The sequence below is a fragment of the Corynebacterium tuberculostearicum genome (assembly GCF_016894265.1).
Lineage (GTDB): Bacteria > Actinomycetota > Actinomycetes > Mycobacteriales > Mycobacteriaceae > Corynebacterium > Corynebacterium tuberculostearicum_D.
This window is the reverse complement of record NZ_CP069791.1, coordinates 1,077,207-1,999,952: the sequence shown is the minus strand read 5'-3', so window position 1 is coordinate 1,999,952 and position 922,746 is coordinate 1,077,207. Positions and strand designations below refer to the sequence as shown.

General features: G+C 58.9%; 830 protein-coding genes, 18 tRNA genes, 3 rRNA genes, 1 other RNA gene, 14 pseudogenes and 1 riboswitch (1 of these 867 cut by a window edge). Of the genes and pseudogenes, 375 read left to right on the top strand and 491 right to left on the bottom strand.

The features are described 5' to 3' along the window. Window positions 1–64 precede the first annotated feature (64 nt). Window positions 65–1,411, top strand: coding sequence for a YjiH family protein (locus I6J28_RS09540; RefSeq protein ID WP_204609505.1), 1,347 nt, complete (start codon window positions 65–67; stop codon window positions 1,409–1,411). A gap of 8 nt (window positions 1,412–1,419) precedes the next feature. Here I6J28_RS09540 and hutG read toward each other — a convergent pair whose 3' ends face one another. Then, a complete protein-coding gene (gene hutG, locus I6J28_RS09535) occupies window positions 1,420–2,352 on the bottom strand; it encodes a formimidoylglutamase (protein ID WP_204609503.1) in 933 nt (310 codons plus the stop codon). A gap of 63 nt (window positions 2,353–2,415) precedes the next feature. Between hutG and I6J28_RS09530 the strand changes: the two genes are divergently transcribed. Next, the gene (locus I6J28_RS09530; RefSeq protein WP_204609501.1) at window positions 2,416–3,159 is read left to right on the top strand and encodes an IclR family transcriptional regulator; all 744 of its coding nucleotides are present in this window, start codon (window positions 2,416–2,418) and stop codon (window positions 3,157–3,159) included. A gap of 77 nt (window positions 3,160–3,236) precedes the next feature. Beyond that, on the top strand, window positions 3,237–4,790 hold the full coding sequence (gene hutH, locus I6J28_RS09525; protein WP_204609499.1) for a histidine ammonia-lyase: 1,554 nt from the start codon (window positions 3,237–3,239) through the stop codon (window positions 4,788–4,790). On the opposite strand, the gene I6J28_RS09520 is transcribed toward hutH, so the two are convergent. Then, window positions 4,768–5,559 carry an SGNH/GDSL hydrolase family protein gene (locus I6J28_RS09520; protein ID WP_239235731.1) on the bottom strand — a complete coding sequence of 264 codons (792 nt, stop codon included), beginning with the start codon at window positions 5,557–5,559 and terminating at the stop codon, window positions 4,768–4,770. The two genes, hutH and I6J28_RS09520, sit on opposite strands and share 23 nt — an antisense overlap. Before the next feature lie 187 nt (window positions 5,560–5,746). Between I6J28_RS09520 and hutU the strand changes: the two genes are divergently transcribed. The 4 genes from hutU to I6J28_RS09500 all read left to right on the top strand — a co-directional run bounded on the left by hutU (window position 5,747) and on the right by I6J28_RS09500 (window position 11,870). Further along, window positions 5,747–7,423 carry a urocanate hydratase gene (gene hutU, locus I6J28_RS09515; protein WP_179386344.1) on the top strand — a complete coding sequence of 559 codons (1,677 nt, stop codon included), beginning with the start codon at window positions 5,747–5,749 and terminating at the stop codon, window positions 7,421–7,423. Next, window positions 7,424–8,593: an imidazolonepropionase gene (gene hutI, locus I6J28_RS09510; protein WP_204609495.1), complete on the top strand. Its 1,170-nt coding sequence runs from the start codon at window positions 7,424–7,426 to the stop codon at window positions 8,591–8,593. 43 nt (window positions 8,594–8,636) lie between these two features. Continuing rightward, a complete protein-coding gene (locus tag I6J28_RS09505) occupies window positions 8,637–10,496 on the top strand; it encodes a DEAD/DEAH box helicase (RefSeq protein ID WP_204609493.1) in 1,860 nt (619 codons plus the stop codon). Window positions 10,497–10,643: 147 nt separating this feature from the next. Then, window positions 10,644–11,870 carry an HNH endonuclease signature motif containing protein gene (locus I6J28_RS09500; protein WP_204609491.1) on the top strand — a complete coding sequence of 409 codons (1,227 nt, stop codon included), beginning with the start codon at window positions 10,644–10,646 and terminating at the stop codon, window positions 11,868–11,870. Window positions 11,871–11,890: 20 nt separating this feature from the next. Here the strand turns inward: I6J28_RS09500 and I6J28_RS09495 are convergent, their stop codons facing one another. Genes I6J28_RS09495 through putP form a run of 3 tightly spaced genes read right to left on the bottom strand, consistent with a single transcriptional unit; the run spans window position 11,891 to window position 14,566 of the window. Continuing rightward, the gene (locus I6J28_RS09495) at window positions 11,891–12,340 is read right to left on the bottom strand and encodes a DUF2269 domain-containing protein (RefSeq protein WP_204609489.1); all 450 of its coding nucleotides are present in this window, start codon (window positions 12,338–12,340) and stop codon (window positions 11,891–11,893) included. Window positions 12,341–12,384: 44 nt separating this feature from the next. Beyond that, complete coding sequence (locus I6J28_RS09490) at window positions 12,385–12,963, bottom strand: HNH endonuclease family protein (protein ID WP_204609487.1); 579 nt, start codon at window positions 12,961–12,963, stop codon at window positions 12,385–12,387. A 37-nt stretch (window positions 12,964–13,000) separates the two neighbouring features. Next, window positions 13,001–14,566, bottom strand: coding sequence for a sodium/proline symporter PutP (gene putP, locus I6J28_RS09485; RefSeq protein WP_204609485.1), 1,566 nt, complete (start codon window positions 14,564–14,566; stop codon window positions 13,001–13,003). Between the two features lie 166 nt (window positions 14,567–14,732). On the opposite strand from putP, the gene I6J28_RS09480 reads away from it, so the two are divergent. The 7 genes from I6J28_RS09480 (at window position 14,733) to I6J28_RS09450 (ending at window position 23,425) form a co-directional block, all read left to right on the top strand. After that, window positions 14,733–17,768 carry a DEAD/DEAH box helicase gene (locus tag I6J28_RS09480; protein ID WP_204609483.1) on the top strand — a complete coding sequence of 1,012 codons (3,036 nt, stop codon included), beginning with the start codon at window positions 14,733–14,735 and terminating at the stop codon, window positions 17,766–17,768. Between the two features lie 3 nt (window positions 17,769–17,771). Beyond that, window positions 17,772–18,593 carry an SWIM zinc finger family protein gene (locus tag I6J28_RS09475; protein WP_204609481.1) on the top strand — a complete coding sequence of 274 codons (822 nt, stop codon included), beginning with the start codon at window positions 17,772–17,774 and terminating at the stop codon, window positions 18,591–18,593. Continuing rightward, the gene (locus I6J28_RS09470) at window positions 18,593–19,711 is read left to right on the top strand and encodes a metallophosphoesterase family protein (protein ID WP_204609479.1); all 1,119 of its coding nucleotides are present in this window, start codon (window positions 18,593–18,595) and stop codon (window positions 19,709–19,711) included. The genes I6J28_RS09475 and I6J28_RS09470 overlap by 1 nt, the downstream gene beginning before the upstream one ends. Then, window positions 19,711–22,296, top strand: a complete 2,586-nt coding sequence (locus I6J28_RS09465; protein WP_204609477.1) for an AAA family ATPase — start codon at window positions 19,711–19,713, stop codon at window positions 22,294–22,296. The genes I6J28_RS09470 and I6J28_RS09465 overlap by 1 nt, the downstream gene beginning before the upstream one ends. A gap of 5 nt (window positions 22,297–22,301) precedes the next feature. Then, window positions 22,302–22,817, top strand: a complete 516-nt coding sequence (locus I6J28_RS09460) for a MarR family winged helix-turn-helix transcriptional regulator (RefSeq protein ID WP_204609474.1) — start codon at window positions 22,302–22,304, stop codon at window positions 22,815–22,817. Continuing rightward, window positions 22,814–23,113 carry a molecular chaperone GrpE gene (locus I6J28_RS09455; protein WP_204609472.1) on the top strand — a complete coding sequence of 100 codons (300 nt, stop codon included), beginning with the start codon at window positions 22,814–22,816 and terminating at the stop codon, window positions 23,111–23,113. Before I6J28_RS09460 ends, I6J28_RS09455 begins: the two co-directional genes overlap by 4 nt. A gap of 108 nt (window positions 23,114–23,221) precedes the next feature. Next, a complete protein-coding gene (locus I6J28_RS09450) occupies window positions 23,222–23,425 on the top strand; it encodes a hypothetical protein (protein ID WP_204609470.1) in 204 nt (67 codons plus the stop codon). Window positions 23,426–23,481: 56 nt separating this feature from the next. Here the strand turns inward: I6J28_RS09450 and I6J28_RS09445 are convergent, their stop codons facing one another. From I6J28_RS09445 to I6J28_RS09435, 3 genes are read right to left on the bottom strand one after another with little or no spacing between them, the layout of a single operon-like run. Further along, window positions 23,482–24,648: an ABC transporter permease gene (locus I6J28_RS09445; RefSeq protein ID WP_204609468.1), complete on the bottom strand. Its 1,167-nt coding sequence runs from the start codon at window positions 24,646–24,648 to the stop codon at window positions 23,482–23,484. A 3-nt stretch (window positions 24,649–24,651) separates the two neighbouring features. Continuing rightward, window positions 24,652–25,551 (bottom strand): ABC transporter ATP-binding protein, encoded by a 900-nt coding sequence (locus tag I6J28_RS09440; RefSeq protein ID WP_179386357.1) that lies wholly within the window; start codon window positions 25,549–25,551, stop codon window positions 24,652–24,654. A gap of 2 nt (window positions 25,552–25,553) precedes the next feature. Continuing rightward, complete coding sequence (locus tag I6J28_RS09435) at window positions 25,554–26,060, bottom strand: hypothetical protein (RefSeq protein WP_239235749.1); 507 nt, start codon at window positions 26,058–26,060, stop codon at window positions 25,554–25,556. A gap of 99 nt (window positions 26,061–26,159) precedes the next feature. On the opposite strand from I6J28_RS09435, the gene I6J28_RS09430 reads away from it, so the two are divergent. From I6J28_RS09430 to I6J28_RS09420, 3 genes are all read left to right on the top strand, one after another. After that, window positions 26,160–26,957 carry a MerR family transcriptional regulator gene (locus tag I6J28_RS09430; RefSeq protein WP_204609466.1) on the top strand — a complete coding sequence of 266 codons (798 nt, stop codon included), beginning with the start codon at window positions 26,160–26,162 and terminating at the stop codon, window positions 26,955–26,957. A gap of 660 nt (window positions 26,958–27,617) precedes the next feature. Continuing rightward, on the top strand, window positions 27,618–28,175 hold the full coding sequence (locus I6J28_RS09425; RefSeq protein WP_204609464.1) for a hypothetical protein: 558 nt from the start codon (window positions 27,618–27,620) through the stop codon (window positions 28,173–28,175). Between the two features lie 405 nt (window positions 28,176–28,580). Next, window positions 28,581–28,937, top strand: coding sequence for a GNAT family N-acetyltransferase (locus tag I6J28_RS09420; RefSeq protein WP_204609462.1), 357 nt, complete (start codon window positions 28,581–28,583; stop codon window positions 28,935–28,937). Between the two features lie 149 nt (window positions 28,938–29,086). Here the strand turns inward: I6J28_RS09420 and I6J28_RS12020 are convergent, their stop codons facing one another. The 3 genes and pseudogenes from I6J28_RS12020 to I6J28_RS09405 all read right to left on the bottom strand — a co-directional run bounded on the left by I6J28_RS12020 (window position 29,087) and on the right by I6J28_RS09405 (window position 30,162). Then, window positions 29,087–29,470, bottom strand: a complete 384-nt coding sequence (locus I6J28_RS12020) for a Shedu anti-phage system protein SduA domain-containing protein (protein ID WP_204609459.1) — start codon at window positions 29,468–29,470, stop codon at window positions 29,087–29,089. Further along, a pseudogene (locus I6J28_RS12015) lies at window positions 29,389–29,664 on the bottom strand (Shedu anti-phage system protein SduA domain-containing protein); the annotation flags it as partial. The pseudogene I6J28_RS12015 and the gene I6J28_RS12020, both read right to left, overlap by 82 nt. A 15-nt stretch (window positions 29,665–29,679) precedes the next feature. Continuing rightward, window positions 29,680–30,162: a hypothetical protein gene (locus I6J28_RS09405; protein ID WP_204609457.1), complete on the bottom strand. Its 483-nt coding sequence runs from the start codon at window positions 30,160–30,162 to the stop codon at window positions 29,680–29,682. 52 nt (window positions 30,163–30,214) lie between these two features. On the opposite strand from I6J28_RS09405, the gene cmtR reads away from it, so the two are divergent. Next, window positions 30,215–30,574, top strand: a complete 360-nt coding sequence (gene cmtR, locus I6J28_RS09400; protein ID WP_204609455.1) for a Cd(II)/Pb(II)-sensing metalloregulatory transcriptional regulator CmtR — start codon at window positions 30,215–30,217, stop codon at window positions 30,572–30,574. Then, window positions 30,571–31,173 carry a cadmium resistance transporter gene (locus tag I6J28_RS09395; RefSeq protein WP_204609453.1) on the top strand — a complete coding sequence of 201 codons (603 nt, stop codon included), beginning with the start codon at window positions 30,571–30,573 and terminating at the stop codon, window positions 31,171–31,173. Before cmtR ends, I6J28_RS09395 begins: the two co-directional genes overlap by 4 nt. A gap of 342 nt (window positions 31,174–31,515) precedes the next feature. Here the strand turns inward: I6J28_RS09395 and I6J28_RS09390 are convergent. From I6J28_RS09390 to I6J28_RS09370, 5 genes are all read right to left on the bottom strand, one after another. After that, window positions 31,516–31,589 (bottom strand) — tRNA-Arg (locus tag I6J28_RS09390). A 53-nt stretch (window positions 31,590–31,642) separates the two neighbouring features. After that, window positions 31,643–33,226, bottom strand: a complete 1,584-nt coding sequence (locus tag I6J28_RS09385; protein WP_204609451.1) for an alpha/beta fold hydrolase — start codon at window positions 33,224–33,226, stop codon at window positions 31,643–31,645. 124 nt (window positions 33,227–33,350) lie between these two features. Further along, window positions 33,351–33,971 carry a LutC/YkgG family protein gene (locus I6J28_RS09380; protein ID WP_005323413.1) on the bottom strand — a complete coding sequence of 207 codons (621 nt, stop codon included), beginning with the start codon at window positions 33,969–33,971 and terminating at the stop codon, window positions 33,351–33,353. Next, a complete protein-coding gene (locus tag I6J28_RS09375; protein ID WP_005327611.1) occupies window positions 33,968–35,473 on the bottom strand; it encodes a lactate utilization protein B in 1,506 nt (501 codons plus the stop codon). The genes I6J28_RS09380 and I6J28_RS09375 overlap by 4 nt, the downstream gene beginning before the upstream one ends. Then, a complete protein-coding gene (locus tag I6J28_RS09370; protein ID WP_204611449.1) occupies window positions 35,473–36,258 on the bottom strand; it encodes a (Fe-S)-binding protein in 786 nt (261 codons plus the stop codon). The genes I6J28_RS09375 and I6J28_RS09370 overlap by 1 nt, the downstream gene beginning before the upstream one ends. A 212-nt stretch (window positions 36,259–36,470) precedes the next feature. On the opposite strand from I6J28_RS09370, the gene argS reads away from it, so the two are divergent. From argS to thrB, 4 genes are all read left to right on the top strand, one after another. Next, window positions 36,471–38,123: an arginine--tRNA ligase gene (gene argS / locus I6J28_RS09365; RefSeq protein WP_204609449.1), complete on the top strand. Its 1,653-nt coding sequence runs from the start codon at window positions 36,471–36,473 to the stop codon at window positions 38,121–38,123. Next, the gene (lysA, locus tag I6J28_RS09360) at window positions 38,124–39,461 is read left to right on the top strand and encodes a diaminopimelate decarboxylase (RefSeq protein WP_204609447.1); all 1,338 of its coding nucleotides are present in this window, start codon (window positions 38,124–38,126) and stop codon (window positions 39,459–39,461) included. It abuts the gene before it with no gap. 174 nt (window positions 39,462–39,635) lie between these two features. After that, entirely contained in the window at window positions 39,636–40,979 is a 1,344-nt protein-coding gene (locus I6J28_RS09355; protein ID WP_204609445.1) for a homoserine dehydrogenase, read from the top strand. 24 nt (window positions 40,980–41,003) lie between these two features. Further along, the gene (gene thrB / locus I6J28_RS09350; protein ID WP_204609443.1) at window positions 41,004–41,933 is read left to right on the top strand and encodes a homoserine kinase; all 930 of its coding nucleotides are present in this window, start codon (window positions 41,004–41,006) and stop codon (window positions 41,931–41,933) included. Here thrB and I6J28_RS09345 read toward each other — a convergent pair. The 4 genes from I6J28_RS09345 to I6J28_RS09330 all read right to left on the bottom strand — a co-directional run bounded on the left by I6J28_RS09345 (window position 41,920) and on the right by I6J28_RS09330 (window position 45,545). After that, a complete protein-coding gene (locus I6J28_RS09345; protein WP_204609441.1) occupies window positions 41,920–42,579 on the bottom strand; it encodes a helix-turn-helix transcriptional regulator in 660 nt (219 codons plus the stop codon). The genes thrB and I6J28_RS09345 overlap by 14 nt on opposite strands. Before the next feature lie 38 nt (window positions 42,580–42,617). After that, window positions 42,618–44,450 carry an ATP-binding cassette domain-containing protein gene (locus I6J28_RS09340; RefSeq protein WP_204609439.1) on the bottom strand — a complete coding sequence of 611 codons (1,833 nt, stop codon included), beginning with the start codon at window positions 44,448–44,450 and terminating at the stop codon, window positions 42,618–42,620. A gap of 3 nt (window positions 44,451–44,453) precedes the next feature. Next, window positions 44,454–45,218: a molybdate ABC transporter substrate-binding protein gene (modA, locus tag I6J28_RS09335; RefSeq protein ID WP_204609437.1), complete on the bottom strand. Its 765-nt coding sequence runs from the start codon at window positions 45,216–45,218 to the stop codon at window positions 44,454–44,456. Window positions 45,219–45,284: 66 nt separating this feature from the next. Further along, a complete protein-coding gene (locus I6J28_RS09330; protein WP_040425040.1) occupies window positions 45,285–45,545 on the bottom strand; it encodes a DUF2249 domain-containing protein in 261 nt (86 codons plus the stop codon). 66 nt (window positions 45,546–45,611) lie between these two features. Between I6J28_RS09330 and I6J28_RS09325 the strand changes: the two genes are divergently transcribed. The 3 genes from I6J28_RS09325 to I6J28_RS09315 are packed head-to-tail and all read left to right on the top strand — an operon-like array spanning window position 45,612 to window position 49,224. After that, window positions 45,612–46,691, top strand: coding sequence for a hypothetical protein (locus I6J28_RS09325; RefSeq protein ID WP_204609435.1), 1,080 nt, complete (start codon window positions 45,612–45,614; stop codon window positions 46,689–46,691). Continuing rightward, a complete protein-coding gene (locus I6J28_RS09320; protein ID WP_204609433.1) occupies window positions 46,678–47,856 on the top strand; it encodes a beta-carotene 15,15'-monooxygenase in 1,179 nt (392 codons plus the stop codon). The genes I6J28_RS09325 and I6J28_RS09320 overlap by 14 nt, the downstream gene beginning before the upstream one ends. Then, window positions 47,857–49,224, top strand: a complete 1,368-nt coding sequence (locus I6J28_RS09315; RefSeq protein ID WP_204609431.1) for a multicopper oxidase domain-containing protein — start codon at window positions 47,857–47,859, stop codon at window positions 49,222–49,224. It abuts the gene before it with no gap. A gap of 227 nt (window positions 49,225–49,451) precedes the next feature. On the opposite strand, the gene mobA is transcribed toward I6J28_RS09315, so the two are convergent. From mobA to I6J28_RS09290, 5 genes are all read right to left on the bottom strand, one after another. Next, entirely contained in the window at window positions 49,452–50,039 is a 588-nt protein-coding gene (mobA, locus tag I6J28_RS09310) for a molybdenum cofactor guanylyltransferase (RefSeq protein ID WP_204609429.1), read from the bottom strand. Further along, window positions 50,039–50,518 (bottom strand): cyclic pyranopterin monophosphate synthase MoaC, encoded by a 480-nt coding sequence (gene moaC, locus I6J28_RS09305; RefSeq protein ID WP_198492889.1) that lies wholly within the window; start codon window positions 50,516–50,518, stop codon window positions 50,039–50,041. The genes mobA and moaC overlap by 1 nt, the downstream gene beginning before the upstream one ends. 9 nt (window positions 50,519–50,527) lie before the next feature. Next, a complete protein-coding gene (locus I6J28_RS09300; RefSeq protein ID WP_204609427.1) occupies window positions 50,528–51,727 on the bottom strand; it encodes a molybdopterin molybdotransferase MoeA in 1,200 nt (399 codons plus the stop codon). 10 nt (window positions 51,728–51,737) lie between these two features. Continuing rightward, the gene (moaA, locus tag I6J28_RS09295) at window positions 51,738–52,850 is read right to left on the bottom strand and encodes a GTP 3',8-cyclase MoaA (protein WP_204609425.1); all 1,113 of its coding nucleotides are present in this window, start codon (window positions 52,848–52,850) and stop codon (window positions 51,738–51,740) included. Window positions 52,851–52,916: 66 nt separating this feature from the next. After that, window positions 52,917–54,698: a long-chain fatty-acid--CoA ligase gene (locus I6J28_RS09290; RefSeq protein ID WP_204609423.1), complete on the bottom strand. Its 1,782-nt coding sequence runs from the start codon at window positions 54,696–54,698 to the stop codon at window positions 52,917–52,919. 355 nt (window positions 54,699–55,053) lie between these two features. On the opposite strand from I6J28_RS09290, the gene rho reads away from it, so the two are divergent. The 20 genes from rho to I6J28_RS09195 all read left to right on the top strand — a co-directional run bounded on the left by rho (window position 55,054) and on the right by I6J28_RS09195 (window position 72,100). Further along, window positions 55,054–56,901 (top strand): transcription termination factor Rho, encoded by a 1,848-nt coding sequence (rho, locus tag I6J28_RS09285; RefSeq protein WP_204609421.1) that lies wholly within the window; start codon window positions 55,054–55,056, stop codon window positions 56,899–56,901. Beyond that, complete coding sequence (prfA, locus tag I6J28_RS09280) at window positions 56,894–57,970, top strand: peptide chain release factor 1 (protein ID WP_198492893.1); 1,077 nt, start codon at window positions 56,894–56,896, stop codon at window positions 57,968–57,970. Before rho ends, prfA begins: the two co-directional genes overlap by 8 nt. 6 nt (window positions 57,971–57,976) lie before the next feature. Beyond that, a complete protein-coding gene (gene prmC, locus I6J28_RS09275) occupies window positions 57,977–58,813 on the top strand; it encodes a peptide chain release factor N(5)-glutamine methyltransferase (protein ID WP_204609419.1) in 837 nt (278 codons plus the stop codon). 32 nt (window positions 58,814–58,845) lie between these two features. After that, window positions 58,846–59,514, top strand: a complete 669-nt coding sequence (locus I6J28_RS09270) for an L-threonylcarbamoyladenylate synthase (RefSeq protein WP_204609415.1) — start codon at window positions 58,846–58,848, stop codon at window positions 59,512–59,514. A gap of 12 nt (window positions 59,515–59,526) precedes the next feature. Further along, window positions 59,527–60,702, top strand: coding sequence for a glycosyltransferase family 4 protein (locus I6J28_RS09265; RefSeq protein WP_179386378.1), 1,176 nt, complete (start codon window positions 59,527–59,529; stop codon window positions 60,700–60,702). A gap of 73 nt (window positions 60,703–60,775) precedes the next feature. Further along, window positions 60,776–61,153 carry a hypothetical protein gene (locus tag I6J28_RS09260; RefSeq protein ID WP_239191637.1) on the top strand — a complete coding sequence of 126 codons (378 nt, stop codon included), beginning with the start codon at window positions 60,776–60,778 and terminating at the stop codon, window positions 61,151–61,153. Window positions 61,154–61,611: 458 nt separating this feature from the next. After that, window positions 61,612–62,424 carry a F0F1 ATP synthase subunit A gene (gene atpB / locus I6J28_RS09255; RefSeq protein WP_049361382.1) on the top strand — a complete coding sequence of 271 codons (813 nt, stop codon included), beginning with the start codon at window positions 61,612–61,614 and terminating at the stop codon, window positions 62,422–62,424. A 103-nt stretch (window positions 62,425–62,527) separates the two neighbouring features. Beyond that, a complete protein-coding gene (locus tag I6J28_RS09250; protein WP_049361381.1) occupies window positions 62,528–62,770 on the top strand; it encodes an ATP synthase F0 subunit C in 243 nt (80 codons plus the stop codon). A gap of 44 nt (window positions 62,771–62,814) precedes the next feature. Continuing rightward, the gene (locus I6J28_RS09245) at window positions 62,815–63,387 is read left to right on the top strand and encodes a F0F1 ATP synthase subunit B (protein ID WP_049361380.1); all 573 of its coding nucleotides are present in this window, start codon (window positions 62,815–62,817) and stop codon (window positions 63,385–63,387) included. A gap of 6 nt (window positions 63,388–63,393) precedes the next feature. Continuing rightward, the gene (locus tag I6J28_RS09240) at window positions 63,394–64,209 is read left to right on the top strand and encodes a F0F1 ATP synthase subunit delta (RefSeq protein WP_204609411.1); all 816 of its coding nucleotides are present in this window, start codon (window positions 63,394–63,396) and stop codon (window positions 64,207–64,209) included. Between the two features lie 60 nt (window positions 64,210–64,269). After that, window positions 64,270–65,910 (top strand): F0F1 ATP synthase subunit alpha, encoded by a 1,641-nt coding sequence (gene atpA, locus I6J28_RS09235; RefSeq protein WP_023021750.1) that lies wholly within the window; start codon window positions 64,270–64,272, stop codon window positions 65,908–65,910. Between the two features lie 50 nt (window positions 65,911–65,960). Further along, a complete protein-coding gene (locus I6J28_RS09230; RefSeq protein ID WP_204609408.1) occupies window positions 65,961–66,950 on the top strand; it encodes a F0F1 ATP synthase subunit gamma in 990 nt (329 codons plus the stop codon). Between the two features lie 3 nt (window positions 66,951–66,953). Further along, window positions 66,954–68,399, top strand: a complete 1,446-nt coding sequence (gene atpD / locus I6J28_RS09225; protein WP_049361377.1) for a F0F1 ATP synthase subunit beta — start codon at window positions 66,954–66,956, stop codon at window positions 68,397–68,399. Between the two features lie 10 nt (window positions 68,400–68,409). Next, window positions 68,410–68,778, top strand: coding sequence for a F0F1 ATP synthase subunit epsilon (locus tag I6J28_RS09220; protein WP_204609406.1), 369 nt, complete (start codon window positions 68,410–68,412; stop codon window positions 68,776–68,778). Between the two features lie 186 nt (window positions 68,779–68,964). Beyond that, window positions 68,965–69,441 (top strand): DUF2550 domain-containing protein, encoded by a 477-nt coding sequence (locus I6J28_RS09215; protein WP_204609403.1) that lies wholly within the window; start codon window positions 68,965–68,967, stop codon window positions 69,439–69,441. A gap of 23 nt (window positions 69,442–69,464) precedes the next feature. Further along, on the top strand, window positions 69,465–70,157 hold the full coding sequence (nucS, locus tag I6J28_RS09210; protein ID WP_204609400.1) for an endonuclease NucS: 693 nt from the start codon (window positions 69,465–69,467) through the stop codon (window positions 70,155–70,157). Then, the gene (locus I6J28_RS11775; protein ID WP_239454590.1) at window positions 70,157–70,441 is read left to right on the top strand and encodes a hypothetical protein; all 285 of its coding nucleotides are present in this window, start codon (window positions 70,157–70,159) and stop codon (window positions 70,439–70,441) included. Before nucS ends, I6J28_RS11775 begins: the two co-directional genes overlap by 1 nt. A 10-nt stretch (window positions 70,442–70,451) precedes the next feature. Then, on the top strand, window positions 70,452–70,760 hold the full coding sequence (locus I6J28_RS09205) for a thiamine-binding protein (RefSeq protein ID WP_005323373.1): 309 nt from the start codon (window positions 70,452–70,454) through the stop codon (window positions 70,758–70,760). Further along, window positions 70,761–71,687 (top strand): tetratricopeptide repeat protein, encoded by a 927-nt coding sequence (locus I6J28_RS09200; RefSeq protein WP_204609398.1) that lies wholly within the window; start codon window positions 70,761–70,763, stop codon window positions 71,685–71,687. Window positions 71,688–71,707: 20 nt separating this feature from the next. Then, window positions 71,708–72,100: a low molecular weight phosphatase family protein gene (locus I6J28_RS09195; protein ID WP_204609395.1), complete on the top strand. Its 393-nt coding sequence runs from the start codon at window positions 71,708–71,710 to the stop codon at window positions 72,098–72,100. A gap of 4 nt (window positions 72,101–72,104) precedes the next feature. Here the strand turns inward: I6J28_RS09195 and glgB are convergent, their stop codons facing one another. Beyond that, a complete protein-coding gene (glgB, locus tag I6J28_RS09190; RefSeq protein WP_204609393.1) occupies window positions 72,105–74,222 on the bottom strand; it encodes a 1,4-alpha-glucan branching protein GlgB in 2,118 nt (705 codons plus the stop codon). 44 nt (window positions 74,223–74,266) lie between these two features. Then, on the bottom strand, window positions 74,267–76,276 hold the full coding sequence (locus I6J28_RS09185; protein ID WP_204609391.1) for a maltotransferase domain-containing protein: 2,010 nt from the start codon (window positions 76,274–76,276) through the stop codon (window positions 74,267–74,269). A gap of 58 nt (window positions 76,277–76,334) precedes the next feature. On the opposite strand from I6J28_RS09185, the gene I6J28_RS09180 reads away from it, so the two are divergent. From I6J28_RS09180 to I6J28_RS09155, 6 genes are read left to right on the top strand one after another with little or no spacing between them, the layout of a single operon-like run. After that, window positions 76,335–77,156 (top strand): ABC transporter ATP-binding protein, encoded by an 822-nt coding sequence (locus tag I6J28_RS09180; RefSeq protein WP_005327654.1) that lies wholly within the window; start codon window positions 76,335–76,337, stop codon window positions 77,154–77,156. Next, complete coding sequence (locus tag I6J28_RS09175; RefSeq protein ID WP_204609389.1) at window positions 77,153–77,980, top strand: NUDIX hydrolase; 828 nt, start codon at window positions 77,153–77,155, stop codon at window positions 77,978–77,980. The genes I6J28_RS09180 and I6J28_RS09175 overlap by 4 nt, the downstream gene beginning before the upstream one ends. Next, the gene (locus I6J28_RS09170) at window positions 77,977–79,110 is read left to right on the top strand and encodes a THUMP-like domain-containing protein (protein WP_204609387.1); all 1,134 of its coding nucleotides are present in this window, start codon (window positions 77,977–77,979) and stop codon (window positions 79,108–79,110) included. The genes I6J28_RS09175 and I6J28_RS09170 overlap by 4 nt, the downstream gene beginning before the upstream one ends. 24 nt (window positions 79,111–79,134) lie before the next feature. Beyond that, on the top strand, window positions 79,135–79,917 hold the full coding sequence (locus I6J28_RS09165; protein ID WP_204609385.1) for an electron transfer flavoprotein subunit beta/FixA family protein: 783 nt from the start codon (window positions 79,135–79,137) through the stop codon (window positions 79,915–79,917). Between the two features lie 8 nt (window positions 79,918–79,925). Next, the gene (locus tag I6J28_RS09160) at window positions 79,926–80,867 is read left to right on the top strand and encodes an electron transfer flavoprotein subunit alpha/FixB family protein (RefSeq protein ID WP_204609383.1); all 942 of its coding nucleotides are present in this window, start codon (window positions 79,926–79,928) and stop codon (window positions 80,865–80,867) included. Further along, window positions 80,867–81,982 carry a cysteine desulfurase family protein gene (locus I6J28_RS09155; RefSeq protein ID WP_204609381.1) on the top strand — a complete coding sequence of 372 codons (1,116 nt, stop codon included), beginning with the start codon at window positions 80,867–80,869 and terminating at the stop codon, window positions 81,980–81,982. Before I6J28_RS09160 ends, I6J28_RS09155 begins: the two co-directional genes overlap by 1 nt. Here the strand turns inward: I6J28_RS09155 and I6J28_RS09150 are convergent. Further along, entirely contained in the window at window positions 81,979–83,148 is a 1,170-nt protein-coding gene (locus I6J28_RS09150; RefSeq protein ID WP_204609379.1) for an HNH endonuclease signature motif containing protein, read from the bottom strand. The genes I6J28_RS09155 and I6J28_RS09150 overlap by 4 nt on opposite strands. Before the next feature lie 208 nt (window positions 83,149–83,356). Between I6J28_RS09150 and I6J28_RS09145 the strand changes: the two genes are divergently transcribed. Next, window positions 83,357–84,517, top strand: coding sequence for a glycoside hydrolase family 25 protein (locus I6J28_RS09145; protein WP_204609377.1), 1,161 nt, complete (start codon window positions 83,357–83,359; stop codon window positions 84,515–84,517). Here the strand turns inward: I6J28_RS09145 and I6J28_RS09140 are convergent. Beyond that, window positions 84,498–85,334 carry a spermidine synthase gene (locus I6J28_RS09140; protein WP_204609375.1) on the bottom strand — a complete coding sequence of 279 codons (837 nt, stop codon included), beginning with the start codon at window positions 85,332–85,334 and terminating at the stop codon, window positions 84,498–84,500. The genes I6J28_RS09145 and I6J28_RS09140 overlap by 20 nt on opposite strands. A 94-nt stretch (window positions 85,335–85,428) precedes the next feature. Here I6J28_RS09140 and mnmA point away from each other — a divergent pair, with 94 nt between their 5' ends. After that, complete coding sequence (gene mnmA, locus I6J28_RS09135; protein WP_204609373.1) at window positions 85,429–86,514, top strand: tRNA 2-thiouridine(34) synthase MnmA; 1,086 nt, start codon at window positions 85,429–85,431, stop codon at window positions 86,512–86,514. Here mnmA and I6J28_RS09130 read toward each other — a convergent pair. Continuing rightward, window positions 86,507–86,874: pseudogene (locus I6J28_RS09130) on the bottom strand (PH domain-containing protein). The gene mnmA and the pseudogene I6J28_RS09130 sit on opposite strands and share 8 nt — an antisense overlap. A 77-nt stretch (window positions 86,875–86,951) precedes the next feature. Here I6J28_RS09130 and I6J28_RS09125 point away from each other — a divergent pair. Continuing rightward, window positions 86,952–87,866, top strand: a complete 915-nt coding sequence (locus tag I6J28_RS09125; protein WP_204609371.1) for a methionine synthase — start codon at window positions 86,952–86,954, stop codon at window positions 87,864–87,866. Here I6J28_RS09125 and I6J28_RS09120 read toward each other — a convergent pair. The 4 genes from I6J28_RS09120 to I6J28_RS09105 all read right to left on the bottom strand — a co-directional run bounded on the left by I6J28_RS09120 (window position 87,863) and on the right by I6J28_RS09105 (window position 91,525). After that, on the bottom strand, window positions 87,863–88,984 hold the full coding sequence (locus tag I6J28_RS09120) for an ATP-binding protein (RefSeq protein WP_204609368.1): 1,122 nt from the start codon (window positions 88,982–88,984) through the stop codon (window positions 87,863–87,865). The two genes, I6J28_RS09125 and I6J28_RS09120, sit on opposite strands and share 4 nt — an antisense overlap. Before the next feature lie 339 nt (window positions 88,985–89,323). Continuing rightward, window positions 89,324–90,316 (bottom strand): serine hydrolase domain-containing protein, encoded by a 993-nt coding sequence (locus tag I6J28_RS09115; protein ID WP_204609366.1) that lies wholly within the window; start codon window positions 90,314–90,316, stop codon window positions 89,324–89,326. Then, the gene (locus I6J28_RS09110) at window positions 90,316–90,813 is read right to left on the bottom strand and encodes an ArsR/SmtB family transcription factor (RefSeq protein WP_204609364.1); all 498 of its coding nucleotides are present in this window, start codon (window positions 90,811–90,813) and stop codon (window positions 90,316–90,318) included. Before I6J28_RS09110 ends, I6J28_RS09115 begins: the two co-directional genes overlap by 1 nt. Window positions 90,814–90,853: 40 nt before the next feature. Further along, window positions 90,854–91,525: a 3'-5' exonuclease gene (locus tag I6J28_RS09105; RefSeq protein WP_204609362.1), complete on the bottom strand. Its 672-nt coding sequence runs from the start codon at window positions 91,523–91,525 to the stop codon at window positions 90,854–90,856. A 45-nt stretch (window positions 91,526–91,570) separates the two neighbouring features. Here I6J28_RS09105 and ligA point away from each other — a divergent pair, with 45 nt between their 5' ends. Further along, window positions 91,571–93,640: an NAD-dependent DNA ligase LigA gene (gene ligA / locus I6J28_RS09100; RefSeq protein ID WP_410493196.1), complete on the top strand. Its 2,070-nt coding sequence runs from the start codon at window positions 91,571–91,573 to the stop codon at window positions 93,638–93,640. A gap of 10 nt (window positions 93,641–93,650) precedes the next feature. Here ligA and I6J28_RS09095 read toward each other — a convergent pair whose 3' ends face one another. Continuing rightward, on the bottom strand, window positions 93,651–94,310 hold the full coding sequence (locus tag I6J28_RS09095) for an amino acid-binding ACT domain protein (RefSeq protein ID WP_204609358.1): 660 nt from the start codon (window positions 94,308–94,310) through the stop codon (window positions 93,651–93,653). Window positions 94,311–94,514: 204 nt separating this feature from the next. On the opposite strand from I6J28_RS09095, the gene gatC reads away from it, so the two are divergent. From gatC to I6J28_RS09080, 3 genes are all read left to right on the top strand, one after another. Then, window positions 94,515–94,811 (top strand): Asp-tRNA(Asn)/Glu-tRNA(Gln) amidotransferase subunit GatC, encoded by a 297-nt coding sequence (gene gatC, locus I6J28_RS09090; RefSeq protein WP_005327681.1) that lies wholly within the window; start codon window positions 94,515–94,517, stop codon window positions 94,809–94,811. Continuing rightward, window positions 94,812–96,299 (top strand): Asp-tRNA(Asn)/Glu-tRNA(Gln) amidotransferase subunit GatA, encoded by a 1,488-nt coding sequence (gene gatA, locus I6J28_RS09085; RefSeq protein ID WP_204609355.1) that lies wholly within the window; start codon window positions 94,812–94,814, stop codon window positions 96,297–96,299. It begins immediately after the preceding gene. 86 nt (window positions 96,300–96,385) lie between these two features. Beyond that, a complete protein-coding gene (locus tag I6J28_RS09080; protein ID WP_204609352.1) occupies window positions 96,386–96,880 on the top strand; it encodes an META domain-containing protein in 495 nt (164 codons plus the stop codon). 73 nt (window positions 96,881–96,953) lie between these two features. Here I6J28_RS09080 and I6J28_RS09075 read toward each other — a convergent pair whose 3' ends face one another. Beyond that, complete coding sequence (locus I6J28_RS09075) at window positions 96,954–97,277, bottom strand: hypothetical protein (RefSeq protein ID WP_005323344.1); 324 nt, start codon at window positions 97,275–97,277, stop codon at window positions 96,954–96,956. Between the two features lie 47 nt (window positions 97,278–97,324). Here I6J28_RS09075 and I6J28_RS09070 point away from each other — a divergent pair, with 47 nt between their 5' ends. The 3 genes from I6J28_RS09070 to I6J28_RS09060 all read left to right on the top strand — a co-directional run bounded on the left by I6J28_RS09070 (window position 97,325) and on the right by I6J28_RS09060 (window position 100,805). Then, a complete protein-coding gene (locus tag I6J28_RS09070) occupies window positions 97,325–98,701 on the top strand; it encodes an MFS transporter (RefSeq protein WP_204609350.1) in 1,377 nt (458 codons plus the stop codon). Window positions 98,702–98,725: 24 nt separating this feature from the next. Next, window positions 98,726–99,757: an ATP-dependent 6-phosphofructokinase gene (locus I6J28_RS09065; RefSeq protein ID WP_005327686.1), complete on the top strand. Its 1,032-nt coding sequence runs from the start codon at window positions 98,726–98,728 to the stop codon at window positions 99,755–99,757. A gap of 79 nt (window positions 99,758–99,836) precedes the next feature. Beyond that, complete coding sequence (locus I6J28_RS09060; RefSeq protein WP_204611448.1) at window positions 99,837–100,805, top strand: bile acid:sodium symporter family protein; 969 nt, start codon at window positions 99,837–99,839, stop codon at window positions 100,803–100,805. Window positions 100,806–100,815: 10 nt separating this feature from the next. On the opposite strand, the gene I6J28_RS09055 is transcribed toward I6J28_RS09060, so the two are convergent. Beyond that, on the bottom strand, window positions 100,816–101,601 hold the full coding sequence (locus I6J28_RS09055) for a DUF4261 domain-containing protein (RefSeq protein WP_204609348.1): 786 nt from the start codon (window positions 101,599–101,601) through the stop codon (window positions 100,816–100,818). Window positions 101,602–101,658: 57 nt separating this feature from the next. Here I6J28_RS09055 and gatB point away from each other — a divergent pair, with 57 nt between their 5' ends. The 4 genes from gatB to I6J28_RS09035 all read left to right on the top strand — a co-directional run bounded on the left by gatB (window position 101,659) and on the right by I6J28_RS09035 (window position 107,069). Then, entirely contained in the window at window positions 101,659–103,164 is a 1,506-nt protein-coding gene (gene gatB / locus I6J28_RS09050) for an Asp-tRNA(Asn)/Glu-tRNA(Gln) amidotransferase subunit GatB (RefSeq protein WP_239228480.1), read from the top strand. 135 nt (window positions 103,165–103,299) lie between these two features. Beyond that, the gene (locus I6J28_RS09045; protein ID WP_204609344.1) at window positions 103,300–104,352 is read left to right on the top strand and encodes an NAD(P)-dependent alcohol dehydrogenase; all 1,053 of its coding nucleotides are present in this window, start codon (window positions 103,300–103,302) and stop codon (window positions 104,350–104,352) included. Between the two features lie 202 nt (window positions 104,353–104,554). Next, complete coding sequence (locus I6J28_RS09040) at window positions 104,555–105,982, top strand: YkvI family membrane protein (RefSeq protein ID WP_204609342.1); 1,428 nt, start codon at window positions 104,555–104,557, stop codon at window positions 105,980–105,982. 7 nt (window positions 105,983–105,989) lie between these two features. Then, window positions 105,990–107,069 carry an aldo/keto reductase gene (locus tag I6J28_RS09035; RefSeq protein ID WP_204609340.1) on the top strand — a complete coding sequence of 360 codons (1,080 nt, stop codon included), beginning with the start codon at window positions 105,990–105,992 and terminating at the stop codon, window positions 107,067–107,069. Between the two features lie 18 nt (window positions 107,070–107,087). On the opposite strand, the gene I6J28_RS09030 is transcribed toward I6J28_RS09035, so the two are convergent. Next, window positions 107,088–107,780, bottom strand: a complete 693-nt coding sequence (locus I6J28_RS09030) for a LysE/ArgO family amino acid transporter (RefSeq protein WP_204609338.1) — start codon at window positions 107,778–107,780, stop codon at window positions 107,088–107,090. 70 nt (window positions 107,781–107,850) lie between these two features. Between I6J28_RS09030 and I6J28_RS09025 the strand changes: the two genes are divergently transcribed. The 4 genes from I6J28_RS09025 (at window position 107,851) to I6J28_RS09010 (ending at window position 110,639) form a co-directional block, all read left to right on the top strand. Beyond that, window positions 107,851–108,723 carry a LysR family transcriptional regulator ArgP gene (locus I6J28_RS09025; RefSeq protein ID WP_204609335.1) on the top strand — a complete coding sequence of 291 codons (873 nt, stop codon included), beginning with the start codon at window positions 107,851–107,853 and terminating at the stop codon, window positions 108,721–108,723. A gap of 69 nt (window positions 108,724–108,792) precedes the next feature. Then, a complete protein-coding gene (locus I6J28_RS09020; protein WP_204609333.1) occupies window positions 108,793–109,743 on the top strand; it encodes a DoxX family protein in 951 nt (316 codons plus the stop codon). Between the two features lie 82 nt (window positions 109,744–109,825). Then, the gene (locus tag I6J28_RS09015; protein ID WP_239279924.1) at window positions 109,826–110,332 is read left to right on the top strand and encodes a hypothetical protein; all 507 of its coding nucleotides are present in this window, start codon (window positions 109,826–109,828) and stop codon (window positions 110,330–110,332) included. Further along, entirely contained in the window at window positions 110,325–110,639 is a 315-nt protein-coding gene (locus I6J28_RS09010; RefSeq protein ID WP_204609328.1) for a transcriptional regulator, read from the top strand. The genes I6J28_RS09015 and I6J28_RS09010 overlap by 8 nt, the downstream gene beginning before the upstream one ends. On the opposite strand, the gene I6J28_RS09005 is transcribed toward I6J28_RS09010, so the two are convergent. From I6J28_RS09005 to I6J28_RS08995, 3 genes are all read right to left on the bottom strand, one after another. Further along, entirely contained in the window at window positions 110,614–111,885 is a 1,272-nt protein-coding gene (locus I6J28_RS09005; RefSeq protein ID WP_204609326.1) for a glycosyltransferase family 87 protein, read from the bottom strand. The genes I6J28_RS09010 and I6J28_RS09005 overlap by 26 nt on opposite strands. An 80-nt stretch (window positions 111,886–111,965) precedes the next feature. After that, window positions 111,966–113,819 (bottom strand): dihydroxy-acid dehydratase, encoded by a 1,854-nt coding sequence (gene ilvD / locus I6J28_RS09000; protein ID WP_204609324.1) that lies wholly within the window; start codon window positions 113,817–113,819, stop codon window positions 111,966–111,968. A gap of 62 nt (window positions 113,820–113,881) precedes the next feature. Next, window positions 113,882–114,424 (bottom strand): PH domain-containing protein, encoded by a 543-nt coding sequence (locus I6J28_RS08995; protein ID WP_204609322.1) that lies wholly within the window; start codon window positions 114,422–114,424, stop codon window positions 113,882–113,884. Between the two features lie 308 nt (window positions 114,425–114,732). Here I6J28_RS08995 and I6J28_RS08990 point away from each other — a divergent pair, with 308 nt between their 5' ends. From I6J28_RS08990 to I6J28_RS08955, 8 genes are all read left to right on the top strand, one after another. Then, window positions 114,733–116,583, top strand: a complete 1,851-nt coding sequence (locus I6J28_RS08990; protein WP_204609320.1) for an acetolactate synthase large subunit — start codon at window positions 114,733–114,735, stop codon at window positions 116,581–116,583. Between the two features lie 2 nt (window positions 116,584–116,585). Continuing rightward, window positions 116,586–117,104, top strand: a complete 519-nt coding sequence (gene ilvN, locus I6J28_RS08985; protein ID WP_005327728.1) for an acetolactate synthase small subunit — start codon at window positions 116,586–116,588, stop codon at window positions 117,102–117,104. Window positions 117,105–117,203: 99 nt separating this feature from the next. Next, a complete protein-coding gene (ilvC, locus tag I6J28_RS08980) occupies window positions 117,204–118,217 on the top strand; it encodes a ketol-acid reductoisomerase (protein WP_204609317.1) in 1,014 nt (337 codons plus the stop codon). Window positions 118,218–118,329: 112 nt separating this feature from the next. Further along, window positions 118,330–120,120, top strand: a complete 1,791-nt coding sequence (locus tag I6J28_RS08975; protein WP_204609314.1) for a GmrSD restriction endonuclease domain-containing protein — start codon at window positions 118,330–118,332, stop codon at window positions 120,118–120,120. Then, complete coding sequence (locus tag I6J28_RS08970) at window positions 120,110–121,015, top strand: hypothetical protein (RefSeq protein ID WP_239454589.1); 906 nt, start codon at window positions 120,110–120,112, stop codon at window positions 121,013–121,015. Before I6J28_RS08975 ends, I6J28_RS08970 begins: the two co-directional genes overlap by 11 nt. Before the next feature lie 63 nt (window positions 121,016–121,078). Then, window positions 121,079–122,665: a phosphoglycerate dehydrogenase gene (gene serA, locus I6J28_RS08965; RefSeq protein WP_204609312.1), complete on the top strand. Its 1,587-nt coding sequence runs from the start codon at window positions 121,079–121,081 to the stop codon at window positions 122,663–122,665. Between the two features lie 117 nt (window positions 122,666–122,782). Next, entirely contained in the window at window positions 122,783–123,802 is a 1,020-nt protein-coding gene (locus I6J28_RS08960) for a 3-isopropylmalate dehydrogenase (protein WP_204609310.1), read from the top strand. Between the two features lie 177 nt (window positions 123,803–123,979). Continuing rightward, window positions 123,980–124,789, top strand: coding sequence for a fumarylacetoacetate hydrolase family protein (locus I6J28_RS08955; protein WP_204609308.1), 810 nt, complete (start codon window positions 123,980–123,982; stop codon window positions 124,787–124,789). A 216-nt stretch (window positions 124,790–125,005) separates the two neighbouring features. Here I6J28_RS08955 and I6J28_RS08950 read toward each other — a convergent pair whose 3' ends face one another. Then, window positions 125,006–126,109, bottom strand: coding sequence for an isochorismate synthase (locus I6J28_RS08950; RefSeq protein ID WP_204609306.1), 1,104 nt, complete (start codon window positions 126,107–126,109; stop codon window positions 125,006–125,008). A 100-nt stretch (window positions 126,110–126,209) separates the two neighbouring features. On the opposite strand from I6J28_RS08950, the gene I6J28_RS08945 reads away from it, so the two are divergent. Next, window positions 126,210–127,349 carry an alpha/beta hydrolase family esterase gene (locus tag I6J28_RS08945; RefSeq protein WP_239454588.1) on the top strand — a complete coding sequence of 380 codons (1,140 nt, stop codon included), beginning with the start codon at window positions 126,210–126,212 and terminating at the stop codon, window positions 127,347–127,349. Between the two features lie 78 nt (window positions 127,350–127,427). Here the strand turns inward: I6J28_RS08945 and I6J28_RS08940 are convergent, their stop codons facing one another. Genes I6J28_RS08940 through I6J28_RS08910 form a run of 7 tightly spaced genes read right to left on the bottom strand, consistent with a single transcriptional unit; the run spans window position 127,428 to window position 136,963 of the window. Beyond that, complete coding sequence (locus I6J28_RS08940) at window positions 127,428–128,876, bottom strand: choice-of-anchor M domain-containing protein (protein WP_204609304.1); 1,449 nt, start codon at window positions 128,874–128,876, stop codon at window positions 127,428–127,430. Continuing rightward, window positions 128,873–129,784, bottom strand: coding sequence for an anchored repeat-type ABC transporter permease subunit (locus tag I6J28_RS08935; protein ID WP_204609302.1), 912 nt, complete (start codon window positions 129,782–129,784; stop codon window positions 128,873–128,875). The genes I6J28_RS08940 and I6J28_RS08935 overlap by 4 nt, the downstream gene beginning before the upstream one ends. Next, entirely contained in the window at window positions 129,781–130,515 is a 735-nt protein-coding gene (locus I6J28_RS08930) for an anchored repeat-type ABC transporter ATP-binding subunit (protein ID WP_430516393.1), read from the bottom strand. Before I6J28_RS08930 ends, I6J28_RS08935 begins: the two co-directional genes overlap by 4 nt. Then, on the bottom strand, window positions 130,502–131,380 hold the full coding sequence (locus I6J28_RS08925) for a choice-of-anchor M domain-containing protein (protein WP_204609296.1): 879 nt from the start codon (window positions 131,378–131,380) through the stop codon (window positions 130,502–130,504). The genes I6J28_RS08930 and I6J28_RS08925 overlap by 14 nt, the downstream gene beginning before the upstream one ends. After that, entirely contained in the window at window positions 131,373–132,881 is a 1,509-nt protein-coding gene (locus I6J28_RS08920) for an anchored repeat ABC transporter, substrate-binding protein (RefSeq protein ID WP_204609293.1), read from the bottom strand. Before I6J28_RS08920 ends, I6J28_RS08925 begins: the two co-directional genes overlap by 8 nt. Continuing rightward, window positions 132,881–134,482 carry a choice-of-anchor M domain-containing protein gene (locus tag I6J28_RS08915; protein ID WP_204609291.1) on the bottom strand — a complete coding sequence of 534 codons (1,602 nt, stop codon included), beginning with the start codon at window positions 134,480–134,482 and terminating at the stop codon, window positions 132,881–132,883. The genes I6J28_RS08920 and I6J28_RS08915 overlap by 1 nt, the downstream gene beginning before the upstream one ends. Window positions 134,483–134,518: 36 nt before the next feature. Further along, window positions 134,519–136,963, bottom strand: a complete 2,445-nt coding sequence (locus I6J28_RS08910; RefSeq protein WP_204609289.1) for a choice-of-anchor M domain-containing protein — start codon at window positions 136,961–136,963, stop codon at window positions 134,519–134,521. Window positions 136,964–137,195: 232 nt separating this feature from the next. Between I6J28_RS08910 and gltX the strand changes: the two genes are divergently transcribed. The 5 genes from gltX (at window position 137,196) to I6J28_RS08885 (ending at window position 139,855) form a co-directional block, all read left to right on the top strand. Then, the gene (gene gltX / locus I6J28_RS08905) at window positions 137,196–138,689 is read left to right on the top strand and encodes a glutamate--tRNA ligase (RefSeq protein WP_204611446.1); all 1,494 of its coding nucleotides are present in this window, start codon (window positions 137,196–137,198) and stop codon (window positions 138,687–138,689) included. Window positions 138,690–138,927: 238 nt separating this feature from the next. Continuing rightward, window positions 138,928–138,999, top strand: a tRNA-Gln gene (locus I6J28_RS08900). A gap of 39 nt (window positions 139,000–139,038) precedes the next feature. Next, window positions 139,039–139,111, top strand: a tRNA-Glu gene (locus I6J28_RS08895). A 47-nt stretch (window positions 139,112–139,158) separates the two neighbouring features. Next, window positions 139,159–139,350, top strand: coding sequence for a hypothetical protein (locus I6J28_RS08890; RefSeq protein ID WP_204609287.1), 192 nt, complete (start codon window positions 139,159–139,161; stop codon window positions 139,348–139,350). Between the two features lie 429 nt (window positions 139,351–139,779). Further along, window positions 139,780–139,855: transfer RNA gene (locus I6J28_RS08885), tRNA-Glu, on the top strand. A 427-nt stretch (window positions 139,856–140,282) separates the two neighbouring features. Here the strand turns inward: I6J28_RS08885 and I6J28_RS08880 are convergent. From I6J28_RS08880 to I6J28_RS08865, 4 genes are all read right to left on the bottom strand, one after another. After that, the gene (locus I6J28_RS08880) at window positions 140,283–142,490 is read right to left on the bottom strand and encodes a YhgE/Pip domain-containing protein (protein ID WP_204609285.1); all 2,208 of its coding nucleotides are present in this window, start codon (window positions 142,488–142,490) and stop codon (window positions 140,283–140,285) included. 3 nt (window positions 142,491–142,493) lie between these two features. After that, window positions 142,494–145,145 carry a YhgE/Pip domain-containing protein gene (locus tag I6J28_RS08875; RefSeq protein WP_204609283.1) on the bottom strand — a complete coding sequence of 884 codons (2,652 nt, stop codon included), beginning with the start codon at window positions 145,143–145,145 and terminating at the stop codon, window positions 142,494–142,496. Between the two features lie 214 nt (window positions 145,146–145,359). Beyond that, on the bottom strand, window positions 145,360–145,653 hold the full coding sequence (locus I6J28_RS11770; RefSeq protein WP_239236359.1) for a hypothetical protein: 294 nt from the start codon (window positions 145,651–145,653) through the stop codon (window positions 145,360–145,362). Between the two features lie 183 nt (window positions 145,654–145,836). Then, window positions 145,837–146,520, bottom strand: coding sequence for an IclR family transcriptional regulator (locus I6J28_RS08865; protein WP_049358503.1), 684 nt, complete (start codon window positions 146,518–146,520; stop codon window positions 145,837–145,839). A gap of 52 nt (window positions 146,521–146,572) precedes the next feature. On the opposite strand from I6J28_RS08865, the gene leuC reads away from it, so the two are divergent. From leuC to I6J28_RS08850, 3 genes are all read left to right on the top strand, one after another. Further along, complete coding sequence (gene leuC / locus I6J28_RS08860; protein ID WP_204609279.1) at window positions 146,573–147,994, top strand: 3-isopropylmalate dehydratase large subunit; 1,422 nt, start codon at window positions 146,573–146,575, stop codon at window positions 147,992–147,994. Between the two features lie 21 nt (window positions 147,995–148,015). Further along, the gene (gene leuD, locus I6J28_RS08855) at window positions 148,016–148,606 is read left to right on the top strand and encodes a 3-isopropylmalate dehydratase small subunit (RefSeq protein WP_204609277.1); all 591 of its coding nucleotides are present in this window, start codon (window positions 148,016–148,018) and stop codon (window positions 148,604–148,606) included. Window positions 148,607–148,807: 201 nt separating this feature from the next. After that, a complete protein-coding gene (locus tag I6J28_RS08850; RefSeq protein WP_204609274.1) occupies window positions 148,808–149,719 on the top strand; it encodes a hypothetical protein in 912 nt (303 codons plus the stop codon). A 102-nt stretch (window positions 149,720–149,821) separates the two neighbouring features. Here the strand turns inward: I6J28_RS08850 and I6J28_RS08845 are convergent, their stop codons facing one another. Next, window positions 149,822–150,820 (bottom strand): NUDIX hydrolase, encoded by a 999-nt coding sequence (locus I6J28_RS08845; protein ID WP_005323301.1) that lies wholly within the window; start codon window positions 150,818–150,820, stop codon window positions 149,822–149,824. A 161-nt stretch (window positions 150,821–150,981) separates the two neighbouring features. Between I6J28_RS08845 and I6J28_RS08840 the strand changes: the two genes are divergently transcribed. Both I6J28_RS08840 and I6J28_RS08835 read left to right on the top strand, forming a co-directional pair. Next, window positions 150,982–151,980, top strand: coding sequence for an NAD(P)H-dependent glycerol-3-phosphate dehydrogenase (locus I6J28_RS08840; RefSeq protein ID WP_204609271.1), 999 nt, complete (start codon window positions 150,982–150,984; stop codon window positions 151,978–151,980). A gap of 22 nt (window positions 151,981–152,002) precedes the next feature. Continuing rightward, window positions 152,003–153,064, top strand: a complete 1,062-nt coding sequence (locus I6J28_RS08835) for a D-alanine--D-alanine ligase family protein (RefSeq protein WP_204609269.1) — start codon at window positions 152,003–152,005, stop codon at window positions 153,062–153,064. Window positions 153,065–153,077: 13 nt separating this feature from the next. On the opposite strand, the gene I6J28_RS08830 is transcribed toward I6J28_RS08835, so the two are convergent. Then, window positions 153,078–153,977, bottom strand: a complete 900-nt coding sequence (locus I6J28_RS08830; protein ID WP_204609267.1) for a DUF3515 domain-containing protein — start codon at window positions 153,975–153,977, stop codon at window positions 153,078–153,080. On the opposite strand from I6J28_RS08830, the gene I6J28_RS08825 reads away from it, so the two are divergent. The 8 genes from I6J28_RS08825 to I6J28_RS08790 are packed head-to-tail and all read left to right on the top strand — an operon-like array spanning window position 153,925 to window position 161,146. Beyond that, the gene (locus I6J28_RS08825; protein WP_204609265.1) at window positions 153,925–154,962 is read left to right on the top strand and encodes a thiamine-phosphate kinase; all 1,038 of its coding nucleotides are present in this window, start codon (window positions 153,925–153,927) and stop codon (window positions 154,960–154,962) included. The two genes, I6J28_RS08830 and I6J28_RS08825, sit on opposite strands and share 53 nt — an antisense overlap. A 2-nt stretch (window positions 154,963–154,964) precedes the next feature. Then, window positions 154,965–155,603 (top strand): uracil-DNA glycosylase, encoded by a 639-nt coding sequence (locus I6J28_RS08820; RefSeq protein WP_204609263.1) that lies wholly within the window; start codon window positions 154,965–154,967, stop codon window positions 155,601–155,603. 10 nt (window positions 155,604–155,613) lie between these two features. Beyond that, window positions 155,614–156,957: a DAK2 domain-containing protein gene (locus I6J28_RS08815; protein WP_204609261.1), complete on the top strand. Its 1,344-nt coding sequence runs from the start codon at window positions 155,614–155,616 to the stop codon at window positions 156,955–156,957. 2 nt (window positions 156,958–156,959) lie between these two features. Next, window positions 156,960–159,092 (top strand): ATP-dependent DNA helicase RecG, encoded by a 2,133-nt coding sequence (locus I6J28_RS08810; RefSeq protein ID WP_204609259.1) that lies wholly within the window; start codon window positions 156,960–156,962, stop codon window positions 159,090–159,092. 19 nt (window positions 159,093–159,111) lie between these two features. Continuing rightward, entirely contained in the window at window positions 159,112–159,324 is a 213-nt protein-coding gene (locus tag I6J28_RS08805; RefSeq protein WP_005327804.1) for a biotin/lipoyl-containing protein, read from the top strand. Beyond that, window positions 159,325–159,906: a 16S rRNA (guanine(966)-N(2))-methyltransferase RsmD gene (gene rsmD, locus I6J28_RS08800; RefSeq protein ID WP_204609257.1), complete on the top strand. Its 582-nt coding sequence runs from the start codon at window positions 159,325–159,327 to the stop codon at window positions 159,904–159,906. A gap of 26 nt (window positions 159,907–159,932) precedes the next feature. After that, window positions 159,933–160,406 carry a pantetheine-phosphate adenylyltransferase gene (gene coaD, locus I6J28_RS08795; RefSeq protein ID WP_204609255.1) on the top strand — a complete coding sequence of 158 codons (474 nt, stop codon included), beginning with the start codon at window positions 159,933–159,935 and terminating at the stop codon, window positions 160,404–160,406. Continuing rightward, window positions 160,403–161,146, top strand: a complete 744-nt coding sequence (locus I6J28_RS08790) for a sulfite exporter TauE/SafE family protein (protein WP_005327809.1) — start codon at window positions 160,403–160,405, stop codon at window positions 161,144–161,146. The genes coaD and I6J28_RS08790 overlap by 4 nt, the downstream gene beginning before the upstream one ends. 84 nt (window positions 161,147–161,230) lie before the next feature. Here I6J28_RS08790 and I6J28_RS08785 read toward each other — a convergent pair whose 3' ends face one another. The 4 genes from I6J28_RS08785 to I6J28_RS08770 are packed head-to-tail and all read right to left on the bottom strand — an operon-like array spanning window position 161,231 to window position 164,664. Beyond that, entirely contained in the window at window positions 161,231–161,995 is a 765-nt protein-coding gene (locus I6J28_RS08785) for an amino acid ABC transporter ATP-binding protein (protein ID WP_005323289.1), read from the bottom strand. Then, entirely contained in the window at window positions 161,995–162,948 is a 954-nt protein-coding gene (locus tag I6J28_RS08780) for an amino acid ABC transporter permease (protein WP_204609253.1), read from the bottom strand. Before I6J28_RS08780 ends, I6J28_RS08785 begins: the two co-directional genes overlap by 1 nt. Beyond that, window positions 162,941–163,828 (bottom strand): ABC transporter substrate-binding protein, encoded by an 888-nt coding sequence (locus I6J28_RS08775; protein WP_204609251.1) that lies wholly within the window; start codon window positions 163,826–163,828, stop codon window positions 162,941–162,943. Before I6J28_RS08775 ends, I6J28_RS08780 begins: the two co-directional genes overlap by 8 nt. After that, window positions 163,828–164,664 (bottom strand): DUF368 domain-containing protein, encoded by an 837-nt coding sequence (locus I6J28_RS08770; RefSeq protein ID WP_204609249.1) that lies wholly within the window; start codon window positions 164,662–164,664, stop codon window positions 163,828–163,830. The genes I6J28_RS08775 and I6J28_RS08770 overlap by 1 nt, the downstream gene beginning before the upstream one ends. A gap of 425 nt (window positions 164,665–165,089) precedes the next feature. Here I6J28_RS08770 and I6J28_RS08765 point away from each other — a divergent pair, with 425 nt between their 5' ends. After that, a complete protein-coding gene (locus I6J28_RS08765) occupies window positions 165,090–167,273 on the top strand; it encodes a LamG-like jellyroll fold domain-containing protein (RefSeq protein WP_204609247.1) in 2,184 nt (727 codons plus the stop codon). A gap of 53 nt (window positions 167,274–167,326) precedes the next feature. Here I6J28_RS08765 and I6J28_RS08760 read toward each other — a convergent pair. Continuing rightward, a tRNA-Leu gene (locus tag I6J28_RS08760) sits at window positions 167,327–167,400 on the bottom strand. A 149-nt stretch (window positions 167,401–167,549) separates the two neighbouring features. On the opposite strand from I6J28_RS08760, the gene polA reads away from it, so the two are divergent. The 3 genes from polA to I6J28_RS08745 all read left to right on the top strand — a co-directional run bounded on the left by polA (window position 167,550) and on the right by I6J28_RS08745 (window position 171,575). Further along, window positions 167,550–170,198: a DNA polymerase I gene (gene polA, locus I6J28_RS08755; protein WP_204609245.1), complete on the top strand. Its 2,649-nt coding sequence runs from the start codon at window positions 167,550–167,552 to the stop codon at window positions 170,196–170,198. Window positions 170,199–170,259: 61 nt separating this feature from the next. Further along, window positions 170,260–171,141 carry a DNA glycosylase AlkZ-like family protein gene (locus I6J28_RS08750; protein WP_239191372.1) on the top strand — a complete coding sequence of 294 codons (882 nt, stop codon included), beginning with the start codon at window positions 170,260–170,262 and terminating at the stop codon, window positions 171,139–171,141. A gap of 77 nt (window positions 171,142–171,218) precedes the next feature. Then, window positions 171,219–171,575, top strand: a complete 357-nt coding sequence (locus tag I6J28_RS08745; protein WP_204609239.1) for a hypothetical protein — start codon at window positions 171,219–171,221, stop codon at window positions 171,573–171,575. Here I6J28_RS08745 and I6J28_RS08740 read toward each other — a convergent pair. Both I6J28_RS08740 and I6J28_RS08735 read right to left on the bottom strand, forming a co-directional pair. Beyond that, window positions 171,539–172,009 carry an RDD family protein gene (locus tag I6J28_RS08740; RefSeq protein ID WP_239454586.1) on the bottom strand — a complete coding sequence of 157 codons (471 nt, stop codon included), beginning with the start codon at window positions 172,007–172,009 and terminating at the stop codon, window positions 171,539–171,541. The two genes, I6J28_RS08745 and I6J28_RS08740, sit on opposite strands and share 37 nt — an antisense overlap. 9 nt (window positions 172,010–172,018) lie before the next feature. Beyond that, window positions 172,019–172,750, bottom strand: a complete 732-nt coding sequence (locus I6J28_RS08735; RefSeq protein ID WP_204609235.1) for a class I SAM-dependent methyltransferase — start codon at window positions 172,748–172,750, stop codon at window positions 172,019–172,021. Between the two features lie 251 nt (window positions 172,751–173,001). On the opposite strand from I6J28_RS08735, the gene rpsA reads away from it, so the two are divergent. The 7 genes from rpsA (at window position 173,002) to I6J28_RS08700 (ending at window position 181,185) form a co-directional block, all read left to right on the top strand. Then, window positions 173,002–174,462 (top strand): 30S ribosomal protein S1, encoded by a 1,461-nt coding sequence (gene rpsA, locus I6J28_RS08730; RefSeq protein ID WP_204609233.1) that lies wholly within the window; start codon window positions 173,002–173,004, stop codon window positions 174,460–174,462. A 297-nt stretch (window positions 174,463–174,759) separates the two neighbouring features. Beyond that, the gene (locus I6J28_RS08725) at window positions 174,760–176,811 is read left to right on the top strand and encodes a glucose PTS transporter subunit IIA (protein WP_204609231.1); all 2,052 of its coding nucleotides are present in this window, start codon (window positions 174,760–174,762) and stop codon (window positions 176,809–176,811) included. An 81-nt stretch (window positions 176,812–176,892) separates the two neighbouring features. Next, window positions 176,893–177,492: a dephospho-CoA kinase gene (gene coaE, locus I6J28_RS08720; RefSeq protein WP_204609229.1), complete on the top strand. Its 600-nt coding sequence runs from the start codon at window positions 176,893–176,895 to the stop codon at window positions 177,490–177,492. A 90-nt stretch (window positions 177,493–177,582) separates the two neighbouring features. Continuing rightward, a complete protein-coding gene (locus I6J28_RS08715; protein ID WP_204609227.1) occupies window positions 177,583–177,945 on the top strand; it encodes a DUF4259 domain-containing protein in 363 nt (120 codons plus the stop codon). 40 nt (window positions 177,946–177,985) lie between these two features. Next, entirely contained in the window at window positions 177,986–180,079 is a 2,094-nt protein-coding gene (uvrB, locus tag I6J28_RS08710; RefSeq protein WP_204609225.1) for an excinuclease ABC subunit UvrB, read from the top strand. A gap of 129 nt (window positions 180,080–180,208) precedes the next feature. Beyond that, a complete protein-coding gene (locus tag I6J28_RS08705; RefSeq protein WP_005323274.1) occupies window positions 180,209–180,661 on the top strand; it encodes a universal stress protein in 453 nt (150 codons plus the stop codon). Between the two features lie 83 nt (window positions 180,662–180,744). Further along, entirely contained in the window at window positions 180,745–181,185 is a 441-nt protein-coding gene (locus I6J28_RS08700) for a universal stress protein (RefSeq protein ID WP_204609222.1), read from the top strand. Window positions 181,186–181,252: 67 nt separating this feature from the next. Here the strand turns inward: I6J28_RS08700 and I6J28_RS08695 are convergent, their stop codons facing one another. The 4 genes from I6J28_RS08695 to I6J28_RS08680 form a co-directional block, all read right to left on the bottom strand. Then, on the bottom strand, window positions 181,253–182,269 hold the full coding sequence (locus I6J28_RS08695; protein WP_204609220.1) for an App1 family protein: 1,017 nt from the start codon (window positions 182,267–182,269) through the stop codon (window positions 181,253–181,255). A 20-nt stretch (window positions 182,270–182,289) separates the two neighbouring features. Beyond that, window positions 182,290–184,515 carry a HelD family protein gene (locus I6J28_RS08690; RefSeq protein ID WP_204609218.1) on the bottom strand — a complete coding sequence of 742 codons (2,226 nt, stop codon included), beginning with the start codon at window positions 184,513–184,515 and terminating at the stop codon, window positions 182,290–182,292. 163 nt (window positions 184,516–184,678) lie between these two features. Further along, window positions 184,679–185,695, bottom strand: coding sequence for a DoxX family protein (locus I6J28_RS08685; RefSeq protein ID WP_204609216.1), 1,017 nt, complete (start codon window positions 185,693–185,695; stop codon window positions 184,679–184,681). A 77-nt stretch (window positions 185,696–185,772) separates the two neighbouring features. After that, window positions 185,773–186,375 carry an MBL fold metallo-hydrolase gene (locus tag I6J28_RS08680; protein ID WP_204609214.1) on the bottom strand — a complete coding sequence of 201 codons (603 nt, stop codon included), beginning with the start codon at window positions 186,373–186,375 and terminating at the stop codon, window positions 185,773–185,775. 65 nt (window positions 186,376–186,440) lie between these two features. Here I6J28_RS08680 and uvrA point away from each other — a divergent pair, with 65 nt between their 5' ends. The 36 genes from uvrA to I6J28_RS08500 all read left to right on the top strand — a co-directional run bounded on the left by uvrA (window position 186,441) and on the right by I6J28_RS08500 (window position 224,467). Then, window positions 186,441–189,281, top strand: a complete 2,841-nt coding sequence (gene uvrA / locus I6J28_RS08675) for an excinuclease ABC subunit UvrA (RefSeq protein ID WP_204609212.1) — start codon at window positions 186,441–186,443, stop codon at window positions 189,279–189,281. 7 nt (window positions 189,282–189,288) lie between these two features. Further along, a complete protein-coding gene (locus tag I6J28_RS08670) occupies window positions 189,289–190,137 on the top strand; it encodes a hypothetical protein (RefSeq protein ID WP_204609209.1) in 849 nt (282 codons plus the stop codon). A gap of 270 nt (window positions 190,138–190,407) precedes the next feature. Continuing rightward, window positions 190,408–190,929 carry a translation initiation factor IF-3 gene (infC, locus tag I6J28_RS08665; protein ID WP_080970442.1) on the top strand — a complete coding sequence of 174 codons (522 nt, stop codon included), beginning with the start codon at window positions 190,408–190,410 and terminating at the stop codon, window positions 190,927–190,929. A 36-nt stretch (window positions 190,930–190,965) separates the two neighbouring features. After that, on the top strand, window positions 190,966–191,160 hold the full coding sequence (gene rpmI / locus I6J28_RS08660) for a 50S ribosomal protein L35 (RefSeq protein ID WP_005323265.1): 195 nt from the start codon (window positions 190,966–190,968) through the stop codon (window positions 191,158–191,160). Window positions 191,161–191,215: 55 nt separating this feature from the next. Next, the gene (gene rplT, locus I6J28_RS08655) at window positions 191,216–191,599 is read left to right on the top strand and encodes a 50S ribosomal protein L20 (RefSeq protein WP_005323264.1); all 384 of its coding nucleotides are present in this window, start codon (window positions 191,216–191,218) and stop codon (window positions 191,597–191,599) included. A 152-nt stretch (window positions 191,600–191,751) separates the two neighbouring features. Then, window positions 191,752–192,204 (top strand): TM2 domain-containing protein, encoded by a 453-nt coding sequence (locus I6J28_RS08650; RefSeq protein WP_204609207.1) that lies wholly within the window; start codon window positions 191,752–191,754, stop codon window positions 192,202–192,204. Between the two features lie 107 nt (window positions 192,205–192,311). Then, entirely contained in the window at window positions 192,312–193,115 is an 804-nt protein-coding gene (locus I6J28_RS08645; protein WP_204609205.1) for a TrmH family RNA methyltransferase, read from the top strand. A 103-nt stretch (window positions 193,116–193,218) separates the two neighbouring features. Next, complete coding sequence (gene pheS / locus I6J28_RS08640) at window positions 193,219–194,265, top strand: phenylalanine--tRNA ligase subunit alpha (protein WP_204609203.1); 1,047 nt, start codon at window positions 193,219–193,221, stop codon at window positions 194,263–194,265. Window positions 194,266–194,289: 24 nt separating this feature from the next. Beyond that, window positions 194,290–196,803: a phenylalanine--tRNA ligase subunit beta gene (pheT, locus tag I6J28_RS08635; protein WP_204609201.1), complete on the top strand. Its 2,514-nt coding sequence runs from the start codon at window positions 194,290–194,292 to the stop codon at window positions 196,801–196,803. 147 nt (window positions 196,804–196,950) lie between these two features. After that, complete coding sequence (locus tag I6J28_RS08630; RefSeq protein WP_239454585.1) at window positions 196,951–197,277, top strand: aminotransferase class III-fold pyridoxal phosphate-dependent enzyme; 327 nt, start codon at window positions 196,951–196,953, stop codon at window positions 197,275–197,277. Beyond that, a complete protein-coding gene (gene argF, locus I6J28_RS08625) occupies window positions 197,274–198,194 on the top strand; it encodes an ornithine carbamoyltransferase (RefSeq protein ID WP_204609197.1) in 921 nt (306 codons plus the stop codon). Before I6J28_RS08630 ends, argF begins: the two co-directional genes overlap by 4 nt. 3 nt (window positions 198,195–198,197) lie before the next feature. Continuing rightward, on the top strand, window positions 198,198–198,680 hold the full coding sequence (locus tag I6J28_RS08620; RefSeq protein WP_204609194.1) for an arginine repressor: 483 nt from the start codon (window positions 198,198–198,200) through the stop codon (window positions 198,678–198,680). Between the two features lie 81 nt (window positions 198,681–198,761). Continuing rightward, the gene (locus I6J28_RS08615) at window positions 198,762–199,982 is read left to right on the top strand and encodes an argininosuccinate synthase (protein WP_150850449.1); all 1,221 of its coding nucleotides are present in this window, start codon (window positions 198,762–198,764) and stop codon (window positions 199,980–199,982) included. A gap of 6 nt (window positions 199,983–199,988) precedes the next feature. Continuing rightward, window positions 199,989–201,419, top strand: coding sequence for an argininosuccinate lyase (gene argH, locus I6J28_RS08610; RefSeq protein WP_204609191.1), 1,431 nt, complete (start codon window positions 199,989–199,991; stop codon window positions 201,417–201,419). Between the two features lie 218 nt (window positions 201,420–201,637). Next, a complete protein-coding gene (locus I6J28_RS08605) occupies window positions 201,638–203,155 on the top strand; it encodes an amino acid permease (RefSeq protein WP_204609189.1) in 1,518 nt (505 codons plus the stop codon). A 19-nt stretch (window positions 203,156–203,174) separates the two neighbouring features. Next, on the top strand, window positions 203,175–204,212 hold the full coding sequence (locus I6J28_RS08600) for an ornithine cyclodeaminase (protein ID WP_204609187.1): 1,038 nt from the start codon (window positions 203,175–203,177) through the stop codon (window positions 204,210–204,212). Between the two features lie 56 nt (window positions 204,213–204,268). Further along, window positions 204,269–204,442 (top strand): Trm112 family protein, encoded by a 174-nt coding sequence (locus I6J28_RS08595; RefSeq protein ID WP_005323252.1) that lies wholly within the window; start codon window positions 204,269–204,271, stop codon window positions 204,440–204,442. A gap of 23 nt (window positions 204,443–204,465) precedes the next feature. Further along, the gene (tyrS, locus tag I6J28_RS08590) at window positions 204,466–205,725 is read left to right on the top strand and encodes a tyrosine--tRNA ligase (RefSeq protein ID WP_204609185.1); all 1,260 of its coding nucleotides are present in this window, start codon (window positions 204,466–204,468) and stop codon (window positions 205,723–205,725) included. A gap of 626 nt (window positions 205,726–206,351) precedes the next feature. After that, window positions 206,352–207,869, top strand: a 16S ribosomal RNA gene (locus tag I6J28_RS08585). A 453-nt stretch (window positions 207,870–208,322) separates the two neighbouring features. Then, window positions 208,323–211,390, top strand: a 23S ribosomal RNA gene (locus tag I6J28_RS08580). Between the two features lie 125 nt (window positions 211,391–211,515). Continuing rightward, a 5S ribosomal RNA gene (gene rrf, locus I6J28_RS08575) occupies window positions 211,516–211,633 on the top strand. Together the 16S, 23S and 5S rRNA genes form the textbook arrangement of a ribosomal RNA operon. A gap of 214 nt (window positions 211,634–211,847) precedes the next feature. Next, window positions 211,848–212,297: a hypothetical protein gene (locus I6J28_RS08570; RefSeq protein ID WP_204609183.1), complete on the top strand. Its 450-nt coding sequence runs from the start codon at window positions 211,848–211,850 to the stop codon at window positions 212,295–212,297. Between the two features lie 2 nt (window positions 212,298–212,299). After that, window positions 212,300–212,659 carry a hypothetical protein gene (locus tag I6J28_RS08565; protein ID WP_204609181.1) on the top strand — a complete coding sequence of 120 codons (360 nt, stop codon included), beginning with the start codon at window positions 212,300–212,302 and terminating at the stop codon, window positions 212,657–212,659. A 79-nt stretch (window positions 212,660–212,738) separates the two neighbouring features. Further along, on the top strand, window positions 212,739–213,551 hold the full coding sequence (locus I6J28_RS08560) for a tetratricopeptide repeat protein (RefSeq protein ID WP_239454584.1): 813 nt from the start codon (window positions 212,739–212,741) through the stop codon (window positions 213,549–213,551). After that, entirely contained in the window at window positions 213,548–214,531 is a 984-nt protein-coding gene (locus tag I6J28_RS08555; protein ID WP_204609179.1) for an HAD-IIA family hydrolase, read from the top strand. The genes I6J28_RS08560 and I6J28_RS08555 overlap by 4 nt, the downstream gene beginning before the upstream one ends. Next, window positions 214,522–214,683 (top strand): hypothetical protein, encoded by a 162-nt coding sequence (locus tag I6J28_RS08550; protein WP_005324658.1) that lies wholly within the window; start codon window positions 214,522–214,524, stop codon window positions 214,681–214,683. The genes I6J28_RS08555 and I6J28_RS08550 overlap by 10 nt, the downstream gene beginning before the upstream one ends. Continuing rightward, entirely contained in the window at window positions 214,683–215,489 is an 807-nt protein-coding gene (locus tag I6J28_RS08545) for a TlyA family RNA methyltransferase (protein WP_204609176.1), read from the top strand. Before I6J28_RS08550 ends, I6J28_RS08545 begins: the two co-directional genes overlap by 1 nt. Further along, the gene (locus I6J28_RS08540; protein WP_204609174.1) at window positions 215,486–216,370 is read left to right on the top strand and encodes an NAD kinase; all 885 of its coding nucleotides are present in this window, start codon (window positions 215,486–215,488) and stop codon (window positions 216,368–216,370) included. Before I6J28_RS08545 ends, I6J28_RS08540 begins: the two co-directional genes overlap by 4 nt. Continuing rightward, window positions 216,370–218,040, top strand: a complete 1,671-nt coding sequence (gene recN, locus I6J28_RS08535; RefSeq protein WP_204609172.1) for a DNA repair protein RecN — start codon at window positions 216,370–216,372, stop codon at window positions 218,038–218,040. The genes I6J28_RS08540 and recN overlap by 1 nt, the downstream gene beginning before the upstream one ends. A 10-nt stretch (window positions 218,041–218,050) precedes the next feature. Then, complete coding sequence (gene steA, locus I6J28_RS08530; RefSeq protein WP_204611444.1) at window positions 218,051–219,211, top strand: putative cytokinetic ring protein SteA; 1,161 nt, start codon at window positions 218,051–218,053, stop codon at window positions 219,209–219,211. Between the two features lie 3 nt (window positions 219,212–219,214). Further along, window positions 219,215–220,117: a copper transporter gene (locus tag I6J28_RS08525; protein WP_179386468.1), complete on the top strand. Its 903-nt coding sequence runs from the start codon at window positions 219,215–219,217 to the stop codon at window positions 220,115–220,117. A gap of 3 nt (window positions 220,118–220,120) precedes the next feature. Continuing rightward, entirely contained in the window at window positions 220,121–220,759 is a 639-nt protein-coding gene (locus I6J28_RS08520; protein WP_005324666.1) for an NUDIX domain-containing protein, read from the top strand. Further along, on the top strand, window positions 220,756–221,646 hold the full coding sequence (gene xerD / locus I6J28_RS08515) for a site-specific tyrosine recombinase XerD (protein WP_204609170.1): 891 nt from the start codon (window positions 220,756–220,758) through the stop codon (window positions 221,644–221,646). The genes I6J28_RS08520 and xerD overlap by 4 nt, the downstream gene beginning before the upstream one ends. A 12-nt stretch (window positions 221,647–221,658) precedes the next feature. Beyond that, window positions 221,659–222,663, top strand: a complete 1,005-nt coding sequence (locus I6J28_RS08510) for a hypothetical protein (RefSeq protein WP_204609168.1) — start codon at window positions 221,659–221,661, stop codon at window positions 222,661–222,663. A gap of 127 nt (window positions 222,664–222,790) precedes the next feature. Then, window positions 222,791–223,663 carry a ParA family protein gene (locus I6J28_RS08505; protein WP_204611443.1) on the top strand — a complete coding sequence of 291 codons (873 nt, stop codon included), beginning with the start codon at window positions 222,791–222,793 and terminating at the stop codon, window positions 223,661–223,663. Between the two features lie 6 nt (window positions 223,664–223,669). Continuing rightward, entirely contained in the window at window positions 223,670–224,467 is a 798-nt protein-coding gene (locus I6J28_RS08500) for a segregation and condensation protein A (protein WP_204609166.1), read from the top strand. Here the strand turns inward: I6J28_RS08500 and I6J28_RS08495 are convergent. Beyond that, on the bottom strand, window positions 224,464–225,030 hold the full coding sequence (locus I6J28_RS08495) for a GNAT family N-acetyltransferase (RefSeq protein WP_204609163.1): 567 nt from the start codon (window positions 225,028–225,030) through the stop codon (window positions 224,464–224,466). The genes I6J28_RS08500 and I6J28_RS08495 overlap by 4 nt on opposite strands. An 88-nt stretch (window positions 225,031–225,118) precedes the next feature. Here I6J28_RS08495 and scpB point away from each other — a divergent pair, with 88 nt between their 5' ends. The 5 genes from scpB to I6J28_RS08470 all read left to right on the top strand — a co-directional run bounded on the left by scpB (window position 225,119) and on the right by I6J28_RS08470 (window position 230,451). Then, window positions 225,119–225,673 carry an SMC-Scp complex subunit ScpB gene (gene scpB / locus I6J28_RS08490; RefSeq protein WP_204609160.1) on the top strand — a complete coding sequence of 185 codons (555 nt, stop codon included), beginning with the start codon at window positions 225,119–225,121 and terminating at the stop codon, window positions 225,671–225,673. A gap of 55 nt (window positions 225,674–225,728) precedes the next feature. Further along, entirely contained in the window at window positions 225,729–226,640 is a 912-nt protein-coding gene (locus I6J28_RS08485; RefSeq protein WP_204609158.1) for a pseudouridine synthase, read from the top strand. Beyond that, complete coding sequence (gene cmk / locus I6J28_RS08480; RefSeq protein ID WP_150850985.1) at window positions 226,640–227,335, top strand: (d)CMP kinase; 696 nt, start codon at window positions 226,640–226,642, stop codon at window positions 227,333–227,335. Before I6J28_RS08485 ends, cmk begins: the two co-directional genes overlap by 1 nt. Further along, window positions 227,328–228,908: a ribosome biogenesis GTPase Der gene (gene der, locus I6J28_RS08475; RefSeq protein WP_204609156.1), complete on the top strand. Its 1,581-nt coding sequence runs from the start codon at window positions 227,328–227,330 to the stop codon at window positions 228,906–228,908. Before cmk ends, der begins: the two co-directional genes overlap by 8 nt. Before the next feature lie 157 nt (window positions 228,909–229,065). Then, window positions 229,066–230,451 carry an anaerobic C4-dicarboxylate transporter gene (locus I6J28_RS08470; RefSeq protein ID WP_204609154.1) on the top strand — a complete coding sequence of 462 codons (1,386 nt, stop codon included), beginning with the start codon at window positions 229,066–229,068 and terminating at the stop codon, window positions 230,449–230,451. On the opposite strand, the gene I6J28_RS08465 is transcribed toward I6J28_RS08470, so the two are convergent. Next, window positions 230,448–231,254 (bottom strand): class I SAM-dependent methyltransferase, encoded by an 807-nt coding sequence (locus tag I6J28_RS08465; protein WP_204609152.1) that lies wholly within the window; start codon window positions 231,252–231,254, stop codon window positions 230,448–230,450. The genes I6J28_RS08470 and I6J28_RS08465 overlap by 4 nt on opposite strands. A 37-nt stretch (window positions 231,255–231,291) precedes the next feature. Between I6J28_RS08465 and I6J28_RS08460 the strand changes: the two genes are divergently transcribed. From I6J28_RS08460 to I6J28_RS08450, 3 genes are read left to right on the top strand one after another with little or no spacing between them, the layout of a single operon-like run. Next, window positions 231,292–232,722 (top strand): ABC transporter transmembrane domain-containing protein, encoded by a 1,431-nt coding sequence (locus I6J28_RS08460; RefSeq protein WP_204609150.1) that lies wholly within the window; start codon window positions 231,292–231,294, stop codon window positions 232,720–232,722. After that, a complete protein-coding gene (locus I6J28_RS08455; protein ID WP_204611442.1) occupies window positions 232,722–234,464 on the top strand; it encodes an ABC transporter ATP-binding protein in 1,743 nt (580 codons plus the stop codon). The genes I6J28_RS08460 and I6J28_RS08455 overlap by 1 nt, the downstream gene beginning before the upstream one ends. A gap of 38 nt (window positions 234,465–234,502) precedes the next feature. Then, window positions 234,503–235,420: an alpha/beta hydrolase family esterase gene (locus I6J28_RS08450; RefSeq protein WP_239193876.1), complete on the top strand. Its 918-nt coding sequence runs from the start codon at window positions 234,503–234,505 to the stop codon at window positions 235,418–235,420. Here the strand turns inward: I6J28_RS08450 and I6J28_RS08445 are convergent. Further along, a complete protein-coding gene (locus I6J28_RS08445; protein ID WP_204609148.1) occupies window positions 235,417–236,676 on the bottom strand; it encodes a site-specific DNA-methyltransferase in 1,260 nt (419 codons plus the stop codon). The two genes, I6J28_RS08450 and I6J28_RS08445, sit on opposite strands and share 4 nt — an antisense overlap. Before the next feature lie 337 nt (window positions 236,677–237,013). Between I6J28_RS08445 and I6J28_RS08440 the strand changes: the two genes are divergently transcribed. After that, entirely contained in the window at window positions 237,014–237,187 is a 174-nt protein-coding gene (locus I6J28_RS08440) for an antitoxin (protein ID WP_204609146.1), read from the top strand. Window positions 237,188–237,391: 204 nt separating this feature from the next. After that, window positions 237,392–238,774 (top strand): TetR/AcrR family transcriptional regulator, encoded by a 1,383-nt coding sequence (locus I6J28_RS08435; protein WP_239454583.1) that lies wholly within the window; start codon window positions 237,392–237,394, stop codon window positions 238,772–238,774. Window positions 238,775–238,813: 39 nt separating this feature from the next. Here the strand turns inward: I6J28_RS08435 and I6J28_RS08430 are convergent, their stop codons facing one another. From I6J28_RS08430 to I6J28_RS08415, 4 genes are read right to left on the bottom strand one after another with little or no spacing between them, the layout of a single operon-like run. Next, window positions 238,814–239,422, bottom strand: coding sequence for a response regulator transcription factor (locus tag I6J28_RS08430; protein ID WP_204609142.1), 609 nt, complete (start codon window positions 239,420–239,422; stop codon window positions 238,814–238,816). Then, a complete protein-coding gene (locus I6J28_RS08425; protein WP_343287595.1) occupies window positions 239,415–240,623 on the bottom strand; it encodes a sensor histidine kinase in 1,209 nt (402 codons plus the stop codon). Before I6J28_RS08425 ends, I6J28_RS08430 begins: the two co-directional genes overlap by 8 nt. Then, window positions 240,560–241,351, bottom strand: coding sequence for an ABC transporter permease (locus I6J28_RS08420; protein WP_204609140.1), 792 nt, complete (start codon window positions 241,349–241,351; stop codon window positions 240,560–240,562). The genes I6J28_RS08425 and I6J28_RS08420 overlap by 64 nt, the downstream gene beginning before the upstream one ends. 39 nt (window positions 241,352–241,390) lie before the next feature. Further along, window positions 241,391–242,314 (bottom strand): ABC transporter ATP-binding protein, encoded by a 924-nt coding sequence (locus I6J28_RS08415; protein WP_204609138.1) that lies wholly within the window; start codon window positions 242,312–242,314, stop codon window positions 241,391–241,393. A gap of 91 nt (window positions 242,315–242,405) precedes the next feature. Between I6J28_RS08415 and I6J28_RS08410 the strand changes: the two genes are divergently transcribed. Beyond that, window positions 242,406–242,978 carry a cadmium resistance transporter gene (locus tag I6J28_RS08410; RefSeq protein ID WP_204609135.1) on the top strand — a complete coding sequence of 191 codons (573 nt, stop codon included), beginning with the start codon at window positions 242,406–242,408 and terminating at the stop codon, window positions 242,976–242,978. Window positions 242,979–243,028: 50 nt separating this feature from the next. Here the strand turns inward: I6J28_RS08410 and I6J28_RS08405 are convergent. The 3 genes from I6J28_RS08405 to I6J28_RS08395 form a co-directional block, all read right to left on the bottom strand. Continuing rightward, window positions 243,029–243,102, bottom strand: a tRNA-Pro gene (locus tag I6J28_RS08405). Window positions 243,103–243,173: 71 nt separating this feature from the next. Beyond that, the gene (locus I6J28_RS08400; RefSeq protein ID WP_204609132.1) at window positions 243,174–243,563 is read right to left on the bottom strand and encodes a YchJ family protein; all 390 of its coding nucleotides are present in this window, start codon (window positions 243,561–243,563) and stop codon (window positions 243,174–243,176) included. Next, window positions 243,563–244,720 carry a bifunctional alpha/beta hydrolase/OsmC family protein gene (locus I6J28_RS08395; RefSeq protein ID WP_204609130.1) on the bottom strand — a complete coding sequence of 386 codons (1,158 nt, stop codon included), beginning with the start codon at window positions 244,718–244,720 and terminating at the stop codon, window positions 243,563–243,565. The genes I6J28_RS08400 and I6J28_RS08395 overlap by 1 nt, the downstream gene beginning before the upstream one ends. 87 nt (window positions 244,721–244,807) lie before the next feature. Here I6J28_RS08395 and secA2 point away from each other — a divergent pair, with 87 nt between their 5' ends. The 5 genes from secA2 to I6J28_RS08370 all read left to right on the top strand — a co-directional run bounded on the left by secA2 (window position 244,808) and on the right by I6J28_RS08370 (window position 249,806). Then, the gene (gene secA2 / locus I6J28_RS08390; protein WP_204609128.1) at window positions 244,808–247,099 is read left to right on the top strand and encodes an accessory Sec system translocase SecA2; all 2,292 of its coding nucleotides are present in this window, start codon (window positions 244,808–244,810) and stop codon (window positions 247,097–247,099) included. Between the two features lie 85 nt (window positions 247,100–247,184). After that, window positions 247,185–247,619, top strand: coding sequence for an oxoglutarate dehydrogenase inhibitor Odhl (gene odhI / locus I6J28_RS08385; RefSeq protein ID WP_005324732.1), 435 nt, complete (start codon window positions 247,185–247,187; stop codon window positions 247,617–247,619). A gap of 98 nt (window positions 247,620–247,717) precedes the next feature. Further along, window positions 247,718–248,464 (top strand): MerR family transcriptional regulator, encoded by a 747-nt coding sequence (locus I6J28_RS08380; protein WP_204609126.1) that lies wholly within the window; start codon window positions 247,718–247,720, stop codon window positions 248,462–248,464. Between the two features lie 38 nt (window positions 248,465–248,502). Beyond that, window positions 248,503–249,096 carry a bifunctional nuclease family protein gene (locus I6J28_RS08375; RefSeq protein ID WP_204609124.1) on the top strand — a complete coding sequence of 198 codons (594 nt, stop codon included), beginning with the start codon at window positions 248,503–248,505 and terminating at the stop codon, window positions 249,094–249,096. Between the two features lie 146 nt (window positions 249,097–249,242). After that, on the top strand, window positions 249,243–249,806 hold the full coding sequence (locus tag I6J28_RS08370; protein ID WP_204609122.1) for a MerR family transcriptional regulator: 564 nt from the start codon (window positions 249,243–249,245) through the stop codon (window positions 249,804–249,806). A gap of 285 nt (window positions 249,807–250,091) precedes the next feature. Here I6J28_RS08370 and I6J28_RS08365 read toward each other — a convergent pair whose 3' ends face one another. From I6J28_RS08365 to gndA, 4 genes are all read right to left on the bottom strand, one after another. After that, entirely contained in the window at window positions 250,092–250,937 is an 846-nt protein-coding gene (locus tag I6J28_RS08365) for a hypothetical protein (protein WP_204609120.1), read from the bottom strand. Window positions 250,938–250,977: 40 nt separating this feature from the next. Next, the gene (locus tag I6J28_RS08360) at window positions 250,978–251,826 is read right to left on the bottom strand and encodes a 3-methyladenine DNA glycosylase (protein WP_204609118.1); all 849 of its coding nucleotides are present in this window, start codon (window positions 251,824–251,826) and stop codon (window positions 250,978–250,980) included. Between the two features lie 19 nt (window positions 251,827–251,845). Next, window positions 251,846–253,144 carry a DEAD/DEAH box helicase gene (locus I6J28_RS08355; RefSeq protein WP_204609115.1) on the bottom strand — a complete coding sequence of 433 codons (1,299 nt, stop codon included), beginning with the start codon at window positions 253,142–253,144 and terminating at the stop codon, window positions 251,846–251,848. A gap of 110 nt (window positions 253,145–253,254) precedes the next feature. Then, window positions 253,255–254,706, bottom strand: a complete 1,452-nt coding sequence (gene gndA / locus I6J28_RS08350; RefSeq protein WP_204609112.1) for an NADP-dependent phosphogluconate dehydrogenase — start codon at window positions 254,704–254,706, stop codon at window positions 253,255–253,257. A gap of 59 nt (window positions 254,707–254,765) precedes the next feature. On the opposite strand from gndA, the gene I6J28_RS08345 reads away from it, so the two are divergent. Beyond that, window positions 254,766–255,212, top strand: coding sequence for a PaaI family thioesterase (locus I6J28_RS08345; RefSeq protein ID WP_204609109.1), 447 nt, complete (start codon window positions 254,766–254,768; stop codon window positions 255,210–255,212). Here I6J28_RS08345 and I6J28_RS08340 read toward each other — a convergent pair. After that, complete coding sequence (locus I6J28_RS08340) at window positions 255,209–256,375, bottom strand: saccharopine dehydrogenase family protein (protein WP_204609107.1); 1,167 nt, start codon at window positions 256,373–256,375, stop codon at window positions 255,209–255,211. The genes I6J28_RS08345 and I6J28_RS08340 overlap by 4 nt on opposite strands. 23 nt (window positions 256,376–256,398) lie before the next feature. Continuing rightward, window positions 256,399–257,472 carry a magnesium and cobalt transport protein CorA gene (locus I6J28_RS08335; RefSeq protein ID WP_204609105.1) on the bottom strand — a complete coding sequence of 358 codons (1,074 nt, stop codon included), beginning with the start codon at window positions 257,470–257,472 and terminating at the stop codon, window positions 256,399–256,401. A 108-nt stretch (window positions 257,473–257,580) separates the two neighbouring features. Here I6J28_RS08335 and I6J28_RS08330 point away from each other — a divergent pair, with 108 nt between their 5' ends. Next, the gene (locus I6J28_RS08330) at window positions 257,581–258,183 is read left to right on the top strand and encodes a class I SAM-dependent methyltransferase (protein ID WP_049360936.1); all 603 of its coding nucleotides are present in this window, start codon (window positions 257,581–257,583) and stop codon (window positions 258,181–258,183) included. On the opposite strand, the gene I6J28_RS08325 is transcribed toward I6J28_RS08330, so the two are convergent. The 4 genes from I6J28_RS08325 to I6J28_RS08310 all read right to left on the bottom strand — a co-directional run bounded on the left by I6J28_RS08325 (window position 258,180) and on the right by I6J28_RS08310 (window position 262,740). Beyond that, window positions 258,180–259,715, bottom strand: coding sequence for a bifunctional hydroxymethylpyrimidine kinase/phosphomethylpyrimidine kinase (locus tag I6J28_RS08325; protein ID WP_204609103.1), 1,536 nt, complete (start codon window positions 259,713–259,715; stop codon window positions 258,180–258,182). The two genes, I6J28_RS08330 and I6J28_RS08325, sit on opposite strands and share 4 nt — an antisense overlap. After that, a complete protein-coding gene (gene thiE, locus I6J28_RS08320) occupies window positions 259,708–260,337 on the bottom strand; it encodes a thiamine phosphate synthase (protein WP_204609101.1) in 630 nt (209 codons plus the stop codon). Before thiE ends, I6J28_RS08325 begins: the two co-directional genes overlap by 8 nt. Next, window positions 260,338–261,150 (bottom strand): hydroxyethylthiazole kinase, encoded by an 813-nt coding sequence (gene thiM / locus I6J28_RS08315; RefSeq protein WP_204609099.1) that lies wholly within the window; start codon window positions 261,148–261,150, stop codon window positions 260,338–260,340. Window positions 261,151–261,396: 246 nt separating this feature from the next. Further along, entirely contained in the window at window positions 261,397–262,740 is a 1,344-nt protein-coding gene (locus I6J28_RS08310; protein WP_005324756.1) for an NAD(P)/FAD-dependent oxidoreductase, read from the bottom strand. 233 nt (window positions 262,741–262,973) lie between these two features. Here I6J28_RS08310 and I6J28_RS08305 point away from each other — a divergent pair, with 233 nt between their 5' ends. Beyond that, window positions 262,974–264,287, top strand: coding sequence for a class I SAM-dependent methyltransferase (locus tag I6J28_RS08305; RefSeq protein WP_204609097.1), 1,314 nt, complete (start codon window positions 262,974–262,976; stop codon window positions 264,285–264,287). A 27-nt stretch (window positions 264,288–264,314) separates the two neighbouring features. On the opposite strand, the gene I6J28_RS08300 is transcribed toward I6J28_RS08305, so the two are convergent. The 4 genes from I6J28_RS08300 to I6J28_RS11765 form a co-directional block, all read right to left on the bottom strand. Beyond that, window positions 264,315–265,223 carry a Dyp-type peroxidase gene (locus tag I6J28_RS08300; protein ID WP_204609095.1) on the bottom strand — a complete coding sequence of 303 codons (909 nt, stop codon included), beginning with the start codon at window positions 265,221–265,223 and terminating at the stop codon, window positions 264,315–264,317. A gap of 1,097 nt (window positions 265,224–266,320) precedes the next feature. Continuing rightward, window positions 266,321–266,485, bottom strand: a complete 165-nt coding sequence (locus I6J28_RS08295) for a hypothetical protein (RefSeq protein WP_204611469.1) — start codon at window positions 266,483–266,485, stop codon at window positions 266,321–266,323. Between the two features lie 14 nt (window positions 266,486–266,499). Then, entirely contained in the window at window positions 266,500–267,201 is a 702-nt protein-coding gene (locus I6J28_RS08290; protein ID WP_204609092.1) for a YceI family protein, read from the bottom strand. A 3-nt stretch (window positions 267,202–267,204) separates the two neighbouring features. After that, window positions 267,205–267,546 (bottom strand): hypothetical protein, encoded by a 342-nt coding sequence (locus tag I6J28_RS11765; protein ID WP_034655353.1) that lies wholly within the window; start codon window positions 267,544–267,546, stop codon window positions 267,205–267,207. 130 nt (window positions 267,547–267,676) lie between these two features. Between I6J28_RS11765 and I6J28_RS08285 the strand changes: the two genes are divergently transcribed. Further along, complete coding sequence (locus I6J28_RS08285) at window positions 267,677–268,060, top strand: RNA polymerase-binding protein RbpA (protein WP_023021567.1); 384 nt, start codon at window positions 267,677–267,679, stop codon at window positions 268,058–268,060. Window positions 268,061–268,139: 79 nt separating this feature from the next. Here I6J28_RS08285 and I6J28_RS08280 read toward each other — a convergent pair whose 3' ends face one another. The 3 genes from I6J28_RS08280 to I6J28_RS08270 are packed head-to-tail and all read right to left on the bottom strand — an operon-like array spanning window position 268,140 to window position 271,170. Further along, window positions 268,140–269,033: a polyprenol monophosphomannose synthase gene (locus I6J28_RS08280; protein ID WP_150850620.1), complete on the bottom strand. Its 894-nt coding sequence runs from the start codon at window positions 269,031–269,033 to the stop codon at window positions 268,140–268,142. Between the two features lie 5 nt (window positions 269,034–269,038). Next, window positions 269,039–270,565: an apolipoprotein N-acyltransferase gene (gene lnt, locus I6J28_RS08275; RefSeq protein WP_255712307.1), complete on the bottom strand. Its 1,527-nt coding sequence runs from the start codon at window positions 270,563–270,565 to the stop codon at window positions 269,039–269,041. 2 nt (window positions 270,566–270,567) lie between these two features. Continuing rightward, a complete protein-coding gene (locus I6J28_RS08270; protein WP_204609088.1) occupies window positions 270,568–271,170 on the bottom strand; it encodes an FxsA family protein in 603 nt (200 codons plus the stop codon). An 85-nt stretch (window positions 271,171–271,255) separates the two neighbouring features. Here I6J28_RS08270 and I6J28_RS08265 point away from each other — a divergent pair, with 85 nt between their 5' ends. Continuing rightward, window positions 271,256–272,041, top strand: coding sequence for a precorrin-3B synthase (locus I6J28_RS08265; RefSeq protein ID WP_204609086.1), 786 nt, complete (start codon window positions 271,256–271,258; stop codon window positions 272,039–272,041). A gap of 14 nt (window positions 272,042–272,055) precedes the next feature. Here I6J28_RS08265 and I6J28_RS08260 read toward each other — a convergent pair whose 3' ends face one another. The 13 genes from I6J28_RS08260 to I6J28_RS08200 all read right to left on the bottom strand — a co-directional run bounded on the left by I6J28_RS08260 (window position 272,056) and on the right by I6J28_RS08200 (window position 287,298). Further along, complete coding sequence (locus tag I6J28_RS08260; protein ID WP_204609083.1) at window positions 272,056–272,802, bottom strand: SDR family oxidoreductase; 747 nt, start codon at window positions 272,800–272,802, stop codon at window positions 272,056–272,058. Beyond that, on the bottom strand, window positions 272,802–273,929 hold the full coding sequence (locus tag I6J28_RS08255) for a M24 family metallopeptidase (protein WP_204609080.1): 1,128 nt from the start codon (window positions 273,927–273,929) through the stop codon (window positions 272,802–272,804). The genes I6J28_RS08260 and I6J28_RS08255 overlap by 1 nt, the downstream gene beginning before the upstream one ends. A 32-nt stretch (window positions 273,930–273,961) precedes the next feature. Beyond that, on the bottom strand, window positions 273,962–276,778 hold the full coding sequence (locus tag I6J28_RS08250; RefSeq protein WP_204609078.1) for a DEAD/DEAH box helicase: 2,817 nt from the start codon (window positions 276,776–276,778) through the stop codon (window positions 273,962–273,964). A gap of 21 nt (window positions 276,779–276,799) precedes the next feature. Beyond that, window positions 276,800–277,894, bottom strand: coding sequence for a twin-arginine translocase subunit TatC (tatC, locus tag I6J28_RS08245; protein WP_430516380.1), 1,095 nt, complete (start codon window positions 277,892–277,894; stop codon window positions 276,800–276,802). A gap of 108 nt (window positions 277,895–278,002) precedes the next feature. Further along, window positions 278,003–278,266, bottom strand: a complete 264-nt coding sequence (gene tatA / locus I6J28_RS08240; protein ID WP_005324774.1) for a Sec-independent protein translocase subunit TatA — start codon at window positions 278,264–278,266, stop codon at window positions 278,003–278,005. 97 nt (window positions 278,267–278,363) lie between these two features. Next, window positions 278,364–279,320 (bottom strand): helix-turn-helix transcriptional regulator, encoded by a 957-nt coding sequence (locus tag I6J28_RS08235; protein WP_204609076.1) that lies wholly within the window; start codon window positions 279,318–279,320, stop codon window positions 278,364–278,366. 2 nt (window positions 279,321–279,322) lie between these two features. Continuing rightward, window positions 279,323–280,309 (bottom strand): helix-turn-helix transcriptional regulator, encoded by a 987-nt coding sequence (locus I6J28_RS08230; RefSeq protein WP_204609073.1) that lies wholly within the window; start codon window positions 280,307–280,309, stop codon window positions 279,323–279,325. A 36-nt stretch (window positions 280,310–280,345) separates the two neighbouring features. Further along, on the bottom strand, window positions 280,346–281,725 hold the full coding sequence (gene pafA / locus I6J28_RS08225; RefSeq protein WP_204611438.1) for a Pup--protein ligase: 1,380 nt from the start codon (window positions 281,723–281,725) through the stop codon (window positions 280,346–280,348). A gap of 38 nt (window positions 281,726–281,763) precedes the next feature. After that, window positions 281,764–281,955 (bottom strand): ubiquitin-like protein Pup, encoded by a 192-nt coding sequence (locus I6J28_RS08220; protein WP_204609071.1) that lies wholly within the window; start codon window positions 281,953–281,955, stop codon window positions 281,764–281,766. A gap of 44 nt (window positions 281,956–281,999) precedes the next feature. Then, entirely contained in the window at window positions 282,000–283,532 is a 1,533-nt protein-coding gene (dop, locus tag I6J28_RS08215; RefSeq protein WP_204609069.1) for a depupylase/deamidase Dop, read from the bottom strand. Beyond that, the gene (gene arc, locus I6J28_RS08210) at window positions 283,529–285,094 is read right to left on the bottom strand and encodes a proteasome ATPase (protein WP_204609067.1); all 1,566 of its coding nucleotides are present in this window, start codon (window positions 285,092–285,094) and stop codon (window positions 283,529–283,531) included. Before arc ends, dop begins: the two co-directional genes overlap by 4 nt. A gap of 85 nt (window positions 285,095–285,179) precedes the next feature. After that, window positions 285,180–286,016 (bottom strand): tRNA (adenine-N1)-methyltransferase, encoded by an 837-nt coding sequence (locus tag I6J28_RS08205; protein WP_204609065.1) that lies wholly within the window; start codon window positions 286,014–286,016, stop codon window positions 285,180–285,182. Window positions 286,017–286,044: 28 nt separating this feature from the next. Then, a complete protein-coding gene (locus I6J28_RS08200; protein ID WP_204609062.1) occupies window positions 286,045–287,298 on the bottom strand; it encodes a M18 family aminopeptidase in 1,254 nt (417 codons plus the stop codon). Between the two features lie 46 nt (window positions 287,299–287,344). Here I6J28_RS08200 and I6J28_RS08195 point away from each other — a divergent pair, with 46 nt between their 5' ends. Further along, a complete protein-coding gene (locus I6J28_RS08195; RefSeq protein WP_204609060.1) occupies window positions 287,345–288,175 on the top strand; it encodes a RecB family exonuclease in 831 nt (276 codons plus the stop codon). Window positions 288,176–288,187: 12 nt separating this feature from the next. Here I6J28_RS08195 and I6J28_RS08190 read toward each other — a convergent pair whose 3' ends face one another. The 9 genes from I6J28_RS08190 to I6J28_RS08150 form a co-directional block, all read right to left on the bottom strand. Continuing rightward, entirely contained in the window at window positions 288,188–289,855 is a 1,668-nt protein-coding gene (locus I6J28_RS08190) for a formate--tetrahydrofolate ligase (RefSeq protein WP_204609058.1), read from the bottom strand. Window positions 289,856–289,993: 138 nt separating this feature from the next. Continuing rightward, window positions 289,994–291,301: an anaerobic C4-dicarboxylate transporter gene (locus tag I6J28_RS08185; protein ID WP_204609056.1), complete on the bottom strand. Its 1,308-nt coding sequence runs from the start codon at window positions 291,299–291,301 to the stop codon at window positions 289,994–289,996. A gap of 353 nt (window positions 291,302–291,654) precedes the next feature. Next, a complete protein-coding gene (gene aspA, locus I6J28_RS08180; protein ID WP_005324790.1) occupies window positions 291,655–293,214 on the bottom strand; it encodes an aspartate ammonia-lyase in 1,560 nt (519 codons plus the stop codon). A gap of 110 nt (window positions 293,215–293,324) precedes the next feature. Continuing rightward, on the bottom strand, window positions 293,325–294,170 hold the full coding sequence (gene hisG, locus I6J28_RS08175; RefSeq protein WP_204609054.1) for an ATP phosphoribosyltransferase: 846 nt from the start codon (window positions 294,168–294,170) through the stop codon (window positions 293,325–293,327). A 29-nt stretch (window positions 294,171–294,199) separates the two neighbouring features. Beyond that, window positions 294,200–294,463 carry a phosphoribosyl-ATP diphosphatase gene (locus tag I6J28_RS08170; RefSeq protein ID WP_204609052.1) on the bottom strand — a complete coding sequence of 88 codons (264 nt, stop codon included), beginning with the start codon at window positions 294,461–294,463 and terminating at the stop codon, window positions 294,200–294,202. 52 nt (window positions 294,464–294,515) lie between these two features. Next, window positions 294,516–295,238, bottom strand: a complete 723-nt coding sequence (locus I6J28_RS08165) for an HAD family hydrolase (RefSeq protein WP_275431210.1) — start codon at window positions 295,236–295,238, stop codon at window positions 294,516–294,518. Window positions 295,239–295,366: 128 nt separating this feature from the next. Further along, window positions 295,367–295,750, bottom strand: coding sequence for a hypothetical protein (locus tag I6J28_RS08160; protein ID WP_204609050.1), 384 nt, complete (start codon window positions 295,748–295,750; stop codon window positions 295,367–295,369). Window positions 295,751–295,774: 24 nt separating this feature from the next. Next, window positions 295,775–297,013 carry a cysteine--1-D-myo-inosityl 2-amino-2-deoxy-alpha-D-glucopyranoside ligase gene (gene mshC / locus I6J28_RS08155; protein WP_204609047.1) on the bottom strand — a complete coding sequence of 413 codons (1,239 nt, stop codon included), beginning with the start codon at window positions 297,011–297,013 and terminating at the stop codon, window positions 295,775–295,777. Window positions 297,014–297,038: 25 nt separating this feature from the next. Continuing rightward, a complete protein-coding gene (locus I6J28_RS08150) occupies window positions 297,039–297,893 on the bottom strand; it encodes an undecaprenyl-diphosphate phosphatase (RefSeq protein ID WP_204609044.1) in 855 nt (284 codons plus the stop codon). A gap of 66 nt (window positions 297,894–297,959) precedes the next feature. Between I6J28_RS08150 and I6J28_RS08145 the strand changes: the two genes are divergently transcribed. Both I6J28_RS08145 and I6J28_RS08140 read left to right on the top strand, forming a co-directional pair. Beyond that, entirely contained in the window at window positions 297,960–299,006 is a 1,047-nt protein-coding gene (locus I6J28_RS08145) for a hypothetical protein (protein WP_204609041.1), read from the top strand. 4 nt (window positions 299,007–299,010) lie between these two features. Then, window positions 299,011–300,126, top strand: a complete 1,116-nt coding sequence (locus tag I6J28_RS08140; RefSeq protein WP_204609038.1) for a quinone-dependent dihydroorotate dehydrogenase — start codon at window positions 299,011–299,013, stop codon at window positions 300,124–300,126. A 90-nt stretch (window positions 300,127–300,216) separates the two neighbouring features. On the opposite strand, the gene I6J28_RS08135 is transcribed toward I6J28_RS08140, so the two are convergent. Further along, complete coding sequence (locus I6J28_RS08135) at window positions 300,217–300,609, bottom strand: hypothetical protein (protein ID WP_204609035.1); 393 nt, start codon at window positions 300,607–300,609, stop codon at window positions 300,217–300,219. Beyond that, a complete protein-coding gene (locus I6J28_RS08130) occupies window positions 300,609–301,148 on the bottom strand; it encodes a YbhB/YbcL family Raf kinase inhibitor-like protein (RefSeq protein WP_005324806.1) in 540 nt (179 codons plus the stop codon). The genes I6J28_RS08135 and I6J28_RS08130 overlap by 1 nt, the downstream gene beginning before the upstream one ends. 227 nt (window positions 301,149–301,375) lie before the next feature. On the opposite strand from I6J28_RS08130, the gene I6J28_RS08125 reads away from it, so the two are divergent. From I6J28_RS08125 to I6J28_RS08115, 3 genes are all read left to right on the top strand, one after another. Next, a tRNA-Leu gene (locus I6J28_RS08125) sits at window positions 301,376–301,461 on the top strand. Between the two features lie 78 nt (window positions 301,462–301,539). Continuing rightward, window positions 301,540–302,256: a TVP38/TMEM64 family protein gene (locus I6J28_RS08120; RefSeq protein ID WP_204609032.1), complete on the top strand. Its 717-nt coding sequence runs from the start codon at window positions 301,540–301,542 to the stop codon at window positions 302,254–302,256. 53 nt (window positions 302,257–302,309) lie between these two features. Then, window positions 302,310–302,888, top strand: coding sequence for a MarR family transcriptional regulator (locus tag I6J28_RS08115; RefSeq protein WP_198493063.1), 579 nt, complete (start codon window positions 302,310–302,312; stop codon window positions 302,886–302,888). On the opposite strand, the gene I6J28_RS08110 is transcribed toward I6J28_RS08115, so the two are convergent. Then, window positions 302,885–303,724, bottom strand: a complete 840-nt coding sequence (locus I6J28_RS08110) for a DUF3097 domain-containing protein (RefSeq protein WP_204609030.1) — start codon at window positions 303,722–303,724, stop codon at window positions 302,885–302,887. The two genes, I6J28_RS08115 and I6J28_RS08110, sit on opposite strands and share 4 nt — an antisense overlap. A gap of 33 nt (window positions 303,725–303,757) precedes the next feature. Here I6J28_RS08110 and I6J28_RS08105 point away from each other — a divergent pair, with 33 nt between their 5' ends. Further along, complete coding sequence (locus I6J28_RS08105) at window positions 303,758–304,531, top strand: hypothetical protein (protein WP_204609028.1); 774 nt, start codon at window positions 303,758–303,760, stop codon at window positions 304,529–304,531. Here the strand turns inward: I6J28_RS08105 and I6J28_RS08100 are convergent. From I6J28_RS08100 to I6J28_RS08090, 3 genes are all read right to left on the bottom strand, one after another. Next, window positions 304,528–305,601, bottom strand: a complete 1,074-nt coding sequence (locus I6J28_RS08100) for a ferrochelatase (RefSeq protein WP_204609026.1) — start codon at window positions 305,599–305,601, stop codon at window positions 304,528–304,530. The two genes, I6J28_RS08105 and I6J28_RS08100, sit on opposite strands and share 4 nt — an antisense overlap. 31 nt (window positions 305,602–305,632) lie before the next feature. Then, window positions 305,633–307,087, bottom strand: coding sequence for an NlpC/P60 family protein (locus I6J28_RS08095; protein ID WP_204609024.1), 1,455 nt, complete (start codon window positions 307,085–307,087; stop codon window positions 305,633–305,635). 1,715 nt (window positions 307,088–308,802) lie between these two features. Next, window positions 308,803–309,267 (bottom strand): DUF6676 family protein, encoded by a 465-nt coding sequence (locus I6J28_RS08090; RefSeq protein ID WP_204609022.1) that lies wholly within the window; start codon window positions 309,265–309,267, stop codon window positions 308,803–308,805. A gap of 328 nt (window positions 309,268–309,595) precedes the next feature. Between I6J28_RS08090 and can the strand changes: the two genes are divergently transcribed. Then, a complete protein-coding gene (gene can, locus I6J28_RS08085; protein ID WP_204609020.1) occupies window positions 309,596–312,409 on the top strand; it encodes an aconitate hydratase in 2,814 nt (937 codons plus the stop codon). Window positions 312,410–312,600: 191 nt separating this feature from the next. Beyond that, on the top strand, window positions 312,601–313,176 hold the full coding sequence (locus I6J28_RS08080) for a TetR/AcrR family transcriptional regulator (RefSeq protein WP_204609017.1): 576 nt from the start codon (window positions 312,601–312,603) through the stop codon (window positions 313,174–313,176). A 75-nt stretch (window positions 313,177–313,251) separates the two neighbouring features. On the opposite strand, the gene I6J28_RS08075 is transcribed toward I6J28_RS08080, so the two are convergent. The 5 genes from I6J28_RS08075 to I6J28_RS08055 all read right to left on the bottom strand — a co-directional run bounded on the left by I6J28_RS08075 (window position 313,252) and on the right by I6J28_RS08055 (window position 317,631). Continuing rightward, a complete protein-coding gene (locus I6J28_RS08075; protein ID WP_204609015.1) occupies window positions 313,252–314,388 on the bottom strand; it encodes an ATP-binding cassette domain-containing protein in 1,137 nt (378 codons plus the stop codon). Continuing rightward, on the bottom strand, window positions 314,379–315,071 hold the full coding sequence (locus I6J28_RS08070; protein ID WP_204609013.1) for an energy-coupling factor transporter transmembrane component T family protein: 693 nt from the start codon (window positions 315,069–315,071) through the stop codon (window positions 314,379–314,381). The genes I6J28_RS08075 and I6J28_RS08070 overlap by 10 nt, the downstream gene beginning before the upstream one ends. Beyond that, window positions 315,071–315,781, bottom strand: a complete 711-nt coding sequence (locus I6J28_RS08065) for an ECF transporter S component (protein ID WP_204611436.1) — start codon at window positions 315,779–315,781, stop codon at window positions 315,071–315,073. The genes I6J28_RS08070 and I6J28_RS08065 overlap by 1 nt, the downstream gene beginning before the upstream one ends. Before the next feature lie 182 nt (window positions 315,782–315,963). Further along, on the bottom strand, window positions 315,964–316,935 hold the full coding sequence (locus I6J28_RS08060; protein WP_204609011.1) for a nucleoside hydrolase: 972 nt from the start codon (window positions 316,933–316,935) through the stop codon (window positions 315,964–315,966). A 21-nt stretch (window positions 316,936–316,956) separates the two neighbouring features. Then, window positions 316,957–317,631 carry an NAD(P)H-binding protein gene (locus tag I6J28_RS08055; RefSeq protein ID WP_204609009.1) on the bottom strand — a complete coding sequence of 225 codons (675 nt, stop codon included), beginning with the start codon at window positions 317,629–317,631 and terminating at the stop codon, window positions 316,957–316,959. 104 nt (window positions 317,632–317,735) lie between these two features. On the opposite strand from I6J28_RS08055, the gene I6J28_RS08050 reads away from it, so the two are divergent. After that, window positions 317,736–318,005, top strand: a complete 270-nt coding sequence (locus I6J28_RS08050; RefSeq protein ID WP_179386521.1) for an ACT domain-containing protein — start codon at window positions 317,736–317,738, stop codon at window positions 318,003–318,005. Between the two features lies 1 nt (window position 318,006). Beyond that, the gene (locus tag I6J28_RS08045; RefSeq protein WP_204609007.1) at window positions 318,007–319,371 is read left to right on the top strand and encodes a PFL family protein; all 1,365 of its coding nucleotides are present in this window, start codon (window positions 318,007–318,009) and stop codon (window positions 319,369–319,371) included. 24 nt (window positions 319,372–319,395) lie between these two features. Here the strand turns inward: I6J28_RS08045 and I6J28_RS08040 are convergent, their stop codons facing one another. From I6J28_RS08040 to I6J28_RS08000, 9 genes are all read right to left on the bottom strand, one after another. Beyond that, window positions 319,396–320,718: a DUF2254 domain-containing protein gene (locus tag I6J28_RS08040; RefSeq protein WP_204609004.1), complete on the bottom strand. Its 1,323-nt coding sequence runs from the start codon at window positions 320,716–320,718 to the stop codon at window positions 319,396–319,398. Window positions 320,719–320,724: 6 nt separating this feature from the next. Then, a complete protein-coding gene (locus tag I6J28_RS08035; RefSeq protein ID WP_005328391.1) occupies window positions 320,725–322,356 on the bottom strand; it encodes an ABC-F family ATP-binding cassette domain-containing protein in 1,632 nt (543 codons plus the stop codon). Between the two features lie 114 nt (window positions 322,357–322,470). Then, window positions 322,471–322,878, bottom strand: a complete 408-nt coding sequence (locus I6J28_RS08030; protein ID WP_005324830.1) for a metal-sulfur cluster assembly factor — start codon at window positions 322,876–322,878, stop codon at window positions 322,471–322,473. After that, window positions 322,879–323,331: a Fe-S cluster assembly sulfur transfer protein SufU gene (gene sufU / locus I6J28_RS08025; protein ID WP_204609002.1), complete on the bottom strand. Its 453-nt coding sequence runs from the start codon at window positions 323,329–323,331 to the stop codon at window positions 322,879–322,881. Continuing rightward, complete coding sequence (locus I6J28_RS08020; protein ID WP_204609000.1) at window positions 323,328–324,575, bottom strand: cysteine desulfurase; 1,248 nt, start codon at window positions 324,573–324,575, stop codon at window positions 323,328–323,330. Before I6J28_RS08020 ends, sufU begins: the two co-directional genes overlap by 4 nt. 45 nt (window positions 324,576–324,620) lie before the next feature. Continuing rightward, entirely contained in the window at window positions 324,621–325,379 is a 759-nt protein-coding gene (sufC, locus tag I6J28_RS08015) for a Fe-S cluster assembly ATPase SufC (RefSeq protein ID WP_198493085.1), read from the bottom strand. A 30-nt stretch (window positions 325,380–325,409) separates the two neighbouring features. Next, window positions 325,410–326,564, bottom strand: a complete 1,155-nt coding sequence (gene sufD / locus I6J28_RS08010; protein WP_005328395.1) for a Fe-S cluster assembly protein SufD — start codon at window positions 326,562–326,564, stop codon at window positions 325,410–325,412. Window positions 326,565–326,569: 5 nt separating this feature from the next. Further along, a complete protein-coding gene (sufB, locus tag I6J28_RS08005) occupies window positions 326,570–328,009 on the bottom strand; it encodes a Fe-S cluster assembly protein SufB (RefSeq protein WP_275431205.1) in 1,440 nt (479 codons plus the stop codon). After that, entirely contained in the window at window positions 328,006–328,743 is a 738-nt protein-coding gene (locus I6J28_RS08000) for a helix-turn-helix transcriptional regulator (protein WP_204608998.1), read from the bottom strand. The genes sufB and I6J28_RS08000 overlap by 4 nt, the downstream gene beginning before the upstream one ends. Before the next feature lie 269 nt (window positions 328,744–329,012). Between I6J28_RS08000 and mptB the strand changes: the two genes are divergently transcribed. The 5 genes from mptB to I6J28_RS07975 all read left to right on the top strand — a co-directional run bounded on the left by mptB (window position 329,013) and on the right by I6J28_RS07975 (window position 334,635). Then, a complete protein-coding gene (gene mptB / locus I6J28_RS07995) occupies window positions 329,013–330,737 on the top strand; it encodes a polyprenol phosphomannose-dependent alpha 1,6 mannosyltransferase MptB (protein WP_204608996.1) in 1,725 nt (574 codons plus the stop codon). Between the two features lie 6 nt (window positions 330,738–330,743). Beyond that, window positions 330,744–331,673 (top strand): ABC transporter ATP-binding protein, encoded by a 930-nt coding sequence (locus I6J28_RS07990; protein WP_204608994.1) that lies wholly within the window; start codon window positions 330,744–330,746, stop codon window positions 331,671–331,673. Window positions 331,674–331,730: 57 nt separating this feature from the next. Beyond that, window positions 331,731–332,495 carry an ABC transporter permease gene (locus I6J28_RS07985; protein ID WP_200435645.1) on the top strand — a complete coding sequence of 255 codons (765 nt, stop codon included), beginning with the start codon at window positions 331,731–331,733 and terminating at the stop codon, window positions 332,493–332,495. 69 nt (window positions 332,496–332,564) lie between these two features. Further along, the gene (locus I6J28_RS07980) at window positions 332,565–333,593 is read left to right on the top strand and encodes a COX15/CtaA family protein (protein WP_204608992.1); all 1,029 of its coding nucleotides are present in this window, start codon (window positions 332,565–332,567) and stop codon (window positions 333,591–333,593) included. Between the two features lie 64 nt (window positions 333,594–333,657). Continuing rightward, entirely contained in the window at window positions 333,658–334,635 is a 978-nt protein-coding gene (locus I6J28_RS07975; RefSeq protein ID WP_204608989.1) for a quinone oxidoreductase family protein, read from the top strand. An 84-nt stretch (window positions 334,636–334,719) separates the two neighbouring features. On the opposite strand, the gene I6J28_RS07970 is transcribed toward I6J28_RS07975, so the two are convergent. Next, window positions 334,720–335,664: a heme o synthase gene (locus I6J28_RS07970; protein ID WP_204608987.1), complete on the bottom strand. Its 945-nt coding sequence runs from the start codon at window positions 335,662–335,664 to the stop codon at window positions 334,720–334,722. 349 nt (window positions 335,665–336,013) lie between these two features. Between I6J28_RS07970 and tkt the strand changes: the two genes are divergently transcribed. From tkt to pgl, 5 genes are all read left to right on the top strand, one after another. After that, complete coding sequence (gene tkt, locus I6J28_RS07965) at window positions 336,014–338,086, top strand: transketolase (protein WP_204611435.1); 2,073 nt, start codon at window positions 336,014–336,016, stop codon at window positions 338,084–338,086. A 27-nt stretch (window positions 338,087–338,113) separates the two neighbouring features. After that, a complete protein-coding gene (gene tal / locus I6J28_RS07960) occupies window positions 338,114–339,199 on the top strand; it encodes a transaldolase (protein WP_204608984.1) in 1,086 nt (361 codons plus the stop codon). A 99-nt stretch (window positions 339,200–339,298) separates the two neighbouring features. Further along, a complete protein-coding gene (gene zwf / locus I6J28_RS07955) occupies window positions 339,299–340,831 on the top strand; it encodes a glucose-6-phosphate dehydrogenase (RefSeq protein ID WP_005328410.1) in 1,533 nt (510 codons plus the stop codon). Between the two features lie 14 nt (window positions 340,832–340,845). Continuing rightward, window positions 340,846–341,781: a glucose-6-phosphate dehydrogenase assembly protein OpcA gene (locus tag I6J28_RS07950; RefSeq protein WP_204608982.1), complete on the top strand. Its 936-nt coding sequence runs from the start codon at window positions 340,846–340,848 to the stop codon at window positions 341,779–341,781. 42 nt (window positions 341,782–341,823) lie between these two features. Beyond that, a complete protein-coding gene (gene pgl / locus I6J28_RS07945; protein WP_204608980.1) occupies window positions 341,824–342,585 on the top strand; it encodes a 6-phosphogluconolactonase in 762 nt (253 codons plus the stop codon). A gap of 146 nt (window positions 342,586–342,731) precedes the next feature. Here the strand turns inward: pgl and secG are convergent, their stop codons facing one another. The 4 genes from secG to gap all read right to left on the bottom strand — a co-directional run bounded on the left by secG (window position 342,732) and on the right by gap (window position 346,314). After that, window positions 342,732–342,965: a preprotein translocase subunit SecG gene (secG, locus tag I6J28_RS07940; protein WP_005324856.1), complete on the bottom strand. Its 234-nt coding sequence runs from the start codon at window positions 342,963–342,965 to the stop codon at window positions 342,732–342,734. A 184-nt stretch (window positions 342,966–343,149) separates the two neighbouring features. Beyond that, window positions 343,150–343,932, bottom strand: a complete 783-nt coding sequence (tpiA, locus tag I6J28_RS07935) for a triose-phosphate isomerase (protein WP_204608978.1) — start codon at window positions 343,930–343,932, stop codon at window positions 343,150–343,152. Window positions 343,933–343,971: 39 nt separating this feature from the next. Beyond that, the gene (locus I6J28_RS07930; RefSeq protein ID WP_204608976.1) at window positions 343,972–345,189 is read right to left on the bottom strand and encodes a phosphoglycerate kinase; all 1,218 of its coding nucleotides are present in this window, start codon (window positions 345,187–345,189) and stop codon (window positions 343,972–343,974) included. A gap of 117 nt (window positions 345,190–345,306) precedes the next feature. Then, on the bottom strand, window positions 345,307–346,314 hold the full coding sequence (gene gap / locus I6J28_RS07925; RefSeq protein ID WP_204608974.1) for a type I glyceraldehyde-3-phosphate dehydrogenase: 1,008 nt from the start codon (window positions 346,312–346,314) through the stop codon (window positions 345,307–345,309). Between the two features lie 541 nt (window positions 346,315–346,855). Between gap and I6J28_RS07920 the strand changes: the two genes are divergently transcribed. Beyond that, window positions 346,856–348,502, top strand: a complete 1,647-nt coding sequence (locus I6J28_RS07920) for an L-lactate permease (RefSeq protein WP_204608972.1) — start codon at window positions 346,856–346,858, stop codon at window positions 348,500–348,502. A gap of 132 nt (window positions 348,503–348,634) precedes the next feature. Here the strand turns inward: I6J28_RS07920 and whiA are convergent, their stop codons facing one another. From whiA to pyrR, 25 genes are all read right to left on the bottom strand, one after another. Continuing rightward, on the bottom strand, window positions 348,635–349,624 hold the full coding sequence (whiA, locus tag I6J28_RS07915; RefSeq protein ID WP_204608969.1) for a DNA-binding protein WhiA: 990 nt from the start codon (window positions 349,622–349,624) through the stop codon (window positions 348,635–348,637). Between the two features lie 162 nt (window positions 349,625–349,786). Continuing rightward, on the bottom strand, window positions 349,787–350,782 hold the full coding sequence (locus I6J28_RS07910) for a gluconeogenesis factor YvcK family protein (protein ID WP_204608966.1): 996 nt from the start codon (window positions 350,780–350,782) through the stop codon (window positions 349,787–349,789). A 23-nt stretch (window positions 350,783–350,805) separates the two neighbouring features. Further along, window positions 350,806–351,687: an RNase adapter RapZ gene (rapZ, locus tag I6J28_RS07905; protein WP_204611434.1), complete on the bottom strand. Its 882-nt coding sequence runs from the start codon at window positions 351,685–351,687 to the stop codon at window positions 350,806–350,808. A 40-nt stretch (window positions 351,688–351,727) separates the two neighbouring features. Further along, window positions 351,728–353,803 (bottom strand): excinuclease ABC subunit UvrC, encoded by a 2,076-nt coding sequence (gene uvrC / locus I6J28_RS07900; protein ID WP_204608964.1) that lies wholly within the window; start codon window positions 353,801–353,803, stop codon window positions 351,728–351,730. 3 nt (window positions 353,804–353,806) lie between these two features. Continuing rightward, the gene (locus I6J28_RS07895) at window positions 353,807–354,355 is read right to left on the bottom strand and encodes a PH domain-containing protein (RefSeq protein WP_179386537.1); all 549 of its coding nucleotides are present in this window, start codon (window positions 354,353–354,355) and stop codon (window positions 353,807–353,809) included. 75 nt (window positions 354,356–354,430) lie between these two features. Then, window positions 354,431–354,910, bottom strand: a complete 480-nt coding sequence (gene ribH / locus I6J28_RS07890; RefSeq protein ID WP_049378203.1) for a 6,7-dimethyl-8-ribityllumazine synthase — start codon at window positions 354,908–354,910, stop codon at window positions 354,431–354,433. Between the two features lie 28 nt (window positions 354,911–354,938). Further along, entirely contained in the window at window positions 354,939–356,201 is a 1,263-nt protein-coding gene (locus tag I6J28_RS07885) for a bifunctional 3,4-dihydroxy-2-butanone-4-phosphate synthase/GTP cyclohydrolase II (protein WP_204608962.1), read from the bottom strand. Between the two features lie 11 nt (window positions 356,202–356,212). Beyond that, window positions 356,213–356,827: a riboflavin synthase gene (locus I6J28_RS07880; protein ID WP_204608960.1), complete on the bottom strand. Its 615-nt coding sequence runs from the start codon at window positions 356,825–356,827 to the stop codon at window positions 356,213–356,215. 35 nt (window positions 356,828–356,862) lie between these two features. Further along, a complete protein-coding gene (ribD, locus tag I6J28_RS07875) occupies window positions 356,863–357,885 on the bottom strand; it encodes a bifunctional diaminohydroxyphosphoribosylaminopyrimidine deaminase/5-amino-6-(5-phosphoribosylamino)uracil reductase RibD (RefSeq protein WP_204608959.1) in 1,023 nt (340 codons plus the stop codon). Continuing rightward, the gene (gene rpe, locus I6J28_RS07870) at window positions 357,885–358,553 is read right to left on the bottom strand and encodes a ribulose-phosphate 3-epimerase (RefSeq protein ID WP_204608957.1); all 669 of its coding nucleotides are present in this window, start codon (window positions 358,551–358,553) and stop codon (window positions 357,885–357,887) included. The genes ribD and rpe overlap by 1 nt, the downstream gene beginning before the upstream one ends. A gap of 19 nt (window positions 358,554–358,572) precedes the next feature. Next, window positions 358,573–360,123 carry an RsmB/NOP family class I SAM-dependent RNA methyltransferase gene (locus I6J28_RS07865; protein ID WP_204608955.1) on the bottom strand — a complete coding sequence of 517 codons (1,551 nt, stop codon included), beginning with the start codon at window positions 360,121–360,123 and terminating at the stop codon, window positions 358,573–358,575. After that, window positions 360,120–361,067, bottom strand: a complete 948-nt coding sequence (fmt, locus tag I6J28_RS07860; protein ID WP_204608952.1) for a methionyl-tRNA formyltransferase — start codon at window positions 361,065–361,067, stop codon at window positions 360,120–360,122. The genes I6J28_RS07865 and fmt overlap by 4 nt, the downstream gene beginning before the upstream one ends. A gap of 76 nt (window positions 361,068–361,143) precedes the next feature. After that, window positions 361,144–361,656, bottom strand: coding sequence for a peptide deformylase (gene def / locus I6J28_RS07855; RefSeq protein WP_204608950.1), 513 nt, complete (start codon window positions 361,654–361,656; stop codon window positions 361,144–361,146). Between the two features lie 99 nt (window positions 361,657–361,755). Continuing rightward, window positions 361,756–363,795, bottom strand: a complete 2,040-nt coding sequence (locus tag I6J28_RS07850; protein ID WP_204608948.1) for a primosomal protein N' — start codon at window positions 363,793–363,795, stop codon at window positions 361,756–361,758. 11 nt (window positions 363,796–363,806) lie between these two features. Then, window positions 363,807–365,039: a methionine adenosyltransferase gene (gene metK, locus I6J28_RS07845; protein ID WP_040425247.1), complete on the bottom strand. Its 1,233-nt coding sequence runs from the start codon at window positions 365,037–365,039 to the stop codon at window positions 363,807–363,809. Between the two features lie 108 nt (window positions 365,040–365,147). Next, window positions 365,148–366,395, bottom strand: coding sequence for a bifunctional phosphopantothenoylcysteine decarboxylase/phosphopantothenate--cysteine ligase CoaBC (coaBC, locus tag I6J28_RS07840; protein WP_204608946.1), 1,248 nt, complete (start codon window positions 366,393–366,395; stop codon window positions 365,148–365,150). Window positions 366,396–366,524: 129 nt separating this feature from the next. Beyond that, entirely contained in the window at window positions 366,525–366,827 is a 303-nt protein-coding gene (gene rpoZ / locus I6J28_RS07835; protein WP_005324891.1) for a DNA-directed RNA polymerase subunit omega, read from the bottom strand. Between the two features lie 40 nt (window positions 366,828–366,867). Continuing rightward, a complete protein-coding gene (gmk, locus tag I6J28_RS07830) occupies window positions 366,868–367,437 on the bottom strand; it encodes a guanylate kinase (protein ID WP_005324892.1) in 570 nt (189 codons plus the stop codon). A gap of 8 nt (window positions 367,438–367,445) precedes the next feature. Beyond that, on the bottom strand, window positions 367,446–367,766 hold the full coding sequence (gene mihF / locus I6J28_RS07825) for an integration host factor, actinobacterial type (protein ID WP_005328460.1): 321 nt from the start codon (window positions 367,764–367,766) through the stop codon (window positions 367,446–367,448). 259 nt (window positions 367,767–368,025) lie between these two features. After that, complete coding sequence (gene pyrF, locus I6J28_RS07820) at window positions 368,026–368,865, bottom strand: orotidine-5'-phosphate decarboxylase (RefSeq protein ID WP_204608944.1); 840 nt, start codon at window positions 368,863–368,865, stop codon at window positions 368,026–368,028. Beyond that, complete coding sequence (gene carB / locus I6J28_RS07815; protein ID WP_204608942.1) at window positions 368,849–372,190, bottom strand: carbamoyl-phosphate synthase large subunit; 3,342 nt, start codon at window positions 372,188–372,190, stop codon at window positions 368,849–368,851. Before carB ends, pyrF begins: the two co-directional genes overlap by 17 nt. Window positions 372,191–372,215: 25 nt before the next feature. Then, window positions 372,216–373,397, bottom strand: coding sequence for a glutamine-hydrolyzing carbamoyl-phosphate synthase small subunit (gene carA, locus I6J28_RS07810; protein ID WP_204608940.1), 1,182 nt, complete (start codon window positions 373,395–373,397; stop codon window positions 372,216–372,218). Between the two features lie 23 nt (window positions 373,398–373,420). Beyond that, complete coding sequence (locus I6J28_RS07805) at window positions 373,421–374,758, bottom strand: dihydroorotase (protein ID WP_204608933.1); 1,338 nt, start codon at window positions 374,756–374,758, stop codon at window positions 373,421–373,423. A 34-nt stretch (window positions 374,759–374,792) separates the two neighbouring features. After that, entirely contained in the window at window positions 374,793–375,749 is a 957-nt protein-coding gene (locus I6J28_RS07800; protein WP_204608930.1) for an aspartate carbamoyltransferase catalytic subunit, read from the bottom strand. 2 nt (window positions 375,750–375,751) lie between these two features. Next, entirely contained in the window at window positions 375,752–376,357 is a 606-nt protein-coding gene (pyrR, locus tag I6J28_RS07795; protein ID WP_204608928.1) for a bifunctional pyr operon transcriptional regulator/uracil phosphoribosyltransferase PyrR, read from the bottom strand. 145 nt (window positions 376,358–376,502) lie between these two features. Between pyrR and I6J28_RS07790 the strand changes: the two genes are divergently transcribed. The 3 genes from I6J28_RS07790 to I6J28_RS07780 all read left to right on the top strand — a co-directional run bounded on the left by I6J28_RS07790 (window position 376,503) and on the right by I6J28_RS07780 (window position 378,922). Further along, on the top strand, window positions 376,503–377,858 hold the full coding sequence (locus tag I6J28_RS07790; protein WP_204608926.1) for a TIGR01777 family oxidoreductase: 1,356 nt from the start codon (window positions 376,503–376,505) through the stop codon (window positions 377,856–377,858). A gap of 70 nt (window positions 377,859–377,928) precedes the next feature. Further along, window positions 377,929–378,420 (top strand): YbjN domain-containing protein, encoded by a 492-nt coding sequence (locus tag I6J28_RS07785; RefSeq protein WP_204608924.1) that lies wholly within the window; start codon window positions 377,929–377,931, stop codon window positions 378,418–378,420. Next, the gene (locus I6J28_RS07780; RefSeq protein WP_204608922.1) at window positions 378,413–378,922 is read left to right on the top strand and encodes a YbjN domain-containing protein; all 510 of its coding nucleotides are present in this window, start codon (window positions 378,413–378,415) and stop codon (window positions 378,920–378,922) included. Before I6J28_RS07785 ends, I6J28_RS07780 begins: the two co-directional genes overlap by 8 nt. A 219-nt stretch (window positions 378,923–379,141) precedes the next feature. Here I6J28_RS07780 and nusB read toward each other — a convergent pair whose 3' ends face one another. Beyond that, entirely contained in the window at window positions 379,142–379,780 is a 639-nt protein-coding gene (gene nusB / locus I6J28_RS07775; protein WP_370658782.1) for a transcription antitermination factor NusB, read from the bottom strand. Window positions 379,781–379,818: 38 nt separating this feature from the next. Then, on the bottom strand, window positions 379,819–380,382 hold the full coding sequence (gene efp / locus I6J28_RS07770; protein ID WP_005324919.1) for an elongation factor P: 564 nt from the start codon (window positions 380,380–380,382) through the stop codon (window positions 379,819–379,821). A 253-nt stretch (window positions 380,383–380,635) separates the two neighbouring features. Between efp and I6J28_RS07765 the strand changes: the two genes are divergently transcribed. From I6J28_RS07765 to I6J28_RS07745, 6 genes and pseudogenes are all read left to right on the top strand, one after another. Continuing rightward, on the top strand, window positions 380,636–381,532 hold the full coding sequence (locus I6J28_RS07765; RefSeq protein WP_204608918.1) for a GDSL-type esterase/lipase family protein: 897 nt from the start codon (window positions 380,636–380,638) through the stop codon (window positions 381,530–381,532). Window positions 381,533–381,713: 181 nt separating this feature from the next. Next, a pseudogene (locus I6J28_RS12010) lies at window positions 381,714–381,806 on the top strand (IS1/IS1595 family N-terminal zinc-binding domain-containing protein); the annotation flags it as partial. 57 nt (window positions 381,807–381,863) lie between these two features. After that, complete coding sequence (locus tag I6J28_RS07760; RefSeq protein ID WP_204608915.1) at window positions 381,864–383,207, top strand: IS256 family transposase; 1,344 nt, start codon at window positions 381,864–381,866, stop codon at window positions 383,205–383,207. A 33-nt stretch (window positions 383,208–383,240) separates the two neighbouring features. After that, window positions 383,241–384,191 (top strand): annotated as a pseudogene (locus tag I6J28_RS07755) (IS1249 family transposase); the annotation flags it as partial. Window positions 384,192–384,242: 51 nt separating this feature from the next. Next, window positions 384,243–385,477 (top strand): IS3 family transposase gene (locus tag I6J28_RS07750; RefSeq protein WP_172953431.1). Its coding sequence is split into 2 segments (ribosomal slippage): window positions 384,243–384,531 and window positions 384,531–385,477, totalling 1,236 coding nucleotides; the frame shifts between segments, so codons are not numbered across the junction. Window positions 385,478–385,498: 21 nt separating this feature from the next. Next, window positions 385,499–385,666, top strand: a pseudogene (locus tag I6J28_RS07745) (IS1249 family transposase); the annotation flags it as partial. Between the two features lie 60 nt (window positions 385,667–385,726). Here I6J28_RS07745 and I6J28_RS07740 read toward each other — a convergent pair. The 13 genes from I6J28_RS07740 to aspS form a co-directional block, all read right to left on the bottom strand. Next, entirely contained in the window at window positions 385,727–386,824 is a 1,098-nt protein-coding gene (locus tag I6J28_RS07740) for an aminopeptidase P family protein (RefSeq protein ID WP_204608912.1), read from the bottom strand. 121 nt (window positions 386,825–386,945) lie between these two features. Beyond that, window positions 386,946–387,374 carry a type II 3-dehydroquinate dehydratase gene (gene aroQ / locus I6J28_RS07735; protein ID WP_204608909.1) on the bottom strand — a complete coding sequence of 143 codons (429 nt, stop codon included), beginning with the start codon at window positions 387,372–387,374 and terminating at the stop codon, window positions 386,946–386,948. A 3-nt stretch (window positions 387,375–387,377) separates the two neighbouring features. Then, window positions 387,378–388,448, bottom strand: coding sequence for a 3-dehydroquinate synthase (gene aroB, locus I6J28_RS07730; RefSeq protein ID WP_204608905.1), 1,071 nt, complete (start codon window positions 388,446–388,448; stop codon window positions 387,378–387,380). Window positions 388,449–388,513: 65 nt separating this feature from the next. Continuing rightward, a complete protein-coding gene (locus I6J28_RS07725) occupies window positions 388,514–389,050 on the bottom strand; it encodes a shikimate kinase (RefSeq protein ID WP_204608902.1) in 537 nt (178 codons plus the stop codon). Between the two features lie 3 nt (window positions 389,051–389,053). After that, the gene (gene aroC, locus I6J28_RS07720; RefSeq protein ID WP_204608899.1) at window positions 389,054–390,265 is read right to left on the bottom strand and encodes a chorismate synthase; all 1,212 of its coding nucleotides are present in this window, start codon (window positions 390,263–390,265) and stop codon (window positions 389,054–389,056) included. Between the two features lie 68 nt (window positions 390,266–390,333). Beyond that, window positions 390,334–390,726, bottom strand: a complete 393-nt coding sequence (locus I6J28_RS07715; protein ID WP_204608888.1) for a prepilin peptidase — start codon at window positions 390,724–390,726, stop codon at window positions 390,334–390,336. 112 nt (window positions 390,727–390,838) lie between these two features. Next, the gene (locus I6J28_RS07710; protein ID WP_204608886.1) at window positions 390,839–391,666 is read right to left on the bottom strand and encodes a shikimate dehydrogenase; all 828 of its coding nucleotides are present in this window, start codon (window positions 391,664–391,666) and stop codon (window positions 390,839–390,841) included. 31 nt (window positions 391,667–391,697) lie between these two features. Continuing rightward, window positions 391,698–392,891 (bottom strand): endolytic transglycosylase MltG, encoded by a 1,194-nt coding sequence (gene mltG / locus I6J28_RS07705; RefSeq protein ID WP_204611433.1) that lies wholly within the window; start codon window positions 392,889–392,891, stop codon window positions 391,698–391,700. Between the two features lie 38 nt (window positions 392,892–392,929). Next, window positions 392,930–393,481 carry a Holliday junction resolvase RuvX gene (gene ruvX / locus I6J28_RS07700; RefSeq protein WP_204608884.1) on the bottom strand — a complete coding sequence of 184 codons (552 nt, stop codon included), beginning with the start codon at window positions 393,479–393,481 and terminating at the stop codon, window positions 392,930–392,932. Between the two features lie 10 nt (window positions 393,482–393,491). After that, entirely contained in the window at window positions 393,492–396,176 is a 2,685-nt protein-coding gene (gene alaS, locus I6J28_RS07695) for an alanine--tRNA ligase (protein ID WP_204608882.1), read from the bottom strand. Between the two features lie 101 nt (window positions 396,177–396,277). Further along, window positions 396,278–397,669, bottom strand: a complete 1,392-nt coding sequence (locus I6J28_RS07690; RefSeq protein ID WP_204608879.1) for a replication-associated recombination protein A — start codon at window positions 397,667–397,669, stop codon at window positions 396,278–396,280. A gap of 43 nt (window positions 397,670–397,712) precedes the next feature. Next, window positions 397,713–398,927 carry a phosphotransferase gene (locus I6J28_RS07685; protein ID WP_204608877.1) on the bottom strand — a complete coding sequence of 405 codons (1,215 nt, stop codon included), beginning with the start codon at window positions 398,925–398,927 and terminating at the stop codon, window positions 397,713–397,715. A 123-nt stretch (window positions 398,928–399,050) separates the two neighbouring features. Beyond that, window positions 399,051–400,883 carry an aspartate--tRNA ligase gene (aspS, locus tag I6J28_RS07680; RefSeq protein ID WP_204608875.1) on the bottom strand — a complete coding sequence of 611 codons (1,833 nt, stop codon included), beginning with the start codon at window positions 400,881–400,883 and terminating at the stop codon, window positions 399,051–399,053. A 244-nt stretch (window positions 400,884–401,127) separates the two neighbouring features. On the opposite strand from aspS, the gene ypfJ reads away from it, so the two are divergent. The 8 genes from ypfJ to I6J28_RS07640 all read left to right on the top strand — a co-directional run bounded on the left by ypfJ (window position 401,128) and on the right by I6J28_RS07640 (window position 410,397). Continuing rightward, entirely contained in the window at window positions 401,128–402,006 is an 879-nt protein-coding gene (gene ypfJ / locus I6J28_RS07675; RefSeq protein WP_204608873.1) for a KPN_02809 family neutral zinc metallopeptidase, read from the top strand. A 240-nt stretch (window positions 402,007–402,246) separates the two neighbouring features. Further along, a complete protein-coding gene (locus tag I6J28_RS07670) occupies window positions 402,247–403,833 on the top strand; it encodes an inorganic phosphate transporter (protein WP_204611432.1) in 1,587 nt (528 codons plus the stop codon). Between the two features lie 452 nt (window positions 403,834–404,285). Further along, window positions 404,286–405,494, top strand: a complete 1,209-nt coding sequence (locus tag I6J28_RS07665) for an IS110 family transposase (RefSeq protein ID WP_204608518.1) — start codon at window positions 404,286–404,288, stop codon at window positions 405,492–405,494. 163 nt (window positions 405,495–405,657) lie between these two features. Then, entirely contained in the window at window positions 405,658–406,380 is a 723-nt protein-coding gene (locus tag I6J28_RS07660; protein WP_204608871.1) for a CBS domain-containing protein, read from the top strand. A gap of 75 nt (window positions 406,381–406,455) precedes the next feature. Continuing rightward, a complete protein-coding gene (locus tag I6J28_RS07655; RefSeq protein ID WP_204608869.1) occupies window positions 406,456–407,568 on the top strand; it encodes an LLM class flavin-dependent oxidoreductase in 1,113 nt (370 codons plus the stop codon). Between the two features lie 2 nt (window positions 407,569–407,570). Beyond that, window positions 407,571–408,230, top strand: coding sequence for an FMN reductase (locus I6J28_RS07650; RefSeq protein WP_204608867.1), 660 nt, complete (start codon window positions 407,571–407,573; stop codon window positions 408,228–408,230). 171 nt (window positions 408,231–408,401) lie between these two features. After that, window positions 408,402–409,811, top strand: a complete 1,410-nt coding sequence (locus I6J28_RS07645; protein ID WP_204608865.1) for an L-serine ammonia-lyase — start codon at window positions 408,402–408,404, stop codon at window positions 409,809–409,811. A gap of 10 nt (window positions 409,812–409,821) precedes the next feature. Then, the gene (locus I6J28_RS07640) at window positions 409,822–410,397 is read left to right on the top strand and encodes a TetR/AcrR family transcriptional regulator (RefSeq protein WP_204608862.1); all 576 of its coding nucleotides are present in this window, start codon (window positions 409,822–409,824) and stop codon (window positions 410,395–410,397) included. A 26-nt stretch (window positions 410,398–410,423) separates the two neighbouring features. Here the strand turns inward: I6J28_RS07640 and hisS are convergent, their stop codons facing one another. The 3 genes from hisS to tpx form a co-directional block, all read right to left on the bottom strand. After that, window positions 410,424–411,713, bottom strand: coding sequence for a histidine--tRNA ligase (gene hisS, locus I6J28_RS07635; RefSeq protein WP_204608860.1), 1,290 nt, complete (start codon window positions 411,711–411,713; stop codon window positions 410,424–410,426). Window positions 411,714–411,718: 5 nt separating this feature from the next. Continuing rightward, the gene (locus tag I6J28_RS07630; protein ID WP_204608858.1) at window positions 411,719–412,354 is read right to left on the bottom strand and encodes an MBL fold metallo-hydrolase; all 636 of its coding nucleotides are present in this window, start codon (window positions 412,352–412,354) and stop codon (window positions 411,719–411,721) included. Between the two features lie 84 nt (window positions 412,355–412,438). Then, window positions 412,439–412,936: a thiol peroxidase gene (tpx, locus tag I6J28_RS07625; RefSeq protein ID WP_204608856.1), complete on the bottom strand. Its 498-nt coding sequence runs from the start codon at window positions 412,934–412,936 to the stop codon at window positions 412,439–412,441. Window positions 412,937–413,079: 143 nt separating this feature from the next. On the opposite strand from tpx, the gene I6J28_RS07620 reads away from it, so the two are divergent. Continuing rightward, window positions 413,080–413,940: a peptidylprolyl isomerase gene (locus tag I6J28_RS07620; RefSeq protein ID WP_204608854.1), complete on the top strand. Its 861-nt coding sequence runs from the start codon at window positions 413,080–413,082 to the stop codon at window positions 413,938–413,940. Window positions 413,941–414,294: 354 nt separating this feature from the next. Beyond that, window positions 414,295–414,627: a hypothetical protein gene (locus I6J28_RS07615; RefSeq protein WP_204608852.1), complete on the top strand. Its 333-nt coding sequence runs from the start codon at window positions 414,295–414,297 to the stop codon at window positions 414,625–414,627. Between the two features lie 129 nt (window positions 414,628–414,756). On the opposite strand, the gene I6J28_RS07610 is transcribed toward I6J28_RS07615, so the two are convergent. The 13 genes from I6J28_RS07610 to I6J28_RS07550 all read right to left on the bottom strand — a co-directional run bounded on the left by I6J28_RS07610 (window position 414,757) and on the right by I6J28_RS07550 (window position 430,328). Continuing rightward, window positions 414,757–415,329 (bottom strand): DUF421 domain-containing protein, encoded by a 573-nt coding sequence (locus I6J28_RS07610; protein WP_204608850.1) that lies wholly within the window; start codon window positions 415,327–415,329, stop codon window positions 414,757–414,759. 97 nt (window positions 415,330–415,426) lie between these two features. Continuing rightward, a complete protein-coding gene (locus I6J28_RS07605; protein ID WP_204608848.1) occupies window positions 415,427–417,499 on the bottom strand; it encodes a bifunctional metallophosphatase/5'-nucleotidase in 2,073 nt (690 codons plus the stop codon). A 187-nt stretch (window positions 417,500–417,686) separates the two neighbouring features. After that, a complete protein-coding gene (locus I6J28_RS07600) occupies window positions 417,687–419,975 on the bottom strand; it encodes a RelA/SpoT family protein (RefSeq protein ID WP_204608845.1) in 2,289 nt (762 codons plus the stop codon). An 86-nt stretch (window positions 419,976–420,061) separates the two neighbouring features. After that, entirely contained in the window at window positions 420,062–420,607 is a 546-nt protein-coding gene (locus I6J28_RS07595) for an adenine phosphoribosyltransferase (protein ID WP_204608842.1), read from the bottom strand. A gap of 53 nt (window positions 420,608–420,660) precedes the next feature. Continuing rightward, window positions 420,661–422,145 carry an ABC transporter substrate-binding protein gene (locus tag I6J28_RS07590; protein WP_239454581.1) on the bottom strand — a complete coding sequence of 495 codons (1,485 nt, stop codon included), beginning with the start codon at window positions 422,143–422,145 and terminating at the stop codon, window positions 420,661–420,663. A 236-nt stretch (window positions 422,146–422,381) separates the two neighbouring features. After that, complete coding sequence (gene secF / locus I6J28_RS07585) at window positions 422,382–423,542, bottom strand: protein translocase subunit SecF (protein ID WP_204608839.1); 1,161 nt, start codon at window positions 423,540–423,542, stop codon at window positions 422,382–422,384. 2 nt (window positions 423,543–423,544) lie between these two features. Next, window positions 423,545–425,437 (bottom strand): protein translocase subunit SecD, encoded by a 1,893-nt coding sequence (gene secD, locus I6J28_RS07580; protein WP_204608836.1) that lies wholly within the window; start codon window positions 425,435–425,437, stop codon window positions 423,545–423,547. Between the two features lie 238 nt (window positions 425,438–425,675). Continuing rightward, window positions 425,676–426,032, bottom strand: coding sequence for a preprotein translocase subunit YajC (yajC, locus tag I6J28_RS07575; RefSeq protein WP_204608833.1), 357 nt, complete (start codon window positions 426,030–426,032; stop codon window positions 425,676–425,678). A 74-nt stretch (window positions 426,033–426,106) separates the two neighbouring features. Further along, the gene (ruvB, locus tag I6J28_RS07570) at window positions 426,107–427,186 is read right to left on the bottom strand and encodes a Holliday junction branch migration DNA helicase RuvB (protein ID WP_204608830.1); all 1,080 of its coding nucleotides are present in this window, start codon (window positions 427,184–427,186) and stop codon (window positions 426,107–426,109) included. A gap of 21 nt (window positions 427,187–427,207) precedes the next feature. Continuing rightward, window positions 427,208–427,825: a Holliday junction branch migration protein RuvA gene (ruvA, locus tag I6J28_RS07565; protein ID WP_204608827.1), complete on the bottom strand. Its 618-nt coding sequence runs from the start codon at window positions 427,823–427,825 to the stop codon at window positions 427,208–427,210. Between the two features lie 34 nt (window positions 427,826–427,859). After that, a complete protein-coding gene (ruvC, locus tag I6J28_RS07560) occupies window positions 427,860–428,426 on the bottom strand; it encodes a crossover junction endodeoxyribonuclease RuvC (RefSeq protein ID WP_040425252.1) in 567 nt (188 codons plus the stop codon). A 180-nt stretch (window positions 428,427–428,606) separates the two neighbouring features. Next, the gene (locus tag I6J28_RS07555; protein ID WP_150851185.1) at window positions 428,607–429,362 is read right to left on the bottom strand and encodes a YebC/PmpR family DNA-binding transcriptional regulator; all 756 of its coding nucleotides are present in this window, start codon (window positions 429,360–429,362) and stop codon (window positions 428,607–428,609) included. A gap of 93 nt (window positions 429,363–429,455) precedes the next feature. After that, entirely contained in the window at window positions 429,456–430,328 is an 873-nt protein-coding gene (locus tag I6J28_RS07550) for an acyl-CoA thioesterase (RefSeq protein WP_204608825.1), read from the bottom strand. A gap of 329 nt (window positions 430,329–430,657) precedes the next feature. Between I6J28_RS07550 and I6J28_RS07545 the strand changes: the two genes are divergently transcribed. Then, window positions 430,658–431,851, top strand: coding sequence for a DUF2029 domain-containing protein (locus I6J28_RS07545; protein WP_239454580.1), 1,194 nt, complete (start codon window positions 430,658–430,660; stop codon window positions 431,849–431,851). A gap of 21 nt (window positions 431,852–431,872) precedes the next feature. Here I6J28_RS07545 and I6J28_RS07540 read toward each other — a convergent pair whose 3' ends face one another. The 16 genes from I6J28_RS07540 to I6J28_RS07465 form a co-directional block, all read right to left on the bottom strand. Next, window positions 431,873–432,334, bottom strand: a complete 462-nt coding sequence (locus I6J28_RS07540; RefSeq protein WP_179386583.1) for a hypothetical protein — start codon at window positions 432,332–432,334, stop codon at window positions 431,873–431,875. Then, window positions 432,334–433,437, bottom strand: a complete 1,104-nt coding sequence (locus tag I6J28_RS07535; RefSeq protein ID WP_204608821.1) for a glycosyltransferase family 4 protein — start codon at window positions 433,435–433,437, stop codon at window positions 432,334–432,336. Before I6J28_RS07535 ends, I6J28_RS07540 begins: the two co-directional genes overlap by 1 nt. Then, window positions 433,437–434,381: a phosphatidylinositol mannoside acyltransferase gene (locus tag I6J28_RS07530; protein ID WP_204608819.1), complete on the bottom strand. Its 945-nt coding sequence runs from the start codon at window positions 434,379–434,381 to the stop codon at window positions 433,437–433,439. The genes I6J28_RS07535 and I6J28_RS07530 overlap by 1 nt, the downstream gene beginning before the upstream one ends. A gap of 39 nt (window positions 434,382–434,420) precedes the next feature. Beyond that, complete coding sequence (gene pgsA / locus I6J28_RS07525) at window positions 434,421–435,026, bottom strand: phosphatidylinositol phosphate synthase (protein ID WP_204608817.1); 606 nt, start codon at window positions 435,024–435,026, stop codon at window positions 434,421–434,423. Continuing rightward, entirely contained in the window at window positions 435,019–435,558 is a 540-nt protein-coding gene (locus tag I6J28_RS07520; protein ID WP_204611430.1) for an HIT family protein, read from the bottom strand. The genes pgsA (I6J28_RS07525) and I6J28_RS07520 overlap by 8 nt, the downstream gene beginning before the upstream one ends. Before the next feature lie 46 nt (window positions 435,559–435,604). Continuing rightward, window positions 435,605–437,668, bottom strand: a complete 2,064-nt coding sequence (gene thrS / locus I6J28_RS07515) for a threonine--tRNA ligase (RefSeq protein ID WP_005325005.1) — start codon at window positions 437,666–437,668, stop codon at window positions 435,605–435,607. Between the two features lie 77 nt (window positions 437,669–437,745). Then, window positions 437,746–438,972, bottom strand: coding sequence for a Dyp-type peroxidase (locus tag I6J28_RS07510; protein WP_204608815.1), 1,227 nt, complete (start codon window positions 438,970–438,972; stop codon window positions 437,746–437,748). Between the two features lie 2 nt (window positions 438,973–438,974). After that, entirely contained in the window at window positions 438,975–439,577 is a 603-nt protein-coding gene (locus tag I6J28_RS07505; protein ID WP_204608812.1) for a copper chaperone PCu(A)C, read from the bottom strand. Then, window positions 439,577–440,143: a copper resistance CopC family protein gene (locus tag I6J28_RS07500; RefSeq protein WP_204608809.1), complete on the bottom strand. Its 567-nt coding sequence runs from the start codon at window positions 440,141–440,143 to the stop codon at window positions 439,577–439,579. Before I6J28_RS07500 ends, I6J28_RS07505 begins: the two co-directional genes overlap by 1 nt. Window positions 440,144–440,342: 199 nt before the next feature. Further along, window positions 440,343–440,570: a hypothetical protein gene (locus I6J28_RS07495; RefSeq protein WP_204608806.1), complete on the bottom strand. Its 228-nt coding sequence runs from the start codon at window positions 440,568–440,570 to the stop codon at window positions 440,343–440,345. A 103-nt stretch (window positions 440,571–440,673) separates the two neighbouring features. Continuing rightward, window positions 440,674–440,749, bottom strand: a tRNA-Gly gene (locus I6J28_RS07490). Window positions 440,750–440,793: 44 nt separating this feature from the next. Continuing rightward, window positions 440,794–440,865: transfer RNA gene (locus tag I6J28_RS07485), tRNA-Val, on the bottom strand. Window positions 440,866–440,892: 27 nt separating this feature from the next. Next, window positions 440,893–440,963 (bottom strand) — tRNA-Cys (locus I6J28_RS07480). A gap of 30 nt (window positions 440,964–440,993) precedes the next feature. Continuing rightward, window positions 440,994–441,069 (bottom strand) — tRNA-Gly (locus I6J28_RS07475). A gap of 38 nt (window positions 441,070–441,107) precedes the next feature. After that, window positions 441,108–441,179, bottom strand: a tRNA-Val gene (locus I6J28_RS07470). A 47-nt stretch (window positions 441,180–441,226) separates the two neighbouring features. Then, window positions 441,227–441,302, bottom strand: a tRNA-Gly gene (locus I6J28_RS07465). Window positions 441,303–441,547: 245 nt separating this feature from the next. Between I6J28_RS07465 and I6J28_RS07460 the strand changes: the two genes are divergently transcribed. The 5 genes from I6J28_RS07460 (at window position 441,548) to msrB (ending at window position 444,955) form a co-directional block, all read left to right on the top strand. Then, window positions 441,548–441,619, top strand: a tRNA-Val gene (locus tag I6J28_RS07460). A 73-nt stretch (window positions 441,620–441,692) separates the two neighbouring features. Next, window positions 441,693–442,595: a DMT family transporter gene (locus tag I6J28_RS07455; protein WP_204608803.1), complete on the top strand. Its 903-nt coding sequence runs from the start codon at window positions 441,693–441,695 to the stop codon at window positions 442,593–442,595. 71 nt (window positions 442,596–442,666) lie between these two features. Next, window positions 442,667–443,353, top strand: a complete 687-nt coding sequence (locus tag I6J28_RS07450) for a pyrimidine reductase family protein (RefSeq protein ID WP_204608800.1) — start codon at window positions 442,667–442,669, stop codon at window positions 443,351–443,353. 18 nt (window positions 443,354–443,371) lie between these two features. Beyond that, window positions 443,372–444,523 (top strand): glycosyltransferase family 87 protein, encoded by a 1,152-nt coding sequence (locus I6J28_RS07445; protein ID WP_204608797.1) that lies wholly within the window; start codon window positions 443,372–443,374, stop codon window positions 444,521–444,523. 9 nt (window positions 444,524–444,532) lie between these two features. After that, window positions 444,533–444,955: a peptide-methionine (R)-S-oxide reductase MsrB gene (gene msrB / locus I6J28_RS07440; protein WP_005325013.1), complete on the top strand. Its 423-nt coding sequence runs from the start codon at window positions 444,533–444,535 to the stop codon at window positions 444,953–444,955. Between the two features lie 113 nt (window positions 444,956–445,068). Here the strand turns inward: msrB and hemQ are convergent, their stop codons facing one another. After that, window positions 445,069–445,770, bottom strand: a complete 702-nt coding sequence (hemQ, locus tag I6J28_RS07435) for a hydrogen peroxide-dependent heme synthase (protein ID WP_204608795.1) — start codon at window positions 445,768–445,770, stop codon at window positions 445,069–445,071. Window positions 445,771–445,916: 146 nt separating this feature from the next. On the opposite strand from hemQ, the gene I6J28_RS07430 reads away from it, so the two are divergent. After that, the gene (locus tag I6J28_RS07430; RefSeq protein WP_005325015.1) at window positions 445,917–446,576 is read left to right on the top strand and encodes a DUF3000 domain-containing protein; all 660 of its coding nucleotides are present in this window, start codon (window positions 445,917–445,919) and stop codon (window positions 446,574–446,576) included. A 1-nt stretch (window position 446,577) separates the two neighbouring features. Further along, the gene (locus tag I6J28_RS07425; protein WP_204608793.1) at window positions 446,578–447,822 is read left to right on the top strand and encodes an HRDC domain-containing protein; all 1,245 of its coding nucleotides are present in this window, start codon (window positions 446,578–446,580) and stop codon (window positions 447,820–447,822) included. A 20-nt stretch (window positions 447,823–447,842) separates the two neighbouring features. On the opposite strand, the gene dxs is transcribed toward I6J28_RS07425, so the two are convergent. The 5 genes from dxs to dut all read right to left on the bottom strand — a co-directional run bounded on the left by dxs (window position 447,843) and on the right by dut (window position 453,332). Beyond that, window positions 447,843–449,768, bottom strand: a complete 1,926-nt coding sequence (gene dxs, locus I6J28_RS07420; protein ID WP_204608783.1) for a 1-deoxy-D-xylulose-5-phosphate synthase — start codon at window positions 449,766–449,768, stop codon at window positions 447,843–447,845. Between the two features lie 138 nt (window positions 449,769–449,906). Further along, window positions 449,907–451,130: a class I SAM-dependent RNA methyltransferase gene (locus tag I6J28_RS07415; protein WP_204608781.1), complete on the bottom strand. Its 1,224-nt coding sequence runs from the start codon at window positions 451,128–451,130 to the stop codon at window positions 449,907–449,909. Continuing rightward, a complete protein-coding gene (locus tag I6J28_RS07410; protein WP_204608779.1) occupies window positions 451,123–451,845 on the bottom strand; it encodes a DUF3159 domain-containing protein in 723 nt (240 codons plus the stop codon). Before I6J28_RS07410 ends, I6J28_RS07415 begins: the two co-directional genes overlap by 8 nt. 17 nt (window positions 451,846–451,862) lie before the next feature. Then, window positions 451,863–452,810 carry a DUF3710 domain-containing protein gene (locus I6J28_RS07405; RefSeq protein ID WP_204608777.1) on the bottom strand — a complete coding sequence of 316 codons (948 nt, stop codon included), beginning with the start codon at window positions 452,808–452,810 and terminating at the stop codon, window positions 451,863–451,865. A gap of 48 nt (window positions 452,811–452,858) precedes the next feature. Beyond that, window positions 452,859–453,332, bottom strand: a complete 474-nt coding sequence (gene dut / locus I6J28_RS07400; RefSeq protein ID WP_204608775.1) for a dUTP diphosphatase — start codon at window positions 453,330–453,332, stop codon at window positions 452,859–452,861. Between the two features lie 64 nt (window positions 453,333–453,396). On the opposite strand from dut, the gene I6J28_RS07395 reads away from it, so the two are divergent. After that, on the top strand, window positions 453,397–453,933 hold the full coding sequence (locus I6J28_RS07395) for a DUF3093 domain-containing protein (RefSeq protein ID WP_370658399.1): 537 nt from the start codon (window positions 453,397–453,399) through the stop codon (window positions 453,931–453,933). 110 nt (window positions 453,934–454,043) lie between these two features. On the opposite strand, the gene I6J28_RS07390 is transcribed toward I6J28_RS07395, so the two are convergent. Both I6J28_RS07390 and I6J28_RS07385 read right to left on the bottom strand, forming a co-directional pair. After that, window positions 454,044–454,334, bottom strand: coding sequence for a DUF4193 domain-containing protein (locus I6J28_RS07390; protein ID WP_204608773.1), 291 nt, complete (start codon window positions 454,332–454,334; stop codon window positions 454,044–454,046). A gap of 112 nt (window positions 454,335–454,446) precedes the next feature. Further along, window positions 454,447–455,334 carry an inositol monophosphatase family protein gene (locus I6J28_RS07385; protein ID WP_204608770.1) on the bottom strand — a complete coding sequence of 296 codons (888 nt, stop codon included), beginning with the start codon at window positions 455,332–455,334 and terminating at the stop codon, window positions 454,447–454,449. Here I6J28_RS07385 and ppgK point away from each other — a divergent pair. Further along, window positions 455,333–456,091 (top strand): polyphosphate--glucose phosphotransferase, encoded by a 759-nt coding sequence (gene ppgK, locus I6J28_RS07380; RefSeq protein ID WP_204608767.1) that lies wholly within the window; start codon window positions 455,333–455,335, stop codon window positions 456,089–456,091. The two genes, I6J28_RS07385 and ppgK, sit on opposite strands and share 2 nt — an antisense overlap. Before the next feature lie 134 nt (window positions 456,092–456,225). Continuing rightward, entirely contained in the window at window positions 456,226–457,764 is a 1,539-nt protein-coding gene (locus I6J28_RS07375; RefSeq protein ID WP_204608765.1) for an RNA polymerase sigma factor, read from the top strand. Between the two features lie 140 nt (window positions 457,765–457,904). Here the strand turns inward: I6J28_RS07375 and I6J28_RS07370 are convergent, their stop codons facing one another. The 5 genes from I6J28_RS07370 to I6J28_RS07350 form a co-directional block, all read right to left on the bottom strand. Beyond that, the gene (locus I6J28_RS07370; RefSeq protein ID WP_204608763.1) at window positions 457,905–458,648 is read right to left on the bottom strand and encodes an ABC transporter permease; all 744 of its coding nucleotides are present in this window, start codon (window positions 458,646–458,648) and stop codon (window positions 457,905–457,907) included. Between the two features lie 4 nt (window positions 458,649–458,652). Further along, complete coding sequence (locus I6J28_RS07365) at window positions 458,653–459,399, bottom strand: ABC transporter permease (RefSeq protein WP_204608761.1); 747 nt, start codon at window positions 459,397–459,399, stop codon at window positions 458,653–458,655. Continuing rightward, entirely contained in the window at window positions 459,396–460,310 is a 915-nt protein-coding gene (locus I6J28_RS07360) for an ABC transporter ATP-binding protein (protein ID WP_204608759.1), read from the bottom strand. The genes I6J28_RS07365 and I6J28_RS07360 overlap by 4 nt, the downstream gene beginning before the upstream one ends. Window positions 460,311–460,383: 73 nt before the next feature. Beyond that, window positions 460,384–461,061, bottom strand: coding sequence for a response regulator (locus I6J28_RS07355; RefSeq protein ID WP_204608757.1), 678 nt, complete (start codon window positions 461,059–461,061; stop codon window positions 460,384–460,386). Beyond that, the gene (locus I6J28_RS07350) at window positions 461,058–462,191 is read right to left on the bottom strand and encodes a sensor histidine kinase (protein ID WP_234288185.1); all 1,134 of its coding nucleotides are present in this window, start codon (window positions 462,189–462,191) and stop codon (window positions 461,058–461,060) included. Before I6J28_RS07350 ends, I6J28_RS07355 begins: the two co-directional genes overlap by 4 nt. Window positions 462,192–462,490: 299 nt before the next feature. Here I6J28_RS07350 and I6J28_RS07345 point away from each other — a divergent pair, with 299 nt between their 5' ends. From I6J28_RS07345 to I6J28_RS07330, 4 genes are all read left to right on the top strand, one after another. Beyond that, window positions 462,491–463,561: a DUF2891 family protein gene (locus I6J28_RS07345; RefSeq protein WP_200288988.1), complete on the top strand. Its 1,071-nt coding sequence runs from the start codon at window positions 462,491–462,493 to the stop codon at window positions 463,559–463,561. A 94-nt stretch (window positions 463,562–463,655) separates the two neighbouring features. After that, window positions 463,656–464,372 (top strand): DUF969 domain-containing protein, encoded by a 717-nt coding sequence (locus I6J28_RS07340; RefSeq protein ID WP_200288987.1) that lies wholly within the window; start codon window positions 463,656–463,658, stop codon window positions 464,370–464,372. A 6-nt stretch (window positions 464,373–464,378) separates the two neighbouring features. Next, a complete protein-coding gene (locus I6J28_RS07335; protein WP_200288986.1) occupies window positions 464,379–465,347 on the top strand; it encodes a DUF979 domain-containing protein in 969 nt (322 codons plus the stop codon). Between the two features lie 82 nt (window positions 465,348–465,429). Next, on the top strand, window positions 465,430–466,191 hold the full coding sequence (locus I6J28_RS07330) for an SDR family NAD(P)-dependent oxidoreductase (RefSeq protein WP_200288985.1): 762 nt from the start codon (window positions 465,430–465,432) through the stop codon (window positions 466,189–466,191). Here I6J28_RS07330 and dhaM read toward each other — a convergent pair. From dhaM to I6J28_RS07305, 5 genes are all read right to left on the bottom strand, one after another. Then, window positions 466,188–466,880 (bottom strand): dihydroxyacetone kinase phosphoryl donor subunit DhaM, encoded by a 693-nt coding sequence (dhaM, locus tag I6J28_RS07325; protein WP_204608755.1) that lies wholly within the window; start codon window positions 466,878–466,880, stop codon window positions 466,188–466,190. The genes I6J28_RS07330 and dhaM overlap by 4 nt on opposite strands. After that, window positions 466,850–467,491, bottom strand: a complete 642-nt coding sequence (gene dhaL / locus I6J28_RS07320) for a dihydroxyacetone kinase subunit DhaL (protein ID WP_204611428.1) — start codon at window positions 467,489–467,491, stop codon at window positions 466,850–466,852. Before dhaL ends, dhaM begins: the two co-directional genes overlap by 31 nt. 46 nt (window positions 467,492–467,537) lie before the next feature. Further along, a complete protein-coding gene (gene dhaK / locus I6J28_RS07315; protein WP_200288983.1) occupies window positions 467,538–468,563 on the bottom strand; it encodes a dihydroxyacetone kinase subunit DhaK in 1,026 nt (341 codons plus the stop codon). Window positions 468,564–469,425: 862 nt separating this feature from the next. Then, window positions 469,426–471,732, bottom strand: coding sequence for an AAA family ATPase (locus tag I6J28_RS07310; protein WP_204608752.1), 2,307 nt, complete (start codon window positions 471,730–471,732; stop codon window positions 469,426–469,428). A gap of 31 nt (window positions 471,733–471,763) precedes the next feature. Next, window positions 471,764–472,980 (bottom strand): IS3 family transposase gene (locus I6J28_RS07305; RefSeq protein ID WP_204608740.1). Its coding sequence is split into 2 segments (ribosomal slippage): window positions 471,764–472,719 and window positions 472,719–472,980, totalling 1,218 coding nucleotides; the frame shifts between segments, so codons are not numbered across the junction. An 874-nt stretch (window positions 472,981–473,854) separates the two neighbouring features. On the opposite strand from I6J28_RS07305, the gene I6J28_RS07300 reads away from it, so the two are divergent. Together I6J28_RS07300 and I6J28_RS07295 are read left to right on the top strand one after the other, a co-directional pair. Next, window positions 473,855–478,879, top strand: coding sequence for a DEAD/DEAH box helicase (locus I6J28_RS07300; protein WP_204608750.1), 5,025 nt, complete (start codon window positions 473,855–473,857; stop codon window positions 478,877–478,879). A 240-nt stretch (window positions 478,880–479,119) separates the two neighbouring features. Next, window positions 479,120–479,359 (top strand): hypothetical protein, encoded by a 240-nt coding sequence (locus I6J28_RS07295; RefSeq protein ID WP_200288979.1) that lies wholly within the window; start codon window positions 479,120–479,122, stop codon window positions 479,357–479,359. 281 nt (window positions 479,360–479,640) lie between these two features. Here the strand turns inward: I6J28_RS07295 and I6J28_RS07290 are convergent, their stop codons facing one another. From I6J28_RS07290 to I6J28_RS07280, 3 genes are all read right to left on the bottom strand, one after another. Then, the gene (locus tag I6J28_RS07290; RefSeq protein WP_200288978.1) at window positions 479,641–481,386 is read right to left on the bottom strand and encodes a DUF262 domain-containing protein; all 1,746 of its coding nucleotides are present in this window, start codon (window positions 481,384–481,386) and stop codon (window positions 479,641–479,643) included. A gap of 551 nt (window positions 481,387–481,937) precedes the next feature. Next, on the bottom strand, window positions 481,938–483,116 hold the full coding sequence (locus tag I6J28_RS07285) for an aminotransferase class I/II-fold pyridoxal phosphate-dependent enzyme (RefSeq protein ID WP_204608747.1): 1,179 nt from the start codon (window positions 483,114–483,116) through the stop codon (window positions 481,938–481,940). After that, the gene (locus I6J28_RS07280; RefSeq protein WP_275431225.1) at window positions 483,113–483,313 is read right to left on the bottom strand and encodes a 6-carboxyhexanoate--CoA ligase; all 201 of its coding nucleotides are present in this window, start codon (window positions 483,311–483,313) and stop codon (window positions 483,113–483,115) included. Before I6J28_RS07280 ends, I6J28_RS07285 begins: the two co-directional genes overlap by 4 nt. A 44-nt stretch (window positions 483,314–483,357) precedes the next feature. Between I6J28_RS07280 and I6J28_RS07275 the strand changes: the two genes are divergently transcribed. Then, window positions 483,358–484,701, top strand: a complete 1,344-nt coding sequence (locus I6J28_RS07275) for an IS256 family transposase (protein WP_204608743.1) — start codon at window positions 483,358–483,360, stop codon at window positions 484,699–484,701. Here the strand turns inward: I6J28_RS07275 and I6J28_RS07270 are convergent. Both I6J28_RS07270 and I6J28_RS07265 read right to left on the bottom strand, forming a co-directional pair. Further along, the gene (locus I6J28_RS07270) at window positions 484,652–485,257 is read right to left on the bottom strand and encodes a 6-carboxyhexanoate--CoA ligase (RefSeq protein ID WP_239454672.1); all 606 of its coding nucleotides are present in this window, start codon (window positions 485,255–485,257) and stop codon (window positions 484,652–484,654) included. The genes I6J28_RS07275 and I6J28_RS07270 overlap by 50 nt on opposite strands. A 244-nt stretch (window positions 485,258–485,501) precedes the next feature. Further along, window positions 485,502–486,092 carry a hypothetical protein gene (locus I6J28_RS07265; RefSeq protein WP_200288976.1) on the bottom strand — a complete coding sequence of 197 codons (591 nt, stop codon included), beginning with the start codon at window positions 486,090–486,092 and terminating at the stop codon, window positions 485,502–485,504. Window positions 486,093–486,205: 113 nt separating this feature from the next. Here I6J28_RS07265 and I6J28_RS07260 point away from each other — a divergent pair. Beyond that, window positions 486,206–487,422 (top strand): IS3 family transposase gene (locus I6J28_RS07260; protein WP_204608740.1). Its coding sequence is split into 2 segments (ribosomal slippage): window positions 486,206–486,467 and window positions 486,467–487,422, totalling 1,218 coding nucleotides; the frame shifts between segments, so codons are not numbered across the junction. 121 nt (window positions 487,423–487,543) lie between these two features. Here the strand turns inward: I6J28_RS07260 and I6J28_RS07255 are convergent. From I6J28_RS07255 to I6J28_RS07245, 3 genes are all read right to left on the bottom strand, one after another. Beyond that, window positions 487,544–488,122, bottom strand: coding sequence for a hypothetical protein (locus I6J28_RS07255; protein ID WP_200288975.1), 579 nt, complete (start codon window positions 488,120–488,122; stop codon window positions 487,544–487,546). A gap of 266 nt (window positions 488,123–488,388) precedes the next feature. Further along, a complete protein-coding gene (locus I6J28_RS07250; RefSeq protein WP_204608737.1) occupies window positions 488,389–490,155 on the bottom strand; it encodes a DEAD/DEAH box helicase in 1,767 nt (588 codons plus the stop codon). Beyond that, window positions 490,152–490,403: a DUF3039 domain-containing protein gene (locus I6J28_RS07245; RefSeq protein ID WP_005325062.1), complete on the bottom strand. Its 252-nt coding sequence runs from the start codon at window positions 490,401–490,403 to the stop codon at window positions 490,152–490,154. The genes I6J28_RS07250 and I6J28_RS07245 overlap by 4 nt, the downstream gene beginning before the upstream one ends. Window positions 490,404–490,540: 137 nt before the next feature. Here I6J28_RS07245 and I6J28_RS07240 point away from each other — a divergent pair, with 137 nt between their 5' ends. The 9 genes from I6J28_RS07240 to galE all read left to right on the top strand — a co-directional run bounded on the left by I6J28_RS07240 (window position 490,541) and on the right by galE (window position 500,207). Next, window positions 490,541–490,915, top strand: coding sequence for a DUF3099 domain-containing protein (locus I6J28_RS07240; RefSeq protein ID WP_086587548.1), 375 nt, complete (start codon window positions 490,541–490,543; stop codon window positions 490,913–490,915). 15 nt (window positions 490,916–490,930) lie between these two features. Next, on the top strand, window positions 490,931–492,502 hold the full coding sequence (locus I6J28_RS07235) for a DUF7059 domain-containing protein (RefSeq protein ID WP_204608736.1): 1,572 nt from the start codon (window positions 490,931–490,933) through the stop codon (window positions 492,500–492,502). Between the two features lie 42 nt (window positions 492,503–492,544). Then, the gene (gene dtd, locus I6J28_RS07230) at window positions 492,545–492,988 is read left to right on the top strand and encodes a D-aminoacyl-tRNA deacylase (RefSeq protein ID WP_204608733.1); all 444 of its coding nucleotides are present in this window, start codon (window positions 492,545–492,547) and stop codon (window positions 492,986–492,988) included. Between the two features lie 358 nt (window positions 492,989–493,346). After that, the gene (locus I6J28_RS07225; RefSeq protein ID WP_204608729.1) at window positions 493,347–494,762 is read left to right on the top strand and encodes an HAAAP family serine/threonine permease; all 1,416 of its coding nucleotides are present in this window, start codon (window positions 493,347–493,349) and stop codon (window positions 494,760–494,762) included. A gap of 46 nt (window positions 494,763–494,808) precedes the next feature. After that, window positions 494,809–496,182: an L-serine ammonia-lyase gene (locus I6J28_RS07220; RefSeq protein ID WP_204608726.1), complete on the top strand. Its 1,374-nt coding sequence runs from the start codon at window positions 494,809–494,811 to the stop codon at window positions 496,180–496,182. A 160-nt stretch (window positions 496,183–496,342) separates the two neighbouring features. After that, window positions 496,343–497,122: a helix-turn-helix transcriptional regulator gene (locus I6J28_RS07215; protein ID WP_239194030.1), complete on the top strand. Its 780-nt coding sequence runs from the start codon at window positions 496,343–496,345 to the stop codon at window positions 497,120–497,122. Window positions 497,123–497,304: 182 nt separating this feature from the next. After that, a complete protein-coding gene (locus I6J28_RS07210; RefSeq protein ID WP_005325073.1) occupies window positions 497,305–498,318 on the top strand; it encodes a sigma-70 family RNA polymerase sigma factor in 1,014 nt (337 codons plus the stop codon). A gap of 222 nt (window positions 498,319–498,540) precedes the next feature. After that, a complete protein-coding gene (locus I6J28_RS07205; protein WP_005328577.1) occupies window positions 498,541–499,218 on the top strand; it encodes a metal-dependent transcriptional regulator in 678 nt (225 codons plus the stop codon). 2 nt (window positions 499,219–499,220) lie between these two features. Continuing rightward, window positions 499,221–500,207, top strand: coding sequence for a UDP-glucose 4-epimerase GalE (galE, locus tag I6J28_RS07200; RefSeq protein ID WP_204608719.1), 987 nt, complete (start codon window positions 499,221–499,223; stop codon window positions 500,205–500,207). Between the two features lie 12 nt (window positions 500,208–500,219). Here the strand turns inward: galE and I6J28_RS07195 are convergent, their stop codons facing one another. After that, window positions 500,220–501,305, bottom strand: a complete 1,086-nt coding sequence (locus I6J28_RS07195; protein ID WP_239454577.1) for a DUF4192 domain-containing protein — start codon at window positions 501,303–501,305, stop codon at window positions 500,220–500,222. Window positions 501,306–501,548: 243 nt separating this feature from the next. Here I6J28_RS07195 and I6J28_RS07190 point away from each other — a divergent pair, with 243 nt between their 5' ends. Then, the gene (locus I6J28_RS07190; protein WP_204608713.1) at window positions 501,549–502,613 is read left to right on the top strand and encodes a PAC2 family protein; all 1,065 of its coding nucleotides are present in this window, start codon (window positions 501,549–501,551) and stop codon (window positions 502,611–502,613) included. A gap of 34 nt (window positions 502,614–502,647) precedes the next feature. Beyond that, on the top strand, window positions 502,648–505,191 hold the full coding sequence (locus tag I6J28_RS07185) for a DEAD/DEAH box helicase (RefSeq protein ID WP_204608710.1): 2,544 nt from the start codon (window positions 502,648–502,650) through the stop codon (window positions 505,189–505,191). 89 nt (window positions 505,192–505,280) lie between these two features. Here I6J28_RS07185 and I6J28_RS07180 read toward each other — a convergent pair whose 3' ends face one another. Both I6J28_RS07180 and I6J28_RS07175 read right to left on the bottom strand, forming a co-directional pair. Then, window positions 505,281–505,805 carry a carboxymuconolactone decarboxylase family protein gene (locus I6J28_RS07180; RefSeq protein ID WP_204608707.1) on the bottom strand — a complete coding sequence of 175 codons (525 nt, stop codon included), beginning with the start codon at window positions 505,803–505,805 and terminating at the stop codon, window positions 505,281–505,283. 97 nt (window positions 505,806–505,902) lie between these two features. Then, entirely contained in the window at window positions 505,903–506,496 is a 594-nt protein-coding gene (locus tag I6J28_RS07175) for a peroxiredoxin (RefSeq protein WP_005328586.1), read from the bottom strand. A 160-nt stretch (window positions 506,497–506,656) separates the two neighbouring features. Here I6J28_RS07175 and I6J28_RS07170 point away from each other — a divergent pair, with 160 nt between their 5' ends. Continuing rightward, a complete protein-coding gene (locus I6J28_RS07170; protein WP_005328587.1) occupies window positions 506,657–507,601 on the top strand; it encodes a hydrogen peroxide-inducible genes activator in 945 nt (314 codons plus the stop codon). Between the two features lie 89 nt (window positions 507,602–507,690). Here I6J28_RS07170 and I6J28_RS07165 read toward each other — a convergent pair whose 3' ends face one another. Further along, a complete protein-coding gene (locus I6J28_RS07165; protein ID WP_204608705.1) occupies window positions 507,691–508,599 on the bottom strand; it encodes a hypothetical protein in 909 nt (302 codons plus the stop codon). 106 nt (window positions 508,600–508,705) lie between these two features. On the opposite strand from I6J28_RS07165, the gene hrpA reads away from it, so the two are divergent. Beyond that, window positions 508,706–512,593: an ATP-dependent RNA helicase HrpA gene (hrpA, locus tag I6J28_RS07160; RefSeq protein WP_204608704.1), complete on the top strand. Its 3,888-nt coding sequence runs from the start codon at window positions 508,706–508,708 to the stop codon at window positions 512,591–512,593. Here hrpA and nrdR read toward each other — a convergent pair. After that, the gene (gene nrdR, locus I6J28_RS07155; protein ID WP_005328590.1) at window positions 512,590–513,048 is read right to left on the bottom strand and encodes a transcriptional regulator NrdR; all 459 of its coding nucleotides are present in this window, start codon (window positions 513,046–513,048) and stop codon (window positions 512,590–512,592) included. The two genes, hrpA and nrdR, sit on opposite strands and share 4 nt — an antisense overlap. 731 nt (window positions 513,049–513,779) lie before the next feature. Here nrdR and lexA point away from each other — a divergent pair. Next, window positions 513,780–514,484: a transcriptional repressor LexA gene (gene lexA / locus I6J28_RS07150; RefSeq protein WP_204608703.1), complete on the top strand. Its 705-nt coding sequence runs from the start codon at window positions 513,780–513,782 to the stop codon at window positions 514,482–514,484. Window positions 514,485–514,843: 359 nt separating this feature from the next. Beyond that, a complete protein-coding gene (locus tag I6J28_RS07145) occupies window positions 514,844–515,626 on the top strand; it encodes a DeoR/GlpR family DNA-binding transcription regulator (RefSeq protein ID WP_204608702.1) in 783 nt (260 codons plus the stop codon). Between the two features lie 21 nt (window positions 515,627–515,647). Here the strand turns inward: I6J28_RS07145 and ptsP are convergent, their stop codons facing one another. After that, window positions 515,648–517,336 (bottom strand): phosphoenolpyruvate--protein phosphotransferase, encoded by a 1,689-nt coding sequence (gene ptsP / locus I6J28_RS07140; RefSeq protein ID WP_204608701.1) that lies wholly within the window; start codon window positions 517,334–517,336, stop codon window positions 515,648–515,650. Window positions 517,337–517,533: 197 nt separating this feature from the next. On the opposite strand from ptsP, the gene I6J28_RS07135 reads away from it, so the two are divergent. From I6J28_RS07135 to I6J28_RS07125, 3 genes are read left to right on the top strand one after another with little or no spacing between them, the layout of a single operon-like run. Then, the gene (locus tag I6J28_RS07135; RefSeq protein ID WP_204608700.1) at window positions 517,534–518,499 is read left to right on the top strand and encodes a 1-phosphofructokinase family hexose kinase; all 966 of its coding nucleotides are present in this window, start codon (window positions 517,534–517,536) and stop codon (window positions 518,497–518,499) included. A gap of 13 nt (window positions 518,500–518,512) precedes the next feature. Then, complete coding sequence (locus tag I6J28_RS07130; protein ID WP_204608699.1) at window positions 518,513–520,639, top strand: PTS fructose transporter subunit IIABC; 2,127 nt, start codon at window positions 518,513–518,515, stop codon at window positions 520,637–520,639. Between the two features lie 54 nt (window positions 520,640–520,693). Then, window positions 520,694–520,963 (top strand): HPr family phosphocarrier protein, encoded by a 270-nt coding sequence (locus tag I6J28_RS07125; RefSeq protein ID WP_005325102.1) that lies wholly within the window; start codon window positions 520,694–520,696, stop codon window positions 520,961–520,963. 68 nt (window positions 520,964–521,031) lie between these two features. Here the strand turns inward: I6J28_RS07125 and I6J28_RS07120 are convergent, their stop codons facing one another. The 3 genes from I6J28_RS07120 to hflX all read right to left on the bottom strand — a co-directional run bounded on the left by I6J28_RS07120 (window position 521,032) and on the right by hflX (window position 524,958). Continuing rightward, window positions 521,032–522,021, bottom strand: coding sequence for an HNH endonuclease signature motif containing protein (locus I6J28_RS07120; protein WP_204608696.1), 990 nt, complete (start codon window positions 522,019–522,021; stop codon window positions 521,032–521,034). Between the two features lie 131 nt (window positions 522,022–522,152). Continuing rightward, entirely contained in the window at window positions 522,153–523,433 is a 1,281-nt protein-coding gene (locus I6J28_RS07115) for a uracil-xanthine permease family protein (RefSeq protein ID WP_204608693.1), read from the bottom strand. Window positions 523,434–523,476: 43 nt separating this feature from the next. After that, window positions 523,477–524,958 carry a GTPase HflX gene (hflX, locus tag I6J28_RS07110; protein ID WP_204608690.1) on the bottom strand — a complete coding sequence of 494 codons (1,482 nt, stop codon included), beginning with the start codon at window positions 524,956–524,958 and terminating at the stop codon, window positions 523,477–523,479. 75 nt (window positions 524,959–525,033) lie between these two features. Between hflX and I6J28_RS07105 the strand changes: the two genes are divergently transcribed. Next, entirely contained in the window at window positions 525,034–525,831 is a 798-nt protein-coding gene (locus I6J28_RS07105) for a hypothetical protein (RefSeq protein ID WP_204608687.1), read from the top strand. Between the two features lie 36 nt (window positions 525,832–525,867). After that, the gene (locus I6J28_RS07100; protein ID WP_204611426.1) at window positions 525,868–526,479 is read left to right on the top strand and encodes a hypothetical protein; all 612 of its coding nucleotides are present in this window, start codon (window positions 525,868–525,870) and stop codon (window positions 526,477–526,479) included. A 32-nt stretch (window positions 526,480–526,511) separates the two neighbouring features. Here I6J28_RS07100 and dapF read toward each other — a convergent pair whose 3' ends face one another. The 3 genes from dapF to I6J28_RS07085 are packed head-to-tail and all read right to left on the bottom strand — an operon-like array spanning window position 526,512 to window position 528,873. Next, window positions 526,512–527,372, bottom strand: coding sequence for a diaminopimelate epimerase (gene dapF, locus I6J28_RS07095; RefSeq protein ID WP_204608684.1), 861 nt, complete (start codon window positions 527,370–527,372; stop codon window positions 526,512–526,514). A gap of 5 nt (window positions 527,373–527,377) precedes the next feature. Beyond that, complete coding sequence (gene miaA, locus I6J28_RS07090; protein WP_204608681.1) at window positions 527,378–528,286, bottom strand: tRNA (adenosine(37)-N6)-dimethylallyltransferase MiaA; 909 nt, start codon at window positions 528,284–528,286, stop codon at window positions 527,378–527,380. Further along, window positions 528,274–528,873: a hypothetical protein gene (locus tag I6J28_RS07085; protein ID WP_204608679.1), complete on the bottom strand. Its 600-nt coding sequence runs from the start codon at window positions 528,871–528,873 to the stop codon at window positions 528,274–528,276. The genes miaA and I6J28_RS07085 overlap by 13 nt, the downstream gene beginning before the upstream one ends. 136 nt (window positions 528,874–529,009) lie before the next feature. On the opposite strand from I6J28_RS07085, the gene I6J28_RS07080 reads away from it, so the two are divergent. Both I6J28_RS07080 and I6J28_RS07075 read left to right on the top strand, forming a co-directional pair. Further along, entirely contained in the window at window positions 529,010–530,314 is a 1,305-nt protein-coding gene (locus tag I6J28_RS07080) for a DUF349 domain-containing protein (protein ID WP_204608676.1), read from the top strand. Continuing rightward, window positions 530,314–531,444, top strand: coding sequence for a GNAT family N-acetyltransferase (locus I6J28_RS07075; protein WP_239454575.1), 1,131 nt, complete (start codon window positions 530,314–530,316; stop codon window positions 531,442–531,444). Before I6J28_RS07080 ends, I6J28_RS07075 begins: the two co-directional genes overlap by 1 nt. A 14-nt stretch (window positions 531,445–531,458) precedes the next feature. Here I6J28_RS07075 and I6J28_RS07070 read toward each other — a convergent pair whose 3' ends face one another. The 5 genes from I6J28_RS07070 to I6J28_RS07050 all read right to left on the bottom strand — a co-directional run bounded on the left by I6J28_RS07070 (window position 531,459) and on the right by I6J28_RS07050 (window position 535,903). Further along, the gene (locus I6J28_RS07070; protein WP_239228334.1) at window positions 531,459–532,085 is read right to left on the bottom strand and encodes an Rv2732c family membrane protein; all 627 of its coding nucleotides are present in this window, start codon (window positions 532,083–532,085) and stop codon (window positions 531,459–531,461) included. Window positions 532,086–532,107: 22 nt separating this feature from the next. Then, complete coding sequence (gene miaB / locus I6J28_RS07065) at window positions 532,108–533,670, bottom strand: tRNA (N6-isopentenyl adenosine(37)-C2)-methylthiotransferase MiaB (protein WP_204608674.1); 1,563 nt, start codon at window positions 533,668–533,670, stop codon at window positions 532,108–532,110. Between the two features lie 45 nt (window positions 533,671–533,715). After that, window positions 533,716–534,318, bottom strand: coding sequence for a recombination regulator RecX (gene recX / locus I6J28_RS07060; RefSeq protein WP_204608672.1), 603 nt, complete (start codon window positions 534,316–534,318; stop codon window positions 533,716–533,718). A 50-nt stretch (window positions 534,319–534,368) separates the two neighbouring features. After that, window positions 534,369–535,505 carry a recombinase RecA gene (gene recA / locus I6J28_RS07055; RefSeq protein ID WP_005328639.1) on the bottom strand — a complete coding sequence of 379 codons (1,137 nt, stop codon included), beginning with the start codon at window positions 535,503–535,505 and terminating at the stop codon, window positions 534,369–534,371. A gap of 182 nt (window positions 535,506–535,687) precedes the next feature. Further along, window positions 535,688–535,903 (bottom strand): DUF3046 domain-containing protein, encoded by a 216-nt coding sequence (locus tag I6J28_RS07050; protein WP_204608670.1) that lies wholly within the window; start codon window positions 535,901–535,903, stop codon window positions 535,688–535,690. Window positions 535,904–536,066: 163 nt separating this feature from the next. Here I6J28_RS07050 and I6J28_RS07045 point away from each other — a divergent pair, with 163 nt between their 5' ends. From I6J28_RS07045 to I6J28_RS07035, 3 genes are read left to right on the top strand one after another with little or no spacing between them, the layout of a single operon-like run. Continuing rightward, window positions 536,067–536,630 carry a biotin transporter BioY gene (locus I6J28_RS07045; protein WP_204608668.1) on the top strand — a complete coding sequence of 188 codons (564 nt, stop codon included), beginning with the start codon at window positions 536,067–536,069 and terminating at the stop codon, window positions 536,628–536,630. Further along, window positions 536,630–537,322, top strand: a complete 693-nt coding sequence (locus I6J28_RS07040) for an energy-coupling factor ABC transporter ATP-binding protein (protein WP_204608666.1) — start codon at window positions 536,630–536,632, stop codon at window positions 537,320–537,322. Before I6J28_RS07045 ends, I6J28_RS07040 begins: the two co-directional genes overlap by 1 nt. An 11-nt stretch (window positions 537,323–537,333) precedes the next feature. Then, entirely contained in the window at window positions 537,334–537,954 is a 621-nt protein-coding gene (locus tag I6J28_RS07035; protein WP_204608664.1) for an energy-coupling factor transporter transmembrane component T family protein, read from the top strand. Window positions 537,955–538,032: 78 nt separating this feature from the next. Here the strand turns inward: I6J28_RS07035 and I6J28_RS07030 are convergent, their stop codons facing one another. The 4 genes from I6J28_RS07030 to pgsA (I6J28_RS07015) all read right to left on the bottom strand — a co-directional run bounded on the left by I6J28_RS07030 (window position 538,033) and on the right by pgsA (I6J28_RS07015) (window position 540,556). Continuing rightward, entirely contained in the window at window positions 538,033–538,893 is an 861-nt protein-coding gene (locus I6J28_RS07030; RefSeq protein ID WP_005325125.1) for a PspA/IM30 family protein, read from the bottom strand. A gap of 184 nt (window positions 538,894–539,077) precedes the next feature. After that, window positions 539,078–539,440 carry a helix-turn-helix domain-containing protein gene (locus I6J28_RS07025; RefSeq protein WP_204611423.1) on the bottom strand — a complete coding sequence of 121 codons (363 nt, stop codon included), beginning with the start codon at window positions 539,438–539,440 and terminating at the stop codon, window positions 539,078–539,080. 26 nt (window positions 539,441–539,466) lie between these two features. Next, the gene (locus I6J28_RS07020) at window positions 539,467–539,964 is read right to left on the bottom strand and encodes a CinA family protein (protein ID WP_204608661.1); all 498 of its coding nucleotides are present in this window, start codon (window positions 539,962–539,964) and stop codon (window positions 539,467–539,469) included. Window positions 539,965–539,971: 7 nt separating this feature from the next. Continuing rightward, window positions 539,972–540,556: a CDP-diacylglycerol--glycerol-3-phosphate 3-phosphatidyltransferase gene (pgsA, locus tag I6J28_RS07015; protein ID WP_204608654.1), complete on the bottom strand. Its 585-nt coding sequence runs from the start codon at window positions 540,554–540,556 to the stop codon at window positions 539,972–539,974. Window positions 540,557–540,615: 59 nt separating this feature from the next. On the opposite strand from pgsA (I6J28_RS07015), the gene I6J28_RS07010 reads away from it, so the two are divergent. Beyond that, complete coding sequence (locus I6J28_RS07010; RefSeq protein ID WP_204608652.1) at window positions 540,616–540,903, top strand: YciI family protein; 288 nt, start codon at window positions 540,616–540,618, stop codon at window positions 540,901–540,903. Here the strand turns inward: I6J28_RS07010 and I6J28_RS07005 are convergent. The 7 genes from I6J28_RS07005 to dapB all read right to left on the bottom strand — a co-directional run bounded on the left by I6J28_RS07005 (window position 540,900) and on the right by dapB (window position 551,028). Then, window positions 540,900–542,021, bottom strand: a complete 1,122-nt coding sequence (locus tag I6J28_RS07005) for a TerC family protein (RefSeq protein ID WP_204608649.1) — start codon at window positions 542,019–542,021, stop codon at window positions 540,900–540,902. The genes I6J28_RS07010 and I6J28_RS07005 overlap by 4 nt on opposite strands. Window positions 542,022–542,190: 169 nt before the next feature. Then, window positions 542,191–545,517, bottom strand: a complete 3,327-nt coding sequence (locus I6J28_RS07000; RefSeq protein WP_204611422.1) for an FtsK/SpoIIIE family DNA translocase — start codon at window positions 545,515–545,517, stop codon at window positions 542,191–542,193. A 217-nt stretch (window positions 545,518–545,734) separates the two neighbouring features. Next, the gene (locus tag I6J28_RS06995; RefSeq protein WP_204608646.1) at window positions 545,735–546,370 is read right to left on the bottom strand and encodes a TIGR03085 family metal-binding protein; all 636 of its coding nucleotides are present in this window, start codon (window positions 546,368–546,370) and stop codon (window positions 545,735–545,737) included. 58 nt (window positions 546,371–546,428) lie between these two features. Further along, window positions 546,429–548,564: a ribonuclease J gene (locus I6J28_RS06990; protein WP_204608643.1), complete on the bottom strand. Its 2,136-nt coding sequence runs from the start codon at window positions 548,562–548,564 to the stop codon at window positions 546,429–546,431. A 2-nt stretch (window positions 548,565–548,566) separates the two neighbouring features. Beyond that, complete coding sequence (gene dapA, locus I6J28_RS06985; RefSeq protein ID WP_204608640.1) at window positions 548,567–549,475, bottom strand: 4-hydroxy-tetrahydrodipicolinate synthase; 909 nt, start codon at window positions 549,473–549,475, stop codon at window positions 548,567–548,569. Between the two features lie 56 nt (window positions 549,476–549,531). Continuing rightward, window positions 549,532–550,278, bottom strand: coding sequence for an FAD-dependent thymidylate synthase (gene thyX / locus I6J28_RS06980; protein ID WP_204608637.1), 747 nt, complete (start codon window positions 550,276–550,278; stop codon window positions 549,532–549,534). A 3-nt stretch (window positions 550,279–550,281) separates the two neighbouring features. Further along, window positions 550,282–551,028 carry a 4-hydroxy-tetrahydrodipicolinate reductase gene (dapB, locus tag I6J28_RS06975; RefSeq protein WP_204608634.1) on the bottom strand — a complete coding sequence of 249 codons (747 nt, stop codon included), beginning with the start codon at window positions 551,026–551,028 and terminating at the stop codon, window positions 550,282–550,284. Between the two features lie 146 nt (window positions 551,029–551,174). Between dapB and I6J28_RS06970 the strand changes: the two genes are divergently transcribed. Both I6J28_RS06970 and I6J28_RS06965 read left to right on the top strand, forming a co-directional pair. Next, a complete protein-coding gene (locus I6J28_RS06970) occupies window positions 551,175–551,564 on the top strand; it encodes a VOC family protein (RefSeq protein WP_204608631.1) in 390 nt (129 codons plus the stop codon). 115 nt (window positions 551,565–551,679) lie between these two features. Then, entirely contained in the window at window positions 551,680–552,378 is a 699-nt protein-coding gene (locus I6J28_RS06965) for an AMIN-like domain-containing (lipo)protein (protein WP_204608627.1), read from the top strand. Window positions 552,379–552,477: 99 nt separating this feature from the next. Here the strand turns inward: I6J28_RS06965 and I6J28_RS06960 are convergent, their stop codons facing one another. The 4 genes from I6J28_RS06960 to I6J28_RS06945 form a co-directional block, all read right to left on the bottom strand. Beyond that, entirely contained in the window at window positions 552,478–554,724 is a 2,247-nt protein-coding gene (locus tag I6J28_RS06960; protein WP_204608624.1) for a polyribonucleotide nucleotidyltransferase, read from the bottom strand. Between the two features lie 143 nt (window positions 554,725–554,867). After that, window positions 554,868–555,137 carry a 30S ribosomal protein S15 gene (gene rpsO / locus I6J28_RS06955; protein ID WP_005278802.1) on the bottom strand — a complete coding sequence of 90 codons (270 nt, stop codon included), beginning with the start codon at window positions 555,135–555,137 and terminating at the stop codon, window positions 554,868–554,870. A gap of 169 nt (window positions 555,138–555,306) precedes the next feature. After that, window positions 555,307–556,239 (bottom strand): nucleoside hydrolase, encoded by a 933-nt coding sequence (locus I6J28_RS06950; protein ID WP_204608621.1) that lies wholly within the window; start codon window positions 556,237–556,239, stop codon window positions 555,307–555,309. Then, window positions 556,240–557,262 carry a bifunctional riboflavin kinase/FAD synthetase gene (locus tag I6J28_RS06945; RefSeq protein WP_204608618.1) on the bottom strand — a complete coding sequence of 341 codons (1,023 nt, stop codon included), beginning with the start codon at window positions 557,260–557,262 and terminating at the stop codon, window positions 556,240–556,242. A 23-nt stretch (window positions 557,263–557,285) separates the two neighbouring features. Between I6J28_RS06945 and truB the strand changes: the two genes are divergently transcribed. Next, window positions 557,286–558,179, top strand: coding sequence for a tRNA pseudouridine(55) synthase TruB (gene truB, locus I6J28_RS06940; protein ID WP_204608615.1), 894 nt, complete (start codon window positions 557,286–557,288; stop codon window positions 558,177–558,179). Here truB and I6J28_RS06935 read toward each other — a convergent pair. From I6J28_RS06935 to rbfA, 5 genes are all read right to left on the bottom strand, one after another. Next, the gene (locus I6J28_RS06935) at window positions 558,176–558,850 is read right to left on the bottom strand and encodes a 4'-phosphopantetheinyl transferase family protein (protein WP_204608612.1); all 675 of its coding nucleotides are present in this window, start codon (window positions 558,848–558,850) and stop codon (window positions 558,176–558,178) included. The genes truB and I6J28_RS06935 overlap by 4 nt on opposite strands. Then, window positions 558,847–559,659 (bottom strand): metallophosphoesterase family protein, encoded by an 813-nt coding sequence (locus I6J28_RS06930; RefSeq protein ID WP_204608609.1) that lies wholly within the window; start codon window positions 559,657–559,659, stop codon window positions 558,847–558,849. The genes I6J28_RS06935 and I6J28_RS06930 overlap by 4 nt, the downstream gene beginning before the upstream one ends. A gap of 86 nt (window positions 559,660–559,745) precedes the next feature. After that, a complete protein-coding gene (locus I6J28_RS06925) occupies window positions 559,746–561,062 on the bottom strand; it encodes an MATE family efflux transporter (protein WP_204608606.1) in 1,317 nt (438 codons plus the stop codon). A 20-nt stretch (window positions 561,063–561,082) separates the two neighbouring features. Further along, entirely contained in the window at window positions 561,083–562,045 is a 963-nt protein-coding gene (locus tag I6J28_RS06920) for a DHH family phosphoesterase (RefSeq protein WP_204608604.1), read from the bottom strand. Further along, entirely contained in the window at window positions 562,046–562,489 is a 444-nt protein-coding gene (gene rbfA / locus I6J28_RS06915; protein WP_150851478.1) for a 30S ribosome-binding factor RbfA, read from the bottom strand. An 865-nt stretch (window positions 562,490–563,354) separates the two neighbouring features. Here rbfA and I6J28_RS06910 point away from each other — a divergent pair. Then, the gene (locus I6J28_RS06910) at window positions 563,355–563,795 is read left to right on the top strand and encodes a hypothetical protein (RefSeq protein WP_005325175.1); all 441 of its coding nucleotides are present in this window, start codon (window positions 563,355–563,357) and stop codon (window positions 563,793–563,795) included. A gap of 129 nt (window positions 563,796–563,924) precedes the next feature. On the opposite strand, the gene infB is transcribed toward I6J28_RS06910, so the two are convergent. From infB to rimP, 4 genes are all read right to left on the bottom strand, one after another. Beyond that, window positions 563,925–566,759, bottom strand: a complete 2,835-nt coding sequence (gene infB / locus I6J28_RS06905; protein ID WP_204608602.1) for a translation initiation factor IF-2 — start codon at window positions 566,757–566,759, stop codon at window positions 563,925–563,927. Window positions 566,760–566,865: 106 nt separating this feature from the next. Next, window positions 566,866–567,213, bottom strand: a complete 348-nt coding sequence (locus I6J28_RS06900) for a YlxR family protein (protein ID WP_204608600.1) — start codon at window positions 567,211–567,213, stop codon at window positions 566,866–566,868. An 84-nt stretch (window positions 567,214–567,297) separates the two neighbouring features. Further along, window positions 567,298–568,314: a transcription termination factor NusA gene (gene nusA, locus I6J28_RS06895; RefSeq protein ID WP_204608598.1), complete on the bottom strand. Its 1,017-nt coding sequence runs from the start codon at window positions 568,312–568,314 to the stop codon at window positions 567,298–567,300. A gap of 23 nt (window positions 568,315–568,337) precedes the next feature. Continuing rightward, window positions 568,338–568,877: a ribosome maturation factor RimP gene (rimP, locus tag I6J28_RS06890; protein ID WP_005325182.1), complete on the bottom strand. Its 540-nt coding sequence runs from the start codon at window positions 568,875–568,877 to the stop codon at window positions 568,338–568,340. A gap of 38 nt (window positions 568,878–568,915) precedes the next feature. On the opposite strand from rimP, the gene I6J28_RS06885 reads away from it, so the two are divergent. Further along, window positions 568,916–569,767 carry a DUF4439 domain-containing protein gene (locus I6J28_RS06885; protein WP_204608596.1) on the top strand — a complete coding sequence of 284 codons (852 nt, stop codon included), beginning with the start codon at window positions 568,916–568,918 and terminating at the stop codon, window positions 569,765–569,767. 182 nt (window positions 569,768–569,949) lie between these two features. Further along, window positions 569,950–570,279: a transglycosylase family protein gene (locus I6J28_RS06880; RefSeq protein WP_049377454.1), complete on the top strand. Its 330-nt coding sequence runs from the start codon at window positions 569,950–569,952 to the stop codon at window positions 570,277–570,279. Window positions 570,280–570,400: 121 nt separating this feature from the next. On the opposite strand, the gene I6J28_RS06875 is transcribed toward I6J28_RS06880, so the two are convergent. Then, window positions 570,401–570,763: a DoxX family protein gene (locus I6J28_RS06875; RefSeq protein WP_204608594.1), complete on the bottom strand. Its 363-nt coding sequence runs from the start codon at window positions 570,761–570,763 to the stop codon at window positions 570,401–570,403. A gap of 40 nt (window positions 570,764–570,803) precedes the next feature. Next, window positions 570,804–572,573: a proline--tRNA ligase gene (locus tag I6J28_RS06870; RefSeq protein ID WP_204608592.1), complete on the bottom strand. Its 1,770-nt coding sequence runs from the start codon at window positions 572,571–572,573 to the stop codon at window positions 570,804–570,806. 31 nt (window positions 572,574–572,604) lie between these two features. On the opposite strand from I6J28_RS06870, the gene yaaA reads away from it, so the two are divergent. Further along, complete coding sequence (gene yaaA / locus I6J28_RS06865; protein ID WP_204608589.1) at window positions 572,605–573,327, top strand: peroxide stress protein YaaA; 723 nt, start codon at window positions 572,605–572,607, stop codon at window positions 573,325–573,327. Between the two features lie 30 nt (window positions 573,328–573,357). Here the strand turns inward: yaaA and I6J28_RS06860 are convergent, their stop codons facing one another. From I6J28_RS06860 to I6J28_RS06840, 5 genes are all read right to left on the bottom strand, one after another. Next, window positions 573,358–574,671 (bottom strand): DUF4921 family protein, encoded by a 1,314-nt coding sequence (locus tag I6J28_RS06860; RefSeq protein WP_204608586.1) that lies wholly within the window; start codon window positions 574,669–574,671, stop codon window positions 573,358–573,360. Between the two features lie 27 nt (window positions 574,672–574,698). Continuing rightward, the gene (locus I6J28_RS06855) at window positions 574,699–575,451 is read right to left on the bottom strand and encodes an ABC transporter permease (RefSeq protein WP_204608583.1); all 753 of its coding nucleotides are present in this window, start codon (window positions 575,449–575,451) and stop codon (window positions 574,699–574,701) included. 31 nt (window positions 575,452–575,482) lie between these two features. Then, window positions 575,483–576,382 (bottom strand): ABC transporter ATP-binding protein, encoded by a 900-nt coding sequence (locus I6J28_RS06850; protein ID WP_204608580.1) that lies wholly within the window; start codon window positions 576,380–576,382, stop codon window positions 575,483–575,485. 65 nt (window positions 576,383–576,447) lie between these two features. Continuing rightward, window positions 576,448–577,191, bottom strand: a complete 744-nt coding sequence (locus tag I6J28_RS06845; protein ID WP_204608577.1) for a response regulator — start codon at window positions 577,189–577,191, stop codon at window positions 576,448–576,450. Next, on the bottom strand, window positions 577,184–577,999 hold the full coding sequence (locus I6J28_RS06840; protein ID WP_239454573.1) for a sensor histidine kinase: 816 nt from the start codon (window positions 577,997–577,999) through the stop codon (window positions 577,184–577,186). Before I6J28_RS06840 ends, I6J28_RS06845 begins: the two co-directional genes overlap by 8 nt. 436 nt (window positions 578,000–578,435) lie before the next feature. Between I6J28_RS06840 and I6J28_RS06835 the strand changes: the two genes are divergently transcribed. Next, window positions 578,436–579,257 (top strand): PhzF family phenazine biosynthesis protein, encoded by an 822-nt coding sequence (locus tag I6J28_RS06835; RefSeq protein ID WP_204608571.1) that lies wholly within the window; start codon window positions 578,436–578,438, stop codon window positions 579,255–579,257. Further along, window positions 579,258–580,613, top strand: a complete 1,356-nt coding sequence (locus tag I6J28_RS06830) for a protein adenylyltransferase SelO (RefSeq protein WP_204608568.1) — start codon at window positions 579,258–579,260, stop codon at window positions 580,611–580,613. A gap of 85 nt (window positions 580,614–580,698) precedes the next feature. On the opposite strand, the gene mqo is transcribed toward I6J28_RS06830, so the two are convergent. Continuing rightward, window positions 580,699–582,195: a malate dehydrogenase (quinone) gene (gene mqo, locus I6J28_RS06825; RefSeq protein WP_005325195.1), complete on the bottom strand. Its 1,497-nt coding sequence runs from the start codon at window positions 582,193–582,195 to the stop codon at window positions 580,699–580,701. A gap of 264 nt (window positions 582,196–582,459) precedes the next feature. On the opposite strand from mqo, the gene I6J28_RS06820 reads away from it, so the two are divergent. The 4 genes from I6J28_RS06820 (at window position 582,460) to I6J28_RS06805 (ending at window position 586,069) form a co-directional block, all read left to right on the top strand. Further along, on the top strand, window positions 582,460–583,488 hold the full coding sequence (locus I6J28_RS06820; protein WP_204608565.1) for an alpha/beta hydrolase: 1,029 nt from the start codon (window positions 582,460–582,462) through the stop codon (window positions 583,486–583,488). A 27-nt stretch (window positions 583,489–583,515) separates the two neighbouring features. Beyond that, a complete protein-coding gene (mtr, locus tag I6J28_RS06815) occupies window positions 583,516–584,913 on the top strand; it encodes a mycothione reductase (protein WP_204608562.1) in 1,398 nt (465 codons plus the stop codon). Between the two features lie 322 nt (window positions 584,914–585,235). Beyond that, window positions 585,236–585,622, top strand: coding sequence for a hypothetical protein (locus I6J28_RS06810; RefSeq protein ID WP_204608559.1), 387 nt, complete (start codon window positions 585,236–585,238; stop codon window positions 585,620–585,622). A gap of 48 nt (window positions 585,623–585,670) precedes the next feature. Further along, window positions 585,671–586,069: a hypothetical protein gene (locus I6J28_RS06805; protein ID WP_204608556.1), complete on the top strand. Its 399-nt coding sequence runs from the start codon at window positions 585,671–585,673 to the stop codon at window positions 586,067–586,069. 206 nt (window positions 586,070–586,275) lie between these two features. Here the strand turns inward: I6J28_RS06805 and map are convergent, their stop codons facing one another. From map to dxr, 5 genes are all read right to left on the bottom strand, one after another. Further along, the gene (gene map, locus I6J28_RS06800) at window positions 586,276–587,145 is read right to left on the bottom strand and encodes a type I methionyl aminopeptidase (protein ID WP_204608553.1); all 870 of its coding nucleotides are present in this window, start codon (window positions 587,143–587,145) and stop codon (window positions 586,276–586,278) included. 66 nt (window positions 587,146–587,211) lie between these two features. Next, window positions 587,212–589,065 (bottom strand): penicillin-binding transpeptidase domain-containing protein, encoded by a 1,854-nt coding sequence (locus I6J28_RS06795; RefSeq protein WP_204611421.1) that lies wholly within the window; start codon window positions 589,063–589,065, stop codon window positions 587,212–587,214. Between the two features lie 90 nt (window positions 589,066–589,155). After that, window positions 589,156–590,319, bottom strand: coding sequence for a flavodoxin-dependent (E)-4-hydroxy-3-methylbut-2-enyl-diphosphate synthase (gene ispG / locus I6J28_RS06790; RefSeq protein ID WP_179386645.1), 1,164 nt, complete (start codon window positions 590,317–590,319; stop codon window positions 589,156–589,158). Window positions 590,320–590,427: 108 nt separating this feature from the next. After that, window positions 590,428–591,636, bottom strand: coding sequence for a M50 family metallopeptidase (locus tag I6J28_RS06785; RefSeq protein WP_204608551.1), 1,209 nt, complete (start codon window positions 591,634–591,636; stop codon window positions 590,428–590,430). Window positions 591,637–591,650: 14 nt separating this feature from the next. Then, window positions 591,651–592,811, bottom strand: coding sequence for a 1-deoxy-D-xylulose-5-phosphate reductoisomerase (gene dxr / locus I6J28_RS06780; RefSeq protein WP_204608548.1), 1,161 nt, complete (start codon window positions 592,809–592,811; stop codon window positions 591,651–591,653). A gap of 132 nt (window positions 592,812–592,943) precedes the next feature. On the opposite strand from dxr, the gene I6J28_RS06775 reads away from it, so the two are divergent. After that, entirely contained in the window at window positions 592,944–593,450 is a 507-nt protein-coding gene (locus I6J28_RS06775; protein WP_204608545.1) for a DUF2631 domain-containing protein, read from the top strand. Window positions 593,451–593,639: 189 nt separating this feature from the next. On the opposite strand, the gene I6J28_RS06770 is transcribed toward I6J28_RS06775, so the two are convergent. Genes I6J28_RS06770 through rlmN form a run of 3 tightly spaced genes read right to left on the bottom strand, consistent with a single transcriptional unit; the run spans window position 593,640 to window position 597,211 of the window. Continuing rightward, a complete protein-coding gene (locus I6J28_RS06770; RefSeq protein ID WP_204608543.1) occupies window positions 593,640–595,232 on the bottom strand; it encodes a hypothetical protein in 1,593 nt (530 codons plus the stop codon). Window positions 595,233–595,237: 5 nt separating this feature from the next. Beyond that, a complete protein-coding gene (locus tag I6J28_RS06765; protein WP_204608540.1) occupies window positions 595,238–596,068 on the bottom strand; it encodes an ABC transporter ATP-binding protein in 831 nt (276 codons plus the stop codon). An 18-nt stretch (window positions 596,069–596,086) separates the two neighbouring features. Beyond that, window positions 596,087–597,211 (bottom strand): 23S rRNA (adenine(2503)-C(2))-methyltransferase RlmN, encoded by a 1,125-nt coding sequence (gene rlmN / locus I6J28_RS06760; RefSeq protein WP_204608537.1) that lies wholly within the window; start codon window positions 597,209–597,211, stop codon window positions 596,087–596,089. A gap of 82 nt (window positions 597,212–597,293) precedes the next feature. Here rlmN and I6J28_RS06755 point away from each other — a divergent pair, with 82 nt between their 5' ends. Then, complete coding sequence (locus I6J28_RS06755; protein WP_204608534.1) at window positions 597,294–597,701, top strand: LapA family protein; 408 nt, start codon at window positions 597,294–597,296, stop codon at window positions 597,699–597,701. Between the two features lie 83 nt (window positions 597,702–597,784). Here the strand turns inward: I6J28_RS06755 and I6J28_RS06750 are convergent, their stop codons facing one another. The 5 genes from I6J28_RS06750 to rpsB form a co-directional block, all read right to left on the bottom strand. Next, window positions 597,785–598,663, bottom strand: coding sequence for a phosphatidate cytidylyltransferase (locus I6J28_RS06750; RefSeq protein WP_005328723.1), 879 nt, complete (start codon window positions 598,661–598,663; stop codon window positions 597,785–597,787). 149 nt (window positions 598,664–598,812) lie between these two features. Beyond that, window positions 598,813–599,370: a ribosome recycling factor gene (frr, locus tag I6J28_RS06745; protein ID WP_005325221.1), complete on the bottom strand. Its 558-nt coding sequence runs from the start codon at window positions 599,368–599,370 to the stop codon at window positions 598,813–598,815. A gap of 71 nt (window positions 599,371–599,441) precedes the next feature. Further along, window positions 599,442–600,128 (bottom strand): UMP kinase, encoded by a 687-nt coding sequence (gene pyrH / locus I6J28_RS06740; RefSeq protein WP_023027755.1) that lies wholly within the window; start codon window positions 600,126–600,128, stop codon window positions 599,442–599,444. 265 nt (window positions 600,129–600,393) lie between these two features. Next, window positions 600,394–601,206 (bottom strand): translation elongation factor Ts, encoded by an 813-nt coding sequence (gene tsf, locus I6J28_RS06735; RefSeq protein ID WP_005325225.1) that lies wholly within the window; start codon window positions 601,204–601,206, stop codon window positions 600,394–600,396. Window positions 601,207–601,505: 299 nt separating this feature from the next. Beyond that, window positions 601,506–602,339: a 30S ribosomal protein S2 gene (gene rpsB, locus I6J28_RS06730; protein ID WP_005325233.1), complete on the bottom strand. Its 834-nt coding sequence runs from the start codon at window positions 602,337–602,339 to the stop codon at window positions 601,506–601,508. A 378-nt stretch (window positions 602,340–602,717) separates the two neighbouring features. Between rpsB and I6J28_RS06725 the strand changes: the two genes are divergently transcribed. After that, on the top strand, window positions 602,718–603,239 hold the full coding sequence (locus I6J28_RS06725) for a M23 family metallopeptidase (RefSeq protein WP_239454572.1): 522 nt from the start codon (window positions 602,718–602,720) through the stop codon (window positions 603,237–603,239). Here the strand turns inward: I6J28_RS06725 and I6J28_RS06720 are convergent. From I6J28_RS06720 to rplS, 9 genes are all read right to left on the bottom strand, one after another. After that, entirely contained in the window at window positions 603,236–604,153 is a 918-nt protein-coding gene (locus I6J28_RS06720) for a tyrosine recombinase XerC (protein WP_204608531.1), read from the bottom strand. The genes I6J28_RS06725 and I6J28_RS06720 overlap by 4 nt on opposite strands. 35 nt (window positions 604,154–604,188) lie before the next feature. Next, window positions 604,189–605,370: a DNA-processing protein DprA gene (gene dprA / locus I6J28_RS06715; RefSeq protein WP_204608529.1), complete on the bottom strand. Its 1,182-nt coding sequence runs from the start codon at window positions 605,368–605,370 to the stop codon at window positions 604,189–604,191. After that, complete coding sequence (locus I6J28_RS06710) at window positions 605,367–606,929, bottom strand: YifB family Mg chelatase-like AAA ATPase (protein WP_204608527.1); 1,563 nt, start codon at window positions 606,927–606,929, stop codon at window positions 605,367–605,369. Before I6J28_RS06710 ends, dprA begins: the two co-directional genes overlap by 4 nt. After that, window positions 606,916–607,314 carry a YraN family protein gene (locus I6J28_RS06705; protein ID WP_204608525.1) on the bottom strand — a complete coding sequence of 133 codons (399 nt, stop codon included), beginning with the start codon at window positions 607,312–607,314 and terminating at the stop codon, window positions 606,916–606,918. The genes I6J28_RS06710 and I6J28_RS06705 overlap by 14 nt, the downstream gene beginning before the upstream one ends. Window positions 607,315–607,484: 170 nt before the next feature. Continuing rightward, window positions 607,485–607,790 carry a DUF2469 domain-containing protein gene (locus tag I6J28_RS06700; RefSeq protein WP_005325239.1) on the bottom strand — a complete coding sequence of 102 codons (306 nt, stop codon included), beginning with the start codon at window positions 607,788–607,790 and terminating at the stop codon, window positions 607,485–607,487. Between the two features lie 62 nt (window positions 607,791–607,852). Beyond that, window positions 607,853–608,494 (bottom strand): ribonuclease HII, encoded by a 642-nt coding sequence (locus I6J28_RS06695; protein ID WP_204608523.1) that lies wholly within the window; start codon window positions 608,492–608,494, stop codon window positions 607,853–607,855. Then, window positions 608,481–609,218 carry a signal peptidase I gene (lepB, locus tag I6J28_RS06690; protein WP_204608521.1) on the bottom strand — a complete coding sequence of 246 codons (738 nt, stop codon included), beginning with the start codon at window positions 609,216–609,218 and terminating at the stop codon, window positions 608,481–608,483. The genes I6J28_RS06695 and lepB (I6J28_RS06690) overlap by 14 nt, the downstream gene beginning before the upstream one ends. Continuing rightward, the gene (gene lepB / locus I6J28_RS06685) at window positions 609,196–609,999 is read right to left on the bottom strand and encodes a signal peptidase I (protein WP_204608520.1); all 804 of its coding nucleotides are present in this window, start codon (window positions 609,997–609,999) and stop codon (window positions 609,196–609,198) included. Before lepB (I6J28_RS06685) ends, lepB (I6J28_RS06690) begins: the two co-directional genes overlap by 23 nt. Before the next feature lie 185 nt (window positions 610,000–610,184). After that, window positions 610,185–610,529 carry a 50S ribosomal protein L19 gene (gene rplS, locus I6J28_RS06680; protein WP_005325245.1) on the bottom strand — a complete coding sequence of 115 codons (345 nt, stop codon included), beginning with the start codon at window positions 610,527–610,529 and terminating at the stop codon, window positions 610,185–610,187. 470 nt (window positions 610,530–610,999) lie between these two features. On the opposite strand from rplS, the gene I6J28_RS06675 reads away from it, so the two are divergent. Beyond that, the gene (locus I6J28_RS06675) at window positions 611,000–612,208 is read left to right on the top strand and encodes an IS110 family transposase (protein ID WP_204608518.1); all 1,209 of its coding nucleotides are present in this window, start codon (window positions 611,000–611,002) and stop codon (window positions 612,206–612,208) included. Window positions 612,209–612,360: 152 nt separating this feature from the next. On the opposite strand, the gene I6J28_RS06670 is transcribed toward I6J28_RS06675, so the two are convergent. The 6 genes from I6J28_RS06670 to rimM all read right to left on the bottom strand — a co-directional run bounded on the left by I6J28_RS06670 (window position 612,361) and on the right by rimM (window position 619,653). Beyond that, a complete protein-coding gene (locus I6J28_RS06670; RefSeq protein ID WP_204608516.1) occupies window positions 612,361–614,475 on the bottom strand; it encodes a YhgE/Pip domain-containing protein in 2,115 nt (704 codons plus the stop codon). A 193-nt stretch (window positions 614,476–614,668) separates the two neighbouring features. Continuing rightward, the gene (locus I6J28_RS06665; RefSeq protein ID WP_204608514.1) at window positions 614,669–617,005 is read right to left on the bottom strand and encodes a Tex family protein; all 2,337 of its coding nucleotides are present in this window, start codon (window positions 617,003–617,005) and stop codon (window positions 614,669–614,671) included. 147 nt (window positions 617,006–617,152) lie between these two features. Next, window positions 617,153–617,791 (bottom strand): hypothetical protein, encoded by a 639-nt coding sequence (locus I6J28_RS06660; protein WP_204608512.1) that lies wholly within the window; start codon window positions 617,789–617,791, stop codon window positions 617,153–617,155. Between the two features lie 121 nt (window positions 617,792–617,912). Beyond that, on the bottom strand, window positions 617,913–618,287 hold the full coding sequence (locus I6J28_RS06655) for a hypothetical protein (RefSeq protein ID WP_204608509.1): 375 nt from the start codon (window positions 618,285–618,287) through the stop codon (window positions 617,913–617,915). Further along, entirely contained in the window at window positions 618,287–619,159 is an 873-nt protein-coding gene (trmD, locus tag I6J28_RS06650) for a tRNA (guanosine(37)-N1)-methyltransferase TrmD (RefSeq protein WP_204608505.1), read from the bottom strand. Before trmD ends, I6J28_RS06655 begins: the two co-directional genes overlap by 1 nt. After that, on the bottom strand, window positions 619,156–619,653 hold the full coding sequence (rimM, locus tag I6J28_RS06645) for a ribosome maturation factor RimM (RefSeq protein WP_204608502.1): 498 nt from the start codon (window positions 619,651–619,653) through the stop codon (window positions 619,156–619,158). Before rimM ends, trmD begins: the two co-directional genes overlap by 4 nt. A gap of 106 nt (window positions 619,654–619,759) precedes the next feature. On the opposite strand from rimM, the gene I6J28_RS06640 reads away from it, so the two are divergent. Beyond that, window positions 619,760–620,164, top strand: coding sequence for a cupin domain-containing protein (locus I6J28_RS06640; RefSeq protein ID WP_204608499.1), 405 nt, complete (start codon window positions 619,760–619,762; stop codon window positions 620,162–620,164). A gap of 38 nt (window positions 620,165–620,202) precedes the next feature. After that, window positions 620,203–620,889, top strand: a complete 687-nt coding sequence (locus tag I6J28_RS06635) for a TetR/AcrR family transcriptional regulator (protein ID WP_239454571.1) — start codon at window positions 620,203–620,205, stop codon at window positions 620,887–620,889. A gap of 201 nt (window positions 620,890–621,090) precedes the next feature. Here the strand turns inward: I6J28_RS06635 and I6J28_RS06630 are convergent, their stop codons facing one another. After that, window positions 621,091–622,281: an IS1249 family transposase gene (locus I6J28_RS06630; RefSeq protein WP_204608493.1), complete on the bottom strand. Its 1,191-nt coding sequence runs from the start codon at window positions 622,279–622,281 to the stop codon at window positions 621,091–621,093. Between the two features lie 245 nt (window positions 622,282–622,526). Beyond that, window positions 622,527–623,042 (bottom strand): 30S ribosomal protein S16, encoded by a 516-nt coding sequence (gene rpsP, locus I6J28_RS06625; protein ID WP_005325261.1) that lies wholly within the window; start codon window positions 623,040–623,042, stop codon window positions 622,527–622,529. Window positions 623,043–623,395: 353 nt separating this feature from the next. On the opposite strand from rpsP, the gene I6J28_RS06620 reads away from it, so the two are divergent. Further along, window positions 623,396–625,663 (top strand): acyltransferase family protein, encoded by a 2,268-nt coding sequence (locus I6J28_RS06620; protein WP_204608491.1) that lies wholly within the window; start codon window positions 623,396–623,398, stop codon window positions 625,661–625,663. 151 nt (window positions 625,664–625,814) lie between these two features. Here I6J28_RS06620 and ffh read toward each other — a convergent pair whose 3' ends face one another. From ffh to I6J28_RS06540, 16 genes are all read right to left on the bottom strand, one after another. Next, entirely contained in the window at window positions 625,815–627,455 is a 1,641-nt protein-coding gene (gene ffh, locus I6J28_RS06615) for a signal recognition particle protein (RefSeq protein WP_204608489.1), read from the bottom strand. A 51-nt stretch (window positions 627,456–627,506) separates the two neighbouring features. After that, on the bottom strand, window positions 627,507–629,630 hold the full coding sequence (locus I6J28_RS06610; RefSeq protein WP_204608487.1) for a [protein-PII] uridylyltransferase: 2,124 nt from the start codon (window positions 629,628–629,630) through the stop codon (window positions 627,507–627,509). A 6-nt stretch (window positions 629,631–629,636) separates the two neighbouring features. Beyond that, window positions 629,637–629,975 (bottom strand): P-II family nitrogen regulator, encoded by a 339-nt coding sequence (locus tag I6J28_RS06605; RefSeq protein WP_005325265.1) that lies wholly within the window; start codon window positions 629,973–629,975, stop codon window positions 629,637–629,639. A 230-nt stretch (window positions 629,976–630,205) separates the two neighbouring features. After that, window positions 630,206–630,574, bottom strand: a complete 369-nt coding sequence (locus tag I6J28_RS06600; protein ID WP_204608484.1) for a Na+/H+ antiporter subunit G — start codon at window positions 630,572–630,574, stop codon at window positions 630,206–630,208. A gap of 3 nt (window positions 630,575–630,577) precedes the next feature. After that, on the bottom strand, window positions 630,578–630,868 hold the full coding sequence (locus I6J28_RS06595; RefSeq protein ID WP_005328765.1) for a cation:proton antiporter: 291 nt from the start codon (window positions 630,866–630,868) through the stop codon (window positions 630,578–630,580). Next, window positions 630,865–631,398: a monovalent cation/H+ antiporter subunit E gene (locus I6J28_RS06590; protein ID WP_005325271.1), complete on the bottom strand. Its 534-nt coding sequence runs from the start codon at window positions 631,396–631,398 to the stop codon at window positions 630,865–630,867. Before I6J28_RS06590 ends, I6J28_RS06595 begins: the two co-directional genes overlap by 4 nt. Then, entirely contained in the window at window positions 631,399–632,940 is a 1,542-nt protein-coding gene (locus I6J28_RS06585; protein WP_204608481.1) for a monovalent cation/H+ antiporter subunit D family protein, read from the bottom strand. After that, entirely contained in the window at window positions 632,940–633,416 is a 477-nt protein-coding gene (locus I6J28_RS06580) for a sodium:proton antiporter (RefSeq protein WP_005325274.1), read from the bottom strand. Before I6J28_RS06580 ends, I6J28_RS06585 begins: the two co-directional genes overlap by 1 nt. Further along, window positions 633,416–636,394, bottom strand: a complete 2,979-nt coding sequence (locus I6J28_RS06575) for a DUF4040 family protein (RefSeq protein ID WP_204608478.1) — start codon at window positions 636,392–636,394, stop codon at window positions 633,416–633,418. The genes I6J28_RS06580 and I6J28_RS06575 overlap by 1 nt, the downstream gene beginning before the upstream one ends. 371 nt (window positions 636,395–636,765) lie before the next feature. Continuing rightward, the gene (gene ftsY, locus I6J28_RS06570) at window positions 636,766–638,730 is read right to left on the bottom strand and encodes a signal recognition particle-docking protein FtsY (RefSeq protein WP_204608475.1); all 1,965 of its coding nucleotides are present in this window, start codon (window positions 638,728–638,730) and stop codon (window positions 636,766–636,768) included. Between the two features lie 89 nt (window positions 638,731–638,819). Continuing rightward, window positions 638,820–642,341, bottom strand: a complete 3,522-nt coding sequence (gene smc / locus I6J28_RS06565; protein WP_204608472.1) for a chromosome segregation protein SMC — start codon at window positions 642,339–642,341, stop codon at window positions 638,820–638,822. A gap of 78 nt (window positions 642,342–642,419) precedes the next feature. After that, window positions 642,420–642,704, bottom strand: a complete 285-nt coding sequence (locus I6J28_RS06560; RefSeq protein WP_204608469.1) for an acylphosphatase — start codon at window positions 642,702–642,704, stop codon at window positions 642,420–642,422. Window positions 642,705–642,720: 16 nt separating this feature from the next. Then, entirely contained in the window at window positions 642,721–644,220 is a 1,500-nt protein-coding gene (locus I6J28_RS06555) for an alanine/glycine:cation symporter family protein (protein WP_204608466.1), read from the bottom strand. A 53-nt stretch (window positions 644,221–644,273) separates the two neighbouring features. Beyond that, entirely contained in the window at window positions 644,274–645,089 is an 816-nt protein-coding gene (mutM, locus tag I6J28_RS06550; protein WP_204608463.1) for a bifunctional DNA-formamidopyrimidine glycosylase/DNA-(apurinic or apyrimidinic site) lyase, read from the bottom strand. A gap of 2 nt (window positions 645,090–645,091) precedes the next feature. Then, window positions 645,092–645,862: a ribonuclease III gene (gene rnc, locus I6J28_RS06545; RefSeq protein WP_204608460.1), complete on the bottom strand. Its 771-nt coding sequence runs from the start codon at window positions 645,860–645,862 to the stop codon at window positions 645,092–645,094. Beyond that, the gene (locus tag I6J28_RS06540) at window positions 645,859–646,404 is read right to left on the bottom strand and encodes a YceD family protein (RefSeq protein WP_204608457.1); all 546 of its coding nucleotides are present in this window, start codon (window positions 646,402–646,404) and stop codon (window positions 645,859–645,861) included. Before I6J28_RS06540 ends, rnc begins: the two co-directional genes overlap by 4 nt. A gap of 150 nt (window positions 646,405–646,554) precedes the next feature. On the opposite strand from I6J28_RS06540, the gene I6J28_RS06535 reads away from it, so the two are divergent. After that, window positions 646,555–647,202: a hypothetical protein gene (locus I6J28_RS06535; RefSeq protein WP_204608454.1), complete on the top strand. Its 648-nt coding sequence runs from the start codon at window positions 646,555–646,557 to the stop codon at window positions 647,200–647,202. A gap of 191 nt (window positions 647,203–647,393) precedes the next feature. Here the strand turns inward: I6J28_RS06535 and I6J28_RS06530 are convergent, their stop codons facing one another. Further along, a complete protein-coding gene (locus I6J28_RS06530; protein ID WP_200435476.1) occupies window positions 647,394–648,152 on the bottom strand; it encodes a DivIVA domain-containing protein in 759 nt (252 codons plus the stop codon). Window positions 648,153–648,353: 201 nt separating this feature from the next. Next, complete coding sequence (gene gdhA / locus I6J28_RS06525) at window positions 648,354–649,700, bottom strand: NADP-specific glutamate dehydrogenase (RefSeq protein WP_204608452.1); 1,347 nt, start codon at window positions 649,698–649,700, stop codon at window positions 648,354–648,356. 199 nt (window positions 649,701–649,899) lie between these two features. Between gdhA and I6J28_RS06520 the strand changes: the two genes are divergently transcribed. After that, window positions 649,900–650,982 carry a glycerate kinase gene (locus I6J28_RS06520; protein ID WP_204608449.1) on the top strand — a complete coding sequence of 361 codons (1,083 nt, stop codon included), beginning with the start codon at window positions 649,900–649,902 and terminating at the stop codon, window positions 650,980–650,982. Here I6J28_RS06520 and I6J28_RS06515 read toward each other — a convergent pair. After that, window positions 650,979–651,377 (bottom strand): hypothetical protein, encoded by a 399-nt coding sequence (locus I6J28_RS06515; protein WP_200435473.1) that lies wholly within the window; start codon window positions 651,375–651,377, stop codon window positions 650,979–650,981. The two genes, I6J28_RS06520 and I6J28_RS06515, sit on opposite strands and share 4 nt — an antisense overlap. A gap of 36 nt (window positions 651,378–651,413) precedes the next feature. On the opposite strand from I6J28_RS06515, the gene I6J28_RS06510 reads away from it, so the two are divergent. Beyond that, window positions 651,414–652,619, top strand: coding sequence for an amidohydrolase (locus I6J28_RS06510; protein WP_204608448.1), 1,206 nt, complete (start codon window positions 651,414–651,416; stop codon window positions 652,617–652,619). 100 nt (window positions 652,620–652,719) lie between these two features. Next, window positions 652,720–655,110: a glycogen/starch/alpha-glucan phosphorylase gene (locus I6J28_RS06505; protein ID WP_204608446.1), complete on the top strand. Its 2,391-nt coding sequence runs from the start codon at window positions 652,720–652,722 to the stop codon at window positions 655,108–655,110. Between the two features lie 71 nt (window positions 655,111–655,181). Here the strand turns inward: I6J28_RS06505 and I6J28_RS06500 are convergent, their stop codons facing one another. Together I6J28_RS06500 and I6J28_RS11760 are read right to left on the bottom strand one after the other, a co-directional pair. Beyond that, a complete protein-coding gene (locus I6J28_RS06500; RefSeq protein WP_239454569.1) occupies window positions 655,182–655,973 on the bottom strand; it encodes an alkaline phosphatase in 792 nt (263 codons plus the stop codon). Between the two features lie 36 nt (window positions 655,974–656,009). Beyond that, entirely contained in the window at window positions 656,010–656,210 is a 201-nt protein-coding gene (locus tag I6J28_RS11760) for a hypothetical protein (protein WP_239454568.1), read from the bottom strand. A gap of 132 nt (window positions 656,211–656,342) precedes the next feature. On the opposite strand from I6J28_RS11760, the pseudogene I6J28_RS06495 reads away from it, so the two are divergent. The 3 pseudogenes from I6J28_RS06495 to I6J28_RS06485 form a co-directional block, all read left to right on the top strand. Further along, window positions 656,343–657,685 (top strand): annotated as a pseudogene (locus I6J28_RS06495) (IS256 family transposase). Window positions 657,686–657,726: 41 nt separating this feature from the next. Beyond that, window positions 657,727–658,161 (top strand): annotated as a pseudogene (locus I6J28_RS06490) (transposase); the annotation flags it as partial. A 36-nt stretch (window positions 658,162–658,197) separates the two neighbouring features. Then, window positions 658,198–658,925 (top strand): annotated as a pseudogene (locus I6J28_RS06485) (IS1634 family transposase); the annotation flags it as partial. Between the two features lie 30 nt (window positions 658,926–658,955). On the opposite strand, the gene I6J28_RS06480 reads toward I6J28_RS06485, so the two are convergent. The 14 genes from I6J28_RS06480 to hisD form a co-directional block, all read right to left on the bottom strand. Further along, window positions 658,956–659,846, bottom strand: a complete 891-nt coding sequence (locus I6J28_RS06480) for a cation diffusion facilitator family transporter (RefSeq protein ID WP_005328806.1) — start codon at window positions 659,844–659,846, stop codon at window positions 658,956–658,958. A 293-nt stretch (window positions 659,847–660,139) separates the two neighbouring features. Then, window positions 660,140–661,555: a pyruvate kinase gene (pyk, locus tag I6J28_RS06475; protein ID WP_065419714.1), complete on the bottom strand. Its 1,416-nt coding sequence runs from the start codon at window positions 661,553–661,555 to the stop codon at window positions 660,140–660,142. Between the two features lie 159 nt (window positions 661,556–661,714). Next, window positions 661,715–662,668: a prolipoprotein diacylglyceryl transferase gene (lgt, locus tag I6J28_RS06470; protein ID WP_204608444.1), complete on the bottom strand. Its 954-nt coding sequence runs from the start codon at window positions 662,666–662,668 to the stop codon at window positions 661,715–661,717. Between the two features lie 45 nt (window positions 662,669–662,713). Then, window positions 662,714–663,544, bottom strand: coding sequence for an indole-3-glycerol phosphate synthase TrpC (locus I6J28_RS06465; protein WP_204608443.1), 831 nt, complete (start codon window positions 663,542–663,544; stop codon window positions 662,714–662,716). A gap of 84 nt (window positions 663,545–663,628) precedes the next feature. Next, the gene (locus tag I6J28_RS06460; protein ID WP_204608441.1) at window positions 663,629–664,267 is read right to left on the bottom strand and encodes a TIGR02234 family membrane protein; all 639 of its coding nucleotides are present in this window, start codon (window positions 664,265–664,267) and stop codon (window positions 663,629–663,631) included. Then, a complete protein-coding gene (gene hisI / locus I6J28_RS06455; protein WP_204608440.1) occupies window positions 664,264–664,626 on the bottom strand; it encodes a phosphoribosyl-AMP cyclohydrolase in 363 nt (120 codons plus the stop codon). Before hisI ends, I6J28_RS06460 begins: the two co-directional genes overlap by 4 nt. Continuing rightward, window positions 664,623–665,393 (bottom strand): imidazole glycerol phosphate synthase subunit HisF, encoded by a 771-nt coding sequence (hisF, locus tag I6J28_RS06450; protein WP_204608439.1) that lies wholly within the window; start codon window positions 665,391–665,393, stop codon window positions 664,623–664,625. Before hisF ends, hisI begins: the two co-directional genes overlap by 4 nt. Window positions 665,394–665,423: 30 nt before the next feature. Next, a complete protein-coding gene (locus I6J28_RS06445) occupies window positions 665,424–666,206 on the bottom strand; it encodes an inositol monophosphatase family protein (protein WP_204608438.1) in 783 nt (260 codons plus the stop codon). 3 nt (window positions 666,207–666,209) lie between these two features. Continuing rightward, a complete protein-coding gene (priA, locus tag I6J28_RS06440; RefSeq protein ID WP_204608436.1) occupies window positions 666,210–666,998 on the bottom strand; it encodes a bifunctional 1-(5-phosphoribosyl)-5-((5-phosphoribosylamino)methylideneamino)imidazole-4-carboxamide isomerase/phosphoribosylanthranilate isomerase PriA in 789 nt (262 codons plus the stop codon). 14 nt (window positions 666,999–667,012) lie between these two features. Next, window positions 667,013–667,645, bottom strand: coding sequence for an imidazole glycerol phosphate synthase subunit HisH (gene hisH, locus I6J28_RS06435; RefSeq protein WP_179386691.1), 633 nt, complete (start codon window positions 667,643–667,645; stop codon window positions 667,013–667,015). Window positions 667,646–667,648: 3 nt separating this feature from the next. Continuing rightward, the gene (locus I6J28_RS06430; protein ID WP_204608434.1) at window positions 667,649–668,899 is read right to left on the bottom strand and encodes an MFS transporter; all 1,251 of its coding nucleotides are present in this window, start codon (window positions 668,897–668,899) and stop codon (window positions 667,649–667,651) included. Window positions 668,900–669,068: 169 nt separating this feature from the next. Continuing rightward, window positions 669,069–669,671 (bottom strand): imidazoleglycerol-phosphate dehydratase HisB, encoded by a 603-nt coding sequence (gene hisB, locus I6J28_RS06425; protein WP_204608432.1) that lies wholly within the window; start codon window positions 669,669–669,671, stop codon window positions 669,069–669,071. Continuing rightward, window positions 669,668–670,798, bottom strand: a complete 1,131-nt coding sequence (locus I6J28_RS06420) for a histidinol-phosphate transaminase (RefSeq protein WP_204608430.1) — start codon at window positions 670,796–670,798, stop codon at window positions 669,668–669,670. Before I6J28_RS06420 ends, hisB begins: the two co-directional genes overlap by 4 nt. Then, a complete protein-coding gene (gene hisD, locus I6J28_RS06415) occupies window positions 670,799–672,109 on the bottom strand; it encodes a histidinol dehydrogenase (protein WP_204608428.1) in 1,311 nt (436 codons plus the stop codon). It lies immediately after the preceding gene. A 126-nt stretch (window positions 672,110–672,235) separates the two neighbouring features. On the opposite strand from hisD, the gene I6J28_RS06410 reads away from it, so the two are divergent. Then, window positions 672,236–673,132: a YbjN domain-containing protein gene (locus I6J28_RS06410; protein ID WP_204608426.1), complete on the top strand. Its 897-nt coding sequence runs from the start codon at window positions 672,236–672,238 to the stop codon at window positions 673,130–673,132. 9 nt (window positions 673,133–673,141) lie between these two features. Here the strand turns inward: I6J28_RS06410 and I6J28_RS06405 are convergent, their stop codons facing one another. Both I6J28_RS06405 and I6J28_RS06400 read right to left on the bottom strand, forming a co-directional pair. Beyond that, a complete protein-coding gene (locus I6J28_RS06405; protein ID WP_225746752.1) occupies window positions 673,142–673,546 on the bottom strand; it encodes a hypothetical protein in 405 nt (134 codons plus the stop codon). 82 nt (window positions 673,547–673,628) lie between these two features. Next, complete coding sequence (locus I6J28_RS06400; RefSeq protein WP_204608423.1) at window positions 673,629–674,441, bottom strand: hypothetical protein; 813 nt, start codon at window positions 674,439–674,441, stop codon at window positions 673,629–673,631. Between the two features lie 164 nt (window positions 674,442–674,605). Between I6J28_RS06400 and I6J28_RS06395 the strand changes: the two genes are divergently transcribed. The 5 genes from I6J28_RS06395 (at window position 674,606) to I6J28_RS06375 (ending at window position 680,417) form a co-directional block, all read left to right on the top strand. Next, a complete protein-coding gene (locus I6J28_RS06395; RefSeq protein WP_204608421.1) occupies window positions 674,606–675,145 on the top strand; it encodes a TetR family transcriptional regulator in 540 nt (179 codons plus the stop codon). Window positions 675,146–675,166: 21 nt separating this feature from the next. Then, window positions 675,167–677,365, top strand: a complete 2,199-nt coding sequence (glgX, locus tag I6J28_RS06390; RefSeq protein WP_204608419.1) for a glycogen debranching protein GlgX — start codon at window positions 675,167–675,169, stop codon at window positions 677,363–677,365. Window positions 677,366–677,378: 13 nt separating this feature from the next. Next, the gene (locus I6J28_RS06385; protein ID WP_204608417.1) at window positions 677,379–678,710 is read left to right on the top strand and encodes an exonuclease domain-containing protein; all 1,332 of its coding nucleotides are present in this window, start codon (window positions 677,379–677,381) and stop codon (window positions 678,708–678,710) included. A gap of 80 nt (window positions 678,711–678,790) precedes the next feature. Next, window positions 678,791–679,408 carry a hypothetical protein gene (locus I6J28_RS06380; protein ID WP_204608415.1) on the top strand — a complete coding sequence of 206 codons (618 nt, stop codon included), beginning with the start codon at window positions 678,791–678,793 and terminating at the stop codon, window positions 679,406–679,408. A gap of 10 nt (window positions 679,409–679,418) precedes the next feature. Next, entirely contained in the window at window positions 679,419–680,417 is a 999-nt protein-coding gene (locus I6J28_RS06375) for a GTP pyrophosphokinase (protein WP_204608413.1), read from the top strand. Window positions 680,418–680,438: 21 nt separating this feature from the next. Here the strand turns inward: I6J28_RS06375 and I6J28_RS06370 are convergent, their stop codons facing one another. The 4 genes from I6J28_RS06370 to ilvA are packed head-to-tail and all read right to left on the bottom strand — an operon-like array spanning window position 680,439 to window position 682,977. Beyond that, complete coding sequence (locus tag I6J28_RS06370; RefSeq protein ID WP_005324575.1) at window positions 680,439–680,828, bottom strand: RNA-binding S4 domain-containing protein; 390 nt, start codon at window positions 680,826–680,828, stop codon at window positions 680,439–680,441. Then, entirely contained in the window at window positions 680,829–681,068 is a 240-nt protein-coding gene (locus I6J28_RS06365; protein WP_204608410.1) for a hypothetical protein, read from the bottom strand. Window positions 681,069–681,070: 2 nt separating this feature from the next. After that, window positions 681,071–681,709, bottom strand: coding sequence for a YigZ family protein (locus tag I6J28_RS06360; protein WP_204608408.1), 639 nt, complete (start codon window positions 681,707–681,709; stop codon window positions 681,071–681,073). After that, a complete protein-coding gene (gene ilvA / locus I6J28_RS06355) occupies window positions 681,709–682,977 on the bottom strand; it encodes a threonine ammonia-lyase IlvA (RefSeq protein WP_204608406.1) in 1,269 nt (422 codons plus the stop codon). Before ilvA ends, I6J28_RS06360 begins: the two co-directional genes overlap by 1 nt. Window positions 682,978–683,076: 99 nt before the next feature. Here ilvA and I6J28_RS06350 point away from each other — a divergent pair, with 99 nt between their 5' ends. Both I6J28_RS06350 and I6J28_RS06345 read left to right on the top strand, forming a co-directional pair. Further along, window positions 683,077–684,942 (top strand): choice-of-anchor I family protein, encoded by a 1,866-nt coding sequence (locus I6J28_RS06350; protein ID WP_204608404.1) that lies wholly within the window; start codon window positions 683,077–683,079, stop codon window positions 684,940–684,942. Between the two features lie 62 nt (window positions 684,943–685,004). Continuing rightward, a complete protein-coding gene (locus I6J28_RS06345; protein ID WP_204608402.1) occupies window positions 685,005–685,490 on the top strand; it encodes a hypothetical protein in 486 nt (161 codons plus the stop codon). A 49-nt stretch (window positions 685,491–685,539) separates the two neighbouring features. Here I6J28_RS06345 and I6J28_RS06340 read toward each other — a convergent pair whose 3' ends face one another. Next, window positions 685,540–686,730: a cobalamin-independent methionine synthase II family protein gene (locus I6J28_RS06340; protein ID WP_204608400.1), complete on the bottom strand. Its 1,191-nt coding sequence runs from the start codon at window positions 686,728–686,730 to the stop codon at window positions 685,540–685,542. Between the two features lie 72 nt (window positions 686,731–686,802). Further along, window positions 686,803–690,375, bottom strand: coding sequence for a DNA polymerase III subunit alpha (gene dnaE / locus I6J28_RS06335; RefSeq protein WP_204608398.1), 3,573 nt, complete (start codon window positions 690,373–690,375; stop codon window positions 686,803–686,805). A gap of 27 nt (window positions 690,376–690,402) precedes the next feature. Here dnaE and rarD point away from each other — a divergent pair, with 27 nt between their 5' ends. Then, window positions 690,403–691,272, top strand: a complete 870-nt coding sequence (gene rarD / locus I6J28_RS06330) for an EamA family transporter RarD (protein ID WP_239454567.1) — start codon at window positions 690,403–690,405, stop codon at window positions 691,270–691,272. On the opposite strand, the gene I6J28_RS06325 is transcribed toward rarD, so the two are convergent. The 5 genes from I6J28_RS06325 to lspA are packed head-to-tail and all read right to left on the bottom strand — an operon-like array spanning window position 691,259 to window position 694,582. Then, entirely contained in the window at window positions 691,259–691,528 is a 270-nt protein-coding gene (locus I6J28_RS06325; RefSeq protein WP_204608396.1) for a permease, read from the bottom strand. The two genes, rarD and I6J28_RS06325, sit on opposite strands and share 14 nt — an antisense overlap. Window positions 691,529–691,537: 9 nt before the next feature. Continuing rightward, entirely contained in the window at window positions 691,538–692,578 is a 1,041-nt protein-coding gene (locus I6J28_RS06320; RefSeq protein WP_204608395.1) for an HNH endonuclease signature motif containing protein, read from the bottom strand. 60 nt (window positions 692,579–692,638) lie between these two features. Beyond that, complete coding sequence (locus I6J28_RS06315) at window positions 692,639–693,175, bottom strand: hypothetical protein (RefSeq protein WP_204608393.1); 537 nt, start codon at window positions 693,173–693,175, stop codon at window positions 692,639–692,641. Continuing rightward, window positions 693,172–694,098: an RluA family pseudouridine synthase gene (locus tag I6J28_RS06310; RefSeq protein WP_204608391.1), complete on the bottom strand. Its 927-nt coding sequence runs from the start codon at window positions 694,096–694,098 to the stop codon at window positions 693,172–693,174. Before I6J28_RS06310 ends, I6J28_RS06315 begins: the two co-directional genes overlap by 4 nt. Further along, window positions 694,091–694,582: a signal peptidase II gene (gene lspA / locus I6J28_RS06305; RefSeq protein ID WP_430516379.1), complete on the bottom strand. Its 492-nt coding sequence runs from the start codon at window positions 694,580–694,582 to the stop codon at window positions 694,091–694,093. Before lspA ends, I6J28_RS06310 begins: the two co-directional genes overlap by 8 nt. A 41-nt stretch (window positions 694,583–694,623) precedes the next feature. Here lspA and I6J28_RS06300 point away from each other — a divergent pair, with 41 nt between their 5' ends. Next, window positions 694,624–695,565 (top strand): hypothetical protein, encoded by a 942-nt coding sequence (locus tag I6J28_RS06300; protein WP_005324555.1) that lies wholly within the window; start codon window positions 694,624–694,626, stop codon window positions 695,563–695,565. Here the strand turns inward: I6J28_RS06300 and I6J28_RS06295 are convergent, their stop codons facing one another. After that, window positions 695,566–696,216, bottom strand: a complete 651-nt coding sequence (locus I6J28_RS06295) for a hypothetical protein (protein ID WP_049377625.1) — start codon at window positions 696,214–696,216, stop codon at window positions 695,566–695,568. Window positions 696,217–696,324: 108 nt separating this feature from the next. On the opposite strand from I6J28_RS06295, the gene I6J28_RS06290 reads away from it, so the two are divergent. Next, window positions 696,325–697,218, top strand: coding sequence for an asparaginase (locus tag I6J28_RS06290; RefSeq protein WP_204608389.1), 894 nt, complete (start codon window positions 696,325–696,327; stop codon window positions 697,216–697,218). On the opposite strand, the gene I6J28_RS06285 is transcribed toward I6J28_RS06290, so the two are convergent. Beyond that, window positions 697,215–698,603, bottom strand: coding sequence for a DNA polymerase IV (locus I6J28_RS06285; RefSeq protein ID WP_204608387.1), 1,389 nt, complete (start codon window positions 698,601–698,603; stop codon window positions 697,215–697,217). The two genes, I6J28_RS06290 and I6J28_RS06285, sit on opposite strands and share 4 nt — an antisense overlap. 158 nt (window positions 698,604–698,761) lie before the next feature. On the opposite strand from I6J28_RS06285, the gene I6J28_RS06280 reads away from it, so the two are divergent. From I6J28_RS06280 to I6J28_RS06255, 6 genes are all read left to right on the top strand, one after another. Beyond that, the gene (locus tag I6J28_RS06280; RefSeq protein WP_204608385.1) at window positions 698,762–699,742 is read left to right on the top strand and encodes an ABC transporter ATP-binding protein; all 981 of its coding nucleotides are present in this window, start codon (window positions 698,762–698,764) and stop codon (window positions 699,740–699,742) included. A gap of 9 nt (window positions 699,743–699,751) precedes the next feature. Beyond that, complete coding sequence (locus I6J28_RS06275) at window positions 699,752–700,813, top strand: ABC transporter substrate-binding protein (RefSeq protein ID WP_204608383.1); 1,062 nt, start codon at window positions 699,752–699,754, stop codon at window positions 700,811–700,813. 3 nt (window positions 700,814–700,816) lie between these two features. After that, window positions 700,817–702,481 (top strand): ABC transporter permease, encoded by a 1,665-nt coding sequence (locus I6J28_RS06270; RefSeq protein WP_204608381.1) that lies wholly within the window; start codon window positions 700,817–700,819, stop codon window positions 702,479–702,481. Further along, window positions 702,471–703,094, top strand: coding sequence for a metallophosphoesterase family protein (locus I6J28_RS06265; RefSeq protein ID WP_204608379.1), 624 nt, complete (start codon window positions 702,471–702,473; stop codon window positions 703,092–703,094). The genes I6J28_RS06270 and I6J28_RS06265 overlap by 11 nt, the downstream gene beginning before the upstream one ends. Window positions 703,095–703,159: 65 nt before the next feature. Continuing rightward, on the top strand, window positions 703,160–703,804 hold the full coding sequence (locus I6J28_RS06260) for a GntR family transcriptional regulator (RefSeq protein ID WP_204608377.1): 645 nt from the start codon (window positions 703,160–703,162) through the stop codon (window positions 703,802–703,804). Further along, window positions 703,801–705,033, top strand: coding sequence for an MFS transporter (locus I6J28_RS06255; RefSeq protein WP_204608375.1), 1,233 nt, complete (start codon window positions 703,801–703,803; stop codon window positions 705,031–705,033). The genes I6J28_RS06260 and I6J28_RS06255 overlap by 4 nt, the downstream gene beginning before the upstream one ends. 71 nt (window positions 705,034–705,104) lie before the next feature. On the opposite strand, the gene ileS is transcribed toward I6J28_RS06255, so the two are convergent. Then, entirely contained in the window at window positions 705,105–708,275 is a 3,171-nt protein-coding gene (ileS, locus tag I6J28_RS06250) for an isoleucine--tRNA ligase (protein WP_204608373.1), read from the bottom strand. A 288-nt stretch (window positions 708,276–708,563) separates the two neighbouring features. Between ileS and I6J28_RS06245 the strand changes: the two genes are divergently transcribed. Next, a complete protein-coding gene (locus tag I6J28_RS06245; protein ID WP_204608371.1) occupies window positions 708,564–709,565 on the top strand; it encodes an HNH endonuclease signature motif containing protein in 1,002 nt (333 codons plus the stop codon). 75 nt (window positions 709,566–709,640) lie between these two features. On the opposite strand, the gene I6J28_RS06240 is transcribed toward I6J28_RS06245, so the two are convergent. The 21 genes from I6J28_RS06240 to I6J28_RS06140 all read right to left on the bottom strand — a co-directional run bounded on the left by I6J28_RS06240 (window position 709,641) and on the right by I6J28_RS06140 (window position 731,573). Beyond that, entirely contained in the window at window positions 709,641–709,862 is a 222-nt protein-coding gene (locus I6J28_RS06240) for a zinc-binding dehydrogenase (RefSeq protein ID WP_200435444.1), read from the bottom strand. Window positions 709,863–709,961: 99 nt separating this feature from the next. Further along, on the bottom strand, window positions 709,962–711,137 hold the full coding sequence (locus I6J28_RS06235) for a DivIVA domain-containing protein (protein WP_204608369.1): 1,176 nt from the start codon (window positions 711,135–711,137) through the stop codon (window positions 709,962–709,964). A 203-nt stretch (window positions 711,138–711,340) separates the two neighbouring features. Next, window positions 711,341–711,634: a YggT family protein gene (locus I6J28_RS06230; protein ID WP_150850916.1), complete on the bottom strand. Its 294-nt coding sequence runs from the start codon at window positions 711,632–711,634 to the stop codon at window positions 711,341–711,343. Window positions 711,635–711,709: 75 nt separating this feature from the next. Continuing rightward, complete coding sequence (locus tag I6J28_RS06225; protein ID WP_005328906.1) at window positions 711,710–712,162, bottom strand: cell division protein SepF; 453 nt, start codon at window positions 712,160–712,162, stop codon at window positions 711,710–711,712. Between the two features lie 104 nt (window positions 712,163–712,266). Beyond that, window positions 712,267–712,965 (bottom strand): YggS family pyridoxal phosphate-dependent enzyme, encoded by a 699-nt coding sequence (locus tag I6J28_RS06220; RefSeq protein ID WP_204608367.1) that lies wholly within the window; start codon window positions 712,963–712,965, stop codon window positions 712,267–712,269. Continuing rightward, window positions 712,965–713,696 (bottom strand): peptidoglycan editing factor PgeF, encoded by a 732-nt coding sequence (gene pgeF / locus I6J28_RS06215; RefSeq protein WP_204608365.1) that lies wholly within the window; start codon window positions 713,694–713,696, stop codon window positions 712,965–712,967. The genes I6J28_RS06220 and pgeF overlap by 1 nt, the downstream gene beginning before the upstream one ends. Window positions 713,697–713,720: 24 nt before the next feature. Then, window positions 713,721–715,040: a cell division protein FtsZ gene (gene ftsZ, locus I6J28_RS06210; RefSeq protein ID WP_204608363.1), complete on the bottom strand. Its 1,320-nt coding sequence runs from the start codon at window positions 715,038–715,040 to the stop codon at window positions 713,721–713,723. A 312-nt stretch (window positions 715,041–715,352) separates the two neighbouring features. Next, the gene (locus I6J28_RS06205; protein ID WP_204608361.1) at window positions 715,353–716,024 is read right to left on the bottom strand and encodes a cell division protein FtsQ/DivIB; all 672 of its coding nucleotides are present in this window, start codon (window positions 716,022–716,024) and stop codon (window positions 715,353–715,355) included. Next, window positions 716,024–717,487, bottom strand: coding sequence for a UDP-N-acetylmuramate--L-alanine ligase (murC, locus tag I6J28_RS06200; RefSeq protein ID WP_204608359.1), 1,464 nt, complete (start codon window positions 717,485–717,487; stop codon window positions 716,024–716,026). The genes I6J28_RS06205 and murC overlap by 1 nt, the downstream gene beginning before the upstream one ends. After that, window positions 717,488–718,588: an undecaprenyldiphospho-muramoylpentapeptide beta-N-acetylglucosaminyltransferase gene (murG, locus tag I6J28_RS06195; RefSeq protein WP_204608357.1), complete on the bottom strand. Its 1,101-nt coding sequence runs from the start codon at window positions 718,586–718,588 to the stop codon at window positions 717,488–717,490. Between the two features lie 23 nt (window positions 718,589–718,611). After that, window positions 718,612–720,012 (bottom strand): FtsW/RodA/SpoVE family cell cycle protein, encoded by a 1,401-nt coding sequence (locus I6J28_RS06190; RefSeq protein ID WP_204608355.1) that lies wholly within the window; start codon window positions 720,010–720,012, stop codon window positions 718,612–718,614. A gap of 29 nt (window positions 720,013–720,041) precedes the next feature. Then, complete coding sequence (gene murD / locus I6J28_RS06185; RefSeq protein WP_204608352.1) at window positions 720,042–721,433, bottom strand: UDP-N-acetylmuramoyl-L-alanine--D-glutamate ligase; 1,392 nt, start codon at window positions 721,431–721,433, stop codon at window positions 720,042–720,044. A 42-nt stretch (window positions 721,434–721,475) separates the two neighbouring features. After that, a complete protein-coding gene (gene mraY, locus I6J28_RS06180; protein WP_204608350.1) occupies window positions 721,476–722,582 on the bottom strand; it encodes a phospho-N-acetylmuramoyl-pentapeptide-transferase in 1,107 nt (368 codons plus the stop codon). A 30-nt stretch (window positions 722,583–722,612) separates the two neighbouring features. After that, window positions 722,613–724,142 carry a UDP-N-acetylmuramoyl-tripeptide--D-alanyl-D-alanine ligase gene (locus I6J28_RS06175; protein ID WP_204608348.1) on the bottom strand — a complete coding sequence of 510 codons (1,530 nt, stop codon included), beginning with the start codon at window positions 724,140–724,142 and terminating at the stop codon, window positions 722,613–722,615. Between the two features lie 2 nt (window positions 724,143–724,144). Further along, entirely contained in the window at window positions 724,145–725,680 is a 1,536-nt protein-coding gene (locus I6J28_RS06170; protein ID WP_204608346.1) for a UDP-N-acetylmuramoyl-L-alanyl-D-glutamate--2,6-diaminopimelate ligase, read from the bottom strand. A 9-nt stretch (window positions 725,681–725,689) separates the two neighbouring features. Then, window positions 725,690–727,561 carry a peptidoglycan D,D-transpeptidase FtsI family protein gene (locus I6J28_RS06165; RefSeq protein WP_430516392.1) on the bottom strand — a complete coding sequence of 624 codons (1,872 nt, stop codon included), beginning with the start codon at window positions 727,559–727,561 and terminating at the stop codon, window positions 725,690–725,692. A gap of 195 nt (window positions 727,562–727,756) precedes the next feature. Beyond that, window positions 727,757–728,554, bottom strand: a complete 798-nt coding sequence (locus I6J28_RS06160) for a hypothetical protein (RefSeq protein WP_204608344.1) — start codon at window positions 728,552–728,554, stop codon at window positions 727,757–727,759. Beyond that, on the bottom strand, window positions 728,551–729,591 hold the full coding sequence (rsmH, locus tag I6J28_RS06155; protein WP_204608342.1) for a 16S rRNA (cytosine(1402)-N(4))-methyltransferase RsmH: 1,041 nt from the start codon (window positions 729,589–729,591) through the stop codon (window positions 728,551–728,553). Before rsmH ends, I6J28_RS06160 begins: the two co-directional genes overlap by 4 nt. Window positions 729,592–729,749: 158 nt before the next feature. Beyond that, window positions 729,750–730,184, bottom strand: a complete 435-nt coding sequence (mraZ, locus tag I6J28_RS06150) for a division/cell wall cluster transcriptional repressor MraZ (RefSeq protein ID WP_005324499.1) — start codon at window positions 730,182–730,184, stop codon at window positions 729,750–729,752. Between the two features lie 449 nt (window positions 730,185–730,633). After that, entirely contained in the window at window positions 730,634–731,032 is a 399-nt protein-coding gene (locus I6J28_RS06145; RefSeq protein WP_204608340.1) for a DUF3040 domain-containing protein, read from the bottom strand. Between the two features lie 109 nt (window positions 731,033–731,141). Then, window positions 731,142–731,573, bottom strand: coding sequence for an SAV_6107 family HEPN domain-containing protein (locus I6J28_RS06140; RefSeq protein ID WP_204608338.1), 432 nt, complete (start codon window positions 731,571–731,573; stop codon window positions 731,142–731,144). 227 nt (window positions 731,574–731,800) lie between these two features. Between I6J28_RS06140 and I6J28_RS06135 the strand changes: the two genes are divergently transcribed. Genes I6J28_RS06135 through I6J28_RS06125 form a run of 3 tightly spaced genes read left to right on the top strand, consistent with a single transcriptional unit; the run spans window position 731,801 to window position 734,984 of the window. Then, on the top strand, window positions 731,801–732,355 hold the full coding sequence (locus I6J28_RS06135) for a GNAT family N-acetyltransferase (protein WP_204608336.1): 555 nt from the start codon (window positions 731,801–731,803) through the stop codon (window positions 732,353–732,355). A gap of 50 nt (window positions 732,356–732,405) precedes the next feature. Then, window positions 732,406–733,485 carry a polyprenyl synthetase family protein gene (locus I6J28_RS06130; protein WP_204611417.1) on the top strand — a complete coding sequence of 360 codons (1,080 nt, stop codon included), beginning with the start codon at window positions 732,406–732,408 and terminating at the stop codon, window positions 733,483–733,485. Window positions 733,486–733,493: 8 nt separating this feature from the next. Continuing rightward, window positions 733,494–734,984: an alpha-(1->6)-mannopyranosyltransferase A gene (locus tag I6J28_RS06125; RefSeq protein WP_204608334.1), complete on the top strand. Its 1,491-nt coding sequence runs from the start codon at window positions 733,494–733,496 to the stop codon at window positions 734,982–734,984. Here I6J28_RS06125 and I6J28_RS06120 read toward each other — a convergent pair. Next, window positions 734,953–735,357 (bottom strand): Rv2175c family DNA-binding protein, encoded by a 405-nt coding sequence (locus I6J28_RS06120; protein WP_204608331.1) that lies wholly within the window; start codon window positions 735,355–735,357, stop codon window positions 734,953–734,955. The two genes, I6J28_RS06125 and I6J28_RS06120, sit on opposite strands and share 32 nt — an antisense overlap. Before the next feature lie 10 nt (window positions 735,358–735,367). Between I6J28_RS06120 and I6J28_RS06115 the strand changes: the two genes are divergently transcribed. Further along, window positions 735,368–736,720 carry a protein kinase domain-containing protein gene (locus I6J28_RS06115; RefSeq protein ID WP_204608329.1) on the top strand — a complete coding sequence of 451 codons (1,353 nt, stop codon included), beginning with the start codon at window positions 735,368–735,370 and terminating at the stop codon, window positions 736,718–736,720. Here I6J28_RS06115 and I6J28_RS06110 read toward each other — a convergent pair. Together I6J28_RS06110 and I6J28_RS06105 are read right to left on the bottom strand one after the other, a co-directional pair. Then, complete coding sequence (locus I6J28_RS06110; protein ID WP_204608327.1) at window positions 736,717–738,105, bottom strand: class II 3-deoxy-7-phosphoheptulonate synthase; 1,389 nt, start codon at window positions 738,103–738,105, stop codon at window positions 736,717–736,719. The genes I6J28_RS06115 and I6J28_RS06110 overlap by 4 nt on opposite strands. Window positions 738,106–738,149: 44 nt before the next feature. After that, window positions 738,150–738,659, bottom strand: a complete 510-nt coding sequence (locus I6J28_RS06105) for a polyadenylate-specific 3'-exoribonuclease AS (protein WP_204611416.1) — start codon at window positions 738,657–738,659, stop codon at window positions 738,150–738,152. 74 nt (window positions 738,660–738,733) lie between these two features. Here I6J28_RS06105 and I6J28_RS06100 point away from each other — a divergent pair, with 74 nt between their 5' ends. Further along, window positions 738,734–739,915 carry a glycosyltransferase family 87 protein gene (locus I6J28_RS06100; RefSeq protein ID WP_204608325.1) on the top strand — a complete coding sequence of 394 codons (1,182 nt, stop codon included), beginning with the start codon at window positions 738,734–738,736 and terminating at the stop codon, window positions 739,913–739,915. On the opposite strand, the gene I6J28_RS06095 is transcribed toward I6J28_RS06100, so the two are convergent. From I6J28_RS06095 to ctaC, 12 genes are all read right to left on the bottom strand, one after another. After that, window positions 739,821–740,915: a hypothetical protein gene (locus I6J28_RS06095; RefSeq protein WP_204608323.1), complete on the bottom strand. Its 1,095-nt coding sequence runs from the start codon at window positions 740,913–740,915 to the stop codon at window positions 739,821–739,823. The genes I6J28_RS06100 and I6J28_RS06095 overlap by 95 nt on opposite strands. A 62-nt stretch (window positions 740,916–740,977) precedes the next feature. Then, on the bottom strand, window positions 740,978–741,718 hold the full coding sequence (locus I6J28_RS06090; RefSeq protein WP_204608321.1) for a lysophospholipid acyltransferase family protein: 741 nt from the start codon (window positions 741,716–741,718) through the stop codon (window positions 740,978–740,980). A gap of 23 nt (window positions 741,719–741,741) precedes the next feature. Beyond that, the gene (locus I6J28_RS06085) at window positions 741,742–742,674 is read right to left on the bottom strand and encodes an ROK family protein (RefSeq protein ID WP_204608319.1); all 933 of its coding nucleotides are present in this window, start codon (window positions 742,672–742,674) and stop codon (window positions 741,742–741,744) included. A 38-nt stretch (window positions 742,675–742,712) separates the two neighbouring features. Then, window positions 742,713–743,816 (bottom strand): glycosyltransferase family 4 protein, encoded by a 1,104-nt coding sequence (locus tag I6J28_RS06080; protein WP_204608317.1) that lies wholly within the window; start codon window positions 743,814–743,816, stop codon window positions 742,713–742,715. After that, complete coding sequence (locus I6J28_RS06075) at window positions 743,817–744,860, bottom strand: C40 family peptidase (protein ID WP_204608315.1); 1,044 nt, start codon at window positions 744,858–744,860, stop codon at window positions 743,817–743,819. A 114-nt stretch (window positions 744,861–744,974) separates the two neighbouring features. After that, a complete protein-coding gene (locus I6J28_RS06070) occupies window positions 744,975–745,604 on the bottom strand; it encodes a C40 family peptidase (protein WP_204608313.1) in 630 nt (209 codons plus the stop codon). A gap of 956 nt (window positions 745,605–746,560) precedes the next feature. Next, window positions 746,561–748,183, bottom strand: a complete 1,623-nt coding sequence (gene qcrB / locus I6J28_RS06065; protein ID WP_204608311.1) for a cytochrome bc1 complex cytochrome b subunit — start codon at window positions 748,181–748,183, stop codon at window positions 746,561–746,563. Beyond that, window positions 748,183–749,403 (bottom strand): cytochrome bc1 complex Rieske iron-sulfur subunit, encoded by a 1,221-nt coding sequence (gene qcrA / locus I6J28_RS06060; RefSeq protein WP_204608309.1) that lies wholly within the window; start codon window positions 749,401–749,403, stop codon window positions 748,183–748,185. Before qcrA ends, qcrB begins: the two co-directional genes overlap by 1 nt. Continuing rightward, window positions 749,400–750,287 (bottom strand): cytochrome bc1 complex diheme cytochrome c subunit, encoded by an 888-nt coding sequence (gene qcrC, locus I6J28_RS06055; RefSeq protein ID WP_005324465.1) that lies wholly within the window; start codon window positions 750,285–750,287, stop codon window positions 749,400–749,402. Before qcrC ends, qcrA begins: the two co-directional genes overlap by 4 nt. A gap of 53 nt (window positions 750,288–750,340) precedes the next feature. Then, window positions 750,341–750,952: an aa3-type cytochrome oxidase subunit III gene (ctaE, locus tag I6J28_RS06050; RefSeq protein WP_430516378.1), complete on the bottom strand. Its 612-nt coding sequence runs from the start codon at window positions 750,950–750,952 to the stop codon at window positions 750,341–750,343. 545 nt (window positions 750,953–751,497) lie between these two features. After that, window positions 751,498–751,929 carry an aa3-type cytochrome oxidase subunit IV gene (gene ctaF, locus I6J28_RS06045; RefSeq protein WP_005328946.1) on the bottom strand — a complete coding sequence of 144 codons (432 nt, stop codon included), beginning with the start codon at window positions 751,927–751,929 and terminating at the stop codon, window positions 751,498–751,500. A 19-nt stretch (window positions 751,930–751,948) separates the two neighbouring features. Next, the gene (gene ctaC, locus I6J28_RS06040; RefSeq protein WP_204608307.1) at window positions 751,949–753,022 is read right to left on the bottom strand and encodes an aa3-type cytochrome oxidase subunit II; all 1,074 of its coding nucleotides are present in this window, start codon (window positions 753,020–753,022) and stop codon (window positions 751,949–751,951) included. Window positions 753,023–753,412: 390 nt separating this feature from the next. Between ctaC and asnB the strand changes: the two genes are divergently transcribed. Then, window positions 753,413–755,335: an asparagine synthase (glutamine-hydrolyzing) gene (gene asnB, locus I6J28_RS06035; RefSeq protein WP_204608305.1), complete on the top strand. Its 1,923-nt coding sequence runs from the start codon at window positions 753,413–753,415 to the stop codon at window positions 755,333–755,335. Between the two features lie 65 nt (window positions 755,336–755,400). On the opposite strand, the gene I6J28_RS06030 is transcribed toward asnB, so the two are convergent. Beyond that, complete coding sequence (locus tag I6J28_RS06030) at window positions 755,401–755,745, bottom strand: HesB/IscA family protein (RefSeq protein WP_005324455.1); 345 nt, start codon at window positions 755,743–755,745, stop codon at window positions 755,401–755,403. Window positions 755,746–755,886: 141 nt separating this feature from the next. On the opposite strand from I6J28_RS06030, the gene I6J28_RS06025 reads away from it, so the two are divergent. Both I6J28_RS06025 and I6J28_RS06020 read left to right on the top strand, forming a co-directional pair. After that, on the top strand, window positions 755,887–756,579 hold the full coding sequence (locus tag I6J28_RS06025; protein ID WP_204608303.1) for a DUF3043 domain-containing protein: 693 nt from the start codon (window positions 755,887–755,889) through the stop codon (window positions 756,577–756,579). A gap of 12 nt (window positions 756,580–756,591) precedes the next feature. Then, complete coding sequence (locus I6J28_RS06020; protein ID WP_204608301.1) at window positions 756,592–757,386, top strand: nicotinate-nucleotide--dimethylbenzimidazole phosphoribosyltransferase; 795 nt, start codon at window positions 756,592–756,594, stop codon at window positions 757,384–757,386. An 8-nt stretch (window positions 757,387–757,394) separates the two neighbouring features. Here I6J28_RS06020 and I6J28_RS06015 read toward each other — a convergent pair whose 3' ends face one another. Further along, entirely contained in the window at window positions 757,395–758,492 is a 1,098-nt protein-coding gene (locus I6J28_RS06015; RefSeq protein ID WP_430516377.1) for a branched-chain amino acid aminotransferase, read from the bottom strand. A gap of 103 nt (window positions 758,493–758,595) precedes the next feature. Here I6J28_RS06015 and I6J28_RS06010 point away from each other — a divergent pair, with 103 nt between their 5' ends. The 3 genes from I6J28_RS06010 to thiC all read left to right on the top strand — a co-directional run bounded on the left by I6J28_RS06010 (window position 758,596) and on the right by thiC (window position 762,865). Next, complete coding sequence (locus I6J28_RS06010) at window positions 758,596–760,083, top strand: leucyl aminopeptidase (protein WP_204608297.1); 1,488 nt, start codon at window positions 758,596–758,598, stop codon at window positions 760,081–760,083. Window positions 760,084–760,121: 38 nt separating this feature from the next. Continuing rightward, window positions 760,122–760,658, top strand: coding sequence for an isochorismatase family protein (locus I6J28_RS06005; protein WP_204608295.1), 537 nt, complete (start codon window positions 760,122–760,124; stop codon window positions 760,656–760,658). A 316-nt stretch (window positions 760,659–760,974) separates the two neighbouring features. Then, a riboswitch (TPP riboswitch) is annotated at window positions 760,975–761,085 on the top strand. Further along, window positions 761,084–762,865: a phosphomethylpyrimidine synthase ThiC gene (gene thiC, locus I6J28_RS06000; protein ID WP_204608293.1), complete on the top strand. Its 1,782-nt coding sequence runs from the start codon at window positions 761,084–761,086 to the stop codon at window positions 762,863–762,865. Its footprint overlaps the riboswitch before it by 2 nt. On the opposite strand, the gene I6J28_RS05995 is transcribed toward thiC, so the two are convergent. After that, window positions 762,857–763,267, bottom strand: a complete 411-nt coding sequence (locus I6J28_RS05995; protein ID WP_204608291.1) for an oxidoreductase — start codon at window positions 763,265–763,267, stop codon at window positions 762,857–762,859. The two genes, thiC and I6J28_RS05995, sit on opposite strands and share 9 nt — an antisense overlap. Before the next feature lie 125 nt (window positions 763,268–763,392). On the opposite strand from I6J28_RS05995, the gene sucB reads away from it, so the two are divergent. From sucB to I6J28_RS05960, 7 genes are all read left to right on the top strand, one after another. Continuing rightward, a complete protein-coding gene (gene sucB / locus I6J28_RS05990) occupies window positions 763,393–765,438 on the top strand; it encodes a 2-oxoglutarate dehydrogenase, E2 component, dihydrolipoamide succinyltransferase (protein ID WP_204608289.1) in 2,046 nt (681 codons plus the stop codon). Between the two features lie 293 nt (window positions 765,439–765,731). After that, window positions 765,732–768,575 carry an aminomethyl-transferring glycine dehydrogenase gene (gene gcvP / locus I6J28_RS05985; protein ID WP_204608287.1) on the top strand — a complete coding sequence of 948 codons (2,844 nt, stop codon included), beginning with the start codon at window positions 765,732–765,734 and terminating at the stop codon, window positions 768,573–768,575. A 2-nt stretch (window positions 768,576–768,577) separates the two neighbouring features. Beyond that, the gene (gene gcvT, locus I6J28_RS05980; RefSeq protein WP_204608285.1) at window positions 768,578–769,690 is read left to right on the top strand and encodes a glycine cleavage system aminomethyltransferase GcvT; all 1,113 of its coding nucleotides are present in this window, start codon (window positions 768,578–768,580) and stop codon (window positions 769,688–769,690) included. A 36-nt stretch (window positions 769,691–769,726) separates the two neighbouring features. Then, on the top strand, window positions 769,727–770,119 hold the full coding sequence (gene gcvH, locus I6J28_RS05975) for a glycine cleavage system protein GcvH (RefSeq protein WP_005324433.1): 393 nt from the start codon (window positions 769,727–769,729) through the stop codon (window positions 770,117–770,119). An 80-nt stretch (window positions 770,120–770,199) separates the two neighbouring features. Beyond that, a complete protein-coding gene (gene lipB, locus I6J28_RS05970; protein WP_204608283.1) occupies window positions 770,200–771,003 on the top strand; it encodes a lipoyl(octanoyl) transferase LipB in 804 nt (267 codons plus the stop codon). 127 nt (window positions 771,004–771,130) lie between these two features. After that, window positions 771,131–772,195, top strand: coding sequence for a lipoyl synthase (gene lipA / locus I6J28_RS05965; protein ID WP_005327094.1), 1,065 nt, complete (start codon window positions 771,131–771,133; stop codon window positions 772,193–772,195). 81 nt (window positions 772,196–772,276) lie between these two features. After that, window positions 772,277–773,062, top strand: a complete 786-nt coding sequence (locus tag I6J28_RS05960) for a DUF4191 domain-containing protein (protein ID WP_204608280.1) — start codon at window positions 772,277–772,279, stop codon at window positions 773,060–773,062. Between the two features lie 74 nt (window positions 773,063–773,136). On the opposite strand, the gene I6J28_RS05955 is transcribed toward I6J28_RS05960, so the two are convergent. Then, a complete protein-coding gene (locus I6J28_RS05955) occupies window positions 773,137–773,610 on the bottom strand; it encodes an RDD family protein (RefSeq protein WP_204608278.1) in 474 nt (157 codons plus the stop codon). A gap of 118 nt (window positions 773,611–773,728) precedes the next feature. Between I6J28_RS05955 and glnA the strand changes: the two genes are divergently transcribed. The 5 genes from glnA to I6J28_RS05930 all read left to right on the top strand — a co-directional run bounded on the left by glnA (window position 773,729) and on the right by I6J28_RS05930 (window position 778,152). Further along, window positions 773,729–775,162: a type I glutamate--ammonia ligase gene (gene glnA / locus I6J28_RS05950; protein WP_204608276.1), complete on the top strand. Its 1,434-nt coding sequence runs from the start codon at window positions 773,729–773,731 to the stop codon at window positions 775,160–775,162. A 337-nt stretch (window positions 775,163–775,499) separates the two neighbouring features. Next, window positions 775,500–776,405 carry an Abi family protein gene (locus I6J28_RS05945; protein WP_204608274.1) on the top strand — a complete coding sequence of 302 codons (906 nt, stop codon included), beginning with the start codon at window positions 775,500–775,502 and terminating at the stop codon, window positions 776,403–776,405. A 173-nt stretch (window positions 776,406–776,578) separates the two neighbouring features. Further along, complete coding sequence (locus I6J28_RS05940; RefSeq protein ID WP_204608272.1) at window positions 776,579–777,550, top strand: TDT family transporter; 972 nt, start codon at window positions 776,579–776,581, stop codon at window positions 777,548–777,550. A gap of 18 nt (window positions 777,551–777,568) precedes the next feature. Continuing rightward, entirely contained in the window at window positions 777,569–777,778 is a 210-nt protein-coding gene (locus tag I6J28_RS05935) for a hypothetical protein (RefSeq protein WP_204608270.1), read from the top strand. Continuing rightward, window positions 777,778–778,152, top strand: a complete 375-nt coding sequence (locus tag I6J28_RS05930) for a hypothetical protein (RefSeq protein ID WP_204608268.1) — start codon at window positions 777,778–777,780, stop codon at window positions 778,150–778,152. The genes I6J28_RS05935 and I6J28_RS05930 overlap by 1 nt, the downstream gene beginning before the upstream one ends. A 2-nt stretch (window positions 778,153–778,154) precedes the next feature. Here I6J28_RS05930 and I6J28_RS05925 read toward each other — a convergent pair whose 3' ends face one another. From I6J28_RS05925 to thrC, 4 genes are read right to left on the bottom strand one after another with little or no spacing between them, the layout of a single operon-like run. Beyond that, window positions 778,155–778,700 (bottom strand): NUDIX hydrolase, encoded by a 546-nt coding sequence (locus tag I6J28_RS05925; RefSeq protein WP_204608266.1) that lies wholly within the window; start codon window positions 778,698–778,700, stop codon window positions 778,155–778,157. Window positions 778,701–778,729: 29 nt separating this feature from the next. After that, the gene (locus I6J28_RS05920; protein ID WP_204608263.1) at window positions 778,730–779,563 is read right to left on the bottom strand and encodes a trypsin-like serine protease; all 834 of its coding nucleotides are present in this window, start codon (window positions 779,561–779,563) and stop codon (window positions 778,730–778,732) included. After that, the gene (locus I6J28_RS05915) at window positions 779,541–779,687 is read right to left on the bottom strand and encodes a hypothetical protein (protein ID WP_204608261.1); all 147 of its coding nucleotides are present in this window, start codon (window positions 779,685–779,687) and stop codon (window positions 779,541–779,543) included. The genes I6J28_RS05920 and I6J28_RS05915 overlap by 23 nt, the downstream gene beginning before the upstream one ends. Window positions 779,688–779,690: 3 nt before the next feature. Then, window positions 779,691–781,133, bottom strand: coding sequence for a threonine synthase (gene thrC / locus I6J28_RS05910; RefSeq protein ID WP_204608259.1), 1,443 nt, complete (start codon window positions 781,131–781,133; stop codon window positions 779,691–779,693). A 39-nt stretch (window positions 781,134–781,172) separates the two neighbouring features. On the opposite strand from thrC, the gene I6J28_RS05905 reads away from it, so the two are divergent. After that, on the top strand, window positions 781,173–782,480 hold the full coding sequence (locus I6J28_RS05905; RefSeq protein WP_204608257.1) for an MFS transporter: 1,308 nt from the start codon (window positions 781,173–781,175) through the stop codon (window positions 782,478–782,480). 14 nt (window positions 782,481–782,494) lie between these two features. Here I6J28_RS05905 and I6J28_RS05900 read toward each other — a convergent pair whose 3' ends face one another. The 6 genes from I6J28_RS05900 to I6J28_RS05875 form a co-directional block, all read right to left on the bottom strand. After that, window positions 782,495–783,202, bottom strand: a complete 708-nt coding sequence (locus I6J28_RS05900) for an AAA family ATPase (RefSeq protein ID WP_204611365.1) — start codon at window positions 783,200–783,202, stop codon at window positions 782,495–782,497. A 10-nt stretch (window positions 783,203–783,212) separates the two neighbouring features. After that, entirely contained in the window at window positions 783,213–783,431 is a 219-nt protein-coding gene (locus I6J28_RS05895) for a hypothetical protein (RefSeq protein WP_204611364.1), read from the bottom strand. Window positions 783,432–783,576: 145 nt separating this feature from the next. Beyond that, window positions 783,577–784,026: a hypothetical protein gene (locus I6J28_RS05890; protein ID WP_239228274.1), complete on the bottom strand. Its 450-nt coding sequence runs from the start codon at window positions 784,024–784,026 to the stop codon at window positions 783,577–783,579. A gap of 10 nt (window positions 784,027–784,036) precedes the next feature. Beyond that, window positions 784,037–784,381, bottom strand: a complete 345-nt coding sequence (locus tag I6J28_RS05885) for a hypothetical protein (protein WP_204611362.1) — start codon at window positions 784,379–784,381, stop codon at window positions 784,037–784,039. Between the two features lie 97 nt (window positions 784,382–784,478). Further along, window positions 784,479–787,550 carry a bifunctional [glutamine synthetase] adenylyltransferase/[glutamine synthetase]-adenylyl-L-tyrosine phosphorylase gene (locus I6J28_RS05880; RefSeq protein ID WP_204611361.1) on the bottom strand — a complete coding sequence of 1,024 codons (3,072 nt, stop codon included), beginning with the start codon at window positions 787,548–787,550 and terminating at the stop codon, window positions 784,479–784,481. 7 nt (window positions 787,551–787,557) lie between these two features. Next, window positions 787,558–788,895, bottom strand: a complete 1,338-nt coding sequence (locus I6J28_RS05875) for a glutamine synthetase family protein (protein WP_204611359.1) — start codon at window positions 788,893–788,895, stop codon at window positions 787,558–787,560. A gap of 192 nt (window positions 788,896–789,087) precedes the next feature. Here I6J28_RS05875 and I6J28_RS05870 point away from each other — a divergent pair, with 192 nt between their 5' ends. After that, window positions 789,088–790,146, top strand: a complete 1,059-nt coding sequence (locus I6J28_RS05870) for a DUF2786 domain-containing protein (RefSeq protein ID WP_204611358.1) — start codon at window positions 789,088–789,090, stop codon at window positions 790,144–790,146. 137 nt (window positions 790,147–790,283) lie between these two features. After that, window positions 790,284–792,020, top strand: coding sequence for a CYTH and CHAD domain-containing protein (locus I6J28_RS05865; RefSeq protein WP_204611357.1), 1,737 nt, complete (start codon window positions 790,284–790,286; stop codon window positions 792,018–792,020). A 59-nt stretch (window positions 792,021–792,079) separates the two neighbouring features. Here I6J28_RS05865 and I6J28_RS05860 read toward each other — a convergent pair whose 3' ends face one another. Then, window positions 792,080–792,268: a hypothetical protein gene (locus I6J28_RS05860; protein WP_204611356.1), complete on the bottom strand. Its 189-nt coding sequence runs from the start codon at window positions 792,266–792,268 to the stop codon at window positions 792,080–792,082. A 260-nt stretch (window positions 792,269–792,528) separates the two neighbouring features. On the opposite strand from I6J28_RS05860, the gene I6J28_RS05855 reads away from it, so the two are divergent. Then, window positions 792,529–793,803: a galactokinase family protein gene (locus I6J28_RS05855; RefSeq protein WP_204611355.1), complete on the top strand. Its 1,275-nt coding sequence runs from the start codon at window positions 792,529–792,531 to the stop codon at window positions 793,801–793,803. A 12-nt stretch (window positions 793,804–793,815) separates the two neighbouring features. On the opposite strand, the gene I6J28_RS05850 is transcribed toward I6J28_RS05855, so the two are convergent. The 5 genes from I6J28_RS05850 to I6J28_RS05830 form a co-directional block, all read right to left on the bottom strand. Further along, complete coding sequence (locus tag I6J28_RS05850) at window positions 793,816–795,210, bottom strand: RNB domain-containing ribonuclease (protein ID WP_204611354.1); 1,395 nt, start codon at window positions 795,208–795,210, stop codon at window positions 793,816–793,818. Between the two features lie 25 nt (window positions 795,211–795,235). After that, window positions 795,236–795,683, bottom strand: an RNA gene (rnpB, locus tag I6J28_RS05845) — RNase P RNA component class A. A gap of 15 nt (window positions 795,684–795,698) precedes the next feature. Then, window positions 795,699–796,829: a bifunctional RNase H/acid phosphatase gene (locus I6J28_RS05840; RefSeq protein WP_204611353.1), complete on the bottom strand. Its 1,131-nt coding sequence runs from the start codon at window positions 796,827–796,829 to the stop codon at window positions 795,699–795,701. Next, entirely contained in the window at window positions 796,829–797,545 is a 717-nt protein-coding gene (locus I6J28_RS05835) for a zinc ribbon domain-containing protein (protein WP_005324390.1), read from the bottom strand. The genes I6J28_RS05840 and I6J28_RS05835 overlap by 1 nt, the downstream gene beginning before the upstream one ends. Next, window positions 797,546–798,685, bottom strand: a complete 1,140-nt coding sequence (locus I6J28_RS05830) for a Nif3-like dinuclear metal center hexameric protein (RefSeq protein ID WP_204611351.1) — start codon at window positions 798,683–798,685, stop codon at window positions 797,546–797,548. Window positions 798,686–798,780: 95 nt separating this feature from the next. Between I6J28_RS05830 and I6J28_RS05825 the strand changes: the two genes are divergently transcribed. Both I6J28_RS05825 and I6J28_RS05820 read left to right on the top strand, forming a co-directional pair. After that, window positions 798,781–799,272 (top strand): low molecular weight protein-tyrosine-phosphatase, encoded by a 492-nt coding sequence (locus tag I6J28_RS05825; RefSeq protein ID WP_204611349.1) that lies wholly within the window; start codon window positions 798,781–798,783, stop codon window positions 799,270–799,272. 10 nt (window positions 799,273–799,282) lie between these two features. After that, entirely contained in the window at window positions 799,283–800,287 is a 1,005-nt protein-coding gene (locus I6J28_RS05820) for an SURF1 family cytochrome oxidase biogenesis protein (protein ID WP_204611348.1), read from the top strand. Between the two features lie 1,133 nt (window positions 800,288–801,420). Here I6J28_RS05820 and I6J28_RS11930 read toward each other — a convergent pair. Together I6J28_RS11930 and I6J28_RS05815 are read right to left on the bottom strand one after the other, a co-directional pair. Continuing rightward, on the bottom strand, window positions 801,421–801,495 hold the full coding sequence (locus I6J28_RS11930; RefSeq protein WP_343287603.1) for a hypothetical protein: 75 nt from the start codon (window positions 801,493–801,495) through the stop codon (window positions 801,421–801,423). A 118-nt stretch (window positions 801,496–801,613) separates the two neighbouring features. After that, window positions 801,614–801,970: a recombinase family protein gene (locus I6J28_RS05815; protein WP_204611346.1), complete on the bottom strand. Its 357-nt coding sequence runs from the start codon at window positions 801,968–801,970 to the stop codon at window positions 801,614–801,616. Window positions 801,971–802,259: 289 nt separating this feature from the next. On the opposite strand from I6J28_RS05815, the gene I6J28_RS05810 reads away from it, so the two are divergent. The 3 genes from I6J28_RS05810 to I6J28_RS05800 all read left to right on the top strand — a co-directional run bounded on the left by I6J28_RS05810 (window position 802,260) and on the right by I6J28_RS05800 (window position 805,202). Continuing rightward, entirely contained in the window at window positions 802,260–802,652 is a 393-nt protein-coding gene (locus tag I6J28_RS05810; RefSeq protein ID WP_204611344.1) for a hypothetical protein, read from the top strand. A gap of 183 nt (window positions 802,653–802,835) precedes the next feature. Beyond that, on the top strand, window positions 802,836–803,726 hold the full coding sequence (locus I6J28_RS05805) for a hypothetical protein (RefSeq protein WP_204611342.1): 891 nt from the start codon (window positions 802,836–802,838) through the stop codon (window positions 803,724–803,726). Window positions 803,727–804,011: 285 nt separating this feature from the next. Next, window positions 804,012–805,202 carry an IS1249 family transposase gene (locus tag I6J28_RS05800; RefSeq protein WP_204608493.1) on the top strand — a complete coding sequence of 397 codons (1,191 nt, stop codon included), beginning with the start codon at window positions 804,012–804,014 and terminating at the stop codon, window positions 805,200–805,202. A 119-nt stretch (window positions 805,203–805,321) separates the two neighbouring features. Here the strand turns inward: I6J28_RS05800 and I6J28_RS05795 are convergent. Together I6J28_RS05795 and I6J28_RS05790 are read right to left on the bottom strand one after the other, a co-directional pair. After that, a tRNA-Val gene (locus I6J28_RS05795) sits at window positions 805,322–805,394 on the bottom strand. A 68-nt stretch (window positions 805,395–805,462) separates the two neighbouring features. After that, the gene (locus I6J28_RS05790) at window positions 805,463–805,861 is read right to left on the bottom strand and encodes a DUF3052 domain-containing protein (protein ID WP_005324380.1); all 399 of its coding nucleotides are present in this window, start codon (window positions 805,859–805,861) and stop codon (window positions 805,463–805,465) included. Between the two features lie 337 nt (window positions 805,862–806,198). On the opposite strand from I6J28_RS05790, the gene aceE reads away from it, so the two are divergent. Beyond that, window positions 806,199–808,946 (top strand): pyruvate dehydrogenase (acetyl-transferring), homodimeric type, encoded by a 2,748-nt coding sequence (gene aceE / locus I6J28_RS05785; protein WP_204611340.1) that lies wholly within the window; start codon window positions 806,199–806,201, stop codon window positions 808,944–808,946. Between the two features lie 110 nt (window positions 808,947–809,056). Here aceE and I6J28_RS05780 read toward each other — a convergent pair whose 3' ends face one another. Then, entirely contained in the window at window positions 809,057–810,055 is a 999-nt protein-coding gene (locus I6J28_RS05780) for an alpha/beta fold hydrolase (protein WP_204611338.1), read from the bottom strand. A gap of 27 nt (window positions 810,056–810,082) precedes the next feature. Here I6J28_RS05780 and I6J28_RS05775 point away from each other — a divergent pair, with 27 nt between their 5' ends. Together I6J28_RS05775 and I6J28_RS05770 are read left to right on the top strand one after the other, a co-directional pair. Next, complete coding sequence (locus I6J28_RS05775; RefSeq protein WP_204611336.1) at window positions 810,083–810,376, top strand: acyl carrier protein; 294 nt, start codon at window positions 810,083–810,085, stop codon at window positions 810,374–810,376. Continuing rightward, window positions 810,373–811,158 (top strand): HAD-IIA family hydrolase, encoded by a 786-nt coding sequence (locus tag I6J28_RS05770; RefSeq protein ID WP_204611334.1) that lies wholly within the window; start codon window positions 810,373–810,375, stop codon window positions 811,156–811,158. The genes I6J28_RS05775 and I6J28_RS05770 overlap by 4 nt, the downstream gene beginning before the upstream one ends. A gap of 79 nt (window positions 811,159–811,237) precedes the next feature. On the opposite strand, the gene I6J28_RS05765 is transcribed toward I6J28_RS05770, so the two are convergent. Further along, complete coding sequence (locus tag I6J28_RS05765; RefSeq protein ID WP_040425190.1) at window positions 811,238–811,648, bottom strand: hypothetical protein; 411 nt, start codon at window positions 811,646–811,648, stop codon at window positions 811,238–811,240. A 476-nt stretch (window positions 811,649–812,124) separates the two neighbouring features. Continuing rightward, entirely contained in the window at window positions 812,125–812,919 is a 795-nt protein-coding gene (locus tag I6J28_RS05760) for a serine hydrolase domain-containing protein (protein WP_204611332.1), read from the bottom strand. A gap of 360 nt (window positions 812,920–813,279) precedes the next feature. Between I6J28_RS05760 and I6J28_RS05755 the strand changes: the two genes are divergently transcribed. After that, window positions 813,280–814,950 (top strand): alkaline phosphatase D family protein, encoded by a 1,671-nt coding sequence (locus I6J28_RS05755; RefSeq protein WP_204611330.1) that lies wholly within the window; start codon window positions 813,280–813,282, stop codon window positions 814,948–814,950. A 147-nt stretch (window positions 814,951–815,097) separates the two neighbouring features. On the opposite strand, the gene I6J28_RS05750 is transcribed toward I6J28_RS05755, so the two are convergent. After that, window positions 815,098–816,186, bottom strand: a complete 1,089-nt coding sequence (locus I6J28_RS05750) for an alkene reductase (protein ID WP_204611328.1) — start codon at window positions 816,184–816,186, stop codon at window positions 815,098–815,100. Window positions 816,187–816,317: 131 nt separating this feature from the next. Here I6J28_RS05750 and I6J28_RS05745 point away from each other — a divergent pair, with 131 nt between their 5' ends. After that, on the top strand, window positions 816,318–816,923 hold the full coding sequence (locus I6J28_RS05745; RefSeq protein WP_204611327.1) for a hypothetical protein: 606 nt from the start codon (window positions 816,318–816,320) through the stop codon (window positions 816,921–816,923). Here the strand turns inward: I6J28_RS05745 and I6J28_RS05740 are convergent. Further along, window positions 816,920–818,524 (bottom strand): mechanosensitive ion channel family protein, encoded by a 1,605-nt coding sequence (locus tag I6J28_RS05740; RefSeq protein ID WP_204611326.1) that lies wholly within the window; start codon window positions 818,522–818,524, stop codon window positions 816,920–816,922. The genes I6J28_RS05745 and I6J28_RS05740 overlap by 4 nt on opposite strands. Window positions 818,525–818,620: 96 nt before the next feature. Continuing rightward, window positions 818,621–819,676, bottom strand: coding sequence for a trimeric intracellular cation channel family protein (locus I6J28_RS05735; RefSeq protein WP_204611325.1), 1,056 nt, complete (start codon window positions 819,674–819,676; stop codon window positions 818,621–818,623). Between the two features lie 99 nt (window positions 819,677–819,775). On the opposite strand from I6J28_RS05735, the gene I6J28_RS05730 reads away from it, so the two are divergent. Next, on the top strand, window positions 819,776–820,096 hold the full coding sequence (locus I6J28_RS05730) for a hypothetical protein (protein WP_204611324.1): 321 nt from the start codon (window positions 819,776–819,778) through the stop codon (window positions 820,094–820,096). 209 nt (window positions 820,097–820,305) lie between these two features. Here I6J28_RS05730 and I6J28_RS05725 read toward each other — a convergent pair. Next, window positions 820,306–820,379 (bottom strand) — tRNA-Ile (locus I6J28_RS05725). 132 nt (window positions 820,380–820,511) lie between these two features. Here I6J28_RS05725 and I6J28_RS05720 point away from each other — a divergent pair. The 4 genes from I6J28_RS05720 (at window position 820,512) to I6J28_RS05705 (ending at window position 824,856) form a co-directional block, all read left to right on the top strand. After that, entirely contained in the window at window positions 820,512–821,417 is a 906-nt protein-coding gene (locus I6J28_RS05720) for a DUF5067 domain-containing protein (protein WP_204611323.1), read from the top strand. 385 nt (window positions 821,418–821,802) lie between these two features. After that, window positions 821,803–822,618 carry a PTS sugar transporter subunit IIA gene (locus I6J28_RS05715; RefSeq protein ID WP_204611322.1) on the top strand — a complete coding sequence of 272 codons (816 nt, stop codon included), beginning with the start codon at window positions 821,803–821,805 and terminating at the stop codon, window positions 822,616–822,618. Window positions 822,619–822,629: 11 nt separating this feature from the next. Then, window positions 822,630–824,207, top strand: coding sequence for a PTS ascorbate transporter subunit IIC (locus I6J28_RS05710; RefSeq protein WP_204611321.1), 1,578 nt, complete (start codon window positions 822,630–822,632; stop codon window positions 824,205–824,207). Between the two features lie 37 nt (window positions 824,208–824,244). Then, window positions 824,245–824,856 carry a hypothetical protein gene (locus I6J28_RS05705; RefSeq protein WP_204611319.1) on the top strand — a complete coding sequence of 204 codons (612 nt, stop codon included), beginning with the start codon at window positions 824,245–824,247 and terminating at the stop codon, window positions 824,854–824,856. Between the two features lie 29 nt (window positions 824,857–824,885). Here I6J28_RS05705 and I6J28_RS12005 read toward each other — a convergent pair. The 3 genes and pseudogenes from I6J28_RS12005 to I6J28_RS11900 all read right to left on the bottom strand — a co-directional run. Continuing rightward, window positions 824,886–825,074: pseudogene (locus I6J28_RS12005) on the bottom strand (hypothetical protein); the annotation flags it as partial. A gap of 187 nt (window positions 825,075–825,261) precedes the next feature. Continuing rightward, window positions 825,262–825,831, bottom strand: coding sequence for a Panacea domain-containing protein (locus tag I6J28_RS05695; RefSeq protein ID WP_204611317.1), 570 nt, complete (start codon window positions 825,829–825,831; stop codon window positions 825,262–825,264). A gap of 165 nt (window positions 825,832–825,996) precedes the next feature. After that, entirely contained in the window at window positions 825,997–826,227 is a 231-nt protein-coding gene (locus I6J28_RS11900) for a hypothetical protein (protein ID WP_275431224.1), read from the bottom strand. 220 nt (window positions 826,228–826,447) lie between these two features. Here I6J28_RS11900 and I6J28_RS05685 point away from each other — a divergent pair, with 220 nt between their 5' ends. Further along, window positions 826,448–826,867, top strand: a complete 420-nt coding sequence (locus tag I6J28_RS05685; RefSeq protein WP_204611315.1) for an organic hydroperoxide resistance protein — start codon at window positions 826,448–826,450, stop codon at window positions 826,865–826,867. 554 nt (window positions 826,868–827,421) lie between these two features. Here the strand turns inward: I6J28_RS05685 and I6J28_RS12000 are convergent. Continuing rightward, window positions 827,422–827,938 (bottom strand): annotated as a pseudogene (locus tag I6J28_RS12000) (sugar phosphate nucleotidyltransferase); the annotation flags it as partial. Window positions 827,939–828,117: 179 nt separating this feature from the next. On the opposite strand from I6J28_RS12000, the gene I6J28_RS05675 reads away from it, so the two are divergent. The 7 genes from I6J28_RS05675 to I6J28_RS05645 all read left to right on the top strand — a co-directional run bounded on the left by I6J28_RS05675 (window position 828,118) and on the right by I6J28_RS05645 (window position 836,560). Beyond that, the gene (locus I6J28_RS05675) at window positions 828,118–829,590 is read left to right on the top strand and encodes a DUF3375 domain-containing protein (protein WP_204611313.1); all 1,473 of its coding nucleotides are present in this window, start codon (window positions 828,118–828,120) and stop codon (window positions 829,588–829,590) included. Further along, on the top strand, window positions 829,587–830,237 hold the full coding sequence (locus I6J28_RS05670; protein ID WP_204611311.1) for a DUF4194 domain-containing protein: 651 nt from the start codon (window positions 829,587–829,589) through the stop codon (window positions 830,235–830,237). The genes I6J28_RS05675 and I6J28_RS05670 overlap by 4 nt, the downstream gene beginning before the upstream one ends. Further along, complete coding sequence (locus I6J28_RS05665; RefSeq protein ID WP_204611310.1) at window positions 830,230–833,598, top strand: ATP-binding protein; 3,369 nt, start codon at window positions 830,230–830,232, stop codon at window positions 833,596–833,598. Before I6J28_RS05670 ends, I6J28_RS05665 begins: the two co-directional genes overlap by 8 nt. After that, window positions 833,585–834,727 (top strand): DUF3322 domain-containing protein, encoded by a 1,143-nt coding sequence (locus I6J28_RS05660; protein ID WP_204611308.1) that lies wholly within the window; start codon window positions 833,585–833,587, stop codon window positions 834,725–834,727. The genes I6J28_RS05665 and I6J28_RS05660 overlap by 14 nt, the downstream gene beginning before the upstream one ends. A gap of 106 nt (window positions 834,728–834,833) precedes the next feature. Beyond that, window positions 834,834–835,166, top strand: coding sequence for a helix-turn-helix domain-containing protein (locus I6J28_RS05655; protein WP_204611306.1), 333 nt, complete (start codon window positions 834,834–834,836; stop codon window positions 835,164–835,166). Further along, window positions 835,159–835,962, top strand: a complete 804-nt coding sequence (locus I6J28_RS05650) for an ImmA/IrrE family metallo-endopeptidase (RefSeq protein ID WP_204611305.1) — start codon at window positions 835,159–835,161, stop codon at window positions 835,960–835,962. Before I6J28_RS05655 ends, I6J28_RS05650 begins: the two co-directional genes overlap by 8 nt. A 7-nt stretch (window positions 835,963–835,969) precedes the next feature. Next, window positions 835,970–836,560, top strand: coding sequence for a hypothetical protein (locus I6J28_RS05645; RefSeq protein WP_204611304.1), 591 nt, complete (start codon window positions 835,970–835,972; stop codon window positions 836,558–836,560). A gap of 1,278 nt (window positions 836,561–837,838) precedes the next feature. Here I6J28_RS05645 and I6J28_RS11745 read toward each other — a convergent pair. The 6 genes and pseudogenes from I6J28_RS11745 to I6J28_RS05620 all read right to left on the bottom strand — a co-directional run. Beyond that, window positions 837,839–838,014 (bottom strand): annotated as a pseudogene (locus tag I6J28_RS11745) (UTP--glucose-1-phosphate uridylyltransferase); the annotation flags it as partial. 36 nt (window positions 838,015–838,050) lie between these two features. Next, window positions 838,051–839,394 (bottom strand): IS256 family transposase, encoded by a 1,344-nt coding sequence (locus I6J28_RS05640; protein WP_204608743.1) that lies wholly within the window; start codon window positions 839,392–839,394, stop codon window positions 838,051–838,053. A gap of 45 nt (window positions 839,395–839,439) precedes the next feature. Beyond that, the gene (locus I6J28_RS05635; RefSeq protein WP_204611303.1) at window positions 839,440–839,628 is read right to left on the bottom strand and encodes a hypothetical protein; all 189 of its coding nucleotides are present in this window, start codon (window positions 839,626–839,628) and stop codon (window positions 839,440–839,442) included. 357 nt (window positions 839,629–839,985) lie between these two features. Beyond that, window positions 839,986–840,411, bottom strand: a complete 426-nt coding sequence (locus I6J28_RS05630; protein ID WP_204611302.1) for a hypothetical protein — start codon at window positions 840,409–840,411, stop codon at window positions 839,986–839,988. 988 nt (window positions 840,412–841,399) lie between these two features. Further along, a complete protein-coding gene (locus I6J28_RS05625; protein ID WP_239236147.1) occupies window positions 841,400–842,353 on the bottom strand; it encodes a UTP--glucose-1-phosphate uridylyltransferase in 954 nt (317 codons plus the stop codon). Between the two features lie 61 nt (window positions 842,354–842,414). Next, a tRNA-Ile gene (locus tag I6J28_RS05620) sits at window positions 842,415–842,488 on the bottom strand. A gap of 252 nt (window positions 842,489–842,740) precedes the next feature. Between I6J28_RS05620 and wecC the strand changes: the two genes are divergently transcribed. Beyond that, window positions 842,741–843,994 (top strand): UDP-N-acetyl-D-mannosamine dehydrogenase, encoded by a 1,254-nt coding sequence (gene wecC / locus I6J28_RS05615; protein ID WP_204611301.1) that lies wholly within the window; start codon window positions 842,741–842,743, stop codon window positions 843,992–843,994. Window positions 843,995–844,486: 492 nt separating this feature from the next. On the opposite strand, the gene I6J28_RS05610 is transcribed toward wecC, so the two are convergent. From I6J28_RS05610 to I6J28_RS05600, 3 genes and pseudogenes are all read right to left on the bottom strand, one after another. Next, a complete protein-coding gene (locus I6J28_RS05610; RefSeq protein WP_204611300.1) occupies window positions 844,487–846,646 on the bottom strand; it encodes a glycosyltransferase in 2,160 nt (719 codons plus the stop codon). Window positions 846,647–846,654: 8 nt separating this feature from the next. Next, the gene (locus I6J28_RS05605; protein WP_204611297.1) at window positions 846,655–847,572 is read right to left on the bottom strand and encodes a hypothetical protein; all 918 of its coding nucleotides are present in this window, start codon (window positions 847,570–847,572) and stop codon (window positions 846,655–846,657) included. Between the two features lie 428 nt (window positions 847,573–848,000). Then, a pseudogene (locus I6J28_RS05600) lies at window positions 848,001–849,147 on the bottom strand (IS3 family transposase). A gap of 308 nt (window positions 849,148–849,455) precedes the next feature. On the opposite strand from I6J28_RS05600, the gene I6J28_RS05595 reads away from it, so the two are divergent. Next, window positions 849,456–850,358: a hypothetical protein gene (locus I6J28_RS05595; protein WP_204611295.1), complete on the top strand. Its 903-nt coding sequence runs from the start codon at window positions 849,456–849,458 to the stop codon at window positions 850,356–850,358. Window positions 850,359–851,140: 782 nt separating this feature from the next. Here I6J28_RS05595 and I6J28_RS11995 read toward each other — a convergent pair. After that, complete coding sequence (locus I6J28_RS11995; RefSeq protein ID WP_204611294.1) at window positions 851,141–851,527, bottom strand: DDE-type integrase/transposase/recombinase; 387 nt, start codon at window positions 851,525–851,527, stop codon at window positions 851,141–851,143. Beyond that, window positions 851,510–851,635: pseudogene (locus I6J28_RS11990) on the bottom strand (IS3 family transposase); the annotation flags it as partial. The gene I6J28_RS11995 and the pseudogene I6J28_RS11990, both read right to left, overlap by 18 nt. A gap of 409 nt (window positions 851,636–852,044) precedes the next feature. Between I6J28_RS11990 and I6J28_RS05585 the strand changes: the two are divergent. Continuing rightward, window positions 852,045–853,287: pseudogene (locus I6J28_RS05585) on the top strand (IS256 family transposase). Window positions 853,288–853,337: 50 nt separating this feature from the next. Here I6J28_RS05585 and I6J28_RS05580 read toward each other — a convergent pair. The 8 genes from I6J28_RS05580 to I6J28_RS05545 all read right to left on the bottom strand — a co-directional run bounded on the left by I6J28_RS05580 (window position 853,338) and on the right by I6J28_RS05545 (window position 861,806). Continuing rightward, a complete protein-coding gene (locus I6J28_RS05580; RefSeq protein ID WP_204611292.1) occupies window positions 853,338–853,610 on the bottom strand; it encodes a transposase in 273 nt (90 codons plus the stop codon). Window positions 853,611–853,822: 212 nt separating this feature from the next. Then, complete coding sequence (locus I6J28_RS05575; protein ID WP_204611290.1) at window positions 853,823–855,388, bottom strand: hypothetical protein; 1,566 nt, start codon at window positions 855,386–855,388, stop codon at window positions 853,823–853,825. A 58-nt stretch (window positions 855,389–855,446) separates the two neighbouring features. Beyond that, on the bottom strand, window positions 855,447–855,806 hold the full coding sequence (locus tag I6J28_RS05570; RefSeq protein ID WP_204611288.1) for a hypothetical protein: 360 nt from the start codon (window positions 855,804–855,806) through the stop codon (window positions 855,447–855,449). Then, window positions 855,793–856,956: a glycosyltransferase family 4 protein gene (locus I6J28_RS05565; protein WP_204611286.1), complete on the bottom strand. Its 1,164-nt coding sequence runs from the start codon at window positions 856,954–856,956 to the stop codon at window positions 855,793–855,795. Before I6J28_RS05565 ends, I6J28_RS05570 begins: the two co-directional genes overlap by 14 nt. Then, complete coding sequence (locus I6J28_RS05560) at window positions 856,956–857,852, bottom strand: ABC transporter ATP-binding protein (RefSeq protein WP_204611284.1); 897 nt, start codon at window positions 857,850–857,852, stop codon at window positions 856,956–856,958. The genes I6J28_RS05565 and I6J28_RS05560 overlap by 1 nt, the downstream gene beginning before the upstream one ends. Continuing rightward, window positions 857,842–858,681 (bottom strand): ABC transporter permease, encoded by an 840-nt coding sequence (locus I6J28_RS05555; protein ID WP_204611282.1) that lies wholly within the window; start codon window positions 858,679–858,681, stop codon window positions 857,842–857,844. The genes I6J28_RS05560 and I6J28_RS05555 overlap by 11 nt, the downstream gene beginning before the upstream one ends. A 268-nt stretch (window positions 858,682–858,949) precedes the next feature. Continuing rightward, window positions 858,950–860,500 (bottom strand): glycosyltransferase family 4 protein, encoded by a 1,551-nt coding sequence (locus tag I6J28_RS05550; RefSeq protein ID WP_204611280.1) that lies wholly within the window; start codon window positions 860,498–860,500, stop codon window positions 858,950–858,952. Next, a complete protein-coding gene (locus tag I6J28_RS05545; RefSeq protein ID WP_204611279.1) occupies window positions 860,493–861,806 on the bottom strand; it encodes a glycosyltransferase family 4 protein in 1,314 nt (437 codons plus the stop codon). Before I6J28_RS05545 ends, I6J28_RS05550 begins: the two co-directional genes overlap by 8 nt. A gap of 216 nt (window positions 861,807–862,022) precedes the next feature. Between I6J28_RS05545 and I6J28_RS05540 the strand changes: the two genes are divergently transcribed. Then, a tRNA-Asn gene (locus tag I6J28_RS05540) sits at window positions 862,023–862,095 on the top strand. A 619-nt stretch (window positions 862,096–862,714) separates the two neighbouring features. Here I6J28_RS05540 and I6J28_RS05535 read toward each other — a convergent pair. The 3 genes from I6J28_RS05535 to I6J28_RS05525 form a co-directional block, all read right to left on the bottom strand. After that, the gene (locus I6J28_RS05535; RefSeq protein ID WP_204611278.1) at window positions 862,715–863,380 is read right to left on the bottom strand and encodes a DUF1707 SHOCT-like domain-containing protein; all 666 of its coding nucleotides are present in this window, start codon (window positions 863,378–863,380) and stop codon (window positions 862,715–862,717) included. Window positions 863,381–863,418: 38 nt separating this feature from the next. Next, a complete protein-coding gene (gene wecB / locus I6J28_RS05530; protein WP_204611277.1) occupies window positions 863,419–864,600 on the bottom strand; it encodes a non-hydrolyzing UDP-N-acetylglucosamine 2-epimerase in 1,182 nt (393 codons plus the stop codon). Window positions 864,601–864,686: 86 nt separating this feature from the next. Further along, window positions 864,687–865,967: a phosphatase PAP2 family protein gene (locus tag I6J28_RS05525; RefSeq protein WP_239236153.1), complete on the bottom strand. Its 1,281-nt coding sequence runs from the start codon at window positions 865,965–865,967 to the stop codon at window positions 864,687–864,689. A 432-nt stretch (window positions 865,968–866,399) separates the two neighbouring features. Between I6J28_RS05525 and I6J28_RS05520 the strand changes: the two genes are divergently transcribed. After that, window positions 866,400–866,681 (top strand): hypothetical protein, encoded by a 282-nt coding sequence (locus I6J28_RS05520; RefSeq protein WP_005324241.1) that lies wholly within the window; start codon window positions 866,400–866,402, stop codon window positions 866,679–866,681. Between the two features lie 66 nt (window positions 866,682–866,747). Here I6J28_RS05520 and dnaG read toward each other — a convergent pair whose 3' ends face one another. Continuing rightward, complete coding sequence (dnaG, locus tag I6J28_RS05515; RefSeq protein ID WP_204611276.1) at window positions 866,748–868,670, bottom strand: DNA primase; 1,923 nt, start codon at window positions 868,668–868,670, stop codon at window positions 866,748–866,750. A gap of 211 nt (window positions 868,671–868,881) precedes the next feature. On the opposite strand from dnaG, the gene I6J28_RS05510 reads away from it, so the two are divergent. Both I6J28_RS05510 and I6J28_RS05505 read left to right on the top strand, forming a co-directional pair. After that, window positions 868,882–869,343 carry a ribonuclease domain-containing protein gene (locus I6J28_RS05510; protein ID WP_204611413.1) on the top strand — a complete coding sequence of 154 codons (462 nt, stop codon included), beginning with the start codon at window positions 868,882–868,884 and terminating at the stop codon, window positions 869,341–869,343. Between the two features lie 2 nt (window positions 869,344–869,345). Next, on the top strand, window positions 869,346–869,579 hold the full coding sequence (locus tag I6J28_RS05505) for a barstar family protein (RefSeq protein WP_204611275.1): 234 nt from the start codon (window positions 869,346–869,348) through the stop codon (window positions 869,577–869,579). Between the two features lie 138 nt (window positions 869,580–869,717). On the opposite strand, the gene I6J28_RS05500 is transcribed toward I6J28_RS05505, so the two are convergent. Then, window positions 869,718–872,984 (bottom strand): immunoglobulin-like domain-containing protein, encoded by a 3,267-nt coding sequence (locus I6J28_RS05500; protein WP_204611274.1) that lies wholly within the window; start codon window positions 872,982–872,984, stop codon window positions 869,718–869,720. A gap of 314 nt (window positions 872,985–873,298) precedes the next feature. Here I6J28_RS05500 and I6J28_RS05495 point away from each other — a divergent pair, with 314 nt between their 5' ends. Beyond that, window positions 873,299–874,567 carry a DUF4041 domain-containing protein gene (locus I6J28_RS05495; RefSeq protein ID WP_204611272.1) on the top strand — a complete coding sequence of 423 codons (1,269 nt, stop codon included), beginning with the start codon at window positions 873,299–873,301 and terminating at the stop codon, window positions 874,565–874,567. Here the strand turns inward: I6J28_RS05495 and I6J28_RS05490 are convergent. Both I6J28_RS05490 and I6J28_RS05485 read right to left on the bottom strand, forming a co-directional pair. Continuing rightward, complete coding sequence (locus I6J28_RS05490; protein ID WP_204611270.1) at window positions 874,564–875,856, bottom strand: deoxyguanosinetriphosphate triphosphohydrolase; 1,293 nt, start codon at window positions 875,854–875,856, stop codon at window positions 874,564–874,566. The genes I6J28_RS05495 and I6J28_RS05490 overlap by 4 nt on opposite strands. Window positions 875,857–875,904: 48 nt before the next feature. Further along, on the bottom strand, window positions 875,905–876,480 hold the full coding sequence (locus I6J28_RS05485; RefSeq protein WP_204611268.1) for a YdcF family protein: 576 nt from the start codon (window positions 876,478–876,480) through the stop codon (window positions 875,905–875,907). A 54-nt stretch (window positions 876,481–876,534) separates the two neighbouring features. Here I6J28_RS05485 and I6J28_RS05480 point away from each other — a divergent pair, with 54 nt between their 5' ends. Continuing rightward, window positions 876,535–878,547 carry a TPM domain-containing protein gene (locus I6J28_RS05480; protein WP_204611266.1) on the top strand — a complete coding sequence of 671 codons (2,013 nt, stop codon included), beginning with the start codon at window positions 876,535–876,537 and terminating at the stop codon, window positions 878,545–878,547. A 103-nt stretch (window positions 878,548–878,650) separates the two neighbouring features. On the opposite strand, the gene I6J28_RS05475 is transcribed toward I6J28_RS05480, so the two are convergent. The 3 genes from I6J28_RS05475 to I6J28_RS05465 are packed head-to-tail and all read right to left on the bottom strand — an operon-like array spanning window position 878,651 to window position 880,982. Beyond that, entirely contained in the window at window positions 878,651–879,091 is a 441-nt protein-coding gene (locus I6J28_RS05475; protein WP_204611264.1) for a hypothetical protein, read from the bottom strand. Further along, window positions 879,091–879,600, bottom strand: coding sequence for a hypothetical protein (locus I6J28_RS05470; RefSeq protein ID WP_204611262.1), 510 nt, complete (start codon window positions 879,598–879,600; stop codon window positions 879,091–879,093). Before I6J28_RS05470 ends, I6J28_RS05475 begins: the two co-directional genes overlap by 1 nt. A gap of 2 nt (window positions 879,601–879,602) precedes the next feature. Beyond that, window positions 879,603–880,982, bottom strand: coding sequence for a glycine--tRNA ligase (locus tag I6J28_RS05465; RefSeq protein WP_005324222.1), 1,380 nt, complete (start codon window positions 880,980–880,982; stop codon window positions 879,603–879,605). Between the two features lie 184 nt (window positions 880,983–881,166). On the opposite strand from I6J28_RS05465, the gene I6J28_RS05460 reads away from it, so the two are divergent. From I6J28_RS05460 to I6J28_RS05445, 4 genes are all read left to right on the top strand, one after another. Then, window positions 881,167–881,457, top strand: coding sequence for an ArsR/SmtB family transcription factor (locus I6J28_RS05460; protein WP_204611260.1), 291 nt, complete (start codon window positions 881,167–881,169; stop codon window positions 881,455–881,457). A gap of 70 nt (window positions 881,458–881,527) precedes the next feature. Further along, window positions 881,528–881,947, top strand: a complete 420-nt coding sequence (locus I6J28_RS05455; protein ID WP_005326453.1) for a Fur family transcriptional regulator — start codon at window positions 881,528–881,530, stop codon at window positions 881,945–881,947. Between the two features lie 177 nt (window positions 881,948–882,124). Further along, on the top strand, window positions 882,125–882,574 hold the full coding sequence (locus I6J28_RS05450; RefSeq protein WP_204611258.1) for a hypothetical protein: 450 nt from the start codon (window positions 882,125–882,127) through the stop codon (window positions 882,572–882,574). Between the two features lie 3 nt (window positions 882,575–882,577). Next, window positions 882,578–882,772, top strand: a complete 195-nt coding sequence (locus I6J28_RS05445; protein ID WP_204611256.1) for a helix-turn-helix transcriptional regulator — start codon at window positions 882,578–882,580, stop codon at window positions 882,770–882,772. Window positions 882,773–882,797: 25 nt separating this feature from the next. Here the strand turns inward: I6J28_RS05445 and I6J28_RS05440 are convergent, their stop codons facing one another. From I6J28_RS05440 to era, 3 genes are read right to left on the bottom strand one after another with little or no spacing between them, the layout of a single operon-like run. Further along, a complete protein-coding gene (locus tag I6J28_RS05440; RefSeq protein ID WP_005326452.1) occupies window positions 882,798–883,553 on the bottom strand; it encodes an isoprenyl transferase in 756 nt (251 codons plus the stop codon). Window positions 883,554–883,563: 10 nt separating this feature from the next. Next, on the bottom strand, window positions 883,564–884,280 hold the full coding sequence (recO, locus tag I6J28_RS05435) for a DNA repair protein RecO (protein WP_179386829.1): 717 nt from the start codon (window positions 884,278–884,280) through the stop codon (window positions 883,564–883,566). 6 nt (window positions 884,281–884,286) lie between these two features. Further along, window positions 884,287–885,324 carry a GTPase Era gene (era, locus tag I6J28_RS05430; protein WP_150851007.1) on the bottom strand — a complete coding sequence of 346 codons (1,038 nt, stop codon included), beginning with the start codon at window positions 885,322–885,324 and terminating at the stop codon, window positions 884,287–884,289. Between the two features lie 140 nt (window positions 885,325–885,464). Between era and I6J28_RS11735 the strand changes: the two genes are divergently transcribed. Next, on the top strand, window positions 885,465–886,037 hold the full coding sequence (locus tag I6J28_RS11735; protein WP_239454664.1) for a hypothetical protein: 573 nt from the start codon (window positions 885,465–885,467) through the stop codon (window positions 886,035–886,037). A gap of 85 nt (window positions 886,038–886,122) precedes the next feature. Here the strand turns inward: I6J28_RS11735 and I6J28_RS05420 are convergent, their stop codons facing one another. From I6J28_RS05420 to hemW, 8 genes are all read right to left on the bottom strand, one after another. Further along, window positions 886,123–887,139, bottom strand: coding sequence for a formamidase (locus I6J28_RS05420; protein WP_204611254.1), 1,017 nt, complete (start codon window positions 887,137–887,139; stop codon window positions 886,123–886,125). Window positions 887,140–887,349: 210 nt separating this feature from the next. Next, a complete protein-coding gene (pdxY, locus tag I6J28_RS05415) occupies window positions 887,350–888,198 on the bottom strand; it encodes a pyridoxal kinase PdxY (RefSeq protein ID WP_204611253.1) in 849 nt (282 codons plus the stop codon). A gap of 52 nt (window positions 888,199–888,250) precedes the next feature. Continuing rightward, window positions 888,251–888,868, bottom strand: a complete 618-nt coding sequence (gene ybeY, locus I6J28_RS05410) for an rRNA maturation RNase YbeY (protein WP_005326445.1) — start codon at window positions 888,866–888,868, stop codon at window positions 888,251–888,253. Further along, window positions 888,865–889,845 carry a PhoH family protein gene (locus I6J28_RS05405; protein WP_204611251.1) on the bottom strand — a complete coding sequence of 327 codons (981 nt, stop codon included), beginning with the start codon at window positions 889,843–889,845 and terminating at the stop codon, window positions 888,865–888,867. Before I6J28_RS05405 ends, ybeY begins: the two co-directional genes overlap by 4 nt. A 23-nt stretch (window positions 889,846–889,868) precedes the next feature. After that, window positions 889,869–890,627 (bottom strand): 16S rRNA (uracil(1498)-N(3))-methyltransferase, encoded by a 759-nt coding sequence (locus tag I6J28_RS05400; RefSeq protein ID WP_204611249.1) that lies wholly within the window; start codon window positions 890,625–890,627, stop codon window positions 889,869–889,871. Then, on the bottom strand, window positions 890,627–891,778 hold the full coding sequence (gene dnaJ / locus I6J28_RS05395; protein WP_204611247.1) for a molecular chaperone DnaJ: 1,152 nt from the start codon (window positions 891,776–891,778) through the stop codon (window positions 890,627–890,629). Before dnaJ ends, I6J28_RS05400 begins: the two co-directional genes overlap by 1 nt. Window positions 891,779–891,846: 68 nt before the next feature. Next, window positions 891,847–892,896, bottom strand: coding sequence for a heat-inducible transcriptional repressor HrcA (hrcA, locus tag I6J28_RS05390; RefSeq protein WP_005324198.1), 1,050 nt, complete (start codon window positions 892,894–892,896; stop codon window positions 891,847–891,849). A 59-nt stretch (window positions 892,897–892,955) separates the two neighbouring features. Beyond that, window positions 892,956–894,095: a radical SAM family heme chaperone HemW gene (hemW, locus tag I6J28_RS05385; protein WP_204611244.1), complete on the bottom strand. Its 1,140-nt coding sequence runs from the start codon at window positions 894,093–894,095 to the stop codon at window positions 892,956–892,958. Between the two features lie 147 nt (window positions 894,096–894,242). Here hemW and I6J28_RS05380 point away from each other — a divergent pair, with 147 nt between their 5' ends. The 3 genes from I6J28_RS05380 to I6J28_RS05370 all read left to right on the top strand — a co-directional run bounded on the left by I6J28_RS05380 (window position 894,243) and on the right by I6J28_RS05370 (window position 897,801). Next, window positions 894,243–895,637, top strand: coding sequence for a hemolysin family protein (locus I6J28_RS05380; RefSeq protein ID WP_204611243.1), 1,395 nt, complete (start codon window positions 894,243–894,245; stop codon window positions 895,635–895,637). Further along, complete coding sequence (locus I6J28_RS05375) at window positions 895,637–896,695, top strand: CNNM domain-containing protein (protein WP_204611240.1); 1,059 nt, start codon at window positions 895,637–895,639, stop codon at window positions 896,693–896,695. Before I6J28_RS05380 ends, I6J28_RS05375 begins: the two co-directional genes overlap by 1 nt. Window positions 896,696–896,928: 233 nt before the next feature. Then, complete coding sequence (locus tag I6J28_RS05370) at window positions 896,929–897,801, top strand: hypothetical protein (protein ID WP_204611239.1); 873 nt, start codon at window positions 896,929–896,931, stop codon at window positions 897,799–897,801. A gap of 160 nt (window positions 897,802–897,961) precedes the next feature. Here the strand turns inward: I6J28_RS05370 and I6J28_RS11730 are convergent, their stop codons facing one another. From I6J28_RS11730 to I6J28_RS05355, 4 genes are all read right to left on the bottom strand, one after another. Further along, the gene (locus tag I6J28_RS11730; RefSeq protein WP_239454663.1) at window positions 897,962–898,102 is read right to left on the bottom strand and encodes a hypothetical protein; all 141 of its coding nucleotides are present in this window, start codon (window positions 898,100–898,102) and stop codon (window positions 897,962–897,964) included. Window positions 898,103–898,192: 90 nt separating this feature from the next. Then, complete coding sequence (locus I6J28_RS05365) at window positions 898,193–898,654, bottom strand: hypothetical protein (protein ID WP_239454662.1); 462 nt, start codon at window positions 898,652–898,654, stop codon at window positions 898,193–898,195. Window positions 898,655–898,999: 345 nt separating this feature from the next. Beyond that, the gene (locus I6J28_RS05360) at window positions 899,000–899,680 is read right to left on the bottom strand and encodes a hypothetical protein (protein ID WP_204611238.1); all 681 of its coding nucleotides are present in this window, start codon (window positions 899,678–899,680) and stop codon (window positions 899,000–899,002) included. A 252-nt stretch (window positions 899,681–899,932) separates the two neighbouring features. Next, window positions 899,933–901,765 carry an AMP-dependent synthetase/ligase gene (locus I6J28_RS05355; RefSeq protein WP_204611237.1) on the bottom strand — a complete coding sequence of 611 codons (1,833 nt, stop codon included), beginning with the start codon at window positions 901,763–901,765 and terminating at the stop codon, window positions 899,933–899,935. 94 nt (window positions 901,766–901,859) lie between these two features. Between I6J28_RS05355 and malQ the strand changes: the two genes are divergently transcribed. Then, window positions 901,860–903,983 carry a 4-alpha-glucanotransferase gene (malQ, locus tag I6J28_RS05350; RefSeq protein WP_204611236.1) on the top strand — a complete coding sequence of 708 codons (2,124 nt, stop codon included), beginning with the start codon at window positions 901,860–901,862 and terminating at the stop codon, window positions 903,981–903,983. A 37-nt stretch (window positions 903,984–904,020) separates the two neighbouring features. Here malQ and I6J28_RS05345 read toward each other — a convergent pair whose 3' ends face one another. Then, window positions 904,021–904,260 (bottom strand): hypothetical protein, encoded by a 240-nt coding sequence (locus tag I6J28_RS05345; RefSeq protein ID WP_204611235.1) that lies wholly within the window; start codon window positions 904,258–904,260, stop codon window positions 904,021–904,023. Continuing rightward, on the bottom strand, window positions 904,253–904,468 hold the full coding sequence (locus I6J28_RS05340) for a hypothetical protein (RefSeq protein WP_204611234.1): 216 nt from the start codon (window positions 904,466–904,468) through the stop codon (window positions 904,253–904,255). The genes I6J28_RS05345 and I6J28_RS05340 overlap by 8 nt, the downstream gene beginning before the upstream one ends. A gap of 38 nt (window positions 904,469–904,506) precedes the next feature. On the opposite strand from I6J28_RS05340, the gene I6J28_RS05335 reads away from it, so the two are divergent. Next, window positions 904,507–905,805 carry a carboxylesterase family protein gene (locus I6J28_RS05335; protein ID WP_204611233.1) on the top strand — a complete coding sequence of 433 codons (1,299 nt, stop codon included), beginning with the start codon at window positions 904,507–904,509 and terminating at the stop codon, window positions 905,803–905,805. A 16-nt stretch (window positions 905,806–905,821) separates the two neighbouring features. On the opposite strand, the gene idi is transcribed toward I6J28_RS05335, so the two are convergent. Together idi and I6J28_RS05325 are read right to left on the bottom strand one after the other, a co-directional pair. Further along, window positions 905,822–906,358: an isopentenyl-diphosphate Delta-isomerase gene (idi, locus tag I6J28_RS05330; protein WP_204611232.1), complete on the bottom strand. Its 537-nt coding sequence runs from the start codon at window positions 906,356–906,358 to the stop codon at window positions 905,822–905,824. Then, window positions 906,355–906,903 carry a hypothetical protein gene (locus tag I6J28_RS05325; RefSeq protein WP_204611230.1) on the bottom strand — a complete coding sequence of 183 codons (549 nt, stop codon included), beginning with the start codon at window positions 906,901–906,903 and terminating at the stop codon, window positions 906,355–906,357. The genes idi and I6J28_RS05325 overlap by 4 nt, the downstream gene beginning before the upstream one ends. A gap of 185 nt (window positions 906,904–907,088) precedes the next feature. Here I6J28_RS05325 and I6J28_RS05320 point away from each other — a divergent pair, with 185 nt between their 5' ends. The 4 genes from I6J28_RS05320 (at window position 907,089) to I6J28_RS05305 (ending at window position 912,992) form a co-directional block, all read left to right on the top strand. Next, window positions 907,089–908,999, top strand: a complete 1,911-nt coding sequence (locus I6J28_RS05320; RefSeq protein WP_204611228.1) for an ABC transporter ATP-binding protein — start codon at window positions 907,089–907,091, stop codon at window positions 908,997–908,999. Between the two features lie 52 nt (window positions 909,000–909,051). Continuing rightward, complete coding sequence (locus tag I6J28_RS05315) at window positions 909,052–910,182, top strand: MalY/PatB family protein (protein WP_204611226.1); 1,131 nt, start codon at window positions 909,052–909,054, stop codon at window positions 910,180–910,182. A gap of 202 nt (window positions 910,183–910,384) precedes the next feature. Further along, window positions 910,385–911,785, top strand: coding sequence for a branched-chain amino acid transport system II carrier protein (gene brnQ, locus I6J28_RS05310; protein WP_204611224.1), 1,401 nt, complete (start codon window positions 910,385–910,387; stop codon window positions 911,783–911,785). A 187-nt stretch (window positions 911,786–911,972) separates the two neighbouring features. Then, a complete protein-coding gene (locus I6J28_RS05305; RefSeq protein WP_049378519.1) occupies window positions 911,973–912,992 on the top strand; it encodes an LLM class flavin-dependent oxidoreductase in 1,020 nt (339 codons plus the stop codon). On the opposite strand, the gene I6J28_RS05300 is transcribed toward I6J28_RS05305, so the two are convergent. Beyond that, the gene (locus tag I6J28_RS05300; RefSeq protein WP_204611222.1) at window positions 912,989–913,525 is read right to left on the bottom strand and encodes a hypothetical protein; all 537 of its coding nucleotides are present in this window, start codon (window positions 913,523–913,525) and stop codon (window positions 912,989–912,991) included. The genes I6J28_RS05305 and I6J28_RS05300 overlap by 4 nt on opposite strands. 202 nt (window positions 913,526–913,727) lie before the next feature. Between I6J28_RS05300 and I6J28_RS05295 the strand changes: the two genes are divergently transcribed. The 6 genes from I6J28_RS05295 (at window position 913,728) to I6J28_RS05270 (ending at window position 921,102) form a co-directional block, all read left to right on the top strand. Continuing rightward, window positions 913,728–914,492: a GntR family transcriptional regulator gene (locus I6J28_RS05295; RefSeq protein ID WP_049378517.1), complete on the top strand. Its 765-nt coding sequence runs from the start codon at window positions 913,728–913,730 to the stop codon at window positions 914,490–914,492. Between the two features lie 39 nt (window positions 914,493–914,531). Further along, the gene (locus I6J28_RS05290; RefSeq protein ID WP_204611220.1) at window positions 914,532–916,106 is read left to right on the top strand and encodes an ABC transporter substrate-binding protein; all 1,575 of its coding nucleotides are present in this window, start codon (window positions 914,532–914,534) and stop codon (window positions 916,104–916,106) included. Continuing rightward, window positions 916,103–917,071, top strand: coding sequence for an ABC transporter permease (locus I6J28_RS05285; protein WP_204611218.1), 969 nt, complete (start codon window positions 916,103–916,105; stop codon window positions 917,069–917,071). Before I6J28_RS05290 ends, I6J28_RS05285 begins: the two co-directional genes overlap by 4 nt. Further along, a complete protein-coding gene (locus tag I6J28_RS05280) occupies window positions 917,071–917,892 on the top strand; it encodes an ABC transporter permease (protein ID WP_204611216.1) in 822 nt (273 codons plus the stop codon). The genes I6J28_RS05285 and I6J28_RS05280 overlap by 1 nt, the downstream gene beginning before the upstream one ends. Then, window positions 917,889–919,343, top strand: a complete 1,455-nt coding sequence (locus I6J28_RS05275; protein ID WP_204611214.1) for an ATP-binding cassette domain-containing protein — start codon at window positions 917,889–917,891, stop codon at window positions 919,341–919,343. Before I6J28_RS05280 ends, I6J28_RS05275 begins: the two co-directional genes overlap by 4 nt. A gap of 67 nt (window positions 919,344–919,410) precedes the next feature. Then, entirely contained in the window at window positions 919,411–921,102 is a 1,692-nt protein-coding gene (locus I6J28_RS05270) for an FUSC family protein (protein WP_204611212.1), read from the top strand. Here I6J28_RS05270 and thpR read toward each other — a convergent pair. The 3 genes from thpR to I6J28_RS05260 all read right to left on the bottom strand — a co-directional run. Then, on the bottom strand, window positions 921,099–921,641 hold the full coding sequence (gene thpR, locus I6J28_RS05265) for an RNA 2',3'-cyclic phosphodiesterase (RefSeq protein WP_204611210.1): 543 nt from the start codon (window positions 921,639–921,641) through the stop codon (window positions 921,099–921,101). The genes I6J28_RS05270 and thpR overlap by 4 nt on opposite strands. Window positions 921,642–921,644: 3 nt before the next feature. After that, window positions 921,645–921,767 carry a hypothetical protein gene (locus I6J28_RS11895; RefSeq protein WP_255342548.1) on the bottom strand — a complete coding sequence of 41 codons (123 nt, stop codon included), beginning with the start codon at window positions 921,765–921,767 and terminating at the stop codon, window positions 921,645–921,647. 85 nt (window positions 921,768–921,852) lie between these two features. After that, window positions 921,853–922,746, bottom strand: the 3' portion of a protein-coding gene (locus I6J28_RS05260) for a YeeE/YedE thiosulfate transporter family protein (RefSeq protein ID WP_204611208.1). 501 nt of this gene lie beyond the right edge of the window; the window shows 894 of its 1,395 coding nt (coding positions 502–1,395); its start codon lies beyond the right edge, outside the window; the stop codon is at window positions 921,853–921,855.

The window sequence follows — 922,746 nt, the reverse complement described above, 5'->3', positions numbered from 1 at the left end:
TGTTCGCGTAAGGCTGTCACGCGGGCTTGATTTTTGTATGCAAGCTTGAGGGGACGGTTTTACTGTGACTTCTACCGAATCTGTCTATACCTCTCACCAGAGCCATGACGGGGAGATCCCGCAGCCTGGGGGACGGTGGAAACTCTTTTTATATAGCGCCATTGGCGCGTTCGTATTCTTCCTGCCGGTGACGTACCAGGATAAGCGCTCCATTCCTTTGGACCACATGGTCACCATGGTGCGCGAAGGGATTCCGGCGCTGGTGCCGTGGATTATCTTTGCCCTTGCCGTCTATGGCACGGTGCGCAGCTTTACCACCGGGGCGTTTAAGGAAAGCGCGCTGCAGGCGGTCTTTGCGGTGCTCAACATTGTGGGCGCGGTGGTCTCCTTCCTCATGGTCATCGATGCGCTGCCGTGGGTGCTGGGCGATGAAGACCTAGTGCCGTTCCTGTGGAACTCCATCGCGATTCCGGTAGGCCTCATCGTGCCTATCGGTGGTGCGTTCCTGGCGTTTCTCATTGGCTTTGGCCTGCTGGAATTTGTTGGTGTGCTCATGCAGCCCATCATGCGGCCGCTGTGGAGGACGCCGGGGCGCTCCGCCATTGACGCGGTGGCCTCGTTCGTGGGCTCGTACTCGCTGGGCATTTTGGTGACGGACCGCGTCTACCAAAAGGGCGGCTATACCGGGCGCGAGGCGGCCATTATCGCCACCGGCTTTTCGACGGTCTCTGCGGCCTTCATGGTCATTGTGGCCAAGCAGCTGGACCTGATGAAAATCTGGGGCACCTACTTTATTGTCACGCTCATCGTGACCTTTGTGGTGACGGCCATTACCGTGCGCATTCCGCCGCTGCGCACCATTCCGGACGAATACTTTGCCGAAGCACACCCAGACCCGGAAAAGCCGGTGGAAGGCTCGCGCATCAAGAACGCGTGGCGCGAAGCGATGCTGGCACTAGAGCGCGCGCCATCCTTGTGGGAGTCCATCTGGGAGAACCTGCGCGATGGTGTGCGCATGGCGGCGGCCATCGTGCCTTCCATCATGTCGGTGGGCCTTATTGGCCTACTGCTCGCGCGCTTTACGTCCATCTTCGAGTGGATTGGCTACCTGTTTTATCCGTTCGCGTGGGTAGTGCAGCTGCCGGAACCGGTCCAGGCCGGCAAGGGCGCGGCCATGGGTATCGCGGAGATGTTCCTGCCCGCCACCGCAGTGGCAGGCAGCGACAGCATGGTGCTCAAGTTCGTCATCGGCGTGGTGGCAGTCTCCGCCATCATCTTCTTCTCCGCGCTGGTGCCGTGCATCTTGGCTACCAAGATTCCGGTGAAGCTCACCCACCTGGTCATCATCTGGTTTGAGCGCGTGGCGCTGACCATCCTCATCGCCACGCCGATTGCCCACCTGCTGTTTTGAGGTAGGAGCTAGGCCCCTAGGTGGGCCGTGACGATGTCATCGATAAGCCGCGCCGCTGCCTTGGCGGTGCGGTTATCTATGTCAAAGGTGGGGTTGAGCTCGACGACGTCCACCAGGGCCAGCTTGCCCGTTTGCGCAATAGCTACGGCCATGGCGCGGATGCGCTCGTAGCTGACGCCTAGCGATGCCGGTGCGGATACGCCTGGCGCGGTGGAGGCTGGCAGGACGTCGAGGTCGATGGATAGGTGGACCTTGTCCTTGCCCTCCGTGGCGCGGGCAGCGAGCTCGCCGCACTCGGCCGGGGAGAGGTTGACCAGCTCTTCGTCCAGGGTGATGGCCACGCCGAGGGACTCGGCCTCGTCGAAAAGCACCGCGGTGTTATTGGGGCGGGAGATACCCAGCACGGTGTAGTCGAAGTTATCGGTGAGCTCCGAAATCTGCTTGAACGGGGTGCCGGAGGTGGCTTGATCGGCGCGGCGCAGATCGAAGTGGGCGTCCAGATTAATGATCTTGGTGGCGCCTACCGCGCGGTAGAGGCCGCGGTGCGAGCCGAAGGCAGTCTCGTGACCACCGCCCAGAATGATGGGGAGGGTGCCGGCTTCGACGAGCTCCTGCACTTTATCGGAGAGCGCATCGTGGGCGCCGTCGAGGTCGTCGGCTTGGGTGGTGATTGTGCCGGCGTCGGCAAGCGCATGCGCATGGTGCACCGCCAAGGAACCCAGCGCGGAACGCAGCGCGGCCGGGCCTGCGGCTGCACCCTGGCGGCCGCCATTGCGCAGCACGCCCTCATCGGAGGCAAAGCCCACCAGGGTTACCGGGGCGGGGGAGTCGGTGGACTGATTGATAACGCTATGCCAGCGGGCGTGCTCTGGGCCAGGGCCATCGGAGCGGCCGGACCATTCGGGGGCGGGGGTGAAAAGTTCAGCTTTTTCGGTGTTCATGGTTACCGAGGGTAGGCAAGAACGCGGGATATGGCAGGAAAATTCTGCCTACAATCACTAAGTGTGAGTACAAATCGAGTTCCAGCGGCCCGTCACGCGTTAGAGATTCTTAAGTTGTTATCGACGATTGACGTACCAATTTCTGCTGCCAGGATACAAGGTGAACTGGGACTGCCACGGTCATCTACCTATCACTTGCTAGCGGAGATGGTGGATGCCGGCTTTGTGGCGCACTTGCCGGAACATAAGACATATGGCCTGGGCCTTGCGGCCTATTCCATGGCTTCGGCCTATGTAACTCAACAGCCTTTGGTGCGAATGGCTACTCGGGACTTGGAAAGGTGTGCGGATCTGGTGGGTGGATCGGGGCACTTGTCTCGTATGGCTGGATCGGAAATCTTGTACTTGCAGGAGGTCCGTGCCGCAGGGGCAATCTCTTTGGTGACCGAGGTTGGAGTGCGATTGCAAGCGCATAAGACGGCGTCGGGGCGCGTAATGCTGGCGCATCTTCCTGACGCAGAGGTGCGAGCCGCTTTTGATACCGCGGGTGGCAGTGGCTTTTCTGCATTGAAGGAGCGCTTGCGGTTGGTGGCCGCGCGGGGTTGGGACCAAGAGGTGGAGGAAATTACTCGCGGCCAGGCTTCTGTAGCGGTCCCTATTCTGGACCATCTGGACCGTCCAGCGGCGGCGGTGGCGGTGACGTATCCGGTAGGGACGCCAGATACAAAGGTGGATGGCGCCATTCGGACATTGCAGCAGGTGTCAGACAAGGTCGCAGGGAAAATGTACCGCAATCGAAAAAAGTGAGGTAGCATACATATATCGCGTTGGGCTGTCGCGCGACACATTTTTGATTATCGATCCCTACTCCAAGGAGTTTTGCCATGCCTAACGCCTACCCATCCACCGTGACCGTCAACGTCGGTGCGCTGAGCATCGAGGACGTCGTTGCCGTTGCCCGCTATGGGGCGAAGGTGGAGATTGCGCCCGAGGCTCTCGAAGAGGTAGCCGCGACCCGCGAGCGCGTGGAAGAACTGGCACAGGATCCCACCCCGGTCTATGGCATTTCCACCGGCTTTGGTGCACTTGCCCGCCGCCACATTCCGGAGGAGATGCGCGCCCAGTTGCAGCTTTCCCTGGTGCGCTCGCATGCCGCAGGCACCGGCCCAGAGGTAGAAGAAGAAGTCATTCGCGCACTTATGCTGCTGCGCCTGTCCACCCTGTGCACCGGCCGCACTGGTGTGCGCCCAGTGGTCGTAGAAACCTATGCCAAGGCACTGAACGCTGGCATCGTGCCGGTGGTGCGCGAGTACGGATCGCTGGGCTGCTCTGGCGACTTGGCGCCGCTGGCCCACTGTGCGCTGGCCCTGCTGGGTGAGGGTGAGGTGCGTGTCAACGGCGAGCTTAAGGACGCAGGCGACGCCCTGGCCGCGGCCGGCATCGAGCCGCTGCAGCTGCGCGAGAAGGAAGGGCTCGCGCTTATTAACGGCACCGATGGCATGCTCGGCCAGCTCTGCCTGGCCATTACTGACCTGCGCGCGGCCGCAAAGACCGCCGATATTGCCACCGCCATGACTGTGGAAGGACTGCTCGGCACCCTTGTGGTCTTTGCCGATGACCTGCAGCAGCTGCGCCCGCACCCAGGCCAGGCCGATGCCGCGGCCAATATCCTCCAGGTGGCCGAAGGCTCTGAGATTCTGGAGGCCGCGCTCGAGGAGTTCAAGAAGAACCAGGTGCAGGATGCGTACTCCGTGCGCTGCGCCCCGCAGGTAGCGGGCGGGTTCCGCGATACCCTGGCCCACACCGCCCAGGTGGCCGAGCGCGAGCTCGCAGCCGCGGTGGATAACCCGGTGGTAACCAAGGATGGCCGCGTGGTCTCCAATGGCAATTTCCACGGCGCGCCGGTAGCCTATGCGCTCGACTTCCTGGCTATTGTCACTGCGGACTTGGCGTCCATTTCCGAGCGCCGCACCGACCGCTTCCTGGACCCGGCGCGCAACCGCGGGTTGAATGCTTTCCTTGCTGATGACCCCGGTGTCGACTCCGGCCACATGATCGCGCAGTACGCCCAGGCTGGCATCGTCAGTGAGATGAAGCGCCTGGCTAACCCATCCTCGGCCGATTCCATTCCGTCTTCGGCCATGCAGGAAGACCATGTCTCCATGGGGTGGTCCGCCGCCCGCAAGCTGCGCAAGGCTGTCGATGGCCTGCAGCGGGTGCTCGCCGTAGAGATCCTCACCGCCGCCCGCGCCATCGACATGCGCGAGGGTACCCCGGCCAAGGGAACCGGCGCGGTGATTGAGAAGCTGCGCGAGACTGTCGAGGGCCCCGGCGTGGACCGATACCTGTCCCCGGAAATCGAGGAAATTGTACGCCTAGTTAAAGAAGGCGCTCTTATCGACGCCGTCGAGGACGCTACCGGCCAGCTGCGCGGCTAAGGGCTTGGGCCATCGCCACCTGTCCCGCGTGGGTGGGGTGCATGGGGAAGGAATCGGTCTCCTTGCCCGTAAAATCCACCCACGGCGAGGGGGAGCAGGCGGTGTGGTCTAGGGCGGCGTCGGCAAGCACGTAAGTAGCCCCATTGCGCTCGGCGGCCTCGCGCACCGCCTGGTTGATGCGCTCGATGGAGCGAGCCACCCATTCCCGGTCAGTGGCCGGGATTTTTTCTATGTAGGGGCAGGTCTCCCCGCGCTTTATGAGGGGAAGGTAGCCGGTAGCGAGGATTTTCGCGTTAGGGGAGCGACGGTGAATCTCCTCGTAGACCTTGTCGAGCCGGCGCGGCAGATCGCGGATTTCCAGGTCAATCTGCGCGCCGGATTCCGCCTGGCAGATATCGTCCGTGGCGCACTGGGTAAGGCGCACGAAGCTGGCGTCATTGCCGCCGATGGATAGGCTCACCAGGTCGGTGTCCTCGCGTAGGGCGTCCACCTGGGCGGGGTGCTCGCCGGCGGAGGAAAGCACGTCGAGGGTACTGGCGCCCTGGCAGGCCACATTGGTGAGCTTTGCGCCCATCTCCTTGGCCGCGAGCTCGGGGTAGGAATCCTGTGCGCGCACGCAGGTATTGGGAGGGTCCAGCGGCAGCGTGGTCGAGCCCATGGCCGCATAGGAATCTCCCAGCGCCACATAGTGGAGTGGCTGCGGTTCCTCGGCGGGGGTGGAACAAGCGGCGAGGAGGGCCACGGAAAGGAGGGGGATGAACCGACGCATGCAGGCCATCGTAGATCATCCCGTGGGTGTCTCATATACGAGACAGTTCGGGTTTGTGTGGCATGGTACACAGAGCTAGGTCACAGTACCTTGTGACATGTGACGCCCAACAAGTCCCCGGGGACAGCCCCGGGAAACCGGCCTAGGGGGCTTGGGAGGGCGTCGAAAAGCACGACGAAAGGAAGCCATGTCTCAACCACGCGAAGTACGCGCGCCGCGCGGAACCGAACTGTCCGCCAAGTCCTGGCAGACCGAAGCGCCCCTGCGCATGCTCATGAATAACCTCGATCCCGAGGTTGCCGAGCGCCCCGAGGACCTCGTGGTCTATGGCGGCACCGGCCGCGCAGCACGCAGCTGGGAAGCCTTCGACGCCATCGTTGAATCCCTCAAGGATCTCGAGTCCGATGAGACCTTGCTGGTGCAGTCCGGCAAGCCGGTGGGCATCTGGAAGACCAACGAGTGGGCACCGCGCGTGCTTATCGCTAACTCCAACCTCGTAGGCGATTGGGCTAACTGGGAGCACTTCCGCAAGCTCGAGGACGAGGGCCTCATGATGTACGGCCAGATGACGGCCGGCTCCTGGATCTACATCGCCACCCAGGGCATCCTGCAGGGCACCTTCGAGACCTTCGCGGCCGTGGCCAAGAAGCGCTTCGGCGGCAGCCTGGCCGGCACCTTCACCCTGACTGGCGGTTGCGGCGGCATGGGCGGCGCACAGCCGCTATCTGTCACCCTCAACGGCGGCGCCTGCCTCATCGTGGACGTGGACGAGACCCGCCTCAAGCGCCGCCAGCACAAGCGCTACCTGGATGAGGTTGTCACCGACCTCGACGAGGCCCTCAAGCTAGTCCTGGACGCCAAGGAAAACAAGAAGCCGCTGTCTGTCGGCCTGGTAGGCAACGCCGCCGAGGTCTTCCCAGAGATCCTGCGCCGCCAGCGCGCCGGGGAATTTACCGTAGACATCGTCACGGACCAGACCTCCGCACACGACCCGCTGTCCTACCTGCCTTCTGAAATCACCATGGAAGACTGGCACAACGAGGCCAAGGCGGATCCGACCACCTTTACCAAGAAGGCTCGCGAGTCCATGGCCGCCCAGGTTCAAGCCATGGTTGAGTTCCAGGATGAGGGTGCCGAGGTCTTCGACTACGGCAACTCCATCCGCGATGAGGCCCGCAAGGCCGGCTATCAGCGCGCTTTCGAGTTCCCGGGCTTCGTTCCGGCCTATATCCGCCCGCTCTTCTGCGAGGGCCTAGGCCCCTTCCGCTGGGCCGCGCTCTCCGGAGACCCAGAGGACATCAAGGTCACCGACCAAGCACTCAAGGAGCTCTTCCCGGACAACGAGCACCTGCACAACTGGCTCGACGCCGCCGAGGAGTACGTCGAGTTCGAGGGCCTGCCGGCACGCATTTGCTGGCTGGGCTACAACGAGCGCCACAAGGCTGGTCTGCTCTTTAATGACCTGGTCCGCGAGGGCAAGATCAAGGCGCCGATCGTCATCGGCCGTGACCACCTGGATTCTGGCTCCGTGGCATCCCCATACCGCGAAACCGAGGCCATGCTCGATGGCACCGATGCCGTGGCCGACTGGCCGCTGCTCAATGCCATGACTGCCGTATCTTCCGGCGCTACCTGGGTTTCCCTCCACCACGGCGGAGGCGTGGGCATGGGCCGCTCCATCCACGCAGGCCAGGTCACCGTTGCAGACGGCACCGAACTCGCCGCGGCCAAGTTGCGCGCGGTGCTCACCAATGATCCGGGCATGGGCGTTATCCGCCACGTTGATTCCGGCTACACTCGCGCAAAGGAGGTCGCCGACGAGCGCGGCGTCCGCATTCCAATGGAATTCAAGGCAAGGGACTAGATGAGCACACTTTTTACCGGCATTTCAGAACTCCGTACGGTCAGCGAGCGTGGCACGCTTAACGACGCCGCCATTATCGCCCAATCCGGCACCATCGCCTGGGTCGGCCCAGCCTCCGAGGCTCCGGCCGCCGATGAGAAGGTGGACCTGGGCGGCCGCGCCGTCCTGCCCGGCTGGGTAGATTCGCACACCCACATGGTCTTCGACGGTGACCGCTCCGCCGAATTCGAGGCCCGCATCTCCGGCGGTTCCTATGAGGCAGGCGGCATCGCCGTGACCATGGACGCCACCCGCCAGGCCGGCACCGACCGCCTGGACAAGCTGGTGGCGGACCGCGTGGCCGCCGGCCGCCGCGGTGGCACCACCACCTTCGAAACCAAGACGGGCTACGGCCTCAATACCGAGTCCGAGGTGGAGGCCGCCAAGGTAGCCTCCCGCCACGTCGATGACGTGACCTTCTTAGGTGCGCACCTGGTCCCGCCGGGAGCGGACGCGGAGGAGTACCTCGACGAGGTCGTTGGCCCCATGCTCGAAGGCGTTGCTCCCTACGTGCAGTGGATCGACGTCTTCTGTGAGCGCGGCGCCTTCAACGAGGAACAATCCCGCCGCGTGCTGGAGGCCGGTAAGAAGTTGGGCCTTGGCCTGCGCGTGCACGGCAACCAGCTGGGCGTGGGTCCAGGCGTTGCCCTCGCCGTCGAACTGGGCGCCGCCTCGGTAGACCACGTCAATCACCTAACCGACGAGGACGTCGAGCTGCTAGCCAATTCCGATACCGTGGCCACCATGCTGCCGGCGTGCGACCTGTCCACCCGCGAGCCGCTTGCTCCGGGCCGCACGCTTCTCGACGCCGGCGCCACCCTCGCCATTGCCTCCAACCTCAACCCCGGCACGTCTTATACCTCCTCGATGAACTACTGCGTGACCACCGCGGTCCTGCAGCAACGCCTCTCCGTCGATGAGGCCATTCACGCCGCCACCACCGGCGGGGCGACCGCCCTGCGCCGCCACAACGTTGGCAATGGCCTCGACCCGCAGGGCCGCCCTGCGAAGGGCACCATTGTGGAGGGTGCCGCCGCGGACCTGCACGTGCTCGACGCCCCCAGCGCCGTGCACTTGGCCTACCGTCCGGGCATGCCGCTGAGCTACCGCACTTTCGTCGCGGGCGCTTAGGATATGGAGTTTGGGGCGGCAATCGCGTAGGGTTGGTGAAGCAATGAGCATTACCGATAACGCCACCGGCGGCGTCAACGAGCCGGAAGATTTTAATAAGTCGGAATCTCAGGACAACTCGCAAGGTGTCACCAAGGACACCAGGGCTGCGAATACTTCTGAGGACACCGGCGCTGAGTCCCAAGATTCAGCCAACGACAACTCCCAGGGGTTCGCGCATCTTGGCCTGCCAGAGAAAATTCTGGAGGCCGTTGCGAAAGTAGGCTTCACCAAGCCGTCCCCCATTCAGGAAGAAACCATCCCGATCTTGATGGAAGGCCGCGACGTTGTCGGCCTTGCCCAGACCGGTACCGGCAAGACCGCAGCCTTTGCGCTGCCGGTTTTGTCACAGATTGACACCAAGGCCCGCCATCCGCAGGCCCTCGTGCTCGCGCCAACCCGCGAGCTGGCGCTGCAGGTGGCGGACTCCTTCCAGTCCTTCGCCGAGTCCCTCAAGGGTGTCGAGGTGTTGCCTATCTACGGTGGCCAAGCCTATGGCATTCAGCTATCCGGTCTGCGCCGCGGTGCGCAGGTCATCGTGGGTACCCCGGGTCGCGTCATCGACCACCTGGAGAAGGGCTCGCTGGATTTGTCCCAGCTGCAGTTCCTCGTCCTCGATGAGGCCGATGAGATGCTGAACATGGGCTTCCAGGAAGACGTCGAGCGCATCCTGGAGGACACCCCGGATCGCAAGCAGGTGGCGCTTTTCTCGGCCACCATGCCGAACGCTATCCGACGCCTGTCTAAGCAGTACCTCGACAACCCCGCCGAGGTCACGGTGAAGTCCGAGCGTCGCACCAATGACAACATCACGCAGCGCTTCCTCCTTATCCCGCATCGCGCAAAGATGGATGCCTTCACCCGCATCCTTGAGGTCATCAATTACGACGCCATCATCGTCTTCTGCCGCACCAAGCACGAGACCGAAGAGGTGGCCGAGACCCTGCGTGACCGCGGTTTCAGCGCCGCCGCCATCAATGGCGATATTGCGCAGGCGCAGCGTGAGCGCACCGTCGATCAGCTCAAGGATGGCCGCCTAGACATCCTCGTGGCTACCGACGTCGCCGCCCGTGGCCTCGACGTTGAGCGCATCACGCACGTGGTGAACTTCGATATCCCGAACGATACCGAGTCTTACGTGCACCGCATCGGCCGCACCGGCCGCGCTGGACGCTCCGGCGAAGCCATCCTGTTCGTCACCCCGCGCGAGCGCCGCATGCTGCGCTCCATCGAGCGCGTGACCAACGCCCGTCTGGAAGAGATGGACCTGCCGTCCGTTGATGAGGTCAATGAAAAGCGCAAGGAAAAGTTCGCGCAGTCCATTACCAACTCCATGGACAATAAGCAGGCGGACTTCTTCCGCACCTTGGTGCGCAAGTACTCCGAGGACAATAACGCGGCCATGGATGACATCGCCGCAGCCCTCGCCGTCATGCTGCAGGGCGGCAAGAACTTCCTGATGGAAGACAAGCCGCTGCCCAAGCCGAAGCGCGACCGCGACCGCCGCGACGATCGCAAGCGCGATTTCAAGGGTGGCGGTAAGGGCCGCAGCCCAAAGCGGCCGGACGGAGACTTTGAGACGTACCGATTGGACGTCGGCAAGCGGCAAAATGTGCGCCCAGGAGCCATCGTCGGCGCTATTGCCAACGAGGGTGGCCTGTCTGCCAAGGACTTTGGCCGCATCACCATCGCGGTGGGCCATACCCTGGTTGACCTGCCAAAGAACCTCGATCCGGCAGTGCTGGACCGCCTGAAGGATACCCGCATTTCCGGCCAGCTGATTAAGATTCAGAAGGACACCGGCCGCCCACCTCGCCGTGACCACGGCGGTGGACGCAAGCGCGGTGGACGCTGGCGCGACTAGCATTTTCGACTCGATGGGCCTCTTTGGAGGCCCATTTTTTCGTGCCATTTGACCTGCGGTTTTACTATAAACGGGGGTAGTGTGTCGGAGGGGTTTTGTATACTGAAAGCGCAAACATGTTCTAGAGAAACTTCTGCGGGGAAGTCCATGAATGCGCCCTACTTTGCCAATACCAATCCAGCAAATTCCACCTCACAAGCAGCAACAGACATTCGCAAGGCCGAATACCTCCTATGGAAACGCCTGCATCCAGACCCGGATGACGATATCGAAATAATTAGCCAATCACTGTCGGATCTCACCGGAACGCGGCAGTCCCGAATTAGAAATATCATTTTCGCCTTTGAGCGATTGCAGGAGCTGCCGCGCCTTAAAGCCCGGCAGGAAGAGCAGTACCACTTAGATTTAGACCGCTTAATTACTATTGACCAGACGCTGTCCAAGTTGGGCGAGATTGACACCGAAAAACGCCTGCTTATCGACGCCGAATTAACCACCTACCTCACCCCCAAACGCCCCAACCAAAAATTACCGTCCCATCGCAACCTGCGGCGAAAGCTGCGGGAGCTTATTGTCCGCCTTGATCCGACCATCGCCGCACGCGACCCGCGGCGCAAGGAGTCCTATCACCTCGAGCCTACGGGCGGGGAGTGGGCCGCAGTGTGCCTCGACGTGGGCCTAGAGACTGCCGAAATCATCGACCGAAATATTCGCGGTGTGGCCACGGAGAAGGACATTTCCTTGGCTCAGGCTGCGGTCGAGTTGCTCACCGGTGAGGCCGAAGCCAAGGCGAAGGTGGTGCTCAATATGTACCGCTGCGATCTGCCGGATGCTCCTGCTTTCGTCCAAAACCTGGGTTGGGTTTCGCCTGAGGTGGCCGATGACATGCAATCGCGGGCCACGACCGTGCGCGACATGGAGAAGGCGGCAGAAGATGAAAGCGGAAACTACGTCACCCCGCCGCATATTCGCGCCTTTGTGGAAGGGCTCGATGGAACCTGCCGGTGGCCCGGATGTACGCGGCCGGCGATGGCTTCCCAGATGGACCACCGGCATGATTTCGCTGACGGAGGACCTACTTCGGCGGCAAACTTGACCTGCCTGTGTCAACATCACCACAACATCAAGACTGATGGACGGGCGTTTTATATCAAGGATCCGATTAGCGGGGACGTCGTCTGGCTCTTTGAAGATTCGACTTGGGTCTATGACGAAGCCAGCGGGCCGCTCGCGCCGAAGAATCGGAGGTGGGCGCAGACTGTGGCGCAGGCGACGCGGCGGCGTCGAGAGAATGCGCACGAAGATGCGCAAAAGCTGAAGGAAGAGCTAGAAAACGAGAAAAGGGACAGTGAAGACACTGTCCCAGAGGAGTAAATGGCTTTTTAGAAGGCCACTTAGAAGTGGACGTACATCAGGATGAGGCAGATGATCCACAGAAGGTTGAATACGCCGCCGAATGCGGACAGTGGCTTCTTAGCTGCCGCGTAGTCGAAGGATTCAGTCGATTCGAGGGCGGCCATCGCCTTCTTCTGCTTTGGCAGAATGACGAAGAAGAGCAGGCACCATGCGATGATGGCAACCAAGATGGCGATGTGGAAGTTCACTTCGGACTTGTAAGCGCTGATATCGGAAAGGAATACGCCGAGGCCGAGGATAGGCACGATGGCAGAGATGTAGCCGTAGGTATTGGTGATGTTGTGCAGGACGCGAGCGGAGCCGAGCGCCGCGTGGTCACCCTGTGCTGCCTTGACCATTTGGGTCTGGAAGCTGGAGGTGGATACGCATACCGGGCCGATCAAGAGAATGGCTGCGGCCACGTGGAAAAATACAAGGAAAGAAGTCATTGAATGAACCCTTCAATCGCGGAAAGTTGCCACGTCAACCCTAATCAATTTCCGGTGAGTACGGCTAACCGACATTGCCTTTGCATCGCCCGCACGTCCTTAGAAGGCAGGGGAAGGGCGTACTTTCGGGCTATGTCAGCAAGGCGGCGGGAATAGTCGCAGCGGTTGGCGGGAGGTAGCCATTCCGCGGGGAGGGCGTCTGACTTTTCTTGGTTGAGCTCACGGCTGGTGGCTACGAGATTGAGCGGGTCGTTGCCAAAGCGGACCTTGGTTTCGCGGTCCCACTCGGAAGCGCCAAGGTCATAGGCCGCGGAGAGGGGGAAAATGTGGTCGATCTCAATGGGCGAGGTAGCGGGAATGGTGGTGCCACTATAGGGGTCATAAAGGGCCCCGCTGCGGGCGTGGCAGGCGTGGAGGGGTTCGCTGGATTGGCTTTCTAGAATGACCTCGCGGGTGGTGCAGGCGCCGTGGGGCTGCCAGATGCCGAAGTCTTCACGGTTGTAGCCGGCGGCTTCGGGGCGGGAGGGGAGCGTGGTGACGTCAAAACGCGGAAAAGGCCACGCATACCATGCACCGATGAGGACGGTGATGCATGATAGCGCGGCCAGGTAATAGGACTTCATGTCCTATTGGACTGCGAGGAGTCCGCGTTGGTTCCGATTACTTATCGGTGACCTTTTCTGCGGCTTCCTCAAAGTCGAGGTTGGAGTCATTTTCCACGAGCTTGGCCAGCTTGGTGGACTCTTCGAATTCGGCAACAACCTCTGGCTTAGGCTCCTTCGTGAGCTTGGAGACAATAACCGCCACGATGAGGGCCAGGAAGAAGCCTGGGACGATTTCGTAGAGGACGTCGGAAAGCGGAGACATGCCCCAGCCAATAGCAACGATTGCACCGGTAAGCATGCCGGCAATGGCACCGGCGGAGTTGAGGCGCTTCCAGTACAGGGAGAGCAAGATGATCGGGCCGAAGGCAGAACCAAAGCCTGCCCAAGCGAAGCCAACCAGACCCAAAATGGAGTCAGATGGGTTGATTGCCAGCAGGGCGGCGATGACCGCGATGGCGACGATGGCGGTGCGGGAGAGATTGATGAGGACCTGCTCGCTGGGCTTCTTCTTAGCAAAGATGAGGAAGAGGTCCTCGATGAGGGAAGTAGAGACGACGAGCATTTGGGACGACATGGTGGACATGATGGCGGCCAGAACCGCGGTCAGGACGAAGCCTGCGGGCAGTGGGTGCATCATGGCCTGCGCCATATCCAGGAAGATGGTTTCGAAGTTCTCCTGGTCGGTGATGCTGTGGCCGGTCTGGGTGAAGTAGACGGTGCCAGAGAGAGCGACGAAGATAGCGCCGATAACGGACAGACCCATCCAGGTAACGCCGTAGAAGCGGCCCTGGCGGGCGTCGGAAGGCTTACGCAGCGCCATGAAGCGGACCACGATGTGTGGCTGGCCAAAGTAGCCCAGGCCCCAGGCCAGGTTGCCGATGATGACGCCAGCGGAAACGCCCGCGAACATGGAGAAGTAGTTGTCATTTTCCACTACGCCATCGGTGCCGTAGGCATTATTGCTTGCGAAAGAGAAGATGGAAGCAGGATCGCTGAGAGAGACGATTGCCATAATTGGCACGATCATCAAGGCGACGAACATAAGCACGCCCTGGACGACGTCCGTGTAGGACACAGCCAAGAATCCGCCGACGAAGGTGTAGAAGATGGTCACCGCGGCGATAACAAGCATGCCGGTGAGGTAGTCGCCACCGAAGGTGGACTCGAAGTAGCGGCCGCCGGAGACCATGCCGGAGGAGACGTAGAAGGTAAAGAAGAAGATGATGATGGCTGCGGAGATGATGCGCAGCAGGCGGGACTTATCGTGCAGGCGGTTTTCAAAGAAGGACGGCACGGTAATGGAGTTGGCCGCGATCTCCGAGTAGGAGCGCAGGCGCGGTGCGACCCACTTCCAGTTTGCCCAGCAGCCGACGAGCAGGCCGATGGCCATCCATAGCTCGGACATGCCGGAGAGGAAGAGCGCGCCAGGCAGGCCCATGAGCAGCCAGCCGGACATGTCGGAAGCGCCTGCGGAGAGGGCCGCTACGAATGGGTGCAGACCACGGCCGCCCAAAACATAATCGTCATATTGATCGGTTTGCTTGTAGCTCCAATAGCCAATGGCTGCCATTGCGAGGAGATACACGATCATCGCAATGACGTACCAAGTTGAATCTTGCACGTTTTACTCCTTGTAGGTGTGTGATGACATTCTCACGTTAACGGGGTCACAAGGTTAACCCAAGCGAAAATACAGGTGTGGCGCAGATCTCCGTTTCGATTTTCTGTCGTTCAACTGGGAAAAGGACGGAACATAACGAGCGTGTAACAAAATCAAATGGGCTGCTATGCTGGCGGCTATGGCTTCTTACCTAGTGCATGGACTGTGGCTCCCCGTTACGGGACTAGGTCTATGGATTGAACAGGTAGAAGGGCACAAGATTGTCATGCCCAACGCCGTTCCTGAGGGCACCTTCCCGCCGGCGGTGGAGTCCATCCTGGGGAAGAAATCTTTCCGCAACCGAGCGCGGGTATCGCTGCGTACGCCAAAGGGCAAGGATGTCTCCCTGATGGTGCCCATGGCGATGTTCGGCCCCGAAGAGGCCGTGGCGGCGCTCGCCCAAATGGAGCACCTGAACCACAAGCCGCCCGCCACCATCGCCCCCGACCTTCAGTGGCTGATTCATGCCTACAGCGGCCTGTGCAAGTTCGTGCGCGCCGGGCGCGTGACCTTCCGGCTGGCTTACCAAGCCAATGAGTGGTTCCCCATGTGGCAGCTGGCCTCCGGCCTGGGCGAGCGCGGCTGGCTCGCGGAGATGATGGCGGCCGCGCCGGGCATTTTGCACGTGAATAATCGGGCGCTCTCGGATGACATGGCCGATGAGCTCACCCACTGGATTGCCTTTCGCGAGCTGCGGCCCGTGGCGGAGGCGCCGCGGCCGATGCCATGGCACGAGTTCGCCCGCGCCCTGCTCGATACGCGGCCAATCCGGCGGGGACGCTCGCAGCTGCTGCGCGGGCTCAATGAGTGGAAGAATTCCATCTACGAGGTTGAGCTCCAGCTGGTCTACATCGTGGAGGAGCCGCTTGACGTTGACCCGGATACGGCCAAGTGGCCAGTGCGCGTGCGGGTGCGCTCGGGCACGGATTCTCCGCGGCCGGTGTCGGCGCAGAGTTTGGATAGAGCGAGTGTGGAAAAGCTGCGCGAAGCTCACCGCAAAGCCGTGCGCATCGCACCCACGCTGGGGGAGACCGCGCAGCTGCCGCAGCCTGGCGACGGCGACTGGGACGTCTACCTTGAAACCCACCAGCTCACCCACTTTATTACCCACGAGGTGGATAAGCTCAAGGCCAGCGGCGTGACCGTCATGCTGCCTAAAGCCTGGGCACAGATGGAGACTAAGGCCAAGCTGGAAACCCACGAGGCCCGCGATCCGGCCGAGGCCGCCACGAAGAAACACATCGGCATGAATAAGCTCGTGGACTATAACTGGCGCATGTCCGTGGGCGATGTGGAGCTGACCGAGGAAGAGATGGAGGACCTGGTCAATTCCAAGTCCGGCCTCATCCAGCTGCGCGGCAAGTGGGTCATGGCCGATAAGCAGGTCGTCTCCCAAGTCTCCGGCTACATGGACGCGCTGCGGGAGAAGGCCATCGCGCGCAAGAAAAAGGAGCTCGAGCAGCTAGCAGCCTCCGCAGAGATGGCTAAGCAGCTCGACCAGCCAGGGTGGGAAGCTCTGATGGCGGACGTGGAGCGCCGCCGCCAAGAATTCAACGAGGGCGGCGAGGAGCACGAGCAGGTCACCGTGGCCGAACTGCGCGAGCTGGCGCTAGAGTCCATGACCCAAGAGCCCATCGAGTTCACCGGCAGCACCTGGCACACGGCGCTGCTCGGCGGGGTGGATAAGGTCGCGCCAGAGCGCGTGGAGATCCCTACGACTGTGAAGGCGGAGCTCCGCGAGTACCAGCGCCGCGGCGTCGACTGGCTGTATTGGATGTCGCGCAGTGGCATTGGGGCAGTGCTTGCCGACGACATGGGTCTCGGCAAAACCCTTCAACTACTGTCCCTCCTCGCGGTAGAGAAAGACCGCGGTGAGCAGACCGGTCCCACGCTCGTGGTGGCACCAACGTCCGTGGTAGGCAACTGGGCCCGCGAGGCCCAGCGCTTCGTCCCAGACTTCAAGGTCATGGTGCAGCACGGCTCGAGTCGCCCGCGCGGCGAGGACTTTTTTAAGGAGGCCGGCGTGAGCGATCTCGTTATCACTACCTACGGCACCGTGGGCCGCGACTTTAATGACATGGGCGAGGTGGGCTGGCAGCGCGTTGTCCTCGATGAAGCCCAGGCCATCAAGAACTCCGCGACCCGCTCGTCCAAAGCCGTGCGCTCGCTGCCCTCAGAGCACCGCGTGGCGCTGACCGGCACCCCGGTGGAAAATCGACTCTCCGAGATGCGCTCCATCCTGGATTTCTGCAATCCCGGCGTGTTGGGCACCGCCTCGTTCTTCCGCAATCACTTTGCCAAGGCCATCGAGCGCAATAATGACGAGGAGATGTCCGAGCGCCTCCGCCAGCTCACCGCACCGTTTATCCTCCGCCGCGTCAAGACGGACCCGAATATCATCGATGACTTGCCAGAAAAGTCCGAGCAGATCCTCACCGTATCCATGACCACCGAGCAGGCCGCCCTGTATAAGGCACTGGTCAACCAGGTAAAGAAGGACCTGCAGGAGGCGACAGGCATCAATAAGCGCGGTTTGGTGCTGGCCTCGCTAACCCGCATTAAGCAGATTTGTAATCACCCCGCGCACTACCTGGGCGATAACTCGCCGGTGACGCTCAAGGGCAAGCACCGCTCCGGCAAGGTCAAAGAGCTCATGCGCATCGTGGATGAGGCCACCGAATCCGGCGAGCGACTCCTCGTCTTTACCCAGTACAAGGCCTTTGGAGATATCTTGCAGCCCTATCTGAGTGACCAGCTGGGCCGCGATATTCCCTTCCTCCACGGCGGAGTAACCAAGAATAAGCGCGACCAGATGGTGGAAGATTTCCAGTCCGAGGACGGACCGCCGGCGATGATCCTTTCGCTCAAAGCCGGCGGCACCGGTCTGAACCTCACGGCCGCCTCTATCGTCGTGCACATGGACCGCTGGTGGAATCCGGCGGTGGAAAACCAGGCGACGGACCGTGCCTTCCGCATTGGCCAGCGCCGCAATGTGCAGGTGTATAAGATGATCACCGCAGGTACGCTGGAGGAATCCATCCAGGATATCTTGGACGGTAAGACGCAGCTGGCCGGCGCCGTGGTGGGCGAAGGCGAGGGCTGGCTCACCGAGCTGGACCCAGATCAGTTGGCCGCACTCATGAGCTACCGGGGGAGGGAGTAATCCATGGCCGTCAAAGGCGACGACAACGTCATCTATGCCAATTTTGGCACCCGCAAACGAGTAAGCACCCCGGCTGAGGTCAATCACGTAGACCGCAGCGGGCGCATCCTGTCCACTACGGCCTCGCGCATCGCGGCCTTTACCTCGCATGGCGCGGATCGCGGCCGGATTACCCGCGGCCGCCAGTACGCGGAGGGCGGCCACGTCGTGGGCCTCGAGGTGCGCAACGGTGCCATCCATGGCCGCGTGGCAGGCTCCCAGAACGAGCCCTTTGCGGTGCTCATCCAGTTGCCGTACCGCAATAACGACGATATTGCCCAGCTGGCCACCGAATTCGCCCGCACCCCCAATTCCGTGGCCAATGCGCGCAAGGGCATGCTTTCCGACGCCGCCCTGGACACCCTCTTTGCCTCCGAGGCCGAAGACCTCCGCCTGACCTGCGACTGCCCAGATGGCGAGTACGTGTGCAAGCACATCGTGGCGGTGGGCGATAAGCTCGCCACCCGCGCCGATGCGGACCCGGCCGTCATCTTTAATATGCGCGGGCTGGACTTTGCCCGGCTCGAGCGCATGGTCTTAGAACAGGCCAAGGCGGTTAGCCGCGAAAGCTTTACCCCGAGTGACCTGTCCGAGGAAGAAAAGAATGACATCTTCTGGAACGGCCGCGAGCTGCCGAAGCTGCCGCAGCCCAAGGTAGCCCCGGCCATCGATGACTCCGATCCGGACCTATTGCGCAAGGCCATGCGTTCGGTTTCGCATACCAACCTGGATCTCTTGCGCGCGGTATCTGATATTGAAGACCTCTACTACCATCTCTCGCACTAATGACTGCTACCACGTTTATTCATACTTCCGATTTTCAGCTGGGCATGACCCGTTGGTTCTTGAAGGGCGAGGCCCAAGGCCGCTTTAATGATGACCGCGAGGCCGCCATCGTCCGGCTGGGAGAGCTGGCTCAAGACACGGGTGCGGACTTCATAGTCGTGGCCGGCGACGTCTTTGAGCACAATGCCCTCTCGCGCGACATCCTCGCCCGCGCCACGGAGATGTTCAAGCGCCTGCCGGTGCCGGTCTATGTCCTGCCGGGAAACCACGACCCGCTGGTGGCGGATTCGGTCTTTTATAAGGCCAGCGCGGACAATGTTTACGTCATAGCAGACTCGGAGCCCATCGAGGTCGCACCCGGCGTGGAACTGGTTGGCGCGCCGTACCTTTCCAAGCGCGCGAATCACGACTTGGTCCGCCAAGCGCTCGAACCGTTGGAGCCGGCCGCGGGCATCCGCATCGCAGTCGGCCACGGCCAGGTGGATTCCCGCTCCGGCGAGGATGACGCCGATACCATTGACCTTGCCTTCGTCGAGGACTGCCTAGACCGCGGGGTGATCGACTACCTCGCGCTCGGCGATACCCACTCCACCGCGAGCCTTGGCACGACCGGCCGGGTGTGGTTTTCCGGTAGCCCGGAGACCACGGACTATAAGGAAACGAGCACTGGCGGCGGCGAATCCGATTCCGGCAATGCGTTGGTGGTGCGCGTGGGGGATGAGGTGGACGTCGATAAGCGCCGCATCGGCCGCTGGACCTTTGAAGCCCTCGACGCTGCCGTGGATTCTGCCGAAGACGTGGAGCGCTTCCTCGCGCGCCTGGGCGAGTACCCCGATAAGGTGCGCACGGCCGTGAAATATAGCCTGCGCGGCACGCTTGGCGTCGAGGCCCACGCCCGTCTGCAGCGCGGCCTGGACGAGTACGAAGCCGTATTTGCCTCCCTGCGCCCGCGCGAGCGCACCATGGACCTTTACCTGAAACCCAGCGAGGAGGAATTGGCCAGCCTCGATATCTCCGGCTACGCGGCCGAAGCGCTGCATGAACTATTGGACAACCGCGAGGATCCCGTCGCCCGCGACGCCGCCAACCTGCTATTCCGCTTGGAGGGGCAGTCCTAATGCGCATCCACCGCCTAGAACTCACCAACGTTCGCGGCATTGAGCACCTGGTCCTTGATGAGCTGCCCGAGACCGGCGTCGTGGTCATCCATGGCGAGAACGAAGCCGGCAAGTCCACCATCGTGGAGGCGCTCGATGTTGTGCTCACCGAAAAGCACAGCGGCCGCTCCAAGCGCATTCGCTCCCTGCAGCCGGTGGGCAAGGACGTTGCCCCGGAAGTTACGGCCGAGCTGAGCGTAGGGGAGTACCGCTTCCGCATTGCCAAGCGTTGGTTATCCAAGAAGTCCTGCGAGCTGAATGTCACCGCACCCCGGCCGGCGCAGTTTACCGGCAGCCAGGCCGACGATGAGCTAGAGCGCATCCTTTCGGAGCATTTGGATCGCTCGCTTGTCGACGCCCTCTTTATGCGCCAAGACGACACCGGCGCGGCCATCTCTGCTGTCGGCATTCCTAGCCTGACCCGCGCGCTCGAGCGCGAATCCGGTCTGGCCGAGGACGAGGTCTCCGGCGACGATTCCGCGTTGCTCGCTCGCGTGGACAAGGAATACCAGCGCTACTTCACCGCGGCGAAGGGTAACCCGGCCGGCGAGTACAAGGACGCCGTCGCAGCCCTAGCCCGCGCCGAAGAGGAATACACAGAAGCCACCCGCGTCCTGCGCGAGCTCGATTCCGTGGTCGAGCGCTACGAGCAACTCGAGCGCGACCAAGCCGCCGCTGAAGCAGAGCTCCCCGCCGCCCGCGCCGATCTCACCGACAAACAGGCGCAGGCCGAGGAAGCCGCCACCGCGCAGGCCACCCTGGACTCCCATAAGGCCACCCTCGCTCGTGCTTTAGAAGACCTTGCCCGTGCGCAAGCCGCGGTCACCGAGCGTGCCGAGCTCGTCACCGCGGCCGAAGAAGCTGCCGTGGCCACCGAGGCCGCCCAGCATAAGCTCTCCGCCGCGCAAGACAAGGCGAAGGAAGAAGCCGCGGCCAAAGAATTGCTGGAGAAGCAACTGGCAGAGGCCAAAGCGGACTATGCCGCGGCCCGCACCACTCTCAAACAGGCACGTCGCCTGCAGGATAAGCAGAAGTTTGAGCAGCTCAGCGCCCGGCTGGAATCGCTTGACTCCCTTGCCGCCGAGGCGGATCAAGCCCGCGCCGTCGTTGCGCAGCGCGGCCGGGAGGTCACCGCGGCCGATATCACCGGCCTGCATAAGGCAGACTCAGCGCTGTCGGTGGCCGAGCGCCTGCACGAGGCCGCTGCCGCCAAGGTGCATTTCTCCGGGCCGGCCGGCTCCACCATCCGCGTCGATGGCGAGGACATCGAGGTGGGGGAGGACACCGCCGTCGAGCTTGTCGATTCCCGCGTAATCACCATCGGCGATATCACCGCCCGCTTCTCGGCCGGTTCCTATTCCGCGGAGGACACCCAGCGCGATGTGGAACAGGCGCGCATGCGGCTGCGGGATCTGCTCGATACCCTCGGCGTAGAATCTGTAGCTGCGGCCGAAGAAGCTCATGAGACGCACCGTGCGCAGAACGACGACCTCGATGCCGCCACCCGCGCCCTAGCTGCGGAACTGGGTGCGGATGATTTAGGCGAGCTGCGCGCCCAGCATACTGCGCTGGCTGAGAAGATCGCGGACCTTGCGGACGTGGAAGAGGTAGACCTCGCCGCCGCCGAAGCCGCGGAGGAAGAAGCTAGCGAAAAGGTCGATGCGCTCGACCGCGAACTCGTGCCGTACCGCGAAAGCCGCCTAGCCCATGAGGCTGTGCGCCTCGATGCCGAACTTGCCGCGGCCCGCGAAAACGCGCAGCGCGTGACTCGAGACCTTTCCTCCGCACGCGAACGCGCCGCCGACGAGGACCTGCGTGCTGAGGTCATCCGCTTGGAATCCGTAGTGGCGGACCTGCGCGGGCAGCTAGATCAGATGGAAGCCGTAGACCTTGATACCGCCAACTCCTTGGTGGAAGGCGCGCAGTCCCACCTGGATTACCTCACCGAACGTATCCAACGCTGCGAGGTAGACCTCGGCCGGCTTTCCAGCGAGGTGAACTTCCACTCCGGTGCCGCCGAGCGCGCCCAACGGGCCACCGCGGCGGTGGAGATGGCCCGGGCAGTATACGAAAGCGTCGACAAGCGCGCGCAAGCCGCACGCTACCTGCGCGAACTATTGCTTAAGCACCGCGATGCCGCCCGCCAGCGCTACGCCGCGCCCTTCGTGGCTGCTCTCTCACAGCTGGCCCGCACCGTGTACGGTGGCGACATCACTTTCGAGCTCGATGAGGACCTTCGCGTGACTACCCGCACCCAGGACAATGAGACGGTGAGCCTAGCGAGCTTGTCCGGAGGTGCCCGCGAGCAGCTGGCCATCCTCACCCGCTTTGCCATCGCGCAATTAGTAGGGCCGGAGTCGGTTCCCGTCATCGTAGATGATGCGCTGGGCTCTACCGATGCACACCGCCTGCAGCTTATGGCCACGCTGTTTTCCCACGTGGGACGAGACAACCAGGTATTGGTCTTTACCTGCATGCCAGAGCGCTACTCCCGCGTGCCGGGACGCGATGAGCGCGACATAGCTTCCCTCAAAGGGGTAATCTAGGTCCCATGCCTTATCAAACTCGCTGGTTAAACGACGAAGAACAGGAGCTATGGCGCCTGTTGCTTGCCGCTGTGCGAAAAATAGATAGGGGAATGGAGGAAACGCTGAAAGCCGGCGGCGAGGTATCTGCCTCCGAGTTCGCCGTCCTCGTTGCCCTGTCCGAGGCACCGGAACAACGCCTGCGCCTGCACGAGCTGTGCACTCAGCTGGAGTGGGACCGCTCCCGCGCCTCCCACCAAGTAACCAGGATGGAAAAGCGCGGCCTGCTCACCAAAGAACCGGACGAGGACGATGCTCGCGGCATCAACGTGTGCGTGACTCATGTTGGCCTAGAACACTTGCGGCGTGCCGCTCCTGAACACGTGGAATCCGTGCGCCGCATGGTCTTTGACCACCTGCAACCCGAGGACGTGCCCGCCCTTCGGCGCTTTTTTGCCGGAGTACTACAGGTCAAAAACATCCCGGGCTATGAGGGGTACGTGCCAGATTCGCTACTACACGGAAAGGATCAAGCTCCATGATGGGACAAGAGCTCTTTGAGCACCCGAAGAAGCAATATAAGACCTACGGGATCACCGCGTTGGAGGAGCTTAGCCCGCGAATCGGCGATCCAGAGGTGCACTTGGACGACGCCGCCAGCGAGGAACAAGTTGCCGCCATGGAGGAGGCACTAGAGGCCTACCCAGATTCCGCTCTCACCTATGACCAAGACACCGAGCTGTGGATCGTCGGCGCGGAAGAGGACATTGAGCGCATGCTTGGAGACCGCGAGTCCTTTGTAGAGGCGCTGCTCAATGATGAGGACCCAGGAATTTAATTGCCGAATTTCGGTGTCAATCAAAAGTGCGAGGAATGCGGCCTTGCGGGCACTTAACTGTTAAGATATCCGTAGTTAATCCTCGGTGGATCGAAAGGTTTTATCATTATGAACGAGCGTGAGGCTCAGGAGCAGCGCGAAGCAGCAGCCCGCGATAAGAGCAAGGGCTGGGTTTCCGTCTTTGTGCAGTGGATCCCGAACATGCTGCTAGCCGTAGTGATGCTGGCAGCCATGTTCTTCGGTATGTACTACATCGAGCACGGCACCTTGGACATTACCCAGCCGATTACCAACGAGTTCATCACTCAGTAGCTTCGGTACATAGAAGAATCCGGCTCCCGCACCATCGGCGGGGAGCCGGATTATTTTTATTTGCCCAGCGCCTGGCGCCAGGTCATCTTGCGGCCATTGTTCAAAATGGCGCGGCGGTAGATGCGACCGACGAGGATGATAATCAGTGCGGTCACCACAGCCATGAGCACATAGCTAGCTAGCAAACCTAACCAGCTGAGGTTGCCCCCGGCCACCTGCATCGGAGCGACCAGCATGGAGACCGGCGGCAACCAGGTCATGACCTGCATCCACGTGGCATCCAGGTGCGCCCAGCCGAACATGGGAACATAGCCTGTCGCCATGATGAGGAAGAGGATGGGCGCCTGCGTGGACTGGAGATCCTCGGTGCGCTGCACCATGGAGCCGGCTGCAGCGTAAAGGCTGCCAAAGAAAAGCAGGCCTAGAATCTCGCCCACAAGGAGGACGGCTACCAAGCCATAATCTAGCTCGATGTCACTAGCCAGGCCGGTCGCAGCAAGCGAGATCGCGCCCCCGCCCAAGATGAGGAGGATAGCTAAGAACCCGATGATGGAATTGCCCAAAATTTTGCCGGCCAAAAAGTCTACCGGACGCACGGAGGATAAGATGATTTCCACTACGCGGGAGGATTTTTCCTCGGTGACGCGGCCGCCAATTAGACCGGAGAAGGTCGCGACGGAAAAGACCACAACCATGACTCCGATTAGTACCGTGGCAACGCTGGCTAGCTTCTGTTCAGTGCCGTCCTCTTCTTCTAAGTTCACCTGATTGACCGTGGTCGAGGGGGTAGCCTTTTCTAACTCTTGTGGGTCAATATTGAGCTTATCCAGCGCCGTTGCTTGTGCTTGAGAAGCAACGATTTGGTTGACCGTGGTAGTTACCGCGGCAGGTGTATCGCCCTTGCTGAGGAGATCCCAGCCGTCGTTCTCTGCCGGTACTAGGGCGGCATCGGCCTCTTCGTCTTCTACCAATTGCTGGGCTTCCGCGCGGTCTTTTGCCTCTGTGGCATCGATACCGGAATCATCAAAGGCAGACGCTTCCATGCCCACGACGGCTACAGAATCTGGTTCATCATCTCCGCCGAAAATATTGATGGCGATAGGCGCGATAATGGCACCGAGGATGAGTAGCAGCATGGTGCCCACTACCATCTTCGACTTCAGCGCGACTGCCATCTCACGCTTGGCTACAACTCCGATGGTCTTCATTGCGGAATACTGCATGGCCTAGGCCTCCTCGTTCTGGTTGCTGGTGACGACGTCTTGGAATAGCTCGGTGAGATCCGGGATCTTGCGGCCGAAGGAATGTACCGGGCCTGCGGCTAGGGCTGCCTGCAGGATTGCCTGGTCATCGATGGTTTCATCGGCCTCGAGCACGACGGCGTCGGCAGTTTCTGCCACCAGCTCCGTGCCTTCCGGATACCAGCCGCGCGCTGGGGTAGCGACTTCAAAGCGGGGAGGGCCTTGGCTGCGCAGCTTATCGACGCCCCCTTCAGCCACCATATGCCCCTTCGTCACAATGCCCACGCGGTCACACAAGCGCTGCACCAAGTCCAACTGGTGCGAGGAGAAAATGACGGGCACGCCGCGATTGGCGCGCTCGCGCAGCATGTCTGACATGACGTTGACCGCCACCGGGTCCAGCCCGGAGAAGGGCTCGTCCAGAATCAGCATGTCTGGGTCGTGGATAAGGGAGGCTGCGAGCTGTACCCTCTGCTGGTTGCCCAAAGACAGGTCATCGAGCTTATCGTCCATACGCTCACCCAGGCCCAGCTGTTCTAGAAGCTCAGTACCGGCGCGCTTGGCGGCGGGTTTATCCATGCCGTGCAGGGTGCCGAGGAAGACCAGCTGGCTCAGGAGTGGCTCCTTGCCGTAGAGCCCGCGCTCTTCTGGCATATAACCAATGCGGCGGCGGTTATCGTCATTAATCGGGGCGTCATCGAAGTAGACCTCGCCAGAGTCTTTGGCCAGCACACCAAGTGCAATGCGCATGGTGGTGGACTTTCCGGCGCCGTTGGATCCGACGAAACCGAAGATTTCGCCGTCACCAACGCTAAAGGTCATATCCCGCAGGGCTTGAGTCTCCCCGAAGGACTTATTGAGGTGATCGATGGTCAAAGTGGGCATGTTTAGTCCTCCGAGTTCTGATTGAAGGTCAGTGCGTATCCGACAGCGGGCAGGGTGGCAGAGATGAAATAACTAAAGAGCAGGTAGTAGCCGACTCCTAAGAGAAATTTGGTGCTATTTAATTCGAAGATATCTGCGCCCAGGAACCCAAAGTTGGATATGAAAGCAGCCGCGCTCCCGCCGATAAGCAATGACGTAGACAGCTTGAACGCCTTTTGCCGCCAGTGGTCCAGCACCTGGGCCTCATATTCATCGAGAGAGGCCAGAGGCTTCGTGTCCTTGGAGTCGATGGAAATTCGCAGAATGGTCCACGGTACGCACGAGAGCGCGATTGTTATCGACATGGCAAAGAGGGCCCAATAGGCGGAAAATGCTAAGGCAATGATGAGGAAAATCGCGGATACGGCCACGCAGCCATACATTGACGCGATTAATCCACGTGTGGGGCCGGGTCTGCGGAACCGTTCGGCGCGGATCGTTGTTGAAACTGGGGCGTCATTTGCTGTCATGCACCCAAGTGTTGCATAAACCCAACACTCTGGCAACAGTTTCTGCAGATTTTTCTTTGAGGTTGACCCTGACGCAGCGTAAGGCGCGACAATGAAGCCATGGACGACATCGATGAAGTTCTCTATACCGTTGGCGAGGTAGCAGCGCTCTTCCGCATCACGGTGCGCACTTTGCATCACTGGGAGGCACAAGGCTTGCTGTCTCCAACGTGGCGCAGTTGGTCCAACTACCGGCTGTACACCGAAGAAGACTGCGCCCGCGTGCAGAAGATTCTGATCTATCGCGCCACCGGTATGAAATTGACCGATATTAAACAGCTGCTAGATGGCGGTGCCTCCGACTTAGAACATTTGCGGAGGCAAAAGGAGAGCCTGCTCGCGCAGCGCGACAGCCTTACTGACATGCTGGCAGCAATTGACACCTTGATGGAGGATGCAATGAATAACCGAAAGCTCACCACCGAAGAAATCGGACAGATTGTCGGCGATGCCAACTTCGCCGCGCATCAACAAGAAGCCGAAGAGGCCTACGGATCGAGCGAGGATTGGGCTGTGTATCAGCAGCGCACTGCCGGTTGGTCGGAGAAGAACTGGAGCGATGCTCAAGCCGGCGTGGCTGAGGTGGATAAAGAACTTGCCGAAGCTGTAGCGAGCGGTAAGGCACCGGATTCGGAGGAGGCGCAGGGGATCGTCGAAAAGCACCGCGAAGCATTAAGCGCCTTCTTTCCCGTCACGCCGGCAAAGCACTTCTTGATTTCACGCGGCTACGTAGCTGACGAGCGCTTCCGTGCCCACTATGAAACGCAGCAAGAGGGGTTGGCGCAATGGTTGGCGGACGCCATTGAGCATGCTGCTAAGGCGCAAGGGGTGGATACCGACAATCCAGAGTGGCGATAGAAGGCTCGTGTCCAGCTAAGGAAGACCTAGCTGACCGGAGGAAAAATAAACCGCTGCCCACCAGAAAATCCTGCTGGGCAGCGGGGTCGGAAAACTCCTTCACCAGCTCCAACCCCACACCCTTGCTACCGGTGTTCTACGGCCTCATCCGAAATGTTTCACGCCACCACGCTGAACTGGAAAGTCACTGCCACGATCAGGCACCCGTTTCGTAGCTCGACCCGGTCCGCGAGACGGAAAACCGCGCTGTCCAGGAAGGTAGACATACGCCGACAGTATCAGACACACCGCCCGGCAAGCTGTGCAAGCCGGCCACGAGTCCGACATTGAATCCGCCGTGTGCGCGGGGTATTCCCGATTTTTCCTGGCCATATTCCCCAGAAAACCAGTGATAGGTTGCCCCCGAAAGGTGGTCACTTTCGTTCCGATTTTGTGTACATGGCTAGAGCGATTGTTGGAACTCGGGTGGTTTCGGTATTGGAAGGAGATAAGGCATCTAGGTGATATTTCTTTCCGATTGTCTCATGAAAACAAGACAGTTGACGTCAAAGTTATTTCAACTATGACAGGCGTCTCAATACCGAAAGACTTATTGTGCCCCGCAGTTACGTCTTGAATTCGCAAAGTGAGCAGAAAACTACTCGTTCTGCCAGAAGAAAAATGGTTGCTTTCCTGATGTCAACCGTTCTTCCAACGTCTACTTTGTCCATAGTTCCCGCTGCAAGTGCTGACAGTATTTCAGAATCTGCCCCAATCTATAGTGAAAGGGTGGAAGGGTTTCCACCGGAGTTTTATGAAGCTCTCGACAATGCCTCGAAAGAATCTACTCCGGAAGGCGTAGCTGCGGCACTTTTTCCAAGCGATCCGGAAGCTCAAGCTGAGATAATGCCTTCGCTTCGTGAAGTTGAAGCAATCCAGAAGCAACATTCTGATTCGGAAGAGGTTTCTGTCCGTGCGGTTCCAGCCGCTATTCTGCCGTTCATTGCTGCAATTGGTGGCTGCGTCGTAGGGGCTCTTGGAGGAGCGGCTGCAAGCGAGCTGGTTAGTAAAATAAGGCATGGTCACAGATTAGAAGCCGAAGCCCGTGTTGATGCGCTAATTGGTGGCTGCATCACAGGGGCAGTCCCTCCGTTGCTTCGTCCTGTCGCAAACGCTGCAAAGGTCCCCATTCGTAATGCCGTATTAGCGCTTATGATTAGGTGGTATCAGATTACTTAAGAGCTGAGTAGGACACTTATGAAAAATGGGGCTTGGCCTCTTTGGCAAGTAGTCACCGCGTCTCTCTTAGGAGCTATCGCGGTCACAATTATATCGCTCCAGAGTGAGCAGGGAACCCTGGTGGAAGCGATTTTAATCTTCTGCTTGTCTTCGGTTTTTCTTTTTATCGTGTTCTTTTCTGCAGCGAGACTATTCAACGCGCTCTACCGACGTTGGAAATCTTTCAATCAGGAATAGGCGTAAAATTATAACGTCTATTCCTTTCTTTACTGGAGCAGCAATTGTTTCCATCATTGCCGCAGCCGTACTTTAAGCGCTGTGCATCTGGTGCACATCTTGAGTTCTGAGAGTCGTTGCAACGCTTTCCCTGGTTGCGCCCTTTAGCGTGGTGTATCTGTTACCCGGGTGAAGCCTCGTTTCGGTGAGCATAAAGGCGACCACCGCGTAGATCATATTGCAGCGTCCCCAGTTACGTTTGATTCTACGGAAGGGTGGTTCGGCCTTGGCCCCGTATCAGTTTCGCCGGATCAGCAGGGAAATGGAATCGGCAGTGCGCTCATCAAAGCCGCTCTGAACCAGTTAAAGCAGGCGGGTGCTGCTGGCACCGTTGTTTTAGGGGAGCCGGATTATTACTGCCGCTTCGGCTCTAAGCAGATACCAGGAGCGTATTTTACTGGCACGCCGGCTGAGTATTTTACTGTCCTGCCTATTGGACACGAGGCCCCCGCGGGGGCCGTTCGCTATCTTCGCGCGTTTGGCTAGCGCGAAAAAATTTGCGTTCAGAATATCTCTATGCGTCAAGAAGGTGATGAATCAAGGCTTCGGGGCTTTCACGAAACCCCTGACCAGTTATATCAGATCCGCGGCTACACGACAGTAGTCAAACAAATGCCGCGAGCAGGAACTTCGTCTTAGAACTCAAAGTTAGGAACCTCCGCATCCGTGCCTTCTCGCTTCTCAGCAAGCTCCACATTCCACCGCGTCCGCTCGACAAGTTCGTCAAAGGTAAGCACCTCCGGTGACCTAAGGTTCGAGAGGAAACTTTCAAAGCTACGGAACTTCGCGTCAATCCGGTTTCCTTGCGAGCTACACAAGTCGCTCATGGAGCCGATCACCAAAAACGAGCGTGGCTCGACCAAATTCGCACCGTCGCCAGTGCTGCCTCCCTCGGTGTTCCTCTCGGCAATCCATCTAGCGTGGCTCTCTTTGGCGACTAGAACCGTTTCTTGGCCTGGGCTACTGCGCCGAAGAAATCGCGGCTGATCCCGTAAACAGCACTGCGGTATTGGTCCCATGTCAGCAAAGGCGTGTCCGGGTGTTTAATCTCTGCCAGTGCCACTGAACGCAGCAGGCCGTTGGACACTAAGAAGGCGTCGGCGCGTTTCCCGGAAGCGTGCAGGTTTGCTCCGCGAACTGTTTGCTCAAGATTTCTCTCGTCCCAAGTGGTGTAGAGTCTACTTCCGAGACCAACGCCGAGGGCCCATGGGTTGGCTTCGAGAAGGTTCTACCACGCCTTCTCAGCGCCACCCGCCGCGTTTTTCGCTTCGGCAAACGCTTCGTGGTCGTCGAGCCACGATTGCATAGTGTTAACGACGTCGCGACGGTTCTTCAGTTCCTTGATCTCGGCGGCCGAGGTCTCGGTTTCTACGAGTACCTGGAGCGCCTTAGGGTCTCGCTTGTACAGCCGCTGAAGTTCGCTTTGGTCGGCGATGATGCGGTTGAGGGCGTCATCGTCAACCCTGGAGGTTTTCTCGCCGGTAACGGGAATCGAGGCGAGGCTGCGGGTGAGGTCGATAAGTTTGTTTGAGCCTTCCCGGTTCGAGACGACGACATCATCGAGTTTCGGTCGTTCGAGTCTCTTCTTCGCGCCTGAAAACAGACCTCGCCAACTACGCCAGGCTCGCGCACAACTTGGATCTCGAGCTGGCGACGCTGTTTCGCAACTTTGCCGGAATCTCTGCCACTTCCACTGTTTTCTGAGCAGCACACGCCGCTACATCGGACTTGACATGTTCAGTGCTCGCTGTATAGTTCAGTCCATGCTGACTATTGCTTCACGTCTCGACGTGATGAACCGCCTGGGTCGTGCACTGGCCGATCCCACTCGATCGCGGATCATCTTGACCCTGCTCGACCATCCCGCTTACCCGGCGGAACTGGCTCGAGCTTTGGACCTGACACGCCCGAATGTGTCCAACCACCTGGCATGCCTGCGCGATTGCGGGATCGTCATCTCCGAGCCCGAGGGTCGTCGGACACGATACGAGATTGCCGATCCCCACCTGGCGCAGGCGCTGACGACACTGGTCGATGCCACCCTGGCAGTAGACGAAGACGCCCCGTGCATGGATTCCGCCTGCTCGCTTCCCGGATGCGACGTAGCTGGGGAGGGCGCATGATCCTCACCACGGTCTTGCAGGCGATAGGCCTGTTCGCAACTACCAACATCGACGACATCATCGTGCTCTCCCTCTTCTTCGCGCGAGGGGCAGGCCAGAGCGGAACCACCGCCCGTATTTTGGCCGGCCAGTACCTCGGTTTTGCCGGCATCCTCGTCGCCGCGATCCTTGTGACCATCGGCGCCGGAGCATTTCTGCCCCCGGCAGCTATTCCATACTTTGGTCTCATCCCTCTGGGCATCGGCCTCTGGGCCGCATGGCAGGCCTGGCGCGGAGACGATAACGACGATGACGACGAGGCCAAGGTTGCCGGCAAGAAGGTCGGCGTTTGGACAGTCGCAGGCGTCACGTTTGCCAATGGCGGCGACAACATCGGTGTCTACACCCCTGTATTCCTCAGCGTGGAACCTCTCGCGGTAGTCGCCTACTGCGTTATCTTCCTCGCGCTCGTTGCGCTCTTGGTGGCCCTGGCAAAGTTCGTCGCCACCCGCCCCCCGATCGCGGAAGTGCTCGAACGCTGGGAGGGCATCCTCTTTCCCATCGTTCTCATCGGCCTCGGCATCGTGATCCTCGTCAGCGGCGGAGCCTTCGGGCTCTGACGGAGCAGCAGTGTTCCAAACGGCCCCGACTGGGCGCACCCCTCTCTGTTCAGACCCCAACAACTACCCGCAGCCAGTCCTGCGTGATCACAGCAACAAGACCGCTATGAAGCGCTGCAAAAACCGCGCCACCAGATGAGTACGGAAACTCTTCCGCGGCTCGGTCCGCGCTCATAAACAATCCGCGCTATAACCCGAGCAGGAACGGCGTTCAGACAAAGAAAAATGACCCCTCCGAACGAACAGAGCGGGTCATTTTTGTGTTCGCGGCCGTTTTCCTTCGGCCGGCAGGAGGTTTCGTGAAAAGATTGGAACAGTTTCGTGAAACCCCACTTCTAACCGTGTCCCCGACAGGGATCGAACCTGCGACCTTCGGTACCGGAAACCGATGCTCTAATCCGCTGAGCTACGGAGACATCGCTGGGAAAATTCCCAACGATGTGATTTTAGCGCATGGGTTAGCGGGGGACTAAATCAACCCGGGGGCGTCGGCAGTAGTGACTTCGCCGGTGCGCAGGTAGTGCACGCCAATGTCATCAACGACCTTATTCTGGGACGCAAAGTGGGCATGGCCGGGGCCGTGGACGGTGACCACACGCGACTGCATCGGCTTGGAGAGGCTGGTGTGGTATTGGTACGGCGTTTGTGGGTCGCCCGTAGCCTGAATCTGGAGGGGCTTGGTGGCCAGCTTAGAGCCATCGAGAGGCGCCTGGCCTGTCACTGGCGTGCGGCCGCCACAACCCGCGCCGGAGCCGTAGAGGGAATTGATGAGCGTGAAGGGATCAAGGCTGACGAAGTTGGTCCACAGGTAGCTTGGGTACAGCAGCGGATTGCCGGGTACGGTGTTTTCATTGCAGACAATGAGGTTTTGCATATTCATCGCCTGAGCCACGGATTCTTGGTGTTTGCGCACTGTCTCCGGGTCGGGTTGCTCAGCATCCATGGGCTCGCTGCCATTCAAGTGCTTGGCAAAGGTATCCCACTGCGCAGGAACCGGAACAGCGACGCGCGTCATCCCCAAGAGTGGGGATGAAACCTGCACGGCATTGGGGTGCTGAATCTTCTGGCCGAGGAACTCCGCCTGCACGCGCAGCGGGCCGGTGGCGGTCATGATGTCCGCGCCAGGCTGGCCGGCAAACTCGAGCCCTGGAGGAAGGTCACCAATCTTGGCATTCGGCGGCAAAACAGTAGGGCGCACGCCGGCCTCGCGGGCTACCTTCTGTGACCATTTTTCATAAACCTGGAGCGGGGTGCTGCCGAGGTGGTACTTGGCGTCATTTTTGGCAATGAACCCAAAGAGATCATGCAGTCCCTTTTCATAGCCACGCTGTTGCGAAGCAAAGATGCCATTCCAGGCCAGCTTGGGGCTCATGCCCGAATCCAACAGGACCTTGCCGGTATGCTCCGGATACTTGGTGGCGTAGGCGGAGCCGAGGTAGGTGCCATAGGAGGTGCCGGCGATGTCAATCTTTTCTTCGCCCAAGGCGCGGCGCACCATTTCCCAGTCCTGCAGGGTATTCGCGGTGGTCAGCGAGTTGGTATAGCCCGGGGTGTGCTTTTCGCAGGCATCGCGGGTGAGCTTACCTACCTGGAGGCTTTCTTGGAGCGGATCGGTGGTTGCAGTGGCATCGCACTTTACTGGCGTGGAGCCGGGCAAGCCACGCGGTTGTACACCGATGGTGTCCCACTCATCGCGCACGGCCTGTGGCCATGGATTAGCGCTATTGCCGGCCCAACCATAGGCATCGCCACTTGGGCCACCAGGGTTGGTAAACAATGCGCCACGGCGGGCGCTTGGCTTTGCGGCGGGAACGCGCACGAAGCCGACGCTAATGGTGCCGGCCTGTGGGTTGTCGTAATACGTAGGCACGTCGATGCGACCGCACTCGGCATTGGCGACGTCTACTTGCTCGGGGCAGTCTTCCCAGGAAATGGCGGGCTTGGTTTCTTGCGGAGCGGGGGCTGGCGCGGCCGTAGCAATCGGTGCAGCGACACCAATGGTGACCGCAGCAGCACCGAGCGTGGCCGCAAGCTTAGAAGAAAAAGAAAGCATAGGTTAGGTCTCCAGAATAAAAATGATTGGTAGACCTAGCCTATGCTTTTTTGATGCTTTTAGCATCATATTCACAGTAGGTGGGTGCCCTCACCGGCCGAGGCAGGAGAGGGGCTACACAGAACTACTTGACGATGACAACGATGAGGTCACGCGGGCCGTGCACGCCCTCGACACGAGTGAGCTCGATATCGGAGGTAGCGGATGGGCCAGAAATCCAGGTCGCTGGCTTCTCCGGGTTCATGCGGGAGATGACCTCAGGGATGCCGTAGACGATCTCATTCTGGTGGACGATGCACAGGTGGCGGTCCGGAACCAGGGTCAGTGCGCGACGGCCGCAACGCTCGTCAGACTCGAGCACGATAGTGCCGGTCTGCGCGGAGGTGACGTGGGAATAAGTAACCACAGCGTCGGTCTCGTTCAGGGTGCGCGGATCGACGGATTTATCGTCCGGCTTGGCGTCGAAGCCCTCGAAAAGGCTGGCGTCCATGCCTTCGGCGTAACGAATGTCGTTGCACTTGCGGTCCTTGAGGATCGTGGCGATGGTCTGCTTGAGCTCGCCTTCCTCGGTGACGTGCACCTCGGCCTTGTAATCCTCGAGTCGGTCAATGAGCATATCGCGCAGCTCGTCCGCGTTCAGGGTGCCCTCGTGGTGGTAATCGCGCGGGGCATCAACGTGGTCGGGGAGACCAGCCTGCTTCTGGGCGGAGCGGATGCGGCTTAGGATTTCCTGCTTTGCGTTCACTTTTTGGACTCCTCACGGGCCTCGGCAAGAAGTTCCTTGCCTTCTTCGGACTCGAACCACTGGCGGAAGGACTTCTTTGGCGGAACCGCGGTGTCGCGGCCCTCGGACCAACCGGACATAAACAGTGGCAGGGATTCGATGGTCTTGTTGGTGCCACCCAAGATGCGGCCCAAGGCGACCATGTGAGTTGCCTTGTTCCACAGCTTCGGGTTGCTCCACAGTAGCTGAATGGTCTTGAAGAGCTTCGGCTCGATTGGTGGGGTGGCGTGGGTGACCTTCTGGTGGCGGTTTTCCAAAATGACGTCGGAAAGCGGAATCTTCACCGGGCACACCTCGTCGCAGCGGCCGCACAGCGAGCACGCATAAGGCAGGCTGGCGGAAGGATCGTTGTGATCCTTCATGCCGGTCAGCTGCGGCGTCAGGGAGATGCCGATCGGGCCAGGGTAGACAGAGCCGTAGGCGTGGCCGCCGGCGCGCTCGTAGACTGGGCAAACATTCAGGCAAGCCGAGCAACGGATGCACTTGAGAGCCTGGTGGCCGATCGGGGAGGACAGGGCCGCGGTACGGCCGTTATCCAGCAGCACCAAGTGGAAGTTCTGCGGGCCATCGCCCTCAGTAACGCCGGACCACATGGAGGTGTACGGGTTCATACGCTCCGCGGTGGAAGAACGCGGCAGCAGCTGGAGGAAGACCTCCAGATCCTGGAAGGTAGGAACCAGCTTTTCGATGCCCATCACGGTAATGAGGGTCTCCGGCAGGGTCAGGCACATACGGCCATTGCCCTCGGACTCCACGATGTTGATGGTGCCGGTTTCTGCCACGCCGAAGTTGGCGCCGGAGATGGCAACCTTGGCCTGCATGAACTGCTCGCGCAGGAACTGGCGGGATGCCTCGGCCAACTCTGCTGGATTAGCCTGCAGGGTGTCATCGGTATTTGGCATCTTGTTGACGAAGATATCGCGAATCTCCGCGCGGTTGCGGTGGATAGCCGGAACCAGAATGTGGGACGGCTTATCCTCGCCCAGCTGCACGATGAGCTCGGCCAGGTCGGTCTCGCGTGCGTTGATGCCCGCTGCCTCCAGGTGCTCGTTCATGCCGATTTCCTGGGTGGCCATGGACTTAACCTTGACCACGTCGGTCTCGCCGGTGGCGCGAATCAGACCCTCAATGATCTGGTTAGCTTCCTTGGCGTCGCGTGCCCAGTGGACGACGCCGCCGCGAGCCTTGACTGCCTCTTCGAACTGCTCGAGCAGCTCTGGCATGCGGGCGGCAACGTCTTCCTTGATGGCGGAACCTGCAGCGCGCAGCTCCTGCCAATCATCCAGCTCCTCCACAGCGTTGGAGCGCTTCTCACGAATGGAGGTGGTGGCGTGCTGCAGGTTGTGGCGCTGGGTGGCGTTATTCAGGCCAACGTGTGCCAGGGGAACAAAGGCCTTGCTGCCGCGCAGGTTGCCGTAGCCTTCCGGCGCGCGCGGTGGGGTGGTATCGAGGAAAGAGGTCATTAGAGCATCGTCTCCTTGGAGTAAGCGGCGGAGGTCGGAGTCCATGGGTGCTCCTTGGTGGAAGCCAGGATCTCAGCCATGTGAACGGCGCGGACGCCGGAACGCTGGCGGCTCAAGGCGCCGCCGATGTTCATCAGGCAAGAGGAGTCACCGCCGGTGACGAACTCCGCCTCGGTTTCCTTGATGTGGCGAGTCTTATCGGTGACCATCGCGCGGGATACCTCTGCGTTCTTGATGGCGAAGGTGCCGCCGAAGCCACAGCATTCTTCCTTATTCGGAAGGGTGACCAGTTCGATGCCTTCGACTTCCTGCAGTAGCTGCAGTGGGCGGTCGCCCAGCTTCAAAAAGCGCAGGCCGTGGCAGGAGGGGTGGTACGTCACGCGGTGAGGGAAGAATGCGCCCACGTTGGTAACGCCTGCCACGTCTACCAGGAATTCCGGTAGGTCCAGGGTCTTCTGGGTGGTCTTGCGGGCGCCGTCGACGTCGGCGGAGTTGCCGTAACGGTCGGCGATGCGCTCGTGCTGCTCACGAACGGCACCCACGCAGGAGCCAGAGGCAGCAACGACGTAGTCGATGGAGGGATCTGCGAAGGCATCCGCATAGGAGCGGATCATGCCCAGGGTTTCCTTCTGGTAGCCGGTATTGATGTGCATCTGGCCGCAGCAGGTCTGTTCCTCCGGGAAGACCACCTCGTGGCCCAAGCGGGAGAGAACCAGTGCCGTTGCCTTTTGTACGTCCGGGAAAAGGGCGTCACCAATGCAAGTGGAAAATAGCGCAATGCGCATACGGTGCTCCTCGTTGATTCTTGACATGGGGGGTAGGCACAACCCTACTCCTTTTAAGCAGTACGTGCGTAATGCGTCCCTTTGTTGACCAGCGATTATTTCGCAATATCAATGTTGCAAAAAGTTGTTATCAAACGTTTGTCCTGCAAAGAGGAGTTTTCTGGCCCGGCCCTTTTCACACTTGACTTTTCAGTCCACTAGAATCGTGCGACATGACACCAGCTGATTTGGCCACATTGATTAAAGAAACTGCCGTTAAGGTCATGGAAAGCCATGAGCTTGATTCCTCCGTTTTGCCGGAAACGGTAACCGTAGAGCGCCCACGCAATCCTGAGCACGGCGATTACGCCACCAACGTGGCATTGCAGGTGGCTAAGAAGGCAGGTGCAAACCCGCGCGAGCTGGGCGGCTGGTTGGCAGAGGCCTTGGCGGACAATGATGCTGTTGCAGAGGCCGACATCGCGGGCCCTGGTTTCATTAATATTCGCCTAGCTGCCGACGCCCAGGGAGAGATCGTCACGCAGATCCTTCGCGCCGGCAAGGAGTACGGTTCTAACGATTCCTTTGCGGGTAAGAAGGTTAACCTCGAGTTTGTCTCCGCTAACCCGACCGGGCCGATCCACCTCGGCGGTACCCGTTGGGCGGCCGTGGGCGATTCCCTGGGCCGCGTGCTGGAGGCCTCTGGCGCGGAGGTCACCCGCGAGTATTACTTCAATGACCATGGCGGCCAGATTGACCGTTTCTCCCGTTCCCTGGTGGCTGCTGCGAAGGGCGATCCTACTCCGGAGGATGGCTACGGCGGAGCCTATATCCAGGACATTGCCCAGGCCGTCGTGGAGAAGAACCCATCCGCGCTAGAGGGCAGCGACGAAGAGGTCCAGGAAGCTTTCCGCGCAGACGGCGTGGAGATGATGTTTGCGCAGATCAAGCAGTCCCTGCACGAGTTTGGCGTGGACTTTGATGTCTATTTCCACGAGAACTCCCTCTTCGAATCCGGTGCGGTCGATGCCGCGCTGGAAAAGCTCAAGGCCGAAGGCCATATGTACGAGGCCGAGAATGCGTGGTGGCTCAAGTCCACCGTTTACGGCGATTCCAAGGACCGCGTGGTGGTCAAGTCCGATGGCAATGCAGCTTATATTGCAGGTGACATTGCCTACGTGGCCGATAAGTTCGACCGCGGACACGATTTGAATATCTACATGCTCGGCGCTGACCACCACGGCTATGTGCCACGCTTGAAGGCTGCCGCAGCCGCCCTGGGCTACAACGCCGACGCCGTCGAGGTGCTTATTGGCCAGCTGGTTAACCTCCTGCGCGATGGCAAGCCAGTGCGCATGTCCAAGCGTGCGGGCACGGTTATCACCATGGAGGATCTCGTGGCCGCCATCGGTGTGGACGCCTCCCGTTACTCCTTGGTGCGTTCCTCTGTGGACCAGAGCATCGATATTGACTTAGGCCTGTGGGAATCCCAGTCTTCTGATAACCCCGTCTACTACGTGCAGTACGGCCACGCCCGCCTGTGCTCTATCGGCCGCAAGGCCGCCGAGCTGGGCGTCGATTCGGAAGGCGCGGATCTCTCCTTGCTCACCCACGACCGCGAGGGCGACCTCATCCGCACCCTGGGTGAGTTTCCAGCCGTGGTGGAGGAGGCCGCGCAGCTGCGCGAGCCGCACCGCATCGCCCGCTATGCCGAGGACCTCGCTGCGGTCTTCCACCGCTTCTATGACTCCTGCCAGGTTCTGCCCAAGGCGGGCGAGGAAGAAGCTCCTATCCATGGCGCCCGCCTCGCGCTGGCACAAGCCTCCCGCGTGGTCTTGGCCAATGCCTTGACCATGGTGGGCGTGAGCACTCCGGAGAAGATGTAAGTGGCGGATTTCAATGAGCTGCCGGCCCACGTCTGGCCGCGCAATGCAAAGCGCGAGGAAGACGGCGTAGTAACCATTGCTGGTGTTCCGCTGCCGGATTTGGCGGAGGAATTCCAGACCCCGCTCTATGTCTTCGATGAAGATGACTTCCGGTCTCGCTGCCAGGACATGGCCCGCGCTTTCGGTGGACCCGAGCACGTGCACTATGCCTCCAAGGCATTCATTTCGAAGAAGATCGTGAACTGGGTCAATGAGGAAGGCCTGTGCTTGGATGCGGCCTCGCTCAATGAGCTCAAGATTGCCTTGGCCGCGGAGTTTCCGGCCGAGCGCATCACCACGCACGGTAATAATAAGGACGATGAATACCTGCGTTTGTGCGTAGACGCCGGCGTGGGCCACGTGGTCATTGACAACGAGCTCGAGCTGGAAGAACTCAATCGCATTGCGGGCGAGGCCGGCAAGGTCCAGCCGGTGATGATCCGCGTCAAGCCGGGTGTTGATGCGCATACGCACGAATTCATCGCCACGGCGCATGAGGATCAAAAGTTCGGTATTTCGCTCGCCACGGGTGCGGCCTTTGCTGCGGTCAAGCGTTGCTTGGAGGCGGACAACCTGCGCCTGAGCGGCCTGCATTGCCACGTGGGATCCCAGGTCTTTAATGCGGAGGGATTCAAACTTGCCGCGGAGCGCGTCATGGGGCTGTACCGCCAGATTTATACCGAGCTGGGCGTGACGCTGGAAGAGCTCGATCTGGGCGGCGGCTTTGGCATTCCCTATATGCCCTATGAGGAAGCGCTGGATATCGAGCGCGTGGCCGGCGATATGCTCGGCGCGGTCAAGCACACCGCAGAGGAGCTGGGCATTGAGGCGCCCTTCCTCTTGGTTGAGCCCGGTCGCTCCTTGGTTGCTGGCTCGGCGGTGACCGTCTACCGCGTGGGTACCGTCAAGGATGTAGAAACTGGCAAGTCGGATCTGCCGCTGCGTCGCTATATCTCCGTCGATGGTGGAATGTCAGACAATATCCGGCCAGCGCTTTACGGTTCTGCCTATGACGTGCGCGTGGTCAACCGCTTTAGCGATGGGGAAGAGGTGCCCTCCCGCGTGGTGGGCTTCCATTGCGAGTCCGGCGATATTCTCCTTGAGGACGGCGAGCTACCCAATGATATCCAGCCGGGAGACTTGATTGCCTTTGCTGCTACCGGTGGCTACCAGTACATGATGTCCTCGCGCTACAACGGTGCGGTGCGCCCGGCGGTCGTCGCCACGCGCGTGGGCCAGACCAAGCCCATGCTGCGCCGCGAGACCATCGAGGATCTTCTTTCCCTCGAAGTGGACTAGCCCACGCACTCGGTCCCCGTCACGAGGCCTAATTTAATTCAGGGCCTGTGACGGGGGCTTTTCTATCTATAGACCCATTTACAGCGAAAGTAGACAGCTTGTTCTGTATAGTGTCCTGTATCCGCAATTAGCGGGCACTAAACCTTTACCCCAACCGCACAATGGAGACGGATTATGGCTGCATCGACTAGCGAGCTTCAGGCACACGAGCATTCCGGCAAGGGCGAGGGCGAGACCGTTGGTATCGCGCTGCTGGGCTTCGGCACCGTTGGTGCTGAGGTCTTTCGCTTGCTGGGGGAGAATGCTCATGCCTTTGCTCACCGCATCGGTGGCCCAGCCGAGATTCGCGGCATTGCCATCCACAACAAAAATAAGCTGCGCCCGGGCGTGCCCCAGGAGTTGTTGACCGATGACGCCAAGGCGCTCGTCGCCCGCGATGATATCGACCTCGTGGTTGAGGTTATCGGCGGTATCGACTTCCCGCGCGAGTTGGTGCTCGCCGCACTCAACTCCGGAAAGTCCGTGGTGACCGCCAATAAGGCCCTGGTTGCAGCGCACGCAGACGAGCTGGCGGAGGCCGCCGACCGCGCCGGTGTAGATCTCTACTTCGAGGCTGCCGTAGCCGCCGCGATTCCGGTGGTGGGCATGCTGCGTCGCTCTCTGGCTGGCGATCAGGTAGAGCGCATCTCCGGCATCGTCAACGGCACCACTAACTTCATCTTGGACGCGATGGAGTCCACGGGCGCTTCCTATGATGAAGCGCTGGCGGAGGCTACCCGCCTGGGCTATGCCGAGGCCGATCCCACCGCGGATGTAGAGGGCCATGATGCTGCCTCTAAGGCCGCCATCATGGCGTCTTTGGGCTTTCACACCCGAGTGAAGTTCGAGGACGTCCACTGCGAGGGCATCACCAAGGTCACCGCAGCGGATATCGCCGCGGCCAATGAAGCCGACTATTCCATCAAGCTACTGGCCATTTGCGAGCGCCTCCAGCGTGCCGATGGCTCCGAGGCGGTCAATGCCCGAGTGCACCCCACGTTGGTGCCCAAGGAGCACCCGTTGGCTTCCGTGAGCGAGTCTTATAATGCCATCTTCGTTGAGGCAGAGGCCGCAGGTTCCCTGATGTTCTACGGCAATGGTGCAGGCGGCAATCCTACGGCGTCTGCCGTGCTTGGCGACGTCGTCGGGGCAGCCCGCAATATCGTCCACGGCGGCCGCGCACCGGGTGAAAATACCTACGCCAACCTGCCTATCGCAGATTTCGGTGAGGTAGAAACCCGCTACCACATTGATATGGAAGTCCAGGACCGCACCGGCGTGCTGGCCGCCATCTCCGCCGTCTTTGCCGACAATGACGTTTCCCTGCGCACCGTGCGCCAAGAAGATGGCGCGGACACCGCCCGCCTCATCGTGGTCACCCATGCCGCAAAGGAGGCCACCTTGGATACCATTGTGGCTGCTTTGGGCGAGCTCGAAGAGGTCAAGGCCGTTCATTCCGTAATCCGCCTCGGCAGCTAGCCCCGGCCCATAGACTAGACAGCTATGAGTATCGAAGTTGAAGTCGGCACGAAAGCCATCGTGACTGTTCCTGCCTCTACGGCGAACCTGGGCCCAGGATATGACACCTTGGGCATGGCGTTGAGCCTGTATGACACCGTCGAGGTAGAGGTCACCGCATCGGGCCTTACGGTGGAAATCTTCGGCGAGGGCGCAGAAGACCTGCCGCGCGATGGCTCCCACTTGGTGGTCAAGGCGATTCGCTCCGCACTCTCGGCGGCCGACGCCACCGTGCCCGGCCTGCGGGTGGTCTCGCATAATAATATCCCGCAGTCGCGCGGCCTGGGTTCTTCCGCTTCCGCCGCGGTGGCGGGCGTGGCCGCCGGCAATGCGCTGGCGGGAAGCCCCCTGACCCGAGAGCAAGTGGTGCAGCTTTCTTCCGCCTTTGAGGGCCACCCCGATAATGCGGCCGCCTCCGTGTTGGGCGACGCCGTGGTGTCGTGGACAAATGTCCCTGTCGACGGCCATTCTTTGCCGGACTACCGCGCCGCGTCCATCAAGGTGCACGAAGATATCCGCGCCACCGCGCTCGTGCCTGATTTCCACGCCTCCACCCAGGCGGTGCGCCGCGTCCTGCCTTCACACGTGACGCATTCGGATGCGGCGTTCAACGTCTCGCGCACCGCGGTGCAAGTGGCGGCATTGCAGAACTACCCGGATCTCCTGTGGGAGGGAACCCGCGATCGCTTGCACCAGCCGTACCGCGCGGATGTGCTTCCCGTGACCGCGGAGTGGGTCAACCGCCTGCGCAACCGCGGCTATGCGGCCTACCTATCCGGCGCCGGCCCCACCGTCATGGTGCTGCACACCGAGGATATTGAGCAGAGCATTCTTGCCGACGCCCGCGAGCAGAACCTCCGCGTCATCGACCTCACCGTGGCCGGCCCCGTCCGCGTGGAGCTTACACAGGCTTAATTTTTAGCCGGCACACGTTGGGGTGCTGGCGCGGTACCAAGGTGATCGAGGTGTCATCATCGCTGGTTTCTTGCAGGAAGCCAGCGTGTACCGCGCACAGGAACGGCGAAGGCTCAAGACCCGAAGAGACAAAGGGGCAAGCATGAAGCTCGATGTCGGTCGAGTCCGGCTTGGTGGCAGGATCAAAGCCCATATCGCGCAGGGTGGCAAAGAGCGTATCGAGCGCACCATTGGAGGCATCCGCGCCCGCGGCGCGCGCCCAGCGTCGCCCGATCTCGAGGGCCTTGGCTGAGGCGGCGTCATCAAGCTCTTCCTTATCCGCCAGCATCGTGGTCAGCACTTCCACCAAGGTGATGTATTCCTCTGCCACCGCTTTATTATCCGGAATGCGGGCTTGGAAGATGAGGGAGGGGCGCCCGCGGCCCTTACTCGGCGCGGAGACTACGTTGACGGCCCCAGCGTTGACCAGCTCATCGATGTGTCCGCGGGCGGTGTTGACGTGCATGCCTAGTTCCTCGGCAACGGTGCCGGCCTTGGCGCCTTCGGGGTGGCGCTGCACAGCGGTGAGCACCTCGCGCTGCTTGGGCGAGAGGTTGAGGGCCTCCGGAAAGAGTTCGGTGGTGGACCGGGGAAGTGAATCAGGCATGGTGGAAATCCGCCTTGGGGTCTGCGAAAACAGAAATACTAGTTGGGGTGGACAAAAACGTTTGCTTTAGACACTGTTAAGGATACGATGTTACCCGCCGCGACGCTTAAAGCGAACTCGCGGTCTACCGGTACTGTAGCCTCTTGGCCGCCCAGATCAACGCGCAGCTGCGCTGCCGCGAGGCTGGTGGGCTCGACAGCCAAGACGCGAGCTGCCCATTGGTTGCAGGCCTCTGGCGCTGCGCCAATTGTGGCCGCATGCGGGTCAAAGGTCACCGCCACCTTCTGCCCAGGCTCAATAGACGCAGCCTCCTTAGTCGCCAGAACGGTAATATCGCCGCACGCGACCTCGACGGCGGACGCGCTGATCCCGGTCACGGTTCCTTCGAGGCGATTGAGCCCCGCTAGCACCGCAACGAAGCCCGTTGGCGGTGCCTCAAGCAGACGCGCGGTTGCGCCGTGGGCCCGCACCTGGCCGGATTCCATGACCAGCATGTCCTGCGCCAGGTGCGCGATATCGAGCGCATCATGGGTAACAAGCAGCGTGGTACGGTCTGCGCGGGCCGCGTGCAAGAAGCGGCGCCACCTTTCGGCCGATTTCACATCGACGGCGGCAAGGGGCTCGTCCACAATCAAGACCGCCGGCCGTGCGGCTAGCGCACGCACCAACGCCACGTGGGCGGCCTGGCCGCCGGAAAGGGCGGGAACGGGGACGTCGGCAAGCTCGTGCAATCCCGCTGCCGCCAGGAGCTCCTGCGCACGTACCTTATCGCGGGTGACCATGGCCACCGCCTCCACGGCCGTCGACCGCGGCGGCAACCCCGGCCGCTGGGTGAGCAAGACGACGTCGGCGCCCTCCGGGGAGACCTCCCCGCCGCTCAGGCGCCCGGCAATGCGCCCCATCAAGGTTGTTTTGCCGGAACCATTCGGGCCCACCACGGCCGTTATGGCGCGCGGGGAAAAATCCGTGCGCACACCGTCGACGGTCACAGACAGCGCCGGCAGATCAGTGGGCCGGGTAAGGGCGCGGAGCTTATCGACGTCCATCCCATGCAACCTCCTGGCCTGCGGCTGGTAGCTTCGCCGCCGCAGCACAGGCAAGCCCGCAAGCGCCAGGCAGGCCAAGGCCAACCCGATAAGCAGCGCGGAGAGCACGTACGCGCCATCCGCATCGACTTCGCGCTCTAAATAAATGCCCAGCGGCATGGTGCGGGTGACCCCCGGCTGCGAGCCGGCAAAGGTCAGGGTCGTGCCGAACTCGCCCAGCGAGCGCGCGAAGGCCAACCCCGCACCCGTAGCCAAGGCCGGGGCGATGGACGGCAGGGTAATTTTGCCCAGGACCTCCCACCGACCCAAGCCCACGCCGCGCGCAGAGGCGAGGATTTCCTGGTCCAGCTGGCGCAGCGCCGAATCGACCGCCACCACCACGAAGGGCAGCGCCACAAAGGTCTGCGCCATAACGACCCCGGGGAAGGCGAAGGCGAAGTGGATGCCGAGGGCGTCGAGAAGCGGGGCCAGGTATCCCTTGCGGCCAAAAGCTGCGGTAAGGGCCAATCCGCCCACCACCGGTGGCATGGCCAAGGGCAGGTAGACCAAGAGGCGCACTACGGCGCTGCCGCGGCCGAGTTGCTGCACCCACAGGGCCAGCCCCACCCCCAGCACGAGCGCGAGGACCATGGATTGGAAGGCGGCTGCCACTGAGATGAGCAGCATGTCTCGGATCTCGTCGCGCGCGAGGTAGTCGGCGATGCGCTCCCACGGCACGCGCAGGCCAAGGGCGGCAACAGGGACGATGATGGTCGCTACCGCAATGAGACCAATGAGGCCGATAAGAAGCGGGGCTTTGGGGCGAATAGGCTGTGGGGCGGACATAGTCTACTCCGCCGGGGTGAAGCCGCGCTCGCGCCAGGTGGACGCAAAGTCGCCGCTCAAGATATCGAGCACCGCGCGAGCCTGGTCGGGGTGGGATGCTTCTGCGGTAACGGCGCCCACAATCTGGTTAGTGAATTTCTCTGCCCCAGGAATGTCAATCACCTCGACATCATCGCCGGCCGCGGCGGCATCGGTGGAATAGACCCACCCAGCATCCGCCTCGCCCGAGGCGACCTTTCCTAAAACGTCGGCTACCTGGCGTTCTTGGGAGGATGGATGGACGTCCAGGCGCTTATCAGAGATGATCTGGGAGGAGATATCGCCGCAGGGAACTTGGGGATCGCAGAGCACGAAGTGGTCGGAGTGGGGCAGATCCTCCACGGAATGGATTCCCGCCGGGTTGCCCTTGGGCACGACCATGACCATGACATTGGTGGCAAGCACCTCGGGCGTGGCAACCGTGCCATCCTGCACCGCCTTATCCATGGTCTTTTTCGAAGCCGTGAGGAGAAGATCGGCCGGGGCGCCCTCGCGCAGCTTGCTTACCAAATCGGAGGAGCCGCCATTGTCAAAGCTCAGATTCACTGGCGGCTCCAGCTGGCCTGCGCGCTGAGTGAGTTTCTCATTGATGACGCGGGTGGAGGATGCAACCAAGACATTGAGCGTGGCAGCATCCGCGTCCTGGGTGGAGGTCGTTGACGTTGGGGGAGCGCAGGATGTAAGCGCGAATGCGAGGGCGGCGAGGAGTGCGGCGGCGCGCTTCTTCATCTGCGGAGGGCTCCTTCTACGGCGGTAGTGTGACCTATCCAGGATAGCCCTCCGCCCCGTGAGGGTTTAGCTCACGCGGGTGAACTTGATGTGGAAGTCGTTTTCTTCTTCCTTGAGGTAGTCCAGCTCGAAGCTCTCCTCGCGGGCCTCGACCTCCTTGAGCAGGGGAACCGGATTATGTGGGGCGATGAGGATCATGGATTCGCCCACGTTGAGGGTGCCCAGTGCGCCGTGGATGGCGCCGTGGCGAACGGCGTGCGGAATCTCGGAGGCATTCAGAGTTGGGATGGAGTGTGGCTTATTGGCATCGGAGATGGGCAGTTGCATAGCGAGTGGTCCTTTCTTAAGGGGTGCGAGTTTCGCTCTGTTAGCAATATTAGTACGATAAAACCCGTGCAAAATAATAGCGTGGCGCATCGCCTCATCTTCCTCGCCTTCGCAGGCCTATCGCTGCTGGTAGGCCTGGCTGCGGGCGCCACCCTATTGGGGTTAACCGCCACCCCTGGCGCGTCCTTCGCTGCCGATCACGGACCACTCATGGTCTTCGGTTTCGTGGGCGGAGCCATCGGCCTTGAGCGCACCGTTGCAGTGCGCACCTCCTGGGCGTGGGCCGGGCCCGTCTGCCACGTTGCCGGCGTGCTGGGCATTCTCGCCGGCCTGCCACGGGCGGTCCCGGCCGTGTGTTTTGCCGCCAGCTTCCTTGTCCTTGGTTTCATTTACGCCACCATCTATCGCCGTCAGGCGAGCCTCGCGATCCTGGTGCAGGCAGCCGGAGTTATCGGGGGAATAGCAGCAGCTGCCCTGTGGGCCATGGGCCCGGGGTTCGCCGCGGCGATGCCGTTGTGCGTCCTCTATGCGGTGGCCACCATCATCGGCGAGCGCATGGAACTAGCGCGCGTCACCATGGCCGGAACCCGCGCCGAAAACCACCTCACCCTTCTGGTTCTGGGGCTGGCGGCAGCCAGCGTCATCTACGTGCTTGCCCCAGCGGTGGGCTATCGCGCCATGGGCTTGGTGCTCATCGCCATCGCTGCGGCCACCGCGCGGGTAGACGTGGCCAAGAATCTGGTGCGCTCTCACGGCCTGCCGCGCTACTCGGCGGCGTGCATGTTGGCCGGCTACGGCTGGCTCGCCCTCGGCGGTTACCTCTGGCTGCTGCACGGACAGTCCACCGGCTTTGCCTATGATGCCTCAGTGCACGCCATATTCTTGGGCTTTGTCATGTCCATGATTTTCGCGCACGCGCCCATCATCTTCACCTCCGTCATCCGCCGCCGGTTGCCGTACCACCCGGTGCTCTATGTGCCGGTGGCGCTCTTGCATGGCGGCCTCGCGTTGCGCATCCTTGCCGATTGCGCCGAGCACACCACTGCCCTCCGCACCGGCGGGGTGGTTACGATAATCGCAGTGTTAGTTTTTCTCGCCTGCGGGATTGTCCTGACCGGAAAGGAGTCGCGCCGTGCGCATTCATGACGTGTCCCTAGCCGCGCGGGGCCGCTGGCATACCCTGAGCGCCGCCATTATCGGCTTGTGGATCCTTATTGGTCTCGGCCTACTCATCGCTGGCTCTTTGGGCGCTCCTGTGGTGTGGTGGGATATCATCCATCCCTTCACCATTGGCGCGCTGACCACGGCAATCATCGTCTTTTCCACTCATTTCACCGAGGCCTTGACCCGGACTGCGGGCGGGGACTACCGGGGCGTCGGCAGTCGCGTGGGCCTAGTGCAGCTCGGGCTTATCTTGCTGCTCATTGATAGGGCAGGGTATGACTGGGGCCCGCTTGCCGACGCCGCCTCTGCCCTCATCATCGCCGCCCTCACCTGGCACCTGTGGTTCATCGCGCGGCGCCTGCGCGGCTCATTGTCTGGTTCTTTTGCCGTGACCGTGCCCTTTTATATCGCGGCGGCCGTGTTCATGATTGCCTCCGTGGTGCTCGTCATCCTGAGCGGTAATGGGGTAGGCGAGTATTCCCTCCTCGTCGGTGCCCACTCGCGCGGCATGATTTGGGGTTTCGCGTGGCTGACCGTCATCGGCACGGTGGTCACGTTGCTCCCCACGCTATCGGCCACCGCGATTTCGCCCACCGCTCGCGCGCGGTGTACTCGCGCGCTCATCGTGCACTGCGTTGGCCTGGCCTTGGCGATGGCGCTGTACGCGGTGGGCCTTACCCGCGCCGCAGGCGTGGCCCAACTGCTCGTGGTCCTCGCGGCGGTGCTCATCATCCAGCCGGTGCTTGCCACCGTCATGGGGCGCTCGCCGCGGCTGACCACCGCCACCGTTGCCGTTATCGCCGGACTGCTGTGGATGCTGGCGCTGTGTGCCGGTGACGCCATTTCCGCAGCGGTGGGCGCCTACCCGCGCACCATCACGCTGGTTTTGCTGCCCGCCTTCCTCGGTGCCGGCCTCTTGCAGTTGGTCACCGGCGTCCTGCACCACCTGCTTCCCATCTTGACCGGCGCGCACCCTAATAGCGCGGAGCGCACCGGCTACGCCCGCCTGCTGCTTATCAACGTGGGCGGACTGCTGACATTGCTGGGCGCTACCGTGGCCGGGCTTATCATGATGGGGATAGGCCTTGCCGCCAACGTTTTCGCCGTCGGCCGAGCCATCTACCTTAAGAAAAGACTGGAGAGTTAAATGCTGAGCGTTTCTTCCTCACAACCTGCGGAAAAGCCCGCGCCGAAGGATTCATCATGGGCCTCGTGGCTGCTCATCGGCATCGCGCTGGCGGCGGTCATCGCGCTCGCGGTGGTCAATTCCACTGGTAAGGGCTCGGAGTCCGCGGCACCGGTATCCTCTGGCGAAACGCAGACCATTGACGTGGGCGTAGATGGCATGGCCTTTACGCCCTCGTCCATCGACATCGAGCCCGGCACCCACCTGGTGGTCAACTTCACCAACTCCGGCGACCAAGTCCATGACCTCAAGATTGGCGACGCCGAAACCGGCCGCGTCGACCCCGGCGAGACCGTCCAACTCGACGCCGGAGTCATCGACTCCTCCGAGGAAGGCTATTGCACCATCGCCGGCCACAAGATGCAGGGCATGACCTTCCAAGTCAACGTGGGAGACGGCGCCGCTGCAGGACATGACCATGCGGTGTCCTCAGCTAGCAACCCGCACGTAGACGTGCCAACCGCCGCCGAACTCGGCGCACAGCGCGATGATTTTTCCGCTTTCGATGCGTCCTTGCAGCCGGCCGCTGAGACGAAGACGCACAAAGAGACCTGGACGATGACCGAGGAAGTCGTGGAGGTTGCCCCCGGCATCAAGCAGATGCGCTGGCTCTTCAACGGCCAAGCCCCTGGGCCCACCCTGCGCGGCAAGGTGGGCGATAAGTTCGAAATAACCATCAAGAACGAGGGCTCCATGGCCCACTCCATTGACTTCCACGCCGGCGAGGTCAACCCAGATAAGACCATGAAATCCATCCAGCCGGGCGAGGAATTGACCTACAAGTTCACCGCGAACCGCTCCGGCATCTGGATGTATCACTGCTCCACGATGCCCATGTCCCTCCACATCGCCAACGGCATGGCCGGCAATGTCATCATCGATCCGCCGGACCTCAAGCCCGTTGACGCGGAGTATAACCTCATGGCTACTGACGTCTTCCTGGGCGAGGAATCCACCGGCGCCGACGCCCAGCGCGTTGCCGACGGCCGCTTCGACCTCATGGCCTTCAATTACTACCCTGGCCAATACGATGCAGAGCCCATCAAGGCCAAGGTAGGCGATACCGTCCGCCTGTGGTTGACCAACCTAGGCCCCGACCAGCCGTTGAGCTTCCACGTTGTGGGCGAGCAATTCGATACCGCCTACAAGGAAGGCGCTTACCTCATCAAGAATGAGGACTCGACCGGCTCGCAAGCCCTAGACCTCCTCCCGGCGCAAGGCGGATTCGTCGAGATGACCTTCAACGAGCCCGGTACCTATTCCTTTGTCAATCACATCATGACTAACGCGGAGAAGGGCCAGCACGGCAAGTTCATCGTTACCGAGTAGCCCTCCAGCGGTACGGCCCCTCCCGCTCCTCCCGCCCTTCGCGCTTACCAGCGACCGTTCGTGGTCACATTTGATGCCCACCGTGAGCGCGAAGGGCGGGTTTGTGTATTCGTCCACCCCTCGCGCTCACGGAGGCGGCGATTTCGCGCTTGCTGCGGCTCTCAGTGAGCGCGAAGGGAGGGGAGGCGGAGACTTCTCCCTTGGCGGTCACCGGCGGAAGTGGAGGACTAGCCGAGCGGCTGCCGGTGAGCGCGAAGGGCGGTGTGGGGAGGGAACGCAGGAACCTCGCGCAGCTCCGCACGGGTGTCGTAGTCGCGTTCGGCGCCGGTGCCGGGAATCTCGATGAAGTTGGCGCCACGGATGAGGCGGCGGACGGAGACGTTCCGAGTCGTAGGAAGGGATTCGAGCTGAGAGTGGAGCGCGGGAGCGCGCCAGAGGGAACACAGCGGCTGGAGGTATCCGTCGGCGGCACGGGTGAGGACGGCATCGGCCGAGGAGGAGACGAGGGCCGAGTGCAGGCGGGGAAGCAGTAGCGGCGAATCGGGGGCATCCACGGCGAAGAGGGCGAGCTCGGAGCAATGGGATAACGCCTGTGCGCCGGCCGCGATGCCGGCGACGGGACCACCGTAGAGCGGTGACTCGCACACCTGGGGCAGGCCGAGGCGATGCGGGGAGACGGCCACGGTCGGGGTGCCGTAGGGAAGCTGGGCGAGCAGGCGGTTGATAAAGCGCGTGCCGTGGGCGGAAAGGGAGGCTTTATCGGCGCCGCCCATGCGCCTGCCGTGGCCGCCGGCGAGGATGACCGCGCCGAGCATTAGGACTCCGGGAGGGTGCGGGACCAGTCCCCAGAGCGGCCGCCGGATTTCGCCACGATTCCGCAGCGGCGGATATACGCGGAGCGGTCCACGCCCTTGACCATGTCGATGATCGCGAGCGCGGATACGTTTACGGCCGTCAGCGCCTCCATTTCCACGCCGGTGCGGTCGGCGGTGCGGACGGTTGCGGAGATGGAAACGTGGTCGTCGGCAAGCGTGAGCTCCACTGCGCAGCCGTGTACGCCGATGGTATGTGCCAGTGGAAGCAGCTCGGGGACCTTCTTGGCGGCCGAGATTCCGGCAATGCGGGCTACCGCGAGGACATCGCCCTTGGGTACAGTGCCATCGCGCAAAGCGGTCATGACCTCCGGAGAACAGGCAACCTCGCCCTCAGCGGTGGCGGTGCGCACCGTGGGCTGCTTCTCGGTGACGTCGACCATGTAGGCGGCGCCGTCAGAGTTCAGGTGGGTAAATTCCATGGTTGCTCCTTAATACAGATAAACGGTGATGTCCTCGCCCATGGCCGGCGGCTCGGAGTCGATGAGGCAGAAGCCATTGGTGCCGGCCAGCGACACCACGCGGTGGCTGCCGTGGGGTAGGTGCGAGGTGATGGCGGGCGCTGCCTGAAAGTCTACGGTGACGGGAACAATGGTCGGCCGGCCGCGGGAGGCGGGAAGGGGAGACTCCACTCGAGCGTGCAGGTTGACCCGCTGGCGTGGCGCGGGGTGACCGGACAGTGCGGCGATAAGTGGCCGGGCATAAAGCTGGAAATCGACGAAGGCTGCCACGGGATTGCCGGGCAAGCACAGCACCGGGGTGTCATTCCACAGGGAGTAGCCCTGCGGGGCACCCGGGCGCTGGTCGACGTGCCCAAACCACGCGGAATCCGTGCGCCCGAGTACGGTGTGCACGACGTCGAAGGCGCCGGCTGACACGCCACCTGAGGTGAGGATGAGGTCGTGGGACGGGGACAACTGATCGAGCGCAGCGGACAGCTCGGCGGGGTTGTCGCCCACGTGCACGTGCGTATCTGCGCCGGAGAGGGCAGCGAGCATCGGGCCATTGGAATCCGGTAGTTGGCCGGGGGCGAGCTCTACTGGGGAAGAGACGAGTTCTTCGCCGGAGGAGATGACCGCGATGCGTGGGCGCCGGTAGGCCGTAACGGTATATACGCCGGAGGAGGTGAGGGCGGCGATGACGGCGGCGTCGATAAGCGTGCCGGCGGTGGCGACTGGCGCGCCGGGCTGGATGTCCTCGCCGGCTGGGCGGATATGCGATTTGGTGGGGGCCTCCGTGATGGTGACCTCGTGAGGAAGTGCTACCGGGCCGGACGGGGTGGTGGTGTTTTCCACGGGAACGACGAGCATTCCTGAGGTATCGGCCACGGGGGCACCGGTCATGATGCGAACGGCGTGGCCCGCGGGCACGGCGATGGGAGCCGCGCCGGCCGGTACATCGCCGGCGACGGGGAGGGTCCATGGCGCGGTGGAGGAAAGATCCGCGGCATGGACGAGGAAGCCATCCATCGCCGAATTGGCATGGGGCGGCACGGGGAAGCGCGCGGTGGCGTCGGTGGCGAGGACGCGGCCGCTGAGGGAGGCGTCGACAGGCGCGGACTCGGCCGGTGGAGTGGAAGCCAGCGCGAGTACGGCATCGAGGTGCGCGGAGATGCTGCGGGGCGTGGACATAAGACTCAGGTTAGCCGCCAATGGCGGACATCGGACGGTCTGGTTGGAGAAAGCCCTCGTCATCAATGCCATGACCGGGCTTTTTGGTCCACATTTCCCCGGCCCAAGCCTCCATGATGTCCTCATCGCTCGCGCCGGAGCGCAGCAGGTCTCGCAGTGGGGTTTCGGAATTGCCAAAGAGGCAATTGCGAATGGCGCCATCGGTAGTAAGGCGGGTGCGGTCGCAATCGCCGCAGAAGGGGTGGGTGACCGAGGCAATGATGCCCAGCGTGCCGCGCGTGCCATTCGGAGCGCTGACCTCCCATAGGGCGGCGGGGGCGGAACCGCGCGGTTCGCGTGCCGGCTCCATGGAAAAATGGGTGCGCAGGCGGGCGAGGATGTCTTCGGCCGTGACCATGTCTTCGCGGCGCCATTGCTCGCGGGGCCCGAGCGGCATCTGCTCGATGAAGCGGAGCTGGGCGCCATGGTGGACGGCATAATCCGCCAGCGGAACGATGTCTTCTTCGTTGACCCCGGGCATGACCACGGCGTTGATCTTGATGGGGTGCAGGCCCGCGGCATCCGCGGCGGCGATGGCCTGCAACACGTGGTCAAGGCGGTCGCGGCGGGTGAGTGCGGCGTAGCGCTCGCGGTCGATGGTGTCGAGCGAGATATTGATGCGGTCGAGCCCGGCCGCGGCGAGGGCGCCGGCGCGCTTTTCCAAGCCAAGCCCGTTGGTGGTCAGCGCGGTGGATGGGGAGCGGCCTTGGTCGGTGCGCAGCTGCTTGGTCGCGGCAATAATCTTCTCCAGCGACTTGCGCAGCAGGGGCTCGCCACCGGTAAAACGCACTTGGCGGATGCCCAGCTTGCCGACGCCTATCCGGATCAGCCGGATGGTTTCCTCATCGCTCAAGGTTTGCTCTGTGGGCATCCACTCCAAGCCTTCGGCCGGCATGCAATAGGTGCAGCGCAGGTTGCAGCGATCCGTCAGCGAGACGCGCAGGTCGCGAGCTTGGCGTCCATAGCGATCCAGCAATGCGCGTGTGCCATCAGCGGCCGGTGCAGGCAGATCCGCCGGCGGTCTCGCTCGGCCCACGGTAGGCAGGGGCAGGGAAACCACGGGCTGCTGGGAGGAAGAGGTCATTGGTGCCAGTCTAAGAGAGGGGACGAGGTACACCAAGCTGCAACGGCTACGGAAAGGAAATTATTCCTAGTTTTCCCGGCTTAAATCGGCGTCCTCGATGGCGGTGAGGCGTTGCGATTCGCCTGGCCCCTTCAGCCGGATGATGTTGTACTCGCCCTCTGCCAGGTGGGCGCGCAAATCTTTCTTATCGAACTTGCCCACGGATGTCTTATCGATGGACTTCACAAAGGTCCAATACTCCGGCAGCATCCAGCTCGGCAGTTCCTTGCGCATGCTGGCGCGCAGGCGCTCCGCGGTCTCGATGGTGGGTGAGGCGCCCTCGGCCAATACTGTGACGGCGAGTGGGCGCTCGACCCATTGCTTATCGGGGTAGCCAATCACGGCGGCCTCGACGACAAGCTCGTCAGACATGATGAGGTTTTCTAGCTGCACGGAATAGATCCATTCGCCGCCGGAGCGAATGACATCGCGGGCGCGGTCCTCCACGGTAAGGAAGCCGTCTTTGGTAACTGAGCCGACGTCGCCAGTGCGCAGCCAGCCATCGGCGGTGAACTTATCCTCCGCGGCCTCGACTTGTCTGCCGCGGAATTCGGAGGCGATTTCGCCCGGCTCAGCGGTGGGCGAGTGGTAGTAGGAACCGGTGACCAGGTTGCCGCGCACCTGCAGCTCGCCGGCATTGCGGTCGGTGCGAGCGACGACTTGCCCATCATTGACCACGCGGTATTCCAGCGAGGCGGGGATGCGGCCCTGGGACACGCGGTAGGCCCAGCGGGTATCGCCGGAGGCGCCCTGGGGCGGGCGGGCAACGCTGCCTACGGTGGAGGTTTCCACCATGCCCCACACGTGGACCACATCGACGCCGTAGCGCTCCTCCCACATCTTGATCAGCGTCGGCGGGACGGGGGAGCCGCCGGCATAGATCTCGGTGAGCGTCATGCGCTCTGGTGGATGGTGCATGTAGTGGACAAAGAGCTGGATCCAGATGGTGGGCACACCGTGTGCCACGCGCGGAGAGGTAGCGGCGATGGCCTTGGCTAGGGTGGGGGCGGACACGTCGGCGTCGGGAAGCACCAGCGGGGTGCCCGTCATGAAGCAGGTGAAGGGAACGCCCCAGCTGAGCACGTGGCAGATAGGAATGCAGCACAGGAAGGTCTCGCCGTGGGTAATGCACAGCGAGTCCGAGGAACGCAGCTGCATGGCCTCCAGGTAGAGGGACCGGTGCGAATACAGCACTCCCTTGGGAGCGCCCGTGGTGCCCGTGGAATAGCACAGCGCCGCGGCCGTGCGCTCATCTAGTTCGGGCCAGTCATAGACGGTTGAGCGGCCGTCGATAAGAGCCTCATAGGAATACACCTCAACCCCGCGGGGGAAAAGGTGGGCAAATTGCTGCGCTGGTTGGGCGCCGGTGATGATGACGCTTCCCACGGAGTTGGTGCCCACGAGCACCTTGCCCAGCTGCTGCGCCAGGCGGGGATCGCAGACGATGGCGGAGATTTCCGCATGGTTAATAATGTGGCGAATCTGGTCATTCATCAGCTGTTTATTCAGCGGGGCAAAAATCGCGCCCTTGCAGGCGGTGCCGAACATTACCTCCAAGTGTTCGGCGCAATTCCACATAAAGCTGCCCACGCGCTCATCGCTGGTGATACCCAATTCATCGTGAATGGCGTGGGCGAACGCGGCGGCGCGGGCAGCGATATCGCGGAAGGTAACTTCCTCGGCCGGATCGAATTCCGAGCCGGTGCCCTCACCGTGCCAGGTGGTAACCGTAGTGTCCCCGTGTACTGAGGCACCGTATTCCAAAATGCGGGTCAGGGAGAGGGGGATATCCATCATCGTGGAAAGCATGCCTCTACTGTAGCGGTGTCATGGTGCGGGCGTTGCGCCCTATGCGTTATACTTGTTCGCGACTGGTAGGAAACCGGAAAGTTTTAGCTCCCCTTTCCTATGCATTCGGGCCCAGAGAAGTATTTTTGCCCGCAGTCGTTTCTTGATTTCTTCCGGTTCGCGCACTAGCTGTGCGAAGTCTCCTCGAGGACACGGAAGAGGCCTCATACTTATTGCCCGGCAGGACGCGCATGCGCCTTGGCACGAGGGCGAGAAGTCCTAGAAAAATACACATTGGCTTCCAGTGCAACGCCGCGAGCATAGGCTGCGGCGGCTCCCGCATAATCGGACCTGGTCAAGCAACGAAAGGATATCCGTGAGCGAAACGGACAACACCGCAGCACAGGATCTTGCATCCCTGAAGCTGCCGGAATTGCGCAAAATGGCCGCAGAGCGCGGCCTACGTGGTGTCTCTGCCCTGCGCAAGGGGGATCTCATCACCGCCATCAAGACCGGACAGGTTCCGCCTAAGGCCAAGGCCAAGGTGGAAAAGGCCGCTCAGGTAGAAAAGGCGGACAAGGCAGAGAAGCCTGAGAAGGCAGATAAGCCGCGCAATAAGGCGCAGGATGAAGCGCCGCACAAGGCGGAAAAGCAGGAAGAATCCAGCGAGAAGAAGGATAATCGCCAGCAGGGCTCTGGTGAGGAGCAGCGCTATGAGTCGCGCTCCCAGGCCCGCCGCGCTCGCCGCAACCGCGCCCGCCGCCAAGAGCGTCAGGAGCGCCAGGAACGCCAAGAGCGCGAGGAGCGCAACCGCAACGAGGAGCAGGGCGGCACTAAGGACAGCCGCGACAAAAACTCCCAGGACGGCTCCGATAGTCAGGGCGAGAAGAATGACCGCGGCGATAATAAGCAGCGCGGCAACCGCCATGAGGACAACAATAACCACGAGCGCGGCAACCGCCGTGGGCGCCGCAACCGCCGCAACCGCCGCGGGCGCGGAAATAACAATGACAATAACGGCGGCAACGATTTGCAGGTCCGCGAGGGCGATGAGCTGCAGGCCGTCGGCGGCATCTTGGACGTCGTAGACAATAATGTCGCTTTCCTGCGCACCACGGGCTACCGTGCCGCGGCTTCCGACGTCTTTGTGAACAACGGCATCGTCCGCCGCCTGGGCCTGCGCTCTGGTGACGCCATCACCGGCCAGGTCAAGGTCTCCGGCCCGACGCATACGCACGGCAATGGCCGCAACCGCCGCAAGTACAACCAGCTGGTACAGGTCGATACCGTCAACGGCATCGATCCGGAAGGCGCAAAGCAGCGCCCGCACTTTAATAAGCTCACCCCGCTGTACCCGAATAAGCGCTTGCGTTTGGAAACGGATCCGAAGATCCTCACCACCCGCGTCATTGACCTCATCATGCCGATTGGTAAGGGCCAGCGCGCGCTTATCGTCTCCCCGCCAAAGGCCGGTAAGACGACGATTCTGCAGAATATCGCCAACGCGATTTCTACCAATAACCCGGAGTGCTACCTCATGGTCGTCCTCGTAGACGAGCGTCCTGAGGAAGTTACGGACATGCAGCGCTCCGTCAACGGTGAGGTAATTGCCTCCACCTTTGACCGCCCGCCATCAGAGCACACCTCCGTGGCGGAGCTGGCTATCGAGCGCGCCAAGCGCCTGGTGGAGCAGGGCAAGGACGTCGTGGTCCTGCTGGATTCCATTACCCGCCTGGGCCGCGCTTATAACAATTCTTCCCCGGCTTCTGGCCGCATTCTCTCCGGCGGTGTGGACTCCAATGCGCTCTACCCACCAAAGCGCTTCCTGGGTGCCGCCCGCAATATCGAAGAGGGCGGTTCGCTGACGATTATCGCCACCGCCATGGTGGAGACCGGCTCTACCGGCGATACCGTCATCTTCGAGGAATTCAAGGGCACGGGCAACGCCGAGCTGAAGCTGGATCGTGGCATCTCCGAGCGCCGCGTCTTCCCGGCCGTGGATGTCAACCCGTCCGGCACCCGTAAGGACGAGCTGCTGCTCGTTCCAGAGGAGGCACGCATCATGACCAAGCTGCGTCGCATCCTCTCCGCCCTGGATTCCCACCAGGCCATTGACCTGCTCATTAAGCAGCTGAAGAAGACCCGCTCCAATGGCGAGTTCTTGATGCAGGTGGCCTCCTCGGCCCCGATGGCTGCGGATAAGGATGAAGAAGATTATGTCTAATCAGGTTTCACTCGTTGATGACATCGTGTCCGAGTACCAGGGCATTGAGATGCAGATGGCCGATCCGGAGGTAGCCGGCGACCAGAAGCAATTCCGCAAGCTTTCCAAGCGCTACGCGGAACTGCGCCCCATCATCATGGTCAATGATGAGCTGACCCAGGCGCGCGAGGATCTCGCTGACGCCAAGGAGATGGCTTATGAGGACCATGACTTCCAGGAGGAAGCGGACCGCCTAGAAAAGTCCGTGGAGAGCTTGGAAGAAAAGCTCGCTGATCTGCTCGCGCCGCGTGATGAGCAGGATTCCGAGGACATCATTATGGAAATCAAGGCCGGCGCGGGCGGCGAAGAAGCAGCCCTCTTTGCCGGCGACTTGGCCCGCATGTATGAGCGCTATGCGGATAAGACGGGCTTTAATTGGGAGGTCTTGGGCCTCAATGAGTCCGATTTGGGCGGCGTGAAGGATATGACGATTTCCTTCCGCTCCAAGTCCCCGTCGCGCGATGGTGCATGGTCCGTATTCAAGTTTGAGGGCGGCGTGCACCGCGTACAGCGCGTTCCGGTCACTGAGTCCCAGGGCCGCATCCAGACCTCTGCCGCCGGCGTGCTGGTCTACCCGGAGCCGGAAGAGGTCGAGTCCGTCAATATCGATGACAAGGATATTCGCGTCGACGTCTACCGCTCTTCCGGTAAGGGCGGTCAGGGCGTGAACACCACCGACTCCGCGGTGCGTATTACCCACCTGCCCACCGGGCTTATCGTGACCTGTCAGAAGGAGCGTTCCCAGATTCAGAATAAGGCGCGTGCGCTGCAGGTTCTGCAGGCCCGTCTGGATCAAATGGAGCGCGAGGCCCGCGAGGCTGAGGCCGGCGAGCAGCGCGCCTCCCAGGTGCGCACCATGGACCGTTCCGAGCGCATCCGCACCTATAACTGGCCGGAAAACCGCATCACGGATCACCGCATTGGTTACAAGGCCAATAACTTGGACTCCGTGCTGAACGGTGACATGCATGACCTTATTAAGGCCCTGCAGGACCAAGAGCGCGCCGAGCGCCTCGAAGCCGAGGGTTAAACCAGCGTGGAAAACACGTATGGACAGGCGCTGCGCCGCGGGGTGCAGCGCCTTCGTGCTGCCGGGGTAGCCAGCCCTGAGTGGGATGCACGCATCATGGCCGCGCACCTCATCCACTGCGGCCACATGGATATCCCGCTCGATCAGGCTCCTATGCCCGGCTTCGACGTGGCCTATGATGCGCTGCTGCGCCGCCGGGAGGCCCGCGAGCCTTTGCAGTACGTCCTTGGCAGCGCCTGGTTCGGCCCGCTGGAGCTCAAGGTGGGCTCGGGCGTGTTCATCCCGCGGCCGGAGACCGAGGTGATGGCGGATTGGGCGGTGCGCAACGCGGACGGCCCGCGGCTGGTAGATCTGTGCACCGGCACGGGCGCGCTAGCGCTCTACCTACACCACTATCTGCCTGACGCGCAGGTGAAGGCAGTGGAGCTTGCCGACGCCGCCCTGGCCTACACCCAAGCCAACACCCGTAACACCGGGGTAGAGGTCATTCAGGCTGATGCCACGGCCGACGATACTTTGGCGGAATGGAATGGAACCGTGGACCTCCTCGTGACCAACCCGCCCTACGTGCCAGAAACCCCGGATCTTGATCCAGAGGTCTATCATGACCCGCATAACGCGGTTTTTGCCGGAGCGGATGGGATGGGGGTCATTACCGGCCTTATTCCGACCATTGCGCGCCTTGTGCGCCCAGGCGGCAAGGTGGCCATCGAACACGATGACTCCACGAGCGGGGCGGTACAAGCCGCGTTGGCCCGACACGGCGGCTTTGAACAGATCGCCGCGCTGCAGGACCTGACGGGAACGCCCCGCTTTGTTACTGCGGTGCGCGGGGTAGACTAAGACACCATTGAGGGCAAGAAGGGGAAAAGATTATGCAAGGAAAGATTTTTAACTGCGCCGATGATGCCGAGCGCGAAGAGGGCATGAATATTGCGGTCAAGGCTGCGCAATCCGGTCGCCTTGTGGTTATGCCCACCGATACGCTCTATGGCCTCGGCTGTGATGCCTTTGATAATGATGCCGTAGCCAACCTCCTGGCCACCAAGCAGCGTGGCCCGGATATGCCGGTGCCGGTTTTGGTGGGTTCCTGGGATACCGTTCGCGGTCTGGTCGCTTCCTATACGGATACCGCGCGTGACTTGGTGGAGGCCTTCTGGCCCGGTGGCCTGTCCATCGTCGTTCCGCAAGCACCATCGCTGCCGTGGAACCTTGGCGATACCCGCGGCACCGTGATGCTGCGCATGCCATTGCATCCCATCGCCATCGAGTTGCTGCGCGAGGTTGGCCCCATGGCAGTCTCCTCCGCCAATATTTCTGGCCACCAGCCACCAACCACGGCGCTTATGGCCAAGCAGCAGCTAGGTAAAGCCGTGACGGTTTACTTGGATGGGGGAGAGACGGCCGTCGGCAAGCCCTCGACCATCATTGATCTCTCCGGTGAGCGCCCATACCTCCTGCGCGAAGGCGCGCTTTCGGCCGAGGAAATCGGCGAGGTCATTGGCGTCGAGGCGCAGACCCTGCGCACCCGCCCACAAGCTTAAGGAGGCATTCGCGTGAGCGGCAGTGGTGTCCCGCTGCGCGAGCTGGCCCTCGTCATCCTCGTTGCAGCAGCATTTACGTATCTCACCACCGGTGTGGTGCGCTCCTTTTTGGTACGCACCGGCCGCGTGGCGGAGATTCGCCTGCGCGACGCCCACACGCAGCCCACCCCGCGCATGGGTGGGGTGGCCATGTTTACCGGCTTCGCCGCGGCGATATTCCTCGCAGCCCAGCTTCCAGCCTTGACTCGGGGCTTTATGCCCGTCACTCCGGAGATGAATGCAGTGCTCTGGGCCGCCCTGGCGCTAGTCCTTGTCGGAGTGGTCGATGACCTGGTGGAACTCAGTGCCATAGTGAAGCTTTTTGGCCAGCTCTTCGCGGCCACCTTGATGAGCGGGCTGGGGCTTACCTGGACGCTGCTTTTCATCCCCTTTGGCGGCGGCACCACGGTCGTCCTGGACCAATTGCAAAGCACCCTGCTTACCGCATTCTTTACCGTTCTGCTGATCAATGCCATCAACTTTGTCGACGGACTCGATGGCCTAGCGGCAGGCCTTGGCATGATTGCGGGCGGGGCAATTCTGGTCTTTTCCTTGACCGTTCTCCATGACCAGGGCGGTGCAGTCTCGGCCTACCCACCGGCCATCATCAGCGCTGCCTTGGTGGGAATGTGCGCTGGATTCTTGCCGCATAACTTCGAACCGTCGCGCATCTTCATGGGCGATTCTGGCTCGATGCTTATTGGTCTCTTGCTCGCTGCGGCCTCGACTTCCGCGTCTGGCAAGATCAACATGTCGCTTTACGGCACGGTGGACATTGTCGCTTTGATGTCTCCCATCATCGTGGTGGCCGCAGCGGTGTTTATTCCAGTCCTGGACCTTGTCTGGGCCGTCATTCGCCGTCTGTCCCAGGGACGGTCACCGTTTTCTGCGGATAAGGCGCACATCCATCACCGCCTACTCTCGCTCGGCCATACCCACCGCCGGACCGTGCTGGTTCTTTACCTGTGGGTCTCCGCCGTAGCCTTCGGCGCGGTGTCCTTTTCCATCGTGCCCGCGCCGGTGGCCATTGGCGTCACCATCGTTGCCTTGCTCCTCGCGTTCGCGGCGACCCTCGTGCCTTTGCGCCAAGGAAAGATTGGGCCTGCCGCGCGAGAGACCGTCGTGGTGAAGGAATCTGAGCCCTCGTGAGGTAGGGTGTGTAGCCGTGAGTGAAGCACAAGCGACTACGCAACCCTCGGAATTTGATGACCACCGCCGTCCCATGCAAAGGGCGGTCAAGCTGGGTGGTCTTGCCCTGCTGGTTATCACGGTGGTCTCCTTGGCCGTCTGGGGCGGTATCAGGGGTCTCCCCGGCATTTGGGGAGTCCTGGTCGGTGCCGCTATCGGTGGCGGCTTCGTCTTGTTCACCGCTTTGTCGGTTTTGCTGACCGCCAATACCACTCCTGCCAACACCATGGCCGTGGTGCTGGGCGGTTGGCTGCTCAAGGTCATCGTCTTGGTCATGGTGCTTCTCGTAATCCGAGATATGGATTTCTATGACACCATGGCGCTGTTCGTAACCGTCATGCTGGCACTTTTTGCCACCTTGGGCACGGAGGTGTGGGCAGTAGTTACCTCGCGCGTCACCTACGTCTCGTAGTAGGGAAGAGGCCTCCTAAAGGGCCCACCGCTTTTCTGGAAGGAAAGGTGGTGGGCCCTTTTGCTTTGCGTGCATGCAATCGTTTCTGTCGTGGTTACCCCCGTCAAGGTGGGGAAATAGGCAAGTGTGATGAACTCCACGTAGCAGGATTTAGGCAGAATGTGGCCTTTTTGTTGTGAATTTGTGGCGGAATTGAGCCCGCAGCGGTGAAACTAGGGGCGTTAGTGGCCCCCCACGTGCGAAAACTCTTGATCTAACTGATACGCTTTTCTTCGGGTTACCGCGGGCTAGCACAAAAGCTGGCTTTCGCAGCGGTGAATCCCTGTCTTGCGCACGCTGATGTGCGACGGAGTCCGTGTGTGAGGCAGAGAGTTTGAGACGTCCATCGCACCACACGGCCTTCGACAAGCTGTGTGGCCCGAACACGGGAGAGAACGCTGAGCGTTACAACATTGGCCATGAAGGGTAGCTTCCACGCACCCGAACTGGACCCAGAATTTTTCCCGGGGCACGTAACCGATGATGGCGGAGTCGTTGACCTCTGGTTGAGCGATTTTGCCAACGGTTGGTTCGCTTTGGATCGCATCATGCTCGTTCGCCTTCTGATGGCGGCCGTGCTGGTGCTCCTATTTGTTGTCGCCTTCAGGAACCCCAAGCTGGTTCCTAAAGGAATTCAAAACGTAGGCGAGCATGCGATTGACTTCGTGCGAGTTCAGATCGCAGAAGACATCTTGGGCAAGAAGGAAGGACGTCGCTTCCTTCCACTTTTGGCCTCTATCTTCTTTGCAGTTTTGTTCTGGAACCTCACAACTATTGTGCCGGGTCTGAACATTTCTCCGAACGCCCGTATCGGTATGCCAATCGTCTTGGCAGCTGTTGCGTATATCGCCATGATTTACGCCGGCGCTAAGCGCTATGGCTTTGGCAAGTTCATCAAGTCCTCGGTGGTTATTCCTAACCTGCCGCCGGCCTTGCACATTCTTGTCGTGCCGATTGAGGCTTTCTCTACGTTTGTTATGCGCCCAGTCACCCTGGCTCTTCGTCTTATGGCGAACTTCCTGGCTGGCCACCTCATTTTGGTCCTGTTGTACTCGGCTACGAACTTCTTCTTCTTCCAGTTCAACGCCTGGACCGCAGTGGGTGGCTTGACCCTGGTCGCAGCGGTTCTGTTCACGCTTTACGAGCTTATCGTCATCTTCTTGCAGGCATACATCTTTGCCCTGCTGACGGCGGTATACATCGAATTGTCGTTGCATGCAGATTCGCACTAACAACAACGCGAACCTCGCGGTTAACTAAATACCCCAAAATCAAACCAACACCGCCCCGCAGGACACTCCCGCGGGATATACATTGAAAGGGAACGACTTTCACATGAACGAGATCATCCTGGCTCAGGACGCAGCAACCACCTCCTTCGACGGCCTTCAGTCCCTCGGCTACGGCCTGGCCACCATCGGCCCGGGCCTGGGCATCGGCATCCTCGTTGGCAAGACCGTTGAGGGCATGGCACGCCAGCCTGAGATGGCCGGCCAGCTGCGTACCACCATGTTCCTGGGTATCGCCTTCGTTGAGGCACTTGCCCTCATCGGCCTCGTTGCAGGCTTCCTGTTCTAAAGAACGCTTTACACAAGTAAATCGAACTTTAAGAACGGAGACCCATGAACAACGTCATTTACTACCTTGCAGCAGAAGGAAGTGAGCACCTGCCGCTGGAGAGCGGCAACTCCATCCTCCTGCCCAAGATGTACGACTTAGTCTGGTCAATCATTCCGTTCGCCATCATCTTGCTGATTTTCGCGAAGTTCGTTCTTCCGAAGTACAGCCAGATGCTGCAGGAGCGTGAAGACCGGATCGAGGGCGGCTTGAAGCGTGCCAAGGCCCAGCAGGCCGAGGCTAAGGCTGCTCTGGAAAAGTACAATGCTCAGCTGGCCGACGCCCGTGCAGAGGCAGCCGAGATCCGCGAGCAGGCGCGCGAGCGCGGTAAGCAGATTGAGGCCGAGGCTAAGACCAACGCGGAAGAAGAGTCCCGCCGCATCGTCGCCAATGGCGAGAAGCAGCTGGAAGCCTCCCGCTCGCAGGTTGTTACTGAGCTGCGTTCCGAAATGGGCCAGAACTCCATCAACCTGGCGGAGAAGATTCTGGGCGGCGAGCTTTCCGACGCCTCTAAGAAGTCCTCCACCATTGATGGCTTCTTGTCCGAGCTCGACTCTGTGGCACCGGCCGGAAAGTAGGCAACTATGAAGGCAGCTAGCCGCGAAGCACTCGCAACCTCGCAAACCCGCTTGGATGAGATCCTGGCAGGCGATAACAATGTCGCCACCGCCGCGCAGGCGGGCCTGGATATCTTCGAGGTTGTCGATGTCTTGGATGCAGACCGCGAATTGCGCGTCGCATTCACCGATATCGCCGCCCCGAGCGAGGCACGTAAGTCCCTGGCAGAGACCCTGTTCGGCTCCAAGATTTCCGGTGGCGCATTGCGCATCATCCAGGAAGCTGCGGCCGCACAGTGGTCCACCCCGAAGGACTTTGTCAAGGGCTTGGTGTCCCTGGGCCGCCGCGCACTGCTGCGCGGTGCTGAGGCGCAGGGTCAGCTGGGCCAGGTAGAAGACGAGCTCTTCCGCCTGTCCCAGATCCTTGACCGTGAGGGCGAGCTCACCCAGCTGCTTTCCGACCGAACTGCTGATTCCGCCCGCAAGCGCGGATTGCTGGCAAACGTGCTCTACGGCAAGGTCACGATGTTTACTGAGGCACTCGTGCTTCAGGCCATCTCCCGCCCAGAGCAGAACCCGATCGATGACGTAGCCGCACTGGCCGATACTGCAGCTGACCTGCAGGACCGCACCATTGCGCGCGTTACCGCAGCGGGTGAACTAAACGAAGGCCAGCAAGCAGTACTCGCTGAGAAGCTGGGCAAAATTTATGGTCGTGCGATGTCCATTCACTCTGAGGTTGACACCAGCCTCCTCGGTGGCATGCGCATCCGCGTCGGCGATGAAGTCATTGATGGCTCCACGGCAGGCAAGATTGCCCGCCTGCGTGCCCAGATGGCGTAGCCGAAACGACAGAAACGATTTAAGTAAGTGCTGGAAGATACTACCGAGAGCAGGAAGAACATGGCGGAGCTGACGATCTCCTCCGACGAGATCCGTAGTGCGATTGCGAACTACACCTCGAGCTACTCCGCGGAGGCCTCCCGTGAGGAGGTCGGCGTGGTCATTTCGGCAGCTGACGGTATTGCGCAGGTTTCTGGCCTGCCATCCGTTATGGCGAATGAGCTGCTCGAGTTCCCAGGCGGCGTTATTGGCGTCGCACAGAACCTCGACACCAACTCCATCGGTGTCGTGGTCCTGGGTAACTTCGAGTCCCTCAAGGAGGGCGACGAGGTTAAGAGGACCGGCGAGGTTCTCTCCATCCCAGTGGGCGAGGAATTCCTCGGCCGCGTAATTAACCCATTGGGTCAGCCGATTGACGGCATGGGCCCAATCAACGCTGAAGAGGAGCGCGTCCTCGAGCTGCAGGCACCGTCCGTGCTGCAGCGCCAGCCGGTTGAAGAGCCAATGCAGACCGGCATCAAGGCTATCGACGCAATGACCCCGATCGGCCGCGGCCAGCGTCAGCTGGTCATCGGTGACCGTAAGACCGGTAAGACCGCGGTCTGCATCGATACCATTTTGAACCAGAAGGCTAACTGGGAGTCCGGCGACAAGGATAAGCAGGTACGCTGCATCTACGTCGCTATCGGCCAGAAGGGCTCGACCATCGCCGGCGTGCGCCGCACCCTTGAGGAGCACGGCGCACTGGATTACACCACCATCGTGGCTGCACCGGCTTCCGATTCCGCCGGCTTCAAGTGGCTGGCACCGTTCTCCGGTGCAGCGCTGGGTCAGCACTGGATGTACCAGGGCAACCACGTCCTGGTTATCTACGATGACCTGACCAAGCAGGCTGAGGCCTACCGTGCCATTTCCTTGCTGCTGCGCCGTCCGCCGGGACGCGAGGCATACCCAGGCGATGTGTTCTACCTGCACTCCCGCCTGCTGGAGCGTGCTGCAAAGCTTTCCGACGACATGGGTGCTGGCTCCATGACCGCCCTGCCGATCATCGAGACCAAGGCAAACGACGTCGGCGCCTTCATTCCGACCAACGTCATTTCCATTACTGACGGCCAGGTCTTCTTGGAGTCCGACCTGTTCAACCAGGGCGTTCGCCCGGCTATTAACGTCGGTGTTTCCGTCTCCCGTGTCGGTGGCGCTGCACAGACCAAGGGCATGAAGAAGGTCGCCGGTAACCTGCGTCTGGACCTGGCTTCCTACCGTGACCTGCAGGCCTTCGCGGCATTCGCATCTGACCTGGATGCTGCTTCCAAGGCTCAGCTGGAGCGCGGTTCCCGTCTGGTCGAGCTGTTGAAGCAGTCCGAGTCCTCCCCGCAGCCGGTGGAGTACCAGATGGTGTCCATCTACCTCGCCGAGGCTGGCATCTTCGACGTCGTTCCCGTTGAAGACGTCCGCCGCTTCGAGGACGAGGTGCACGAGTACCTCAATGCCAATACCCCAGAGGTCTTTGAGCAGATTTCCGGCGGCAAGCCGTTGACCGATGAGTCCAAGGACGCATTGGTTGCGGCAGCTAAGGACTTCCAGCCGACCTTCCGCACCTCCGAGGGCCACAACCTGGGCTCCGAGGCGCCGGTAGAGCCTTTGGATGAAAGCGACGTAAAGAACACCGAGCTCAACGTCTCCCGTAAGACGGCTAAGTAGAGTTCAGAACTCACAACTAACCGTCTAGATTAAAGAAGGGAGGAGAAACGATGGCTAATCTTCGCGAACTACGTGACCGCATCCGGTCCGTTAATTCGACTAAGAAGATCACCAAGGCCCAGGAGCTCATTGCTACCTCGCGCATTACCAAGGCGCAGGCTAGGGTAGAGGCCTCTCAGCCGTACGCGGCTGAGATGACCAGCATGATGAACAAGCTGGCTACGGCTTCTACGTTGGAGCATGACATGCTGCGTGAGCGTGAAGACGGAAACGTCGCCGCCATTCTCGTGGTCACTTCTGACCGCGGTATGTGCGGTGGCTATAACAACAACGTCTTCAAGAAGGCTGCACAGCTGCAAGCTCTCCTGGAAAGCAAGGGCTACGAGGTAGTTCGCTACGTTACTGGTAATAAGGGCATCGGCCACTACAAGTTCCGCGAGGACGAGGTAGTTGGCAGCTGGGGCGGTTTCTCTCAGGATCCAACCTGGGAGACCACCCACGATGTGCGCCGTCACTTGATTGATGGCTTTATTGCTGGTTCCCATGGCACTACCAAGGGCCGCGACGGCCTGCATGCGCAGGGTGAGGGCGCCGGTGTACGTGGCTTTGACCAGGTACACGTTGTCTACACCGAGTTTGAGTCCATGCTGACCCAGACCGCGCGTGCTCAGCAGCTGTTGCCAGTTCAGCCGGTTATTCAGGATGAGGAGTACCACCTCGGTGACTCCGCTCTGTCTGACTCCGAGTCTGCGGACGACGTTGCCGCAGGATTCGAGTTCGAGCCAGACGCAGATACGCTCATGGAAGCCCTGCTTCCGCAGTACGTCTCGCGTATCCTGTTTGCTATGTTCTTGGAGGCTTCCGCTTCCGAGTCCGCTGCACGCCGTACAGCTATGAAGTCTGCTACTGACAACGCAACCGAGATGGTCGAGGACCTCTCTCGCGTGGCTAACCAGGCCCGTCAGGCACAGATTACCCAGGAAATTTCAGAGATCGTCGGTGGCGCTGGCGCGCTATCTGACAGCGCAGAAAGTGACTAGATTATGACTACAGCTCTGCAAGAGCAGAATGCACAGTCTTCGGCAGTCGCCGGTCGTGTCGTGCGCGTCATCGGTCCGGTTGTGGACGTGGAATTCCCACGTGAGGCACTGCCGGCCCTGTACAACGCACTGCACGTCGACATTAAGCTCGAAGCTGTTGCAAAGACCGTCACCCTCGAGGTCGCTCAGCACCTCGGTGACAACCTTGTCCGTACCGTGTCCATGGCACCGACCGACGGCCTCGTCCGCGGTGCCGAGGTCATCGACTCCGGAAAGCCAATTTCCGTGCCGGTCGGCGACGTCGTCAAGGGCCACGTCTTCAACGCCCTCGGTGACTGCCTCGACGAGCCGGGTCTCGGCCGCGATGGTGAGCAGTGGGGCATCCACCGCGAACCGCCAGCGTTCGACCAGCTCGAGGGTAAGACCGAGATTCTGGAGACCGGCATTAAGGTCATTGACCTGCTGACCCCGTACGTTAAGGGCGGCAAGATTGGCCTCTTCGGCGGCGCAGGTGTGGGTAAGACCGTTCTCATTCAGGAGATGATTACCCGTATCGCCCGTGAGTTCTCCGGTACCTCCGTCTTCGCCGGCGTCGGCGAGCGTACCCGTGAGGGCACCGACCTCTTCCTGGAGATGGAAGAGATGGGCGTGCTGCAAGATACCGCACTTGTCTTCGGCCAGATGGATGAGCCGCCAGGAGTCCGTATGCGCGTGGCTCTGTCCGGCCTGACCATGGCGGAGTACTTCCGCGATGTGCAGAACCAGGACGTGCTGCTGTTCATCGACAACATCTTCCGCTTCACCCAGGCCGGCTCTGAGGTTTCGACCCTGCTGGGTCGTATGCCTTCCGCCGTGGGCTACCAGCCAACCCTGGCTGATGAGATGGGTGTTCTGCAGGAGCGCATTACCTCGACCAAGGGCCGTTCCATTACGTCCCTGCAGGCCGTTTACGTTCCTGCCGATGACTACACCGACCCGGCTCCGGCAACGACGTTCGCTCACCTGGACGCCACCACCGAGCTGGACCGTGCTATTGCTTCCAAGGGTATTTACCCAGCAGTGAACCCGCTGACCTCTACCTCTCGTATCCTCGAGCCGGGTATCGTTGGCGAGAAGCACTACGAGGTTGCACAGCGCGTCATCGGTATTCTGCAGAAGAACAAGGAACTCCAGGACATCATCGCCATCCTTGGTATGGACGAGCTGTCCGAGGAGGACAAGGTCACCGTTCAGCGTGCCCGCCGTATCGAGCGCTTCTTGGGCCAGAACTTCTTCGTCGCACAGAAGTTCACCGGCCTGCCGGGCTCCTACGTGCCGCTGTCTGAGACCATCGATGCCTTCGAGCGCATCTGCGATGGCGAGTTTGACCACTACCCAGAGCAGGCCTTCAACGGCTTGGGTGGCTTGGACGACGTCGAGGCTGCATACAAGAAGTTGAACGAGAAGTAGGGAGAGGCACATGGCTGACATCACCGCCGAATTGGTTTCCGTCGAGCGCCTGCTGTGGTCTGGACAGGCCTCCATGGTCACGGCTGAGACCACCGAGGGTGAGATCGGCGTGCTTCCCGGTCACGAGCCAATGATCGGTCAGCTGATCGATAATGGCGTGGTGACCATCCACCCAGTGGACGGCGAGCGCCGCGTCGCCGCCGTGCAGGGTGGTTTCCTCTCCGTTACCCAGGACAAGATCACCGTCCTCGCTGATTGGGCCATCTGGTCCAATGAGGTGGATGAGGAGAAGGCTCAGAAGCATTTCGCTTCTGAGCACGAGCTCACCAAGTCCCGTGGCGAGGCCGCACAGCGTGCAGTTCGCCGCGCCAAGGCTTAATACCTTGGATTGGTAGGAGAGGGCAGCAATAGCCGCCCTTCCTGCTCTCTTAAGGCGCATCGGTTTATAGCCGGTGCGCCTTCTTCGTTTTTTCTTTGCCTTTTCTTATTGGCGTGTAGGCCCTTCAAGGCGCTACAATCCAAAGAATCAGTTTCTCCACAGAGCGAGGATGGCGTGAAAAGGCCCATGAATTCAACGGTGGTTGCAGTGCTTCTGTGGGCCCTTGGAGTGGCCCTGCTGCTAGTTATTTTTCTGGCTGCGCTTCGCTTTTTCACCGTGCGATCGCGCGGTACTTCAGTCCTCCTGCGCCGAGTTCCGGCTAAGAATTCCCTTTCCTGGCGCCATGGTTCGTTGCGTTATGAAGGAGAGTTTGTGGAGTATTTCAAGCTCCGTTCTGTTTCTCCGCGCTGCGATCTGCGCATCAACCGCCTCGACATCGAAGTAGTGAGCACCCGCCCGCTTGATGATGACGAGGCTTCTTTTATGTCCGCTGCCACCGAGGTCGTTCGCTTTCGGGTTAAGGGAAAAGAATATGAGCTGGCTTCCGACGCCCACGGCATCATGGCCTTCGGGGCGTGGGTCGAGGCCGCTCCATCCAAGCGCCAGCAGCGCTTTGACTTCCGGCAATTGCGCGAGCGCGCTACCCGTCAATCCAAGCGATAGGCCCACCCGCTAGGGTAGAGAGCATGCGTTTAGTAATCGCCCGATGCTCAGTAGATTACGTGGGCCGCTTGGATGCCCACCTGCCGATGGCAGACCGCCTGCTCATCGTCAAAGCGGACGGTTCCGTGTCCGTGCATGCCGACGACCGCGCTTATAAGCCGCTCAACTGGATGACACCCCCGTGCACCCTGAAGGAGTCCGCGATTGAGGACCTCGACGGTGAAGATACGGGCGAGGTCTTGTGGCTGGTGGAAAACCCTAAGGGCGAACAGTTGCGCATCACCATTGCTGAGATTCATGAAGAAATCTCCTATGACATGGGCGAGGATCCAGGCTTAGTCAAGGATGGCGTCGAGGCTCACCTACAAGAGCTCTTGGCAGATCAGATCGATACCTTGGGCGAGCGCTACACCCTGGTGCGCCGCGAATATCCCACCGCCATCGGCCCCGTAGACATTATGGCGAAGGATGAGAACAACGATAATGTGGCGATTGAGGTAAAGCGCCGGGGTGGCATCGATGGCGTAGAGCAGCTGACGCGGTATCTGGAGCTGCTTAACCGCGATGAGCTTCTCGCCCCTGTGTCCGGTGTATTCGCGGCCCAGGAAATCAAGCCGCAGGCACGTACCTTGGCTGAGGACCGCGGGATTCGGTGCGTCGTACTGGATTACCAAGAGCTGCGTGGGCTCGAGTCGAATGAATTGCGGCTGTTCTAATGCCACGGCGAAATAGGCGCAAACCCGTAGAGATCCGATCCCTGCCTAAGGACGGCTCAACTTTCCTCGGCTCGCAAACGGTCGAGGGGCCAAGCTGGACGCACGGCGAACCCTATGTCATGCGGCATATCGGTTCTGCTCGGGCCCAGAAGTATTACGTGTGCCCGGGGTGTAACCAGAACATCCCACCCGGGGTGGCACACATCGTTGCCTGGCCGCGGGAGGTGGGCCGCCAGGGCGACGATCGCCGGCACTGGCACCGCCACTGCTGGGAGCGTAGGTAGACTAGCGGGCATGATTGTTGCATTTTCTGTAGCCCCTGCGGTGGTCAATAATGACTCCCAAGAAATGGCCGATGCTGTGTCCGAGGCCGTGCGCGTGGTCCGCGAATCCGGCCTGCCCAACGAGACCAATGCCATGTTCACCTTGCTCGAAGGCGAATGGGACGAGGTCTTTGACACGATTAAGAAGGCCACCGATGCAGTGCGTGCGGTTTCCCCGCGCACTTCTTTGGTGGTTAAGGCCGATATTCGCGAGGGCGTAACTAACCAGCTAACGGATAAGGTAGATGCGGTTAATCGCCGCCTTGCAAAGGAGGACTAGATGACTTCACCAAATAATGCTTATGTAGGAGGAGCGCTCGACCTCAGCCAAGTCAAGGCGCGAGCCGAGGCCCGGCAAAAGGCACAGGAGTCGCCGCAGGCAAATGCGGGCGGCATCCAACCCTTCTTCGCGGTAACCGAGGCCAACTTCGACCAAGATGTGGTTCGCCGGTCTACGGAAGTTCCGGTCGTGGTCCTCATCGGTACTGCTCGCTCTACCCAGTCGGAGCAGTTGAAGACTGACCTTGCGGATTTGGCCGCGCAAGGAAACTTGAGCTTCTTGGTTGCTTACGTGGATGCGGATGCTACTCCGCAGGTTGCGCAGGCCTTTGGCGTTAAGAATCTGCCGACAGTCGTGGCCTTGGGTGCTGGACAGCCGCTGACCAATTTTGAGGGCGCGCAACCCAAAGAAGCCCTAAAGCAATGGGTCGATACCTTGGTGCAGAATGTTGGTCCACAGCTGAAGGGCTTGCAAGGCAATGAGGCATCGGAACAGCCACAGGAGGAAGAAGAGGATCCGCGGCTCCAGGAAGCAGAAAGCTTCTTGAACGCCGGCGACTTTGATGGCGCTCTCAACGTCTACAACTCCATCTTGGAATCTGAGCCCGATAATGTGCAGATCAAGCAGGCGCGTGACACCACGGTCTTGCTCAAGCGCCTCGACCCCGCCAACCAAACCGAGGATCCGATTGCGGCCGCGGAGGGGGATAAGGGGGACGTCGATAAGCAAATGCGGGCTGCCGACGCCGAGGTGGTAGCCGGAGCCCCAGAAAAGGCCTTTGATCGCCTCATCGAGACGATGAAGACAACGGCCGGCGATGAGAAGTCCCGCGTACGCGAGCGCCTGCTGGAGCTCTTTGGGCTCTTTGAGGGCAATGACCCACGCGTCCTGGAGGCGCGCACCAAGCTGGCGAGCGCCCTGTACTAGCTTGGGTAGCATGGGAAAGCATGACTTCAGTGCTTTTTCTTTGCAATACCAACCGAGGCAAGTCGCAAATGGCAGCGGCGCTCGCCCTCAAGCATGCACCAGATTGGGATATTTACTCTGCTGGCGTGCAAACTACCGATGAGCACGTCAAGCAGGGAATCAACAAAGAGGCGAAAGCTTCCCTGGCGAAGGTGGGAGTAGAGATGTCGGGTACGCCCACTCTCGTGGATCCCCAGATTGCCGCAACTGTTGACCACGTGGTGGTGGTAGGCGATGCGGATTATGATGGTCCAGCGCAGAGATGGGACATTGAGGATCCATCGCTACGCGGATTGGAAGGGGAAGAGCGCATGGACGCGCTGCGCGATGACATCGATGCCCGTGTGGCGGAGTTCGTGCGCGCGCTCCGGTAGCGAATTAGCCTTCCAACACATACCACTGCACGGAATTGGCCGGCAGATGCAGGGTCGTGGAGTTGTTCTCCACGCGGATGCGCTGGGGAAGTGGGTTCCCGGCGCCTTCATAGACGGCGTCGTCGGTGTTGAGCACCATCCGCCACTCGCCGTCGTGTGGAACCCAAAGGCCATAGTTGGGAATGGACGAACCAGAAAGGTTGCACACGGCGAGTAGAGCAGAGCCGTCTGCGCCGTAGCGGACGTAGCCCAGAACGTTATTGGTCGAGTCATCCGCCTTGACCCATTGGAAGCCGTCTTGGCTGAAATCCCGGCTCCACAGTGCTGGGGTATCGCGGTAGACGAGGTTGATATCTCGTACGAGGCGCTTGATGCCCTGGTGCCATTCGCTACCCCAACCGTCGAGGTTGCTCCAGTCCACGGAATGCCCCTCGGCCCACTCGGTAGTCTGGCCAAATTCCTGGCCCATGAAGAGCAGGTTCTTGCCGGGGTGGGAGAACATGTAGCCATAGAGGGCGCGCAGTCCGGCGGCCTTATTCCAGTCGTCGCCAGGCATGCGCTCCCACAGCGAGCCCTTGCCGTGCACAACTTCGTCGTGGCTAAACGGCAGTACGTAGCGCTCGGAGTAGGCATAGACCATGGAGAAGGTGAGCTCGCCGTGGTGATAGGAACGGTGAATGGGGTCGTGCTTGAAGTACTCCAAGGTGTCATTCATCCAGCCCATATTCCACTTCAGGGAAAAGCCTAGGCCGTTTTCAGAGGTAGGGGCGGTAACGCCCGGCCAGGAAGTGGATTCCTCAGCGATGGTGAGCACGCCTGGATGCGTGCGGTTGAGGGTGGCGTTGGTTTCCTGCAGGAATTGCACGGCCTCTAGGTTCTCGCGGCCGCCATATTGGTTGGGCAGCCACTCATCGCGGGAATAGTCCAGGTAGAGCATGGAAGCCACGGCGTCTACGCGCAGGCCGTCGATGTGGAATTCTTCGGCCCAGTATAGGGCGTTGGCCACGAGGAAATTGCGTACCTCATTGCGGCCGAAGTCAAAGACATGGGTGCCCCAATCGGCCTGCTCGCCGCGGCGGGGATCGGGATGCTCATAGAGAGCCTGGCCGTCAAAGCGGCCGAGGGCCCAATCGTCCTTGGGGAAGTGTGCCGGCACCCAGTCCACGATGACGCCGATGCCGTTTTCGTGCAGGGCATTGACTAGCTCTCGGAATTCATCCGGCGAGCCCCAACGCGCGGAAGGCGAGTAGTAGCCGGAGACCTGGTAGCCCCAAGAGCCGCCGAAGGGATGCTCGGCCACGGGCAAGAGCTCGACGTGGGTGAAACCGTGTTCCTTAAGGTACGGGATGAGCTCCTCGCGCAAGCGGTTGTAGTTGGCCCCAACCTTCCACGAGCCGACGTGCACCTCATAGATGCTCATGGGCACATCGAGGTTGCCGGTGCGCTTGTCCATCCAGGCGGAATCGGACCAGGCGAAGCTGGTGGAATCCACGATGGAGTCCGTCTCCGGCGGGCAGGCGGTGCGCTTGGCTAGGGGATCGGCCTTGTCCTTGCGGCCCTCGTGGCTAAAGATGGCGAACTTATAGTGCTCGCCAGCACCGATACCGGGAACAAAGACCTCCCATACGCCGGTAGAGCCGAGTGAACGCATCGGATACTGGGTGGGGTTCCAGCCACAGAAATCGCCTACTACGGCAACGCCCTGGGCATTAGGAGCCCACACGGCAAAGGAGACGCCGGACACGGTACCCATCTCGGTGTCATAAGAACGCAGGTTGGCGCCGAGGACATCCCAGAGGCGCTCGTGGCGGCCTTCCCCAATCAGGTGCAGATCTAGCGAGCCGACGGTGGGAAGGAAGTGGTATCCATCGGCCACGGTGCGGGTAGGGGCCTCGGGGTAGGTGATCTCTAGGCGGTAATCGCAGTTATCGCCGATTTCCGCCTCCCAGATGTCATCGCCGACCAATTCCATGGACACGGTTTGCGTGGGAGTGTGAAGCTGCACCTCGCAAGCGCCTGGTTGGCGGGTGCGGACGGTACCTTCGTGCCAGCCGTAGAAACCGTGCGGGTCATGGTGGCGGCAGTCATTGAGGCGAGCGAGATCAGCGGCCGGGATAGTCATACAATCAGAGTACCTAGTTCGAGTGCGGTCCGGTGGGCGAAAATTTACGGGCGATAGTCGCTAACTACCCGCCAGGTGAGCTGTTCCTGGAGGGCGTGGTCGGCAGGGGGAAGGACGAAGACATGGGCGACGTCGCGAAGCGGCTCTAGGCGCACAAAGTTGCGCTCGGACCAGTGATAGGCAGAGCCGGTAATCGTGTCTTGGACGGTATAGGACTCGCCGGGATGGCGGCCGATAGCCTGCATATCTACCGTGACGGTTGCTTCCTGTGCATTGCGCGGATCCAGGTTGACCACAACGAGGACTACATTGCCGGAGGCTGGATCCGCCTTCGAATAGGCAATGATGGCTTCATTGTCGGTGTCATGGAACCGCAGGGTGCGCAGTTGCTGCAGCGCGGGATTATCGCGGCGGATCTGGTTGAGCAGCCGGATATAGGACTCAAGGGAATCTCCCGAGGCAGCCGCCGCTGCAAAATCGCGCGGGCGCAGTTCGTACTTCTCAGAGTCGAGATATTCCTCAGAACCTGGGGCTACCGGGGTGTGCTCGTAGAGTTCAAAGCCGGAGTACACGCCCCACAGCGGTGACATGGTCGCGGCTAGGACAGCGCGAATTGCGAACATGGCACGACCACCGGTCTGCAGGGACTCGTGCAGGATATCCGGGGTATTAACAAAAAGGTTGGGGCGGCAGATATCTGCTTGGTCGACGTGCATCTGGCCAAACTGGGTGAGCTCTTGTTTAGAGGTCTGCCAGGTGAAGTAGGTATAGGACTGGGAAAACCCCGCCTTCGCTAGACCGAAGAGGCGAGGGGCGCGGGTAAAGGCCTCGGCCAAGAAGATGACGTCCGGATGGGTGGCATGCACGCGGGTAATTAGCCAGTCCCAAAAGTTTGCCGGCTTGGTGTGCGGGTTATCCACGCGGAACGTACTCACTCCGGCTTCGACCCAAATCATCAAGGTTTCATAGATTTCGTGGTAGATGGCATCAGGAGCGTTATCGAAATTAAGCGGATAAATATCCTGATACTTCTTTGGCGGGTTCTCGGCGTAGGCGATGGTGCCATCTGGAAGAACGGTGAAAAATTCTGGGTGGCTCTTCGCCCACGGATGGTCGGGCGATGCTTGAAGAGCAAAATCGAGTGCTACTTCCAGCCCGAGTTCCTGGGCGCGGGAGACCAGTTTCTTAAAATCCTCCATGGTGCCCAGGTCCGGATGGGTGGTGGAGTGGTCCTGGATGGCCCAGGGGCTTCCCACATCGCCGGGCTCGGCAACGACGGAGTTATTCTTTCCCTTTCGGTGCACCTTGCCGATGGGATGGATGGGCGGAAAGTACACCGTATCGAAGCCCATATCGGCCACCCGCTCCAGTGCCTTGGCAGTGGTAGCAAAAGTGCCGTGGACTGGATTTCCCTCTTCATCCCAGCCTCCCGTGGAGCGAGGAAAGAGCTCGTACCACGAGTTATATAGTGCGGCCGGGCGCTCCACATATACCTCGTGGATTGCGCCCTCCACCAGCAGGTCGCGCAGGGGATGCGAGTGCAGGATGCCTGCTACCTCCTCCGAGAGCGCTACCTGCACGCGCTTATCGACGTCCAAGGACTCATCCTCCAAGTCCCGAGCGGCCGCAAAGAGCGGTTCCACCACATCCGACGGGGTTTGCAGAGCCGCGCGAGAAAATAACTCCGCGCCATGCTGCAGGTCATTGGCCAGCTCGGCCGCGGATTGCCCGGCCGCCATCTTCTTGGTTACGGCGTTCTTCCACGTGGCGATGGGATCGGACCAGGCGTCGACGCGGAAGTACCAGGTGCCTTGGGTGCCCGGGGTAAATACGCCGTGCACGCGATCCTGGTCATCGGGATCAACCTGCATGGTGACCGAGGAGGTAGCCGTGGTCCGTGCCGCCCACGCAGACAGGGTTGCCGAGACCGCATCGTGGCCCTCGCGCCAGACGAGGGCGGTGACAGGAATTACCTCGCCTACAACGGCTTTGGAGGCTACAGAACCGGCGGAGATAAGCGGGCGGACATCGTCAATACCAAGGCGAGAAGTCATGCCCATAAGACTAATGCAGCTGTGTCAATTTCACCGGGCAAAGAACAAATCAGTCACAATGGAAGGCGTGAACGACGTAACTCCCACTGATCAAGATTGGCTCGTAGATTTTCGCGGCGTCGAGCTGCGCCGCGGGGGCAAGACCCTCGTCGGACCCGTGGACTGGCAAGTAGAGCTCGATGAGCGCTGGGTCATTATCGGCCCCAATGGCGCGGGCAAGACCTCGCTGGTGCGCATGGCCGCGGCCGAAGAGTTCCCCTCGAAAGGCACCGCCTTTTTGATGGGGGAGCAAATCGGCAAAACCGACATGCGCGATCTGCGCGCGCTTATCGGCATCTCCTCCGCGGCGGTGCAATCGCGTATCCCGGACACTGAGCGAGTGGACGATCTAGTTGTCTCCGCAGGTTACGCAGTGCTAGGCCGCTGGCGGGAAGAATACCAGGACATGGATTTCTCCCGCGCGGATGACATCTTGGCCCAAGTTGGCGCCACCCACCTCAAAGAGCGCACCTGGGGAACCCTGTCTGAGGGAGAAAAGAAGCGCGTCGTCCTCGCTCGCGCACTCATGTCTAACCCGGAGTTGCTCATCCTCGATGAGCCGTCCGCCGGAATGGACCTGGGAGGCCGCGAAGACCTCGTGGGATATCTTGGCAATCTAGCCATGGACCCCGATGCCCCAGCGATTGTCATGATCACCCACCACGTGGAGGAGATTCCCTATGGCTTCACCCACGCCATGCTGTTGGATGAGGGTAAAGTTGTGGCAAAAGGACTGATTAATTCCGTCCTCACCTCCGAAAATCTGACTCGCGCTTTCCACCAGCCTATTCAGGTGGACCGCATTGGACAGCGATACTTCGCCCGCCGAGCTTCTCTATGACCAATCCTTTTCATGACCGTCTCGATGCCATTGACGTCAGCGATACCACCGGCTTCCACGGTGGGCGCCTGGCGGCAACCGTCCTGCTCCTGCGGGATGGCGCTGACGGTCTTGAAGTGTGGGTACAAGAGCGCGTCCACACCATGCACAACTACCCGGGGCATTCAGTCTTTCCCGGCGGCGGCGTAGATCCGCGCGACTTTCCACCACGTTCCTGGGACTCGGGCGAGCTGTGGGCCGGAAAGTCTGTCATCTCCATGGCCCGCCGGATGGGCGTGACCAAGTACAAAGCCCACGCCCTAGTGTTCGCCGCTGCCCGCGAGCTCTTCGAAGAGGCCGGCACCCTTTTCGCCATCCGCGAGGACGGCATTGTCTCCAATGCGCGGCGCTATCACAAAGAGCGAAAACTACTAGAAAACCACACCATTTCCTTTACCGAATTCCTCAGCAATAACGGCATGCGTGTCGACGCCGATATGCTCCTTCCCTGGGCGCGCTGGGTAGGAAAGGGAAAGAGCCAGTGGTTCGACACCTTCTTCTTCGTTGGGGTGTTGCCCTCCGGCCAAGAACCCGATGGGGATACCGATGAAGCAGACGATGCCGGATGGTTCTCCCCGCAGCTCATCCTGGACGGCTGGCGCGCCGGGCTGGTGCGCCTTGCCATCCCCACGTGGGCACAGATGCAGAGGCTGAGCAAGTATTCCTCCGTACAAGAGGTCCTAGAGGATGCGTCCTTTTCGGACCTGCGCCCCGTCATTGGGGATCCCCGCGAAGATCCCCGTTACCGCGAATTCTTCTCCACCACCCCTTTAGACCGAATATGAGTTATACCCCCGCAGAAGTTGACTTCCTTGCCGAGCATCAAGAGGAAATAGCACACCTCGACCTCACCTTAACCAAGGCTTCTCGGCTCAAAGACACCGAAATCCTCAAAGCTAAGTTCGGTGAGTATGGCCGCGCGGTCATGGAGCTGGTAACCGCCCGCAGTTCCGGCAAGCTCCCGCACGATTGGCTGATGGATGCAGACTCCGCCCAGCAAGCAACCCCCCTCGAAGTGGCGGCGTATCGGACGAAATTCCTCGCCGAGCAGGGCGTGCGCAGCGTCCACGACGTCACCTGTTCCATCGGCACCGAAGGCTATAATTCTCCGCTCGACTATTTTGGCTCAGACCTGGATGAATCACGGGTAAGAATGGCGAGGCACAACCTCTCTTCCGCCAAGATTTTCCGCGCGGATGCGCTGACGACTACTACCACGGCCGATGTTCTCCTTGCAGACCCGGCCCGCCGCGCCGGCGGCAGGCGGATCACGCGGCCGGAGGATTTGGTGCCACCGCTCCCGGAGGTCGTCGATAAGCACCGCGACAAGGAACTGGCCATCAAGTGCGCGCCTGGCCTTGATTTTAGCGAGTGGGACGGCCTCGTTACTGTCGCGAGCGTCGATGGCGGGGTAAAAGAAGCCTGCCTTTATACCCCAGGCCTTGGCAGCGGCCGAAGAGCGGTAATGATTCGCGGAGGCAAGCTAGATGTCCTCGATGACCACGCAGACAACCTACCCGATGCCGGAGACATTGGCAGTTACCTCATCGATCCGGATGGGGCCATCGTGCGAGCGGGATTGGTTCAGCACTACGCGGCCAGGGAAGGGCTGCATCAAATCGATCCGCGCATCGCATACCTGACAGGAGAGAGGATTCCGGAGGGGACTTCGGGATTTCCATTCATAGAAAAAGTACCCCTAAAGAGATTAAAATCCGTACTTAAATCCTATGATGCGGGAAGCCTAGAAATCCTTGTACGCGGGGTAGAAGTGGACCCTGACCAGCTGCGGAAGAAGATGAAGCTGAAGGGAAAGAAACCTTTTGCGGTCATCATTACGCGAATTGGCTCACAGGGAATCGCCTTGCTGTGTCAACCCCGAGTATTATCGTCCGAGGATAATTACGCAACATAAATATATCGGAAAGGTGAGTGCCCAATGCCAACTATCGTGGCTCTGGTCAAACACGTGCCGGATACGTGGTCTACCAAGTCTTTGAACGATGACCACACCCTGGATCGCACCTCCGTGGATAACGTCATTGATGAGGTTAATGAGTACTCCGTGGAACAAGCCCTGCGACTGCGCGACAATAACCCCGATGCTGGCTACAAGGTCGTAGCGCTGACGATGGGGCCGGCCCAAGCCGACGAGGCACTGCGTAAGGCTTTGGCCATGGGCGCCGACGATGCCGTGCTCGTCTCTGACGACTCCCTGGCTGGAGCGGACGCGCTATCGACCGCGTGGACCCTCAATGCCGCGCTCAATAAGCTTGACGACGTCCAGCTGATCACCGCCGGTGCCGAGGCTTCCGACGCCTCCACCGGCCTGCTTGCCGGCCTGCTCGCCGAATACCGCCAGCTGCCGGCCCTTACCGGCCTGCACAAGGTAGAGCTAGCTGACGGCACCCTGCAGGGCACCCGCGATGATGCGCGCGGTACCTGGGAACTCGAGGCGCCACTGCCGGCGATCGTTACGGTGAACGATAAGAGCGACAAGCCGCGATTCCCCAACTTCAAGGGCCTTATGGCAGCTAAGAAGGCGGAAATCACCACCTTCACCCTGGCTGATTTGGGCATCGAGGCTATTGCGCCGACGACCTCTGTGTCGGCCGCTGAGAAGCGCCCACCGCGCACCGCCGGCGAAGTTATTTCGGAGCCCAACCCGCAGGACGCAGCGAAGAAGATCGTTGACTTCCTGTCCGCAAAGAACTTGATTTAGGAGTAGATATGTCGCACGTTTACGTACTAGTTGAGCACGACGCGGACAACCTCCTTCCCGTTACCGGCGAGCTGATTACGGCCGCGCGGGAATTGGGTACGGTGTCCGCAGTGGTCGTCGGCAAGCAGGCCGATAAGTTCGATGCCGACCTTGCCGCCCTCGGCGCCGCACAGGTAGTTCAGGCAACGGCCGAGGATTATGACCAGCGGTTCCTTACCCCGGAGGTCGATGCCCTGCATGCGCTTGGCGCTGCAAACCCAGCGCCCATCGTGCTGGCCGCAACTCCGGCCAATAATGAGATTGCCGGCCGCCTCGCGGCTCGCCTCGCCTCTGGCGCGCTGGTCAATGTCAATGGCATCGCCGCTGATGGCTCCGCCAAGATGAGTATTTTCGGTGGTTCTTATGAGACCACCTCCACCGCCGCTGGCCAGTGCCCGATCTACACCCTCCGCCCAGGCGCGGTTGAGGCTGCGCCACAGCAAGTGGAGGCGCAGCCGGCGCCGATGCCGTTGCCGGCCGCCACGGGCAAAGACGTCAAGGTAACTTCCTTTACTCCGGCACAGAAGTCCGCACGACCGGAAATTACCGAGGCCAAGGCAGTCGTCGCCGGCGGCCGTGGCGTGGGCAACGAGTTCGGCGCCGTCGTCGAGCCGCTTGCCGACGCCCTCGGAGCCGCAGTCGGCGCCACCCGCGACGCCGTCGATGAAGGCTTTTATGACGCCGCCTATCAGATCGGCCAGACCGGTGTTACCGTCTCGCCCGACCTCTACATCGGCTTGGGCATCTCTGGCGCTATCCAGCACACCTCTGGCATGCAGACTTCCGGCACCATTGTGGTGGTCAACCAAGACCAGGATGAGCCGTTCTTCCAGATCGCTGATCTCGGCGTCGTGGGTGACCTGCATGAAATCGCACCGGCCCTGACCGAGGAACTGAAGGCGCGCCAGTAATGCCGCACTACTTCGACTATGCCGCTACCCAGCCGATGCGCCAGAGCGCGATTGACGCGTGGGTGGCGGCGGCCGGCTCCCTCAACTCCGGCGCGCAGTATGGTTCCGGCCGCAAGGCTCGGTCCGTGCTGGATGATGCCCGCGAAAAGGTGGCTTCCCTCCTCGGCTGCGAGCCCATCGAAGTCATCTTCACCTCTTCAGGCACCGAGGCGGACAATATCGCCATTCAGGGGCTCTACGCGGCTGGGCAAACAAACCGCATTATTTCTACCGATATCGAGCACCCCGCCGTGCGCGATACTGTCTCTAAGCTGGAGAAAACCGGAGCGGCCGTCGATATCCTTCCCGTCGACCGTTCTGGGCACATCGCAGATCTGTCGGTCCTAGACACGCTTGCCGACGTCGCTACCTGCATGTGGGCCAACAACGAAACCGGCGCCATTCAGCCAATCGAAGAGATCGCAGCCCGAGCGAATGCGACAGGCACGCCCGTGCACGTCGACGCGGTCCAAGCCGTGGGCAAAGTCCCCATCAACTTTTCCTCGCTAGGGGTCACCAGCCTCGCCGCCAGTGCCCACAAGTTCGGCGGTCCCCGCGGCATCGGCCTGCTTTTGGCCAAGCGCAGCCCTGCGCCACAGCCGATCGCCTACGGTGGCGGCCAAGAGCGAGGTATTCGCCCAGGCACCGTAGACGTCGCGAGCGCTTCCGGTCTGGCTGCAGCGCTGGAGGAATCAGTCTCCGAAATCACCATCCAAGGCGAGCGAATTGCGGCTCTCCGCAATAAGCTGCGCGACGGAATTCTCGCCACCATTGATGACGCGGTGGTCAATTCCGCTGAGCCGTGCTTGCCTTCCCACCTGCACGTCTCTTTCCCCGGTGCTGACGGCGATAGCCTCATCATGCTGCTGGATTCCTTGCAGATCGAGGCCTCTACCGGCAGCGCTTGCAGCGCAGGCGTAAACCGCATGTCTCATGTCCTCGAAGCAATGGGCGTAAGTGAGGCGGAAGGTATTGGTTCTCTTCGCTTTACTCTTGGCCGACTCACTTCGGACGAGGACGTTGACTACGTCTTGGCTCATCTGCCGGAGGTCATTTCCCGAGCCCGCTCCGTCTAGCTATCATTCCTTTCCTTTGCCGCCGCCCGCCGGGCGGCGATAGCTTGGCCCACCGTTAGTGCCCAGTTCTTGTTCTTGGGCGCTAGCGGTCCTTGGGGCTCATCGTATTCCCAGCGACCGTCATCAAAGAGCCATACTATGTCCCCAGTATGTGGATCCATGATGTAGAAGGCGCCACCATCAGTTTTGATGTTGTGATGGTGCTGGCACAGTGAGGCCAAGTTGCTTCCCGAAGTTTTCCCTCCCTTTGCATGGTCAATTCGGTGGTCCTTTTGACAGTTTTCTGCGGGGCGATTGCAGCCCGGGAATCGGCACACGCCATCGCGGCCTTCTACGTAGGCGCCAATGAGCGGGGGAGTGACGTAGCTTTCGCTCTCCATTCCTTTGGCACGATCCATGTCTCGCGTCTGGGTGGGGCACAGACTGTCAGCGGTCTCTGGGCTTACCCACCCGAATCCCCGGATAAATGCGGGAGCCGCCTCCTGGTCGTGGGCTCGGTACATGTGAACAACCACTTTCGTCCGCGACTCTATTTCGCCCAGAATCAACTTGGCTAGCGCTTCAGCTTTGGTGAGATTATGCTCTTCGGCAGCCTTACTGACGTGTTCATCGATAGCTATCATGGTTGCTTCATCGAATTCGACTGCTAGTCCGGCCTTTCCGCCGAAGCTGGGGTAGGTGTAATAGGAGTCGTTCCCTGTGTCAGACCCCGTATCCTCTTTGGGGTTTGGGTCCTCTACAGCGATGAGGCCATTAAGTTTTCTCCGCAAATTCGTATTCGAAGGCAGTACCTGGCCGGGCTTTGTGGGAGTCAGGTAACGCGCAAGCTCTTGGTCTATCCGCTCGAGAACTTCGGCCAGGATGTCGCCAAGCTTGCTCAGCACGGCGTCGATAGTAATAAGACGAGAGAAATCCAGGAAGTAATAGGTTTCTTGGAGCGCCTTCGTGAGTGGTAGCTCTGTGAGTCGATAAAGGGCCATGGTTATGTCCCGCGTGCGCCGCTCACTTAAGCCCGTGCGGGTGGAAAGTGTGTGGCAAGATATATCGAAATCTTCTTCTAGGTCTGGCTTCACCTCATTCCAGAATAGGTATTCTTGCTTCCGGATTTCTGTGGCTTTAACTGCTAGCGGATCGTTGGGGTCATTGACTATGTAGTAGGCGTCCAAGATTAAATCCCCCGATTAGTAGAACTAGTGTGCGTAGCTTCATGGTGTTCATTTTAAGCCGTGTCCTGCCGCTTTTCAAGGGTTATGGGCAAATATGTGTTCTAAAAGGTTGTATTCCCAGGAGGAAGAAACGGAAGTAAAGAAAATTATCTCCAGTGGTGCGTGTTAAAGATGTGACAGGAGTGAAGGCGTTGCTAGACTCACGCGCATGACTTCAAAGAAGGCACTCCGAAAGAGCATTACTGCGGTAGTCACCGTGGCTGCACTAGCTGTAAGTGGTACCGCTGTTGCCCAGGCGGTGAACTTTGGTGCGCCAAAGGGCGTTGACGTGGCGGCGCACCAGCATCCGGGCGGTACGCCCATCGATTGGTCTAAAGTGCGGTCCGACGGACAGTCCTTTGCGTTCGTGAAGGCTACCGAAGGCGGGGATTGGGTAAACCCCCACTACGTACAGGATATTCAGGCGGCTAATGCTGCTGGACTCAAGACCGGTGCATACCACTACGCACGTCCGGCTGGCGACGCCAAGACTCAGGCGGCCAACTTTGCCGCGCAGATCGCCCTTGCCCCAGATCAGACATTGCCTCCTGCACTTGATATCGAGGTGGCGGAAGGAAAGTCTGCGGCACAGCTGGAGCAGTGGATTGAAGAATTTACTAGCGAGCTCAAGCGTCTTACCGGCCGCACGCCCATGATTTACACCTACAAGTACTTCTGGATGGGGCAGATGAATAACTCCCAGAAGTTCTCGGATATGCCACTGTGGCTTGCAGCCTATCAGGACCAGGCGCCTGAAGCGGTGGGCGGATGGAAGGAACTTTCCTTCTGGCAGCGTTCTGGTTCTGGCAAGGTAGCAGGCATTTCTACCGACGTCGATATGAACCTGTTTAATGGTTCCAAGCAGCAGCTGCAGTCTTTCAGTGACGGCAATTACGTCGACGTCGGCGGCGCGCTAGAGCAGCTGGTTGTCAGCGATGGGCTTGACTTGAGCTCGGATAGTACGCCGCTCATCGGTGCTATTTTGGCCCTGGCGGCGGGGCTGATTGCGATTCCGCAGCTTGCCGACGCCGCCGAAAAGTCCGGCCTCGATCCCCAAGCGGCGGAGGGCCTGGCTGGCTTCGTAAAGACCCTTAAGGACAAGGATGCTCTTCCGGTGGAGGACCTAGGCGATATGGCCAAGGGCAACTTCTCCGTCAGCGACCTAGCTATCCTGCTGGACAATGCTGGTCACGTAAACAACGTGAAATCTGGCAACGTCTCCGAGTCGGAGGTATCGGAAGCTAAGAATGCCGCCAAGAACGCCGGCGCTGACGTGCCTGATTTCGACGCGGCGCAGGTAGCTACGCTGCTTAATCGCGTGCTGCAGTAGCGCCGGTGAAAAACGCGCGGGTCCAGGCCTCGTCTTTGTAATGGGCGGGCACTGCCCCGCCAAGGAGTGCCTTTGCCAGCTGGGCGGCTTCGACGGAGCCCTCGGCTGGCATTTCTGTATCTGAGGCCACCAGGATGATGTTCCCGTAGCGCCGGCCTTTGAGCATCGGTGGGTCCGCGATGACGGCGAGGTGGTCAAATACCTTATCCAGGCCCGCGAGCTCGCTCTTTGCCAGCTGGAGATCGGAATGGTCTCCGCAGTTGGCTACGTAGAGGCCGCCCGCCGCCAGCGACTGCTTTGCAGCCTGAAAGAATTCCACGGTGGTGAGGTTGGCGGGTGTCTTATCGCCTGCGAAGACATCGCGGATGATGATGTCGCGGCTGGACGGAAGGAACCCCTCGGTTTCTTTGCGTGCTTCGCCGGCGCGGATTTTGACGGTGGGGGAACGGGGGACGTCGAAAAGCGTACGCACCAATTCGCCCAGCTTGGCATCCAGCTCCACCACTGTGTGGCGGCTGCCCGGGAGTCTGCTAGCGAAGTAGCGCGGAAGGGAACAACCCGCGCCGCCTAGGTGGGTGACGCGGAGCTTATTCGCGGGCCGAGTATTGAGGTGCTCAACCGCCGCCGCAATCCAGCGCATGTACTCAAACTCCAGTTCCTCCGGTTCACCGAGCACAATGTGGCTGCTTGGCACGCCATTAACGTTGAGAATATAGGCACCGTCGCGAAACTCATCCGGCACTACCTCGGCCGTGCCGGTAGAAATGTCGTAGGTGCCGGTGATTCCCGGATCGGTGGAAGCTCGCTTTCTGCCCATGTCACACAAGCTTAGGGAATGGATTCGATTTAAACCGCGTTGGGGCTAGGGAGTAGACTTTCGGGCCTGTAGTCAAGGTGAAATGGGGAGCACAATGCGAGTATTGGTTGCCATGTCCGGCGGCGTGGACTCATCGGTTGCCGCCGCCCGTGCAGTAGAAGCCGGCCACGAGGTGATTGGCGTTCACCTCGCGCTGCACAAAGACGCGCAGCAGACCAGGGAAAAGGCCCGCGGTTGCTGTTCGTTGGAGGATTCGGCCGACGCCCGTCGTATCTGCGATAAGCTGGGCATTCCCTTTTATGTGTGGGACTTTTCAGAAGAATTCAAAGAAGAGGTCATTACGGACTTCGTGGATTCCTACGCCCGCGGTGAGACACCCAATCCCTGCCTGCGCTGCAACGAGAAGATTAAGTTCCGAGCGCTGCTGCAAAAGGGCATGGCGCTTGGCTTCGATGCGGTTGCGACGGGCCACTATGCAACCATCGATGAAGACGGCTACATGCGCCGGTCTTTGGACGAAAATAAGGATCAATCTTATGTGCTCGGCGTGATTTCGGCTGAGGAGTTGGAGCACTGCTTTTTCCCCATCGGCGACACCCCCAAACCACAGATCCGCGAGGAAGCCGCAGCACACGGATTTTCCACCGCGAAGAAGCCGGATTCCTATGACATTTGCTTCATTCCCGACGGTAATACGCAGGCGTTTCTGGGTGCACGCATTGGGCTTCGCCCCGGCATGATCGTGGATCAACAGGGCACGGAGCTCAAGGAGCACGATGGTGCGTGGAACTACACCATCGGCCAGCGCAAGGGCCTAGACATCAAGGCGCCGGCTGCCGACGGCCGCCCCCGCTACGTCACCGATATTGATGCTGCTACCGGCACGGTTACCGTCGGCGCCCGCGAGGACTTGGCCGTAACCTCGATTCAGGCCGATCGCCTGAAGTACCTCCACCCAGGCATGGATGGGGATTTCGAGTGCGAGGTTCAGGTGCGCGCACACGGCTCCGTGGTGCCATGTACCGCCCACGTTGACCGCGAGGCGGACGAAATGCACCTCGAACTCAAGGAGCCGCTATCTGGTGTCGCCCGCGGCCAAGCGGCGGTGCTGTACTTGCCTTCGCCGGATAAGCTGGGAGACATCGTTATCGGCTCCGGCACCATCTGTGGAACTAATTAAGCACGCAGTTGGCAATGAGCCGATCTAGCGCTCGGACATCGATATCGGGGCCAATGTTGATTTTGAATTCGCCAGCCCTCGTCCACAGCTGCAGCTCAGCATTGAAGTCAAGGAGCTTTCCCGCGTTTTCCGTGGACCACATGTTAATGGAGGAATAGGGCAGGGAGTACATCTCTACCTTTTGCCTGTAAGGCCTTGAGCGTCGCGGATGATGAGGCGCCTATTGGTAAATACGGCGGCGTCGCGGACTGTCTTGAAAGCGCAGACGGGATATTCCTGTTCGGCCAAAACAGTGGAAATGTCCTGGGGAATTTCGCACTCGTTGTAGAAGGTCCAGCCGGAGTATTTTTCCACGCCCATAGTAAGGTTCCTTTCCAAGTGATACGTCGCGTATCGGGTAGATAATTCTGAAAAATAATACTAGCGCCGAGGTGAATATGGACGCTTTTGGCTTAGGCCCTATGCCGGGATACTCCATGAGTGAGGCGGCAGACATCGTGATGGGCGAGACGGGTGGTCTCCCGCACCTTCCGCAATTGCCGGACCGCGGGATTCACGCTGGGGCAATTGGGCGAACAGCGGGCTTGTTGGAAGCAGTCTCCATTGACCGCGGACCGCGCTCATGGGTGCTCAGCGATCGGCCGCAGCTCATCTCGCATCGGATAGGCGACCAGATGAGCCGGGATCTGGACGAGATTCAGGAGGTGTGGGGCGAGTCAGTTCCGCGCATCAAGGTCCAAGCGGTAGGCCCGTGGAGTTTGGCGGCCGCTGTGGAGCTAGGAAACGGGCACCGCGCGATTACTGATTCGGGTGCGTTCCGGGACTTGTGTGGTGCTCTATTGGCCGGAATTCAGGAACACAAGGCACAGGTAGCACAGCGCTTTGGGGCAGAAGTGCGGGTCCAGCTGGACGAGCCCCTGCTTGCCCACGTCCTGTCGGGCACCCTTCCAGGCACCACCGACTTCGATACGATTAGGGCTGTTCCCGCGGACCAAGTCAACGCGACACTGGCGGAGTTTTGCGCGGACTACCTCCGGCTTCGCGAGCCACTATGGGAAGTGGGAGCGAAGACGGTACTGCTCGATTTCGCTGGTCTAGCCTCGCCCGAGCATCTCGATGGCTTGGGGCAGTGGATTGATGGTGGCGCTCGCGTTGGTCTCGGCGTGGCAGGGCACGATGCTCGCACGGAAGCTATTTCTATTGCTCAGCACTTCGACCGCATGGGGCTATCACGGGAGCGAATTCCAGGGCAGGTTGATATCTTCCCGTGGCCGGTGGACAAGGCAGCGCACAGCTACTCTTTTGCCGCTGAGGTGGCGGGCATCCTCGTCCGCGACGCCGGCGATCTTTAATCGACGCGCCCGCGGCTATCCGTGGTGGTGAAGTATTCGCCCATATAGGGAATGACGTAGCGTAGCTTGCCATGGGCGGTGGGTTCGATGAGGTCGGCGTCGATAAGCCGCTGGCGGGTGGCCGACAAGGAGCGCACCGTGCGGTCCATGTGGCCCGCGATGTCTGCGATGGTGGCGATGCCATCGACTTCGACTGCGGCCATCGCCTCCAGGAACTCCCGCTGCGCCGGCGGCAGGGCCAGCGTCGCAGGCTGGTGCACCTGCGCGCCCATGATTGATATTGCGTCCGGGGCGATGGAGGCAATTGTCTGCTGGGAAATGCCGCTTTCTTGATTCCGGCGACTGCGCTCCCAAGCCAGCGAGCCCACCAATTGCACGAGGTAGGGGTAGCCGCGGGTGAGCGCGGCGGCGTTCGTAATCGCGTCCTGGCTAAACTCCAGTCCCGACCCCGAGGCTGTATGTTCGAGCGCCTGCTCCGCATTGGCCGGCGATAAGGGACCGAGCACGAATTTCTGGGCCCGGCGCAGGAAGGTGACCCCGGGCAGGTCCAGCAAGTGGTTGACCCCCTGCGGCAGGCCAGCGGCCACCAAGGCGATGTCGATTTCATCGCGCACCAAGTCTTGGTAGGCCACGGCGATGGTGGTGAGCTCTTCGACGTCGGCGTCTTGGACCTCATCGATGGTAAGGAGGATGCCGGTGCCGTTTAGCTCGGCGGATAGCTCGCGTAGGCGGGTATTCAACGTGGGGGTGAAGCGGTCTTCCTTCTGGTGGTCGAAGCCAATCGATCCTACGCCGCCGATGCCGATGCGGCTGACCTTCTTCTTATCGCTGGGCGAGAGCCGCTCGAGAAGCCTCGGAATCGTGGTGTTGACCAGTTCCTCCACCATGGTGGAGCGCCCGGAGGCACGCAGCGTTACCCAACCGCGCGCTTCAGCAATGTCTTCCAACTCGTTGATGAGGACCGTTTTGCCGATGCCCCTAGCGCCGCTTAGCACCATGGAACGGGAGGCATTGCCTGCCGAACCATCGAGGGCGGTGCGGAAACTATCGAGCACGACGCCGCGGCCGACCCAGAACAGGGGAGGGGCGCCGAATGTCGGGCGGAATGGGTTGTCCATGCGGCTAGTGTAACCCGTTTGCCGGAGATTTGGGAGACTTTCGGCTCAATGTGGAGATTTGGGAGACTTTGTAGATTTCTTACTGTGGAGAGAGTCTAGGCGCCAAGCGATGGCACCGATGTGCAGGAAGCCAGCGGTAACAATCGCGTACCACCATCCAAAATCTACTGCTCGGTACCACGGCATTGCGATGCCGACAAGAGCAATGATGGCGACCGTGAAGATTGCGTCTATAACCAGCATAGGGGAAGAAACTGGCTTCTTTAGGGTCTTCCATGCAGACCAGAGCTCGAACGCAGTGATAGCGGCAGGGATTAATGTGAGGAGCATTGTGGTTTCCTAAATCCTCTCGAAAAGTGCTTCTGCGAGGTCTTCAGTTCCCGCCGGCGAGTCATTATTTGCGAAGGCTGCGCGATTTTCCTTCGGATCAATGATGAGCATTGTGGAGTAGCCGTAGGTGCCGCCGTTGTGCCAAAAGCTCTTGCCGTCATCATTCTCCTGCCATCCATAGCTAGTGTCGCCATGTTCCATAAACCATGTAGCGAAAGCTGCCATGTCATGAGCGGTGGACCGAATGGCTCCAGCTGCGGCGGAACAGCCTTCAATTTCCCAAGGCTCAGCAGTTCGGCCTGCGGCTGTGAGTCCGCGAGGGGCTTCGTCGGGGACGGAACCTGGTGTCATGAGGTAGGTTTCCTTCATTCCGGCGGGCTTTAGGATTCTCTCGTGGAGTAATTGTTCGTATGGCGTATCGGCAGCCGTTTCTAAGGCGTGGCCGAGCAGCGCGTAGCCCAAGTTGGAATAGGATTCTGTGCCACGATCTGCAAGCTCCGATTCGGTTGCTGAATCGACGATATCTTGTGTGGATACACCTGCGTACGGGTTTGAACCGGTGATGCTAGAGACAGCAGATGAGAAAGTCATGGCTTTTGCCTGTCTGGGTAAGCCCGAGGTGTGATCGAGTAGCTCCCGAACTGTTACGTCGGAGACTGGTGAGTCACCAACCTCGAGGACTTCACCCATCGTGGTGTCGAGGCGAATTTTTCCCTCTTCTACCAGTTGGTGGGCAATTTCTCCGGTGAACATCTTGGTGACAGAACCGATCTCTACCTCGGTGTGTTCATTGGCGCCGAGTCCGGCGAAGGTGGCCTTTCCCTGATCAAGTGTGAAGGCGGTGAGGTTGTTGAAACCAGCTTCTGAGTGTTCCCGTAGGTGCGTGGAGAGTCCTGGATCTCCGGTTGCGGTATCGGCCATCGAGATTCGCTGGGGTCCAACAATGAGTAAGAAGGTGGCCGATACCACGGTTACGACGGCGGCGAGGGCTAATTTGCGCATTAGTGGGCCTCGCTTGCGGTAATGATGGTCAGGAGGGGCACCACTCGGGCGGGGCGAAGTGCGTATTTTCCGCCTGTTTTGGTGGTCCAGCCCGCGCTAGTGAGGGCGCTGAGGTGGTGATAGGCCGTGCCGGTAGACGTGACGATTTCTTCTTCGGCAAGTTCTGTGGCGCTGGCCGGTGCGGTAAGGAGTCGGCGCAGGATCTCGCCACGAATGGGGTGGGCCAGAGCAGCAAGGCGGTCGAGGTTTTCGGACCAGTCTCCATTGGTTACTGCCCTTGTTGGTCGCTGCCATTGGTAGGTATAAGAGCCCTCGCCGATAGTGAGGTTGCCGCCAAAGATTACGGACCCCTCGGGAAGCTCTTCAGAAGGCTCGAGGGTGTCCGCAAGCCACATGGTGGACTCGCCTGTGGGAGCTTCCGCCTGAGTTGGTGTGGGGTTTTCGAGCTTGGCGACGCGCTCCTCGAGAGCTGAAACTCGGGATTCTAAAGATTCCATAGTTCTAGAATTCCAAAACTCTAGAACTATGGCAATGGGTTTAAGAAATCAGCGGCCACGCCGTCGAGACATCCGAGGCATCGCGGCCCTTGCCTTCTAGGTACTTCTTGAAGGCGACGCGGTCCTCGTACCACTTGACGGCCTGGAACTCCATGAGTTCGTTTTCCTCCATCTGTGCCAGGTTGGGGTAGTGCTGGCGAACCTGCTTCCAGGCCACGCGGGCGGCCGCGAGGGCGTCGGCAGTAGCTTCGTGGGCATTACCCAACTCGACGCCGTAGTGCTCGCACACGGCGCCAAGGGTGCGCTTTCCCTTGCGCCACTTATCGCTGACGCGGTCAATCACGTAGGGGTCGTAGACTGGGCCGGTCACCGTAAAATCACCGGTGAGGCTGCGCAATACGGTGAGATCAAATGCTGCGTTGTAGACGATCAGCGTCAGGCCATCCTCCCATGCGGCCTTGATGGCTTCGACCGTGTCTTTTAGCACCTCCTCGTGCGGGCGGCCCTCGGCGCGGGCCTTTTCCGTAGTAATTCCATGGACATTGGTTGCTTCCTGCGGAATTTCGATTCCGGGATCGGCTAGGTGCTCAATTTTTTGCACATCGCGGCCGTCAATGCGGACTAGGGCGGAGGTAACAATGCGGGCTTCTTTAGGGTTAGCCGAGGTGGTCTCAAGGTCGAAGGCGAGCATGCGGGAGGCGTCGAAATTCATGATCCATACCTTAGTAGCTAGCCCCGACACGAGGGATAGCTACACTTGGGCAGCGTGACTAATCCAGTTGATCTGCACCGTGAATGGAATGACCTCGCGCAGGAAGTGCGCCGCCACCGCAACCTGTACTACAACGGTGAGCCGGCTATTCCCGACGCCGACTTTGATGCACTTTTCCAGCGCCTACTTGCGCTAGAAGAAGAGCACCCAGAGCTTGCCGTGCCTGATTCGCCCACCCAGCAGGTGGGTGCTGCCCCGAGCGCCGGCGAGGATATTGAGCACCTTGAGCGCATGATGAGCTTGGACAATGTTTTTAGCGCTGGCGAGATGCAGGATTGGCTGGATAGAACACCGGCTAAGACCTATCTCACCGAGCTGAAGATTGATGGCTTGTCTATCGACTTGGTTTATCGCAATGGGCGCTTGACCACCGCTGCTACTCGTGGCGACGGCACGGTGGGCGAGGAGATCACTGCCAATGCCCGCGTAATCGAGGATATTCCGCATGGGTTGACGGGAACTGCTGAATACCCTGTCCCGGAGCTTATCGAGATCCGTGGCGAGGTATATATGCGACCCGAGGATTTCGAGGAGATCAATGAGGAACGCGCGGCTGATGGCAAGGATAAATTTGCCAACCCGCGCAACGCCGCGGCCGGTGGACTTCGCATGAAGGACCCCGCCGAGGTGAAAAAGCGCCGCCTGAAGATGGTGTGCCACGGCTTGGGCGCGCGCGAGGGATTCTCGCCCACCTCACAGCACGATGCCTATAAGGCGATTGCGGCCTGGGGGCTGCCCGTTTCCCCGTATACCAAGCAGGTGCACTCAGCCAAAGAGGTTCAGGACGAGGTGGCGCATTGGGCAGAACACCGCCACGACGCCATCTTTGAAATGGATGGTCTCGTGGTCAAGGTGGATGATTTGGCGTCGCAGCGAGCGCTGGGTGCGACTTCCCGCGCACCGCGCTGGGCCATTGCCTACAAGTATCCGCCGGAGGAAGTGACCACGAAGCTCAAAAACATTGAGGTGGGTGTTGGTCGCACCGGGCGAGTAACCCCGTACGCAGTGATGGAGCCAGTCTTCGTTTCTGGATCTACGGTGGAGATGGCTACCCTGCACAACCAATCCGAGGTCAAGCGCAAGGGCGTGCTCATTGGGGATACCGTCATTATCCGCAAGGCGGGCGAAATTATTCCGGAGGTCCTTGGGCCGGTGCGCGAGCAGCGCGATGGTAGCGAGCATGAGTGGACCTTCCCGGAGAACTGTCCTGCGTGCGGCACGAAATTGGCCCCACAGAAGGACGGCGACGCCGATTGGCGTTGCCCCAATACACAGTCCTGTCCGGCGCAGCTCTCGGCACGCCTGGAGTATCTGGCTTCCCGCAAGGCGTTGGATATTGAGGCTTTGGGCGAGAAGGGTGCGATGGACCTGATCGACAACGGCATCCTCGTCGATGAGTCGGAGCTTTTTGAGCTCACGGCGGAAAAGCTCTTGGCCTCAGATGTCTATACCGCAAAGAAGGACACCAAAGACAAGCGCTCCAAGAAGGAGGGCAACGTCAAGGTCAATACGGCAGGTCAGAACTTGCTAAACAACCTGGAGGAGGTCAAGGGTCGCGACTTTTGGCGAGTCTTGGTCTCGCTGTCCATACGACACGTGGGCCCGATTGCGGCTCGGGCGCTTGCCTCCCGCTATGGATCCATGGATAAGCTGCGCGCTGCGAAGACGGAGGAGCTTGCAGAGGTCGATGGCGTCGGCATGACCATCGCGCAATCCTTCCACGATTGGTTCGAGGTGGATTGGCATCGCACGATTGTGGACAAATGGGCTGCTGCGGGAGTGGCCATGGAGGTAGCGGCCGAGGACCACAAAGAGCAGACCCTCGAGGGCTTGACCATTGTGGTTACCGGCAGCTTGGAGAACTTCACTAGGGATTCCGCGAAAGAGGCTATTGTCTCTCGCGGCGGCAAGGCCACCGGTTCGGTGTCGAAGAAAACCTCGTATCTAGTAGCAGGTGCAAACGCCGGATCGAAGGAGGATAAAGCTCGCGAGCTAGACATCCCGATCCTCAACGAGGCGCAATTCCAGCAACTACTAGAAACCGGCGAAGTCTAAATCGCTCCAGTTACTTGAGGAAGCTGCCCAAGATAGTGCCGATGTGGCCCAGGTGCTCGACCTCGGAGGCGAGGTAGTCAGGGCCGCCGGTTCGACCCATGGCGATGACTAATCCGGTATCGCCGAGTGGGGCGGCGGCGAGTGCGGAGTCAAGCAGGGACCAGCTTTCCGGCACCCACTCGTCGCGTTCGGGGCTGAGGACGCGGGCGCTTTCCACCTCAATGTCGTGAGGAACGGTGCCGTCATCTTCTGGCGCTGCGTTGGAAGAGGCCAAGCGGCGGATGGGCTCGTTATTGTCAATGACGATGCACCAGGTGGATGTGAGTGCCTTCGGGATAGCCGCGACAACCTCTTCCATGGCCGCAGTGACATTGGTGGCATTAGCTACACGCGCGAGCAGCTCGATCTGGCCGCGGCGGTCTACTCGGCCGCTAAACGGGCGGATGGAGTCAATTTCCACGCCGTCGACGGAGGAGGCGGCGGTGATGAGGACATCGGCCATTGTGCCTTGGGGCAGCTCAATGACGATGTCGTCCATAACGGTGCCATCGGGGAAGTTTTCTACGATGTCGACCGATTGGATATTGCCGTCGACGAGTCCAAAGGCGTCGGCAAGCTGGCCCAGGCTGCCAGGGGCATCGGGGAGCAGTACACGGATCAAAAAGGACATGGTCTCGCACGCTTTCGGTAGTTTGTAGTCCCAAACATGATACGTGCGTCACAATGCGGGCTTCAAGCAACGCAAATTTGGGGTGACGCGGCAGCCGTCGCGGTAGGTGCAGTACCATGGGTCGTTAGCAATTCACATAGTACATGCATTGTGTGAATATTTTTCACCCGCATGTCGATTATGCAGATAAAGGATGGAGTTCGCGTGTCTGAGATTTCGCGTGATGAGGTAGCCCACCTCGCCAAGCTTTCCCGCCTGGCCCTCAGTGAGGAAGAGCTAGCCCAGTTTGCAACGCAGATTGATGAAATTGTTGATTCCGTTTCCGCGGTAGGAAACGTGGATACCGAGGGTGTGGAGCCGATGAGCCACCCGCACTCCGTGGACGCCCCGATGCGCGAGGACGTTATTGTGCGCACCCTTACTGCAGAACAGGCCTTGGACCAGGCGCCGGCCGTAGAGGATGAGCGCTTCGTCGTGCCACAGATTTTGGGAGGAGAATAAATGTCTAACCTGACCGTTCCTGCGGAGGGCTTGACCTCCCTGACTGCCGCCGAGCTGGCGGAAAAGATTCATTCCCGCGAAATTACCTCCCGCGAGGTCACCCAGGCCTTCCTGGATCGCATTGCAGAGACCAATGGGGAGCTTAATTCCTTCCTGCACGTGGGGGCGGAAGAAGCCCTCGCGGCTGCCGACGCCGTGGATAAGGCCCTCGATGCCGGCGAAGAGCCGGCTTCTGGTCTGGCAGGCGTGCCCTTGGCGCTGAAAGATTTGCTCGTTACCATCGACGCGCCGACCACCGCAGCGTCCAAGATGCTGGAGGGCTACGTTTCTCCCTACGACGCCACCGTGACCAAGCGTCTGCGCGAGGCCGGAATTCCCATCCTGGGCAAGACCAACCTGGACGAGTTTGCCATGGGTTCTTCTAATGAGAACTCTGCCTTTGGTCCGGCTCATAACCCTTATGACACCGAGCGCACCCCGGGCGGCTCGGGCGGCGGTACCGCAGCTGCACTCGCTTCCGGCCAAGCGCCACTCGGCATTGGTACCGATACCGGCGGCTCCATCCGCCAGCCAGCCGCGCTGACCAATACCGTGGGTGTTAAGCCAACCTACGGCACCGTCTCCCGCTATGGCCTTATTGCTGCCGCATCTTCCCTGGATCAGGCCGGCCCGTGTGGCCGTACCGTCCTCGACACCGCGCTCCTGCACGAGGTCATTGCTGGCCACGATGCCTTCGATGCGACCTCCGTGGATAAGCCGGTAGCACCGGTTGTCGCCGCCGCACGCGAAGGTGCCAAGGGTGACCTTTCTGGTGTCAGGGTCGGTCTTATTAAGCAGTTTGAGCGCGATGGCTGGCAGGAGGGCGTGATGGAGAATTACCACGCCGCCGTCGATCAGCTGCGCGAGCAGGGTGCCGAAATTGTTGAGGTTGATTGCCCACACTTCGACGACGCCCTGGCAGCGTACTACCTGATTATGCCGTGCGAGGTCTCGTCCAACCTGGCGCGATTCGATGGCATGCGTTACGGCCTGCGTGCCGGCGATGACGGCTCCCACTCCGCGGAGCAGGTCATGTCCCAGTCTCGTGCGGAGGGCTTTGGCCCCGAGGTAAAGCGCCGCATCATGCTGGGCACCTATGCGCTGTCCGTGGGCTACTACGACGCCTACTACCTGCAGGCGCAGCGCGTGCGTACCCTCATTGCGCAGGACTTTGCCCGTGCCTTCGAGCAGGTTGACGTACTCGTTTCCCCGACCACCCCGACTACCGCCTTCAAGCTGGGGGAGAAGGCCGAGGATCCGATGGCAATGTACAACTTTGACCTGTGCACCCTGCCGCTGAACCTGGCTGGCCTGTGCGGCATGTCCGTGCCGTCCGGTATGGCGAGCGATACTAACCTGCCGACTGGCCTGCAGATCATGGCGCCGGCTTTCGAGGATGACCGCCTCTATAAGGTGGGCGCTGCCTATGAGGCTGGCCGCGATAAGTAAATCGCCGCCTGTGGAGTCCCTGACGATTCCATAAAGGTTTCTTTACCCCCGTTGAATTTAAATTCGGCGGGGGTAAATTATTGGGTATGCATTTCAAAAAGACCGCACTATTTTCGCTGTCCGCCGCTGCGCTGATGGGCGCTGGAGTTGCTAACGCTGCGCAGGTCCCCGACATCGATCCGGGGTTTAGCATGACTGCGCCGACCCAGTCTGACCTGATTTCTCCGCTGCCGGAGGGCGCCGAGAAGCTGGAGCCTCAGATTGAAGGACAGACCATCACCGGCGAGCTCCACTCCGTTAAGGAAGACGGCAAGCTGAGCGTCACCTTTGCCAAGGACCGCACCTTGGCGGTCAATGATGGCTGCAATACCTACACCACTACCTACGAGGTGGCCAAGGATGGCACCATCAGCGTGGGCGAGTTCAATTCCACCCGCGCGGCCTGCGACGAGCATACGCAGCAGCTTTCCGACGCCCTCCGGGGCCTCCTCGAATCCAACCCCTCCTTCTATAACCTCCCCGGCGGCACCGTCGCCTTGGGTAGCGAGAATGCTGCGGTTGAGTTCATGGTGGCCAAGTAGAAACTAGCGGCACGCAGGATAAAAGAATGCGCACCATGTCTAGGGACGTGGTGCGCATTTGTGTGGGTGGGGACTATTTGGCGTCGGAAAGCGCATATGCCGCGCCCGCCGAGGCTGCGGTGACGCTGAGTACCGCCGGCCACGCACCGATCTTCTTGGCCAGTGGGTGGGAGGCGCCGAATGCGCCCACGTAGAGTGCGCACAGGCCGGCGGTGGTAGCCGGGGTGGTTTTCTTGGCCCAAGAGCGACCCGCCCATACACCGGCAGCGGCGAGGATTACGCCGCCTAGCGGGCGAATGCCGGTCTCGCGGGCGGTGACCCAGCCACCGATGAGGCCGAGGGTGACAGTAGTCGCGGTAGAAACGTCTTGGGGCTTTTTAATATCGATCATGGACATGCAGCCAGTCTAGGTCGACATTTCTCGGACCGCTAGACTCTAAGGCCATGACTGTGGAGACGCATCTGCCGCCCGAGCGCCAAGCATGGCGCGCCATGTTTGCATTGTCCCTCGGATTCTTTGTATCCCTGCTGGACCAATCCATGGTGGCGGTGGCGCTGCCTGACCTGCAACGCGAGCTCAACGCAGGCGTAAACCACACCATGTGGGTATCCGCGGCCTATTTGTTGGCTGTGGTGGTGCCGCTGCTCTTTGCCGGCCGCTTGGGCGATGTTTTAGGCCAGCGCCGGATGTTCTGTTTGGGTGTGGGCATTTTCGGACTCGGTGCGGTGGCGTGTGCCGTGGCGCCCACAGTGGAAGTGCTCATTGCGGCGCGTGCCGTGCAAGGCGTGGGTGCGTCCCTCCAGATGCCACAGACCATGTCCGTTATCAATCGCATCTTTGCGCGCGAGCGCCGTGGGCGCGCACTGGGTGTGTGGGGCGTCATTGGCTCGGTAGCTGCACTTGCCGGTCCACTCGCCGGTGGCTTTCTGGTCGGGCACTTTGGGTGGCAGGCCGCCTTTTGGGTACACGTTCCCTTCGTGGTGCTAGCCATTGTCTTCGCGCTGCTGTGGGTGCCTGAGCTGCCCACGACCGCGCAGTCTATCGATGCGCCCTCGGCCATCGTGTCGCTCATCGCCTTGGCGGCAATCGTCTTTGGTATTCAGCAGGGCCCGGTGCTTGGCTGGGGATGGACCATTTGGCTGATCCTGCTCGCCGGAGTTGTCGCTAGCGTCTGGTTTATTCGATTGCAGGCAACTGCCCAGGCCCGCGGGTCGAGTCCGCTGGTGCCGCTGGCGCTATTTAGTGACCGCAATTACCTGGCGGGCTCGGTAGGAATCATTGCAATGGGGTTCATGGCGGCCGCAGTGATGCTGCCCATCATGTTGTGGCTGCAGACCATGCAGGGAGTGCCTGCGGGCGAAGCCGGCATCATCGTGGCTCCTATGGCGCTGGTGTCTCTCCTGATATCTCCGCTCGCTGGCATCATGGCGGATTATGTTAACCCGCGGATCCTGGGGGTGCTGGGATTTTCCATCCTGATACTTTCGCTCCTTGCGGCATGGTGGGTCATGCAGGTCGACGCCCTTCCGTGGGTCCTCGGTCTGCCCATTGCCGGGCTCGGCGTGGGACAGTCCTTCATTTGGGGTTCCAACGCAGCTACCACCTTGCGCGATATCTCGCCGGAGCTTATGGGCGCTGCCTCCGGTGTGTATAACACCTCCCGCCAGGTGGGTTCCGTGGTGGGAGTTGCCCTGGTATCCGCAGTTATGCAAACGGGTAACCCAGAGGCGGCAATTATTAATTCGCTGCTCGTCATCGTGGCTGCGCTGGTGGTGGGCCTGGTTTCTGCCCTAGGTTTTAGGGACACTCTGCAGGCCTAAAAATCGCGCGCTAGATTGGTAGATATGCGTCTAGGTGTTTTAACGTCCGGCGGCGATTGCCCCGGCCTCAATGCTGTAATCCGTGCGGTAGTGCGTACCGCGTCCAATGAATTTGGAGATACCGTTGTAGGTTATGAAGACGGCTGGGTCGGTCTGATGGAAGACCGCCGCCGCGATCTTTATGACGATGCGGAAATCGACCGTATTTTGTTGCGCGGCGGCACCATCCTGGGTACCGGCCGCCTGCATCCGGATAAGTTCAAGGCCGGCCTTGACCAGATTAAGTCCAACATGGCGGATGCCGGGGTGGATGCCCTTGTCGCCATCGGTGGTGAAGGTACCCTCAAGGGCGCAAAGTGGCTTTCTGATAACGGCGTGCCAGTAGTGGGCGTGCCGAAGACTATTGATAATGACGTTAACGCCACCGACTACACCTTTGGTTTCGATACCGCCGTTTCTGTGGCCACCGATGCTATCGACCGTCTGCACACCACCGCAGAGTCCCATAACCGCATCCTGATCGTGGAGGTTATGGGCCGCCACGTGGGATGGATTGCCCTGCACGCGGGCATGGCCGGCGGCGCGCACTACACCGTGGTACCGGAAGAGCCCTTTGATATCGCGGAGATTACGAAGGCGATGGAACGCCGCTTCCAGATGGGCGAGAAGTACGGCATTATCTGCGTGGCAGAAGGCGCCCTCCCGAAGGAGGGGACTATGGACTTCGAGGCCGGCGGCGTCGATCAGTTTGGGCACCAGACTTTCAACGGCATCGGCCAGGTAATCGGCGATGAAATCAAGGCACGCACCGGGTATGACGTGCGTACGACCGTGCTGGGGCATATCCAGCGCGGCGGCACGCCGACGGCCTATGACCGCGTGCTTGCTACTCGCTACGGCGTGCACGCAGCGCGCGCCATCCACGAAGGCAAGTCTGGCATGTGTGTTGCCCTCCATGGTGAGGATATTGACCTCGTCCCGTTGGAAGATGCCGTGGGTACGCTGAAGACGGTACCGGAATCGCGTTATCGCAACGCCCAGGCGCTCTTTGGCTAGAGGCATACTGCGTTCCGAATATTAAGATAGCGCTCCCACTGGGTGGGAGCGTATTCTTTTGCCCATGAGTATCGATAGCATGACAGATAATCGGGTGGAGGCGCCCGCTGCGCCCTCCTCAGCGCAAGACCGTCAAGCGCTCATTGCAGCGCTAGGCTTTCCCGTGCTCGTGATTATCGGTGGCGTGGTGGGATACCTCGCGCCAGAGACCGCAGCTTCCTTCGCCCCGCAAGTCACCCCACTGCTGGGTATTGTCATGTTCGGCATGGGCCTAACCCTCAAGCCGGTAGATTTTGCCTTGGTGGTTCGCCGTCCGCTGCCCGTTCTCATCGGAGTAGTAGCGCAGTTTGTCATAATGCCGCTGGTGGCGCTGTTGGTGGTCGCTGTGATGGATCTTCCTGATGCTGTAGCGGCCGGCGTTATCTTGGTGGGCTGCGCGCCCGGCGGCACGAGTTCCAACGTGGTGTCTTACCTTGCGCGCGGTGATGTGGCTTTGTCGGTGACCATGACGTCCATTTCCACCCTGTTGGCGCCGGTCCTCACGCCGTTGCTGACACTGTGGCTGGCAGGGGAGTACATGCCGGTCTCCGCCTCGGCCATGGCGTGGTCCATTGTGAAGGTCGTGCTCATTCCGGTTATCGCCGGCATTCTCATCGGCATGCTGGTTCCCCGAGTGGTGACAAAGATTAACGCGGCATTGCCGTGGATCTCGGTTGCGGCCATTTCAGCCATTGTGTGCATTGTGGTTGGCGGAGCGCACGACACCATCGCTACCGCAGGCGTACTCGTCTTTGCCGCAGTGGTAATCCATAACGCCTGCGGATACGGCTTGGGCTACCTGGCCGGAATGCTGACCAAGCAGCCGATCGCCGCCCGGCGCACCATGGCCGTCGAGGTGGGCATGCAAAACTCCGGCTTGGCCACCTCCCTGGCATCGACCTATATGAACCCATTGGCCGCCCTGCCAGGAGCCGTCTTTTCGGTGTGGCACAACCTTTCTGGTGCGGTGCTGGCAGCCATCTGCCGCTATTCGGATTCCCGAAAGTAGGGGAATTCCGCTAGAAATTAATCGTGACCGCAGGATAGGATTCGTCTACAAACCAGGGTTCTTTCTGCACGGTCAGTGGTGGCTGGCCTTGCTCGAAAGATAGGGTGTCGCCGTCTTTGACGGTGGCGCCTTGGAGCACGTGGTCTGCGATATTGGCCAGCTTGTAATAGAGATCGGTGGGATCCATGGATTCGGTGGCTGCCTGGATTTCAGGGTGTCCGGCCTGGACCAGCCCAACGGTATAGCCCAAGATTTTGTTTTCTTTTTGGGTAAGCCACACCGGAGCGATGTGCATTGGGGCAAGGTTGTCCCGAACGGCCTCGAGGAAAGTATTCGGCGCGATAGAAACGTTGCCGCGCGGGTTATGGACTATCAGGCAGTCGGGGTGCTCGGCTACTACCGCGGTGGCCTTGGAGAGCAGTTCAAGGTGATCGCGGCGGGCTTCGCGGAATTGCTTCGCGCGATCATCTTCGGTCTCGCCGGGAAGCACGGACACGAGGATTTGTGCGGTGGCGGAATCGAGGCCGCGAGCATCCGCGCTCAAAATGGGGTGGAGGCCATAGCTATCGCGGGTGGGAGGGGTATCGATGGCTTGGTAGTGCAATAGGAAGGAATCATCAAGCTCGACCATGATGCTTCCCGGATTCTTGCCCGGCATGATATCTCTCAGGCGATCGCCAAAAGTGGTGGTCAGGCGCTCGCTTACCTCCTCAGGGGTAGGGGCAGTGCGGAAGACTGCGATGTTGATCAATGGGGCATCGATAAGCGCGGCATCAACGCTATGTGGTGTAGTCATAATATTCAGCTTAGGGGCGTGAGCGCGCGGGCGCATCGACGTATTAAGATGGCACGCATGACTGCTGCGATGTATGACCTGATGGACTTCGATGAGGTCCTAGAAAAGTTCGAACCGGTAATGGGCATGGAAGTCCACGTAGAGCTGGATACGGAAACCAAGATGTTTTCTACCTCTCCTACGAACTTCAACGCAGCGCCTAATTCCAACGTTGACCCGGTCTCCCTGGGCCTGCCCGGTGCGCTGCCGGTAGTTAACTCCAAGGGCGTGGAGGGCGCCATCAAGATTGGCCTGGCGCTTAATTGCTCCATTGCGGAGTCCTCTCGCTTTGCCCGCAAGAATTACTTTTACCCGGACCAGCCGAAGAACTACCAGATTTCCCAGTACGACGAGCCGATTGCCTACGACGGCTACCTGGACGTTGTGCTGGAAGACAGCACCGAGTGGCGCGTGGAAATCGAGCGTGCCCACATGGAGGAAGACACCGGCAAGTTGACCCACCTCGGTGGTGCAGACGGCCGTATTCACGGCGCCACGGCATCCCTGGTGGATTGCAACCGTGCGGGCATTCCTCTCATTGAGATTGTGACCAAGCCGATCATTGGCGCCGGTGAGCGCGCGCCGGAGGTGGCTAAGGCCTACGTTTCCGCGCTGCGTGAGCTCGTTGCAGCCTTGGGCGTTTCCGACGCCCGCATGGATCAAGGCTCCATGCGTGTGGACTCCAACCTGTCCCTGCGCCCGGTGGGCCAGGAAGAGTTTGGTACCCGTACCGAGACCAAGAACATTAACTCCCTGCGTTCCGTGGAGCAGGCGGTTCGCTTCGAAATGCAGCGCCAGGCGCAGGTGCTCGAAGATGGCGGCACCATTGATCAGGAAACCCGTCACTATCAAGAGACCGATGGCACCACTTCGAAGGGTCGTCCGAAGGAAACCGCGGAGGATTACCGTTACTTCAATGATCCGGACCTGCCGCCGGTCATCGCCCCGCGCGAGTGGGTAGAAGAGCTGCGTCAGACCCTTCCGGAACTGCCATGGGTTCGCCGTGCGCGCATCCAGGAAGAGTGGGGCATCAAGGATGAGGAGATGCGCGACTTGGTTAATGCCGGCGCCCTCGACCTCATCGTGGATACCGTCGAGGCCGGCGCGAAGCCGGACGAGGCACGCTCCTGGTGGGTTTCCTACCTAGCCGGCAAGGCCAACGAGCAGGACACCGATCTTGCTGGTCTGGCCATCACTCCGCAGCACGTGGCGCGCGTTATCGCACTCGTCAATGAGGGCAAGTTGACCACCAAGCTCGCACGCAAGGCCGTTGATGGTGTGTTGGCGGGCGAGGGTGACGTCGACGAGGTCGTCGAAAAGCGCGGCTTGGAGGTCGTGCGCGATGATGGCGCCATCGAGAAGGCCGTGGATGACGCGTTGGCCGCCAACCCGGACATTGTGGAAAAGTACCGTGCCGGCAATAAGAAGGTCACCGGTGCCATCGTGGGTGCGGTCATGAAGGCCACCCAGGGCAAGGCCGATCCGGGCCAGGTCAATAAGCTCATCGCAGAGAAGCTGAACTAAGACCCCCACATAGCCAGCCGCGTTTTCCTCCTCAATGAGAGGGGCGTGGCTGGCTTTTTGGTTTTCCTTCCCCGTTAGAGTTGGTGATTATTTTCGTTAGGCGAGGTCAGTGGGGTTACGCGTAGGGTCGTGGGCATGACAATTAAGAGCAAAGTATTGCAAAAGGAAAGCCCTGAAGCACCATTCAAGGTCGTGGAAATTGAGCGCCGCGATCCGCGCGAAGACGACGTGGTCATTGATATCAAGGCTGCAGGCATCTGCCACTCCGATATTCACACGATCCGCAACGAATGGGGCCAGGCCCACTTCCCGCTGACGGTGGGCCACGAGATTGCCGGCGTCGTGGAAGCCGTGGGCGATAAGGTCACGAAATTTAAAGTCGGCGACCGCGTTGGCGTTGGCTGCCTGGTCAACTCCTGTGGTGAGTGCGAACAGTGTCGCAACGGCCAGGAGCAGAACTGCCTGAATGGCAATGTGGGCACCTATAACTCCGAAGATGTAGACGGCACCATTACCCAAGGCGGCTACGCCCAGAAGGTAGTCGTCAACGAAAACTTTGTGTGCACCATCCCGGAGGGCATTGACTTTGATGTCGCAGCCCCGCTGCTGTGCGCCGGAATCACTACCTATTCACCGCTGGCTCGCTGGCAGGTCAAGGAAGGCGACAAGGTTGCCGTAGTAGGCCTGGGCGGCTTGGGCCACATGGGTGTGCAGATCGCGGCGGCCAAGGGTGCGGATGTAACCGTGATTTCCCGCTCCCTGCGCAAGGAAAAGGAAGCCTACGAGCTGGGTGCTAAGCATATTCTGGCCACAGGTGAGGACGAAGACTTCTTTGATAACCACCGTGGTGAATTCGACCTCATCTTGTCCACCATTTCTGCCCAGTACTCCCTCAATGACTACCTGCAGCTGCTGAAGCCGCGCGGCATCATGTCCGTTGTCGGACTTCCACCGGAAGAGCTGGGAGTACACATGAGCAGCCTTGTCGGCGGCGGCAAGGTGCTAACCGGTAATAACATCGGCGGCATTGCAGAGACCCAGGAAATGCTGGATTTCTGCGCCGAGCACGGCATCGGCGCCGTTATTGAAAAGATCGGCGTCAACGATGTTGATGACGCCTATGAGCGCGTGGTGGAAGGCGATGTAAAGTTCCGCTTCGTGATTGATACCGCGACCTTTGACGACTAAAGCGTTAGGTTGATTTCGCGGAACGCCCGAATGTGATTTACCACAACATCGGTATGTGCCAGTAGGTGTTTAACGGGTCACTTACGTACCATTCCTTAAGGAACGCATACCGGTGTTGTGTAGCCCATGTGCTGGGGAGTGGGGGACAAGGGGCCGCGCGCACCAGTATGCGAGAGATATTCGCTACAAAAGTTAGGCAACCGTGTCTTCTAAAAACATTATCGCCATTGCCATGTCCTTCGTGGGCTTGTTGGTGGGCGCCGGCTTTGCCACGGGCCAAGAGGTGGTGCAGTACTTCACTGCCTTTGGTTCCTGGGGTATTCCCGGCATCATTATCGCCGCACTGATCATGACCCTTGCCGGTACCGTGTTCTTGCAGCTGGGCAGCTACTTCCACGCTTCTGAGCACAATACCGTTTTCCGCAATGTCACCCACCCGATCGTCTCCAAATTGCTGGACATCGCGGTCATCATCACCCTCTTTGCCATTGGCTTTGTGATGTTGGCTGGCGCGGGTTCCAATATGGAGCAGCAGTTTGGCTGGAAGACTTGGATCGGCTCCACGCTCATGTTGGTATTGGTGCTTATCGTGGGCATGCTCGACGTGGATAAGGTATCCAAGGTTATCGGTGCTGTAACACCGACCATCATCATTGCGGTCATTGGTGTTGCCATCTACACCGGCCTCAATATGCCGGATGACATCGGCGCCGCTATGGACGCCTCCAGCCAGATCGACACCCCGATTGGTAACTGGCTCATTTCCGCACTCAATTACAACGGCCTGGCGCTGATGCTCGCCGTGTCCATGTCCCTGGTTATCGGTGGCGACAATATCAGCCCACGCGAGGCCGGTTGGGGCGGCGTTGTAGGCGGCGTCATCTACTCCATCATGATGGGCCTTGCCGGATTCTCCTTGCTGATGAACTCGGACAAGGCACAAGGCTCCGATATTCCGATGCTGTCTTTGGTAGATAGCGTTAACCCGACGCTCGGCTCCATCATGGCGGTCATCATTTACTTGATGATCTTCAATACCGCTATCGGCATGTTCTACGCACTGGGCAAGCGCCTATCTGCCGGTCATGAGAAGCGCTTCCCGGTTATCTTCGTTATCGGCTGCTTGGCTGGTTTCGCCGTGTCCTTCGCCGGCTTCAAGACCCTGATGAACTACATCTACCCCGTCATCGGCTACATGGGCATTCTGATGGTAGCCATCCTGGTCTTCGCTTGGTTCCGCAGCCAGTCTCAAATCCAGGATGAGGCCGTGCGCCGTGAGCGCGTACGTTCACTTATGCACCTGAAGCTGAACCCCAACAAGGATTATGACGCTGAGCGTTATGATGACGAGATTGGCCAGCATATCGAGGACTCCAATATGGATAACGCGGCCCTCTACGATGAGCTGGTGGAGGAAGTCACCGAAGAGCTCGATGGTGACGACGACGTGGACTTTGACAAAAAGAAGTACGCAGAAAAGCGCCACGACCACTCCTACTACACCGAGCGTGATGCGGTAGAAACTGACCGCACCCCGGAAGAAATTGAAAAGTGGGTCGAAGAAACCGGCGCATCCGGCGCCCCTGAAGAAGATGAGGAGCTGCCAAAGGCTGACAATTCCAAGAATTAAGCGGACAATGGGTGTCATGAGTATCTATGCACCCGCATCTGAACGTTATGATTCGATGGAGTACCGCCGAGTCGGCAACTCTGGACTGAAGCTGCCGGCCATTTCCCTTGGCCTTTGGCAGAACTTCGGCGACGATCGTCCCCTGGCCACGCAGCGCGAAATCCTGCGCGCGGCGTATGACCGGGGGATTACTCATTTCGATTTGGCCAATAACTACGGCCCTGAACCAGGTGCCGCGGAGGACAACTTCGGCCGCATCTTCGCCCGCGATTTCCGCCCCTTCCGCGATGAAATGATCATTTCTTCCAAGGCCGGGTGGGTAATGAATGATTCGCCCTACGGTTTCGGCGGCTCTCGCAAGTACCTGGTGAGCTCCTTGGACGCTTCCTTGAAGCGCATGGGCTTGGACTACGTGGACATCTTCTACCATCACCGTCCGGACCCGGACACTCCGCTGGAAGAGACCCTGTATGCACTGCGGGATATCGTGGCCTCCGGCAAGGCTCTCTATGTGGGCATTTCTTCCTATGGTCCGGAGCTCACCGCAGAGGCCGTGGAGTTTATGGAAGATGAAGGCTGCCCGCTGCTGATTCATCAGCCCAGCTATTCCATTCTGAATCGCTGGATTGAGCGCCCGGGCGAAGACGGCGAGTCGCTGCTTGATGTCACAGCGCGCAGCGGCTTGGGCGTCATCGGCTTTGGTCCACTAGCGCAGGGCATGCTGACAGATCGCTATATCGACGGCATCCCCGCAGATTCGCGTGCGGCGAAGAATAAGACCCTGGAAAAGGACTGGCTCAATGAGGAAAACCTTTCCATGATCCGTTCGCTCAACGATATTGCAGGCAAGCGCGGCCAGTCGCTGGCCCAGATGGCCATCTCGTGGGTGCTGCGTGATCAGGGTGATCGCACGCTTACCTCGGCGCTGTTAGGCGCTTCTTCGGTAGAGCAGCTCGAACACAACCTGGGCGCGCTGGACAAGCTTGACTTCAGCGCAGACGAGCTGGCTGCGATTGACGACGCCGCCCATGACGCTGGAATCAACCGCTGGGCCGGCGCCACCGCCTCCCGCGTGCGAGGAAACTAGGCGGGTTGAATCCCGGCCCTAGAGCAGGAGCAACTTGAGCGTTAGGCCAATCATGATGACGCCGATGCCGAAGTTGATCCAGCGCCACACTGTGGGCCGGGACAGCACGTGGGAAAAGCGCGCGGCGCCAAAGCCGATGAAGGGGAACCAAGTGAAGCTGGCGCAGATTGCACCCACGGCGAAAAGCCAGCGCCCCGATTCGCCATATTGATTAGCAATGCCGCCGAGCATCACCACGACATCTACATAAGCGCCTGGGTTAAGCCATGTTAAGGCCAGGGCGGTAAGCAGCGGCTTAACCCAGGAGGGGGAGCGCTTAATCTCGACGCGAGTTGCGGTCTTGGTCGTGCTGTGTGCCTGAGAGCCATCGAAGGAGGCGACTTCCTGCGGGACCTTTGGCTGCGTGGATTCAACCTCGATGGCCTCGCCTTTGGTCTTGAGCGCATCGCGGAAGCAGGTGAAGGTGAAATACGCCAGGTAGGCGGCGCCAACATATTTCAAAACCTGCAGGGCGTTGGGGAACTTTTCTACCAAGTAGCCCACGCCGGCCGTGCCGGAGGTGATCAGGATGACGTCAGAAAGCGCGCAGACGACAATGATGAGGCCAATGTGGTCGCGGCGAATGCCGTATTTGAGCAGCATGGCATTTTGTGGGCCGACGGCCACGATGAGCGATAATCCCAAGAAGAAACCAGCAAGCACGATGGACATGCCTTCTAGTGTGAATTCCCGGCCTGAATTAGTCCAGTTAATGAATCTACAGTTGGTTTAGAATAGCTTCATGAACCCGGTGCACCTAGAAACTTTGCTCGCCATCGTGGACGAAGGCAGCTTTGATGTTGCCGCAGCCGTGCTCGGCATATCGCCGTCTGCGGTAAGCCAACGCATCAAGGCGCTAGAATCGAGCACCGGTCGAGTGCTCCTTCGCCGTGCCACTCCGGTAACCGCGACAGAAGCGGGGGAGATCCTGGTGCAATCCGCACGCCGCATGGCGTTAGTACAGGCCGAGACGGACGCCCGCCTAGGCCACCGCCTGGCCCGCGTCCCGCTCTCAGTCGCAGTGAACTCGGATTCCCTAGCGACATGGTTTCGTAGGGTCCTTAGCGATACCGCGCGGCGGGGCGATGTCGCCCTGCGCATCCGGATTGAGGATGAGGCGCGCACCTTAGCCATGCTGCGGCGGGGCGATGTGCTTGGCGCAGTGACGAGGGAAGCCACGCCGGTCTCGGGCTGTGAGTCGAGCTTTTTGGGTACGATGCGCTACTTCCCAGTCGCGGCACCACATATTGCAGAAAGCTTCCATAGCGGCCGGCTGACCTGGGAAACTATGCCCCTTGTTGGCTATGGTCCCAACGATCAGGTACTGGATGATGCGATGCGGGAGCGCTTCATTGATTCGGCCGTGGTCCGTGCGCGGGTGTCACAGATTCCTTCTTCCGAGGGCTACCTCGAGGCCGTTCGTGTTGGCCTGGGGTGGGGATTGCTACCCCAGGCCCAGGCACTGCCGCTTTTGGAGGCGAAAGAGCTGGTGCTTCTCGACGACTCCCCGCTCGATATCGACCTCTACTGGCAGCGTTGGCGCTTGGAGTCAGAGGTTTTGAGCGAACTTACGCGTTCGGTTATCGAGGCTGCGACCGATCTAGTGGCGACGTAGCACGCGTGCTCGCGCGGCGCGCCGTGGTGGGTACCACAAAAGTGCAGGCACGTGCCCTAAATTGGAGCTATGAGCGATAAGCAGCAACCGGATAAAGCCACCCCGTTTGATGAGGATATGGACGTGCCTACCTATAACGCGAAGCCCGCTAGCAAGGATTCTGTCTCCGGCCAGGGGAAGTCGAAGCCTGGCCTCTTCGAGCGCGCCGGCCGCGCTGAGCCGCAGGAGATCAAGCCGTCCCAGGCGCAGCAGGACCACCCGGAAACCGAGGTACTGTCCTACTCCAGTGCGAATGAGGCCGCGCGTCAGCAAAGTGGCGGCGGCGAGGAGACCGTAGCCTTCGCGCAACCGGAGTCCACCACGTCGGCCAGCGTGGAGCAGGAGACGGCACTTGCTACTGCCGACGCCCCCGCGGACAGCGCCCTCAGCACTGAAACCGCAGAGGAGCGCGAGGCTCGACTGCAGGCGGAACAAGAAGAAAAGGAAGGCTATCAACGCTACGGTCGCCGCGGCACCATCGACTTCGGTCTGCTATTCATTCGCATCGCACTGAGCGCCTACCTGATCATTGCCGGTGCAAAAACCTTTTTCGAGCTCGGTGATAGCCAGGGCTTGTCCGGTCTAGAGGGCGACTTTGCTAACTATGCCTGGGATACCGCACTGTCCATTGCGGTGCCGACCATGCAGCTTATCGCTGGTGTGTTCTTGCTGCTCGGCCTCATCACGCCGCTGGCGGCCATGATTGGCCTGGTAGTGACCGGCTTTACTGCCGTCCACGAGCTAGCTCAGACCGATGCCGGCCTGGACGTCTTTAGCTGGCCGGAATCCGTATGGCTTTCCTTGGTCCTCTTTGTCATCGCAGTGGGCCTGCAGTTTACTGGCCCAGGCTTTATCTCCCTAGACTTCAAGCGCTCGTGGGCACGCCGCCCGCTGGGTACTTCCTGGGCCTTTGTGCTCATTGGCGTAGCTATCCTCGTCGCGCTTTGGTTCTTCGGCGCAGGCGTTAATCCGTTGAACTAATCGCCAATAGCTGTCCGTCGCAATTGCGGCGGATTTTCTTTTTCTCTTGCTTTCCATGGCGGAAAGTATGATACTTTCTAAAGTGGAAAGCAACGAAAAGTCGAAGGCGAAAGGAACTGCGATCATGGACGAAAGCGTGCACGAGGCACTGTCCTTCAACGAGGAAGTGGAGAAGGAACAAAGCGACGGACGGAAGACTGCGCTTAATGCCTTGTTTGCTGCAGCGTTGGCAGTACTTTGGTTTATCTTGAGCCAATGGGGGAATGACATACCGTGGTGGTTGTCCCTTGGTTTAGTGGTGGTCTGCGGGGGAGTAGCTCTTTGGGTTGGCGCTCAGAAGCGCAACGTGCGCGCAGGTTATAGGCAGGATCCCTTCGCCCAGCCGCAGCCGGATAAGAAATACTATTTCGGAATCATTCTGATTTTTTGCCCTACGTTCTTCCAGATCTTCCTCGAAGGACACCTGGTCACTGCGGCCGTGGTATTCACGCTGTGGGGCATCGCTGTATTTTGGGCCCTGAACACCGGTGCGATGGATCTGTCCACGCGGGACAGCGCAAGTGGCAAGCGGGCGAGCGGCGATGAGTGAGCTTGATCCGGTAATCCACCCGCTTAATCGCTTTAAAATTTGTGCGGTGCTCAACGCGGCCGGGGCAGTGGAAGGCGCCATCAACAAAGAGATGCGTTTTGCCGCAATTCGAGACAAGGTGAATCAATCCGATGCCACGCTGTCTAAGCAGCTAAGCGCACTGGAAAAAGAGGGGTATATCAGCCGCTTTCGTGAGTATGGATCCTCGCGTGGCAAGGACACGGTATGGGTGATGCTCACGGCTAAGGGTAAGGCCGCATTCGATTCGCACCTTGCAGCGCTTAAGAAGCTATCGGGGCAGGAGTAGCGGTACTCGGAGGGCGGTTGCGCTGGGCGGCGTAGAACGCGGCCGCGTACAGCGCGACGGTAAGCACGGTGAGCCAGACAAAGTCATCCACCCAGAACTTTTGGTAGCGCTCCATGGCGTGGACATCGACTTGATCGCCCCACCACCACTTAGGTGGAACGGTCAGCAGCATGGCTGCCCAGGCGATAAGGACGGTCAGGAGGCTGCCCGCGGCCCATCCAGACGGCAGCCAGGTCCACGCGCGGTAGATAAAGACCGGGATGATGAGCGTGAGCCAGACCCAGTGGTGCGACCAGGAAACAGGGGAGATGAGGAGGAGGGTGAGGGCGGTGACCAATTGGGCGTCGACAAGCAGATGCTCCTCGCACAGTCGCTTGATAAGCCACGCAGCAAAGGCAATCACCACTAGGGAAACTGCGAGCCATGCAAGATTGATGGTCAGTCCATTGGCGTCCATGGCCTCCGTAGAGGAATACATGCGCTGAATGGCTCCCTTGATGGAACTATTGGACTGGTAATCGGTTGCCACGCCGAAGTCGCCGCCAGAGCCCATATCGAGCAATTTAGAGCTGAAGAACTCCACGAACGCGTCCCAGCGGAAGGCTGCGGCGAGGAGAGTGGCAGCGACTGCGGAGAGGAAAGCCGTGGCAATCTGCTTCCATTCCTTGCGCACGAGGAAGTAAAGCAGCATTGCTAGCGGAGTAATTTTGATGGCCGCGGCCAGGCCAATCAAGATGCCTTGTGGTAGGAAGCGCTTGCGTGGGACGAGGTCGAGGGTAACCAGCGTCATGACCACGATATTTATCTGTGCAAAGCCGTTATTGAGGTCAACCGGCTCGAAGCGCAAGGCAATGGCCCAGGCAATGGCGGTAACGGGCAAGAGGAAATCCGGCTTCTTTAGCACCGCCTTGAAGACAAAGTAGAGGCAGACGAGCAGGAGAAGATCGGACAGGACAACCATGATGTCGCCCGCCATATCGTGGTCAATGCCGTCAAAGGCCGTGAGCGGAACCATGACGAGCGCGCCAAAGGGCGGATAAATAAAGGGAAGTTCAATATCGCCGGCCAGCATGGGCTCGCTATAGACGGAGCGGTGCTCAAGGAAGGCCTTGACGCCCTCGCGGTAGACCACCATATCGATAGGAAAGTCCGTGATGCGGGTGTCTTGAACAACCTTCCAGGCGCCAAAAATGAGACCCAGCAGAGCTAAGGCATAACGAAAAAGTGGGGTGCGCGCGAGTTTCATCGCAGTACACTTTATGCGATCTGCAGGTAAACGGGTGCGCACCCCACCGAGGCTCACAGGGATTTAGCAGTCACTACTGTCTAATTCACATGGCCATCGACAACGCGCACCGCGCCGCGATCGGCGGAGGTGGCCATGGCTGCATACGCGCGCAGTGCCTTGGTGATGGGGCGGTTGCGGTTCACTGGAGTCCACGGTTTCTCGCGCTGTTCCTGGGCGGCTCGGCGGCGCTCCAGCACGTCCTCGTCCACATCGAGGGTGAGTTGGCGCTCGTGGATGTCGATGGTGATGGTGTCGCCATTTTCGATGAGCCCGATAAGGCCCTGGTGGGCCGCCTCGGGGGAGATGTGGCCGATGGACAGGCCGGAGGTGCCGCCGGAAAAGCGGCCGTCGGTAATCAAGGCGCATGCCTTGCCCAAACCTGCGCCCTTGAGGAAGGAGGTGGGGTGGAGCATCTCCTGCATGCCAGGGCCACCGGACGGGCCTTCATAGCGAATGACTACCACGTCGCCCGGCTGAACTTCCTTGTTCAGGATTATCGATACGGCCTCTTCCTGGGATTCGACCACACGGGCAGGTCCAGAGAAGGTCCACAGCTCTTCTTCAACGCCCGCTGCCTTGACGATGGCCCCGTCTGGAGCTAAGTTTCCGCGCAGGACAACTAGGCCGCCGTCGGAAGAAAAGGCGTGATCGGCGTCGTGAATGCAGCCATGAGCGGCGTCAGTGTCGAGCTCGTCCCAGCGGTTGGATTGGGAAAATGGTTCGGTAGTGCGCACGCCGCCCGGCGCGGCGTAGTACAGTTCGCGGGCCTCATCGGTGGCGTGCGGGTTGCGGATATCCCAGTCATCGAGCCATTGCTCGGCGTTGTCGTATAGCGCCGTATGCACCTTCAAGTTCAGGTGCCCGGCGCGGCGAAGCTCTCCCAAGATGGCGGGGATGCCACCGGCACGGTGCACATCCTCAATGTGGTAGGTGCCATTGGGCGCGACCTTGGACAGGCAGGGCACGCGGTAGGAGATGTCATTAATGTCATCGAGGGTGAAATCCACCTCGCCCTCTTGTGCGGCCGCGAGCGTGTGCAGGATGGTGTTGGTGGATCCGCCCATGGCCATGTCAAGCGCCATGGCGTTGGTGAAGGCTTCCTTGGTGGCGATATTGCGGGGGAGAACGGATTCGTCCTCCTCGCCGTAATAGCGGCGGCACATATCGACGATGGTGGAGCCGGCCTTTTCAAATAGGCTGCGGCGGGCCGTGTGGGTGGCCAGGGTGGTGCCGTTGCCGGGCAGCGCCAAGCCGAGCGCCTCGGCCAGGCAGTTCATGGAATTGGCGGTAAACATGCCGGAACAGGAGCCGCAGGTGGGGCAGGCGGATTCCTCTACCTGGGTCAAGCCTTCATCAGATACCGCGTCATTGGCAGAGGCGGTAATGGCGGTGATGAGGTCGGTGGGGGCGTGGGCTACGCCATCAACCACGACGGCTTTGCCGGCCTCCATCGGTCCGCCGGAGACGAAGATGGTGGGAATGTTCAGGCGCAGCGCTGCATTGAGCATGCCCGGGGTGATTTTATCGCAGTTGGAGATGCATACCAGGGCGTCGGCAGTGTGGGCATTGGCCATGTACTCGATGGAATCGGAGATGATTTCGCGTGAAGGCAGCGAGTAGAGCATGCCGCTGTGGCCCATGGCGATGCCATCATCGACCGCAATGGTATTGAATTCCTTGGGTACGCCTCCGGCCTCGCGCACGGCGTCGGCGACGATATCGCCAACGTTCTTAAGGTGTACGTGGCCGGGGACGAATTGGGTGTAGGAGTTGGCGATGGCGACGATCGGTTTGCCAAAGTCATTTTCCTTGGTGCCGGTGGCCCGCCAAAGGGCGCGGGCGCCAGAGGCTTGGCGGCCGACGGTAGTTACTTTTGAACGCAGCGGGAACATGGTTTTCAGTCACCATTCCTTCAAGGGATGTGGGGGGGGGGGGGAGAGCGTAGGCGGCGTATTTAGTTTTCGGCCGAAGGCTTGAGCTCGGGGTGGCGCTCGAGGTAGTCCTCATACTCTTCTTTGCTGAGGAGGACTTGTTGGCCGTCACGGTGGACAATTACCACCTTGTCATCTGCCGCTTCACGGCCCTGGGTAAGGGCGTCAGGGATGCGGCCGCGGGAGGCCTCCGAAAGTCGCGGGAGCGAGTTAAAGGTAACGCCGGGCAGGCTGTGCTCCGCGCCGGCCTTGGTGCGGGCGAAGGTGCGGGCGCGTTGGAAGCCGATTCCGGCAAAATCGTCCCATGCGATCTGGATATTTTTCCGGAATGCGTAAGAGATAGCGATTCCAGATTCGGAGACTTTGGTGCGGGATTTTATGACCCACCACAATCCGAGGATGGGGATTATGAACAGCCAGGCGAGGTATTTGGGGGCCCATCCGATGCTCAGCAGAGCAATGGCGGACAGGATGAGGATGCCCAAGATGTGGTTGCGGGATGGCTTGAAAACCTCTGCCTGGGTGGTGGACTGACGAGGTTGGTTGTCCTTAGGTGGTGGAGTCATAGTGTGCAAGCCTAATTCACTAAGGCCGGCAAGGGCGAACCTATTTTTCAGACGTGTCCCATCACGTGGGAATGTGATCCCAAAAGGGGGTAGTCTCCACGAGGGTAATACCTATCAAGGTATAGTCATGTTCATGATCATTATTCGACTTCAGGTAGTACCAACGCGGTGGTGACCGCGACGCCTCATGACGTCGACGCATTTCGCCCCCGCAGACAGATAAGCCCGCGGGGGCTTTGTTTATATCTGGGGTCGGTACCGATGATGATCAGGACCTGTAATAGACCATTCCAAGGAGCACATTAACCGTGGTTACGACAACTTCGCCCACGCCCGCTTCGGTGGCTGCGGCCTCACGCGCCCACGCTCCGGAGCGGATGAGTGGTGCCCACGCCATTGTCCGCACTCTCGAAGACCTGGGAACCGATCTAGTCTTCGGCATTCCAGGCGGTGCCGTGCTTCCTCTCTACGATGCCTTGCACACCTCGACCAAGCTGCGCCATGTGCTCACCCGCCATGAACAGGGCGCCGGCCACGCCGCCGAAGGCTACGCCCAAGCCTCCGGCAAGGTAGGCGTATGCATTGCCACCTCCGGGCCGGGTGCGACCAACTTAGTGACAGCGCTTGCCGACGCCAACCTGGACTCCGTTCCCATCGTCGCCATCACCGGCCAGGTGGGCAGCAACCTCTTGGGAACCGATGCCTTCCAAGAGGCCGATATTCGCGGCGTGACGATGCCGATTACCAAGCACAACTACATCGTGACGGAACCGAGCCAGATTCCAGCTGCCATTGCAGCCGCATTCCATCTGGCTGCTACGGGTCGTCCGGGGTCGGTCTTGGTGGATATCCCCAAGGATGTGCAAAACGGTGAATTGGAATATTCCTTCCCAGCTACGTTTGATCTGCCTGGATATAAACCGACGACCAAGCCGCACCATCGCCAGATCGTGCAAGCGGTTGAGCTCATTGCACAGGCAGAAAAGCCGGTTATCTATGCCGGCGGCGGTGTTATCAAGGCCGAGGCGGCCAAGGAGCTGCGCGAGTTTGCGGAATTTTCCGGAATCCCTGTCGTGACTACGCTCATGGCTTTAGGCGCCTTTCCGGAATCTCATCCGCTGCACATGGGCATGCCGGGCATGCATGGCACCGTCCCTGCGGTTGCGGCCATGCAGCGAGCTGACCTGTTGATTACTATCGGCGCGCGATTCGATGATCGAGTAACCGGTGATGCCTCCACCTTTGCCCCTGAGGCCCAGGTAATTCATGCGGATATTGACCCGGCTGAAATTGGGAAAATCTGCGACGTTGCAGTGCCAATCGTGGGTGATGCGCGCAACGTGTTGGCAGGTCTCTTAAAGGAGTACCGCAAGAACTCCGGAGTGAATTCACCGGAAGTAGGCCCATGGCGGGACTACCTCGATGGGCTCAAGGAACGGTTCCCCCGTGGCTATGATCCCACTCCGGATGGGCAGCTCAATCCCCAATTTGTGTTGGAAAAGCTGAGTGAAACCGTAGGTCCTGGGGCTATCTACTGCGCCGGTGTGGGTCAGCACCAGATGTGGTCGGCACAGTTCATTGACTTTGAACACCCACGCTCCTGGATCAACTCCGGTGGTGCCGGAACTATGGGCTATGCCGTGCCGGCGGCCCTAGGCGCCAAAGCAGCATGCCCGGATAAGGAAGTGTGGGCGATTGACGGTGACGGTTGCTTCCAAATGACCAACCAGGAGCTCACCACCGCCGCATTGGAAGGCTTTCCGTTTAAGGTTGCCGTCATCAATAACGGCAACCTCGGCATGGTCCGTCAGTGGCAGACACTGTTCTTCAATGAGAACTATTCCAATACCAAGCTGCGAGAACGAGATGTTTATACCCCCGACTTCGTCCGCCTGGCAGAGGCGCTGGGGAGTGAGGCTATCCGCGTCACCTGTGAGGAAGAGGTGGTGCCGGCCATTGAACGGGCCCGCGCAATCAATGACCGCCCCGTGGTCATTGACTTCATCGTTGGTGAGGACGCTCAAGTCTGGCCAATGATTGGCGGTGGGGCGTCTAACGAAGAAATTCAATATGCCCGCGGTTTGCGCCCGCTGTTTGATGAAAATGAATCGGCAGCAGAGACTCCTGCCGATATCGACGAGACTATCCAGGAGGTATAGGCATGGCACCCAGTGACGTTTCCCGGCATACCCTGTCGGTCCTGGTAGAAGACGTAGAGGGAATCCTGTCGCGCGTGACCGGCATGTTTTCCCGGCGTGGCTACAGCATCATTTCGCTGGTTTCTGCGCAAACGGAAAATCCAGGGATTAACCGACTAACCATCGTGGTCGACGCTTCCGAAAGGATTATGGAACAGGTGACCAAGCAGCTCAACAAGATTGTGCCGGTCATCAAGGTGGTGGAGCTCGAAGCAGACTCGACTGTGGCGCGAGCCCTGATGCTGGTCAAGGTGGCTGCGAATAATGCCAACCGGCCGCAGGTGGTCGATGCCGTTAATATCTTCCGTGCCCGCGTGGTAGACGTGGCACAAGAATCAGTGGTGGTGGAGGCTACCGGTACCCCTGGAAAGCTGGCGGCGCTTCTCGATGTCCTGGAGCCATTCGGTGTGCTCGAGCTGGTGCAGTCTGGTGACGTGGCCTTGGGGCGTGGTCCCAAGGCGATGGCGCCCCCGCGAAATTAAATCCCACTATATGGTCACTCCGTCTCGCACAGTGGTATAGTGCTAGGTGGGACGTTAATTCATTGAACTTACAATTACTACAGAATTGAGGACTACCACATGGCTATTGAAACCTTTTACGACGATGATGCGGATCTGTCTATCATTCAGGGTCGCAAGGTAGCCGTTATTGGCTACGGCTCCCAGGGGCACGCGCACTCGCAGAACCTGCGCGATTCCGGCGTCGAGGTTGTTATTGGTCTGCGTGAAGGCTCCAAGTCGGCGGCGAAGGCCGAGGAAGCCGGTTTTGAGGTCAAGACCGTTGCAGAAGCTGCCAAGTGGGCAGACGTAATCATGCTGCTGGCACCAGATACCTCTCAGAAGCAGATCTTTGAAGATGAAATTGCCCCCAACTTGGAAGACGGCAATGCGCTGCTGTTTGGGCACGGCTTGAATATCCACTTTAAGCTGATTGAACCACAGGCCAATGTCACCGTCGGCATGGTTGCCCCTAAGGGGCCTGGCCATCTGGTTCGCCGCCAGTTCGTTGATGGCAAGGGTGTTCCGTGCCTGATTGCGACCGAACAGGATCCTAAGGGCGAAGGCCACGATCTGACCCTGTCTTATGCTGCAGCCATCGGCGGTGCGCGTGCCGGCGTTATCCCGACGACCTTTGAAGCAGAGACGGTTACTGACCTCTTTGGCGAGCAGGCTGTCCTGTGCGGTGGCGTAGAGTTTCTGATTCGCACCGGCTTCGAGGTTCTGACTGAGGCTGGCTACGAGCCAGAAATGGCCTACTTTGAGGTGCTGCACGAGATGAAGCTCATCGTGGACCTGATGTTTGAGGGCGGCATTGCCAACATGAACTACTCGGTATCTGATACCGCCGAGTTTGGCGGCTACATTTCTGGCCCTCGCGTTATTGATGCCGATGCCAAGCAGCGCATGAAGGGTATCTTGTCCGATATCCAGGATGGCACCTTCACCAAGCGCCTGCTGGCCAATATTGAGGGCGGCAACAAGGAGCTGGAGAGTCTGCGTGAGGAATTTGCGCAGCACGAAATTGAAAAGACTGGCACCAAGCTGCGCGATTTGATGAGTTGGGTCAAGAACCCGCTGGATGCTACTGCCTAGGAATAAAAGGCGGCGTCTGCAGCGCACACCCACGGTGAACAGGCATGTTTACCGTGGGTTTTGCCTTATTTGTGTCAGGTAAAACTCCGGTGCGGGGAGTAGGATGAGGGCCATGGGTTTTACGACGCCAAGCTATGATCTCAAAGACCTTTTTGCACGAATTGATCGCGGGGATATCCAGTTACCTGACTTCCAGCGCAGCTATGCCTGGGATGAAGATCGTATTCGATCTCTTATTGTTTCCGTGCTGCGCGGTTATCCCATCGGCGCGCTCATGGCTCTTGACACCCGAAACGAAAAGATGCGCTTTCGTCCCCGTGCCCTTGCGGGCGCACCTGACACTGGCGTCGACCCCGGCTTGCTCCTTTTAGACGGGCAGCAGCGCCTGACCACCCTGTATCACTGCTTTAACGGCGAGGGCTTTGTAGATACCACTGACTTCCGCAAGAAGAAGATTCACCGCCGCTTCTTTATCGATATCCGCGCAGCCGTACGCGGCAATCTTATGCCGGATGATGCCATCTTCGCAGTCAATCAAGACGGCAAGATTTGCTCGCACTTCGCACCGGCAATTGAGAGCGAAATCCTAACGCGCGAAGATGCGCTAGAGAATATGTGCATTCCCGTGGCCTCTCTGCTGAGTGAAGACGGCGTCGGCATGCTTTTTGAACTTGCGGCGACTAAGCAGGAATATAGCGCGGAACTGGCCGCCTTTAACAATCGCATCATTCGACCTTTGTCCGGCTATGACCTGCCAATGATTCGACTTTCCCGCGAGACGGAGCGAGCCGGCATCGGCTCGATTTTTGCCCAAGCGAACTCGGCCGGCCTGCAGATGGACGTATTCGATCTCCTAACTGCCGTCTTTGCCTCTGAGGATCCCAGCTTCCACTTGGCCGCTGATTGGCAAGAAGTGGAAAAGGATTTGCGTAAATCCCCAGCCTTGGACGGAATTGGGCGCACCGAGTTTCTCTCCGCTGTATCGCTTCTGGTCTCCGGTGAAAAGGGCTGTGCAGGTGGCCAGCGCGAGGATATTTTGAAATTGTCATTGGCGGAGTACAAGTCGGCAGCCAACGATCTGCGCATTACCTTCCGTGAGGTATCAGAGTTCTTGGCGGAGCGGTGCATCCTCAGCATGGATCAGGTTCCGTTTAATGAGCAGATTGTTCCCCTGGCAGTCATTATCGCCCGCTTGGCCAAGCGCGGGGGAGCGCTTTCTACCGAGCAGTCCTGGAACCGCATCAACCAATGGTTCTGGTGTGGCGTCTTTGGCGAGCTCTACGGCTCTTCTGCAGTGCAGCTGCGTGCAGCTCGCGACGTAGATGAGGTCACCGAATGGGTAGCCGGTGCAACGGACGAGACGCCGAAGACCGTCGCTGATGCCACCTTCCGTGAATCCCGGCTGCTTTCCGTAGATGGCAAAGATGGCGTATGGCACGGACTCTATGCCCTCCTCATGGCGCGCGGCGCGAAGGACTGGCGCACCGGAAAGGCTTTCACCCGGCATACCTTTGAAGAGCTCAAGCCAGGCTTTTTCCCTGTATTCCCGCTAAATTGGTGCAAGCGTCACGGAGTTGATCCCGTCTTGGCTGAGTCGGTGATGAACTACACCCCGATGGGCAAGCGAACCGAGGTAGTGCTCGACGGTTTCGCCCCCAACCGCTACCTACCTCGCGTTCAGTCCAAGTCCATCATGGAAGATGCGCAATTTGATGAGGTGCTAGCATCCCACGAAATGAACCTGGATTTCCTGCGGGCGTCACAGCCGCGTGAATTCCTTGCGGACCGCCGTCACCGTTTCTTGGGCATCGTGGAATATGCTTTAGGTAAACCCGTTATCCGCGATGTGGATGAAGCAAACCTTTTTGGTGGAGAGGAAGGTCCGCAAGCTTTTGATCGCTAAATCTGTGCGCTTGGCCGCTACAGTGCTTGTTGCTTCTCTTGCACTAGCAGCCTGTGGCACTCCGGTCACAGAATCCAAGCTGGTCAGGCGTGGTCTGTCCGATCTGGATGAGTCCGAAATCGATCTCAGCAAGGCCAAGGCGGAAAACCAAAACCGTCTTATTGATCCGAAATTTGATGGCAAGTTGGTCATTGTTAATGACCCCATTGGAATTGAAGCCAGCCGACTATTTTTTGAAGATTCGGATTCGCTTGTCCTTTTTGCCCCGGACGATAAGTCTATTCTTCGTGCAGCAACCTTGGCGGTAAACCAGCATTTGCCAGCGGTGCAGTATGACGATGCTAGGCGTTTGGAGATCCATAAGTTGCTCACGGACTTGGGAGTAAGTCGCTTGGTGGTAGTAGGTGACGTGCCGTGGACGAAAACCTCTGGTGAATTCAGCGTGATCAAGGATCCAGGAACGCATAAAGCACTGGGGGAGTTCACGGCATTCCAATATGGTTCCAAGGTGGTAGCCTCGCCGGAGCAGATGGTAAAGGATATTGCACGGCTGGATAAGACTCCCCATATGGAGCTGCGTCCTGCCTGGGTGCCGTATGAAGGCGAACTTGATGCCGGAGAGGAAAAGAACCAACCCATCCCAGCACAGTCCCGCAGGGACGGTCAGATGGCGCCAAATATCGTTGCCACTAAGGATAGTCCCATCGCGAACGTTATTACTGCGGCAGCCTACGGTGGAAGAGTTTTGGTCGTGCCGACTGCCGATCCGCTAGCGGATAAGCACAGCATGGCTGCTGTTGCGGGCCTTGAGGACGGCGCCTTAGTAGCTTTGGGGCCGGAATTCGGTCGAGTAAAAGAATTTAAGGCAAAAATCAAGCAGGGCACTCCTGACTGAACTACACTTCCTTGACACGCGGGCAACCCGCGTGCACCGCATTTCACTTAAGCGAAGGAAGATATGTCGAAGCCGGTAGTCCTTATTGCCGATAAATTAGCCCAGTCCACGGTTACGGCCTTGGGGGATTCTGTTGAGGTCCGTTGGGTGGATGGGCCGAATCGTGCCGAGCTCCTCGCCGCGGTTCCGGAGGCAGAGGCTTTGCTGGTGCGCTCTGCCACAACCGTTGACGCAGAGGTATTGGAGGCGGCCACAAAGCTCAAGATTGTGGGCCGTGCCGGGGTGGGACTGGATAATGTCGATATTCCGGCGGCCACAGACAAGGGTGTCATGGTGGTCAATGCGCCAACATCCAATATCCACTCTGCGTGTGAACAGGCAATTGCACTGCTCTTAGCGACGGCGCGTCAGATACCAGCGGCCGACCAGTCCCTGCGCGAAGGGGAGTGGAAGCGCTCTTCTTTCAAGGGCGTAGAGGTCTACGGAAAGACCATCGGCATTGTTGGCTTTGGTCACATCGGCCAGCTTTTTGCCCAGCGTCTGAAGTCTTTTGAAACGACTATTATCGCGCACGATCCGTACGCCAACCCGGCTCGCGCGGCAGCGTTGGGCGTGGAATTAGTTGAGCTAGAAGAGCTGATGTCGCGTTCGGATTTCGTGACCATTCACCTGCCAAAGACTCCGGAGACAACCGGAATGTTTGATAAGGAACTTTTGGCCAAGGCGAAGCCAGGACAGATTCTCATTAACGCAGCGCGAGGCGGTTTGGTAGATGAAGCGGCTCTGGCTGAGTCTATCGAGTCGGGACATCATCGAGGTGCGGGCTTTGACGTTTATGCCACGGAACCGTGCACTGATTCTCCGCTCTTTAAGCTGCCGCAAGTCACCGTGTCCCCGCACCTAGGCGCCTCCACTGTAGAGGCCCAGGACCGTGCGGGAACCGATGTCGCGGAGTCTGTCTTGAAGGCGATCGACGGAGAGTTCGTCCCGGATGCGGTCAACGTCTCCGGCGGGCCAGTGAGAGAAGAGGTTGCTGGTTGGTTGGACCTCGCCCGCAAGCTAGGACTTACTGCTGGCCGCCTTTTGGGACAAGCCCCCGTTGCCGTCGAGGTGGAGGCCTGTGGCGAGTTGTCTACCGAAGACGTGGAAGTGCTAGGACTTTCTGCCGTCCGGGGACTGTTTAGCGCTGTGACTTCGGAACCGGTGACCTTTGTCAATGCAATGCAGATCGCGAATAGTCGTGGGGTAGAGGTGGAGGTATCTACTAATGCGGAGTCCAAGGGGCACCGCTCGTCCCTGCAGGTGAAGGTTATTGGTGCTGATGGCGAGACTTCCTCGCTCACTGGCGCACTCATCGGCATCGATGGAACCGAAAAGTTCATTCGCATCAACGGTCGTGGCGTAGATATGCGTGCTACCGGCCGCAATCTTTTCTTCCGTTACGCGGACGCCCCAGGCGCATTGGGAACGGTGGGTACCAAGCTGGGAGCTGCGGGAATCAACATCGTGGCGGCCGCTCTTACGCACGGTAAACAGGAATCTGATGCGGTGCTGATTCTGCGCGTGGAGGCCGAGGTGCCAGAGGAGCTCATCGCCGAAATTAATGCGGCCTTGGGTGCTGAATGCGAACAGCTGAACATGGATGCATAAGGCTGCGGACTGCAACAGAATCTCACCCCGCGTGGTGCTAGGTAATTTCCTGCGCCGTGCGGGTTTCTTTTGCTAAGGTAACTTGATATCCACTCTGTGAGAAAGGAATCCTACATAATGAAACTTGCGGTGATTGGCGGCGACGGAATTGGACCAGAAGTGACGGCCGAGGCGCTCAAGGTGCTGCGCGCCGTTCGCTCCGATATTGAAACCACTGAGTATGACCTGGGCGTGCGACGTTATCTGCGTAACGGAGAACTTCTCACGGATGCAGACTTGAAGAGCCTGCGCGAACACGATGCGATCCTGTTGGGGGCGATCGGCGCCCCAGGTGAGGTGCCGCCGGGCGTGCTGGAGCGGGGGCTGTTGCTTAAGATGCGGTTTGCGCTGGATCATCACGTGAACCTGCGTCCCTCTAAGCTCTATCCCACCGCTTCCTCTCCGCTCGCTGAACCGGGCGATATTGATTTCGTTGTGGTGCGCGAAGGTACCGAGGGTTTGTACTGTGGAAACGGCGGTACCTTGCGTGAGGGTACTGAGCACGAGGTGGCCAGCGAGGTATCGCAAAATACTCGTTTCGGCGTGGAGCGTGTAGTGCGCGATGCGTTTGCGCGGGCAGCGCAGCGCAGTAAGCATCTGACCTTGGTGCACAAGACAAATGTCTTGGTCAATGCTGGTGGGTTGTGGCAGCGCACCGTTGATGAAGTCGCCGCCGAGTTTCCAGAGGTTCGGGTGGATTACCAGCATATTGATGCTGCAACCATTTATATGGTGACCGATCCGGCGCGCTATGACGTCATTGTCACCGATAATCTTTTTGGAGACATTCTCACCGATTTGGCGGGCGCGGTAACTGGCGGTATTGGCCTTGCTGCATCCGGAAACATCGATGCCTCAGGCGCGAATCCTTCCATGTTCGAGCCGGTGCATGGTTCTGCGCCAGATATTGCGGGTAAGGGGATTGCAGACCCAACGGCGGCAATCTTGTCCGCCGCCATGCTTCTTCGTCACCTGGGCGATGAGTCTAATGCGCAGCGGATTGAGGATGCTGTGGCACAAGATGTTGCGCACCGCGGCGATGGGCCGGTAAAGACCGTCGAAGTCGGTGACCGAATCGTCCAGCTTCTCGTCGAATAGAACGGGCTTCTTGCGCTGGGCGCTTGCCGACGCCCCAAGTGTCCAGCGTTTCCTGCCGTATTCCGCACCGGGGTTAGTAACGGTGAGTAATGGGCAAAGGAAATTTACTCAAATTAACTAATTAACACCGTACCCTTTGCACACATGTGAAGGAAGCGATTGAGTAGGATTGCCGCTATGCGTTTAGGACGAATTGCACACCCCGAAGGAATCTGTTTCGCCATTATCGATGGGCCAAAAGACGCCCCAATGGAAGAGCTAGTAGCAAAGGAAATTGCCGGCACGCCCTTTACTCCGCCGGAGCCAACCGGCCGCGAGTGGAAACTTAACGAGGTTCGCCTCTTGGCGCCGACCCTTCCCACCAAGGTGGTAGCACTTGGCCGCAACTATGCGGACCACGTTGCCGAGGTTTTCAAAAAGTCTGCCGATAGTCTTCCTCCCACCATCTTCATTAAGCCATCTACCGCGGTCATTGGCCCGGATGCTGCAATCAAGATTCCGGACTACGCCACCAACGTCGAGTTTGAGGGCGAGCTAGCCGTGGTCATTTCCAAGCCGTCGAAGAATATCAAGGCCGAGAACTGGAAAGACCATGTGCTCGGCTACACCATCTGCAACGACGTTTCTTCCCGCGACCTGCAGTTTAAGGATGGTCAATGGGCTCGGGCCAAGGGTATTGATACTTTCTGCCCGCTCGGCCCGTGGATCGAAACCGATCTGGATAGCTTGAATCTGGACGATCAGAAGATTAATGCGTATCTGACGCACGAGGGTTCTCGCGAGCAAAAGCAGGATTCCAATACGAACCAGATGATCGTGAAGATGGGCGGCATTTTGGAGGAGATCTCCGCTGCCTATACCTTGCTGCCTGGTGATGTCATTACCACAGGCTCCCCGGCTGGCACCGCTCCTATGGTCCCGGGCGACACCATCGAAATCGAGATCCCAGGCCTCGGCACCCTGCGCAACTCCGTCCACCGTGCATAACCCAAGCCACTAGGAGCACCGCGCCTGCGTACCCACCTCCGAAGAAATGGGGGAACACTACCAGAGTTCTGGGCGGGTGTGATCGGGCAACCCCAATGAGACCCTTGTCGATTACGCCGCGGGACTTAACCCCGGCACCGCCCTCGGCATTGGATGTGGGGAAGGCGCGTGTGCGCACCACCGCAGCGACGTCGTGCTCGTCGCCAAGCGTGCAGCCTAGAGGCTGAGCGCCTTCAATATGGTGCGCAGCTTGGCCGTGGTTTCTTCCAGTTCGGCCTGGGCGTCGGAATCGCCTACGATGCCACCGCCGGCCCAAGCACGCGCCGATAGCCCATCGCCGGCTACTTCTGCGCAGCGGATAGCTACCATGTACTCGCCGTCGCCGGAGCTATCGCACCAGCCGACCGCTCCGGCATAGAATCCACGGTCCGTTTCTGCCGTCTCAATGAGAGCTTGGGCGGCCTCTGCAGGGGTGCCACAGATAGCCGGGGTGGGGTGTGCTGCCAAGGCAAGTTCAAGAGCGGTCAAGTCTTTATCCTTGAGCGTTCCGGAAATTGGCGTGCCAAGGTGCCACATCTCATTGGTGCTAATAAGTTGCGGGGTATCCGGAATGTCTAGCCTTTCGCACAGCGGGCTCAGGACCCGGCGCAGGTGTTCCACTACAAAGGAATGCTCGTGGAGATCCTTGGCAGAATGCAAGAGATCTTGGCCTGCGATGTGATCCTCAGCCGCTGTGGCGCGGCGCGGTGACGATCCGGCCAAGGGGAAAGTAGACACCGTCGAGCCCTGACGCTTGACCAAAACCTCTGGAGAAGAACCAACTAGCATCGCGCCCGGCCGCCCAGCAGGGGAGAGATCGGCAATGAAGCCATCGCGGTTGGCGGAAAGTTCGATAAGGCGTGCCGCGACCAGGCGCGGATCAATAGCCTCAGGGAATTCGATATCTACGGCGCGGGCCAAAACCACCTTGTCCAGTTTGGAGGTCTCGATCGTGCCGATGGCTGCCTCTACGCGGCGTAGGTGCTCTTCGGGTTCTGGATCGAATCCGACCACTCGCGAGTTTAGGCTTTTATTGCGGTAGTAGGCGTGCGGCTCCAAGGGGCCCTCTTCGCGGATGATGGCCTCCGGCACCGTTAGCGCGGCGGGTGTGTCAGAGTCGAACGGAATCGCACCGACGACCATGTCAACATCTTTGCTGCGCAGGGCAGAAATCGCTGCGTCGGTGTCATTAAAAGTGTGGCGCGCACCTTGGGTACGGACAGACCCCGTTGCTCGCGAAAGCAAAAAATCGGGGGCGGTGCTTGGTCTGTCTTCGTGCATGGGGATCTAGCTTAGTGCCTTGGGCTTTTCTTACAGAATTGAGTGTGCACTGGGCGTGTAAACAGTGAATCAAGTGAAGGATGTGGTTAATTCTAACCTTGTGGCTAATGTTACTAAGTTTCTTTATCGTTCTCTATACCTGATCCTCGCTGCTGCGCTGGCTAGCGCTGCGCTTGTGTGCGCCGCTCCTGCCCATGCTCAAGAAGGGCCACCTCCCGCACCCGCCCCTGGCCCTGAAAATGCACCACAGCCAGCGCCAGCTCCAGCACCTGCTCCCGAAAATGCAAAGCCGGTTACCCCGCAGCCTGATGGGTCCCACCTAGTTCCAGAAGGTGTTAAGGAATCCACCCCGGCACCAGTAGAAGGCGGCAGCAGCGATGACAATGCAGCGCCTGGTCCTGAGGGATCGTCTCTTCCCGAGCCAGCGCCGCGGCCGGCAATGGTAGATACCAGCATCAATCCGAACCCGCCGTTTGCGCCGGGTTCCATGCAGTCCCTAGAAATGGAGCACGAGGGTAAGACCCGTAGGTACTTGTTGCGTATTCCTAACCACTATTCGCCGGAAAAGGCGGCGCCCGTTCTCTTCGGCTTCGGTGGGTGGGGAGATTCCCCGGAGAACTACTCCAGCTATGCACGCATGCAGACCACTGAGGCCAATAACGAGGCCATCATCGTCTATCCAGAGGGATTCGAGCGCGCCTGGGAGGCTGCGCCTTATGCTAAGACGCGCGATGGGGAGGATATCCGCTTTATCAAGCGCATTCTTGATTCGGTAGACAAGGACTACCACGTTGATCGAAACCGCGTATACGCCATGGGTATGTCTAATGGAGGCGGCTTTACCTCGGTGCTTGGCTGCCACGCACAGGACACCTTTGCTGCTGTAGCTATGGTTTCGGGTGCCTTCTACAACCCGGTTGAGGTCAACTGTGCCGATGCGCCGATGAATACCCTCATCATGCACGGCGTTAACGACGAGATGATGACCTATGAGGGCGGTGACCGGCACGAGGCTGGATACCTCCCTGTTCGTACGGTGCTCGGCGGCTATCTGAAGCGAAATCGCTGCGATATGACCTTCCAGTCCACTCCGGAAGCAGGCGGCTCGGAACGCTTGAGCTTTAACGGCTGCCAAAAGGATGTGCAATTGGTTAAGGTTCCGCAAGACCACACCTGGTTCTGGCAGCCAGATACGCCGAACGTGGTCTGGGACTTCCTGTCGTCCAAGACTCGGGTATAGAAGCATGAGCTCTTAGCCACCGCTAAAGCCCAGAGGAGAGATCCTCTGGGTTTTGTGCTTTCTTAAGCCGGGCCTGCGCTAATCGACGCCCGGTATGTTCGCCGTGGCATCACTGGCCTGGTGCTGGTGTGGTGTCTTCTTTTTGCGGAAGAACTGGACATAGACCAACAACCCGATGCCGAGCGCTAAGGCGAATGCGCCCAGTCCGGCCAGGGTCCCCGCCCAGAAGCTGCTTTTTGCGAGGGTAGAGGTATAGGCAGCGGCATCGGTCAGCACATTCTTGCTGTCCTTGTTCTCTTTGTCGGTTGCATTTGGAACATGCTGTGCACTGCGGGCGTCGGCGGACTTTGCTTTCGTACGGGAGGAGGATTTTGTGTCCTTCTTACTGGCGGACTTCTTGGCAGTCGAGCGGGAAGAACCGCTGGTGGAAGCGGAGGAGTGCGAGCCAGATGACGTGCTCTTGCCTGATTTTGCGGTGGAGGCAGATTCGTTGACACGGCTAGCCGAGTGGTGGGTCGTAGTTTGTGAACCAGAACTGGATTTTTGCGCAGGGGCAGTGGATCGGGTTGATGTCGGAGCGTGGGATTTTTGTGGCGCTCCAGACTTTTCAGTATTCGCCGGCTTTTTGTGCGTTGAGTGCTTGTCCTTTTCGGTATCGTCAGGTGCGCCGCCGTCAAGGAATTTTTGGCCTTCCTGCAGGGTCTTCTCCAGTTCCTTGTCCAACCCGGCGATGGATTTGTCTACATCTTTGATGTCCTTTTCCAGTTGCTTGGGGCGGCTATCCGCGCCGTTGCCAGAACCAGTGGCCGCATCCGCTTCGGAATAGTCCACGTCGCACAGGTCCTTCGCCTCAGCCTGCTTTCCTACGAGGAAGCCGGCATGGAGGTGGTGGCGGGAGCCGTCGGGAAGCTCAAAGGTAAAGCTCACCGCGTAGGTTCCGGGCTTGGTAAACGCAAATGCCGGGTGGGAATGCGAATTGCCTGGGTAATCCCAGGCGGATCCATCTTCAGTGTCCATGAGCACCGTGGGTTCGCCTAGCTCCGCCTGGTAGGCCACAATGCGCCCATCTTCCGGGCCCTGTGCGATCGCCATGCTTAAGGTTGCGGTGTCATCAGCAGCGAGTAGGTCTTGGGATAGCTCCTGGGTGTTAAAGCCCAGCCAGGGAGCGGTGGGGTCTTGGGTTTGAGGCAGCACCCAGCCTTCTTCAGGAAGGGAACTATCTCCGAGCCCAGATAGTGGCTGTTTCAACCCATCGGATACCTCGATAGCAAAGGTCTCAGAGTCATGCTTGATTCCCTTGTCATCGTCTTTGACGGTGAAGCTGAGGTCGCCGGAATCGCCGCTAAGCGCCATGTCTTGGTGGCCCTTGGTAATGAGATCGAAGTCGCTGGCGGAGCAGGCCGCGGCGGACTCTTCTGCGTGGGCGGAGGCGGGGGCTATGGCAGCTACGCCCGTCCCTGAAAGTGAGCCGAGGCCGATGAGACTGGCAGCGCCTAGGGCCACCGTGGTGCGGCAGACTGGTTTCATGAGGTAACGGATTCCTTTCGTGGGGTGTCGGGACGTGGGGCGTCGGAAAGCGAGGCACCGACGTGCTTGCGGGCGCCGAGGAGTGGATGGATGGCCCAAACGCTTAAGAAAATGACGGTGAGCGTGAGCACGATGGTGGCGCCGGCTGGAAGATCAATGGCCCATGCCAGGTAGATGCCGAGGAAGCTGGACAGCGCGCCGATGAGGGCGGAAAGCCACATCATGGTCGCAAGATGCGTGGTAAGCAGGCGTGCCGTCGCGGCCGGGGTGATGAGGAGTGCGAGGACCAAGATATTGCCAATGGTGCTCACAGAGATGACCACGGCGGCTGTGACGCACAGGTACAACATGATGTCGAGCACAACAACGGGAAGCCCCATGGCGCGGGCGGTTTCCCGGTCCAGGCAGGTGGCGTTGAGCTGGGGGCCAAAAGCTACGACGACGGCGATAACCAGTGTGCACACGCTGGCCGCGACGATGATATCGCTGCGGGATACGCCGGTGAGCGAGCCGAAGAGAAAGCTGGTCAGCGAAGCACTATAGCCATCGGTGCGCGAGATGATCACCATGCCTAAGGCAAAGGCCGCGGCGAAGAAGATGCCGATGATGGAATCTGCCCGTACGTGGCGGCGCTGCGAAAAGGCGGCGATGAGCAACGCCACAACCGCACCGGCCACCGCGCCACCGACGAGCACGGAGGCTTGCAAAGCGAAAGCAATGGCTAGGCCAGGAAAGACCGCGTGGGAGACGGCGTCGCCGATAAAGGCCATGCCGCGCAGCACCACGTAGCAGCCGACGACGCCGCAGACGATGGCCGCAAGCACAGAAATACCTACCGCGCGGGCGAGAAAGTCGAGGTGGGGGTTAGCAAGGTCGCGGAGGAAATCGAGGAAGGAAATTTCTATCATGCGGAGACTCCAATGGCAGAAAGCAGGGGAGAACCGGCGCGTACACCAAAGGTTTGCGTCCACGGAGCGGTCTGGTGAAGAAGGCGCGGAGCGGAGTCATCGGCCATCACGGTGCCGTTGAAGAGGACCAAGCGGTGGCAGGAGTGCGCCGCTTCAGACAGGTTGTGGGTGGACATGAGGATGGCCTTGCCGCGCTGGGAAAGCTCTTCGAATAGCTCGAGTAGTGATTCGGTATTGGGGGCGTCGAGGCCGGTGAAGGGCTCGTCGAGCAGCAGCACGTCTGGTTGCGTGGCGAGCGCTCGGGCGATGAGGACGCGTTGGCGCTGACCACCGGAGAGCTCTTCGATGGGGCGGGTGGAAAAATCTTCCATGTTTACCAGGCGAAGAGCTTCTGCCGCCGCGGCGTGGTCCGCGGCACGTGGCCGTTTGAGCCAGCCAATGATGCCGGTGCGCCCGCTGAGTACGGTGCGGTAGACATTGATGGGAAAGCCCCATTCCACCTCGTGCCGCTGGGGCACGTAGCCTACGATTCCCCCGATCTCTCGGGTACCGGAGGAGGGGATGAGCCCTAAGATGGCACGCATAAGTGTGGTCTTGCCCGCCCCATTGGGGCCTAAGAGCCCAATGAATTCGCCCGATCGGACCTCTAGGTTCGCACCTGTGATTACGCGCCGGTGGGATAGCGATACTTCCAGGTCGGCTACGGAAATGAGCGGTTTAGCCACGGCTATCGCCCCGCTTGGAAGAGCGCAGTACTAGGCCAAGGGCCAGCAGGAGTACGACTGCACCCACGCTGGCGAGGATAAAGACCCAAGTGGGGATGGAAGAGCCTGCGGTCTGGGCATCGTCTGGATTCCAAGTAGTGTCTTGGGCCGCTTGGACGTCGGCATCATCGCCCACGGCAAAGGTGAGCACGCCATCGGTACTGAAATCAGCGCCATCTTTGGTCTTACCTTTGACTCTGATGCCTACCTGATGGGTGCCTGGCTCTGTAAACGTCCAATTGGCATGGGTGTGGGTATTGAGGTCTACCCAGAAGTCTTCGTCGCTCTTTTGCGCGGTAGACCACAACAGCTGTGGTGCTTCAAAGCCGCCGTTTTGCAGGAAAAGGGAGAAATCGCCAGGACCGGAGTGGCCGAGGAATTCCATGGTGACTCCGCGATCGGCGGCATCGACAAGCGAGGGCGCTTGGGTATTCCAACCCAGCCAGGGAACCCCGACCTGCTCGGTTTGGGGAACCACCCAGACCTTATCGCCGGACTCAGCGCCAACGAAGCCAAAGTCATCCGTATCGGGAAGGGTTTGCTGTGCCTTATCGCCCACGGAAAACACGAGGTCGTCCAAGTGACGCCAGACTGGCTTATCGCCGGCATCATCGCGGGCCATAAGCTCAGACTCCGTGCCATCAAGCAGGGCGCCAACGTCTACGTGACCGGTATCGATGACCTTTTCTTCGCCCTGCGGGGCAACGTGTTCATCGGCACCGACCACCTGGGCCAGGTCGCCCGCCCAAGCAGGGCTGGTAGAAAGTGCCAAACCTGCAGTGAGGACGCAGGCGGCGGTGCGGGTGGCGGTACGAGTAGCGAATTTAAGCATCTTTATCTCCATGGGTGGGGTTGGGGTTCAGGCAACGCTGCAGGGAATCAGCGTTAAATTTCATAAGGTCGATGTAGGAGCTGACGGTGTCATCGAACGTGTCGCCGTAGATGGGGCACAGCTCCACGCCTTGCTCCGCGGCAGCCTGCTTCAGGGGCTCGGCGCTTGCCTGCTGCACGGGTTCTACAAATACGGCTGGCAGATGGAGGTTCTCCAGCGTGCGGCGCAAGGAAATGACTTCGCGTGGGGAAGGCTCGATGGCCGGATTGGGAGTGACGAAGCCGGCCACCGACATGTCATAACCTTGCTCCAGATAGGCGTAGCCGTGGTGCGTGGTCACAAGGTGCCGGTTTTCTTGAGGAATGGAAGAAATGGCGTGCTCTACGTAGGAATCCGTATCCCGCAGGCGCTGGGTGTAGGCCTCCGCTCGTTGGCGGTAGGACGCCCCGTGGGAAGGATCTGCCTGCGCCATTTCCTCGGCAATGACATCGACGTAGGCGATGGCGTTGTCCACGTTGTGCCATAGGTGCGGATCCACCTCGCCGTGGATGTGTTTTCCCAACACCGCCTGCGGCAATAGGTAGGTATCCGATCCCGGCCTGCCCAGGAAGCGGTAGGACGGATCCGGCGGTATGGGCTGCAGTACCGAAGAGGGGATTGACACCACGGTGGTGGCAGGGTCGAAGCGCTTGTCCTGGTCGCGCAGGTCAATGCGTCGCTCGGCTAGGTCTCCTGCAATATCCAGGTGTCCGGAATCTATCACTTGCATGCCTTTAGGCGAGTTTACTCCCACGGCCACAGTGAGGTGTTGGACGTCGGTGCCCTCTGCTTGAAACCCGAGGTGGTAGATTCCCGGCTGGGAAAATCCCCAGGACACGTGCGTGTGGGCGTTGGCCGGCAAGGTCACTGAGTCTTTTCCATCGATGCCATCGGCCGAGTTAAAAAGAACCTCCGGGGTGCCGAAGGTAGAGACCACATAGGCCGCGACGTTACCTGGCCCATCGGCAGAGACCATGCGGAAGTCCACTCCGGAAGAACGCTGCTGTGCACCGCTGATGCGCAGCCCCAGCCAAATTGCCTCGAGCGAGACATCTTCTACCAGCGGCACCAGAGTGGCACCGCGGGTGGAGGCAGCATCGGCGACTTCCACCACGGGGGCATCGGTGGATTCGTGCAGCGTATCGATGAGAGACTGTGGATCCAGCAAGTAGCCATTGCTCAGTGCCAAATCGGCATTGGCAACATCGCGCACCGTGCGCAGCGTTGGCTCAAAGGTATGCGGATCTTTTCCGCTGGGGATAAGGCTTTGTACCCGGGCATCTTCTCCCGCGACGTTGCGCGCAAGATCCGCGAGGATCGGGGTGGTGGCCACCACGGCGAATTTTTCTCCGCTTCCGGTATCCAACGCAGCTGAAGGGGCACAACCAGTGGCCAGCAGGCAGGAGCCCAGCAGCGCCCCTATGGTCCGAAGCCTGCGTCTATGGGATAGCGCACGCGCCATTAGTCCGCTGCCTTAGCTACAGCTAGACGGGCAATGCCTAGCCCGAGGAAGAGCATGCCCAAGCCCAACGCTCCGATGCCAAAGGGAACAATAGGAGTCCCCGTATTGGCTAAAGAACCGCCCTTGCTGTGTGCCTGCCCAGACTGGCCAGTGTTGGATCCGGTGCTTGCGGTAGAGCCACCAGCGCTTGCCGACGCCCCACCTGCCGCAGCGCCATGCCCGCAGTCGCCGCCCTCCGGATTTACCGCAGCGCCCAAGTCGAAGTGACCGTTGTCAAAGGCTTCAGCCGGCTTGTCGCCGCCGACCACGAAGTGAAGTGTCGCTTCACCGGCAACTTGCTTGCCCTCATCGGTCTTGGCCACCTGGCGAATGGTGACGTCATAGGTGCCCTGCGCACCAAAGACCCAGTTGGGATGCACGTGCGTATTGGGGGCAATCGAATAGGTGCCCTCCGCCGCATCGGCATTGCCTCGGAACCACTCATCGCCCACAATCTTTCCCAGTCCGCCCTGGGAGTAGACCATCATCGGGCCAGGGCCCTTGAAGCCTGCTAACTCCCAGGTGACATCGCCAGGGATATTCTCGCGCATTGAAGGGCTTTGGGTATTAGCGCCGAGCCATGGCACACCATCGACCTGGGTAGAACCAATCATCCACGCCTGACCGGCTGGCACTGGGCCTACCTCTTGGGGCAGATCGACGCTGGATTTATCGGAGAGATAAAAGGTAGCGCCATCAGCATCGCGCCACTGGGAAGGGGAAACCGTATCGTCCTTGATTTGCGGAGTCATGCCCGGGGTGCACTCTTCGTTCCCGGAGGCGCCGGACTTATCGGCAGCTGCAGCGCCGCCCTTGTCTGCTGATCGTTGGGTGCTAGAAGCTTCTTGGTCATTGCTAACCTCGCCCGTGTCAGCCGATCGATCCGCTGTGGACGCATCACCGCCGTCGCCCACCTCCCAGGTGTAGGTCACAGCATTGCTGGACTCGCCGTTGGAGTGGGCCCGCACCGTCATGGTGTAGGTGCCAGCCTCGCTAAAGGCCCAGTTGACGTGCCTGTGGGCCGGAGTGGGTTGATTGATGACCTCACCGCTGGTGAGCTCCATTGAGCCGGAATCGGTCACCGTCTTGACATCGCCAAAGCCGCTGGTTTCAAAAACATACACTGAACCAGGTCCAGAGACTTCGGCGAATTCTAGGTCAACGTTGTCAAAGCCGCCATCGCGTGCAGGCTGGGTATCCCAGCCCGGCCAAATGATGCGCTGATCTTGTGTCTGCGGCAGGAAATAGGTGGGTTGGCCCATCTCTGGCACGGCCTCGGTGGCATCCGACCAGGCATCCTCGACAACCTTGAGCACCACATCATCGCCGGAGCGTGGAACGCCCGATCCAGTGATGTCTTCCTTCATCGATAGGTGTAGCTGGCCATCTGGGGCCGTGACATAGAAGGCGTCTACGTGGCCAGAGTCGAAGACCTCATCAAAGGCAAGTGCCGCGGCGGGGGAGAAGAAGGCCAGTGCTGTCGCAAAGACGGCAGCGAATACGTGAATGAATCGGCGCCGCAGCGGGATGCGCCGAGGGGCAAAAGAAGGTGAATGATGCATTGAGGTTTCCCGTCTAGTTAGTGGGGTAGAAGAGGCTTAGAAGTTGAGGCCGAAGCGCTTGCGAATGAGGTCCTCGTTATCGCGGAAGAAGTTATAAAAGGCCTTGAAAATCACCACGAGGACCGCTGGTAGGACCAAACTCCACGGGCTAAACGAGGAGCCTGTAGGCTCTTCTGGCCGGCCGGGGTGGGCTGGTGTGTCCGGGGTATCTGGGGTGGACGGTTGCGTGGAAGGCTCCTGAGAAGGCTCCGCAGAAGGCTTGTCTGTTGGACTCTCGCTGGGCTTTCCGCTCCCGGTCGTGCCCGGTGCGCGGAAGGAACAGGAATCCAATGTCTTATCGCCTACGGCAAAGGTGAGGGTTTGGGGCGCGGACTTTAGTTCCTTGCCGTCCGTGCCCGTGGCCGTATAGGTAGCCTCAAAGGTGTACAAGCCAGGCTTGGAAAAGGCCCAGTGCGTATGGGTATGGGCCGGAAAGTTGGTTTCGATGGTGTAGTCCTTAGCCGCAGAATTGGCGAGGACCGAAAAACCTTTGCCATGGGAGCCATCGATAAATGCGCCCCATTCGGCACCGTCCGGCGTGGAGGTGGGCTTCAAGTTGAGGTTGACGGCATTGTCCTTGGTTGAGGAATAATCCAGGTCCTGGGTGTTATAGCCGGGCCAAATGATGTTTTGGTCCTGGGTCTGCGGCAGGTGATAGAAGCGCTCACCAGGCTTTCCTAGGAAGTCGAACTCCTTGCCTGCGAGCTTCTTATTGCGCGGGGTGAGCGCATTATCGTGTACGCCGAGCACCACGTCATCGAGTTTGCGGTCAACAGATTTCTTGTCTATCTGTGCCGTGTCATCGCGCAGAACCGTTGCAAAGCCTCCCTCGGCAGGCTGGGCCTTGATGTCTACATGACCACGGTCTAGTAGGTACTTGTCGCTGCATTGTGCATTGCTGTCTTGCGGTTCTTCGGTGCCTGGCTGCGGCACGGAAGACGGAGTGTCTTCCTTGCCTGGGGTAGCCTCCGGTTCTTCATTGGAAGTGGAGAACTTCCCACTGATTTCATAGTTTTCACCAAAAGCAAAAGACTCAGTAATAACGCTGCTAGCATGTCCAGCCTTAAAGGTGGAATGGGGGAAGAGGTTAACCTTGGCAAAATAGCCTTTGAAGTACTCGCCCTCATCAAAGGCAACCTCGCCGTGACCGTTAGTAATAGGGGTTTCCAGATCCACAGTGGGGTATTTAGCCCCCTTCGTGTCATAGAGCCCGCCGGTGAGAAGGCCGTTGAAGTTTTTATCGTCGGTATCCACCACGATCTTGGTGCCACCATTGCCCTGCTTGCGCATGCGGATGGTGTAGCCCAGCTCTTTTAGCTCGGTTTCCTCGGTGGGGGCAAGCTGGCGCTGCTGGGAGGTTTGCTGCCACGTATCAGCGGCGGCAGAAGAATCGGTGTGGCTGGATTTGCCGGGTTGGAAGTCAAGGGGCTGGGATATCCAGCGTGGGGAATCGCCCTCAGGGGTAAAGACGGCCTGTACCTGGGACGGGTCGGGGCCCATATATTCGTCCCACTGGGCATGCCCATTTTTGACGGGAAGGTCGGTGAGGAAGTAGCCGTCGATAAGCAGAGTGAGGGTGCCTTGTGCCTTGTTCTTGGCGTCGAAGGAAATGGTGGTGAGCTTGTCGTCACCGTCTTTTTCGGGATTGGACTTGGGGGCCATGCGCAGGCTGTAGCCTGCAGCAGCGGCGTTGCCGGCCGCAGACTGGGCGAAGCGCTCCTTGAGGCTCGGCGTTTTCTCCTCTTTGGGCTTTTGCCCGCCAACTTGGATGGTGGTGGTCTGTGGCTCATTGGCTATGAGCTGGCCGTCCTTTCCGCGCGCACTGGTGCGGTAGGTCAGGCGGTATCGTCCGGGCTTGGTAAACAGAGTGGAGTTGTGCGTATGCGTGCCGGCAACAAGGTAGGCAGAGTGCGGCGAATCCGGGAAGGAACCGAGCATACGGTGCAGCTGGGTTCCGTCCTCATCTTCATCTTTATTGGTAAAAAGCTCCACCTCGCCGGGGCCATCGACGCTGAGCAAGTCAAGGAAGGCTACGCCGTCACGGAATTTGTCCGTGGGTAAGGAAGCATCTGCGCCAAAGCCCAGCCAAATGGGCGAAGTATTACCGGATACCTGGTGCGGCGCTGTGTAGTAAGTCGTGCCAGGGGCCCCAATGTAGTCTTGGGTCCCGTTTGCCGGAAGCGTATAGAGATACTGGTTGCTGTTATCCGTGGCGCTGTAGCCCTTGCCTACCCAGGCAACAGTGTCTGCAATTGGGGGCTCTTGACCGCCAAACTCGGACTTTAGGACGAAATCGTTGTTCTCCCAGAAAGACTTGGGGGAGTCAACGTGGGTATTGGTAGCGATGTGCTTGCCATCATCGGGGCCTGCGACAGCCGTGGCGGGAGTGATAAGCGCCAAAGTGCTCAGCGTGGCAAGGAAACGGGTGCGTGGGGAAGCCAAAGTTGGGAAGGCCTTTCTACAGTTCTCACAAGTTCACCAGAAACTATAGAAAATGATTCCCATAACCTGTTAGACGTAATGAAAGTCAGTTTCATTGACCTGTGGTTTTGTAGTGAAACCCGTTTCCAGTTACCCCAATTTGCGTGTAGGAATAGACTGCAAATTGCTGCGCGCCGGGCAGGTTTTAGGGGCGCTTGGGCTGGTGCGGACTGGAATCGGCGGCTCCACTACGATGGTGGGCATGACTGAAGTACGCGTTAGATTCTGTCCATCCCCAACCGGCACACCGCACGTAGGCATGGTGCGCACCGCGTTGTTCAACTGGGCCTACGCCCGCCATACCGGCGGCAAGCTGGTATTCCGCATCGAAGACACCGATGCTGCCCGTGACTCTGAGGAGTCCTACCAGGCCATCATCGATTCCCTGACCTGGCTTGGCCTGGGCTGGGATGAAGGCATCAATGTTGGTGGCCCGCACGAGCCTTACCGTCAGTCCCAGCGCATGGACATCTACAAGGAGGTCCTGGACAAGCTTATCGACGGCGGATTTGTCTACCCGGCATACTCCACCGCTGAAGAAGTGGAGGAGCGCCACAAGGCGGCTGGCCGTGACCCGAAGCTGGGCTATGACAACTTTGACCGCGATCTCACCCAGGAGCAGATCGACGCCTTTGAGGCTGAGGGCCGCAAGCCGGTCTGGCGCCTGCGCATGCCGGAGCAGGATTGGACCTGGACCGACCTGGTGCGCGGGGAGATGACCTTCAAGTCTGAGACCCAGCCGGACTATGTGGTGGCTCGCTCCAATGGTGCGCCTCTCTACACCTTGGTTAACCCGGTCGATGACGCCCTGATGCGCATCACCCACGTGTTGCGTGGTGAGGACCTGCTTTCTTCTACTCCGCGTCAGCTTGCGCTTTACGACGCCCTTAAGAAGATTGGCGTTGCCGAGTTCACCCCAGAGTTTGGCCACCTGCCCTTTGTGATGGGCGAGGGCAATAAGAAACTATCTAAGCGCGACCCGCAGTCCAACCTGTTTAATCACCGCGATAACGGCATCATCCCTGAGGGCATGCTCAATTACCTGTCCCTGCTGGGCTGGTCGTTGTCCGCGGACCAGGACATCTTCAGCATGGATGACTTGGTTGAAAACTTCGACGTCCACGACGTGCTGGGTAATCCCGCACGCTTTGATCAGAAGAAGCTCGAGGCTATCAACGCGGACCACATTCGCCAGCTGGACCCGGAAGAGTTTGCCTTCCGTCTGCGCAATTACTTGACCGAGTACACGGACTTCCCGGCTGACTATGACGGCGAGAAGTTTGCCTTCGCCGCTGACCTTGTCCAAACCCGTATCAAGACTCTGTCTGATGCCTATGGCCTCATGAGCTTTTTGGTGACCCCGGATGCCGATCTAAAGCTCGATGAAAAGGCGGCGAAGAAGAACCTCAAGGAAGAGGCCATTCAGCCGCTCGAGGTAGGCATCGAGACTCTCGAGGGTATTGCGGAGTGGAAGACCGAGAATATTGAGGCGGCACTATCCAAGGCCCTTATTGAAGACCTCGAGCTGAAGCCCCGTAAGGCCTACGGAGCACTGCGCGTAGCTATTTCCGGCGCTCAGGTTTCCCCGCCGCTCTTTGAGTCTATGGAGCTGCTGGGCAAGGAGTCCACCCTGGCGCGCCTTCGTGCGGCTCGTGAAGTGACTCCCTACGCGCCGGCGGCACAGTAGGAGGAGTGCCTCCCGTAAGGCGGCGATAGATATCTATCCCGCCCCTCGATGCGGTGAATGACAGCTGAACTACAGCGCTGTCATTCGCCGCATTTTTATTAACCATCCTAATGGCCTGAAAATGGGCTGTGTGCTGGCGATTTGGCAGTTTACGCGATGATCATTATAGTTATTACACGTTGCAGCGAGCAAGGGAGAACAGCCGAAAAGCAGTAAGCTTCCAATGCAAGTTAGCAAATGGCCTATGGTGTAATTGGCAACACAGCGGTTTCTGGTACCGCCATTCTAGGTTCGAGTCCTGGTAGGCCAGCAGTGAAAATGCTTTAAACGGCAGGCTCACTAGTTCTATGCCCCGTTCGTCTAGCGGCCTAGGACGCCGGCCTCTCACGCCGGTAACACGGGTTCAAATCCCGTACGGGGTACAAATCCCTCCAGCCCAAAAGCTGGAGGATTTTTCATACTCGGGGCAATGTCTTTTTCTAGCGTCATCTTTTCTGGCGTCAGTATGGGGTGGGGCCACGACGCAAGCGTAACTGGTTATAACCTAACCCCAGACCATTCGCCTTATATGCGCAGGCCGCAGCCCGCTGCCAATGAGACCAGGGCTAAGACCGCCGCGAAGTTGTGCAAAACCCTTCCTGTCCTGCACGTGCAGGCATAGACTGCAAGTACAGCAGAAAACAGACAGAAAGGAGAGCGGGTGACAGAAAGCGAAACGCACCACAGCCAAGGCGCACAGCCCGAAAGCACAGCCAGGTAGTAACGCTATAATCCACAACTTCCTTCCCACCAACGTTTGTATGAAGTATAGGAGCCTGCAGCATATGCACTTCGACGCACAGCGCCATCCCGAGTCCTACTAGCACAGCGTTCTCGGCCACGGACTATCCACAGATTGCTTGCGGAATAACCACTGATTCGATCCGCACCTCGGCCACGAAGAACCTCACTGCAGTACCGGACTCGGGAATTTTTGAGTTTTCCTTCGACTTCCCTCAAAACCGTCCTTGACCGCGCGATTTGTGCTGAATTAACCCATCGTTTACTCTTAACAAGTCCGCAACGCACAGCGTGCGATTGCTGCGAACGCGCCCCGTTCGTCTAGCGGCCTAGGACGCCGGCCTCTCACGCCGGTAACACGGGTTCAAATCCCGTACGGGGTACCAACGGAAAGCTGCGAGCCAGATGGCTCGCAGCTTTTTCTCTATCCAAGACCTGTGCGGTTTAGCGGCATGTAGGACAGGTCTCGATGTCCAAGGGCTAACCGTCCTGCCCACGGGACGGTATGGGAGCTGGGGTAAAGCGGGGCGCAGACTCCCGTAGCGGTCCTTCAGTAGGGATTCAGGTGGGCCGTAAGTGGGTTACGTGCCCGATAGCTGCGTTCGAGGGAATCCCCTAAGAAGGAAGCTAGACCTAGCAGATAGGAAGGGTATCCGAGTCCCTTTAGTGGATGCATATGCGGCTTTCTCTGCCCCTTCTAGGTCTTTGGGGCACTAGCGTGGGACCCGACCATGAAAGAAGCCCACCAAGCCGTGACAAAGGGCTTAGTGGGCGGTGTAGGAAGTGCGGAAGGGGAGGCGTCGTCCAGCGCTGCTACGCCATTACCTTCGTCTTCTTAATCGCCTTCTTGAGGCGCTTGTGGTAGGCATCCATGGCGCGGCGGAGAATGAGGCCGACGATGAGTGCCGGGATGGTAAAGAGAAGTAGCATGCCCAACTCGCGCCAAATATCGCCGTGATAGGTGCCCGCAATGGCGCTGCGGAAAGCATCAATGGCGTACGTTGCTGGCAGCCACGGGCTCACGTTCTGGAACCATTCAGGCAGCAAAGGCAGCGGGTACGCGCCGCCGGAGCCAGAGACTTGTATCACGAGCAACAACACCGCTAAGGCCTTGCCGGCACTATCGAGTGTGATGACAAGCGCATAGATGATCAACATAAACACCAGTGAGACTATCCATGCGGCAAACATGAGCATGAATGGGTGAGCAGGCTCGATTTGGACGAAGAAGATGAGGCTGAGAACCACCAAGGTGGCCTGCGCAAGGCCGACCAGGCCGAGTGTGGCAAAGCGACCGAAGAACGCTTGGCCACGGGTGAATTCGCTCTCGTCGTATTTGCCGTTCTCGTCCTTGCGCAAGTATTTACGCTCGGCGTTGGTATGCACCAACACGCATGCCAGAAGGGCACCTACCCATAGCGACAAGGTGAGGTAGAACGGCGTCATACCCACGCCAAAGGCAGCGACAGGGTAGACCGGCTGGCGGTCTACGGCCACGGGAGCGGCGATGCGAGAGGCAAGCAGTTCTGGATCGTTGCCGACGATATCCGCCAGCTTGGCCAAATCGCCGCCACGGCGCACCTCGTCGATCTTGCGGCCCATGTCCGCGAAACGGCCGCTTTGCTCCCGCAGGGTGCCGGCAAGGCCGGCAGTGGTATCGCGGGCGCGCGCCAGGCTTTGCTTTGGCGACTCGTCATTCTCGGAAACCGAGGAGCGAATGCCTGCGATGTCCTGCTTGACAGCATCAATATCGTCCGCGACAACCGAGACGCTCTGGTTGAGCTGATCTAGCTGCGGTTTGAGGTTCTCGTTATAGGAATTGCGTGCCTTTTCAGCAGCCTGCTTGGCATTAGCGATGGCATCCTTGGTGCGCTGCCGGGAGTCTTGGGACGTGCCACGGCCTTGCTCAAGGTCATCGGCGGTAGATACAAGCGAATCATGCAGCGCGTTGCTCTGCGCAATGGAGGCATCAATCTGGCCCATCATCGCCTTATATCCACCCGCGACTGGAGCTGGTAGAGCTACCTTATCGGCTTGGTCCTTGATGGAAGCGCGAACTCCCTCAAAGGCCTTTGTCTGCTCGTCTACACGCTCAGCTGCGGTGCGGTAAGTCTGTGCCGTTTGTGCGCTGGTGGTGCTTGCATTATTGAGCAACTCATCGACCTGGGCAGAGAGTGCATCGTAGCTTTGCGTCGTAGCCGCCAAGGAAGCGTCGAGCGAACCAGCCGAGTCATTGAGGGTAGAGCGCAGAACGTCGATGGGGTTTTCGCCTTGGTCATTGTTGGTCTTCGTAGCCTGGCGTCCAGCCTCGGCGAGAATATTGTCCGCAGCCTGCGTAAGAGGCAGGGTGGAGTCGACCAGATTGCTTAGCGCACCTACGGTGCCAGCCGCAGCATCAAGGCGAGTGCTGACGTTATTGACGCGATTGTGCAGGTTATTGAGTGCAGTCTGGGTATCGTCCTCATTGAGGTATTTATCAAAATTCGAGACGACGCCAAGGCCGACATTGGCTACCACACGGGTGAAGGACTCGTCGATTTTCTGGATGACGCCGTCCGCACTCTTTTGCGTGATGGTGGTAGACAGCGCATTCTTCTTCTCATTTGTATAGAGGTTGAGCTTGCTTGGTTCGGTTCCTTCTACATAGAACGTGAGAAGGTCCGTGCTGAAGTCTTTGGGAAGGACAATGCCGGCATAGTATTCGCCGGACTTTGTTCCTTCGACTGCATCGGCGCTATCAGTAATGACCCAATCGATATCGTCATTGCGGCTGAGCTGCGAGAGCACCTTATCGCCCAGATTAAGCTTCATGGAGGCTAGGTCGCTTTCGTGGCCTTCATCCTCGCTAGCCACAGCAATCTTGAGCTGGTTGGTATTAGCAAAAGGATCCCAGCTAGCCAGCACGTTGAAGGAAGTGAAAAGCAACGGGATGATGGCAAGGCCAAAAATGGTGAGCGCGGTCATTACATTGGTGCGAATGGCGTGGAGGTCATCGCGGAGGATGGTCAGAATGTTTTTCATGACTTACTCGCCTCCCTTTCCGGAGGCATCACCATCAACGGCGGGCATTTCCTTGGTCTCGCTGGTATTAGAAGGTGTGGATTCTTCGTCTAAGTCCTCTAGGAGGTAGCGGTTTGGGTGTTCCTGTCGGTGCTCGAGGTGCTCCTGGATTTCCTCATCGCTGAGATCCACCAGGCGGTTATCGTGCGCGATGCTCTGCTTGACGTACTCAAGGGAGCAGATAACCCCCACCGCAATGAGCGTGACCAGGCAGGCCAGGCCGAAGATGATGGCCTTTTCTTCAGGGTTAATGCGTGAGTAGATGCCCAAAGCTACGACTAACGCTAGGCCTACCGCGACGGTAATCTTCATCAGCTGGGAGTAATTCCTGCGCGCCATGCTCCATTTATCCTCCAAGCTTTGTTGATACGCCTCGCGGTCATTCAAGGCATGGAGGAGGTCGGTAAAGCGGTACCGGCTGCCGACCAGATGGACCTGCTCATTGATAACCAAACCGCCCTTATACAGTTCGTCGTTGACCAGCATGTTGACGTTGGACAGGCCGCGGCGCAGCACAGTACCGATGAGGTAAGCGATCGCGGCCATGCCGATGAGCGCGGCAAGGTTGCGTGCATAGTGGTTGCCGTAGAAACCACCAACGGTCTCGCGCATGGCACCGATGCCATAGGTAAAGGGCAGGAATGGGTGTACGGCGCGGAAGAAGTCCGGCGTCATTTCAATGGGGTAGGTGCCGGATGCGCCCGGAATCTGGATGAAGGCGCAGACCACCGCGATGCCACGGCCTACGTGCCCTAACGTAGAAACCAAGCTATAGATAATGCTCAGGTAGCACAGGCCTACGATGACTGCGGTAGCGACGTAGGCCAATGCATTGACATGTTCAACTCCAATGGCCAGGTTGCCGATGGACACGATGAGTGCCTGTGCGATGGCAAAGAAGGAAAGCAAAAGGAAGCGGGCAAGGTAAGCCTTGGTAATGGTGAGGTTCTTGCAGCCCAGCGGGTCTACCTCAGCGCGAAAGATGATGAGCAGCATGAATGCGCCGATCCACAGCGTGAGGTTAATAAAGAGCGAGGACATGCCGGAACCGTAGTGCTTTACAGGGAATACGGCGTGGCTTTCCATCTCTGCAGGGGAGGCAAGGAAGGAAGACACCTCATCGGTGTTCAGGCCCTTCACAGACTGCAGGATGGAATTGTTATTGGCGGTATTGCTCAGCGCAATCACATCGCTGCGGGAGGCGCGAAGCCCCTCCTCAATACCGTCGAGGTCCACAGAAAAGCGCTCAACTACTTGCTGGGCCTGGCTTAGCTGCTCGTCGACGCCGCCCAAGAGCCCATCGGTTTGCCCTACCAGTGCCTGCTGGCTTTCGAGTGAGGCGGAAAGTTTGCCGGTGGTAGCGGTGACGGCGGAAAGCGCAGCATTGAGCTTGGGTAGGCCTTCGGCCACATTATCGCGCAGCGCGTGGGAATCATCGCGCGTTTGGGCGGCCATCTTTTCCAACATGCCCGTGGTCTTATTGAGCGAATCGATGGTGTCGTTCGTATCGCCGTTGAGAGTATCTAAGTCACCGAGAACGGCCTTATTCTGGTCATTGCGTTCGCGGAGGTCTCCTACCTGATCCTTAATCTGTTGGGAAACCTGCGGGGGCAGGGCCGGTGAAGACGCAAGCTTTTCAAGCTGATCGATAGCCCGGTCAGCTTCACCGACGATTCCTGACGCGCCCGCAGAGGCGGCACCGACGCGATTGAGTGCGCCGCGTAGTTTGCCAGAGACCGAGCCTACGGTGGCATTGGCGGAGGCGGTTCCATCTGCCATCGCGGTCGTGCCTTCTACATAGGCGGCGGTGGCATCATCGGAGAAAGAAGTAACTTCCCGCTGGACCTCCGCAGTAATGGAGTTAAGTTGATCCAGGGCGGTCTGGGCATCATCGATGGTCTTTTGCACCGTGCCCAAAGACTCACGGGCTTGCGCGATAGTTGGGCGCGCTTTCTCGATGGTGGAATGCACGTCAGCAAGCTGGCTGCGGGAGTTAGCTACCGTATCTGCAGTATCTGAAAAAGAATCCGCGGTCTTGTTTGCAGTACTGTTAATCTTCTGGCTCAAATCGCCACCGGAGTTCTTTAGCTCAGTGGCCACCGAATCCGCTACCTGGTCTTTAAAGGTAGAGCTAATGGTGGTGTCTAGGGTCGAAGCGCCAGTATCAGTAATCTTCGGTGCAATGGCGTTCAGCTTTTCATTGACGTGATATTCCAGCGTGGGCTGAGAATAGGTACCTTTAAAAAGGCTAACGAAATCGGCTGAGAAGTCCTCGGGGACGATCACCGAGGCGAAGACGTCACCCTTCTTAACGGCGTCTTCGGCTTCCTGGCGGTCCATGAACTGCCAGCCCAGCTTGTCATTGTCATGCAGCTTGTCAATCATCTGCCCGCCGACATCTAAGTGGCCAGTCATCTCCGAGGATGCGCCTTTGTCCTCATTAACTACGGCGACCTTGAGGTGTTCTGTGTTTCCGTACGGGTCCCAGAAACCGGAGACGTTTACCCAGGAATACAGGGCTGGGGTGATCATCAAACCTATAAGGATCACCCAGACCTGCGGGGTCCGCCACAAGCGGACGAAATCTTGGAGAAATATCTTCCAACTAGTAATCACTCGAAGAACCGTAGCACCCAACCGGAAAGAACTAATAGTCTGACTGTCAGTTTTAACAGAAATGAGAGAGTGCGTCCTGTCGAGCTCGCAGATATGTTTCTGGTGTGAATTTCAGGGCGTTCTAAAGCGAAAGAACAGACATAGAAAAGGCCGCCGTGACCCATAACGTCAGGGGCCAGGGCGGCGCGATAAGGGGCTAAGCCCCGACAGGCGATTAGTGCTCGTCGTAGTGATCGCCGTGTGCGGCGTGGCGGTGGCCATCGTGCAGATAGTCCACATGGTCGCCGTGCGGGATAGCTACGTGGCCGCAGCCTTCACCATGGGTGTGGTCACCGTGCGCCTCGGCTTCAACGTGCTCGGTGGTCTCGCACTCATCCCAGTGGCCATCATGCTCACGGTGAATGTGGCCCTCGTGGAGGTAGTCAGTGTGGTCACCGTGCGGGAAGGAAACGTGGCCGCAGTCAGCGCCGTGGGTGTGGGTATGGTCTTCGTGGGTGGTGTGGGTCATGATGCCTGATCCTCTCTGGTGGGGGAAGCCCCGTTGTTTTCAGTGTGTTTTCATTAAACCGTATTTTCATTTCGGTTTCAATAGGTGTGGGCGCGTTTCTCTAATTTTTCCGGTTTGGGAAATAAAAAGGGCCCGCCTCCTTGGGGCTAGGTGGAGGCGGGCGTCGTAAAGCTGGGGAGGACCTTAAAGGAGATTGCTCAATTCGCGTGCGGCGGAAGTGAGAATGTTGGCGTATTTCTGGGCTGGGGAAGGTTGGAAGCGCTCGACAGATCCGGAAATCGACAACACTGCGAGGAATGTCCCGGAACTATCGAAAACGGGCGCTGAGATGGAGGCTAAGCCGGCTTCGCGTTCCTCAATAGACTCGGAATAGCCTTGGTTTCGGGCCGCCTCAATGTCTTCTTGGGTAAACGAGGCGTTATCGGTATTGATGTCTACGTATGCGGCAATGATGCGCGCGGCAGAGCCGGAGCTAAGCGGTAGCTGGCGCCCGACTGGTACGACGTTGTGGAGGCCGGATTCCGGCTCCCTGGTGGCAATGCAGGTACGGGTATTTCCGGTGACCTCGTAGAGCTGGATGGATTCTCCGGTATCTTCGCGCAGTTTCTCCATGATTGGCCCGGCTGCCTCGAGGAGATGATCGCGGTTGCCGGGAAGGGCAGGGCCGGCCTTCCACTTCCCATCGGGGGTGCGAACGAGAATGCGGTGCGCTTCGAGTGCGGTGGCCAATCGGTGTGCTGTCGCTCGAGGTAGGCCCGTGGTTTCGCATAATTCATTGAGGGTGGAGGGGTGGTTGGCGGCGGCCATCATAATGGCCATTGCTCGATCCAACACCTTGATTCCGGAAACTGCGCTATACTCTCCCATACAATGAAATCTACGTCCCAACTTATGAGATTTCAAGTGTGGAGAGATGTTTATGAACCAGAAGCTGACATTGGCAGAAAAAGTGTGGCGCGATCACGTCGTCCAACACGGCGATGCTGGGGCGCCAGACCTTATCTTTATTGACTTTCAGCTACTACATGAAGTTACCAGTCCGCAGGCATTTGATAGCTTGCGGCTGGCCGGGCGCACGTTGCGCCACCCTGAGCTGCACTTGGCCACCGAGGACCATAACGTTCCCACGCAAGGCATCAAGTCCGGCAACCTCTTGGAAATCAAGGATGAGGTTTCACGCACCCAGGTATCGACCCTGCGCACGAATTGCGAGGAATTTGGAGTGCGCTTGCACTCTATGGGTGATGCCCAGCAGGGCATTGTGCACACAGTTGGCCCGCAGCTGGGGATCACCCAGCCGGGCATGACAATCGTGTGTGGCGACTCGCATACCTCCACGCACGGCGCCTTTGGTTCTATCGCCATGGGTATTGGCACCTCTGAGGTAGAACACGTCATGGCTACGCAGACGCTTTCTTTAAAGCCATTCAAAACTATGGCTATCGAGGTGACTGGCGAGCTGCAAGAGGGGGTATCTGCCAAGGACCTCATTTTGGCCATTATCGCCAAAATCGGTACCGGTGGCGGGCAAGGCCACATCATTGAATATCGCGGTGAGGCCATTCGCAAGATGTCCATGGAAGCGCGCATGACCATCTGCAATATGTCTATTGAGGCAGGAGCCCGCGCCGGCATGGTTGCTCCCGACGAGACGACCTTCGAGTATGTCAAGGGCCGCGAGTTCGCTCCCACAGGAGCAGACTGGGATGCTGCGGTTGAGTATTGGAAGACGCTTCCCACCGATGAGGGTGCGGAATTCGATACGGTCGTGGAAATTGATGGCTCCTCGCTTACCCCATTCGTTACCTGGGGAACCAATCCTGGGCAGGGCCTCCCGCTAGGGGAGAAGGTCCCAGATCCGGAAGATTGTGGCGACGATAATGAAAAGGCCACTGTGGAAAAGGCCTTGCAGTATATGGACCTGCAGCCAGGTACTCCACTGCGCGATATCAAGATCGATACCGTATTCGTCGGTTCCTGTACCAATGCCCGCATTGAAGACCTGCGCGCTGCGGCCGACGTGGTCAAGGGGCGCACTATCGCAGCGGATACGCGGATGCTGGTGGTGCCGTCCTCCGCCGTGGTCAAAGCCCAAGCGGAGGAGGAGGGCCTCGACGAAGTCTTCCGACAGTTCGGCGCGGAGTGGCGTACCGCCGGCTGCTCGATGTGCTTGGGTATGAACCCAGATCAATTAGCTCCGGGCGAGCGATCCGCCTCCACCTCCAACCGCAACTTCGAGGGGCGACAAGGCCCTGGTGGGCGCACGCACCTTGTCTCCCCGCAGGTGGCTGCCGCGACTGCCGTGACCGGTTACCTGTCTAGCCCTGCAGACCTGGATTAAGCGCATAGAAAGGCATTGACAATGGAGAAGTTTATTACCCATACGGGAACGGGCGTGCCGCTGCGCGCTTCCAATGTGGATACTGATCAGATTATCCCCGCGCGCTACTTGAAGTCGGTCAAGCGTACCGGTTTTTCAGAAGGCCTATTTTCCAATTGGCGCTCCGATGACAACTTTGTGCTCAACCAGGCGCAATTCAAGGATGGCTCGGTGCTTTTCGCGGGCAGTGATTTTGGCACCGGTTCCTCCCGTGAGCACGCTGTGTGGGCACTGAGTGAATACGGCTTCCGCGCGGTATTTTCTTCCCGCTTTGCAGATATTTTCCGCGGCAACGCTGGAAAGTCTGGACTGCTTACTGGATTGATGGAGCAAGAAGACATCGAGCTCATCTGGAAGCAGTTGGAAGCCGGGGAAACCCAGGTCACCGTGGACCTAGATGCTCGAACGGTCACGGTGGGAGAAAATACTTACCGCTTCGATATTGATGACTACACCCGTTGGCGGTTGATGGAGGGGTTGGATGATATCGGCATTACCCTCCGCAATGAAGATGCAATCGCTGCGTACGAATCGCGCCGCCCCAGCTTCAAGCCCGCTGTTCACGCTCAATAGCAGAAGAATCGATGGCGATCGGCGGGCCAGCAGCGTACCTACAGTCCTAAGAGGCGAAAGGTCTGTAGGGGTGCCGTGCGTTCATACGTGAACCTCAAGCTTTCGCCTTGGGGTAGAGGTGGGGGTACAACTCGGTAACGTATAGGTAACAATTGCTTGCTCCAGTTTCCCGCAACAAAGTATCCCCCTAGCTTTAGATTTATGAGCAATCCCTATTCGAATAATGATTCCTTCAATTCAGGAAACAATGGTGCCGAGCACCCTGGAGCCGGCAATGAGTCTGCATCTTATGGACACGATGCGAATGGTCAGCCTGGCTACGGCCAACAGCACTATGGCCAACAGCAGTTTGGCCAGCAACAGTATGGACAGCAGCAAAACGGCCAGCCCGGATACGCCGGAAGCCCGTATCCGGGAGACGATTCCCTGTTTGGCCAAGATGTAGATGCTATTCAGGTCATCGGCGATAGCTTCCGGTATTTTGGTCGCAATTGGGCACAATGGATTTTTGGCCCACTGATCCAGGGCGTAGTGATGTTTATCCTCTACTTGCTATTGATTGCGGTCCTAGCGGGCAGCGGATCATCCATTGATGCCCTAGCCAACAGTAGCTCGGGGTCTGATGCTGCGCTTACTGGCGGGTTGGTCGCAGTGATGGTTCTTGTCTTTATTGCGATGTTCCTCGTGATGATTTGGGCATATAGCACCTGGTACCAGGCCGCCAATAAGCAGGTGGATACCGGCACGCTGCAGATAACGGACTTCCTCAGCTTAAAGAATATCGCCGGACTCATGGCGGTCTATTTTCTGTCGTTCGTGGTTGTCCTTCTGGGCTTTTTCCTCCTGATTATCCCGGGCCTCTTTGCTGCCTTCTTCTTCACGTGGATGCCGGCCGTCAAGGCTGCACGCCCTGAGCTATCCGTGGGCGAAACCTTTGGTGCATCCATCGAGGTGGCAAAGAAGAATGTTGGAGTTACCATCTTGGTGCTCGTGCTCATTGCCGTCCTGTACGCCGTGCTGAGCTTTACTATCGTCGGCATCATTTTGTTCCCGGCGCTGAATACGCTCATTACGGTCCTCTTTGTCCGCCGCACCCTTGGACTGCGCGGCTAGAAAGCTGCGTAGTCGCACAATAGGAGTGCACAGAAGGCCCTGCCGGTCCACCGAATCAGGTGGCAGACAGGACCTTAGCCGTAAAACGGGAAAGGTGAAAAGCTAGCGCACGGGCAGTGGGCTGGCCAGGTAATCGGCACCGGTGAGCTCGCCGTTGTTAAAGGACAAGACCCATACAGAGGCTTTCTTAAACTTCAGCTTGTCCACGGGCTTCTTGAGGAACTTTGGTGCGAGGTCCTCAATGATGCCAGGAATGGTGGCGCCTTGGCTTACGATGACGGGAACGCCGCCTTCGTTAACCACGCGGCGGAAAGCTTTCTTGGCTGCTTCTGGGTCGTTCTCCCAGGCCTCGTCGCCAAAGTTTTTGTTGATGGAAATGTCCTTGCCCAGTTCGTCGGCAAGCGGGGCAGCCGTCTGCTGGCAGCGCTGGGGCAGGGCAGAGTAAATGGCGGTGGGCTGGAAGGCACTCAGCATCGGCACCAGCATCTCTGCTTGGCGGCGGCCCTTTTTATCCAGTGGTCGCAGGTTGTCATCGCCTTGCCAGCTACCGCTTTCATGCGCGCGTGCGTGGCGCACATAGAGCACGCGGGTAGCGGGCGCGATGCGCAGGCGCTTGGCCGCCTTGGCCACTACCGCGGTATCAACGTCGTAGGACAGGAGGTCCTGTGCCTCGTCGATGGGCAGCCACCGCAGCTCATCGGTTTCACTATTGGCGGAATAGGTTCCGCCCAGGTACTTGGCCACCCAGTAGTAGACCACCTTTGTGCGGCCCTGGACTGGGTACGTTACCTTGCCGATGAGCTTGCCTAGACGCACGCTAAAGCCGGTTTCCTCCAGGATTTCCCGGGCCGCGGTCGTGGGCAGGGACTCGCCGGGATCGACCTTGCCCTTGGGCAGGGACCAATCATCGTAATGGGGGCGGTGGATGAGCGCGATTTCCGGGTCCTGCGGGGACCCACGCCAGATTACGGCGCCGGCGGCAAGGGTGGTGCGGTGGAATTCCTTGGCGGGGTCCACCGGGATTTCCTGATGGCGGCCGGAAATAAACTCCTCGTGCTGCTGATCCTTGTCGGTTTCGTGCATCTTTTTAATATTGGGCATCGTCTGCCTCCACGGGGCCTTTCCACAGAAATTGGGTGTTTGAAAACAACGTCTAAGCGCCCATTGTCCCACGGGTAAGGCGCGTTGTGCATCCTCGCCCCACGGGGGACGGGCATGCTTTAAGGTTGGGGTTATAGATTTGCACGTTTGGAGGAGACACCATGGTTAATGTTGCCGTGATGGGTGCTGGTTCTTGGGGCACTACTTTGGCCAAGGTCTTTGCGGACGCAGGAAATGACGTTCGCCTATGGGCGCGCCGCGCGGAATTGGCGCAGGCCATCAACGAGACCCACACCAATCCGGACTATTTGCCGGATACCCGGCTGCCGGCCGCGGTGCGGGCCACCCATGATGATGCGGAAGCATTGGCGCTTGCCGACGTCGTCGTGTTCGGCGTTCCCTCCCAAACCTTGCGCGCCAACGTGGAAAAGTGGGCGCCGCACCTGTCAGAGGACGCGACCCTGGTGTCTATTTCTAAAGGCGTAGAGACTGCCACGCTCAAGCGCATGAGCGAGGTCATTATGGATGCAGCGGGCGTGCCAGCAGACCGCGTGGCGGTACTTTCTGGCCCGAACTTGGCCAAGGAGATTGCTGCCGGCCAAGTGGCCGCCACTGTAATTGCCTGCCCTGACGAAGAACGCGCTCAGCGCGTGCAAGCCGCGGTCGCCGCGCCGTACCTGCGGCCCTACACCAATACCGATGTTATAGGCGCGGAAATCGGCGGCGCCTGCAAAAACGTCATCGCCTTGGCCTGTGGTATCGCCTCCGGCAAGGGGCTGGGCAATAACACCATGGCCACCATCATCACCCGCGGTCTGGCGGAAATTACTCGCCTAGGCGTGGAGCTGGGGGCGGATCCATTTACCTTTTCTGGCCTCGCAGGCATGGGCGACTTGGTGGCAACGTGCACCTCGACACTGTCGCGCAACCGCACCTTTGGCTACCGCCTGGGACAAGGCGGCACGATTGAAGAGGCCAAGGCCGCAACCAATGGCCAGGTCGCGGAGGGCGTCTACTCCTGTGACTCCATCTATCGCCTCGCCCAGCAGGCCGGGGTAGAGATGCCTATCACGCACGCGGTTTATGGCGTCTGCTACGAGGGCATGGCGGTGGAAGATATGATCATCGCTTTGATGGGTCGGTCTAAGAAGTCGGAGTAGGTCGAGGGTAAAATCTGCGGGCATGACTGAAAAGACCCGCGTGGCCGTTATCTATGGCGGCCGTAGCACCGAGCACTCCGTCTCCTGCGTATCCGCAGGCGCGATCATGAACCACCTCGATCCAGAGAAATTCGAGGTGGTGCCCATCGGCATTACCCGTGAGGGCACGTGGACGCCCGGCACCACTGAGGGCTTAGAAATTGTCGATGGTGTCATGCCGGAGGTTAGCGCAGGGGCGGAGCTGACCCTTTCTCTTGATCCCAATGCCAGGGGACAATTCCATAACGTCACCGACGGCACGCTCTTCGCAGAGGTCGACGTGGTATTTCCCATTCTGCACGGACCCTTTGGTGAGGACGGCACTGTACAAGGCCTCTTTGAGCTTTCCGGCCTGCCCTATGTAGGCCCAGGGGTCTTGGCGTCCTCGGTGGGCATGGATAAGGAATTTACCAAGAAGGTGCTGGCAGCAGCAGACCTCCCAGTAGCGCCTGAGGTCATCCTCAAAGGCCGCACCGAGCTAAGCGAAGACGAAAAGCAGCGACTAGGCCTGCCCGTCTTTGTTAAACCCGCACGCGGTGGATCCTCCATTGGCGTATCCAAGGTCTCTACCTGGGAGGAATTCCCCGCAGCCGTCGCCCTGGCGCTAGAGGATGACGAGAAAATCCTGGTGGAGCCGGAAATCGTTGGCCAAGAGGTAGAAATCGGCGTACTTCACTATGCCGATGGCACCTTGCTGGCCTCCGTCCCGGCGCTGCTCGCCGGTATCGATGATTCCGACGAGGGCTTTTATGGCTTCGACACCAAGTACCTCGACAATGTGGTCACCGCCGAAATCCCCGCACCTTTCGCGCCCGAGTTGACCGAGAAGCTACGCGACATGGCAATCCGCGCCTTCGAGGCCCTCAATTGCGAGGGTCTGTCCCGAGTCGACTTCTTCGTCACCGAGGACTCCGTGTACATCAACGAGATCAATACCCTGCCGGGCTTTACCCCGATCTCCATGTACCCGCAGGTGCTCGCGGCCTCGGGCGTCGAGTACCCAGCGCTGCTCGAGGCGCTTATCGAGCAGGCCCTAGCCAAGTAGGCCCAAGCGTGGCCTACTTTTCGGTCGTGTGCTCTGCGAGCACGTCGCCGATTTCCACCAGTGCCGCCTGCGCGGCATCTTGTGGGGCGTGTAGCGCAAGGTAGTCCTCGCGGCCGAGGGCAAACCACGTGCCTGCGGTCGTGCCATGGGCCAAGGTGGTGTCCTCGAACCACGGAATATCGTTAACCTGCTGGAGCTTGACTCCGGCGCGATAGTTCTCCGGCTTGGCTACGCCGCATCGCGCCACGATGTCTTCGCGGCCATCGGCGCTCCATACATAGGTATTCTTTTCCTCAACCTCGCGGCGGCGGTAGCCCTCAGCTACTTCATCCGGAAGTGCCTTTTCTACTTCTGCGCACATCTGGTCATCACCCGCCTTGAGAGCCTTGAGTGGCGCCTTGTGCGCGGTGGCTGGCTTTTCTTCGAGGGACGAGAGGGCGTCGTTAAGCTCGCCCGGCTCTGCGTCAGTGGAGGCAGTGACCGCGACAATGGGGAAGCGCTGCGGTGCATACCAGGTGGTGAGGTTGGAGCCAGGGGTGGCATCGCGCACCTGGAACCACTGTTCGCCCTCTACGTCCTGGGTCTGGGAGTACTCGGTGTACTGGAAAGGCATATCCACGCCACAGCGCACGGTGACCTTATCGTCTGAGGTAGTGGCCCAGGCCGCGACGCCCGAAGGCACGGGCTCGGCAATATCGGCACGTGGCTTATCCATGACCTCATCCGGAAGGGCGTCGATAAAGCTGCGGCAGGCTTGCGAGTCTGCCTCCTTAGACTCCACGGGGGAGACCGCCACGGGTGCTTTGGCGACGTTATTGAATACGTATTTTGCGCCGAAGAGGACCGCCAGAACCATCACTATGGACAACCCAAGTGAAATGAAGATCGCGGTGCGGTTAAATTGGGATGTCATAAGGGCTCATAGTATCGAAAGGAAGCTGGTGAACTTAACTCAGACTCTCGCAGATGTGGGAGAACGCGCCGCCATCCGGGAAATTACCTCCGTGGCCTCCAGTGGGCTCAATGGAGACGATGCCGCGGTACTGCCCAGTGCGCCGCCGAATTCCCGCACCGTGGCAGCCACGGACTTGATGGTGGAGGGACGCCATTTCCTGCGCGAGTGGTCGACCCCGCGCGAGATTGGCAAGAAGGCCATCTTGCGCAATTTTGCCGATGTGGAAGCTATGGGTGCCCGCCCGGTTGCCGCCCTCCTTGCAATCGCCGCGCCAGGCGATACCCCGGTGCCCTTCGTGCGCGGCATTGCCGAGGGAATTGCGGAACATAGCTCCTTCTATAACGCCGAGTTGGTAGGCGGCGACCTCACTAAGTCTGATCTCTTGGTCATCAACATCACGGCCGTAGGCTTCCTCGGCGGCAGCCTTCCCGCCTTGACCTTGGACGGGGCGCGGGCCGGCCAGCAGGTGGTAGCGCACGGCAAGATCGGCCACTCGGCCGCCGGCTTGGCCTTGTTGGAGCGCTTTGGACGGAACCTTCCTGCAGGGTATGAGTACCTGCAGCCGCTTATCGACGCCCACTGTGCCCCCTGGCTCAACCCCGGCCGCGGCGTCATTGCCCGCGCCGCAGGGGTCACCGCCATGACCGATAACTCAGACGGTTTGATTCAAGACTGCACGACAATGGCCGAGCATTCCTGCGTGCACATGGACTTGGATCCGCAGGCCTTGCAACCGGAAGAATTGCTGTGCCAAGCCGCGGATCTACTCGACTGCGACCCGTGGGAATGGGTACTCAGCGGCGGCGAAGACCACACCCTCATCGGCACGACCGCAAAGGAAGCGCCCTCGGGATTCCGAAAGATTGGCACCGTAACCCGCGGCTGCGGGGTTACGCTGGGTGGCACGACACCGAGCTATCAGAAAGGCTGGCTGAGCTTTTAACCATGCACCCCACCTACCATCCCTCTTGGGAGCCGGTGCTGGCGCCGGTTGTTGAAAAGCAATGGCCACAGATTTCTCACGCTCTTGAGGGACAGGACTACTTGCCCCCGGCCGAGGACGTCTGCCGCGCGTTGCAGATGCCGCTGGACGAGGTCCGAGTGCTCATCGTGGGCCAAGACCCTTATCCCACCCCAGGACACGCCATGGGCATGGCCTTCTCCACTCGCCCAGGTGTGAAACCGCCGCGTTCCTTGGTCAATATTTACCGCGAACTACACGATGATCTGGGTATCAACGGCCGGGAGGATGGTGACCTGAGCGCCTGGGCGGACCAGGGAGTGCTGCTGCTTAACAGAGTACTTACCGTAGCCCCAGGCCAAGCCGGTTCGCACCGCCGCATCGGCTGGGAAGAGATCACCGAGGCTGCCATTCGCGCGCTCAACCGCAGCCCCATGGTCGCGATTCTCTGGGGCCGGGATGCACAAGCGTGTGAGCGCTTTCTTCCCGACGTCCCCTGTATCAAGTCACCACACCCCTCACCGCTTTCGGCCAGCCGCGGTTTCTTTGGCTCGAAGCCCTTTTCCCGGGCAAACGCCCTTTTGCGGGACCAAGGCGCACAGGAAATAGACTGGCGCTTGTAAACTATTGCGCATGTCCTACCCCAGCACGCTGGATTCCCACGGAATGCGCAATTGGGCCACCCGCGCCGTGGGGGAATTAGCCCATCGTCGCGATGAGATCAACGCGCTCAATGTCTTTCCCGTACCAGATTCCGATACGGGCTCGAATATGGCGCACACTATGGAGGCAGCGGTTGCGGAGCTGGACAATGGCGGCGATGTCGCTGACTCCCTCGCGCTCGGGGCGGTGCGTGGTGCCCGTGGAAACTCGGGAATGGTGCTGTCGCAGGTCCTGCGCGGCGTGGCCGAGTCAACTGTGGACTCAGTTATCGACGGCGACGTCTTTGTCCGTTCCCTCAAGCAGGCCGTGGAGCTGGTGGACCGAGCTATCGCCGAGCCGGTGGAAGGCACAGTTATTACGGTTTTGAAGGCAGCATCCGAGTCCGCCGAAGACGCTGCAGCGCAATCAGGCGCAACCTTGCACAGTATTGTCAGCGCCGCAATCGCTGCCGCGGAAACGGCCCTCGAGCGCACTCCTTCGCAATTGCCAGCCCTGCGCGAGGCAGGAGTGGTGGATGCCGGCGGCGCTGGTCTCGTTATCCTCTTAGAGTCTCTCCTTGCTGAGATCGAAGGCTCGACTGGGCACACAGGCCTGCCCGAGGCGGAGCCCACCACTGAACTCGAAGTAGTCTTCTTTTTTGAGGGAGATATAGACGCGCTGCAGACAGCAATTGCCCCAATGGGTGACAGCCTTGTCATCGCTCGGGCCACCGAGGACAACGCTAATGTACATATCCACTCCCGGCAGGCCGGCAAAGTCGTTGAAACCGCCTTTGGTACAGGAAAGGTAACCAACCTGCACCTGGAGGTGTTGCCTCCTCACGCCGAAGCTGCCTCCGGAGAGCCGATTGCTCGTAGAGTGTTTGCCGCCGCACCAGCCGGGCCCATCAGCGATCTTCTGGCGTCTGCGGGGGTTAGCGTTGTGTCTCCGGATGATCCCATTGCGGCGGAACACGAGGACATCGTTCTTGCTACCGGCGTGAGTTCGCAGACCGCTGCTGGGCGTGTAGTGCCCGCGGAATCCCTGGCTGCAGCCTTAGCCGCGATCTCCGTCTATGAACCGGATAATCCGGATACTGGTGCCGTCGTCGCCGCCATGCGTGATGCTGCCAAGTCCATGCGGGTGGCTTACCCGAGCCAGGAAACCCCACAGTCAATCATTGCCACTTGCCGCGATCTTTTGGCAGAAGGCGGCGAGCAGGTCACAGTCTTAAGCGCCCTAGACCTGGACCAGGAGGACCTAGCTCAACAGCTCCGCGTGGACGTTATGGCACTGAAAGTACCGGATATCGCAACCGAAATCGGAGTGGAATAGCAATGCTCGGCTGGCAGGACAACCGCCCTTTGACAGAGGTGCTTGCGGCGAAAGACGCCGCGAAGATTACCAAAGCACTGGGGTATGAGACCTGCGGCGAGCTCTTAGCTCACTATCCGCGAGACTATATCCGCCACAACAAGGACGTCGGCCTAGGAGACGCTGCGGAGGGCGATATTGTCACGGTTACCGGAACCATTACCGGATTCACCCGCCATGACTCGGGCAAGACCACCATCATCAATGTGCAGCTCGATGGCAGCATCATTGCGACGTTCTTTAATGCCAATTACGTGATGCGGATGTTGCACCGCGGACAGCGCGTCATGATGAGCGGCAAGCTTAAGTTCTTTCGCAACCAGCCGCAGTTGCAGCAGCCGGACTTTGTAGAGATTGATGCTTTCGGCCGCCCCGATGGCGAACTGGATGATTACCGCCAGCCTGCAGCCGAATCTGGCAAGAAGCACCGCCCAAAGGCCACCGGCTCGCTGCGGAACCTGTCGCAGTTTGGCAGGCTCGACCAACTCCTCTTGGAACGCGAATGGATACCGGTGTACCCGGCGACGTCCAAGGTGACCTCGTGGTACATCATGGGCGCCATCCACTACGTCCTGTCCAAGACTCCGCCGATTGAGGAACCGCTGGATTATCAGATGATCATCAGCCTCGATAAGGCAGTGCGGGAAATCCATGAGCCTGGGGAAGCAGGCCCGTACCGTGCGATTCAGAGGCTGAAGTACGACGAGGCTTTGTCTATTGGCCTGGTGATGGCCTTGCGCCAGCGAGATGCCGAAGCCCGCACCGCTTCTACCATGCCGGCATCCTTAGGCGGCTATCGCGAAGAACTGCTGAGCCATCTGCCCTTTGATCTGACTGAAGGGCAGCGTCGGGTCATTAGCGAGATTGAAGACGATCTGGCTCGTCCTCTGCCCATGATGAGATTGCTGCAAGGCGAGGTCGGCTCGGGCAAAACCATGGTGGCTACCTGCGCAATGCTGCAGGCTGTAGACGCAGGAACGCAGGCCGCACTGTTGGCGCCTACGGAAGTGCTCGCCTCCCAACACGCTGCCTCCATTGGGACCTCGGTACCCGAAGGGGTCAAGGTGGTACTCCTGACCGGCTCCATGCGTACGGCGGACAAGCGGCAGGCTTTATTGGATATTGTTTCCGGCGAAGCAGACATCATCATTGGAACCCATGCGATTATCCAAGACACCGTGGAGTTCTTTAACTTGGGATTGGTCGTCGTAGATGAGCAACACCGGTTCGGTGTAGAGCAGCGCGATAGCCTGCGGTTAAAGGCACGTAAAGGCCTTAGCCCCCACGTGCTGGTGATGACAGCAACACCGATTCCGCGCACCATTGCGATGACCGTCTTTGGCGACCTCGCCGTATCAACGCTGACCGAGCTGCCCGGTGGTCGCAAACCTATTCAGTCAGCAGTGGTGGCCGAGTGGCGGCTGACCTGGGTGCTACGCGCACTCGAGCGCATACGCGAGGAGGTTGCCCACGGACATCAGGCCTATATCGTCTGCCCGCGCATTGAAGGCAAAGGCGGAGTGCTAGAGCTTGCACAGCAGTTAGAAAACGGTCCCTTCAAGGGACTGCGGGTCGCCATCTTGCATGGGAAGATGCCCAATAAAGACGAGGTAATGACGTCATTTGCCAGGGGAGAGATCGATATCCTGGTCTCTACCACGGTCATTGAGGTGGGCGTGGATGTTCCCAATGCCACGGTAATGCTCATTCGCGAGTCCGAGCATTTCGGCGTTTCCCAGCTACACCAGTTGCGTGGGCGTGTGGGACGAGGCGGTAATGCCTCCGTCTGCCTTTTGCATACGACGGCAGCCGATAACACTCCGTCCTTCCGTCGTATCACTCAGATCGCCCAAACGTCCTCGGGTTTTGAACTGGCCGAGCTTGATTTGCGCCAGCGGCAAGAGGGCGACATCTTGGGCACCATGCAGTCCGGAACGCACCGCACACTGCGGCTACTGAACTTGGCGGATGACCAAGACATTGTGGAGCGCACCCACACGGATGCGCGCGCCATGGTGTTGCGCAATCCCGAATTGGCTGAGAAACTCACGCGCAATTTGAGCGAAAGCGAACAGGAATACTTGGAGAAGAACTAAGACGGGTTAACCTAGAAGCATGAAAATTTACGCCCCCTTCGCGGGCATCGTCCGCTGCCATGTGAATGTGGGAGACACTGTTGATACCGGAGTACCGCTTGCGACCGTTGAAGCCACGAAGCTTGAGGCTCCCGTAGAAAGTCCGGGACCAGGAAAGGTCCACCGTATCGTGGTCTCTGACTTTAGTGATGTGGTGGGCGGAGACCTTTTGATGGAGATTGGAGAAGCATAAATGACGCGCATTATTGCCGGCGAAGCCCGCGGCCGCACCATCAAAGTGCCCGCAGAAGGAACTCGGCCTACCGCAGATCGCGCCCGCGAAGGGCTGTTTTCATCCCTCACTGCACGGTGGGGCTTTGCTGGATCTTCAGTGCTCGATCTTTTTGCTGGCTCTGGTGCCCTGGGCCTAGAGGCGGCGAGCCGTGGAGCAGATGAAGCAGTACTGGTGGAATCTTCGGCCGATGCGGTGAAAATCATCCGGCACAACATGGGCGTCGTCAAGCATCCCGGCGTGCGCGTGCAAGAGATGAAGGTAGGCACCTACCTGGCTAGTGCCCCGCGCAAACACTTTGACCTGGTGCTGGCGGACCCGCCGTACGCATTCGACGAGGTGGATGAACTCATTGCTGCCATCGAACCGGTGCTTACCGACCGCGCAATGGTAGTAATTGAGCGCCACGTCGATTCCGCGGATACTGTGTGGCCTGCTGGTTTTGAGCCCACCGGCCAGAAGCTGAAGAAGCGCACCTTTGGCATCGCCCGCATGGATATGGCGGTTTATACCCGCCCCGGCAGCGAGGACGCCGAAGGCTAAACCCCTGAACAGAAAGCGAAAGTAGCATGACTAAGGCCGTCTGCCCTGGATCCTTCGACCCCGTTACCTTAGGTCACGTCGATATCATCAACCGCGCTAACCAAATGTTTGATGAGGTTACCGTGTTGGTAACCGGTAACCCTGACAAGCCTTCTGGGCTTTTTAGCGTGGAGGAGCGCATGGAACTTATCCGCCAGAGCGTGGATTCTTCCATCAAGGTGGATTATTGCTCCGGGCTTTTGGTGGATTACACCACGGAGCACGGGGCAGACGTCCTGGTGAAGGGGTTGCGTAGCTCTCTGGATTATGAATATGAGCTGCCCATGGCGCAGATGAACCGGCGCCTTTCCGGAATCGATACCGTCTTCCTGCTCACGGACGAGAAGTACGGATATATTAGTTCCTCGCTGTGCAAGCAGGTAGCAAAGTTTGGCGGCGACGTAACGGGAATGTTCCCAGAGCCTGTCGGTCGTGCGGTAAAGGAGAAATACCGGCAGTGAGCCTCGCACTGGTTATTTTCCTCGTCGTTGTCGTTGGTTCGACGCTGCAACGGGTATCCGGAATGGGACTCGGTCTCATCGGCGGTCCCATCCTCATGCTCATTATGGGGCCGGTCGAAGGAATCCTCGTAATTAACGTCTTGGCCTGCATAAATGCGATTCTGACCACCTATTCCGTGCGTGAGAATGTGAGCTGGAAGAAGTTCGGTCTGATAGCACCAGTCATGGTGATTGGTTCCTTGGCCGCGGCGCTGCTCATTAGGCGCATGGACACGGCAGGGCTCATGATCGTGGTGGGCGCTGCGCTTCTGGCTGCATTAGCCGTAGTGACATTTGGAAAGAAGTTTGTCCCGCCGATGGAGGGCAAAGGCCCTGCCATCTCCGCCGGTATTCTCGGCGGCTTTACCAATACCTTGGCGGGCGTGGCCGGCCCGGTTATTACCGTCTACGCCCAGGCGGCAAAGTGGCCCCAAAATGTCTACGCAGCTACGCTGCAGCCGATTTTTGTCGTAGGCGGATTCTTTTCCGTGATGACCAAGACGCTTACTGGTGCGGCCCACTTTGATGGCCTGCCTTGGGTGATGTGGCCCGCCGGAGTCTTAGGTATGTTCGTCGGAATTTGGGCCGGCACCCGCATTGCTCGGCGTGTTCCACGAGAAAAGGCCCGCGTGCTCTCACTGAGCGTTGCCGGGTTGGGCGCGGCCAGCGCACTGATTCGGGGCATTTTGACGCTTTCGTAGGCGAGTGAGCCACGGCAAAGCCCGCCGGTCCTCTTTGCTGAAGAGGTGGCGGGCTGAAGGCACTTTGCGGAGTGTAGTGGGGGCTTACAGCAACGAAGCCAAAAAGTCCTTGGTGCGTGGTTGTTGCGGGTTATCCAAAACCTCAGCTGGGCTGCCGGACTCAATGACCACGCCGCCGTCCATGAAGAAGACCTTATCGGCTACCTCGCGCGCAAAACCCATCTCGTGGGTGACTACGAGCATGGTCATGCCTTCGGCTGCGAGGTCCTTCATAACGCGCAGCACTTCGCCGACGAGCTCGGGGTCGAGGGCGGACGTAGGTTCGTCGAAAAGCATAAGCTTAGGATCCATAGCCACCGCACGAGCGATGGCAACGCGCTGTTGCTGTCCGCCAGAGAGCTGCACCGGGTAGTTATTGGCCTTGGAAGCAAGTCCAACGTCCTCCAACAGCTCCATAGCGCGGGCGCGGGCGGTCTCTTCGGGAATCTTTTTCACCTGCACCGGTGCCTCGATGATGTTCTCAATCACCGTGCGGTGGGGGAAAAGGTTAAAAGACTGAAAGACCATTCCGATATCGGAGCGCTGTTCTGCGGCTTCCTTTTCGCTGATCTCATACAGGGTGCCGTTCTTTTCGCGGTAGCCAATCAGCTCGCCGTCGACGTAGAGGCGGCCCGCCGTCGCCTTATCAAGGTGGTTGACGCAGCGCAGGAAGGTGGACTTGCCGGAGCCCGAGGGGCCTAGTAGGCAGGCCACTTCGCCGGGCTGGACCTCAAGGTCAATGCCTTTGAGGACTTCGAGCTGTCCGAAGGACTTATGGACGTTCTGGGCGGAAATCATGGGAGTAGCCATTAGTTTTTAGCCTCCGAAATCACGGATACGTTGCGGGGGATGGTTCCTTCAGCGTCTGCCAGTGCCGCGAGTTGGCGGCCGGTGAGTTCGCGGGTTGCACCGCGCTCAAAGCGGCGCTCCAGGAAGTACTGTCCCACCATCAGCAGGGAAGTAACCACGAGGTACCAGGACGCTGCGACAAGGAGCAGCGGGATGGGCTGGAAGAGGGCAGCGGAAATATCCGTGGTGCGGCCGAAGATTTCCTCGGTATAAGGAATGGCCACCACGAGGGAAGAGGTCTTGAGCAAGGAAATGAATTCATTGCCCGTGGGCGGAATGATAATGCGCATGGCCTGCGGAAGGACGGTGCGGCGCATGGTCATCCACCAGGACATGCCCAGTGCCTTGGAAGCTTCCTTCTGCCCCTCGGGAACGGAGGTGATGCCCGAGCGCACAATCTCGGCCATATAGGCGGCCTCATTGAGGCCTAGGCCCATCACCGCAAGGAAGAAGGCGTTGGTGAGGATCGTCTGCAAAGACACCTCGGTAAAGCCCAAGTTGATGGATTGGTAGATGGCGGAGAGCAGGCCCCAGAACACCAGCTGCACATAGATCGGCGTGCCGCGGAAGACCCAGAGGAATATCCAGGAGACGCTGCGCAGCACCGGGTTCGGGGACATGCGCATAACCGCAAGTATGGCACCACCGACAACGCCGATGATCATGGACAAAATGGTGATGGCGATGGTGTGGAGGGAGGCAAGTGCAATGCGCTTATCAAAGAGGTACTGGAAGTAGGTGTCCCAGCTAAAGGCCTCGTTGCGGGCGGAGGCGATGATGAACCACACGCCGAGCACGATGAGCAGGCCGGCGAATACCCAGCGCCACGGGTGGCGTAGAGGTCGCGCCTCGATCTTGGCGGGCTTTTCCTTAGGCTCTGCCGTAGCTGGCGTCGCCGTATTTTCATTAACCATTGATCGGCCTTTCATTAATCATTGCCTGGTCTATTAAGCCATCCTCGATGCCCCAGCGGGACAAAATTTCTGCATACTCACCGGTTTCGATGAGGTGTTGCAGTGCCGCGGCAGAGGCCTTGCCCAAATCGGAATCCTTGGGTACGGCAAAGCCATAGGGCGATGCTTGGAACATATCGCCTACCTGCCGCATCTTTCCTTCGGAGCGATTCACAGCCCACGCCGTTACTGGGGAGTCTGCGGACAGGGCATCTGCGCGTCCCATAAGTACCGCCAGCGCGGCATTGTCACCGGTGTCATAAGACAAGACCGTGAGATCGCCGTTGCACGCATCCTTCTTGGGCCGCACATCGTCGGTTTCAGATACCGTGGTGCGCTGCACCGCAACGGTCAAGCCGCAAGGATTATCCGGGTCAACCTTCTTAGGTCCATCTACTCGCTCGGCCCACTGGATGCCAGCGTAGAGATGATCTACAAAGTCGAATTCATTGCGGCGCTCGGGGTTATCCGTGAATCCGGATGCGCCCATATCAATCTGGCCCGATTGCACGGCGGGCAGGATCATGGAGAAGTCCTGTTCCACGGGCTGGAAATCGAGTCCCAAGACGCCGGCAACGGCGTGCGCAAGATCGAGTTCAACGCCCTGGAGCGCCCCGTGGGAATCCTTAAGCTGAAATGGGGCATAGGGTGGGTTAGTTCCGGCAGTGAGGACGCCATCGTTGTCGTCATACATGGCGGCAATTTCCGGCACCATTGCGGAATGGGGTTCTTCCCAGCCGTCTGGAGTGGAATCTTCCTCGTTGGTGACGCAGGCGCCTAGGCTCAGCGTGGGGACGAGGACCGCGGCGATAGTTGCGTGGCGAGAAAACGAGCGCGGCATTATTTTTGCGCCGTCCTTTCATCTATAGCGCGGGCCTTCTTCATATCTACGAAGATGAAGGCGGAGACGATGAGTGCACCGAGGATGAACATGCCGATGATGATGCCGCTAGAGGCATCTTGGTCAGCTCCCCAGGGCCACAGTGCGCGCAGAGAACCGAGCATGAAGCCTGCCATAGCCATCAGCGTAGGGGCGCGGTGATGATCCAGCAGGAAGTTCAATATCTTGATAAACGCCGCAAGACCACACAGGGCACCTAACGCGAAGACGGCGATAGTGCCCAGGTCACGATCCGAAACGGCGCCAATGATTGGCTGGTAGAGGCCCATGGTCAGCAGGATGAGCGAGCCGGAGATGCCAGGCAGGATGAGTGCGCATACCGCGATGGCGGCGGCGAAGAAGACCACGATGAGGCTGGGGTTCTCGTGCGGTTCGGAGGTGAAGCCGGTGATAAAGAAGATGGCAATCGCAGCGATCACAAAGGCAATGATGGAAGAGGGGCGCAGCCTCTCCTGCTTAGAAAGCATGGATAGCGGTACAAAAATGGACACGGCAACCATGCCCAAAAAGAGCGCTCCGGAAGCCGATACGTGATTATCTACGAAGTTAGAAAGCACGGTGGACATTCCGAAGACGGCGATGAACATGCCGATCGCTACGGAGATGAGGAAGCTCCATTCCACCTTCTTGAAGCGGCCGGAGATGAGATCGTTGGCGTTGTGGACTGCGCGTTCATAAATGCCCACGATGAGCGCCACGGTGCCACCGGAGATGCCCGGTACGAGCTCGGCCATGCCGATGAGGGCGCCGCGGATAGCGTTCAAAATGTACTGCATAAAATAAAAATCTACCTGGGAGGGGACTGGTGCGGAGGGCGACTGGCCTAGCTAGGCAGCAGAAAAGTGCCGAAGCGGGAGGCTAGGCGAACCGCTGTGAATCGTAATGCATATCTTTCATTAGAGGGCGGTGATCTACCTACCGCGGTAGGGGAGGGTCTTCTTCCTAACCGTAGAGGTAAAACCGCATTCATGAATATTCTGTCAGTTTAATGCACCCCAATGCAACTATGCAGTTTGGGGCAGGTTATACGGAATCTCACACGAGAAGATGTCTCTTCCAGAGGCAACCATAAGTTTCCCAATATTCAGTCTCCTGTTTACGCGGGCTTCAACTAGCTGAAAGCTTCACGTCCTAGAATCCCTTGCGTATTCCCGCCATCTTCCCTGAGCAAGCATTCCTTTCCAGTCTTAAAGGACTCTCTATGAAAAATCGTTTCGTCCTGCCCGCGCTAACTGCAACCGCGGTGGTGGGAAACCTCGTTGTTGTACCGGCCGCAAGTGCTGCGGAGTTTGGGGCCGAGGGGGCGTCGCCAAGCGAGGGCTCTCGTTTCAGCATCGGCGTCTTACCGGATACCCAGTTCTATTCGCGCTATTCCACCCCGGAGACGGGCAACTTGGCCCAAGCTCGCTACGGAAGCGAACCCTACTTGGCCCAAACTCAATGGTTGGTAGACCACCAAGACGAGCTGAACATGGACTTCGTCACCCACCTGGGTGACGTTGTAGACCAGTGGAACGTGGAGGGTGAATGGCAGGTAGCCGATAAGGCCATGCAGGTCCTCGACGACTCGGATCTGAACTACTCCATCCTGCCCGGCAATCACGACATGGACGTCGAGGGTGCGGCGGCCCACCCGTATGACAAGTGGTTTAGCGCCGATCGCGCCAAGGCCGCAAACCCGGAGACCTTCCAAGAGCGCTACACTGCGGTCAATAATGACTCCGAGGCTCACATCTTTGAGGCTGAGGGTCAGAAGTACCTCAACCTTGCGCTGGGCTGGCGCGCCGATGAAAAAGCCATTGAGTGGGCGCAAGGCATCATCGATAAGCACCCCAACCTCCCCGTCATCGTCACGACGCACGAAGCCCTCAATATCGATGGCGAGGGCAACGTTTTCTATTCCGATGACTATGGCAAGGGCCTGTGGGATACGTTCATCAAGCGCAACGACCAGATTTTTCTGGTGATGGGCGGCCACCACCACGGTGCGGGCTACCGCGTGGATAAGAACGATGCCGGTCACGATGTCGTTTCCATCTTGCAGGACTATCAAATGGCTTACCAGGGCGGAAATGGTCTGCTGGGAGTGCTCGAGTTCGACCTTTCCGGCAAGCAGCTGGAGATGACCGCGCTCTCTCCGTGGGTGGCGCAGAAGCCGCACGAGGAGCTGACGCAATTCGATAAGCTCACCCTGGATGATCAGGGCGATAGCTACGCCATTCCGTTCGACTTTGAGCAGCGCTTTTCCTCCTTTTCCCCGGATTTCACCGTGGGCGAGGGCCACCAGCCGGACCTAGCGCAGCGTGCGCGCGACATCGCCGCGGAAGGCTATAGGCCCTACACCATCGCGGAGGATGAGCTGCCCAAGGGCGCGGATGACTTTGCCAAGAATGATCGCACGGTATTCCACTGGCGCCCGGGCCAGGCCCAAGACAAGGACGGCCATGCGCTTGCCGACGGCGCCCCTGCCGGCCGTGGCACCACCATCCCCGATATTGCCAGCGATTCCGGCAGTGACCTGCATCGCTCTGGCGCCATGCTAGGTGATCGGGTGACCTATAGCTCCGATCACCACCCGTTGTCTTCTGATGCCGGCTCGCTCTTCTGGTCCGACCCTGCCGGCAAGGTAGGCAATGCCGAGTTCCGCACCGACAAGGGCGCCGCGGCTAATAACGTGGATACCACCAAGGGGTACACCTTCGAATCCTTCGTCAAGATTCCAAAGAACTTCAATGGTGCCCAACATGGCTGGGGAAGCGCGCTTAGCCGCGACTCTGCCATCAATAAGTTGGTCGACGGCTCTGAGGACACGGATCCCACCGTCATGTTTGGTATCTCCAATCTCCGCGAGCTGCGCTGGTGGGCGGAGCCGAAGCAGGGAAGCGGTTCTACCGTATGGTCCCACGAGGTGCCCAAGGACGAGTGGATGCACATCGCCGTGGTCAATGATCCGGAGCGCGATAGCGTGGAGATGTTCATCAACGGCGCGCCTATCTTGCGCAATGCCGTAGGCGCCGAAGGCCTCCTCCCGCGGGACCTGCAGTGGGTCATGGGTGGCGGCTTTGATAACCAGCGCCCGCAGGATCCGTGGTACGGCTGGATCGGCGAGACCCGCCTGACCCAGGGTGTTCTGGGCAAGGACGAATGGCTAACCGCCCGTGCACACGATGACGGCGAACCGGTCGATACTACGCAGCCTGCCACGGGAAGCTCCGAGTTGAGCTCCAGGACGAGCTCGAAGCCCGCCATCTTGGGAGCAATCCTCGGCATCGCAGGCGTGGCCGGACTTATCGGTCTAGCACTACCGCAGCTGAAGGCCTCAATCCCGCAAATCAACGCGCTCCTGCGCAAGTACCACCTGCCAACCCTGCCTGAACTGGGTTAAAGCAAAGGCCTCGGTTTCCCTGACTTAGTGGAAACCGAGGCCTTATCTCGTTGTGCCCCTGGTGAGACTCGAACTCACACTGGACGGGTTTTGAATCCGTTGCCTCTGCCAATTGGGCTACAGGGGCGCACAGTGTAAAGGCGGACTGCCTTTGACTGTGAAAATAGTAGCGCAGGCACTAGGCGAATTCCTAATTGGGTTGGGGCAGTGGGGGAATGCGCACGTCATCCACAAAATCTGCACCGGGGTGTTCGGATGTCGGTGTGCTTCTCTAGGATGGGGCAGGTGACTACTAATCAGCCTCGACTTCTGCTCATTGACGGCCACTCTATGGCCTTTCGTGCCTTCTATGCCCTGCCGGTGGATAATTTCTCCACCTCAGGAGGCCAGCACACCAATGCCGTGTATGGCTTCTTATCGATGCTCTCTAATATCGTGGCGGAAGAGGCCCCCGACGCCATTGCGGTGGCATTCGACGTGGGGCGCAAGACCTTCCGCACTGAGATGTTCCCGGACTATAAGGCCCAGCGCGAGGCTGCGCCGGAGGAATTCAAGGGTCAGGTAGACCTCATTCGCGAGGTGCTCGAGGTACTGGGAATTACCACCCTGTCCCGGGAGAATTTCGAGGCTGATGACATTCTGGCCACTCTCGCAACCGAGGCACAGGACTATGAGACCCTCATCGTCACTGGCGACCGTGACTACCTGCAGTTAGTTAATGAGTCCACGACGGTGCTCTATCCCATGAAGGGCGTATCCACGCTCCACCGCTTTACCCCCGCCGCAGTAGAGGAGAAGTACGGTCTCACCCCCGCGCAGTACCCGGACTTTGCCGCGTTGCGCGGCGATCCTTCCGATAATTTGCCGGGCATCCCCAAGGTGGGCGAGAAGACGGCCACCAAGTGGATAGTCAAGTATGGAGACTTGGCATCCTTGGTCGAGCACGCAGAGGAAATTAAGGGCGTGGTGGGCAATAACTTCCGCGAGCGCATCGAGCAGGTGCAGATGAACCGCAAGCTCACCCAGATGATTACGGACATGGACCTAGAGGTCGGTCCAAATGACTTGGCCTTTAAGGAAGCCAAGGTCGCCGACGTCGCCGCCAAGTTCGATGACCTAGAGTTCGGTACCAACCTGCGCGATCGCGTACTCGCCGCCATTCCCAATGATGGCGCTGAGGCAGCCGAGCAGACCGAGGAGGTCCAAGAGCTAGAGACGGTCATCGATGACGAACCCTTGTCCCAGTGGCTGCCCGGCCGAGAGCATGTCGCGGTGTATGTCCAAGGCGAGGGAAACCCGGGACAAGGTGATGCTTCTGCGATAGCCTTCGTGGACCAGGAACGCCACGGCCTGCAAGTGGAGCTGGGCGACCTTTCTGCCGAGGACGATAAGGCCCTGGCTCAGTGGTTAGCATCTGATACGCCGAAGTATTTCCACGAGGCAAAGGCGGCCTTCCATATGCTCGCCGGCCGCGGTATTGAGCTTGCCGGCATCGCCCATGACACGGCCCTTGCTGCCTACCTGCTTCGCCCTGGTCAGCGCACTTACGCGCTTGCCGACGTCTACCAGCGCCACCTCCAAAAGACCCTCGGCGCCGCCACGGAGCAGCTTTCATTGCTGGATGATTCCTCCCTGGTTGACCAAGCTGCGGCAATTATGGAGCTGGCAGAGCGGCTCACTGCGGAGCTGCAGGAGATTGATTCCTTCGAGCTCTATACCGACCTTGAGTTGCCGCTGGTAACCATCCTGGCGCGCATGGAGGCTACCGGTATTGCCGTTGACGTTGACATTCTCGAAACACAAAAGGATGCCTTTGTAGAGCAGGTTGCCGAACAAGAGCGCGCCGCCCGCGAGCTTGCCGGCGATGACAAACTCAACCTCAACTCGCCGAAGCAGCTGCAAACCGTGCTCTTTGAGACCTTCGAGCTGCCCAAGACTAAGAAGACGAAGACGGGCTATTCCACCGCGGCCAAGGAGATTGAACAGCTCGCGGCTAAGAACCCTCACCCTTTCCTCGATCACCTCTTGGCACACCGCGAGTACCAGAAGATGAAGACCACCTTGGAAGGTCTCATCAAAACCGTGCAGCCTGACGGCCGCATTCACACCACGTTTAACCAAACCGTGGCCTCTACCGGCCGCTTGTCGTCCACCGAACCCAACCTGCAAAACATCCCCGTGCGCACCGAAGCAGGCCGCCAGATCCGTTCTGCCTTCATCGTGGGCGATGGCTTCGATGAACTCATGACTGCGGACTACTCGCAGATTGAGATGCGTGTCATGGCGCACCTCTCCGCCGATCCAGGCCTCATCGAGGCCTACAAGGAAGGCGAAGACCTGCACAACTATGTTGGCTCTCGAGTCTTTGACGTTCCCGTTGACCAGGTGACACCCGAGCTGCGCCGCCGAGTCAAGGCCATGTCTTACGGGTTGGTCTACGGGCTGTCTGCCTTTGGTCTATCCCAGCAATTGGGCATTCCGGCAGGGGAAGCAAAGTCCATTATGGAAAGCTACTTCGAGCGCTTTGGCGGCGTGAAGAAGTACCTCGATGAAGTCGTGGTCCAAGCCCGCAAGGATGGTTACACGGCAACGCTCTTCGGCCGTCGCCGCTACTTGCCAGAGCTAAACTCCGATAACCGCCTAGCACGCGAGAACGCGGAGCGCGCTGCGCTTAATGCACCGATTCAGGGCACTGCCGCTGACATTATTAAGGTGGCGATGATTCGCGTAGACCGCGCACTGCAAGGGATGAAGTCTCGCGTGCTGCTTCAGGTACACGATGAATTGGTGGTCGAAGTCGCCCCCGGTGAGGCGGACGAAGTTCGAGAGATTCTCGAGCGCGAGATGGACTCAGCGATCGAGCTGAACGTGCCGCTAGAGGTCTCCGCCGGAGCCGGCAAGGATTGGGATGCCGCAGCCCACTAGCTCGGTTACATTCTCCCGCCGGGAAAAGGCGCGCTTGAGGCTCGCCTCGCAAGGCCTAACCATGAGGCGGTGGGAGAGTGCTGAGGAGACAGCCCGCGCCTTCGGCGTCATGCAAGGCCAAGACTTGCATTCGGTGCGCCGGTCACTGGCCTTGCGGGCGAAAGACCATTCAGATGCTGGAAACATTGTGCGTGGGTATCCCATGCGCAATACGCTTTTCGCGGCTTCTATCAAGGACATAGGCTGGATAACCGAACTCTGCGCGAAGGGGCGCAAGGGTGATACCGAGCTGCGAGCAGGGGTAACCAAGCTCATTGACAATCCGCTTTCGCGCGCCGAGCTCAAGGAGCGGGCTGCAACAGCGTTGCCCGACGTACCCTTTTGGCATGTTGTGCGTGTAGCAATGGAAAGCGGTCACGCCGTCTATTCAGGAGCCGATCAGCTCATCACACCGGTGGATCTGCCGGGGCTAGAGGAGACCTTCAACGGCGATAAAGTCGCGGCGACCGCGGAGCTGATGACTCGGTACTTCCGAACGCACGGTCCCGCAACATTGCACGACTTTGCCTGGTGGGCAAAGCTCCCACAAAGACTGATACGGCCCGCAGCCGAAAACCTCGCGCCGGACATCATGCGCTGCGGCGAAGTTTCCCAGGACCTTGTGTCGGCTGAGATAGTGGAAATGGCCGAAGCGCGAAAGAAGCAATCGGTATTGCTGCTGGGAGCATTTGACGAGTACATCTTGGGTTATCAAGACCGTCTTTTTGCGATGACGAAGGAAGTCCACGAGGTACTTGTTCCTGGAAACCGCGGGGTATTTCGCCGCGCCATCGTGGTGGAAGGACAGGTCCGTGGAACGTGGAATAAGCAAACCATCGAGGACTTGGGCATGCCCGGCTATGCAATGCGGAAAGTTCAAAAGTTGTGGCGGGATGCGCACTAAGTTTTTTTAGGTAGCCTTTTCTGTGCGGAAAAAGTTATGAGTGTAAGTCGAAAAACTAAGAAGGGAATTGCCGAGCCGTGGCGATAGAAGAGAAGACGAATAGGTGGACCCTCCGCGTCTTTGAAAGCCTTTGGGCCATTCAAGTAACCTTTCCTGCCACCGATATTGCTGACTTCGGGCTCGAACGGTATCTTGCAGAATATAGGGTGAGTGTAATCGGGTACGGAATTTTGGCGGTGTCGTATGTTGTGGCCGCCATGACCATCGCCCGCGTCGCACCCAACCCGAAGGTCAGGAGGCTAACGGCCGCCGCGGTGATGGTGGTAGCTACGGCACTAGCATTCCTCTTCCCATCTTCCTGGATGTTCGCTGTCCTGGTAGTCCTTGCGCTCCTGTATTACTTGGTGCCGCGAAAAGAAGGCGTATCCATCTGAGATCGGCGCTCGACTAGGCAATTGGCCAGCATGTCAAAAGGGGTTTGGCCGAAGGCGAGGACACTCACGCTTAGGACGCCGAGTAACAACGGCACAATAAACGGCACTCCCGTCAGTGTGAGCATGGAAAGTAATAGCCAGGAATTGCGCAAGCAGGCCGCGCGCACACCGGGGTGGGTGGCAACGATCTCCAGCTTGAGCGACCATTTTCCTAGCGAAGTGGCCTTAGTGGCCTCGGCCCATACGCGGTAGGCATAAAAAACTAGGGCGAGGGCCACAGCGTTGTAAATCTCGAGGGCTTGGCCGGTTAAGGGGGCGTCGGCAAGTGCATTGATTGCCCATCGCGCCACAACGATCACGGCTGCTGCCAGGAAGGCGTCGATCCACCATGCGAGGCCGCGACGCAAGAGAAGGCCAATTCGATCCAGAATCATGCCCATAGGTTAGCGGCAATTCCGGCAGACGAAAATAATCGTGCCGGGGAAGATTTCGCCGCGCTCCGGCGACCATTGGCCCCACGTAGTGGTGAGATCCCTAGGCCATTCGGGCTCGATGATGTCCTCGATTAGGAACGGGCCTTCGCCCTGTAAAGCCTGAAACCAATCCGCGATAGTGCGATGAAATTCCGCATAGGTCAGGTTGCCATCGCGGTCTTGCTCCAGATAAGCGCGATCGAAATAGCTGATATCGGCCGTCAGATCGGTGGGATCATCAGGGAATATCCAGCGCATGGGGTGGTTGGCCGAGAGGACGAACCTACCGCCAGGTTTGAGGACACGGGAGACTTCACTTAGGGCTAAATCAAGGTTGGCAAGAAAAGGGAAGGCGCCGAACGCCGAGAAGGCTGCGTCGAAAGAGCCCGTCGCGTAGGGCAGTGAGAGTGCATCGGCCTGGGTTAAGGCGAGCCCGGGTCCAGCGTGGTTGAGCATGCCGCGGGAGATATCGAAGCCGGTGGCGAAGTGCGCGCGTGTCTGGAGCCATTCGGTACACGGGGCGGAGCCGCAGCCAATTTCGAGTACGGAGGAAGCCGAGACGTCGCCTAGCAAGTGTGCTTGGTCTTCGTGGAGCATTTCTGGGCACCAGTAAAAGGAAGAAAGGTAGTCGGGGTGCTCGGCGTGGTAATTGGCGGCGTCGCTATCCCAGTAGGCCTGGTTTGCGTGCGAGGGGGAAGTCACGGTGGGAGAAATTCCTTTGCGAAATAGTTGGTCCGTGTATTTGCCCTTTTAGCTGGACAGATGTAGTGTTGGACGGGCGTGTCTATGCCACGGGTTGTTCTAAGTCCCTGTAGGAAGGCTTTAAGCAATCACGAGGCGGGATCGAATATTCCTCTTTTTAGCTGCATTTGCGCAGCTTAGCAAGCTTTTTTCGAGAGACGCGCAGTTGTCCAATTTCGATTTCCTACATTTATTCGGAGCATTTTTTCAATATGCCATCTTCTAACACCCCGCAGGTTGCGATTAACGATATCGGAACCGCAGAGGACTTCCTCGCAGCTGTAGACGCCACCATCAAGTACTTCAACGATGGTGACATTGTCGAGGGTACCGTCGTCAAGGTTGACCACGACGAGGTACTGCTGGACATCGGATACAAGACCGAAGGCGTTATCCCTTCCCGCGAGCTGTCCATCAAGCACGACGTCAACCCGGACGAGGTTGTTGAGGTCGGCGATGAGGTTGACGCACTTGTTCTCACCAAGGAGGACAAGGAAGGTCGCCTGATCCTGTCCAAGAAGCGTGCACAGTACGAGCGCGCATGGGGCGCCATCGAGGAGCTGCAGGCCAAGGAAGAGCCTGTTACCGGTACCGTTATCGAGGTTGTCAAGGGCGGCCTCATCCTGGATATCGGCCTGCGTGGCTTCCTGCCTGCATCCCTCGTTGAGATGCGTCGCGTCCGTGACTTGGAGCCGTACATCGGCCAGGAGCTGGAAGCAAAGATCATCGAGCTGGACAAGCAGCGCAACAACGTTGTTCTGTCCCGCCGTGCGTACCTGGAGCAGACCCAGTCCGAGGTTCGCTCCGAGTTCCTGCACCAGCTGCAGAAGGGCCAGGTCCGCAAGGGCGTTGTTTCCTCCATCGTCAACTTCGGCGCCTTCGTCGATCTCGGCGGTGTCGACGGCCTGGTTCACGTTTCCGAGCTGTCCTGGAAGCACATCGACCACCCATCTGAGGTTGTCACCGTTGGTGACGAGGTAACCGTTGAGGTTCTGGATGTCGATCTGGACCGCGAGCGCGTTTCCCTGTCCCTGAAGGCTACCCAGGAAGATCCGTGGCGCGTATTCGCCCGCACCCACGCTGTGGGCCAGATCGTTCCGGGCAAGGTCACCAAGCTCGTTCCGTTCGGTGCCTTCGTTCGCGTCGAGGAGGGCATCGAGGGCCTGGTTCACATCTCCGAGCTGGCTCAGCGCCACGTCGAGGTTCCGGACCAGGTTGTCACCGTTGGCCAGGAGGTTATGGTCAAGGTCATCGACATCGATCTCGAGCGTCGTCGTATCTCCCTGTCCGTTAAGCAGGCAGACGAGGACTACACCGAAGAGTTCGATCCGTCCAAGTACGGCATGGCTGACTCCTACGACGAGCAGGGCAACTACGTCTTCCCTGAGGGCTTTGACCCTGAGACCAACGAGTGGAAGGAAGGCTTCGACGAGCAGCGTCAGGCTTGGGAGGCACGCTACGCAGAGTCCGAGCGTCGCTTCAACCTGCACACCGCTCAGATTGAGCGCAACCGCGCCGCAGCCGCTGAGGCTGCTGAGTCTGCAGAGTCCTCCAACTACTCCTCTGATTCCTCCGATGCAGCTCCGGCATCCGAGGCTCAGGCAGAGGTTGGCGGCTCCCTGGCTTCCGACGAGCAGCTCGCCGCACTGCGCGACAAGCTCGCTGGCAACTAAAGCCTCCGGTTAGTTTCCGCTAAGCCTGAGGGCTTGGCTCACGGCCGCGCCCACTTCATCACCTAGATGGGGTGGGCGCGGCTTTTGTGATCTTTTAGACAGTTTGTGCAATCGTTTGCCGGGATGATCGTTGCCTCTAGGTGGTTGACCAGCGGTGAAGCACTCCCAGGTAGAAAAAGTCCCTGGAAGGCCAACAAAACGGGCTTTTGTTCATGTGGGAATTCTCTTATAATCGAACCTGACGTTATAGCCAGTGCAGTACTGGTTATAAGTGGTATTTGAACTGAGGAGTAAGAAGTGGCATCTATCAAGGACACTTCCACCCGCATCGTTGAAAGTATCGGCGGCGCCGACAACATCACGTCGCTGACGCACTGCGCAACGCGCCTGCGCTTCCAACTTGCCGATGCGGGGAAAGTTGACCAAGAAAAGCTCGATAGCGACCCAGCGGTGCTTGGTACCGTGCCCCACGGTGCTCACGGCTACCAGGTAGTCATGGGCGGCGGCGTTGCAGACTACTACAACGAGATCATTAAGCAGCCCGGTGTGCATGCTTCCAGCGACAAAGAGGCGTCCTCCAAGAAGGAGTATGACGGTGTTCGCGGTAAGTATGACTGGGTAGATTACTGCTTCGAGTTCCTCTCTGATACTTTCCGCCCCGTCCTATGGGCATTGCTGGGCGCCTCGCTCATCATCATGCTGCTCATCCTGGCGGACACAGCACACATCCAGGATTTCCGGGCACCGCTGGAGGAGCAACCAGAGGGCTTCCGGCTGGCTCATGCCATGTTCCAGTCGGTCTTCTATTTCTTGCCCGTAATGGTCGGTGCGACCGCGGCGCAGAAGCTGGGCGCGAATATGTGGGTCTCCGCAGCTATTCCCGCGGCACTTTTGACCCCCGAATTTATGTCGCTGGGTGGGCAAGGCGATACCGTCAACGTATTTGGCCTGCCGCTGGTCATCAATTCCTACGGCTCCCAGGTATTCCCGCCCATTTTGGCTGCAATCGGCCTGTACTGGGTGGAAAAGGGACTAAAGAAGATCATCCCGAGTGCAGTTCATATGGTCTTCGTGCCGTTCTTCTCCCTGCTCATTATGATTCCGGCAACAGCCTTCCTGCTCGGCCCGTTCGGCATTGGCGTGGGCAATGGCATTTCCTGGGTCCTGTACCAAATCAATGATTTCTCGCCGTTCATCCTGGCTATCGTCATTCCGCTGCTGTACCCATTCCTCGTTCCGATGGGCCTGCACTGGCCGCTGAATGTCATCATGATTCAGAACATCGCAACCTACGGCTACGACTTCATCCAAGGCCCGATGGGCGCATGGAACTTCGCCTGCTTCGGCGTCGTTGGCGCAGTCATGGTTATCTCCTTCAGGGAAAAGAACAATGCCATGCGCCAGGTTTCTATTGGTGCCTTCGCAGCGGGCATCCTCGGCGGCGTGTCTGAGCCTTCCCTCTATGGCATCTTGTTGCGCTTCCGCCGCAGCTACTACCGGTTGCTGCCAGGTTGTGCGGTAGGCGGCGCAATCATCGGTATCTTCGATGTCCGCGCTGAGGCCTTTGTCTTTACCTCTGCACTGACCACTGGCGCTATGACGCCGCAGCTGGGCTACGTTCTTGGTATCACGGCTGCATTCCTTACCTCTTTCTTCCTGACCCTGTTCTTTGGCTACCGCACGGCGGAAGAAAAGCAGGCAGACTTGGAGCGCATCGCCCGCGAACAGGGCGAATCCGTGGATGACGTAGCTGCTCGTTCGGATTTCAAGTCCACTAAGACCGAAAAGGGCGTGTCCTCGAATGCGGGTGGCGCCGTTGCTGCCAGCGCTGCGGGCACTGCTGCTACTGGTGTTGCCGCCAAGCAGGCTGGCAAGGAGGACATCGTGTTGGATTCCCCTCTGGAGGGCGAGGCAGTTGACCTTTCGGAAGTCCCAGATCCTATCTTTGCTGGGGCAAAGCTGGGGCCTGGTATGGCAGTCCAGCCAACTGGCACTACCGTCTATGCGCCTGCCGACGGCAAGGTGCTCACCGTTCAAAAGTCCGGCCATGCGGTAGGCCTTAGCCTCGACAATGGCGTGCAACTGCTCATTCACGTAGGCCTCGATACCGTGGAACTGGGCGGCGAAGGCTTCGACGTGCACGTGGAAAAGAAGCAACGCATTTCCGCGGGCGATAAATTGATTAGCTTTGACCCAGAATTCATCCGTTCCAAGGGCTATAACCTGATTACTCCGGTTGTGGTCACTAACGCCACCAAGTTCGGCGCGGTCTCCGGTGAAGCCGGCCCGGTTACCCCGAGTGATGACTTGCTCCGCATTCCCCCGAAGCCGGAGGAAGCAGCGGAATAAAGAAACGCTGACACCTATAGCGACAGAGGAACCCCGCACCATCGCGTATGGCGGGGTTCCTTTTCGCGTAGGGTGGCTGCCATGAAACTCATTGGCCTTACAGGCGGGATTGGCAGTGGCAAGTCAACAGTTGCAACGCTCTGCCGCGAACGAGGGTGGCGTGTGGTTGACGCCGATGGCATTGCCCGCGACGTCGTCAAGCCCGGGCGGTCTGCGTTGGCGGAGCTGGCGGCAGCATTCGGAGAAGATATCCTCTTGTCGGACGGCAGCCTCAACCGCAAAGAATTAGCTCAGCGAGCCTTTGTGGATAAGGAACATACCGAGTTGTTGAACTCCATTACCCATCCACGCATCCAAGCGGAAACGCAGCGCCAATTCGAGGAGGCACGTGAAGAAGGCTATGACTTTGCCGTTTACGATATGCCGCTATTGGTGGATAACGGCTTAGACAAAGACATGGACTACGTCATCGTGGTCGACGTGGCCGTTGAAGAGCGCGTCCGTCGCCTCGTTGCTTCACGCGGGTTGGAAGAGGACGATGCGCGCCGTCGCATAGCAGCGCAGGTACCTGATGAGGTGAGACTAGCCGCAGCCACGCACGTCATTGACAACAACGGAACGCTGGAGCAGCTGCGTGCGCGAGCGGCCGAGGTCATGAACCGTATAGAAGCGGAGTCATAGACGCGGGGTCACCCAAACTTTAACCGTTGGGTGGTTAGAGTTTACGCAGTTTCGAAGTTGCGTTAACTTTCGCGTCTTAAGCTACTCGCCGTGGGAACGTGGGATACTGGGCCTTTTGATAATCACGCAGCGCGAGAACTGCTCGCTAGCTTGCGTGATGGCTCTTTCGATCTCAAAGCCTTTCAGAAGTCATGTGCCGAAGAGCCCATGGACTCCGATGACGCAGAAACCATGATCGCACTGGGCGCCTTGTTGAAGCTGAAAGCTGATGCGCTGCCGGAAGGAATCCACCGCGAGGCTCTTGCGCCCCTGTATACGCCGCAGTCTAAAGCGTGGCTGCGCCGCCGCATTAATAGTGCGATGCGACCAGAGACGTCTTCTGTTTATGCGCTGTGGGAGACCACCGGCGAGCTGGAAGAGTGGCTGCGCACCGCGCAGGACTCCTTGCCGTGAACATAGCTAGCCGCGCCATATAAGCAGTAGAGTAGTGGGCATGGCTTTTGCTGCTGAACATCCTCTTATTCCAAATTCCGAGCACCGCGTCGTCAGCGAGGTCGAGCGCACCCCAGGTGAGTTTCAGGTTGTCTCTGAATACGAGCCGGCCGGCGACCAGCCCGCTGCTATTGCAGAGCTCAATGAACGCCTCAACCGCGACGAGCGCGATGTCGTACTCATGGGTGCTACCGGTACAGGTAAGTCCGCCACCGCTGCGTGGTTGATCGAAAAACAGCAACGGCCCACGCTGGTAATGGCACCAAATAAGACTCTGGCAGCGCAGCTAGCGAACGAGCTACGTCAACTCTTGCCGCATAACGCGGTGGAGTACTTCGTTTCTTATTATGACTACTACCAGCCAGAGGCTTATATTGCGCAGACGGATACCTATATTGAAAAGGACTCGTCCATCAACGAGGACGTAGAGCGCCTGCGCCACTCGGCTACTTCGGCCCTGCTGTCCCGCCGAGACGTGGTGGTTGTGTCCTCCGTGTCGTGCATTTATGGCTTGGGTACCCCGCAGTCCTATTTGGATCGCTCAGTCATTATTTCCGTGGACGAGGAGTTGGACCGAGACCGATTCCTGCGTTTGTTGGTGGATATCCAATACGAACGCAACGACGTGGGATTTACCCGCGGTACATTCCGTGCCAAGGGCGACACGGTCGATATCATTCCGGCTTATGAGGAACGCGCAGTGCGCATTGAATTCTTCGGTGATGATATTGATTCTCTCTACTACATTCACCCCGTCACTGGCGATGTCATCGAGGAAGTAGACGAGGTGCGTATCTTCCCCGCGACCCACTACGTGGCAGGACCCGAACGCATGGAAAAGGCCGTAGCCGCCATCAAAGAGGAATTGGCCGAGCGCCTCGAAGACCTAGAAAACCGCGGCAAACTGCTTGAGGCACAACGACTTCGCATGCGCACCGAATACGATCTAGAAATGATCGAGCAGGTAGGTTTTTGCTCCGGCATCGAGAACTACTCCCGCCACGTCGATGGCCGTCCGGCCGGCTCCGCGCCGGCAACGCTGCTGGATTACTTCCCCGAGGATTTTCTCACCATTATTGACGAGTCTCACGTCACGGTTCCACAGATCGGCGGCATGTTCGAGGGAGATATGTCCCGCAAGCGCAACCTGGTGGAGTTCGGTTTCCGGCTGCCCTCCGCAGTGGATAACCGCCCGCTGACCTTTGATGAGTTTGAACAGCGTGTGGGACAAACCGTCTATATGTCTGCCACCCCAGGTGACTTTGAACTTACGTCCTCGGACGGTGAGTACGTGGAGCAGGTGATTCGCCCGACTGGTCTGGTGGATCCGAAGGTTAACGTCAAACCCACTAAGGGCCAGATTGATGACCTTATTGATGAGGTACGCACCCGCATTTCGCAGCAAGAGCGTGTACTGGTGACCACGCTGACCAAGCGTATGGCAGAAGACCTCACCGATTACCTGCTGGAGCAGGGGATTAAGGTGCGCTACTTGCACTCGGATATCGACACTTTGCAGCGCGTCGAGCTCTTGCGGCAATTGCGTCTAGGCGAGTTTGATGTGCTGGTGGGCATTAACCTTCTGCGTGAGGGCCTTGACCTCCCCGAGGTATCGCTCGTTGCCATCTTGGATGCAGACAAGGAAGGTTTCTTGCGCTCTACCACCTCGCTCATCCAGACCATTGGCCGTGCTGCCCGTAACGTCTCTGGCGAGGTGATTATGTATGCCGATAAAATCACCGATTCGATGCAGGAGGCAATCGAGGAGACGGAGCGACGCCGCGAAAAGCAGATAGCCTATAACAAGGAACATGGCATTGACCCGCAGCCTTTGCGGAAGAAGATTGCCGATATCCTTGACCAGGTCTATGAAGACGGTGGGGAAGAAGAGTCCAACTCTGACCCCTCTGCAGTGGTGGAGAAGCGGGATATTTCCAGCATGGCTACCGATGAGGTGCAGGCGCTTATCGACGACCTCTCGGCCCAAATGGGTGCCGCCGCGCGCGAGCTCAAGTTCGAATTGGCTGGACGCCTGCGCGATGAGATTGCTGATCTAAAGAAGGAATTGCGTGGATTGAAGGAAGCGGGAATCTAGTTTTCTCCCCCTGAAAGTGATGATTGGCTCCGCGGGTACTTTTCTAAAGGGCTGCGCTAGTTATACTGGATAAGTGCCAGAAGCGCCGTTTAGTTGTCACTGTGAAGTAGTTCAACTGCGAGGAGAATAATGCTTACCTATAAAAACATTGCCGTCGGCACCGATGGCTCTGAAACCTCCCTGCGCGCGGTCCGCGCTGCGGCGTCCATGGCACGGGCGTACGACGCTAAGCTGATCATCATCTCAGCTTTTTATAACCACGCTGGATCCATGCTTGGTGCTCCGAGGGGCGACGAAGCCGGTCTGCCCGTTGTAAGTGAGGACATGGCCGGTACCTACCTGACCAATGCCACCCGTATCGCCGAGTCAGAGGGTGCGGAACACATTGAAATTGTAGGGAAATCTGGAGACCCAGTAAAAGCCTTGTTGGAAGTAGGCCAGGACTATGACGTGGACCTGTTCGTGGTGGGAAACCGCGGCGTGAATTCCGTTCGTGGTCGAGTCTTCGGTTCTGTCCCAACGGAACTGACCCACAAGTCAAAGGTAGACGTCGTCGTAGTTAATACCAGCGAGAAACGTTAATCATTTTTCGTTGTTACACTGGCAGTAATGCCTCTGTAGGCTAAATAAACACTCCGGGTACACACCCACAAAGAAAGGTCATCATGAGCGACTACAACACGATCGTTGTCGGTACTGACGGTTCTAAGTCTTCTCTCCTCGCTGTAGAGCGAGCTGCTAAGATTGCTGCCGCATTCGATTCCAATCTGATTATCGGTTGTGCTTACTACGAAAACCAGGAGCAGGCTTCCAAGACCCTGCGCCAGGATTCCGTAACCATTTTGGGCGATGAGAAGGCGGAGGCAAACCTCAAGGATGCTAAGGCACACGCTGAGAAGTTCGGCGCTTCCAAGGTAGAAACCGCTGTTCGCCCGGGCACCCCAGTGCAGGCCCTGATGTCCATCGTCAACGATAACGATGCTGACCTGCTTATCGTGGGCAACCGCGGCATCAACTCCCTGACCGGTCGCCTGCTGGGCTCCGTGCCGGCAGACGTTGCTCGCCAGTCTGACTGCGATGTAATGATCGTTCACACCGTCAGCTAACTGCGGTGATTAAAACCCGCCTTGGTCTTATTGGAAGGCCAAGGCGGGTTTCGTCGTTAAGCGCAGCTTACTCCGCAGGGTGTGCAGCGTCGAATGCGGCGGCAATGGCGTCGCCGTTCGCGCCCTGAATCAAAGGGATAGAGAAGTGGCCCTCCTCATTGGCATCAGCCAAAGGGCTCAGGGAGCCGTGGGAGAGCAACTGCTCTTGCGGGCTCAGATTGCGGATGAGCACAGAGTGGATCCGGTCCGGATGCTCATTGGCCACATCGCCGTAGGTGAGCGGATCATGCTGTCCGTCATCGCCAATGAGAATCCATTGCATATCCGGGTAAGCAATGAGCAGATTGCGCAGCTGAACACGCTTGTGCTCCTGACCGCTGCGGAAAAGTCCCGTTTCCGTTGGGCCCCAGTCCGTCAGCAGCATGGGACCCGTGGGGAAACCATGGTGAGACAGGAATTTTTTGAGCGAGCCAAAGGTATTCCAAGCGCCCGTAGAAAGATAAAACACTGGGGCTTGGGGGAAGCGCTGCTGTAGCTGAGCATAGAATTCGGCCATTCCGGGAACCGGCTGTCGCTTGCTAGGGCGCTTAGCCCAGGAATTCCACGCCGCGGTGAGTGCGCGCGGCAGCCACGTGACAAGCACCGTGTCATCGATATCGCTAACGATGCCGATCTTGGCCGCCGGATCAACGATAAGTAGTTGGACCTCCACGGCATTCGCGTTTGCGGCCTCGATTGTTGCCGTATGCCATCCGGGCTCTAATCCGTGGTCATGGATTAGTAAGTCAATGTATCCGTTGCGGTCAGTGGTGCCGGTGACAGTCTTTTCCCCAATAGTCACCGAAACGTCATGGTGTCCTACTTGAATGGTAAGAAACTGCTGGTAGCCGCGCTCACCCCACGTATCCCTCTTGCCTTCATCAGGATCATGCATCAGTACGCGGCCGAAGATTCTCACCTGATCGGTGGTGCCATAACCTGTATATCCCACAATCAGGGGCTGCCATCCACGCCGTTTGGAGCGCTTCAAAGTAATGGAGTTAAGTGAGCTTTCAGCTTTGCGCATGATGTCAGATAAGGCCATGGCATAAAGCTTACGGGAGCCTAAAGAACTTCGCCGCAGTCACCAACGAGCGTGAGGGATTGAGTAGCACGAGTGATGCAGACATAGAGGTTTTGCAATCCCTGTGGGGAGGCATCCACGATGCGCTGCGGATCGAGCACGACCACGTGGTCAAACTCGAGGCCCTTGTAGCGCTCCGCCGTGGCGGCGTCAATAACCGCTGTGAGCCTGCCGTCCTCTTCGCTGTGTACTCCAGGGGTGTAGGTGCCCTGCTCAAGCCGGCGCACCTGTACCCCATCACGGATGGCTGTCGCCGGAATGGCGTCAGGGTTAATCATTTCCAAAAGTCCATTGGCCAATTCCGTAATGGGCTGCGGGGTGCGATAGTTGACGGTTAAGAAGTGGTGACGGAAGCGTTGAGCCACGAAGGGCTCGAGGGCCTCGCCCCAGTCATCAACACCTGCCGGGGAACCAGTCTGGGAGGTATCACCCACCAAAGTCATCCACCGCGAAGGGCAGCGGCGGAAGAGCATTCGCCACTCCATAGGTGTTAATTCCTGGGCTTCGTCCACGATGATGTGACCATAAGCCCACGTATGATCTTCGCGGGCGCGTTGGGCAGTGGTGCGCTTATCGCGTACCTCCTGGCGGTGCGCCAAGGTTTCGGCGTCGATGACATCGTGGGCAGAGAGGATTTCTGCTTCAAACATGTCATCGTCGTTATCTGTGGACTCGGAGGAAGACAAGATATCCAATGCGTCTTCCGCATCCGCCACTTGCTCGCGCCACGCGGCGTCATCGGCTGCCTTCTTTTCTTCAGGGTTGGGTAGGCCGATGAGGACGGCAAGCTCGTCTAGCAAGGCCGCATCCGAATCCGTCCATGCTCGCCCCTCTGCACGGTAGAGCGCTTCTTGGGTTTCCTCGTCATATCCGTGCGCGGCAGAAGCGATGCGCTCGCGCGAGGAGACTAGAGCAGCAAGTACATCGGTGGGGTGTAGTTCGGGCCAAAACTCATCGATCAAGGCAGTAACGGCCGCGTCCTCAGCAAGGTCATCGTGGAATTGATCGATATCGGCGCGCGACAGGAGATTCTTTCCGCCAAGCGGATCGGCACCGACCTTTTCTGCCATTTGCTGGGCAAGGTCCTCTACGAGGTGCTCGATGAAGGCACCACGCGCCTCATTGTGCGGCTTGCGCGAGCGCCGTGCACGTGTGCGGGCGCTTTTCACCATGTGTGGTGTGACGCTTAAGGTAAGGCCGTCGACGGTCAGCTCGCGAGGGGCGTCGGGAAGCAACTGGTAGTCCTTGACCGCAGTGGAGAGGATTTCCACCATGGCGTCGCTGCCCTTGATTTCCCGAGCCACGAGGTCTTCTTCGTGGTCCGGCTCAATTCCAGGAAAGAGCCCGCCGATGGTGGAGAGCACCACGCCGGTCTCGCCCAGTTCTGGGAGCACGCGCGAAATATAGTCCAAGAAGCTGCTATTGGGGCCGACGATAAGTACGCCGGTGGCAGAAAGTAGCTCGCGGTGGGTATAGAGCAGATAGGCAACGCGGTGCAGCGCAACTGCGGTCTTACCGGTGCCGGGGCCGCCTTCTACTACCATCACCCCGCGGGTGTTATCGCGGATAATCTCGTCCTGCTCCCGCTGAATGGTCTCCACAATGGAAGCCATGTGGCCCGTGCGGGCTCGCTGCATGGCGTGATAGAGAGCGGATTCGCTCGCTACGCCGGCCTCTTCTTCACGCACGCCGGGGCCAGCAAGGACTTCATCATGAATGCCAGTGACGGTGCGCCCCTTGGTGCGGATTTGGCGGCGGGTGTGCACGCCTTCTGGCTGGGCGGTAGTAGCGAGATAGAAGGGCCGTGCCATGGGGGCACGCCAGTCAAGCAGTAGCGTGCGATAGTCCTCTTCACGCGCATCGAGCCCCATGCGGCCGATGTAGCGGCGGTCTAGGCCTTCCGGGGTGGGATTGTCACCTGGGGCATCGATGTCGATGCGGCCAAAGACCAAACCCATCTGTGCCACATTGAGACGATCCAGCTTGGCTTGGAGCCCGTGGTATTCCGTTTCGCGGCGTACCAAGGCATCCGCGTCCGGGGTGGAGGGATCTACGTCCGCCTGCACCTCATTGAGCCGTTCATTTGCAGCAGCCACCTCATCGTCGAGGCGGGAGAAAAGGCCGTCCACATAATCTTGCTCCGTAGCGATGGCTTCGCGCTCCGAGGAACCTGCGGCCGCCGCGTGCTTTTGGGATGCTGAGTTCACGTGACTCCTTGGTGATTGGACGTTGATGGGGTGGAAGGTGCCGGGCACGCTGTCCGGCGAGGGGGAGAGATGAGTTTAGACCCTGCTGTGACAAAGAACAACGGCCCAGCATAAGGCTGGGCCGTTGAGTCATCGCCGAGATACTCGGCCGAGGAAGATGTGGCTACTTAGAGCGCTTTTCCAGCTTCTTGATAGCTGCCTCAATCTTCTTATTTGCCTCCTGCTGCAGCTTGTCAGCGTGCTTGGAGGCCTTCTTGTTTGCGCGCTTCGACTTGGCGCCATCCAGCTTGGCGACGGCCTTATCGGCACGTGCCTGAGCCTTGGTAGCTGCCTTCACAGCACGGGTACGGGCGATGTCGCGATTAGCCTGTGCGGTCTCGAGCCAGTCACCCTTATTGTCTTCAACGTACGTCTTGGCGTTGTCGACCGAGTCCTCGATGAAGGACTTGGCGTTGCCCAGCAAGCCGCGGCCAGACTCCTGCCAATCGTCCTTGTTGTCCTCTACGTAGGTCTTGGCATCGTCAACATAGGACTTTGCAGTATCCAGCAGACCTCGGCCGGTGGACTGCCAGTCATCCTTGTTGTCGTCTACATAAGCCTGTGCCTTGGCAGAGGTCTCGTTGATCCAGTCACCGGCCTTGGAAGACAGCTCGTTAGCACGGGCAGAGAGTTCTTCGCGCTTCTGCTCGGACTCAGACTTAGTAGGCAGCGCCTGCTGAATCTTCTTATTCGTACGCTTGCCGGCCTTCTGCGCGCGCCAACGCAGGGCAGGCTTACCCTCGGTGTCCTGGGTAGCGATAAACAAGGCGCCGAGCAAAGCGGTGTTGGTAACGAATCCGTTGCGGCGAGATTCCTTGTCTTCCTTGTTGTCTGCTGCCCAGAAGCTATTCTTGCCAATCAGGTTAGGCAGGGTAGCGGCGGCCAGAACCGCAGCGGAAGTGCGCGGTGCCTTGCCCAGAGCCAAGGTGGAGCCGGCGCCTACCTTAGCGCCGCCAATGGCGCGGGTAACTAGTTCTGGGTCATTGGGGATGTAGCCCTGGTACTCAGAAGGAACGGCCTTGCGCACGGTCTTGAGGAAACCCTCGGTTTCCTTGACATGCTCGGACGCGTTGCGCAGGTTGTCTACGCCTTCCCATACAAATACGGATGCCAGCATGGGGCGGGCAAGCTTGCGAATCATAGCCCTTAAAGCTCCTTAGCTCGTTGTTCTAGACCTATCGTGTGCTAGACCATTGTACGCGGAAATTCGCCGTTGGATCACCAGCGGCGTTCCCACCAGTCACCAAGCTTGGGGCGCTCCTCGCCCAAGGTCGTGGACTTGCCGTGTCCCGGGCGCACGATCGTATTGTCGGGGAACTCATCAAAGATGCGCGCGGTGACGTCCTTATATAGGCGTACGAAGTCGCCCTCAGAGGTGGTCTTGCCCAAACCGCCGGGGAAGAGGGAATCGCCTACGAAGAGGTTGGTGACGCCATCGATGCTTGCAACAAGTGCCGCCCCGCCTGGGGTGTGGCCGCGCAAGATAATGATGGGCAGCTGAAGGCCCGCGAACTCGATGGAATCGCCCTCGCGCAGCTCTACGTCTACCTCAGCTGGGATGGCGGGGGAATCGAGGAAAGAGGCGTAGTGAGTAGCGCCCGTTTCGGACAAAATCTCCTCGAGTGCGCGCACGTGGTCCCAGTGGCGGTGGGTAGTAAGCACCGCGGTGATTTTCACTCCGGCCTTGCGGGCCATGTCGAGGATTGCGGGGGCGTCATCGGCGGCGTCGACAAGCAAGCCCTCTTCGCCCGCCTGTAGGAGGTAGCAGTTATTGTCCATCTCGGAGACGGAAATTTGATGTAGCTGAAGCTCGTTAGTCATGTGTCCTAGCCTACGGGTACATTCGAGGGAAGATTGCAATCCCTAGTACTGGAGGTCTGAGCACAGTGGCTGATCGTTTGGTGGTGCGCGGTGCCCGCGAGCACAACCTCAAGGGCGTGGATATCGATATCCCCCGCGATAAAATGGTTGTTTTTACCGGCCTATCCGGCTCCGGTAAATCTTCGCTGGCCTTTGACACCATCTTCGCTGAAGGCCAGCGCCGCTACGTGGAATCCTTGAGTTCTTATGCCCGCATGTTCTTAGGGCAGATGGACAAGCCCAACGTGGAATTTATTGATGGCCTGTCACCCGCAGTGTCCATTGATCAAAAATCCACCAACCATAATCCACGCTCTACGGTGGGCACGATCACGGAGATCTACGACTACCTGCGCTTGCTCTTTTCCCGTGCTGGTACGCCGCACTGCCCTAAGTGCGATGCGGTAATTGAGCGCCAAACACCACAGCAGATCGTGGATGCGGTGCTTGAACTAGAAGAAAAGCTAAAGTTCCAGGTACTTGCACCGGTAGTGCGCAAGCGCAAGGGCGAGTTTGTGGATCTTTTTCAGGATCTTTCGGCGCAGGGTTATTCCCGCGTGCGAGTGGATGGAGAAACCCATCAGCTCAGCGATCCTCCCAAGCTCAAGAAGCAGATCAAGCACAATATTGAGGTAGTGGTTGACCGCTTGCAGGTAAAGGCCTCGCAGAAGCAACGCTTAACGGATTCGGTGGAAACGGCCCTGCGCTTGGCCGATGGACTGGTCACCATCGAGTTCGTGGATAGGGAAGAGCTCACCCACACGTATTCGGAAAAGGCTGCCTGCCCGAATGGCCACACGTTGACCATTGAGGAGTATGAGCCCCGGGCCTTTTCCTTCAATGCCCCGTTTGGGTCTTGCCCAGTGTGTGATGGTTTGGGTACCAAGCTGGAAGTCGATGTTGACCTGCTTATTCCGGATCCGGATGCCCCGGCGGTTGATGCCATTCAGCCGTGGCACTCCTCTCCCAACTCCCGCTACTTTGTCAAGCTAGTGGAGGGGCTGGGCAAGGCAATGGGCTTTGACCCTAGGACGCCAGTGAGCGAATTGACCAAGGAGCAGCGCCACGCGCTCATCTATGGCACGGACGAGGAGGTGCAGGTTCGCTACAAGAACCGCTATGGGCGCCAACGCAATTGGACCGCGCCGTTTGAGGGTGCGACTGGCTTCATTCACCGCAAGCTGGAAACGACCGATTCGCAGTCCCAAAAGGATCGCCTGCTGCAGTACACCCGCCGCGTGCCGTGCAGCACCTGTAAAGGCACGCGCTTGAAGCCGGAGATCTTGGCTGTCCGCTTGGCTTCTACTACTCACGGTGAGCAGTCCATTGCGGGGCTGTGTGCGCTTTCGATTGAAGATGCCTCTGAATTCCTGGACTCTTTGGTTCTGGGCCACCGCGAGGAAATCATTGCCGGTGCGGTACTCAAGGAAACCCAGGCTCGGTTGCGCTTCCTTCTGGACGTCGGTCTGAATTACCTGACCTTGGACCGCGGTGCGTCCACGCTTTCGGGCGGCGAGGCGCAGCGCATTCGCCTAGCCACGCAGATTGGTTCTGGTTTGGCCGGCGTACTTTATGTGCTCGATGAGCCTTCCATTGGTTTGCACCAACGCGATAACCAGCGCCTTATTAAGACCCTGCAGCGTTTGCGCGATATTGGCAATACCCTCATTGTGGTCGAGCATGATGAAGACACCATTCGGGAGTCCGATTGGCTTGTCGACGTGGGCCCGCGCGCCGGTGAGTACGGTGGAGAGGTGGTCTACCAAGGCGAACCGGCGGGAATTGAAAAGGTAGAGGAGTCCCTGACTGGCCAGTATCTATCTGGCAAAAAGGTGCTCGCCGTCCCGGATCACCGCCGCGAGATCGACAAGGACCGCACCCTGAAAGTCGTGGGGGCACGCGAGAATAACCTCAAGGGCATAAACGTCGAAATCCCGCTGGGAGTGCTGGCGTGCATTACCGGCGTTTCCGGCTCGGGTAAATCCACCGTGGTCAATGAGATTTTGGCCAAGACTTTGGCCAATAAGCTCAATCGTGCCCGGCAGGTCCCCGGCCGGGCCAAGCGCGTCGAGGGCGTGGAGCACCTGGATAAGCTAGTCCAGGTAGACCAGAGCCCGATTGGCCGTACCCCGCGCTCCAACCCGGCTACCTATACGGGCGTCTTTGACAAGATCCGTAACCTTTTTGCCGAAACCCAGGAGGCCAAGGTTCGCGGCTACAAGGCCGGCCGCTTCTCCTTCAACGTCAAGGGTGGGCGCTGCGAGGCATGCCAAGGCGATGGCACCATCAAGATCGAGATGAACTTCCTGCCGGACGTGTATGTTCCGTGTGAGGTGTGTGAGGGCGCTCGCTATAACCGCGAGACCCTGGAGGTGCACTACAAGGGAAAGAACATCGCTGAGGTTCTCGACATGCCGATTTCTGAGGCAGCGGACTTCTTCGAACCCATCAACTCGATTCACCGCTACCTTGCCACGCTTGTCGACGTTGGCTTGGGCTACGTTCGCCTCGGCCAAGCCGCAACCACGCTGTCGGGCGGTGAGGCGCAACGCGTTAAGCTCGCTTCGGAACTGCAAAAGCGCACCAACGGTAGGACCATCTACATCTTGGACGAGCCGACCACTGGTCTGCACTTTGAGGACATCCGCAAGCTGATGTTGGTTATCCAAGGCCTCGTTGACAAGGGTAATTCGGTGCTCATCATTGAGCACAACCTCGATGTCATCAAGGCTGCGGACTGGATAGTGGATATGGGGCCGGAAGGCGGCGCCGGCGGCGGCACCGTAGTCGCGCAGGGCACCCCGGAAGATGTTGCGCAGGTGGAAGGCTCCTATACCGGAAGGTACCTAAAGGACATGTTGAAGTAGGGACACTGTGAATAGTTACCGCCTCGGCGTTAGCCTGCTGGCAGCGCTCACTCTGCTTACTGTGAGCGCCTGCTCCGGCGATCCTGAAACTGAAAACGTCCCAGCGCCGTCAACTAGCTCTCCGGCACCTGACCCGGACTCAGTGCGCACTCAGCTTGACCGTGCAGTAGACAAGACCGCAAGGAAGTACCACGCCAAGGTTGGGGTCGCTATTTCGGCCGGCGATGACACCATTGCTGTGGGCGATAAGGGCAAGGGTCCCGTCTGGTCCACGGTAAAGGTCCCTATCGCCATCGCGGCGCTGAAAGACGGCGCGGATAAGAGTTTGGTCGACCTGGCAATCAAGGAATCCGATAACGATGCCGCCTACTCCTTGTGGTCCCAGGTGCAATGGCGCGAAGGCTCCGCCGATAAGGCAGTCGAGGAATTGCTCGAAGACTATGGATCGCACGCGGATATCCATGACACCGCCTTCGGCTACTCCACGTGGTCATTGAAAGACCAAGCAGTCTTCGGTGCTGAATTGCCCTGCATTGAGGAGGCGGACTACGTCCACAAGGTGCTCAAAGACATTGTGGCTTGGCAGAAGATTGGTCTGTCGAAAGAGAAGCGAACCCGCGCCAAGAGCGGCTGGGGCTTGGACGAGGACGACAATGAGTACACCTACCGCCAATTTGGCGTTCATGAGGTTGCTGGCAAGCGCGTCGGCGTCGCGTTATCTGTGGTTACCGATGGCGAGGACTATGCCAAAGCCGAGCCAGCGGTAAAGTATCTCGCCCATGAGTTAGTGGACATCGTTGATAAAGGGGTAGAGAAGGGCAACATTGAACCAGCTGTTCAATGCAAGGACAGCTAAGCGAGTTGCGATTTGGTGGAAAGGGTAGAAGCTGCTATCCTCAAAGCCACTACCGCCCATGACGCCTTTTCGAGGTTCGTGGGTCACAAGCGGAGCTTCTCCCACCCGATGCCGCGAACATCGTTCGTAGGATAAAGGTAAAGGTAACCAAGCACTCGTGCTTGGCACTGTGAGAACTCCCGGCTGTCTTTGGCAGACCGGGTTTGATTCGTTTGTGGTCCCGGTAGGTGAACTACTTACTCATACACCCCCTAATCGAGGAGAACCACAATCAGCGCTGAAGCTCGCATCAATGAGCGTATCCGAGTACCCGAGGTCCGTTTGGTAGGCCCCGGTGGTGAACAGGTGGGCATCGTCCGTACCGATGATGCTCGCAAGCTTGCATACGAGGCTGACCTTGACTTGGTTGAGGTAGCCCCGAAGGCAAAGCCCCCAGTGGCCAAGATCATGGACTACGGCAAGTTCAAGTACGAGCAGGCTCAGAAGGCTCGCGAAGCCCGTAAGAACCAGCAGCAGACCGTGGTTAAGGAACAGAAGTTCCGCCCGAAGATCGATGATCACGATTATGAGACCAAGAAGGGTAACGTAGTTCGCTTCCTCGAGAAGGGATCCAAGGTCAAGGTGACCATCATGTTCCGTGGTCGTGAGCAATCGCGTCCGGAGCTGGGTTTCCGCCTCTTGGAGCGTTTGGCCGATGACGTCGCTGAAGTTGGCGTTGTTGAGTCCCGCCCCAAGCAGGATGGTCGCAATATGACCATGGTCTTGGGTCCGGTTCGCAAGGGCAAGAAGTAGACCAGATTCCACGTAGGATTTAAGGACTTAATACTCATGAAGCAGAAGACCCACAAGGGCACCGCAAAGCGTATCAAGGTGACCGGTTCCGGCAAGCTGCGCCGTGAGCAGGCTGGCCGCCGCCACCTGCTGGAGGGCAAGCCGTCCAAGCGTACCCGTCGTCTGAAGGGCACCGAGGCAGTCGCACAGCCTGACACCAAGCGCGTCAAGCGCCTGCTCGGCCGCGCATAATAGCGCCGAATCAACCCACATCCGCCATCACAATTCGAATTAAGGAAGTATCACTGTGGCACGAGTAAAGCGCTCAGTTAACGCAAAGAAGAAGCGTCGCGCGATTTTGAAGTCCGCTAAGGGCTACCGCGGCCAGCGTTCCCGCCTGTACCGTAAGGCGAAGGAGCAGTGGCTGCACTCCATGACTTATGCTTACCGCGATCGTCGCGCCCGTAAGTCTGAGTTCCGTAAGCTGTGGATCCAGCGCATCAACGCTGCTGCCCGCATGAACGACATCACCTACAACCGCCTCATCCACGGCCTGCGCCTGGCTGAGATCGAGGTTGACCGCAAGATCCTGGCTGAGCTTGCTGTCAATGACTTCGAGGCATTCTCCGCACTGTGCGAGGCTGCTAAGGCCGCTCTGCCTGAGGACGTCAACGCTCCTAAGGCTGCCTAGTCACTAGGAATATAACGCCCGTTTCTCCGGCTTATGTGCCGGGCGAAGCGGGCTTTGTTCGTTTTACACTCTATCTGTCTAGTGAGCTCGGTCTCGCATGCTACATTGAGTCCAGACCACGAGTGACCCCGAGACCAAGGAGCAGATTCCCTGTGACAAACCCAAATGGTAGCTACCAACCAGAAAATGGCGAGTATTCTGGCCAGTCCTATGACAACAACCAGGGGCAGCAGTACAACCCCTATAACCAGCAGGCCGGTTACCAGCCGCAGTACAACCAGGGCTATGCACCACAACCGAATATGGGTTCCTATCCGGTGCAGCAGCAGTATGTGGCGCAGGGACAGCAAAAGTCTTGGATTGCGACTTTGCTTCTGTGCTTCTTCTTGGGCTCCTTCGGCGCGCATAACTTCTATACCGGCCGCACGACCTTCGGCGTAGCGCAGCTGGTGCTTAATATCCTGGGCTGGGCTACTTTCTGGTTCTTGCTCGGATTCGCGTTTTGGGCCATCCTCGGAATCTGGGTCTTCATTGAGTTCATCATGATCATTGCCGGCGCCGGAGATTACGATAAGGACGCCCGCGGCGTGCCACTAGCTAAGTAGCACTCAACATTGTGATCCTGTTGCCACACGGGCAACAGGATTTTTGTTTTGCATACGCAGCTGGGTCTGAGTCTGGGGCTAGGCAACTAGTAGGTAGGGTAGGAGCCATGAATTTGGATTTTGACTCTGCCTTTACTGAACGCACCCCGCGCATTGTTAACGCAGCCAAGCTGCACCGTGCGGCTAACCGGAAAAAGGCGAAGCAATTCCTGATTGAGGGAGAAAACGCCGTAGATGCCGCGGTGTCTACTGGCGCTGCTGTCGATGTTTTCGTCACTGAAAAGGCCGCAGAACGCTTCGGTGACATTATTACCGCCTGTGGATACATGGGAGTGTACGTACATCCCATCACCGATAAAGCGGCTAAGCATTTATCTGATACCGCCACTACCACGGGGCTTTTCGCGCTGTGCAAGCCGGTCCTGTGGTCCGCGGGCAAAATCCTTAACGGCAAGCCAAGTTTGGTTTCTGTTCCCGTGCTTACTTCGGAGCCGGGCAATGCAGGCACGTTGATTAGAACTTCCGACGCCATGGGCGCAGACGGAGTAATTTTTGCGGGCGAGACTGTCGACCCGCTCAGCTGCAAGGTTGCGCGCGCTTCGGCTGGCTCGCTGTTTCATGTCCCGGTAGCGCGAGACCCCAATATTAAGGATGTCTTGGGGCAGCTGCGTAAGTCGGGAATGCAGATCGTGGCGACGGCTGCCGATGGCGAGGTAGACCTAGCCGAGGCAGATTTGTCTCAGCCAACGGCGTGGCTCTTTGGCAACGAGGCGCATGGGCTCGGCGAATTGCTGGAAGAGGCTGACATGCGGGTGCGTATTCCGCTGCGCGGCCGCGCGGAGTCACTCAACCTGGCAACAGCCGCCAGCATTTGTCTTTATGAGTCCGCAAAGGCCCAAGAGCGAAGCTAAGTAGAACCCCGAATGAAAAGGGGGTCCCTGGGGCGGTCGGGCTAGCCGGGACAGAGTAAGATTGCACGCGTTAGTTTTCGCGCGAGAAGAAGGTACGAAGTACGTGTCCGATACACCGCAGATCGAATTGACCGAAGAGGCTCTTGGGGCCGCGGCCGATAAGGCTATCGCAGCCTTCGACGCAGCCGAAACGCTCGATGAGCTGGCTGCAGCCCGCCGCGAGCACCTAGGAGATGGCGGCTATATTCCGCAGGCTCGCCAGTCATTGGGGCAGCTGCCCAAGGAACAGCGCAAGAGTGCTGGCAAGGCTGTCAACATGGCCCGCGGCAAGATGGAAAAGCGCTTTGCCCAGGTTAAGGATGTCTTGGAGCAAAAGGCTCGCGAGGAGCAGTTGCGAGCAGAGACCGTTGACGTCACCATTCCCACCACTCGCACCCAGACTGGTGCTCTTCACCCAATTACCGCATTGTCTGAGCGCATTGCGGATATTTTCGTCGGCATGGGCTGGGAAATCGCGGATGGCCCCGAGGTCGAGGCAGAGTACTTTAACTTCGACGCTTTGAACTTTAAGCCGGACCACCCAGCACGTACCCTGCAGGATACGTTCCACGTCTCCGGCGAGGGCTCTAAGCAGGTGCTACGCACGCACACCTCCCCAGTACAGGTGCGCACGATGCTGGAGCGCGATGTGCCGCTGTATATCGCTTGCCCCGGCCGCGTATTCCGCACCGATGAGCTGGATGCCACCCACACCCCGGTTTTCCACCAGGTAGAAGGTTTGGCCGTGGATAAGGGCCTGACCATGGCTCACCTGCGCGGCACCCTGGAGCACTTGGCCAAGGTCCTGTTCGGTCCGGAGACCACGACGCGCATGCGCGTGAATTACTTCCCGTTCACCGAGCCCTCTGCCGAGGTTGATGTGTGGTTCCCCAATAAGAAGGGCGGCGCCGGTTGGATCGAGTGGGGCGGCTGCGGCATGGTGAACCCCAATGTGCTGCGCGCCGTAGGCGTTGACCCAGAGGAATACACGGGCTTTGCCTTCGGCATGGGCCTCGAGCGCACGCTGCAGTTCCGCAATGGCTTGACCGATATGCGCGACATGGTCGAAGGCGATGTCCGCTTCACCGTGCCGTTTGGCGTACAGGCCTAAAACCCAGAAAGGATAGACACACTAATGCTTATTTCCCAAGACTGGGTCATCCGCATCCTGGGCGCTAAGAACCCTGGTTGGAACGTTTCCGCTGCCGATATGGACTCCGGATTCGTGCGCGTCGGTTTTGAAACCGAGGGCTACGCTGCCGTTCCGGAGAGCACCGGTCCGCTGGTCATCGGCCAGGTGGTAGAGATCGAGGAACTTACGCAGTTCAAAAAGCCCATCCGCTACTGCCAGGTAAATGTAGGCCAGGCTAATGGCACGGGCGAGCTGCAGGGCATCATTTGCGGTGCTCGTAATTTCCGTTTGAATGACTATGTCGTTGTGGCGCTTCCGGGCTCGGAGCTTCCTGGCGACTTCAAGATTGCGGCGCGCGAGACTTACGACCACATCTCTAATGGCATGCTGTGCTCCGGCGCTGAGCTCGGTTTGGGCGCACAGGCTAACGGAATCATCGTCTTGGGCGATGACGTCGCCGATAAGGTAGGCGAGGATGCTCGCCCGGTTATTGGGCTGCATGATACCGACTTTGACGTCAACATCACCCCGGATCGCGGCTACGCCCTGTCCGCGCGTGGTTTGAGCCGTGAGATTGCCTCCGCTTTCGATCTAGAATTTGCCGATATTGCCGAAGACCCGTCCGTTGCTGGCATTGATACCTCTTCTGTTCCAGCGGCGCAGGGCTCGCTTATCGACGTCACTCTCAACCCCGAGACCAAGGCGCAGCGTTTCGGCCTCCGCAAGGTCAGCGGCATCGACCCGCAGGCACGCACCCCGTTCTGGCTAGAGCGCGAGCTCATGCTCTGCGGCCAGCGCAGCGTAAACCTGCCCACGGACATTACTAACTACGTGATGCTGCTTTTGGGTGCCCCGATGCATGCCTTTGACGCCAACGTTATCCAAGGAAATCTCGTTGTCCGCAATGCCGACGAAGGCGAGAAGTTTGAGACCTTGGATCACGTAAAGCGGGAGCTTTCTGCAGAAGATGTGGTTATCTGCGATGACAACGGCATCCAGTCGCTGGCCGGTGTCATGGGCGGTACTACCTCCGAAATCTCGGCGGAGACCACTGATGTGGTCTTCGAATCCGCTATCTGGGATCCGATTACCGTGGCGCGCACCTCCCGCCGCCATAAGCTGTCTTCTGAATCCTCGCGTCGCTTCGAGCGCGGCGTGGACCCTGCGATTGTCGAGGTCGCTCTGGACACCGCCTGTGCGCTCTTGCAGCAGCTGGCGGGTGGCACCATTGAGGAAGGCCGGACGCTTATCGGGGACGTCGCCAAGCGCGAGCCCATTGCCCTGCGCACCGCAAAGGCTAGCGAGTATGCCGGCGTTGACTACTCCCGTGAGACTGTTATTTCCCGCCTCGAGGAAGTCGGCTGCACTGTTGCCGATGAGGGTGAAATGCTGCAGGTAACGCCCGCTACGTGGCGCACCGATATCTCCATGGATGTTGACCTCATTGAGGAGGTCCTACGTCTTGAGGGCTTGGAAGACATTCCTACCGTCCTGCCTACTCCCGCAGGCGGTCGCGGCTTAACGCCAGCGCAGAAGCGTCGCCGCGCAATTGGTCACGGACTGGCCTATGCCGGTTATGCAGAGGTATTGCCGGCCCCGTTCGTGGCGAACGACACCTTTGATGTGTGGGGCTTGGACAAGGATGATGCTCGCCGCCGCACCGTAGAGGTCCAGAACCCGCTTGAGGCCGACAAGCCCATATTGTCCACGACGCTGCTTCCGAACATGCTGGAGGCCATCGGCCGCAATGTTGCGCGTGGCCGCAGCGACCTCGCCCTATATGGGCTGCAGCAGGTGGCATTCAAGCGCGCCGAGGCCTCGCCTATGCCTTCCGTGGAGCAGCGACCTTCTGAGCAGGTTGTTTCCGAACTTCTGGATACCCTTCCTGAGCAGCCGCTGCACGTTGCAACGGTGGCCACCGGCAATATTGAGCATGAGGGCCCGTGGGGCGAGGGTCGCGCATATAGCTACGCCGACGCCATCGAATCCGCCCGCCAGGTCGCTCGCGCCGCCGGTGTGGATATCGAGCTGGAGGCCGCGCACGTTCTTCCCTGGCACCCAGGCCGGTGTGCTGCCGTGAAGGTGGCTGGCACCGATGTGGTCTTGGGCCATGCCGGTGAGCTTCACCCGCAGGTTCTGGAAGCGCTGAACTTGCCGGCGCGTACTTGCGCTATGGAGCTGGACGTTACCGCTATGCCATTGGAAGAGAAGTTCCCTGCGCCGGTACTGTCCTCCTTCCCAGCGTTGCACCAGGACATTGCGCTCGTGGTGGATGAAGACGTCCCAGCAGAGCGCGTGCGCGCCACCGTGGAAGAGGGGGCGGGCGAACTCATCGAGTCCGTCGAGCTCTTCGACATTTTCCGTGGCGAGCAATTGGGGGAGGGCAAGAAGTCCTTGGCCTTCCAGCTGCTGTTCCGCGCAGCGGATCGCACGTTGACCGATGAGGAGGTCAACGAGCACCGCACGGCCGCAGCGGAGCTGGCTAAGCAGCGCTTGGGCGCAGAGATGCGCGCATAGCTAGGCCCTAGGAAGGGGCGGTGAGATTTACCTCACCGCCCCTTTTTTCATGCAATTTTTCATTTCTGGTGCTGCATTAACCAGGGAATATCCCCAATTTACATGAATAGCATACGGTCGAGTGTATTTATTGCTATAGTCGCCCCTATGACGATTTCAGTAGCAATAGCAGGCGCCACCGGATACGTGGATGCGGAATTTCTTGCGGAAGTTACTCATAAGGGTGACTATCTGCGGCAAGAGGTTGAAAAATTGCCGCTTGTAGAACGCGTACGCGGCCGCGGCCTGATGCTCGACATTGTTTTAGCGGAACCAGTGGCTAAGCAGGCCGTGCGCGACGGACTTGCACAAGGGCTCATCCTCAACGCGCCCAGTGAGAATGTACTCCGCCTCACCCCACCCTTGGTTATTTCCCACAACGAACTAGACACAGCACTGACAACACTTCGGACGATAATGGAGGAGCTGGCATGAGCCTGCGACACTTTCTGGCTGACGACGATCTCAGCCCACAAGAACAAGCAACCATTTTGGACCTAGCTGAAAAGCTCAAGAAGGATCCCTTTGCGGAGCGCCCACTAGAGGGGCCAAAGACCGTGGCGGTGCTCTTTGATAAAACGTCTACGCGTACCCGCTTTTCCTTTGAAACCGCAGTAGCGAATATGGGCGGCAAGGGCATTACCGTCGATACTTCTACGACTCAGATGGGCAAAGGGGAGTCCTACCAAGACACGGCCGCGGTGCTTTCGCGGTACGTGGAGGCAATCGTGTGGCGCACCTTTGACCATGACAACCTTCTCCAGATGGTGGAGACTACTACCGTTCCTCTGGTCAATGCGCTTTCCGACGACCTGCATCCCTGCCAGATTCTGGCTGACCTGTTGACCTGTCGTGAGAATTTGGGTGACCTCAAAGGCAGAAAGGCCGTCTACTTGGGCGATGGCGATAATAATATGGCTAACTCCTACATGATTGGTTTTGCCACGGCCGGCATGGACGTCTCCATTATCGCGCCCGAGGGATTCCAGCCGCGCCAGGAATTCGTCGACCGCGCGCGCAAGCGGGGCAACATCACCATTACTGATGACGTGGATGAAGTTGCAGGCGCAGACGTAGTCATTACAGATACGTGGATCTCTATGGGGCAGGACAATGATGGCCGCGATAGGCGTACGCCATTCCTGCCATATCAGGTTGATTCGACCATAATGAGCAAAGCGCATAAGGATGCAATATTCTTACATTGTTTGCCGGCGTACCGTGGAAATGAGGTCACGGCTGAGGTAATTGATGGGCCACAGTCGCTCGTCTTTGATGAAGCGGAGAACCGCCTGCATGCGCAGAAAGCGCTTCTTGTCTGGTTGCTCGAAATAAATAAGGAGATCAACTAAGTAATGAACACCCCGACCACCCGCAATGCTCGGCAGGCCAAGATCCTAGAGATTTTGGATCGCAATCGCGTCACCAGCCAGGTGCAACTATCCGAGCTTCTTCTCGCAGACGGCATCGACATCACGCAGGCCACCTTGTCCCGTGACTTGGATGAGTTGGGAGCGAAGAAGGTAAAACGTGATGGTGGTCGTTCCTACTACGTGGTCGGCGGTGAACTGGAGCAATTTGAAGACCAAGTGGGCGGCCCCCGTGAAAAGCTGCGCCGCATGCTCGATGAGCTGGTGGTATCCCATGATTCTTCCGGCAATATAGCCATGCTGCGCACTCCAGCCGGTGCGGCCCAGTACCTTGCCAGCTTTATTGACAGGGTGGGGCTGCACGATGTCATCGGTTGCATCGCCGGAGATGACACCATCTTCGTCTTGGCGCGCGAGGGTGTCACGGGGGAAGATCTGGCAGTGACACTTACCACGCGGAATATTTAGACGGCGGTGGTGGCAATCCTGACCACCATCGTATATTATGTACTTAGATGAATTGTTTCCAATAGAACAAGGAGATTAACCATGTCCGCACGCGTAGTCTTGGCCTACTCTGGTGGCCTTGATACTTCCGTTGCCATCCCATACCTGGCAAAAATGACCGGTGGTGACGTTGTCGCCGTTTCCCTGGATCTGGGTCAGGGTGGCGAAGATATGGAATCGGTTCGCCAGCGTGCACTTGACTGCGGTGCCGTAGAGTCCATCGTTATCGATGCCAAGGATGAGTTTGCAGAGGAGTACTGCGTTCCCACCATCAAGGCAAACGGCATGTACATGAAGCAGTACCCGCTGGTATCGGCTATTTCCCGCCCCCTCATTACCAAGCACTTGGTAAAGGCCGCGCAGGAATTCGGCGGCACCCACGTCTCCCACGGCTGCACCGGCAAGGGCAATGACCAAGTACGCTTCGAGGTTTCCTTCCGCGCCCAGGATCCTTCCCTCGAAATTATCGCCCCTGCACGCGATTATGCCTGGACCCGCGATAAGGCCATTGCCTTCGCGGAAGAGATCAACCTGCCGATTGAGCAGTCCGCTTCCTCGCCATTTTCCATCGATCAGAACCTGTGGGGCCGCGCGGTAGAGACCGGATTCCTCGAGGATCTGTGGAACCCGCCAACGAAGGACCTCTACGCCTATACCGAGGACCCGGGCCTGGGTAATGCCCCGGATGAAATCATCATCTCCTTTGAGAAGGGTATCCCGGTGGCAGTCGATGGCCAGAAGATGTCCCCGCTGCAGATTATTGAAGAGGTCAACCGCCGCGCTGGTGCGCAGGGCATTGGCCGTCTGGATATGGTGGAGGACCGCTTGGTGGGCATTAAGTCCCGTGAGGTCTATGAGGCTCCGGGCGCCATGGTCCTCATCCAGGCCCACGAGGCGCTGGAGGATGTCACCGTGGAGCGTGAGTTGGCCCGCTACAAGCGCTTGACCGATGCCCGCTGGTCCGAGGAGGTCTATGACGGCCTCTGGCACTCGCCGCTGAAGCGTTCCCTGGATGCCTTCGTTGAGGAGTCCCAAGAGAACGTCACCGGCGATATCCGCCTGAGCATGCATGCCGGTACCGCCACGGTCACCGGACGCCGTTCCGGCCAGTCGCTGTATTCCTTCGACCTGGCTACTTATGACACTGGCGATACCTTCGACCAGACCGCGGCTAAGGGCTTCGTGCAGCTGCACGGCCTGTCCACCCAGATCTCCAACCAGCGTGATCGCGACGGTGGCTTCCCCACCAGCGCGCAGAAGTAGGAGCACATGGAACCGCATAAGACTAATGAGGGTGCCCTATGGGGCGGCCGCTTTTCCGGCGGACCGTCTGAGGCGATGTTTGCCCTCTCTGTATCCACTCACTTTGACTGGGTGCTGGCACCATATGACGTCCTAGCCTCCAAGGCGCATGCCAAGGTGCTGCACAAAGCGGGCTTGCTTTCCGACGTCGACTTGGACACCATGCTCTCCGGCCTCACCGAGCTAGGGGAGAAGGTGGCCTCCGGTGAGTTCCGCCCAGCACCAACGGACGAGGACGTCCACGGTGCGATGGAGCGCGGGCTCATCGAGATTGTCGGCCCAGAGGTAGGCGGTCGCCTGCGCGCCGGCCGTTCCCGTAATGACCAGGTCGCAACCCTGTTTCGCATGTGGGTACGTGATGCCATTCGCGATACCGCGGCTCAGGTGAGTGACTTGGTGGATGCCTTGGCCGATCAGGCCGCTGCCCATCCGGACGCCATCATGCCGGGCAAAACCCATTCGCAGGCGGCACAGCCAGTTCTGTTGGCGCATGAACTTTTGGGGCATGCGCAGCCACTTCTGCGCGATATCGAGCGACTGCAGGACCTGGATAAGCGCTTGGCGGTATCGCCCTACGGCTCTGGCGCTCTAGCCGGCTCCTCCTTGCAACTGGATCCGGAAGCCATTGCGGAAGAGCTCGGCTTCGATGCCGCCGCAGAGAACTCCTTGGATGGCACTGCGGCTCGTGACTTCGCCTCCGAAACCGCATTCGTGCTGGCCCAGATTGCCGTCGACATGTCCCGACTTTCGGAAGAAATTATCTATTGGTGCACGCCGGAATACGGATACGTCACCCTTGATGATGCATGGTCGACCGGCTCGTCCATCATGCCGCAGAAGAAGAATCCGGACGTGCCGGAGCTTACCCGCGGCAAGTCCGGCCGCCTTATCGGTAACCTCACTGGCCTCCTGTCTACGCTGAAGGCACAGCCGCTGGCCTATAACCGCGACCTGCAGGAAGATAAGGAGCCCATCGTGGATTCCGTGGCGCAACTTAACCTGCTGCTGCCGGCAATGACCGGGCTGGTGTCCACGCTGACTTTCCACGAGGACCGCATGCGTGAACTTGCCCCGCGCGGGTTCACGCTGGCTACCGACTTGGCCGAATGGATGGTTCGCCAAGGCGTTCCTTTCCGCGAGGCACACGAAGCGTCCGGCGCCTGCGTGCGCATCGCTGAGGAGCGAGGCGTCGACCTGGTGGAGCTCACCGAAGAGGAATTGGCGGGCGTCGACAAGCGGCTTAAGCCTAGCGTGCGTGAAGTGCTCACTATCGACGGGGCAGTGGCCTCTCGTGCCACCAAGGGCGGAACCGCTGGTGTCCGCGTGGCTGAGCAGCGCGAGACTGTCCGCGAGCGTGCCGCAGCTGCCCGCACATGGGCGCAGAAGCCGCTGCGCTAGTTCTCGGCGCTCTTTAAAACCGCATGGTCGCTGGCCATGCGGTTCTTTTATATCTCGCTGCGGGGGTGGGAGATTGACCCCCATTCCCAACCTGTCAACTGCGTTGTTGAACACAATGGGGGTAGTGGTGACATGGGTAACAGTGTGGTGCGTTAGTATTCTTGCAGGGAATGTGACCTAACAGACTCGTTCACCGTAATGAAAGGACGATCTCTCCTATGACAGTAAATTCTCCGCCCACTCCAGCTGGGCCACACGAGAATGAAAAGGCAGTCTACGCTTCGGAAGACCATGGCCTGCAAAAGGGAATGGGCAATCGCCAGCTGCAGATGATTGCCATCGGTTCCGCAATCGGTACCGGCCTTCTCCTGGGCACCGGCGGCCGCCTGCAGGACGCAGGCCCCTTCCTCGCCGTGCTGTACCTCGTATGTGGCTTCTTCGGCTACATCATCTTGCGCTCACTTGGCGAGCTCATCGTCTATCGCCCCAGCTCCGGCTCCTTCGTGTCCTATGCCCGCGAGTTTTATGGCGAGAAGACAGCTTTCGTCACCGGCTGGTTGTACTGGGGAAACTGGGCCATGACTCTAGTGGCGGATGGCACGGCCGTCGCCATTTACATCAAATGGTTTAGCCAATACACCTCGTGGCTCGATTCCGTCCCGCAGTGGTTACTTGCGCTCGTGGTCATCTGCGGCATTCTCGTGTTCAATATGCTCTCGGTGAAGATCTTCGGCGAGCTGGAGTACTGGTTCTCCTTGATTAAGATCGTCGCGCTGATCATCTTCATGTTGGTAGCCATCGGCGTCCTCATCTTTGGCCACCCGAGTGGCGACCCGACCGGCTTTAGTCTCATTTCTGACACCGGCGGCTGGTTACCTAATGGCTTGATGCCAGCCGTGATCGTCGTCCAGGGCGTCGTCTTCGCCTATGCCGGCATTGAGCTCGTTGGTACCACTTCCGGCGAGACCAAGAATGTAGAAAAGCACATTCCGCGTGCAGTCAACAACGTGCTGCTGCGCATCCTTATTTTCTACTTCGGCTCCGTGCTGCTGCTCACGCTCGTGCTGCCGTACACCACTTACGTTGCTGATGTGTCGCCATTTGTGACCTTCTTTGAGTCCCTTGGCGTAGGAGCGGCAGCTCCGATTTTCCAGCTTGTCGTTATCACCGCTGCGATTTCCTCGCTCAACGCCGGCCTGTATTCCACCGGCCGCATTATGTACAACATGTCCACTTCCGGCTCCGGCCCGAAGTTCGGCGCTCGCATGTCCAAGTCTGGCGTGCCCTACGGCGGCATCGTCATGGCGGCCATGGTGGGCTTGGTAGGCGTCTTCCTCAACTATGTGGTGCCGGAGATGGCGTTTGAAATCGTGCTCAACCTGGCAGCCTTGGGTACATTGGCGTCCTGGGCGGCAGTTGCGATCTCGCACCTCAAGTTTGTGCGCCTGGCCAAGAGCGGAAGCTACACCCGACCGGGATACCGCTCGCCGTTTGGCGAAGGCGGAGACTGGGCCGTACTCATCTTCATCGGCCTGGTCATTATCCTGATGGCCTTTGATTATCCAATCGGTACCTATGCGCTGGCATCCACTCTGCTCCTCGTTCCGGTCTTTATGGCAATGTGGTACGCATGGCGCGACCGCATCCGTACTATCGCGGAAGAGAGGAAGGCGAAGCACTTACCGACTTCCAGCTTCCCGGCCGCACCGCAAACAGACCTTCACCCGAAGAACTAAATCTAAGAAAGGACTTTTTATGAACCACGCAGTTAAGTTCGTAGACGTAGAAAATATGGCGCGCTGGATTCAGCGCGAAGGCGTAGAAAACATCATTACCGGAATGGTGGACTACCTCGAGGTCGACTACCGCGAGTGGGAGCGCTTTGACAAGATTCCGCGCGTTGCTTCCCACACCCCGTTCGGAGTCATTGAGCTTATGCCTACGTCCAACGGTAAGGAGTACTCCTTCAAGTACGTCAACGGTCACCCGTCCAATCCGGCCCGCGGTTTCCAGACCGTTACTGCCTTTGGCGTGCTTGCCGACGTCGACAATGGTTACCCCACCTTCGAAGCCGAGATGACGCTGCTTACCGCACTGCGTACCGCCGCGACCTCCGCCATGGTGGCAAAGCACTTGGCACGCAAGGATTCCAAGCGCATGGCCATGGTCGGTGCCGGTTCCCAGTCCGAGTTCCAGGCGCTTGGCTTCCGCGGAGTGATGGATATCGAGGACATCACCATTTATGACATCGATCCTGAGGCGGTAGAGAAGTTCAAACGCAACCTGGAGCCGCTGGGCTTTAACATCACCGCCTGCTCCAGCGTCGACGAGGCGGTTCTGGGTGCAGACATCATCACCACCTGTACCGCAGACAAGGCGCAGAACCAGATTCTGGCTGAGCGCCACGTCGCCCCAGGCGTACACCTCAATGCCGTTGGTGGCGACTGCCCGGGCAAGACCGAGCTGGAGAGCTCCATCCTGGACAAGTCCAAGGTCTTCGTAGAGTTCCCAGAGCAGACCCGCATCGAAGGTGAAATCCAGCAGAAGCCGGAAGACTTCCCGGTTGTCGAGTTCTACCAGGTGCTCACCGGTCAGGCCACCGGCCGCGATGACGACGAGCAGATCACGCTCTTCGACGATGTCGGATTCGCTATCAACGACTTCTCCGCCCTGCGTTACCTGCGCGATTCCGTCAAGGGCACGGACTTGGAGTCTGAGATCGACATCATCGCCAACCCGGATGACCCGAAGGATCTCTTCTCCCTGGTTGCAAACGTTCCATCCCTGCTCTAAGTCGAAGGTGGGGTAGAGGGATCCAACTTCTTCCTCTACCCGCTAAGATAAGACGCATGAGTCTTGACCCGAAGTTGCTAGAGGTCCTTGTCTGCCCGCAAGACAAGGGCCCTTTGACATATCTGGAAGATAAACAGGTCCTCGTCAACGAGCGGCTGGGCATTGCCTATCCCATTGAGGATGACATCCCCGTGATGCTTGTAGACCACGCCCAGAAATGGCCAGCTTAACTTCGACTTTTAGAAAGACCCCCATGAATATCATCGATGAACTGCAATGGCGCGGACTGATCAATCAGTCCACCGATCTTGAGGCCCTGCGCGAGGCATGTGAGAACTCCATCGCGCTGTACTGTGGGTTCGACCCCACGGGCGACTCCCTCCATGCAGGCCACTTGGTCCCACTTATCATGCTGCGCCGCTTCCAAAACGCCGGCCACCACCCAATCGCATTGGCGGGTGGCGCAACTGGCTTTATTGGTGATCCGCGCGACGTCGGCGAGCGCTCCATGCTGAGCGAGGAAGACTTGGCCCACAACCTTGAAGCCATCAAGGGGCAACTGCGTCGCTTCATCGATTTCGACGGCGAGCAGGCTGCCACCATGGTCAATAACGCCGATTGGACCATGAACATGTCCGTCATCGACTTTTTGCGTGACGTAGGAAAGAACTTCTCCCTTAATACGATGCTGGATCGCGATACCGTCAAGCGGCGCCTCGAGGGCGACGGCATTTCCTACACCGAGTTTTCCTACATGCTCCTGCAGTCCAATGACTTCGTGCAGCTCCGGCGCGAGCGCGATTGCGTATTGCAGATCGGCGGCGGTGACCAGTGGGGCAATATCGTCTCTGGCGTAGACCTAAACCGTCGTATCGATGGCGCCAAGGTCCATGGCCTTACGGTGCCTCTGGTTACCGACGCCTCCGGACAGAAGTTCGGCAAGTCCACTGGCGGCGGAAAGCTTTGGCTCGATCCGGAAAAGACTTCCGCATACTCCTGGTACCAGTACTTCCTCAATGCCGGTGACTCTGTAGTCATCGACTACCTGCGCTGGTTCACCTTCCTGACGCAGGAGGAAATCGCCGAATACGAGCGTGCGGTAGAAGAAGAGCCTTATAAGCGCGCCGCTCAGCGCCGCCTGGCGCAAGAGATGACCGATCTGGTTCACGGTGAAGAGGCAACCAAGGCTGTCGAGCTTGCCGCTCAGGCGCTATTCGGTAAGGCGGAACTCTCCGAGCTTGATGAGAAGACCCTTGCCGGCGCGCTCGCTGAAACCACCGTCGCGGAAATTGCCGCCGGCGAACCGCGCACCATTGTTGACCTACTGGTGGCCAGCGGGTTGGCTGATTCCAAGGGTGCTGCTCGCCGCACCATCAAGGAAGGCGGCGCATACGTGAATAACCAGCGCATCGAATCGGCCGAATGGGAGCCGTCTGCAGAAGACCTCCTGCATGACAGCTGGCTCGTTCTGCGTCGAGGCAAGAAGAACTTCGCTGGCGCTAAGTTGAGTTAAATAGCTGGAGATGACGTCCCTTCCACTCGTTGGAAGGGCGTCATTTTTCATTTTTATATTCTGTCCTGCAGGTTTGTGTTGTGTGGTTGTGGTGGACTACATTAATCGAAGTCGCCGCGAGGTAGCCGGGAGGTTACTTTTGAGCGAATTTCGTGCGGACTTGGTTCAAGGATTTGACAGTGTTCATTAAGTTGAGTAGGTTTGTACGAGCCGCCAACGAGAGGTTAACGGTAGGTTAATTTTTGTGGTGTGCGGATGATGTTTGAGAACTCAATAGTGTGCCAATGTACTTTTTATTTTTTGTGTGCATGGTTGTGTGTTGATTGGTTTGTCTGCCAGCAGGCTTAGTGGTTTGTTGGTTGGTGTGTGCCGGTTGGGTATGTGGAACACGTACTTATTTGAATGCTGTTTGGTGTTTCGGCTGCATTGAGATGGATTGGTTGGCATGTGATTGTGTTCAACTTTTTTGGTTTCCTTATTTTTGACCCCGTCGGGTTGAGGGAACTTATTTTTTCTTTGTAGTAATTTTTGGACGCCAGCACAGGCTTTTGTGGTTTGTGGTGGTTTGTTCTTTTGTTGGGTTTCGGGCTTTTCACGGCCTGTTTCGGATGTTGTTCTGAAATTTTTTTGTGGAGAGTTTGATCCTGGCTCAGGACGAACGCTGGCGGCGTGCTTAACACATGCAAGTCGAACGGAAAGGCCCTGCTTGCAGGGTACTCGAGTGGCGAACGGGTGAGTAACACGTGGGTGATCTGCCCTGCACTTCGGGATAAGCCTGGGAAACTGGGTCTAATACCGGATAGGAGCCATTTTTAGTGTGATGGTTGGAAAGTTTTTTCGGTGTAGGATGAGCTCGCGGCCTATCAGCTTGTTGGTGGGGTAATGGCCTACCAAGGCGGCGACGGGTAGCCGGCCTGAGAGGGTGGACGGCCACATTGGGACTGAGATACGGCCCAGACTCCTACGGGAGGCAGCAGTGGGGAATATTGCACAATGGGCGCAAGCCTGATGCAGCGACGCCGCGTGGGGGATGACGGCCTTCGGGTTGTAAACTCCTTTCGCTAGGGACGAAGCTTTTTGTGACGGTACCTAGATAAGAAGCACCGGCTAACTACGTGCCAGCAGCCGCGGTAATACGTAGGGTGCGAGCGTTGTCCGGAATTACTGGGCGTAAAGGGCTCGTAGGTGGTTTGTCGCGTCGTCTGTGAAATTCCGGGGCTTAACTCCGGGCGTGCAGGCGATACGGGCATAACTTGAGTACTGTAGGGGTAACTGGAATTCCTGGTGTAGCGGTGAAATGCGCAGATATCAGGAGGAACACCGATGGCGAAGGCAGGTTACTGGGCAGTTACTGACGCTGAGGAGCGAAAGCATGGGTAGCGAACAGGATTAGATACCCTGGTAGTCCATGCCGTAAACGGTGGGCGCTAGGTGTGAGGGTCTTTTCACGACTTTCGTGCCGTAGCTAACGCATTAAGCGCCCCGCCTGGGGAGTACGGCCGCAAGGCTAAAACTCAAAGGAATTGACGGGGGCCCGCACAAGCGGCGGAGCATGTGGATTAATTCGATGCAACGCGAAGAACCTTACCTGGGCTTGACATACACCGGATTGGGCTAGAGATAGTCTTTCCCTTTGTGGCTGGTGTACAGGTGGTGCATGGTTGTCGTCAGCTCGTGTCGTGAGATGTTGGGTTAAGTCCCGCAACGAGCGCAACCCTTGTCTTATGTTGCCAGCATTTGGTTGGGGACTCATGAGAGACTGCCGGGGTCAACTCGGAGGAAGGTGGGGATGACGTCAAATCATCATGCCCCTTATGTCCAGGGCTTCACACATGCTACAATGGTCGGTACAACGCGCAGCGACACTGTGAGGTGGAGCGAATCGCTGAAAGCCGGCCTTAGTTCGGATTGGGGTCTGCAACTCGACCCCATGAAGTCGGAGTCGCTAGTAATCGCAGATCAGCAATGCTGCGGTGAATACGTTCCCGGGCCTTGTACACACCGCCCGTCACGTCATGAAAGTTGGTAACACCCGAAGCCGGTGGCCCAAACTTGTTAGGGAGCCGTCGAAGGTGGGATCGGCGATTGGGACGAAGTCGTAACAAGGTACCCGTACCGGAAGGTGCGGGTGGATCACCTCCTTTCTAAGGAGCTTTTATTATTCGGGTGCAGTTGCACCCTGTGGTTGGTTGAGTATGCGAGTGTCATGCTGCCAGCGTTTATTATTGAAAAATTGTCCGGGTGAAACACACACCTGATGAGGCAAGACCAAGTGTTTGAATGGCGCTTTGTGACACACGTTGTCCGTGCACAGTGAAAAATAATGTTGTTTGTATGTTGGTGCATTGTTGGGTGTCTGGGGCATTATCCCCCTTTTTTGTGCCTGACCATAAGGCTTGCTGACACTGTGTGTGTTGGTGAGGTGTGGTTGGGGTGTTGTGTGAGAACTGTATAGTGGACGCGAGCATTAAACACGCACGGATGGATTGCTTTTGTGGTTTGTTTGTGTGTGTTTGTGTGATTTCTTTTTTCTTTAATCAATTTTTTGTCAAGTTCACTTGTGTGGCCATCTGCGCTTTTTGGTGTGGGTGGTTTGTGTGTTCGTTATTAAGGGCGCATGGTGGATGCCTTGGCATGCTGAGCCGATGAAGGACGTGAAAGGCTGCGTTAAGCCTCGGGGAGTTGTCAATTAAGCGTTGATCCGAGGATGTCCGAATGGGGAAACCTGGCCCTGGTTATGTGGGGTTACCCTTCAGTGAATTCATAGCTGTTGTGGGGGTTTACGCGGGGAAGTGAAACATCTCAGTACCCGTAGGAGGAGAAAATAATAATGATTCTGCTAGTAGTGGCGAACGAACGTGGATGAGGCTAAACCGTGTGCATGTGATACCTGGTAGGGGTTGTGTGTGCGGTGTTGTGGGCCCCAATGGGCGGTGACTACCATCATCGTGCTCGTGTGTTGTTGTTAGGTGAAGTGGTTTGGAATGGCCTGCCGGAGAAGGTGAGAGTCCTGTAGTTGAAGACAATGGCATGTGGGTTGTTGGGTTGCCCGAGTAGCAGCGGGCTCGTGGAATCTGTTGTGAATCTGCCGGGACCACCCGGTAAGCCTAAATACTCAGTGTGACCGATAGTGTATGAGTACCATGAGGGAATGGTGAAAAGTACCCCGGGAGGGGAGTGAAATAGTTCCTGAAACCATGTGCTTACAATCCGTCAGAGCACCGTTTGTGTGTGATGGCGTGCCTTTTGAAGAATGAGCCTGCGAGTCAGCGGCATGTCGCGAGGTTAACCCGTGTGGGGTAGCCGTAGGGAAACCGAATCCTAATGGGGTGTATAGTGGCATGTCCTGGACCCGAAGCGGGGTGATCTACCCATGGCCAGTGTGAAGCAGCTGTAAGAGGTTGTGGAGGCGCGAACCCACGTAGGTTGAAAACTGCGGGGATGAGCTGTGGGTAGGGGTGAAAGGCCAATCAAACTCCGTGATAGCTGGTTCTCCCCGAAATGCATTTAGGTGCAGCGTCGTATTATAGCTTGGTGGAGGTAGAGCGACTGGTTGGTTGAGCGGGACTACAATCTTAGCAATGTCAGCCAAACTCCGAATGCCACTAATTGTGTTGTACGGCAGTGAGACTGTGGGGGATAAGCTTCATAGTCGAGAGGGAAACAGCCCAGATCGCCGGTTAAGGCCCCTAAGGGTGTACTAAGTGGAAAAGGATGTGGGATCGCGAAGACAGCCAGGAGGTTGGCTTAGAAGCAGCCATCCTTGAAAGAGTGCGTAATAGCTCACTGGTCGAGTGGTTCTGCGCCGACAATTCAGTGGGGCTCAAGTACACCGCCGAAGCCGCGGCAAACATTTTTTGTTTGGGTAGGGGAGCGTCGTGCATGGGTTGAAGCGTTACCGTAAGGAGGCGTGGACTGTGTGCGAGTGAGAATGCAGGCATGAGTAACGAATTGATAGGTGAGAATCCTATCCGCCGGATGACTAAGGGTTCCTGGGTCAAGTTCGTCTTCCCAGGGTGAGTCGGGACCTAAGGCGAGGCCGACAGGCGTAGTCGATGGATAACCAGTTGATATTCTGGTACCCGTACATGCGCGCCCATGATAAAGCACTGATACTAACCACCGCGGATGCACTGCTAGTCTTCTTTGAAGATTGGTGGTGTTGATGTCGTGGGGCCTGATGTGTGGTTCAAGTGATGGGGTGACGCAGTGAGGTAGCCACGCCACTTATTGGATTGGTGGTGTAAGCGTGCAGATCGTGTGGTAGGCAAATCCGCCACACATTTGGTTGAGACGTGATGCGTAGACCCAATGGGGTTGATGGTGGTGATCCTGTACTGTCGAGAAAAGCCTCTAGCGATGTGTGTGTATGGCCCGTACCCTAAACCGACACAGGTAGTCAGGTTGAAAATACTAAGGCGTTCGGGTGAACTGTGGTTAAGGAATTCGGCAAAATGCCCCCGTAACTTCGGGAGAAGGGGGGCCCCACGGTGTGAGCATCCTTGCGGTGTTAAGCGTTGTGGGGTCGCAGAGAATAGAGGGAAGCGACTGTTTATCAAAAACACAGGTCCATGCGAAGACGTTAAGTTGATGTATATGGACTGACGCCTGCCCGGTGCTGGAAGGTTAAGAGGACCGGTTAGTAGTCTTTGACTGCGAAGCTGAGAATTTAAGCCCCAGTAAACGGCGGTGGTAACTATAACCATCCTAAGGTAGCGAAATTCCTTGTCGGGTAAGTTCCGACCTGCACGAATGGCGTAACGACTTCTCTGCTGTCTCAACCACAGGCCCGGTGAAATTGCACTACGAGTAAAGATGCTCGTTACGCGCGGCAGGACGAAAAGACCCCGGGACCTTCACTATAGCTTGGTATTGGTGTTTGGTTCGGTTTGTGTAGGATAGGTGGGAGACAAAGAAGCTATCACGCTAGTGGTGGTGGAGTCGTTGTTGAAATACCACTCTGATCGGATTGAGCATCTAACCTTGGCCCATGATCTGGGTTGGGGACAGTGCCTGGTGGGTAGTTTAACTGGGGCGGTTGCCTCCCAAAATGTAACGGAGGCGCCCAAAGGTTCCCTCAGCCTGGTTGGCAATCAGGTGGTGAGTGTAAGTGCACAAGGGAGCTTGACTGTGAGACAGACATGTCGAGCAGGGACGAAAGTCGGGACTAGTGATCCGGCACCTACTTGTGGATGTGGTGTCGCTCAACGGATAAAAGGTACCCCGGGGATAACAGGCTGATCTTCCCCAAGAGTCCATATCGACGGGATGGTTTGGCACCTCGATGTCGGCTCGTCGCATCCTGGGGCTGGAGTAGGTCCCAAGGGTTGGGCTGTTCGCCCATTAAAGCGGCACGCGAGCTGGGTTCAGAACGTCGTGAGACAGTTCGGTCTCTATCCGCCGCGCGCGTTGAAACTTGAAGAAAGCTGTCCCTAGTACGAGAGGACCGGGACGGACGTACCTCTAGTGTGCCAGTTATCCCGCCAGGGGTATCGCTGGTTGGCTACGTACGGAAGGGATAACCGCTGAAAGCATCTAAGCGGGAAGCCTGTTTTAAGATGAGGTTTCGTTAAGGTCCCCTAAAGACGATAGGGTAGATAGGCCAGACCTGGAAGCACTGTAAGGTGTGAAGGCTACTGGTACTAATTGACCACAACAAACACCAACACACTCCGTGTATTGGCAAAACAACAAGATGAAGAAACAGTCACTGTCGTGACCGCGTCCACTATGCAGTATCTGACACAACACCCGAAAGCACACCTAAGGGCCTGAATGCTTCGTATGTTTGTCGGTGGTCAATAGCTGCAGGGAAACGCCCGGTCCCATTCCGAACCCGGAAGCTAAGCCTGCACACGCTGATGGTACTGCAACCGGGAGGTTGTGGGAGAGTAAGTCACCGCCGACACCAAACAACAAAAACAACAAAATACCGTAATGATGAAGCCGTAGAAGACAACGCACACTATAAAGTGCCAAAGTCTTCTACGGCTTCATTTGTGGTTTTACCGCGGTTGTACGGGAAGCCGGCTTGAGGAATATTCCGAATGATGCCCCGAAGGGCGCACTTTTTCTTTGCATCATTGCTATGCTTGCTCACTCGACAGTTTGGGAGGAAACTCATGTGGTTCGATGGCTATCATCGGCAATTTGGAAAGCGCCTGGAAGAGTTTCGCGCGGTTGCTATTCCCGCGATGCTCGCGGAGCTATCGCCGGAGCAGGAAGAACAAGTCACCCAGGGCTCTAAAGAATTTCCGTTCGACGCGGTGCTAGACGTCTTAAACTCCAAGCACAGCTACGAGGACAAGGTTTCCCGAATACTGGCTATCAGCGGTACATGGATGAATGCTGCTTCCGGTAGCCAGTGGGCTCTAGGCCCATTGAGCAGCACAGCATACTCCGAACGGGTAGGGATAGGGGTTAGATGGGGCGAGATTGCATTCTCACCGTTGTTGAATGTCGCAGAAAACCTTATTGATGCGTATCCGACTTGGCCAGGCGTGCTCAGGGAATTCGCTGAGAATCAAGAATTTAACCGTGACTATTTTTCGCAGCGGCTTAAGGAGATTTAACGGTGTCTTCCTTCTCTTCTGAAAGACCGCTAGATAATTCTGGAATTAGGGTCTTATTCGGTATCGGTACTGCGCTGCCGGGCTCTTTGCTCTTGTCTGTTTCGTGTGAAGGTGGCAGTGAGGGCTGGTGGGATGCTGCGACTGGTGCAGTTTTGATTGTGTGTGCAGTGATTCTTCTCGGTTGGGCTGCATTGAGGAAGGCGGTGCGTCGTCAAGCGCTGTGGGGCCTGCTATTTGTTGTCTACGGCGCGCTAGGCGCGCTACTTGTTCCTGGTGGTAGCATCCGTTTCGTCACGGTGTGCCTTTGGGTTGGTTTGATGAGTAATGCTTGGGTTACACTGCGGCAACCCGTCAGGATCTAAATTCCGGCTTTTTGTTTGCGGGTTGTAGAATAGGGCCGGTATTTCTGTGCTAGTTCCAACCAAGGAAGGGTAGGGCTGAATGTCGGAGCGCAATCACAACGGGCGCGGTGGACGTGACCGCAAGCCACGCAATAACAAAGGCCGTGATTTTAAGGGCGATTCCCGCAAGAAGAAGTCTTTTTCGCCGCAGCGCTCCGGTTACCGTGAGGAACGCATTAACCGTCGCATGAGCGACCCAGACATCCCGGCTGAGGTCGATGTTAACGACCTAGACCCGATGGTTCTGCAGGACCTGAAGTCGCTATCGAAGGAGAACTCCGAGGCCGTCGCTAAGCATATGATCATGGCTGCGACCTGGATGGAGGATGATCCTAAGCTCGCATTGCGGCATGCGCGTGCCGCTAAAGACCGCGCTGGCCGCGTCGCAATTGCCCGCGAAGTCAACGGAATCGCTGCGTATCGCGCCGGCGAGTGGAAAGAAGCTTTGGCTGAGCTGCGTGCCGCGCGCCGCATTTCCGGTGGCCCCGGAATGCTCGCAGTCATGGCTGATTGCGAGCGCGGCTTGGGCCGCCCGGAGAAGGCGCTGGAGCTAGGCCGTGCGGAGGAAGCATCGGAACTTGATGAAGAGTCGAAGATTGAGCTGGCAATTGTTTTGGCCGGCGCCCGCCTAGACATGGGTCAAGCTGAGTCGGCGGTTGTCACCATTCAGCGCGCACATCCTGACCGCGATGCCCGCGGGGTAAGCGCGTGCCGTCTCGCTTATGCCTACGGTAATGCTCTGCTTGAAGCAGGCCGAAAGGACGAGGCTCGGGACTGGTTTGAGCACGCAGTTTCTATTGATGAAGGCGACTGGACTGATGCTGCCGAGCGCCTTGAGGAGTGCAAGCAGTGACGGTTCTAAGCAAGCACGACGCTCTTCTTCTCGATCTCGATGGCACCGTGTGGGAAGGCGGTCGCCCGCTTTCTAACGTGGTGGACGTCATCAACACCTGCGGAGTGCCGGCAGTGTATGTGACCAACAATGCTTCGCGCAGCCCACAGGCAGTGGCGAAGATGCTGGAGGACATCGGGCTTACCGCGGGTACGGAACAGATCGTTACCTCTGCGCAAGCGGTCCTTCAACTAGCGGCGGAGGAGGTCCCAGCTGGGGCGAAGCTCCTTATTATCGGCGCCGATTCCCTCCGTGACTTGGCCCGGGAGATGGGCTTCAAGGTAGTTTGCAGCGCCGATGACAAGCCTGCTGCCGTAGTGCAAGGCTTTGACCGCTCGGTTGGCTGGGAACACTTGACTGAAGGTGCCTTGGCCATTCGCCAGGGGGCCAAGTTCTTTGCTTCGAATCTCGATACCTCTCTGCCAATTGAGAGAGGTCTTGCTGTGGGAAATGGTTCTCTGGTTGCCGCTATCCAGTCAGCCACTGGTGTAGAGCCGGTATCTGCTGGCAAGCCCGAGCCGGCCATGTTTACTTTTGCGGCGAAGCAAATCGGCGCGAAGAAGCCACTTGCTGTGGGTGACCGTCTGGATACTGATATTGCAGGTGGTAACTCTGCTGCAATGGATACCTTCCATGTGCTTACCGGCGTTTCTGGTGAGTTGGAGCTGATTGAAGCACCTGTGGAGGCACGCCCTAACTTTATTGGTGCAGGAATGCACGAGTTGGCCCTTCCTGTCTCTGTCGCTCGTCCCGGAGCACAGGGTGGATTTACGGCGCGGTGCGATGGCCATGACCTTCTGCTCGAGGGCGGCGACGAAAAGTCTACCTCCGTGCAGGCATTGCGCACCGTGTTGGAAGTTGCATGGGCCATGCCGTCGCCGCCGCGCTATATTCAGCCGCGTAGCGAGCGGGCGGAAAAGGTTGTTGCGCAATGGCGGTAAAGCCGCACGACTTCCGAGCCGTCAAGGAGCCGGCAGAGATCGATGCGGAAGTAGCAGAGATCCTTGGAGAAGACGCAGCGGATTTGGCCGCTGAAGTAGATCAGCTTGATCGTGCTCACAATGTGCTGCGCGATGCATTGCAGGAGAATTAATGCCCCCACAACGTCGTAGGTTAGATGCGGAGCTGGTGCGCCGAAAGATTGCGCGGTCACGTGAGCAGGCACGGGAGATGATTAAGTCCGGCCGTGTCACGGTTGGTGGCTTCAAGGCGCACAAGCCGGCGTCGATTGTAGAGCCCGAGGTTTCCATCAAGGTAGAGGAAGCTGAAGAGGACAAGTGGGCTTCCCGTGGCGCTCACAAGCTTTTGGGCGCCTTGGCGGCGTTCGACGTCGACATGAATGGTCGCATCCTCGATGCCGGCGCTTCTACCGGTGGCTTTACGGACGTGTGCCTAGAACACGGTGCGCAGGAAGTGCTGTCTGTCGACGTGGGCTATGGGCAGCTGCTCTGGCGCCTGCAAAACGATGATCGCGTCACCGTTTTAGACCGTACGAATATCCGGAATTTAACGCTGGAGCTTACCGACGGCCCCTGCGATGGCATGGTAGGCGATTTGTCCTTCATTTCCCTCCGCTTGGTATTGCCGGCCATTGTGGATTGCCTGAAGGACGGCGCTTGGCTGTTGCCTATGGTGAAGCCTCAGTTTGAAGTGGGCAAAGAGCGCCTTGGAAGCGGTGGCGTGGTTCGTTCACCGGAGCTGCGCAAAGAAGTAACCAAGGAAGTCGCTGAATTTGCGTTGTCCCTGGGGCTTAGCATGCATGGGGCTGTGGCATCCCCGCTGCCTGGGCCAAGCGGCAATGTGGAGTATTTCCTGTGGCTGAAAAAGGACGGCCAGCCCACGGATCTGGCTAGAGTGGAAGAAATGATTGACCGCGCAGTCGAGGAAGGCCCGCAATGACCCGTGAAATCCTGTTGGTGCCTCATGCCAACCGCCAGCAAAACCTGGAAGCGACGTCGCGTGCAGCTGAGCTTTTGCAAGATGCGGGAATTACCGTTCGAGTATGCGCGGACGAAAAGGTACTGCCGGGATTAAAGCATGTACCTCACACTGAAGATGCGGCCGCAGGGTGCGAATTGGTGTTGGTTTTGGGCGGCGATGGAACCTTCCTCCGTGCCGCCGACATGGCGCGTGCCGTAGATATTCCGGTGCTGGGTATCAACCTAGGCCACGTGGGATTTCTGGCCGAGTGGGAAGTCGAATCTCTCGATCAGGCCTTGGTGCGGGTCATTGAAAAGAGGTACCGCATTGAGGACCGCCTCACCATTGATGTGTCCATCTTTGATGAGGAGGGAACCCTTCTTAACCGCAGCTGGGCTTTGAACGAGGCTTCGGTAGAAAACCAAAACCGCTCCGGCGTGCTAGACGCAATCTTGGAAGTTGACCGCCGGCCGGTGTCGTCCTTTGGCTGCGATGGCGTGCTGATTTCCACTCCCACTGGATCGACTGCCTATGCGTTTTCCGCAGGTGGTCCGGTGTTGTGGCCCTCTCTGGATGCAATTTTGGTAGTGCCGAATAATGCGCATGCGCTGTTTACCAAGCCATTGGTTGTATCGCCCAATTCTTTAGTAGCCGTCGAATCGACGATGCGCACGACTCCCGCCACAGTGATTTTGGATGGCTTCCGCGAATTTGCGATGCCACCAGGGGCACGTGTGGAAGTAGTGCGAGGCGAGTGTCCGGTGCGGTGGGTACGCTTGGATGACCAACCTTTTACTGACCGTTTAGTCTCGAAGCTGCGCCTGCCCGTAGAAGGGTGGCGCGGGCCGAAGGAGAAGTAGTGCTCGTCGATATTTCCATCAATGATCTGGGCGTCATTAGCCAGAGCTCTGCGGAACTATCCGCGGGCCTTACCGTGCTTACCGGTGAAACCGGTGCGGGTAAGACTATGGTGGTTACTGGTTTGAGGCTCTTAGCCGGTGGTCGCGCGGATGCCTCTCGAGTGCGCGATGGCGCGAAAAAGGCCGCAGTGGAAGGACATTTTTCCTCCGCGAAGGATTCTATCCGCGAACTGGTGGAGTCGGTTGGCGGTGAGCCCGACGAAAATGGCGAGTATATCGTTTCACGCACGGTCTCTGCAGCGGGAAGATCGCGGGCCTATTTAGGCGGCCGTGCGGTGCCGGCTGCAACCCTGGGCGAGTTCGCGCGCGAGCTTATTACGGTCCACGGGCAGAATGACCAGCTGCGTTTGCTCGCGCCCGAGGAACAACTGGGTGCGGTTGATCGTGCGGATCCGAAATTGGCGCGTGTGCGAGAGCGCTATACCGAGGCCTTCAAACAGTGGCGCAGCCTCGCGAAGGACTATAAGAGGCGCACGGAGCAGCGCCGCGAGTTGGCGCAGGAAGTTGACCGTCTGCAATTCGCCGTCGATGAGATCGATGGCATCGCCCCAGAACCCGGCGAGGATGAGGAACTGGTGCAGCTGGTTCGCAAGCTGCAGGACGTCGATGGGCTGCGCGAGTCCGCGGAAGTTGCGTTGGCTGCGATCGACGGCACCGAGGAACTGGAAGAGGCCGCCTCGGCACTGCTAGGCCGGGCGGTTTCTGCCTTGGCGGGGTCCACCGATAAGGAACTGGCGGCCTTGGGCGAACGGCTCAGCGAGATCTCGACGCAGTTGGGCGATATCTCCGGCGAGCTCGGTGGGTATCTAGCCGGACTTCCGGCGGACCCACACCTGTTGGAAAAGTCCCTCCAGCGGCAGCAGGAATTGCGCACGTTGACTAGGAAGTACGCCGGGGATATTGATGGCGTGCTCGCTTGGCGCAATGAGGCAGCGGCAAAACTGGAGTCCATGGATACCTCCACAGAAGCCCTGGAGGAGCTAAAAAAGCAGGTTAAAGAAGCTGAATCGGTGATGATTGAGCGGGCAGGGGAGCTGACAAAGAGGCGTCGGAAAGCGGCGAAGGCTCTGGGCGAGCAGGTAACGCAGGAGCTCCACGGCTTGGCCATGCCGAATTCGACTCTGACGGTCGAGCTCACGCAGGCGAAATATTCTAAGTCCGGCGCAGACGCGGCCGAGCTGCAATTGAATGGCAAGCCGATTGCCTCTGCTGCCTCGGGCGGCGAGCTTTCCCGTGTCATGCTGGCCTTGGAGGTCGTGCTGGCGGAGGAAGACGGTGCCACCTTGGTCTTCGATGAGGTTGATGCAGGCGTGGGTGGCCGCGCAGCGGTAGAGATCGGCCGGCGCTTGGCGCGCTTGGCGGTACACAACCAAGTGATTGTGGTGACCCACTTGCCGCAGGTGGCCGCGTATGCTGATGCTCACCTGCATGTATCGAAGGAGAGATTTACCTCTGGCGTGGCCGAGCTGTCACAGGAGGAGCGCGTGGAGGAACTGGCTCGCATGCTGGCGGGGTTGGACGATACCGAGACCGGCCGCGCGCACGCGCAGGAGCTTTTTGACCGCGCACAGGAAGAAGCTTCCGCGCGCCTCACCCACTCGAAACTATAAACACGCCACAATAGGGCCCATGGCTCTGTTTTCCCGTGACCCCGAGCAGCCTGGTGCACTGCGCGATTGCACTCCAGGCGCTAAGGGGATGAAAAAGTTTAGTGAAGGCGATGTCGCCGTAATTGATGCGGCTAATATCTCTCGCCACGAGGCTCAGACCCTCGTAGACCTAAAGCCCTCCGCCGTCATTAACGTGGCGGAATTTTCTACCGGCACGGTCCCCAATTATGGCCCGCACATGTTGCTTGACGCCGACATTACTCTCCTTGAAGGCGTTGGGCAGTCCTTTGTTTCTGAGTTCAAAGAGGGCAAAAAGGCTCGCATCGGGGAGGACGGTACCGTCTTTAGCGGCGATAGGGCGCTCGGTACCGGCCGCGTGGTAACTCGTGAGCGAGCAGAAGAGAACTTCACCGCGGCGCAGGGCGGGCTGATTGACCATATGGAATCCTTCTTTGGCAATTCCATTGACTTTATTAACTCGGAAGGCCCGCTGCTTATCGACGGCCTCGGTGTCCCCGCCTCCGGCTCCGAAATCGCCGGCCGCAAGGTTGTCCTCTTTTCGCCTACCGATAGGCACCGCGAACAGCTCAAGCAGCTACGCAACTTTATTCGCGAGTATGAGCCGCTGCTGATTGCTGTGGGAGCAGCGGCAGATTCGTTGCTGGCCCAAGGGTATAAGCCAGATTTCATTATTGGGGATCCCAATAGCGTGAGCGATGAAGCTCTGCGTTGCGGCGCCCGCGTAATCGTTCCTGCGGACCCAGAAGGGGAGGTAGAAGGCCTCGACCGCATCCAGGACCTTGGCATTGGTGCGATGACCTTCCCCGCGGCAACGCATTCAGGTACCGACCTGGGCCTGCTCTTTGCGGACTACCACGGCGCCGATCTTATTGTGCAGGCCGGCGGCGGGGTAGACCTCGATGATATCTTTGCGGACCGCACCAACCCCTCGGCCGTGCTGTCCCGCCTTAAGGCCGGTACCAAGGTGGTTGACGCCGATGCGGTAATCAATCTCTACAGTGCGCCTTCCTCCAACCTCGGCTGGCTGTGGGCAGTGCTGGGCATCTTGGTTGCCATTGCGGCGGTCATCCTCATCGTCGGCTTCGGCGGCAGCCAGGACTTTGCTAGCAACCTTAGCGAAACCTGGTCCAGCCTCTTTGGGGGCGCATAGGGCATGGCAAAGACTGAGCTTGTAGCAGGCTTGGGCTTCGGCGCCGCGGTTGGCGTAGCCTTAGGCGCTCTAGTGATTGCGCCGAACTTGACCACCAGCATGGCAGACGACGATCCGATCCGCGAGGAGCACCGCAAGGTGGTCCAAGACAATAAGATTCTGCAGACCCAAAATGACGCCAGCGACAAGATCGTGGCCGATTCTGGAGCGGAAATGGTTGATGGAGCCTTGTCTCAGCGCCCAGTACTCATCGTGACCACCGATGACGCCAATGGCGGCGACGTGGACGCTATCCGGAAGCTCTTGAAGTCTTCCGATGCCACCGAGGCCGGCGAGATTAAGCTGACCAAAGACTTCTTGCGTCCCGAAACTAAGGACAAGCTGCTTCCCATCTTGAAAGATACTGCGCCCAAGAAGGCAGATATCAAGGACTTGGATTCGGCCGGAGCCCTTGGTGGTGAGGTGCTAGGCACTGCGCTGTCTATGGATCCTGAGAGCACGAAGCCTTTGGCTTCAGTGGACGAGCGTGCAGACGTGCTCCATAAGCTGCGCGACGAGGGCTTTATTGATTACGAAGATGGCACCATCGTTCCTGCCCAGGCCATTATCGTGGTCTCTGGTAATGGCCTGCGTGGTTACCCGTCCAGCGCGCTGGCAGAATTTGCCACCGGGTTGGATGATGTCAATGGGTCCGTGGTGTTGAGTGGGCGCACCAAGCAGACTCAAGATGATAAGGCGCTAGCCCAGGTGCGGGATCAGGACGCGGAGCTGTCTACGGTCGATAGCACCGAACGGGCAGTGGAGCGCATTGCGGTCATTCTGGCCACCCAGGAACAACTTGATGGTGGCCAGGGCGACTATGGCGCCACCGAAACTGCTGACTCCGCCTTGCCGGGAAAGGAATAGCCCATGGCGCATGATTTCAAGGTGCTTGATTCGCAGCTGCTTGTCGAAGCTCCCATTCTTGCCCTCCGCCGCGACGAGGTAGTCATGCCCGGCGGCGTTTCTGCCTCCCGGGAAGTAGTCGAGCACTTAGGTGCTGTGGCCGTTGTGGCAGTGGACTCAGACGAGCGTATTGCGATGGTGTATCAGTACCGCCACAGCGTGGGAAAGCGCCTGTGGGAACTGCCGGCGGGATTGCTCGACGTACGCGGTGAGGATGAGCTGACCGGCGCCCAGCGTGAACTGCAGGAGGAGGCCGGCCTGAGCGCGCAGACGTGGTCCGTGCTGACGGACCTTGTGACCTCGCCGGGTTTCTGCGAAGAAGCGGTTCGCGTATTCCTTGCCTCGGAGCTTTCCGACGTCCCCCGGATGGAGGCTACCGGTGACGAAGAAGCCGATATGGAAGTCGCCTGGGTGGGCCTCGACGAGGCCGTCGACAAGGTGCTGCGCGGTGACATCGTCAATTCCATTGCCTGCAGCGGTATCTTGGCCGCCTACGCTGTGCTGCGCGGCGGCAAGCAGACCCGCAGCGTGGAGGAGCCGTTCGACCTTCGACCGACCTCGATGAGCTCCCGCCGCACGGGCGCGGACCTAAAGCAGCTGTGAGTGCGCTAGAAAACATAGCGCAGACGTGGCTTAATCATCTAGCAGTCGAGCGCGGCGTTTCCGCCAACACCTTGAGCAACTATCGCCGCGATGTCCGCCGCTACCTTGCATGGCTGGGGGATAACGGGGTAGAGGATCTGCGGTCGGTGACGCGACCGATGGTGGAGGCTTATCTTAAAGACCTGCGCTCACACATGGCTGTGTCCTCAGCCAACCGAGCGCTCATCGTTGCTCGCGGACTGCATAAATTTGCCGTGTCAGAAGGCGTAGTGGACGTTGATGTTGCGGTTGAGGTAACCCCTCCGTCAACCGGGCAGCATTTGCCGGAGACATTATCGGTAGATGAGGTCACCGCCCTCATTGAAGCGACTCCTACTGAGACCCCGGTAGATGTGCGCGACCGCGCCCTGCTGGAGATGCTCTATGGCACCGGCGCGCGAATCTCGGAAATTGTCTCCCTCAACGTTGATGACGTGTCCTCCGCGCAGGAAGTAATACGCTTGCGGGGCAAGGGAGACAAAGAACGGATTGTGCCAGTGGGCTCGCATGCCCGCCAGGCTCTCGATGCCTACCTGGTGCGGGCGCGACCGGCGCTGAGCAAAGGTAAGACGCCGGCGTTGTTTCTCAATAACCGTGGCGGCGCTTTATCCCGTCAAAGTGCGTGGACTGTGTTGAAGACTGCAGCGCAGCGGACGCAACTGGGAAAGTCCATATCGCCGCACACCCTGCGGCATTCTTTTGCGACGCACCTGCTTGAAGGCGGCGCAGATGTGCGCACCGTGCAAGAATTACTGGGACATTCCTCGGTGACGACAACGCAAATATATACTCACGTCACTGCCGATTCCTTGCGCGAGGTCTGGCGCACTGCGCACCCCCGTGCCTAAGAAAGGACCTATATGTTTTCAACTCGTGTAGCTGGTGCGGTGCTATCTACCGCATTGATTTTCCCAGCGGTGGCACACGCCCAGCTGCCGCCGGAAGTAGAGGCTGCTATTGCCGCTCCCATTTCGGTTCCTGCCGGCCAGACCACGACTGTAAGCCTGCCCGTGCCGGCCGAAGCCAACTACTCCGGCGATGGGTGGAACGTGTCTGCCTCAGGTACCTCCGCTACCATCACCGCCCCGGCAGATGGCGGCCAAATCTCGGTTCCTGTCTCCGCCCAAGGCATGAATGCAACCCTGACTCTGGTAGCCGATGGGTCGGTCGCACAGGAGGACATTCAGGAAGAAATTGACGGCGCGGAAGGCGGCCCGAACCCAGCGCCAGCGCCGGATCCGGGCTCTGATAAGCCGGCTCAAGGCGACAAGGCGCCAGCCGGAAACGATGCCGAGGGCGGAGATGACAGGCCCGTGCCGGCGAAAGAAGATAGCAACTTGCCTGTTGTTCCAGGCAAAAAGCCGGAGCGCAAGCCTGCTGGGGAAGCCAACCTTGACGGTGCGGAATACGTAAACCTCGAATCCAAAATCGAAGGCAATACTATTACCGCAAAGATGGGCCTCAAGCAGGCCTATGACCTCTACCAGCAGTTCAAGGACACGCAAGAAAATGACGTCACGCTGCGCTACCTCGATGGCGAGGGCAATATTATCCAAGGCGTAGAGCGTGACGTGGACGCCTCTTCTCGAACCCTCACGCTGACCTATCCGGAGGGCGAGGCGCCTGATAATCCCTTTATTATGCAGTTGCTACGCAATGACGGTTCTGGGGCCGCACTCATCGTCACGCTGCAGGACCCTAACTATCAATCCGCCGCGGAAAACCTCGATGAGCGCCAGCAAAAGGACCCCGAAGAAGACGGCGGCTTACATTTGGGCTGGATTATTGGAGGGGCAGCCGCGGCGGTACTCATCGCACTCATAGCTTTGGTGGCAATTCTCAAACGCCGTTCTAGTCAACGCTAAACGCTTGATATAGGCTAAGTCTCGGTACTTTTAACCTGTAACGGGTACGCTTTAATGACAACGTTGTAATCAACCCTAAGCCAAGTGTCATGGTCCGGAACTTGGCGTCAAGGAAGCAGGTGTGACTGTGAGCGAAGAGGGTCTATTTTCTGCCTCTGACGTAGAGGTGGGGCTGACCGGTCGTCCTATCCGTGAGCTACCGGAACCCGCACCCTTGGAAAAGCATGGGCCGGCCACCATCATTTCGATGTGTAACCAAAAGGGTGGCGTAGGCAAAACCACCTCAACCATCAATATGGGCGCCTGCTTGGCCGAGTATGGCCGTAAAGTCCTCTTGGTTGACCTTGACCCCCAGGGCGCGCTTTCGGCGGGGCTTGGGCTCACGCATGACGATATCGAGGACACCATCTATGACGTGATGCTCGATAGCCACACCTCTATTCATTCGGCTATCCAGCACACCGGGGTATCGGGCTTGGATCTGGTGCCGGCGAATATCGACCTTTCCGCCGCGGAAATTCAGATGGTCAATGAGGTCGGTCGCGAGCACACCCTTGCCCGCGCCCTGCGTCCGGTGCGCCGCGATTATGATTTCATCATTATTGACTGCCAGCCCTCCTTGGGCCTGCTTACCGTCAATGCCCTTGCTTGCTCACAGGGTGTGATCATCCCTATGGAGTGCGAGTTCTTCTCCCTGCGCGGTTTGGCGCTGTTGACCGATACCGTGGAAAAGGTTTCTGATCGCATTAACTTTGACCTTGAGGTCATGGGAATCCTAGTGACCATGTTTGATCGCCGGACCAAGCACGCCCGGGAAGTTATGTCCCGGGTGGTGGATTACTTTGGCGATAAGGTCTTTGACACAGTCATTACCCGGACCGTTCGGTTCCCAGAGACTTCGGTGGCCGGCGAGCCGATTACTACCTGGGCGCCAAGCTCCCCGGCCACACAGCAGTATCGGGACCTGGCCAAAGAGGTCATTGAGCGCTCGACCGTTTAAGGTATCGTGACCCAGCCGGAGATTACGGGCTTTCGCATTGCACTGCGGAATTTTGAGGGCCCTTTTGACCTGCTTTTGCAGCTTATTCAGTCCAAGAAGATGGACGTGACTGACGTTGCGCTGTCAGAAGTAACGGACGAATTCGTGGCGTATACGCGCCAGCTGGGAGAGTCCGCTGATCTGGATGAGACCACTGATTTTTTATTGGTGGCAGCTACGCTCTTGGATTTGAAGGCGGCGCGGCTTCTGCCGCGCGGTGATGTCGACGATATTGAAGACTTGGAACTGCTGGAGTCGCGCGACCTCCTTTTTGCCCGCCTGTTGCAGTACAAGGCTTATAAGCAAGCAGCGGACCAATTCGCCGTGTGGCAGCGCGAGGCACAGCGCAGCTATCCGCGTGCGGTTTCCATCGAGGAGAAGTTCGCCGAGCTTTTGCCTCCAGTTTCGCTCGGCCATACGCCGGCCAGCTTTGCCGAGCTAGCGGCCGGCGTGTTCCGCCCCAAGCCACCGGAGGAGGTAGCAACCGGTCACGTGCACTCCGTAGCAGTATCTGTACCGGAGCAGGCCGGCAAGATTTTGGAAACACTCAAGCTACTCGGTGCGGGCCAATGGACCAGCTTTGGTGCGCTAACCCGCGACTGTACGGTTTCTATGCAGGTGGTAGGCCGTTTCTTGGCCCTGTTGGAGTTGTACAAAGCCAAGGCGGTTGATGCACAACAAGAAGAAGCGCTGGGTCAGCTGGACCTATCGTGGACAGGCTTGGATGTTGACCCAGCGGTAGTTGCCGCAGCGAACTGGGACTAAGGCCGCTGCTGGATGAAATCCAGTGTATCGGGGGAGAGCTCGCGGTCGGAGTAGACGCGTACGTCTGGTTCCTCGGGGTTGTCCTCGGTGCCTATGCGGCGCCCTTCCCATACTTGTTGGAGCCCTTGCTTTTCGATGACCCGGATGGCCGCCGGGTGATTTGTGGTCACGCGGGCGGTAATGGGGGAGTTGGGGTCCACCTGGCGGATGCTCTTCACTGCCTCAGAGGTGATCTCGGTGGCAAAACCTGCACCCCAGTGGGCGGGGCGCAGGCGGTATTTGATGTCCCAGAAGTTTCCTTCTTCGACGAAGATTGCACCGCCGACGCCGACGAATTCCGAAGGATTGTGGCGCATATACGCGGCCCAAGGACCGAAGTGGTGGGCATCCCACGACTGGGAGGATGCTTGTGCGAGTGCGCGCGTGGTGCGGATGTCAGCAAAGCGCCCGTTCGGGCGGTGGCTCCAGATACGTCCGTCGCTGTAGACCTTGTGGGTCTCTTCGGTATTAGCGGCGGATAGCGGGATGAGGATGAGTCTGTCGGTGCGAGTGATAGTTTCCATGACAATATGTTAGCCGAGTCACAGTCGCGAGCGAAAGTGATTTGAAGAATTTTCAGCGATTTTTTCTTCTCCAGTAAACTCGGAGGCTATGGATCTTCCCCTCATCTCGCAGCTGCGTTCCCGTCTTGAGTCCATATTGCTCGTGCTCGACTCCCCAGCCTCTGTGGAGCTATTGGCGCGTGCGCTGGGGGCGGAAAGGGACGTTGTTAGTGATTGCTTACGCAGCATTCAGCGGGAGCTAGATAATCGCGGTTCTGGTATCGACCTGCGCGAGACCCAAAAGGGGTGGCGCTTTTATACGCGCACCGAAAATGCCGGTGCGGTAGAAGAATTTCTCTTGGATGGCGCCCAAACCAAACTCTCCCGTGCTGCCCTGGAGACTTTGGCGGTGGTGGCCTACCGTCAGCCCGTCACTCGCCAGCAGGTGGCGGCGGTTCGCGGCGTCAATGTCGATGGCGTAATGCGGACCCTTAACCTGCGCGGATTGGTCCGGGAGCTGCCGCAGGATGATTTTGAGGGCGCCGCACACCGGTACGAGACAACGGAATTGTTTCTCGAGTTATTGGGGATCGATTCTTTGGAGCGCCTGCCTGACTTGGCACCGCTGTTGCCTGACGTCGAGGCGATCGACGAAGAGTACTAGCGTGGGGTAGGATTGCCCAGGTAATTTCATATCTTCGAGAGAAAAGGACACGTACGTGACTCCTCCCGCTCGCCGTGACGGCACACCGGATAAGAAGCAGCGAGACAGTGACATCATTGTCTCCAATGCCAAGCCGGCCCGTCACCAGCATGTGTCAAAGAAAAAGCAGAAGGCTACCGCAGAATCCGTAGCCCGCGAATTGGGCGCCGATTGGCTGGTCGATGAAGACAAGCCCAAGGGAGAGCGCCTCCAAAAGGTGCTCGCCAAGGCGGGCGTCGCTTCCCGTCGCCACGCAGAGATCCTCATCGATGCCGGCCGAGTTGAGGTCAACGGCAAGATCATTGCCAAGCAAGGCGTCAAGGTAAACCCCTCCGTTGACGTCATCCGAGTAGACGGCGTGCGCGTCAACGTCAATGAGGAGCACGAATATTTCGTGCTCAATAAGCCGCGCGGCATGCAGTCAACCATGTCTGATGATCTGGGGCGCCCGTGCGTGGGTGACGTGGTGTCAGAAAAGGTCGCAGCTGGCCAACGACTCTTCCACGTCGGCCGCCTCGATGCCGACACTGAAGGCCTGCTCATCCTCACCAATGATGGCGAGTTGGCCAACCGCTTGATGCACCCCAAGTACGAGGTGACCAAGACCTACCTCGCCACCGTATTGGGTGAGGCCGATAGGAAGCTCGTGCGCCAGCTCAAGGATGGCATCGAGCTGGAAGACGGACTGGCAAAGGCCGACTTTGCACAGGTAGTTGATACCAACCAGGGTTATTCCTTGGTGCGTCTTGAGCTGCATGAAGGCCGCAAGCATATCGTGCGCCGCATGTTGAAGGAAGCGGGCTTCCCCGTGCAGCGCTTGGTGCGCACCAAGCTGCATACAGTCCAGCTGGGCGATATGAAGCCTGGCGGCCTGCGTGCCCTCAATTCCAGCGAGCTGACTAGCCTGTACAAGGCGGTGGAGATGTAATGATTTCTAATATGCCGAATGAGGGTCTCATCCTAGCCGTGGATGGCCCATCTGGAACTGGAAAGTCGACCACGTGCCGTGCGCTGGCCAAGCAGCTGGATGCAAAGTACGTCGACACTGGTGCTATGTACCGAGTGGCAACGCTTGCTGTGCTGCGTGAAGGCGTCGACCCTGCTGACACCGCCGCGGTTATTGCGGCTACGGCCAATCTGCCCTTGGGAGTATCCGATGACCCAGACTCCACCGAGGTTCTCCTCGGCGGCGAGGACGTCTCGCGCGTTATTCGCGAAGACGAAGTCACCCGTAATGTTTCCGCCGTATCTGCCATTCCGGAGGTGCGCGAGAATCTGGTTGCGCTGCAGCGCAAGCTTGCCCGCGAGGCTCACCGCGCGATTGTAGAAGGGCGTGATATTGGCACTGTGGTGCTTGCCGACGCCCCCGCTAAAGCATTCATGACCGCCTCAGCCGAGGTCCGCGCTCAGCGCCGCCAAGCCCAAAATGAAAAGGCGGGCATTGCTTCGGATTACGAGACGGTACTCGCAGATGTCCAGCGCCGTGATGCGGCGGATTCTTCCCGCAAGGCCTCACCTCTGCGCCCAGCGGAAGACGCAACCCTAGTCGATACCTCCAATATGAGCCCAGAGGATGTGCTGGAAGCTCTGATTAACGTGGTAAAGGAGTCTGTCAATGACTAATCACGATCCCCAGGAAGAGTCGGAGACTCAGTTCCATTACCCGGCCGGTAAGTTCGATGATGAGGTGGTAGAAGCCTCTCCTGGTTGGGCCGCCGATGATTTCAATACCGAGGAATTCGACTATGACTTCGATGACTCGGAGTTTGGTGAGGCTGATTATGGCGACGATTCGAACGCGGAAGAGCCTCTGAGCGAAGAGGAGTGGGAAGAACTCTCCCGTGCCTTTGGCGTGGAGTCCGATGACCACACGGAAGAAGCCCTGTGCACGGTGGCCGTAGTCGGTCGCCCCAATGTGGGTAAGTCCTCCTTGGTTAACCGTTTCCTTGGCCGCCGTGAAGCGGTGGTAGAGGACCACCCAGGCGTTACCCGTGATCGTATTTCCTACGTTGCGGACTGGAACGGTCAGCGCTTTTTGGTACAGGACACCGGCGGCTGGGATCCCAACGTGAAGGGTATCCATGCGGCGATTGCCCGCCAGGCAGAAGTAGCCATGGAAACCGCCGATGTCATCGTTATGGTGGTGGACACCAAGGTGGGCATCACGGAGACGGATGAGGTCATGGCTCGCCGTCTGCAGAAATCGCCTGTGCCAGTGATTTTGGTATCGAATAAGTTCGATTCCGATAATCAGTACGCGGATATGGCGGAGTTTTATGCCTTGGGCTTGGGCGATCCGTGGCCCGTATCCGCCCAGCATGGCCGCGGCGGTGCGGACGTGCTCGATGAGATTTTGCGGGTCTTCCCTGAAGAGCCCCGACAGACCGCGATTACCTCTGGACCTCGCCGCGTCGCATTGGTGGGCAAGCCTAATGTGGGCAAGTCCTCGCTGCTGAATAAGCTCACCAGCGAGGAGCGCTCCGTGGTCGACAACGTCGCGGGAACCACTGTGGATCCGGTTGACTCTCTAGTGCAGCTGGATGAGCAGCTGTGGAAGTTCATTGATACCGCGGGCCTGCGCAAGAAGGTAAAGAACGCGCAGGGGCATGAGTACTATGCGTCCTTGCGTACCCGCGGCGTTATTGATGCTGCCGAGGTCTGCATCATGCTTATCGACGCCTCTGAGGAAATCTCCGAGCAAGACCAGCGCGTGCTCAATATGGTGCTCGAGGCGGGCAAGGCTCTAGTGATTGCGTTCAATAAGTGGGACCTCATGGAGGAGGATCGCCGTTACTACCTGGACCGCGAGATTGATCAGCAGCTGAGCCACTTGCCGTGGGTCACGCGCGTGAATATCTCTGCGGAAACGGGCCGCGCGCTGCAGAAGCTGGAGCCGGCCATGATTGAGGCACTGGAGAGCTGGGATCAGCGTGTGTCCACGGGCCAGCTGAATAACTGGTTGCGGGAGGCTATCGCGGCTAATCCGCCGCCGATGAAGAATAACCGCCTGCCGCGCGTATTGTTCGCCACGCAGGCCTCGACGCAGCCGCCGACCATCGTCTTGTTTACGACGGGCTTCTTGGACGCGGCGTATCGCCGCTACCTCGAGCGCAAGTTCCGCGAGCGGTTCGGTTTCCACGGAACGCCTATCCGCATCGCAGTGCGAGTGAGGGAAAAGCGCGGCAAGAAGCGCTAGCAGTATGCCCGTTACGCTGGGATTATAGCACTCAGGCGAGCGATTATTGCACCGAGACACGGTGTGAGAATTCGCTCGCCTTTCCGTTTATGTCCGTTCATGTGGGTCTGGATAGGATATAACCAGTCAAAAACTCTCTCGTGATGGAAGGCTCAGCATGTTAGCCAGCGTAATTGCGCCAGATTCAATTCTGGCCATCGTGCTCCAGGTCATCATCATCCTCAGCGCCCTGCTATTGGGCACTCGTTATGGTGGCATCGGACTTGGTCTTATTTCCGGCATCGGTTTGATGCTCATGGTCTTTGTCTTCGGCCTCGCCCCGGGTGAGCCGCCGGTATCCGTGATGCTGACCATCATTGCGGTCATCGGCTGCGCCGCCACCTTGCAGCAGGCGCGCGGCCTCGAAGTGATGATGCAATTTGCCGAGAAGTTTCTCCGCGCCCACCCAGAGCGCATTACCATCCTCGCGCCGCTGACTACTTGGTTCCTGACGGTTCTTTGCGGTACGGGTCACGTCGTGTACACGATGTTTCCGATCATCGAGGATATTGCCCTGAAGAAGGGCATCCGCCCAGAGCGCCCCATGGCCGTGGCATCGACGTCGGCTCAGATGGGTATTACGGCCTCGCCAGTATCTGTGGCCACCGTATCCCTAGCGTCCATCATCGCGGAAAATGCCGGTGCTATCGACCACGCCTATTCCATTCCGCAGATCCTCATGGTGGCTATGCCCGCCTCGCTTGCCGGTGTCATTCTTGCCTCGCTGTGGTCGCTGCGCCGCGGCAAGGACTTGGACGAGGACCCGGCATTCCAGGAGCGAATGAAGGATCCGGAGTTTGCAGAAAGCATTCACCAATCCACCGGATCGCTGATGGATGAAGAATTTTCGCCAGAAGCAAAGCGTGCGGTGGTTATCTTCCTCGTGGCTATCGCCAGCGTGGTGGCGCTAGGTGCGTTCGAATTCCTGCGCCCCCTCGTCCCGGGTGAGGATGGCGAGTTGAGCCCGCTGTCGATGAACCTGGTTATCCAAATGGTCATGCTTGTTGCCGGCGCAATCATCCTGCTCACCTGCAAGCCAGACCCGAAGAAGATCGCGGCCACGCCAGTCTTTAAGGCCGGTATGACCGCAGTATTCTCCGTCTTTGGTGTGGCATGGATGGCAGATACCTTCTTCGAAGCCCATATCGATGCCCTGGAGTCCAACCTCGGGTCCGTGGTGGAGGCCGCCCCGTGGGCCTACGCCGTGGTGCTGGTATTCGTGTCCAAGCTGGTTAACTCCCAGGCCGCCGCCCTGGTTGCCATCGCTCCGATTGGCCTGCAGCTCGGCATCGATCCCGCCATTATCGTTGGTTTCTACGGCGCAGCGTACGGCTACTTCATTTTGCCAACCTACCCTTCGGACCTAGCCTGCATCGGCTTCGACCGCACGGGAACTACCCACATTGGCAAGTTCGTCATTAACCACTCCTTCCTTGTCCCTGGCGCCATCTCGGTGTTCACCTCCTGCGTGGTGGGCTCGCTACTGGCGCAGGTCCTGCTCTAATCCGAATCCCGTACCAGCACGAAGGCATCCGTGCGGTACGGGATGCGTAGTTTTTGCCCCGGCTTAAATCCCATGTGCTCGTAGAGGTACCAATCCAGGTTGTGGGTCATACGTTCATGGATGTCTTCGCCATTGCGCAGCCAATAGGATCGGGTGTGCATCAGCTGGTGAAGCTGTTCGGGAGTTAATTCGTTCTCCCAGGTCAAGCGCAGCTCGCGGTCCAAAGACCACGGCGCCGTATAGTCCGGGTAAAAGCCTGGCTTATGTACATCGCCGGAGTGCATGATGCGAGACAGCCGCAGGATCCAGGGGTCCGCGTTGACGTCGAGCGTATTCCACACCAAGAGAATCTTCCCGCCCGGCGCGAGGACGCGGTCAAGCTCTGCACAGGCGGCTGGCACGTCGACCCAGTGCCAGGTTTGGGCGAGGCAGGCGGCGTCTAAGGAGGCGTCGGCAAGCGCGGTGTTTTCGGCCGTAGCACGAAGGACTGGCAGGCGGAGGTGGGCTGCGAGAATTGCGGCCATATCGGCGGAGGGTTCGAGCGCAATAACCCGAGCATTGGGTAGGGACTCGGTGAGTTTTCCAGTACCGGCGCCGATATCGGCAACGGTATGGGCGTCAGCAATAAGGGCAGAAACCTCGTCCGGATAGCCGGGGCGCACATCGTGATAGGTGCTCGCGCCGCGGCGGAAGGCCTGGGCGGAAGCGGTGCGTTGCGCGGCATTGCGGAAGCCGGGGCCTTGTCTGGTGGAGGCCCTGCGGTAGCTAGGGAAGTGGCTGGGATCGGGGCGGCGAGTCGACATAGCTCATCTAACCTACCGCGAATTAGAATGGCTTCCTATGAGGACACTTCCTGCACCATCAGATCCCAGGTGGCTGCTAAAGACTGTCTTTTCTCGTCCATCCCTCACTGTGCCGGCCGCACTCTGCATGGCTGTCTCTTTTCTGCTTAACGGATCGACTCCAGTGATAGTGGGACATGCCATTGATGAAGCTGTCTCGAAAGGATCCGTTGACCGACTAGGCTTGTGGCTGGCCGTTTTAGTGGTCGCATTTTGCCTTAATGCTTTGGCCGCATGGTTTGGACGCGGCCTCAACGCGCGAGCCATGCTAGTAATTGGGCACGATGTTCGCATGGCCATCACGGATAGGATTCAGGACCCGCGGGGCCTTGCAGGCAGGCCTCGCACCGCCGGCGAGCTACTAGCCATCGCCTCCACAGACGCACGGCGCGTGCAGAATGCCGTCATGATGACGGTCTTTCCCGTCGCTGAGATCACCGCCATTGTGTATGTGGCGATCATGGCTAGCCGTATTAACCTGCCTTTAGGCATCGCCATTTTGTGCGGCGGTCCGCTCATGGTGTGGGGCTCAGTGCGCGCGGCAAAGCCTCTGCGTACGCGTTCCGGAATCCGCCAAGCGGCGTTGGCGAAGGCCAGCTCCATGGCCACCGATGTGGTCCAAGGCCTGCGGATCCTTAAGGGCCTGGGCGCTGTAGCCACAGTGAGTAGGCGTTATTCCGCGGTGTCTGGTGCCGCCTATGCGCGAACGGTAGAAGCCAATGGTGCCCAAGCCCGACTTAATGCGACTACGGAGATTTTGGGCTCGGTATATGTCATTGCAGTCGGTATTGGAGCAGGAATGATGGCCATGCGTTCCATGATTAGCGTAGGTGAACTCATTACGGTCATCGGCCTTACGCAGTTCATTATCACCCCGATGACGATGCTGGGCCGAAATATCGCCTCGCGGTGGGCGGCCGCACAGGCAAGCGCTGAGCGCATTACCGCCCTCCTTGCCGCCCCCGGGGTGGAAAAGAGCGAACCGCAGGTTCCAGCCCTCGCTCCTGGGGTCAACGTGGTACCCGAACCTGTTCCAGAGGATCTCGTCTTCTTGCCGCGCGAGCGATTCTTGGTTGTTCCACACGAAACTATGCTTTTCGAGGGAACCGTGCGGGACAATATTCATCCGGATAGCGCGAGTGCACAACGAGCCCTCTACGTGGCTGCAGGGGAAGATATCCCGGGCGGGTTGGATCGCGAGGTGGGAGAGGGCGGCCGAAACCTTTCTGGTGGACAGCAACAGCGCGTGGCGCTGGCACGAGCCCTTGCTGCCGACGCAGAGATCTTAATTTTGGCCGATCCAACTACCGCGGTGGATTCGGTGACCGAGCAGGAAATTGCCCAGCGGGTGGCGTATCACCGCGGGCCTAAGCCCACGCTTGTCTTCACCACCTCGCCGGCGTGGGCAGCAGTGGGGGCGGAGCTATGATGCGGTTTCCTACGGCCTCCTGGCCCCAAGTGCGTAAGGAAGTGGGCCGCCAGCTTTCCGACGTCCCCGGTGCCCGCCCCCAAGCCGCAGCGGCCTTAGCCTTGCTTACCGCAGGCGCCGGTAGCAATGTAGCGATCCCCATCTTATTGGGAAAGATCGTTGATGCTGTCATTACTCAGGGCGCCATTGTGCCCATCGGCATCTCGCTGGTGCTGGTGGCCGCGGTCTCCGCACTGTTTTCTGCAGCGGGGTTCTATGTCCTTTCACGCCTGAGCGAAAGAGTGATCTCCGCTTTGCGGGAAGATATGGTCTCTACCGCTCTTCGCCTGCCTACCCACCGGGTGGAGGAAGCCGGCACTGGGGATTTGGTCTCTCGCTCTACCGATGATGTAGCAGAACTATCGGCTGCCGTAACCGAGACCGTCCCCGTGCTGGCGAAATCTGCCTTCGCCATCGCAACCACCGGGGTGGCACTAGTCAGCCTCAACTGGCAATACCTACTGGTAGTAGGCGCAGTTACGCCGTTATATTTCATTGCTGCGCGCCAGTACCTGCAGCGCGCTCCACAGCGCTATACCGACGAACGCGCTGCCATGGCGGAACGGGCACGCAGGCTCCTGGAGGCAATTCGAGGGCGAGAGACCGTGCGCGCCTTTGGCATGGAAGACCAGATGCATGCCGGTATTGAACGTGCCTCCGCACAGGTGGTGGACAAGGGCTACGCTGCGCGAAGGACAATGATGGTCCTGCAGCTATGGATGACGGTCATTGAGCTAGTCATGCTGGTCTGCGGTCTGGTCGTTAGCTTTTGGGTGGTGCAGGCTGGGGCGCTCACCGTTGGCGCCGTTACCGCGGCCATGCTCCTTCTTATTCGCTTGCGCGGGCCGCTCATGGGATTGATGCGAGTCATCGATACCGTTCAATCCGGCTATGCCTCCCTGTCGCGGATAGTTGGGGTGGTTATGGACCCGCCACGGGCGGTGCCAGACTTCGGCGCCCCGACCCCAGGTGGAGTTGCCGAATTAAAAGAAGTGAGCTTTCGCTACGATGACGGAGGCTGGGCTGTGCAAGACGTAAACCTTAAGCTTCCCGCTGGACATACCGTAGCTTTAGTGGGAGCCTCTGGTGCGGGAAAGACCACGGTCGCTGCTCTTCTAGCCGGACTGCGAGTCCCGGCTACCGGAACAGTCGTGGTGGATGGAGTCGAGGTATCGGCCCTTTCTGATTCCGAACGGGTGGCGCGTTTAGCGATGATTTCCCAAGAGGTCCACGTATTTTCAGGAACCCTGCGCGAAGATTTGTCCTTGGCCGCCCCGCAAGCCTCGGATGCGCAAATGGAAGATGCACTGCAGCGCGTCGGCGCACAGTGGTATGCGCAGTTAGAGGAGGGCCTAGATACGGTCATTGGCGCTCAGGGAATCCACCTTGACCCAGTAGCAGCGCAGCAGCTTGCGCTGGCGCGAATATTGCTTTTAGATCCCAAGATCGTCATCATGGATGAGGCCACCGCAGAGGCCGGATCGGTGGGGGCGGAAGCTCTGGAAGAAGCCGCATCAGAGGTCACCCGTGGGCGAACATCACTGGTAGTGGCGCACCGATTAGACCAGGCCGCACGAGCCGATAGCATCGCCGTGATGGATAACGGGCGGGTGGTGGAGCAAGGCAGTCACCACGAACTGTTAGATTATGGTGGCCGCTATAAGCAACTATGGACCGCATGGCAGAAGGGACGACAAAGATGAACGCGAGGTCGCTACGGGCCCTGGTTGGTGCGGTAGCAGTGAGTTTCCTTGCGGTTGCCGGCGCATCATGTTCGGCCGATTCGCCCGACTCCGCGCCCCAAGCAGTCCCAACTGAGACGAAAAACCTAGGGATTCCAACCTCTGCACCGCTGAGCGGACCCGAGCCAGGAAGCTATACCACCGTTAATCTGCCATCGGGTCGTTCCTTCATCCTCAGCGTGCCCAAGGACTACACGGGGGATAAAAAGTGGCCCATCGTCCTGGCCTTTCCAGGCTGGGGACAATCTGCCGAAAATCTCCGCGGCTATTCCCGCCTCGATGCCGCTGATGCCATCACCGTTTTCGCGGAAGGCAAAAAGAAGGCATGGAGCCCTGCTCCCTATGCCAAGACGTCAACAGCAGAAGACAAAAAATTTGTTCGCGACATCATTGATGCCGTTCGAGCAACGTACCGGGTAGATGACTCCCGAATCTTTGCCACCGGCATGTCAAACGGCGGCGGGTTTGCCGCCTACCTGGCCTGTCAGATGCCCGATGTTTTTAAGTCTGTGGCTACAGTTTCCGCCGCCTACTACAAAGATATTCTTAAAGACTGTGCTCATTCGCCCGTGGGGCGATTGGATATTCACGGCACCGTGGACCCCGTGGTGGGTTACTACGGTGGAACGCGCCATAAGACCAAGTACTACTCCGTGGAATCCGTGCTGGAACAAGACCGTAAACGAAATGGTTGCTCTACCAAGGTCGATACGACCCGTTTAGTCAACAATGCACTCGATATGAAGTGGAGCGGCTGTACCGCACCGCTTGAACATATCCGTATCGCCGGAGGCTCACACGTATGGCCTGGTGGTACAGCAGATGCGCACAATGAAGTAGGTAAATTCTTCGCTACCGATCGCGTCCTAGACTTCTTCGGCATTCCCGGTCGCCCGTCTGGTACCGCACAGACTTAGTCTTGTCTATAGACCTGAAAGGATGCGCCTGGAACCTTGCGCACCCTTTCAATGCAAATATCTGCAATGGTAGAAAAGCCCGCGCGATGAGCGGCGCTACGCGGGGAGGTTGGCTCTGGAATTTGCACAAGGTGAAAAGACCGAGCGCCCCCATCGTCGTTATTGAGTTCCACTACCGCCTGTGCAGTGGTGCCGGAGCCCGCAAAAAAGTCAAGGACGCGCGCATCCTTTCCACCCGCAATGGAAATGAGGTGCTTAATTAAGCGCACCGGTTTGGGAAACTCGAAAACGCCCTCTAGCCCCATGACGTCTTCAGCATCGCGCCGGCCAGTGCGGGTCACCCCAAAGCGCTCCCCGTCCAAGATAGAGCGTGGGCGCGCTCCCACCTTTTGATAGTTCTTGGTATAGACAAAACCTCGTCGGAAGACGAGCTCGTCGAAGCGCTGTTCAACCTTATCTCGGCCCCAGCGCCAACGGGCGACTTTTTCTTTTCCCACCGGCTGGTCCGGCCAATATTCCTTGCCATCGGGCCCGGTGATAGGGAAGTCGAGGGAGGGAAGGTACCCAAGGGTCTTAGAGTCCAAACGCACCAAGGAGTACTTCCCTTTGTCGTCCTCATGGTTGTATTTGGTGGAAGTATGGCCTTGGAGATCGACATTGAATCCAGGATTATCGGGAGTACGGGAGTAGCACAGAATATATTCGTGCTCTACCACTGCGTACTTAGAATCATTCTTGCCGGTTCCTGCCTTCTTCCAAATCAATTGGCCGCCAAAGCACTCCTCTCCAAAAACTTCATCGAGTACCTTGCGCGTATTGGCCACTTCGTCTTCTCCAATGGAGACAAAAATGAAACCTTGTGCGGAAAGTACGTCTCGGGCCAAGATGAGTCGGGGAAGCATCATCGACAGCCATTGCGAGTGCCATTCTGCATAGCTTCCGGAACGCATCTGGCGGCGCAAACGATAGTTATCGCGGTAGACGAAGTCTTTGCCGGTATTATAAGGCGGGTCGATATAGATGACGTCAAAGAGTTCCCCGCGGTTGGCGAGCCCTTGCAGAACCGGAAGATTATCTGCCGCAATAATCGCGTTGTCCGTGTCGCAGGCTGTGCTGAGCGCAGTATCACGCGTGAAACGTTGCGTCAGCGGCGCGCTGGCGGCTGCTCGGGCAGCCTCTTTGCCCGGCCATACTAAGCCAAAGAATTCCGTGGCCGTTTCCGAAGTGGACGGTGGCGCTGGGATAGTTGAAGCCATGGTGCGAAGCCTTTGTTGGTAAATCGTCGATACCGTCTAACGCTATCATTTGCAAGACTGAGGAAAATTGGCCTGCAGCAAAAATGTGCACCCTGATTTTGCTTATACTTCGCTAGGGTAGGGCTAAAGCAGCAGCCCTTATTGGGCGCTCGATAGGTTGTGGGGGTGTCTGGATGTCCCCTGAGAACAATCGCGCTGCGGGGCGGCAAAACTAATTTGGTCTAGTGGCCAAAGAGACTTTTCGGTGGCATGTTGGCTCAAGTGTCGGTACGTTGGGGTGTGTTGCCGGACACGGCAGCTTTTAGATAAAGCTAGAACTAGAAGAAAGGATAACCACATGGGTATCTTCGATAAGGCAAAGGACGCACTGAACTCCGACAAGGGCGAAGAGCTCAGCGACAAGGGCCTGGACAAGGCAGCTGACGCAGCTAAGGGCAAGCTGGGCGAGGACAAGGCAGATCAGATCGACAAGGCTCGTGACGCAGCTGACGACAAGCTCGGTAACGAGTAAATAGCGTCGCCCGTTTAAAGGGCGAATGCCTACTTTCTATTTTGGCCCCCGGCCCGCAAGGGCAGGGGGCCAAAGCTATATAAAGACCAGCGGCATAAAGCTGGCAAAGGTCTATATTGGCGCTCCCACCTTTTCGTGGGTGACTCAACTTATAAAGTGAACGTATCCCAAGCAATTCTGCATGAAGTCGCTAGGATTATATTTGTGAACAATCTTGAAGGCACCGTTTCCCATGCGGGCTCCACTAAGCAGCGGTTGCTGGAGCAGGGTGCCCGGATCCTAGCTAAGGGTGGGCGCGACGCCTTAAAGGTTTGTGCTGTGGCGGAGAAGATCGCTGTTCCAGTCCATGAAGCTAAGTCTTTCTTTGAAGATGACCACGATCTTTACATTCAGACTAGCCGGTTCTTGGATGAACGTCTCCGAGTAGCGGCCTACGATGCACTCGATAAATTGCCGGATGACGCGACCGCGATTCAAAAACTTCGCGAGTCTGCAAAGGTCTACTTCAACTGGGCTGTTGAAAACCCCACTTACTTCGCCGCCTATAACAACTGCGAGACGGCAACGAGCTTTCCCAACTTTGAGGAAGGCATCGAGGAGGGGAAAAGCTTTGATGCCTTCCCGCCCACCTTCCGCTGGATGCTTGAGCACATGCGGGAAGCCGCCATTGCAGCACGCGGCGATTTTGATCACCGCTTGGTAGTGATCCAAGCCCTTACTTTCCTGTCTGAGCTGCAGGGTATTACCCACTTGGCCACGTTCGGCATTATGCGTCACCTCTCGCCCACGGCGAAGAAGCAGACCTTCAATGCTTGCATTGAGACTTTATTCTCTGGGCTGGAAGATAGCCTGCGTGACGGGAAGATTGCGCCCTTTGAACCGCTAGCACTGGTTGGAGAGCCAGCAGAACCGGTTACTACAGCAGCCAAGGACATGCCAAAGACTACGGCTGAGGAAAAGCGTGCAGCCATCTTCCGTGGTGCGGCCGAAGAGATTGCCTATAACGGTCTTCCTAGCTTGCATCTCGGCTCTGCTGCTGCACGAGCAGGCGTAGATTTGGCAGATGCGGAGCATCTCTTCGATGGTAATTCTCACTTGCTGCGGTCTTTGGAAGAGTTTTTGGATGAAGCCAATACGCTAGCGATCATGCGTCAGAACCAGGCCGTGCCGGAAGGATCCCACGGGTTGGCTTATATTAAGGCAACCGGCTTCGGATATTTGGAGTTTGCGCTGGAAGACCCCGTCGGCTTCGTTGCCCTCATTGAGGTATCAAGCCGCTCGATTGTCCCCGTCTCTTTCGATGAGCCCGGCGATACTGAGCAACCATTTGATATGGGTAAGGCCTTTACCTTCATCATGAATCTGGTGCGCGATGCTATTTCTGAGTCGAATGGGCCACGATCGCCATGGATTCTCTTTACCCAAATTGCGGCGCTGTGGGCTTCCATCCACGGTCTCTCGCAGTTGAGTACCGTAGGAGCCCTGCGCTATCACTCGGCTGATTTCTACTTCAACCTAGCTTCCAAGGTGATGGACGTGGTTCTTCAGGGCATGGTCAATGTCCTTGAGCTAAAAAAGCCAGAATAGGAAACCAAGCAATAGAGGGGCCGCAGCGGGATCCCCTTTCTATATCCATCCCCGGGCATGTGCCGTAGTTGCTGCCTCAAAGCGGTTCCCAGTTCCTGTCTTGGCGATAAGGGAAGAGACAATATTGCGCACTGTGCCAGTGCTCAGGTGAAGTTGCCCGGCAATCTGGCGGGTGTCGCTGCCCTCCAAGACATGACGTGTGACCTCCTTTTCGCGTGCGGTTAGTGGATTGTCGGGCGTGAAAATTGTCTCTTGGGCCAGTGCAGGGTCAATGACCTTTAGACCGGCGTGCACTCGCCTAATGGCTTCGGCAAGTTGTTCGGGTGGGGTGTCCTTGACTACGAAGCCAGCTACGCCCGTTTCCAAAGCACGTTTGACGTAGCCACTGCGCCCAAAGGTCGTGACAATCAGGCTGCGGCAACCCGTGTCCTCAAGCTCAGCGGCCGCATCAAGACCGCTTTTACCGGGCATTTCGATATCAAGTAGCGCAACGTCGACGCCATGCTTGGCGACGAGCCCCGCAACCTCCACGCCCGTTGCGCACTCAGCCACAACGCTGATATCTGGCTCTGCGTCCAAGAGGGCAACTAGCGCCCCACGCACCAATGATTGGTCCTCAGCAATGAGAACTCGGATGGGATTAGTCATTGCCCGAGCCTCCGGCGGTAGTAAGAGGAAGAAAATCCGTGTCGCCATTCATAGTAACCAAGGCCAAAGTGCAGCCATTGCGGCGCGCAAAGAGCAGCTGTCCGCCAGCATCTGTTATGCGCTTGCGCAAACCGGCAATTCCACCGTGGGCACGAGAAAGACTTTCGTCAGCGTCAAACCCGCAGCCATCGTCCACCACTTGGAGTTGGTGGCCTGTCACCTGGACCCAACAGTGCGCTGCACCCGAGTGGCGGACCACGTTTGTGATCAGCTCTCGCAGAGCCCAGGAAAATTCGGCGTCGTAAAGCCCAGCGCTATTGGCAGCAGAGGGCAAGTACGACAAAATGCCGGCAGTGTCGAGAGCCCTGTGAGCCGCGTGGATTTCCCCTTCAAAAGTAGGCATGCGCATCCGGGTTACTGTGGAGCGGACTTCCGCCAAGCCTCTCCGAGAAAGCGTGCTCACCTCCTGGAGCTCCTGCTGCGACCGTTGCGGATCCGAATCTATTAGCCGGCGGGCAAGCTCTGATTTGAGGTTGATAACGGTTAAAGAGTGGCCCAAGAGATCGTGAACATCGGTAGCGATGTCCTCGCGTTGGCGTGCCAAGTCCAATTCATGTTCCAATTCAGCGCGGCTATCTTCGCGCTGGGAAAATGTACCTAACAGCACTAGTAGTATCGGCCAGGCGAAGAGGATTATCAGGGCCCAGCCGGTGCTTTCAGGAGCGAAGAACCACGTGGTGGTGGCGAGCACGGTCCCCATTAGCAGGGTAAGCGCAAATGCTCGTCGTAGCGGAAGGTTAAAGCCGAGCAGCGCCGCAAGGTAAGGCACATACGTGACGGCTATTATCCCGAAGAAACCAATTGATGCCGCTGCGATGACCGCGAGTGACACCCAGTAAAGCCCGATCCGCTGTCCTAACCGCCATCCGCGTGGGTAGTAGCCCACTGCGCCAAAAGAAAAGAAGTAGACAGCACTAAACGCTAAAACGCACGCAGAAGCCCCAATTCGTTCAGTGAGCGTCGTGCCCGGCGCGGCAAAGGTCATCACCAACCCGGGAATGAGGAAGACCAACCATACGCTGGCAAAAAGAGCGCTGTTGAGTCTAAAACCACGCCACGGCTTGCGAAAGGGGCCCATTAGCGGCGCGCCTTGTCGCGAGAGCGCAGGACCTGGCAAGCTGTGAGAAAGATGGTCGTCCATACCGCGAAGTTTAACCATGCGGCCCACATGGGGTGCGACACGGTGCCTTCCTCCCCGTTGAGAATCTGCATGCCTTCTGCAAGGGGCCACTGGGCGAGCACGACCGGGCCAAAGAGGGGAGTGAAGCGGCCCAATTCCATCAGCGGCTCGGTAAGTGGAGTGAATACATTGGCGGCAAAGAGGAAGAGGACAACGGAGGTCGAGGCGATTGCGACAGAATTGTCGGTGGGCAAAGCCATGGCCCACACCAAGCCATAAAAGCCAAAGGGAATGGAAACTAGGACGCAGGCGATAAAGGCTAAAACCCATTGGTGTGGTTGCATTGCAGCTTGTGTCATGGCACCGGTGATAAACACCGCGGTTATGGGGAGCAGTGCCTGAAAGCCGATTGATATGAGGTTTGCCCACAGAATCTGCCGTGCGTGTAGGGGAGTAAGTGCTAATTGGCGCTCCCACCCAGTCTTCGCAGCGGTCACGGCGGAGCCAGCGGCAGACACGGAACCTGCGACGCCGCCGTAAAGAGCCATGCTGATCATCTCTAAGGCGGCGAAGTTTCCTCCCTTAAAGGAGGTATCGCCAAAATCCATCATGGTGCCAAAGAGAAGGTAGAAAAATACCGGCAAGATGGTGCTGAAAAACAGCGGAGTAAGGTTGCGACGAAGGCGCAGCAGGTTGTGAGTGGCAAACCGGAGAGTGCGCGCACTGGTCGTTGCAGCTTGTGTGGTCATGGCATGTTCCTTTCACGAAGTGGCCAACGGAGTGACGGGTTAGGACTGGGATGCTGTCAAAGCAAGAAATGCGTCCTCTAAGGAGTGTTTGCGAATAGTCAGGTCATGGGCCGAGGTGTGGTTGAGAAGGAATTTCGCAAGTACATCGGAGTCACTGGTGGTCATCCGGGCGTAGCCGCCAGACAAGGAAATCTCGGCGACGGTGGGTAGCTCTTTCGCATTTAAAGGTGTGCCGTCGAACTTCGCCTCGACTATGCGCTTGCCTGAATGTTCGCGCAGTTCTGTGGCCTTTGCATCGGCTCGCAGCTTTCCTTCGTGTAGGAGAATTATCCTTTCTGCAAAATTGTCTGCCTCTTCGAGGTAGTGCGTAGCGAAGACAATGGTGCGTCCGTGGTCTGCTTGTTTGTGCATGGTGGACCAGAACTCGTGGCGCGTTTTCGCATCCATGCCAGCTGTTGGCTCATCGAGCAATAGGATTTGGGGATTGCCCAAAATAGCGAGGGCGAATCGCACACGTTGTTGCTCGCCACCAGAGCATTTTCCTACTGGGCGGTGCAGGATCCGGTCTAGGTTTGCTTGTTTGGCAACTTCTCCGATGGGAAGGGGATGGGGAAAGGTAGAGGAAATCATCTTTAGGGTGTCCTGGACTGTGAGCTCGGGTAGCAGGCCGCCGGTTTGCAGCACAGCGCCAATCTGTGCCGCGCGGATCGCAGCGTGCGGTGTGTGTCCGAGCACGGATATGTTGCCGGAGGTGGGTGTGGTGAGCCCGAGGATGAGATCAAACAGGGTGGTTTTACCTGCTCCATTGGTGCCTAGTAGGCCTACGATCTCGCCTTGGGCGATGCTGAAGGAAATATCGCTGAGCGCACGGATAGGTCTGGAGGATTTACTAGCAAAGGATTTGCTTACTCCGGATACGTCGATGGCTGGCGGCTGTGCAGTAGATGGGCTTAAAGTGCTCATACCTGGAAAGTATCCGTAGCCAGCAAGAATGATGTATAGGCCCTGTCATTACATTTTCATGACAAGTGTCATGGCGCGATAAGGTAGGAGAGTGCTTACTACTCTCGCAGCAGCTGCTGGACTATTCGTGGCCACCAACATCGATGACATTGTGGTGTTGTCCCTCTTCTTCGCCCGTGGTGCTGGTCGCAAGGGCACGACGCCCGCGATTCTGCTAGGTCAGTATGTGGGTTTTCTCGGCATACTAGCGGCCTCGGCCATTGTCGGATTGGGCTTCAATGCCGTATTACCTGAGGAATTGATTCGCTACTTTGGCCTCATTCCATTGCTTCTAGGCCTATGGGCAGCGTGGCAAGCATTCCGGGGTGAGGATGACGATGAGGATGTTTCGGGTAAGAGGCTGAGCGCACTTGCGGTAGCCGGGGTGACCTTTGCCAACGGTGGCGACAATATCGGCGTCTATGTACCAGTGTTTACCACCTCTACGCCGGCTGAGGTTGCGACTTATTGCGTGGTCTTCGTAATCCTCGTGGCGCCCTTAGTGTGGGCAGCGCGGTTTGTAGCCACGCGGCCGGGCATTGCAGAAGCACTGGAAAAGTGGGAAAGCGTACTGTTTCCAGCGGTTTTAATTCTGTTAGGAATTGCGATCTTGCTTGCGGTGTAAAAGCAGAATAGAAAAAGCCGGCACCTTCACGGTGCCGGCTGAACTTTTTGTCGGGCTAACAGGATTTGAACCTGCGACCCCTACACCCCCAGTGTAGTGCGCTACCAAACTGCGCCATAGCCCGCCGTCGAACTGTGCGACTTGTCTAGATTACATCAGTAGGATTCTACTGTGAAATTTGGGGTGTAACCTGCGCTAAAACTCGCCGCTGGAGTAGACCCAAGCGCCGCCGACGCGGCGAAACGACGACCGCTCGCGTTGTGAGCCAACGGCTGCTCCCTTATAAAAGGCCTCAAACTCCACTTCGCCGGAATTATCGAGCAATCCGCCTGCTTGGGTATCCAGGATATCGAGGCGATAAAACCGGACGGGGGAATCAGCCAAGTCAAGGGTTGCAGGGCGAGTATCGGGATCCCACGTACGGAGCAGATAGGCTTCGTCGCCGGTAACAAACGCGCTAAAGCGCGAACGCATGAGGGCCTCTGCGGTAGGCGCATTGGTGCCGGCATGGTACTTGCCGCAGCACTCGCCGTAGGTCAGGCCGGTGCCGCACGGGCAGCGGCGTGAGGAATCAAAGGCTGCCATTAGTGCGCGTCCACGTCCACGATGGTGACGTTGCCGAGCATGCGTTCAACGTCGGTGTCCTTCGCTGCAGAGCGCAGCGTGGATTCTTCTGATGCAGACAGGTTCCCTTTAAGCTCGATGCGGCGCTCGAAGCTGGTGGGGCCGGTTTGGGTGATGCTCACGTGGACGTCGTCAAGCGCAAGCTTCTTGCCGGCAGCCTTGATTGCTTGGGTCGCGGCCGTAGCCAGGGCGGACATAATAAGACCCTCGGCGGTAAAGCCCTTACCCTTGCCGCCATTCTTCTTCGTGCGGTCGGCGCTGAGGCTATGGTCATTGTGGCGGACGACTACGCCGAATTTGGTGCCGGTGGCCGGCTGCGCAACGGCGGCGTCGGTTCCTACTTCCTCCGGGCGGTAATCAGGAACGATAAATTGCTCGGCCCATGCACCGATGAGATCCGCAGCGCGGGCGGCCGTGCCCTGCTTGGTGAGAAGGTGATCGGTCTTGTCCAAAGAAACCAAGGACTTGGGGTAGCGCGTGAGCAGGAAGATATTTTGCGCATTGTCAATACCCACCGTCTGGTCAGTGGGCGAGTGCAATACCATCAGCGGCTTGCGGAGCTTGGGCAGGTATTCCTCGGGGTTAGTATCCGCCAAGTCCTCGAGGAACTTGCGGGAAATGATAAGGCCGCGGCCGCCGAGGATGACTTCCACCTCGCCGTTGGCGTCGACCTCGCCGATCTTGTCCGCATAGTGCAGCACGGAGTGGGCAGGATCAAAGGGAGCGCCAATGGTGGCTACCGCCTTAAGTGACTTCATGGTGGTGGCCGCCTTCAACGCGGCGGCGCCACCTAACGAGTGGCCCATGAGCAATTGTGGGGCAGAGTAGTTCTCCGTTAGCCAGGCGGCAGCGGCATGGATATCGTCAACATTCTGGCTAAAAGTAGTATCGCCAAATTCACCGGCGGACTGGCCAAGGCCGGGAAAATCGAAACGCAAAGTGGCGATGCCGAACTCGGTGAGCTGCTTCGCGGTGCGGGCAGCACCGGGAGTGTGGCGGGAGCCGGCGAAGCAATGGGCAAAGATGGCGTAGGCGATCGGGGGAGAGTCCGGGAAGTCGATGGTTCCGGCCATCTCGGTACCCCGGCTCGAAGGCAGCTTAACGTTGACGGATTGCATGAGAACTAGAATAACGGGCCTCTTACCCGCAAGCCATACCAGGTTGACTACAGTCGATAGGAGCAATCCAAATAAGGAGGATGAGGTATGGGCGCGTTCGATTGGTTCTGGAAGGCAATGGGCTCGCAAAGCGAGCGTAACGATAAGAAATCCAAGGCCATCGTGGGTTCAGCCGATGAAGCGGCACGGGCATTGGGCCAGCAAGACGACGCAGCTGTAGCCCAAGCCGCACGCGATGCTGTGAAAGGCGGCGAGATTGCGGATAAGGCGCAGTTCCTCGCGGCCCTGGCCGTAGCGTGCGAGCGCACCTTGGGCATGAATCCCTTCAACGTGCAATCCCAGGCAGTCCTGCGCCTGCTCACCGGAGACGTCATCCAGATGGCAACCGGCGAAGGCAAGACTTTAGTGGGAGCCATGGCGGCTACAGGTTTCGCGTTGACTGGCAAACGCGTCCACGTTGTCACCGTCAATAACTATCTCGCCGCCCGAGACGCCGAATGGATGCGGCCTGTTGTGGAGTTCTTTGGCTTAAGCGTTGCCTCGGTGACGGAGGGCATGACACCGGACGAGCGCCGCGCTGCCTATGCGCAGGATATTATCTACGCACCGGTCAACGAGCTGGGCTTTGATCTGCTCCGCGATAACCAAATTACCGACCGCTCCCACACGGTGCAGGCCGCCGGCGACGTTGCCCTCGTGGATGAAGCCGATTCCGTCCTAGTGGATGAGGCCCTTGTGCCCCTAGTGCTGGCCGGTAATCGGCCAGGTGAAGCACCCACCGGGCACATCACCAATGTGGTATCCCGCCTGCGCGAGAAGCTGGACTACTCCATCTCTGAGGACGGACGCACCGTTCAGCTGACCGAGACTGGTGCCCGCCGCGTAGAGCAGGAATTGGGCATTGATTCGCTCTATTCGGAGGAGAATATCGGCACCATTTTGGTGAAGGTCAACCTCGCCCTGCACGCCAAGGCCCTGCTTATCCGAGACATCCACTACATCGTGGCGGATGGCAAGCTGCAGCTTATCGACGCCTCCCGGGGCCGCGTTGCCGACCTCCAACGCTGGCCCGACGGACTCCAAGCGGCAGTAGAAGCCAAGGAAGGCCTAGAGGTTTCCGAAGGCGGACGCATCCTCGACACCATCACGCTGCAAGAACTTATGCGGCGTTATCCACTTGTGTGCGGCATGACTGGTACCGCGGTGGAGGCGACCGATCAGTTGCGGCAGTTCTATGATCTTCATGTATCCGTGATCGACCGCAATAAGCCGCTGCAGCGCTTTGATGAGCAAGACCGCATTTTTGCGACCGTCGATGATAAATCCGCCGCCATCGTGCAGGAAATTGCCACCATTCACGCCACGGGCCAGCCCATCTTGGTGGGCACGCAGGATGTTGCCGAGTCGGAAGATCTGGCGGATGCTCTCCGCGAGCGGGGCATCGATGTCAATGTGCTCAACGCTAAAAATGATGAGCAGGAGGCAGAGATCGTCGCCGAGGCCGGCGATATTGGACGCGTTACCGTCTCTACCCAGATGGCCGGACGCGGCACCGATATTAAGCTGGGCGGTGCTCACGAAGTTGACCACGATGCAGTAGCGGAACTGGGCGGCTTGGCGGTTATCGGTACCTCCCGTCACCGCACAGCCCGCTTGGACAACCAGTTGCGCGGCCGTGCAGGCCGGCAAGGTGATCCGGGCCTGTCCTTATTCTTCGTCTCCCTCGAAGACGATGTAGTCCAGCAAGGCGGCGACGGCGAGACTGTGCGTGCCCAACCGGCAGAAGACGGGCGCATTGAATCCAAGCGAGTGAGCGACTTTGTAGCGCACTGCCAGCGCGTTACCGAGGGCCAACTGCTCGAAATTCATGCCCAGACCTGGAAGTATAACCAGCTCCTAGCTGATCAGCGCATCATTATTGATGAGCGCCGAGCCAAGCTGTTGGATACTGATCAAGCCTGGCAGGAACTATCCGAGCGCGCTCCGGAGCGCGCAGCAGAGCTAACAGAGGTTCCGGAGGAAGCTCGCATCAAGGCCGCGCGTGAGATCATGCTCTATCATTTGGACTTAGCCTGGGCCGACCACCTGGAGCTCATGGACGATGTGCGCGAGTCGATCCACCTGCGGGCCATCGCACGTGAGACGCCAATCGACGAGTACCACCGCATTGCGGTGAGGGAGTTTAAGGACTTGGCTCAGAGGGCCGTCGACAAGTCTGTGGAGACTTTCCGCACAGTGCTTATCGACGCCGCTGGGGCACACCTCGATGACGCCGGCCTCGCTCGTCCGAGTGCTACATGGACCTACATGGTGTCCGATAACCCCCTTGCGGGTAAGGGAAATTCCGTGCTGAGCGGCATCGGAAATATTTTCCGGTGAAATAATTCCCCGCGAAGGGGTCACGGACTCACATGAGTCGCTAGTATTGTTATAAGTAACTCGTAACTAATCCCCGGAGGTAACAATGAGCGAGAACACCGGAACCCCGGAACCACAGGTAGAGACCACATCTGTATTCCGCGCAGACCTGCTCAAGGAGATGGAAAACGGCGCGAATGGCAATGATGCTACCGCTGCCGGCACCGACAACCTGGCGGAAGGTCAGGCTCTCCTCGTGGTCAAGCGTGGCCCGAACGCGGGTGCCCGCTTCTTGCTGGATCAGGCGACTACTACCGCCGGCCGCCACCCCGAGGCAGATATCTTCCTCGATGACGTTACGGTGTCCCGCCGCCACGCGGAGTTTCGCAAGAATGATGACGGCAAGTTTGAGGTAGTTGATGTGGGATCCCTGAACGGAACCTACGTGAACCGCGAGCCCCGCAACTCCCAGGTGCTCGAGGTGGGAGACGAAATCCAGATTGGCAAGTTCCGCTTGGTTTTCATCGCTAACCAGAGCTAATTTTTTACGTAGACTAGCCGCGCTTCCTTATCAGGAGGGGCGGTGTAGTCTACTTATGGCACGATAAGAACTTTCAGTACCCCTAAGAGATAGACACAGTGAGCGCAGCAGATTCTTCGGCAGCAGCAGTACGCCGCACCAGCCCTAAAGCTAAGAAGCCAAAGACCATGTCCATTGGCGTGGTTTTGGAAACGCTGAATCAGCAATTCCCAGACGTCACAGTGTCCAAGATCCGCTTCCTCGAATCTGAAGGGCTCATAAGTCCACAGCGCACGGCCTCGGGCTACCGCCGCTTCACCCAAGAAGACGTAGATCGACTGCGGTATATTCTCACCACTCAGCGCGATAACTATACGCCGCTGAAGGTTATCCGTGAGCAGCTAGAAGCCATGGATTCCGGCCAGGTGACCGCCATCGTGTCCGCAGGAAATGCGGAAACCCTGCTCTCGCCGCAGCAGTTTAAGGCTCCTGTGGTCACCCGCCTGACCGATGTAGAGGTAGCTACCCAAGCTAGTGCCACCGAAGATGATGTAGCATCCCTGGTTAAATATGGCCTCATCCGCCCGGATGCCGCAGGCTTTTTCAATACCGACGACGTAGCCATTGTCTCGGCCGCAGTGGCGCTGAAGGCATTTGGTTTCGGCTCCCGTGAACTCAAGTCCCTACGCAACAACGCCCGCCGACAGGCAGACCTGATCTCCCAGGCAGCGGCTCCAGTGGCGCACTCAAACTCCGATACCGCGCATCAGAAGGCGGAGGAAATCTCCCAGCAAATGACTGCTCTAGTGGTCTCCTTGCACGCAACTCTGGTGAAGTCGGATCTGCGCGACGAATACCACTCCTAATACACACGTGCTCCCGTCTTTGTGGGAGAGTGGTTGTTATGAGCGATGTATCCCTAGAGTTTCACGGTATCCACCAGGTAGGCCCCGAAGACGATGTGTGCGCTGTGCTGCGCTGGCCCGAAGAAAACCGCTTGATACCCGTGTGGATTTCTCCCATCGAGGGTATGCAACTGGCCGCAGTCTTGGACGGACACCAGCCAAACCGTCCCACCTCGCACGATCTTATCTGCGAGGTACTAGAGGGCACTGGCGGGGTAGAGGCCATTGAAATTGCCAACTACCACCAGGGAACCTTCATGGTAGATATTAAGGCTCCGAACGGCGAGGTTTATGACTCTCGGTTAAGTGACGCACTTGCCGTATCCGCATATTTCAACGTCCCTATTTCAGCCGAGGCGGAACTTCTTGCCCAGGTATCCGTATATGCCAGCGATGCGGACGTGAAAGAGTACTTCGACCTGGAAATTTCCACCCCCGGCGCCGGCGATGATGTGCAGACCAGAGAAAACAAAGATTCCTCGACCTCTGCATCGGGAAATGCGCAGGCAGATGCTGATTTTGAAGCCATGATGAGGTCTTTGGGCATGGAGGAAAAGGATTTCCTTTCGGGGGATGACGACGAAAAAAGTTAATGACACGCGTGTGACTAATGGTGACAATGGGGTTTGAGAAGTCTAAAGTTGTACTTGACAGTTGAGCAAGCAGCGCTTGACGGGCGTATGTGCTTGGCTTTTAATTGATCTTTAGAACTTCCAACAAACCCCATTGGAGTAATTACGTGAGCATTAACGAGGACTCCCAGTCCGAATCCACCTACGTACAGGAATCGCTTTTTGACGTCGGACCCGACGAAGAGGTGGGCTACCGCGTTCCCATCGCTTGCCAAGTTGCAGGCATCACCTACCGCCAGCTGGACTATTGGGCACGCACCAACCTGGTCAACCCTTCCATCCGCACGGCACGCGGCTCCGGCTCCCAGCGCCTGTACTCCTTCAAGGATGTATTGGTGCTCAAGATCGTGAAGCGCCTGCTGGATACCGGCATCTCTCTGCAAAATATCCGTTTGGCAGTTGAGTCCCTACGGGATCGTGGTGTGAATGACCTAGCAGAACTGACCCTCGTATCCGACGGCACTACCGTTTATGAGTGCCGTTCCAACGATGAGGTCATTGACTTGCTCGCCGGCGGTCAAGGCGTCTTCGGCATTGCAGTTCCGGGTATCTTGAAGGAACTGTCCGGCACCATTTCTTCCTTCCCTTCGGAGCGCATCGAAGACTTCGCCGAGGACAACGTCGTCGGCCTCGACGAGTTGGCTGCTCGCCGCAAGCGCAAGAGCTCCTAAGCTCGTCCACACAGAATCCACCCTGCTTCCCAGCTCACGGGGAAGCAGGGTGGATTTTTAATCTCTATCGCCACGAGTACACCATGCAAGACAGTTCCTCTCTGCGCTATGTAGCTGGTGGTATCGAGGTCGAGCCCAGGCGCCTAGTGCCCGAGCCGACTCTCAGCTTATATTTGGGAAAGTGCCCGTAGCTCCGCGGCGTAGGTGAGCAGTAGTCACTACGGTCGACAATAAAGGCATCGAACGAGTCGTCGTTCGGTGCCTTGGAAAAGAAAGAGTCGCGTATTAAACCCCTGCGGCCTTAGTCATCGCCCCAGAAACCGTGGCCTCATCGGCTGAGTCAACGGAGGTGAAGCTATCAGCTGCGGACTTCAGTGCGGCATCGACATTGCCTTCACCGACATGGACGACGCTGAGGGAAACGTCCTTAGAGGCGGCGTCGTCAAGAGCGGACGTGAATTGCGCGTCATCCATGTCCTGCTCGGTACCAGTAGTTACCACGACCACGCGCGCCTTGTCGCCAGTCCCTGTGGCTTGATCGGCGGCATTGGCGACAGCTGCTATAACGGCGCTGCGCGTTTGCGGAACGCCGCCGGTTCCAAAGCCACCGAGCGTTCCGGATACAGCGTTGCCATCACCAAAGCCCAGATTTTGGCGGAAGCCAACCGTGGCGGTCTCAGAAATAGGAGAGGAGTAGTTCCACAACGAGACTGCCCCGCCGTCCGCGGCTAGGTCAGAAGCAGTGTTGCCCAAGGCTTTGGATACAGGTCCGTACATTGGCGCCATGGCCGAAGAGGTATCCAAGAGCAGGAGCGTATTTGCCGCCATTGTCACATCGGGCTTGGGAGCTGCTGCGGAACTCGTCGCAGGAGCGGAGCTCTTCGGGGAAGAAGAGCTCGTGGGCGCAGCGGACGTGGAAGCACTGGAAGTAGCTGCCGTGCTGGTCTCCGGTGCAGCCTCGGTGGTGGTTTCCACTGCGGCGGGGGCGGCGGAGTCTTCGCCGTCGTCGTTGCCCGCGCCGCGCAAGAGGAAGGCCACCAAGGCAATTATGGCCAGCAGCGCGATAATAGCCACCGCAATAACCCATCCCGCTACTGCGAAGCTATTTTTCCCGTTTGAATGCCGTGCCATGTGGTGTCTTCCTCCCAAGCAAACTGCCGTTGTTAGTGGCTCATTCTAGCGGGGCAAGTGCCTGATCTATCACAGCGACAAGCCGGTCTCGCAGTGGTTTAGCTTTGTGTGCCAGCGTTCTTTGCCTCGAAACGTACTCGGCCTTGCCCTCAGGGGTTTCGATGGGCACGACGCCAAGTCCCCAATCACGGCAGTCATAAGGGGATGCCTCCATGTCAAGGATGCGCGCTTCAATCGCCAGATCCAGGCACTCAAGGAAAAGTTCGCCTGGAACTAGTGGTCCCAGCTTCCATGCCCACTTATATAAATCCATCGTGACGTGTACGCAGCCTGCCTGGTCATTGTCGGGCTGGTCTTCACGGTGCAAAACGGTGAGGTTGAGGGGCCGAGCGGGAGGAGTAAAGAACCGGAAGGCATCATAGTGAGAACACTTAATTGAGTGCTCATCTACAACCCGGTTGGTGCCGTCCGCACCGAGCCGCAAGGGCAGCGAATGGCGCGGGGAATCCGTGTGGTAGACCATCGCCCATTCATGTAGACCAAAGCAGTCAAAGTGGGCCGGATTGGTAGCGGAGCGCCGAAGTAGATTGGAGATATAGCGAACCGAGTCACCTCGACGCTTTAGAAAACTGGCGAGGTCGACGGTGATGCCGTCTGAGGTGGCGTGGTAATCCCGCCATTCGGCGTGCGGAGGAGTGCCTGCTAGCGCAGTTCCTACACCCGGGTGCCAGCGCTTTAGGTGAGAAGGGCGTACGGGGTAGTACTCAAAGAGGAAATCGAAAACAGGGTGGTAGCTGCCAGGATGCCGGAAGCGCTCCAAGCGGTCGGTGGCTTGCTTTTCGTGTTCATGCTGTTGAGCACTCCATTCCTCAGGGCTCAAGATGCGCATGAGCGTTTACCTCCTTGACTTAGCGGCGTCGGCGGCGGGCGACTTTGCCGCCCGAGCGGCGGCGTTGGGAATTGGACTTCTTGACAGATTTCGCCGGTTTCTGGGGCGAGTCCTGCCCGGGTGGGGGAAGGGCAGGGCCATTGGGTTTGCGAGCGCCCGTAATCTCCTTAAGGATCGGTGCGCCAGCAGGATTGTCACGGTGGGAAATATCGTGCTCAGTAGCCGTGACGCCAGCCTTTTCTATGAGAGCAGCTACTTCTTTGCGCTGTTCATCCATAACCAAAGTGATCACGGTACCCGCAGCACCGCCGCGTGCCGTGCGGCCGGCGCGATGGAGATAGGCTTTGTGCTCCGCGGGCGGATCGACGTGAACGACGAGTGAAACGTCCGCAATATCGATACCGCGGGCGGCAATATCGGTGGCGACCAAGACTGGAATGCTGCCATCGGCGAATCCTTCGATTGCACGGGTACGCGCGCCTTGGCCTTTATCGCCATGCAATGGATAAGCGTTGATGCCGGAGCGACGCAATTTCTTGACCTGCCTGTCCACGCCGTGCTTGGTGCGCATGAACATGATGGTCTTGCCTTGGCGGGCAGCGATGCGCAGCACCACCTCGTTGCGGGCGGGCCGCTCGCCGACGAAAAAGAGGTGATGGGACATGGAATCCACTGCAGCTTGCACCGGGGCAGTGGAGTGAACCACCGGATCATGGAGGAATTGCTCCACCAGCTTGTTGACGTCACCGTCAAGCGTTGCCGAAAACAGCAAGCGCTGGCCTTGCGCCGGAGTTAGGCGCAGAAGCTTGCGTACCTGGGGCAAAAAGCCCATATCGGCCATCTGGTCGGCTTCATCCAGCGCAGTGATCTGGACCGCATCCAAATGCAGCTTGCCCTGGTCGATTAGATCCTGGGCACGGCCAGGGGTCGCGACAAGAACATCAACGGGGCGGGCGAGGGAGCGAATATGGTGATTGATATTTACCCCGCCCACGACAGCGAGCACTCTTAAGCCCAGCGTTGCCGCAGGTTCATCAAGGCGCTGGTGAATCTGAGTAGCTAACTCGCGGGTGGGGGCGAGGATGAGCGCACGGGGATGAGCAGGCTTGGACGCACCGGTTCCGGCAAGGCGGGCGAGCATGGGCAGGCCAAAGGTATAGGTCTTGCCTGACCCGGTAGGGCCGCGGCCGAGGACGTCTTTGCCTGCGAGGGCGTCGGGAATCGCGGCTTTTTGAATAGGAAACGGTTCGGTAATGCCTTCGTTGTGCAGGACGTGCACCAGGCGCTGGGGAAGGCCGAGATCGGCAAAGGTAGTCATCGCTTTCCCATCCTATCGGCAGCGTGGCGGATCGCCGCATTCAACAAGAAAGACCTGCTTGGGAAAGTAAAAAGGGGCCCCGAAGGGCCCCTGATCACGTGACTGCGAATCTAGTCGGTCTGGGTCAGGCTGCGGTCACCGGACCACTCAATGTGGAAGGTACCCGGCTTGTCGGTGCGCTTGAAGGTGTGGGCGCCGAAGAAATCGCGCTGGCCCTGAATGAGAGCAGCCGGCAGGCGCTCGGCACGCAGGCTGTCGTAGTAGGAGAGGGACGAGGCAAAGACCGGTGCCGGAAGTCCCAGCTGGGTAGCGGCGACGACCACGCGGCGCCAAGGGTCGATGAGGTCTTCCAGCTCGCCCTTGAAGTAGGGGTCGAGAATGAGGGCGGGCAGATCCGCATTATTGTCGTAGGCTGCGCGGATGCGATCCAAGAACTTGGCGCGGATGATGCAGCCGCCGCGCCAGATGGTTGCTAGATCGCGCGGGTCAACGTCCCAACCGAATTCTTCGGACCCGGCCTTAATCTCGTCAAAGCCTTGGGAGTAGGCAATGAGCTTGGCGGCATAGAGCGCGCGGCGCACATCCTCGATGAACTCGGCCTTGTCCACGTCGAGCGCCTTGATGGTGCCGGCGGGAAGCTGACCTTCTTGGGCGGCACTGCGCTGCGCGGTGGATGAGGACAGCGCGCGGGCGAAGACGGATTCGGCAATACCGGTAATCGGAACGCCGAGTTCCAATCCATTGATGGCAGTCCAGCGGCCGGTGCCCTTCTGGCCGGCGGCGTCCACGATGATGTCGACCAGCGGGGCGCCAGTCTCCGGATCCTTTTGGGCCAGAACCTCGGCGGTGATTTCAATGAGGTAGGAATCAAGGTCGCCGGAGTTCCATTCGCGGAATACCTCTGCGATCTCGGCCGGCTCCATGCCCGCGCCATAGCGCAGCAGCTGATAGGCCTCGCCGATGACCTGCATATCGGCATACTCGATGCCATTGTGGACCATCTTGACAAAGTGGCCGGCGCCGTCTGCACCAATGTGGGTGACACACGGAGTGCCGTCCACGTTGGCAGCGATGGACTCAAGAATCGGGCCGAGGGTCTCCCACGACTCCTTGGGGCCGCCGGGCATGATGGCCGGACCATTGAGTGCGCCCTCCTCGCCACCGGAGATTCCGGCACCGACGAAGTGCTTGCCGCGGGCGGCTACGTCCTTCTCGCGGCGAATGGTGTCAGTGAACAAGGCATTGCCGCCGTCGATGATGATATCGCCATCATCCATGACCTCGGCCAGCTGATCGATGACGGCATCGGTGGCCTTGCCAGCCTTGACCATAATGATTGCCTTGCGCGGGCGCTCCAAGGAAGCCACAAAGTCTTCGATGGTTTCCGAGGGCACAAAGTTGCCTTCCTCACCGTGGCCCTCAATGAGTGCATGAGTCTTTTCAGGGCTGCGGTTATACACCGCTACGGTATTGCCGTTGCGGGCAAAGTTACGGGCCAAATTAGAGCCCATGACCGCCAATCCCACGACGCCAATCTGAGCAAGTTCTTTCTTATCAGTCATGCTACCTATCCTACGTCAATAGGCTGCGAGGCTGGCATCAATGGCTAGGCTGGTGGACTATGTCGGATACGCAGAAACTCAATGACTTGCTCCACCTCGCGCACACGCGAGTGCTCAACGCAGAAGAACTGGAGTCTCTCAATGCCTTAAACGGCGGCCTTGCGGAATTGCTAGGACTGCTGTTCACCCACGTGGGCCCGCGCGAGGCCCGTGCGAAGCTGCAGGTGCTGCCTGAGCATCACCAACCTTGGGGAGTAGCCAACGGCGGGTTGTATTGCTCCATCGCAGAAACCGTGGCCTCCATTGCCAGCGTGGCGGCTGCCGACGCCCCCGCAGTCGGCGTCAATAACTCCAGCGACTTCATTCGCTCCACAGGCGAGGGCGAGTTAGAAGCCGTGGCCACGCCGGTCCAGCTAGGCGGCCGCACCCATGTGTGGAGCGTCGAGATGCGGCAAGGCCGCGAGCTTATCGCCCGCACCACCTTGCGCACTATGATTCTGCGCTAGTTCATCCGAGCGGCGGTAAAAGACATGCCGTGGGCGGAAAGCCGCTGCAGATAGGGCTTTCCAAGTCCGGTGGCCGGGGTGAATACGCCGCCTGCGCGGCTAGTGCCGGAGCGCGAATCGAGCAAGCAGAGCGCAGCCTGGCTCAGCATCATTGCGGTGACTTCATAGCCCGGGTCGCCTTGTGCCGACACAGTTGCTCGCCAGCGTTGGCCATCTTCGGTAATGCCGTGGTGGCTGACCTGGAAATGTGCGCCGCTAGGTCCGGGGGTGGGCAGGACCTTTTCCACCAGTGGGCGCAGGCGCGACTGAGTGCCATCAAAAAGTAGCTTGGTGGCGAGCGCCAGCCCATAGGCGCGGGCGCGACCGGGAAGACCGGTGCCCGCCCACCATGCTTCCTTGTAAAACAGGCGTGTGCCCCACGCGCGCCCTAGCAGAGCGTTAGAGCGGCGCACCACGCGGGTATTGAACATGGACATGAAAAATGGTCCTACCCAGCCCACGCCGTCGACTTCTTTGATTTCGAAGTCATTCTGAAGGCCGTCTAAGCGTGGCCCGGCCTTGGGATCCGGGTCCAGTGAGTAAGGATTGTGCAGGTTGCGGGCTACATCTTTATCCGCGTGCGCGGCATGCGAGACCTGCAGGGAAGACTCGATGGTGCCCGGTGAGATTCCGCCTTTGAGCTTGTCGACGACCATCTGCACCCGTGCAAACGGCTTTCCTGCCGCCTGGTAGAGATTGAGCATGCCAATATCCGAGGGGACGGAATCAAAGCCGCAGGAGTGAACGATGCGCGCACCCGTAGATTGGGCGGTGGCGTGGTGGGAATCGATGCTTCGGCGAATAAAGGGAACCTCACCGCAGAGGTCAACATAATCTACGCCATGGCGCGCACAGGCGGCAACGACGTGGCCGCCATACAGGCTGTAGGGACCCACCACGGTGATTAGTACCTTGGTATTTTCCACCATGTGCTCTACAGCGTCGGCATCATCGGCGGCGGCGATGGCGATGTCCCAGTGCTGATTGAGTTCATCGCGCAGCGCGGCTAGCACCGGTCGGTTCCGGCCGGCCAGAGTCACAGAGGGCGCGTTAATCGAGGCAAGGTAGCGCGCCACCAATTGGCCGACCAGCCCGGTAGCGCCGTAAACAGTGATATCGCTCATAGTGTACGAGCGTACCGGAGGGATTAGAGCCAGTGGTTCTTTCGGAACCAAGCCCACAGGCCTACCACTACCAAGATCATAATGATAATTGCCATGGGGTACCCCAGCGCCCAGTGCAGCTCCGGCATGATGTCGAAGTTCATCCCGTAGATACCCGCCACCAGGGTGGGTGCGGCCCACATGCCAACGACCGCGGAAATGGTGCGCATGTCGGAGTTCTGTTGCATCGTTACCTTGGCCACGGAGGCGTCGATAAGCGAGGTAAGACGCTCATCGAAGCTGGAGACCTGGTCCTTGACCACTAGCTCATGGTCGTTGACGTCGCGCAGGTAGGAGCGCAATTGTTTGGAAATTAAATCCTTGTGGTCAGAAACCATGGACTTCAGCGCCACTGAGAGCGGGTCAATGGCATGCTTCATCTCTAGCACCTCGCGCTTGAACATGTAGATGCGGTCCACATCAAACTTGAGGCTCGGGGTGAAGATTTCTTCTTCCAGCTCATCGACTTCGATGCTGATAAGGCGGGAAATCTCCGAGTAGCGGTCCACCATCATATCCAGGATCTTCCAGGCCATGGCCACCGGTCCAAGCTCCACCAAGTCCTGTTCATCTTCTACCGTATAAGCCAGGTTGGGCAGCTTTGCGCCGTGGCGCACGGTGATGATGAAGTTGGAGCCCATGATCATCTGGATCTCACCGGTGGAAATGATCTGGCGCTTATCCGTGACCTCATCGTGATCGCGGTAGTTCACGGAACGCGCGACCACGAAGAGCTGATCATCGTAACGCTCGAGCTTGGGGCGCTGGTGGGCCATAACGACGTCTTCCACGATAAGTTCATGGATGCCAAACTGGGAAGCCACTTTGGTCATTTGGGACTCGTAGGGCTCATGGAGGCCCACCCAAATAAATCCGCGGCCGTATTCCTCTATGGCTTCCAGCGCGGAGCTGGTGGAATACTCCCCGGGAAGCGCCTCGCCATCCACAAAGACGCGGCAATGTTCGATGGCGCGCTCCGGTGGTACCGGCAGGGAAGTAGGCTTACTAGGAGGCTCGGATTTCTTGCGGCCCCTAAAGGGTGAAGGTACGGATGGCATCTTTTCAGCCTCCTTTGCGCGGTAGTGCGGGTATTTTCCCAATGGGCAGGCGGCGATTTTACGCAGCGGGTAAATCTTACACCGAAGGCGGGTAATATAATCGAATCTATGCCTACGTGGAAAGAAGTAACCGAAGCTAATCCCGAGCACTCCCATAACTTTGCTCGCAAATGGAAGGTGCTAGCCGCACAGGGTAAAGACATCAATGGCGAGGCCCGGCTTATCGACGCCATGGTGGAGCGCAACTCCACCATCCTCGATGCCGGCTGTGGCACCGGGCGTGTGGGCGGTGAGCTGCTTCGCCGTGGCCACAGCGTTGTAGGCGTCGACGTAGACCCCATTCTCATCGAGCACGCAGAGCACGATTTCCCAGAGGGGCAATGGTTTGTGGGAGATCTGTGCGAGGAAGAGGTGCCCGAAGGCCCCTTTGATATCGCCGTATCCGCAGGCAATGTCATGGGCTTTCTAGCAAAGGACGGCCGCGAGCCCGCGCTGCGCAATATCTATAATTCCCTCAAACCCGGTGGTCGCCTCGTCACCGGCTTCGGCGAGGGCCGTGGCTGGGAATTTTCTGATTTCCTCGACATGGCCCAGAAGGTGGGCTACCGAGTCGACTTCACTTTCTCCTCGTGGGACATGAAGCTCTTCTCGGAGCATTCCACCTTCCTCGTCGCCGTTCTTTCGCGCCCTGGCTCCGACCTGCTGGCCTAAAAACGCCTATCGGCTTGGTCGAAGAAGTCGACCTCATGGTGGCTAGCGGTGATATAGGCGCGCTCGGCCCGCAGGCGGGTGCGCTCATCCGCCCCGGCGAGGGCTTGTTCGACGATGTCGAGGCTAGCGCGAACCCCGTTGAGGAAGTCCTCGCCGCCGTACATGGAAAGCCATGAGTGATAGGGGTGTTTGGGGGAATCAAATTCTGCAAGGTGGAGGCCTACCTCTGCATACAGCCAGTAGCAGGGCAGTACCGCCGCAGCACCTACCACGTAGTCATCCGTATGCGTCGAGCGGATAAGGAAATCCGTATAGGCGCTAGTTACCCGGGAGGCTGCGGTCGTGATATTGCTTTCGAGCCAGCCGCGGTGCAGCTCGGCCTCCACCGCCAAGCAATCATGCGCTCCCTCAGCCCAGTGCAGCTGCTGTGCCGCTTCTGGGGCTTGGCTGGCGAGGCGAGCTAACGCCTTGGAATAAGCGTTCAGGTACTGGGCATCTTGGTCGAGGTAGAAGCCAAAGGCATCCTTTTCCAACGCTCCCGTGCCCAAGGCCCGAATAAAGGGCAGATCCTTGATGGCCTCCCAGTATTCCCCGGCTAGGTTCCACAGGCGTTGCGTGTGCGGGCCGGCCGCGGGAACGCGGGGCTGGTCGACGTTTTCCGGTTCTACCAGGTTGCCGGATAAATACGGCTGGGGCAGGGTAGACGCCGCCTGCATAAGGCGCTGCGAGCGATGCAGGTGGTCCACGGGGCCGTGTCCCTTGCCCACGTGAAGCGCATCCGCATGGGCAATGGCCTCATGCAGCCACTGGGTGGACCACGTAAGAGCTGCCGCGGGGCTATCGCCGGCTCCCAGGCGGGTGGCTAGGGCAGAGGAAAGGGAACAGCCAGTACCATGCGTATTCTTCGTGTCCACACGGCTGGAAGCAACGCGGTGCACAGCCTCATCCGCATTGACCACCGCATTATCGGCGATGTCGGAATCGAGGTGCCCGCCCTTGACGACGACCGCGGTACCAGCACCCTTCGCCCATTCCTTCGCCGTGGCAATAGCCTCTTCTAGGTCGCTCGCCTCGTCCGTCTGGGTAAGGACTGCCAATTCCTTCAAGTTGGGGGTGATGAGGTCCACCTGGGAGCAGAGTTCGCGCACGGCCTGTTCTGCTTCCTCTTCCAGCAGGCGGTCTCCGCTGGTAGCCACCATGACCGGATCAAGCACCACGGGAACATCGTCCGGCAGGCGGCGCAGGAAGTCTGCGACCTTGGCGGTAATGGCGGCGTCGGCAAGCATGCCAATCTTTACCGCATCAATCTCCACATCATCGATGACGGAGTCTAGCTGCTCCTGCAGAAAGTCGACCGGTGGTACGTGGACGCTGCGAACGCCCTGGGTGTTTTGAGCCACCAACGCCGTCACCACGCTCATACCGTAGCCGCCTGCGGCAGAGATGGATTTCAGATCGACTTGAATGCCTGCTCCGCCGGTGGGATCGGTTCCGGCAATGGACAGTACTCGGGGATAGATGCCTTTAGCCATGGAAAGCCTCCTTAAGGTGAGCGGCGGCTGCTGCGGGGTCCTTGGCCGCCATGATGTCGCTGACTACGCAAATTCCAGCAAAGTCGCTGCCCGCCAGCTCGTGCGCATTATGGGTCTTGATTCCGCCGATGGCGACGGATTCGATACCTCGCTCATGTGCGGCGTGGGCGAGTGCTGCGGCCGCAGCCGTACCCATGCCGGCTGGGGCGTTTTTCTTCGTTGCAGTCGAATGCACGGGCCCGATGCCGATGACATCTGGGCGCGCATCGTCCGCAATAGCAGCAAGCTCCTCGTTACTGCCGATGGATAAGCCAATAAGCTGGTCCTCACCTAGCTTCTCCCCGGCCTCGCGAAAAGCCATATCATCCTGCCCAATGTGCAGGTGGCAGCCGAGTTTTGCGGCCACCTCCACGCGGTCATTGATGAATAGCGGGACATCGCCTAATACGCCGAGCAATTCGCGTGCGGTGCGCTCGATTTGTTCATCGCTTGCTTCCTTGTCGCGGAGCTGGACAACGGTTACACCGCCGCGTACAGCCTCCTGCACGATGGAAACCACGTTGTCTCGCCCGCCAGCCAGGTCTGGATCGGTGACTAGGTAGAGCGTCCAGTCAATAGACACTTAAACCTCCTCCACGTCAGTGAGCTTGACCAGGCCCTCGATATCCGCCGTTGGGACATCGTAGAGCGCATCCAGCCAAGCAACGGCAAAGGAGCCGGGGGCATGGTGTTTTTCGGCGGCCACGCTACCTGCCGCGCCAACGTGCGCGTGGGCGGCGATGATCGCTTCGAAAGGATCCTCCCACGCTGCCAGATATGCGGCGCAGATAGCACCAAGCGAACAGCCGGTACCGATGACGTTCTGGAGCATCGGGTGCCCCGATTCGAGGTAGACGGCACGCGTTGTATCGCCGACGTGGACGATAAGGTCCCGTGGGCCGGAAATGGCCACGACGGCGCCGGTATCCCGGGAAAGTGCTACTGCCGAATCTAGGGCGGCTTCCACGCCATCGGTGGATTCGACGCCTCGGCCGCCCTGCCCGGTTCCTGCGAGGGCAATTATTTCTGATGCATTACCGCGAATCGCGGCCGGTCCAAGTGGCAGCACCTCGCGCATGAATTCGGTGCGGTGGCTCAGGCCGCCGGCGCCTACCGGATCGAGTACCCAGGAGGTGTGGGCGGAGTTCGCCCCGGCGATGGCCTCGCGCATGCCGCCGTATTGCTCGGAGCTGGGCGTACCGCAATTGATGAGTACGCCGCTGGCTACCTGCGCGAATTCGCGCGATTCCTCCGGCGTATCGACCATCGCCGGGCTAGCTCCGATTGCCAGCAGGGTATTGGCGGTGACGTTGCTGACGACCTTATTGGTCAAACATTGAATAAGCGGCGTGGACTCGCGCACAGCGTCGTGTGCGCGCAGAAAAGCATACTCCACAACTATCCCTTCGCTAGTTCTAACTGAGTGCAGGTTCGATGGGTATTTCTCAGCCGCACCGCGTGCGGCACCCCATGTTGCGTGTCTCAGCCTAACAAAGGTCACGGAAACTATGTGCGAAAATCGGCGTCCGGGCTCCCCAGTAGTGGAATCGCCGGCGCTAGCAACAGGTAGCCAGGGAAAATAAAAATCGCCGCCCAGAGCCTGCTTTCCAGCAGGTGGGGCGGCGATGCGAGCGAGGAGGTATTACTTCTCGTTCTTGTTAATGATATTGCGTGCGATGCGCTGCTGGGTGGTGATCTCCAGGTTGCCGCGATCGCGGGAGAGGATATTGGTTGCCCAGTTAACCAGCACGGCCAAGCGGCTGCGCAGACCAATAACGTAGGTCAGGTGCAGGCCGAGCCATGCTACCCAACCGGCAAAGCCACCGAACTCGGTCTTGCCCAGCTTAACGACGGCGTTGAAGCGCTTGACGATGGCCATGGAGCCCTTGTCAAAGTAGTCGAAGGCTTCCTTCTCATTTGCGGTAGATTCCTCGTCCACCTTGGCCTGGATGAGCTTAGCGACGTGCGCGCCGCCCTGGATAGCAACCTGTGCCAGACCCGGCAGGCGGTTGAGAGAGATCATGTCACCGACCATGTAGACGTTGTTGTGCTCGCCCACGGTCAGGTCCTCGTTGACGGAGACGCGACCTGCGCGGTCGGCCTCGACGCCAGCCTGCTCTGCAACCATCTTGCCCAGTGGGGAAGCGGCCACACCAGCGGACCAGATCTTTGTAGCACCCGTCAGGGTGGTCTCTTCCTCGGTCTTCATGTCCTTGTAGGTGACGGTGTCCGCGGTTACATCAGTCACCATCGCGTTCAGGTGAACCTGTACGCCTTCCTTCTCCAAGGTGCGCTGAGCCTTGCGGCCCAGGCGCTTGCCAAATGGCGGTAGTACCTGTGGGGCGCCATCGAGCAGGTAAATCTTGGCCGAGGTGGTGCCGTAGTTGGAATAGACATCGTTGAGGGTACGGTTTGCCAATTCGGCAATCTGGCCGGTGAGCTCTACGCCGGTTGGGCCAGCGCCAACGATGATGAAGGTGAGCAGGCGCTCGCGCTCCGCAGGGTCGTCGGTAAGCTCTGCCTTCTCAAACGCCGAGATGATGCGAGAGCGCAGCTCCAGGGCATCGTCCAAGGTCTTCATGCCTGGGGCGAATTCAGCGAAGTGGTCGTTGCCAAAGTAGGACTGACCGGAACCCGCGGCGACAACCAGGGAGTCATAAGCATAGGTGCGAGAGAACTCGTCTTGCTCGGCGGTCACCGTCTGATCCGCCAGGTTGATATCAGTAACCTCAGCGTTGACGAAGTGGACGTTGTCCTGATCGCGCAGCAGCTGGCGGGTGGAAGGGGCAACCTCACCGGCGGAAATCATGCCGGTTGCTACCTGGTACAGCATCGGCTGGAACAGGTGGTGGTTCTTCTTATCGATGAGGGTGATTTCCACATCGGCGTTCTTCAGCTTCTGAACGGTGTTGAGACCACCGAAGCCGGCGCCAACCACGACGACGTGGTGGCGGCCACCGTTGGGGCGATAAGGGGTATCAGTCATGGATTTAATGCGACCTTCCTTAAGAAAGCTAATGTTTAGTACCCGTACAGTCTAAACACTTCAAACAGAACGCGCATACTTAATGACTGATAAACTTCCGCCGCTGCGTTGCGGTTTCCGTGGGAAGAACCGGCGCGGCTGTCCGGAGCGCCTCAACCGGGGTGCGCACAAAGCTGACTAAGGTTGTTCCGGATAGTGACTTCCTCCGCCCACCAAGGAGCGCACCTGGCATTATGACTTTTAGCCGCCCTGAGCATTTGAGCTCTATCGATGCAGAATCCTGGCCCAATGTGGCTACGGTTCCCGCACCTCGTTGGCCTGGAATGAAAACCCGCCGGGCAGAGGCAGAATTTGCCAAGGCCTGCGATGATGCCGGACTAGAACTAGACCTAGAAGCCGAAGGCGGACCAGATCTCAAGGTGGGGCATGATGCCTTGTTTGAGCGCATTGCCGCTAGCGGTTGGCTGGGATTTGCGGAAAGTTATATGGCAGGAGAGTGGACCGTTACTTCTTCCTCGCAGCTGGTAAAGGTCCTCGGCCGCTTATTGGGAGTGGGTTACCTCCCCAAAGCCAAGATGCTGGGTGCCGGTAAGTCGGAGCCAGGGGAGCTGCCGCTGGAATTGGTTCGACTCTATGCCGGCGATGGTTTAAGCCATGTCGGTGGAATTTTCTCCAGTGGTGTACCGACCACCATAAGGGAAACGGTGGAAAGCTATAGCCCCAAGGCTGGCCGCAAGGAGCCGAAGAGCCACTTCGTCGATGTCACGACGCTGAGTGAGCCCACGAGAGTGGACAGGGATGATCTGGGAGATGCGCAGCGCCGCGCGGCGGATTGGCTGCTTGACGTCACCCGTACCGGCGCCGGAACCCACCTGTTGGTGTACCCGGCTGCCGGAATGCAGCCAGCGATGCGGGCGACTAAGCGACGCGCTACGGTTGACGTTTTGACCAGTGATGTGGACCAAATGAGCCACATGCGCGAGGCCCTCGTACTAGAGGGGGCAGACGATTCCATCCATGTCGAGCGCATTCCCGGCGTCGTCCCGAACCCCAAGCAGTGGCACGGGCACTATGACGCCATCGTCACCGTAGAAAAGGTAGAGCAACTCAGCGCTAGCGAGCGCAAAGAATATATCCGCGCAGTCGACCGGTTCTTGACGCCTAATGGGCGGGCAGGAATCCAGTCCATCGTGGCGACCGAGTCAATGACGGAGGCCGGTAAGGCATCGCTTCAGGCCTTACGAGCCTATGTGTGGCCGGGGTTGGACTATCCGCGCACCACGGAAATGCACCAGCTAGTAGATAAGAACTCTAACCTGCGCATCGTGTCCGAAACACACGTGGGCACCCATTACTTGGAGTCCCTGCGTCAGCAGCGTTCCTTTTTCGATGGGCACCTGCGGGAAGCAGCGGCCGCTGGCTTCGACCCAGTCTTCCGCCGCTTGTGGACCTTCCAATTTGCCCTCCGCGAGGCCCTTATGACGCTCGGGATGATTGACTCGGTGCAATTTGGGTTGGCCCACCGCAACCGCGGGGGCCGACGTTAGGCGGGCGGCCGCTCGACAGGTGGCCTTTTAGGCCGGAGGCAGCTCGTCGAAGTTCTTCATCAGATCCGCGCTGGGCACAAAGAAGTTGGTGCCTGTAAGCGCGGTGGAGAAGTCCAATATGCGGTCGTAGTTTCCCTCCGGCTTGCCAATGAACATATTGCGCAGGCGTTCCATGACGTTTTCTGGGTCCTTGGCATAGCCGATGAAGTAAGTGCCCATCTCACCCGCGGCGAAAGAGCCGAAGACCATGTTCTCGCGGTAAATATCTTCCTCTAGGTCATTGAGGGCTACGTGAGAGTTAGTGGGCTTGGTGTCGTCATCCAACTCGATATCGTCGGCCTTGGTGCGTCCGATGACCTTTTCTTGCTCCTCGGTGCTCAGCTCGTTCCACTTGTCTAGGTCGTGGATATATTTCTGGACGGTGACATAAGAGCCACGAGGGTAATCGGCGTCATCGCCAAGCAGCACGGTATCCAAAGCCTCCTCGGCGAGGGGATTGGCGGTGCCATCCACAAAGCCTAGTAAATCGCGCTGGTCCAGGTACTTAAAGCCGTGGGTCTCATCGATAACCCTGGCGGCATCGCCCAGCTGATCCAGTACCTGGCGGGCCATCTCATGGCACAGGTCATAGGTATTCGCACGGAAGTGGAGAAGAATATCGCCTGGCGTGGCCGGGGCCTTATGTGCGGCATCGATTGCCTCAAATTCCTTCAGGCGTTCCGGCATAGGCGCGCTGGTCAAACGTGGCCACATGGAGGCACCAATGCCGACTACGGTATAAAGTTCGCCTTCGTTATAGCGGAAGTTCACGGATTTAAACAGTCCGGCAAACCCCGTGAGCATATCGCGAGTGGCTTGCTCGCCGCCATCCTTGATTTCAAGGACGAGGAAGAGAGCTGCGCGGGAAGGCTTATCTACTACGTGCTGAATCGTCATGTTGTCGATTCTACGCACCCTGTGGAGATGAGGTACGTTCGCCGGCTTGGAATCGCCCCTGATAGAGACCTGCTTGGCCGTTATATGCGCTAGTGTGCATTTTGGTTGAAAACTAACCGATAGCCGGGTGAGAAGATGTGGACATGGATACGAAGAAGTAGAAGAAAAGGAACCGCGCGGCTCTTCGTATTGTTTGCGCGGAAAGACGATTCATATGATGAGTCTTTTGCAGGAGTTGCGCTGACGCGCGCTCAAGAAAAAGCGATGGGACAATGTGTAGACCGCTCAGGGGTAGCCTGTTGGACTGAAGAAGCACACCTGCGTGGGTGGAAAGGTCCACTGGATGTAGAACACCATCCGGAAGTGGTCTACCTGGTTTTTAGCGGTGGACACGCGCAGGGATCGGATCCGTCGAGAGCAGAATTCGATCCAGAGCTTAAGGCCGCATGTGCTACGAGAGGTCTAGCCGAAAAAGAGGTCATCCGGCGTATGAGAAATGACGAGAGCCCAATTGTCGTGAAGGAATGGCACATCTGGGAAGCTACATTCGGGCGAGTGTTGTCAGGAGCGAACGACAGAAGCGAGGTGCAGGTATCAATGTATGGAGTCAGGAACTAAAAGGGGGAATGCCACCCGTAGTTAAAATGACATAATGTACATTATCGGACAATTACAGATATCCGGAGGTTATCGTGTGCCGCCCCCATAGGCGCCCCGGGCGCTAACACATCCTCCCGGTCCATCTAGTGGGCCCCGTTTCAGCATCCTTAAATCTCCATGCAATGTTACAGCGCTTTGCTTGGCGACGCCTCGTGGCCTCTGCGTGGTCTCTGTCGCGCCATCCACCGGCCGCCAGACCCGGTCCCAAGTATCGATCCTGGCTGTAGCTCATTGGAGCTCGGATTTGCGGCGGCCGGGCCCATCTATCTTTCGGACTTCTTCATTCCGGGGCCAACCTTTGGCGGCGGTGTTTCGCTCGGGGGCAGAAAACCTAATATTGGGCGAAAATACGCCCTACTGGCGGGACTAGCCACACCACTATATAACGTCACACTGACGTTATTCGAGGAAGTTCCCCCAACACCGTGAAGGACTAATTATCGGTTCCGGTAAGCGCTCCACAGCTGCCAGATAGTCAACAGTGCCAACAGAACCGAGATGGCCACAATGACCCACATCTGTTGAACGGCCACGAAAATGGTAAAGCCGATGACGACGATGAGTCGCAGCCACATGAACGGGATAATCTGACGGGAATTCACAGGCTTGGCCTTCGCTAGTTCTTCTCGAAGGAAATGCGGAGATTTACCTCGCCGTTTTCCTCGACCTTCGCGGCGAGCATCTCTGGGGTCTCCACGCCATAATCAAGTCGATCGACTGGCACGGTGCCGCCAATGACGATCTGATCGCCATCGCGAAGAACGTCGAAGTCTTGGGAAATCTCGTGCGTTTCATCCTTGATAGTCAGATCTCCGGTGAGCTTGACTGTGCCAATGGTGCCGTCATCCGGGACGTCGGCAAGCGAGGCTGGCTCGGTGAGCTCAAAGGATGCCTCTGGGAACAGCTGGGTCTCAAAGAGCTTGGACTTCATGTTCTGATCGCGGACCTTCTTATCCGTGGTCAGCTCGTCCATATCAACAGTGACCGTGGTGGTTTTCAGGGTGGAATCAGAAATATCCGCCTGGCCGGTTACCTCCGTGGTTGAACCCGATGTGGTGGTCTTTTCCGCAGGTAGAACCTCATTAAAGGTAAAACCAACCGAGGTATGGTTATTAGCACGGCCCTTGGCTACCTCCCAGGTGCCATCGAGCTCCGTTGATGCGGCCTTTGCGCCGTCGGCGGAAACTGGTTCGGTCTTTACTCCGGCGCCCTTGAGGAGCGAATACACCATCGGGCCAATGGCCACGGCGGTGAGCAACACAATCAGCACCACAAAGATGGTGATGACGAGCTTGCGGTTATAAAAAAGCTTTTTCATCTTCTATCGAAGTCCTTCTAGGCGTCGTGCCAGGGCAACAAGCTCTTCGCACAAACCTGCAAGCTCCTGCGCACTAGCGCCTTCCTCCGCGGCGGTATTGATATCTTCTGCGGAACAACGTAGTTCAAAAAGTCCGTCGCGCAAACTCTCTGCCTTTTCTGGAGTGAGGATCACGGCATTGGCGGGAATCCCCGTGCCACTGACGTTATTTCTTTGCTCATAAGCACGCTGCTTACAGGAGGCGCTGCAAAACTTCCGTGGCCGTCCCCTACCGCCTTGGTCAATGTCCTTCCCACACCATTGGCAGGAACCGACGTTGCGTTCACGACTAGCTGTACGGATCACCCGATACACTTTAGTTCATTTTGGGCGGGCTGGGAACAAAGACGCGTGGGTGTTCGTTATAATTGGTAGCTCTTAGGCGAAGTTTTGCTTCGCACTCAATCAGGGATCTCTTTGAAAAGGATGATGTTGCATGGCAGATCGCGTACTCCGTGGCAGCCGTATGGGCGCAGTCAGCTACGAAACCGACCGCGACCACGACCTCGCACCGCGCCAGATGGTGAAGTACCGCACCGAAGACGGCGAGATTTATGAGGTGCCTTTCGCGGATGATGCTGAAATCCCTGAAGAATGGATGTGTAAGAACGGCAAGCTGGGCCACCTGGTAGAAGGTGAAGGCGTTGAGTCTAAGCCCGCTAAGCCACCACGCACCCACTGGGATATGCTGCGTGAGCGCCGCTCCATCGAGGAGCTCGATGAGCTGCTTGAAGAGCGCATTAACCACCTGCGCTCCCGCCGCCGTTCCGCAGCTCGCCTCTTGAAGGAACAGCAGGAGCAGCAGCAAAAGAACTCTTAAAGTTCTGCGGCAGCAAAAAGGCCCGTACCTCCCTAGTCTGACTAAGGGACGGTACGGGCCTTATGCGTTGCGGTGGCGCCTACTTCTTGAGCTGCGCAATCTGGTGCTTTGCCAGATGGCCAATCTCGCTGGCGAAGTCAGAAACCCAGCCGGCACCCTTGCGGGCCTGAACGTTGAGGTCATGAATGGAGCCGTCCTTGACTTCACGGTTGACCAACTTGGATACGGCGCCGCCGAAATCCTGCAGCTGCTCAGCGCGATGAGCAACGCCCCACTTGGTGACCTCGAGCAAGGAATCCTTCACGAAGGAACCATCAAGCTTGGACTCGCCATATTCGCGCTCGGTGAAGGTAATGGGAACTTCGCGGACGTCAAAGCCAGCCTTGACGGCACGGAAGGCCAAATCCACCTGGAAGATGTAGCCGGCCTTGGACAGCTCATCAAAGTCGATGGACTCGAGCAGCTCGCGGCGGAAAGCGCGGTAACCGGCGGTCATATCGGACAGGCCAGCGCCCAGCGCTACGGAGATGTAGATATTGCCAAGGCGGGAGAGGTACTCACGAGAGGCCGGCCAGTTCACGGTCTCGCCACCCGGGATATAGCGGGAGCCGATAACTAGGTCCGCGCCCTTGTCCACCTCTTCCAGCAGCAGGTGAAGCTGTTCCGGGGCGTGGGAGCCGTCTGCATCCATCTCGCACAGCACTTGGTAGTCGCGCTCCAATCCCCACTCAAAGCCGGCGATATAAGCGCCTAGCAGGCCGCCTTTGCCCTCGCGGTGAAGAACATGGATGTGGTCATCTTGCGCTGCGAACTCATCGGCCTTGTCACCAGTTCCATCGGGAGAGTTATCGTCCACGATGAGGATATGTACCTCCGGGACCGCCTCGCGGACGCGTCCAGTAATGAGAGGAAGATTTTCGATCTCGTTATAGGTCGGGATGATGACCAAGGTCGAGGATTCAAGCGTGCTCACAGTGTTTATGCTCCTACGTATGTATCTGTGCCGGAGCGGCGCGGGGTGCGTCGCAGGCGGTTTGTGCGCAAAGCTACCAGTGCGCAGACTGTTCCAATAATAACCATGAGCCATTGCAGGGGCGAACCAAACCTGACGGAAAAGGTCTCGCCGCTACGCAAGGGCAACTGTTCTACCAATGCCTCCGGCGTGAAAATCTCCGTGGACTGGCTAACGTGGCCATCTGGGTGAACAATGGCGGATACTCCAGAGGTCGCCGCCACCACCACGGCTCGGTCCGTCTCCATGGCGCGCAATCGGCTCATGGCCAATTGTTGGTAGGTCATATCGGAATAGCCAAAGGTGGCGTTATTTGTGGGAGTAGTCAGTAGTTGTGCACCATTTTTCACCGACTCCCTAAAAGCGCTATCGAAGGAAACCTCATAGCACGTGGCCACGCCTACCGGCACTCCCGCCATGGAGACCACACCTGGGCCGTCGCCGGGTTTGAAGTCACCGGCCAGATTCACATAGTCAGAAAATTTGGCAAAGAAATCCCGCATGGGCATGGTTTCACCGAAGGGCTGCAGGTACTTCTTATAGTGATGGTCTCCTACCGTATGCCCGGGAGCAAAGACCTGCATGGTGTTGCGGGCTCCCACCTCATCCCGCGTAGCGGTGCCAACCAAAACAGGTGCGTCTATCGCATCGACGGCGCCGCTGATCGCCGAGGCTGCCTTGCCGTCACGGAATGGGTTGATATCAGAGGAGTTTTCGGGCCAGATGACTAGGTCAATGTCCTTGTCGCGCGATGCCAGCTTCTTTGTCTCCGCCACGTGGTTGTTAAGGACCGCTTGGCGCTGCCCGGCAAAGTCTAGGCCCATGCGAGGTACATTTCCTTGGATTGCGGCAACCTTTGCTTCCCCGACAGTGGAATCGTCTCGGTTGATTCCCAGACCTGCCACCGTTGCGCTTGCAAGGGGAAGGATAGCTGCTAAGAGTGCGGCGCTTTTGGCTTTCCATCCGCGTTGAATCAGCAGTGCAGCGAGACCGCAACCGCACAGAACCGTGGCTGCGGTAATGAGCGAGGTTCCACCCCACGGAGCCAGGTTGGCTAGCGGTCCGTCGATTTGTCCCCAAGCCAATTTCACCCAAGAAAAACCGCCGAAAGGTACCGAAGAACGCAACACCTCCACCGCGAGGTAGAAGAACGGGAAGACAATAAAACCGTATTTCCACCGCGCTACTGCCGCGCTGCCAATGCCCAGTAGAATTGCGTATACCGAAAGCCATATAGCCAAAGCGATGTATGGGCCGCTGCCTACCAGCTCGCCGATCCAGGGCAGTGTGAGCAGATACAGCACGAGCGAATGTGTTACTGCAAGAAGCGCGCCCACACGGGCGGAAACGTGCCTAGTTCCCCACGGCAGCAAGCTCACGTACAGCAAGCCCACGCCCACAACGGCAGCCCACCACCAGCCACGGGGCTCGATGGCGGCATACGTGAGCAGGCCAGAAAGGCCCGCCACAACGAGGCGGGCAAGAGTCACCATCACTAGCTCTTTCCACCTTTGGACTCGCCACCGGAGGGTCCGAAGTCATCTGGATCCAGGTTTTCGCTCCAACGGCGGATCTCTTCCTCATCCAACACCTCATGCGGGCCAGCATCCTGCGCGCTGGGGTGCCCACTTTGTGTTGCTTGGCCACGACCAAAGGAGCCAAAGTCGCCATAAGAATCGTGCTGCTGTGCCATTGGGGTGGCCTCGTAGATCTTAACGCCCATGTTTTCGATCTTGCGGTACAAGGAGGCCGCCATCATCGTGCGGAAAATGGCGCGGGTCGGCGAGAAGATCAAGAGGGCTCCGAGGATCGTCGTCAAGAAGCCCGGCAAAGAAAGCAACATGCCGCCTACCAAGGTAAGGCCCACATTGCTGGCGGTCTTGCCCACATTGTCGCCGCGCACGACGTACGTACCGTCCCCTGTGCGTTCGACCTGCTTTCCCATCAAGCGGCGCACTTCAATGCCAGCGATGGACATTCCGAAGAACATGGTGACAAAGAGTGCGATAAGCGCCCAGCCAACACCGATCCATTGAGAGACGGCCCAGAAGGTCAGGGTCTCTGCGACCATGTAGAGAGCAAAATACATAAACGGCATGGCCTAAGTCTAACGAGGCAGACTGATAAAGTGCTGGCAACACTCATGCGCGAAGCTGCAGCCGCGGCAGGTTAAACTAGTGCGCATGTTTACTCCTGCGCTTTTTGAAGACCCCCAGTACGGCACGTGCATCCGCATCCACGTTGCCGGCGGCAGCACCCACGCCCAGGATTGGGTCACTTTGGCGCAGTGCGCCAGTGCTGTTGCGGATGGGTATGTCTACATCGGCCGGTTCTCCGCAATCGAGTTGCGCGGCATTAAGGATGCGGAGGCACTCAATCAGCAGCTCCAGGAGTTGCGATTGCGCGCCACGGCGATGCCGGTACTGGCTTCGCCTTTGTCGGCGGAGGCCAAGCACTCGGCCCAGGATATCGCGGCTGAGCTAGGAGCGGCGGAAGGCGGTCCCGGACTGGCTGTTATCGCCCACGACGACGTACCGACCGGCGCGGCTGCAGTCAGCCTTAGCATCGACGGGGACGGAGCCCTGCGCCTTGAGCGTTCCCCGCTTGGCGACGCCCCCTCTGCCCCACTGACTCCACAGGCTGCTGCCCAGCACTATGAGAAGGTGCTCCAGCACGCGGATTCCGCTGAGCACAAGTCTTCCGCCTTGGCAGAACCCGGACCCATTGGCTGGTTAGATGATCATTTGCCTGCGGGCGTAGTTGACCTCGGCGCGGGCGTGCACCGCGGCGCCATCCCTGCTGAGTTTGCGCAGCTCATCGGCCAGTTAGAGGTTGACATCACCGTCACCCCGTGGGGCGGATTAGTCTTTCACAATATTGCCGAGGGTGACGCCGAAGTGGTACTGCGCGTACTCGCCCCGCGCGGTTTTATCTTCGATATCAACTCTCCCCTGCTGCGCGCAGACTGAAAAGAACGCAGGGTTTAGCGCGGCATGTGCCGCCATATTGGGCGCGGTACAAGCCGCATGACCCACGCGAGGCCCTGCAGAGCCCGAGGAATCCACACGGTGCGCGAACGCGGCTTACCGCGCCGTGCATCGCGGTCAATGCAGCCGACAACTGCCTCGGCCACATCTGCTGGTCGTACAGAAAGCGGCGCTGGCTTCATTCCTTCCGTCATGCTGCCGATGACAAAGCCAGGACGCGCGGTAATAAGGCCTACCTGGCTGCCGTGCAGCTTGTCCGCCAGCCCCTGACAAAAGGCATCAAGACCGGCCTTGGTAGATCCGTACACGTAGTTTGCCCGGCGGGCCCTCCAGCCTGCTATCGAGGAAAAGGCGACGATATGACCGCGGTGCATGCGCTGGGAAACCAGCGTAAGCAGTGAAATCTGCGCGGCATAATCGATTGTGGCGATGTCGACCGCGTGGGCAGCATCGCGTTCTGCCCGCTGCTGATCGCCCAAGATGCCGAAGGCTACAACGGCAAGCTCGAGGGGGCCTGCCAGCTCTATGGCGCGATCGACCACACCGGCATGGGACGGAAAATTTGCGGCATCAAAATCAAGAAGATGAACGCTGCGCGCACCCGCCGCCCGGAGCTGGTCTTCCACGCCTTCCATACCGTGGGTGCCTCGAGCGGCGAGCACAATATCTTGGCCTGGGGCTACTCTCCTAGCGATTTCTCCGCCGATATCGCTACGGCCGCCCAGAATCAGTACGCCAGCCATTAACGGACGTCACGCGGAGCTTGGTTCAGGGACTCGTAGCCATCGTTGGTAAGCACCACGATGTCTTCCAAACGCATACCCCACTTGCCTTCCAAGTAAATACCCGGCTCAATGGAAAAGGCCATGCCCTCTTCCAAGGCGAGATCGTTGCCTTCCATGATGAAGGGCTCCTCGTGCGTGGACAGGCCGATGCCATGTCCGGTGCGGTGGACAAAGTAGTCGCCCCAGCCTGCTGCAGAGATCGCCTGGCGGGTGATGGCATCGATGTCTGCGGCGGTGCTGCCGGGGTGGGCTGCGGCGCGGGCGGCACCTTGGGCGTCGGCAAGCACGGCATAGGCATCCTGGAAATCCCGCGGAGCCTTGGAAATATCTCCGCCCACTACGTAGGTGCGGGTGCAATCGGAGTGGTAGCCGGAAGGCAAAGTGCCTCCGATATCGACGACGACTGGCTCGCCCTCAGCCAACACGCGATCCGAAAAGCTATGGTGCGGGTTGGCGCCATTGGGGCCCGATCCGACGATGACGAAATCGATAACGGAATGCTCCTGCAGGATGAGCTTTTCCAGTTCGTGGGCCACCTCGGCCTCGGAGCGGCCGGCCTGCAAAAGCTGTGGTACCTGCGCGTGGACCGCGTCAATGGCATGGCCAGCCTTGCGCAGCTCAACAATCTCAGCCTCGTCTTTGCGGGTAAAGAGCTCGGCTAACGCATAAGTGGCCAGTTCATAGCTGGCGTGTGGAAGCAGATCTTGGAAACGCAACACGTGGTCTGCAGTCAGCGACTGTCCCAGCGCTACCTTGCTTAGTCCGTCGCCTGCGCCACGCAGTGCAAGCTCATAAGGATTTTCTCCGTCATTCCAGCCACGCAACTCCACATCCAGCTCACCTACTGGTGCAGCCTTGATATCGGTGATATCGGTATTGGGCGCGGCGATCCATGCATTGCCCTGCTGCGGCACAACCAAGACCGTCAAGCGTTCGTGGGAAGAAACCCAAGAGCCGGTGAGGTAGGCAAAGTCTGGCCCCGTGCCAATGAGGAGCAGATCGATGCCCTTGTCTGCAGCCGCCTTTTGGGCGGCGTGCAGACGCTGGGCGTAGACATCAGCGGAAAAAGTCTGAGTATCAGTCATGCCTCAGAGTCTACTCGTCCGCGCCGCGGATATTAGGCGCCAATGGCTACGACACCGCGCTGAATTGCGTCGATGGCCCGGCGGGCGTTGCGCTGAATTTCGCCGTCGTACCCCGTTTTAGCCACTTGTTGCAGCAGGTCGATGACTTGGCGGCACCAACGGACAAAATCACCCGGGGTGAGCTCGGCGCCGGCTTCGTTTGCCGCAGCCATGCAGTAGCCCAAGGGTGCGCCGGCCGCCCATTGGTGTACCGCCAAGGCGAATCCGGCCTCTGGTTCACGGGTGGGCGGCAGCCGGTGGCGCTGCTCATCCGCGGTGAGTTCGGTGTACACGCGCCACGTGGCATTCATAGCGTCAGCCATGCGCTCGGTGGCTGCTTCCGGTTGCCCACTGGTGGCCTTGCGGTTTTCGAAACAGCACAGGGAGGCAACACCGGCAAGCTCAGCGGGATCGAGTTCATCCCAAATTCCGCGCTTGAGGCATTGGGCCACGAGCAAATCGGATTCGCTGTGAATTTTGGCAAGGCGTTCGCCTTCTTCGGTGATGACCGGCGTGCGGTCCGCGCCAGCCCCGGTGAACTCGACGTAGTCCATCTCTGCGAGGAGATCCACAATGCGCTCGAAGGTGCGGCCCAAGGTATCCGTAGCCTTATTGACCTTGGATTGCAGCTTGTCCCGATCACGCTCGCGCCGTGCAAGCTTTTGCGCCAGGCCCGCCAGCTGTTCGCGGTCAGTAGCCGGCCAATCGTGAGCTGGATGAGCACGCAGTGCGTCGCGCAACTGACCTACCCGCTTATTGGGCCGGGCGCGGGTGTGCGACTTCATGCGCTTAGGACGGTCAAAGTGTTCGCGGTGCAAAACATCCTGCACATATCGGGTATTGCGGCGCGGGTTCTTGCGCACCGGCTTGGGGATCTTGATGCTACCGACTTGGATCGGTGGGTTATTGATTCCGGCTGCATCGATACGTCCCGACCAACCGGACTCAGTGGTAATCCACGGGCGGGGATCCGCGGTTTGGTTAGCGGGAGTAACAACCGCGGCGAGAATTGGACGCTTCTTGCCGGGCATGGCAATAACATCGCCCAGCTGCAGGCGTCCCAGTACCGCGATAACCTCTTGATTTCGTTGATTGGCACTATCGATTTTTGATTGCTTTTCCTCGGCCGTGAGCTCGCGGCGCAGGCGGACATAGTCCATGAGAACCTCGGCAGGATCCTCCCCGTCCTTAGCAGGTGGTGCAAGCGATGCCACGGCATCATCGAGCTGGTTGCGCAGTTCTCGCACGCGATGTTCCGCGCGTTCAATCTCGCGAGTTTCCTCCACGACGGAGCCATCGGCCTGGAACTGTGCGAAGGACTTTTCCAACAAACGCAGAGATTCCTCGAAGCCGAGCATTCCCAGCAAATTGATCGCCATATTGTAGCCCGGTGCAAAAGTGGAAATGAGAGGATACGTACGGGTAGAAGCAAGGCCAGCTACTTGACGCGGATCCATGGCGGGTGCCCATTGCACAACTGCATTGCCCAATGTATCGATGCCACGGCGTCCTGCCCGGCCAGTCAGCTGCGTGTACTGGCCTGGGGTGAGATCGACGTGCGCCTCACCATTGAACTTGATGAGCTTTTCTAGCACCACGGTGCGCGCCGGCATATTAATGCCAAGAGCAAGCGTTTCAGTAGCGAACACGGCACGGACGAGGCCGCGTACGAATAGGTCTTCCACGATGTGCCGGAACGCGGGCAGCATGCCCGCATGGTGTGCGGCAAAGCCACGGGACAGGGCTTCGCGCCAGCGCTTGAAGTCTAGAACCTGCAGATCCTCTTCAGGGATACCTTCCACACCCGCATCGACGATGTCTTTGATCTGCTGTGCTTCCTCCTGGGAGGTCAGCACCATGCGGCTGCGCAGGCACTGATAAAGAGCGCCGTCGCAGCCGGCGCGGGAGAAAATGAAGGTGATTGCTGGAAGCATGTCCTGCGATTGCAATACCTTCAGTACCTCTGGGCGGCCCAAGGGGCGATAGCGATCCTGCTGTCGGGCGGCGCCGGAGCGCCCCCTTCCCTTACCGTGGAACTCGCTGCGCCCGCCACCCTTGTGACGCGCACGCGCACGAAAGCCCTTGCCAGACTTATAGTCCGCGCGACCATCGTCGGTATCGCCGGCCTCAAGGCGCTGGATCCTACGCTCGAGCTCAGCGTTGACCTGGCCGCCAGATTCTGGCTCGAAGAGCGGATAAATCTTGCGCCCCAGCATCATCCATTGGTCGAGGGGAACTGGGCGGTGTTCGGAGACGATGACGGTGGTATCGCCGCGCACGGTAGAAAGCCAATCGCCGAATTCTTCCGAATTGGACACGGTAGCAGATAGGCCAATGATGGAGACATGATCCGCGAGGTTGAGGATGACCTCTTCCCACACTGCGCCGCGGGAGGCATCAGCCAAAAAGTGGATCTCATCCATGACTACGTGGGTCAGGCGATCGAGGGCCGCGGATTCTGCGTAAATCATATTGCGTAGCACCTCTGTGGTCATGACGACGATTTCAGCGTCAGAGTTGATCGATACGTCACCGGTGAGCAGGCCTACGGCTTCTTCGCCATGCTCTTCCACCAAGTCGTGGTACTTCTGGTTGCTCAAGGCTTTAATCGGCGTCGTATAAAAGCACTTGGTTCCCCGGCTCAGCGCCAAAGAGACAGCGAATTCGCCCACGATGGTTTTGCCGGCGCCGGTCGGCGCGCAGACCAGTACGCCGTGACCGTCCTCCACGGCCTGGCAGCCCTTTACCTGGAACTCATCCAACGGGTATGGCAGGGCTGCGGTAAAAGAATCCAGATGAGTTTCAGTCATGACTCCCCAGGCTACCCGTGCCTAGAGGACATCGTCGAAAAAGCCGCCGCTGGTCGACGAAGTCCCACTGGCGCCGGTGCTCCATGTCTGCTGCGGCTGCTGCTGTGCCTGTTGTACTGGATGTGAAACGGGCTGAGAGGGTCCCGGTGAAGGGTTTACTCTGCTCGGCGCCTCGACAGGGGCTGGCCCGCCAATGGCTCCTGGTCCAGCGCCAAGTGGCGAAGCAGTCTCATCATCGAGATCCATCCACTCGGGGCGTTCGCGCTGCATGCGCTTATCGTGGAGGCGGCAGAACTGGAATGCGATCTCGATGAGCAAGATCAGTGAACCAGCCAGTACCACCATCGAGAAAGGATCCTGGCCTGGGGTGACGAAGGCGGCGAAGATCATCACGATGACGATGACGAGACGTCGCTTATCCTTGACATGCTCATATTCGAGTACGCCAATAAGGTTCAGGGACACGATAAGCAGTGGAATCTCAAAGCTAATGCCGAAGATGAGAAGAAGGGCCAAAAGGAAGTAGAAATAGCGCTCACCGGTCAGGGCCGCTGTTTGATACTCGGCGCCGATACCCATGAGGAATTCCAAACCCACGGACAAGATGAAATAAGCCAGCACGGCACCGGCAACGAAAAGGCCCACCGCGGCGCTGACAAAGCTCAACGTGTAGCGGCGCTCGTTCTTATGGAGACCAGGCACAACGAAGGCCCAGACCTGATACAGCCACACCGGCGAGGACAATACAGTGCCGGCCAAAGCGCCTACTTTCAGGCGCAACAGGAGCATTTCAAACGGGCTGGTGGCCAATAGACGGCACTCGCCGTCCGCGCTAAAGGAGGCGCGCTTATCGGGGGGCAGCGCACAATACGGCTCTCGTAGAATTTCACCCAACGGAGACAGCCCGAATGGTGCTCGTTGGTACCAAATGAACCCAATGATGGCCCCGACAACAACCGCTAACACGGAAATAATGATGCGGCGGCGCAGCTCCTGCAGGTGCTCCACCAAAGTCATCTCCCCGGTAGGGTTCTTCTGCTTGCGCGAAAAGCGCAGCTTTCCCTTCACGCTCTTGCTTGCCTTCTGGGCAGGTACAGGCTGTGACTGTGACGACATCAGTGTGGCTCTTTCAACGCAAAGAAGCGAACACTTCCCTACTGCACGGATTGCGGATGCATATCCGCGCGCTGCAGGGGTGTTCGCGCGACGACAGGTTAGGGGCGTTTACTGCTGAGTATTGGTGTTGTTCTGCTGGCCCGGCTGCATGTCTGGTCGGTTCCAGAATTCCTCATCGGACTGCTGCTTCTGGTTCAGCTGCGCCTGAGACTGAGAACGCTGGGCATCCTCGGAATGCATCTCATTGACCTCAGACTTGAAGATGCGCGCGGAACGGCCAATAGAGCGTGCCAATTCCGGCAACTTCTTTGCACCGAAAAGCAAGACGATGGCAAGAACGATCAGGCCGATTTCCATAGGTCCTAGGCTCATGGAGAAACCTCTTTCAACTAGTGCACCAGCATGCCGGGAAGCATCACCGCCAACTTATCTGCCGGCGGGCGGGCGCAGTAAACGGGCAAGTAACTGGCTACTGAGTATAGCCGCTCAAGGCGGTGTTTCCTCGCTCCGCAATGAGGTTTACCACGGATTGAGGAGCCACTACCCGCAACCTATCAGCTTGACCAAGGGCAAAGCGAATAAGCCAATCCACTGATCCCATTGGCATCGTTGCAGCTACTTCCCCATTTCCTAACTCTTCACCTAGGCGCATGTCGTAATACTCAGCCAGCCACGTGAATTCTTGGTTAATTGCTAGTTGCACGGTGTCCTCATCGCCCAAATTAAAGGGTGAAGAGGCATCAAAGTCGAGGTCTTTCAGGTGCGGTTGGGATTCTTCCTCCACGATGCGAGCCTTACTAATGCGGTCGATGCGGAAAGTGCGATGCGCTTGCTTTGCTTCCTCCCAAGCGGCGACGTAGGGCTCGGAATCGACGATGAAAATGCGGGCTGGATCCACCACCCTCTCGGATTCAGCATTTGAGGAAGCGCTCCAGTAACGCAGCCGTACCCGCTTTCTTTCATTGACGGCTTGGGTCAAAAGCGCCTGGATATCAGTCTCTTCAGGGGCGGGAGTAGACAGCGACTCATAGATGGCGACTGTCTTTTCATCCATGATGTCGCGCAGCTTAGTGGCGGCGGATTCGACCGCGCGGGCGTCGATTAGCCCTGGCATCGCCTGCAAGGACTCCAAGGTAAGGAGCAAAGCACCGGCTTCCGTCGGGGTAAGGCGCAGCGCTTGACTCAAGCCCTGATCGTTGTGAATGGTTACCCCATCGCGATAACTGAAGGTGAGATCAATGAGATCCTCGGTATTGCGCCCCGTGCCTGAACAAAAGAGCCGGTCAAGAGCATCCTTCAGTTCGCCAGGATCCATACCCAAATCTTTGGCCGCTTCCATAGGCGTCTTGTCGGGATGGTTTTTAAAGTAAGGAATCAGGTTCAAAGAGCGCACCAGCGCTTGGAGCTTTAGCGATCCGTCAGCCATGTCTAGCCTTCCTCCTGCGATTGCGACACCCTGCGTAAAAGGGAGATGACCTCTTGGCGTACCCCGACTGGTTCGAGCACCTGTACTTCTGGGGCGTAGCCGGCCGCGGTGCGCACGACCCAATCCTTATCTACCTTCTGCAGTAGCACCGTGCCATCGGGTTGTTTCTCGCCAGCATCCATGAGCTCCCTCGCCTGCCCCTCTGGGATGACAAGGCGCGCATCGACTTTTTCCCCTCGGTGCAGTGCACGCTCTACCAATACCTGCAAATCTTCAGTTGGATTGGGGTGCTCCGCGGGATCGTGCGAGCGTTTGATGTCAGAGACGCGGAGGGCGCGAAAGACGCGCGGTTCGTTTCGGTCCACATCGAATCCCACGAGGTAGATGCGACTGTCCCGGTTGACCACTCCCCACGGGTCCATGACACGGCGTACCGGCTCAGTAGCCGGATTAGCACGGTAGGAAAACGTAATGCGCAGCTGATTGCGCACCGCAGCGAGCACCGCGGTGATGATTTCTGGGGCGACTCGCGTGATGTCATTGACCGCCGTGTAAACCGGTGCGCCTGCGAGGTTGCGCGAGGCGCCGCTGGCAGCAATCTTCGTCCATCCCGACAGGGAAAAATCGCTTAAGCCGCCGGTGGTACCCACGCCTCCTGCAATACCTAGAACCATGGCCTCCTCAGGGGAAAACTCCACCGGAGGAAGCTGGTAGCTGCTCGAGTCAAGGCGATAACGCGCACCGTCTTCGCTACCGGAATGAACAATGGGCACCCCGGCGCGCTGGAGGGTTGCGATGTCTCGTGCCAGAGATTTGGCGAAGGCTTCATCTGACTTATCGCCGTATCCTGCTACATGACGGCGAATCCAGGAGGCAGTGCGGTCCGGGCTACCGCCGGAGTTGGCGGCGCCCTGTAGCGCGAAAGAGAGGTTGGTAAGTCTTTCTACCGCCTCATCATGCCGTTTCGGCGCGGGGTTGTGTGCTGCCACGTGTTGTGTTGTCTCCCTGGTGCTGCTCGTGTGCTTCTAGCTGTGGTGTAGACGCATATAGTCTAGCAACGCCTCGACCCGATCATCGTCGGCCACGAAGGGGTCTAGGAGCTCTTCGGTGCGCGGCTCTGGGCGGTTGACCTTGAGGCGCGTCCAGTCAACGGTGACGTTGGCCCCGAGGCTACGGGCAGCGGCAAGGAACTGGCCGCGCAGCGCAGCACGGGTGGTGGCAGGCGCTGTGTCCATGGCTCGTTCGATTTCGGAGTCTGTGATCCAGCGTTCGATAAGGCCCTTGCGCAGCAAGACATGGTAGAGCCCGCGGCTCGGCCGGATATCGTGGTAGGTCATATCAATCTGGGCGAGCTTGGGGTGGTCCCAGTGACCACCCAGCCGTGCACGGTAGCGCTCGAGCAGTCCCAATTTGATGACCCAGTCGATTTCTCGGTCCACGCCGGAGAAGTCTTGAGTCTCAATGGCGTGCAGCATGCGCTGCCAGAGATCCACCACGCGCCGCATTTCTGCCGTGGGAGTACCGGCGTCTTCCCGTTCTTCCAACCATTGGGTTGCGCGCTGGCACAGTTGCTGTTGGACCTCGAGCGCGGTGACGGATCCTCCTCCGGTAAGCGGCAGTTCGGTCAAACCCGTCATATCGCGCGCGATGGCGCGGATATGGTGAATGGGTTTTTCGATGTCGAACTCCGGCAGCTCAAATCCTGCCTCCAGCATTTCCAAGATGAGCAGCGTGGAGCCAACCTTTAGCGCCATGGTTGGTTCGGCCATATTGGAATCGCCCACGATGACGTGCATGCGGCGGAAGCGTTTGGAATCGCCGTGCGGTTCATCGCGTGTATTGATGATGGGGCGCGAGCGGGTGGTGGCAGAAGACACACCTTCCCACACCTGGTCTGCCCGCTGCGAGAGCAGGAATTGGGCCGGCTTATCGCCCTTTACGGGCTGCACCATGCCGGCGCCGCAGATGAGCTGGCGGGTAATAAGGAACGGAAGGAGCGCCAGCCCCAAATCCTTGAGCACCATGTGGCGGCTGATGAGGTAGTTTTCGTGGCAACCAAAGGAGTTTCCGGCTGAATCCACGTTGTTTTTAAACAGGTACACCGCGCGCGGGTGCCCCTCGGCGGCAAAGGCCTGCTCTGCTTGTTCGCCCAGCCGGTTGACTATCGCATCGCCGGCGCATTCATAGGCCAGAAGCTGGCTCAAGCTATCGCACTCGGCGGTGGCTACCTCGGGGTGGGATCCGACGTCGAGGTACAGGCGGCTCGCGTTGGTGGAAAAGATATTAGAGGAAGAATGTTCCTGGACAATGGGCCGGAAAAGCACGCGCGCCACTTCATCGGGGCTCAGGGCCCGTTCTCCTGGGCCCGCGCTGGTGGTTAAGCCATATTCCGTCTCGATGCCCATGATGCGACGGGCGAAGACAGGGTGCTGGTCACTCACCCTTACTGCCCGCCCTTTTGGACATAAGAGCGCACGAATTCCTCGGCGTTGTTTTCTAGCAGCCCATCGATCTCATCGAGCAATTCATCGGTGCCGGTGGTGTTGATGCTCAGCTGCGTGGAGGTAAACTCTTCCTCCCCGGTGGAGTCATCGCCGCCGTTACCGCCGGTGACCTGCGACTGGTGGGTTGACATGGTATGGACGTCCTTTCCTTCGCTTCTGCCTCGATGTCTGACTATTAGTTACGGTACTCGGGCTGAATCCCACTGTCAGTGAGTCCCTGAAGAAGATCCTCCACCGTACGTGCGGCTTCGATGATCTCCTCACACTGGGCGCGGGTGAGGCCGGTGGTCTCATCCATCGGAACCGTGGCCCAGGGTGCCGCGGTTGTCTCGCCTACCCGAACGGTGAGGCTTTGCCAGCTCGCGGCGATGATGTCCTCGCCGAATTTTTGCGTCACTCGGCCGCGGAAATACGCTCGAGTGTCCTCCGGCGGGTTGGCGGAGGCGCGTTCAATTTCTACGGCGCTAAAGAGCTGCCGCATCTGACCTTTACGCACCAGCGCGTGATGGAGCGATTTGGCAGGGTCGATCTCAGCATACTGCAGGTCAATGAGCCGCAGCTTTGGGTCTGCCGGATCGATACCGCGGTCAAGGTAGCCCTTAATCAGGCGATACTTCGCCACCCAATCCAACAGGTGCGCGGCCTGCATCGGATCTTCCGCCAAGAGCGCAACTACCTCGTCCCAAGCCGCTAGCACCTTGTGGTCTGCGTCGGTGCGTGGGGTGACGCGAGCGCGGTACTCGGCGAGGATTTCTAGGGCGGCGAGCTGGCGGGCGTCGGCAAGCTCGAGGCGATGTTGAAGGCTGAGATCGCGGCTGACGCGCGGGACCTCCGCCACGGCATCCTGCAAGCGGAGATCGCTAAAGTCCACACCCTGCTCAATCGCATCGAGCACCAGCGAGGTCATGCCCAGTTTGAGCAGCGTGGAGGTCTGCGACATATTCGCATCCCCAATGATGACGTGGAGCCGCCCATAGTCCGCGTGCACCGCATGCGGCTCGTCGCGGGTATTGATGATGCCGCGATTGAGGGTGGTCTCCAGCGAGATTTCCTGCTCAATATAGTCAGCGCGCTGGGAGATCTGGAATCCCGGCTCCTCGCCAGACTCGCCGATCCCCATGCGCCCGGCACCGATGACTACCTGGCGGGCCACGAAGAACGGGATAAGGGCCTGCGCCATAGTGTCAAAGTCCGTGGCGCGGGAGTACTGATAGTTCTCGTGCGAGCCATAAGACGCGCCCTTGCCGTCCACGTTGTTTTTGTAGAAACGCAAGGCCGGGCACGGGTCGTGGTTGGCAAGGACGGACTTTCCTTGCCCGCTCAGGCCCGCTACGGACGCGGCGGCTTGCAGCAGCGTGGCATCACCTGCGGCGTCGTAAAGCGTGGCGTCCCAAGCATTAGTGCATTCCGGCGCGGAATATTCTGGGTGGGCGTGGTCCACATAAAAGCGCGCGCCGTTGGCCGTGACCACATTGGCCACCCCGATGGCGTTAGGATCCACCACGGGCACGGTGTGGTAGCGCTTGAGATCGAATCCGCGGGAATCGCGCAGCGGATGTTCCTCGGCAAAATCCCACCGCGAGCGCGCCCCAGTGTGCAGCGCGGCATACGCTACCACCGCGTGCGTGGACGAAATGATGGGCGAATACTCCGGCAGCTCCGGGGTGGCAATTCCGTACTCGGTCTCTGTTCCTACAACGCGGCTCATGCGCTCCTCCTAGCGGTCAGTAGCTCCACCCGCTCAACGCGGGCACCTGCATGGTCTTGGGAGATGATCTTGGTCCACTCCTCGGGGTTGGTGGAGGTGGGCACGTACTCGGATTCGGCGCGCTCGGCCGCGATGGCCTGAAGCAAATGCTGCTTGGCGATGCCCCCGTGGCCCCCGCCTATCCCCTGCTCACTGCCCGTACGCTGCTGCAGTTCGTCCTTGATAGCCAGCTTCTTGGCGCGGGAGAGGATATTGGCAATCATCGCGCCGGAGACAAAGTCCCGGTAGTGCAATACCTCGCGCTCGCCGCTGGAAAAATGCAGCTGCACAAAGGGGCGATCGGCATACAGCTCGTCCACCGCGGCGGCGATGAGCTCCTCTAGCGTGCCCTGGTGCGGCACGGATTCTGCAAAGTGGCGTGCAAAAATCTCGCGGGCGCCCTCTTTATTCGGCCGGTTGACCCGGATCTTAATATCCAGCCGGCCGGGGCGCATGATGGCGGGATCGATGAGCTCCTCGCGGTTGGTCGCGCCAATGACGATCACATTGGAAAGGCTCTCCACACCGTCGAGTTCCGTAAGCAGCTGCGGCACCACCGTGGTTTCCATATCCGAAGACACGCCTGAGCCACGGGTGCGGAAGATGGATTCCATCTCATCAAAGAATATGACCACCGGCCGGTCAGAACTCAGCTGGGCTAGTTCGCGGGCGCGCTCAAAAATGAGGCGGATGCGGCGTTCCGTCTCGCCTACATACTTATTGAGCAACTCTGGGCCCTTGATATTGAGGAAGTAGCTTGGGGCGTCGCTGCCCAATTGCTGCGCCAAGGAATGGGCCACGGCCTTGGCGATGAGCGTCTTACCGCACCCTGGCGGGCCATAGAGGAGGACGCCCTTAGGTGGCTGTAGCTCGTAGTGGTGATAGAGGTCCGGATGGATAAACGGCAGTTCCACGGAATCGCGGATCTGGGAAATCTGTTCGTCCAGGCCACCGATGTCCTCGTAGCGCACATCGGGGACCTCCTCAAGGGAGAGCTGGGAGACTTCCGTCTTTTCCACCTTTTCCAGCGCGATGGCAGCCTTGGGATCGACCAACACTATCTCGCCTGCTGCCACGCGGGCTTCCTCGCGCAATGCCTGCGATAGCAGCACCACTTTTTCCTCGCCAGAGGAGTTGGCCACGATGAGGCGTTGCTCTCCTAGGCGCTCGACCACGGTGGCAAGCTCGCCCGTGCGCTCGGGTGCGCACCCTTCCACCACCACGAAGCCATCGCCCAAGCGAACCTGCTGGCCGGCCACTAGGCTGCCTGGTTCCACATTGGGCGAGACCTTAAGCTGCATGGTGCGGCCATTGGTGTAGACCTCCGCGGTGGTTCCCACCTCGCTGTGGGTAGGCGAATAGCCTAAGAAAACGCCGTAGGTCGATGCCGGCTCAGCCAGCGCGTTAAGCTCCGCAAAAAGCTGTTCGAGCTTCCCACGCGATTCCTTTAATAAGCCCGCCAACTTCTGATTGCGGGCAGCAAGCTGGCTGATCTGCCGCTTATAGTCCGTGGCTTCATCCATGCCCACTACTCTAACGCGGCCCAGTCGGCGAAAGAGGGCAGTTGCGCTTTAAATTCTGGGCGCTGAGGTGAGCCTATTTCCAGCTCTACTTGCGGGCGCGGCGCTGCGGGCGCGGAGGGGTCACGCCATCGGCCAAGCGGCGGGTCCAGATCAGGAAGGCGGTATGCGCATTCATGCGGTGCTCCGGGCGCGTAGCCAGGCCTTCAACCTTCCACTCGCGCACCAGTGATTCCCAGGCCTTGGGCTCGGTGAAGCACTTGAGCTCGCGAATTCCTTCCATGACCTTCATCAACTGCGGCACCGTTGCCACGTAGGTCATGAAGACACCACCTGGGATGAGAAGATCGCGCACGGTCTCCAGGTGTTCCCAGGGCTCGAGCATATCGAGGATCACGCGGTCGACCGGACCGCCCAAGTCCGCGGCGGTGACATCTCCTAAATCGCCGAGGCGCGGCGACCACCACTCGGGCTGCTTGCCAAAGTATTCCTTGACGTTATCTACCGCATACTCGAGGTGGTCATCGCGCACCTCATAGGAATACACATGGCCTTCTGGGCCCACAGCTCGCAGCAGAGACATGGACAATGCACCCGAACCGGCGCCGGCCTCGAGCACGCGCGCGCCCATGAAGATATCGCCCTCTACCAAAATCTGCGCCGCATCCTTGGGATAGATCACCGCCGCTCCACGTGGCATCGACAGCACGTGGTCCACCATCAGGTGGCGGAAAAGGAGGAAGGAGGAGCCAAGGGTGGACTCGATAACCGAGCCTTCGTCCATGCCCACGATGTCATCATGGTTAATGATGCCCTTGTGGGAGTGGAACTGGCCTCCTTCTTCCAGAATGACCGTGTAATGGCGCCGCTTGGCATCGGTAAGCTGCACGCGGTCGCCGTAGGCAAAGGGGCCGGAATATGCCATGTCTCAAGACTCCTCGAGGTTGCGGTTACTATCCCACCAAGTATGCCTCAAGTGCCTGCGTGAGCCATACTTGGTCCCGCTTGCCCACCATTTCTCGCGCGGAGTGCATGGACAGCATGGGCACGCCCACATCGACAGTGTCGATGCCCAAACGCGTCGCCGTAATGGGACCGATGGTCGAGCCGCAGGGCACGTCATTATTGCCCACAAAACGCTGCACCGGTACACCGGCCCTGCCGCACGCTGTTTCCCACAGCGCCACCGTGGTGGCATCGGAGGCATAACGCTGATTGCCGTTGATCTTGGTCACCGGGCCTTTGCCGATGATCGGATGGTGCGTGGGATCGTGCTTGCTCAAGTAGTTGGGGTGCACGGAGTGCGCTGCATCGGCCGAAACACAGCTCGAGCGGGAGAACATCTGGAAACGCTCCTCCTCGTCGGCCCCCAGCGCTCGCGCCGTACGGGTAAGTACATCCGCGAGGATGGGTCCGCCCGCACCGTAGCGCGAGCTGGAGCCTACCTCTTCGTGGTCAAAGGCCATCATGACCAAGATTTCGTTGCCGTGATAACTCTCGGCGGCCCTCTTCATCGCCTCCAACGAAGCATGTACGGAAGAAAGGTTATCCATGCGTCCGGCCGCGATAAACTGCTCCCCAGCGCCAAAGACTTCACCGCGGGCGGCGTCAGCCGTAATCAGGTTGAAAGAGGCAATGTCCCGCTTGGCGACGCCCACCTTCTCCCCCACTACCTGCAAGATGGACGCCTCTGGGTCACCGACGCTCAAAACCGGCTGCATATTGTATTGACGGTCCGGCTTGAATTCATCCTTGCGGTAAAGGTGGATCGCAAGGGAAGGGAGGCGCAGCACTGGACCAGTATTGACCAGGTGTCGCGTGCCATCCTTCGTCACAATCTGCCCGGCTACGGTCAGCTCCCGATCGAACCAGGTATGCAGTAGCGCCCCGCCATAGACCTCTACTGCCACTTGCTGCCAGCCCGCCGCCAAAAAATCCGGCGTCGGTTTAAGAACCAGACCCGGCGAATCCGTATGCGACCCGACGATGCGGAACCCAGAATTCTTATCCGCGCCCTCTGGCACGTACCACGCCGCTACCGCGCCGCCGCGCACCATCACGTGGCCGCCTGGCGCAGACGACCATTCCGTGCCTTCATCCTGTACCTCAAATCCCTCCTCGCGCAGCTGGCGGGATACCTCTTGTGCGGCATGGTACGAGGAAGGAGAAGCAGCGATGAAATCTAGGAAATCTGCGGTATAACTCATACCTCCTAGCTTGCCACGAAACGCGCGGCGATAGGCTAGATACACCATGGCTACTTCATCTACACCCCGCCCGCTCGCCCTTTCGCCCTCGCGCGCCTCCGACTATAAGCAGTGCCCGCTGCTCTATCGCTTCCGCGCGATTGACAAGTTACCCGAGCCCAAGACCATTGCGCAGGTCAAAGGAACCCTAGTGCACGCCGTGCTGGAAGAAATGCACAAGCTACCGCGAGACGAGCGCACCTATCCTGCCGCAGTGAAGATGATTAAGCCCTCTTGGGCAGAGATGACCGCTAAAGACGAAGAACTTCTAGAGCTCGTGCCAGAAGAAGACACCTACGACTTCTTCGTCGCTGCCAGAGATCTGCTCAAAGGCTATTTCCAGATGGAAAATCCGCAAGGCTTTGATTGCCAAGAAACCGAGATGTACGTCAACACGGTTCTGCCCAACGGCGTCCCCGTCCGTGGCTTCATCGACCGCGTGGACCGCGCACCAACCGGCGAGGTACGGGTCGTAGACTATAAAACAGGCAAGAAGCCCCTGCCCCGCTATTCTCACGACGCGCAATTTCAAATGCGCTTTTATGCGCTTGTCTACTGGCGCATCCTAGGCACTATTCCCCATCAACTCCGCTTGATGTACCTCAAGGTCTTGGACTCGATGTTTCTTAGCCCAAACCGTGAGGAACTCGAATACTTCGAGCGTGATCTCGGCGAATTGTGGGCCAAGATTGAGGCCGATGGGCGCGCCGGGGACTTCCGCCCGAAGCCGTCTAAGCTGTGCGGTTGGTGCGCCCACCAGGATCTCTGCCCCGAGTTTGGTGGCACTCCGCCGCAGTACCCGGGCTGGCCGGGCTCAGCGGCGGATACAAAGGCCTAGCGCCCCACCCGCCTAAAAGAGGCCCGAAATGGTGCCCTGCTTATCGACGTCGATCTTATTCGCCGCCGGCTTCTTAGGCAGGCCGGGCATCGTCATAACGTTGCCCGTTAGCACGACGATAAATCCCGAACCGGTGCGCGGCAGCAATTCGCGCACATGCAGCGTATGTCCTTCCGGCGCTCCCAATGCGGAGGCATCATCGCTAAAGGAGTACTGCGTCTTCGAAATAACCACGGGCAGCTTATCCCAGCCATTGTCCTGGATGTACCTCAGATCCTTGAGCGCCTTTGCCCCGTACTCCACACGGTCTGCGCGATAGATCTCGCGAGCGATGGTCTCGATGGAAGCCTCGATTCCCGCCTGCGGATCGTAGAGCTGCTTGGCGCCGCCCTGCAGGTTCTCCAGCAAGGTCTCTGCCAGCGTGGTAGCGCCCGCGCCGCCCTCGGCCCACACGTTGGCTTCCTCCAAGGCCACGCCGAAATCTTCAGCCCACTGCTGCATGAACTCGCGTTCTGCTTCGGTATCGGACCAGAAGAGGTTGAGCGCTACTACCGGTTTGATCCCGAACTTGCGCAGGTTTTCTACGTGGCGCTCTAGGTTGACTATGCCCGCCTTGAGGGCGTCCAGGTTTTCCTCGGTGAGCTTATCCTTGGCCACACCGCCGTTGTACTTCTGCGAGCGGATGGTGGCAACGACTACGGCGCCAGCAACATCTAGGTCGCCAAAGCGCGCCTTGATGTCGACGAATTTTTCTCCGCCTAGGTCGGAACCGAAGCCGGCCTCGCTTAAGACGATATCGCCGAATTGGAGCGCGGTTTGGGTTGCCAGCAGGGAGTTACAACCGTGCGCAATATTGGCGAATGGACCACCGTGTACCAAGGCCGGCACGCCGCCAAGGGTCTGAACCAGGTTGGGGTTGAGGGCATCACGCATGAGCGCCGTGAGCGCACCTTCCGCATTCAAGTCACGCGCAGTAACAGGGCGCTGATCATAGGTGAAGCCGATGGTGATATCGCCGAGGCGCTTCTTTAGGTCCTCGAGGTTCGTGGCCAAGCACAAGATGGCCATGATTTCGGAGGCCGCGGTAATGGTGAAACCGGTTTCTGCAGGCACACCGTGAGCAGGCCCGCCCAGACCGGTCACCACGTTGCGCAGGGCACGGTCGTTGACGTCCATGCACCGCTGCCATGTCACGCGCCGCGGGTCGATGCCCAAGGCGTTGCCTTGGTGGATGTGGTTATCAATGATGGCGGCCAGGGTGTTGGTTGCAGAGGTAATGGCGTGAAAATCGCCGGTGAAGTGAAGATTGATGTCCTCCATGGGGACAATCTGTGCATAGCCGCCGCCAGCCGCGCCGCCCTTAATGCCCATCACTGGTCCTTGGGAGGGCTCGCGCAGGGCAACGATGGCCTTCTTGCCCAACTGATCTAGGGCGTCGGTAAGGCCGATGAGCACGGTGGACTTGCCCTCGCCGGCAGGTGTGGGCGATACACCGGTGACAAGCACCAGCTTGCCCTGGTTTTCCTTGGAATAGTCAACCTTGGTGATATCGACTTTGGCTTTGGTGGTGCCGTAGGGAATCACGGCGTCGGCAGGAATGCCTGCCTTGGCCGCGATCTCCACGATTGGCTGCAGGTGGTGAGCTTGGGCAATTTCAACATCGGATGGCTGAGTAGTCATGTTCTTAGCCTACCGAGCTCGGGAGTTAAATAACCCGCATTTTTCCAAGAAAGTGAAGTGAATCAATCTCCCTATTTACGCTGCGATCCAAAAAGGCGCCCTACAGGGCGCCTTTCAGGTGAACTTGTCGTCTATCTCTTAAAGGATGACCAGGCCGAATGCGTAGCCCAAGAGGACAGAAACCACAATGCTGACCGTGCCAGGGATAAGGAATGGGTGGTTGAATACAGCCTTGCCGATTCGAGTCGAACCTGTATCGTCCATCTCCACCGCTGCCAGCAGCGTTGGGTAGGTCGGCAGGATGAATAGAGCCGAGACGGCCGGGAAAGCAGCGACTGCGGTAAGGGGGCTTACGCCCAGAGCCAGGGCTGCTGGCATGAGGGCCTTGGTCGTAGCGGCCTGCGAGTACAGCAACGCTGCGGCGAAGAACAAGACCACCGCGAGCAACCACGGCGAAGACTCAATAACGCTGCCAGCCATAGACTGAATATCGTCCATGTAGTGGTTGATAAGGCTGGTGCCCAACCATGCAACGCCAAGCACACAAATACATGCGGACATACCGGACTTAAATACCGGGGTATTGAGAACATCTCCGGCCGGGACCTTCGTCATCATGACGATGATGGTGGCCGCGGTGAGCATAACCGTCATAATGGCTTCATTACGTGGCAGGGTTGGTTCTGCAATGAGGCCGACCTGCTCCGAGGTCAGCGTGGCCCAGGCCATCACGATGACGATGGCTACCAGGAAAACCAGAACAGAGGCCTTGGCACCCTTCTGCGGCGCGAAGTTTTCAGCGCCAAGTGGCTCCTTAACCAAGCCTTGCGCCTTGCGCTCCTGGTACACCGGGTCATCTTCTAGTTCCTTGCCAAACTTATTAGCAATCCACGCAGCTGGGAAGATAGACAGGAATGTTGCCGGAATGACGACTGCTAGCACCTGCAAATAGCCCGCGCCGGCTGGCTCCAACAGGCTGGCTAGGAGAACCACTGCGGCAGAAATAGGCGAGGCACAAATAGCCATCTGGGAGGCAACTACCGCAATGGAAAGCGGGCGTGAAGGGCGAACCTTTCCTTCTTTAGCTACCTCGACAATGACCGGTAGCGTGGAGAATGCAGTGTGGCCGGTACCGGCCAGCACTGTCATCAACCACGTAACGATAGGCGCGTAGAACGTAATCCGCTTTGGGTTCTTGCGCAGAAACTTTTCTGCAATGTGCACCAGGTAGTCCATGCCACCAGCCCTCTGCATCGCGGCGATGGCGGCAATAACGGTCATGATGATACCGATGACATCGAACGGGATGTCTTCCCTAGTAACCGGGACACCGGTAAGACCAAGGGCCAGCACACCGAGGCCGCCGGCCATACCGATACCAATTGACCCAATCCTCGCGCCCAGGAAGATGGCGGCGAGAACGATGACTATATGAACAATAACCATGGACATACTCCATACGCTCTGTATGCAAACTAAGGGCACGCATCTCCATACAGAGTGCATGCCGTCCTCAACACCTTCTATTTTGCACCTGTCACGTCGATTTATTCACTCGAATTGTCCGTTTGTGTTGATTCCCACATGTATTTAGCGTCTCGTTATAAGACGGTCGGTATCCTTCTCCACATTCTCCCTGCACAGGGACGTAAAAGGAAACTAGCAACCGCCGATTCCAAACACGCAAAAGACCCCCGCGGCCTTCGCCAGATTTCCTTCTCATGAAGTGAAAGTGGCAAAGACCGTGGGGGCCTAAGATGCGGGGCGCTATGCCCTACTGCTTCTCAAAAGCCGCGACTTTAGTCCTCGTCGATGAAGAGCTGACCGCGGAACTCTGGGTGCATGAGGTTTTCAACGGACAGGACCTTGTTCAAGGTTGCTTCATCCAGCAGGCCCTTCTCCAGGACGAGTTCCTTGACGCCCTTGCCGGTCTCCAGGGACTCCTTGGCAATCAGGTCACCGTTGTGGTGGCCGATGAACGGGTTGAGGTAGGTGACGATACCGATGGAGTTTTCCACGTAGGCACGGCAGACATCCGGGTTGGCGGTGATTCCGGTGACGCACTTTTCGCGCAGGGCATCGACGGCGTTACCCATGATGCGAATGGACTGGAACAGTGCCTCGCCGATGACCGGCTCCATGACGTTGAGCTGCAGCTGACCAGCCTCAGCGGCCATGGTGACGACGTGGTCATTGCCGAAGATCTTGAAGCAGGTCTGGTTCACAACCTCCGGGATAACCGGGTTAACCTTACCCGGCATGATGGAGGAGCCGGCCTGACGGGCAGGCAGGTTGATTTCAGCCAGGCCAGCGCGTGGGCCGGAAGACAGCAGGCGCAGGTCATTACAGATCTTGGCGAGCTTCATCGCGGCGCGCTTGATGGTGGCGTGCAGCAGCACGTATGCACCACAGTCAGAGGTTGCCTCAATGAGATCGCGGGCTGTCTTCATTTCCAGGCCGGTGACCTCAGACAGAGCTGCGGTGACCTGGTGGCGGTAGCCGGCCGGGGTGTTCACGCCGGTGCCGATTGCGGTTGCGCCCAAGTTGATCTCGAGTAGGCGGCGCTGGGCATCGCGCAGCAATGCCTGCTCCTCGTTCAGGTTATTGGCAAAGCCCTTGAACTCATCACCCAAGGTCATCGGAACCGCATCCTGAAGCTGAGTACGACCCATCTTCAGGATGTCCTGGAACTCATTGCCCTTGACCTGGAATGCGGCACGCAGACCATCCATGCGCTCAATGAGGTGATCGACTGCTGCGTGCAGACCCAAGCGGAAGCCGGTCGGGTAAGCATCGTTGGTGGACTGGGACATGTTCACATCATCATTCGGGTTGATGATGTCATAGGAGCCCTTCTCCTCGCCGAGGTACTCCAGCGCAAGGTTGGCCACAACCTCGTTGGTGTTCATGTTCAGCGAGGTACCAGCACCACCCTGGAAAACGTCCAGCGGGAACTGATCCATGCAGCGACCCTCTTCCAGGATCTGGTCACAGGCCCAGATGATGGCTTCAGCCTTCTTCTTGGGCAGTACGTGCAGGCGGCGGTTTGCCATGGCGGCCGCCTTCTTGACCTGGACCATTCCGCGAATGAAGTGCGGGATGGTGTTGATGGTCACGTAAGAAATCTGGAAATTCTCCATGGCGCGTACGGTGTGCACACCGTAGTAAGCGTCAGCGGGTACCTCCAAAGAGCCAAGAAGGTCGGTCTCGGTGCGAGTCTTCTTGCTGGAGTTCTTAGGTGCCTTTTGTTCGGCCACCTTCTGCTGTGCGGCGTGAGTGGAAGTGTCAGCTTCCTTCTTCTTCACGTCCTTTGCTGCAGACTTGGTGTCCTTTTCTTCTTTCTTAGAGGACTTTGCCATGATGGCTCGGCTCCTTTGCCTGTCGAGACTTATATTCGAATGAGTAACCTCAAGCGCTAATGTTAGCCACGACTGAATCTATTTGGGCCGACCCAGAGAAATTGCTCCCCCTAAAAGCGGGCGATGCGCAAATCGGAAGCCAAAATTGCTTCCGCTCCAAGTTGGGAAAGTCGGTCCATGACTTGGTTAGCTTGCTTCTTCGGAACCATCGCTCGCACTGCCACCCAGTCCTCACGGGCCAAAGGCGACACCGTAGGACCGGTCAATCCTGGAGTAATACCAGCGGCTGCGTCGAGGTTGGATTGAGCGATGTTGTAGTCGATCATCAGATAGGTGCGGGCGTGCAGAATTCCCTGAATGCGGTCGAGCACTACCTGCTCTTCCTCAGTGACCTCTACCCCCGTGCGCTTAATGACTACCGCCTCGGATTCAATGATCGGCTCCCCGAATGGTGCTAACCCTTGCTGGCGCAAAGTAGTACCAGTTGACACGACATCAGCAATAACATCGGCAACCCCTAGCCGGATGGAGATCTCTACGGCGCCGTCCAATCGAATAACATCGGCCTCAATCGCATGTGTGGCGAGGTTTGCGCGGACAAGATTGGGGTACGACGTCGCGATCCGCCGCCCAACCAGTTGAGAGATATCCCACTCCTCCCCTTGCGGGGCTGCGTACCGGAACGTGGACCCACCAAAGCCTAAAGGCAGCACTTCATCAAAGTTCGCTTTAGAGTCAAGCGCCAAGTCCCGGCCCGTAATGCCTAGGTTTAAGACGCCGCGGGCAACATAGATGGCGATGTCTTTTGGTCGCAGGAAAAAGAACTCAACTCCGTTATCGGAATCCACTACGTTGAGCGCCTTGGAATGCCCGCGGCCCTTATAACCGGCCTCTGTAAGGATCTCCACGGCAGCTTCTGACAACGAGCCCTTATTCGGTACAGCAATCTTGATCATGCGGATCCTTCCATCCTGTGGGGTGTTGCCTAGAGGTACTTATAAAGGTCTTCAGGGGTAAGTCCGCGCTTAAGCATCATGACCTGAGTCCAATAAAGCAGCTGGGACATCTCTTCCGCCAGCTCATCGTCGGACTGATATTCTGCGGCGATCCATACTTCCCCGGCTTCTTCGATGATCTTTTTACCAATGAAATGCTCGCCTTTATCCAGCGCGGCAACGGTGCCAGAACCAGCTGGACGCTGGTCGGCCTTCTCGGCTAACTCGGCAAAAAGAGTCTCAAAGTTCTTCACGTCTACCTATTGTTCCACAGGTAGTTAGAGAATGTAGGGGAACTCTGAATTTCTACTGCCCCGCCGAAATCTTAGCGAACCACTCATATACGTCAGCGGCCTTAGCCCCAGCGAGATGCCGCGAATCGCGGAGGCGAGAAATTTCGGTGACCTCTGGCGGTATCTCAACCTGGTTATCTTCTGGCAGCCCGATCACCGCACAGCCGGCATCGACTGCGGCGCGCATGCCGGTTGCGGAATCTTCGAAAACTAAGCAATCCGCGGGATCTGCTCCGATGCGTCGGGCGGCCTCGCGGTACATATCCGGCGCTGGTTTGCCGGCGGGAACCTCATCCCCGCAGATAGTATCGACGAAATAGTCCCGCCCCAACGCAGTGATGGCAGCGTCAGCGACATTGCGCTCGGTATTCGTCGTGACCATCATGGGCACCCCATCGGCTTTCAGTTCCTCAAGCAGTGTAGGGATTCCCGGGAAGATCTCCAGCTGACGAGCAAAAAGGCCTTTGACGTAGTCGAACATTCGGGCGCGGTAACGCTCGCTGTCACCGGGTTGCAGCGTCACCTCCGCATTATCCGCACAGATTGCCAGGGTGGTATCAAAGGTCGCGCCCACAGTAGCTAGGCGTTGGGTGGGAGTGAGCCGTTTGCCCAGCAGTTCTGAAAGATAAAATGTTGCCTCCGCCCAGAGGGGCTCCGAATTGGTGAGGGTGCCATCCATATCCCAGAAGATGGCGGCGGGCTTAGTCAGGCTGGAAGCGGCGGTGGAGTGCGGCACGAGAATAAAGCTAGCTTTCTCTGTCGGGAAGGAAATAGTGTCACCGTCTACAGTGCAAGCACACGGCGGGGAAGTGCCAGCCGCGCAGTTAGCGCGAGCTGGTACTTACTAAGGCGGAAGGGGCAGAACTAAAAGTCCAGTTCCGGAATCTGCGACAGGGCTTCGTCGTCTGCTCCGGTGGCCGCGCTGGCGTTATAGATAAGCTCAGAGAGCTCTTCCTTTTCCTCTGGCTCGAGAACGGCATCGTGCTGAGCGCGGTTAAAATCTGCCAACTTACGAACGGTCTTGGACAAGACGGTGACCAAATGTGGTCCGTCTGGATCGTCCGGAAGTGCATCCAGCCCATCGAGCATCTGCTCAAGGTGGCCGCGCAGCTCTGGGAGGACGTTGGCGTCAAACGGTGCCTCCCAAAACTCCTTTTCCTCTTCCTTGAGGTAATCGCCGGTGGCGAAGGACTTCAGGTCACTAATGAACTCATCTACGGTGGGCTGGAAATCGGCGCGAATGCTCATGCTGTAGATACTGCCCTATCTTGCCTAAGCCCGCACGCCGAGGAGCGAATTTAGTGCGGTGCGAACCAAATCGGCCGCGCCGTCCTCGTCCGTGCCACGGTCGGCCTCTGCCCACTCATCCACGGCAGCGAGCGCTGCCGGGGTATCCAGGTCGTTCGCAATTGCGGCACGCAGCTTGGCGACGACCTCTTCGGCCCCTGCCATGCTTCCCGGTTGCTCAAGGGCCTCCCGCCATGCGGCGAGGCGGCGCTTAGCGCCGTCGAGCACCTCGTCGGACCAGTCGCGCTCGTTGCGGTAATGGCCTGCGAAGACGCCCAAGCGGATAGCGGAGGGATCCTCACCCGCTCCGACGAGCTTATGAACGAAGACGAGGTTGCCCAAGGACTTAGACATCTTGACCCCGTCGAGGCCAATCATGCCGGTATGCACGTAGAACTGTGCCATGCGATCAACGTTGAGGGCGGCCTCGGCGTGGGCAGCGGAAAATTCATGGTGTGGGAACTTCAGGTCGCTGCCGCCACCCTGGATATCAAAGGTTGATCCCAAGCGGTTGGTGGCGATGGCGGAACATTCAATATGCCAGCCTGGGCGGCCAGGCCCAAAGGGCGAATCCCATGCCGGCTCGCCCTCGCGGTGGGCACGCCAGATGAGTGCGTCGAGCGGATTCTTCTTCCCTGGGCGGTCGGGGTCGCCGCCGCGCTCGGCAAAGAAGGTGCGCATCTCTTCGGCAGAGTAATTGGACCCATAACCAAAGTGCTCGGTGGCTTCGATGGAGGCGTAGATATCTGGGTGCTCGGGGTCGTCTACGACGTAGGCCGCTCCGGCGTCGAGAAGCTTCTGCACCATCTCCACGATTTCATCGACGGCTTCCATGGCGCCGATATAGTCCTGCGGAGGGAAAACGGAGAGCAGCTCCATATCGGAACGGAAGAGATCAATTTGAGAAGTGCCGAGCTCACGCCAATCTACACCGTCGCGGTCGGCACGTTCGAATAGCGGATCATCGACGTCGGTGATGTTTTGGACGTAGTGAACCTTCTTCCCGGCATCCAGGAACGCACGGTAGATAAGGTCAAAGGTCAGGTAGGTGGCGGCATGGCCCAAGTGGGTGGAGTCATAGGGCGTGATGCCACACACGTACATGGTGGCGGTATCCCCTGCGACCTCTACGGGAGCGATGGTTTGGTTCGCAGAATCGTACAAGCGCAGCTGTGCCGCATCACCCGGCACAGGACGGAAGGAAGGTGTTGGCCAAGAATGCATAGCCACCATACTAACGCGGCGTGCCTTAGAGCGGCTGCAGGACTCCCAATGCCAAGAGGATCATGACGAGCACGCCGACCGGGATGCGGTAAGCGGCAAACCAAGAGAAGGAGTGGTTGCCCACAAACTTCAGCAGCCACGCAATGGAGGCGTAGCCCAGTAGAAAGGCGATGCCGGTGCCGACGAGAAGCTGCAAGCCGGAGGCGGACTGGCCGGATTCGGGAGAAAAGGCGTCGGGAAGCGAGAAAAGGCCCGAAGCCAGCACGGCTGGAATGGCGAGCAAGAAGCTAAAGCGAGTAGCCACCTCGCGGTCCAACCCCAGAAACAGACCACCGGAAATCGTGCCACCGGAGCGGGAAACACCTGGAATGAGCGCCAAGCATTGGCACAGGCCCATAATAATGGCGTCTTTCATGGTCAATTGGTCAAATCCGCGTTCCTTCTTACCGATTTTTTCCGCGGCGATGAAGACGAAGGAAAAGAGGATGAGCATTGCGGCGGTAATCCACAGGTTGCGCAGGGCGCCGCGAATAGCATCCTCGAATGCGAGGCCGATGATGCCGATGGGAATGGAACCCACGATGACCATCCAGCCCATGCGCCAGTCCTGGCCGCGAGAGGACTTATCGGCCCAGCCGCGGAACCAGCCGGAGAGAATCTGCCAAATCATTGGGGCGAAATAGACCAGTACAGCCAGCTCCGTTCCCAGCTGGATAACTGCGGTGAAGGACGCGCCGGCGTCGTTGCCCCAAAAAAGCTCGGAAACAATGCGCAGGTGACCGGAGGAACTTACCGGAAGAAACTCGGTAAGCCCCTGCACGATGGACAAAACAATGACCTGCGCCCAAGAAACAGCGTCAGTTGCGGTATTAGAAATCACCCGCTTCACACTACAGCCGCGCTGGGCTTCGAGTTTTTACAACGCGCGCTGTTAGGATTAGTAGCCGTGAAATCTCAATCTGGCTCCGCACTTATCCTTTCCAGTTTGCTGGCGCTTAGCGCCACCGCGTTGGCCGCCTGCCAGCCCGAAGTGGGCGTGGGCGCCGATCCAGAGACCGCGGTCAAGGGCAACGCCACCCCAGCGGTCTCCCCGGCTAAGGCGGATCCGGAAGGCACTGTGGTCAACCTTAAGGCAGACATCACTGACCTTGCCGCCTTTGATGACTCACTGGCAGTGCGCACCAAGGACGAGCTTCTCATCGGTAGCCAGAAGGATTTTGAAGGGGAGAAGGCTACCTCGCTAGACATTTCTGCGGAGTGTGGTGACCTCAGTTCTTCGGAGTCGGGCTTCGTGCTCGCTTGCCCAGATAAGGTTCTCCTCATCGATCCCGCTTCCCCGGATTCTCCCCAAGAGGTCGATATGGAAGAGGACTCCCCCGTCACCGCCGCCACCCAGCTATCCAGCGGCGAGATCTTTGCCACCTCGGCCGATTCCACCACGGTAGGCATCTATAAGGACGGCAAGCGTGACGGAGACATCGAGGTGGAAGCCGGCTCGGACCAGCTATTGGCCGTGCCCAATTCCTCAGGCGATGACGGAGTGGTACGCATCCACCGAGAGGATTCCACCATCCAAAACGTGGACTGGACGAATGATCGCGCGGGCGGCCGATTGCGCGTGGGCCAGGGCGTCGGCAGCATCGCGGTGGGCGATAACGGCGTGGTCCTCGCCTCCGATACCGAGGGCGGCCGCTTGGCCGTCTACACCTCCGATGACGTCGTCCGCCTGCACCAATACGGCAACGTAGAGGGCACCCCATGGGGCGTAGCCTGGGACAATAAGCGCAATCTGGCGTGGGTGAGCGCCACCGATACCAATAAGGCTCACGCCTATGAAATTGGCAAAGGCGTCCCAGAGCTGCGCGGAAGTCTCTCCACCGTGCCGGATGCGCAGAATATTGCTGTGCTTGGCGACGGCACCTTTGTCGCCGCCTCCGCCACCGGCCACGGGCTGCAGTTCGTGGACACCCCGCACCTGAAGAAGGAGTCTTAACACCATGACCAGCACTATTGACCAATTGCGCGCGCAGGCTTACCAGCTTGCCTTGCGGGGCATGTTCACACTGAGCCCGGAGCGCATCCACGAGATTATCAACACTGCACTCAGCGGGCTCCAAGCCGCCGGGCCAGCCAACCGGGCGCTGGCAAAGATCCTGCCGGTCAACGATCCGGTCCTGCGCCAAGAGGTCTTCGGAGTAGAATTCCCCCGCCCGTTGGGACTTGCCGCCGGGTTTGATAAAAACGCCGCGGCTGCTGATACGTGGGCTCCCATTGGCTTTGGCTTTGCAGAGTTGGGCACCGTCACCGCCCAAGCACAGCCCGGCAATCCTGCTCCGCGGCTCTTCCGCCTGAAGGCCGATAAGGCCATCTTGAACCGGATGGGCTTTAACAATAAAGGTGCGGCAGCCGCCGCGGAAAACCTGCGCAAGCGTCGCTACAGCGATGTCATTGGCATCAATATTGGCAAAACCAAAGTCACCCCTGCCGAGCATGCAGTGGAAGACTACCGCCGCTCCGCGTCGGTTTTGGGCGATTTGGCAGATTTCTTGGTGGTCAACGTTTCCTCGCCGAACACCCCGGGCCTGCGCGACCTGCAAGCAGTGGAATCACTGCGCCCTATTCTCTCCGCCGTGCAAGAATGCACCGCGGTTCCGGTGCTGGTGAAAATTGCCCCAGATCTTTCCGATGCCGACGTTGACGCCGTGGCAGACCTAGCCCTCGAACTAGGCCTCGACGGAATCGTAGCGACAAATACCACCATTTCCCGCGAGGGACTCAAGACCCCAGCCGCCGAGGTAAAGGAGATGGGCGCCGGTGGCGTATCTGGACCTCCGGTAGCTGAGCGCTCCCTAGAGGTACTGCGCCGCCTCAATGAGCGAGTCGGCGCCCAGCTCACCCTCATCTCCGTGGGCGGCATCTCCACGCCAGAACAGGCATGGGAGCGCATCACTTCCGGTGCTTCCCTACTGCAGGGCTACACCGGTCTCATCTACGGCGGACCGGACTGGATCCGCGATATCCACCGCGGCATTGCCGCTCAAATCCGTGCCCACGGTTTGAGCAATATTTCCCAGGCCGTAGGCTCCGGCCTCCCCTGGAAGCCCTTGGATTAGTCCAGCCCAAGGCTTTTCAACACAAGGTCCGCCTACTTCTCCTGCTGCACGCAGAGGAAGTAGGCGGACCCTTTGTCTTTGCTGTGCTGACTAGGTCTGCGCCATAACGCTGCGCCTGAGAACCAGTGCGCACAACACCGCGAAGCCGGCGTAGAACACGACCCAATACTGTGGTTGAGCAAATAAGACATCGCCGGGCACAAAACGGCTGGCTGCAATGATCACAATGGCGATGACCAATGCGGCAACCTGCGCGCGACTTCCCGCCTGACTTTTGCTCATGGTGCTAAAGGCCCCGACGATGACCGCGGCGACAATAATCGCCACTTTGGAATACGTCCATTCGAAATCGGCGCCCCAGCCATCCGTGAAGACGGAGATCAACGCAAAGAGCACCAGCACGAATGCGACCACCATGAAGGCGCCGCCGACCCGCAGCGCCGTCGGCGGGCTAGGCTGCGATGAAGTAGAGCTACTCGCCATTACTTCGCCTCGTACCAGCCCCACAAAATGGCGCGGCCAAGAGCGTGGAAATGCAGGTTGAACCCAAGCACGGTCGGCGAAGCATCTGGGTCGATGTCGAGTTTTTCTACGTCGACCGCGTGGACGGCATAGAGGTAGCGGTGCGGGGCGTGTCCGGCAGGCGGGTTCGCACCGAAGTATGTGCGCTCGCCCGAATCGTTGCGCAAGCTGATGACGCCGTCAATGCCCAAGTCCTCGGCAGCGCCGGCATTGGTAGGCAGCTCGCTTACCTCGACGGGGATATTGAACGCCGCCCAATGCCAGAAACCAGAAGCCGTTGGCGCATCTGGGTCGAAACAGGTCACGGCCAGGGACTTAGTGCCTTCCGGCAGTCCGGACCACGCAAGCTGCGGCGATACACTCTCCGGGGCGCGGAGCTTTTCCTGCAGCTCGTCTCCTTCCACCACATCGGTAGACGAGAGAACGAAGGAAGGAACATCGCGTAGCGGTGCGTAAGGATCTGGTCCAGGAAAGCGGGAATCATCTGCATAAGAAGTCATAGGCCCCTTTGTACCCCACCTCACAAGCCGCTGTCGATGTGGTGTAACCGCCGCACCCTGCATATATTTTGCCGCACACGTGGAAAGCCCCCACCCAGACTTACAACCATGTATTTTCACACGCCGTAAACGGTAGCTTTTTCACGCCTTACGCTGGCGATTTGTAAAGCAAGCCTCGAGCAGGATACAGTATCGGAGTGCCCAGCCGAGAGGCTGATAAACACCCTGCCCGGGTGGCGGAATGGCAGACGCGCTAGCTTGAGGTGCTAGTGTCCTATTAACGGACGTGGGGGTTCAAGTCCCCCCTCGGGCACAGCGTTCCGGCGGTTACCACCAAGGTAGCCGCCGGATTTTTCTATTCAGTACTCCCACAAGGACTACGATCTCCCCCATGACCACACTTTTGAGTTGGGCGCGCAGCTTCGGCCATTTCCTCATGTCGCTCGCCCGGTCCGCTCGGCGGTCAATTCTCCAGTGGTCGATGCAGCGTTGGATCACCGTCCTCGCCGCCATCGTCGCCGGCGCCACCCTCCTTTATCTCTTCGATCTGCCGGACGTGGCTCAACTTCGCGGCGCCTCCACCCGCTATGGCGCGTGGTTTCCCCTCCTTTTCACCCTAGGTTATGTCATATTTACGCAGCTTCCCTTTCCCCGCACGTTGTGGACGGTAGCCGCAGGAATACTTTTTGGCCCATGGAAGGGCCTCGCCCTCTCCCTGTGCGCCCTGACGGTGTCAGCGGTCCTGTCGCTCCTCATCGTCCGCACGCTCCTTGGAGACTGGATCCGCCCGCACCTAACCCACCCCGCAGTGTTTAAAATCAATGCCCACTTAGAGCGGCGCGGCTGGCTGGCCATCGCTTCGCTGCGAATGGTGGCCGGCGTGCCCTTTAGCCTCCTAAACTACGTTGCCGCCCTAACTCCGGTGAAGCTTAGCCATTTCACCGTGGCCACTCTCCTCGGTTCCATCCCGACTACTGCCCTCGGCGTCTTCTTCGGCGATGCCCTCACTGGCCACACCTCGCCCGGCATCATTGTCGCCATGGTGGCTTTTGCCGCCGTCGGTATGGGCGGGCTGTATATGGATTCGCGTCTACCCACTCGCCCATAAGTCAAGTACGAGCGGTAGACTATGTCGCAATTGGTTCCTTAAGGAGGATTTCCGTGCTTGCTGTCCACGCCCGCTACCGGGGCCGCTCCGTGCGTCGCGCAGAGTTGGTCCAACGCTCTGCAACGGCGCTATCCACCCTCAACGGTGTGGGCGAGTTCCACGTGCTCGGCGTGGAAGATATTTGCGCCGTAGTAGATTCAGCAACTGCCGTGTGCGACGTGGTCATGGCCCTGCTTGCCGACGGCGACTGGGCCATCGGCATCGGCATTAGTCCCGGAAACCAAGAAGATGAGGAAGGCGCGCGCCAGGTAGCAACCGCCGCATTGCGGAAGTCCGCCCGCATGGGGCAGGTCTACGCCAAACTCAATAAACGCGGCCGCGCTTCGGAGGCGAGCGATATCGCGGCCACCTTTGCCCTACTTGGGTACGTTCTCCACAAGCGCACCATCGAAGGCCGCGAAGCAACCTCGCTTGTCCGCGCAGGGCTCAACCAGAATGAGGCCGCCGAAGAGCTGGGGATTTCCAAGCAAGCCATGTCACAACGCCTCCAGGCGGCCGGCTGGAGCGCGGAGATGGCGGGGTGGCAGTTGGCCGTCAACCTCATTGAACGCGCCAACCTTGCCCACCCCTAGAGCAAGTCGGACTTGCTCAACTCAGGTGTAGTAACGAAGTCCACGAGGCGCTCCACGGCACCGATCAGGCTGGAGTCTAGGTCGCGAAAAGAATGCACGGCGTTATAGACATGACGCCACCCATCCTTCGGGTCGCTCCACCCTACGCGGCGGCAAATACCGGTTTTCCAATCCTCGCCGTAGGGCACATCTGGCCATTCGCGCAGTCCTACGCGCTGCGGTTTTACCGCCGCCCACATATCGATGAAGGGGTGTCCAGTTACCAGGACATGCTCTCCCACGGTTTCCGTTAAGCGGGTTTCCTTGGAGCCTTGAACCAAGTGATCCGCCAATACTCCGACCCTGCGGCCCGGCCCCGGCTGAAACTCTGCGAGGCGCGCCTCCAAGTTGTCCAAACCCTCGAGGTATTCGACTACCACGCCTTCCACACGCAGGTCGTGACCCCACACTTTTTCCACAATGGCGGCATCATGCACGCCTTCTACCCAAATTCGCGACGGCGCGGCGACCTTAGCCTCCAGGTTTTCTACGCGGCGGGAGCCGGAGTTAGACTTACGGGGAGCCTGCTTTTCGACGTACCGGGTAAGCGTCACTGGCTTGCCTTCCACTAGGAACCCGCCTTTGACCAGGTTAAAGACCCGTTCTACGCCGTGGCTATCCTCAAGGCGTACCACCTCCCCGAAAACGGTTTTATCCACGCCCATAACAGCCCCCACAAAGTCATCGCCGCGCACTTCCACTACCATTCCGGGCTCGGCTGGTACTTCCGGGTACTGGCGCGGCTTCGACCGCGAGTGGCCAGCAAAAATATCTCCGCCATAAGGATCAAAACTCATGGCCCGTTAGTCTATCTACTAGACTGGCTCGCCATGGATATGCGCGCCGAAGTATGGTCACCTTTACAAAACACCGCCGTCTGGCTTGGCTCGTGGCTATGGGGGCATGAAACCACCGATGACTTGCTGGACGCGCTTACTGAGCTTGGCGGACGCCCAGAATGCTGGGACGAATCCCCCTTCGTCGATCTGCTAGCCATGCTGCGCGCGGAGACCTCCGAGCTTACGGCTCATCGCGGTGTACGTGCAGAGCCTATTGTGCGCCTCGCACTGTCCGGGCCAGGCGAGCCGCCTGCATTGCCGGCAGGATCGGAGTCTTATCGCGCGGCCGCACAAAGTTCTGCCGGGGCAATCATAGTTCGTACCAATGATCCCTTGCGTAACTTAGTCCTCATCCCCCACATTCACCACAGCCATACAGCGTGGCAAGTGGTCGTCGAAAAGCAGCAGCTCCCCGCGCCCGCCTGGCTAAGCCCCGGTGAAGCCGACGCACTCCTTTCCCAAGCAACCAATGAGTCCGCCGATCTCATCGCCGCAACCGGGTATAGCACCGAGGCCTTGCCCAACCCCCGCCTCACCGTGGGAACCCTGAGCGACTTCTATGACACACCTGGCCTTCCCCACTCAACGCCAGCTCGAGCAGCCAAGCTCTTTGCCCGAGCCGATCGGGTAGCCGCAATCATCGAAACCGTCACTGACCACATCAATGACCACAGCCTTGACCCACAATTGCTTCGCTTGTGGCGCCACATACGCCAGGCTCGCATGACGGGCGTGTCTTATGCGCTTGGAGAATTTGCCCGTTAGCGGGACCAGATATCGCAGCACCCCGCCGCACACGGCGCACCATTGACTGTGCACCCTTGCACCGTGACACTCCCGCTGGTCTCCCACTCGCGGCCCTGCTCTAGCTCATCGATGAGATCAACGACCATCTCCGCAAACCGTGGAGTCGGACCCGCTGTCCGGGTGCGCAGGACTTTGACACCCATCTCGTCTGCCGCCTTCTGCAGCTCGGAATCGAGATCCCAGATAACCTCCATATGATCAGAGATGAAGCCAATCGGACACACCACTACCGTGTCGATACCTTCGTTGTGGTGGATATCAGTGGTGTGAACGACAATGTCAGGCTCGAGCCACGGAGTGCGTGGGTTGCCCGAACGTGACTGCCATACGAGGTCGTAGTCAGAAATACCTGCCTGCGACGCCACCAACCGCGACGCCTCTGCTACCTGGCGGGAGTAAAGGTTTTTATCGCCTTCCGCACCGCCCACGTTATCGTGCGCGACGGGAACCGAATGGGCGGTAAACAGCATGCGAGTGGATTCCTTCTTTTCTTCCGGAACCTGTCCCCAGACCTCTGTGACGGCGGCTGCCATTTCGGCCACGAACTTCGGATGATCGAAGAATTGGCGAATCTTAGTAAATTCAATGTCCGGCAACCCCTGCTCCGCCAGATGCTCACGCATCTGCTGAATGTCCTCATCATATTGCCGGCATGCGGAGTACCCACCCCATGCAGAGGTAGCGAAGACAGCTACCTTGCGCACCCCGTGCTGAGACATCTTCTCCGCAGTCTCACTGGCAAAGGGATGCCAATTTCGATTGCCAAAGTAGACAGGTAGATTATGTCCGCGTTTTTTCAGCTCCACTTCGAGGTGATCGATGATTTCGCGGTTAAGTGCATTGAGCGGACTTACCCCTCCAAAGTGGTAATAATGCTCGCCCACCACTTCTAGCCGCTCGCGAGGGATACCTCGGCCTCGGGTAACGTTCTCCAAAAAAGGAACGACCTCCTCGTTTCCTTCCGGGCCACCGAAAGAAAGAACGAGGAGGGCGTCGAAGTTTTGGGCATTCTGTTGTGCGTCAGTCATGCCCTAAACCATACCAACCAAAAGTTGGAGATTAGAGAAGGCGCACGACATCCGGAGTAGCGCCACCCCAGCGTACTGGGACTACTGAAACAGTCTGACCAGACTGTGGCGCTTCAATCATTTGGCCGTCGCCTAGGTAGATAGCTACGTGCTGGCTTCCACCAGCTCCGTAGAAGATAAGGTCACCGCGCTGTGCATTCGCACGAGGAACCTTCTTGCCCTGCTGGTACTGCGCACCAGTGTAGTGAGGAAGGTCCAGGCCGGCTGCCGCGTAGGCGTACTTGACTAGCCCCGAGCAATCGAAGCCAGACTGACCGAAGTCACCGAAGGAATCAGCCACGCCACCATCGCGAAGCCCACCAGTAGGACCATTATTATCGCCGCCACCCCACACATAAGGGACGCCGACCTGAGACTCAGCGCGAGAAATCACGGCCTCGATCTGAGCGTCTCGGCCCGCGTCTGCACCAGTGGTGGTTTCCTCGGACTCAGTTACCTCATCCAATTCGGGAGCATCAACATTGGCGGCAGGTGCAGTGTTCGGACTGCCCAAACCAAGCAAGTCAGAAGAGCCCTGCATGAGGGTGCGCACATCGTCCTCATCAACGGCTGCAGCGATATCATTCGCAAGTCCGAGCGCATCGTTAACAGAGGACCCAGTGCCGAAATCGACGTTCTGGAACGTCGGAGTAGCACCCTTGTTGAGGGCGTTTCCAAAGTCCGCTTCTGGAGTAGTCTTATCCTGCTCAGCAACGGATGGAGCCTCCGGATTATCGGCAACGTCCGCACTGCCAGGAGCCTCAAGCGATCCCCGATCTACTACCTCATCCGTAAAGCCCTGAGACTTGTCCTCGGAAGTCAAGTCTTCAGAATTGACCGTAAAGGCGTTAGCCGGAGCTGCAGAATCAAGATTATCAACTTGATTTGGCGAGGTTGGAAGAGAATCCTGCTGCGAGAGCTGCATCCCGCTTGCTGCCTCCTCTTGGGGCGCAGCCTGCTGCTGGCGGGCAAAAGTGGCCTCCGCAAACCTTTGGGTAGCGTTTAGTCGCGCTTCATTCTGGGCCAACTCTCGGCGCTCCTGCGCAACACGATTCTCGGCTTCTCGCTTTTCCTCACCGGCCTGGCGCAGCTCATCTTCCAAGCTGGCAACGTACTCTTCATTAGTGCCCGGGTCGCCGTTCACTTGTTCCAATTGGGTTCCGATCTGAGCAATACGGTCTTCCGCTCCGGAAACATCTGCTTCCGCGCGACCTAGCTCTGCCCGGGACTCCTCCACAGCGGCCTGCAGCGAATCTGCATTGGCAACCGCACGGTCAATTGCTACGTGGTCTGACTCTTGGTCCTGGACCGAACCCGGGTTTGGCGTCGATACTTCATCGGCACCTGCTGGGGCTACGGTGGAAAGTGTTGAAATGGCTGCGGTACCTGCTACTGCAGCAATGAAAGCGCGAACATGTCGAATGCGCGGAAGGCGAATGGTGGCCACTGAAATACTCCTAGTTTGGGCCCACCCTGCTCCTTTTGTGAGAGTCCACGAAGACCTCCGGACATAGGTATGCCCGGGCTCCCCGCCTGCATATTTCGCACAAACACAGGCGTTATCGCATGCCTTATTGGGTGGCCTAGGAAATCGCTTCGACTAGATATCTATAGCTACGCGAAACTATCCCCTGGCGCCCGCAGACACTAGAGCGGTAACTGGTATTGGACTGCCTACATTGGCTGAGACTTCACTCCGGGTGTGCACATTCTGTGGACGCTCAGCAGACTTAGGGCTTTCATGTTGGAACTAGAGAGAGTTGAGGACGATTGCTGCGCCGATACTGGATGACTCTAACCGCTACTGTTTCCCCACAACAGCGATATCCAGCCAACTAGTGCTCCGACAAGAGAGCCTAAAAGTCTACTTGCGTGAGTCCGACAAGTCGGCCACAAATGGTCTACAACTATTCTCTGTTCAAACAAATTCCCACGACTGCGAAATCCACTTCTATTCTTCGCTGTGCGCGACATACGCTCCAGGATGCGTCTAACAACCCGCGATTCCGTATGCCCCGATCACGTCTTCGTTGCACTGAGCACCGTGAGAACTGCTCTACGGGTTCTGGCAGACCTCGCCGCGGCGCCGACCGGAACCCAAAAGGTCTAGCCTTTTTAGTACTACCGAGCCGTCGAGGGCAAGCAGCCACAAACCATGAACAGGCCGCACGAAGCTGACCCTTGTGGAGTGATTCGGCGTTCCCAGACCCTATCCCTATGGACCTCTCCGTACGCACCTTCTGCAACAACAGGCTTTCAGCCTTAGCCATATAAAGGTTCGCACCAAAATTTCCACACGGTGGAGTTCTAATGAACCCGTCTCACCTCATAAACGGAAGGTGGGTTGATGTGTAATTTTTCGAACATTGTAATCGCTCAAGTTCTTTGCCTGCGTTCCCAATCGCTATCGAAAGGTCCCGGTTCATTGACTTCCAAGAACGGCCACTCGACGTTCTAACTTTCGCTCGAGGCGTGCTTCCCCACATACCCGTGCGAGTTCTCTCGTGACAGTCAAGGCTAAGCCCATGAACCCAGGAAGCAAGAAATGTCTCCTGAGTCGACACCCGAACCTTACGTCACGACACGCCCGTTTCGCACAATTTTCCCGCAATTCACGTGAGTCAAGTTAATTCACATGACTCAACATGTGCACCTAACCTGCAATGATTTTGTTACCGTCCCGTTATTGTGACTTTAATCACTATCAAACCGGAGTCCCATACGCTCTACCAACCCCGAGTCTGACCACGACCAGGACAACTGAACCACTCCCCCTCCGGATGTCAACCCCTAAGGGTTTACTTTGACCACTCCCCCGCCCCATCCACGATCCCCAATTAGGCATCCGGCTCACGCTAAGTCCAGGCCGAACTTCTGCCTCCCCAATCCGCAACCGACTCTCCCGGCACCCCGTGAGTGAACGAAACTGCGTCATCCACATTCGCCCGGAGTTCTTCAGTACACGCCTTCGGGACAGTTGCCCGAATTTTCCGCGCATCAAAGGCTCGCAAAAGTTTCACCCTCTAACGCGATACTTTCTCGAACAAACTTAATTTTCAGGTACTATTTGTCGAATTCTGGAAGGCCATGTTCCACGCTTCTCGCCCGGCTTTCATTACTGGCCGGCTCGCACCCTCAGCTTCCGTAGATCCTCTTCAACTATTAGGGCTTGCGACGGCCGGCCGCTAGGAAAGAGCCAACCAATACAATCACGGCGATTACGGCAACTGCCCCCACCACTGCGCCGACCGGGAAGCTGATTTGGTCTAGCCCCCTGTAGTACTCAGACAGAAGGTCTACTTGGTTAGCCCCAGGCGCGATCTGCGCCTGTACCGACTCAATGTCAGCGCGGCTATAAGTGTCACTAACGGAAGAAACATGGCGAGGGGTTTGTACGATGACGGTGTTTAAACCTGTCGCATCCTGGAGCTCTTGGGCAATGTCACGGACATCAGGTGTACGATCAGCCACCACATCAACCACGGCCACTCCGTCACCGTCTCGCAAGCCTTGAGCTACCTCCGCGTTGAGCTGTGCATCTTGGCTGAGCGTTGGGGACGTGTAGGCCACGCCGTCCTCTTCCAGCTGGCCTGCCAAATCAGCTACATCTACGCCCGCGGGAACCATGTGTATCTCTTCCTTATATATAGGGCTCCTAAACTTCTTCTCCCCCAAGATACGGGCGGGCCACAGACGTCCATCCCCTCAACTCGCCGAATTTCTCAAAAAGGTGAAAACAGAACGCTTGTACTGTTACAATGGCAGCGACCGAAGGTTTTAGCCTCTACAATATCTAGGTGAACCATCGCGTTCTTTGTCGCCTTCAACACAGCAGGCCCCATGGTCGCGTCGAGTCACACTCGTGACCGTTGACGCTGAGCACTGCCCCGCTGTGACGAAAGGCGGCGAGTACCAAACAGAACACACTGTTTATTAACAAGGAATGGAGCTCCCTGTGACTGAAAGCTTGAACTCCTTCGAGGCCAAGAAGACCCTTGACGTCAACGGCAAGTCTTATGACTACTTTGACATCAACACCGTCTCCGGCTTGGAGAAGTTGCCTTACTCCCTCAAGGTGCTGGCAGAAAACCTGCTGCGTAACGAGGACGGCAAGAACGTAACCAAGGATCACATTAACGCCTTGGCAAACTGGGATCCGGAGGCAGAGCCGGACACCGAAATCCAGTTCACCCCAGCGCGCGTCCTCATGCAGGACTTTACCGGTGTTCCTTGCGTTGTTGACCTCGCCACCATGCGTGAGGCCGTCTCCGCACTGGGTGGTACCCCAGATCAGGTTAACCCTCTCAACCCGGCCGAAATGGTCATTGACCACTCCGTCATCGTTGAGGCTTTCGGCTCTACCGATGCGCTGGAAAAGAACGTTGAAATCGAGTACCAGCGCAACGAAGAGCGCTACCAGTTCCTGCGCTGGGGTGCTGAGAACTTCTCCAATTTCCGCGTAGTTCCTCCGGGAACCGGCATTGTCCACCAGGTAAATATCGAGTACCTGTCCCGCGTTGTATTCGACAACGAGGGCCTCGCTTACCCGGATACCTGTATCGGCACCGACTCCCACACCACCATGGAAAACGGCCTGGGCATTCTGGGCTGGGGCGTCGGCGGCATCGAAGCAGAGGCTGCCATGCTCGGCCAGCCGGTATCCATGCTCATCCCGAAGGTCGTAGGCTTCAAGCTGACCGGTGAGATTCCCACCGGCGTTACTGCAACCGACGTCGTTCTTACCATCACCGAGATGCTGCGCGAGCACGGCGTTGTTCAGAAGTTCGTTGAGTTCTATGGCAACGGTGTTAAGTCTGTCCCGCTGGCAAACCGCGCCACCATCGGCAACATGTCCCCTGAGTTCGGTTCCACCGCTGCGATCTTCCCGATTGACGAGGAGACCACCAAGTACCTCGAGCTCACCGGCCGCCCGCAGGAGCAGATCGACCGCGTCGAGGCCTACGCCAAGGCACAGGGAATGTGGCTGGAGGAGGACGCTCCAGAGGCAAAGTACTCCGAGTACCTCGAGCTGGACCTGTCCACCGTTGTTCCTTCCATTGCCGGCCCGAAGCGCCCGCAGGACCGCATCCTGCTGACCGAGGCCAAGGAGCAGTTCCGCAAGGATCTGGCTAACTACACCACCGACGAGGTTTGCGTTGACGAATCCTCTGTCGAGGCAAAGCGCATGTCCGCAGAAGGCGGCGCCCCAGCTATGGAGGACGTCACCGGCGGCTTAAACAAGGCTCGTGAGGGTCACGGCGAGTCCTCGGCTATTGGCGCGAAGGGCCGTCACTCCAACCCAATTACCGTTGAGTCCCAAAACGGTGGCGAGTTCACCTTGGACCACGGCATGGTTGCCATTGCCTCCATAACTTCCTGTACCAACACCTCTAACCCATCCGTCATGGTGGGCGCAGGCCTTATCGCCCGTAAGGCAGCAGAAAAGGGTCTGCAGTCCAAGCCATGGGTTAAGACCATCTGTGCTCCTGGCTCCCAGGTTGTTGATGGCTACTTCCAGCGTGCAGACCTGTGGAAGGACCTCGAAGCCATGGGCTTCTACCTCTCCGGCTTCGGCTGCACCACCTGTATTGGTAACTCCGGCCCACTGCCGGACGAGGTTTCTGCAGCCATCAACGAGAATGACCTCGCTGCGACCGCGGTCCTTTCCGGTAACCGCAACTTTGAGGGTCGTATCTCCCCGGATGTCAAGATGAACTACTTGACTTCTCCAATCATGGTCATCGCCTACGCCATCGCCGGCACCATGGACTTTGACTTTGATGCACAGCCGCTGGGTCAGGATAAGGAAGGCAACGATGTCTTCCTGAAGGACATTTGGCCATCCCCGCAGGAGATTGAGGACACCATCCAGTCCGCTATCTCTCGCGAGATGTACGAGGCTGACTACGCCGACGTATTCAAGGGCGACGATGCTTGGCGCAACCTGGACGTGCCGGAGGGCGAGACCTTCAAGTGGGATGAGGATTCCACCTACATCCGCAAGGCTCCTTACTTCGACGGCATGCCTACCGAGCCGAACCCGGTTGAAGACATCAAGGGCGCACGCGTGCTGGCAAAGCTGGGCGATTCCGTCACCACTGACCACATCTCCCCTGCTTCCGCTATTAAGCCGGGCACTCCGGCTGCGCAGTACCTCGATGAAAACGGCGTTGCCCGCCAGGACTACAATTCCCTGGGCTCCCGTCGCGGTAACCACGAGGTTATGATGCGCGGTACCTTCGCAAATATTCGCCTGGCCAACCAGCTGGTCGACGTCACCGGTGGCTACACCCGTGACTTCACCCAGGAAGGCGGCCCGCAGGCCTTCATCTTCGATGCTTGCCAGAACTATAAGGAAGCCGGCATTCCGCTCGTTGTCATTGCTGGTAAGGAGTACGGTACTGGCTCTTCCCGCGACTGGGCAGCTAAGGGCACCAACCTGCTTGGTGTGAAGGCTGTTATCACTGAGTCCTTCGAGCGTATCCACCGTTCCAACCTGATTGGCATGGGCGTTATCCCACTGCAGTTCCCGCAGGGCGAGTCCCACGAGTCCTTGGGCCTGGATGGTACGGAGACCTTCGACATCGAGGGCATCTCCGCCTTCAACGATGGCTCCATCCCGAAGACCGTCCACGTAACCGCTACCAAGGAATCCGGCGAGGCCGTGGAGTTCGATGCTGACGTCCGCATCGACACCCCGGGTGAGGCTGACTACTTCCGCCACGGCGGCATCTTGCAGTACGTTCTGCGTCAGATGGTCAAGAACTAAGCGTCTTCGCGCAGTCCTTTAGCCCAACCGATGGGTTAAAGGACTAAGTTCAGTCGACAACGCGGGGTTGCACCGCCCTCTCTCAGGAAGGGCAATGCGGCCCCGCGTTTCGTCACGTCGACTTTATTTCTTATTTAAAATTACTGATTAAACAATCTTTAGATATCCCCCATTAAGGAGAGTTCCCTACTATGCCCATCGTGAGCGAATCTGAACTTAGCCGCCGCCGGCACGACATTCTCGTAGGTGCCCGCCGCTGCTTTGCAGAGCACGGGTACGAGGGAGCAACTGTTCGGCTACTCGAGCAAGCGACGGGTAAGTCACGTGGCGCAATTTTTCACCACTTCGGTGACAAAGAGTCACTATTTCTTGCCTTGGCGCAAGAAGATGCCGCTCGTCAAGCCGAAGTCGTGGCTCAAAATGGCTTGGTAGAAGTCATGCGGGAAATGCTCCAACATCCTGAGCGCCACGATTGGCTGGCCACTCGCTTGGAAATCACCTCCCTGCTACGCACGGACCCCTCGTTCGCCGCTCGGTGGAAAGAAAATCAATCGGTTCGTGATGAAGCCGTTCGCGCACGATTGGCATCTAATGCGGATAAGGGTCGCCTACGAGATGATGTAGGAATCGATACCTTAGCCATCTATCTTGAGGTATTTATGGACGGATTCATTAATCGACTTGCCTTGGGCGATACAGCGGAGCTGGAGAATGTTCTTGACTTAGTAGAGCAATCCATCCGCGGTGCTCAGGCGAGCCCACAGTAACCCCATACAACTACTTTTGCTCCCGGCAGCGTCTTAACTGATGTTGGAAACAGCCGGGAGCAATTTTGTATGTGCTTATAGATGCTGCGCCGGCAGTGTCTTTTCCGTTACTTCAGCATAGGTTTCTATTTCAGCCACAAACTTAGGATCGTGGCAGGTAACTGCGAGGGCGCTGCCGGACTGCAGTGCGTGGTGGATAAGTTGGTGCATGAGCCAGCGGTCAGCAGCTGAAAGCAAGGTGTCTGGTTCGTCGAGCAGAACCACCGGTCGCTGCTGCCCGATCACGTGGGCAATCTGCGCAAGCCGCAGGCGAGACGATGATAGGTCGAGAGGATGATCTGCCGGATTTAGTCCCAGCAGGTTGCGCAAGGTGTCGTTGGGGACGAATTCCTCCACCGTTGGAAATACCGCCTGATCAAACGGCGATTGCAAGGCAAGAGCGGGTGGATTCGGGACAGCTCCGGCGCCATCGAGCCCAGCAGCAGCGCGCAGGAGCGTGGTCTTGCCACTGCCATTATCGCCTCGCAGCCACGTAACCGCAGATTTCGCGATAGGGATTTCTACCGGTCCGACGCTGAAGGAAGTGCCACGGGGCTGAGAAAAGTGCCACCATTTCTTCTTTGCTGCACCCCTGCGTGCTGTTAGCGGACCGATACTCCCTGTCCGGGGGCTTGCAGAAACCCGCGGTAAGTCTACGGCCGCTACGAGTGGGTCTGTTCCAATGATGTGCCCACCCAATTCTTGCCAGGAAGCACTGGATATAGAAATGACGCAGGTTTCCGGCAATTCCTGCAAGAGGCGAACCACTTGCGTGCGCGAGTCAGCATCAAGCCCGGCTGCAGGCTCGCACACAATCATGACTTCCGGATCGCGAATGGCGACACAGGCAGCCGCAAGCCTGCGTGTTTGGCCACCGGATAGCTGTGTTGGATCGTGTTCGCGGTAGTCAGACAGGCCCACGGCGCGAAGCATTCGCTCCCCGCGCCGCTGCATTTCAGGGGCAGGAACGCCGGCATTTTCGAGGCCTAAAACTACTTCTTCGATACAGGTTTCCCGCAGGAAGCTAATCTGTGCTGAGGCATCCGTACCGATGATGGCTTCGGTAGATAGGTGCTCGGCTAGTTCCACGGCAACGTCTTCGACGGCTGTGTCAGGCTCGACGAGTACTTGATAAATGGCCCCAGGGGTGGGCTTAATGCGGGCTAGATCCATGTAGCAATCACCACCGCAAGGGTTACTAGCGGAATGAGGAAGCGTACGACGCGGGAGGCCATGGAATCGGAAACGGGGCGCAATAGGCTGCGTTGCCCTTCCTGGTCGAATCCGACGGCGGCGAGGGCCTGGCCACGTTGGGTTCCTTGGGTAAGGAGGCGAGCGATAACGGGAATAATGACGCGCGAGATGGTATTGCGCCAAGTCACGGTGATGCCTGCGAGCTGGTTGGCTTCGCGGACGCAACGCCATGCGTGCGCACCTTGGGGCAGGGTTTGTAGGGAGGCTCCAACGATATACGCGACCTTGTGGCCAGCGCGCGAAACTTGCAGCCACTTGGCGATATCAGCAATGCGCAGCACTGCCATGGCCGCGATGAAGCAGGCCATGAGGGCGCAGAACCGCAGGGTGAGGGTGGCGGCGAGCACCAGGCCGTCGCTTGTTACCAGCGGCAGCACTGGGTCATCACCGTAGGGGGCGTGAATGACCAGCATGGAAAGGGCCGCTGGGGCGCTTAACGCCACAGTTGTCAAAATCACGGAAGCGTTGCGGGTAGCGGCAGTACCGCAGGCTAGGGCGATAAGCACTACGCTTGCCGACGCCACCGGGGTATTCAGCGCCAAAGTAAGGACCCAGCCGCAGGCCGCGATGGTGACGACGGTGGCGGGATGAAGGACGTGCATTAACGTGGCTGGAGGGATTCTCGGGTGCGCTGCGGCAGTGCTTTGACCGCTGCCCAGACAATGAGGAAGACCAGTGCCTTATCCAGGGGATCCGAAATAAAGGACTGCAGCGTAACCGAGGCGATGAGGGAATTGCCCAGTTCTCGAAAGAGCGAAACAACTGCGCCCGTACCAAGACCTGCGGTACCGCCATAAACAAAGGCAGCTACTGGTGCGGCGAGCATGCCGGAAATGATGCCGATGATGGCGCCGCTGAGAATGACCCACCACACCTTAGTGAAAGCGCCCTTCTTGATTACCAGTCCAGAGAGGAAACCCGTGGCGGCGGACACAGCGGCGAAGGGCAAAGCGGCGGGGTTCAACAGTCCCCATACGACGGAGGACAAGGTACCAGTAGCCAATCCGGCGATGGGTCCCGCGAGCGCGGCTACCAGGATCGTTCCCACGGAGTCGATATACAGCGGAACGCCGATAGAACCGATGATTTCGCCGACAACAATATTGAGCACTAGCGCTACCGGGATGATGGCGATGGTTCGCGCCGGTAGCGCCGGAACGGTGCCGGCTAGAAGGAGCGCGGCGCCAACGAGGTAGCCGGCGAGGGTAATAAGCGCCTCTGTCGAGCCGGCAACGGATTCCCAATCAGTAGGACGCAGAAGAACCAGATAAATCCAGGTTGCGGCGACAATGAGAGCACCCGCGATGACCATAGCCTTGCGGGCGGGGGTGAGAGAAAGCTGTGACACAGTAAAAGTCCAAATCCATATACCGAAAAATGGGCAAAATAAACGACGACCGCGGATGGTGCTGCGTTCCTATGTCACCTCGGAAAGCGAGCTTGCACGGCCCGTGCGCCGCGGATAATAGTAGAGGCTCTGCGTGTTAAAAGCTACTAATGCGAAGCCAATAGCGTCAATCCCCGCGCGCATTCGTGGTGTGCGGCCTCCATGTCTGCTCTTGTTACCAGCCGCGCGTTGTGGGCGCGGCCCCAATGGTTGCGCAAATCTGCAACGCAGGTGCCCCGCAACAGTGACGATTCCGCCTCGACGTCCACGGTGGTTTCTGTCGCTTCATAAGGGATGCGCCCCAGGGCAATCATGCAGGTCAAGAGGTCGTGGATCTGAGCTTGATATCCCTCCCCTTGTGCCTGGTGGAATTCAAAATAAAAACGCAGCACGTCCGGCAGGATTTGTGCCGTGGGGTGCTCCCCCAACATTTCTAGGGCCTCGTCTAGGCGCTGCGGGGTGATGAGAAACTGTTCCGTTACTTCGAGGGAACATAGCGTGGTGAGAACGCGTGGGGCGGTTGAATGAAAATGTTGGGCGGCGGCGTGTGGATCCACCCAAAAGTTCCACTCGGCAGTTGGCGTGGTGTTTCCGCGGTAATTGACCGCGCCGCCCATGATTGTGATGGCACCGAAGCGCGCGGCAGCCTCGCTATGGGTTGCTTCGAAAGCGGCAAGGTTGGTGACTGGTCCGGAAACGATCAGCTGCAGATCGTCGTGGGTGGCTAATGCTTCTTCCCATACCTGCTGCCAATCGCGCTGTTGCAGCTTGGCGGCGGCAGCGGGGGCATGTGCATAGCCCAGCCCTGTCGGGCCATGGGTCTCAGGGGTGGTGGTGAGATCCACCTTGAGGGGTTGGGGTACGCCGGGGGCTACGGGGACGTCGGCAAGCGAGCAAAGGTCCAAAATCCAGCGGGCATTAGCCGCGGTCTGGTGGACCTCGACGTTGCCGGCCGTGGTGGTAACGCCCACCAGCTCGATCTCACCGGCATGATGCAGACCCGCCAAGTACATGAGGGCGAGGCAATCATCGATACCGGGATCGCAATCAATAAGTACGGCTGGTGGCTTAGCAGTCATAATGCCAGCCAGTTTAGCGCCTTACTTGATAGAGCTCACTGGATTGTCGCCATCAACGAAGGCAAGCGGGGATTCCGGCAGGTTTTCGCGGCCAAGGGCCTCGACGATGACGTCCGCAACCAGCTCGCGGGAAGAAGTCATAGACTCCTTCAGCATCTTATCCTCAATCATTTCCAGGCCCTTGGCTGGTTCCTCGGTCAGCATCGCTGGCTTGAGGATGAGGTGCGGGTAGCTGGCCTGTACAAGGCGGTTGTCTACTTCCTTCTTGGACTCCACGTAGGCATACCACTTCTCATCGGCAGGATCCGTGGTTGCTACCTGGGAGCCGACGTAGGAGATCATCACATAGGCAGGTACATTCTTGCCCTCCTGTTGTAACTGGTCCATCGCGTCGAGGGTAGCGAGGGCGCCGTCGCGGTCGACGGCCCAAGTGAGGTCTGCCCCACCGCGGCCGCCATTGCCGGCGCCCCAGACTACAGCGTCATAAGCGGCGAAAAGCTCTGCCCACTGATCCACGGTTTGTTCAGTAATATCCGCCATAACCGGGGTCGCGCCGAGCTTTTCAATCTCGGCCTTTTGCTCCGGATTGCGGATGAGGGAGTGGACCTCATGACCGGCCTCAACCAGCTTAGGTGCGGTCAGCAGCCCGACCTTGCCGTGTCCACCGATGTACAGAAACTTCTTCTTATCAGTCATACCTCCCCACCGTAACAACGGCGCGGTCGGCGTGCAGACGGCCTCCTTACTCCGGCACGCACAAACCACCGCGGCGCGCCCGGCAAGCAGATAGAATTGCATGCATGTATGCCATTATGACCGTCACCGGTGCCGATAGCACCGGCATCATCGCCGCGGTGACCACTACCCTTGCAGAACTCGATATCAACGTCATCGACGTCTCCCAGACGCTCATGGGCGGATACTTCACCATGATCCTGCGCGTCGAATTCGATGCGGACAAGGTCTCCATCCAAACCATTAAGGAGCGCATGCGCCCCGTTGCGGAAGAAAAGCACCAGTCCATCCGCATTCAGTCCGAAGACCTCTTCACCGCCATGAACGAGATTTAGAATGAGTACGCGTTTTAATACCACCAATATCTTGGACACCATCGAGATGATTGAGAACTATCGTCTCGATATCCGCACCGTGACCATGGGCATCTCGCTCCTCGGATGCACCCGCTCCACCATGGAGGCTACCTGCCAGGCCATCTATGACCGCGTCACCCAGCAGGCAGGGCGCCTCGTCGAGGTATGCGAAGGCATCGAGGGCGAGCTCGGTATCCCCATTGTGAATAAGCGCATCTCCGTAACCCCCATCTCGTTAGTGGTGGCCGGCGTAGAGGGAAACCCCGTTGACGCAGCAAAGGCGCTGGACAAGGCGGCAAAAGAGGTTGGCGTCAACTTCGTGGGCGGCTATTCCGCCTTGGTAGAAAAAGGCGCTACCACCGCGGAGCAAAAGCTCATCAGCTCCATTCCGGAGGCGCTGGCTACTACGGACGTTGTGTGTTCCTCCGTAAACATCGCCAGCTCCCGCGCGGGCATCAACATGGATGCGGCGAAGAAAATGGGCGAGGTCATCAAGGAAGCGGCCGAGCTGACCAAGGACAATTCCGCCATTGCGTGCGCCAAGCTGGTGGTCTTTGCTAACTCCGTGGGAGATAACCCCTTTATGGCCGGTGCCTTCCACGGCATTGAGGAACCCGATTGTGTGGTCTCCGTGGGCGTTTCTGGCCCGGGTGTGGTCGACCGTGCCTTGGGCTCGCTGGAGGGAGCCAGCTTAGACCAGGTTGCAGAAGAGGTGAAGAAGGCAGCGTTCAAGATCACTCGCGCCGGGCAGCTGGTGGGCAACATGGCCTCGGAGCGCCTGGGCGTTCCTTTCGGCATCATCGACCTTTCGCTTGCCCCCACCGCCGAATTGGGCGATTCGGTTGCGCACATCTTGGAGCACATGGGCCTAGACCAGGTAGGCACCCACGGCACCACTGCAGCCTTGACTCTGCTTAACGACGCCGTTAAGAAGGGCGGCATGATGGCTTGTTCCCGCGTGGGCGGGTTGTCAGGTTCCTTCATCCCCGTTTCCGAGGACAAAGGCATGATCGATGCGGTCAAGTCCGGCTCCATTTCCATGGACAAGCTGGAGGCCATGACCGCTATTTGCTCGGTTGGCTTCGACATGATTGCGCTGCCGGGCGATACCTCTGCCGCGACGATCTCGGGCATGATCGCTGATGAGGCCGCCATTGGCGTGATGAACCATAAAACCACCGCAGTACGCGTCATTCCGGTACCTGGCGCTCAGGTAGGCGACGAGGTCAGCTTCGGCGGGCTTCTTGGCTACGCCCCTGTCATCCCGGTCAATCAAGTGGGCAATGCGCAGTTCATTAACCGCGGTGGCTTCATCCCCGCCCCGGTGCATGGATTCCGCAACTAGCGCCAGCGACAACCGCGCCGCGGACTAGTCCGCGGCGTGCTCCTCGCCCGGCTTATCGGATTCCGCCCACGCAGCTAGGTTTGCCTGAAAGTGCTGGTAGGAATCCTCCAACTGTTGCAGCTCCACCTCGCCGCCTACCTGGCGACGAGCATCGGAGTAGATGGCCCGGGCGGCGTCGTCAAGCACGCGTCGGCGTTCCGCTGTGCGAAGAAGAGCAACCACCTTAGCGAGGTTATCCAGCATGCTGAGGTAAATCTCCGCATTATCGGCCGCGTCGCGCCGAATCTGTGTAAACATCGCCTCGACGATTTCGGCATAGCTAAAGGTTTGATAATCCAGCCGAAACTCGCCGTTGACATGCACAATGCCCTGCGGAAGCCGCTTATCCCCAATCACGGTGAGGATCTGGGTGAAGCGGTCAATGATATCGATTACCGTAAAAGGGTCATTAACTCCGGTGCTCAAAGCGCGGGCAGCAATTTCTGCAAGGTGCCGGGCAGTAAACCGAGGGTCGTGGGCAGAGGCGTTTTCGCGGTACTGCGTGAGCACGATATGTCGCTCAATGTTTTCCGGCAAACGTGGCACGCCGTGGGCAATGACCTCGCCTTCCAGCACTAGGTCTCCCGGTGCGACGCCCAGGTGCACCGCACAATTTTCCTCCGCCGCAGCCTGAGCAATGGCGTCATAGTCCACAAATTTGAGATAGCCAGTCTCACTACTGCGGCGCTTTTGCGCGTTCGTGTAGAACTCTGGCCCCGGCGCTTCTACTTTCTCTTCCTCCTCACCGCGGCGGATGAGCCGGCGCATGTGGCTCTCTACGTCTTGGGCAACGACGTGCACCACGTGGGACATGCTGATCGATTGCGCAATGTGCACGATGAAGTAGATAAGGAAGACAACGCAGGCGATGGCCAGCAGCACCGTGACGGCTACATTCAGGGAAGGAACATATTCTTCTTCCCCACCGCCGCCGGTTCGGACCGCGCGCAAGGATAGGAGCGCAAAAATAAAGGTTGCCAGGTAGATCGCCAACGTGGATTGAATGGAGCGATCTTTTAAAAACTCGTGCAGTAGACGCGGGCCCATCACCGTGACGACACCGGATAGCGCGGTCAGCGTGATGAAAAAGAGGGTGCCGGCCAAGGAGAGTGACGAGGTTGCTACCGCGCTTAAAATCCCTTGCGCACTATCGGCGCTGCCGTCATAAAAGAGCGTGGCCGACACATCAAAATTGCTACCAACCGCAATGAGCAATTCCGCGCCGATCGCGGCTATGGCCACCGCCACGGCGGGGATGAGCCAAAACTTCTCCCGCCAGGCGGGCATCCTCTCCAGCAGTGTCTTCATAAATCCCTAAGCTAGCTCCACGATCTCCATATAGTCATCGGACCACAGGTCCTCATCACCGTCGGGCATGATGATCACGCGTTCCGGATCCAGTGCCTTAACCGCACCTGGATCGTGCGTCACCAGCACCACAGCGCCCGTATACGTTTTTAGTGCATCAAGCACTTGCTCGCGCGAAATTGGGTCCAAGTTATTGGTCGGCTCGTCTAGTAACAGGACATTCGCGCGACTGGAGACCAAGGCAGCCAGTGCAAGGCGCGTCTTCTCGCCGCCGGAGAGGGTGCCCGCAGGTTGCTCCAACTTCTCGCCGGAAAACATAAAGGCACCAAGCAGGCTGCGCAACTCCTGCTGATCCGCGTCAGGACAGGCATCGATGGTGTTTTGCCACACGGACTTATCCGGGTCGATGGTGTCATGCTCCTGCGCGAAGTAGCCGATACGCAGGCCGTGGCCGCTGACGATACCACCTTCACCATCGGTGCGTTCCACACCGGCCAGCAATTTCAACAGGGTGGTCTTACCTGCACCGTTGTAGCCGAGAACAACCACCCTAGAACCTTTGTCGATGGCGAGGTCTACACCCACGAAAACCTCCAGCGAGCCGTACATCTTGGTCAGGCCCTTGGCATTCATGGGGGTCTTGCCGCATGGCGCTGGCTCGGGGAACTTGATATTGGCCACCTTATCGGCCACGCGGACCTCATCGAGCTCGCTCATCATGCGTTCAGCACGGTGGAGCATCTGCTTTGCCGCGGCGGCCTTGGTTGCCTTGGCACCGAGCTTGGCCGCCTGCTTTTGCAGTGCAGACGCCTTCTTTTCCGCATTGGCGCGCTCTCGGCGGCGCCGCGCTTCATCGGTAGCACGCGCATCGAGGTACTTCTTATAGCCCATGTTGTACACATCGGCCTCACCGCGGACCGCGTCAAGGAACCACACCTTGTTGCACACGGCTTCTAGCAGTTCGACGTCGTGGGAAATCATAATGAGCCCGCCCTCGTGCTTGGACAGGAATTGGCGCAGCCACGTAATAGAGTCCGCATCCAAGTGGTTAGTCGGCTCATCCAGGAGCAGCGTGGTCTGGGATTTACCGGAGCCTTCAGTAGCCGCAAAGAGGATCTGTGCCAGCTCCACACGGCGGCGCTGGCCGCCCGAGAGAGTCTTGAGCTTCTGATCTAAGACGCGCTGTGGCAGGCCCAAATTATCGCAGATCTGCGCGCATTCGGAATCGGCTTCATAGCCGCCGAGCGACTCGAACTGCTCCTCCAAGCGGGAATACTTACGGATAGCCTTATCCCGGAACTTATCGTCCGTGGCCGATTCCATGAGCTCTTGTTGCTTCGCCATACGGCGCTTAAGATCATCTAGACCGCGTGCGGAAAGAACGCGCTCGCGCGCCGTTTGCTCAATATTTCCCTCACGGGAATCCTGGGGCAGATAACCAATGGGGCCCGAGCGAGTCACAGAACCACCATAAGGCTCCGTCTCCCCTGCCAAAATGCGCATGGTCGTCGTCTTGCCCGCGCCGTTGCGGCCGATGAGGCCGATGCGGTCGCCGGGCTGCACGCGGAGGTGCTGCCCGGGGGCGTCGAGAAGCGTGCGCGCTCCTACCCTGACTTCGAAATCATTGGTTACAATCACGAAGAAATAGTCTAGCAATTGACGCCGCCAACGCTAAGACGCACTAACGCCCCCAACAGCCGCTTCCCTAGTCCGAGAAATGCGCTGCTGGGGGCGTGTGATTAATACGCGATTTTAGACCGCGAAGCCGAGGGCCTGAAGCTGCTCGCGGCCCTCCTCAGTAATCATCTGCGGGCCCCATGGTGGCATCCATACCCAGTTGATGCGGACGGCATCGGCCAGCTTATTTGCCTTGACGATGTCTTCCACCTGTTCCGCAATGACATCGGTCAGCGGGCAGGCCGGCGAGGTCAACGTCATATTGATCATGACGATTTCCTTGCCATTGTCCTCTTCAAACCAGAGGTCATAGACAAGACCCAGGTCGACGACGTTAATGCCGAGCTCGGGGTCAATGACATCACGCATGAATTCGGTGACATCAAAGGCCTTAGAGATCTGCTCTTCAGTCTGCTCCGGGCGCTCGCCGCTGCCGGAGAATGAAGAGTTCTCGTTCTGATAGGGATCTACGGGTTCGGTCATCTAGTTCTCCACTTCAGTTAGTGCATCGGCGGATGCAGCCTGGAAGGCCTTCCATCCGAGGAGCGCACACTTGACGCGCGCTGGGTACTGGGACACGCCGGCGAAGGCGACGCCGTCACCGATAAGGTCTTCATCGCCCTCTTCTTGGCCGCGAGAGGTAATCATCTTTTCGAACTCGGCCAGCTTCTCATTGGCTTCCGTAAGCGGCAGCCCCACAATTTCCTCAGCCATAACCGAGGTAGAAGCCTGCGAAATGGAGCAGCCTTCCGCGTCATAGGAGACGTCCTCTACGGTCTTGCCGTCGTCCGAAAGGCGCACGCGCAGGGTGAGCTCATCGCCGCAGGACGGGTTCACGTGGTGGACCTCGGCCTGATATGGCTCCCTCAGGCCGGCGTGTTGGGGGTTCTTATAGTGATCCAGGATGACGTCCTGGTACATGGAATCTAGGTTCATGAGGCAACTCCAAAGAATTCGCGGGCAGCCTTGATTGCGTCCACCAGCTTATCTACTTCTTCCTCGGTGTTATATAGGTAGAAGCTAGCGCGGGCGGTGGACTGTGCGCCGCAGGCACGGTGCAGTGGCCACGCACAGTGGTGGCCAACGCGAATGGACACACCGTGGTCATCGAGGACCTGGCCCAAGTCGTGCGGGTGAACGCCTTCCACAGTGAAGGAAATGGCGCCACCGCGATTTTCGGTGGTCTCTGGACCGATGATGCGCAGACCCGGGATTTCCTTGAGCTGGCGCAATGCGCGCTCGGTGAGCTTCTTTTCGTGCGCGTGGATATTGTCCATGCCCACTTCTTCCAAGAACTTCACCGCTGCGCCGAGGCCAACCACCTGGCTGGTCATCTGCGTGCCCGCCTCAAAGCGCGTCGGCGGCTCGGCAAAGGTGGTCTCTTCCATCTTGACGATCTCAATCATGGAGCCACCGGTCAGGAAGGGCGGCAGCTTCTTGAGCAGCTCATCCTTGCCGTAGAGCACACCCACACCGCTGGGGCCGCACATCTTATGGCCGGAAAAGGCCGCGAAATCCACGTCTAAAGCGTGGAAATCCACCGCCATATGTGGCACCGACTGGCAGGCGTCAAGGACAACCATGGCGTCCACCGCGCGAGCACGGCGCACCAGTTCATCCACGTCCGCCACGGCACCCGTGACATTGGATTGGTGAGTAAACGCAACTACCTTGACGGAATCATCGAGCTCGAGCGAATCGAGATCAATACGGCCGTCTTCGGTCATGGAATACCACTTCAACGTAGCGCCGGTGCGAGCACACAGCTCCTGCCACGGCACCAAGTTGGCGTGGTGCTCCAATTCGGTGATGACAACGGTATCGCCCTCGCCCACGTAGAGGTCTCCCGCGCGCTCGTCGCTCAGCACATAGGCAACTTCGTTCAGGGCCTCGGTGGCGTTCTTGGTAAAGGCGATTTCGTCGCGGTCCGCACCCACGAATGCGGCGATAGCTTGTCGCGCGGACTCGTAGGCGTCATCGGCCTCTTCCGCCAGCTGGTAGGAACCGCGGTGGACAGGAGCGTTCGTGTGCAGCACAAACTCCTCCTCCGCCTTCCATACCGGCAGCGGGCGCTGGGAAGTAGCGCCCGAATCCAGATACACCAGTGGCTTATCGCCGCGCACAGTGCGCTGGAGGATCGGGAACTGCTCCCTAATTGCGTTTACATCAAATCCAGTCATGAATCTTCTTTAGATAGTCGCGGTTGACCGGCCCGTGGTCGGTCCTTACTTCAGGAACTGGTCGTAGCCGTCAGACTCGAGCTGATCCGCTAATTCGGCGCCACCGGTCTTGATGACTTGACCGTCTGCAAAGACGTGCACAAAGTCCGGCTTCACATAGTTCAGGATGCGCTTGTAGTGGGTAATCATCAAGATGCCACCATTGGTTTCCTTCTGGTAGCTATTGATGCCCTCAGACACGATGCGCAGAGCGTCAACGTCCAGGCCGGAGTCGGTCTCGTCCATAACTGCGAACTTCGGCTTCAGGATATCCAGCTGCATGACTTCGTGGCGCTTCTTCTCACCGCCGGAGAAGCCTTCGTTGACGGAGCGGGAGATGAAGGACTTATCAATCTTCAAATTCTCGCGGGCCTGGGTAAGCTCCTTGTTCCATTCACGCAGCTTCGGTGCTTCACCGCGAATGGAGGTAACTGCAGAGCGCATGAACTGAGAGACCTTTACGCCTGGTACCTCAGTTGGGTACTGCATAGCCAAGAAGAGGCCGGCGCGAGCGCGCTCGTCGACGGGCATCTCCAGCAGATTTTCGCCGTCGAGAAGCACCTCGCCCTCGGTGACCTCATACTTTGGGTGGCCGGCGATGGTGTAAGACAAGGTGGACTTGCCGGAACCGTTCGGACCCATGATGGCGTGGATCTCACCGGAGTTGATGGTCAGGTTAACGCCCTTGAGGATTTCCTTCGGCTCGCCGCCTTCTTCCGTCGGCAGCACCTGGGCGTGGAGGTTCTTAATTTCCAGAGTAGACATAATGTGTGTGGTTTTCCTTCTATGAAAGATTTAGGCGGAGATCTTTTCCAGTTCTTCGGAAATGCGGTTTTCCAATTCCTCGGACAGGGACTGCACCGGAATACGGTGGATGACCTCATTGAAGAAGCCACGGATGATGAGGCGGCGGGCTTCAGCCTCTGGAATACCGCGAGACATCAGGTAGAACAACTCGATGTCATCGAAGCGACCAACGGTGGCCGCGTGGCCTGCACCGGTAATTTCACCGGTCTCAATTTCCAAATTAGGGATTGCGTCCGCGCGAGCGCCCTCGGTCAGAATCAGGTTGTTGTTGGTCTCGTAGGTATCGGTGCCCTGTGCATTGGAGCGGATAAGGACATCGCCCACCCAGCAGGTGCGGGCCTCATTGTCCTTGGTGCCCTGCAGTGCGCCCTTGTACAGGACGTGGGAGCGGCAATTAGGGACGGAGTGATCCACCAACATGCGGTTTTCAAAGTACTGGCCTTCATCAGCGAAGTAGACGCCCAGCAACTCTGCGTCGCCGCCCTGCTCGGTGAAGTTCACGCGAGGCACGATGCGTACCACCTCGCCGCCAAAGATAGCGGAGTTGTGGCGCAGCACGGAATCGCGGCCGAGCTGTGCTACGTGGTTAGACAGGTGTACGGCATCGTCTTCCCAATCAACGTCAACAACGACGGTCAGGTGAGCGCCATCGCCCACGATGAACTCGACGTTATCTGCGTGGGTGCCAGAGCCGACGTACTTCAGGATGACGGTGGCTTCCGCGTGGTGGCCTACCTCGATGGAGGTGGCGCCAAAGGAAGTTACGCCCTCGCCCTTGCCGGTGTAGGTAATGACAACGGGCTCTTCCACCTGAGCCTCAGCGTCAATGGTGACAACCTGGCCTTCAGGCATAGAAGTCCACGCCTGTGCCGCAACGCGGTCAGACGGGGTACCAACGCGGCCCAAGCGCTCGTCATCGCGAGCGACGGTCTCGGAGCTTACGCCTGGATGTTCGCTCACGGTGACATCCTGTGCCACTGCCTCAGCGAACTCGCCATTGTGCAGTCCACGGAGCTTGCGCAGGGAGACAAAGCGCCACACCTCATCGCGGCCGTGCGGCACCGGGAAGTCCTCCACGTTGGTGGAGGTAAAGACGTCACCCTTGGTGATCTTATCCGGATTGAATTCGTTCGAAGCGACCATTTTCTTTAGCCGACCGATCCTTCCATTTGCAGTTCGATGAGGCGGTTGAGCTCGAGGGCGTACTCCATCGGCAGCTCCTTAGCAATCGGCTCAACGAAGCCACGCACGATCATCGCCATTGCTTCTTCTTCCGCAATACCGCGGGACATCAGGTAGAACAGCTGTTCCTCAGAAACCTGGGAAACGGTTGCCTCATGGCCCAGCGTGACGTGGTCATTGCGGATGTCGTTATACGGGTATGTATCCGAACGCGAGATATTGTCCACCAGCAACGCATCGCACTCGACGTTAGAGGTGGAATGGTGCGCGTTTTGATTAACCTGCACCAAGCCGCGGTATGCGGCGCGGCCGCCGGCACGGGCAACCGACTTGGACACGATATTGGAAGAGGTGTGCGGAGCCATGTGAGTCATCTTGGCGCCCGTGTCCTGGAACTGGTTCTCACCAGCAAAGGCAACGGAGAGAACCTCACCCTTGGCGTAAGGACCGGTCATCCATACGGCCGGGTACTTCATGGTGACCTTGGAGCCAATGTTGCCGTCGACCCATTCCATGGTGCCGCCTTCTTCTACCTTGGTGCGCTTGGTCACCAAGTTGTAGACGTTGCTGGACCAGTTCTGAATGGTGGTGTAGCGGCAGCGGCCGCCCTTCTTCACGATGATCTCCACTACCGCGGAGTGCAGGGAATCAGACTTGTAGATAGGAGCGGTACAGCCCTCGACGTAGTGAACATAAGCGTCCTCGTCGACGATGATGAGGGTGCGCTCGAACTGGCCCATGTTCTCCGTGTTGATGCGGAAGTAGGCCTGGAGTGGAATGTCTACGTGGACGCCCTTGGGCACGTAGATAAAGGAGCCACCGGACCACACTGCGGAGTTCAGCGCGGAGAACTTGTTGTCACCGGCCGGGATAACGGTGCCGAAGTACTCCTTGAAAAGCTCAGGGTAATCGCGAAGTGCGGTATCAGTATCGACGAAGATGACGCCCTGGCTTTCCAGGTCCTCACGGATCTGGTGGTAGACAACCTCGGACTCGTACTGGGCTGCCACACCGGCAACGAGGCGCTGCTTCTCGGCCTCTGGAATGCCCAACTTATCGTAGGTGGCCTTGATATCGTCAGGAAGTTCGTCCCAGGTCTGGGCCTGCTCCTCAGTGGACTTCACGTAGTACTTAATCTGGTCGAAGTCGATGCCAGACAGATCCGCACCCCAGGTGGGAACGGGCTTCTTATCAAAGATGTTGAGTGCCTTCAGGCGCTGGTTAAGCATCCATTCCGGCTCGCCCTTCTTGGCGGAAATATCGCGTACTACATCTTCGTTCAAGCCGCGGCGAGCAGAAGCACCAGCCGCGTCCGAGTCGTGCCAGCCGTACTCATATGCACCAATGGAATCAATGATTTCATCATCGGTCATCTTGTTCTCGGGTGCCGATTGTGCCTGGGTCATGACTCGCTCCTTTCAGTATTTGTATTAACGGGTGTCAAGGGGATGTTCGTGGTACAGATCCCATGACCGCCGGCGATGGAGGCCAAAGGCTGTACGTGTTTGCCTAATAGAGCAGAAAAGACTTCTTGTTCCGCCTCACACAGCTCCGGATGCTCGGCCGCCACATGGGAGACCGGACAATGGTGCTGACAGATTTGCACTCCCTGACCAGCGCGGTCCACCGTGGCGGCGTAACCGTGCTCGTCCAAGACCTCGGCCAGCTTGCGGGCAACATCCTCTACAGATTCGCCCTCTTCTACGAGGGGACGCACATCTGCAACGAGTCGCTCGAAGCGAACCTTGGCAAAGCGCTTAACAGCCTCAGACCCGCCGACGTCGCGAAGCGCCGTCAAGGCATCAGAGGCCAAATCATCGTAGGCGTGGCCGAATTGCGCTCGGCCACGATCGGTGAGGCGAAAGTGTTTGGCTGGTCGCCCGCGCCCTGAGCCGCTACCCGCTGCACCGCGGGTAACTGGGCGGCGGCGCACAACCTCCGTCAGTTCCTCTTCCACCAAATTGTCTAAGTGCCGGCGGATTCCGGCAGCAGAAAGGCCAAGGCGTTCACCCAAGTGGGAAGCGGTAACGGGCCCGTCCTTCAGCAGCAACAGCATCACTTGCCGGCGGGTATCGCCATCCGTAGTGCGGGATTCCTTAGCCGCCTTATGAGTAGTTTCTACGCGCTGAGGTGTGCTCATGCCGGGACCTCCCTTCGTGCTTCGCTCACTTACAGCCGCCCTGCAGCCGGCTCCCGTAATACCGAGAGTCGCGCCGCAGTCCAACTGCGCCTCCTTTATTAGACAACACTAGTGTTCCTTAATTCATTCCGGAATGCCACCATTGGCCATTCTTCGGCGTGGCACGGGGGTGGCTAACTCCCCTCATCGCCACAACTGGCGGTGCTGAGCGCGTCAAAAAGGCGGGCCTGCTGGGGTTGGTGCGGAGGATTCGCGTAAGGTCTTATCCCATGACAGGCAAACTCCGCGGCTTTCTTTCCGGCGTCAAGGCCGAGCTGCCGCAGCTGGGCACCGCCGGTTCCCGGTCTGCGCGGCTACACGCCGAGGACACCGGAGCCGCAGAACCTGATTCTCGTTTTGATTTTGTCCCCGCCAAAGAAGATGGCCTAAAACGCACCACCACCGCACAATGGCGGACATTTTTTATCCTGCGCTGGGTAGGCACAGTGGGATCCCTGCTTATCGCCTTCGGCGCGTTGGGCGCCGGCGCCCTCCCAGTAGTGGGAAATCCTTATGACAACGTGCCCTTCGGCTCCCTCATGTCCCGCATGCTGCAGACCTCTTCTGCCATAGTCATGGTGGGAGTAGGTCTGTTGGTGGCCGCCTGGGTGTTCCTTGCCCCTTTTGTGGGCACTCCGCTGCGCCAACCCCAGGAAGGTGCCCTCACCCCTGCGCGCGCCCGCCGCCTCGTGACCACACACCAGCTGTGGCGCACGTGGGCCGGTTGGGTCATCCCGCTGATTTTTACCGCCCCGCTCTTCACCCAAGACATCTACTCCTACTTGGCCAACGGTTCCATCGTGATGCAGGGCATGGATCCGTATTCTGCAGGACCGGTGCAATTGCTTGGCGCGGGCGATGAGCTCGCCCGATCCGTACCGTTTATCTGGGCCAACTCCCCTTCTCCCTATGGCCCCGTAGCACTCGGACTTGCTGGAGTGGTGAGCGCAGTTACCTCAAATTCCATCCTCTTGGGAGTTATCGCCCACCGGCTCTTATCCATCGCAGGCATCATCGTTGCTGGGTGGGCAATTAGCTGCCTGGCGCGGCGCTGCCGGGTGTCTCCGGAATCTGCGCTGTGGCTCGGCATTCTCAACCCACTCACTATCTTGCACCTGGTGGGCGGAATCCATAATGAGTCCATCATGCTGGGCCTGCTCTTGGTGGGTATGGAGCTGGGACTAAGGGGCGTCGACAAGCTAGAAAAGTCCACACGCAGTGCCTTCCTAGCGCTCATTGCTTCCGGCTTTTGCCTGTCCTGCGCCGGAATGGTCAAGGTTACCGGCTTTATCGGGCTGGGCTTTGTGGGAATGGCGTACGCCCGCCACCTGATAGACAAGGACGGTGCATCGCGCTGGAAGGCCTTGGCCTACGCCATTGCCCTGCAGCTAGTCATTTTAATTGCAACCATTGCCCAAATTAGCGCCTTAACCGGCATTGGCCTGGGGTGGATCACGGGACAAGGCGGGGCGGCCTCCATTCGCTCGTGGCTTTCTACCTCCACCGCCGTAGGCGTGGGTACCGGCTTTATCGGAATGCTGCTGGGCTTAGGTGACCACACCGAAGCCATTCTCACCGTAACCCGTACCTTTGGCGTGCTGGTGGCAGTAGCTTTCATGGCCCGCATGCTCTTTGCAACGTTGCGCGGCCGCATCCACCCTGTGGGAGGACTCGGCACCGCCTCCTTAGTGCTGGTTATCTTCTTTCCCGTCGTCCATCCGTGGTACATCCTGTGGGCGGTACTGCCTTTGGCCGCATGGGCCAACCGGCTTATATTCCGTTTCTGCGTCGTGGCTTATTCGGCAGCTATGAGCTTCTTTGTACTGCCGCGCGGCCTCGGGTTGCCGCCCAGCACTATCATCGTCATCTACGTGTCGGCAGCCTGCACTTTCGCCGTCATCGCCACCCTGTGGTGGGTTGCAGTGCGGCGCAGCGGAATCCGTGTCCTAAACTAATCCCACGTGAATCCCATTTCAGCCGATCGCCCAGCCCTCACCTTGGACAACGTGGTGAAAAAATATGGCTCCACCACCGCCGTTAATGGTCTGAGCCTTAGCGTTGCCGCAGGTGAGATCTTTTGCCTCCTTGGTCCCAATGGCGCTGGAAAGTCCACGACGATTGAGATGTCAGAGGGTTTTATCCACCCCACCAGCGGCACTATCGACGTTCTGGGGCTAGACCCGAGTTCCGCACCGGACAAGGTGCGCGAAAAGGTCGGCATCATGCTGCAGGGCGGTGGTTCCTACTCCGGCATCCGCGTTCTGGAAATGCTTGAACTCTCCGCGAGCTACAGTGCCCATCCCCTCTCCCCGCATTGGCTACTGGAAACGCTCGGGCTGGAAGGAGTAGCCCGCACCCCCTATCGCAGACTCTCCGGCGGGCAGCAGCAACGCCTTTCCCTAGCCCTAGCAATCATCGGTCGGCCCGAGCTAGTTTTCCTGGATGAGCCCACCGCTGGAATGGATGCACAGTCCCGTCTGGCGGTCTGGGACCTGGTTCGAGCCCTGCGGCGCGATGGCGTCACCATTGTTCTTACCACCCACCTCATGGATGAAGCGGAGTCACTAGCGGACCGAGTGGCCATCATGGATCATGGCCAGCTGGTAGCCCACGGCACCCCCGCAGAACTTACCGCGCAGTCAGACTCGGCAGGCCTTAGCTTCAGCACCGATATCGACGTTGATGTGGAGGCTTTAGCCAAGGTTGGCATTCAAGCGACCAAATCCCGGCCGCTGCATTACCGCTTGACCCAGGCCGGCACACCCGAGACCATCGCTACGCTTACCGCCGAGCTTGCCCGCCAGGGAGTCCTGCTGCGGCGCCTAGACGCGGCTCACCGCAACTTGGAGGAGGTCTTCCTTGACCTTACCGGCCGCCATTTGCGCAGCTAGCTGGGCCCTGCGCCAGGATCGAATTCAATCAACTGCGTTGCGGAAAGAAGCCACCACATGAGCACGACCTTTAACACTGGAACCTTTACCCCGGCCCCCAAACGGGCCAGCGCCGGCGCCATGTTGCTCGCGCAAGGAAAGATGGAAGCAAAACTCATGCTGCGCCACGGCGAGCAGCAATTGCTGAGCGTCATCATTCCGCTGGCCCTGCTCATTGGCGCGGCCCACCTGGAGTCGCTCACCGGACATGGCTTGCACGAGGTATTTCCCATGGTGCTTGCAGTAGCTGCCACCTCCGCAGGCTTTACCGGTCAGGCCATTTCGCTTGCCTTTGACCGGCGCTACGGGGCGCTTAAACGCACCGGCGCGTCCGGTGTGCCGGCTTGGGCCATTATTGGCGGCAAGATCCTCGGCGTACTCACCATGGTGGTATTCCAAATCCTTGTCTTGGGTATAGCGGCCTATATTCTGGGCCTCCGCATCAGCCTGGGCGGGGTGCTGCTCATGATTCTTTCGCTATTTTTTGGCGTTGCGGCTTTTACCGCCATGGGGCTGTTGCTCGGCGGCACTCTCAGTTCTGAGGTAGTGCTCGCGCTGGCCAACCTCATCTGGTTCCTGCTCCTCGGCGTAGTCGGCTGGACCCTCTACTCCCAGGGCCTTGGCGATAATGGCATCCTCAACGCGGTGCCGACCGTCGCCCTAGCAGGCGCGCTTACCGACGCCTCTAATTCCACCTTTCCCGGCCTCGAGCTCCTATCCTTGTTGGCGTGGCTAGCGGTGGCGTCGTTCGCTGCGGTCCGTTGGTTCCGCTTCGATGGCTAAATGTGACTTTTGTCCGGTTCCTTTCGAAACGAGAGGAATTTTTATGCCCAAAAACTCCCGACTAGTAGGATGCAATGCGTGAATTACTGGACGAAGATCAAGCGCTTCTTTAAGGAAGCCGCCCCTACACTGCAACAGCAGCGCCTCATCGCGCTCATCCTCCTCTTGTGCCAGGGTGGCATCACCGTGTCTGGTTCCATTGTCCGCGTGACCGGCTCGGGATTGGGCTGTCCCACCTGGCCGGAATGCCAACCAGGCTCCCTTGTCCCTATGGAAGGCGCTGCGCCTGCTCTCCACCAGGCCATCGAGTTTGGTAACCGCCTGCTTACTTTCGTCGTATCCGCAGCGGCAGTCGCCGCTGTCATTGCTATGCGTATGGCGCGTCGCCGCGCAGAGCTCAAGGTGTACGCATGGCTCAACGTCGCCGGCATCGTCCTGCAGGCGGTCATTGGCGGCATTTCTGTCCATCTGGACCTTCGCTGGTGGTCCGTGGCTCTGCACTTCCTGCCTTCCATGCTCTTGGTATGGCTGGCGGCAATGCTTTATTCCCGTATTCTGGAACCCGATGACGGGACGCCGCGCGCTCGCTTCCCTCAAGCGATTCGCCTCCTTGCAGCGGTCGCTACCGTTGCCCTGAGCATTGTGCTCATCACTGGCACGATGGTTACCGGTTCGGGCGTTCACTCTGGCGATTCCGGGGTGGGAATGGAAGGCCGCCTGCAGGTAGATACCGAAGCCATGGCCGTCACCCACGCCATGTGCATGTACGTCTACCTGACGCTTACGGTTATTACCGTCTTCCTGCTTTACAAGAACCGCGCACCTCAAGACGCTAAGAAGGCTGGCTGGGTCCTCGTTGTATGCATCCTCATTCAGTGGGCAGTAGGCGTTTACCAGTTCTACATGAGCATTCCGCGCTGGACTGTCCCCTTCCATATTGGCCTCTCCTCCTTCGTCACCGCGTATACCGCCCTGCTATGGGCACACGGTGTACGCCGCACCGACGGCACCGCGGATCTCATCACCGGCTCTCCCAGCGGCGATGAGAAGTACGCGGCGCGCCAAACCTCTCTTGAACAAGAGCAAGCGACTGCTTAACCCATAACGCTCACGGCCGGCCGAGGTACTGCACTCGGTCGGCTTTTTGCGCTAGCCTGGCTATATGCACGCAATTCAGGTCACAGAAACCGGCGGACCAGAAGTACTTCGCTATACCGAAGTTCCCGCCCCCACCCCTAATGACAACGAAGTTTTGGTGGATGTCATCATGGCTGGCGTCAACTACATCGATACCTATTATCGTGAGGGCATCTATAACGCGGCCACCCCGTTCATTCCCGGATTCGAAGGCACCGGGCGCGTTGTCCACGACCCCAAGGGGGAAATTGCCGAGGGCACAATGGTGGCCTGGAACCAGGCTTTTGGCTCCTACGCCGAACAGGTCTGCGTCCCACGCGAGGGACTAGTGGCGGTCCCAGATGATTTCCAACCAGAAGTCGCTGCTTCCATGTTGCTGCAAGGCATTACCGCACACTACTTGGCGCATGGCGTATATCAACTGGGTGAAGGCGCTTCCTGCCTGATTACCGCCGGCGCCGGCGGTGTCGGCCAGATCCTCACCCAAATGGCATCGTCGCTCGGCGCTACCGTCTATACGGTGGTCTCCACGGACGAAAAGGAAGAACTCTCCTACGCAGCCGGTGCGGATAAGGTATTTCGCTATGGCGATGGACTCGCCGAGCAGGTCCGTCGCTACAACGGTGATAGGGGTGTTGACGTGGTTTACGACGGCGTCGGCAAGGCTACCTTCCACGAGTCACTCGAAGCAGTACGCCCCCGTGGCACCGTCGCGCTCTTCGGCGCCGCCTCTGGCCCAGTTGAGCCTATCGACCCGCAGCTGCTAAACAAGCATGGGTCTATCTTCCTCACTCGGCCTTCCATCGGCGCATGGACAGCCCAAGAAGGCGAGTTCCAAATGCGTGCCCAGGCGGTCGTCCAAGCTGTTATCGACGGCGATCTGAGCTTCAACGTCACGGCATCTTATCCACTGGAAGATGCCGCTGCGGCGCACCGCGACCTCCAGGAGCGCAAGACTACCGGTTCCATCGTGCTGCGCGTCCAAGCTGGCGATAAAGCCTAAACCCACCCACAAACGCCGAAAGCGCGGGAAAAGCAGCTGTGCTTTTCCCGCGCTTTCGCTCTATCCTTGGGTATCTGGGCGCAGTTAGAATAACGTGGCCGACCAGCCGAGCATCCTACCTAATGGCTCCCAACCCAATACTGCATCGATGGACAACCCGATAAAGAGCACCGACAGATAGTTATTGGAGTAAATGAACAGGCGCATCGGCTTAACCTTGGCGCCGTTCTTGACTCCCTTGTGCAGGCGTATAGCCATCCACAGGAATACCGCGCCGGAGGCAAGAGCTGCGACCAAGTAAATCCACGATGCAGCGGGGACGATAAGTAGGGTCACGATAACCGTGCCCACGGTATACCACACGATCTGTCGAGTGACTTCCTTCTCATCAGCCACTACGGGCAGCATCGGCACGCCGGCCTTGCGGTAGTCTTCCTTGTACTTCATGGCCAGCGCCCACGTGTGTGGCGGAGTCCAGAAGAAGATGATGAGGAAGAGCACGATTGCCTGCCACCAGCGGTCAGGCTCTCCAGCAGGAGCGTTATCCCGGATAACCGCCCAGCCGACCATCGCCGGCATGCAGCCGGCCAAGCCGCCCCAGACTATATTTTGGGCATTGCGCATCTTCAAAAACTTGGTGTAGACGAAGACGTAGAAGAAATTCGTCAAAACCACGAAGAAGGCCGCCAACCAGGAATGAGCAAGTACGCCCAACCATAGGACGGAGATGATGAGCATTACCCAGGCGAAAATTGCCGCGTTTCGCTTAGTAATCTTGGCCCTTACCAGCGGGCGGGCCCTCGTGCGCTGCATTTTTTGATCCAGCTCGTAGTCCACGACGTTATTAAACGTGTGGGCAGCGGCAGCGCCCATCCAACCGCCGAAAATGGTCGACACGATAAGCCAGATATTGTCTGAAACGGCCTCCACACCGCGTTGCGCTTGGAGCATCGCCGGGATTGCGGCCACGAGGAGGAGCTCAATGATCCTCGGTTTCGTTAGCGCAAAATAGGCCTTGATGGTCTCCAAGGGATTCCTCCACTATCTGAACGTTGGTGAACTGTGCCCCGCGCACTAACTGCGCGCGGTCACCCCTAGCGGTCGCACATGCCCGTGAAAAAGTTCCAGTTCTCTCACTCACAGTTTTCGGCGCAGGGGGTGAAAGACAACAGGCCTATGGCCGCTAGATTCAGTGCGCGCTCTAGCGCCGACGCGCACTCCACTTAGCCATGCCAGCATACCGTTTATGCCTAGCTTTCTATAATTGCGCACCGCCGGTTAAAAAATTACTAGACTGAATAAAGTTAAGTACTTTTTGCCTAGACGTAAGCGAGGCTTTCCAGTGTCGAAAGATAAGTTGTCCCCAGAACTCCAAACTATGGTCGAGCGCCGTAACCCGGAGGATTGGTCGGAGTTTGACACCCGCGCCGTCGACACCGTGCGAGTACTAGCCGCAGATGCTGTACAAAAATGCGGTTCCGGCCACCCAGGCACGGCAATGTCCCTAGCTCCCCTCGCCTACACCTTGTATCAGCGCGTCATTAACCATGATCCCGCCGATGTGCACTGGGCCGGCCGCGACCGCTTCGTTCTTTCCGTTGGTCACTCTTCCCTCACCCAGTACATCCAGCTCTACCTGGGCGGCTTTGGCTTGGAAATGGACGACCTCAAGCAGCTGCGCACTTGGGGATCGCGCACGCCCGGCCACCCTGAGGTACACCACACCGATGGCGTGGAAATCACCACCGGACCCCTTGGCCAAGGCTTGGCTTCCTCCGTGGGCATGGCCATGGCGGCACGGAAGGAGCGCGGCCTTTTCGATCCTAAGGCGCCGGCCGGCGAGTCTCCCTTCGACCACTACGTCTACACCATCGCTTCCGATGGTGACCTCCAGGAGGGCGTTACCGCTGAGGCTTCTTCCCTGGCGGGTACGCAAAAGCTGGGCAACTTGATTGTCTTCTGGGATGATAATCGCATTTCTATTGAGGACGATACGAATATTGCCTTCAACGAAGACGTAGTAGCCCGCTACGAGGCCTACGGCTGGCACGTCCAAACGGTCGAATCCGGCGAAGACGTCGTAGCCATTGAGGAGGCGGTCAAGGCAGCTCAGGCAGAGACCGAGCGCCCGTCCTTCATCCGCGTGAAGACCGTTATCGGCTACCCGGCCCCGAATAAGATGAACACCGGCGGAGTTCATGGCGCTGCGCTGGGCGATGACGAGGTGGCTGCCACCAAGGAGGTCTTGGGCTTCGATCCCGAGCGCAGCTTCCACATCGACGACGAGGTCATCGCACACACCCGCAAGCTGCGCGAACGCGGCGCAGAGAAGCACTCCGCATGGCAGAAGAAGTTCGACAAGTGGGCTGCGGCTAATCCGGAGAACAAGGCACTCTTTGACCGCATGCACGCGCGCGAACTGCCGCAAGATTTCGACGCTGAATTGCCGGTTTGGGAACCGGGCGAGTCCTTGGCCACCCGCAAGGCTTCTGAGGCCACCATCCAAGCATTGGCCGCTTCCCTTCCTGAGATGTGGGGTGGCTCTGCTGACCTTGCCGGCTCCAATAACACCGTGATTAAGGGCGCGGACTCCTTCGGCCCCGCAGCCATTACCACCGACATGTGGTCGGCTCAGCCGTATGGCCGCAACCTGCACTTCGGCATTCGCGAGCACGCGATGTCTGCGATCATGAACGGTATTGCTCTGCACGGCAATACCCGCGTTTACGGCGGCACCTTCCTTATTTTCTCCGAGTACCAGTACCCCGCTGTCCGCCTGGGCTCGTTGATGTCTACCGATACCTACTATGTCTGGACCCACGACTCCATCGGCCTGGGCGAGGACGGCCCAACCCACCAGCCGGTAGAGACCCTTTCCGCCCTTCGCGCTATCCCGAACCTGTCCGTTATTCGCCCGGCCGATGCCAACGAAACCGCTCAGGCTTGGGCCGCAGCGCTCGAGTACAAGGCCGCACCAAAGGGCCTGGCACTGAGCCGCCAGGGACTGCCGGTACTGGAAGGCACCAAGGAAAAGGCACATGATGGCGTGCGCCGCGGCGCTTATGTTCTGGTGGAAGCATCCAAGGAAACGCCAGACGTAATCCTCCTCGCTACCGGCTCTGAGGTGCAGCTTGCCGTCGCCGCCGCTAAGGAACTGGAGGCCGCCGGAACAGCCACCCGCGTTGTCTCCGCACCGTGCCTCGAGTGGTTTGATGAGCAGGATGACGCATACCGCGAGTCCGTGCTGCCTAGCGAAGTGCAGGCCCGCGTGTCCATCGAAGCCGGCATCGCTATGCCGTGGCACAAATACACCGGTTCCTTCGGCCGGACCATCTCCATCGAGCACTACGGCGCCTCCGCTCCTGCGGGCGAGCTCTTTGAGAACTTTGGCTTCACCACCGCAGCGGTTGTTGAAGCGGCGCAGGAATCGCTCGCCGCCGCGAAGAAGTAAACCTCCAGGACTGGATAAGGAGTAATCATGAACCACATTTCCGAACTTGCCCAGCTGGGAACCTCAACCTGGCTCGATGACCTTTCTCGCGAGCGCCTAGTATCGGGCAATCTCGAGGAGATAATTTCCACGAAGTCCATCGTGGGAGTTACCACCAACCCGGCTATTTTCGCCGCAGCGATGACCAACGGCACCGCCTACGACGCCGAGCTTTCCACGTTGAAGGAAGCCAAGGCTTCCGCGGATGAGGCGGTGTACGCATTGGCTATTGAGGACGTCAAGAATGCCTGCGACCTCTTTGCAGATATCTACTCCTCTACCAACGGCGCAGATGGCCGCGTGTCCATCGAGGTCGACCCGCGCATTTCTGATGACGCTAACGCCACCCTTGAACAGGCGCGTGAGCTCTGGTCCAAGGTTGATCGTCCCAATGTCATGATCAAGATTCCGGCCACCACCGCATCCCTCCCAGCCATCGAAGATGCCCTAGCAGAGGGAATCAGCGTCAACGTCACTCTTATTTTCTCCGTGGATCGCTACCGCGATGTCACTGAGGCTTTCCGTACTGGCCTCAAGCGTGCCGCCGAAGCAGGCAAGGACGTCTCTACCATTCACTCCGTGGCTTCCTTCTTTGTTTCCCGTTTGGATACCGAAGTAGATAAGCGCTTGGAAGCCATTGGCAGCGAGATTGCTCTGGCACTGCGGGGCAAGGCGGGCGTCGCCAATGCGCAGCGCGCCTATGCCCTCTTCCAGGACGCCTTGCTTGACGACGCCGACTTGCCCGAAGGCGCCCACCTCCAGCGTCCACTGTGGGCTTCTACCGGCGTAAAGAATCCGGAGTACCCAGCCACCTTGTACGTATCGGAGCTGGCTGGCCCGCACACGGTAAACACCATGCCGGAAAAGACCATCGATGCGGTTCTCTCTGAGGGCAACCTTCACGGCGATGCCCTGTCTGATAGCCGCGAGGCTGCAGAAGGCGTCTTTGCCCAGCTAGAAGAGGTCGGCATTGATTTCGATGATGTCTTTGCAGTGCTGGAGCGCGAGGGCGTAGATAAGTTTGTCGCCGCGTGGGAGGAACTGCTTGCTTCCATTGAGGAGCGACTCGCGTAAACTAGCCGTGTGACTTGTGCCCCGCCGAGAATTCGGCGGGGCATTCTGCCGCTAGAATATTAGCGAGCTTAAAGCCCATAGACTCAGGAAGGATTCTTCGTGACCGACTCAGCCGCTTGGGTCAACCCCTTGCGCAATGCCAGCGACAAGCGATTGCCGCGAATCGCAGGACCCGCGGGCATGGTCATCTTCGGCGTTACCGGTGACCTAGCATATAAAAAGCTACTGCCCGCAATCTACGACCTAGCAAGCCGTGGTCTCCTCCCCGCTGGCTTTACCCTTGTGGGTTATGGTCGCCGTGACTGGGACAAGGTCGCATTCTGTGACTACGTTCGCTCAGCCGTCATCGCTGGCTCACGTACCGAGTTCAATGAAGATGTCTGGCAGCATCTATCTCAGGGCATCGAATTTGTACAAGGCTCTTTCGACGATGCTGGATTCGATCGCCTCTCGGCGCGTTTGGGCGAGCTAGATCGCGAGCGCGGTACCGGCAGCAACTGGGCATACTACCTTTCGGTTCCACCGGAATTCTTCTCCAATATCTGCCACCAGCTGGAGCGGGTGGGTATGGCCAACTCCGTCGAGGACTCGTGGCGCCGAGTAATCATTGAGAAGCCTTTCGGCCACGATCAAGAGTCTGCCCGCAAGCTCAATGAGATTGTCAACGCCGTCTTCCCTGAGTCCGCGGTGTTCCGCATTGACCATTATTTGGGCAAGGAGACGGTGCAAAACATCATGGCTTTGCGCTTTGCCAATCAAATTTTTGAGCCCATGTGGAACGCTCACTACATCGATCACGTCCAAATCACCATGGCCGAAGATATTGGCTTGGGCGGCCGTGCCGGATACTATGACGGCATCGGTGCGGCTCGAGACGTCATCCAGAACCACCTGCTGCAGCTTTTGGCTCTAGTTGCAATGGAAGAACCCTCCTCCTTCGAGCCCGAGGCCCTGCAGGCAGAAAAGGTCAAGGTGCTGCGCGCTACCCACGCTGTGCACCCACTCAATAAGACGACTGCTCGCGGCCAGTACTCCGCCGGCTGGCAAGGCTCCGAGTTTGTCAAGGGCCTGCGCGAAGAAGAAGGCTTCGATCCGGAGTCCACGACGGAGACCTATGCAGCCTGCACCTTGGAAGTGAACTCCCGCCGCTGGGGAGGAGTGCCTTTCTACCTGCGCACGGGCAAGCGCTTGGGCCGCCGCGTGACCGAGATTGCGCTGGTATTCAAGGCAGCGCCAAATCAACCATTCGTCGACGGCCAGACCGATGCGCTGGGCCGAAACGCCGTCGTCATCCGCGTACAGCCGGATGAAGGTGTCACCATGCGCTTTGGTTCCAAGGTGCCCGGCTCCACCATGGAGGTCCGCGACGTCAATATGGACTTTGCTTATGCTGAGGCCTTTACCGAGGAATCTCCGGAAGCATACGAGCGACTGATTTTGGATGCCCTCCTCGATGAGTCCTCGCTCTTCCCCACTAACGAAGAGGTGGAACTTTCCTGGTCGATTTTGGATCCCATCATCGATTACTGGGCCGAAGCAGGCCAGCCGGAGGAATACCGTGCTGGCACGTGGGGCCCGGAATCCGCCGATAGAATGTTGCGCCGCCGGGGCCACTCCTGGCGCCGCCCATAGGAGGGACGCAGACAATGATTATTCCATTGCCCAACACCACTACGCGTGAAATCTCCAAAAAGCTAGTAGAGGCCCAGGAGCATTACACCCTTACTACCGGCCGAGTACTCACCCTAATCGTGGCTGCCCGCGAGGACGATGATCTGGAAAACATTCTGGCCTCCGTGCGCGATGCCTCCCACGAGCACCCGTCGCGCGTTCTGGTCGTCGTGACGGGCGACCCGCAGGCAGATACCCACCTTGACGCGCAGCTGCGCGTGGGTGGTGAAGCGGGTGCTTCTGAGATGGTTATCATGAAGTTGCACGGCGCTTTGGCAAACCAGGACGAGGCAGTCGTTACTCCACTGCTGCTTCCCGATACCCCCTTGGTCGCCTGGTGGCCTACTCTGTGCCCGCCCGATCCAGCTGCCAGCTCTGTGGGCAAACTGGCTCAACGCCGCATCACCAACGTTGCCCATGACGGACGCGTCACTGGCGAAGATCTGCGCACCTTATCCGCCGGTTACACGCCGGGCGATTCCGATATGTCCTGGGCCGCCATCACTTTGTGGCGCGGCGTCGTGGCCTCCGCATTGGACCGCCATCCTCACGAGCCGGTGCAGTCCGTCGAGGTAGCGGGCCCTGCGGGCCACCCAGCTCCAGACTTCGCGGCCGGATGGCTCCTCGATCGTCTGGCAGTCCCCGTCCACCGCACAGTGACCGACTCTCAGGAGCCGCACTTCCCAGTGACCCACTTGCGGTTTAACCGGGAAACGAGCCACGTCGACGTAGATGTCGTCGACGAGCGCACGGTGCGTGTGTGCGTTCCAGGTTCCCCGGATTCCCTGGTGAGCCTTAGCAAGCGCTCCCAAGCTGAGGTTCTCTCTGAAGAATTGCGCCATCTGGATGCCGATAAGACTTATGCGCAAGCGCTCCGTGCGCTAGCCCAAGTAGACTACAGTAAGCAGTAAAACGGCTTAACTCTGATTCTTTGCAAAGGATAGCGATACCTCATGGTAACTCTTCACCGCGTAAGCGATGTGGATGACCTTATCTCCCAGGCCGCGCTGAAATTCGTGGATACCGTAGCGCGTATCCAAGCCGCCGGTGGCGGGCTCCACCACGATGGGGTCGCGCGAGTTGTCCTAACCGGCGGCGGCGCTGGAATTGGCGTTCTTCACGAGCTGGCCCGTTTGGATTTCGCGGCACAGCAGCAAGGCGAGGACTTTCCAGCCCAGCGCATCGATTGGTCGCGCGTTCACGTCTTTTTCGGCGACGAGCGTAATGTGCCCGTCTCTGACGCAGATTCTAATGAGGGTCAAGCACGCAGTGCCCTGCTCAACCACGTAGATATTCCGGACCAGAATATCCACGGTTTTGATCTGGGTGCGGTGTCCATGGAAGCCGCAGCGAGTGCGTATGAGCCAGAGCTAAAGGAATTCGCCCCGAACGGATTCGACCTGCATCTGCTGGGAATGGGCGAAGAGGGCCATATCAATTCCTTGTTCCCCCATTCTGAGGCGGTTCGAGAACAAGAAGAGCTAGCTGTTCCCGTTCACGACTCCCCCAAGCCGCCGAGCGAGCGCATCACCCTTACTCTTCCCGCGGTAAACAAGTCTGCTCGTATTTGGCTCCTCGTTGCCGGCGAGGCCAAGGCGGAAGCTGCCAAGCACGTCGTTGAAGGCGCTGAGCCCGAAGAATGGCCGGCTGCAGGCGCGCACGGCAAGGAAGAAACCATCCTCTTCCTTGCCGATGACGCCGCATCCGAGCTCTAGGTACGGCCGCCTAGCGCGCAGCCGAGCTGAACTTGTGGCTCGGTGCCACGCAAAAAGCGCCGGTACCGCTTCCCCACCGCCAGTTCCCACAGGGAACCAAGAGGTTGGAAGCCGATACCGGCGCTTTCGCTATTCCAGCTGGTAGCTTAAGCGAATGCCTGGATGAGGTTGAGGCCTACGATGCACGCAAGCCAGATAATTACCATTACCACGGTGTAACGGTCCAGGTTCTTTTCCACGACGGTCGAGCCGGACAGGTTCGACTGCACGCCACCGCCGAAGAGGCTGGACAGGCCACCACCTTTGCCCTTGTGCAGCAGCACGAAGATGGACATCAAAATAGCTGCGATGACCAAGATGATTTCCAGTGCCAAGACCATGAGGATAATCCTTATTTCTAACGTGCGCCCTGCGGGTAACTCTCGCCACCCGCTAGCGCGGAGTCGTACTTTTAGGCTTCGCGTACAGCAAAGCAATCACACCAGCCCACTGTACACGATGGCGCGGGCAGGAACCATTCCAACCCGCGCCTTAGCGCGAACCTGTGATAGGTGATAACTCCTGTTAGCTCAGGGCATTAGCTGCGTTGGCAGCCAACTTGGCAAACTCCTCGCCGACCAAGGAAGCGCCACCAATGAGGCCGCCGTCGACGTCAGGCTTGCTGACAATCTCTGCAACGGAATCAACCTTGACGGAACCACCGTAGAGAATGCGGATACCTGCAGCAACCTCCTCGCCTGCGAGCTCCTTTACGAGCTCACGGATAGCGGCGCAGACTTCCTGGGCATCGTCTGCGGAGGCAACCTTGCCGGTGCCAATCGCCCAAACTGGCTCGTAGGCGATAACAGTCTTGGCAAGCTGGTCTGCGCTCAGGCCAGCCAAAGAATTGCGGGTCTGGTTAACCACGTAGTCCACGTGGGTACCGGCCTCGCGTACAGCCAGCGGCTCGCCCACGCACACGATGGGGCTGATGCCATTGTCCAATGCTGCGGCTGCCTTTTCTGCAACAAGCTTATCGGTCTCGCCGTGGTACTGACGGCGCTCCGAGTGGCCCACGACCACCCAGCTGCAGCCGAGTTTGGCCAGCATCTTGCCAGATACTTCACCAGTGAATGCGCCGGACTCGTGCTTAGAGATGTCCTGCGCACCGTAGGTGACCTGTAGCTTGTCGCCTTCTACCAACGTTTGGACAGTGCGGATATCAGTAAACGGGACCATGTAGGCCACGTCGACCTTTTCGTAGTAGTCCTTTGGCAGGGAGAAGGCGAACTTCTGAACGGAGCCGATGGCCTCGACGTGGTCGAGGTTCATTTTCCAGTTACCTGCAATAAGTGGGGTGCGTGCCATGAATTTTTCCTCTCTTTCTGGCAAGTTGATCAGGCAGTTTTAGGCTTCCAGGACAGATACGCCCGGAAGCTCCTTGCCCTCAAGGTACTCGAGGGAGGCGCCGCCACCGGTGGAGATGTGGCTGAAGCCGTCCTCGTCCAAGCCCAGCATGCGCACGGAGGCAGCGGAGTCGCCGCCACCGACGACGGAGAAGGAACCGTTGTTTGCGGTGGCGTCGATAATAGCCTGCGCTACACCAGCGGTGCCCTTGGAGAAGGCCTCCATTTCGAATACGCCCATCGGGCCATTCCAGAAGACGGTCTTAGAGGAAGCAAGAAACTCCGCGAACTTTTCCACGGACTTTGGCCCAATATCCAGGGACATCCAGCTCTCAGGGATGCTATCGAGCTCGACCACCTGGGTCTCTGCATCCGCCGCGAACTTGCTTGCAGCAATCAGATCAACCGGAAGCACCAGCTTGTCACCAAAGCGCTCGAGCAGATCCTTGCAGTTTTCGATCTGATCTTCCTGCAGGAGGGACTCTTGCACGTTGTAGCCCTTGGCAGCCAGCAGGGTGTAGCACATGCCGCCACCAATGATGACCTTGTCTGCCTTGCCGGCCAGTGCTTCAATCACGCCGAGCTTGTCCGAAACCTTGGCGCCGCCGAGGACAACCACGTACGGGTGCTCCGGCTCCTTAGCTACGGTGGACAGAACCGACAGTTCCTTTTCTACGAGCTTGCCTGCGTAAGCCGGCAGGCGCTTAGCGACGTCATACACCGATGCCTGCGCACGGTGGACAACGCCAAAGCCATCGGAGACGAAAGCGCCATTATCGGCCGCCAGAGCAACGAGCTCGTCAGCGAACTGGCCGCGCTCAGCCTCGTCCTTGGAGGTCTCACGGGGGTCGAAGCGGACGTTTTCTACCAACATCACGTCGCCATCGTTGAGGCCGTTGGCACGCTCATGAGCGTCTTCTCCGGTGACGTCGCCGGCTAGGGCAACGTACTGGTCAAGCGCTTCAGACAGCGCTTCAGCTACTGGAGCCAAAGAGAACTTAGGGTTTACCTCACCCTTTGGACGACCCAGGTGTGCGGAAAGGATAACCTTTGCGCCGCCCTCAACCAGTGCCTTGATGGTCGGAAGAGAAGCGTTGATACGTCCGGGATCGGTAATGTTTCCCTCTTCATCGAGTGGAACATTGAAGTCAGAGCGGACGAGAACGTGGCGGGATTCGACGCCCTCCTTGAGAAGATCGTCAAGTGTCTGGAAAGCCATTATTTACTCCTTAATTAATTCGGACGGGTTAAAAGGCTATAGACATAAGAATACCGGCCGCGACGCAGCGCCGTTAAGGCTTGCATCGGGCCGGTTCCTCATTGCTAGAGCTCTAGTTTAGAGCTTGTCTGCCACCAGGTTGGTCAGGCGAACGAGCTGGGAGGTGTAGCCCCACTCGTTGTCGTACCAGCCCAGAACCTTGACCAGGTTGCCGTTGGAGACCTTGGTCATGCCGGAGTCGAAGATGCAGCCGTGCGGGGAGGTTACAATGTCGGTGGAAACCAGCGGATCCTCGGTGTATGCGAGGGTGTCCTTGAGGTCGCCCTCAGCGGCTTCCTTCAGGGCAGCGTTGATTTCCTCGGCGGTTACGTCGCGGGAAGCGGTGAAGGTCAGGTCGGTAGCGGAGCCGGTGATAACCGGAACGCGCATTGCGTAACCATCCAGCTTGCCGTCCAGCTCAGGCAGAACCAGGGATACGGCCTTAGCAGCACCAGTGGAGGTAGGCACCATGTTTACTGCAGCGGCGCGGGCGCGGCGCGGATCCTTGTGCGGAGCGTCCTGAATGCGCTGGTCACCGGTGTAAGCGTGAACGGTGGTCATCAGGCCCTTTTCAATGCCGAACTTGTCATTGAGAACCTTTGCCATCGGTGCCAAGCAGTTGGTGGTGCAGGATGCTGCGGAGATGACGTTGTGGTTTGCGGGATCGTAGGTGTCAGAGTTGACGCCATAGACGAAGGTTGCGTCTACTTCCTTGCCCGGAGCGGAGATGATGACCTTCTTGGCGCCAGCTTCGAGGTGAGCCTTGGCGTCGTTGCCGTTGGTGAAGCGGCCGGTGGACTCGATGACGAGGTCTACATTGTACTCGCCCCACTTCAGCTGCTTCGGGTCCTTCTCAGCGGTTACCACGATGCGGTGACCGTTAACCGTAATGGACTCATCGTCGTGAGTGATTTCGCCATCAAAGCGGCCCAGTACGGAGTCGTACTTCAGCAGGTTAGCCAGCGTACCGTTGTCGGTCAGGTCGTTTACTGCAACAACTTCGAGGTCGTTGTCACCCTGAGCGACTGCACGGAAAAAGTTACGGCCGATGCGGCCAAAGCCATTGATACCTACGCGGATAGTCACTGTATTTCTCCTCAAAGAGTCGAGTAATTGTGTGTACGGGTATGTGCGCGGGTCTTTCGATGAAGTCTGTGTTTGAGAAGCGCCCGAGCGTTTTCCCTTACATCGCCGATACTACCGAGCGTTTTTGGTCAGCGCAGACTCCCAGCGGCCTTAAGAACTAGTAGATGACAGACTTTCCAAAAGCGCGTACACTCTTTCCGATCCTTTTTATTTCCCACATACAAACCCGCTGGATAAGCCCGAACACGTGGGTTTGTGTTGGGTTTACCCTGTCAACGTGAGATATATCACTTACACGCTTTGGGGGTTGTGCCCGCCTCTGTCCGATCGGACATTTCGCAGCACTGCTACTGACGCCTAATAAGACGACCGTATTGTTTCCGCGACACCCACAGCACGATATGCTTTCTTTACTCACTGGCTCACAAAGCGTTTAAGGCAACCCTGCCTGCTCTAGCGCCACCGTTGGTCACCGTGAGAATGCTTTCAGGTGCCCGTAGTTTCCTACGGGCAAGACCACCGTAGAAATCAAGGACGTCTCTTGTTCGAAATAAATACCTCTGCTGTGGGTGACAGCCTCGGGCTTACCGCCCTGGTGGCGATTCTCCCGCTCATTGCATTCTTTATCATGCTGCTAGGCGTAAAGGCACGCGCGCATACTTCTGGCGCCGTTGCCCTGGCAGTATCCCTCATTATTGCCATCGCCGGCTTCTCCATGCCGGTAGATATGGCTTTGTCCTCCGCCGTACGCGGCGGGCTATTCGGTCTCCTGCCCATTGTCTGGGTCATCATTACCGCAATCTGGTTCTATGAAATCACCGTAGCCTCCGGGCGCTTCGAGGATCTGCGCAAGACCTTCGACCTCCTGGGTGATGGCGATATTCGCATTCAGGCTATCCTCATCGCCTTCTGTTTTGGCGGTTTGTTGGAGGCCCTCGCTGGCTTCGGCGCCCCCGTGGCCATTACCGCAACCATGATCATGGCCCTTGGCGTGAAGCCACTGCGCGCGGCAACAGTAGTTCTGATTGCTAATACCGCTCCGGTTGCTTTTGGCGCGGTTGGCATCCCGGTAACCACTGCGGGCGAGGTAGCCGGTCGCAGCGCCGAGCAAACCCACGACATTGCAGCACTTATCTCCTTGCAGGTGCTGCTCATCGCCGCCATCGTGCCATTCCTCATCGCCTTCATCTTGGACGGCTTCCGCGGTGTCAAGGAAACTGCCCCGGCCGCTGCCGTGATTGGCATTTCCTTCGCGTTGGCTCAGTGGTTGGCCGCGACTTTCTTTGCCTACCAGCTCACCAACGTCATCGCCTGCATCGTCTCGTTGGGCTGTGCTTTCGCCTTCCTCCGGGTATGGAAGCCAAAGGGCGTCAAGGAGTTGCGCGAGCGTCTCGAGCTGCCTGCCGCCGAGTCCACCACTGACCTCAACGGACGCCGTATCTGGATGGCGCTGCTTCCTTACGCCGTAGTGACCGTTGTCTTTGCCGTGGCAACCGCCGTCCCCGCTATCTTCGGATTCCTCAAGCTCCACTTTGCCTGGCCTTTGCTTGATGACGCGATTGTCGACGCCGACGGCAACCTCATGGATACCAGCTTCAGCTTCAATGTCTTTGGCAACCCAGGTACGCTCCTGCTGCTCTCGGGCATTATCGTTGCGGTTGTCTACCACTTCTTCAACGAAAATGGCCGCTACAGCCTAAGCTTTGGGCAACCGGTAAGCGCCTTTGGGGACGTCGTCAGCCGCATGAAGTTCTCGGCCCTTACCATCATCTTGGTGCTGGCTTTGGCCTATACGATGAACTACTCCGGCCAGACTATTGCTATTGGTGAGTTCGTCTCTTCTGCCGGCGGCATCTTTGCGCTCTTCGCCCCAGTCCTGGGCTGGATTGGTACCGCGGTTACTGGCTCCGATACGTCTGCTAATGCCCTCTTTGCCAACCTGCAGGTAGCAGCGGCAGAGCGAATCAGCGTAAACCCTGACCTCATGCTCGCGGCCAATACCGCAGGTGGCGTTGTGGGCAAGATGATCTCCCCGCAGTCCCTGGCTATTGCGGCTACCGCCGTCAATATGGAGGGCAAGGAATCTGTCATCCTGAAGAACGTAGTGGGCTACTCCGTGGCTTTCCTAGCCTTTGTATGCGTCATCGTGTTCTTGATGACAAACGTCCTAGGATTCCTCGTGCCCTAGTTCTTTAACGCTTCTGGCTAGCCGGTTGCGCACCTGCTAGCCGGGAAGGCACTAAAAATCTCCCCGCAGCTGCGCCTACCGCTTCGGTATCCGCACTGCGGGGAGTTCTTTTAATGTAGGTGATTCCGAGGGTCAGGATTCGTTGAAAAGGTCATCTGTAATCGCTTGATTGGTATCGGGGATATCAAGCTCTTCGGCCCGTTTATCGGCCATCGACAGCAAGCGGCGAATACGCCCTGCTACCGCGTCCTTGGTCATAGGAGGCTCGGCCAAGCGGCCCAGCTCTTCGAGCGAAGCCTCGCGGTGCTGAACACGCAGGCGGCCTGCATCTGCCAAGTGCTCAGGAACATCATCGCCTAGGATCTCCATGGCGCGGTCAACGCGCGCTGCCGCGGTAACCGCAGCGCGAGCAGAGCGCCGAAGGTTGGCGTCATCAAAATTGTCCAGGCGCCGCGAGGTATCGTGCGCCTCCCGCTTAACGCGCTTCTTTTCCCAGCTAAGGCGAGTCTCCTGAGCACCCATCCGGGTAAGAAGCGCCCCAATCGCATCGCCATCGCGTACAACGACGCGATCTTCGCCGCGGGTCTCCTTGGTCTTCGCTGAGATACCAAGGCGGCGGGCGCAGCCTACCAATGCCAATGCTGCTTCTTGGCACGGGCAGGTGACTTCCAGCGCGGAAGAGCGGCCTGGCTCCGTGAGGCTGCCATGGGCAAGGAAGGCTCCGCGCCATGCTGCTTCGCTATCGGCCACGGTGCCGGAGATGACCTGCGGCGGCAGACCCACGACTGCATGGCCGGAGCGGGTGATAAGGCCCAGCCGACGGGTCAACTCCTTCGCACCGGTGGAAATGCGGACCGTTACGCGAGTCTTCTTGGTGGTTCCTGCTGGGCCCGCAACGTGGCTCTCGGCGGATATCCCATAGAGGTCATCGAGTGCGGTCATGACGCGCCGCGCAATGGCGTGGCTTTCTAGCTCTAACTCATAGGACATGCTGTCACCGGAAAAATCTAGCTCGCCGGCGAATCGCAACATCGCCGCCAGTTCGGCAGCGCGAGCGGACTGGCGTGGCACGACGACAGCCGTCAATTCTTCTTTGACCTGGTCGGTCAATGGTGTGGTCACCTAGTTCGCCCCATTTCTATTCTCACAGTCACGAAGTATGCATACAGGCTAGAGCCTTGGCTCACGGCCTAGTGCGGTGAAAGGATTTCTGACATCATACCGCGCGGACTCGGTCGCCGCGCAGTCGGTCGAGTGCGGCCGCTCGCACGATGCCGCGGTGAATTAGCGCCGGTTCTGATCGCGAGTGCTGCGATAGTCTGAATATAGGTCCAAGAGCGCCGCAGACAGCTTTTCCGGATCGTGTTTATTGATGCTACGGCCATCGGCATCAACTTGGCTCACATCCGCAAAGGTAGCGCGGGCACCTAGGGATTGCGCGGCGCGCTGAATATAGACGCGCTCACTATCGGTGGGCAAAGCCGCCTCATCCACCAAAATGCGGTCAATCCGCAGATCAGGGGCGTGTTGAGCGAGCACATGCAAGTGACGCTCGGCGGAAAAGCCATTAGTCTCACCGGGCTCGGCCGAAAGGTTCAAAACAACGACGCGCAGCGCATCGGAAGCAGAAATCGCGTCCACCACCTGTGGCACGAGAGTATGCGGCAATACCGAGCTAAACCACGAGCCTGGTCCGATAGTAATAAGGTCCGCGCGCTGTATGGCATCGAGGGCATCCGGATTCGCGCTGGGCCGTTCGGGCACGATGCGCACGCGCCGCACCTGGCCCGGCGTGGAAGCGACTGCAACCTGGCCGCGGACCTGGCGCATGACACGGGGGTCGTCGTCAAGCCCGGCTACGTCCGCCTCAATCTCTAGCGCCTGGTTGACCACTGGGAAGACTCGCCCCTGGGAATTAGTAAGTTCTGCGATGGTATCCAGGGCAGCTTGATAATCGCCGAGCACATCCGTCAATCCAGCAATCATCAGATTGCCCACCGCATGCCCTGCCATAGCGCCATTGCCACCAAAACGGTGCTGCAAGGTACGCGCCCACAAGTCCCCCACTGGGTCACTATTGGCCAAGGCAGCCAGCGCCATGCGCAAGTCACCCGGTGGAATGATTTCCAGCTCGCGGCGCAAACGGCCAGAGGAGCCGCCATCATCCGCGACGGTAACAATGGCAGAAATATCGACCGCCTCGCTAAAGCGTGCGGACAGAAGGGTTTGATAAAGTCCATGGCCGCCGCCAAGGCAGACCATGTGTGAAGGATTGGTCATAAAAGCGTTAAAACTCCTGTGCTCTAGCCTCGAGCGATATCCCTATGCAAGGTGCTTACGTCTAATGTGTCATTGTCCCGCAGGCGCGCCGCAATAGCCTCTGCGACGGCAACGGACCGGTGGTGACCTCCCGTGCAGCCGACTCCAAGCGTGATGAAGTTCTTGCCCTCATGGCGGTAGCCATCCAGCATGGTGGAAAACATCTGCAAGAAATTGTCCACGAACTCCTGCGCCGCTGGCTGCGAGAGCACATAGTGGGCAACCGGTTCATCCGTACCGCGGTATCCGCGCAGTTCCGGAACCCAATAGGGGTTGGGCAGGAACCGCACGTCTACTACTAAGTCAGCATCGCGGGGCGAGCCATTCTTAAATCCAAAGGATTCGACGGTGACATGCTGCTTTTCATTTTGCATCTCACCAAAGGCGGCCTCTATGGCACGGCGAAGATCATGAATGGATAGGCTCGTCGTATCGATAATGATATCCGCATGGGAACGCACATCTGCCACTGCCCGGCGCTCGCGTTGGATTCCTACTTTAAGCGTGTCCCCCTCCTGCAAGGGGTGGGTGCGCCGCACCGAATCGAATCGGCGGATGAGTACATCATCGCGGGCATCCAAGAAGAGCACGGTGGGCTTCATATTTAGTTCCGTAAGCTCATCCATAATCTCCAACAGAGACCCTGGGAACATGCGCGAGCGCACATCCGTTACGGCTGCTACCTTGCCCACCGGAGTTTCCTCTTGGTTGCACAGCTTGAGCAGGTCCACAATGGCGCGAGGCGGAATATTGTGGGCCACGTAGTAGCCCTTGTCCTCAAACACTTTGGCAGCGGAACTCAACCCGCCGCCGGACATGCCGGTTATCAAAATGGGTGGAGTTTCGAAATGCGTCATGCTCTTCAGTCTAGCGCTTCAAGATTCGCTGCCTCTAGGAGAATGCCACTTAATTGCCCGCAGAATCATGCAAACTCTCGTACACGGTCTGGGCCAGTTTTGGACCAAAACCGTTGACCTCACAGATCTCATCCACAGTGGCGGCTTTGAGCTTTTTCACCGAACCGAAATGCTTGACCAGATCGGTGCGCCGTTGCGGTCCTAATCCCGGCACGGAATCGAGTACCGAGGAACGCATCCGCTTTGAGCGCTGCTGCCGATGGTAAGTAATAGCGAAGCGGTGGGCTTCATCACGAATTTGCTGCAGGAAGAAGAGCGCTTGCGAGTTACGCGGCAAAATCACCGGCTCATCATCGCCGGGAACCCAAATTTCCTCGAGGCGCTTGGCCAGGCCCACCAGGGTTACATCCACAATTCCTAACTCATCAAATACCTCTTGAGCCGCGGCCACCTGGGGCGCACCGCCATCTACGATAAAAAGCTGCGGTGGATACGCAAAGCGGCGACCCGCTTCGGCGGATTCTTCCGCCACCTTCTCCTCTGCAAAGGAAGACTCTTCTACTTCCTCATCCGGATGGGCCAGCTTATCTTGCTTGTGGCGCTTAAACCTACGGCGCGTGATCTCTGCGATGGAACCGACGTCATCCGAGCGGCCATCGCCTGCCGCCTCCTTGATGCGGTAGCGCCTATAGTCCGACTTCTTGGGCAAACCATCTTCAAAGACCACTAGAGAAGCAACCACATCTGTGCCTTGAATGTGCGAGATATCAGTACATTCGATGCGCAATGGGGCTTGCTCCATGCCTAGGGCTTCTTGAATATCCTGCAAGGCCGCCGAGCGTGCGGTGAGGTCTCCTACCCGCTTGAGTTTATGCTGGCGCAATTGCTCCTTGGCGTTTTTCTCCACCGTCGCCATAAGCTGCTTCTTATCGCCGCGCTGGGGAACACGCAGGTCCACCTGGGCACCGCGCAGCTCCTCCAACAACGCAACGACCTGCTCCGGTTCATCCGGCAGGGCCTGAACCAAAATCTGGCGTGGAATAACCTGTACGCGGCGGGATTTCATGTGCGATTCTTGGTCCACCCCGCGCCGCTTCACGTCCACGGCGAGCGCAGCATCTTCGCGCGCCTCTTGTTTCTCGCGCTCTACTGCATCGGAATAGAACTGGATGAGGAAGTTTTGTACCAACGCGGGCAGCGCGGGATCAGGTTTTCCTTCTTCCAAGGGCTCTGAACTCGCCTGATCGCCGGCGCGTTCGACTACCCAGCCGCGCTGACCGCGAATGCGCCCATCGCGAACGTGGAAAATCTGTACCGCTGCCTCAAGTTCATCGGAGTTAAAAGCAATGAGATCAGCATCCGTGCCGTCTGTGAAGACCACGGCCTGCTGTTCCATAATTTTGTCAATAGCGCCCAAATCATCACGCAGGCGCGCCGCGCGCTCGAATTCTAGGTTCTCGGCGGCCTGCTCCATATCCTGGGTGAGTTTGCGGCGTACTGAACCGGTGTTGCCATTCATGAAGGACACGAGATCGTTGACCGTCTCGCGGTGGTCTTCCTTGCTTACTCGGCCAATGCAGGGTGCATCGCACTTGCCGATGTATCCCAAAAGGCACGGACGCCCTAGCCGCTCATGCCGGTTATACACTCCCTTGGAGCAGGTACGCATGGGAAAGACGCGGGTAAGCAAATCCAAGCTTTCGCGCACGGCCCAAGCATGGGAATAGGGGCCGAAATAGCGTACGCCCTTGCGCCGCGGGCCACGGTAGAAGAAGGCGCGCGGGACCGTCTCTCCGACCGAAACCGCGAGCATAGGATAGGTCTTATCGTCGCGGTACATGACGTTGAAGTGTGGATCAAAGCGCTTGATCCACGTGTACTCCAACTGCAAGGCTTCCACCTCGCTGGCAACTACCGTCCACTCCACCGAGTTGGCGGTGAGGACCATTTGGCGCGTGCGTGGGTGCAGTTGCGTGATGTCCTGAAAATAGTTGGACAGCCGAGCGCGCAGGTTCTTGGCTTTACCCACGTAGATAACGCGGCGGTTTTCATCGCGGAACTTATAGACGCCCGGGTCGGTGGGGATGGTTCCTGGAGCCGGGCGGTAGGTAGTGGGGTCAGCCAATTGTTAATCCTGGGGCATGTACTTAGCTTCCACGTCACGGAAGCGGCGGACGTTGTCGATGACGGTGTCCTTATCGCCGGACTGCAACGCCCAGACGGGGACGAACTCGAACTCGGGCAGCTCAAGGCGTGCCATACGTTGGCCTACGGGGAAGGAAAGCCCGTAGACCACCTGCCACGGATAAAAGCGCGTGCCCACGATATTGCGGACCTCTACCCCATCCTCATTGGCGCGCAGGCGTGGACGGTTAAGAGCGATCCAGGACAAGACGGAAATGAGAACACCTACGCCAGGGAAGGCGAATTTGTCGATGGTAGTCACGTGCGCACCGGTAAAAGACACATCCAAGGTGATTCCCATGAAGATATGGATGGCCATAACGAGGATCACCCAGGCGATAGCGACCTTGCGCAAGAAAGGCGAGGTGGCCGTAAACTCCCATGGCTTAGACGTGGTCTGGGCGAAGGGATCGGCACTGGTATAGGCCAATACTTCGGCGTCGCTAAGCTGGTGGCTGTGCTGCGGGTTCTTTGGGGCCTGCGCCTCGTTCATGTGCATACTCCTTTGGGGCGCGACCCGCCGGCCACCTTAGTGGTCAAGCATCGCGCGCTGACGCATTGCTAGAGGTTACTTCTGTGCTGCGTTTAGTGTACGCAACTGCAGCGCGGTATCTAAAGCCGCAATCATAGCTTCGGCACCCTTGTTTTCTACCGAATCTGCAAAACCGGCGCGGTCGATGGCTTGCTGCTGGTCGTTGACGGTCAGCACGCCGTTAGCTACCGGGGTAGATTCATCGAGGGAGATACGGGTCAGCGCCTGGGTGACGGAATCGCATACGTAGTCAAAGTGCGGGGTGCCGCCACGGATAACGCAACCTAGGGCCACCACGGCATCGTAGGAGCGGGCTGCGGCTTGGACCACAACGCCAAGTTCCAGGGCACCTACCACTCGGTATTCGGCAACCTCGGCACCATTATCGGTAGCGGTCTGCACCGCCTGGGCATGGAGCTGGTCGCAGATTTCTGCGTTCCACGTAGCAGTAACCACAGCAACTCGCAGTCCACTGCCATCTACCTGGGCAATATCAGGCAGGCCTTCTTTACTCATCGCTATCCTTTCGATTGGACGTCAGGCTTTACTTATGTTCAGCGTCCCACTGGGCAACCTGCGGAAGATCGTGGCCCATGCGGTCGCGCTTAGTACGCAAGTATTCAATATTATCCGCGTGGGCTGGGGTGGCCAGCGGCGTGTGGTGGCTGGCATCCACGCCAAATCCGCTCAGCCCTTCGCCCTTATGCGGATTATTGGTTAAAAGGTTCGCGGATTCTATGCCGAGATCGCGAAGGATCTGCCCGGCCACGGAGTACTCGCGGGCGTCCTCGGGCAGGCCCTGCTCCAGGTTGGCATCGACGGTATCCATGCCCGAATCCTGCAGGCGGTACGCCTCCAACTTATGCAAAAGCCCGATGCCGCGTCCTTCCTGACCGCGCAGGTAGATGACCACGCCGCGGCCTTCCTGGCTGATAAGGCGCATGGATTCATGCAGTTGGGGCCCGCAATCGCAGCGCCGTGAGCCAAAGGCATCACCGGTTAGGCATTCTGAATGGACACGCACCATGACGTCGCGCGCGCCGCGCAGTTGGGCGGGATCCCCTGCGACCAATGCAACGTGTTCCTGTCCGTCTACCTCATGGCGGTAACCGATGGCGGTGAAGTGACCGAATTCGGTGGGCAGCTCAGTGGTTACCTGGCGGGCGACCTGCGTTTCATGATGGCGGCGCCACTCGATGAGCTGCGCGATAGAGATCATGGAGAGCCCATGCGTATCGGCAAAGCGACGCAACTCTGGCGAGCGCGCCATATCCGTGGGGTCATCCTCGGAGACGATCTCGCACAGCACACCGGCTGGGCGCAGGCCCGCCAATCGGGCCAGATCAATGGAGGCCTCAGTATGGCCGTCCCGCTCCAGAACGCCGCCCGGCCGAGCGCACAGCGGCACCACGTGACCTGGCCGGGTGAATTCGCCGGGCGTGGTGTTTGGATCTGCCAGGCGGCGGATGGTTTCTGCGCGCGAAGTCGCAGAAATACCGGTACTGCCCGTTGCTGCATCCACGGTCACCGTGTAGGCGGTGCCGCGCACATCCTGGTTGACCGCCAGCATCGGCGGTAGGTTCAGGCGGTTGCAATCGTCTGGCAGCAAGGGTGCGCAGATATATCCAGAGGAATAGCGCACCATGAAGGCCACGAGTTCGGGGGTGGCTAGCTCCGCGGCGAAAATCAGATCGCCTTCATTTTCGCGATCCTCATCATCGATGACAACAACCGGCTTACCAGCGGCGATATCCGCGATGGCCTGGTCGATGGAATCTAGACGGATGGAATTATCACTCGCGCTCATAAGGTAGCAGTCTAGTCCTTAGCCTCAGAGGGTTTAGCTTCGGGGTGAAGCATCTTTTCAACGTACTTGGCCAGCACATCCACCTCGAGGTTTACCTCTCCTCCCACCGGCAAGGCGCCATGAATGGTATCGCGCAAAGTGGTGGGGATAAGCGATACCTCGAACCAGTCTGGGCCCACGGCGCTCACGGTCAGCGAGGTGCCGCTCACGGCAATGGAGCCCTTTTCCACGACGTATCGGGAAAGCTCCGACGGCAAGCTAAACCGCAGCACATCCCAGTTCTCGGAGTTAGTTCGGCTCTGCAGCGTAGCGGTGCCGTCTACATGGCCTTGCATGATGTGCCCACCCAGCCGGGTGGTGGGAAGCAGCGCCGGCTCTACATTGACCGGATCGCCCTCGGCAAGGCGCCCCAGGGCGGTGCGGTCGAGGGACTCCTGCATTACATCCGCACAAAAAGTATCCGCCGACAGATCCGCCACGGTAAGGCATACGCCGTTAATGGCAATGGAATCACCCAGTGCGGCCTCCGCAACGGTACGCGGGGCACGAATGCTCAGGCGAAGCGCGTCTGCGTGCGGTTCCATTGCCTCCACGGTGCCCAACTCTTGTACTAGCCCAGTAAACACATCCAACCTTTCTCGCTATTAGCTGTTAAGAGCGCCTAGCGCACGTATTCAATAAGAACGTCATCACCCAGAGCCTTCATTCCCACCCGGTGGAAACGGGTGGTCTCTGCCAGCGTCTGGGTCACGGGGTGCGCGAGTACGCCGCGGCCCTCGCCCAGCAAAAGCGGCGCGATATAGGCGGAGATGGCATCCACCAAGTCGGCCTTGAGGAAGCCGCTAGCCAGGCCTGCTCCTCCTTCCACGAGGACGTCGCGGGCACCGGTGGCGTAGAGCTCGTAGAGAGCTTCTTCGATGCTGTCGTACTGCTCGTACCCTAGCTCGCGCAGGTGGCTTGCTGCATCGCCCGCCGATTCCAAATCACGCTTGCCAATGACCACCCGGCGTGGTTGGTGCGCGCGCAAGCTGCCGTCGCTAAAGCGCGCGGTGAGCGAGGGATTATCAGCCAGCGCCGTGCCGGTGCCTACCACGATGGCATCGCGGTGCGCCCTATCGGCATGCACCCAGTCGCGCGCCTCCTCGCCCGTAATCCATTGGCTGGTTCCATCGGCCGCGGCCGTGAAACCGTCCAGCGTTTGCGCGAACTTCAAGGTGACGTGGGGCCGTTGGGTGCGCACGGCAAATAGCCATGGCACCAAAGCATCCTCGGGGTGCGGAGGCTTTTCTAGCTTGGCGACGTCCACTCCAGCCTCCGCCAACACTTCTGCGCCACCCGCAGCCTGCGGGGTGGGATCGGCGTGGAGGTAGTACACGTGAGCCACGCCGGCGTCGATAAGCGCCTGCGCGCAGGGACCCGTGCGGCCGGTATGCGCACAGGGTTCCAAGGTGACCACGGCCGTGGCCCCGCGCGCCTTATCTCCGGCCTCACGCAACGCCATGACCTCGGCATGCGCGCCTCCTACGGGCTGGGTGGCGCCGACGCCCACAATTTCCCCAGCTGGCGACACGATGACCGCGCCTACCGGTGGATTAGCGCTCGTGGTCCCACGAACTTCAGCACCCGCGGCCATCGCGCGCAATAGCGCTGCGGAGATGTTACTGTCCTGTAGCCCCGTCCCCATTAGGCACCAGCCGCCAGATCACGCAGCTGCTTCACGACGCCGGCGGGATCGTCCGACTTGAATACGGCTGAGCCTGCCACGAAAGCATCGCAACCCGCCTCGGCGGCTGCCCCGATGGTCTCGGGTGAAATACCGCCATCGATCTCGATGACGGTATCAAGGCCCTGATCATCAATGCTGCGGCGCAGCATACGGACCTTCTCCAGCATTTCCGGCATGAACTTTTGCCCGCCGAAGCCAGGCTCCACAGACATCACGAGCACCTCATCGAAATGGTGCAACTTATCCAACCACGGCGCGATGGCGGTGCCTGGCTTGATGGAAAAGGCCGCACGCACGCCCAAATCGCGGATGCGCTGGGCCAAGTCCACTGCCGCCTGGTCATCGGCGACGGCCTCCACGTGGAAGATAATCGTATGTGCGCCCGCCTTGGCGTAGGTCTCCACCCACTTTTCGGGTTCCTCGATCATGAGGTGGACATCTAGTGGCTTATCGGTGCTGCGATGGACCGTGGCCGTGATATCTGGGCCGAAGGACAGGTTGGGCACAAAGTGCCCATCCATAATGTCCACATGGACCCAGTCTGCGGTATCAATCGCCGCTAGTTCCTCGCCCAAGCGAGAAAAATCGGCGGCAAGAATGGAAGGGGAAATAATCGGTGCGGACATGCCCACCAGTCTATCGCGATTAGTCGGCTGCGCGGCGAAGGGCCGCAAAGAACATGGCGTCGGTACCATGCCGATGCGGCCACATCTGCACGGATTTCTCATGGCCTACATCGCCCATATCCGGAATAAGGGCGTGCGCATCGAGTTCTTCGGCGCCGAGTTCGCGCACGGCGCGGTCAACGATGCCCCGGGTTTCGCGCAGGTCTGGCGAACACGTGGAGTAGATGACCACGCCACCTGGACGCACCAGGTTTAATGCGGAGGACAAGAGCTCGAATTGCAGCTGGTTCAACTCGGCAATATCGGCCTCCGACTTGCGCCACCGCGCCTCGGGGCGGCGACGGAGCGCGCCGAGGCCGGAACAGGGGGCATCGACAAGCACGCGGTCAAAGCCCTCTCCCACGCCGGGATTGCGGCCATCTGCCACATGAACGTCCACGGGCAAATCGCTCACCGTCTTTTCAATCAGCGCCGCTCGGTGCGGGGATACCTCCACTGCATCAACGTGCGCGGAGTCGATGCGGGCAAGCGCACCCATGAGGGCCGCCTTACCGCCGGGACCGGCGCAGAGATCGAGCCACCGGCCGGTGTCCTCGCCCTCGAGGGGCGCCTCGCATACCGCGCGGGCAATCAGCTGCGAACCCTCGTCCTGCACGGCCGCCAATCCTTGGCGCACGGGTTCCAATTGGCCGGGGTCACCGGAGTCCATGTACACCGCATACGGGGAATAACGCCCCTCCTCATTGCCGGTCATCAGGGCCAATTCCTCGGCCGAGATTTCCCCGGGGCGCGCCACCAGATGCACCGAAGGTCGATCCGAATCCGCCGCCAGGGCAGCCTCCAACTCCCCTAGGCCCAACACGCGGCTAAACGATTCCGCAATCCAGGTGGGGTGGGCATGCTTAAAGGCGATGCCGGCGATTTCCCCCTGTGGAGCGAGCTTGTCCAGCCAGGTCTTAGCCGGCGTCCGCGTAATGGTACGCATGATGCCATTGGCAAAGCCCTTGGCCTTGACTTCACCGGCGGCTTCTACCAAACGGACGGTGGTATCAACCGCCGCGTGTGGCTCCACGCGGGTATAAAGAACTTGATAGGCGCCCAGGCGCAAGGCATCAACCACGGCTGGGGAAATGGCCTCGAGGCCGCGCGAAGAACACTCTGCGATGACGGCATCAACTACGCCAAGGGTGCGCAGCGTGCCGTAGGTGATTTCGGTGGCGAAGGCGGCATCGCGCCCCTTGAGCTTTTGTTTGCGCAGCGCCTTGGGCAAAATGAGGTTGGCGAAGGCATCATCATCGCTTACCCTGCGCACCACGTCGAAGGCGACCGAACGCGGCGCATCCACGCCCGCGGCCAGCGCGGCCTGAATCAGACCGCCTTCCTGGCGCTTGCCGGGACGCTGGCCCTTAGCAGCCTGCCGGCCCCTATGCTGCCCACCGCGGCTGCCACGCTGCTGCCGTTGCGGGCGGCCATCTCGGCCCTTCGCACCAGCGGATTTGTGGGAGTCCTTCGGCTTGCCCGCCGGGGACTTATCCCCGGACTTGCTGCGGGAACGGAAACCACCACTCATTGAAACTTCACCTCGGCATCCTTGCCTAGTCCGCGGGCCCAATCGGCCGCATTCATCATCTTCTTTCCCGGAGGCTGGATTCTACCCAGCTGGACTGGCTGCGTACCGGTACCGATGAATACGGCATTCTTAGCAATGTACAGCTGCCCTGGTTCTAGTTCCTGTGGAACCGCCGCCTCTTCTATGAGGCTGACCGGTCCAATCTTCACGCGGGCCTCGTCCCACATCGTCCATGCACCCGGCCCAGGCGTGTATGCGCGAATGTGCCGATCGATGGCAAAGTCCGGTTGGGTCCACTCCACGCGGGCCTGCGCGGTAGAGATTTTCGGCGCATAGGTAGCCTCCCCCTGCTGCGGTTGCGCCTCCAGCTGCCCCGCCGCTAAGCCATCCATGGTGGCCACGAGCAAATCGCCGCCGGAATAGGCAAGACGCGTCAACAGGTCATCGGCAGTATCGGTGCCTTTAATCTCCTCCGTCACGGTGCCGAGCACTGGGCCGGTATCAAGGCCCTCCTCAATGCGGAAGGTGGATGCGCCGGTCACGTCATCGCCTGCAGCAATGGCAGCCTGCACTGGTGCAGCACCGCGCCATGCCGGAAGCAAGGAAAAGTGCAGGTTTACCCAGCCATGCTTCGGTAGTTCCAGCAAGTCCTTGGTCACCAGATTGCCGTAGGCCACCACCGGAATCGCCTCTGGTTGCAAATCCTTTAAGCGGGCACGCAGCGCCTGCCCATCCTCCGAGTCAGGGCGCAGGGTGGTCGGGGTCAATACTTCGATGCCATGTTCTTGGGCGAGCGCCTTCACTGGGCTCGGGTGAAGAGTGCGACCGCGGCCCTTCCTCGCGTCTGGGCGAGTGATTACCGCCACCACCTCGTGCGACGAGGCAAGCAGCTTTTCCAAGGCTACAACGGCTGGCTCAGGGGTACCGGCAAAAATGATCCGCATGCGGGGAAACTCTCCTCTTAATGTCGTTCAAAATACTAGGCTACAACGCCGCACCTCTGCCGCCACAGCGAGTGGGCTACGAGGCGTTAAACCACTCGGATTCACGGATGGCGCGCATGGCCTCCTTGCGCACTGGCGCCTCTAGGCGTTGTAGGAAGAGCACCCCATCGAGGTGGTCGGTCTCATGCTGGATGCACCGAGCCATCAGTCCTGAGGCCACCATGGACACAGGGCGCCCCTCAATATCCTGTCCGGACACAAAGACCTGGTTAAACCGCGTGGTTTCCGCGCTAATTCCCGGAATGGATAGACAGCCTTCCGGGCCTGTTTGCTGCTGCTCTCCCACCGGAGTCCAGATCGGGTTAACAATCGCCCCGCGCAGCCCAGATTGGGTGTGCGAGCAGTCATAGACGAAGATGCGCTGCAAAATCCCCACCTGATTAGCCGCGAGCCCTACTCCCCCGGCGTTATCCATGGTCTCGAGCATATCGCTCGCCAGAGCACGCAGACCGGCATCAAATTTACTAATTTCCTCCGCGCGGCTGCCCAAGACTGGGTCGCCGTAGATACGCAGCTCTCGAAGGGACATGGCAATCACACCTTTCTCATGGCACCGAGACCAAGCCGGCCGGCGGTGGCGGCTTCCTCCGTCGAGATTAGCGCATGAGCGCCTATGACCCCGATATGGCTAACCCACGTGGATGGGGTCAACCACAATGCGCAAAGGCAGCTCATCCTTGCGGGCGCTGCGCGACGCGTTGGCGCTGCGCAAAGCCCGCCCCAATTGGGACCGCGGCCCCAGCGGGGTGCGCACGACCAACCGCTGCGGTGGGCCAAAGCGCTGGCTATCGTAGTCACCAGGCAGGCTCTGCCCTGGCGGAAGGGGAACTGGTCCTAATACCTCCGCGTGGTCTGGAAGATCCACAAGCTCGGCAAAGCCATCTAGGGATGCATCCGCACCGTCGATGGCAGCAAAATGCACCGCGGGTGGGAAGCGCACTTCGCGCCGGGCAGCAAGCTCTGCCGCGGCCGCGCCCACCATATCCCAACGCAGGAAATGCTGGACTACGGTAAGCGTCTCGTCGGCCGCCAAGATTACCCGTCCGCCCTTGAAATGCGGCTGCACCAAGGTAGCGGCCTGCGCCCACTTCGCTAGGGTGTCCTCCGTGGCGCGCAGGTCTTGCCGGTTGAGCAATGCCCCGGCATCCAAGAGCAACGCCGCGCCATAGGCGCCATCTTTTACTTTCGGTTCCGCACCAGGGGTGGCAATGACCAGCGCCGGTGCATTGTCCACCGCATCGAGCACCTTGTTTCCGCCCGAGACCACTACCCGCGTATTGGGAAAGGCCCGGCCCATTTCTTCCGCAGTGCGCTCCGAGCCCAACACGATGGCTCGCAGGCGCGGGGACCCGCATTCGGTACACCGATGCCGTGCCTCAATGCGACCACACCAGCGGCAGGTAGGCATTCCCGCTTCGTCCGAGCCCGCGCTTGCCGACGCCCCCTTGGGCGGCAACCCCAATGGCCCATTGCAATGCCGGCAGCGAGCCGGCGCTCGGCACTGGCCGCAGGCCAAAATGGGCGCATAGCCCTTGCGCGGTACCTGCACCAGCACCGGCTCTCCCCTATCCAGCGCCTGGTGGGCGGCTTGGAAGGCCTGCGCTTGTACTTTTGTGGTACCGCCCTGGAGGTCGCGCGCGATAGAAAGACCGAACGACCCGACCGCCTCGATAGCCGGGCAACGCGCCGTTATGGTTTGCTCTTTGGCCACCACGTCGTGCGCCCATCCTGATTCCACGAGGAGCTGTGTCTCCGCTGTCCGTGAATGGTTGGCCAGGATCATGCTGCAGCCTTCGAAGGCTGAGCGGGTGGTAAGTACTTCCCTCGCGTGGACATAGGGTTTGAGGTTGTCGACCAAATTATCATTGCCATCATCGAGGATCACCGCCAGTTGCAGGTCTTTGACCGGGGCAAAGGCGGCGGACCTGGTGCCAATGACCACGCGCGCTTGGCCCACTAGCGCGGAGAGATAACGGCGATAGCGCGCCTGCGGGCCCATGCTATTAGTCAGCACCGTTATCTGCTTTGCCCCAAGTACCTGACGAAGCGCGGCGTCTAAAGCATCGACGCTCTTCTGGTCCGGGGCGACGAGGAGAACTCCGCCACCGCCAAGCGCCACTTTGGCAGCGAGTGCAGCCAGCGCGTGTGCCCAATCATCGCCCGGGGCGATTTGCCAGGCAGCACGGGCGAGCTTGCCGGTCAGAATCGAATCTACGAAAGCCTCGCCATGCTGGTACGCCGACCATCCTGATAGGTCGGGCTCGCTCGTGGTGCCGAGCTCCTCCCACGGGGTCTCTAAATCGGATTCTTCCGCCTTGGCGTGCCGCGGCGGGATAGCGGAGCGAATAATGTCGGAGCGCACGCCGCCGTAGCGGTCTGCCAGGGCGTCGACAAGCCGGGCCAGCTGCGGCGGATAAACCTGGAAGGGTGAGATAATGCGCTCGATAAAGCGCAGGTTGCCGCCAAATTCAGAATCATGCCGGCGTTCTAAGACAATCGCGTCCACCAAGCGCCCGTTGAAGCGGATGCGCACCTTAATCCCCGGTTGGACTTCCTCCGAGTCTGCCTCTTCGACGAGGTAATCAAATCCTCGGTCTAGGTGCGCAACCCCCAAAAGAGGCAACACCCGCGCAACCGGCTTCCGGGTGGCGGGTGTTTTCTTAGGCATAGGCCTCGATTCTACAGACCAGCGGCAGCACGCAATGCTTCCACTCGGTTCAACTGCTCCCACGGCAGCTCAACGTCGGTGCGGCCAAAGTGGCCGTAGGCCGCAGTTTGCGCATAGATGGGGCGCAATAGGTCGAGTTCGCGGATGATAGCGGCCGGGCGCAGGTCAAATACCTGATTTACCGCAGCCTGGATATTCGCATCGCTCAGGCCTTCCTTGGCGGTACCGAAGGTCTCTACGTACAGACCCACCGGCTTGGCGCGGCCGATTGCATAAGCCACCTGAACTTCAGCGCGATCTGCCAAGCCCGCAGCCACGATATTCTTAGCCACCCAGCGCATGGCATAAGCCGCGGAACGGTCCACCTTGCTCGGGTCCTTGCCAGAGAACGCGCCGCCGCCGTGGCGAGCCATGCCGCCGTAGGTATCGACGATGATCTTGCGGCCGGTAAGTCCGGCATCGCCCATCGGTCCACCAAGAATGAAGGAACCGGAAGGGTTGACCAACAAGGTCGTGTCTTCGGTGTAGTACTTCTCCAAGCCCGCGTCCTTGATAACCCATTCAAGGACCTCACTGCGCAAGGGTCCTTCCAACCAAGCACTATCGACCTCGGCATCGTGCTGCGTGGAAATCACCACGGTATCCAGGTGGGACGGCTCATTGTCGTCGGTGTAGGCAAAGGTCACCTGGGTCTTGCCATCCGGGCGGAGGTGATCGACGATTCCTTCCTTACGTACCTGCGTCAGGCGGCGGGACAGGCGATGCGCCAAAGCGATGGGCAGTGGCATGTACTCAGCGGTCTCATTAGAGGCATAGCCGAACATCAGACCCTGGTCGCCGGCACCTGCGGTATCGTTCTCGGCGTCATAATCCTCGTCATGAGCGCGAGCTTCAGTGGAGTTGTCCACTCCGGCGCCAATTTCCTGGGACTGCTCGCCAATGGCGATATTCACGCCACAGGTGTTGCCATCAAAGCCGACTTCCGAAGAAGTAAAGCCGATGGACTTAAGGGTGTCGCGCACCAGCGCCGGGATTTCTACGTATGCCTCGGTGCGAACCTCGCCCACCACGTGGACTTGGCCGGTGGTCACCAACGTCTCAACGGCCACGCGGGATGCTGGATCCTTTTCCAGCAGGGCATCAAGGATGGCGTCAGAAATGGCGTCACAAATCTTATCGGGATGGCCTTCTGTCACGGACTCGCTGGTAAAAAGACGAGTTGCCACTGCAGCGTTATCAGTCACAAAAACTTCCTTCGTTCTCACTGTTGATTCGATGCTGTGGGTTTCTACGCCCAAGCCTAATACCTCGCAAGCCTAGACCAAGCGGTCTATAAACGCAATTTTAGTTGTCTACCCGTGAAACATTTCATTCACGGCCGAAAGAATCTGAGCGGCGACAACCTGCTTCGAGCCATGCTCCACGCGTTGCGGCGCGGAACCCGGACGCAAAATCCATCCCTCATTGGACTTTTGACCAAAGGTTTTTCCGCGCCCGACCTCATTGGCCATGAGCACGTCGCAGCCTTTACGCGCAAACTTTTCCTGAGCATAGTCCAAGGCGGACTTCTGGGCATCGCCAGTTTCGGCGGCGAACCCTACAATCACGCATTCGGCAGGGATTTCCGAGCGCTCGCGCGCGGCAACGAGCCCCTTGAGTACATCCGGGTTTTCCACCAAGTGGAGCGTCGAGAGTGCATCGTCTGCCTGCCCCTTCTTCATCTTTGATTCGGCAACCTCCGCGGGACGGAAGTCAGAAACCGCGGCGGCCATGATTACTACGTCCGCATCGCGGGACTCCTCGCGCATGGCATCCTCCAACTCGCGGGTGGAGACAATGTGCCGTAGCTTCGCGCCGCTCGGCACAGGAAGTTGGGCGGTATTACCCGCAACGACGGTGACCTTGGCCCCCATCTGGGCAGCCCATTCCGCGAGTGCAAATCCCTGCCTGCCGGAAGAACGATTACCCAAGTAGCGGACCGGATCCAACTCTTCCTGGGTGCCGCCGGCTGATATGACGACCTTCTTGCCCTGCCAGGTGTGTTGCACTCGGTAGCCCGCCAGTTCAGTGCGGACAATCTCCGCAATCTGTTCCGGCTCCGGCAAACGACCTGGGCCAGAGTCCTTGCCGGTAAGGCGGCCGTGGGCGGGCTCGATGACGGTTATACCGCGGCGTCGCAAAGTAGCCACGTTGTCCTGCGTAGCAGGGTTATGCCACATCTCAGTGTGCATGGCCGGGGTCACAATAACCGGGCACGTCGCGACCAATACGGTGGCCGTGAGCAAATCGTCTGCACGGCCTGCAGCCAACCGCGCTATAAGGTCTGCGGTGGCAGGCGCAATGACCACTGCATCCGCATGCTGTCCTACGTTGACGTGCTGCACCTCATCCACGGCCTCAAACACGCTCGTGGAGACTGGATGGCCGGATAGAGCCTCAAACGTAGCCGCGCCCACGAAGTTCAGTGCACTTTCCGTAGGGACAACGCGGACATCATCGCCCGCTTCCTTGAGATTGCGCACAAGGTGGCACGCCTTGTAGGCAGCGATGCCGCCAGCGACGCCCAGAACAATATTGCGAGAGGTATCTTTATCAGTCACACCGCACGATGGTACCTGCCGACATAGAGAAAGGCCCCACCCGCCGCGACCAAGAGGTACACCCCGAATCGGGGATGCACATCCGTGGCGGCGCGTGGAGCCTTAAAGCTATTACACGCTTAGTGCTAGCTACTTGCCTTCCTCGTGGTCAAGCAGGCCAGCATCAATCTCGCGCAATGCGATGGACAAAGGCTTTTCGCCTGGCTCTGGGGTAACCAGCGGGCCTACGAACTCGAAGACACCTTCATCCTGCTCTTGGTAGTAGCTATTGATCTGACGTGCGCGCTTAGCGGCAAAGATGACCAAAGCGTACTTAGAGGAAACCTTGTCCAAAAGCTCATCGATCGGGGGATCAGTAATGCCGATCGGATCATCAAATACTGGTTCCGCCTTTGCGGCTTCAGTGTTAGAAGGGGTGGTCACGTTAGTCACATGCACCTTTACATTGATTGAAGATGGTCAAAAGGGAGGTCTATGCCCGCAGGATATCACTAATGGCAGATACTGCCTCGTCCAGATCCTCGTTCACAACGACGTGATCGAACTCGTCCTGTGCGGCTAGTTCCTCATGCGCAGTTTGCAACCTACGGTCAATGACGTCTTGCGGCTCGGTACCGCGGCCGGTGAGCCGCTCCACAAGTACCTCCCATGACGGGGGCGCCAAAAAGACCAGGTCTGCCTCCGGCAGCGCTTTCTTAACACTCCGGGCACCCGCGAGATCCACCTCAACGAGTACCGGGCGGCCAGCGGCCAAAGCTTCCTCTACCGGCTGGGCGGGCGTTCCAGAGCGCTGCAATCCGCCGTGGATATCAGCCCATTCGAGCATCTCCCCGGCATCAATTCGCTCCTGGAAGGTTTCTGGGGTGACGAAGAAATAATCGACACCGTCCTGCTCCCCGGGGCGGGGCTGGCGCGTGGTCATAGACACGCTGAAGTACAGCCCCTCGACGTCACTGCGCAGACGCGAAACTACGGTGGATTTTCCCACTGCGGAAGGCCCCGCCAGAACAACGAGGCGCCCGCGTGCAGTTGCGTCAGCCATGGTTGTGACTATTCGCCGTAACCGAAACGCTCGAGGAGAGCACGACGCTGACGCTCACCCAGGCCGCGCAGACGACGGGTCTGAGCAATCTCCAGGTCCTCCATGATTTCCTTAGCCTTGACCTTGCCAACCTTCGGCAGAGCCTCGAGGAGCGCAGAAACCTTGGTCTTGCCGATGATCTCATCGGTCTCAGCCTTTTCGAGCACGTCCTTCAGGTCGGTCTCGCCGCGCTTGAGCGCAGCCTTGAGCTCGGCGCGAGCCTTGCGGGCCTCAGCGGCCTTTGCGAGAGCTTCCTTGCGCTGCTCATCAGTCAACTTTGGAAGGGCCACGGGTTTCCTCCGATTCATTAGATTGATTCTGTTACGTCTAGTACTTGGTACCAGATTTCGGTTGCCTAACGCAGTTAATACACCGCGGAAAGTTATTAATAACCTTCGAGCAAACCGACTTCTGGTAATCCTAGCACTGCTCATTGAACGGTGACGATTAGCGGGTCCAAAAGCACGCCTATTTTAGCACGTCACCGCACATACCTTAAACAAAGTACCAGGTAAACGGCGCGGCTGTTAATCAGCCACGCCGCCCCTATTAGTCCCGAAACTCTGCCGCCACCTGATCAACCACTTTGCGCAGGTCAGCGACGTCAGGCCCCTGCTCCAGCACTGCTCGGGACACATTGGCGAATCCCAACGACGGATGAGCAGAAACAATGCCGTGTACCTGCTCTGGGCCAGCGCCTTGGGCGCCAACGCCGGGCAGAAGAACCGGACCATTGAGCGCATCGAGGCGCGGCGGATTGTCCAACGTAGCGCCGACGACTACGCCGACATCGCCAGGCTTGCCAGACTTGTGCGCCTCGACATTGAACGCGGCGCATTCATCGACGACGCCTTGAGCGATGGTGCTCTCCTCGCCCACCGGGACTGACTGGATGGCACGTGCCTCCGGGTTGGAAGTAGCCGCCAGGACGAATACACCGCGGCCGGTTTCTTCGGCCTTGGTGAAAACCCGCCCCAGTGCGCCAACGCCTAGATAGGGCGACACGGTCACGGAATCTGCGCGCAGCGGCGAACTATCGCCGAGCCACGCATCTGCATAGCCGGCCATGGTGGAGCCAATATCGCCGCGCTTGGCATCGGCAACAGTAAGGCACCCCGCTTCCCGCAGCGAAGCCAGGACTTCTTCGAGGACCACAAAGCCCTGGGAGCCAAAGCGCTCAAAGAAGGCAACCTGTGGCTTTACCAAGGCGGCGGTATCGCTAAAGGCTTCAACGCAGCGCATGCTAAAGGTCCGCAGACCATCAGCGGTGGGCCCCAACCCCCACTTTTCTAAGAGATATGGGTGTGGGTCGATGCCAACGCACAGGCGCCCGCGTTCCTGACCGGCTTCTTCTAGCCGCTCGCCAAATCCCTTAGTGCTGTGGGCCATGCTCAAGCTCCTGGAGTGCGCGTACCTGCAGGTTTCCAATACGCATCGCTTCGATGCCCTGGACAGCTGCGGTTACGCCTTGCACGGTGGTCACCAGTGGGATTTCCATGTGCACGGCGGCGGCGCGGATATCGTAGCCATCGTGGCGGGCACCGGCAGAGCCAGCAGGCGTGTTGAGAATCCAGTCGATCTCGCCATTGAAGATCTTATCCACGATGGACTCTTCGCCGTCCTTGGCCTCAGAGACCTTGGCAGCAACCTCGCACTCGATACCATTGCGGCGCAGCATCTGCGCCGTACCGGCGGTAGCGACGATGTTGTAGCCCATGTGGGCCAAGCGCTGGATCGGGAAGATCAGCGTACGCTTGTCGCGGTTGGCCACAGATACGAAGATAGTGCCCTCCGTGGGCGGAACGGCGAAGGCAGCAATTTCGCCCTTGGCGTAGGCCGCACCGAAGTTGGTAGCCAAGCCCATAACCTCACCGGTGGACTTCATCTCTGGCGAGAGCAGCGTATCGAGCAGGCTGCCATCGGTTCGGCGGAAGCGGTTGAATGGCAAGACTGCTTCCTTGACGGCAATCGGGTGCTCGAGTGGCAAAGAACCACCGTCGTATTCGGAAGGAATCATGCCCTCGGCGCGCAAGTCCGCAATGCTAGAGCCCATCATAACGCGAGAAGCCGCCTTAGCCAGTGGTACTCCGGTGGCCTTGGAGACGAACGGCACGGTACGGGAAGCACGTGGGTTGGCCTCAATGACGTAGAGGATGTCATCCTTCAAGGCGAACTGGACGTTCATCAGGCCCTTGACGCCAATGCCCTCGGCGAGCAAGCGGGTGGACGTGCGGACCTTTTCAATGTCCTCTGGTCCGAGCGTCATCGGTGGCAGCGCACAGGAGGAGTCACCGGAGTGAATGCCGGCCTCCTCAATGTGCTCCATGACGCCACCCAGGTAGACCTCGTTGCCGTCGCACAGGGCATCCACGTCAATCTCGATGGCGGAATCCAGGAAGCGGTCCACCAGAACCGGGTGGTCCGGAGACAGCTCGGTGGCACGCTCGATGTAGTCTTCCAGCGCCTTTTCGTCGTAGACGATTTCCATACCGCGGCCGCCCAGCACGTAGGACGGACGAACCAGCACTGGGTAACCGATGGAGGAAGCAACCTCGCGGGCCTCCGCGAAGGAGGTGGCGGTGCCGTACTCCGGAGCTGCCAATTCTGCCTCATCGAGGACCTTGCCGAATTCGCCGCGGTCCTCGGCGGAATCGATTGCTGCAGGGCTGGTGCCCACAACAGGAACGCCTGCCTCCTCCAGGCGGGCAGCGAGGCCCAGCGGAGTCTGGCCACCTAGCTGGACAATCACACCGGCAACGTCACCGGAAGCGGCCTCCGCGTGGTAGACCTCCATAACGTCCTCGAAGGTCAGCGGCTCGAAGTAGAGGCGGTCTGCGGTGTCATAGTCGGTGGAGACGGTCTCCGGGTTGCAGTTGACCATGACGGTCTCATAGCCCTGCTCCGAAAGCTCAAGGGCCGCGTGAACACAGGAGTAGTCAAACTCGATACCTTGACCAATGCGGTTCGGTCCGGAGCCCAAAATGATGACCTTGCCCTTAGAGCCTTCCGGTGCCGGGCGAACCTCGGTCTCGGCATCCGGGTCGAGCTCATAGGAGCTGTAGTGGTACGGGGTTTGTGCCTCGAATTCGCCGGCACAGGTATCTACCGTCTTGTACACGGGGCGGATGCCCATGCGCCAGCGCAGGCTGCGTACGCCATCCTCGCCGTTGAATTCTGGGCGAAGGGCGGCAATCTGGGCGTCGGAAAGCCCAAAGACCTTGGCCTCGCGCAGCAGCTCCTCGGTGAGCACTGGGGCGTCGATAAGCTCCTGGCGGAAGGCCACCAACGTGGCCAGCTCAGCGATGAACCATGGGTCAACGCCGGAAGCCTCGTGGACCTCGTCCACAGAGGCGCCAAGGCGAAGGGCCAGCTCGATGTCGTACATGCGACCCTCGGTCGGGCGCTCCAGATCCTTGAGCACGGCCTGCAGGTCAGTAGCGCGCTCGCCCGCGAAGTACTCATCCGGCTTGGTCCAGAAGCCATTGGGCTTGTTTTCCAATGAACGCATGACCTTGTTCAGGCCCGCGATGTAGTTGCGACCGATGCCCATGGCTTCGCCCACGGACTTCATGGTGGTGGTCAAGGTGTCGTCAGCACCTGGGAACTTCTCAAAAGCAAAGCGTGGGGCCTTGACAATGACGTAGTCCAGGGTCGGCTCGAAGGCTGCCTTGGTCTCGCCGGTGATGTCGTTTTGTACCTCGTCCAAGGTGTAGCCAATGGCGAGCTTGGCCGCCAGCTTGGCAATCGGGAAACCGGTGGCCTTGGAGGCCAGTGCGGAGGAACGGGACACGCGCGGGTTCATCTCGATGACGATGATGCGGCCGTCTTCCGGGTTAACCGCGAACTGGATATTACAGCCGCCAGTATCGACGCCGACCTCGCGGATGATGGCAATGCCCAAGTCACGCATCTTCTGGAACTCACGGTCAGTAAGCGTCAGCGCCGGGGCGACGGTGACGGAATCGCCGGTGTGCACGCCTAGGGCATCGACGTTTTCGATGGAGGCAACGACCACGACGTTGTCATCGCCATCGCGCATGAGCTCGAGCTCGTATTCCTTCCAGCCCAGGATGGATTCCTCAATGAGCACGTTGGCCTCAGGGGACGCGGCCAAGCCGCCGCCGGCAATGCGGTCCAGGTCCTCATTATTGAAGGCCAGACCGGAGCCCAAGCCACCCATGGTGAAGGAGGGGCGGACTACGACGGGCAGGCCGAGCTTATCGACGGTCTCGTGGACCTCATCCATGTTGTGGCACACAGCGGAGCGGGCGGACTCACCGCCGATGGAGGCTACGATGTCCTTGAACTTCTGGCGGTCCTCGCCGCGCTCGATGGCGTCAATATCGGCGCCGATGAGCTCGATGCCGTACTTGTCCAAAATTCCTTGGCGGTCGAGCTGAACAGCGGCGTTCAGCGCGGTCTGGCCGCCCAGGGTAGCCAGCACGGCGTCGATGGGGTGTCCCTCTTCGCGCTCCTTGACCAGAATCTTTTCGATGTATTCCGGCTCAATGGGCTCCACGTAGGTGTGGTCCGCAAACTCAGGGTCGGTCATGATGGTGGCCGGGTTGGAGTTGACCAGCGTTACGCGCAGGCCCTCCTCCTTGAGCACGCGGCAGGCCTGGGTACCGGAGTAGTCGAACTCACAAGCCTGGCCGATGACGATCGGGCCGGAGCCGATGACCAGGACGTGGTTGATGTCGTTGCGCTTTGGCATAGTTATTCTTCCTTTTCCTGGTTGTCTACTTATTTGGGGTGTGGTTAGCCATCAGTTCTTCAAACTGATCAAATAGCGGGTTGGCATCGTGCGGGCCGGCCGCGGATTCTGGGTGATACTGCACGGAGTAGGCCATGCCGTTGCGCAATGCCACGCCCTCGACAGTGTCGTCGTTGAGGCAGATGTGGGTGACCTGCGCGGGACCGAAATCGGTAGCGAACTCGGCGTCCTTGCTGTTGAGGTCATAGCCTTCCGGAGCCTTCAGCGCGAAGCCGTGGTTCTGGGAGGTGATGTCGATCTTGCCGGTCACGTTATTGCGCACCGGCACGTTGATGCCGCGGTGGCCGAACTTCATCTTGTAGGTGTCCAGGCCAAGCGCGCGGCCCAGGAGCTGGTTACCAAAGCAGATGCCGAAGAACGGGATCTTGGCTTCGAGCACCTGCTTGATGATGCCCACCATTTCGTCTGCGGTAGCCGGGTCGCCCGGGCCGTTGGAGACGAAGACGCCATCCGGGTTATAGGATTTCACCTTGTCAAAGGAGGTATTTGCGGGCACGACGATAGTTTCGATGCCGCGCTGAGAAAAGTGGCGCGGGGTTGCGGTCTTAACACCCATGTCGAAGGCAACGACGGTGTATTTCTTCTCCCCTACAGCCTCAATCGTGTAGGGCTCGTCGGTCGATACTTCGGCGGCGAGGTCGGCGCCTTCCATAGAGTCCTGGGACTTAACTTCCTTGAGCAGCTCCTCTACTGGGCGTTGAGCATCTTCGCCGGAGAACAGGCCGGCGGCGATGGAGCCGTAGTTGCGCAGGTGGCGTACCAAGGTGCGGGTATCGATACCGCGAATACCAATGACTCCCTGCTTTTCCATCTCTTCACTCAAGCTGCGCTCTGCGCGCCAGTTGGATACGCGCTGTGCAAGGTCGCGGATAACGAGGCCAGCAACCCAGATGCGGTTTCCGTGGGACTCGTTGTCCTCATCATTCCAACCGGTATTGCCAATGTGCGGCGCGGCGGATACCACGATCTGGCGGTGGTAGGACGGGTCCGTCATGGTTTCCTGGTAGCCGGTCATCGCCGTGGTGAATACGGCCTCGCCCAAGGTGGTGCCGGTGGCACCAAAGCCATAACCGCGGAAGGTGCGCCCGTCCGCGAGAACGAGGATTGCTGGGGTTCTATCAGTCACGTCGTGGCCTTTCTCTGCCATATAGGTGGTTTCAGTGTGCAAGGTTAGTCTTCTTCGGAGGCTGCCAAGTCAAAAGTGACGGTGCCTCGCAAAATGGTGTGGGTAACGCGGGCACCAAATTCTTCGCCAGCGTACGGGTTGTTTTCGGACTTGGAGGCCAGCGTGGAGGAATCAGAAACCCAGTGGTGGTCTGGGTCCACAATAGTCAAGCTAGCTGGCTCGCCTTCTGCGATGGGACGGCCGTGGCCCGGCAGGCGGGTGATTTCTGCAGGGCGCTCGGACATGACGCGGGCAACAAAGCGCCAATCGGCCAGGCCAGTCTCGACGAAGATTTTGGCGATGACGGCCAAAGAAGATTCCAGGCCCAACATGCCAGGGCGGGCATTTTCAAACTCCACGCACTTGTCTTCGGAGCCGTGCGGGGCGTGGTCGGTGGCGACGCAGTCGATGGTGCCATTGAGCAGCGCCTCGCGCAGGGCCTCGGTATCGCGCTGTTCGCGCAGCGGCGGGTTGACACGGAAGAGGCCATCGTAGGTGCGCAGCTTGTCATCGGTCATTAACAGGTGGTGCGGGGTTACCTCGGCGGTGAGAGGAATATCCTGCTCCTTTGCCCACTTCAGTAGCTCCACGGTGCCCTGGGTCGAGGCGTGGCAAATGTGCACGCGGTTGCCGTAGTCGCGCGCCAATAGGGCGTCGCGGGCCACGATGGATTCCTCCGCCACGCGCGGCCACCCGCGCAGGCCGAGCCTGGCTGCAGTCTCGCCTTCATGGGCGGAAGCACCACCGGTCATGCGGTCATCCTCGGCGTGCTGAGCCAGCAGCACGTCCATGCCCTTGGCGTATTCCAAAGCACGACGCATTAGCTGCGGATCCTGGACGCACTTGCCGTCATCGGAGAACATGCGCACCTTGGCGTCCGAACGAGCCATCATGCCGAACTCTGTAAGGGTCTTGCCTTCCAAGCCCTTGGTAATGGAGCCCACCGGGTGGACGTCGCACAGCGCCAGTGCTTGGGACTTGGCCCATACGGACTCAGCGATGATCGGCTGGTCGGTCACTGGGTTGGTATTAGCCATGGTGAACACTGCAGTGAAACCGCCCTTGGCGGCAGCCTTGGAGCCGGTCTCGATGGTCTCGGTATCTTCGCGGCCGGGCTCGCGCAGGTGCACGTGCATATCCACTAGGCCTGGCAAGAGCACGTTGCCCTGGCCGTCGATAACCTGTGCATCCTCGGCTTCTGCCGTGGCGCCGATGGCAGCGATGATGCCGTCCTTGACCACGACATCGGTGGGCTCGCCTTCGCCGTACAGGCGCACATTCTTAATCACAAGTGGGGTTTCCGCCGGCGCGGAAAGGCGACCGGTTTCCGGGTAAGTAGTCATTGTCTCTCCCTAAATTTGAGTGTGGGTCGCGGTTTTAAATGCCGGCGTTTTCGCCATTGGTCAGCAGGGTAAACAGCACCGCCATGCGGGCGTGTACACCGTTGTGCACCTGCTGTAGGACCGCAGTTTTGTCCAAATCTGCGACGCCGTAGTTAATCTCCATGCCGCGCAGCATCGGGCCTGGGTGCATGACGATGGCGTCCTTCTGCATGGCCGCCGCGCGCTCCTTGGACAAGCCAAAGAGGTTGGCGTATTCGCGGTGGGAGGGGAAGAAGCCGCCGTTCATGCGTTCTTGCTGTACGCGCAGCATCATGATGACGTCGGCGTCTGCGACTTCCGCATCAAGGTCATACGACACACGCACCGGCCAATTCTCTACCCCAAAGGGCATGAGGGTGGCTGGGCCCACGAGAGTTACCTCAGCGCCGAGAGTGTTAAGCAAATCTACGTTGGAGCGCACGACGCGCGAGTGCAGGCAATCGCCCACAATCTTTACCTTCAGGCCGGCAAAGCCTTCCTCACTGTGCAGTCCTAGGCGCTGGCGCATCGTGACGGCGTCGAGAAGCGCCTGCGTTGGGTGCTGGTGCGCACCGTCGCCCGCGTTGATCACCGAAGGCCCCTTGCCGTTAGGGGCTACCCACTGGGCCAGCTGTTGCGGCGCACCAGAGGAAGGGTGGCGCATGATGATCGCATCGGCGCCGATGGCGGCCAGGGTAAGGCCCGTATCCTTCAGGGACTCGCCCTTCTTTACCGAGGAGCTGGAGGCGGATAGGTTGATGACGTCCGCGGACATCCACTTGCCGGCCGTTTCAAAGGAAGAGCGGGTGCGGGTGGAGTTTTCATAAAAAAGGGTATAGATGGTCCGGCCCCGCAGGGTCGGCAGCTTCTTTACCTCGCGGCCTTCGAGGGCCTCGCGGAAGCGATCCGCTTCATCCATCAGACCGATAATTTCGCTTCGGTCCAGCTCTGCCATATCGATGAGGTGCTTCATGGCTATGCCTCCCCCGCTTCAGAGCCAGCTCCACTAGTAGCGGCGGCTCGGGTCAATACGACCGCATCCCGGCCGTCAATCTCGCTGTTGTATACGGTGACATCTTCTTCTCGCGCGGTGGGCAGATTCTTACCCACATAATCGGCGCGGATAGGAACCTCGCGGTGGCCGCGATCTACGAGGACGGCCAGCTGAATAATGTCCGGACGGCCCACGTCACTCAACGCATCCAAGGCGGCGCGGATAGTGCGGCCGGAATACAGCACATCATCGACCAAAATAACAGTGGCGCTATCGATGCCACCGGTGGGAATGGTCGTCGGTTGGAGTGCGCGATGCGGCTTTCCTAGCAGGTCATCGCGGTAGAGGGTGATATCGAGGGAGCCCCATGGGACTGCAACCCCGGAAAATTCTTCAATCTTGTGCGCTAGGCGCTGTGCAAGCGGCACGCCACCAGAGGGAATGCCAAGCAAAATGACCCGCGGTGCGTCCGCGGAATCGAGCGCCGTTTTTTCAATGATCTGGTGCGCGATGCGTGCAACGGTACGCGAAACGTCATCGGAGCTTAAAAGCTCTAGCTTGTTCGCGGTAGCGTCAGTTCCACTCATCGTGACCTCCTTCCCCGCCTCACAGTGCGGTCTTTAAAGGATGCCGGTTGATGGTCTCAAAAATGTCTATGCTGTTAGACACAGATTACTCTAGCACCTTCCCCACCATTTGGGTGAGGGCGAAAAGAAGGAGGCACTCCACACAGTGAGTTTTTCCGCCGAACACATAGTCCCCGCCCCGCGCGAGCAGGTCTGGCAATGGCATACCCGCCAAGGCGCTTTAACCCGCCTGAACGCCCCCTTTGCCTTCATGAAACCCATCCAGCAAGCGGAGAACCTCGGCGATGGCACCTCCATCCTGGGCCTTCCGGGCGGCCTGCGCTGGACCGCTCAGCATAAACTTTCCCAGTACCGCAAGGGCTATGAGTTCACCGATGTGTGCGTAAACTCCCCCATTCGCAAATTTGCCAAATGGCAACACCATCACACCTTTGCGGATCACCCGGACGGCACACTCATTCGCGATGAAGTTACTACCCGCATCCCTTCGGCGGCGCTGGAATCGGTCTTTGCTTATCGACAGCACCAGCTCATTGAGGATCTTTCCTTTCTCCAGCGGCTTGCCGACGCCTCCTTAAACACCCAACCACTAACCATCGCCATGACCGGCTCCCGCGGCAGCGTGGGCGCAGCGCTCACCGCACAACTGCGCACCGCCGGGCACACGGTGATCCAGCTCGTGCGCGGCACGGCCAGCAAAGGTCAGCGCACCTGGCGCCCGGAGCAGCCCGATCCCGACCTCCTGCGCGGCGTCGACGTCCTCGTCCACCTGGCGGGCGAGCCCATCTTCGGCCGCTTCAATGACGAGCACAAGGCCGCCATCCGCGATTCCCGCGTTGGCCCCACCGAGCGCCTAGCCCGTCTAGCGGGCACCACGGATTCCGTCCGCACCATGGTTTGCGCCTCTGCCGTGGGCTACTACGGCTCCGACCGCGGCGATGAGATTCTCACCGAAGACTCCGCACCTGGCGAGGGCTTCCTCGCAGACGTCGTAGTCGACTGGGAGCGCGCCTGCGAGCCCGCCCGCGCCGCGGGCACCCGCGTGGTCAATATTCGTACCGGCATCGCCATGTCGGGCGGTTCCGGCCTCCTGCCACTGCTGCGCGCCCTCTTCTCTACCGGACTGGGCGGCCCCTTCGGCGACGGTGAGTTCTGGTTCAGCTGGGTCGCCCTCGATGACCTGACGGATGCCTACTTCCGCGCCATCGTGGACGATTCGCTGGAAGGCCCGGTCAATGCGGCCTCGCCTAACCCGGTGCTCAATAAGGACTTCGTCAAAGCCCTTGGTGCCGAACTACACCGTCCGGCATTGCTCCCCGTTCCGCCCTTCGGTCCCGCAATCTTGCTGGGCAAGGAAGGCGCCCAAGAGTTGGCCTTGGCGCAACAACGCGTAAGCCCCACGGTTCTACACAAAATCGGGCATACGTTCCGCTATCCCACGATCGATACTGCTCTCGCCCACGAACTTGGCGGCGAGCACCTATGGAGTCCCAGTAACTAGATAAGAACTTAGGTAAACTAGTAAAGGTTGACCTTTATCCCCGATTAGTACATGGATTGAGACTACTTAAGTGTCTGAAGAACCAACCCTGTATCCCGATACGCCGGTAGAGCCCGTAACTCTCGAGCGCATCGGCGAAATCTTTGCATCTGAGAACCTAGAATACCGCCTCGAAGAGCAGCCAGTGAGCGAGGAGGAAACCGTACAGATCCTGCGCACAGGTTTCTCCAACGTCGCCATCGCCATGCAGGTGCGCGATGATGTGCTCGTGGCGGATTCCGTCTGGCGCGGCAACGTGCCTTCTTCTGAGGGCCCAACCCTGTTGACGGTGCTCAACCAGTGGAACCAGCAGCACTTCGCGCCGACCCTGCGCTTCTTTGAGTCAGCCGAGAATAACCTCGCCGTCTCTGGCGTGCGCGAGATCAACATTGCCCACGGTTTGTCCCGCAATCAGATCGGCGCCTTCGTGATGTCCACGCTGGATTCTATGCTGCAGTCCTTCGCCTTCGTGGAAGAACACTACCCACAGCTCGTGACTTGGGAGGAGCACAAGCATGACTAATGCCTCTACCGAAAACAACCTGCCGGAGATCACCCTGGAACGTGTTGTCGAGGCCATGCGTACCTTCGACATCGAATTGACCAAGATGGACAGCGATATTGAGGCAGCTACCGCCAACCTCAACGGCCTTCCCACCATGTTCGCGGTTCTCGATTCCGTGGTTATTGTCCGCTGCGATGTGCCTACCGACGCCGCCTATTCCAAGGCCGACGCCGGCCTCTTCCTCGCGGCTAACCAGATCAACTCCGTAGCCTTCGGCGCGCGCGCTGTTATCTCGGAGCACGATGACATGCTCGTGGTGCGCACCGAGCGCGATATCCCTGCCGCCGCCGGCATGACCGACGAGCAGCTGCAGGCTGCCCTGAAGACCGCCGTAGATGGCGTCATCCGCGGCCAGGATGCCATGGTTTCTGCCGCCGAAGAGATGGCCAAGCTTGGCTCCGAGACCGCAGCCAATGCCGGATCTGGCGACGCCGCCGCAAGCGACACCCCGCAGAGCTAAGCCGCACTAACATCCGCCGCTCTCCCCCTCTCCTTCCGCCTTAACAACGGCGCAAGGGTGACGGGGAGAGTTCTTTTTACTCTCGGCCGTTCTGGGCACATGGAGACGCGAGGATGGGCGTCGAAAGACACTGTCTTGGGCATGAAAATACCGCCCGCCACAGCTCTTCGCCATCGAGCTGGGCGGGCGGTTTAAGTATGCGGGCCGGTTTAAACCTGACTATTCCGCAGTGGGGTCCTGCTGCGCAGAACCGTCTGCTACAGCCGAGTCGTCGTCCGCGGCAGCGGAGTCCGAAGCGGTGGATGCGGAGGTATCCACGGCCGCATCATCCGCACGCTCGGACTCTACCGAGTCCTCGTCAGTCGAATCTTCGCCGTCCGCATTCGCATCGCTGCCCTGGTGTTCTGCGGACATCGGGTTTTCCGCAGAACGGGACTGCGCCACGTCATCCAACACAGCGTGGATATATGGCGCCGCTTGATCGTTGGAATACTGGGAAGCAATCTCCACGCCTTCCACGACCGCAGTAGCGGTAGGAATATCCGGGTTGAACAGCAGCTCCCACACCGATAGGCGCAGGATAGCGCGGTCAACGGCCGGGATGCGGTGCAGTTCCCAGTCCTCGGCAAGGAACCGAGAAATGGTGTCATCGATGGCATCCAGCTCTTCAGCGACGCCTTTGACAATCACCTGGGTGTATTCGGCCACAGGTGCTACCGCGTTGCGATCCTCACGTGCCAAGGCGATGCGATCCTCCACGATGGCAACGGGGTCAACGTCCCTGTTTTCTGCTTCGTAGAGGATATCGGCGGCACGACGACGTGCACGGTACCGCGCGGTGTGCCGCTTGTAGTTGATATCGCGCTTAGGGGTGTTATCAGACACAGTCAGATGCCCTAGTTGTTAACGCGGGAGAGGTACTCGCCGGTACGGGTATCGATCTTGAGAACGTTGCCGATCTCGATGAACAGCGGAACCTGGATTTCAGCACCGGTTTCCAGGGTGGCGGGCTTGGTGCCGCCGGAAGAACGGTCACCCTGCAGGCCCGGCTCGGTGTGCTCGACCTTAAGGTCTACGGAAATAGGCAGTTCTGCAAAGAGTGCCTCATCCTCGTAGAAGGAAACCTGGACGCGCATGTTTTCCAGCAGGAAGCGAGCGGCATCGCCGAACTTCTCCGGCGGGAGCTCGTACTGCTCGAAGGTCTTTTCATCCATAACAACGTAGCTGGTGCCATCGTTGTACAGGTAGGTCATATCGCGGCGGTCCACGGTAGCGGTCTCTACCTTAACGCCAGCATTCCAGGTCTTGTCCACGGTCTTACCGGAGACAACATCCTTGAGCTTGGTACGCACGAAGGCTGGGCCCTTGCCCGGCTTCACGTGCTGGAACTCAACGATCTGCATCAGTTTGTTGTCGATCTTCAGAACGAGCCCGTTCTTGAAATCAGTAGTATCAGCCATTGCGGTTAAACTCCCGAAAATTGTGGACTAAAGGTTGAAAACAATGTTTAAGCCTACCGGACAACTGCCCCTTGGGGTATTACCGGTCCCCCATTTCTTCCCCACAGTTGACAGCGGGGTGCCTTTCGGGGCCCATCGCCTGCCCTAAACCGTCAGACACGCAAGCAATCAAAGGTTTTTAACCAGCAATAACTCGCTGTACGATAAGGCTTTGCTTAATTGATTTTTCACATACCTACCAAGGATTTTTGCGATGCCTCTCAAGCAGCTCTACGCCGCGGCTACCGCTACTGGCGCAGCCCTAGCAGCACTCTCCGCCCCGCAGGCCATGGCAGCAGACGCCCAGACCGTGATGTTCGGCGATTCTGTCTTTGCCAACCCAACCTATGGCCAAGTTGGCACGACCTCGAGCCTGTCCCCTTCGGCGGGCACTACGCTATCGTCTGCCACCCACGGCATCGAAGACGCCCCGGGCGTGCCGTCCCCACAGGGTTGCCCGCAGGGTCAGAGTAATGTTGGCCGCGAATTGGGGCGGGTTTCTGGTCAGCACATAGCCAACTACGCCTGCTCTGCGGCAAAGGCCGCCGGCCAATCGCACCGTAAGGACTTCGATGAGCAGATCAACGGAGCCATTGCTAATAATGATCTCAATGGCGAAACGAAGAACGTTTTGATTCAGTTTGGCGCCAATGATCTCCAGGAAATCCTGCGCCCATCTCTTTCTTCTTCCAATCCCTACTACGACGGCATGAAGCAATCGATCCAGCGGATTCGCCACGCCGCCCCGAATGCCCGCATCACCGTTGTAGGCTATCCCGCCATCTCCGCCCGCAATGGCGCGGTATGCCCGCTGCGCACCTCCGCACCGGGATCCTCTGAAGCCGGGTTCAACATGGACTACGCGGGCCTGGTTCGCACCGGCGAGGACCAGGTCAATAGCGCCATGTACAAGGCAGCCCGCGCAAACGGCGTGCAGTACTATGACCTACGCGCCGACTCCATTGATCACGGCATGTGCGCGCCGGACAGCACCCGCTGGATTTCCGGCAAGTGGGAGTACTCCGTACCGCACAACCTCTTCAATCACCTCACGCACCTGGGCAACCGTAATGTCGCCCAGCTGCTCAACTCCAAGGTGCTGGCCCACTAGGCGGGCAGTTCAGTAAATTCGGCCTAAACGACAGGATGTGTTGGTGAGGTTGTACGGCTAGCTGGTCTGGCGTGCTGTTATTAGTACTATTTCACTTATCCAAAGGGATATTCCAGCTTCGACCGTGAAATACCGCCAAAGGCATGCCGGTGTGCTAGGCGCCTAGGTTCACGATGAGGGGATGAGTAAAAATCATCCTCGATGCCCCGTCTGCGGCAGGGCATGCACGAAACACGGAAAAACGAGTGCTGGGCGCCAACGATGGCGATGCCGCGAGAGTGTCTGATGGTTTGTGTGTGGGAACCGATCCCGCATAAGGAGATAAGCCAGAATGACTACTGTGGCGAGACGAGATCCGGCCGATAAGGCCAAGATTGATGCGATTGAAAAGAAGCTTCTTGCTAACCCTGAAATCGCGAAACTGATTGACGACCTAGGCACGTCCACAACGGATGCCAATGACCTGGTTCGCGGCATGCTGCAAGCCTCGATTACTAGGGGTTTGAATGCCGAGATGGATGCCCACCTCGGCTACGAGTCTGGTGATAGGAGCGGCAAAGCTGCAGCTGGGACAGACAATCACCGCAACGGGTCGTATCCAAAGACCGTGGATTCTAACTACGGGCCGGTCACCGTGGATATCCCCAGAGACAGGACTGGGACGTTTATCCCAACTATGGTCCCTAAAGGCTCGAGACGTTTAACTGATGTCGATGACATGATTGTCAGCTTGTACGCCGGTGGGATGACAATCAGGGATATCCAGCACCACATGGCAACGGCGATGCGGGTTGATATCTCCCATGAGACGATTTCAGCGGTTACTGACGCCGTCTTGGATGAGGTCATGGTCTGGCAAAACCGCCAGCTAGATGAGTTCTACCCGGTCATTTTCCTGGACGCGCTGCGCATTAAAGTCCGCGATGGCGGCCGGGTAGTCAACAAGAGTGCGTACATGGCAATCGGTGTGGACCTTGACGGCATCAAACACATTTTAGGATTGTGGATTGCCAAAGAAGAAGGCGCTTCATTTTGGGCGCAGGTATGCGCCAATCTTTCTAACCGTGGTGTCAAAGACGTCTTTATCGTCTGCTGTGACGGGCTGAAAGGCCTACCAGAAGCAGTCGAGGCAACCTGGCCGAACTCTATGGTGCAAACCTGTATCGTGCACCTGATACGTGCCGCGAACCGGTGGGTAGCCTACGGGGATCGCCGGGCTGTATCAGCCGCGTTGAAGAAGGTCTACACCGCCACAGACGAGTCCACAGCTAGGGCTGCTTTAGCCGAATTCGAGGCTTCCGAGCTGGGTGAGAAGTATCCCCGCTCAGTCAAGGTCTGGCAGGACGCGTGGGCGCGGTTTGTCCCGTTTCTGCAGTTCCCACCAGCAGCTAGGAAGGTGATCTATACGACGAACTCCATTGAATCTTTTAACAATGAGCTGCGTAAAGCTACTCGCAACAGGGTGCAGTTCACCAACGATGAATCAGCCCTAAAGACGCTGTGGTTGATGATCTGCAATATTGAAGACAAGCGAGCCGCCAAGAGAGCAAAGCAAGGTAAACGAGTCTCAAGAACAGTCGGCAGACTCATGGAAGGAGCCCGAGTATCCGGCTGGAAACAAGCCATCAACCAAATGGCCGTGGCCTACCCCGACCGCTTCGACAAATACCTATAAACCCAGCCCCACACACAAACAACTTGACACGCTCGATGCCGCACCTGCAAGGCCACCTTCACCCGCGTGAATAACGATGCCGTGCAAGCCAAATGGTTCCGCCTGTTCATTTCCTGGCTCACCTCCAGCAACAGCCTGGAAGAAACGGCTAAAACCTGCGGTGTTTCACCACGAACTTTGCAACGACGCTTCACACCGTTCTGGCTTATCCAACCACCCCGAAGCGTTGATAGGCAGCGAATCTACGACCAAATCTTCATCGACGGCACCTACTTCAACACCAAATGCCTTGTTGTAGCTGCCGACTCCAGCCATGTCATCAATTGCTTCTGGTGCACGAAAGAATCCTCCTGGTCCTACATGCGCCTGCTCGACCCGCTAGCCCCACCACAATTGGTTACCTGCGATGGCGATGCCGGAGGGCTTAAAGCACTACACCAGCTGTGGCCTCATACCCCGGTTCAACGCTGCATTGTCCACGTCAAACGCAATATTCAACGCGCCACCGGCCTTTATCCCACTTCCGCTATGGGCAAAGCATTACAACGACTTTCCTTTGAACTACTCGCCGTTGACAACCTGGATAAAGCAGCCGAATGGACCGTAAAACTACAACAGTTCAGCACCGTATTTAGCACCCAGCTCAAAGCCAGAACCTACGTCAAAGACGTCCCCTTCGACCAGATTCCAAAAGCCAAACGCCGCAACAAAAAATGGTGGTACACCCACTACACCCACCGCGGAATCTACTTGCAGCTAAAGAAAATGAGCCAACAAGGCCACCTCTTTGCCTACCTCACCAAAGCTAAACAAGACCAACGATTGGAACGCACGACCAACAAGCTAGAAGGCGGGGTGAACTCACAAATAAAGAACCTCATGCACGCCCACCGAGGACTGCACGACGAACAACAACGCATCGCCTGCGACTGGTGGCTATACCTCCACACGCAACTGCCTGACGACCCTGTAGAGATCACCAGGCTGAAGTGTCCCAGGTTTTGTTCCGTTTGAGTAGATGGGAAAATCTGGAATATGCCAAGAAAATTTGACCAGGATGCGAAGGATCGTGTGGTCCGTCTTGTAGAGGACCGCATCTTGGCGGAAAATATGTCGATGCAAGCCGCGTGCCAGGCAGTAGCCCCAAAGCTGGGGGTGTCATGGCACACAGCCCGTCAATGGACCCAACAGGCCCGCCGTGCGGGAAACATCCCAGAACCCGTGCCTGAAGATCTGGCCGCCGAAAACGCGAGGCTTCGCCGTGAAAATCAAGAGCTACGCGACACCAATGAACTTTTAAAGGCTGCCTCAGCTTTTTTCGCGTCGGAACTCGACCCAAAACGTCGGAAATGATCCGGTTCATCGATGAATACCGGAATCGTTTCTCTGTCGAGTTCATCTGTAAGACGTTGAAGAAAAACCGCGCTGGTGGGTTCATCACCTCGCGTGGGTATCGTCAGTCCAAGGCCCGTGGGGTAAGTGCTCGCCGCCTTCGTGATGCTGTGCTGGTTGAACGCATTAGTGCTATCCATCGGGATAATTACGGCATCTACGGTGTGCGGAAAATGTGGCATGCTCTTCATCGTGACGGAATCGATATCGGTCGTGAACAAACCGCGCGGCTGATGCGTCTAGCCGGTGTATCAGGCAAAGGCAAAGGCCGCTCGCCTATGACCACTCGCACACCTCAAAGGCCGGATTTACGCCCGGACTTGGTGGAGCGAGAATTCAAAGCCGAAGGCCCGAACAAGCTGTGGGTGGCTGATATTACCTACGTGCGCACGAAGAAAGGCTTTGTGTATGCCGCGTTTGTCACCGATGTTTACTCCCGACGGATCGTTGGGTGGGCGTTATCAGATTCCATGCGCACCGAAGCGTTGCCGCTGCAAGCTCTCAACCAGGCGATCGCGTCTGCTGAGGAAACAACAGGTCTCATTCATCATTCGGATCACGGCTCGCAGTATGTCAGCGTTGTCTACAACGAGCGTCTTGCCCAGCACGGGATTGCCGCTTCCACCGGAACTGTCGGGGATTCCTATGACAATGCTCTGGCGGAAAACGTTAATGGTTCCTACAAAAACGAGCTGATCCATACTCGCAGGTGGGATGAGGTTGTCGAGGTGGAAATCGCGACGTTTGAGTGGGTGTCATGGTGGAACGAGACGAGGCTTCACCAAAGCTTGGGATACCGAACCCCGGTCGAAGTGGAAACCGAATTTTGGGACCAGCACCCGCCGCAAGCAATAATAGAAATCAAGGCAAATGCCTAGGAACAAAACCCGGGGCACTTCAGGCAGCAAAACTGGGGCCAGGACGCACTCGCCAAAGCACAAACCCTAACCAACCAAGAAAAACAAGCCACCAGCGGCCACGAAGACGGCCGACCAGCAACCTACGACAGTGCCATCGACACTGCCTACAACCACTCTATGGGAATACGCAAAGGCCACATACGCTAAACCCCACCAACACAAAATGTCGTTTAGCCCGACACGCCGCAAAACAACACATTCTGTCGTTTAGGCCGTAAATTCCTTCGTCGCGGCGGTAATGATCTTCGGCGCACCATCGGTGATGATGAGGGTATCTTCGATGCGCACGCCGCCCTTGCCCGGAACATAGATGCCCGGCTCAATGGTCAGGGTCATGCCGGCGGCGAGCTCACCCTTACCGGTCCGTGCCGCGAACGGGGCTTCGTGGACGTCTAGGCCCACGCCGTGGCCCGTCGAATGCACAAAGTAGTCGCCATAGCCGGCGGCGGAGATGACATCGCGGCAGGCGGCGTCGACGTCGGCAAGCTTAGCGCCCGGCACCGACGCTGCCACGCCTGCCTTTTGGGCGCGGAGCACCACATCATAGATTTCCTTGGCAAAGTCATTCGCCGTGCCCACGACGTAGGTGCGGGTGCAGTCGGAATTAAACCCGCGCAGGTACGCACCGAAATCGATGGTCACAAGGTCGCCATCCTCGATGACCCGGTCATCAGCGCCATGGTGCGGCATCGCCGAGTTCGGGCCGGAAGCCACGATGGTATCGAAGCTCACTCGCTCCGAGCCAAGCATGCGCATCCGATATTCCAAATCGGCAGCCACCTGGCGCTCGGTGCGGCCGGCACGCAACTCACCAGCGGCGAGCAACTCCTCCAGTGCCTGATTAGCCAGCGCGGCAATCTCTTCCAGCTTTTCTAACTCGAGCGAATCTTTGACCAAGCGAATTTTCTCAATGACCCCGGCGATAGGAACCAAGGTAACCGACTCCGGGGCGGACTCTTCGAGGTCCTTCAGTTCAGAGACCGAGAGGTAGTCGGCTTCAAAACCGACTCGAACCGGCCCCTCGACATCGGCAAATTGCTGCAGCAGCACCTTTCCTACCGCGCGGCCTTGGATAGCCTCCAGATCGGGAACTTCGCGGGCGATTTGCGTGGTGTACCGGCCGTCGGTAGCAACCTGCGCGGTAAGGTCCTTACGCAAGAGTAGCCCGCCATTCGAGCCGGAGAATCCCGAAAGGTAGCGCACGTGCGTGAGGTGGGTGACCAGAACGGCATCGATGCGCTGGCCGGCCAGTTCCGCGGCAAGCTTGCGGCGCCGGTCACTAAAACGGGTATCTGCCAAAGCCATGATTTCATCCTTCTGGGTCGACTGCGGTGTAGAAAGTATCCACCCAGTATATCGACCCTGCCACCGCAGTTGGGCGGATTTCTTTCTTTGCCGGCTGCCGCCCAGCCCGTTCGTGGGGTGCCTATTGGCAGAGGTAGTCCACTGCCGCCACGTAGCCAAAGACCCCCAACCCGGCGATTACGCCGCGGGCGATAGGGCTGAGATAGGAGTGATGGCGGAAGGGCTCGCGCGCATGCACATTAGAAATATGCACCTCTACGAATCCGGCGCCATCGGCTACCTCTGCCAGGGCATCCCGCAGGGCCACTGAGGTATGGGTAAAACCGCCGGGGTTGATAATCACTGGGAGGCCCGCATCCGCGGCGGCATGCACCTTCTCAATGAGCTCGCCCTCATGGTTGGACTGAAAGCACTCTACTTCTGCACCGTGCGAGGCAGCGCGCGAGGCAATCATTTGCTCTACGTCAGCCAAGGTGGTGGAGCCGTAGACATCCGGCTGGCGTTTTCCCAAGCGGTTCAAGTTCGGGCCGTTGAGGACAATAATCTTCATTTTCTACTCCGAAATCGCGGCGTAGGCCGCCTCTAGCTCTTCCGTGCTGGGCCCCTCGAGACGGGTGGTCTCGCCCACCCCAGTCAAGGCTACAAAGCGAATCATTCCGTCGCGGTTCTTCTTATCGTGGGTCATTGCCTCATACAGGTCCCTGAACTGGCCCGGCCTATACGTGGTCGGCAGCCCAATGCTGTCAAGAATCCGGCGGTGCTTTTCCACCAGCTCTGCGTCAATGAGGCCGCGCTCATGCGCCAGGTGGGCGATGAACATCATGCCCACGGCCACCGCGTTGCCATGGCGCCACTGATACTGTTCATGGCGCTCCACCGCATGGCCAAAGGTGTGGCCGTAGTTGAGCGTTTCCCGCAGGCCCGATTCTTTGAGGTCCTCGCCCACCACCGCGGCCTTGACCGCGATGGAGCGCGCAATAAGTTCTGGAAGGAAGCCCTGCGGGTCCACGCATGCGCCGGGGTCACTGTCATAGCGTTCAAGGATCACCGGGTCATGGATGAATCCGGTTTTGATGATTTCTGCCGAGCCAGCAATGATCTCTGCCGCGGGCAGGGTATCCAGACGCTCGAGATCCACAAACACAGAATCTGGCTCATGAAAGGCGCCAACGAGGTTCTTGCCGGCTGCGGTATTGATACCGGTTTTGCCGCCGACGGCCGCATCAACCATGGCCAATAGCGTGGTAGGCGCCTGAATGACCTTGATGCCGCGCATCCACCCAGCCGCAGCGAACCCAGCCAAATCGGTGGTGGCGCCGCCGCCGAGGCCGATAATGACGTCACGGCGGTTAAAGCCCTTTTCCCCCAGCTGATCCCATACGCCACCGATGACGCTGAGTTGCTTGGCGGCCTCGGCATCGGGGACGTCGATAAGCGTAGGCTCCACCCCCTCAGCGGCAATGAGTTCCGCTAGGCGCTCGGCCGCGGCACGCAGCGGCGGCTGGTAGATAATGCCAGCCTGGCCTGCACCAATCTGCGCACAGCGCCGCGCGATGTCCCGGTTGAGATCAGCGCCAATGCGAACTTCATAGGGCTGTGGTCCATTAACGGCAATACTGGGCATGGTGGTCCTTTCCGTTCGACGCCGAGCCAGTGGGGCGAGAGACTAGTGCTAGCGCGGCGGGGAATCTACAGGGTATCGAGAAAGCCGAGGATATCGCCCACCACCTGCTGTGGGGTCCGGGCATCGGTGCGCACCCGATAATCGGCTACCTCCTGGTAATACGGGCGACGCGCCTCCACGAGGTTGCGGTAGTGCTCGAGGGGATCTGCGGCCGCGAGAACCGGCCGATTGCTATCCCCAGACGTCCGCCGTGCACCTTCTTCAGGGGAAGTATCCAAAAAGATGACGGTATGGCGCTCCAGCAGCCCGCGGGTGGAGTCCGTCAGCACTGCCCCGCCGCCGAGGCTAACGACTCCACCAGTGCGCAGTGCCGCAGCAACGTGCTCGGCTTCAAGCACGCGAAAGTCTGGTTCACCCAGCTCGCTAAAGATTTCCCCGCACGGCTTATTCTTAGCCTGCTCAATAAGGTGATCCGAATCCACCAGTTCGCAGCTCAAGGCGTGGGAAAGGCGGCGGCCAATGGTGGATTTACCCGCACCTGGCGGGCCAACCAAAACAACACGTGGACGGGGCAGGCCCGTAACGGCGGTTGGGGTGGTCATAACTTACTCCTGGTCAAAAGCAAGGCGGTCCGAAACGTATTTATCATACGCGGCGATGGCCGCGGAGGTTTCTTCGAGGCTATCGCCACCGAATTTTTCTAGCACGGCGCGCGCAAGAACGAGGGCAACCATTGCTTCTGCAACGACGCCCGCCGCCGGAACCGCGCACACATCGGAGCGCTGGTGAATGGCAGTAGCTTCAGCGCCGGATTCCATATCAATAGTGCGCAAGGCACGCGGAACGGTAGAAATCGGCTTCATCGCCGCCCGCACGCGCAGCTGCTGACCGTTCGTCATGCCGCCTTCGAGTCCGCCTGCACGGTTGCTAAGGCGGGATACGCCTTCTTCGGTTCGCACCATCTCATCGTGGGCAGCGGAACCGCGACGACGGGCCTCGGCAAAACCATCGCCAATTTCCACGCCCTTGATAGCCTGGATACCCATCAACGCGCTGGCCAATTGGGCATCCAAGCGGTCATCGCCGGAAATATGCGAGCCCAGGCCGATAGGCAGGCCATCGACCACAACCTCAACGATGCCGCCCAAGGTATCGCCCTGCTTCTTTGCGGCCTCAATTTCCGCGATCATGGAGGCTTCAGCCGCCTTATCGCAGGCGCGGACCGGCGAGGCATCGATAGCCTCAATGTCCGCGAACGCTGGCGCAGGCCCCTCATAAGGCTCGGAAGCGCCAATGGAAATCACGTGGGAAAGAACCTCGACGTCCAAGGTCTCGCGCAGGAAGTTACGCGCAACGGTAGCTGCGGCCACTCGCGCCGCCGTCTCACGCGCAGAGGACCGCTCGAGGATGGGGCGTGCTTCACTGTGGCGGTACTTCACCATTCCGGCAAAGTCCGCGTGCCCAGGGCGCGGCCTCGTCAAGGCGGCACCGCGGCCGGAGTTCATCGCCTTGATGGTTTCTTCATCGTCCATATCCAGCGGATCGGCCGACATGATGGTGGTCCACTTGGGCCACTCCGTATTGCCAATCATGATGGCGATGGGACTACCCAAGGTAAGCCCGTGGCGGACTCCACCCAGCACGGTGACCTCATCAGCCTCAAACTTCATACGGGCACCGCGGCCATAGCCTAGGCGGCGCCGGGAAAGCTGATGAGAGATATCGGCGCGGGTAATGGGGACCCCAGCGGGCATGTGCTCCAGCATTGAAATTAGAGCTTGGCCGTGCGATTCACCTGCAGTAGTCCAACGAAGCATGCGGGTATTATCGCACGGCCTGGCCAATCCAGTACCAACTTGGCCCCGCAAAATATTCTTCCACCCCCTCAAAGAGGGTGTGCACATGCGATTACGACCGTTGCCGCTAGCAACATTGCAGGGCCGTGCGGGCTCTTCTTCTGTCCGACACACGCAGACCAGACCAAAGTCAGAAGGGACGCACAGCCGCTTGCCGCTACCACGCCCATAAACCCGGCCACATGTCCCACCAGCATTCCTAGGGGCCAGGCGAGTTTTATGTCGCCTCCACCGACTCCTGCACGGGCTAGCCCTAGCACCAGGTACATCCCCGGCCACCACAGCCCACTCCAATTGGCAACGGCAAGCGAGAGCACCGCAGCTGGAAGCGTCAGCCAGTCTGGCAATCGGCGCTGCCGAATATCCCACCAAGACAAGGCTGCTGCCCATAAACAATAGATAAGTCCCCCGAGTATCAACACGGGGATCACTCTAAGGCCCACCGTGAGGAAGCGCTGCGCGCCAATGTCTACATGGCGAAGTCTGCAGCTCCTGCTGCGCGGGGTTACAGCCCGCGCTTGCCGACGTCCCCTTCTACTTAGTCGTCTGCGACCGCCGCTGCAGCTCTTGGTGCAATGCTTTGAGCATCTCTTCCCGCGGCGCAGCCACCCCGGTAAACTGCTCGAACTGGCTAAATGCTTGGTGCGCGAGCATGACATGCCCGCCGACGGTCTTGTACCCATTGGCCGCCGCGCACGTGGTCAGCGGTGTAGGCCAGGGATCATAAATGACGTCCAGCACCGGTGCGTGGGCGAGGTCAAAGACATAGTCTTTCACCGCCGCGGCTGGAACCGTGGACACAATGACATCGACGGCGCGAGCCAGCGCGGATAAGTCCCCGTCGAAACTGACAAAGGAAAGTTCCAGCCCTAGGTTCTGCGCGAGCGGCAACAGTTCGGCGCTACGGTCGGAACGGTTGAGGACCGTAACCTTTTTCACCCCGCGCTCGGAAAGCGCCCACAACGCGGGACGAGCGGTGCCCCCAGCACCAATAAGCAGCGCATGAGCTACTGGGCTATCCCCCAGGAGTTCGGCGAGCGCGCCGCGTACGCCCTCGGTATCGGTACTGTCCGCATACCAACCATCAGCCCTGCGCACCAAGGTATTTGCTGAGCCAATCAGTTGGGCCCGGTCACTTACGGTGTCCGCAAAGCGGAGGGCGGCAAACTTGCCGGGCATGGTCACGGAGAAACCAACAAACTCTGAGTCGCTTGCCGCCACCAATTCCGGCAGCCCCTCCGCCGATGTTTCACAGCGGGTGTAGTCCCAACCGGCCAGTCCGGCGGCCTCGTAGCCAGCATTGTGAAGCACCGGAGACAAGGAGTGCTTGATGGGGCTACCAAGGACCGCCGCACGTGGCATGGTGTTCTACCTCTTTGTGGTTGTCGCGACTCTACTGGGCGGGCTGCTCGGCAGCGGCGTCGCCGTTGCCGGAACCAGCGCCCTCACCTTCGCGCTTGGAGTCAAGCACGCCGGAGCGGATGGCGTCATCGACGCGGCCCAAGTGCTCATCGTAGCTATCGGAGAAGACGGTAGTGCCCTCCTGGTCCACGGTGACGAAGAACTTCCAGTTGCCCTCGGCCGGCTCTTCCATGGCCTTGATTGCATCGTCCGAAGGAGAAGCAATCGGGGTATCCGGTAGGCCCTCCTTCGCATAGGTATTCCACGGGGTCTTCTCCTCACGGGCCTCATCGGTGGTGGCCAGCTCTACGTCTTCCAAGCCGTAGTTCACGGTGGAGTCAAACTCCAGGCGCATTGGCTCGTCCAAGCGGTTGAGGATAACGCGGGCAACCTTGTCGAACTCGCCTGCCGGCGCCTCGCGCTCCACCAAGGAAGCGGAGGTGAGTAGCTCATAAGGGCTCAAGCCGATAGCCTGGGCGCGTTCCTCAATATTGGTCTCGTTGTAGCGCTCGGTGGAACGGGTGATGAGGTCCTTGAGGATATCCTTGGCCTCCATATTGGGGTCCAAGACGTACTGGCCTGGGGCGATAAGGCCCTCAATGCGCTTGGGGTCATTACCGCGCTTGTTGATAGCGTCCAAGGCCCACTCCGGTGCGCCCAGCTCGGATGGGTCGGTTTCCGCCGCAACCTTTTCCAGGTCCTCCTTCTTCAGGCAGTTGCCATCGTTACAGCTGACCTCAGAAATCAGGGAGTAAATGCCGTAGCGAACGTCTCCGCCCACAACCTTGACGTCCTCCAAGGTGGCGCCACCTTGGACCTCGAGCATGTCCACGCGGTTATTCTCATCCAGCAGTGCCTCGACTGCTGCATCCGCGCTCATTTCTTCCTGCAGTCGATAGAAGCCCGGCTGGATTTGGCTTGCGCTGTGGTTCATCGACGCAGCAGAATCGAAAGCGTCTTGCGTCTTCACCACATTCTTCTCTACCAATGCAGGTCCGAGCTCGGACATGGACGAGCCTTCCGGCACTTCCACCAGCTGGGTGGTACCGTTGCCGGTTCCTTCATAATCGGCGGAGGTATTGCCGAGGCGGAATCCGATGTAGATAAGGGCGCCAAGGATAACGATGATCGACGCAATGACAACGGCAATGCCGCGCTGGCGGCGCTTGACGTATTTCGGCTCCATCGATCGGCCGAGGCGTTCTTGGTTACGGCTCACGTGTTTTAGTCTCCTGAGTCTGAAGGCTGGTCTATTGCATCATGGGAACGTAGCGCGCTCACACGCCCATCCAACCAAGTCTGCAATATCTCCACCGCTGCTGCTTGGTCGATGACTTTACGGCCCTTCTTCTCGGACACGCCGGACGCGCGCAGCGCGCTGGTTGCTGCCACGGTAGTCAGACGCTCATCAGCCAAACGTACTGGTGGTGGAACCTTATCTATACTTGCATCTCGATTCAACCGACGGCGGATCCGAAACGCAATTTCCTTAGCATGTTTTACGCTTTTTGAGCCATTTCCCTGCAGGTCCCGTGGCAGACCTACGATGACCTCAACTGCGTCGTAGGAATCAATGAGTTCCAGGATGCGGTCAATATCGCCCTTATCGCGGTCCTTGAACCCAGTTTCCCGGTGCACGGTCTCCACTGGGGTGGCAAGCGTGGCTTCCCTATTGGACACTGCCACGCCAATGCGCACGGTGCCGACATCGAGTGCGAGCCGGCGGCCCTGCCCCGGGTCATCAACTCCGGGGGTATCTGGTTCCACTTTTGCCACGGTCGAACTCCTACAGGGACTCGAGCATGTCCTTGACGGCTGCAAAGCCGCGCTCAGCACCGGCCGCAGTAGAACCAGAGCCCTGAGCCATATCCGGCTTACCGCCGCCACGACCGTCGACGTACTGGCCAAACTGCTTGACGATGTCCCCGGACTTCACGCCGCGCCCAACGGCCTTGTCCGTGGCCGCCGCGATGAACGGGAACTTGCCCTTATCCTCGGCACCCAGGACGATAACAGCTTCTTCCTCGCGCAGGCGATTGCGCAGATCCGTAGCAACGGTGCGCAGGTCCCCACCTGTGGTGCCTTCCGGCAAGGTCAGCGCAATGACCTTGAATCCATTGATGTCCTTGGCCGCGCTGACGAACTCGGAGGCACGTGCAGCCAGCTGTTGCTTGCGCAGGGTTTCAATTTCCTTCTCCGCTGCCTTGAGCTTTTCAGACAGCTGCGCGATGCGCTCCGGCAAATCCTCGGTCTGCACCTTGAGCTCGCGGGAAACGCCTTCTACCAAGGCGGTCTCCTTGGAGTAGTAACGGAAAGCATCCAAACCGGAGTAGGCCTCGATGCGGCGAGCACCAGAGCCAACGGAGGACTCACCCAGCACAGAGACCGGTCCGATTTCAGCGGAGGACCCAACGTGGGTACCGCCGCAGAGCTCGATGGAGAACGGTCCGCCGATTTCTACTACGCGGACCTCCTTGCCGTAGTTCTCACCGAATAGTGCCATAGCGCCCATGGCCTTGGCCTCCTCCAGGGAGGTCTCGATGGTGTTGACGGCAAAGTTGGAGTCGATCGCCTGGTTGGTAATCAAAGCGATCTCCTCCAGCTGCGCCTGGCTGAGCTGCTCGGTGTAGTTGAAGTCAAAGCGCAGGTAGCCCGGGCGGTTCATGGAGCCGGCCTGCACGGCGGTGGGGCCAAGCACCTGGCGCAGTGCGGCGTGAATGAGGTGGGTGGCGGAGTGCGCCTGGGTGGCACCATGGCGCCACTGCTCGTCGACGGCCGCCTCAACGGACATGCCCAAGTCAAGACCGCCGGCGGTAACCGTAGCCTTGTGTACCCACAGCTTCTTACCGATCTTTTGAACGTCGTTGACCTCCAGCAGTGATTCGCCGGCCATGATGCGGCCGCGGTCTGCCATCTGGCCGCCAGCTTCGGCGTATAGCGGGGTGTGGTCCAAGATGACCTCAACCTGCTCGCCCTCGTGCACCTGGTCGACCTTCTCGCCGCCGCGGACGAGGCCGATCACTCGGGCGTCGGAAGTAAGCTCCTCAAAGCCAGTGAAGACGGTGGGGTTATTGTCCACCCAGTCGCGGTAGAGGGAAAGGTCAGTGTGGCCGTGCTTCTTGGCCTGATTATCGGCCTTGGCGCGGCGGCGCTGCTCGCCCATGGCATCGTTAAAGCCATCCATGTCGACCTCAAGGCCGGCCTCCTGGGCCATCTCCAAGGTCAAGTCGATGGGGAAACCGTAGGTATCGTGCAGCTCAAAGGCCTTCTCGCCCGGCAGGACCTTTGCGGTTTTCGCGCGGGAAGTGGACTTGAGCTCCTGTACGGCATCATCGAAGAGGCGGGTGCCGGACTCGAGGGTCTTCAGGAAGGCCTTTTCCTCATTCACGGCAACGCGCAGGATGCGCTCACGGTTGTCTGCAATCTCCGGGTAAGACGGGGTCATGGTGTCCATGACCGTATTCATGAAGCGCTCCATGGTGGCGCCCTTAGCACCCAGCAGCTTGGCGGAACGGATAATGCGACGCAGCAGGCGGCGCAGGATGTATCCGCGGCCCTCGTTGCCCGGGGTCACGCCATCCAGGATGAGCATCATGCCGGTACGGGAGTGGTCAGCTACCACGCGGAAGCGGATATTGTCCTCGTGGGAGGCCTTGTCACCATAGGTGGCGCCGGTAAGCTCCTCGGCTACGTCAATAACTGGGCGCAGCAGGTCCGTTTCATAGACGTTGTCTACGTCCTGCAAAATGCAGGCCACGCGCTCGATGCCCAGGCCGGTATCGATATTCTTCTTGGGCAGCTCGCCGACGATCTCAAAGTTGCCCTTGCCAATGCCCTCGCCGCGCTCATTTTGCATGAAGACCAGGTTCCAAATCTCCATGTAGCGGTTGTCATCGGCAATCGGGCCGCCGTCCTTGCCGTACTCAGGACCGCGGTCATAATAAATCTCAGAGCACGGGCCACAGGGTCCAGGGATACCCATGGACCAGTAGTTGTCCTCCATGCCGAGTCGCTGAATGCGCTCTTCTGGAACACCGATCTTGTCGCGCCAAATTTCGGCGGCCTCATCATCATCCAGGTAAACGGTGACCCACAAGCGCTCTGGGTCTAGGCCAAAGCCGCCCTCCTCAACGGAGCCGGTAAGCAAGGTCCACGCATTGGTGATGGCGCCTTCCTTGAAGTACTGGCCAAAGGAGAAGTTGCCGGCCATCTGGAAGAAGGTGTTGTGGCGGGTGGTAATGCCCACCTCATCAATGTCCAAGGTACGTACGCACTTTTGGATGGAAGTGGCAAGGCCCTTGGCAAAGGGCGGGTTCTGCTGGCCTAGGAAGTAGGGCTTAAACGGAACCATGCCGGCATTAACGAAAAGCAGGTTAGGGTCATCCAGGATCAGCGAGGCGCTTGGTACTGCCTCGTGACCAGAATTGACGAAGTGCTGGGTAAACCGTTCCCGGATCTCATGAGTCTTCACGAGCAACAATCCTAACTGTCTGAGCTTTCATCTTCTATCAAGAAGTTTCTAACCCGCCCAACTCTACCCTTCGCTGCACAGCGATTTCCCATCGGTGGGGATCAGCGCGGCCGGCGAGCGTTTTTGCCTGGGCCGTGATTGCCCCGAATAATGCTGCGCAAGCGGCCTATATAGTCATAAACACGCTTCTCAGCCCCATGATCGGTCGGCTCATAGTACACAGAGCCCTCCAGCTCATCGGGCAGATACTGCTGCTCTACAACGCCGCGGGGATCATCGTGGGGGTAGACATAGCCCACGGCATTTCCCATCCGCTTGGCGCCCTCATAGTGCCCATCGCGCAGGTGCGGTGGCACGTGGCCCACCTTGCCGGCGGCTACATCGGCTTGCGCCTGCGTGATGGCAGAAATAACCGAGGGCGACTTAGGCGCGGTGGCCAGGTGGATGGTGGCCTGCGCGAGCGGGATTCGCGCTTCTGGCATGCCAATGAGCTGAGCGGCCTCGGCCGCCGCCACGGCCACCTGGAGCGCGGTCGGATCGGCCATGCCGATGTCCTCGGATGCGTGCACAATGAGCCGCCGGGCAATAAAGCGCGGGTCCTCCCCGGCTTCTACCATGCGGGCGAGATAATGCAGCGCAGCGTCGACATCGGAGCCGCGAATGGACTTAATAAACGCGGAAACCACGTCGTAGTGTTGGTCGCCGTCGCGGTCATAGCGAACCACTGCCTTATTGACGTTGTCCGTGACCGTCTGTGGGGTAATCTCCCCGCCATCGTCGACCGCCTCTGCCGCGGCCTCGAGATAGGTCAGCGTGCGCCGCGCATCGCCACCGGCGAGGAGCACCAACTGATCCAAGGCTTCATCGGTAATCCGAATCTTGCGCTCGCCCAGGCCACGGTCGCTTTCGAGCGCGCGCTTGGCGACGCCCCTTAAGTCATCATCGCTTAGCGAATGCAACTGCAACAGCAGCGAGCGAGACAAAAGCGGCGCGACGACGGAGAAGGAAGGGTTTTCCGTGGTTGCCGCAACGAGCAGTACCGTGCGGTTTTCCACGGCTGCGAGGAGCGCGTCCTGCTGGGTTTTGGAAAATCGGTGCACCTCATCAATAAAGAGCACGGTCCGCCGGCCGTGAATGAGCTCTTGCCGGGCATGGGTGATGACCTCGCGAACCTGCTTCACACCCGAATCGAGGGCCGAGAGGCCCACGAAGTTCTGCCCCATTTGGCTGGCGATGAGCGAGGCAATGGTGGTCTTACCGGTGCCCGGCGGCCCGTACAAGATGACGGAGGCCTCCCCTGAGCCTTCCACGAGGCGTCGCAATGGCTTGCCGGGGGCCAGAAGGTGGTCTTGTCCGACCACTTCATCGAGGTTTTGGGGACGCATGCGCGCCGCCAGTGGGGACCCAGCGTGGGTGGCGAAGAGGTTCTTGCCGGGCAGCGGCGAGGCGCTGCGGTCCGGAGTGGGCCCGCCAAATAATGAGTCTTGAGACACTGGAAAGCTACCTCCTATAAGGGTGCGGGCACATCGTGATTGTCTATTCGTCATCCAAGCGGCGCGCAATAGCGCTGCCAAATTCCGCGATGGGCGCGCAGGCGGGGCCATCGCAACGCGCGGCATATCGGGATAGCGCCTCAAAGGTTTCATAGAGGTCGCGGCGCACGAGCAATTCATCTTCCGTGAACGGACCGTGGTTAGCAGGGCGCAAGATGGAGCGCTGCGGATCGTGGACCACTTCGGCTTCACCCCTGGCTAGGGCAACCAGCCCTTCGATACCGCCGGCGTGCATCGTGGTCACGCTCGATAGCGCCCAACCAATGAGCGAGGCCACGATAAGGCCGTGGATTTCTTCCGCATTGGAAAATAGCGGCCACACCTCAGATACGGCACGAGACCAAGCAGAGATGAAAATATCTGCCTCTTCGTCCGTAATCGGCTTGGAGAAGAGGAACTGCGGGAAGCCGGCGATAACGCAGGCTACGTCGAAGCCAACATTGCGGAATCCTGCCCATTCATAGTCCAAGAAGTGCAGGCGCTGGGACACAATGATGTTATCCGGTGAAAGGTCGAAGGGAGTAAAGGCCCGGTCCTTGCCGGATGCCAGGGAGCGTGCGGCTTGACCCGCTAGCTCTCGGAAGCTCGCCGGTGCTTCAAGCCCGGCTTTATCCAGCAAGTCGAGGCCGATGCCAATGGAGCGCTCCAGCGCCTCATCGCGCACGGACTGGTGCGGGGCCAAATCGGGATTCTTGCGCAGCATCCTATTGAGCAAGGTTTCATAATCTTGCTCATGGCCTGCGGTTCCAGCGTGCATGTGCCCCAACGCACTGCCCAGCGAGCGCAGCACCCGCACGCGGTCATCATCGGTGGACTGTACGAGGACGTCGGCAAGCGTTTCGCCCTCGCCCAAGTCCGTCAACACAATAATGCGCTGCTCCAGATCGTGGGCCAGAAGTACGGGTCCCGGGCGCACGTCCTCAGATAACGCGGTGGTGAACTGATAAGCCACCACCTCGCGCAGCATCGCGGCATCATCGACACCATAGCCGGTGACTGGGTTGTACTTAATAACTACCGAGCGGTGCGGCAAAAAGGCTCCAGGGGCAATCCTGGCGCGTAGGACCATTGCATTTCCGGAACCGTCCAAGCGCTCCACGCTCGACATCTCCGGGCTACCACCAAAACGGCGCGACAGCATCTCCGAGGCGGCCTTGATGACATCCTCGGGTGATAGCACAGCTTCGTTATCAACCATAGTTCTATCCAGTATGCCCCCTCACACCAAAGCGGGGTCACAAGTTCGCCCGCAGCGAAATTGCAGCGGACTACGATGTGCCCCGCACGGTGCGCCTTAAAGGCTGAGGTTTAAGCCTTCTGCTTACTTCTCCTCAGCGGTTTCACCCGCAGTGGAACCAGACTTTTCCTGTTCCTTCTTCTTTTCCGGCTTGTAGTCTACGCCGGTCTCCTTACGCTGTGCAGCAGGGATAGCCGCAGGGGCGTCGGTAAGCGGATCCACGCCGCCACCGGACTTCGGGAACGCAATGACGTCGCGGATGGAGTCAAAGCCGCCCAACAGGGAGACGATGCGGTCCCAGCCGAAGGCGATGCCGCCGTGTGGTGGGGCGCCGTACTGGAATGCATCGAGCAGGAAGCCGAACTTCTCCTGGGCTTCCTCGTCACCGATTCCCATGACGTCGAAGACGCGCTTCTGCACGTCCTGCTGGTGGATACGGATGGAGCCGCCGCCAATCTCGTTGCCGTTGCAGACAATGTCATAGGCGTACGCCAGCGCCTCGCCCGGGTTCTGGTCAAAGTTGTCCAGGTACTCCGGCTTCGGGGAGGTAAAGGCGTGGTGAACCGCGGTCCACTTGGAGTGACCCAGTGCGACGTCGCCAGAAGCGGTCGCGTCAGCGGAAGGCTCAAAGAGCGGAGCATCTACAACCCAGGTAAAGGCCCAGTCGCCTTCCTTGATAAGGTCCAGCTTCTTGGCAATCTCGCCACGTGCAGCGCCCAGGAGGGCGCGGGAAGACTTGGTGTCACCAGCGGCAAAGAAGATGGCGTCGCCCGGCTTGGCGCCGACGTGATCTGCAATGCCCTCGCGCTCGGCGTCGGTAATGTTCTTAGCTACCGGACCGCCCAGGGTGCCGTCCTCGCCCACGGTGATGTAGGCCAGGCCCTTGGCTCCACGCTGCTTTGCCCACTCCTGCCAAGCATCGAACTGGCGGCGCGGCTGGGAGGCGCCGCCTTCCATGACCACGGCGCCGACGTATTCGTTCTGAAAGACGCGGAAAGTGGTGTCCTTGAAGAACTCGGTGCACTCTACAATCTTGATGTCAAAGCGCAGGTCCGGCTTATCGGAACCGTAGTACTTCATCGCATCCGCATAGGTCATGCGCGGGATCGGAGTCTTGATCTCGTAGCCGATGAGCTTCCACAGCTCGGTGACGATCTCTTCCGCCAAGGCGATGACATCGTCCTGGTCTACAAAGGACATCTCCACGTCCAGCTGGGTAAACTCCGGCTGGCGGTCAGCGCGGAAGTCTTCATCGCGGTAGCAACGCGCGATCTGGTAGTAGCGCTCCATGCCGGAGACCATGAGCAGCTGCTTGAAAAGCTGCGGGGACTGCGGCAGTGCATACCAGGTGCCTGGTTTCAAGCGTGCTGGAACCAGGAAGTCGCGCGCACCCTCCGGGGTGGACCGGGTCAGGGTTGGAGTCTCGATCTCAGCAAAGTCATGCGAATCCAGCACCTTGCGGGCCGCGCGGTTGGCTGCAGAACGCAGGCGCAGCGCCTGTGCCTGGCGCTCGCGGCGCAGGTCCAGGTAGCGGTATTTCAGGCGAGTCTCCTCGCCTACCTCACCCGAGGTGGAAGGATCATCAATTTGGAACGGCAGCGCTGCGGACTTATTCAAAACCTCAAGATCCGCGACGTTAACCTCAATCTCACCGGACGGCAGGTTGGGGTTTTCCGAGCCTTCTGGGCGAGGCTCCACGGTACCGGTGACCTTAACGCAGTATTCGGAACGCAGGTCATGGGCGCGCTCCGCCACGTCAGATTCGCGGAAGACGACCTGGGCGATGCCGGAGCGATCGCGCAGGTCAATGAAGATCACACCACCGTGATCGCGGCGGCGGGAAACCCAACCGGTTAGGGTGACGGTCTCTCCTGCGAGTTCTTTGCGGAGCTCACCTGCTAAGTGGGTACGCAGCACTGTTGTTCAATCCCTTCTGAAAATTGTGTCACTTGCGGGTCCCGCCACGCGTAAACAGCGCGCGCCAAACCAAGCACAAGACTAGGAACGCGCACAATTCTACATCCCTACCGGTACGCGGAGCGCAGTTAGGTGGACGCAAGCTAACCCCGAAGGCCGCAGAAGAGCCACCGTTTCCCTCCTTCGGCCTCTTTGCAACAATCTCCATCCAGTGTATGAGGGGACCATGTGGCACTATTTAGGCATGACTTTTAGATCAGGTGCCGATTTCGGCGGCAAAGAAGCGCGTTCGGGTGGTGGCGGCGGTGGTATCGCCATTGGTGGTGGCGTCGGCTCGATTGTTCTAGTAGGCCTCTTCCTCCTTCTGGGCGGCAATCCCTCAGACTTGGGTTCAATCCTGGGCAGCGAGCAGACCCAATCCGACGGCGCTGCACAAGGCGAAAGCCCCGAATGCGAAACTGCAGAAGATGGCAACACCAAGGATGAATGCCTCGTAGAGTTCACCGGGCGCAGCGTGGATAACGTCTGGTCCAAGGTCTTGCAGGAACAGGCCGATATCCAATACACCGAGCCGGAGCGCGTGGTCTTCCACGGCGGCGTTAATACCGGTTGCGGCGCGGCCTCTTCTTCTACCGGCCCCTTCTACTGCCCACGCGATGAGTCCGCTTATTTCGACACCGCGTTCTTTGATTCCCTGCGCAACTTCGGCGCGGAAAATGCTCCTTTGGCCCGCATGTACATCGTGGCGCACGAGTTCGGCCACCACATTCAAAACCTTGAGGGCACCCTCGGCCTGTCGGACTATGACGACCCAGGCGCCGATTCCAACGCGGTGAAGATCGAGCTCCAGGCTGACTGCTACGCAGGCCTGTGGGCTTCCTACGCCGACAAGGGCGATAACCCCTTGCTCGAGCCGATTACTAAGGAACAGGTCTCAGACGCTGTCGCGGCAGCCCAGGCGGTGGGCGATGACAATATCCAGCGCCGCTCCGGCGGCCAGGTCCAGCCCGACTCCTGGACGCACGGTTCCTCCGAGCAGCGTGAGAAGGCATTCCTTGCCGGATATAACTCTGGCAAAATGTCCCAGTGCGACACCCTGGAGCGCAGCGCCTACCGCGGCTAATACTCACAACGTGGCCGTCGCGTAAAGCGGCGGCCATTATGTTCGCAAATAGCCACATTGCTTTCACGAACTCCACATCTTGAGTTCACTTTCCCGACACCTAGGACCTTTAGTCTGAGCGTGCATTCTCTACATAAGAATTTCCTTTGAGAATCCCCTTAACCACGCTGACAAGCGCGGCCATACCCCTCGTGCACGCTTTCCTGAAAGGTTCTTCCTGTGTCTACCCCTACCACCCAGATGACGGACATTGAGGCCGTCAATGGCAAGGGCAACGACTGGATTTGGCACGCCATCTTTGGCGGCCTTACCGCCGTTACCCTCATCGGTTTTATGATCTGGGGCCACGACTACGTCGATGGCTCTAAGCCCATTCTCCTTGGCACTGCCATTCTCTTCGCCCTTTTCATGGCCTTCAATATTGGCGGCAATGACGTTGCCAACTCCTTCGGCACCTCCGTGGGTGCCGGAACGCTATCCATGAAGCAGGCCCTCGTTGTCGCCGCCATCTTCGAGGTCTCTGGCGCCATCCTCGCCGGCGGCGAGGTTACCGATACCGTGCGTTCTGGCATCGTCGACCTTGACGCCATTGATGGTCTCGACCCCATGGAGTTCGTCTACATCATGATGTCGTCCCTTTTGGGTGCGGCCATCTGGCTCCTCGTTGCCACCCGTATGGGTTGGCCGGTGTCTACCACCCACTCCATCGTTGGCGGCATCGTCGGCGCCGCGCTCACCGTCGGCTTCGTCACCGGCAAGGGCGGCCTGGACATGGTGCAGTGGGGCGGGATTGGCACTATTGCCATCTCGTGGGTGCTCTCCCCTGTCCTCGGCGGTCTCGCCGCTTTCATCCTGTTTAAGTGGATTAAGACCTCCATCTTGGTCTACAACGAGGAAGCAGACCAGAAGCTGCGCGAAATCAAGACCCGTCGTGCGGAGCTACGCCAAGAGCACAAATCTCGCTTTGCTCGCCTCAATGAAATCCAGCAGATCAGCTACACCAACGCCATGGCCCGGGACGCCGCTTTGGTGGCAGAAGAGGACTTCGATCCGGATCAGCTGGAATCTGAGTATTACCGCGATCTGTATAGCCTCAACAAGGACATGGATGATGTCAAGGCTCACCACGCCCTGGAGAGCTGGGTACCGGTACTAGCCGCCATTGGTGCCATCATCATTTCCGCCATGGTGATGTTCAAGGGTCTGAAGCACACCGGACTAGATTTCAGCGTCCTCCAGAACCTCTTGGTCATGGGCATGGTCGGCGCAGTGGTGTGGATGGCCGTCTTCATTTTCGCTCGCTCCCTGAAGAAGAAGTCGCTGGCTAAGTCCACCTTCCTTCTCTTTTCTTGGATGCAGGTATTTACCGCTTCCGCCTTCGCCTTCTCCCACGGTTCCAACGACATCGCCAATGCCATTGGCCCCTTCGCTGCGGTTATTGACGTCCTCAAGACCGACCAAGTCAACGATGAGGCTGCCGTGCCGGTTGCCGTCATGATTGCCATGGGCGTTGCCCTGATTTCTGGCTTGTGGTTCATCGGCCGCTTCGTGATTCAGACTGTGGGCTCGGGCCTAACCCAAATGCACCCCTCCTCCGGCTTCGCTGCTGAGCTTGCCGCCGCCGCTGTGGTGATGGGTTCATCGATCTTGGGCCTTCCGGTTTCTTCCACCCACATCCTCATCGGCGCCGTGTTGGGCGTGGGCATTGTCAACAAGGCAGCTAATTGGAACCTGATGAAGCCTATCGCTTTGGCGTGGGTCATCACCCTGCCCGCCGCGGCAGTCATCGCTGCTATTACTGTGTCTGTGCTGCGCGTAGTCTTCTAGGGATAGCTCAGCGCCGCTTATCCTCGGCACCCCATTTCATCCGCTAGCCGCACCGGCCATTGTGCCGGGGCTAGCGGATTTTCCATTGGGTAGCGTGGACTAATGCCCTGCTTGGCGACGCCCCATTACGTTGTTGGCAGTTCCGCTTGAAGGGGCCCAGGATTCGTACTCCTAGCCCCATGCTGGGGCAGGTTATGTTTATCTGCGTTCCTTCTGCCTTGTGGCAGTGGAACTAGTCGCTGGCTTCGGTATGGCTTGTTTTCGTCCCTGTCTGAAAATGATCCGGGGGGTGATGCCACCGAAGGCAGTGACATACTCCAGACTGCTAATAGGAACCTGACCCGCACAGAATGTGCGAAGTCTCAAAGTAATGTGGATGCCAGCGTGAAGTATGTCCGACCACCAGCGATGAAATAAGTCCCATACTCATTCAATTCGCTAGGAGGTCTAGCATGACCTACGACTATGTCATCGGCATGGACGTCGGTAAATATTTTCACCACGCTTGCGTCTTAGATATCGACGGCACCCAGGTGCTATCTAAGCGCATCAACCAAAACGAAAAATCCCTGCGCACACTGTTTTCAACGTTCAGCGCACACGACCACAAAGTCCTTGTCGTCGTGGACCAGCCAAATAACATTGGTCGACTAACTGTCGCAGTTGCTCAAGATATCGGAATCGACGTGCGCTACCTTCCCGGTTTGGCTATGCGTCAACTCTCACGCATCCACGCTGGCAATGCCAAAACTGATATCCGGGACGCCTATATCATTGCCCACGCTGCAAAGAACCTTCCGGAGTCCCTCCGCAGCGTCGACCGTGTCGAAGAAGCTTTCCTCCAGTTGAAGGTCCTCAACGGTATCGACGAAGACTTAGCGCGGTCCTACACCAGGCTCATCAATCAGATTCGAAGTGCACTAGTAGGCTGCTACCCGCAATTCGAACAGGCCCTTCGCGGTCAGATAATCCACCGCAAGTGGGTTCTGCACCTACTTGCGCGCTACGGTGGACCGACCAAGGTAAAGCGCCTAGGTAAGGCCAAGGCAGCTGCCTTTGCTCGACGATATAAGGCACGCAATCCCGAACCTGTCCTCGATGCCATATTCGCTGCTATCTCTGAGCAAACAGTCACCATTGCAGGTGCGCACTATGCCGAAATGGGCATAGCAATGTCGGCGAAAGACGCACTCTTAAAACTCGAACATCGCAAACAAATCGAGCAGGAAGTCATCGAGCTCATCAACGACATCCCCCACACTCAAATCCTGCTATCCATGCCAGGAATCGGACCAAAGACGGCAGCACAAATTCTCATGACCGCGGGCGACATGTCCGACTTTCCGTCAGCTGGGCACTTGGCCTCTTACGCTGGTTTGTCGCCCCGAACGAATCAGTCCGGAACCTCGATCATGTCGAACTCACTGAACCGTGCCGGCAATAAAAAATTAAAGAACGCCCTATGGCAATCATCTTTTGCATCCATCAGATTCCACGAGCGTTCCCGGCAATTCTATGAACGAAAGCGCCGTGATGGCAAGAGACACAACGCCGCAGTAGTGGCACTAGCCCGCAGACGGCTCAACGTCCTCTACGCCATGATGCGCAACCACGAGCGCTACCGCGATCCCGCCTTACAACAGGAAGGAATCGCAGCCTAAACACCAAGAACGAAACAGCCGACTGGGAAAACCCAGTCGGCTAGCAGGCATGCCCGAAAACCACACGACCAAACAACCCCGTAGAGAGAATCCGCCCCCGATTTCTCCACCCGCGAGGTTGACAACCTATATAGGAACACCCCCCTTCTCTACACTGGCCCATATGACCGCGCATCGAGCTACTGCATTCCTGGCCGCATTCAACGACATAGAACAACACTTGCGCTCGGCTCTCAACGCTGAGAACTCAGATTCCTTCTGGTGGATAGTAGACAGGGCACGAGACAAGCACGTGCTTTCCAGTAAACAAGCCGAAGCGCTTAAAGATTTTTCTAACCTTCGCAATGCCATTGCCCACGGGCGCTACTACAAATCAGAGCCCCTAGCTGAACCGCACGAAGCAGTGGTCAAGCAGATCTCCGCTCTCCGAGACATTGTGGTATCCCCGCCCGCCACCCTCCAGGTTTTGCAGCCGCAAAAGGTATTTACCTTGACGTCTGCCACATCAATCATGGAAGCATTTGACGTCATAAAGGATAAGGACTTCTCTCAAATCCCCATCTACGATGAGGGCCGCTTCACCGCTTTGCTAACCACCAACACCATTGCGCGATGGGTAGCCGGGGACCTCAGCGATAATCACGTGCTCGATGCTGCGGACATCGCGGACATTGTGGAATATCAAGAACCCAGTGATCGCGCTATCTTTCTTGCCCGCACAGTAAGCGTGCAGGAAACGGTGGACGCCCTTTCAGAAACCGACAACCAAGGACATCGCCCGTGCGCAGCGGTCATCACGGAGCACGGCAAGGTCACTGAGAGGCCCCTGCGCCTCGTTGCACCGGCCGATCTACCGGCACTTTTTGATGCTCTAGAATGGGAATAATTCTCCCGCAGTCGGCTTTCCCGCAGTCGACACTGCGTCTATCTTTACTCCTGTGCACCGCATTGAAAGGCAAGCATGCAATTCGGCATCTTCACTATCGGGGATCTAACTACTGACCCCATCTCAGGGAAGACACCCACTGAGGCTGAGCGCATCCGCAACTTGACGGAGATTGCGTTGAAAACCGAAGAGGTTGGCCTTGATGTCTTTGCTACCGGCGAGCACCACAACCCACCCTTCGTTCCGTCCTCTCCTACAACGCACTTGGCGTATATCGCCGCGCAGACGGAGCGCTTGCTGCTATCTACTGCGACCACGCTCATTACTACCAATGACCCGGTGAAGATCGCAGAGGACTATGCCTTTCTGCAGCACCTTGCTGACGGCCGCGTAGACCTCATGCTCGGCCGCGGAAATACCGGCCCAGTCTATCCCTGGTTTGGCAAAGACATCCAGCAGGGCATTCCTTTGGCTATTGAGAATTATCACCTGCTGCGCAGGCTGTGGCGTGAGCCCGTTGTTAACTGGCAAGGAAAGTTCCGCGCGGGTTTGGAAGGATTTACCGCTACTCCGGCACCACTAGATGGAATTCCGCCCTTTGTCTGGCACGGCTCCATTCGTTCGCCGCAAATCGCTGAGCAAGCGGCATACTACGGCGATGGCTTCTTCCACAACAATATCTTCTGGAATAAGGAGCACACCGCCCAGTTGGTGGACCTCTACCGCCGTCACTTTGAAAGCTATGGCCATGGTCAAGCGGACCAAGCAATCGTCGGACTTGGCGGCCAAGTCTTCATTGGTGAAACCGAACAGGAAGCTAAAGACTTCTTCCGCCCCTACTTCGACAACGCCCCAGTCTATGGCCACGGGCCAAGCCTCGAGGACTTCACGGCACAGACTCCACTGACCGTCGGCACCGTGGAACAGGTAATTGAAAAGACCCTCAGCTTCGCTGACTGGGCCGGTGACTACCAACGCCAGCTATTCCTCATCGACCACGCCGGACTACCCCAAGAGGTAGTTCTCCAACAGATAGAAATCCTGGGCACACAAGTAGTCCCCGAGCTGCGACGCCGCTTTGAGCAGCGCCGCCCGAGCCACGTGCCTTCTGACCCGCCGACGCACGCAAGCTTGCTCTCTGCGCCTCATCCTTCGCACCTTCAGGTCAGCCCAGGAAAGGAAAACTAGTTATGCGCTCCCTCCTCGTTATCTCAGCTGGCCTGTCGCAGCCGTCTTCCTCTCGCAGGTTGGCGGACATGCTCGCTGAAGCCACCCGCGCCAAAATCTCCGCGCGCGGTGAAGGGGCCGAAATCGACGTCATTGAGGTCCGCGACCTCGCTTTCGAACTTGCTACCGCCATGACCGATCAGACTGCGCAAACACCCCTTTTGGCCCGAGCCAAGCAGCAAATTGCCGATGCCGACGGACTCATTGCCGTCACCCCTGTATTCCAAGGCAGCTATTCGGGCTTATTCAAGATGTTCTTTGACACCTTGGAGCCTCATGCCCTAGACAACCTTCCCACCATCATCGCTGCTACGGCCGGTTCTTCGCGCCACGCCCTCATTTTGGACTACGCACTTCGCCCGCTATTTAACCAACTGCACGCAAACATCGTGCCGACGGGTGTTTTTCAGGCCGCAGAAGACTTAGGCACTCCGGAGGGAGAGCACATTGCCTCCCGTATTGAGCGCTCTGCCATCCAGCTGGCTGACCAAATAGTTGCCCCGCGGGACAGGGTGGCCGGAATTGCCGGTGACCTGACCGGGCTGGGAGGCCGCTCCACCGTCCGGCTAGCAAAGGAGAACTTCATCCCCCTGGACAAGCTCCTGAATGGGTACGGCAAATAAGCCACAACGCTAGCCGTGCTACGCATAGACGGCGATTGATAGAAGGTGTGACTTTCGCTACCCTGGTCACATAAAATCTGCCTCTACCCTTTGGGTCCAGCTCTGGCCGAAATAGCGGCACAGCAAGCACCCGATAGCTATCCCTTCAGAAAGGTTCGGCACAGCTTAACTATGACAATTAGCGTCACGGACATCTTCTCCATCGGCATTGGCCCTTCCTCTTCGCACACCGTCGGGCCCATGCGCGCGGCTAAGCAATTCCTCGATTCCCTAGAGAAGCACCCAGCTAAGGTATATACGGAGTTGCGCGGCTCGCTTTCCGCCACCGGCCGTGGCCACGCTTCCGATCGCGCCGTCATCCTTGGACTCGCCGGCTGGGATCCGCTGAGCGTGCCTATCGACGCCGAACCTCACGCGGGCGGCTTTATCCCTAGCGAGGGAACTATTTCTGGTCCCCGAGGCACGGTGGACTATGAGATCGTCTTTGATAATGAACCGCTGCCCCAGCACCCGAATGGCATGATTTTTAGCGCCTGGGATGACAGCGGCAACCTCCTCGCAGAAAAGGAAGAGTACTTCTCTGTGGGCGGCGGCTTTATCCTCTCCCGCGCCGAGCTCGATGCGGAAGTAGCCGAAAGCAATGAGGTTCCCGCCGGCGTAGCCGCCGCCCAGGTAGATGATTCCGTTCCCTATAAGTTCACCACGGGCGAAGAATTGCTCAACCTGTGCGAGGCGCATGACAAAGCAATTTGGGAGCTCGTCCTTGCCAACGAGGAGGCCTTGCACCGCGATGAAGGCGGAGCGGAATACGTTTTGCGCCACCTTGATTTGGTCTGGGACATCATGCGTGAGTGCGTAACCGAAGGTATTTCCACCAAGGGCCTTCTTCCAGGTGGCCTGCGTGTGGCACGCCGTGCCCCGAAGATGTACGCCCAGTTGCTAGAAAATCAGGACGACACCAGCTGCGGTTTCTCCGCCATGGAGTGGGTTAACCTGTACGCCCTAGCGGTTAATGAGCAAAACGCTGCCGGTGGCCGCGTCATTACTGCTCCTACCAACGGTGCATGCGGCATCATTCCAGCAGTACTGCATTATGCGCGCGATTTCCGTGCAGACTTCACCCGTTCCACTGCCCGTCGGTACCTATTGACCGCCGGTGCCATCGGCATGATTATCAAGGAAAACGCGTCCATCTCCGGAGCCGAGGTTGGCTGCCAAGGCGAAGTGGGTTCTGCCTCCGCTATGGCCGCCGCAGGAATGGCAGAGCTGCTGGGTGCAGCCCCAGCGCAGGTGGAAAACGCCGCGGAAATCGCTTTGGAGCATAATTTGGGCCTTACCTGCGACCCAGTGGGCGGATTGGTGCAAATTCCGTGCATCGAGCGCAATGCCATTGGCGCGGTAAAGTCCATCAACGCCGCACGTATGGCCAAAATGGGCGAAGGCACTCACCACGTGACCTTGGACAATGCTGTGCAAACCATGGCTGAAACCGGCCGCGATATGCTCTCCAAATACAAGGAGACCTCCCTGGGCGGATTGGCCAAGACCATGGGCTTTAGCGTTTCGCAGGTGGAGTGCTAAAAAGGATTCCATGCGCGCAGATGCCCTTCACCGCCGCACCGCCATTATTGCCGCGGCGTGCCAGCTTTTTCGTACCCACGGCGATGATGTCGCTTTGGAAAAGGTGGCTACGCAGGCAGGGGTGAGCGTGGCCACGGTCTATCGCAATTTCCCCAACCGCGCGAGCCTCATCCGCGCGTGCGCGGAATATATGGGTGATGCCTTTGCCAAGTTTCAACAGCGCCTCATCGCAGACTTTGAGAACTCCACCCACTCTGGGAAAGACTACGCCCGGACCTACGCCACTCATATCCTGACCATGGGACTGAACACCCTCATTCCTGCGTTCGTCCCTCAGGATTTGGACTCTCTGAGCCCCGAGTTAACCGCCCAGCGCGACCTCCTCGAGCGCAACGGGCGCCGATTTATCGAGCTTGGCCAAGAGCAAGGCGAGATTGGCCCCGGCGTCACCCACCTCGAATTCATTGTGGGACTGTTGAGCCTGGCACGACCCCGCGAGGTTGATATCGAGGCCTACCAGCCGGATATTCAGGAAAAGATCATTGATCTCTTTCTAGCGGGCATAAAAAGTGGGCACCGCGCCTAAACGCAATGCCCACCGCCCAAAGAAATCTAGGCCTCGCCGTTGATTTCCCGAGCAAGTACGGACACTAGGTCAGAAACCTTTACGTCGTGCTGCTCATGGGCGGCAAGGTCCTTGAGCGCAACCGTGCCATTTTCTAGCTCCTGCTCGCCCAAGACCAGCGCGAAGCGTGCACCGGCGCGGTCGGCACCCTTCATCGCGCCCTTCAGGCCACGGTCTCCAAAGGACATATCAGCAGAGATTCCAGCCTTGCGGAGATCATTGATCAGGGTGGTCATCGTGCGCTTGGCGGTGCTACCCAGTGCAACGCCAAAGACGTCCACGCGGGACTCCACGCCTTCGAGGGTGATGCCCTCAGCCTCCAGCGCCAGCAGGGCGCGGTCGACACCCAGACCGTAGCCGATACCGGATAGGTCTTGACCGCCTAGCTGGGCCATCAGCCCGTCGTAGCGGCCACCGCCACCGATGCCGGACTGCGCGCCGAGTCCGTCATGGACGAACTCGAAGCAGGTCTTGGTGTAGTAGTCCAAGCCGCGGACCATGCGCGGATTAATCTCGTAGGCTACGCCCATATCATCCAGCATGCCGGTGACAGTTTCGAAGTGCTCGCGGCATTCGTCATTGAGGTGGTCGAGCATCAAGGGGGCGTCGGCAAGCTGCTCCTGGATCTCCGGGCGCTTGTCATCCAGCACGCGCAAAGGGTTGATCTCTGCACGGTGACGGGTCTCTTCATCCAAGTCGAGCTTAAAGAGGAATTCCTGCAGCTTCTCGCGGTAAGCCGGGCGGCAATTGCGATCGCCCAAGCTGGTGAGCTCAAGGCGGAAGCCACTAAGCCCCAGCGCGCGGAAGGAACGATCCGCCAAGGCGATGACCTCGGCGTCTAGCGCAGGGTCGTCCACGCCAATAGCCTCTACACCGACCTGCTGTAGCTGGCGGTAGCGGCCAGCCTGGGGGCGTTCATAGCGGAAGAACGGACCAAAATAGTTGAGCTTCACGGGCAGCTGGCCGCGGTCCAGGTTGTGCTCAATGACCGAGCGCATCACGCCAGCGGTACCCTCTGGGCGCAAAGTAACGGAACGGTCGCCGCGATCAGCAAAGGTGTACATCTCCTTAGACACCACGTCGGTGGACTCGCCCACGCCACGGGCGAAAAGCGCGGTGTCTTCGAAAATGGGCAGCTCAATGTGCTGGAAGCCGGAGAGATGTGCCTGCTCCACCATGGTCTGGCGCACCTTATAGAATGCGGCCGACTGCGGTGGGAAATAGTCTGGGACACCTTTGGGGGCGGACAGGGCTTGGAACTGCTTCTTTTTACTCACGGGTATTACAGTACCTCCCTCAATGTTGCGAAGAAGGGATTGGTCGCCCTCTCCTTACGCATCGTGGTGGTAGGCCCGTGGCCGGGCAGAATGTCGAGGTTATCGGGCAGACTCCACACTGGGCCAGCAAGCGACTTCTGCATGGCATTGGGGTCCGAGTGAGGTAAGTCGGTGCGTCCAATGGCCCCGGCGAAGAGCACGTCACCGGTGAGAGCAAACTCTTCGGAAACAATCATCACGCATCCCGGCGAATGCCCGGGCGCGTGTTTGAGAGCAAAGGTATGACCGATAAGCTCCAGGGTTTCGCCATCTTGGAGCTCGCGGAGGTCGGAGATGGGGGTCATATGGGCGGCGTCGAAAAGCTCTTGGGCCTGGGGCGAGACTCCTTCGCCGCTGTCGAGCATAAACCTGTCAGCAGGGTGGATATAAACAGGGATGTCGAGCTTTTCTGCCAAAGACCCGGCATCCCGAGTGTGGTCAATATGGCCGTGTGTGAGCACGATAGCCTCATAGTCCAAGTCATGCTCGAGGACCTTTTCCATCGCATCCATGCCCGGGTCCACTATGAAGGCGCGGCGGCCTTCCGCAATCACGTAGGTATTGGTCTGAAACGGACCGGCAGTAAAACCGTAGATTTCCATGCCCACTACCCTAGCTGCCCGAAACAAAAAAGAGCCGGCCTCCCCCATTTTCAGGATGAGTAGAGGCCGACAGCGCCGAACGGCTTAACGCAAAATATCCCAGACCTTGTCATAATCAAGCTGGGTGACCACGCCAGGAACCATTTGAGTGTGGATGACCTTGTGGTTTTCATCAGCCACCACCACGGAGCGGGCAAGCAAGCCTTCCAAGACGGAATCGCGCACAGTCACGCCGAACTTCTCACCAAAGTCAGAGCGAAATGCGGAGGCGGCGATGACATCATCAATGCCGTCAGCCGCGCAAAAGCGCTTGAGGGTAAAGGGCAAATCGAGAGAAACGGAGAGAAGCTTAGTGTTATCTAGCTGAGAAACCTGCTCATGAAAACGGCGCAGCTGCTCCTGACAGGCAGGGGTTTCAATAGAGGGCAAGATGGAAATAATAAGGCGCGTGCCCGCAAAGGTCTCATTGGTAATCTGACGCAGGTCGGTACCGATGAGTTCAAACTCGGGCAGCGGGTCTCCCACTGGGGGAAGTTCACCAACGGTGGGCGTTGGCGGATCGGTAAAATCTGGTTCAACCATAGAAACCAGCGTACTTATTTTTGGGCTTTAGAGCTATTAACTTGCTCAGTTTTCCATGCCAACGCTTTCTCAGCTGTCGGGAACCGCTAGACTCAGTCAGGTTGAATCATGCCACCGATAATCGCTAGAAAGGTTGACTCCCGGTGCCAAATAATCAAAAGCGCGGCGAAGAGGCGCTGAGCAAGCTCGAGCGCGAGCTGAAATCCCGCGAACGCAAGCAGAAGGCACGCCCGCTAGGCGTTGTTGCCGCCTCCCTCGTAGTAATTCTCGCCCTCGTCGGCGGCATCTACTTCTTGTCCACCCGCGAAGGCGACGATGAAAACGTACAGGCTGAGGAGTCTTCCGCAGCTGAGACCTCGCAAGAAACGCCACAGGCGCAGCCCATCGCTGACAAGCGCGCCAAGGCCCTGCCGGATACTGTGACCTGTAAGTATGAGGACAACGGGCAAGAGTCCAACGGCGCAAAGAAGCCCAACGGCAAGGATATTTCCACCAAGGGCACCGTCACCGTTTCCTTTGAGACCAACCAGGGCACTATTGAGATGGAAATGGACCGCGCCAAGGCGCCGTGTACCACCAACGCTATTTCTGAGCTAGCCAAGTCGGGCTACTACGACGACACCGTTTGCCACCGCATGACCTCAAGCGGGATCAACGTACTGCAGTGCGGCGACCCAACCGGTTCCGGTTCCGGCGGCCCCGGCTTCAGCTTCGCTGATGAGTACCCCACCGACGAGGTGGATGAGAAGGACGCACAGAACCCCGTTGTCTACCCGCGCGGCTCCGTCGCCATGGCCAACAGCGGCCCAGACACCAATGGTTCCCAGTTCTTCCTCAACTACGACGATTCTGAGCTGGCCCCGAGCTACACCTACTTCGCCACCATCACCGACAAGGGCATGAAGACGATGGATAAGATTGCCAAGAACGGCGTCGAAGGCGGCCAGCCAAATGGTAAGCCCGCTAAGGAAGTCAAGATTAAGAAGGCAACCGTCAAGGCTTAGGCCGCAGAAAAGCCCTGCTTGGCGACGCCCCCTCTTAGCTCCACCGCACCACCCCCTAACGGGGGCGGGTACAAAGCCCCGGCCATTGACCACACATACCGTGGATGAATGCGCCGGGGCTTATCCTTTCCTTAATTTAAGCTGAGCTCTATTTTGAGGGTTAAGCTGCAGAAACAGGAGAACACTAAAATTCCCCCAGATCACAAGAGCCACAGTAGTAAACACGCAGCACACAGCGGACTTTCAGCTAGTTCAGCCAGTGAACAAAAACCTGCCGATACTGTTGCGGAAGCCTGTCAGCCTGTCTAGTATTTGAAACGTCTTTGACCACACCAAGCTTGTTAGGAATCAAAAATGAAGCTTTTCTCCCGCAAGGCACTCGTTGCTGGCGCAACCGCTCTGTCCGTCGCTTTCGCAGGCACCACCGTTGCTAACGCTGAGGACACCACCTCCGACCTGTCCTCCAAGATCACCAACTCCGTCGAGGGCCTTTCCTCTTCCTCTGACAACGACTACGCAGCTGACAAGTCTGATGACTCCAAGAACAAGGAAGATGACCGCACCTCCAAGGAGAAGGCTGACGACATCAAGGCTTGGATCGGCGTCTTCACCGCTGTTATCGGCGCTCTGGGCACCCTGTTCGCATTCGCAAACAAGTACTTCGACCTGCCTTTCGGCAACAAGTAAAGTCACCGCTTCATAGCGATTCTTAAGCCGCTGCTTCCCTGAGTGGGACGCAGCGGCTTTTCGCGTGCTCTTGGGTAAAGGGAGCCTACAGGTTGTCTTTGCGCTTCTGGCCAAGCTGTAAGGTGCGCCCTAAGAGTCTTTAGCGTCTTCGATGTATTCGGACCCCACCAGGTCTTTAAAAAGCTCCGGATCGATGGTTTGACCGACCTTGATGACGGAGATGTGGCCTGTAGGCTCCAGGATCATTATCTGCACGTCTTCCATGCGGCTAATGCCGGCTCTACGAGCCGCCGAGTAGATATCCGATTTTGTAATGTGGGCCAGAGTCAGGTTATCTTCAACCATCTCACCGCTAAAGACTAAAAGGATGGGACGACGGTCCAGAAAGCGCGTCCACTTCACTACCTTGCGAATGGTACCGAAGGCAGCTTCGAGCGCCATCAGCGTGGTCAGACCGATGACGCCGGCGGCAAGGGTCGGTGGATTGCCCACGATGACACGGCCCGCGACCGCGCCAAACATAATAATGATGATGGCATCTGAGGCCGTCATGGACGTAAGCACGCGAGAGCCAAATAGCTTCACCAGCACCATGAAGGATAGGTAGATACCCAAAGTCGCCAGCACGACAACGGGGATACGGTGCCATTCAATACCCAGTTGATAGGTAATCTCGCGCAGAAAGAGTTCTAGAGTATCCACGACTGCTTAGGTTACCTGGCAGCCACGAGACATACAGAAAAGGCGGAGCGTCACTCCCCCGTTCAGGAAGAGCCGCTCCGCCTAGTGCTGTGCTGTCTTAGATGTGGAACTGCTTGCGCAGGTCCTCAATCATCTTGCGAGCTGGGGCAGGAAGAATCTGCGGGTTCATGCCCACAACCGCAACGCCAGCTACCAGTGCTGCAACGATGGCGAATACTGCGCCGCCCACGGAAGAGCCGTTGGAGGACAAGGAAGAGCCCTTTGGCGCAGGCTTAGCTCCCGGCTCTCCGGAGCCCTCGCCGCTTACCTCGAGAGGCAGAGTTGCCTTAGTGCCGGCGTCGGTGGTGATTTCCAGGTTCTGGGTACCGCTCAGGTTCTCCGGAACGGTGAGCTTTACCGTTGCGCGACCTCGCTCACCGAATTGCGCATCGCCTTCTTGCGCAGCGTTGTCGATATCGACGGTCTGCTCAGCGTCGCCCAACTTGACGGTTGCCTTCTTGGCCATCGGCTCACCGTCGGTGGAGTAATTGAGGCTGGACAGGTTCACCGTGATTTCCTCGCCCGGCTTCACGTCCCCCTCGATGTTGGCGCCAATCTGGCCCTGGCCCGTGCGGACCTCCGATTCACCCGACTTGATGTAGTCGATCATGGCCTGAGTGTCCATGTAGCCCACATCGTTCTTGTCCTTGATGGAACCAGCGTTGAAGTAGCCGTCGCCGCCTGCCTCTTCATCACTGGAAGCAAGGAAGGAAGACAGCGCAATGGAGTAATCCTTCTTCGGATCGATTTTCTCGCCGTTGATGGTCACAGACTGTACGCGCTCGCCCTTGTCGGCCTTCTGGTCGTAGACTACTTGGACGTTATTGGAAAGCCCCATGGCCAGGCGTGGTCGGCTGCCTTCCTGCCACTGGTTTTCCAAGGCATTAATGAACTCCTCGCCGGAAATCTTGGCGGTAATTACAGAGTTGCCAAAGGGCTGTACCTCAAAAATGTCCTTGTAGGTAACGTCGCCGCCCTTCAAGTCAGCACGAACACCGCCAGCGTTCATCACACCGATCTCGATGTCCTCGCCTACCTGCTTGCTCATGGCGTAACGCTGGCCGTCAGCAATGAAGTTATTGAGGGTAGATTCGACACCACGGTTAGAACCCGAATCAGCATTCTCATCAGATCCGCGGAACAGGGCCCGTTCCACAGTACCGGCGGTCTTGGCACCCTCGATGTCAGCCTCTTGCTGGGCCTTTTTTACAATAGCTGCGATTTCAGCATCTGGTTCAACCTTTGCTGCAGCGGTCGCGTCGTACTGCTTCAAACTGATGTCGGTAATCTTTTTAGCAGTCTTATCAAAGGTAATATCAACGTCGTTGAGCAGTTTGCCGTACTCGTGTCCCTGTGCCCACTGCAGTGGCAAGGCGCCCTCGCGCTCAATTTCGCCCTTAGTGGCAACGTGGGTGTCGCCGCCAAAAGCTACGTCGACGTCTTTGTTAAAGTCCTCTGCAAAGCCTTGGGCATCTTCGTGCATGAGCGCAACAACAACATCGGCCTCACCAGATTCTTTCAAACGAGTAGCTTCCTTATTGGTAGCCTCGGCTGGATTAGTAAAAGTGATCCCTGGGATCTTGGCAGCAGACACCTTATACTTGGTATTTTCCGTTACCGTGCCAACATAGCCGACTTTTACGCCATCAATTTCTTCGACGTGGGAAGCCTCCAGAAGAGGCTTCCCATCCTTGAACACGTTGGCACCCAAGATTGGGTAATCAGAGCTATCAGCGATACGCCCTGTAAGGTCTTCGGTACCCTTATCAAACTCATGGTTACCTACAGCAGTCACCTTCATACCCATCTCGTTGAGGGCTTCAAGGGTGTACTTGTCATCAGAAATTGCAGAGACAAAGGCAGAGCCGCCCACGTTATCGCCCGAGGAGGTCAGGTTGAATTCCTGTCCTTCATTTACCTGCTTGATAAGGGACTGCAAGCGAGCCACGCCGATTTCATCGCCGGCCTTGGCTGGGTCACCAATCTTGTCTTCCAAGTGACCGTGAATATCGGTGATATTGGTGACGGAGATGGTGGTCTTGTTTTCCTGTGCCACCGCCTGCGCGCCGGAGAGAGCAACAGCGGAAACGGTAGTGGCGGCCACAAGCTGGCCGATGCGACGGAACTGCATTGAAGTACTCCTAGATAGTAGAAAGCGACAGGATAATTTATATCGCTTCGCTAACTACTTGGCAGGAGACATTAAGCTTGCTTGCTGGAGTTTTACCTTGCAGCAGTCAAAAATTCACATACAGGTAACCTCCCCGATGCCTTTGCGTTGCTTGCCCCGCCCCTCCTTGAGGGTGGGGCACAGCGCCTTAGGCGGTTACGCGGTAAACGTCAAAGACGCCTTCGATATTGCGCAGTGTGGTCATCAAGGTTCCCAATTGCTTGGTATCCGAAACGGAGAATGTGAACCTTACCGTCGCAATATGGTCATCGCCACGATTAGAGTTCATGGTCAAAACGTTGATGTTCTCATCGCTCATTACCCGAGTGAGCTCTGAAAGGAGGCCCTGACGGTCGAGGGCTTCCAATTGCAGCGTCGCCGAGAAAGCGCCCGTTGCGGAGGTACCAGAAGACCAGGCCACCTCCAACATGCGCTCTGGTTCTGCCTTGAGCTTTTCCGCGTTTGTGCAATCGGCTCGGTGCACGGAGACTCCCCCGCCGCGGGTAACGAAACCGAAAATGGCATCGCCCGGCACGGGCTGGCAGCACTTGGCGAGCTTTGCCATCACATCGGGGCTGCCTTCCACCAAGATGCCGGTGCCCGATGCCGAGTCTTCAGTGTGTTGGGCACGGGAGTGCTCAATCTCAGACAGTGGCGTGCGTGAGGCCAGGGTGTCGATGGCATCGTCTTGGTCGCCGAACATGGCAACCAATTGGTTGGCCACGTGTTGAGCAGATACGTGGCCCGCGCCGATGGCGGTATACAGCGAATCGACGTCGGTATAGTGCAGCTGCTCCGCTACCTGCTTCATGGAGCTGGCAGTAAAGAGGCGGTGCATGGGCAAGCCACCACGTTGGACCTCGGTAGCCAGGGCATCGCGGCCGGCTTCCAAGTGTTCTTCGCGGCGTTCCTTAGCAAACCACTGCCGCACCTTTGTCTTGGCTCGAGCAGACACGAGGAAGTCTTGCCAATCGCGGGACGGACCGGCGTTGGGATCCTTTGAGGTAAAGATTTCCACCTTGTCGCCGGACTTTAGCTTCGATTCGAGCGCGACGAGCTTGCCATTGACCTTGGCACCGATACACCTGTGCCCCACCTCAGTATGTACTGCGTAGGCAAAGTCCACCGGTGTAGAACCGGCAGGCAGGTTTACCACATCGCCCTTCGGGGTAAAGGCGAAGATTTGCTTGGCGGTCAGGTCGTAGCGCAGCGAGTCGAGGAACTCATTGGGATCGGCGGCTTCCTTCTGCCAGTCCAGAAGTTGGCGCATCCACGCCATCTGGTCTACTTCTTCCTGGTGGCCCGAGTTCTTGCCCTTGGTTTCTTTGTAGCGCCAGTGAGCAGCCACACCGAACTCGGCGTTGTAGTGCATCTCGTGGGTACGTACCTGGACTTCCAAGGTAGCGCCGCCATTTGCCAGCACCGTGGTGTGCAGCGACTGATACACGCCGAATCGCGGCGAGGAAATATAGTCCTTAAAGCGCCCCGGCAATGCCTGGTAGATCGAGTGGACCACGCCGATCGCGGCATAACAGTTATTGACGTCCTCGACCAAGATGCGGATTCCTACGAGGTCGAAGATCTCCGCGAAGTCGCGGCCGCGCACAATCATCTTTTGGTAAATGGACCAGTAATGCTTTGGTCGGCCCATAACCTCGGCTTCAATGCCGTTTTCCTTCAGCGCCCCGCTGACCTGGCTAATGATCTCTTTCAGCGCGCGATCGCGCGAGGGGGCACGATCTGCCACCATCCGTACGATCTCGTCGTACTTCTTCGGATACAAGATGGCAAAGGACAGGTCTTCCAACTCCCACTTCACGCTGGCCATGCCTAGGCGGTGAGCTAGCGGCGCGATAACCTCTAGGGTCTGCCGCGCCTTCTTAGCCTGCTTTTCGGGCGGGAGGAAGCGCATGGTACGCATATTGTGCAGGCGGTCGCTGACCTTGATGACCAGGACTCGGGGGTCGGTGGCCATGGCGACAATCATTTTACGAATGGTCTCGGCCTCTGCGGCCGAGCCCAGTGCCACCTTGTCCAGCTTGGTCACGCCATCGACCAAGCGAGCCACCTCCGGACCGAAGTCTCGGGTGAGGTCCTCTAGGGAGTAGTCAGTATCCTCCACGGTGTCGTGCAACAGTGCTGCGACGATAGTGGTGGTGTCCATACCGATCTCCGCCGCGATCGTCGCCACGGCGAGCGGGTGGGTGATATACGGTTCTCCGGATTTGCGAAAGACACCCTCATGGAGCCTCTCCGCGGTGTCATAGGCGCGATTGAGTAGATCAGCATCGGCCTTGGGGTGAAACTTGCGGTGGATGGACATCAACGGGTCCAGCACCGGATTTACCTTCACTCGGCCGCCGGTAAGCGAACGAGCTAGGCGAGCCGACATGCTGCGCATTCCGCCGCCGGACTGGCGCTTTACGGGTTTGTCCATGGCCAAATCTACCGCCCTTCACAGTGCCACGGGCCTTGTGGCCTCATGTCCAACTAGATCGTTCGATCTAGCTTAGGCATCCCATCTTAGTCTGTGGCATTCAACACAATGAGCGGTGGGCCGGATAAACGCTCACGACCGTTGAGCCCCTTGACTTCCAGCACCACCACATTGCCAGCGACTTCGGCACCTGCTGACTCAAGCAAAAGCTTGGCACCGTGGAGGGTGCCACCGGTGGCCAGGACGTCGTCGACAAGCACCACGCGCTTGCCCTTGATGTCAACGCCGCTGGCTGGAATCTCCAGCGCCGCGGAGCCATACTCCAGCTCATATTCTTCGGTATATACCGGTGGGGGAAGCTTGCCCTTCTTGCGGATGGCCAAGATGCCTAGGCCCAACTTGTAGGCGACGGCCGAGCCGAGGAGGAATCCACGGGCGTCGAGGCCGCCAATCATATCTGCGCCCAATTCCTCGCAGGCGGCCGCCAAGCCGTCCACTACGGTGCGAAATGCCTCTGGATCCGCCAAGACCGGGGTGAGGTCCTCAAAGAGGATGCCCTCCTCGGGGAAGTCTTGAACGAGGCGAACCTTGTCCTTGAGTGCTTGTGCTGCTGATTCGTAGTGCGAACTCATAATCTTCCTTGAGAAATATTTGCGAGAGGTCGTAATCGCCCGCTATGAGGGGCCTATTCCTTGTCCGTTGGGGCGGTACTGTGCCAGCGATCCATATTCCAACCGATGCCCGAGACGCCAGTGTACGGCAGGACACCTTCCACGTCGCGGCGGACGAGGAAGACCCGCGGCTGCGCTGAGAGAGGAATGGATGGAACATCCTTCCACAGAGCCTCTTCTGTCTTCTTCAGCTCCGCAGAGTTCTTCATGCTCGACTCCACAGTGGAATACTCCGTCTGGGGATCGACTGGGCCGAGAAAGGCATCGACGGTAGGCGCCCAGGTTTCCGGATCCATTTCCAAGTAGTGCTGGGACATGAACTCCGCAGACGCGTCCTCGATGGTGATACCGGCCGGCTCACAGGATGCACGAAGTTGTTCCACCATGGCGGCATAACGTTTATCCGGTCCCAAGTAGCCCACCTTGATAGTGGTCCCGTTGAGATCGCCGGCCTTGGCTAAATCGGTGCCCTGGTGATCCTTCCCCACCTTTTCTAGGCTGCCGGCAACTGGGTTGGTCGCGGAAACGGTACGCAGGTAAGCCGGTGGCACCTCCACACCGGAGGCCGCAGAGCTTGCTTGCGCAACCGCCTGCTGATCGACGCAGGCCGCGAAGCTCTCGCGCGCCCACGGCTCCGCGAATACTCCGGCTTCAGATAGCGTGAGCGTATCGGTTAGCTCGCCAACCATTGGAGTGGCCTCGTAGGGGGACTCCCCTGCCTCATCCTTCGTGCTGTCCAGCCAGTCAGGATTCTCGCTTGCGGCATCGACTACGCGCAACGCGCCTTTATCTGCGAGCTTCTGTGCATCAGCCTCCGAAGGCCAGACCACAACATGATCTTCCGCTGGGGCGTCTCCGAAGTACTTTTCGTTTGCTTTGAGAATGATCTCCCCTTCGTCGCCTACCTTGTCAATGACATAGGGCCCAAAGGAGACCTGCAGCTCGGGATCTATCTGATCCTCGGCCACGGAAAAGCCATAGCGCCATTCCTTAGCAACCGGCGCAAGCGCCTGCATGTCTTCTACTGTCAGGGCGGCGTTGAGTTCCTCAATGCTCAACTCGGACTTCTTGGCCAGCGCATGGGCCGGCATGACCGTGCCGGCGCCAAACATGTGGCGCCAGCGCTGCCCCTGATCCTTGTTAAAGGTCAGGGTGAACGTTTTGCTTTGGGGCTCACAGCTAAAATCTGCGATGTCATTCATCAACGGCATATGGGAGGCGAATTCAGCTGGATGAGTACCGGCCACATACGCCAAAAAGTAGTCGTCACAGGTAACGGGGGTACCATCGGAAAAGACGGCATCCTCTTCCAAAGTGAGCTGAACACTCCGCTGGTCGCTGCCGGCAACGGGCGGAAGCTCCTCGGTCTCAACTAGATCCGCGTTGGGAATCAGTTCGCCAGAAGGGCCGGGCACAAAAAGGCCTGGATAAAGCCGCGTAGACAACAAACCGGCGGAGGTAGCGTCACCAAAGGAGGTGCCAGAATTAGTGGTGGCCAAGCGGGAATTTACCTGGTAGCCAAAGTATCCATAGGATTCTGGCTCCTGGGGAACACTAGGCGAGTCCTCTTCGCCGCCCTGCCCGCTACAGGCAGAAGCAGCTAGAGCTAGAGCTGAAACGCACGAGGCAATGGCCTTCCTTCCCCAGTGACGTTCGCTAGAACTGCTCTTTGATTTAAGCACCGTTATTTGCCCTCACTTCAGCTACAATTCCGCCATAATCTTACTACCGGAGGTTACCGGCCCGGGCGCCAGGTTGCGCCAGGGTGCCCAGTGGACTCGGACGGATCATCGTCGATCTCAGCCGGGGTGGACTTTACGCTCACTGGTGAGACCACGGTGCGGCCGGAGGATGCTGCGCCAGATTCAGCCTCGGCGTTCTCGTCCTCGCCAGCGCGGTAGTCCGCGACCCGCTTGTTGTGACGCTTGATCTTCTTGGACATGTTGGCGAGGGTCACGACCAGCGGCGTAGCGAAGAAGATGGAGGAGAAAATGCCCTCGACCACGCCGATGAGCTGAATGAGCGCCAGATCGCGGAGGGTACCGATACCCATGAGCCACACGGCCACCACGAAGAGCGCGATGATAGGCAGTGCAGAAATCACCGAGGTAGAAATCGAGCGCATGACCGTCTGGTTAATAGCCAAGTTTGTCAGCTCAGCAAATGTCTTCTTGCGCTGGCCCTCGAGGCCTTCCGTGTTCTCGTTGATCTTGTCAAAGACGATGACCGAGTCATACATGGAGAAGGTCAGGACGGTAAGCAGACCAATGATGACGGCCGGGGAAACTTCGAAGCCAAACAGGGCGTAAATACCGGCGATGATCACGCCGTCTGCAATCAGCGCGATAATTGCGGCAAAAGCCATGGTCTTCTGCAAGCGAATGGCCACGTAGACGGTCGCGGCTACCAGGAAGACCAGCATGGCAATGAGCATGCGCTGGGTAATAGAAGAACCCCAAGATTCGGAAACCGTGGACGAGCCAATGGCATCCGGGGTGGCCTTGCCGTTTTCATCCTTCGGCTGGAAGTTGTCATAGATAGCCGCGCGGGCCGCATTCACGTCCTCTTGGCTCAAGCGCTCAGAAACGATTTCCAAGGTCTCGGAATCGCCAGCGCCCACAATGTGAACCTGCTCGGGTTCTACACCGGTGGAGTCTTCGAAGACCTGGCTTACCTCATCTTCCTTGAGGTCGCCTGCCGGCATCGACAACGTGGTGCCACCTTCGAAGTCAATCGAGAGCGAGAAGCCACGAATGAGGATCGCGGCCACTGCTGCCACGATTAGTGCTGCAGTGATGCCGTACCACAGCTTGGTGCGACCGATGAAGTCATAACCGCGCTCGTCCTCGTAGAGGCGGTCCATCCGGGAAATCTTGTGCTTAGTCGAAACAGCCATGCTTATTTCTCCTCATCTTCCGCAGCATCTACGGGACGTGCGGTTCCTGCGGCAGAATCTCCTGCCGTTTCCTTGGTGGCTGGCTCCTTTGCACTCGCGGATTCAGCAGCGTTCGCTTGACGACGTCCCGAGCCAAAGTAGCCGCGTTCACGGCGCTCTTCCACCAGTGCGTAGATACCGCCGAGGCCATTCATCGAAGGTTTAGCGGCAGCCGGACGTCGGCCGACCATCTGCATCAGCGGCGCCATGACCAAGAAGGATACGATCAGGTCGAAGACGGTGGTCAGGCCCATGGTAAAGGCGAAGCCCTTCACCTCACCGATGGCGAGGAAGTAGACCACAACAGAGCCAATCAGGGTCACCGCGTTACCGGTCACAATGGTGGCACGAGCGCGCTCCCACGCCTTTTGCGTAGCGGAGCGGAAGGTGCGTCCCTCGAGGAGCTCGTCCTTGATGCGCTCGTAGTAGACCACGAAGGAGTCAGCGGTTGCGCCCACACCGATGACCAGACCGGCGATGCCGGAAAGGTCCAGCGAGTAACCGATCCAGCGGCCCAGCAGAACCAGGGAGCCATAGGTCAGGAGGCCAGAGGCAATGAGGAAGATAAGGGATACGCCGGCCAGCGCGCGGAAGTAGTACAGCGAGTACGCCATCACGAGTACCAGGCCAACAAGGCCTGCAATGAGGCCGGCCTGCAGAGCAGCCTTACCCAGTGTTGGCGGAATGGACTCTACGGTGCCACCCGGCTCGCCATTTTCACCGGCGAAGGACAACGGCAGTGCGCCATACTTTAGGTTATTTGCCAGGCTCTGTGCCTCTTCCTGGCTAAAGTCACCAGTAATGGAGGTAGCAGAACCAACTGGGGTTGCGCCCTGAATGAACGGTGCGGAAATAACCCCAGAGTCAAGGGTGATGGCTACCTGGTCCTTTAAGTGTTCCTGGGTCAGGTCCGCCCAGGTCTGAGAACCGTTCGGGCCATCACCAGTCTTGAAGGAGAAGTTGATCTCCATCTGACCGGATTGACCGTTCAGGCCGCCTTCGATCGGAGAATTGGTATCGATCTCGTTACCGGTGAGACGGGTGCCGTTTTCGTCCTTGATGCCATTGAGAAGCGGTGCTGGCTCCAGAACGTACGGATTGCCGTTGGAGTAGTCACAAGTAACAAATGGCTTGGCAGGATCATCGGCGCCGGCCAGTGGGTCGCTGCTGCCCTGGCAGGTCATCAGCGCGGAGGCTGCTGCCTGGGTGGTCGGGTCCTCGGACTGACGGTCCTTCAGGAGCATCTCCGTGACTTCATCACGGCGCTTAGTCTGCTCAATGGAGTTGCTTGGCTGCTCAAGCGGCTTGGCGCTGACCTTAGGAGCCTTCTGTTTCTTTGGCTCCTTGCCAGTCATCTGTGCTTCTTGCTGAGCGATGGACTGGGTCATCTGTTCCATCTGCTTATTGGCCTCGTCTGCGCTGAGTACGTCGTACTTCACCCAGCGATTGGCCATATCTTCCAGCACCTTATTGAGCTTTTCCATATCCGGCATGGAGGGCTTAGCCACCGGACGGAAGAACAGCTGCGAGGTCTGGCCCACGGCCTGTGCCTGGGAGGCGTCTTCACCTGGCACGGTAATGACCAGGGTATTGCCGTTGATGACAACCTCAGAACCAGAAACACCCATGCCGTTAACACGCTGTTCCAAAATGTTGCGTGCTTGCTTGAGCTGGTCTTGGGTGGGTTCCTCGCCTTGCGGTGCCAGCGTTACGCGGGTACCGCCCTGCAAGTCGATGCCAAGCTTTGGGGTGCTTTGACGGCTACCAGTTAAAAAGATAAGCGCATAGATAACAACCACAATGAGCACGAAGAGCGCGAGCGCGCGCTTCGGCCATTGGCGTTTGCTATTTTTCATAGCGCCACGGGTTTTTGCGGACAACGATAATCTCCTGTGCTGCTTATAACAGGGTGTTTAAACATTAAATACGGCCCCGCCACATGGCGCAGGCACGTCAACAACGCACAATCGTACGTCATCAGGCGGAGTTTTCCTTAACGAGGGCCAGATAAGGCCCAAAGTGTGATGGGGTCTACGCTCCGCGAAGTCCCCACCTACCAAGCAAACATTAAGGTAAATCTTAGGAAATGGCGGGCTACTTCTCCTCGCCGTCAAACGGAGGGTACTTCTCATCAGGCAGGTTATCTGCCGCATCGTTCTTCTCTTCCCCAGCAGCGGGACGCGCCAGGTCATTGGCCTCTTGTTCGGTGCGAATCACGGCCATCTTGTCAAAAGTAACCACCACACCAGGGGCGATTTCTAGATCCACATCCTTGTCGCCAGTGCTGCGCACCACGCCGTGCACGCCGCCCGCCGTAACGATGGCGTCGCCCGGCTGCAGGGAATTCTGGAGGGCCTGCATCTCATTTTGGCGCTGGCGCTGCTTTCGCATGGCCATAAACGAGGGAACGACGAAGAGGATGCCAATAATGATGAGAATGATGATTTCCATAGCACCCTAGTGTGCCAGACGGCGGTGTGCACAGAAACCCCAAGGGGGCATCGCCAAGCAGGCTAGCCCCTGAATTAAAACAGCCCGGCCGCGCCCTCCGGCGGGGTAAGCCCCAGGTGCCGCCATGCTGCAGCGGTAGCTACGCGGCCGCGTCCAGTGCGCGCAACCATCCCGGCACGCACCAGGTAAGGCTCACACACCTCCTCCACCGTCGAGGGCTCCTCGCCCACTGCGATGGCCAGTGTGCTCACGCCAACCGGTCCGCCGCCGTGCCCCTTAATCAAGGCATTGAGCACCGCCCGGTCGAGGCGGTCAAGTCCCATGTCATCTACGTCAAAGACTTCGAGCGCTCCTTGGGCCGCACTGAGATCAATCAGGCCGGTGCCATTGACCTCGGCATAGTCTCGAACGCGGCGCAGCAAACGGTTAGCAATACGCGGGGTTCCGCGCGACCGAGAGCCAATTTCTACCGCCGCATCGTGGTCAATTTCCACGTCCAAGATGTGGGCGGCGCGCTTGATCACTTGGGTGAGATCAGCCGTGTCGTAGTACTCCATCTGCGCGGTGAAACCGAAGCGGTCGCGCAATGGGCCGGTGAGCATGCCGGCGCGCGTAGTCGCGCCGACCAGGGTAAAAGGCGGGATCTCTAGCGGAATAGAAGTAGCACCAGGTCCCTTGCCCACAATGACGTCAATGCGGAAGTCCTCCATTGCCATGTACAGCATTTCTTCTGCTGGCCGGGCAATGCGGTGGATCTCATCGATGAACAGGACATCGCCTTCCATCAGGTTGGAAAGCATTGCGGCCAAATCACCGGCGCGCTCCAAAGCGGGCCCAGAAGTCATACGCAGCGAGGTGCCCAGCTCCTGGGAAATAATCATCGCCATAGTGGTCTTGCCCAGGCCCGGCGGCCCTGAAAGCAAAACGTGGTCCGGCGTGACCCCACGGTTCTTTGCCCCCTTAAGCACAAGGGAGAGCTGCTCGCGCACCTTGGGTTGGCCGATAAACTCCTCGAGCGACTTTGGACGCAAGGAGCGTTCAATATCATGCTCCTCGGAGTGTGCGGTGGCATCCACATCGCTATTGCGCTGGGAGGCGTGCGCCGCGTCGACGCCCTCAGGGAGATTGAACTCGGTGCGCTCAATATCGGACATATTTTTCAGCCTTCCTGCCGGTTATTTCTTCTTGCCCAGCTGCGCCAACGCTGCACGCAAGAGAGTGGACGTATCGGCATCGGGATTTTCCGCGTAGGCAGATTCCACCACGGGACGCGCTCCCTTATCGGTAAACCCGAGGCCAATGAGTGCCTCAGTCACGCTTTCTACCACGGCACCACCGTTCGGCGCGACGGCGGTATCAACGGAGCCTGCGGCGGCGGGCTCGCTTGGTGCAAAGGCCGCTACCTTATCTTTCAGCTCCAGCGCCAAGCGTTGGGCCATACGCTTGCCGACGCCCGGGATAGACTGCAGCGCCTTCACATCTTCCCCACCAATTGCCGCAGCAAGCTCCCCTGCCCCCATTACGGACAGCGCCGCTAGGGCCAGCTTGGGACCTAGGCCGGACACAGACTGCAGCACATGGAACATCTCGCGATCCTCATCAGCGCTAAAGCCATAGAGAGTCAGAGAATCTTCCTTGACCACCAAGTTAGTAAGAACCGTGGCTTGTTCCCCGCGGCGCAAGGTGCCCAGCGTTTTTGGGGTAGCTAAAAACTTGTACCCCACGCCTGCACAGTCGATAACCCCATGGTCGAGTCCAATATGGATTACCTCTCCACGCAGTGCAGCAATCATTGGCTTCTTATCCTTCCACTCTCAGTAAAATTCCCTAGCGCTTCTTTCCTTGCCCGCGTACGCCGCTGGTCTTAGCACCAAGCCCGAGACCGGTATGGTCCATCCGCACAATGGCCGGGGCACGCCAACAGTGGCACACTGCCAACGCAAGAGCGTCGGCGGCGTCGGCAGGCTTGGGTGGTTCAGTCAACCCCAGAATACGGGTAATCATGGTGGTCATCTGCTTCTTATCTGCACGTCCGTTACCAGAGATGGCCTTTTTCACCTCGGACGGGGTGTACATGTACACCGGAATATCGCGTTCGGCGGCAGCTAGCACCAGCACGCCTACGACGTGGGCCGTTTGCATGACTGTGGACACCTGACCGCGTTCGAAGACGCGCTCGATCGCAACCACATCTGGCGAATAGTCATCCATCCACTCTTTCGCCGCCACCGAAAGGCGCAGGAGGCGCTCCGTCAAGTCCTTATCGCTAGGGGTGCGCACCACGCCGACAGAAACGGGAAGGATTGCTCGGCCACGACCAGCTTGAACCACGGAAAGTCCGCAGCGCGTCAAGCCTGGGTCAATCCCCATCACGCGCATTCCTTCTAGGTTCATCTCTCCCCCATTGTCATGTTGGCACCACTGTGCACCGCCTACTGCCCCATTATGGACTACACACAGGTGTTCTACAAGCGTAGCATCCAGCTTTCGCATAACGAAGCGCCGGCAACGTCTCCTGCGGGCAATACCCACGGAGCGCTACCGGCGCTAAGAGCCGTCCTTGCGGCGAGGTGGTTAGTCCTCGTTCAGCTCGGCTAGAACCTCATCGGAGAGATCCATATTGGTGTAGACGTTTTGCACATCGTCGGAGTCTTCCAAGGCGTCGATGAGGCGGAAAATCTTCTTGGCGTCATTGGCCTCCAGCGGTACCTCGACAGACGCACGGAAGTCATTGTCGGAGTCATCGACCTGAATATCGGCGTCCTTGAGCGCGTCCTTGACTGCCTGCACGTCCGTCGGCGCGCAAACAATCTCAAACTTCTCGCCCTGGTCCTTGACCTCTTCCGCGCCTGCTTCCAGCACGGCCATCAAGACGTCATCCTCCGTCAGCTCGCCCTTTTCTACCAAGACGTAGCCGGTACGGGTGAACATGTAGGCCACAGAGCCGGACTCACCCAGGTTGCCGCCGTTCTTGGACATCGCGGTACGCACGTCGGTTGCCGCACGGTTGCGGTTATCCGTAAGGCACTCAATGAGCATGGCTACGCCGTTGGGGCCGTAGCCCTCGTACATGATGGTTTCCCAATCGGCGCCGCCGGCTTCTTCACCGGAACCGCGCTTGCGAGCACGCTCAATATTGTCATTGGGGACGGAGGCCTTCTTGGCCTTCTTGATCATGTCATCAAGGGTTGGGTTAGCCGCTGGGTCACCACCGCCGGTACGAGCCGCCACTTCGATGTTCTTGATCAGCTTGGCAAATTCCTTGCCACGCTTGGCATCGTTGGCAGCCTTCTTATGCTTGGTAGTTGCCCATTTCGAGTGGCCTGACATGTAGTCCCTTTCTAATCGGGTGCTGAAACTGGTGGCAATTATACGTGTGCTGCACGAATGCGTGAAAGCGACCCCCTTATAAGCGGGACATTCTTATACGTTGTGCCAATTGCCATGGGCAGAGCCGCTGCCCAAATTTTCATCTAAGTAACGTGTAAGCCCCTCTTGATTCACCAACGCCACCAATTCACCCTGCTCGGTAAAAATCTTGCCACGCGCAACCGCCGTCGCATTCGACGCTGTGGGTGATACCTGCTCATATAGCAACCACTCATCCACGCGGAATGGGCGCAGGAACCATATCGCATGATCAAGGCTGGCCAATTGCACTTTCTCTCCCTGATGCGGAATCAGGGCCGAGCGAATCAGCGTCATATCAGACATAAAGGTCAGCGCCGCACAATGGAAGGAAGAATCCGCAGGCAGTCTGCCAGTATTGCGGAACCAAATATGCCGATAGCCTGCACCGGTGCGCTCTGCAGCCACCGGATCGCGTCCTTCTTCTGGCACGAGGCGAATATCCCATTCCTCCCACTCCTTGAGGATAATCCTGGTGGAGTACGGGGCTCCGCCGCCAATCCGAGCTACTTCCTCGGGCCCTGGCACCTCTGGCGCAGGATCCTGATGCTGCGGGCCGCGATCCCCGTCGCGATGGAAACTAGCCATAAGAGTAAAAAGGAGCACATGCCCCTGGTAGACGCGTACCTGCCGGTTGGCGAATGATTTCCCCTCCCGAATGCGTTCGACCCGGATTTCAATTGGCCGGCTCACATCGCCAGGGCCTACAAAGTAACCATGCAGAGAGTGAATGTCTTTGCCAGACACAGTGCGCTGGGCTGCGGCCACTGCTTGAGCAGCAATCTGTCCGCCGAAGGTACGCTCAATCCGCGACTCCACAGCAGGGCCTTTAAAGACATCGGCCATTTTCGTTTCCTCGACGGCCAAGACCTCGCGAATGGATGCCATCTGCACACTCCCTATGTCTGACGTCACTTCTCCCAGCGTTTGCTGTCCACACTACTCACTGGACGAGCCGTCAGTTTCCTTTTCAAATCCTTCCCCCACTTCTGGGCGCAAAAGTGGAGGAATTTTCTAGAAGAAACTATGTCCGCTACCGAAGTAGGCGCGCATTGAATAAAGTCTTTCGAGTGAAACGCATCGCTTCTGTTCCAGCAGTATGGATTGGGTGGGTCATCGCCCGCCTTGTCCTTATTTACCTACTCAAGATTAACCACAATCCCAGGGGCGATGTCGCATATTATTTTGCTGGACGCTTTGGCGATGACCCGACAAAAATGACCGAATACCCTCACGCGGGCACGTGGCCCACGGTGCTTTTGGGGTGGCTCACCGGTGAGAATATCACCGCATTCTATATCGGCTTCACCATCATGACCCTGCTAGTGGACGCCGCCTTTTTAGCCCTCCTTCTGCGCCACCACCCGACTCAACCGCGCAGTTTCCAGGCCGCCTGGTTCTGGGTCCTCTTTGGCACCGCAGCTGGCCACACCTTTGTGTGGCGTCTCGATATATTCCCCGCCCTAGCCGTGGCCGGGGCAGCTGCCCTTCTAGCTACCCGCCCGCTCATCGCCTCGGCGGTACTGGGCTTTGCCACCACGATGAAGCTTTGGCCGGGAGTCCTCGCTGCCGGCTTAGTGGGCCGCTTCAACAGATCCGCAACCTGGCAGCGCCTCCTTGCCTTCTTCTGCACCATCGTCGCGGTCTGCACCGTCACGATTGCCGCCTCCGGTACCGACCGCCTGCTTTCACCGCTGAGTTATCAGGGCGTGCGCGGTCTCCAGTTGGAGTCCATCCCGGCGACGTTCCTGTTGTTGCAGGCACATCGCACTCCAGGGCGGTGGCACCTGGGCTACGCGCCGTCCAAGAGCTTTGAAATTTCCGGGCCTGGCGTAGATACCGCAATGACCTGGAGCACTATCGGCACCATTGCCATGCTCGTCTTCGCAGTGGGCTGGGCGCTGTACCGGCTGTGCGCCGGCGGATGGACCACCCGCACGACCATGGCGTTTTTTACCGTTATGGTCCTGCTTCTTATCGCGACGAATAAGGTTTTCTCCCCGCAATACATCGTCTGGCTGGGCCCCTTGCTTGCCGTGGTGATCCGCCAGCGCCTGCCGCAAGGATTCGCCCCCTTGCAGATATTCCAAGCCTTGTTAGCAGGCTGTACCATCATCGCCGCTGTGCTGGGAACCTTGGTCTACCCATTCAACTATGACTACATCTGGAACCACGTGGGCGAGAACATGTTCGCCGTCTACCTATTGGTAGCCCGCAATATCCTCATCGTTGTCATGGCCATTATCGGACTTGTCTGGTTTGCAGTCGAGGTGGCCCTGGCTTCAAAGATCGAGCAGGCAGAATTGCAGCAGCGACAGGCGCCTTCCTCCCCGGTGGATGGCGCGGCTGCTAACACCGAGGCGAAGCCGGTATTCCGACGCCGACGCGGCCGGCACGCACTTGCGTCCTAAATCTTGAGGTAGAACTGCTGCCTACTCGGCCAGCATATAATCAAAATATTCCGGCAGTTTTGCGGTGCCACCCAGATGAAAGAGGCGTACCGCAGGGCGCAGGCGCAGCGCGCGAGTGTCGCTGACCGCCTCGTTGTAGAAGCGGTGGGCAAGTTGGATGCGGCCCTCGGCGTCGGCAAGCGCGGCAGGGCGACGGTCCGCGGGAAACTCCCTCACTATGGCGGCAGATAGTTCCCGCTCGGCCATCGTGCGCGGTTCGAAGTGTCCTTGATAGAGCTCAGTAGACTCTGCTCGCTGAGCTAGCGCCGCAAGCGATGGTGCGACCGCCGCTGTCACCGCTGCCCTGCGGTCAAGTGCCGCCTGCAGCTGGGCCAGCGAGGCATCAGTGCGGATGTGCAGCGAGTTAAGCCGCTGGGCGGTAAAAAGCGCCCACAAACCTACGATGATAAGTAGGAAGAGGACTAGGGCGATTTCAATGGTCATCAACGCTTTACCCTCACCTTGGTGCCGTCTTGGACAGTCTCGTAGACCTGCATCACGGCCGCCGCTACATGGTCCCAGTCATAGGTGCTGGCGCGTTGGACGCCATTGCGCACCAACTGGGCCCGATACTCGGCGTCATCAAGCACCTCGTTGAGGACACGAGCCAGATCCTCGCTGTCTTCGTTGCGGAACAGCGCGCCGGCAACCTCGTCGGAATCGGCATTGCACACCGCACGGAAAGCCTCGAGGTCAGAGGCAACAACAGCCGCGCCGGCCGCCATAGCCTCTACCAGCACGATGCCGAAGCTTTCGCCGCCGGTATTTGGGGCCACGTAGACATCGGCGCGGCCCAGGATTTCCGCCTTTTCGGCGTCGCTTACCCGGCCTACAAAATCCACGCCCTCGACCTCGCGGGCGCGACCACCGCCCATGATGGTCACGCGGATATCGTGGTGTACTTGGCGGAGCGCGCTCAGTAGGATATCGAGGCCCTTGCGCGGTTCATCCAACCGCCCCAAGAAGACAACTTCCAGGGGATCGCCGGGGGCCTTAGCCGGGCTGCGGCGCCGAGCCTGCGCGTAAACCGACGTATCCACGCCGTTGGGAATAAGGACCGGGTCTCCGCCCAATTGCTCCACCTGCCACCGCCGCGCCATATCGGATACCGCGATGCCGCCGCGGATCTTTTCCAAAAAGGGAACGAGGAAAGGTTTGGCCAAAGTCAACACCAAGGAGCTCGACGCGGAAGCGTGATACGTCGCCACCAGCGGGCCTTGGGCCACGGCCAACGCGGTCATGGAAAAGCTCGGGGAGTTAGGCTCATGGATGTGCAAGACATCGAAGTCGCCCTCCTTGATGAATTGCTTTACCTTGCGTGTGACGTGGGGTCCCACGGACAGGCGCGCCACCGAACCGTTATACGCAATGGGGAAAGCCGGCCCTCCCTTGATTACGAAATCCGGCAACTGGGTGGATTCCGCAGCGGGGCCAATGACCTGTACATGGTGCCCTTGCTCAATGAAAACTGTGGCTAGATCAAGGATATGGGCTTGAACTCCGCCTGGTTCATCGAAGGAGTAGGGGCATACGATTCCTATGCGCACTAGCTCTCCCCTTCCTGCGATGGCCCAGTGTGGCGAGCATTGCGGGCTTCTTTGCCCGCCCGCGCTTGCCGACGCCGCTCAATGTCCACATTCCACTGCGGCTGCAGCATATGCCAATCCTCTGGGTGGCGGCGGATATTAGCAGCGAAGCCATCGGCCATGCGCTGAGCTGTCTCCTGCAGATCCGTTACCTCGAGCTCAGGAGACACAGAGAGCCCCCAGCCCTCGCTTTCAAACCACGAGTGCACCACGTGCAGGGCGGCGCCGGTCTCTATAGCAAGCTGCGCGGGGCCTGCGGCCATATTAGCCTCTTCCCCCATGAAATCCACGGTAACGCCGCTTCGGGTCAGGTCGCGCTCAGCCAACAGGCATACCACGCCACCGGCTTCCAGCACCTCTTTGAGGCGAGCAAAAGGCGAGGCTTCGCCGCCGGTGAGGGGAAGAACCTCAAAGCCAAGGGTTTCGCGGTAGTCCACAAAGGCGTCGAAAAGCACTGCGGGCTTAAGGCGCTCCGCAACGGTGGTGAACTGCCCATAATGGCCAACGAGGAAGACACCCGCCATGTCCCAATTGCCGGAATGCGGCAACGCCAAAATGGTGCCGCGCCCGGATTGAGCCGAAGCATCAAAATGCTCGAGGCCTTCCAAGCCGCTGAGCAAGCGCTCATGCAACCCGGCATCGCCGTGGATGGCTGGCAGGCGGAACGCCTCCATCCAATAGCGCATATAGGAGCGCACGGAATCGCGCACCAACGCGCGGGTAACGTTTTCCGGGCCCACCACTCGCGCTAGGTTGCGGCGCAAGCCTTCCATTCCGCGACCGTTGCTGCTTGCGTAGTCCGCACCCCAGCGAAAAAGCGTGCGCGCTATGGGCTCGGGCAGACGGCGCACCACCTTCCACCCCGCGAGGTACCCTGCCGCGGAGAGGTCTTCTTTGTCCCACATGGTGTCACAACCTCCTGGTTTTAGGTGGTGCAGTATGAGCTACTGCTGCTCCTGGCGGGCAGCGATAACCATCCGCTGGCACACGGTAAAGATGGAGCCAACGGCCAAGATCCACAGCGCTACCTCAATGGCATGCGGTACACCGAGGCCCTCGAGGCCAATGCCGCCCAGGCCCAAAATAAGCCGCTCGGGACGCTCGATCAGGCCGCCGACCATCTTAAACCCAGATGCCTCTCCCCTCGCCTTGATATAGGAAATGACCTGGGAACATACCAAGGTGACAAAGCAGGCAATAACCGTGATGCGGGAAGAATCCGCAGAATAAATCAGCCACCATGCAATAGCACTGAACAATGCACCGTCGGTGATGCGATCACAGGACGCATCCAAGGTCGCGCCAAAGGCAGTAGCCTTGCCGGTCAAGCGCGCCATGGTGCCATCGAGCATGTCGAAGGCGGCGAAGAGGCCGGACAAAACGGCAGCGGAAAAGAGGTGGCCGGTAGGAATGAGGATCACCGAAATCGCAATGGTGACCATGGTGCCCACAACCGTGACCACATTCGGGGTCAGGCCGAGCTTCAAAAAGGCCTTGGCTATAGGTTCCACCACCACGGCGGCGGGCTTTCGCCCATGCACGCTAAGCACGCGAATCCTCCTCTTCCATCTCGCGCCATCCTTCTGCCAGCACGCGGCGCGTATCCTGCAGAAGCTGCGGTAATACCTTAGTCCCATCGAGGACAGTCATAAAGTTACTATCCCCGGGCCACCTTGGCACCACATGCAGGTGCAGGTGATCCCCTACCGAGCCGCCCGAAGCGCGACCCAGGTTGAGCCCTACGTTGATGGCTTCTGGGCGTGAAACCCGCTTGAGCACCCGGACGGCCTTTTGCGCGAAGGCCATCAACTCCTGAGATTCCTCTTGCGTGAGGTTCTCCAGCTGCGATTCCTTGCGATATGGCACCACCATGAGGTGACCGGCGTTATACGGAAACAGGTTCAACAATGCATAGACGGTCTTGCCGCGAGCAATGATGAGCCCGTCCTCATCGCTGCCCTTCGGGGCCTCCACGAAGGGGTCTTTAGAACGCTTGGCAATATAGGCCATGCGATAAGGCGCCCATAACCGCTCAAGACGGTCCGGCTCGCCAGCACCTGAGTCAACGAAGGTCTCCGCCACCGCTTGGTTTTCAGCGACGGCGGAGCTGTCGGTTTCGTGTGTCTCTTTAGCGTCGGGCACTGATGAGCTCTTCGGTCGGCTGCTCGTTGTTGCGCTCTGCCACCCATGCGGCGATGAGCTCCACGGCTTCCTTTACCGGCACACCATTGACCTGGGTGCCATCGAGGAAGCGGAAGGACACGGCATCAGCTTCTACGTCGCGCGCGCCAGCCACCAGCATGAACGGAACCTTACCGGTGGTGTGGTTGCGAATCTTCTTCTGCATGCGGTCATCAGAGGTATCCACATCGGCGCGGATACCCTTCTGACGCAGCTGGGCGGCAACCTCTTCGAGGTGCGGGGAGAATTCATCAGCCACCGGAATGCCCACCACTTGGTGCGGTGCCAGCCATGCTGGGAAGGCACCGGCGTAGTGCTCCAGCAGGACGCCGAAGAATCGCTCGATGGAGCCGAAGAGCGCACGGTGAATCATGATTGGGCGCTTCTTAGTGCCGTCCGACGCGGTGTATTCCAGCTCGAAGCGCTCCGGCAGGTTGAAGTCCAACTGAACGGTAGACATCTGCCAGGTACGGCCGATGGCGTCGCGCGCCTGCACAGAAATCTTCGGGCCGTAGAAGGCTGCACCTGCGGGATCCGGAACCAGCTCCAAGCCGGACTTTTCTGCGACCGACTGCAAGATAGAAGTGGAGCGCTCCCAGATCTCATCAGAACCAACGAACTTATTCGGGTCCTTGGTAGAAAGCTCCAGGTAGAAGTCAGACAGGCCGTAGTCCTTCAGCAAGGAAATGATGAAGTCGAGGACCTTGGTCAGCTCTTCTTCCAGCTGCTCTTCGGTGCAGTAAATGTGGGCATCGTCTTGGGTAAAGCCGCGGGCACGGGTCAGGCCGTGGACCACGCCAGACTTTTCGTAACGGTAGACGGTACCGAACTCAAATAGACGCAGCGGGAGCTCGCGGTAGGAACGGCCACGGGATGCAAAAATCAGGTTGTGCATCGGGCAGTTCATGGGCTTGGCGTAGTAGTCCTGCGGCTCCTTGACGGTATTACCCTCTTCGTCATATTCGCCATCGAGCTGCATCGGCGGGAACATGCCGTCGGCGTAGAAGTCCAGGTGGCCAGACTTCTTGAATAGGTCGCCCTTGGTGATATGCGGGGTGTTAACAAAGGAGTACCCAGCCTGGACGTGGCGGTTGCGAGAGTGGTTTTCCATCTCCATGCGCACGGTCGCGCCATTCGGGTGGAATACCGGGAAGCCGGAGCCAATCTCATCCGGGAAGGAGAAGAGATCTAGTTCCTGACCCAGGCGGCGGTGGTCGCGCTTTTCCGCCTCTTCCACCATGGTCTGGTAGGCCTCCAGCGCTTCCTTGGACTCAAAAGCGGTGCCGTAAATGCGCTGCAGGCCAGCCTTGGACTGGTCGCCGCGCCAGTAGGCGGCAGAAGAACGGGTCAGGGTGAAAGCCGGGATGTACTTGGTGGTCGGTACGTGCGGGCCGCGGCAGAGATCGAACCACTCTACTTCCCCGGTGCGCGGGTTGATGTTGTCATAGTGGGTGAGATCGCCGGAACCGACTTCTGCGGCCTCGTCGGAGTCAGGGTCAACGTTGCCCTTGTCCTGGACCAGCTCGAGCTTGAAGGGCTCCTCGGCGAGGGCCTTTTCCGCTTCCTCAGCAGATTCGTAGACGTGGCGCTCGAAGCGCTGGCCGCCCTTGATGATCTTCTTCATGCGCTTTTCAATCGCCTTGAGATCTTCCGGCGTGAAAGGCTCGGCGGTTTGGAAATCGAAGTAGAAACCATTCTCAATGGCCGGGCCGATGCCCAGCTTGGTGCCGGGGAATTCGGCCTGCACGGCCTGGGCCATAACGTGGCCGCAGGAGTGGCGGATGACGGCGCGGCCGTCTTCCTCGCTGGCGGCAACCGGGGTAAAGGTGGACTCCGTGTCTGGGGTGTGCGACAAATCAAAGAGAGTGCCGTCCTCACCGCGAACGACTACGACAGCCTCAGGGCCCTTATTAGGAAGGTTGAGCTCTCGCATTGCTGCGCCCACGGCCTGGCCGGCGGGCACGGTGAAGGAATCGTAATTGACCGGTACTGCGGGGATGAGTTCCGCCATAATCGCGCTCCTTTATGCGCTCGTGCGTCGGCGGCATACCTGGCCGCGTCCGCTATTTAAATTTACGGATAGCTATTCTACAACCCTGCATGCTCGCAGAGCGATTTTGCCCACCATGACTCGCGCCCATCGGCAGTGAGGGTGCCCGGCGGGCAGAAATACATAGCCGAACCAATATGAGTCAACCACTCGTTCAGCAGGTCCGATTTATCCAAACGGGCCTGGATAGGCTCGAATTGCTTGGTGGGATCTTGCTGATAGCAGATGAAAACCTGGCCAATATTGGAAAGCTGCCCATCCTTGCCATCGGGAGCCAGCTCATAGTTATACGGCCGGCGCAGGATGCGCTGCTCTGGATGATCGGCCGGCGGGGCGGCTACCGCCATGTGCGAGTTCTTATCGATAACCGGCAGTCCATAGTCATCTACCGCGTCAAAATCCACGGCGTCGAATTCGTCCTCGCCGGTGAGCGGGGCACCAGTATCGAGCTTGCGGCCGATAGCATTCTCGCGGGAAGAGCGATCCAGCTTTTCCCAAGTATCCACGTTCATGCGGATGCGGCGCACCACCATCGCCGTTCCCCCATTGGCCCAATGCGGGCCCTTATCAATCCACACCTGGGCTGCGAAGTCCTCCTCGCTGCGTGGGTTTACAGTGCCGTCCTTTTGCCCAAACATATTGCGCGCGGTGGCGCCCTTTTCCTGGCTGCCATAGGCGTTAATAAAGCCCTGCTGCAACCACTTCACGCTGGCATAGTGCTCGCCTGCGCGCACCATGTGCCGCAGGGCGTAGGTATTCATCAGTGGGTCATCGCAGCAGATTTGCAGGACGAGATCGCTTTGACCCCACTTATCTTCCAGCTCCTCGCGCTCATAGGGGCGTACATCTCCCAGCCACCGTGGCTTGTCCACTCCGAGCAGGTTAAAAACCTCTTCGCCTAGACCGCAGGTGATAGTCAGGTTGGCAGGCTGTTGCACCATTTCTGGCTCCAGCGTGCCCAGCGGCGCCTCCCCCGTGCACAGCGCGCGGGCATCCTCGGTCCACAGCTTCATGAGGCTGGCAAACCCCCGCTTGTCGACGCCCCTTTTAAGGTCAAACCCCACCAAATTCAGGTGGGCCTGCGCTGCGGTAGCGATACCCGCTTGATGGTCGCCGTCGAATGCCACGAGGGCGTCGGCAAGCGCCGGCCGATCCGTTGCCTGAGCATCCGGGGAAGAACCCTGGTCATTACAGCTAGCCAACGCGAAGGCGCTGGTCGATACCGCAGCGCCGGTAAGAAATCCCCTTCTGCTGAATCCAGACATAACTAGTGGTCGTGGCCTTCCTTATTGTGGGACATATCTCCGTGCTCCATGTGGGACATTTCGTGGCCCTTCATATCGCCGTAATCCTCATCCCCAGCAGGCATGCTACGCGTTTGGATCTCGCCCAGATCGAACTCTTCGCCGCCCTCTAGTTCCACTTTGAGGTCAAGGGATTCGCCGGGAGCGATGTGGTTTTCCATGTCCATGAGCATGAAGTGGTCACCACCAGGTGCCAGCTCGTGGGACTCGCCGGCTTTGACTACTAGTGGGCTCGACATTTCCTGCATCTTGCCATCGACAGTCTCATGCATCTGGTTCACCTTGGCATTGAGGCTGGTGGAAAAACCGGTGATAGCGATGTCCTTATCGGTATGGTTCACCAAGGTGCCAAAAATAGCAGTCATGTCCTTGTCCTCATTGGCGCGCACGACAGCATCCTCAAAGGTCAGTTCTTTAGATTCCGCAGCGGAGGATGTTTCCCCGACACTAGTGGAAGCATCCACCTTCGACTCGGTGGAATCATTTTGGTTTTGCGGTGAGCAACCTGCCAGGGCGAGGCCGGCCACAGTGAAGCCCACAAGGGCGATGCTAGAAATCTTGGACATTATTTTTCACCTTCCGAATCAATGCGACGAGACTTGGCAATAAATAGGGCAGCTACTGCGGCAATTGCCAAAACGCCGCCCACACCCAGGATGATTTTCAGCGCGGTCGGCAGGCCCTCATCCTCATCCTGGGACGATGATTCAGCAGCAGCTGCCTCGGTGCTCTCGGTGGGGACACCTTTGACAGAAAATTCCACACCGCCGCGGGTAGCGTGCCCATCCGATGACGTGATCTGAAAGCCCACCTGGTATTTACCCGGCCCAGGATGGACATCCGCAGGGGTCTCAATGGTGAGATCCCGCTCATGGAGCTTTGGTTCTTGGCTAAAAAGTTTCTCACCGGTATCGACGTTGGTTACGGCGAAGGTGTTGAAGTCCTCTTTGGGGATACCAGAAAACTCGAGGGTGATTTCCTTAGGGAACTCATCGAGTTGGTCGCCGTCTTTGACCGAACCGCCAATAACGGAGTCGTGCGCGAATGCGGCAGGTATTGACCCGCCCAAAACCAGTGCGGCCATGCCCACTGCTGCAGCTGTGCGGCGCAGCCAAGGTACGCGGTAGCCCATAGATAGCTCCTTTTGTGTTGAAAATGCACAAGTTGAATTGTCAGACATACTAGCCCCGCGACTTGCCAGAGCGGCAATCACAAAAGCAGAGCGTCGAGACATATGTCGGCTTGAACTGGGATCGAGTTCCACCTTCGCAATAAAAAGAGGTATTTATCACTATGTAAGGCAAGTTGACTCAATTCGAACGGGCCCTACCTTAGGAGCTCTCCATTTGTCGGGCATTAAAAAACGGACCAGAAGCCATCAGGGCAAAAATAACCAAGGTGGTGCCTACGCCGATAAGCGCCAAAGGCCACGCCGCGTTGCCGCTGCCGTCACCCGCATCTGCCGCATTAAGGCCCGCAAAGAAAAGAACAGTCCCAGAAACAAAAGACGCGAAGCCGCAAGCTCCAAGCAATAGCGGTACCACTAATGCGCGTAACATCTTTCCTCCTCCGCTGAGGGTTTTGACCGTGCAAAGGCAAGCGTATCGCACAAAGCGCAGAAGAAAACATAGAAAAAGCCACCCCGTTACAGGGGTGGCTATATGGAGCGGATGACGAGACTCGAACTCGCGACCCTCACCTTGGCAAGGTGATGCGCTACCAACTGCGCTACATCCGCACAACAAACCGGAGTTTGCTACAGAGTCCCAAAAGGGACCCTCGTGCGCGATACTGGGATTGAACCAGTGACCTCTTCCGTGTCAGGGAAGCGCTCTCCCACTGAGCTAATCGCGCTTAATGCCCGAAGGCATTAAGAAGTTGAGGTGGAAACGGGAATCGAACCCGTGTGCACGGTTTTGCAGACCGTTGCCTCACCACTCGGCCATTCCACCGTGGCGATACCGCCTCACACAATACAGTGCTGGAGCGGATGACGAGACTCGAACTCGCGACCCTCACCTTGGCAAGGTGATGCGCTACCAACTGCGCTACATCCGCATGCGAAACCAGGCCCGGTTTCTAGGACAAAGTCCTTGTGCGCGATACTGGGATTGAACCAGTGACCTCTTCCGTGTCAGGGAAGCGCTCTCCCACTGAGCTAATCGCGCGTTATTCATTTAGAACCACTCTTCACGGGAGAACCCTTAGAAAAGCGTGGAGCGGATGACGAGACTCGAACTCGCGACCCTCACCTTGGCAAGGTGATGCGCTACCAACTGCGCTACATCCGCATTGCCCCGCAAACTTTGTACCGTTGCGGTGCGAGAAGAAACATTATCGTGCTCCGCGCCAGTTTCCAAATCCCCAGCCCAGCGGCATTCTTTCCGGCACCGATTTTTCACATTCGAGCCATCCCAAAACACACTGGTGTGATTCTCCCAAGACAGTGGACCGCAGGCCGCCTCCCCTTGATGCGCACTCCTGCCCAGCCAATTAGGTGTTTGAATTTAGTGCGGTGTAGATTTAGCCACCGCAAGGTCCTATAGCTCAGTGGGAGAGCGTTCCGTTCACACCGGAAAGGTCACTGGTTCAATCCCAGTTAGGACCACAATTTCCCGCCCACCGCTCCACTCCAAAGGGGCTTGGGCGGGTTTCTTTATATCCCTGTAAAGTGTCCCGACGTGTTGTGGATTCTCTTAGGCATTATCGCCGGACTCGTTCTACCCGTTCAGACCCTGGTTAATACGCGCCTGCGCGCGTCTACTGGCACGCCGTTTTCCTCTTCGCTCATCTCGTTTGCCGTGGGCACGATAACTTTGCTTGTCATCGCGACAGCCGTCACCGGCGGCGAATTCGGCATTTCCCGTGCCTTTGGGGAACCGCTGTGGATTTGGTTCGGTGGCCTGCTCGGCGTGGTTGCGCTTACTGGAAATATCCTTTTGTTTCCTCATCTGGGCGCGGTCCAAACCGTGGTCCTTCCCATCGCGGGCCAGATCATGATGGGCCTTGTCGTCGACCACTTTGGACTATTTGACTCCCCCACTTCCCCACTATCCCTAGTTCGCACCCTAGGGGCACTAATTGTCCTCGGTGGAGTGATTTCTATCGTCGCCAGCCCCGGCGCGCCAACGAAGCAAGAAGACAGCGCTATGGCGTTATGGCTTTGGCGCCTCGCCGGCTTTGTCTTTGGTTGCTTTACCGCAAGCCAATCCGCCATTAACGGCCACCTTGGTCAGATCACCGGGTCGCCCGTTAGTGCGGCTTTGGTGTCTTTTAGCATTGGCGTTTCCGCGCTGGTAGTGCTCAATATTGCTTTGCGCTGGCGCCCTCGCATTGAGCGTCCCGAGGGTAAGGCTAACCCATGGTGGATGTGGGCAGGCGGCGCCTTGGGAGCCTTGTTTGTCTTTGGCAACGCGGCCTTAGTACCGCAGATTGGTACTGGGCTTACTGTGGTGGCAACCCTTCTTGGTTCCATGGTGGGCTCCGTACTGATCGATCGCCTGCGGGGCGCCCCCGTAGCAATGCGCCAGGTAGCCGGCATTGCAGTAATTTTGGTTGGCGTAATACTCATCCGCTTGGTGTAGGCCCATCGTCTGGGGTGCGCCCTGCGCTTTACCGTTCTGGGCATCTGGTGCCTTGACTAGACTGGGAAGGCATGGATATCTCTTCGCTATTGGGCCCTGATTCCGGTGATGTATTCACCGTCCGCACGAATATGGTTAGCACGTTAACCGGCTCGGCAACCATGAACCACGTTTCCAAGGACATGGGAAACGACACTGACGGGCAGCTTTTTACTGCTCTACGTAACTGGGCAGACGTCGTGTTGGTGGGTGCGCAAACGGTGCGCGCAGAGGACTACTCCGGAGTAAAACCTAACGGGGTTGGTTCGCGGCCGGCTCCTATTGCCGTACCTTCCCGCAGCCTTGATTTCGATATCACCTCGGACTTCTTCACGGATTTTACTACCCCGCCCATCCTCCTAGTCCCCCATAGCAGCCGGGACGATCAAGAGCTCGCAAAGCGCATCGCGACCATCGAATCCACAGGCGCGGAAGTCTGCGATGCTGGCGAAGGAACCGTGCAGGACTACATATCTGTCTTAAAGGACCGCGGGTTTAAGCGCGTGCTGTGTGAGGGCGGGCCAGGAATGATTGGGCAGTTGGTAGATGTCGATGCCATCGACCAAATGTATTTGACCCTGGACCCACATCTATCTACCGGCGTGGAAACTCCCATGGCGACGTTTAAGGGCGAGCATTCCCATCGCCGCATGCAGTTAGAAAATGTCGCGGCCGATCACGATGGCACGGTGTTTCTGCGGTATTCCCGCGCCCGCTAGGCCGTAGACTAAGGGGCCGTGAATTCCCGAATCAATGCCGCCGCCTGGCCCGTGGCCATCCTGCTTGTTGTGCATCGCGTCTTCATCATCGCGCGCAATGGCACGCCGACGGATGATTTCACCACCGTGTATAACGCTGTGGCACGCATGTCCACTGGCCAGCCGGTCTATGAGCAGGCTTATAACCACGTTGACCCGCTGTACCTGTATACGCCGGGGGCGACGCTGCTGCTCGCGCCGCTAGCGCACATCGATTTTTCGGCGGCACGGGGACTATTCATCGTCGCCAACGCGGCTGCAATCGTGGCAGCGCTAGCGGTACTCACCCTTGCGGTAGACCGCACACTTACTTCGGCGGTGTGGCCAGTATCTATCGCTTTGGCCTTTGTCACGGAATCGGTGACCAATACGCTCGCATTTACCAATATCAACGGCATTCTCTTGCTATGCATGGCCGTGTTCTTGTGGGCTTTCGTGCGCGCCGAGCGCACCCCATGGCTGGGCTGGGTGGCAGGCGTGGTCATTGGCTTGGCCATCGTCATTAAGCCGCAATTTGCGCCGTTGCTCTTCCTGCCCTTGGTCAAGCTGCAATGGCGCAGCCTCGTGACTGGCATTGGCGTACCGGTAGTTCTCAACCTTCTAGCGTGGCCGCTCGTGCCGGGCGCTAGCGGCTTTGTGGATAACCTCCTGCCCTACCTCTCAGAAACCCGTGACTATGCCAATTCTTCCTGGGCAGGCTTCCACGCCTACGTTGACTTTGGTGCGGGACTGTATTGGACCGTGTGGTTGATATTTGCCGCGCTTTCGACCGCAGCGATTCTCGGGCTTTTACGCTGGCGCAACTCCGACCCGACCTTGTGGGCACTGACGACAAGCGGGGCGATCATGGTGGGTATCTTCTTCTTGTCTTCCCTTGGCCAGCAGTATTACTCCATGTGGCTATTCCCATTGATGTTTACCGTTGTGCTCAATCGTTCGGTTTTCCATTCTGCGGGTGCGTGGTTTGCGGCCTTTCTCTATTTGGCTCCCGTTTCCTGGGCATCTACAGCGCACCCGGATGCTGGTCGGTGGATGAATTTTTTCACGGCCACGGCGGGATGGGCGCTGCTTATCGTCGCAATCTTCGCTACGGTCGCCGGCTGGTGGCGTGCCGCGCGCAGCACGGTTTAGACTCGGCCCATGACCGATTTCAAGCTCATTGCCGATACCGAATGGCGCCAGCGCTTAAGCCCTGAGGAATACTACGTCCTGCGCGAAGCCGGCACCGAGCCGCCCCACGTAGGCGAGTACACCAATACCACCACCGAGGGGGTCTATTCTTGCCGCGCGTGTGGAACCGAGCTTTTCCGCTCTACGGAAAAGTTTGAGTCCCACTGCGGCTGGCCTTCCTTCTTCTCCCCACTCGCAGGGGACAAAATCATTGAGCGCGAAGACAATTCGCTAGGCATGCGTCGCGTAGAGGTACTGTGCGCCAACTGCGAATCTCACCTGGGGCACGTCTTTGAGGGCGAGGGCTACGATACCCCCACCGACTTGCGCTATTGCATCAACTCCATCTGCCTGGACTTGGAGGAAAAGCCGGTAGAAGATGGCACCGCCTAAGGGGGCATGCACAAGAAAGCGCGCCCCGTCAGCAGCCTAACGTGCAGGCTAGTGACGGGGCGCGGCTAAGGGGGGACGTCGCCAAGCAGGGCTACTGCTGGGCGGCGTTACTTTTAGGGCAGAACTGCGATGAGCTCTGCTACGTCCTTGACGCGGCGGCCGGTGTGGAAAGGAATCTCCTCGCGCACGTGGTGGCGGGCCTCGGTGTAGCGCATCAAGTACATCAGGTCGACGATGCGGTGGAGCTCATCCGCCTCGAAGGCCAAAATCCACTCGTAGTCACCCAGGGCAAAGGCTGGGACGGTATTTGCGCGCACATCGGGGTAGTCGCGCGCCTGCATGCCGTGCTCCATAAGGATGCGGCGGCGCTTTTCATCATCCATGGTGTACCAGTCATAAGAGCGCACGAAGGGGTACACCGAGATCCACTCCTTGGGCTCCTCACCCATGATGAAGGAGGGCAGGTGGGACTTATTGAACTCTGCTGGACGGTGCAAGGCATTGCCCACCCAGGTCACTTCGCTTACCTGGCCCAGGGTGGTCTCGCGGCGGAAGTCCCCGAAGACCTTTTGCAGGTCAGAGAATTCCTCGGCGTGCCACCAGATCATGAAGTCGGCGGAATCGCGCATAGCCGTGAGGTCGTAAATGCCGCGCACGGTTACCTTTCCGGCTTTTTCCACGCCGGCAAAGAACTCCTGCGCTTGGGCGATGATCTCCGCTCGCTCGGTGCCGAGCGCGCCCGGAATCACCTTAAAAACTGCGTGCTGGGAATATTGCTGAACCGCGTTGAGTTCCTTGTAATCAAGCTTCGCCATTGCGTTCTCCTTTGCAGAAGCCTTTGGGTTAACGAACACATCCATCATAAGTTGGATATGAAACCTTGTCACTTCTCGACCATAAGGAGGACGACACGCCTCCGCATCGGCGCGCCTCCCCCAGCTAGAGGACGCGAAACTATAGCTTGAACGTCGTGAGCAATTCCGAATCGACCACCCCACGCAGCGCCGAGGCCTCCGCCCCCACCCCTTTGCACGGGCAGGCGGAAAGCCACGAGCCAGCTACCCCCGCCGCTTTCACCCAAGCAGTGGAGTCCATGCACGCGGCCGACCTGCGCCCTGAGATAACCCTAGGCTCCATTCGCCCACCGCAACGCCTTGCGCCGTTTAGCCACGCAATCGGCCTCGAAGTGGGAAACGAAGACAACCCAGATATCGTGCCCACCGATGCAGAGGGCGACGCCTTTGGTCGCCTCATCCTGCTCCACGATCCGGGCGCTGAGGAAGCTTGGGAGGGCGCCATGCGCCTTGTGGCCTATATCCAGGCGGATATGGACGACGCCGTAGCCGGCGATCCACTCTTGCCCGATGTGGCGTGGCAATGGCTCAACGAAGGCTTAGAAAAGGAGGGTGCCGGCCACACCAATTTGGGCGGCACCGTCACTTCCACCGCGTCCGTGCGGTTTGGCGAGATTGGCGGCCCACCGCGCGCCTACCAGATCGAAATGCGCGCTTCGTGGACTGCCGAAGGCCTCGACCTCGCACCCCACGTGCAGGCTTTTGCCCAGGTATTGGCCAACGTTGCCGGACTACCCCCTGAGGGCGTCACCGAGCTCGGCCGCTGATATGCCAGAATTGCGCAGCCGGCCGCTCGAGGGCATCCCGCCGGTTCTTGCCACCCCGGAGGAATTCACCGCTGCCGCAGCCCGCCTAGCCGCGGGTACGGGCCCCTTTGCCATCGATACCGAGCGCGCCTCCGGCTATCGCTACGATGATCGCGCCTTCGTAGTGCAAATTCGCCGCCGCGGCGCGGGCACGATGCTTTTTGCCCCTGAAGGCCACCGCGAGGAGCTCACGGCCGCCCTTGCCCCAGTGCTCAACGGCACGGAGTGGATTATTCACGCCGCCCATTCGGATTTGCCTTGTCTCGGGTGGCTCGGTCTTTTTCCTGGCTCCATCTTTGACACGGAACTGGCGGCGCGGCTCGCGGGATTTGAACGGCCCAATCTGGGCACTATGGTCGCAGAGCTTTTTGACGTCGAATTGGAAAAGGGCTACGGCGACGCCGACTGGTCCGCCCCGCAGCTCAGCGAGGAACTCAAGGCATACGCCGCGCTCGATGTGGAACTGCTCCTCGAGCTAGCCGAAGCCCTGCGCGACATTCTGGCAGAACAAGACAAGATGGACTGGGCTTTAGAGGAATTTTCCGCCATAGTCCAAGAACATTCCGGAGACTTCGCTCCCCAGCCGCACACGTGGCGCGATCTGAAGGGCATCTCCAGTTTGCGCAGCGGCAGTCAGCTCGCTGCTGCTCGAGCGCTGTGGTTTAAGCGCGACGCTATCGCTCGGCGCACGGACACTGCGCCCGGCCGGGTATTAGCGAATAAAACGCTGGTAGAAATTGCGCGCGCCCTTCCCACCACCGCCGGCGATCTTGCCCGAGTCAAGGGATTTCCTCGCCGTCGCAAGGGCGCGACCGCCCAGTGGATGGCTGTGCTTAACCAGGCGCGCGCCGTTCTCCCGCAGCAGCGGCCTCGCGTCCATCGCGCCCCACAACCGATTCCTTCCAAAACCATCTGGGCCAAGGACTACCCGGACCTATGGGAGATATACCAAACTATCCGCGCGGACATCGCCGATCTCGCTGCTGAACTCGGTATGCCTTCCGAGCTTCTTATCCGCCCTGCCGCTGTGCGTGCAGCGGTATGGGCGAAGGTAGGTGTGCGCGCCAATAAGCGCCACCGCGGACCTGATTCTGTCGCCGGCGCCATCCGGCAGCCTGGCGACGTCGCTGCCTTCCTGCGCGCGGAGGGCGCGCGCGAATGGCAAATAGAAATGACCGCCCCGATTATCGTGGACGGTCTTTTCTAGGAATATTTAGTGGGCTAGGTTTAGTTCTCTTCTCCTCGCGCGTTGGCATCAGCGGTGAGGTTTTCTAGCCACTCGCTTATCGACGCCGCCATAAGCTCCGGCGTTAGCCCGAACTCTTCCAAAACCTCGCCGCGGGAGCCGTGCTTAGGGAAGTAACCCGGAACGCCGAGTCGGCGCACAGGAGTATCGACCTCGGCTGCGCTGAGGGCCTCCGAAATCATGGAGCCAATACCGCCGCGTACAAGGCCGTCTTCTGCCGTAACCACCAAGTCGTGGTCAGCGGCGAGAGCCACCACAGAGCTTGCCACCGGCGCTACCCAACGCGGGTCAACAACGGTAACGTTCACGCCCTGCTCGCCCAGCAGCTTCGCAGCCTCGATGCTGCGCGCGGACATGGCACCGATGGACACGATGAGTACCTCAGGGGTGTCCTCGCCGGCATCGGCTTCGCCATAGTGCAGGATGTCTACGCCATCTCCCAACGTATCCACCGCTTCCATATCTGGCAGCAGGTTGCCCTTAGGGAAGCGGACCACGGACGGGCCAGATTCGATCTCTAAAGACTCGCGGAAGAGCTCCCGCAGGCGCGCGCCATCGCGCGGGGCGGCGATATGCATTCCCGGCACAATGCTCATGAGCGCCATATCCCACACACCATTGTGCGAAGCGCCATCGGAACCGGTAACTCCGGAGCGGTCAAGCACAATGGTTACCGGCAGCTTTAGCAGCGCAATATCCATAATGACCTGATCCACGGCGCGATTTAAGAAGGTGGAATATACCGCCACTACGGGGTGCATTCCGCCAAGCGCCAAACCAGAGGCAGAGGTCATTGCATGCTGCTCAGCAATTCCCACATCAAAGAACCGCTCTGGGAAGCGCTCTTGGAAGGGAGCGAGCCCAGTAGGACCGGCCATGGCAGCAGTAATGGCCACGATGTCATCGCGCTTTTCGGCAGCGGCTAACAGCTCCTCTGAAAAGGCAGCCGTCCAACCAGGCTGCTTGGTGCCTTTAGCCACGCCGGTGACCGGATCGATAGCACCGGTGGAGTGCATCTGGTCCTTCGGCTCATTGACGGCCGGGGCAAATCCGTGGCCCTTTTCGGTAACCACGTGCACAATGATGGGCCCGTCATAATCGCGGGCATAAGTCAGGGCATGCACCAAGCTATCGATATTGTGGCCATTGATGGGGCCGATGTACTTCATTCCCAGTTCCGGGAACATCTCGGTAGGCAAGACGGTGGACTTGACGCCTTCTTTCATGGCATGCAAGGCATCAAAGGCACGCTCGCCTACCCACCCCATTTGCTTCAGGCGGCGCTTGCCCTGTTCCATGAGCTCGTCATAACCGTGCTGGGAGCGGATGCGGCCAAGATTTTCAGAGATGCCACCGATGGTGGGCGAATAGCTACGGCCGTTGTCATTGACCACGATGACCGCATTGCGGCCCTTGTCTTCAGAGATATTGTTTAACGCCTCCCAGCACATGCCGCCGGTGAGGGCGCCATCGCCGACAACACCGATGACATTGTGGTGGCCGTCGCCGCGAATCTTGAAGGCCTTAGACAAGCCATCAACCGTAGACAGCGACGCCGAAGCGTGGGAGGACTCGGTCCAGTCGTGCTCGGACTCGCCGCGGTCCGTATACCCCGAAAGGCCATCCTTTTGCCGCAAGGTATCGAATTGATCCGTGCGCCCAGTCAACATCTTATGCACATAGGACTGGTGCGAAGTGTCAAAAATAATGGGCTCACGCGGAGAATCAAATACACGGTGCAACGCAATGGTCAATTCCACCACGCCCAAGTTAGGCCCCAGATGTCCGCCCGTGACGGAGACCTTGTCAATGAGGCGCTGCCGAATCTCTGCCGCCAGCTCCTCAAGCTTGTCTGCAGACAATGCCTTGAGGTCCTGCGGTGAGTTAATGGTATCCAAGATAGTCATGGAGCGGCCTTCAACTCCTTCTGTGCTTAGTTCTTCTTTTCTACCGTACCCGCGGCGGGCGGTGAATATTATATCGGTCAATGTTCCGAGAACAGCGCGGCAACGTTCAACACCCCGCCTCGGAGGCATAAAGGCTCATTAGGCAGGGGTAATGAGCGCAATCGTTTCAAAGTGGTGCGTTCCGGGGAACGCGTTAATGAGTGCCATCTTTTCTATTCCGTATCCGTGCTGGTTCCAATATCCCAAGTCGCGCGCGAAGGTGGCGGGGTCACATCCCACGTGAACGACCGCCTGGGGTGCAGCGGCCGCCACGGAACGAATCACGTCCTCCCCTGCTCCGGTGCGCGGCGGATCAAGGACTACAGCGCCTGGCTTGGGAAGCTGGGCGGCGACTTGCTCGACCTTCGCGGACTTTACTTCCACATCGCAGTCCGCAAGGGCGGCCTGTTCCCCGGCCGTAGCCGCCGGTGAATAGTCCACGGAGATAACCTTGCCCTGCACGGCATGGGCCAATGCTGGAACGAATAGGCCAACGCCACCGTAGAGATCCCAGGCGGTGTGCTCTTGGTACTCGCGGCCCCCGAGCCACTCCGCTATCAGATCGGTATACGCAGCCGGTGCGTGGCTGTGGGCTTGCCAGAAGGCGGTAGCAGGAAAGCTAAAGGTCCGCCCGTCGACATGCTCGTGCACCTTGCCGCTGCCTTCTACCACCTCACGGATGGTCTCCACGCGGCGCCCGCGCGGGGCCTTGCGGGTTTCTACCACGTGGCGGTTGCCCTCGCCATCGAGAACGGCGATGACCTCGGCGCCTGGGGTAAACCTGCGCGCGCCCTCTCCAACGAGCCCCTCTGCCAATCCCGGAGCCAGCTGCGTACAGGCAGCGCCCGTAATAAGCTCATTGGACCGACGTTGACGAGTTCCGGCGCGCCCTTGCTTGTCGACGCCCCACCTCACCCGCGTGCGCCATCCCCGAACCGGCTCTAGGGTGTGCTGCTCAATGTTCAGTTCCTCGCCGGTGACAATGCCGGTGCGGCGCAGCTGCTCCGACAAGATCTCTGCCTTGATTCCGGTTTCGGCCGCGGAATCCAGCTCGGCGAAATCACAGCAGCCTGCTCCTTGCGCGGCCGCAGGACAAGACGATGGAACGCGCAACGCCCCAGGGCTTAGTACGCTTTCCAGCTCTGCCTTAATGAACGACTTCTTTACACGGTCGGCCGTAGTTTTGACGACGTCGCCGGGAAAAGCGCGAGGAACGAATACCACTCGCCCATCCGGCGCCTGGCCAATTCCTTCCCCGCCGTGCGCCATGCGGTCAATGGTGACCTCAAGACTATCGCCACGGCTCATCGTTAATTCAGTCATTTTCTGCCTCAGACTTTTGTTCTCGTTCTGCGTTAGTGTGCTCACCTGTGCCCGCCGCTGCGTCAACGGCTGCATCCGCGCGGCGCACCATCCACACGGTCAGCGCCGTAACTAGAAGCGTCAATGGCCACCCCATCAAGATTCGGGTCACCCCTAAGGCAGTGGTTGCATCCGCATCATAAATGGCGCGCTGAATAACAAAGCGGGCCAGGAAGATGACCGCCCACCCGCCGGTAGCGATGGCATAAGCCCGGCGCGCCTGAGCAACCTTTTGCCACTGCATTTCCTCGCCGTTAATTCCTTTCCAGATGACGCCCACAGCGGGCCACCGGAAGAGGATTGATAGTACCGCGGCAATGCACAGTGCCAACGACATCCAGATGCCGTACAAGAAATACCCTTTGGCATCACCCGTAAACCAGGCGATGGCAGCGCAAAGAGCCACTCCCAGCAAACCCGATATGGCCGGCTGCAGGGTCTCTTTCCGGATTACCCTCCAGAGTGCAATAACAACGGCCACGCCGAGCGCCGCTGCCAAGGCTGGGCCCAGCCCAAAGAAGTTATTGACTGGAATCAGCACAATGACTGGCAAGGTGGCCGACACGAGCCCTGACAAGCCTCCCATCTGCTCCAGCAGCGTGGGTTCGGCAGCAGACTCCTCAGAGTCCAGGTTCTTAGCGTCCGGGGAAGGGTGCGGCGAGGAAGAATGTGTCACGTGGTTTACTGCTTTGCCTAGTTCTTGGAATTAGGTGCAGAGCCCTCATCGGGATTCTGCGGGGACGATCCATTCTCACCCTGTTGTGGGGTACCGCCCAAATCGCGCAGGTGTTGCTCCGCCTCTGCTTCTGCCGCAGGGTCGGGGCCGCCCACGCCGTTTTCTGGGTGGTCTTGAGCATTAGCGGCTGCCTGCTGTTCTTGCTGGCGCTGGTCCATGGCCTGCTTGACCTGCTCTACCAGCTGCTCAGGCATGATGACCGGCAAGGCATTTCCCGCCAGTATGGGGTCTTCCCCGCGGTAGACGAAGGTACGGGCAGCAACCTCGCGGGCCATGTCTGCGAGGTCTGCTTCCATACCGGCCGGCGCGGCCAAGGTCATGCGCAGCATCCAGCGCGGACCGTCTGCACCGATGACGCGAATCTGACCGTTGTCGTTCTTGCCCACGACCTCAGCACCCCAAGGGCCTGGCTCGGTAGTAACGGTAAGACCGTCGCGGCTCATGCCCTCCTTGATTTCCTCCACAGATTCTGCCCACTGGCCTGGCTTACGTGGGGCGGCAAAGGCTACGGGAGTAATTCGGCCTACCTTGGTCACTATGTGCAGCATTCGTGGGCCTTGTTCGCCCATTTCCACCTGTACCTGGGATTCCTTTGGCAGTGGGATGCGCAGGGACCCCAGATCTAATACGCCAATGGAAAAGTCGCTGAAATCAAAGGTCTCGATATCGACAGAGTCTCCATCAAAGGGGCCGGTCTGGCCATTGATGGCATCATGTGCAAATTCGCGGGGTTCATTGCCAGAAGCCGCCGCGGCATCTGCTGCGGTGTCGCCTACTGGAGCATAGGTCTCCTGCGCCTCTGCATCCGCGGACGTGGGGTCCGCCGGCTTTTCGCTTTGTGCTGCAGGCTTTTCCTGAGCCTTCTCTTCTTCGTCTTTCTTCTTGCCAAAGGGCCAGATTCCCATGGGTGCTACGTCCTTTCTAAAAGTCTCGTTGAGTCTCTACTGCTTTAACTACACACCGGTAGAGCCATAGCCGCCGGCTCCGCGGACGGTGTCATCCAACTCTTCAACCTCAGCAAACCCCACCAGCTCTACGCGCTGGACCACGAGCTGAGCGATGCGCATTCCGCGTTCGATCTCAATGGGAGCGTGCCGGTCGTGGTTGATGAGGCAGACCTTGATCTCCCCGCGGTAATCGGCATCCACCGTGCCCGGGGTATTGACAACGGAAAGCCCTTGCTTGGCGGCTAGTCCGGAGCGCGGGTGAATTAAACCAACCGTTCCTAGTGGCAGCGCAATGGCAATCCCGGTGCCGACGAGGGCGCGCTCGCCGGGTTGCAGGGTAAGAGATTCTGCTGCATAGAGGTCCGCACCGGCGTCACCACGGTGGGCGCGGTGCGGCAGTGGAAGCTCCTTATCCAGGCGCTTGACTTTAATGTCCCCAAAGGGGCTTTCTGATTGAGAATGCGGAATCGAGTCAGTCACCTGGCCAATCCTACCTGCCTTGGGAGGTTCATTCTGCGGCGCGTGTGGACTAGACTGACTAAACGTGTCTGATACATCTGCTACTTCCGCAACTCCGGCACCGTCAAGCGCCGCTTCGGCACAGGGCACGGTGGACTCTCAAGTGCTCTACCGCGAACGCCAGTGGGTCCCTTGGTACTTTTGGCTATTCGCCGCCGCCATCGTGGCACTTACTTCCGCTACTGCCGGCCTTAACCGCTCCATGTGGTGGACCATTATTCCCGCGATCCTCCTTGGCGCTATCGCAGTGTGGGTACTTATTACCTGGTCCAATACAGTCATCAAGGTAGAGCGTGACCCGGATGGAACGCGTTGGCTCACGGTCAAAGATGCCCAGTTGCCCAACGACGTCGTGTCGCGGTCTATCACCGTTCCCAAATCTGCGCGGCGCAATGCGCTGGGTCCACAATTCGATCCCGCAGCGTTTTTGGTCTCCCACGCTTGGGTGGATGAGCACGCCATGATGGTGCTCAATGATCCAGAGGACGATACTCCTTATTGGCTCATCGCCTCGAAGGATCCGGAGGCTTTGCTCCACGCTTTCGTTCCGGAACAGCACTAATCTTTATTGACTTAGCACACCACAGAAAATGTGGTGGCTTCTACAACAACCCCCGCACTCGGCAGGTGAAAAGTTGCCGAGTGCGGGGTTCGTTTCTGCTGTGTATTCCTCTAGGCGCAATCCTTGCAGATTGGCTGGCCGTCCTCTTCGTGGGAGTAACGCTTATTGGACTGCACTAGGAAACACGAACCGCAAGTAAACTCATTTTCCTGACGTGGAACTACCTCAACATTAAGCTCCTCGCCCGTGAGGTCTACTGATGGCGGCTGGAATGCTTCGACGATTTCTCCGTCATCGTCCATGCCGTTGCTATCGCTCTCAGCGGCTTTGAGTCCTTCTAGGGAGTCAGTTTCGAGTTCATCTTCCGCGCGCCGGCGCGGTGCGTCATAATCGGTGGCCATAATGCACGCCCCTAATGGTCAAGTTGCTTTAAGGAATGGGTATTTATCGATCGCGCATAGTAAAGCACAAATGGCTAGATGTCATCTCACCGCTCGCCGGCGTGGAAAACTATTACCCCCGCAGCGCGTCCGTGGCCCCGTGCGCTGCTAAAAGCTTTTCGAATGCGGGGGCCAAATCTGCCCCCGCGGCCCAGGTAAGTTCACCGTCAGCGGAGCCTTTATCAAAGCCTGGATGGCGCACCACTGCACCTGCCTCGCGGGCAATGATTGCCCCAGCAGCGAAGTCCCACGCGTTGATGCCGTGCTCAAAGTAGGCATCAACGGTTCCCTCTGCCACCCTGCATAGGTCGAGCGCGGCAGCGCCGATGCGGCGAATATCACGCACATTAGGCAGAAGCTTGGTAAGAAGCTCCGCTTGGGCCGCACGCCGGTCAGCTCCGTAACCAAAGCCGGTGGCAACCAAGGCCAACGCAGGATCTTGTGTCTGGCCACACCGCAGTGCGTGCTCAATTCCGTCTGGGCCGGTTACCGTGGCACCCTGGCCGGCTGCGGCAGCATAGGTGCGCCCGCGCGCCACGTTGACCACTGCGCCAGCTACGAGGTGCCCTTGGTACTCTGCACCGATGGATACGGCGTAGTCCGGCACCCCGTAGAGGAAATTCACGGTGCCGTCAATCGGATCGACAATCCAGGTAACCCCACTGGTCGATTCCACATTGGCGCCTTCTTCACCAAAAATGCCATCCCCGGGGCGCTGGGTGCGGATGGTGGTGGCAATGAACTCCTCTGTCGCGGTATCGACCTCCGTTACGGGATCCACGTCGCTGGACTTGGTGTGGGTATGCGCCGCGATGCCGTCACCGGCTACGAGTTCTGCACGCCGCGTAGTAACTAATTCCGCAGCGCGCGTGGCGGTACAAACGGCAAAATCCCGCAATTGAAGAGAATCGATCTGCTCAGTCATGCCAACTATTGTGCCTTCTTCTAGACTGTCGGGCATGACTACTCTTTCTGGCCATTCCTTTGGCATCGATATCGGAGGCTCCGGCATTAAAGGCGCTGAGGTGGACCTTGCCACCGGCGAATTCGTGGGTGAACGCATGAAGATCGCCACCCCACAGCCGTCTACGCCGCATGAAGTTGCCAAGGTAGTAGCCCAAATCGTGCAGGAAAAGCAGTGGGACGGCCCCGTTGGCATCACCCTGCCTTCCGTGGTTCGCAACCAGGAAGTCGAGACTGCGGCAAATATTTCCAAGGATTGGATTGGGGTCAACGCCACAGAGCTCTTCGCGGACTACCTGGATGCGGATTTTGCCGTGCTTAACGACGCCGACGCGGCGGGACTAGCCGAGGTTGCCTACGGAGAGGACATCGCCAAGCAGGGCTCCGTAATCTTCCTAACCTTGGGCACCGGTATCGGTTCGGCCTTCTTCCTAGACGGCCAGCTATTCCCTAATACCGAACTGGGACACCTCACGGTGGGCGATGACGAGGCTGAGAAAATTGCCTCCTCGGCCGTGAAGGAACGCGAGGGACTCAAGTACAAGCAGTGGACTAAACGGCTCAACAAGGTCCTCGCGGAATATGAAAAGCTCTTTAACCCGCAGGCCTTCCTCATCGGGGGTGGGATCTCCCGCAAGTTTGAAAAGTGGGGACCACACCTTGCTATTGAAACCCCCGTCATGCCTGCACAACTGCGCAATCGTGCAGGAATTGTCGGAGCTGCGATGGCGGCGGTAGAAGGTTTGAAACCATAATATTTACGCACTGCTGGTGACCCTATCCACCGGCAGCTTGGAAAGATCCTCTATACTGGGCGGTCGATCCTAAGTTAAATAGCTCTAGGGCGTGTCCGGCCTGCATAAGGCCACAACGCGCTAACATCACACTGATGCACGAGCGCCCGACCAAGGCGCACAGAGCTGTTTCAATCAAGAAGTTAGTCGAAAGGGCGTACGTGGCAGCCACTGAATCTTCAGACCAGGCACTCGGCGAGGGCGAAAACGCCGCTGAGGCATCTACTCCTGCAAAGAAGACCGCCAAGAAGACGGCAAAGAAAACCGCGAAAAAGACGGCTAAGAAGACGGCCAAAAAGACCGCTAAGAAAACAGCCAAGAAGACTGCGAAGAAGACCGCCAAAAAGTCGGCCAAGAAGACCACTAAGAAGTCTGCCAAAAAGGCCACTAAGAAGACGGTCCGCAAATCCGCGGCAAAGAAGCAGGAATCCCCAGCCGAGTCCGAAAAGCAGGCACAGCCGGAAGCAGAAGAGGAGCTCGAGGAGGACGAGCACGACGAAGACGTCGACTTCGATCCCACCAATGCGGACATCGAAGACGATGATGACTTCGACGCTGGCGAAGACCTCGAGGACGATGACCTCGAAGAGGATTTGGACGACGACGATGAGGAAGAAGAGGAAGACACCTCTTCCGTCTGGGACGAGGAAGAGTCCGCTGCGCTGCGTCAGGCACGCAAGGATGCGCAGTTAACCGCCTCTGCTGACTCCGTCCGCGCCTACCTCAAGCAGATCGGTAAGGTTGCCCTGCTCAACGCCGAGCAAGAGGTTTCCCTAGCTAAGCGCATCGAGGCCGGCCTGTACGCACAGCACCGCATGGATGAGATGGAAAAGGCCCGCGCCGAAGGCGATAAGGCCGCCAAGCTCTCCCCCATGGAAAAGCGCGACCTGCGCAGCATCGCCCGCGATGGCCGCAAGGCCAAGAACCACCTGCTGGAGGCCAACCTGCGTCTGGTGGTTTCCTTGGCCAAGCGCTACACCGGCCGTGGCATGGCTTTCTTGGACCTCATTCAGGAAGGCAACTTAGGTCTTATCCGCGCGGTGGAGAAGTTCGATTACACCAAGGGCTATAAGTTCTCCACCTACGCCACGTGGTGGATCCGCCAGGCCATTACCCGCGCCATGGCTGACCAGGCTCGTACCATCCGCATCCCGGTTCACATGGTGGAGGTCATCAACAAACTGGGCCGCATCCAGCGCGAGCTGCTGCAGGACTTGGGCCGCGAGCCTACCCCGCAGGAGCTGGCGAAGGAGATGGATATCACCGAGGAAAAGGTGCTCGAAATCCAGCAATATGCCCGTGAGCCTATTTCCTTGGACCAGACCATCGGTGACGAAGGCGATTCCCAGTTGGGTGACTTCATCGAGGACTCCGAAGCCGTCATTGCGGTCGACGCCGTATCTTTCACCTTGCTGCAGGATCAGCTCCAAGACGTGCTGACTACCCTGTCCGAGCGCGAAGCCGGCGTGGTTCGCCTCCGCTTTGGCTTGACCGACGGCATGCCGCGCACTTTAGACGAGATTGGCCAGGTCTACGGAGTTACCCGCGAGCGTATTCGCCAGATCGAGTCCAAGACGATGTCGAAGCTGCGCCACCCATCTCGTTCGCAGGTACTGCGCGACTACCTCGACTAAGAGGCCAAGCTTGCCAAGGCAAGCGACAAGACGCACACGCTTGCCGACGCCGCCCTCGCCTCCCCCGTTAGCTCTAAGGTGCGGAGGGACGCGAGGGCATTTTGCATCTGTGGCACAAGCAAGAGTCCCAAGGATGAGTCCTAAGCCTTAACGTCATGGGTTCGCAGCCAGGCAACAGATGCAATCCAAGCTCCGATGACGAAACAGATAGAAACAGCCATCCTGAACGCGATACCGCGCACATCAGGAGTATCATCTGCGCCGAAGGCGGTACTGCCGAGCGAAATCGTCGACGTAACCATAGCCGGTGGCAGCAGCATCGGGATGAGCCGAATACCGCTGTAGAGAATTCCAACTGAGACAATCGCGCCCACAAGTGAAATCGCCACGGGCGTGGCAAAGCTGCGAAAGATCATCGAGAAAAAGGATTGCCAGGCCCCGACTGCGAACGCCGGGATGATTGCTAAGAACAGCGCGCTCAAGTTGAGAGGCGAAATCTCTCCCTGTATTCCTAAGCCGCGTCCAATGCCTAAGGCCAGCGCGATGAACACCGCCTGCATTAGCGCGATGAGGACCATGATGGAGAAAAGCTTGGCCGCGACTACTTCTCCCGCCGAGCGCGGTGAGGTCAAAATAGTGTTCCAATTGTGGTTGCGGTGTTCCAGGCGCCAGGCAGCTGCAGCGATGATGGCCACTCCCACAGTCATAAAGATTAAGCCGTAGAACAGCGTTGCTTGGGAAAGATAGCTTGCCCATCCGGCATTAAGTGACGCCAAGTTAGCGTGATAATTCGCGGCACCAATGCCGACTGCTATAGACGGCACGAGGAAGATGACAGCCCATACGTAGGAGCGTCGAAATTTCAGCAGGTCGATAGCAAACATGAACTTATTCCTCCTGGGAGTCAAGCGTGCGACAAAGCACGGTGAAGATGACGGTTACAACGGCGATGAACAGTGCCCATGGAATCCACAGTGGTTCGATGCTCACCAGGCCTTCGGGGCGGAAGGTAAATGGGGATAAGACTGCGTAGTAACCGAAGGGATTAATGAGCGTGACCGCGGTTGGAGAAAGCATTCCTGCCACACCGAGGAAGCCGCCTACTACCCCAGTGCTGAGCACCACGAGCTGGGATTCCACGCGTGCTGCCTGCCACAAGAAAAACGCCATCAGTGCGCACGAGGTTCCATATAGACCAGCTGCTGTGAGAACCCATGTGCCGGGTGAATCAATCGACTGTGCGCCAAAGAGGAATGGAGTGGTCAAGACCGCGAGCAATTCAACTACCTTTACTGCGGCTAGGACAAGGGCTAAAGCTGCGAACTTCGCGCGGAGCAGACCACCGCGGCGGTATCCGGCGATGGAATTAAGCCGCCAGCCGCCGTGGAGATGCTCTACATCGGCTGCGCGGCTGGCTAGCAATGCCACCTGCACCGGAGTGAGGAAGGCCGTCACCATGATGTAACCAAGGAGATGTCCGCCCCATTGACTATGCGGATCTTGCTGAAATTGTTCGGCGGTGTGCTCACCCACCAGATTCATACTGGAAAAGGCAACGATGGCGAGCGTGACAGCAAGGGCTAGCGGCAGCATCCGGGTATGCCGCATCTTGGCATATTCATTCTGCAACATCATTGCAAGCCACCTCGTCCCGTAATCGAAATGAAGATCTCTTCGAGACTGCGGTGCGTTCTTAGCACCTGGTAGATGGGCACGCCATGGTTGACGAGCTGCGTACAAGCCCCCGCGACGTCGCGCTCGCTTAAGTTCGGGACCCGAATGCCACCTTCTACAAAGCGCACTGAGATACCCGCGAGTGCTTGCGCCGCTTCCTCGGGGTTCGGGGTTTCGATAAAGACTTCAGGCGGCTGGGAATGGAAAAGCTCCTGCTTTGTACCTTGGAAGAGCAACTGCCCGCGATTGATAATGGTCAGCTCACTAGCCATCTTTTCGATTTCCGAGAGAAGGTGGCTCGAAACCAATACGGTTCGCCCCTCATCGGCAGCGAGGCTGACGATGAGATTGCGAATCTCTTCGATGCCGGCAGGGTCAAGACCGTTCGTTGGTTCATCAAGGATCAGAAGCTGCGGGTTACGAATCATAGCCATTGCGATGCCGAGGCGCTGCTTCATGCCCAAGGAATAGTTCGCTACTTGCTTGTCCAGCTGCTTTTCCAGCCGCACGAGGTGCACTGCGCGATCGATGTCTTCTGCCTCAGCGCGTAGAAGCCGCGCAGCGATGCGCAAGTTCTCTCGCCCGGTGAGGTGCAAATAGGCCGAAGGCTGCTCGATGAGCGAGCCGGTGCGGGCCAAGGCCCGGCTGCGCGTCTTAGGCCCGAAAGGCTCGCCGAACAAACTGATGCTTCCCTCAGTCGGCTTTGCCAGACCCAAAAGCATTTTCATGGTCGTGGACTTGCCCGAACCATTCGGCCCCAACAAACCGTGAACGACACCGTGGCCGATTGCCATATCAAGGCCGTCGACGGCCTTGAATCCTTTATATTCCTTGGTCAAACCCTGAGTTTCGACAACATATTCTGTGCTCATAACTCAATCGTTGCCCGGCGCGCCTACGCCGCACATCGCCGCGAGGCACGATTTTGCGAGTCATACCGGGGTATTAGGAGCTAAGCAGGTCAGCACGGGAGACAACTCCTGTGCGATAGGCGAAAAGAGCTGCGTGTACACGGTCCCTAGAACTCGTCTTGGCGAGCACTCGTCCAACGTGCGTCTTGACGGTCGGCATAGAGATGAACACCCGCTCACATATCTCTGTGTTTGACCATCCCATCCCGATTGCTTCAAGGATTTCTTGTTCACGGGCAGTCAGCGATTCAAGTACCCGACGGTCTGCGCCGCTAATACTCAGCGTGTCCGTGGAATCATCCCTCATACTGTGGACAAGGCGCTTAGTGGCGCGGGGTGAGATTACCGCGTCTCCGCGATAGACAGTGCGCAACGCGCTTAGTAGCTCCTCTGGCTCTGCGTCCTTGAGCACGAAGCCACTCGCTCCTGCTCGCAGCCCGGCTACTACATAGTCTTCGTCATCGAAGGTTGTCAGAATGATGACCTTCGTCTCTGGAAGAGTGGATGCGATCTCAGCAGTGGCGCTAATTCCATCGCGGACAGGCATCTGTACATCCATGAGCACCACATCAGCAGGCGTGGCCGCGCATTGGGTCAGCGCATCTTCGCCATCGTTTGCTTGCCAGATAACATCCATGTCTGGCTGCGAACTAATGATCTGGGCAATCCCGTGCAGGAAGAGAACCTGGTCGTCTACCAATCCGACTTTCATTGCTTACTTCCTCCTACGGTGGGTAACTCTGCTTCTACTATCCATGTGCCAGCATCACTGCGCTGTTGGAAGGTTCCTCCAACCAATTCCGCTCGTTCCTTCATGCCAGCAATGCCATGTCCCTCGCCTCGAGCATCACCCATATATCCATTGCGCACCTCAAGGCGGACGATACCTTCAAGCCATTCGACTAGTACGTCCGCTTGCCCGCCACCATGTTTGTTCGCATTGGTCAAAGCCTCTTGGACAATTCGGTACAGACTTAGTGACGTCGCGGCGGAAAGTTCTTCAGGTGGCGTTCCTGTGCAGCGATATCCCGCAGCAATGCCAGCGCTTCTAACGCTGTTAATGAGTTCTGGAAGATCACCGAATCCCGCCATCGGTTGAGTGCCGCGCTTTTCCCCTGTGCGCAGCAAGCCCACGACTCCCCGCATCTCCCTCAAAGAGGTCCTTCCCACGCGGGAAATAGACTTCAAAGCTTCTTCTTGCGCTTCCGTGTCTTTGGTGTAGAGCGCCCCATCGGCCTGGGCAACTATGACCGATAGCGAGTGCGTGACGACGTCATGGATCTCACGTGCGATAAACGCCCGTTGTTCCGTCGAGCTTTTCTCGAATTCCAGGCGTTGTTTCTCTAGAGCACGCGAAATCTCCCGTGTGCGTTCTTCCTTTGCTCTCCTACGCAGTTCACCCACAAGCATGCATACCGCAAGGACCAGTAGGCTCCAGCCCACGACGAAAAGGCGCCGCGCAATATCCTGTGCTGCTTCCTGTACCGTTTGGCTCACCCAAAATACGCCGATAAAGTCCGCAGCAAGCATCCCTATAGTCATTATTCGACGCAGGGGATCTTCCAGCCTGCGGCGAATAATGTAGGCGACCTGCCCCGCAAGGATTATGATGCCTACAGTGAGTTCCACCTGGAAAAGGCTGGCGAAGAGCACCATTGATGCAACGAAGACCACCAGGCGCGGCCACCGCCTGCTTATAATTGGCATTAGCACGACCAAGGCGATAATCAGGTAGTCAAAGAGCGGCCGGGACATCAGGTCCCTACCGATGAGAGACGCCGCTCCGCACAAAAGCGACACCGCAAGGTCACGAATCATTCGCCTATCAGAAAAGACTTCCACGCCTCTACGCTATCCGGTTCGACGAGTTAAGTAGTCATGCCTGAGTACGATTCCGTCGGCCATTTTTATCCAAGGCCGGGTCTAGATAGACCTCCTTCCCCACAAATTCGGGAAGCCAAAGGTAGGAAAACTGCGCCCCGCTCTGGGGCACGAATACGCATCTACCTTTTAAAAAAGCACCCCCACTTCTACTAACCAAAAGTTAATTGAATTTCATCGCATGTAATCTGAGACACAAGCTGGCAGCTTGGGATACTGTGACACGAGCAACATTGTAGAACAACCTGAAAGGAACGCTCGTGAACGCAGTTACTCATGACGCTGAGCACCACTCTGATTCTCCGGTAGCGCAGCTTGCCCAAGTTGCCATCGATAACGTCACGCGTATCTACCCATACGCTTCCCATCATGTGCAGACCTCGAGCAGCGATAATAAGGCTCCGAATGAGCTCCACCCGAGCTTCGGTAACTCCTTCGACTGGCACTCGAGCGTCCACATGCACTGGCTGCTTTCCAGCCTCCTTTCCTCCGACGAGGATGCTTCCGGCGCTTGGCGCGCTGAGGCATTGCGCATCCTCGAGGACCACCTGAGCGCGGAGAACATCAAGACCGAGGCTGACTACCTGCCCGCTAACCCGACTTGGGAGCGCCCATACGGCTGGGCATGGGCAGTACAGCTGGCATCCGAGCTTAAGTTCTCCCCAGTAGTCGAGCTCCAGGCCCTGGCCGAGGGCGTAGCCCCACTGGCCGATGCCGTATTCGACAACACCTTGTCTTGGCTGGGCAAAGCCTCCGAGCCAGTCCGCCACGGCCTGCACACCAACACCGCGTTCGGCCTGAAGCGGATCATGAAGGCGGCGAAGGAGCTGGGCCGCGAGGATGTTGTGGAGGAAATCCTTGCGACTGCAAAGAAATTCTTCGCCGAAGACAAGGCCTGGGAGTTCGAGCAGGAGCGCAGCGGACAGGACTTCCTCTCCCCTGGCCTGTGCGAGGCAGACCTGATGCTCGACGTGCTTGACGACGCCGAGTTCGCGATCTGGGCAGAGGGCTTCCTGGCACGCTTGGATGCCGATTCGTGCATCCTGAAGCCTGCACGGGTTTTTGATCCAACCGACGGATACCAGGTCCACCTCTACGGCCTTGGCATGACTGTCCTGGCTAGCGCGCTGCGCATTTTCGAAGCTACGAAGGATACGCACCCAGAACTCGCGCACACCATCCGCGAGCGCAGCGCCGAGCTTCTCGCGCCAGGCCTCGAAGCCGCAATCACCGGTGACTACATGTCTTCGCACTGGCTTGCCACCTTCGCTTGGGAAGCACACCTGGAAGCCGAGCGCCTGAACGTCGCTCACCCGTGGGCACGCCAGTAGCCTGCAGCCACCATCTGCCTTCCATACCAACGGCTACCTCACCATCGAGGTTCTTGTTTACTTTTCTCCCCTCAGAAATCAATAGAGGAAACCCATGTACGTACTCATCGGCGTAGCGCTGGTCGTTATCGGCTTCGCGTTGCGCATCAACCCACTGCTTGTGGTCACCGTTTCCGGCATCGTAACCGCAGTCATCGGCGGCATTAGCCCGATGGATATTCTGAATATCTTCGGCGAAGGCTTTGCCGGCTCGCGCTCCGTGACTACCTTCGCGCTCGTGCTGCCTATCATCGGCACAATCGAACGCTTCGGCCTGCAGGAGCAAGCAAAGACGCTTATTGCCAAGCTCAAGAAGCTCACCGCAGGACGCATTTTGGCGCTCTACATGCTCATTCGCCAGATCACCGCCGCTCTCGGCATCCAGTCCATCGCCGGACCAGCACAGACCGTTCGTCCACTCATCTACCCAATGGCACAGGGCGCGGAGGAACAGCGCGTCGGCAATCCTCTGTCCGAGAAAGCAAAGGAGAAGCTCAAGGCTTATTCGTCCTCTGCTGACACGGTGGGCTTGTTCTTCGGCGAGGACGCATTCGTCGCCGTCGGTTCGATTCTGTTGATCACCTCCTTCGTGGATACCAACTACAACGTTGCGCTGGAGCCAATCGAACTCGCTCTGTGGGCTCTGCCTGTTGCCGTTGTTGCATTCCTTGTTCACGGCACCCGCCTGTTGCGCATCGATTCCAAGCTGAAAGCGATGGAAAAATCGGCACCTTCGATTCCAAACGAATCCGCTACCCCGAAAGAGGCTTAACTCAAGATGATTACTAATGAATGGCTGTACTGGCTCATTGGCGCCTTTTTCATTGCGGTTTCCATTCTGATTGCCACCAACCCCAAGCACGACAAGAAAGCACTCAGCAGCATCTTCTGGGGCCTGCTTGGTGTCTCGTTTATGTACGGCACTTTCGTCCAGGCCAAGACCGCCCCAGCGTGGATTCTCGGCCTCGCGGTTCTTGTCATGGCATTGATTGCCGGCTTCAACGGACTCGGAATGGGTGAAGAAAAGACCACCTCTGGGAAAGAACGCGCGGCGCTGGCACAGCGCTTTGGCAACAAGCTCTTCATCCCGGCTCTGACCGTTCCACTGGTCACAGTCATCGTGGCAGTGCTCGGACCAAAGCTGAAGGTAGGCGGCGAGCCGCTCCTCGCGGAAGGTTCCGCGACTTTGACGGGCTTGGGCATCGGCGCCATCGTCGGTCTCATCGTCGTCTTCATTGTTCTGCGCCCGAAGTCGCCGTCGGTTCCTCTCTCGGAGGGCACCCGCCTGCTTGAGGCCATCGGCTGGGCAGCACTCCTGCCTCAGATGCTCTCCACTCTCGGCACGCTGTTTACCAAGGCCGGTGTCGGCACTGCAGTCGCTGACGTCATCGGCGCCGTCATTCCGCAGGACGCCCTGCTCTGGAGCGTCATCGCGTACTGCTTGGGCAACGCACTGTTCACCGTGGTCATGGGCAACGCCTTCGCCGCGTTCCCCATCATGACGGCTGCCATCGGCTGGCCAGTCCTCGTTGAGAACTTCGATGGCAACCCTGCGGCGATCTTCGCAATGGGCATGTTGGCTGGTTTCTGCGGCACGCTGTGTACCCCAATGGCGGCGAACTTCAACATCGTCCCGGCTGCACTCCTGCAGATGAAGAACAAGTACGGCCCGATCATCGCGCAGATCCCCACCGCAATCATCATGCTGGTGGTCATCACAATCATGATGCGAGTATTCGCCTTCTAGCCAGCCAAAGCCACAAAAGAGAACACAGACATCGGCCTACAAAACTCTTTCCTATGACTTAGGAAACAGTTAGCATTGCGGAATAAAGTCGATTTTTATCTCCGGCGGTTGCGGCGGCTTCGGTCTCGCCGTAGCCCGCGTATTCCGCAATGAAGGCTACATCGTCGGACTGGGCGATCTCCGCCCACCAGCCGACGATTCGATCCTCGGTGACGGCATCACCTTCTACGGGCTTGACGTAACCAAACCAGAGTCCTGGGACGCTGCCCTATCCGAGTTCACCAAACTCACCGGCGGCAGGCTCGACATCCTCGACAACAACGCCGGCATCATCGACTCCGCCACCATCGCGGAAAGCGAACCCGCGCGCATCCGCGCCGTCATCGACGTCAACGCATTAGGCGTTACCCTCGGCGCACGCGCTGCTTACCCCTATCTGAAGAAGACTCCCGGCTCGCAGCTGATCAACATCGCCTCCATCGCCGGCTGCTACGGCATCCCCGACGTCGGCGTCTACGCTGCCACCAAGGCCTACGTCCAGTCCATGACCGAAACCCTCGACCTCGAGTGGCGCCGCGACAAGATCCGCGTGCTCGACATCAACCCCCTATGGGCAAAGACACCCATCTCCGACGTCAAGTCCAAAACCGTCACACGCCTCGGCGTAAACCTCACGCCAGACGACGTCGCGCAAGCCATCTGGCGCGCCGCCAACGCCAAGAACTGCTGGGACAAAGGCCGCCTCCACTGGGGCGTCGGCGCCCAAGACAAGGCAGCCCGCGTAGCCCGCAACATGGTGCCCGACCGCGAGGCCAAGCTCATCTACCAGGTGCTGTCGGCCTAGTTGTCAAGACCATCCGCAATGGCATCAGCGATTTTGTCGACAATCGGCTTATCCACTGAATTGCCAATGATCGTCACAGTGTCGCCTTGGGCAGCGCCCAAGGACATCAGCATCATGGCGGAATCTGCATCGGCCTTCTCACCGTCAAAAGCGATGAAAAGGTCTTCTTCTGCTTCGGCAGCCATCTCAGCAATCTTGGCAGCCGGTCGCGCGTGCAAACCAGAAGCATCTGCTACTGTCACACTGCGCTCATAAGAATCGGCTGCAGCGTCACCAGAGTTTTCTTTCGCTTGCTTTTGCACGAACACCTCGATGGCGCGCTCGGCAGCAACGGCAACTGCGTCAAGGTCGTCACCTTGCTGTGCCGCAGTAGCCGCAGCAATAGCAGCCTCCACGAGCGGCGCGTCCACGAACTTCACCGGCTCATCGTCAAGGAACTCCAGCACCGACTCAACGGTCATCGTTGCCGAACCTAAGTCGGTGAGAACAACAACTGCGAGGCCTTCACCGAGCAGGTCATTAATAGCCGTCTCGATGAGGTCATACGAGGTTCCGATTTCACCGGACTCCAGACCACCCGCGGCTGCAATACGCACGTCAGTGGCCATCTGCCCAGCCAGCTCAGCAAGGCCTTCGGCCAGCTTTGCGGAATGCGAAACTAGGACCAGGCCCACTTTCGGTTCTGCCATGCCCTAGCCCTCCTTTTAGCAGAAGCAGCGTCAGCAGCTGCAGCGATAAACAGCGCGGTCGAAGCAGCACCCGGATCCTTATGGCCAGCAGAGCGCTCACCCAAGTAGGAAGCACGGCCCTTGGTTGCAACGAGTGGGATGGTTGCTTCGGCGCCTTCGGCTGCGGCTTCGGCTGCCGCGTGCAGAACGTCGGCAACTCCCGCCCCGGCATCAGCCTGTTCGCGGGCAGCACGCGCCGCCGGCGCCCACGCATCAACCATGGTCTTCTCCCCTTCTTGAGCCTTGCCGCGGGTGGTGATGCCCTCGAGTGCCGCCTCAATGAGTGCGGCCGCGCCAGCGCCATCAAGCGCTTCACCGCCGACTGACTTAACAGCGCGCAGGAATGCAGTTCCCAAAAGCGGACCAGATGCACCGCCGACGGTGGACATCAGGGTCTTGGCCGTCAGCTTCAGCACATCCACGATGCTTGCGGGAGCATCTGTTTCAAGCTTCTCAACGACAGCACGGAAACCACGGTCCACGTTTTCGCCATGGTCGTTATCGCCGATGACGCGGTCAAGCTCAATAAGCTCCTCGCGGTGCTCGTGGGCCTGCTCGGTGCAGCCCTTCATCCATGCCAGGGCCCATTCGGTGTTCAAAGTTTCAACAGAAGTCACGTTATTCTCCTTGGCGTAGTGCGGCGGTATGGCATGGTGCATCGAACAACTCGATGTCTTTATCGTCGGCGCGCATGACCGTGACAGAGCAGCCCGCCATGTCGAGGCTCGTTACGAAGTTACCTACGAGGGAGCGTTCAATAGTCACGCCCGCTTCTTCTAGGCGCTGAGCTACTCGGCGGTAGACCACGTAGAGCTCCGATGCCGGGGTGGCACCCATGCCATTGACGACGACGATGGTTCGCTCGCCTTCTGCCAACTTCAGGTCGGCAAGAATCGGCTCCATGAGGTGGTCAGTTACGTCGTCCGCGGAGACCAACGGGATCTCCTTACGGCCCGGCTCACCGTGGATGCCCACGCCGAGCTCGACTTCATCGTCTGCCAGGTCGAAGGAAGGCTTGCCCACGTGCGGCACGGTGCAAGCATTCAGTGCTGCGCCCATGGTCGCGGTGTTCTCCACGACCTTCTTCGCCACTGCCGTGACAGCAGCTAGATCATCGCCGCGCTCAGCGGCTGCACCTGCCAGCTTCTCCACGAGTAACGTGCCTGCTACGCCACGACGGCCTGCGGTGTAGTTGGAATCCTCCACCGCGACGTCATCATCTACGATGACCTGACCAACCTCAATGTCATCGAACTCCGCCAACTCAGCCGCGGTATCGAAATTGAGGACATCGCCGGTGTAGTTCTTCACGATGTAGAGCACACCCGCACCCGCATGGACCTCGTCGGTCCCCGCCTGGATCGCATCCGACGTCGGCGACGTAAACATCGCGCCTGGCACCGCCGCATCCAACATGCCATGGCCCACGAAGCCGGCGTGGAGCGGCTCATGGCCTGAGCCACCACCAGAGACAATCGCAACCTTGCCCTGTTCCTTCTTCTGCGCACGCGCCACAAACAGCGGCTCAGTAAAGCGCTTGACGATGTCGCCGTGTGCCAGCGCGAAGCCCTCCACAGACTCCGCCACTACGTTTTCCGGTGAGTTGATGAGCTTTTCATCACGTCTCTCCTTGGAGTTTTCCAAACCCCAGTGCAGCGACCCATTAAGCCCAAACCACACTGGCCATAACAAACCCAAGCCTACACACACCACGTACGCGAAATGCCATCTACATCACGCCACAGCAAGTAAAGCAATCTAAGTCACCCATCGTGGACGCCCGCGCGAAAATGGACACGCTGCAGATTCCCTTGAAGGTCATTCCTTCGATTTTCGACACGCGGCAAAGTTATTTGATTCCCAGTACCCAAGCGGGATTTTGACGAAGTTCACAGTAGCACGATCAGGAAGCCAGCCATCACGCCAGACCATTCTATGACGTTGACTATAAAATGCCCCCGAAATTAAAGCGGCGATCACGCCCAGATTCCACACCGGAGACAAAGCCAGCGTTAAGAATCTGAGCAATCATTCAAAAAGACTATGTGCGAGTTTGCCACTGGGACTTTGATAGCGAGGGATCAGCCGACATCACCAACCTCCCCAGCCCCAGACAAAGGACCCAACTAAACTTCACCGATCCACGGATTCACCACCCCCTACTTCTCGAATGCGAAACCAGTACTCATTCCTCTAGAGAAGCCCTAGAAACGCCTAATTTCGAGCATGGAAATTCTGTTCAATGACTAGCCCAAATAGATATTTCGAACTGTTCAGAATGGTTGCGTCCGTTAGCGTGGTGTACGAGTTAGGTCCCTGTTTTTCGGCAAGCTCGCGCGCAACCTTCGCCTCGCCCTCCACCACGAAAACCTCGCCGCAACATGCATACATTTTAGCTAAACACTCGCACAAATAAGACCAATCGCCACCCAGCTGGAGTTCTATGTCTCATTAGTGGATCACGACGGTCCCCGATAGTTGCTCGACGTCATCACAGCCGCATTATTCAACATTCGCCCGGAGCTGATGTTAAGGGCGCTCCAATTTCTGCGATGACCTCGTCATCAAGCAACTTCTTAATCTTGACAAAACCGGCTTCGCCGTTGCTCAGACGCCCAGGAATATGCGCAGGAGAAATGATATGAATCAGACACAGCATTTCCCTTACATATCGTCGAAAATCTGGCTCTGAAAGAGTCGGAAGCAGCATAAAATCAAAGTTGCGAAGCTGAAATTCCGAATGAGAATCCGGGTTTAGAAAATTTCTTCCAGCATAATGATCTAAGAACTGAACATATTGTTCGCCACGTGAAGCGAAATAACTACGCACTGCCGGTGATGCTGCCGCCGTGGTCAACCGCTCGCCCAAATGAAAAGTAGTAAAAGCTTCCCAGACTCGGCGGACTTCGTTGGAAGTGGGCAGCACAATGGAGTTTTCGCCACCGATTGTTGCATCAAACATTCCTCGCAACGACTTCTTATACTGATCGATTCTGTCAAAATGAACGCTTTTTAATGTTCCTTCTTCTAGAGTCCAGCTCAATACTCGATCGTCCACAATATCTTTGAAGCATTGTGACAGATCATTAGCAACCGCGATGTCATGCGTAAGAACCAATAGTTTGGCTTCACTCATCTTCTCGAACATCTTAGAACCAATCTGACGAATCAATGACAACGCGCCATACTTGTTCTTGGAATCGAAGCTCGAAATAGGATCATCGAGCACATATAAGGAGTTTTGTTTCAGATTATCGCCAAATCGGTTATGTCGAGCAGTGCTGACAAAGAAGTAACATAACGCGAGCAGATTTTGCTCACCAGTAGAGAGATTTCCGGGTTGGAGTTCTCGTGAGCGATTTGACACTACATACCCTCCACCAATAACAGACTCCAGTTTAATGGTGTCCTTTCCAAAAGCCAGCTGCAGAAGCGCATTGATCTCTGTTGCTGCGTCTTCCGTATTGCTCAGCTTATGACGAAGCGCACCTAGACTTTCAGCCAGCTCTCTCGTCTTACATTTTGCCGAGGTGTAAGTCTTAGATGCAGCTTCTCGGTCTTCATCGGCTTTCTCATAGGCAATAATTTCAGCAGCAGCCTCAGCTCGCGCAATCTGCATATTAAGCTCGGCCGCTTCTGCTTGAAGCTTAGCAATGTTGTTGAACTGCTTATTATGTCGTTCCACAAGCAGCCCTACAGTTTCCAGAGCTTCATTTCTCTTTTTCCATGCATCGGTGTATTCCAACTCACTGATTGAAAACACGGAGGCAGGGTTGTCGATTTTCGCATCAATCGCTTCATTTATGAGCCGTAACTGGTCCTGATACTGTTCGTGAGCAGCAGCCGCGGACTCCAGTTGTTCGTCACCCGCAGAGGCGATTTCGGGAAGCACTAGACTTTCAAGCTGTTCCTCAACTTTGAGACTCTTCAGCTTCTCAATCGACTTTTGTTGATCGATTCGCTCAACTTGGGCCATCAATGAGGTCGCTAATTGTTGGCGAAAGTCGGAGGAAATATCTTGGAAGCAGTGTGGGCAATGTTCTGCACTAGCCTCAACCAATTCTTCAAAGCGCGCAATTAGGGTTTGCTTTCCCAAACTTGCTTCAAAAACCTTGGCGTCAAGTGCTCTTGCATCGCAATCAAGCTCAGGAGCCGAGATTTCTGATGCTACATTTTCGATCTGTTTTATGTTGATCTGCGGAGGTGCCTGAGGTACTACCCATGAAATTCGGTCAGAGGAATACAGTTTGTTTAGCTGCTCTACGAGGTCGGAAAATTCAACCTCCAACTCCCCTTGAGTCTTACCTTCAGCTTTATCTTTCCCAATTATCTTTTTAATAACTTTTGAACGCAGCTGCGTCGATTTATTGTCCAGTGCGATTAGTGATGTTCGCCCTTGCCAGGACTTCTTTGGTTCCTCGCCTTTGCTTGCTTGAAGTACTTTCTTCAGTGCTTTATACGCCGCATCGCCTTCCTTTTCCTTCGAATTCCAGCTCTCTTCGGCAATCACTTCCGCTTGCCGCGCACGAGCCAAAGCTGCTTCCGTTTCATCGATTTCATCTTGCAGGTTTGCCTGCGGACCTAGGAGGATGATCGGCTCAAGCTGTTCAGTGTCTCTAAACCGGAAATTTCTCTGAATGAAAGCGTCATCGAATACGTAAACGTTCTCTGGTGATTCAACGTCCAATCGACTTCCGCTTTGATCGCAAAACGTAACGTCTGCTCCTGGGGTTGTTAATTTTCTAGCGATTGTTGACTTTCCGCTCCCGTTTTCTGCATAAACAATCGCAGCCCCAGATGGGGTTGCCCGCAAATTGTGGACACGTAGTGGAGCTACCTAGTGGTTAGGCGGCTATTTCTTTTCTGCTGGTGGTTAGACCGATGCGGTTCTCGAAGTCGGCGGGGCTTATCATCCCGAGTGCGGAGTGCCGACGTCGGCGGTTGTAGACGACTTCAATCCAGTAGGCAACGGCCTTGCGTGCAGCATCACGGGTCGCCCAGCGCTTACGGTCGTAGAATTCGGTTTTAAGCGTCGACCAGAATGACTCGGCCATCACGTTATCGAAGCACACGCCGGTACGCCCTACGGACTGAGCAATGCCCAGGTTGCGGCAAACTTCCCAAAGCTTCTCGCTGGTAAATTGGGTTCCGCGGTCAGCGTGAAACACTAGCCCGTCAGGCACGTCACCGCGTAGTGTATGCGCCATCCGCAGGGCCCGTTCGACCAGGTATGTATCTTGAACGCTATCCATAGCCCAGCCCAGTACCCTGCGGGAATGACCATCGCGGACTGCGCACAAGTACAACCAGCCTTCACCGGTGCGCAGGTAGGTAATATCCGACATCCATACTCGGTTGAGCTCACCAGTATCAAACATGCGCTTGACCAAGTCAGGAAGCGTGGACTTACGCTTGGCTTGAATCGTTGTCACTGGGACAAAGGCCCGCGGGGAAATCCCTTCAATGCCCATCATGCGCATCCGTTTAGCCACAGTCTTACGATTAAGCGAAATGTGGTACCGCTCGATAAGTTCTGCGGTGATCCGCGGAGCACCATAAACCTCGTCGGAGTCCGACCAAATCTGATGAATCTTACGGTCAACGTCATCGTAAAAAGCTGCACGATTATCTTCGCCGGATAGCCGCTTCTGCTGCGTATGAGACCATTTGTAGTATCCAGACCGAGACACTTTTAATAGCCGTGCCATACGTTTGATGCTGTAGTTCGCCTTCTCTCGCTGCATTAATTCGAACTTTTCTGTTCGCGTTGCTTGGCGGCGAAGAAGGCTGTCGCTTTTGACAAAAACTCGTTATCCATCTTGGCTTCCGCCAGCTCACGGCGCAGACGAGCATTCTCAGCACGAAGATCCGCCTCGCTTAGCCCGTCGGATGCTCCTCGGCGCTCACGCTCGAGTTTGACCCACCTGCCTAAAATTGTGGCTGATACGCCAATTTCCTTAGCCACATGAGCGATTGGGCGCTGCGACTCGATTACCAGGTTTGCGGCTTCACGCCGGTACTCCGGCGTGTACTTCTTGCGCTGTTGATTCACAATGAACATCCTCTCCTACGGACACAAGATCCGTACAAATAGGGTGTCCACTACTTGAGGGTAACCTCACAGATTTGAAGGTTGTTTTCTTCTTGTTCTTATCTTCTCGTGTGAATAGTGGAAGAAGGACTCGTTTTTCTGGAGCATAATCAAACGACAACGTCAAAGACGACAATTTTGTACAGTCGACTACTGTTTGGTTTACCTCGGCCACGGCAGTACTCCGTCCTACGCTACAAACACTTCTCATTGAATATAGTTAATTGACGAGTCGATGTCTCACTCAACATCACAGCCAATTACACCATGGCTGACCTCTACCACTGGTCCCTACTGCGTGTGGAAATGGCTCTGCTCCTCGTAGCCCGCAAAGTCATGGCCAGTGGCTCCTTCCTCCGGTGCTTCCCACGCGTCCTCACCAGGTTCGTCACCTGGACTGACGAAGTCGCAGGACGCCCCGCCCACATCCGAAGGCAGCTTAACGGATTCCCTTCTCCCCACTGAGGACACCAAACTCAGCGCCCTAGCCCACGCCAAGCCAAAGCAATTTAGCTCGACCAACGCCACAGCGGAGCGCGGCGTCGCCGCACTTCTAATCGCGGTCTCCGAGATCATCGCCGTGCCATTCGTAATCGCCCAGATCCAACGTGACTTCGATTTACGCACCAGCCCCCGCTCTCGCGTACCGATACCCTCCACAACTATCTTTACGATGCCGCCATCCTCTCCGGCCGCCCTTTGAGCACCTACCTCATCTCTCAAACACGGCAGAGCATGATGAGGAATGCAGGGCTCTACTAATGACTCAAGTCATCCACCCCGGCTGTACAACATCGCCACCATTTGGAAGTGGAGAACTCATGTGTAGTCCATAATGGACACCATGCCTGCTTTTGGTGAAGTCCTAACCCAGCTCCGTGAAAATCAGCCTCAAGGCTCGTACGGCATTAAGTTCGAGAAATTAATGGTCAACTACTTCCGAACCGATCCCGTCCTCCAGGAGCACTTCTCGGAAGTCAGCCGTTGGAGCGATTGGGAGTTCAACGGCGGTATGCAAGACACCGGCATCGACCTCGTTGCCCGGCGCGCCGATGACGACGCGTGGGTTGCCATCCAGTGCAAGTTCTACAAGCCGGATACCTATATTCAGAAGCGTCACCTCGATTCCTTCTTTGAGGCATCCGGACACTCGTTTACTACAGACAAGGGCACAGAATCCTTCGCACAGCGGATCATCATCTCCACGTCGGAGCGATGGTCAAAGAATGCTGAAGCGATGCTGGAGCACCAGCTCATCCCGACCAACCGTATCGGCACGGCAGCGATTGCAGAATCCCCTATCAACTGGGATGTGACCTTCCCGGGTTCTGAGATCGAAATTAACCTCACCCGTCGCGAGGTTTTCTCCCCGCGTCCGCACCAGCAAGAAGCGATCTCGAAGGCTATCGCAGGCTTTGAAACACACGATCGTGGAAAGCTCATCATGGCGTGCGGTACGGGAAAGACGTTTACCGCCCTGCGTCTGGCGGAGCAGTATGCAGAAAACAACGGCGGGCGTGCCCGAGTCCTCTTCCTCGTTCCCTCCATCTCCTTGCTCTCGCAGACGTTAAAAGAATGGACCGCACAGAACCAGGAGCACCTGCCTCTGAAGTCCTACGCAGTCTGTTCGGATACGAAGGTCTCCAAGAAGGCTGAAGACATTGCCTCCTATGACTTGGAGGTTCCGGTCTCTACCAACGGCAAGGACATTGCCGAGCGCACCGCGCAGGGCAAGCGCCGAAAAGGCCTCAATGTCGTCTTCTCCACGTACCAGTCCATTGAAGCCATCCACGAGGCTCAAACGCTCGGCATGGACGACTTCGATCTCGTCATCTGCGATGAAGCTCACCGCACCACCGGCGTCACCCTCGCAGGCGAAGACGCCTCAAACTTCGTGAGAATTCACGACGCAGACTACATAAAGGCAAACAAGCGCCTTTACATGACGGCCACTCCCCGACTCTTTGACGACACCGTAAAGGGCAAAGCCGAAGAGCACTCCGCCGAGCTCGCCTCCATGGATGACGAGGCAGTCTACGGTCCAGAGTTCTACCGTCTCGGTTTCGGCGAAGCCGTGGACAAGGGTCTACTCACCGACTACAAGGTCCTCGTCATGACGGTCGAGGAAGACATCGCCGCCGACGTCCTAGCCGCCAACCCCACCAACGAAATCAACCTCACCACCGCCTCCGCCATGATTGGCGCCTGGAACGGCTTGGCCAAGCGCTCCGGCGCCGAGCAAGACACCAAGTCCGGCTTTGAAGCGAACGCCCAACCCATGCGCCGTACCGTCGCCTTCGCCAAGGACATCAAGGCTTCGAAGACCATCCAGGAGACCTTCCCCACGCTCATCCGCCAGTACCAAGAGCAGCTCAAGGACCACGCGGCGACCAATGACGTAAGCATGCTTAACATCGATCTTCAGGTCGCCGTTGAGCACGTCGATGGCACTATGAACGCCCTCGAGCGCGGCAACAAGATCTCGTGGCTTGAGTCCTCCATCCCCGAGGACGAGACCCGCATCCTCACAAACGCACGCTGCCTGTCCGAGGGCGTGGACGTCCCCGCCCTCGATAGCGTCATCTTCTTCCACCCGCGCAATTCCATGGTCGACGTCGTCCAGTCCGTCGGCCGCGTCATGCGCAAAGCCGAAAGCAAGGACTACGGCTACATCATCCTGCCTGTCGCCATTCCGCCGGGAGTCTCCCCGTCCCAGGCCCTCAACGACAACACGCGCTTCCGCGTGGTCTGGCAGATCCTCAACGCCTTGCGCGCCCACGATGACCGCTTCAATGCGAAGGTCAACTCGATTGCGCTCAACGAGAAGGTCGAGCTTCCCATCGATGTTCAGCCCGTGCCGAACCCGAAGCCAGATGACAAGCCTGCCGACGACGATCCGGCCACAACCAAGAAGAAGCTCAATGCTTCCGATGACTCCCCAACCGGCCAGTCCGAAAATTCCAGCGAGCAGGAACTCACCGCGGAGCAAATGACGCTGTTCTCCCTCGAGGCCTGGCAAGAGGCCATGTACGTCAAGCTGGTCGACAAGGTCGGCACGCGTACCTACTGGGAAGACTGGGCTGACGATGTCGCCACTATCGCCGAAGCACAAATCGCTCGCATCAAGGCACTCATCAATGCTGCGGACGACACCATCCGCAAGGAATTCGAGGTCTTCATCGAGGGACTACGCGGTAACCTCAACGACTCCATCACCGAGGACGAAGCCATCAGCATGCTCTCACAGCACCTCATCACCGCCCCGGTCTTCAACGCTCTCTTCACCGAGCACGACTTCGCCGCGCACAACCCGGTCGCCCGCGTCATGCAGCGCATGGTCGACGCACTCTCGGACGCCAAGCTCGAATCCGAGACCGAATCCCTCACCAAGTTCTACGAGTCCGTGCGCGTGCGCGCCTCCGAGGTATCCTCCGCATCCGGCAAGCAACAAGTCATCAAGGACCTCTACGAACGATTCTTCCGCAAAGCCTTCAAGAAACAGTCCGAGGCCCTCGGCATCGTTTACACTCCAGTCGAAATCGTCGACTTCATCCTCCGCTCCGCCGATCAAATCTCCCGCTGGCACTTCGGCAAGGGCCTTACCGACAAAGGCGTCCACATCCTCGACCCCTTCACCGGCACCGGCACGTTCATGGTCCGTCTCCTCCAGTCGGGTCTCATCGAACCCGACGACCTCGCCCGCAAGTACGCGACCGAGCTCCACGCCACTGAGATCATGCTACTCGCCTACTACGTCGCCGCAGTCAACATCGAAACGACGTATAACGCACTCCAAGCAGAGCGTGCCCAGCGCAACGAAGAACGAGATCCCGACTACATCCCGTTCGACGGCATCGCACTCGCGGACACTTTCCAGATCCACGAAGAAGGCGACATTCTCGACCTCAAGGTCTTCAAGGAAAATAACGCAGCCATCCAGCGGCAGATTGATGCGCCAATTAACATCATCATCGGCAACCCGCCCTACTCCGTAGGCCAGACGAGCGCGAACGATAACAACGCGAACCTGAAGTACCCGACGCTCGACAAGCGCATCGAGGAAACATTTGCCCGGAACTCCTCAGCCACGAACAAGAACTCTCTCTACGACTCCTATCTTCGTGCATTCCGCTGGTCCATCGACCGACTCGGTACACACGGCGTCATGGCATTCGTGTCCAACGGCGGATGGATCGATGGCAACACCGCCGACGGCGTGCGTCTTTCGCTAGACGACGAACTCAGCGACATTTACGTGTACAACCTTCGCGGTAATGCTCGTACTGCAGGCGACGTTCGCCGACAAGAAGCAGGCAACGTCTTCCGTGACGGCGGACGCACAACTATCGCGATCATCATTGCAGTCAAGCGGGAAATCCCCGACGATGTCTGTATCCACTACCGCGATATTGGCGACTACCTCAGTGCAGACGAAAAACTTGCGATTGTTGATCGCTCCACATTCGACAACATCGATTGGCAAATTATTGACCCCAATATTTACGGAGACTGGCTCAATCAGCGCGATGAAGACTTCGAGACGTGGCCTGTCCTAGGCGACAAGAACTCAGATGACATTCCAGCAATCTTCAAAAATTTCTCTGCAGGTTTAAAGACTGCCCGTGATTCGTGGTGCTATGGGTCAACGCCTTCAGCTGTCACCAGCCAAATGCAGACTTTAATAACGACCTACGATGCTGCGCGCGGCGAGTTTAGGGACTGGATTCAAAGCGCAAGAATTACCAAACCCCGCGAGACTGACGTCAATGCATTCCTTGCCAAACGTCCAGAATATGCTGACCTATCCAAGATCTCCTGGAATCGCAGTCTTAAACAACAGCTGGCGGGCAATAAGATCATCAGCTTTGATGCGAGCCGCATCATGAAATCGCTGTATCGACCTTTCCATGTTCAATTCGCCTATTTCCACCAACCCGTAAATGACATGGTCTATCAACTGCCGCATCTGTTTCCGACTCCTACAAATAGCAATTTTGGCTTCTACATTGTTAATCCCGGCAGCGCAAAACCTTTTTCGGTACTCGCAACCGATAAACTCTTCGACCTATCCATGTGGGGCTCCAATGCAGGCCAATTCTTCCCTCGCTGGACCTGGGAACCCATCGAGGCGCCGGAGGGTGAGCTGGACTTTGGGATGGCGGCATCGGAAGGCTCGGAGCCCGGTACGGAAGGAGAAGTCCTCGATGGATACCGACGCGTGGACAACATCACGGACGAGATTCTTGGGATTTACCGCGAGGCGCTGGGCTCGGAGGTGACGAAAGACGACATCTTCTACTTCGTCTACGGACAGCTGCACGACCCCGGGTACCGAGAGAAGTACGCCGCGGACCTGAAGAAGATGCTGCCGCATATCGAAACGCCGACGTCGCGGGCGCGGTTCGACCAGCTGGCTGCCGCCGGCCGGGAGCTCATGGATCTGCACGTGAACTACGAGGACGTGGAGCCGTGGCCGGTCACGGTGGAGGTGAAGGCATCGGCGGACGAGAACGACCGCGAGACCTGGCGCGTGCAGAAGATGAAGTGGGCGAAGAAGAAAGCCCCAGAGACGGGTAAAAACGTCAACGACGTTACGACTCTCGTCTACAACAAGTCCGTGACCGTACGCGATATCCCGGCGGAGACGGACGAGTACATGCTCGGCTCGCGGTCCGCGCTGGCGTGGATTATCGACCGGTACAAGGTAAAGAAGGACAAGGCATCGGGAATCATCAACGACCCCAACGACTGGGCTGACGAGGTGGGAAATCCGCGGTACATCGTGGACCTCATTGCGAAGGTCACGCGTGTGGCGGTGGAGACTGTACGAATCGTGCAAGGAATCAGGGAGGTTGGCGAAGATAAGTAGCCCTGGGGGACGTGCCATCGATTTAACCGGGGTTGAGCCTGCGCCTCAGTACAGCGCGGGCGCTTCCTCTTTTAGTCTCTGAAAGAATCATTTCAAGGCCACCAAATCTGCTCGGCGAGACAGCGTATGTCTCGCACACGCAGGTGGCTGGCCGAGGCTAGCTGTATGTCGTAATGCCAGATAAAATAGGTTCTAACTTTTGACTCAGACCTTCGCCGATTAGGAAAGGTGGACAGAGCCATGAATCGTAAAGATGCAGCACGTAAGCGTCTTCTTGAAAACGCTCAAAAGTCTGCCGCCTCTGTCGAAGGACTTAGCGACAACGAACTTGCTACAGCAGCCTACCGTCGGCTTCTCCGCACAATCGATGCTCAATCTGAGCCCCTTGATCCCGATGCTGCGGAAGCGTTTGCTCATGAAGAATTCGCCACTATGCGAATGGAAAAGAGGATCCGTACCGCCTTGGGAGCAGGTAAGTGACCGAAGAGCTTCAGCAGATAGCAGCACACAGAAAGCTGCATCTGGTTGTTGATACTAACCTCTTCATATCGTCTTTGCTGTCACCTCGCGGCTCCGAGCGCGCACACCTTTCGTCACTTTTGTGACTCCTCCGGAAGAGCCCCTAAACAACGACCACCCCGCCTGACCACATCGGTGGTAAAGACCGAGGGCTCTTACTGGCGGGGCGGAACCTTTGAATTAAGGATACCCAATGGGGTTCTTCACGGATGACCTTGACGAGGTCGTCGAGCGCGATTGTCCTAGTTCTCGATCAAATTCCACTGGTCGAGGTAATCGATGAGCCCATTTATAATGGCGCTCTTTCGCTCGACGATGTTTTCCTCGGTGAAATCTTCCTGCTGGCTTGCGATCGATTGAAGCTCCTGATTCTTCGTTCCGGCCTTCTCGACGCCATTCGCTGTGGTGTAGCCGGTGTAGTAGCGAGTCTTGTCCTCAAAACGGTAGTCAGAAGCCCGAATATTGATATTCTTTTCGAGGAAGGCTTTATTGCCCAGCGACTCAAGCAACCCCTTCGACGAAAGGGAATTCTCCTTATTTGCTCGGGCCCGAGAGTAGATGTGTTCAATCTCGAGCTTCGTATCATTGTCCAGCACGGTCTGACTGGGCTGTTCAAACGCCCACCACAGGACCATGGACTTAGTGATCGGGCGATTGTTGCTGAACGTGAAGGAATTCAACTGCTCAATCAACTGCTGGCGATCAAAGCGATAATTTTCGAAAGTTACCTTTTCGTCGTTAACGATTGAAATCATCGCGGGGAACAGAGGCGTTCGAAGTGCGTTGACACCGGGGCGGTGAACGGCATAAGCAAATATGAAGCCAGTTATAAGAGCAAGGAAGTCGAAGAATTTTTCTTCTTCGAGATTCCCATTCTCGTCACGGTTCTTGAGGAAGTACACGGAGACGATATAGGTCCACATGCTGTTCGGGGCGTAGCTCAAGACATACAGGCGTTTATTGACGCGTTCCGAAAACTCTTCTTGCTGGTCGACTCTGTCCCAGAAGGCAACGAGGGATTCAAGGTCTTCAAGCGATTCTTCTTTCTTCAACAACGCATAGGAATCACGTTCATAGAAGTCACGCAGGCCTTCCGTTGTAGTTGTCCTGATTCCCTTCAATGCTCGCTGGTAATACATGTACCGCGTAAAAAGCTCATCCATGGGATTGTTATTTCCACGGGTATGCGAGAACACACGTGTAGCGGTCTCTTCAAGCGCTTTCCACCGCTCGATAAATCCCTCTTTCTCGTTCTTTGCGGTGAAGTACTTATAGAATTGCGACTTAAAAATATCAGCGTCTGCCAGTGGCAGGCCGCGATCATTCAGTGTCGAGAAAATCCGAAGAGCCGTGTCTTGTGACTCGGCCTCGATGGGCAGAAGAATAACTTTCTTGAGAATTCGGTTAGCCAACCGCGCTGTGTATGACGGATATTCGTTGATGAACCGATCAACACGCCACTCGAAATAGGAGTAGTTTTTCGCATACGCGCTGTGCGCACCGTCGGGAATTTTCCCCTCGTTGAGGATAAAACGGAATTCATCCTTATCGTCATCAGAAGCTACTTCTGAATCAATGCGCAGCTGATCAGGAATGCGATCACCAAACTCAGTAGTACGCCAAATGCATTGAGCAATCTCGCGGAAGGTGGTTTTCGAGTTCGGATCTTGCATGTACTGGAACTTCTCGTAGAACGCACGCAGCAAAAGCATAAGCGTCGTTAGACGCTGCTGACCATCAATGACTTCCAATTGCCCTGCATCATTGCGGAAAGTAACAATCGGCCCCAGAAAATATTCATCGCTGGGGTCAAACGCGTCTGCGTTACCCTCCGGAATGCAAAACGCTTCAATGTCGTCCCACAACGTTGCGCATTCGTCTTCAGTCCATGCATACGGGCGTTGGTAATCCGGAATGAGAAAGCTCGTCGTAGTGGTTTGATTAATAAGTGCCGAAACGGACTTCTGATCGACGCTGAGTTTAGACATCTAGGTTCCTCTGTGAATTAGATAGCGAAAAGGGAACTTACAGGGCAGAGAAAGTGGTCGCCTGTACTGGACTAAATATAACTTGTCACGGCTACGCCAGGGCGTGACCCCTGCAAAGTAGACAAGGTGAGGGCAGTTATGCCGCCTTGGTCAGTGTAATAGATTGGGCTTCAAAGACATCGGGCGATATCTGTCCGCACCATGAGTGCCGGAGCTGTGTGTTGTATCTGATGCACCACCGAAATACCTCCTGCCGGCATTGCAGCGGATAGGAGAAGACTTTGCGTCGTGCTTTTCGGGCACCGTCCCTCTCGTGAAATCCATGGTGCGTGAGCGCAAGACGCCAGGCTTCACGCAGTTTTCCATCCTCTTCCACGCCGTCTGCGCCATCGCTTTGCCGTAATAGTCGTAGCGCTGCTAACCAAAGAGTTTCTCAACATCTTTACCGCCCCAGGGTTTAGTGCCTCCGGCCATCACATCATCTGGCAGGCAGCACTGATGGAACTAACTCTCATCGTCATGGTTACTTTGTGGTGAGCGCCGCGGTCACACTATTGAGGCGCGGGGCCTACGGCATCGACAATGAGCGCAATATCACCCTCGGAGTAGTCGGCATGAGCTGTAAGTCTTAGCAAAGCCTGTCCGAGCGGTACCGACGGATAGCGGATCGGAGAAACAATTACTCCCCTTTCAGCCGCCTGTGCCGCACGTTCCATAGCTGCGTTCTCAGCGCCTACCGGCAAGACGATAATAGGCGCGGGCGAGTCCACCACTTTCCATCCGTTCGCCCGCAGACGCTGCCGAAGGTTGTGTACGACGCGGGCAAGCCGTTGCACTCGCGAAGGAACGAGAGCTAACGCCGCGCTAATAGCAGCCGCTTGCGATGGCGGCATGGACGTTGAGAAGATATAGCTACGGCAGCGTTGGCGGCATAGCTCGATAAGTGGCTCACTGCCCGCGACGAAAGCGCCCGCCACCCCTAAGGCTTTGCTCGCGGTACCGATATAGATATCCGGCAAGGGCAAATCGAAATGCTCACAAACGCCGCGTCCATTTCTGCCAAGTGTGCCGATCCCGTGCGCATCATCGATCATCAACCAGGCGTTGTAATCCTGAGCAAGTTCCTGAAGCGCATGGAGATTCGCAAGCTCGCCGGACATGGAAAATACGCCGTCACTCACAATCAATCGGCGCTCCGATGCATCGGCAGCAAGCTGCTCTTCTAAGGTTTTCACGTCGAGGTGCGGATAAACAGATGACCGGACCCCTTGGTAGCTCGACTTGGCCAGCCGGATGCCGTCGATGATGCTCGCATGATTATCAGCGTCAGAGAAAATAGAAAGTCTCTCGCCACAATCTCGCGCAGCTGCAGCAAGCGCAGGGATTACTCCCATGTTGGCGTGGTAACCCGAACCGAACACGAGCGCTGCTGGCGCACCGACAAACCCAGCCAGATCACGCTCGAGCGCGACGTGATAGTCACTCGTACCCGTAGTAAGACGCGATCCTCCTGACCCCACCCCGGCACGCAGCGTTGCTTCGTGGGCCGCGTCGGCAAGCGCGCGATTCGTCCCGAGCCCCAGGTAATCAGACGATCCCGCAAGCAGCGTTTCACGTCCATCGACCACGGTGCGCGGACTTTGACTACCGCTAATGACCCTTTCGGTTCTTTCCAGACTACGCTCACACCACGAAGCATTGGAACTGAATGCCCAGTCTTCCAGGCTCATTGCCAAGAACCTTCCACAAGGACAGGCTTTTCACGCAGCCACTGCTCTGTCTCCGGAAGTGCACTAAGTGCGCCTGAATAGAACAAGACACGTCCACCTTGTTTCCCGCCTTCAGCCTTGACGTTGCGCAAAGCCGTATAGGAACCTTCGACCGCGACATAACCGGTGGTGTAGCTCGGGTCATGAGAGTGTCTGATGGTTTGTGTGTGGGAACCGATCCCGCATAAGGAGATAAGCCAGAATGACTACTGTGGCGAGACGAGATCCGGCCGATAAGGCCAAGATTGATGCGATTGAAAAGAAGCTTCTTGCTAACCCTGAAATCGCGAAACTGATTGACGACCTAGGCACGTCCACAACGGATGCCAATGACCTGGTTCGCGGCATGCTGCAAGCCTCGATTACTAGGGGTTTGAATGCCGAGATGGATGCCCACCTCGGCTACGAGTCTGGTGATAGGAGCGGCAAAGCTGCAGCTGGGACAGACAATCACCGCAACGGGTCGTACACAAAGACCGTGGATTCTAACTACGGGCCGGTCACCGTGGATATCCCCAGAGACAGGACTGGGACGTTTATCCCAACTATGGTCCCTAAAGGCTCGAGACGTTTAACTGATGTCGATGACATGATTGTCAGCTTGTACGCCGGTGGGATGACAATCAGGGATATCCAGCACCACATGGCAACGGCGATGCGGGTTGATATCTCCCATGAGACGATTTCAGCGGTTACTGACGCCGTCTTGGATGAGGTTATGGTCTGGCAAAACCGCCAGCTAGATGAGTTCTACCCGGTCATTTTCCTGGACGCGCTGCGCATTAAAGTCCGCGATGGCGGCCGGGTAGTCAACAAGAGTGCGTACATGGCAATCGGTGTGGACCTTGACGGCATCAAACACATTTTAGGATTGTGGATTGCCAAAGAAGAAGGCGCTTCATTTTGGGCGCAGGTATGCGCCAATCTTTCTAACCGTGGTGTCAAAGACGTCTTTATCGTCTGCTGTGACGGGCTGAAAGGCCTACCAGAAGCAGTCGAGGCAACCTGGCCGAACTCTATGGTGCAAACCTGTATCGTGCACCTGATACGTGCCGCGAACCGGTGGGTAGCCTACGGGGATCGCCGGGCTGTATCAGCCGCGTTGAAGAAGGTCTACACCGCCACAGACGAGTCCACAGCTAGGGCTGCTTTAGCCGAATTCGAGGCTTCCGAGCTGGGTGAGAAGTATCCCCGCTCAGTCAAGGTCTGGCAGGACGCGTGGGCGCGGTTTGTCCCGTTTCTGCAGTTCCCACCAGCAGCTAGGAAGGTGATCTATACGACGAACTCCATTGAATCTTTTAACAATGAGCTGCGTAAAGCTACTCGCAACAGGGTGCAGTTCACCAACGATGAATCAGCCCTAAAGACGCTGTGGTTGATGATCTGCAATATTGAAGACAAGCGAGCCGCCAAGAGAGCAAAGCAAGGTAAACGAGTCTCAAGAACAGCCGGCAGACTCATGGAAGGAGCCCGAGTATCCGGCTGGAAACAAGCCATCAACCAAATGGCCGTGGCCTACCCCGACCGCTTCGACAAATACCTATAAACCCAGCCCCACACACAAACAACTTGACACGCTCCGGGTCATCGGAAATACAGACTTCCGCGACAATGCCCGGCGCAGCAAGAGCCTTGGATGCTAAAGCAACGGCATCAGCCCGATGGTTCTTCGACTCTGCATGAGGGGAATCAGCCCAATCAAATGTTCCCACCCGAACACCACGTTGCCCATGAGTGTCTAGACGCTCACCGGTTTCAGCGCAGACGATGCTCGCACCGCGCATATCGCGGGTGCGGTACAGAAGCTCGATACCTCGGCGGGCTGCGCTCTCGGAAACTCGGTTGTCCTTAGCGAGCACGTCCATCATCACCGTTTGTGCAGACTCCGGGTTCTCACAGTCCCGTGTACTAACCTTCAAGGCACTTACATGAGCAATGTCACTTACTGCAACCACCCTCGTAGCAATGTTGATGGAATCCGGCACGCCCTTCTCGTGCCGCAACGCACGAGTGGCAAGCTCTGAGCTCACGCGAGGAACAAGGTGTGGTTCCACGATGCGTTCAGCACCCGAGATATGCCTGCCCTCAAGGCTTGCACGCATCTTAATGCTCATCAGCACAGTCAAGGTTTCTGCCATACAGGTATCGTAGCCCAGCATCTTGAACACCGTTCAATAATTATCAAAACAGGGTTAATCCCCTCTCCTAGTTCCGCTTGGAAACGCCATTACCGATTCCAAGTGACAGTGCGACTTCCACGTGACACTAAGAACCCCACGTACCTTCCAACCACATATGTGGTCGGGGCTCGTGGGGGTTGCTTAGTGCAGTGTGTTGGGATTTCCCCTACTGCTGTGGTGCGGTGCCCAGGGTGTCCTCCATGCAGGCCTGCTGCTGGGCAGGGTCCTGCATGTTCAGGCACTTGTCGGCGCCAGTGTCACCGAGGATCTTCACGCCGAAGGCCATGATGGCGATGGTGCCGGCCAAGGCGAAGATAGAGGTAACCAGGCCGACGACGGACATCCAGGTGCGGCGCAGCTCCTTCGGGCGCTTGCGGCCGACAACCAGCGCGATGATGGAGACGATGATGCCGATTGGGCCAAGCAGCAGCGGCGGAACAATCAGCAGCAGGGACAGCAGCGCGATGATGCCGATGACCATCGCCCAGATAGCAACTGCGTTCTTCTTTGCCGGCTGGCTGTCGACACCAGCGTAGGCCGGGTAGTCGGCGCCAGCGGCGGTTGCGTTCGTGCCGTAAGCATCGTAGGAGGCGTGGTCGTGAGCGGTGTTGTCTACGCCGTAGTTGTTTGCGTCGTGGGTGTGCTCCTCGTTGGCCTTGGAGGTTGCCTCACCGTAGAAGGGCAGCTTGCCGGTGCTGTCGCTGCTAAATGGGTTATTCGCGTTGTCCGGGTTCTCTGGGTTGTTCGGGGTGGTCATGTGGTTGGCCTCCTTGAGGCAGCCCAAATTGCGTGCTCTTTATCGAATATGTGTGAGGTTACCCTCAAGTAGTGGACACCCTATTTGTACGGATCTTGTGTCCGTAGGAGAGGATGTTCATTGTGAATCAACAGCGCAAGAAGTACACGCCGGAGTACCGGCGTGAAGCCGCAAACCTGGTAATCGAGTCGCAGCGCCCAATCGCTCATGTGGCTAAGGAAATTGGCGTATCAGCCACAATTTTAGGCAGGTGGGTCAAACTCGAGCGTGAGCGCCGAGGAGCATCCGACGGGCTAAGCGAGGCGGATCTTCGTGCTGAGAATGCTCGTCTGCGCCGTGAGCTGGCGGAAGCCAAGATGGATAACGAGTTTTTGTCAAAAGCGACAGCCTTCTTCGCCGCCAAGCAACGCGAACAGAAAAGTTCGAATTAATGCAGCGAGAGAAGGCGAACTACAGCATCAAACGTATGGCACGGCTATTAAAAGTGTCTCGGTCTGGATACTACAAATGGTCTCATACGCAGCAGAAGCGGCTATCCGGCGAAGATAATCGTGCAGCTTTTTACGATGACGTTGACCGTAAGATTCATCAGATTTGGTCGGACTCCGACGAGGTTTATGGTGCTCCGCGGATCACCGCAGAACTTATCGAGCGGTACCACATTTCGCTTAATCGTAAGACTGTGGCTAAACGGATGCGCATGATGGGCATTGAAGGGATTTCCCCGCGGGCCTTTGTCCCAGTGACAACGATTCAAGCCAAGCGTAAGTCCACGCTTCCTGACTTGGTCAAGCGCATGTTTGATACTGGTGAGCTCAACCGAGTATGGATGTCGGATATTACCTACCTGCGCACCGGTGAAGGCTGGTTGTACTTGTGCGCAGTCCGCGATGGTCATTCCCGCAGGGTACTGGGCTGGGCTATGGATAGCGTTCAAGATACATACCTGGTCGAACGGGCCCTGCGGATGGCGCATACACTACGCGGTGACGTGCCTGACGGGCTAGTGTTTCACGCTGACCGCGGAACCCAATTTACCAGCGAGAAGCTTTGGGAAGTTTGCCGCAACCTGGGCATTGCTCAGTCCGTAGGGCGTACCGGCGTGTGCTTCGATAACGTGATGGCCGAGTCATTCTGGTCGACGCTTAAAACCGAATTCTACGACCGTAAGCGCTGGGCGACCCGTGATGCTGCACGCAAGGCCGTTGCCTACTGGATTGAAGTCGTCTACAACCGCCGACGTCGGCACTCCGCACTCGGGATGATAAGCCCCGCCGACTTCGAGAACCGCATCGGTCTAACCACCAGCAGAAAAGAAATAGCCGCCTAACCACTAGGTAGCTCCACTACGTGTCCACAATTTGCGGGCAACCCCATGTGCGTCTAATAACTTATGCGTTTGTAATCGCTTTCGGCCAGGTTACTTACGGAACCTGTGAAATCACTGGCAACTACCGAGTGGCCGAGTTTGTGGGCGGTCGGGCCGCGGCAAGTCTTGCGCACCTCCACATGGATGGTGCCATGGGTGGACAGATGCGATATTCGGCGTTTGGGAAACGCCTAGTTTGAGTAGAACCGTTCAAGGAATCTTCCATGCAGGCTTGCTTTTGCGCTGGGTCCTCGATGGTCGCGCACATTTCAGGGTCAGGCGTCATCGTCCAACCAATGTGCGTATACAAGTAAATTAAGAAAGCAACGGACAAGATTAAAGCGATAATTGAGGTAATCAAGCCGGCGATGGACATCCAGGCGCGGCGCAGCTCTTTTGGTCGCTTCTTGCCTTTTAGCAATGCGATGATGGAGACGATGATGCCAATCGGCCCCAGCAGCAGCGGTGGAACAACTAGGAGCAAAGACACCAGCGCAATGATGCCGATAACGAGAGCCCACACCGCAATCACGCTTTTCTTTTCGGCCGGGGAATAGCCGTATCCGTCACCGCCACCGGCAAAGGCCGGGTATACCGCGCCTTCGGTACTGTCGGGATTCCTTCCGTTGCTCGGGGTGTGAGGATCGTTCGGGGTGGTCATACGATTGGCCTCCTTGAGTGCAGCCCAAAAGCCTTAATCGTGTTATTGCTAATCGTTCTATTGCTTTTAACTACGTTACCCACGCTGGCTGCGCATTGTACGGCGATCGCTTTCTGGTAGAGCGCAGAAAAGGCCGGGCTGGGTGCACTCCGCGCTAGGAGCGCACCGGGCTAGGAATGCACCGCACGAAAGGTACTGGAGTACTGTCCCAATCCGGCCTTGCTTGACCTTGACTTTGACCATGACCGTCTACCACGTCACGACACCTACCACTTGCGCAGGTATTCTATGCGCTCGCGTAGCTGGTCGGCGTTGCACAGCGCGGTGGGCGGTCCACCGCAGGCCTTGCGCACCTCGGTATGGATAGCACCGTGCGGGCGGCCCGAGCGCTGGGCAGCGATGGAGACAACCGTATTGAGTTCCTTGCGCAACTGGCCTAGCTCATCGACGACTCCAGTATCGCTGGACTCAGACTCCATAGACTTCTTCCGTGAGGCCGGCGCATAGTCCATACCGTAGAGCTTGCGGCGGTGAGCTTCCTCCGCCTCAGCAGCACGCCGCGCCTTTTCTTCCGCTTCGCGGCGGTCCATTTCCTCGGATTGCTTCTTGCGCAGCAAGTCTTTTACTTGGTCCGCATCCAGTAGCCCGGGAATGCCAAGGAAATCCGCTTCCTCATCGGTGGTCATATCCCCGGTATTGAACTGAGAACCGTTGTAGAGCAGTCCCGAAAACTCTGCTTCGGCACCAAGCGACTCATAAGACTTCTCCAGCATGTCTGGTTCGGTCTTTTTCTGATTCGCCTGCTCTAGCAGTTCGTCGTCCCAGCCTTCCTTGTCGGGCTTTTCTTCACCCAAGACGTGGTCGCGGGACTTTTCCATATTTTCCGCCAAGCCCAGCAGCACAGGAACCGATGGAAGGAAAACCGATGCCGTCTCGCCCGGCATGCGCGAGCGCACGAAGCGGCCGATGGCCTGGGCGAAAAAGAGAGGAGTCGACGCCGAGGTAGCATAAACGCCCACTGCAAGGCGCGGGACGTCGACGCCCTCGGACACCATGCGGACCGCCACCATCCACTCATCGGTGGACTCAGAAAACTCCTGAATACGGTCCGAGGAACCGGGATCATCAGACAAAATCACCGACACTGGCGTATTAGAAAGCTGTTTGAGGATCTTGGCATACGCGCGTGCGGTCGTCGTGTCCGAAGCCAGTACGAGGCCGCCGGCATCCGGCATATTGCGCCGCATTTGCATCAGGCGGGTATGCGCCGCCTGCAGCACAGCAGGGATCCACTCACCCTTGGGGTCCAAGGCGGTGCGCCACGCTCGGGCGGTTTGCTCCGCATTCATAATGTCGCCCAAACGGGCTGCATGTTCCTCGCCGGCCGAGTCGCGCCAGCGGGCTTCACCAGAGTAAGAAAGAAAGACAACGGGGCGCACGACGCCGTCGGCAAGCGCATCGCCATAACCATAGGTATGGTCCGAGCGGGATACCTTGTGCCCCTCCCCATCGTCCACGTACTGGACGAATGGAATGGGTGAGTCATCGGAGCGGAAAGGCGTACCGGTCAAGGCCAGGCGGTGATTGACATCGTCGTAGGCTTCCTTGACGCCATCGCCCCAGCTCTTGGCGTCGCCTGCATGGTGAATCTCATCAAGGATCACCAAAGTGCGCCGTGCAGAGGCCACCGCGCGGTGCTTGAAGGGGTGCATACCCACTTGCGCATAAGTCACCACAATGCCGTCCATCGAGGGATTAACGGCGGAGGAATTGCTAAACGCCGGATCGAGAGCCAGACCTACGCGCGCGGCAGCGCTAGACCACTGGGTCTTGAGGTGTTCGGTAGGCACCACCACGATTACGCGCTCGACCGTACGGTCTTCCATGAGCTCGGTAGCAATGCGCAGCGCGAAGGTAGTCTTTCCGGCGCCCGGGGTCGCCACCGCCATGAAGTCCTGCGGCTTAGTGGCGAGGAATTTATCGAGGGCGGATTGCTGCCAGGCGCGAAGGTTAGTCTTTTTAAAAGTCCTCACTTGCGGCGCAGACCCTTATACACACGCTCACAATCGGGGCACACCGGAGAACCCGGCTTTGCCTGCTTGGTCACCGGGAAAGTTTCGCCGCACAGCGCAACGACGTACTTGCCGTTCACCGCGGAATCGAGGATGTGATCCTTTTTGACGTAGTGGAAGAACTTCGGCGTGTCATTATCCGTCGTCGAAGTGTCTTCACGAATATCTGGCCGTTCAATTGTCTTCGTAGTCGTAGTCACGCACTCCATTTTGCCGCATCGGCATCGAACTTTGCGAGTCAGGCGGCTACCCTTGGAGAACATGTACACGTCATGCACGCCAGCCACTGCGCCCCTCTCCCCTTATCGAGGGAACGCCGATGCGCACGAGGGGAGCCGAGTCTAGGTTGTTTGGCAAAAAAGAGCGCTACCTCATCACAGATGCCAAGCTCTCGCCTGGCCAGGACCGCAAGCGCCGCGAAATTCGGTATGGAATCTTCCAGTTTTTACGCGTTCCTTCCCTGCTCATCGCCGGCTTCTTCCTTTATATGCATTGGTGGCTTTTAGCCGCCATCATTGTGGGCGTGACTTTTCCCCTCCCCTGGATAGCCGTGGTGATTGGCAACGGCCGGGGAGAAAAGAAGGATAAGCGCGAGAAAAACGTGTACAAGCCAGCCATGAACCGGCAGCTTTATAGCCAGACCCACGCCCCACAGGTATCCGGCGGCACTGCCCGGCCTATTGAGGCACACCACGACATCATTGATCACGAAGAAGAGTAAAGGATTCCTGCCTACATGACGACCGCTTTTGGCCCCGACTTTGATGCCACCGCGCTAGCCACGCTGGCCGCAGAGCTTTCCGACGTCTTTACCGCCGCCGGTTTTACTACCGATGGCGTAGCCGGGCACCTAGGTCCGGAAGTTACCGAGGCCCTCTTCCGCGGCGAACCCGCACCAGTTGCGCTCGCCGCGCACAGCGAATCTCAATTGGATCTTTTGATCCGCTTCTTCCTCCTGCATGAACACCTACCGGCCACGCTTTTGGGCGAGGCGGTAGGCGCGCGCTTGGCTACCCAGTTGCTTGATGCCAATGTTGCGCTTGCCGACGCCCATGGCAAGGCCTACATTGCCCTCGATATCCGCCCCCACACCATCGTTGGCGCCAACCGTCTCATCTTCTCCGACGTCGACGCCTCCTTGGTCGACCACGTACCTGGCCCAGACCATGTGCTTGGCGTTGGTGCGGCAAGCCTTTCGCTGCTGCAATCCACGCCAGTAAGCCCAGTGGGCAGCGTCTTAGATCTAGGCACTGGCTCGGGCGTCCAATTGCTGGGGCAGCTCGATTGCGCTGAAAAGATTACCGCCACCGACGTGCATGAGCGTGCATTGGAGTTGGCCGAGGCTACCATTGCCGCTACTGGCGATAGCGAGAAAGTGGAATTGCTGCAAGGTTCGTGGTTCGCCCCCGTAGCCGGCCGCCGCTTTGACCGCCTCGTAGCTAACCCACCTTTTGTTGTTGGCCTTCCCGAAGTTGGCCACGTCTACCGCGATTCCGGGTTAAATCTGGACGGTGCCAGCGAGCTGGTTGTCTCTCGGGCCACCGATCACCTAACCCCTGGCGGCACGGCTCACCTTCTGGCAGCTTGGGTACACACCAGCGGCGAGACCTGGCAGCAACGCGTTGCCTCCTGGCTGCCAGACAAGGGAATTGCTGCCTGGATCATCCAGCGCGACGTAGCCGATCCCGCACTCTATGTGTCCACCTGGCTCGAGGATGAATCCCTGGATGTACGCTCCCCTGAAGGACAACAGCGCTCTCGCGCCTGGCTGGAACATTTCCAGCAACATGAGGTCAATGGCATTGGCTTTGGATTTGTCGCTATCCAACGCATCGGCGACGATGAACCTGCCGATATCTTGGCCGAAGAAATGCCGCAGGCCTTTAGCGACCCACTTGGACCTGAAGTAGAAGAATACTTTGCCCGTGTGGCGTGGTTGCGCGACCTAGTACCCGGCGAGCTACAGGGAAAGCACTTCCAGGTACGCCCGGGGCTGGCACGCGAAGATATCAGCACCCCAGATGGGGATTTGGGCCAGGGATTTACACGGGCCGCTCTACGCCTTACTCGCACCGACGGTCCGCGCTGGAGCCACGAAGTAGATGAACACATCGCTGCCATTGTCGCCGGACTCAACCCACAGGGCTTGAACCTGGAAGAAACCATTGGCCTGTATGCGGCGGCGCACGGATTCGACGAAGCAGAACTTACTACTGCTGCCCTACCCGCCGTGATCGATATGGTCCGACATGGCCTGCTTATCCCAGCTGATCTCCTCTTGGATACCGATTCGCCGGACCTCAGCTAGATCCACACTGTCCCCCACTCGTTATATAAGGAGAAGTAAACCATGCGCGCAGTTTTGACTCGGGTATCAGAGGCCACAGTGACCGTCGATGGAGAGACCGTAGGGGCCATTACTAGTCCCGAAACCGGTGGCCTTCTCGCTCTAATTGGGGTCTCACGCGAGGATATGGATGGTTGGCAGCCCCGCGCTGAGAAGATGGCACGCAAGATTGCAGAACTGCGCATTCTTGATGGCGAAGTGTCAGTCATTGATGCCGGAGCGCCCGTGCTTGTGGTGAGCCAATTTACTTTGTACGGCCGCACTGCCAAAGGGCGACGCCCTTCGTGGGCGGATGCCGCTCCAGGACCCGAGGCCGAACCGGTCATCGCGGCGATTATTGCGAACCTCAGGGAACACGGCGTGTCAGTAGAAACAGGCCAATTCGGGGCTAAAATGCGCGTTTCCTCTGTGAGTGAAGGACCTTTCACCGTCTTGGTAGAGACCTAGCCCGCACCCTCAATTTCCGCCCCACGAGATCTGAAAATCGTGTTAAGCAGGACCTTTTACAAACGATTCCGTGACGTAAACCACTTTTCCGGATTTTGTGTAAAGCAAGCCATAAAGCGCAAGGGAATGCAAATTCTCAGAGAGTGATAAATGCCCTACTCGCAGTGCAATAATTTATTATCATTCTGCAAGATTTTGTTCTATACTGAAGGCACAGCGAAGCAAAAGGGCTGGACATGCAGGATGCGAGATAGTTTCTCAAAATCCTACAAACGCAAAATTGAGTGAGAAAATTTTTCTCACTCATGGTTGCAGAAGCCCAAACGCTTCGGCCGACCAACTAGATGTAGGAAAGAAAATGTCCCACTCAATCACGCGGCGCAACAAGGCCCAGCACCCAGAAAACCAGGCTGAGATGCCTGAGGATCTCAAGGCCTCCAAGGCAGCTCCCTCATCCAAGGAATCCGCACCCGCCCCTGGCATTGACACCCCGTTCGATGGCCAGAAGGGTGCACCGAAGTGGAATAAGGAAGACACCGTATGGATGCTCTCCCTGTTCGGCACCGCAATCGGCGCTGGTGTCCTCTTCCTTCCCATTAACGCCGGCATCGGTGGCATCATCCCGCTTATCATCATGACGGTCTTAGCACTGCCTATGACCTACTGGGCTCACCGCGGAATGACCCGCTTGGTACTGTCCAGTTCCAAGCCAGACGGTGACCTCACGGACGTCGTGGAAGAGCACTTTGGCAAGAAGGCTGGTGTGCTCATGAACATCCTGTACTTCCTGTCGGTCTACCCCATCCTGCTGGTCTACTCGGTCACCATCACCAACACGGTCAACTCCTTCCTGGAGCACCAGCTCGGAATTACTCCTCCGGACCGCTGGCTTACCTCCCTCCTGCTGGTAGGCGGCCTCATCCTAATCGTCCGCATGGGCAAGGACGTCGTAGTTCACGTCATGTCCTATTTGGTATACCCATTCATCGGCATCTTGGTTCTGCTTTCCCTCTACCTCATCCCGAAGTGGAATACCGCGCTCTTCGATTCCTTCGACCTCAACGTCGCTCGCGAGGCTTCTGGCCACAGCATGGGCGTTACCCTGATGCTGCTGGTTCCGGTTATGGTCTTCTCCTTCAACCACTCCCCGATGATTTCCTCCTTCGCCGTTGACCGCCGCCAGACCTACGGCAAGTTCGCTGAGGCCAAGTCCCGCAAGACCTTGCTCCGCGCAGAAATCCTCATGGTCGTCGTGGTTATGTTCTTCGTCTTCTCCACCGCTCTAAGCCTCTCCCCGGCTGACATGGCGGACGCTAAGGCACAAAACATCACCATCCTGTCCTACTTGGCCAACCACTTCGATAACCCACTTATCCAGTGGATTGCCCCAGTCATCGCCATGATTGCAGTTGCTAAGTCCTTCCTCGGCCACTACCTCGGCGCAGCCGAAGGCTTCGAAGGCCTCGTCATCAAGGGCAGCAAGAACGCAAGCAAGGACGACGCAGAGTCCGCTCACAAGCTCGATACCATCACCCTCATCTTCATGCTGGTCACCGCTTGGCTCGTCGCCTGGGCTGACCCATCCATCCTGGGCATGATTGAAACCCTGTGTGGCCCGACGATTGCCATCATGCTCTTCATCATCCCAATGGTCGCCATCCACAAGGTCCCAGCGCTGAAGCGCTACAAGGGCATGGCTTCCAACTACTTCGTCTTCTTCATGGGCCTCGTCGCCCTAGCAACCATCATCTACTCCATCGTCCAGGCCTTCTAAGTACCGCCGCAGACGAGAAAATCGCAGAGGATTCAAGGAAAGAACAATGTTCATCAGCATCTTCGATATGTTCAAGATTGGCATCGGCCCCTCAAGCTCACACACCCTAGGCCCAATGAAAGCCGGCAAGGCTTTCGTGGACGAACTCAAGGAAAAGGACCTCCTTGACAAGGTCACTCGAGTTCAGGCAAATGTCTACGGCTCCCTCTCCCTCACGGGCATCGGCCACTCCACAGACAAGGCCATCCTCCTCGGCCTCGCCGGTGAAGAGCCAGAGACAGTTGATATCGACGGCATCTCCGAATTCATGAAGAACGTCCGCAGCAGCGAGAAGCTCATGCTGGGCGGCTCCCACGAGGTGGAATTCCCCAAGGACGGCGGCTTCTACTTCCACGATGAGTACCTCCCAATGCACGAGAACGGCATGTGTCTTATCGCCTTCGCCGGCGAGGAAGACATCCTGCACAAGACCTACTACTCGGTCGGCGGCGGTTTCATCGTCAAACAGGAAGACTTTGCCAAGCGCACGGACGCCAAGGTTGATATCCCCTTCCCGTACGCTAGCGCCGCAGAGATGCTCGAGCTGTGCGAGAAGAACAACATGACCCTCCCGGAGCTTGGCTTGGCCAACGAGTTGGCCCTGCGCTCGGAAGACGAAGTCAACGAGCACCTGCGCAAGGTCCGCGATGTCATGTACACCGGCATCGAGCGCGGCTCCGCTACCGACGGTCCGCTTCCAGGTTCCCTGCTTGTCCCCCGCCGCGCCGCTGCCCTGAGGCGCCGCTTAGAGCAGTCCGAACCGCACGATGGTCTGAACATCCTCAGCTGGGTCAACATGTTCGCACTGGCTATCTCTGAAGAGAATGCATCCTGTGGCCGCGTTGTTACCGCTCCCACGAACGGTGCCTGCGGCGTTGTCCCGGCGGTACTGGCCTACTACGACAAGTTCGTTGAGCCCGTCACCACCGAGATGTTTGCTGATTACATCTTCGCCTGCAACCAGATTGCTTCCCTGTACAAGATGAACGCTTCCATCTCTGGCGCTGAGGTCGGCTGCCAGGGTGAGGTTGGTGTAGCGTGCTCCATGGCTGCTGGCGGTCTCGCCCAGCTCATGGGCGCTACCCCAGAGCAGGTTTGCATTGCAGCCGAGATTGGCATGGAGCACAAGCTAGGCCTGACCTGTGACCCAGTCCTTGGACAGGTTCAGGTCCCCTGCATTGAGCGCAACGCTGTCGCTGCCGTTGACTCCATCACCAGCGCCCGCATGGCGCTGGAGCGCGAGAGCAAGCCATGCGTTTCTTTGGACGAAGTCATCTGGACCATGTATAAGACTGGTAAGGATATGAACGCCAAGTACAGGGAGACCTCACAAGGTGGCCTGGCCCTAGCAGTTCACCCACCAGTTCCGGTGTGTGGATAGAGACCACCCTGTAGAGAAGCGATGAGCCGGGTGAGCACAGCGCTAAGCCGCTTGTGTTCACCCGGCCTTCTTGGCGCTAGTTCCCCCCCCTTCCGCCTACTCGCTTCCGTGTGATATCTTCTCTATAACCTGACAGGAATTAAAGGACATGCTTCAGCTAATGAATTTCCCTAGCGGCAGTGCCTCCGAAGAAAACTTCCTCGAGCAGTACATTCCCCTCGTCGAATTCCTCGGTAAGGCAATGGGCCCCAACACCGAAATCGTGCTCCACGATCTCGACGTTCCCGATAAATCCATCATGGCCATCGCCAACGGCCACATCTCTGGCCGGCAGCTAGGCGGCCCCGTGACCGACTTCGCTCTGTGGTTTATGAAACAAGGCGATGCCGCAGCAATCCCCATGATGACCGGCTACCGCGCCGTCAATGCGGAAGGCAAAATTTGCCGCTCTTCTAGTTATTTCATCCGAGACGACTCTGGCCATATGCGCGGCATGCTGTGCATCAATGTTGACGTCTCCGAGTTGGTACACATTCGCGATACTGCCGCCGCACTTATCGGCAACGCCGATGATCCCGCATTTGATAAGTCGAAGGCCTTCGGCGGCTATCCCGGCACGGAAGAGCAGCCGCAGCGACCCGTCGCGGTACCAGACCCGGCTCCAGAAGACGAGGCTGCGGAAGAGGAGCCAGAGAAGGAAGAAGTCAGCGAGTCTTTGCGTTCCAACGTAGAGAACCTTCTAGATTCCATGTTGAATTCCGCAATTTCTAACCAGAGCACGCCAGTACCTCGCATGCAGCGCGAGGAGCGACTCGAAGTGGTCTCTGACCTTGAGGATGCAGGATTCTTCCTTCTTAAAGGCGGAATTGCCGCGGCAGCGACGCGCCTAGGCGTATCTGAACCGACTATCTACCGCTACCTCGTCCAGGTGCGCGGATAGTAGTTCCACATACCAAGCTATTCGCAGCTCGTAACCGTTCCCCGTGGTACCTCTCCCCCGAAAAGGTGGAGTTGTACCACGGGGACCAACTGTTTTTACTAATTCTCTCTGCACTGGGAACTAAATCGCTAAAGACTCCGTTGTACTGTGTGAAACCGGCGACAAATTCAGGAGGCTTCACTATGACGAAGACATCTGCCACCACCGCCAAGGGCACTTCAAGTGCCACTACTGATGAAGAACAGGAAGTAGACCGCGGATCTCGCCGCAACCAAACCAACGATAATCCTTCTGCCGACCTCGTCCGCGTCTATCTCAACGGCATCGGCAAGACCGCACTGCTCAGCGCGGAAGATGAGGTAGAACTCGCTCAGGCCATCGAGGTTGGACTGTACGCGGAGTACAAGCTCAATAACGCAGAAAAGCTCACCCGTGCCGAAAAGCGCGACCTAAAGATCCTCGCCCGCGAAGGCAAGAAGGCACGCTCCCACCTGCTCGAAGCCAACCTGCGCCTCGTTGTCTCGCTGGCCAAGCGCTACACCGGCCGCGGTATGCCACTGCTGGATCTCATCCAGGAGGGCAACCTAGGCCTTATCCGCGCAATGGAGAAGTTCGATTACGCCAAGGGATTCAAGTTCTCCACTTATGCCACGTGGTGGATTCGTCAGGCGATTACCCGCGGCATGGCTGACCAGTCCCGCACCATTCGCCTCCCAGTCCACTTGGTTGAGCAGGTTAACAAGCTTTCTCGTATTAAGCGCGAGATGTATCAATCATTGGGCCGCGAAGCTACCAACGAGGAGCTTTCGGAAGAATCCGGTATTGATGAGAACAAGATTGAAATGCTGCTGCGCCAGTCGCGCGATCCGGTCTCTCTCGATATGCCGGTAGGTACCGATGAAGAAGCTCCTTTGGGCGACTTCATTGAAGATGCAGAAGCTACCGATGCTGAAACTGCGGTCGTCGCATCTATGCGCCACTCCGATATCCGCGGTGTGATTGACACCTTAGAGAAGCGCGAGCAGGACGTCATCCGCCTGCGTTATGGCCTCGATGATGGTGTTCCGCGCACCTTGGATCAGATAGGCCGCCGCTTCGGCCTTTCACGCGAGCGTGTACGCCAGATTGAGCGCGAAGTCATGGCTAAGCTGCGCGATGGAAACCGCGCCGATCGCCTGCGCGAGTACGCTTTGTAATCCACGCCTACTGCATTCGGCAGCACATCCTATCCCCGGGCCCATTTGGCAACGTACCGCCATGGGCTCGGGGTTTGGCGTGGATAAGGCATCGGCTTGGTTCCTAGCGGCGAGCCAAGCCTTGGGTAGGCTAATCTGGACTGCAGAGTCTAGAAAGCGCTTTCCCGTTCTTGGACGGGACTATAGCCGCGTAACTGTATTCACACAGAAAGGTATGCCCACGTGAGGGACCTAGTTGATACAACGGAGATGTATCTGCGGACCATCTACGAGCTAGAGGAAGAAGGCATTACTCCCCTGCGCGCCCGCATTGCGGAGCGTTTGGAGCAGTCCGGACCTACGGTTTCTCAGACTGTGGCCCGCATGGAGCGCGATGGCCTTTTGCACGTGCGCACCGACCGCAGTTTGGATCTCACGGACAAGGGCCGCGACCTAGCAACCGCAGTCATGCGCAAGCACCGTTTGGCAGAGCGTTTGCTTACCGACGTCCTGGGGCTCGACATTGCCAAGGTCCACGACGAGGCCTGCCGGTGGGAGCACGTCATGAGTGAAGAGGTGGAAAAGCGCATGGTCGCCGTTCTCGATGACCCGACGCGGTCCCCCTTTGGCAATCCTATTCCGGCACTGTCTGCACTTGGCTTCGATGTTCCGCAGCCGGACCAGGGCACCCGGGCGGTCGATCTCCCCAATGGCGAGCAGGTCTCCGCGACCGTCATCCAGGTCAATGAAATCCTGCAGGTTGATGATGGCACCTTCCAGGAGCTCACCGATGCCGGCATTCGTGTGGGCGCCAAGGTATCTGTGGTCAATAACAGCGGCACGATCACACTGTCGACACCGGAAGGTGGCAGCGTCGTGCTTTCCGACGATTTGGCGCACGCAGTGCGCGTGGAGGTATAGCTATGAAGCTTCTCGTTACCGGTGGCGCCGGCTACGTGGGCAGCGTCTGCGCCGCAGTATTGGTCGAACAAGGCCATGACGTAACCATCATCGATAATTTCTCCACCGGCAACCGTGAGGCCGTTCCGGAAGCCGCCCGCGTCATCGAGGGCGACGTCGCGGACAAGGCTGCCGATGTCCTGGGCGAAGGTGGCTTCGAAGGCGTCATTCACTTCGCTGCGCGCTCCTTGGTGGGCGAATCCGTGGAAAAGCCAGATGAGTACTGGCAGCACAACGTCGTTACTACCCTGACACTGCTTAATGCCATGCGGGATAACGACGTCAAAAACCTCGTCTTTTCCTCCACCGCTGCAACCTACGGTGAGCCCGACCAAGTCCCGATTACGGAAGACATGCCAACCCAGCCCACCAATCCGTATGGTGCGACCAAGCTGGCCATCGACTACATGATCACGTCCTTTGCCCACGCCTACGGCCTGGGCGCTACCTCGCTGCGCTATTTCAATGTGGCTGGTGCCTACGGAAATATTGGCGAGAACCGCGAGGTAGAAACCCACCTCATCCCCATCGTGTTGCAGGTTGCTTTGGGCCACCGGGATAAGATCTTCATGTTCGGCGATGACTGGGATACCGCAGACGGCACCCCAGTGCGTGACTACATCCATATCCGCGATCTAGCCGACGCCCACGTGCTTGCCCTCGAGTCCAACGAATCTGGCAAGCACCGCATTTACAACTTGGGTTCTGGCGATGGGTACTCCGTCAAGCAAGTCATCGAGATGTGTCGCAAGGTCACCGGCCACGATATTCCGGCTGAGGTGGCCCCGCGCCGCGCGGGCGACCCAGCTACGCTCATCGCTTCCTCAGAGAAGATTCAGCGGGAACTCGGGTGGAATCCCACCCGTACGGACCTGGAAACCATCGTCACCGACGCGTGGAACTTCACCCGACAGCTTGGCGATAAGGCACATTCCGCAAAGCGGTCCTAGACGCCGCGCGTGTTAGGCGGGGCTGTCAACGCGGAGCCCCGCCGCTTCGCGGGCTAGCTCGCAACCATGGCATAGGCTGGAGACCAACCGCTTTCCCATACCGCTGCGATACCCCTGCGCTATGAGGCGCCCCAAATTGTGATGGGGCGCCTCTTCTACTACTACTGCCAGCGCCGGACCGGCATAAATTCCGAATTCGTGAGACACCTGGCTAGCAGCATACAAAGCTAGGGCGTTGTAGCGAATAGACCCCTGGAATGTACGGGCTACCGCCAATAACAGGTCACCTGCTTCCTGCGGCGCGGAGACAAGCTCCGTAATGACTAGGTCGCGGGTCCAGGTGGTAGACATCCACATGGCTGCCACACACAACAATTCTTCATTTTCTAGGGTTTCCTCCAGCGATTCGACCTCGCTGAGCACATAGAGCACATCGGCAATGAGGTGCTTGACCACCTGCACTGGATCTGTAGTGCCGTATCCGTGCCCGGCGCGCAGTTGGCGGGCAATCTCTTCGGCGCATCGCTCCATGGCCCTAATCTCTTCTTCCCCAAAGTATGGGTTCGGGTCCTTGAAACGCTGGACCAAGTCATAACGGCTAAGTTCCGGAAGCATCCCGTTATTCACGCAGGCGCGCATCGTGTGGCTCGTCGAGATGGCGGGTATGGTTCCTTCCATCCAATTCTGCAGCGGGCCCTCGCCGCTTTCTGTGGCGTGGCCAAAGATGAGGTCATAGGCGGTATCGGTGGATAGTTCTTCGGACAGCCAGCAGGCATCGATGCCCATACCTGTCCGGTCTTGGAAATGGTAAAGAGACTGCAGAATGTCCCAGAGCTCTCCTTCCTCGCGCTGGGAGAGCACGAAGCAAAAAATGATTTCGGGGTTTCCGCAGTGAAACGCATCCATCACCTCGTGCAGGGCACCAGGCACATCGTGCAAATCGAGGCGGGCTACTGGTCCGATGCTGTATCCGCGTTGGCTGGGTTGGATGGAGATGAGGATGACTGATTCGGTGGGAAAGAATCCGAGGATTCCTGGGATATTGGCGAGGATATCGCCGGGCGTACGGATGGGCTGAGTTGGTGTTGTGATGTCCATGGCCCCAGCCTCAACCATGAGCGCAACTATGCATAGGCCGCTAAGGATTAGGTGGTGGGGATCTGTGGATAGGTGGGGTGAAGGGGGGCGTCGGCTAGCGGCTTTCCACAACCCGCCCGGGATTGCGCTGGCAATGCGCAGCGGTTTGGGGCACAATTGTTTATTTAACCTCGCAGTGCGCGCGGGAATAGTAGGCACGCGCGCGGCGTTGGGGTAGGTAAGAATGCAAGGAGGTAACACAACATGCACGAAGAAGATCGCCGCATGTATGAGCTGGAATATCCGGCTCCGGTGATTAGGGATGATTCCGGTGACGGACAAGGCCCCACCATGATTGTTGCCATGCACGGCTATGCTGACGCTGGCCAGGCCATTGAGGCAAGTGCTGACCACCTGAAGGCCGCTTTGGAAGGCCGTCAGCTGGCGTCGTTTAACTCTGATGAGCTGATTGATTACCGCTCGCGCCGCCCAGCCATCACGATTGATAAGGATCGGGCGCTGGAAATCGAGTCCATGGATCTTGGTATTAAGGTCCTGCGCGATAATTCCGGAAAGACCTTCCTACTGCTGTCTGGCCCTGAACCAGACATGCGCTGGGAGGCGTTTACTACCGCCGTGGTGAAGTTGGTGGAAAAGTTCAACATCGAAGACACCATTATGCTCTATGCCGCGCCGATGCCGGTGCCGCATACCCGCCCCACGGTGGTTACGGCCCATGGCACCTCCTCCCGCTTGACTGAGCACATGCTCTCGATGGATTCCACCATGATGGTGCCAGGCTCCGCCGCGCTGTATCTGGAAAAGGCTCTGGCGGATAAGCACCGCACGGTGGCTGGATATACCGTCCACGTGCCGCATTATCTGGCAGCTTCGCCTTATCCGCAGGCCACGTACCAGTTGCTGGATTCGGTGGCTCGGGCGGCGCGCCTCAACATTCCTTTGGGCAGCATTGAGGCCGATATTTCTCGCGTGGAAAACCAGCTGGAGGAGCAAGTTGGTGGCTCGGATGAGATCGAAGGCGTAGTCCAACAACTCGAGCAGCAATATGACGCTTATATGGAGCGCTACCGCAAGGAGCATCCGCAGGCGATCATGCCTGGCGAGGAGCCCATGCCTACCGGTGAGGAAATCAGCGAGGAGTTCCAGGCATTTTTGGCTTCCTTGGATGAAGAAGAAAGCCAGCAGATCATCAATACCGAGATCGATGACCGCGAAGATTCCGCCGAAGAGGAAGGCCCGCAGTCCGATGATGGCAAGGATGGCACTGATTCTGCTTCGGGCGAGGGCGACTTAGGTGACGATATCTAACTAACCCGCCCCCATCGCCGCTAAGGTGGTGGGGGTGAACTTATCTCAGCTGCTGCCAGATTTAACGGAAGTACCCGAGTCCCTCGTAGACGAGGCAATTTGGGATACCTTTACCTCGTGGACCACCGGCCGGGGTATCAATTTGTACCCAGCGCAAGAAGAAGCCTCGCTCGGTATTTTGGCCGGCGATAATGTTATCCTCGCTACCCCTACAGGCTCGGGAAAGTCCATGGTGGCTAATGCTGCACACTTCATCGCCCTAGCTCGTGGCCAGCGCAGCTTCTATACTGCGCCGATTAAGGCCCTTGTGAGCGAGAAGTTCTTTGCCCTGTGCGATATCTTCGGCGCCGAAAATGTGGGCATGATGACTGGCGACGCCACCGTTAATGGCAATGCCCCCATCATCGCCGCCACCGCCGAGATTGTGGCCAATATTGCGCTGCGCGATAGCGCCGAGGCCAATATCGACCAAGTAGTGATGGACGAGTTCCACTACTACTCCGAGCCGGATCGCGGTTGGGCCTGGCAGGTGCCGCTGCTGGAGTTGTCCAAGGCGCAGTTCCTGCTCATGTCCGCCACTTTGGGCGATACTCAGTGGCTAGAAGATGATCTCACCCGCCGCACTGGCCGCGCCACCAACCTCGTCGCCGGCACCACGCGGCCTGTCCCGCTGGATTTCTCCTATGTCTTTAGCGCGGTGCACGAGACCATCGAGGAGCTCTTGGCCGATAAGAAGGCACCCATCTACGTGGTGCACTTCTCGCAGCGTGAAGCGGCCGAGCGCGCCCAGGCGCTCACCTCACTTTCGGGGATCATTACCAAGGAAGAAAAGGAAGCGATTGCTCAAGAAATAGGTGGGTTCCGCTTCACCACTGCCTTTGGCAAAGATCTGTCCAAGCTCTTGCGCAAGGGCATCGGCATCCACCACGCGGGAATGCTGCCCAAATACCGCCGTTTAGTAGAGCGCCTGGCGCAAAAGGGCCTGCTTAAGGTCATTTGCGGCACCGATACCCTGGGTGTGGGCATTAACGTGCCCATCCGCACCGTGCTGATGACTGGCCTTGCCAAGTTCGACGGCCAGCGCCAACGCATCCTCAAATCGCGCGAATTCCACCAGATTGCCGGCCGCGCCGGCCGAGCCGGCTATGACACCGAGGGCACTGTGGTGGTCGAGGCCCCCGAGCACGAAATCGAAAATGCCAAGGAACGCCGCCGCATCGGCGACGACCCCAAGCGCTTGAAGAAGCTGAAGAAGAAATCCGCCCGCGAAGGCGAAGTGTCCTGGTCCGAGAAGACCTTCGCGCGCCTTACAGAGGCTGAACCGGAACAGCTTACCTCTCAGTTCCGCGTTTCTAATTCCATGCTGCTCAACGTCTTGGCACGCCACGGCAATGGCTATGACCACATGCGCCACCTGCTGCGAGACAACCACGATAATCGCAGCAAGCAGAATAAAGACATCCTCACGGCACTTGATCTCTTCCGCGGGCTAGTGGATTCTGGCGTGGTACAAAAATCCACCAAGGGATTGGATATCTACGGTCGCCCCTACCATTTGGTGCGAGAGCTGCCGCGTGACTTTGCGCTCAATCAACCGCTGGGCCCATTCGCGCTGGCGGCGCTCTCGCTGCTGGATCCGGAGGCAGAGACCTATAACCTGGACGTCATTTCCGTGTTCGAGGCCATCCTAGATGACCCGCGCCAGGTGCTCATTGCCCAGCAGAAGCAGCGCCGCGGCGAAGAGATCGCCGCGCTAAAGGCGGACGGGGTGGACTACACCGACCGCATGAATATCGTAGAAGACATCACCTGGCCGAAGCCGCTCGAGGAGCTACTGGAGCAGGCCTACGATACTTTTGCTGAGACCAATGCGTGGGTTAGGGAGTTTGAGCTGCGGCCTAAGTCCGTGGTGCGCGACATGCTCGAGAACGCGATGACCTTCTCGGATTTGGTCGCAACGTACGGCTTGGCCCGCTCCGAGGGCGTGATTTTGCGCTACCTGACCGACGCCTGGCGCACCCTCAAGCAGTCCATTCCGGACGAGTACAACACGCCAGAACTCGAAGACATCGTTATCTGGCTAGGTGAGCTAATCCGCCAGGTAGATTCCTCGCTTGTCGACGAATGGGCGCAAATGGCCGGCGAAGACTCCCCCATCGACCAAGACACGGTGGATCGCGAGCTGGCCTTTGGCGTGGAGGACCCCACCGCGCTCACGGCCAATCGCCGCGCCTTTACCATTATGGTGCGCAATTACATGTTCCGTCTGGTGCAGCTTTTCGCGCTAGAAAAAGAAGACCGCCTGGCGGAGCTACTTGATTATCTAGACGAGGTACCGGACTTCGGCGCTATCTTGGATGACTATTTCGATGAATATGACGATATCGATTCCGGCCCCGAGGCCCGCGGTCCCGAGTACTTCCGCCTGGGCGATACTGACTCGCGTTTGTGGTCCGTGCGTCAGATCATTAAGGACCCAGTCGGCGACCACGCCTACCAGTTCGTCGCTACGGTGGATCTCGATGCCTCCGATGAAGCCGGCGAAGTCCGACTGTCGGACCTGCGCGTGGAGTACTAGCCAGCGAAAACGACAAAGCCGCCCTGGTTGCCGCGCCCCGGAATAAGGAGGGCGTCGGCAAGCGCGAGGGCGGCTAAAGGCCGGCTATTTTAGCGTGCGGCCTCGATCTGGACAGCCTGTGCCACAGCCTGGACAACGGCCGCAACCTTGACGGCCTCCCAGACCTGCTCCTTGCTCAGGCCAGCCTCGTTGAGCTCGTGAGCGTGGGCACCCAGGCAGTGCTCGCAGCCATTGATGGCGGAGACTGCGGTATTCCACAGCTCGAAGTTGGCCTTGTCTACGCCTGGCTTGGAGATGATGTTCATGCGCAGGCCGAACTTCACCTGTGCGTAGTCATCGCCCAACCAGCCCTTGGCGCGGTAGGCAACATTGTTCATAGCCATCACGGTGGCTGCGCCGTAGGCTGCCTCGATAGCTTCCTCAGACAGGTGCTCCTTTGCTTCCTCCGCAATCTCAGACAGCACGGTGTCATTGCGGGTTGCGGCGGCCGATGCCAGCAGGCAGCCCCAGAGCTGCTCCTCGTCCAGGTCCTTGGAACGGGTCAGGGTGCCCAGGTTGAGCTTCTGGTCCTTGGCGTACTCCGGCAGGGAAGACTTCAGATTATCAATAGACATAGCTTTTCTCCTTTGAGGTTTTGATAGGAATTTGCTGTGCTGGATTTAAAAGGAAACCCCGCCACGAAAGCGGGGTAAACCTGCATCTCAGTGAGATTTAGAGTGCGGACTGAACGACGTCCATCTTGTTGATGTTCTTGGTTGGGTCGTTCTTCTCCCAGTTGCAAGCGCAGACCTCTTCGGACTGCAGGGCGTCGAGCACGCGCAGAACCTCGTCTACGTTACGGCCGACAGCATCCGGGGTGACGGATACGAACTGGATAACGCCATCCGGGTCGATGATGAAGGTGGCGCGGTCAGCAACGCCATCGGCGTTTTCTACGCCCAGCGCACGAATGAGGTCGTGGCGCACGTCGGAGAACATCGGGAAAGGAACTTCCTTCAGATCCGGGTGGGTTGCGCGCCAGTTGAAGTGAGCGAACTCGTTATCGGTGGAGCCACCGAGGATCTGGGTATCGCGGTCCTGGAATTCCTCGTCCAGCTTGCCAAAGGCAGCGATCTCAGTCGGGCAAACGAAGGTGAAGTCCTTCGGGTAGAAGAAGACGACCTTCCACTTGCCCTCGTACTTGTCCAGGGATACCTGCTCGAAGTAGTCCTCCGGCTGGTTAGCGTTGACATCGTGCAGGTCGCCACCGGTCAGGGCGGTGAGGTTGAACTCTGGGAACTTTTCGCCGACGGTCAAAATAGGCATAGTCTTCAACTCCTTTAGCAAAGGCTTTTCCTCTAAGTTTCCTGCCGCTTTGTGTACAAGCAGCGGGGCCGGACCGTGTCCGGCCCAACACGATCAGTTATACCATCTTTTCCGCTCGCGTCAATAGCAAATCCTATAGGTAAGTGTTAGAGTGATAGGCATGCATAATAAAGAGTATCGCCCTACACTTGCTCAGCTGCGTACCTTTGTCACCGTGGCGGAAAACAAGCACTTTGGTACCGCAGCCGCCAAACTCGAAATTTCCCAGCCCTCCCTCTCCCAGGGCCTCGTTGCTCTCGAACAGGGCTTGGGTTTGCAGCTCATCGAGCGCTCTACCCGCAAGGTCATCGTCACCTCGGCCGGTGAGACCCTCCTCCCCTATGCCAAGGCCACTCTTGAGGCCGCCGATACCTTCCTCGCCCATGCCCGCGGCGCCAACGGCACCCTTGCCGGCCCACTGACCATCGGCGTTATCCCCACCATTGCCCCCTACATCCTTCCCGATCTGCTCTCCATGCTTGCAGAGGCCTACCCGGACCTCGAGCCACGCTTCGTCGAGGAGCAAACCCAGCACCTCATCACTCGCCTGCGCAATGGCAACTTGGATCTTGCCATCATGGCCCTTCCATCCGAGGCCACCGGCATGGTCGATAGCCCTCTGTACACGGAGAAATTCTCCATTGTCTGCCCGCCGGATCACCCCATCGCCGGCCGCGAGGATGTCGAGCTTGCGGAACTCAAGGACCTGGATTTGCTGCTGCTTGACGACGGCCACTGCTTGCGCGACCAAGTAGTCGACCTCTGTCGCCATGCCAATATCAACCCAGCCGAGGCCACCAATTCCGTCACCCGCGCCTCCTCCCTGACCACCATCATGCAGCTGGTCATGGGCGGACTGGGCTGCACCCTCGTCCCCGAGTCCGCCCTAGCCACCGAATGCCACGGCAAGGACGTCGCCATCGCCCACTTTGCCTCCGATGTCACCGCCGAACGCGAGGTGGGCCTCGTGTTCCGTTCCTCCGCCGCCCGCGCCGAGGAATTCCGCGAATTCGGCACACTCATCACCTCCGCCTATAACAAGGCGATTGAGCGCTCCCGGCAGTAGTCTCACCCGGCGGCCCCACACGGGGGCGTCGCCAAGCACGCCAAAGGCCACCGCCCCTAATTGGAGCGGTGGCCTTTAACTATGGTGCGCTAGACCTGTGGGAAGGTGTTGCGGCCCGCGCACTGGCGGAACATATGCGCCTGTGCCAAGAGAGTAACCGGATACGCCACGATGAGGCCGATGCCCAAAAGCAAGAAACCAGCCACGATGATGAAAAAGTTCAAAATTGCCAGTAGCAACATTTGGCCGTAGTTGTTCTTACCTGCCTGAAAGCCCTTCTTCACGGCATCCCCAACGCTATCGCCATCGGCCGCGAACCATTGCATCAGCGAGAAGAATGGTTGGATAAAGAAGCTAATCAGCGAAATCACGCCGATGATGCCCATGACGCTTAATACTGCCGCAACTGCTTCGTCCTCCGTCATATTCTCGGCGTCGTTAAGCAACCCATAGACAGTTCCACCTACTGCAGCGAATGCAATGAGGCTCGCCACCGCCCCGATGACAAGCATGATGACCAGCGGCTGCCACCAACGCACGTTCTTAAAAAGGTAACCCCAACCGGTGCGGGCGTCATCGATCTGGAAAAGCGCTAGGCGCATAATTACCAGCGACAATACAAGGCTTAGGACAGTCGAAATGAGCTGAGAAACCCAAGAACCCGCGGTTGGCTCACCCGAGCCGGAGTAGCTCGCGGCATTAATGCCGCCAGCAATGGCTACAAAAACGATACTTAGAACAAAAAGCGCTAGTGCTCCTAGAATCCACAGCTTCCAATTGCCAAAGACAGTCCGAAAAGCCCAAGAAACGGCATCTATGGCCGAAACCTTTCCGGTGTGCTGAGGCTCGCCCGCCTGGTAGCCGGCGTAGCCTTGGGCATTGCCCTCGTGGCTGCCACCATACGATGGAAGCTGACCGTAGTCCGGCCGATCCTCGGGATGGTTGGTCGGCTCATAGCGAGGAAAATCGTCATTTCCACCCGAATACGGGTTCGTCATAGGCGGTGCTCCTCCTTCAGGAATGCACATAGAAAAATGGATAAGTATTTTCACTTTAACAACTTTTTCCTCATTTCAGGTGGACGGGTAAACTCGTTGCCTAGTCATGACTAAGAACGAATCCCCTTCTCGCGACGAGCTCTTCGCCGCACTCGAAAATGTCACTTTGGCCGAGGCCCGCTCCTTCCGCCGCCGTCTCAAGAAGGCTCGCGCCCCTAAAGCGCTGCAAGAAATCGGCGCTGAAATCCATGCCGCGGCCGAGCGCGTCGCGCTTACCGACGCCGCCGTTCCCACCATCTCCTACCCCGACGCCCTCCCCGTCACCGCCCGCAAGGACGATATCGCCGAGGCAATTCGGGACAATCAGGTCGTTATCATCGCTGGTGAGACCGGTTCTGGTAAGACCACCCAGATCCCGAAAATCTGCCTCGAGCTGGGCCGCGGCCGGCGCGGGTTCATCGGCCATACCCAGCCGCGCCGTATTGCAGCGCGCACCGTTGCAGAGCGCATCGCCGCGGAATTGGACCAGAAAATCGGCGAGTCCGTCGGCTACGCCATTCGCTTCGATGACCGCGTCTCTGAGACCACGGCCGTCAAGCTGATGACCGACGGCATCCTTCTCGCCGAGATGCAGCGCGACCGCTTCCTCAATAAGTACGACACCATCATTATCGACGAGGCCCACGAGCGCTCGCTCAATATCGACTTCCTCTTGGGCTACTTGAAGCGCCTATTGCCCAAGCGCCCAGACCTCAAGGTGATCATCACCTCCGCAACCATCGACCCAGAAAGCTTTGCGGCCCACTTTGCCGACGCCGACGGCAACCCCGCCCCCATCATCGAGGTCTCCGGGCGCACCTACCCCGTAGAAATCCGCTACCGGCCGCTCGAGTTCGAGGCCGGCGGAAAAGTCGTGGACCAAGACCCGCTCGACGGCTTGACCGAGGCCATCGAAGAGCTCATGCGCGAAGGCGACGGCGATATTCTCTGCTTCTTCCCTGGCGAGCGCGATATCCGCGATGCCATGGAGGCTATCGAAGGCAAGAAGTGGAAAAACGTCGAGGTCACTCCCCTCTTTGGCCGCCTGTCCAACCAGGAACAGCACCGCGTGTTTAGCGAGCACCGCGGCCGCCGCATCGTCTTGGCCACCAATATCGCCGAAACCTCGCTTACCGTGCCCGGCATCCGCTATGTCGTCGATACCGGCACCGCCCGCATCTCGCGGTATTCCACGCGCACCAAGGTCCAGCGGTTGCCTATCGAGCCCATCTCGCAGGCCTCCGCCAACCAGCGCTCCGGCCGTTGCGGCCGCGTTGCAGACGGCATCGCCATCCGCCTCTACAGCGAACAGGATTTTGAAAGCCGTCCCGAGTTCACCGACCCGGAAATCCTGCGCACCAACCTCGCGAGTGTCATCCTGCAAATGGTTTCGCTCAAGCTCGGTGATATCGAACAATTCCCCTTCATCCAACCGCCCGAGCACAAGGCCATTCGCGATGGTCTCACCCTCCTGCACGAGCTCGGTGCCCTCCACGACAAGCAGGACAAGCCCTCGCTCACCACCATCGGCCGCGATCTTGCCCGCATCCCACTGGATCCGCGCATGGCTCGCATGCTCATTGAAGCCAATGCCAACGGATGCCTCGATGATGTCATGGTCATCGTTGCCGCCATGACCATCCAAGATGTGCGCGAGCGTCCCCTCGACTTCCAAGCCCAGGCCGACCAAGCCCACGCCCGCTTCAAGGACAAGACCTCGGATTTCTTGTCCATGCTCAAGCTGTGGGATTACATCAAGCAAACCCGCAACGAGCAATCCGGCAATAAGTTCCGCAAGCGCATGAAGCAGGAATTCCTCCACTACATACGCATCCGCGAGTGGTTTGACTTGGTGCGCCAGCTCAAGGACGTCGCCAAGCAGCTGGGCTGGACCTACCAGGAAGGGACAGAGCGCCGCTCCGATGACATCCACATGTCCCTCCTTTCGGGCCTGCTATCCAATATCGGCGCCCGCGACGGCAATTCCAAGGAGTTCCAGGGCGCACGCAACACCCGCTTCCTGGTATTCCCCGGCTCTGCCCTGGCTAAAAAGCCTCCCGAGTTCCTCATGGCTGCCGAGCTGGTGGAAACTTCCCGCCTCTGGGCGCGCGATGTCGCCGCCATCGATCCTGCCTGGGTAGAAAAGCTCGGCGCGGACCTGCTCAAGCACAACTACTCCGAGCCCACCTGGTCTCGCAAGCGCGCCGCCGCCATCGCGCACCAAAAATCCACGCTCTACGGCGTGCCCATCGTGGCCGACCGCACCGTGCCCTACCACCGCGTTGATCCCACCGCTGCCCGCGATATGTTCATCCGCAATGCCCTTATCGCCGGCGACTGGAACACCCACCACGCCTTCTTCAAGGCAAACGCCCAAGCGCTTGACGACGCCGCTGAATACGAAGAAAAGGCCCGCCGCCGCGGCCTTATCGTGGACGAAGACACGCTCTTCGATTTCTATGACCAGCGCATTCCGGCAAAGGTAACCACCGGCCGCCACTTTGACTCGTGGTGGAAAAAGGAGCGCCGCCGCACCCCGGATCTGCTGGATTTCGATCCCGCTAAGCTCATCGATGACTCCCACGAGGTCACCGAGGAATCCTTCCCCGACCACTGGCGCAAGGGCTCTATCGATTACGAACTGACCTACAAGTTCGAGCCCGGCGATCCTCTCGACGGCGTCACCGTAATGGTCCCCATTCCTATGCTCGCCGGTTTGGATACCGAAGGCTTTGATTGGCTCGTTCCGGGTCTACGTCTCGAGCTCGTCACCGAGCTCATCCGCAGCCTGCCCAAGGCCCTGCGCCGCACTGTCGTCCCCGCGCCCGAATTTGCCGAGCGCGCCATCGACCGCCTCATCCCTTATGAAGGCACCATCACCCAGCAGCTTGCCGACGTCCTCCGCGAACTCGGCGGCCAAGGAATCAACGCCACCGACTTCCAGGCCAGCAAGCTACCCGCCCACCTGCGGATGAACTACGGGGCCATCGATAAGCGCGGCAAAATCGTCGACTCCGACCGCGACCTCGCGGCGCTCGTGCAGCGTCAGGCCGGACACATCAAGTCCTCCGTATCTCGCGTCTCGCGCACTTCAGAATCCACCGCCGTCAGCGAGTGGACCGACGATACCCTTGGCAAGATCGATGACACGGTCAAGACCACCGTCGACGGCCACGAAGTCACCGCCTACCCTGCCCTAGTCGCTACCAAGAACGGCGTCGAACTCAAGGTCCATCCCACCAAGGCCGCCGCAGATGCCGCCATGGTAACGACCACGCTTACGCTCCTCATGCGTGAGATATCCGTCAACGCCTCCCAAATGGTCAAGGGCCTGCCATTGCAACAGCGCGTCGCCGTCGATTCCTATCCGCACGGCGGCGCCGACGGCCTTGTCAATGACGCCCGCATCGCCGCGATCCGCGACCTGATGCTCGAAGCCGGCGGGCCCGTCCGCACCCCCGCGGCGTTTCAGAAGCTTAAAAACACCGTCAAGCCCCAGGTCCCAGGCCGCGTACGCCAGGCAGTGGTAGCTATTGCCCCCGGACTCGCCGAGTACTCCAACCTGCGAGCGGAACTCGCTCATTGGGACGGTCCAGCAATCGATGACATGCGCGCACAACTGGATTTCCTCCTTCCCCGAAACGCCATCACTGTCCATGGAATGTCCCATCTGCGCCATCTACCGCGATATATCCAAGCCATGCGCATTCGCCTAGAGGATATGAACCTTGACCCCGACCGCGATGCAGACCGTCAAGCCGAGGTAGATAACGCCAAGGCCTACCTATCCAACCGCCTGCGCAATCTACCGGCCGGCCGCGAAAAGACCCGCGAGGTCAAGGACGTGCGTTGGATGATAGAGGAACTTCGAGTTTCCCTTTTTGCTCAGCGCCTTGGCACAGCCCATGCCGTTTCACTCCGGCGCATCCAAAAGGCGGTGGACAAACTGCGCTAAAAGTCCTCGCGATCGCGCCTTCGCATCAGGCGAATCTCGGATTCAAAGTCATCTGCGCTTTCAAAGGATTTATACACGGAGGCGAAGCGCAGATAGGCCACTTCATCAAGGTCCCGCAGTGGTTCCAGGATGGCCAAACCAATCTCGTTCGCGTTGACCTGCGAGGAGCCATGACTGCGCACCGTCTCCTCAACTTCTTGCGCCAGCTTCTTCAGGGCATCGTCGCTTACATCTCGACCCTGGCAGGCACGGCGCACACCGCGAATCAATTTATCTCTGCTGAAAGGCTCGGCCAGACCGTTTCTCTTCACCACAAGCAACACGGCCTTCTCGACCGTGGTAAAGCGCCCCTTGCACGAAGCACACTCGCGCCGGCGACGAATCGACGCTCCAGCATCGACCACACGCGAGTCGATGACGCGGGATTGCTCATTGTGACAAAAGGGGCAATACACAGTGGTCCTTTCACTGACGTTGGTACGCCAGTAGTTTACTCACCTTCAATTCCGTGCGACCACCGGGCTTCGCCCCCACCGGTCCCCCTAGCGTGTTACTGCAGCCTCTACTTGTTGCACATTAGAAGCCGGCGGTTGCGGTGCACTGTTTCCTTCAGCACCAGCTAGTCCTCCTAGCAAAGTGCCCACAAAGACCGCTACACCAAACACTGCGCCCAATGCGTAGTTACCTGTGTTCGACTCACCCACGCTGTTTCGGACCATATTCGATCTGTTCCCAGAGCCTCCGGCCGCCGTGCGGTTCGAACGATAGGTCGTGCGATCTTCCACACGTAGAGTTCGAACATACCGAGAGTTTGCAGTACCGCGGACCGCAGAACCGTAGCCACGCTCCACATCCCATACGGATGCAGAAGGCACCACTACAGGTTCCGTAGCGTTGCGAGTTACCAGGTTATTGCGAGAATTGATCAGCAGAGACATGACTTTCCTTTCGACGACTGAACCCACCGTAGGCGCCCCATACGACACACACCGGAAACCAGTCGCCATAATGTTCGATTTAGTTGGTACGTTCGATTTATAGCATCGGTTCGAATGCTTGTCCACCCCAACGAGCAAATCTCGAACATCTGTACTTTTCGTGCTACAAATGACGTGTGGCAACTTTTCAGCGCCGCCAGCTAATAGACCACCGATAAATCCACCCGATCCCCTCCGAGGAGCCAGCAATGGGCCGCAAGCCAAAGAAGACCACCGAGAAGACCGACTACGCCTCCCTATCTGACCGCCAGCGACGCATCCTCAATGTCATTAGTGACGCCGTTATGTTGCGTGGTTACCCACCAAGCATTCGCGAAATTGGTGACGCAGCAGGCCTGCAGTCCACCTCCTCTGTTGCCTACCAGCTAAAGCAATTGGAAGAAAAGGGCTTCTTGCGTCGTGACCCAAATAAGCCACGAGCCGTAGATGTTCGACACCTAAATACCGACGATGGCGCCAAGAAGCCGGGCCGCAAACCGGCTAAGCCCGAACAGCAGGTTCCCGCAGAGGCAGGTGCGGTTTCCTACATTCCTGTGGTCGGCCGTATCGCTGCGGGAGCACCCATTACCGCAGAGGAAAACGTCGACACATACTTCCCAATGCCTGACGAGGTGGTCGGTGGCGGCGACCTTTATATGCTGCAAGTAGTCGGCGACTCGATGCAGGATGCCGGCATCCTTGACGGCGACTGGGTAATCATTCGCTCCCAGTCAGTTGCAGAAGAGGGCGAGTTCGTGGCCGCCCTGCTCGAAGGATCTGAAGCTACCGTCAAGGAGTTCCACCGCGATTCCTCCGGTGTGTGGCTACTTCCTCACAATGAGGCCTACGCTCCCATCAACGGCGATGATGCGGAAATCATGGGCAAGGTTGTATCGGTATTCCGCAAGCTTTAACCACACATCTGACGCAGATTCTATACCCCCGCAAGGGCCAAGCGTGGCCCTCGCGGGGTCTATCTATGTACACCCTTCGTTGACGCGGCCTGTTGCCTGCCACCCCCATTTTGGCTCCATTTCGGACCCGGACGCCAAAAGAGACGAAAATCCCACTTTCCCACTTTTACCTCTGACCAGGTACTTCAGCGCACCGGGTATAGAATGCAGCCGTGCAAATTTTTGCTTTAGTCCGTTTATTCCCGATTTTTGAGACAATGGACTAAGCAAAACAACATCGCCGGATTTTCATTTCCGCATAAAGTGGCAACTTTTACCCCCACTACATGACGCGATGTCTCTAGATTCAAGGAGGAATCATGTACGCAGAAGAGCGGCGTCGCCAAATTGCTTCCCTCACCGCCGTTGAAGGCCGCGTCAACGTCACTGAGCTCTCAGAACGCTTCGAAGTTACGGCCGAGACCATTCGGCGCGACCTTGCCGTGCTTGATCGTGAGGGCGTCGTCCATCGCGTGCACGGCGGCGCGGTAGCCTCCCAAACCTTTCAAACCGCGGAGCTTACCTTGGATACCCGCCAGCGGTCCGCCTCCGGTGCAAAAGCAGCCATCGCCCGCGCGGCCCTCGACTTTCTCCCCCACGGCGGCGGCAGCATTTTCTTGGACGCAGGCACCACCATTAACGCGTTCGCGGAGCTCATTGGACAGCAATACCCGCAAGCGCAGTTCAATATTGTCTCCAATAGCTTGCCTATTGCTCTGTCGCTAGCAAGCAACGGTGTGCCAGACGTCCAGCTACTTGGCGGTACGGTTCGCGCGATTACCCAGGCCGTCGTTGGCGATACCGCACTGCGCACCCTAGCGCTGATGCGTGCCGACGTCGCATTTATCGGTACCAATGCCCTAACCCTGGATCATGGCTTGTCGACGGCCGACTCCCAAGAGGCAGCCATCAAATCCGCTTTCGTCACCAATGCCCACAAGGTTGTGGTCATGTGTGACTCCAGCAAGCTGGGCAATGATTACTTGGTAAGTTTCGCCTCTGCCGCCGATATCGACGTCGTCATCACTGACGCCGCTGCCCCCGATTCCTTCGTGGAGGCGCTGCGCGAACGCGAGATTGAGGTCGTGCTCGCCAGCGAATAGTCCCCCGATCCTTCGCCAACTTTAGGCGAAGGACTCCATGCGCTCGACCACTGCGGTACGGGCAGCGTCAGGGCTTTCCGCATCCAGCGCCACCTCGGAAAGCTGCTGGCACTGTTCCAGGGTAACCTCTGCCAGCTGCGCGCCGACGCCCGCAACTGCGGTCGACGCTGCGGATAGCGAATTTACGCCCAAGCCGGTAAGCACGCAGGCCAACATCGGGTCGGCTGCCGCCTCACCGCACACGCCTACCGCAACGTTATTGGCCTGGCCCACGATGCAGGTGTGCTGAATGAGCCGCAGCACAGCCGGCTGCCACGGGTCGGTCAGGTAGGCCAGCTGTGGCGACAGGCGGTCCGCAGCCATCGTGTACTGAGTCAGGTCATTGGTGCCGATGGACACGAAATCAAGGTGCGGCATGATTTTATCCGCCATAAGCGCTGCGGCCGGAACCTCAATCATGGCGCCGGCAGTCAGGCCGCGCTCGCGGCACAGGCTAGCAAACCACTGGGCCTCGGTAGAGGTGGCAACCATAGGAGCCATCACCCAGGTAGATGCTTTGTCATCGCGAGCCGCAGCCGCCTGCGCAATCGCATCCAGCTGGCGGGTCAGCAGAGCCTCATTATCGCGTGCAATACGCAGCCCACGAACACCCAATGCTGGGTTTTCCTCGGAGCTTAGCGTGGCATAAGAGATAGGTTTATCGGATCCGGCATCCAGCGTACGCACGACAACCTTTGATTCAGGAAAGGCATTAAAAACCTTGCCGTAAATCTTTGCCTGCTCGTCAACGCTGGGCTCTTCACTGGCCGAGAGGAACGATAGTTCCGTGCGGTACAGGCCGATACCCTCTGCTTGCGAATCCGAAGCAATGCGGGCGGCGTTGCCATCAGCGACGTTGGCAAGCAGCTGCACACGGTGGCCGTCCTTGGTCTCAGCCGGGCCGCGCCACTGGGCAACGCGTGCCGCACGCTCGCGATACTCAGCCACGGCCTTTGTGGAAGCCTCTTCGTCGGCCCCAAGGGTGACGGCGCCCACTGCACCATCGACGAATACCAGCGTGCCGCTTTCAATATCGCTCAGCGCGGCGCCCACAGCAACGATGCATGGAATATCCAACTGACGGGCGATGATGGCCGTATGGCTGGTAGGTCCACCAAGTTCGGTAACAAGGGCTTTGATGTGCTTGGTATCCAGCGTCGCGGTATCGGCCGGGGCCAAGTCATCCGCGAACAAAACGGCCTCGCCGTCGACGAGTGGCAGGCCCGGCTCGTCCTCGCCGCGCAGCTCTGCAATAACGCGGTCTCGCACGTCCTTCAAGTCAGTAGTGCGCTCGGCCATCACTCCGCCGGCGGCTTCGAACATGGTGACAAACTTATCGGTGGCGCCGACAGTAGCGAATTCCGCATCCCGGCCGGTGCGGATATTCTTGCGCACCGCCTTATGCCAACCACGGTCCTTGACCATGCCGGCCGTTGCGGTCAGAACTTCCGCAGCCTGGCCCTCCGCGGCAGCAGCCCGCTGCTCCAAGCGGCCAGCGACAGTATCTACGGCCGCAAGGAAGCGGTCGTACTCAGAATCGCTCGCTTGCTCTGGGTCAATGCTTCCCTCGGTAGGCAAGGCCGGGCGAGGGCGGACCCACACGGCTTCGGCGTAGGCGACTCCGGCAACGACACCGGTTCCTTTGATTGTGGACTCAGACGCGTTTTCCATGAGCGTACTTCCTTCGAAGATAGCGGTTTATTAACTTCCAGAACACCACAAATCGGATAGAAAAGCAATGTATACCACAGAAATTCTGTTGACTTTCGGACACAATCGGACAAGAATCAACATTGAGGGCGGGCCATGCCCGCGAGGTTCTCTCCAACGGCGTTCGGCCCCAATATACAACCTGCGAAAGGGACAACTTGATTCTCACGCTGACCCCTAATCCCAGTATCGACGCCACCCTTGTGCTCAGCGAGCCATTGACCTCCGGTGATGTCCACCGTGCCAGCGAGGTCACACAGGTTGCTGGCGGCAAGGGTGTAAACGTCACCCATGCCGTGCACTTGGCTGGCGAGCACTCCTTGGCTCTTTTCCCGGCCCACGACTCCGATTCTTTCCTAAATCTCATCCACTCGGCCGGGCTGCCTTCCTCTGCAATCCCCATGAACGGCGCAGTTCGCGTCAATACCACCATCACAGAGCCTGATGGCACCACCACCAAGGTCAACGGTCCAGGCCCTGCGCTTTCCGACGCCGACTCCCGCGCCATTACCTCCGAACTCACCGCCCGCGCCCTTGCCTCCGACTGGGTGGTTCTAGCCGGCTCCCTGCCGCGTGGCGTCAACACCGATTGGTATTGCGACCTCATCTCCGCAGTCCGCGCGGCCGCACCACAGGCTCGCATTGCCGTCGATACGTCCGATGCCCCAATGCAGGCCATTGGCGAAAACCTCAATTCTGCTGCGCCTGATCTCATTAAGCCGAACGGACTAGAGCTCGGCCAGCTCACCGGAACCGACGGCCGTGAATTGGAAGACCAGGCCGCACGCGGCGAGTACGCGGGGGTTGTGCGGGCGGCCCGGGACGTCGTCAAGCAGGGCATCGCAGAAGTACTCGTCACCCTTGGCGGTGCCGGCGCGGTGCTGGTTACCGCGGACGGCGCTTGGGCTGCAACTCCCCCGCCAGCAACGGTGAAATCCACTGTAGGCGCCGGTGACGCCGCGCTCGCTGGATATCTCCTCGGCCGTACCGCCGGTAAGTCGCCGGCCGATAGCCTGGCGCAGTCGGTGGCCTACGGAACTGCGGCTGCATCCAAACAAGGCACCCAATTCCCTCGCCCAGAAGAACTCGATATCGCCCATACCACCCTAAACTCGCTAGCCTAAGGAGTGCCTAATCATGGCTTCCGACCTCATCACTACCGACCTAGTCGCGCTCGACGCCGACTTCGGCGACAGCGTTGACTCCGTAATTACCAACCTGGCCACGCTGGTCCATGACACCGGCCGAGCCACCGACATCGCCGGCTTGGCACAGCCCGCCATCGACCGCGAGGCCAAGGCCGGTACCGGCGTCCCTGGCGGAGTCGCCATCCCGCACTGCCGCTCCGAGGCAGTGACCGAACCCACCCTCGCATTCGCCCGCCTGAGCCGCGGCGTGGATTTCTCCGGCCCCGACGGCGACGCCCAGCTAGTCTTCCTCATCGCTGCTCCGGCCGGCGGTGGCAAAGCCCACTTGAAGATTTTGTCCAAGTTGGCCCGCGCTCTAGTACGCAAGGACTTCCTCGAGTCCCTGCGCAACGCCCCCACCAAGGAAGAAATCGTCCGGCTTGTGCTGGACGTAGTCAACGCCGAAAAGCCGAAGAAGAAGCCAGCCGAGGAATCGGCCGCCCAGGGCGCTGCTGCCAGCACTGCCGCAACCGGTGCCGCTGCCGCCGGCACCGCCGGCTCCTCCGCCACCGCGTCCTCGGCCGCAACCCCTACCAACGCAGAACCTTCGGCCGATGTCACCCGCATCGTGGCCATCACCGCCTGCCCCACCGGCATCGCCCACACCTACATGGCGGCCGACGCCCTCACCCAAACCGCGGCCGAGCGCGATGACGTATCTCTGACCGTTGAGACGCAGGGCTCGTCTAATAATGAGTCTGTCTCCCAATCCACGATCGACGCGGCCGATGCGGTCATCTTCGCCACGGACGTCGGCGTGCGCGACCGCGAACGCTTCGCCGGCAAGCCGGTAATCGAATCCGGCGTCAAACGCGCCATCAATGAGCCCGGCACCATGCTCGACAAGGCCGTCGCTGCCGCTCACAACCCGCACGCCCACAAGGTCTCTGGCACTGCTACCCGCGCCGATGCGGAAGAAGAAGGTCAGTCGCTCGGTTGGGGCAAGCGCATCCAACAGGCAATTATGACCGGCGTGTCCTATATGGTCCCGTTCGTCGCGGCCGGCGGCCTGCTGCTTGCCCTCGGCTTCCTTTTCGGCGGTGCCGATATGGCCAACGGCTGGCAGGCACTATCGTCGGACTTTTCGCTCGGCAACCTCCCCGGCCACGACGTGACCATTGACGGCGAACTCATGCACTTCGAGCGCTCCGGCCTGCTGCTCTACCTTGGCGCAGTTCTCTTCGCTATAGGCCAAGCAGCAGTGGGCTTTATCGTCGCCGCGCTGTCGGGCTACATCGCCTACGCGCTCGCCGGCCGTCCGGGCATCGCCCCAGGCTTCGCGGGCGGCGCGATCGCGGTCACCTTGGGCGCTGGCTTCATCGGTGGTCTGGTTACCGGTCTGCTGGCAGGCTTCATCGCGATGTGGATTGGCAACTGGAAGGTACCGCGCTGGCTAGGCTCCCTCATGCCGGTTGTTATTATCCCGCTGCTGACCTCGTTGGTTGTCGGTCTTGCCATGTACCTGGCACTCGGCGTACCGCTGGCAAACCTCATGGAGGGCCTGCAAAATTGGCTGTCGTCCATGTCCGGCTCTTCGGCCGTATTGCTGGGCATCATTCTTGGCCTGATGATGTGCTTCGACTTGGGCGGCCCAGTCAATAAGGCGGCCTACCTTTTCGCGACGGCCGGGCTGTCTACCGGCGACGAATCCTCCATGCAGATCATGGCCGCCGTCATGGCGTCCGGCATGGTCGCACCAATTGCGCTGTCGCTGGCTACGTTTATCCGCAAGTCGCTGTTTACCCCGGCCGAGCAGGAGAACGGCAAGTCTGCCTGGCTGCTGGGTCTGTCCTTCGTTTCGGAGGGCGCCATCCCGTTTGCGGCGGCCGACCCGTTCCGCGTCATCCCTTCGATGATGGCCGGTGGCGCGGTGACGGGCGCGATTTCGATGGCCTTGTCGGTCGGTTCCCGTGCCCCGCACGGCGGCGTGTTCGTCTTCTTCGCCATCGACCCGTTCTGGGGCTACCTCGTGGCCATTGCGGCCGGCGTGGTTGTTTCGACGGCGGCGGTGCTGGCGATGAAGCAGTTCTGGCCTAACAGGGCCGCCGAAGAAGCCACCCAGAACGTGGCAGCATAAACCAAACACTCGTACACTGGATTCTAAAAATCCCCGTAAGAAAGGATATTTTCGATGGCTTCCAAGACTGTAAAGGTTGGCTCCTCTGTAGGCCTGCACGCACGTCCTGCATCTATTATCGCGGACGCTGCCGGCGAGTTCGATGAGGATATCTTCCTCAACCTGGTCGGCGATGATGATGAGGATGAGACCGATGCGGCCTCTTCCCTGATGATCATGGCTCTTGGCGCAGAACAGGGCGATGAGGTTACCGTCACCTCCGAAAACGAAGAAGCAGTGGAAAAGATTGCTGCTCTCATCGAGAAGGACCTGGACGCTTCCTAAGTCCTAAAACGGTTCCACTTTAGGCTCCCCGCCCTTGCGGTGGGGAGCTTTTCGCTTGCCGACGCCACCTATCCCCACGGTGGCACCCACGTCACCTGCCCGCGCACGCGGGCTAGCCGGCCACGGCGCGGCGGGGCGTTGGGGTCATCGTCATTGACGCCATTGTGATAGGAACAGCAGGTCGCAAGGTTCGCAGCGTTGGTCTCGCCGCCATGCTTCCACGCTTTGAGGTGGTGAATCTGGCACTTGTCGGCGGGGTAGTTACAGCTCTCCCACGGGCATACCGGGTTGACCGCAGCCGCCATGAGCCGCTGCTTGTCGTTGGCTACGCGCGAGGTGCGGTAGAGGTTGACCGGCCCCTCGTGGGGATGGACGAGCGTAACATAGCCGTGGTCGCTCAGTGTCCGCGCGACAAGCTCCGCTCCGGTGATTCGAGCGCCATTGGTGAGTTGGAGGGTGATTTCCTCGCCGTCTCCGTCTACTACGCGGTCGAGCTCGTCGAGTGTGAGAACCACCTGCGTCGTCACCGTCGCCCGCGTCGCATCCGCCTTGCCAAAGAAGAGGTCTTTGGCAGATTCCAGGGGCTTATTGGCATCCAATGCAGCGTGCATATCCGCCACATCGGCCGAATCCCCGGTAATGGTCAGTGACCATGGGCCGCCGGAGCGGCGGGTGATGCGCACTCCCTTTTCGGGCGCGCGGCGCGGTCGCAGCTCGCGTACCAAAGCGCGGGCACGCTTTTCCAAGGCGGTGGCGCTGCCGCGAAAGGCACACAGTTCGGTGCGTAGGGTCCAGGCATCGCGCTGCGTCGACAAGCGCAAGGCGTATTTTTCAATCAGCAGTAGCACGTCGAGGGAATGCCTAGTCTGCCGCGCCGCTCGCTGTTTGGCAGCAAAGCCGCACCGGCCGAAATAGGTATCGCATAGACGCAACAGGTCGCGCGCGGCGATGTCGGAGGCGCCCCGCGCGATGAGCTCGCGATCGCTCAGCCCTTGAACGGCGGCGACAATGTCCATGCCGGCGTTCACTGCGTTTAAGTATGCGTTCAATGCGGTCATGCCGCTAAGTAAAATAGCCCCCGCACGCCTTCGCGAGCCGCATATCGGCTCGCTGTGGATAACCCGCGTTGGCCCGTCAACAACACTGCCCGCCGCGGTCGCGCGACGGGCAGTTATCCACAGGTGGAAAATTAATACTTGGCGCCGTGCCCCTCGCCGACGGAATCGTAGAGCTTCTTCATTATCGGATAGGCCACAATGATGCCTACCGAGCCCCACGCGATGCCCTCGAGAGAGACCCCGCCCACGGTGAGGGTCAGGTTGCCGATGCCCGCGATAAGCGCCACTGCGGCCGCAGTCAGGTTGACCGGGTTATTGAAATTAACCTTATTATCCATCCAGATGCGCACACCCAGCATGCCGATGAGTCCATACAGCACGATGCAGGCGCCGCCCAGAACGCCGGTCGGGATGGTGAAAATCAGCGCACCAAACTTCGGCACGAAGGCCAAAAGGATGGCGGTAAAGGCTGCTACCCAATAGGCGGCGGTGGAATATACACGGGTTGCGGCCATCACGCCGATATTTTCGGCGTAGGTCGTGGTACCGGAGCCGCCAAAGCCACCGGCAAGGGTGGACGCGAGGCCATCGGCGATCAGCGCGTCACCGGCCAGGTCATCGAGATCGCGCTTTGTCATCTCGGAGACGGCTTTGACGTGGCCGACGTTTTCCGCGATAAGCACCACCAGCACGGGAAGCGCCACGGCAATGGCGGAGACGTTGAAAGAAGGCGCGTGGAATTCCGGCAGGCCCACCCACGGGGCGGCATCGATGGCCGCCACGGCGTCATCGCCGAGGTTGCCGGTCAGCGCGGCGAAAATCCAGCCGACGACCACACCGAGCAGGATGGACAGGCGCGAGACCATACCGCGGCCGGCGACGGTGGCCAGCAGGATGACGAGTAGCGTCACCGCGGCGACGAGCGGCTGGGAGGCGAAGTTCTCGGCCGCATTCGGCGCCAGGTTCAGGCCAATGAGGGCCACGATCGCACCGGTGACGGCCGGCGGCATGACGGCATCGAGCACGCGGCGGCCGGCGATTTTGACTGCCACACCCACCGCGGCCAAGACGAGGCCGGTGACCAAAATGGAGCCCGCTTGCGCGGCGATACCGTACTGCTGCGAAGCCGACAGCGGCGCGATAAACGCAAAGGAAGAGCCGAGGTAAGACGGCAACCGGTTGCGGGTGATAAGCAGGAACAAAATGGTTCCGAGGCCGGAAAAGAGCAGCGTCGTATTGACGGGGAATCCGGTCAGGGTAGGAACCAACAGCGTGGCACCGAACATGGCTACCACGTGCTGCATGCCGATGCCGATGGTACGGCCCCAACTAAGTCGTTCTTCCGGCGCTACGACCGCGCCCGGTGCAATCTTTTTACCGTCTCCGTGGACAGTCCAACCTTTTAAGCTCACGAGCCTTAATTATGGATCACCGGAGCCGGTTTTAAGAAACTTCCTACACGATGAATTCGGCGAGTTCGCGGGCGGTGGGGGCGGGAAGGCGGACGTCGACAAGCGTGCCATCGGCCGTATATTCCTCGTGGCGCACCGTGCCCTCGGCGTGTACGCGCGCCACAATATCGCCGCGGGTGAAGGGAACCTGCAGTTTAACGTGGCTATCGCGGGAGTTGAGGAAAAGCTCTACGCGCGCAGTAAGCTCGTCAATTCCCTCGCCCGTGCGCGCGGATACGTAGACGACGTCCTCGTGGTCGAGTACGTGACGCAACTCGGCGAGCACTAGCGGGTCGGCCTGGTCGATCTTATTGATCACAATAATTTCGGGCGGTGCTTGCTCGCCGGTTTCCGCGACAATGTCATAGATGACCTGGTTGACGGCCTCAATCTGCTTGAGCGGGAAGGGGTCAGAGCCATCGACCACGTGCAACATAATATCGGCGGCCAGCACCTCCTCCAGGGTGGATTTGAACGCCTCGACCAGCTGCGTGGGCAAGTGGCGGACAAAGCCGACGGTGTCGGTGAAGACGACCTGGCGGCCGTCGGCAAGCGTGGCACGGCGAGTCGTGGGGTCCAACGTGGCAAAGAGTGCGTCCTCCACCAGCACGCCGGCGCCGGTCATGGCGTTAATGAGCGAAGACTTTCCGGCGTTGGTGTAGCCGGCTATGGCTATCTGCGCGATGGTTGAGCGCTGGCGCTTGGAACGCTTAACCTCACGGGCGGTCTTCATAGCGCGCAGCTCCTTGCGCAGCCGGGCCATCTCCGTGCGGATGCGGCGGCGGTCCGTCTCAATCTTGGTCTCACCGGGACCACGCAGGCCGACGCCGCCGTTGGAGCCGGCGCGGCCGCCCGCCTGGCGCGAAAGGTTGCCGCCCCAACCACGGGTATGGGTATAGAGATATTCCAGCTGCGCCAAGGAGACCTGCGCCTTGCCCTCTTTGGACTTGGCGTGCTGGGCAAAGATGTCAAGGATGAGCATCGTGCGGTCAATGACCTTGGTGTTAAGCGCGCGCTCGAGAGCGGTGAGCTGGCCGGGGTTGAGCTCGCCATCGCACACCACGGTATCGGCGCCGGTCGCCTCGACGATGTCGCGCAATTCCTTGACCTTGCCGGAGCCGATGAAGGTGCCGGAATCCGGCTTATCGCGCTTTTGGTAGATCATCTCCACGACTTCGGCGCCGGCGGTCTCGGTCAGCGCCGCGAGCTCATCCATGGTGGCTTCGACTTCGGCCACGGTGCCTTCGGTCCACACGCCGACCAAAATGACGCGCTCGAGGCGCAGCTTACGGTACTCCACCTCGTAGCCATCGGTGGTGTCTTCGGCGCGGATGGTGGTCTCACGGGTAACGCGACGGAAGGCGTTACGCTCTGCCAGGTCAAGGTCACCTGTGGTGGGTGTTGCGTCTGGCACGGCCGGGGCGTCGTTATCGCGGAACGCGCGGGCGAGGAGATCGTCGTTATTGTGCTGGGAAAATTCGGTCATACTACCTTTCATTTTGGCATGTTGCGGCCGAAAGCGGGAATTGCGGATTCTTAGCTGGCTGCACAAGGCGATACAATGGCGGGCATGAACGATAAGGACACTGGGGTGAAGCAGAATACCGAGATGCAGGCCATCGGCCTCAATTTCGAGCGCTGGCAGGATGCCGTCGAGGCCGCCATCGCTAGCGATCGCTTGGCCGTTACCGGTGAGGTACGCGGTGGCCAGCTGATCCAGTTCACCGATCCATCGGGCGCGCAACTCAATATTCTCGCGGTGGAGCCTTTTGCTACCTACATTGGCTTCGATGCCGTGACACAGGGGTTCGCCCACGTAGAGATGGTCAACGATGTTCTTGCCCTGCTGGAAATTATCGATCCTTTCGGCACCACCATCGCCCAGGCCACCGCGAACCTGGCGCAGGGGCCTTTGCTTGCCGACGAACCCTTGCAGCAATGGCAGCAAATCTCCCTCACCGCCATGGGCCTCGATGTCCGCACCTACGAGTCTGCCGATGCCTATGAGGCGGCCGAGGGCGAGTTCCCGGCGCTCTTTGAGTCCGCGGGGGCGAAGGTTATCTCCTCCGGCTCTGGCGCGGAGGTTCCTACCCCGGCCGCGACTTTTGCGGCCCGCGTCATGGAATCCGAGTGGCGTACCAATGAGCTAACCGGCGAGAAATTCGCCCACCTCGTCATGGATGGCCTCTTCCCCTTCGATCTCTGCCTGCCTGCGGGTAGCGACGAGCTGCCTGCTAAGGACTCTATCGTGGCCGGCACCGCCCTGCTGACGGCTTCTATTGAAATGCCCAGCGGTGGCTGCGGCGACGGCGCTGGCTGCGGTTGCGGCTCTGGTGGCTGCGGCTGCGGAGGCCACTAAGAACTGACGCAAAGGTCTGGTGAAATAGCTGTGTGGATGCCCTTCCCGGAAAATGCGAGAAACCGGCGTGTGCTGGTTCTCGCGCTGATCCTGGTGGGATCAGTGGCGGTTGTGGCAACCCTAAAACTTCCCGGGGTTTTCATCGCGGCACTACTTATCGCGGCGGCGCTGCTTATGCTCCACACCCGGCCGGACGCCTCGGAGCAGGCGGCGCTGCGCAGCTCTATTCGGCTCTCGGCCGAAGATATTGAGGACGTCTTGGCGGAGTACGAAGACTTCCGGTCCTCCGAGACGGCCGAGAAGATCGCTGACCGCACGCTCTACCGGCCGGCGCTTTTAGATCTGGATTGCTCCGACCCCACCATCGAAGCCTTCCACTATGAGATTTCGGGTGCCCGGCGATTCCTGCGCCGGTTGAATCTGCGCGTGAATGCGGAAGAGGTCAGCACCAACGAGCTGGAGTCCTTGCTCAAGGTGACCGATGGACGGGCTCGCGAGCTCAAGGAAACATGGCTATTGGCCCGCCGCGCCGCTTTTGCGCTCGGGCCGAAGTATGAAAAGAACGAAGTAAAAAATCGCGCCCTGCGCCGCCAAGCCCTCGAAGAGCAAGCATTCGAGAAAGAGGAAGGCGAAGGGCGCAGCGCCTAAGTACTCACCGCGCGCGTCGGGCCCGACGCGGTCTAAAGGGAGGTCTCGCCGGTGGCGACGATGGCGGACGGGCCGGTCAGGCGCGAACCACCCTCGTAGATGTCCACTGTCACTTCCCCGCCGGGGACGTGTACGTGCACGGTGCCGTGAGGGTTGGTGGTGTGGTCAACGGCGGCGTCGGCAAGCGCGGCGGTCGCGGCCGCCACGGTGCCGGTGCCGCAGGAGCGGGTCTCTCCTACCCCGCGCTCAAAGACGCGCATATGCACGTGGCCATCGCGCAGCGGGGTCACGACCTCAACATTCACGCCGGCGGGGAAGAAAGAATCATCAATGACGGGCTGCTCGAAAGTCTTGGCTGCAAGGCCTTCGGCGTCCAGCCCCGGCACCACGGCCGCGAGGTGGGGATTGCCCATGTCAATGCCTAGACCGGCGTAGCTCTCCCCGGCCATAGACGCGGTGGATACACCCGTTACTTCGGCCGGTCCCATCTCCACGGTGACCTCAGCCGCGTGCTCATCGCACGAGTGCACCGTCACGCGCTTGGCGCCGGCGCGGGTACCGATGGTGAACTCGTCTTTTTCCACGAGGCCGCGCGAGCGCAGCCAGTGGGCGAAAACGCGGGTGCCATTGCCGCACATTTCGGCCACGGAACCATCGGCGTTGCGATAATCCATGAACCAGTCATTGGACGCGATGCCCTCGGGCAGCGACTCGATTTCCCCGGCCGCGAGCAACGCCTCGGCGCGCACGACGCGCAGCACACCATCGCCGCCGATACCGGCGCGGCGATCACACAGCGCCGCTACGCGCTCGGGGGCAAGCGGCGTGGCGGCCGCGTGGTCTTCGACGATGACAAAGTCGTTCTCAGTTCCATGACCCTTGGCAAATTTCATGCTCCCTACCCTAGCGCGCGCAGCGCCTGGGCGGTCGTATCGCCCGCGGCATCCAGCCACACGATCCGCTTATCGCGGTTGAACCAGGAACGTTGGCGGCGCACGTAGCGCCGTGTCCCGGTAATTGTGCGCTCGACGGCCTCATTCCACGTAAGTTCGCCGCGCTGGGCTTGGAATACCTGCGCATAGCCTATGGCACGCCCGGCCGTGGAATCGGCCACCAAGCCCTGGGCTTGGAGGCGCTCGACTTCCTCGATGAGCCCGCGCTCAAACATCTGGCGGGTACGTAGCTCGATGCGCGGGTTAAGCCAATCTGCGGTGGTGCGCAGGCCGAGCAAACGGGTACCCCACCGCGGCGGGGCGTCCTTCGGCGGTTGGCTGGCTTTATAGGGCTTGCCGGTCAACTCAATGACCTCCAGGGCGCGCACGGTGCGCCGTGGGTCCTTATCTTCAATGATGGCGGCCGCGGCCGGATCCACCTGCGCCAGCTCCTCGTGCAGGGCATCGGTCCCGATTTCTACACGCCGGGCCTCATACTTGGCGCGGACGGCGGGGTCGGTGGGTGGGAACTGCCAGTCGTCGACAAGCGCCTGGGCATATAGCATGGAGCCGCCGACCAAGATTGGCGTCTTGCCGCGGGCCATGATGCCTTCCACGTCCGCGATGGCATCGCGCTGGTAGCGCGCCACAGAGGCGGTTTCGGCCACGTCCCACACATCGAGCTGGTGGTGCGGGATTCCTTCGCGCTCGGCAGGGGTGAGCTTGGCGGTGCCAATGTCCATGCCGCGGTAGAGCTGCATGGAATCGACGTTGACCACCTCGCCGTCTAGCTCCTGCGCCAGCGCCAACCCCAGCGCAGATTTGCCGGAGGCGGTGGGTCCAAACACTGCAATGGGGCGCATTAGACCTCCCATCCTGCAACGTAGCGGCCGACGCCCAAGGTGGCGTCGGTGGCCAGCAATTGCGCCTTCTTTGGCTGTAGTCCTGCTAACTCCTCCCACAGTGCGGGCTCAACCACACCGCGCTGGGAAAGCCACTCGCCTGCCTTGCTTGCCGACGCCCCCATGAGCACCTCCTCGCACCACTCGTGCGCTTCCTGGGCACCGGGAACGAGCGCCAAGGGGGCGCGCTCGGTCAAGCCCGCGCTGCCATCTGCCACGACGATGGTCAGCGCCGCCGGATCCGGCTGGCCGATGTGCTCCCGGCTAGCGCGGGCGTTAAGCTGCGGCACACTGTGCAGCACGTACCGGGCCATAATCTCGGGTAGATAATTGCCGCCGCCTAGGTTCGTGGCTGCACCCCACGCCTTTAAGCTGCCGGTGTGGGCGGTGTACCAGCGATTGTCCTGGCTGCCGACGATATCTACCTGCGTTATGCCGGCGGCCGCAGCTTCCACCGCAAGGGTGCGGGCAGCGGCAAGCAGTGCGCGGGAGGCGGCGTCATTGGAGGAAAGCTCCACGGCCAGCGCGGGTGAGGCTGGCATTACCATGAGATTGAACATTATTCCTCCATACTATCTACCCAAGTGGAGGTAATTAAATAGAATCTGGGCACGCGCGGAATATTCGCGGTAATGTATCCAGTGATTTTATTCGGCAGCCGTGACGCGCGGCGATCTATGCATAGGAGGGCTTGTCATGTCTCCCATCCCTACCCCAGGTTCCATGCCCAAGAAGGGCCCTCGTCCCACCGCAAAGCCTGTTCCCGTACAGGCTCCAAGCAAGAATGACCCGGCTAAATGGGGCCGCGTCGACGCGGATGGTTCCGTCTTCGTTTCCGCTCCGGAGGGCGAACGCAAGATTGGCGAATGGCAGGCCGGCACCCCCGAGGAGGGCCTACAGCACTACGGCGCGCGCTACGACGATCTCTCCACCGAAATTGAACTGCTCGAGGCGCGCCTGCGCGCCAACCCCAGCGAGGCCGCTGGCATCAAGAAGACCGCAGCGCAATTACGCGAAACCCTGCCTACCGCTGCGGTTATCGGTGATATCGCAGCACTTGACCGCCGCCTTGTTGCCGTCATTGAGCACTCGGTAGAAGCCGGCGAGCAGGCGCAGGCCGATAAGGAGCGTCGCCGCGAGGAAGCTATTGCTGCCAAGGAGAAGCTGGCGGCGGAAGCAGAAGAGATTGCTGAAAACTCCACCGAATGGAAGGCCGCCGGTGACCGCATCCGGGCCATCTTAGAAGAGTGGAAGCAGATTAAGGGCATTGATCGCAAGACCGACGATGCCCTATGGAAGCGCTACTCTCGCGCCCGCGACTCCTTCAACCGCCGTCGGGGCTCCCACTTTGCCGAGCTGGACCGCGCCCGTGCGGTTGCCCGCAAGAAGAAGGAAGAACTCGTCGAGCGTGCCGAGGCCATCCAGGATTCCACCGAGTGGGGACCCACCGCCCGCGCCTACCGAGATTTGATGACCGAGTGGAAGGCCGCCGGCCGCGCCCCGCGCGACGTGGACGATAAGCTTTGGGCCCGCTTCCGCGCCGCCCAGGACAAGTTCTTCAATGCCCGCAATGCCGTCAATGACGAGCGCGACCGCGAGTTTGCAGAAAATGCCAAGGCCAAGGACGCCTTGATTGCGGAATACGACGGCCAGATCGACCCGTCCAAGGGAATCGAGGGTGCGAAGGCTAAGCTGCGCGAGCTGCAGGAAAAGTGGGAAGAGATTGGCTTCGTTCCCCGCAAGCAGGTGCGCGAGTACGAGTCCAAGATTGAGGCGCTGGAGCAGCGCGTCGCTGACGCGGAAAAGTCCGAGTGGCGCCGTACCGACCCAGAAGCGCAAGCACGCGTGGCGCAGTTCCAGGCTAAGGTCGATGAGTTTAACTCCCAGGCCGAGGCAGCTGAGGCCAAGGGCAATGAGAAAAAGGCCGCTGATCTGCGCGCCCAGGCCGAGCAGTGGCAGGCTTTTGCCGACGCCGCCGCTAACGCCGTTAACGATAAGTAGTGCACCTCGTCCACATTGCGCGGCCACCGCGGCCGCCGCACTCGCCTAGCACTGACGCCCGGCCCGCCGAACCTGCGGACTGCATTCGCAGCTTCGTCTTTTGGGCCAACTTGGCGGCCCAAGAGGCCAGCGGCGACGCCGCGGCATCGACGTCGCCGGGCCGCGTGGTCCAGCGTCTGCAGGGTTCTAGCGAATCACAGACCCATCTCTTTGCCGTAGTGGACGGCGACTCCACCCTTGGTGAGGTTTCTGAGCTGGGACTGCCGCTCATCCCCTCGGTGGAGCCGAGCCCGGAGCTGGATTACCTCGGGTTCATCCACATCAGCCTGCCGCTGTTGGAAGAGCGCGAGGCAGCAGAGATTGAATGCGTGCTATGCGATTTGCCCCTTCCTGGCGAACAGCTCGATGAGGAAGGGCGCAAGGTTGCCGAGTGGATGGGTACGAAGGCGCTGGAGCTGGCCCGGCAGCTCGGCCGCACCGTAGCGCACGTGGGATTATTGCACCCGCCGGGCGCGGATCCAGACTACGACGCTATGGGCAGCATCTACCGCGAGTTGGGATTTACGCAAAGGCATGCGGAGCACCAGCTGGTGATGGACATCCCCGAAAGCCCGGTCGCAGCACTGCTCCCAGCGGGAATCACGGCCCGAGTCTGGCCGGATTACGACATCCCTGAGGACTACCTCGACGAGGTCATGCGGCTGCTTAGCCTAGCGTCCAAGGACGCGGAGACCGGGGATCTGACGGTGGAGCCCATCGTGTGGACGCGTGCTCGATTGCGCGAAGCGCACAGCCGGCTGCGCTCTCGTCGCGGGCACATGCTTCTTGTCGCACTCACCGGTGAGGAGGGAAAAATCCTCGCGCTGGCGGAAATGGCTCGGCACGAGGACGCGAATCCTGAAGTATGCGAGTGGACTCTGACTGTGACCGATCGCCCGCACCGCCGCCGTGGACTTGCGCAGCTAGCGAAGCTCACAGCGCTGCATGAGGTGGCGCACTATTGGCCGCGGGTACGGCGCTGCTATTGTTCCGTTGCCGCCAAGGACGCTGCAATGAATGCCATTTACCGCAGCCTGGGTGCCCGGGAACTTTCCCGCTCTTCCGCGTGGGAGTTGCGGCTGCAGGATTAGCGGCGGTAGGCCTACTACTCGCCGCGTTGGGCGCGGTGGCGTTCGGCGGCTTGCTTGCGGCGATTGTCCGCCAGTGGCTCCCGCTGCGGTGCCGCGTCAATCCTGGATTGAAATTCGCCCACCTCATCGAGCTGTCCGGCGGTGGCGCGCACGCGGGCTTCGGCGGCCTTCTGCTCTGGGCTGCGGCGCAGCGCCACCGTGCTATAGGCCAGAAATGCTAGGAAGGTAGCTAGCATTCCTACCCACATTCCCAGCGACGCCCCGTCGGCGGTAGAGCCACGAAACCAGAAGCCCCATAGGTTGGCAAAGAAGGACACCGTCACCAGCATCCATGCAATCAGCCCAGGAGTGGCGCGGCGGGTGAACAGCGTCACCGGAGTAAGAATGCCCAACCCAATGAGCGCGAGCCACGCGGAGACGGTTTCCATGATGGAAATCCTCACGCCACTTGACGTGGTGCCAAAGGTCAATGCCTCCCAACCATGGGCCGGACCGGCGTAGGGCAAAATCAGGTAGAGGATATACGCCACCACTGCAATGCACAGCGTGACCTTGTGACCGCCGAGGTCCATTGTTTGAGCTGCTCTCCGCTCAGCGTTAGCTGCATTGTGGGCTGCGGTGGTCGAATGTTCCTCAGTCATGGCTCCCTAGCCTACTCCCCTGCTAGCAACCGCAGGAATCGCCGGAATCGGCGGCCGCGGGCTTGCCAATCGACGGCAATCCCAGACCGACGCCGATGGGTGCGGTGGTAGGCGTTTCCCCGGCAGCGGACATGTCGCCGGCCTTGGTGCGGGTGTGGGAGGTCACGGCGGCGTCGGCAAGCAAGAAGAAGGAGCCCGCACCGGTGACCTGGGTATGCACCACATCGCCCGGGCGAATCTCCGCCGAAATATCCGTGCCGTCAGAGTCAACCGGGGTGAAATGCACTAGGCGGCCATCGCGGGCGCGGCCGGTCATGCGGTGGGTTTCATCGTTCTTGCGGCCGCCTTCGGCCTGCACCAAAAGCTCCACATCCGTGCCGATGAGCTTCTTGTTTTCCTCGGCCTGGATGCTATCTTGCAGGGCAACGAGACGCTCGAAACGATCCTGGACGATCTCCTTGGGAATCTGGTCCTCCATTTCCGCAGCCGGGGTTCCCGGACGCGGCGAATACTGGAAGGTAAAGGCCGAGGCAAAGCGAGCGCGGCGCACAAGCTCCATGGTGTCTTGGAAGTCTTCCTCGGTCTCGCCTGGGAAGCCCACGATGATATCGGTCGTGATTGCGGCGTGCGGAATCTTGTCCCGTACCTCGTCCAAAATCCGCAGGAACTTCTTAGTACGGTAGGAACGGCGCATATCCTTAAGGACCTTGTCGGAGCCAGACTGCAGCGGCATATGCAACTGCGGGCATACGGCAGGGGTCTCGGCCATGGCGTCGATGACGTCCGAAGTAAACTCCGCTGGGTGCGGGGAGGTAAAGCGCAGGCGTTCAAGGCTTTCGATCTTGCCTACCTCACGCAAAAGCTTAGAAAAGGCGAAACGGTCGCGTGGCATGTTGGGATCGGCGAAATTGACGCCATAGGCATTGACGTTTTGCCCCAGCAGGGTGACCTCGGATACGCCCTGGTCCACCAAGGCTTTGACCTCGGCCAAGATATCGCCGGGCCGGCGATCCTCTTCCTTGCCGCGCAAGGAAGGAACAATGCAGAAGGTGCAGGTGTTATTGCAGCCTACAGAAACAGAAACCCAGCCGGCATAGGCAGACTCACGCTTGGCTGGCAAGACAGACGGAAAAGCCTCGAGGGAATCAACGATTTCTACCTGGGCTTCATCGTTGTGTCGGGCGCGCTCCAGCAGCGTCGGCAGGGCCGCCATATTGTGAGTGCCAAAGACAGCGTCAACCCACGGGGCATTATCTAGGACGGTGTCCTTGTCTTTCTGCGCCAAGCAACCACCCACGGCAATTTGCATGCCGGGATGATTTTCCTTTGTCTTCTTCAAGGCACCCAAGGTGCCGTAGAGCCGCTTATCGGCATTTTCGCGCACGGCGCAGGTATTGAAGACGATGAGATCTGGCTCCACGCCTTCGCCAGCGGCCGCGTAGCCGGCTTCCTCCAAGAGGCCAGAGATGCGCTCGGAATCGTGCACATTCATCTGGCAGCCGAAAGTTCGGACTTCATAGGTACGGTTATCTGCGATTGTCTGCTCCACGTCGGCATAGTTTAGCCATGAAGCTAGGCATCTCATAACTGCCGGACTTAGTAATTCCGGTGCTGCCCTGCCTTGGCCGTATCAGTCCTCTGCGCGCAGCTCCACGCACCGCGCGTCAAGCGCTGCGATTGCGATCTGTAGCGACATTCCTTCATGGAAGCCGCGGCGTGCCAGCACACCTACGATGCGGCGTAGGGCCTTGTCGCGCTCCTTGCGATCCTCTGGTACGGATTTAATGGAGCGAGCCTTCTTTTCCGCAAGGGCCTGCGCCATGGCTTGTTCATCGGCAGGGTCAATTTGCTCGAGGGCCTCAGCACGGTCGGCCTCGCTCACGCCCTTTTCCCGCAATTCCCTGTTGAGAACCGAGCTGGACTTGCCGCGCCGCTTATGTCGTTGGCGCACCCATTCATGCGCAAAAGCGGCGTCGTTCACCAGCCCCGCGTGGGCCAAATCATCCAGCACGTCCTCAACGACATCTGGCTCAAACTCGGCCTTTACTAGACGGTCATAGAGCTCTTTCCGGGACCTAGAACGCTGATCCAAAAGACCCAGCGCCCGAGAGCGGACCTTGGCCTTGGCTTCTTCTGCCTCTCGATCAAAAAGCCCACCCCCAGCTGCTCCATTCTCATAGGCCTCGAGGGCCTGACGGAGTTGGGCGAGCTTTTCGGGGGCGGGCTGATTCATGATGCAGATTCAAATGGTACGTGGAGCGTGTGGGGACGGGCTAGACGATTTTAGTCGTCATCAAAATCGACGTTTGGAACGAGATCAACGGACTCATCGGTCAATGGGTCATCGGCACCAGGAACGTCCATCGCGGCACCCTCCTCGCCTTCGGCCGCGGCCTCGCCGATACCGAGCTTCTGGAAAATCTTCTGCTCGATTTCATTGGCCAGATCCGGATTATCCTTCAGGAAATTACGCGCCTTCTCCTTACCCTGGCCCAACTGGTCGCCTTCGTAGGTAAACCAGGAGCCGGACTTGCGGATGAAGCCGTTTTCGACGCCAAGGTCAATGATGGAGGACTCGCGAGAGATGCCTTCGCCATACATGATGTCGAACTCGGCAATCTTAAATGGTGGCGAGACCTTGTTCTTTACTACCTTGAGCTTGGTGCGGTTACCGATGGCATCTTGGCCGTCTTTCAAGGTCTGAATGCGGCGGATATCGCAGCGCACGGAAGAGTAGAACTTGAGCGCCTTACCACCGGTGGTGGTCTCTGGCGAGCCGAACATCACGCCAATCTTTTCGCGCAGCTGGTTAATGAAGATAGCGGTGGTACCGGAGTTGTACAGGGCACCGGTCATCTTGCGCAGCGCCTGGGACATCAGGCGGGCCTGGAGGCCGACGTGGCTATCGCCCATCTCACCTTCAATTTCCGCCTTCGGGGTAAGGGCGGCTACGGAGTCAACGACGATGATGTCAATTGCGCCGGAGCGTACCAGCATATCGGCAATCTCCAAGGCCTGTTCGCCGGTATCTGGCTGGGAAACCAAGAGGTTATCGGTATCCACGCCAAGCAGGCGAGCATACTGCGGGTCGAGCGCGTGCTCGGCGTCAATAAACGCGGCAATGCCGCCATCCTTTTGCGCGGATGCAATAGCGTGCAGCGCAACAGTGGTCTTACCAGAAGACTCCGGGCCATAAATCTCTACGATGCGCCCGCGCGGGAAACCGCCAATACCCAGAGCGACATCGATTGCGGTATTACCGGAAGAAATGGCCTTAATCGGTGGGCGGTTGTCATCGCCCAGGCGCATCACAGCGCCTTTGCCGTAATCCTTCTCAATCATGGCCATTGCGGCATCGAGGGCCTTTTGGCGGTCATCTCCCTTAGAGGCGGCAGAAGAAGACTTCTTTTTGGTTGCCATTAACTTTCATCCTTATCTTTAACGACGATGTACTAACGCATTATTAGACTGCCGTGGAACTCAAACGGTTCCCTCCGTCAACGCCATCCCACTGTAGACGACTGCATCGACACTTCCGCCATCTTACATACATCTGTTCGAATTTTGAAAGTGAACACGCCAGTCCGCCGAATTCGACCGCGCTATAAAGTTGGGTAATCGACTCCCAACCTGCGCTCCTTCGGTACATCAAAGTCATCGCACAGGCTCAGCCAGACGCGACGCGGATCGACGCCGCGTTCGATAAGCTCATCGGGCGTTGCCCCGAGGTCGGGCAAGACATGAGAGTAACTAATCCACTTTCCCTTAGACTCGCCAAATTCGTCCACAATGAGCTGGTGATACTCGGTCAATCGCATGCGCGCTATCCTACTCAGCACTTAAGCACGGGCGCCAGCGGCCCAGAAAGCGTCGATTGGGAGCCCGCCGCAATGGCCCCGCCTCACAATCATCAGCCGCGGATGAACACCGTTCAAAACCCTCAATTGTCTGCATTTTTCATGCAGTGCTAACCTCTTGAACATGAAAAAGAACTCTCTGGCAACCACCATTGCCTATGTTGCCGTGTTTACCGCTCTCGTCATCGTCCTTGCCTTCGTGTCCATCCCCATCGGTTCGGCCGGCGTGCCCATCGTGTTGCAAAACGCAGCGCTCATCCTCGCCGGCCTAATTTTGGGCAGCAAGCGCGGCGGATACGTGGGACTTCTCTTCTTGTTCCTGGGCCTCGCCCTCCCAGTTCTGGCAGGTGGCGGTACCACGCTCCGCGCACTGGCAGGCCCAACCGCGGGCTACATCATCGGCTATGTTCTCTCGCCAGCAGTGGCAGGTGCAATTGCCTACCGCTCCCCTAAGAACAAGGGCGGCATGGCCGTCGTACTTGCCGTTGCCGCAATTGTCGGCCTTGCCGTCCAATACATCTGCGGCGCCTTTGGTCTCATGATCCGCTCCGGCTTGGACATTGGTCCAGCCTTCGCCGCCCAATTGCCCTTCATCCCTGTCGATGCCGGAAAGCTTGTAGTTGCCGTCATCATCGCTCTCGGCGTTCACGCGGCCTTCCCTGATCTGATGGGACGAAAGGCTGCCTAGTGCCCACGATCGACTTTTCCTCGGTCACGGTGGCCTTTGATGACACCGTGGTGCTCGAGGACATCAACCTCACCCTCACCGAACAACGCATTGGCATCATCGGCCAGAATGGTGGCGGGAAATCCACCTTGACCCGGCTCATTAATGGGTTGGGCGAGCCTAGTGAAGGTACGGTGACGGTGGACCAGATGGACGTCGCCAAGCAGGGCAAAAAGGTGCGCGAAAAGGTGGGGTTTGTCTTTTCGGATGCCGAAAACCAGATTGTCATGCCCAATGTGCGCGATGACGTCGCCTTTTCGCTCCGCCGCTTTAAGCTGCCCAAACACGAGCGCCTCGCCCGCGTGGATGCTGCCCTCGAGCGCTTCGGACTCGCCGAATTTGCTGAGCGCTCACCGCACACGCTGTCTGGCGGACAAAAGCAACTACTCGCGCTAGCAGCGGTCATGGTCATCGACCCGATTCTCATCATCGCTGATGAGCCCACTACCCTGCTGGATCTGCGCAACCGCGATCGGATCAAAAGAGAATTCGCGCGACTGGAACAGCAACTGATTGTGGTCACGCACGATCTGGAATTTCTGCGCGATTTTGATCGGGTCATTTGCATCGATAACCACCGCATCGCCGCGGATGGCCGGCCGGCCGAGGTCATAGATTTTTACCAAGACCTCATGGCCCAGCGGCCGCTGTAGGGAGAATTGTCATGCAACGACGCACGAATCTCCCACTTTCCGTCTATGTTGATGGCACCAGCTTTGTTCATCGCATCAAACCTAGCTGGAAGATCGCATTCCTCTTAGTCTTTATCCTGGTCACCAGCATCTTTTTCAAGTCCATTCCGTGGGCAGCAGGCGGTGTCATTTTCGTCGTCTTTCTCTATGCTTGCGCCCAGATTCCACTGCGCATTGCCTGGAGTCAGATCTGGCCGCCACTCTTTTTCCTGGTTCCCTTGGCAGGCTTTCAATGGTGGGCCAAGGACTTCGACTATGCGGCAGTGATGTTCCTCAATGTCTTCGCCGCAATGATGGGTGCCTTCTTGCTCACGCTGACCTCCACGGTAGATGAAATCATGGAGTCGCTGGAAGAATCGCTGCAGCCGCTAAAGCGACTGGGAATACCGGTAGAAAACATCAGCTTGGCTATGTCACTGACTATTCGTCTCATCCCGTTGATGTTTAAAACCGTCTATGAAGTCCTAGATGCCCGCAAAGCGCGCGGTGCCGGGATGTCCCCGCTCGCATTTGGCACCCCGGTTATCATTCGCTCCATCCGGCGAGCGCGCGCCATGGGTGAGGCTTTGCAGGCCCGCGGCGTCGGCGACTAGCAGCAATAGTTATCGCCTCCCACGCACCACCAAATGATGGCCGAGGGAGGCGATAACTATTTAAAAGACAGTCGGGGTTTACTCCCCACGCAGCTCACGCAGCCGGGCCTGCACAGCATCGTTATTGGCACTGCCTGGCTGAGCAGCGTTGTCGGCAGCAGAGCCAGACGCTTTATTGCCCTCAATAGCCTGAGCCTTATTGCCTTCCACGGACTTAGAAGAGTTCATTTCGCTGCGAATCTGCTCCAAGCGGGAATGACCGGCCATCTGAATACCAGCTTGTTGTACCTCGGCCATGCGGTTTTCCACGGAGTTCTCAGCAAGCTCAGCCTGGCCGAGTGCCTTGGAATAACGGCGCTCAATCTTATCGCGCACAGCATCCAGAGACGGCGTATTGCCATTGGCGGTCAGCTCGTTCATGGAGTTCAAAGACTCAGAGACCTTTTCCTGCATCTTTGCCTGCTCCAGCTGGGAAAGCAGCTTGGAGCGCTCATTGACCTTTTCGCGCAGCGCGGCGTTATTACGCTGAACCGCATTCTTGGCCTTTTCTGCCTGCTGCAGTGCCTGGTCGTGCAGCTTCTTGGTATCCTCCACGGACTCCTCAGCCGTAACCAGCTGGGCGGCGAAGGCCTCAGCCGCGTTCTCGTACTCCACGGCCTTATTTTCATCGCCCTTAGCACGGGCCTGATCAGCCAATTCCAGAGCCTGGCGAGCATTGCCCTGCAGCTTTTCTACCTCTGCCAAACGGCGGTTAAGCTGCATTTCCAGCTGACGCTGGTTACCAATCACGGCGGCCGCCTGCTGAGACAGCTCCTGGTGCTGGCGCTGAGCATCTTCAATAGCCTGCTCGATCTGCACCTTCGGATCGGCGTTTTCCTCGATCTTATTATCGAAGAGTGCCATCAGGTACTTCCAGCCCTTAACAAATGGGTTCGCCATGGTGTGCTTCAACCTTTCTAGGTTAAAAAATGTGCGTAATGTTCTGCTGTTTATACTAGCGAAGCGCTGTTTCCGCCGCTTGTACTCCCCGCGGTCGCGGGCGCTTGCCGACGCCCCCCTTAACCACCACAGCCGACCTTCCTCGCAAGAGAGTAGGCCGGCTGTTGACATAGACCGCTGTGGGCTAAAGCTCTGATGCGGCAGGTGCCGTATGAGCAAGCTCCTCATCCATGGAGGGCAGAGTCATGTAACCGGCGGCTTCAATCAGTACATCAGAGACCGAGCAATCCAACGCGTGGCACACCGACGCAAGAAGCTCAGAGGAGACCTCCTTGCGGCCGCGTTCAAGCTCCGAAAGGTAACCCGGCGACACGCGGGCCACCCCGGCCAATTCGCGCAGGGTCACTCCCTTGTCCGCGCGGAAGGCGCGCAGCGTCAACCCAAGAGCCTCACGCAATAGCGGCTCAGGGGTACGAGCAGTGGCGGGCGCCGCTGGTGCAACAGCGCCGTTTACCGGGTGTTCGAGGACTGCAGTAGAAGTGTTCATCACTATAGTCAACGCTCCTTGTCTCGTTATTGTTCCCGCAGTGCCGGATTTTCTTCCAAAGTTGCGCGCAGTAGACGCAAGGCGGCTTCGACCGTGGCCTCTCTGACTTCGTTTCGCTCTTTCCCCAACCCGGAAAGCTGCTGCGAAAAACTGACTCCGCTAGGAGAATAAATTCCGATATAGACCGTGCCGGCCGCCTTGCCTTCTTGTAGGTCTGGTCCTGCCACTCCGGTAAGGCCTATCCCCCAGTCCGCACCGGTTTCTGCCACCGCCGCGCGGGCCATTGCAAGGGCGGTCTGCCCAGAAACCACACCGACCGCTTCGATATCGGCTACCGGCTGGTGCAAAAAGTGGGACTTCACCTCGGTGGCATATGTTACAAGCCCTCCGCGCAACACAGCCGAAGCTCCAGGGACAGAAGCCACCGTGGCACTGGCCAACCCAGCAGTAAGTGACTCACAAAAGGACAAAGTTTCGCCGCGCTCGGTGAGTTCAGATACGAGGCGGGCCGCCATGGAGCTCATGAACTACCTAGCTATTCTGCTTCTTGCCGTCGATGAGGTACTGAACGCCGGTAACCACGGTCACCACTGCGGCCAAAAGCATCACTAGGAAGGTAGGTACGTCCATCCACTCCGGCAAGGGCCACAGGTACAGCCCCACTGCTAGGGATTGCAATACAGTCTTCAGCTTGCCGCCCTTCGAAGCAGGAACGACCTTGCCGCGGCGCAACAAAACCATACGCCAGATGGTGATTCCAAACTCTCGAATGAGAATGACCACGGTAATCCACACTGGCAGTACCCCAATGATGTTGAGGCATACCAGTGCGGTAGTCATAAGCGCTTTATCCGCGATGGGATCAGCAATCTTGCCAAAATTGGTGATAAGGCCACGGGCACGTGCGATGTCCCCGTCGAGCTTATCTGTGAGCATTAGGGCCGCAAATAGGCCAAAAGCCCACCATTCATGGCCGGCAATAACTAGCCATGCGAAAACCGGAATGAAAAGAATGCGCAGGCTGGTGAGAATATTTGGCAGGTTCCAATTGGATACCTGTGGATTCACATCCGAGGATTGCGCTGACTGTGTTCCGGGTTGATTCACGTTATACATACTACCTGTTAGCACCAAGCACCTGCGCTTGGATGCCCCTGCATTTTAAAATGCGAAGCATGAAGTATTTTGCTGTTAGCTACGACTACAACCCCAATAATCCTGAGATTGCTAAGGCCCGCCCCGCGCACCGCGAGTTTACCGCGCAGCTTTTTGAGGAGGGCACCATCATTGCCACCGGCCCGTTGACGGATTCCAAGGGCGGCGCGCTCATCATCGTGGGGCTTGCCGACGACGCCGTGGTCGCCGACGCCATTGCCCTCATGGACAAAGACCCCTTCTACCAGGCCGGCTGCATTACCGGCCGCAGCTTCCGCGAATGGAATCCCGTCAACGCCCGCTTCTAGTGCGGTAGCTCTTCCTTGGGCAGGTCTTCGGCCTTGCCCAAGAATTCACCCTTCTTGTTGCGGACGATCTTATTGCCTTCCTCGTCCCAGTCGAAGTGATTGTGCGATACCGGTACTCCGCCTTGGTTCTCATCGCGCTTGTTTTTAATAATCGAGGCGATAACCGTAATAACCAGGACGCCCACGATCACGATAAGTGAGGTAATGGTGGAAAATTCTGGGATGGACTCCACGTTCTCGCCGCCGTTTACAAACGGCAAGTTATTCTCATGCAGCGCATGGAACATGAGCTTCACACCGATGAAGCCCAAGATGATGCCCAAACCATAGGGCAGGTACACCAAGCGATCCAACAGGCCATCCAGCAGGAAGTACATCTGGCGCAAGCCCATGAGGGAGAAGGCATTGGTGGTAAAGACCAAGAACGCTTCTGAGGTAATGCCGTAGATGGCTGGGATGGAGTCAAAGGCAAACATCACGTCGATAAGACCAATGGACACCAACGCGATAAATAGCGGGGTGAACGCGAATTTACGCTTGCCCGAAGAATCTTCCACGCGGTGCGTGAGCTTATCGCCGTGGTAGCGCGGGGTCACATGGACTACCTTGCGGATCAGCTTGATGATGCCCATGTCATTGGGATCGGTTTCGGGGGCGTCCCGAATCTCATCGACGATGAGCTTGATCGCTGTGTAGAGGAGGAATATCGCGAACAGGTAGAAGATATCGGACCATGCCGCGATGACCGCAGCACCCAAAAGGATAAATACCAAGCGGCATGCCAAGGCGATGACGATACCGATGAGCAATACCTTTTGCTGGTACTTCCGCGGGATCTTGAAGGCGCCCATGATAAGCGCAAAAACAAAGAGGTTATCTACGGATAGCGCCTTCTCTGTCACGTAACCCGTGAGGTATTGGATGCCGTGCTCGTGATCCCATATGGCCCACACGCCGGCACCAAAAAGTAAAGCGATACCGACATAGAACAGGGTCCAGAACCCGGATTCCTTCAGCGTCGGCTCGTGCGGGGTGCGCACGTGGGAGTAGAAATCAAAAACAAAGAATCCAAGAATGACGATGATGGAAATCGCCCAGATCCACAATGGCACATGCATTGGTACATCCCTCCGGTCGAAGATACAACAAAATGACCGGAGGTCTCCCCCGCCCGGCGAACCAATTTCCGCCGGGCCGGCACGACCGGGAGCGTAACGCTACCGTGCTGACGATCGATGCCGAAAGATGGGGTACTCCCCTCCAAGACTCGTTCAACTTTACACGATCTTAGAAGGCGCCTGCCGAAGGGTTATACGTTGTCTGGACGGTACGGGTGTCGCCGGCATCGCCCTGCGGGGAGGAATCGGCGCCTGCGGAAGAATCGGCGTCGGAAGTAGCGGCAGCTTCCTCCTGCTCTTGCTGCTGCATCTCATCCTGAATCTCCTTCGGGGCTTCGGCAGGGTCGGCGCCCTTGATCATCCAGATGATGGTATCGAGCTCTTCCGGTTTCACCAGAACCTCGCGGGCCTTGGAGCCTTCGGACGGTCCGACCACGCCACGAGATTCCATCAGGTCCATGAGGCGGCCGGCCTTGGCAAACCCGATGCGCAGCTTGCGCTGCAACATAGAAGTCGAGCCCAACTGGGCGGTGACCACCAGCTCGACGGCCTCGAGGAGGTCGTCCATGTCCTTGCCAATTTCCTCATCGATTTCCTGCTTGGCCTCGGATTGCTTCTCTTCAGTCACGCCCTCGGTGTAGTTCGGCGCGGCCTGCGACTTGGCGGCATCGACAACCGCCATGACTTCATCATCCGAGACGAATGCGCCCTGCATACGCACGGGACGCTTGCCCTGCGGAATGAAGAGGCCATCGCCCATACCAATGAGCTTTTCCGCGCCGCCCTGGTCCAAGATAACGCGAGAGTCCGTCAGTGAGGACGTCGCAAAGGCCAAGCGTGAAGGCACGTTGGTCTTAATCAGACCGGTCACCACGTCAACGGACGGGCGCTGGGTTGCAAGGACGAGGTGAATACCGGCGGCACGCGCCTTCTGGGTGATGCGGACGATGGAGTCCTCAATCTCCTTTGGCGCGGTCATCATCAGGTCCGCCAGCTCGTCGACGACACAGACGATGTACGGGTACGGGCGTACCTCGCGCTCGGAGCCTGCCGGCGCCTGGTATTCGCCGGAGACAACCTTGCGGTTATAGTCCTCGATCTTGCGTACGCGAGCAGCCTTCATATCCATGTAGCGCTGCTCCATCTCCTCCACTAGCCACTGCAGAGCTGCTGCGGCCTTCTTCGGCTGGGTAATGATGGGCGTGATCAAGTGCGGAATGCCCTCGTACGGGGTAAGTTCCACCATCTTCGGGTCCACCAAGATGAGGCGAACCTGCTCAGGGGTGGCTCGGGTAAGCAGCGAGACCAACATGGAGTTGACGAAAGCGGACTTACCGGAACCGGTAGCGCCGGCGACAAGCAAGTGCGGCATCTTTTGAACCGAGAACGAGGTGTATTCGCCTTCGATGTCCTTGCCCAAACCGATGAGCATGGGATCCGGTGAGCTGGTCATGCTTGGCGCATCAAGCACCTCGCGCAGGTGCACCATTTCGCGATCTGGGTTGGGAACCTCAATGCCAACGGCCGACTTGCCGGGGATGGGCGTGAGCAAACGTAGATTATCCGTGGCCACGGCGTAGGCCAGATTGGACTGCAGGTTCGTAATCTTCGATACCTTGACGCCTGGTCCCAGCTCGATTTCATAACGGGTCACTGTTGGGCCACGGCTAAAGCCGGTTACCTGGGCATCGACCTTGAACTCTTCGAAGACATCGGTGATGGCCTCAATGATGCGGTCATTAATCTCCGTGCGCTCCTTGGCCGGAGTGCCCGGGGTCAGCAGGTCCGTGGTGGGAACCGCGTAATTCTCGTTGCCAAACTGTGCGGCCGGCGCAGGAACAGCAGAAGTACCCGGGTCCCCTGCGGCCTCGGCCGCAGGCTCGGTGGAGTCCACCTGTGCGCCGGTCGTAGCGTCGCGTCCGGAGCGCTCGCGGAAGAGTTGGCGGGCCTTCTCGTGCGCGGACGATACTGCATCAGCGCCTCCTTCCACCGCAGATCCAGCAGCGCCTGCAGCTGCACCGGCTGCCGCAGCGCCAGCGGCACCGGCAGCACCCGCAGCAGCAGTCTTTGCTGCGCCACTTGCTGCTCCCGCAGCACCGGCAGCGCCCGCAGCCGCACCAGCGGCCGAGCCAATTGCGTTACCGGCGGCAGTGCCAGCATCAGCACCTGCTGCCGTAGCCGAGCGGGTAGAAGGGGAAGTGGGGCGTTGACGAGTAGTGCCCAGCACTCGGGTCGGTTCCGGATCCCCGGAAGCCGGTTGTTCCGGCGACGACGCAGCGGCGTCGTCTACCACCGGGATCTCATCGGTATCCCCGATGTCACGAGAGACCGGCTTCTCAGCCGCGTTAGACACGGACTGGAACCCGCCTCGCGTTGGTGTGCTAAAGGTGCGGGTGGCATGTTCCTCCTCTGCTGCAGCAGGAGAATCCACCGGATAAGAAGAACCACGCGGGGCGGGGTCTTCAGTGGGGCGTCGGAAAGCGCGCAGGCTTCCACCACGCTCAGAGGAACGGCGCTTGGCTGCAGGTCGTGCTGGGCGCTCGCTGCGCTCACGGCCTTCTGCGATGTCATCAATATCGCCGGTGACGTGGCCGTAGAGGTCATCGCCCTCTTCGTCGTAATAGTCCTCGTCCGCGCCGCCAAAGCGGGAAAAGGCCGCAGAAATGGCATCAGCCACCAACTCATAGGCCTCGCGGATAGTAATGCCGGTGACCAATAGGGCGCCGTAGATAATGACGAGGAAAAGCAACGGCACAGCGACGAAAGAGGTGAAGGCCGTCTCCAGAAGGCCGCCAATGGCGTAGCCGATTACACCGCCGGCACCACCGGCGCTGTCCGGGGTAAAGCCGAGCTCAGGGGTACCAGCAAAGATGTGGATCAAACTGAGCATGGCAAGGACGATAATGCTAATACCGCCCACAATGCGCGGCTTAAAGTGCCCCGCTGGACCAGAGATGTCCATCATCAAGGCAATGGCCAAGGCCACTAGCGCAACCGGCAGCACCCAGGCGCCTGCACCAATGACATAGCGGACGATATTGCCCACCCAGGCGCCTACTTGGCCGGCAACGCCAAACCAGACGGTAGCCGCAAGCACGATGGCAATGCCGATCAAAACGAGCGCCACCGCATCAGGATTTTTCACCTGAATACCGCGCGATTCTTCCTCGCTTACTTCCATGGCAGAAAGCTCTTCTTCTGCGGCTACATCGCGCGCCCGAGTAACCTTGCTCTTCTTCTTTTTCTCCCCGCGTGCAGAAATTTCTTCCGGCTCCCTCGTCGTCTCGTACTCCTCGGTGTCATATAAGTCTTCGCTGGGCTTGAGCCCGGCCACGCCATGGCTTACGCCCCGCGCCATATTTCCCATGCCGCGGGCCGTGGCACCAAAGGCAACGCCCAAGCCCTTGCCGACGGCCCGAAACGCACTGCCCGTACGTTCCTGCGAGGTCGCCGCCGCGCGCCGATGCGAAGACGTCATAGCCAGGCTTTCCGGCATGCCAGCACCGGACCGGCTGCGGCCCGACGGCCGTGAACGATTCGACTTTCGGCGCGTTCCGCGCGAAGAGGCATTTTTGACAGACATGCCTCTACCTTAACCGCGCCACCCCATAAATCACATTAACCACACGCGTTTCCCTAACGTCTGGCCCCACAATCTCACGGAGAACGCTTCCCACGCACCCAAAAGCTAAGAAACTGCAACTAAAACAAGATTAGAGAATTGACTTTACGATGGCGCCGGCATCACCTTCAACCTTGACTTCAGCAGCATCACGCCCGAAGGACCAGAGGATGAGCTCGCCTACCTCGCCCGAAACGCGGACCACGGCATCGCCCTTATCCGCCACGCCATGGGTATCTGCGGCAACGATTCGCGGCAATCCTTCCGGCTGCAGAATCACCGGACGTTCAGATTTGCGCAGGGCCACCTTAGCCAAGAGCTTTAGATAGCTATGCATCTGCTGCTTGATGCGAGCCGAAAAGTCGCGCGGGCCCATGCCATTAGCCCGGCGAATATCCTCGTGGTGAACAAAGTGCTCCACAAAGTTTTGCTGTGCATCCACGAACCGGACGGGGTTATAGGCAGCTGGTCCCCTCCCCCAGTCATCAACCAACTCATCAAAGTCGCGGTCGGCCACCTTACGTGATTCCTTTTCCAGCCGGCCGGACAGCGCGTTGACGAAGATGCCGGCGGCGGCATCGGGGCGGTTTTCCCGCACCCACAAATGTACGGCCAAGTCCCGGGTTGTCCAGCCCTCGCACAAGGTAGGGGCATCGGGACCAAGCTTATGAAATAGCGCTACCATTTTGGCGCGCTCAGCAGAAGAAAACGACATAAGCCCCAGCATACCGAGCTAGCTGGCATGCTGGGGCTTGCTTTCGCTTAGCGCGAGGTACCCGTGCTATTTACAGGGACTCGCGAGAAGCGTCAACGTCTTCTTCATCGGTAACCAAAGGACCGGAATTCGTCGGCACGATGGTCGGCAGAATGACCGGCTCGCGCTTGTACTTGGAATCCATGAGCTTGGATACCTTACGGCGCAGCTTCTGCACCATGCGGTAAGTATCATTCTCGCCTTCAGCGGCGAGATCGTTCATGGTGTTTTCCACCATCTCCGCAACCTCCGGCACGATGCCGCGGTCATCATCGGAGAAGCCTGTGGTAGATACCGTTGGGTGCTCCAGCAGGCGCGAGGTGCGGTTATCAATCACACAGGTGATAGAAACCACGCCGCCGGTACCCAGGTTGGTGCGATCAGCCAAGGTGTCAGCGTCCACGTCACCCATAGACACGCCGTCGACGTACAGGTTGCCCACCTGCATCTGGCCTACGACCTCGGCGCGACCCTTGCGCAGGTCCACGACGACGCCGTTTTGTGCCAGCACCGTACGGTCGCGATCCACACCGGTGGAGATAGCCAGTTCCTTATTGGCGCGCAGGTGGCGCCACTCGCCGTGTACCGGCATAGCGTTGCGCGGGCGCGCTGCGTTGTACAGGAAGAGCAGTTCGCCAGCGTAACCGTGACCGGAGGCGTGCACCTTTACATCCTGGTTGGTAACAACGTTGGCACCGATCTGGGACAGCATGTTGATGACGCCGTAGACGGCCTCTTCGTTGCCCGGAATGAGCGAGGAAGAGAAGATGATGGTATCGCCATCGCGGACGGTAATCTGGCGGTGCTCGCGGCGGGCCATACGCGACAGAGCTGCCATTGGCTCACCCTGCGTACCGGTGGTAATCAGCATGGTCTTATGCGGAGCCATCTTGGCAGCCTCATCGATGGGGATGATGGTGCCGCGTGGAACCTTCAAGAAGCCCATCTTCTCTGCGATTTCCATGTTGCGCATCATCGAACGGCCATTGAAGGCCACCTTGCGGCCGTTTGCCACAGCGGCGTCGATAGCTGCCTGGACACGGTAAACGTTGGAGGCGAAGGACGCCAAGATTACGCGCTGCTTAGCGCCGGCGACGAGCCGCTTGAAGTTGGCAGGAATATCGCCCTCAGATGCCGATACACCAGGGACCGTAGCGTTGGTGGAATCGCACAGCATGAGGTCAACGCCCTCATCACCATAGCGGGACAGAGCGGGGAGATCCGTTGGACGATTATCCAGCGGGGTTTGGTCCAGCTTGATGTCACCGGTGTGGATGATATTGCCGGCTGGGGTGCCCAGCATGATGCCCAGGGCATCCGGCACGGAGTGATTGACGGCCCAGAAGCGCACGCGGAACGGACCGTAGGTTACGTCGGACTTTTCATTAACCTCGACGAACTTCGGCTTCTGGCGGTGCTCCTTACACTTTGCAGCAATAAGCGCGATGGTGAAGCGGGAAGCAACGATGGGGATATCCGGACGCAGCTTGAGCAGCCACGGGATAGCGCCGATGTGGTCCTCGTGCGCGTGAGTAACGACGAGGGCCTTGACCTTGTGGATCTTCTTCTCGATAGGGCCGAAGTCAGGCAGGATGAGGTCCACGCCTGGCTCACCAGAGGATGGGAAGAGCACACCACAGTCAATGATGATGAGGTCATCGCCGTACTCGAAGACGGTCATATTGCGGCCGATCTCCGAGATACCGCCCAGAGCGTAAATACGCAGGGCATCCTTTGGCTGCTTCGGTGGCTCCGGCAGGCGCTTGGTCAGATCCGCGCCCTGCATAGACTTGGGCACGTTGCGGCGGCCACGGTTGTTGCGGCCGCGGCCCTTACCGTTGCCGTTCTTTCCGTTTCCATTGCCGTTCTTGCCGCCGTGGTTATTGTTTCCACCGTGGTTATTGCCATTGCCATTGCCGTTGCCACCACGGCCACGGCCGCGGCTGCCACGGGAACGGGAGCGACGGTTGTTGCCGCCACCTTCGTTGTTGTTGTCGGAAGAATTCTTCTTGCCAGAATTATCCTTGTCGCCCTGAGCGGAATTGCCCGCGTCAGTTGCTGGGGCTTGGAAAACTGGCGAAGCCGCCTCGTTGGAGGCGGTTTCGTTTTCCGCCGGTGGGCCCGCCTTGCGGGTCACCTTGCGGGAACGGTTACGGGGTTCATTCATTCTTAGAGGACTCCAGATTGTTCCAGATCACGGCGAAGTTCCTCGCGTTCCTCCCCGCTCGCAGCGGTGATAGGAAGACGGGTATCGCCAACTTCGATGCCCTGCAGGCGCAGGGCTTCCTTTGCAAACGTCGCTCCACCCAACCGAGCTTGTGCATGGGTTAGCGGAAGGAGCGTAGTGACATTGATTTCTCGGGCGCGGGCCATATCGCCCGCGTCGAAAGCTTCATAAAGTTCTACCAAGGCACGCGGTGCAACATGGCCGATAACGGAGATGAAACCAGATGCGCCGAGGGAAAGCCACGGCAGGTTGATCGGATCATCACCGGAATACCAAGCCAAACCGGTTTCTTGGATGAGTTCTGCGGCCGCAGGAAGGTCGCCCTTGGCGTCCTTTACGGCTTGGATGGTCGGCAAATCCGCAAGGCGGCGGAGGGTATCCGGCGCCACTGGGATGCCCGAGCGGCCAGGGATGTCATAGACACAGATCGGTAGATCCGTGGCTTGCGCGACTGCGGCAAAGTGCTCGTAAACGCCCTTTTGTGAAGGCTTGGAGTAGTAGGGAGTTACCACTAGCAAGCTGTCTGCCCCCGCTTCAGCGGTGGCCTGAGCCAGCTTAATGGAGGATGCGGTGTCATTCGTTCCGGCACCGGCGCAAAGCTTTGCGCGGTCTCCTACTTCTTCCTTTACGGCTTTGAGCAGCTCCAGCTTCTCTTCAACTGAAGTGGTCGGTGATTCGCCGGTGGTTCCACCAAGGATGAGCGAATCAACGCCATTGTCAACGAGATGAGCTGCTAGGCGACGACCTGCTGCAACGTCCAGCGCACCGTCACGGTCAAACGGGGTGACCATGGCGATGCCGATGCGTCCAAAGGTGTCGACGCCAGTCTTTGCTGTCATACCTGTGCTCATAGCCGTCAAGATTACCCTTTTGGCTTGCAATTAGCCGCATCGGGGTCTCGCGCGTGTTAGGCGTAGGGGCTTGCCGCCATCTGGGTCCCATCAGCAAGAGTGGTGATATTGAAATCATCAAAGAGCACTGGAGCCTTGCTTTGCAGCAGTTTCAGGCACTCTACCGCAACGTGGCGGAGTTCCTCGTCCGCCTGCTCGGCGGCCCGTGCACTAATAAAATGCCGCCACGCACGATAGTTGCCAGTGACAACGATGCGCGTTTCTGTGGCGTTTGGCAACACAGCACGCGCCGCCTGACGGGCCTGCTTTTTGCGCAGGAGAGCGTTGGGCTCATCCAGCTTCTCTTCTAGTGCGCTAAGCAGTTCATCGTAGACAAAGCGGGTCTCATCAACCGCCTGCATGACCAATCGACTTAGTTGCTCGTCTTCGGCCACCAGTTTTGGTAGGACTACTTCGGTCTCTTCTGGGTGAACAAAGCGCTGGGAGAGCTGCGAGAAAGAAAAGTGCCGGTGGCGCACGAGCTCATGGCTCGCCGACCGCGACAGCCCCGTGATGTACATCGTGGCCGTGGCATGCTCGAGCAACGCAGTATGGCCTACCTCCATGATGTGGTGCAGGTAGGCTTCATTGGTTGCTGTCCGGGGATTTGGCTTATCAAAAGACTCGTAGCAGGCCCGTCCAGCGAACTCGACAAGTGCTTCCCCATCAGAGGCCGAGTCATCCGCGTGCCACTCCACGCCCTGCGGGGCGTGGAACTGCGTTGCGGCAATGAGCTGAATGTCTAGCTCACTTGCTTTAGCCATGGCTTAAAGCCCCAGGTACTTATCAAGGCCTACGACTAGGCCCGGGTGGTCCGCAATTTGGCGCACGCCCACCAGTACGCCTGGTGTAAAGGACGCGCGGTCATAAGAATCCTGGCGGATGGTCAGCGACTGACCTTGAGCACCAAAGACAACCTCTTCGTGTGCCACCATGCCACGGGTGCGAACCGCGTGAACCGGAATGCCGTCGACGGTAGCGCCGCGGGCACCATCGAGCTGCTTTTCCGTAGCATCCGGCATGTCACCCAGACCAGCCTCCTTGCGGGCGGCGGCAATTCCTTCGGCAGTATGGATCGCAGTACCGGACGGCGCATCCAACTTGGTTGGGTGGTGGAATTCAATAACCTCTGCAGTCTCAAAGAACTTAGCAGCCTGCTTAGCTAGCACCATCGTGAGCACTGCGGAAATGGCAAAGTTCGGCGCAATGAGGACATTGCCGGCACCGTCCTGCTTGGTCCACTCCTCTACCTGAGCCAAGCGCTCCTTATCAAAGCCGGTGGTTCCCACCACGCAGTGGATTCCGTGGGCGATGCAGAATTCCAGGTTTCCCATTACGGAATCTGGCTGGGTAAAGTCCACGATGACCTCTGCGTGGGCGTCGATAAGCTGCTGCAAATCATCATCGCGGCCAATTTCTGCCACCAGCTCTAGGTCATCTTCCGCGTTGACGCCTGCAACGATTGCCTGGCCTACGCGTCCGTGAGCGCCTAGTACGCCAACCTTGATAGCCATGGTGTGTTCTCCTTCTTCAGCCACATCGGTAGTACTTTTCTCCCCATCCTAACGCGCATGGGGGTTGCACAATTCCTCGCCTTCCTTGGAACGGACTTGCACTCTCCGACGATGCCCCCCCCCTCACTCTCACTAGGATGGCGGGCATGCAGATCTATATCGCTTCCGTTCCTGTAGACGACGTTGCCCGCGCTCACGATTTTTACGTCAATACCCTTGGCTTCCGAGTCAAGGATGACGTAACTCACGGCGATTTCCGTTGGCTCACCGTCACCAATGCTGAAGGTGAGGGAGATACCGAGCTGCTTCTGGAACCGACGGGCCACCCCGCCGCCAAAGACTACGCCGCAGCACTCAAGGCTGACGGTATTCCGGTCACGCAGTTCCTGTCCGCCGATGTGGAGAGCGAATATAAAGAGCTCAGTGACAAGGGCGTGAAGTTCACCATGGAGCCCACCGATGTTGGCCCGTCCATCATCGCTGTATTCGATGACACCGTGGGCAACCTTATTCAGCTCGTGGAACTGAAGAAGTAGCCGCCCCCCTCCCCTCATCACACGGATTAACAATTGCATCACTTCCTAATGCTTGTCCCATCTGCCCCAGTAGAATGGGTGTAACGACACGGTAAGCACGAAGGAAGTGATGAATATGTCTCCCTCAATTTTCTCTCGCACTATCGCCGTGGCCATCAGTGCAGGATGCGCGTTAGCACTTGCCGCTTGTTCCGATGAGGACGCTACGCAAGCAGGCGCACCGGCATTTAGTGAGGTTCAGTCAACTACCGACACGGCTGATGCTCCAACCAGCTCCGCTACCCCCGCCGCTACTTCTGCCCCGCGCAGTACCTCGGCAGCGGATGCAGAAAAGCAGAAGCTCCCCCAGGACTCAGCCCCACTGGCATTCGCCGGTATGGGCACGGCCTCTCTCGAGGACCAACAGCACATGCCGGAGGGGCTCGGAAACCTCATTCCCACGGGCGTGCGAGTGGGAGCACACGATGGCTTCACCCGCGTCGTCATCGACCTGGAGGGCGAAGGTGAACCGGGGTGGTTTACTTCCTATACCGATAGCCCTGCCCAACAGGCATCCGGAAAACCAGTCGAGGTCAAAGGAAATACCTTCCTCAACCTCGGCATTGAGGGAACGCCGTGGCCTTCTACCCCAGAGTTAAAAGAAAAGTACATGCAGCCAGGCACTACCCCTGGTGCCGGGGTGGTTAGCGCAGTCAACTACACCACCACCTTTGAGGCGCAAACCCAGCTCATTATCGGTCTAGAGAAGAAGACTGCCTACTCCGTGACGTATCTGAATGACCCATCGCGCGTGGTCATCGACTTCCAGAACTAAGGTTGTGCCGGCGCCCCTGGATGGTGCACACCTACGAAGAAAGGCTCTGCCTTCCAGCGAGTGAGCTGGAAGGCAGAGCCCTTCTTTTGGGTTTAGGGATTAGTCCTCAACCGGAACCAGGGAAATCTTGCCGCGGTTATCGATATCCGCGATTTCTACCTGAACCTTATCGCCAACGTTGATGACGTCTTCTACCTTCTCGATGCGCTCGTCGCCACCCAGGTTGGAAATGTGGATCAAGCCATCGCGACCCGGGGTCAAGGAAACGAATGCGCCGAACGGCACGGTCTTTACCACGGTGCCTAGGAAGCGCTCTCCTACCTTCGGCAGCTGCGGGTTAGCAATGGAATTAACCTTATCGATGGCAGCATCCGCAGCCTCACCGGTTGCAGCGGAAACGTAGACGGTTCCGTCATCCTCGATGGAGACATCGGCGCCAGTTTCCTCGGTAATCTGGTTGATGGTCTTGCCCTTTGGTCCGATGAGCTCGCCGATCTTATTAACCGGGATCTTCACGGAGGTGATCTTCGGTGCAAGGCCAGACATCTCGTCCGGGGTATCGATGACCTCAGCCATGGTCTCCAGGATGGTAGAGCGGGCATCGCGAGCCTGCTCCAGTGCCTGGGCCAGGACCTTGGACGGGATGCCATCCAACTTGGTGTCCAGCTGCAGGGCGGTGATGTACTCAGAGGTACCGGCGACCTTGAAGTCCATATCGCCAAAGGCATCCTCGGCGCCGAGAATATCGGTCAGGGCGACAAACTTCTCCTTGCCATTTACCTCGCCAGAAACCAGGCCCATAGCGATGCCAGCTACCGGAGCCTTCAGCGGAACACCGGCATTGTAGAGGGACAAGGTGGAGGCACATACAGAGCCCATGGAGGTAGAGCCATTGGAGCCCAAGGCTTCGGAGACCTGGCGGATGGCGTATGGGAAGTCCTCGCGGGATGGGATGACCGGAAGCAGAGCGCGCTCGGCCAATGCACCGTGGCCGATCTCGCGGCGCTTCGGGGAGCCCACGCGGCCAGTCTCGCCAGTAGAGAATGGCGGGAAGTTGTAGTGGTGCATGTAGCGCTTGGATTCCACCGGGGTCAGGGAGTCAATCTGCTGCTCCATCTTGAGCATGTCCAGGGTGGTAACACCCAGAATCTGGGTCTCACCGCGCTCGAACAGGGAGGAACCGTGAGCACGCGGAACCAGGTCCACCTCAACGGAGAGGTCACGGATATCGGTAACGCCACGGCCATCGATACGGAAGCCCTCGGAGAGGATCTTCTGGCGTACGATCTGCTTCATCAAAGCGTTATAAGCGCCGCGAATCTGCTTAGACGCATCGGCCTCTTCCAAGTCCTCGAACTGGTCCAAGAGCTTTTCTTCGACCTGCTCCATGTTTTCATTGGTGGCGTCGTCACGTTCCTGCTTGCCCGGGATGGTCAGCAGCTTCTCTAGCTTCTTGCTAGCAGCCTTTTCCACTGCCGCGAAGACATCATCGCCGTACGCCGGGAAGAGTGGGAACTCCTGGGTTTCCTTGGCGGCACGCTCCGCGAGACCGTTCTGGGCTTCGCACAAGGTCTTAATGAATGGCTTTGCTGCTTCCAAGCCTTCAGCAACGGTTGCTTCCTGCGGTGCAGGAGCGCCGTCGGCAATGCGCTCAGCAACGTTGGTGCCAGCACCGGCCTCGACCATCATGATGGCTACGTCGTCCTTGCGGCCCTTTTTGACAATGCGGCCGGCAACGACCATCTCAAAGAGAGCGCGCTCGTGCTGCTCGTGGTTCGGGAAGGCCACCCACTGGCCCTCGGGGTGCTTATCATCAGCGATCAGTGCCATGCGGACACCGCCGACAGCGCCGGAAACAGGCAAGCCGGACAGCTGGGTGGCGGCGGAAGCGCCGTTGATAGCAACGACGTCGTAGTACTCTTCCGGATCCTGGGACATCACAGTGACAACGACCTGGACCTCGTTGCGCAAGCCCTTGACAAAGGTTGGGCGCAGCGGGCGGTCGATAAGGCGGCATGCCAGGATGGCTTCAGAAGAAGGACGGCCCTCACGGCGGAAAAAGGAGCCTGGAATCTTGCCGGCCGCGTACATGCGCTCTTCTACGTCTACAGTCAACGGGAAGAAATCAAATCCCTCGCGCGGCTGGTTGGACGCGGTGGTCGTGGCCAGCAACATGGTGTCATCGTCCAAGTAGGTGGTCACGGAGCCGTCTGCCTGCCGGGCCAGCTGGCCGGTTTCAAAGCGCAGGGTGCGGGTACCAAAGTCACCATTGTCTAGCGTGGCAATGGCCTCGGTAATGCCAAAGTCCTCGTCAATATTGAACTCGACGGAGTTCTGAACGCTCATTAAAAAATGTCTCCTTGAGTGGTTTAGGCGATCGTCGATGCCGCCTGGTCGATTTTGTCTATGACAACGGTGTCAAATTCTAACAGAAAAACCACAAAAGCCCCGCCAAAGGGCGGGGCGAGGTGGCCGAAGCTGGGCCGAAATTAACGGCGCAGACCCAGGCGAGAGATCAGATCACGGTAGCGATCGACGTTGTTCTCAGCCAGGTACTTCAGCAGGCCACGACGGCGACCAACCATCAGCAGCAGACCACGGCGGGAGTGGTGATCGTGCTTGTGGAACTTCAGGTGCTCGGTCAAAGTATTGATGCGGGAGGTCAGCAGGGCAACCTGTGCCTCAGGGGAACCGGTATCGGTTTCGTGCAGGCCGTACTCCTTGAGGATTTCGGCCTTCTTCTCAGTGGTCAATGCCATGAGTATTTCTCCTTTATTTCAGTCCACATTATCGTGACGCATAAGCCAGCGCGATGCGCATTGCTTGTGCGTGCCGCAACTGCTGTGAACCGCAGTCGCTAAGCCAAAGAAATACCTTACAGCGCTCAGGCAGAGAAAATCAAAACCACACGGCTTCTAGGCTGTGCTTTTAGAGCTCGCTGAAGAGCGCCTCAAGTCGTCCGACAAACTCCCGCACAAAGCGCTCACTATCCACGCCCACAGCCACCCGGGCAGTAGGCGGCGCATCCAATCGCTTTTCATCCGCGATTGTCCGTCCACGGGTAGGGCCGGTGGTGTCCGTCTTGAGGTTTATAGATAGGACGTCGACAAGCGAGGCATCTGCCGCCACCGCAACGGCTAATGGATCGTGCAAACCGCACCCGCCCAAGTGCGGCGATGTGGTGGCATAAGCGCGGATATAATAGTCCACCATATCCGCAAAGATGCGGCCGGCGTGGGTGCCGGTAGCGCGCCAACGAGCGGACTCCGCCGTGGTCAAAAGGGTGCGCAAGGTAACATCCAAGCCCACCATGGTGGTATCGCTCGTGTGGCGGAAGAGGTAATCGGTAGCTTCCGGGTCCTGGGAGATATTGGCCTCGGACCACGGCGTGACGTTTCCAGGTACGGTAAGAGCACCACCCATCATCACCAGGTGCGCGGCCGCGGCAAAGGAAGGGGCCTGCTGCATGGCCGCAGCAATCGTGGTGGACGGGCCGGTCGGAATGATTACTAGATCATCGCCGTGCTCGTGCACAGCTTCGATGAGAAACTCGGCCGCTGGTTGGGACTGCGCCTGGGTGGTTGCCGGCGGAAGAAGGACCTCCCCCACGCCGTTGTGGCCGTGGATAAAGGAAGAAATCTCGCTTGGCCGAAACCCATCCGGGCTAGGCCCGGCAAAGACTGGAATATCGTCGTGGCCCAGTAGCTCTAGAAGGGCCAGTGTATTGCGCACGGCTAAGGGCACGGTCACGTTGCCGTACGTGCAGGTCACGCCGATTAGGTCCAGGTTCGGATGGGCGATGGCGTACGCCAGCGCTAGGGCATCATCAATGCCGGTATCAAGATCGAGAATCGCCTTCATTTATTTCTCCCGCAGGAAGTAGTCTTTCGCGGTCCAGCCCTGCGCCTTCGCGTCGGCAGCAAGCACCTGGCGGGCCTTGGCTACATCATTGGCCATGGCCTCAAGTAGCTCGTCTACGGAATTGAACTTCACCATATCGCGCAGGTGGCCCACAAAGTGCACCGTAGCCTCGTAGCCGTACAGGTCAGCGTCGCGGTCGAGCACGAAGGACTCAATGGAGCGCTCCTCATCGCCAAAGGTGGGGTTGGTACCTACGGAAATAGCGGCCGCATAGGCCACGCCAGGGCGCATATCCCCCTCGATAGAGGAGTCAGAGTGGACGATGAACCAGCCCGCGTACACACCATCGGCCGGGATGGCCACCGTATCCGGGAAATACTGATTGGCTGTGGGGAATCCGAGCTCCTTGCCACCACGTCCTGCGCCACGCACTACAGGCCCGGTCACGGTGAAATGGCGACCGAGCGCCCAATTAGCGGATTCGATATCCCCCTGCGCAAGGCACTCACGAATGTGGGTGGAGCAAATGCGCACGCCCTCATCATCCAGCAGCGGAACGATGTCCACACTAAAGCCAAACTCGGCACCAAAGTCCTGCATAGCCTGGGCGGTTCCGGTCGCGCCGGCGCCAAAGGTGAAGTTCTCGCCTACCACGATGTGCTGTGCTGCGAGCTTTCCTACCAATAAATCCTCTACGTAGGGACGTGGCTCCACCCCAGCAAGGTCGCGGGTGAAGTCAATAACAAGCACGGCTGCAATGCCCATCTCTTCGGCCAATTCCAGTCGCCGTTCAAAACTCAGCACCGCCAGGGGCGCACGCTCCGGGAGGAATACCGACACCGGGTGCGGGTCAAAGGTCACCATGACAGGGCGCTCACCATGAGCGCGTGCATGCTCCACGCAGGCGGAGATGAGCTGCTGATGGCCGCGGTGCAGGCCGTCAAAGACGCCGATGGTTACTGACGTTGGGCCCACTTCCGCAGGGATGTCATCGATTCCGTACCAAATATCCACGCAGACCATCGTAGAGCATAGACTTAGAGGCTATGACTGATGCGCTCGCAAACTCCGGACTCGTCATCGTAGACAAACCCGCCGGCATGACCTCCCACGATGTTGTCGGCCGCCTACGCAGGTACTTTCACACCAAGAAGGTAGGCCACGCCGGCACTCTAGACCCCATGGCCACCGGCGTGCTTGTCCTTGGCTTGGAGCGTGGCACCAAGTTCTTGGCCCACATGGTTGCCTCCACTAAGTCCTACGACGCCACCATTCGCCTCGGCGCCGCCACCACAACCGATGACGCCGAAGGAGAACACTGCTGGGGCGCTAGCGCTGCGGCCATTGACCGCACCGCAATCGAGGCAGAGATTGCCAAGCTCACCGGCGATATTATGCAAAAGCCCGCGGCCGTATCCGCTATTAAAATTAACGGCCGCCGCGCCCATGAGCTAGTACGCGAGGGCCAGGAGGTAGACATTCCCGCCCGCCCAGTAACGGTAGATAAGTTTGACGTTCTGGCAGAGCGCCACGAGGGCGACTACATCGATCTTGACGTCACGGTGGATTGCTCTTCCGGCACCTATATTCGCTCCCTGGCCCGCGATCTGGGCGAGGCCCTGCAGGTGGGCGGGCACCTGACCGCCTTGCGTCGCACTAAGGTGGGCCCTTTTGCGCTTGCCGACGCCCTCTCGCTCGACGCCCTTGCCGATTCCCCTCGCCTTTCCCTCAGCTTGGATGAGGCCTTGGCTCGCTGCTTCCCCGTCCTTTCCGTCACGGAGGAGGAGGCAGCCGCCCTCGCCATGGGCAAGTGGCTTGAGCCCCGCGGACTCAAGGGCGTCCACGCTGCTGTGGCCCCTAATGGCCAAGCCGTGGCGCTCATTAAAGAAAAAGGCAAGCGCCTAGCCACCGTATTTGTGGCACGGCCCTCTACCCTTTAGTGGCTAAAGTCTAAAGCCGGAACCGAGGTGGAGACGATAACGTAGCCATCTCTGATTACCCAGCGCCCGGTGATAAAAGGCACCGGTGTGGGCCTAGCCAAAATATAGGAAATTAACGTGCCATCCTCGCGCAGGTCGATTTCTGCTTGGTCAAAGTCCAGCCAGCGAAAGGTCATGGGAAACCACGACTTATACGTGGCCTCTTTGGCGCAGAAGAGCAAACGATCCGGGCAGGTAATCCCCGCCTCACGCAGCCGCAAAAGCTGCGGCATCTCCCCCGCCCGGGCGATCATGGTGAGCACATGATCCGGCAGCGGTTCGGCGGGTTCTGCATCCAGGCCTACGGATTTTAAGGATGAGGTAGGGGCAACCACCGCAGCCCGCATCCCCTCGGTATGCGTCATCGAGCCTACAAAACCTTCTGGCCACAGCGGCATGCCGCGCTCACCGCGCAAAATCGGCGTCGCCGGGCTGGCCCCCAATTCCTGCAAGGCTCGGTGCGCACACCACCGAGCATCACCGAACTCGGCCTTGCGTACATCAACGGCCTGGGAAACCAAAGACTTTTCTTCGGCCGCGAGGCCTTCAAAATTAGCCAAATCCGCGTAACCCGAATCCGTGCGTACATAGCAATAGCGCGCACTTTCAGGAAATAGCTCTGGATACATCATCGTGCCTCCTCCCCTTCAAAAGAACGCAGTACCGGATACGGCCACGCCTGGGCGCTGTCGCGCCCCTGCCATTCGCGTGGATACCCCAATGACGTCTCGATGTGGTCAACGCCATCCACATTCATGCGAGACGGCATATGCAGGTGCCCATAGATGACCGACTCCGCGTTATAGCGCCGCGGCCACGACCGCGTATGCCTGGTTCCGCACCACAAGGCAATTTCCGGAAAGCGCAACAGCATGGTTGGTTCTTGGACCAACGGCCAATGGTTAACCAGCACGGTAGGACCATGTACTCGGGAAAGGCGCTTGATGGAATAGGCCAACCTGTCCCAACACCACGCCCGCACGTCTACGAAGGGGGCGATGGCGAACTCATCGGTCATCATCAGTTGTTTTGCGCGCGCCGCGTCAATGGCTTCGTCCACGCTAAGGCCATGCGGACGGAAACTGTAATCATACAAAGTAAATAGCGGAACGATGGTAGTCCCGTGAAATACCGGATACGGGTCTTCTGGAGTAATAACTCCAATTTCCCTGCACCTTTCCACCAGGTGCGCATACTTATCTCGACCTTGATAGCGGTCCTGAGAGCGGGAGAATAGCTCATGGTTACCCGGCACCCAGATAACCCTGGCATAGCGATCATTGAGCTGGCGCAAAATACGAATAATGAGATCGGTGCGTTCTGCAACGTCCCCGGCCACGATGAGCCAATCTGCGGGATCGGGCGGGGTGAGCTGATCAATGCGCTCGCTATTGGTTTTGACCGCTCCATGCAGGTCAGAAACCGCCCACACTGTTGGCATAGGTTTCTCACCCGCCTTCCTAGAGTCTGCGCGCTGCACGGAGCCGAGCACCGCGCGAGAGTATGAACACGCCCACTTTAGCGCAGCTAGCGCTTCTGTACTACGGCCCATTTCATCGAACGGAACCGGTAGACCACACCCACCATGCGGAAAGCAATGAAAGCGGCGAGGCCACACCACACGCCGGTTAAGCCTGTACCCATGAAGTGCGCCAAGATAACGCCCGGCAAAAATCCCACCAGGACCGAAGAAATGGTCAGCGTGCGCAGGAACGCAGCATCGCCCGCGCCCAGCAAGACACCATCGAAGGCGAAGACCACGCCACCGCCGATAACCATGGCTACCAGGATCCACCACGGCTGGGAGATGGCATCGAGCACTTCCGGAGCGGAGGTGAAGATGCGCGGAATAATCCCTGCACCAGCAGCAAATACGACAGCCAAGAGACCAGAGAAAATCGTAGAGTACAACGCCACCTTGCTGCCCACGCTGCGTGCGTGCCGCGCAGAGCCAGCACCAAGGGCCGCACCAGTCAATGTTTGCGCGGCAATGGCCAACGAATCCAAGATGAGGGACATGAAGTTCCACAGCTGCATCATGATCTGGTGACCGGCCAAAGAAGCGGTACCAACGCGGGAAACCACAGCCGTGGCGGTAAGGAAGGCCACCTGGAAACTAGCCGAACGCAGGATGAGATCGCGGCCTAATATGAGCTGTTCGCGTACCACATGCCATTGAAATTGCCAGGAGCCGGTGTGTTCCTTATGCAATTCGCGGACGAATAGCGCAGCAATAATGCTCATGCCTAATACCGTGGCAATAGCCGAGCCTGCCAGCCCCCAGAAATGGACGAAGATGGGCACCGCAATAGCGCCGGGAATCATGCCAGACAAGGTAAAGTACAGCGGCTTCTTCGTATCTTGGACACCGCGCATCCAGCCATTTCCGGCCATCTCCACCAAAGTAACGGGAATAGCCAGTGCTGCGATGCGCAGCCACAAGGCCGTACCGGCGGCCGTGGTGGGATCACCGGTTAAGGCGCGGGCAAATACTCCGCCGAAAATCCACATGATTACCGCGAGCAGCCCGCCTACTCCTAGAGCCACATAGGTGGCCTGCACGCCTTCTGCAACCGCCGCTTCGCGCTTGCCGGAGCCAAAGAGACGGGCAGAGCGAGCAGTCGTGCCGTAGGACAAGAAAGTCAACTGCGTCGTCACCACGGAGTGAATTGTGGTGGCTGCAGCAAGCGAGGCAAGCTCTTGGGCACCAAGACGACCGACAACCGCGGTATCTAGCAAAAGGTAGAGCGGCATGGCCGCAAGTACGCCAAGCGCGGGAAACGCGAGGCCAAAGACCTCGCGTGCGGTTACCGTGCCGGCGGTGGAGCGATCCTGAGCGTTCATTCCATCCGTCTGCCTATTTCTCATTGGATAGCGGCCACCAATTCCTTAATAATCTTTTCCGGCGCCCCGTGGGCGGTATAACCTGCGGCCGGTACATGCCCGCCGCCGCCGAAGGTAAGCGCTACCGAAGAACAATCAATGCGAGAAGAACGCAAGGAAACCGCCCACACCTCCGGAGCTTGTTCCTTAAACACCACGCCGACGGTGGTTCCTTCTAGCGCGCGAACGAACTCCACTAGTGATTCGACAGCCGAATCGGAATGTCCCTGGATATCTTCCAGCCGCGCGACGAGAATGCCAAGGGTATGCTCCCCTGCTTCTTCGAGGCGCAAACCGGCCAATACCCTACCGATCATCTGCAGATCGTCCGGAGTGGTGGAATCTAAAAGGTCAGCTGCGATCTGCTTGGTATCGAGATCGTAGTGCATGAGGCGGGTGGCAATATCGTGCATAGCCGGCCTACCCCAGCGGAAACTGCCAGTATCAGTCATCAAACCGGCATATAAGCAGTGCGCAATATGACGATCAATCTGAATCTCCAGTGAATCCAAGATGCTCAGCAACACCACGGTGGTGGATTCGCATTCAGTATCCACGACATTGATGGCACCGAATCCTGGATTAGAAGAATGATGGTCAATGCACAGAACTCGGCCCTGCTTGGCTAGCTGATCAATCCGATCCGCAAAGAACCCCGTTCGGTCCAAAGAACCACAATCAACGGTGACGTAGAGGTCATAGCCTTCCGGCAGCTTAAGGCTAGTGGTGACGTCGTCGGCGGCAGGAATGGTGTAAAGGTTACGGGAAATTTCCCGCTCCTGGCCCACAACGGCACACACGTCTTTGCCCCGTTGGCGCAGCGCGAGCAGCAACGCCGCAGCAGAGCCGATGGCATCGGCATCCGGCCGCAGGTGCGTCACAATGCAGATGCTGTGAGCATCGTGCAAAGCGGCAACTGCCGGCTCATATTGCTTCTTAGTCACTTAAGCCTCGTCTTCATCGGAGGTCTTATACGGGTTCGCATCCCCTGCCGGCTGGGCGTTTTCCTTCAGCTTTGCCAGTTCTTCATCGCGGGCGCGAGCACGGGCCAGAAGTTCTTCCATATGAGCAGAGGCCTCCGGAACGGTATCGACCTCGAAGGTTAGCGTCGGGGTAAACCGCACCGAGAGTTGATCGCCCACAATCTTGCGCAGCTGACCTTTAGCGCGCTTGAGGGCTTCTTCTGCTTGTGCGAAGTCTGGCTCGGAGTCAATGTCTTTTCCGCGCACGGTATAAAAAACGGTGGCATCGTGCAGGTCGCCCGTCACTCGAGTATCTGTGATGGTCACCAACTCGAGGCGGCGATCCTTGATCTCGCGTTCTATGGCACTCGCCACGATTTCCTTAATACGCTTGGCCATTCGTGCAGCACGCGCGTGGTCAACCATGGTGCAACTCCCTCTCCGTCGAACTATCGATCTCTACCAAGATCTATAAAATTGTGTCCATCTTACATTACTCCGCATGCATGTCCTGTGGCAGAAAATTAACTGCACATGAAGGCAATTCTGAGGATCTCGAACATGCAATAAAACCATATATATATATCTTATGGACCCCTTGAATTAAAACGTTTCCGAAACTATGGTCAAAAGTGTTTCACCCCACCACGAGCTTGAATGGAGAAACGTGAAACCTTATAAAATAGCCGCATCGATCACTACCGCCGCTTGTATCCTCGGCGGCTTTGCAGTCCCTCCAGCCTCTGCCACAAATGAAACGCTTAACGATCCCCCTCAATTCGTCATTCTCAATGTAGATTCTGACGGCGCCCCAAGCCTGCAACCATATTCCACAGGGGGAAAGAAGCCCGGGAGATCCTGTTCCTGCTTGCATTCATTCTGAGAAGGAAAAGGGCGCAATTCAAGTCTATAACGATTGCGATTTTGATATGAACGTCAAAGTATTCGTTGCATTTGATTTCGACACACAATGCCTGTTGGTAAAAGCACATTCGCGGAGGAACTTTGAATGGTCTCCGACAAAGCGAATGGACGGTATTCAAGAATGCTAGATACACGCAGCAGAATGAGGACCCTAATCATCGCGATTGTATCAGCATTTTCCCCCCTTCTTTCCTCAAATATTGCCACCGCCGACATCGGAAACTTCCTTTATGACACAAAAGATCAGTGTGAAAGATCGCTGAAGGAGTTACGTAAAGACCCAGCGACAGCTAATTGGGCGAGAAGAGCAAGTTGCAATTACGAAAGCAACTGGGGAAACGGAGTATGGCATCTAAGGACCTAGGATTTGCAAGACCAAAACCAATCTAAGCCAGAAACAGCGAGCGTCACGCCCCAGCCTTTAAATGAGTTTCACGCCGATGCTCCGAACAAAGCAGCAAGCTGCCTCGAAAGGGCTAAACTCACGCAAGAGTGGCTAAACGATCAAGAACAGATTAGTGAAGTGGTACTGCACAGGTTGCTCACTTCCAGCACAAAAGCCGAAGAAGGAAGAATAGGAATCACCTACGTTTTGGGCCAATGGCTACTTTCGAAACGCACTGGAACGTGGTCGGACTTGGCCCACGGCGAGGCTACGGAAAATAGTATCGGCCTTCGGTTCAACGATGGCAACAAGGAAATGCTCCCACTTGAGGACTGGGTATTCGACCTGCTTGGTGAGCCCCAAATCAAGGCCGAAAAATTTCTTGCATTCCTCAACTTCTCTGCTAAACAAGGCACGCATTAGCAAACCCAACTTGTCGTAAACCTGTCTAGATAGTTTAAATACTAAAGTTCAGCAGAAGCTGCAAATAAAATCGCCAGGGCTTCCCCAATCGGGGAAACACCTGGCGATTTTATTTACGCCGCTTGCGGACTAGGTACGCGGAACCTCGACCTCTTCGTAGGCCTGGATGATGTCGCCTACCTGAATATCCGGGTAAGAGAGCACCATACCGCACTCGTAGCCGGCCTTGATTTCGGTTGCGTCATCTTTTTCATGGCGCAAGGATTCAATCTTGGCGTCGGCAGTGATGACGTTGTTATCGCGCAGCAGGCGAACCTTGCCGTTGCGGACAACCTTGCCCTCGGTAACCATGCAGCCGGCGATGGTACCCACCGCGGAGGACTTGAACAGGGCGCGGATTTCGGCAGCACCGGTGTCGCGTTCCTCGTAAATCGGCTTGAGCATGCCCTTGAGCGCAGCCTCGACCTCTTCGATGGCCTTGTAGATGATCGTGTAGTAACGAATATCCACGCCCTCTTGGGTAGCCATCTCCGTCGCCTTGCCCTCCGCACGAGTGTTGAAGGCAATAATGACGGCGTCGGAAGCCGCTGCAAGAGATACGTTGGTCTCGGTCACAGCACCGACACCACGGTCGATGATGTTGAGCTCGACTTCGTCCTCGGTCTTGATATCCAGCAGGGCATCTTCCAGTGCCTCGACGGAACCGGCGTTGTCGCCCTTGAGGATGAGGTTGAGGGTCGAAGTCTCCTGCAATACCTTGTCCAGATCCTCCAGGGAGACGCGCTTTCGCTGCTTGGCCTGCAGGGCAGAGCGCTTGCGCGCATCACGCTGGTTAGCAATCTGGCGGGCGACGCGGTCATCTTCCACCACGAGCAGGTTATCGCCTGCACCCGGCACACCGGACAGGCCCTGGACCTGCACCGGACGGGATGGGCCAGCCTCTTTGACGTCTTCGCCGAACTCATCGAGCATGCGGCGGACACGACCGTGCGCATCACCGACGACGATTGAGTCACCCACGTGCAAGGTACCGCGCTGAATGATGACCGTTGCCACCGGACCACGGCCGCGATCCAGGTGCGACTCAATGGCCACGCCCTGTGCGTCCATGTCCGGGTTAGCGGTCAGCTCCAAGGCGGCATCCGCGGTCAGGATGACCGACTCAAGCAACTGGTCAATGTTCTTGCCCTGCTTCGCGGAGATATCCACGAACATGGTGTCACCGCCGTACTCTTCCGGAACCAGGCCGTACTCGGTGAGCTGGCCACGGATCTTATCCGGCTGAGCTTCCGGCTTATCCACCTTGTTCACAGCCACGACGACCGGAATATCAGCAGCCTTGGCGTGGTTGATGGCCTCCACGGTCTGTGGCATGACGCCGTCATCGGCGGCAACCACGAGGATGGCCAAGTCGGTGGACTTAGCACCACGGGCACGCATGGCGGTAAAGGCCTCGTGGCCCGGGGTATCCAGGAAGGTGATGGTGCGCTCGCCGTCCACGTCCACCGTGGTTTGGTAGGCACCAATGCCCTGGGTGATACCGCCTTCCTCGCGGGCGCCCTCGTTGGTCTTACGGATGGCGTCCAACAGGCGGGTCTTACCGTGGTCAACGTGACCCATAACGGAGACGACTGGAGGACGATTCTCCAGTGCTTCCTCGTCGCCTTCGTCCTCGCCGAACTTCAGGTCGAAGGACTCGAGCAGCTCGCGGTCCTCGTCCTCAGGGGAGACGACCTCGACGTTGTAGTTGATCTCGGAGCCAAGCAGCTGCAGCGTATCTTCCGATACGGAAGCGGTTGCCGTCACCATTTCACCGAGGTTGAACAGTGCCTGCACCAGTGCTGCTGGATCCGCGCCGATCTTCTCGGCGAAGTCAGATAGGGATGCGCCACGACGCAGGCGGACGGTCTGGCCCTTGCCGTCTGGCAAGCGCACGCCGCCTACGACATGCTTTTGCTGCTCCTCGTACTCATGGCGCTTCTGACGCTTGGACTTCTTGCCCTTACGTGGAGCGCCACCTGGGCGGCCGAATGCACCCGCGGTGCCGCCGCGACGTCCGCCGCGTCCGCCTCCGCGGAAACCGCCTGAACGGCCACCACCTGGGCCACCGTGACTCGGACCACCGCGACCGCCTCGACCGCGACCACCACGTCCACCGCCGCTCGGTGCCTTAGACGGCATCGACGCAGGGTTCGGGTGGGACGGCATCATGGCCGGGGATGGACGACGACCGCCGCCGCCCTGGTTATTGCCACCCTGGCGGTTATTTCCGCCCTCGTTCTGGCCACCGCGCTTACCGCGGTTATCGCCTGGCTTATTGCCGCCACGCTGCCCCTTGGAGCCGCCTGGGCGGGGGCCCGGACGGTTGTCGCCGCCACCCGTGGAGAACGGGTTATTGGCTACGCGACGGGAACCGCCTGGCTTCGGCATTGGACGAGGCATGGAATTGCCTGGGGTCGGGCGCTCGCCCGACTTCTTGCCGCCAGCCTGTCCTGGCTTCGGTGCGCCCTGGCCAGGCTTCGGTGCGCCCTGGCCAGGCTTCGGTGCAGCAGGCTTAGCACCAGGCTTCGGGGCAGCTGGCTTTGCGCCCGGCTTAGCAGCAGCACCCTGTCCCGGCTTCGGTGCGCCCTGGCCAGGCTTCGGTCCAGCGGCCTTCGCGCCTGGCTTTGGCGCCTCTGCGCCCGGCTTGGGTGCAGCGGCCTTCGCACCTGGCTTAGGAGCGCCCTCCTTTGTAGTGCTCTTAGCGGCACCCTTGGCAGGCTTATTGTCTTGCTTCTTCTCGGCGGCGTCATCGCCGCCCGACTGTGCTTCATAATGAGCTCGCATCTTCTTAATCACCGGCGGTTCGATGGTGGAAGAAGCAGTCTTTACAAACTCACCCTGTTCTTTCAGGGTGGCGAGCAGTTCCTTGCTGGTTACTCCGAGCTGCTTTGCGAGCTCGTGAACACGTAGCTTTCCGGGCACTTGTCTCCTCTTGGTATCGACTAGGAGTCAAGGCCGCGGAAACTGGCCTGACCCCTAGTTAGGTGTGTAGGACTTTCATCGCTGATGCTTCATCGTTGTGCGCTCATCAGTGTTCGGTCTTCCTTTGTAACTCTGGTTCGTACGAATCCAACGCGGCGTTTTCCACGCTAGGTACCTGTCCGCTATGCGCTTCCAAGTACTGCCGTACCTGACCTGTGTCCACGGGTGCGGACGTTCGAAGCGCGCGCTTGAAGGCGCGTTTGCGCTCCGCTAGCTCGAGTGCAGAAAGAGTGGGGCTAATCCACGCCCCACGGCCGGGAAGCCGGCGGTGTGGATCTGCTACCAGACGGCGGCCGTGCGGATCATCGTGGTCAATGACCACCCGTAGCAAGTCCGTATCTGGCAGGCGGCGGCGAGTAGCGATGCAGGTCCGGAGTCTTACTCTCTCAGACATTCAACTCCTTACTTTTCGCGTCGCCAATATGCCCCAATCTGCAACTGGGCCGTTTACTAGCCTACGCTACAAAAGCGCAGATCCTTAATTAGCGTCAGCGTCCGAGTGAATATCGATCTTCCAACCGGTCAAACGGGCAGCAAGACGGGCATTCTGCCCCTCTTTACCAATAGCCAGAGACAGCTGGTAATCCGGCACCACCACGCGCGCGATTTGCGCCTCGTTGTCTACAACGGTGACCTTGACCACCTTCGAGGGAGCCAATGCGTTGCCTACGTAGACCGTTGGATCCTCGCTGAAGTCGATAATGTCAATCTTTTCACCGCCAAGCTGGCGCATGATGTTATTGACGCGCTGACCGCGCGGGCCAATGCAGGCACCCTTAGCGTTCAGGCCCTTGGCATGGCCCACAACAGCCACCTTGGAACGGTGTCCTGCCTCGCGGGCGATGGCAATCATTTCTACGGTGCCATCAGCAACTTCGGGAACTTCGAGCTCGAAAAGGCCACGCACCAGCTCCGGGTGGGTGCGGGAGAGATTGATCTGTACCTGGGCGCCATTGCGGTTAACGCCTACGACATAGGCCTTAATGCGGTCACCATGCTCGAGCTTTTCACCCGGAATCTGCTCAGCCGGCAGCAAGATGCCATCCTGGGACTCCAGCTCAGAGCCCAGCTGGACCACGACGATGCCGCGGGCATTAGCGCGCGCATCGCGCTGGACGATGCCGCTGACAACGCGGCCGGTAAGCTCCGAGTAGGAATCATAGGTGCGCTCTGCCTCGGCCTCGCGCAACTTGCGCAGGATGGCCTCGCGCACGGCCTGTGCGCCCACGCGTCCAAAGTTTTCCGGGGTGTCATCGTATTCGGTGGTTACTTCCCCAGTTTCTGGGTCGCGCTCCGAGACAATGACGCTGACCGCACCGGTGATGGCGTCGATATCGACGCGGGACTTGGCGCCTTCTACCTTGCCGCCAGCATTAGACTCGCGGTAATCCAGGTAGGAATACAACAAGGCACCCGCAATCGCTTCCAGCAAGTCATTTACGGGGACGTTGCGCTCGGACTCGATGGTACGAAGTGCCTGTAGATCAATATTCACTTGTCATTCCTCTCGGTTGCCGGTTAATTCTCGGCTTCTTCAAACGTCTTTCGCACTGCCTCTAGCTCCTGTTCGGACGGCTGTGCAAACTCAATTTCTACCACTGCCCGGGCAATGTTTTCCAATCGTTCGGCGCGCGCCTGCACGTCCTTTTTGCTTGCCGTGATGAGGATTACGGCATCGGCGGCGTCGTTAAGCGCGCCAATGCGCGCCGATTGAGTCTTGCCATCGCCAAGGTCAAAGGAGACCTTGCGCCCCCGATTGCGGCGCCAGTGGCGCGGGGCGGTGAGCGGCAAGTCCACACCGGGGGTGGAGACCTCCAAGGTATAGCCGGCGCCGAAGTTCAGCTCTCCTTGCGCTTCCTTGTCATCAAAGAAGGCAGAAATCTCGTTGGATACTTCCTCCAGCACATCGGAGCTAGGGCGTTTATCGCCGTCAATACGGATAATGACCTGGGATTTCTTTCCCGCCTTGGTGGTTTTAATATCTTCTACGTCCAATCCCCGCTCAGCCAGTTTGGGTTGCAGGAGATCGGTCAATTGTTGTGCATCTGGGAAAGCCATGCCCACTAGCCTACGTGCTACGAGGTACAGTCTTTTGCGTGAACCGCCGACGTTTAGCTTTGACCCTCGTAGCCACAACCGCCACCCTGCCCGCCTTGGCTGGGTGCCAAGCGGTTGATTCCGTCGTCGACTATTTTGGCCCGCGGCCAGAAAGCAGGCTGCTGGCGCTTGCCGACGCCGCCGCAACCGACGCCTTGTCCCTCAGCGGCGTCGATGACCATGCCGCAGGGCTGCGCAGCTCCCAGGCGGACGCCCTGTATGCCGAAATTACGCGGCTATGCGGCACGGATGATGCTGGCAATCCCCCACGCTCCTGCGAGGTAGAGCGCCCTACCGAGGCCAATCACGCCGCAGACTCTGGTGAAATTATGGAGAATGCCGCCTCCGCTACCACCGAGGCCGCCGATGAGGTCACCGTTGAATCGCGCACCCTAGTTACCGAGCAGGCCATCGCGCTCAATGCCTGGCTGCCCGGCGATGCCCCGGATATCCCCGAGCTTTCCCAACCGGAGCAAAAAAGCGCTGCCGATCTTCTGAGCTGGGAGTATGAGCAGGTATACGGTCTAGATTTCGCCCGCGCCTACGTTGGCCCCGAGCACGAGGATAAGGTGGATCATCGCCTCGCTGTTCATCATCGCCGCATCGACGCCCTCCAGGACGCACTTGCCCGTTACGGCAACATTCCGCAGCCGGAGTCGGCCTATACCTCCGGAGAGCAAGAACTGCCCCACGATTCTGCTTCCGCCCTGGCCTTTATCGATGGCCTTGCCGAACACGACGGCCGCAAGTGGTCCGCTGCCGCAACGGGTGCAGCGCAGGAAGAATCCCCGGATCAGGAATGGGTTACGTGGCTCATTGGCATCGCGGCAGAGTCCCACGGCATGCGCTAGACCACTACCACCCCGGCCAGCCCCCACCTGTCCATCCCCTGACAACGGGCCAGCGAAATGGCAGCAACCTCTACGGCCCTATGCATTGCTTCGGCTCCTCTAGCGTGCGTAGGTTGGTTCACCATGAGCTTGCAGGAGATTCCGCAAGCTAAACAGACACAAAGAGAAGGAGTTTCCTCTCAATGCGTTCTAAGAAGACCATGTTGACCGTATCCGCCGCAGCACTCGGCCTTGCTGGCTTGGCCGCGCCTGCTGCTACCGCCGCACCGGCTAGCGCCTGGGATCAGGTAGCTGCTTGCGAGTCCGGCGGTGACTGGCACATCAATACCGGAAACGGTTACCAGGGCGGCCTGCAGTTCAACCCGCAGACCTGGGCTGCCAATGGCGGCACTCAGTACGCCCCGACCGCTGACCAGGCAACCCGCGAGCAGCAGATTGCCGTGGCCGAAAGCGTCCTAGCCACCCAGGGTGCTGGCGCTTGGCCTAACTGCGGCGGCCCCGTCGCCGGCTAGTTTATAGCCTCGGCATTTAACACGAAACCGGCCTCCTCCCCATCCCGCGAAACCCCGCGGAGTAAGGGAGGAGGCCGGTTTTGTGCTTGACCTAACTGGCTAGCATGCAGCCGAGACGGCTTTATGCCTCATGCTTGGCGATATTCCAGGCATACATCATCAACAACACCTGCAGCGGCTGGCGGATGATGTGGTAGAGCTTCTTTGCCCACCCTGCCTTGCGCTCAATCCAGGCGTGGTACATATTGGCCGGCCACACCGCAGCAAAGAGCGCGAGTGCGGAAGCACCGCCGAAGCCGCGGGTGGCGCGGCGGCGAAGCAAAGCACCGGTGGCAATCTCCCACAGGCCCGAAGCAAAGTTATAAAAGCGCGCAGGGCCTGGCAGCTGCGGCGGAACAATGGATTCGAAAGTCTTCGGCTTCACAAAGTGCAATACGCCCATTGCTGAAAGCACCGTGGAAAGCCCATTCTTTTGAAAGTTCATACCTTCCACGGTACCCCGCCGCAGGCCCGTGCGAGGACAATTAGCCGCGCACGAGCTCGAGGATCTTGTCCACGATGTCCTCGGCCGGAACCTCGAGGGTCTCTCCCCCGCGGATGCGCAGTTCAATCTTGCCGTCCTTGAAGGCACGGCCCAAGATGGCCACGAATGGCATGCCAAGGAGCTCTGCATCCTTGAATTTCACACCTGGGGAAACCTTCGGGCGGTCATCGAAGAGCACCTCGAGTCCCTTGTCAGATAGCTCTTCTACCAGCTTGTCGCCGGCCTCCATGGCGGCGGCGTCCTTGTTAGCCACGGCTACGTGTACCTGGTACGGCGCAACAGCTACTGGCCAATTGAGGCCCTTGTCGTCATGGCGCTGCTCGGCCAGGACGGCCAGCATGCGGGTGATACCAATGCCATAGGATCCCATGGTAGGAACGGCGCGCTTGCCGTTTTCGTCCAAAATCTGGACATCGAAGGCCTCGGTGTATTTGCGGCCCAGTTGGAAGATATGGCCGAGCTCAATGCCGCGCTCCAAGGTCAAGGTGCCCTGGTTATTGGGAGCCAGGTCGCCTTCTTTAACCTCTGCGGCCTCAATGAATTCATCCACGGTGAAATCGCGTCCGGCTACGCAGCCAACCACGTGGCGCTCGCTCGCATCGGCGCCGGTAATCCACGCCGTACCCTTGACCACGCGTGGATCGGCCAAGACCTTGATGCCATTGGCGTTCAAGGCGCGCGGGCCCACATAGCCCTTGACCAAGAAGTCATTGTCTGCAAAGTCCTTGTCCCCGGCCAACTCAAACTCCACCGGCTCGAGTGCGGCCTCGAGGCGCTTTTCATCCAGCTCGCGATCGCCAGGGATGAGAACCGCCGCCAACTCGGACTCGCGCTCTTCGCTCTCCGCGGCCGGGTGGAAGAGCTTGACCATCATGCACTTGAGGGTATCTGCAGCGGTGGCCTCGCGGTCGTCGACAGTAATGCCTGCGCCCTGGGCCCATTCGACCAGCTTCTCAATGGTCTCTGCTCCCGGGGTGTCATGCTCCTGTGCCTCTGGCTGGCCCTCGATATCCTTCTCCGCCGGTGCTGGGGTCACCACGGCCTCGACGTTGGCTGCGTAGTCACCCTCGGTGGAGCGCACAAAGGTATCCTCGCCCACCTCAGAGACGGCGAGGAATTCCTCGGAGGCGGAGCCTCCCATGGCACCAGAGGTGGCCTTACAGATGGCGTAATCGATCTCTAGGCGGTTGAAGATATTCTGATACGCCTTGCGGTGGCGGCCGTAGGACTCGTCCAAGCCCTCATCGGTCATGTCGAAGGAGTAGGAATCCTTCATCGTGAATTCGCGGCCACGCAGCACACCAGCGCGAGGGCGCTCCTCATCGCGGTACTTGGTCTGAATCTGATACAGCGTGACCGGGAAATCCTTATAAGAGGAATACATATCCTTGACCGCGCTAGCAAACATTTCCTCGTGGGTAGGTCCAAGCAGCATATCTGCGTTCTTGCGGTCCTTCAGGCGGAAGAGGTTATCGCCGTATTCCACCCAGCGGTTGGTCTTTTCATAAGGCTCGCGCGGCAGCAGGGCCGGAAAGAGCATTTCCTGGCCGCCAATGGCGTCCATTTCCTGACGGACTACATCTTCAATCTTGCGCAGGGTGCGCAGCCCTAACGGCAGCCAGGTATAAACGCCCGGCGCGACGCGGCGTACATAACCGGCGCGTACGAGCAGCTTGTGGCTAGGGACCTCGGCATCGGCGGGGTCCTCACGGAGGGTACGGAGAAATAGTTCAGAAAGGCGGGTAATCATGCACAAAAATATACCCCGCTACCCTGTATATATGCTCATTATCCTCCCTCCTTCAGAAACTAAAGCTCATGGCGGTACGGGACAGCCCCTTGACTTCAGCCAGCTGTCCTTTCCGCAATTGCATGCCACCCGACAAGAAATTGCCGCTGAACTGCAGTCTCTTCCGGTAGACGAGGCCATGGAGGTACTCAAGCTTTCCGAAAAGCTACGCGGTGAGGCCGAATCCAACCAGGGGCTTTTCACCACCCCCACCATGCCGGCCGTGTTGCGCTATACCGGCGTGCTTTTTGATGCCTTGGATGCCCCTTCCCTGCCCACATGGGAGCGCCTTGCTATTGGCGACGCCCTCTTTGGCGTCCTCCGCGCCAGCGACCCCATTCCGCATTACCGGCTTTCGGCAGGCTCGAAGCTTGGCGGCCGCACCATGAAGTCGCGCTGGGGCAAGCAGATTACGCAGGCGCTCGAGGGGGTAGACGAGCTTATTGTGGATCTGCGCTCGGGCACCTACCAGCAGCTCGGCCGCGTAAAGGATGCGGTAACGGTACGGGTGGAAAGCGTGCAGGACGATGGATCGCGCAAGGTGGTCAGCCACTTCAATAAGCACTACAAGGGCCTTTTAGCCCGCGAGTTAGCGCTCTCGCCTGCTGACGCCTATTGCGCCGCCGACGTTGCCGCCATTGCGCGCGCCGCGGGTATGACAGTTGAGGAGCCGGGGCCTGGGTCGAGTGAGCTCACGCTCATCGTCAAGCGCTAAGCCCACCGCAAACTACTCAGCACAGCTTACCTAGCGCAGCTGTGGGTTATACAGCAGACTATTGCGCTGTACCGAACATTCGGTAGCCACGCGGACCGAGCGGGCAACATGCCCGGACTCGCGCAGGGGATAAAGCTGGCTTACTACCCTATCGCGCAAATCCCAGGGCGAGATGGTGTTGAGGTAAATTTTGGTGCCGCCTTCGAATCCGGCAAGGGTGGAAATGCGGAGCTTGATGAGGATGCGCCATGGCTGAGCGACGTCGACATCGGCAGGCTTGTGGTGCCACTCCTCATTGCAGGGCACCTCGCGGCCTACTGCGGCGTGGGCGGCGTGAACAAGGTCGCTCATGGCACGGATTTCCTCTTCTGACTGCCGCCACGGCTCACAGGTCGCGGACTTGGAGTAGACCTCCAAGGTGGGATAGCGGTGCCCAAAGCCGGCGAAGAGAACGCCATGGTCATTTTCCGCAACGATGAGGTTGCGGCTAGCGGCATAGTCCACCGCCCACTCGTTGTACATGTTCATATTGCTGCGCAGCATCTGTACCTCCCGGTGGGAGGCCATGCCGCGGTCATCGATGGCAACGAGTTGCTTGTGCAAGTGCTCGAAGGAAGCGCCGGCTGGCTGCAGCCAATTTTGGAAAGCCACCACATAGGGTGCGTAGCGGTTGCGCTCGTAGAGGTCCCGCATGGCATCGATAGTCAGCTGCATAAAAAGCAGGTGCTCTTCGGCGCTTAGGGTGCCGGAAGATACCACGTGCGAATCATCCTGTGCACCGCGCTCAAAATGGCGGCCGGCCACGATGACATCGTGGCCTCCTGCGAAGAAGCCCGCCGCCTGTTCTATAAGTTCCTCTTCGCTTGCCTCAGGCAGGTGCGCTGCCTTTCGCTTCGTGCGCACGATATTGAGCACATGTTCCCGGCCGGCAGGATCGGCAAGGTAGTTGTCCATGCGCTGTCGGGTCTCAGCATCCATGTCGAAGCCGTAGTTGGCGTGCCAGTAGTCATAAGAGACGATTTCAAACAGATTGGGGATGCGGCGAAAGGCCGGCACGGTGTGGCCGTATTCGCTCAAAGGCAATCCGCGCACAATCCCGCCGGAAGGCAGGATGCGGGCCTTTTCCGGCGGGGTATCAGTTATGCGACCTGAGCAAAAGGCGCAGCGGTGGGTGAAGTCTTCTTCGTGCAAGGGCTGTGGGTTAGCCACCGGTGTGGACAGGGGGCGGTTACCGCGGCCCGGCACGGTCCACACCTCGGTCCCGGAGAACGGGTTGACCTGCTTGACCGTGCCATCCCGCATGGTCTGGATGGGTTCTATGCGGGCAAAAAGTGCATCACTCATGCCCTCCAGCGTAGTTATTTCTGGGCACTATTTGGCGACAGAACGGCGGCGGGATACCATGCACGCCCCACCGACGCAGACTGCAAGCATTACGCCCAGAATCAAAGCCGATACGCCACGGGAATGGTCCAAGGGACCCGAATCGCTACCCAGGACCAAGGTCTGCATATTGGCGAAGGGCAGGCAGCTCAATAACGCTTCTGCCCAGGAGGTATCAAATGCCATAAGCGCAGTTTCTAGCACAAAGAATTCCACCACGAGGATCATTGCGGCAAATGTTCCGCTACGCAAGAGAAAAGCCAGCCCCATAGCCAGCAGGCTAAAGCCGGTCCATTCCAGGTAAGCAAACACCACTCGGTTGCAGTCCGGCCACTCATAAAAGCTTGTGAAGTCAATATCGCCGCCGAATGCCGCAATCAGCAAAGTTCCTACAGCTATACCCAGTGTGGCCGCGAGCAAGAGTGATACCAGGATGACTACGAATTGGCTGAGCACTATGCCAACGCGACGGTTGGATGAAAGATAAGACCATGCAACGGTTCCTTTTCCTAAGTCACCGCCGACCATCATCGCAGAGGCAAAGATCATCACCACCATGGCGAGGTCACTAGCTGCTAAGACATCACTAGATTGGAATTTGCCATCCACGCTGCCGTTAAATTCATAGCCCCAGGCCATGAGCACGCCGCCGGCGGCCATACCGAGTGCCACGATGGCGAGGTAGACCCAGGTAGAGCGCAGGGAAAAGAGTTTGCGAGATTCTGACACCACAGTATTCATAGAAATCTGTCCTTAAGGTTGGGTTGTGCGTTTAGACGGAGCGGTAGGCCACGTGGTCGGCTGTCGCGCCGAGGTAGGCCTCTTCCAGGGAGGGCTGCTTGCGTTCCAAGCTGGAGATGAGAATGCGGTTATCCAGACAGATGCGGCCGATGTCGGAGCCTTCGAGACCGCGCACGCGCAGGACCTCACCGTCAAAGGAGGTCTCCGCATCGGTGCCGTGCAACAGCCGCAGGAGTTCATCGGGCTGGTCCACAATCACTTCGAGGCTTGCGCCTCCCGTGCCGTTGACGAACTCCTCCACGGTGCCCTCTCCCAGCAGCTTGCCCTTGCCGATGACCACGAGGCGATCTGCGGTGAGCTGCATTTCCGAAAGCAGGTGGGAGGAAACCAGCACGGAGCAGCCGGCCTCGGCGAATTCGCGGATACGGGCACGCATCCAGTGCACGCCTTCGGGGTCGAGGCCGTTGACGGGTTCGTCAAGCAGCAAGTGCTTCGGCTCGCCGATGAGCGCACAAGCAAGGCCCAGGCGCTGCTTCATGCCCAGCGAATAGCCGCCCACGCGCTTGGCGGCTACCTGGGTAAGGCCGACGCGGTCCAGGGTGTCATCCACGTGGTTCATGGACACGCCCTGCAACGCGGCCATGTAGCCCAGGTGAGCTCGGGCGCTGCGGCCCGGGTGGAACCAGTTGGCATCCAACAAGGTGCCCACCATGGTAGCGGGATTGGACAGCCCGCGGAAGGGCGTGCCATCAAAAGTCGCGGTGCCGGAAGTCGGATTCTCCAACCCCACGCACATGCGCATAGTGGTGGATTTGCCAGAACCATTCGGTCCGAGGAAGCCGGTGACTTGACCATCTGGGACCTCAAAGGAGAGGTCATCTACTGCTTTAAAGGAACGGAAATTCTTGGAAAGGTGTGAAACTTTGAGCATGTTTCCATCGTGCCGCCTGACCAGCACGAAGTAACCATCCTTGGGAGTGATTTAGCAGGTCATACCTAGGGATGAGACAGCAGCTCCTCCACCGAAACCACGCCATGAGTAAGGGCGTAGAGCACAGCATGCACGCGGTCGCGCGAGCCGGTTTTCGTCAAGATATGGCGTACGTGGGTCTTGACCGTGGCCATAGAGACGAACTCGCACTCCGCGATTTCGGTATTCGAATACCCCAGTGCGATCAGCTTGAGGACGTCCAGCTCGCGTGGCGTGAGATCTTCGGCCGGAGGGGCGGTAGCTGCTGCCGCAACGGGGGTGGCATATGAATCGGGCTGTGTTGCAGACTGCTCGCTGCGCAGTTGCTGCAGCACCTGTGCGGTAATGCGCGGTGAAAGGACGGCCTCGCCGGAATGTACGGTACGAATAGCGGCGAGGAGTTCCTCCGGTTCGACGTCTTTGAGCAGGAATCCGGAGGCCCCAGCGGAAATTGCTCCGTGGACAAAATTCTGGTCATCGAAGGTGGTTAGCATAATGACCTGGGTGTCCGGGAATTCCGGCAGCAGCCTTTCTGTGGCGGCGATGCCATTGACGCGGGCCATCTGGACATCCATGAGCACAATATCGGCAGGTTGCGCGCGGGCGAGGTCGAGGACTTCATCGCCATCGGATGCCTGCCATGCAACGTCCAAATCCTCTTGGGAGCCAAGGAGCATGGCGAACCCGGCGCGCACGAGGGGCTGATCATCGACTAGACCGATTCGGATGGGGCCAGCGGGCGCACCTGTTGGCTGCTCAGGGTTAGTCATTGGGTACCTCCACGGTAATAAAGAAGTGTCCATCCTCGGTGCGGGTAGCAACGCTGCCGCCATAGGCTTTGACGCGCTCGCTCATTCCGACGAGGCCGTAGCCAGGATTATGACTATTCGGCGTACGAACGGCCGGGTTATCGGCGTTAAGTACTAAGCCATTTCCGGTAGAGCGAAAGCGCAGTATTCCCCTTTTATCACGCGAATGCTTGATCATATTGGTCAAAAGTTCTTGCACCACGCGGTAGACGGTGAACTGGTAGAGCTCGTCGCTTTCGGTCGGCAGGTCCTCCAGCCCGTGCACAGTGATATCGAAACCAGTCCGGCGCGCTTCCGAAATAAGTCCTGCAATATCGCTTGCACCAGGCGCCTTGGTATCGGCGCGGGAATCGCCATCACGCAATACGGAGAGCAAACCGCGCATCTGTTTGAGGGAATCGCGGGAGGTAGAGGCGATGGTTTCCAAGGCTTCTGTGGCCGCTGCGGAATTTTTGGCAGCGGCGAACCGGGCGCCGTCGGCAAGGGCAATAACGCCCGCTAAATTATGCGCCACAATGTCATGCATCTCGCGAGCAATGCGGTTGCGCTCTACCGCGCCAGCCATCTCCGCACGTTCAACCAGCAGCTGCTGGTCCTCACGCTTTTTACGGTCATTGGTGCCAATCAGGAAGAAAAAGCCCATGACCGGCCACGCGATGATGACGACGGAGGCGAAGGCAGGAAGCGGGCCAACAGTGGTGTCTTCGAGGCCAAAATCGATGCCGCTGATAATCCTCCGGCCGTATAGGTCCGCTGCGGTGGCCGCCAAGGAGCCTAAGGCAATCCACCCTATCCAGATTCGCTGTAGTCGTTTGGGCGAATGTGCGCCTATCAGAAATACGCAGTAAGCCAAAGGGAAAAAGTGAGCGTTGCCCATTGCAGCAAGCGGGGTAAAGATGCACACCGTTAGTGTGATAGCAGTGACCCCGATGGCATATTCCCTGAGCTTGGGGTGTAGCCAGAGTGCTAGTGGAATAACGACTGTATAAAGTACGAGAACCAGCTCCTGGAAAAGCGAAGTTCTATCAATAACACCTTCTGCCGCCGGCACCGAAGCCCCCCCGAAAAGCAGCGGAATGATAATTCTCCACGGCGGGCCTACCCAGGCACGAACCGCATCCGGCCATAGCTTCTTCATGGCTTTCTAGGCTAGCGCAGGCTCTAGGCCATAGTCCTCATCCCTGGGGCTGACTAGACTGGCGGGCATGCAGCACGAGTTCTTTGAGGTTGATGTTTTTGCCACGGGTGCCTTTAACGGCAATGCCTTGGCGGTGATTGCTGGTGCTGATGGGCTGAGTAACCAGCAAATGCAGGCAATCGCGAACTGGACTAACTTTTCTGAGACCACTTTCCTGCTAGAGCCCAGCGACGCCCGCGCCGACTACCGCGTGCGCATTTTCACCCCCTATGAAGAGTTTGATTTTGCTGGCCATCCAACCTTGGGCAGCGCTGCCGCGTGGCGGGCGCTGGGCAACAAGCCGCGGACGGAGGGACGTATCGTCCAGGCGTGCGGCGCGGGATTGGTGACCGTCCGCGAAGAGGGCGAAGTCTTGTCCTTTGCTACCCCGCCGCTGCGCCGCGAAGAACCGCTAAGCCCAGCGGATCTGAAGGAGGCCTGCGGTGGGCTGGGGCTAGATAGCGCGGATATTGTCGACCATGGCTGGGTGGACAATGGCCCGGGCTGGCGCCTGCTCCAATTACGCGATGCCGAGGCGGTGCGTGCGGTTAAGCCCCAGGGCGAGCGCCCCAAGGTCGGCGTTGTGGGCCTTAACCCCAACGCCGCAGAGGGCGAGCCGGCCTATGAGGTTCGGGCCTTTACCACCCAATTCGAAGACCCAGTCACCGGTTCTTTCAATGGCGGCGCCGCGCAGTTTATGCGCTCGCGTAACTTGGTGCCGCCGCGCTATACAGCAACACAAGGCAGCCAGATTGGCCGGGCAGGCGAAGTATTCATCAACGATGACGGCACGGATATCTGGGTGGGCGGTCGCGCCCAGATTCGCGTGCGCGGAACACTGGAGGTTTAGATGCAGCTACACCACGATTTTGCCCAGAAGCTTCCCCACTTGGTTCGCCCCACCGAGGGTGAGGAGCAACCGAACCCACAGATGGTCATCCTGAACGAGGAACTAGCCAGGCAGTTGGGCTTTGACCCGGACTGGCTGCGCTCCTCCGAGGGCATAGATTTCCTTACCGGCCGCGCGGGCGGCCACGCCATGGCCTATTCCGGCTTCCAATTCGGTGCGTTTAACCCGCAGATGGGAGACGGCCGGGCCATGCTCTTGGGCGAGGTGGATAAGGACGGGCGGCTATGGGATCTCCATGCCAAGGGAACTGGACTTACTCCCTTTTCCCGCCTCGGGTCCGATGGCCGCGGAACGCTGTCTTCCATGCTGCGCGAGTACCTAGTCTCTGAGGCTATGCATGCCTTGGGCGTTCCCACCACCCGGGCGCTGGCGGTTATTTCCACCGGACGGCCCATTCAGCGCGGGCACGTGCAACCGGCCGGCATTGTGGTACGCGTGGCCGCTAGCCACATCCGCGTCGGCACCTTTCACCTAGCCGCGCAGACGGATTACACCCGCCAATTGGCCGACTATGCCATTGCGCGCCACTACCCTGGCGCGGACTACCAGGAATTTTTCACCCAGGTGATGGATGCGCAGATCCGCACCGTGTCCCAGTGGATGCGCTTGGGCTTTATTCACGGCGTGATGAATACGGATAACACCACCATCTCTGGCGAGACCATTGACTATGGCCCCTGTGCCTTTATGGAGGCCTATTCGCCCGCGACGGTCTTCTCCAGCATCGATAGGCAGGGCCGTTATACCTTTGGCAATCAGCCCTCCATTCTGGGGTGGAACCTGGCCCGCTTAGCGGAATCCCTCCTGCCGCTTTTTGATATGGACATGAATAAGGCCATGAGCCTTGCACAAGAATCCATCAACGGCTTTAGCGACCGCTTTGAGCACCAGCGCAGGGCAGATGTGGCGAAGGCTTTGGACACCTCCCTGGAGGTCGCTTCTTCCTATGCAGCAGCCATGCAGCTCAACGGTCCAGATATCACGCTGGCTCACCGCGCTCTTGCCGACGCCGCCGCAGGTCACCCCACCCACGCCCGCGAGCTCTTTGCCGAGGGAGACTTCTTGGATGACTACCTTGCCTCCTCGCCCGATCCTTCCCGCGTCGATAACGCCATGCCGCGGGTTATCCCGCGCAACCTCGCCGTAGAATCCGCACTGGATGCTGCCGAACGCGGGGAGATGGGCCCGTATCAGGAGCTCCTGCACGCGGTCACCCACCCGTGGGAGCCCAACCCACCGTTCGAATCGCCGGATCCTAATGGTCTCGAGGGCTACCTCACCTACTGCGGTACTTAATCCCTCCCCGCCTTGCTCAAAGCGCACGAAGCCCCTGCACCACAACAGCGGCGGTGCAGGGGCTAACGAGGCCGAAAGCTAGCTCTTAGCGGTCCAGCTTCAGGGTCTTCTGGGTGTACTCCCACATCTCGTCGTACAGCTTCTCATCGTTGCGCAGCTTGATGCCATAAGACGGAACCATCTCGCGAATCTTGTCTGCCCAATCAATCATGTGCTCGCCGAAGCAACGCTCCAGCAGCTCCAGCATGACGGCCGGGGCAATGGATGCACCCGGGGAAGCGCCGAGCAGGCCGGCGATATTGCCCTCCTGGTTATTCACCAAGGTGGTGCCGAACTCGAGGGAACCGAACTGCGGGGCACCAGCAGGCTTAATCACCTGGACGCGCTGGCCAGCGATAACGGTTTCCCAGTCGCTTTCCTTTGCTTCCGGTACGTACTCGCGCAGGGCTTCCACGCGGTCCGAGAAGCTCTTGCGCACCTCATCCACCAGGTATTTGGTCAGGCCGAACTCCTGCACGGCAACGCCGAGGTAAGAGGTGATGTTGTCTGGGCGGATGGACTTGAACAGGTCCAGGTAGGTGCCCTTCTTCAGGAACTTCGGGCTCCAACCACCGTAAGGACCGAAGAGCAGACCCTTCTCGCCGTCGATCACGCGGGTATCCAGGTGCGGCACCGACATTGGTGGGGCGCCCACGGCAGCCTTGCCGTAGACCTTTGCCTGGTGCTGCTCGATAAGCTCCGGGTTCTTGGAGCGCAGCCACAGACCAGATACCGGGAAGCCTGCGTAACCGGCAACTTCCTTCACCTTTGCCTTACGCAGCAGGTCCAGGGCGTAACCGCCGGCACCTACGAAGACGAACTTGGCCTTAACTACGGTGATGTCGCCGGTGTGCTTGTTCTTGGAGTACACCTTCCACGCGGAGCCATCACGCTTGATATCGATGACCTCATGGCCATAGCGGATCTCGGTGCCGGAGGCCTTGGCTGCGGTCAGGAACTGCTTGGTCAGCGCGCCAAAGTTGACGTCGGTACCAGCGTCGGTCCAAGAAATGGCCACCTTATTGGAGAAGTCACGGCCCTTCGCCATCAGCGGCAGCTTCTCAGCAAAGTCGGAATCGTCTGCGGAGAACTGCATGCCCGGGAACATGTGCTTCTCGCTCAGCACATCATAGCGGCGCTTGAGGTAATCCACCTGGATTTCGCCCTGTGCGAAGGACACGTGCGGAACCGGATTAATGAATTCGCTCGGGTCGGTGAGAATACCGTTGTTGAGCTGGTGGGACCAGAACTGGCGAGACTTTTGGAACTTCTCGTTGATGCCCAGAGCCTTGGAGATATCAATGCGGCCGTTCTTCTCCGGGGTGTAGTTCAGCTCGCACAGTGCGGAGTGGCCGGTACCGGCGTTATTCCACGGGGAGGAGGACTCCAATGCGGGGCCATCAAGGCGCTCAAAGACCATTTGGGTCCAGCTGGGCTCCAACTCGCGGAGCATAGCACCCAGGGTGGCGCTCATGATGCCAGCACCGATAAGTGCTACATCGACCTCGTCTACAACCTGTGCTGTCTTCTTAGCGGAGGACACTGTGTTATTACCTCTTCGAATTGAAAATAGATATCCATCGGCGCGGTCTACGCCTTGATTTTTAGCGCTTAGCGCCCCGCGCCACCATCGCTGCACTATGACAACCTGGCAGTGCGTCACGCATTAAGGCCTTACTCTACGCTTTTCTCATTCAATTTGGGATTTCTCCCCCAGACCAGTGGCAAAAATGTGGGAATTTCTGCCCCCACCATTTACACCCCAGTAGCAGCACCATAAATTCTTCGTTGCACCTAGAATCGAGGCATGGTTACACACTCCCCGGTATGGGGCCCAGACAAACTTGGCCCCGACTATGAAGCTGCCACCATTGACTTGGGTACAGACCCCGATGGCGAAGGCGACGTGGTCACCACGCTGGTGCACTACGCGCCGGAGCACGCGGGTGGTACTGCACGTGAGTCAGCGGCCCCGTCACGCCCAGCGCTGGTGTGGCTACACGGCATGACCGATTATTTCTTCCACACCCACGTAGCCGAGCACTTTGCCGCCGAGGGTTATGACTTTTATGCCATCGATCTGCGCAAGTGCGGCCGCTCGCGCCGCTCGGGCCAATCGTGGCACTATGCTTCGGACCTGGCGCTGTATTTTACAGACCTCACCGCCGCACTTGATGCGATCCCCAATGATGAAGTCATCTTCATCGCCCACTCCACCGGTGGCCTGATCGCCCCGCTGTGGATGGATCATCTACGTCGAACCGACCGAGAGCGCCACCAGCGCCTGGCGGGCCTCATCCTGAACAGTCCGTGGCTCGACATGATGGGCGTGCCCGGCCAGGTCCTCACACCACTCAAGCCGCTGCTCTACACATTGGGCCGTATAGCCCCAATGACTCCGCTACCCGGCGGTAATCTCACTGCTTACGGCGAGTCCGTGCACAAGGATTTCTACGGCGACTGGGATTTTGACCTTCGCTTTAAGCCGCTGGCCGGCCATAAGAAATATGTCGGTTGGATAGCCGCGGTATTCCACGGCTTTGATGCTATTCACAGCGGCCGCGTTGATGCCGGCGTGCCGATCTTGACCTTGCAGTCCACTCGCACTCAATTGGGCCAGCCCTACTCCGACAGCGTGAACCACGCAGATGTCATCATCGACGTTGCGCAAACGCGGCGCTGGGCAAAGGAACTTAGTGCCCACTACACCTTGCATCCCATCAAGGGCGCTAGGCACGATGTGTTCCTATCGCTTCCGGACCCGCTCCAAGAAGCTTTTGACGCCTGTGACAAGTGGCTGCCCACCGTCCTCGATACTCCACAATCCACTCAGTAATTTAGTCCCTATATATAAGGAATAAACGTGACTACTTCACACCAGTCCCACACGCCCGCTGCCGAGGAACATTTCGACCTCATCATCATCGGCACCGGCTCCGGAAACTCCATCCCTAGCCCGGATTTTGATGACCAGAAAATCGCCATCATTGAAAAGGGCACCTTCGGCGGCACCTGCCTCAACGTAGGCTGCATTCCCACCAAGATGTATGTCTATGCCGCCGACATCGCCTTGGCTGCACGCGAAGCCGGCCGGCTAGGCCTAGATGCTCAGGTCAACAGCGTGGACTGGAACTCCATTGTGGACCGCGTCTTTAACAACCGCATCGACCAGATTGCCCAAGGCGGCGAGCAGTACCGCCGCGGTGAGGAAACCCCTAATATCACCGTCTACGACGAACACGCTCGCTTTGTTGGCCCCAAGACCATACAAACTGGCAACCATGTCATCAGTGGCGATCAGATCGTCATTGCCGCCGGTTCCCGGCCGGTCATTCCGGAGGTCTATGCAGATTCCGGCATCAAGTACTACACCAATGAAGACATTATGCGCATGGACCACCAGCCGGAGAGCTTAATCGTGGTGGGCGGCGGCTATATCGCGATGGAGTTTGCCCACGTCTTCGACGGCCTCGGCACCAAGGTGACCGTGGTCAACCGGTCCGAGACCTTGCTGCGCCACCTCGATGATGACATTTCCAGGCGCTTCAACCAAATTGCTCGCGATCGCTTCGACGTGCACATAGCCAATGGCACCAAGCTCGAGGAAACTGACACGGGCGTGCGGTTGGAGCTCGACAATGGTGAGTCCGTGGAAGCAGAAGCGATTCTAGTTGCTACCGGGCGCACCCCAAACGGCGATCAAATGGATCTGGACAAGGCAGGCATTGAGCTGCTTGCCGACGCCCGCGTGAGCACCGATGAGTTCGGCCGCACCGCCGCCGAGGGTGTTTGGGCACTTGGCGATGTCTCCTCGCCGTACATGCTCAAGCACGTAGCCAATGCGGAGACCCGCGCCGTGCAGCACAACCTGCTCCACCCAGAAGATCTCCGCCCACTGCCCCACGACAATGTCCCCGCCGCCATCTTTACCCACCCACAAATCGCCACAGTGGGCCTAACTGAGAAGCAAGCACGACAGAAGGGCTTCGACGTCACCGTCAAGGTCCAGAACTTTGGCGACGTTGCCTACGGCTGGGCTATGGAAGATAGCACCGGTATCTGCAAGCTAGTTGCCGATCGCGCGACAGGGCAGCTTCTCGGCGCGCACCTCATGGGCCCGCAGGCCTCCACCCTCATCCAGCAATTGATTACCGCGATGGCCTACAAATTGGACATGCGGGAGTTCACTCGCAACCAATATTGGATCCACCCTGCGCTGCCAGAAGTAGTGGAAAATGCCCTTTTGGGACTGGAGTGGTAAAAGTAAATTGTTACGTGATCTTTCTCACACATGCCCAGTATCTTCCCAGCCTATAAGATATCTTCCCACTTCAGACTAAGGATTCCTACTTTGCATTTTCAGGGAATTCAACTCCTTTAAGGGGCCCAAATAAATTTAATGGCCGGAATTTCGGCCCATGACGTGCAAAAGGACAACAGTTTTACTAAATTGTGTTGAGACACCGGCTAGAGCCGATACGAACACGGCTACCGCGTGTTTCTGGATGTTCCCTGTACATTCAATAACACTTTGGTTTCCCAATGTGGAAGCCTTGCAAGTACGACTTTTAAGGAATTTTGATATGCGTATCCGCAATGCAGCTATCGCTGGCGCAACCGCTCTCGCCGTTGCCTTCGGCGGCACCACCGTTGCTTCCGCTGACGAGACCGTCAACCAGAACGGCACCGAGATCGAGGTACAGCCGCAGAACCCGTCCAACACCGCAAAGGGCGGCGACGATGACAACGGCAAGTCCGGCGGCTCTCTGTCCTCCGAGCTTGGCCACAAGCTCGAGGGCGACCAGGCAGCTAACGGCGTTGGCATCTTCGGTTCTTCCAAGGACTTCTCCGACCAGCCGGCATGGGCAAAGGTCTTCTACGGTGCAACCGTTGTAGCAGGCATCGGCGCCCTGCTCGGCGGCATCATCGGCCCTGTATACAACTTCTTCGTTCACGGCCCGTCCTTCTAAGCAACAGCCACACGGCTCAATCAAAACTTCCGAAAGGTAATTTTCACAATGCGTAACTTCCGCACCGCAGCCGTTGCTGCTGCTACCGCTGTCACCGTAGCCTTCGGCGGCACCGCCGTTGCTTCTGCAGAGTCCTCTTCCACCAACGAGAACACCACCTCCTCCTCTTCCTCCAGCTCCTTCACCCAGCTGGGCAAGAAGAAGGGTGCATGGTCCGAAGGTCAGGACGGCAAGCCTGTCGTTAAGCCTGAAAACCAGGTTACCGGCGAGGACATGTGGGGCACCGAAATCTCCGAAAACATCCCGGAGTGGGCTTCCGATTGGAAGAAGGGTGCTACCGCACTGGGCATCACCTCCGTCATCGGCGCAATCATCGGCGCTTACAACTACGCTGTTCACAACGGCATCATCCCGCAGCACATCCTGGACCCAATCTTCCGCCGCTAATTATTAGCTGCAGATTGGCTCTAGATGGCTAGGGCTTGCACGGGGCCTCGTTCTTCGAACGAGGCCCTTTTGCTATGCGCAGCTGGTTGCTAAGTGTGAACCCGTTGCGCACGGCGTCTGGCGTCTACCGTCGGGCGTCGGCAAGCATGCAAAAGGCCGCCTCCACTCGCCTACTGGGCCATGGAGGCGGCCTTAGTTTATAGTTTCTAGTCCTCGTCTGGGATGGTAAGGATTTCGTTGCCGTCCTCGGTGATGACAAGGGTGTGCTCAAACTGGGCGGTGAACTTGCCGTCAGTGTTTTGAACGGTCCAGTCATCGTCCCAGATCTCATAATCCAAGGAGCCGAGGTTAATCATCGGCTCAACGGTAAGCGTCATACCCGGTTCGAGGATATCGCGGTAGACGGTCGAGTCATGGTGCAGGACAACCAGGCCGTTATGGAAAGTCGGGCCAACACCGTGGCCGGTGAAATCGCGCACGACGTTGTAGCCGAAGCGCTTGGCATAAGACTCAATAACGCGGCCAATGACGTTAATCTCACGGCCGGGCTTTGCGGCCTTGATACCGCGCATGGTGGCCTCCTTGGTGCGCTCTACCAGCAGGCGGTGTTCCTCGGAGACGTCGCCGGCGAGGAAGGTGGCGTTATTATCACCGTGGACGCCGTTCTTATAAGCAGTGATATCGATATTAACGATGTCGCCATCCTCAATCACGGTGGTATCCGGGATGCCGTGGCAAACAATCTCATTGAGGGAAACGCAGCTGGACTTGGGGAAGCCGCGGTAGCCCAGCGTGGACGGGTAAGCGCCGTGGTCGCACATGTACTCGTGCGCCACGCGGTCCACATAATCAGTAGTTACGCCCGGCTGCACGGCCTTGCCGGCCTCCTTGAGTGCGTTGGCTGCAATCTTGCAGGCCTCACGCATCTTCTCAATGACTTCAGGAGACTGGACGTAGGGCTCGCCAATGCCCTCCTGCACTTCGTCCTTCCACACGTACTCGGGGCGCTCAATGCTCTCCGGCACGGTGAGGATGGGGGTGGGCTTGCCTGGCTTTAGCTTTCCTCGATTACTCATGGTTTCCCATGGTAGTCCTCCACGCCCATAATGCAGCAGCCGGGGTCACGAGGGCAGGCGGGGGTTCTAGCCTTCGGCTGGGGGCGCTGCCCCTTCGTGTGGGCCTGAACGGTAATCATCGACCTTCTGCAAGAAGTTGCTCGTGATATTTACCGATACATCGGAGCCGCCGCCCAAAACCACGAGGGTGGCAAAGGCGATATCGTCTTCTTCGCGGTAGCCGGTAAACCAGGCGTGCGAGCCCTCGTTAATCTCGGCCTCACCGGTCTTGCCGTAGATGGTGCCGCCAGCAGCCATGCTGCGGGCAGTACCGCTGGTGACCACTTGGCGCATCATGCTGCGGACATTGTCCAACACGGGCTTAGAAATCTGCTGCGGCTTATCGGAGGCTTTGGTCTCATGGCCTTCAATCAGCTGAGGTGTTGGCGTTTTGCCGTTGGCTACCGTGGCAGAGACCAGCGCCATGCCGAAAGGGCTAGCCAAGTCGTAGCCTTGACCATAGCCAGCTTCAGTGCGCTCCAGTGGTTCTTTGCCCTCCGGAATGGAACCGGTAATGGTAGTAAGGCCTGGAATATCGTATTCCACTCCGTAGCCAAACTTCTTTCCCATGTCTTTCAACTCACCAGGCTTGAGCTTGGTGGAAATATCCGCGAAGGTAGTGTTGCACGATTGTGCAAAGGCTTGGCTGAGCGGAACGCTGCCTAGGGCGAAGGCATTGTAGTTGGTCACCACGCGGCCAAAGATATCCATGGTGCCCGGGCACGGAACGATGGTATCGGTATTAAGCCCCTGCTTTTCTACGCCGGCCGCTGCGGTGAGAATCTTGAATACCGAGCCGGGCGGGTACTGACCTTGTAAGGCTACATCGCCGTCTTCATCGGCCTTCTCGGTTTGGGCGACGGCCAAGATATCACCATTGGAGGGGCGGATGGCTACGAGCATGGCCTGGGAATCGGCACGCTCGTTGACCGCCTCCTGCGCGGCACGCTGCACATCGTAGTCCAGACCTACCTTGATCGACGGTGCCGCATCAGGGTCGTGCTTTTCCACATCAGAGAGCGCCGCACCATTTTCATTGACCACAGAAATGGACCAGCCGGTTTGGCCATCGACCTCATCCTGGACCGCGGAGCGCACACGCGACATCAGATCGGGTGCCAGCCCACGGTCGCGGGTGACCAGAGCCGGTTCTTCATTGAGGCGCGCGCCGTCTATGCCTTCCACCCTGGGGCGCACAGCCTTGGCTTGATCCTCCGTAAACATGGTGACGGAAAAGGAGCCGTCTGCATCCTCCAATTTTTTCGCCAGATCCTTGGCATCCATCTCTGCAATGGAGTCATCCTGGCGGTGGGCGGCAGCCAGTGCGCCGCTGATCTTAGAAGCGGTGGGCCGCACATCATCCAGCGAGCTAGTATCTACCACCAGCCGGTAGTTCAGCCCCGGGCTCATCAATTCCACTCCGTTGGAAGACACCACGCTGGCGCGCTCTGCTTCCAGTGCGCGCAGTTCCAGGTGCTGATTTGCTCCCAGGTCGGGGTGGATGAGGCTTGGCTTCCACCGCACCGTCCATTCATCCTCAGTCTTGGTCAGCGTCATCTGCGTGTCATAGCTCAAGGTACGATCCTTGGGCAGATCCCAGGTGACCTTGTAGTTCGCCGTGGCGAGGTTCTCATCTTGGTCCACGCCTTCAAGCTCCATGTCGAGCCCCTCGGCCTGCAGGCCGGAGTAGGTGGCATCGAGGGCGGAGGTGGCGTCGGAGGGGGCGTCGGTAAGCGCGGCTAAGCCGTCATTATTGCGGGATTCCATCCCCTGGAGGAATTCTTCCGCGACCGGTTCCGCAGAAACCGGCTTCAGTGTACAGGCAACCACGCTGGTGGAGGCGAGCGTGATAGTTGCAACCAGCGCGACCAACTTCTTCATGTCCTTCATGTCTTGGCACTCTAGCAGCGCAAGCGCCAAAAAAGACTGCCCCACACCGAAGTGCGGGGCAGTCTGCTCAAAGTGGGTAAATTACTGGGTTACGCGAACCTCAGCCTTGGCGCCTTCCACGGCTTCCATACCCTGCTCATCGGCAATGCGCATGGCCTCTTCAATGAGGGTTTCCACGATCTTGTCTTCCGGCACGGTGCGAACAACCTCGCCCTTAACAAAGATCTGACCCTTGCCATTGCCGGAAGCAACGCCGAGGTCGGCATCGCGGGCCTCGCCTGGGCCGTTGACAACGCAACCCATCACGGCAACGCGCAGCGGGAACTCCATGCCGTCCAAGCCGGCGGTAACTTCTTCTGCCAGCTTGTAAACGTCCACCTGGGCGCGGCCGCAGGACGGGCAGGAGACGATTTCCAGCTTGCGCGGGCGTAGGTTGAGCGACTGCAGAATCTGGTCTCCCACCTTGATTTCCTCTACCGGCGGGGCGGACAGGGACACGCGAATGGTATCGCCAATGCCCTCTGCCAGCAGTGCACCAAAGGCCACGGAAGACTTGATGGTGCCCATGAACTTCGGACCAGCCTCGGTCACGCCAAGGTGCAGCGGGTAATCAGTCTTTTCCGCCAGCTGGCGGTAGGCCTCCACCATCAGAACCGGATCGGAGTGCTTAACGGAAATAGCGATATCGCCATAACCGTGCTCCTCAAAGAGGCCAGCCTCCCAAATAGCGGACTCGACGAGTGCCTCCGGGGTGGCCTTGCCGTACTTTTCCAGCAGGCGCTTGTCCAAAGAACCACCATTCACGCCGATGCGGATGGGAATGCCGGCATCGCCTGCGGCCTTAGCAACTTCCTTCACACGGCCATCGAACTCGCGGATATTGCCCGGGTTTACGCGGATGGCGGCGCAACCAGCATCGATGGCCTGGAAGATGTACTTCGGCTGGAAGTGGATATCCGCAATCACCGGGATCGGAGACTTCTTGGCAATGGCCGGAAGTGCCTCCGCGTCGATGGGCTTAGGGCAAGCCACACGCACGATATCGCAGCCGGAAGCGGTCAGCTGTGCGATCTGCTGCAGCGTGCCGTTGATGTCGTGCGTCTTGGTATTGGTCATTGACTGCACCGAGATGGGCGAGTCAGAGCCGACGCCGACCGGGCCCACCTGCAGCTGACGAGTCTTGCGGCGCGGGTGCAGGACTGGTGGTGGGCCGTCTGGGATTCCTAGACCGATGGGGGTCGACATGAATTCTCCTTGTTGAAGCACAGTAAATACATACGGTGGGTGATTAACGCCCCCACTCTAGCACTGCTTGCTTTATGCCTGAAGTGCACGCAGCGGGGGCTGCGGCGGCTAGCCAAATAGCCGAATGGGGTTGACCACATCGGCGACGATCACGATGGCCCCAACACCCATCAGCAGCGCGGCCATGACATAGGTCACCGGCATCAACTTGGTGTAATCGGCCGGCCCCAGAGCTGGCTTGCCCGCCAGTGTGCGGATGCCATCGCGCAGCTTTTCATAAATGATGACGGCGATATGTCCGCCGTCGAAAGGCGGCAGCGGAATCAGGTTAAAGAGCGCGAGGAAGAAATTCAGGGTGGCCAGCATCATAAAGAACATCGACCACAGGGAGCGCTCCGCCAATTCGCCGCCCACGCGAGAAGCGCCGACGACGGACATCGGGCCATCGGCCTCGCGTTCGTGGCCAAAGATGGAGGCCACCACACCCGGAATTTTGCCCGGGAATTGCTTCAGCCCGTCGATCGTTGCGCTCAGTGAGTAGGTGCTAAAGCGCCAGGTTGCCGGCAGGGCGTCGACGGCGCCGTGCTTTTCGACGACATCGATAAGCTGATTGCTCAGCCCGATAGAGCCAGCATCGACTAGCTCGCCGTCTTGGTTCAACCGCTTGACCGTATCAAGGTGAACCGGGAAGTCCCTTTCTTCCCCACCGCGCTCCACCGTCAGCGTGATGGTCTCACCGGGGCGCTGCATTACCTCATCGCGCAGCTGGGTAAAAGAATCCAGCTTCTGGCCATCGAGGGCCACGATGATATCGCCCTCCTGCACGCCGGCTTTTCCGGCTGGGCCTTGACCCGTGCACTTTTCCAGTTCTTGGTTCGGCTTCTGATTGGCCGAGCAGGTCACCTCGCCCACACGGGGGCGCACGTCAGCATCCGGGTTGGGCAGACCAGCCGTCATCGCCACAAAGTAGAGGATGACAAAGCCCAAAATCAGATTGACACCGATGCCGCCGGCCATCACGATAATGCACTGCCACCACGGCTTTTTATACATCGCATGGGGCTCTTCTTCCTCGGTGAGGAATTCATCCTGGGCGGTCATGCCAGCAATATCGCAAAACCCGCCTACCGGGAAGGCCGCAAGCCCATATTCCGTGTGGCCCTTCCGGAAGGAGAATAAGCGCGGGCCAAAGCCAATAAAATAGCGGCGCACGCGCATGCCAAAGGCGCGCGCGGTGAGCATATGGCCTGCTTCGTGCAGCGCTACGGTGAGCCCGATGCCAAGGGCGAAAAACACAATGCCCAGCAAGTTTGCCATGGTGTGAAAGCTTTCTAGTCAGCCAGCGAGTCAATCAGCGCATTCGCGCGCCTGCGCGCCTCGCCTTCTACCGCGAGGATTTCATCGAGGCTAGAGACTACACCAGCAAACTCGGATGCGGAATCAAGGATCGTGCCCACGACGTCCACGATCTCCGGGAAATGGATGCGCCCGGACAAGAACGCGGCCGCTGCCTCCTCATTGGCGGCGTTGTAGATGACCCCTGTTCCCTCGGCCGCGGCCCGGCAGGCGAGGTTGACTGCGGGAAAGGCGGCATCGTCAAGCGGCTCAAAGCGCCAATCATGCGCCTGCGCAAAGTCCAAGGCCGGCTGGGCATCTGGGACGCGGTGCGGCCAATTCAGCGCTAGCGAAATGGGCAGCTTCATCGACGGCGGCGAGACCTGAGCAATAGTGCAGCCGTCCTTGAAGGTGGCCATGGAGTGAATGATGGACTGCGGGTGCACGGTGACGTCGATGCGCTCCGGGGCGATGTCAAAGAGCAGGGTGGCTTCAATCAGCTCCAGGCCCTTGTTAATGAGGGTGGCGGAGTTGAGGGTATTCATCTGCCCCATCGACCAGGTAGGGTGCTGCGCTGCCTGCTCAGGGGTCACGTCCCACATCTCTTCGCGCGACCAACCACGAAACGGACCACCAGAGGCGGTAAGGACGAGCTTATCCAGCTCCCCCTCCTCGCCGGCACGCAGGCACTGCGCCATGGCGGAATGTTCCGAGTCAACAGGGATGATCTGACCAGGGCGCGCCTTTTGGGTAACCAGCGTGCCGCCCGCGACGAGGGATTCCTTATTGGCCAAGGCCAGATACTCGCCCATCTCCAATGTGGCCAAGGTGGCCTTGAGCCCCAAAGACCCCACCAAGGCATTGAGTACTGTATCGGCCGGGGCCGAGCGCACTAGGTGCTCTGCAGCGTCGGCGCCACTCAAAACCGAACCGCCTAAAGCGGCCGACACCTCGGCCGCGGCGCCCTCGTTGGCCACGGCAACGTGGTCAAACGAAAGGTTGAGGCTACAGGCTTGTTCGATGATGAGCTGCGGGTTGGAGCCACCCGCAGCGATTCCCACGACGTCGAATTTATCGGGATTATCCGCAATGACTTCCAGAGCCTGCGTGCCGATTGAACCGGTGGAACCAAGAATGAGTATTCGCTGAGTAGTCACGCTTCCACCCTAGCGCCCACCACCATTGGGCGGGCGCGGCAGGTACGCCGCACTGCGACGGGGGTGTTTAATCGCCATCTCAGGTGCGATGTTTTAGAATGTGTAGCAGACAAATGGCATTGGTGTGCCCGCATGCTCATCGCACAGACGGACACACGCAGAAGCGAAGGAGAGCAAGTGTCTTCCCACAAGCCGGTACCACAGGTATTTGACGGTGTTTCTACTGAGGACGTCCCATCCGCAGGATTCGGTTGGTCCCGCATCAGCCGCTCTGGCGTACAGATCGCCGGTTGGATCTCTGTCCTGTTCCTGCTTGCCTACAACTTTGGTAACCACAAAGGCCACGTTGAGACCATCTGGCTCATTGCCTTGGCTATCTTGCTCGCCGTTGGCCTGCTCATCCACGCTTTCCAGCCGAAGCTGCACCAGGTGCGCACCGTGACCGCCAACAACCAGCCGGTGGGCCACCAGGAGCCGGACTGGGTCTACGACCAGAAGACCAACACCGGCGTATACGCCGAGCTGACCGATTCCCAGCTGCGCGCGCTCAACATTGAGCCTTCCCGCGTTTCTCACCTGCGTGTTGAGCCAGGCACCAACAACGCCACCCCGGTTTCCTCCGGCAAGCACACGCTCTAAGCTTTTAGTACGCTTTAGCTACCGCCGCCCTTCCCCGCGAAGGTCGGCGGTTTCTTTATGCCTCCGCTTGGCGACGCCCCTCCTCCTCACCAACACATCCTGTCGTTTAGGCCCCACTCCCAGCCCCCACGGCCTCAACCGCGACCCCGAGAGGGCCGCAATGCGGCCACTGTCGCGGGGGCCGGAGGATTAAGACACCCAGTGCCCCACCTTGGCGTAAATCTCAGGCAGGGAGTTGTCCACGCGTTTTCCGCTTACCCGGAGGGCAACGATATAACACGCAACTGGAACCGCGATGACGAGGATAAACCCCAGCGCAACCAGTACCATATTCGAGCCGTAGCCGATGGCCATTGGAATGACGCCAGGGATAATCGGCGTCCAGCCAATAAACAAATTCAAAATGGCACTTAAGAAGGCACTGGCCGAGTAGCCGGATTTATCTGCCCACATACTGCCACCGGGCCGCGCGGTGGCAAAGGGATTAAAGGTGGATAGCAGCAATGACAATCCTGCAGAAGAAATGAAAATTCCCAGTGCGACCACCATCAAGCACCCGGTGAGCGCTTTGTCGGCGCTCACCGCGAAAAGCACCGCCGCCGAGAGGACGAAAGTTATGGCTGTGGGCGCCAGGTGCGCCCAGTGCCGCGCGTAGAGAAACGTGCGCGGACGAACTGGTGTGGCCATCTTTACCCACAGGCTTGGACCGTCATAGCCAAAATCATTTGTGGCTACAATTCCGCCGAAGAGTCCCAGAAATAGCACTCCTATAGAAGGCATGACGGAATCAGCAGTAAAGCCTTGAATGATAAAGACGATTGCCAAAATCGGCTGCATGATGATGGTTCCGATAAGGCGGGAGTCACGGAAGATGTAGCGCAACGAGCGCGTAAATTCCATCGCAGCTGGTCCGCGATAGGAAAAGGAGCCCAAGGAAAAGCGGCTAATCCCTTTCGCCTTTTCGCGGCGTTGGTGCGCCGGAGACAAGAGTGTGCGGCGCTCGAATTGCAAGCGCAGCAACCGGTGCCACGCCCACACGGCTGCGCCCAGCGACGCCGCGGCGATGAGGACCTGTGCTAGTGCCACCGCCAGTTGTCCTTGGGCGAGCGCGAGCGCCCAGCCCACTGGTGCGCCTACGGGCGTCCATGCCAGCCCCTCGCCGACAGTTCCCAATGGGAAGTCAGAGCTAGCGAGCGAAGCAAGCCGATTAGAAGCAAAGATGAGCAAGAACACCGCCAGCGCACCCAAAACTTTAAGGGAGGTCGAGCTTAGCTCCGCGACAGTAGCCCCGACATAGACCGCGAGGTCCACTAAAACCAGCGTCAGCACTAAGGCAAAGAGCATGCCGAGGCAGAAGGGAACGATGAACAATGCCTTGCCATTGGCCGCCAGGATCACACTTCCCGCCACCGCATAGGCGATGGAGAGCAAGACAGATACTGGAGCGCGCAGATTGAGTATTGAGGCGATAGCTAGTGCCGGTGTGATGTCTTTTAACCGCACCGGCAACGCGGAAAGTTCACGGGCAGAAAGCTGATTCTCCCCGCTGGGCATGATGAGGGTGATAACGATAAAGGCAAGCGTGCCTACAGCGGGGGCCACGGCCAGCGCTTGCATTTTTCCAGTTCCGATGGAGATATCTGCCGCAGCAAGAGCTCCTAGCGACGCAAGGCCTATAAGTCCGTAGAGCAATAGGCAGATAGGGATCATAACCGCTGCGGCATTCGCTTTGAGATTGCGCGCCCACAGTGTGCGGTGCAGCTTGAGGAGCGTCGAAGTCATTGAACCTACGCCTCCCCTTCCCCGCGCTGCGGCTCGCCGCCTTCACGACGCAGCCAGTCGAAAGAGCCCGCATCAAAGTCACTCCCACCGGCAAAGTGGATGAAGGCATCCGTCAGGCTGCCGCCTTGGCGAACCTCCTCGACGTGGCCAGCAGATAACACCTGTCCTCCCGCAATAATGGCTACATGATCACACAATCCTTCTACCAATTGCATAACGTGTGAAGACAGGATTACGGTGCCACCGCGGGCGACATAGGCGCGCAAGAGCTCCTGAATGAGCTGGCCCGAGACTGGGTCCACCGCTTCCAGAGGCTCATCTAGTATTACGACCTCTGGGTTATGCAAAAGCGCACCTGCCAAAAGGATCTTCTTAGTCATGCCGGCGGAATAGTCCGCGATGGGTTTATCGGCGGCGTCGGCAAGCTGCAAGGCATCCAAAAGCTGTGCGCTACGATGCTCCACTTCGGCTTGATTCATGCGGCGCAATGCTCCGAGATAGAACAAATACTCTGGGCCCGATAAACGGTCAAAGACTGGAGCGCCATCAATGAGTAGGCCCATGGCTGCCTTGGCCGCAATCGGTTCCTGCCACGTATTGTGCCCAGCGATAAACGCCTCACCACTATCTGGGCGCAGCAGGCCACATGCCATGGTCAACATGGTGGTTTTGCCGGCGCCATTGGGGCCAACGATGCCACAAATAGAGCCCCGCGGGATGTCGAGGCTCAAATTCGACACCGCGGGGCGTCCAGCGAAAGATTTATTCAGACCGCGCACGGCAAAGGCCTGCGCGGTGGGGTCATCTGCAAGCGGCGGATAATTCGGAATAATCATATCCGCCAATCTTATCAGTTAGGCGGACTTATCTTCCCGTTCATCCGCTGCGAGCTGACCACAAGCTGCCGCAATCTCATCGCCCTTGGTATCGCGCACCGTGCAAGGAACGCCTTGGGCCTGTACGCGGCGCACGAACTCGTCTTGGCGGTCCTGCGGGGCCGCATCCCATTCCGAGCCCGGCGTGGGGTTCAGCGGAATGACATTGACGTGAACCTTGGAGCCCAGCTTCTGATGTAGCTTGCGACCCAGCATATCCGCGCGAAAATCTTGGTCATTCTTATCGCGAATCAGGGCATACTCAATAGACACGCGGCGAGCAGACTTATCCGCGTAATAACGCGCAGCATCGAGCACCTCATCGACGGACCAACGGTTATTGACCGGCACGAGGCCATCGCGCAGCTCATCATCCGGAGTGTGCAAGGAAACGGCGAGCGTGCAGGCCAAATCCTCGTCCGCCAGCTTACGGATTGCCGGAGCCAAGCCCACGGTAGACACAGTCACGTTGCGCTGGGAAAGACCAAAGCCGGCACCATCCTGGCCGGTAATCTGCCGCACGGCCTGCACCACACGCTTATAGTTAGCCAGCGGCTCTCCCATGCCCATGAAAACCACGTTGGACAGGCGGCCACCTTCTGCCGCCATTGCGGCTGCAGCATGGCGGAACTGCTCAACGATCTCGCCCGTAGACAAGTTACGGTCCAGACCGCCCTGGCCGGTAGCGCAGAACGGGCAGGCCATACCACAGCCGGCCTGGGAAGAAATACACAACGTAGCGCGTCCTGGGTAGCGCATCAGAACCGACTCCAGCAGCGTGCCATCATGCAACCGCCACAGGGACTTAGTGGTCTCGCCGTCATCCGTGGAAGTAGTCCGGATAGGCTTCATGAGCTCAGGGAAGAAGGCTTCCTTAACTGCTTCGCGCTTGCCGGCGGGGATATCGGTCATATCCTCCACATTGTCGGTATAGTGCTCGTAATAGTGCTTAGCCAGCTGCTTTGCACGGAATTTAGGCAGGCCAATTTCTGCGAGCTTATCAATGCGCTCGTCTTCGGTCAGGTCGGCGAAGTGCTTAGGGGGAAGTCCGCGGCGCGGGGCGGAGAAGTTAAGTTTCACTGGTTGAGCCATAGTGTTGCCCATCTTTCCACGGTCTGCGTGGGTTTTTCCAATTGAAAGCCGTGCCAAGTGGCATAATCGACAGGTTTAAAGAAATAATGGATGCATGACAAATCCGAATTACCCCGCAGATGACTTTTCTTCTTCCGACGCAGACCTCTCCTCGACGGAGATGAACGCTTCTGCACCGGAGACCGGTTCTAGCCTAGAGCCGACGGTCTCTGGCTCTACTTCTCACTCCACCCAGCCTTCCGGCAAGGCGAAGGGATCTTTCGCAGCCAGCACGTGGATCGCGCTCATCGTAGGTTTCCTGCTACTGATTGTTCTCATTGTTTTCATCATGCAAAACCAGCACGCGGTTCCCATGAACTTCCTAGGCTGGTCCGGTGAGTTCCCTGCTGGAATCGCTTTCCTCATCTTCGCCATTGGCGGAGCACTCATCATGGCGCTAGTGGGTGGCTGGCGCATGTTTGAGCTGCGCCGCCAGCTGCGCAAGCAAGCTCAACAGGTATAGGTCTTAAAAAGCCGCCTCTCCCCTTTTCCTGCCTTCTTAGGAAGGACTATTGGGGAGAGGCGGCTTTTGCGTACCCACTGCTCCTATGGTGTGAACGTAGCCAGGAAGCTAATGGCCACCCAGGTGACCATGGCGGAAGGCAGCATGCCATCCAGACGGTCCATCAAGCCGCCATGTCCTGGCAGCAGAGCCGACATATCCTTGATTCCCAGCTCACGCTTAAACTGGGATTCCACCAAGTCACCCAAGGTGGCACAAATGACAAGGCCAAGCCCCATCAGGCCGCCCACCCAGGCGTCGTGATGGAGCAGGAACTTCACGGTAAGCGCGCCGGTGACCACGCCAAAGAGGATGGACCCAGCAAAGCCCTCCCACGATTTCTTGGGGCTCACCGCAGGGGCCATGGGATGCGAGCCAAACATCACGCCAGCGATATAGCCACCAGTATCGGAGGCCACCACGCACAACATGAAGACGACGATGGAAGCGGCACCACTGGCAAACGGGGTCGATACCAGCGACAGCATTGCTGCGAAGGTGGCAAAAAGCGGAATCCATGTCAGCACAAAAATGCCGACGGACATATCCCGCAGGTAGTTAATTGGCGGGCGATGGCGACCATTATGGAAGAGACGACCAAACATGAGCGCCAGCACAGCGGTGACATAGACCGCGACAAGGCCGGGCGCGCCCAGTGGCCACGAGACCCACACCATGGCTTGGCCCAAAATAATCAGCAGCGTGCGCGGAATATAATAGGAATGCTCTCGCAGGCGGCTAAGTACCTCCCACATGGCAACGCCAACTGCAAGGGCCACGACCGCGTACCACGCGAGCGGGCCGGCCCATACGGCGAGCACGACAAGTGCGCCAAGGCCTACGCCAACGCCGATAGCGGCCGGCAAATCGCGGCCTGCACCATTCTTCGGCTGAGGCAATCGGCGGTTAATGGCGTCACTCACCGTGACCGGCTCCTTTCGCTGCTTCTTTCGCGCCCCTCGCTAACTTTCACTGGTCGACCTCCCCTTACTCCAGACTTCGGATCTGTAGGCCGCGGAACAGAAAAAGCGCCGCCGGCCGGGGACGGGCACGGCGGCAATGATGGGAGGTCTTAGACCTCCATCAGCTCGTTTTCCTTATTTTCTACCAGCTTGTCCACCTGCTCGATGTAGCCGGAAGTAATCTTTTCCATTTCCTTTTCCGCAGCGATGACCTCATCCTCGCCGGCGTCGCCGTCCTTCTGCAGCTTCTTCAACTGCTCCATGGCCTTGCGGCGAATATTACGGATAGCAATCTTGCCGTCCTCGCCCTTGCTCTTGGCCAGCTTCACCATTTCCTTACGACGCTCCTCCGTGAGCTGCGGAACGGTCACGCGCAGAACCTGACCATCGTTGGTGGGATTCACGCCCAAATCCGAGTTGCGGATGGAGTTTTCAATCTCATGAATCATGGACTGCTCATAAGGCTTGATGAGCAGCATGCGCGGCTCCGGTACGGAAATGGTAGCCATCTGGGTAATCGGAGTAGGTACACCGTAGTATTCGGCTACCAAGCCGTTGAACATGGTGGGGTTCGCGCGGCCGGTACGAATGGTCACCAGCTGCTCGCGGGTGTGCTCGACGGAAGCGGTCATGTGCTCTTCTGCTTCGAGCTGAATCTCATCGATCATGAGGTTAAATCATCCTTAAACGAATAGGGGTGGCTGTATAAAAAGGTAGCAGGTTCGCAGCCCTTACAGTATTAGGACTGCACCAGCGTGCCGATAACTTCGCCTCCTGCGGCGCGGGCGATATTGCCCTCCTCCAGCAGGTTAAAGACCAAAATTGGCATATCATTGTCCATGCACAGGCTAAAGGCCGTGGCATCCGCAACCTTGAGGCCCTTTTCAATAACCTCACGCGGAGTGATTTCAGAGTACAGTTCCGCATCCGGGTTGGTGCGCGGGTCATCAGAGTAGACGCCGTCGACCGCCTTGGCCAAGAAAAGAACCTCAGCGCCAATTTCCAGGGCTCGCTGCGCGGCAGTGGTATCCGTGGAGAAGTACGGCATGCCCATGCCGGCGCCAAAGATAACCACGCGACCCTTTTCCAGGTGGCGGTCAGCGCGCAGCGGCAGGTACGGCTCGGCAATCTGCGCCATGTTGATGGAGGTCTGCACGCGGCAGTCGACGCCCTGCTGCTTGAGGAAGTCCTGCAATGCAAGGGAATTCATTACCGTGCCCAGCATGCCCATGTAGTCCGAGCGAGCACGGTCCATGCCGCGCTGGGAAAGCTCCGCGCCGCGGAAGAAGTTTCCGCCGCCGATAACCACTGCAATTTCGATTCCCTGGCGGGAGACCTCGGCGATTTGGCGGGCTACGTTTTCAACCACGTCTGGGTCGATACCGACCTTGCCGCCGCCGAACATCTCACCGCCCAGCTTCAGCATTACTCGCTTGTATCCGGTTCGCTTAATATCTGCAGCAGTCACGCCTACTTCGTCTCCTTAACGCGGGGCAGTTTCAATCTCCGCCCTATCTTACCCATATATCTTTCGCATCCTCACACCGCCCGCCGGTGCAGGCCAGTAGGCAATTGCGACGTGCCGGTCCCTTTCCTGCGGATTGTCCATCCGCACGAGTCGGCACGGTGAGCGCACAACAAAGCCCACGAAGGATAGTCCTTCGTGGGCTAGTTGTTAAAGCGCGGTGGGCTTAAGCGCCAACCTCGTAGCGAACGAAGCCGGTGATGGTGGTGCCAGCTTCTTCAGCAACCTGCTTTACGGTCTTCTTGTTATCAGAAAGGGAAGCCTGCTCAAGCAGAACGATGGACTTGAAGAAGCCGTTCAGGCGGCCTTCCACGATCTTCGGCAGGGCTGCCTCTGGCTTGCCCTCCTCACGAGTGGTGGCCTCAGCGATCTCGCGCTCCTTCTCGACGATCTCTGCAGGAACGTCCTCGCGGGTAAGATACTCAGCGTTCATTGCAGCAATCTGCAGGGCTGCGGCGTGAGCGCCTTCCTCGCTGCCCTCGTAGGAAACCAGAACGCCCACTGCCGGCGGCAGGTCAGCGGAACGCTGGTGCAGGTAAACGGCAACGTTGTCGCCCTCTACGGTAACTGCACGGCGTGCCTGCAGCTTCTCACCGGTCTTTGCGGACTCCTCGTCCACGACCTCGGAGACCTTCTTGCCGTCGATTTCAATGTTGTTGAGCTCGTCAGCGGAGTTTGCCTTGGCCTCAGCAGCAGCGTCAGCAATCTTGGCTGCGAAGGTCTTGAAAGCCTCGTTCTTAGCAACGAAGTCGGTCTCACAGTTGATCTCGACCATGGTGTTGCCGGAAACGGCGATGAGACCCTCGGTAGCCTCACGGTCAGCGCGCTTGGAGACGTTCTTAGCGCCCTTAATGCGCAGGTACTCAACGGCCTTGTCGTAGTCGCCGTTGGACTCTTCCAGAGCCTTCTTGCAATCGAGCATGCCGGAGCCGGTAGCTTCGCGCAGTGCCTTGACGTCTGCAGCAGTGTAGTTCGCCATAGTTGGGGCGATCCTCCTTGAAAATCAAACAGTGTTCGTTCAAACAGCGTAGTCGACGCGGTGAAATCGCGCCGCTTTAGGGTGGCAGAAACCACCCCTTTCCCACCTCTGCATAAAGGTGGAGCTGGCTTCAGCAGAACCCAGCATAGATAAAACCAACCCCCGCCGCCGTTAAAGCACGGTGGCGGGGGTTGGTAAACAGCCTTGGGTAGGAATTACTCCCTTGCTGCCCCACACCAAAAGTGCGTGGGGTATTCAGTTAAACGCAGGTGAGGAAAATTCCTAGCGAGAAGTTAAGACTACTTCTCGGCCTTGTCTGCGGATGCTTCCTCAGACTTTTCCGCAGAAGCCGGGTCGGAAGCTGCGGCAGCTGCCTCAGCGTCACGCTTTTCCTTCTCAGCGGAGTCGCCGGCAGCTTCCTTAGCTGCAGCCAGCTGACGCTCCTCACGAGCCTTCTTGCCTTCCTCAACAGCGGAGGCAACGATGCCGGAGAGCAGCTTGGTGGAGCGGATGGCGTCGTCGTTGCCCGGGATCGGGAAGTCAACGTCGTCCGGGTCGCAGTTGGTGTCCAGGATGGCAACAACTGGGATGTTCAGCTTGTGAGCTTCCTTGACCGCGATGTGCTCCTTGTTGGTGTCAACAATCCACAGTGCGGACGGGGTCTTGGCCATATCGGAGATGCCACCCAGAACGCGCTCGAGCTTGGCGCGCTCACGGTTGAGCATGAGAACTTCCTTCTTGGTGCGGCCCTTGTAGCCGTCCTCACGCTCGTCCATTGCCTGAAGCTCCTTCATGCGCTTCAGACGCTTGGAAACGGTCTGGAAGTTGGTGAGCATGCCGCCCAACCAGCGGTGGTTGACGTAAGGCATACCGACGCGGGTTGCTTCCTCAGCAACTGCTTCCTGAGCCTGCTTCTTGGTACCAACGAACAGGATGGTGCCGCCGTGTGCAACGGTTTCCTTGACGAACTCGTAAGCCTCGTCAATGTAGGTCAGCGTCTGCTGCAGGTCGATGATGTAGATGCCGTTACGGTCGGTGAAGATGAAACGACGCATCTTCGGATTCCAGCGACGGGTCTGGTGGCCAAAGTGCACACCAGCGTCGAGGAGCTCGCGCATGGTTACAACTGCCATGATTCGCTCGCTTTCTTTTATCTTGTCTTTCGGTTTTCCAATTGTGCGGTGTTTTATTCCGCACCCTAGCAACGAAGGCCCCGCTGACACCTTGTTTCCAAGGACCACGTCAACCGTCAGGCTGTCTCTTCCTTCCAGCAGGAAGCGACAACTTCGCCGCGCGTAGTCAATGCCTCCACGAGGTGGACACACTGCTGCCACAAAGAATAATCCCCATACGCTGGTTTTTCCAAACCGAAGTCAGCTTATCCACATCTTCGCCGCAGCCACTTTGCCTCAATCGTCACAACCAGCTCAACCACATCATGCAACCCAAGTTGTCCACAACTAAAGGAGAACTCACTTCCCAGCCGCTTGCCTCCGGCGGACACTGTGCCCATGAATCAGTTTCTTTCCCCCTCCACATTTCCCGCTTGCCGACGCCCCGCCTTCCTCCCCGCCGCTTTCCTCACCCTTCTTTCGCTTCTTATTTTGTGTTGCCCACCGGCCACGGCCTATGTCGACCCTGCTTCCGGCAAACCTAGCCCGGCGCGGGTGCTGCGTGGATTCGATGCCCCAGAACAGAAGTGGAGCCCTGGCCACCGCGGCGTCGACATGGCCCTATCGGTGGGCTCACCGGTGGTAGCCGCCGAAGACGGCGAAGTCGCCTTTGTGGGCACGGTTGCTGGCAAACCAGTTGTCTCCATTGACCACGCGGATGGAGTGAGAACGACGTATCAGCCAGTGCACGGCTCCGTAAAGCAGGACCAAGAAGTCCGCGAGGGCCAAGTGATAGGCCGTTTAGGCAATCCCGTCGATGGCTACCCCGGACTGCACTGGGGCGCGCTCATTGCAAAAGATACCTACATCGATCCTTTAACTCTGCTGGATATGCCGGTAATTCGCCTCAAACCGCTTTAGGCTCGGGGATGGGCTTGGTCGTATACGCGCTGCAAGCGCTGCGCGGACACGTGGGTATAAATCTGCGTGGTATTAAGCGAGGAGTGTCCCAGCAATTCTTGCACTACGCGCAAATCTGCCCCGCCTTCCAAAAGGTGGGTTGCGGCAGAGTGGCGCACCCCGTGCGGGGTAAGCCCCTGTGTACCAGTGACTTTGGCGGCCTTTTCTACAATGCGGCGCACCTGGCGTTGATCGATGCGCCCTCCCCTGCTGCCAACAAAAACCGCTTCAGTACCGGCCGCAGCGATTTCTCCACGGCCTTTGTCAATCCACTGCTTTAAGGCGTCTTCCGCTGCATGCCCGAAAGGCACTACGCGCTGCTTATTGCCCTTACCGGTGACGTGCAAGGTACCACGTTGAAAATCAATATCGCCTAAGTCCAGCCGGACCAACTCCGCCACGCGCATACCGGAGGCGTAGAGCAACTCCAAGATGGCGCTATCGCGAAGGAAGTGGACTTCATCTGCAGAGACCGCATTGCCCATTAGCTCGCCGGCCTGCTCAGGAGCGAGAACCGTGGGAAGGTGACGCCCCACTTTGGGCGTAACTAGGCGGGCAGCAACGTCTCGCTTCAGGTGCCCTTCGCGCACTGCCCAAGTAGAAAAACCCTTCGCTGCCGCGGTGCGCCGTGCCAGGGTGGAACGCGACTTTCCTTCCGTAACAGCTTCTGCCAACCATTGGCGCAGGCTGTTGAGGTCAAACTCCGCGAAGGTAGGCACACTGCGTGCAAGGTCGCGCAAGTCGGAGCGATACCCGCGCACCGTCGCTTCTGCGCGACCTTTGACATGTAGTTGGAAATCCGCGAAGTCCTCAATGGCCTCAGCCATCTGCCCCTCAACTTTCGGAGCCTTCGCGGACTTACCATCTTCACTCATGCCACAGCAGTGTACTCGCCATACGCAGGTGTCATTTATTCCGTTTCCCGGCGCGCCCAGGTATTGCCATGCCGGACGACAACGCACATCTTTTCCAGTGCCAGTAGTAAGTGAACTGTCAGCGGTAAACGGAATCCCGCTTCGCGGGCAATGTCTTCTGCCGTTGCTTTCTCCTGCCCTAGCGGTGGCGTCGCGTCAAAGACGCGCAACTCATTGCGGGAGAGGCGTTGGGTCATGGTTGCCGCAAAATTGATTTCGTACTGTGCGCCTGGGTCCACTTCCCCGGCGCGACTTACTAAAGCGCGAATTTCATCGGCACTGGTAACCAACTGTGCTCGGCCTTCTTGAATGCGCTGGTGGCAGCCCAACGAACCGCTAGTAGTTATTGGTCCCGGCACCGCCATCGCAACGCGCCCAAGCGCCTCTGCCCAGTTAAGGGTGTTTAATGCACCAGATCGAAACGCGGCCTCCATAACTACTGTGCCGTGGCTCAGCGCTGCTACTAAGCGATTGCGTGTTAAGAACCGGTGGCGCTTCGGTGCGGTTTCCGGCGCGAATTCAGAAACGATGCAGCCGTTATCTGCAATCTTGGCAAATAGGTTGGCATTGCGGGCTGGGTAATCCCTGTCGATGCCACACGCTGCTATAGCTACCGTGCGCCCGTTGTTGTGCAACGCTGTTTCGTGCGCGACGGTATCCACGCCCAGAGCTCCGCCAGATATTGGAGTCCATTCATGCTGAACCAATCCGGACACGACGTTGTGGGTGGCCTGCCAGCCATAGCGAGAAATGGCACGAGTGCCGACGATGGCCACAGTTTGAGCAACCTCTGCCTGCAATGGCGCACCGCGCACCCATAGGCTATGCGGTGGCAATGCTTGGTCATCAAAAGTAGCTGGGGCCTCCCCGCTGTGCTGATAGAAGCCGAATGCAGAGTCAAACTCTTCTGTGGGCCACTCAGGGCTTTCTGCCGTAATGAGCCGAGCCCCGACCCTTTCGGCTGCCGCCATATCTTCGGCTTGCCGCAACCAGTCATAGCGAGAGGCCGTGCGCGCCAAAAGCGGGCCTATCCAGTCAGCACGGTGAAAGATTCCGTGGGCGATTTCCTCAGCTGGGTACTGCGTAAGCAAGGCCTGCAACGCCGCAGAAGGACCTTCCACCACTCGGTTGAGGTATACCCAGGTGGCATAAGGAGTAGAGAGGTCAAGTTCGCTCATGCTGCGAGCCTCCCTACATTAATTGAGCCGCGTAGATCGAGCGCGCGCCCCACTTCGTCCAGATCCGGCTGCGCCTTTCCTGCTAGATCCGCCAGGGTCCAGGAGAGCTTCAATACGCGGTCCACTCCGCGCTGGGATATTTCGCCATCTGCCAAATAAGCGGACAGCATGACCATCGCGGCTTCGGCGGCCGGTCTCTTTCGGCGCAAATAGGACGAAGGGACTTCGCCATTGGTTCGCGCAGTGATGCCATCCGCCCACCAGCGCGCGGCGGCGCGTTCACGGGCCGCGGCGACGCGCTCGGCGATAACTGCGGATTCCTCTTCTCCCTCCGCGTTAATCGTTGCCGCCTGACCCGTTAGCGTGACCACCATATCCAGACGGTCTCGTAGCGGACCGGAGAGGTTGGATAGATAGTTCATGCGCTCGTGCGGATTGCACCTGCACTTGGACGGGTCTTCGGCCGCACACCTACACGGGTTTGCCGCCATGACCAATTGGAAGCGAGCAGGATAAGTTACCTCGCGGCGCGAGCGCGCCAACCGCACGTGTCCTTCCTCCAGCGGGGCACGCAAACCATCGAGTACCGGCGCGGCTACCTCACTGGCCTCGTCGAGAAAGAGCACACCATTGTGAGCCAAGCTCACCGCACCAGGGCGCGGATGTCCGGAACCGCCACCAAGTAATGCCGCCCGAGTAACCGAGGCATGCGGGGCGATGAACGGGGCGCGCTCGATAACCTCACCTGGGGTCCCGGTCAGCGAATGAATTGCAGTGGTTTCGACCTGCTGGTCCGGGGTAAGGGTAGGCAGAATGGTGGGCAGACGCGAGGCGATCATGGATTTTCCTGACCCAGGCGGCCCAATCATCATCAGGTGGTGGCCGCCGGCGGCCGCAACCTCGGCAGCCCATTTCGCATTGGATTGACCAGCAATATCGCTAAAGTCGAGGCGCGATGCCGCCGCTGGCGTGGGGTTGAGGGAACCCGAAAAACTTCCAGCTTGCGGCAGCCCACGATTACCGCAGGCCCAGCCGAAAGCCTCGTTCAACGACGAAGCAACCAGTACGTCCATGTCCGGCACCAAAGTCGCCTCGGCGGCATTGCCAGGCGGAACAAGGAGAGTTGTTATTCCCTGTTCCCGTGCGGCCAGAAGAGCGGGGATAATACCTGCTACAGGCCGAACGGAGCCGTCGAGTCCGAGCTCACCTAGGACCAAGGTGCGCTGGAGGCGTTGGGCGGGCGAGGGAGTGCTGCCATAAGACGGAAAGTCGGCCTCCGCCTGTGCCGCGAGGATTGCCAGCGCTATGGGTAGGTCAAAGTGGGACCCGGATTTGGGAAGCGAAGCCGGGGACATGGAAACAACCACTTTGGTCTTGGGCCAGGGCAGATGGGAATTAAAGGCTGCGGTCTTGATTCGGTCCCGGGATTCGGAGATTGCGGTATCCGTCTGGCCTACAACGTGAATTCCCGGCAGTCCGTGACCGACGTTCGCTTCCACGTCAACCAACTGGGCTAAGACTCCGTTGAGGGACATGGTCAAACAATTACCTAGAGCCATCTTCGACCCCCTTGAAGTGTTCCAGCACGAATCCTTGTCCCTGCGCGACCAAGGCAATAACGTCGAATCGCACCTCAGACAGTGGCCTTCCGTCGAGCCACTGCGCCGCGGCTTTGCGCAGGCGCGCGAGCTTCTGCGGGGTTACGGCCTCAGCTACCCCGTAGTTGGAATTGGCGCGGGTCTTAACCTCAACAAAGACAATGGTTCCGTTAGGTTCCCGGGCGATGAGGTCGATTTCTCCCACTCGATAAGAGACGTTGGCAGCGATGATTTCTGCTCCGCGCTCGCGCAGATAGCGCGCTGCGAAGGCCTCTCCCCTTTTGCCTAAGACTTGTTTATGGCGAGGCTTCTTCGTGGCCAAGCGGTGTTCTGAATTAAAGTGCATTGCGGTTTCCTTGTGCGTTGGGAAATTCATTGGCCAGCACAGAACACCGCAGCTGGCAAGGCTTACACAAGGGACGCAATAGCAAAAAGGCCCTAGCTGTGGATAACCAGGCTCTGCACCTCTGTTATCCACAGCTAGGGCGCGGCGCCGTGTGCGCCGGCTTGACAAAATTATTCCGGCATCATGAATTCCGGCTTATCCAGCTCCTCGATGTTTACGTCCTTGTAGGTGATAACGCGGACGTAGCGCACAAAGCGCGCGGAGCGGTACATATCCCATACCCAAGCATCAGACATGCGCACCTCGTAGTACACATCAGGCCCAGAGGTATGCGGAATAAGCTCTACCGCATTAGCCAGATAAAAGCGCCGCTCAGTTTCAACGACATAGGAAAACTGGCTGACAACGTCCCGGTACTCGCGGTAGAGGGACAGCTCTACCTCAGCCTCGTAGTTATCGAGTTCCTCTGCACTCACGGTGGACCTCCAGGTTGTGGGTTAGCTCGCTTTAGCTTAGCGCGAGAAAGGCTAGATTTTAGCTAGGCACGCGCGGCAAACTCCGCATGTGCGCGGCGGACATTCTCATAGCTGATCCGGTGCTCCGGGCACGCTCCAAGCGCCGCAATTGCGGCCTCGTGTGCCTTGGTCCCATACCCCTTATGGCTGGCCAACCCGTAGCCGGGGTACCGCGCATCCAGCTCGTGCATCAGGTGATCGCGGCTGACTTTGGCCAATACACTCGCCGCGGCAATGCACCGTGCGGCCGCATCGCCGCCGATAATGGGCAGGTGGGGTTGGGCAAGGCCGGGGATAAAGAGGGCGTCGGTAAGCACATAGCCCGGACGCGCTTCCAGGCGCCCAACCGCCCTGCGCATGCCGGAAATATTGGCGTGCTGGATGCCGCGCTTATCGATGTCCCCCGCACCAATATGCACTACAGACCAGTCCACAGCCTTGTCCTTAATGAGTGGAAAGAGCCTCTCGCGCTGTTTGGGAGTTAGCTTCTTTGAATCTGTAAGCTGCGCCAACTCCTTGATCGGCCGATCGGGCATGACGCAGGCTGCGAGGGTAATCGGTCCGCAGCAGGCACCGCGCCCAGCCTCATCTACGCCGGCCACCGGGCCTAAACCGGCCTTGCTCAATGCGACCTCGTAGGTGCGTCGCTGTTTAAGCCGCCGCATGCGAAATTTCCGGGTGCTCCACTCCGCCCCAACGCGAAAGCGGCAAAATGACGGCCTCAACGCGCCCGCGGACGTTGTCTACCGGCACGGTGCCCTGCAGGTGGTCGCCCAAGTGTGCACGGGAATCGAGGGAGTTGGTGCGATTATCACCCATCACCCAAAGGTTTCCCTCGGGGACGGTGACCGGGCCAAAATACTCGCCGCCGCACTCCTGCGAGCCCACACTGGGGTCTACGGGAATCTCCGGCGGATCGAGGACGAAGGATTGGTCAATAGGCTTTCCGTTCACCATGACCGCAGGGTCGCCAGCCTGACAGCTCACCGTCTGCCCGCCGGTAGCAATGACGCGCTTTACCAGGATATTTTCCCCATTGGGAAGCAGCCCTACGGCCGCCAAGGCATTTTGCGCGCCGCGCACAAAAATATTGTGCGAGCGATTGACCTCAAACTCGTTATTCCACGACTCGGGCCCTTCAAAAACCACCACCTCCCCGGGCTTGGGGTCCGTGAAGTAGTAGCTGACCTTTTGCACGGCAATGCGATCATTTTTGCAGCCGGGACACCCGTGCAGGGTCGGTTCCATCGAAGCAGAAGGAATGACATACATCCGCCCCACCAGCGCCTGCAGGAGTACTAGCAGGACAAAGCCTGCCACCACGGGGATGAGAAAATCCCGGGTGCGCAGGCGTTGGGAGGAAGGCTTATTCCTGAATGTCCGGGTCATCGACCCCACCAATGCGGGTAAACGGCCAGAATACGAATTTCACCTTGCCGCGGACGTTTTCTACTGGAACCGTGCCGTGGAACTTATCGGTCATGTGGTAGCGCGAATCGGCCGAAGCGGTACGGTTATCGCCCATCACCCAGATATTGTCCTCCGGGACCTCGACGGGACCAAAGTACGGACCACCACAGGCCTCCGAGCCGGTCGACTCATCTACCGGATACGTTGGTGGGTCTTGCACGTAGTCCTGCTCGATGGGTTTGCCATCTACCATGACAGCAGGATCGCCCTCCTGGCAGGACACCGTCTGTCCGCCGGTAGCAACCACACGCTTGACCAGAGTATTTTCGTCTGGGGGTGCCAAGGATACGAAGCTCAACACATCCTGCACGCCATGAATGACCGGATTGGACGAGCGCGGTGAGACGTAGCTGGAATTCCAGTCCTCAGTGCCTTTAAATACGACGACATCGCCTGGTTCTGGCTCGCCGTCGCCGTAGTAAGAGATCTTTTCCGTAAAGATACGGTCATTTGTGCAGCCCTCGCAGCCGTGGAGAGTCGGCTCCATCGAACCCGATGGGATCACATACTGCCGGCCGATAAAGTTCTGGAATAGTCCGACGACCACGAGAACCGTCGCCACTACCAGAAGGGTTTCCAGCAGCCACGGCATTTCTTTCTTCTTAGTCGCCTCTTTGCCTTGCTGGGTGGCGTCGCCCTGTACTGGGTGGGCCCCCTCGCCTTCTGGCGGCTGTTCCTGCGAGATGCTGTCTTTATTCACGCGCTAGATCCTAGCAACCCCATGTCCGGATTCCGGCCTTATCCCCCTCGCGGCAGGAGGATTCACAGACAACTTTCCGTTTAGATCAGGGCTTCCAACTGTGAATTAAGCGAAATTGGGCATAGAAAAATCCTCCTGCATCCACAGTTGGGTGCAGGAGGAAGCTGGCGCGCAGCGCGCTAGTACTAGCGACGCTCCTTGATGCGAGCCTTCTTGCCGCGCAGATCGCGCAGGTAGTAGAGCTTCGCACGGCGGACGCGGCCACGGCGGGAGACCTTGATGGACTCCAGGTTCGGGGAGTGAACCGGGAAGGTACGCTCAACGCCGATACCGAAGGAGACCTTACGGACAGTGAAGGTCTCACGGATGCCGGAACCCTGGCGACGGATGCAGATGCCCTTGAAGAGCTGTGCACGCTCGTTGTTGCCCTCGATAACCTTTACGTTAACGTCGAGGGTATCGCCTGGGCGGAAGGACGGGATATCGTCGCGCAGCTGTGCTGCATCGACCTTGTCAATAATGTTGGACATGCCAATATTCCTTTTCAGTTTGGGACAGAGGACCCTAGCGGCGTACTGCCTAACCGGTTCGTGCCCGTTACATAGAACGGTGCACTATTTTTCCACATCCACCGGCAGGAACCAAATTTCTCCCCAGCACTACTTTCTCCCCATTACGTTGTTGGCAGTTCCGCTTGAAGGGGCCCAGGATTCGTACTCCTAGCCCCATGCTGGGGCAGGTTATGTTTATCTGCGTTCCTTCTGCCTTGTGGCAGTGGAACTAGTCGCTGGCTTCGGTATGGCTTGTTTTCGTCCCTGTCTGAAAATGATCCGGGGGGTGATGCCACCGAAGGCAGTGACATACTCCAGACTGCTAATAGGAACCTGACCCGCACAGAATGTGCGAAGTCTCAAAGTAATGTGGATGCCAGCGTGAAGTATGTCCGACCACCAGCGATGAAATAAGTCCCATACTCATTCAATTCGCTAGGAGGTCTAGCATGACCTACGACTATGTCATCGGCATGGACGTCGGTAAATATTTTCACCACGCTTGCGTCTTAGATATCGACGGCACCCAGGTGCTATCTAAGCGCATCAACCAAAACGAAAAATCCCTGCGCACACTGTTTTCAACGTTCAGCGCACACGACCACAAAGTCCTTGTCGTCGTGGACCAGCCAAATAACATTGGTCGACTAACTGTCGCAGTTGCTCAAGATATCGGAATCGACGTGCGCTACCTTCCCGGTTTGGCTATGCGTCAACTCTCACGCATCCACGCTGGCAATGCCAAAACTGATATCCGGGACGCCTATATCATTGCCCACGCTGCAAAGAACCTTCCGGAGTCCCTCCGCAGCGTCGACCGTGTCGAAGAAGCTTTCCTCCAGTTGAAGGTCCTCAACGGTATCGACGAAGACTTAGCGCGGTCCTACACCAGGCTCATCAATCAGATTCGAAGTGCACTAGTAGGCTGCTACCCGCAATTCGAACAGGCCCTTCGCGGTCAGATAATCCACCGCAAGTGGGTTCTGCACCTACTTGCGCGCTACGGTGGACCGACCAAGGTAAAGCGCCTAGGTAAGGCCAAGGCAGCTGCCTTTGCTCGACGATATAAGGCACGCAATCCCGAACCTGTCCTCGATGCCATATTCGCTGCTATCTCTGAGCAAACAGTCACCATTGCAGGTGCGCACTATGCCGAAATGGGCATAGCAATGTCGGCGAAAGACGCACTCTTAAAACTCGAACATCGCAAACAAATCGAGCAGGAAGTCATCGAGCTCATCAACGACATCCCCCACACTCAAATCCTGCTATCCATGCCAGGAATCGGACCAAAGACGGCAGCACAAATTCTCATGACCGCGGGCGACATGTCCGACTTTCCGTCAGCTGGGCACTTGGCCTCTTACGCTGGTTTGTCGCCCCGAACGAATCAGTCCGGAACCTCGATCATGTCGAACTCACTGAACCGTGCCGGCAATAAAAAATTAAAGAACGCCCTATGGCAATCATCTTTTGCATCCATCAGATTCCACGAGCGTTCCCGGCAATTCTATGAACGAAAGCGCCGTGATGGCAAGAGACACAACGCCGCAGTAGTGGCACTAGCCCGCAGACGGCTCAACGTCCTCTACGCCATGATGCGCAACCACGAGCGCTACCGCGATCCCGCCTTACAACAGGAAGGAATCGCAGCCTAAACACCAAGAACGAAACAGCCGACTGGGAAAACCCAGTCGGCTAGCAGGCATGCCCGAAAACCACACGACCAAACAACCCCGTAGAGAGAATCCGCCCCCGATTTCTCCACCCGCGAGGTTGACAACCTATATAGGAACACCCCCCTCCCAAGCTACGCCGCCGCAGCAGCCGGGAAGCGGACTAGGTGCTCATCCAGGATTTTCGCCGTACCCAAGTGACGCGCGCGGAAGACCACATATGAGGCGAAAAGTGCGATCAGGGTAAATCCGAGCAGCGCTGCCATTCCAGTCCAGAACGTCGCATCATGAATCCCATCAGTGGCACGCGTGAATGCGCCTTTGGCGTAGGTCATCGGGTGGAAAGGATGCATCAAACTCAACGGGCGGGGAATCGCGGCCACCGGCCACACACCACCAAAGACCATCACACCGAGGGCGAAAATTCCCGCAGCAAAGATGCCACCAATCTTTCGCCCAAAAGTCACGTGGAAGAACTGGTAAGTCGCCGCACCCACCGCTGCGATCGCTGCTACTACCCCGAGAATCATGGACCAGCTAGCCGGTGCCCACCCCAAAGTTGCTGACATCAGCGCCATAAAGGCAAGGACAATGAAGTTGAGCACGGTCAGCGTGATGAACGCAGACAATATTCCGCGCGCAGGATGCGCAACTGGGGTTCCTTTACGGCCGAGGTAATAGGGAAACACCATAGCCACCAGCAGCATGACGAGGAAGCCAAAGACGAGCACTAAGAGCAAAGAGGCACCGCCGGTGACGTCCTTGCGGGTGGGGTCCGTGGAGCTTATTGCTGTTTGGACTGGGTGCACATTGGACGCGGTGAAGTTAATGGGAACGGCCATGTTTTGAGCTGAGTCTTCCGGTTTGGAGATAGATGGCGCTTTGGCTGCACCATCTGCCAGCTTCTGTGAGAGCTCACCAGAACCGGCCTTTAGCTTATCCATACCACCCTTGAGCTCGGCACCACCGGCTGCCAAGCGGTCTGTTCCCGTCTTCAGGGTGCCAGTCCCGTCGTGGAGGCGGCTCGCGCCATCGTGCAGCTGAGCGGCGCCGGTGCCAAGTTCGCCAACGCCGCTGTGTAGCTCCTTCGTGCCATCAGCTAGACGGTGCGCTCCGCCATTGAGTTTGTTCATGCCGCCCAGATACTCCGAATTAGGATCTGAAAGGTTGTAGTACAGCTGACCGGTACCATTAGAAAGTTGCTCTAGTTTATCCACCATGTTGCCACTCGTGGCCGGATCAAGTTTGGATACGAGCGAGTGGAGCTGTTCAGCCTGCTGCCCCATACCCAAGTTACGCAGCACCTCTACCAGTTGCGACAGGGCAGGAACCACGACCTGGGCCTGTTTGAGCACTGGGATAAGCATTCCCGTGAGCTGATTGACTCCACCATCGATCTGGCCGGCACCGTCGGCGAGACGGCCGGTGCCAGCAAGCAGCTTATCGGAACCTTCAGCAAGTTGTGTGGCACCGTCATCCAGGCGAGCGGCACCTTCATCGAGTCGCCCGACTCCCTCATTGAGACGGTTTGTGCCATCAAGCAGCGCACCAGTTCCATCATGTAGCTTTCCTGCACCGGCTCCCAGCTGACCTATGCCGGCGACCGCACGACCTCCACCTTCTTGTAGCTTCCCGGCACCTTCATCAAGACGTCTAGCACCATCGGCGGCAGTGCCTATTCCATCACTTAGCTTATTGAGCCCTTCTATTACCTGGTCAGCGTATTTTTTCGAGATTGCATTTTCCACGCTGGTTTGCACCTGCGGGATTAGGCTCGAAGAAATAACGGAGCCGTTAGTTCCGTAATAGTCATTGCTAGCGAAGTGAATTTCAGGTTTGACGGGCTTATCACTGATGATGGACACCGCTTTTTTGGAAAAGTCCTCAGGGATGGTCACCACCAGGAGATATTTGCCTTTAATCAGCCCTTGATCCCCCTCATCCTTATTCACCTCTGCGAAATTCAGGTAATCGGTATCCAGCAGCCCTTCTACCACCTGAACGCCGTAGTTGGTATCAACGCCTTGCTTGTTGACGCCCGCGTCTTCATTCACCACCGCTAGGTCGATTTTGCGCATGTATTTGGATGGGTCCCACATCGCCCACATCATGGTTCCGGCAATAATAATGGGTGCAACCAGGAAGAACACGATGAACAACCGTGCCAATGCACTGCGCGGACGCCAGTCCAATACGCGGTGCCAACCCAACACTCCCCTGCCATGGCTGGCTTTAGCAGCTTTGCTCATTTCCCTCTCCTTGTAATTAAAATGGCACCAAGCGTCTTTTATTTAGTTTTGGCAAACTTACCATTTTGAAACAATCTCGGCGCGCATTGGACCCCACGTCGTGGAGGAATTCTCCCCTCTGGAATGTATAAGCTCCCACCGTCCGCAACGATGGGAGCAAAAAGCAGCAGGTAGAAAGGCTAGTCCACGACGATTAGAAGCCTGCCTTCTTCAAGGCATCGGCCATGGCTCCACCACCACCGGAGCCACCTCGACCGCCAGTGCGGCCGCGCGAGCCGTCCCGGGATCCGCGCCCAGATTTGTGGCCAGAGCGCTTTCCTTCGCCCCTGGCTCCGGATTTGGCGGAACCGCGTGGGGAATCACCGCGGCGTTTAGGGGCCGGCTGCCCCGGGTCATCATCCAAACGGAGGGAGAGACCGATGCGCTGGCGCTCCACATCAACCTCCATGACCTTCACCTTGACCACCTGGCCAGAGCGCACGACCTCGTGCGGATCGGAAACAAACTTGTGGCTCATGGCAGAAACGTGGACGAGGCCATCCTGATGGACTCCGACATCCACGAAGGCGCCAAATGCCGCCACGTTGGTCACCGTGCCCTCAAGAATCATGCCCGGGGTGAGATCGGAGACCTTATGTACGCCTTCTTTAAAGGTGGCGGTCTTGAACTCAGGGCGCGGGTCGCGTCCGGGTTTATCCAGCTCGGCGATGATATCGGTCACCGTAGGAATGCCGAAGGTCTCATCCGCAAAGTCTGCGGGCGCCAGCGTGCTAAGTACGCGGGTATTGCCAATAAGTTCAGAAATACCCAGGCCCGTCTTCGCCGCGATGCGGGAGACGACAGGATAGGCCTCTGGGTGTACGGCGGAGGCATCTAGCGGATCAGTACCGCCGTTGATGCGGAGGAATCCGGCAGACTGCTCAAAGGCCTTAGGTCCAAGCCGCGGTACCTTCTTCAGTTCCTTGCGGGAGGCAAAGGCCCCATTTTCGTTGCGGTAGGAAACGATATTGGTGGCGATGGTGGAATTGACGCCAGCTACGCGCTCGAGCAGCGGGACGGAAGCGGTATTGAGATCTACGCCCACGCCGTTTACCGCACTTTCCACCACGCCATCGAGGGTGCGGGCGAGCGCCGTCTGGTTAACGTCGTGCTGGTACTGCCCCACACCAATAGCCTTCGGATCGATCTTGACCAACTCAGCCAAAGGATCCTGCAAGCGGCGAGCGATGGAAACCGCGCCGCGCAGTGAGACATCCATGTCGGGAAATTCCTCCGCCGCAAGCGGCGAGGCGGAATAGACCGAGGCGCCGGACTCCGAAACCACCACAGGAGTGGGTCGTTGACCGCCGGCTTGCTTGATAAGGTCCGCAATTTCCTGGGCGAGCTTCTCGGTCTCGCGGGAGGCGGTGCCGTTGCCGATGGCCAAAAGGTCTACAGAATGCTTGGCGCACAGGGTCGACAGCGTTTGAACTGCTTGGCTCCACTGGTTCTGCGGCTGATGCGGGTAGACAATGGCGGTATCGAGCACCTTGCCGGTTTTGTCCACTACCGCGCACTTCACACCATTGCGGTAACCCGGATCCAAGCCGATGGTGGCACGCTGGCCAGCAGGTGCCGCGAGCAGCACGTCGCGCAGATTGGTGGCAAAGATCTTCAGCGCGCCTTCCTCCGCGATCTCTTTTAGCCGCATGCGAACGTCCAGGCTAGAGGAAATATAGAGCTTGGTGCGCCAGCCCCAATGGACGGCGTCGGCAAGCCACTTGGAGGAGCGATCCAGCTCGAAGCGGGAGGCGATTACATCCTCGTAGTCGGCGTCATCGCCGGCATCTAGCTGCAGCTGCAGCACGCCCTCATTCTCGCCACGCAGCAGCGCCAAAATGCGGTGCGAAGGCAGCTTGTGGAAGGGCTCGTTGAAGTCGAAGTAATCCTTAAACTTCGCGCCTTCGGCCTCCTTGCCCTCAACAACGTGCGCGCCCATGGAGCCTTCAGTGAACATGCGCTCGCGTACTTCACCCACCAGGTCCGCGTCGAGCGCGAAGCGGTCCACCAAGATGGCCCGGGCGCCGTCGAGGGCCTTCTTGGTGTCCTCAAAGCCCTCGGTGGTAAAGGCCTGTGCCAACTCTTCTGGAGCGGCGTTGGGATCCGCAATGAGCTTATCGGTCAGCTCCTCAAGGCCGGCTTCGCGGGCTATATCGGCCTTGGTTTTGCGGCGTTTCTTATACGGCAGATACAAATCTTCTAGGCGCGCTTTGGTCTCGCAGGCAAGGATTTGCTCCTTGAGGGCGTCGCCAAGCTTGCCCTGCTCTTCAATCGCCGCAAGGATGGTCTCCTTGCGCTCCTGTAGTTCCTTTAGATAGTTCGCGCGCTCTTCAATGGTGCGCAGCTGGGAGTCATCCAGCCCGCCGGTGGCCTCCTTGCGGTAGCGGGCGATAAAGGGCACTGTATTGCCCTCCGCAAGCAGCTGCAACGCGGTAGAAACCTGCGATTCCTTGACGTTGAGCTCGGCGGCGATAGTGGCCGCAATATTCACGTGGTCTCCTCACTCTTTCTCGAGGTTTGGGATTAGACCCACCCAATTTACCGCACGGCCCCTCCACTGCCTTCGCTTGCCGACGCCCCCCTAGACGCACAAAACCTCCTTTCCCAGTAAGGGAAAGGAGGTTGCTGCGGCGCGCTCTTAGTAGATAACCACGCGGGCGTTATCGCCGCCGGAGCAGGAAACGCGCGAAGAGCTACCGGAGCAGTACATGGTGTAGGTACCACCGGTGGCCGGCGAGTAGACGCTCAAGGTAGCGCCGGTGCCGCCGCCGGCGACCCAGTTATTCATAAACGCGGTATAGACGTTGCTGGCAAAACCGCTGGAGGTTTTGCTGGTAGCTGGATAGTAGCTAGTGAAGTCACTCCAAGAGTGCCCATTGCTGCTGCCAGAAGACGCTGCCTGTGCCGGCGCTGGAGCTGGAGCATCCATAGTCTTGGTCACCGTGACCGGGCTGGAATCTTCATCCTCATCCTCAGCATCGTCCTTGGACGAGGAACCGGAGTGCTTGCTAGATCCGGAGCCGGAGCCGCTATTGGCATCAGCCTGCTGGAATTGACTATCGGCGGCCGCGCTAGTCGATGCATCATCCTTGTTATTGGTCACGAACATGATGACCATGGCGGCCACCGCGATGACCGCCACAATTGCTGCGATAATTGCCGCGATGGTGGCGCCGCCTACGCCACCGCTTTGCTGCGGCTGGGAATAATACTGCTGATTGTACTGGGGCGGCTGTTGGTTATATCCACCGTAGTTATTGCCATTGGGAGCCGTCATAGTTCAGGGACCACCTTGGGAATAGGAACCTAGAGGGAATGTCCCCTTCACTATAACCTTAGAAGGCATATGCGCTGCAGTTTAGGCATGAAAAAGCGCTAAATAATTGTCCAGATTCCGCTTATAACCCAGAATCCGCCCGCCACACCGCCGGGGCACCAGGCCCCATCTCCGTAAAACCGATTTCCGCACTGCCTACCCACGAGGCTGCCGGCGGCAAGCAGTCTGCTACCGAGGAAGCCACCGTGGCCAGGGGCTGCGTGGTCTCTCCGTTTACGATGAGCCGCCACACCGGTATTCCTTGTGGCCACTGACCGCTCTTGAAGCGATACTCCTGCGCTAGCGGGCTGCTTTCCGAGGTTTCCTCCGCTACCTGGAGAGTGAAAATACTTAGCGGCTCAAAGCCCCGTGCACGCAGCTCCTCTGGCAATGCTTCGAGGCTTTTCGCCCACTCCTGGGTTACTAAGAGTACCGAGAGGTCAGCGCTTACCTCCATTAGCCTTCACCCTGGGTGTTGGCTTCTTGTTCCAACTGCGCGATGAAGGCTTTGTCGTCCTTATCGAGCTCAGCTGCCTCCAAAAGTTCGGGACGGCGTTGCCACGTGCGCAGCAATGCCTGTTCCCTCCGCCATTTGTCTACCAAACCGTGGTTTCCTGAGGTGAGCACCTCCGGCACGGCTAGGCCACGCCACTCTCGCGGCTTGGTATAGCTCGGGCCTTCCAAGAGACCATCAGAAAAAGAATCTTCCTCATGAGAGCGCTTATTTCCCAGCACGCCGGGGATGAGTCGCACTACTGCCTCAGCAATCACCAACGTTGCCACTTCCCCACCGATCAACACATAATCGCCGATGGAAACCTCGCGCACGCGGTAGCGCTGGGCGGCGTCATCCACCACGCGCTGATCGATGCCCTCATAACGCCCGCAAGCAAAAACAATGTGCCCCTCATTGGACCACGCCCGCGCATCTGCTTGGCTAAACGGTTTTCCGGTTGGCGTCGGCACGATAAGCAGTGGGAGGTCGCTATCCTCATCGGCCGTGGCATCAACCGCATAGGCTTGCGCCTCAACCCCTTCTAATTCATCGTGGCGCGGACGGTTTAGGTGTGGCAACGCAGACTCTAGATTGGGCGCACTTTCCCGCGTGGCGACGCTATCGAGCGCCGGCCCCCAAACTTCTGGCTTCATAACCATGCCGGGGCCACCACCGAACGGCGAGTCATCGACAGACTTATGCGCATCCGTAGCCCACTGCCGCAGATCGTGCACACCTACTTCAAGGCGACCTTGTTCAATGGCCTTCCCCAAAAGCGCATGCCGCAACGGGTCCAGGTACTCCGGAAAAATGGTGATGACGTCAAGCCTCATAGGTCAAGCAGTCCTTCCGGCGGATCGATGGTGCACGTTCCAGCCTCTAGGTTCACCTCAGGAACAATGGCATGCACGAAGGGAATGAGCGCCTCCTTGCTGTTGTCGAGTTTTACCTCCAACAAATCTTGACTTCCGCCGTGGATGACCGATGTGACCTCACCGATCCCCTCACCCGCCAGAAGTACGCGAAGCCCTTCCAGCTCATGGTCATAAAAGCCATCATCATCACTGTCGAGCGGAGCGGCAAAGAACTTGGTACCACGTAGGCTATCCGCCGCTGTTCGGTCTTTGATCTCTTCAAAGGTAACGAGCAGCCTTCCCTTATGGCTCCGGACCGCCTTGATAGTTAGTGTGTGCTCCTTCTTACCCTGCGTCCCCTGAAGAACTTCCCCTACCGCAAAGCGCACCTCCGGTTCATCCGTAGTGGCCTCGACTACGACTTCACCTTTCACGCCGTGCGATTTAATCACGCGACCAATCATCAATTCCATAGCGGAAAGTCTACAACACAGACCTCTTTGCCCTTGTCAGTCATGAATTTTGGCGCTTTGGAAAGCAAACCCAGAATTTGAGTCTTATTGTCGTTAAAGTGGGCTCATGAGCGATCTACCGACCAACTCCCCGGACACGTTCGGCGCGGCTTCTCACTCAGGTGAGGATTCCGTCATGTCCGCGCTAAACCTGCTGGACATCGCGCCTGATACCGATCCGCACCGCCCGCGCCCGGGCGTACAGCGCGTCTTAAGCGCTGATGGTGCCAACCTCATTCTCTTTAGCTTCACACCAGGACAGTCTCTGCCCGATCACAAGGCCGCACATCCCATCACCGTGCAGGCGCTGCGCGGTGAGCTTGACTTCAGCTACGGCAGTGAAACCATCACGCTCACCCCCGGCTCTATCGTGCACCTTCCTGCATATGAGGTGCATAAAGTCGAGGCCACAAGCGAGAGCGGCAACCCTTCCACCCCCGCAATTTTGCTGCTCACCATGCTGACCAAATAATTTATACGTACATAGGTTTTGTTGATAAAATGAATTTTATGGAAACGCACAATAAGCCCTACCATCATGGAAACCTCCACGATGAGCTGCTCCGTATCGCTGTTCAACTGGGCAAAAGAAGTGGCCCCGATGCCATCACCGTCCGTGCGGTCACCCGCGAAGCAGGAGTGTCTCCTACCTCCGCTTACCGTCATTTCAAGGACCAAGAAGAACTGCACGATAAGGTAGCTGAGCTTGCGACCGATGAGTTGGTCCGGCGTTTACACGAGACTACCGAGACAGCAGTGGGCCTAGATTTTCCAGAACACCTGATGCAAATCGGCTACGCCTACCTCGAGTTTGCCCTAGATGAAACCAATTTCTTCCGCTGCATGCTGGAGTGGAAGGCGCTGCGTTTCATGCTTGGCGTAGATCCCAATACGGAAGATGATCCGAAGATGGATCACCTACAGCAGATTCGCGATTTCTTCGCCCTGTTGTCCCGCCACGCGGAAGCGCTGGACAACACCACTGGCCCTACGCATTTCATGCAGAATGCCCTGTTGGCTTGGTCGGCCATTCATGGATTTACCGTACTTGCCATCGACGGCCCTTTGTCCCGGCTTCCACGCGAGCAGATCCTCGAGCTTTTCACACCGGTTGTTGCAGGTGCACTGCGCGGCATGGACTTTAAGGAACCCTCTAACGTCTACAGCCGCTACCCCAACTACAAGCCACAGAACTAAGGGCGAACTGGCATATCCCCAACATGGATGACGCACGTTTCCTAGCGCGTCACTGCCAGTAGCGACCGCGCACGCAGCCCCGCCACGGACTAGCGTGCGCGGTCGCTACTGTGTGCCGGCCCCTCCCCCTACAACTACAAAGGCGGGTTAAGTAGCAGAATGTGTGTCCGCTCGGCGTGTCGCGGGCGGGTACACGGTTAGTTACTTCATGGGGCCTTTTCTGATTCCTATCGAGTGTTCGTACTCGGTTGGGATAGCGTTGTCGTAGAAGGCTGGTCGTCCTGTTTCCTGGTCGGCTTTGTTGTGGTCTTCTTCGGCAAGATCGTTGACTTTGGCGAGTTGATCTTGGCCAAAATTGCACTGCCTGGCGATTTTTAGCGGATCGTCAGGCAGTTGCTTTTTGGTGTGGAGGTACCACTCGAGCATTTTTCGTTGGCGTTCCCCAGACCTGCCTCGGTGCGCATCGGCGATGCGTTTGAGCTGGGCGTTGATGCCGCCTTCAAGACTGTTTGTCGTTGAAGCCCAGCGTTGAGGATCAAGCGCATGCGGTGGTGGCTGCAGGTAGGTAAACAGCCAATTGTTGCGCGATAGGTGCAGCAGTGAGTTGTAGGCTTTGCGTACCCGCAGGTGAGTCCATTCCCACTGGTTATTGAGTGTTCGGCGCTCTTTTGGCACGGATGTTTTCTCGTTGAGGAATGTTTTGAATACCTGACCGAAGTCGTGCAGGCGCAGCGTCCACTCCCGTGCCTGGTCGAGCGTGGTGACACGGGTTAGTTTCAACGCCAGTGTGTAGATGGCTTTGCCGGCGTCGGTACGCGGCCGCGAGGTGGTGTAGCGGCGGATGACGCGTTGCGCATGAACGAGGCAACGCTGAATCATTGCGTTTGGCCAGCAGGCTTTAATCGCGGTGAGTGCGCCTTGTCCGCCGTCGAGGACGACGCAGAGCGGCTCGGCGATTTTGCGAAGTAGCTGCGTGTATGCGTGGGCGGTTTCGTGTTTGGTCCAGTGCCACGCAATGACGTGGTCGCGGCTGGCTGCCACAAGCAGACAGCCAGCTGCGGTGTAGGTGCCGTCGATGAAGATCTGATCGTAGACGCGCTGCAGGGCACCGTCGTTGGGGATGTCGATGAGCCAAAACGGTTCGAATCGGCGATCAAGCGTCCAGCGACTCACCCTTTGTTGCCCGGCGAGTTCAGACAACGTTGCTGTGGAGGTGGCATAGGAGACGAAGGCTTTAAAGTTGCGGGCCTGCGTGCGATCGGTGCGGGTTCGTGTTGTGGAGCTACCGCAGTTCGGGTCTTTGCACCGCCACCTGGTTGTGCCTTTGGATGTGGTTCCGTTTTTCTTCATTTGCCCAGTACATACCGGGCATCGTGGCCTGTTTTTACTCACCCGGAAAGCACACCAACCCCCGACTAGCACATGGGGGTGCCATTCCGATGGATTGAACACGAAACGCGCGGATATAAGCACCAAGACCTTATATCCGCCCGATTTACCCAACCTGAGCAGCAAGATCACTGTAACTCAGACACACTTTCTGCTACTTAACCCACAAAGGCCCCGCCACTACGACCAGTGATCGTAGCGGCGGGGCCCGAAGCTAGAAGCGCTTTGCGCTTAGCAAGGGAGGCAGATTACTCTGCGGACTCCTCAGAAGCTTCCTCAGCCTTCTCCTCGGCCTCAGCGTCAGCTTCGCCGGCGGCAGCAGCGGCAGCCTCTGCAGCAGCGGCTTCCTCAGCAGCCTTCTTCTCAGCCTCTTCCTTGGCCTTCTTCTTCTTTTCGGTGATGGCCTCGATGGTCGGGCCGTTGTTGGCCTCAGCCAGTGCCTCGTTGAAGATCTCCAGCTTGGACTTCTTCTCCTCAGCAACCTTCAGGGTGCCCTCTGCGCCCGGCAGACCCTTGTGCTTCTGCCAGTCACCGGTGACCTTCAGCAGAGCGAGAACCGGCTCGGTTGGCTGTGCGCCAACGGACAGCCAGTGCTGTGCACGCTCAGAGTCGATCTGGATGAGGGAAGGCTCTTCCTTCGGGTGGTAGATGCCGATGTTTTCGATGACCTTGCCGTTACGACGGGTGCGGGCATCAGCAATAACAACGCGGTACTCAGCAGCGCGGACCTTGCCCAGGCGCTGCAGCTTGATCTTGACAGCCATGTTGGCTCCTTTACTAGTCACTGGGCAGTACAGACGCGCACTAGGTTGTGCGCCGGTTCAACCCTTGGATTTTATCTGCGCGTGACATACCGGCCGACCGTAGACGGGAACGGTGCTACGCAGAATATTACGTTCTTCAGTTTATCTAGCTCAGAATATCCGAGTAGATAGCCTGGGATATTTTAGCGCGAGTAGCTGCATTTTCAAAAATTACTACGCCACGCACGCAGGTTCGTTATGCCTGCGATAGTGAAGCAGAGTACCCTTAAGGGCCGAATATAGACATTTCGTTTCATATGTATGGCGCGCCTTCCGCCCCACCATCCAGGCATAGGCGCACGAAAAGACAGTTTATGACTAAAGAATCACCGCGAAATTTCCGGTACCGCTATGACCTTGATGGTCTGCGCGGTATTGCCATCGGCCTAGTAGTTATCTACCACGTATTCGTCGGACGCGTATCCGGCGGCGTCGACGTATTCTTGCTGCTATCCGGCTACTTCTTCTTGGGCTCCCAGCTGCGCTACGCGAGCAAGCCCAACGCCTCGCTGAACCCTTGGTGGCCCATCTGGCGCACCTTGCGGCGCCTGGTACCAAGCTTGGTTTTGGTCATCGGCGTGACCTACATTCTAGTGCGCATTTTCACCCCGCAGCTCATGCGCACCGAGCTCACCCAGCAGATCACAGCCACCATGCTGTATTACCAGAACTGGGAGCTAGCGGAGCAAAACGCCGACTACACGGCGGCCGCAGCTGATACCTCACCGCTGCAGCACATGTGGTCCATGGCCGTGCAGGGCCAGTTCTACATCATGGGCATTGCCTTTGCGCTCATCTTGGCTGCCATCATGAAGTTCCGACCGAAGCAGCAGCCTTTGGGCAAGCGCAGCTTCCCCACGGTCAACCAGATTGCTGGCCCGATCCTCATCGTGGTCACGATTGCTTCCTTCGCCTATGCTTCGCGCCACGGCCTCTACGGAACTCCGGAGAACTACTACTCCACCTGGTCGCGCGCTTGGGAGTTAACCTTGGGCGCGGTCCTGGCTATCTACGGTTCCTCCTGGAAGATTCCGGCCCGCCTCTATGACCTCTTTACTGGTCTGGGCCTTTTGATGCTCGTCTTTACCGGTGCCATCATCGCGGATACCACTGCGTATCCTGGCCCGCTTTCCCTTTTGCCACTAGGCGGCGCCGTGCTCATTATCTTGGGCGGCGGTGGCAAGATTTCCAAGGCCATGGCCTCCAAGCAGGCGCGCTGGCTGGGCGATGTAGCCTACCCGCTCTACCTGTGGCACTGGCCATTGCTTATTTTGTCCACGTCCTACCTGGGTCAAGAAACCCCGTCGTGGTGGTTGGGCGTCATCATTATCGTCATTTCTCTAGTGTTGGCGGACCTCACGCACCGCTTTTTGGAAAAGCCCCTGCGACAGCATCGCAAGCGCCCCACGGCCGAGGATCTGCCGGTACGCAAGGGCCTGTCGACCTTGCAGAAACCCGCCGGTGCCGCCCGCGGTGTAGGTGGCGTTGTAGTCGCCGCGGCCGTTGTCGGCCTCTTGGCTGTCCAGCCACTGTGGATGCGCACCCTTGATGATGCTGATGCGGAGCTTTTGGACCCTGCCCTCTACCCCGGCGCAACGACGTTCATCAACGACATCACCCCGCCGGATAATGTGGAGGTCAAGCCCGATCCAATTCTGGCCGGCGGCATCCAGCCACCCGTCGCTACAAATTGGTGCTTCGTGCCAGATAGCCAGCCTGCTGACTTCTTCTTTGAAACCCGCAAGGACGGTAAGACCCCCTGCATTTTCGGTGACCTCAATGCGGAGAAGGAAGTCTATTTGGTGGGCGGTTCCCACGCGGAGCAGTATTCTGCCCCGCTGGACCGTTTAGGCAAGGAAATGGGCTTTAAGCTGGTACCGCTGCTGCGCCAGGGCTGCCCGATTGAATTGGGTGACGATGTCACCGTGACCCCAGAGTGTGCCGAGTGGGGCGAGCTAGTCATGGAACGCATCGAAGAGGCAAACCCGGCCTTGGTCATCTCGAATACCACTCGCCCGCAAAATGAATATGGCACCGGCCCTGATGCCGTGCCCGCCGGCTACCAGGCATTCTGGGAGGAATTGGCCGACCGCGATATTCCTTTCTTGGGCTTCCGCGATAACCCGTGGGGATTCGATGAAGAAGGCCGTCCACGCGAGTTTGATGAGTGCTACGTCGCTACCGAAGATGCCTACGGCTGCGGCATGCGCTTTGAGCAGGTCTACCAGCCTTATGATCCCGGTGCAGTCGTGTTGTCGAAGTACCAAAATATGCTCTCGATTGATACCGCTCCGTGGTTCTGCGATGCCAATGGTGACTGCCCAGTCATCATCGGCAATACGATGGTCTACCGCGACATGCACCACATCACCAATGCTTTTGCGGAATCAGCAATGCCGATGATCCGCGAGGCCCTAAAGCCCTTCCTCAACGGGGAAAAAGTCCAGCAGGAAGCCCCGGACATTCCACCGGAGCAGGCTGCAGGAGCCGTGGAGCAAGCGCCCGCAGCGCCTACCGACGCCGGCAAGCAACATGCCAACCCCGTCCCCTACCCCAACGCCGCACAAGACGATGCCGTCTAGGCCATAGCTCGGTCGTGCTCAAGCCCCGAAAACGAAGGCGCCTCATGCAAAGGCGCGCTGGGGCTTAGGGCGGCGTCGGCAAGCCGCACAAAAAAGGAGGCTCCCGCAGCAACGCGGAAGCCTCCTTCTTTATGCTTTAAGGCTGGGAAAACTACTTTTTACCCTTGCCAAAGTCCAGGTTGTCGAGATCGATATTTTCCATTCCCTTCGGCATCTTTGGCATGCCGGGCATACCTGGCATGCCACCGCCGCCGCCCATTTGCTGCTGGAGCTTTTGCAGCTCCTCCATGGACGGCATGCCGCCGCCTCCGGGCATTCCTGGCATTCCGCCCATGCCCGGCATCTTCGGGCCGCGGTTGCCACCGCCGCCCTTGCCCTTCTTTCGCTTGCCATTCTTGCCCTTGCGACCCTTGGGCTTCTTCTTGGTAGCGGAGCGACCACCCATGCCGCCCATGCCGAATTGGCCGGCCATCTTGGACATCATCTTCTTAGCCTGGTTGAAGCGCTCAATGAGCTGGTTGACCTCGGAAACGCTGACACCAGAACCATTAGCAATGCGCTTGCGGCGCGATGCATTGAGAATCTTCGGGTCTTCGCGCTCCTGCGGAGTCATACCGCGGATGATCGCCTGGATGCGGTCCAGCTGCTTTTCATCCACCATGGCGGCCATTTCATTCATCTGCTTGCCGCCGGGCATCATCTTCAGCAGGTTGCCGATGGGGCCCATCTTGCGGATCATCAGCATCTGCTCAAGGAAGTCATTGAGCGTCAGCTCGCCAGAGCCCAGCTTAGAGGCTGCTTCTTCGGCTTTCTGGTGGTCCAGGGTTGCTTCAGCCTGCTCGATAAGGGAGAGCAAATCACCCATGCCCAGAATGCGGCTGGACATGCGCTCCGGGTGGAAGACATCGAAATCATCGAGCTTCTCACCGGTAGAGGCGTACATGATGGGCTTGCCGGTGACCTCACGGATAGACAAGGCCGCACCACCGCGGGCGTCACCGTCCAGCTTGGTGAGAACAACGCCGGTAAAGTCCACGCCATCACGGAAGGCCTCGGCCGTCTGCACGGCGTCCTGGCCGATCATGGAGTCAATAACAAAGAGGACTTCGTCCGGGTTGACGGCATCGCGGATATTGCGCGCCTGCGTCATCAGGGTCTCATCGATGCCCAAGCGGCCAGCGGTATCGATGATGACCACATCGTGCTGCTTCTGTTTGGCCTCAGCAATGCCCTGCTTGGCGACGTCCACCGGGTCCCCATGCGAGGTACCCATTTCATGCTCGTTGGAGTCCAGGGAGGTTCCCGGATCCGGTGCAAAGGTCGGCACCTCAGCGCGCTCGCCGACGATTTGCAGCTGCTGCACCGCGCCTGGGCGCTGCAAGTCACAGGCCACCAGCATCGGGGTATGGCCCTGCTTAGCCAGGTGCTTGGCCAACTTACCGGCCAAGGTGGTTTTACCAGCACCCTGCAGGCCGGCAAGCATGATCACCGTCGGCGGGTTCTTAGCCAAGTTCAGGCGGCGGGTTTCGCCACCGAGGATCTCAATGAGCTCCTCATTGACGATCTTGACTACCTGCTGCGCCGGGTTGAGCGCCTCAGAGACTTCCGCGCCGCGGGCGCGTTCCTTGATGCGCTTGATAAAGCCACGGACGACGGTCAAAGATACGTCGGCTTCCAGCAGCGCGAGGCGGATCTCACGAGCGGTGGCATTGATATCAGCCTCGGTCAGTTTGCCCTTACCGCGCAGGCCCGCCAGGGCTGACTGTAGGCGGTCTGATAGTGAGTCAAACACTACGGATGCGCTCCCTTAATTTAGATCGATCTAAAGTTCAACTATTCAATCTTAGTCCCTAGCCAGGGCCCTGGTCACATTCCCCACCACGGTAGCGCGAGAAACCTGCCCGGCGAGGTACACATTGACGATCATCGTCGCGCCCAAAATCTCATGGCGCAGCCACACAAAGTCCGGCAGTGCCTCTACCAAGTGCCCTAAAGCACCGATGCGCTCAACCGTCCGGATGACCAAAATGCCGCCTACATCGAATGCCGCAGTGGTCACCTCGCCAGCAATGGCCGGCAGCTCCGTATAAGTTCGTGAGTTATAGGACTGGATAAACCTTATCTCCTGCGCTGCCTCCTTTAGGGTCTGTTGCACCGTGCGGATGAAAAACTCCGCCTTGTAGGCACCGTCCTCCTCGCGAACGACATTAGCCCGCACGATGGTCCATCCGAGAGCCGATAACAGGGCAAATATGCGCTTTAGCTCCCCTTGAGAGGTACCGCACCACGACACGCTGACTTCTTGGTCTTCCCAATCCACTTTGAGCGCAACGCCTTCGCTAGATAGCGGTACATGCACAGCAGGGCGGTCGAGAACACGCGGTTTGAGCGCCTCAAGTGCCCGCGCGACGATCAGCTTCTGTGCTTGCTTCACTCGCGGTGTCCACACGCCAGGCCCGGTCGATTGGGCATCAGCCTCAGCCAACACCGCTAACAGGGAAATAGTTAGCTGATCATAATGCGCGGCAGCCAATAAGGTGTCGCGAGCGGCGTCGGAGGCCGGATCCATCGTCGCCGCTAACCGCGCCAAGGTGGTATGTTCTGCCACCAGGGTTTGGGCGCGCGACCTATCGGCAACACTCAACCGCATACGGGCTGCCTGGTGGGTAATCATCTCCGCACCTACTTGCGCATGAGGGCGCCCGTAGCCCTTGCCTATGTCATGGTAAAGCGCCGCCAAAAGCAATAAGTCCGGTCGAGCCACCGAGGTACGCATTTCCGCACAGCGGGTAACCGTAGCGATGAGATGATGGTCCACCGCATTGACGTGGCTGCGCTCGCGCGGCAATAAGCCGCGCACATGCCCCCATTCCGGGACTAAGCGTTCCCATAGGCCATAGTGGTCCAAGTCCTGTATGACACGCGGCGTGCATCGCGGGGAGGACAAAATAGCGAAGAAATCATCCACCGCTGCCCGCGGCCAGCGTGGCGGCAGCTCGGGCAGGTCTTGGAGCTGGTGCCAGGTGGTCTCGGCGATGATATATCCCGTGCGTGCCGCGGCAGCCGCCACGCGGGTGAGCAGCCACGGGTCCTCTACATTTGGCTTGCGCGAAAGGAAAATGCCGCCGGCCTCAGCCACGACGTCCACATCGAGCGGGCGGCGCCGGCCCCGGCCGGTCGCTGAAGCATTACGGCCTAGTACCCCACGGGCGGTGGCAAGGCCGCGCTCCACCGCCTTATTGACCGTGGCTGCAGCGCTGACCAAAGCTGCCGTCAGTGCGTAGCGACTTTCAAAACCCAGGTCCGCCGCTACGTCCGCGGCAAACTCGGGATCCAGTATGTCCCGGTGGCGCCGGGCTGTGACGTGCAGGAGCGTGCGGGCGTCGAGAAGCAGCCGCTGTTCACCGTCCAGATCTGGAAAGTCGCACAGGTTGCCCAAAGCCATCGCGCGCAAGAGCTGAATATCGCGCAGTCCCCCGCGCCCATTTTTCAAGTCCGGGTTCGTCATCGCTGCCACCGCGCCCGAACGTTTCCACCGAGTAATCGCGGTATCCAAGAAATCATCAAAGCCGCGCTGCAGCTGGCGCCGCCACGCAGCGAGCAATTGCGCCCGCGCCTCATCCACCAGAACCTTGCGCCCTGCTACAAAGGCCAAATCCAGCTGGGCAAAGCCGGCAGAGGCATCTTCGGCAGCAATCGCCCCGCACTCTTGTGGGGTACGTAGGGCATAATCCAGGCGGTACTTGGCATCCCACACGGGATACCACAGCTGCTCCACCAGAGTCGGATCTGGCTCGTGGCCTTCCGCATAGATGAGGATGACATCAATATCCGAGTACGGAGTCATCTCATTGCGGGCAAAGGAACCGGTGGCAGCGAGCGCGGTTCCTGGTGGAAGCTCGAGACTGCGCAATACACGAAGCGCCGAGGCATGGGCCTCGGCGCGAATCTGTGCGGCGGTATGCATGCGGGCTTAAAGTGCCGCCTCGCCGCGCTCGCCAGTGCGCACACGAATGGCATCTTCAACTGGGGTTACCCACAGCTTGCCGTCGCCGATCTTGCCCGTGTAGGCAGCATCCACGATGGCGTTAATGATGTCTTCGACGTGGTCATCGGCCGCAACAACCTCCAGCTTAACCTTAGGCACGAAGTCAGTGGCGTATTCTGCCCCTCGGTATACCTCGCTGTGCCCACGTTGCTGTCCGAAGCCCTGGCTTTCTGTAACAGTGAGGCCGCGTACTTCCTGCTGCTCCAGAGCCTGGCGGATTTCCGGCAGGGTGAAGGGCTTAACGATGGCCGTGATGAGTTTCATTGTTACTCCTTGCAATCTCTTCGGGGCGGGTCTAGAAGCACCGAATAACGTGCACCCATTCTAGCCCGAGCACAACAATTGCTGTGCAACTTTTCCGCATTGTGAATCCAGGGTGCAGGTGGGCTCAGAAGACCCCACTGTGCAACCAGAAAAGCGGCGAGCGGTTCTGTTCTCCGCGCAGCTACGCGCAGGAGCAGAAAGGGCTCGCCGCCAGAAGGAACTGGAGAGGACTAGATATCGTCTTCCCCTGCTTGCACGGTCTGAATTTTCTTATGGTTGTGCTTGGCGTGCTTGACGTCGGTGACGGTTACGCCATAGATGGAACGGCCCAGATAAAAGGAACCTACCGAGCCGATGATCCATACACCGAAGCAGGCAATCAGTGCTTGGATGAGCAGCCACAGCGAAAAACCATCGCGGCCAAAGTCCACGACTAGCTTGGCCACGATGATCAGCGGCACCGCAAGTCCCACGGTAGGGCCCAGCAGGTTGGCACGGGTCAAGGCATCGGGCGCTCGCCACAGAGACACCACCGTAGCGACCACCAAGATAGTAGCGATGATAAGCAGGACCGAAGCGATAATTTCAGAGATGGCCATGGTTTATCGCCTACCCTTCGAAATAATGCGGGCCATCGATAGCGTCGGTAGCACACCGGCGGCAATGGCTCCGAGGAGTGCAATGTAATACGCCATCGGGGCATTATTCGTCATCGACCACGCTAAATACATGCAGATCATGCCGTAGAAAACGATATCCGAGGTAATGGCGCGGGTGAGCTCATCGCGCGTGCGAAGCGCCAGCAGCACGCCGCACCACGTGGCGATGCCCATGATGAATACGCATACAAATACGACCCAGCCGAACGGGGACAATGTGGCAAAGTCAATCATCGCTCGGTCTCCTTTCTGCGTTGTACGTTGCGGGCGCGGCGCTTTGGCTTTTCGACGTCCGCTTCGCTTTCTGAAAGCGGAGTGTCCTCCGCCCGAGCCAAGTCTGGCGAGCGCATATAACGACCGACGGACTCGAGCGGATACTCGTAGAAAGCCTCATCCAATTCTGTAGTCTCCCCTTGCCCCGGGACGCCGTAATCGATGTCCTTAACCCGCGGGGCGAGGCGCTGTTCCATATCAGCAAGATCAGCGACGATTCCCGCTGGGTCGGATCCTTGGACGGCCTGTACCAGCACGATGCGGGGCAGACCTTTGCGGGGCGGTTCACGCAAACCGAGCGAGAGCGTGCCCGGGGTTGCGGTAATGGAGGACGTAAACCAGAAGATCTCCCAGGCGCTAGTCACGCGCAGTGGGTAACGAATGATAACCGGGTTATATTCGTTATCCGGTTTGAAGGCCGCCAGTGCCAAGCTAATGCCGGCGACGAAAATCTCCTTGATGAGCCACAATGCATACACAATTGCGTTCATTTAACGGCCCTCCTGGATTTCATCGATATTGGGAACGGCAATCGGCTCATCTCCCAAGACGGTTTCAGTATATGCGTTAGTATCCAGCAGCTGCTCCGCTGCAGAATCCACGACATCGAGGACGATGCCGGAGAAGATGAACATGCACAGCGAACCAAGGATGAGAGCCGCGGATGGGGCCATGAGCTTTTTGCGGATGACCAATTCATCTGGGACCTTGTCCTCCGGCAGGCCCTTGCCCCAAAAGACCTTGCGCCACACGCGCAGCATGGCCAAGAAGGCAGCGAAGGAAGCGATGATGATGGCCGCGATAGCAATCCAGGCCCAAGCACCGCCCACGCGGGCAATCTCGAAGACAATCATCAGCTTGCCCCACATTCCCGAGAACGGTGGGAAGCCCACGACGGAGAATGCACCGGCAGCGAAGATCCAGGCGATGATGGGGTCGCGGCGAGCAAGGCCGGAAAGCTTGCTGAGCAAGCCTGTGCCGTAGGTTTCCTCAATGGCACCAGAAGCCAAAATCAGCGAACCAACGGTCAGCATGTGGTGAATCGTGTACATGATGCCAGCTGCCAGTGCACGACGTGGGTCATCAGAGGTGAACGCAAGCATGACCAAAATGAAAGGCATGCCGTTGAGCATCTGGTAGCCGAGGACGCGGCGAATGGAATTTTCCGCTAGGCCGCCGAAGGCACCGATCATCATGGAAATAATCATGATGACAATGATCATCACATTCCAGCGCTGTTCCAGATCGAATAGCTGCACGTAGAGGCGGTAGAGCATGTAGACGGCCACTTTGGTGTGCAGGCCGGAAAACAGGCCCATCACCGCGGCCGAGGTCCCTGGGTAGGTGCGTGGCAGCCACGACTGCACGGGGAACACGCCGGCCTTGGCGGTAATCGCAATGAGGATCAAGCCTGCTGCCACGGTCACCGGCCCATTGCCTGCCGCTGCGCCCTTCAGCGCGCCCAGGTTAACCGCACCGGTAACCGAATACATATAACCCACGCCAACAACCAACAAGGTGGAGGCGAAAAGGTTAACCAAGACGAAGGCACGGCCGGCTGCCAAGCGCGACCACGTACCAGACATGGTGATAAGGCCATAGGACGGCAAAAGCATGACCTCAATAAAGACGAAGAAGTTAAAGAGGTCGGCGGTGAGCAATGCGCCGCACACACCAGTGATCAAGATCAGGGTGAGCGAAGGATAGTAGCGAGACTTAGTCTCTCCGCCCACAATGGCAAACCAGTTGGCACCAAACGCGACGATCATCGTAGTAATGATCATCAACGCGGAGAAGGCATCGGCCGCAAACGGGATACCCACATTGCCTTGGTAGAGGCCAACGGTATGGGCTACTACCCCATTGTTCATGGTGTAGATGAGCAGGCCCAAGCCGGCGAAAATTCCAACGCCCGGGATGATAAGCATGATGGAATCGCGCACCGCACGCCACGGTGCTAGCAGCGCGAAGGCCGCTGCAATCAGCGGGACCGCTGGAAATAGCGGAAGGAGTTGAGCTACAGCATCAGCCATTATTTGTCATCCTCCTTCTGTTGAGTTGCCCCGCGTTCTGCAACGGGAGTGTTGTGGTCCACCTGACCGATTCGGTCCAGCTGATTGGTGGACTCTTCCAAAATTTGGCGATTTTGGGCGTCTCGACCCAAGGTCGAAAAGGCATGGTCGATGGTGTTGTCATCAACCGGCTCCACCACGTCGGTGTCGTCGTTCTTGCCCATGGCCGCCATCGTCAACAAGATGGTCGAGGTTGCCATGGAAATAACGACGGCGGTCAGCACAAAGGCCTGCGGCAGCGGGTCGGCCATCTGATCGTGCGGAACCTGGGATGGGAAGGACTCTCCGCGGTAGGAATACACGCCCGTAGCCAGCAGCATCAGGTTGGCACCGTGGCCAAAGGCCATCATGCCCAACACGATGCGTACCAGGCCGCGCTGCTGGATGAGATAGACAGCACTGCCGATGAGTAAAGCAATAGTCAGTGCAAGGATCATTACTTCTCCCCTCCCCGGTTAGCCACGGAGCGCTTATTCTTCCTCTTCGTCTTTGCTTCCGAAGGCGTCAGCAAGGCCAACGGATCGGTCGAAGGGTTGATCGGGTCTGGGTACGGATCGTCGACATCCTCGAGCGAAATGCGTGGAGTCGTCGGCAGCGCGGAATCATCATCATGAACCCATGGCAAGAAGTCACGCTCCGTGCCTGGGCGCAGGTAGCCACCCAATGCGTTAATCGCCATGGTCAACATACCCAGCACTGCTAGGTAGATGCCCAAGTCGAAGATGAGCGAGGTGGTCCAGTGTTGGCCAAAGGCCTCGGCATGAATTGCAGCCAAGAAGCCACCATTGCCAAAGCCGTGGTGCAAGTAACCCACAAAGCCGGCGATCAAGGCGGTTATGATGCCAATACCGGTCAGGTGAATCGGAGTCATGCGGCCGAAAACAATCTCATCGGAGCCACGGGACAGATAGATAAGCCCGATTGCCGCGCCCATGATCAGCGCTGCGGGGAAGCCACCACCGGAGGCATTGTGCCCGCGGAAGAAAACGATGACGGACATAATGACCAACAGCGGGATGACAACGTGCACGCCCTTGCGCAATGGCACGGAGTTCAGCTGGGACTGGCCAAACGGTGCTGGGCGTGTACCCGACTTGAACGGGAATCGCGGCAACGTCGTAGTGATGGCTGCAATAACCACCGCAGCCATACCCAGAACGGAAAGCTCGCCCAAGGTATCGAGTGCACGGAATTCCACGATGATAGTAGCGACAACATTGTCGCCGCCGGTGATATCCGGAGCATTGTCCAGGTACCACATGGCCAAATCGGAGCGCTCGTGGCGGCCCATGAGTCCCCACACGCCCAGGAACGCAGCCACACCGGCCAAGACCGCAATGACGATGGAGCCGGTCTTGCGGGATTTGTTCTTCACCGGATGGAAGGTTTCTGGCAGGTAGCGCAGCACCATCATCATGACGATGACGGACAGGGCCTCCACCATAAACTGGGTCAGCGCCACGTCAGGTGCGCCCAGCAGGAACATCTGCAGGGTCACGCCCGAGCCGGCAATGCCAATCATGATGGCACCCGTCAAGCGGTTCTGGGTGCGCACTAGTCCAAACATCGCTAGGGCGATGATGCCCAGTGGCAGCAGGTCCCATGGGTTATCCAAACCATCCACCCGTGGCTGCAGTGCTACCCCGTCGACGCCATCGCGGATGAGGGTGGTGGCAACCAGCACGATGATCAAAATGACAATCGGCAGCATGTGGCGGGATGGATTATGCGAGTCGGACATCTTGCCCAAGACGCGCCCCAACTGGGAGCAGCCCTTCATCAAGGAGTACAGCAAATCATTGCCGCTACGCGGCATGAACTCGTGGGCTTCAAAGCTTGCCCACATCTTCTTGCGGGCAAAGATACCGGCAATACCGAGGATGAGGACCACTAGCGAGATAAGGAAAGGAACGTTGAGCCCGTGCCAGAGGGCAAGGTGCGAATGATGCTCCAATCCCACGGCAGCCACTGCATCATCGATCGGGGCATCAAAGAGCCCGAGCACAAATACCAGCGGCAGAGACATAAAGCCCGGCAAAGCTGCAGGTAGCCACAGCGACACTGGTGCTTCATGGACATCTCCCATGTCGCGAGGTCCGTCAAAGAAGGCGCCGAAGACAATCTTTGCGGAGTAAGTAAAGGTAAAGAAAGCACCGATACCGGCAACGATGAGAAGGATTACCTGGCCCGCGCCGCCAATCGGGGCGTCTTCAAACGCGGTAAGCATTCCTTCCTTGGACACAAAGCCCAAAAGCGGTGGCACCGCAGCCATCGAGGCTGCACCGATTACTACGGAACCGAAGGTCCACGGCATCTTATTCCACAGCGGTCCAAGGCGGCGAATATCGCGCGACCCAGCCTCGTGGTCGATGACGCCAATGAGCATAAACAGCGAGGACTTAAACAGCGCGTGCGCCAGAGTGTGGACCAGCGCTGCGGCGATAGCGAACGGGGTGCCCACACCGATGGTGGCAACGATCCAGCCCAGATGGGAGACGGTGGAATAGGCCGTAAGCTTTTTCAGATCCGTCTTCTGCACTGCAAATACCGCGGACATGACCGCGGTGCCCATGCCTACGACGATGAGCAACCAATTCCACACCGCCACATCGTGGAAGATGGTGGAAAAGCGAATAAGCAGGTACACACCGGCCTTGACCACCGCTGCCGCGTGAAGGAAAGCCGATACCGGCGTGGCGGCGGCCATAGCCTCTGGCAACCAGAAATGGAATGGGAACTGCGCCGCCTTGGTAAAGGCGGACGCCGCAATCAACACGGCTACGGCTGCCGTTACCCCTGGGCGTTCCGTCCATACAGGGGACGCCAAGATGGCAGATACGGTAGTCGATCCGGTCACCGTCGCGGCAATACCCAAGCCAGTCAGCAGGGTCAATCCGCCAATAAAGGTCAGGATTAAGGTGCGCTGCGAACCAGCCTCGCCGCCGGAACCGGAGCGAGCGATCAACATAAACGAAGCCAAGGAGACTAGCTCCCAGGCAAGGAACAAAACCACCACGTCGTTGGCCAGAACCAGCAACAAGATGGACAGCGTGAACGCTGTCATCAAGGTATAAAAGCTGGTGTTGCCCTCATTCTTGGGCAGATAGGCCGCCGAATAAGTGAAAACGACGGCGCCAATGACCAGTGCCAACATAGCGAAGAAGATGCTCAACGCGTCCCCGCGGAGAGCAAAACTTACGTCGACGCCTGGTGCGATGAAATCACGCACCCAAGTGGCGTGGAAACTTAATTCCTCCCCGGCTGCAATGGCAGGAAATTCCTTGGCGATGAGGACCGCTGCAATAAGAAAAAGGCCAGCTAGTGGATAGCCTGCCTTTCGGTCAATAACCTTTACGGTTACCGGTGCCAAGATCACTGCCAGCGCCGCGAGGAGGACTGCATAAAGTAGCGTCACGAAATACTTGCCTCACGAACCTTGGTCTAGGTTTAATGCGGATTTCGCATTAAATACAGCCCTTTCAGGCTACCATTCCCGCCAAGGTCAAACCACATTGCAGCATTCCTCTACGTTTCATAAAAGGCGAGTACAACCGCCACAATTACGCTCGCAGGCAGAGAATTCACAGGCGCTCAGCAGGACTTATTCCCGCGCCTATTGCATAGGCCTATTTGCATAGTCTGCGAACCGACAGCGAGATGAGAGCGAAAAGAATTCGCGAGATTACTGCACGCTATAACTCGCCCATGAAAACGAAGGACTCCCCCAGCACACCGTGGCGCACGTACGTGGCACCCGATATGCAGGGGGAGCTACAAGCTTAGCTACTACTTCTCACCCAACAGGGCGTCGACGAAGCCTTCAACCTCGAATGGCGCGAGATCATCGGCGCCTTCGCCCAAGCCCACAAGCTTGACTGGTACGCCCAATTCTTCTTGTACCTGGAAGACGATTCCGCCCTTGGCAGTACCATCCAGCTTGGTAAGAACCACACCGGTGATATCTACTACCTCGCGGAAGATTCGTGCCTGCGTAAGGCCATTTTGCCCCACCGTGGCATCCAATACCAGCAGGACCTCGTCCACATCGGTCTTCTTCTCCACCACGCGCTTGACCTTGCCCAGCTGGTCCATCAAGTCCGTGGAGGTGTGAAGGCGGCCTGCGGTGTCGACCAAGACCACATCTACTTGCTGTTCCACGCCGGTTGCTACCGCATCGAAGGCTACAGATGCTGGGTCGGCACCTTCCTTGCCGCGCACGGTATCGGCGCCAACGCGGCGGCCCCACGTCTCAAGCTGATCAGCGGCCGCAGCACGGAAAGTATCGGCAGCACCCAAAAGGACCTTGTGGCCCATGGATACCAGCACGCGAGCAAGCTTGCCGGTGGTTGTGGTTTTGCCGGTGCCGTTCACGCCGACGACCATGACGATGGCTGGCTTGCCCTCATTCGGCATAGCCTTAATGGAACGATCCATCTCTGGGTGGCCTGCTTCAATCAGGCATTCGCGCAGCATAGCACGGGCTTCATCCTCGCTGGAAACGCCGCGCTCTGCAATCTTCTCGCGCAGGGAATCAGTCACCTTCATCGTGGACTTGGTACCCAAATCCGCCATGATGAGCGTATCTTCAACTTCCTCCCAGGCATCTTCATCCAGATCGCCTGCGGACAAAATTCCCATAAGCCCCTGGCCGATGGCATTTTGCGAGCGCGAAAGGCGGCCACGCAAGCGGCCAAGACGTCCACCGGCGGGTGCGATATCATCCTGCGGAGCTGGTGCTGGGGCAGGCTCACCCGTTGGAACTTCGGTCTGTTCCTTGGCGGCTTCTGCTGCACCGGTTTGTGCCTCGGCAGCAGCTGCGGCCTCTTCGGCTTCCTCGCGGTCGTCCACTCGCTCTTCGATGTCTTCGGCATCATTGTCTTCAACAACCTCGTCGAAGACTGGGGACTCCTCTTCTACCTCGGCATTTTCCACGGAGACAACGTCTTCTGGATCTTCTGCCTTTTCGGCAGCTGCCGGCTCTTCTGCCTTGGGTGCAGCTTCTGGCTGCTCAGCTTTTTCTGGGGCACGGTCCGCGTGCGATTCTTCGCTTTCCGACGCCCCAGCTGCCGCACCCGCTACGCCTGCCGCGCCAGCAGCAGCCGCGGCCGCAGCGCCAGTTCCCTTGGACTGTGGTTTATCTGCCTTATCAGCGGAAGATTCTGCCGCTTGCTTCTTCTCCTCCGCTGGCGCTTGGGCCTGGGCCTGCTTAGTAGGCTCTGCCGGCTTGTCGGTCTTCGCCGGCTTCCGCTGCTGTTGTGCCGGTTTGGTTTCTGGTTCCTCTGCCACGGGCTTTTCGGCCACAGGCTTGTCGGCCACGGGCTTGTTTGCCGCGGCATCGGCCGTGGGCTGAGCAGACTGTGGCTTATCAGCCTGCGGCTTAGCCTGTGCCTGCGGCTTTTCCTTCGGCTGCGAGGTCTTGCCGCTGAGCTGCTCATTGGCGATGTCAGTAGCATTCGGTTCTGCAGCGTTCGGCTCTGCCTTAGCTGCCTGCTGTGCTTGAGCCGGCTTGTCCGCCTGAACCGGGGCTTTCTGCGCTTCCTTAGCGCCGCCAGCAGGAGCGAAGTTAAAGCCGGACTTGGCTTGATAGTTGCCGGACTTTTGCTCCTGGGTCAGCTGCTTCGGTTCTTCCTCAGCAGGCTTATCAAAGGACACCTTCTTGGCGTCGCCGCGCTTTTTGCCGATTACCACGAAAAGAATAATCAGCACGATCACGACGATCGCAATGCCGATCCATAACCATAAAGAATTCATGCCTCTATAGTGCCAGTCTTCTCAGCTCGCGGCACGTCAAACCCCCTCCTATAGCGGAAGGGGGCCTGCGGGAAGTCGGAAAACCCAGGCTACTTCCCCGCCTCGTCACCACGAGGAGCATCTACGCCCAAGCGAGTGGCATCCTCGCTGGCTTGCTCCGTTCCAGGAGCGCTGCCTGCGGGATTCATGCGCTGCGAAATCACGCGAGTAACACCATCGCCGCGCATGGTTACGCCATAAAGGACGTTGGCGACATCCATCGTCGGTTTTTGGTGCGTAATGACGATGAGCTGCGAGTCTTTACGCAGCTCCTCAAAGAGGGCAATGAGGCGGCGCAGGTTGACGTCATCAAGCGCTGCCTCGACCTCGTCCATGACATAGAACGGGCTGGGGCGGGCGCGGAAGATAGCTACCAGCATGGCAAGCGCAGTAAGCGATTTCTCGCCACCAGATAGCAAGGACAGTCGCTTGACTTTCTTGCCCGGTGGGCGCGCTTCCACCTCGATGCCGGTGGTGAGCATGTCCTCTGGCTCTGTGAGGATAAGGCGCCCCTCGCCACCGGGGAAAAGGGTCTGGAAAACCTTTGGAAATTCTGCTTCGACGTCGTGCCATGCATCTGTAAACAGTTGCAAGATCTGCGCGTCTACATCCTCGATAACGCCCGCCAGATCTTTGCGGGCTTGGATGACATCCTCTAACTGAGTGGAAAGGAAGGAATAGCGCTCCTCCAAAGCCTTGTATTCTTCCAGCGCGAGCGGATTGACCTTGCCTAGTGAATTGAGGTCCTTTTCTGCTTGCTTCAAGCGCGCGTTTTCCGCTCCGCGGTCGAAATCTTCGCCTGGAGTGTAGTCCTGCAGGAGATCCGAAATCGCAATGCCCAGCTGTTCCACGATCTTGGCTTCTGCTTCGTCCACACGCACCTGCGCCTGGGAGCGAGCAATTTCCGAGTCATGGGCGCGGTTGGTCAGCCGGTCCAGCTGCTGCCGCGCGGCCGAGACGTGTTGCTTGACCTGCTGCAGCTGCGAGTTTAAGGAGGTGCGCTGCGCAAAGTAGTCATCGCGCTCAGAGGTAGCGCGCTCAAGCAGCTGCGTAGCGCGCGCGGCCAGATCGCGTGAATGCTTGGCTACCGCACCGGCCAATTCTCCCTGGGCCTTGCGCCGCGCCATGGCCTGCTCATGGCGGGCCTTGGCTTGGCGTTCATGCTGCGCTTGACGACGCAACGCCTCACCCTTCCCTGCTACCTGACCCACGTGGTCTTGGGCCGAGCGGGCTGCCACCTGCGCCTCCATTTCCATGGACTTGACCTGCTCTAATGCTGCGGAGGCCTCGTCGCGCTCCACCGAAGAGGGCTCGTCGGGCTGCTCGTCCGCATCGACGCGGGCGAGCCTATCGCGGGCGTCGGCAAGCTGCGTGCGGGCCTCAGTGAGCTTTACCTCGATCTCGGTCGCCCGCGCTGCGGCCTTCTCGTGCTCGTTCTTATTGGCCTCGTACTGCTTGAGCAGGCGCTGATGATCGCGCTTCCACGCATCGACTTCAGTATCATGCTCGCGCAAGGCAGCCTTCGCCGAGGCTGCAGTCACGCGGGCATCCTCCGCCGCGATCTTCGCGCCCTCGAGCGTGCCGGATAGTTCTTCCAGCTCCTGCGTGGCGGATTCCAGCTGCTCCTCTGCCTCCGCGATGCGGGCGGAAACCTCGACGGTGGATGAGGCACCGGTGCCTACTTCTACCCAACCTTCACCCAGCACCACGCCGGATTCGGTGACGGCACGCAGGCGGGGGTCCTCTGCCACCAGCTTTTTCGCCTCCGCGACATCGGAGACGAGCACGACATCCGCAAGGAGGCGGTGCAGCGCGGCAGATACCTCTGGAACCACTGCAATGTGGTCGAGCAGCCACGAGGTGCCTGCGGGCAAAGTCGCATCCACGCGCCAAGAGGTGGCGGGGGCGGCCACGGAGACGTCGATAAGCGCGGAGCGCGTGCCCTTTTCTAAATCTGCAATTAGCTGGGCAGAAATCTCGCCGGCCTGGGCCTCTGCAAAAGCACCCAACGCGGCAGCTACCGCGGTCTCGTACTTGGTGGTAATGAACTCGGCCAACGGTTGGAAATGCTCGCCTACCTCAATCTTTTCCGGTGCGGTCTGGACCAAGGTATCGATGCGGGAACGCAAGGTATAGACAGCGCGCTCACGCTCGCGCTGCTCATCGCGAAGCTGCTCCAAACGCTTATCGGCCGCGCCCGATTCACTGGCCGCCCGCACATGGGCTTCCTCGAGCGGCTCACGCTCGCCGGCCAAAGACTGCAGCTTATCCGCTACCTCATCGGCCTCCGCCTGGGCAGCTTGGGTGCGCTGCTTGGTAGAAGTCAGGGTCTCCTCTTGCCGCGCCAGCTCCTCTTCTGCCGAAGTAACCTGGCCTGCCGCCTTTTCCTCTGCGGCGATGAGGCGAACGACGCCCTCGCGCCTATCCGCAATGGCACGCAGCTGCGCCATGTGCTCGCGCTCAGCGGCCTCGAATGCTTCACGGCGCTCTGCTACCTCTTCGCGGATAGCCTCCAAGCGTTCCGCAGCTTCCTCCGCCGCGGCGAGAAGCTCTGCATGTTCTTCGTCCGCGCGGGCAGCCCGTGCCTCTAGGTCATCCGGGTCCTGGCCAGAATAGGCCACCTGTGCGCCGGCATTGGACGCTCGTTCCTCCGCGATGCGCTGGGTGGCGGAAATGCGCTCGGACAGCGTGGACAGGTCGAACCACAGCTTTTGAGCCGCCTCCGCCTTGGGGTTTACCTCTTCCAGTTGGGCTTCCACTTCTAACTGAGAACCCGTTGCTTCTTCCAGCTGCGCGGTAACTTCTTCTACTTGCTCGGCCAAAACCTCGGCCGCGCGCTCGGCCTCCTGAAACTTGCTGCGCAGGCGCACCACCCTATCGCCTGCCAAGTGCAGGCGGGCGTCGCGCAGATCAGCCTGCACAGTGGCGGCGCGCTGCGCGGCCTCAGCCTGGCGGGCCAAAGGCTTGAGCTGCTTGCCCAACTCATCAGTAAGGTCCTGCAGGCGATCCAAATTGGCCTGCATGCCGGTAAGCTTGCGCTGCGCTTTTTCCTTGCGGCGGCGGTGCTTAAGCACACCCGCGGCCTCTTCGATATACGAGCGCCGATCCTCGGGCCGCGATTCCAGGATCTCAGAAAGCTTGCCCTGGCCGACGATAATGTGCATCTCGCGGCCAATACCGGAATCAGATAGCAGCTCCTGAATATCCATCAGGCGCGCTTTGGAGCCATTGATTTCGTATTCGCTGGCGCCATCGCGGAACATGCGGCGGGTGACCGACACTTCCGAGTATTCGATTGGCAGCGCACCGTCCGCATTATCGATGGTGAGGGTGACCTCGGCGCGCCCCAGCGCTTTGCGATCACCGGCGCCGGCAAAGATGACGTCCTGCATCTTTCCGCCGCGCAGCGTCTTGGCGCTTCCCTCACCCATAACCCAGGCCAGGGCGTCCACCACATTGGACTTGCCGGAGCCATTCGGTCCGACGACGGCGCAAATTCCGGGCTCGAATTTCAGAGACGTCGCCGACGCGAATGATTTGAAGCCTTTCAGCGTCAGCGATTTCAGGTGCATTTGGGTAAGTTTAGCAAGTCTTGAACGCAGCTGCCCAGCCGAGCCTGGAGGCTAGATTCGGCGGGCTTGTGCTGCGAGTTAGCGTTCAATGAAGCCAGATTCGCCCTTAGGGGCAGCCCATTGTTCGACAACCAGATCCACCGTTCCCGGACGGCGGGTGGTACTCGGCTGCTCATTGAGGAGTCCCAGCAGTTCCTCGCATTTCTCCCGCGGACCTTCTGCTACCACCTGCACCCGGCCATCTCTCAGATTGGTGGCATGCCCACGCAAGCCGAGCTCAAGGGCACGGGAGCGCGTCCACCAGCGAAAGCCCACGCCTTGGACGTGCCCATGGACAAAAGCGGTCATTCTTTCCTGTGCCATGCGGCCTCCCTGATTTCTAATAGCGGTCGTGGTGTCCCTTATCGCGCAACACGCGGCGATCCTCCTCGCTGCGGCGAGTGACAGGATCCGATCCGTCCCAGCACTCTACGCCCTTCAGCTCCGGCATCATATCGCGGTGGAATACCGGGTCAATGCCGTGGCTGCGCTGCTCGTTGTAATTCTTGAGCAGCTTAATCGCCACACCGGATAGTGGCACGATGGCGATGATATTGAGGATCACCATGGTTGCCGCACCGGTATCGGCCAAGGCAAAGACCAGCGGCAGAGAGCCCACTGCGCCGAACCAGACGAAGAAGAGCACGACAAGGCGGAAAATTATCAGCGCAAGCTTGCTTTGGGTGAGGTACTCCAGGTTGGATTCCGCCAAGTAATAATTGCCCAGGATGGAGGAGAAAGCCAGGAAAAAGAGGATGAAGCTGACGAAGTGGATTCCCCACTCGCCCACCTCAGAAGACAAAGCCGCCTGGGTCAAGGAGACGCCTTCTGCTTCAGCGCCGTAGGCAATCTCCGGCCCCAGCAAGATGATAAAGGCGGTGATGGTACACACCACCAAGGTGTCGAAGTACACGCCAAGGGTTTGTACCAGGCCCTGCTTGACCGGGTGGGAGACTGCCGCGGTAGCCGCTGCGTTCGGAGCAGAGCCCTCACCAGCTTCGTTGGAGAACAGTCCGCGCTGAATGCCCTTCATCATGGCCGCGCCGAGACCGGCGCCAGCGATTTCCTTAATACCCAGAGCGTGGCCGACAATATCGCCAATCATTCCCGGCACCTTGTCAAAGTTGGTGATGACTACAAAGCCGCCGATAAGCAGGTAGGCCACCGCCATAAAAGGCACGATGATCTGGGTGATATTGGCAATGCGGTTCACGCCGCCAAAGATGATGAGGCCCGCAACCACGGCAATAACAACACCGATGATGGAGCGGAACATGGTGTCATCGCGGTCAAAGGAGAAAGACACCGCATCCGCAATGGCGTTGGTCTGAAAGGCGTTGTAGACCAAACCAAAGGTAAAGGCGATAGCGATGGAGAAAAGCGCGCCAAGCGGGCCCCAGCCCAAGCCGCGTTTCATGTAGTACGCCGGGCCGCCGCGGTATCCATCACCATCGCGCACCTTCCACAGCTGCGCCAGGGTGGACTCGATAAATGCAGTTGCACCACCAAGGATGGCGATGAGCCACATCCAAAAGACAGCACCTGGGCCGCCCACGGAAATAGCCACGGCCACGCCGGCCACATTGCCGGTGCCAACGCGGGAGGCGGCCGAGATGGTAAAGGCCTTGAAAGCAGAGATGCCGCCATAGTCCTCGTCCTCATCGCGGCCCTCCCCCTTGGGTCGCTCGACGACGGCGCGGAACATATCCGGCACCATGCGCACCTGCACCAAAGCGGTACGGATGCCGAAGAATAGGCCCGCCGCGATGAGCAGCCAGGGCAGAATCCACGACCAGACGCCGTCATTAAATGTCGTTACGACATTTTCAAGAAAATCCATGCAGAATAATTTACTGCCTTGAGGTTCACAACGTGAACCCCATGCGCCATAACTTATTGACAATGGGGGCAGAAATGGGTGGATCGTCCTGAAATTACGCAGCGCTCCAAGGGCGTTCCACACCGCCGACAGGGCTGGCCAGCCCGCCCATACGCGGCCAGGGACCGCGAGAAGTATCCCGATTCACCATTCACGTTGACGTACAAGGAATCGAAGCTCGTGCCACCCACTTTTAGGGCGGCGGTCATGACCTCTTGAGCCGCTTCGAGCAGGGCTACGGCATCCATTTGGCGCAACGTCGATGCCCTTTTGCGGGGCGGAATCTGTGCCGCCCACAGGGATTCATCGGCATAGATATTGCCGATTCCAGAAGCCAAGGTTTGATCCAACAGTGCAGTCTTTACTGCAGTCTTCTTTGCCCGCAGGCGCCGGGCGGTTGCCACAATGTCGAAATCTGGTTCCAACGGGTCAATGCCAATGTGCGAGATCTTCGCCCACGGTGCATAGAGCCAATAGCCAAAGGTGCGCTGGTCTACAAAGCTAAGCTCTACCCCACCGCTTAGCTGAGCGCTAATGCGCAAATGCGGCGAATCGGTCGTGCCGATTCGAACCTGGCCCGACATGCCTAAGTGTATGAAGAGCACGTCGCGGTGGGGATCCATGGAATCTTCGCCCACAAATTCCAGCCACATGAACTTTCCCCGCCGAGCCACAGCGGCGATCTCTTTGCCTTTTAGGAGACCGGGAAGTGGCGCATCTTGGCCACGGTTGGCACGCGGGTGCAGGACGCGCACAGACTCAAAAGTCCGCCCCACCACGTGGGGCTCCAGACCCCGGCGGACGGACTCGACTTCCGGCAGTTCCGGCATGCTTAGCCTTCTTTATGCGCAGTGCCCTGCACCAAGAGAGGAGTCTCGCGCAAAGTCTGGCAGGCCTCCTGAGCTGCTTGCTGCTCGGCCAGCTTTTTATTGTGGCCCACTCCATTGCCCACGGTCAGACCAGCGACGGTAGCTACCGCGTTAAAGGTCTGATCATGTTCTGGGCCAGTGGAGGTAGCCGAATAGACCGGCATCGGTGCCTTAAGCTCGGCGCACAGCTCCTGCAAGGTGGTCTTCCAATCCAGGTGGCGACCACTCACGGTCGCATTGTCGATCTTTTCTGCAAATAGGCGCAGGATGACTTCTCGCGCGGTTTCGAATCCATGCTCGCGGTAGATGGCGCCAAAGATTGCCTCGGTGGTATCGGCAAGGATGGAATCCTTATCGCGTCCACCAGTGGACTGCTCGCCCTTGCCCAGCAAAATGTGCGGGCCGAGGTTTATCTCACGAGCGATATCCGATAGGCCATAGCGCGAGACGATCGAGGCACGCATCTTGGAAATATCCGATTCCGGACGAGAAGGATAAGTGATGTAGAGCTGGGAGGCCACCGACAGGCCCAGCACCGCATCGCCCAGAAACTCCAAGCGCTCGTTATTAGGCAAATGCCCATTCTCATTGGCAAACGAGCGGTGAGTAAGCGCCAAACGCAGGTGTTCTGGCTGCAAGTCCACGCCGAGCGATTCCAACAGTGGGCTGTGGTCTACTGCAGCAAATTCGGCTGCCAGTGCCTCTTCCCCGGTTAGCTTCTTTTTGCGGCTCATAGGAACTTCTCCAAACCAGCCCAGCGGGGATCGACCTTGTCTTCCTCTTCTTCGCCAGAGATACCGGTGGTCACCCCTTCAGGCGTGTCAATCTCACAGCCGTCCTCACACACCGGCGCGAAGGGAAGGTTGAGGCCTGCCTCATCGATCACGGCCTGCAAAAGGTCCAGCTCATCATCCTCGATCTCCGGAATCTCATCTCCGGAACCTTCATCATCGGCTGCAGGATCATCGCCAGAGACAAAGGAGTCATCGGCGGCAAAGACCTGCGTGACGTGGAGATCCAGCTGCGGGTGCAGTTCCTTCAAGCAGCGGGAACATTCCCCGGTTAGCCGTCCGGATACGTTGGCGTCCACCAAGACACCTGCACCTAGAGGGGTTAAGGTGGCGTCTACGGTGAGCTCCTCGCCCTTCGGAATGGCGATCATCTCGACGCCGATCCTCTCAGGTGCGGGGCCGGTCTGGGTGCGTTGCTCCGGCAGTGCGTCAGCGCCTTGGGCGTTCAACAATTCGCCCACATCGAACTTCAATGGTGATGTCATAACACTAGGTAGTCTACCTTGCCCCGCAAACTCCGCCTAGCGGCCAGCACAGGCAAACTTTCTGTCAAGAGTCTGTCGTTTAAAGTAAAAGGGCCTATGCCTTTCCGGATTAGCCTTTTCCCAAGCCAAAGCCGTCTTTAGTGTGGAGGCATGACTTACCACTTGGCGCTAGCCTCCACGGATCCCCGCAGCATAGCACTCGGATTCGCCGTGTTTAGCTGCCTTCCTGCCGCGGTATTAACCATTGCCGGCACGCTCGTGCACGCGACTCCACGGCCGGACCGTTCAGGAATCTATGGTGCTAGTGGGATTCGCCTCTTTACTGCACTCATCTGCAGCATCATTGCTGGTTTGATAGCTGGCACCATCCTGGTATTGCCCACTGGCATAGACCTTTCGGTGCTTACCGGCGCACTCATCTTTTCCCTAAGCGCAGGCGCCATTACCTGGTTCTCTCGGGAGACCATTCCCACGGCGCTTATTTCTGTAGGCACCATGCTAGTTGCCACAGGTGCTCTCGTAAGCGTGTGCGCCGTGTGCTTTCCGCAGAATTTCAGCGATAATGCACTGACGTCATTATCTTCCTATTTCTTTACCGCACTCGTTGCATTCCTTTTCCCTGGATTAGTAACCACAATCATTGCAGCATGTATGGCCGTCCAATCCGCCGCACCTGCGCGTCTCACATCAGGGAAGGAAAGCAGTGCCACGTCCACACACACGCCGTCAACAGCTGCTCCCCATGCACCGAATGTGGCAGTGCCCACCACACAGCCTCGCTCCCGCGCAACCTCCTGAACTGCCCGAGCTGGTAGGAAAACAAAAAGGCCCTGGTGGGTGGACAGACGGTGTACGACAAACCGTCTGTCCACCCACCAGAGCCTTTGGCCGTGCCTGATATAAGGGACTAAACCATCCCTCACCCCTCAAGCTCCCTAGCCCGGGTACCTCCGGGAAATGAAGCTTAAGGGCAGAAAGAATTTAAAGGTTTAGCGCTCGTTATAGCGACGCTCGTAGTTCTCGCCTTCTGCGTAGCGGGAGCCGCCCGCAACACCGCCGGCACGACTCGAGGGCTGGTAGTCGCCGCCGCGGGAACGGACCCCGGCACCGCCGCGCAGTGCAGAGCGGTCGGAGCTTACGGTGCGCAGCAGCCCATTGAGGGTGGTTTCAAATTCGCTTAGCTTGCCGTCTACAAACTCATCGCATTCACTGCGCAGACGGTTGGACTCAGTGTGGGCGGACTCCACGATGCGGTGTGCTTCCTCATCAGCGCGGCGCACAACTTCCGATTCCGAAACCATACGCTCTTGCTCGGCACGGCCTTCTGCCACGGAACGCTCATATTCATCATTGGCCTGAGCGATGGTGCGGTCTGCTTCCGCGCGGGCCTGCTCCACCATGGACTGAGCGCGAGCTTCAGCATCAGCCACTAGCTTGGCGGCATGCTGTTCTGCGTGGGACACCGTAGCATCCGCCTCCTCGCGAGCATGGCCCACGATGTCATCGGCCTGCGCATTAGCGTCGTTGATCGTCTGATCCGCGCGCTCTTCGGCGCCGTGCAGGATTTCATCCTGCTTATCCAAGACATCCTGCGCGTCATCAATCTCAACGGGCAGGGCGTTACGGAGGTCGTCGAGAAGCGCGAGCATTTCATGGCGCGGAACCATGCAATTAGAGGTCATGGGGAGGCTATGGGCCTCTTCCAAGTGCTGGACTAGTTCATCTAGGGACTCAAAGACACGGTACATGCTGCGAATTTTACATGCCCTCACGTGCCAGACGTGGAGGCCACGCACCGAGTGTGTACTGAGGATTTACCCTCCAGTGCCGACAATCGCCTTCCACCCGCCCACTCACACAATCTATGGCGCGTATTTACAGCACAAGCTCCCCTTCTCCACTACACAAAGGCAGCGCAGAAGCGGAGCTAAAAAGGAAAAAGCGAGCTACTAAATCACGCCCTGTGCCAGCATGGCGTCCGCTACCTTCTTGAAGCCAGCGATATTCGCGCCGGCAACGTAGTCGCCTTCACGGTCATATTCCTTAGCTGTGCTATCGATGTTTTTAAAGATATTGGACATGATCGCATGGAGGCGATCATCGGTGTACTCAAAGGACCAGGAGTCGCGGGATGCGTTTTGCTGCATTTCTAGCGCGGAGGTAGCAACACCACCAGCGTTGGCGGCCTTGCCCGGCGCGAAGTTGATCTTGGATTCTTGGAAGATGTGGACCGCCTCTGGGGTAGACGGCATATTAGCGCCTTCGGCTACGTAGCGCACGCCGCCGTCAACGAGCTTTTTTGCGGATTCTCCATCGAGCTCATTTTGGGTGGCACATGGTAGAGCTACTTCTGCCTTTACTTCCCAGATATTTCCGCCTTTGTGGAATTCCACTCCGTTTCCAGCCTCTTCGGCGTAGGTGGAAATACGTTCACGGCGGTTTTCCTTCACGTCCTTGAGCAGTTCAATGTCCAAGCCATTCGGGGTGGTGATGTAGCCGGAGGAATCAGACATAGCCACCACGGTGGCGCCAAGTTCTTGGGCCTTGGCTGCGGCGTAGATGGCCACATTGCCAGAACCGGAGACGATAACCTTGGCGCCGTCGAAAGACTCGCCGTGCGTCTTCATCATCTCATTGGTGAGGTAGACCGTGCCAAAGCCCGTGGCCTCAGTACGAACCAGGGAGCCACCCCAGGTCAACCCCTTGCCGGTGAGGATGCCGGATTCGTGCTGCGTGGTTAGGCGGCGGTACTGGCCAAAGAGGAACCCGATCTCGCGGCCGCCGACGCCGATGTCACCGGCCGGCACGTCGCGGTATTCGCCAATATGGCGGTGCAGCTCCGTCATAAAGGACTGGCAAAAGCGCATGACCTCTACCTCGGACTTGCCCTTGGGATCAAAGTCAGAACCGCCCTTGCCGCCGCCAATGGGCAGGCCGGTCAGGGAGTTTTTGAAAATCTGCTCAAAGCCGAGGAACTTGATGATGCCCAGGTTGACCGAGGGGTGGAATCGCAGGCCACCCTTGTAGGGGCCGAGCGCGGAGTTGAACTGAACGCGGAAGCCGCGGTTGACCTGGATGTCGCCATTATCGTCGATCCATGGCACCCGGAAGATGAGCTGGCGTTCAGGCTCGCACAGGCGCTCCACCAGGCCGTAGTCCGCGTACTGCGGATCCTTTTCCAGGACAATTTTCAGCGAATCCAGGACCTCAGAAACCGCTTGGTGGAATTCTGGTTCTCCCGCATTGCGCTTGAGCAATTTGTCGTAGTACTCAGAGATTTGGCTATCTACTGACATGGTGTGCATTCCATTCTGTGGACTTGTAAGAACAGATACCAGTTTCCTATCACACTACCGATAATGCAAGCAGGTTCGAGGGTCTAGGTAGATACGTAACCCCTTTTACCAGCGACAATAAAGATAGATATTTTCTGTAGTCCGTTCGAATCTTAAGCCGCGCAGTGCCCCATCGCACACGGGCTTTATAATTGCGGGCATGCATATTGTCGTCGCCCCAGACTCGTTTAAAGGCACCGCCTCCGCGCCCGAGGCCGCATCCAGCATTGCTATGGGAGTGCGCCAAGCGCTTCCCGACGCCACGGTGACCACCCTGCCCATGGCCGATGGCGGCGAAGGCACCGCCGCTGTCCTCGCACAGGCGGCAGCGGCCGGTGGACAATCCGCCGAGACCATTACCCTGCCCACTACCGACGCCATTGGCCGATTGACTCAGGCAAGCTATGCCCTCGCCGGAACCACTGCGTTCATTGACGTCGCCGCTGCCACCGGGCTGCCCGCCGTGCAGGACAGCCTTGATCCGCTCCACGCCGATTCCTATGGCACTGGCGTGCTGATCGCGGACGCAGAAACACGTGGCGCTACCTCGATCGTGCTGGGATTGGGCGGCACCGCCAGCATTGACGCCGGGATGGGCATCCTCACCGCACTCGGCGCCGCCGCGCACGATGCCCGCGGCTATGCCCTGCCCAAGGGCGGCGCTCCCCTCGTTCAGCTCGACCACATCGATACAGCGCAGCTCAATATCAAGGCGGGCATGCTCGACTTCACACTGCTGGCAGATACCCGCGCTACCCCAGTGCAGGCGGCAACCATGTACGGCCCCCAAAAGGGAGCTCAAGGCGAACAAGTAGCGCTGCTGGCCGGCGCCATGCTCCAAGCCTGCGAGGTTACCGGCACCGATGCAGATTCTGCATATTATGGCGCCGCGGGTGGCCTTCCCATTGGCCTGTCCTGGCTCTCGCGCACCCTCTGGGACTCAGACGAACACGTGCGCGTCCTATCCGGCGGCACGCACGTGGCCGCAGCGCTGGGCCTTCCAGAAAAGATCGCTTCGGCCGATCTCGTCATTACCGGCGAGGGCCGCTTTGATGAACAGTCTCTGACCGGCAAGGCAGTCGGAACCATCACGGATCTCGCCCGACAAGCCGGAACTCCCGTGGGCATTATCGCCGGCTCCTTCGAGCATGACACCGACGCCTACTGCGCTCGCCTTAGCCAAGAAGGCTCGTTGGCCCAGCAGCTAGCGGCGGCCGCCGGGGACATCGTCAAGCAGCTCTAAGGCCGAATGGACAGCGACCACGGGAAGATGGCGGGCCGCTCATGCGCCAGCTCATCTTCTAGCAATACGTGGTCCTTGGGCAGCACTGCATGCGGGGTTAGAAGGCGCGAGAGCACCATGCCCAGCTGGTTGACCGAGCCACTCACGCCCGCCACCGCAATGTCATAGCGGTGCACGCTCGCGTCCTCAAGGTCACGGTCCTCATGCTCGTCACGATAATTTTGCCGCAGCTGCTCTTCCAACCCCTCTGGAAACTGCGGCGCCTTGGGGCGGGTAACGTCAGCTGAGGAAAGCGAACCGCTCTCCACCAGCTTGTCAGTGGCGGTGGTAAAGATTTCCGCGACGCGCTCTGCTTGCGCGTTGGGAACCAAAACATCAAATTGAATAACCGGCATAGCGCCAACCCTACCCAATCCCTAAGGTGTGAAACCATGTCTGATTCTGCCCGCATCGCCCAGCTCGTCAATTCCCAGGAGGCCGATCTGGAGTGGCAACAGGACTTTTATGAGGACCTGCACCGCCACCCCGAGCTTTCGCATGAAGAGGAGCGCACCGCCGGTCGCATCCGCGCCAAGCTCGCCGATTTTGACTGCGAGGTAGTAGAAAACATCGGCGGCTTTGGCATGGTCGCCATCTTCCGCAACGGCGATGGCCCCACTGCTTTGCTGCGTGCGGACTTTGACGGCCTGCCCGTGGAAGAGGCCACCGGCGTGTCCTATTCCGCCACTAATGGAAAGATGCACGCCTGCGGGCACGATATGCACACCACGGCGCTGCTGGGTGCCTGCGCGCTTCTCGACGCCTCCCGAAGCTCCTGGTCCGGCACCTTCCTCGCCCTTTTCCAACCGGCCGAAGAATCCTCCGTGGGGGCTAAGGACATGTTGGCCGATAACCTCATCGAGCGCGTGCCGCGTCCCGATATTTGCCTTGGCCAGCACATCATGCCCGGCCGCGCCGGCACGGTGCGCCACACCGCAGGCCCCATCATGGCTGGCTGCGATTCCCTGCGCATCCGCGTCTTTGGAAAATCGGCCCACGCTTCCATGCCCCATAACTCCATCGACCCCACCTATATCGCGGCCATGATCGTCACCCGCCTCCAAGCCATTGTGGGCCGCGAGGTCGCCCCGCACGAGTTCTTTGTCATCTCCGTAGGCGAGCTTCACTCCGGCGATAAAAACAACATCATCCCCGACTCCGCCGAGCTGGTACTCAATACTCGCTACTATGATCCCGCGTTGGCAGAAAAGGTCTACCACTCCCTCGAACGCATGGTTAAGGCCGAGTGTGTCGCCTCTGGAAGCGAGCAGGACCCTACTTTTGAGTACTACGCGCACGGCGAGGTCACCGATAATGACGCCGCTGCCCATGCCCCAATAGGCGAGGTTTTCGACGCCGCTTTTGGCTCCGATTCAGTCATCGCGGCCCCCTCCACCGCTTCCGAAGACTTTTGCTACCTGCCGCAGGCGTGGGGGGTGCCTTATGTCTTTTGGCACATCGGCTGCACCCCGGAAAATGAGTTGCAGGATCCTCCGGTCAACCACCAAGCAACCTTCTTGCCTGACTATGCCCCCACCGTTTATGCCTCCACCCGGGCAGCATACGGTGCGGCGTTGACCTACTTGGCCACGCCCTAGGTGCCCGAGACGCGTCTTCTCATTCCCCCGCCTGCGGCGCAGGGCCAATGCTATTAAGCTGGCAGGCGTTTCGTGACTCCCCACAAACTTAAGGTTGAAAATGAGCCAGCCACGGCATTCTGCTTTCGAATCCACTGTTCCCTCCCATGTCCGCGCGGCCTCTGGCGTGAGCCCGCACAGCGCTTCCAACCGTAAGTTCTGGTCGGGCCTCTCCGGTGCCGTCATGGAGCAGATTGCCGATAATTGGGAGCGCACCCGTGCTGCCTACGCGGAAACGCGCCAACAGCACTACTTCTCTGCGGAATTCCTGCAGGGACGCGCGCTGCTCAATAACCTCACCAACTTGGGTCTTGTTGACGATGCCAAGGCTGCGGCCAAGGCAACCGATCACGAGCTGAGCGATGTCCTCGAAACCGAGCATGATGCCGCGCTCGGCAACGGCGGCCTCGGACGCCTTGCCGCCTGCTTCCTCGATTCCGCTGTCACCCAGGACTACCCCGTCACCGGTTATGGCCTGCTCTACCGTTACGGCCTTTTCCGCCAGTCCTTTGAGAATGGCTTCCAGAAGGAACAGCCTGATGCATGGATGGAAAACGGCTATGACTTCATCATCCGCCGCGCCTCCGAGCAACGCCGCGTCCACTTCGATGACATGGATGTGCGCGCCATTCCCTATGACATGCCTATCACCGGCTACGGAACCGATAACGTAGGCACGCTACGCCTGTGGAAATCCGAGCCCATCGATGAATTCGATTACGACGCCTTCAACTCCCAGCGTTTTACGGAGGCCATTGTCGATCGCGAGCGCGTCATGGATATCTGCCGCGTGCTCTACCCCAATGACACCACGTACGAGGGCAAGGTACTGCGCGTGCGCCAGCAGTACTTCTTTGTCTCTGCCTCCCTGCAGACCATGGTGGATAACTACATTGACCAGCACGGCGAAGACCTCACCGGGTTTGCGAAGTATAACTCCATCCAGCTCAATGACACCCACCCCGTACTTGCCATCCCGGAGCTGCTGCGCATCCTGCTCGATGAGCACGGTCTGAGCTGGGATGCAGCCTGGAAGATCGTCACCGAAACCTTCGCCTATACCAACCACACCGTGCTGGCGGAGGCGCTGGAGAGCTGGGAGGTGTCCATCTTCCAGAAGCTGTTTTGGCGCATTTGGCAGTTGGTGGAGGAAATCGACCGCCGCTTCCGCGAAGATATGGCCCACCGCGGTCTGGATCAGGGCCGCATCGACTACATGGCGCCGGTATCCAACGGCCACGTGCATATGGCCTGGATCGCCTGCTATGCCGCCTACTCCATCAATGGTGTCGCCGCCCTGCACACGGAAATCATCAAGGCCGATACGTTGGCCGAATGGCACGAACTCTGGCCGGAGAAGTTCAATAACAAGACCAATGGCGTCACCCCTCGCCGCTGGCTCAAGATGTGTAATCCCCGCTTGGCGGAACTGCTTACCCAGCAGGCAGGTTCCGATGCGTGGGTTACTGATCTCACCCAGCTTGCCCAGCTCGCCGAGAAGGCAAACGATACAGTTCTGCTGCGCGAGCTCATCGCCATCAAGCAGGCCAACAAGCGCGACTTTGCTAACTGGGTAAAAGACCACCAAGGCGCCGACGTTGATCCCGCTTCCATCTTTGACGTACAGATTAAGCGCCTGCACGAGTACAAGCGCCAGCTGATGAACGCCCTCTACGTCCTCGACCTCTACTTCCGCATCAAAGACCAGGGCGAGACGGTGCCGAAGCGCACCTTCATCTTTGGCGCAAAGGCCGCACCGGGCTACGAGCGCGCCAAGGCGATTATTAAGCTCATCAACAGCATCGCGGAGCTAGTCAATAACGACCCAGATACCAAGGACATCATCCGCGTCGTTTTTGTGGAGAACTACAACGTCTCCCCTGCCGAGCACATCATCCCCGCCGCTGATATCTCAGAGCAGGTCTCTGTAGCCGGCAAAGAAGCCTCCGGTACGTCCAATATGAAGTTCATGATGAATGGCGCGCTGACATTGGGGACCATGGATGGTGCCAACGTAGAAATCGTAGAGGCAGTCGGTGAGGACAACGCCTATATCTTTGGCGCCCGCAACGAGGAGCTTCCTACGTTGCGCGCCGAGTACAACCCGGGCGAGCTTTACCAGAGCGTGCCAGGCTTAGCCCGCGTGCTTGATGCGCTTGTCGACGGCACCTTGGGCGCCGAAAATGCCGGCATCTTCGGCGACCTGCGCTCCTCACTTCTCGATGGTTACGGGGAGCACGCCCAGGACCAGTACTACGTCCTCGGTGACTTCGCCGACTACCGCGCTACTCGAGACCGCATGGCTGCGGACTATGAGGAAGACAACCTTGCTTGGGCTAAGAAGGCGTGGCTCAATATCTGCTATTCCGGCCGCTTCTCCTCTGACCGGACCATCGCGGACTACGCGAACGAGGTGTGGAAGATCCAGCCCACCCCGATTTCCTCACGCTAAGAAAAGGTCCTGTCCTTCGCTTTCGTGGCGGAGGGCAGGACCTTTTGGCAAGGCGCTGTGCTCAATTCTGTTTAGCGCAGGCCCATGCGCTTTAGCTGCTCATAAATGGGTTGCAAGTCAATAGTGAGCACACCCATTTGCGTAGCCAGGAAGCCGAGTCCACCGACGACGGCCCCCAGGATTCCTAGGCCGGTAGCGAGGCCTGCGGCAAAGCCCTTGCTACTACCGTCCTTGCCTTCGCCATCCGAGGGATTAGCAGTATCTCCCGGCTGTTCTGGGTCACCAGCGGAATCGGTGCCATCGTTCCACCACTCGTCAAAGACCAAATTTGCCACCAAAGTGTTGTCGATGTATTCACCGCGCACCGAATCGGTACCGGAGGTACGGGCCATAATGTCCTCCGAGCCGGCCCCTTTGAAGAAGAACGGCACTAGCTGGTTGGTGTGCTGCCCGGAGTACCAACCGTGGCGGGCAACCTTGCCCTTTTCACCTTCCATAGCATTGAAGCGGTTGTCCGCTTCAGGGTTGTCTTCTGTAGGCACCTCATTCGCACCGGAGAGATAGCCAGTCTCGTGGTCCGCGGTGACAACGAGCAGAGTATCTTCCCACGAGGAGTTCTCCTCCACCCACTTAATGGCGGCGTCAACCGACTTATTGAAATCCTGGGTCTCCTCGATATCGCGCACTGGGTTATTTCCGTGGCCGGCCCAGTCGATGGCACCGCCCTCAATCATGATGGAAAAGCCATCCTCGTCCTGTCCCAGCGCATTGAGGGCGCCAGTCGTCATGGTGGGGAGATCGACGACGTCGTTAAGCTCGTCCGAGTATGGAGCCTTTGCCTCGCTCGAGCGGGAGTTCTGCAACGTGGAACCTACCTGCGCGATACCCCAATACTTCTGCTACGGCTTGACGTCACCTTGCGCCATCTTCTTGAAGTCATCGTTGGACTCGAAGTAATTCCAGTCGGTCTCGCCTCCGGAAAGCTTGGCGTAGTCGTCCTCGTACATGAAGATATAGTCGGGAGTATCGACCTTCTGGTGGTCATTATCGTAGAACGGGTGGCCAGCGGCCATGACCAAGTCGAGGGCGCTGCCGAGCATCTCACGGCTAATGTCCTGCAGCTTATCGCGGTCCTTGTTGTGCGCGGCCCACGCCGCCGGAGTGGCTTCGGAATAGAGAGTGTCTGATGGTTTGTGTGTGGGTACCTAACCTGCATGAGGAGATGGACCAGAATGACTACTGTGGCGAGACGAGATCCGGCTGATAAGGCCAAGATTGATGCGATTGAAAAGAAGCTTCTTGCTAACCCTGAAATCGCGAAGCTGATTGATGACCTAGGCACGTCTACAACGGATGCCAACGACCTGGTTCGCGGCATGTTGCAAGCCTCGATTACCAGGGGACTCAACGCTGAAATGGATGCCCACCTGGGCTACGAGTCTGGCGACAGGAGCGCTAAAGCTGCAGCTAGAACAGACAATCACCGCAACGGGTCGTATCCAAAGACCGTGGATTCTAACTACGGGCCAGTTACCGTTGATGTGCCGAGGGATAGGGCTGGCACATTCTTGCTGACTATGGTCCCTAAAGGCTCGAGGAGATTGACCGATGTCGATGACATGACCGTTAGCTTGTACGCCGGTGGGATGACAATTAGGGACATCCAGCACCATATGGCAACGGCGATGCGTGTTGATATTTCCCATGAGACGATTTCCGCAGTCACCGATGCCGTCCTCGATGAGGTCATGGTCTGGCAAAACCGCCAGCTAGACGAGTTCTACCCGGTCATTTTCCTGGACGCGCTGCGCATTAAAATCCGCGATGGCGGCCTAGTGGTCAATAAGTCCGCGTACATGGCAATCGGCGTGGCTCCCGACGGTATCAAGCACTTTTTGGAATCGTGGATTGCCAAAGAAGAAAGCGCTTCATCCTGGGCGCAGGTATGCGCCAATCTTTCCAATCGTGGGGTCAAAGACGTCTTTATTGTCTGCTGTGACGGGCTTAAAGGCCTGCCAGAAGCAGTTGAGGCAACGTGGCCGAACTCTATGGTGCAAACCTGTATCGTGCACCTGATTCGTGCCGCTAACCGGTGGGTAGCCTACGGCGATCGACGGGGTGTATCGGCGGCGTTGAAAAAGATTTACACCGCCGCAGACGAGTCCACAGCCCGTGCTGCTTTAGACGAATTTGAAGCCTCTGAATTGGGAGAAAAGTATCCACGCTCAGTCAAGGTCTGGCGAGATGCTTGGGCTCGTTTCGTACCGTTTCTGCAGTTCCCACCAGCGGCCAGAAAGGTTATCTATACGACGAATTCTATTGAATCATTCAACAATGAACTGCGTAAAGCTACCCGCAACAGGGTGCAGTTCACCAACGATGAATCAGCGCTCAAGACGCTGTGGCTGATGATCTGCAATATCGAAGACAAACGAGCTGCCAAGAGGGCGAAGCAGGGCAAACGAGTCTCAGCGACAGCGGCAGACTCATGGAAGGAGCCCGAGTTTCCGGCTGGAAACAAGCCATTAACCAAATGGCCGTGGCCTACCCCGACCGCTTCGACAAATATCTGTAAAACTAGCCCCACACACAAACAACTTGACACGCTCGAAAAAGATTTACACCGCCACGGACGAGTCCACAGCTCAGGCTGCCTTAGACGAATTTGAAGCCTCTGAATTGGCAGAAAAGTATCCACGCTCAGTCAAAGTCTGGCGAGATGCATGGGCGCGTTTCGTACCGTTTCTCCAGTTCCCACCAGCAGCCAGCAAGGTCATTTACACGAAGAATTCGATTGAATCATTCAACAATGAACTGCGGAAAGCTACCCGCAACAGGGTGCAGTTCACTAACAATGAATCAGCGCTCAAGACGCTATGGTTGATGATCTGCAATATCGAAGACAGACAAGCTGCCAAGAGAGCGAAGCAGGGCAAACGAGTCTCAGCGACAACCGGCAGACTCATGGAAGGGACCCGAGTTTCCGGCTGGAAACAAGCCATTAACCAAATGGCCGTGGCCTACCCCGACAGCTTCGACAAATACCTATAAACCTAGCCCCACACACAAACAACTTGACACCCTCCGAACAAGCAAGCATTGATAGATGCAGGTCTGCACTACATTTTGTCGGTGAAACCCCACCGTGCCTGAGGTGATTGAAACCTGGCGGCGGGAAATCCCTGGTGAAGCCTACGCCCACGGCCAGATCTGGACACAAGCCTCGGCAAGCGATGCGCGCAAACACACAACCCCGAATACGGTGACCCACTTCCAGTACTCCTATGATCGGGCCAGACGCGGCCTGCGCGGAATCAAAGAGCAAGTCGCAAAAGCCAAACGCGCTGTTGACGGCGAAATCGCCATTAAGCGCAACCGCTATTTCGATCTTTCCACCCCGAACAAGAAGGTCAACTACGCTCTTGCTGCCAAACACCGAGCCCTAGCCGGAATTAAAGGCTATGAAACCGACCTGACCGCTCTTCCCGCCCAGGAGGTTATCGGGCATTACCGCAGGCTATTCCACATTGAAAATGTCGTATCGGATGTCGAAATCAGACCTGAAAGCACGCCCAATCTATGCGAGGAAACAAAACTCGATCACAGCACATCTCAATATTGTGATGGCAGCACTAGCCGTGACCCACCTGATGGAGACCCGCAGTGGTCACTTCATCAAACGCCTCGTGAGAACACTCAAGAAATACCGCAGCTTTCAACTCGTCGTTGGCGGCGAAACCATTCACGCCGCCGTACCATTCCCGCCCGACCTCACTGCCACCATCCAAGTAATCACCGGCCGCGAACTTCCGCACAAAATTGGCCTAAGTCAGGTTAGAAGGGAATCAGCACACCGTCTCGTGGGATTCGTGCTCTGGGTGCTCAATCTGGATGGTGGAGTGCTCGATACCGTGTTCGCGCAGGGCCTGCTGGGCGGCATCCAACAGCGGGCCGGTACCGACGGTGCCGTCGCGCACGATATGCACGGTCGTGAGCACGTTCACGCCGTCCAGGCTCCACAGGTGCAGGTCGTGGATGTCAGCAACGCCCTCGACCTGCCGCAGCGCGGGCTCGATCGCACTGGCGTCGAAGTCCGCCGGGACTTGCTCGAGCAGCACGCTCGCCGAAAGCCGCATGAGCTGCCAGGCGCGCGGCAGCACCATCGCCGCGATCGCTAGGGAGGCGATCACGTCCGCCGCCACAAACCCCGTGGTCAGTACCACGATGCCGGCTACGATTACTGCGACCGAGCCGAGCATGTCCACTAACACGTGCAAGAACGCGCCCTCCACGTTGATCGAGGATTTGCGGTGCCGGTGCAGAACCCACGCCGATAGCGCATTCGCCACCAGGCCGATCACCGCGATGATCAGCATCGTTTTTCCCTGCACTTCGGCCGGGCTCTGCAGGCGGCGCACCGCCTCGACGACAATCCACACCGAGATCGCCAGCACCATCACTGCGTTCGCCAGTGCAGCAAGCACCTCCACTCGTCGGTAGCCGTACGTGGCCTGAGCCGATGCTTGTCGGCGCCCAACCAACACCGCTAACACCGCGATGATCAACCCCGCAGCGTCGGAAAGCATGTGCATCGCATCCGCCATCAGCGCCATCGAACCCGCCAACCAGCCGCCGATCAGCTCCGCGAAGAAGACGGTGCCGGTAATGCCTAGCGCAATCAAGAGTGCGCGCAGCGGCGTGCTGGAGTGATCGTGGTCGTGGTGCTCGTGTGCCATGCACTCAGCCTATCCCCGTCGACGCTTATTGACAATTAAATGAAAATGGATGGCGGTAAGCGCAGCCACTGAGGCCAAGTCGGCCTGATTTAGGTCATTGTGCAGTTGTCCTTTGAATGTGTAGAGAAGCTGAAACATGAACAACCAAAAAGTACTGCAGCCGCATGTCAGGAAAGCAACCGCTGAGCGCACTCGAGGTAAATATAAATCTACATTTGTATAAATGTATATAGAAAAGCGCCGCGACCCGTGGAACGTGTTAAAGGGTGGGTCGCGGCGCTCGTGCCAAAAATCTACTTCTTGGTTTCACCCAACAAGTGACACTGAATCATGTTGGTGTTGCCAGCAATTCCTGGAGGAGTACCAGCAATGACGACAATCATGTCGCCTTCCTCGTACCTGTCCATCTCCAGCAATGCATCATCGATGGCTTCCATCATGTCATCGGTGGACTTAACGTGCGGGCTCAAGAAGGTCTCAGCACCCCACGTCAAAGCCAGCTGGGAGCGAACCGCTGGGTCCGGCGTAAACGCCAACAGCGGAAGCTGGGAGTGCAGGCGAGCCACTCGCTTAGCGGTATCGCCGGAGGTAGTAAAGGCTACGATGGCCTTCGCATTGAGGCGCTCGGCAATGTCGCGGGCGGAATAGGACACCACACCACGCTTAGTGCGCGGAACGTGGGTCAGCGGTGGAACCTTGCCGCCATCTTCAGCGTTAGCCACGATCTTGGACATCGTGCGCACGACGTTCTGCGGGTCAATACCCACGGAAGTCTCACCGGAGAGCATAACGGCGTCAGCGCCATCGAGAACGGCGTTAGCCACGTCGGAAGCCTCTGCACGGGTCGGGCGCAGGTTAGAAATCATGGAATCCAGCATCTGGGTAGCCACGATGACCGGCTTAGCGTTCTCGCGAGCAATCTGGATAGCGCGCTTCTGGAACAGCGGCACGCGCTCCAGCGGCACCTCAACACCGAGGTCACCACGGGCAATCATGATGGCATCGAAAGCCAGCACGATAGACTCGAGCGCGTCTACTGCCTCAGGCTTTTCCAGCTTCGCAATGACCGGAACGCGGCGACCCTCTTCGTCCATAATCTCATGGACCTTATCCACATCTGCTGGGGAGCGGACAAAGGACAGTGCCACGAGGTCAACGCCGAGCTTCAAAGCGAAGCGCAGGTCAGCGATATCCTTTTCCGACAAAGCCGGAACAGAGATATCCATACCAGGGAGGGAAACGCCCTTGTTATTGGAAACCGGGCCACCTTCGGTAACCTCACAGACGACGTCGTTGCCGTCGACTTCCTTACAAACAACGGCAACCTTGCCGTCGTCGATCAGCAGGCGGTCACCTGGCTTGGCGTCCTTCGCCAGACCCTTGTAGGTGGTGGAGACGCGGTCATGGGTGCCTTCGATATCGTCCACGGTAATGCGGACGATCTGGCCGTTATCCCACTGCTCCTCGCCATTGATAAAGCGGCCAAGGCGAATCTTAGGGCCCTGGAGGTCCGCCAAGATACCGACGGCGCGACCGGTCTTATCGGTGGCTTGGCGCACCCAGTTGTAATTCGCCTCGTGGTCTGCATGCTCGCCGTGAGACATATTCAGGCGGGCAACGTCCATACCATCCTGTACGAGGCGCAAGATGCCATCCTCGCTAGCAACGGCAGGGCCGAGAGTACAAACAATCTTCGTTCTTCTATCCAGCATTATTGGCCTATTCCGTCGGGGGAAACTGAACACTCCCCAACCTACTCCTTCGAAAGGATTGGGGCCACAATTTCTCGGGTTCATTTTCTGAACGGGCACCCCAAAATGCCCTATTTCCCACAAAAACAAAACCAACCGGACACACTTGGGCAGTATTTACGTCGATAAAGAACCCGGTTGCTGCCCATCAGATACCGCGTGCTCATGGCTGTGCCCATCAGTATCCCGGCGCTCCGCCCAATACTTAGGATCCACCTCTTCGGGGGACTCGGGACCTTGTCGTCGCTTATCGAGCAAGAAGAAGACGATCGCGGCAATGACAAAGATCACAAGCGACACGATGATATTTACGCGGACCCCAAAAATATGGGTCGCCTCATCGGAACGCATCCCTTCAATAAAGAAGCGGCCCAATGTGTAGCCCATGACATAGAGGGCAAAGATGCGCCCGTGCCCCAACTTCCAGGCTTTGTGAGCCCACAAGAGGAAAAGGCAGATCAGGACATTCCACACGAGCTCGTACAGGAAGGTCGGGTGTACCGAGGTCATGACCTCACCCGTGGAGTGTCCGGAAACGGGAGCGTAGCCGCCATTTTCATTGACGCGGTAATAGATGTCTAAAGCCCACGGAACGTCGGTCGGGCGCCCATAGAGCTCTTGGTTAAACCAGTTACCTAGGCGTCCAATCGCCTGCGCCAGGACGAGGCCTGGCGCCACTGCGTCAGCAAAGGGACCGAGCGGCACCTTCTTCACTTTGAAAAGCACCCACAAAGCTAGTGCGCCCAAGGCTACGGCGCCCCAGATGCCCAGTCCGCCATTGGTAATCTTCAGCGCGTCCGCGGGATTGCAGCTCTCGCAGAAGTATTTCTGGTTATCGGTAATGACGTGGTAGAGCCGCCCGCCAATGATGCCGGCTGGGATAACCACGATGGCAGCATCCCATACTGTGTCTGGGTTACCGCCGCGAGCAGTATATCGGCGCAAGGTCATGCGCAGGCCGACGATAATGCCCACGATGATGCATAGCGCGTACGCACGGATGGGAAGTGGTCCCACCTGCCACACGCCCTGCGGCGGAGACGGAATATTTGCAAGAATTTCTGTGTGCACGTAGCCAGTGTGCCTTATCCCCCACCCAACCAGCTAGTTGGGGCCTTATTCTATCTTGCGCGCGGGACACGCTGGATGCTGCCCGGCAGCCACCAAAGAGCACGCCAGCGCCGTAGGATCCTGGGCAGCCATGACTGATTCGCCCACCAAAACTGCATCGGCGCCGCGTGAAGCATATTGAAACAGGTTGCGCGCGTTGTTTACCCCGCCTACTGCGATGCGCAGGATGGATTCGGGTAAGCCCGGGGCGATATCGTTAAACGCCTCGCGGTTAATGGCATCCGAAGCCAACGACCATGCATTAATGGCGATGATGCTACTTCCCGCCTTGATTGCGCGGTCAACCTCGGCGCAGTTGCGCACCTCAACGATGGCGGCCATCCCGAGCGATTCCACCCGGTCCAAAAGTGCCTCCAGGCGAGCTTGCTCTAAGAGTTCAACCTGCAACGGAATAGCATCGGCCCCAAAGCACCTGGCTTCATGAATTTGATAAGGGTCCACGATGAGATCGCGCGACATCATGGGAATATCAATCGCAGCACGGGCAGCTGCCATATCTTCTAAAGAACCGTGGAAGCGGCGGAAATCAGTCTGGCATGCCATGAGATGTACACCGCAGTGTTCAAAAGTGCGAGCCCATTCCGCCATCTGTTCCGCAGAGCCAACATGTGCGATTTCGCCGCCGTAGGGTACGGCGCGCTTGAGCTCCGTGATGACCGAGCAGCCTGTGCGTAGCAACGCCGCGCGGGCATCCCGGGGAGGTTCCATGTCACGCGAGCGCGCCTTCACCTCTTTGAAAGACACGCGGGCTTCCCGCGCAGCGACGTCCTCCAAGACTCCTGCAACTAGGTGGTCAACGGCAATGGGCGTAGGCATCAGCACCTCCCTCCACGGGCGATTAAAATCACACTTAGGTTAACCCGCTAGCGTGCCGTTCCGGAAATTACACAGGAAACGGGGCTATTTTTTGTCAATATCGGTGGGATCGATATCACTATCAAGGGCGTCCCACATCACGCGCCCGGAGTCGGAAGAGGTTTCCAAATCCTCCTCCAACTTTGCCTGCCGTGCCGCTGGGGTTTCGTATTTGCTAGACGCCTTCGCCTTATCCACGCCTGGATTGCGCGCAAGCATGACCGCACCGAATAGGGCCGCTGCCGCACCTATTAGGGCCAGAATTGGTCCCAGAGAATGCACCTCGGTGGAAACGACTGTGGCCCAGTCAGAAATCTGCGCAGAGTCTACGGCGTTTTCATTGGCTGAGGCTCCCTGCAGTATCTTCTGGGCGCGCTCGGCGTCCGCGCCCGCAGTCAACAGGCTCACCGGGGTCCATGCACTAGCCGCGGCCGCGAGGGCGCACACGATGCCCACTACTCGCCTACCTACGCGACGCAGCGCCATCCCTGCGACGGCACCGGCTACCAGAACCAGGGTCAAGGCCATGATTTCCAGCGACCAGGCCGAGCCGATGATGTCATTGGCCGCAGATCCGGCCTTGTCGTCCTCGCTGGCGGCTACCACCCACGTAGCACGGGAGGCCAGCCACACTACGATGGCTCCTACAGCGATAAGTAGTGGTCCAAGGCGTCTAGCCTTCACGGTTGCCCTCCTAGGAGATCGGTGGCGTCAAAGCACGTGCGGTCACCGGTATGGCAGGCGCCGCCGCGCTGCCGCACGGTCAGCAGAATAGTATCTCCATCGCAGTCAAGGCGAACGCCCAGCACCTCTTGGGTATTTCCAGAAGTTTCTCCTTTGATCCAATATTCATTGCGCGAGCGCGAAAAATACGTTGCCTTGCGGGTGGCCAGGGTATGGGCCAAGGCGTGGTCATCCATCCAGGCCATCATCAGCACCTCACCAGATTCAGCTTGGGCAATGGCCGGCACCAAGCCTTGGTCATTGCGCTTGAGCTGCTTGGCGATGTCCCCGTTAAGTTCATAGTTGCCCGGGATACTCATCGGCGCACCTCGTAGCCAGCAGCATCCAGGGCGTTTTTCACGTCGCTGATTTCTACCTCACCGAAGTGAAAAATGCTTGCTGCCAAGACGGCATCGGCGCCGGCCGCAACTGCCGGTGGGAAGTCTGCGGCGTTTCCCGCGCCGCCGGAGGCGATAACGGGAATGGTCACCGCTGCGCGCACGGCGCGCAGCAATTCAAGGTCAAACCCTTGCTTTGTGCCATCGCCATCCATTGAGTTAAGGAGGATCTCCCCTACGCCGAGTTCTTCGCCGCGGCGTGTCCATTCGATGGCGTCGATCCCAGCTGATTCCGTACCACCGTGCGTGGTGACCTCAAAGCCGGATGGCGCATACTCTTCGCGGCACCGGCGAGCATCAACGGACAACACGATGCATTGAGCCCCGAAAATCTCAGCCATTTCGCGCAGCAGTTCCGGATTCTTAATGGCCGCGGTGTTAACAGAGACCTTATCTGCCCCGGCGCGCAATAATTCCCGGACGTCATCAACGCTGCGAACTCCACCACCCACCGTCAATGGGATGAATACCTGGTCCGCAGTGCGGCGCACGACCTCGAGCATGGTGGAGCGGTCTTGCTTAGAAGCAGAGACGTCCAAGAAGGTAAGTTCATCGGCTCCTAGGGAATCATAACGCGCGGCTAGCTCCACTGGGTCGCCGGCATCGCGCAGGTTGTCAAAGTTGATGCCCTTGACCACGCGGCCTTGGTCCACATCTAGGCAGGGGATCACGCGTACGGCTACAGCCATGGCGGCCGCCTCCTTTTTAAGGTTTAAATTTTAACGGTGAAAAGCACCGGTATGACGAGACAGGCTATCCACGATGGTCGCATGGACCTGCGGGGTACCTGCCACCATGCCGCGCGACTGCGCGGTCCACGGATTTCCTTCCGGATCGGTAACAACGCCACCGGCTGCCCGGATCTGCAGCGCTCCCGCGGCGTTATCCCATGGGTGCGGAGAGAAGTTAATCGCGCCATCGAACACACCCTGCGCGACGAAGGCATTATCAAGCCCCACAGAACCGGTCATTCGCGGGCGCAGTCCGGTCTCGCGCAGCTCGTGGAAAATGTCGGTGGGCAGATGGGAAGAGCAGCCTACATGACCGCGTGCTTCATCAAATCCCATTGCTTCGTCCCCTCCACCAAAACCAGTGGCAGGCCCACCTACGGAGCGCAGTGGGGAGCCATCGCAGGTGACCAGACGGCGCCCCAGGAGCGGGAAGTCAGATACCGCAGCAACGGGCGCACCCTCATGAATGAGCGCCACCAGGATGCCGGCCATGGGGTTTCCGGCAGAGTAGTTTGCGGTGCCATCAATCGGATCTACCACCCACACGGTATCGAGCACGCTGCCGCCTGATTCTTCTCCATAGACCGGGATGCCGGTCATCTGGGTCAAGATATCGCGCAGCTGTTGCTCAATGACGAGATCTACCTCGGTGGCGAAATCTCCCTGCCCCTTAAAACGGGCGGGCGCAGCTCCGAGGCCGGAGCGAAAAATGGGTTCTACTTGGTCTACGGCCGCCTCCGCGAAGGCCACCAACTCGCGGGGTTCCATCATGACTTAGTTGTCCTCGGGGTCGTAAGGGTCAATGGTTTCTTCCGCCGGCAGCGGCTCTACCTCGGCCACCGCAGCGAGTGCTTCGTCGAGGGTGAAATTCCCCTCGTACAGGGCCTTGCCAATAACGGCGGAATCGATGCCCTCGTTGACATAAAGAGCGAGCTCGCGCAGGTCTTCCACGCTAGAAATGCCACCAGAGGCGGTGATCTTTGCCTCCGTTGCCATCGCTACCTCACGCAGGAGCTCAATATTAGGTCCGGTGAGCGTGCCGTCTTTCGACACGTCGGTCACCACAAAGCGCTGGCATCCGGCGGCATCGAGGCGCTCGAGTACCTCCCACAGATCGCCGCCATCGGAGACCCAGCCATTGCCGGCGGTACGCCATTCGCCGCCATCTTCGCGCACGGCAAGGTCCACGGCGACCTTATCTCCGTAGCGCGCGAGGATATCCTCGATCCATTCCGGCTGTTCTAGAGCAGCCGTGCCGATACTAATGCGCTGCGCACCGGTAGCCAGCGCGCGCTCCACCGCGGCATCGTCCCGAATGCCGCCGCTAAGCTCCACATTTACCCCCAGATCGCGGGTAATCATCGCCATTTCTTCGTGGTTGGAGCCTCGGCCGAAAGCCGCATCCAAATCCACAAAGTGCAGCCAGTGCGCGCCTTGGGACTGCCACTTTTGCGCGGCATCGCGCGGGGAACCATACGAGGTTTCGGTGCCTGCTTCGCCTTTATCCAAGCGCACGGCTTGGCCTTGAGATACATCGACTGCTGGCAAGAGCGTAAAAGTCATATCCTTCATCCTACCTAGAGCGTGCGCATCCAGTTTTCCAAAAGCTGAGCACCGGCGTCCCCGGATTTCTCAGGGTGGAATTGGGTCGCCCACAGGGCACCGTTTTCTACCGCGGCGACAAACCTATCGCCCGCGTGCTCGGCCCAGCTCACCTGCGGCGGACGGGTAATCTCCGTTTCCAATTCCCAACGGCGAACGCCGTAGGAATGCACGAAATAAAAACGCTCGTCTTCGGCCACTCCGGCAAACATATCGCTGCCGACGGGTACTTCTACGGTATTCCACCCCATGTGCGGCAGCACCGCAGACTGCAACTTTTCCACGGTGCCGGGCCACTCGCCGCAACCGGTGGAGTTGATGTTGTGTTCCACTCCGGCGTCGAAAAGCACCTGCATGCCTACGCAAATGCCCAACACCGGCCGCTCTCCTGCCAAGCGTTGGCCGATGACCCGAGGGCCCTGCACCGCCCGTAGCCCACGCATGCAGGCAGCAAAGGCACCCACGCCAGGGACAAGAAGACCGTCCGCTTCCACCGCTTCTTTGGGGTCCGCGGTAACGGTGACGTCCGCGCCCACCCGCTCCAGCGCGCGCTGGGCTGAGCGCACATTGCCCGCGCCATAATCCAATAATGCGACCGTCTTTGCCATGGGCTATACCTTACGCATGCGACGCAGACGCGTCCGGATATCGTTGGTTTCGCTCACGCGGGTGCGCCCAAGGACAAAATCTGCCAACGTCATCACAACGCCTGCGACGAGGATGACCACGCCGGCCCCGAAAGCCCCCGCATAGCCGTAGCCGGCAACCAAGGCACCCAAGAGGGTCGAGCCCAAGCCGGTGCCGCCGTCATAGAAGATATTCCAGATAGCAGAAGCCTCCGAGACGCGCTCGCGAGGCAAGCGGTCAAACATCGACAGCAGGGCCTCGTTTTGCGCAATACCGAACGCACCACCGAACAGGAAGGCACCAAGCACGAGCCACCATACGGAACCATCGAGATAAAGAGGTACGGCGATGGCGAGCACACCCACAATGGCCATTACCTGGCCGGGGATGTAGAGCCGGCCGGGAGTGCCCACGCGGTCTGCCACCATGCCCGCGAGGTAGCGGAAAATCATGGCGGCGCCGCCCACGATGGACAGCATGATGCCGGCCAAGCTGGCGCCGCGCTCTGCATCGAGTTCTTGTACCGCCGGCGGCAGGAAGGACGAGACGGCGCCATAGCTCATAGAAAACGTCGTTAGCGCCAGCGCGGGCACGAGCACTAGCTTCCACGTAGGAACGCGGATCAGGTTCGGCTCCTCTTCGGTATCGGAGGCGAGCGTGACCTTAATCTTGGGAATGCGCAGGCACAGACCAAAGCCCACAAAGCCAATGATGCCGGCGGTGATATACGTCGAGGCATAACCCAGCTTTTCCGCCATGATCAACCCTAGGGGCAAAAAGACCATCTGGCCCAGGCCAGTGAAAACACCAATCATGCCAGTAGCCTTGCCCAGCAGGCGTACGGGCGCCAGTTCCGCAATAAGCGCGGACTCAGAAACGGTCAGCGCGCCAAAGCCCACGCCGCGCAGAGCAGAAAAGAGTAGGACAACCCAAGCATCGGTACCCAAGAGGTGGCCAAAGGCAGGTACGCCCAGGGTAAAAGCGGACAGTGCCATCACGCGGCGGTAGCCCCACCGGCGCAGCAGCCACGGGGAGATGATCTGGGTAAGCACGGTGAAGGCCATGAAGATGCCCGTGGATGAGCCCGCCAAGGTGGCTGAGCCGCCGGAGTCAATGACCGCTAGCGGCACCACTGGAAGGAGGATGGACCAAGCACCGAAGGCTGCGGCGATGGCCAACATGGTCGCGGTATAACCCGGAACCTTCCAGATATTAGTTTCTTGGGTATTGCTCATTTACCGAACGCTCCTACCATCCACGAGATTGCTGCCACCGCGGTTATTGCGGCCAATAAAGAGGCTACTACTGTCATTGCCTTCGATCCCTGTTGGTAGGCAGACCACGCACCGCCCACCAACATGCCAGCGACGAGGAAGAGGACCAAGATCATAAAATGCATGCGTTCTAGAGTGCTCCCTTCGTCGAAGGAATGCCAGTCTGGCGCGGATCGAATTCCACTGCGCCGCGCAACGCACGCGCTACGGCTTTATACTCCGCTTCCGTAATGTGATGCGGATCGCGACCATAACGCACGTTGAGGTGGAGCGTTACCGCAGCATGGGTGGCGAGTGTTTCAAAGAAGTGGCGGTTTATCACGGTGGCGTAATGCCCGCCAATGGTCTGCCACTGCAGGTGCTCTGGTTCGCCGTTCATGACAAAATAGGCGCGACCAGAAAAATCCACCACCGCTTCCACCAAGGCCTCATCCATGGGCAAAAGCTGGGAGCCAAAACGGCGAATGCCGGCCTTATCCCCCACCGCCTTACGCAGCGCAGTGCCGAGCACGATGGCGGTATCTTCCACAGTGTGGTGGGCGTCTACCTCCACATCGCCCTCTGCGCCCACGGTGAGATCGAAACTGCCATGGGTAGCAAAGGCCGTGAGCATGTGGTCAAAGAAAGGCAGTCCGGTGGAAATATCGCTACGCCCGGTGCCATCGAGGTCAATGACCACAGAAATCTGCGATTCCGACGTCGCCCGCTGGGCGCGCCCGACGCGGTTGCTCATGCTTCGCTCCTTTCTCCTGCGGCCGGGGAATCAGCCACTACTGTATCCACAAGGTCCTCGGCTACGGCCAAGAAGGCCGAATTTTCTTCCGGTAGCCCCACGGTCATGCGCAGGTGGCCTGCGATGCCAACATCGCGAATGAGCACTTCCTTATCCAAGAACTGCTGCCACACGCGGTGTTGGTCAGCAAAGCGGCCAAAGAAGAGAAAATTAGATTCGCTCGGCAGGACGGTATAGCCCAGTTCGCGCAAGCGAGCGGCCACCCGCTCGCGTTCGGCGGCGATCTTTTCCACGGTGGCGAGCGTATCCGCGCTATGGCGCAGCGCCACCGTCGCCGCCGCTTGGGAAAGCACGGACAGATGGTACGGCAGCCGCACCAGCATTACGGCCTCCACGAAGGCCGGGTCCGCCACGAAATAGCCGAGGCGGCCGCCGGCAAAATCGAAGGCCTTAGACATGGTGCGCGAGACCACCAGCTTCGTAGGGTATTTCTCCAGCAGCGTCACCGCAGAAGGCGAGGAAGAAAATTCGCCATAAGCTTCATCGACGATGAGGATGCCCGGGGCGGCGTCGGCAAGCGCGGCAATATCGTCCACGCTGGTCACCCCACCGGTGGGGTTATTCGGCGTAGTCACAAAGATGATATCCGGCTGGTGCTGCGCCACGGCTGCGAGCGCCCGGTCCATATCAATGCGGAAATTCTCATCGCGCGGGCATTCCACAAACTGCGTATGGGTGCCGTCCGCGAGGATAGGGTGCATGGAATAAGACGGGGTGAAACCGAGCACACTGCGGCCCGGACCGCCGAATGCCTGCAACAGCTGCTGCAAAATCTCATTCGAGCCATTGGCCGCCCACACCTGCGCATAGCCCACGCGCACGCCGGTTTGCTCAGTGATATAAGCCGCTAGGGCCTGGCGCAGCTCCACCGCATCGCGCTCCGGATAGCGATTGAGTGTGGTGGCAAGGCGCTGGGTCTCCGCCACCAGGTCATCCACTAGCGCCTGCGAGGGAGGATAGGGATTTTCGTTGGTATTGAGCTGGTAGGCCACGTGGAGCTGCGGCGCCCCATAGGCGGACTTGCCGCGCAGCTCCTCGCGCAGGGGAAGATCATTCAAGTGCGTCATTTAATTCTCCTCGAATCGGGCGCGGATAGCCTCACCGTGGGCGGGTAGCCCCTCGGCCTCCGCAAAAGCGATAACGTGCGGGGCAATCTCTTCCAACGCAGCTCGGTCATAATCAATAAGGTTGACCGGCCGCATAAAGGTATGGGTAGAAAGGCCGGCAGAAAAGCGCGCCGTACCGGAAGTGGGCAATACGTGATTGGAGCCGGCCGCGTAATCTCCCAGCGGCACTGGAGCAAAGTGCCCTACAAAGATGGCACCGGCGTGCTTAATGCGCTCGGCCACCGCGCCGGGCTCTGCGGTGTGGATTTCCAGGTGCTCAGCGGCATAGGCATTGGCCACCGCCACCGCTGCATCCAGGGAATCGACCAACACAATTCCGGATTGCTCGCCGCCTAGAGCTTCGGCCGTCCGCTGCGCATGTGCAGTGGCGCCGTGGCGCGCTTCTACCTCCTCCTTCACACGCTGAGCCAGGCTTGGAGATGCCGTAATGAGCACACTCGCGGCCATCGGATCATGCTCGGCCTGGGAGATGAGATCATAGGCCACATACACCGGATTCGCGGTGTCATCAGCGATAATGGCGATTTCGGTCGGCCCGGCCTCAGCATCGGTGCCCACCACGCCGCGCACCAACCGCTTGGCCGCGGTGACGAAGATATTTCCTGGTCCGGTGATCATGTCCACCGGGGCTAGTTCGGCGTCATCATCACCGTAGGCCATCAGCGCGATGGCTTGGCCGCCTCCTACCGCCCAGACCTCATCTACGCCGAGCATCTGGCACACGGCCAGCACCGTGGGGTGCGGCAGGCCGCCGGACTCTTTTTGTGGCGGTGAGGCTACCACCAAGCTTTCCGCGCCGGCCGCCTGCGCTGGCACGGCGTTCATGATTACCGAGGACGGATAGACCGCCTTGCCTCCCGGCACGTATAGCCCAACGCGCTCGATGGGGCGAAAGACCTCGGTCACCGTGGCACCTGGTGCTAGCTCGGTGGTGTGCGCGGCCGGTTTCTGCTCGGCGTGAACCTTGCGAACCCTCTCAATGGAAACCTCAATCGCTTGGCGCACCTGCGGGTCTAGGCCGGAAGCGGCCTTCTCCAACTCCGCTTGGGGCACCCGCAGGTGGGTTGGGCGCACGCCATCGAATTGCTCGCCAAAGTCCAAGGCCGCCGCAGCGCCTTCTTGACGTACTCGATGAACCAGCGGCGCCACCTTGTCCACCACGGCGGCGACGTCGGTGCCACCGCGCGGCAAAACTCGCCGCAGCTGGGCGGGGCGCAGCTCTTGGCCACGCAAATCGATGGTGCGAAGCATTCCCGGCTCCTCTACTCCCTATCGGATTTCTGTTATTAAACCAATATCCTAATGGCCAAACGCCAGCGAGGGGGCCGGTTTGGGCTATAGACTCGGTGTCAACACAGCTTTAAGGTGGTGGCAGCGATGAGCGAGATTGAACCCTCTCTTCTGCTCTCGCATGCCCGCACCATTGCCCGCGATAATGACGTGTCCTGCTGGGCTCTGCCTACTGGCGAGCTTCTCGTTCCTCATGCGGCCGGTGGCTCCACCTTCATCTTTATAGACCAGTTGGAAGAACCGGTGCTCCACCTGCACACCAGCCCCCGCGGAGGCGTTGATCTCAGCGAGATCTCCGAGCTCGCACACCTAGCCAATGAGTGGAATCACGATTGCCTCTCCCCGGCCGTCGTGGTTGATTATGACCAGCCTGACTGCGTGAGCGTTTCCGGTCATAGCTATCTGCCGGCCGATACCTCCCCCAGCCGCGAACAGCTCGCGGCATTCCTCCTACCGGCGCTACGCAACGCGGAGGTCCTCATGGATCTGCTCGCCCAATCCCATCCCGGCCTCGTGCGCGAAGCCTCACCGGAGCTTGCCCCGCTTGCCGACGCCCCCTTGGAATCCTTCACGCTCGATAGCCTGGCCGAGATCCTGCCGCTTATTGGCATCCAGCGCTTCCAAAGCGACGGGGCCACCGCCATCTACGCCTGGGTCAATGATGTCCTTTTCGCCTTTGCACTGGACAACGGGCCCAGCCTCATTATCAAAGGGCATTGGGACCCTAGCCTGGACGAGGCGGAATTTACCCGGCTTTTTCTCATTTGCAATGACTGGAATCGCGCCCACCACGGCGCCGTGGCATTTTGCCACCACACCTCCGAGGGCCTGCAGGTGCGGATGGATGCCGCCACCATTACCGCCGCGGGACTTACCCGGCCGCAACTATTTAGCGCCATCGGCCGCGGACTCAAGCACATCCTGCACGGCATCGATGACATCGCGCACGAAGTAACCGGCGCCTCCCCCGTCGAATGGCCCTAGACGCGCACATCACCAATCTTCATCGGCGCTGACAAAGGCCGTGGACCAATAGGCAAACATCGCCATAAAGGGCGCTACCGCCCACGAGATAGCCGGGGAGAAATTCGGCGCAAACTCTACGACTTCCCCTGGGTTTTCTGGCGGATGCGTGGCGGTGACCCCGCCAAAGACATAAAACGACGCCGCCCCAGCCAGGGCACACACGCCGACCCACAGGAGCATCGACAAGCCCCGCCCCTGCCGGCGGAGATACGCGCCCAACCCCAAGAACAAACCAAGCAGGCCGGTAATGAGGGCAAAGGTAATAAAGGCGATGAACTGAACGCTTCCCATCGCATCGATGGCATAGCCACCATCGTCTACCTCATGGCCGGTAAGCGTCGGCCGGAAAAGCCCCCACAGCGCACCGGCCACGCCATACACCAGGAGCGCACACGCGAGTAACCCCGCACCAAAACCTAGGGTGCGGGGTAACCGGCGCTTTAACAGAGCCAACTTAGTTACAGAAGGTCCAGTTGCCGTTCTCTCGACGGAAGCGGACCGTGGAGGTCTCGGAGCCCTCGGAGTTGGACACGCTCACGGTTGCAGAAGCATCGTCGCCATTGACCACAACGTCGTTGACGGACTGCAGCTTGGTCGACTGCGGGATGGACTCCAACTGGCTAGCGAACTTCTCTACCTCGGCGTTGCCACCGCCCTGCTGGCGCATGGTGTTGGCATACTCGGCGAAGGACTGGTTCGGCAGGCTATCGACGTACTGCTGGTACTGGCCGAACTCCTGGGACTGCTCATCGCGGACTGCCTGGCAGGCGTGCTGCGGCATGTAGTTGAAGTATTCCTTCACGTTATCGATCTCGTGCTGGCCGCGAACCAGCTGCTCGATGGCCTGCTTATCGCCATCATTAGCGTCCTGGCCGCCTTCGATCGGCTTGATATCCTTCGCGCCAGCGAAAGGATCTTCACCATTGTTCAGCGGGTTAGCCAGCTGATCTGGCCCCTCCCCAGCGCCGTCCTCGCCCTCCTGGCCTTCTGCGCCTGCGGCGGCGTCCTTGTTTTCGCCGCCCTTATTCTGATCCTTTTCTTTTTCCTTGTCCTTGTCTTTGTCTTTGTCCTTGTCTTTGTCCTTGGACTTATCGGCATCTTTGTCCTCGGATTTATCTGCAGACTTATCCTCAGAAGACTTGGATGCCGTGGTGGCGGCAGCCTTCTTGGAATCGTCATTGTCATCCGAACCACACGCAGCCAAAGCCAGCGGGGTAACCAGCGCAACTGCGATGAGGGACTTCTTTGCAGGGGTCAAAAAGGACAAGGGAAAGCTCCTGAATCAATCTTGCGAATGTGAAGCCACCCCAAGGGCGGCCTCTTATTTGTCTTCGCAATACTAACAACCCGACGATGGAAATGACATTGAGACTCCGTTAAAAGAACCTGTGAACTACCGTCCCGCCCGGCCAAGTCCGTACAATTGCCAAGGTGCACATAAACCGCGAGAGTATTATCGACGCCGCTCTTTCCCTGCTTGATACCTACGGGCTTGGCGACGTCACCATGCGCCGCGTTGCTTCCTCCCTCGGCGTCGCCCCCGGCGCGCTCTACTGGCACATTGCCAATAAGCAAGCGCTCATTGCAGCCCTAGCGGAAGACATTACCTCCCCCGTTTCTGGGGAGTCGCTCGAGGATATCAGCCTCAATCTTCGTGATTTGCTGCTCGCCCGCCGCGACGGCGCCGAGGTAGTCATTGCCGGCCTCTCCCTCCCGCAGGCCCCTGCCTGGGACCGCCTCTTGGCGGCCTTCACCGCTGCTGCCACGCGCAGTACCCTCGCTGCCGACAGCGCCCACCGCGCCGCCGCGCTCTCCGCCATTCACCTCGTGCTCGGCGCCACCTTGATGGAACAGTCCCAACGCCAGCTTGCAGAAACCACCGGCGAGACTCCCGCCGCAGATTATCGCGCAGACCTCATTCGCGGCGTACGCATTATTAACGCTGGACTTACACACGGCACCGGCGCCTAAAAAGTGGTTATGCTCGTGGGCATGAACACTCCCGCCATGGACGCAGTCCCCACGCCCACCGAGCGCTACGGCCGCCAAATCTGGCCCGGCAAACCCACCCCCCTGGGATCCACCTTCGATGGATCCGGCACCAACTTTGCCCTGTTTTCCGAGGTAGCCGACAAGGTCGAGCTCTGCCTCATCGACAAAGAAGGCACCGAGGAACGCATCGAAATGTCGGAGGTCACTGCCCATGTGTGGCATATTTACCTCCCCAATGTCACCCCTGGCCAGCGCTACGGCTACCGCGTCTATGGCCCCTATGAACCAGAAAACGGCCTGCGCTGCGACCCTTCCAAGCTCCTTGTAGACCCCTATGCCCGGGCGTTCGACGGCGAATTCGACGGCGATGCTTCCCTCTACTCCTATGACATCCATGCTGAGGAACCCGGCACCGGCCGCAACGAAGAAGACTCGCTGGGCCACACCATGTTATCTGTGGTGATTAATCCCTTCTTCGACTGGCGCAGCGACCACCGCCCGCACATTCCGGATAACGAAAAGGTCATCTACGAAACCCATGTCAAGGGCATGACCATGACCCATCCGGATGTGCCGGAAGAGCTCCGTGGCACGTACGCCGGCATGGCCCATCCCGCCGTCATTAACTACTTCAAAGAGCTTGGCGTTACCACCGTTGAGCTCATGCCCGTCCACCAATTCCTGCAGGACGATCGCCTGCGCAACCTGGGGCTGCGCAACTACTGGGGCTATAACACCTTCGGCTTTTTCGCCCCACACCATGACTATGCCTTTGCCAAGAAGCCGGGCGAGGTGGTCTCCGAGTTCAAGACCATGGTCCGCGCCTTCCACGAGGCCGGCATCGAGGTCATCCTCGACGTGGTTTATAACCACACCGCCGAGGGCAACCACATGGGCCCCACCATTGCCTTCCGCGGCATCGACAATGGCGCCTACTATCGCCTCGTCGAGGGCGATGAGGCTCATTACATGGATTACACCGGCACCGGCAATTCCCTCAATGTCCGCCACCCGCACTCGCTGCAGCTGATTATGGATTCGCTGCGCTACTGGGTTACGGAGATGCGCGTCGATGGCTTCCGCTTCGACCTGGCGGCGACCTTGGCGCGGGAGCTTGACGACGTCGACAAGCTCGCTACCTTCTTCGACCTAGTACAGCAAGATCCCATTGTCAGCCAGGTTAAGCTCATCGCCGAGCCCTGGGACATCGGCCACGATGGCTACCAAGTGGGCAATTTCCCGCCGATTTGGAGCGAATGGAACGGCAAGTACCGCGATACCGTGCGCGATTTCTGGCGCGGCGAGCCCGCTACCCTGGGTGAATTCGCCTCCCGCTTGACCGGCTCTTCGGATCTCTATGCCGATAATGACCGCCGCCCTACCGCCTCCATCAACTTCATCACCGCCCACGATGGCTTTACCCTGCGCGATCTTGTTTCCTATAACGACAAGCACAACGAGGCCAATGGCGAGGACAACCGCGACGGCGAATCTTTCAACCGCTCCTGGAACTGTGGCGAGGAAGGCCCCACCGATAACGACGATATCCGCAAGCTACGCCGCCGCCAGGCCCGCAACTTCCTAACCACTCTCCTGCTTTCCCAGGGCACTCCTATGCTCTCGCATGGCGATGAATTCGGCCGCACGCAGGACGGAAATAATAACGTCTACTGCCAGGACAACGAGCTGTCGTGGATGGACTGGTCCATGCTGAAGGAAGAAAAATCCGCCGCGATGCTGGGCTTTACCAAGCGCGTGCTGTCCATTCGCAACCACCACCCCGTCTTCCGCCGCAAGCGTTTCCTCGCCGGCGGCCCGCTCGGCGCGGATGTTAAGGAACGCGATATCGCCTGGCTGGTTCCTTCGGGCCGCCTGATGACCCAGGACGACTGGGACCACGACTTCGGCCGCGCCCTCATGGTCTACCTCAATGGCAATGCGATTACGGAAACCACCGCCCGCGGCGAGCGCATCACCGATGATTCCTTCATCATGATCTTCAACTCCCACGACGGCGAAATCGAGTTCACCCTGCCCACCAAGGATCTCGGCGCTACGTGGCGGCTGATGGTCGATACCGCCGATTCCGGCGGCTACCCCGCGGAGGAAACCCTCATTGAGGCAGAGGGTACGATCACGGTGCAGCCGCGTTCAACGCTGATTCTGCGTCAGATTGAACCGCCCGTTTTCGATTCCTAGAGAAAGGCCCCTCGTGTCATTTCCCGCGCACGGCGCACTCATCGATGTCACAGCGGATAAACTCGTGCTCCATCGCACCCTGCTGGCTACCAGCCTCGGCGCCCCCGCCACGCAGGATATCCCGCTTGAGTCCATCGACACCGTGCGCGTGAGTGAACCGACCCCCACCGGCTTCGGTGCCCTGGACTTGGGCGCCGCCGGCACTATCGCCTTCGCCCCGCACCAAGCCCCGCAGGCAGTCGCCCGCGCCATTTCCGCCGCACAGCGCGGCGAGGCCCCCTCCTCCGCCACCACCATCCCCGGCCTTGATTTCACTGCCGTGGACGTGGAAACGGCCAACGACAACTGGGGCTCTATCTGCCAAATTGGCGCGGTGCGCTTCCGCGACGGCCAGGAGACCGCCTCTCGGTCCTGGCTGTGCACCCCTCCACCAGGCTTGGAGCACTTTGCGGATATCAACGTCTCCATCCACGGCATTACCGCGGACGATGTGAAAGGGGCACCGGCATTTGCCGACGTTGCCAAGGAGCTCTTCGATTTCCTCGGCGGCGACGTGCTTGTCGCCCACAACGCCCAGTTCGATTCCACCGCGCTGCGCTCCGGCCTGCTTACCGCCGGTGCGGAGGTGCCCACCGTGCCGCTGGCCTGCTCCCTGGCACTGTCCCGTGACGCTTCCAAGGCCAAGGTTATTTCGGTGCGCAACCACAAGCTGCCCACCGTCGCCGCCCACCTGTCTGCGCCGGACTTCAGCCACCACGACGCCACCGAGGATGCTCGTGCGGCCGGCGAAATCATCGCCCGTTTGGCCGAGCGCTTCGGGCACACCGGCAGCATCCGCGATCTATTCACCGCACGCGAATTCACCTTGGGCCGCCTCGATTCCGAGGCCATCCTGCCCGTCCTGCGCGCCCACACCGCCCCCACCTCCGGCGCGGACCTCGGCGCAGGGACTGACTTCCGCGACCAGACCCGCGCAGCCGGTGCCAAGAAAAAGAAGCCCAGCGGTCCTGCCCCCTGGCAGGCCGTTGCCACGCCAGACACTATCCCAGAGCCCAACCCAGACGCCGACCCGGAAGGCGCACTCTACGGCCAGCATGTCACCCTCACCGGCGATTTCGAGCCCTACGATAAGGGCGTGCTGTGGCAGGGCATCGCCGAGCGCGGTGGCCAAGTGGCAAAGAATGTCACCAAAAAGACCACCCTGCTCATCGTGGGCGAATGGGCCAAGAAAACCTCCAAGGAAAAGCGCGCGGAGGAGCTGCAAGCCAAGGGCCAAGAAATCGACATCTGGCCGGCCGATAAGCTCTTTGCCGAGCTGCAACTCGACGCCGAGCCACCCTTCTAGGCCCACCCGGGGAACCAAACGGCGGTTTCTCCAGTCCAATAAAGGCGACCGCACCCTACCGCCACACTGGAGAACCCGCCGTGACCGTCGCCCTGCGCCCGCCCCGTCCCACCACCGCGAACCTGCTGCCTGCGCTCTTTGCCCGTTCCTGGCTGAAAGAACAGCGGCTTTCTGACGACGGCTTCTGCGACTCCCTCGCCACCATCCAGCTCTCCCCCAGCCTGTCCATGGCGCTGGTCTTTCCCGGCAAGCAGACCTTTCGCCGGCTCAGCCACCGCGGCCTCGCGGACATGGATATCTCCGCGCGCCGAGCATGGAACCACGCCTCCCATAACCTGCAGCGCGCCGCCCTCGATTCGCAAGGGCTGCGCTTTTGGACCCGCCCCGCCGCCTGCGAGCTGCCTTCCGCCGCCCGTTTCGGTGGCTTGCAAGTCCGCTCCCACGGCGCACCGATTTCCTCCTGGATTGCCCACCCAGAGACCTTTACCGTGCTGGACAAGCACATGCGCCGCCTGCTGCGATCGCACTCCCTGACCTACCTAGTTCCGGACTCCGCTACGCTCTTTGTCTTTGCCCATCTGCCGGACACCTATACCCGCCAGCTGGCTGCCGATGCCGTCGCGCGCGTACCCCGCCATCGCACCGTGCTCCACCCACGCCCGCTAGTATGGTCTAACGGATTCCCGCGGGAGTTATGAAAGGAGCACCATGCCGGAAAGTAGGATGTCGCGGCTGAGCAACCAGTACCACGACTGGGCGCGCAGCCACCCCACCGCCGCAGTGGACTTCCGCACCGCCATCGAGGATCTCCTCAATGACGCCGGCATCATCTTCGACCGCGTGTCTACCCGCGTCAAAACCTGGCCCTCGCTGAAGGCGAAGGCCAAGAAGCGCCGGGAGAACGGCGATTTTGTCTATCCCCAGCCGTGGGACGAGATTCACGACGTCATGGGAGTGCGTGTCACCCTGTATCACTCCACCGCAATTCCAGAAGCGCTAGGCGTTTTCGGTGAATCCTTTAAGGTTGAACGCTCCGTAGACAAGGCGGCCGAAACTCGTATTTCGGGCGGCTTTGGCTACGGCTCCCACCACCTGGTGCTTACCGTGACCGAAGATAGCGCGGCTGCGATGGAAGAGCTCGCCGCCTACGTGGGATGGACCTTTGAGGTGCAAATTCGCACCGTTCTGCAGCACGCGTGGGCGGAGTTTGAGCACGATATCCGCTATAAGCAGGGACCAAACCCGCCCTCGCCGGAGGTAGATCGCCTCTTTACCTTGGCCGCCGGGCTTATCGAGCTCGCCGACCAGCAATTCGATGAGATCGCCGCCCTCAAGGCCCCCGATACAGAAACCGACAAGGACGTCGAGCTTACCGCCGAGACCCTGCCGGGCGTACTCGCCATCATCTTGGGCAACCGCTTCCCGCTCTCGCGCTCGGAGCACTACCGCTTCTTGGCGGAGCTATTGGAGCAGAACGGCGTGCGCCACTTGGGCCAGCTTGAGCAGCTGCTGGATGATACCGCCATTGCCCACGTCCACGACGCCATGCGCTACCGTTTCCGCCCCGGCCAGGTGCGGCTTATCGACGACCTCCTGCTCAACAAGTTTGGCAAACAACACATCGAGGCCACCGCCGAATCCGGCGACCGCCCAGGCCGCAAGCGGCGGCTTACTGCGCGCCTGAAAGCCCTGCGCGCCGCCCACTAGCCGCGCAGGATTTTCGGCAACTTACCGGAAACCGCCGCGGAATTTCTCCATATCGCGGCGTTCCTTCTTCGTCGGCCGACCGGCGCCGCGCGGGCGCACGGGAACCGACGGCAGAAACTCCTTGGGCGGCGGCGGTGGCGCGTGGTCCGTATAGCAGGTGCGCGCGACGGGCGCGCCGACGCGCTTGGCGACGGTCGCTAAAACCTCGAGGTCATGCTCATGGTGGTTGCGCCATACGCGCACGCGGTCGCCCGGCACCACCTGTTGGGAAGGCTTGACGGCCTCGCCGTTGATCTTCACGTGCCCGGCGCGCACGGCGGTCGCGGCCGCGGATCGGGTCTTAAACATGCGCACGGCCCACACCCAGGCATCAATCCGGACGGGGCGGCCGCTAGGTTGCGGTGCCGGCATCTAATACTGGTTGTGGTTCTCGTTGACGATTTTCTGGATCTTCAGCCAGTTATAGCCGCCACCTGCGACGGCGACGATGGCACCCAGTAGCATCCAAGCCCAGAAGTTAGCCGAAAGCACGCCGAGCACTACGCCCACACCAATGCCGCCGGCCACGCATACGACGGCATTGCGGGAGTGCTTGCGCACCTGCTGCTTGCGCTGCGCAATGGGGTTATTCGGTCGTTGCTGCATAGTCATGGTCAGGATCCTACCTCAACCCACGCGCTGCCGGCCTCTGCCGCTTCGAGCTGGCCCTGCGAGATCGCTGCCAGCGTAGCTTCCAGCTCGTCCAGCCCGCCTGGGCGCACGGCTAGCATAAAAGTCACCGCGGCCGCATAGGCGGTATCGATTATCTCATAGCCGCGCCCGCGCAGGTCCGCCTCTACCCGCCCGGCCGTCGCATGTGGGCACTCCACGGCATAAAGCTCCCGGCGCGCCCTAGTTACTGCGCGCACCTTCTCCATGGTCTCGCTCACCGCACCACCATAGGCGTGCACTAACCCGCCAGCGCCCAACTTGATGCCGCCGAAGTAGCGCACGACCACCGCGCATACATCGAGCATGCCGGAGCCCTTCACCACGTCCAGCATCGGCTTTCCGGCCGTACCGGAGGGCTCGCCGTCATCGGAAGAGCGCTCCACCGGGTTCGCACCATCAACGTGATAGACGTAGGCGGAACAGTGGTGGCGGGCGTCGGGAAAGCGGCTGCGGGCGGCGTCGATAAACGCGCGAGCCTCTTCCTCATTGGTGACGCGACCAATCAAGGTAATAAACCGGGAGCGCTTAATTTCAATTTCGTGTTCGACCTGGCCTACTGGGCGACGATAAGAATTCTGCATTAGGCCACGAGGAATTCGTACTCGGGGGTGCCGGGCTTAAGGTACTGCACCGAAATCTTGGATTCTCCCATGCGCTCTAGCAGGCCCTGGAGATCCTCGGCACGGCTAAGCTGCAGGCCCACCAGCGCAGCGCCCGTCTCGCGGTTATTGCGTTTGAGGTACTCAAAGAGCGTGATGTCATCGGTCGGGCCCAAAATCTGGTGCAAGAAATGGCGCAACTGGCCCGGCTCCTGCGGGAAATTCACCAGGAAGTAATGCTTCAGGCCGCGGTGGACTAGGGAGCGCTCCATGATTTCGGCGTAGCGCAGCACATCGTTATTGCCGCCGGAAATTACGCACACCACCGTCGAGCCTGGTTCCAGGTCCAATTGGTGCAGGCCCGCCACCGATAGTGCACCGGCCGGCTCCGCAATGATGCCCTCATTTTGATACAGGTTGAGCAAGTCCGTGCACACCGCGCCCTCGGACACGGTATCGAAGCTCAGGCGCTCGCGATTGGCCTGCAAAATCTCATAGGGCAGCGCGCCTAGGCGCTTGACGGCCGCGCCATCCACGAAGGGGTCGACCTCCTCCAGCGTCACCGGGCCGCCGTGGTCAAACGCCGCTCTTAGCGACGCCGCCCCCTCCGGCTCCATGCCCACCACCCGAGTCTGCGGCGCCATATCCGCCACATAGGAGGTGATGCCAGAAATCAGGCCGCCGCCACCCACAGGGACGACGATGGTGTCGAGAGACTTGCCCTTGGCCGAAAGCTGCGCCAGAACCTCCGCCGCGACCGTGCCTTGTCCGGTGATGGTATCGCGGGCGTCGAAGGGCTCGATGAAGGTGGCGTCGCGCTCGGCGGCGTCGGCATGCGCGGCCACGGCTGCCTCGTCGAAGTTGGCGCCGACCACCACCAGCTCCACCTGGTCGCCGCCATGGACCAGGATGCGGTCGCGCTTTTGCATCGGCGTGGGCTCCGGCACGAAAATCTTGCCGGCAATGCCCATCGTGCGGCAGGCATAGGCCACGCCCTGCGCATGATTGCCGGCCGACGCCGTAACAATTCCCCGGCCGCGCTCTTCCCGGGGAACATTCGACATACCGTTTAACGCGCCGCGAATCTTATAGGAGCGCACGTCCTGCAGATCCTCCCGCTTGAGATAGACCTCGCAGCCCGTCTCGGCCGACAGCCGGGCGCAGTACTGCAGCGGAGTCGGGGCGATTTCCGAGCTAATCCGCGCCTGCGCCTGCTGGATATCGGATGCATGGATGGTCGAATCAGTCATGTCTTGACAGTCTACCCATTCACTGGAAATTCACTGTCCTTTAGTTGCACCGTTACCTCCATCAGCAATAGTGGACATAACCACAAGAAAGGAATACTTATGCTCAAGCGCATCTCTCTCTGCGTTACCTCCTCGCTCGTCCTCGCCTGTGCCCCGGCCGCCCACGCCCACGTCGTGGATAACGTGCTGGAACACTCCGCCCCCAACGCGGCACTGCAGCTGACCCCCATCGGTTCCCATGAATCCGGCGTGCTGGGCAAATCCGCCGCCGAAATCGTCGCCTACCACGCTGCGTCCCAGCGCATCCTCACCGTCAATGCGCGCTCCGGTGAGGTCGATATCCTCGACGCCTCCGACCCCACTCAGCCGCGCAAGGTCGGCGCCCTCTCCGCCGGCGGGGACAAGGAAATCAACTCCGTGGCCGTGCGCCCCGATGGCCTGGCCGTCGCCGCGGTACAGCAGGCGGACAAAACCGACAACGGCGAGGCGCTGTTCTTCAATGCCGAAACCGGCGAGGAGCTTGGGCGCGTAGGCGTTGGCGCCCTGCCCGATAACGTGCACCTCACCGCCGACGGCCGCCACGCGCTGGTTGCCAACGAGGGCGAGCCTTCCGACGCCCTCAACGCCGAGGGCACCGCCTACCTCAAGGACCCAGAGGGCTCCATTTCCGTCATCAGCCTGCCCGAGGACGTCGCAGCGCCCGCGCTTGGCGACGTCCACACGGCCGATTTCACCGCCTTTGACACCGCCGACCTCGACCCCTCGATCCGTGTCTTCGGCCCCTCCGCGCACCACAACCTGCCCTCGCGGGACTTCGAGCCGGAGTACATCTCCTCCGCGGGCGGCAAGGCCTACGCCACGCTGCAGGAAAACAACGCCATCGCGGTCATCGATATCGAATCCGCCACCGTAGAAAAGTTAATCCCCGCTCATATCGCAGACCACTCCCAGGTGCCGCTGGATCCGTCCAATAAGGATGACGCCGCGGAGCTGCGCACCATTCCGGTCAAGGGCCTGTCCATGCCGGACTCCATCGGCGCTTTCGAGACTGAAGGCCAGACCTATTTCGCCACCGCCAACGAAGGCGATGCCCGTGAATGGGGCGGCTATACCGACGAAGTAGAGCTCAAGGACCTAGTAAAGGACGGCAAGGTCTGCGATGACCTCGAGCTTCCCGAGGGCATTGAGGATAAGAAGGTCGCCGGCAACCTCAAGCTCTCCAACGCTTCTGGCTGGAACGAAGAAAAGGAATGCTTCGACGGCCTGTATTCCTATGGCTCGCGCTCTTTTAGCATCTACGACGCCGAAGGCAACGTCGTCTTCGACTCCGGTGCGGACTTCGAGAACATCACCAAGGATATGCCCGGCCTGAACTTCAACGCTGATAACGAGGATCCGGATTTCGATGACCGCTCCGATAACAAGGGACCAGAGCCAGAAGCCTTGACCATCGGCAAGGTTGGCGATCGCACCTATGCCTTCATCGGCGCAGAGCGAGTGGGCGGCATCTTTGTCTACGACGTAACCACCCCCGCCGAGGCAAAGTTTGTCACCTACGTCAACAATCGCGATTTCTCCGTTGGCTACGACGAGGACGATGTCGCTGCCACCACCAAGGCCGGCGACCTCGGACCAGAGGGCCTAGCCTTCGTTCCCGCCGCCGACTCCCCTAGCGATGACGCGCTCCTCATCGCCGGCAACGAGGTATCCGGCACCACCACCGTGTTCTCCGTCAAAGACCTGCTCGCCGACGCCTCCGACAACGCCGACTCCCCTGCCGCATCCGGCAGCTCCGACGGTTCCAGCAACAGCAGCAACGGCAGCAGCGTCGCTGCCGGCGTGGGCATCGTGGCTGGTTTGGTAGGTCTTGGCGCCCTGATTGGCGGGGCGCTGGGCTTCCTGCCGAAGACCGTCGACGAGTTCTATGCGCTGTTGCCGGCGCAGGTGCGCAAGCTTTTGCCATAGATCTTCCGAGATTTAGCTGCTAAATTATTTGAGGCTAATACCTCTCACTCTAAAGGAGAACCATGCGCAACCGTCTCAGCACTTCGCTCGTCGCCGCCACCGCCGTGGTAGCGGGCCTCGTTGCACCAGCAACCGCTTCTGCCGCAGAAGATAAGCCGAAGGAGATTTCGGCTGAATGCCAGGCCGAGGTCGACAACGCCAAGGAAGAGCACCTCAAGAAGATTGAGAGCGGCGAGCTCGGATCTTCCGCCCGCACCCCGCAGGAGCTCATGCAGGGCCTGGCTAACGGCTACGGCTCTTCCGGAATGCCGAAGGAGCCGGACTGCGTGGCCGAGGAGGCAGAGGCGCAACAGATCGAGGCGCTCAAGAAGCTTCCCATCTGGGGTTCTTCCTCCCCAGAGAAGTTCCTCGAGGTCATGAGCTGGGTTACCGTGGCTACCAGCCTCGTTGCCGCGCTGCTGCAGGCCTTCACCATGGTTGCCAAGGTGAACCCCGCTGTGCTGGAGCCGATGAAGAATGCCCTCAAGCAGTTGGGCGTGCGCTTCTAAGCACTAGATAATTGAGCCGCTCCGGAACTCCGGAGCGGCTTTGTGCGTTTTAGAAGAGTTCGCGGGTAGCAATCTCCGCACCCTCGACCAAGGACTGCAACTTCGCCCAAGCAATCTGGGGGTGCAGGCGGCCGCCCAGACCACAGTCGGTCGACGCGATGACGTTTTCCGGGCCGGCTACCTCTGCAAACTGGATGATGCGATCGGCCACGAGGCGCGGATGCTCTACCGCGTTGGTGGAGTGAGAGACCACGCCCGGGTAAATCACGGTGCCTTCCGGCAGCGCATGGTCCTGCCACACGCGCCACTCATGCGCGTGGCGCGGCGAAGCGGCCTCGAAGGAGAATCCACCGACCTCGGCGCGCAGGATTTCCTCGACGATATCCGCAAAGGGCACGTCGGTAACGTGCGGTCCGTGCCAGGAACCCCAGCAGATATGCAGGCGCGTTTGTTCCTTGGGCAGGCCGGCGATGGAATCATTGAGGACGTCAATGCGCTCGCGAATGAAACCGCGGAAGTCCTCCACGGACGGCTCCGGGTTGATTTGGTCCCAAGCCTCGGCCAGGTCGGGCGCGTCGAATTGCACAGTAAGCCCAGCATCGGTGATGGCCTGATATTCGGTGCGCATAGCGCGGCCGACGTCGGCAAGCAGCTCATGCTCATCGTCGTAGTAGCGGTTGGTCAGGCGTGCAGCTGAGCCGGGCGAAAGGGCGGCGATGAAGCCGGGGGTGCCGGTTGGGAGGGCGTCGGCAAGCAGGCGCACATCGGCGGCGACCTCGTCCTGGCCGATGTAGGTTACAGGGCCGGTGAACTCTGGGTTCGCCACCTTGGCGCGGCCGGTGAAGATGCCAGAATCCGGGTCATTATAGGCCTCCGAAAACAGCGCGCGGTCGCGGCGATCAATAAACGACGTCAGCCGCGGCTCCCCCGGCTTGGAGCGCACCACCTCGGCCGATTCCCAGCGGTCGGTATCCGTCATCGTCAGCCCGCCCAGGCGGCTAAACGAATAGTTCCACCACGCGCCATAATCCACCGCGCCAGAGGTGATATGGCCGTACTCGCCCTCGTTAATGATGTCGAGGCCGAGATCGAGCTGCCGCTTGACGACGTCCGCTACCGCAGCCTCCAAAATCCCCTGAAACTCCGCGGCCGGCAGCTCCCCGCGCTGCAGGTTGGCTTCCAGCAGCTCCGGGGTGCGCGGCAGCGAGCCGACATGGGTGGTGCGAATCTTGTTTACCATCAGGTTTCCTCCATCGATATAGACTGTGCTGTCTAGATTAGTGGAGGGTACCTGCCGCCGCCGAGTTTAAATTCAGCCTAATATGCCCGCACCCATAGTGGCCTTAAGGTCACCCATGAGGTTGCCGGATCGCTCCACGCGCAGGTGATCGCCGAGGATCATGGTGGTGGACTCGGAGCCGTCGACAAGCTCGAGGTACACATCCGACTCGCCCTGGTTCTTGAGCAGGACCTGCTTGAGGCGGGCAATGTTTTCCATGGTGCACTGATCCGTGCGCATGGTCAGGCGCAGCGGCAGACCGGCGCCACCGCCCGGGCCCAGCTCCGGCACGCGAATATCGGAGCAGAACAGGGAGCGGCGCTCATCGCGAACCTTCACGTTCACGCGCGCGAGGATGATATTGTCCTCCACAATCTGCGGGGCGACGAGCGAGTACACCTTGTTGAATACCAGGATTTCCACCTGCGCGCCGTTGTGGTCCTCCACCGTGACAATGGCCCACGGCGAGCCATCACGCTTAGAGAAGCGACGATCCACGCCCGAAATGATGCCGCCGATGATGAGCTCTTGGCCGTTATGCACCTCGTCGTTGAGGATCTTGGTCAGCGGGGTATCCGTCTGCGCGGCCAGCGCCTCCTCGAAGCCATCGAGCGGGTGGCCGGAAACGTACAGGCCCAGCATTTCGCGCTCGAGGGCAAGTTCGTGTTTACGATCCCAATTGTCTTCCGGAATGTCCAAGGCAAAGGCGTTAGAGGCCGCGTCGTCTTCTCCCCCGCCGATTCCAGCGAAGAGATCGAACTGTCCCTTATCCGCGGCCTTCTTGGTGGTTTGCACCGCATCCACCGCGTCCTCGTGGATGAGCATGAGGCCCTTGCGCGGATGGTTCAAGTCATCGAAGGCGCCGGCCTTAATCAGCGCTTCTGTTACGCGCTTAGTGCAGGCGGCGAGCTCGATCTTGTCCAGATAATCGCTAAAGGAGGTAAACGCGCCCTTGTCGTGGCGGGATTTGATGATGGACTCCACCACTTCCGAGCCGACGTTGCGGATAGCGCCCATGCCGAAGCGGATAGCCTCTCCCACCGCTTGGAAGTCCTCTTCGGACTCGTTGACGGACGGCGGCAGCACCTTGATGCCCAGGTGGCGGCAATCGGAAAGGTAGATGGCGGACTTATCCTTCTTATCACCCACCGAGGTCAGCAGCGCGGCCATGTATTCCGGCGCGTAGTAAGCCTTGAGGTAGGCCGTCCAGAAGGACACCAGGCCGTAGCCTGCGGCGTGAGACTTGTTAAACGCGTAGGATGCGAAGGGCTCGATGGTGCCCCAGAGCGCGTCCATGGCGGACTTGGAGTAGCCGTTTTCTTGCATGCCGCCCCAGAACTTGTCGTACTGCTGGGCCAGCACTTCGGGCTTCTTCTTACCCATTGCTTTACGGAAGCCATCTGCCTCGCCGGCCGTGTAGTTGGCGACCTTCTGCGAGATACGCATGATCTGCTCCTGGTAGACGATGAGGCCGTAGGTCTCATCCAGGATTTCCTTGAGCGGCTCTTCCAGCTCCGGGTGAATTGGGGTGATTTCCTTGCGGCCGTTCTTGCGGTCCGCGTAGTCCCAGTGGGCGTTCACACCCATCGGGCCTGGGCGGTAGAGCGCAAGGGAGGCCACAATATCCTTAAATCCGGTCGGCTTCATGCGCTTAAGCAGCTCCTGCATGCCGCCGGAGTCGAGCTGGAAGACGCCCAGCGTATCGCCGCGCGAGAGCAGGTCATAGACCTTGGAAACCTTGGGGTCGTCGGCATGCAGCTGCTCCAAGTGGATTTCTTCGCCGCGGTTGCGCTTGATGTTTTCGATCGCATCGCCGATAACGGTGAGGTTGCGCAGGCCCAAAAAGTCCATCTTCAGCAGGCCGATGGCCTCGCAGGCTGGGTAATCCCAGCCGGTGATATAAGCGCCGTCGGCCGGGCGCTTCCACATAGGAATGTGGTCCATGAGCCGGACCGAAGCCATAATCACCGCACAGGCGTGCACGCCCGCCTGCCTGACGACGCCCTCCAAGCCCCGCGCCGTGTCATAAATCTTCTTCACGTCTGGGTCGGATTCCACCATCTGGCGGACCTCTGCGGCCTCGGAGTAGCGCTCGTGGTCCGGGTCCGTGATGCCCTTAAGCGGAATGTCCTTGGCCATGATCGCCGGCGGCAGCGCGCCGTTGATGCGGTCGGCCATCTGGAAGCCAGGCTGGCCAAAGTGCACCTTGGCCGAGTCCTTAATGGCCTGTTTGGTCTTCACCGTGCCGAAGGTAATCACCTGCGCCACCTTGTCCTCGCCCCAGCGCTCGGCCGCATAGGTAATCATTTCGCCGCGACGGCGGTCGTCGAAGTCGATATCGATATCGGGTGCGGACGGGCGCTCAGGGTTCAAGAATCGCTCGAAGAGGAGATCGTGCTCCAGCGGATCGATATTAGTAATGGTCAGCGCGTAGGCGACCAGCGCACCGGCCGCCGAGCCACGGCCCGGCCCCACACGAATGCCCACGGAGCGCGCGTGCTTAATGAGCTCGGCCACGATGAGGAAGTAGGACGGGTAGCCCTTCATCTCAATAACGGTGATCTCATACTTGGCGCGCTCGATATATTCCTCCGGAACATCCTGGCCGGGGAAGCGCTTTTGCAGGCCCTCCATCACCTCATGGGTGAGCCAGGAAGTTGGGGTGTGGCCCTCGGGGACGTCGGCAATAGGCATGCGATCGTGGGTGTGTTCTTCCCAGATCTCGCCGTAGTCCTGCACGCGCTCGGCAATCCACAGGGTGTTATCGCAGCCGTCTGGAATCATATCGTCCCAGGTCTCGCGCATCTGCGCGGCCGACTTAATGTAGTAGCCGGTGCCGCCGAACTTAAAGCGGTCCGGGTCCATGAACGTCTTGCCGGTCTGCACGCACAGCATCGCCTCATGCGCCGGCGCCTGGGACTCCAACACGTAGTGGCAGTCATTGGTCACCAGCGGCGGCAAGTCCAGCTTGCGGCCGATTTCTAGCAGGCCATCGCGCGTGCGCTTTTCGATGTCCAGCCCATGGTCCATCAACTCTAAAAAGAAGTTGTCCTTGCCGTAGATGTCCTGCCACATGGCCGCAGCCTCCAGCGCCTCGTTGAACTGGCCGAGGCGCAGGCGGGTCTGGACGTCGCCAGAGGGGCAACCGGTGGTGGCGATGATGCCGTCGGCATGCTCGGCGATGAGCTCGGCGTCCATGCGCGGCCACTTGCCCAACTGGCCCTCGTAGGAAGCCAGCGAAGACAAGGTAAAGAGGTTGCGCAGGCCGGTGGCATTCTCCGCGATCATCGTTTGGTGGAGGTAGGCACCGGACGCGGAGACGTCGTCGCGCTTTTGATCCGGCGTGCCCCACAGCACGCGCTTTTTATTGAAGCGGGATTCGGGCGCCATATACGCCTCGATGCCGATGATGGGCTTGACGCCGGCGCCGGTCATGCGGCGGTAGAAGGCATCAGAGCCATACATATTGCCGTGGTCGGTCATGCCGACGGCCGGCATTTCTTGGCGGACCACCTCGTCTGCCAGCATATCGACCTTGGCCATGCCGTCCAGCATGGAAAACTCGGTGTGGTTGTGCAGGTGGACGAAGGAGGAGTTTTTGGCCATGCGGCTCATCATAGCGGGGCGGTCAAAATGGGCTATTATTTTGTGATGCTCTACACGCTCGCCGCCTACATCATGTGGGGATTTTTCCCCGCGTTCTTTCCCCTGTTGCTGCCGGCATCGCCACTGGAAATCTTGGCTCACCGCGTGTTGTGGACCGCGGTGCTGGTCACGGGATTTTTGTTCCTCAGCGGCCGGTGGCGCGAAATGGCGCGCATGGACAAGCGCACGTGGGGTTGGCTTGCGGCCGCGGGTGTATTCATCACGGTCAATTGGGGCACCTACGTGGTGGCGATTAATAGCAACCACGTGGCCGATGCGGCGCTGGGGTATTTCATCAATCCCCTAGTGTCGGTCGCCCTCGGCATGGTGTTTTTGAAAGAGCGGCTCCGCCCGTGGCAGGCCGGAGCGGTGGGCGTTGCGGCCATCGCGGTGCTGTACTTGACGTTCTTTACCGGCCAAGCGCCGTACATTTCGCTGTTGTTAGCCTTCAGCTTCGGCTTTTATGGGCTGCTCAAAAAGCAGGTCCGGGTGTCCTCGGCCGTCTCGGTCGCGGCGGAGGCGCTCGTGATGTCACCGCTGGCGGTGGGCTACATCCTATGGCTAGAAACAAGCGGCCAGGGCACCTTCGCCAGCGAGGGCGTCGGCCACGCGCTGCTGTTGGTCAGCGCCGGCTTGATTACCGCGCTGCCGCTTCTCTGCTTTGCGGAGGGCGCACGGACGCTGCGCTTATCGACGATCGGCATGCTCCAATACCTCACCCCCATCATGCAGATGCTGTGGGCGCTCTTTGTCACCCACGAGCACTTTTCGACGCACCGCTGGATCGGCTTCGGCATCATCGGCGTGGCGGTGGCTATCTACGTCGCCGACTTAGTGCGCATGGCTAGGAGCGCCTAAGTTCCTCGCGGGCGGCGCGGGCGCGGCGACGCGCCGCCTGTTCTTCTTCTGCGCGCAGCGCCCAGCGCGGCATCACCACGACGAGAAAGATGCCATAGGCACATACGATCCCGGAAAACACCAGCGTCATCGGGGTGCCGCCGGTGACAAGGCCGATTAAAAGCGCGATGCCGGAAACCACCACCGCGACCCACGCGGCGATATAGCCAAATTTGTAGTTGGGCATCCACTGCGAAAAGGGCTGGCGTGAGGACATAGGTCTAGTCTACGCGGTGGTCGTATTCGTGGGCCCGGTATCGACGAGGTCCGGTGGGGGCGGATCCCAAGGGTTAACCCAGCGAACGCCGCGGGCGGTGCGCTCGAAGCGGCCATTGCGCGGCGGGCCGGTGCGATGGTCGTCATTGCGGCCGTTGTGATAGGCGCAGGCGGTGGTGAGGTTCTTCGCATTGGTCCACCCGCCGCCGGCCCAACTGAAGATGTGGTGAACCTGGCACTCATCGGCAGGCTTATTGCATCCCTTGACCGGGCAAGTGGGATTTTCCGCCGCGGCCATCATGAACTGCTTCCAGGTGGCCCCACGGCGCATGCGATAGAGGTTCACTGGGCCCTCTACGGGGTGGAGCAGGGTGACAAATCCCTCCTCAGCAAGCGCACGCTGGGCCAATTCAGCACCCGTAATCTGCGCGCCATTGGTCATGGTCAACACCACATCGTCGCTGCCATGGGCTACGCCAACCAGCTCATCCAGTGGCACTACAACGTTGGTGCGCACGGTTGCGGCGGCGCCAGTACCGGTGCGGAAGAGGGAGGTGACGTCGGCAAGCGAACCGGCATGCTGGTGCAACTCGGCGATGAGTGCGGACGGCCCAGTGATGGACAGCGTCCAGGGTTTGCCGGCGGCGCGGCGGCGCAACCGCACCCCCGGCTTGGGTTCGCGCGGCGCGCGCATCTCGCGCAGCTTCTTGCGGGCACGCCTTTCCATCTCCCGCGTATCGCACGCGATATGGGTGAGCTCGGCGCGCAGGGCCCAGGCGCGGGCTTGGGTGGGCGCGCGCCGCGCATGCTTTTCGATGACCTCCAGCGTCGGCAGCGAATGCCGGTTGCGGCGGGCCCCGTCCACCGCGCGGCGTTGGCGGCGGCGAAAGCTGGTGGTCCCGAAGTAGACCTGCGCGAGCTGCGCAATAGTGTCAGCCGTGGCATCGGGCATGCCAGCGGCGGTAAGGTCCGCGGCGGAGGCATCGGCGGCCTCGGCGAGGATGTCCATCGCCGAGTTGAGCGCCGCGATATAAGCCCGAATGTGTTCCATGCCCTAGATGCTAAAAGCGCTGGGCGGCCACCGCGCGCCGCAGGGGCCAGGAGGGCGATATTAGCTGGGAGGGCGGATGGCGAAGCTGCCCCAGGCGGCGTCCGCGGGCGCGGGTTCGACGGCGGCGACGGAGGGGGTGGAGGCGACGTCGGCAAGCTGGGCGCCCGACCCCCACACCACGGCGGCGCTCACCGCGGTGGGGCGCTGCCCATAGGAGGCATCGATGCGGTCGAAGGCGCGTTGGATGACCGCGGCCCGGTCCTCGCCGGCGGTGGGTTCGGGGACGTCAATGGGGGCGGTGGAGCCGATCAGGATGGCATCCATGCGCGGGGCCGCGGCGACGGCGGCCGCAGCGGCTACGGGTGGCAAATCCTCGTCGAAGGTGACAAGGGCGTAGGCAGGCGCGTCCGGAATGTCGCTACCGGACACGCGCGCAATATACTCCGCGCGCGTCTCGCCATCTGGGCCGAGCTGGTCTCCTTGCACCTGCGAAGAAGCCTGGGTCCCTAAGGTGCCAAAAAGCGCGAGCGCGGCCAGGAAAAGCACCGCAAGCACCGCTAGGGCCGCTAGCCGACGCCGCCGGTAGACCTTCCTCATCCCCGCAGAACCTCCAAGGCGTGCTCGAGATCGGCCGGGTACGGCGCTTCAATCTCGAACCACTTGCCGGTGCCGGGGTGGGTAAAGCCGAGCTTTACCGCGTGCAGCCATTGACGCTGAAGCCCAAGGCGCTTAGCCAAGTTGGGATCCGAGCCGTACATTGGGTCGCCCACGCACGGGTGACCGGTGGCAGACATGTGCACGCGGATCTGGTGGGTGCGACCGGTCTCCAGGTGCACCTCGATGAGGCTGGCCTCTCGGAAGGCCTCGATGAGGCTGTAGTGGGTGACGGCCGCTTTGCCGTCGTCAAGCACGGCGAATTTCCAGCCCGACTTGGGGTGGCGGCCGATAGGCGCATCGACGGTGCCCTCGATGGGATCCGGCAGGCCCTGCACCACGGCGTGGTAGGTCTTTTTTACGCTGCGGTACTTAAAGGCATGCTTAAGCGCGGAATAGGCGCGCTCCGAGGAAGCCACGACCATTACACCAGACGTGCCCACATCGAGGCGGTGCACGATGCCCTGGCGCTCGGTCGGCCCGGACGAAGCCACGGTATAACCGGCCGCGCGCAGCCCACCAATCACCGTCGGCCCGTCCCACCCCACGCTGGGGTGCGCGGCCACGCCCACCGGCTTATGCACGCAGATAATATCGGCATCGTTGTAAAGCACGTCCATGCCCTCGACCAGCTCTTCGCGCGGCAGCAACGGCTTTTCTGGCTCCGGCAAAAGCACGGAGACCACGTTGCCGGAAGTCAACCGCTCGGACTTGCCCAGCTCTTGGGAATCGATGGTCACGCTGCCTTCGGCGCACAGCTGCGCGGTGGCGCTGCGGGACAGGCCAAGGAGCTTGGCCAGGGCGGCGTCGGCACGCATGCCTTCTAGGCCTTCAGGAATGGGGAAGCTGCGCATCTGCCTATTCATGCTCGGCCTTCCTTTCCTCCAGCACCATGGCGATGATGAAGATCACCACGCCGCAAGTAATGGCCGCGTCCGCAATATTGAACACGGCGAAAGAGCCGACCGAAATATAGTCCACCACGTGCCCGAACCAGAAGCCGGGGGCGCGGAAGATGCGGTCGGCGAAATTACCCAGCGCGCCTCCGGCGATAAGCGCTAGGCCCACTGCCTGGCCGGAGTGGGTAATGCGCGGGGCGGCAATGGCCACGCCGAGCACAAAGACCAGCTGGATGGTGGTAAAAAGCCACGTCGATCCCTCCCCGCCCATGGAAAAGGCGGCGCCAGGGTTAAAAAGCAGGGTAAACCGGAACCAGTCCCCAATGACCGGCAGGGGCTCGCCCTCCGTAAGGATGGAGAGCATTACTTGTTTCACGGTTTGGTCCACCAGCGCCACGGCGATGACAACCGCGGCGATATGTCCTGTCTTGCTCCTTCGTTTTTGACTCACCCGCTCTATTCTAAACGGGAGCGTCCGGTATTTTGGTAAGCGTGTTTCGAGTCAAAGTTTTTGCAGCCCTGACCACAGCCGCCGTAGCGCTTACGGCGTGTTCCTATGAAAAGCCGGGACCCGCGGTAGAACAGCCCGTGGGCCTGACTATCGACGCCCCACGCGTAACCGTGGACAATCCCGGCACTGGGGAGAAAAAGCTCCTGGAATACCGCGATATCGACTCCACGCAGGACGTGAACTACCGCGTTACCGAGGGTTTTTCGCAGGACCTGCTCAAAAAGTCAGCGGCCGAGAAGTTTCAGGCTTCCGACGTCGAATCCACCACCACTACCCTGCCGCTATCGGCCAAGGTAGATAAGGCTAGCGAGGACGTCGAAGACCAGCTGCCGGCCACCCGCAATGCCTTTGTCACGGCCGGTGCGCCGGAAACTTCTGGCGACACCGACGTCTCCTCGGCCGAGGGATTTCAATTTGGCTGGCGCGGCCAAAATACCGGCCAGATGAATTCCTTGCGCCTTGCCGCACCCCAGGAGGCCACGGATGAAGCCCGTGGCTCCGTGGAACAGGCAATTATGAAGCTGACGGCCCTGCCCGTGGTTTTCCCCACCGAGGAGGTAGGCAAGGGAGCGAGCTGGACGGTGGATTCGCGCGTTACCGGCGAGTCCACCCTGCTGCAGACCACGCGCTATACGGTCGCTTCCATCGAGGGCGACCAGGTCAAGCTCAACGTAGAGGTAGAACAGCGGCCGTCGCTAGGCGCGCTGTCCTTTGAGGGCCAGGCCCAGGGCACGGAGTTGGAGGACAAGGAGCTCAAGGTTGTGGACTCCAGCACCCAATCCAAGGGCAACATCACGGTGGACCTGAGCAAGCCGTTGCCCGTGGGCGGTGACGTATCTTTCGACACGAAGGTCATTTATGGCGCCGCCGGCTCGGAGCTGCGCGTGGTGCAGTCGAGCCTGACGGAGCTGAACTTTTCCTAATTACTCGGCCGGGGCTTCTACGGGGGCCTCAGCTGGGGCTTGCTCGGCGCCGGCAGCCGGGGCGTCGCCTTCAGCCGGGGCAGCGTCGCCCTCGGCCGGTGCCGGGGCGGGTGCAGAGGCACCGGCGCCGGTATCCGCGCACATCTCCGGAACCTGCTCCGGCGGCACGGTGTTTTGGATGAGGGTGCAAGCCCACGCCTTGGAGAGCTTCCAGGTGCCATCTTCGTACACGAACTCCACCTGGTCAGCGGTCTGCTGCTGGCCGTCAGCGGTAGTGAAGTTCACGGTGGTCAGCACGGACTGCGGGTCATAGCCCGGAAGTACGGGATCGACGACCTCGAACTCGGCGCCGGATTCCTGCTTGGACTGTGCCATGGTGTCAAAGATTTCCGGTGCGGTCTCGCCGCCCTGCACGGTGGCGGTCTTTTCCTGCTCAGAGGCGTTCGGATCGGTGGCCTTGGCCAAGATGGCGTTGAGGTCCGCCGGGGACGGCAGCGCTGGGGCGGCGGAATCGCCGTCGGAAGAGGCGGATTCCTGCGCCTCGGTGTTGGTGGCGGCGGTATCGTCCTGCTCGTCGTCGGAAGAGCAGGCGGCCAGGGCGGTGGCCGCGGTCAGTGCGAGGCACGCGGCGCTAAACTTGCGGAATTTCACTTCTAACTCCTCACGTCTGGGTTCTAAACTCCCATCAGTTTACAGCTGCACCAGCCTTTTCCGGGCTGCGCCCGCCGCGTGGGCGGAGATTTCTTTAACCTTGAGTGCATGACCCGACTTGCTTTGATCGCCACCGGCGGCACGATCGCGTGCACCACCGTGGCCGATGGTTCCCTGGTTCCCACAATCTCCGGCGCGGACCTTGCCGCTGAAATCGACGCCGAGGTAGTGGAGTTTCGCCAGCTCGACTCGTCCTCTATTACTTTGGCGGACCTCGATGAGCTCATTGCGGTGGTCAATGAGCACACCGCGCGCGAGGACATCGGTGGCGTGATCATCACCCATGGCACCGACTCCATGGAGGAAACCGCGTTGGCGTTGGAGATTTTCTGCGCAGGGGCAAAACCCATCGTGCTTACTGGAGCGCAGCGCGCCTACGATCACCCTGCGGCCGACGGCCCCACCAATCTGCGCGCTGCCCGCGAGCTAGCGGCCAGCGGGCGCCCTGGGGTTTTCCTCTGCTTTGGCGGCGAGACCATCCCGGCGCGCGGTGCGCGCAAGCGACACACCAGTGACCTGCGCGGGTTTGAGTCGCTGCCGGTTCCTGGCACCACCCCGCGTTTGCATCCTGCCCCGCTGGCGTCGCAGCGTATCGAGATCATCCCCGCCTATCCGGGAGCGGGGCGCCTGCTGGTCGACGCCGCCGTAAACTCCCCCACCACCGGTCTCATTGTGGAGGCCATGGGCTCGGGAAATATGGGCGAGGACATGGGCCGCGCGCTTGCCGACGCCCTCCACGCCGGCCTCCCCGTCATCATTTCTACCCGCACACCCTATGGCCCGACGGCGCTGGCTTACGGTGGCGACGGCGGTGGCGCGAGCCTGGGCAAACGTGGCGCCATCAACGCCGGATGGTTCCGCCCGAGCCAAGCGCGAATCCTGCTCGCGGCGGCGCTGGCCACCGGTACCGATCCGGCAGAGCTTTTTGCTCAGGAGGGCTAGTCCTCGCTGGTCAGCCAGTCTTGCCAATCCAGTGAGTCGAGCGGGTCTGCTGGCACGAGCGCGGGATCGTCGGCCGCGAAGGATTTGGTGCGGCCGGGACCCGTGGCGCGGGTTTCAAAGCGCACGCTGACCACCCCGTGGCCGGCGCCTTGAATCCAACCGTGGCCGTAGTCGGGATGGAAGACGTCCTGCGTGGCGTGCCACTGGTTATCGGTTTCTTCCTCCACCGTCACCGTAGGCGCTGGAACGGCCGGTGCTGCGTCGTCGCTCACCCCAGTTTCATAGTCCGTGTCTGCCGGTGCAGGGCGCACTATTTCGCGGTCTAGCTCCGGAAAAAGCACGTCTTGGCGAGCGGTCTCTAGGCCGGAATAGCTCACCCCTACCAGGCGGATGGGCCCCAGCTCATCGGGGTAGCGAGCAAGCTTGAAGGCGGCGGCGGTGAGCACGGCGGCGTCGTCAGTCGCGTAGGGCAAGGTGGTCGAGCGCGATTCGATATGAAAATCCGCCATGCGCAGCTTTACCGTTACGGTGCGCGCGCCGCGCCCGTCCTTAAGCAACCGGCGGTGAGCGCCCTCAGCCGCGCGAGTGATGGCTGCATCGACCTCAGGGGCGGTCTGCAAGTCTTTCGGGTAGGTGTGCTCAGTAGAAATCTGTTTAGAAATAGCGCGCGGCGCCACCTCACGGTCATCAATGCCGCGGGCCAGCCGCCACAGCTGCAGCCCCACCACGCTGCCGATGGAAATCTCTACTTCCTTGCGCGTCATCGCCGCCAGCTGCCCAATGGTCTCGACGCCGATGGACTTGAGCTTCGCGCCGGTCACCGGGCCGACTCCCCACAGCTTGTTCACCGCAAGGGGGTGCAGCATTTCTAGCTGGCGCTCCGCTGGGATAACAAAGGTGCCATCAGGCTTCGCTTCACCCGATCCAATCTTGGCAAATTGCTTGCCCGATCCCGCCCCAATGGAGCACGGCAGGCCCGTCTCCTCCCGAATGAGCGCGCGCAGCTCATCCGCCCAGCGCTTGACCTCCTCCGCGCTCGCTCCTTCCAAGGCGGCGGGTTCCATAAAGGCTTCATCGATAGAAAGCTGCTCAATGACCTCCACGTGTTGCGCGATAATGCCAAATACGCGGCGCGAGGCCGCTGAATACACCGCCCGGCGCGGCTGCACCACCACCGCGCGAAGTCCAACAAGCTGCTGCGCGCGGTACATCGGCATGGCCGAATGCGCACCGTACACGCGCGCCTCATAGGAGGCGCCAGCCACCACGCCGCGCCCGCTGGTGCCGCCCACCAAGACGGGACGCCCCTGCAGGGTAGGCCGGGTTAGCTGCTCGACGGAGGCGAAAAACGCGTCCATGTCGATGTGTAGAACCCAGCGTTGCATGCGGCCCAGTCTAATAGGCGCACCTCCACATGCACTCCTGGGTGTTTGTGCGCCGTTAATTAAAGCTTTTATTTCTTTCCATCTTCACGTCACCCACATGCAATATTACGGCCTTATCTTTTTCGAGGTTATTTCTTGAAGAAAGTATTTCGCTGATTATGAACTCACCCCACGTCATCTTGCGCGGCGTTAAGCGCGAATTCGCCGATAATACGGGCCTCCACGAGACCGATCTAAGCATCAACCGCGGTGAATTCATCTCTATTCTGGGTCCCTCCGGCTGCGGTAAGTCCACCCTGTTGCGCTGCATCGCCGGGTTGGAAACTCCTGATGCGGGCACCATTGCCATTGGTGAGAGAGAGGTTTATGGTCCGCGGACCAATGTGGCCGTCAACAAGCGCCGGCTGTCGATGGTCTTCCAGGACCTCGCACTGTGGCCGCACATGACGGTGGAAAAGAACATCGAGTTTCCGCTGACAACCCCAGGCAATAAGGTGGCGGCAGGCCAGCGATCCGAGAAGGTGCGCGCCTGCATGGACATGGTGGGCATCACCAGCAAAGCGAAGGCGCGGCCAAACCAGCTCTCCGGCGGCCAACAGCAACGCGTCGCCATCGCCCGTGCGTTGGTTTCGAATCCGGACCTCCTGCTCATGGATGAGCCACTGTCCGCCCTTGACGCCGCGCTGCGCGTGCAAATCCGCGCCGAGCTCACCCAGCTGGCACAGGAGCTGGGGCTGACGGTCATCTACGTCACGCACGACCAAGCCGAGGCACTTGCAATGTCGGATCGCGTCGTGGTTATGAATCAAGGCCACATCGAACAATTCGCGGATCCGGTCACCCTTTATGAACAGCCGGCCACCGATTTCATCGCTGGCTTTGTAGGCACCATGAACCGCCACCCACGGCTGCCCAGCGTACGTCCAGAAAATCTCACCGTCACCACTGCGGAGGAGGACACCGGCGCCTCCCCGCGCCGGGTCGAGGCGCAGGTTCTTGGCGCTCACTACATCGGTGGGCGCTACGAGTTGCGCTGCGACGTCCCCGGGGCGGAGGAACCCTGGGTGACGTATTCACCGCATCGCTTCACTCGCGGCGAGACCGTCTACCTCAACTATCCATCTTCTCTTTCTGCATAGGAGCCACACATGTTTACCAAGAAGTTCACCGCCACCATCGCCACCACCGCTGCTGGTGCGCTCGCCTTGACCGGTTGCGGATCCGTCGAGGACAGCGCCGATACCGCCACCGACCAGTCCACCTCTTCTGCCGAAAAGTGGCAGGCACCTGAAGGCCTGTCCGGCGAGGTGGATTACTACTCGGCTAACCCGCAGGGGCTTACCGACGCCCTCGTGGAGGCCTTCGAAGAAAAGACCGACGTCCACGTCAACGTCTTTGCCGATACCACCGGCAAGATCACCGCCAAGCTCAAGGCCGAGGAAGCCAACCCGCAGGCTGACGTGGTCTACCTCGCCTCCTGGGCGGCAGCTAGCAAGCAGGAAAAGTCCGGCGCCCTTGAAAAGTACACGCCGGAGGGAGCGGACAAGATTGAGTCCAAGTGGGCGTCGAAAAGCGGGGCGTTTACCGGCCGCGATGGTTCGGCCCTAGCGCTGGTAACCAACACCAACGTCGTGGACGAGGCCCCGAAGGACTGGGAAGATCTCACCGATGAAAAGTACAAGGACCAAATCATCATGCCGGACCCGCGCGAATCCGGTACCGCTGCCGACCTCATCGCGGCCATGGTAGACCAGTGGGGCGAGGAGAAGACCTGGGATCTCTTTGACAAGCTCTTTGACAACGGCATGATCGTCCAAGGCGCCAATGGCCCAGCGCTCGACCAGGTCACCTCCGGCTCGCGCGGCATTGTCCTCGGCGGCGTTGACTACTCCGCATACTCCGCGCAGAAGAAGGGCGAGCCGCTCGAGGTTGCTATCCCAACCTCCGGCACCACGGTTACCCCGCGCCCAGTCATGATCCTCAAGTCCTCCGATAACAAGGAAGCCGCAGAGGCATTCGTGGACTTCATGTTCTCCGATGAGGCACAGGAGATCTCGGCCTCCAAGAACATGATCCCGGCCAATAAGGACATCGCTCCAAAGAATGGCCCGAAGCTGGATGAGATTAAGACCCTCAACGATGACCTCGATGGCCTGGTTTCTCAGTCCAAGGACATCAAGGAAACCTTTGCTAAGCGCTACCTGAAGTAACCAATGAGCTCCACCACCACTCCCCAACGTCGCCTTGGGATCTACGGGGTCCTTCTCATCTTGCTCGCCCTCGTCGCCGCGCCGCTAGCCTCTGTGCTGGTCAACGCGGCCGTGGGCTACCACGATGAGCCCTCAGCCCTAGGCAGCATTGTCCAACCGGGCATGCTGCACATCCTTGGCAATACCATCTTGCTGTCCGTGCTGGTCGTGGCATTTGCCACGCTCATGGCCGCGCCGCTCGCCTTCCTCCGTTCGTGGACGCGGTTTAGCAGGGCCAATTGGATCGAGATCGTCATCATGATCCCGTTTATGACCCCACCCTTTGCGGCAGCGATGGCGTGGATGGATTTCACCCGCCGCGGTGGTGTGGCCGAGATGCTGCTCGGCCACGGCGCCGGCAAGCTCGCCCACGATGCCATATACTCGGTGTGGGGAATGGCCTTCATCATGGCCGCGGAGCTCTTTCCATTCTTGTACCTCATCCTGCGCACCTGCCTCAATTCCATTCCGGCGTCCACGCTGGAGATGGCACAGATAGCCGGCGCGAGCCGCTGGCAACAAGCCGTGCGCATCATCGCTCCGAACATAATCGGCCCCTTTTCCCTCGGCGCGCTGATTATCTTCATTAAGGCCGCCGGCGAGTTTGGCACCCCAGTCACGCTTGGCAACGCCATTGGCTACAAGGTGCTCGTCTCCTCCATCTATGAAGACGTCACCATCGACCCCCTCGATTTTTCCAGCGCCGCTGCCTCCTCGTCGGTGCTCTTTGCCATCGGCGTGGCCGCCTGGGCCTTCCAACAATGGATTTCACGCCGCGACCTCTCCGGCGGTGGCCGAGTAAGCCGCCCCGTACGTATCCGCCTCGGCTCGGTCGGCACCATCTTCGGCGCTGTGGTGACCGCAACAATCTTCATGGCCGCGGTGGTCATCCCCTACCTTTCCATCACCTTGGCCGCGATGACCATTCTGCGCTCGGCCCCGCCTACGCCTAATAACCTGACCTTCGATTACTTTTCCATCGTTGTGCAGATGCCCACCGCTCAAGAGGCACTTGTTCGCTCCATCGGACTAGGCGCCCTTGGCGCGACCACCGCCGTTGCTCTCGGCGTCCTCGTCACGGTGCTCACCCGCCGCCAAAGCACCATTACCGCAAAATTCAGCGATTTCTTGGCCATCGCCCCCGACACCGTTCCCGGAATTGTCCTGGCCATTGGATTTATTTTGCTGTGGAACTCTCCCTGGCTGCCATGGTCGCCCTACGGCACTATGGGCATGCTAGTTATGGCCTTCACCGTGCTCTTTTTGCCCATGGCCATCCAAAACATCAAGGCTTCAGCAGAGTCCGTCTCCCCTACCGTCTACGAGGCCGCTGCAATTTCCGGCTCCTCCACTCTGCATACCTTTGGGCGCATCACCCTGCCCCTGCTTGCCCCTGGCATCTTCGCTGGCTGGCTCCTCGCCTTCTTCGTAGGCATCCGCGAGCTGGTCATGTCCTCACTCATTCGCCCGAGCCAAGTCAACCTCTTGGCTCCGTGGATCATGAACCAATTCGATCAAGGCCACCGTGCCGAGGCCATGGCTATGACGCTCATCGGCGTCGGAACCTCCACCGTTGTCTTGGTAGCTATCACCTGGTGGCAAAACCGGAAGGCCGCACATGCCCGCTAGCATTTTTGTCTTTGCCGATCTGCACCTAGGCCGCCCGGGCGCCCCTGGGCTGGACTGGGCCCTGCAAGAACTCGAAGTTGCCGCCAATAGTGGAGCCACGGCGTGCGTGTGCTTGGGCGATATCATCGACCGCAACGCTGAGGCGTCCGAATTCGTGCCCCAGGCCCGCGCCGTAATGGCCCACGCTGCCACACTGTTCGGCGAGGTCCACTTCATTTCTGGCAACCACGATACCCACCACAACCTGGACTTACCGCCCGAGGTCACAGTCCACGGCACGCAGGTGCATACCTTTCGCATAGGAAACACCACGGTTCTAACCGCAGCGGTGGCCACCGATCCGGACCCGCGCCACCTCCAGCTTCCTCCCCGCCGCTGCGACGGGCCCCTCCTCGGCCTCCTACATTCTTCCGTCACCGGTGAGTTTTCTAAAGGCACCTGTCTGCCGCTTTCCGTGGCTAAGCTACAGGCCTGCGAGGCCGATGCCTGGATCCTCGGGCACGTCCACACCCCGCACACGCTTGCCGACGCCCCCTTCATCGGCTGGGTCGGCATGGGCCACGGCTTACTCTTCGACCCCGATACGTGCCACGTCACACGTTTGCCTAGCTAGATCCGTTCCCCACAAAGTGCCACTGCACGCTTGCTTGCATGCAAGCTTGCATGCAAGATGGATGCATGTCCAATGAACGAATGCAGCCCGCCGCGGAGCGCGCCTATGACTTCGTCAAAGAGAAGATCATTGACGGCTCCTTCGAGCCCTCGCAGATGCTTTCCGAGGCCTCCCTGGCTACCGAAATGGGAATTAGCCGCACCCCGATGCACGAGGCTTTCCTGCGCCTAGAGGTCGAAGGCTTTCTACAGCTCTATCCCAGGCGGGGTGCACTCATCGTGCCGATCAGCCCGCAGGAAATCCGCGAGGTTTATGAGGCACGCTTGCTCGTGGATAGGCACTGTGCTGAAAAGATCTGCGCAATGTCTGATGCCGAGCGCGCGGACATCGCTGATCAGCTGGACGCGACCATCGCGGAGCAGGACACTGCGTTGAATGGCGCAGACCTGCATGCCTATACGCACCTAGATGCGCGTTTCCACCAGATCATCATGGATGGCGGGGCCAATACCCTGCTGGCCGGGCTGGGACACCAGCTGCGCGAACGCCAGCAGCGTTTTACCGCCACGGCCATTGGCCGCAACGTAGCCCGCGCCCGCACCTTCGTGGATCAGCACCGCGCGCTTGCCGATGCCCTCCGCACCGGCGACCTCGACGCCTACCTTTCCGCATTGGACACCCACCTAACCAACTCGAGGAATCAACTATGACCGAAAAGTTTGCCAAACACTCATGGTTTCCCGTCGCTGGCAGCATGGTCGCTGTCGCGTGGGGCGGCAATGAGTTCACCCCTCTCCTAGTCATGTACCGCGAGGAGTCACACTTCTCGCAGGTCACCGTCAATGGCCTCTTGGCCGCCTATGTGCTCGGCATCGTGCCTGCGCTGCTGATTTCTGGCCCGCTTTCGGACTACATTGGCCGCCGCCCCACGATGCTGCCTGCCGCGCCACTATCGCTACTCGGTTCCTTCCTTCTGTCCATCGCACCGAACGAGCCACTCGTCATTGCCGTGGGCCGCATCATGTGCGGCTTGGCTTTGGGCATCGTCATGGCCGTCGGCTCCACGTGGGTGGCAGAGCTCATCACCCGCGCAGGCGGCGATCCCGCTGCCGGCCCGCGCCACGCCTCCATGTGCCTGACATTAGGCTTCCTCATCGGCGCCGGCCTCGCATCGGTGCTGGCCCAGTGGGGCCCGTGGCCGACCCACTTGGCGTATATCCTGCACATCCTCCTCACCGTCGCCACCGCTATCTGGCTGATGAAGACCCCGGAAACCCGCCCGCCGCGGGGCGCTACGGTAAAAGACTCCTTCCTTGACCTGAGCATCCGCGACATGCTGCGCATGCTGCACATTCCCTCCGCAGCACACCGCCGCTTCGTGCGCATTGTCCTGCCGGTCGCACCGTGGGTCTTCGGCTGCGCTGGCGCCGCCTATGCCCTCCTGCCCCAGCTTTTGTCCAAGTCTGCCGGCGATGCCCCCATCGCTTTCTCGGGCCTGATGACCGTTATCACCTTGGGCTGCGGCGTCGGCATCCAGATGCTCGGCAAGGTTATCGATACCAGCCGCTCGGCCCGCGCTTCCGCAGTTGCCATGGGCGTTATCACCGTCGGCACCATCCTCGGTGCGGTTGCCTCCCATACTCGCTCCCTGCCGCTCGGCATCGCCGGTGCCGCCGTCATGGGCGCAGGCTACGGCCTCGCCCTTGTCGCCGGTCTTTCCGAGGTCCAGCGCATCGCCCGTGCCGAAGAACTCGCCGGCCTCACCGCCGTGTACTACTCGGTCTCCTATACCGGCTTCTTCATCCCCATGGCCTTCAGCGCACTCGCGCCGCTGCTCGGCTTTACCACCCTATTCCTCATTGGCGCCGTGCTCGCACTGTGCTGCCTCGTTAACGTCGTCCTCGGCTGGCGCGCTCATCTGCCCGGCCCGGTCCGTTAAGTCCTATCACTCATAAAAAAATTGCCCAGCCGCTAAGGCTGGGCAATTACTTTTAGGTGGCAAGTTACGCGCTACTGCTTAACGACGGTAGCGTTAACCCCCTTCACCACCTCGTGCACGTCCGCACCATCGAGCGCCTCGGTGGTCACCTGGAAATCGGTGGCGAGCACTTCACCGGCGATGTGGTCGGCGTGACGCTCCGCCCAGGCCTTCTTCTCCTCTGGGACAGAGAGTACGGCCGCGATGCGGTCCGAGACCTCGAACCCAGAAGCCTTGCGGGCATCCTGCAGGCCGCGGATAACGTCCGCCGCCCAGCCTTCGGCCTCGAGCTCTTCGGTCACCTCGGTATCGAGTACTACCAGGCCGTCGAGGCCTTCGATACGCGCGGTCGACTTCGGATTCGCTGCCTGCAGGCGCTCGGTGTACTCATCCGGGCCAAGCACAATATCGCCGTCCACTACAACCTCTTCGCCGCGGCGTTCGTAGTTGCCCGCCTTGAGGTTCTTGATGGCGCGCTGCACATCCTTGCCCAAGCGCGGGCCGGCAACCTTCGCGTTGCAGACAACCTGGAAGGTGCCTACCGAATCGACGTCGTCAGTAAGCTCAACTTCCTTGACATTGACCTCGTCGCGGATGATATCGGCAAAGTCCGCCAGGCGCTGCGCCCCATTGAGGGCCACCGTCAACTTCGGCAACGGCAAGCGGTTGCGCAGCTTATTGGACTTGCGCACCGAGGACGCGGCCGAAGCGACCGCGCGGGTCGCATCCATCGCAGAGACAAGCTCTGCATCGGACGGGTAGTCCGCAGCCTGCGGGTAATCCGCCAGGTGCACCGAACGCTCACCGGTCAGTCCACGGTAGATAACCTCTGCCACGTGCGGCAGCAGCGGTGCCACCACGCGAGTCACGGTCTCCAGCACGGTGTACAAGGTATTAAACGCCTCAGGATGGGCGTCCTCGCCCTCCCAGAAACGATCGCGCGAGCGACGGACGTACCAGTTGGTCAGGACGTCGGCAAACAGGCGTACTTCTTCGGTTGCCGTGGCGATATCGGTATCGGCAAGCGCCGCGTTGACATTGGCCACGACGTCGTGGGTCTTGGCCAAGATATAGCGGTCCAAAACATGCGTGGAGCTGGTGTCGAACTTTGCTTCCTTTTCTGCGTAGAGCTGCAGGAAGGTATAGGCATTCCAGATAGGCAAGATTGCCTGGCGCACGCCCTCGCGAATGCCCTGCTCGGTCACGATCAGGTTGCCTCCGCGCAGGATAGGCGAAGACATCAGGAACCAGCGCATGGCATCCGAACCATCACGATCAAAGACCTCATTGACGTTCGGATAGTTGCCCTTGGATTTAGACATCTTGAGGCCATCGTTGCCGAGCACGATGCCATGGGCCACGACCTTCTTATACGCCGGGCGATCAAAAAGCGCGGTGGACAGCGCGTGCATCACATAGAACCAACCACGCGTCTGACCGGAGTACTCCACGATGAAATCGGACGGCGAGTGGGTCTCAAACCATTCCTTATTCTCGAATGGGTAGTGCTTCTGCGCAAAGGGCATCGAGCCGGACTCAAACCAGCAATCCAGCACGTCTGGCACGCGGCGCATCATCGACTTACCGGTCGGATCATCCGGGTTCGGGCGCACCAACTCGTCGATGTGCGGACGGTGCAGCGACTCCGGACGAACTCCGAAATCGCGCTCCAGCTCATCCAAGGAGCCGTAGACATCCATGCGCGGATAGTTGTCATCATCGGACATCCACACCGGGATAGGCGCACCCCAGTAGCGGGTACGAGAGATATTCCAGTCGCGCGCGCCCTCGAGCCACTTGCCAAACTGGCCATCCCGGATATGCTCCGGCAGCCACTCAATCTCCTTGTGGTTAAGCTCCACCATGCGATCGCGGAACTCGGTCACCTTCACGAACCAGGCCGGCAGCGCCATGTAGATAAGCGGCTCGCCCGAGCGCCACGAGTGCGGATAGGAGTGCTCGATGGTTACGTGGCGCACCACTCGCCCAGCAGCCTTCAGGTCCTTGATGATGTCCTTATTCGCGTCAAAGACCAGCTGGCCCTCATAAGGCGGAACCTGCGAGGTGAACTTGCCGTCCTCGTCCACCGGGATGACCAGCTCGATGTCGTACTGGTTGGTGGTATTCATATCGTCTTCACCAAACGCAGGAGCCTGGTGTACCACACCGGTGCCGTCCTCTGTGGTGACGTAATCAGCGATCAAGACCTGGTAGGCATTGCGCAGATCCGGGAAGAAGCCGAAGATAGGCTCATAGGTAAAGCCCTCGAGTTGCGCGCCGGTAAACGTCTCCAGTACCTCGGCCTCCCCTAGTTCCTTCTCCAAGGTGGCCAGCAGGTTTTCCGCCATGATGAAGGTACGGCCAGCAAAATCGCCCTCCGTAGCCTTAAAGAGCACGTAGGTAACCTCTGGATGAACCGCCAAGGCCTCGTTCGAAGGCAAGGTCCAGGGGGTGGTGGTCCAGGCGAGGAAAGAGGCGTCGGCAAGCGCAGGGTACTCCGCCAACGTCTTTTCTGCCGCGCTTCCCTCGCGCGCGCCCTCCACTGGGAAGGTAACCGTCAGGGTCGGATCCTGGCGCATCTTATAAGAATCGTCCAGGCGGGTCTCCTGATTGGACAAAGAAGTGTGCTCCGCCCAAGAGTACGGAAGAACTCGGAAGCCCTTGTAGATCAAGCCCTTGTCATAAAGCTCCTTGAACGCCCACATGACCGATTCCATGTAGTTGATATCCATGGTCTTGTAGCCGTTGCCAAAGTCCACCCAGCGGGCCTGGCGGTTGACGTACTCTTCCCACTCGTCGGTGTACTCCAGCACGGACTTAGCGCAGTATTCATTGAACTTTTCCAAGCCCATGTCTTCGATCTGCGCCTTTTCAGTGATACCCAGCTGCTTTTCCGCCTCCAGCTCAGCGGGCAGACCGTGGGTATCCCAGCCGAATACGCGAGGTACGTAATTGCCAGCCATCGTGCGGTAGCGCGGGACAATATCCTTCACATAACCAGTCAAAAGGTGGCCATAGTGCGGCAAGCCATTTGCGAATGGAGGGCCATCATAAAAGATGTACTCTGGGCAGTCCTTAGTCTTTTCCAGCGAAGCCTGGAAGGTATCATCCTGCTTCCAGTACTTCTGGACTTCCTCTTCCATATCTGGGAAGCGGCTGGAGCCGCCGGTCATGTCGACCTTGGGGTAAATCTTCTTCGCCATAATTATCCTTCACTCTTAACACGGTGCAGGGACGCGCCTTTAAGGCTCGCGGTACCACCCTGCTTGAGCCCGAAGGCTCCGCTTCGTTTCGGTGAAGGAGTTGACGGTCCCACCCGTTCAGTTCTACTGGGCCCCACTGGCTGTTCTTCTGAATTGCTCCCCGGTGATGGCCGGATCACTGCGTGTAGGCCACAGTATAGCGCCACAGAATCTTCGTGCACAAGAAGTTATCCACAGGCCAAAAATTTTCCCTTGTGGGGGCTTGCGCTGGGAAATAAATTGTGAATCGTGAACGCGCTAGATACTTACCTCGCAGCCATGGCACCCGGGATGGACATCGTCCTCGGGTGCGCAGGCATGTCTGAGGACGACCTCTGCGCGCGAGGCGCCGCTGAAAAGACGGCCCGCGAGCTGGCATTGCTAAAAGAGGCGTACTGCGGCACGACCAAGTTCACAAGGAAGCGTCGTCGTGCCATCGAAGGAGCTCAGCACAATGGGCATTCCATCGTTGCTTTATCCATCATTGAAAAGTATGCGCGCAAGATGCCCACGCTTTTCGACGCCTGGGTCCTCCGCGAACAGCTATGTACCACCAAGGCCACAGCAGCGGCACTAGAAAAGCTGGCGCAATCCAAGGTTCCGAAGAAAAAGCGCAAGATAAAGCCTGGTATACGCATCATCCGCCGCAAGGATGCGCCGTGGACGCTAGCGATCGACGGCTCATCCTCGTTCATTGCTGACCTCCACGCGGCCGTGGAAAACCAGGATAAAAAGCCGCTGGATGTGGTGGAAGATACCTTCTTCGGCAGTGATACGGGGCAACGAAGCACGGTGGTAACCAATGTCATCGTGCGCCTGGAAGACTACGTGCGCATCGTCAACGGCGATGGTGAGGAAATCACCTTGCAGATGACCAACGGAGCAACGCTTACGGGTGCGCAGTATGTGCGCCGCACGTTAAAGGAGCATGGACTCATTACTCTGGTGAGCCCCTATGAAGGCGCGGTGAACCTGTACCGCACGGAGCGCTTCGCCATTGCTAAGCAGCGGTTGATGGCGGGTGCGGAAAATCCGGTATGCCCATGGCCGCGCTGCGCTAAGCCTGCCGACGAATGCCAAATTCACCATCTGGAGCCGTGGTTGCACGGTGGATTGACCAATATCGCGAACTTATCCACAGCCTGCGCGTACCACAATGGCGCCAACGATGACGATCCCAACGCCCCGCCGCTGCGCGGGCGACTTGCCCGGACGAACGGGCAGATTCGGTGGCAACCGCCCGATTGCTAGAGCCCGACCGCGGAATAAGGCGCCTCGTGCGCCTTATTGGCATGCCTGCAACCGAAAGCTTGGGGTCTCGCGGCGTTAGTCCTCGCGGAAGGCTGCGCGCAGCGCCTCCTGCTCGGGGGATTCAGTTGCTTGGGCTTTATCAGCGCGATGCTTATGCGCCCAGTCCAGGATGAAGCACACGAGTCCGATGCCGGCGGCGGCAAAAACGATATACAACGACCAGTCGGCTCCCGAGATAACGAAGTTGACCAAGGCCACGAATGCCACGAGGGCGAGAACTAAAGCGGCTACGAGCACAGTGGTTCCTTTCGGTAGGGGCGGGCTATAGCACGACGGTCTAAAACAACAATAGCGCCCCCGCCGCGGTGGCGGGGGCGCTAGGAAGAACGGGGTGGCTTAGTTGTTGCCAGCCTCGCCGTTCGGTGCGGCGGTGCCGCGGGTAGCCAGCTCTTCCAGCTGAGACTCCAGCAGGGTCTTCAGGCGGGTGCGGTACTCGCGCTCGAAGGTGCGCAGCTCGGAGATACGAGCCTCCAGTGCGGTCTGCTGCTGCTTGACGGTGTTCATAACCTCGGTGTGCTTGCGCTCGGCATCGGCCTGCAGGGAAGCAGCCTTCTCCTCTGCCTGGCGGATTTGTGCCTCTGCGCGAGAGGAAGCATCAGACTCGGTCTGCTTTGCCTTAGCCTCAGCGTCAGATACCAGCTTCTTGGAGCGGGAATCTGCGTCCTGCAGCTGGGCGTCGTACTTCTTCTGGGCGTCAGCAAGCTGTGCCTTGGAGCGGGAATCGGCGTCGGTCAGCTGCTTCTCGGCGGCGGTGCGTGCCTCGGACAGCATGGACTCGGACTCCGCACGAGCCTCGGAGGTCAGGCGGTCTGCCATCTCCTGTGCCAGTCCCAGAACGCGGGCAGCCTGCATGTGGGTTTCTGGGGTGGCCAGGCCATCGGCGGTCTGAGCCGCACCAGCGCCTGCGATACCCGCAGCCGCTGCACCAGCCTTGGAGGAACCAGCTGCGGAAGCCGACTTCTTCAGCTCGTCGTTTTCCTTCTTAGAAGCCTCGAGGTCCTTCTTTGCCTGGGCTGCCTCGGCGCGAGCTGCCTCGGCGTCCTTCTTGGCCTGAGCCGCCTCATCGCGGGCTGCCTTCAGGTCTGCGGAAGAGGAAGCAGCGGCAGAGCCAGATGCCTGTGCCTTAGAAGCCTCAGCCTGGGCAGCCTTAACCTGCTCCTGTGCCTTCTTGGTCTCTTCCTTGGCACGGGAAACCTCGGACTTGGAGTCCGCCAGCTTGGTTTCGTACTCGGCGCGCAGCTTAGCCTCAATCTCCTTGCGCAGCGCAGCCTCATCGGTGCGGGTGGAAGCCGCAGTTGCGGCACCAGCAGCACCGGCGCCAGCACCCGCCTTGGCCTGGGAGTTCAGATCGCTAACCTGCGCCTGCAGGTCTTCGTTCTCATCCTGCAGCTGGGCAAGGGCGTCCTCTACGAGGTCGAGGAACTGATCCACCTCGTCTTCGTTGTAGCCGCGCTTGCCAATTGGCGGCTTGCTGAACGCGACGTTGTGAACATCAGCTGGTGACAGTGGCATGTCTTCTCTTCCCCTTCAGGTTGGTACAACCCCGGAGCTTCCAGGGCCTTAGGAGTGCGGTTCAGGTCTAGCTAAACCTTCCCCACAAAGGTACATGTGGTTCATAATACGGGTTATCGCGATTTATCGTAACCAAACGCCCACAATAATCGACGCCCCGCCGAGTCTCAACGTTTACCACAGGTTTCGAGGCGACGGGGGTGCTAAGTCAGGAAAATTATCCGCAAGATCATTGTGAGTATCGAGAGCAAGACGAACAGCACAAGCACCGATACATCAAGCGCTACGCCACCCATTTGCAGAGGCGGGATCAGGCGGCGCAACGCCTTGACCGGCGGATCCGTAATTACAAACAGAGGCTCCGCTACAACCATGAACCAGCGTGGAGGGTTGAACTGCCGCGAGAAGGACTGGATCATCTCAATAATGATGCGGGCGATGAGCACCCACGTATAGATCCGCACGAGCAGGATAAGAATAATTCCGAGTTGTGTCACAATGACCGAGCCTATCGAATAAACCCCCGCGGGTGCCCAATCGGCACTCCACGGGGGCTAAATGAACCGCGCCGCTTAGCGCAGGCCTGCGGCACGCTCGAGCTCGTGCTTTGCAATGTCCGCAGACTTCGGCACGATGGAAAAGACCTTGCGCTCAGTGTCCATGCCCTTGGTGAGGTTGAGCATACGCCCCTCCAGGCCGAAGCAGAGGCCGGCAGCGAAGTCGATGAAGCGCTTGGCGGTGGCCTTTTCGGCGTCAGTCAACTCGAAGACAACGGCATCGCCGTCGCGGAAGGGCTCGCCTACCTTGGCGGCATCATTGAAAGACGTCAGCGAGATGGCCACGATGGTCGGAACGAATTCCTCCTGCGCTGGGGCCGGCTCATAGGACTGCGGGGCGCGGCGAGGCGCGTAGGCCGAGGAGCTATTTTCGGAGTAACGCGGCTCCTCGTTGTAGTAGGCATCGTCCTCTTCGATGTCCACCGGGCCCAGCCCGAAGAAATCCTTCGTCTTATCAATGAATGACATTTTTGGGTCTCCCTCTGACCTAAATTTGTACAAGTCTAAACGCGTAAAATGTGTCTAGTGTGACTCATGTGATTTACGCCGTGAAATGCGCTTTTGCGATATTTTTAACCTACTGGCCGCGGCCCCATGATACTGGTTCCGACACGCACGATATCACTGCCCGCAGCAATTGCCTCGGCCACGTCCGCGCTCATGCCAGCAGAGAATTTCAACGGTCGATTCAGCTCAGAGGATAAGCGATCTACCTCTCCGCGGACGTTTCGGAATACCTCGCCAGCATCGGCATCAAGTGGCGGAACCACCATGAGTCCGGCAAGTTCTAGGTGCTGCGCTTTTTCCACGGCACGCACGACCTCATCGAGCGCGTCCGGAGTTACCCCACCTCGAGCGCCATCGCCGTCGGCGGAGACTTGGATAAATACCGGCAAATTGCTTTCGCGCTCGCCTCGTTCCTTGGCTAAGGAAACTCCCCGCTCCAGCGCGTGGGCGAGCTTGAGGGAATCAAGCGAATGGACGCTGGCGGCCCAACGAGCCACATGGTTGGCTTTTTTGGTCTGAATTTGGCCAATCATGTGGAAACGCAGCTGCGGCAGCTCAGCGGCCTTGGCGCGGGCTTCTTGCTCCCGGTTTTCGGCGACGTCGGTAATTCCTAGCTCTGCCAGCAGGGCAATATCGGCAGCTGGGTGAAACTTCGTTACCGGCAACAGCTGCGGTGGTTTTCGCCCTGACTGCGCTGCTAGCCGTTCAATCTCGGCAAGGGTGGCCGATAGGTTTTGTTCTAGCTGTGCCTTTCGGTCTGACATTACTTAGCCTCCAACCAAATTAATCCAGCCTGGCGGCCGGTGGTGCCTTCGCGGCGATAGGAAAAGAAGTCTTCGTCTTCGATGGTGCAGCGCGGGTCGGATTCAATCGCGGTGATGCCTAGCCCCATGAGCTGGCGAATCAGCCCTGCGCGCACATCGATGCCCCACGTGCCCTTCGACGTCCGAGTCTTGGAACCGGGCAAGCGACTCTCGACGTCATTGGCCATTTCCTCAGGCACTTCGTAGTTCTTTCCGGAAGCGGCCGGCCCCATGACCACCTGAATGCGCTCGGGCTGTGCGCCAAGCTTCTGCATTTCGCGCACGGTATTGACCACAAGGCCGTTGCGGGCGCCAAGGCGGCCAGCGTGGGCGGCGGCGATGACGCCAGCGGTGACGTCGACAAGCAGCACCGGCGTGCAATCCGCAACAAGGACGCCCAAGCCCAAGCGGCGCTGGGTGGTGACAATTGCGTCTGTGGCTGGCACGGGCTCGTCCTGTGGACCATCGACGACGGTGACGGTATTGGTGTGAAGCTGTTCCATCCACACGATGTCGTCCAGACCGGTCACGCGCTTCAGGCGCTCGCGGTTAGCGGCAACCGCGTCGGGGTCATCGCCGACGTGGTGCCCCAAGTTGAAGGAGTCGTATGGAATAGCAGACGCCCCGCCAGCACGGCTAGTAAAAACCATGCGGACGGGGCGTGTGGTGCGATGTTCCTCGTTTACTGGCATGCACACCAGCGTAGCGCTTTGCGCTTAGCGCATGAAGGAAGGCACGTCCAGATCGTCGTCGCCGTCATCGTCACGACGCTGCGACGGGCGGGACAAACGGTAGTCATCGCGGCGCTCCTCGCGGGAGAAACGGTCAGAGTTGGTGAACAGACCGCTAGATTCTGGGCGACGCTCCTCGGCGGGGCGCTGCGGGGCGTAGCGCTCTCGCTCCTGGCCGGCGCGCGGCTCGTAGGAGTGGCGCGGAGAGTAGTCATCCTGTACCGGCTGAGCGGCAGCGGGCTGCGCCGGTGCCGGGGTGACGGGTTCTGCGGCTTCGCGCTGGCGATTGTCAAAAAGGGAGCCCGGCTTGCGCTGTTCCTGCTGCGGCTGCTGCTGCGCAGCGGCCTGGGTCATATTGGCCTCGGCATCGAAACCGGTGGCAATGATAGTGATGCGGATTTCATCGCCCAGGGTGTCATCGATGATGGTACCGAAGATGAGGTTGACGTCTTCGTCAGCGCGCTCTTCCACCATGGAGGCGGCGGCGTTTACTTCGTGCAGGCCGAGATCGGAGCCGCCGGCGATGGACAGCAGCACGCCCTTGGCGCCTTCCATCGTGGATTCCAACAGCGGGGAGTTAATGGCTTGCTCAGCAGCGGTCATGGCGCGGTTATCACCGCGGGCGGAACCGATGCCCATCAGCGCGGAGCCAGCGTCAGACATAACGGAGCGGACGTCCGCAAAGTCGACGTTGATCATGCCCGGGATGGTGATCAGGTTGGTAATACCCTGCACACCATTGTGCAGCACCTCATCGGCAGCACGGAAAGCCTCAACGATGGAGAGCTCTTCCCCACCGAGCTGCATCAGGCGATCGTTCGGAATGACGATGAGGGTATCGCAGACCTCGCGCAGCTCCTCAATGCCGGCCATGGCCTGGCGGGTACGGCGAGCGCCTTCGAACTTGAACGGGCGGGTGACAACACCGACGGTCAGCGCACCCATTTTCTTCGCGATAGACGCCACGACCGGAGCAGCACCGGTGCCGGTGCCGCCACCCTCGCCGGCAGTCACGAAGACCATGTCGGAGCCCTCGAGGGCGTCTTCAATTTCGGACTTGTGGTCTTCTGCGGAGGTCTTTCCTACCTCAGGGTTAGCGCCGGCGCCGAGGCCACGGGTGGCCTCACGGCCAATGTCGAGCTTGGTGTCTGCATCGGAGAAAATGAGGGCCTGGGAGTCGGTGTTGATGGCGACGAACTGAACACCCTTGAGGCCTTCTTCGATCATGCGGTTGACGGCGTTGACGCCGCCGCCGCCGACGCCGACGACCTTGATATCCGCGAGATTGTTATTGGAAGAGATCATGTGAGTAGGTCTCACCTTTCGCTACTTTAAGTCTGCACGTGCATTAAACGAGGAATGTAATGCGCTCCGCCGAAGGCGAATCGCGTTCCTTTCCATCTTTAACGACAGCGGTGTAATTTTCACGCACATTTTCCGCGTGTCGAGACCCTCAAGTTCCACTTTAGGGTTGCTCACCTGCGGTTTTACAAGTCACACCCGCATCATCCGCCCCACGGTTCAGGCACTAAAAAGAGCCCGTGCAGCGCACACGCCTAAGCGGTGCTGCACGGGCCCACAAGAGCGATAAAGGCACCTGCGGGGGCACCCGTCGCCCTATCCGCGGGTGGTGACTAACTCAGGGTTGGAAATATTCCACTCGCGGCCTTCCATCTTCAACACTGTGGCAAAAGCATGCGCCTTGTCCTCATCGTTAGAATCGCTGGCACCCCAGAAGATGCGCCGGTCATCTTTGGTGGTGAAAGTCAGCGAATATTCGCCCGCCACTTCCAGCTTTGCTACTTGTTTGCGGACGTCGTCGGAAAGCGCTGCAATCGCTCGCACGGCATCCTGGATTTGCGGCGAGCCACTATCGACGGAGCCCGTCACCTCAACCGCGCCCGCGGGAGGCTCAGCGGAGGTAAACTCCTCGCCTTTGTCGTCGATCAGGAAGGGCTTATTATCGCGCTTTACAAACGCCACAGCCTTGTGCTCGGACACGTTGATGGTCAAGGTCGAAGGGAAATCGCGAGAGACTGTCACCGAATCGACCCAGTCCAATCCAGCAACACCGGAAGCTGCCTCGCGCGCATTAACGCGTAGCAAATTTTCGCCCTTGGGAACCCCAGAGGCTTCCTCCACCTGTGTGGAATCGAGCTGATGGACGCCCTCCACCTGAAAATTGCGTACCTTCAGGACCGGAACTGTCCACATCACGGCGGCCGCTATGAGCGCCACGGCGACAATTGCGGCGATGACCCCAGCGATGAGCTTTGCGGATACGCGCACTAGCTTGCCCGCAATTCATCGAGGATTTCCGCCGCCACCATGGTTACCGAGCCAGCTCCGATGGTCAGCACCACATCTCCTGGCTCCACCACCGACACAACGTCGCGGGCGGCGGCGGAAAAATCCGGCTCGAAGATGACCTGCATATCAGCGGGCATCTTATCGGTAATGATGCGGGAGGTAATTCCCTCCACGGGCTGTTCGCGAGCGCCGTAGATGTCGAGTACCACGGCGGCGTCGGCAAGCGAGAGTGCCTGGGCAAACTCGGCGTCGAATTCCATGGTGCGCGAGTACAGGTGCGGCTGGAAACACGCGATAACGCGCCCGCCGTGGCCTTCCGCCTCGACCTTGGCGCGGGCGGCCCGCAGCACTGCCGCAACCTCGGTGGGATGGTGCGCATAATCATCAAAGACCCGCACGGGTTTGCCCTGCTTGTCGACGCTCCCCCGGTACTCAAAGCGCCGGCGCACACCGCCAAAATCAGCCAATCCCTCGGCGATGTCAGCCGGGGTGCCGCCGGAGAGCACGCCAGCGATCAAGGCGCCCATGGAATTGAGCACCATGTGGTGGCCTGGGATCTGCAGCTCGTAGCGCACGGTTTCAGAAACGCCAGGAAGGTTGACTTTGACGGTGGTGTCCATGCCTTCCGCGGTGGTCTCTTCGCGGACCAACTCGGCCGCCAGTGGCACGGTAGAGGTAAAAGACTTCTCCGGCGAGCCGTAGGCCACGACGTTGATGCCGCGCTCCAGCGCCCGCTCGCCAGCCCGGGCAGCATGCTCGTCTTCAGCACACACAACAAGGTAGCCGGTCTCCGGGGTAACCAAGTCAGCAAAGTCATCGAAGACTTGGAAATAGGCTTCCTCGCTGTGGAAGAAGTCGAGGTGGTCGGGCTCGATAGTCGTGAGCACCGCGATGTCAGGGCTATAGCGCAGCAGGGAGGCATCGGATTCATCAGCCTCGGCGACGAACGCTTCCCCGGTGCCACCGTGAGCATTGGTACCCGCGCGGTTGAGCTGGCCGCCGATGGCGAAGGAAGGATCAAGACCCGCGTGTTGCATCGCGCTTACGGTCATCGACGTGGTGGAGGTTTTGCCATGGGTGCCAGCCAGCAACACCTGCTGGTGGCCTTCCATCAAGGCGGCGAGCAGATCGGAGCGGCGAATTACCGGGATATCGTTATCCTTTGCGGCTACTAGCTCCGGGTTGTCTTGGGGGATGGCGGCAAACGAGGTTACTACGACGGTAGGCAGCTCACCTGACAGTCGCAGATTTTCCGCGGCATGGCCGATGGCGACCTTGGCGCCCATGGTCCGCAGCACCTCCACCGGGGTGGAGTCTTTGACATCGGAACCAGTGACCACTCCGCCGCGAGCGGCGAGGATTCGCGCGAGCCCCGACATTCCGGAACCACCAATGCCGATGAGGTGGACGCGGCGCAGATCGTAATGTGCGGGATCGGTCATTTACTTATCCTTCCTTCCAGCTGCGTTTTCGGCCTCGGATACGCGGGCGGCGATGCGGTCTGCGATGGTATTTGCGACGTCTCCGGCGCTAGCATGGGCGGCGGCGTGTGTCATCGACTCGAGGCGTTGCGGGTCATCGAGAATGCCACGCACCTCGGAGATGAGTCGCTCTGGGGTCAGCTCCGCGTCCGGAATCTGGATGGCGGCGCCTGCCTCGACCACTTCGCGGGAATTGAGCGCCTGTTCGCCATTGCCGTGCGGCAGCGGAACGTAGATGGCCGGCAGGCCTGCGGCGGATACTTCGGCAACGGTCATCGCGCCGGAGCGGCACACGACGAGGTCAGCTACCGCAAGGGCGGAGCCCATGTCCTCGATATACGGCAGTGCGGCGTAGTTCGGGTGTTCTGCGGGCGGGTCATTCTTCTTGCCATAGGCGTGCAGAAGCTGGAAGTCCTGTGCCAAGTCCTCTACCGCTCCGGCAACGGCGCGGTTGATGCTGGCTGCGCCTTGGGACCCGCCGGTGATGAGAATGGTGGGAAGCTCGGCCAGGTTCCACTTGGTGCGCGCGTCTGCGGCCAGGTTGCCATTCGGGTCGTCTGCCAGGCTCGGCCGAACGGGAATGCCAACGACCTCGCCCGGCATGCCAGAATCCGGGTGGGCGTTGAGTCCAATGCCGCCCATCTTCACGCCGAGCTTATTGGCCATTCCAGCCAAAGCATTGGTCTCGAGAACATAGAACGGGATGCCGAGGGATCGCGCAGCGATATAGGCCGGCCCGGCCACGTAGCCGCCGGTGCCAAAGACGACATCCGCTTCGACATCCTTGAGTACCTGCTTGGCCTCCCCCACCGCGCGGGAGAGGTTGAACGGTAGCTTGAAGAGCTGCGCGTTGACCTTGCGCGGGATTGGCACGGGGGTAATCAGGCTAAGGTCCACGCCGCGGGCGGGAATGATATCGCGCTCGAGGCCCTTTTCGGTACCGAGAGCGGTGATGCGTGCGCCGTGGCGCTCGCGCAAAGCTTCGCCCACGGCGAGGGCGGGTTCAATATGTCCGGCGGTGCCGCCACCTGCGATGACGACGGAAATAGGCGTGGAATTCATAGCCTAAAGGCTACCAGCGCCGCCTAGCGATAGCGGCGCTCGGCGCGCGGATAGCGGCGGCCGCTTCCGGTTACGGGGCGACCAAAGCGCTCCTCGCGCACGCGGGAGCGCGGCTCCTGCGGGCGGGCGTGACGGCCCTGCTGCTTCTTCTTCGGCTTCGGCACTGGCTGCGGCTCGCCGATGAACAAAAGGCGGTCGAACAGCGGGCGGCCGAAATTCTGCATGGCGGAAATTTGCATCGGTTCGTGACGCGCCACGTTGCACAGGATGCCCATCGAGCCAATCGTGATGATCGCCGCGGTACCGCCGGCAGAAATCATGGGCAGCTGAATACCGGTCACCGGCAGCAGGCCAATGACGTAGCCAATATTCACAAAGGCCTGGGTGACCACACCGATGGTCAACGTTGCGGCCAGCAGGGACTGGAACTGGTTCTGTGCGCGCATCGCGGTGCGCAAGCCCACATAGCCCAGTGCGGCGAATAGCACGATGACGAGCGCACCGCCCCACCAGCCGAGTTCCTCACCCACGATGGCGAAAATAAAGTCATTTTTCGCCTCGGGCAGGTAGAACCACTTGGCACGGGATTGGCCAATGCCAACGCCCCAGAAGCCGCCGTCGGCAAGCGAGAGAAAGCCCTGATAGGACTGGAAACCCGTACCTTGAGTATCGGAGATATTGCCTACGAGGGCATCGAAATAGGTGTGGAAGCGGTTGGACCGGAAGCCGCCAGAAAGGAAGATAAACAGCAAACCGCACACGGCTGCGACGCCGATGGTCGCCGGAACGCGCCAGTCGACACCCGCGAAAATCAGGGTGAAGACCACCACGAGGGCCAAGGACAAAGCCATACCGAAGTCGCCCTGAAGGACGATGAGCAAGAACATAACGCCGGCAATGAGGGAGTACATCATGAAGGGATCCGTCACCTTCATGGATTTGTGCTCCTTATCCGCCAATACGGTCGCACCAAACATGCCTACGGCGACGCGGGCAAGCTCCGAGGGCTGCAGGGAGAACGGTCCCAAGTAAATCCAGGACTGGGAACCTACCTCCTCGCGGCCGGTACCCACGCCGGGGATCAGCACCGCGATGAGCAAAATGATGGACAGGCCCACAATCCACGGCACGCATTTGCGCAGGGTATGCGGCGAAATTTTGAGGCCGAACCAAAAGGCAACGAGGCCCAAGAACACCATCACGCACTGGCGCAATGCCTGGTTCCATACGCCGCCGTCTTCCGTCAGGGAGGTAGCCATGGAGGAAGAAAAGACCATGAGCACGCCGATGCCCACGAGGAAGAAGATGATAAAGCGCAGCAGCTGGTAATCAAGGCCGGCTTCCTGGCGGGCGCGCTCGCGCAGCTCGCGAACGCGGTCGCCAAAACTCTTGGAGCGCGGGCGCTGCTGGGAGGTGGCCGTCATGTGTTCTCCTGATCCTTAAATCTATAGCTCTAGTTGCGGGTAAGCTCCCGCGCGGCCGCGGCAAATACATCACCGCGTTGAGCCATGCCGGTATACATATCCAACGATGCCGCAGCCGGCGCCAAAAGAACGGTATCCCCGGCGTCGGCGTGTTGCAGTGCAGCCTCCACCGCAGCGTTCATGGCTGCAAAAGGCTCCTGCGTCTCGATGACGTCCACTGGGGCATGCGGCGCGTGCGCGGCGAGAGCCCAGGCAACTTCTTCCCTATCCACGCCCAGGACTACCGCGGCCTTGATGTGGGCGGCGTGCTTGGCGACGAGCCCGTCTACCTCCGCGCCCTTCAACTGCCCGCCGGCAATCCAGATCACGGAATTGAGCCCCTTGAGCGCCGCATCCGCCGCGTGCGGGTTGGTGGCCTTGGAATTATCGATGAACGTGATGCCGGAATGCTCATGGACCACAGCGCCGCGGTGCCCGGCGACGGTATATGCGGACAGCCCCTGCGCAATGGACTCCGGGGTGGCGCCTGCCAGACGCGCGACGCTGGCTGCGGCCGCAGCGTCGAGGACTCCTGCCAGGCCGGCGGGCTCAATGCCCTCTGCGGACGCGAGATCCTCGCGCTGCTCGTTAAGCCGCGAGACAAGGCGGCCGGCGCTTACGCCCACCTCTCCCTGTGTGGGTTCAGCGGCAGTAAAGCCGAAGAGGTCTGCGGTATCCGCGGCGTAGCGGACCGCCTCGGCGTCATCCTTGCCTACCACAGCGACGTCACCGGAGAGCACCTTGGCCTTCGCGCGGGCATAGGCATCGAACGATCCGTGCCAATCTAGGTGATCATCTGCCAGGTTCAGCAACACGCCCACATCCGGGCGCAAGTGGCTGGACCAATGCAACTGGAAAGAAGATAGCTCGGCGCAGAGAATGTCGACGCGAGGGATGGCCGTGAGGGCGTCGAAAAGCGAAACGCCGATATTGCCCACCGCCAGTGCGCGCTTGCCGGTGCGCTTGGCATCAGCCTGCATAATCTGGGCCAACATACCGGTAGTGGTGGTTTTGCCGTTAGTCCCGGTAACTACCAGCCAGGTGCGCGGCGCCCCGAAGACGCCCGCACGATCCAGGCGGTAGGCCAGCTCCACGTCACCGATGACCTCTACCCCAGCGTCCTGGAAAGCAACCAACAAAGGCGAATCGGGACGCCAGCCCGGCGAAGTAACCACAAGGTCAAACTCGCCCTGGGCGGCAGAATCGACGGAGACGGTTGCTACACCGAATTCCTCCGCCAATTCCGCCAGCGCGGTCTGGTTGGAATCTGCCACGGTGGTATCCACCCCGAGGCTTGCCAGCATAGCGACGCAACCGCGCCCCGATACTCCCGCCCCGGCTACGAGCACTCGCCCGCGCAACGAGGATGGCAACTCGGTCATCTCTATTCCTCTTTCCTCGATAAAGCTAAAAAGGCATGAGTTTTAGGAAGCAAAGCCGACGGCAGACAGCCAGTCGCCGTAGAAGATGCATACTCCGGCAATAGCGGCCATGGCGCTGAGCAGCCAGAAGCGGGTGACGACGGCGGTCTCAGCCCAGCCACCATTTTCAAAGTGGTGGTGGATAGGCGCCATGCGGAAGAAGCGCTTACCGGTACTGCGGAAGACGATGATCTGGATAACTACGGAGACCGTCTCAATCACGAAGATGGCGCCGATGATGATCATGAGCAGCTCGGTGCGAGTGGTCACCGAAAGGCCGGCGACGAGGCCACCGAGCGCAAGCGAACCGGTATCGCCCATGAAGATCTTTGCCGGTGCGGCATTCCACCACAAAAAGCCCAAGCAACCACCCAGGCCAGCTGCAGCCAGCACGGCCAAGTCGAGCGGATCGCGAACTTCATAGCACCCTGCCGCTGGCGACACGGCGCAAGAGTTGCGGAACTGCCAGAAGGAAATCAGTGCATAGGCACCCATCACCATCGCGGTGGTGCCTGCGGCCAAGCCGTCGAGTCCGTCGGTGAGGTTCACGGCGTTCGACCACGCAGCAATGAGTAGGTAAAGAAAGACTAGGAAAACGATGGTGCCAATGACGGCACCGCCCACGGCGATGTCGAAGGTTTCAAAATCGCGAACGAAAGAAAGGTTGGTAGACGCTGGCGTCAATCCGTGCTCGTCTGGGAACTGCAGCGCCAAAATGCCGAAGATGAGCGCCACAGCCAGCTGCCCTACCAGCTTGGCGGTCTTGTTCAGGCCAAGGTTGCGCTTTTTAAATAGCTTGATGAAGTCATCGGCAAAGCCCAACCCGCCAAGGCCCATCGTGAGGAAATAAACCAAGAGACCAGAGGGGCTAAAACCACCGTTGCCAGTCGCGCGGGCATAAATTCCCACTACGAGGTAGGCCACGGTGATAGCCAGCAAAATCGCGAGACCGCCCATGGTGGGCGTGCCGCGCTTGCGCAAGTGCAGTTGCGGCCCGTCCTCGCGAATTTCTTGCCCCTTGCCTACCCCGGAAAAGTAGCGGACCAACATGGGAGTGGTAAAGATCGCGACGAGGAAGCTGAGGATGCCCGCGATAATGATCTGAGTCATTGCTAGAGGTCTTTCTCCTTGTACTGAGGACTAACGGCGATTGAGCTGTTCTGCCACGCGCCACAGGCGCTGGGCATTCGACGACTTGATGAGGACTACATCTTTGGCCTCGCGCCCGGTCCAATCTTCGATGCCGGCAGGCGCTACCCTAATGATGTCTTCGACCGCCGCCGCAGCGGCGTCAACATCCGGGCTGATAGTAGTATTTATACCCCGCGCCTGTGCGGCCTCGACCATGGCCCTCATATTATCGTTGTCTCCCACGGCCACGAGGTGGTCAACGTGGTACTTGGAAAGCACCTCTCCCAATGCGCGGTGGGCGGCCACTGCTTCTCCGCCGAGCTCGCCCATCTCACCGAGCACGGCGATGGCGCGGGCGTCCGGTCGGGCGGCAGAGGTATAGGCCAGCGCGGCAATGGCCGCGTGCATGGAATCGGGGTTGGCGTTATAGGAATCATCGATGGTGGTTACTCCATCGCGGCGGGTACGCACGTCCATGCGGTGTTCCGAGGCATTCTGGTGCCCGGATAGCGCGTTGGCTACTACCTGCGGGTCCATGCCCGATTCGATGGCAGCCGCGGCCGCTGCCAAAGCGTTAGAGACCTGGTGCTTGCCAAAGACCTGCAGCTTCACCGGAAGCGGATCCGTTCCCGGCGCATGCAGCACAAACGAGGGGCGGGCGACGTCATCGAGCTGGATATCGCTGGCGTAGTACTGGGCGTCGGAAGCCGGCGGCTTATTGGCCGAGTAGTAGACGACCTTGGCTGAGGTGCGCGGCGCCATGCCGGCGACGAAAGGATCATCGGCATTGAGCACGGCGACGCCGCCCTCAGCGGCCGAGGGCAAGGCTTCAACGAGTTCGCCCTTGGCCTGGGCAATATTCTCGCGTGAGCCAAACTCACCCAAGTGAGCGGTACCAACATTGAGTACCACGCCGACCGTGGGCGCGGTGATGGTGGTCAGGTGGCGGATATGGCCGATGCCGCGGGCAGACATTTCGGCAACCAGGAAGCGGGTGTGCTCATCGCAGCGCAAAGCGGTATACGGCAGGCCGACCTCGTTATTAAAGGAGCCGGGAGGAGCCACGGTGTCGCCCTCAGCGCGGAAAATCGTGGCCAGTAGGTCCTTGGTGGAGGTCTTTCCGGCCGAGCCGGTTACGCCCACGATGTCTAGGCCTTGCTCGCCGGTCAGGCGGCGGGTGACCTCCCGCGCGATATCGGAAAGCGCCTGCACCACCGCGGCGGCCGAGCCGTCCTCGTCATGGGCATAGATATCGGCGTTGGCGGCATCGCCGGTAACGCGGCCTTGGGGCTTGACGACGACCGCCGGAACCCCCACCGGCCGCGCCGCCAACACCGCCACTGCGCCCTGCTCGATGGCCTTTTCGGCATAGTCGTGGCCATCCACACGGGCGCCGGGCAAGGCAAGGAAGAGCCCGCCCTTGGTTACCTTGCGGGAATCGAATTCGATGAACCCGGTAACGCGCTGGTCTGGGTCAGACACGCAATCGAGGCTGCCCCCGGTAATTTCGGCAATATCGGCAATAGAAAGTGGAATCATGTCTACTCCTTCGCATCCCCAAGGGTATCGCGGTGCGGGGTTCCGGCCAGCTTTTCCTCGATAGCGCGGGCCATTTCCTCGCGGTCATCAAAGTGCAACGTCTTTCCGTTCACTAGCTGTCCCACCTCATGGCCCTTGCCCACGACGATGACAGCATCGCCCGGCTCGGCCCAATCGACTACCTCATCGATGGCACGGGCGCGTGAGCCTACCTCGCGGATATCGCCCTGGGGGGCGGCGTCACGCGCGCCCGCCATCACCGCCGCGCGAATGGTGGCGGGGTCCTCGGAGCGCGGGTTGTCATCGGTAACCACGGTAAGGTCAGCGCGGCTGGCTGCGGCTACGCCCATGATGGGGCGCTTAGAGCTATCACGGTCTCCGCCGGCGCCGACGACGATGCCGACGCGGCCCGTGGTTCCCTCCAGCTGGCCGCGCAAGGTGTCGAGCACCGCTGCGATGGCCGCCGGCTTATGCGCATAGTCCACTACGGCTACAAAGTCTTGGCCGCGGTCGATGCGCTCCATGCGGCCGGGGACTGCGACCTTCTCCACTCCCGATAGGAACTCCGCTGGGTCCTCTCCTACCGCGGTGGCCATGCCGAGCGCCAAGCAAGCATTGGCGATATTGAACTCGCCAGGCAGCGGCAGCCGGAAGGTGAAATCGGCACCGTCATAATTCAGGGCTACCTCTTGGGCACCGGTGGCCTCAGTGGCGGTTTGGCGCGCGCTAATCGTGGCCGCAGCGCCCTGGGTGGCAACCGTAGCAACTGGGTGGCCTGCGCTCTTGGCGACGTCGCGCATGCGCTCGCCCCACTCATCATCGATGCAGAGGACGGCTCGTTCGGCCGCCTGCTCCCCGGCGAAGAGCTTCGCTTTTGCCTGGAAGTAGTCCTCCATCGTGGGGTGAAAATCAAGGTGGTCCTGGCTCAGGTTCGTAAACCCGCCTACCGCAAACCGAGTTCCGCGCACGCGTCCTAGCTCCAGCGCGTGCGAGGACACTTCCATCACCACGTGGGTAACGCCCTCGTTCTTCATGCGCGCGAAAAGCTCTTGTAGGGTCGGCGCCTCAGGCGTGGTGAGCGAGGTGGGAACCGGCGTGCGGTTAATACGGGTACCGGTGGTTCCGATAAGGCCCACGGAGTGCCCGGCGTGAAGCAGGCCGGCCTCCAGCAGGTAGCTGGTGGTGGTCTTGCCGGAGGTGCCGGTAACACCGATGACCGTCAGGTCACGGGTCGGGTGGCCATATATCTCAGCGGAGATTGGACCGAGCACGGCTCGAATATCCTCCACCACCACAATGGGGCGGGTCTCTTGGGCCTCGGTAAGCAGGTCGAGCCCGGCGGCGTCGGTAAGCACAGCTCCAGCCTTGGTATCGCGAGCGAACTGCGCGCCGTGTACGCGCGTGCCCGGCAGGGCGGCAAAGAGCGCGCCTTCCGGCAAACGGGAAGAATCCAGCCCGCACGCGGAGACCTCCACGGAGGCATCACCAATGACGCGCCCACCAGAAAGCTGGGCGAGAGTATCCAAAGAAACGGTCATACTAAGCTCCTATTGTGCCCGCAGGGTCAGCCGCGGTGCTGGTTTCGAAGTCGGAATATTGTCACGATTAAGTAGCCACGAGGCGATATCGCGGAAGATAGGTGCCGCCGACTGGCCGCCGCCTCCATTGTCCTCCACGCCGGACTTGGGTTCATCCAACATGACGGCAACAACGAAGCGCGGATCATCGGCCGGCGCAATGCCAGCAAAGGTGATCCAATAGGCGGAATTCGAATATGCCCCAGTATTTGGGTCCACCTTCTGGGCTGTACCGGTCTTGCCGGAAAGCTGATAGCCCTTAAGCTGCGCATTGCCGGCCGTACCGTTTTGCAGGCCTGCATCATCGTCTTGGAAGACGGCACGGAACATATCCACCGTAGTCTTGGCGGTCTCTGGGCTTACCACCTGGTTCTTTTCCGGTTCCTCTAGCTTTTCGTCCTTGCCGTCCGGCCCCTTGACCGAGTCAATGATGCGCGGCTCGATACGCTCGCCACCATTGGCCAATGCTTGGTACACGCTGGCCATCTGCAAGGTGGTCCACGACTGGCCCTGACCAATAGGCAGGTTAGCGAAGGTGCCGCCGGACCATTGCTCCAAATCTGGGACGCTGCCGGCCGATTCGTTCGGCAGCTCAATACCGGTGGTATTGCCCAACCCAAACTTCTTGAGGTACTCGGCGTACTTTTCTTGGCCCAACTTATCGGCGATCATCAAGGTGCCGACGTTGGAGGACTTACCAAAGATGCCGGTGGTGGTATACGGCTCGGTGCCGTGTTCCCAGGCATCGTTGACCGTCACGCCCGCCATATCGATGGAACCGGGGACCTGGTGCACCTCATCCGGGGTGGTCACGCCCTCCTGCAGTGCAGCAGCCGCGGTAACCACCTTGGCTACAGAACCCGGCTCATAAGGGTGGGAGACGCTGCGGTTTTCAAAGTCCTTACCCTCATCAAGCTGATCCTCAACATTCTTATTGGGATCCACGGTATCGGTATTGGCCATGGCAAGGACCTGGCCGGTGGCAGCATCGAGGACCACTGCTTCCGCACCGGAAGCCTTAGAGTTGGCCTTGGCCTTTTCCAGCTTTTGCTGAACGTAGGTTTGCAGGTCCAAATCCAGAGTGAGGGTGACGTCGCGACCATCAACGGTATCCACGACGTCACGCAGAGTGCCTGGGATCACCTGGCCATCTGCGGATACGTCCTCGGTGGACTGGCCGTCAATGCCAGTAAGTTCCGTATCGCGCGCGGCCTCGAAACCGAACTGTCCATGGCCGTCCATCGACACCTTGCCCACAACGTTTTCGCCAATGGCGCCGTTGGGGTACTGGCGGATGTCTTGGCGGTCCGCTGCCACTCCGTGGTACTTATTGGCGATCTCTACGGCAACATCCGGATCGACGTTGCGCACCAGTACCTCATACTGGGTATCGGCCTTGAGCTTATTGAGGATGTCGTCCTTATCCACCTTGGAGGTCGAGGCGCCGGAATCTTCAATCAGCTTCGGGATTCCCTCAGACATGTCCTTGAGGGTCTCCTCCATCTTCTTGGTGAGGAAGCTATCCAGCTTCTCATCATCCATGCCCTCGGTCGAGCCATCTTTTTGGGCCTCGATCTCGGCCTTGTCTTTTAGCTCATCGCGCAAGCGGGTCGGCGAGACGGTCAAGGAACGAGACTTCATCGTGTAGGCCAAGCGCTGGCCATCGCGGTCCAGGATTTCTCCCCTACGGGCCGGCTCGATATAAATGCGCTCGCGCTGGGTGACGGCCTTGGCGGAAAGGTCCGGGCCCCACACAAGCTGCACCCACGCCAAGCGCCCAGCGAGGACGACCATCGCCACAAGCACCACGGACACAATGATGCGCAGGCGTTTGCGCATCATCTTCTTTTGCGGCACCGCGGAGCTGGTCGAGCGGCGCGGGCGGCGCCTAGCCTTACTTGGCGTAGTCACAGTCCAGTGTCACCTTCCCTATTTCCGCCACAATTTCTTGCGTGTATTGATTGTGCCCTACAAAAGTGAGAATGCCCGCGCCACCACGCGCGAGCATCATCTTTTTCACCGACTATTCTTCCCTAGCTACTCGGCGCGGCTGGCATACGGCGCACGGGCCGGAAGGTTAGGTCGCGCATTGTCTTGGGCGGCACTGGCATCGCCGGTCTCGCGGTCCGAGTTGCGGTCGCCGGCATCGCCACCATTGCTGGTGCGCTGCTGTCCCTGTGGCACGGCATTGAGGGAATCCGACATCCCCTCCGTATCCTTTGGGTCGCTGGAAGCCTGGCCCGGGCGGATTGGTTCACCGTTGACATCAATGAGCTTCTCGGTATCCGGGGTGCCTTCGCGCTTGTCGACGATCTTTCCATCGCCGCCAACTTCCGCAATGCCCGGCTGCTTAGGAATAGCCATTCCCATCTCGTCCGCGCGGCGCGCAATATCAGCAGAAGAGCTGAGATTCTCCGCATCGCGGTTGAGGGTCTCAATCTGGTTATCCAGTTGGGAATCCTGCACGGTCAGCTGCTGGATGGCAAAGGTTTGCTTGGTGGACAGACCAGACAGCCACATGGCCAAGGCCACACCGACGATAAGCAGGGTGAGGGAAATGACGCCCAACCGGGTTAGGAGCCCGTTCTTCTTCGTCTGCGGCTGCAGCTGACGGCCGCGGAAGCTCACTACCTGCTTCGAACCCAGGCGCTTGGTGCTGCGGTGCGGCACGCGAGTGCGGCTCGGAGCACGCTTAGTGCTGGGACGCTCGCGCAGCGCCGTCGGGGCTCCGGTATCGATTCCGGTGGTGAAGTCTCGGCTGGCGCCCATGGTGCGAGTGGCCTCTCTGTCGCGGCTGTCAGTCTTTAGGTGGTTGCGGCGTGGGATGGTGCTCATTGCCTGCCTCCCGGCGGTAGAAATTCTGGCATTCCCTCGAGTCTTTCGATGGCACGAACACGCACCGACGCGGCTCGCGAATTTTCCACGATTTCCTCTTCAGAGGCCTTTTCCGCCCCGCGCGTAACGATCTTGAACTTTGGCGCGGTGCCTGGCAGTTCCATCGGCAACCCAGCCGGCGTCTTGGAAGTGGTCAGTTCTTTGAAGGCTGCTTTAACGATGCGGTCTTCCAAAGATTGGTAGCTCATGAATACGGCACGGCCGCCTTCCGAAAGTGCTTGGGTTATAACCGGCAGGACATTTTCAATAGCTTCCAACTCGCGATTGACCTCAACCCGCAGCGCCTGGAAGGTGCGCTTGGCGGGGTGTCCTCCGGTACGGCGGGTCGCAGCGGGAATGACATCATAAAGTAGCTCAACGAGCCGCGCGGAGTTGACGAAAGGCTCCTTGTCGCGCTCTTTCAACACGGCGGAGGCAATTTTTCCAGCGAAGCGCTCATCGCCATAGGTCTTGAGGACCCGCGCTAAGTCACCGTGCGAATAGGTATTGAGTACATCCGCCGCAGTAATCCCCTGCGAAGGATCCATGCGCATATCCAGCGGCGCATCCGCTTTATAAGCGAATCCGCGGTCTGCCTGGTCTAGCTGCATTGAGGAAACACCAAGGTCAAAAAGGGCGCCGGCAATGCCTACAGAGCGAGCCGAATCAAAGATATCGCCCTCCCCTTCCGCGATGGCGCTGCCTAGCTCATCGAATCGTGCATTAACGCCGACGAAGCGATCGCCGTAGGGCGCAAGACGTTCGGATGCATTGCGCAGCGCCTGCTTATCGCGGTCAACGCCTATGACTCGAGCCTCGGGGAAAGATTCCAGGAAGTAGCGAGTGTGGCCACCGGCGCCCAAGGTGGCGTCGACAAGCACTGCCTTATCCCCCGCCGCTTCTACCTGGGGGCGCAGGAGATCAGCCATGCGCTCGCGCATGACCGGCACGTGGCCGTGGTTTTCGGCCACATCATAATTTAGGTCTTTGGTAGCCATGTCTCCCCGCAACCCCCTTTCTCAAATTCCCTGACTTCCAGTGGTGGAAAGCATGCGAGTGCGTATAGGGCCCTGTCCGAGGCAGGTTTCTGATATCGGGGAAGTACACCAGAATCATCCGCCTCGGACAGAGTCCTTACACGCACTCTTGTGCAGGCTTAGAGCAAGCCCGCCAGCACGTCATCGGCATCTGCTGCCGAATAAGCATCTTCAGTTTGCGACTGGTACTCAGCCCACGCGGCTGCGTCCCAAATTTCGAGAAAGTCCACAGAGCCAACCACAACGCACTCCTTAGACAAGTTGGCATATTCCCGATGCCCCGCAGACAACGTAATGCGCCCATGCCCATCCGGCCGCTGTTCGTCCGCACTTGCTGCCAAGTTACGAATGAAAGCTCGTGCTTCTGGGTTGGTTCGAGAAACCGCCGCAGCCTTCCGTGCACGTGCCGCAAATTCCTCCCGCGGGTACACGGCCAGCGAGTGGTCCTGCCCCTTGGTGACCATGAGGCCACCCGCGAGTTCATCGCGAAACTTTGCCGGAAGCGTAAGACGTCCCTTGTCATCGAGCTTCGGAGTATAGGTTCCGAGAAACATCCCGGCGTCCACCTTCCTTACTCGAAAACTCCGGATTCTCTTACTTCAGAATCGAGGCCCTTGAGCCCCTCTTTCCTCCGCTGCGCCCCACTCTACCCCACTTTCCCCCACCTAACCCACTTAAAGCGGCGTGTCCCCCGGATTACTCTCGATTACCTGCAGCTAGATAGCAGTTTTTCCAGTGGGAAGAAATCCCACGAAAGGCCTTGACAGCCTGCCGCAACCACCTCTTTCACCCCACCTGCAACACCAACATAATGAGCCCCACCCCGCACACCGACCCCATATGCTGTGTTATCGAGGACTTTTAGCTAAGTCCATGGGGCAACCACCCCACCAATGCCCACCCAGCGCCTCATCCGTGGGGCAAAGTGGGGAATTTTGGCGCGGCACAAAAATCCCCGGTTGACCCATACTGGGCCAACCGGGGCAAACTAAACTAAAAAGCGCTAACGCTCCTCAAAGCGGCGACGGAAGTTTTCCTCCAACTTGCCACTGACTCCACCACTGCGGGACGCGGACTTCTTTGCACGAGCGCCGGAATAATAACCCTGAGCAGAATGCCCAGATCCGTCTCCGCGCAACATCCACACGCCAGCAGCAAACATCACCAAAAAGCCCGCGATAGAAAGCACGATAAACCACAGGCTTTGCTGCGCGAGAGCAACACCGCCGACAAGCATGCAAAGGCCAACGACAACGAGCGCTACACCTCGGAGGGTTACCGCACCGCCAGATCCGCCGAACGACGCAGGCTCAGAAACGGAAGCGCCAAACTTAGGATCGTCAGCAAGTAACGATTCCTCAATTTCACGGAGCGTGCGCTGCTCCTGCTCGGAAAGAGACACTGTTCCTCCAACTAGGGATTGAGCTTCGGGCGGTAATAGTTCTATCTATATTAACGCCCAGAATAATCAGTATGTTCCCCAAAAGGTAGTGAGCGCCCCCACGAAGTGACTACGCAGCAAAAGAGCCGAAAGTAGTCCCTGCCTCACTTTCATCCAAAAATTGTGCGGCATGCTGCATGAGGCCATAAACATATTCCTCGCTCGGCGCTTCATCCAATCCCGAAGACACGCGCGCACGAGTCCGCGAATATCCCTTAAAGGATTCAGCCCACCGCTTGTCTTCCACACCGACGAGCGCTAAACGATCCCATGCACTGGAGGGAAGGCGGCGACGCCGAGCCACTACAGATGCAGCTACTCGTGCGCCAGCAGTACGTAGAGCCGATTGGTACGCCACCTCTAAGGCTTGATCGAATCGCCCCTCAGCCGCATAACCGCGCGCCGCGTCTAATAATTCTCGTGCTTGAAAGAGGAACCGTGCCCGCTTGCCGCCTTCTCGCCCAAGAGAACGGGTGCGCGTTGCCGAAATAATCTGTGCCATTGTCTTTGCCCTTAACTAAATAAATAACGTCGTTGAACTGCCCCCGACCCTAAGCAAGCCGCCAGACATTCCACCCTTGATAATAGTTCACGTGTTCGATTTAATCAACGTTAATTGCAGGCCACAAGTTAACTGTAGTCCGCTTGTTCGATTCCCTATTGCGGCTTTCGAAGAACGGAGTGAGCCTCGCTTTCCCTCCGCTACAGACATCTGGTGTCATAGGAAGTGTGAGCTTTGAAATTCGCCGCCTAACCCCGCCGGAATTCTCCCTGCTAGCCCCGCAGTTGGTGGAAATCTACATCGAGGCAATGCACTACAATCCCGCGATCTTGCATAGCCGCATCCCAAGCTGGCGAAATGAGGTGACCCGCCCCGGATTCAGCGCGCAGATTGTCACCCATGACAATGGCATCGTCGGCGTGGCCTACGGGTTCTTAGGCTCCCCAGACAGCTGGTGGGACGCTGAGCTTCGCCGAGGGCTCCGACTACAGGGCGGCCCCACCGAAGAGCAGTGGGACATTCTGCGCAACTACTTTGAGTTGGCAGAGATCCACGTCTTGCCGCAGCACCAAGGACACGGCCTAGGCAGAAAGCTTTTGGAAGGATTGCTATGGAATGCCCCGGCGCGCTATGCGCTGTTGTCCACACCCGAGGTGCCGAACGAGGATAACGGTGCCTTCCGTCTTTATAGAGCCGTCGGCTTCTTCGATGTCCTCCGTGATCATCTCTACCCCGCCGATGCTCGCCCCTTTGCCATATTGGGCGCAAGCCTGCCGCTGTAAACCTCTGTTATTTCTTGCGCAGCCTAGCCGGTATCGTGTGGGGTGTGACTATGCAGAATATTCCTGAGCTTGCGGACATCCCCGGTGCGGTGCGCGAGGAACTCGCCACCTTTCTCGATCAACGCCGAGAGCAGGTGGCCGAAATTGGCGCCCCTGTAACCAAAGCCGTGAGCTTTTTGGAATCCTTCGTGCTTGACGGCGGCAAGCGAGTACGGCCTACCTATGCCTGGGCGGGCTACCTTGCCGCTGGTCGAGGAGAAGAAGATCCCGCGGCCATGCTCCGCGCGGCCGCCTCTTTGGAATTTATCCAGGCCTGCGCCCTTATCCACGATGACATTATCGATGCTTCCAATACCCGTCGCGGCAATCCTACGGTGCACCGGGGCGTCGAAAAGCTGCACCGCGAATCGGAATACTTGGGCGATCCAGAGTTCTTCGGCACCTCCGTAGCGATCTTGGTAGGCGATTTAGCGCTGGTGTACGCAGAGGACATGTTCCAAGATTCCGGCCTTAGTGCAGCCGCTTTGCACCGTGCTCGCAGCCCGTGGCGCGGCATGCGCACTGAGGTTATCGGTGGACAGCTCTTGGATATCTCTTTGGAGGCGGCAGGTTCCGAATCAGTAGAGCTTGCCAATTCCGTCAACCGCTATAAGACCGCCGCTTATACCATTGAACGCCCGCTGCACTTGGGCGCCGCCATCGCCGGTGCGAGCGAGGAACTTATCGCAGCCTTCCGCGGCTATGGGCACGATATTGGCATTGCCTACCAGTTGCGCGACGATCAGCTAGGTGTTTTTGGCGATCCCGCGGTAACCGGCAAACCTGCCGGTGATGACCTGCGCGAAGGCAAGCGAACCGAACTGTTAGCGCTAGCGCTCCAGCGCGCGGATGAGTCTGATCCACAAGCTGCTGCTACCTTGCGCAAGCTCATTGGCCGCACCTCAGATCCCCAGGAGCTATCGCGCCTGGCCCAGATCATCGCTGATTCGGGCGCACCAGAAGAGATTGAGCGCCGCATCGATGCCCTCACGCAGTCGGGCCTGCAGCACCTGCACGCCGCACAGGTGGATCCCACGGTCACCGAAACCCTAGAGCAGTTGGCGATCAAGGCCACTGCTCGCCGCAAGTAGGTTGTCCCGTGGCAAAGACGTACTCTTTCCCCATTCCACGCGCGCTGCCGCTGGGGCTATCTGCCTCCTGCATTTTGCTGCTCGCGTCCTTTTCTGGCGGCGCCACCCGCAACCGTGGAGGACTCCTCGAAGCATTAAATATTGGCTTCTTGTCCTATGGGCACGGGCGCAATCTCGGCCTCGCGCTGTACTGGGTGGGTATTTTCCTCTTAGCCGCGGCGTGGGTGTTAGCTGGGCGCACCATCATTCGCCCGCAGCTCAAAAATCCTCTGCCTGAGGGCGGCTTGCGGGACATCCAGCGCATCCTCATCGCCTGGGTAGCTCCCCTTTTATTAGCCGGGCCATTGGCCTCACGCGATGTGTATTCCTACCTCATGCAAGGTGCTATGGTTCGCGATGGCTTCGATCCGTATACCGAAGGTGCCGCCGTTAACCCCGGGCCCTTCCTCCTTGAGGTATCACAAGATTGGCGCAATACCACCACACCTTATGGTCCCCTTCACCTGTGGATAGGAGAACTGGTCACCAGCCTGGTAGGCGATAACGTCACTGCAGGCGTGGTGATCTATAAGGTTCTTTCTCTGCTCGGGTTTATTACCATCGCCTGGTCAATTCCCCGCATCGCCCGCAAACTCGGTGCGGATCCAGCGGTAGCACTGTGGCTTGGTGTAGCTAATCCAGTCATTATCTTGCACCTCATCGGCGGCATGCATAATGAATCACTCATGGTGGGGCTCGTGTCTATCGGCCTGCTAGCGGCATTGCATAAGCGCTTCCATGCCGCCCTCATCCTCGTGGGCACGGCCGTAGCTATGAAGGCCACTGCGGTTATTGCGGCACCGTTTATCGTATGGATGATGCTCCACCACTATGCCCCCAAGGGCTCTAGTAAGTGGCGGCAACTTACCGTTTTTGTTTTATCTGGCATCGCCGCAGTGGCAGAGATCATCGCCGCAGTAGCCCTCATCACGTGGGTTTCCGGCACGTCGTGGGGCTGGCTATCGCAGGTAAGCGGCAATTCCAAGGTGATTAACCCGCTGGCAGGTCCCACCTTGGCTACCGATGTTATCTTCCCGGCGGTACAAATATTTATACCGGATGCCTCCTATAACGCCATATTGGCCGTACTGCGCAGCATCGCAATGGCCTGCATGCTCATTGGGCTGGTGACGGTGTGGTGGCTTTGCCGCAAGGACAACCGCGACGCTGTTATGGGCACCGCGGCCGCATACCAAGTTGCCTTTGTTTTCAATGCAGTGACCCTGCCGTGGTACTACGCCTCTATCTTTACCCTGATGGGCACTTTCCGGCCGCCGCTGTGGCTTATCAAATTCACCACCGGCGTGGCCCTGTTTATTGGCGTCTCGTTCTCCGGCGATGGCAATCACCAGCTCTACAACTGGTTCTGGGTCATCGGCATGATTGTGGTGGCATGGTTCGCCACCCAGTGGATCTTTGAAGACGTGCCTAAAAAGCGGCAGCCTGCGCGCGCCGAATAACCTCGCGGGCAAGGTGACCGTGCAAAGCATCGATCGGGCGGCCCGGCAGCGAGTCATCCTCGGTAAAGAGATGCTTGAAGATTTCGTCGTCCTTATAGCCGCCGTCTGTCAACACGGTAATTGCCGCAGTTACATGCTTGGCAATGACGCCCTTGTCGTTGAAGAAGGCTAGCGGCACGCGCTTTCCTTCTGGGGAATCCCACGCAATGAACTTTCGGTCCTGCAGCAGGTCATAAGCGCGGGTGATGGGCAGGTCTAGCTTTTCTGCCACCTGCTGCATGCTGAGCAGTTCTTCGTTAGCGAGCAAGGGATCGAGGGATTTTTCTTGGTTAGTCACGTTCTCTACTTTAACGCGGGCTAGATGATCAGCCATACTGGGAAGCATGACTAGGTTGGAAATTGGTGACGTTCTGGAGAATCGTTACCGGATCGATCGCCCCATTGCCCGCGGTGGCATGTCTACCGTCTATCGCTGCGTGGACATGCGGCTGGGGCGAGCGGTCGCGGCCAAGGTCATGGACGAGCGCTATTCCGATGACCCGGTCTTTATCAAGCGTTTTTCTCGCGAGGCTCGCGCCATGGCCCGCCTGCAGCATCCCAATCTCGTAGCTATTCACGATTTTTCCGCTGACGGCGAGCCCATTTATCTCATCATGGAGCTCATCGATGGCGGTACGCTGCGCGAGCTCTTGGCCGAGGGCGGGCCCTTTCCGGTGCAGGCGGCCGCCTCTACCCTGCGCAATGTGCTGCGCGGCTTGGAAGAGGTGCACTCGACCGGGCTCATCCACCGCGACATCAAGCCCGATAATGTGCTTATTACATCCCATCACCGAGTAAAGGTGGGCGATTTTGGGCTGGTGCGTGCCACCAATGCCGAGGCTACCTCGGACATGATTGTGGGCACCGTATCCTACCTCGCACCGGAGCAGGTCACGGGGGAAGAAATTACACCGGCCTCAGATGTCTATTCAGCCGGCATTGTCCTCTTCGAGCTGCTTACCGGCACCGTTCCATTCTCGGGGGATACTCCCCTAGCGCATGCCACGGCCCGCTTGGATTCCGACGTCCCCGCGCCGTCCTCGCGGATTTCTGGGGTGCCCAAGCTTGTCGACGCCCTCGTGGCCACCGCCACCGCCCGCGATCCCCGCGAGCGCTTCGCCGACGCCGGAGAATTCCTCGAGGCGCTCGATGATGTTTGCCGAGAGCTCGATCTTCCGGACGTGACCATCCCCGTGCCAAGGAACGCTGCCGCGGCGCGCACGGCACAAGCACCCACGGATTTTTCGGGCACTGGAGCCACGGAAATTTTCGAACCCACCCGCAGCATTCCTCAGGGTGAACCGGAGCATCTCGACGGCGGCCCGACTGAAGTCATCCCGCCGCAGCGCCTTAGCTTTGAGACGAAACTGGATTTGCCACAGGCCGGGGCCGCTCCAGAACCGGAGCCGCAATCATTGTCACGCCCCCAGGCACAGCCGTATTCCGCGACCGAGCCCCCACTCGAACCATTTGGGCCGGCGGCTGCCTCTGCGCCTGCACCGGTACCTGCTCCTGTCCCCGAGCAGCCGGTCCAGAGCGCGCATGAAGAACCCGCCGAGCGTCCGCTGACCAACCGCAATCCGCTGTCACTAGTGCTGTACTTAGTAGTGGTCGCGATTGCGGTGGGCGCGGTGGCTATCGGCGGGTGGTGGTTCGGCTCCTCGCTCTACGGCATGACGCCGAACCTGTGGATTTAGTTACGTAGCATCTCCGCGATGAGGAAGGACAGCTCGAGCGACTGCTGAGTATTAAGGCGCGGATCCACGGCCGACTCGTAGCGGCCCGGCAGATCCACGTCGGTAATGTCCTCGGCGCCGCCCAAGCACTCGGTGACGTCTTCACCGGTGAACTCAAGGTGTACGCCACCCGGGTGGGTACCCAGTTCGCGGTGAACCTCGAAGAAGCCTTGGACCTCATCCACGATCTTGTCAAAGTGGCGAGTCTTGTAGCCATTAGAAGCGGTGAAGGTATTGCCGTGCATCGGGTCGGACTGCCATACCACTTTGTGGCCGGAGTCTTCCACTGCCTTGACAATGGCAGGCAGAACCGTGCGCACCTTATCGTGTCCCATGCGCGAAATCATGGTCAGGCGGCCTGGCTCGCGATTCGGGTCCAGCCTTTCCGCGTACTCCACGGCCTGCTCCGGGGTGACGCCCGGTCCCAGCTTGATGCCCACTGGGTTACCAATCATCGCCGCAAAGTTCACGTGGAAATCTTCGATGCCACGCGTGCGCTCACCAATCCATACCTGGTGTGCGGAGAGATCGTAGAGCTTGGTATCGCCGTTATTGTCCTGACCCAAGCGCAGCATGGAGCGCTCGTAGTCCTTCAGCAAAGCCTCGTGCGAGCAGTAGATATCGGCCGAGCGCAGGGTGTCATCGTGCACGCCACAGGCATTCATGAAGTTCAAGCCGTTTTCAATCTCCCGGGCCAAGTCCTGGTAGCGGGCACCAGCGCGGGACTTGCGCACGAACTCGCGGTTCCACTCATGCAGGCGGTAAAGATCCGCAGTGCCGGAAGAGGTCAAAGAACGCACGAGGTTCATTGCCGCCGAAGAGTTCGCGTAAGCGCGGATCATTCGGGCCGGGTCGTGGCGACGAGCCTCATCGGTCGGCTCCACGCCATTGACAATGTCACCGCGGTAATTCAACAAACCATTGGAGTCCGTATCGGAAGAACGTGGCTTGGCGTACTGGCCAGCGATGCGGCCGAGTTTAACCACGGGAACGGATGCGCCGTAGGTCAACACCACGGCCATCTGCAGCAGCGTTTTCACATTGCCACGGATATGCGGCTCAGTATTGGACTCAAAGGTTTCCGCGCAATCGCCGCCCTGGAGCAAAAAGGCGTTACCCAAGGCAACGTCTGCCAGCTTCTTCTTGAGCGCCTCGATCTCGGGCGCAACCACGATGGGCGGCACGGACTCGAGAATCTTGCGCACGTTATCGGCCTGGGAAGTATCCCAGCTGGGCTGCTGCTTTGCGTCACGCTTGATGACGTCCTGGAAGACCTCGTCGATGCCGGCGGGCAATGGCGGAAGGTCTGGCAGAACGCCTTGCGGAATATCTACTGTCCAACTCACACTGCTATTTAACCATCAAGCGCCTATCGCGAGTTAGTTAAATTCTAGATATTAATTCTATTACCCTTAGACAGCGGAAGCACCTGGGCGCAGGCTCGGAACTTGGCGAGGTTATGGCGGGCGTCGACAAGCGCATCGTGATTGCCCTTAGGCACGGCCGGCAGGCTCGGTCGCCCTGCAAATTCCCAATACTGCTTCAGCTCGCGGGTATAGCGTGGCATGCGCTTGGGCAGTCCGGCCATATCGCCCCACAGCTGCGCCAAAACCACATGATCATAGGCGCCCACCCACGCCCACAGCTCTACCGGAGTTGAGCTCTGGGTCAGGAACTCGAAGACCTCCGCGCGAATGGTCTCCAGAGGCTTCCATACTGGGTCCCGCGGGCTGGGCAGCTTGGCCAGTACATTGTCTTTGACCCAAGAATTGGCCTTGGACGGATCGAAATCCGTAGACACGGCGTAGTACTCGCTGCCATTCTCACCGACGATGCCGATGGAGACCAATTCAATGGTTTGTCCATCTTCGATAAATTCGGTGTCATAGAAGTAGCGCACGTCTCCCAAGCCTAGCGCCGCCTAGTCTGCGGCGATAAATTGGCCCCTTCAAGAGACGGTTGTACACTTCTGGCGTGAAGAAATCTTTGTGGTTTACTGCTTTGCCCTTGTGCCTCTCTGCCCTCGTGGCCCTTTGGTGGCTCATCGATATCCCGGAGCTTTTCTCCGGCAAGTTCTCCACCTACTACCACATTGACCTCGATGTTTACCGCGAAGGTGGAGCCGGATTTGGCAGCGACCTCTACGCCAAGGACTACCTCGTCGGTAGCAATCGCGATGTCTCTCTTCCCTTCACCTATCCGCCCTTTGCGGCGCTGCTTTTTGCCCCGCTGAGCTGGATTCCCCTCACCACCGCGAGCATCCTCGTATCTGTCGCCTCCTTTCTTGCCCTGTGGGTCTGCGTTGCCCTGGTCCTGCGCTCTCTTGGCTGCCCGGGATGGGCAGGCTGGGCGCTTCTAGCGGCGATGCTTACTGAACCGATTACGGAGACCTTCAGCTTCGGGCAGGTCAACATCCTGCTCACCGCACTCGTAGTGGTCGATATTCTCTGGCTGCGCCCTGGACGCGGCAGGGGCGTGCTTACCGGTATCGCTATGGCGATCAAGCTCACCCCTGCGGTATTCCTTGCCGTATTTTTCGTCCGCCGCGAATGGCGCGCATTTTTCAGCGCCCTCGGTTCCTTTCTGGCAGCAGGGCTCATCGCCTTCGCCTGCAATCCACATAGCTCCATCCAGTACTGGAGCGAAACACTGCGCGATTCCAACCGCATCGGTGGACTTGCCTATAGCTCCAACCAATCTCTGCGCGGTTTCTTTAGCCGCCTAGCCCCCGACCACGCTGAAAAGCTGTGGCTTGTGGCCGTCGTCCTCGTCGTTGCCATCGTGTGGTTTGCCATGGAGCGCATCTCCCACGAGAACCAGGCGGTACTCATGCTGCTGGCCGCTTCAGTATCGCTCCTGTGCTCGCCCGTGTCATGGTCACACCACTTCACCTGGCTAGTGTTGGCGGGTGTGCTGCTAGTGGCGCAGCGCTACTGGGCGCTCGCTGCGCTGACGTGGCTCGCGCTTTTGGCCCGCGGACATTGGCTTGTCCCCCATGCCAATGACCAAGAGCTGAACTGGGAATGGTGGCAGCATATTGTGGGCAATGACTACGCCATTGTTACTGCGCTGCTGGTTCTTTGCTCGCTACCATTGGCTCTACGACGGGCCGGCGCTTATCAATCCGCGGCGGAACCAGCGTCCAGCCAAGGATAGGCACCTTCCCGAGCGCCCAAAGCGCTACCGATGCCGCAGCGGAGTAGAAGAAACACATTCCGATCCAGGACCAGGTATTTTCCATCGGCCACTGGCCAGCAAGGCTCACCACATAGTCGCGGTGGGCCATGAAGAAGCCGTACCCCAGCGTCATGCCGATCGGGTGGGCCAAGTAAATGGGCAGGGTATGCCGGCCCACGAACTTTACAAAAGTAGACAGCGCCGGAACATGACTAATAAGGACAGCACCGACGATGCCCGCTGGGGTTTCAAGCGTCTGCTCCGCAAAGCGGATCAGCAGGTCTAGATCGCCTCGGCCAAGAATGTCCCCTCCCGGCAGCGGCCACTGCACTACTACCTCGCCTTCGACGGCATTCCAGGTGTGCCGGATGGATAGCCCCGCGATGTAGCTGATGATTGCCGCGCTATATGCCCACATAGAGCCCTTGCGGAAGGTGCCTTTGAAGGGTGCTTCGGCGGCGTCGGCAAACCGCGTAATAGGCCCGCGCAAATAGGCCGCACCGACGAAGATGGGCAAGAACATGATTGCCTTGCCAATAAAGTAGTAATGATGCTGCCACGCTATAAACAGCAGCGGCGCAAAGCTCAGGCCAATGCCTGCCCACGCGGGCAACTTGCGTACGGCCCACAAAAATATATTGAAAAAGATAAGCGCGTGAATGAACCACGCCATGGTATGGCCTAGCAGCAGGTTATAGAGCAGATCAGTAAGCTGCAGATAGGGATCACCAAATACCCAGTGGTACTCGATGCGCTTAGTCCACAGCTCAACGGTCATCCACACCGTATAGGGCACGAGGAAAAACCACAGGCGGCGGGTAAAAAGCTCGCTGAATGAATAGCGAAAGATCTTGGTAGAGAAATAGCCGGATACGAGGAAAAACAAGGGCAGGCGAAGGGGATCCAGCCACATGTTTAGGTCAGCCAACCACGTTAGCTCACCTTCCGGAACCACCAGCGTGACGTGCAAGAGCACCACGCCGATAATGGATACGCCTTTAGCGGTATCTGGCCAAGCTAAGCAGGCCTTGGGAATAGTGATTACCTCCCCTTGTATTCAGCACCGGCGGGGTAACCATGGCCGGCTTTGAGCGAAGCCTTCACATCGGAGGCGTACACATCAACATAAGGCTGATCACTCAGCTCGGCCAAATTGCGCATCATAAAGTCAGTGAAGGCGCGAATAGTCTCGTGCTCGGCCGGATTCATGCCGCGCTCCTTGGCCCAGTCATGCGGCCAGATAGGATCACCTACCCGCACGCCGACCTTAAACGGGCGCGGGATCCACGATCCAATGGGATTGGCCTTACGCGAATTGATCATCGCGATGGGAAATACTGGCTGGTTAGTCTCCATGGCGATGCGCCCCATGCCGGTACGGCCCTTGTACACACGGCCATCTGGGGAACGAGTTCCTTCCGGATAGATACCGAAGAGATCGCCGCGGGACAAAATACCTTCTGCGGTTTCCACAATGGCGTCGCCAGCGTCCTCGCTATCGCGCTCGATGGGGACTTGGCCTACCGAGGTAAAGAACCACTTTTGCAGGCTACCAACAAGACCCGGAGTGGTGAAGTATTCCGACTTAGCCGGAAACGTGATCTGGCGCGGACACATCAAAGGAAAGAAAAAGGAATCCATAACCGCCTGGTGATTCGACACCAAAATCGCAGGCCCTTCAGCGGGGATTTTCTCGATGCCCTCGCTCCACGGTCGATTCCATACTTGCAGGGCGGGTCCGAAGAAGATGTGCTTAAAAGCCCAGTACCACTTGTTTTTCATCGCCAGATCGTCCTTTGTTAGTTTTAACGGCCGCTGCGGGCCAAATCGGCTACGCCAATCATACCCGCTGCCGACCCTAATTCTGCGGTGGCAACACGTGCGAGGGGGCGATGCCCTGCCCCGACAATGTCCTGTCCCATGGCTTGGGCAGCGCCCTCGAGGTAGAGGTCAGCATCTTGGGATACGCCGCCGCCGAGCACGATGAGCTCCGGATCCAACACGTCAGCAACAATGGATAGGCCCTGGCCCAGCCACCGGCTGAAGTCTTCCATTACCGCTACGGCAAGCGGATCTCCGCGCCGCGCCGCTTGGGTAATTTCCTTACCGGTGGGCTCAGCCGGCAGCGAGGTCTCATAGCTTCCACGCAGATCAGTGCAGGTATCCGGCAACGCGGTACCGGAGGCATAGCGTTCCAAGCAGCCGCGCTTACCGCAGGAGCACTGCCGACCATTAGGGACTACCACGATATGCCCAAATTCTGGGGCGGTGCCAAACGCGCCGCGGTAGATGGTGTCATGCGTCATCAGAGTGGCACCGATACCTGTTCCTACCGCAAAGAAAACCCAATCCTCCGCTCCGCGGCCAGCACCAAAGCACCACTCACCCCACGCGGCGGAATTTGCATCATGCTCCAACCGCACGTGCATACCGAGCTTCTGCGAGAGCGATTCCCGGACATTAGCGTGCCGCCAGGGAAGGTGCGGGGCGAAGCGCACTACCTCGCACGTAGGATCCAAAAATCCCGCCAAGGCGAGGCCAACGGCGTCCACCTCATAGTCAGCGCGCAGCTCATCGACGATGCCCACAATGTCCGCTTCCAGCTGCTCTGCGTCCATGGAAGTAGGAACCGTGCGGCTCGCGAGAATCTCACCCTCCCGAGTGATCACTCCGCCGCGCACGTTGGTGCCACCGACGTCGAAGCCGATAGTCAGATCGGCGGAGTTGTTCTTAAGCATGCATAACAGAATATACCGACAACCGGGTTAGGGTCACATCAAGACATCAGCTGCCGCAATCGCTGCCCCATTATCCGCCACGTCCAATTCTCTTCCACATGGCGACGCCCCGCCTGCCCCATGCGAAGCCTACGCGGCGGGTCAGCCAAGAGAGCTTTCAACGCTCCAGCTAGTTCCGGCACAGATCCGCCCTTGACGACGACCCCCGTTTCCCCCGTCACCGTCTCCGGTGCACCACCGGAGTCTCCAGCGACAACCGGCAGGCCGCACGCTTGCGCCTCCAAATAGACGATTCCCAAGCCCTCGACGTCAAGCCCTCCGCCGCGAGTGCGGGCCGGCATGGCAAAAACATCCGCTGCATGCAATGCAGTCTCAATGCTTTCTGCTTCTTGAATCACTGCGTCCGGGCAGTACATTTCCGCCAGTTGCTCTAGGGCCGCGCGATAGCGTCCGCGGCCTATGAGCAGTAGCTGTGCATCTGGGAATTCCTCGCGCACTAAAGGCATAGCGCGAAGAAGCTGATCCTGCCCCTTGCGTGGGACAAACCGTGAAATGCAGACGATGGTCGGCCCGGTAGCCCCGAACTCTGCCTTCGCCGCTGCGCGTCGCTCTGGCGTAGCTGGAGAAAGGCCTTCCACGCTCACTCCGGAAGGCAGGTGCTCCCAGCGCGGATTCGGTCCAAATGGTCGACGCAACCGACGCAGGGTGTAGTCAGAAATATAGGTAATCACGTCAGCATAGTCACCAATGCGGCGCAGGCACTGCCGAGCAACGGGCACCATTGACCACCCCACTTCGTGCCCGTGCGTGGTAGCAACCACACGGGTGGCACCCGCCTCTTTTGCAGCCTTGCCCATCAAGGCAAGGGGCGCGGCTGCACCAAACCAGACGGTGTCAATGTTTTCTGCGCGGATGATCTCTTGCATGCGACGCACCGTGGCGGGCGTCGGCAGCATCACGCGGCGAGGCCAGCGAATGACCTTGTAGTCCACCCCAGCATCGAATTCCGCCGGCGATTCCTGGGTTGAGGCGAAGACCACGACGTCGCGCGGGTCTAAGGTTGCTACGAAGTCGCGCAGGTAAGACTGAATCCCGCCAATCTTGGGCGGGAAGTCATTGGTTACCAGCAGAACGCGGGCCACTTAGTACCGCGCCGTTCCGGTAATCGGCATGGACTTTAGCGGTACCACCTGAACAGGCACGCCATAGGTAGAGGCATGGACTACCTGGCCATTACCGATGTACATGCCCACGTGAGTTACTCCCGGGTAATAGCCCACGATATCGCCCGGCTGTAGGTCTTCCAGCGGTACCGATGTGCCACCGGCAATCTGAGCTTGGGACGTACGCGGAATGGACTTGCCAATCTGCTGATACGCCCAGAACATCAATCCAGAGCAGTCGAACTGATCGGGGCCAGCCGCACCCCAGCCATATGGAGCGCCCAGCTTCGACAACGCTGCGGAAGCAGCGCCGTCTGCGACCTCGCCCAAATCCATATCCGGCTTATCAGATCCGCCGAACTGGCCTTCCCAGGCCTCGCGCTGCTGCTCATCGAGAGCATCCACCTGCTTCTCGATGTCCTTCTGCTGCTTTTCCAGCTCCTCTTTCTCCTTGAGAAGCTCTTCGCGCTGCTCTTCCAGCGCCTTCTTTTCCTCGCGCACCTTGGTGGCGGCGTCGGCAGCCTTATGCTTTTCCTCTTCAGCCATGGTCGCGGCATTAGCCTTCGCATCAAGGGTGCGCTGGGCCTGGCGAGACAGCGCCCCGAGGTAGCCCATGCGCTCTACGGCATCGGAGGGAACTTCTGCGGCCAAGGCACCAGATACAGCCGAACGGGAATCACCGCGGTAGCGCGACTGTGCGATGCCATTGACACGGTCCTGCTGGGTGGAAACATCGCCCTTCGCCTCGTCCGCACGCGTTTGTGCCTCAGCGGCGACCTCCTCAGATTTAGCGACCTCAGCCTGCTTTTCCTCGAGCTTGACCTCAAGCTCTTTTACTTCTTCATTCTTGGCAGAAACTTTGCGCGCAACTTCGCCAACGCGCTCTACCAAGGCGTCCACATCTTCGGTGGCGCTCTCCTGTTGTGGAGCCGCCTCCTGCGCAAGAACCTGCGAAATCCCAGAAACCGACGTAACAGCAAGAGCCGCTGCAAGTGCAGCTGCAGGAAGTACTCGTTTAGACACGTAAGGACCCTTAGACTAAGAAAATTTTAAAAATCGTACTAACTATAGCGGGTTTTACCCCCTAATGCACGACAAAGCCCTCCCCGCGAAGGGGAGGGCAAGATCCGCTGCTTCTTAGAAGCGAACTGCGGAGTGAATCGGCATGTAGTTCAGGTCGCGCTCCTGAACCGGGACGCCGGAGTTAAGGGCGTCGATGATGGTGCCGTGGCCGGTGTAGATACCAACGTGGGAAGCACCACCGTAGTAAGCGATGATGTCACCCGGCTGCAGCTGATCCAGGGATACCGGGGTACCGGCGGCAGCCTGTGCCTGAGAGGTACGCGGGATCTGCTTGCCAGCCTGAGCGTATGCCCAGCTGGTCAGACCGGAGCAGTCAAAGGCGTTCGGGCCAGCGGCGCCGTATACGTACGGGGAGCCGATGACGGAGCGCGCTGCAGCCAGTGCCTTCTGGCCAACGGTCTGCTGTGCCGGAGCGGCCTGCTTGTGGCCAGCTGCTGCGTAGTTGGTGTTCTGCTGGTTAGAAACCTTACCCAGGGACGGAACGTAGCGGTCGATGTTCGGAACCTGGTCAATGTTCGGGACGTTTTCCAGACCTGCCACCTCAAAGCGGTAGTCAGTATTAGGTACGACGACCTCTGCTGCCTGTGCGACGCCCGGTGCGACGACGGCGGCGGTTGCAGCCAGTGCTGCAGTAGATGCGATGCGACGGGTGTTCTTCATGCCCTGACGACGGTGCTGTGCCATGAGTAAAACTCCAAATCTTCCTGCGCGCCTACTCCCTTTGTAAAGGAAGCTCTGACCCTGGGGGACTAGCGTTCGTTGGGAATCCGTTCCTTTAGGATTTCCTCCACTCGGCCCCTCAGTAGGAGGGGCCAGATGCGGCGCTGTAATTCTTCTGTTTAGATTGAGCACCTTTTCGGGCGGTAACTCAATGTCTCGAATAGGTTACGAAATCATCACAAGCAATGTCCATTCGCGACACCAAAATAACGTTTGTTATCGCTTCGTTACCTTCTGTTGACCTTGTCGAGATTTAACCTCCACATCGACGCTAGTTCCCACCAGGACTTGATGCTTTAAGTTCACAAGCTGCACAAACGACAGAGGATGGCAGACACCTGACCAAGAAATACCCTTACTAAGAAAACGATTAACAATTAAGAGGATTCTAAATTGTGACTTTCAGCACTAAGGCATATTGGCAGCCCCATCTCCCCCACCAATTTACTCCTTTACCGCACGCCTAGAGCCTTGTTTTCATCGCAACTGCGCCCTGCTTTGCCGCCTTTCCTTGCGGTGGTTCTAGCTAAACCGCTTTCCGACGCCCCTTAAGGCGCTCAATCGACGAGCGCAGCGTGCCTCAAGCCAATAGCCTTTCGGCATTCACACCTACCTGAGCCCACGCACTAGGCTCCTAAGGCTGTAAATCACGAGAGAACCACTAAACTCCGACAATACGAGCACCAGAACGTGTACTAAACCGACTGCACAACAACTTTCAGCAGCACTTCTTCAGATGCTCCAAGATTCATAAAGATTCTCAGGCACGCGACGCCCCCTTCGACAACTCTCGTAGCAGCCAGAAAAATGAGGACTGCGTTCGGAATCGATCTGTATATACGCAAGACCCGCCCTTGCTCCTTCAACAAGAGCAAGGGCGGGTCTGCGAGCGCGTTTCGAGTAGTCCTCAGGAAAAGCGGTTAGATGCGGCCGTTTTCCTCGTCCTCACGACGGTTAGCCTCGTTAAGGCGGCGGAACATCTCCGCTTCCTCGTCGTGATTATCGGAGTGGATTTCGTGTACTCGGCGCATGAGGGCCGAGTCATCAGGGCTGAAGGTGCCCTGGGTCTCGGAATCAGCGAGGCCGAGGTGGTTCAGCTGCTTCGGCACCTGAGCACCTGCGTACTCGAGCGGAACCGGGTGTCCATCGGCATCAACCGGGCCGAGCGGCTGGTGAACCTCGATGAAGGCACCATTCGGCATCTGCTTGATAACGCCGGTTTCAATACCGTGCTCCAGCACCTCGCGGTCAGAGCGCTGCAGACCAACACAAATGCGGTAGGTCATGAAGTACGCAATCGGAGGCAGCACGATGAGGCCGATACGACCAACCCAGGTCATAGCGTTCAGCGAAATCTGGAAGAAGTGTGCCACGTGGTCGTTACCACCGGAAAGGGTAACCAGCAGGAAGAACACGATCGCAGCCGCGCCGATAGCGGAGCGGGTAGGAACATCGCGCGGACGCTGCAGCAGGTTGTGGTGTGCATCGTCGCCGGTGAACTTCTTCTCCAAGAACGGGTACGCCATCAGCAGGACGACCATGAGGCCACACAGCAGGGCTACCCAGAACGCGGAAGGAATGGTGTAGTTGCCGATGTAGAGCTCCCATGCCGGCATGACACGAGCAACACCGTCAGTCCACAGCATGTAGATATCTGGCTGGGAACCAGCAGAAACCTGGGATGGGTTATAAGGTCCGAGCGTCCAGATTGCGTTGATGGTCAGCAGACCAGACATCAGCGCCAGTACGCCAGCAACCATCATGCCCATGCCGATAGCCTTAGTGGCAAAGACCGGCATAATGCGCACACCAACCACGTTGTTCTCTGCACGACCCGGTCCAGGGAACTGGGTGTGCTTCTGGAACCAAACCATAATCAGGTGGGCTGCAATCAAGCCAAGGATGATGCCCGGAATAACCAGAACGTGCAGGATGTAGAAACGATCCAACATCAGGTCAGACGGGAAGTCACCGCTAAAGATTGCCCAGTGCAGCCAGGTACCGATAATCGGCAGGCCCAGGATGATGGCGGACATGATTCGCAGACCAACACCGGAAAGCAGGTCGTCCGGCAGGGAGTAACCAAGGAAGCCCTCGATCATGCCCAGCAGGATAAGTGCGCAACCGATGATCCAGTTTGCCTCACGCGGACGACGGAATGCGCCGGTGAAGAAGATGCGCAGCATGTGCGCAACCATGGACATCATGAACAGCAAAGCTGCCCAGTGGTGCATCTGGCGCACGAACAGGCCACCACGAACTTCAAAGGAGATATCCAGCGCAGTGGCGTATGCGCGGGACATTTCTACACCATTAAGCGGTGCGTAGGTGCCGTCGTAAATGACCTTGGTGATGGACGGGTCGAAGAACAGCGCCAGATAGATACCGGTCAGTACAAGAATGATGAAGCTGTATAGCGCCATCTCACCAAGCATGAAGGACCAGTGGGTCGGAAAGACCTTGTTCAGCTGAGTCCTCAGCACGCCGGCGGCGCTATAGCGCTCATCCATATTGTTGCCCATTTGGGCGAGTTTATTGCTCATTATGACTTACGCTCCCAGAATGCCGGGCCGACAGGCTCAATGAAGTTGCCCTGTGCAACGAGGTAGCCCTCGTCATCCACCGTGATAGGCAGCTGTGGCAGTGCACGGGCAGCCGGGCCGAAGACCGGCTTTCCGTAGTGCAAAGCGTCGAACTGCGACTGGTGGCACGGGCACAGGATTCGGTTGGTCTGCGCCTCATACAGAGAGGTCGGGCAACCGATGTGGGTACAGATCTTGGAGTAGGCGTAGTAATCGCCGTGGTGGAAGTCTTCCTGACCTTCGCGCTCGATTGCCTTCTGGGCGTCGTGGTGACGCAGGCGAATCAGCATGACCGCATTGCGGTTGCCGTGAATCGAGTGCATGTGGTGCTCGTAGACATCGCGCTCGGCATCGTACTTGTCGCCATCGTTGACGTCTTCTTCTGCCAGCGGGAAGACGGTCTCCATGCCGCCTGCTGCCAGATCCTCCGGGCGCACACGAACCAAGCGGGTAACACCCTTGGTGCTGTAGTGCTCACCGGTTTCGCCAGAATGCTTCTCGGCGATAGTGCCGGTGTCGCGCGCCAGGTAGAGCTTGACGCCTTCATTGTGCAGGGTCCAACCGGAAGTCCACAGGGTGCCGTCGCCGGCATAGTTCATATTGTGGCGAACCTTCCAGGGGTTCTTGATTGCGCCGCCAAGCGGAGCAATCACGGTTAGACCGAACAGAACGCCGGCGCCGCCCAGCAGACCTTGGACGGTCTTGCGGCGACCCAGAGTCGAGGTCTTCCAAGAATCGTTCAGAAGGGCGGTCAGGGTACGGCGATCAACCTCTTCGGAAGGACCGTCGTGACGACGCTGCACGGAAATCTCTTCTGGGAGAATCTTCTTAACGTACTGAACGATGGCGATGCCCAAGCCGCAAATTGCGAGGGCAGCAGTAATACCCAGCAGAGGGGTGTAGAGAGTGTGCCAAATATGGCCCTCCTCCCCTAGCTGCTTGTACTGCCACGGCCAGAACAGATAAACGCCGAGGAACCCGAGACCGCCAATGACGGACAGGAACAACCAGATAGCAACGTTACGTCCAGCGCGCTTTTCAGCTGGGTCACCTTCGACTGGGAAACGTTCCTTACGGAACGCAACGGTGACGTCATCGAGCTCGGTACCAAGAGCAGCGAGTTCATCGTTGCTCATCCTGTCGAGCTCAGCGTTAGTGTAATTCTTCTTCACATTGCTCATGAGCGCGATCCAATCCACATAGCGGCAGCGCACAGGGCGCTAATACCGATAATCCACATTGCCAGGCCTTCCGCTACTGGGCCGAGACCACCAAGGTCCCAACCTGCTGGGGAAGGAGTTTCCTTTGCAGACTTGAGGTAGGCAATGATGTCCTTCTTCTCATCTGCGGTCAGCTGGCGGTCGGAGAACTTAGGCATGTTCTGCGGACCTGTCAGCATTGCCTGGTAGATCTCCTGCTCGCTTGCCGGAGCCAGCTCCGGAGCGAACTTACCGGAGGACAGAGCGCCGCCCTGGCCGGTGAAGTTGTGGCAGGAAGCGCAGTTCATGCGGAAGAGCTCGGAGCCCTTCGCTACGTCTTCTGCCTGGATTTCGCCATTGTAGTTAGCACCACGCAGCGATTCCTGAGCAACGCTTCCGTCGTCGTTGTAGACAATGTCTGCGCCGCCACCGTTGGCTGCAACATATGCAGCAAGAGCCAGAGTCTGCTGCTCGGTGTAGCGAGGAGCCTTGCGCTCTGCTTGGGCGTCGTTAGACATCATCGGCATACGGCCGGAGTGCACCTGGAAGTACACGGAACCAGCACCGATACCGACGAGGGACGGACCGCGACCTTCGATGCCCTGCAGATTGGCACCGTGGCAGGTGATACAAGCGGTGTCATAGATGTCCTTACCCTCTTGGACGAGGGCTTGGTCATCTTTTTCCGCCGTGGCGACCTGTGCGTCCGGGGTCAAGGCAGAAGCCAAGACGCCCGCACCGGACAGGCCAATCGCCAAAGCGAAGCCACCGGCAAGGGTGCGCTTCGCCTTGCGGCGACGGCGGGTCTTCTTAGCCGCCGCAGTGGTCTGCTCCACTGCCACGGACTGCGAATTGTTATCCATCATTTTCCTTTAGATAACTCGAACACGGGAGGACTGTTTGGGGATTGTGGCCAGTGCTACTGGACCAAGTAAATAACGGTGAAAACGCCGATCCACACAACGTCAACGAAGTGCCAGTAGTAGGACACTGCCATTGCTGCGGTCGCCTGTGCCGGCGTGAACTTGGACTTAGCAACGCGCGCGAGAATGATTGCAAAAGAAATCAGACCCGCGGTCACGTGCGCAGCGTGGAAGCCGGTGATGATGTAGAACACCGAACCGAAGACGCTGGACTGCACAGTCACACCTGCGTGAATCAACTCGGTCCACTCAAACGCCATGATGCCCAGGAACACAACGCCCAGTACCAGCGTTACGGTGTACCAGAGTCGAAGCTTGTAAACGTCACCCCTTTCTGCGGCAAACACGCCGAACTGCGAGGTCACAGAAGAAGAAATCAGCACTGCCGTAATGAGGAAACCCATGGGCAGGTTGATATGGGCGGTGTGCTCCGCCCAATCGCCTTCCTGACCGTTTGCTCGCGAGGTAAACCACATCGCGAACAGTCCGGCAAAGAACATCAATTCCTGAGACAGGAACACGATAGTGCCGACACTGACCATATTGGGTCGGTTCAGTGAGGCAGCACGTGGTGCTGTCATACCTTGGTTAGAAACTACGCTCGTCACAGTGGCTATTATGGCCGTTCCGGGCGCTGAAGTCACCTCGATTCCCCCCGCTTTCTCCATTCTTTTTTGATGCTTCGTCCAGCAAAAGGCCAGCAAGTCAGAGTCAAAAACTTTATTTTTCCAAACGGGAACTTTTCGCCCCGCTTTCCGACGTCCCATTGATGCAGGTGACACCACACGTCGGGCCCTACCCTGAAATTCCGAAGCACCCCGGCCACCCGACGCCTCCACTTATCGATGCACCAGTCCGTGTACCCGCCCCCGTTGCCTGGAGAGATAAATCACACTCCACGAGCTCCCTAAACGCCCCGCTTTACAACTTTCGAACGACCCCCGCAAAAATCGGCTCCTACGTGCCAGAATGCAGAAGAAGTGCCATCGCGAACATGCAGCAAGATCAGCCACTCCTCCCCCACCGGTAAAACTTTTGAAACTCTCGGGAACTTTCTTGCGTCGCGAACGACGCTGGATCGCCAAAGCCCTCCTAGCCATAGTGACTAGGAGGGCGGAGAAGTTTTAGGCAGGGATTCCTTTACATCGAGGAATTAGTGCTTTTCCTTCGGCAGGCCGTACTGGAGGGACAGGCCGGTGCAGGCCGCGATGAGGCAGACAGCGCCGAGGGCAATCAGCCAGAAGTAGAGGAAGATGATTCCCAAGCCAAGAAGGCCAATGGCGCCAGTCATAGCCAGCGGCCAGATGGAGCCTGGGGAGAAGAAGCCAAGGATGCCAGCGGCATCTTCAGTTTCTGCCTCTTCCCAATCCTCTGGCAGGACGTCACTGCGGTCATCAGTGAAGTGAAGGTAAGCACCCAGCATCATGCACAGCAGGAAGGCAAGGAACATGCCCACGATGCCAACCCACTCGGCACCGTAGAGGTAGCCATCGTCCTTAACGAAGGTGACGCCGAAGATGTAGACAATCAGCGAGACAAGAAGGTACGTCGCGATTGAGTAAAAGACTTTCGATGTTGCACGCATTGTGTTGTGTCCTTATCTCTTATGCCGCGGTGTTTACGTAGTTGTCGCCCTTAGCGGTGTCACGCTCGCCGGAGAACGGGTGGGTGGTTACCGCATATGGGTCCTGGCCGATTTCTTCCAGGGCTTCCGCGTTGGTGGCCTCTGGGTTGTCCTCTCGGAACTTCAGGTAGGTATTGAAGTCCTCCGGAGAGACAACGCGGATTTCAAAGTTCATCATCGAGTGGTAGGTACCGCACATCTCGGCACAACGGCCAACGAATGCGCCCTGCTTCTCAATCTTTTCCACCTGGAAGCTACGCTCCTGAGCGTTTGCCTCTGGGTGTGCGTAGACGTCGCGCTTGAACAAGAACTCCGGTACCCAGAATGCGTGGGACACGTCGCCGGAAGCGAGGCGGAACTCAATCGCAGTATCGGAAGGAAGAACCAGAACCGGAACCTCTTCGGTGGTACCGACGGTCTCAATCTTGTTGTAGTTCAGGTAGGAAAGGTCGCCCATGGACTTGCCGTGGATTGGGTTCGGGTTGTCCACACCCTCAGGGTCGTGAGCAGTCTTCTCTGCCTCAGCCTGACGCTCCTTGTCGGCGCCGTCGTAGTTCTCACCATTGACATGGTTCTCGGCGTAACCAAACTTCCAGTTCCACTGGAACGCGGTGACGTCGACGACAACCTTTGGATCCTTATCCAAGGCGGTGACCTTCTGCTGAGTCTGAACGGTAAAGAAGAACAGGCCCATGATGATGAGGATAGGGACGATGGTCAGAACCATCTCCAGTGGAACGTTGTACTGGATCTGGCGCGGGAACTCGCCCTTGCCATCCTTCTTTGCCTTCTTCGCGCCCCAGCGGAAGATTGCAGTGAGGAACAGGCCCCACATAATAAAACCAACGATCCATGCGGCAACCCAGACCCAAATCCAGAAGTTGTACATGGCCTCCGCCTCAGGGGTAATGCCCTTCGGCCAACCGAATCCCAGGAGGTTCTCTACAGCAGTTGGCGCCTGAACGTCACAACCTGCCAGAGCGAGTCCACCCAGGGCAAGTGCGCCAGCTACGCCCGCCTTACGGGCAAAGGTGCGCTTATTACGCTGTCCCACGTGTGTTCTGCCTTTCTGTCCACACAAAACTTCTCGAATACTCACAGAGCACTCTTACCCAATCAGAATAGAGGATAATTGCCAGATTCCCAGCCTGTTTAAAGGCATAAAAGGGCACCTAGTGCACTCATTTCATATTCTCCTTCAGGTAGGTTACCGCCCCACCTGCACAATGTTCCAACCGCACCCCCAGCAGCCACAGAATCCGTGTGCGCCAATTCACAGGGATCCGGCGGAACCATCATCCGAAAGTTCGCACCCCTATCGGGGAAGCTAATTCCAAGGCGGTCGGCAGGTTTCCTTAAGCCGTGGCGTGTTCTGGTTTCACGCCCTCTGGCCGTAAAGTGGGTGACTAGCAATAGACGCTTATATATAAGGAGCAATCTTTTCATGTGCGGACTTCTTGGCATGCTCGCCGCCACGGGCAACGTAGATAAGTACGTTGACGCGCTGGAACGTTCCCTGCCCTGCATGCGCCACCGCGGCCCAGATGCGGCCGGCACGTGGCATGACGGCGATGCCGCCTTCGGCTTCAACCGCCTGTCCATTATTGACTTGGAGCACTCCCATCAGCCCCTCCGCTGGGGCCCAGAGGACGAGCCCGACCGCTACGCCATGACCTTTAATGGCGAAATCTACAACTACGTGGAGCTGCGCGAGGAGCTCAAGGGCCTCGGCTACACCTTCCACACCGAGGGCGATGGCGAGCCCATCGTGGTGGGCTACCACCACTGGGGCAAGGACGTAGTCAACCATCTGCGCGGCATGTTCGGCATTGTCATCTGGGACACCCACACCAAGACGATGTTTGCCGCTCGCGACCAATTTGGCATCAAGCCGCTGTATTACGCCACTACCGAGGCGGGTACCGTTTTCGCTTCGGAGATGAAGTGCATCTTGGAGATGGCGGATCAGCTCGGTCTAGATCTCAACCTTGACCGTCGCGCCATTGAACACTACGTGGACCTGCAATACGTCCCGGAGCCAGAATCCCTCCACGCGAATATTCGCCGCGTAGAATCCGGCTGCACTGTTACCCTTCGTCCAGGCGAAGACGTTGTCGCCGAGCGCTACTTCAAGCCTCGCTTCCCTGTGCAGCAGGTTAAGCAAGGCGAAGAGCAGCAGCTATTTAACCGCATTGCGGAGGCGCTGGAAGATTCCGTCGCTAAGCACATGCGTGCCGACGTCACCGTGGGTTCCTTCCTATCCGGCGGCATTGACTCCACCGCTATTGCCACTCTGGCCAAGCGCCACAACCCGGATCTACTGACTTTTACCACCGGCTTTGAGCGCGAGGGCTATTCTGAGGTCGATGTCGCGGCAGAGTCCGCGGAAGCTATTGGTGTGGAGCACATCGTCAAGATTGTCTCCCCCGAAGAATATGCCGAGTCCATCCCGAAGATCATGTGGTACCTGGACAATCCGGTGGCTGACCCCTCGCTGGTCCCGCTGTACTTTGTGGCGCAGGAAGCCCGCAAACATGTCAAGGTAGTTCTTTCCGGCGAGGGCGCGGACGAGCTCTTTGGTGGCTACACCATCTACAAGGAACCACTATCCCTCGCGCCGTTTGAGAAGATCCCGTCGCCGCTGCGTCGCGGACTGGGCAAGCTCTCCCAGGTTCTACCGGAGGGCATGAAGGGCAAGTCCCTGCTTAATCGCGGCTCGATGACGATGGAAGAGCGCTACTACGGCAACGCTCGTTCCTTCAACTTTGAGCAGATGCAGCGCGTTATCCCGTGGGCAAAGCGCGAATGGGACCACCGCGAGGTTACCGCCCCCATCTACGCCCAGTCCAAGGACTTTGATCCGGTTGCCCGCATGCAGCATTTGGATCTATTCACTTGGATGCGCGGTGACATCCTGGTCAAGGCCGATAAGATCAATATGGCCAACTCCCTGGAGCTGCGCGTGCCATTCCTAGACAAGGAAGTCTTCAAGGTTGCCGAGTCCATCCCATATGACCTGAAGATTTCGCACGGCACCACCAAGTACGCCCTGCGCAAGGCCATGGAGCAGATCGTCCCGGCGCATGTACTGCACCGCAAGAAGCTGGGCTTCCCAGTGCCGATGCGCCACTGGCTGGCCGGCGATGAGCTATACGGCTGGGCCCAGGACACCATCAATGAATCCCAGACCGAGGACATCTTCAACAAGAAGGAAGTTCTCGAGATGCTCAAGGAGCACCGAGATGGCGTTTCCGATCACTCCCGCCGCTTGTGGACCGTGCTGTCCTTTATGATTTGGCACGGCATCTTTGTGGAAAAGCGCATCGATCCGCAGATCGAGCAGCGCGACTACCCGGTCAAGCTCTAAGAGCCTTCCACACAAAAAAGAGGGTGGGTGCCAGTGGCACCCACCCTCTTTGTATTTCCTTCTCTTTAGTTGAAGGAATCGCCACAAGCGCAAGAGCCGGTGGCATTCGGGTTATCAATGGTGAAACCCTGGGACTCGATGGTGTCAGCGAAGTCAATCTTGGCACCGGTCAGGTAGGGAACGGACATCTTGTCCACAACGAGGTTTACGCCGCCTACCTGGTCAACCTTGTCACCGTCCAAAGTGCGGTCATCAAAGTAGAGCTGGTAGCGCAGGCCAGCGCAGCCACCAGGCTGGACGGCAATGCGCAGGGAGAGATCGTCGCGGCCTTCCTGATCAAGCAGCGCCTTTGCCTTTGCGGCTGCTGCTTCAGTCAGAATGACGCCGGTTGCGGAAGCTGGAGCGGTCATCACTTCTCCTCAATAAGTATTGGATTCGTTGCCACTACCCTACCCGGTTAGTTCAGGTGGGAAAAGGTAGCCCATACCTACAACACCATCTGGGCCGGGCCTATTCCCCTATTCACACCTACACCTTGTAGTGTGAGGAACGTGAAACTCCCGTGGCAAAAAGATGATAAGACCTCCACTGAGCCTGCTCCTGTACAGGACAAAGCTCAGGCAGAAGTTCAGGAAGTGCCCCAGCGCAAGGGCTACACCCCACCGAAGGGTCGTCCTACGCCAAAGCGCGCAGAGCAAGAGATTGCACGCGGCGTAAAGCGCGATCCCAATGGCATGTCCGATGCGCAGCGGTACCAGCATCGCAAGGACATGAAGAAGTCCATGAGCAAGGACGAGTGGAAGGAATATAAGAAGAAGGAGCGCCAAGAGCGCCAGCAGGCCAACCGCGAACAGCAGGCCCGCATGGCAGAGGGCGATCCGCGCTTCCTGCCCGCCCGCGACCAGGGTGAAGTGCGCGCCTATGTGCGCGATTGGGTGGATGCCCGCCGCAGCCTGAGCAACTGGGTCATGCCGATGGCCTTGGTGCTCATCGTGGTCATGTTCTTGACCTACGCGGTACCCAGCATTGCAACAATCATCAACGCGGTAGCGATGGTTATCCTCGTTATCTTCGCCATCGAGGGCGTCATTTTGGCCCGCCGCTGCAATAATGCCGTGCGAGCCAAGTTCCCCGGCACCACCGAAGCCGGCTTTAGCCTTGGCTTTTATGCGTATTCTCGCGCCAGCCAGCCGCGCAAGTGGCGCATCCCGCGCCCCCGCGTGGAGCTCGGCGCTGACGTTTAGGGAGGACTGCTCATGGCCATTGCGCAGCCCGATAAGCAGGCACATACCGCACAGGACGCACAGCTCGCCCCTTGGGGGCGCCTGACCGACGCCGCTCAATGGCTGGCTGCTTGCCAAGGCGCGGCCCCTGCCCGTGAGCCGCGGCGCGTGCGGGCCGTGATTTTCGCGGATCAAGAGACCTCGCTTTCGGCCGCTGAGACCGCCGCGCGTCGCGCCGAGGCCGGGCTGAATGTAGTCACCGTGACGGATTATTCCCAGGCCTACAGCCTTGGAGCCGCAACAGCGGATGCGGAAATTGATGCCGGGGCTGACCTACTGATTCCCGGCGGCGAAGAGCTCGCCCGAGTACCGGCCGTGGTAATGGCAACTATGACGCAAACGGAACCGGTAGTGATCGTCGGCAAGCAGCGCAGCGTGGAAGACTGGAAGCGCGAGGTCACCGCAATCCGGGACGCCATGTTCCGCGTACGCAACCTCGAGGGCATGGAGCTGGTTGAATCGTGCCAGTCCACCGTGCTAGCAGCCACGGTGGGGTTCATTGCCCGGGCCGCGGAGCGCCGTACACCCCTGCTTATCGACGCCCCCTTGACCGCCACCGCCGCGCTTCTTGCTGAGCGCGATAATCCCGGTGTGAAAGACTGGCTCTTCGCCACCTCCCTATCCACTGCCCCTGCGCACAAGTTGGCACTGGAAAAGCTAGGGCTCCACCCCCTGATGGAACTGGGAATGGAGCCACAACCTACGCTCGGTGCCCTCGCGGCGCTGCCACTGCTGCTCACCGGAGTGGAGATCGCCGCGGACGCCTAAGCGGGGGACTACTTCACTAGGGTATGGAGCCAACCGTGGGCATCCTCCACTGCGCCGCGCTGGATTCCGGTGAGGCGCTCGCGCAGGGCCATGGTGTTCTCACCCGCTTCATTCCCATTGACCTGGAAATCCGCAGAATCTCCCATTACGTGACCCACCGGCGTAATAACCGCGGCAGTGCCACAAGCAAAGGCCTCCGACATTTCGCCGGATTCGGCATCGCGCTGCCACTCTTCGGTAGTAATGCGGCGCTCGGTGACCTTGTAGCCCAAATCCTGCGCTACCTGCAATAGCGATTCGCGGGTAATGCCGGGCAGCAAGGATCCCGATAGTTCTGGTGTAACAATCTCCGCGCTATCACCAGAGCCATACACAAACATCAGGTTCATTCCGCCCATCTCCTCGATGTAACGGCGCTCAATCGCGTCCAACCAGACCACCTGGTCACAGCCCTTTTCATCTGCCTGGGCCTGCGCCAAGAGCGAGCCTGCGTAGTTGCCCGCAAACTTGGCCGCGCCGGTGCCGCCAGGGGCTGCGCGCACGTAGTCGGTGGATAGCCACACCGAAACCGGCTTGATCCCGCCGCTGAAGTAGGAACCCGCTGGGGAGGCAATGAGCACATAGCGGTAGGAATTGGCGGGGTGAACGCCCAAGGAGACCTCGGTGGAGATCATAAACGGGCGCAGGTACAGCGCTGCTTCCCCGCCGGCTTCTGGTACCCAGTCCTGATCCGCTTCCACCAATTGGCGCAGAGACTCGATAAACTCCTCCTGCGGAAGCTCGGGCATAGCCAGGCGCTCAGCGGAGTTGATAAAGCGCTGCGCATTGTGGTCCGGCCGGAAAGTAGCGATAGAACCATCCGGCTGACGGTAGGCCTTGATGCCCTCAAAGATAGCCTGCCCATAATGGAATACGTTGCTGGCAGGTTCCATGGTCATCGGTCCGTATGGGCGCACCTGAGCATCGTGCCATCCCTTTTCTTCGGTCCAGTCAATGGTGACCATGTGGTCTGTAAAGTGCTTGCCAAAGCCGGGATTGGCGAGGATATCGCTCAATTCTTCCGCGGACGTAGGGGTATCGTTACGAGTAATCGTGTAATCAAGCATGCCCACAATCTACCCCTTTATCTATAGCGAGGCAGGAATAAGTTCATCACCGCGCGGTACAGTGGTGGGAAGATTGATAAGCCTTTCCATAAAGGAGGAGACAATGGCACAGTCCGATCTACCAGCACGCGGCCACTTTCCCCAGGTAAAGCTGGGAAAGAAGGTTCCTAAGAAGGCGGAAGCTCTACTTATCGCCGCTTTCGAGGGCGAAGGCGGCCTAGAACTGCCAGGCACCGAATTACTTGGGGGCGCAGCGCTGCGCTCCACTTATGAGGCGCTGGTGGCCGTCGGGGCCTCTGGCAAGGCCGGCGAAGTCACGCGCGTGCCGGCTCCGGCTAAGGCGGGTGTAGCATCCATCATCGCCGTTGGCTTGGGCGATGCGGAAGAAGTAGACGATGAGACGCTGCGCCGCGCCGCCGGCCAGGCCGCGCGTTCCATCACCAAGGTGGGGGCCGTAGCCACCTCCCTGGGCGATTTCGGTATCACCCCAGTGGTGGAAGGCCTCATCCTCGGCGGCTATAAGTATTCTGGCCTGCGCTCCGAGTCGGCCGCGGAGACCACCACTTTCACCGTGGTGGCGGAGAAGTCCGCACAAAAGGAATTCGACAGCGCCAAGATTACCGCCGAGTCCGTTCTCATCGCCCGCGACCTCGTCAATACCCCTTCCAACCTGCTCTACCCAGAAACCTATGCCGAATTCCTCTCTGCCCAAGCGGCAGAGGCCGGCCTTGAAGTCGAGGTCTTGGACGAAAAGGCGCTGGAAAAGCAGGGCTTTGGCGGCATCATGGCCGTCGGTCGCGGATCCGCCCGCCCGCCGCGCTTGGTCCGCTTGAGCTGGAAGCCGAAGAAGGCCAAGCGCCACGTCGCCCTAGTAGGCAAGGGCATTACCTTTGATACCGGCGGAATTTCCCTGAAGCCGGGCGCCAAGATGTGGGACATGATTTCTGACATGGGCGGTTCCGCTGCAATGGCCGCCGCCATCATCGCTGCGGCAAAGCTGAACCTGAAGGTGGGCATCACCGCTACCCTGCCGCTGGCAGAAAACATGCCGGGCAGCGATGCCACCCGCCCGGGTGACGTCATCACCCACTACGGCGGCATTACCTCCGAGGTACTCAACACTGACGCGGAGGGCCGCCTCGTGCTTGCCGACGCCATTGCGCGCGCCAGCGAAGACAACCCCGATTACCTCATCGAAACCGCGACCTTGACCGGCGCCCAGATGGTCGCCCTGGGTGAGCGCACCGCCGGCGTGATGGGCTCGGAAGAATTCCGCGATCGCATGGCCGAGATTGGCCGCGAGGTGGGCGAAAAGGCATGGGCCATGCCTTTGCTAGAGGAACACGAGGAATCCGTGAAGTCCGCCAGCGCCGATATCCGCAATATCAACGCCAAGCGTGAGGGCGGCATGGAATACGCCGGCACCTACCTCCAGCACTTCGTGGGCGAGGGAATCGAATGGGCCCATATCGATGTGGCTGGCCCTTCCTTCAACACCACGGGCCCTTATGGATACACCCCGAAGATGGGCACCGGCGTGCCCACCCGCACGGTGGTTGCCGCCCTGCGCGAGATTGCTGAATTAAAGTAGCACCACAACAGGCTTGTTGCGTTTAGAATCCTAGAGGCATGAAGCCTGCTTTAATCATCGTTGACGTACAACATGACTTCTGCCCCGGCGGCGCCTTAGGCACCGAGCGGGGCAATGAGGTCGCTGCAAAAATCGCCTCCCTGCAACAGGACTACGAAACCGTCGTAGCCACGCAGGATTGGCACATCGATCCGGGTTCTCACTTTTCAAAGGACCCGGATTTTGTCGATTCTTGGCCAGTGCACTGCGTAGCCGACTCCCACGGGGCGGCCATGCATGAGGCCATCGGGCCGGCGCAAGCCTACTTCCGCAAAGGTGAATACACCGCGGCCTATTCCGGATTCGAGGGCGCTGCGAACGGTACCTTGCTCGCTGACTGGTTGCGCGAGCGCCACATAGACGCCGTGGATATCGTGGGCATTGCCACCGATCACTGCGTGCGCGCCACGGCCGCCGACGCCTTGAGAGAAGGGTTCACCGTCCGCGTACTGCGTGAGTACTGCTCCCCCGTTGATGATGCCCGTGGCGAGACCGCGTTGCAGGAATTGGCCGCTGCCGGTGCCACCATCTGCTAGGCGCACGACAACGCCTACGGCCCTCGAACCGAATCTGGTTCGAGGGCCGTAGGCGTCTCTCTACAAAGTGTTTCCATGTATCAGCTAAAGCAGCCGCCCTCTGGAAACGGGAGGGGTTCTCTCTATCTCTCTCGCATGCGCTCTCTCAAACGCATGATTTAAGTATGGGGTATCGAAATTGGATTCGGGTGTCAAGTACCTGAAAGTTTCCTGTTGAAAGATGCCACCAAGGCTCCTACTACCTCACCTCGACAAATGCGTCTCCACCAAATTGGCGAAAGCTCTGCGCTACGCGAGACGATTGTTATAGGGTGATCTGCGTCCCCACGGGTGCCCGAGCACGGGCTGAGAGTGCGCTAAAGCTGCGCATAGACCGTTCGAACCTGTTTGGTTAATACCTACGAAGGAAGAGAGGAGCGCTTGCCATGACGGCTGCCCCAGAAAACCACCCTAAGCATTCCTATTCCCCCATTCACCACGACGGTCTAGAAGTTCCAGAGACCGAAATCCAACTGGATGATTCCCCACAAGGCCCCAATGAGCCCTTCCGCGTCTACCGCACGCGTGGGCCAGAATGCGCACCTGAAGTGGGGCTACCGGCCCTGCGCAGCGAGTGGATTAGCGAGCGCGGAGATACCAAAGAGTACACCGGTCGCGGCCGCGAGCTGGCTGACGATGGACGTGCCGCACAGCGCCGCGGGGCGTCTTCCCAAGAGTGGAAAGGCTCTAAGCGCCCGCCGCTTAAGGCTCAGCCTGGGCGCCGCGTAACTCAAATGCACTACGCCCGCCAAGGAATCATCACCCGCGAAATGGAATTCGTAGCACTGCGTGAGCACTGCGATCCGGAATTCGTCCGCGCTGAGGTAGCTCGCGGCCGCGCCATTATCCCTAATAATGTCAACCACCCCGAGTCTGAGCCCATGATCATTGGGCGAAAATTTCTCACCAAAATCAACGCCAATATTGGTAACTCCGCGGTTACCTCCTCCATCGAGGAAGAAGTGTCCAAACTGCGCTGGGCTACCCAGTGGGGCGCGGACACCGTAATGGATCTTTCCACTGGTGACGATATCCACACCACCCGCGAGTGGATTCTGCGCAATTCCCCAGTTCCCATTGGCACCGTGCCTATTTACCAAGCATTGGAAAAGGTCAATGGCGTGGCAGAGGATCTGACCTGGGAAATCTTCCGCGATACCGTCATCGAGCAATGCGAACAGGGCGTGGACTATATGACCATTCACGCCGGTGTGCTCTTGGCGTATGTACCGCTAGCAAGCAATCGCGTGACCGGCATTGTCAGCCGCGGTGGCTCCATCATGGCGGGATGGTGCCTTGCTCACCACAAAGAGTCATTTCTGTACGAGCACTTCGATGAGCTGTGCGAGATTTTCGCTCAATACGATGTTGCATTTTCGCTTGGCGACGGCCTGCGCCCCGGCAGCCTTGCCGATGCCAACGACGCCGCCCAATTTGCAGAGCTAAAGACTATCGGCGAACTTACCCGCCGCGCCTGGGAGTATGACGTCCAAGTCATGGTGGAAGGCCCCGGACACGTGCCGCTCAACATGATTCAAGAAAACAACGAACTCGAACAGGACTGGGCTTCAGATGCCCCCTTCTATACCCTCGGCCCTCTAGTTACCGATATCGCCCCTGGCTATGATCACATCACTTCCGCCATCGGTGCCGCCCATATCGCAATGGGTGGTACAGCCATGTTGTGCTATGTCACGCCGAAGGAGCATTTGGGACTGCCCAACCGCGATGATGTAAAAACTGGTGTCATTACTTATAAGATTGCGGCGCATTCAGCGGACGTTGCCAAGGGACATCCAGGCGCCCGCGCTTGGGACGATGCCATGAGCAAGGCCCGCTTTGAATTTCGCTGGAATGACCAATTTGCGCTCTCCCTCGACCCCGAGACCGCTCAGGCCTATCACGATGAAACGTTGCCTGCTGAGCCAGCAAAGACCGCACACTTTTGTTCCATGTGTGGGCCGAAGTTCTGCTCCATGCGCATCAGCCAAGACATCCGCGAGATGTTCGGCGGGCAAATGGCCGAGCTGGGCATGCCGACGCTGGGCGACCAGGTCCGCGCGGCAGCCCACGGCTCAGCACCAGAGGAAGGTATGCAGGAAAAATCCGCCGAATTCCGCCGCAACGGGTCTCAAATTTATTTACGCGAGGATGCTGACCTAGCTTAGCTCTCGCCCTGTATCGGGATTTTCGCCGCGCTCAAATCGGGCGCGGCGTTGCCTTTGCTCTTCCCTTTTGCGCAAGATGCGCTGCCTTTCCATGCGATCGCGCATTCGCTGCGGATAGCCGGTTTCTTCTACATCATAAATATCGCAGCTCAATAGTTTGGCCACCGCATCTATGCCTTTCGGCCCGCCAATACGGCGCCGGATAAAATCGCCGTTTTCATCCACAACGACAACGGACATCTCATTAACTACCGTTTCCGGCTCCACAAAGGCTTCTACAAAAGCCTTTCCGGCGGCCCACTGTTGCAGATCCTGCGCGTCTTCCGGGCGGACGGTCTCCCCCGGTCCGCGGGGTGGTCGCAGCGACGATCTGGACTTATTGCGGCGGAAAGGGTTGAACATAATTGCCTAGCTTACCCGGAAGGAGGGTAGTTACTAACCCCACATCTGCACGAGGGTGAGCATCACGCTGTAAGATTGTCGGGTAGCGATAGAACACTTCCAACTTTCGAGGAGTCTTATAACTCATGGCGAACTCCGTTGAGATGCCCGAGCTGGGCGAATCCGTAACCGAAGGCACCATCACGCAGTGGCTGAAGTCCGTCGGCGACACCGTCGAGGTCGACGACCCATTGCTCGAGGTCTCCACCGATAAGGTCGATACTGAAATCCCCTCCCCCGTAGCCGGCACCATTATTGAAATTAAGGCTGACGAGGATGACACCATCGAGGTTGGCGAAGTCATCGCCATCATCGGTGACGAGGATGAGGCAGGCTCCGCATCCAACGACTCCTCCGCTGATAAGGGCGAGGAAGAAGCAGAAGAAAAGAAGGAAGAGCCGAAGGCTGACTCCTCCAACGGCGACTCCGGCGACGCAGCCGACGTGGAAATGCCAGAACTCGGCGAATCCGTCACCGAGGGCACCATCACCCAGTGGCTCAAGTCCGTTGGCGACACCGTCGAGGTAGACGAACCACTGCTCGAGGTCTCCACCGACAAGGTCGACACCGAAATTCCTTCCCCAGTAGCAGGCACCCTGGTAGAAATCCTCGCCGACGAGGACGACACCATCGAGGTCGGCGAAGTCATCGCCCGCATCGGCGACGAAAACGCCACCGCATCCTCCTCCGAGGCCAAGCCAGAGCCACAGGAAGAAAAGAAGGAAGAGCCCAAGGCAGAAGAAAAGGAAGAGGCGAAGGCTGACTCCTCCAACGGCGGCTCCGGCGACGCAGCCGACGTGGAAATGCCAGAACTCGGCGAATCCGTCACCGAAGGCACCATCACCCAGTGGCTCAAGTCCGTTGGCGATACCGTCGAGGTAGACGAGCCACTGCTCGAGGTCTCCACCGACAAGGTCGACACCGAAATTCCTTCCCCAGTAGCAGGCACCCTGGTAGAAATCCTCGCCGACGAGGACGACACCATCGAGGTCGGCGAAATCATCGCCCGCATCGGCGACGAAAACGCCACCGCATCCTCCTCCGAGGCCAAGCCAGAGCCACAGGAAGACAAGAAGGAAGAGCCACAGGCCGAAGAAAAGGAAGAGAAGAAGCCAGAACCGAAGGCTGAGGAGAAGAAGGAGTCCAAGCAGGATTCCTCCCTGAACACCTCTGCCAAGGTCAATAACGGCGACAACGTTCCTTATGTCACCCCACTGGTACGCAAGCTGGCTGAAAAGCACGGCGTAGACCTCAACACCGTTGAGGGCACCGGCGTGGGCGGCCGTATCCGCAAGCAGGACGTGCTCGCCGCTGCTGGCGAGGGCGATGCACCTGCCAAGTCTGGCGCACAGTCCGATAACTCCCCTCGCGCGCGTTGGTCCACCAAGTCCGTGGATCCGGCCAAGCAGGAGCTCATCGGCACCACCCAGAAGGTCAACCGCATCCGCGAAATCACCGCCGCCAAGATGGTCGAGGCACTGCAGATTTCCGCGCAGCTTACCCACGTTCAGGAAGTCGACATGACTGCCATCTGGGATATGCGCAAGAAGAACAAGCAGGCGTTCATCGACAAGCACGGTGCCAACCTGTCCTTCCTGCCATTCATCGTGAAGGCTACCGCCGAGGCTCTGGTCTCCCACCCGAACGTCAATGCGTCTTATAACCCAGAGACCAAGGAGATGACCTACCACTCGGACGTCAACATCGCTATCGCCGTTGACACCCCGAAGGGCCTGCTCACCCCGGTCATCCACAAGGCACAGGATTTGACCCTGCCGCAGATCGCTCAGCAGATTGCAGAGCTCGCTGATAAGGCCCGCAATAACAAGCTGAAGCCGAACGATCTCACCGGTGCTACCTTCACCGTGACCAACATCGGTTCCGAGGGCGCCATGCTCGATACCCCGATCTTGGTTCCGCCACAGGCCGGCATCCTGGGCACCGCGGCTATTGAAAAGCGCCCGGTCGTTGTCAACGAGAATGGCCAGGACGCCATCGCCATCCGCCAGATGTGCTACCTGCCATTCACCTACGATCACCAGGTAGTTGACGGTGCGGACGCAGGCCGCTTCATCACCACCATCAAGGACCGCCTGCAGACCGCTGACTTCCAGGCAGACCTCGAAGTCTAAAGGTTCTATCGCCGCTTAAAGCCTCTTAGCCCCACTGCGGGGCTAAGAGGCTTTAGCTATGTCTGGGGTGCCAAGTGGGGGTGACGGATCCGAAAACGCCGGACTAATCCATCCCTTTTTATTCGAGGTGTTGGGGGAGACTTGCCCCTAAGCCCATGGTGAGCGCACTGGGTGCAGTTCTATACAGTGACGCGCTGCATAAAAGTTTCCAAAGCGGGATCGGCTCACCCATTGTTAAACATATAATTGGGGCGGTTACAGCCACTGTCCCCCTATTAAGGAGTCTCACTGACATGGAATTCATCTCCCGCCACCTAGGGCCGGATTCTGCGGAGCAGGCCACCATGCTTGCGAAGGTAGGCTACGACAGCGTGGACGCGCTGGTCGATGCCGCCATTCCCTCAAAGATCCGCGCCGCAGAACTGCCTCAGCTTCCTGAGGCACTCTCGGAAGATGAGGCGCAGGCTACATTGCGGGAGTACGCCAACCAGAACACCGTGCTGAAGTCCTTCTACGGACAAGGCTTTTCTGACACCCTCACCCCCGCGGTCATCCGCCGCGGTTTATTGGAAGACGCGGGATGGTACACCGCCTATACCCCATATCAGCCAGAGATCTCCCAGGGTCGTCTTGAAGCGCTGTTGAACTTCCAGACGATGATTGAGTCCCTGACCGGTCTGCCCATCGCCAATGCATCCTTGCTGGATGAGGCCTCCGCCACCGCGGAAGCCGTGGGCCTTATGTCCCGCGCGGTCAAGAAGGGTCGCCGCGTGGTGCTGGATTCTCGCCTGCACCCGCAGGTGCTTACCGTCGCCGCAGAGCGTGCCCGCGCGATTGACCTCGAGGTAGAAATCGTAGACCTGCGCGAAGGCCTCGTGGGCGAGGACCTCATCGGCGCAGTAATCGCCTACACCGGTACCGAGGGCGACATCTTTGACCCCTCCACCATCATCGAGGAGCTGCACACCCGCGGCGCTCTGGCCACCGTGGCCACCGACCCGCTTTCGCTGCTCCTGCTGGAGGCACCTGGCTCGCTGGGCGCCGATATTGTGCTCGGTTCTTCCCAGCGCTTTGGCGTTCCGCTCTTCTTCGGCGGCCCGCACGCTGCCTACATGGCGGTCACAGAAAAGCTCAAGCGCCAGATGCCTGGCCGCATCGTGGGCGTGTCCAAGGACGCGGATGGTCGCCCCGCTTACCGCTTGGCACTGCAGACCCGCGAGCAGCACATTCGCCGCGAACGCGCCACCTCCAATATCTGTACTGCGCAGGCACTGCTAGCCAATGTCGCCTCCATGTATGCCGTCTACCACGGTCCGCAAGGCCTCACGGCCATTGCCCAGCGCGTCCACGCGCTCGCTTCCTCCTTTGCGCAGGCCGTCAAGGATGCCGGAAAGCAACTCGTGTCCGAGGACTTCTTCGATACCGTGACCGTCGCCGGCGTAGACGCCGCCACCATCAAGACTGACCTCCAAAAGGAGGGCTACCTCGTGCGCACCATCGGCGAGGACAAGGTATCGGTGTCCTTTGGTGAGTCGGCGACCAAGGAGGACGTCGCCAAGCTCGCCCAGGCCTTCGGCGCCAAAGCTGCTGAGGCCGACTTTGCCCTGCCGGAGAACCTGCAGCGTGGCGAGGAGCCACTCCAGCACGAGATCTTCAACCGCATCCATTCCGAGACCCAGATGCTGCGCTACCTGCGCAAGCTGGCCGATAAGGACTTGGCGCTCGACCGCACCATGATTCCGCTGGGCTCCTGCACCATGAAGCTCAACCCCACCGCCGCCATGGAGCCGATTTCCTGGCCGGAGTTTGCAGGCATCCACCCCTACGCACCAGAGGAAACGACCGCCGGTTGGCGCGCCTTGGTAGAAGAGATTGAGGGCTGGCTGGCCGAGGTCACTGGTTATGCCAAGGTCTCCATCCAGCCCAATGCCGGCTCCCAGGGCGAGCTGGCGGGTCTTTTGGCCATCCGCCGCTACCACGTAGCCAATGGCGATAACGAGCGCGATGTAGTGCTCATCCCAGCTTCCGCGCACGGTACCAATGCGGCTTCGGCAACGCTGGCTAACCTGCGCGTTGTTGTGGTCAAGACCGCCGAGGATGGCTCTATTGACCTGGCGGATTTGGATGAGAAGATTGCCAAGCACGGCAACCACATCGCCGGCATCATGGTGACCTACCCGTCCACCCACGGTGTCTTTGACCCCGAGGTCCGCGACGTATGCGATAAGGTCCACGCGGTGGGCGGCCAGGTCTACATCGACGGTGCGAATATGAACGCGCTGACCGGCTGGGCCCGCCCAGGCCAGTTCGGCGGCGATGTTTCCCACCTCAACCTGCACAAGACCTTTACCATTCCGCATGGCGGTGGCGGCCCGGGCGTGGGTCCGGTCGCAGTGGCCGAGCACCTCATCCCCTTCCTGCCCACCAACGCCGCGGATCCGCAGCTGGATGCCACCACCGCTACCCCGGTAGGTCAGGGCGTGCCAATTACCAATACCAAGTACGGCTCGGCGGGTGTGCTGCCGATTTCCTGGGCGTACCTAGCTATGACCGGGGCACAGGGACTGGCCCAGGCCTCCGCCCACGCGATTTTGGGCGCGAACTACCTGGCCAAGTCCTTGGAAGATTCCTTCCCTGTGCTCTACACCGGCAACGCTGGCTTGGTTGCGCACGAATGCATCCTGGATCTGCGCGCGCTTACCGACGCCTCCGGGGTCACCGCAGCCGACGTAGCCAAGCGCCTCGTGGACTTTGGTTTCCATGCCCCCACCCTTGCCTTCCCGGTGGCCGGCACCCTCATGGTGGAGCCCACCGAGTCTGAAGACTTGGGCGAGCTGGACCGCTTCATTGAGGCTATGCGCACCATTCGAGCCGAGATCCAAGAGATCATCGACGGCGAGGTGTCCTACGAGGGCTCCGTTATCCACCATGCGCCATTTACCGCAGAGTCCGTCGGCGCCGATGCGTGGGAGTTCTCCTTCAGCCGCGAAAAGGCAGCGTGGCCGGTGAAATCCCTGCGCCACAGCTACAAGTACTTCCCGCCGGTGCGTCGCATCGACGAGGCCTACGGCGACCGCAACCTGGTCTGCAGCTGCCCACCACCAGAAGCTTTCGACATCGACGAATCTGAGGAGTAACCATGACCGAACTACTCACCTCCCCGCTTCATGCCGAGCACGAAAAACTCGGCGCCACCTTCACGGCCTTCGGCCCGTGGAACATGCCCTTGAAGTACCAGAACGAGCTGGATGAGCACCGCGCGGTGCGCAGCACCGCCGGCCTCTTTGACCTCTCCCACATGGGCGAAATTTGGGTCAACGGCGCCGACGCCGGCAAGTTCTTGTCCTATGCCTTCATCTCCAACTTCGAGCCCCTCAAGGTGGGCAAGGCCAAGTACTCCATGATTACCGCTGAAGACGGCGGCATCATCGATGACCTGATCACCTACCGCTTTGAAGAGGACAAATTCCTCGTCGTCCCGAATGCCGGCAACGCCGATACCGTATGGGACGAGCTCAACAATCGCGCCGAGGGCTTCGATGTGACTCTGAAGAACGAGTCCCAGGACGTCGCCATGATCGCCGTCCAGGGCCCTAAGGCCGCAGAAATCCTCGTGCCGCTGGTAGAAGACAATAAGCAGGACGAGGTATATAACCTCGGCTACTACGCCGCCACCATGGGCAAGGTAGCGCGCACCTTCGCCATTATCGCGCGCACCGGCTACACCGGTGAGGATGGCTTCGAGCTCATCGTGTATAACTCCGATGCCCCGCAGCTGTGGGAAGAACTGCTCAAGGCCGGTGAGGAATACGACCTCAAGCCGTGCGGCCTTGCCGCCCGCGATTCCCTGCGCCTCGAGGCCGGCATGCCGCTCTACGGCAACGAGCTCTCTCGCGATATCACCCCGGTAGAGGCGGGCATGGCGCGTGCCTTTGCCAAGAAGGAAGCCGATTTCGTCGGCTCCGAGGTCATCCGCCAGCGCGCCGCCGACGGCCCGCAGGTGGCGATCACCGGCCTCACCTCCACGCAGCGCCGCGCCGCGCGCGCCGGCGCCGAAGTATTCGTGGGAGACAAGAAGGTCGGAACCGTCACCTCCGGCCAGCCTTCCCCCACCCTGGGACACCCAGTTGCCATCGCGCTGCTGGAAACCAGCGCCGAACTCGAGCCCGGCGCCGAAGTCGAAGTAGAGATCCGCGGCAAGCGCTATCCTTTTGAAGTAACCGCGTTACCGTTCTACAAGCGCGATAAGTAAACATCATCTCAACCAGCCCGAAAGGACTACACCACCATGGCTACCCTTCCACAAGATTTCTCCTACTCCGAAGACCACGAGTGGGTCAACGCCACCGCTGACGCCGTCGCTGGCGCTACCGTGCGCATCGGCATTACCTCCGTCGCTGCCGATCGCTTGGGCGAGGTTGTCTTTGCTGAGCTACCGGAGGTGGGCGATACCGTCACCGCCGGCGAGTCCTGTGGCGAGGTGGAATCCACCAAGTCCGTCTCTGACCTCTACTCCCCTGTCACCGGCACCGTCAAGGCTGTCAACGAGGCCGTACACGATGACTACGCCGTCATCAACAACGACCCGTTCGGTGAGGGCTGGCTCTTCGAGGTCGAGGTAGATGAGGCCGGCGAGCTCATGGATGCCGCCGCCTACGCATCCGCTAACGGCCTGGACTAATTCAGCCCCACGCGGGAGGGTGTGCCACGCGCATCCTCCCGCTTTGCTTTGCCCACCGCACCAGAGGAAACTTTGAGGCTATGACTGCACCACGCGATCCCTTCTTCCCCGCCGAGCGCTCCATCCGCGCCTCCGATAAGCCACTAGAGGTCCGTTTCTTGGGCCGGATGGACTACCAGGAGGCGTGGGATTACCAGGCCGAGTTAGCGGCCGCCCGCGCCAAGGGCGAGCAAGGCGACGTGGTGCTCGTGGTTGAGCACCCCAATATCTATACCGCCGGCAAGCGCACCCAGCCAGAGGATATGCCCGATAACGGCCTGCCCGTTATCACCGTGGACCGCGGCGGGCGCATCACCTGGCACGGCGAGGGCCAGTTGGTCATCTACCCCATTATTAAGCTGGCTGAGCCTGTCGACGTCGTCGACTATGTCCGCCGCTTGGAGGAAGCCACCATCCAGACGGTTCGCCAGATGGGGGTGACCACCGCTGGGCGCATCGACGGCCGCTCGGGGGTTTGGGTCCCCTCCACCACCCAGGCCAAGGATCCGGCTGCCCCGAAGCGCGACCGCAAGATTGCCGCGCTGGGCATCCGCATTACCCGCGGGGTGACCATGCACGGCTTGGCCCTCAATTGCTGCAATACGCTGGAGTACTACGACCACATCGTGGCCTGCGGCATCGATGACGCCGACGTCACCACCCTGTCCCTAGAACTAGGCCACCAGGTCAGCCTCGAGGACGCCACCCAACCGCTGTTGCAAGCGCTGGACGACGCCCTCTCGGGCCGCCTCATCGTTGCCGACCACACCTTCGGCTCAGCCCCGGATCCCACGAAGCTGGCTAATGAAAGGGCACGGGAGAGGCGTCGGCAAGCGCAGCAGTAGCCCTCGTTCGGGGCTGGCGCGGAATAGGATGTGACTGCGGCGACATATACCTAGAAGAGCTATTAGCCATCACCACCATCAACCGATAAAGTGAGTTTTTGTGACTGTAAAGCCTGAAGGACGCAAGATGCTCCGCATTGAAAAGAAGAATGCGGAGTCACCCATCGAACAAAAGCCACGCTGGATTCGCAACCAGGTCCGCACCGGCCCGGGCTACGAGGACATGAAGTCCCGCGTGGCCGGCGCCTCCCTGCACACCGTGTGCCAAGAGGCAGGCTGCCCGAATATCCACGAGTGCTGGGAATCCCGCGAGGCTACGTTCCTTATCGGTGGCGATAAGTGCACCCGCCGCTGCGACTTCTGCGATATTGCCACCGGCAAGCCGGAAGAACTCGACCGCGACGAGCCGCGCCGCGTGGCCGAAAATATCCGGGAAATGGACCTTAACTACACCACCATTACCGGCGTTACCCGCGACGATCTTCCGGATGAGGGCGCCTGGCTCTATGCCGAGGTCGTGCGCAAGATTCACGAGCTCAACCCGCATACCGGCGTGGAAAACCTCACCCCGGACTTCTCTGGCAAGCCGGACCTTTTGGAAGAGGTCTTTGAGGCCAAGCCGGAGGTCTTTGCCCACAACCTGGAAACCGTGCCGCGCATCTTTAAGCGCATCCGCCCGGCCTTCCGCTACGAGCGCTCCCTGGACGTTATCCGCCAGGCCCACGACTATGGCCTGATTACCAAGTCCAACCTGATTTTGGGCATGGGCGAGACCGAGGATGAGGTCGAGGAAGCATTGCGTGACCTGCGCTCTGCCGGCTGCGATATCATCACCATCACCCAGTACCTGCGCCCCGGCCCGCGCTTCCACCCAATTGAGCGCTGGGTGCGCCCAGAGGAATTCGTGGCGCATTCCAAGCTGGCCAAGGAGCTCGGCTTCGGCGGCGTCATGTCCGGCCCGCTGGTGCGCTCGTCCTACCGCGCCGGCCGTCTCTACGTGCAGGCCATGGAAAAGCGCGGCTTCGAGCTGCCGGAGAACCTCAAGCATCTGGCCGAGACCTCCCAGGGTGCCACCGCCCAAGAGGCCTCCACCTTGCTGGAGAAGTACGGCCCCTCGGAAGAGACTCCAGTGACCACCCGCATGGCCAAGACCCCGGCTAATGCAAATTCGGCGGCGGCCACCATCCGCTAATCCGAACGTTTTCATAACGGCCTGCGCTTTTCGCGTGGGCCGTTTTAACATTTATGCCCGTTGACCTTTAAAGTAGGAGCCATGGCGAAAGATGACAAGGCAGCACTAAAGGCTGCAAAGAAGCAAGAACGCGCGGCCAAGCGCCAGCAGCGTAAGCAAACCTGGTCCCAAATGTGGCAAGCATTCAATATGCAGCGCAAGCAGGATAAGGCGCTTATCCCCATCATGCTGGGTGCCTTCCTGGGCATGGGCTTGCTCTTCTTCCTCATTGGCATGCTTTTTAGCGGCGAGTGGTTCATGCTCATCCTCGGTTTGGGCATCGGCGCGCTGCTCGCTATGTTCCTCTTCACCCGCCGCCTTGAGCGCGATATGTACAAGCGCGTAGAAGACCAGCCCGGCGCTGCCGGCTGGGCGCTGGAGCAGCAGCTGCGCAATACCGTGGGCATCGTGTGGTCCGTAAAGACCGGTGTGGCCGCTACCCGCCAGCAGGATCTTATCCACCGCGTCATCGGCAATGCCGGCGTCATCTTCGTTTGCGAGGGCAATAAGAACCGCGTACGCCCCACCTTGAACCAGCTTAAGAAGCGTGTAGACAAGATCGCCGGCGGCGTTCCCGTCTACGAGATTTTCGTAGGCAACGGCGAGGACGAGGTTCCCGTATCCAAGCTGCGCAATAAGGTCATGAAGCTGCCGCGCAACTTCAATAAGAACGAAACCTACGAAAACATCCGCCGCATCGAGGCCATGGATTCCATGCCGGGTACCACCCCGGGCATGCCTAAGGGCCCTATGCCCCACCAGGCGCAGAACATGGCCGGCATGAACCGCCGCATGCGCCGTGCCCAGCAGCGCAAGAAGAATAAATAAGCGCCTAAAGCTAATCCCTGCTACACCGTCGGCGGCGTAGCAGGGATTTTCTTATGCCCTTGATAGCAGGCTATCTAGGAGCGAATGACGATGGTGCCGGTGGCGCGGTCGTGCATGCCGCGTCCATCCGCATCAACCATGGCCGCCGGGAAAAGCACACCGGTGAGCACCGTGCGCAGCGCCGCGCGCCATAGGCCCACGCGGGCACCGGGGACGTCGAGTCGCGCCACGCCCATACCCAACAGCAACATGCCGGGGGTGCGGGCAAAGAGCCAACCGCAGACAATGCCCTTGACTACCCACAGCGCGTAGCCCAAGAAGGCCACCCCGCCCAATTCCGTGGTGAACATGTGGATCATGTTGGCAATGAGCATGCACACGATCCAGTCAATGGCCACGGCGCCGGCGCGGCGGCCAACGGGGGCCAGTGATCCCGGCCCGGACTCCGGAAGGCCGAGCTTTTCGCCCGGCCAGCGGCCGGGGCCTTCCATGTCGTCGTATTCGCCCGGAATATTCGGCCCGTCGAGCCACGTACGCTTATCTGCCATGCTCACCAATCTAGCGGGCACAAAGTGAGATGTGAAACGAGGGGAATCGCGATGCCAACGGTAGGAACCTAGTAGGCTATAGAGAGACAATTCACCGGTCAACAACGAGGAGACAAACGTGTCTTTCGAGACAGTGCAGGACATCGTCCAATTTATTAAGGACGAGGACGTAAAGTTCGTCGATATCCGCTTTACGGACGTCCCAGGCACCGAGCACCACTTTTCCATCCCAGCAGATGAGTTCACCGTAGAAGATGCCGAAAATGGCCTTGCCTTCGACGGCTCCTCTATCCGCGGATTCACCACCATCGATGAGTCCGATATGACCCTGCTGCCGGATCCAGCCACCGCGCATATCGATCCGTTCCGCACGGCCAAGACCCTGAACATCAAGTTCTTCGTCCACGACCCATTTACCTTTGAGCCTTTCTCCCGCGACCCGCGCAACATCGCACGCAAGGCGGAAGAGTACCTGCAGTCCACCGGCATTGCCGATACTTGTAACTTTGGTGCTGAGGCCGAGTTCTATCTCTTTGACTCCGTCCGCTTTGGCACCGACGTCCAGCACGGCTTCTACGAGGTGGATTCCGATGAAGGTTGGTGGAACCGCGATAGCGAAACCAACTTCGACGGCACCCCAAACACCGGCTACAAGACCCGCCTGAAGGGCGGCTACTTCCCCACCGCGCCGTATGACAAGCACGGTGAGGTACGCGATGCCATGGTAGAGAACCTGCAAAAGGTTGGCTTCCAAATCGAGCGCTTCCACCACGAGGTCGGCGCCGGCCAGAATGAGATCAACTACCGCTTCAACTCCATGTTGCACGCGGGCGATGACATCCAGACCTTCAAGTACGTGGTCAAACAGACCGCGGCACAGTGGGGCAAGACCGCAACCTTCATGCCTAAGCCGCTAGCTGGCGATAATGGTTCCGGCATGCACGCCCACATGTCCCTGTGGAAGGACGGCAAGCCTCTCTTCCACGATGAGGCTGGCTACGCAGGCCTTTCCGATATCGCCCGCTACTACATCGGCGGTATCCTCCACCACGCCGGTGCAGTTCTTGCGTTCACCAACCCGACGCTGAACTCCTACCACCGACTGGTGCCAGGCTTCGAGGCCCCGATCAACCTAGTGTACTCCCAGCGCAACCGCTCGGCCGCCATCCGTATCCCGATTACCGGTTCCAACCCGAAGGCCAAGCGCATCGAGTTCCGCGCACCGGACCCATCCGGCAACCCTTACCTGGGCTTTGCCGCCATGATGATGGCCGGCATCGACGGCGTAAAGAACCGCATCGAGCCGCACGCTCCCGTTGATAAGGACCTCTACGAGCTGCCGCCAGCAGAGGCTGAGTCCATCCCGCAGGCACCGACCTCCCTCGAGGCTTCCCTGAAGGCCCTGCAGGAGGACATGGACTTCCTCACCGAAGGCGATGTCTTCACCGAGGATCTCATCGAGACCTACATCAACTACAAGTACGAGAACGAGATTAACCCTGTTCGCCTGCGTCCTACCCCGCAGGAATTTGAGATGTACTACGACTGCTAGAGCTACGCTTGCCGACGCCCCCTCTCGCCACCAGCTTTCCGCCTTCCTAGGCTCCCAAATTGCTGAGTGCCGATTGGGGGCTTTGCAGATCTATGTGCACTTTGGATTCAGAGGTTTTACACCGACTATTGACAAGCGCCCTTGATTCTTAGCGGTGGCCACTCCTTGTTAATTGACTACCGAAGCGTTTCCCAAATGCGTGGGCCGTGAACAAAATTTTGCGCAAATGATTACTAAAATTGCGCATTTTGAGCTATACTTTAGTCAATCGATACCCCCTCCAAGCTTCCCATAGGAACAGCTCAATATGAGAGGGGGGCTTTGCTATTCTGAAGCAATGAACCGCAGGAAGAAGTTCCTTAGCATTGAAGAACAAGTTAGTTTAATTCAACGCCGTGGGTTAATCCTTCCTTCCGAAAAATCTGCTAAAGATTTCCTTGAGCGCCAAAATTATTACCGCTTTTCGGGCTACATGCGGTACTTCCAAGAAAACTTAGCCGGTGACGAAGCCAGATTCTTTCCTGGCACCCAGTGGGATGAAATAGTTAATATCTACCGGTTGGACATCGAACTTCGTTCTTTCCTTCTCCGCGGGCTCCAAGAAGCAGAGCTTGCTGCTAGGACGGCCTTTGCGCTCAGCGAAGGTGAAATCCATTCTCCTTATGAGAAGTATCTTCAGCCCACTGCGTACCGGCGCCCACCAAATCCGGCTATGCGGCCCACACGCGATCTAATTGTCAGTGAGCTCAAGCGGTCTAAGGAACCATACCTCCATAAATACCAAAAGGACTCAGGGTCCGACACTGAAAGGTGGGTTTACGATGTCCCAATTTGGGTGGCCGTCGAGGCTCTGTCCTTTGGTACGTTGTCGAAAGCAATAAGCTTCCGAAACGACAACAACCAAGTTTACGCAAAGACTTGTTCCATTCTTGGCGTAAAGAAACAATATTTAGCGCGCCAATTGCGCTCTTTTACATTTGTGAGAAATAAGTGTGCTCACTCAGCTCGGTTATGGAACGGTTTCGTTTTGGACCAACCTGCAGTATCCAATGCTACGAAGCGGCGTGCTGAGAAAGTTTTAGGTCAAAATTATGGCGAGAACTCGCTACTAGCAGTAATTGTAGCCCTTGATAACTTTCTCTTCCTTACAAATTCGTGGGTTGGATTTTTGGATGAGTATATGAAGCTGGTCGAACGAAATCCGGATTTCCACCAAGGTATAGCGAATCCTCACCATTCATAGCCTCCCTTGGTGCATGAACACGCAATGGTATTCCAGCCCTTTTCTTGCGACCCCAGACACACATTCACGTGGGTTTGACCCCCGCCCCTATATGCACGCTTAGCGAGAGTTCTCACCAGCAAAAACGACAGCAAAATTCTGATAACCCGACCGAAAGAAATTAACATGTGGGTGTGACTGATAGATTCCGCCAACTCCCAGCCCCTGGCCCCGCGTGGGGAGGCAGCCTCATGGGCACCTCCATCGTTTCGCGCCTGCTCGTGGAAGAAGGCATGATGATCCTGGCCGGCATTTTTGCCGCCATCGCGTGCGTCATCTTTGTCGTTCTCACCGCGGGCTTCTTGCGCTACCGCCACCCTAGCTTTGAGCGCACCACTATGGCGGAGTGGTCGATGTTTTTCATCGGAATCTTGGCGCTCGGTGCCGCGCTTTCGGGCCTGACGGATATCCCTACCTTCCGTCTCGTGGGCTTTTGGATCGGTGGCCCGGTTACGGTTATTACGTGGGCTATCCAGCTCACGCGCTTTGATGGCGAACCGAAGTTCACCTGGGGCCTGCCGCTGGTCGGCCCTATGATTTCGGCTTCCGTTTCCGGTTGGCTGGCTAATGATTACGGCCCGCTCTACCACGTGATGGGTACGGTATTTTTCTTCATGTCCCTGGTGACGGCGGTGCCCACCTTCGCCCGCGTGTATTGGGCCGCTTGGCACGGCAAGGTGGATTTCACCGGCGCGAAATCAGCCACCGCCTGGGTCCCGTTAGGCGTGGTGGGCCAGTCCACCACGGCAATGCAGATTCTCTTCCCCGGCCCGGTGTCCATTTATTACGGCGTAACGGCGCTTATTATCGCCATTCCGCTGTCCATCTACGCGATGTTTACCTTCTATCCCAATGTGGCGCGGTGGGTTCCGTACTCCCCGGCGTGGTGGTCTTGCACGTTCCCGCCGGGAACCGTAAGCATGGGCGGCCACCAGCTGGCATTGGTCAATGGCTCCGAGCTTATCGACGCCATTGCGCTCACCATCCCCGTCCTCCTCACCGCCCACTGGATGCTGTGCTCCACCCGCTTCCTTAGCTGGGTATGGGAGGGAAGGAAGGAAACCGGCCCTGAAGAGCCACTCATTAAGACTGGGCCCAAAAGGTAGCAAGGAGGCGCAGCCACTATGCGAGACGCCAGCTTCGAACGAGGAAAGCGCCGCACACGCCGCCGCAGGCGTGAGGAGCGACCGCGGCGCGAGCACTGGAGCAGGGAATACGCAATCTATGCGGAAGATTCCTGGGGCATCGATGACTTGGGGCCCGAAGGCGGCGAGAATTCCGTGCGCGCCTATTCCGGCGGCCGCGCAGATGGCAATCGTCGCCGGCGCCGCTGATGCATAATAGCTCCCCTATCACCTTCATCGCCTGGGACCGCGCCAACGTGGCTGCGGTGAGGGAGGTTCTCGCTGGCCTGCAGCGAGACGGCATCTACCTGCGCCGCGGCCGCCTGCTCTTGGAGACGTCCTGGCTTGGCACAGGCGCGCGGGACTTCTACGCCACAGCCTGGCGCTGGGGCGCACAGGACTGCCCGCTCTTTTGTGACCTAGCCCAGCGCGGGAAGCTCTTGCTTACTATCAGCGATACCGTGATTGCCTGCGGCGACCAAGACGACCTTGCCGATGCGCGCGCTGGCATTGCACAAGAACTCATCGCCGTCCAGAACCCGCAGCAACTGTGCACGCTGCTTGCCGACGCCGCAGAAGAATAGCCCTACATTCCCGGTTGCTCGCTGCGCTTCATCCAGCCCATGCGCGGGGCAAATCCGCGGGGATGTTTCATCTGCGCTACGGCGTCAGCGATCATGAGGCGGTGGCGGCGCGACACGCTATCAGGAAGCTTCGCCACGGAAAACCACCCAGCCTCGGTATTTTCTTCGTCGCTGATGACCGGCTCTGCGCCATCGGCTACTGATACGCGCAGCGCCGTCCCCATAAAGGTGCACTCATCACCGTTGGGGTAGGTCACAGGGCCGGACTGTCCCACGCCCAATAGCGCTTCCACCTTGGCGTCAAGGCCGACTTCCTCTTTGACTTCCCGCAGCGCGGTGGTAGTAATTTCCTCGCCTGGCTCGCAGATTCCTTCCACCGGGGTCCACGTACCGTTATCGGAGCGCTTTACTAGGAGCACGGAGGGGACTTCCCAGAGCGCGGCGTCTGCCGGCACATCGCGGATGATGATGGCGCTGCAGGCTGGCACAAAGATCTGATCGTGTCCAATCTTTTCGCGCAGCTGAACAATAAAATCTGGAGTCGGCATGCCACCTAGCGTAGACCAGTGCGGCGCACTTAGGCCATGGGCCCCAAGACCTCTTTCGCTAGAAGCTGAATATCGGTGGCCAGCGTGAAAGACAGCTCCATGTCCGTTGACGTGGTTTGGCAGGTGTGGCCTTCTTCGAGGTGTTGCGTCGTTCCGGAAACCACGCCCACGATGGTTTGTTTTCCTTCTACTTCGCCATACACCGGACCACCGGAGTCGCCATTGGTGCTGCATACGCGCGCCCTAGCGGCGAGCGAATCACGCTGGAGTCCCTCCGAGTTCAGCTGCGCCATCTCTGCATCATGGGAAAGCGTGCCGCACGTCTCATCGGTCACGCGGCCAAGCTTGCACACCTGATGCGGCAGGTGAGCCAGGGAGGTGGCGACGCTATTGTCCACCGCCCCGGGGACGTAGTACTCAGCGCTGCCGGTGATCTCAATAAAGGCCACGTCGAGGTCGTGGCTGTCGTCGGCATAAAAGTCAGAGTAGATGACCTCGCCGATAGGTTCAGCGGGGTAGCTGAAGTCGCCGTCGGCGGTGCCGGCCCAGACCTTATCACCTGGTTTGCCACAATGGGAAGCGGTAACGGCGATCGTTCGGGCGTCGGCAAGCGTAAATGACCATGCCGCGGTACAAGACTGGTAGTTGAAGTAGGCACCCGGCCGCGGTTCATCGCCGGAGAGATCCAAGGCGGTGCCCGGCGCGAGCGGCGCCGCGGCCGGGGAGTAAGACTCATTGGGAATGAGGTTTTTATAAGACAGGGCGGAGAAACTTGGCTCTTCCCCACCCCGCACCGGGCTGCAGGCCGCAAGGAACGCGGCCGTGCACGCTACAAAGACGCTAGTTGCTCTCCGCGTCCGCATCCCCGGCGTTGTCCTTGTTCTCTTCTTCCGCATCCATCTCCGCCTGGGCTTTGAGATCGCGGATGAACTTTTCCGGATCAAACTCGGTGTAGTGTTCCGGGCCGGCAAAATTTTCTAGGGCCATGGTCTAAACCTCCGTTTTCTGAATCGACGTGGTGATGTAATCCTTGACCTCCGCGGCATCATTAGGCAAGTCCTTGACGTGCCGCTCAGTATCGAGGATGCCGGCAAAGCGCTCGGGCGGCTCAGGGGCAGAGCCGATGGCTTCCGTGATCGTCTCGGCAAACTTCACCGGCAGCGCGGTCTCCAGACACACGATTGGAGTCTTTACCCCCTCGCGCTGTGCGCCACGAGCCACCTTGATGCCGTCGGCCGTGTGCGGATCCGCCAGGTAATCAAAGCGCTCGTGTACGTCCTTGATGGTGGCTAGGCGATCGGCATGGCTGGAGGAACCGGACAGGAAACCATAGTCCTCGCGGGCAGCAGCAATCTTGTCGTGGTCGAGGCTAAAGCCGCCCTCTTTCACCTTGGTGCCGAATAGTTCCGCGGTTTCGGCTGCATCGCGGCCGAGCAAGTCGAACGCAAAGCGCTCAAAATTCGAGGCGCGCGAGATATCCATGGACGGCGAAGAGGTTGCCATGGTCTCTGCGGCTGGACGCGGCCGGTAGTTTCCGGTGCGGAAGAACTCATCCAGCACATCATTTTCATTGGTAGCCACGATAAGACGATCAATGGGAAGGCCCATCTGGCGAGCGATGTGGCCGGCACAGATATCGCCAAAGTTACCGGTGGGAACGCTAAAGGAAACTTTCTGATCGGCGGTTTCGGTGACCTTGAGCCAGCAGGAGATGTAGTAGACCACCTGGGCCATCAGCCGTGCCCAGTTAATGGAATTGACCGCGCCAATGCGGTAGGCGGCCTTAAAGTCAGCATCTCCCGATACCGCCTTGACCACATCCTGGCAATCATCGAAAACGCCATCTAGAGCGATGTTGAAGATATTCGGGTCATCCAGCCCAAACATCTGCGCCTGCTGGAAGGCCGTCATTCGGCCGGCCGGGGTGAGCATAAAGACGCGAATCCCGTGGCGCCCGCGCATCGCATACTCTGCAGAGGACCCCGTATCGCCGGAGGTGGCGCCCAAAATATTGAGGGTCTCACCGCGGCGGGCGAGCTCATATTCGAAGAGCTCCCCCAAAAGCTGCATGGCCATGTCCTTAAATGCCGCAGTTGGCCCTTCGGATAGATGGCCGATGAAAAGGCCCTCGCCTAATTCGGTGACGGGAACGATTTCCGGGTCCGCAAACTTGGGGCTGGTGTAGGCGCGGGCGGCGATGGCCTCGATGTCTTGCGCTGGAATATCGTCAATGAAAAGCTTAAGTACCTCGGCCGCAAGTGCCGCGTAGCCTTTGTCTGCTAGGAGCCTGCGCCATGAATTTAAAGTGGCGGAATCTAGCTGTGGGTAGCTCTCAGGCAGGTATAAACCGCCATCGGGGGCAAGCCCGCCGAGGAGAATATCTGTAAAAGATGCGGGCTGACGGGCGGTATCGCGGGTCGAAATATACTTCACACAAAAGAATCTTAGTAGTTAAGGCGTAAGGTATCAGCCATGTCGCAGCCGAATCCCAGAGAAGTCATTACCACTCAGGCTTTAAGCATTTGGGTGGCCGCCATGGCGGTCTACCTCGTAGCGATTACCGGCCGTACCTCTTTTGGTGTGGCCGGTTTAGATGCCATTGAGCGCTTCGATGTCGATGCCGGCCGTATCGCGGTCTTTACCTCTGTGCAGTTGGGTGTGTATGCCCTAGCCCAAATCCCCACCGGCATCTTGATTGATAAATTCGGCCCGCGCTTACTCCTCGTGGTCGGCGCGGTCATTATGGGCATTGGCCAGGTCGTCCTGGGCTTTACCACCAGCTATGGCGTAGCCATTGCCGCGCGCGTGCTCATCGGCGCAGGCGATGCCACGGCCTTTCTCTCCGTGATGCGCATCCTGCCCTATTGGTTCCCACTGCACCGCACCCCCATGTTCACCCAGGTGACGTCGTCGTTAGGGCAGATGGGTCAGTTCATTTCCGCGGTGCCCTTCCTGTGGTTGCTGGGTGCGGCCGGATGGACCGCTGCCTTCGTTACCCTTGGCGCGGTGGGCATCCTGGTAGCCATCGCCGCCATCGTGGCGGTGGCAGACTCACCAGAGAAGTTGGGGATTATTCCCACGGAGAAGGAACCACCCAACTCGCAGGCCACCAGCATCCCGGCCCGCTTGAAAACGGTATTCCGCTCCCCGGTGGCCTGGCAGGCCTACTTCATCCACTACATCGGCATGCTCCCGCTCATCGTCTTTGTCATGCTGTGGGGCATGCCTATGATGACCCAGGGCATGGAGATGTCCAAGGCCAAGTCCAGCCTGGTGCTCACCTTGCTGGCGGTATTTTTGGTCTTCGTTGGCCCCTTGCACGGCAAGATTTCCTCCCGTGCGCAGCATGTCCGCCCGTGGCTTAGCCTCGGGTTTGTCGCGGCTCACGCACTGACCTGGCTGATTTTCTTTACCTTTGGCACCGACAGCGGTCTGGTCGCGATTTTGGTGGTGTCCTTCATTACCGCGCTGTGTACACCGACGGCTAACTATGGCTTCGATATCGTGCGTGAGCGCATGGACCGCTCCGTGGTGGCTACAGCTACTGGCTTGGGAAATATGGGTGGGTTTACCTCCGGCATGCTGGGCGCGCAGCTCTTCGGCATGGTCTTGGACCACTCCTCGGACGCCCCTGAATACTCCATGCCAGATTTCACTGCCGCCGCGGCTGCGGTGCTAGCCGTTTGGGTAGTTGGCATGGTTGGTGTGGTCATTACCCACTTCCTTCGCCGTCGCGCGGGCGAAGACGGGCCTTCTGTCACCATCGTGGAGGTTTCCTAGAAACCGTCGGGTATTTACTCCGGGTTGAGGATAAAGCGAACGGTTCCCTCAGGGTCCGCCAAAAGCTCCCGGGTAGCCGCCACGGCTTCCGCTTCGTCGAAGGCGATGCGTTCAAAGCCAGTATCGTTGAGCTCCACAATGTCCGCACCAGGGCAAGCTAGAAGAATCGGCGAGTGCGTGGCAATAATGACCTGTGCGCCGCGGTCAACCGCTTGGGCAATTTCCCCTACGAGGGCCAGTTGCCGGATAACGGACAACCCTGATTCTGGCTCATCAAGGATGTACACGCCTTGGCCATTGATGTGCTCATAGAGCAGGTCGAAGACGGATTGCCCGTGCGAGCGGCGGGACAAATCCACGTTCTGAGAAAGAGTCGAACGACCACCACGTTCGGCCGCTGAATCCCCACGTCCAATCAAGTACTCGTGCTTTTCGGCGCGCAGGAAATAGGCACGCTGGATCACTTCCTCTGTATCGCAGCGAATGGGGCTGCGAGGAACGATTTCATCTGGGTCATCCATGCGGCCGCCCGCAGGTGAACAGCCCAAATCACTAGCCACGCCAGCGAGCAAGCTCGATTTGCCAATGCCGTTTTCACCTACGAAGACGGTTACTGGACTCCGCAGCTTGAAGCTGCCCAAATCAACTAAGTAGTCGAAGACAGGCAGCTCGGCGCGGTAGTCACCGGGCTTGAACTTCAGGCTTAGAGCATCAACCAGCATGGGCCCTAGGTTAATTCAGTTCATCGAGTACGCGCAGCGCGTCTTCTTGCGCTGCCGCCGCGCCAAAGTTTTTCAGGTGGTCTCCCAAATCGTCGGCCGGAACTGATTGAGCGATGTTATCGGCCGGCACGGTATTGACGGCATAAGCCACCCCTACCCCGCCGGTGATGGGGATGGCAATGGCGGCGAGTACTCCCACCGCGGTCGACAGCGTGGTCTTGAAAGTCATAGTCTCCTCCAGAGGCTTTGGCCCCGAGCACCTTGCCCGTTACCAATTTGTGATGTTTTACCTTAGGAAGAGTTACTGCCAAGGCCATGCCGCCTAGCTGCGGGTTGCCTGAATTTTCGCGCCCAGTTCGCGAGGAAATAAAGGGCTAGTTTGCTGGATAGCTCTCGGCCACGATGCCATCGCTGGCCGGCATCACAAGGCCTCGCTCAAATGCTACGAGGACTGCCTTTTCATCGGATTCGCTGATGTCACCAGACTCCACCGCACTGTTGAGCTCGCGCTCGAGGTAGACGCGCACATCGGATTTTCCGTTTTCCGTCTGGGTAATATCCCGCGGGACGGAATTGAGCGGGATGCCCAGCGCCTTCGCCAGGGAGGTCACGCGGTTGGCGTCGGTGGAATCATCGGCCTTGATGTCACCATTGACCTGTGCGGGCATGTCTTCTTGGACCACGCCACCGGCCACGGCCTCGCCCACTGTCTTCGTCCCCTTGGGGGGATTATCGTGATTGGTGGCCCACACCCCGACAGCGATGGCCACGATGACGGCCACGGCTACAAAGGCCCACAGGTAGATGAGCTTATGTCGATACACTCCGCTGATTTTAGCCATGGTAACCAGCGCTATCGCCGAAGGAACCGTAGTCATTGCCGCGAGGGTTCTCGCCGCGATCATTGAGGGCGTCGATGATGGAGCGGATGGTGGCCTCCCCTATGCGGTCGGCGCGCCCCCACGAGCGAGGGGCCTGGCGAGAATTGTGCGGTGCTGATTCTGGGCGCGGCGGCACTGGCTTTTCCTCCCGAGGCGTGGAGACCTCGATGGTCAATGTGGTGCCGTCAAGGTGGAGGACGTCACCGTCGCGCACGCCCGCAGCACGCGCTGCAGAAAGCAGCGCGGATAATTCGCCTACCGTGGCGTTGTCCACATCGAGTTGCAGCTTAAAAGACATAACTAGCCAGTCCTTTCTTATTCCCATCCCACTTTAGAGTCCAAAAGTGCAAAAAGTAAGGCCGTGGTGCGCACAACGGGGACTTTCAAGGCTAACTCTAAGAATGCTCGAAGGATTCCTCCTCGCCCCAAAAGACCTCATCTACAACCTTCCGGGCATGGCGGGTAAGTTTCAAATAGTTTTCTAGAAACTCTTGGTTCTCCTCCGGCGGCCAGCCAGCGGCACCGGCTACCTGGGCCAGCTGCGGGCCGGGCCCGGGCAGTTGGTCCACGCGCTTGCCGCGCACGAGGACTAGTGCATTGCGGGCGTCGGTAGCCATAAGCCAGGCCTCGCGCAGGTCAGAGACTTGCTCGGCAGACAAGATTGCGTTCTCCTCTAAGGCATCGAGCACGCGCAGCGTGGACGGATCGTGCAGCTGGGCATACTCGTGAGCATGCATCATGGTCAGGAGCTGCACAGTCCATTCAATATCTGAGAGCGCACCGCGCCCCAGCTTGGTATGAGTATTGCGGTCCGCGCCGCGTGGGAGGCGCTCATTGTCCACGCGCGCCTTCATGCGCCGGATATCGCGAATGGTCGAGGCGCTCGCGCCGCCTTCTGGGTAGCGGAAGCTATCTACCATGGATATAAATCGCTCGCCTACTTCCCTATCGCCAGCCACGAAGGCCGCGCGCAACAAAGCCTGCAGCTCCCAAGACTCGCCCCACTCGCGGTAGTAGCGCTCATAGGAGGAGATGGTGCGTGCCACCGCACCGGAGCGGCCCTCTGGGCGCAGGCCCAAATCGACGTCCAGTGGTGGGTCGCCTGAAGGCTTAGACAGGCGGCGCCGAAGCTTATCGACGATCCCGATGGCCCACTTCACGGCCTCCCCTTCCGCACCAGAGTCATCGGCCGGTTCGCTGGGTTCTGCTACGACGAGCACATCCGCATCTGAGCCAAATCCCAGCTCCATGCCTCCCAAGCGGCCCATGCCAATGACGGCGATGCGCGCTGGCGGCTCTGCATCTTCGTTGGCAAGGCGCCACGCGCGCACCTCGGCGCGAAGTGCAGCCTCAAGGACGGCATCCCAAATTGTGGATAGCTCATGACATACCTGCTTGACCGGCATGAAGCCCAGCAAATCTGCACTGGCGATGCGGGCCAGCTCCACTCGGCGCAACGAGCGCGCCACCGCCACCGCTTTATCCGGGTCGGCGTGGCGCTTGCTGGAATTGACCAGCGCCTTGGAAACCTGTTCGGGCTTGGTTTCTAGCAGTTTGGGGCCAGTGGCGCCGTCGGAAAGCTGCTTGACCGAATCCGGCGCGCTAATAATCAGATCAGAGGTAAACGGCGAGGTACCCAGAATGTGCATGAGCCGCTGGCCCACAATTCCTTCATCGCGCAACATGCGCAAGAACCACGACCTATCGTTCGCGGCCTCCGAGAGCTTGCGATAGTTCAACAGGCCCATATCGGGGTCTGCGGTATCAGCCAGCCATTCCATCAAGGTTGGCAGCAAAATCGCCTGGATGCGTGCCTTGCGCGAGGTTCCCGCAGCCAAGGAGGTCAGGTGCTCGAATGCGCGCTCGGGGTGGTTATAGCCCAACGCGGCCAGCTGCAGCTTGGCGGCCTCCGGCGAAAGCTTGAGCTCATCGGCGGACATGGTGACCACGGAATTAAGCAGCGGCCGGTAAAACAGGCGCGAGTGCAGCTCGGAGATCCGCAGGCGGATCCGGCGCAGGTGCGACAGCATGCGCTCGGCCGCCGACTTGGTGCCCTGCGGATAAAAGCCGGCGATGCGCGCCAGCCACTTCATCCCCTCTTCGTCGTCCTTTTCCGGCAGCGTGTGCGTGCGGCGGAAGCGCTCTAATTGCAGACGATGCTCAAGCAGGCGCAGAAACTCATAGGCTTCAATGAGCTGGGTGCCATCCTCTCGGCCAACGTACCCCGCTGAAATCAGCGCCTCCAGCGCCTCCACCGTGGAAAGTGCGCGCAGCGTCTCATCGGAGCGACCATGGACCAATTGCAAGAGCTGGACAGCAAATTCGATATCGCGCAGACCGCCCACACCTAGCTTCAGCTCGCGATGTTTAAGGTTATCAGGAACATTGGCCAGTACGCGGCGGCGCATGGCCTGTACGTCCTCCACGAAGGACTCGCGCTGCGACGCCTTCCACACCATCGGGCGGATCTGGTCCAAATAGTCCTGGCCTAGCGGGAGGTAGCCCGTCATAGCACGCGCTTTAAGGAGCGCCTGGAATTCCCACGTCTCCGCCCAACGCTTGTAGTAAGCCACGTGTGATTCCAAAGTGCGCACCAATGCGCCCGACCTTCCCTCGGGGCGCAGGTTCGCATCCACCTCGAAAAAGGTGGTGGATCCAATGCGATTAAACTCCGCCGCTAGCCGCGTGGCCCTAGGGGTTGCCTCGCTGCCGACGAAGATGACGTCCACATCGGAGATATAGTTCAGCTCGCCTGCGCCACACTTGCCCATCGCCATGACTGCCAGCTGGGCGTCCAAGGGTTCATCGCCGTAGATGGTGCGCACGGCGCAGGCAAGGGAGGCGGTTAAGGCGGCGTCGGCAAGCGCGGTGGTCAGCGCCGCAATCTGGCGGAATCCTACCTCCGGCTGCTGCCTGGTCTGGCCCTTGCGGGAATGGAAGGTACCCGCCACATCGCAGGCGGCAATGCGCATCATCAAAGTGCGGTAGGTCGTGCGCAGCGCCTGCTTATGCTCCCCCTCGCCGGCGCGGTAAGTGCCCGCCGTGCTCAAGTCCTCGCACGCCGGATCAGGCCGGTCCACGTCGTGAGCAAAATCCGCAGGCTGTGCATGGACGGCGCCAAGCAAGCTTTGCAGCATCTCTTCGGGCTGCGGAAGGGGTTTTTCTAATTCTCGCCACAGTTCAGGGTGCGCCGCGAGATGATCGCCAAAGGCGGTGGACGCCCCCAGTAGTGCGAAGAAGCGCACGCGCAAAGTTTCGTTGGACCGCACGGCATCATCTAGCTCTGGGGCTTGTTCATAGATGCGGATCAGATTATTGAGAGCCAGGTCTGGGTCACCCACGGCAGCGAGGGTCCACAACAGATCCGCTGATTCTGGATTCTTCCACCCCAGCTGCTCAATATCTTGCGCAGCATGCGGGCGGGTAAGACCTAGTGTGGCCGGTGAAGGCACAGCAGCAGGACGCATTTTTCTCCTAGAAGTTCAGGTTATTGCGCAGCTCAAAGGTGGTGATTTGGCTCTGATAGTGGTGCCACTCATCCCACTTGGAGCGCAGGAAGAACTCAAAGACGTGCTCGCCCAAGACTTCTGCCATGAACTCGGATTTTTCAAATTCTCGCAAGGCCTGATCCAAGCTGGTGGGTAGATCCTTATAGCCCATTGCCCGGCGCTCGCGACGAGTGAGCTGGTGGACATCGTCCTCGGCCGGATCATCGAGCTCGTAGCCCTCGCGGATGCCTCGCAGACCTGCTGCCAATAGCACCGCATACCCCAGGTAGGGGTTCATCGAGGCATCAATGGAGCGGATTTCTACCCGGCGCGATTCTTCCTTGGTAAGCCGGTAGGTGGGAACGCGGACCAACGCGGAGCGATTCGATACTCCCCAGGTGGCTGAGCCCGGCGCCTCGTTGCCGAACATCAGGCGCTTATAAGAATTGGTCCACTGATTCACAATCGCGGACATCTCCGTGGAGTGCTCCAAGATGCCGGCGATGAACTGGCGTCCGGTCTGGGACAAAGAGAATTCATCATCCGGATCGTGGAAAGCATTGGATTGGCCTTCAAAAAGGCTCAAGTGGGTGTGCATGCCAGAGCCCGGCAAATGTTCGAAGGGCTTAGGCATGAAGGTGGCGCGCACGTTGGAGTTGGTGGCCACCTGCTTGATCACGTGCCGGAAGGTCATGATGTTATCGGCCATGGTGAGCACGTCCGCATGGCGCAGATCAATTTCTTGCTGGCCCGGCGCGGTTTCGTGGTGGCTAAACTCCGTGGCGATTCCCAGCGATTCCAGCGCTAGCATCGCCTTCCTGCGGAAAAGCGGGGCGGTATCGTGCGTTGCTTGGTCGAAGTAACCGCCGTTATCCGTCGGTACCAAGTCGGTGAGTTCGCGGCCGCGCTCGAAGAGATAGAACTCGATTTCTGGTGAGGCCATGCAGGTAAACCCATCGTTAGCGGCCTCGGTGACCTGGCGGCGCAGGATATGGCGCGGGTCCACCATGGAGGGTTGGCCGTCTGGCTGTGCGATATCGCAAAACATGCGGGCCGATTGCAGGTCCGGCTCGTCCATATCAAAGGGCAGAATCTGGAAGGTGGAGGGATCTGGCAGCGCGATGGTGTCAGACTCAGAGATGCGAGAAAAGCCCTCTACGGAAGAGCCATCGAAGCCAACACCTTCTTCAAAGGCCGATTCCAACTCGGACGGGCTCATGACCACGGATTTAAGGGCGCCCAGAATATCCGTAAACCACAGGCGGATAAAGCGGATATCGCGTTCCTCAACGGTGCGCAAGACAAATTCGTGTTGGCTATTCATGCTTTAGACCTTACCGGCTCTCCCCCGAGGGATGTGCAGTTCATGCGACAGTTTTTCCAGGGCGAAATGCGCAGGTCGCAAGAGTATCTAGGGGGTGGCCAGCGGGGGCTTTTCCGGCAGGAGCCAGCTTCCGCGCATGCTTTGCTAAGTGGGCAAGCGAACATACGTACACCTCTTAAAGGACGAATCTTTATGACCACCCACTGCGATGATCTTTCTGCTCACGTAATCGAACGCCTCATCACCGCCGCACAACAAGGCTGGGCGCCGGCGGACTTAGAACACGTCTTAGGTCCGCACGCCTACCCCATTATTTACCGTGCAAGCCCCCATGTGCCGGCGCGAATTACCTCCCCTGCGCTGCGCAAAGCATGGCTCCAGATGGCCCCTCCGCAGGAGAATTTCATTCCGCGCGATAAGCTGCGCTCCATTATTAAAGAGCTCATTCACCTACCGAGGCTGCGCGATACCGAGCTTTTAGCCTCCGGCGAATCCTTGCGGGAGGACGGGCTTAGCGATAAGCAACGCAAGATCCGCGAAAAGGTGCTAGGCCTTTTGCGAAAAGCGGAATCTACCAGCTTTGAGGATGAGGCCGAGGTTCTCATCTCTAAGGCGCAGTCCCTGCAGCAGAAGTATCGCATCGAGGACCTCCTTACCTCCGAGCTACCTGATCTTATTTCCCACCGCGTGCACATCCACCCGCCGTATATCAAGCACCAGGTTTCCCTGTTAAGCACTATCTCTGACGCCAATGGATGCACCACTCTCCTGATTCATGACAAGGGCTTAGCCTGCGTGATTGGCGCTCCTGCCGACGCCGCCCATTGCGCCGACCTTTTTGCCTCCCTCAACCGCCAATGCGATTGGTTCATGCGCAATGGTGACGGCGCAGAAATTGCCCGCGCTACGGGCTCTACCGCCGCCTATCGCCGTAGCTTCCGGCTCTCCTACGCCGCCCGCATCGGTGAATTGCTCACCCAAGCAAATAAGGATGGCATCGCAGACAACCTGCGGGAGTCGCAGTACTGCTCACACCACGCAGAGACTGTAGCCACCCAAACCCTTCCGGCACTGCAGGCGCGCACCGATCATGCCATCGAAACCCGCAATCGTCTCTTCCCCAACCTGACGGAAATGTCGCTTTCCATGAACAGCATGCACGGCATCAACGATGGTATTGCCGCTGCCGATAAATCTCACTTTGGCGGTGATGCTTCCGGGATTGGTTCGGTTCCAGAAATTACGCAGTAATTTTTGCCCTGCTCAAGGCCATTCTTCTCTCCCGTTCCCTGCTAGCGAACGGGGGCGAGGAGTGGCACCGCATCGAGTGCTTAACGGGTAGGATCACCGGTGAGATTTATTTGGTCTAGAAAGTAAAAGGTACGTGAATGTCTACACAGTCTTTTCTCGAAGTTGAAGCGAAATTCTCCGTAGCCGAGTCCACTCAGCTCCCTGAACTGGCCCGCCTCGAGGGAGTTGACCACGTTGCAGACACGCGCCACCACGCGCTTTCTGCCATCTACTACGACACCGAAGACCTCCGCCTTACCCACGCAAAGGTCACCCTCCGCCGCCGCACCGGTGGCAATGATGATGGCTGGCATATCAAGATTCCTAGCGAGGCTGGCCGCACTGAAATCCACGCCGAGCTGGGAGAACCTGTAGATGGCCGCTACGAAGTACCTGAGGAACTTCTCCACCAGGTTCGCTCCATTATCCGCCACAACGAACTCACCCCGATTGCGCAGGTAGACAACAAGCGCACCGAGATGGTCCTAGCGGATGCCGATAATAAACCGGTAGCAGAATTCTGCGATGACCACGTCACCGCCTTTTCCTTCCTTCCAGGTGGCCAGCAGCAGTCGTGGCGCGAGTGGGAAGTAGAGCTCGCCGGTGAGCTTCCTGGCACCGAGGAAGGTACGCAATTCATTCGCCGTGCCACTTCCTTGCTTATCGGTGCCGGTGCGCGCGTTTCTTCCTCCCCATCCAAGCTGAAGTCCGCCCTGGGTGATTCCTACGCCAACGCACCGCTGCCTCCAGCCCTGGTATCGCCGGATGTGGACCCAGACTCCCCTGCCGCGGCCGTCATCACCGCACTCCAAGCCAACCGCAACAAGCTAGTTGATTATGACCCTCGCGTGCGCCGCGATGAGTGGGACTCGGTTCACCAGATGCGTGTTGCCACCCGCGAACTGCGCAGCCACCTACAGACCTTCCACGGCATTGTTGTCGGCCCAGAAATCGACAAGATTGAAGCCGATCTCAAGGAGCTTGCCGGTATTTTGGGCGTTGCTCGCGATGCGGAAGTTGTGGAAGAGCGCTGGCAGAAGCTGCTGGAGTCCGAAGATTCTGACACCTTGGATGACTCCACCCGCGAGCACATTGCGCACGATATGGGCAACGCCTACCGCCGCGCGCACCGCCGCGTTATCGCAGCCCTGGATTCCGAGCGTTACCTCGAATTGCTGGAATCCCTGGACCGTCTTCTCGCTGATCCACCAACGGCCGATAAGCAACAAGAGTCCACCCCGGTAGCTAGCGAAGCGGAGGAGACGGAGGAGCAGTCCTCTGTGGAAGGGGACGCCGCTACCCCTACCGATTCCAGCGAGGACAGCGCGCCTGCTGCGGACAAGGCCGAAAAGAAGCCAGAGAAAAAGAAGTCCAAGGACAAGTCCGCTGACATGGACACCGTGATGGCGCAGCACCTTGAAAAGGCCTATAACAAGCTGGTCAAGCGCCATAAGAAGGCCGTGGAGAACTGGGATAACCAGGAATTGTCCCTGCACGAGCGCGAGGATTATTTCCACGATATGCGCAAGGCAGCAAAGAAGCTGCGCTATGCAGCTGAAGCAGCTGGTTCTGCCACCAACCTCAAGACCAAGCGCCTCTACAAGGCCTGCAAGCAGATGCAGTCGGTGCTCGGTGACTTCCAGGATTCCGTGACCTCGCGCGATAAGCTGCTCGAGCTGGCAGAGTCCGCTCGCCGTCGTGGGGAGAATACCTTTGGTTACGGCCTGCTTTACCAGCGCGAGCGAACCATTGGCCTAAAGGCCCTTGATGATTACGCCGAGTCTTTCAAAGACATCAAGGCCGCGTTTAAGCCGCTGCGCAAGAAACTAAAGTAGCCGCGCTCCCCGGGTCGGCGCCGGGAAACACGGCTTTAAAAGAGATGGCTGGGAGTTAGTTACTTCCAGTCATCTTCTTCGTCTGCGGCATCTGCCGCATCATTGCGGGCTTGGGCAATTCCGATGGCGTTTTCTGCCTCTTCGCGGGTGTCATACGGGCCCATCCGATTTTCCCAGCCAGAGGTCTTGCCTTGGCTGACTTCCTTAGTGGTGGGATCAAAGAACCACTTCTGGTCTGCATCGCTCATGAAACTATCCTCTCAGTTGTTGCATCAGCGGCACCGGCTAAGTGCTGCCGCTGATATGGTTTGTGCCCACACTACCCACGCTGTCCCATTGATGCCCGCTAGAATGTGGGGCAGCACAATTCTTTTATACGAATCCATGTCGTATTCCCCGCCACCGCGCACATAGGTGGCGGGCGTTCGTTGCTTTAAACGCACCGCCGCGTGTGTGGGGGCAACGAAGACTACTGGTCCCAGAACCTGGAAAAGGAGCTTTAGCACCCATGCCACTGTGGTCAACGCCTGCAGAGCCCGTAGCCGAGCGCGCCGCCCGAGCACATACCGAACTCACGGGCAGCGCTCCAACGCATACCGCCAGCGCGCCGGCAACGTGGTCCCTCATTGGTGAACATATTGATCACTTCGGCGGCATTGTCGCCATGTGTGTGGGAAAGTTGCGCGCTGCAGCGTCGGTAAGCCCGCGCACCGACGGCGTGGTAGCCGTACATTTCCACCCAGCTCAGGGCGAGACTGCCCATGACTCGATTAGCCTGCAGGCGCTTGCAGAACTGGCAACGGCGCAACAGCCTGCCACGGATGCGGAAGGCCAGCCGGTTATTCCGCCGTCACCACAAGGCGGGTTGGCGGCCCGCGTGGGTGGCATTGTCCACACGATGATTAATCGTCAGTTGCTCTCCCGGGAGACAGCCGGTGCGGATATCACCATCGCTTCCGATATTCCAGAGGGCGCGGGTATGGGCGCGGATGCCGCTGCGGACGTCGCGGTGGCGCTCGCGCTCATGGGCGCGGATGCGGACCTCGATGCACCGTTGAGGGCCCGGGTGGCGGATGTCTGCACCCAGGCCGTTTCTACCTTCGCAGCGCGGCCGCCGCTGCGCGCACGCCACAGCGCTGCGCTGCGCAGCACGGGTGAGGGCGTGTGCATCATGGACTATGCCGATGGTTCTGTCACCCACGCCCCACATGTGGTGGGCCGCGAGATGTCCGCCTTTGCGGTAGCGGTGCCCGAAGATTTTTCCGCGCAGGAGGAAAAGGCCATCGCCGATATCCGCCAGCGCCAGCGCTTTATCGATGATGCCTGCCACTCCTTCGGCACCGATTCGCTGCGCTTGCTTCCCGACGCCCAACAGCGCGTCCTCGACTGGCTCAAGGCCGTGCACAAGGTCTACGGCGAGGAAGGCCGCCCGAGCATCAGCGCCGCCACGGAGTGGATGGCCTTTTATGAGGAAGAAACTGAGCGCGTAGAAAAGTTTGCGCGCTGCCTGCGCTCGCACCGCGGCGCGGAGCTCTTCCCTATCCTGTTGCAGTCACAGTCTTCTTTGGCAAATATCTACGGCTTGGATTCGGCAGAAAAACTCGCCGAGCTGGTCACGGTTCGCGGTGCCGTTGCGGGTCGATCGGCGCATGCCGGCACCTCGAACGCGGTCATCGCTTATGTTCCGGCGAAAAGCGCGCACAATTTTGCAGCTGACTTGGCTGAAGACGGACTGCTCGTCGTCGAGCTGCAGCCAGGCGAGGCCGCCCGCGGCGAAGGCTAGGAGCCCTGCCGGCTAGTCGGCCGGCCAGGCAAAGAGAACCTCGCGCGAATCGGTATCCGCCGTCACCAGTGAGACAGTGGTTTCACTGCCGGTTTCCGGTGCGCCCACGCATTGGGCGAAGACGGGTGGCTCCGGTACGAAAATCCGTGCCTTGTCCCGCTTCGGGTCCCCGCGGACCACGGTGGCCGGAAAATTAGTCCCGAGCCAAGGTCGCAGCACAGTCGCCTCCGTCAGGTTCAGGCAGGCCTTATCCACTTGGGAGGCGAGCTGCGAGGTCGAACGCATCGCCCCGATGACCTCCGTAGCGCTGCCTGTTACCCACTCGGGAACCTCATAACCGCCGCACAGGGCAAGGCATACCTCCGTGGCGAACCTATCGGAAAGACGCCGCAGCGGCGCGGTGACGTGGGCATAGTAGCCACCAATACCGGCATGTACCTGCGCCTCTTGCTCGCCTAGCCAGGCATAGTCGGCTCCGCGCAAAAGGCTTTGGGCTTCGCGCATGACGGCCATGCCGCGCGGGGAATCGGCGTCGACGGTGAGGAGGAATTGGGGAATGGGGGCGTCGCCAAGCGTAAAGCCTAGGGCCTGAGCCTCGGCGCGAAATTGGCGCTCATGCTCCGGCTCGGCCGCGGGCAGGGTGCGCAAGAAGCCCACACCAGCTTCCTGCATGAGGCGCCCAGCGCACATGCCGGCCAACAGGGAAATTTCGGAGTTATAGTCCATGACCTCATAGCGCGGCTCGATGATGAGCTCAAAGGTACCGTCGTCATTTTCCACCACGCGCTGGGAGGGCAGGCGCAAGGAAATGGCCTCGCGGCGCAGGGAAGATTCCTGGCGCAGCCGGCCGACCACCGGCAGCAGCGCGATGGATGGGTGGAGGTTGCCGGCCGCGAGGTCCGCGTGCGCGCCTTCATAATCCAGGCGTGCCTGGGAATAAATGAGCGCGCGCTCGACGTGGAAGGACTCCACCTCGCCGTTGCCATCCAAGTCAAAGGTCCACAACACGGCCGGCTTATCGGTGCCAGGCAACAGCGAGGCTCGGTCCTCGGAAAGCTCTGGCGGGTGCAGGCGCGCGGGTTCATCGGGAAGATAGATGGTCTGGCCGCGGCGGAAGGATTCGCGCTCTAACTCGCTGCCGGGCTCGATGAAAGCAGCAACGTCCGCGATGGCATAAAAGACGCGGTATCCGCCCTCGCGTTCTTCGATGTAGACTGCCTGATCCAAGTCCATGGAGCCGGCGGGATCCAGGGTCACGAAGGGAATTTCGCGGGCGTCGCGGCGCGAGTCGGCGTATCGGTCCTGCGCGCGGGCGGCCTGGGCAGTGACCGCGGCCGGAAAATCGGTGGCTACCGAAAATTCTGTGGCAATGGCGCGGAAATCGAGCGGGGCGGCGTAGAGCTTCATGCCCACCACCATAAACGTAGTAGGGCGAATGAGTCGGCCTATAAGCCGGATTCTGTCTCATCGCGGCACTCCCTGGGAAGCACCGCGCGGTGAACATCCATCTAGACCAACCGTTGCCAGTTGGTTCCAGCAGCTACCTTCAGGCTCGAGCGAGCAGCCTTAAAACGCCTGATCGGGCCCCGCAACGTGGCGGGGCCGTGATGCCTTGCTCCCGGTGGGGTTTACCCAGCCACCGCCATCGCTGACGGTGCTGGTGCGCTCTTAACGCACCGTTTCACCCTTACCTTGTGGCTCCAACTTGGCCGAAACCAAGTGGAGGCACGAGGCGGTCTACTTTCTGTTGCACTTGCCCGCGGGTTTCCCCGGGTTGCCGTTAGCAACCACCGTGCTCTGTGGAGTCCGGACTTTCCTCGGCGCCCACGCGGCAGCACGTGGCTGCCCGTATGAAGCGACGCGATCACCCGGCCGGCTCATTCGCGTTCCTTATTCTAGCGCAGGCCTGCCAGGTGGCCCACATCGTTAAATCCGTGCACCATAGAGCCGCCTTCCCAGAACTCCACCTGCGAAATGGCAGCCAGGTCGAGGAAGAGATGCCCAAAGGTGGCTGGGCCGGCATCGAGTGCTTGGCGGATGAAGGACTTAATCGGGTTGACGTGGCTCACCACCAGCACGGTCTTGCCTGCGAAGCGCTCTTGGAGCTCCTTGCGGGTGGTGCGCACGCGGCGGTTGACCGCCTGCAGCGATTCGCCGCCCGGACAGGCGACGCTCGCATCGTGCAGCCACTCCTCGTGAAGTTCCGGATCGCGCTGGTGGGCCTCGGCGGCGGTCTTGCCTTCCCACGCACCGAAGTCCACCTCAATGAGGCCGTCGACGGTCTCTACCTCGATATCACGGCCGTTGGCCACGGCCGCCGCGGTCTCTTGGCAGCGGCGCAGGGGTGAGCAGACGATGGCGTCAAAGTCGGCGTCGGCAAGCGCCTGGGCGGCGGCGAGCGCCTGCTTTTGGCCAAGCTCGGTAAGGCCCGGATTGGCGCGGCCGGAGTATTGCTTGGCGGCCGACATCTCCGTCTGCCCGTGGCGAAGCAGGATAAAGCGGGTGGTAGGTCCACGGTCCCCCAGCCAATCGGTGGGGTGCGGCGCGGTGGTGTCTTGCTCCCCGGCCGGAGCTGGCTCGGCGTCTTCTTCACCGGCCACGATGCCTTCTGGGTGGCCGGCGGCCGCGGCATCCATGGCGTCATTGGACAGGGCGTCTGCCACCTTATTCTTGGCGCGCGGCACCCAGTCCAGGCTGAAAGAGGAAAAGCCGTTGATGTATTCGCGGGCGCGCAGGGCCAGCTTCTGCATGTCAGGGTGCTTGATCTTCCAGCGGCCGTTGATTTGTTCCACCACCAACTTGGAATCCATGTGGAATTCCACCTCGGTAGCGCCCATCTCGGTGGCGGCTTCAAGGCCGCGCAGCAGGCCGTTGTACTCAGCGACGTTATTAGTGGACTTGGTGCCTACCACGTAGACAATTTCGCGCAGGATGCGCTGCCCACTGCCGTCATAGATAACGGTGCCGGAACCGGCTACCCCGGGGTTGCCGCGGGACCCGCCATCGGCGTAGATGATGACCTTCATTAGACCAGGCGCACCAGGTAGGAGCCGCAATCGCCGCACTGCGGCAGCTCATCGGCCGGGGCATTGCGCACAGCGTTTTGCTCGGCCGGCGGCAAGACGATGAAGCAGCCGCCGCAGGCGCGGTTGGCCTTGAACTGGGCGGCACCTACGCCATTTTCCTCGCGCTGGGTATCGTACTCGCTGAGCACTCCAGCGGGCAGCTGATCGCGCAGCTCGCCGATGCGCACGGCCGGATCCTCTTGATTGGCGGCCGCTTCCTTAGCCGCCTCGGCTGCGCGGCGCAGCTTTTCCAGCTTGCGCTCGGAATCAGAAACGCGCGCGCCGTGGACGTCCAGATTGGACCGCAGCGCGTGCACCTCGTTATGCGCCTCCTGCAGCTCGCTCATGAGGTCAGCGATGCGGGACTTGGCGGCATAGAGATCGTGCTCCAGATCCTTGCGGGTTTCTGGGTCTACTGCGGCGCCGAGCTGGCGCTTATCATCGCGCTCGCGCTGGCGTAGCTTGCGTTCATCGGCCTGGATGCGCAGGATTTCGGTCTCCATGTCGTCGACAGCCATCTGCGCAGAACCGGAGGCATCTAGCAGGCGCTTGTGCTCTTCCTTGGCCTTGTCATACTCGGCTTGTTCCGGGATTTCCTTCTCAGCGCCATGGCCCTGCGAGCGTTCCAGGTTGGCCAGCTCCAGCAGTACCGGCTGTAGTTCTTGCGATAGTTTCACTTATGACTCCTTTGGGTGCGCAGAGATAGTCCACGGGTCGGTGCGCAGGCTAATAATTTCCGTATCCAGTTCTAAAGCATCCTCTACGATATCGCGCGCTTGGGCGGTCCACGGAAATTCGCTGGCCCAGTGGGCGGTATCGATAACGGCGGGGCCGCCGGCGCGCAGGTGCTCATCCACCGGGTGGTGGCGCAGATCCGAGGTGACGTACACGTCCACGCCTAGCTTCGCGGCCGCGGAGAGGAAAGAATCTCCCGAACCGGAAGACACGGCCACCGTGCGCACCTTCTGGTCCGGATCGCCGGCGGCGCGGATGCCCCAGGCGGTCTCCGGCAAGGCATTAGCCACCTGCTGGGTGAACTCGCGCAGGGTCATCTCCTGCGGCAGCTCTCCCACACGGCCCAGGCCGAGCGCGTTGTCCAGGTCCTGGTGGCCGGCCGTTTCCGTGATGTCATAGGCCGGCACCTCATAAGGGTGGGCGGTGTGCAGGGCCTTCAGCAAAGAGGAGCGAAGTGCGGCCGGGGCGACGAACTCGACGCGGATTTCCTCGCCGCGGTGCAGCGCACCGATCTCACCCTCGGTGGGGTCAGCGCCCTCCTCCGGCTGGAATTGGCCCGTGCCGGCGATATCGAAGGAGCAGTGAGAGTAGGCGCCGATGTGGCCCGCGCCGGCGTCGAAAAGCGCCCGCTTTACCTCCTCGGCCGCGGCTACCGGCACGTGCACGCCCCACTTATCCACGCCCTGGGGCTCCGGCACGATGGGCCGGCCGGGATTGATGCCTACCAGCTCCGCGAGCTTGTCGTTGACGCCCGGCCGCGCCTTATCCGCGTTGGTGTGGGCCGCAAAGAGCGCAACGCCATTGCTGACCAGCGTGTGTACGACCTTGCCCTTGGGCGTATCGGCCGCTACGGATTCCACCCCGCGCAAAAGCAACGGGTGGTGGACCACGAGCATGTCCGCGCCGAGCTCCACCGCGCGCTCGGCCACCGCTTGGGTGCAGTCCAAAGCGAAGGCCACCCGCTTTACCTCCGCGGCCGGATCGCCGCAGATAAGCCCCACGGCATCCCACTTTTCCGCCAGGTGCGGCGGGTAGGCCTCATCGAGTACGCGGCGGACATCGCCCACGCTCACAGCGGACATAGAGGTGCTCCTTTATGCTCGTTTCATGGAATAGTTACTACTGCTATATCCTATCTTCCGCACCACAGTACTATTCGCGCGAAGGGGTTTTCCGCATGACCGAATCCGATACCCGCTCCGGCCTTTACCTCGTCTTTGTCTGCACCGGAAATATCTGCCGCTCCCCCATGGCAGAAATCATCGTGCGCGATGAAATGGAAAAGGACATGCTAGACCTCGTCGCCACCGTGGACTCTTGCGGTCTGGGCGGCTGGCATGTGGGCCAGGGCGCGGACGAGCGCGCGATTGCCGAGCTGCGCCGCGGCGGCCACGATGGCGGTTCCCACCGCGCGGCCAAGCTGGGCGCCGAGCACATGGACGCTGATCTTTTCATTGCTATGGACAAGGGCCACCGCGAGGCCCTCATTGAGCACGGCATCGACCCCGACAAGATTCGCCTGATGCGCAGCTTCGACCCCAACTCCCCGGAGGACGCGGACGTGGCAGACCCGTATTACGGTTCCACCGCGGATTTCGAGACCACGCGCAAGAATATCGAGGCCGCCGTGCCTGGCCTGCTGGATTGGATTCGCGCTAACCGCGACTAAACTAGGCCCCATGCTAAAGACGTTCCTTAAGCCAGGTTGGGTTCTACTGCTGCTGTTCGTCGTGGCTTTTTCCTACCTCGCTTTTACCGTCCTTGCCCCGTGGCAGCTGGGCAAGGACGATGACATTGTGGAACGCAACGAGCTCATCACCCACGCCTATGAGGCTGATCCCCAGCCGGTGGAAGACCTCGTGGATGGCAATGGCGCCATCAAGGACGATGAGTGGTCCCGCGCCACCCTGCACGGCAAGTACATGCCGCAGGATGAGGTGCTACTGCGCCTGCGCCCGGTCGATTCCGGCCCGTCCTACCAATCCCTGGTGCCCTTCCGCACCGATTCCGGCCTGACCATCTTGGTCAACCGCGGCTGGGTCAAGGCCGGCGAGGCCAACGCCGTGCCGGATATCCCTGATGCTCCCTCGGGCGAGACCACGCTTACCGGCATGATCCGCGCCGACGAGGCCGAGCACCAGTCCGCACCCATTAAGCAGGAGGGCTACCAGCAGGTCTACTCCATCCATACGGAGCAGATTGCCACGCTTATCGACGCCCCCTTGGCCCACGACTACATCCAACTCTCCGCCGACCAGCCCGGCGTGCTCAACCCCATGCCTATCCCGCAGCTCGACCGCGGCAACCACCTCTCCTACGGCTACCAGTGGATTGCCTTTGGCATCATGGCCCCGCTGGGCTTGGGCTACTTCGTATGGTCTGAAATCCGTGAGCGCCGCCGCCTGCGCGAGGAGGAAGAAGCCCTCGCCGCCCTCGATGCCGATGCCTCAACCCCATCCGAGCCCGCCACTCCTGAGGCCCCTGCTGCGGACTGCAGCCCCGCAGAGCCAACGGCCGGCACCGACTCTGCCCCCAGCGAGCATGCAGCCGCGAACGACGAGTCCTCCGCCGTTCCCGCCGCGTCCTCCTCGCATGCCGCCAGCCGCCGCAATCGCTCCCGCTACGGCGACTCCAAACCAGATCACTACGCCAAGCTGAACAAACGCCACCGCGAGCGCTACTAGCTCCTCTCTGCCTAGGCAGTGGCTTGAGCATCCGCATAGGCCCCAAGGAACAGCCACGTTAATGCGTTACGCCCTCTCCTCTTGGGGCATAACGTGGCCACAAGTTGGGGCTAAGGATTAGAAAGTGTGTCTGGGATCGGGGATTTTTAGGTTCTGACCTGTAGTTTATCGCAGAATATATGCTTTGCGGGCGTATATCTGGCCTTGGGACGCCAAATCCACGGTGCGGTTGCCAACCTGTGGTAGTCGACGGCGGTGTGGTGGTTCAATGCTAAAGAATCGACCACACTGCCACTGCGGTGGAGATACAAAATGCAACGAATCGAACAGCTGAGGCTTCGACCGACGGCGCTATAGACCAGGTGATTCTCCGCCAACAAGAGTGACCCCGATGTCACCAGTGCAGCAGTATTTTCCCAGCTCATCGCCTGCTGCGCTGCGCTGACAAGCTGAACAGCACTAGCTCAATGAATTGGCTCTAGTGTCGCACACGTTGGGACGGTGTCGTAGTAGTTGTTGCCTGGCCGGCGTTTCCTAGCGCAGCGTCGGCCGTACTGATTAGCCCGACAATTAGGACTTCGCTGACACCGTCTACCCCAATCAGCCGGCCTGGAAGCTGGAAAATCTAGCCCCAGTGACGCACCGATCCAGACGCACATTTTGACCGGGTGTATCCAATGAGTGCTTACCCATTGTCTACCTCCCTTTACGTCGTAGGGTTGTCCGCTCGCCTGAAAACGGCGCGCGGGACAGCCCACGTCACGCGCGGGCCCTACCGCGCACCGACGAGGAAGTCACGCCCACACCCCACCACAAGTAGCGGGGTGTGATTGTGAACCGGCACTAACGTTAGCAGCCGCACCTGACGAGACCTAGAAGTATGATTTCAGCCCTGCCTTTATAAAAGCCGTCCACGAGGCAAAATGCACACAGAGTCACTCGTAGCCGCACTCAAGTCTGTCAATGTCTCCGTCCAACACCCTAGCTAGACGCACGAAAGAGCAGTTAGGATTACGCATTACTGGACATATGCTTTAACATATGGCGGAACATACGCTATGCCATATTCCTAAGCATATGTCCCGTCATATGGCAAGACATATGACAGGACTGACGGGCGCGCTGATTTACCTTCACAGCTGGGCCGCTTTAGGCGTTTTCAACCCCCGATACACCGTAGGACGGGTCACCCCGAATTCCCGCGCCAAGGCTGCTTTCGACTCCCTGCTAATGCGCGCTGTTTAATCTCCGCTACCTGCTGCGGACTAAGAGCAGGCTTGCGACCTTTGTACTTGCCTGCCTTTTCGCCAAAGCAATCCTCTCCGCCTAGCGCTCGCGGATAATGGCCCGCTCAAACTCCGCAAACGAACCTAAAATGCCGAGCATTAAATCCGCGCGCGGATCCGTGGTGTCTTTCGCAAAGACAAGATTCTCCTGCAGAAAAGTAACAGTCACCCCCTTGCCGGTAAGTTCATCAACAATACCTCGCAGATCCGTCAGAGATCGGGCGAGGCGATCAATCGACGACACGACGAGTTCGTCACCGTCGCGCACATACGCCATGCAGTCGACAAGCCCAGGGCGGGCAATCTTGGTGCGGTCGGAAATCTTATCTTCAAAGAACCGGTCAATCCTGCCGGAAGCATTGAGTAGTTCTTTCTGGCGCTGATTATTCTGCTTCACCGTGGAAACACGGAGTGCCCCAAAGTTGCACCTTTAAGGCATGCGGGTGAAAGTGTCGTCTGGAGTATCTGAAAGTTTCAATGCACAATTAGAGAAGGGTCCGCTAAATCTTTCAAGGTTAGCCGCTGAGATGTTAATCCGCTGCGATCGTGGGCATACGGATTACCGTGTAGAATTTCGACGAGTATTTTGAAAGCGATGGAAAAAACGTTGGGCAATTCAGTCGATGAAGAGTCTGTGATATTCTTGTTTTGTCGTTGACAAGTCTACGACTGAACAAGGAGAGGTAATGGCATTTGAAGTATTTGACAAGCGCAAGTCGGCGTTAGGGAATTCCCCTACTGCCACACTGCAAAAAAAGGGGATTCTTTCCCTCAACGCTTCCGCACATGCCCTTATTGATTCTGTCGACAGCGTCGAGCTTCTCTACGACAGTGACAAGAAAGTCATCGCACTTCGCCCCTCGACAGAGAAACATGCTTACGCATTCCGGAAGGCGAATCTGAACACTGGACAGGTCATCGTGTCATTAACTGCTTTTACCGAGTTCTACAACATTGACACCAGTGTGAGCCTACGTCTTAACCCAGAAAAGGATGGTGACATGCTTCTGTTAGATCTGAAGTCAGCTGTTCCCATTCGTGGAAACAGGTCTAAGAATAAGGAGGACAGCGAAGACTAGTAAGAAGTAAGAAGGCCTTTCCCTGCTACCAACAAGGAAAGGCCTAAAGCCTACAAGGATTGCGACATCCTCAATAAGGCTGAAATTGCTTATGCGAAGCACTATTCAGTGTAACGGCACAACATCAATGTTGTGCGTATTGGGGGTGCAATTCCTTTCAACTTTTAATGAAAGGAGCGCATCATGCGTCTCACCACATTTTTTGGCCTCCCCAGCTCAATTCCGTTTGTTGACATTGATGTTGACAAAGACATCCCTCGATTCCTTGATCCGCAGCGTATAGCACGTGCTGCAGCTAACGGTGACTTAATTGCTCAAGCGGCAGATAGTACGATTCGGCAGTTCTCTACGCAGTTGTGTCAGCGTCTTACCAGCAGTTCTCTCTCCGAGAGGCAGCTCGGGCTCAATATGCTCGACAACCTTAATGAGCCACGCGAAACGCGACTGGGGATGACTCGAACCGGATACAACGGTCATGGAGTGCATACCCACTTCCGTGAGGAAATCGACAAAGCTATCACTCAAGATCTACGAGCCCTAGTGACGGTTGGGGTATTTAATTGGTTAGGAGCTCTGCCTCTATTCGTCGAAGGTTTTGCTGCCGACAGAATGTCGGACATGACCACTGGAATCATCCGTGGACACCTCATCGACTACACAAAAGAGATGATCCGACGCTATCCCCAGTTCACCCGGAAAGGCCATCGTCTCGAACAGCACACCATGGAAGTCTGGGATTTTTCCACTCACCAGTGGATCAGTCGCACAGTAGACCTGCCCACCGCCGGCGGTCATCCCATTCTTCTTGTCCCAAAAATCTGGGCCGGAAAAGACATCGAGTTACGCGGGCAACGCTACTACAACTGCCAAGCACTCGACTACATCCAAAAGAAGCTAGTGGGTAGCAACCCCAAGGCAGGCAAAGTTGCGAAAAGAACCCTGAAGTCAAGCTACCCAGACGTCTACCTAGTCAATCGGAACACCACACTGGAAGCCTATGAACAAGGAGACAATCTACTCCTAAAGTTCATTGACTACGTTGACAACTGGGACGCCAAGAGCGAAGCTGCGTAGCTCCCTTACTGGATGATTGCGGACACGTAATAAAGGGAGTTAAGTAGCAAAGCGGGGATGCGGAAAATCCTCCAAGATTTCGTCCGCATCCCCTTTTGACCCTTACCCCACCACCTCAGCCCAGGGTTAAGTAGCAGAAAGTGTGTCTGAGTTACAGTGATCTTGCTGCTCAGGTTGGGTAAATCGGGCGGATATAAGGTCTTGGTGCTTATATCCGCGCGTTTCGTGTTCAATCCATCGGAATGGCACCCCCATGTGCTAGTCGGGGGTTGGTGTGCTTTCCGGGTGAGTAAAAACAGGCCACGATGCCCGGTATGTACTGGGCAAATGAAGAAAAACGGAACCACATCCAAAGGCACAACCAGGTGGCGGTGCAAAGACCCGAACTGCGGTAGCTCCACAACACGAACCCGCACCGATCGCACGCAGGCCCGCAACTTTAAAGCCTTCGTCTCCTATGCCACCTCCACAGCAACGTTGTCTGAACTCGCCGGGCAACAAAGGGTGAGTCGCTGGACGCTTGATCGCCGATTCGAACCGTTTTGGCTCATCGACATCCCCAACGACGGTGCCCTGCAGCGCGTCTACGATCAGATCTTCATCGACGGCACCTACACCGCAGCTGGCTGTCTGCTTGTGGCAGCCAGCCGCGACCACGTCATTGCGTGGCACTGGACCAAACACGAAACCGCCCACGCATACACGCAGCTACTTCGCAAAATCGCCGAGCCGCTCTGCGTCGTCCTCGACGGCGGACAAGGCGCACTCACCGCGATTAAAGCCTGCTGGCCAAACGCAATGATTCAGCGTTGCCTCGTTCATGCGCAACGCGTCATCCGCCGCTACACCACCTCGCGGCCGCGTACCGACGCCGGCAAAGCCATCTACACACTGGCGTTGAAACTAACCCGTGTCACCACGCTCGACCAGGCACGGGAGTGGACGCTGCGCCTGCACGACTTCGGTCAGGTATTCAAAACATTCCTCAACGAGAAAACATCCGTGCCAAAAGAGCGCCGAACACTCAATAACCAGTGGGAATGGACTCACCTGCGGGTACGCAAAGCCTACAACTCACTGCTGCACCTATCGCGCAACAATTGGCTGTTTACCTACCTGCAGCCACCACCGCATGCGCTTGATCCTCAACGCTGGGCTTCAACGACAAACAGTCTTGAAGGCGGCATCAACGCCCAGCTCAAACGCATCGCCGATGCGCACCGAGGCAGGTCTGGGGAACGCCAACGAAAAATGCTCGAGTGGTACCTCCACACCAAAAAGCAACTGCCTGACGATCCGCTAAAAATCGCCAGGCAGTGCAATTTTGGCCAAGATCAACTCGCCAAAGTCAACGATCTTGCCGAAGAAGACCACAACAAAGCCGACCAGGAAACAGGACGACCAGCCTTCTACGACAACGCTATCCCAACCGAGTACGAACACTCGATAGGAATCAGAAAAGGCCCCATGAAGTAACTAACCGTGTACCCGCCCGCGACACGCCGAGCGGACACACATTCTGCTACTTAACCCTCAGCCCACCTACGCAAAAATGACCGCCTCTCGGAAACCAATCCGAGAGGCGGTCTGTGTTGTGCGGCCTGAGGGGATCGAACCCCCGACCTATTGGGTGTAAACCAATTGCTCTTCCAGCTGAGCTAAAGCCGCATGCGCTCTTGCGCTGTTAGAAACAGTAGCGCAGGTTGCTAAAGCAACACAAATCGGCAGGTAAAGCCCTACTTCTTGGTGTAGCCGCGCTGCACCAAGCACGAGCCTTGCCACTCGCCTAGGCGCTCCGCCTTGGTCTGCACTAGGCCTGCCAGCTGAGCGGACTCAGAGATGAGCCCAGGCTCTACGGTTCCTGGCTTGCCGGCACCTGGGGTAAGCAGCCAGACTGCACCGTTATCGGCCAGCGGGCGGCTCGCGTCCACCAGTCCATCCACAAGGTCGCCGTCTTCTTCGCGCCACCAAAGAAGAACTACATCGCACAGCTCGTCATTTTCTTCTTCCAAGAAGTCATCGCCGAGCACGGCCTCGATCGATTCAGAGATCGCGGTATCGCAATCCTCGTCCCAACCAAGCTCCAGGGCGATCTGCCCTTCCTTGATTCCGAGCTTGACTGCAGCGTCAGCCACTATGCATTTCCTTCCTAATTTAGTGAATGTCTGGTCCGCGTATCGCCCACATCCTGCGGGTAAATCGCGGCTTAATAGAAGTATTTTAACGCCCACCGGCCTCTTTTACCCGCCTAAGGGCCGCAATTCCCCCATTTTGCAGGCCCTACCGCCAGCGCAGCTGGCTCCACAGAGTTAGCAAACTACCCTCTTTTACCCCAACAAACTTTGCAAAGATACTGGTTATGGCGATGTAACGTACCGCACGCCCCCTTAAGTCGGACTTCACAACGACTGTGGATCTGTGAGCGCGTATCCTAGTAGGCAAACTGTGCAGACCCTTAAATAGGAGGTTTAAATGGCCGAGAAGGACGCCCACCAGGGCGACTCCAACTTCCCCCTCATCCGCGACGGCGTTGCATCGTATCTTCACGATAATGATCCAGAAGAGACCCGCGAGTGGATGGACTCCCTCGATGGTCTGCTGGACCACTCCGATCCGGAGCGCGCACGCTACCTGATGCTGCGCCTGCTCGAGCGCGCCACTGCGAAGCGCGTTGAGATGCCATCGCTGACGTCTACGGACTTCGTCAACACCATCCCCACCACCATGGAGCCGGAGTTCCCAGGTGATGAGGAGCTGGAAAAGCGCTACCGCCGCTGGATCCGCTGGAACGCAGCCATCATGGTGCACCGCGCACAACGCCCGGGCATTGGCGTAGGCGGCCACATCTCCACCTACGCAGGCGCGGCCCCGCTGTATGAGGTCGGCCTGAACCACTTCTTCAAGGGCAAGGACGATCCTTCGGGCGGCGACCAGGTCTTCTTCCAGGGCCACGCTTCCCCGGGCATGTACGCGCGCGCATACATGGAAGGCCGCCTGACCGAAAAGGATCTGGACAGCTTCCGTCAAGAGGTCTCCCGCGGTGAGGGCGAGGGCCTGCCGTCCTACCCGCACCCGCGCCTGATGCCATGGTTCTGGGAATTCCCCACCGTGTCTATGGGCTTGGGCCCGATTAACGCTATCTACCAGGCACGCTTTAATAAGTACCTGGAGACCCGCGGCATCAAGGACACCTCCAACCAGCACGTCTGGGCTTTCTTGGGCGATGGCGAGATGGACGAGCCAGAATCCCGCGGTCTGCTGCAGATCGCTTCCCTTTACGAGCTGGATAACCTCACCTTCGTGGTCAACTGCAACCTGCAGCGCCTCGACGGCCCGGTTCGCGGCAATACCCAGATCATCCAGGAGCTGGAGTCCTTCTTCCGCGGCGCCGGCTGGGAGGTCATCAAGGTTATTTGGGGCCGCGGCTGGGATAAGCTGCTGGAAAAGGACACCGAGGGTGCCCTGGTCAACGTCATGAACACCACCTCCGATGGTGACTACCAGACTTTCAAGGCCAACGATGGCGCCTATGTGCGCGAGCACTTCTTCGGCCGCGATGAGCGCACGGCCAAGCTGGTAGAGGACATGTCCGATGATGAGATTTGGGCACTGCGCCGCGGCGGCCACGATTACCGCAAGGTCTACGCCGCCTATGCCCGTGCGCTGGAGAACAAGGGCACCGGCAAGCCAACCGTCATCCTGGCGCACACCATTAAGGGCTACGGCCTGGGCCACAACTTCGAGGGCCGCAACGCTACCCACCAGATGAAGAAGCTGACCCTGGATGACCTGAAGCGCTTCCGCGATAAGCAGGAGATTCCGTTCTCCGATGCGGAGCTGGAAAAGGATCCGTACCTGCCGCCATACTACCACCCGGGCAAGGATTCCCCGGAGATCAAGTACATGCTGGAGCGTCGTAAAGAGCTCGGCGGCTTCCTGCCGGAGCGCCGTGAGGACTTCACCCCGCTCGAGGCACCGGCACTGGATAAGCTGCGCTCCGTGCGCAAGGGTTCCGGCAAGCAGGAAGTAGCTACCACCATGGCCTTGGTGCGCACCTTTAAGGAGATCATGCGCAACAAGGAGCTGGGCAAGCGCGTCGTGCCGATCATTCCGGACGAGGCCCGCACCTTTGGTATGGACTCCTGGTTCCCCACCATGAAGATTTGGAACCCGCGCGGCCAGAACTACGTGCCGGTTGACCATGACCTGATGCTCTCCTACCGCGAGGCCACCGACGGCCAGATCATGCACGAGGGCATTTCTGAGGCCGGCGCCGCTGCCTCCTTCACCGCGGCAGCAACGTCCTACGCAACCCAGGGCGAGGCCATGATTCCGCTGTACATCTTCTACTCGATGTTCGGTTTCCAGCGCACCGGCGATGCCTTCTGGGCGGCCGGTGACCAGATGGGCCGCGGCTTCATTATCGGCGCTACCGCCGGCCGCACCACCCTGACCGGTGAGGGCCTGCAGCACATGGACGGCCACTCCCCTGTCCTGGCCGCTACCAACCCGGCCGTGGTTTCTTATGACCCGGCCTTCGGCTACGAGGTTGCGCACCTGGTCTCCCGCGGTATTGAGCGCATGTACGGCGAGGACAACGAGGCCATCATGTACTACCTCACCGTCTACAACGAGCCGGTGCACCAGCCGGCCGAGCCGGAGGACTTGGACGTGGAGGGCCTGCACAAGGGCATCTACCACTTCAACACCGCCGAGGGCGGCTCCATTGCTGCCAATATCTTGGCTTCCGGTGTGGGCGTGCACGAGGCGCTGCGCGCGCAGCAGCTGCTTGCCGACGACTTCGATGTCAAGGCCTCCATCTTCTCCGTCACCTCCTGGAACGAGCTAGCCCGCGACGGTGCTCGCCGCAACAAGGAGGCCCTGCGCAAGGGCGAGGAGCCGACCGAGGCATTTGCTACCTCCCAGCTCAAGGGCTACGAGGGTCCGTTCGTTGGCGTCTCTGACTTCACCACCGAGCTGCAGGAGCAGATCCGCCCGTACGTCCCAGGTACCTACATCACCTTGGGCGCGGATGGTTTCGGCTTCTCTGATACTCGCGAGGGCGCACGCCGCTACTTCAACATCGATGCCGAGTCCATCGTCGTCGCCGTACTCGATGGCCTGGCTCGCGAGGGCAAGATTGAGCGCTCCGTTGTGGAGAAGGCAGCCAAGGATCTCAAGCTGGATGATCCGACCGCTACCACCCACATCGAGGACTAATTCCCGCATTGGTGCGGGCTAGCCCCGCACCAAAACAAGTAAGGCGCCGCCGGCTTCCCGCCGCGGCGCCCTTTTTCATGCCTCGAGAGTGGCTCTATCGAGCAGCCTGCCTATATCGCGTCGAGGACGCGTCCGAGCGCCGCGGAGATGGCCTCAGGATCTTCGAGGATCACCATGTGCCCGGAGCCTTCCACCGTCTGCAAGCTCGCGGCGGGCCAATTCTCACAGAGCACTTCGGATTGCGAACGCGGGGTGACAATATCGGAAGTTCCCACCACTACCTCGCCGTGGAGCTTCGCCAGCCTTTCGGCGGCGCCGTACTCAGCGTGTTCCAGAAGATCGTCGAAGAAACCGGAGTAGGAGGCCAAGGGGGTATCGAGAAGCATGGCAACGTGGAACTGCAACTTCTCCATCTGGGGAAAGCCGGCTAGGGTCACGGCGAAAAGCGGGGCGATAAAGCGGGCAGCCTCAAAGCGAGCGTTATCGACGCGCCCGGGCAAGCGCAGGCACAGGCGGTAGAGCGCGTGCAGGGACTTGGATTGCAAAATCTGGGCCACGCCCTTGGCCGCAAAGCGGCGCATAGAGGTAGAAATCAGCAGCGCGCCCGTGATGCGCTCATACACCTCGGCCGGCGCACGGCGGATGAGGTTCAAGGCAACCATGCCGCCTAGGGAATGGCCCACGATGACCAGATTGCCGTGGGGTGCGCGCTCGCGGATGACGGCTAGGACGTCGTCGGCAGCCGCGTCAACGGTGCACTCTTCTGGGGCGACCGTGGAGGACTGCCCATGCCCACGCAAGTCCACCAACAGTGCGCGCGCATTGCGGCCGCGCAGGTAATTGGCCTGGTCATAATAGGCCTCTGAAGACAGGCAATAGCCGTGGATGAAGACCACCGTCACCGGGGCGTCCTCCTGGCCAACTTCATACCAGGCAATGTCTAGGCCATCGTGCTCCACGGTGCCGGACGCGCTGATGTGGGTAAGGCCCGGCTCGGTGGAGGGATCGTGCAAGCCGCCATAGAGCTTTTCTAGCTCGGCACGGTGCGAGGGATGCAGGCGCTTGAGCCAACTACGCGCCACAACGGAAGATCGTTTTCTCAATGCCATAACGGGATCAATACTAGACTGGTGGGCATGGCAAACGACCTCAGTGCCCAATTGCAGGCAAAGTTCAATGCGAGTGCGCCGGACAAGGAGCCGGAGCGAGATACTCTGGGCCAGCTCATCGCACTCATCCGTAAGGTCACCGGGATCGAGGAAGACTTGGGCCGCGAGACCCGCCTGAAGGATATCGGCGTGGAGTCGCTCGATCTGGTGGAGCTTACCGTTCGCGCGGAAGAGGCCTTCCAGGTGCGTTTTTCTGAGGAGACGATGCTCAACAGCGAAACCATCGGCGATATCGCCGAGTATGTGGAGGATCACCAATGATTTCTTATCTATCAGACATGGACGGCGTGCTCATCAAAGAAGGTGAGATGATCCCTGGCGCCGATAAATTTATCCAGGCACTTAAAGACAATGACATCGAGTACATGGTGCTGACCAATAACTCCATGTCTACCCCGCGGGACCTGTCAGCACGCCTGCGTAATACTGGTCTGGATATTCCCGCTGAGCGCATCTGGACCTCCGCTACCGCTACCGCGAACTTTCTTTCCAGCCAGGTAAGCTCCAGCAAGGCCTACGTAGTAGGCGAATCCGGCCTGACCACCGCTATGCACGAGGCGGGCTGGATCCTCACCAACGATGATCCGGACTTCGTGGTGCTGGGTGAGACCCGCACTTACTCCTTTGAGGCGATTACCACCGCCATTAACCTCATCCGCGATGGTGCGCGTTTTATTGCCACCAACCCGGATGTCACCGGCCCTGCCCCCACGGGCGTACTTCCGGCTACCGGCGCCGTGGCGGCGCTGATTACCGCCGCCACCAACCGCGAGCCTTATTACGTGGGCAAGCCTAACCCGGTCATGATGCGTTCGGCGCTGAATAATATCGGCGCCCACTCGGAGGAGACGATCATGATTGGTGACCGCATGGATACCGATGTGAAGGCGGGCCTTGAGGCCGGTATGCGCACGGTACTGGTACGTTCCGGCATTTCTGATGACCACGAGATTTCCCGCTACCCGTACCGCCCGTCGGCCGTGCTGAAATCCGTGGCGGAACTGCCAGAGAAGATCCTGGATCCTTTCGCAGAGGCGGAATAGTCCATAGCCGAGCGCACCACCCGGCGGCAGAAGCAAAGGGGTTGGCCAGCAACAGCTGGTCCAACCCCTTTCGTGCCTTCTACGGCAGGCGCACGGCAGCAGTAAAGCCGTGGCGCTGCGCGAGGTAGCGCACGACGCAATCAAGCGCGTCCAGCTCCTCGCGGGTGCCGGTAAGCACCTGGTGGCAGCCGATACCGCTGCCCGCGTTGGCGCAGGCGCTCCCGCCTTGGGCAAGCGCCGCTACGGAAAGCCCATCCCGGAACCAACGAGTGCACCACTGAGCGGTCAGTGGGTCATCGCCCGGAATGATAAATTCCGACTCGGTACGGATGCACCGATCCATGGCGTGTTCAATCTCCGAGCGCAGCTTGCGCGGCATCCCGGAAATCTTGAGCACACCGGTGACCACGGTGGCGCCGCCGTTGACGGAGGGCCACGTGGAGGTGGAGGCCGGCTGTTCAACCGGCGCAGGGTTAACGCACGTATTCATAGCCGATTCTCCCTCGACATAAATCACCACCGCACGAGGCCTGCCGGCCCGGCGCGATGCAAGACGAGCTTCGTCTTCCCCAACGAACTGTCTAATGCGTCTGCTCACAATTTTCCTGCGTCACACCCCTCCCTACAACCCTCAACTTTCACTTCAACCCCCATTCGCTAAACCTCAACCCCAGGTACAGACTGGGACTAAAGTTGCAGGTGAAACCGATGTTACAAATGTGAAATTTGGAGTTTGCTGAGAAAATTCTGGCCTTCCTTGACGGCAGGGAGCAGAAGCCCTGCTCACGCACTGGAAAGCGCAACTAGGCCCACACGCGACCGCTGCTCTTGCGCCCACGCCGGTATTCCGCGCAGGATGGCCCCCTTTCGCACGAAATTCCCCGGCTTCTCCCCACCCCACGGGGGGAGCCTCCCATCGCGCCACTTTCCCCAGTGGAAGGCGCTCGCTCCGCCAAAGCTGGCAGATTATAAAGAGTTCCAGATGGCGGTATTTGTATCGTGCCAGAGGGGCTTGCACCACTCGCCAAAGTCGCGGTTTGTGAGCGCAACCATGGCATAGTCGCCGGCGGCCCAGAGGTAGGTGCCGGACATGCCGAAGTGACCGACGGCGTCGGCAGGCAAGGAGCCCATCCAGTGTTCCTTATCGCCGCGGATTTCAAAGCCTAGGCCCCAGGTGCAGTCTTTGAAGCTGCCGTAGCCCGGAACAATGCCGCGCAATCCATTGAAGTGAACGCGGCGCATGTCGGCCACGGTGGAGGGGTGCAGGAGTTGTGGGTCTTGAACTTCCGCGGCAAAGGCCGCAAGGTCCTCCACTGTGGAAACCAAACCGTGCCCGGCCGAGCCTTCGAGCCGGGTGGACTTCATGCCCAACGGGGTCAATATGCCTTCGCGCAGGTACTCGGCAAAGTCCATGCCCGTAGCTTCGGCCACGGTATCCGCGGCCCACTCATAACCGGCCGAGGAATAGATGCGGCGCTCGCCTACCGGCTTTTGCGGCTCCCGGGAATCAAAAGAAATACCAGAGGCGTGTGCAAGCAGGTGCTCGAGCGTGGAGCCTTCCGGGCCGGCCGGCTGCTCAAGCTCCACGGCTCCTTCTTCCACGGCCAGCATCACGCCGTAGGCTGCGACCAGCTTGGTTACCGATGCCACCGGAAACTCGCGGCCGGTATCCCCCACCGTTTCTTTCACTTCGCCACGGTGCAGCAAGGTTCCGGCCACCGTGTCCGCGGGCCACTGGCTAATCTGACTAAATTCACTCATACCCTCTAGCCTACTGAGCTGCATTCGGAAGGACTGGACCGTTGTGGGCGCGCCTTTTTGAACCGGTCACTCCTTTGGCCTACTGGGCCCCGCACACCTTAGGTCGAAGGTGATCGGGCCGATCTGAGCGAATGGACCCCTCAATTCAGCCCTAAAGGCCTCAAATCAGCCCGATCAGACTGGACCTAAGCCACAGAAGCCGGCGAAAGCCCCTCGAAACCGCCAAACCGCCCAACCGCCAGACGCGTCAGGACCCCAGGAGGCCGCCCAAGTAAACCACCGGTTAAAACAACAAGAACATTTTATGGAATCGGGCAGGAAACGGTTGCACACCCATTAGACATGAGAAAACTTTCAACCATGTCTAATAATTCTAAGAACACGGGCAGCGCAGTTAACCGCCGCCGCTTCCTGCAATCCACCGGTACCGCCGGTGCCGCCATCGCTCTGTCCGGTGCAGCCGCCAACGCCCAAAGCAGCCTCTCGCCGCGCGTGGAGCAGCACATGGTGGAGCCGAAGCTGGGCGAGCGGCCCTTCCTCCACGGTGTGGCCTCGGGTGACCCGATTCCGGACTCGGTCATCCTGTGGACCCGCGTGACCCCGGATGCCGATGCCATGCCGGGATCCGGCCTGGGCGAGGCCACCCGGGTGGAGTGGGAAATTGCCAAGGATGAGGGGTTCGGGGACGTCGTCAAGCAGGGCGAAGTGACCACCGACGCCAGCCAGGACCACACCGTGCACGTGGACCCGCATGGCTTGGAGCCGGAGACCGTGTACTTCTTCCGTTTTAAGGCGCAGGATAAGTACTCGCCCGTCGGCCGTACTAAGACCGCCCCGGCGCTGAGCGCCTCCCCGGAAGAGCTCACCTTCGGCGTGGCCAGCTGCGCAAACTGGGAGTCCGGCTTCTTCAACGCCTATGGCGATATTGCCCAGCGCGGCCGCGCGGACCAGCTGGATTACATGATCTTCTTGGGTGACTATATCTACGAGTACCCGCAGCGCGAATACGCCGGCTATGGCCCGGTGCGCCTGCACCACCCGGCGCACGAGATTATCTCGCTGGAGGATTACCGCATCCGCCTCGGCCGCTACCGCACCGATGAGAACCTGCAGGCCGCACACGCCGCGCTGCCGTGGGTCGTGGTGTGGGATGACCACGAGGTAGCCAACGATAACTGGCGCGAGGGCGCCGAGAACCACACCGAAGGACAGGAAGGAACCTTCCTGGACCGTCGCAAGGCCGCGATGCAGGCCTACTTTGAGTGGATGCCGGTGCGCGCGACCAACCCATCCGAGCAGGGCCACCTCTACCGCAGCCTGACCTTCGGTGACCTGGTGGAGCTGACCATGATGGATCTGCGCACCTACCGCGATGAGCAGGTGCGCTTTGGCCCGCGCAAGATGGCCGCCGAAGGCCGCACGATGCTCGGCTCTGAGCAGTACAACTGGCTACTCAATAAGATTGAAACCTCTTCTGCCAAGTGGAATATGCTGGGCAATTCCGTCATGTTCTCCCCCATGAACCTGGCTACCCTGCAACAAGATGACAAGACCAAGCCGGTCTCTTCCTCGCTGTCTTCCAATATCACCGGCATTCCGGTTAACGGCGACCAGTGGGATGGTTACTCGGCGGAGCGCCGCTTGCTTATCGACGCCCTCTCTAAGCACGACTCCCACACCCTCTTTGTCACCGGCGATATCCACTCCGAGTGGGCGCACAATATCAGCAAGGATGGCCGCATTTTCGGCGCCGAGATGGTCTGCGCCTCCGTGTCTGCGCCGAACGTGAACGAGCAGCTGAAGCTGCCGGAGGGCAATGAGCTTTCCAAGTTGGCCGAGCGCTACTTGATGGGCGCCAACCCGCACACCCGCCACGTGGATCTGGACCACCACGGCTACAGCTATGTCACCGTGCGCCCGGATTCGGCGGAAATGCACTGGTTGCGCGTGGATAACCTGCTCACCGCCAAGTCCCCGGTGCGCGAGGCCGTGACCATGACCTGGCGCCCGGGTGAGGGCTACACCACGTAGTTGTAAGTTCTGTCACATGACAGGTACTCGATGTTAACGAACGAGTAGTGCACCTTCGATAGGCACAGTGAAAGACCCTCTCTGGGGAATTTCACTACCTATCACTCGCCCGCCTTTCGGGCCCCCTTTGGTGCCGCGGATTCTTCCCTAGTCCGCGGCATACTCATAGTCGATGTAGCCGCGCTCGCCGCCCAGGTAGAACGTATCCTGGTCCGGCTCGTTAAGCTCGAGGCCTTCGCGCCAGCGGCGCACCAGGTCCGGGTTGGCGATGAGCTGGCGGCCCACCACTGCGGCGTCCACGTAGTCCAGCTCGATTTCGCGCTGGGCATCCTCCTTGGAGGTAATCGTGGGGAAACCATCATTCATGAGCACCTTGGTCACGCCGTTTGCGCGTGCCTTCTGTGCCAGCGTGGCGATGAGCTTGCCGTCCGGTTCGCCATGCGGCAAGGACACATAAGCCAGGTTCAGCGGCGCCAGGGCGTCGAGAAGCCCGCGGTAGGTGGCAAGCGTGTCTTCCTGATCGTCTTCGATGACACCCTGCACGTTGTGTGCCGGGGAGAAACGCACGCCAACGCGGTCGGCACCGATCTCCTCCACCACGGCGCGGATGACCATCTCTGGCAGGCGCCAGCGATTTTCCGGGCTGCCGCCGAATTCATCCTCGCGCTTATTGGCAGACGGCGCCATGAACTCGTGCAGCAGGTAGCCATTGGCGCCGTGGATCTCCACGCCGTCGACACCAGCATCAATAGCCCGGCGCGCGCCCTGGCGGAATTCATCCACGATGCGCGGCAGCTCTTCCGTCTTCAGCTCGCGCGGCACCGGCGCATCCATCTTGCCAGCGAAGCCACGCACGGTTCCGCCCCAGTCAAAGGCGCTCGGCGCCTCCGGGTTCGCACCGTCAATCAGGTCCGGGTGGCTCGTGCGGCCGCCGTGCATGATCTGCATGAACAGGGTGCCGCCTTCCTCGTGCACGCGGTCTGCGACGGCGCGCCAGCCTTCTGCCTGCTCGTCGGTCGCAATGCCTGCCTGGCCCGGGAATGCGCGGTTGGTCCACGCCGGGAAGGTTCCCTCCGTAACCACCAGACCAGCCGTGGCACGCTGCGAGTAGTACTTCTGGTGCAGCTCGGTAGGTACACCGCTTTCGCCTGCACGCTGGCGGGTCAGTGCCGCCATGGTGACGCGGTTATCTAGCTTGAATCGGCCAAGTTCCAGTGGTTCGAAAAGTGAAGTCATGCCCAGTGCAACGCGCAGCCGAAGCGCACTATTTCATCTCCGCCAATACAGATCATTTATGCACGTTAGAAGCACCGCGAAAATGTTAAAGTCTTCCCCGTACACTTCGCCGACCCCCTCTGATATTTCCCATGCTCAAACGCGCCTCTGCCTTCATTCTCGCCGCCTTGTCCATTACCGGCCTTAGCGCCTGCGGCTCCAATGATGAACAAGCTTCTAATGATGCGGAACCAATATTTAGCCAGCAGCAAGAATCCGACGCGCCCACTACGGTCACCAAGACCGTTGACAATGACGAAAGCGCAGGCAATCAAGATGATGAGGAAAGCGCGCCCGAAGCCGGGAACGGCGCACACTCACCCGCACCAGAGAAGGGGAATCACAACATCAACGCTGGACAAATAGGTGGCAAGTGCGGCTACACCAACCAGGGCGATAGCATCCATGCGGGTGAGCACACCTCGTGCGAGTTCACCGGTGCGATTTTTGATGAAGCCATCACCCACACGTTTACCTATACGCACCGCAATAAGATGGTCAATGGCTCCTATAACACCCGCATTTCTGCGGTAAGCCCGCAGACCAAACAGACTTATAATCTGTTCTGCGCCATCGGCTCAGACGTACGCGCATTCTATTGCCAAAAGGATAACGACACCGGCGTTTATGCCAGCTTCACCTCGCCTAATAATGAGCGCTGGACAGACCGGCTTACTGTAGAAGGCCACCCCTACTAGCGCGGCTCTGCCGGGATCTCTATGCCCGTGCTGCCGGCCGTTCCGGAAGCTTGGGTACCGTCACCGGCATCGCTGCGTACATTCGGTGCCTTGCCAGAACCATTATCAGAGTCGGTCCCTGCGTTGTCTGCGCCGGTGGCAGCGCTCGGGGCTGGTGAGGCATTGCCGGTAGCGTCTGTTCCCCGCCCGGCGTCGGAAGGAGCATCCGCCACCCCAGCACCTTCAGTGCCCTGCGGGTTGGTGGCCGCAGAAGGAGCCGCGCCTTCCTCGCTTGGCTCGCTCTGTGTGCCGGTTTCGGTGGTTTCTTCGGTAGGTGCGGTAGAGCTGGGGGCTTCGGCAGGCTGCGAGGAGGAGGTTTCCTTGCCACTATTGCGCCAATGCTCGGGCGAGAGCCAGCCAGCGTCGGCACCGTCCGGGTTGCTCGAAGCCAGGGTCAAAGCACCGACGACGAACAAGACGAGGATAAGCCCCGTGGTGGAGCCGCGCACTCGGCCGCCAAAGGTGGCGATCTTTTGGAACCTGGTATTGGTCTCTAAAGAACGCCAGATTCCCTGGGTAGGTTCAGGTTCTTGGTCGTCATCAGACAGGGCGGGCCTTCCGGGGCCATCGCTTTCTCGGCCGGCTTCCTCTTCCGGTTTTTCGGCCGGGCGAGGCTCCACGTTGGTTTCCGGGTGGGAATCCTTGCCGGCTGTGGAAGCATCCTTGACGGATTCTTGAGCCGCGGTATTTCCTTGCGGTGGGGTCAACGGGCGCTGAATTTCGTCCAAGTCAGCCACGTTGTAGTGATCCCAGAATTCCGCGAGCAGCGCCGAACGGATGGCACGCTCCACCGCCCATTGGCGGGCGGGGTTAACGGTGACCAGCACGCGGTAGGTCACGTGCCACGATTGGCCGGCGGCCTGCGGGGCAACCAACTGGGTGGCTGGCAGCACCTCCAGCTCGCCATTGACGTCTACGGCGATGGATGGCTCGCGAATTGCCTGCTCGGAGATGGTGCGCACCCGGCGCGTGATCTCCGGTAAGGTCTCGCCCTCTTGCACGGGCACGTCGAAGTTGACCACAGCGCGCGACCATTCTTGGGAATAGTTTGTTACCGCGCCGGCCGAGCTATTGGGCACGGTGACCAGCTCGCCGGTAGGCGTGCGCACCTTGGTGGTGCGCAGGGTCAGCATCACCACGGTGCCTTCTACGCCGGTCACACCATCAAAGCTGACGTAATCGCCTACGCCGAATTGCTTTTCCGAAAGGATGAAAAAGCCAGAAAGAAAGTCCGCGATGATGGATTGGGCACCAAAGCCTACGGCGGCCGAGACTATCGTCGCCGGCACTGCCGCGCCTACTGCAGGCACGCCGAGATTGGTCAGCGCGGCCCAAATGATAAGGAAGTACGCGATGGCCTGCACGATGTAGACCAGCGCGCCGGTCAGCGCCAGGCGCGCCTTGGTGGATTCTTCATCTTCATCGAGGCGGCGCTCTATGATGCGGATTGCCAGCCTGCCAACGCGCGGTATCAAAATACCGATCAGCAGCAGCGCAATAAGCGGCAAGCCGTGGTCAACGAAAAGGCCCCACAGCTCGTAGAAGTAATACTTCAGGTTCATGCCTCTACCGTAGGCCGCAGAGCTGAAAACTGGATGCCAGTTCACTGCCAGCCACCAGGCAAGATCCCAAAGGCCCTTGCACGGATTGCCCGGCGTCTAATCGCGGGAGTTATAGCGCTTCATGAGCCGATCGATGAGCTCATCAGTAAGCTTGTCATCTTCCAAGATGGTATCGAGCAGGCGCTGCGATTCTTCGTTAGAGGCCTGTTCCTCCGCTTCGTAGGAGTCACCGGTGAGGTCCACGCCGAAGTCCGTATCATCGCCTTCTGCTACCACTGCGCTGAGCTGATCCACATCAGACTCGAAAGACTCCATAAACTCGCTGGCCTCCGCAGCGGCCTCCTTACGGCGCTTGCCGGAGCGCACTTCCTTTTCAATGCGGCGTTGCAGCGCGGCCTCCATCTGGCGGTGGCGCCAAGAACGTAGGCGGTGCGGTTCTAGGCGGCGGCCCACTGCACGGCTTTTATTTTCGGCTTTCTTGGCCAACACTTTAACCTGAGCAGCAGTGTGATTAATCGGCGCCCAATCCTGGTAGGCCGGCACACGCCACCCAGCCCAAATGCCCAACAGCGCCAAGAAGATAGAGACCAACGGCCCAATAATCATGCCCACCGCCATCATGTCGAAGTGGTGGCCCACCAAGACGATGACAGCGCAAGCAACAGCCGGGATAACCGTCGGCTGGTTATCACCAAAGACGCTCGGCTCGCGCCCCATCACGATGTCACGAATCATCGATCCACCCGTGGCCGTAAACACGCCCATCATGATGCATGGGATCAATGGCAGGCCGTAGGTAATGGCCTTCACCGCGCCGGTGGCGGCCCAGAGGCCGGAAACGACGGCGTCGCCATGCGCCTGCAGATAATCCCAGGTCTTGCCCTTGAAATAGACAAAGCGGGCAATCAACGCACCGGTAAAAGCCAAGTACAGGTACTCGGGCTGGCTCATGGCCGCCACCGTGCCGCGGTTGATGAGCACGTCACGCACCATGCCACCACCTAAGGAGGAGAACATCGCAATGAAGAAAAAGCCGATGATATCGTAACCGCGCTTGCGCGCCATGGTGCCGCCGATGATTCCCATCAGCAGCACGCCGCTGATATCGGACCAGCGGTAGAGAGATTCAATGAGCGGATCCACTTCAACCATATGGTTATTAGACTTCACCGCCCGCCCATGCGCAATTAGCACACCCAAATGCGCAGCTCGGCTATACTAAATGTTTTTGTCTCCCTATCTCTACGCATTATGAAAAAGTATCTCCCCTTGCTCTACATTGCTGTGCTTAGCGCTTGTTCCTCCCAGCCCGAGGCAGACGAGCCTAGCTTTGCCGACCCTGCCGCGCACAGCAGCGAGGATGAGCAAGCCTCGCTTGCCGACGCCCCAGAAAGCGACCCCGATCCCGACCTTGCCCAACAAATCGGCGGCGACTGCGGCGTCCGCGACTACGCGCTTATCACCGCCCAGGATGACACCAACTGCGCCTTTGCCATGGAAATTTATAAGCGTGCAATGAAGGCGACCTACCAGTTAGAGGCCCCCGATCCCTCCGTTACCCCAGCGCGGTAAAGCGATATTACCGCGAAGGACCCAGTTTCTGGCGACAAGCACGTTCTGCATTGCATCATCTCCACTAACCACAAGAATCTCTCCTGCCCTGCAGACGATTCCGCGATTGGTGCTCGGCTCGAAATCACCGTCCAGCTGGGTTTTGCAGACCGCGTGCACACCAAAGATTAAAGGCGCCGGCACTGCTTGCCGACGCCTCCCTTTAACCGTGGGGCCAGCGGGGCTCGAACCCGCGACCAACGGATTATGAGTCCGTAGCTCTAACCGACTGAGCTATAGCCCCACGCAGATTTCCCGCCCACTAGGGCGATTCTCTGCCCTCAAAAGATTAGTCAAAGAGTGGCCAAAGACCAATTTGCCCCCTTCGCTATTGAGTATTTGTACGCTTCCTACCCCCTGAGGGTAGAAGTTAATTATGCGCAAACTACTCTCTTCTCTCATCCTCGTCTCTGCACTCACGCTTACTTCCTGCTCAGATAGCAGCAGCGACAAACCAAAGGAAGACGGCTCCAACAATTCCACGTCCAATGCACAGGCCGATGCGAAGTCCGCCATTGGAACGTGGAAGCAAGAGGACAGCGCTTCTGAAGATGGCTGGATGGAAGCCAGCATCACCGATGACGTCATCACCATCGAATGGGTCATGGACAACGGCGAAAATCGCATGATCTACTGGATCGGCACCTTTGACGCTCAAGCCGCTGCCTCCGGTGAAACCGTTTCCTCAAACCGCGATACCGTTGCCACCGCCTCTGAGTGGATGACCGCTTCGTCCGATAAGAAAGACTTCTCTATCGAAGACGACACCTTAACTTTCAAGGTCGCGATTGAAGATAAGGAATTCACCACACATATGAAGAAGGTGAAGGATGATCCGACAACCGTTAATGAGCTAAAGAGCACAGATTTTAGCCAATCCTTTAAAGACGGAGTTCTGGATGTTCCAGCCGCCAAGTTCGAAATTACCGATCACCGTGTTGTTAAACCTGGTGAGCCCGGCAACGAAATAGGTGAAAAGCCACTTCTCGTCTTTAACTATGACGTAACGAATAAGACGGATGAAACCCTAACTACCACCGACTTTGTCGTGTACTTCACCGCCATCCAAGACAATGATCCGAATAAGGTAAACGAGCTCGACCTCGGTTCCTATTTTGATCCTGAAACTTCCGATACTCAGCTGGAGCAGATTAAAAAGGGAGGCACTGTTGCCGGCACAATAGCCTACGAGCTCGATGATTTAACTACACCTGTGGAGCTTGTCGCGACTAAGTCCTTCAGCCAAGACGAAATCGGCCGCCAAACTTTCGAGCTCGATTAACTGCCCGTATACAACGCACGTAAATCTCCCGTTCTAGCCAATGCAGGAAGCGAAGCCAGCTCCCTCCCGTATTCAACGGGAGGGGCCTGTTCTAGTGCGCAAAGCAGCACTTTAGCTGTGTTTCTCCTCGCACCAGCGAGGATTTCTCTTTTCCACTCCCTTAGCACGGGTCCGTTTTCAGGTCCGACCTTTCCGAGAACACACGGCCTCCCCCTTGCATTGCGACCACGCTCAAGGCCTATAGAACCAATTCGGCCGTCTCTAAAGCAGCTCCAACCGCTACCAGTGCAAACGTTACCCCTGCTTTTACCTCCGGTTTCTCCGCAGCATAAAATCATGAGTGACATTCACCTTGATGTCACTATTTCTGTGATGGGAGATACATATGGCGACATTAGATTCCTTCTTAGCGCCCGGTGCGGTGGAGCTGCACGGCACCGCCAAGGACTGGCGAGAAGCTATCCGCCTTGCGGGATCACTACTGAAAGAAGCCGGCACGATAACCGCGGACTACACGGAAGCAATGGTGCGCTCCGTGGAAGAAACGGGCCCATATATCGTGGTGGCCCCAGGCTTCGCCTTTGCGCACGCGCGCCCTTCGGAGGCGGTAAAAGAAACCTCACTGTCGTGGGTACGCTTGGGTAAGCCGGTGGAATTCGGGCACGAAACCAATGACCCTGTAGACCTCGTCGTAGCGTTTGCCGCACGGAGTGACTCCGAGCATCTGCAAGCGATGAAGCAGCTAGCAAAGCTGCTAGCTACCAAGCGCGATGAGCTTGATCGCGCGGAATCCGAAGAGGAGCTCCGCGCAATCCTCACAGCATCAACTTCGAATAAGAAGCGCGCAACTTCCGTAGCACCGACGGAGCCAAAGGCTCAACCAACGAAGCAAACGGCCACCGATTCTGTTTCCTCCAAAGGAAAGATCCTCACGGTCTGCGGCAACGGCCTAGGAACGTCGCTATTCCTCAAGAACACGCTCGAGCAGGTTCTCGATGAATGGGGCTGGGGCCCGTACCTGAACGTGGAAGCCACGGACACCATCTCCGCCAAGGGTCGTGCGAGCGAGGCGGATTTCCTGCTCACCTCCGGCGAGATTGCGGCAACGCTTGGCGATGTCGGCGTTCCCGTCTATGTCATCCAAGACTTCACCTCTATGTCTGAAATCGATGGGGCTCTGCGCGAGCTCTATGACATCTAAGGAGCATCCTCATGGATTTTCTTCTTGCTATAGCAAACTTCCTTGTCAATGAGATTCTCTCCGTGCCGGCATTCCTCATCGGTATCATCACTGCGGTCGGCTTGGCCGCGATGGGGCGCGGCACCGGCAAAACCATTGGCGGCGCCATCAAGGCCACGCTTGGCTTCTTGCTCATCGGTGCCGGCGCCGGTCTCGTCACCGATTCGCTCGAGCCGCTCGGCGCCATGATTACGGGCGCTACCGGCGCGCAAGGCGTGGTTCCGACCAATGAGGCCATCGTCGGCATTGCCCAAGACCAGTTCGGCAGCCAGGTCGCCTGGATTATGATCCTCGGCTTTGTGGTCTCCCTGCTCCTCGCCCGCTTCACGCCCATGAGTTACGTGTTCCTCACCGGCCACCACGTCCTCTTCATGGCCACGCTTCTCACCATGGTGCTTGCCCCAGCCGGCTATTCCTCTTGGATTGTCATCGCCTTCGGCGCTGCCCTACTCGGCATCCTCATGGTCTCGCTCCCGGCTATCGCCCACCCATTTACCCGCCGCATTACCGGCGATGACTCCGTTGCCATCGGGCATTTCGGCACGGCCGGGTACTTGGCTGCCGGTGGTGTGGGCAAGCTGGTGGGCGGCAAAGGCAAAAAGATGTCGCCCTCCACTGAGGACTTGAAGCTGCCAGAAGGCCTGCGCTTCCTGCGCGATTCTATGGTGGCAACCGCGCTCTCCATGGCGCTGATGTACGTGGTGCTCGCCGTGCTATTCATTGCCCGCGCCGGTTCGGAGGAAGCCTTTACCGCCTTCCCTGATGGCGCCACCAACGTGGGCAATTTCTTGATGCAGTCCGTTACACAAGGCCTCCAGTTCGGCGTAGCCGTGGCCGTTATCCTCTTTGGCGTGCGCACCATTTTGGGCGAGCTCGTGCCTGCGTTCCAGGGCATCGCGGCCAAGGTCGTGCCCGGCGCGATTCCCGCACTGGATGCGCCCATCGTCTTCCCTTATGCCCAGAATGCAGTCCTCATCGGCTTCATCTCTTCCTTCGTGGGCGGGCTGGTGGGCCTCGCCGTGCTGTCCACCTGGCTCAACCCGGCCTTCGGCGTTGCCCTGATTCTGCCGGGCCTCGTGCCGCACTTCTTTACCGGCGGCGCGGCCGGCGTTTACGGCAATGCCACCGGTGGACGCCGCGGCGCGGCACTCGGCGCCTTTGTCAATGGCCTCATTATTACCTTCCTGCCGGCGTTCCTCCTCAGCGTCCTGGGTTCCTTCGGCTCCGCGAATACCACCTTCGGCGATGCTGACTTTGGCTGGCTCGGCCTGCTGCTGGGCTGGTCCATCCACGCCGATGGCGCTCTGGGGCTTTTCTTCATTGCCCTTATTGCGCTGGCTATTTTGGCTCTGGGCTGGGTATGCCAGCGCACGCTTGTCGACGCCCACTGGGACCCCACTCCCCACCGTCCTTCCCCCACCAGCAACGAGGATGCCGCCGCAACCAGCGGTGCAACCGGCGCGGCCACTTCGTCCGGCACGGCCACGAAATATCCGAAAGTGCTACCGCCTGAAGGCGCGCCAACTCCGCCTTCCCGCATAGACCACTAGCTGCGCGCCACGACCCGAAGGGCGCTACAGTATCCCTATGCAGCGCCCTTCCACATTTCCCGTAGCGCCCCTCCTTCTCGCCGCCGGCCTCACCGTGAGCGCCTGCGGCACCGGCTCCGATTCCGATAACAACTCCGCGCCGGAAAACGAGCCAGCCTTCTCCACCGCACAGGACAATAGCTCTGCCGCGGGCGAAGCCGAAGCAGAATCCAGCCCGGAGAAGGACACGAAGCAACCCCGCACCGAGACGGTCACTAAACAGACCGAACCGGATCAGCCCGCTCCGCCAGCCGGCGGCAACCACAACATCAATGTGGGCCAGATTGGCGGCTACTGCGGCACATCCTCGTCTGGCGATTCCATCGACGCCGGCGATGCAACCTCCTGCGAATTCGCCGCCGCGGTCTTTGACGCCGCGATGCAGGCTAGCTACACCATGCGTTCGAAAGATCCCACAGTAACGGCGGTATACCACGCAGATATCACCGCCAGCAGCCCAGTGACCAAACAGTCCTATAACCTGGATTGCCGCATGGGCAGCGATCAGCGGGTGCTCACCTGCGAAAAGCCCGGCGATAAAACGGTGCGCGTCTCTTTTGAAACCGCGGACCGAAGCGTGTGGACCAAGCGCGTGGCCACTACCAACTAACCGCTACTCCAGGAACTAACCAGACCGAACTAGAACAACCGTTCAGCAAACCATTCTGCAATGAAGCCTTCCTTCTTATCGCGCGCAGCGGCCACGGTTTCAACGAGCTCCACAATCTCTTCATCGGCGATTGGCCCCAGCCCAAAGCCTTCGATTTCTAAATAGGTGGAGGCACATACCCAGGCGATTCGCTTATTGCCGTCGACGAATGCATGCGCTTTGCCAGATAGTGCAACAACGCTGCAGCCCTATCCAGTGCAGATGGGTGCAAGTACTCTCCGCCGAAGGTCTGTAAAGGGGTGGCCAATGCTGACTCAAGTTTCGAGCGGTCGAGGAGGTTGCCATCCCGACCGATGAGTTGACGGTTCAGTCGAACTACGTCTTCCACCGGAAGACAATACTCATTCATCGGGTTGCAAGGATCTCAAGAGCGCCCTTCCAGCGTTCTGCTGAAGCTTGCAAGCGCTGCTGCAGATCGGCACCGGAAAGATTCTGCACAGAAAGCATAGGCCGCGTCGGCCCTTCAGCACCACGAGCTTCCTGCAAGGCATAGTATTTTTTCATTTCCAGCTGCGAAATCGGCTCGTTAGCATTCGCCTCGGGGCCCATCTGACCACGAGCGACGATCCATGGACGTTCCGAGTGCGTAAGTTCAATCAATTCATCGGATGTCTTATCACCATAAAAGGCAATCACGGCATCGATGATCTTTTCGGCTTCGTCCCCTATAGCCTCTACATCAGCTCCCGGTAACACCGTAGAGGTTTTCTCGGAGCGTTGAAATTTATTCTCGCGATAGAGGTTGGGTTCAACCGGACCGTCTTTCCACGCCTGAAACTCATTCGAGACAAGAGGTCGCCCGTACCAGCCCAGGCTCCATGCTTGGCAGTAATACGTAAGCTTCTCCAGCTTCCAAGCATCAACCCACCCCAGTTTGTTGTAGATAACCTGCGCGACGTCTACTGCTGTAGCCATGGCCCCTCCTCTCCTAGTGCGAAACAATTTTTACGTGTATAAAGCCAAAATTCTTAAGCCAGTATAGCCTTCCTCATCTGCTATATGAAGGCCACGGCAGCTCCACGTCCACAGGCACGCCGGCGAGGGTGTCCAGTGTTTTCTTGAACTCGGCAAGGTCGATGCCTACCTCCTTATAGCCTCTGCCATGGCTTCGGGGATGCATTCGGCACGGGTGCGGAGGAAGGCACCGTCGGCAGTCAGGGCAGCGAGGGTGCAGCGGTCATCGTCAGGGTCGCACCAGTGCTCCACATAGGCCTGCTTTTCCAGGCGCTTGAGCAGCGGCGTGAGCGTGCCGCTATCTTGACCCAGGCGGGAGCGATGAATTTCAACGGCACCGGTCAATCCGCTTCCCACAGCACCAGTATGACCAAGTACTGCGGATAGGTGATCCCGAGCTCTGCCAACAGCGGGCGGTAGGGACGCGCTGCTGCACAGCACCCTGCCAACGCTCCAAGCCTGCCCTTACTCCAACGCCACCCGCGGCAATATCGAGGTCACCATGACCGTCGTCGAAGATTAGCGTTCTTGCGTACAATCGGCGGACGTACAAAGACCCAATAGAAAAGGAGTCATCATGGACGCCGTATACACCACCGAAGCACTCTCCACCGGAGCAGGCCGCGACGGCCGCGCTGTAGTCAAGGATTCCGATCTGGACTTCACCATGACCGCCCCGAAGGAGATGGGCGGCAGCGGTGAGGGCGCTAACCCGGAGCAGCTCTTCGCTGCCGGTTACGCCGCCTGCTACCACTCCGCACTCAAGGCAGTGTCCAAGGACAAGGGCGTAGATGCGGAGAATTCCTCCGTCGGCGCTCGCGTTAACCTGGGCAAGAACGACGAGGGCTTCTACCTCGGCGTGGACCTCGAGGTCACCATCCCAGGCGTTGAGGATGACAAGGCACAAGAGCTTGCCGACGCCGCCCACCAGATGTGCCCTTACTCCAAGGCCACCCGCGGCAACATCGAGGTCAACGTCGGTGTTGCACAGGACTAATTTCTAGTCCTCTCCCCGCCCACGCCGCGCCATCAGGCGCGCCGCGTGGGTATTTTTATGCTTTGCGCAACCTCTTTTGTCGGCGCCCAGAAGACCACTCGGCGCACCAGCAAGGCTCAAACCCTATTTTTTTAAAAACGCAGGTTTTTATCAATTGGCCCGCCAGCTGGAGCGCCTATTTTATAAAATCGTCGATTTTTAACAATTAGGGTTCCCCTCGGGCTTCCCTTAACTGCGCTAATTGATCGAAATGGACCTCGCTAAGAAAAGTGCCAGACGAGGTCAGGCGAGCTGAACTTCTTATCCCCCTCACCACGCTCCAATTAGTGTGAACCATCAAAGTGAAGTTATCTTGCGGCGATGACAGGGTGTATTAGGACGAGCTTTCCGCTTAACTTTCTAATACTCTAGATAGCTCCACATTCTCGTAGTAAGCAGAATGTGATTTAACTGTTTCGCTCACGTCGTGGTTGACCGCAAACGAGGCGTCGGGCCTGGCCCCCGGAAATTGGACAGGTCGGGGATCAGGCCCTTGAACCCCCTAACCGCCTTGCCTACCCCACCTTACCCCGATACTTCTCCAGCAGGACCTCCAACTCAGCGAAGAGAGCTGGGCCGTACTTCGAGTGGTGGAGCCCGCGCTCTACGCTCGGGGAAAGAAGCCGGCGGGATTGCTGAGGTCATGGCGCATGCCATCATGCACCACGACGCGAACGGGGTGTCCCTCGGAAATGAGGAGAGCGATGGCGCCGGTAAGCTGCAGCTCCCCGCCCTTGCCGGGTTCGATGCGGCAAGGGGAGCGAAAATCGCGCAATCCAAAAGATAGCGCCCCGTGGCCACCAAATTCGACGCCGCATACTCAACCCCCGGCTTTTCCACCATGCCCACAACCTTCTTCACCCGATCATCGTCGGTAGCCTCAATATCGAATACGCCATAGCTGGACACGTGTGCGGGATCGACTTTCACTGCCAGCAAAACAGAACCGCCCTGCTCTTGGCGCACCCGAATCATCTCACCCATGACGGCGGTGGGCTCAATAACGTCATCAAGAAACATGACCGAAAAATTAGTCTTCATCTACATCCGAAACGGATTCCTTAGAAAAGGCCTGAAACCTACGCGGCCCCAGGCGTCAATGTTGCGGTAACCAGCTCGTCGTACTCACAACCTAAACGCAACACCCCTCCTTGAGTTAATACTGTTCTCACTTTCCTGCGCATGTCCATCACACCTGTCAGAATCGAATCATGTCTGTTGAAGCTCGCGCGCTGTCACTCCGGCGTTTGATGCATGATTCTGCCGCGATCCGGCTTCTTGCTGCGGATAATGCGCCGGTGATCCTGGCTGTCATTGCGGAGTACTTTCCGCGCGGTACTCGTGCGCGTCCGGCGGCGGAAGTCTATGAACTCATGGTCACTGATTTCGAAGTCATCGCCAGCGAGTTTCCCATGCCCCGCACGCCACAAAGCTATTGCAATGATTGGGTCAAGGCCGGTTGGTTGGTGCGCAAATCCGGGAGAAGCTCACGGGGTGAAACACTCGAGCCCAGCGAGGAAGCATTATCTGCACTGGAAGCTATCGAGCGCTGGGAAGCACCAGTGACCACGGTAACAGCCTCCCGTGTGGAATCGATAAGCTCGGCCTTGCAGAGGTTGGCGCGGGATACTAATGAGGACATCGCCAGCCGCGTGGCCAGCTTGGAAGCAGAACGCGCGCGGATTGACCGCGAGATCGAGAAAGCACAGCTGGGCCAGTTTGAAAGACTTACCGCTGCGGAGACGGAGGAACGAGTCCAGGACGTTCTCAATATGGCTATGGCAGTACCGAGCGATTTCGCTCGAGTGCGCCACGAGCTCGAGGCCCTCAACCACCAGCTTCGCCGGCAGCTCTTGGATCCGGAGGGATACCGCGGTGACGTGCTGGAGGAGATCTTCAACGGCGTGGACCACATCGCGGAATCAGACGCTGGCCGCAGTTTCCAGAGCTTTTATTCCCTCCTTATGGATAGGGAGCGCAGCGCCTGGCTAGACCAGTGGATTGAGCAGGTACTCGATAGCGATACCGGTCGAGACATAGCACCGGTTAGGCGTAGGCAGCTGCGCAGCCTCTTTCGCGATATGGAAGAAACCAGCTTTGAGGTAAACCAGACCATGACGGGGTTGGCGCGCAGCCTGCGACACTACGTATCCTCGGAACAATTCGCGGAGGATCGCCGCATGATTGAGCTACTGCGAGAAGCCCGCGGAATGGCCATTGATGCCGCGCAAACTAGTGAACTCAAGGCCTTCCACCGGATGGACACACCCTTGCAGCGCATCGGCATGTCTATTCACTCCGTCTCCCGCATCCGCTTGGCCAACCCTGGGCGCGAGGTGGTGGAGGAAGCGCCCGTAGCCTTCCAACCAGGCGAAGAAGATGCACAAGCCCTGTATGAGCTGGTGCGCGAGTCCGAGATCGACTTTGAGGAGCTGCACGAAGCGATTCGGCAGACAGTGAGCGATTCCGGCCCCTGCACCATCGCCCAGGTCCTGCAGGCCCATCCCCCAACACAAGGCCTGGCCAGCGTGGTGGGATTAGTCCACATCGCTGACCAACATCCGCTGCCTGCTGTGAGAGAGTCTTATGAGAAAGTCACGTGGACTGAGGAGGATGGCACCATACGTGCCGCGCAGATTCCTACTATGTATTTCGATCACACAACTATTGAGGAGCTTCAGTGACCGCCGCTCACAGTCCCCGCGTTGATTCCGCACACGAGCCCCCGCTGTGGGAACACGATCAAGGAACGCTGACCTACCACTCGCGCCGCGCCTTGGTGCAGCTGCTTCAAGGGCCACTTATTCGCGCGCAAAACGAGCCGGTGTTGTGGGCAGCGATTATCTCCGATGAACAGAACCTGCGTGCCCGGCTGCACGAGGTGTTCCTCGAGCTCGTCATCGATGAGACCGAGGGTTTTGCTTTTACCCGCATGGTAGAGAAAGACAGTTTGAGCATCCCGCAGGTGCTGCGCACGGACAAGCTCAAGCACATCGATACCGCCATCTTATTGAACCTGCGCCAGGAGCTGGGGCTGGCGCTGCCGGGTGAGCGCGTCATCGTGGACGTGGAGGATCTCCGGGAAAGCATCGGCTATGTCCGCGCGGTGGATAACCGCGACGAGGCCGGGTTCACTAAGCGCTTCAACGCGGCCATTAAGCGCATACAGAATGACTATTCGCTGCTCAGCGCCACGGAGACCGAAGGCCGGCTGGAGGTCTCCCCGGTGCTGCGCCAGCTTTTCGATGCCTCAACGGTCACCGCCATCCGGGATGAATACGCCCGCTTGGCCCGGACGGAGGACACTGAGGAGGACTCTACCGATGACTAAGCACACAACCCTTTACCCAGGCCAGTTCCGCATCAGCCGCATCCAGCTCATCAACTGGGGAACCTTCCACGGCTACTTTTCCATTCCGGTAGCGCGCAAAGGTTTCCTCATCACCGGTGGCTCGGGGTCAGGTAAATCCACGCTGCTGGATGCCATGTCGGCCGTCCTCGTTCCGCAGAACCACGTGAAATTCAACGCGGCCTCGCAGCAAGACCTCGGTCGGCACAACGGCCGCAATTTGGTCTCCTACGTGCGTGGTGCGTGGCGGCAGCAGGAGAATACTCAGACCGGTGAGATTACCCCAGAGTACCTGCGTGAGGGTGCCACAAACTCGGTGGTGGCGCTGACCTATGACAATGGCCAGGGCAAACAGCACACCCTCCTCGCCATTTTCCGCCTCAACGGCGGTGAGAACTCCGTCGGCCAGATCAAGAAGTTGTATGGGCTGGTGCCGGGCGATGAGGACGTCGATAAGCTCAGCCCCTTGCTCACCCGCAGCCTGGATACTCGCAAGATAAAGGCCTTGTATAAGGGGCCCGGTGCATCCTTCACTCCAACCTATGCCACGTTTGCGGACCGCTTTCGCAAACGTCTGGGTATTAAGAATGTGGAGGGCCAGCTTCTATTGCACCGCACACAGTCCGCGAAGTCACTATCCAGCCTGGACCAGCTCTTTAGGGACTACATGCTGGATGTGCCGAATACCTTTACCAGGGCGGATGAAGCTGTGGAACAGTTTGAGGACTTGCGCCAAGCCTACCTGCGGGTCGAGGACGTGAAGGCCCAAATTGATACGCTAGCTCCCCTGCCCCAGTTCCACTCTCAACGGTCAAGCGCCGAGGCAGAGAAAGAGAAGGCAGAGGCCATGAGCGAGGCGCTGCCGGCGGTACGCGCACGCCTAGTGGCAGAGGAACTGGACTACCGCATCCGTGCGCTCACAGCACAGCTGGAGGAGGCCCAGTCCCAGTCGGAGACCCTCAACGCTGAGGTCGCGCACCTGGATGATGCCGAACGCCGCGCCGCGGTAGCCGTTACCCAGCTCAGTGCAGGCGAGCTCGATGCTTTAAGTGCCAAGATGGAGACTGCAGATAGGGAGATTGAGCACCGCACGAAGGAATTCCAGCGTCTGAGCACGGCGGCTGGCGCGTGGACTAAAGATTACGAGTTTAGCCCCCACGGCTTTGCTGAGCTGCAGGCCAACGCAAGACTGCGCATCGCGGATTTTGAAACTGACTCCGCCGACCTCACCAACCAGCAGCAGGAAGCCGGCGTGGGCGCCCGCGATGCGGCCACCGCCTGCGCGACACTCGAGAGCGAACTGCGCTCCTTTAGCTCGCGGCGCACCAACATCGACAAGACTCTGGTAGAACTGCGCGCGCAGCTAGCTCGGGATACCGGCTATACCGAATCCGAGCTCCCCTTCGCTGGTGAACTCATCGATATCAGCCCGCAGCAGGCGGACTGGGAGCCGGTGATTCAAAAACTCCTCCACGGTTTTGCCGCCACCCTGCTCGTGCCCGAAGCTGCCCGCGACACCATCAACCGATGGGTCAATTCCCGCAACGTGGGCACCCGCCTGGAGTACCGCACCATCCCGGAGTTCGCCCCCGTTCCGGCCTCCGCGCGCAGCCCGCGGCAACTCATCCACAAGCTGGAATTCCCAGACCACGCCATGGCGAATTGGGTACGCCAGCATATTTCGCGCCGCTTTAACTACGAGTGCGTGGACTCGGTTGCGGAGCTGAATAAGGTCACCACCGCCCCGGCGGTAACGCGCGACGGCCTGGAAAGCCGCCCCAAGGATAAGGACGGCTCCACCCGCTTCATCAAAGATGACCGCAAGCGTTTTACCGGCACCGCCTGGTACCGCGTGGGCTCCACCAACACCGCCAAGATTGAGCTGCTTCGCGCCCAGCTCACGGAGGCCAAGGCCACCGCTCGTGCCACGGCCAAGCAGGTCCAAGACCTGAACCGGAAGATGGACATCTTGCGCTCCCAGCGCGATAAGGCCCAGCAGGTGCTGGAAACCTCCTTCCAGGACATCGACACCGCCTCCGCTAAGGCCCGCCGGAAGGACCTGCAGGAGCAGTATGACTCGCTGGCCTCCTCCCCGGAGGCCCAAGCCTTAGCTGCAGCCCACGAGCAGGCCAAGCAGAAGCTTACGGCTGCACGCGACCGGCTTAACGCCGCCCAAAAGCACCTGGGCAACATCGAAGGCGAGCTTGAGCGCTCCACTGCGCGCCGCCGCGCCATCGGCACCGTACCGGAAATCCATGACCGGGACATCGCGAAAGCTGTCGAAGAAGCCCTACACAAAGGCAAGCGCAAGCTCACCATTGATGACATCGATGCCCGGCGCGATGAGGTGCAAGCTAGCCTCCAGAACACCGCCCGCACTGCTACGCGGCGCATCGAAGACGCCAACGCGAAGATCGTCTCCGTCCTCCACACCTACCTGGCCCAGTGGCCGGCGGAAGCCGCGGATATTGAGCCGCAGGCGAGCTACGCGGGCGAGGGCATCGAAAAGCTCAAGTTCCTGCGCGCTGACCGCCTGGCGGATTTCCGCGCCCGCTTCCTCGAGCTGCTCAACGGCGCAACTGTGCGTAACCTCTCCCACCTCACCACGGACCTGCGGCGCGCCCGCAGCGATATTGAAATGCGCATGGAGTTTATCAACAAGTCGCTTGAGCGCTCGCCCTTCAATGGGGAGCGCACGCTGCGCATCGACGTCAAAGATGCCCGCGGCCAAGTAGTCCACGATTTCCAGCGGGATCTCGACGCCGCTACCTCCCACAGCTTGGGCGAAATCAGCGCCGATGATGCAGAGGCCGCCCTCGCGCGCTACCACGCGTTGGACAAGATCTTAAGCCGCTTGGGTTCCAGCCAACCGGAGGATATCCGCTGGCGCAACGTGGTGCTAGACACCCGCCGGCACGTCAGCTTCATCGGCCGCGAGTGCTACCCCGATGGCACCACGGCCAATACCTACCAGGATTCCGCTTCGCTGTCTGGCGGCCAGGCGCAAAAGCTCGTTTTCTTCTGCCTGGCGGCGGCACTGCGCTTCCGTCTGGCGGAGCCCGACCAAGACGTGCCTACCTATGGCTCCATCATCCTGGATGAGGCTTTTGACCGCGCCGATCCCACGTTTACGCGCACGGCCATGTCTGTCTTCACGTCCTTTGGCTTCCACATGATTCTGGCCACGCCTTTCAAGCTCATCCAGACACTCTCGCCCTACGTGGATGGCACGATTGTGGTCAAGTACGACGAGCCCACTATCAATGGCCGCCCGCAGGCCCGCACGGGCTATTCGCTTATCGACGCCTCCACCTACCAGGATCCCGACCATGCGCAGCCCTAAAGATCTGCAGTACCACACCGCAAAATACCTGCACAACCACTTCGCCGAAGCGCTCGCCGAACCGGATTCGCTGCACTTGGCGTGGCCACTGCACCCACCGACAGCCACTGCCGCCGCCCGCGATATCGGCACCACCCAAGACTTCATCCGCGCCTGGCAGCGCTGGCCGCACCAGGATGAGCTCGTCTACGCGTCCCGCAATTGGTCGCGCGCGGGCCTCGGCACGAATAACGTCCCTACCCGCATCACCATCAACGGCGCCGAACGCATCGCCGCTGCTGCCGGTCTCACCGCCGAGTACGCCCGCGCCCGTAAGCGTGCGCACAGCATCGCTGCCATCTTTCCCGACTCCCCCGACTTCGCCCACACCGTCCGCCGGTCTTATACCCAGTGGAAGGACTTAAGCACCTACGATCTACGCTGCCTCGCACCGTGCCTGACCTGGCTGCGCGCCAACCCCAACTCCGGCGAATGGGAGCGCGCCGTCCCGGTGGAGGGCGTGGACGGCAAGTGGATTGGTGCCCACCGCCGCCTGCTCCTTTCGCTCCTCGCGCCGTTTGGCATCACGGACTTGGGCCTGCGTCGCAGCGATACCCGCCTGCGCCTGCGCTACCTCAACCACGCCCCTGCGCTCAGCGATATCGAAATCCCCCTCGCCCAGGCAGCCAACCTTTTCACGGACAGCCCTCCCCGCGTCCTCATCGTGGAGAACAAACAGACCTTTCTGGCCTTGCCCACGCTTTCCGACGCCACCCCTCCCACCATCGCCCTCCTCGGCTCCGGCACCGCCGCCCACCAACTTCACGCACTGGACTGGCTCAACCACACCGACATCACTTACTGGGGCGATCTCGATGCTGCCGGCTTTGCCATCCTCAACGCCGTGCGCGCCCACTTCCCCCACACCACATCCCTGCTCATGGACACCGCCACCGTCACCACATTCCAGCACCTCGCCGTCCCCGACCCCGGCGACGGCTCCGCCACACTCACCCACCTCACCACCGAGGAGGACCGCGCCTACCGCCAACTCTTCACCGCCGGCAGGCTGCGCATTGAGCAGGAGCGGATTCCGTTTTCTCATGCGAGTGCGGCGATTGTGGAGATTTACGGACGAACTCAGCTTTAGCGAACCCCCGCATAGCAAGCCCCTCTCCCAGGCACCCCGAGATCCTGAATCACATTGACTAAATCTTGATTCACGCGTTTAATCGAACCTAACGAGGAGTGCAAACATGAACATACCTACTGATTTTGGAGAGCGCGTTCGTACGCAGCGCCAGCTGCGCGATCTTAACCAGCGAGATCTTGCTGCCATGACCGATGGCATTCTGTCCCAGCCGACTCTTGCCCGCCTGGAGACGGGCACAGCCACGCCAACTCTTCACCACATCATGGCCCTCGCATGGGCTTTGGGCATCGATGCCGCCGAGCTTGTGGATGCCACCCCGCTCTCCCAGCGCGTACGCGTTGCCGCCCGCGGGGACGGCGTTGGCGTGGATACTGCGGCACAGCAGCTGTTGCCTTTCCTTCAACTGCGTGTGAATTTGGACGGCCTCAATGCCTAAATCGAAAAGCCCATCACAGCAAGGCATTGACCTAGCTGCCCGCTTTCGAGAAGACCACCTGCTAGGTACCGAACCGATTGATGACATCAATGGCCTCATGAAGCTGGTCGAGGCGGACTTCATTATCCTCGAATTGCCGAGCGGCTTGGATGCCTTAACTCTTCGCGATCCCACCTCGAGTGCATTAACAGTGGGGATAGGAACGAGCAGTAATCCGTATCGCCAACGGTTCACCGTGGCACACGAAATTGGCCACATCATGGCCGGTGACATCACAGAAGACGGAGCTGCCCTGCTCTGCGATCCAACTCATCCTTCCGAAACGCGCGCGAACACTTTCGCACGGTGCGTGCTCTGCCCTGTGGAGGCACTCCGTACTCTGTCCCAGACTTCGTCCCAGGAGGAGCTCTTATCGGACGTCGTTCAGCGCTTCCAGGTCTCCCCCACTGTGGCAGCAATCCAACTCTGCCAGGCCGGGCTCATTTCGGAGGAGACAAAGGAGGAACTCAGAAGCTACTCCACTAAGCAGCTCGCCTCTCAATTTGGTTGGAAAGCCAACTACGATCACGCTGCCAGGATTTCAAAGTTGCCTCGTGCCTCTGAAAGGCTCGTTGCTGATGCTTACAAGGCCTACGACCAGGGACTCGTGGCTCTTTCTTCGGTTGCCTTCGCTGAACAAGTCAACATCGAGGAAGTACTCGATTCAACAGGTGGTTCGCAACGCCCATCCCAGGACGAGCACACAGATCGCAACAATATCGAAGCTGACCTAGCAGACTTCTTCGCTGAAGAATAGGTGCGGCATGACTAGAAAATTTATCTTCGCCGATACCAGCGTGCTCCTCAATTTCATCTGCGCCGGCGAACAGGATCTCCTTCTCAAGTTCGTGGGCGATGAACAGCTTCACGTACCGCAAGCTGTTAAGGACGAAGTAGAAAGAAAGCTAGAAATTCCGAGGTTCCAAAGCGGCTCTAAAACCTGGATTTCCCTGGTCACACACGGTCACATAAAGGTCCTCGCGGATGATTATGACCGCCTATGGAAGCACATCCATCTGTTCTCTGGCCCTGGTTACACAATTCAAGGCGGGATGGCGAAGAACCTTGGCGAGTACACCGCTATCGCACATTGTCTTGCGCTCCTCGAGGACCATCCCAACGCAATGACTGCAATCATCATCGACGACGAAGAAGCGAAACAGCTCATACGGAAGCGACAGGCGGCAACAGTCTTTACCACCGAAGCAGTGCTCCTCCGCTGCGTGCACCTTCACGCCCTCACGAACCGCGGTGAGTCACGACGGGTGTGGGAGAAACTCTCGAAGTTCGACAGTCTCCTCCCCTTCGAAGAAACTGTGCTCAACGATCGCACTCACTATCACCGCTTTAATTAGTCCTCGCCTCATGCTTTGTCATCGCTGGGTTCCACGACATCTAAAACTATCTTCAGTTGCTTTGCTAATGGGCTAAACGAACTCCAGCGTGGTAGCGAAGATTTTCTGACGAAACTCAGCCCCCAGAAAAGCTGCCAGCCCTACTCTCCCCTCCTCCTAGCTTCTCTACGCTCACGCCTTCGAGCACGTTTCGCTTTGCGAATGTCGACGACCCAACGCGGAACAAAAGGCCACGGAAGTGGAACTCCGAAACCACCCGTCATCCCGACAGCTCCGATACAGACAGCTGTCAAGAACACAACCCGCAGCACTGAGTCGACCAACTCAGGAGGGTTAATGCTTTCGACCAACCCTAGGACACCGCCAGCACCCAGCATTAGCGAGCAGTAAGGATAATAGAAGAGGACGCCATCACTAGCTGCACCTTCCCAGGCGCTTTCGTCGTACCACTGTTCCGATCGGGGATTCCGCCGCACCTCCAGGATGTAGTAGGTCCACACGAGCACCATGACAAGCACCAACCCGATGTAAAAGAGCAAATCGGAAGTATCCGCGTCCATAGAATATGGCCTCCTGTGGCTGCTGGTGGCGGTATGGAATAAGACGCTACCAGCGCCCGCTGAGTAAGGCATGAGACTAAACAAAATACGTACGCAGAAAGCACACCGGCCACGGAGAAACTTATAGGCCCAAACATTTGTCGCGCCTGTAGTCCTGCGCCCTTAAGGCCTTTAGCGTGCGCGACTTCCGCAGCATCCGCGCCGCGCAGACGCCCCCGCCTTCGTTCTGCTCACCATCGAGTTCTCTGCCATAGCCTCGCTTGCCGACGCCCCTTTCCACCCCGCCCACAACAACCCAGTACCTTTGAGCCGCAGTCCGCGCCCCGATCGCCCGCGCAGTGGTGCACGATGTAGCCTGGCTGCCGCACGTCGCTTAGCACAGCCTCCCGCATAACCCCCTTCATCAGCACCGGCGGACCGCACCTCCATGAGGCTGCCGCCCTGCGCCCGGAGAGATTCTGGTCCGTAGAGAAGACCAACGCCGGCGAATCGAAACTCCGCAGCCGCAGCCAAGCATTGGCCGCACTGCGGGAGCTCGTTAGAGCCGGGGCATAAAAGGAGCGGGCGCTTAACGACGCCTCCCCCAACCCCTCTATCCCAATCCTTAAACCAAGATTGCCCACATTTCCGCGTCTTCACTCGAGCCCCTAATGGAGTCCCATCCTCGCTACTTCATGGGCAAGGTTTAGGTCGCGGCCAGCGCTGCCTTCTCCGACGTCTAGTTTCGCTCCAGCCGGTAGTTTTCCATAATCACTTCCAAGTCATGGAACAATGCCGGTCCGTACTTCGGGTGACGGAGACCGAATTCGACGCTGCCGGGAATGAAGCCGGGGGGGGATTGCCAAGATCGTGGCGGATACCATCATGTACCACGACGTGGCCGGGGTGACCCTCGGGAGCGTGTCAAGTTGTTTGTGTGTGGGGCTGGGTTTATAGGTATTTGTCGAAGCGGTCGGGGTAGGCCACGGCCATTTGGTTGATGGCTTGTTTCCAGCCGGATACTCGGGCTCCTTCCATGAGTCTGCCGGCTGTTCTTGAGACTCGTTTACCTTGCTTTGCTCTCTTGGCGGCTCGCTTGTCTTCAATATTGCAGATCATCAACCACAGCGTCTTTAGGGCTGATTCATCGTTGGTGAACTGCACCCTGTTGCGAGTAGCTTTACGCAGCTCATTGTTAAAAGATTCAATGGAGTTCGTCGTATAGATCACCTTCCTAGCTGCTGGTGGGAACTGCAGAAACGGGACAAACCGCGCCCACGCGTCCTGCCAGACCTTGACTGAGCGGGGATACTTCTCACCCAGCTCGGAAGCCTCGAATTCGGCTAAAGCAGCCCTAGCTGTGGACTCGTCTGTGGCGGTGTAGACCTTCTTCAACGCGGCTGATACAGCCCGGCGATCCCCGTAGGCTACCCACCGGTTCGCGGCACGTATCAGGTGCACGATACAGGTTTGCACCATAGAGTTCGGCCAGGTTGCCTCGACTGCTTCTGGTAGGCCTTTCAGCCCGTCACAGCAGACGATAAAGACGTCTTTGACACCACGGTTAGAAAGATTGGCGCATACCTGCGCCCAAAATGAAGCGCCTTCTTCTTTGGCAATCCACAATCCTAAAATGTGTTTGATGCCGTCAAGGTCCACACCGATTGCCATGTACGCACTCTTGTTGACTACCCGGCCGCCATCGCGGACTTTAATGCGCAGCGCGTCCAGGAAAATGACCGGGTAGAACTCATCTAGCTGGCGGTTTTGCCAGACCATAACCTCATCCAAGACGGCGTCAGTAACCGCTGAAATCGTCTCATGGGAGATATCAACCCGCATCGCCGTTGCCATGTGGTGCTGGATATCCCTGATTGTCATCCCACCGGCGTACAAGCTGACAATCATGTCATCGACATCAGTTAAACGTCTCGAGCCTTTAGGGACCATAGTTGGGATAAACGTCCCAGTCCTGTCTCTGGGGATATCCACGGTGACCGGCCCGTAGTTAGAATCCACGGTCTTTGTGTACGACCCGTTGCGGTGATTGTCTGTCCCAGCTGCAGCTTTGCCGCTCCTATCACCAGACTCGTAGCCGAGGTGGGCATCCATCTCGGCATTCAAACCCCTAGTAATCGAGGCTTGCAGCATGCCGCGAACCAGGTCATTGGCATCCGTTGTGGACGTGCCTAGGTCGTCAATCAGTTTCGCGATTTCAGGGTTAGCAAGAAGCTTCTTTTCAATCGCATCAATCTTGGCCTTATCGGCCGGATCTCGTCTCGCCACAGTAGTCATTCTGGCTTATCTCCTTATGCGGGATCGGTTCCCACACACAAACCATCAGACACTCTCACCCTCGGAGATAAGGAGAGCGATGACGTCGGTAGCCTCAACATCAAAGACGCTATAATTCGACACCTGCGACGGCTCCACATCTACCGCCAACAACGCCGAACCACCGTGCTCTTGGCGCACCCGAATCATCTCACCCATGGCGTCGGTGGGCTCAATGACCCAATCGGGAAACACGACCGTGAAATAGTGCCCATCGGCGTCTAAGATTTCGTCCGCATCCCCTTCTATTCCTTAGCCCCGTACCCATGTCACGCAAGGCCTCGTTTTACATCACGGTGCGCCATTAAAGCCCCATCGAAAGGAGAATTAGGCTCTCCAACATCTGAAATACTCAAACCCGTTGTCTACCACGACTACTGCTCTAGCGGCCCTAATCTACGGATCCATCTCCGTGCTGCTGTACATCACCAAACCAGAGTTTGACCCCAAACGCCTCATACCATCTTCAGCTGCTTTGCTACTGGGCTGGAGAACCTGCAACCAGATAGCGGAGATTTCCAACGAACTTCGCACACACGAAAATAGCCAGGCCTATTCTTCCCTGTCCCTCTTTCTGGCCTGTCTGCGCTCACGCCTTCGAGCACGCTTTGCAGTGCGGATATCGACGACCCAACGCGGCACAAAAGGCCACGGAAGCGGAACCCCGACCGCGTCCGTAAATCCAATGACTCCAATAACGAAAGCTGCCACGAGCGGAACCTTCAGCACCGTGTAGACAAACTCGGGAGGGTTGGCACTTGCGACCAACCCCATGGCGCCGCCAGCGCCCCTAATGAGCGAGCAGTAAGGATAAATAAAAAGGACGCCATCACTTTCTGCGCCTACAAAGTCGACATCGTCGTACCATTTTTCCGATCTAGGTTGCCTCCGCACGCACCTAATGTAGTAGGCCCAGTAGAGCACCATGACAAGCACTAACCCGGCATATACAAGCAACTCAGTAACATCGCCGTCCATAGAATAGGCCTCCCGTGGCTGCTTGGTGCGGTTTGTAATAAGACGCTACCAGCGCCTGCAGGGGTGCGACGTAGGACGAAAACAAAAATATGGCTGCGGGCAATCACCCGACTTCCCCCTGCTCACCATCGGTTCCCGCCGCCGCCTAGCTTGCCGACGCCCGGACCAACCTCAACTTCAACCCCCGCAAACAGCGCCTACCCAGCACTTTGGGCTGAGATTTACGCTCGATGGTGTTGCGATACCTCTACGGTCTACAGTGGAGTGTCACCGGCGTTCATTCAGCATGACTCAGCCTCGGGCCCCTTACGCGGTAGAGCCCCGGCTTCGTACGCACCCGCGGTGAGGACCGTTGCGAACGCCTAGTTGTTCCGTGCGATGGGCACCCCGCTCAGCACAGCCTCCCTCATCACCACCCGCATACGCACCGGCGCACTGCACCTTCATGGGGCTGCCTACCTGCGCCCGGAGAATTTCTGGTCCGTAGAGAGGACAAACACTTGCGACTCGGAATTCCGCAGCCTCAGCGAAGCGTTGACCGCACTACCGGGCTCGTTTGAACTGGGTTATAGAAGGAGCGGGCGCTTAGCGGCGCCTTCCCCGGGCCCCTCTCCCCTAGTCCTGTAGCAAAACGACTGCTCATTTTAATGGTGCCTGCATTACTTTGAGTAACGTGACGAGATACCCTTGTTGCACAGACGAACGGAGGTGAAATCAGCGATCCTGACATCGAGATTGCCCACATTTCCGCGCCGTTATTCGAATCCCTAAAGAAATCCCATTCGCGCAACTTAAAATGAAAAGATGAGCTTTACGGCAAGCTGATGGATGCCAGCGAAGGCGCCATTGATTTCCTTCCCCATCACATGCGGCGAGCATTACTGCAGCACTCAAAACCGATATGGCCAAACCGAAATGAACGAGTCATAGAGAGAACTTCCGAGAGAGAAATGAATGTGTTCTCAGATTAAAATTGTCTGTCTCTATGCTATGAGTGATTAGAAAACTTCTCCTCATACTTCGCCATAATCGCCTTCAAATCTTCGAACAGTCCCGCACCGTACTTCTCGTGGCGCAGGCCAAACTCAACGCTAGCCGGGATGAAACCGGCAGGGTTCCCCAAATCATGACGTATGCCGTCGTGCACTACGACGTGAACGGGTTCGCCATCTTCGATGAGTAGCTCGATAGCATCGGTAAGCTGCAGCTCCCCACCTTTGCCTGGCTTGATTCGGCGGAGGGCATCAAAAATCTTCCGGTCCAACAAATAGCGGCCGGTGGCCACCAAGTTGGAGGGTGCTTCTTCGACCTCAGGTTTTTCGACCATGCCGACAACGCGCTTCACAGCACCGTCGTCTGTGCCGGCGACATCGAATACTCCGTAGTTGGAGACATCCTCCGGTTCCACTTCAACGGCAAGGAGGACGGATCCGCCACATTGCTCGCGGACCGCCATCATTTCTGCAACTGCAGTATTCGGTTCGATGACGTCGTCAGGAAGCATTACTGCAAAGAAGTCCTCATCATCGTCCAAAACAGATTCAGCTAGCCCGACCGCGTGGCCAAGGCCTAAAGGCTTTTCCTGAGGCACGGAGATCGGCTGAACGATTTGAGCAGCTCGCTCAACCTTCAGCGCCTGTTCTTCCTTGCCGCGCTCACGCAAGGTTTTCACCAGCTCAGGAAACTGCTCAAAGTGGCGCATCACTTCTTGTTTTTTCGGCGAAGTAATTATCGCGAGCTTCGTTGCGCCAACCGACGCCGCTTCTTCCGCGATGATCTCAATACCCGGGGTATCCACCACGGGTAGGAGCTCTTTGGGAACAGTCTTCGTAGCCGGAAGGAACCGCGTTCCCATACCTGCAGCGGGGACGACAACGGTTCGAATTCCCGCTGTTTTCGTCATTGATTGAACAGCGATGTCAGTGTGCTCCAAGTTTTCCATACGCTAAACCTACACGTTTAGACCTCGAACAATAGGCAAACGAGGTCAATGAAAGATGTTGTGGGGCCACCGGGGCTCGACCCCGGGACCAGCGGATTATGAGTCCGCGGCTCTAACCGACTGAGCTATAGCCCCCAAACGCCGAGCAAGCCGACGCTTTAAAGACATACTACATCAGGCCATTCGTGGCTAACTCCATTGCCTCGACGTTGCCTTTTCTCCAAGCATCCCCTCCCGAAAGTACATGCTCGGCGGTGTGACCCACTGGACAATTAGTAAGAATAATTTGTTCCCGCCACTTTCTTTGCAAACTAGATCCCGAATCCTCCAAACCTCGTACAATCATAATTAGTTTCAACCCAACCAGTCCCCCTTAGGAGAATATTGATGTCCAGTCTTAATGTGGCGTTCGTCGGCCTTGGCTATATCGGATTGCCCACCGCAGTAGTCATGGCCAACTCTGGGGTGAATGTGGTCGGCGTTGATGTCAATACGGTGAATGTTGAAAAGATCAATCGCGGTGAAGTCACAATCGTCGAGCCAGGTCTGCAGGAAGAACTCACTGCAGCGCTCGAGTCTGGCCGCTTCCGCGCCACCACGGAACAGGTTCACTCTGACGCCTACATCATTGCGGTCCCTACCCCCTTCACCGAAAACTATGACGTCGATATGAAGTACATTTATTCGGCCGCAGAAGCGATCGCTCCTCAGCTGGTCGGTGATGAACTTATCGTCCTCGAGTCCACCTCTCCTCCGCAAACCACTGCAAAGATGGCACAGCGCATCTTGGAGTGCCGACCTGACCTCGTTGCAGATGGTGTTGAGAACCCAGACAACAAGCCGGTTATCTATTTCGCGCACTGCCCTGAGCGCATTCTTCCGGGCTATGCAATGGAAGAGCTGCGTACCAATGACCGAATCATCGGCGGCCAAACCGCTGAGGCTACTCGTCGCGCAATCGAAATCTACGCCACCTTCTGCAAGGGCGAATTGCTTGCTACCAACGACGTAACTGCAGAAATGGCAAAGCTCACCGAGAACTCTTTCCGCGATGTCAATATCGCTTTTGCGAACGAGCTTTCGCTCATCTGCGACAAGCTTGGCATCGACGTATGGGAGCTCATCAACCTCGCCAACCACCACCCACGCGTGGACATCTTGCAGCCTGGCCCGGGTGTCGGTGGCCACTGCATCGCGGTCGATCCGTGGTTCATCGTGGCGGCCGATCCTGAAAACTCCGAGCTCATCCACACCGCACGCAAGGTTAACGACGGCAAGCCAGGTTGGGTCATCAACAAGGTCAAGGATGCAGTCTCCAAGACGGATGCCAAGAAGGTTGCAGTACTCGGCCTCGCTTTCAAGGCCGACATCGATGATCTCCGCGAGTCCCCTGCGCTCAACATTGCGGTTGATCTCGCAGAGGAACTCGAAAACAAAACCATCTTCGCCGTTGAGCCAAATGTTTCTGAACTCCCCAAGCGACTGAAAGGCTTCGATAACGTCGAGCTCAAAGAATACAAAGAGGCAATCGCGACCTCCGAGGTTGTCGTCCTTCTGGTCGATCACAAGGAATTCCGTGAGTTTGACGCCTCAGGTCTAGAAAACAAGGTTCTCGTCGACACCAAGGGATTGTGGAAGTAGCACCCGAAAGGAAGAAACTGGAACATTTCGACTGACGATTAGTTTCGCAAACAGGCAGCGACAGTTTTGTCGTTGCCTTAGCACACAATCCGTATATTTAATGTAGCCCCTCGGTAATAACGCTTAGCGAGCGTTTTCTGCGTTAGTAGATATTGTTGCCGTTTCGGCGTAGTTGGTAGGGGCAATCCGCGTAGTTGGTAGGGGTTTTCCGGATAGGTGGTAGGGCTCCCCGAATCAGCTGCACATCGCAGATAACAACAGCGATGTTAAACTCGAATTAATAAAGCAATGATGCAGCGCAGCCTACGGGCATGCTGGCTACCGATCGTTGCACCTGCGCTCAGAGAAACCCTGCGCTCCGCGCGTAATACTAGGGTGACCAATGCAAAGGCGTCTGGGTAGCGCTCACACGGCGGGTCTACGAAAGAAAACAATTCCAAGTCCGGGGCAACCCGAATAGTTACCCCGGACTTGGTTAAGAAATAAGAACGGCTAGGAGACTTCTAATGAGAGAATCTCTTCCCACATCGGCATCAAAACCGTTGGGTCCCAGCGAAGAACTGACTCGCGAGCTTCTTCGCCTAAGCTTTCAAAGACCTTTAGGTCTCGACACTTCAGAATTTTCTCTACAGCGGCATCCAAATCAGGCGATAAGAATTGAGAGCCAAAAATTTCTTCTACGCCAGGCCTTGACCAGAAGATAGGAACTGACCTTGCTGACATGCCCTCGGCGGGTGCCATGTGGAAGCTCTCGACTTCACTTGGAGACAAGATGAAGCCGATTGAACGCTGCCACGATGCTATATCTGCTCCAAACGGATCGAATACAACGTGCTGTCTCAGCTTTGTAGAACCGGCAATCCGCTTAAAGAATTCCAAGTACAGCTGCTTCTGCACTGCTTTGTTCCATTCATAAGGATATTCCCATGGCATTCTGCCTTTGAAACGCAGCGTGTATCGGTCATCTTCTTCAAGCAGACGTTCCAATAAGTCAAGCGCTCGATCCGGACGTTTGTGCCAAGGGACCATCCCGACAAAGCCCAAGGTAAACCGCGCGTTGGGCAATTTCGGACGATTAAAGTCTGAAGAATCCACCGCGTTTGGAATAACGAAGCATTGTTCAGGCTTAAGCGGTAACTGCTCAAGAGCCATACGCCGGTACAACTCTGAAACAAAAATCATCGCATCCACATTGTCCCAATCGATGTCCGACATCCAGGGGCCATCGAGCTCAAAACGGTGCAACCTGGACACGAGCTTCTTGCCCTTAGGTTTGTTGTGCGAATACCAGGCGAGTGATGGCCCCGCCCATTCGCAAAAAATCGTGTCGGCGCGCCGAGCCAAGCGCTTGCTTTCGTTGGCATCATGCTTGTGGAGGGTTTCCCAGTGATCTAAATTAACCTCAAAAGATGGACTTCTAGAAAGATGGTCCATCAGCTCACCCATGAACTTCATATCATGAGAGGCAATAAGGACTCGGTTCACCGAGCCATCACCCGGTTTTTCATCTTGAAGGACCCCAGCGCGTTGAAACACGCCCTCGAGTCTTTCTGCTGCACTTGCCATCGAATACTCTTTTGCAACGCGGTGCGCAACTAAGCGTGCTTCATGCACTCGATCGAGATTTGAGGCAATAACCTTGGCAACTTCGCAAACTGAATCCGTTCCCGAGACAAAGAACGGATAATCTTCTCCGAACAGCGCTAAGTGGTCCTGGGTTTTGTTTATCACGGGCACTACCCCAACCGCTCCGTACTCTAGCGCCTTCGTTGAGAGCTCCAAGCTCGAATCCAACTCCGAGCTACGCCATCCTAACCCAAGGGTGGAAAATTTCATTTTCTCAATCGATTCGTCCCGTGAAAGTGCTCCTAGCCAATTTACTCGCGATGCTGGGTCGGCATCTGCCTGGCGAATCGCTTCCTGCATACGTGGAAGCCACGAGGGGTCTGTTTTCGACCGATTATATTTATCACCAATAACGGTAAGCTTCGACTCCACGCCGAGCGCCTCTAAACTCTGCGGAATTCCTAGCATCTCAAGAGTCTTCCACCCCTCAGCGAATTTACCCGAATAGATAAGTCCCAGCTCGGAAGGTGCAACAGTTGAATTAACATCAAGTTCGATGAAAGCAGAATCCGGAATCATAGGAGACATAATCTCAACCTTGCCAGCGGCTTGAGGCGTAATGGCCTCCAGATATGAACGCGCAGCATCTGTTTGTGCAAAAAGCCTTCGGCAACGAGCCGCGATACGCTCAAGGCGATTCCGGTTGTTATCTGAAAGGCGTGTTGGCGGGAAAGGAACATCTGTAATGTACGCCCAGGTCAATCCCGCTATGCGGGATTTCATCGCAAAATCATTGCAAGCTGCGAAGCCTCGTACGACAACCGCATTCAGCCCAACACTGTTGTTTAGTTTTTCGACTGCCGACGCTGCTTCTTTCGTAGAAAGCTCCGCGTTGGGCTCGTGCACCACCACATTTTCAAGGTCATCGAGCGAGGTAATCAACCGCCGGTTTTCAAGCGGCATTTTCAGCTGCAAGTGCACCTCGTCAAAAATCCGACTCAAAACGGTTGAAATCGACATTAGCCAAATAGATGAGCCATCGATCACGTTCGGGCTGATATCGCCATAAATCGCTACTTTGGACATGTTAGTTCTTAAACCTCACTTCGTTTGATGCATGCGGTCAGTATCGGAGAATAAACGTCATTCTCCCAACGAAGATCACTTGTCCCATTCGAAACAACGACGTCCGCCATTTCACGCAATGTTCCATTGAAATGACCGGGAACATCGTCTTCGATAACTATTACGACGGTACCCAACTGTTTCTGGGCTTTTAAAAGATCCATCAATAACAAGAAGTTTGCGGTGCCGGCAGAAGTAAGCACACCTGCCCATGCTCCGGTCTTAAGCTCTCTCTCGTCAATGAGGATGTAAGCTACCTCAGGATCTGGTTCCAAAGTTCCATAGCCAGGCATAATCAGAGAAACATCGGCCAAAGGTCGAACAGCCTCAAAAAGTTGTCCAGACGTGAGCATTCGGACCTGTCGGTCCTCGTTTTCAAGAGGTTCCCTCATCAAATAACGGAAAGCACGGCCTGGATCATCGCCCATCACTTGATCTGCAGCGAATCGCCCTGCAGCCCCCGCTAATGGCCGACCTTGGATATCGATCGCTGGGATTCCGCTAGGTGCAAAGGCTGATATTGTTCTTGGGGTTTTCAGCTCAGCTGACGATGCCGCACTTTTGTCCGACTCCGAGTTTCCCTTGTTTTGCTCAGTGTGCGGGGGCGCGGATCGAAGTTGTTCAGAAAATGGATCTTGCTGGTATTGTCGCCACCCGGAAGAGCTTATATCCCGAGCCAGGCCGCGAAACTCTCCTGCCAACATTTTCGCCCACGTTACGAAGACCGCACCCCAAAAGAAACAAAGCACGAGAGCCAAAACTCCAAACAACTTCTTGAGAACGTCTACTGGCGCAATTATCGAAAGAATCCCCAGTAAACAGGCCGCCATCAAAAGGCAGATCTGAGCCTTGCCACTCGTAAAGCGTTTTAACTGACGTCTATTCATTTTTCTCCATTTCCGACCACAACAAGGGTTACCCAACTTTCAGTCCCGTAAAATACCGGTTTTGCACTGTGATAGCCGTCAAACAGCGTGCTGCTCCGGTTAAATTCTGCCCGTAAGAGTCTATCAGTTGACTGAATTCACGGCATCACTTGAGACGCCCACCTCGCAAAATATCGCACTTTACAAGCTTTTAGCCATTCCATGGATTAATTACAGTAAAGGAGAATCCAAAACAACTGGCCTTCTACTGATCGAGCGTTCTAGCTGCTAGACAGATTTTCCAGGGGCATACGACCCATATAAAGTTTATGCCTTGCTGTTAGTACTCTCTTCAAACGGATATACGCCTCGCAAAGATAAGTGGGGCCCGACCGCCAGAAAGTAGACACCTTGGGGTGAACAAAATGTAGGCGTAAGCCTATCACTCTTTATGCGGTTTGCGATTCAAACTCATCGGGAGTTTGATATCCGCACCAAGTGTGTCGGCGGTAAGCGTTGTAGCGCACGCACCAGCGAAAGACATTCCTACGGCAGATCAGCTGGTTGGCAAACGTCTTCGTATCATTGAGGATCTCTCACTTCAACGCTGTGTTAAACGATTCAGCGAGCGAATTACCCGCGCTGGTTCCCACCGCGCCCATCAACTAGGTAACGCCTAAGCGCCTGTATGTTGCTTGGATCTGCGATGAGGTGTAGACGCTTCCGTGATCTGAGTGGAAAATCGCACCGTCAAAAACTCCTCGCAGGTGGGAAGCGTTTTCGAGGGCTTCTTCTACCAGTTCGGTATGCATGTGAGCTGCGATAGCAAACCCAATGAGTTTGCGGGAGAAACAATCAATAGCTCTTGCCAAGTACATGTTCGTTCCGTCGGCGATCAGCAGATACGTAATGTCGCCGACAAGTACACGATTCGGAGCGCAGGCGGTGAAGTCACGGTTCACCAAGACTGCGAACACGCGCCGGCCTTTGTCGCGCGCAGTGGTCTTGATCCTGCGCTTCTTCTAAAATTCGAACCGGTTCTAGGCCCGCATCATGCGGGCCACCTTTTGCGATTGATCCGCTTGGCTGGGGTTGTAGCACCGTCGCGACGTGTGGGGTCGTTGAGTTCGGCAGTGATGCGACGAGCGCCCCAGGCGCCGTTTTCAGCGTCGAAAGTGGCCTGGATCTCAGCTGCCACCAGAGCATCATCTAAAAGGCGCTGGCGACGACGTGGAGCCGAATGCTTCCACTTGTAGTACGAAGACCGGTTAAGGTTTAGAACTTCGCACATCCGCTTAACCGAGTAGTCGGGGATATGGTCACAGGCGAACTGGAAGCGGATCACCAAGTCGGCTCTTCCGCAAAATACTTCGCGGCCGTGCGCAGAATTTCACGCTCTTCACTAAGCCGCTTGTATTCGCGCTCTAGCTGGCGAATTCGCTCCGCATCAGCAAGCTTAGCTGCCGGTGACGAGTCTGCATCATTAGTGGCAACGTTGGTACCAATCTGCTTGTACCAATATCCCAGGGTCGAGCGATTGATCCCGAGCTCTTCTGCGACTTTGCCCATCGAAGCATCTGGGCTCGCCTCGAACATCGCGACGGCGTCGCGCTGGAACTGTTCCGTGTAAACCTTGACGCGGGCATGGTGGTAGATTACCTTCTTTCCCAACCACACTGGCTGGAATCCGAGGTGTCTACCTAACGGGGTCAGGTCCGTTTTTCACCGGAAATAGATCCAGCGGAAACGACAGATGTCTTGGGCGATCAACATATATCGTGGGTCACGCGGGTTCGGCGAATGCCTGGTGGAGTCAACGAAAGTAAGAGATTTTTAAGTCGAGTGGAGCCAATCTATGATGAAAACAACAACTCCAATCTGCCTTCCCGGAAGGAACGACCGCTATGGCTGAACCATTCCAGCGTCCAAGAGACATTAAGCGTTGGCGCGTTTCCAAGTACTACGCATCCATTCAAGACTTCGTTGAGCTCCCCCTCTCTGATGGACTACATACAATTGAGCACAAAGGACGCCAACTTGACCTCTTGATTAAGGATCGGAAGTCCGATACCACGCTCATCGTCTTTCATGGAGCCCTATCACCGCGCCAACGGACAATCCCTTGTTTGCAAGGCAACGCTCTCTCAGAGGCTGCAGGAGTAAACTTAATTGCTTGCGCAGATCCATCCCTCGACCAAGGAGCAATTTCGTGTGCTTGGTTCCTCGGAGACAAGGACTTTGGCCCCCTACCAAATCTCCTCGCCCCGATTCTCCACCACTGTCTAAGCCAACTTTCAAGCTCCCACACGATTCTTTTCGGAGGCTCCGGCGGCGGATATGCAGCCACGAATTTCGGCTCGCTTTTCCCTGACTCCATCGTTCTCGCGATGAACCCTCGCCTGAACTTTGATGCGTCTCCAAAGTCGACATTGGATCGATACCTCCGAATTTGCCATAGGGTTCAAGGTAGAACACCGGCAATGCGCGTTAAGTCCAGTTTCGTAAATACCAATCTGTCAGATGTTGTCAACGCAGGACAGAACTTCGATCTCTTGGTTCTTCAAAACGGGAACGACCAGAGCTTCCTCAACCATCAACTAAAGCCATTCATTGAAGAACTCGACGACACATCTAGGGTATGGATATCACTATTTGATGGACCGGCTGGACATGCACCAAGCCCCAAAGAAGAAATCGCAGCAATAATAGAAAATGTTAAGTCCTCGACCATTGGATCTGCGGAGGAACAAAAATACAAAAAAGCCGGCTTTGCTCCCGCATCTGAAGTTGCTAAGCAATGGGATTGATTGTTAGCCGCTCCCCTGCGGAGTAACTAGCCATGCTTGTGCAGAACTCAAGCGTTCGCTCAGGTCCCGATTTTCCTGACTAAGCACCAGCGCTGTGTCGACTGTGCTAATCAACAGTCCCAACAAGTCATGCTGCCTAAAGAGGCTTAACAAGCCAATACATTAGGCCGAGGCCTTTAACCTGAATACTCAGCATCCCCACTCGGCTATTTTCTTTTCAAGGGATTCACTCGCGGAATATCGCATGAGAGTCAATTCTGAAACCAATTACTAAATTGTCGAAAGGCTATCATCAACCAACATCCGTTTCGGGAACAGGAACATCTCACTTCTCTTCCACGCACAAACACCTGCCCACGCGGAGAGTCTGAGCTCGGTACTCGAGACGACTTCATTGACGAACACCGAAAATCTCGGAAAATAACCATCACTTGGATGTCACTTTCCCGAAGTGCACGCAACCTACTGAATCGGCCTAGGTTTGTGGCGGGCGGTGTTTAAGCCGCTTGGGCTTCGGTCGTGTCCATTTTAGGATGATTGTGATAGTAGCAGGCCTCGTATTCGATCGGTGGGACGTAGTCGATGGAGCCGTGGAGGCGTTCGGATGTTGTACCAGTTGACCCACTCAGCGGGGCCCGTTCAACCTCTTTCCAGGTGGCGAACGTTCGCATCCTGGAATGGTCGATCTCCCCGCTCTTAAACAGCCCGATAGTGGACTCCATGAGCCCGTTATCGTAGGCATCACCGACGGTGCCAATAGAGACCCGGTAATGCCTTCGCGCTCAATCAATGTACGCAGTTGAAAGCTGGTGTACTGAAAGCCGGCATCCGAGTGGTGGATGATGCCCCACAGCACTAAACTTCGCGTCGTAGCGGTTTTGAACGCTCAAGGCCTGCCGCAGCGCATTCAGGACGAAATCAGACTGTTTGGTCCGTGACACTGTGCATCCAAGGATCCTCCTGGAATGGACGTCGGTGATGACTGTAACGTAGCACAAGCCCTGGTGGGTATATACGTAGGTAAAATCCGCCACCCACCACTGATTCGGATGAGTAACGCTATTCCAAGCGGCTTTGCAGCAGTCAGCACAGCGCGGGCCACTGGGATGGGACTGCGTCGTTCGGATCGCCGTGCACCGCAGTACTTTCTGGATGCCAAGGATTTTCATCAACCTTCCTACCAGGTCGCGGCCTATGGCCCAGCTTTCCCGCAGGGCAGCCTTCCACAGCTTCCTGCGCCCGTAGACGTCCCCCCTATGGCGAGCCCGGATATCGTAGAGCCTTTGTGCTGCATATGCGTCTTCTCATTCGGGGTCAGTCGGACCACAAGCCCGGCTGCGATAGCGGCGATCCGTCGACTCCAAAATGCCCGTATTGGTTTGGTCGCCGCGCACGATCCGGCACATCCGCTCGACGGAATAGTGGTGCCGGTACCTGTCGATAAATGCGACGACTATTTTAGTGTGCGGTCGAGCTCCGCCTGGGCGAAAAAGCTGAGGCCAACTTGAAGGATCTCGTTTGCTTCTTTGAGCTGGCGATTCTCCTTGCACAGTTCGGAAGGGTTGTGTCCTTTTGTGTGGTGTATCTGTAACCCGCGGTGAGCCTTGTGCCGGTGCGCATACAGGCGACCATCGCGGGCACCTTTCGAATCAATTCCTACATCTCCTCGAAAGGAAGAAACCCACGATGGCCGCTGATTTCAATCACATCGACCCGACTGGCTCTATCGAAGAAGTTCTGGCGCAGGCCTTTCCAGACTTGATGCGCTAGATGTTGACGGATTTCATCAATCAGGTACTGTCCGCTCAAGCAGATTCGGTGTGTGGTGCCGAGTACGCCACGGTCTCGCCAGATCGGATTAACAAGCGCAATGGGTATCGCCACCGCAGGCTTGATACCCGTGTTGGCTCCATTGACGTAGCCGTTTCAAAACTTCGTACTGGGGCGTTCTTCCCAGACTGGTTACTCGAGCGTCGGAGCCGGACAGAACGCGCCTTGACCACAGTCATCGCCACCTGTTATCTGAAGGGGGTGTCCACCCGCAGAATGAATGATCTGGTGGCTACTGTCGGGATTAATAACCTGTTGAAGTCATAAGACAGTAAGATGACCACCGACCTGGACGAAATAATTGCAGACTTTTGTACCCGGCCCTTGGACCAGGCCCCTACTACTACATCTCGTGCGAGGCGCTAACTATCAAAGTCCGCGAGGGCGGGCGCGTTGCTAAAACCAGCGTGCTGCTAGCAACCGGCGTCAACGCTGATGGCTACCGGGAGTTGTTGGGCATGCAGGTCGCCACGGCTGAGCCCACTGCCTTTTGGACTGAATTCTTCCGCGGCTTAATCGCCCGTGGCCTGACCGGGGTTTTCCTCGTCACCAGTGATGCACATCGTGGTTTCCAAGCAGCCGTTGGTGACTGCTTAGCGCAGGCGAGTTGGCAGCGGTGCCGGTCCCACTTCGCGAAGAACCTTTCCTCGCAGGTGCCGAAAACACAATGGCCGACGCTATCGGCGATGTTTCACACTAGCTTCCATCAGCCCGACGCTGACAGTGTCTGGGCTCAGGCCCGTGAGGTTGTAGAGTTCTGTGGGCAGAAGTGTCCTCATGTGGCCGACTACCTGGAGGAATCACTCGATGAGCTGTTAGCTTTTACTACTGCACCGAAACCGGTATGGACCAAGATGTGGTCCAATAACCTCACCGGAACGGCTCAACCGAGAAATCCGACGTCGCCCCGACGTCGTCGGGATCTTTCCAAACCGTGAGGCCGTCATCCGGCTGGTCGGGGCCGTCCTTGCGGAACAACACGATGAGTGGATCCAGCAAACGCTACATGTCGCTGACCAGCCTGACTCAGACCAAGGAAATCATCGATGCCAACCTCGTCGACGACACTCCCACCGACAGCAAGGAGATCGCCGCCTAATGCTTAACCAACCCCGCTCTCGAGATGGCCCCAAGCACCCACCCCCGAAATTAACCACATACTCGAAAGCCAGATACACCACTTCCCAGGACTTGACCTTGGGCAACCTCCGCGTCTTTTTCCTGCTCGGATTCCGCCATTGCCTGCGCATTTGTGGCCTCAGCTTTGCGGATCCAATTGTGCAGTGTGACTGGGTTGATATCCAGCATCCCGCCGATCTTTCGGCGTGCACCGGACTTCGTGGCACCATCTTCGGCCACAGCCTCGTAGTACAAGCGCAGCGCGCGCTCACGGGTCTCCTGATCGTACCTCGCAACAGTCATGGGCCAAGTATCTCCTATGTAAGTCCATGCCCGTCACAAACCCAGTACCCTCCAGATAGAGGATCATCGACCAAGCGACTTGAGGCTCTTATCCCGCGCTGGTCATTTGCCACAATCAGTTGCATAAACAAATGCTTTGTATTGTCAGGCCCAGTTTTCTTACGACTGCACTCACAGCTCAGATTCGAGATTCGTCAGGGATTTTTCTGCTGCTATTTACCCAGAGTCGCCTTATAAAAACGGCGGAGGCACCGCGCGAAATATCCACCCCATCGATGACGTTCCATCTGCTTTAGCGTTCGCCTTGCAAAGGCCTTTGCTCTCCCTTTAGCATTGCTTGGATTACCGCCACTGCCCACAGGTGTTACGCCTGTCGTTAAGTTGCAATTGTCCAACTTGTTGTAAGCTTCAAGTTCCCCATCACTGCTGCCGAGCGTGTCATCACTAGAAACACGAGAGGAACGACGCAAATACTCGGCCACGCAAATCTCTATCGCATCGCTTAATCTTTCTTTCGCTTCAGGATCAACGACAAAATGAAGTCGCGGTCCTTCGACATACCATACGACCTTGTCTGTGATTTGAACATCCTCCGGAGGAACCATCCGGGGACCAATCACAATTGAACGATAGTTCGGGTTCGGAGCTTGGGAAGTGGATATACTCTTGACGAATACAGGAAAAACACTAGAATACCAATGCGATTTCGCGACCGAAAAACATCTCTGAGCAGGGTCTTTTAGTGCAATTTTACCGCCTACAATATCGCGAAGTAAACACTTAAATTCCGTCATTGACTCAGCGAACAGCGGATAATCGCTACCAAATATCCGTTTATGAGCTGCTGTAGGATTGAGAATTACCGGTTTACCCAGCGAGCCATATTCAAGCACTTTTGATGAAAGCTCTGTACTATCATTCAAGCTAGGACGTCGCCAACTCAAGCCGACATCGCAGTTCATAATCAGCTTCCGAGACCATTCTCGGGGTAGGGCTCCGTACCACTTCAGCCCGGGTAAGGACTTCATCAGGTATTTCGTGTTTTCAACAAAATACGGATCTTCGCCAGCAGCCCGAAATTGATCCCCTGCGACTCTCATTTGAATGGGGAGTTTCTCGCCAACGACTAGCGCTTTAACCGCCGCAAACATTCGGTCGGTATTCCACTGATAAAAGAATTTTCCTGCATAAGCTAACTTTAAAGAGGTAGTACTCGGCTGATATAGCTCTTCGAAGGACCTTGGAGAATCAGGAATATGGGGTGGCAAAAGGCCTACAGCAGTACTCGATACGTTAGGCACAAGCTCAAACAACCGCTTTCGCATCTCCTCTGTTTGCAAAAGTAATGTCACATTCGCTTTAGCCAATCTTCCAATAAATCGAATAACATCTATAGACGGTGACTCAGTCAAACTGGCAACCCCAGTCAGATAAACATTAAGTTTCCGGCGAAGTTCTTGATGTCGTTCCGCTATCCAGTAGCCAACTTCCGTATCTCGCACGAAAATCATGTTTGCGTCTACTTCATCCGAAACCTTCGCGACAAAATCCGCGTATTTGACCCTCGAGAGCGATTCTCCAGTATCGCATTCCGCGAACCGTGCTAGCGGCGAGCCATCACCCGGAGAAATCACTTTAACATTATCAAAATGACGAAGTTCATCGGTAACAAACGAACGGGTAATCGGCTTAGCAGAAAGCAGGAAAACCTCGATCCACGGCTGGTGCGCGCACATCGCCGTCAATCCTGCGAGGAAAAACGCCGAGCCGTCGGTCACGTTCAAGTTAATGAATCCGGAAATAACGTACCTCTGCCTGCTAAAGCTTGAGGATCGACTATATTTTTGCATCAATTTCCACCTCACTTGCATCAAGAACGTCGCCGGCAGGCGAAAACAAGTTGACGACCACGCAATCCGCTTCCGCTCTTAGTTGAACAGTGTTGGAATAAGAATACTGTTTCTCAATTAGCTTCCCCCCAGAAAGCTGTAGAAATTCTACTAATGGGCTGTCCCCCACAAAAAGACAGACAAGTGCCGGCTCGGGATCCGAGATTTTGCGTATCTCTTTTATCCGAGCAGAAACAACCGGTTTGCACGGCCCTTTTGCGGATGACGCCATTCCTGCATAAAGGTAACCTAAAGTTGCTTCAAGCTCACGGTATCGAAGCTCCCACTGACCACTATCCTGCTTCATGATGCCTCACCAGATTCTTAATTAAAGCGATTTCTTCACCAATGGTCGCATTCCATCCGCACTTGCGTTGAATCGAGGTGGACGCACTCTCCGACAGCTTCAAAAATAGCTCAGGATCGAAATATAGCTCTTCAATCAGATCTGCTATTTCCAACGAAGACTCTGGCGATGCCAATAGGCCGCTGGCACGCTGCTCAACAAATTCTGGGATCGCTGCGATTTCCGTTGAAACTGGAACCATTCCGGAACTCATCGCCTCGCACATTGACACACCTTGCGAATCGAACCTTGTCGGCGCCAGAAACACACCATGTTCTTGATGCAATTTGCTTATCGCCTGCTGCGTTTGGAATTTCCGAATCAATTTAACATTTTTCATATTTTTTATTGGCTTAACAGTTTCCGCGAACAAATCACCGTCACCGCACAAAGTGAACGTAAGACGTTCGAAAAACGGTCGCTTCGAAAGCTCTAATATGGCTCCCACCGTTACGTCGTTTGCATATTTACGTGATGCAAACGGGCGTATCGAGAGGATACGAAAGCGATGCTCAGGCTTCTTTGCATTGAACCGAAATATATCTCCATCTACAAAATTAGGAATTACTGGGCTACCAGCTAGGTCCAAGTCGTTGTCGGGCTCAACGACCATGTCCCGGAACCAACGAGAAACATTTACCATAGTTATGTCTAAATTAGATTCAGCACCTAGACGATGCATAAAAGAATTCTGTTCTTTATAATAACTATCGCGTTTAGCCAACAGCGCCGCTGCTGATTCAGGTCCATCAACAAAATTGAACCACCTCCGATGCCAAGCTTCGGCTTCGAAACCGTGGATCCAAATAATCACGGGGCAATCCACGTTGGCCCGCTCGAGAGGAAGCACTCGTGATGGTTCCGCAAAGTGGACCAAACACGCATCAAATCTTGAGTTTCGCACGAACTGTTCTAGTGCTTCATCATTGCCAACTCTTACCTGCACTCCATCAAAATAGTACGTATATGGATGTGTTATCGGTTGATGATTATAGAATACGGAGACGCTTATGCCCATCGACTGATACCCCTTGACACGTCGATGAATAAAGCCGTTTCGATACAGGTTTCCTTCGCTTGGGTAAGCGTTGCAAATAACCAAAATCCGCATTAGGAATCCTCCCGAGACTGGCGATTGTTTCTCCTCAAGTGTCTCCTCTTCCGTGAGCTTGAAGGTGATGCGTCCAGAAACCTTGCGACTTCGTCATCAAAAAGTATCTTTGGTGGTTTGTAGTCACGCCTGCAACGCGCCATTAATTCTTCGGCTCGTTCGTTCTCACCTCGTGACCGCATTTTGCTCCATTTGACATAAAGATCTGACGTCTCCTCCGCTGATGAATCCATGATGACTTGGCCCTCATGTATCCAAAGCGCACGACTGCAGTATTTCTTAATTGTTCCTGCACCATGGGACACGATAAACACCGTTCCTGCCTCATCTAAGAAGCTATTCATCCTCTCTTGCGCCCGATCCGCGAAAGCAGAATCTCCTGTTGATAGAGCCTCATCAACTAGGAGTATCTCTCGTCGCACGGCAGTGGAGACAGCAAACACCAGGCGTGCTCGCATGCCTGACGAGTACGTCTTTAGTGGCCGATCTACCGCATCAGTTATTTCCGCAAACTCTGCAACCTCCCCCTCAATTTGTTCCACCTCGCCTGGAGAAAGTCCCATCGCAAAAAGTCCCAAGCGGATGTTGTCGCGTCCTGTTAGCTTCCCCTGCAAGGCAGATGAGACACCAAGGAGCGTTGGAGTTGATGAAACAAATATCTCGCCTTGTGATGGTGACTCTGCACCAGATATAAGCTTGAACAAGGTTGATTTACCCGCTCCATTTCGACCAACAACGCCAATCGACTCGCCGGCTTCGGAAACGAATGAAATATCTTTCAATGCCTCAACGCCCCGATCCGATTTTTTCTTAAAAAGGAGATGCTGAGAGCCCCGCGACGTAAGCGGATAAGTTTTTGAGACATGCCGAGCAACAACAGTAGTTTTATTTTGCATTTGCATACCTTTCCTCAGCACTCCAAAAATAGACCAGCCCCAATGCAAAGACGATAAAAGAAACGGCTACGAGGTAAAGCAAGGACTGCATCTCCGGCCATGCCCCATCAAGAACAATCGTTCGAATTACGTGAAGAAATTGGTAGAAAGGGTTAGCGAGCATGACCTCACGCAAGACTGGAACCTTTGCAAATCGGTCGACGTCATAAAATACACCCGATAGAAAAAAGAGACCTCTTTGCAATGTAGAAATTATTTGCCTAAGGTCTGGAACAAAAGCAGTGGCACGTGCAGTGAACAAAGTTAACCCGCAAGCAAAGACGTGCAGCAATACAAAAATGGGAATCAAAAGAAGATATGATGCCCCAATCGAGATATGCGGCTGAAAGACTAGCGCCCCCAAAATAGCAACGAGGGCAGGAGCAACATCGTCAATAACTTGCTTCACGGCAACCGAAAACACGAGACATACACGCGGAAACGAAAACGCACCGATTAAGCTCCTACTTCCTTGAATAACACCGTTTCCTTGGGTTAATCCGCGGCCCATCATTCCGAAGAAAATGACACCAATCATGATAAAGCCGATATAGTTATCCATCCCTCGGCTCACGTGCAAGATGAAACCGAAAACGACCACATAAATTGTGACCTGCAAAAGTGGATTCAAGAAAATCCATGCACGGCCGAGATAAGTGCCGTCTCCCGCTCTCAACGATTTTCCCCTCGCGTTTGCAAAGATGAAATGCCGTTTGGCCCAAGTTTGCTGGCAATAGTCAATAAAGGATGGTCGAGCTCTTAGACTAAATAAACCAGAACGATCAACCATTCTGAGGCTTGAAGTCCCTCGTCTCTGGGGTTTCTGTGATCTACTTTGATCCGCCATTGTTCCATTCTAACTTTCCTGTGCCTTAGCCGTCCGAAGCCCGACTGTATTTAGGCTTTATTTGGAATAATTATGCAACGCGTAGTTACCTAACTCCACGTTCTGACTCTCTGTCCTAGGCTCTGCTGACGCTTCGAACCGGATCGCGTCGTTTCTCATTCCTCACTAGTCACAGTCATCGCTAGCCACAGCTAATGTCATCGCGCCAGCACTATCGCGCTGCAAGTTCGTCATACACTTTGCGCAGTTGCTCAGCATTACTTCGCCAAGTTCGTGATGCGGCAAATTGAATCGAGCTAACTTGCCGACGCTGCCGGCTAGATTCTGGCTCCGCTATCAACGTACGGATTGAGGATGCAATAGAGATTGGATTCCCAGCCTCACAATATTCAGCATTGCCGCCAGTAACCTCGCGCAACGCAGGAAGATCAGAAGCGACAGTAGGGATCCCTAGCGCCTGTGCAATCATCCCTTTGATTGGCGTTACTGATCGGCTAACTTCCGCATCATTTCGAGGCATAACAAAAACATCCATTACGGCATACCATTCCCAAATATTTGGTGAAGGCTTCTTGCCCACGAAAGTAACTCGCTCCGACACCCCTAATTCGACCGCGAGCGTTTGTAGCTTTTCTCGGCTTTCGCCATCACCCACGATTAGGCAATTAACGTCTTCCAAGTGAGTCAGCGCTCTTAGTAAGTCGTCGATTCCCTCGTAATTCACCAAAGACGAAACTGTACCAACGGTAATTCGATTGGCGATTTTATGCTTTTCCCGTAACGCTAACTTCGAGTATTGCCTACCTATCAGATTTTCATCGACAGCGTTCGGAATAACGACGAGCTTAGCGGCTGGTACTCCGGAGTTTCGAAGCCTAGCTTTTGATACCTCGCTAAGGCATATCACCCGATCAGCCGACATAGCGGCGTTTATCTCCTGCTGCGCACTGTTTCGATAAAAGTTGGATCGTTTCGCAGCCTCAACAAAATCAGGTGGTTGTTTTGACAACCAAGTGTTATGAGGTTCACCTCTGACTTCGTAAATCCAGGGAAGCCCGAATTGTCGCGCCACATTGGAAACTACCACTGCATTAATATAATCAGTCGTTGTATGTAAAATCCGGGGATTTTCCTTCACGACCGTTCGAGAAAGCAACTCAACGGCTTTCTGCTCACGCTTCTTGCGCATTATAGGCATATATGAAGGAACCAACGTAGAGTACTCAACACTCTTCACATTATATTTGACAGGGAAACGAAGAATACCAACGATTGCAGGGTAGCCGAGCCGAGTTACTGCTTTGACTGACTCCCCTGCCGTGTGAAGCGCTTCCAGCATATGTTGAGTACGTTCCGTATAACCAGAGTTGGTAAACGGCTTCGCATTCGTTAAATAATACAAAACAGTTGATGAACGATGACTTGCCCCTTCCTTCTCGTCCGGCACCCAATCATGCAATTCATTGCTAAGACGTGGCCGGTCAACTGTAAAGGGCCCTTCCCCCGGCACACCAGCGAACGACGACGACTGCGCAATCCCAATTGACTTACCACAACCAATAAACTCATGGGAGACCCTATTCTTCCCATGAGTCGAACCAAAGTGATTCTCTAAGAAGCGACTAGCATTTGGAAGTTTATTGCTGATCCCAAGTCGTTGAAATATTTTGAGCAGAGTGCTTTGAGGCGCGACCAGCATCATAGGCGTCAAGGACGTACAAAGTGTCACGAACACCTTCAAGCCCCTTTTAAATTTATCCACGTGTACTGCTCCCCAGTGCATTGTTGATCGCTCTCAAGAAGTTTGTCGGCGATTCCACTTGACGATTAAGCTCAACCCAGCGAAAGCCTTGATCCGTTACGAAGCGCTTTTCAGGATGCTTAATTAATTCGATCCAGGTCTCCGCTAATGCCTCAGGACTTTCGGTTTGCACTACAACACCTGCGTTTAATCTTTTAATAAGCTCGGCCGTTTCTCCCGAAACCACCCCTGTTACATGCATCCCCACCGACATCAGTTCATACAATTTGCTCGGCACCGTGCGCTCAAGTGCCGGCCAATCAGTTAAATGAACCAATGCCGTATCCGCCCAGTGATAGGCATCTGCAAGCTGTGTTGCTTGGACTTTGGCTTCGAATGAGACGTCGACATCAAGTTCACGAGCCAAGTGAATAAGTTCTTTCTTGGCTGCCCCTGCACCGATGAAACGAAGCTGAATCTCGTATCCTCGGTCTTGCGCAACTTTAATCGCTTTGACCGCATTTGAGAGGTTCTGAGCGCGCCCAAGTGTACCCGCATATAAGACGTTTAGAAACGGACGATCCCTGCATCGATTCCCCAAAAAATCTGCAATAGTTTTCGGTTCAAATACGTTGCGAACTACCAAGATAGTATCCTCATTTTTGCTGCCCAATACGTCTGTGCGTCGTAAGAGCGACTCTTGTAACCTAGCGGAAGTCACGGTGAGCGCCGAGGCCTTTTGCAAGATCGAATTTAAGACCCTCTCGACTATCTTTAAAGAAAAATCAAGTACCCACGTTCCAAAGACTTTTTCTCTCCATGACTTCGAGCCAAGCCCGGCATTCCACTTTCTGGACTCACTCAACAAGTCTGGCCACGCGTCGCGCAAGTCGATCATATAAGGCCTACGGAATCGAAATGAAGCGATTCTTGCTACTAATGCTGTCGGCAGCGCTGGAACTGTTCCCACTACCAAGTCGGGCCTATATCCTTTTAGACGGCCAGGCAATCGCAATATAAGCCAAATTGCCCCGAATGCAACAGCAAGTTGATTGACAACCTTTCCAGATATCGAATTTCCTGACGGAATAAACCCAGAGCGAACTACGCGTATATTCGGTTGTAGAGCTGAAGACTCAATAGCTGAACGATATTTTCTTGTTACCCACCATTCCTTAAGACTCAATTTTCTGTCGTAGTGAGGAGGCGGAGCAATCACAGTAACAGAATGCCCTGACTCCTGAAGGAGCTGGCTAAGCCAAGCCCATCGCCGCTGAGGTACGCCATTCTCAGGCTCCCAGTACTGTGAAACAACTAATATTTGCACGCAACGACCCCTTCACCGACAACAATCACGCTTAAATGTTATCGAATTCTCTATAGGCTCCCAAAGTTTACAGCCCAGCGACACCATCGATCATTGTTCACAACGCACAAGCTAACCTTACCGCAGAAACGCCTGATGAGCTGGCAATTTGTAAATTATAGCCGGTCTAATATAGAGTTACTCTACGTCGAAAGGGAAACACCCCAAACGACATATTCCTCCATAGCTCAGTTGGCAGAGCATTCGACTGTTAATCGAAGGGTCACTGGTTCGAGCCCAGTTGGAGGAGCAAAGCTCCCGCTTAGTCTTGCTAAGCGGGATTATTTGCGTTTTGTCTATATTTCTTCAGGGATTCAATCTTTAAGCGCTGCGGTGGAAGTACTGCTTATTCACAGGCGTATTAAGCCCGAAGACAGCTAAGTAAGAGAACCAAACTGGAATCCTTGAAGCCACCGGACGGCAGTGTTGAGGAGAATCCTGGATTGGTTTGTCGTGGATTTTCGTGTCTCCACCTGGCCGGCAACTTCGATGGTCTGCGCGATATTGTCTGACGATACTGCCCTGCCAAGTTCATGAGTTGTTAACCAGGCTTACAGAATGCCCTGTAGATCTCGGCTTCACGCCTTTCCCAGTTGAAGCCGGAAGCCCATGTGCCTAGATACGCCCTGCCGCCCTGCAGGAGGCAGCGGTCCCGTGCGGCAAACACCGGCCCGAGTGGTTGTACCATTGCCCACCGCGCTAGACCGGCTTCTAGATGTGCAGTGCGCCCTGAGCAATTTAAATGCTCCTTGTAGGCCGAAGACTGACGTGGGTCTTCCAAAGCCAGCTCGAGGGGGCTGGAAGAGTGCTGTGAGCGTGTCTGAGACCAAGCCCTAATTCCAGATACTCCCTCTAACTCCTCAGCCTCCTCAATCGCTGTATCGGCGCCCCACGTGAACGTCTACGCCGCCGAAGAGACTGTAGCAATTGACGTTGATTTCTGGCGCGTCCACTGGCAGGTCATTCGGATGGATGGCGCCGTTTTCTACCTTGAGGTCATGCCCGCCAAAAAGGCCTACGCCGCTGACGTGGACGCGGAAGCCTTCGGGAATATAAACATCGACGCCACCAAAGACGCCCGCCGCGTTGATGGTGGTAGTACGACTGTGCAGGGCGACGCCCGTAAGATCGATGTCCACTCCGCCGAAAAAGCCCAGGGCTGTCAGGGAACGAGCTACTGCCCCACCGCTGACAGTAGACCCGCCGAAGATCCCCACCGCAAGGGAGCGGGTCTCCTGCACGCTCGGCTGCACCTGGCGAATGGCCTGCTCCACCTTGGCGATGGCTTTGGATTCTTGCTGGCCCGCATAGGCCTTCGCGATTTTTCGTTCCTGTCCAAAAAGGAGAACCTCTGGGTCTTCTACAAGGTCAGCCAGTGGCTCGATGAGCTCGGCACGGGTGGTTGCGTCCACGCATGCTGCCGAACGCTTTTCAAACTCGTCGAGGTCAATCTGACCGGCCGACAGCGCATCTCCTAGGATGTCGGCGGCCTTCATGCGGTCTTGGTGGTTACAGCGGATATCCAGCGGTTTCATACCACTATTATATCCGCTATATCTACCCCATGCGCAGGTTATTTCTTATTCCGGGCGGCCTTGGAGGAATCAACCTCGGGCAGGAAGTCGTCTACGCGCTCGCCTACTCCAGTCAGCTCCGCGATGGCGGCAACGGCGCGCTGCGCGCCCTTGCCATCGCCATAAGGGTTAACGGCGTTGGCCATGGCTTGGAAAGCGGCGTCGTCGGAAAGCAAAAGCTTAGCCTCGGCCACGATGAGCTCACGGTTGGTACCCACCAGCTTCACGGTGCCGGCGACAACGGCCTCGGGGCGCTCGGTGTTTTGGCGCATAACCAGAACCGGCTTGCCCAGAGCGGGAGCCTCTTCCTGGACTCCGCCGGAATCAGTAAGGATGATGGTCGCGCGGTTTTGCAGCTGGGTGAACTGGTCATAAGGCAGTGGATCGGTAATGATGATATTCGGTAGGTGCTCAACCTCTGGGAGAACTGCCTCACGCACCTTGGGGTTGAGGTGCAGCGGCAGCGCGAAGTTAATCTCCGGATAGGCTTCTGCCAAGTCCTTAACTGCACCACCAATTTCCTTCATAGCCTCAAGGTTCTCGCGGCGGTGGGTGGTGACTACGACAAGCCGCTTATCAGACTCTGCGGCCTCCTGCAGAGCAGGGTCCTCAAACTTGGTGTCCCAGGATGCCGCTTCCAGAAGAGCGTCGATGACGGTATTACCGGTGACCACTATGTCCTTGGAGCGCACGTTCTCGCGGCGCAGGTTCTCCATCGAGCCTTCGGTTGGAGCCAGGTGCAGCTCGGCAACCTGGCCAATGAGTTTACGGTTCGCCTCTTCAGGGAACGGCGAATGAATATCGCCGGTACGCAAACCGGCTTCGAGGTGAACGATTTTTACCCCGCGATGGAAACCGGCAAGCGCTGCAGCCATAGCGGTAGAGGTATCGCCTTGGGAGATGATGACGTCCGGCTTTTCTTCTTCAATGATGGAGTCCAAACCAGCAATGGCGCGGGAGACAAGTTCGTTAAGCCCCTGTCCCTGTTTCATAAGCCCCAGATCGTGCTTCGGCTGAATGCCAAACATGGTGTTGACCTGCTCCAGCATCTCTTTGTGCTGACCGGTAGAGACCGGGATGGATTCAAAGCGCTCATCTTTATCCAGCGCCTTGATGACCGGTGCCACCTTGATAGCTTCCGGTCGGGTGCCGTAAATGGTCATGATCTTGGGCTTAGTCATTATTCTCTTCCTTTAGAGTGATGGAGATACTTCTTCATTGAACCATGTGCGGGAGACCTGTACCCCCGCTCAGGTTTGAGAACCTGCTATCCGCTAACGCTCACGCCGCCGTCTGGGGCTATGGTCGCCTTGGCCGCCATGGCGCGGGCTAGATCGAGGCGTTGCCACGAGCCTCCCTCTGCTTGCCAATCCAATGGATTGCCGGCTGGGCGGGCGGTCTGGCGGAGCACCTCGGCGCGCTGCTCCCAGGTCAGTTCTGGGTGGGACGCTGCTAGCAGCACTGGAGCGGCCTGCGGGACGACCATCGGGGCGTCGGTGCGGTAGCGCGGGGCAAAGTCATAGTCCATGAACTTGGAATACTGTTCTACTGCATCCTCCGTGGACCGATAGTGGGTACCCTCTTCCCTATCTTGGGCCACCAGTTCTTCCACCGTCTTGCCGGTGCGCCACTTGATTTCTTGGCGCACTTCCATCGAGGCTTCCCATAGGGCATGGCGCATGCGCTTATCGTTGAGGCGGTCTGCCGCAGCAGCCTGGCCGGTCATACGCCCACCGATGACATCCAGCGGGTAATGCACACCGAGGACCACCCGGTGGTTGCCGGCTTCAGCGCCGCGCAGCATGAGCTGTGGGCCTACCTCCGGCAGCATGAAGGACATCAGCGTGGTAATCCAGGTTGCCTGATTGGTATGGCCCGAAGGGAAGGCTGGCGAGGTGGGATAAAGATCCTTGGAGCCATCGTCAAAGCGCTTAATCGCTTGCGGCGCGCACTGGTACGGGCGCTGATAGTTGAAGTAGTACTTCTCTGACATGGTGGAATTAGCTAGCCCACCTGCACGAGCGGCGTACCCATTGCCTAGGAGGTACTCGGTTTTGGGCAAGCGGTGCTCGGCTAGAGAAGCACGGAAAGCGTCGCCAAGATTTTTGCCCATGGCATCAGACACCGCGTTGAGCACGCTGGTGGAGCTGGCCTTGGCGTCGGACTGCGCTCGCTGAATAAGGGCTTGGTCCCCTGCCGCAGCGTTATTTATGGCCACGGCCTTATCCATATTTTCCTGGCGGATTTCCGGCTGGGCCTTAATGTGGTCAAAGAGCTGGACTACCTGCCAGTAGTTGCCGAATTGATAAGAGGAAACATCGGATTCAAACCCCGCAATATGATCCGTGCTAAATGGCTCCGGAACTGGTGCTCCGGGATGCTGTACCGGTAAGGCGCCGGTGGTCTGCTGGGTAACAGGCTCGCGGAGCTGCGGCACAGCGACGGGGAGGGCGGCGCTGGCAGCCGGTGCCAGCGTTATGGTCAGTCCGGTGGCCGCACACAAAGCGAAGGCGCGAACCGCCGGGCGGAGATTATTCCGATAGTTCAACGTGGAAACCTTTAACTAGTGACAAATTCCCACGCATAATATCTAGCTAAAGTTACAACTAGGTGAACGTCACGCTAAACCCGCGTGCATAAAGCCGGGGCAGTGAGTAAACCTTTCCCGGTTCATCTAGCAATCCTCGAACCAGGCCGAGGCGTCATGCGCAGTTGCGGCCTCCACATGCTGGCTACTCGATTCCGCGGAAATGCTCGCGGTAAATAGCGCGGCCAGCGCTACTGCTGAGGTCGCGGCCGAGTCCCTACGCGTATTTATTGCCACCTCTTTAAACTAGCGCGTATTCCCGGTAATGAAAAGAGCTGTTCTACAGCAAGACGAGCTGTACCCCTTAACGGTAGCTAGCAGCGAACGACAGGCCTTCGCGGTAAGCTAGTGGGGAACTTTTACTCGTACTGGAATAAGGGGACACGCTAGATAATGATCCAATTCGTCTTCGGCGCCGCAGCAGGATACGTTTTTGGCACCAAAGCAGGCCGCAAGCGCTACCACCAGATCAAGGGCGCCTACGAGAAGGCCGTCAACTCCCCCGTGACCAAGTCCGCCGTCACTTCTGCACGCAAGGCAGTAGCCAATCGCTTGGACCCGGAACCGCGCATGCGCGAGGTTCGCGATCTATCTTCCAAGCGCAAAGGCAAAGGCCGGTTACGTGGTTCCCAGGTAGACAATGCGGACCGCATTTATGAGCCTGATGAGGACTAGCTTAGTTTAAGCCTCTTCCCTCCCCTTGCTGCGCACCTGCATCGGTGGCATCGCAAGGGGATATTTTTAGCCTTGGGGAGGCGTGCCGCGGAAGGCGCGGTCATTGAGCTCGCGGCGAGCTTGCTCTAAAGCGACGAGGTCAGCAAAAAGCGAGTTATAGCTAGCCTCATCATCGGAGGGACGCATGCGGCCCAGGCGGGCCTTCAGTTGGGCGATTTGATCGCCCACCACGGTTTCTTGCAGGCGGGAAAGAACGGAATCGGCGTATTTTTCGGGGCCGACGTCGGTAGGCAAGATTGCTTCTACGGCGAGCTCGGAGACGAAATTGCGGCCGGTGAGATCCTGCATCTCGCCGGCTACCGCGGCAATCCATTCCACGGCGGGCATGGACGCGCCTTGGGCGGCGCCGCCGGCGGTAGAAATTGCCTGGCGGACGAGGCGGTAGGCGTCGTTAGTATAGGCGTCGGCAGTAATGCCATCGAAGTACGAGCCTGCTACCTGCGGCATCTGCAAGGCCAATTTGAGGGCCTCGCGCTGTGGCCACAGGTGGGTTTCCTTGGGGCTCGGCGGATGGATCATCGGCACGTCCTGCTGCGCCGGTTGCTGCTTCGCGTTGTCGAAGCGGCGAATGGTGGGTTTTTCGGCCTTCTTGGGCTTGCGCGCCTCCGCGCGGACCTGCTGGAGGACCTCCTCTGGGTTGGCCCAGCCCACCCAACCGGCAAGGCGGCGGGCATACTCGCGCTGCAGGGGCTGGTCACGGATCTGCGCTACCACGGGGACCGCGCGGCGCAATGCTTGCAGACGCCCCTCCGCGGTATCGATGCGGTACTCCGCGATGACGGATTGGATGACGAACTCGAACATGGGGATGCGGTCCGCGATGAGCTCGCGCACGGCGGCATCGCCTTTCTGCAGGCGCAGATCGCACGGGTCCATGCCGTCTGGCGCCACGGAGACAAAGGACTGGCCGGTGAATTTCTGCTCCCCATCGAAGGCGCGCATGGCGGCCTTCTGCCCTGCCTCATCACCGTCGAAGGTATAGATGAGCTCGCCGTTGAAGTAGGAATCATCCAGCATCAGCCGGCGCAGCACCTGGAGGTGCTCGCCACCAAAGGCGGTGCCACACGATGCCACTGCGGTTTTCACGCCGGCGGCGTACATGGCCATGACGTCCGTATAGCCCTCTACCACCACGGCCTGGTGGTTATCGGCAATATTGCGCTTGGCCAGATCGAGACCGAAGAGCACCTTGGACTTGTGATAGAGCATGGTCTCGGAGGTGTTCATGTACTTGCCGAGCTTGTCGTCGTCGAAAAGCTTGCGGGCACCAAAGCCAATCACGTTGCCAGATAGGTCCTTGATGGGCCACAGCAGGCGGCGGTGGAAGCGGTCAATGGGACCACGCTTGCCCATCTTGGAAATGCCGGCCGCCTCCAGCTCCTCGAAGGAAAAGCCCAAGCGCAGCAGGTGCTTGGTGGCGGTATCCCACCCCTCCGGCGCATAGCCGCACTCAAAGTCATAGATGACCTCGCGGGAAAAGCCGCGATCCAACAGGAAATCGCGTGCGGTGGCCGCCTGCGGCGTCTCTAACTGCTGGCGGTAGAACTCGTGCGCGGCCTTATTCGCAGCAATGAGGCGCTGGCGCGTGCCAGGCTTCTCGTTGCGCGCTCCCGTGGAACCGCCCTGGTAGTTGATGTGGTAGCCAATCTTCTGCGCTACCGCTTCCACTGCCTCAGGGAAGGAGACCTGCTCCATTTCCATCAGGAAGCTAAAGACATCGCCGCCCTTGCCGGTGGAAAAGCAGTGATAGTAACCGCGCTGCGGGCGCACGTGGAAGGACGGGGTCTTTTCATCCTTGAAGGGGCTCAGGCCCTTGAGCGAATCGTGTCCGGCGGGCTTGAGCTGAACGTACTCGCCCACGATCTCTTCTAAAGGCGCGCGTTCACGGATAGCTTGGATGTCGCTGTCCGGAATTCTGCCTTTTGCCATGCGTACAGACTACCCCGCGCGCGGTGGGAATGTTCAAATGGCTGGGCCAGGATGGTGTGGTGCCTGTGAGTTCACGGTTTGGGCGGAAATTACCCTCTGATGGGGTGTATTCCGCATGCCTTTACCTACCCCCGTGACGGGGGAATTTTTGGCCTTGTTGGGAGTGCCGGCCGATTTCGGTATTTACCGCTGCACCTGCAAGAATAAAGGTATGTCCAAGTCCCAAGCGTCTAAGAAATCGCTCCCAGTAGCCCTCGGCGGCCTTGCGCTTGCCGTCGTTGCAGGCTACTTCGGCTTCGACCTCGGCGGCGATGGTGATTCCTCTGCTTCTTCGCCGTCTGAATCCGCAGGAGGCGCTAAGGCTGGCGACGCCGATACCTGCGAGATGTCCTCCCTCCCCGCCGAGGCGAAGGACACCGCGGACGATATCTTGGCCGGTGGACCCTACGACTACCCGGATAATGACAACGCCCGCTTTGGCAACTACGAGGGCCGCCTGCCGCAGCAGGACAAGAATTACTACCGCGAATACACGGTAGAAACCCCGGGCAGTAAGAACCGCGGCGCCCGCCGCATTATCACCGGCGGCGGCAGCGAGACCGACCCGGACGTGTGGTACTACACCGATGACCACTATGAAAGCTTCTGTTCTATCCCGGACGCGGAGGAGTAATAATGCAACGCATCCTCATTACTGAACACATCCGCACCCGCGCGGACTTCTTCAACGCGCTAGGCCGCACTCGCGGCTGCGAAGATTGTGGGCCACGCAATCTCGATGACCTGGCGGACTTCCTACGCGAGCAGCGCACCAGCGTCATCATTGCCTCCGACATGAAAATCGCGGACGCGGAGTTGGAGGGTGTTGCCACCGTTTTGGAGGATCAGGGCGTGAAGTTGGTGCGCTAGCCGGTTTCATGCCCCCTACCAATCGCGGTGGGTACACCGATTAAAAGCCGAACTGAGGAAATGAATCCTCGGTTCGGCTTTTTCATTCACGTACCACCGGGCGTTATAGCTCTAGCACCGGCAAAGGTGCTGTGCGCTTTAGAACCCGAAGGCTCGCTTCAGCTTCTGGATGGTCTCCGGCGCGAAGTAGTTCAGCATACCCGCGATGATTCCGGTGGCGCCCACAGCACCAATAAGGGCACCGAAGATGGCAGGGAGCACGCGATGAGAGCTTCCCTGGTTCGAGCTGGAGCTGCTCGAGGAGGATTCGGAGCTGGAGCTACTGCCAGTGTTGTGGTTCCCGTCGGTGGCGGTGACTTTTACGACTCGAGAAGCAAGAGCCTGGTTTCCAGCAGAGTCCGTGACTGCGTAGGTCACCGAATAGGTGCCTGGCTTGGAGGTATCCACGCTGCCGATAACCTTCACCTTGTCGGTGAGATCACCGTCTTCTTTGTCCTTGGCGCTCACGCCCTTGGTCAGATCGGCCTCTGCGCCCTGGGAGATGGTGAGCTTCTCGCTGGGGACGATAAGTTCAGGAGCTGCGTTATCTGCAGTATTTTCCTGCGCGGTGAAGACGCCGAACTGGCGGACGATGCCGCGCTTGTTGGTGTCCTTGGAGGAGGCGTCGGCAGTCGTGGCATACCAGCCGTAGGTCTGTCCTGCCTTGAGGTCCTTGTAGACCGTGCTCGTAGGCCAGCCGGACTTAGCGGTGTCCTTACCAATTTCCTTTCCGGTATCGGTCAGCGCCACCATGGAATTGGTCTGGAAGTCGGTCTTGCGAGTCTTGAACTGAATCGGCACACGGAATTCATCTTCATGGCCGTTATAGCGTTGGCGGTCGTCGTACTCGGTGGCGTTGTGGTCATCGAGGAGCGGCGAGTAAGTGTCCACCACCATCTCGTTATTCTTCAGGTCAAACTGCAGCAGGCGCAGGTAGCTGGAGCCGAAGCGGAGGCCGGTATCACCGTCGTACTCGCCAATCTCGGTCAGGCCCATTTCATCGGAACCGACTTCGTAGAACTGGTAATCCGCCAATAGCTCCGTCACGTGGTTATTGGTATGGCCTACATCCTTGCGGGTAACAATGGATACGCCGTGCTCGTGGCCAGCCAGGACCAACGCAACGTTCGGGTTCTTCTTAATCACATTGTCATAGACCATGACGCCATCGTGAGAGAAGTCGGAGTTGCGTCCATCAGGGCTATTGGATGGCTTGAGGTAAGCGTGAGTGAGAACGATGGCATTGCGGTCTGGGTACTGCTTGAGCACCTTATCGGCCCAGGCTGCCTCTTCTTCGGTGACGTCATAGCCCAAGTGCAGGGCAATGAAATCCATTCCGTTGGTGGTAAAGAGGTCGTAGTGGTTATCGTTATTGCCCTCAGAATACGGGTGGTACGAAGCATCTTCCTTGGCCCAATTGCCCTTGCCCTGCTGTGCCTCGTAGCGCTCTGGACCGAAGTACTCGTTATACAGGTTGCCCGCGCCAACATCTTCACCGCTGATGTTGTCGTGGTTGCCCGGTAGCACGCCATTGACCACTCCTGCATCTTCCAAGTTCTTCTGAGCCTTGGACGCAACCTCGAATTCCTTCTTGGCGTTGGCACGGTCAGAGCCTGCTACACGCCAATTCTCAATGAGGTCACCGGTGTGTGCGGAGTAAGCGATCTTGCGCTTCTCTGCGTTGTCAGCAATCCACTGGGTGGCGGAGGTATAGCCTTCCTCCCACTTCTTGCGTTCCTCGGCAGTGGCATTCTCTACTGCGCCTTCGGAGAGGTATTGCGTATCGGTGTGGTGCGCGATGGCGAAGTCATAGTCATTGGCATCTGCGAATTCCTCGTTGACCGGTTCATTGAGATCATCGGCAAAGACGTCATAGCCCACCACCATGGTGTGGATAGTATCGCCATCCACAAAGTCGCTATTGACCTGCGCGCTCAGGCTTACCTGATCCTCGGATACACCGCGAGACTCCGCGAGCTTTTCCCACGCAGAGGTCTTGGTATTCCACGCCATGAGGCGAACGGCGCGCTTGGGATCCACCGCTCCGGACCAGGCCAGGTCGTGGGTGTCCTTATCTGCGTCCTTGAGAGACAGGTCAAAGCGTTGGAATGGCATGCTCTCGGAAGAAGCGGATTTCTGTGCTTCTTCGTTAGACGGATTCAGAGACTTCTCAAAGTCCTCGCCATCCTGGTACTCAAAATCCAACTCTTCCGGGATTTCATCAAAGGTTCCTTGGAATCCCTTTTCCGCTACGCTGACATCGGCTTCGGTGAAGGTGGTCTCCACGTCCCCACCGCTCGGGTTTTCTGCGCGGGCGGAAATGGTCGCGCCGTTTCCAGTAGGAGCGGAATCGGTTCCGGCAGCGCCCGGCAGGTTGCCGGAAGTGAAATCGATAGACTGCGAGATTTGATTGCCAAAGACATCGTGGCCTTCGACCTCGATGACGTGGTTGCCTTCCTTCAGGCCGGTGCCGATCTCCTGCCCGCGCTCAATCTCCTCACCGTCTAGGGTGTAGGTGAGCTCACGAGAGATGAGAGCTTCATCATTAACCTCGACATCGAAGGCCACCGGACTGGTCAGGTGGTCACCGGCGCTTGGGGTGGAGCTGGTGATTTCCGCCTTCTTGTCCGTGCTCAGGTTCGAATCCTCATACAGCGCCGTCACGTCTTGTGCACTGAGCGGATCGGAGAAGACGCGTGCTTCACTAACCGCCACGTCAGAGTAGAACTGGGCTCCATTGTTTGGACCAGAATCCGCACCGATCATCACTGCGGTCGAGTTGCTCTTTGGCTTTTTAATCTCACCGGTGGCACCGGTGTTCTCGGCGACCTTCTCGCCATTGACGTAGAGCTCATTCTTGGTGCCATCAAAAACGCCGACCGCGTGGTACCACTGGCCCGGCTCCATCTTTTGCTGGGCCTTCTTGTATCCACCGTTGGCATTGACGGTAAAGGTTAGCTGGTCACCATAGATGACCATTGCCCAGCCACCGGCTTCCTTATTGGCGCACAAGCTCTTTTCGTTGCCGTCAAAGTCGCCGTCATAGCGAAAGACGCACTCCACTGTGAATCCGTCCTTGACTTGGTCAAACTTATCTCCGATATCGAAGCCGACAGCATCCTTACGTCCGTCGAACTGAGCAACAGGGCGCTCGAGCACGCTGTCTTGTTCCACCGAGGGCGCGCCGATGGTTAGCGGCTCGGTTTCGGAGGCAGAGTTGGTGATAGCCCCATTGACGAGGGCCATATCGAAGATATCTGCTTTAGGAAGGGATTGAGCGGAAGCGAAAGCGGGAGCCACCAGGCTCGAACCAGCCAAACTGATGGAAGTGATCAGAGCGGCCTTATAAAAACGTCGTTGAGACACGAGAATTCCTTGACTCTTAGTAAATGGGAGAGAGTTCGCGTCCAGCCATAGTGGAAGCGAATGGGACTAAGAGTAGGCCGACTGATTTACGCGAAGTTGTCGGAATAGTTACGCCAAAATGAAATAGCATTCGGACCACAAATATTTTCAAATTCAAGAAACTAAGAAGGCTATGTGAGTGTTGGCTCCCAATTCCCATAGTTAAACGATTCCATCCAAATGCTCAAGAAAGAATATTTTGCGTCGTAATATGAGATTGATGATCCGTCCCACGCGTGCTTTCCTGCCGCTGGGTAGCCGGCGTTAGGAGAAGCATGTTTGGGTCGAAAGTGAAAAAAGAGAACGAGGAGCTCAAGCACCGCTTAGCCAACATGGAAGCACTGTTTGAATCCATTGGTGGAGGAGATCTCGTCAAGCTAAAGGACACTCGAGATTCCTTGTTACAAACTATTTCGGAGCTCAAGAACTATGAAGATACAATGCGAAAGAAGATTGAGGAAAGTAGCTCCGAGTTTGATCGTTTAACTAACCAAGTAATAGAAGTTCGCACAGACTTAGATTTACAAAACGCTGGTTTCTACGACTTCAAGAACCCAGCTGAAGAATCTGTTGAGCTTAAAGAAGCTCTAGAGAAAACCAAACGGGCAGCGAAGATGGCGGTATCTAATAAGCATGCTGTAATCGCGACCAATAATTTTACTTTCAATAATTCAACAGCCAAGGGTAAGTCGTTCGTCAACCAGATGTGTAGAGTCGCTCTACGCTCCTACAATGCTGAGGTAGAAAACGCGATTGTCCGTGTCAAGGCTGGAAATCTCCAAACAGCTAAGAAGCGTATTGAACGAGCGAGAAACCAAGTTCAAACGATGGGGCGGATGATCGACCTTCAAATTTCCGAGCGCTATCATCAACTCCGATTAGAAGAACTGGAACTAGCGCACCAGCACATGGTTGCCAAGAAGCTTGCTAAGGAAGCAGAACGCGAAGAACGAGCTAGGCTTCGGGAAGAGGCTAAAGCCCAAGCGGAGCTAAAGAAAGAGCTTGAACGTCTGCGGAAGGAAGAAAACCACTACTCCAATACCCTGAATTCCTTGCTCGCTCAGGGGCGTGAAGATGAAGCTGCTCAATTTAAAGAAAGGCTCGAAGAGCTTCAACACAGTATTAACGACGTGGACTATCGTGCTGCCAATATCCGAGCGGGATACGTATACGTCATTTCAAACGTGGGAAGCTTTGGCGAAGGCGTAGTAAAGATTGGCCTAACTCGCAGGCTTCAACCGATGGATCGCGTACGCGAGCTGGGCGACGCCTCTGTGCCTTTCAACTTTGATGTCCATGTCCTCTATTTTTCAAAAGACGCTGTGGGAGTCGAAGCCGAGCTCCATCGCCGTTTCCATTCCAAACGCGTAAATCTTGTGAACAACCGGCGCGAATTTTTCTACGCTACCCCAGCAGAAGTAAAACAAGCGATGCTGGAAATTGACGGAAGCATCCTCGAGTACGTCGAGGAGCCTGAAGCTGAGCAATTCCGAACGAGCCAGTCTCTTCGGAACTCAACCTCTGTCGACGCTGAACATCACTAACTCAAAAATCCAGACAACTCCGCACTCCGCCGGGCCAAGCGCTCCAGGCGTGACTCGGTCATGGAGGCGATCTGGTCGATGATGGCGCGGTCACGGGCGGCGTCGGTATCGGCCTGCTCCCACCACAGGCGGAAGGTGGCGTCGAGGGAGCCGGGGGCGCCGGCGACGAGGTAGTCGTAGACGCGGTAGATGCGCTCGCGCTGACGGTCTTGGCGTGCGAGGTGGGCGGGCTCGTCCATGACGTAAAGGACGGCGATGGTTTTCAGCAGCTTGACTTCGGCTTCGGCTTGCTTGGGCACGACGAGGTCGCCGTGCATGCGGCCAAGGGTACTGGAGGCGATGAGCTCGGCATTGGCCTCGCTGGTGGCGCCAACGGTCGCGCCGACATAGCGGCCGACAAGCTCAGAGGTCATCTTCTTCAGGTTGGCGTAGTCGCGCAAGGTATAGTCAAAGTCACCGATAGCGTTGATGACACTTAAGTTGCGCAGGCTATCGGCTGCTTCTAGGAGCTCATCGGCGGTGCCGCCGAAGGCCTTGGCGCCCTTTTCTGCTAATTGGGCGAGCTCAACTAGATCCCAGAGGACATTAAGGGAGATGCGCCGGGAGATGATGCCATCTTCCACGTCGTGCACGGAGTAGGCGATGTCATCGGACCAGTCCATGACCTGGGCCTCGATGCACTTGCGGTTATCGGTATGGCCTTCGCGCAGCCAGTCCAAAAGTTGCGCATCCTCGTCATAGGCGCCGTACTTGCGGTTGGTGGTGCCATCCGGGTTGGTCTTGGTCCAGGGGTATTTGCAGGCGCCGTCGAGGGCCGCGCGGGTGAGGTTGAGGCCAAAGCTTTGGGGTTCGCCGCGGGCATCGTCCACGATGACCTTCGGCTCCAAGCGGGTGAGGATACGCAGGGTTTGAGCGTTGCCCTCAAAACCGTTGAGGGCAACCTCGTTGAGCGCATTCTCGCCGTTGTGGCCATAGGGCGGGTGGCCGATGTCATGGGTCAGGCCGGCCATATCGCAGAGATCGGGATCGAGACCGAGCCCGGAGCCGATGCTGCGTGCGATTTGGCCGACCTCCAGGGAGTGGGTCAGCCGGGTGCGCGGGGTATCGCCGTCGCGCGGGCCGACGACCTGCGTTTTATCCGCTAGCCGGCGCAGCGCCGCCGAGTGCAGCACGCGGGCCCGGTCGCGGGCGAAGAGCCCGCGGTGCTCCTCCACGGGGTGGAAGGCTGAGCCCTTCGGCTTTTCATCGGCCAGGCGGGCAAAGTCGGCGGCGGAATAAGAATAGGACACGGCCTCAAGTTTATTCCGCGAACAGGCCCTTTGGGTGAGCAACGTGGCCTAAGTGCGGTTGTCTTCCTGCTGAATCGTCTGATGCCGCAGCTTTTGATTCGGGCGCAGCACCCGTTCCACGCGGTAGAAACCATTGCGCAGTGCAGCGGCACCGCGCGGCGACAAAAGGCCGGCCACCAGCGCGTAGGCCACGCCACCGGTTTCGTGGGCAAGGTAGCGCCACCAGGGCTTAGAAAAGCGCGCGGCCGGGTAGTACGGCGTGCCGGAGACGGTGGCTGTGATGCCCTCTTGACGGGCGATGATGGCGGTGCGCAGGCGGTGGAGGGGATCGGTGATGATGGTGGCGTCGGAAAGCGCGAAGGCTTCCTTGACCGCGCTGAGGGAGCTGCGGGTATCCATCCCCTCCTCCACCGCGTGCACGGTCAGGTGCGGGAAGTGCTCGCGCAGGTAGCTGCGGCCAACACCGGCCTCAGTAAACCTATCCCCAGGCAGCTTGCCGCCCACGGTGATGACCTCCAGTCCCTCGGCGGTGGCGAGCTCACCGGCGTGGCGCAGGCGGCCGGCCAAGATCCGGGAGGGGCGGCCATCGTATTGGGCGGTTCCTAAAACAATTGCGTACTTCACTGCCCCACTACACTACCTGCCGGAGGGCTAGGCGGAGCCGGTAAAGTGGTGGGCATGAATTTGAGTGCACGTTTGGGCCGCGCGGCCATTGCCGCTTTCATTTTGGGCTGCACCTCCGTCGGTGCGGGGTCTGCCTTCGCCGCCGAGACCACCACGGTGGCGCAGGGCACCGGTACGGCAACCCTCACGGAAAAGGTTACCGATGATGCGGGCGTATTAAGCACCCAAGAAAAGGCCGAGCTCAGGGAGAAGATTGGCCAGCTGCAAAAAGACGAGCACCGAACCCTTTTCGTCTACATCACCGATGAGTTGGGCACGGATCCGGAAACCTTTGCCGCAGCGGCTGTCAAGGACAAGGGGCCGAATTCTGCGGTCTATGCGCTTTCCATTAATGATCGCAAGATGGGTGTGCAGACCGGCGATGCGTGGCCCAAGGGCCGGTTGGATCAGATGTATGACGCCGCCTATGACGAGCTGGCCAGCGACGAGTACGGGGCTTCGGCCCTCGCGCTTGCTGATGCCGCCTTGGGCAACTCCCCCGCCTCCGATTCCTCCGACTCCTCTGGCCTGGCGTGGCTGGGCGGTGGCGCGGCCGCCATCGTCGCCGCCGGTGGCGGAATCATGTACTACTCGCGCCGCAACACCAAGAAAAATAATGCGCAGACGCTGGAATCCGCCCGCGAGATCGCCCCGGTCGATACCGATCAGCTAAACCGCCTCCCGCTGGAGACTTTGGACCAGCTGGCCCAGGAGGAGTTGGTCTCTACCGATGAGTCCATCCGCCGCGGCAAAGAGGAACTTAATATCGCGCTCTCCGAGTTCGGACCCGAGCGCGTGCGCCCCTTTACCAAGGCCATGAACCATTCCAACTCTACCCTGCAGAAGGCCTTCCACCTGCGCCAGCGCTTGGATGATGCCGTGCCGGAGTCCCCGGCCGAGCGCCGCCAGATGCTGGTAGAAATCGTCTCCTCCTGCGGCCAGGCCGATGATGCCCTCGATGCGCAGGCCGAGGAGTTTGCCAAGATGCGCGATCTGCTCATCCACTCCGATGAAAAGCTGGATGAGCTCACCCAGCGCACCGTGGGCCTGCGCGCCCGCCTGCCGGAGGCCGAATCAACGCTGGCCAGCCTGAAGTCCAACTATGACGAGCACGTGCTCTCCTCCATTGCCGATAACCCCGAGCTTGCCGCCGCTTCCCTGGATGAGGCCGAAAAGCTGCTCGACAAGGCCCGCGGGGTCCAGGCCCAGCCGGCCGGCCAACAGGGCCCGCTCGTAGGACTTATTCGCGATATCGAGCACGCCTGCGAGATGACGGATCGCCTCATTTCCGGCGTGGAAAACGCCGAGGAGAATATCGCCACCGCCCGCCGCAACCTCGAGGCGCTTATCGCCGAGGTAGAAGGCGAGATCAACGAGGCCCGCGAACTTGAACGGCAAGGCAAGGCCCAGGGAACCACCGCGGATTGGGACAAGCTCGAGGATCTGCTCGGCCGCGCTGGTACCGCCGTCAACGAGGCCAAGGCCCAAGGCCAGCAGGATCCGCTGGGCCAGCACACCGCGCTGACCTCCATCGATACCGAGCTGGATGAAGCACTCGACCGCGTGCGCGAAAAGACCTCCACGCACGCGCGCCAGCTAGACCTCTTCCGCCAGCAGATTTCCGTGGCGGAATCCAATATCCAGGCCGCAGAAGACCTCATTTCCTCCCGCGGTCGCATCATCGGCTCGGGTGCGCGCACCGCGCTTGCCGACGCCAAACGTCTCCACGCCCAAGCCCTCCACACCGAGCGCAGCGATATCCGCGCCGCGCTGCAGTCCTCCCGCGAAGCGGTGGCCGCAGCCCAGGCGGCGCTGCAGCGCGCCAAGAATGACATCGACGAGCACCGCCGCCGCCAGCAGCGCCAGCAGATGGGCAATGCTGCCAATAACATCGTCACCGGCGTGGTCATCGGCCAGATGCTCGGTGGCGGCCGCGGCTTCGGCGGAGGTTTCGGAGGCGGCGGCTTCGGTGGAGGAAGCTTTGGCGGCGGAGGCGGCGGAGGCGGCTTCCGCGGCGGCTCCTTCTAGCCCGCCCATTCCGCCTAGCCTGCCCAGTCCGACCCACGGCCTGGCAGCCCTGCCCTAGGCTCGCGCGCGGGTGGCCCGGCTCCCGGCTCTCCCCGGCGCAGGGCTAGGTGCGCAGGGTGCGCGGGGTGGCGTCGAGAAGCGCGCAGGCGTAGCTCAAGAAGATGGCGTCGAGCTCGGGCAGCTCGCCCACGCTCACCTGCAGCCCGTTTCCGGCCGGCGCGGTGCTGGCAACCTCGGCGCCGGTGACGCGGGCCACAATGCGGCGCTCGCGGCGGAAGGGGTTGCGGCGATCGAGAAGGTACTCGCGGTCAGCGCAGGTCGCGCGCAGCCGGGTGACGGTAATCCCGGCCTGGGTGACCGAGAAATCCTCGCCCGCCGGGGTCTGCGCGCGCAGGAAGAACCGCGGGGGGGAAGAATCCAGCGAGGATTCTAAGGCGAGGCGCTCGCCGGCCGCGGTGGCAAGCACGCCGTCGCGCACGGAGGCAAGCTCGTGCCCCTCGGCGTTGGTGAGAGCGCCCGCGCGCCAGGTCCACTGGATAGTCATTAGAGGACGAATAGCGCGACGAGGGCGACGATGGATGCTAGGACCAAGGTGATAATCCAGGCCCATGCCTTGCCCTGGGTGGTGGCATCCAGGATGACGCGGGTAAACCAGCTCAGGCCGGCGATTTCCGCGGTGGTCAGGCCCTCGGCATCGTGCTCGAATTCGAGGATGGACTTGCGCACGCCGGAATTGCGGGAGGTAAACTGCCCTACCTTTTCATCATCGACGTCATCGATGATCCAGTCGCCGCTGTTTTCGTTGATGAAGGTGAAGGTACGGCCGTTGAGCGATGCCTCCAGGCGCTTGTCGCGGCCGGGGCGGCCGGCAAGGCGGTAAATGGAGCCGTCGGCAAGCGTGGCAGAAGCGCCAAGGTCACTGACCTCGGTGCGCCAGAAGTGGCCATCCACCTCCGCGGAATGCTCCGAGAATACACCCAGCTGCTCCGGGCCTTCCTCGGCCAAGAGCACGGGCTTTGCGCGGTCGGAGCGATCCCAGCTGGTGTAATGCATTACTAGCACCCAATCAGGCGGGCAGCGAGGTAAGCCTCGAGGTCATCGAGCTTCACGCGCTCCTGCTCCATGGTGTCGCGCTCGCGCACGGTCACGGCATCGTCCTCGAGGGTGTCGAAGTCGAAGGTGACGCAGAACGGGGTGCCGATCTCATCCTGGCGGCGGTAGCGGCGGCCGATGGCGCCGGAGACGTCAAAGTCCACGTTCCAGTGTGCGCGCAGCTTATCGGCCAGCTTGCGGGCGGGCTCGGAGAGCTCTTCTTTCTTGGACAGCGGCAGTACGGCCACCTTGATCGGTGCCAGGCGGCGGTCCAGGCGCAGGACCACGCGCTTATCGGTGCCGCCTTTGGCGTTCGGAGCCTCTTCCTCGTCGTAGGCGTCCACCAGGAAGGCCATCATGGAACGGCCCAGGCCGGCGGCCGGCTCAATAACGTACGGGATCCAGCGCTCCTCGTTGGCCTGGTCATAGTAGGACAGGTCCTCGCCCGAGCCCTTGGCGTGGACGGACAGGTCATAGTCCGTGCGGTTGGCCACGCCTTCCAGCTCGCCCCACTTGGAGCCCTTGAAGCCAAAGGCGTACTCCACGTCCACGGTGCGCTTGGAGTAGTGGGAGAGCTTTTCCTTCGGGTGCTCGTACAGGCGCAGGTTTTCTTCCTTGATGCCCAGGTCCACATACCAGTTGTAGCGGTCATCAATCCAGTACTGGTGCCACTCTTCGTCCTCGCCCGGCTTGACGAAGAACTCCATTTCCATCTGCTCGAACTCGCGGGTACGGAAGATGAAGTTGCCCGGGGTGATCTCGTTACGGAAGGACTTGCCGATGTTCGCGATGCCAAACGGCGGCTTCATGCGCGAGGAGGTCATCACATTCTTGAAGTTGACGAAGATGCCCTGTGCGGTCTCCGGGCGCAGGTAGTGCAGGCCCTGCTCGTCGTCCACCGGGCCGAGGAAGGTCTTGAGCAGGCCGGAGAAGGCCTTCGGCTCGGTCCAGTCGCCCGGCTGGCCGGTCTCTGGGTCATTGATGTCTGCCAGGCCGTTTTCTGGCTCGTGGCCGTGCTTTTCCTCGTAGGCCTCAATCAGGTGGTCCGCGCGGTAGCGCTTGCCGGTGTGGCGGGATTCCACCAGCGGGTCAGAGAAAACCTCGACGTGGCCGGAGGATACCCAGACCTGGCGCGGCTGGATGACGGAGGTGTCCACGCCCACGACGTCAGCGCGGGACTGCACCATGTGGCGCCACCACTGGCGCTTGATGTTTTCCTTGAGCTCTACACCAAGAGGGCCGTAATCCCACGCGGAGCGGGAACCGCCGTAAATTTCACCTGCCTGGTAGACCAAGCCGCGGCGCTTACACAGGTTCACAACGGTATCGATGACGGATGCCATAAGTTTTCGGACTCCTCTGGTAGGGGACAGTCTTGACAATCTCGTTCAGTCTAACCCGAAGCGCTTCCTGGCGGTGGGATTGGGGCATGAATTTAATTTGAAATATATACGAGTTATTGAACGCATCGGGTAATATAAGAGTAACCGACAGGTAATAGGTATTTAATTGAAGGTGACATTCCCTATGACGACCACTTACAAGGCCCCAAATACTTCTGCGGCTGCCGGCGTGATCGCTGCCCTCGATTCGCCCCTACGCATCGCAATCATCTCTCGCCTGGCCGAGCGCGATCACTTTGTCCACGAGCTGGTCAAGGCCACCGGCAAGTCCCAACCACTTATCAGCCAGCACCTGCGCGTGCTCAAGCAGGCAGGCATCGTGGACTCCGAGCGCAGCGGCCGCGAGGTAACCTACTCACTCATTGCGCCGCAGGTTTTGGACCTGCTTGCCGACGCCGCCAAGATCGCCTCCTAACCCCTCCCTCCCTGCATAAAAAGCCGCCTGACTGTGCAGTTATTGAAAAAGCACTGATAATATTGAGGGCATGGCTTTACACGACAGTATTCCCAAACTAGGCGCGCGCAATACCAAGCAGCGCACCGCAGTCGTTGAGGTACTGCGGGAAATGGAGAAATTCGCCTCCGCCAAGGAGATCTACCACGAGCTCCAAGAGCGTGAGGAAAAGGTGGGCCTGACCACCGTGTACCGCACCCTGCAGTCCCTAACCGATATTGATGCGGTGGACGCCCTCCACATGCCCAATGGCGAAACCCTGTACCGCCATTGCGATACCGACGCCCATCACCACCACTTGGTATGCACCAAGTGCGGCCGCACCGAGGAAATCGATGGCGGCCCCATTGAAAAATGGGCCACCTCCGTGGCCAAGGAGTACGGCTTCGAGCTCACCGGCCACGATGCCGAGGTCTTTGGCATCTGCAGCGACTGCGCCGCCTCTGCCTAATCGCGCTCGCGCTTCCTTGCGAAGCCGCCTCTCCCCTAACCTCAGACTCCAACTTCCGGAGCCTGAGGTTTTTCTTTAGCAACTGCCGCGATAGTAAAGCCTCCTTTACAGTAAAGGACCCTTGACATATAGTGTGTGTCAAGCACACTTTACAAACCGTTGCTACAGGAGGTTTCCATGCAGACCACTCGCTTTGGCCGCCCCAAGTTTGGCGGCTCACAAGCCAAGCTCATAACTTTGTCCGTTGCTGCAGGCGCGGCCCTTGCGGCGGCAGCCGGTGCCATCGTGGCCGCGTTCGTACACGAAGATTCGCCGTGGCTAGCGTTTACCGTGTACTCGTTGTGCCTCCTGCCTGTTGCTATCTCCGCTAGCTGGCTTTTTATGGTGGATCGGTCCACCATCCGCGGGGCAACACCCGAACCGGAAAATTCGATCGAATCCCATTGGTATTCGCAGGCTTCCGAAAACACCCTGCACGCCATGCTCTTTGGCATCGGCGGCCTAGGCGTTGTCTCCTCTTTTTGGGAGTTCCAAGTTTCCGGCACCATGCTCACCATCATCTTGGGAGTATTTGTCAGCTGCACCTTTGGCATTAGCTACTTTGCCCACAAGCGGGCGGCGAGCTAAGCCATGGACAACCGGCTAAAAGAGATTCGCGAGAGCCAAGGTCTCTCGCAGCAGGGCTTGGCTACAGAGCTAGGTGTCTCGCGCCAAACGGTCATCAGTATTGAAAAAGGGCGCTACGATCCTTCGCTCCCCCTCGCGTTCCAGATCGCGCGCCACTTTTCCTGCCACATCGAGGACATATTCATCCCCGAAAAGTAGCCGCGCAGCACTTCGGCACTGCGCGCTACTTCTTCACGCCGCCGAAGCGGCGGTCGCGCCGCGCGTATTCCTCGATGGCGGCGAAGAGATCCTCCGGCGTAAAGTCCGGGAAGAGCTTGTCCTGGTAAATCATCTCCGCGTAGGCGGACTGCCACAGCAGGAAGTTAGAGGTGCGCTTCTCACCAGACGGGCGCAGGAAGAGATCCACGTCCGGCATGCTCGGGTCATAGAGGTGCTGCGCGATGGTTTCTTCCTTGATATCGCGCGGGTTAAGCTCGCCCGCGGCAACCTGCTTGGCGATGTCCCTAAAGCCATCCACCAGTTCTGCCCTACCGCCGTAGTTGACGCACATGGCCAGGGTCATCTTGGTATTGTCCTTGGTCAGCTCCTGGGCGGCCTCGAGCTCCTTAATAACCGAGCGCCACAAGCGCGGGCGGCGGCCGGCCCACACCACGCGCACGCCACGCTCATTGAGCCACTCACGCTGGCGGCGCAGCACGTCGCGGTTAAAGCCCATAAGGAAGCGGACTTCCTCCGGGCTGCGGCGCCAATTCTCCGTGGAAAAGGCATAGGCCGAAAGGTAGGGAACGCCGGCGGCAAGGCAGGCATCGACGACGTCAAGAAGCACGGCTTCTCCGCGCCTATGCCCCTCGGTGCGCTTCATGCCTTTCTCCTGGGCCCAGCGGCCGTTGCCGTCCATGACCAGCGCAATATGGCGCGGCATGAACTCATCCGGGATATTCGGCGGGGTCAAAGTGCGGTTCGGGTCTGGCGTAATCACGGGCTATATTCTACTGCTCCATAACCTGCAATGCGGAAACATTGCGCTCCATGTGCCACTGCAGGTGCGCCCGCGCTAGACGATGCCCCTCCTGCTTCTGCGCATTCGTCGGGTTCGTCGGGTGGTTATGCGCCAAAAGCCACAGGTGATGCAGGGTTTCCGGGTCCACTTCGGCCGCGCCCGGCGGCCGACATTCGTGGCACGCCGCACCGCCTACCGCCGGGTGGAAGGCGTGGTGCGGGCCAGGCCGGTTGCACTGGGCGCAGTTGAACAGGCTCGGCGCCCAACCGGCATGCGCCATCGCCTGCAGCAAGAAGGCATCCAGAGTCATGGTCGGGTCCGCGGTCTGGAGCTGCTCCAAGGTCGCGGTGACGGATTCGTAGAGGTAGGGGTCATGGGCGGCGTCGGCAAACGCAAGGCGCTCGGCCGATTCCAACACCGCGCACGCGGCCGTGTAGCGCTCATAGTCCTCGATGAGGCGCGCGCCAAAATAGTCGACCGTATCCGCCTGGGAAATGGTGGCCAGGTTCTTGCCCACATACAGCTGAACATCGAGGTTGACGAAGAGCTGCAGGCGCGACCCGAAGCGCGACTTTGCCCGGCGCACGCCCTTGGCCACCGCGCGCACGAGGCCATGATCGCGGGTGAGCAGGACGATGACGCGATCGGCCTCACCAAAGTCATAGGTGCGGATGACCACTGCGCGGTCACGATAGTTCTCGCGCATAGTGGTCTAGAACCCGAGCCTACCCAGCGACTTCGGGTCAGACTGCCAATTCTTCAGCACCTTGATGCGCAGATCAAGGTACACATTGTGGCCGAGCAGCTCGATGATCTCCTTGCGGGCATTGCCCACAATGCGACGGAAGCGCAGGCCATCTTTGCCCTCAATAATGCGCTTTTGGCCGGGACGCTCTAGGTACAAAATGGCATGGATATCCAGCACACCCTCGCGGGTGCGCGACGGCAACATCTCATCAACCTGCACCGCCACCGAGTGCGGCAGCTCCGCTTTCAAGCCGGACAGGGCGGCCTCACGAATGAGTTCCTCGATGCGCTTCTCCTGGCCCTCATCGGTGATGTGGTCATCCGGGTAGAACTTCGGGCCTTCCGGCAGGTGATCCACGATGACCTGCACCAGCTCATCCAGTTGCACGCCCTCTTTGGAGGAAACCGGGATGACTACCGCATTCGGGTCATCCTGGGAGAGCAGCTCGTGCAGGGCCAGCAGCTGCGCGCCAACCTGATCTTTGCTGGCCTTATCCAGTTTGGTGACGATACCGATGATCGGGGTCTTTGGCGCGATGCTGCGCACGTTTTCCAGGATCCAGCGGTCACCCGGGCCAATCTTTTCATCGGCCGGGATGGTCAGGCCGATTACATCCACATCGGCATAGGTGTCTTTGACTACCTCGTTGAGGCGCTCGCCCAGTAGGGTGCGTGGGCGGTGCAGGCCCGGTGTATCCACGACGATGACCTGGGCATCATCGCGGTGTACCAAGCCGCGGATGGTGTGGCGGGTGGTCTCCGGCTGGTCTGCGGTAATCGCAATCTTCTGCCCCACCAGGGCATTAGTCAGCGTGGACTTGCCGGTATTCGGGCGCCCTACGAAGGATACGAAGCCCGAACGGAATCCCTCCGGGGTATCGGTGTATTGCGAATAATCAAGCGGGGCTGCCGTATTCTCGGCGCCTTCCGGCACGGCATCATCGGGGTCTTCTGGCAAGCCCTCGAATGCCGCATCAAACTGTGCATCAAAATCAGAACTCATTACCCGCAATAATAGCCCACGGAGTCAAGATCTCCGATTAGTTCGCAGCCAATTCGCACCGGTGACACGGCAAAGGATTAATCTATGGAGAAACCTCTTCTCCCCAGCGCATACCGCGCTAACTCTCCGAAAGGCCCCTCATGTCCCGCAAATCCCCTGCCCTACTTCTGGGCGCTACCCTTACTCTCATCCTTTCCGCATGCTCCTCGCCTGATTCCGAGCCACCCGCCGAGACGAGTACTAGTTCTTCAGCTACCTCTACTTCGAGCGCTACTAGTTCTTCGAGCACCACCTCTTCCACCACGACCAGCAGCGAAGAAACCGAAACCGAAGAACCTGAAGAAAGCATTGCCCCTGAACCGGAGACCCAACCCCAGGCTGCGGCCGCGGAGCCGGAGTTGCTGTATTGCGATCCGGGGAACTTGACCATTCTGGGTACATTTTCTGACGGCACCGAAAGGCCTACAGAACTATGCGATACACCATCCCACCGGCGTTCCGTACGCGCTGAAGAGGTCTGCGGTGGTCAAGACGGGCGATATAAATACCCCGAGGAATGGGCCGAGCTGTGCAACGGAGGTCTTCCGCCTTCCGATTCAGACTATCCCGATAACTACGGCGATATTGATACAGGATACGCACCAGAGTCTGGCGCGGTTACGGATGCGCCAGCCGATTCGGATACGGGTGCGGTTGAAGGCTACGAGTATTAACAGACAGAAGGCAGAGCGTTAAGCAACGTCAAGGCCCTGCGCCCGTAAAGATGGGTGCAGGGCCTTGGTGGTCGATTATCGGAGCTTACTTAAACTCGTCCGGCAGGGGGCCGAGCTGCGGGCCGTCCGGGTAGTACTTCCAGCCGTCCTTGATGCGGACGTCGTCAGCCCACGGCAGCTTGTACTCGCCCTTGGCCAAGTCCTCGACCCAGGTGAGATAGTTGTCGGTCTTGCCGCCGGGGTAGCCCACGTATCCGCGATTGCCCAAGTTGAAGATGTTGTTTTCTAGGCCCCAATTGATGCGGGCCTTATCAGCCAACTCTGGGAAGATTTCGGCGGTGACGATCTCGCCGGGATTGCGGTGGCCCTCAGAAATCATGTGGCCGTCGTAATTGCAAACGTTGCCCTCACCGAAGTAGTAGAAGGTGTTGTCGTAGCCAGCCAAGTTTACGGATGCGGTGTACATCAGGTTCTGGAAGGCATTCGTCTTATTGGTCATGATCCACTGATCCTGGGTCTGTGTGGAGTAGCCAGAGATGCGGATATAGACGTTGGCGCCCTTGTATGCAGCCTCGCGTGCGAGCTCAGGGAACATGCCGTCGTGGCAAATGTTTACAGCGAGCTTGGAGCCCTTCGGGCCGTCGCAAACCGGCATGCCCAAATCGCCCGGGTACCAAGGCTCGATGGGAGTCCATGGCTGCAGCTTGCGGTAGTGCAAGGCGATTTCACCGTCGGAGTTGATGATGATGGCGGTATTAAAGGGCGGCTTTCCTTCCTCATGGTTTGGCTCCATGATGGAAAAGACGCCCCAGACATCATTGTCCTTGCAGGCCTGCTTGAACTGTTCCACCTTGGGGTCATCGAGGCCGATGAGGAATTCATCATAGGACCAAATCTTGGTGTTGAGACCGGAGGATGAATATTCCGGGAAGACAATAAGGTCGAGGTCCGGGTAGCCCGCCTTGGTGGAACCCACCATGCGGCAGATTTCGTCTACACTGGCTTGGACGTCTTCCGGGGTATTGACCACGGGAACGGGGTACTGCATGAGGGCCATCAACAGGCCGTCGGGGGATGCGCTGATGCTGCCGGTGCTGGACATGGTGGACTCCTATCGCAAAGTAGATGATGTGACGGGAGCCATATTACTGGCGTTTTGGTAGTACGTCACACTATTCGCCCTGAGAAGTAGTCTCGTATATGAGACTCATCGTGAGCCGCCTTTGATGAAATAAGAGAGCCGAACTGAGGGGAAGGTTTACTCAGCTCGGCCGACACTTGATAGACCTAGCGGATTAGGCCCAAGCGTGAATTAAAGCTCCTCGGCGTCGAATTGCATGCGCGGGTGTGCAAATACGTCCTGGGACTGGATGAGCTGGAGCTCGGCAGTCTCAGCCTCGTAGGTGTTTTCCAGCAGGTCATACACGGAGGAGGCGGTGCGGCGCAGGGATTCCTTGACGTCGCTGGTCTCGGTGTAGTGGCCGGTAAACAGGGCGGCGGTGACGTCGCCGGAGCCGTTGCGCTTGAACGGCAGCAGGGGCGTGGACACAAGGAAGGCGCGGTCGCCGTCGACGGCGAGCATCTCAATCTGGTCGTCGGCAGTCTCGGGGCGCCTAACGGAGGTAACCAAAACGGTCTTCGGACCGATTTCCTGCGCCTTCTTCACTGCGTCGAGGGTTTGCTCAAGGGTGCCCACCTCGGAATCGGTGAGGTAGCCCAACTCAAACTGGTTGGGGGTGATGATATCGGCGACGGGAACGACGCGGTCGCGCAAAAGCGGCGGAATCTCATCGGAGACAAAGCAGCCGGACTTAGCATTACCCATCACCGGATCACAGGCGTAGAGGGCCTTGGGGTTGGCGGCCTTGATGCGGCGGACGGTTTCCACGATGGCGTCGGCAATGTCGGCGCCTCCCTGGTAGCCAGAAAGGATGGCGTCGATCTGCGGGAAGGCGCCGCGCTTCTCAATGCCGTCGATGATGGAAGTGACGTCGCTGGCGGGAATCATCGGTCCGCCCCAGTCGCCGTAGCCGGTGTGGTTGGAGAAATTCACCGTGTGAACCGGCCATACCTCATGGCCAGCGCGCTGCAAGGGAAAGACGGCCGCGGAGTTGCCAACGTGGCCGTAGGTGACGTGGGACTGGATGGAAAGGATAGTCATAGCTATCCATTGTGCTACGCTGCCCGCGCGCTCACCAAGGAAAAGACAAAAATTATTCTTCCGGGCGATCTTGTGGCTCGCCCACCGCAGGGATTCCGCCGCCGGGAACCTGCTTGTCTAGATTGGCGCGCTCGGCGGCGTCAGGAAAAGCCTTCGGGCCAGAAGGCTTGGGCTGATAGGAAACACCACGCTCGGCTGCATCGTCGTACCAATCCGCGAGCAGCTCGTTTTGGCGGCCGAACATTTCCTTCTCCTCGGCCGGAGTGGAGTGGTCATAGCCCAGCAGGTGCAGGCAACCATGGACGGTAAGCAAGGCCAGCTCGTGGCCGAGGGAGTGGCCGGCGGCCTCCGCCTGGCGCAGGGCAAACTCGGGGCACAGGACGATATCGCCCAGCATGGCCGGGCCTGGGTCGGCGGCATCGGGGCGGCCGCCACCGGCGATGGCGCCGGGGGTGAGCTCATCCATGGGGAAGCTCATGACATCGGTGGGGCCTTCCAGATCCATCCAGCGCACGTGCAGATCCTCAATGGTCTTCAGATCCACACAGGTGATGGTGCACTCGGCATCGGGGTTGATGTCCATGGCGCCGAAGGCATAAGAGGCGACGTCAATCAGCATCTCCTCGTTGACGCCTTCGAAGCCGGATTCATTGAGAAACTCGATACTCATTCCATTCCCTCGTATTCAGCGGCTTTCTTATTATCAAAGGTCTCGTACGCATTGACGATGCGCCCGACCAGCTGGTGGCGCACCACGTCCTTAGAGCCCAAATCAGCGAAGTGGATATCATCCACGTTGCGCAGGATGCGGCGCACGATGCGCAGGCCCGAGACCTGGCCGTGCGGGAGGTCTACCTGGGAGACATCGCCGGTGACCACAATCTTGGAACCAAAGCCCAGACGGGTGAGGAACATCTTCATCTGCGCAAGCGTGGTGTTTTGGGCCTCATCAAGGATGACGAAGGCATCGTTCAAAGTGCGGCCGCGCATATAGGCCAGCGGGGCGACCTCGATGATGCCGGCTTCCATGAGCTTAGGAATCATCTCCGGGTCGAGCATGTCCCGCAGGGCGTCGTACAGCGGGCGCAGGTACGGGTCAATCTTGTCATTGAGCGTGCCCGGCAAGAAGCCGAGCTTCTCCCCTGCCTCCACGGCCGGGCGGGTGAGGATAATGCGCGAGACCTGCTTGGTTTGCAGGGCCTGCACGGCCTTGGCCACCGCCAGGTAGGTCTTGCCGGAACCGGCCGGGCCGATACCGAAAACTACCGTATTATCGTCGATGGCCTGCACGTATTCAGACTGCCCCACCGTCTTCGGGCGGACGGCCTTGCCGCGGCGCTTAACGATGTCCGCCGCCAACGCCGCCGACACCGACTGCGGCGCCTCCACGGCCACCATGTCCATGGTGTGCTTGACCGTATCGGTGGATACGGCGTGGCCGCGGCGGGCGATGGCCTCGAGCTCATCGAGGATCTTGGCGGCGCGGGCAACCTCATAATCCGGACCGGTGACGGTGACGACATTACCGCGGGCAAACAGGTCCGCATCCAGGCGGTTATTGAGCACGCGCAGGTTATCGTCCGCACTACCCAGCACGCTGCTGACGTAGGCGGAATCTAGCTCACATTTCTTCGTGATGATAGGCACGTGCTTTAGGCTACCAGCGCCTGCTACCAACGCTCGGTGCGCATGCCGATTGCCGCGAGCGCCACCATTGCCGCACTCGCCGTGCGCAGCACTTCCGGGCCGAGCTTGATGGGTGTGGCGCCAGCTGCCTTGAGGCGATCGAGCTCGGCGTCGCCAATGCCGCCCTCGGGACCGACGAGCAGGACGACATCCTCTGTGAGCGGCACGTCCTTGATGGAGGCGGTAGCCTCTTCGTGCAACACGAGCACGGTGGGTGCGGTGGAGGAAGCGCCGTCGCGGCCACTGGTGAGCTCTTGAGCGAGCTGCGGGGTGGTCAGCGGGCCGCGCACCTGTGGGATGCGGGCGCGGCGGGATTGTTTGGCCGCGGAATCGGCGGCCGCCTGCCATTTGGCCACCGCCTTCGGCGCCTTCTTACCATCCCATTTAGCCACGCAGCGATCCGCCTGCCAGGCGATAATCTCATCCGCGCCGGCCTGGGTGCCAAGATCCACTGCGAGCTCGGCACGCTCGGATTTCGGGATGGCCTGCACCACGCTCACCCGCGGGGTGGGATCGGGCGCGGTGTCGATGGAGTCGACCGTGCCCTCCAGGGAGTCCTTGCCCGAGGTAGCGGTGATGGTGAGGGTGAGGCGGGTACCGGTGCCGTCGATAAGCTCGAGGCGCTCGCCCTCCCCCATGCGCTTGACCGTGACGGCATGGCGGGCCTCCGGGCCGGAAAAACTGAAGGCCTCGCCGGTGCGCGCGGCGGAAAGGTCCGGGTGGATGAAGACGGGCAGCGACATTAGCGGCGGAACTTATCGCGGATGCGGCTGAAGAAGGATTCCTCTTGGCCGTCGCCGGTGGTGCGCACGCGCGCGCCCTCGTCGCGGGAGTTGCGGATCTTCTCCAGGGACTCGCGGGTCTTGCGGTCCAGGTCCTTGGGCACAACGACGTCCACGTGGGCAAAGAGGTTGCCGTAGCCATCGGTGCGCAGGCGCGGCATGCCGGCGCCGTCGACCTTGATGGACTCGCCCGGCTGGGTGCCCGGCTCGATATCGATGGTGAGCTCTTCGCCATTGAGCTGGTCGATGGTGAAGTTGGTGCCCAAGGCGGCGTCAATCATCGGCACGCGCACGGTGAGGTTCAGGTCATCGGCATTGCGCTGGAAGACGGGGTGCTCCTCCGTGTGGACCTCGACGTAGAGGTCGCCGGCTGGGCCGCCGCCGTGGCCGACCTCGCCCTGGGAGGCCATGCGGATGCGCATGCCATCATTGATGCCTGCCGGGATATTCACGGTGATATCGCGGCGCTTCTTCACGCGGCCATCGCCGGCGCAGTGGTTGCACGGATCAGTAATGACCTCGCCAAAGCCCTGGCACTTCGGGCACGGGCGGGTGGTCATGACGTTGCCCAGGAAGCTGCGCTGCATCTCCTGGATTTCGCCCATGCCATTGCAGTTATCGCAGGTAACCGGCTTGGCCTTGGACTCGGAGCCGGTGCCGCCACAGCTATCGCACAGCACCGCGGTATCCACGGTGACCTTCTTTTTTAGGCCGGTGTAGGCCTCCTCCAGGGTGATGCGGGTGCGCAGCAGGGCATCGTTGCCCGGCTGGACGCGGGACTTCGGGCCGCGGGAACCGCCGGCACCGCCGCCGAAGAACTCGGCGAAGATATCGCCGAGGCCGCCGCCACCGAAGCCGCCAAAGCCACCGGCGCCGGCACCGCCGCCACCCTGTTCCATGGGGTCGCCGCCCATGTCCACGATCTGGCGCTTTTGCGGATCCAGCAGGACCTCCTGGGCCAGCGCGGCATCGCGGAACTTTTCCGCGGCGGCTTCATCATCCGGGTTCAGGTCCGGGTGATACTTGCGGGCCATTTTGCGGTAGGCCTTCTTAATCTCCTGGTCAGTTGCGTTTTTATCAACACCGAGGATGCCGTAATAGTCACGAGCCACTGTAAGAGATATTCCTTCTCATTCGTCTTGTTGGGGTTAACTTGAAAAATAATGCGCGGCCAGCCAGTTTACTCGCACTGCTCGCCGGCCAAAATTTCGCTCACATACCGTGCAACGGCAGAGACCTTAGAAATTGTTCCCGAGTAATCCATAAAGGTAGGCCCCACTACGCCAAGGCCGCCCAGCGTGGCCACCTCATCGCCCGTGCCCAGTCCGTAGCCCGTGGCCACCACGGAGGCTTGGCGCAGCTGGTCTTCCTCGTTTTCCTCGCCGATGACTACGGAGACGTTGCCTAGATCGGGCACGCGGGCAAGCAGCTTGAGGACGACGACCTGCTCTTCTAGTGCCTCAATAATCTTGGGCAAGCCTTCCGGAAACTCGCGCGCCACGCGCGTGAGGTTGGAGGCACCGGCCATAATCAGTCGGTCGGAGGGCTGTTCCACTAGGGTCTCGATAAGCGTGGTGGCCACCTTGAGCACGTGGTGGCGGATGTCCAAGGGGGCGTCGTCGACGAGGTGGGCGAGCTCCACGGAGGCGTCGGTAAGCGTCTTGCCCACTAGCGCGCTATTGACGATGTCGCGCAGGCGGAAGGTCTGGTCCTGGTCGATGATTTCATCGAGCTCCACATTGCGCTGGTCCACGCGGCCGTTATCGGTGATAAGCACCAGCAGCAGGCGCACCGGGGACAGCGCCACGACCTCGCAGTGCTTGACGCGCGAGACCTTGAGATTGGGCAGCTGGACGACGGCCGCCTGCTTAGTCACCTGCGCCAGTAGCTGCACCGAGCGGCGCAGCACGTCCTCCAAGTCGACGCCGCCTTCCAAGAAGTTGAGCATCGCGCGGCGCTCCGGGGCCGACAGCGGCTTGACCTCGTGGAGGGAGTCCACAAAGTGGCGGTAGCCCTGCTGGGTGGGCACGCGGCCGGAGCTGGCGTGCTGCTGGGAGATAAGGCCCTGAGATTCGAGCACGGCCATGTCATTGCGGATGGTGGCCGAGGAAACTCCCAGCTGGTAGCGCTCCAAGAGCGACTTAGAACCAACCGGCTCCTGGGAGGCAATATAGTCCGCCACGATGGCGCGCAGGACTTCCTTGCGGCGGGCATCGGTTGAGGTAGACACTATGGCGCTCCTATTCGCTTGGCTATTTCACGTGCTTTCAAGTTTAGACGGGAGGAGGATTAGGTTTCTTCGGCGACGAGGAGATCGGTGATGATGCCATCGGCCAGCAGGCGGCCGGGCTTCGTGATGCGTACGCGATCGCCAGCGCGCTCGAGCAGGCCGCGGCCGATAAAGCGTTCGAGGGCGGGCGCGGCGTGGGCATCGAGCCAGGCCTCCGGGATGCCCTCGCGCAGGCGCAGGCCGAGCATGATTTTCTCCATGTGCCGGTCGGCGTCGGTAAGCGTCTCGGTTTCTTTGATAGGCAGCTCGTCGCGGCCGAGGGCATCGATATAGCGCGAGGGGTGCTTGACGTTAAAAAAGCGCTCGTTGCCCAAATGCGAGTGGGCGCCTGGGCCTGCACCCCACCAATTGCCGTCTACCCAGTAGATGCGGTTGTGCTCGCACTCGCCGCCGGGCTTAGACCAGTTGGAGACCTCGTACCACTCGAAGCCTTCTGCCTCGAGGGTGGAGGAAATCATCTCATAGCGCCGTGCCAGCACGTCCTCATCGGGGGCGGGCAGGATACCTTTATTGACCTTGCGCGCCATGCGGGTGCCGTCTTCCACGATGAGCGAATAAGCACTGACGTGGTCTACGCCGGTTTCTAGCACGCGGTCGAGCGTCTCGCGCACATTGTCATCGGTTTCAGTGGGCGTGCCATAGATCATGTCGAGGTTGACATGCTCGAAGCCGGCGGCGCGGGCCTCGCGGGCGGCGGCAAAGGCGCGGCCGGGTGTGTGGGCGCGCTCGAGAACTTGGAGAACGCCCGGGGACGCTGACTGCATGCCGAGGCTGATGCGGGTATAGCCGGCATCGGCAAGCTGGGCAAAATACTCCGGTGAGGTGGACTCCGGGTTGGATTCTGTGGTGACCTCCGCCCCTGGCGCCAAGCCGAAGGTGGAGCGGACGGTATTGAGGATCCGGGTCAGCCCCTGCCCGCCCAGCAAGGAAGGCGTGCCGCCGCCGATGAAGACGGTCTCGGCCGGGCTGCCTACGCGCGCGGCCGCCAGCTCCAGCTCGCGGTCCAAGGCATCCAGATAGGGTCCGGTAAGATCGCGCGGGCTGCCCAACTCGCCCGGAGTATAGGTATTGAAATCGCAATACCCGCAGCGAGTGGCGCAGAAGGGAACGTGGATATACAGCCCGAAGGGTTCAGTCATGGATAAAACCCTAATAGGCGGGGAACAAAATGGCTGAAATGGGGGTTAAGCATGTAGTATGTTTCCATCTTCCCTAGTAGAAAGGCACCCTCAGTGGAACCTCCCAGTCGATGTCCCTGCCACCTTCTAGGCGGTGGGGAGTAAATCATGTTATCGGCTATTGTGATGATCTTGGCCGGCTTCGTAGTCATCGGCCTCATCATCGTCGCGAATGCATACTTCGTGGCCCAGGAATTTTCCTTTATGTCCGTGGACCGCACGCAGCTGCGGACCCAGGCTGCTGAGGGGGATAAGACAGCCCAACGCGCGCTGGCTATTACTCAGCAGACCTCCTTCATGCTCTCGGGCGCGCAGCTCGGTATTACGATTACCGGCCTGCTCATCGGCTATGTGGCCGAGCCGCTCGTGGGCCAGGGACTGGGTACGTTGCTTGGCGGCGTCGGCGTTCCGTCCGCAGTGTCAGTCACCGTTGGTACCATCGCGGCACTTTTCATCTCCACGATTGCGACGATGCTGTTTGCGGAGCTCTTCCCCAAGAACTACACCATCGCCGCACCGATGAAGACGGCGCGCTGGCTGGCCGCCTCCACGCAGCTTTACCTGCGGATTTTCGGCTGGCTCATCCACTTCTTCGAGTACTCTTCCAATGCCATCCTCAAGGTCTTTGGCATCGAACCGGTGGAAGACGTCGATTCCTCCGCCACCGCCGATGACCTGGAATCCATCGTGGATTCCTCCCATGAGGCCGGCGATCTGGATGAAAATACCTACATGGTGCTCGACCGCCTGCTGGACTTCCCCGAGCACGACGTTGAGCACGCCATGATTCCGCGCTCCCGCGTGGACGTCATTGACCCGGACACCACCCTCGGTGAGGTCCGCGAGATGATGTCTACCGACCACACGCGCTACCCCGTCATCGACGATGAGCACAATCCAATCGGCGTGGTGCATCTTATCGACGTCCTGGGAAGCGACCTTCCCGCCGCCACCAAGGCCACCAGCATCATGCAGGAGGCCGTCGTGGTCCCTGAGTTGATGCCGCTGCCGGATGTGGTGGAAGAGCTGCGCGATAGCGACCAGAAGATGGCGTGCGTTATCGATGAATACGGCGGCTTCGTAGGCATCGTGACCATGGAGGACTTGGCCGAGGAAATCTTGGGCGATGTCACCGATGAGCACGATATCGAAGAAACCGAGGAAATCACCGAGCAGGACGAATCCCACTGGTTGGTCGACGGCGATACGCCGATTGATGAGATCGAGCGCGCCATCGGCCACGACCTGCCTGAGGGCGACTTTGAGACTGTCGCCGGCCTCGTCATTGCCCACTCCGGTGCTCTGCCTGAGGTAGGCGAGGAACACACCATCCAGCTCGAGGCCGAACCCGATGACTGGGTTGACCACGATGAAGCACCCGTCCGCTCCCTCCGCCTGCGCGTGCAAGAGGTGGACCGCCACGTACCGTCCGTGCTCGCCATCGAGTTGGTGGAGGATTACTCCGACCACTCCGATGATGCCGATAAGAAGGAGGATGCATAATGACCGAATCGTGGTGGTTTAACCTCCTCGTTACCCTCCTTATCATCGCCGCTTCCGGCTTCTTTGTGATTATCGAGTTCTCCTTGATGGGCGCTCGCCGCAACCGCTTGGAAGAGGATGCGGAAAACTCCCGTACCGCCCGCGCCGGATTGCGCTCGCTCAATGAGCTGACCATCATGCTCGCCGGCGCGCAGCTGGGCATTACCGCCGCCACCTTTGTGCTCGGTGCTGTAACCAAGCCCTGGGTGCACCACCTGCTCATGGCACCACTAGAAGCCGCGGGACTGCCGCTGGGCATTGCCGACGTCGTCAGCTTCCTCCTCGCCCTCTTCGTCGTCACCTTCCTCCACCTCGTACTCGGTGAGATGGCGCCGAAGTCGTGGGCCATTACCCACCCGGAGACCGCCCTGCAGTTCATCGCGGTCCCCGCGCGCGGCTTCGTGTGGATCTTCCGCCCGCTGCTGAAGTGGATCAACGTCATGGCTAACAAAATGGTCTCCATGGCCGGCGAAGAGCCCGTCGACCGCGCCGGTGCGGCCGGCTACGACGCCGAAACCCTGCGCACCTTGGTCGAGCACTCCCGCGAGACCGGCGCTTTGGACGATGAGTCTGCCAACCAGATTTCTGATGTCATCGAGTTGGAAAACTCCACTGTGGGCGCCATGGCCCGCGAGCACGGCTCGGAGGTAGTGCCCCTGCCTTCCGACGCCACCGTGGACGACCTCCAAGACCTCGTCGTACGCAAGAACATCATGCGCGTGCTGGTCTTCCCTAAGGACTCCCGCGTCCCCCGCGTGGTCCACGTGCGCGATACCTTGCTGGCAGAACCAGAGACCCCGGTTCTCGAGTTCTCCCGCCCTGCCCTGTCCGTGTCTTCTTCCACCACCGTGCAAAAGACCTTGGACCACATGCGCGCTCGCAACGAGCAGCTCGTCATGGTGGGCAAGGCCGATAAGGACAACGCCGTGTGGATCCTTACCTGGGACGACATCATGGGCCAACTGTGGCCGCAGATTACCGAGCAGCTAGATAAGGTCACCCCTCCCCCGGCCGTCTAGTTCCTGCCGCGTCCTCGCCCTCGCCCGCGCCCGTGCCGCTTCATTGTGGCCGGCGCGGGCTTTGCCGTTTTCGCACCCGCGCGCAAGGGCTGTTGTCCCCGACTGTGGATAACTGTGACCGTAACTTTCCCAGCCGCCACTTCGCTCACTCGCCTTTCCCTGCGACCTTGTTATCCACAGGCCCGGCCGCCACCTCCTCGCACCGGCCGGCAGCGTCCCCTTTCCTAGGAGGCATGACACCACCACTGACCAATATCGACTCCATCCGCGCCAACCACCCCACCTTCTGGACCGACCTGAAAAACGGCACCTACCTCAAGCTCGCACCGCGCATCGCAGTCCGGCGCGATCACTACCATTACCTCGACTTCCCCTCCCAGCTGCGCCTGCGCGCCATCGCCGCCGCCCGCAGCGCCTATACCGCGGTGCTCATCTCCAAGTCCGCCGCCCGCGTGCACGGACTGTGGGTCATCGCCACAGCCGAGGAAAAGATTGAAATGGCCCTTCCCACCAATACGCTTCCGCACAAGGACCGCCGCCATCCCGAGCGCATCTACCGCAAGGCTTTACTTCCTGAGCCCGTCCTTGTGGACGGCACCCGGTGTGTCTCCAAGGCCCGCGCGGTTATCGACGTCGCCCGCTACCACGGCTTCACCGACGGCCTCATCGCCGCCGACTCGGCTTTGCGTTCCGGCCTCAGCCGGGAAGACCTCAAGGAAGAGTTTGCCCGCATGGGCCGGGTGCGCAATAGCCGCATCGTCCGTGCCGTAATCCACCACGCCTCACCTCTTTCCCGCTCTCCCTACGAGTCTTTCGCCCGCGCCCTCCTCATTGAGGCCGATTTCCCCTGGCCCATGTTCTTCGAGGCGCCGTTCACCGCGTTGCCCGGCATCACGACCGCCCTATGCATCAACAGCGCCTACCTCATCGACATCATCCCCGCGAAGGCGCTTGCCCATCAGCGTGAGCGCCACCGACGTCTGCGCGAGGCCGGCTTCACCGTACTCTGCTATACCCCTCGGCAGCTCATCGACCACCCCACTCTTTTCCTGACCGACCTCATTTCCACCATCACCGCCAGACAAAAGGCCGCGCGTTCTGCCTAAGTCCACGCTTCTTGCCTCCCGCCTTCCTCTACCCCGCCCTTCGCGCTCACCAGCGGCGCTTTCGCCGCGGAATCCGCTGCGCCGGTGAGCGCGAAGGGAGGGCGATGGCGAATGCCTCGCAAGCGAATCCACCGAAACTTCGCCTGCAAAAAGGAAAGTCTTACTGGTTGATGCGCCATGGAACGCTGTTCTTCGGCAGCATGCCGTGGGTGTAGAAGTAGTCAGTGGTGGACAAGATGCCCAGCACTGTGCCGCCGCCTACGAGTGCAGCCAAGAAGGAGAACCCTGCGACGGAAGACATGTCTGCGTCCTTGCCCTCCTTGCCGTCCTTACCGTTGATACCATCGCAGCCGTTCTCGCCATCCTTACCATCTACGCCGTCCTGGCCGTCCTACCCGTCCTGGCCTGGAACAACCGCAGCTTCGGTAGTGGAAGGCTCAGTGGATTCCTCAGAGGTCGGCTCTTCAGTGGCCGCTTCTTCTGCAGAAATCTCCTCAGTAGAAGTCTCTTCTGCGGACTCGGATGGGGTGGTCTCTGCAGAGGTAGCATCCTCAGAAGCCGGAGCCTCGGCGGTCTCCTCCGCGCCGTCTACGGCGTACGGAGTGATGGACTCGGCGGCGTCTTCTTCCGCGTCGAGTTCTTCCATCGCCTTATCGCCGGCGTTGTTTTCCTCCAGCAGGTTGCCGTCCTCATCGAGTTCGATGACGTTGAGGCTAACGGTATCGTCGGTGGTCCTTTCCTCAACGAAGGTGGTGTCGTCGGCGGCGACGGCGCTAGGAACGGCGGTAATAGAAGAGAAGGTGGCTACGGCCACTGCGCTGGCAATGAGGCAAGAAGTTCGGCGTGCGCCCATAGATTAACTCCCTGTAGGTGTGGTTAAGGAATGAAATTGCGCGCGCCGCGTGTGGATGGTGCTAGGTCGCGTCGTTCGCATGGACGGGGAATGCCCTACAGTGCGTTGAGAATATTTTCTACTTAGATTTTTAAGGTTGATCCAGCAACAATACCGCTGGATACAGCACCCAAGCCGCTGAACAGGAATAACAAAAGTTATATGGAACGGCCGTTAACCTAAATTTTCCCTAAATACTTCCCCGAATTGGGGCACCCTAGCGCAGAAAACTTCAACGGCCACCGAGAGAGGGAATCTCGGTGGCCGTGAACATCCCCTTGCGTGAAACAAGGAAGTCTATGTGGTTTATGCAGTTGTAGCCCGGCGGGCAGCCTCGCGCTTGGCTCGGACCTTTTCTACCACCGCGGCAATGCGAGCGCGTTCCTCTAGGAACTGTGGCGGGTTATGCCCGCGCATCGTGCGCACATAGGCTGGGTGCGTATCGAGCACAGTATGCTTCCACGCTTGGACCGCAACTAGGGCGGACTCGCCGGTGCGCTTGTACAGGTGCGGCAGGGAGACCATATCGAGGTTGCGGGCCACGGCGTCGGTTTGCGCGAGCACGTGCTCGACTACCTCGCGGAGGTAATCCGCCACGGCCTGGGTGCGAGAGCGCAGGGACTCGGCCAGCTCGTGCACCACGATGGGCTTGGAGATGGGGAATCGCTCATCCAATAAGCGCGGGGTAAGTTGTTCCGGCTCTTCCACGTCATTCACGCCGGAAGAAGCGGCGGAAATGGTGCCGGAGCGTACACCAGAGACCAGGGCTTGGCGCAGGCCCATTAGCTCGCCTACACAACGGCCGGAGTCAACGCGGGCGTCTTCGACGATATCGCCCAGCTCAGCTAGGCAATCCATGCACAGCTCTTCGTCCCAATCCTCGATGGCTTCAATGAGGTGCTCGAGATATTCTGCGACTTCGTCGCCGATATTGTAAATCTCTTGCGTAAGCTCGCGGTGGCGCAGCTCGGCGGCGATTTTGTGCATTGGCTTCGAGCCACTCCTTCCACGGTCCCATTTCTAACCTCTAGTAGAGGTTGAGGTTTGCTGTAACGCCTCACGACTTTATGCGAGATCCGCCGCCGCGAGCGCGCGACACTCCGAAGCCATTCACAGGTTTATGGCAGGTTCGCCCGCACTGGGGTGAGGATGGTGAGGTGAGCTGCAGAAGGGGGCGTCGGCAAGCAGGGCAAAAAGAAACACCCGAGGGAATTCCCTCGGGTGTACCCACCGCGCAGCCTAGCGCTTGTACAGGTGCTCGATGGCTGCGGCGTAGCGCTGCGAAACCACGTTGCGCTTGACCTTCATGGTGGGGGTCAGCTCATTTTCTTCCTCGGTAAGGTCAGATTCGAGGATGTAGAACTTCTTAATCCCCTCCGCGTGGGAGACGGTGGCGTTGACCTGGTTGATGGCATCCTGCAGCTCCGCGCGCAGGGTCGGGTCGGTGGCCAGCTCGCGCATGGAGCGATTTTCCGGAATGTTGTGGTCCAGCTTCCAGCGCTTCAAAATGTCCGGCTCCAGGGTCAGCAGCACGCCGACGAAGGGCTTGCCATCGCCTACCACCATGGCCTGGGAGATAAGCGGGTGTCCGCGCAGGATATCCTCCATCGGGCCAGGCGAGACATTCTTGCCGCCGGCCGTGACAATGAGATCCTTCTTGCGGCCGGTGATAACAAGCTTGCCGTCCTCATCAATTTCACCTAGGTCGCCGGTGTTGTACCAGCCATCCTCGAGGGCCTCGGCCGTGGCTTCCGGATTATTCCAGTAACCGTGGAAGACGATATCGCCCTTGATGCAGATTTCACCTTCCTCATTGATGCGGAAGGTCACGCCACCCATCGGCGGGCCAACGGTGCCGATAGAGTGATCCACAAAGTCCACCGCGGCCGCGGCGGCGACCTCGGTCAAGCCATAGCCCTCATAGACCGGGATGCCGATACCGCGGTACCAGTGCAGCAAGTCATGGCCCATGGCCGAGCCACCGGTAATGCAATAGTTCACGTTGCCACCCACGCCCTTGCGGATGGTGGAGTACACCAGCTTGTCAAAGACCTTGTGCTTGGCTTTCAGCAGGCGGTCCGGGCCCTCCGGCTTATCCAAAGCCTTGGAGTACTCGATGGCTACCTTCTCGGATTGCTCAAAAAGCAAGGTCTTGATGCCGGAATCGGCCACCTTAGCGGCAGCGGAGTTGCGCACCTTTTCAAAGACACGTGGCACACCCAAAATGACGTTCGGGCGGGAGCGGGCAAACTCGATAGAAATGGTGGAAAAATCGGACCAGTGGTTCTGGGAGGCACCGCGCATGGCCACCGCAATGGATACCGCACGGGCAAAGACGTGTGCCAGCGGCAGGAAGGTCAAGGTATGGCTGCCCGGCACGGCGAAGATGCCAATCGGGTTGGTGCACAGACCGCGGGTCTGGGCCAGCCAATTCCGATGGGTCAAGATACAGCCCTTAGGGCGACCAGTGGTGCCCGAGGTATACACCAGGGAGGCCAGGTCATCGGTGGAGGTGGCCTTGATGCGGGCGTAGACCTCCTCGGTGGCCACGCCGCGGCCCTCGAACTTCAAGGTATCGATGGCAGAGGAGTTAATTTCCAGCACGCGGCGCAGCTGGGAGGGGGAGCCCTTGAGGTTGGGCTCGCCGTCTTCTTGCAAGACCAGGTTTTCAACCAGCTCGGAATGCTCGCGGGTTTCCGTGATGGCGAGCACGGCGCCTGAGTCCTCAATAATCCAGCGCACCTGGGAGGCAGAAGAGGAAGGATAGACCGGCACGGAGGCCGCACCGGCGGCCCAGATGGCAAAGTCCAGCAGGGACCACTCATAGCGGGTGGCGGAAATCAGCGCGACGCGGTCTCCCTGCTCCACACCCAAGGCGATGAGTCCTTGGGCTACCTCAAAAACCTCATCGATAAATTCTTTGCCGGTGACGTTGACCCATTCGTAGTTGGCAGGGCGAGTAAACATCACGCCATGTGGGCGCTTCTTGGCGGTGTCCATCAGGGCGGTCAAGCAGGTTTCGCCCGGCTCGATAGTAAATTGGGCTGGGGTGTGGACTTCTTGCAGGGTCACGCGGTGTCCTTTCGAACAGCTAATTATTAATCTCCGCCTACTGTACCAATCTGTTCCCCAGCAGGCGCGTTGCACCCGTGGCACAATGTGGCCTGTGACTACCCGCGCCTTGCTTGAAGAACTCGCCCAGCGCCACGGTGTGGCCACCAGCTATACCTCCCAGTCTGGTTTCCCCGTCCACGTCGCTGAAGACACCATCATCTATACCCTGCGCGCCTTGAGCATCAATATCGATGACGACCCAGACGATGCAGCATTAACGCAGCTGCTTTACGACGACTACTTGGACCGCTCCTCCCAGCCCCTCCCCCACTGCGTCGTCGCACCGCAGGGCCTAGAGCGCGGGTTTGTAGTCCACGTCCACGCTGGCGCTGCGACCGACCTACACATCGAGCTAGAAGGCGGCGGCATCCGCGAGGTCTACCAGGATCCCAATGATGCCCCGGACGCCAACGTCGATGGCACGCTTTGGGGCGAGGCGAGCTTCCACATTCCCGGGGACCTGCCCATGGGTTACCACGAATTGGTGCTGGAGTCCGGGGGCATCGGCAAGCATGCCAGCCCGCTCATCATTACCCCGGCGCGCCTTTCTACGGCCGATCAATTTGTGGAGCGCCCGATTAGCGGCGTGATGGCGCAGCTCTATTCGGTGCGCTCGGATTTCTCGTGGGGCATTGGTGATTTCCAGGACTTAGGCCAGCTGGCAGAAACACTCGCCCCGCACGCAGATTTCTTGCTGGTCAACCCGCTGCATGCGGCCGAGCCGCTGCCGCCGGTGGAAAATTCGCCTTACCTGCCTACCACGCGGCGCTTTATCAACCCGCTCTACCTGCACATCGAATCCATCCCGGAGCTCAAGCTCTTGCCAGAGGACTTACAGGATGATGTGCGCGAGCTGGCGGAGGAGTTTCGCCAGCGCAACCGCAGCGCCGAGGAAATTGAGCGCGACACCATTTTTGAGGCCAAACTACAGGTGCTGCGCGAGCTCTTTAATTACCAGCCCACCCCGGAGCGTGAGGAGGCCTTCGTGCGCTACGCCCGCGAGGAGGGCCGTGGACTGCGTGATTTCGCGGCGTGGTGCGCGCAGCAGGATGCCGCGGCGCAATCGGGCCAGCGCCATGCCGAGGACCTGGATATGGACAAGCTCACCCGCTTTTATTCTTGGCTGCAATTCCTGTGCGATGAGCAGCTGGCCGCCGCCCAGCAGCGCGCGCTCGATGCCGGCATGCGCCTCGGCCTAGTCACCGACCTGGCCGTGGGTGTGCACCCGGGTGGCGCCGATGCGGTCAACCTCACCGAATACTTGGCGCCGCAATGTTCGGTAGGTGCACCGCCGGATGACTATAACCAGCAAGGCCAGGATTGGTCGCAACCGCCGTGGCACCCACAGCGCTTGGCCGCTGCCGGCTATGCCCCGTGGCGCGAGATGCTCTCCACCGTGTTGCGCCATGCCGGTGGCGTGCGCGTGGACCACATTTTGGGCCTATTCCGTCTGTACTGGATCCCCCGCATGGCCAGCCCGCTGACGGGCACTTATGTCTCTTATGACTTTGAGGCCATGGTGGGTATCTTGGCGCTAGAAGCAGAGCGCGCCGGCGCGGTGGTCATTGGTGAGGACCTCGGCACCCTGGAGCCATGGGTACAAGATGTCCTCGCCCACAAGGCGGTATTGGGAACATCCATCGTATGGTTTGAACGAGATGATGATAACTACTCCCCGCTGCCACAGGAAAAGTACCGCAAGCTGGCGCTGTCCTCGGTTAATACGCACGACCTGCCGCCGACCTTGGCGTACCTGCGCGGCGAGCATATTTCACTCCGCGCGCGTTTGGGCGTGCTGAACCGCTCGGTAGATGATGAGCAGCACGATGACATCGAGTGGCAGGCCCGCGTGCTGGGAGCGGTAGCTGACCGCGGCTTATTGCCGCAGCGCGATTACCGCGTGGATCCGGATGGGCGCGCCTCCCGCGGCGCGGAGGAGGATCTCAGCGTGGCCCTGCACCGGTATATCGCTGGCACGCCTTCGGCGCTTGTGTGCACCAGCTTGGTGGACATGGTGGGTGATGTACGCGCGCAAAATCAGCCGGGCACTACCCACGAGCTTTATCCCAATTGGTGCGTGCCGCTGTGCGATACGGCCGGTAATGCCCTACTTATCGAGGATCTTCCTGGGCTGGAATTCTTCCAGCGTTTGGAATCCACCAGCCGCAAGAGCTAGCACTGGATTTTCCCGCGCGGCTCCATCGGCGGGGTCTTTAAGTCCACAGGCCAATGAGCGCGACAATGATGATGAGGGCGATCATTGTCCACAGCGTGAGCGAGACGCGGGACTTGGGCAGGGCACGCTTGCGCTTTATCGGCTGCGCGCCCGGTGTATCTGTTGCGGCGGAAGACTGGGCGGCGCGCTTGGACTCGGGGTCCCAGAGGCCCTCGCGCGGATTGGCGCGCAGCTCGGCGCGTTCCTGCTGTGCGCGCTCGTTGTTTTCCTCAGCCATGGTAGTCTACTTTAGTGCGGCGGTTGCGCTGCTGAGAAATCACGCCTGCGGCGCGGTTGGCCACGCGGTCGACTGCCCACATGAGGCACCAGGCGATGACCACCATGAGTGGCAAGGCAATAGCCACCACGATGATCATTTGTATCCATACGGGCGCCTGCACCAAAAACTGCGAGAGCGTGCTGCCCAAGCTCGTCAACCACTCCATGGCACCTCATCCTACTTGCTCGCGGTAATCTGGCAGACATGTCGAGTGCCCAAATACCCGTTACCGTTGCCACCGCCTCCGGCCGGATTACCGGCGTGCGCCGAGATGGCCTGCACTATTTCCACTCGGTGCGCTATAGCACCATACCCAGCCCCTTCTCCCCCGCCAAGCCACTAGAGGGCACCTGTGACCAGGATGCCCGCGAGCCGCATCCAGACGACATTGCGCTGTCTATTACCGCGCCTGCCGACGCCGCCGAGTGCCCCGTCGTGGTCTATATCCATGGCGGGCGCTACGAGCACGGAACGCACGAAGACCCGCGTCTTACGGGTACGACAAATGCGCGCCACGGCGTTATTCAAGTGCAGGTGGGCTACCGCGTCGGTTTGGCTGGCTTCGCGCGCTTTGATGGCGATGAGGCGGACCGCTACCGCGGCATCGATGACTGCCTGCTGGCTTTGGAATGGTTGCAGGACAATATCGAGGCCTTTGGCGGGGATAAGACCAATATCACTTTGGTGGGCCAGTCCGCCGGTGCAGCGATGAGCCTATGGCTGGCGCGCCGCGATCACTTCCGGGGTGGTTTCCGCCGCGTACTGGCACTCTCGCCAGCATTCCCGCGCGACCGTTTTGAGCACCGCGTGGCGGATCTGCGCAAGTGCCTCGGTGTGTCCATAACGCGCCAAGCTCTGGAGAAATTGGACCCAGAATCGCTAGCCAAGGGGTATGCCAAATTCCGCAAGAAATACCGCTTCGACGTTGCTTTAGGTCCTGCCCCATTGCAGGCCGAGGAGCTGGCGGATATTCCCATCGTGGTGACCTCTACCCGCGATGAGTTCTACGATATGCCCGCCGCGCAGCGCATAGACAAGATGGCGCTGGCCGGTTTTATTACCAGCTACCTTTCGCCCAAATTTGGCATATCGCACGAGCACTTCAAGCAGTGGCGGCAGCTAGCGCACTACGTGGATCCGCAGCGGCCAATGGGCCGTCTCATCGGTGACGCCGCCGTGCGCCGGTGGGCCGCCCAGGTGGCTGCGCATGCCCCAGGCCCGACGTGGATGATGGAGTTTACGCGCACCCATTCCCCCGCGGCGCATTGTGCGGAATTGGGCCCTCTTTTTGACGGAAGCAGAAACGAGGCCGGCGAGGAAACCCCCGCCAGTGAGCTCAATGAATGGCTGCGCCACTTTGCCACCACTGGCGAGCCCGGATTCCCCAGCTACGGCGATGACCATAACGTGCTGGAATTTGACCTGGATACGGACGAGCGCCGCTTAGCCTATGCCACCTTGGATTATGTGGCCGCGGCCTTCTACGACGAAGATGACCTATAAAACTGGCGCACCGAAATTACAGCGCAGCGCGCAATTTATCGTCCGCTAGCTCGTCAATCATCCACGGGCTAAAGACTCCGGGCATGGCATCGGCCGCGGCGAAAAGCTGCGCCGGCTCGACCCATTGATAGGAATCCACCTCGTCTGGGTTGGGTTCCCACGCGGCGTCGGCAGAAAGATCCACCGTGTACACGGGGCAGATTTCATTTTCTACCGTGCCCGAGGAATCCACGGCGCGATAAGAAAAATCCGGCAGGATAAGCTGCGGGGTAGACAGGTCTCCAGGCGCAATACCCAGCTCAAAGATGGCGCGGCGCAGCACCGCATCGGCGGTTTCCTCGCCGGGGGCGGGGTGGCCGCAGAAGGCATTGGTCCACACCCCGGGCCAGGTGAGTTTACCCAGCGCGCGGCGGGTTACCAGCACCTTGCCGCTGCAGGTTAGCCAGGCGGAGAAGGCAAAGTGCAGCGGAGTATCGGTGGTATGAACTTCGGCCTTGGGAGCGGTGCCGATGGGTTCACCCGCGGCAGAGGCCAAGACTACAAGTTCCGTCATAGATTAAGGTCTCCTACCCAGGTCACGTTGCCAATGTGCAAGCGAGCATTCCACAGATTGCCTGGCGTGACGTCAAAGCGGTACTGCAGGTTTACCGAAGCGCCCGCGCCCAACGGGTGATCGAGCCCCGGTGGCTCCACGTCTGGGGCAGATTCCTTGTCATAGGGCAAGGAGTTGATCTTGGCCCAGCCGCCGTTGCCGTCGGCACGCTCAAGGGTGGGATCTTCAAAGGCGTCGACCGGCAAGGGCACGTCGTTTTCATTCTTCAGCAGGATGGTCACCACGGAGCCACCGGAGTTATTATCGGAATACACTCCTTGCAGCTCCCAGCTCACGCCAAGGCCTTTATCCTCAACGGGTTCGGCCAGGTTAGAGGTGACCTCTTTATCGTCGGTGTCCTTGGCCTCATACGGAGCCTCTTCGGAACTGGAGACGGTGATATTGTCCCCGAGCCCTGTTTCTTCCGGCTGGAGAACGCTACATCCGGTCAGGGTCACGGCGAGAACGCTGACCACGCCCGCGCCGAGTGTGTGAGAAATTTTCACCGTGGATGGATCCTTTGCACGCGAAGATTGTTGTATTTCTGCACAAGTACCTTAGCCTACTCCTTCCGGAACTTAGGCATTTACGCTCGTTAACGCCGCATGTGGCATACTGGGCAGTCGCTTAAATCTCTCCTATTTCCTAAATTCGCGCACTACCCGCCGTTTTGAATTGAGTGTGGTCATTTATGAATTCCATTTTGCGCATCACCCGCAGTGCTTCTGCCCTGTGGCCTTTTTATCTCGGCGTGCTAGCCGCCGCCGCGGTCACCGCGGTGCTGGCTTTGGTCTCTCCCTTTTTGACCCGCCAGGCCACCGATACCATCGTGGAGGCTCTGCAAAACGATGGCCCGGTCGACGCTGCGCTGCGCACCGTTTTACTCTTGGCCTTTGCGCTTTTTCTTGCCGACGCCGCCAATGCCCTCTTCCGCAATATCGGCGGCTATATCGGCGATGTCATGGTCGCGCGCTTGCGCCAAATCCTATCCACCCGCTACTTTGCCAAGCTTTTGGCACTTCCCCAAGGCTATTACGATAACCAGGTCACCGGCACGATCATCGCCCGGCTAGATCGCTCGATTGCCAATATCACGCAATTCGTACAGTCCTTTTCTAATAACTTTTTCACGATGATCATCCAGACCGTCGCCGTGCTGGCCATTACCGCGTGGTATTACTGGCCGCTGGCCATCTTGCTGGCTCTGCTCTTCCCCGTCTATATGTGGCTTACGGCGCTGACTTCGAAGCGCTGGCAGAAATTTGAGGCCACCAAAAATGAAAATATCGACTTAGCCAATGGCCGCTTTGCGGAGGTCATCGGCCAGGTCAAGGTGGCCAAGTCATTTGTGAGCGAGACCCGCGAGCTCGACCATTTTGCTCGCCGCTACCGTAGCGTGGTTGATACCACCAAGCCGCAATCCAACTGGTGGCACTTGATGGATACCTTCCGCGGGATTGCCATGGCATTAATCTTCTTGGGCATTTATGCGGTGGTCTTTTGGCGCACGCTCGAGGGCCACTTCACCCTCGGTGACATGGTCATGCTGTTGCAGATGGTGGCCATGGCCAAGCAGCCGGTGTTCATGATGAGCTGGATCGTCGACTCTGCCCAGCGCGCGATCGCCGGCTCTAAAGACTATTTCAAGGTCATGGAAGAAGACCTCGAACCCACCGCCTCGCGCGAGCTGGTAGCCGCCACCACCGGCTCCGATACCCCGCAACTGGATCTCACTCCTATCCCGCCGCTCGAGCCCACACCCGGCGCGCCGGTCTTCTCCTTTGACCACGTCTCCTTCGCCTACGAGGAAGGCAAGCCCGTGGTGGAGGATATTTCCTTCGCCGCCTCTGAGGGCCACAAGGTGGCGCTCGTGGGCGAATCCGGCGGCGGCAAGTCCACGTTGGTCAATCTCCTGCTAGGCCTTTACCACCCCTCGGCCGGGCACCTGGATGTATTGGGGCACCGGGTAGACGATCTCACCGCCTCGCGCCTGCGCGCCTCGGTGGGTGTGGTCTTCCAGGAGTCCTACCTCTTTTCCGGCACCATTCGCGAGAACATCGCTTATGGCAAGCCGGGTGCCACGGAGGAGGAAATCGTGGACGTCGCCAAGCGCGCCAATGCCCATGAGTTTATCCAAGCCTTCCCGGACGGCTATGACACGGTCATTGGTGAGCGCGGTCTGAAGCTTTCCGGCGGGCAGAAGCAGCGCGTCTCCGTGGCGCGCGCCATGCTCAAGGACGCGCCCATCCTGGTGCTGGATGAGGCCACCTCGGCGCTGGATACCAAGTCCGAGCGCGCCGTGCAGGCCGGCCTGGATGAGCTGATGAAGGACCGCACCACGCTGATTATTGCCCACCGCCTATCCACCATTGCGGATGTGGATACCATCATCACCCTGGATCGCGGCCGCATCGATGAAATGGGCTCGCCGGCCGAACTGGCGCAATCCGGTGGCATTTATGCCGAGTTGCTCAAGCTCACCCAATCCACCTCGGCCGCGGACCGCCGCCGGTTGAAGAAGTATGGCTTTGTCTCCGGCCCTGCCTCCGAATCCGAAGACGCGGAGGAGGACTCCCGCTGGGCCGACAACGCAGATGAATAAAAGCGCATAAAAGCGCTGGGGTGGCCGCGGGCTTCGCGTTATGGTTATGGCCATGGAGTTTCCTAGCCTAGAAGAGTTGCAAGCCCGCGGAACCCGCAAGTGGACCGTCTTCGAGGAAGACGTCCTGCCACTGTGGATCGCCGAGTCCGATTTCCCCACCGCGCCCGCCATAAAGAAGGCGCTGGAAGACTTGGTGGATAAGGAAACCTTTGGCTATACCCCAGCGCCTAAGGCCTCGGGGCTGCGCGAGGCTGTGGCTGATTTTTATGACACGCGCTATGGCTGGCGCCCCAACTCGGAACATATTTTCTGGATCGGGGACGTAGTGCGGGGTCTTTTGCTAGGAGTGCAGTACTTTACCCGCGAAGGCTCCCCGGTCATCGTGCCCGTGCCTTCCTACCCTCCACTGCTGGAGCTACCACGCACCGCAGGCCGCGAAAAGATCGAGACCAGCTTGGAACTGGACGATATTGAGCGCGCCTTCCAGCAGGGCGCGGGCTCTATTTTGCTGGCCAATCCCTATAATCCGCTCGGCCGTGTGTTGGACGAGGACTACCTCGCCGGCCTGGTAGAACTGGCAGAAAAATATGATGCGCGCATCCTGGCCGATGAAATCCATGCCCCGCTGGTCTATGAGGGCCGGCATATTCCGGTGGCCTCGCTCGGCGCGGCGGCCGCGGAGCGCACCATCACGGTAACCGCGGCGTCCAAGGCCTTTAATACAGCTGGCCTGAAGTGCGCGCAGATCATTTTCTCCAACACGGCCGATGTACACACGTGGAATGGCCTCACAGGCGTAGCCAAGGATGGCACGGGCACTCTAGGCGTGCTTGCTGCGGAGACTGCCTACCGCAAGTGCGGCGACTTCCTCGATGAAGAAATAGCGTACCTGCGACAGACCCGCGATTGGTTGGTGGAGGAGCTGCCTCAGCGCATCCCCGGCTTAAAGACCAGCAAGCCGGACGCCACCTACCTCCTGTGGTTGGATTTTGCCGATACCGCTATCGGCGGCAACCCGCAGCCGGCCAAGTGGTTGCGGGAGAATGCGAAGGTAGCGCTTAATGAGGGCGATACCTTTGGCACCGGCGGCCCGGGTCATGCGCGGTTGAATTTCTCTACCTCACGCGAGATCTTGGAAGAGGCACTCGACCGCATGGAGCGTGCCTTCGCGGCTCTCGATTAATCCGGCCCGGCTGAGGCAACCATGTAGCCTGCATCACCCCCACACTTTGATTTCTCACCATGTGGGCAGTAATGTCTCATTACACGAACAGGCGCGACCCGCCACCTCGGACCGCGAGAACGATCCCCACCCCGCCACCACCCCTCGGCGGAACGGGAGCCTCATCGCATACTAGCTGTACATGGAAAATTAAGGAGCCCCCATGGCTACCCCAGTTGCGTCACGCACCTCTAAGCCCGGCGCCACCATCGTAATCGCGTCGCTGATGCTGTTTTCGATGTTCTTCGGCGCCGGCAACCTCATCTTCCCGCCCATGGTGGGCGTTTCGGCCGGCACCAATTTTTGGCCCGCTGTCCTCGGCTTCCTCGCCGCCGGCGTGCTCCTTCCGGTCCTAGCCATTGTCGCCGTCTCCATTTCTGGCCGCTCCGTGCGCGACCTGAGCTCCAACGGCGGCGCGCTTTTCGGCCTCGTTTTTTCTGTGATGGCCTACCTTGCCATCGGCGCCTTTTACGCCCTGCCGCGCACCGGCGCCGTTTCTATGGAAACCGCCATCACCCCACTGCTGGGCTGGGAAGGAACCATGGCCAATGGCATCTTCAATGTGGTCTTTTTCCTCATCGCCCTAGCGCTTTCCTGGAAGCCGAATTCCATTATCGATACCTTGGGTAAGTTCCTCACCCCGGCTTTGGTGGCGCTGTTGGTTATCCTCATCGCCTTGGCAGCTTTCAACAATCCCCGCGATCCCCAGACCCCTACCACGGACTATGCTTCTTCTCCCATGGTCACCGGCCTGTTCGAGGGCTATAACACCATGGATGCCATTGCGGGCTTGGCCTTTTCCATCGTGATTGTTGGCTCTTTGCGCTCCAAGGGGTTTAAGACCAAAAAGTCCTTGGTTAACGGCACCATCACCGCCGCTCTGGTTGCTGGCGCTTTGCTGGCCGCTATCTATCTGGGCTTGGCGTGGGTAGGCCAAACCATTCCTAATGGCCAGTCCTATGAGTCAGGAGCGCCCCTGCTTGCCGACGCCGCAAATCTCACCATGGGCACCATCGGCCAAGCCGTCTTCTCTGCCATCGTCATCTTGGCCTGCATGACCACCGCGGTGGGCCTTATCACCTCCACCTCAGCCTTCTTCGAAATGCTTGTGCCCAAGGTGAAGTACCACGTCTGGGCCTGCCTCTTTACCGCACTGTCCATCCTCTTTGCCTTCCAGGGCCTGGATACAGTGCTCTCCATTGCGGTTCCATTCATTACCTTCCTGTACCCGCCGGCTATCTCCCTTATCGCTCTCACCCTGGTCCAGCCGGTGGTGAAAAAGTCCGTTGTCTTCTACTGGACCTACCGCCTGGCGCTGTGGGTATCGGTGCTGTGGTCGGCTCTGTCCGTCATCGCCGCCCAGGGCTGGGGCGCCGACGCGCTCGATCCTCTCTTGAGCCTGGCACCTGGCCAGTCCGTGGACTTGGGCTGGATTGTTCCTACCGCTATCGCGGCAGTCATCGGCCTGGTTGTCGATATCGCCACCAAGGCCGGCGAGAAGCACGCCGCTGCCAACCCGCCGGCGGCAGAGCCGGCGGAGGCCGATGCCCTCGCTGAGGCTTAGTCTCTTAGTCCTGCCTTACCCCTCCCCTCCGCACATAACCACGGTGCCGAGGCGGAGGGAATTTTTATGTCACCAGATCCCGGCGGCGACGCGGTATCGCCTCGCCTGGAATAGTCAGGCGGCGCGTACCGTTGGAAGAAGAGAACTTAGACAGAATTTTCCGAAAGCACAAGGAAGGCTCCCCCCCGTGACCGAACGCGCGCATCTTTCCGTCTTGGACTTCTGCACCATCTATGAGGGCGAGACCCCAGCACAATCCATCGCCCGCTCTGTGGAATTGGCACAGGAAGCAGAAAAGCTGGGCTATTCTCGCATGTGGTATACCGAGCACCACAATATGAAGTCCATCATGTCTTCTTCCCCGGCCGTGCTCATCGCCCATATCGGCGCAAAGACCGAGCGCATTCGCTTAGGCTCCGGCGGAGTGATGCTGCCCAATCACTCCCCTTATGTCATTGCGGAGCAATTCGGCACTTTGGAGGAGATGTACCCCGAGCGCATTGACTTGGGCGTGGGCCGCGCCCCCGGTACGGACATGAATACCCTGGGCCGCGCCCTGCGCCGCGACGCCCACTCTGCCGAGCGCTTCCCCGAGGACGTCAAAGAGCTCAACTCCTATCTCGAGGGCAAGTCTTATATCCCGGGGGTCAGCGCCGTTCCAGGTGCCAATACCAACGTGCCGATCTATATCTTGGGCTCGTCCATGTTCGGCGCCTCGCTAGCCGCCAAGCTCGGCCTGCCTTATGCCTTTGCTTCTCACTTTGCTCCGCAGCATCTCGAGCAAGCTACCACCTACTACCGCGAGCACTTCCAGCCTTCCGAGCGCTTTAGCAAGCCCTATGTCATCGCCGGCGTCAACGTCACCGCCGCCGATACCACCCAAGAGGCGCAGGAAGAATACGAGCGCGTGTGCTTCAACCGCGTCAAGGCCTTCGCCGGCCGCGGCAAGCACCTCACCGATGAACAGGTGGAGCAGATCATCGGCTCGTACCAGGGCCAGCAGATCCTAGATATGCTGAAGTACTCCGCCGTCGGCACCGCCGATGAGGTGGCCAGCTACCTCGATACCTTCCAAGAGCACGCCAAGGCCGATGAGCTCATGGTCTCGCTGCAGTCCAGCTCGCACGAGGAAGTGATCAAGAATATGCAGCTGCTCGCGCAGGGCTGGCAGCTCGATCCGGCACGCGTAGCCGGCACCCCGAGCTAGCCCTCGGCCCTTACTTGGCCTAGGTGATCGATGGGCACCTCGGGAAACCGTTCCCGGAGCTTTCCCTCGAGTTCCCGCGGGCCCAGGTTCGCCTGCTCCGGCAGGCGGGCTGAATACTGCTGCGCTTCGTTCAAGGTAGAAACGCGTACCCCACGCGGAATCAGGGCAAGGAAATTTTGGCTCGGCTCGAGCGAATAGAACTGCATGCGGTCTAGCTCGGAGGCGGCGAAACTGGTCTGCTGGCGAGGTAAGGAAATTTCCTCGCCAATGCACAGCACCGGACGTGTCCTGCGCCGGCCTGAGGCCATCACCGCCAACATGGCGCACAGCGCCCCGCCTAGTGGCATGAGCGCGGCAATGAGATAAACGAAGTGCAGGCGCGTACCAGCCGGTTCCTGCAGCGCCGAGTAAATAAGCACCCCACCAATTACCAGCAACGCGACGGCGATGATGACCGCCACCGTCACCGCCTTGCCCAAGCGCACGGTTCCACCGACTTCGCGTACTTCAATGGTTTCGGTGCTCTCATCCACGGTCACTTAGCCTAGCGTGCTCGCCTACTAACTCGGCGCTGGTCGGACGGCGCGTGGCCTTTTCCTTTGCCTTCCCCTCGACCGGGCGAGGCACGCATGCTCGGTAGCTTCATTGCATTAGCGCGCCTTAGAAAAATGGCATAGCATTATTGTGTTTCGCTCCGCTGCGAAAAGCCCCGGAGAGACTAAGGACAAAGGTTGAATGAGCCCACGCGATAAACAGCAGCATAGAAAGATCGCTGATTACCTGCGAGAACAGATCAGCTCTGGCGTGCTGCAACCAGGCGATTTTCTGCCTAGTGAAGCAGATTTATGCGAGAAGTTTTCTTCTTCCCGCGGACCCGTGCGCCAAGCAGTTGCGGCTTTGCGGGCCAAAGGGCTGGTTTCCTCCGGCCGCGGGCGCCGCTCCACCGTTTTAGCCTCTACCCAGGCAGAGCTTTTTGAATCCATCTATTCCATCTCCAGCTGGCTCAGCGAATATGACGTGGATCCACAACAGCACACCCTGTGGCTGGCTCGCCGCCGCGCGCCGCGGGATATCACCCGCTTTCTGCGCGTAGACCCAGAACAAAATGTCGTCTTCGTCCACCGCGTGCGCTATACCGAAGACCACCCCATTGCCATCGAGCGCATGTATTTCCCCATGGTGGTAGGAAAGCACATCCTAGACTTCGACGCGGATGCCGGATCTATTCATGCGCGCCTGCGCGACTGCGGCGTGGACTTTGATAATGTGCGCCGCGAACTCACCTTGGAAAAAGCCAGCGCCGAGGATGCTGAGGCGCTTGGAGTAGCCACTGGCACCCCACTGTGGCGGCTGCAGATGGAGATTTCCAATCACTCCGGCGAGCCGGTGGAATTGGCGGTGTACCTCTACCGCGCGGACCGCATGAAGCTGGCGATGAATAGCGTGCGCGGGGGTGTATCACCCCTAGAAGTTATCCCCACCCCGGGAAATTTTGCATAATTTTCACGGCAGCTATTCCCAGCGGCTACCCTGCTTTCTATGAGAAGATTTTGCGCCGGCAGGGCGCTGGGTAGCCTCGCCATGGCGGCCGCTGTCGGAACCGTATCAGCGTGCTCGGCAGGTCATACCGCGGTGGTTGATACCTCCCAAGCATCTAGCGACTCCGCTTCTACTTCCCTTACCGTAGCCTCCACCTCGGCGGCCACCTCGCTGGATTTCACCACTACCGGTGGTGCCGCCATCCCCGCCGTACTCATGGACAACGTCTACGAAACTCTCGTGCGCATCGATGAGGACGGTTCTATCACCCCGGGGCTCGCCACCTCGTGGGAGATCAGCGACGATGCCCGCAGCTATACCTTCCACCTGCGCAAAGGCGTCACCTTTTCCAATGGCGATGCTTTTACCGCCGGGACCGCGGCCTTTTCCATCAATTACGTTCGCGAGAAATGGACCAATGGCATTTCTGCAGCCATGGATCCGGTAGCCAAGGTCACGGCCACCGATGATCACACACTCAAGGTGCACCTCAAGCAGCCGTCGAATGGCTGGTTGTGGTCCATGGGAACAGCCACCGGCGCGATGATGACGCCCCACGGCATGGATAACCTCGCCGCCCAGCCGGTGGGAACCGGCCCCTATGAGGTTTCCCGCTTTGCGCCCTCGGAATTCGTAGAGCTGCACGTTCGCGACGGTTATTGGGGAAAGCCCGCCGCACAGGATGTCACGGTGCGCTATTTCCCGGATACCATCTCCTCGGTTAATGCGCTGCAGGCCGGCGGCGTGGACGTGGTCTGGGGCGTGCAGAATCCGGAGCTTCTTGATGATGTCAAAGAGGGCATCGCTACCGAGGTAGGCACCACCAATGGTGAGGTGCTGTTGTCCATGAATAATGCCCGCGCGCCTTTCGACGATCCACGGTTGCGCCAGGCCGTGGCCTATGCCGTGGACCGCTCGGCGGCCAATGACATTTTGTGGAATGGGATGGCTAAAGACACCGGCGGCGCGCCGATCCCGCCAACGGATCCGTGGTTCGAGGACAAGCACTACTACGACTACGACCCAGACAAGGCCCGCCAACTGCTCACGGAGGCGGGCGCGGAAGGCGCCGAAATTACGCTGACCACGCCGACGCTGCCCTACGCCCAGACCGTCGCCGAGCTGCTGTACTCGCAGCTTACTGAGGTTGGTTTTAAGGTGACGCTGGAATCCGCCGAGTTCCCAGCCGTGTGGCTAGGCCAGGTCATGGGCGCGAAAGACTATCAGATGTCGCTCATCTCCCACGTGGAGCCGCGCGATGTGCCCACCTTGTTCGGCGATCCGGACTATTACCTCAACTACGATTCCCCGCGCACCCGCGAGCTTTTGGCCCAGGCCGATTCCGCACCCGAGAAGGACTACCCCAAGCTCATGGCGCAGGCCGTGGACCAGATCATAGCTGATGCGGGCGCGCTGACGCTCATGAATATGCCCAATATCGTGCTCACTCGCGCCGGCGTGCGCGGGCTTCACCCAGATCAGGTCACCGACGCGCTCATACTGCGCGACCTCACCACCGCTGAGGCGGGCGCGAGCGGCAAAGCCACCAACAATATCGAAAAGGAGGCCCGATGAGTTCCCTTCGCACCACGGGGCGCGCCATCGTGCGCCCGTTGCTGCGCTTCGCGTTGACGCTCTTTGTAGCCTCCATCATCATTTTTGCGCTCATGCGCGCGGTGCCGGGCAACCCGGCGCGGGTGGCGCTGGGGGTGAATGCGACCGAAGAGGCCGTCGGCAAGCTGAGCTCCGAGCTGGGGCTGGACCGCCCGCTGCTTACGCAGTATTGGGAGTGGGTAAAGGGCCTATTTACCGGCAACTTTGGGCAGTCTTTGTCCTCGCAGCAGGATATTACGCCGCTGGTGCTAGACCGCGCCCAGGTCACGCTCATCCTCATTGGCCTGGCGATGCTGCTGGCGCTGGCCGGAGCTATCCCGGTGGGCATGTGGCTGGCGCTGCGCAACCGTAGCCGCGGCGCGGATGTGGTGTCGGCCGGCACGCAGCTGGGCATTGCGGTGCCAAGCTTCCTCCTCGGCATCATCCTGGTGGCCATCTTTGCCGTCCATCTAGGCTGGCTGCCGGCCAATGGTTGGGTGCCGCCGAACCAGGGAGCAGGCGAGTTTATCCGCCACCTTATTCTGCCGGTCATTGCGCTGGCCGTGGTGCAGGGCGCAATGCTCACGCGCTATGTGCGCTCGGCGGTGCTTGATGTGCTGCATCAAGACTATATCCGCACCGCCCGTGCGCTCGGCCAGTCCCCGTGGGAGGCGCTCAAGCGCCATGGCCTGCGCAATGCGGCGCTGCCAGTGCTTACCGTGGCCGGCGTGCAGCTGACCACGATGGTGGTGGGTGCCGTGGTGATCGAATCCGTCTTTGTCATCCCCGGTATTGGTTCCATGCTGTTGGATGCGGTATCGGTGCGCGATCTGACTACGGTGCAAACCCTGGTCATGCTGCTCGTTGCCTTCGCCTTGGTGGTCAATGCCTTAACGGATGTGGCCTACCGATTCATCGATCCGCGCATCACGGCAGGTGAGAAGTAATGAAGCTGCGTTTTTCTGGCTGGCTGGGTGCCCTCCTCGTTGCCGCCACGGTGCTGGTGGCGCTACTTTCGCTGGTGTGGACGCCGTATGACCCGACGCTGGCGCACCCGGATGTGCGCCTTGCCGGTCCCAGCGCCGAGCACCTTCTGGGTACGGACCGCTTTGGGCGCGATACCGCCTCCCGCATCATGGCGGGCGCCCAGATTACGGTCTTTGTCGGTCTGGTGGCGGTGGGCATCGCCGCCCTCGTGGGCGTGCCCTTGGGCATCCTGGCCGGCATGCGCCGCGGCACATGGGTAGATGCCCTGGTGATGCGCGGCGCGGATCTGTTGCTTGCCTTCCCCGCGCTGTTGTTGGCGATTATTGCCGGCGCGGTGTGGGGCCCTTCGACGCTGACTGCCATGGTTGCCATCGGTATCGCCGGCATCCCCTCCTTCGCCCGCGTGGCGCGTTCGGGCACGCTGCAGGGTATCACGCAGGACTTTATTTCCTCCGCGCGCATTTCCGCAGTGCCGGGCTGGAAGGTGGCGCTGCGCCATATCCTTCCCAACCTCACCGGGCTGCTCATCGTGCAGGCCTCCGTCTACTTCGCCCTCGCCATCCTGGCCGAGGCCGGCCTGTCCTACCTCGGCCTGGGCACTGCCCCACCGGCGGCCTCTTGGGGCCGGATGCTGCAAGATTCCCAGTCGCTGCTGGGCACCGCTCCCCTGCAGGCCTTCTGGCCGGGGCTGGCCATTGCTGCCACAGTGCTGGGCTTTAATCTGCTTGGCGACGCCCTCCGTGACCTCCTCGATCCCCGCCTGAAAGGATCCACGCGATGAGCCTGCTCCACGTAGATAACCTGACGGTTACCGCCACCGGGTCCACCACTGCCCTGCTAGGCCCCATTAACGTCGAGCTCGCGGCCGGCGAGAAGCTCGGCATCATTGGTGAATCCGGCTCCGGCAAATCCCTCACGGCGCTATCCATCATGGGCCTTTTGCCCGATGGGGTGCGCGCGACTGGCTCCGTGACCGTGGACGGGACCGAGGTGATCGGCGCGCGCGATGCCCGCATCCGTCCCCTGCGCGGGTCCACCATGGCGATGGTCTTCCAAGAGCCGATGAGCGCGCTGGATCCGCTCATGCGCATAGGCACGCAGCTCTCCCAGGCCGGGGTGCGCGATTGCGCGGCCGCGCTCGACGAGGTGGACCTAGCCGCCGATGTCGCCTCCCGGTTCCCGCATCAGCTCTCCGGCGGGCAGCGCCAGCGCGTGCTCATCGCCATGGCCATGGCCGGGCGCCCCGACCTCCTCATCTGCGATGAACCAACCACCGCGCTGGATGCCACCACCCAAGATGGCGTGCTGCGCGTCATTGAGCGGGTCACCAAGGCCCACGGCACCGCTCTGATCTTTATCACCCATGACCTGGGCGTAATCCGCCGCATGTGCCCCAACGTCTTGGTCATGCACCAGGGCGCGGTGGTGGAATCCGGTCCCACCGAGCGCGTACTTGTCCACCCCGAGCATCCCTATACCCGCACGCTCATCGCCTCCTCGCGGCCGCCGGAGCTGAGCCTTTCTCCGGCCACGGCGGAAGATGCGCTGGTGACGCTACGCGGGGTCAGCAAGGTCCACGGCGCACATGCCGCGCTCGATGGTATCGACCTGCGCGTGCACCACGGCGAGCGCCTCGGCATCGTGGGCGGCTCCGGCTCGGGCAAGACCAGCCTGCTCAAGCTCATCGCCGGGCTCGACCAGCCCACGAGTGGTGACATCGACGTCCGCGGCCGCGTGCAGATGGTCTTCCAAGACCCACAAGGCTCGCTCAACCCGCGCCTGAAAATCTGGAAATCCATCGCAGAGGCCATCCCCGGCAGCCCCAGCAAGGCCGACAAGCGCGCTCGCGCCGCGGCCGCGCTTGAGGAGGTCGGGCTGCCTGCCGAGAGCCTCGATCGCTTCCCGCACGAGTTCTCCGGCGGCCAGCGCCAACGCATCTCCATCGCCCGCGCGCTGTGCGGCGAGCCGGATATCTTGCTGGCCGATGAAGCCGTCTCTGCCCTCGATATGTCGGTGCGCGCCCAGGTGCTGGAGCTATTGGCGGGGGTCATCGCCAAGCGCAAGCTCACCCTGCTCTTTGTCACCCACGATCTCGCGGTGGTGCGCCACCTATGCGATAGCGTTGCGGTCCTTGACCGCGGCCGGCTCATCGAGCACGGCGCGACCGACTCCATATGGTCCTCGCCCAGCACGGACTACACGCGCCGGCTCATCGCGGCCGCCGACATGTAAAGCGGGTGGCTTCGGGCGTAAGGTAGTCGGGTCAGATAACTCCGCCGAGAAAGGATCCTGCTGCTCCGTGGCCACCCAGCTTGACTATCCCATCCCGCAGCGCCCCAGCACCACCCAGTTGCTCACCGCGTTTAATAGCGCCTCGGTGCGCTGGCCCAGTGCCCTGCGCGCGGGCTTGGCGATTCTCATTCCCGGCGCCATCGCGCTGCTGACCGGCCACGACTACGCCATCCTGCTCATTTCCACCGGCGCGTTCACCGTCATCTTTGGCGAGGGCCACCCTTATCGCACCCGCCCGCGCGTCATGCTCACCGCCGGTACTGCACTCATTACCGTCGCGGCCGTGGGCGTATTGGTAGGCCACCTCATCTTTGCGCCTGGCCACGGCCATTGGTGGCTGCTGCTGGCCGGCCTGTACACCACGGCGCTGGCCGCCGTGTGCGGCTTTGCCCAAAATGCCCTGCGCTTGCCGCCGCCGGGCACCTTCTTCTTGGTCATGGTTGGCGGCGGTTCGGTAATGCTCGCGCGCACCGACGTCACCGTGGGCCAGCTGCTCTTTTGGGCGCTGACGGGCATGGTGGCCAGCCTCGTGCTCGGCATGGCGCCGGCCCTGATTGATGCCCACGGCCCCGAGCGCCGCGCGGTCGCCGCACTGGAAAAGGCCGCGGCCGCATTCCAGGATGACCGCGACGATTCCCTGGCCCGCCACCACCAGGCGCAGACCGCGCTCTTTGCTGCCTGGCAGGCGCTTTCCGACGCCCGCATTATCCGCGGCGGCCGCGTCATCGACTCCCAGGGTGCCCACCTAGTAGAGCGCACCCTCGCGGCGCAGCACACCATCGTGGCGCATAATCGCGCCTTGGATTTGGGCGCCGATTCGGATCAGCTCACCGATAATGTCACCGACGTCGATCCGGATCGCACCGCCATCCCGCACACCCGCCCCACCGGTCGCTACCGCTTGTATCGCGCCGCGGTCCGGGATTCGCACGCCATGGTCACCACCCAAAAGGTGGTCCTTTCCGCGGCCATTACCGTACTGGTGGGCCTTACCCTCGGCTTCGACCGCCCGGACTGGGGCGTGGTCTCTGCCTTCCTCATGCTGCAATGGGGACCGGATCACGTGCCGGGCACCGTCCGCGGCATCCACCGCATGCTCGGCTCCGTCGTCGGCGTGCTGCTCTTTTCTATCCTCCACTACTTTGGCATTAGTGGCTGGACGCTCCTGCTCGCGCTGGCCGCGTGCCAATTCTGTGCCGAAATCTTCGTGGCCAAGAACTACGCCATCTGCGTTATCTTCTCCACCCCGCTCGCCCTCCTCATGGGCAATTCCGCCACCCGTCCCCTGTGGCCCACCATCCAGGCTCGCTGCGGCGAAATCATCTTGTCCATCCTCATCGCCACCGCGGTGCTGTGGCTGTGGCAGCGCAGCGCCCCCGTTCGCAATCAGGCCCGCCTGCAGGTCCGCGCGATGGAGTCCATGGCCACCCTGCTCGGTCTGCTCTTTGTCAATACCCCAGATGCCGTACTGTCCGCGCGCCGCGACCTGCAATACGAGCTGCTCTCGGAGCGCCGCGCCATCCAATCCCTCGCCGTGGATAACCCCGATGCCGTGCGCCAATTCTGGGCCCGCCACATTGCCGTACAACATGCCGGTTACTTCCTGCTAGATTTCTGCACCACCCATCCGGATCGTACCGCCACCCGCGCGGAGCTTGATTCCCTCGTCCGCGAAATCCGCACCGCACGCGCCGCTTAAAACAGCGGATACTCCTCTATAACTTCGTAGCGTGGGCCACCGCCGCGGCCCTCGCCCAAGTGCGATTGCATCAGGCACACCCGGTCCGCACGAAAATCCGGTCCCCGATACACCGATAACGCGCGCACGAAATCCGCCAGCGCCCACGGCTCGCGGGTGCGTCGGCCGGCCCGCGCGACGGTGAGGTGGGGGCGGTGGTGGTTAAAGGGGACGTCGGCAAGCTGGCACTCCGCCATCAACTCCCGCACACCGCGCGCCTGCCCGCCGACGCCCACCCATAGCGTGCGCTGCTCAAAACTGCCCGCCCCGCTCAGGTGCACATCCAACGCCGCGCGCCCAGCCACCGCGTGGGCTAGGTGCTCGCGCACCGCCGCGGCATCATTGGGCTGCTCGCCATAAAAGGCCATGGTCACATGCCAATTATCCGGATCCGTCCAACGCAGCTCATTAGTAGTTGCCGCATGGATGGGCCGCAGCGTATGCACCAAATGCTCGCGCGCGGCGGCCGAGGGCAATAGCGCAGCAAAGACGCGGATCATGGCCTAGCTGGCATAGACGTTGAGGCGCAGTTCCGCGTCCAGCAGGTGTTCTTCCTCGCGCTCAAAGACGGCGAAGGCATGCAAAATATCCGCAACAGCGGTGGAATTATCATCAAACTCGGGCATGCAATAACTTCTTTCAAACCACAAAGGAGGCACAAGAATCACGCTCGATTCTTCTGCCTCCACATAGTAGCTGACAATGATGTAATTATCCGCCCTTGACCACCGTGACCTGCCAACCAGCATCGCCCGAGCGATGGAAATCACGAATCTCATGGCCCTCATCGGCCGCCCACTGCGGAATGGATTCGGTGGCCTGGGTGCAGTCAAAGTCAATGACAAGCGCCTCGCCAGTCTCCAGCTCCGCCATGACCTGCTTGGCCTCAATCAACGGGAACGGGCACACCGCGCCGAGGGTATCGAGCGCATAGTGTCCGCCGCCCAGCGCGCGGGCCTTGTTCTTAACCTGCGGCTTGGTCTTGAGCGCTACCGCCCCGGTGGCAGTGGCGAAGCTCGGCAGCACCTTATCCTCGGCGGAGACCACCGAGTTATCCACGGATTCCTCGGTGGAGTAGGTCTGCGGCTGCTGCGGCTCACGGCTCTGCGCGTTCTTCGGCTTGAGCCACAGGCGCGCGCCCGCGCCGACGCCCAGGGCCATAAAGAACAGCGATACCCAGCCCTGGAAGCTAAACAGGGAGGTCTCCACCATGCCATTGCCCACGGTGCAGCCGCCGGCTAGTGACGCGCCTACGCCCATCATGATGCCGCCCCAAATAGCGCGGGTCGCGGTCTGCGCATCGGGCACGCGCACGCGGAACTCACCGGCGGACTTGGCGGCGATAAAAGCGCCCACCAGCAGGCCAATAACCAACAGGGTGCCCCAGTTCATACGCGCGGAATCGCCGGTGGCGGTCCAGCGGACGATGTCCGCGGTCGGCGTGGTGATGCCGAGGCCGCCGTTGCGGCCAGCGTTAGCCGAAAGCACAAAGCCCACCGTGCCGATGATGCCCACAGCAACCGCCGCGATATTCATGTTCAACGGCTTGGCGTACCACGGCTGGCCCAAATCCACCTTCGGGCGGCCGGCGTCCTTGGCGCGGTA

Excerpts from the sequence above, each read along its gene's own strand:
- I6J28_RS08890 (WP_204609287.1), top strand. The coding sequence starts at position 139,159 with ATGTCTTTTTCTAGCGTCATCTTTTCTGGCGTCAGTATGGGGTGGGGC.
- I6J28_RS06755 (WP_204608534.1), top strand. The coding sequence starts at position 597,294 with ATGACAAATCCGAATTACCCCGCAGATGACTTTTCTTCTTCCGACGCA.
- I6J28_RS09075 (WP_005323344.1), bottom strand. The coding sequence starts at position 97,277 with ATGTCCATGATCGATATTAAAAAGCCCCAAGACGTTTCTACCGCGACT.
- I6J28_RS05450 (WP_204611258.1), top strand. The coding sequence starts at position 882,125 with ATGCAGACCACTCGCTTTGGCCGCCCCAAGTTTGGCGGCTCACAAGCC.
- I6J28_RS05650 (WP_204611305.1), top strand. The coding sequence starts at position 835,159 with ATGCCTAAATCGAAAAGCCCATCACAGCAAGGCATTGACCTAGCTGCC.
- I6J28_RS08420 (WP_204609140.1), bottom strand. The coding sequence starts at position 241,351 with ATGACCACACAAGCTGCAACGACCAGTGCGCGCACTCTCCGGTTTGCC.
- dxs (WP_204608783.1), bottom strand. The coding sequence starts at position 449,768 with ATGACTATCTTGGATACCATTAACTCACCGCAGGACCTCAAGGCATTG.
- I6J28_RS05820 (WP_204611348.1), top strand. The coding sequence starts at position 799,283 with ATGCTAAAGACGTTCCTTAAGCCAGGTTGGGTTCTACTGCTGCTGTTC.
- I6J28_RS05645 (WP_204611304.1), top strand. The coding sequence starts at position 835,970 with ATGACTAGAAAATTTATCTTCGCCGATACCAGCGTGCTCCTCAATTTC.
- odhI (WP_005324732.1), top strand. The coding sequence starts at position 247,185 with ATGAGCGAGAACACCGGAACCCCGGAACCACAGGTAGAGACCACATCT.
- secD (WP_204608836.1), bottom strand. The coding sequence starts at position 425,437 with ATGAAAAATAGCAAACGCCAATGGCCGAAGCGCGCGCTCGCGCTCTTC.
- hutG (WP_204609503.1), bottom strand. The coding sequence starts at position 2,352 with ATGAACACCGAAAAAGCTGAACTTTTCACCCCCGCCCCCGAATGGTCC.
- I6J28_RS08395 (WP_204609130.1), bottom strand. The coding sequence starts at position 244,720 with ATGCAATCCGTCAACGTTAAGCTGCCTTCGAGCCGGGGTACCGAGATG.
- I6J28_RS07500 (WP_204608809.1), bottom strand. The coding sequence starts at position 440,143 with ATGGGCTACCGCGTACCTTGGCTGCGCCGCACAGCTGCAGCAGTGGGC.
- I6J28_RS08545 (WP_204609176.1), top strand. The coding sequence starts at position 214,683 with ATGCCCCCACAACGTCGTAGGTTAGATGCGGAGCTGGTGCGCCGAAAG.
- I6J28_RS08960 (WP_204609310.1), top strand. The coding sequence starts at position 122,783 with ATGAAACTTGCGGTGATTGGCGGCGACGGAATTGGACCAGAAGTGACG.
- pyrR (WP_204608928.1), bottom strand. The coding sequence starts at position 376,357 with ATGAGTGGAACTGACGCTACCGCGAACAAGCTAGAGCTTTTAAGCTCC.
- I6J28_RS06610 (WP_204608487.1), bottom strand. The coding sequence starts at position 629,630 with ATGCATACCGCCGCACAGATTCGCGCCGAGGCCCATGCCTCGGCGCTT.
- I6J28_RS06085 (WP_204608319.1), bottom strand. The coding sequence starts at position 742,674 with ATGCTTAAGAACAACTCCGCCGATCTGACTATCGGCTTCGACGTCGGT.
- qcrC (WP_005324465.1), bottom strand. The coding sequence starts at position 750,287 with ATGATGGATAACAATTCGCAGTCCGTGGCAGTGGAGCAGACCACTGCG.
- I6J28_RS08835 (WP_204609269.1), top strand. The coding sequence starts at position 152,003 with ATGACTGAAAAGACCCGCGTGGCCGTTATCTATGGCGGCCGTAGCACC.
- I6J28_RS05900 (WP_204611365.1), bottom strand. The coding sequence starts at position 783,202 with ATGCTGGTTGATGCTCTAAGCCTGAAGTTCAAGCCCGGTGACTACCGC.
- I6J28_RS08645 (WP_204609205.1), top strand. The coding sequence starts at position 192,312 with ATGAATTTGGATTTTGACTCTGCCTTTACTGAACGCACCCCGCGCATT.
- der (WP_204609156.1), top strand. The coding sequence starts at position 227,328 with ATGACTAATCACGATCCCCAGGAAGAGTCGGAGACTCAGTTCCATTAC.
- I6J28_RS05510 (WP_204611413.1), top strand. The coding sequence starts at position 868,882 with ATGTCCAAGTCCCAAGCGTCTAAGAAATCGCTCCCAGTAGCCCTCGGC.
- I6J28_RS09160 (WP_204609383.1), top strand. The coding sequence starts at position 79,926 with ATGTCGCACGTTTACGTACTAGTTGAGCACGACGCGGACAACCTCCTT.
- I6J28_RS07335 (WP_200288986.1), top strand. The coding sequence starts at position 464,379 with ATGATTACTAATGAATGGCTGTACTGGCTCATTGGCGCCTTTTTCATT.
- argH (WP_204609191.1), top strand. The coding sequence starts at position 199,989 with ATGGAACCGCATAAGACTAATGAGGGTGCCCTATGGGGCGGCCGCTTT.
- I6J28_RS09370 (WP_204611449.1), bottom strand. The coding sequence starts at position 36,258 with ATGCGCATTGCGCTATTTTCCACTTGCATTGGTGACGCCCTTTTCCCG.
- I6J28_RS08050 (WP_179386521.1), top strand. The coding sequence starts at position 317,736 with ATGTATGCCATTATGACCGTCACCGGTGCCGATAGCACCGGCATCATC.
- ribH (WP_049378203.1), bottom strand. The coding sequence starts at position 354,910 with ATGAGTAAAGAAGGCCTGCCTGATATTGCCCAGGTAGATGGCAGTGGA.
- I6J28_RS06875 (WP_204608594.1), bottom strand. The coding sequence starts at position 570,763 with ATGAACTTTCAAAAGAATGGGCTTTCCACGGTGCTTTCAGCAATGGGC.
- dnaG (WP_204611276.1), bottom strand. The coding sequence starts at position 868,670 with ATGGCAAAAGGCAGAATTCCGGACAGCGACATCCAAGCTATCCGTGAA.
- I6J28_RS08305 (WP_204609097.1), top strand. The coding sequence starts at position 262,974 with ATGACTTTTAGCCGCCCTGAGCATTTGAGCTCTATCGATGCAGAATCC.
- I6J28_RS09340 (WP_204609439.1), bottom strand. The coding sequence starts at position 44,450 with ATGTCCGCCCCACAGCCTATTCGCCCCAAAGCCCCGCTTCTTATCGGC.
- I6J28_RS06600 (WP_204608484.1), bottom strand. The coding sequence starts at position 630,574 with ATGGCCATCTCTGAAATTATCGCTTCGGTCCTGCTTATCATCGCTACT.
- I6J28_RS08235 (WP_204609076.1), bottom strand. The coding sequence starts at position 279,320 with ATGGCTGACGGATCGCTAAAGCTCCAAGCGCTGGTGCGCTCTTTGAAC.
- I6J28_RS07145 (WP_204608702.1), top strand. The coding sequence starts at position 514,844 with ATGTACGCAGAAGAGCGGCGTCGCCAAATTGCTTCCCTCACCGCCGTT.
- I6J28_RS06725 (WP_239454572.1), top strand. The coding sequence starts at position 602,718 with ATGAATCAGTTTCTTTCCCCCTCCACATTTCCCGCTTGCCGACGCCCC.
- I6J28_RS05695 (WP_204611317.1), bottom strand. The coding sequence starts at position 825,831 with ATGGCTACAGCAGTAGACGTCGCGCAGGTTATCTACAACAAACTGGGG.
- I6J28_RS09425 (WP_204609464.1), top strand. The coding sequence starts at position 27,618 with ATGGTTGCTTTCCTGATGTCAACCGTTCTTCCAACGTCTACTTTGTCC.
- wecB (WP_204611277.1), bottom strand. The coding sequence starts at position 864,600 with ATGACTAAGCCCAAGATCATGACCATTTACGGCACCCGACCGGAAGCT.
- hrpA (WP_204608704.1), top strand. The coding sequence starts at position 508,706 with ATGACTAAGAACGAATCCCCTTCTCGCGACGAGCTCTTCGCCGCACTC.
- I6J28_RS05715 (WP_204611322.1), top strand. The coding sequence starts at position 821,803 with ATGGCGACATTAGATTCCTTCTTAGCGCCCGGTGCGGTGGAGCTGCAC.
- I6J28_RS07220 (WP_204608726.1), top strand. The coding sequence starts at position 494,809 with ATGTTCATCAGCATCTTCGATATGTTCAAGATTGGCATCGGCCCCTCA.
- I6J28_RS05775 (WP_204611336.1), top strand. The coding sequence starts at position 810,083 with ATGGCAAACGACCTCAGTGCCCAATTGCAGGCAAAGTTCAATGCGAGT.
- I6J28_RS05825 (WP_204611349.1), top strand. The coding sequence starts at position 798,781 with ATGACCGAATCCGATACCCGCTCCGGCCTTTACCTCGTCTTTGTCTGC.
- murD (WP_204608352.1), bottom strand. The coding sequence starts at position 721,433 with ATGACCGAGTTGCCATCCTCGTTGCGCGGGCGAGTGCTCGTAGCCGGG.
- I6J28_RS05290 (WP_204611220.1), top strand. The coding sequence starts at position 914,532 with ATGAGAAGATTTTGCGCCGGCAGGGCGCTGGGTAGCCTCGCCATGGCG.
- I6J28_RS08135 (WP_204609035.1), bottom strand. The coding sequence starts at position 300,609 with ATGGCGAGTAGCTCTACTTCATCGCAGCCTAGCCCGCCGACGGCGCTG.
- I6J28_RS08375 (WP_204609124.1), top strand. The coding sequence starts at position 248,503 with ATGAGCGATGTATCCCTAGAGTTTCACGGTATCCACCAGGTAGGCCCC.
- I6J28_RS05380 (WP_204611243.1), top strand. The coding sequence starts at position 894,243 with ATGTTATCGGCTATTGTGATGATCTTGGCCGGCTTCGTAGTCATCGGC.
- I6J28_RS07365 (WP_204608761.1), bottom strand. The coding sequence starts at position 459,399 with ATGATGTTGCAGAATGAATATGCCAAGATGCGGCATACCCGGATGCTG.
- I6J28_RS05945 (WP_204608274.1), top strand. The coding sequence starts at position 775,500 with ATGAACCGCAGGAAGAAGTTCCTTAGCATTGAAGAACAAGTTAGTTTA.
- I6J28_RS05870 (WP_204611358.1), top strand. The coding sequence starts at position 789,088 with ATGACCACCCACTGCGATGATCTTTCTGCTCACGTAATCGAACGCCTC.
- coaE (WP_204609229.1), top strand. The coding sequence starts at position 176,893 with ATGAAACTCATTGGCCTTACAGGCGGGATTGGCAGTGGCAAGTCAACA.
- I6J28_RS07010 (WP_204608652.1), top strand. The coding sequence starts at position 540,616 with ATGAAGTATTTTGCTGTTAGCTACGACTACAACCCCAATAATCCTGAG.
- I6J28_RS05455 (WP_005326453.1), top strand. The coding sequence starts at position 881,528 with ATGGCTTTACACGACAGTATTCCCAAACTAGGCGCGCGCAATACCAAG.
- moaA (WP_204609425.1), bottom strand. The coding sequence starts at position 52,850 with ATGACCTCTTCCTCCCAGCAGCCCGTGGTTTCCCTGCCCCTGCCTACC.
- msrB (WP_005325013.1), top strand. The coding sequence starts at position 444,533 with ATGACCGATTTCAAGCTCATTGCCGATACCGAATGGCGCCAGCGCTTA.
- I6J28_RS07235 (WP_204608736.1), top strand. The coding sequence starts at position 490,931 with ATGACGACCGCTTTTGGCCCCGACTTTGATGCCACCGCGCTAGCCACG.
- I6J28_RS08685 (WP_204609216.1), bottom strand. The coding sequence starts at position 185,695 with ATGATTCGCAAGCTTGCCCGCCCCATGCTGGCATCCGTATTTGTATGG.
- I6J28_RS09010 (WP_204609328.1), top strand. The coding sequence starts at position 110,325 with ATGAGTGAGCTTGATCCGGTAATCCACCCGCTTAATCGCTTTAAAATT.
- trmD (WP_204608505.1), bottom strand. The coding sequence starts at position 619,159 with ATGAGGCTTGACGTCATCACCATTTTTCCGGAGTACCTGGACCCGTTG.
- I6J28_RS08455 (WP_204611442.1), top strand. The coding sequence starts at position 232,722 with ATGCGGTTTCCTACGGCCTCCTGGCCCCAAGTGCGTAAGGAAGTGGGC.
- I6J28_RS08330 (WP_049360936.1), top strand. The coding sequence starts at position 257,581 with ATGCCTACGTGGAAAGAAGTAACCGAAGCTAATCCCGAGCACTCCCAT.
- I6J28_RS09260 (WP_239191637.1), top strand. The coding sequence starts at position 60,776 with ATGCAAAGGGCGGTCAAGCTGGGTGGTCTTGCCCTGCTGGTTATCACG.
- pgeF (WP_204608365.1), bottom strand. The coding sequence starts at position 713,696 with ATGCCAGTAAACGAGGAACATCGCACCACACGCCCCGTCCGCATGGTT.
- I6J28_RS05760 (WP_204611332.1), bottom strand. The coding sequence starts at position 812,919 with ATGAGTGAATTTAGTCAGATTAGCCAGTGGCCCGCGGACACGGTGGCC.
- I6J28_RS09300 (WP_204609427.1), bottom strand. The coding sequence starts at position 51,727 with ATGTCCACGCCCCGCAGCATCTCCGCGCACCTCGATGCCGTACTCGCG.
- I6J28_RS08195 (WP_204609060.1), top strand. The coding sequence starts at position 287,345 with ATGGCTACTTCATCTACACCCCGCCCGCTCGCCCTTTCGCCCTCGCGC.
- I6J28_RS09505 (WP_204609493.1), top strand. The coding sequence starts at position 8,637 with ATGAGCATTACCGATAACGCCACCGGCGGCGTCAACGAGCCGGAAGAT.
- yaaA (WP_204608589.1), top strand. The coding sequence starts at position 572,605 with ATGCTCATTATCCTCCCTCCTTCAGAAACTAAAGCTCATGGCGGTACG.
- I6J28_RS06505 (WP_204608446.1), top strand. The coding sequence starts at position 652,720 with ATGAGCCAGCCACGGCATTCTGCTTTCGAATCCACTGTTCCCTCCCAT.
- I6J28_RS07595 (WP_204608842.1), bottom strand. The coding sequence starts at position 420,607 with ATGAGTTCGCACTACGAATCAGCAGCACAAGCACTCAAGGACAAGGTT.
- I6J28_RS06710 (WP_204608527.1), bottom strand. The coding sequence starts at position 606,929 with ATGGCTCTAGGTAATTGTTTGACCATGTCCCTCAACGGAGTCTTAGCC.
- I6J28_RS08765 (WP_204609247.1), top strand. The coding sequence starts at position 165,090 with ATGAAAAATCGTTTCGTCCTGCCCGCGCTAACTGCAACCGCGGTGGTG.
- atpD (WP_049361377.1), top strand. The coding sequence starts at position 66,954 with ATGACTACAGCTCTGCAAGAGCAGAATGCACAGTCTTCGGCAGTCGCC.
- I6J28_RS08920 (WP_204609293.1), bottom strand. The coding sequence starts at position 132,881 with ATGGCGCGTGCGCTATCCCATAGACGCAGGCTTCGGACCATAGGGGCG.
- rarD (WP_239454567.1), top strand. The coding sequence starts at position 690,403 with ATGGGCTATTATTTTGTGATGCTCTACACGCTCGCCGCCTACATCATG.
- qcrB (WP_204608311.1), bottom strand. The coding sequence starts at position 748,183 with ATGAGCAATAAACTCGCCCAAATGGGCAACAATATGGATGAGCGCTAT.
- ruvB (WP_204608830.1), bottom strand. The coding sequence starts at position 427,186 with ATGTCCGATATTGAGCGCACCGAGTTCAATCTCCCTGAGGGCGTCGAC.
- I6J28_RS08030 (WP_005324830.1), bottom strand. The coding sequence starts at position 322,878 with ATGACCGAACCCGTAGATCCCTATCAGAACGAGAACTCTTCATTCTCC.
- I6J28_RS05730 (WP_204611324.1), top strand. The coding sequence starts at position 819,776 with ATGAAAAAGTATCTCCCCTTGCTCTACATTGCTGTGCTTAGCGCTTGT.
- I6J28_RS05375 (WP_204611240.1), top strand. The coding sequence starts at position 895,637 with ATGACCGAATCGTGGTGGTTTAACCTCCTCGTTACCCTCCTTATCATC.
- I6J28_RS09020 (WP_204609333.1), top strand. The coding sequence starts at position 108,793 with ATGAGCGATAAGCAGCAACCGGATAAAGCCACCCCGTTTGATGAGGAT.
- I6J28_RS08840 (WP_204609271.1), top strand. The coding sequence starts at position 150,982 with ATGGTTAATGTTGCCGTGATGGGTGCTGGTTCTTGGGGCACTACTTTG.
- I6J28_RS09185 (WP_204609391.1), bottom strand. The coding sequence starts at position 76,276 with ATGACTTCTCGCCTTGGTATTGACGATGTCCGCCCGCTTATCTCCGCC.
- I6J28_RS07630 (WP_204608858.1), bottom strand. The coding sequence starts at position 412,354 with ATGGAAATCTACGGTTTTACTGCCGGTCCGTTTCAGACCAATACCTAC.
- I6J28_RS08425 (WP_343287595.1), bottom strand. The coding sequence starts at position 240,623 with ATGGACGACCATCTTTCTCACAGCTTGCCAGGTCCTGCGCTCTCGCGA.
- I6J28_RS06590 (WP_005325271.1), bottom strand. The coding sequence starts at position 631,398 with ATGAACGCAATTGTGTATGCATTGTGGCTCATCAAGGAGATTTTCGTC.
- I6J28_RS06070 (WP_204608313.1), bottom strand. The coding sequence starts at position 745,604 with ATGGCACAGCACCGTCGTCAGGGCATGAAGAACACCCGTCGCATCGCA.
- lipB (WP_204608283.1), top strand. The coding sequence starts at position 770,200 with ATGACTGCACCACGCGATCCCTTCTTCCCCGCCGAGCGCTCCATCCGC.
- I6J28_RS07910 (WP_204608966.1), bottom strand. The coding sequence starts at position 350,782 with ATGACCAATCCTTCACACATGGTCTGCCTTGGCGGCGGCCATGGACTT.
- tatA (WP_005324774.1), bottom strand. The coding sequence starts at position 278,266 with ATGAGCCTAGGACCTATGGAAATCGGCCTGATCGTTCTTGCCATCGTC.
- I6J28_RS06280 (WP_204608385.1), top strand. The coding sequence starts at position 698,762 with ATGAACTCACCCCACGTCATCTTGCGCGGCGTTAAGCGCGAATTCGCC.
- aroB (WP_204608905.1), bottom strand. The coding sequence starts at position 388,448 with ATGCCCAGTATTGCCGTTAATGGACCACAGCCCTATGAAGTTCGCATT.
- I6J28_RS09170 (WP_204609387.1), top strand. The coding sequence starts at position 77,977 with ATGAGTTATACCCCCGCAGAAGTTGACTTCCTTGCCGAGCATCAAGAG.
- hisB (WP_204608432.1), bottom strand. The coding sequence starts at position 669,671 with ATGAGCAACCGCGTCGGGCGCGCCCAGCGGGCGACGTCGGAATCGCAG.
- I6J28_RS05535 (WP_204611278.1), bottom strand. The coding sequence starts at position 863,380 with ATGAAACCGCTGGATATCCGCTGTAACCACCAAGACCGCATGAAGGCC.
- rpsA (WP_204609233.1), top strand. The coding sequence starts at position 173,002 with ATGCCATCTTCTAACACCCCGCAGGTTGCGATTAACGATATCGGAACC.
- I6J28_RS09475 (WP_204609481.1), top strand. The coding sequence starts at position 17,772 with ATGGCCGTCAAAGGCGACGACAACGTCATCTATGCCAATTTTGGCACC.
- I6J28_RS09480 (WP_204609483.1), top strand. The coding sequence starts at position 14,733 with ATGCTGGCGGCTATGGCTTCTTACCTAGTGCATGGACTGTGGCTCCCC.
- I6J28_RS07765 (WP_204608918.1), top strand. The coding sequence starts at position 380,636 with ATGCCTCTCAAGCAGCTCTACGCCGCGGCTACCGCTACTGGCGCAGCC.
- hutH (WP_204609499.1), top strand. The coding sequence starts at position 3,237 with ATGCCTAACGCCTACCCATCCACCGTGACCGTCAACGTCGGTGCGCTG.
- I6J28_RS09070 (WP_204609350.1), top strand. The coding sequence starts at position 97,325 with ATGACTGTGGAGACGCATCTGCCGCCCGAGCGCCAAGCATGGCGCGCC.
- I6J28_RS05735 (WP_204611325.1), bottom strand. The coding sequence starts at position 819,676 with ATGGTTGAAGTGGATCCGCTCATTGAATCTCTCTACCGCTGGTCCGAT.
- I6J28_RS06310 (WP_204608391.1), bottom strand. The coding sequence starts at position 694,098 with ATGAATAGGCAGATGCGCAGCTTCCCCATTCCTGAAGGCCTAGAAGGC.
- ilvC (WP_204609317.1), top strand. The coding sequence starts at position 117,204 with ATGGCTATTGAAACCTTTTACGACGATGATGCGGATCTGTCTATCATT.
- I6J28_RS06675 (WP_204608518.1), top strand. The coding sequence starts at position 611,000 with ATGACCTACGACTATGTCATCGGCATGGACGTCGGTAAATATTTTCAC.
- ruvA (WP_204608827.1), bottom strand. The coding sequence starts at position 427,825 with ATGATTGCTGCACTGCGTGGAGAGGTAATCCATATTGGACTCGACCAT.
- I6J28_RS11730 (WP_239454663.1), bottom strand. The coding sequence starts at position 898,102 with ATGTCTTCCGTCGCAGGGTTCTCCTTCTTGGCTGCACTCGTAGGCGGC.
- gatB (WP_239228480.1), top strand. The coding sequence starts at position 101,659 with ATGACTGCTGCGATGTATGACCTGATGGACTTCGATGAGGTCCTAGAA.
- I6J28_RS07865 (WP_204608955.1), bottom strand. The coding sequence starts at position 360,123 with ATGAGTGGTGGTTTCCGTTCCCGCAGCAAGTCCGGGGATAAGTCCCCG.
- I6J28_RS06785 (WP_204608551.1), bottom strand. The coding sequence starts at position 591,636 with ATGGCAAACTTGCTGGGCATTGTGTTTTTCGCCCTTGGCATCGGGCTC.
- I6J28_RS07125 (WP_005325102.1), top strand. The coding sequence starts at position 520,694 with ATGGCTTCCAAGACTGTAAAGGTTGGCTCCTCTGTAGGCCTGCACGCA.
- carB (WP_204608942.1), bottom strand. The coding sequence starts at position 372,190 with ATGCCAAAGCGCAACGACATCAACCACGTCCTGGTCATCGGCTCCGGC.
- miaA (WP_204608681.1), bottom strand. The coding sequence starts at position 528,286 with ATGGGAGGTCTAATGCGCCCCATTGCAGTGTTTGGACCCACCGCCTCC.
- I6J28_RS05505 (WP_204611275.1), top strand. The coding sequence starts at position 869,346 with ATGCAACGCATCCTCATTACTGAACACATCCGCACCCGCGCGGACTTC.
- I6J28_RS11735 (WP_239454664.1), top strand. The coding sequence starts at position 885,465 with ATGTCCCGCAAATCCCCTGCCCTACTTCTGGGCGCTACCCTTACTCTC.
- I6J28_RS07450 (WP_204608800.1), top strand. The coding sequence starts at position 442,667 with ATGGATATCTCTTCGCTATTGGGCCCTGATTCCGGTGATGTATTCACC.
- I6J28_RS07725 (WP_204608902.1), bottom strand. The coding sequence starts at position 389,050 with ATGACCACCCCAACCGCCGTTACGGGCCTGCCCCGTCCACGTGTTGTT.
- I6J28_RS07245 (WP_005325062.1), bottom strand. The coding sequence starts at position 490,403 with ATGGAGTGCGTGACTACGACTACGAAGACAATTGAACGGCCAGATATT.
- I6J28_RS08845 (WP_005323301.1), bottom strand. The coding sequence starts at position 150,820 with ATGCCCAATATTAAAAAGATGCACGAAACCGACAAGGATCAGCAGCAC.
- I6J28_RS07505 (WP_204608812.1), bottom strand. The coding sequence starts at position 439,577 with ATGTCCAAGATTTCTAGCATCGCCCTTGTGGGCTTCACTGTGGCCGGC.
- gatA (WP_204609355.1), top strand. The coding sequence starts at position 94,812 with ATGTCTAACCTGACCGTTCCTGCGGAGGGCTTGACCTCCCTGACTGCC.
- I6J28_RS06880 (WP_049377454.1), top strand. The coding sequence starts at position 569,950 with ATGCGTTCTAAGAAGACCATGTTGACCGTATCCGCCGCAGCACTCGGC.
- dop (WP_204609069.1), bottom strand. The coding sequence starts at position 283,532 with ATGAGCCGCGTTGTAGGAACAGAGACCGAGTACGGAATTGCCACCCCG.
- I6J28_RS05580 (WP_204611292.1), bottom strand. The coding sequence starts at position 853,610 with ATGACTGTTGCGAGGTACGATCAGGAGACCCGTGAGCGCGCGCTGCGC.
- I6J28_RS08400 (WP_204609132.1), bottom strand. The coding sequence starts at position 243,563 with ATGGCAGCCTTTGATTCCTCACGCCGCTGCCCGTGCGGCACCGGCCTG.
- I6J28_RS07710 (WP_204608886.1), bottom strand. The coding sequence starts at position 391,666 with ATGCCACGTGCGGCGGTCCTTGGTAGCCCCATCAAGCACTCCTTGTCT.
- I6J28_RS07290 (WP_200288978.1), bottom strand. The coding sequence starts at position 481,386 with ATGTCTAAACTCAGCGTCGATCAGAAGTCCGTTTCGGCACTTATTAAT.
- I6J28_RS06325 (WP_204608396.1), bottom strand. The coding sequence starts at position 691,528 with ATGTCCTCACGCCAGCCCTTTTCGCAGTGGATGCCCAACTACAAATTT.
- idi (WP_204611232.1), bottom strand. The coding sequence starts at position 906,358 with ATGACGGAACTTGTAGTCTTGGCCTCTGCCGCGGGTGAACCCATCGGC.
- I6J28_RS05665 (WP_204611310.1), top strand. The coding sequence starts at position 830,230 with ATGACTAAGCACACAACCCTTTACCCAGGCCAGTTCCGCATCAGCCGC.
- I6J28_RS08110 (WP_204609030.1), bottom strand. The coding sequence starts at position 303,724 with ATGAGTTTTGATCCTTATGGCGGAGATATTTTTGCTGGCCACTCGCGG.
- I6J28_RS09355 (WP_204609445.1), top strand. The coding sequence starts at position 39,636 with ATGGCTGCATCGACTAGCGAGCTTCAGGCACACGAGCATTCCGGCAAG.
- rpsP (WP_005325261.1), bottom strand. The coding sequence starts at position 623,042 with ATGGCTGTCAAGATCAAGCTGCAGCGCCTGGGCAAGGTCCGCGCTGCT.
- dapA (WP_204608640.1), bottom strand. The coding sequence starts at position 549,475 with ATGAGCACAGGTATGACAGCAAAGACTGGCGTCGACACCTTTGGACGC.
- I6J28_RS05935 (WP_204608270.1), top strand. The coding sequence starts at position 777,569 with ATGCGAGACGCCAGCTTCGAACGAGGAAAGCGCCGCACACGCCGCCGC.
- I6J28_RS07375 (WP_204608765.1), top strand. The coding sequence starts at position 456,226 with ATGCACGAGCGCCCGACCAAGGCGCACAGAGCTGTTTCAATCAAGAAG.
- I6J28_RS09095 (WP_204609358.1), bottom strand. The coding sequence starts at position 94,310 with ATGTCCTTTTTGATCCGTGTACTGCTCCCCGATGCCCCTGGCAGCCTG.
- sufB (WP_275431205.1), bottom strand. The coding sequence starts at position 328,009 with ATGACCCAGGCACAATCGGCACCCGAGAACAAGATGACCGATGATGAA.
- I6J28_RS06765 (WP_204608540.1), bottom strand. The coding sequence starts at position 596,068 with ATGATTATTCCGAATTATCCGCCGCTTGCAGATGACCCCACCGCGCAG.
- I6J28_RS09155 (WP_204609381.1), top strand. The coding sequence starts at position 80,867 with ATGCCGCACTACTTCGACTATGCCGCTACCCAGCCGATGCGCCAGAGC.
- I6J28_RS05360 (WP_204611238.1), bottom strand. The coding sequence starts at position 899,680 with ATGCACAAAATCGCCGCCGAGCTGCGCCACCGCGAGCTTACGCAAGAG.
- I6J28_RS08525 (WP_179386468.1), top strand. The coding sequence starts at position 219,215 with ATGGCAAAGACTGAGCTTGTAGCAGGCTTGGGCTTCGGCGCCGCGGTT.
- I6J28_RS07355 (WP_204608757.1), bottom strand. The coding sequence starts at position 461,061 with ATGAAAGTCGGATTGGTAGACGACCAGGTTCTCTTCCTGCACGGGATT.
- I6J28_RS05275 (WP_204611214.1), top strand. The coding sequence starts at position 917,889 with ATGAGCCTGCTCCACGTAGATAACCTGACGGTTACCGCCACCGGGTCC.
- I6J28_RS07270 (WP_239454672.1), bottom strand. The coding sequence starts at position 485,257 with ATGCGTGCAAGCCTTGAGGGCAGGCATATCTCGGGTGCTGAACGCATC.
- I6J28_RS05710 (WP_204611321.1), top strand. The coding sequence starts at position 822,630 with ATGGATTTTCTTCTTGCTATAGCAAACTTCCTTGTCAATGAGATTCTC.
- I6J28_RS07640 (WP_204608862.1), top strand. The coding sequence starts at position 409,822 with ATGCGCGCAGATGCCCTTCACCGCCGCACCGCCATTATTGCCGCGGCG.
- I6J28_RS08345 (WP_204609109.1), top strand. The coding sequence starts at position 254,766 with ATGTCGGATACGCAGAAACTCAATGACTTGCTCCACCTCGCGCACACG.
- I6J28_RS07035 (WP_204608664.1), top strand. The coding sequence starts at position 537,334 with ATGCAACGACGCACGAATCTCCCACTTTCCGTCTATGTTGATGGCACC.
- pyrF (WP_204608944.1), bottom strand. The coding sequence starts at position 368,865 with ATGGCCCACAGCACTAAGGGATTTGGCGAGCGGCTAGAAGAAGCCGGT.
- tsf (WP_005325225.1), bottom strand. The coding sequence starts at position 601,206 with ATGGCGAACTACACTGCTGCAGACGTCAAGGCACTGCGCGAAGCTACC.
- I6J28_RS08045 (WP_204609007.1), top strand. The coding sequence starts at position 318,007 with ATGAGTACGCGTTTTAATACCACCAATATCTTGGACACCATCGAGATG.
- mraZ (WP_005324499.1), bottom strand. The coding sequence starts at position 730,184 with ATGTTTCTCGGAACCTATACTCCGAAGCTCGATGACAAGGGACGTCTT.
- galE (WP_204608719.1), top strand. The coding sequence starts at position 499,221 with ATGAAGCTTCTCGTTACCGGTGGCGCCGGCTACGTGGGCAGCGTCTGC.
- lnt (WP_255712307.1), bottom strand. The coding sequence starts at position 270,565 with ATGGTGACTCTTGCCCGCCTCGTTGTGGCGGGCCTTTCTGGCCTGCTC.
- I6J28_RS09205 (WP_005323373.1), top strand. The coding sequence starts at position 70,452 with ATGATTGTTGCATTTTCTGTAGCCCCTGCGGTGGTCAATAATGACTCC.
- I6J28_RS09025 (WP_204609335.1), top strand. The coding sequence starts at position 107,851 with ATGAACCCGGTGCACCTAGAAACTTTGCTCGCCATCGTGGACGAAGGC.
- I6J28_RS06020 (WP_204608301.1), top strand. The coding sequence starts at position 756,592 with ATGGCCATTGCGCAGCCCGATAAGCAGGCACATACCGCACAGGACGCA.
- I6J28_RS05655 (WP_204611306.1), top strand. The coding sequence starts at position 834,834 with ATGAACATACCTACTGATTTTGGAGAGCGCGTTCGTACGCAGCGCCAG.
- I6J28_RS09140 (WP_204609375.1), bottom strand. The coding sequence starts at position 85,334 with ATGGGCAGAAAGCGAGCTTCCACCGATCCGGGAATCACCGGCACCTAC.
- I6J28_RS07540 (WP_179386583.1), bottom strand. The coding sequence starts at position 432,334 with ATGACCATTGAAATCGCCCTAGTCCTCTTCCTACTTATCATCGTAGGT.
- I6J28_RS05755 (WP_204611330.1), top strand. The coding sequence starts at position 813,280 with ATGTCTAATAATTCTAAGAACACGGGCAGCGCAGTTAACCGCCGCCGC.
- I6J28_RS06190 (WP_204608355.1), bottom strand. The coding sequence starts at position 720,012 with ATGACGGCCACCTCCCAGCAGCGCCCGCGCTCCAAGAGTTTTGGCGAC.
- I6J28_RS05880 (WP_204611361.1), bottom strand. The coding sequence starts at position 787,550 with ATGCGTCCTGCTGCTGTGCCTTCACCGGCCACACTAGGTCTTACCCGC.
- rimP (WP_005325182.1), bottom strand. The coding sequence starts at position 568,877 with ATGGCTTTCCCAGATGCACAACAATTGACCGATCTCCTGCAACCCAAA.
- I6J28_RS09165 (WP_204609385.1), top strand. The coding sequence starts at position 79,135 with ATGCCAACTATCGTGGCTCTGGTCAAACACGTGCCGGATACGTGGTCT.
- I6J28_RS06170 (WP_204608346.1), bottom strand. The coding sequence starts at position 725,680 with ATGACCGTTTCTTTGGATACTCTCGCCCAGCTTTCTGGTGGGCGCGTC.
- I6J28_RS08325 (WP_204609103.1), bottom strand. The coding sequence starts at position 259,715 with ATGGCTAAAGGCATCTATCCCCGAGTACTGTCCATTGCCGGAACCGAT.
- I6J28_RS05280 (WP_204611216.1), top strand. The coding sequence starts at position 917,071 with ATGAAGCTGCGTTTTTCTGGCTGGCTGGGTGCCCTCCTCGTTGCCGCC.
- I6J28_RS06360 (WP_204608408.1), bottom strand. The coding sequence starts at position 681,709 with ATGCAGAATTCTTATCGTCGCCCAGTAGGCCAGGTCGAACACGAAATT.
- tpx (WP_204608856.1), bottom strand. The coding sequence starts at position 412,936 with ATGGTTGAACCAGATTTTACCGATCCGCCAACGCCCACCGTTGGTGAA.
- I6J28_RS09005 (WP_204609326.1), bottom strand. The coding sequence starts at position 111,885 with ATGAAACTCGCGCGCACCCCACTTTTTCGTTATGCCTTAGCTCTGCTG.
- I6J28_RS06160 (WP_204608344.1), bottom strand. The coding sequence starts at position 728,554 with ATGAGCACCATCCCACGCCGCAACCACCTAAAGACTGACAGCCGCGAC.
- ppgK (WP_204608767.1), top strand. The coding sequence starts at position 455,333 with ATGACTACTCTTTCTGGCCATTCCTTTGGCATCGATATCGGAGGCTCC.
- I6J28_RS05955 (WP_204608278.1), bottom strand. The coding sequence starts at position 773,610 with ATGGCAGATAAGCGTACGTGGCTCGACGGGCCGAATATTCCGGGCGAA.
- ispG (WP_179386645.1), bottom strand. The coding sequence starts at position 590,319 with ATGTCGACCCCCATCGGTCTAGGAATCCCAGACGGCCCACCACCAGTC.
- pafA (WP_204611438.1), bottom strand. The coding sequence starts at position 281,725 with ATGGGCATCGAGACGGAATATGGCTTAACCACCAGCGCGGGCCCAGGA.
- tpiA (WP_204608978.1), bottom strand. The coding sequence starts at position 343,932 with ATGGCACGCACCCCACTTATTGCAGGTAACTGGAAAATGAACCTCGAC.
- I6J28_RS05805 (WP_204611342.1), top strand. The coding sequence starts at position 802,836 with ATGCGTCTCACCACATTTTTTGGCCTCCCCAGCTCAATTCCGTTTGTT.
- I6J28_RS07975 (WP_204608989.1), top strand. The coding sequence starts at position 333,658 with ATGCACGCAATTCAGGTCACAGAAACCGGCGGACCAGAAGTACTTCGC.
- I6J28_RS05765 (WP_040425190.1), bottom strand. The coding sequence starts at position 811,648 with ATGAATACGTGCGTTAACCCTGCGCCGGTTGAACAGCCGGCCTCCACC.
- I6J28_RS09465 (WP_204609477.1), top strand. The coding sequence starts at position 19,711 with ATGCGCATCCACCGCCTAGAACTCACCAACGTTCGCGGCATTGAGCAC.
- I6J28_RS07405 (WP_204608777.1), bottom strand. The coding sequence starts at position 452,810 with ATGGGAATCTGGCCCTTTGGCAAGAAGAAAGACGAAGAAGAGAAGGCT.
- I6J28_RS05920 (WP_204608263.1), bottom strand. The coding sequence starts at position 779,563 with ATGCGGACGCGGAGAGCAACTAGCGTCTTTGTAGCGTGCACGGCCGCG.
- qcrA (WP_204608309.1), bottom strand. The coding sequence starts at position 749,403 with ATGAGCAATGTGAAGAAGAATTACACTAACGCTGAGCTCGACAGGATG.
- I6J28_RS08850 (WP_204609274.1), top strand. The coding sequence starts at position 148,808 with ATGAGCAATCCCTATTCGAATAATGATTCCTTCAATTCAGGAAACAAT.
- I6J28_RS07300 (WP_204608750.1), top strand. The coding sequence starts at position 473,855 with ATGCCTGCTTTTGGTGAAGTCCTAACCCAGCTCCGTGAAAATCAGCCT.
- I6J28_RS07190 (WP_204608713.1), top strand. The coding sequence starts at position 501,549 with ATGCACGAAGAAGATCGCCGCATGTATGAGCTGGAATATCCGGCTCCG.
- I6J28_RS08775 (WP_204609251.1), bottom strand. The coding sequence starts at position 163,828 with ATGCCGCGCTCGTTTTCTCGCCACGCAACTATCGCCGCGGTCCTCGTC.
- I6J28_RS05565 (WP_204611286.1), bottom strand. The coding sequence starts at position 856,956 with ATGCGGATTTTGGTTATTTGCAACGCTTACCCAAGCGAAGGAAACCTG.
- dhaM (WP_204608755.1), bottom strand. The coding sequence starts at position 466,880 with ATGGCAGAACCGAAAGTGGGCCTGGTCCTAGTTTCGCATTCCGCAAAG.
- gcvH (WP_005324433.1), top strand. The coding sequence starts at position 769,727 with ATGGCTACCCTTCCACAAGATTTCTCCTACTCCGAAGACCACGAGTGG.
- murG (WP_204608357.1), bottom strand. The coding sequence starts at position 718,588 with ATGAATTCCACGCCTATTTCCGTCGTCATCGCAGGTGGCGGCACCGCC.
- I6J28_RS09065 (WP_005327686.1), top strand. The coding sequence starts at position 98,726 with ATGCGTCTAGGTGTTTTAACGTCCGGCGGCGATTGCCCCGGCCTCAAT.
- I6J28_RS07225 (WP_204608729.1), top strand. The coding sequence starts at position 493,347 with ATGTCCCACTCAATCACGCGGCGCAACAAGGCCCAGCACCCAGAAAAC.
- dprA (WP_204608529.1), bottom strand. The coding sequence starts at position 605,370 with ATGAGCGAACTTGACCTCTCTACTCCTTATGCCACCTGGGTATACCTC.
- sufC (WP_198493085.1), bottom strand. The coding sequence starts at position 325,379 with ATGTCTACTCTGGAAATTAAGAACCTCCACGCCCAGGTGCTGCCGACG.
- map (WP_204608553.1), bottom strand. The coding sequence starts at position 587,145 with ATGAGTAATCGAGGAAAGCTAAAGCCAGGCAAGCCCACCCCCATCCTC.
- leuD (WP_204609277.1), top strand. The coding sequence starts at position 148,016 with ATGGAGAAGTTTATTACCCATACGGGAACGGGCGTGCCGCTGCGCGCT.
- I6J28_RS05555 (WP_204611282.1), bottom strand. The coding sequence starts at position 858,681 with ATGGTTGATCGTTCTGGTTTATTTAGTCTAAGAGCTCGACCATCCTTT.
- I6J28_RS05960 (WP_204608280.1), top strand. The coding sequence starts at position 772,277 with ATGGCGAAAGATGACAAGGCAGCACTAAAGGCTGCAAAGAAGCAAGAA.
- I6J28_RS09375 (WP_005327611.1), bottom strand. The coding sequence starts at position 35,473 with ATGACCTCTTTCCTCGATACCACCCCACCGCGCGCGCCGGAAGGCTAC.
- secF (WP_204608839.1), bottom strand. The coding sequence starts at position 423,542 with ATGGCTGTTTCGACTAAGCACAAGATTTCCCGGATGGACCGCCTCTAC.
- I6J28_RS06860 (WP_204608586.1), bottom strand. The coding sequence starts at position 574,671 with ATGAGTGATGCACTTTTTGCCCGCATAGAACCCATCCAGACCATGCGG.
- I6J28_RS08470 (WP_204609154.1), top strand. The coding sequence starts at position 229,066 with ATGTTAGCCAGCGTAATTGCGCCAGATTCAATTCTGGCCATCGTGCTC.
- I6J28_RS05995 (WP_204608291.1), bottom strand. The coding sequence starts at position 763,267 with ATGTTCAACCCTTTCCGCCGCAATAAGTCCAGATCGTCGCTGCGACCA.
- I6J28_RS05320 (WP_204611228.1), top strand. The coding sequence starts at position 907,089 with ATGAATTCCATTTTGCGCATCACCCGCAGTGCTTCTGCCCTGTGGCCT.
- ileS (WP_204608373.1), bottom strand. The coding sequence starts at position 708,275 with ATGGCGAAGAAGATTTACCCCAAGGTCGACATGACCGGCGGCTCCAGC.
- I6J28_RS06175 (WP_204608348.1), bottom strand. The coding sequence starts at position 724,142 with ATGATTCCACTTTCTATTGCCGATATTGCCGAAATTACCGGGGGCAGC.
- I6J28_RS07170 (WP_005328587.1), top strand. The coding sequence starts at position 506,657 with ATGCATAATAAAGAGTATCGCCCTACACTTGCTCAGCTGCGTACCTTT.
- I6J28_RS09470 (WP_204609479.1), top strand. The coding sequence starts at position 18,593 with ATGACTGCTACCACGTTTATTCATACTTCCGATTTTCAGCTGGGCATG.
- I6J28_RS06465 (WP_204608443.1), bottom strand. The coding sequence starts at position 663,544 with ATGCCTACGCCCATTGCCGTTGACCACCTAGTTGCAGGAGTCTTGGAG.
- I6J28_RS05640 (WP_204608743.1), bottom strand. The coding sequence starts at position 839,394 with ATGACTACTGTGGCGAGACGAGATCCGGCCGATAAGGCCAAGATTGAT.
- sufU (WP_204609002.1), bottom strand. The coding sequence starts at position 323,331 with ATGAACCTAGATTCCATGTACCAGGACGTCATCCTGGATCACTATAAG.
- I6J28_RS09175 (WP_204609389.1), top strand. The coding sequence starts at position 77,153 with ATGACCAATCCTTTTCATGACCGTCTCGATGCCATTGACGTCAGCGAT.
- efp (WP_005324919.1), bottom strand. The coding sequence starts at position 380,382 with ATGGCTGATACTACTGATTTCAAGAACGGGCTCGTTCTGAAGATCGAC.
- I6J28_RS06810 (WP_204608559.1), top strand. The coding sequence starts at position 585,236 with ATGCGTATCCGCAATGCAGCTATCGCTGGCGCAACCGCTCTCGCCGTT.
- I6J28_RS06430 (WP_204608434.1), bottom strand. The coding sequence starts at position 668,899 with ATGAGCAATACCCAAGAAACTAATATCTGGAAGGTTCCGGGTTATACC.
- I6J28_RS09105 (WP_204609362.1), bottom strand. The coding sequence starts at position 91,525 with ATGAATTTCGACGCCTCCCGCATGCTCGCCTTCGACCTTGAGACCACC.
- smc (WP_204608472.1), bottom strand. The coding sequence starts at position 642,341 with ATGCACCTGAAATCGCTGACGCTGAAAGGCTTCAAATCATTCGCGTCG.
- asnB (WP_204608305.1), top strand. The coding sequence starts at position 753,413 with ATGTGCGGACTTCTTGGCATGCTCGCCGCCACGGGCAACGTAGATAAG.
- I6J28_RS08160 (WP_204609050.1), bottom strand. The coding sequence starts at position 295,750 with ATGAGCATTCGCGCCGATTTCCAGCCCACCGTAGATGAGTTCATTAGT.
- ilvD (WP_204609324.1), bottom strand. The coding sequence starts at position 113,819 with ATGTTCCCGCTGCGTTCAAAAGTAACTACCGTCGGCCGCCAAGCCTCT.
- I6J28_RS05745 (WP_204611327.1), top strand. The coding sequence starts at position 816,318 with ATGCTCAAACGCGCCTCTGCCTTCATTCTCGCCGCCTTGTCCATTACC.
- hflX (WP_204608690.1), bottom strand. The coding sequence starts at position 524,958 with ATGACCGAATTTTCCCAGCACAATAACGACGATCTCCTCGCCCGCGCG.
- scpB (WP_204609160.1), top strand. The coding sequence starts at position 225,119 with ATGGATCTTCCCCTCATCTCGCAGCTGCGTTCCCGTCTTGAGTCCATA.
- I6J28_RS05925 (WP_204608266.1), bottom strand. The coding sequence starts at position 778,700 with ATGCCGACTCCAGATTTTATTGTTCAGCTGCGCGAAAAGATTGGACAC.
- I6J28_RS06945 (WP_204608618.1), bottom strand. The coding sequence starts at position 557,262 with ATGGTCTGCGTGGATATTTGGTACGGAATCGATGACATCCCTGCGGAA.
- I6J28_RS06580 (WP_005325274.1), bottom strand. The coding sequence starts at position 633,416 with ATGATCCTTGCACTGACTATTGCTTTACTCATCGGCAGTGCTGTCTAT.
- I6J28_RS06820 (WP_204608565.1), top strand. The coding sequence starts at position 582,460 with ATGGTTACACACTCCCCGGTATGGGGCCCAGACAAACTTGGCCCCGAC.
- I6J28_RS08680 (WP_204609214.1), bottom strand. The coding sequence starts at position 186,375 with ATGACTAACGAGCTTCAGCTACATCAAATTTCCGTCTCCGAGATGGAC.
- I6J28_RS06530 (WP_200435476.1), bottom strand. The coding sequence starts at position 648,152 with ATGTACCGTGTCTTTGAGTCCCTAGATGAACTAGTCCAGCACTTGGAA.
- I6J28_RS06585 (WP_204608481.1), bottom strand. The coding sequence starts at position 632,940 with ATGGCTGATGCTGTAGCTCAACTCCTTCCGCTATTTCCAGCGGTCCCG.
- I6J28_RS06270 (WP_204608381.1), top strand. The coding sequence starts at position 700,817 with ATGAGCTCCACCACCACTCCCCAACGTCGCCTTGGGATCTACGGGGTC.
- ribD (WP_204608959.1), bottom strand. The coding sequence starts at position 357,885 with ATGGGGACGGGGCTACAGGACAGTAACATCTCCGCAGCGCTATTGCGC.
- I6J28_RS06950 (WP_204608621.1), bottom strand. The coding sequence starts at position 556,239 with ATGAAGGCGATTCTCGATCTTGATACCGGCATTGATGATGCCCTAGCG.
- I6J28_RS08000 (WP_204608998.1), bottom strand. The coding sequence starts at position 328,743 with ATGAGCACACCTCAGCGCGTAGAAACTACTCATAAGGCGGCTAAGGAA.
- rnc (WP_204608460.1), bottom strand. The coding sequence starts at position 645,862 with ATGAGCCGCAAAAAGAAGCTAACCGGGGAAGAGGCACTGGCAGCCGAA.
- I6J28_RS09080 (WP_204609352.1), top strand. The coding sequence starts at position 96,386 with ATGCATTTCAAAAAGACCGCACTATTTTCGCTGTCCGCCGCTGCGCTG.
- I6J28_RS06005 (WP_204608295.1), top strand. The coding sequence starts at position 760,122 with ATGAAGCCTGCTTTAATCATCGTTGACGTACAACATGACTTCTGCCCC.
- I6J28_RS06370 (WP_005324575.1), bottom strand. The coding sequence starts at position 680,828 with ATGCCGGCACCGCAACCTAGCGGCCGCCCCGTCCGGATTGATGCCTGG.
- I6J28_RS08075 (WP_204609015.1), bottom strand. The coding sequence starts at position 314,388 with ATGGATCTAGCCCGCATTAAGCCCACCCCTGGGGCCATTTATCAAGTA.
- I6J28_RS09115 (WP_204609366.1), bottom strand. The coding sequence starts at position 90,316 with ATGCGCAAATTAGCCCTCGCCGCCGTCGTAACCGTGGTATCGGCCACC.
- I6J28_RS08540 (WP_204609174.1), top strand. The coding sequence starts at position 215,486 with ATGACCCGTGAAATCCTGTTGGTGCCTCATGCCAACCGCCAGCAAAAC.
- I6J28_RS08290 (WP_204609092.1), bottom strand. The coding sequence starts at position 267,201 with ATGAAAAAGCTTTTTTATAACCGCAAGCTCGTCATCACCATCTTTGTG.
- miaB (WP_204608674.1), bottom strand. The coding sequence starts at position 533,670 with ATGAGATGCCTAGCTTCATGGCTAAACTATGCCGACGTGGAGCAGACA.
- I6J28_RS07685 (WP_204608877.1), bottom strand. The coding sequence starts at position 398,927 with ATGGTTGATAACGAAGCTGTGCTATCACCCGAGGATGTCATCAAGGCC.
- I6J28_RS09395 (WP_204609453.1), top strand. The coding sequence starts at position 30,571 with ATGATCCTCACCACGGTCTTGCAGGCGATAGGCCTGTTCGCAACTACC.
- I6J28_RS07180 (WP_204608707.1), bottom strand. The coding sequence starts at position 505,805 with ATGTCTATTGATAATCTGAAGTCTTCCCTGCCGGAGTACGCCAAGGAC.
- I6J28_RS08705 (WP_005323274.1), top strand. The coding sequence starts at position 180,209 with ATGCTTACCTATAAAAACATTGCCGTCGGCACCGATGGCTCTGAAACC.
- I6J28_RS06965 (WP_204608627.1), top strand. The coding sequence starts at position 551,680 with ATGTCTCCCTCAATTTTCTCTCGCACTATCGCCGTGGCCATCAGTGCA.
- I6J28_RS07105 (WP_204608687.1), top strand. The coding sequence starts at position 525,034 with ATGGCGGGCATGAACGATAAGGACACTGGGGTGAAGCAGAATACCGAG.
- I6J28_RS07805 (WP_204608933.1), bottom strand. The coding sequence starts at position 374,758 with ATGACTACTTACCCGGAAACCGGTCGCCTTTCCGCGCCGGCGGAAACC.
- I6J28_RS09030 (WP_204609338.1), bottom strand. The coding sequence starts at position 107,780 with ATGTCCATCGTGCTTGCTGGTTTCTTCTTGGGATTATCGCTCATCGTG.
- I6J28_RS08940 (WP_204609304.1), bottom strand. The coding sequence starts at position 128,876 with ATGAAACCAGTCTGCCGCACCACGGTGGCCCTAGGCGCTGCCAGTCTC.
- I6J28_RS09490 (WP_204609487.1), bottom strand. The coding sequence starts at position 12,963 with ATGAAGTCCTATTACCTGGCCGCGCTATCATGCATCACCGTCCTCATC.
- I6J28_RS06140 (WP_204608338.1), bottom strand. The coding sequence starts at position 731,573 with ATGGCACAGATTATTTCGGCAACGCGCACCCGTTCTCTTGGGCGAGAA.
- I6J28_RS05495 (WP_204611272.1), top strand. The coding sequence starts at position 873,299 with ATGTTTGGGTCGAAAGTGAAAAAAGAGAACGAGGAGCTCAAGCACCGC.
- I6J28_RS06285 (WP_204608387.1), bottom strand. The coding sequence starts at position 698,603 with ATGCAACGCTGGGTTCTACACATCGACATGGACGCGTTTTTCGCCTCC.
- I6J28_RS07030 (WP_005325125.1), bottom strand. The coding sequence starts at position 538,893 with ATGGCGAACCCATTTGTTAAGGGCTGGAAGTACCTGATGGCACTCTTC.
- I6J28_RS05570 (WP_204611288.1), bottom strand. The coding sequence starts at position 855,806 with ATGAAGCAGGATAGTGGTCAGTGGGAGCTTCGATACCGTGAGCTTGAA.
- I6J28_RS05285 (WP_204611218.1), top strand. The coding sequence starts at position 916,103 with ATGAGTTCCCTTCGCACCACGGGGCGCGCCATCGTGCGCCCGTTGCTG.
- I6J28_RS08805 (WP_005327804.1), top strand. The coding sequence starts at position 159,112 with ATGAAAATTTACGCCCCCTTCGCGGGCATCGTCCGCTGCCATGTGAAT.
- aroQ (WP_204608909.1), bottom strand. The coding sequence starts at position 387,374 with ATGAAGATTATTGTCCTCAACGGCCCGAACTTGAACCGCTTGGGAAAA.
- polA (WP_204609245.1), top strand. The coding sequence starts at position 167,550 with ATGGGGCAGGTGACTACTAATCAGCCTCGACTTCTGCTCATTGACGGC.
- thrB (WP_204609443.1), top strand. The coding sequence starts at position 41,004 with ATGAGTATCGAAGTTGAAGTCGGCACGAAAGCCATCGTGACTGTTCCT.
- I6J28_RS08615 (WP_150850449.1), top strand. The coding sequence starts at position 198,762 with ATGTCCGCACGCGTAGTCTTGGCCTACTCTGGTGGCCTTGATACTTCC.
- I6J28_RS06345 (WP_204608402.1), top strand. The coding sequence starts at position 685,005 with ATGCGCAACCGTCTCAGCACTTCGCTCGTCGCCGCCACCGCCGTGGTA.
- I6J28_RS08865 (WP_049358503.1), bottom strand. The coding sequence starts at position 146,520 with ATGGGAGAGTATAGCGCAGTTTCCGGAATCAAGGTGTTGGATCGAGCA.
- ftsZ (WP_204608363.1), bottom strand. The coding sequence starts at position 715,040 with ATGATCTCTTCCAATAACAATCTCGCGGATATCAAGGTCGTCGGCGTC.
- I6J28_RS06030 (WP_005324455.1), bottom strand. The coding sequence starts at position 755,745 with ATGACCGCTCCAGCTTCCGCAACCGGCGTCATTCTGACTGAAGCAGCA.
- I6J28_RS05675 (WP_204611313.1), top strand. The coding sequence starts at position 828,118 with ATGTCTGTTGAAGCTCGCGCGCTGTCACTCCGGCGTTTGATGCATGAT.
- I6J28_RS06660 (WP_204608512.1), bottom strand. The coding sequence starts at position 617,791 with ATGACGGCTCCCAATGGCAATAACTACGGTGGATATAACCAACAGCCG.
- brnQ (WP_204611224.1), top strand. The coding sequence starts at position 910,385 with ATGGCTACCCCAGTTGCGTCACGCACCTCTAAGCCCGGCGCCACCATC.
- I6J28_RS06010 (WP_204608297.1), top strand. The coding sequence starts at position 758,596 with ATGGCACAGTCCGATCTACCAGCACGCGGCCACTTTCCCCAGGTAAAG.
- I6J28_RS06555 (WP_204608466.1), bottom strand. The coding sequence starts at position 644,220 with ATGGATTTTCTTGAAAATGTCGTAACGACATTTAATGACGGCGTCTGG.
- mobA (WP_204609429.1), bottom strand. The coding sequence starts at position 50,039 with ATGCTCGGCGCGGTCATCCTCGCCGGCGGCCACGGCAGGCGCATGGGC.
- pgsA (WP_204608654.1), bottom strand. The coding sequence starts at position 540,556 with ATGTATAACGTGAATCAACCCGGAACACAGTCAGCGCAATCCTCGGAT.
- recO (WP_179386829.1), bottom strand. The coding sequence starts at position 884,280 with ATGCGCGAGAACTATCGTGACCGCGCAGTGGTCATCCGCACCTATGAC.
- gndA (WP_204609112.1), bottom strand. The coding sequence starts at position 254,706 with ATGACTGATAAGAAAGAACTTGCTCAGATTGGCGTCGTGGGATTGGCG.
- I6J28_RS07000 (WP_204611422.1), bottom strand. The coding sequence starts at position 545,517 with ATGCCGGAAAGCCTGGCTATGACGTCTTCGCATCGGCGCGCGGCGGCG.
- rpe (WP_204608957.1), bottom strand. The coding sequence starts at position 358,553 with ATGTCCGCACCGATTATTTCCCCTTCCATTCTTGCCGCCGATTTTTCT.
- I6J28_RS06410 (WP_204608426.1), top strand. The coding sequence starts at position 672,236 with ATGAGCGAGATTGAACCCTCTCTTCTGCTCTCGCATGCCCGCACCATT.
- nucS (WP_204609400.1), top strand. The coding sequence starts at position 69,465 with ATGCGTTTAGTAATCGCCCGATGCTCAGTAGATTACGTGGGCCGCTTG.
- I6J28_RS05875 (WP_204611359.1), bottom strand. The coding sequence starts at position 788,895 with ATGAATAGCCAACACGAATTTGTCTTGCGCACCGTTGAGGAACGCGAT.
- I6J28_RS06995 (WP_204608646.1), bottom strand. The coding sequence starts at position 546,370 with ATGCTGGGGCTTATGTCGTTTTCTTCTGCTGAGCGCGCCAAAATGGTA.
- truB (WP_204608615.1), top strand. The coding sequence starts at position 557,286 with ATGACTGATGCGCTCGCAAACTCCGGACTCGTCATCGTAGACAAACCC.
- I6J28_RS08340 (WP_204609107.1), bottom strand. The coding sequence starts at position 256,375 with ATGAGCGATATCACTGTTTACGGCGCTACCGGGCTGGTCGGCCAATTG.
- pyrH (WP_023027755.1), bottom strand. The coding sequence starts at position 600,128 with ATGCTGAAGCTGGGCGGTGAGATGTTCGGCGGCGGCAAGGTCGGTATC.
- I6J28_RS11775 (WP_239454590.1), top strand. The coding sequence starts at position 70,157 with ATGCCACGGCGAAATAGGCGCAAACCCGTAGAGATCCGATCCCTGCCT.
- I6J28_RS08140 (WP_204609038.1), top strand. The coding sequence starts at position 299,011 with ATGACCAGCACTATTGACCAATTGCGCGCGCAGGCTTACCAGCTTGCC.
- cmtR (WP_204609455.1), top strand. The coding sequence starts at position 30,215 with ATGCTGACTATTGCTTCACGTCTCGACGTGATGAACCGCCTGGGTCGT.
- I6J28_RS08415 (WP_204609138.1), bottom strand. The coding sequence starts at position 242,314 with ATGAGCACTTTAAGCCCATCTACTGCACAGCCGCCAGCCATCGACGTA.
- I6J28_RS07530 (WP_204608819.1), bottom strand. The coding sequence starts at position 434,381 with ATGTGGGACAAAGAAGACCTCTCCGCGGCAGGGTACCTCGCGGGGTGG.
- thiC (WP_204608293.1), top strand. The coding sequence starts at position 761,084 with ATGACGGCTGCCCCAGAAAACCACCCTAAGCATTCCTATTCCCCCATT.
- I6J28_RS07615 (WP_204608852.1), top strand. The coding sequence starts at position 414,295 with ATGAAGCTTTTCTCCCGCAAGGCACTCGTTGCTGGCGCAACCGCTCTG.
- serA (WP_204609312.1), top strand. The coding sequence starts at position 121,079 with ATGTCGAAGCCGGTAGTCCTTATTGCCGATAAATTAGCCCAGTCCACG.
- I6J28_RS06770 (WP_204608543.1), bottom strand. The coding sequence starts at position 595,232 with ATGACTTCGACGCTCCTCAAGCTGCACCGCACACTGTGGGCGCGCAAT.
- I6J28_RS08355 (WP_204609115.1), bottom strand. The coding sequence starts at position 253,144 with ATGACTACCTTTGCCGATCTCGGCCTTCCCCAGCGCCTGGTGCACGTC.
- I6J28_RS09520 (WP_239235731.1), bottom strand. The coding sequence starts at position 5,559 with ATGCGTCGGTTCATCCCCCTCCTTTCCGTGGCCCTCCTCGCCGCTTGT.
- I6J28_RS08695 (WP_204609220.1), bottom strand. The coding sequence starts at position 182,269 with ATGGCCTTATCTGACATCATGCGCAAAGCTGAAAGCTCACTTAACTCC.
- def (WP_204608950.1), bottom strand. The coding sequence starts at position 361,656 with ATGTCCCTTCGAGAGCTGCGTATCTACGGCGACCCAGTCTTGGGCAGC.
- I6J28_RS07645 (WP_204608865.1), top strand. The coding sequence starts at position 408,402 with ATGACAATTAGCGTCACGGACATCTTCTCCATCGGCATTGGCCCTTCC.
- pdxY (WP_204611253.1), bottom strand. The coding sequence starts at position 888,198 with ATGACTATCCTTTCCATCCAGTCCCACGTCACCTACGGCCACGTTGGC.
- I6J28_RS08300 (WP_204609095.1), bottom strand. The coding sequence starts at position 265,223 with ATGACGATTCAGCACGTAGTAGATAAGCCTTCCCGCGCAGCTCTCTTC.
- I6J28_RS07370 (WP_204608763.1), bottom strand. The coding sequence starts at position 458,648 with ATGTTTGCTATCGACCTGCTGAAATTTCGACGCTCCTACGTATGGGCT.
- I6J28_RS06225 (WP_005328906.1), bottom strand. The coding sequence starts at position 712,162 with ATGTCATTCATTGATAAGACGAAGGATTTCTTCGGGCTGGGCCCGGTG.
- I6J28_RS08630 (WP_239454585.1), top strand. The coding sequence starts at position 196,951 with ATGACGATTTCAGTAGCAATAGCAGGCGCCACCGGATACGTGGATGCG.
- I6J28_RS09250 (WP_049361381.1), top strand. The coding sequence starts at position 62,528 with ATGAACGAGATCATCCTGGCTCAGGACGCAGCAACCACCTCCTTCGAC.
- I6J28_RS06960 (WP_204608624.1), bottom strand. The coding sequence starts at position 554,724 with ATGAGCGTTCAGAACTCCGTCGAGTTCAATATTGACGAGGACTTTGGC.
- I6J28_RS05340 (WP_204611234.1), bottom strand. The coding sequence starts at position 904,468 with ATGGAGTGGTTGACGAGCTTGGGCAGCACGCTCTCGCAGTTTTTGGTG.
- I6J28_RS08750 (WP_239191372.1), top strand. The coding sequence starts at position 170,260 with ATGAGGCGGTGGGAGAGTGCTGAGGAGACAGCCCGCGCCTTCGGCGTC.
- I6J28_RS06275 (WP_204608383.1), top strand. The coding sequence starts at position 699,752 with ATGTTTACCAAGAAGTTCACCGCCACCATCGCCACCACCGCTGCTGGT.
- I6J28_RS05810 (WP_204611344.1), top strand. The coding sequence starts at position 802,260 with ATGGCATTTGAAGTATTTGACAAGCGCAAGTCGGCGTTAGGGAATTCC.
- wecC (WP_204611301.1), top strand. The coding sequence starts at position 842,741 with ATGTCCAGTCTTAATGTGGCGTTCGTCGGCCTTGGCTATATCGGATTG.
- I6J28_RS06935 (WP_204608612.1), bottom strand. The coding sequence starts at position 558,850 with ATGATGTATCCAGAGCTATTTCCTGAAAGTGCGCGCTATTGCTATGTA.
- I6J28_RS09290 (WP_204609423.1), bottom strand. The coding sequence starts at position 54,698 with ATGCTTTCCACGATGATGGATATCCCCCTCTCCCTGACCCGCATTTTG.
- I6J28_RS09270 (WP_204609415.1), top strand. The coding sequence starts at position 58,846 with ATGCAAGGAAAGATTTTTAACTGCGCCGATGATGCCGAGCGCGAAGAG.
- I6J28_RS09220 (WP_204609406.1), top strand. The coding sequence starts at position 68,410 with ATGGCTGACATCACCGCCGAATTGGTTTCCGTCGAGCGCCTGCTGTGG.
- I6J28_RS07165 (WP_204608705.1), bottom strand. The coding sequence starts at position 508,599 with ATGACGAACCCGTATTCGGGTGGAAATGACGATTTTCCTCGCTATGAG.
- I6J28_RS05625 (WP_239236147.1), bottom strand. The coding sequence starts at position 842,353 with ATGGAAAACTTGGAGCACACTGACATCGCTGTTCAATCAATGACGAAA.
- rpmI (WP_005323265.1), top strand. The coding sequence starts at position 190,966 with ATGAAGCAGAAGACCCACAAGGGCACCGCAAAGCGTATCAAGGTGACC.
- glgX (WP_204608419.1), top strand. The coding sequence starts at position 675,167 with ATGAACACTCCCGCCATGGACGCAGTCCCCACGCCCACCGAGCGCTAC.
- I6J28_RS08935 (WP_204609302.1), bottom strand. The coding sequence starts at position 129,784 with ATGATAGAAATTTCCTTCCTCGATTTCCTCCGCGACCTTGCTAACCCC.
- I6J28_RS06705 (WP_204608525.1), bottom strand. The coding sequence starts at position 607,314 with ATGCACTTTAATTCAGAACACCGCTTGGCCACGAAGAAGCCTCGCCAT.
- hisI (WP_204608440.1), bottom strand. The coding sequence starts at position 664,626 with ATGAGTATCCCGGGCAACTATGAACTTAACGGGGACATCGCCAAGCAG.
- dapF (WP_204608684.1), bottom strand. The coding sequence starts at position 527,372 with ATGAAATTTGCCAAGGGTCATGGAACTGAGAACGACTTTGTCATCGTC.
- I6J28_RS11895 (WP_255342548.1), bottom strand. The coding sequence starts at position 921,767 with ATGCCCGAGTTTGATGATAATTCCACCGCTGTTGCGGATATTTTGCAT.
- I6J28_RS06290 (WP_204608389.1), top strand. The coding sequence starts at position 696,325 with ATGACCCGACTTGCTTTGATCGCCACCGGCGGCACGATCGCGTGCACC.
- I6J28_RS08495 (WP_204609163.1), bottom strand. The coding sequence starts at position 225,030 with ATGGAAACTATCACTCGCACCGACAGACTCATCCTCATCCCGCTATCC.
- I6J28_RS07850 (WP_204608948.1), bottom strand. The coding sequence starts at position 363,795 with ATGCCTAAGAAAACACCCGCCACCCGGAAGCCGGTTGCGCGGGTGTTG.
- I6J28_RS06445 (WP_204608438.1), bottom strand. The coding sequence starts at position 666,206 with ATGATGGAACCCCGCGAGTTGGTGGCCTTCGCGGAGGCGGCCGTAGAC.
- modA (WP_204609437.1), bottom strand. The coding sequence starts at position 45,218 with ATGAAGAAGCGCGCCGCCGCACTCCTCGCCGCCCTCGCATTCGCGCTT.
- I6J28_RS06850 (WP_204608580.1), bottom strand. The coding sequence starts at position 576,382 with ATGCTCAAAGTTTCACACCTTTCCAAGAATTTCCGTTCCTTTAAAGCA.
- I6J28_RS08250 (WP_204609078.1), bottom strand. The coding sequence starts at position 276,778 with ATGACTGAAACTCATCTGGATTCTTTTACCGCAGCCCTGCCATACCCG.
- hisF (WP_204608439.1), bottom strand. The coding sequence starts at position 665,393 with ATGGCTGTAGCCGTACGCGTGATCCCCTGCCTAGATGTGGACCAAGGC.
- I6J28_RS08510 (WP_204609168.1), top strand. The coding sequence starts at position 221,659 with ATGTTTTCAACTCGTGTAGCTGGTGCGGTGCTATCTACCGCATTGATT.
- I6J28_RS08770 (WP_204609249.1), bottom strand. The coding sequence starts at position 164,664 with ATGCAGTACATTTTGAACGCTATCCGCGGCGCCCTCATCGGCATGGCC.
- I6J28_RS05685 (WP_204611315.1), top strand. The coding sequence starts at position 826,448 with ATGGACGCCGTATACACCACCGAAGCACTCTCCACCGGAGCAGGCCGC.
- leuC (WP_204609279.1), top strand. The coding sequence starts at position 146,573 with ATGAACCAGAAGCTGACATTGGCAGAAAAAGTGTGGCGCGATCACGTC.
- I6J28_RS07885 (WP_204608962.1), bottom strand. The coding sequence starts at position 356,201 with ATGAGCGCGAGTGATAATTCCATCCGTCTAGATTCCATCGACCAGGCC.
- I6J28_RS05595 (WP_204611295.1), top strand. The coding sequence starts at position 849,456 with ATGGCTGAACCATTCCAGCGTCCAAGAGACATTAAGCGTTGGCGCGTT.
- I6J28_RS09125 (WP_204609371.1), top strand. The coding sequence starts at position 86,952 with ATGGACGCTTTTGGCTTAGGCCCTATGCCGGGATACTCCATGAGTGAG.
- I6J28_RS05705 (WP_204611319.1), top strand. The coding sequence starts at position 824,245 with ATGCAGCGCCCTTCCACATTTCCCGTAGCGCCCCTCCTTCTCGCCGCC.
- I6J28_RS08950 (WP_204609306.1), bottom strand. The coding sequence starts at position 126,109 with ATGCACGAAGACAGACCAAGCACCGCCCCCGATTTTTTGCTTTCGCGA.
- moaC (WP_198492889.1), bottom strand. The coding sequence starts at position 50,518 with ATGGAATTTACCCACCTGAACTCTGACGGCGCCGCCTACATGGTCGAC.
- I6J28_RS08820 (WP_204609263.1), top strand. The coding sequence starts at position 154,965 with ATGCACCCCACCTACCATCCCTCTTGGGAGCCGGTGCTGGCGCCGGTT.
- cmk (WP_150850985.1), top strand. The coding sequence starts at position 226,640 with ATGATTTCTAATATGCCGAATGAGGGTCTCATCCTAGCCGTGGATGGC.
- I6J28_RS08830 (WP_204609267.1), bottom strand. The coding sequence starts at position 153,977 with ATGACATCCCAATTTAACCGCACCGCGATCTTCATTTCACTTGGGTTG.
- I6J28_RS08100 (WP_204609026.1), bottom strand. The coding sequence starts at position 305,601 with ATGACTGACGCACAACAGAATGCCCAAAACTTCGACGCCCTCCTCGTT.
- I6J28_RS08090 (WP_204609022.1), bottom strand. The coding sequence starts at position 309,267 with ATGGTTCCCGCGGGCGTAGATGTAGCTGATTTGGCAGGCCAGCTGGAA.
- sucB (WP_204608289.1), top strand. The coding sequence starts at position 763,393 with ATGGCGAACTCCGTTGAGATGCCCGAGCTGGGCGAATCCGTAACCGAA.
- I6J28_RS07425 (WP_204608793.1), top strand. The coding sequence starts at position 446,578 with ATGCCAGAATTGCGCAGCCGGCCGCTCGAGGGCATCCCGCCGGTTCTT.
- I6J28_RS06365 (WP_204608410.1), bottom strand. The coding sequence starts at position 681,068 with ATGACTATGCAGCAACGACCGAATAACCCCATTGCGCAGCGCAAGCAG.
- I6J28_RS08995 (WP_204609322.1), bottom strand. The coding sequence starts at position 114,424 with ATGACTCCACCACCTAAGGACAACCAACCTCGTCAGTCCACCACCCAG.
- I6J28_RS08880 (WP_204609285.1), bottom strand. The coding sequence starts at position 142,490 with ATGAAAAACATTCTGACCATCCTCCGCGATGACCTCCACGCCATTCGC.
- I6J28_RS06670 (WP_204608516.1), bottom strand. The coding sequence starts at position 614,475 with ATGAGCAAAGCTGCTAAAGCCAGCCATGGCAGGGGAGTGTTGGGTTGG.
- rplS (WP_005325245.1), bottom strand. The coding sequence starts at position 610,529 with ATGTCCAACATTATTGACAAGGTCGATGCAGCACAGCTGCGCGACGAT.
- I6J28_RS08130 (WP_005324806.1), bottom strand. The coding sequence starts at position 301,148 with ATGACTTCTTATGCAGATGATTCCCGCTTTCCTGGACCAGATCCTTAC.
- I6J28_RS05610 (WP_204611300.1), bottom strand. The coding sequence starts at position 846,646 with ATGTCCAAAGTAGCGATTTATGGCGATATCAGCCCGAACGTGATCGAT.
- pheT (WP_204609201.1), top strand. The coding sequence starts at position 194,290 with ATGCTTATTTCCCAAGACTGGGTCATCCGCATCCTGGGCGCTAAGAAC.
- I6J28_RS05480 (WP_204611266.1), top strand. The coding sequence starts at position 876,535 with ATGAATTTGAGTGCACGTTTGGGCCGCGCGGCCATTGCCGCTTTCATT.
- I6J28_RS08310 (WP_005324756.1), bottom strand. The coding sequence starts at position 262,740 with ATGACTGATACCCCTTATCGCCCCAACGGTGGCCGCCACCACGTCGTC.
- I6J28_RS08620 (WP_204609194.1), top strand. The coding sequence starts at position 198,198 with ATGAACACCCCGACCACCCGCAATGCTCGGCAGGCCAAGATCCTAGAG.
- I6J28_RS08460 (WP_204609150.1), top strand. The coding sequence starts at position 231,292 with ATGAGGACACTTCCTGCACCATCAGATCCCAGGTGGCTGCTAAAGACT.
- I6J28_RS09245 (WP_049361380.1), top strand. The coding sequence starts at position 62,815 with ATGAACAACGTCATTTACTACCTTGCAGCAGAAGGAAGTGAGCACCTG.
- era (WP_150851007.1), bottom strand. The coding sequence starts at position 885,324 with ATGAGTTCTGATTTTGATGCACAGTTTGATGCGGCATTCGAGGGCTTG.
- I6J28_RS05840 (WP_204611353.1), bottom strand. The coding sequence starts at position 796,829 with ATGAAGGTCATCATCTACGCCGATGGCGGGTCCCGCGGCAACCCCGGG.
- I6J28_RS09200 (WP_204609398.1), top strand. The coding sequence starts at position 70,761 with ATGACTTCACCAAATAATGCTTATGTAGGAGGAGCGCTCGACCTCAGC.
- I6J28_RS08825 (WP_204609265.1), top strand. The coding sequence starts at position 153,925 with ATGGACAACCCAAGTGAAATGAAGATCGCGGTGCGGTTAAATTGGGAT.
- mnmA (WP_204609373.1), top strand. The coding sequence starts at position 85,429 with ATGCGAGTATTGGTTGCCATGTCCGGCGGCGTGGACTCATCGGTTGCC.
- I6J28_RS05860 (WP_204611356.1), bottom strand. The coding sequence starts at position 792,268 with ATGAGCGATGCAGACCAGAAGTGGTTCTTTGATCCCACCACTAAGGAA.
- aroC (WP_204608899.1), bottom strand. The coding sequence starts at position 390,265 with ATGCTTCGTTGGACTACTGCAGGTGAATCGCACGGCCAAGCTCTAATT.
- I6J28_RS07275 (WP_204608743.1), top strand. The coding sequence starts at position 483,358 with ATGACTACTGTGGCGAGACGAGATCCGGCCGATAAGGCCAAGATTGAT.
- I6J28_RS08270 (WP_204609088.1), bottom strand. The coding sequence starts at position 271,170 with ATGCCGTTTATGTATTTTGCTCTCTACATGGTCGCAGAGACCCTGACC.
- I6J28_RS05630 (WP_204611302.1), bottom strand. The coding sequence starts at position 840,411 with ATGGACGGCGATGTTACTGAGTTGCTTGTATATGCCGGGTTAGTGCTT.
- I6J28_RS08595 (WP_005323252.1), top strand. The coding sequence starts at position 204,269 with ATGAGTCTTGACCCGAAGTTGCTAGAGGTCCTTGTCTGCCCGCAAGAC.
- I6J28_RS05895 (WP_204611364.1), bottom strand. The coding sequence starts at position 783,431 with ATGACTTTCAAGACCACGCTGTCGACCGCGGTGGGAGTACTCGCCGCC.
- frr (WP_005325221.1), bottom strand. The coding sequence starts at position 599,370 with ATGATCGATGAGATTCAGCTCGAAGCAGAAGAGCACATGACCGCTTCC.
- I6J28_RS08360 (WP_204609118.1), bottom strand. The coding sequence starts at position 251,826 with ATGCGCATCTTGAGCCCTGAGGAATGGAGTGCTCAACAGCATGAACAC.
- I6J28_RS06235 (WP_204608369.1), bottom strand. The coding sequence starts at position 711,137 with ATGCCACTGTCACCAGCTGATGTTCACAACGTCGCGTTCAGCAAGCCG.
- I6J28_RS07650 (WP_204608867.1), top strand. The coding sequence starts at position 407,571 with ATGCGCTCCCTCCTCGTTATCTCAGCTGGCCTGTCGCAGCCGTCTTCC.
- I6J28_RS05295 (WP_049378517.1), top strand. The coding sequence starts at position 913,728 with ATGAGCCCACGCGATAAACAGCAGCATAGAAAGATCGCTGATTACCTG.
- I6J28_RS08055 (WP_204609009.1), bottom strand. The coding sequence starts at position 317,631 with ATGACTGATAAGAAGAAGTTTCTGTACATCGGTGGACACGGCAAGGTC.
- I6J28_RS12020 (WP_204609459.1), bottom strand. The coding sequence starts at position 29,470 with ATGGGACCAATACCGCAGTGCTGTTTACGGGATCAGCCGCGATTTCTT.
- lipA (WP_005327094.1), top strand. The coding sequence starts at position 771,131 with ATGCTCCGCATTGAAAAGAAGAATGCGGAGTCACCCATCGAACAAAAG.
- I6J28_RS05520 (WP_005324241.1), top strand. The coding sequence starts at position 866,400 with ATGATCCAATTCGTCTTCGGCGCCGCAGCAGGATACGTTTTTGGCACC.
- I6J28_RS06970 (WP_204608631.1), top strand. The coding sequence starts at position 551,175 with ATGCAGATCTATATCGCTTCCGTTCCTGTAGACGACGTTGCCCGCGCT.
- I6J28_RS06320 (WP_204608395.1), bottom strand. The coding sequence starts at position 692,578 with ATGGAACACATTCGGGCTTATATCGCGGCGCTCAACTCGGCGATGGAC.
- I6J28_RS07210 (WP_005325073.1), top strand. The coding sequence starts at position 497,305 with ATGACGAAGACATCTGCCACCACCGCCAAGGGCACTTCAAGTGCCACT.
- I6J28_RS05370 (WP_204611239.1), top strand. The coding sequence starts at position 896,929 with ATGACACCACCACTGACCAATATCGACTCCATCCGCGCCAACCACCCC.
- I6J28_RS07360 (WP_204608759.1), bottom strand. The coding sequence starts at position 460,310 with ATGAGCACAGAATATGTTGTCGAAACTCAGGGTTTGACCAAGGAATAT.
- I6J28_RS07025 (WP_204611423.1), bottom strand. The coding sequence starts at position 539,440 with ATGAACACTTCTACTGCAGTCCTCGAACACCCGGTAAACGGCGCTGTT.
- I6J28_RS06900 (WP_204608600.1), bottom strand. The coding sequence starts at position 567,213 with ATGTCTGAGAGAGTAAGACTCCGGACCTGCATCGCTACTCGCCGCCGC.
- uvrB (WP_204609225.1), top strand. The coding sequence starts at position 177,986 with ATGGCTTTTGCTGCTGAACATCCTCTTATTCCAAATTCCGAGCACCGC.
- yajC (WP_204608833.1), bottom strand. The coding sequence starts at position 426,032 with ATGGAAATCATCATTCTCATCATTATTGGCATCCTCTTCGTCGTTCCC.
- dnaE (WP_204608398.1), bottom strand. The coding sequence starts at position 690,375 with ATGGCCAAAAACTCCTCCTTCGTCCACCTGCACAACCACACCGAGTTT.
- I6J28_RS07605 (WP_204608848.1), bottom strand. The coding sequence starts at position 417,499 with ATGCAGTTCCGTCGCATCGGCCAGCTTGTGGCCGCCACTACCGTTTCC.
- I6J28_RS06720 (WP_204608531.1), bottom strand. The coding sequence starts at position 604,153 with ATGAGTGAAGATGGTAAGTCCGCGAAGGCTCCGAAAGTTGAGGGGCAG.
- gcvT (WP_204608285.1), top strand. The coding sequence starts at position 768,578 with ATGACCGAACTACTCACCTCCCCGCTTCATGCCGAGCACGAAAAACTC.
- I6J28_RS05850 (WP_204611354.1), bottom strand. The coding sequence starts at position 795,210 with ATGAAGCTCTACGCCGCCCCGCTCGATTTCCGCGCCATTGCCACAGAA.
- rpsO (WP_005278802.1), bottom strand. The coding sequence starts at position 555,137 with ATGGCATTGACCACTGAGAAGAAGGCCGAAATCCTCAAGGAGTACGGC.
- tal (WP_204608984.1), top strand. The coding sequence starts at position 338,114 with ATGAACCACATTTCCGAACTTGCCCAGCTGGGAACCTCAACCTGGCTC.
- I6J28_RS05885 (WP_204611362.1), bottom strand. The coding sequence starts at position 784,381 with ATGTCTTTTAAGCTGCAACTCGATGTGGACAACGCCACGGTAGGCGAA.
- I6J28_RS07340 (WP_200288987.1), top strand. The coding sequence starts at position 463,656 with ATGTACGTACTCATCGGCGTAGCGCTGGTCGTTATCGGCTTCGCGTTG.
- I6J28_RS07780 (WP_204608922.1), top strand. The coding sequence starts at position 378,413 with ATGACTAATGCCTCTACCGAAAACAACCTGCCGGAGATCACCCTGGAA.
- I6J28_RS08060 (WP_204609011.1), bottom strand. The coding sequence starts at position 316,935 with ATGACTGCTAAGCCACCAGCCGTACTTATTGATTGCGATCCCGGTATC.
- mptB (WP_204608996.1), top strand. The coding sequence starts at position 329,013 with ATGACAGGCAAACTCCGCGGCTTTCTTTCCGGCGTCAAGGCCGAGCTG.
- hisG (WP_204609054.1), bottom strand. The coding sequence starts at position 294,170 with ATGATCAAGATTGCTGTACCGAATAAGGGCTCGTTGTCAGAAGCTGCC.
- I6J28_RS08185 (WP_204609056.1), bottom strand. The coding sequence starts at position 291,301 with ATGGTTATTGTTCATATAGTCATCGTTCTCGCCGCCATCTTCCTGGGC.
- I6J28_RS08915 (WP_204609291.1), bottom strand. The coding sequence starts at position 134,482 with ATGCATCATTCACCTTCTTTTGCCCCTCGGCGCATCCCGCTGCGGCGC.
- I6J28_RS08255 (WP_204609080.1), bottom strand. The coding sequence starts at position 273,929 with ATGACTGATACTCAGACTTTTTCCGCTGATGTCTACGCCCAGCGTCTG.
- I6J28_RS07550 (WP_204608825.1), bottom strand. The coding sequence starts at position 430,328 with ATGGCATCCATTCGCGAGGTCTTGGCCGTCGAGGAAACGAAAATGGCC.
- I6J28_RS09345 (WP_204609441.1), bottom strand. The coding sequence starts at position 42,579 with ATGCCTGATTCACTTCCCCGGTCCACCACCGAACTCTTTCCGGAGGCC.
- I6J28_RS05335 (WP_204611233.1), top strand. The coding sequence starts at position 904,507 with ATGTCGAGTGCCCAAATACCCGTTACCGTTGCCACCGCCTCCGGCCGG.
- I6J28_RS06260 (WP_204608377.1), top strand. The coding sequence starts at position 703,160 with ATGTCCAATGAACGAATGCAGCCCGCCGCGGAGCGCGCCTATGACTTC.
- hemQ (WP_204608795.1), bottom strand. The coding sequence starts at position 445,770 with ATGGCGAAGCTTGATTACAAGGAACTCAACGCGGTTCAGCAATATTCC.
- tatC (WP_430516380.1), bottom strand. The coding sequence starts at position 277,894 with ATGTCGTCACAGTCACAGCCTGTACCTGCCCAGAAGGCAAGCAAGAGC.
- I6J28_RS07600 (WP_204608845.1), bottom strand. The coding sequence starts at position 419,975 with ATGGACAAACCCGTAAAGCGCCAGTCCGGCGGCGGAATGCGCAGCATG.
- carA (WP_204608940.1), bottom strand. The coding sequence starts at position 373,397 with ATGGCAGAGAAAGGCCACGACGTGACTGATAGAACCCCAGCAATCCTC.
- I6J28_RS11995 (WP_204611294.1), bottom strand. The coding sequence starts at position 851,527 with ATGAAAATCCTTGGCATCCAGAAAGTACTGCGGTGCACGGCGATCCGA.
- I6J28_RS09195 (WP_204609395.1), top strand. The coding sequence starts at position 71,708 with ATGACTTCAGTGCTTTTTCTTTGCAATACCAACCGAGGCAAGTCGCAA.
- rsmH (WP_204608342.1), bottom strand. The coding sequence starts at position 729,591 with ATGGCTACCAAAGACCTAAATTATGATGTGGCCGAAAACCACGGCCAC.
- pgl (WP_204608980.1), top strand. The coding sequence starts at position 341,824 with ATGGTAACTCTTCACCGCGTAAGCGATGTGGATGACCTTATCTCCCAG.
- I6J28_RS09445 (WP_204609468.1), bottom strand. The coding sequence starts at position 24,648 with ATGCAGTATTCCGCAATGAAGACCATCGGAGTTGTAGCCAAGCGTGAG.
- I6J28_RS08285 (WP_023021567.1), top strand. The coding sequence starts at position 267,677 with ATGGCAGATCGCGTACTCCGTGGCAGCCGTATGGGCGCAGTCAGCTAC.
- I6J28_RS08220 (WP_204609071.1), bottom strand. The coding sequence starts at position 281,955 with ATGTCAACCCACCAGTCGCAGGTCACCGGCGGTAACGGCGGCGATGAC.
- atpA (WP_023021750.1), top strand. The coding sequence starts at position 64,270 with ATGGCGGAGCTGACGATCTCCTCCGACGAGATCCGTAGTGCGATTGCG.
- I6J28_RS05605 (WP_204611297.1), bottom strand. The coding sequence starts at position 847,572 with ATGAATAGACGTCAGTTAAAACGCTTTACGAGTGGCAAGGCTCAGATC.
- priA (WP_204608436.1), bottom strand. The coding sequence starts at position 666,998 with ATGACTTTTACGCTCTTGCCAGCAGTCGATGTATCTCAAGGCCAAGCC.
- coaD (WP_204609255.1), top strand. The coding sequence starts at position 159,933 with ATGACTAAGGCCGTCTGCCCTGGATCCTTCGACCCCGTTACCTTAGGT.
- I6J28_RS07740 (WP_204608912.1), bottom strand. The coding sequence starts at position 386,824 with ATGGCTTTGGCAGATACCCGTTTTAGTGACCGGCGCCGCAAGCTTGCC.
- I6J28_RS05660 (WP_204611308.1), top strand. The coding sequence starts at position 833,585 with ATGCGCAGCCCTAAAGATCTGCAGTACCACACCGCAAAATACCTGCAC.
- I6J28_RS07655 (WP_204608869.1), top strand. The coding sequence starts at position 406,456 with ATGCAATTCGGCATCTTCACTATCGGGGATCTAACTACTGACCCCATC.
- I6J28_RS05315 (WP_204611226.1), top strand. The coding sequence starts at position 909,052 with ATGGAGTTTCCTAGCCTAGAAGAGTTGCAAGCCCGCGGAACCCGCAAG.
- I6J28_RS06635 (WP_239454571.1), top strand. The coding sequence starts at position 620,203 with ATGGAAACGCACAATAAGCCCTACCATCATGGAAACCTCCACGATGAG.
- I6J28_RS09435 (WP_239235749.1), bottom strand. The coding sequence starts at position 26,060 with ATGACAGCAAATGACGCCCCAGTTTCAACAACGATCCGCGCCGAACGG.
- I6J28_RS08080 (WP_204609017.1), top strand. The coding sequence starts at position 312,601 with ATGCCCATCGTGAGCGAATCTGAACTTAGCCGCCGCCGGCACGACATT.
- I6J28_RS07985 (WP_200435645.1), top strand. The coding sequence starts at position 331,731 with ATGAGCACGACCTTTAACACTGGAACCTTTACCCCGGCCCCCAAACGG.
- sufD (WP_005328395.1), bottom strand. The coding sequence starts at position 326,564 with ATGGTCGCTTCGAACGAATTCAATCCGGATAAGATCACCAAGGGTGAC.
- secG (WP_005324856.1), bottom strand. The coding sequence starts at position 342,965 with ATGGTCTTGGCACTGGAAATCATCTTGGTCATCGCAGCTATTTTGATG.
- I6J28_RS09315 (WP_204609431.1), top strand. The coding sequence starts at position 47,857 with ATGCTGAGCGTTTCTTCCTCACAACCTGCGGAAAAGCCCGCGCCGAAG.
- I6J28_RS07050 (WP_204608670.1), bottom strand. The coding sequence starts at position 535,903 with ATGCGATTGACCGAGTATCACCAGCTCATTGTGGACGAATTTGGCGAG.
- I6J28_RS06930 (WP_204608609.1), bottom strand. The coding sequence starts at position 559,659 with ATGCCAACAGTGTGGGCGGTTTCTGACCTGCATGGAGCGGTCAAAACC.
- I6J28_RS06130 (WP_204611417.1), top strand. The coding sequence starts at position 732,406 with ATGCAGAATATTCCTGAGCTTGCGGACATCCCCGGTGCGGTGCGCGAG.
- gcvP (WP_204608287.1), top strand. The coding sequence starts at position 765,732 with ATGGAATTCATCTCCCGCCACCTAGGGCCGGATTCTGCGGAGCAGGCC.
- glgB (WP_204609393.1), bottom strand. The coding sequence starts at position 74,222 with ATGACTATCCCGGCCGCTGATCTCGCTCGCCTCAATGACTGCCGCCAC.
- I6J28_RS07545 (WP_239454580.1), top strand. The coding sequence starts at position 430,658 with ATGACCGAATACCCTCACGCGGGCACGTGGCCCACGGTGCTTTTGGGG.
- secA2 (WP_204609128.1), top strand. The coding sequence starts at position 244,808 with ATGGGCGCGTTCGATTGGTTCTGGAAGGCAATGGGCTCGCAAAGCGAG.
- hisH (WP_179386691.1), bottom strand. The coding sequence starts at position 667,645 with ATGGCAAAGACGGTCGCATTATTGGATTATGGCGCGGGCAATGTGCGC.
- I6J28_RS06775 (WP_204608545.1), top strand. The coding sequence starts at position 592,944 with ATGCTCATCGCACAGACGGACACACGCAGAAGCGAAGGAGAGCAAGTG.
- lexA (WP_204608703.1), top strand. The coding sequence starts at position 513,780 with ATGGGCCGCAAGCCAAAGAAGACCACCGAGAAGACCGACTACGCCTCC.
- I6J28_RS08020 (WP_204609000.1), bottom strand. The coding sequence starts at position 324,575 with ATGACTGGATTTGATGTAAACGCAATTAGGGAGCAGTTCCCGATCCTC.
- rbfA (WP_150851478.1), bottom strand. The coding sequence starts at position 562,489 with ATGGTTGACCACGCGCGTGCTGCACGAATGGCCAAGCGTATTAAGGAA.
- ybeY (WP_005326445.1), bottom strand. The coding sequence starts at position 888,868 with ATGAGTATCGAGTTTCTCAATGAATCCGGCTTCGAAGGCGTCAACGAG.
- I6J28_RS08065 (WP_204611436.1), bottom strand. The coding sequence starts at position 315,781 with ATGGTCATCGCGGGTGCTCTCATTGTCGCCGCAACCTGGATTTATCTG.
- I6J28_RS09240 (WP_204609411.1), top strand. The coding sequence starts at position 63,394 with ATGAAGGCAGCTAGCCGCGAAGCACTCGCAACCTCGCAAACCCGCTTG.
- ilvA (WP_204608406.1), bottom strand. The coding sequence starts at position 682,977 with ATGACTGATTCGACCATCCATGCATCCGATATCCAGCAGGCGCAGGCG.
- dtd (WP_204608733.1), top strand. The coding sequence starts at position 492,545 with ATGCGCGCAGTTTTGACTCGGGTATCAGAGGCCACAGTGACCGTCGAT.
- I6J28_RS07085 (WP_204608679.1), bottom strand. The coding sequence starts at position 528,873 with ATGTTCAATCTCATGGTAATGCCAGCCTCACCCGCGCTGGCCGTGGAG.
- hutI (WP_204609495.1), top strand. The coding sequence starts at position 7,424 with ATGAGCACACTTTTTACCGGCATTTCAGAACTCCGTACGGTCAGCGAG.
- I6J28_RS05770 (WP_204611334.1), top strand. The coding sequence starts at position 810,373 with ATGATTTCTTATCTATCAGACATGGACGGCGTGCTCATCAAAGAAGGT.
- I6J28_RS07020 (WP_204608661.1), bottom strand. The coding sequence starts at position 539,964 with ATGAGCTCCATGGCGGCCCGCCTCGTATCTGAACTCACCGAGCGCGGC.
- I6J28_RS06655 (WP_204608509.1), bottom strand. The coding sequence starts at position 618,287 with ATGGAGGTAAGCGCTGACCTCTCGGTACTCTTAGTAACCCAGGAGTGG.
- I6J28_RS07930 (WP_204608976.1), bottom strand. The coding sequence starts at position 345,189 with ATGGCTTTCCAGACACTTGACGATCTTCTCAAGGAGGGCGTCGAATCC.
- ilvN (WP_005327728.1), top strand. The coding sequence starts at position 116,586 with ATGGCACCCAGTGACGTTTCCCGGCATACCCTGTCGGTCCTGGTAGAA.
- I6J28_RS08205 (WP_204609065.1), bottom strand. The coding sequence starts at position 286,016 with ATGGCATATTCCGGCCCCTTTGCCTACGGCGACCGCGTGCAGCTTACC.
- I6J28_RS07800 (WP_204608930.1), bottom strand. The coding sequence starts at position 375,749 with ATGAAGCACCTCATCGATATGGCAGAGCTGGACCGAAGCGAAATTATC.
- I6J28_RS08430 (WP_204609142.1), bottom strand. The coding sequence starts at position 239,422 with ATGACTAATCCCATCCGAGTTCTCATTGCTGAGGACCAATCATTGGTG.
- murC (WP_204608359.1), bottom strand. The coding sequence starts at position 717,487 with ATGACCGATCCCGCACATTACGATCTGCGCCGCGTCCACCTCATCGGC.
- rlmN (WP_204608537.1), bottom strand. The coding sequence starts at position 597,211 with ATGGGCAACACTATGGCTCAACCAGTGAAACTTAACTTCTCCGCCCCG.
- I6J28_RS08955 (WP_204609308.1), top strand. The coding sequence starts at position 123,980 with ATGCGTTTAGGACGAATTGCACACCCCGAAGGAATCTGTTTCGCCATT.
- I6J28_RS07895 (WP_179386537.1), bottom strand. The coding sequence starts at position 354,355 with ATGAACGAGGCGCAGGCCCCAAAGAACCCGCAGCACAGCCACCAGCTT.
- tkt (WP_204611435.1), top strand. The coding sequence starts at position 336,014 with ATGGTCGAGCGCCGTAACCCGGAGGATTGGTCGGAGTTTGACACCCGC.
- I6J28_RS05720 (WP_204611323.1), top strand. The coding sequence starts at position 820,512 with ATGCGCAAACTACTCTCTTCTCTCATCCTCGTCTCTGCACTCACGCTT.
- I6J28_RS05365 (WP_239454662.1), bottom strand. The coding sequence starts at position 898,654 with ATGGGCGCACGCCGAACTTCTTGCCTCATTGCCAGCGCAGTGGCCGTA.
- I6J28_RS09110 (WP_204609364.1), bottom strand. The coding sequence starts at position 90,813 with ATGGAATCTTTAGAATCCCGAGTTTCAGCTCTCGAGGAGCGCGTCGCC.
- I6J28_RS06535 (WP_204608454.1), top strand. The coding sequence starts at position 646,555 with ATGACTTACCACTTGGCGCTAGCCTCCACGGATCCCCGCAGCATAGCA.
- I6J28_RS06220 (WP_204608367.1), bottom strand. The coding sequence starts at position 712,965 with ATGTCAGACCGAAAGGCACAGCTAGAACAAAACCTATCGGCCACCCTT.
- I6J28_RS06480 (WP_005328806.1), bottom strand. The coding sequence starts at position 659,846 with ATGGCACACGAGCACCACGACCACGATCACTCCAGCACGCCGCTGCGC.
- I6J28_RS07175 (WP_005328586.1), bottom strand. The coding sequence starts at position 506,496 with ATGCCTATTTTGACCGTCGGCGAAAAGTTCCCAGAGTTCAACCTCACC.
- I6J28_RS07130 (WP_204608699.1), top strand. The coding sequence starts at position 518,513 with ATGGCTTCCGACCTCATCACTACCGACCTAGTCGCGCTCGACGCCGAC.
- I6J28_RS05465 (WP_005324222.1), bottom strand. The coding sequence starts at position 880,982 with ATGGCATCCGTCATCGATACCGTTGTGAACCTGTGTAAGCGCCGCGGC.
- I6J28_RS08570 (WP_204609183.1), top strand. The coding sequence starts at position 211,848 with ATGTGGTTCGATGGCTATCATCGGCAATTTGGAAAGCGCCTGGAAGAG.
- I6J28_RS08335 (WP_204609105.1), bottom strand. The coding sequence starts at position 257,472 with ATGCCATCCGTACCTTCACCCTTTAGGGGCCGCAAGAAATCCGAGCCT.
- I6J28_RS06990 (WP_204608643.1), bottom strand. The coding sequence starts at position 548,564 with ATGAATGAACCCCGTAACCGTTCCCGCAAGGTGACCCGCAAGGCGGGC.
- I6J28_RS07665 (WP_204608518.1), top strand. The coding sequence starts at position 404,286 with ATGACCTACGACTATGTCATCGGCATGGACGTCGGTAAATATTTTCAC.
- I6J28_RS06165 (WP_430516392.1), bottom strand. The coding sequence starts at position 727,561 with ATGATGCGCAAACGCCTGCGCATCATTGTGTCCGTGGTGCTTGTGGCG.
- I6J28_RS09180 (WP_005327654.1), top strand. The coding sequence starts at position 76,335 with ATGGAAGGCGTGAACGACGTAACTCCCACTGATCAAGATTGGCTCGTA.
- I6J28_RS08440 (WP_204609146.1), top strand. The coding sequence starts at position 237,014 with ATGGGTATCTTCGATAAGGCAAAGGACGCACTGAACTCCGACAAGGGC.
- I6J28_RS08520 (WP_005324666.1), top strand. The coding sequence starts at position 220,121 with ATGGCGCATGATTTCAAGGTGCTTGATTCGCAGCTGCTTGTCGAAGCT.
- atpB (WP_049361382.1), top strand. The coding sequence starts at position 61,612 with ATGAAGGGTAGCTTCCACGCACCCGAACTGGACCCAGAATTTTTCCCG.
- I6J28_RS05400 (WP_204611249.1), bottom strand. The coding sequence starts at position 890,627 with ATGTCGCTGCCCGTCTTCATCCACCCGGACCTTTCCGCCGCGCGCACC.
- I6J28_RS05865 (WP_204611357.1), top strand. The coding sequence starts at position 790,284 with ATGTCTACACAGTCTTTTCTCGAAGTTGAAGCGAAATTCTCCGTAGCC.
- I6J28_RS07660 (WP_204608871.1), top strand. The coding sequence starts at position 405,658 with ATGACCGCGCATCGAGCTACTGCATTCCTGGCCGCATTCAACGACATA.
- I6J28_RS09440 (WP_179386357.1), bottom strand. The coding sequence starts at position 25,551 with ATGCCCACTTTGACCATCGATCACCTCAATAAGTCCTTCGGGGAGACT.
- I6J28_RS05445 (WP_204611256.1), top strand. The coding sequence starts at position 882,578 with ATGGACAACCGGCTAAAAGAGATTCGCGAGAGCCAAGGTCTCTCGCAG.
- lepB (WP_204608521.1), bottom strand. The coding sequence starts at position 609,218 with ATGACCCGGACATTCAGGAATAAGCCTTCCTCCCAACGCCTGCGCACC.
- I6J28_RS07495 (WP_204608806.1), bottom strand. The coding sequence starts at position 440,570 with ATGTTACGCGCATTAGTGGTACCGCTATTGCTTGGAGCTTGCGGCTTC.
- argF (WP_204609197.1), top strand. The coding sequence starts at position 197,274 with ATGAGCCTGCGACACTTTCTGGCTGACGACGATCTCAGCCCACAAGAA.
- I6J28_RS07045 (WP_204608668.1), top strand. The coding sequence starts at position 536,067 with ATGAAAAAGAACTCTCTGGCAACCACCATTGCCTATGTTGCCGTGTTT.
- I6J28_RS06855 (WP_204608583.1), bottom strand. The coding sequence starts at position 575,451 with ATGAATACTGTGGTGTCAGAATCTCGCAAACTCTTTTCCCTGCGCTCT.
- gdhA (WP_204608452.1), bottom strand. The coding sequence starts at position 649,700 with ATGTCAGTAGATAGCCAAATCTCTGAGTACTACGACAAATTGCTCAAG.
- I6J28_RS05750 (WP_204611328.1), bottom strand. The coding sequence starts at position 816,186 with ATGACTTCACTTTTCGAACCACTGGAACTTGGCCGATTCAAGCTAGAT.
- I6J28_RS07080 (WP_204608676.1), top strand. The coding sequence starts at position 529,010 with ATGTCTCCCATCCCTACCCCAGGTTCCATGCCCAAGAAGGGCCCTCGT.
- I6J28_RS05470 (WP_204611262.1), bottom strand. The coding sequence starts at position 879,600 with ATGCATTACACCAGCTGGGATCGCTCCGACCGCGCAAAGCCCGTGCTC.
- I6J28_RS08120 (WP_204609032.1), top strand. The coding sequence starts at position 301,540 with ATGACCACACTTTTGAGTTGGGCGCGCAGCTTCGGCCATTTCCTCATG.
- I6J28_RS08740 (WP_239454586.1), bottom strand. The coding sequence starts at position 172,009 with ATGATTCTGGATCGAATTGGCCTTCTCTTGCGTCGCGGCCTCGCATGG.
- I6J28_RS06090 (WP_204608321.1), bottom strand. The coding sequence starts at position 741,718 with ATGAAAAACAAGTGGTACTGGGCTTTTAAGCACATCTTCTTCGGACCC.
- I6J28_RS05475 (WP_204611264.1), bottom strand. The coding sequence starts at position 879,091 with ATGACTATCCAGTGGACCTGGCGCGCGGGCGCTCTCACCAACGCCGAG.
- I6J28_RS06350 (WP_204608404.1), top strand. The coding sequence starts at position 683,077 with ATGCTCAAGCGCATCTCTCTCTGCGTTACCTCCTCGCTCGTCCTCGCC.
- I6J28_RS07950 (WP_204608982.1), top strand. The coding sequence starts at position 340,846 with ATGATTATTCCATTGCCCAACACCACTACGCGTGAAATCTCCAAAAAG.
- I6J28_RS05780 (WP_204611338.1), bottom strand. The coding sequence starts at position 810,055 with ATGGCATTGAGAAAACGATCTTCCGTTGTGGCGCGTAGTTGGCTCAAG.
- tyrS (WP_204609185.1), top strand. The coding sequence starts at position 204,466 with ATGAATATCATCGATGAACTGCAATGGCGCGGACTGATCAATCAGTCC.
- I6J28_RS09455 (WP_204609472.1), top strand. The coding sequence starts at position 22,814 with ATGATGGGACAAGAGCTCTTTGAGCACCCGAAGAAGCAATATAAGACC.
- I6J28_RS05740 (WP_204611326.1), bottom strand. The coding sequence starts at position 818,524 with ATGAACCTGAAGTATTACTTCTACGAGCTGTGGGGCCTTTTCGTTGAC.
- prfA (WP_198492893.1), top strand. The coding sequence starts at position 56,894 with ATGTCTAATCAGGTTTCACTCGTTGATGACATCGTGTCCGAGTACCAG.
- I6J28_RS06845 (WP_204608577.1), bottom strand. The coding sequence starts at position 577,191 with ATGACTAACCCTGAGCAGCCAACAGGTGCGCCCGCTGGCCCCATCCGA.
- I6J28_RS08550 (WP_005324658.1), top strand. The coding sequence starts at position 214,522 with ATGGCGGTAAAGCCGCACGACTTCCGAGCCGTCAAGGAGCCGGCAGAG.
- I6J28_RS06560 (WP_204608469.1), bottom strand. The coding sequence starts at position 642,704 with ATGGCACAGGAAAGAATGACCGCTTTTGTCCATGGGCACGTCCAAGGC.
- fmt (WP_204608952.1), bottom strand. The coding sequence starts at position 361,067 with ATGCGGATCATTTTTGCCGGTACCCCTGAGCCAGCCGTTGTAGCCTTG.
- I6J28_RS09120 (WP_204609368.1), bottom strand. The coding sequence starts at position 88,984 with ATGGACAACCCATTCCGCCCGACATTCGGCGCCCCTCCCCTGTTCTGG.
- I6J28_RS06925 (WP_204608606.1), bottom strand. The coding sequence starts at position 561,062 with ATGAACGCTCAGGATCGCTCCACCGCCGGCACGGTAACCGCACGCGAG.
- I6J28_RS06595 (WP_005328765.1), bottom strand. The coding sequence starts at position 630,868 with ATGATTGACTTTGCCACATTGTCCCCGTTCGGCTGGGTCGTATTTGTA.
- rpsB (WP_005325233.1), bottom strand. The coding sequence starts at position 602,339 with ATGGCAGTTGTAACCATGCGCGAGCTCCTCGACGCTGGTGTGCACTTT.
- hutU (WP_179386344.1), top strand. The coding sequence starts at position 5,747 with ATGTCTCAACCACGCGAAGTACGCGCGCCGCGCGGAACCGAACTGTCC.
- aceE (WP_204611340.1), top strand. The coding sequence starts at position 806,199 with ATGGCCGAGAAGGACGCCCACCAGGGCGACTCCAACTTCCCCCTCATC.
- I6J28_RS06640 (WP_204608499.1), top strand. The coding sequence starts at position 619,760 with ATGAGCGATCTACCGACCAACTCCCCGGACACGTTCGGCGCGGCTTCT.
- I6J28_RS07005 (WP_204608649.1), bottom strand. The coding sequence starts at position 542,021 with ATGCATGTGCCATTGTGGATCTGGGCGATTTCCATCATCGTCATTCTT.
- I6J28_RS08810 (WP_204609259.1), top strand. The coding sequence starts at position 156,960 with ATGCTCGGCTGGCAGGACAACCGCCCTTTGACAGAGGTGCTTGCGGCG.
- I6J28_RS09450 (WP_204609470.1), top strand. The coding sequence starts at position 23,222 with ATGAACGAGCGTGAGGCTCAGGAGCAGCGCGAAGCAGCAGCCCGCGAT.
- ruvC (WP_040425252.1), bottom strand. The coding sequence starts at position 428,426 with ATGAACCTAGAAGGAATGCGCGTGATGGGGATTGACCCAGGCTTGACG.
- mshC (WP_204609047.1), bottom strand. The coding sequence starts at position 297,013 with ATGCATTCTTGGCCAACACCTTCCTTCCGTCCTGTGCCGGGTGATGCG.
- I6J28_RS06515 (WP_200435473.1), bottom strand. The coding sequence starts at position 651,377 with ATGCCGGTTATTCAATTTGATGTTTTGGTTCCCAACGCGCAAGCAGAG.
- I6J28_RS08785 (WP_005323289.1), bottom strand. The coding sequence starts at position 161,995 with ATGGCTACTCCCATGATTTCCGCCCAGAACGTCCATAAGTCCTTCGGA.
- I6J28_RS09215 (WP_204609403.1), top strand. The coding sequence starts at position 68,965 with ATGAATTCAACGGTGGTTGCAGTGCTTCTGTGGGCCCTTGGAGTGGCC.
- I6J28_RS05345 (WP_204611235.1), bottom strand. The coding sequence starts at position 904,260 with ATGGCTGAGGAAAACAACGAGCGCGCACAGCAGGAACGCGCCGAGCTG.
- I6J28_RS06695 (WP_204608523.1), bottom strand. The coding sequence starts at position 608,494 with ATGCGGCGGCTTAAACAGCGACGCACCTACGAGGTCGCATTGAGCAAG.
- ctaF (WP_005328946.1), bottom strand. The coding sequence starts at position 751,929 with ATGCGTGCAACATCGAAAGTCTTTTACTCAATCGCGACGTACCTTCTT.
- I6J28_RS07980 (WP_204608992.1), top strand. The coding sequence starts at position 332,565 with ATGCAATGCGTGAATTACTGGACGAAGATCAAGCGCTTCTTTAAGGAA.
- I6J28_RS06835 (WP_204608571.1), top strand. The coding sequence starts at position 578,436 with ATGCAGCACGAGTTCTTTGAGGTTGATGTTTTTGCCACGGGTGCCTTT.
- I6J28_RS07295 (WP_200288979.1), top strand. The coding sequence starts at position 479,120 with ATGAATCGTAAAGATGCAGCACGTAAGCGTCTTCTTGAAAACGCTCAA.
- I6J28_RS08200 (WP_204609062.1), bottom strand. The coding sequence starts at position 287,298 with ATGAGTTATACCGCAGATTTCCTAGATTTCATCGCTGCTTCTCCTTCC.
- I6J28_RS07265 (WP_200288976.1), bottom strand. The coding sequence starts at position 486,092 with ATGACCACCCCGAACAACCCAGAGAACCCGGACAACGCGAATAACCCA.
- recA (WP_005328639.1), bottom strand. The coding sequence starts at position 535,505 with ATGGCAACCAAAAAGAAGTCTTCTTCTGCCGCCTCTAAGGGAGATGAC.
- I6J28_RS06620 (WP_204608491.1), top strand. The coding sequence starts at position 623,396 with ATGACTAAAGAATCACCGCGAAATTTCCGGTACCGCTATGACCTTGAT.
- I6J28_RS08260 (WP_204609083.1), bottom strand. The coding sequence starts at position 272,802 with ATGGCTGGCGTACTGATTCTGGGCGGCCGTAGCGATATCGGCGGAGAA.
- I6J28_RS08700 (WP_204609222.1), top strand. The coding sequence starts at position 180,745 with ATGAGCGACTACAACACGATCGTTGTCGGTACTGACGGTTCTAAGTCT.
- I6J28_RS09045 (WP_204609344.1), top strand. The coding sequence starts at position 103,300 with ATGACAATTAAGAGCAAAGTATTGCAAAAGGAAAGCCCTGAAGCACCA.
- I6J28_RS09500 (WP_204609491.1), top strand. The coding sequence starts at position 10,644 with ATGAATGCGCCCTACTTTGCCAATACCAATCCAGCAAATTCCACCTCA.
- arc (WP_204609067.1), bottom strand. The coding sequence starts at position 285,094 with ATGGATGAAGCCACGGACTATAAGCGGCAGATCAGCCAGCTTGCTGCC.
- dapB (WP_204608634.1), bottom strand. The coding sequence starts at position 551,028 with ATGGCTATCAAGGTTGGCGTACTAGGCGCTCACGGACGCGTAGGCCAG.
- ptsP (WP_204608701.1), bottom strand. The coding sequence starts at position 517,336 with ATGGAAAACGCGTCTGAGTCCACAATCAAAGGAACCGGTGTCGTTGCC.
- I6J28_RS08925 (WP_204609296.1), bottom strand. The coding sequence starts at position 131,380 with ATGCTTAAATTCGCTACTCGTACCGCCACCCGCACCGCCGCCTGCGTC.
- I6J28_RS09385 (WP_204609451.1), bottom strand. The coding sequence starts at position 33,226 with ATGCTTTCTTTTTCTTCTAAGCTTGCGGCCACGCTCGGTGCTGCTGCG.
- I6J28_RS08815 (WP_204609261.1), top strand. The coding sequence starts at position 155,614 with ATGTCCTACCCCAGCACGCTGGATTCCCACGGAATGCGCAATTGGGCC.
- thpR (WP_204611210.1), bottom strand. The coding sequence starts at position 921,641 with ATGATCCGCGTCTTTGCTGCGCTATTGCCCTCGGCCGCCGCGCGCGAG.
- I6J28_RS05905 (WP_204608257.1), top strand. The coding sequence starts at position 781,173 with ATGTCGCAGCCGAATCCCAGAGAAGTCATTACCACTCAGGCTTTAAGC.
- aspA (WP_005324790.1), bottom strand. The coding sequence starts at position 293,214 with ATGGCAAAGTCCTCTAAGAAAGAAGAAAAGGACACCAAGTCTGCAGCA.
- I6J28_RS05855 (WP_204611355.1), top strand. The coding sequence starts at position 792,529 with ATGCCACTGTGGTCAACGCCTGCAGAGCCCGTAGCCGAGCGCGCCGCC.
- I6J28_RS06540 (WP_204608457.1), bottom strand. The coding sequence starts at position 646,404 with ATGACATCACCATTGAAGTTCGATGTGGGCGAATTGTTGAACGCCCAA.
- I6J28_RS06265 (WP_204608379.1), top strand. The coding sequence starts at position 702,471 with ATGCCCGCTAGCATTTTTGTCTTTGCCGATCTGCACCTAGGCCGCCCG.
- I6J28_RS07195 (WP_239454577.1), bottom strand. The coding sequence starts at position 501,305 with ATGGACATCACAACACCAACTCAGCCCATCCGTACGCCCGGCGATATC.
- I6J28_RS06805 (WP_204608556.1), top strand. The coding sequence starts at position 585,671 with ATGCGTAACTTCCGCACCGCAGCCGTTGCTGCTGCTACCGCTGTCACC.
- I6J28_RS07760 (WP_204608915.1), top strand. The coding sequence starts at position 381,864 with ATGACTACTGTGGCGAGACGAGATCCGGCCGATAAGGCCAAGATTGAT.
- I6J28_RS05915 (WP_204608261.1), bottom strand. The coding sequence starts at position 779,687 with ATGGCCCTAGAAAATTTTGCCGGCCCGGAACACTACACCGAGTTTGAT.
- I6J28_RS06420 (WP_204608430.1), bottom strand. The coding sequence starts at position 670,798 with ATGACGCACTTGAATGATCTTCCCCTGCGCGAGGAGCTGCGCGGCAAG.
- I6J28_RS09460 (WP_204609474.1), top strand. The coding sequence starts at position 22,302 with ATGCCTTATCAAACTCGCTGGTTAAACGACGAAGAACAGGAGCTATGG.
- I6J28_RS06375 (WP_204608413.1), top strand. The coding sequence starts at position 679,419 with ATGCCGGAAAGTAGGATGTCGCGGCTGAGCAACCAGTACCACGACTGG.
- I6J28_RS09055 (WP_204609348.1), bottom strand. The coding sequence starts at position 101,601 with ATGACTACACCACATAGCGTTGATGCCGCGCTTATCGATGCCCCATTG.
- I6J28_RS08560 (WP_239454584.1), top strand. The coding sequence starts at position 212,739 with ATGTCGGAGCGCAATCACAACGGGCGCGGTGGACGTGACCGCAAGCCA.
- ftsY (WP_204608475.1), bottom strand. The coding sequence starts at position 638,730 with ATGAATTCTTTATGGTTATGGATCGGCATTGCGATCGTCGTGATCGTG.
- I6J28_RS05830 (WP_204611351.1), bottom strand. The coding sequence starts at position 798,685 with ATGTCCGCTGTGAGCGTGGGCGATGTCCGCCGCGTACTCGATGAGGCC.
- I6J28_RS06315 (WP_204608393.1), bottom strand. The coding sequence starts at position 693,175 with ATGAGGAAGGTCTACCGGCGGCGTCGGCTAGCGGCCCTAGCGGTGCTT.
- I6J28_RS08975 (WP_204609314.1), top strand. The coding sequence starts at position 118,330 with ATGGGTTTTACGACGCCAAGCTATGATCTCAAAGACCTTTTTGCACGA.
- I6J28_RS07255 (WP_200288975.1), bottom strand. The coding sequence starts at position 488,122 with ATGACCACCCCGAACGATCCTCACACCCCGAGCAACGGAAGGAATCCC.
- I6J28_RS07390 (WP_204608773.1), bottom strand. The coding sequence starts at position 454,334 with ATGGCCACCGATTATGACGCACCGCGCCGGCGCGCGGAAGATGAACTC.
- I6J28_RS09035 (WP_204609340.1), top strand. The coding sequence starts at position 105,990 with ATGGGTGTCATGAGTATCTATGCACCCGCATCTGAACGTTATGATTCG.
- mutM (WP_204608463.1), bottom strand. The coding sequence starts at position 645,089 with ATGCCGGAACTGCCGGAAGTCGAGTCCGTCCGCCGGGGTCTGGAGCCC.
- I6J28_RS09330 (WP_040425040.1), bottom strand. The coding sequence starts at position 45,545 with ATGCAACTGCCCATCTCCGATGCCAATAAGCCACACTCCATCCCAACT.
- I6J28_RS05420 (WP_204611254.1), bottom strand. The coding sequence starts at position 887,139 with ATGTCCAGCACCGGCAGCATCAGCGCATCCCCCGACGGCCTGTTGATG.
- I6J28_RS08780 (WP_204609253.1), bottom strand. The coding sequence starts at position 162,948 with ATGGTTAATGAAAATACGGCGACGCCAGCTACGGCAGAGCCTAAGGAA.
- I6J28_RS07385 (WP_204608770.1), bottom strand. The coding sequence starts at position 455,334 with ATGCCCGACAGTCTAGAAGAAGGCACAATAGTTGGCATGACTGAGCAG.
- thrS (WP_005325005.1), bottom strand. The coding sequence starts at position 437,668 with ATGGCGGAACTCATCCCCGCAGTACCGGTCAATTACGATTCCTTCACC.
- I6J28_RS08070 (WP_204609013.1), bottom strand. The coding sequence starts at position 315,071 with ATGCACGTCCTTCATCCCGCCACCGTCGTCACCATCGCGGCCTGCGGC.
- I6J28_RS08605 (WP_204609189.1), top strand. The coding sequence starts at position 201,638 with ATGACAGTAAATTCTCCGCCCACTCCAGCTGGGCCACACGAGAATGAA.
- I6J28_RS06510 (WP_204608448.1), top strand. The coding sequence starts at position 651,414 with ATGTCTGATTCTGCCCGCATCGCCCAGCTCGTCAATTCCCAGGAGGCC.
- mltG (WP_204611433.1), bottom strand. The coding sequence starts at position 392,891 with ATGGAGCCGAAATACGTCAAGCGCCGCCAGCGCGGCATTGCCGTTGTC.
- I6J28_RS07215 (WP_239194030.1), top strand. The coding sequence starts at position 496,343 with ATGAATTTCCCTAGCGGCAGTGCCTCCGAAGAAAACTTCCTCGAGCAG.
- I6J28_RS06830 (WP_204608568.1), top strand. The coding sequence starts at position 579,258 with ATGCAGCTACACCACGATTTTGCCCAGAAGCTTCCCCACTTGGTTCGC.
- gmk (WP_005324892.1), bottom strand. The coding sequence starts at position 367,437 with ATGGCTGACGCAACTGCACGCGGGCGCCTCGTTGTTCTGGCGGGGCCT.
- I6J28_RS07670 (WP_204611432.1), top strand. The coding sequence starts at position 402,247 with ATGACGGACATTGAGGCCGTCAATGGCAAGGGCAACGACTGGATTTGG.
- I6J28_RS08465 (WP_204609152.1), bottom strand. The coding sequence starts at position 231,254 with ATGTCGACTCGCCGCCCCGATCCCAGCCACTTCCCTAGCTACCGCAGG.
- I6J28_RS09495 (WP_204609489.1), bottom strand. The coding sequence starts at position 12,340 with ATGACTTCTTTCCTTGTATTTTTCCACGTGGCCGCAGCCATTCTCTTG.
- ypfJ (WP_204608873.1), top strand. The coding sequence starts at position 401,128 with ATGACTTTTAGATCAGGTGCCGATTTCGGCGGCAAAGAAGCGCGTTCG.
- hemW (WP_204611244.1), bottom strand. The coding sequence starts at position 894,095 with ATGACTGAACCCTTCGGGCTGTATATCCACGTTCCCTTCTGCGCCACT.
- hisD (WP_204608428.1), bottom strand. The coding sequence starts at position 672,109 with ATGCTTCGCACCATCGATTTGCGTGGCCAAGAGCTGCGCCCCGCCCAG.
- I6J28_RS08365 (WP_204609120.1), bottom strand. The coding sequence starts at position 250,937 with ATGGCACGGCATTCAAACGGGAAAAATAGCTTCGCAGTAGCGGGATGG.
- I6J28_RS06340 (WP_204608400.1), bottom strand. The coding sequence starts at position 686,730 with ATGGTAAACAAGATTCGCACCACCCATGTCGGCTCGCTGCCGCGCACC.
- I6J28_RS08105 (WP_204609028.1), top strand. The coding sequence starts at position 303,758 with ATGGATATGCGCGCCGAAGTATGGTCACCTTTACAAAACACCGCCGTC.
- I6J28_RS07100 (WP_204611426.1), top strand. The coding sequence starts at position 525,868 with ATGCCCTTCCCGGAAAATGCGAGAAACCGGCGTGTGCTGGTTCTCGCG.
- I6J28_RS08190 (WP_204609058.1), bottom strand. The coding sequence starts at position 289,855 with ATGACTACTCAGCCATCCGATGTTGAAATTGCCCAAGCTCACCACCTG.
- I6J28_RS07415 (WP_204608781.1), bottom strand. The coding sequence starts at position 451,130 with ATGACTGAATTAACGATGAGCCGTGGCGATAGTCTTGAGGTCACCATT.
- I6J28_RS11770 (WP_239236359.1), bottom strand. The coding sequence starts at position 145,653 with ATGACCCACACCACCCACGAAGACCATACCCACACCCACGGCGCTGAC.
- I6J28_RS07285 (WP_204608747.1), bottom strand. The coding sequence starts at position 483,116 with ATGAGCCTGGAAGACTGGGCATTCAGTTCCAATGCTTCGTGGTGTGAG.
- I6J28_RS06015 (WP_430516377.1), bottom strand. The coding sequence starts at position 758,492 with ATGCTTGATTACACGATTACTCGTAACGATACCCCTACGTCCGCGGAA.
- I6J28_RS09230 (WP_204609408.1), top strand. The coding sequence starts at position 65,961 with ATGGCTAATCTTCGCGAACTACGTGACCGCATCCGGTCCGTTAATTCG.
- I6J28_RS05930 (WP_204608268.1), top strand. The coding sequence starts at position 777,778 with ATGCATAATAGCTCCCCTATCACCTTCATCGCCTGGGACCGCGCCAAC.
- I6J28_RS09060 (WP_204611448.1), top strand. The coding sequence starts at position 99,837 with ATGACAGATAATCGGGTGGAGGCGCCCGCTGCGCCCTCCTCAGCGCAA.
- thyX (WP_204608637.1), bottom strand. The coding sequence starts at position 550,278 with ATGGCTAAAGCAAGTGAGCTAGACATTCAGCTCATTGCCGCAACGCAG.
- I6J28_RS07120 (WP_204608696.1), bottom strand. The coding sequence starts at position 522,021 with ATGACCGCATTGAACGCATACTTAAACGCAGTGAACGCCGGCATGGAC.
- I6J28_RS06520 (WP_204608449.1), top strand. The coding sequence starts at position 649,900 with ATGCATATTGTCGTCGCCCCAGACTCGTTTAAAGGCACCGCCTCCGCG.
- I6J28_RS07555 (WP_150851185.1), bottom strand. The coding sequence starts at position 429,362 with ATGTCAGGCCACTCGAAATGGGCAACTACCAAGCATAAGAAGGCTGCC.
- mraY (WP_204608350.1), bottom strand. The coding sequence starts at position 722,582 with ATGACTCAGATCATTATCGCGGGCATCCTCAGCTTCCTCGTCGCGATC.
- argS (WP_204609449.1), top strand. The coding sequence starts at position 36,471 with ATGACACCAGCTGATTTGGCCACATTGATTAAAGAAACTGCCGTTAAG.
- I6J28_RS05560 (WP_204611284.1), bottom strand. The coding sequence starts at position 857,852 with ATGCAAAATAAAACTACTGTTGTTGCTCGGCATGTCTCAAAAACTTAT.
- I6J28_RS06115 (WP_204608329.1), top strand. The coding sequence starts at position 735,368 with ATGACTAGGTTGGAAATTGGTGACGTTCTGGAGAATCGTTACCGGATC.
- I6J28_RS09430 (WP_204609466.1), top strand. The coding sequence starts at position 26,160 with ATGGACGACATCGATGAAGTTCTCTATACCGTTGGCGAGGTAGCAGCG.
- I6J28_RS06605 (WP_005325265.1), bottom strand. The coding sequence starts at position 629,975 with ATGAAACTCATCACGGCCATCGTTAAGCCCTTCACCCTGCCGGAAATC.
- I6J28_RS11760 (WP_239454568.1), bottom strand. The coding sequence starts at position 656,210 with ATGCTCGGCAGCGCCCTCGACTTGGTCATGGCCGCTGGCCACCCGTTC.
- I6J28_RS09145 (WP_204609377.1), top strand. The coding sequence starts at position 83,357 with ATGACTTCAAAGAAGGCACTCCGAAAGAGCATTACTGCGGTAGTCACC.
- I6J28_RS06120 (WP_204608331.1), bottom strand. The coding sequence starts at position 735,357 with ATGGCTGATCATCTAGCCCGCGTTAAAGTAGAGAACGTGACTAACCAA.
- recX (WP_204608672.1), bottom strand. The coding sequence starts at position 534,318 with ATGAATCAGCCCGCCCCCGAAAAGCTCGCCCAACTCCGTCAGGCCCTC.
- rimM (WP_204608502.1), bottom strand. The coding sequence starts at position 619,653 with ATGGAATTGATGATTGGTCGCGTGATTAAATCGCACGGCGTGAAAGGT.
- rsmD (WP_204609257.1), top strand. The coding sequence starts at position 159,325 with ATGACGCGCATTATTGCCGGCGAAGCCCGCGGCCGCACCATCAAAGTG.
- I6J28_RS08600 (WP_204609187.1), top strand. The coding sequence starts at position 203,175 with ATGAACCACGCAGTTAAGTTCGTAGACGTAGAAAATATGGCGCGCTGG.
- gltX (WP_204611446.1), top strand. The coding sequence starts at position 137,196 with ATGGTGGGCATGACTGAAGTACGCGTTAGATTCTGTCCATCCCCAACC.
- I6J28_RS08445 (WP_204609148.1), bottom strand. The coding sequence starts at position 236,676 with ATGGCTTCAACTATCCCAGCGCCACCGTCCACTTCGGAAACGGCCACG.
- I6J28_RS06795 (WP_204611421.1), bottom strand. The coding sequence starts at position 589,065 with ATGAAGAAGTTGGTCGCGCTGGTTGCAACTATCACGCTCGCCTCCACC.
- I6J28_RS07070 (WP_239228334.1), bottom strand. The coding sequence starts at position 532,085 with ATGACTGAGGAACATTCGACCACCGCAGCCCACAATGCAGCTAACGCT.
- I6J28_RS06870 (WP_204608592.1), bottom strand. The coding sequence starts at position 572,573 with ATGATTACCCGCCTTTCTGAACTATTTCTCCGTACCCTCCGTGAGGAC.
- I6J28_RS07510 (WP_204608815.1), bottom strand. The coding sequence starts at position 438,972 with ATGTCTGGATTCAGCAGAAGGGGATTTCTTACCGGCGCTGCGGTATCG.
- I6J28_RS08040 (WP_204609004.1), bottom strand. The coding sequence starts at position 320,718 with ATGAAGACACTGCTGGAGAGGATGCCCGCCTGGCGGGAGAAGTTTTGG.
- dhaL (WP_204611428.1), bottom strand. The coding sequence starts at position 467,491 with ATGAAGGGCTGCACCGAGCAGGCCCACGAGCACCGCGAGGAGCTTATT.
- I6J28_RS08265 (WP_204609086.1), top strand. The coding sequence starts at position 271,256 with ATGTTTACTCCTGCGCTTTTTGAAGACCCCCAGTACGGCACGTGCATC.
- I6J28_RS06255 (WP_204608375.1), top strand. The coding sequence starts at position 703,801 with ATGACCGAAAAGTTTGCCAAACACTCATGGTTTCCCGTCGCTGGCAGC.
- I6J28_RS05460 (WP_204611260.1), top strand. The coding sequence starts at position 881,167 with ATGACGACCACTTACAAGGCCCCAAATACTTCTGCGGCTGCCGGCGTG.